The 922,746-nt window shown below is 32.4% G+C and carries 776 protein-coding genes, 8 tRNA genes, 3 rRNA genes, 1 other RNA gene, 2 pseudogenes and 1 riboswitch (2 of these 791 running past the window's edge); of the genes and pseudogenes, 385 read left to right on the forward strand and 405 right to left on the reverse strand.

The genetic code is table 11. From position 1 onward, the window contains the following. Positions 1-457: the 3' portion of a biotin--[acetyl-CoA-carboxylase] ligase gene (locus AB3G36_RS09600; protein ID WP_367752143.1), read on the forward strand. Its footprint begins 272 nt before the window's first position; only the last 457 of its 729 coding nucleotides appear in the window; the start codon falls outside the window, past its left edge; the stop codon is at positions 455-457. Between the two features lie 126 nt (positions 458-583). Here the strand turns inward: AB3G36_RS09600 and AB3G36_RS09605 are convergent, their stop codons facing one another. Beyond that, positions 584-976: an SRPBCC family protein gene (locus AB3G36_RS09605; protein WP_367752145.1), complete on the reverse strand. Its 393-nt coding sequence runs from the start codon at positions 974-976 to the stop codon at positions 584-586. Between the two features lie 11 nt (positions 977-987). Continuing rightward, positions 988-1,638 (reverse strand): orotate phosphoribosyltransferase, encoded by a 651-nt coding sequence (gene pyrE / locus AB3G36_RS09610; protein ID WP_367752147.1) that lies wholly within the window; start codon positions 1,636-1,638, stop codon positions 988-990. A 7-nt stretch (positions 1,639-1,645) separates the two neighbouring features. Here pyrE and AB3G36_RS09615 point away from each other — a divergent pair, with 7 nt between their 5' ends. Next, positions 1,646-2,260 carry an NUDIX hydrolase gene (locus tag AB3G36_RS09615; RefSeq protein WP_367752149.1) on the forward strand — a complete coding sequence of 205 codons (615 nt, stop codon included), beginning with the start codon at positions 1,646-1,648 and terminating at the stop codon, positions 2,258-2,260. Positions 2,261-2,449: 189 nt separating this feature from the next. Next, a complete protein-coding gene (locus AB3G36_RS09620) occupies positions 2,450-3,796 on the forward strand; it encodes a DEAD/DEAH box helicase (RefSeq protein WP_367752151.1) in 1,347 nt (448 codons plus the stop codon). Positions 3,797-3,879: 83 nt separating this feature from the next. On the opposite strand, the gene eutC is transcribed toward AB3G36_RS09620, so the two are convergent. The 6 genes from eutC to AB3G36_RS09650 all read right to left on the reverse strand — a co-directional run bounded on the left by eutC (position 3,880) and on the right by AB3G36_RS09650 (position 9,715). After that, positions 3,880-4,620: an ethanolamine ammonia-lyase subunit EutC gene (gene eutC / locus AB3G36_RS09625; RefSeq protein ID WP_367752153.1), complete on the reverse strand. Its 741-nt coding sequence runs from the start codon at positions 4,618-4,620 to the stop codon at positions 3,880-3,882. A gap of 15 nt (positions 4,621-4,635) precedes the next feature. Then, a complete protein-coding gene (locus AB3G36_RS09630; RefSeq protein ID WP_367752155.1) occupies positions 4,636-6,012 on the reverse strand; it encodes an ethanolamine ammonia-lyase subunit EutB in 1,377 nt (458 codons plus the stop codon). Positions 6,013-6,056: 44 nt separating this feature from the next. Continuing rightward, positions 6,057-7,361 (reverse strand): ethanolamine permease, encoded by a 1,305-nt coding sequence (eat, locus tag AB3G36_RS09635; RefSeq protein ID WP_367752157.1) that lies wholly within the window; start codon positions 7,359-7,361, stop codon positions 6,057-6,059. A gap of 219 nt (positions 7,362-7,580) precedes the next feature. Next, complete coding sequence (locus AB3G36_RS09640) at positions 7,581-8,159, reverse strand: PhnA domain-containing protein (RefSeq protein WP_367752159.1); 579 nt, start codon at positions 8,157-8,159, stop codon at positions 7,581-7,583. A 59-nt stretch (positions 8,160-8,218) separates the two neighbouring features. Beyond that, complete coding sequence (coaD, locus tag AB3G36_RS09645; protein WP_367752161.1) at positions 8,219-8,677, reverse strand: pantetheine-phosphate adenylyltransferase; 459 nt, start codon at positions 8,675-8,677, stop codon at positions 8,219-8,221. Positions 8,678-8,746: 69 nt separating this feature from the next. Then, positions 8,747-9,715, reverse strand: coding sequence for a D-alanine--D-alanine ligase (locus AB3G36_RS09650; RefSeq protein ID WP_367752163.1), 969 nt, complete (start codon positions 9,713-9,715; stop codon positions 8,747-8,749). 228 nt (positions 9,716-9,943) lie between these two features. Between AB3G36_RS09650 and AB3G36_RS09655 the strand changes: the two genes are divergently transcribed. Continuing rightward, positions 9,944-10,561, forward strand: a complete 618-nt coding sequence (locus AB3G36_RS09655; RefSeq protein WP_367752165.1) for a PASTA domain-containing protein — start codon at positions 9,944-9,946, stop codon at positions 10,559-10,561. Further along, a complete protein-coding gene (locus AB3G36_RS09660; protein ID WP_367752167.1) occupies positions 10,551-11,591 on the forward strand; it encodes an RluA family pseudouridine synthase in 1,041 nt (346 codons plus the stop codon). The genes AB3G36_RS09655 and AB3G36_RS09660 overlap by 11 nt, the downstream gene beginning before the upstream one ends. Positions 11,592-11,744: 153 nt before the next feature. Here AB3G36_RS09660 and AB3G36_RS09665 read toward each other — a convergent pair whose 3' ends face one another. The 6 genes from AB3G36_RS09665 to truA all read right to left on the reverse strand — a co-directional run bounded on the left by AB3G36_RS09665 (position 11,745) and on the right by truA (position 18,549). Then, entirely contained in the window at positions 11,745-12,005 is a 261-nt protein-coding gene (locus AB3G36_RS09665) for a hypothetical protein (RefSeq protein ID WP_367752169.1), read from the reverse strand. A gap of 149 nt (positions 12,006-12,154) precedes the next feature. Beyond that, positions 12,155-12,724, reverse strand: coding sequence for a hypothetical protein (locus AB3G36_RS09670; protein ID WP_367752171.1), 570 nt, complete (start codon positions 12,722-12,724; stop codon positions 12,155-12,157). 51 nt (positions 12,725-12,775) lie between these two features. Further along, positions 12,776-13,945 (reverse strand): dipeptidase, encoded by a 1,170-nt coding sequence (locus AB3G36_RS09675; RefSeq protein WP_367752173.1) that lies wholly within the window; start codon positions 13,943-13,945, stop codon positions 12,776-12,778. Positions 13,946-14,336: 391 nt separating this feature from the next. After that, positions 14,337-15,725, reverse strand: a complete 1,389-nt coding sequence (gene lpdA, locus AB3G36_RS09680; protein WP_367752175.1) for a dihydrolipoyl dehydrogenase — start codon at positions 15,723-15,725, stop codon at positions 14,337-14,339. Positions 15,726-15,944: 219 nt separating this feature from the next. Then, complete coding sequence (locus tag AB3G36_RS09685; RefSeq protein WP_367752177.1) at positions 15,945-17,699, reverse strand: ABC transporter ATP-binding protein; 1,755 nt, start codon at positions 17,697-17,699, stop codon at positions 15,945-15,947. A 109-nt stretch (positions 17,700-17,808) separates the two neighbouring features. Further along, positions 17,809-18,549: a tRNA pseudouridine(38-40) synthase TruA gene (gene truA, locus AB3G36_RS09690; protein ID WP_367752179.1), complete on the reverse strand. Its 741-nt coding sequence runs from the start codon at positions 18,547-18,549 to the stop codon at positions 17,809-17,811. 157 nt (positions 18,550-18,706) lie between these two features. Here truA and AB3G36_RS09695 point away from each other — a divergent pair, with 157 nt between their 5' ends. Further along, the gene (locus tag AB3G36_RS09695) at positions 18,707-19,204 is read left to right on the forward strand and encodes a metallophosphoesterase (RefSeq protein ID WP_367752181.1); all 498 of its coding nucleotides are present in this window, start codon (positions 18,707-18,709) and stop codon (positions 19,202-19,204) included. Here AB3G36_RS09695 and AB3G36_RS09700 read toward each other — a convergent pair whose 3' ends face one another. From AB3G36_RS09700 to AB3G36_RS09710, 3 genes are all read right to left on the reverse strand, one after another. Then, positions 19,205-20,905 carry an ATP-binding protein gene (locus AB3G36_RS09700; RefSeq protein ID WP_367752183.1) on the reverse strand — a complete coding sequence of 567 codons (1,701 nt, stop codon included), beginning with the start codon at positions 20,903-20,905 and terminating at the stop codon, positions 19,205-19,207. 68 nt (positions 20,906-20,973) lie between these two features. Beyond that, positions 20,974-21,636 carry a response regulator gene (locus AB3G36_RS09705; protein ID WP_367752185.1) on the reverse strand — a complete coding sequence of 221 codons (663 nt, stop codon included), beginning with the start codon at positions 21,634-21,636 and terminating at the stop codon, positions 20,974-20,976. 149 nt (positions 21,637-21,785) lie between these two features. After that, entirely contained in the window at positions 21,786-22,199 is a 414-nt protein-coding gene (locus tag AB3G36_RS09710; protein ID WP_367752187.1) for a DUF4293 domain-containing protein, read from the reverse strand. Positions 22,200-22,381: 182 nt separating this feature from the next. Here AB3G36_RS09710 and rho point away from each other — a divergent pair, with 182 nt between their 5' ends. Then, positions 22,382-24,136, forward strand: coding sequence for a transcription termination factor Rho (gene rho / locus AB3G36_RS09715; protein ID WP_367752189.1), 1,755 nt, complete (start codon positions 22,382-22,384; stop codon positions 24,134-24,136). A gap of 141 nt (positions 24,137-24,277) precedes the next feature. Here the strand turns inward: rho and AB3G36_RS09720 are convergent, their stop codons facing one another. From AB3G36_RS09720 to AB3G36_RS09730, 3 genes are all read right to left on the reverse strand, one after another. Further along, the gene (locus tag AB3G36_RS09720) at positions 24,278-25,549 is read right to left on the reverse strand and encodes an RsmB/NOP family class I SAM-dependent RNA methyltransferase (RefSeq protein ID WP_367752191.1); all 1,272 of its coding nucleotides are present in this window, start codon (positions 25,547-25,549) and stop codon (positions 24,278-24,280) included. Between the two features lie 140 nt (positions 25,550-25,689). After that, on the reverse strand, positions 25,690-27,651 hold the full coding sequence (locus tag AB3G36_RS09725) for a KUP/HAK/KT family potassium transporter (protein ID WP_367752193.1): 1,962 nt from the start codon (positions 27,649-27,651) through the stop codon (positions 25,690-25,692). A gap of 126 nt (positions 27,652-27,777) precedes the next feature. After that, positions 27,778-29,088 carry a hypothetical protein gene (locus tag AB3G36_RS09730; RefSeq protein ID WP_367752195.1) on the reverse strand — a complete coding sequence of 437 codons (1,311 nt, stop codon included), beginning with the start codon at positions 29,086-29,088 and terminating at the stop codon, positions 27,778-27,780. Between the two features lie 145 nt (positions 29,089-29,233). Here AB3G36_RS09730 and AB3G36_RS09735 point away from each other — a divergent pair, with 145 nt between their 5' ends. Continuing rightward, positions 29,234-30,286, forward strand: a complete 1,053-nt coding sequence (locus AB3G36_RS09735) for an oxidoreductase (protein WP_367752197.1) — start codon at positions 29,234-29,236, stop codon at positions 30,284-30,286. A 31-nt stretch (positions 30,287-30,317) separates the two neighbouring features. Here AB3G36_RS09735 and AB3G36_RS09740 read toward each other — a convergent pair whose 3' ends face one another. The 5 genes from AB3G36_RS09740 to AB3G36_RS09760 form a co-directional block, all read right to left on the reverse strand. After that, a complete protein-coding gene (locus AB3G36_RS09740; RefSeq protein WP_367752199.1) occupies positions 30,318-30,776 on the reverse strand; it encodes a sensor of ECF-type sigma factor in 459 nt (152 codons plus the stop codon). A gap of 49 nt (positions 30,777-30,825) precedes the next feature. Further along, positions 30,826-31,242 (reverse strand): hypothetical protein, encoded by a 417-nt coding sequence (locus tag AB3G36_RS09745; protein ID WP_367752201.1) that lies wholly within the window; start codon positions 31,240-31,242, stop codon positions 30,826-30,828. A gap of 33 nt (positions 31,243-31,275) precedes the next feature. Next, a complete protein-coding gene (locus AB3G36_RS09750; RefSeq protein ID WP_367752202.1) occupies positions 31,276-31,818 on the reverse strand; it encodes an RNA polymerase sigma factor in 543 nt (180 codons plus the stop codon). Between the two features lie 64 nt (positions 31,819-31,882). Next, positions 31,883-33,076: an SRPBCC family protein gene (locus tag AB3G36_RS09755; RefSeq protein WP_367752204.1), complete on the reverse strand. Its 1,194-nt coding sequence runs from the start codon at positions 33,074-33,076 to the stop codon at positions 31,883-31,885. A gap of 249 nt (positions 33,077-33,325) precedes the next feature. Next, entirely contained in the window at positions 33,326-33,514 is a 189-nt protein-coding gene (locus AB3G36_RS09760) for a hypothetical protein (protein WP_367752206.1), read from the reverse strand. An 81-nt stretch (positions 33,515-33,595) separates the two neighbouring features. Between AB3G36_RS09760 and AB3G36_RS09765 the strand changes: the two genes are divergently transcribed. Beyond that, positions 33,596-33,982: a hypothetical protein gene (locus AB3G36_RS09765; protein WP_367752208.1), complete on the forward strand. Its 387-nt coding sequence runs from the start codon at positions 33,596-33,598 to the stop codon at positions 33,980-33,982. A 111-nt stretch (positions 33,983-34,093) separates the two neighbouring features. Here AB3G36_RS09765 and AB3G36_RS09770 read toward each other — a convergent pair whose 3' ends face one another. After that, on the reverse strand, positions 34,094-35,161 hold the full coding sequence (locus AB3G36_RS09770) for a branched-chain amino acid aminotransferase (RefSeq protein WP_367752210.1): 1,068 nt from the start codon (positions 35,159-35,161) through the stop codon (positions 34,094-34,096). A 308-nt stretch (positions 35,162-35,469) separates the two neighbouring features. Between AB3G36_RS09770 and mnmD the strand changes: the two genes are divergently transcribed. From mnmD to AB3G36_RS09790, 4 genes are all read left to right on the forward strand, one after another. Continuing rightward, complete coding sequence (gene mnmD, locus AB3G36_RS09775) at positions 35,470-36,135, forward strand: tRNA (5-methylaminomethyl-2-thiouridine)(34)-methyltransferase MnmD (RefSeq protein ID WP_367752212.1); 666 nt, start codon at positions 35,470-35,472, stop codon at positions 36,133-36,135. A 140-nt stretch (positions 36,136-36,275) separates the two neighbouring features. After that, positions 36,276-36,473, forward strand: a complete 198-nt coding sequence (locus AB3G36_RS09780; protein ID WP_367752214.1) for a hypothetical protein — start codon at positions 36,276-36,278, stop codon at positions 36,471-36,473. 230 nt (positions 36,474-36,703) lie between these two features. Then, on the forward strand, positions 36,704-36,901 hold the full coding sequence (locus AB3G36_RS09785) for a hypothetical protein (protein WP_367752216.1): 198 nt from the start codon (positions 36,704-36,706) through the stop codon (positions 36,899-36,901). Positions 36,902-37,072: 171 nt separating this feature from the next. Continuing rightward, complete coding sequence (locus AB3G36_RS09790) at positions 37,073-37,270, forward strand: hypothetical protein (protein ID WP_367752218.1); 198 nt, start codon at positions 37,073-37,075, stop codon at positions 37,268-37,270. 17 nt (positions 37,271-37,287) lie between these two features. On the opposite strand, the gene AB3G36_RS09795 is transcribed toward AB3G36_RS09790, so the two are convergent. After that, positions 37,288-38,229 (reverse strand): LysR substrate-binding domain-containing protein, encoded by a 942-nt coding sequence (locus tag AB3G36_RS09795; protein WP_367752220.1) that lies wholly within the window; start codon positions 38,227-38,229, stop codon positions 37,288-37,290. 95 nt (positions 38,230-38,324) lie between these two features. Here AB3G36_RS09795 and AB3G36_RS09800 point away from each other — a divergent pair, with 95 nt between their 5' ends. The 4 genes from AB3G36_RS09800 to can all read left to right on the forward strand — a co-directional run bounded on the left by AB3G36_RS09800 (position 38,325) and on the right by can (position 41,675). Next, positions 38,325-38,798 carry a Dps family protein gene (locus AB3G36_RS09800; protein ID WP_367752222.1) on the forward strand — a complete coding sequence of 158 codons (474 nt, stop codon included), beginning with the start codon at positions 38,325-38,327 and terminating at the stop codon, positions 38,796-38,798. A 135-nt stretch (positions 38,799-38,933) separates the two neighbouring features. Next, complete coding sequence (locus AB3G36_RS09805) at positions 38,934-39,218, forward strand: hypothetical protein (RefSeq protein WP_367752224.1); 285 nt, start codon at positions 38,934-38,936, stop codon at positions 39,216-39,218. An 81-nt stretch (positions 39,219-39,299) separates the two neighbouring features. Beyond that, on the forward strand, positions 39,300-40,955 hold the full coding sequence (locus AB3G36_RS09810) for a SulP family inorganic anion transporter (protein WP_367752226.1): 1,656 nt from the start codon (positions 39,300-39,302) through the stop codon (positions 40,953-40,955). A gap of 84 nt (positions 40,956-41,039) precedes the next feature. After that, positions 41,040-41,675, forward strand: a complete 636-nt coding sequence (gene can, locus AB3G36_RS09815; RefSeq protein ID WP_367752228.1) for a carbonate dehydratase — start codon at positions 41,040-41,042, stop codon at positions 41,673-41,675. A 35-nt stretch (positions 41,676-41,710) separates the two neighbouring features. Here the strand turns inward: can and AB3G36_RS09820 are convergent, their stop codons facing one another. The 8 genes from AB3G36_RS09820 to AB3G36_RS09855 all read right to left on the reverse strand — a co-directional run bounded on the left by AB3G36_RS09820 (position 41,711) and on the right by AB3G36_RS09855 (position 50,848). Next, on the reverse strand, positions 41,711-42,910 hold the full coding sequence (locus tag AB3G36_RS09820; protein WP_367752230.1) for an LETM1-related biofilm-associated protein: 1,200 nt from the start codon (positions 42,908-42,910) through the stop codon (positions 41,711-41,713). Between the two features lie 81 nt (positions 42,911-42,991). Beyond that, on the reverse strand, positions 42,992-43,561 hold the full coding sequence (locus tag AB3G36_RS09825) for a YdeI family protein (protein ID WP_367752232.1): 570 nt from the start codon (positions 43,559-43,561) through the stop codon (positions 42,992-42,994). Between the two features lie 24 nt (positions 43,562-43,585). After that, on the reverse strand, positions 43,586-44,113 hold the full coding sequence (locus AB3G36_RS09830) for a superoxide dismutase family protein (protein ID WP_367752234.1): 528 nt from the start codon (positions 44,111-44,113) through the stop codon (positions 43,586-43,588). 131 nt (positions 44,114-44,244) lie between these two features. After that, positions 44,245-46,035 (reverse strand): acyl-CoA dehydrogenase family protein, encoded by a 1,791-nt coding sequence (locus AB3G36_RS09835; protein WP_367752236.1) that lies wholly within the window; start codon positions 46,033-46,035, stop codon positions 44,245-44,247. A 132-nt stretch (positions 46,036-46,167) separates the two neighbouring features. Next, positions 46,168-46,518 (reverse strand): four helix bundle protein, encoded by a 351-nt coding sequence (locus tag AB3G36_RS09840; protein ID WP_367752238.1) that lies wholly within the window; start codon positions 46,516-46,518, stop codon positions 46,168-46,170. Between the two features lie 111 nt (positions 46,519-46,629). After that, complete coding sequence (locus tag AB3G36_RS09845; protein ID WP_367752240.1) at positions 46,630-47,811, reverse strand: acetyl-CoA C-acyltransferase; 1,182 nt, start codon at positions 47,809-47,811, stop codon at positions 46,630-46,632. Between the two features lie 90 nt (positions 47,812-47,901). Continuing rightward, the gene (locus tag AB3G36_RS09850; protein ID WP_367752242.1) at positions 47,902-50,292 is read right to left on the reverse strand and encodes a 3-hydroxyacyl-CoA dehydrogenase NAD-binding domain-containing protein; all 2,391 of its coding nucleotides are present in this window, start codon (positions 50,290-50,292) and stop codon (positions 47,902-47,904) included. A 73-nt stretch (positions 50,293-50,365) separates the two neighbouring features. Beyond that, a complete protein-coding gene (locus AB3G36_RS09855; protein ID WP_367752244.1) occupies positions 50,366-50,848 on the reverse strand; it encodes a MarR family winged helix-turn-helix transcriptional regulator in 483 nt (160 codons plus the stop codon). 399 nt (positions 50,849-51,247) lie between these two features. On the opposite strand from AB3G36_RS09855, the gene AB3G36_RS09860 reads away from it, so the two are divergent. Beyond that, positions 51,248-54,736, forward strand: a complete 3,489-nt coding sequence (locus tag AB3G36_RS09860; protein ID WP_367752246.1) for an SMEK domain-containing protein — start codon at positions 51,248-51,250, stop codon at positions 54,734-54,736. Positions 54,737-55,102: 366 nt separating this feature from the next. Here AB3G36_RS09860 and AB3G36_RS09865 read toward each other — a convergent pair whose 3' ends face one another. The 7 genes from AB3G36_RS09865 to AB3G36_RS09895 form a co-directional block, all read right to left on the reverse strand. After that, positions 55,103-56,155: a proline iminopeptidase-family hydrolase gene (locus AB3G36_RS09865; RefSeq protein ID WP_367752248.1), complete on the reverse strand. Its 1,053-nt coding sequence runs from the start codon at positions 56,153-56,155 to the stop codon at positions 55,103-55,105. 22 nt (positions 56,156-56,177) lie between these two features. After that, the gene (locus AB3G36_RS09870) at positions 56,178-57,953 is read right to left on the reverse strand and encodes a long-chain fatty acid--CoA ligase (RefSeq protein ID WP_367752250.1); all 1,776 of its coding nucleotides are present in this window, start codon (positions 57,951-57,953) and stop codon (positions 56,178-56,180) included. Between the two features lie 184 nt (positions 57,954-58,137). Further along, complete coding sequence (locus AB3G36_RS09875) at positions 58,138-58,563, reverse strand: hypothetical protein (protein WP_367752252.1); 426 nt, start codon at positions 58,561-58,563, stop codon at positions 58,138-58,140. Positions 58,564-58,627: 64 nt separating this feature from the next. Further along, the gene (locus tag AB3G36_RS09880; protein ID WP_367752254.1) at positions 58,628-60,910 is read right to left on the reverse strand and encodes a GH92 family glycosyl hydrolase; all 2,283 of its coding nucleotides are present in this window, start codon (positions 60,908-60,910) and stop codon (positions 58,628-58,630) included. Between the two features lie 391 nt (positions 60,911-61,301). Further along, the gene (locus AB3G36_RS09885) at positions 61,302-62,021 is read right to left on the reverse strand and encodes an NAD(P)/FAD-dependent oxidoreductase (RefSeq protein ID WP_367752256.1); all 720 of its coding nucleotides are present in this window, start codon (positions 62,019-62,021) and stop codon (positions 61,302-61,304) included. A gap of 150 nt (positions 62,022-62,171) precedes the next feature. Further along, positions 62,172-62,684 (reverse strand): hypothetical protein, encoded by a 513-nt coding sequence (locus AB3G36_RS09890; protein WP_367752258.1) that lies wholly within the window; start codon positions 62,682-62,684, stop codon positions 62,172-62,174. A 282-nt stretch (positions 62,685-62,966) separates the two neighbouring features. Beyond that, entirely contained in the window at positions 62,967-63,287 is a 321-nt protein-coding gene (locus AB3G36_RS09895) for a GYD domain-containing protein (RefSeq protein WP_367752260.1), read from the reverse strand. A gap of 381 nt (positions 63,288-63,668) precedes the next feature. Between AB3G36_RS09895 and AB3G36_RS09900 the strand changes: the two genes are divergently transcribed. Then, complete coding sequence (locus AB3G36_RS09900; RefSeq protein WP_367752262.1) at positions 63,669-64,496, forward strand: alpha/beta hydrolase family protein; 828 nt, start codon at positions 63,669-63,671, stop codon at positions 64,494-64,496. Positions 64,497-64,745: 249 nt separating this feature from the next. Here AB3G36_RS09900 and AB3G36_RS09905 read toward each other — a convergent pair whose 3' ends face one another. The 3 genes from AB3G36_RS09905 to AB3G36_RS09915 form a co-directional block, all read right to left on the reverse strand. Then, positions 64,746-68,021 (reverse strand): T9SS type B sorting domain-containing protein, encoded by a 3,276-nt coding sequence (locus AB3G36_RS09905; protein WP_367752264.1) that lies wholly within the window; start codon positions 68,019-68,021, stop codon positions 64,746-64,748. Positions 68,022-68,242: 221 nt separating this feature from the next. After that, on the reverse strand, positions 68,243-71,896 hold the full coding sequence (gene purL / locus AB3G36_RS09910; protein WP_367752266.1) for a phosphoribosylformylglycinamidine synthase: 3,654 nt from the start codon (positions 71,894-71,896) through the stop codon (positions 68,243-68,245). 140 nt (positions 71,897-72,036) lie between these two features. Beyond that, a complete protein-coding gene (locus AB3G36_RS09915; protein WP_367752268.1) occupies positions 72,037-73,551 on the reverse strand; it encodes a hypothetical protein in 1,515 nt (504 codons plus the stop codon). 137 nt (positions 73,552-73,688) lie between these two features. Here AB3G36_RS09915 and AB3G36_RS09920 point away from each other — a divergent pair, with 137 nt between their 5' ends. From AB3G36_RS09920 to AB3G36_RS09935, 4 genes are all read left to right on the forward strand, one after another. Next, complete coding sequence (locus AB3G36_RS09920) at positions 73,689-74,126, forward strand: PaaI family thioesterase (protein ID WP_367752270.1); 438 nt, start codon at positions 73,689-73,691, stop codon at positions 74,124-74,126. Beyond that, positions 74,126-75,211: an isochorismate synthase gene (locus tag AB3G36_RS09925; RefSeq protein ID WP_367752272.1), complete on the forward strand. Its 1,086-nt coding sequence runs from the start codon at positions 74,126-74,128 to the stop codon at positions 75,209-75,211. The genes AB3G36_RS09920 and AB3G36_RS09925 overlap by 1 nt, the downstream gene beginning before the upstream one ends. Before the next feature lie 54 nt (positions 75,212-75,265). Continuing rightward, positions 75,266-75,982 carry a bacillithiol biosynthesis deacetylase BshB1 gene (bshB1, locus tag AB3G36_RS09930; protein ID WP_367752274.1) on the forward strand — a complete coding sequence of 239 codons (717 nt, stop codon included), beginning with the start codon at positions 75,266-75,268 and terminating at the stop codon, positions 75,980-75,982. Between the two features lie 74 nt (positions 75,983-76,056). Beyond that, positions 76,057-76,132 (forward strand) — tRNA-His (locus AB3G36_RS09935). A gap of 147 nt (positions 76,133-76,279) precedes the next feature. Here the strand turns inward: AB3G36_RS09935 and AB3G36_RS09940 are convergent. The 3 genes from AB3G36_RS09940 to AB3G36_RS09950 form a co-directional block, all read right to left on the reverse strand. Next, positions 76,280-77,296: a M28 family peptidase gene (locus AB3G36_RS09940; RefSeq protein ID WP_367752276.1), complete on the reverse strand. Its 1,017-nt coding sequence runs from the start codon at positions 77,294-77,296 to the stop codon at positions 76,280-76,282. 20 nt (positions 77,297-77,316) lie between these two features. Continuing rightward, on the reverse strand, positions 77,317-78,090 hold the full coding sequence (locus tag AB3G36_RS09945) for a dienelactone hydrolase family protein (protein WP_367752278.1): 774 nt from the start codon (positions 78,088-78,090) through the stop codon (positions 77,317-77,319). A 96-nt stretch (positions 78,091-78,186) separates the two neighbouring features. Then, complete coding sequence (locus AB3G36_RS09950) at positions 78,187-78,639, reverse strand: Lrp/AsnC family transcriptional regulator (RefSeq protein WP_367752280.1); 453 nt, start codon at positions 78,637-78,639, stop codon at positions 78,187-78,189. A 225-nt stretch (positions 78,640-78,864) separates the two neighbouring features. Here AB3G36_RS09950 and rocD point away from each other — a divergent pair, with 225 nt between their 5' ends. The 14 genes from rocD (at position 78,865) to AB3G36_RS10020 (ending at position 92,099) form a co-directional block, all read left to right on the forward strand. Then, positions 78,865-80,115: an ornithine--oxo-acid transaminase gene (rocD, locus tag AB3G36_RS09955; RefSeq protein WP_367752282.1), complete on the forward strand. Its 1,251-nt coding sequence runs from the start codon at positions 78,865-78,867 to the stop codon at positions 80,113-80,115. Positions 80,116-80,125: 10 nt separating this feature from the next. Further along, the gene (locus AB3G36_RS09960) at positions 80,126-81,088 is read left to right on the forward strand and encodes an arginase (RefSeq protein ID WP_367752284.1); all 963 of its coding nucleotides are present in this window, start codon (positions 80,126-80,128) and stop codon (positions 81,086-81,088) included. A 417-nt stretch (positions 81,089-81,505) separates the two neighbouring features. Next, positions 81,506-82,678, forward strand: a complete 1,173-nt coding sequence (gene glp, locus AB3G36_RS09965) for a gephyrin-like molybdotransferase Glp (RefSeq protein WP_367752286.1) — start codon at positions 81,506-81,508, stop codon at positions 82,676-82,678. An 8-nt stretch (positions 82,679-82,686) separates the two neighbouring features. Continuing rightward, positions 82,687-83,433, forward strand: coding sequence for a sulfite exporter TauE/SafE family protein (locus AB3G36_RS09970; protein ID WP_367752288.1), 747 nt, complete (start codon positions 82,687-82,689; stop codon positions 83,431-83,433). 212 nt (positions 83,434-83,645) lie between these two features. After that, positions 83,646-84,218: a molybdenum cofactor guanylyltransferase gene (locus AB3G36_RS09975; protein WP_367752290.1), complete on the forward strand. Its 573-nt coding sequence runs from the start codon at positions 83,646-83,648 to the stop codon at positions 84,216-84,218. Between the two features lie 6 nt (positions 84,219-84,224). Then, positions 84,225-85,022, forward strand: coding sequence for a uroporphyrinogen-III C-methyltransferase (gene cobA / locus AB3G36_RS09980; RefSeq protein WP_367752292.1), 798 nt, complete (start codon positions 84,225-84,227; stop codon positions 85,020-85,022). Next, the gene (locus AB3G36_RS09985) at positions 85,019-85,255 is read left to right on the forward strand and encodes a MoaD/ThiS family protein (RefSeq protein ID WP_367752294.1); all 237 of its coding nucleotides are present in this window, start codon (positions 85,019-85,021) and stop codon (positions 85,253-85,255) included. Before cobA ends, AB3G36_RS09985 begins: the two co-directional genes overlap by 4 nt. Before the next feature lie 14 nt (positions 85,256-85,269). After that, positions 85,270-86,349, forward strand: coding sequence for a molybdopterin-synthase adenylyltransferase MoeB (gene moeB, locus AB3G36_RS09990; RefSeq protein WP_367752296.1), 1,080 nt, complete (start codon positions 85,270-85,272; stop codon positions 86,347-86,349). An 11-nt stretch (positions 86,350-86,360) separates the two neighbouring features. Further along, positions 86,361-86,798, forward strand: a complete 438-nt coding sequence (locus tag AB3G36_RS09995; RefSeq protein ID WP_367752298.1) for a molybdenum cofactor biosynthesis protein MoaE — start codon at positions 86,361-86,363, stop codon at positions 86,796-86,798. A gap of 88 nt (positions 86,799-86,886) precedes the next feature. Continuing rightward, positions 86,887-87,804 carry a bifunctional molybdenum cofactor biosynthesis protein MoaC/MoaB gene (gene moaCB / locus AB3G36_RS10000; protein WP_367757923.1) on the forward strand — a complete coding sequence of 306 codons (918 nt, stop codon included), beginning with the start codon at positions 86,887-86,889 and terminating at the stop codon, positions 87,802-87,804. Further along, a complete protein-coding gene (moaA, locus tag AB3G36_RS10005) occupies positions 87,791-88,798 on the forward strand; it encodes a GTP 3',8-cyclase MoaA (protein ID WP_367752299.1) in 1,008 nt (335 codons plus the stop codon). The genes moaCB and moaA overlap by 14 nt, the downstream gene beginning before the upstream one ends. A 347-nt stretch (positions 88,799-89,145) precedes the next feature. Next, entirely contained in the window at positions 89,146-89,406 is a 261-nt protein-coding gene (locus tag AB3G36_RS10010; RefSeq protein WP_367752301.1) for a hypothetical protein, read from the forward strand. A 153-nt stretch (positions 89,407-89,559) separates the two neighbouring features. Then, on the forward strand, positions 89,560-90,321 hold the full coding sequence (locus tag AB3G36_RS10015; RefSeq protein WP_367752303.1) for a DUF4382 domain-containing protein: 762 nt from the start codon (positions 89,560-89,562) through the stop codon (positions 90,319-90,321). 473 nt (positions 90,322-90,794) lie between these two features. Beyond that, the gene (locus AB3G36_RS10020; RefSeq protein ID WP_367752305.1) at positions 90,795-92,099 is read left to right on the forward strand and encodes a M28 family peptidase; all 1,305 of its coding nucleotides are present in this window, start codon (positions 90,795-90,797) and stop codon (positions 92,097-92,099) included. Positions 92,100-92,340: 241 nt separating this feature from the next. Here AB3G36_RS10020 and AB3G36_RS10025 read toward each other — a convergent pair whose 3' ends face one another. From AB3G36_RS10025 to AB3G36_RS10115, 19 genes are all read right to left on the reverse strand, one after another. After that, on the reverse strand, positions 92,341-92,889 hold the full coding sequence (locus AB3G36_RS10025; RefSeq protein ID WP_367752306.1) for an acyl-CoA thioesterase: 549 nt from the start codon (positions 92,887-92,889) through the stop codon (positions 92,341-92,343). Positions 92,890-93,086: 197 nt separating this feature from the next. After that, a complete protein-coding gene (locus tag AB3G36_RS10030; RefSeq protein WP_367752308.1) occupies positions 93,087-94,529 on the reverse strand; it encodes a rubredoxin in 1,443 nt (480 codons plus the stop codon). Between the two features lie 59 nt (positions 94,530-94,588). Further along, complete coding sequence (locus AB3G36_RS10035) at positions 94,589-98,101, reverse strand: molybdopterin-dependent oxidoreductase (protein WP_367752310.1); 3,513 nt, start codon at positions 98,099-98,101, stop codon at positions 94,589-94,591. A 362-nt stretch (positions 98,102-98,463) separates the two neighbouring features. Then, positions 98,464-99,285 (reverse strand): ABC transporter ATP-binding protein, encoded by an 822-nt coding sequence (locus tag AB3G36_RS10040; protein ID WP_367752312.1) that lies wholly within the window; start codon positions 99,283-99,285, stop codon positions 98,464-98,466. Between the two features lie 38 nt (positions 99,286-99,323). Next, a complete protein-coding gene (locus tag AB3G36_RS10045) occupies positions 99,324-100,163 on the reverse strand; it encodes an ABC transporter ATP-binding protein (protein ID WP_367752314.1) in 840 nt (279 codons plus the stop codon). A 129-nt stretch (positions 100,164-100,292) separates the two neighbouring features. Then, entirely contained in the window at positions 100,293-101,381 is a 1,089-nt protein-coding gene (locus AB3G36_RS10050; RefSeq protein ID WP_367752316.1) for an ABC transporter permease, read from the reverse strand. 171 nt (positions 101,382-101,552) lie between these two features. Continuing rightward, positions 101,553-102,926 carry a CmpA/NrtA family ABC transporter substrate-binding protein gene (locus tag AB3G36_RS10055; protein WP_367752318.1) on the reverse strand — a complete coding sequence of 458 codons (1,374 nt, stop codon included), beginning with the start codon at positions 102,924-102,926 and terminating at the stop codon, positions 101,553-101,555. A gap of 27 nt (positions 102,927-102,953) precedes the next feature. Further along, on the reverse strand, positions 102,954-104,213 hold the full coding sequence (locus tag AB3G36_RS10060) for an alginate export family protein (RefSeq protein WP_367752320.1): 1,260 nt from the start codon (positions 104,211-104,213) through the stop codon (positions 102,954-102,956). A gap of 319 nt (positions 104,214-104,532) precedes the next feature. Next, a complete protein-coding gene (locus tag AB3G36_RS10065) occupies positions 104,533-105,231 on the reverse strand; it encodes a Crp/Fnr family transcriptional regulator (protein WP_367752321.1) in 699 nt (232 codons plus the stop codon). A 121-nt stretch (positions 105,232-105,352) separates the two neighbouring features. After that, positions 105,353-106,834 carry a nitrate/nitrite transporter gene (locus tag AB3G36_RS10070; protein ID WP_367752323.1) on the reverse strand — a complete coding sequence of 494 codons (1,482 nt, stop codon included), beginning with the start codon at positions 106,832-106,834 and terminating at the stop codon, positions 105,353-105,355. Positions 106,835-107,118: 284 nt separating this feature from the next. Then, positions 107,119-107,778, reverse strand: a complete 660-nt coding sequence (locus AB3G36_RS10075; RefSeq protein ID WP_367752325.1) for a response regulator — start codon at positions 107,776-107,778, stop codon at positions 107,119-107,121. Positions 107,779-107,873: 95 nt separating this feature from the next. Beyond that, the gene (locus AB3G36_RS10080) at positions 107,874-109,682 is read right to left on the reverse strand and encodes an ATP-binding protein (protein ID WP_367752327.1); all 1,809 of its coding nucleotides are present in this window, start codon (positions 109,680-109,682) and stop codon (positions 107,874-107,876) included. A gap of 12 nt (positions 109,683-109,694) precedes the next feature. Next, positions 109,695-110,282: a DUF4202 domain-containing protein gene (locus tag AB3G36_RS10085; RefSeq protein ID WP_367752329.1), complete on the reverse strand. Its 588-nt coding sequence runs from the start codon at positions 110,280-110,282 to the stop codon at positions 109,695-109,697. Positions 110,283-110,312: 30 nt separating this feature from the next. Continuing rightward, complete coding sequence (gene nirD, locus AB3G36_RS10090) at positions 110,313-110,690, reverse strand: nitrite reductase small subunit NirD (RefSeq protein ID WP_367752331.1); 378 nt, start codon at positions 110,688-110,690, stop codon at positions 110,313-110,315. Positions 110,691-110,763: 73 nt separating this feature from the next. Then, a complete protein-coding gene (nirB, locus tag AB3G36_RS10095) occupies positions 110,764-113,271 on the reverse strand; it encodes a nitrite reductase large subunit NirB (RefSeq protein WP_367752333.1) in 2,508 nt (835 codons plus the stop codon). A 325-nt stretch (positions 113,272-113,596) separates the two neighbouring features. Next, on the reverse strand, positions 113,597-114,667 hold the full coding sequence (gene arsB, locus AB3G36_RS10100; protein ID WP_367752335.1) for an ACR3 family arsenite efflux transporter: 1,071 nt from the start codon (positions 114,665-114,667) through the stop codon (positions 113,597-113,599). Between the two features lie 2 nt (positions 114,668-114,669). Next, on the reverse strand, positions 114,670-115,302 hold the full coding sequence (locus AB3G36_RS10105) for a low molecular weight phosphatase family protein (protein WP_367752337.1): 633 nt from the start codon (positions 115,300-115,302) through the stop codon (positions 114,670-114,672). Between the two features lie 20 nt (positions 115,303-115,322). Beyond that, positions 115,323-115,793, reverse strand: coding sequence for a DUF6428 family protein (locus AB3G36_RS10110; RefSeq protein WP_367752339.1), 471 nt, complete (start codon positions 115,791-115,793; stop codon positions 115,323-115,325). A 100-nt stretch (positions 115,794-115,893) separates the two neighbouring features. Beyond that, on the reverse strand, positions 115,894-116,226 hold the full coding sequence (locus AB3G36_RS10115) for an ArsR/SmtB family transcription factor (RefSeq protein WP_367752341.1): 333 nt from the start codon (positions 116,224-116,226) through the stop codon (positions 115,894-115,896). 94 nt (positions 116,227-116,320) lie between these two features. Between AB3G36_RS10115 and AB3G36_RS10120 the strand changes: the two genes are divergently transcribed. Both AB3G36_RS10120 and AB3G36_RS10125 read left to right on the forward strand, forming a co-directional pair. Then, positions 116,321-116,467 (forward strand): hypothetical protein, encoded by a 147-nt coding sequence (locus tag AB3G36_RS10120; RefSeq protein ID WP_367752343.1) that lies wholly within the window; start codon positions 116,321-116,323, stop codon positions 116,465-116,467. Between the two features lie 45 nt (positions 116,468-116,512). Next, positions 116,513-116,665, forward strand: a complete 153-nt coding sequence (locus AB3G36_RS10125) for a hypothetical protein (RefSeq protein ID WP_367752345.1) — start codon at positions 116,513-116,515, stop codon at positions 116,663-116,665. A gap of 30 nt (positions 116,666-116,695) precedes the next feature. On the opposite strand, the gene AB3G36_RS10130 is transcribed toward AB3G36_RS10125, so the two are convergent. After that, positions 116,696-116,956 (reverse strand): heavy metal-associated domain-containing protein, encoded by a 261-nt coding sequence (locus AB3G36_RS10130; protein ID WP_367752347.1) that lies wholly within the window; start codon positions 116,954-116,956, stop codon positions 116,696-116,698. A gap of 170 nt (positions 116,957-117,126) precedes the next feature. On the opposite strand from AB3G36_RS10130, the gene AB3G36_RS10135 reads away from it, so the two are divergent. Next, on the forward strand, positions 117,127-117,483 hold the full coding sequence (locus tag AB3G36_RS10135) for a hypothetical protein (RefSeq protein WP_367752349.1): 357 nt from the start codon (positions 117,127-117,129) through the stop codon (positions 117,481-117,483). A 48-nt stretch (positions 117,484-117,531) separates the two neighbouring features. On the opposite strand, the gene AB3G36_RS10140 is transcribed toward AB3G36_RS10135, so the two are convergent. The 7 genes from AB3G36_RS10140 to AB3G36_RS10170 form a co-directional block, all read right to left on the reverse strand. Next, a complete protein-coding gene (locus tag AB3G36_RS10140) occupies positions 117,532-118,362 on the reverse strand; it encodes a protein-glutamine glutaminase family protein (protein ID WP_367752351.1) in 831 nt (276 codons plus the stop codon). 101 nt (positions 118,363-118,463) lie between these two features. Further along, positions 118,464-119,333 (reverse strand): transglutaminase N-terminal domain-containing protein, encoded by an 870-nt coding sequence (locus tag AB3G36_RS10145; RefSeq protein WP_367752353.1) that lies wholly within the window; start codon positions 119,331-119,333, stop codon positions 118,464-118,466. Then, positions 119,323-121,914 carry a circularly permuted type 2 ATP-grasp protein gene (locus AB3G36_RS10150; RefSeq protein ID WP_367752355.1) on the reverse strand — a complete coding sequence of 864 codons (2,592 nt, stop codon included), beginning with the start codon at positions 121,912-121,914 and terminating at the stop codon, positions 119,323-119,325. The genes AB3G36_RS10145 and AB3G36_RS10150 overlap by 11 nt, the downstream gene beginning before the upstream one ends. 77 nt (positions 121,915-121,991) lie before the next feature. Next, complete coding sequence (locus tag AB3G36_RS10155) at positions 121,992-125,408, reverse strand: DUF2126 domain-containing protein (protein WP_367752357.1); 3,417 nt, start codon at positions 125,406-125,408, stop codon at positions 121,992-121,994. 263 nt (positions 125,409-125,671) lie between these two features. Beyond that, a complete protein-coding gene (locus AB3G36_RS10160) occupies positions 125,672-126,757 on the reverse strand; it encodes a DUF3667 domain-containing protein (protein WP_367752358.1) in 1,086 nt (361 codons plus the stop codon). A gap of 368 nt (positions 126,758-127,125) precedes the next feature. Then, entirely contained in the window at positions 127,126-128,331 is a 1,206-nt protein-coding gene (locus tag AB3G36_RS10165) for an ammonium transporter (protein ID WP_367752360.1), read from the reverse strand. A 36-nt stretch (positions 128,332-128,367) separates the two neighbouring features. Then, complete coding sequence (locus AB3G36_RS10170; protein ID WP_367752362.1) at positions 128,368-128,706, reverse strand: P-II family nitrogen regulator; 339 nt, start codon at positions 128,704-128,706, stop codon at positions 128,368-128,370. Between the two features lie 849 nt (positions 128,707-129,555). Here AB3G36_RS10170 and gnd point away from each other — a divergent pair. From gnd to AB3G36_RS10240, 14 genes are all read left to right on the forward strand, one after another. Further along, a complete protein-coding gene (gnd, locus tag AB3G36_RS10175; protein WP_367752364.1) occupies positions 129,556-130,455 on the forward strand; it encodes a phosphogluconate dehydrogenase (NAD(+)-dependent, decarboxylating) in 900 nt (299 codons plus the stop codon). A 60-nt stretch (positions 130,456-130,515) separates the two neighbouring features. Continuing rightward, entirely contained in the window at positions 130,516-131,835 is a 1,320-nt protein-coding gene (locus tag AB3G36_RS10180) for a gluconate:H+ symporter (protein ID WP_367752366.1), read from the forward strand. Between the two features lie 13 nt (positions 131,836-131,848). Further along, complete coding sequence (locus AB3G36_RS10185; protein ID WP_367752368.1) at positions 131,849-133,276, forward strand: gluconokinase; 1,428 nt, start codon at positions 131,849-131,851, stop codon at positions 133,274-133,276. Positions 133,277-133,400: 124 nt separating this feature from the next. After that, positions 133,401-134,339 (forward strand): nuclear transport factor 2 family protein, encoded by a 939-nt coding sequence (locus tag AB3G36_RS10190; protein ID WP_367752370.1) that lies wholly within the window; start codon positions 133,401-133,403, stop codon positions 134,337-134,339. A 338-nt stretch (positions 134,340-134,677) separates the two neighbouring features. After that, positions 134,678-135,358 carry a response regulator transcription factor gene (locus tag AB3G36_RS10195; protein ID WP_367752372.1) on the forward strand — a complete coding sequence of 227 codons (681 nt, stop codon included), beginning with the start codon at positions 134,678-134,680 and terminating at the stop codon, positions 135,356-135,358. Then, positions 135,355-136,629, forward strand: coding sequence for a sensor histidine kinase (locus AB3G36_RS10200; protein ID WP_367752374.1), 1,275 nt, complete (start codon positions 135,355-135,357; stop codon positions 136,627-136,629). The genes AB3G36_RS10195 and AB3G36_RS10200 overlap by 4 nt, the downstream gene beginning before the upstream one ends. A 48-nt stretch (positions 136,630-136,677) precedes the next feature. Beyond that, positions 136,678-137,790 carry a serine hydrolase domain-containing protein gene (locus AB3G36_RS10205; protein ID WP_367752376.1) on the forward strand — a complete coding sequence of 371 codons (1,113 nt, stop codon included), beginning with the start codon at positions 136,678-136,680 and terminating at the stop codon, positions 137,788-137,790. 105 nt (positions 137,791-137,895) lie between these two features. Continuing rightward, positions 137,896-138,315 carry a PepSY-like domain-containing protein gene (locus AB3G36_RS10210; RefSeq protein WP_367752378.1) on the forward strand — a complete coding sequence of 140 codons (420 nt, stop codon included), beginning with the start codon at positions 137,896-137,898 and terminating at the stop codon, positions 138,313-138,315. 129 nt (positions 138,316-138,444) lie between these two features. After that, a complete protein-coding gene (locus AB3G36_RS10215; RefSeq protein ID WP_367752380.1) occupies positions 138,445-139,158 on the forward strand; it encodes a phosphatase PAP2 family protein in 714 nt (237 codons plus the stop codon). Positions 139,159-139,196: 38 nt separating this feature from the next. Next, a complete protein-coding gene (locus AB3G36_RS10220) occupies positions 139,197-140,216 on the forward strand; it encodes a YncE family protein (RefSeq protein ID WP_367752382.1) in 1,020 nt (339 codons plus the stop codon). 32 nt (positions 140,217-140,248) lie between these two features. Next, positions 140,249-141,487 carry a TolC family protein gene (locus AB3G36_RS10225; protein WP_367752384.1) on the forward strand — a complete coding sequence of 413 codons (1,239 nt, stop codon included), beginning with the start codon at positions 140,249-140,251 and terminating at the stop codon, positions 141,485-141,487. Beyond that, a complete protein-coding gene (locus AB3G36_RS10230) occupies positions 141,456-142,406 on the forward strand; it encodes an efflux RND transporter periplasmic adaptor subunit (RefSeq protein ID WP_367752386.1) in 951 nt (316 codons plus the stop codon). The genes AB3G36_RS10225 and AB3G36_RS10230 overlap by 32 nt, the downstream gene beginning before the upstream one ends. An 86-nt stretch (positions 142,407-142,492) precedes the next feature. Beyond that, the gene (locus tag AB3G36_RS10235) at positions 142,493-145,546 is read left to right on the forward strand and encodes an efflux RND transporter permease subunit (RefSeq protein ID WP_367752387.1); all 3,054 of its coding nucleotides are present in this window, start codon (positions 142,493-142,495) and stop codon (positions 145,544-145,546) included. Between the two features lie 196 nt (positions 145,547-145,742). Beyond that, the gene (locus AB3G36_RS10240) at positions 145,743-146,915 is read left to right on the forward strand and encodes an acyl-CoA dehydrogenase family protein (RefSeq protein ID WP_367752388.1); all 1,173 of its coding nucleotides are present in this window, start codon (positions 145,743-145,745) and stop codon (positions 146,913-146,915) included. Here the strand turns inward: AB3G36_RS10240 and AB3G36_RS10245 are convergent. The 9 genes from AB3G36_RS10245 to AB3G36_RS10285 form a co-directional block, all read right to left on the reverse strand. Continuing rightward, positions 146,907-147,467: a 2'-5' RNA ligase family protein gene (locus AB3G36_RS10245; protein WP_367752389.1), complete on the reverse strand. Its 561-nt coding sequence runs from the start codon at positions 147,465-147,467 to the stop codon at positions 146,907-146,909. The genes AB3G36_RS10240 and AB3G36_RS10245 overlap by 9 nt on opposite strands. Before the next feature lie 54 nt (positions 147,468-147,521). Continuing rightward, positions 147,522-148,082 carry a DUF6642 family protein gene (locus tag AB3G36_RS10250; RefSeq protein ID WP_367752390.1) on the reverse strand — a complete coding sequence of 187 codons (561 nt, stop codon included), beginning with the start codon at positions 148,080-148,082 and terminating at the stop codon, positions 147,522-147,524. 205 nt (positions 148,083-148,287) lie between these two features. Beyond that, on the reverse strand, positions 148,288-149,346 hold the full coding sequence (locus tag AB3G36_RS10255; RefSeq protein ID WP_367752391.1) for an NAD(P)-dependent alcohol dehydrogenase: 1,059 nt from the start codon (positions 149,344-149,346) through the stop codon (positions 148,288-148,290). 9 nt (positions 149,347-149,355) lie between these two features. Continuing rightward, positions 149,356-150,549 carry a carboxymuconolactone decarboxylase family protein gene (locus AB3G36_RS10260; protein ID WP_367752393.1) on the reverse strand — a complete coding sequence of 398 codons (1,194 nt, stop codon included), beginning with the start codon at positions 150,547-150,549 and terminating at the stop codon, positions 149,356-149,358. 65 nt (positions 150,550-150,614) lie between these two features. Then, positions 150,615-151,454, reverse strand: a complete 840-nt coding sequence (locus AB3G36_RS10265) for an SDR family oxidoreductase (RefSeq protein ID WP_367752395.1) — start codon at positions 151,452-151,454, stop codon at positions 150,615-150,617. A gap of 12 nt (positions 151,455-151,466) precedes the next feature. Further along, positions 151,467-152,447, reverse strand: coding sequence for an aldo/keto reductase (locus AB3G36_RS10270; RefSeq protein WP_367752397.1), 981 nt, complete (start codon positions 152,445-152,447; stop codon positions 151,467-151,469). Positions 152,448-152,470: 23 nt separating this feature from the next. Then, positions 152,471-152,854 (reverse strand): nuclear transport factor 2 family protein, encoded by a 384-nt coding sequence (locus AB3G36_RS10275; protein ID WP_367752399.1) that lies wholly within the window; start codon positions 152,852-152,854, stop codon positions 152,471-152,473. A 106-nt stretch (positions 152,855-152,960) separates the two neighbouring features. Continuing rightward, positions 152,961-153,392, reverse strand: coding sequence for a nuclear transport factor 2 family protein (locus AB3G36_RS10280; protein ID WP_367752401.1), 432 nt, complete (start codon positions 153,390-153,392; stop codon positions 152,961-152,963). Between the two features lie 27 nt (positions 153,393-153,419). Continuing rightward, positions 153,420-154,406: an aldo/keto reductase gene (locus tag AB3G36_RS10285; protein WP_367752403.1), complete on the reverse strand. Its 987-nt coding sequence runs from the start codon at positions 154,404-154,406 to the stop codon at positions 153,420-153,422. 182 nt (positions 154,407-154,588) lie between these two features. Between AB3G36_RS10285 and AB3G36_RS10290 the strand changes: the two genes are divergently transcribed. Together AB3G36_RS10290 and AB3G36_RS10295 are read left to right on the forward strand one after the other, a co-directional pair. After that, on the forward strand, positions 154,589-155,485 hold the full coding sequence (locus AB3G36_RS10290) for a helix-turn-helix domain-containing protein (protein WP_367752405.1): 897 nt from the start codon (positions 154,589-154,591) through the stop codon (positions 155,483-155,485). A 129-nt stretch (positions 155,486-155,614) separates the two neighbouring features. Beyond that, positions 155,615-156,097 carry a hypothetical protein gene (locus AB3G36_RS10295; RefSeq protein ID WP_367752407.1) on the forward strand — a complete coding sequence of 161 codons (483 nt, stop codon included), beginning with the start codon at positions 155,615-155,617 and terminating at the stop codon, positions 156,095-156,097. 206 nt (positions 156,098-156,303) lie between these two features. Here AB3G36_RS10295 and AB3G36_RS10300 read toward each other — a convergent pair. Further along, positions 156,304-156,663: pseudogene (locus AB3G36_RS10300) on the reverse strand (glucosamine-6-phosphate deaminase); the annotation flags it as partial. 673 nt (positions 156,664-157,336) lie between these two features. Between AB3G36_RS10300 and AB3G36_RS10305 the strand changes: the two are divergent. Further along, complete coding sequence (locus AB3G36_RS10305) at positions 157,337-157,630, forward strand: hypothetical protein (protein ID WP_367752409.1); 294 nt, start codon at positions 157,337-157,339, stop codon at positions 157,628-157,630. Then, positions 157,624-158,205 (forward strand): hypothetical protein, encoded by a 582-nt coding sequence (locus tag AB3G36_RS10310; protein WP_367752411.1) that lies wholly within the window; start codon positions 157,624-157,626, stop codon positions 158,203-158,205. The genes AB3G36_RS10305 and AB3G36_RS10310 overlap by 7 nt, the downstream gene beginning before the upstream one ends. A gap of 731 nt (positions 158,206-158,936) precedes the next feature. Here AB3G36_RS10310 and AB3G36_RS10315 read toward each other — a convergent pair. Beyond that, complete coding sequence (locus AB3G36_RS10315; RefSeq protein ID WP_367752413.1) at positions 158,937-159,674, reverse strand: hypothetical protein; 738 nt, start codon at positions 159,672-159,674, stop codon at positions 158,937-158,939. A gap of 255 nt (positions 159,675-159,929) precedes the next feature. Further along, positions 159,930-160,610 (reverse strand): WG repeat-containing protein, encoded by a 681-nt coding sequence (locus AB3G36_RS10320; RefSeq protein ID WP_367752415.1) that lies wholly within the window; start codon positions 160,608-160,610, stop codon positions 159,930-159,932. Positions 160,611-160,654: 44 nt separating this feature from the next. Between AB3G36_RS10320 and AB3G36_RS10325 the strand changes: the two genes are divergently transcribed. Further along, positions 160,655-160,861 carry a hypothetical protein gene (locus AB3G36_RS10325; protein ID WP_367752417.1) on the forward strand — a complete coding sequence of 69 codons (207 nt, stop codon included), beginning with the start codon at positions 160,655-160,657 and terminating at the stop codon, positions 160,859-160,861. Positions 160,862-161,038: 177 nt separating this feature from the next. Here the strand turns inward: AB3G36_RS10325 and AB3G36_RS10330 are convergent, their stop codons facing one another. The 6 genes from AB3G36_RS10330 to AB3G36_RS10355 form a co-directional block, all read right to left on the reverse strand. After that, complete coding sequence (locus AB3G36_RS10330) at positions 161,039-161,962, reverse strand: hypothetical protein (RefSeq protein WP_367752419.1); 924 nt, start codon at positions 161,960-161,962, stop codon at positions 161,039-161,041. A gap of 95 nt (positions 161,963-162,057) precedes the next feature. Next, positions 162,058-163,599, reverse strand: coding sequence for an IS1182 family transposase (locus AB3G36_RS10335; RefSeq protein WP_367752421.1), 1,542 nt, complete (start codon positions 163,597-163,599; stop codon positions 162,058-162,060). A gap of 257 nt (positions 163,600-163,856) precedes the next feature. Then, a complete protein-coding gene (locus AB3G36_RS10340; protein ID WP_367752423.1) occupies positions 163,857-164,723 on the reverse strand; it encodes a DUF3800 domain-containing protein in 867 nt (288 codons plus the stop codon). A gap of 321 nt (positions 164,724-165,044) precedes the next feature. Next, entirely contained in the window at positions 165,045-165,395 is a 351-nt protein-coding gene (locus AB3G36_RS10345) for a hypothetical protein (protein WP_367752425.1), read from the reverse strand. Between the two features lie 158 nt (positions 165,396-165,553). Continuing rightward, positions 165,554-166,186, reverse strand: a complete 633-nt coding sequence (locus AB3G36_RS10350) for a recombinase family protein (RefSeq protein WP_367752427.1) — start codon at positions 166,184-166,186, stop codon at positions 165,554-165,556. Positions 166,187-166,322: 136 nt separating this feature from the next. Next, positions 166,323-166,613: a hypothetical protein gene (locus AB3G36_RS10355; RefSeq protein ID WP_367752429.1), complete on the reverse strand. Its 291-nt coding sequence runs from the start codon at positions 166,611-166,613 to the stop codon at positions 166,323-166,325. Between the two features lie 146 nt (positions 166,614-166,759). Here AB3G36_RS10355 and AB3G36_RS10360 point away from each other — a divergent pair, with 146 nt between their 5' ends. The 4 genes from AB3G36_RS10360 (at position 166,760) to AB3G36_RS10375 (ending at position 169,763) form a co-directional block, all read left to right on the forward strand. After that, positions 166,760-167,038 carry a helix-turn-helix transcriptional regulator gene (locus tag AB3G36_RS10360; protein ID WP_367752431.1) on the forward strand — a complete coding sequence of 93 codons (279 nt, stop codon included), beginning with the start codon at positions 166,760-166,762 and terminating at the stop codon, positions 167,036-167,038. 191 nt (positions 167,039-167,229) lie between these two features. After that, positions 167,230-167,886: an endonuclease/exonuclease/phosphatase family protein gene (locus AB3G36_RS10365; RefSeq protein ID WP_367752433.1), complete on the forward strand. Its 657-nt coding sequence runs from the start codon at positions 167,230-167,232 to the stop codon at positions 167,884-167,886. Positions 167,887-168,024: 138 nt separating this feature from the next. After that, a complete protein-coding gene (locus AB3G36_RS10370) occupies positions 168,025-168,762 on the forward strand; it encodes an HNH endonuclease (RefSeq protein WP_367752435.1) in 738 nt (245 codons plus the stop codon). 50 nt (positions 168,763-168,812) lie between these two features. Next, positions 168,813-169,763 carry an HNH endonuclease gene (locus AB3G36_RS10375; RefSeq protein ID WP_367752437.1) on the forward strand — a complete coding sequence of 317 codons (951 nt, stop codon included), beginning with the start codon at positions 168,813-168,815 and terminating at the stop codon, positions 169,761-169,763. A gap of 452 nt (positions 169,764-170,215) precedes the next feature. Here AB3G36_RS10375 and AB3G36_RS10380 read toward each other — a convergent pair whose 3' ends face one another. Further along, positions 170,216-170,602, reverse strand: coding sequence for a hypothetical protein (locus tag AB3G36_RS10380; RefSeq protein ID WP_367752439.1), 387 nt, complete (start codon positions 170,600-170,602; stop codon positions 170,216-170,218). 451 nt (positions 170,603-171,053) lie between these two features. On the opposite strand from AB3G36_RS10380, the gene AB3G36_RS10385 reads away from it, so the two are divergent. The 21 genes from AB3G36_RS10385 to AB3G36_RS10485 all read left to right on the forward strand — a co-directional run bounded on the left by AB3G36_RS10385 (position 171,054) and on the right by AB3G36_RS10485 (position 197,408). Then, positions 171,054-172,352: a hypothetical protein gene (locus AB3G36_RS10385; RefSeq protein WP_367752441.1), complete on the forward strand. Its 1,299-nt coding sequence runs from the start codon at positions 171,054-171,056 to the stop codon at positions 172,350-172,352. Positions 172,353-172,356: 4 nt separating this feature from the next. Continuing rightward, on the forward strand, positions 172,357-172,785 hold the full coding sequence (locus tag AB3G36_RS10390) for a hypothetical protein (protein ID WP_367752443.1): 429 nt from the start codon (positions 172,357-172,359) through the stop codon (positions 172,783-172,785). 4 nt (positions 172,786-172,789) lie between these two features. Then, positions 172,790-174,226, forward strand: coding sequence for a hypothetical protein (locus AB3G36_RS10395; protein ID WP_367752445.1), 1,437 nt, complete (start codon positions 172,790-172,792; stop codon positions 174,224-174,226). A 4-nt stretch (positions 174,227-174,230) separates the two neighbouring features. Next, complete coding sequence (locus AB3G36_RS10400; RefSeq protein ID WP_367752447.1) at positions 174,231-177,659, forward strand: hypothetical protein; 3,429 nt, start codon at positions 174,231-174,233, stop codon at positions 177,657-177,659. Positions 177,660-177,662: 3 nt separating this feature from the next. Beyond that, entirely contained in the window at positions 177,663-178,379 is a 717-nt protein-coding gene (locus AB3G36_RS10405; protein WP_367752449.1) for a hypothetical protein, read from the forward strand. Position 178,380: 1 nt separating this feature from the next. Beyond that, positions 178,381-179,007: a BatD family protein gene (locus tag AB3G36_RS10410; protein WP_367752451.1), complete on the forward strand. Its 627-nt coding sequence runs from the start codon at positions 178,381-178,383 to the stop codon at positions 179,005-179,007. 60 nt (positions 179,008-179,067) lie between these two features. After that, entirely contained in the window at positions 179,068-180,366 is a 1,299-nt protein-coding gene (locus AB3G36_RS10415; RefSeq protein ID WP_367752453.1) for a hypothetical protein, read from the forward strand. Positions 180,367-180,368: 2 nt separating this feature from the next. Then, positions 180,369-180,980 (forward strand): hypothetical protein, encoded by a 612-nt coding sequence (locus tag AB3G36_RS10420; RefSeq protein ID WP_367752455.1) that lies wholly within the window; start codon positions 180,369-180,371, stop codon positions 180,978-180,980. Further along, positions 180,981-181,508 (forward strand): TIGR02281 family clan AA aspartic protease, encoded by a 528-nt coding sequence (locus AB3G36_RS10425; protein ID WP_367752457.1) that lies wholly within the window; start codon positions 180,981-180,983, stop codon positions 181,506-181,508. Between the two features lie 792 nt (positions 181,509-182,300). Beyond that, positions 182,301-184,733: a type I restriction-modification system subunit M gene (locus AB3G36_RS10430; RefSeq protein ID WP_367752459.1), complete on the forward strand. Its 2,433-nt coding sequence runs from the start codon at positions 182,301-182,303 to the stop codon at positions 184,731-184,733. After that, positions 184,727-185,866, forward strand: a complete 1,140-nt coding sequence (locus AB3G36_RS10435) for a restriction endonuclease subunit S (RefSeq protein ID WP_367752461.1) — start codon at positions 184,727-184,729, stop codon at positions 185,864-185,866. The genes AB3G36_RS10430 and AB3G36_RS10435 overlap by 7 nt, the downstream gene beginning before the upstream one ends. Further along, positions 185,863-186,594 carry a hypothetical protein gene (locus AB3G36_RS10440; RefSeq protein ID WP_367752463.1) on the forward strand — a complete coding sequence of 244 codons (732 nt, stop codon included), beginning with the start codon at positions 185,863-185,865 and terminating at the stop codon, positions 186,592-186,594. Before AB3G36_RS10435 ends, AB3G36_RS10440 begins: the two co-directional genes overlap by 4 nt. 36 nt (positions 186,595-186,630) lie before the next feature. Continuing rightward, positions 186,631-186,924, forward strand: a complete 294-nt coding sequence (locus tag AB3G36_RS10445) for a hypothetical protein (protein WP_367752465.1) — start codon at positions 186,631-186,633, stop codon at positions 186,922-186,924. A gap of 22 nt (positions 186,925-186,946) precedes the next feature. Then, the gene (locus AB3G36_RS10450; protein ID WP_367752467.1) at positions 186,947-187,384 is read left to right on the forward strand and encodes a hypothetical protein; all 438 of its coding nucleotides are present in this window, start codon (positions 186,947-186,949) and stop codon (positions 187,382-187,384) included. A 1-nt stretch (position 187,385) separates the two neighbouring features. Next, on the forward strand, positions 187,386-188,030 hold the full coding sequence (locus AB3G36_RS10455) for a hypothetical protein (RefSeq protein WP_367752469.1): 645 nt from the start codon (positions 187,386-187,388) through the stop codon (positions 188,028-188,030). Positions 188,031-188,103: 73 nt separating this feature from the next. Further along, complete coding sequence (locus AB3G36_RS10460; RefSeq protein ID WP_367752471.1) at positions 188,104-188,850, forward strand: hypothetical protein; 747 nt, start codon at positions 188,104-188,106, stop codon at positions 188,848-188,850. 84 nt (positions 188,851-188,934) lie between these two features. After that, on the forward strand, positions 188,935-189,426 hold the full coding sequence (locus tag AB3G36_RS10465) for a hypothetical protein (protein ID WP_367752473.1): 492 nt from the start codon (positions 188,935-188,937) through the stop codon (positions 189,424-189,426). Between the two features lie 114 nt (positions 189,427-189,540). After that, positions 189,541-191,331, forward strand: a complete 1,791-nt coding sequence (locus AB3G36_RS10470) for a DUF262 domain-containing protein (protein ID WP_367752475.1) — start codon at positions 189,541-189,543, stop codon at positions 191,329-191,331. Further along, positions 191,321-193,648, forward strand: coding sequence for a DUF262 domain-containing protein (locus AB3G36_RS10475; protein WP_367752477.1), 2,328 nt, complete (start codon positions 191,321-191,323; stop codon positions 193,646-193,648). The genes AB3G36_RS10470 and AB3G36_RS10475 overlap by 11 nt, the downstream gene beginning before the upstream one ends. Next, positions 193,641-196,694 (forward strand): type I restriction endonuclease subunit R, encoded by a 3,054-nt coding sequence (locus tag AB3G36_RS10480; protein WP_367752479.1) that lies wholly within the window; start codon positions 193,641-193,643, stop codon positions 196,692-196,694. Before AB3G36_RS10475 ends, AB3G36_RS10480 begins: the two co-directional genes overlap by 8 nt. Beyond that, entirely contained in the window at positions 196,695-197,408 is a 714-nt protein-coding gene (locus AB3G36_RS10485) for a M48 family metallopeptidase (protein WP_367752481.1), read from the forward strand. Between the two features lie 142 nt (positions 197,409-197,550). On the opposite strand, the gene AB3G36_RS10490 is transcribed toward AB3G36_RS10485, so the two are convergent. Further along, positions 197,551-198,564, reverse strand: coding sequence for a hypothetical protein (locus AB3G36_RS10490; protein ID WP_367752483.1), 1,014 nt, complete (start codon positions 198,562-198,564; stop codon positions 197,551-197,553). Between the two features lie 271 nt (positions 198,565-198,835). On the opposite strand from AB3G36_RS10490, the gene AB3G36_RS10495 reads away from it, so the two are divergent. The 7 genes from AB3G36_RS10495 to AB3G36_RS10525 all read left to right on the forward strand — a co-directional run bounded on the left by AB3G36_RS10495 (position 198,836) and on the right by AB3G36_RS10525 (position 206,524). Beyond that, positions 198,836-199,921 carry an AAA family ATPase gene (locus tag AB3G36_RS10495; protein WP_367752485.1) on the forward strand — a complete coding sequence of 362 codons (1,086 nt, stop codon included), beginning with the start codon at positions 198,836-198,838 and terminating at the stop codon, positions 199,919-199,921. 86 nt (positions 199,922-200,007) lie between these two features. Continuing rightward, entirely contained in the window at positions 200,008-200,493 is a 486-nt protein-coding gene (locus AB3G36_RS10500) for a YqiA/YcfP family alpha/beta fold hydrolase (RefSeq protein WP_367752487.1), read from the forward strand. Between the two features lie 83 nt (positions 200,494-200,576). Then, complete coding sequence (locus AB3G36_RS10505; protein WP_367752489.1) at positions 200,577-201,485, forward strand: helix-turn-helix transcriptional regulator; 909 nt, start codon at positions 200,577-200,579, stop codon at positions 201,483-201,485. 42 nt (positions 201,486-201,527) lie between these two features. Next, a complete protein-coding gene (locus AB3G36_RS10510) occupies positions 201,528-202,112 on the forward strand; it encodes a hypothetical protein (protein ID WP_367752491.1) in 585 nt (194 codons plus the stop codon). 63 nt (positions 202,113-202,175) lie between these two features. After that, the gene (locus tag AB3G36_RS10515; RefSeq protein WP_367752493.1) at positions 202,176-204,140 is read left to right on the forward strand and encodes a DUF2779 domain-containing protein; all 1,965 of its coding nucleotides are present in this window, start codon (positions 202,176-202,178) and stop codon (positions 204,138-204,140) included. 1,124 nt (positions 204,141-205,264) lie between these two features. Then, on the forward strand, positions 205,265-206,050 hold the full coding sequence (locus AB3G36_RS10520) for a hypothetical protein (RefSeq protein WP_367752495.1): 786 nt from the start codon (positions 205,265-205,267) through the stop codon (positions 206,048-206,050). 132 nt (positions 206,051-206,182) lie between these two features. Next, entirely contained in the window at positions 206,183-206,524 is a 342-nt protein-coding gene (locus AB3G36_RS10525) for a hypothetical protein (protein WP_367752497.1), read from the forward strand. Here the strand turns inward: AB3G36_RS10525 and AB3G36_RS10530 are convergent. The 4 genes from AB3G36_RS10530 to AB3G36_RS10545 are packed head-to-tail and all read right to left on the reverse strand — an operon-like array spanning position 206,508 to position 209,193. Continuing rightward, positions 206,508-206,828 (reverse strand): hypothetical protein, encoded by a 321-nt coding sequence (locus AB3G36_RS10530; RefSeq protein WP_367752499.1) that lies wholly within the window; start codon positions 206,826-206,828, stop codon positions 206,508-206,510. The genes AB3G36_RS10525 and AB3G36_RS10530 overlap by 17 nt on opposite strands. 3 nt (positions 206,829-206,831) lie before the next feature. Continuing rightward, the gene (locus tag AB3G36_RS10535) at positions 206,832-207,461 is read right to left on the reverse strand and encodes an SOS response-associated peptidase (protein WP_367752501.1); all 630 of its coding nucleotides are present in this window, start codon (positions 207,459-207,461) and stop codon (positions 206,832-206,834) included. Next, a complete protein-coding gene (locus AB3G36_RS10540; RefSeq protein WP_367752503.1) occupies positions 207,461-208,723 on the reverse strand; it encodes a Y-family DNA polymerase in 1,263 nt (420 codons plus the stop codon). Before AB3G36_RS10540 ends, AB3G36_RS10535 begins: the two co-directional genes overlap by 1 nt. A gap of 2 nt (positions 208,724-208,725) precedes the next feature. Further along, complete coding sequence (locus tag AB3G36_RS10545) at positions 208,726-209,193, reverse strand: LexA family protein (RefSeq protein ID WP_367752505.1); 468 nt, start codon at positions 209,191-209,193, stop codon at positions 208,726-208,728. A gap of 834 nt (positions 209,194-210,027) precedes the next feature. On the opposite strand from AB3G36_RS10545, the gene AB3G36_RS10550 reads away from it, so the two are divergent. Continuing rightward, positions 210,028-210,273, forward strand: a complete 246-nt coding sequence (locus AB3G36_RS10550; RefSeq protein WP_367752507.1) for a hypothetical protein — start codon at positions 210,028-210,030, stop codon at positions 210,271-210,273. A 65-nt stretch (positions 210,274-210,338) separates the two neighbouring features. Here AB3G36_RS10550 and AB3G36_RS10555 read toward each other — a convergent pair whose 3' ends face one another. The 17 genes from AB3G36_RS10555 to AB3G36_RS10635 all read right to left on the reverse strand — a co-directional run bounded on the left by AB3G36_RS10555 (position 210,339) and on the right by AB3G36_RS10635 (position 228,439). Next, entirely contained in the window at positions 210,339-210,656 is a 318-nt protein-coding gene (locus tag AB3G36_RS10555) for a helix-turn-helix domain-containing protein (RefSeq protein WP_367752509.1), read from the reverse strand. Positions 210,657-210,743: 87 nt separating this feature from the next. Continuing rightward, entirely contained in the window at positions 210,744-211,742 is a 999-nt protein-coding gene (locus AB3G36_RS10560; RefSeq protein ID WP_367752511.1) for a hypothetical protein, read from the reverse strand. A gap of 62 nt (positions 211,743-211,804) precedes the next feature. Further along, positions 211,805-213,025: a site-specific integrase gene (locus tag AB3G36_RS10565; protein WP_367752513.1), complete on the reverse strand. Its 1,221-nt coding sequence runs from the start codon at positions 213,023-213,025 to the stop codon at positions 211,805-211,807. Between the two features lie 241 nt (positions 213,026-213,266). Beyond that, positions 213,267-213,351 (reverse strand) — tRNA-Ser (locus tag AB3G36_RS10570). 166 nt (positions 213,352-213,517) lie between these two features. Beyond that, positions 213,518-214,651 (reverse strand): 3,4-dihydroxy-2-butanone-4-phosphate synthase, encoded by a 1,134-nt coding sequence (ribB, locus tag AB3G36_RS10575; protein ID WP_367752515.1) that lies wholly within the window; start codon positions 214,649-214,651, stop codon positions 213,518-213,520. A 9-nt stretch (positions 214,652-214,660) separates the two neighbouring features. Further along, positions 214,661-216,100 (reverse strand): LptF/LptG family permease, encoded by a 1,440-nt coding sequence (locus AB3G36_RS10580; RefSeq protein ID WP_367752517.1) that lies wholly within the window; start codon positions 216,098-216,100, stop codon positions 214,661-214,663. An 8-nt stretch (positions 216,101-216,108) separates the two neighbouring features. Continuing rightward, on the reverse strand, positions 216,109-216,750 hold the full coding sequence (locus AB3G36_RS10585; protein ID WP_367752519.1) for an outer membrane lipoprotein carrier protein LolA: 642 nt from the start codon (positions 216,748-216,750) through the stop codon (positions 216,109-216,111). Positions 216,751-216,754: 4 nt separating this feature from the next. Next, on the reverse strand, positions 216,755-219,190 hold the full coding sequence (locus AB3G36_RS10590) for a DNA translocase FtsK (RefSeq protein WP_367752521.1): 2,436 nt from the start codon (positions 219,188-219,190) through the stop codon (positions 216,755-216,757). A gap of 17 nt (positions 219,191-219,207) precedes the next feature. After that, positions 219,208-219,582: a diacylglycerol kinase family protein gene (locus AB3G36_RS10595; RefSeq protein WP_367752523.1), complete on the reverse strand. Its 375-nt coding sequence runs from the start codon at positions 219,580-219,582 to the stop codon at positions 219,208-219,210. A gap of 11 nt (positions 219,583-219,593) precedes the next feature. Beyond that, positions 219,594-220,091, reverse strand: coding sequence for a thiol peroxidase (gene tpx, locus AB3G36_RS10600; RefSeq protein ID WP_367752525.1), 498 nt, complete (start codon positions 220,089-220,091; stop codon positions 219,594-219,596). Positions 220,092-220,277: 186 nt separating this feature from the next. Continuing rightward, positions 220,278-220,535, reverse strand: a complete 258-nt coding sequence (locus tag AB3G36_RS10605) for a hypothetical protein (protein WP_367752527.1) — start codon at positions 220,533-220,535, stop codon at positions 220,278-220,280. Between the two features lie 76 nt (positions 220,536-220,611). Next, positions 220,612-220,920: a thioredoxin family protein gene (locus AB3G36_RS10610; protein WP_367752529.1), complete on the reverse strand. Its 309-nt coding sequence runs from the start codon at positions 220,918-220,920 to the stop codon at positions 220,612-220,614. Positions 220,921-221,079: 159 nt separating this feature from the next. After that, positions 221,080-221,718, reverse strand: coding sequence for a peroxiredoxin (locus tag AB3G36_RS10615; RefSeq protein ID WP_367752531.1), 639 nt, complete (start codon positions 221,716-221,718; stop codon positions 221,080-221,082). A 193-nt stretch (positions 221,719-221,911) separates the two neighbouring features. Continuing rightward, positions 221,912-223,369 carry a Na+/H+ antiporter NhaC gene (nhaC, locus tag AB3G36_RS10620; protein WP_367752533.1) on the reverse strand — a complete coding sequence of 486 codons (1,458 nt, stop codon included), beginning with the start codon at positions 223,367-223,369 and terminating at the stop codon, positions 221,912-221,914. Positions 223,370-223,581: 212 nt separating this feature from the next. Next, positions 223,582-225,180: a glycoside hydrolase family 3 protein gene (locus AB3G36_RS10625; protein WP_367752535.1), complete on the reverse strand. Its 1,599-nt coding sequence runs from the start codon at positions 225,178-225,180 to the stop codon at positions 223,582-223,584. Positions 225,181-225,333: 153 nt separating this feature from the next. Further along, positions 225,334-226,878, reverse strand: a complete 1,545-nt coding sequence (locus AB3G36_RS10630; protein ID WP_367752537.1) for an MFS transporter — start codon at positions 226,876-226,878, stop codon at positions 225,334-225,336. Beyond that, positions 226,865-228,439: a glycoside hydrolase family 10 protein gene (locus tag AB3G36_RS10635; RefSeq protein WP_367752539.1), complete on the reverse strand. Its 1,575-nt coding sequence runs from the start codon at positions 228,437-228,439 to the stop codon at positions 226,865-226,867. The genes AB3G36_RS10630 and AB3G36_RS10635 overlap by 14 nt, the downstream gene beginning before the upstream one ends. Before the next feature lie 376 nt (positions 228,440-228,815). Here AB3G36_RS10635 and AB3G36_RS10640 point away from each other — a divergent pair, with 376 nt between their 5' ends. The 4 genes from AB3G36_RS10640 (at position 228,816) to AB3G36_RS10655 (ending at position 235,116) form a co-directional block, all read left to right on the forward strand. After that, on the forward strand, positions 228,816-231,731 hold the full coding sequence (locus tag AB3G36_RS10640; RefSeq protein WP_367752541.1) for an FAD-binding and (Fe-S)-binding domain-containing protein: 2,916 nt from the start codon (positions 228,816-228,818) through the stop codon (positions 231,729-231,731). 271 nt (positions 231,732-232,002) lie between these two features. Beyond that, positions 232,003-233,961 (forward strand): amino acid permease, encoded by a 1,959-nt coding sequence (locus tag AB3G36_RS10645; protein ID WP_367752543.1) that lies wholly within the window; start codon positions 232,003-232,005, stop codon positions 233,959-233,961. Between the two features lie 91 nt (positions 233,962-234,052). After that, entirely contained in the window at positions 234,053-234,550 is a 498-nt protein-coding gene (locus AB3G36_RS10650; RefSeq protein ID WP_367752545.1) for an N-acetyltransferase family protein, read from the forward strand. Positions 234,551-234,588: 38 nt separating this feature from the next. Next, positions 234,589-235,116 (forward strand): PaaI family thioesterase, encoded by a 528-nt coding sequence (locus AB3G36_RS10655; RefSeq protein WP_367752547.1) that lies wholly within the window; start codon positions 234,589-234,591, stop codon positions 235,114-235,116. Between the two features lie 75 nt (positions 235,117-235,191). On the opposite strand, the gene AB3G36_RS10660 is transcribed toward AB3G36_RS10655, so the two are convergent. Continuing rightward, a complete protein-coding gene (locus tag AB3G36_RS10660) occupies positions 235,192-236,391 on the reverse strand; it encodes an aminotransferase class I/II-fold pyridoxal phosphate-dependent enzyme (protein ID WP_367752549.1) in 1,200 nt (399 codons plus the stop codon). Between the two features lie 21 nt (positions 236,392-236,412). Continuing rightward, positions 236,413-237,045 (reverse strand): MarC family protein, encoded by a 633-nt coding sequence (locus AB3G36_RS10665; protein ID WP_367752551.1) that lies wholly within the window; start codon positions 237,043-237,045, stop codon positions 236,413-236,415. 159 nt (positions 237,046-237,204) lie between these two features. Between AB3G36_RS10665 and AB3G36_RS10670 the strand changes: the two genes are divergently transcribed. Beyond that, positions 237,205-237,663: an Lrp/AsnC family transcriptional regulator gene (locus AB3G36_RS10670; protein WP_367752553.1), complete on the forward strand. Its 459-nt coding sequence runs from the start codon at positions 237,205-237,207 to the stop codon at positions 237,661-237,663. Between the two features lie 152 nt (positions 237,664-237,815). Beyond that, positions 237,816-239,219: a dihydrolipoyl dehydrogenase gene (lpdA, locus tag AB3G36_RS10675; RefSeq protein WP_367752555.1), complete on the forward strand. Its 1,404-nt coding sequence runs from the start codon at positions 237,816-237,818 to the stop codon at positions 239,217-239,219. Positions 239,220-239,281: 62 nt separating this feature from the next. Here lpdA (AB3G36_RS10675) and AB3G36_RS10680 read toward each other — a convergent pair whose 3' ends face one another. After that, positions 239,282-239,659 (reverse strand): DoxX family membrane protein, encoded by a 378-nt coding sequence (locus AB3G36_RS10680; RefSeq protein ID WP_367752557.1) that lies wholly within the window; start codon positions 239,657-239,659, stop codon positions 239,282-239,284. Positions 239,660-239,696: 37 nt separating this feature from the next. Then, the gene (locus AB3G36_RS10685; protein WP_367752559.1) at positions 239,697-240,101 is read right to left on the reverse strand and encodes a VOC family protein; all 405 of its coding nucleotides are present in this window, start codon (positions 240,099-240,101) and stop codon (positions 239,697-239,699) included. Positions 240,102-240,233: 132 nt separating this feature from the next. Here AB3G36_RS10685 and AB3G36_RS10690 point away from each other — a divergent pair, with 132 nt between their 5' ends. Genes AB3G36_RS10690 through AB3G36_RS10700 form a run of 3 tightly spaced genes read left to right on the forward strand, consistent with a single transcriptional unit; the run spans position 240,234 to position 244,911 of the window. Continuing rightward, positions 240,234-241,520 (forward strand): anthranilate synthase component I family protein, encoded by a 1,287-nt coding sequence (locus tag AB3G36_RS10690; RefSeq protein ID WP_367752561.1) that lies wholly within the window; start codon positions 240,234-240,236, stop codon positions 241,518-241,520. A 47-nt stretch (positions 241,521-241,567) separates the two neighbouring features. Further along, positions 241,568-242,878, forward strand: a complete 1,311-nt coding sequence (gene tilS / locus AB3G36_RS10695; RefSeq protein WP_367752563.1) for a tRNA lysidine(34) synthetase TilS — start codon at positions 241,568-241,570, stop codon at positions 242,876-242,878. Continuing rightward, positions 242,878-244,911, forward strand: coding sequence for a protein-disulfide reductase DsbD family protein (locus AB3G36_RS10700; protein ID WP_367752565.1), 2,034 nt, complete (start codon positions 242,878-242,880; stop codon positions 244,909-244,911). Before tilS ends, AB3G36_RS10700 begins: the two co-directional genes overlap by 1 nt. Before the next feature lie 298 nt (positions 244,912-245,209). Here AB3G36_RS10700 and AB3G36_RS10705 read toward each other — a convergent pair whose 3' ends face one another. From AB3G36_RS10705 to tsaD, 5 genes are all read right to left on the reverse strand, one after another. Continuing rightward, positions 245,210-246,160, reverse strand: coding sequence for a zinc metalloprotease (locus AB3G36_RS10705; RefSeq protein WP_367752567.1), 951 nt, complete (start codon positions 246,158-246,160; stop codon positions 245,210-245,212). Positions 246,161-246,510: 350 nt separating this feature from the next. Continuing rightward, positions 246,511-247,461: a zinc metalloprotease gene (locus AB3G36_RS10710; protein WP_367752569.1), complete on the reverse strand. Its 951-nt coding sequence runs from the start codon at positions 247,459-247,461 to the stop codon at positions 246,511-246,513. A 533-nt stretch (positions 247,462-247,994) separates the two neighbouring features. Continuing rightward, the gene (locus AB3G36_RS10715) at positions 247,995-248,633 is read right to left on the reverse strand and encodes a DUF4159 domain-containing protein (protein ID WP_367752571.1); all 639 of its coding nucleotides are present in this window, start codon (positions 248,631-248,633) and stop codon (positions 247,995-247,997) included. A 14-nt stretch (positions 248,634-248,647) separates the two neighbouring features. Beyond that, positions 248,648-249,355: a 16S rRNA (uracil(1498)-N(3))-methyltransferase gene (locus AB3G36_RS10720; RefSeq protein WP_367752573.1), complete on the reverse strand. Its 708-nt coding sequence runs from the start codon at positions 249,353-249,355 to the stop codon at positions 248,648-248,650. 3 nt (positions 249,356-249,358) lie between these two features. After that, positions 249,359-250,381 (reverse strand): tRNA (adenosine(37)-N6)-threonylcarbamoyltransferase complex transferase subunit TsaD, encoded by a 1,023-nt coding sequence (gene tsaD, locus AB3G36_RS10725; protein ID WP_367752575.1) that lies wholly within the window; start codon positions 250,379-250,381, stop codon positions 249,359-249,361. 186 nt (positions 250,382-250,567) lie between these two features. On the opposite strand from tsaD, the gene AB3G36_RS10730 reads away from it, so the two are divergent. The 5 genes from AB3G36_RS10730 to AB3G36_RS10750 all read left to right on the forward strand — a co-directional run bounded on the left by AB3G36_RS10730 (position 250,568) and on the right by AB3G36_RS10750 (position 258,859). Continuing rightward, complete coding sequence (locus AB3G36_RS10730; RefSeq protein WP_367752577.1) at positions 250,568-255,019, forward strand: translocation/assembly module TamB domain-containing protein; 4,452 nt, start codon at positions 250,568-250,570, stop codon at positions 255,017-255,019. Between the two features lie 402 nt (positions 255,020-255,421). Continuing rightward, complete coding sequence (gene pfkA / locus AB3G36_RS10735) at positions 255,422-256,408, forward strand: 6-phosphofructokinase (protein WP_367752579.1); 987 nt, start codon at positions 255,422-255,424, stop codon at positions 256,406-256,408. Between the two features lie 73 nt (positions 256,409-256,481). Continuing rightward, a complete protein-coding gene (gene gap / locus AB3G36_RS10740; RefSeq protein ID WP_367752581.1) occupies positions 256,482-257,486 on the forward strand; it encodes a type I glyceraldehyde-3-phosphate dehydrogenase in 1,005 nt (334 codons plus the stop codon). 134 nt (positions 257,487-257,620) lie between these two features. Next, positions 257,621-258,472 carry an N-acetylglucosamine kinase gene (locus tag AB3G36_RS10745; RefSeq protein ID WP_367752583.1) on the forward strand — a complete coding sequence of 284 codons (852 nt, stop codon included), beginning with the start codon at positions 257,621-257,623 and terminating at the stop codon, positions 258,470-258,472. Between the two features lie 12 nt (positions 258,473-258,484). Beyond that, entirely contained in the window at positions 258,485-258,859 is a 375-nt protein-coding gene (locus AB3G36_RS10750) for a methylglyoxal synthase (protein ID WP_367752585.1), read from the forward strand. A 145-nt stretch (positions 258,860-259,004) separates the two neighbouring features. On the opposite strand, the gene AB3G36_RS10755 is transcribed toward AB3G36_RS10750, so the two are convergent. After that, a complete protein-coding gene (locus tag AB3G36_RS10755) occupies positions 259,005-259,385 on the reverse strand; it encodes a RidA family protein (RefSeq protein ID WP_367752587.1) in 381 nt (126 codons plus the stop codon). 25 nt (positions 259,386-259,410) lie between these two features. Next, the gene (locus AB3G36_RS10760; RefSeq protein WP_367752589.1) at positions 259,411-262,161 is read right to left on the reverse strand and encodes a putative LPS assembly protein LptD; all 2,751 of its coding nucleotides are present in this window, start codon (positions 262,159-262,161) and stop codon (positions 259,411-259,413) included. A gap of 82 nt (positions 262,162-262,243) precedes the next feature. On the opposite strand from AB3G36_RS10760, the gene AB3G36_RS10765 reads away from it, so the two are divergent. From AB3G36_RS10765 to AB3G36_RS10800, 8 genes are all read left to right on the forward strand, one after another. Beyond that, positions 262,244-263,407, forward strand: a complete 1,164-nt coding sequence (locus AB3G36_RS10765; RefSeq protein ID WP_367752591.1) for an N-acetylmuramoyl-L-alanine amidase — start codon at positions 262,244-262,246, stop codon at positions 263,405-263,407. A gap of 48 nt (positions 263,408-263,455) precedes the next feature. Beyond that, positions 263,456-264,415, forward strand: coding sequence for an MlaD family protein (locus tag AB3G36_RS10770; RefSeq protein WP_367752593.1), 960 nt, complete (start codon positions 263,456-263,458; stop codon positions 264,413-264,415). An 11-nt stretch (positions 264,416-264,426) separates the two neighbouring features. After that, positions 264,427-265,764: a 4Fe-4S dicluster domain-containing protein gene (locus AB3G36_RS10775; protein WP_367752595.1), complete on the forward strand. Its 1,338-nt coding sequence runs from the start codon at positions 264,427-264,429 to the stop codon at positions 265,762-265,764. 87 nt (positions 265,765-265,851) lie between these two features. Then, a complete protein-coding gene (locus tag AB3G36_RS10780; RefSeq protein WP_367752597.1) occupies positions 265,852-266,643 on the forward strand; it encodes a (Fe-S)-binding protein in 792 nt (263 codons plus the stop codon). A 173-nt stretch (positions 266,644-266,816) separates the two neighbouring features. Continuing rightward, the gene (locus AB3G36_RS10785; protein WP_367752599.1) at positions 266,817-267,299 is read left to right on the forward strand and encodes an ABC transporter ATPase; all 483 of its coding nucleotides are present in this window, start codon (positions 266,817-266,819) and stop codon (positions 267,297-267,299) included. Positions 267,300-267,314: 15 nt separating this feature from the next. After that, on the forward strand, positions 267,315-270,308 hold the full coding sequence (locus AB3G36_RS10790) for a glycoside hydrolase family 3 N-terminal domain-containing protein (protein ID WP_367752601.1): 2,994 nt from the start codon (positions 267,315-267,317) through the stop codon (positions 270,306-270,308). Positions 270,309-270,419: 111 nt separating this feature from the next. Continuing rightward, positions 270,420-271,589, forward strand: a complete 1,170-nt coding sequence (gene bshA / locus AB3G36_RS10795) for an N-acetyl-alpha-D-glucosaminyl L-malate synthase BshA (protein WP_367752603.1) — start codon at positions 270,420-270,422, stop codon at positions 271,587-271,589. 23 nt (positions 271,590-271,612) lie between these two features. Continuing rightward, a complete protein-coding gene (locus AB3G36_RS10800; protein WP_367752605.1) occupies positions 271,613-272,041 on the forward strand; it encodes a protease complex subunit PrcB family protein in 429 nt (142 codons plus the stop codon). 49 nt (positions 272,042-272,090) lie between these two features. On the opposite strand, the gene AB3G36_RS10805 is transcribed toward AB3G36_RS10800, so the two are convergent. Both AB3G36_RS10805 and AB3G36_RS10810 read right to left on the reverse strand, forming a co-directional pair. After that, complete coding sequence (locus AB3G36_RS10805) at positions 272,091-272,594, reverse strand: hypothetical protein (RefSeq protein WP_367752607.1); 504 nt, start codon at positions 272,592-272,594, stop codon at positions 272,091-272,093. A gap of 187 nt (positions 272,595-272,781) precedes the next feature. Beyond that, positions 272,782-273,606, reverse strand: a complete 825-nt coding sequence (locus AB3G36_RS10810; protein WP_367752609.1) for a UDP-2,3-diacylglucosamine diphosphatase — start codon at positions 273,604-273,606, stop codon at positions 272,782-272,784. A 183-nt stretch (positions 273,607-273,789) separates the two neighbouring features. Between AB3G36_RS10810 and aroC the strand changes: the two genes are divergently transcribed. The 3 genes from aroC (at position 273,790) to AB3G36_RS10825 (ending at position 278,658) form a co-directional block, all read left to right on the forward strand. Next, positions 273,790-274,848: a chorismate synthase gene (gene aroC / locus AB3G36_RS10815; RefSeq protein ID WP_367752611.1), complete on the forward strand. Its 1,059-nt coding sequence runs from the start codon at positions 273,790-273,792 to the stop codon at positions 274,846-274,848. Positions 274,849-274,952: 104 nt separating this feature from the next. Then, entirely contained in the window at positions 274,953-276,239 is a 1,287-nt protein-coding gene (locus AB3G36_RS10820) for a dicarboxylate/amino acid:cation symporter (protein ID WP_367752613.1), read from the forward strand. 205 nt (positions 276,240-276,444) lie between these two features. Continuing rightward, complete coding sequence (locus tag AB3G36_RS10825) at positions 276,445-278,658, forward strand: response regulator (RefSeq protein WP_367752615.1); 2,214 nt, start codon at positions 276,445-276,447, stop codon at positions 278,656-278,658. A 69-nt stretch (positions 278,659-278,727) separates the two neighbouring features. On the opposite strand, the gene AB3G36_RS10830 is transcribed toward AB3G36_RS10825, so the two are convergent. The 3 genes from AB3G36_RS10830 to AB3G36_RS10840 all read right to left on the reverse strand — a co-directional run bounded on the left by AB3G36_RS10830 (position 278,728) and on the right by AB3G36_RS10840 (position 281,783). Then, positions 278,728-279,204: an Hsp20/alpha crystallin family protein gene (locus AB3G36_RS10830; RefSeq protein WP_367752617.1), complete on the reverse strand. Its 477-nt coding sequence runs from the start codon at positions 279,202-279,204 to the stop codon at positions 278,728-278,730. A gap of 169 nt (positions 279,205-279,373) precedes the next feature. Further along, the gene (locus AB3G36_RS10835) at positions 279,374-280,633 is read right to left on the reverse strand and encodes a DEAD/DEAH box helicase (protein ID WP_367752619.1); all 1,260 of its coding nucleotides are present in this window, start codon (positions 280,631-280,633) and stop codon (positions 279,374-279,376) included. A gap of 121 nt (positions 280,634-280,754) precedes the next feature. After that, the gene (locus AB3G36_RS10840) at positions 280,755-281,783 is read right to left on the reverse strand and encodes a formimidoylglutamase (protein WP_367752621.1); all 1,029 of its coding nucleotides are present in this window, start codon (positions 281,781-281,783) and stop codon (positions 280,755-280,757) included. A 93-nt stretch (positions 281,784-281,876) separates the two neighbouring features. Here AB3G36_RS10840 and AB3G36_RS10845 point away from each other — a divergent pair, with 93 nt between their 5' ends. Continuing rightward, positions 281,877-282,761 (forward strand): hypothetical protein, encoded by an 885-nt coding sequence (locus AB3G36_RS10845; protein ID WP_367752623.1) that lies wholly within the window; start codon positions 281,877-281,879, stop codon positions 282,759-282,761. Positions 282,762-283,059: 298 nt separating this feature from the next. Here AB3G36_RS10845 and AB3G36_RS10850 read toward each other — a convergent pair whose 3' ends face one another. The 6 genes from AB3G36_RS10850 to AB3G36_RS10875 all read right to left on the reverse strand — a co-directional run bounded on the left by AB3G36_RS10850 (position 283,060) and on the right by AB3G36_RS10875 (position 289,931). Beyond that, complete coding sequence (locus AB3G36_RS10850; RefSeq protein WP_367752625.1) at positions 283,060-284,364, reverse strand: ammonium transporter; 1,305 nt, start codon at positions 284,362-284,364, stop codon at positions 283,060-283,062. A gap of 310 nt (positions 284,365-284,674) precedes the next feature. Continuing rightward, complete coding sequence (locus AB3G36_RS10855) at positions 284,675-285,748, reverse strand: alanine/ornithine racemase family PLP-dependent enzyme (protein WP_367752627.1); 1,074 nt, start codon at positions 285,746-285,748, stop codon at positions 284,675-284,677. Beyond that, a complete protein-coding gene (gene alr / locus AB3G36_RS10860; protein WP_367752629.1) occupies positions 285,748-286,899 on the reverse strand; it encodes an alanine racemase in 1,152 nt (383 codons plus the stop codon). Before alr ends, AB3G36_RS10855 begins: the two co-directional genes overlap by 1 nt. Further along, the gene (locus AB3G36_RS10865; RefSeq protein ID WP_367752631.1) at positions 286,889-288,040 is read right to left on the reverse strand and encodes an amidohydrolase; all 1,152 of its coding nucleotides are present in this window, start codon (positions 288,038-288,040) and stop codon (positions 286,889-286,891) included. The genes alr and AB3G36_RS10865 overlap by 11 nt, the downstream gene beginning before the upstream one ends. 6 nt (positions 288,041-288,046) lie before the next feature. Beyond that, complete coding sequence (locus AB3G36_RS10870; RefSeq protein WP_367752633.1) at positions 288,047-288,481, reverse strand: GNAT family N-acetyltransferase; 435 nt, start codon at positions 288,479-288,481, stop codon at positions 288,047-288,049. Further along, positions 288,462-289,931, reverse strand: a complete 1,470-nt coding sequence (locus AB3G36_RS10875; protein ID WP_367752635.1) for a sodium:solute symporter — start codon at positions 289,929-289,931, stop codon at positions 288,462-288,464. The genes AB3G36_RS10870 and AB3G36_RS10875 overlap by 20 nt, the downstream gene beginning before the upstream one ends. A 438-nt stretch (positions 289,932-290,369) precedes the next feature. Between AB3G36_RS10875 and AB3G36_RS10880 the strand changes: the two genes are divergently transcribed. Further along, positions 290,370-291,905 carry a YifB family Mg chelatase-like AAA ATPase gene (locus tag AB3G36_RS10880; protein ID WP_367752637.1) on the forward strand — a complete coding sequence of 512 codons (1,536 nt, stop codon included), beginning with the start codon at positions 290,370-290,372 and terminating at the stop codon, positions 291,903-291,905. 238 nt (positions 291,906-292,143) lie between these two features. Then, entirely contained in the window at positions 292,144-292,842 is a 699-nt protein-coding gene (locus AB3G36_RS10885) for a pseudouridine synthase (RefSeq protein WP_367752639.1), read from the forward strand. A gap of 488 nt (positions 292,843-293,330) precedes the next feature. Here the strand turns inward: AB3G36_RS10885 and AB3G36_RS10890 are convergent, their stop codons facing one another. The 12 genes from AB3G36_RS10890 to AB3G36_RS10945 all read right to left on the reverse strand — a co-directional run bounded on the left by AB3G36_RS10890 (position 293,331) and on the right by AB3G36_RS10945 (position 309,810). Beyond that, positions 293,331-294,620, reverse strand: coding sequence for a DEAD/DEAH box helicase (locus AB3G36_RS10890; protein ID WP_367752641.1), 1,290 nt, complete (start codon positions 294,618-294,620; stop codon positions 293,331-293,333). A gap of 214 nt (positions 294,621-294,834) precedes the next feature. Then, a complete protein-coding gene (locus AB3G36_RS10895; protein WP_367752643.1) occupies positions 294,835-295,200 on the reverse strand; it encodes a hypothetical protein in 366 nt (121 codons plus the stop codon). 204 nt (positions 295,201-295,404) lie between these two features. Next, the gene (locus tag AB3G36_RS10900; protein WP_367752645.1) at positions 295,405-296,265 is read right to left on the reverse strand and encodes a neutral zinc metallopeptidase; all 861 of its coding nucleotides are present in this window, start codon (positions 296,263-296,265) and stop codon (positions 295,405-295,407) included. A gap of 43 nt (positions 296,266-296,308) precedes the next feature. Then, positions 296,309-299,596 carry a PAS domain S-box protein gene (locus AB3G36_RS10905; RefSeq protein WP_367752647.1) on the reverse strand — a complete coding sequence of 1,096 codons (3,288 nt, stop codon included), beginning with the start codon at positions 299,594-299,596 and terminating at the stop codon, positions 296,309-296,311. Between the two features lie 884 nt (positions 299,597-300,480). Beyond that, a complete protein-coding gene (locus AB3G36_RS10910; RefSeq protein ID WP_367752649.1) occupies positions 300,481-301,263 on the reverse strand; it encodes a hypothetical protein in 783 nt (260 codons plus the stop codon). A 37-nt stretch (positions 301,264-301,300) separates the two neighbouring features. Next, positions 301,301-302,038, reverse strand: coding sequence for a nitroreductase family protein (locus AB3G36_RS10915; protein WP_367752651.1), 738 nt, complete (start codon positions 302,036-302,038; stop codon positions 301,301-301,303). Beyond that, positions 302,029-303,357: an aldehyde dehydrogenase gene (locus tag AB3G36_RS10920; RefSeq protein ID WP_367752653.1), complete on the reverse strand. Its 1,329-nt coding sequence runs from the start codon at positions 303,355-303,357 to the stop codon at positions 302,029-302,031. Before AB3G36_RS10920 ends, AB3G36_RS10915 begins: the two co-directional genes overlap by 10 nt. 72 nt (positions 303,358-303,429) lie before the next feature. Then, a complete protein-coding gene (locus AB3G36_RS10925) occupies positions 303,430-304,119 on the reverse strand; it encodes an RluA family pseudouridine synthase (RefSeq protein WP_367752654.1) in 690 nt (229 codons plus the stop codon). 17 nt (positions 304,120-304,136) lie between these two features. After that, positions 304,137-305,555 carry an ArnT family glycosyltransferase gene (locus AB3G36_RS10930; RefSeq protein ID WP_367752656.1) on the reverse strand — a complete coding sequence of 473 codons (1,419 nt, stop codon included), beginning with the start codon at positions 305,553-305,555 and terminating at the stop codon, positions 304,137-304,139. Between the two features lie 23 nt (positions 305,556-305,578). Continuing rightward, positions 305,579-306,331 (reverse strand): glycosyltransferase, encoded by a 753-nt coding sequence (locus AB3G36_RS10935; protein WP_367752658.1) that lies wholly within the window; start codon positions 306,329-306,331, stop codon positions 305,579-305,581. A gap of 60 nt (positions 306,332-306,391) precedes the next feature. Then, positions 306,392-307,210, reverse strand: a complete 819-nt coding sequence (gene panB, locus AB3G36_RS10940; RefSeq protein WP_367752660.1) for a 3-methyl-2-oxobutanoate hydroxymethyltransferase — start codon at positions 307,208-307,210, stop codon at positions 306,392-306,394. A 134-nt stretch (positions 307,211-307,344) separates the two neighbouring features. After that, a complete protein-coding gene (locus AB3G36_RS10945) occupies positions 307,345-309,810 on the reverse strand; it encodes a glycoside hydrolase family 3 N-terminal domain-containing protein (RefSeq protein WP_367752662.1) in 2,466 nt (821 codons plus the stop codon). Positions 309,811-309,969: 159 nt separating this feature from the next. On the opposite strand from AB3G36_RS10945, the gene AB3G36_RS10950 reads away from it, so the two are divergent. Then, positions 309,970-310,716, forward strand: a complete 747-nt coding sequence (locus AB3G36_RS10950; protein ID WP_367752664.1) for an NUDIX domain-containing protein — start codon at positions 309,970-309,972, stop codon at positions 310,714-310,716. Between the two features lie 104 nt (positions 310,717-310,820). Here AB3G36_RS10950 and AB3G36_RS10955 read toward each other — a convergent pair whose 3' ends face one another. The 4 genes from AB3G36_RS10955 to AB3G36_RS10970 all read right to left on the reverse strand — a co-directional run bounded on the left by AB3G36_RS10955 (position 310,821) and on the right by AB3G36_RS10970 (position 313,796). Further along, the gene (locus AB3G36_RS10955) at positions 310,821-311,519 is read right to left on the reverse strand and encodes a hypothetical protein (RefSeq protein ID WP_367752666.1); all 699 of its coding nucleotides are present in this window, start codon (positions 311,517-311,519) and stop codon (positions 310,821-310,823) included. Positions 311,520-311,673: 154 nt separating this feature from the next. Further along, positions 311,674-311,874 (reverse strand): Imm27 family immunity protein, encoded by a 201-nt coding sequence (locus AB3G36_RS10960; protein WP_367752668.1) that lies wholly within the window; start codon positions 311,872-311,874, stop codon positions 311,674-311,676. A 12-nt stretch (positions 311,875-311,886) separates the two neighbouring features. Next, on the reverse strand, positions 311,887-312,144 hold the full coding sequence (locus tag AB3G36_RS10965; protein WP_367752669.1) for a hypothetical protein: 258 nt from the start codon (positions 312,142-312,144) through the stop codon (positions 311,887-311,889). Between the two features lie 110 nt (positions 312,145-312,254). After that, on the reverse strand, positions 312,255-313,796 hold the full coding sequence (locus AB3G36_RS10970; protein ID WP_367752421.1) for an IS1182 family transposase: 1,542 nt from the start codon (positions 313,794-313,796) through the stop codon (positions 312,255-312,257). A 760-nt stretch (positions 313,797-314,556) separates the two neighbouring features. On the opposite strand from AB3G36_RS10970, the gene AB3G36_RS10975 reads away from it, so the two are divergent. Next, on the forward strand, positions 314,557-314,790 hold the full coding sequence (locus AB3G36_RS10975) for a hypothetical protein (RefSeq protein WP_367752671.1): 234 nt from the start codon (positions 314,557-314,559) through the stop codon (positions 314,788-314,790). Here the strand turns inward: AB3G36_RS10975 and AB3G36_RS10980 are convergent. Both AB3G36_RS10980 and AB3G36_RS10985 read right to left on the reverse strand, forming a co-directional pair. Then, entirely contained in the window at positions 314,787-315,125 is a 339-nt protein-coding gene (locus tag AB3G36_RS10980) for a hypothetical protein (protein WP_367752673.1), read from the reverse strand. The two genes, AB3G36_RS10975 and AB3G36_RS10980, sit on opposite strands and share 4 nt — an antisense overlap. Before the next feature lie 101 nt (positions 315,126-315,226). Beyond that, a complete protein-coding gene (locus AB3G36_RS10985; RefSeq protein ID WP_367752675.1) occupies positions 315,227-315,922 on the reverse strand; it encodes a tyrosine-type recombinase/integrase in 696 nt (231 codons plus the stop codon). 120 nt (positions 315,923-316,042) lie between these two features. Between AB3G36_RS10985 and AB3G36_RS10990 the strand changes: the two genes are divergently transcribed. Next, a protein-coding gene (locus tag AB3G36_RS10990) for an IS3 family transposase (RefSeq protein WP_367752676.1) occupies positions 316,043-317,205 on the forward strand; the annotation gives its coding sequence in 2 pieces (ribosomal slippage) (positions 316,043-316,283 and positions 316,283-317,205; 1,164 coding nt in all). Here the strand turns inward: AB3G36_RS10990 and AB3G36_RS10995 are convergent. The 21 genes from AB3G36_RS10995 to AB3G36_RS11095 all read right to left on the reverse strand — a co-directional run bounded on the left by AB3G36_RS10995 (position 317,189) and on the right by AB3G36_RS11095 (position 343,577). Further along, positions 317,189-317,950: a hypothetical protein gene (locus tag AB3G36_RS10995; RefSeq protein WP_367752678.1), complete on the reverse strand. Its 762-nt coding sequence runs from the start codon at positions 317,948-317,950 to the stop codon at positions 317,189-317,191. The genes AB3G36_RS10990 and AB3G36_RS10995 overlap by 17 nt on opposite strands. Positions 317,951-318,461: 511 nt before the next feature. Continuing rightward, positions 318,462-319,889, reverse strand: a complete 1,428-nt coding sequence (locus AB3G36_RS11000) for an L-serine ammonia-lyase (protein WP_367752680.1) — start codon at positions 319,887-319,889, stop codon at positions 318,462-318,464. 175 nt (positions 319,890-320,064) lie between these two features. Beyond that, positions 320,065-322,380, reverse strand: a complete 2,316-nt coding sequence (locus tag AB3G36_RS11005) for a BamA/TamA family outer membrane protein (protein ID WP_367752682.1) — start codon at positions 322,378-322,380, stop codon at positions 320,065-320,067. Then, complete coding sequence (locus tag AB3G36_RS11010; RefSeq protein ID WP_367752684.1) at positions 322,380-327,344, reverse strand: translocation/assembly module TamB domain-containing protein; 4,965 nt, start codon at positions 327,342-327,344, stop codon at positions 322,380-322,382. Before AB3G36_RS11010 ends, AB3G36_RS11005 begins: the two co-directional genes overlap by 1 nt. 166 nt (positions 327,345-327,510) lie before the next feature. Further along, positions 327,511-329,193 (reverse strand): Na/Pi cotransporter family protein, encoded by a 1,683-nt coding sequence (locus tag AB3G36_RS11015; RefSeq protein WP_367752686.1) that lies wholly within the window; start codon positions 329,191-329,193, stop codon positions 327,511-327,513. A gap of 102 nt (positions 329,194-329,295) precedes the next feature. Continuing rightward, positions 329,296-329,670, reverse strand: coding sequence for a group 1 truncated hemoglobin (locus AB3G36_RS11020; RefSeq protein WP_367752688.1), 375 nt, complete (start codon positions 329,668-329,670; stop codon positions 329,296-329,298). Positions 329,671-329,970: 300 nt separating this feature from the next. Further along, complete coding sequence (locus AB3G36_RS11025) at positions 329,971-330,270, reverse strand: HPF/RaiA family ribosome-associated protein (protein ID WP_367752690.1); 300 nt, start codon at positions 330,268-330,270, stop codon at positions 329,971-329,973. Positions 330,271-330,552: 282 nt separating this feature from the next. Beyond that, on the reverse strand, positions 330,553-331,347 hold the full coding sequence (locus AB3G36_RS11030; protein WP_367752692.1) for an NIPSNAP family protein: 795 nt from the start codon (positions 331,345-331,347) through the stop codon (positions 330,553-330,555). A gap of 64 nt (positions 331,348-331,411) precedes the next feature. Then, the gene (locus AB3G36_RS11035) at positions 331,412-332,101 is read right to left on the reverse strand and encodes an aspartate/glutamate racemase family protein (protein WP_367752694.1); all 690 of its coding nucleotides are present in this window, start codon (positions 332,099-332,101) and stop codon (positions 331,412-331,414) included. 121 nt (positions 332,102-332,222) lie between these two features. Continuing rightward, complete coding sequence (locus AB3G36_RS11040; RefSeq protein ID WP_367752696.1) at positions 332,223-332,780, reverse strand: hypothetical protein; 558 nt, start codon at positions 332,778-332,780, stop codon at positions 332,223-332,225. 81 nt (positions 332,781-332,861) lie between these two features. Continuing rightward, positions 332,862-333,782, reverse strand: a complete 921-nt coding sequence (locus AB3G36_RS11045) for a helix-turn-helix domain-containing protein (RefSeq protein WP_367752698.1) — start codon at positions 333,780-333,782, stop codon at positions 332,862-332,864. Positions 333,783-333,850: 68 nt separating this feature from the next. Then, positions 333,851-334,861 carry an aldo/keto reductase gene (locus tag AB3G36_RS11050; RefSeq protein WP_367752699.1) on the reverse strand — a complete coding sequence of 337 codons (1,011 nt, stop codon included), beginning with the start codon at positions 334,859-334,861 and terminating at the stop codon, positions 333,851-333,853. Positions 334,862-334,987: 126 nt separating this feature from the next. After that, positions 334,988-335,425, reverse strand: coding sequence for an acyl-CoA thioesterase (locus AB3G36_RS11055; RefSeq protein ID WP_367752701.1), 438 nt, complete (start codon positions 335,423-335,425; stop codon positions 334,988-334,990). A 90-nt stretch (positions 335,426-335,515) separates the two neighbouring features. Next, on the reverse strand, positions 335,516-335,887 hold the full coding sequence (locus AB3G36_RS11060) for a glyoxalase (protein ID WP_367757925.1): 372 nt from the start codon (positions 335,885-335,887) through the stop codon (positions 335,516-335,518). 28 nt (positions 335,888-335,915) lie between these two features. Beyond that, the gene (locus AB3G36_RS11065) at positions 335,916-337,385 is read right to left on the reverse strand and encodes a serine hydrolase (protein ID WP_367752703.1); all 1,470 of its coding nucleotides are present in this window, start codon (positions 337,383-337,385) and stop codon (positions 335,916-335,918) included. Positions 337,386-337,447: 62 nt separating this feature from the next. Next, a complete protein-coding gene (locus AB3G36_RS11070) occupies positions 337,448-337,837 on the reverse strand; it encodes a DUF1398 domain-containing protein (protein WP_367752705.1) in 390 nt (129 codons plus the stop codon). Between the two features lie 207 nt (positions 337,838-338,044). After that, positions 338,045-338,545: a hypothetical protein gene (locus tag AB3G36_RS11075; protein ID WP_367752708.1), complete on the reverse strand. Its 501-nt coding sequence runs from the start codon at positions 338,543-338,545 to the stop codon at positions 338,045-338,047. 232 nt (positions 338,546-338,777) lie between these two features. Then, the gene (locus tag AB3G36_RS11080; protein ID WP_367752709.1) at positions 338,778-340,376 is read right to left on the reverse strand and encodes a hypothetical protein; all 1,599 of its coding nucleotides are present in this window, start codon (positions 340,374-340,376) and stop codon (positions 338,778-338,780) included. 598 nt (positions 340,377-340,974) lie between these two features. After that, a complete protein-coding gene (locus AB3G36_RS11085) occupies positions 340,975-341,712 on the reverse strand; it encodes a hypothetical protein (protein WP_367752711.1) in 738 nt (245 codons plus the stop codon). A gap of 276 nt (positions 341,713-341,988) precedes the next feature. Further along, positions 341,989-342,891, reverse strand: a complete 903-nt coding sequence (locus tag AB3G36_RS11090; RefSeq protein ID WP_367752713.1) for a GyrI-like domain-containing protein — start codon at positions 342,889-342,891, stop codon at positions 341,989-341,991. After that, positions 342,888-343,577, reverse strand: a complete 690-nt coding sequence (locus tag AB3G36_RS11095) for a DUF2461 domain-containing protein (RefSeq protein ID WP_367752714.1) — start codon at positions 343,575-343,577, stop codon at positions 342,888-342,890. Before AB3G36_RS11095 ends, AB3G36_RS11090 begins: the two co-directional genes overlap by 4 nt. A 358-nt stretch (positions 343,578-343,935) precedes the next feature. Between AB3G36_RS11095 and AB3G36_RS11100 the strand changes: the two genes are divergently transcribed. From AB3G36_RS11100 to AB3G36_RS11180, 17 genes are all read left to right on the forward strand, one after another. Next, positions 343,936-344,403 (forward strand): transcriptional regulator, encoded by a 468-nt coding sequence (locus AB3G36_RS11100; protein ID WP_367752716.1) that lies wholly within the window; start codon positions 343,936-343,938, stop codon positions 344,401-344,403. Positions 344,404-344,406: 3 nt separating this feature from the next. Further along, positions 344,407-344,625 carry a nucleotidyl transferase AbiEii/AbiGii toxin family protein gene (locus AB3G36_RS11105; protein WP_367752718.1) on the forward strand — a complete coding sequence of 73 codons (219 nt, stop codon included), beginning with the start codon at positions 344,407-344,409 and terminating at the stop codon, positions 344,623-344,625. A gap of 111 nt (positions 344,626-344,736) precedes the next feature. Then, complete coding sequence (locus tag AB3G36_RS11110; RefSeq protein ID WP_367757927.1) at positions 344,737-345,039, forward strand: nucleotidyl transferase AbiEii/AbiGii toxin family protein; 303 nt, start codon at positions 344,737-344,739, stop codon at positions 345,037-345,039. 348 nt (positions 345,040-345,387) lie between these two features. Next, on the forward strand, positions 345,388-347,271 hold the full coding sequence (gene dnaK / locus AB3G36_RS11115; RefSeq protein WP_367752720.1) for a molecular chaperone DnaK: 1,884 nt from the start codon (positions 345,388-345,390) through the stop codon (positions 347,269-347,271). 272 nt (positions 347,272-347,543) lie between these two features. Further along, positions 347,544-348,614, forward strand: coding sequence for a magnesium/cobalt transporter CorA (gene corA / locus AB3G36_RS11120; RefSeq protein WP_367752722.1), 1,071 nt, complete (start codon positions 347,544-347,546; stop codon positions 348,612-348,614). Positions 348,615-348,623: 9 nt separating this feature from the next. After that, complete coding sequence (locus tag AB3G36_RS11125) at positions 348,624-348,758, forward strand: hypothetical protein (protein WP_367752724.1); 135 nt, start codon at positions 348,624-348,626, stop codon at positions 348,756-348,758. 18 nt (positions 348,759-348,776) lie between these two features. Then, positions 348,777-350,870: a phosphate acetyltransferase gene (gene pta, locus AB3G36_RS11130; protein ID WP_367752726.1), complete on the forward strand. Its 2,094-nt coding sequence runs from the start codon at positions 348,777-348,779 to the stop codon at positions 350,868-350,870. Between the two features lie 84 nt (positions 350,871-350,954). Beyond that, on the forward strand, positions 350,955-352,139 hold the full coding sequence (locus AB3G36_RS11135) for an acetate/propionate family kinase (protein ID WP_367752728.1): 1,185 nt from the start codon (positions 350,955-350,957) through the stop codon (positions 352,137-352,139). 101 nt (positions 352,140-352,240) lie between these two features. After that, complete coding sequence (locus AB3G36_RS11140; RefSeq protein ID WP_367752730.1) at positions 352,241-354,985, forward strand: LuxR C-terminal-related transcriptional regulator; 2,745 nt, start codon at positions 352,241-352,243, stop codon at positions 354,983-354,985. A gap of 241 nt (positions 354,986-355,226) precedes the next feature. Further along, the gene (locus AB3G36_RS11145) at positions 355,227-358,214 is read left to right on the forward strand and encodes a SusC/RagA family TonB-linked outer membrane protein (RefSeq protein WP_367752732.1); all 2,988 of its coding nucleotides are present in this window, start codon (positions 355,227-355,229) and stop codon (positions 358,212-358,214) included. 4 nt (positions 358,215-358,218) lie between these two features. Then, complete coding sequence (locus AB3G36_RS11150) at positions 358,219-359,673, forward strand: RagB/SusD family nutrient uptake outer membrane protein (RefSeq protein ID WP_367752734.1); 1,455 nt, start codon at positions 358,219-358,221, stop codon at positions 359,671-359,673. Between the two features lie 18 nt (positions 359,674-359,691). After that, entirely contained in the window at positions 359,692-360,669 is a 978-nt protein-coding gene (locus tag AB3G36_RS11155; RefSeq protein WP_367752736.1) for a LamG-like jellyroll fold domain-containing protein, read from the forward strand. A 66-nt stretch (positions 360,670-360,735) separates the two neighbouring features. Then, positions 360,736-362,124 (forward strand): glucoamylase family protein, encoded by a 1,389-nt coding sequence (locus AB3G36_RS11160; RefSeq protein ID WP_367752738.1) that lies wholly within the window; start codon positions 360,736-360,738, stop codon positions 362,122-362,124. Between the two features lie 3 nt (positions 362,125-362,127). Next, complete coding sequence (locus AB3G36_RS11165; protein WP_367752740.1) at positions 362,128-362,832, forward strand: prolyl oligopeptidase family serine peptidase; 705 nt, start codon at positions 362,128-362,130, stop codon at positions 362,830-362,832. A 3-nt stretch (positions 362,833-362,835) separates the two neighbouring features. Next, a complete protein-coding gene (gene bglX, locus AB3G36_RS11170; RefSeq protein WP_367752743.1) occupies positions 362,836-365,133 on the forward strand; it encodes a beta-glucosidase BglX in 2,298 nt (765 codons plus the stop codon). A 134-nt stretch (positions 365,134-365,267) separates the two neighbouring features. Then, positions 365,268-367,364 (forward strand): glycoside hydrolase family 97 protein, encoded by a 2,097-nt coding sequence (locus AB3G36_RS11175; protein ID WP_367752745.1) that lies wholly within the window; start codon positions 365,268-365,270, stop codon positions 367,362-367,364. 75 nt (positions 367,365-367,439) lie between these two features. Continuing rightward, positions 367,440-368,819: a M28 family peptidase gene (locus tag AB3G36_RS11180; RefSeq protein ID WP_367752747.1), complete on the forward strand. Its 1,380-nt coding sequence runs from the start codon at positions 367,440-367,442 to the stop codon at positions 368,817-368,819. Positions 368,820-368,883: 64 nt separating this feature from the next. Here the strand turns inward: AB3G36_RS11180 and AB3G36_RS11185 are convergent, their stop codons facing one another. The 5 genes from AB3G36_RS11185 to AB3G36_RS11205 form a co-directional block, all read right to left on the reverse strand. Further along, the gene (locus AB3G36_RS11185) at positions 368,884-369,972 is read right to left on the reverse strand and encodes an AI-2E family transporter (RefSeq protein WP_367752749.1); all 1,089 of its coding nucleotides are present in this window, start codon (positions 369,970-369,972) and stop codon (positions 368,884-368,886) included. A gap of 86 nt (positions 369,973-370,058) precedes the next feature. Continuing rightward, complete coding sequence (locus AB3G36_RS11190; RefSeq protein WP_367752751.1) at positions 370,059-371,159, reverse strand: PAS domain S-box protein; 1,101 nt, start codon at positions 371,157-371,159, stop codon at positions 370,059-370,061. 226 nt (positions 371,160-371,385) lie between these two features. Next, positions 371,386-372,231 carry a hypothetical protein gene (locus AB3G36_RS11195; RefSeq protein WP_367752753.1) on the reverse strand — a complete coding sequence of 282 codons (846 nt, stop codon included), beginning with the start codon at positions 372,229-372,231 and terminating at the stop codon, positions 371,386-371,388. A gap of 17 nt (positions 372,232-372,248) precedes the next feature. Next, positions 372,249-373,067, reverse strand: a complete 819-nt coding sequence (gene kdsA, locus AB3G36_RS11200; RefSeq protein WP_367752755.1) for a 3-deoxy-8-phosphooctulonate synthase — start codon at positions 373,065-373,067, stop codon at positions 372,249-372,251. A gap of 182 nt (positions 373,068-373,249) precedes the next feature. Next, positions 373,250-373,708: a 2-dehydro-3-deoxyphosphooctonate aldolase gene (locus AB3G36_RS11205; protein WP_367752757.1), complete on the reverse strand. Its 459-nt coding sequence runs from the start codon at positions 373,706-373,708 to the stop codon at positions 373,250-373,252. A gap of 152 nt (positions 373,709-373,860) precedes the next feature. Between AB3G36_RS11205 and AB3G36_RS11210 the strand changes: the two genes are divergently transcribed. Then, complete coding sequence (locus tag AB3G36_RS11210) at positions 373,861-374,418, forward strand: YeeE/YedE family protein (protein WP_367752759.1); 558 nt, start codon at positions 373,861-373,863, stop codon at positions 374,416-374,418. Between the two features lie 3 nt (positions 374,419-374,421). Continuing rightward, a complete protein-coding gene (locus tag AB3G36_RS11215; protein WP_367752761.1) occupies positions 374,422-374,835 on the forward strand; it encodes a DUF6691 family protein in 414 nt (137 codons plus the stop codon). 33 nt (positions 374,836-374,868) lie between these two features. On the opposite strand, the gene AB3G36_RS11220 is transcribed toward AB3G36_RS11215, so the two are convergent. The 9 genes from AB3G36_RS11220 to AB3G36_RS11260 form a co-directional block, all read right to left on the reverse strand. After that, positions 374,869-375,555, reverse strand: a complete 687-nt coding sequence (locus tag AB3G36_RS11220) for a lysoplasmalogenase (protein ID WP_367752763.1) — start codon at positions 375,553-375,555, stop codon at positions 374,869-374,871. 9 nt (positions 375,556-375,564) lie between these two features. Continuing rightward, a complete protein-coding gene (locus tag AB3G36_RS11225) occupies positions 375,565-376,836 on the reverse strand; it encodes a sterol desaturase family protein (RefSeq protein WP_367752765.1) in 1,272 nt (423 codons plus the stop codon). Positions 376,837-376,934: 98 nt separating this feature from the next. Further along, complete coding sequence (locus AB3G36_RS11230) at positions 376,935-377,210, reverse strand: ATP-dependent Clp protease adaptor ClpS (RefSeq protein ID WP_367752767.1); 276 nt, start codon at positions 377,208-377,210, stop codon at positions 376,935-376,937. A 40-nt stretch (positions 377,211-377,250) separates the two neighbouring features. Then, complete coding sequence (gene prmA, locus AB3G36_RS11235; RefSeq protein WP_367752769.1) at positions 377,251-378,084, reverse strand: 50S ribosomal protein L11 methyltransferase; 834 nt, start codon at positions 378,082-378,084, stop codon at positions 377,251-377,253. A gap of 106 nt (positions 378,085-378,190) precedes the next feature. Then, positions 378,191-378,943, reverse strand: a complete 753-nt coding sequence (gene tpiA, locus AB3G36_RS11240; protein WP_367752771.1) for a triose-phosphate isomerase — start codon at positions 378,941-378,943, stop codon at positions 378,191-378,193. A 53-nt stretch (positions 378,944-378,996) separates the two neighbouring features. Then, entirely contained in the window at positions 378,997-379,491 is a 495-nt protein-coding gene (locus AB3G36_RS11245; RefSeq protein ID WP_367752773.1) for a TlpA family protein disulfide reductase, read from the reverse strand. A gap of 197 nt (positions 379,492-379,688) precedes the next feature. After that, positions 379,689-380,144, reverse strand: coding sequence for a hypothetical protein (locus AB3G36_RS11250; protein ID WP_367752775.1), 456 nt, complete (start codon positions 380,142-380,144; stop codon positions 379,689-379,691). A gap of 52 nt (positions 380,145-380,196) precedes the next feature. Beyond that, positions 380,197-381,297, reverse strand: a complete 1,101-nt coding sequence (locus AB3G36_RS11255) for a BT_3928 family protein (protein ID WP_367752777.1) — start codon at positions 381,295-381,297, stop codon at positions 380,197-380,199. Then, the gene (locus tag AB3G36_RS11260; protein ID WP_367752779.1) at positions 381,297-381,842 is read right to left on the reverse strand and encodes a DUF1599 domain-containing protein; all 546 of its coding nucleotides are present in this window, start codon (positions 381,840-381,842) and stop codon (positions 381,297-381,299) included. The genes AB3G36_RS11255 and AB3G36_RS11260 overlap by 1 nt, the downstream gene beginning before the upstream one ends. A gap of 148 nt (positions 381,843-381,990) precedes the next feature. Between AB3G36_RS11260 and folP the strand changes: the two genes are divergently transcribed. Together folP and AB3G36_RS11270 are read left to right on the forward strand one after the other, a co-directional pair. Next, complete coding sequence (gene folP / locus AB3G36_RS11265) at positions 381,991-382,815, forward strand: dihydropteroate synthase (RefSeq protein WP_367752781.1); 825 nt, start codon at positions 381,991-381,993, stop codon at positions 382,813-382,815. 1 nt (position 382,816) lies between these two features. Further along, positions 382,817-383,446, forward strand: coding sequence for a hypothetical protein (locus tag AB3G36_RS11270; protein WP_367752783.1), 630 nt, complete (start codon positions 382,817-382,819; stop codon positions 383,444-383,446). Positions 383,447-383,484: 38 nt separating this feature from the next. Here the strand turns inward: AB3G36_RS11270 and rlmH are convergent, their stop codons facing one another. The 5 genes from rlmH to AB3G36_RS11295 all read right to left on the reverse strand — a co-directional run bounded on the left by rlmH (position 383,485) and on the right by AB3G36_RS11295 (position 389,151). Then, positions 383,485-383,958, reverse strand: coding sequence for a 23S rRNA (pseudouridine(1915)-N(3))-methyltransferase RlmH (gene rlmH, locus AB3G36_RS11275; RefSeq protein WP_367752785.1), 474 nt, complete (start codon positions 383,956-383,958; stop codon positions 383,485-383,487). Between the two features lie 48 nt (positions 383,959-384,006). Beyond that, positions 384,007-384,315 carry an antibiotic biosynthesis monooxygenase gene (locus tag AB3G36_RS11280; protein WP_367752787.1) on the reverse strand — a complete coding sequence of 103 codons (309 nt, stop codon included), beginning with the start codon at positions 384,313-384,315 and terminating at the stop codon, positions 384,007-384,009. Between the two features lie 7 nt (positions 384,316-384,322). Then, positions 384,323-385,744, reverse strand: coding sequence for an adenosine deaminase (locus tag AB3G36_RS11285; RefSeq protein WP_367752789.1), 1,422 nt, complete (start codon positions 385,742-385,744; stop codon positions 384,323-384,325). Positions 385,745-385,963: 219 nt separating this feature from the next. After that, the gene (locus tag AB3G36_RS11290) at positions 385,964-387,871 is read right to left on the reverse strand and encodes a mechanosensitive ion channel family protein (RefSeq protein ID WP_367752791.1); all 1,908 of its coding nucleotides are present in this window, start codon (positions 387,869-387,871) and stop codon (positions 385,964-385,966) included. A 29-nt stretch (positions 387,872-387,900) separates the two neighbouring features. Continuing rightward, positions 387,901-389,151 (reverse strand): DUF2254 domain-containing protein, encoded by a 1,251-nt coding sequence (locus tag AB3G36_RS11295; protein WP_367752793.1) that lies wholly within the window; start codon positions 389,149-389,151, stop codon positions 387,901-387,903. A gap of 480 nt (positions 389,152-389,631) precedes the next feature. Here AB3G36_RS11295 and nadC point away from each other — a divergent pair, with 480 nt between their 5' ends. The 4 genes from nadC (at position 389,632) to priA (ending at position 394,532) form a co-directional block, all read left to right on the forward strand. After that, positions 389,632-390,489, forward strand: coding sequence for a carboxylating nicotinate-nucleotide diphosphorylase (gene nadC / locus AB3G36_RS11300; RefSeq protein ID WP_367752795.1), 858 nt, complete (start codon positions 389,632-389,634; stop codon positions 390,487-390,489). Between the two features lie 50 nt (positions 390,490-390,539). Further along, positions 390,540-391,475, forward strand: coding sequence for a YihY/virulence factor BrkB family protein (locus AB3G36_RS11305; RefSeq protein ID WP_367752797.1), 936 nt, complete (start codon positions 390,540-390,542; stop codon positions 391,473-391,475). Between the two features lie 108 nt (positions 391,476-391,583). Further along, the gene (locus AB3G36_RS11310) at positions 391,584-392,012 is read left to right on the forward strand and encodes a DUF2147 domain-containing protein (RefSeq protein WP_367752799.1); all 429 of its coding nucleotides are present in this window, start codon (positions 391,584-391,586) and stop codon (positions 392,010-392,012) included. Between the two features lie 36 nt (positions 392,013-392,048). Continuing rightward, positions 392,049-394,532 (forward strand): primosomal protein N', encoded by a 2,484-nt coding sequence (gene priA / locus AB3G36_RS11315; protein ID WP_367752801.1) that lies wholly within the window; start codon positions 392,049-392,051, stop codon positions 394,530-394,532. A 9-nt stretch (positions 394,533-394,541) separates the two neighbouring features. On the opposite strand, the gene AB3G36_RS11320 is transcribed toward priA, so the two are convergent. Then, entirely contained in the window at positions 394,542-395,237 is a 696-nt protein-coding gene (locus tag AB3G36_RS11320; protein ID WP_367752803.1) for a LytR/AlgR family response regulator transcription factor, read from the reverse strand. Between the two features lie 165 nt (positions 395,238-395,402). Here AB3G36_RS11320 and rpsF point away from each other — a divergent pair, with 165 nt between their 5' ends. From rpsF to AB3G36_RS11345, 5 genes are all read left to right on the forward strand, one after another. Continuing rightward, positions 395,403-395,744: a 30S ribosomal protein S6 gene (rpsF, locus tag AB3G36_RS11325; RefSeq protein ID WP_072944700.1), complete on the forward strand. Its 342-nt coding sequence runs from the start codon at positions 395,403-395,405 to the stop codon at positions 395,742-395,744. A 5-nt stretch (positions 395,745-395,749) separates the two neighbouring features. Then, positions 395,750-396,046 carry a 30S ribosomal protein S18 gene (rpsR, locus tag AB3G36_RS11330; protein ID WP_066077030.1) on the forward strand — a complete coding sequence of 99 codons (297 nt, stop codon included), beginning with the start codon at positions 395,750-395,752 and terminating at the stop codon, positions 396,044-396,046. A gap of 66 nt (positions 396,047-396,112) precedes the next feature. Further along, the gene (gene rplI / locus AB3G36_RS11335; RefSeq protein WP_367752806.1) at positions 396,113-396,550 is read left to right on the forward strand and encodes a 50S ribosomal protein L9; all 438 of its coding nucleotides are present in this window, start codon (positions 396,113-396,115) and stop codon (positions 396,548-396,550) included. Between the two features lie 99 nt (positions 396,551-396,649). Continuing rightward, positions 396,650-399,808 (forward strand): carboxypeptidase regulatory-like domain-containing protein, encoded by a 3,159-nt coding sequence (locus AB3G36_RS11340; protein WP_367752808.1) that lies wholly within the window; start codon positions 396,650-396,652, stop codon positions 399,806-399,808. 201 nt (positions 399,809-400,009) lie between these two features. Then, positions 400,010-400,564, forward strand: a complete 555-nt coding sequence (locus AB3G36_RS11345) for a fasciclin domain-containing protein (protein WP_367752810.1) — start codon at positions 400,010-400,012, stop codon at positions 400,562-400,564. Between the two features lie 119 nt (positions 400,565-400,683). Here AB3G36_RS11345 and pheT read toward each other — a convergent pair whose 3' ends face one another. Beyond that, positions 400,684-403,104, reverse strand: coding sequence for a phenylalanine--tRNA ligase subunit beta (pheT, locus tag AB3G36_RS11350; RefSeq protein ID WP_367752812.1), 2,421 nt, complete (start codon positions 403,102-403,104; stop codon positions 400,684-400,686). A gap of 265 nt (positions 403,105-403,369) precedes the next feature. Between pheT and AB3G36_RS11355 the strand changes: the two genes are divergently transcribed. Together AB3G36_RS11355 and AB3G36_RS11360 are read left to right on the forward strand one after the other, a co-directional pair. Next, positions 403,370-404,875 (forward strand): aldehyde dehydrogenase family protein, encoded by a 1,506-nt coding sequence (locus AB3G36_RS11355; protein WP_367752814.1) that lies wholly within the window; start codon positions 403,370-403,372, stop codon positions 404,873-404,875. A gap of 74 nt (positions 404,876-404,949) precedes the next feature. Beyond that, complete coding sequence (locus AB3G36_RS11360; RefSeq protein ID WP_367752816.1) at positions 404,950-405,324, forward strand: DUF779 domain-containing protein; 375 nt, start codon at positions 404,950-404,952, stop codon at positions 405,322-405,324. A 1-nt stretch (position 405,325) separates the two neighbouring features. Here the strand turns inward: AB3G36_RS11360 and AB3G36_RS11365 are convergent, their stop codons facing one another. The 10 genes from AB3G36_RS11365 to recG all read right to left on the reverse strand — a co-directional run bounded on the left by AB3G36_RS11365 (position 405,326) and on the right by recG (position 421,410). Next, positions 405,326-406,243 carry an AraC family transcriptional regulator N-terminal domain-containing protein gene (locus AB3G36_RS11365; protein WP_367752818.1) on the reverse strand — a complete coding sequence of 306 codons (918 nt, stop codon included), beginning with the start codon at positions 406,241-406,243 and terminating at the stop codon, positions 405,326-405,328. Between the two features lie 484 nt (positions 406,244-406,727). Next, on the reverse strand, positions 406,728-408,569 hold the full coding sequence (locus tag AB3G36_RS11370) for a cystathionine beta-synthase (RefSeq protein WP_367752820.1): 1,842 nt from the start codon (positions 408,567-408,569) through the stop codon (positions 406,728-406,730). A 201-nt stretch (positions 408,570-408,770) separates the two neighbouring features. Further along, positions 408,771-409,418 carry an HAD family hydrolase gene (locus tag AB3G36_RS11375; protein ID WP_367752822.1) on the reverse strand — a complete coding sequence of 216 codons (648 nt, stop codon included), beginning with the start codon at positions 409,416-409,418 and terminating at the stop codon, positions 408,771-408,773. 148 nt (positions 409,419-409,566) lie between these two features. Next, a complete protein-coding gene (locus AB3G36_RS11380; protein ID WP_367752824.1) occupies positions 409,567-410,364 on the reverse strand; it encodes a DUF1853 family protein in 798 nt (265 codons plus the stop codon). A 65-nt stretch (positions 410,365-410,429) separates the two neighbouring features. Then, complete coding sequence (locus tag AB3G36_RS11385; protein WP_367752826.1) at positions 410,430-411,887, reverse strand: FAD-dependent oxidoreductase; 1,458 nt, start codon at positions 411,885-411,887, stop codon at positions 410,430-410,432. Between the two features lie 711 nt (positions 411,888-412,598). Beyond that, complete coding sequence (locus tag AB3G36_RS11390) at positions 412,599-413,456, reverse strand: bestrophin family protein (protein WP_367752828.1); 858 nt, start codon at positions 413,454-413,456, stop codon at positions 412,599-412,601. A gap of 29 nt (positions 413,457-413,485) precedes the next feature. Beyond that, the gene (locus tag AB3G36_RS11395; RefSeq protein ID WP_367752830.1) at positions 413,486-414,790 is read right to left on the reverse strand and encodes a TolC family protein; all 1,305 of its coding nucleotides are present in this window, start codon (positions 414,788-414,790) and stop codon (positions 413,486-413,488) included. Between the two features lie 10 nt (positions 414,791-414,800). Then, the gene (locus AB3G36_RS11400) at positions 414,801-417,896 is read right to left on the reverse strand and encodes an efflux RND transporter permease subunit (protein WP_367752832.1); all 3,096 of its coding nucleotides are present in this window, start codon (positions 417,894-417,896) and stop codon (positions 414,801-414,803) included. A 68-nt stretch (positions 417,897-417,964) separates the two neighbouring features. Next, on the reverse strand, positions 417,965-419,023 hold the full coding sequence (locus tag AB3G36_RS11405) for an efflux RND transporter periplasmic adaptor subunit (RefSeq protein ID WP_367752834.1): 1,059 nt from the start codon (positions 419,021-419,023) through the stop codon (positions 417,965-417,967). Between the two features lie 281 nt (positions 419,024-419,304). Continuing rightward, on the reverse strand, positions 419,305-421,410 hold the full coding sequence (gene recG / locus AB3G36_RS11410) for an ATP-dependent DNA helicase RecG (RefSeq protein ID WP_367752836.1): 2,106 nt from the start codon (positions 421,408-421,410) through the stop codon (positions 419,305-419,307). A gap of 181 nt (positions 421,411-421,591) precedes the next feature. Between recG and AB3G36_RS11415 the strand changes: the two genes are divergently transcribed. From AB3G36_RS11415 to AB3G36_RS11455, 9 genes are all read left to right on the forward strand, one after another. Then, complete coding sequence (locus tag AB3G36_RS11415) at positions 421,592-422,086, forward strand: TlpA family protein disulfide reductase (RefSeq protein WP_367752838.1); 495 nt, start codon at positions 421,592-421,594, stop codon at positions 422,084-422,086. Between the two features lie 65 nt (positions 422,087-422,151). After that, on the forward strand, positions 422,152-422,682 hold the full coding sequence (locus AB3G36_RS11420; RefSeq protein WP_367752840.1) for a hypothetical protein: 531 nt from the start codon (positions 422,152-422,154) through the stop codon (positions 422,680-422,682). A gap of 14 nt (positions 422,683-422,696) precedes the next feature. Next, entirely contained in the window at positions 422,697-423,326 is a 630-nt protein-coding gene (locus AB3G36_RS11425; RefSeq protein WP_367752842.1) for a hypothetical protein, read from the forward strand. A 93-nt stretch (positions 423,327-423,419) separates the two neighbouring features. Further along, positions 423,420-425,138 carry a serine hydrolase gene (locus AB3G36_RS11430; protein WP_367752844.1) on the forward strand — a complete coding sequence of 573 codons (1,719 nt, stop codon included), beginning with the start codon at positions 423,420-423,422 and terminating at the stop codon, positions 425,136-425,138. 56 nt (positions 425,139-425,194) lie between these two features. Beyond that, positions 425,195-425,932 carry a BlaB/IND/MUS family subclass B1 metallo-beta-lactamase gene (gene bla / locus AB3G36_RS11435; RefSeq protein WP_367752846.1) on the forward strand — a complete coding sequence of 246 codons (738 nt, stop codon included), beginning with the start codon at positions 425,195-425,197 and terminating at the stop codon, positions 425,930-425,932. A gap of 148 nt (positions 425,933-426,080) precedes the next feature. Beyond that, positions 426,081-426,527: a YhcH/YjgK/YiaL family protein gene (locus tag AB3G36_RS11440; protein ID WP_367752847.1), complete on the forward strand. Its 447-nt coding sequence runs from the start codon at positions 426,081-426,083 to the stop codon at positions 426,525-426,527. Positions 426,528-426,677: 150 nt separating this feature from the next. Further along, positions 426,678-427,223, forward strand: a complete 546-nt coding sequence (locus AB3G36_RS11445; protein WP_367752849.1) for a DUF1697 domain-containing protein — start codon at positions 426,678-426,680, stop codon at positions 427,221-427,223. 78 nt (positions 427,224-427,301) lie between these two features. Next, the gene (locus AB3G36_RS11450) at positions 427,302-427,730 is read left to right on the forward strand and encodes a hypothetical protein (RefSeq protein ID WP_367752851.1); all 429 of its coding nucleotides are present in this window, start codon (positions 427,302-427,304) and stop codon (positions 427,728-427,730) included. Positions 427,731-427,891: 161 nt separating this feature from the next. Continuing rightward, the gene (locus AB3G36_RS11455; RefSeq protein ID WP_367752853.1) at positions 427,892-429,376 is read left to right on the forward strand and encodes an aminopeptidase P N-terminal domain-containing protein; all 1,485 of its coding nucleotides are present in this window, start codon (positions 427,892-427,894) and stop codon (positions 429,374-429,376) included. A 59-nt stretch (positions 429,377-429,435) separates the two neighbouring features. On the opposite strand, the gene AB3G36_RS11460 is transcribed toward AB3G36_RS11455, so the two are convergent. Continuing rightward, positions 429,436-430,173: a diphthine--ammonia ligase gene (locus AB3G36_RS11460; RefSeq protein WP_367752855.1), complete on the reverse strand. Its 738-nt coding sequence runs from the start codon at positions 430,171-430,173 to the stop codon at positions 429,436-429,438. 101 nt (positions 430,174-430,274) lie between these two features. Between AB3G36_RS11460 and AB3G36_RS11465 the strand changes: the two genes are divergently transcribed. Both AB3G36_RS11465 and AB3G36_RS11470 read left to right on the forward strand, forming a co-directional pair. Next, positions 430,275-432,341, forward strand: a complete 2,067-nt coding sequence (locus tag AB3G36_RS11465; RefSeq protein ID WP_367752857.1) for a M1 family metallopeptidase — start codon at positions 430,275-430,277, stop codon at positions 432,339-432,341. 18 nt (positions 432,342-432,359) lie between these two features. Next, positions 432,360-433,259 carry a patatin family protein gene (locus tag AB3G36_RS11470; protein ID WP_367752859.1) on the forward strand — a complete coding sequence of 300 codons (900 nt, stop codon included), beginning with the start codon at positions 432,360-432,362 and terminating at the stop codon, positions 433,257-433,259. A gap of 1 nt (position 433,260) precedes the next feature. Here AB3G36_RS11470 and AB3G36_RS11475 read toward each other — a convergent pair whose 3' ends face one another. Further along, on the reverse strand, positions 433,261-433,782 hold the full coding sequence (locus AB3G36_RS11475) for a hypothetical protein (protein ID WP_367752861.1): 522 nt from the start codon (positions 433,780-433,782) through the stop codon (positions 433,261-433,263). 146 nt (positions 433,783-433,928) lie between these two features. Here AB3G36_RS11475 and AB3G36_RS11480 point away from each other — a divergent pair, with 146 nt between their 5' ends. The 5 genes from AB3G36_RS11480 (at position 433,929) to AB3G36_RS11500 (ending at position 438,994) form a co-directional block, all read left to right on the forward strand. Next, positions 433,929-434,699 (forward strand): sulfite exporter TauE/SafE family protein, encoded by a 771-nt coding sequence (locus AB3G36_RS11480; RefSeq protein ID WP_367752863.1) that lies wholly within the window; start codon positions 433,929-433,931, stop codon positions 434,697-434,699. A 118-nt stretch (positions 434,700-434,817) separates the two neighbouring features. Continuing rightward, on the forward strand, positions 434,818-437,154 hold the full coding sequence (locus AB3G36_RS11485; protein ID WP_367752865.1) for an ATP-dependent helicase: 2,337 nt from the start codon (positions 434,818-434,820) through the stop codon (positions 437,152-437,154). A 73-nt stretch (positions 437,155-437,227) separates the two neighbouring features. Continuing rightward, the gene (locus tag AB3G36_RS11490; RefSeq protein ID WP_367752867.1) at positions 437,228-437,848 is read left to right on the forward strand and encodes an L-threonylcarbamoyladenylate synthase; all 621 of its coding nucleotides are present in this window, start codon (positions 437,228-437,230) and stop codon (positions 437,846-437,848) included. 191 nt (positions 437,849-438,039) lie between these two features. Continuing rightward, a complete protein-coding gene (locus AB3G36_RS11495) occupies positions 438,040-438,114 on the forward strand; it encodes a hypothetical protein (RefSeq protein WP_367757929.1) in 75 nt (24 codons plus the stop codon). After that, positions 438,083-438,994, forward strand: coding sequence for a hypothetical protein (locus tag AB3G36_RS11500; protein ID WP_367752869.1), 912 nt, complete (start codon positions 438,083-438,085; stop codon positions 438,992-438,994). The genes AB3G36_RS11495 and AB3G36_RS11500 overlap by 32 nt, the downstream gene beginning before the upstream one ends. 381 nt (positions 438,995-439,375) lie before the next feature. On the opposite strand, the gene AB3G36_RS11505 is transcribed toward AB3G36_RS11500, so the two are convergent. The 3 genes from AB3G36_RS11505 to AB3G36_RS11515 all read right to left on the reverse strand — a co-directional run bounded on the left by AB3G36_RS11505 (position 439,376) and on the right by AB3G36_RS11515 (position 441,733). Then, entirely contained in the window at positions 439,376-440,209 is an 834-nt protein-coding gene (locus AB3G36_RS11505; protein WP_367752871.1) for a flagellar motor protein MotB, read from the reverse strand. 74 nt (positions 440,210-440,283) lie between these two features. Further along, complete coding sequence (locus AB3G36_RS11510) at positions 440,284-441,270, reverse strand: glycosyltransferase family 2 protein (RefSeq protein WP_367752873.1); 987 nt, start codon at positions 441,268-441,270, stop codon at positions 440,284-440,286. 13 nt (positions 441,271-441,283) lie between these two features. Then, positions 441,284-441,733, reverse strand: coding sequence for a type I restriction enzyme HsdR N-terminal domain-containing protein (locus tag AB3G36_RS11515; RefSeq protein ID WP_367752875.1), 450 nt, complete (start codon positions 441,731-441,733; stop codon positions 441,284-441,286). A 94-nt stretch (positions 441,734-441,827) separates the two neighbouring features. On the opposite strand from AB3G36_RS11515, the gene holA reads away from it, so the two are divergent. The 7 genes from holA (at position 441,828) to ettA (ending at position 451,562) form a co-directional block, all read left to right on the forward strand. Continuing rightward, a complete protein-coding gene (gene holA / locus AB3G36_RS11520) occupies positions 441,828-442,832 on the forward strand; it encodes a DNA polymerase III subunit delta (protein ID WP_367752877.1) in 1,005 nt (334 codons plus the stop codon). A 43-nt stretch (positions 442,833-442,875) separates the two neighbouring features. Next, positions 442,876-443,058, forward strand: coding sequence for a CAL67264 family membrane protein (locus tag AB3G36_RS11525; RefSeq protein WP_367752879.1), 183 nt, complete (start codon positions 442,876-442,878; stop codon positions 443,056-443,058). A gap of 93 nt (positions 443,059-443,151) precedes the next feature. Beyond that, positions 443,152-447,207 (forward strand): response regulator, encoded by a 4,056-nt coding sequence (locus tag AB3G36_RS11530; protein WP_367752881.1) that lies wholly within the window; start codon positions 443,152-443,154, stop codon positions 447,205-447,207. Then, positions 447,208-448,020 carry a protein-glutamate O-methyltransferase CheR gene (locus tag AB3G36_RS11535; RefSeq protein WP_367752883.1) on the forward strand — a complete coding sequence of 271 codons (813 nt, stop codon included), beginning with the start codon at positions 447,208-447,210 and terminating at the stop codon, positions 448,018-448,020. A 1-nt stretch (position 448,021) separates the two neighbouring features. Then, a complete protein-coding gene (locus AB3G36_RS11540; protein WP_367752885.1) occupies positions 448,022-448,579 on the forward strand; it encodes a chemotaxis protein CheB in 558 nt (185 codons plus the stop codon). A gap of 163 nt (positions 448,580-448,742) precedes the next feature. Beyond that, positions 448,743-449,672: an ATP-binding protein gene (locus tag AB3G36_RS11545; protein WP_367752887.1), complete on the forward strand. Its 930-nt coding sequence runs from the start codon at positions 448,743-448,745 to the stop codon at positions 449,670-449,672. Positions 449,673-449,867: 195 nt separating this feature from the next. Further along, entirely contained in the window at positions 449,868-451,562 is a 1,695-nt protein-coding gene (gene ettA / locus AB3G36_RS11550) for an energy-dependent translational throttle protein EttA (RefSeq protein ID WP_367752889.1), read from the forward strand. Between the two features lie 52 nt (positions 451,563-451,614). On the opposite strand, the gene AB3G36_RS11555 is transcribed toward ettA, so the two are convergent. The 4 genes from AB3G36_RS11555 to AB3G36_RS11570 form a co-directional block, all read right to left on the reverse strand. Next, a complete protein-coding gene (locus tag AB3G36_RS11555; protein ID WP_367752891.1) occupies positions 451,615-451,743 on the reverse strand; it encodes a hypothetical protein in 129 nt (42 codons plus the stop codon). A gap of 74 nt (positions 451,744-451,817) precedes the next feature. Further along, complete coding sequence (locus tag AB3G36_RS11560; RefSeq protein ID WP_367752893.1) at positions 451,818-452,231, reverse strand: thiol-disulfide oxidoreductase DCC family protein; 414 nt, start codon at positions 452,229-452,231, stop codon at positions 451,818-451,820. A gap of 177 nt (positions 452,232-452,408) precedes the next feature. Continuing rightward, entirely contained in the window at positions 452,409-452,714 is a 306-nt protein-coding gene (locus AB3G36_RS11565) for a GIY-YIG nuclease family protein (RefSeq protein WP_367752895.1), read from the reverse strand. 655 nt (positions 452,715-453,369) lie between these two features. Continuing rightward, positions 453,370-455,538 carry a DNA mismatch repair protein MutS gene (locus tag AB3G36_RS11570; protein ID WP_367752897.1) on the reverse strand — a complete coding sequence of 723 codons (2,169 nt, stop codon included), beginning with the start codon at positions 455,536-455,538 and terminating at the stop codon, positions 453,370-453,372. 70 nt (positions 455,539-455,608) lie between these two features. On the opposite strand from AB3G36_RS11570, the gene AB3G36_RS11575 reads away from it, so the two are divergent. Genes AB3G36_RS11575 through ung form a run of 3 tightly spaced genes read left to right on the forward strand, consistent with a single transcriptional unit; the run spans position 455,609 to position 456,930 of the window. Next, a complete protein-coding gene (locus AB3G36_RS11575) occupies positions 455,609-455,899 on the forward strand; it encodes a nucleotidyltransferase family protein (RefSeq protein ID WP_367752899.1) in 291 nt (96 codons plus the stop codon). Beyond that, entirely contained in the window at positions 455,892-456,257 is a 366-nt protein-coding gene (locus AB3G36_RS11580; protein WP_367752901.1) for a DUF86 domain-containing protein, read from the forward strand. The genes AB3G36_RS11575 and AB3G36_RS11580 overlap by 8 nt, the downstream gene beginning before the upstream one ends. 1 nt (position 456,258) lies before the next feature. Then, positions 456,259-456,930: a uracil-DNA glycosylase gene (ung, locus tag AB3G36_RS11585; protein WP_367752903.1), complete on the forward strand. Its 672-nt coding sequence runs from the start codon at positions 456,259-456,261 to the stop codon at positions 456,928-456,930. Between the two features lie 152 nt (positions 456,931-457,082). On the opposite strand, the gene AB3G36_RS11590 is transcribed toward ung, so the two are convergent. From AB3G36_RS11590 to AB3G36_RS11610, 5 genes are all read right to left on the reverse strand, one after another. Continuing rightward, the gene (locus AB3G36_RS11590) at positions 457,083-457,457 is read right to left on the reverse strand and encodes a DUF4258 domain-containing protein (RefSeq protein WP_367752905.1); all 375 of its coding nucleotides are present in this window, start codon (positions 457,455-457,457) and stop codon (positions 457,083-457,085) included. 36 nt (positions 457,458-457,493) lie between these two features. Beyond that, on the reverse strand, positions 457,494-458,693 hold the full coding sequence (locus tag AB3G36_RS11595; RefSeq protein WP_367752907.1) for an alanine dehydrogenase: 1,200 nt from the start codon (positions 458,691-458,693) through the stop codon (positions 457,494-457,496). Between the two features lie 96 nt (positions 458,694-458,789). Next, the gene (locus AB3G36_RS11600) at positions 458,790-459,263 is read right to left on the reverse strand and encodes a GNAT family N-acetyltransferase (protein WP_367752909.1); all 474 of its coding nucleotides are present in this window, start codon (positions 459,261-459,263) and stop codon (positions 458,790-458,792) included. Positions 459,264-459,273: 10 nt separating this feature from the next. Next, positions 459,274-459,681, reverse strand: a complete 408-nt coding sequence (tsaE, locus tag AB3G36_RS11605; RefSeq protein WP_367752911.1) for a tRNA (adenosine(37)-N6)-threonylcarbamoyltransferase complex ATPase subunit type 1 TsaE — start codon at positions 459,679-459,681, stop codon at positions 459,274-459,276. Between the two features lie 239 nt (positions 459,682-459,920). After that, complete coding sequence (locus AB3G36_RS11610) at positions 459,921-461,474, reverse strand: PglZ domain-containing protein (RefSeq protein ID WP_367752913.1); 1,554 nt, start codon at positions 461,472-461,474, stop codon at positions 459,921-459,923. Between the two features lie 505 nt (positions 461,475-461,979). Here AB3G36_RS11610 and AB3G36_RS11615 point away from each other — a divergent pair. From AB3G36_RS11615 to AB3G36_RS11705, 19 genes are all read left to right on the forward strand, one after another. Further along, complete coding sequence (locus AB3G36_RS11615; protein ID WP_367752915.1) at positions 461,980-463,353, forward strand: hypothetical protein; 1,374 nt, start codon at positions 461,980-461,982, stop codon at positions 463,351-463,353. A 13-nt stretch (positions 463,354-463,366) separates the two neighbouring features. Next, positions 463,367-463,765, forward strand: coding sequence for a hypothetical protein (locus AB3G36_RS11620; RefSeq protein WP_367752917.1), 399 nt, complete (start codon positions 463,367-463,369; stop codon positions 463,763-463,765). A gap of 6 nt (positions 463,766-463,771) precedes the next feature. Next, entirely contained in the window at positions 463,772-464,134 is a 363-nt protein-coding gene (locus AB3G36_RS11625; protein ID WP_367752919.1) for a hypothetical protein, read from the forward strand. Positions 464,135-464,347: 213 nt separating this feature from the next. Continuing rightward, positions 464,348-465,571 (forward strand): hypothetical protein, encoded by a 1,224-nt coding sequence (locus AB3G36_RS11630; RefSeq protein WP_367752921.1) that lies wholly within the window; start codon positions 464,348-464,350, stop codon positions 465,569-465,571. A gap of 3 nt (positions 465,572-465,574) precedes the next feature. After that, the gene (locus tag AB3G36_RS11635; protein WP_367752923.1) at positions 465,575-466,657 is read left to right on the forward strand and encodes a hypothetical protein; all 1,083 of its coding nucleotides are present in this window, start codon (positions 465,575-465,577) and stop codon (positions 466,655-466,657) included. 452 nt (positions 466,658-467,109) lie between these two features. After that, positions 467,110-468,111 carry an IS110 family transposase gene (locus tag AB3G36_RS11640; protein WP_367752925.1) on the forward strand — a complete coding sequence of 334 codons (1,002 nt, stop codon included), beginning with the start codon at positions 467,110-467,112 and terminating at the stop codon, positions 468,109-468,111. Between the two features lie 636 nt (positions 468,112-468,747). Further along, complete coding sequence (locus AB3G36_RS11645) at positions 468,748-469,296, forward strand: transposase (protein WP_367752927.1); 549 nt, start codon at positions 468,748-468,750, stop codon at positions 469,294-469,296. A gap of 114 nt (positions 469,297-469,410) precedes the next feature. Beyond that, positions 469,411-470,250 carry a prolyl oligopeptidase family serine peptidase gene (locus tag AB3G36_RS11650; protein ID WP_367752929.1) on the forward strand — a complete coding sequence of 280 codons (840 nt, stop codon included), beginning with the start codon at positions 469,411-469,413 and terminating at the stop codon, positions 470,248-470,250. 101 nt (positions 470,251-470,351) lie between these two features. Continuing rightward, on the forward strand, positions 470,352-471,911 hold the full coding sequence (locus AB3G36_RS11655; protein ID WP_367752931.1) for a serine hydrolase: 1,560 nt from the start codon (positions 470,352-470,354) through the stop codon (positions 471,909-471,911). 379 nt (positions 471,912-472,290) lie between these two features. Continuing rightward, positions 472,291-473,136 (forward strand): transglutaminase family protein, encoded by an 846-nt coding sequence (locus tag AB3G36_RS11660; protein ID WP_367752933.1) that lies wholly within the window; start codon positions 472,291-472,293, stop codon positions 473,134-473,136. Positions 473,137-473,321: 185 nt separating this feature from the next. Next, positions 473,322-474,131 carry a helix-turn-helix domain-containing protein gene (locus AB3G36_RS11665; RefSeq protein WP_367752935.1) on the forward strand — a complete coding sequence of 270 codons (810 nt, stop codon included), beginning with the start codon at positions 473,322-473,324 and terminating at the stop codon, positions 474,129-474,131. A gap of 75 nt (positions 474,132-474,206) precedes the next feature. Further along, positions 474,207-475,871: a serine hydrolase domain-containing protein gene (locus tag AB3G36_RS11670; protein WP_367752936.1), complete on the forward strand. Its 1,665-nt coding sequence runs from the start codon at positions 474,207-474,209 to the stop codon at positions 475,869-475,871. 276 nt (positions 475,872-476,147) lie between these two features. Further along, a complete protein-coding gene (locus AB3G36_RS11675; protein ID WP_367752938.1) occupies positions 476,148-476,567 on the forward strand; it encodes a MarR family winged helix-turn-helix transcriptional regulator in 420 nt (139 codons plus the stop codon). A gap of 2 nt (positions 476,568-476,569) precedes the next feature. After that, positions 476,570-476,992 (forward strand): organic hydroperoxide resistance protein, encoded by a 423-nt coding sequence (locus AB3G36_RS11680; protein ID WP_367752940.1) that lies wholly within the window; start codon positions 476,570-476,572, stop codon positions 476,990-476,992. Between the two features lie 58 nt (positions 476,993-477,050). Beyond that, positions 477,051-477,686 carry an NAD(P)H-dependent oxidoreductase gene (locus AB3G36_RS11685; RefSeq protein WP_367752942.1) on the forward strand — a complete coding sequence of 212 codons (636 nt, stop codon included), beginning with the start codon at positions 477,051-477,053 and terminating at the stop codon, positions 477,684-477,686. Between the two features lie 347 nt (positions 477,687-478,033). Further along, complete coding sequence (locus tag AB3G36_RS11690) at positions 478,034-478,306, forward strand: DUF4242 domain-containing protein (protein WP_367752944.1); 273 nt, start codon at positions 478,034-478,036, stop codon at positions 478,304-478,306. Positions 478,307-478,534: 228 nt separating this feature from the next. Continuing rightward, positions 478,535-479,635, forward strand: coding sequence for a Gfo/Idh/MocA family protein (locus AB3G36_RS11695; RefSeq protein ID WP_367752946.1), 1,101 nt, complete (start codon positions 478,535-478,537; stop codon positions 479,633-479,635). A 4-nt stretch (positions 479,636-479,639) separates the two neighbouring features. Then, positions 479,640-480,122 (forward strand): GNAT family N-acetyltransferase, encoded by a 483-nt coding sequence (locus AB3G36_RS11700; RefSeq protein ID WP_367752948.1) that lies wholly within the window; start codon positions 479,640-479,642, stop codon positions 480,120-480,122. A 154-nt stretch (positions 480,123-480,276) separates the two neighbouring features. After that, complete coding sequence (locus tag AB3G36_RS11705) at positions 480,277-481,071, forward strand: DUF1080 domain-containing protein (protein WP_367752950.1); 795 nt, start codon at positions 480,277-480,279, stop codon at positions 481,069-481,071. A gap of 94 nt (positions 481,072-481,165) precedes the next feature. Here AB3G36_RS11705 and AB3G36_RS11710 read toward each other — a convergent pair whose 3' ends face one another. From AB3G36_RS11710 to AB3G36_RS11725, 4 genes are read right to left on the reverse strand one after another with little or no spacing between them, the layout of a single operon-like run. Next, a complete protein-coding gene (locus tag AB3G36_RS11710) occupies positions 481,166-482,566 on the reverse strand; it encodes an efflux transporter outer membrane subunit (protein ID WP_367752952.1) in 1,401 nt (466 codons plus the stop codon). Continuing rightward, positions 482,556-485,726, reverse strand: coding sequence for an efflux RND transporter permease subunit (locus AB3G36_RS11715; protein ID WP_367752954.1), 3,171 nt, complete (start codon positions 485,724-485,726; stop codon positions 482,556-482,558). The genes AB3G36_RS11710 and AB3G36_RS11715 overlap by 11 nt, the downstream gene beginning before the upstream one ends. A 33-nt stretch (positions 485,727-485,759) precedes the next feature. Further along, positions 485,760-486,866 (reverse strand): efflux RND transporter periplasmic adaptor subunit, encoded by a 1,107-nt coding sequence (locus AB3G36_RS11720; protein WP_367752956.1) that lies wholly within the window; start codon positions 486,864-486,866, stop codon positions 485,760-485,762. 30 nt (positions 486,867-486,896) lie between these two features. Next, on the reverse strand, positions 486,897-487,391 hold the full coding sequence (locus AB3G36_RS11725; RefSeq protein WP_367752958.1) for a GbsR/MarR family transcriptional regulator: 495 nt from the start codon (positions 487,389-487,391) through the stop codon (positions 486,897-486,899). A 214-nt stretch (positions 487,392-487,605) separates the two neighbouring features. Here AB3G36_RS11725 and AB3G36_RS11730 point away from each other — a divergent pair, with 214 nt between their 5' ends. The 14 genes from AB3G36_RS11730 (at position 487,606) to AB3G36_RS11795 (ending at position 502,289) form a co-directional block, all read left to right on the forward strand. Continuing rightward, on the forward strand, positions 487,606-488,835 hold the full coding sequence (locus AB3G36_RS11730; protein WP_367752960.1) for an HD domain-containing protein: 1,230 nt from the start codon (positions 487,606-487,608) through the stop codon (positions 488,833-488,835). Positions 488,836-488,874: 39 nt separating this feature from the next. Beyond that, a complete protein-coding gene (gene lpxD, locus AB3G36_RS11735) occupies positions 488,875-489,918 on the forward strand; it encodes a UDP-3-O-(3-hydroxymyristoyl)glucosamine N-acyltransferase (RefSeq protein WP_367752962.1) in 1,044 nt (347 codons plus the stop codon). Continuing rightward, entirely contained in the window at positions 489,911-491,299 is a 1,389-nt protein-coding gene (locus AB3G36_RS11740; protein ID WP_367752964.1) for a bifunctional UDP-3-O-[3-hydroxymyristoyl] N-acetylglucosamine deacetylase/3-hydroxyacyl-ACP dehydratase, read from the forward strand. Before lpxD ends, AB3G36_RS11740 begins: the two co-directional genes overlap by 8 nt. A gap of 78 nt (positions 491,300-491,377) precedes the next feature. Then, a complete protein-coding gene (gene lpxA / locus AB3G36_RS11745; protein ID WP_367752966.1) occupies positions 491,378-492,163 on the forward strand; it encodes an acyl-ACP--UDP-N-acetylglucosamine O-acyltransferase in 786 nt (261 codons plus the stop codon). 121 nt (positions 492,164-492,284) lie between these two features. Beyond that, a complete protein-coding gene (efp, locus tag AB3G36_RS11750) occupies positions 492,285-492,851 on the forward strand; it encodes an elongation factor P (protein WP_367752968.1) in 567 nt (188 codons plus the stop codon). 78 nt (positions 492,852-492,929) lie between these two features. Next, positions 492,930-493,859, forward strand: coding sequence for a UDP-3-O-(3-hydroxymyristoyl)glucosamine N-acyltransferase (locus tag AB3G36_RS11755; protein WP_367752970.1), 930 nt, complete (start codon positions 492,930-492,932; stop codon positions 493,857-493,859). Between the two features lie 2 nt (positions 493,860-493,861). Continuing rightward, a complete protein-coding gene (locus AB3G36_RS11760; protein ID WP_367752972.1) occupies positions 493,862-494,224 on the forward strand; it encodes a nuclear transport factor 2 family protein in 363 nt (120 codons plus the stop codon). A gap of 84 nt (positions 494,225-494,308) precedes the next feature. Continuing rightward, positions 494,309-495,181, forward strand: a complete 873-nt coding sequence (gene sucD / locus AB3G36_RS11765; protein WP_367752974.1) for a succinate--CoA ligase subunit alpha — start codon at positions 494,309-494,311, stop codon at positions 495,179-495,181. Positions 495,182-495,269: 88 nt separating this feature from the next. Further along, the gene (locus AB3G36_RS11770) at positions 495,270-495,692 is read left to right on the forward strand and encodes a hypothetical protein (protein ID WP_367752975.1); all 423 of its coding nucleotides are present in this window, start codon (positions 495,270-495,272) and stop codon (positions 495,690-495,692) included. Between the two features lie 118 nt (positions 495,693-495,810). After that, a riboswitch (SAM-I-IV-variant riboswitch) is annotated at positions 495,811-495,907 on the forward strand. Positions 495,908-495,966: 59 nt separating this feature from the next. Further along, positions 495,967-497,289: a Na+/H+ antiporter NhaC family protein gene (locus AB3G36_RS11775; protein WP_367752976.1), complete on the forward strand. Its 1,323-nt coding sequence runs from the start codon at positions 495,967-495,969 to the stop codon at positions 497,287-497,289. A gap of 185 nt (positions 497,290-497,474) precedes the next feature. After that, positions 497,475-498,221 carry a 3-oxoacyl-[acyl-carrier-protein] reductase gene (fabG, locus tag AB3G36_RS11780; RefSeq protein ID WP_367752977.1) on the forward strand — a complete coding sequence of 249 codons (747 nt, stop codon included), beginning with the start codon at positions 497,475-497,477 and terminating at the stop codon, positions 498,219-498,221. Between the two features lie 70 nt (positions 498,222-498,291). Continuing rightward, on the forward strand, positions 498,292-500,319 hold the full coding sequence (locus tag AB3G36_RS11785) for a hypothetical protein (protein ID WP_367752978.1): 2,028 nt from the start codon (positions 498,292-498,294) through the stop codon (positions 500,317-500,319). A 20-nt stretch (positions 500,320-500,339) separates the two neighbouring features. Next, the gene (locus AB3G36_RS11790; RefSeq protein ID WP_367752979.1) at positions 500,340-501,239 is read left to right on the forward strand and encodes a LysR family transcriptional regulator; all 900 of its coding nucleotides are present in this window, start codon (positions 500,340-500,342) and stop codon (positions 501,237-501,239) included. A gap of 72 nt (positions 501,240-501,311) precedes the next feature. Further along, complete coding sequence (locus AB3G36_RS11795) at positions 501,312-502,289, forward strand: YeiH family protein (protein ID WP_367752981.1); 978 nt, start codon at positions 501,312-501,314, stop codon at positions 502,287-502,289. On the opposite strand, the gene AB3G36_RS11800 is transcribed toward AB3G36_RS11795, so the two are convergent. Beyond that, complete coding sequence (locus AB3G36_RS11800; protein WP_367752983.1) at positions 502,273-503,022, reverse strand: YoaK family protein; 750 nt, start codon at positions 503,020-503,022, stop codon at positions 502,273-502,275. The genes AB3G36_RS11795 and AB3G36_RS11800 overlap by 17 nt on opposite strands. A 97-nt stretch (positions 503,023-503,119) precedes the next feature. Here AB3G36_RS11800 and AB3G36_RS11805 point away from each other — a divergent pair, with 97 nt between their 5' ends. Further along, positions 503,120-504,124 carry a zinc dependent phospholipase C family protein gene (locus tag AB3G36_RS11805; protein WP_367752985.1) on the forward strand — a complete coding sequence of 335 codons (1,005 nt, stop codon included), beginning with the start codon at positions 503,120-503,122 and terminating at the stop codon, positions 504,122-504,124. A 54-nt stretch (positions 504,125-504,178) separates the two neighbouring features. Here the strand turns inward: AB3G36_RS11805 and AB3G36_RS11810 are convergent, their stop codons facing one another. Beyond that, positions 504,179-506,275, reverse strand: a complete 2,097-nt coding sequence (locus tag AB3G36_RS11810) for an LTA synthase family protein (protein ID WP_367752987.1) — start codon at positions 506,273-506,275, stop codon at positions 504,179-504,181. 204 nt (positions 506,276-506,479) lie between these two features. On the opposite strand from AB3G36_RS11810, the gene AB3G36_RS11815 reads away from it, so the two are divergent. The 25 genes from AB3G36_RS11815 (at position 506,480) to AB3G36_RS11935 (ending at position 533,980) form a co-directional block, all read left to right on the forward strand. Further along, entirely contained in the window at positions 506,480-506,914 is a 435-nt protein-coding gene (locus AB3G36_RS11815; RefSeq protein ID WP_367752989.1) for a thioredoxin family protein, read from the forward strand. Between the two features lie 5 nt (positions 506,915-506,919). Continuing rightward, positions 506,920-507,909, forward strand: a complete 990-nt coding sequence (locus AB3G36_RS11820; protein WP_367752991.1) for an FAD:protein FMN transferase — start codon at positions 506,920-506,922, stop codon at positions 507,907-507,909. Beyond that, a complete protein-coding gene (locus AB3G36_RS11825; protein ID WP_367752993.1) occupies positions 507,902-508,111 on the forward strand; it encodes a DUF4266 domain-containing protein in 210 nt (69 codons plus the stop codon). The genes AB3G36_RS11820 and AB3G36_RS11825 overlap by 8 nt, the downstream gene beginning before the upstream one ends. Before the next feature lie 10 nt (positions 508,112-508,121). Beyond that, the gene (locus tag AB3G36_RS11830) at positions 508,122-509,567 is read left to right on the forward strand and encodes a DUF3570 domain-containing protein (protein ID WP_367752995.1); all 1,446 of its coding nucleotides are present in this window, start codon (positions 508,122-508,124) and stop codon (positions 509,565-509,567) included. 13 nt (positions 509,568-509,580) lie between these two features. After that, positions 509,581-510,243, forward strand: coding sequence for a response regulator transcription factor (locus AB3G36_RS11835; protein ID WP_367752997.1), 663 nt, complete (start codon positions 509,581-509,583; stop codon positions 510,241-510,243). A gap of 5 nt (positions 510,244-510,248) precedes the next feature. Next, entirely contained in the window at positions 510,249-511,628 is a 1,380-nt protein-coding gene (locus AB3G36_RS11840; protein ID WP_367752999.1) for a sensor histidine kinase, read from the forward strand. An 84-nt stretch (positions 511,629-511,712) separates the two neighbouring features. Continuing rightward, complete coding sequence (locus AB3G36_RS11845) at positions 511,713-516,047, forward strand: CusA/CzcA family heavy metal efflux RND transporter (RefSeq protein ID WP_367753001.1); 4,335 nt, start codon at positions 511,713-511,715, stop codon at positions 516,045-516,047. A 10-nt stretch (positions 516,048-516,057) separates the two neighbouring features. Next, positions 516,058-517,176, forward strand: coding sequence for an efflux RND transporter periplasmic adaptor subunit (locus AB3G36_RS11850; RefSeq protein WP_367753003.1), 1,119 nt, complete (start codon positions 516,058-516,060; stop codon positions 517,174-517,176). Positions 517,177-517,185: 9 nt separating this feature from the next. Next, positions 517,186-518,304: a VIT1/CCC1 transporter family protein gene (locus tag AB3G36_RS11855; protein WP_367753005.1), complete on the forward strand. Its 1,119-nt coding sequence runs from the start codon at positions 517,186-517,188 to the stop codon at positions 518,302-518,304. 91 nt (positions 518,305-518,395) lie between these two features. Beyond that, positions 518,396-518,917, forward strand: a complete 522-nt coding sequence (locus AB3G36_RS11860; protein WP_367753007.1) for a DUF2231 domain-containing protein — start codon at positions 518,396-518,398, stop codon at positions 518,915-518,917. 280 nt (positions 518,918-519,197) lie between these two features. Next, positions 519,198-520,055: an ATP phosphoribosyltransferase gene (hisG, locus tag AB3G36_RS11865; RefSeq protein ID WP_367753009.1), complete on the forward strand. Its 858-nt coding sequence runs from the start codon at positions 519,198-519,200 to the stop codon at positions 520,053-520,055. 112 nt (positions 520,056-520,167) lie between these two features. Continuing rightward, a complete protein-coding gene (gene hisD / locus AB3G36_RS11870) occupies positions 520,168-521,451 on the forward strand; it encodes a histidinol dehydrogenase (protein ID WP_367753011.1) in 1,284 nt (427 codons plus the stop codon). A 103-nt stretch (positions 521,452-521,554) separates the two neighbouring features. After that, complete coding sequence (gene hisC / locus AB3G36_RS11875) at positions 521,555-522,604, forward strand: histidinol-phosphate transaminase (protein ID WP_367753013.1); 1,050 nt, start codon at positions 521,555-521,557, stop codon at positions 522,602-522,604. Between the two features lie 29 nt (positions 522,605-522,633). Further along, positions 522,634-523,059, forward strand: coding sequence for a DUF2846 domain-containing protein (locus AB3G36_RS11880; protein ID WP_367753015.1), 426 nt, complete (start codon positions 522,634-522,636; stop codon positions 523,057-523,059). A gap of 173 nt (positions 523,060-523,232) precedes the next feature. Then, the gene (hisB, locus tag AB3G36_RS11885) at positions 523,233-524,369 is read left to right on the forward strand and encodes a bifunctional histidinol-phosphatase/imidazoleglycerol-phosphate dehydratase HisB (protein ID WP_367753017.1); all 1,137 of its coding nucleotides are present in this window, start codon (positions 523,233-523,235) and stop codon (positions 524,367-524,369) included. A gap of 84 nt (positions 524,370-524,453) precedes the next feature. Further along, positions 524,454-525,041 (forward strand): imidazole glycerol phosphate synthase subunit HisH, encoded by a 588-nt coding sequence (gene hisH / locus AB3G36_RS11890; RefSeq protein WP_367753019.1) that lies wholly within the window; start codon positions 524,454-524,456, stop codon positions 525,039-525,041. Between the two features lie 96 nt (positions 525,042-525,137). Beyond that, on the forward strand, positions 525,138-525,863 hold the full coding sequence (gene hisA, locus AB3G36_RS11895) for a 1-(5-phosphoribosyl)-5-[(5-phosphoribosylamino)methylideneamino]imidazole-4-carboxamide isomerase (protein ID WP_367753021.1): 726 nt from the start codon (positions 525,138-525,140) through the stop codon (positions 525,861-525,863). Positions 525,864-525,876: 13 nt separating this feature from the next. Then, entirely contained in the window at positions 525,877-526,182 is a 306-nt protein-coding gene (locus tag AB3G36_RS11900; RefSeq protein ID WP_367753023.1) for an NIPSNAP family protein, read from the forward strand. A 21-nt stretch (positions 526,183-526,203) separates the two neighbouring features. Continuing rightward, positions 526,204-526,959, forward strand: a complete 756-nt coding sequence (gene hisF / locus AB3G36_RS11905; RefSeq protein WP_367753025.1) for an imidazole glycerol phosphate synthase subunit HisF — start codon at positions 526,204-526,206, stop codon at positions 526,957-526,959. Between the two features lie 55 nt (positions 526,960-527,014). Beyond that, the gene (gene hisIE / locus AB3G36_RS11910; RefSeq protein ID WP_367753026.1) at positions 527,015-527,614 is read left to right on the forward strand and encodes a bifunctional phosphoribosyl-AMP cyclohydrolase/phosphoribosyl-ATP diphosphatase HisIE; all 600 of its coding nucleotides are present in this window, start codon (positions 527,015-527,017) and stop codon (positions 527,612-527,614) included. 138 nt (positions 527,615-527,752) lie between these two features. Then, positions 527,753-528,889 carry an alpha/beta hydrolase gene (locus tag AB3G36_RS11915; protein ID WP_367753028.1) on the forward strand — a complete coding sequence of 379 codons (1,137 nt, stop codon included), beginning with the start codon at positions 527,753-527,755 and terminating at the stop codon, positions 528,887-528,889. Then, positions 528,890-530,320: a M17 family metallopeptidase gene (locus AB3G36_RS11920; RefSeq protein WP_367753030.1), complete on the forward strand. Its 1,431-nt coding sequence runs from the start codon at positions 528,890-528,892 to the stop codon at positions 530,318-530,320. It abuts the gene before it with no gap. A 5-nt stretch (positions 530,321-530,325) separates the two neighbouring features. Continuing rightward, the gene (locus tag AB3G36_RS11925) at positions 530,326-531,540 is read left to right on the forward strand and encodes an acetyl-CoA carboxylase biotin carboxylase subunit family protein (RefSeq protein ID WP_367753032.1); all 1,215 of its coding nucleotides are present in this window, start codon (positions 530,326-530,328) and stop codon (positions 531,538-531,540) included. A gap of 50 nt (positions 531,541-531,590) precedes the next feature. Beyond that, positions 531,591-533,246, forward strand: a complete 1,656-nt coding sequence (locus AB3G36_RS11930; protein ID WP_367753034.1) for a M1 family metallopeptidase — start codon at positions 531,591-531,593, stop codon at positions 533,244-533,246. Positions 533,247-533,305: 59 nt separating this feature from the next. Then, entirely contained in the window at positions 533,306-533,980 is a 675-nt protein-coding gene (locus AB3G36_RS11935) for a DUF4240 domain-containing protein (protein WP_367753035.1), read from the forward strand. A gap of 12 nt (positions 533,981-533,992) precedes the next feature. On the opposite strand, the gene AB3G36_RS11940 is transcribed toward AB3G36_RS11935, so the two are convergent. Then, the gene (locus AB3G36_RS11940) at positions 533,993-534,829 is read right to left on the reverse strand and encodes an AraC family transcriptional regulator (RefSeq protein WP_367753037.1); all 837 of its coding nucleotides are present in this window, start codon (positions 534,827-534,829) and stop codon (positions 533,993-533,995) included. Positions 534,830-534,986: 157 nt separating this feature from the next. Here AB3G36_RS11940 and AB3G36_RS11945 point away from each other — a divergent pair, with 157 nt between their 5' ends. Continuing rightward, complete coding sequence (locus AB3G36_RS11945) at positions 534,987-535,985, forward strand: phytanoyl-CoA dioxygenase family protein (protein WP_367753039.1); 999 nt, start codon at positions 534,987-534,989, stop codon at positions 535,983-535,985. Positions 535,986-536,021: 36 nt separating this feature from the next. Here AB3G36_RS11945 and AB3G36_RS11950 read toward each other — a convergent pair whose 3' ends face one another. The 15 genes from AB3G36_RS11950 to AB3G36_RS12020 all read right to left on the reverse strand — a co-directional run bounded on the left by AB3G36_RS11950 (position 536,022) and on the right by AB3G36_RS12020 (position 552,048). Further along, positions 536,022-536,897 carry a sugar phosphate isomerase/epimerase family protein gene (locus AB3G36_RS11950; protein WP_367753040.1) on the reverse strand — a complete coding sequence of 292 codons (876 nt, stop codon included), beginning with the start codon at positions 536,895-536,897 and terminating at the stop codon, positions 536,022-536,024. Positions 536,898-536,915: 18 nt separating this feature from the next. Next, entirely contained in the window at positions 536,916-537,812 is an 897-nt protein-coding gene (locus AB3G36_RS11955; protein WP_367753042.1) for a hydroxypyruvate isomerase family protein, read from the reverse strand. 13 nt (positions 537,813-537,825) lie between these two features. Further along, positions 537,826-539,061: an MFS transporter gene (locus AB3G36_RS11960; protein ID WP_367753044.1), complete on the reverse strand. Its 1,236-nt coding sequence runs from the start codon at positions 539,059-539,061 to the stop codon at positions 537,826-537,828. 61 nt (positions 539,062-539,122) lie between these two features. Further along, positions 539,123-539,806, reverse strand: coding sequence for a DUF1080 domain-containing protein (locus AB3G36_RS11965; protein ID WP_367753046.1), 684 nt, complete (start codon positions 539,804-539,806; stop codon positions 539,123-539,125). A gap of 10 nt (positions 539,807-539,816) precedes the next feature. Next, positions 539,817-541,286, reverse strand: a complete 1,470-nt coding sequence (locus AB3G36_RS11970) for a Gfo/Idh/MocA family protein (protein ID WP_367753048.1) — start codon at positions 541,284-541,286, stop codon at positions 539,817-539,819. A gap of 43 nt (positions 541,287-541,329) precedes the next feature. Then, complete coding sequence (locus AB3G36_RS11975; RefSeq protein WP_367753049.1) at positions 541,330-542,382, reverse strand: sugar phosphate isomerase/epimerase family protein; 1,053 nt, start codon at positions 542,380-542,382, stop codon at positions 541,330-541,332. Positions 542,383-542,409: 27 nt separating this feature from the next. Next, positions 542,410-543,576: a Gfo/Idh/MocA family protein gene (locus AB3G36_RS11980; protein ID WP_367753051.1), complete on the reverse strand. Its 1,167-nt coding sequence runs from the start codon at positions 543,574-543,576 to the stop codon at positions 542,410-542,412. An 8-nt stretch (positions 543,577-543,584) separates the two neighbouring features. Continuing rightward, positions 543,585-545,288, reverse strand: a complete 1,704-nt coding sequence (locus tag AB3G36_RS11985) for a GMC oxidoreductase (protein ID WP_367753053.1) — start codon at positions 545,286-545,288, stop codon at positions 543,585-543,587. A gap of 102 nt (positions 545,289-545,390) precedes the next feature. After that, positions 545,391-545,951: a gluconate 2-dehydrogenase subunit 3 family protein gene (locus AB3G36_RS11990; protein ID WP_367753055.1), complete on the reverse strand. Its 561-nt coding sequence runs from the start codon at positions 545,949-545,951 to the stop codon at positions 545,391-545,393. 489 nt (positions 545,952-546,440) lie between these two features. After that, entirely contained in the window at positions 546,441-547,634 is a 1,194-nt protein-coding gene (locus AB3G36_RS11995) for a hypothetical protein (protein ID WP_367753057.1), read from the reverse strand. 14 nt (positions 547,635-547,648) lie between these two features. Further along, on the reverse strand, positions 547,649-548,479 hold the full coding sequence (locus tag AB3G36_RS12000) for a type 1 glutamine amidotransferase (protein WP_367753059.1): 831 nt from the start codon (positions 548,477-548,479) through the stop codon (positions 547,649-547,651). Positions 548,480-548,521: 42 nt separating this feature from the next. Further along, positions 548,522-549,628: a carboxylate-amine ligase gene (locus AB3G36_RS12005; RefSeq protein WP_367753061.1), complete on the reverse strand. Its 1,107-nt coding sequence runs from the start codon at positions 549,626-549,628 to the stop codon at positions 548,522-548,524. Between the two features lie 109 nt (positions 549,629-549,737). After that, complete coding sequence (locus tag AB3G36_RS12010) at positions 549,738-550,685, reverse strand: RimK family alpha-L-glutamate ligase (protein ID WP_367753063.1); 948 nt, start codon at positions 550,683-550,685, stop codon at positions 549,738-549,740. 41 nt (positions 550,686-550,726) lie between these two features. Further along, positions 550,727-551,440: an esterase family protein gene (locus AB3G36_RS12015; RefSeq protein WP_367753064.1), complete on the reverse strand. Its 714-nt coding sequence runs from the start codon at positions 551,438-551,440 to the stop codon at positions 550,727-550,729. A gap of 212 nt (positions 551,441-551,652) precedes the next feature. Then, positions 551,653-552,048 carry a glyoxalase gene (locus AB3G36_RS12020; RefSeq protein ID WP_367753066.1) on the reverse strand — a complete coding sequence of 132 codons (396 nt, stop codon included), beginning with the start codon at positions 552,046-552,048 and terminating at the stop codon, positions 551,653-551,655. Between the two features lie 68 nt (positions 552,049-552,116). On the opposite strand from AB3G36_RS12020, the gene AB3G36_RS12025 reads away from it, so the two are divergent. Further along, positions 552,117-552,500, forward strand: coding sequence for an acyl-CoA thioesterase (locus AB3G36_RS12025; RefSeq protein WP_367753068.1), 384 nt, complete (start codon positions 552,117-552,119; stop codon positions 552,498-552,500). Positions 552,501-552,506: 6 nt separating this feature from the next. On the opposite strand, the gene AB3G36_RS12030 is transcribed toward AB3G36_RS12025, so the two are convergent. From AB3G36_RS12030 to AB3G36_RS12050, 5 genes are read right to left on the reverse strand one after another with little or no spacing between them, the layout of a single operon-like run. Then, entirely contained in the window at positions 552,507-552,899 is a 393-nt protein-coding gene (locus tag AB3G36_RS12030) for an ACT domain-containing protein (RefSeq protein ID WP_367753070.1), read from the reverse strand. A 1-nt stretch (position 552,900) separates the two neighbouring features. Further along, entirely contained in the window at positions 552,901-553,140 is a 240-nt protein-coding gene (locus tag AB3G36_RS12035) for a hypothetical protein (protein ID WP_367753071.1), read from the reverse strand. An 11-nt stretch (positions 553,141-553,151) separates the two neighbouring features. Next, the gene (locus AB3G36_RS12040) at positions 553,152-553,280 is read right to left on the reverse strand and encodes a hypothetical protein (RefSeq protein ID WP_367753072.1); all 129 of its coding nucleotides are present in this window, start codon (positions 553,278-553,280) and stop codon (positions 553,152-553,154) included. Positions 553,281-553,306: 26 nt separating this feature from the next. Continuing rightward, positions 553,307-554,563, reverse strand: coding sequence for a mechanosensitive ion channel family protein (locus tag AB3G36_RS12045; protein ID WP_367753074.1), 1,257 nt, complete (start codon positions 554,561-554,563; stop codon positions 553,307-553,309). After that, entirely contained in the window at positions 554,556-554,840 is a 285-nt protein-coding gene (locus tag AB3G36_RS12050; protein WP_367753075.1) for a DUF3817 domain-containing protein, read from the reverse strand. Before AB3G36_RS12050 ends, AB3G36_RS12045 begins: the two co-directional genes overlap by 8 nt. A 174-nt stretch (positions 554,841-555,014) precedes the next feature. Here AB3G36_RS12050 and AB3G36_RS12055 point away from each other — a divergent pair, with 174 nt between their 5' ends. From AB3G36_RS12055 to AB3G36_RS12070, 4 genes are all read left to right on the forward strand, one after another. Further along, positions 555,015-555,470 carry a DUF6155 family protein gene (locus tag AB3G36_RS12055; RefSeq protein ID WP_367753076.1) on the forward strand — a complete coding sequence of 152 codons (456 nt, stop codon included), beginning with the start codon at positions 555,015-555,017 and terminating at the stop codon, positions 555,468-555,470. Between the two features lie 95 nt (positions 555,471-555,565). Next, on the forward strand, positions 555,566-557,110 hold the full coding sequence (locus AB3G36_RS12060) for a DEAD/DEAH box helicase (protein ID WP_367753078.1): 1,545 nt from the start codon (positions 555,566-555,568) through the stop codon (positions 557,108-557,110). 131 nt (positions 557,111-557,241) lie between these two features. After that, positions 557,242-558,579, forward strand: coding sequence for a DEAD/DEAH box helicase (locus AB3G36_RS12065; protein ID WP_367753079.1), 1,338 nt, complete (start codon positions 557,242-557,244; stop codon positions 558,577-558,579). Between the two features lie 97 nt (positions 558,580-558,676). After that, entirely contained in the window at positions 558,677-559,957 is a 1,281-nt protein-coding gene (locus tag AB3G36_RS12070; protein ID WP_367753081.1) for an NAD(P)/FAD-dependent oxidoreductase, read from the forward strand. 8 nt (positions 559,958-559,965) lie between these two features. Here the strand turns inward: AB3G36_RS12070 and AB3G36_RS12075 are convergent, their stop codons facing one another. Both AB3G36_RS12075 and AB3G36_RS12080 read right to left on the reverse strand, forming a co-directional pair. Next, a complete protein-coding gene (locus AB3G36_RS12075; RefSeq protein WP_367753082.1) occupies positions 559,966-561,195 on the reverse strand; it encodes a multidrug effflux MFS transporter in 1,230 nt (409 codons plus the stop codon). Positions 561,196-561,284: 89 nt separating this feature from the next. After that, complete coding sequence (locus AB3G36_RS12080) at positions 561,285-562,022, reverse strand: NUDIX hydrolase (RefSeq protein WP_367753084.1); 738 nt, start codon at positions 562,020-562,022, stop codon at positions 561,285-561,287. 401 nt (positions 562,023-562,423) lie between these two features. Between AB3G36_RS12080 and AB3G36_RS12085 the strand changes: the two genes are divergently transcribed. The 7 genes from AB3G36_RS12085 to AB3G36_RS12115 all read left to right on the forward strand — a co-directional run bounded on the left by AB3G36_RS12085 (position 562,424) and on the right by AB3G36_RS12115 (position 571,549). Next, the gene (locus tag AB3G36_RS12085; RefSeq protein ID WP_367753086.1) at positions 562,424-563,806 is read left to right on the forward strand and encodes a carbohydrate porin; all 1,383 of its coding nucleotides are present in this window, start codon (positions 562,424-562,426) and stop codon (positions 563,804-563,806) included. Between the two features lie 32 nt (positions 563,807-563,838). Beyond that, complete coding sequence (locus AB3G36_RS12090) at positions 563,839-564,702, forward strand: sugar phosphate isomerase/epimerase family protein (RefSeq protein ID WP_367753088.1); 864 nt, start codon at positions 563,839-563,841, stop codon at positions 564,700-564,702. A gap of 16 nt (positions 564,703-564,718) precedes the next feature. Next, a complete protein-coding gene (locus AB3G36_RS12095) occupies positions 564,719-565,651 on the forward strand; it encodes a carbohydrate kinase family protein (RefSeq protein WP_367753090.1) in 933 nt (310 codons plus the stop codon). 16 nt (positions 565,652-565,667) lie between these two features. After that, complete coding sequence (fucP, locus tag AB3G36_RS12100) at positions 565,668-566,993, forward strand: L-fucose:H+ symporter permease (RefSeq protein ID WP_367753092.1); 1,326 nt, start codon at positions 565,668-565,670, stop codon at positions 566,991-566,993. 185 nt (positions 566,994-567,178) lie between these two features. Next, entirely contained in the window at positions 567,179-568,546 is a 1,368-nt protein-coding gene (locus AB3G36_RS12105; RefSeq protein WP_367753093.1) for an NAD-dependent succinate-semialdehyde dehydrogenase, read from the forward strand. Between the two features lie 487 nt (positions 568,547-569,033). After that, positions 569,034-570,950, forward strand: a complete 1,917-nt coding sequence (locus AB3G36_RS12110; protein ID WP_367753095.1) for a DUF294 nucleotidyltransferase-like domain-containing protein — start codon at positions 569,034-569,036, stop codon at positions 570,948-570,950. Between the two features lie 2 nt (positions 570,951-570,952). Further along, complete coding sequence (locus AB3G36_RS12115) at positions 570,953-571,549, forward strand: PolC-type DNA polymerase III (RefSeq protein WP_367753097.1); 597 nt, start codon at positions 570,953-570,955, stop codon at positions 571,547-571,549. 5 nt (positions 571,550-571,554) lie between these two features. On the opposite strand, the gene AB3G36_RS12120 is transcribed toward AB3G36_RS12115, so the two are convergent. The 14 genes from AB3G36_RS12120 to AB3G36_RS12185 form a co-directional block, all read right to left on the reverse strand. Beyond that, the gene (locus AB3G36_RS12120) at positions 571,555-572,034 is read right to left on the reverse strand and encodes a 4'-phosphopantetheinyl transferase superfamily protein (RefSeq protein WP_367753099.1); all 480 of its coding nucleotides are present in this window, start codon (positions 572,032-572,034) and stop codon (positions 571,555-571,557) included. Then, the gene (locus AB3G36_RS12125) at positions 572,031-572,285 is read right to left on the reverse strand and encodes an acyl carrier protein (RefSeq protein WP_367753101.1); all 255 of its coding nucleotides are present in this window, start codon (positions 572,283-572,285) and stop codon (positions 572,031-572,033) included. The genes AB3G36_RS12120 and AB3G36_RS12125 overlap by 4 nt, the downstream gene beginning before the upstream one ends. 10 nt (positions 572,286-572,295) lie before the next feature. Further along, on the reverse strand, positions 572,296-573,570 hold the full coding sequence (locus AB3G36_RS12130; RefSeq protein ID WP_367753103.1) for a beta-ketoacyl synthase: 1,275 nt from the start codon (positions 573,568-573,570) through the stop codon (positions 572,296-572,298). A gap of 69 nt (positions 573,571-573,639) precedes the next feature. Next, positions 573,640-574,068 (reverse strand): 3-hydroxyacyl-ACP dehydratase FabZ family protein, encoded by a 429-nt coding sequence (locus AB3G36_RS12135; RefSeq protein ID WP_367753104.1) that lies wholly within the window; start codon positions 574,066-574,068, stop codon positions 573,640-573,642. Positions 574,069-574,091: 23 nt separating this feature from the next. Then, positions 574,092-575,144 (reverse strand): type III polyketide synthase, encoded by a 1,053-nt coding sequence (locus AB3G36_RS12140; protein ID WP_367753106.1) that lies wholly within the window; start codon positions 575,142-575,144, stop codon positions 574,092-574,094. Then, positions 575,141-575,854: a methyltransferase domain-containing protein gene (locus tag AB3G36_RS12145; RefSeq protein WP_367753107.1), complete on the reverse strand. Its 714-nt coding sequence runs from the start codon at positions 575,852-575,854 to the stop codon at positions 575,141-575,143. The genes AB3G36_RS12140 and AB3G36_RS12145 overlap by 4 nt, the downstream gene beginning before the upstream one ends. Positions 575,855-575,862: 8 nt before the next feature. Then, complete coding sequence (locus AB3G36_RS12150; RefSeq protein WP_367753109.1) at positions 575,863-576,987, reverse strand: NAD(P)/FAD-dependent oxidoreductase; 1,125 nt, start codon at positions 576,985-576,987, stop codon at positions 575,863-575,865. A 109-nt stretch (positions 576,988-577,096) separates the two neighbouring features. After that, positions 577,097-579,004, reverse strand: a complete 1,908-nt coding sequence (gene acs / locus AB3G36_RS12155; RefSeq protein ID WP_367753111.1) for an acetate--CoA ligase — start codon at positions 579,002-579,004, stop codon at positions 577,097-577,099. A gap of 527 nt (positions 579,005-579,531) precedes the next feature. Beyond that, positions 579,532-581,001 (reverse strand): ketol-acid reductoisomerase, encoded by a 1,470-nt coding sequence (ilvC, locus tag AB3G36_RS12160; RefSeq protein WP_367753112.1) that lies wholly within the window; start codon positions 580,999-581,001, stop codon positions 579,532-579,534. Between the two features lie 10 nt (positions 581,002-581,011). Continuing rightward, positions 581,012-581,539 (reverse strand): acetolactate synthase small subunit, encoded by a 528-nt coding sequence (ilvN, locus tag AB3G36_RS12165; RefSeq protein WP_367753114.1) that lies wholly within the window; start codon positions 581,537-581,539, stop codon positions 581,012-581,014. Between the two features lie 4 nt (positions 581,540-581,543). Then, on the reverse strand, positions 581,544-583,238 hold the full coding sequence (gene ilvB / locus AB3G36_RS12170; protein ID WP_367753116.1) for a biosynthetic-type acetolactate synthase large subunit: 1,695 nt from the start codon (positions 583,236-583,238) through the stop codon (positions 581,544-581,546). Positions 583,239-583,309: 71 nt separating this feature from the next. Next, positions 583,310-584,983 carry a dihydroxy-acid dehydratase gene (ilvD, locus tag AB3G36_RS12175; protein WP_367753118.1) on the reverse strand — a complete coding sequence of 558 codons (1,674 nt, stop codon included), beginning with the start codon at positions 584,981-584,983 and terminating at the stop codon, positions 583,310-583,312. A gap of 46 nt (positions 584,984-585,029) precedes the next feature. Beyond that, entirely contained in the window at positions 585,030-586,145 is a 1,116-nt protein-coding gene (gene leuB, locus AB3G36_RS12180; protein WP_367757931.1) for a 3-isopropylmalate dehydrogenase, read from the reverse strand. A gap of 23 nt (positions 586,146-586,168) precedes the next feature. Beyond that, complete coding sequence (locus AB3G36_RS12185) at positions 586,169-587,344, reverse strand: 2-isopropylmalate synthase (protein WP_367753120.1); 1,176 nt, start codon at positions 587,342-587,344, stop codon at positions 586,169-586,171. A gap of 154 nt (positions 587,345-587,498) precedes the next feature. Between AB3G36_RS12185 and AB3G36_RS12190 the strand changes: the two genes are divergently transcribed. Beyond that, complete coding sequence (locus AB3G36_RS12190) at positions 587,499-589,043, forward strand: hypothetical protein (RefSeq protein WP_367753122.1); 1,545 nt, start codon at positions 587,499-587,501, stop codon at positions 589,041-589,043. Between the two features lie 72 nt (positions 589,044-589,115). Here the strand turns inward: AB3G36_RS12190 and AB3G36_RS12195 are convergent, their stop codons facing one another. Then, positions 589,116-589,406, reverse strand: a complete 291-nt coding sequence (locus AB3G36_RS12195; protein ID WP_367753124.1) for a putative quinol monooxygenase — start codon at positions 589,404-589,406, stop codon at positions 589,116-589,118. Positions 589,407-589,408: 2 nt separating this feature from the next. Then, on the reverse strand, positions 589,409-590,002 hold the full coding sequence (locus AB3G36_RS12200) for an NAD(P)H-dependent oxidoreductase (protein ID WP_367753126.1): 594 nt from the start codon (positions 590,000-590,002) through the stop codon (positions 589,409-589,411). A gap of 96 nt (positions 590,003-590,098) precedes the next feature. On the opposite strand from AB3G36_RS12200, the gene AB3G36_RS12205 reads away from it, so the two are divergent. Further along, on the forward strand, positions 590,099-590,992 hold the full coding sequence (locus AB3G36_RS12205) for a LysR family transcriptional regulator (protein WP_367753128.1): 894 nt from the start codon (positions 590,099-590,101) through the stop codon (positions 590,990-590,992). Between the two features lie 94 nt (positions 590,993-591,086). Then, complete coding sequence (locus AB3G36_RS12210) at positions 591,087-591,227, forward strand: hypothetical protein (protein ID WP_367757991.1); 141 nt, start codon at positions 591,087-591,089, stop codon at positions 591,225-591,227. A 33-nt stretch (positions 591,228-591,260) separates the two neighbouring features. Here the strand turns inward: AB3G36_RS12210 and AB3G36_RS12215 are convergent, their stop codons facing one another. After that, positions 591,261-593,009: a DUF885 domain-containing protein gene (locus AB3G36_RS12215; RefSeq protein ID WP_367753129.1), complete on the reverse strand. Its 1,749-nt coding sequence runs from the start codon at positions 593,007-593,009 to the stop codon at positions 591,261-591,263. A gap of 69 nt (positions 593,010-593,078) precedes the next feature. Beyond that, the gene (locus tag AB3G36_RS12220; protein WP_367753131.1) at positions 593,079-595,055 is read right to left on the reverse strand and encodes a thiamine pyrophosphate-dependent enzyme; all 1,977 of its coding nucleotides are present in this window, start codon (positions 595,053-595,055) and stop codon (positions 593,079-593,081) included. Between the two features lie 174 nt (positions 595,056-595,229). On the opposite strand from AB3G36_RS12220, the gene AB3G36_RS12225 reads away from it, so the two are divergent. From AB3G36_RS12225 to AB3G36_RS12250, 6 genes are all read left to right on the forward strand, one after another. Beyond that, on the forward strand, positions 595,230-596,180 hold the full coding sequence (locus AB3G36_RS12225) for an isopenicillin N synthase family dioxygenase (RefSeq protein ID WP_367753133.1): 951 nt from the start codon (positions 595,230-595,232) through the stop codon (positions 596,178-596,180). A gap of 187 nt (positions 596,181-596,367) precedes the next feature. Further along, on the forward strand, positions 596,368-596,697 hold the full coding sequence (locus AB3G36_RS12230) for a translation initiation factor (RefSeq protein WP_367753135.1): 330 nt from the start codon (positions 596,368-596,370) through the stop codon (positions 596,695-596,697). 68 nt (positions 596,698-596,765) lie between these two features. Beyond that, the gene (locus AB3G36_RS12235) at positions 596,766-597,635 is read left to right on the forward strand and encodes a nucleoside phosphorylase (RefSeq protein ID WP_367753136.1); all 870 of its coding nucleotides are present in this window, start codon (positions 596,766-596,768) and stop codon (positions 597,633-597,635) included. Positions 597,636-597,734: 99 nt separating this feature from the next. Next, positions 597,735-598,262 carry a GNAT family N-acetyltransferase gene (locus AB3G36_RS12240; RefSeq protein ID WP_367753138.1) on the forward strand — a complete coding sequence of 176 codons (528 nt, stop codon included), beginning with the start codon at positions 597,735-597,737 and terminating at the stop codon, positions 598,260-598,262. A 1-nt stretch (position 598,263) separates the two neighbouring features. Beyond that, a complete protein-coding gene (locus AB3G36_RS12245) occupies positions 598,264-599,115 on the forward strand; it encodes a substrate-binding domain-containing protein (protein ID WP_367753140.1) in 852 nt (283 codons plus the stop codon). A gap of 21 nt (positions 599,116-599,136) precedes the next feature. After that, positions 599,137-600,069: a transglutaminase gene (locus AB3G36_RS12250; RefSeq protein WP_367753141.1), complete on the forward strand. Its 933-nt coding sequence runs from the start codon at positions 599,137-599,139 to the stop codon at positions 600,067-600,069. Between the two features lie 9 nt (positions 600,070-600,078). On the opposite strand, the gene AB3G36_RS12255 is transcribed toward AB3G36_RS12250, so the two are convergent. From AB3G36_RS12255 to AB3G36_RS12280, 6 genes are all read right to left on the reverse strand, one after another. Beyond that, positions 600,079-601,383, reverse strand: coding sequence for a TolC family protein (locus tag AB3G36_RS12255; RefSeq protein WP_367753143.1), 1,305 nt, complete (start codon positions 601,381-601,383; stop codon positions 600,079-600,081). Continuing rightward, the gene (locus AB3G36_RS12260) at positions 601,376-603,793 is read right to left on the reverse strand and encodes an ABC transporter permease (RefSeq protein WP_367753145.1); all 2,418 of its coding nucleotides are present in this window, start codon (positions 603,791-603,793) and stop codon (positions 601,376-601,378) included. The genes AB3G36_RS12255 and AB3G36_RS12260 overlap by 8 nt, the downstream gene beginning before the upstream one ends. A 43-nt stretch (positions 603,794-603,836) precedes the next feature. Continuing rightward, on the reverse strand, positions 603,837-606,278 hold the full coding sequence (locus AB3G36_RS12265) for an ABC transporter permease (RefSeq protein ID WP_367753146.1): 2,442 nt from the start codon (positions 606,276-606,278) through the stop codon (positions 603,837-603,839). A gap of 2 nt (positions 606,279-606,280) precedes the next feature. Then, a complete protein-coding gene (locus tag AB3G36_RS12270; RefSeq protein WP_367753148.1) occupies positions 606,281-608,704 on the reverse strand; it encodes an ABC transporter permease in 2,424 nt (807 codons plus the stop codon). A gap of 117 nt (positions 608,705-608,821) precedes the next feature. After that, positions 608,822-609,523, reverse strand: a complete 702-nt coding sequence (locus AB3G36_RS12275) for an ABC transporter ATP-binding protein (RefSeq protein ID WP_367753150.1) — start codon at positions 609,521-609,523, stop codon at positions 608,822-608,824. Positions 609,524-609,588: 65 nt separating this feature from the next. Beyond that, positions 609,589-610,827 carry an efflux RND transporter periplasmic adaptor subunit gene (locus tag AB3G36_RS12280; protein WP_367753152.1) on the reverse strand — a complete coding sequence of 413 codons (1,239 nt, stop codon included), beginning with the start codon at positions 610,825-610,827 and terminating at the stop codon, positions 609,589-609,591. Positions 610,828-610,967: 140 nt separating this feature from the next. Here AB3G36_RS12280 and AB3G36_RS12285 point away from each other — a divergent pair, with 140 nt between their 5' ends. Together AB3G36_RS12285 and AB3G36_RS12290 are read left to right on the forward strand one after the other, a co-directional pair. Beyond that, the gene (locus tag AB3G36_RS12285; RefSeq protein WP_367753154.1) at positions 610,968-612,317 is read left to right on the forward strand and encodes a sigma-54-dependent transcriptional regulator; all 1,350 of its coding nucleotides are present in this window, start codon (positions 610,968-610,970) and stop codon (positions 612,315-612,317) included. 151 nt (positions 612,318-612,468) lie between these two features. After that, the gene (locus AB3G36_RS12290) at positions 612,469-613,653 is read left to right on the forward strand and encodes a PAS domain-containing sensor histidine kinase (protein WP_367753156.1); all 1,185 of its coding nucleotides are present in this window, start codon (positions 612,469-612,471) and stop codon (positions 613,651-613,653) included. Positions 613,654-613,714: 61 nt separating this feature from the next. Here AB3G36_RS12290 and AB3G36_RS12295 read toward each other — a convergent pair. Beyond that, positions 613,715-613,789: transfer RNA gene (locus AB3G36_RS12295), tRNA-Val, on the reverse strand. A gap of 216 nt (positions 613,790-614,005) precedes the next feature. Between AB3G36_RS12295 and AB3G36_RS12300 the strand changes: the two genes are divergently transcribed. Then, the gene (locus tag AB3G36_RS12300; RefSeq protein ID WP_367753158.1) at positions 614,006-615,790 is read left to right on the forward strand and encodes an ABC transporter ATP-binding protein; all 1,785 of its coding nucleotides are present in this window, start codon (positions 614,006-614,008) and stop codon (positions 615,788-615,790) included. A gap of 101 nt (positions 615,791-615,891) precedes the next feature. On the opposite strand, the gene AB3G36_RS12305 is transcribed toward AB3G36_RS12300, so the two are convergent. Beyond that, the gene (locus AB3G36_RS12305) at positions 615,892-617,061 is read right to left on the reverse strand and encodes a proline dehydrogenase family protein (protein ID WP_367753160.1); all 1,170 of its coding nucleotides are present in this window, start codon (positions 617,059-617,061) and stop codon (positions 615,892-615,894) included. 163 nt (positions 617,062-617,224) lie between these two features. Here AB3G36_RS12305 and AB3G36_RS12310 point away from each other — a divergent pair, with 163 nt between their 5' ends. The 7 genes from AB3G36_RS12310 (at position 617,225) to AB3G36_RS12340 (ending at position 626,599) form a co-directional block, all read left to right on the forward strand. After that, the gene (locus tag AB3G36_RS12310; RefSeq protein ID WP_367753162.1) at positions 617,225-619,621 is read left to right on the forward strand and encodes an O-antigen ligase family protein; all 2,397 of its coding nucleotides are present in this window, start codon (positions 617,225-617,227) and stop codon (positions 619,619-619,621) included. A 10-nt stretch (positions 619,622-619,631) separates the two neighbouring features. Next, positions 619,632-620,711 (forward strand): 3-dehydroquinate synthase, encoded by a 1,080-nt coding sequence (aroB, locus tag AB3G36_RS12315; protein WP_367753163.1) that lies wholly within the window; start codon positions 619,632-619,634, stop codon positions 620,709-620,711. Between the two features lie 288 nt (positions 620,712-620,999). Beyond that, entirely contained in the window at positions 621,000-622,400 is a 1,401-nt protein-coding gene (locus AB3G36_RS12320) for an arginine decarboxylase (RefSeq protein ID WP_367753165.1), read from the forward strand. 95 nt (positions 622,401-622,495) lie between these two features. After that, complete coding sequence (locus AB3G36_RS12325; protein ID WP_367753167.1) at positions 622,496-623,467, forward strand: deoxyhypusine synthase family protein; 972 nt, start codon at positions 622,496-622,498, stop codon at positions 623,465-623,467. A 9-nt stretch (positions 623,468-623,476) separates the two neighbouring features. Then, complete coding sequence (locus tag AB3G36_RS12330; RefSeq protein ID WP_367753169.1) at positions 623,477-623,878, forward strand: DNA primase; 402 nt, start codon at positions 623,477-623,479, stop codon at positions 623,876-623,878. A gap of 125 nt (positions 623,879-624,003) precedes the next feature. Beyond that, positions 624,004-626,118 carry a DNA helicase RecQ gene (gene recQ, locus AB3G36_RS12335; RefSeq protein WP_367753171.1) on the forward strand — a complete coding sequence of 705 codons (2,115 nt, stop codon included), beginning with the start codon at positions 624,004-624,006 and terminating at the stop codon, positions 626,116-626,118. 7 nt (positions 626,119-626,125) lie between these two features. Next, the gene (locus AB3G36_RS12340; protein ID WP_367753173.1) at positions 626,126-626,599 is read left to right on the forward strand and encodes a DNA-deoxyinosine glycosylase; all 474 of its coding nucleotides are present in this window, start codon (positions 626,126-626,128) and stop codon (positions 626,597-626,599) included. Between the two features lie 3 nt (positions 626,600-626,602). On the opposite strand, the gene AB3G36_RS12345 is transcribed toward AB3G36_RS12340, so the two are convergent. From AB3G36_RS12345 to AB3G36_RS12360, 4 genes are all read right to left on the reverse strand, one after another. Continuing rightward, positions 626,603-627,118, reverse strand: a complete 516-nt coding sequence (locus AB3G36_RS12345; protein WP_367753175.1) for a DinB family protein — start codon at positions 627,116-627,118, stop codon at positions 626,603-626,605. A 13-nt stretch (positions 627,119-627,131) separates the two neighbouring features. Further along, positions 627,132-629,717: a phosphoenolpyruvate carboxylase gene (locus tag AB3G36_RS12350; RefSeq protein ID WP_367753177.1), complete on the reverse strand. Its 2,586-nt coding sequence runs from the start codon at positions 629,715-629,717 to the stop codon at positions 627,132-627,134. A gap of 103 nt (positions 629,718-629,820) precedes the next feature. Next, positions 629,821-630,300 (reverse strand): Lrp/AsnC family transcriptional regulator, encoded by a 480-nt coding sequence (locus AB3G36_RS12355; protein ID WP_007139244.1) that lies wholly within the window; start codon positions 630,298-630,300, stop codon positions 629,821-629,823. A 77-nt stretch (positions 630,301-630,377) separates the two neighbouring features. Further along, positions 630,378-631,532 (reverse strand): M14 metallopeptidase family protein, encoded by a 1,155-nt coding sequence (locus tag AB3G36_RS12360; RefSeq protein ID WP_367753179.1) that lies wholly within the window; start codon positions 631,530-631,532, stop codon positions 630,378-630,380. 310 nt (positions 631,533-631,842) lie between these two features. Between AB3G36_RS12360 and AB3G36_RS12365 the strand changes: the two genes are divergently transcribed. Next, positions 631,843-632,292 carry a helix-turn-helix domain-containing protein gene (locus AB3G36_RS12365; RefSeq protein ID WP_367753181.1) on the forward strand — a complete coding sequence of 150 codons (450 nt, stop codon included), beginning with the start codon at positions 631,843-631,845 and terminating at the stop codon, positions 632,290-632,292. 34 nt (positions 632,293-632,326) lie between these two features. Here AB3G36_RS12365 and AB3G36_RS12370 read toward each other — a convergent pair whose 3' ends face one another. Further along, entirely contained in the window at positions 632,327-632,878 is a 552-nt protein-coding gene (locus AB3G36_RS12370; RefSeq protein WP_367753183.1) for a 1-acyl-sn-glycerol-3-phosphate acyltransferase, read from the reverse strand. Positions 632,879-632,939: 61 nt separating this feature from the next. Between AB3G36_RS12370 and AB3G36_RS12375 the strand changes: the two genes are divergently transcribed. The 3 genes from AB3G36_RS12375 (at position 632,940) to AB3G36_RS12385 (ending at position 636,472) form a co-directional block, all read left to right on the forward strand. Further along, complete coding sequence (locus AB3G36_RS12375) at positions 632,940-633,605, forward strand: spermidine synthase (protein ID WP_367753185.1); 666 nt, start codon at positions 632,940-632,942, stop codon at positions 633,603-633,605. Between the two features lie 128 nt (positions 633,606-633,733). Beyond that, positions 633,734-635,611 (forward strand): glycoside hydrolase family 3 protein, encoded by a 1,878-nt coding sequence (locus AB3G36_RS12380; RefSeq protein ID WP_367753187.1) that lies wholly within the window; start codon positions 633,734-633,736, stop codon positions 635,609-635,611. A 150-nt stretch (positions 635,612-635,761) separates the two neighbouring features. Further along, positions 635,762-636,472 (forward strand): potassium channel family protein, encoded by a 711-nt coding sequence (locus AB3G36_RS12385; protein ID WP_367753189.1) that lies wholly within the window; start codon positions 635,762-635,764, stop codon positions 636,470-636,472. On the opposite strand, the gene kdsB is transcribed toward AB3G36_RS12385, so the two are convergent. From kdsB to AB3G36_RS12400, 3 genes are all read right to left on the reverse strand, one after another. Then, on the reverse strand, positions 636,473-637,198 hold the full coding sequence (gene kdsB, locus AB3G36_RS12390; protein ID WP_367753191.1) for a 3-deoxy-manno-octulosonate cytidylyltransferase: 726 nt from the start codon (positions 637,196-637,198) through the stop codon (positions 636,473-636,475). A 70-nt stretch (positions 637,199-637,268) separates the two neighbouring features. Then, on the reverse strand, positions 637,269-638,099 hold the full coding sequence (ygiD, locus tag AB3G36_RS12395; protein WP_367753192.1) for a 4,5-DOPA dioxygenase extradiol: 831 nt from the start codon (positions 638,097-638,099) through the stop codon (positions 637,269-637,271). A 120-nt stretch (positions 638,100-638,219) separates the two neighbouring features. Further along, the gene (locus AB3G36_RS12400) at positions 638,220-639,098 is read right to left on the reverse strand and encodes an SDR family oxidoreductase (RefSeq protein ID WP_367753194.1); all 879 of its coding nucleotides are present in this window, start codon (positions 639,096-639,098) and stop codon (positions 638,220-638,222) included. Between the two features lie 118 nt (positions 639,099-639,216). Here AB3G36_RS12400 and AB3G36_RS12405 point away from each other — a divergent pair, with 118 nt between their 5' ends. Beyond that, a complete protein-coding gene (locus tag AB3G36_RS12405) occupies positions 639,217-639,579 on the forward strand; it encodes a winged helix-turn-helix transcriptional regulator (RefSeq protein WP_367753196.1) in 363 nt (120 codons plus the stop codon). A gap of 13 nt (positions 639,580-639,592) precedes the next feature. Here AB3G36_RS12405 and AB3G36_RS12410 read toward each other — a convergent pair whose 3' ends face one another. Further along, complete coding sequence (locus AB3G36_RS12410; RefSeq protein WP_367753198.1) at positions 639,593-641,014, reverse strand: ATP-dependent RecD-like DNA helicase; 1,422 nt, start codon at positions 641,012-641,014, stop codon at positions 639,593-639,595. 153 nt (positions 641,015-641,167) lie between these two features. Here AB3G36_RS12410 and AB3G36_RS12415 point away from each other — a divergent pair, with 153 nt between their 5' ends. Further along, complete coding sequence (locus AB3G36_RS12415; protein WP_367753200.1) at positions 641,168-641,989, forward strand: DUF3822 family protein; 822 nt, start codon at positions 641,168-641,170, stop codon at positions 641,987-641,989. Continuing rightward, positions 641,986-642,579 carry an RsmD family RNA methyltransferase gene (locus AB3G36_RS12420; protein WP_367753202.1) on the forward strand — a complete coding sequence of 198 codons (594 nt, stop codon included), beginning with the start codon at positions 641,986-641,988 and terminating at the stop codon, positions 642,577-642,579. Before AB3G36_RS12415 ends, AB3G36_RS12420 begins: the two co-directional genes overlap by 4 nt. A 77-nt stretch (positions 642,580-642,656) precedes the next feature. On the opposite strand, the gene AB3G36_RS12425 is transcribed toward AB3G36_RS12420, so the two are convergent. Beyond that, positions 642,657-643,595 carry a ketopantoate reductase family protein gene (locus tag AB3G36_RS12425; RefSeq protein WP_367753204.1) on the reverse strand — a complete coding sequence of 313 codons (939 nt, stop codon included), beginning with the start codon at positions 643,593-643,595 and terminating at the stop codon, positions 642,657-642,659. Between the two features lie 122 nt (positions 643,596-643,717). Beyond that, an RNA gene (gene rnpB / locus AB3G36_RS12430) (RNase P RNA component class A) lies at positions 643,718-644,037 on the reverse strand. 116 nt (positions 644,038-644,153) lie between these two features. Here rnpB and AB3G36_RS12435 point away from each other — a divergent pair. The 4 genes from AB3G36_RS12435 (at position 644,154) to dnaX (ending at position 647,204) form a co-directional block, all read left to right on the forward strand. After that, the gene (locus tag AB3G36_RS12435; protein ID WP_367753206.1) at positions 644,154-644,465 is read left to right on the forward strand and encodes a hypothetical protein; all 312 of its coding nucleotides are present in this window, start codon (positions 644,154-644,156) and stop codon (positions 644,463-644,465) included. 39 nt (positions 644,466-644,504) lie between these two features. After that, on the forward strand, positions 644,505-644,804 hold the full coding sequence (locus AB3G36_RS12440) for a hypothetical protein (RefSeq protein ID WP_367753208.1): 300 nt from the start codon (positions 644,505-644,507) through the stop codon (positions 644,802-644,804). 100 nt (positions 644,805-644,904) lie between these two features. Further along, positions 644,905-646,020: a class I SAM-dependent methyltransferase gene (locus AB3G36_RS12445; protein ID WP_367753210.1), complete on the forward strand. Its 1,116-nt coding sequence runs from the start codon at positions 644,905-644,907 to the stop codon at positions 646,018-646,020. 98 nt (positions 646,021-646,118) lie between these two features. Continuing rightward, positions 646,119-647,204, forward strand: coding sequence for a DNA polymerase III subunit gamma/tau (dnaX, locus tag AB3G36_RS12450; RefSeq protein WP_367753212.1), 1,086 nt, complete (start codon positions 646,119-646,121; stop codon positions 647,202-647,204). Between the two features lie 28 nt (positions 647,205-647,232). Here the strand turns inward: dnaX and AB3G36_RS12455 are convergent, their stop codons facing one another. Next, on the reverse strand, positions 647,233-647,496 hold the full coding sequence (locus AB3G36_RS12455; protein WP_367753214.1) for a hypothetical protein: 264 nt from the start codon (positions 647,494-647,496) through the stop codon (positions 647,233-647,235). Positions 647,497-647,563: 67 nt separating this feature from the next. Between AB3G36_RS12455 and AB3G36_RS12460 the strand changes: the two genes are divergently transcribed. Next, the gene (locus AB3G36_RS12460; protein WP_367753216.1) at positions 647,564-647,854 is read left to right on the forward strand and encodes a DNA polymerase III; all 291 of its coding nucleotides are present in this window, start codon (positions 647,564-647,566) and stop codon (positions 647,852-647,854) included. 1 nt (position 647,855) lies between these two features. On the opposite strand, the gene AB3G36_RS12465 is transcribed toward AB3G36_RS12460, so the two are convergent. The 4 genes from AB3G36_RS12465 to AB3G36_RS12480 are packed head-to-tail and all read right to left on the reverse strand — an operon-like array spanning position 647,856 to position 651,945. Continuing rightward, a complete protein-coding gene (locus tag AB3G36_RS12465) occupies positions 647,856-648,431 on the reverse strand; it encodes a TMEM175 family protein (protein ID WP_367753218.1) in 576 nt (191 codons plus the stop codon). Positions 648,432-648,438: 7 nt separating this feature from the next. Then, positions 648,439-649,329 (reverse strand): Ppx/GppA phosphatase family protein, encoded by an 891-nt coding sequence (locus tag AB3G36_RS12470; RefSeq protein WP_367753220.1) that lies wholly within the window; start codon positions 649,327-649,329, stop codon positions 648,439-648,441. Between the two features lie 50 nt (positions 649,330-649,379). Further along, entirely contained in the window at positions 649,380-651,449 is a 2,070-nt protein-coding gene (gene ppk1 / locus AB3G36_RS12475; RefSeq protein WP_367753222.1) for a polyphosphate kinase 1, read from the reverse strand. A gap of 10 nt (positions 651,450-651,459) precedes the next feature. Next, positions 651,460-651,945: a histidine phosphatase family protein gene (locus AB3G36_RS12480; protein WP_367753224.1), complete on the reverse strand. Its 486-nt coding sequence runs from the start codon at positions 651,943-651,945 to the stop codon at positions 651,460-651,462. Positions 651,946-652,316: 371 nt separating this feature from the next. Here AB3G36_RS12480 and AB3G36_RS12485 point away from each other — a divergent pair, with 371 nt between their 5' ends. The 8 genes from AB3G36_RS12485 (at position 652,317) to AB3G36_RS12520 (ending at position 679,783) form a co-directional block, all read left to right on the forward strand. Further along, positions 652,317-664,247 (forward strand): gliding motility-associated C-terminal domain-containing protein, encoded by an 11,931-nt coding sequence (locus AB3G36_RS12485; protein WP_367753226.1) that lies wholly within the window; start codon positions 652,317-652,319, stop codon positions 664,245-664,247. Positions 664,248-664,306: 59 nt separating this feature from the next. Further along, positions 664,307-665,215, forward strand: a complete 909-nt coding sequence (locus AB3G36_RS12490; protein ID WP_367753228.1) for a type IX secretion system membrane protein PorP/SprF — start codon at positions 664,307-664,309, stop codon at positions 665,213-665,215. Between the two features lie 12 nt (positions 665,216-665,227). After that, the gene (locus AB3G36_RS12495) at positions 665,228-667,165 is read left to right on the forward strand and encodes an OmpA family protein (protein ID WP_367753230.1); all 1,938 of its coding nucleotides are present in this window, start codon (positions 665,228-665,230) and stop codon (positions 667,163-667,165) included. A gap of 959 nt (positions 667,166-668,124) precedes the next feature. After that, positions 668,125-675,678: a gliding motility-associated C-terminal domain-containing protein gene (locus tag AB3G36_RS12500; protein WP_367753232.1), complete on the forward strand. Its 7,554-nt coding sequence runs from the start codon at positions 668,125-668,127 to the stop codon at positions 675,676-675,678. Positions 675,679-675,740: 62 nt separating this feature from the next. Then, positions 675,741-676,649, forward strand: coding sequence for a type IX secretion system membrane protein PorP/SprF (locus AB3G36_RS12505; RefSeq protein WP_367753234.1), 909 nt, complete (start codon positions 675,741-675,743; stop codon positions 676,647-676,649). Positions 676,650-676,661: 12 nt separating this feature from the next. Continuing rightward, positions 676,662-677,069 (forward strand): flagellar motor protein MotB, encoded by a 408-nt coding sequence (locus tag AB3G36_RS12510; protein ID WP_367753236.1) that lies wholly within the window; start codon positions 676,662-676,664, stop codon positions 677,067-677,069. Between the two features lie 19 nt (positions 677,070-677,088). Then, entirely contained in the window at positions 677,089-677,787 is a 699-nt protein-coding gene (locus AB3G36_RS12515; RefSeq protein ID WP_367753238.1) for a tol-pal system YbgF family protein, read from the forward strand. Positions 677,788-677,845: 58 nt separating this feature from the next. Further along, positions 677,846-679,783, forward strand: coding sequence for an OmpA family protein (locus AB3G36_RS12520; RefSeq protein ID WP_367753240.1), 1,938 nt, complete (start codon positions 677,846-677,848; stop codon positions 679,781-679,783). A 68-nt stretch (positions 679,784-679,851) separates the two neighbouring features. Here the strand turns inward: AB3G36_RS12520 and AB3G36_RS12525 are convergent, their stop codons facing one another. The 7 genes from AB3G36_RS12525 to pyrR all read right to left on the reverse strand — a co-directional run bounded on the left by AB3G36_RS12525 (position 679,852) and on the right by pyrR (position 685,079). Continuing rightward, on the reverse strand, positions 679,852-680,355 hold the full coding sequence (locus tag AB3G36_RS12525; protein WP_367753242.1) for a CAP domain-containing protein: 504 nt from the start codon (positions 680,353-680,355) through the stop codon (positions 679,852-679,854). A 470-nt stretch (positions 680,356-680,825) separates the two neighbouring features. Then, on the reverse strand, positions 680,826-681,329 hold the full coding sequence (locus AB3G36_RS12530; RefSeq protein WP_367753244.1) for a CAP domain-containing protein: 504 nt from the start codon (positions 681,327-681,329) through the stop codon (positions 680,826-680,828). 161 nt (positions 681,330-681,490) lie between these two features. Then, a complete protein-coding gene (gene pdxH / locus AB3G36_RS12535; RefSeq protein WP_367753246.1) occupies positions 681,491-682,135 on the reverse strand; it encodes a pyridoxamine 5'-phosphate oxidase in 645 nt (214 codons plus the stop codon). 73 nt (positions 682,136-682,208) lie between these two features. Further along, positions 682,209-683,114, reverse strand: coding sequence for a ribonuclease Z (locus AB3G36_RS12540; protein WP_367753248.1), 906 nt, complete (start codon positions 683,112-683,114; stop codon positions 682,209-682,211). A gap of 55 nt (positions 683,115-683,169) precedes the next feature. After that, complete coding sequence (locus AB3G36_RS12545; protein WP_367753250.1) at positions 683,170-683,502, reverse strand: ribonuclease Z; 333 nt, start codon at positions 683,500-683,502, stop codon at positions 683,170-683,172. 53 nt (positions 683,503-683,555) lie between these two features. Beyond that, positions 683,556-684,482: an aspartate carbamoyltransferase catalytic subunit gene (locus AB3G36_RS12550; protein WP_367753252.1), complete on the reverse strand. Its 927-nt coding sequence runs from the start codon at positions 684,480-684,482 to the stop codon at positions 683,556-683,558. A 57-nt stretch (positions 684,483-684,539) separates the two neighbouring features. Further along, positions 684,540-685,079: a bifunctional pyr operon transcriptional regulator/uracil phosphoribosyltransferase PyrR gene (gene pyrR, locus AB3G36_RS12555; RefSeq protein WP_367753254.1), complete on the reverse strand. Its 540-nt coding sequence runs from the start codon at positions 685,077-685,079 to the stop codon at positions 684,540-684,542. A 316-nt stretch (positions 685,080-685,395) separates the two neighbouring features. Here pyrR and AB3G36_RS12560 point away from each other — a divergent pair, with 316 nt between their 5' ends. Beyond that, complete coding sequence (locus tag AB3G36_RS12560; RefSeq protein ID WP_367753256.1) at positions 685,396-685,569, forward strand: hypothetical protein; 174 nt, start codon at positions 685,396-685,398, stop codon at positions 685,567-685,569. A 106-nt stretch (positions 685,570-685,675) separates the two neighbouring features. Next, the gene (locus tag AB3G36_RS12565; RefSeq protein ID WP_367753258.1) at positions 685,676-687,481 is read left to right on the forward strand and encodes a T9SS type B sorting domain-containing protein; all 1,806 of its coding nucleotides are present in this window, start codon (positions 685,676-685,678) and stop codon (positions 687,479-687,481) included. A gap of 52 nt (positions 687,482-687,533) precedes the next feature. Here the strand turns inward: AB3G36_RS12565 and AB3G36_RS12570 are convergent, their stop codons facing one another. The 5 genes from AB3G36_RS12570 to AB3G36_RS12590 form a co-directional block, all read right to left on the reverse strand. Next, positions 687,534-689,150 carry an ABC-F family ATP-binding cassette domain-containing protein gene (locus AB3G36_RS12570; RefSeq protein ID WP_367753260.1) on the reverse strand — a complete coding sequence of 539 codons (1,617 nt, stop codon included), beginning with the start codon at positions 689,148-689,150 and terminating at the stop codon, positions 687,534-687,536. A 198-nt stretch (positions 689,151-689,348) separates the two neighbouring features. Further along, positions 689,349-691,376, reverse strand: coding sequence for a beta-N-acetylhexosaminidase (locus tag AB3G36_RS12575; protein WP_367753262.1), 2,028 nt, complete (start codon positions 691,374-691,376; stop codon positions 689,349-689,351). A 29-nt stretch (positions 691,377-691,405) separates the two neighbouring features. Next, positions 691,406-693,343 (reverse strand): glucosamine-6-phosphate deaminase, encoded by a 1,938-nt coding sequence (nagB, locus tag AB3G36_RS12580; RefSeq protein WP_367753264.1) that lies wholly within the window; start codon positions 693,341-693,343, stop codon positions 691,406-691,408. 102 nt (positions 693,344-693,445) lie between these two features. Continuing rightward, positions 693,446-695,026, reverse strand: a complete 1,581-nt coding sequence (locus AB3G36_RS12585) for a RagB/SusD family nutrient uptake outer membrane protein (protein ID WP_367753266.1) — start codon at positions 695,024-695,026, stop codon at positions 693,446-693,448. Positions 695,027-695,036: 10 nt separating this feature from the next. Then, the gene (locus tag AB3G36_RS12590; protein ID WP_367753268.1) at positions 695,037-698,066 is read right to left on the reverse strand and encodes a SusC/RagA family TonB-linked outer membrane protein; all 3,030 of its coding nucleotides are present in this window, start codon (positions 698,064-698,066) and stop codon (positions 695,037-695,039) included. A gap of 492 nt (positions 698,067-698,558) precedes the next feature. On the opposite strand from AB3G36_RS12590, the gene AB3G36_RS12595 reads away from it, so the two are divergent. The 16 genes from AB3G36_RS12595 to AB3G36_RS12670 all read left to right on the forward strand — a co-directional run bounded on the left by AB3G36_RS12595 (position 698,559) and on the right by AB3G36_RS12670 (position 716,710). Next, positions 698,559-699,392, forward strand: a complete 834-nt coding sequence (locus AB3G36_RS12595) for a sensor histidine kinase (protein ID WP_367753270.1) — start codon at positions 698,559-698,561, stop codon at positions 699,390-699,392. Next, complete coding sequence (locus AB3G36_RS12600; RefSeq protein ID WP_367753272.1) at positions 699,382-700,089, forward strand: LytR/AlgR family response regulator transcription factor; 708 nt, start codon at positions 699,382-699,384, stop codon at positions 700,087-700,089. Before AB3G36_RS12595 ends, AB3G36_RS12600 begins: the two co-directional genes overlap by 11 nt. Before the next feature lie 194 nt (positions 700,090-700,283). Beyond that, positions 700,284-701,945, forward strand: a complete 1,662-nt coding sequence (locus AB3G36_RS12605) for an MFS transporter (protein ID WP_367753274.1) — start codon at positions 700,284-700,286, stop codon at positions 701,943-701,945. A 153-nt stretch (positions 701,946-702,098) separates the two neighbouring features. Next, a complete protein-coding gene (locus tag AB3G36_RS12610; protein ID WP_367753276.1) occupies positions 702,099-703,283 on the forward strand; it encodes a hypothetical protein in 1,185 nt (394 codons plus the stop codon). Positions 703,284-703,741: 458 nt separating this feature from the next. Continuing rightward, a complete protein-coding gene (locus AB3G36_RS12615) occupies positions 703,742-704,359 on the forward strand; it encodes a GNAT family N-acetyltransferase (RefSeq protein ID WP_367753278.1) in 618 nt (205 codons plus the stop codon). A gap of 69 nt (positions 704,360-704,428) precedes the next feature. After that, complete coding sequence (locus AB3G36_RS12620) at positions 704,429-705,622, forward strand: argininosuccinate synthase (RefSeq protein WP_367753280.1); 1,194 nt, start codon at positions 704,429-704,431, stop codon at positions 705,620-705,622. 130 nt (positions 705,623-705,752) lie between these two features. Next, on the forward strand, positions 705,753-706,730 hold the full coding sequence (argC, locus tag AB3G36_RS12625) for an N-acetyl-gamma-glutamyl-phosphate reductase (protein ID WP_367753282.1): 978 nt from the start codon (positions 705,753-705,755) through the stop codon (positions 706,728-706,730). A gap of 71 nt (positions 706,731-706,801) precedes the next feature. Further along, complete coding sequence (locus AB3G36_RS12630; protein ID WP_367753284.1) at positions 706,802-707,938, forward strand: aspartate aminotransferase family protein; 1,137 nt, start codon at positions 706,802-706,804, stop codon at positions 707,936-707,938. A gap of 84 nt (positions 707,939-708,022) precedes the next feature. Then, complete coding sequence (locus AB3G36_RS12635) at positions 708,023-709,219, forward strand: glutamate-5-semialdehyde dehydrogenase (protein WP_367753286.1); 1,197 nt, start codon at positions 708,023-708,025, stop codon at positions 709,217-709,219. An 82-nt stretch (positions 709,220-709,301) separates the two neighbouring features. Then, entirely contained in the window at positions 709,302-710,063 is a 762-nt protein-coding gene (proB, locus tag AB3G36_RS12640; protein ID WP_367753288.1) for a glutamate 5-kinase, read from the forward strand. 67 nt (positions 710,064-710,130) lie between these two features. Continuing rightward, the gene (locus AB3G36_RS12645; protein ID WP_367753290.1) at positions 710,131-711,078 is read left to right on the forward strand and encodes an N-acetylornithine carbamoyltransferase; all 948 of its coding nucleotides are present in this window, start codon (positions 710,131-710,133) and stop codon (positions 711,076-711,078) included. Further along, the gene (argB, locus tag AB3G36_RS12650) at positions 711,068-711,853 is read left to right on the forward strand and encodes an acetylglutamate kinase (RefSeq protein ID WP_367753292.1); all 786 of its coding nucleotides are present in this window, start codon (positions 711,068-711,070) and stop codon (positions 711,851-711,853) included. The genes AB3G36_RS12645 and argB overlap by 11 nt, the downstream gene beginning before the upstream one ends. A gap of 52 nt (positions 711,854-711,905) precedes the next feature. Beyond that, positions 711,906-712,976, forward strand: a complete 1,071-nt coding sequence (locus AB3G36_RS12655; RefSeq protein ID WP_367753293.1) for a M20 family metallo-hydrolase — start codon at positions 711,906-711,908, stop codon at positions 712,974-712,976. 167 nt (positions 712,977-713,143) lie between these two features. Next, the gene (gene argH, locus AB3G36_RS12660; RefSeq protein ID WP_367753295.1) at positions 713,144-714,424 is read left to right on the forward strand and encodes an argininosuccinate lyase; all 1,281 of its coding nucleotides are present in this window, start codon (positions 713,144-713,146) and stop codon (positions 714,422-714,424) included. 143 nt (positions 714,425-714,567) lie between these two features. After that, positions 714,568-715,566 carry a DUF2157 domain-containing protein gene (locus tag AB3G36_RS12665; protein WP_367753297.1) on the forward strand — a complete coding sequence of 333 codons (999 nt, stop codon included), beginning with the start codon at positions 714,568-714,570 and terminating at the stop codon, positions 715,564-715,566. After that, positions 715,547-716,710, forward strand: coding sequence for a hypothetical protein (locus AB3G36_RS12670; RefSeq protein ID WP_367753299.1), 1,164 nt, complete (start codon positions 715,547-715,549; stop codon positions 716,708-716,710). Before AB3G36_RS12665 ends, AB3G36_RS12670 begins: the two co-directional genes overlap by 20 nt. An 81-nt stretch (positions 716,711-716,791) precedes the next feature. Here AB3G36_RS12670 and ytxJ read toward each other — a convergent pair whose 3' ends face one another. Continuing rightward, complete coding sequence (ytxJ, locus tag AB3G36_RS12675) at positions 716,792-717,181, reverse strand: bacillithiol system redox-active protein YtxJ (protein WP_367753301.1); 390 nt, start codon at positions 717,179-717,181, stop codon at positions 716,792-716,794. Positions 717,182-717,339: 158 nt separating this feature from the next. On the opposite strand from ytxJ, the gene clpB reads away from it, so the two are divergent. The 4 genes from clpB to AB3G36_RS12695 all read left to right on the forward strand — a co-directional run bounded on the left by clpB (position 717,340) and on the right by AB3G36_RS12695 (position 723,540). After that, positions 717,340-719,946: an ATP-dependent chaperone ClpB gene (gene clpB, locus AB3G36_RS12680; RefSeq protein WP_367753303.1), complete on the forward strand. Its 2,607-nt coding sequence runs from the start codon at positions 717,340-717,342 to the stop codon at positions 719,944-719,946. 523 nt (positions 719,947-720,469) lie between these two features. Beyond that, a complete protein-coding gene (locus tag AB3G36_RS12685) occupies positions 720,470-721,558 on the forward strand; it encodes a PAS domain S-box protein (protein ID WP_367753305.1) in 1,089 nt (362 codons plus the stop codon). 202 nt (positions 721,559-721,760) lie between these two features. Then, positions 721,761-723,041, forward strand: coding sequence for a M24 family metallopeptidase (locus AB3G36_RS12690; RefSeq protein WP_367753307.1), 1,281 nt, complete (start codon positions 721,761-721,763; stop codon positions 723,039-723,041). A 109-nt stretch (positions 723,042-723,150) separates the two neighbouring features. Then, on the forward strand, positions 723,151-723,540 hold the full coding sequence (locus AB3G36_RS12695; RefSeq protein ID WP_367753309.1) for a DUF2809 domain-containing protein: 390 nt from the start codon (positions 723,151-723,153) through the stop codon (positions 723,538-723,540). 89 nt (positions 723,541-723,629) lie between these two features. Here the strand turns inward: AB3G36_RS12695 and AB3G36_RS12700 are convergent, their stop codons facing one another. Further along, a complete protein-coding gene (locus AB3G36_RS12700) occupies positions 723,630-723,911 on the reverse strand; it encodes a hypothetical protein (protein WP_367753311.1) in 282 nt (93 codons plus the stop codon). A 183-nt stretch (positions 723,912-724,094) separates the two neighbouring features. Here AB3G36_RS12700 and AB3G36_RS12705 point away from each other — a divergent pair, with 183 nt between their 5' ends. Both AB3G36_RS12705 and AB3G36_RS12710 read left to right on the forward strand, forming a co-directional pair. Then, positions 724,095-724,982, forward strand: a complete 888-nt coding sequence (locus AB3G36_RS12705) for a carbon-nitrogen hydrolase (protein WP_367753313.1) — start codon at positions 724,095-724,097, stop codon at positions 724,980-724,982. 2 nt (positions 724,983-724,984) lie between these two features. Next, on the forward strand, positions 724,985-726,028 hold the full coding sequence (locus AB3G36_RS12710; RefSeq protein ID WP_367753315.1) for an agmatine/peptidylarginine deiminase: 1,044 nt from the start codon (positions 724,985-724,987) through the stop codon (positions 726,026-726,028). Positions 726,029-726,106: 78 nt separating this feature from the next. On the opposite strand, the gene AB3G36_RS12715 is transcribed toward AB3G36_RS12710, so the two are convergent. Next, a complete protein-coding gene (locus tag AB3G36_RS12715) occupies positions 726,107-728,374 on the reverse strand; it encodes a M1 family metallopeptidase (RefSeq protein ID WP_367757933.1) in 2,268 nt (755 codons plus the stop codon). A gap of 179 nt (positions 728,375-728,553) precedes the next feature. On the opposite strand from AB3G36_RS12715, the gene AB3G36_RS12720 reads away from it, so the two are divergent. The 3 genes from AB3G36_RS12720 (at position 728,554) to AB3G36_RS12730 (ending at position 730,634) form a co-directional block, all read left to right on the forward strand. Beyond that, a complete protein-coding gene (locus AB3G36_RS12720) occupies positions 728,554-729,402 on the forward strand; it encodes an aldose 1-epimerase family protein (RefSeq protein WP_367753317.1) in 849 nt (282 codons plus the stop codon). Positions 729,403-729,420: 18 nt separating this feature from the next. After that, positions 729,421-729,972 carry a GNAT family N-acetyltransferase gene (locus AB3G36_RS12725; RefSeq protein ID WP_367753319.1) on the forward strand — a complete coding sequence of 184 codons (552 nt, stop codon included), beginning with the start codon at positions 729,421-729,423 and terminating at the stop codon, positions 729,970-729,972. Positions 729,973-730,082: 110 nt separating this feature from the next. Next, on the forward strand, positions 730,083-730,634 hold the full coding sequence (locus AB3G36_RS12730; protein WP_367753321.1) for a DUF3575 domain-containing protein: 552 nt from the start codon (positions 730,083-730,085) through the stop codon (positions 730,632-730,634). A 9-nt stretch (positions 730,635-730,643) separates the two neighbouring features. On the opposite strand, the gene AB3G36_RS12735 is transcribed toward AB3G36_RS12730, so the two are convergent. Beyond that, complete coding sequence (locus AB3G36_RS12735) at positions 730,644-730,862, reverse strand: VF530 family DNA-binding protein (RefSeq protein WP_367753323.1); 219 nt, start codon at positions 730,860-730,862, stop codon at positions 730,644-730,646. Between the two features lie 70 nt (positions 730,863-730,932). Between AB3G36_RS12735 and smpB the strand changes: the two genes are divergently transcribed. Together smpB and AB3G36_RS12745 are read left to right on the forward strand one after the other, a co-directional pair. Beyond that, positions 730,933-731,385: an SsrA-binding protein SmpB gene (gene smpB, locus AB3G36_RS12740; RefSeq protein ID WP_367753325.1), complete on the forward strand. Its 453-nt coding sequence runs from the start codon at positions 730,933-730,935 to the stop codon at positions 731,383-731,385. Positions 731,386-731,487: 102 nt separating this feature from the next. Then, entirely contained in the window at positions 731,488-732,540 is a 1,053-nt protein-coding gene (locus AB3G36_RS12745) for a Fic family protein (protein ID WP_367753327.1), read from the forward strand. 133 nt (positions 732,541-732,673) lie between these two features. Here the strand turns inward: AB3G36_RS12745 and AB3G36_RS12750 are convergent, their stop codons facing one another. Beyond that, complete coding sequence (locus tag AB3G36_RS12750; protein WP_367753329.1) at positions 732,674-733,315, reverse strand: protein-L-isoaspartate(D-aspartate) O-methyltransferase; 642 nt, start codon at positions 733,313-733,315, stop codon at positions 732,674-732,676. Positions 733,316-733,460: 145 nt separating this feature from the next. On the opposite strand from AB3G36_RS12750, the gene AB3G36_RS12755 reads away from it, so the two are divergent. The 7 genes from AB3G36_RS12755 to AB3G36_RS12785 all read left to right on the forward strand — a co-directional run bounded on the left by AB3G36_RS12755 (position 733,461) and on the right by AB3G36_RS12785 (position 740,427). Further along, positions 733,461-734,426, forward strand: a complete 966-nt coding sequence (locus AB3G36_RS12755) for a Gfo/Idh/MocA family protein (protein ID WP_367753331.1) — start codon at positions 733,461-733,463, stop codon at positions 734,424-734,426. Between the two features lie 58 nt (positions 734,427-734,484). Next, positions 734,485-735,372: a 3-hydroxyacyl-CoA dehydrogenase family protein gene (locus tag AB3G36_RS12760; RefSeq protein ID WP_367753333.1), complete on the forward strand. Its 888-nt coding sequence runs from the start codon at positions 734,485-734,487 to the stop codon at positions 735,370-735,372. Between the two features lie 250 nt (positions 735,373-735,622). Continuing rightward, entirely contained in the window at positions 735,623-736,282 is a 660-nt protein-coding gene (locus AB3G36_RS12765) for a YggS family pyridoxal phosphate-dependent enzyme (protein ID WP_367753335.1), read from the forward strand. A gap of 70 nt (positions 736,283-736,352) precedes the next feature. Then, a complete protein-coding gene (locus tag AB3G36_RS12770) occupies positions 736,353-737,714 on the forward strand; it encodes an exonuclease domain-containing protein (RefSeq protein ID WP_367753337.1) in 1,362 nt (453 codons plus the stop codon). 28 nt (positions 737,715-737,742) lie between these two features. Further along, on the forward strand, positions 737,743-738,570 hold the full coding sequence (locus AB3G36_RS12775; RefSeq protein ID WP_367753339.1) for an ion transporter: 828 nt from the start codon (positions 737,743-737,745) through the stop codon (positions 738,568-738,570). Between the two features lie 181 nt (positions 738,571-738,751). Further along, the gene (gene miaA, locus AB3G36_RS12780) at positions 738,752-739,678 is read left to right on the forward strand and encodes a tRNA (adenosine(37)-N6)-dimethylallyltransferase MiaA (protein WP_367753341.1); all 927 of its coding nucleotides are present in this window, start codon (positions 738,752-738,754) and stop codon (positions 739,676-739,678) included. 8 nt (positions 739,679-739,686) lie between these two features. Beyond that, on the forward strand, positions 739,687-740,427 hold the full coding sequence (locus tag AB3G36_RS12785; protein ID WP_367753343.1) for an acyl-[acyl-carrier-protein] thioesterase: 741 nt from the start codon (positions 739,687-739,689) through the stop codon (positions 740,425-740,427). Between the two features lie 194 nt (positions 740,428-740,621). On the opposite strand, the gene AB3G36_RS12790 is transcribed toward AB3G36_RS12785, so the two are convergent. From AB3G36_RS12790 to AB3G36_RS12850, 13 genes are all read right to left on the reverse strand, one after another. After that, on the reverse strand, positions 740,622-741,335 hold the full coding sequence (locus AB3G36_RS12790; RefSeq protein ID WP_367753345.1) for a response regulator transcription factor: 714 nt from the start codon (positions 741,333-741,335) through the stop codon (positions 740,622-740,624). A gap of 3 nt (positions 741,336-741,338) precedes the next feature. Continuing rightward, positions 741,339-742,928: a sensor histidine kinase gene (locus AB3G36_RS12795; RefSeq protein ID WP_367753347.1), complete on the reverse strand. Its 1,590-nt coding sequence runs from the start codon at positions 742,926-742,928 to the stop codon at positions 741,339-741,341. A 59-nt stretch (positions 742,929-742,987) separates the two neighbouring features. Next, positions 742,988-743,584: a dephospho-CoA kinase gene (coaE, locus tag AB3G36_RS12800; protein WP_367753349.1), complete on the reverse strand. Its 597-nt coding sequence runs from the start codon at positions 743,582-743,584 to the stop codon at positions 742,988-742,990. A 2-nt stretch (positions 743,585-743,586) separates the two neighbouring features. Beyond that, positions 743,587-744,585 (reverse strand): glycosyltransferase family 2 protein, encoded by a 999-nt coding sequence (locus tag AB3G36_RS12805; protein WP_367753351.1) that lies wholly within the window; start codon positions 744,583-744,585, stop codon positions 743,587-743,589. A 135-nt stretch (positions 744,586-744,720) separates the two neighbouring features. Beyond that, positions 744,721-745,527 (reverse strand): enoyl-ACP reductase, encoded by an 807-nt coding sequence (locus AB3G36_RS12810; protein WP_367753353.1) that lies wholly within the window; start codon positions 745,525-745,527, stop codon positions 744,721-744,723. A 99-nt stretch (positions 745,528-745,626) separates the two neighbouring features. Next, entirely contained in the window at positions 745,627-746,817 is a 1,191-nt protein-coding gene (gene fabV / locus AB3G36_RS12815; protein ID WP_367753354.1) for an enoyl-ACP reductase FabV, read from the reverse strand. A gap of 92 nt (positions 746,818-746,909) precedes the next feature. After that, positions 746,910-748,562 (reverse strand): DNA repair protein RecN, encoded by a 1,653-nt coding sequence (gene recN, locus AB3G36_RS12820; RefSeq protein ID WP_367753356.1) that lies wholly within the window; start codon positions 748,560-748,562, stop codon positions 746,910-746,912. Between the two features lie 53 nt (positions 748,563-748,615). Next, positions 748,616-749,500, reverse strand: a complete 885-nt coding sequence (locus AB3G36_RS12825; protein ID WP_367753358.1) for a DUF4835 family protein — start codon at positions 749,498-749,500, stop codon at positions 748,616-748,618. Continuing rightward, on the reverse strand, positions 749,493-750,704 hold the full coding sequence (coaBC, locus tag AB3G36_RS12830) for a bifunctional phosphopantothenoylcysteine decarboxylase/phosphopantothenate--cysteine ligase CoaBC (protein ID WP_367753360.1): 1,212 nt from the start codon (positions 750,702-750,704) through the stop codon (positions 749,493-749,495). Before coaBC ends, AB3G36_RS12825 begins: the two co-directional genes overlap by 8 nt. 6 nt (positions 750,705-750,710) lie before the next feature. Continuing rightward, positions 750,711-751,028, reverse strand: a complete 318-nt coding sequence (locus AB3G36_RS12835) for a DNA-directed RNA polymerase subunit omega (protein ID WP_007138306.1) — start codon at positions 751,026-751,028, stop codon at positions 750,711-750,713. Between the two features lie 8 nt (positions 751,029-751,036). Beyond that, positions 751,037-751,831 (reverse strand): outer membrane protein assembly factor BamD, encoded by a 795-nt coding sequence (locus AB3G36_RS12840; protein ID WP_367753363.1) that lies wholly within the window; start codon positions 751,829-751,831, stop codon positions 751,037-751,039. 137 nt (positions 751,832-751,968) lie between these two features. Beyond that, positions 751,969-752,850, reverse strand: a complete 882-nt coding sequence (gene dapA, locus AB3G36_RS12845; RefSeq protein WP_367753365.1) for a 4-hydroxy-tetrahydrodipicolinate synthase — start codon at positions 752,848-752,850, stop codon at positions 751,969-751,971. Between the two features lie 6 nt (positions 752,851-752,856). Beyond that, entirely contained in the window at positions 752,857-753,375 is a 519-nt protein-coding gene (locus AB3G36_RS12850; protein ID WP_367753367.1) for a hypothetical protein, read from the reverse strand. 47 nt (positions 753,376-753,422) lie between these two features. On the opposite strand from AB3G36_RS12850, the gene AB3G36_RS12855 reads away from it, so the two are divergent. Both AB3G36_RS12855 and AB3G36_RS12860 read left to right on the forward strand, forming a co-directional pair. After that, complete coding sequence (locus tag AB3G36_RS12855; protein ID WP_367753369.1) at positions 753,423-754,202, forward strand: 5'-nucleotidase C-terminal domain-containing protein; 780 nt, start codon at positions 753,423-753,425, stop codon at positions 754,200-754,202. A 120-nt stretch (positions 754,203-754,322) separates the two neighbouring features. Next, entirely contained in the window at positions 754,323-755,234 is a 912-nt protein-coding gene (locus AB3G36_RS12860) for a bifunctional UDP-sugar hydrolase/5'-nucleotidase (protein WP_367753371.1), read from the forward strand. Here AB3G36_RS12860 and AB3G36_RS12865 read toward each other — a convergent pair. The 15 genes from AB3G36_RS12865 to AB3G36_RS12935 all read right to left on the reverse strand — a co-directional run bounded on the left by AB3G36_RS12865 (position 755,220) and on the right by AB3G36_RS12935 (position 777,197). Next, on the reverse strand, positions 755,220-755,903 hold the full coding sequence (locus AB3G36_RS12865) for a hypothetical protein (RefSeq protein WP_367753373.1): 684 nt from the start codon (positions 755,901-755,903) through the stop codon (positions 755,220-755,222). The two genes, AB3G36_RS12860 and AB3G36_RS12865, sit on opposite strands and share 15 nt — an antisense overlap. Positions 755,904-755,907: 4 nt before the next feature. After that, positions 755,908-757,914: an NAD-dependent DNA ligase LigA gene (ligA, locus tag AB3G36_RS12870; RefSeq protein ID WP_367753375.1), complete on the reverse strand. Its 2,007-nt coding sequence runs from the start codon at positions 757,912-757,914 to the stop codon at positions 755,908-755,910. 156 nt (positions 757,915-758,070) lie between these two features. Continuing rightward, entirely contained in the window at positions 758,071-758,544 is a 474-nt protein-coding gene (locus AB3G36_RS12875) for a DUF6495 family protein (RefSeq protein WP_367753377.1), read from the reverse strand. A 215-nt stretch (positions 758,545-758,759) separates the two neighbouring features. Beyond that, the gene (gene rpsA / locus AB3G36_RS12880) at positions 758,760-760,541 is read right to left on the reverse strand and encodes a 30S ribosomal protein S1 (protein ID WP_367753379.1); all 1,782 of its coding nucleotides are present in this window, start codon (positions 760,539-760,541) and stop codon (positions 758,760-758,762) included. A 367-nt stretch (positions 760,542-760,908) separates the two neighbouring features. Next, positions 760,909-762,165: a nucleoside permease gene (locus AB3G36_RS12885; RefSeq protein ID WP_367753381.1), complete on the reverse strand. Its 1,257-nt coding sequence runs from the start codon at positions 762,163-762,165 to the stop codon at positions 760,909-760,911. A 71-nt stretch (positions 762,166-762,236) separates the two neighbouring features. Next, positions 762,237-762,929, reverse strand: coding sequence for a (d)CMP kinase (gene cmk, locus AB3G36_RS12890; RefSeq protein ID WP_367753383.1), 693 nt, complete (start codon positions 762,927-762,929; stop codon positions 762,237-762,239). Between the two features lie 79 nt (positions 762,930-763,008). Continuing rightward, on the reverse strand, positions 763,009-763,596 hold the full coding sequence (locus AB3G36_RS12895; RefSeq protein ID WP_367753385.1) for a murein L,D-transpeptidase catalytic domain-containing protein: 588 nt from the start codon (positions 763,594-763,596) through the stop codon (positions 763,009-763,011). 27 nt (positions 763,597-763,623) lie between these two features. After that, a complete protein-coding gene (gene porQ, locus AB3G36_RS12900) occupies positions 763,624-764,643 on the reverse strand; it encodes a type IX secretion system protein PorQ (protein ID WP_367753387.1) in 1,020 nt (339 codons plus the stop codon). A 172-nt stretch (positions 764,644-764,815) separates the two neighbouring features. Beyond that, positions 764,816-767,266, reverse strand: a complete 2,451-nt coding sequence (gene lon, locus AB3G36_RS12905; RefSeq protein ID WP_367753389.1) for an endopeptidase La — start codon at positions 767,264-767,266, stop codon at positions 764,816-764,818. 325 nt (positions 767,267-767,591) lie between these two features. Then, positions 767,592-768,899, reverse strand: coding sequence for an MFS transporter (locus AB3G36_RS12910; protein WP_367753391.1), 1,308 nt, complete (start codon positions 768,897-768,899; stop codon positions 767,592-767,594). A 144-nt stretch (positions 768,900-769,043) separates the two neighbouring features. Beyond that, positions 769,044-769,862 carry a M48 family metallopeptidase gene (locus AB3G36_RS12915; protein WP_367753393.1) on the reverse strand — a complete coding sequence of 273 codons (819 nt, stop codon included), beginning with the start codon at positions 769,860-769,862 and terminating at the stop codon, positions 769,044-769,046. A 92-nt stretch (positions 769,863-769,954) separates the two neighbouring features. Continuing rightward, entirely contained in the window at positions 769,955-772,354 is a 2,400-nt protein-coding gene (locus AB3G36_RS12920; RefSeq protein WP_367753395.1) for a glycoside hydrolase family 31 protein, read from the reverse strand. A gap of 172 nt (positions 772,355-772,526) precedes the next feature. Continuing rightward, the gene (gene glgB / locus AB3G36_RS12925) at positions 772,527-774,434 is read right to left on the reverse strand and encodes a 1,4-alpha-glucan branching protein GlgB (protein ID WP_367753397.1); all 1,908 of its coding nucleotides are present in this window, start codon (positions 774,432-774,434) and stop codon (positions 772,527-772,529) included. Between the two features lie 64 nt (positions 774,435-774,498). Next, positions 774,499-775,779 (reverse strand): glucose-1-phosphate adenylyltransferase, encoded by a 1,281-nt coding sequence (locus tag AB3G36_RS12930; RefSeq protein WP_367753399.1) that lies wholly within the window; start codon positions 775,777-775,779, stop codon positions 774,499-774,501. Continuing rightward, positions 775,776-777,197 (reverse strand): glycogen synthase, encoded by a 1,422-nt coding sequence (locus AB3G36_RS12935; protein WP_367753401.1) that lies wholly within the window; start codon positions 777,195-777,197, stop codon positions 775,776-775,778. The genes AB3G36_RS12930 and AB3G36_RS12935 overlap by 4 nt, the downstream gene beginning before the upstream one ends. Positions 777,198-777,383: 186 nt before the next feature. Between AB3G36_RS12935 and AB3G36_RS12940 the strand changes: the two genes are divergently transcribed. The 3 genes from AB3G36_RS12940 to nth are packed head-to-tail and all read left to right on the forward strand — an operon-like array spanning position 777,384 to position 779,325. Further along, positions 777,384-778,253: an alpha/beta fold hydrolase gene (locus AB3G36_RS12940; RefSeq protein WP_367753403.1), complete on the forward strand. Its 870-nt coding sequence runs from the start codon at positions 777,384-777,386 to the stop codon at positions 778,251-778,253. Between the two features lie 31 nt (positions 778,254-778,284). Continuing rightward, entirely contained in the window at positions 778,285-778,674 is a 390-nt protein-coding gene (gene msrB / locus AB3G36_RS12945) for a peptide-methionine (R)-S-oxide reductase MsrB (RefSeq protein WP_367753405.1), read from the forward strand. 3 nt (positions 778,675-778,677) lie between these two features. Continuing rightward, positions 778,678-779,325, forward strand: coding sequence for an endonuclease III (gene nth / locus AB3G36_RS12950; protein ID WP_367753407.1), 648 nt, complete (start codon positions 778,678-778,680; stop codon positions 779,323-779,325). Between the two features lie 82 nt (positions 779,326-779,407). Here nth and AB3G36_RS12955 read toward each other — a convergent pair whose 3' ends face one another. The 3 genes from AB3G36_RS12955 to AB3G36_RS12965 all read right to left on the reverse strand — a co-directional run bounded on the left by AB3G36_RS12955 (position 779,408) and on the right by AB3G36_RS12965 (position 781,810). After that, positions 779,408-780,358 carry an NAD(P)H-dependent flavin oxidoreductase gene (locus AB3G36_RS12955; protein WP_367753409.1) on the reverse strand — a complete coding sequence of 317 codons (951 nt, stop codon included), beginning with the start codon at positions 780,356-780,358 and terminating at the stop codon, positions 779,408-779,410. Positions 780,359-780,938: 580 nt separating this feature from the next. Then, complete coding sequence (locus AB3G36_RS12960) at positions 780,939-781,415, reverse strand: hypothetical protein (protein ID WP_367753411.1); 477 nt, start codon at positions 781,413-781,415, stop codon at positions 780,939-780,941. 14 nt (positions 781,416-781,429) lie between these two features. Further along, positions 781,430-781,810, reverse strand: coding sequence for a transposase (locus AB3G36_RS12965; RefSeq protein ID WP_367753413.1), 381 nt, complete (start codon positions 781,808-781,810; stop codon positions 781,430-781,432). A gap of 77 nt (positions 781,811-781,887) precedes the next feature. Here AB3G36_RS12965 and AB3G36_RS12970 point away from each other — a divergent pair, with 77 nt between their 5' ends. Both AB3G36_RS12970 and AB3G36_RS12975 read left to right on the forward strand, forming a co-directional pair. Next, positions 781,888-782,250, forward strand: coding sequence for a transposase (locus AB3G36_RS12970; RefSeq protein WP_367753414.1), 363 nt, complete (start codon positions 781,888-781,890; stop codon positions 782,248-782,250). 13 nt (positions 782,251-782,263) lie between these two features. Further along, a complete protein-coding gene (locus AB3G36_RS12975; protein ID WP_367757935.1) occupies positions 782,264-783,217 on the forward strand; it encodes a transposase in 954 nt (317 codons plus the stop codon). Here the strand turns inward: AB3G36_RS12975 and AB3G36_RS12980 are convergent. The 10 genes from AB3G36_RS12980 to AB3G36_RS13025 all read right to left on the reverse strand — a co-directional run bounded on the left by AB3G36_RS12980 (position 783,214) and on the right by AB3G36_RS13025 (position 790,797). Further along, positions 783,214-783,372, reverse strand: a complete 159-nt coding sequence (locus AB3G36_RS12980) for a hypothetical protein (protein WP_367753416.1) — start codon at positions 783,370-783,372, stop codon at positions 783,214-783,216. The genes AB3G36_RS12975 and AB3G36_RS12980 overlap by 4 nt on opposite strands. A 126-nt stretch (positions 783,373-783,498) precedes the next feature. After that, positions 783,499-783,584, reverse strand: a tRNA-Leu gene (locus AB3G36_RS12985). A gap of 6 nt (positions 783,585-783,590) precedes the next feature. Next, positions 783,591-783,663: transfer RNA gene (locus AB3G36_RS12990), tRNA-Phe, on the reverse strand. A 68-nt stretch (positions 783,664-783,731) separates the two neighbouring features. Continuing rightward, positions 783,732-783,841 (reverse strand): 5S ribosomal RNA (rrf, locus tag AB3G36_RS12995). Between the two features lie 144 nt (positions 783,842-783,985). Continuing rightward, positions 783,986-786,870, reverse strand: a 23S ribosomal RNA gene (locus AB3G36_RS13000). A gap of 185 nt (positions 786,871-787,055) precedes the next feature. Then, a tRNA-Ala gene (locus AB3G36_RS13005) sits at positions 787,056-787,129 on the reverse strand. Between the two features lie 93 nt (positions 787,130-787,222). Further along, positions 787,223-787,296, reverse strand: a tRNA-Ile gene (locus AB3G36_RS13010). A gap of 127 nt (positions 787,297-787,423) precedes the next feature. Next, positions 787,424-788,937, reverse strand: a 16S ribosomal RNA gene (locus AB3G36_RS13015). Together the 16S, 23S and 5S rRNA genes with 4 tRNA genes alongside form the textbook arrangement of a ribosomal RNA operon. A gap of 3 nt (positions 788,938-788,940) precedes the next feature. Beyond that, complete coding sequence (locus AB3G36_RS13020; protein WP_367753418.1) at positions 788,941-789,105, reverse strand: hypothetical protein; 165 nt, start codon at positions 789,103-789,105, stop codon at positions 788,941-788,943. Positions 789,106-790,116: 1,011 nt separating this feature from the next. Then, complete coding sequence (locus AB3G36_RS13025; RefSeq protein ID WP_367753420.1) at positions 790,117-790,797, reverse strand: DUF4294 domain-containing protein; 681 nt, start codon at positions 790,795-790,797, stop codon at positions 790,117-790,119. A gap of 80 nt (positions 790,798-790,877) precedes the next feature. On the opposite strand from AB3G36_RS13025, the gene AB3G36_RS13030 reads away from it, so the two are divergent. Together AB3G36_RS13030 and AB3G36_RS13035 are read left to right on the forward strand one after the other, a co-directional pair. Further along, entirely contained in the window at positions 790,878-791,966 is a 1,089-nt protein-coding gene (locus tag AB3G36_RS13030) for a M42 family metallopeptidase (protein WP_367753422.1), read from the forward strand. Between the two features lie 102 nt (positions 791,967-792,068). After that, positions 792,069-792,665, forward strand: coding sequence for a DUF2238 domain-containing protein (locus AB3G36_RS13035; protein WP_367753424.1), 597 nt, complete (start codon positions 792,069-792,071; stop codon positions 792,663-792,665). 130 nt (positions 792,666-792,795) lie between these two features. On the opposite strand, the gene AB3G36_RS13040 is transcribed toward AB3G36_RS13035, so the two are convergent. From AB3G36_RS13040 to AB3G36_RS13055, 4 genes are all read right to left on the reverse strand, one after another. Then, the gene (locus tag AB3G36_RS13040) at positions 792,796-794,229 is read right to left on the reverse strand and encodes a TolC family protein (RefSeq protein ID WP_367753426.1); all 1,434 of its coding nucleotides are present in this window, start codon (positions 794,227-794,229) and stop codon (positions 792,796-792,798) included. Continuing rightward, positions 794,222-797,389, reverse strand: coding sequence for an efflux RND transporter permease subunit (locus AB3G36_RS13045; RefSeq protein ID WP_367753428.1), 3,168 nt, complete (start codon positions 797,387-797,389; stop codon positions 794,222-794,224). The genes AB3G36_RS13040 and AB3G36_RS13045 overlap by 8 nt, the downstream gene beginning before the upstream one ends. Positions 797,390-797,411: 22 nt before the next feature. Further along, entirely contained in the window at positions 797,412-798,494 is a 1,083-nt protein-coding gene (locus AB3G36_RS13050) for an efflux RND transporter periplasmic adaptor subunit (protein ID WP_367753430.1), read from the reverse strand. A gap of 169 nt (positions 798,495-798,663) precedes the next feature. Further along, positions 798,664-799,065 (reverse strand): hypothetical protein, encoded by a 402-nt coding sequence (locus tag AB3G36_RS13055; protein WP_367753432.1) that lies wholly within the window; start codon positions 799,063-799,065, stop codon positions 798,664-798,666. Between the two features lie 260 nt (positions 799,066-799,325). Here AB3G36_RS13055 and AB3G36_RS13060 point away from each other — a divergent pair, with 260 nt between their 5' ends. Both AB3G36_RS13060 and AB3G36_RS13065 read left to right on the forward strand, forming a co-directional pair. Next, the gene (locus tag AB3G36_RS13060; RefSeq protein WP_367753434.1) at positions 799,326-799,781 is read left to right on the forward strand and encodes a DUF1801 domain-containing protein; all 456 of its coding nucleotides are present in this window, start codon (positions 799,326-799,328) and stop codon (positions 799,779-799,781) included. Between the two features lie 20 nt (positions 799,782-799,801). Continuing rightward, positions 799,802-800,341, forward strand: coding sequence for an SRPBCC family protein (locus tag AB3G36_RS13065; protein WP_367753436.1), 540 nt, complete (start codon positions 799,802-799,804; stop codon positions 800,339-800,341). A 51-nt stretch (positions 800,342-800,392) separates the two neighbouring features. On the opposite strand, the gene AB3G36_RS13070 is transcribed toward AB3G36_RS13065, so the two are convergent. The 5 genes from AB3G36_RS13070 to AB3G36_RS13090 all read right to left on the reverse strand — a co-directional run bounded on the left by AB3G36_RS13070 (position 800,393) and on the right by AB3G36_RS13090 (position 805,503). Further along, positions 800,393-801,514 carry a glycoside hydrolase family 26 protein gene (locus AB3G36_RS13070; RefSeq protein WP_367753438.1) on the reverse strand — a complete coding sequence of 374 codons (1,122 nt, stop codon included), beginning with the start codon at positions 801,512-801,514 and terminating at the stop codon, positions 800,393-800,395. A 35-nt stretch (positions 801,515-801,549) separates the two neighbouring features. Beyond that, positions 801,550-802,500, reverse strand: coding sequence for a phosphoribosylaminoimidazolesuccinocarboxamide synthase (locus AB3G36_RS13075; protein WP_367753440.1), 951 nt, complete (start codon positions 802,498-802,500; stop codon positions 801,550-801,552). 145 nt (positions 802,501-802,645) lie between these two features. Continuing rightward, positions 802,646-803,473, reverse strand: coding sequence for an HAD family hydrolase (locus AB3G36_RS13080; RefSeq protein ID WP_367753442.1), 828 nt, complete (start codon positions 803,471-803,473; stop codon positions 802,646-802,648). 135 nt (positions 803,474-803,608) lie between these two features. Next, positions 803,609-804,424 (reverse strand): SDR family NAD(P)-dependent oxidoreductase, encoded by an 816-nt coding sequence (locus AB3G36_RS13085; protein WP_367753444.1) that lies wholly within the window; start codon positions 804,422-804,424, stop codon positions 803,609-803,611. A 128-nt stretch (positions 804,425-804,552) separates the two neighbouring features. Next, the gene (locus AB3G36_RS13090) at positions 804,553-805,503 is read right to left on the reverse strand and encodes a PhoH family protein (RefSeq protein ID WP_367753446.1); all 951 of its coding nucleotides are present in this window, start codon (positions 805,501-805,503) and stop codon (positions 804,553-804,555) included. Between the two features lie 195 nt (positions 805,504-805,698). Between AB3G36_RS13090 and AB3G36_RS13095 the strand changes: the two genes are divergently transcribed. The 5 genes from AB3G36_RS13095 (at position 805,699) to dnaN (ending at position 810,581) form a co-directional block, all read left to right on the forward strand. After that, positions 805,699-806,529, forward strand: coding sequence for an S-adenosyl-l-methionine hydroxide adenosyltransferase family protein (locus AB3G36_RS13095; RefSeq protein WP_367753448.1), 831 nt, complete (start codon positions 805,699-805,701; stop codon positions 806,527-806,529). A gap of 54 nt (positions 806,530-806,583) precedes the next feature. Beyond that, positions 806,584-806,880 (forward strand): putative quinol monooxygenase, encoded by a 297-nt coding sequence (locus AB3G36_RS13100; RefSeq protein WP_367753450.1) that lies wholly within the window; start codon positions 806,584-806,586, stop codon positions 806,878-806,880. Positions 806,881-806,942: 62 nt separating this feature from the next. Continuing rightward, positions 806,943-807,668 carry a gliding motility-associated ABC transporter permease subunit GldF gene (gldF, locus tag AB3G36_RS13105; RefSeq protein ID WP_367753452.1) on the forward strand — a complete coding sequence of 242 codons (726 nt, stop codon included), beginning with the start codon at positions 806,943-806,945 and terminating at the stop codon, positions 807,666-807,668. Then, positions 807,668-809,353 carry a gliding motility-associated ABC transporter substrate-binding protein GldG gene (gene gldG, locus AB3G36_RS13110; RefSeq protein WP_367753454.1) on the forward strand — a complete coding sequence of 562 codons (1,686 nt, stop codon included), beginning with the start codon at positions 807,668-807,670 and terminating at the stop codon, positions 809,351-809,353. The genes gldF and gldG overlap by 1 nt, the downstream gene beginning before the upstream one ends. A 109-nt stretch (positions 809,354-809,462) precedes the next feature. Continuing rightward, positions 809,463-810,581, forward strand: coding sequence for a DNA polymerase III subunit beta (dnaN, locus tag AB3G36_RS13115; protein ID WP_367753456.1), 1,119 nt, complete (start codon positions 809,463-809,465; stop codon positions 810,579-810,581). A 176-nt stretch (positions 810,582-810,757) separates the two neighbouring features. On the opposite strand, the gene AB3G36_RS13120 is transcribed toward dnaN, so the two are convergent. From AB3G36_RS13120 to AB3G36_RS13130, 3 genes are all read right to left on the reverse strand, one after another. Further along, entirely contained in the window at positions 810,758-812,530 is a 1,773-nt protein-coding gene (locus AB3G36_RS13120) for a DNA mismatch repair protein (protein WP_367753458.1), read from the reverse strand. Between the two features lie 213 nt (positions 812,531-812,743). Further along, positions 812,744-813,580: a universal stress protein gene (locus AB3G36_RS13125; RefSeq protein WP_367753460.1), complete on the reverse strand. Its 837-nt coding sequence runs from the start codon at positions 813,578-813,580 to the stop codon at positions 812,744-812,746. Between the two features lie 129 nt (positions 813,581-813,709). Continuing rightward, complete coding sequence (locus AB3G36_RS13130; protein WP_367753462.1) at positions 813,710-814,543, reverse strand: universal stress protein; 834 nt, start codon at positions 814,541-814,543, stop codon at positions 813,710-813,712. A 169-nt stretch (positions 814,544-814,712) separates the two neighbouring features. Here AB3G36_RS13130 and mnmE point away from each other — a divergent pair, with 169 nt between their 5' ends. Further along, positions 814,713-816,113, forward strand: a complete 1,401-nt coding sequence (gene mnmE / locus AB3G36_RS13135; RefSeq protein WP_367753464.1) for a tRNA uridine-5-carboxymethylaminomethyl(34) synthesis GTPase MnmE — start codon at positions 814,713-814,715, stop codon at positions 816,111-816,113. A 313-nt stretch (positions 816,114-816,426) separates the two neighbouring features. On the opposite strand, the gene istA is transcribed toward mnmE, so the two are convergent. The 26 genes from istA to AB3G36_RS13265 all read right to left on the reverse strand — a co-directional run bounded on the left by istA (position 816,427) and on the right by AB3G36_RS13265 (position 860,363). Then, positions 816,427-817,377 (reverse strand): IS21 family transposase, encoded by a 951-nt coding sequence (gene istA, locus AB3G36_RS13140; RefSeq protein WP_367753466.1) that lies wholly within the window; start codon positions 817,375-817,377, stop codon positions 816,427-816,429. Between the two features lie 81 nt (positions 817,378-817,458). After that, a complete protein-coding gene (locus AB3G36_RS13145; protein ID WP_367753468.1) occupies positions 817,459-817,845 on the reverse strand; it encodes an exo-alpha-sialidase in 387 nt (128 codons plus the stop codon). A gap of 1 nt (position 817,846) precedes the next feature. Continuing rightward, positions 817,847-819,181, reverse strand: a complete 1,335-nt coding sequence (locus AB3G36_RS13150; protein WP_367753470.1) for a vanadium-dependent haloperoxidase — start codon at positions 819,179-819,181, stop codon at positions 817,847-817,849. 9 nt (positions 819,182-819,190) lie between these two features. Next, positions 819,191-822,484, reverse strand: a complete 3,294-nt coding sequence (locus AB3G36_RS13155) for a VCBS repeat-containing protein (RefSeq protein WP_367753472.1) — start codon at positions 822,482-822,484, stop codon at positions 819,191-819,193. Between the two features lie 100 nt (positions 822,485-822,584). Next, positions 822,585-823,916, reverse strand: a complete 1,332-nt coding sequence (locus AB3G36_RS13160) for a sugar MFS transporter (protein WP_367753474.1) — start codon at positions 823,914-823,916, stop codon at positions 822,585-822,587. 114 nt (positions 823,917-824,030) lie between these two features. After that, positions 824,031-824,753, reverse strand: coding sequence for a copper homeostasis protein CutC (locus AB3G36_RS13165; protein ID WP_367753476.1), 723 nt, complete (start codon positions 824,751-824,753; stop codon positions 824,031-824,033). A gap of 160 nt (positions 824,754-824,913) precedes the next feature. Continuing rightward, positions 824,914-826,509 carry a SusD/RagB family nutrient-binding outer membrane lipoprotein gene (locus AB3G36_RS13170; protein ID WP_367753478.1) on the reverse strand — a complete coding sequence of 532 codons (1,596 nt, stop codon included), beginning with the start codon at positions 826,507-826,509 and terminating at the stop codon, positions 824,914-824,916. Positions 826,510-826,511: 2 nt separating this feature from the next. Then, positions 826,512-829,586 carry a SusC/RagA family TonB-linked outer membrane protein gene (locus tag AB3G36_RS13175; RefSeq protein ID WP_367753480.1) on the reverse strand — a complete coding sequence of 1,025 codons (3,075 nt, stop codon included), beginning with the start codon at positions 829,584-829,586 and terminating at the stop codon, positions 826,512-826,514. 786 nt (positions 829,587-830,372) lie between these two features. Beyond that, the gene (locus AB3G36_RS13180) at positions 830,373-830,735 is read right to left on the reverse strand and encodes an endonuclease/exonuclease/phosphatase family protein (protein ID WP_367757937.1); all 363 of its coding nucleotides are present in this window, start codon (positions 830,733-830,735) and stop codon (positions 830,373-830,375) included. Between the two features lie 24 nt (positions 830,736-830,759). Continuing rightward, the gene (locus tag AB3G36_RS13185; protein WP_367753482.1) at positions 830,760-831,002 is read right to left on the reverse strand and encodes a hypothetical protein; all 243 of its coding nucleotides are present in this window, start codon (positions 831,000-831,002) and stop codon (positions 830,760-830,762) included. After that, positions 831,003-831,212: a hypothetical protein gene (locus AB3G36_RS13190; protein WP_367753484.1), complete on the reverse strand. Its 210-nt coding sequence runs from the start codon at positions 831,210-831,212 to the stop codon at positions 831,003-831,005. It abuts the gene before it with no gap. A gap of 192 nt (positions 831,213-831,404) precedes the next feature. Beyond that, positions 831,405-833,309, reverse strand: a complete 1,905-nt coding sequence (locus tag AB3G36_RS13195; RefSeq protein ID WP_367753485.1) for a six-hairpin glycosidase — start codon at positions 833,307-833,309, stop codon at positions 831,405-831,407. Between the two features lie 131 nt (positions 833,310-833,440). Beyond that, positions 833,441-835,468 (reverse strand): glycoside hydrolase family 97 protein, encoded by a 2,028-nt coding sequence (locus AB3G36_RS13200; protein ID WP_367753487.1) that lies wholly within the window; start codon positions 835,466-835,468, stop codon positions 833,441-833,443. A gap of 7 nt (positions 835,469-835,475) precedes the next feature. After that, positions 835,476-838,121, reverse strand: coding sequence for a glycoside hydrolase family 3 N-terminal domain-containing protein (locus tag AB3G36_RS13205; RefSeq protein ID WP_367753489.1), 2,646 nt, complete (start codon positions 838,119-838,121; stop codon positions 835,476-835,478). 30 nt (positions 838,122-838,151) lie between these two features. After that, positions 838,152-840,398 carry a GH92 family glycosyl hydrolase gene (locus tag AB3G36_RS13210; protein ID WP_367753491.1) on the reverse strand — a complete coding sequence of 749 codons (2,247 nt, stop codon included), beginning with the start codon at positions 840,396-840,398 and terminating at the stop codon, positions 838,152-838,154. A gap of 14 nt (positions 840,399-840,412) precedes the next feature. After that, on the reverse strand, positions 840,413-841,897 hold the full coding sequence (locus AB3G36_RS13215; RefSeq protein ID WP_367753493.1) for an alpha-L-fucosidase: 1,485 nt from the start codon (positions 841,895-841,897) through the stop codon (positions 840,413-840,415). A 44-nt stretch (positions 841,898-841,941) separates the two neighbouring features. Then, complete coding sequence (locus tag AB3G36_RS13220; RefSeq protein WP_367753495.1) at positions 841,942-844,251, reverse strand: GH92 family glycosyl hydrolase; 2,310 nt, start codon at positions 844,249-844,251, stop codon at positions 841,942-841,944. 3 nt (positions 844,252-844,254) lie between these two features. Further along, a complete protein-coding gene (locus AB3G36_RS13225) occupies positions 844,255-846,576 on the reverse strand; it encodes a family 20 glycosylhydrolase (protein ID WP_367753497.1) in 2,322 nt (773 codons plus the stop codon). A gap of 2 nt (positions 846,577-846,578) precedes the next feature. Beyond that, positions 846,579-849,725 carry a glycoside hydrolase family 2 TIM barrel-domain containing protein gene (locus AB3G36_RS13230; protein ID WP_367753498.1) on the reverse strand — a complete coding sequence of 1,049 codons (3,147 nt, stop codon included), beginning with the start codon at positions 849,723-849,725 and terminating at the stop codon, positions 846,579-846,581. 13 nt (positions 849,726-849,738) lie between these two features. Further along, the gene (locus tag AB3G36_RS13235) at positions 849,739-850,755 is read right to left on the reverse strand and encodes an isoaspartyl peptidase/L-asparaginase family protein (RefSeq protein ID WP_367753500.1); all 1,017 of its coding nucleotides are present in this window, start codon (positions 850,753-850,755) and stop codon (positions 849,739-849,741) included. 13 nt (positions 850,756-850,768) lie between these two features. Further along, on the reverse strand, positions 850,769-853,003 hold the full coding sequence (locus tag AB3G36_RS13240; protein ID WP_367753502.1) for a GH92 family glycosyl hydrolase: 2,235 nt from the start codon (positions 853,001-853,003) through the stop codon (positions 850,769-850,771). A gap of 7 nt (positions 853,004-853,010) precedes the next feature. Further along, positions 853,011-854,096, reverse strand: a complete 1,086-nt coding sequence (locus AB3G36_RS13245; protein WP_367753504.1) for a putative glycoside hydrolase — start codon at positions 854,094-854,096, stop codon at positions 853,011-853,013. A gap of 7 nt (positions 854,097-854,103) precedes the next feature. After that, positions 854,104-855,171 (reverse strand): carbohydrate-binding family 9-like protein, encoded by a 1,068-nt coding sequence (locus tag AB3G36_RS13250; protein ID WP_367753506.1) that lies wholly within the window; start codon positions 855,169-855,171, stop codon positions 854,104-854,106. 8 nt (positions 855,172-855,179) lie between these two features. Next, positions 855,180-856,145, reverse strand: a complete 966-nt coding sequence (locus AB3G36_RS13255) for a glycosidase (RefSeq protein ID WP_367753508.1) — start codon at positions 856,143-856,145, stop codon at positions 855,180-855,182. Between the two features lie 91 nt (positions 856,146-856,236). Continuing rightward, entirely contained in the window at positions 856,237-858,114 is a 1,878-nt protein-coding gene (locus tag AB3G36_RS13260) for a sodium:solute symporter family protein (protein ID WP_367753510.1), read from the reverse strand. Beyond that, complete coding sequence (locus tag AB3G36_RS13265) at positions 858,114-860,363, reverse strand: GH92 family glycosyl hydrolase (protein WP_367753512.1); 2,250 nt, start codon at positions 860,361-860,363, stop codon at positions 858,114-858,116. Before AB3G36_RS13265 ends, AB3G36_RS13260 begins: the two co-directional genes overlap by 1 nt. Before the next feature lie 128 nt (positions 860,364-860,491). Here AB3G36_RS13265 and AB3G36_RS13270 point away from each other — a divergent pair, with 128 nt between their 5' ends. Together AB3G36_RS13270 and AB3G36_RS13275 are read left to right on the forward strand one after the other, a co-directional pair. Beyond that, positions 860,492-861,550: a sensor histidine kinase gene (locus AB3G36_RS13270; RefSeq protein ID WP_367753514.1), complete on the forward strand. Its 1,059-nt coding sequence runs from the start codon at positions 860,492-860,494 to the stop codon at positions 861,548-861,550. Between the two features lie 68 nt (positions 861,551-861,618). Next, complete coding sequence (locus AB3G36_RS13275) at positions 861,619-862,332, forward strand: LytR/AlgR family response regulator transcription factor (protein WP_367753516.1); 714 nt, start codon at positions 861,619-861,621, stop codon at positions 862,330-862,332. 308 nt (positions 862,333-862,640) lie between these two features. On the opposite strand, the gene nagB (AB3G36_RS13280) is transcribed toward AB3G36_RS13275, so the two are convergent. Both nagB (AB3G36_RS13280) and AB3G36_RS13285 read right to left on the reverse strand, forming a co-directional pair. Continuing rightward, complete coding sequence (gene nagB, locus AB3G36_RS13280) at positions 862,641-864,572, reverse strand: glucosamine-6-phosphate deaminase (RefSeq protein ID WP_367753518.1); 1,932 nt, start codon at positions 864,570-864,572, stop codon at positions 862,641-862,643. A gap of 115 nt (positions 864,573-864,687) precedes the next feature. Next, positions 864,688-866,817, reverse strand: coding sequence for an alpha-L-fucosidase (locus tag AB3G36_RS13285; RefSeq protein WP_367753520.1), 2,130 nt, complete (start codon positions 866,815-866,817; stop codon positions 864,688-864,690). A 766-nt stretch (positions 866,818-867,583) separates the two neighbouring features. On the opposite strand from AB3G36_RS13285, the gene AB3G36_RS13290 reads away from it, so the two are divergent. Then, positions 867,584-868,720 carry a saccharopine dehydrogenase family protein gene (locus AB3G36_RS13290; RefSeq protein WP_367753522.1) on the forward strand — a complete coding sequence of 379 codons (1,137 nt, stop codon included), beginning with the start codon at positions 867,584-867,586 and terminating at the stop codon, positions 868,718-868,720. A gap of 195 nt (positions 868,721-868,915) precedes the next feature. Further along, positions 868,916-869,626, forward strand: coding sequence for a GYF domain-containing protein (locus tag AB3G36_RS13295; protein WP_367753523.1), 711 nt, complete (start codon positions 868,916-868,918; stop codon positions 869,624-869,626). A 70-nt stretch (positions 869,627-869,696) separates the two neighbouring features. Here AB3G36_RS13295 and AB3G36_RS13300 read toward each other — a convergent pair whose 3' ends face one another. The 3 genes from AB3G36_RS13300 to AB3G36_RS13310 all read right to left on the reverse strand — a co-directional run bounded on the left by AB3G36_RS13300 (position 869,697) and on the right by AB3G36_RS13310 (position 873,179). Then, positions 869,697-870,290, reverse strand: a complete 594-nt coding sequence (locus AB3G36_RS13300; RefSeq protein ID WP_367753525.1) for a 2OG-Fe(II) oxygenase — start codon at positions 870,288-870,290, stop codon at positions 869,697-869,699. Positions 870,291-870,457: 167 nt separating this feature from the next. Beyond that, the gene (locus AB3G36_RS13305) at positions 870,458-871,921 is read right to left on the reverse strand and encodes a magnesium chelatase (protein ID WP_367753527.1); all 1,464 of its coding nucleotides are present in this window, start codon (positions 871,919-871,921) and stop codon (positions 870,458-870,460) included. A 139-nt stretch (positions 871,922-872,060) separates the two neighbouring features. After that, a complete protein-coding gene (locus AB3G36_RS13310) occupies positions 872,061-873,179 on the reverse strand; it encodes a VWA domain-containing protein (RefSeq protein WP_367753529.1) in 1,119 nt (372 codons plus the stop codon). A gap of 145 nt (positions 873,180-873,324) precedes the next feature. Between AB3G36_RS13310 and AB3G36_RS13315 the strand changes: the two genes are divergently transcribed. After that, on the forward strand, positions 873,325-874,557 hold the full coding sequence (locus AB3G36_RS13315) for an ATP-binding cassette domain-containing protein (RefSeq protein WP_367753531.1): 1,233 nt from the start codon (positions 873,325-873,327) through the stop codon (positions 874,555-874,557). Between the two features lie 125 nt (positions 874,558-874,682). On the opposite strand, the gene AB3G36_RS13320 is transcribed toward AB3G36_RS13315, so the two are convergent. The 3 genes from AB3G36_RS13320 to AB3G36_RS13330 are packed head-to-tail and all read right to left on the reverse strand — an operon-like array spanning position 874,683 to position 875,471. After that, on the reverse strand, positions 874,683-875,060 hold the full coding sequence (locus AB3G36_RS13320) for a YchJ family protein (RefSeq protein ID WP_367753533.1): 378 nt from the start codon (positions 875,058-875,060) through the stop codon (positions 874,683-874,685). Positions 875,061-875,083: 23 nt separating this feature from the next. Next, positions 875,084-875,314, reverse strand: a complete 231-nt coding sequence (locus AB3G36_RS13325) for a hypothetical protein (RefSeq protein ID WP_367753535.1) — start codon at positions 875,312-875,314, stop codon at positions 875,084-875,086. After that, the gene (locus AB3G36_RS13330) at positions 875,301-875,471 is read right to left on the reverse strand and encodes a hypothetical protein (RefSeq protein ID WP_367753536.1); all 171 of its coding nucleotides are present in this window, start codon (positions 875,469-875,471) and stop codon (positions 875,301-875,303) included. Before AB3G36_RS13330 ends, AB3G36_RS13325 begins: the two co-directional genes overlap by 14 nt. Before the next feature lie 497 nt (positions 875,472-875,968). Between AB3G36_RS13330 and AB3G36_RS13335 the strand changes: the two genes are divergently transcribed. Both AB3G36_RS13335 and AB3G36_RS13340 read left to right on the forward strand, forming a co-directional pair. After that, positions 875,969-878,659, forward strand: coding sequence for a PAS domain S-box protein (locus AB3G36_RS13335; RefSeq protein ID WP_367753538.1), 2,691 nt, complete (start codon positions 875,969-875,971; stop codon positions 878,657-878,659). Continuing rightward, complete coding sequence (locus tag AB3G36_RS13340; protein ID WP_367753540.1) at positions 878,656-879,051, forward strand: response regulator; 396 nt, start codon at positions 878,656-878,658, stop codon at positions 879,049-879,051. Before AB3G36_RS13335 ends, AB3G36_RS13340 begins: the two co-directional genes overlap by 4 nt. A 6-nt stretch (positions 879,052-879,057) precedes the next feature. Here the strand turns inward: AB3G36_RS13340 and AB3G36_RS13345 are convergent, their stop codons facing one another. Next, on the reverse strand, positions 879,058-879,600 hold the full coding sequence (locus AB3G36_RS13345) for a hypothetical protein (protein WP_367753542.1): 543 nt from the start codon (positions 879,598-879,600) through the stop codon (positions 879,058-879,060). An 87-nt stretch (positions 879,601-879,687) separates the two neighbouring features. Between AB3G36_RS13345 and AB3G36_RS13350 the strand changes: the two genes are divergently transcribed. From AB3G36_RS13350 to AB3G36_RS13375, 6 genes are all read left to right on the forward strand, one after another. Further along, positions 879,688-879,936 (forward strand): hypothetical protein, encoded by a 249-nt coding sequence (locus tag AB3G36_RS13350; protein WP_367753543.1) that lies wholly within the window; start codon positions 879,688-879,690, stop codon positions 879,934-879,936. A gap of 163 nt (positions 879,937-880,099) precedes the next feature. Further along, entirely contained in the window at positions 880,100-880,540 is a 441-nt protein-coding gene (locus tag AB3G36_RS13355) for a KTSC domain-containing protein (protein ID WP_367753544.1), read from the forward strand. 168 nt (positions 880,541-880,708) lie between these two features. After that, a complete protein-coding gene (locus AB3G36_RS13360; RefSeq protein ID WP_367753545.1) occupies positions 880,709-880,942 on the forward strand; it encodes a hypothetical protein in 234 nt (77 codons plus the stop codon). A gap of 231 nt (positions 880,943-881,173) precedes the next feature. Next, positions 881,174-881,929, forward strand: a complete 756-nt coding sequence (locus AB3G36_RS13365; protein ID WP_367753546.1) for a DUF4369 domain-containing protein — start codon at positions 881,174-881,176, stop codon at positions 881,927-881,929. 39 nt (positions 881,930-881,968) lie between these two features. Continuing rightward, positions 881,969-882,334 carry a TlpA family protein disulfide reductase gene (locus AB3G36_RS13370; protein WP_367757939.1) on the forward strand — a complete coding sequence of 122 codons (366 nt, stop codon included), beginning with the start codon at positions 881,969-881,971 and terminating at the stop codon, positions 882,332-882,334. A 176-nt stretch (positions 882,335-882,510) separates the two neighbouring features. After that, positions 882,511-882,592 (forward strand) — tRNA-Tyr (locus AB3G36_RS13375). Positions 882,593-882,718: 126 nt separating this feature from the next. On the opposite strand, the gene AB3G36_RS13380 is transcribed toward AB3G36_RS13375, so the two are convergent. Together AB3G36_RS13380 and AB3G36_RS13385 are read right to left on the reverse strand one after the other, a co-directional pair. After that, the gene (locus AB3G36_RS13380) at positions 882,719-883,408 is read right to left on the reverse strand and encodes an SIMPL domain-containing protein (RefSeq protein WP_367753548.1); all 690 of its coding nucleotides are present in this window, start codon (positions 883,406-883,408) and stop codon (positions 882,719-882,721) included. A gap of 55 nt (positions 883,409-883,463) precedes the next feature. After that, positions 883,464-884,102, reverse strand: coding sequence for a rhomboid family intramembrane serine protease (locus AB3G36_RS13385; RefSeq protein ID WP_367753550.1), 639 nt, complete (start codon positions 884,100-884,102; stop codon positions 883,464-883,466). 114 nt (positions 884,103-884,216) lie between these two features. Between AB3G36_RS13385 and AB3G36_RS13390 the strand changes: the two genes are divergently transcribed. Next, the gene (locus AB3G36_RS13390; RefSeq protein WP_367753552.1) at positions 884,217-885,101 is read left to right on the forward strand and encodes a lysophospholipid acyltransferase family protein; all 885 of its coding nucleotides are present in this window, start codon (positions 884,217-884,219) and stop codon (positions 885,099-885,101) included. Between the two features lie 65 nt (positions 885,102-885,166). Then, positions 885,167-886,732, forward strand: coding sequence for a YdiU family protein (locus tag AB3G36_RS13395; RefSeq protein ID WP_367753554.1), 1,566 nt, complete (start codon positions 885,167-885,169; stop codon positions 886,730-886,732). Positions 886,733-886,767: 35 nt separating this feature from the next. On the opposite strand, the gene AB3G36_RS13400 is transcribed toward AB3G36_RS13395, so the two are convergent. From AB3G36_RS13400 to AB3G36_RS13415, 4 genes are all read right to left on the reverse strand, one after another. Then, complete coding sequence (locus AB3G36_RS13400; RefSeq protein ID WP_367753556.1) at positions 886,768-888,255, reverse strand: aminotransferase class V-fold PLP-dependent enzyme; 1,488 nt, start codon at positions 888,253-888,255, stop codon at positions 886,768-886,770. A 176-nt stretch (positions 888,256-888,431) separates the two neighbouring features. After that, positions 888,432-889,013 carry a porin family protein gene (locus AB3G36_RS13405; RefSeq protein ID WP_367753558.1) on the reverse strand — a complete coding sequence of 194 codons (582 nt, stop codon included), beginning with the start codon at positions 889,011-889,013 and terminating at the stop codon, positions 888,432-888,434. 50 nt (positions 889,014-889,063) lie between these two features. After that, complete coding sequence (locus AB3G36_RS13410) at positions 889,064-889,840, reverse strand: membrane metalloprotease (protein ID WP_367753560.1); 777 nt, start codon at positions 889,838-889,840, stop codon at positions 889,064-889,066. 87 nt (positions 889,841-889,927) lie between these two features. Beyond that, entirely contained in the window at positions 889,928-890,971 is a 1,044-nt protein-coding gene (locus AB3G36_RS13415; RefSeq protein WP_367753562.1) for a hypothetical protein, read from the reverse strand. Between the two features lie 399 nt (positions 890,972-891,370). Between AB3G36_RS13415 and AB3G36_RS13420 the strand changes: the two genes are divergently transcribed. The 7 genes from AB3G36_RS13420 to AB3G36_RS13450 all read left to right on the forward strand — a co-directional run bounded on the left by AB3G36_RS13420 (position 891,371) and on the right by AB3G36_RS13450 (position 897,980). Continuing rightward, a complete protein-coding gene (locus tag AB3G36_RS13420) occupies positions 891,371-891,886 on the forward strand; it encodes an RNA polymerase sigma factor (RefSeq protein ID WP_367753564.1) in 516 nt (171 codons plus the stop codon). A gap of 61 nt (positions 891,887-891,947) precedes the next feature. Further along, entirely contained in the window at positions 891,948-892,862 is a 915-nt protein-coding gene (locus AB3G36_RS13425) for a FecR family protein (RefSeq protein WP_367753566.1), read from the forward strand. Continuing rightward, positions 892,849-895,377, forward strand: a complete 2,529-nt coding sequence (locus AB3G36_RS13430) for a carboxypeptidase-like regulatory domain-containing protein (protein ID WP_367753568.1) — start codon at positions 892,849-892,851, stop codon at positions 895,375-895,377. Before AB3G36_RS13425 ends, AB3G36_RS13430 begins: the two co-directional genes overlap by 14 nt. 360 nt (positions 895,378-895,737) lie before the next feature. After that, positions 895,738-896,199, forward strand: a complete 462-nt coding sequence (locus AB3G36_RS13435) for a hypothetical protein (RefSeq protein ID WP_367753570.1) — start codon at positions 895,738-895,740, stop codon at positions 896,197-896,199. A gap of 457 nt (positions 896,200-896,656) precedes the next feature. Then, entirely contained in the window at positions 896,657-896,962 is a 306-nt protein-coding gene (locus AB3G36_RS13440) for a hypothetical protein (protein ID WP_367753572.1), read from the forward strand. Positions 896,963-897,225: 263 nt separating this feature from the next. Next, entirely contained in the window at positions 897,226-897,468 is a 243-nt protein-coding gene (locus AB3G36_RS13445) for a DUF1059 domain-containing protein (protein ID WP_367753574.1), read from the forward strand. Positions 897,469-897,581: 113 nt separating this feature from the next. Beyond that, positions 897,582-897,980 carry a DoxX family protein gene (locus AB3G36_RS13450; protein ID WP_367753576.1) on the forward strand — a complete coding sequence of 133 codons (399 nt, stop codon included), beginning with the start codon at positions 897,582-897,584 and terminating at the stop codon, positions 897,978-897,980. Between the two features lie 116 nt (positions 897,981-898,096). Here AB3G36_RS13450 and glmM read toward each other — a convergent pair whose 3' ends face one another. Further along, positions 898,097-899,494, reverse strand: coding sequence for a phosphoglucosamine mutase (gene glmM / locus AB3G36_RS13455; RefSeq protein WP_367753578.1), 1,398 nt, complete (start codon positions 899,492-899,494; stop codon positions 898,097-898,099). A 97-nt stretch (positions 899,495-899,591) separates the two neighbouring features. Here glmM and AB3G36_RS13460 point away from each other — a divergent pair, with 97 nt between their 5' ends. The 18 genes and pseudogenes from AB3G36_RS13460 to AB3G36_RS13545 form a co-directional block, all read left to right on the forward strand. Then, on the forward strand, positions 899,592-900,176 hold the full coding sequence (locus AB3G36_RS13460) for an ACP phosphodiesterase (RefSeq protein ID WP_367753580.1): 585 nt from the start codon (positions 899,592-899,594) through the stop codon (positions 900,174-900,176). Positions 900,177-900,202: 26 nt separating this feature from the next. Further along, on the forward strand, positions 900,203-901,888 hold the full coding sequence (ggt, locus tag AB3G36_RS13465; RefSeq protein WP_367753582.1) for a gamma-glutamyltransferase: 1,686 nt from the start codon (positions 900,203-900,205) through the stop codon (positions 901,886-901,888). Between the two features lie 51 nt (positions 901,889-901,939). Next, positions 901,940-903,625: a gamma-glutamyltransferase gene (gene ggt / locus AB3G36_RS13470; protein ID WP_367753584.1), complete on the forward strand. Its 1,686-nt coding sequence runs from the start codon at positions 901,940-901,942 to the stop codon at positions 903,623-903,625. Between the two features lie 3 nt (positions 903,626-903,628). Then, a complete protein-coding gene (locus AB3G36_RS13475) occupies positions 903,629-904,303 on the forward strand; it encodes a DNA alkylation repair protein (protein ID WP_367753586.1) in 675 nt (224 codons plus the stop codon). 35 nt (positions 904,304-904,338) lie between these two features. Further along, positions 904,339-906,123, forward strand: a complete 1,785-nt coding sequence (locus tag AB3G36_RS13480) for a chloride channel protein (protein WP_367753588.1) — start codon at positions 904,339-904,341, stop codon at positions 906,121-906,123. 78 nt (positions 906,124-906,201) lie between these two features. Beyond that, complete coding sequence (locus AB3G36_RS13485) at positions 906,202-907,155, forward strand: Fic family protein (RefSeq protein WP_367753590.1); 954 nt, start codon at positions 906,202-906,204, stop codon at positions 907,153-907,155. 306 nt (positions 907,156-907,461) lie between these two features. Then, on the forward strand, positions 907,462-910,293 hold the full coding sequence (gene uvrA, locus AB3G36_RS13490) for an excinuclease ABC subunit UvrA (protein ID WP_367753592.1): 2,832 nt from the start codon (positions 907,462-907,464) through the stop codon (positions 910,291-910,293). A 294-nt stretch (positions 910,294-910,587) separates the two neighbouring features. Next, positions 910,588-911,727, forward strand: coding sequence for a dipeptidase (locus AB3G36_RS13495; RefSeq protein WP_367753594.1), 1,140 nt, complete (start codon positions 910,588-910,590; stop codon positions 911,725-911,727). Positions 911,728-911,743: 16 nt separating this feature from the next. Continuing rightward, positions 911,744-912,253 (forward strand): annotated as a pseudogene (locus AB3G36_RS13500) (GNAT family N-acetyltransferase); the annotation flags it as partial. Between the two features lie 334 nt (positions 912,254-912,587). Beyond that, positions 912,588-913,316, forward strand: a complete 729-nt coding sequence (locus AB3G36_RS13505) for a TIGR00730 family Rossman fold protein (protein WP_367753596.1) — start codon at positions 912,588-912,590, stop codon at positions 913,314-913,316. 181 nt (positions 913,317-913,497) lie between these two features. Next, the gene (locus tag AB3G36_RS13510; RefSeq protein WP_367757941.1) at positions 913,498-916,245 is read left to right on the forward strand and encodes an aminopeptidase; all 2,748 of its coding nucleotides are present in this window, start codon (positions 913,498-913,500) and stop codon (positions 916,243-916,245) included. A 186-nt stretch (positions 916,246-916,431) separates the two neighbouring features. Then, a complete protein-coding gene (locus AB3G36_RS13515) occupies positions 916,432-918,840 on the forward strand; it encodes a thiamine pyrophosphate-dependent enzyme (RefSeq protein WP_367753598.1) in 2,409 nt (802 codons plus the stop codon). A gap of 105 nt (positions 918,841-918,945) precedes the next feature. Continuing rightward, entirely contained in the window at positions 918,946-919,203 is a 258-nt protein-coding gene (locus AB3G36_RS13520) for a hypothetical protein (RefSeq protein ID WP_367753600.1), read from the forward strand. A gap of 96 nt (positions 919,204-919,299) precedes the next feature. Next, positions 919,300-919,983 (forward strand): peptidoglycan DD-metalloendopeptidase family protein, encoded by a 684-nt coding sequence (locus tag AB3G36_RS13525; protein WP_367753602.1) that lies wholly within the window; start codon positions 919,300-919,302, stop codon positions 919,981-919,983. Beyond that, the gene (locus tag AB3G36_RS13530; RefSeq protein WP_367753604.1) at positions 919,984-920,457 is read left to right on the forward strand and encodes a hypothetical protein; all 474 of its coding nucleotides are present in this window, start codon (positions 919,984-919,986) and stop codon (positions 920,455-920,457) included. It abuts the gene before it with no gap. Positions 920,458-920,487: 30 nt separating this feature from the next. After that, a complete protein-coding gene (locus AB3G36_RS13535) occupies positions 920,488-921,009 on the forward strand; it encodes a hypothetical protein (RefSeq protein ID WP_367753606.1) in 522 nt (173 codons plus the stop codon). Between the two features lie 286 nt (positions 921,010-921,295). Next, on the forward strand, positions 921,296-921,871 hold the full coding sequence (locus tag AB3G36_RS13540; RefSeq protein WP_367757943.1) for a helix-turn-helix domain-containing protein: 576 nt from the start codon (positions 921,296-921,298) through the stop codon (positions 921,869-921,871). 15 nt (positions 921,872-921,886) lie between these two features. Next, positions 921,887-922,746 carry the beginning of a PAS domain S-box protein gene (locus tag AB3G36_RS13545; RefSeq protein WP_367753608.1) on the forward strand. 2,431 nt of this gene lie beyond the right edge of the window, so 860 of the gene's 3,291 nt are visible here — the first part of the coding sequence; the start codon lies at positions 921,887-921,889; the stop codon falls past the right edge of the window.

Here is a 922,746-nt window from a genome sequence, read left to right on the forward strand (position 1 = left end):
TCCTAATTTAAGCATTAAATGGCCAAACGACATTATGTCATATAATTTCAAAATTGGCGGTCTTTTGATTGAAAATAGCATTAAAAGTGACGGGACTTTGAGTTCTATTGTAGGTTTAGGACTCAATATCAATCAAACAAATTTTGATAACTTACCCAAAGCGTCTTCAATTGCTAAAATTTGTGATAGTTCATTTGATAAAGAAAAAGTTCTTTATTCTATAATTGACAAAATAAAGCAAAATATAGACAAGCTAAAAAATGATTCTGATTCTATGTGCGATGAATATGTCAATTTACTTTTCAAAAAAGGAATACCAATGCCTTTTAAAGACAGTTCTAATCAAAACTTTATGGGAATTATTCAAGGCGTTTCAAATGCGGGTAATCTACAAGTTCTGCTAGAAGACGATAGTATTTCAGAATTTAGTCTTAAAGAAATTCAAATGCTTTATTGAGTTATGGAAACGCTACGGTTTTAAAACTTATTATTTATTTTTTTGAAAAGCGATAGTGAGTATGTTAAAAAAAGACACCCTTTTAGTTTTCACTAAAAGGGTGTCTTTTTTATAAAAAATCTTAATTTATAACTTGCCCATATTGTTTGCAAGTGTTTCAATAAATTTACCAATAGGTCCTTTTATCATCATAGCCATCATGGGGTTAAAATCACCTTCAAAATCCAATTTTACTGCACTTGAACTGTCAGAAACAGTATCAATATTAGCTGTAAGTGTAAAAGGAAGTTTATCACTTGCAGCACCTAAAACTACTTTGTTTGGTGCTACTTTTTCTTTCATTTTAAGTTTGATTTCAGGCATCCCTTTTAATCCAAAAATAAAAGCATCTTCTCCAATAACTTCAAATTTAGCAATGTTTTCAGGCATTAACTTTTCGAAACTTTTCACATCAGTCAATAAATCAAATAATTCTTGTGCCGATTTCCCTACTGTAACTTTTGGACTTTCTAAGTTCATTTTTTTATTTTTTATTTTTTTTCCACATCCCAAGTAGATGGAATAGAACTCCATTCTCTCAATGTTTTTTCTTCTTTTTCAGTGATATAACTTTTTGTAACAGCTAAATTAAGTAAGTTTTGGTAATTACTCAACGTGTATAAATCTAGTTTGGCGTCTTTAAAGTTTTGTTCAGCAACATCAAACCCATAGGTGAAAATGGCTGCCATCCCTTTAATATTCGCACCAGCAGCACGCAAAGCTTCAACAGCATTCAAACTGCTGTTACCTGTACTGATCAAATCCTCGACCACAACTACATTTTGCCCTTTTTGTAAAAAACCTTCCACTTGGTTCTGGCGACCATGTTTCTTGGCTTCTGGACGCACATATACGAACGGAAGTCCCATACTTTCAGCAACCAGCATACCAATTCCTATTGCTCCAGTGGCTACACCGGCAATAACATCTGGCTTGCCAAATTGTTTTTCAATATGTTTAGAAAATTCATCTCTAACATAATTTCTTATGGTTGGAAATGAGAGTATTAGCCTGTTATCACAATAAATAGGTGATTTCCATCCAGAAGCCCATGTAAAAGGATTTCCTGGATTCAATTTAATTGCATTTATTTGTAAAAGCAATTCGGCTGTTTTTTCGGCAGTATCTTTATTAAAAATCATAATACAAATGTATAAAGTTTTTGTTAACGACAAACCACTTTTTTTGACAAATAAAATCTCAAAAGAGACAGATTTTCAATTATTTCTTCTTGAAAGCATTGATATAAAACAACTTATAGTCAAAATTTTTCAAAATAAAATTCAAAAAGCCTACCTATATCATCCTGATGAAAAGGAGATTATGAAGACTTTGAAAACAAAAATCCCTGTAAATAAAGCAGGTGGAGGATTAGTTTACAATAAAAAAGGGGAGGTGCTCTTCATTTTTAGGAACGGAAAATGGGATTTACCCAAAGGCGGAACTGAAAAAGGAGAGGATATGGAACAAACTGCCATGCGTGAAGTCGAAGAAGAGACCGGTGTGAATTTATTGAGGGTTACACACAAACTTCAAAAGACCTATCACGTCTTTAAACGCAATGGTGTTTATAAGCTAAAAATCACTCATTGGTTCGAAATGCAGTCCGATTTTGAAGGTATTCCGCAGGGCCAATTGGAGGAAGGAATCGAAAAAGTGGCTTGGTTTAGCCCAGAAGAGATACCTAACGCATTAAAAAATTCTTATGAGAACATTAAATTATTGTTTGAACAAGAAAAAAGTATTCACCCTAATTCATTGTGATTTGGACATATCACCATTAAAAAAAAGAGGCTAATCAACATTACGGTGATTGGCCTCTTTTTTTAATGCTGTCAGGCTATGCGCGCTACTTCGGTAGCCAGCTTCTATCCTTTATGCAAAAAAAACGTGTTTAGTCGCACCATTTTTAGTGTTCGGTCAATTTTAACTACCTTTGCGCAAATTATAAAAATGAACAAGAAACACCATTCTAACAATATACTATTGAATTTAGGCATCGAGAGCTTAAATGAAATGCAGGAAGTGGCTCAAGATGCTATTTTAAACGATAATAATGTGTTGTTATTATCACCAACAGGTTCTGGAAAAACATTAGCTTTTTTATTGCCTATTTTAGAAATGTTGCAACCAGAAATTCTATCAGTTCAATGTTTAATACTAGTTCCTTCGAGAGAATTAGGTTTGCAAATTGAGCAAGTTTGGAAAAAAATGGGAACTGATTATAAAGTGAATGTATGTTACGGAGGACATTCCATAGATACTGAAATCAAGAACTTAAGTAATCCACCTGCAGTTTTAATAGGAACGCCAGGACGTATTGCAGACCATATTGATAGAGGAACTTTTCGTGTAGATAAAATTCAAACACTAATTCTAGATGAATTTGACAAATCATTGCAGTTGGGATTCCATGAGCAAATGTCATTTATCATTGGGAAATTGACCAAACTTAACAAGCGCGTTCTAGTTTCTGCTACTTCTGATATTGAAATTCCAAAATACACTAGAGTAGTTAATCCTACTATTCTTGATTTTATTCCGGAACATGAGGTAGAGACCAATCTTTCGATGCGATTGGTTGTTTCTAAAGAGAAAGACAAAATAGGAAGTTTATTTAACCTGATTTGTTCTTTAAAATCGGAGTCGGCTATTGTGTTTTGTAATCATCGTGATGCAGCAGAGCGCATTAGTGATACTTTAAACGAAAAAGGGATTTACGCAACGTATTATCACGGAGGAATGGATCAGGACGAGCGGGAGCGTGCCTTAATTCAATTTCGTAATGGTAGTGTTAGTTATTTAATCACAACGGATTTAGCAGCACGTGGATTAGATATTCCTGAAATGAATCATGTTATTCATTATCACCTGCCATCTAAGGAAGATGAATTTACGCATAGAAACGGTCGTACAGCTCGTATGACAGCTTCAGGAACTGCATATGTTGTTGCGCATGAAAGTGAGAAAAAAATGGATTATATCGATTATGGAATGAACGTTTTTCCTATTGATAATGCCACTACTTTACCTAAACCGCCACAATTTCAAACTATTTATATCAGTGGAGGAAAGAAGAACAAACTAAACAAAATTGATATTGTTGGTTTCTTTTCTCAAAAAGGAAAACTGGAAAAAGGAGATTTAGGACTAATTGAAGTAAAAGATTTCATTTCTTTTGCAGCAGTGAAATTTAATAAAGTAAAAGATTTATTGCACAACATTAAGGAGGAAAAAATGAAAGGTAAAAAGTTTAAAATTGAAGTCGCTAGAAAAGTAATTAAGAAAGAAGAGGAATAGATTTTTTTTAAATCCAACTATATTTAAAACTACAACTTGAAGCGTTTAAAGGCGTTTAAAGTTGTAGTTTTCTTTTTTTGTAATTATTCCTCTAGGTAATAATCAGTAAAATCATCTTTCAAGGCGACTCCTGAAATTTGTCTGCGAATCATTTGTTCTAATAAATAGGCTAATTTTTGAGCCGCAAACTCATAAGATAGTCCATCAGGCTGAATGTTGGATACACAATTTCTTTTTTCATCAGTATTTCCTTTTTTGGGATTCCAAGTGATATAAGCACCCATACTTGTAGGCGAACTTAAACCAGGTCTTTCGCCAATTAATATCAAAGCAATTTTAGCATCTAATAATTCACCTATTTCATCCGAAATAGCCACTCGGCCATATTTTACAATAACTATGGGGGCAAGGTTTTTTATTTTTAATTTCAGAATCAACAATTCAATTAGCTTCATCGCATGAAGATTAACGGCTTCTGCCGAAAGGCCATCAGCGATAATGATGCATAAATCAGCTTTCTTTTCGGGATAATAGTCTAGTTGCCTACTGCTTTGATCATGGAGTAATCGTCCTTTATTTGGATTTCTAAGGTATTCGCTGGTATTTGCTATTTGACTTTGTGCAAAAATCGTTGTTAATCCTATGTTTTTTGCGTCAGCTTTTATATTTAGCACATCTATTTCGGTACTTATCGCATCTTTTGCAAGGGCATGTGCCATTCTTAATTGTAACACTTCATTGGTAGGTAGCGCATTTCCAGCTCTACCTAGTGCAATTCTTGCATTGGTGAATTCTTTTAATTGGTGCCAGTTGTCTAATTCCATATTTTTAAATTAGGATTACCTTTTGATTAATTCTAATAATTTATTTTGATTTTGAGCATGTAAGAGTTCATTTTTACTATTCATAATTCCCATATTGATAAGCCATTCTTCAAATTCGGGTGCAGGTTTTAAGCCCAGTAATTTTCGTATATACAAAGCATCATGAAACGACGTACTTTGATAATTGAGCATGATATCATCAGAGCCTGGGATTCCCATAATAAAATTGCAACCTGCGGTTCCCAATAGCGTTAGTAAAACATCCATATCGTCTTGATCAGCCTCGGCATGATTGGTATAACAAATATCGCAACCCATAGGTAATCCCATTATTTTAGCACAAAAATGATCTTCTAGACCTGCTCTAATAATTTGTTTACCATCATATAAATATTCGGGTCCAATAAAACCTACCACTGAATTTACTAAAAAAGGATCAAAGGCACGCGCCACAGCATAAGAGCGCGCTTCGAGTGTTTGTTGGTCAATACCATAATTGGAATTCGAAGAAAGGGAACTGCCTTGTCCTGTTTCAAAATACATTACATTTTTACCAATAGTTCCACGGGATAATGATTGTGCGGCTTCATATCCTTCTTTTAATAACCCTAAATTGATTCCGAAACTGGCATTTGTTTTTTCGGTTCCACCTATAGATTGAAAAACTAAATCTACGGGAGCACCTTGTTCTATTGCCATTATGGTATTGGTAATATGACTTAAAATACACATTTGCGTCGGAATTTGATATTGCATTCGCATATCGTCCAGCATTTTTAACAAATTAATTTGTGTGGTGATATTATCAAATGCAGGATTAATTCCTATGAGTGCATCGCCATTTCCATAAAATAAGCCATCAATAACTGAGGCTAAGATTCCTTTGACATCATCTGTTGGGTGATTGGGTTGAAGGCGAGTGGATAGATGTCCTTTGAGTCCTACAGTACTTCTAAATTTTGTAATTACCTCACATTTTGAACTCACCAATATCAAATCTTGGAGGCTCATAATCTTTGAAACGGCAGCAGCTATTTCAGGAGTTATGGCTTTTTGTAAAGCAGTTAATTCTTGTTTTTGTATTTTATTATCGAGTAAATAATTGCGAAAATCACCTACTGTAAGATGTGATATGTTTTTAAAAGCTTCTTGATCGTGAGTGTCAATAATCAAGCGGGTCACTTCATCAATTTCGTACGGAATTAATGGCTTGTTCAAGAACTCACTTATGGGTAACTCAGCCAATGCCATTTGGGCTGCCACTCGTTCTTGGTAGGATTGTGCTGCGATTCCAGCCAGTTGATCACCAGAGCGCAGGGGAGTTGCTTTGGCCATTAATTCAGCTAAAGAACCGAAAACAAAAACAGTATTGTTGACAGTATGTTTATACATTTTTTATTCGTGCTTGTACTTATTGATGTTGGAAATAGTGCAAATTATTTTTCTCCTTTATAGAAAATTTTGAACAATGCAAAGCCCAAAACGATCGCTCCAAAATACCATAATGCCAAAATGGGATTGTAATAACTCATGGCTATCAACGAAAACAATCCAATTAATAGTGCTGTAATAGGGAGAATAGGATATAAAGGTACAACAAAAGGACGTTCTAAATTGGGCTCTGATTTTCTTAATTGCAGTAGCGACATCATAGAAAGTATGTATAAGGTAAGCGCTCCAAAAACAGCTATAGTTATTATTTCGCCTGTTTTATTGGTAAATAAGGTGGCAATTCCTAAACCTGTATTTACAATAAGTGCATTGGCGGGAGTTAAAAATTTAGGATGTACTTTACCTAGGAATTTTGGTGCAAAATCTATTTTTCCAAATTCCATTGTAGCTCTTCCTCCCGCAAGAATGAGTCCGTGGAAAGAGGCAATTAAACCAAAAAGTCCCACACCTATTAATAAATGATACATCATACTATCAGTAGAAACTGCCATTCCCATTGCCATTGGCAAAGGAGAATCGGATAAACTACCGTCTGCTTTATACACCACTTTTTCCCAACCACCTACACCAATGGTTGCTACGAAAACCATGATACACAATATAACGAGTGTAAGTATGGCGCTTCCAAAACCTTTTGTAATGTCTTTTTGTGGATTTATGGTTTCTTCGGCAACATTAGCGACGCCTTCGATACCAAGGAAAAACCAAATTGCAAATGGGATGGCCGCAAAAATTCCTTCCCAACCATTTGTACTTGCATTAAGCGTTAGTTTTTCTGAAGAGAAATGCGGAATAGTTACCCCGAAAAACAATAGCAACTCGACAACAGCTAAGATCGTAATAAACAATTCGAATGTTGCGGCTATTTTTACCCCAAAAATATTGAGGGCCGTAAATAATAAATAAGCTCCAATTGCCGCTGGTAAAATAGGGATTTGAGGAAAAGAGAGATTCAAGTACGCGCCAATTGCAATCGCGATGGCTGGCGGAGCAAATACAAATTCTATAATTTGTGCCAGTCCTGTAATAAAACCAATGTCTTTGCCAAAGGCTCTGTTCGCATAATCAAAACCACCACCTGCTTTAGGAATCGCACAGGATAATTCACAATACGAAAAACTAAAACAAACATACATGATAATGATGATAAAAGTAGCAATCCCCATCCCTAGGGTGCCTCCTTTTTCTAATCCTAAATTCCACCCAAAATACATTCCTGAAATCACATAACCTACTCCAAGTCCCCAAAGCAATAGAGGAGAAAGTGTCTTTTTTAGATGTGCACTCATAAATTTAGAATTTGAATTATTTGTAGTTAAAAAGTTAAAACTATAAATATTATTTTAAATAAATGTACTTTATTGGATTATTGTTGTGTTATTTTTGTCTAATTGGTGAATATTTTATTTTTTAACTTTTGAATGGTGATATAATAATTGATTTGATATTAAAACAAAAAAACGTCTTGAAAAGTCAAGACGTTTTTAGTATAAATCCAATTTGGTAAACTATGTTTTCTTTACATATTGTGTAATAATCACGATAGTTTGACCATCTACTTTTCCTTCAATATATTCAGCGTTTTCGTGGTCTAAACGAATGTTTCGAACCGCAGTTCCTTGCTTAGCGACCATACTAGAACCTTTCACTTTAAGGTCTTTTATCAAAACAACCGAGTCTCCATGTTCTAGGATTACGCCGTTGCTATCGCGGTGTATTATTTTATTTTCATCATCTTCACCTTCCCCCGTTGCTTGAGCCCAAGCAAGGGTGTCCTCGTCAAAATACATTTGGTCGATTAATTCTTGTGGCCATCCTGCAGCACGCAAACGGCTCAACATTCTCCATGAAACTACCTGTACAGCGGTATGCTCGCTCCACATGCTATCATTTAAATATCTCCAATGGTTTAGGTCTTCATGGCCTGGGTTTTCAATTTGGTCGATACAGCTACTACACGCCATTATAGCTTCGTCTATTCCTCCTTTTTTAGTGGGTAAAACCTCGTATACCTTTAGGTTTTCTGTTGCGGCACATAATTCGCATTGTGATCCACTGCGTTTGCTTAATTCTCTTTCGATACTCATTGTTGGCTTTTATTTTGATTCGGCGAAAATACAGCTATTCTATACTTTCTGCAAGTTTATTATTTTTTAACGCGCACTGCTTTTGGAACTAATTTTTGGTATTCTCCGCCGTTTCGGATAACATCCCTAACGATACTAGAACTGATATAGGAGGTTCTAGCTGCAGTCAGCAAGAAAACCGTTTCTATTTTGGACAAATGTCTGTTAGTATGTGCAATTGCTTTTTCAAACTCAAAATCGGCAGGATTGCGCAATCCACGTAAGATAAAGTCGGCTTTTATTCTATGACACAAATCGATTGTTAAGCCTTCGTAAGTAATAACACTAACTTTTGGTTCATTTTTAAAAGTTTCTTCAATAAAGTGTTTTCTTTCTTCAAGAGAGAACATGTATTTTTTTTCGGCATTGACCCCTATGGCAATGACAATTTCATCAAATAAAGGAAGGGCTCTATTGATGATATCTTCATGTCCTAGTGTAATGGGATCAAAAGATCCTGGAAATATGGCTTTTCTCATTTGTTTCAGAGTTTCTAGTTTGAGGTTTCAAGTTTCAAGTTGAAATCTGCAATAGTTTTATATAAGACTTTATAAAGATAACTCGATTGCATTAGTAAATAACTCAGTTAGTGAAATTCCGGCAGCTTCGGCTTGTTGTGGAATCAAACTTTCAGTAGTTAAACCAGGAATGGTATTCATTTCTAGCATATAAGGCTCATTGTTTACGATAATAAACTCAGAACGAGAAAATCCTTTCATACGTAGTATTTCATAAGCACGTTTAGCGATGTCTTCCACTTTTTGGGTCATTTCGTCAGAGATTCTTGCAGGCGTTATTTCTTGTGATTTTCCTAAATATTTGGCTTCGTAGTCGAAGAAGTCATTTTCGGATACGATTTCAGTGATGGGTAAAACGGTTGTTTTTCCTTGGTAATTGATTACCCCTACAGAAACTTCGGTTCCGTTTAGGAAACTTTCGATGATGATTTCGTTGTCTTCTTTGTAAGCGACTTCGATGGCAATTGGCAATTCGGCTTCCGTTTTTACTTTAGAAATGCCAAAGCTAGAACCTGCTTTGTTTGGTTTTACAAAACAGGGTAAACCTACTTTACTTACAATTGCTGCCGTATCAATATGTTCTCCTTTGTTTAAGTAATAGGAAATAGCACTTTTTATTCCGTATGGTTTTAACACCGATAAAAGATCTCTTTTATTGAATGTTAAAGCGGCTTGGTAATAATCACATGAAGTATGTGGTATATCTAGCAATTCAAAATAAGCTTGCATGAGTCCGTCTTCACCTGGAGTACCATGAATGGCGTTGAAGACACAGTCAAATGTGATTTTATTTCCGTTAAGAGTTATAGAAAAATCATTTTTATCAATTGGGAATTCGGTGTCATTATCATCAACATAGACCCATTTTTCTTTAAAAATGTGAATTCGAAATCCATTGTATTTTGTTTTGTCCAAAAATTGGTATACTACGTTTCCGCTTATTAGTGAAATTTTGTATTCGCTGGAATAGCCGCCCATGATAATGGCAATATTTTTCATTTTATATTGTTTAATGTTGGAACACAAATTGTGTTTTGTAGTTCGAATCGTTTTATTTTCTAGCCCCGATAGCAGCGGTATCCTTTTCTTTTTTTCTTTAAAAAAGAAAAGATACAAGCGTATAGCGGGAAATAGCTCCAAATATACAAGGGTATTTTTTGCTTAAACAAAATTATCATTTTTTTTGAAACGAAATAGCTATATCTTTGCCCATATAAAAAATAATTTATGAGTTTACGTAAATACCTTACCAGCCGAGTGTTTTTTCTACAAGTATTTATCGCGGTTTTGATAATTGCCGTTTTGGGATATCTTTTTATGCATTGGTTGACTTTTACTACTAATCATGGAAATGAGATTGCTGTTCCTAATTTAAGTAAACTAACAGAAGAGCAAGTGGAGGAAAAACTAGATGATTTAGACTTAGATTACGTTTTGCTTGACAGTGTGGATTATAGAAGTGACTATCCTAAATACAGTGTGGTACAGCAAGATCCGTTGCCAGGAGCGAAAGTGAAAGAGGGTAGAAAGGTGTATATTAAAATTAATTCATCGGGATTTTCATCAGTGAAAGTGCCTGATTTAATTGAAAAAACATACCGTGAAGCAGTACCTACGCTAAAAGCGTTAGGTCTTGAAGAAGGGACAATTACTTATATACCAAATCTTGGAAAAGACATGGTATTAGAAATGCGTTATAAAGGTAGAAATATCAAAGCGGGAGATAAAGTATTGAAATCGTCTAAAATTGATCTAGTTTTAGGAGATGGAAAAGCGAGTTATGAAGAAGATATAAGAACGGATAGCATTGCTAATCCAACACAAGAAATGCCTAATGAACAATAATGTAGAGTCGATTGACTTAGAAGAAGAATTATACGAACATTTTAAATTTGAAGTTCCAAAAGGAATAACACCTATACGAATTGATAAATATTTAATGGGATTGATTCAAAATGCAACCCGAAATAAATTACAAATTGCAGCTACTGAAGGGAATATTTTTGTGAATGATGCGACTGTGAAGTCAAATTATAAAGTAAAAGCTTTTGATGTAGTTCGTGTGATGTTGACGCATCCACCCTACGAAAACCATATTATCGCAGAGAATATTCCGTTAAACATTGTTTATGAGGATGATGCTTTGTTGTTAATAAATAAAGAACCAGGAATGGTGGTTCACCCTGGACATGGAAACTATACAGGAACATTAGTGCATGCCTTGGCCTATCATTTTGATAATTTGCCAATGAATAGCAGTGAGCGACCAGGATTAGTACATCGTATTGATAAAGATACTTCAGGCTTACTTGTAATTGCCAAAACGGAAGCGGCAATGACCCATTTAGCCAAACAATTTGAGGCTAAAACTTCTGAAAGAGAGTATATAGCGTTAGTTTGGGGGAATGTAGCGGAGGAAAGCGGAACGATTGAAGGAAACTTAGCACGTCACTTGAAAGACCGCATGCAAATGGCTGTTTTTGCTGATCCAGAGATTGGGAAACCAGCGATTACTCATTATAAAGTTTTGGAACGTTTTGGTTATGTGACTTTGATTTCATGCCAATTAGAAACGGGGCGTACACACCAGATTCGTGCCCATTTAAAACATATAGGACATCCTTTATTTAATGACGAACGTTATGGTGGTCATTTGATTTTAAAAGGAACTACGTTTACAAAATATAAGCATTTTATAGACAATTGCTTTAAAGCATTGCCAAGGCAAGCATTGCATGCTAAAACACTTGGTTTTGTGCATCCAACCACTAAAGAATTGATGCGTTTTGATACTGAATTACCACAAGATTTTCAAGATTGTATTGAAAAATGGAGAGGATATTCGAAATCACATTTAACGGAGGAAGAGGAGTAGAGTTTCGAGGTTTGAAGTTTAAGGTTTAAAGTTGCTTCGCTTTGAGGATTTGAAAATCTAGATAAATAATAAAAATCCCTTTTGACTTTTTCAAAAGGGATTTTTGGTTAAAAATGGTTTTTGGATTGTTCCACTACTTTTTTATATCTAAAACTATTTTGTTTGTTTTAATGCTATTTTCTTGTTGTCTACAAATAAGTGGCAACGAACTTTAAAAAAGCCAGAAAGATTTGTTTTCACTGGAAATTTTTCTCCTTTTTTAGTAGTTAAAATTCCGGTCATTGTACTAGGAGTAATAAAATTTAATTGTTCATCCTGTAGTTCATTATTAATGAAAAGTTTTTCACCCGTAAACCAGTTATTAGTGATTTTTATTTCTTCATTTTCATAATTGGCAATCCATTCACTTTTCATTGTTGTCTGTTTTGTTATTTTCGTAAAGGGCAACTACTAAAAGCGTAGTTGAATTATAAACCTTATGAGTCAATTAAATTAGATGTAAAATTCTGCCTTTTGAACTACAATCACAATACCCACTTTTAGTGATATTTGAAAGAATTGGGTTACAGGTTATTATTATTATTATTATTATTATTATTATTATTATTAGTTATTTTCATGCCTTTTATTTGAGTTATTCCACTGCAAAACTCATCGATATAAACTTGATATTGTTTAATGGCTTCTTGTTGTGCTCCAAACTGGATTTGCATTGTTCCTGCTTTTCCATTATATAAAAAACCTTGAAAAATGTAGGTATAATTATTAAAATCTAAAGTACATGTAAAATATTTAACTTTCATATCATGAATCATCTTATCATATATTTTAAGGTTCTTAATTTTGCCAAATTCTGCATATTGTGATTTTAGTGTTTTTTTGATGTTTTTTTCAGGTACAAAATAATCATATTCAATAAAATAGGCGTTAAGTAAGTTATAAGTGTCGTGAAATTCTGCATCCCATTTTGAAGTCAAATCACTTTTTAGCCAATGATTATTATTGTATTTTATTTCAAAAATTCCTTTCCGACTTTTATAAATAGTAGTATCTGTTGAGGGAATTACTTGGCCTATGGTAATTAATGGGTAAAAAAGAAACAGTAAAATGTGTTTTTTGAGTATTGATTTCATTTTATATTTTGATCATTTTAATTAATATTTATGGTGTTTTCGTTCAAGTAATTATTTGGATTCGTTTGCTTTTAATACCCTTAATATATTACCACCAAGAATTTTAATTATATCTTTTTTACTATATCCTTTTTCAACCAGTGCTTTTGTAATTAATGGATAAGTTGTTACATCGTCCAGCTGTTGTGGTGTTAAATTAATTCCATCAAAGTCGGAGCCCAATCCTACATAATCAACACCCACTAAATTAATGATATACTCGATATGTTGAATTACATTAGATAGTGGTGGTCGCATTGCCTGAGCTTCCTCATGATATTTGTTATAAAGGTAATCTTGTGCATAAAAATCTATCATTCCTGTTTTCATGAGGGAGTCGTTTTCAACGGCATGTTTTTGAAGGAAAGCAAGTTCTTTAGCATCAAAAGTGGGATCAATAAATCCGGGATTAAAATTTATTTGGATGACACCACCATTTTTTGCGATGGCTTTTATTTGGTCGTCTTTTAAATTGCGACGGTGTGGGACAAGACTATATACGGAACTATGAGAAGCAATGATAGGTTTAGTTGTGGTTTTCATTACATCCCAAAAAGTTTGGTCGCCGGAGTGGCTTACATCTACAATCATTCCTATTTGGTTCATGTGTTGCACTACTTGTATTCCAAAATCAGTGAGTCCTTTGTGAGTCAAGTTAGGAGTGGTAACTTCCTCCATAGCGCTTGTAGCCCATGTGGGAGCTACGTTATGTGTTAAGGTAAGGTAGCGTGCCCCACGATTGTAAAGACTGTCTAATTTATTAAGGTCGTTTTCTATCATATGTCCCCCCTCGACACCAAATAGTGCCGCAATTTTATTTTGATGTACGGTTTTTAGGAGTTTTACATAATTACTCACTTTTACAATTTTGTTTGGATTACGGGCTATTACAGCATCTAGACTGTCCATTTCTCTATTGGCATAAGCAAAGGGATTTTTTAAATCGCCCTCACAAAACACAGAAAAAAATTGAACATCTAGCCCTCCTTTTTTCCATCGGTCTAGGTCGCTGTGTGTTTTTCCTTTTAGATCTTGGTCAAAAACAATTCCTATATCGGCAGCTTTCATGAGGATGTCATTATGAGTATCGACCACAATGGCTTCCTGATGTATTTTTTTGTAGGATTGAGCGAAGGTTTGACTCGTTATTAGAATACTAAGTAATACTAATTTTATTTTCATAGTACAGCTTTGGTTTGATGTTGGTTCACTTAATTGAAATTGAGAATACCGAAATAAAAACGATTCGTAAAATAGAGGTTGTTAGTGAACTAAAGTACTGTTTTATTTGGAATAATGGAGCGTAGTTTATTGGTTTTTAGTGCGTCAAAATAATATTGATGGCTTGTAGCGGGGTTGTCCTAGTTTTAATTTACCGCTCTTTTATAAACTAGGCTGCGTAAAGGATAGCAGCGGAAATCCTCCCTTTTTGGGAGATTGTAGCGAATAGCCTGACGCTACTGCAGCGGAGTGGAAGTAGGGGTACGCCATAAAAAAAAAAATCCGACTTGCTTACGCAAATCGGATTGTGTATTTATTATAATCGTATTTTAATACAGTCTCAACTTACAATTTACAAGTGAATTACTTCACCGTAAGCATCAGCAACTGCTTCCATAACTGCTTCACTCATTGTTGGGTGAGGATGGATCGATTTTAGGATTTCGTGCCCTGTAGTTTCTAGTTTACGCGCTACAACTGCTTCAGCAATCATATCCGTAACACCAGCGCCAATCATGTGACAACCTAACCATTCACCGTATTTGGCATCAAAGATTACTTTTACAAATCCATCAGAATTTCCTGAGGCTTGTGCTTTTCCAGAAGCTGAAAATGGAAATTTACCAATTTTCAATTCGTATCCTTTTTCTTTAGCTTGTTTTTCTGTCAAACCAACAGAAGCGATTTCTGGAGTAGCATACGTACAACCAGGTACGTTTCCGTAATCGATTGGCTCTACATGTAATCCAGCAATTTTTTCAACACAGTTGATTCCTTCTGCAGAAGCAACATGTGCCAAAGCTTGTCCTGGAGTTACATCCCCTATAGCGTAATATCCTGGGATATTTGTTTGGTTGTAAGCATCCACTATTATTTTGTCTCTATCAGTAGCAATTCCTACTTCTTCTAGACCAATGTTTTCAATATTTGTTTTGATTCCAACAGCCGAAAGTAAAATATCAGCTTCAAGAACTACTTCTCCTTTTGCTGTTTTTACAAATGCTTTCACTCCAGCTCCAGTAGTGTCAATGCGTTCTACTGATGAGTTAGTCATTACTGTAATTCCAGATTTTTTCAAAGATTTTTCCATTTGTTTAGAAATATCTTCGTCTTCAACTGGTACTACGTTTGGCATAAATTCTACAATAGTAACTTCAGTTCCCATTGAGTTGTAGAAGTGAGCAAATTCTACTCCAATTGCACCTGAACCAACGATAATCATTTTTTTAGGTTGGCTTGGTAAACTCATTGCTTGGCGGTAACCAATTACTTTTTCTCCATCTTGAGGTAAGTTAGGTAACTCACGTGAACGTGCACCCGTTGCAACAATAATATGGTCTGCACTATATTCAGTTGTTTTACCATCTTTATCGGTCACATCGACTTTTTTACCTGGTTTTATTTTTCCAAAACCATTAATAACGTCAATTTTATTTTTTTTCATTAAGAAAGTAACCCCTTTGCTCATTCCTTGTGCAACCCCACGGCTACGTTGAATAACAGCAGGAAAATCCTTATCGAATGAAGAAACAGTCAATCCATAATCGGAAGCATGTTTTAGATAATCAAAAACCTGAGCTGATTTTAGTAATGCTTTCGTTGGGATACATCCCCAATTCAAACATACACCACCTAAGCTTTCTTTTTCAATTACGGCAACTTTAAACCCTAATTGCGATGCTCTAATGGCAGTAACATATCCACCCGGACCACTTCCTAAAACTATGATATCGTATTTCATTTTTATAAGTTTTCTAAATTAATTGATTTGGCGAATTTAAGGATTTATTCTGTTTTGGAAAAATTTAAAGATTCAATTATTTAAAGATTTGTTAGGAATCATGAAAATAATAAGTGAATACTTAATTGGCATCAAAAGATCCTCTTAAATTATTTAAGTTGTTAGTAAATAAAATTTGTAGGTAAGTATTAAGATTGTCTAATTACAATTTAGTTTTTACTAGTTAGCTACAGAAAATTGGGAATCATATAAATTCTTATAATACCCACTTTCACGATTGATTAATTCTTGATGGGTTCCTTGTTCTACAATTAAGCCTTTGTCCATCACCACAATTTTATCGGCATTGACAATAGTAGCCAGTCTGTGCGCAATTACAATCGAAGTTCTACCTAAGGTAATTGTTTCTGTAGCACGTTGAATCAATTCTTCGGAATACGTATCAATAGAGGATGTGGCTTCGTCTAGAATAAGTATACTTGGATTACTTACATAAGCTCTCAAAAAAGCAATCAATTGGCGTTGACCAGAAGATAGCATTACCCCGCGTTCTTTTACATCAAAATCATAATTATCAGGTAAACTCATAATGAATTCATGAACGCCAATTTCTTGGGCTGCAGCCAAAACATCTTCTCTAGTGATGTCAGGGTTATTTAAGGTAATATTATTATAAATAGTATCAGCAAAAAGAAAAACATCTTGTAAAACGACTGCAATTTGTTTTCTTAAAGAACCAAGTGTATAATTCTCAATATTAGTATCATCAATAAAAATGGTTCCACTATTAATTTCATAAAAGCGATTCAATAAATTAATGATTGTCGATTTTCCCGCGCCGGTCGATCCTACAATCGCTATAGTTTCACCTGCTTTTACTTCTAAATCGATTCCTTTTATGACTTCTTCATCGGCGATGTAACTAAAGTGCACCGCTTTGAATTCAATGTTTCCTAAAAATACTGGAGCTTCAATTAGTCCAGTATCCTGAATTTGATCTTGGGTATCAATAATTTCAAAAACACGATTCGCAGCAATCATTCCCAATTGCATCTCGTTGAATTTATCTGCAATTTGACGCAAGGGATTAAATAACATTCCAATAAACATGGTATAGGAAAACAAATCTCCAAAAGTCGTGAAATGATCCCCATTCAATATTTTAATACCACCGTAAAGTACTATAAATCCTAATGTTAGAGATGAAATGATATCAGCAATAGGGAAGAATATGGAGTTGTATAAAATGGTTTTTATCCAAGCTTTTTTATGTTTATCATTGATTTCTTTGAATTTTTCTGCTTCAATTTCTTCTCGATTAAACAATTGAACAATTTTCATTCCTGTTACCCGTTCCTGAACAAATGAGTTCATATTGGCAATTTGAGCGCGCACTTCTTCGAAAGCGACCTGCATTTTACGTTGAAAGATTCGGGTTATAAAAACCAAAATTGGCATGGCAACAATTACAATCCATGTTAATTTCCAGTTCATATAGAACATGAAAATAAGGACCACAAACATTTTCATCAAGTCACTGATAATCATAAACAGTCCCTGACTAAAAATACGTGCAATAGATTCGATATCCGAAACGGAACGCGTAACTAGTTGTCCTACGGGCACCAAATCAAAATATTTCATTCTAAAACTCAAGATGTGTTTAAAGAGTTTAGTACGAATGTCTTTCACAATGTCTTGCCCTAGCCAGTTGGCCCAAAAAACAAAATAAAACTGTGAAAAAACCTCACATAAAAGAACGATTCCCATCAAAGTGATGTAAAACAAAAGCCCCTTAGCATCTTCAGTTTGAATGTAATCATCCACTGTTTGCTTCAATAAATAAGGACGCAAAGCCGCAAAAATAGATAAAGAAACCGCAAAGGCAATAACGCCATTAAAGCGCCATTGATACGGTTTAGTATATTGTAATATTCTTTTAAATAATCGAGTGTCGAATGCTTTTGCTTTCATTTTTTTTACCTGAATTTAGTTCAGTTATTTGGAGCTAATTCCTGCTTTTCGCTTCAATATTTTTATTTTTTAAAGAAAAAAATAAAAATGATTTCCACTTCAATCAGGGCTATTTAGTTATGTAATCGTAATCTATTTCGGTTAAATACAATCCGTGGGCCGGTACCGAAAACCCAGCTTTGTCTCTGTTCTTGCTTTCAATGATAGTATTAAAATCATCCAGCGTTATTTTATGTAACCCGATATTAACAAGCGTTCCTACAATAGAACGCACCATATTTCTTAAAAACCTATTGGCCGATATTGTAAAAATTAGTTTGTTGTTTTCCACTTTCCAATCTGCTTTGTAAATCGTACAATCAAACGTATTTACATCTGTATTGACCTTAGAGAAACATTGAAAATCAGTATGCTTGAATAGCAATTTTGCGGCTTCATTCATTAAATTAAGATCTAATTTTTGATGAAAGTACCAACTTTGTTCTTGCAAAAAGGCGTCTTTAAACGTGTTGATATGATATTCATAGGTTCTTTTTGTCGCATCAAATCGAACATGCGCTTCTTGGTGAACTGAAATAATATCATAAACAACAATGTCTTTGGGCAAGTAAGAGTTGAGTTTGTGAATCAATTTAGCGATATCAAACGAAGTCTCAAAATCAAAATGGGCATACATCACTTTAGCATGAACGCCTGTATCTGTTCGACCGGCGCCCATTAGATTGATGTCTGAATTAAGTAATACCGAAAATGCTTTGTTTAACGTTTCCTGAACAGAGGAGGCATTTGGTTGGTATTGCCAGCCATGATAAAGAGTTCCGTTATACGCTAATTTTATAAAATATCTCAATTTAATGTGGTCGCAAAGTTTCAAAGAAGCAAAGATACAAAGTTTTTATGTTGAGAAAAGGTTAAATATGCAAGTTCTGATTGTAAGTATTTATTTTATTTTTTTTGAAGAAACACAGTACCTTTGGAGCTACTAATTATTGAAAAGTTCATTCTGAATGAAAAAAATACTGCTCTTATCTGATACACACAGCTATATAGACGATACAATTTTAAAATATGTCGCTCAAGCCGATGAAGTTTGGCATGCAGGAGATATTGGTGATTTGATGGTAACAGATACTTTAAAAAAACTCAAACCATTGCGAGCTGTTTATGGTAATATTGATGATGACAAAGCCCGTTTAGAATTCCCACTTCATAATCGTTTTATGTGTGAAGGAGTTGACGTGTGGATTACACATATTGGTGGTTATCCAGGTAAATACAATCCCAATATTAAAGCGGAAATAGTAGCAAACCCTCCAAAATTATTTATTTGTGGGCATTCTCATATTCTAAAAGTAATGTTTGACAAGAAGAATAATCTTTTACATATGAATCCAGGAGCTTGTGGAAAAAGTGGTTTTCATCAAGTGCGAACTATGCTGCGATTTGTAATTGAAGGAGATAAAATAAAAGACTTAGAAATTATAGAAATAGAAAAAAGGGTGTAACTATACCTTGTAAGTAATAGGAACATTAATATGGATTGATGTACCCGATTTTATTTTCGATTGGATAGTTATTTCTCCATCAATATTATTTACTCGTGCTTTAATTTGGTTAAGCCCAAACCCTTCAATTTCTTTATACTCACCAGCAGTGTTAAAACCTTTTCCATTATCTCTTACATGAATGAACAATGAATTATCTCTTTCATCAATGCTTACAAAAGCATTTTTAGCTTTACTATGTTTTATAATATTATTCAATAACTCCATAATTATAAAATACATTTTCATTTCAAAATCTCCATTGTAACGTGTTGTAGTCTCCATTGTACTAGCGTATTCAAAACTAATACTTGAATTTGAATTCTTTTCACATAAATCATTAAGTGCATAAAACAATCCAAAACGAGCCAATAAAGAGGGCAGCAGTTGATGCGAAAGGTCACGTACTTTATCATGAGCCTCATTCAATATTTTTTTTGTTTTAATAATTTCTTCCGACTCAATTTTATTGATGCTACTAAAAACACTCAAATGTAATCCTGCAGAAGAAAGCAGGGCACTAATATTGTCATGTAAAAATGCAGCTATTTTTTTTCGCTCTATTTCTTGACCGCTAATGGAGGCATTGATAATGTTTTGCTGAATTTTACTTTGGATGTCTTTCAGCTTATTTTTTTCTTTTAATTTATTATTTTGGAAGAAAAAGTAAAAAAGAATAAGAATTAAAAGTAGTATTGAAATGATTATAATACTAATTCGTTTATTTTTAGATTGTTTCTCTAATAGGATTTGTTGCTTAGTTTTATATTTAGTTTCAATATTGTCAATTTCTCTTTTGTATTCATCTATTTGGAGATTTATTCCAGCTACATTTACTTTTTTTAACTTTTCTTGATTGTTGATTTCAGCCGTAATTGTATTATAAAGATCTAAATTTTCATAAGCTTTTTTATAATCCCCATTTTTCAATAAAAACCTGGAATATTCTTGATAAGCGAAAGATAAATCTGATTTTTCATTTTCTAATGTTTCAAATTGGATTGCTTTTTTAAAAAAATAATCTGCTTTTTGAGTATCATTTATAGAATTGTAATACATACCATTAAGCATGTTTAGAACTCCTGATAAAGATTTATCACCATATTTAGGATGGTATTTATTAATGAAATTTAAATAGGGTAGGCCTTCGGAAAAATTCCCAATATCAAAATAAGCCCATGTTATGTTTAGTTTTGTAAAAACAATTTCAGCTGAATCTTTTATTCTGGTACTATACTCAAGAGATTTCTTATAATAAGAAATTCCTTTTTGATACTCTTTTTTATCAAAACAATAAATGTTACCAAGATTATTATTCAACCAATTCTTGAGCTGATTGTTATTGGTTCTATTAGCATATAAAATTCCTTTTTGATAATAAAAAAAGGCTTTTTCAAATTCAGCTAGTTCATCAAAATTTGCTGCAATAGTATTGTAGCAAGTAGCAATTAGATTGTCATCTTTGATGGCAATTGCATATTTTAAAGCAATCCTTGATTTGATTAATGATTTTTCATATTTTTCATTTTTCATCAAAGAAGTTGCTTCTTTGGTCATTTTTGTAATTTCATTTTTGGAAGGAAATGTCTCTTGAGAAAATACAATTGTACTGAAAGAAGTTTGCAATAGTAAAAACAATAAAATAAATCTGTTTTGAAACATAAATAAGTTGTGTCGATTAATATAGCATAGTGTTTAAATAAAGATAGAGAAGCTGTTCTAATTAAATTTCACGATTTAATTAATTTGTTTTTAATGGCAAATTTAACTAGGCTAATGGTGTTTTTTGCTTTTAGTTTTTTCATGATGTTTTTACGATGTGTTTCAACCGTATTTGAACTGATAAATAATTGTTCGCTTATCTCTTTTCCACTATATTCTAATGCAATTAAGGTTGTAATTTCAATTTCTCGACCAGTTAACAGCAAGTCGATAGTAGGTTTGTATTTATTAAGTTTTGAGATATTTTTGGTAGCTGAATTGAATATTTTTTCTCTAACGGTAGTACAAAAATAATCTTCACCATTTGAAACGGCCTGAATGGCTTCGACTATATTTTCGCCAGCACATTGCTTTGTTAGATACCCATTAACACCAAGCTTCATCACTTCTTGTATAATTTTTAAATCATCATAACTAGATAGAATGATTACTTTACAAGGAAACCCTTTTTCAGCAAATTCCTTGACAACCTCTATACCGTCTTTTTTAGGCATACTGATGTCTAAGATTAGAATAGTTGTATTGTTGTTAGTGACGTCGTCATATAGCGTGCTTCCATCCAAAGAAAAACCTACAACCTCAAAATTTGAGATTGTATTTAATAAAGTTCTCATCCCATCAATGAGAACTTGATGATCGTCAGCAAGGTGTATCCTTATTTTTTTTGTCATATTATAGTTAAACAGTATTCAAATTTAGGAAAAAAAAACTACTTATCATTTATAAGATTTTATTTATTAAATGCTTCTTTTTGAAGCACAAAAAAACCCGAACTGTTACATTCGGGTTTCCTTCGCACTAATAAACTAAGTTTATAGGTTTACCTCAATCTGTCCACAGATTTTACAAGATCTTCATCCTTTTTGATGGCCTTATTAGCCAAGACTAATAATACGATAGCAATAATAGGTAGAAACATCCCAATACCTTTCTCAGAAACAAGAGCTGTTTCTCCAGATACATTTAATGAACGATATACAAATAATCCTAATAAAATTAAATTTAATATCATATTCAATCTGCCAACGACAAATTGATTCTGTCTTTTTTTATACGAAACAATACTTAAGATAGTAAGTGTTGTACTTAATCCCAATAAAATTACATAAATCTGGTTTTGCATAAAGAAATATTCCTTTCCGTCATTCATTGTCCATAAAGGAAATAAAAAAGGTAAAATTCCAGTAACTACAAAAGCTAGAATTAAATAAATAGTCTGAATTCTCTGTATCATTGTTTCAATTTGTTGTACAAAAATATATTTTCTTTTTTTAAAATACTATTGTATCATTAAATTTTATTCGTATTATTGCATAACAATACCGTAAGCACTTCATACTGCGGTCAATTCAAAATAAAATATTTACTACCTATCTTTTATAGTATTACCAAATTAATTAAACTCATAGAACATTCATGTTTGATATTTCTGCATTAAAAGAAATGAAGCTTTCTGAGCTTCAAGAAATCGCTAAGTCAGCTAAAACCATAAAGTTTAATGGTGTTAAAAAAGAGACCTTGATTGGGTCGATTTTAGAACATCAAAACAATACTGTTGATTCAACATTAGATAAAAATTCGGATGCTCCAGTTGAGGATAATAAACCTAAAAGAGCCCGTATTCTACCAGTTAAGAAGGTCGCTATTCAAAAAACTACAAATAAAACTATTTTTAAAGAAGTAGCTCCTGTTGAAGCTGATCTTCAAATTAAAATGGAAATGCCTGCGGAGGTAATTGCACAAGTTGATGCAGTTAATTCGCAAACCGAAGATGAAAAAGAGAATGTAATTCCAGAAAAGAAAGTAGGTAAGGTTATTAAGTTTAATAAATCAGCTTACGAAAAGAAAATAGCTTTAAAAAAGGATAAAGAAGAAACAAAAGAAGTAGTTGTTAAAGACGAAAATAAAGAAGTAGTAGAAGAAAATGTTTCAAAAACAGATGCTACTGAAGTTGCTCCTCCTGCTAAAAAAATAAATCCAAATCAATTAAATAAACAAAATCAAAACCCTAATTTTAAAAATAAAAAAAATAATTTTAGAGATTCAGATTTTGAATTTGACGGAATAATTGAAAGTGAGGGAGTATTAGAAATGATGCCTGATGGCTATGGTTTCTTGCGTTCTTCCGATTATAATTACCTAGCTTCACCGGATGATATTTATTTATCAACTTCACAAATTAGATTGTTTGGTCTAAAAACTGGAGATACCGTAAAAGGTGTAGTTCGTCCTCCAAAAGAAGGGGAAAAGTTTTTTCCTTTAGTTCGTGTGTTAAAAATTAATGGGCATGATCCACAAGTGGTTCGTGATCGAGTTTCATTCGAACATTTAACGCCTGTTTTTCCATCAGAAAAATTTAATTTAGCCGAAAGACAAAGCACTATTTCTACTCGTATCATTGATTTGTTTTCTCCTATAGGAAAAGGGCAACGTGGTATGATTGTCGCACAACCTAAAACGGGTAAAACCATGTTGTTGAAAGAAATTGCGAATGCAATTGCTGCTAATCATCCTGAAGTATATCTAATTGTTTTACTAATAGACGAACGTCCAGAAGAGGTTACGGATATGCAACGTAGTGTACGTGGTGAAGTAATTGCTTCTACATTTGATAGAGAGCCACAAGAACACGTTAAAATTGCTAATATTGTACTTGAAAAAGCAAAGCGTTTAGTAGAATGTGGGCATGATGTTGTAATTCTATTAGATTCCATTACCCGTTTGGCGAGAGCCTATAATACGGTACAACCTGCTTCAGGTAAAGTATTGAGTGGAGGAGTAGATGCTAATGCTTTACAGAAACCAAAACGTTTCTTTGGAGCCGCCCGTAATGTAGAAAATGGAGGTTCATTAAGTATCATTGCAACTGCTTTGACTGAAACTGGTTCAAAAATGGATGAAGTTATCTTTGAAGAATTTAAAGGTACTGGTAATATGGAATTGCAATTGGATAGAAAAATTGCTAATAAACGTATCTTCCCAGCTATTGATTTAACTTCTTCAAGTACAAGACGTGATGATATGTTGTTAGATGAGAAAACGTTGCAAAGAATGTGGATTATGAGAAAATATCTTTCTGATATGAATCCTGTTGAAGCAATGAGTTTTATAAACGATCGTTTTAGACAAACGAAAAACAATGAAGAGTTTTTAATTTCGATGAATGATTAAATTCAGATTAAAGAGAATAGAATAAAAAAGATATAAAAAAAGTCCTCGAAATTTTCGAGGACTTTTTTGTTTTTGCTTCTTTTTACAATAAAAAATGCCTTCATTATGAGGGCATTTTTTGTTATTTAGAAGGAAATAATATTAGGCTTTTGTTTCTTTTATTTCTTTTACTTTAACTTTAACTTCTTTTGGTGTTACATCTTCTTTTCTTTCTAAAAGAGCCATGTAAAAACCGTCAAATCCAGATTCATGAGCTAGAATTTTTTGGTCTTTTATAAAGTTAAATTCTTTTCCTATATCCGTTGTTAAAAATTTAGCTACTTGCTCTTGATTTTCTGAGGGTAAAACAGAGCATGTTGCATATACTAGTTTTCCACCTGGTTTTACAATTTTAGAATAACTTTCCAAAACTTCTGCTTGTACCTTGCGGATATTGTCAATAAATTCAGGTTGTAATTTCCATTTCGCATCAGGATTTCTTTTAAGAACTCCTAATCCACTACAAGGGGCATCGATCAATACTCGATCTGCTCTTTGGTGTAATTTCTTGATCACTTTAGTAGTATCAATGATACGGTATTCAATATTGAAAGCACCATCGCGTTTTGCTCTAATTTTTAATTGCTTTAATTTACTTTCATATAAATCCATAGCAATCAATTGTCCTTTGTTTTCCATCAAAGCAGCAATATGCAATGTTTTTCCTCCTGCACCCGCACAAGTATCTACAACACGCATTCCTGGCTTAACATCAAGAAAAGCAGCAACAAGTTGTGAATTGGCATCTTGAACTTCAAAAAAGCCTTGTTTAAATGCATCAGTCATGAAAACATTAGCTCTTTCTTTTAATACTAAAGCATCTGGTTGGTCTTTAAGGACATCGGTATCAATGTCTAAATCCATTAAGATCGCTCTTAATTCTGTTTTAGTAGTTTTTAGAGTGTTTACTCTTAGAATAACTTTAGCAGGTTGATTTTGAGCTGTGATTTCTTTTGACCACACTTTTTCACCTAATTCTTTTACTCCCATTTCATCCATCCAGTCAGGAATAGATTCTTTAAGGGCTCTTACTTTTGATAATTCATCAAAACGACCTTTTATTTTTCTCTCAGGAGTTCCTTCCAGTTGACGCCAATCAGGAATTGGGTATCCTCTTAATACTGCCCATACTGAAAACATTCTCCAGATATTATCTCTATCAAATGGCTCTTTTACTTCTGCAATTTCTGCATATAATCGTTTCCATCGAACTACTTCGTAGATCGTTTCAGCAACAAATTTTCTATCTGAGCTTCCCCAACGTTTGTCTTTTTTTAAGGCTCTGGCAACTACTTTATCCGCATATTCTCCTTCGTTAAATATTGCATTTAAGGAATCTATAGTAGTGTAAACTAAATTTCTGTGTAATCTCATTTTTATTAATTGAGGTGCAAAGGTAGTATTAATTGATCGAAAGTTAAATTTTAAATAATGAATGTTGATTTTATATTTTAAACAGCAAAAAAAAACACTGTTTAAACACAGTGTTTTTTAAAATTCAATATAAATTGATATTATTTAACTCGAGTTAACCCAATGTTTTCTGGAGCATGAAGCACCATTGGGAATTTTTCTATTTTAACGGAGCTACTGTCTAGTCCAAAAGCACTTTCTTCAGATAGACTTAGTTTTTTGATTAAGAAATAAGAATTCATAATCAATTTTTCATGCCATAATAAATCACTGTCATTTGAAAGGAATTTTTCAGATAATACAAATTTGAAATCCCCGATAATGTTATTCTTATTTAAAGATTCATATCTACTAGTGATATCTACTTCTCCTTTTTTAACCATATCCTTAATTACTTCCTTGAACATAAGGCTGATTTTAGTAGGTTCTCTAAATCCTAAATTAAAATCTACACGGTATAAATCATCTTTAATAATTTCGCTTACTTTGTATTCTGTTTTATAAGGCTCTGTCAAGATGTTTACATGGACAAACCAATAGATATCAGCTCTTTTTGGTCTTTTTTGTAAAATAGAATACATCACTTTTTCTTCAATCTCATCCACACGATTAGCATTAGTCATATACACTAAGTGTGTTGCATATTTTGGAATGGATAAATCAGCACTTAATTCCTTCAACACTTTTTTGTAATCATCTATTTTTACAATTTTAGTGTAGTTTTTATTAATTTTTTTAGCCAAGTACCAAATGGTCATGATTGAAATCAGTACCATAGCAATGATTAAAGTTACATAGCCACCTTCAGAAAACTTTGTTATGTTTGCTGCTAAAAAGCTTAATTCAATTAACAGATAGATGGTTATCAATGGTACTATAAAATATAATTTTACTCTTTTCATAATTAAATAGAAATTAAGTAAAATAGTAGTCATAATCATACATAAAATTATCGCTAATCCATAAGCATGCTCCATATTGCTGGACTCTTCAAAATGCAAAACTATTCCAACACAACCAAAAAACAACAACCAGTTGATAGATGGGATATACAGTTGACCTTTTAATTCAGTAGGATACTTTATTTTTACTTTTGGCCAAAAATTCAATCTCATCGCTTCATTTATTAAAGTAAATGAACCGCTAATAAGAGCTTGGGAAGCAATGACAGCTGCTAATGTTGCAATTACAATTCCAATAGGTTGAAACCAATCGGCCATGATTAGATAAAATGGATTTCCATTAGATCCTCCTAGACTTTGTAATGTTTGTCCTTCATGGTGAATGAGATAAGCTGCTTGTCCAAAATAGTTAAGTACTAAAGTTGTTTTCACAAAAATCCAACTGATTCGGATATTTTTTCGTCCACAGTGGCCCATATCTGAATAAAGTGCTTCAGCTCCTGTGGTACATAGGAATACAAACCCTAAAACAAAAAATCCGTCTGGATGAATGGATAGTAAATGATATGCATAGTAGGGATTAAAAGCTTTGAATACTTCAGGGTGCTTTGTAATTTGGATTAATCCAAGAATTCCAAGCATGCTGAACCAAATAAGCATCATAGGAGCAAAAAACTTTCCTACTAATTTGGTACCGAATTGCTGAATAGTGAAAAGGACAAATAAAATTCCGATTACAATTGGTATGGTGTTTATTTCTGGATAGTACGTTCTAATACCTTCTACAGCAGAAGAAACAGAAATGGGTGGGGTAATTATTCCATCAGCTAGTAGTGCGCTTCCACCGATAATAGCGGGGACTATGAGCCATTGTATTTTGGTTTTTTTGACTAAAGCATATAAAGCAAAAATTCCTCCCTCACCATGATTGTCTGCGCTTAATGTAATGATTACATATTTTATCGTCGTTTGTAATGTCAGGGTCCAAAAAACACATGATATGCCTCCTAAAACTACATCTGCATTAATAATATGATCTCCAAGAATGGCTTTCATTACATATAACGGGGAGGTCCCAATATCACCATATATAATACCTAATGTAATTAATAAACCTCCTAAAGTTAATTTTGAATGTAAATTTTTATGCGAAGTGCTCATGTATTATTTTTAAAAAACACGACAAATTTACTCTTTTTAAATAAATTAGGGCTTTTTTTTTCGAAAAAGACATAAAAAAACACGGTGTTAAAGCACCGTGTTTATAATTTTGAAGAAGTGTTCTTTTTAAGACCTTCTATTGTTTCCTCTTGAAGAATTGTCTCTTTGTGATTCTGTTCTTTGTGGAGCTGATTGTCTTGAAGAATTCCCTCTGTTTTGAGAAAAATCCCTTTGGGGTGCGGCTTCTCTTGAACTATTACCTCTCGAAGAATTGTCTCTTTGCGGTGCTGTTCTTTGCGGAGCAGATTCTCTTGAAGAATTGTTCCTTTGTGGTGCTGTTCTTTGCGGAGCAGATTCTCTTGAAGAGTTGTCTCTTTGGGGTGCGGTTCTTTGTGGAGTTGCTTCACTAGAACTATTTCCTCTTGATGAATTATCTCTTTGTGGCGCTGTTCTTTGTGGAGTAGCTTCCCTTGAAGTGTTTCCTCTGTTTTGTGAATAATCTCTTTGTGGAGTAGTTTCTCTAGTGCTATTTCCTCTTGATGAATTATCTCTTTGAGTTTCTGTTCTTCTTTGTGGACTAACATCTCTTGAAGTGTTTCCTCTGTTTTGAGAATAGTCTCTATCTGTATTTGTTCTTCTACCGGAGTTTTCTCTAGATGAAGTAGTACTATTTATAGAACTGGTATTTCTAGTTCCTCTTCTTTGATCTAGTTCATAACGATTCGTCACATTTGAATTTCTTCTATTAAAAGCATAGTCAGGATGTTGTCTTTCATATCCGTTTGAACGTCTTGAGCTATATAATACAGCAGCTTGATTACTTCTTCTATAGTTTACGTAGTTATAGTTATTATTGAAGTTTAATGAAATTTGAATGTTGTTTCTATATCTGTATACTGGATATGGATTCCATGCATAATAATTAGAAGGATAAAAATTCCAATACCAATTTGATACATAAGGACGGTAGTTGTAGGACCAAAAAGAAGCATATATTGTTGGCGTGCTATAATATACTGGTTCGTAAATGTAATTTGGACCATACATGTATTCATTTCCTACAACTTGTAAATGCACATTGTTGTATCTGTCTTTTTCTACTTCAATTGTAGCTACATCTTGATAAACATCACGATTAAGTACTGATTGAATGATTACAACGTGAGTTCTACCTTCTACGGTTTCAATGACACGCAAGTAATCAACTTCGTTATCATTATTTAAATCTAAATTTGAAATTTGAAGCTCAGGATCATTTAACTGTCTCTCAAAATCTTGAAGATCTCTTGAGTCACCAAAAATATCGGCAACAGCTCTCAAATCTAAATTATCACTAATTTCATTATTCATGGCATTAACTCGCGCTCTATTTTGAGCTTGCATTTGCATTGCAAATAGGGAAGTTAATAGAGTTACTATTAGTATTTTAGTTTTCATAACAAGTTTATTTAAGTATTATATTTTTTAATTATCCAATTACTGTGCCAATAAAATTTTAGTGCAATTGCTATTCCTATAATTAATTGTATTTTAGCTTTTAAATAATTCGATTATAATGAGAAATGTGTTTTTTATTTTTACAATGTTTTTATTGTTAAATTCTTGTAAAACAGTAGTTTATGATATAAAAAGTAAGGATAAGACTATTTATACTTCCATAAAGATTGATACTTTATTTCAAGACAATATCAGTATTCGATCCGTAATTATTGATGCAAATAAAATTTGGTATTCCGCTAATAATTCCAGATTTGGTTTCTATGATTTGAAGAAAAAAGCAAAGTTTGAAAAGAAGATTGCCAACGATTCTTTAATGTTAGAATTTAGGAGTGGAGCCCAAACTCAAAAAAACATATTTTTATTGACGGTTTCTAATCCCGCTTTGCTTTATAAAGTATCAAAAACGGAATTAAAAACAACATTAGTTTATCAGGAGAACCACGAAAAAGTATTTTACGATAGTATGCAGTTTTGGAATAACCAAGAAGGAATTGCTATAGGAGATCCTATTGATGACTGTCTTTCCATAATTATAACTAGAGATGGTGGTAATACTTGGAGTAAGTTAAACTGTAATCAACTCCCTAATGTGGCGGAAGGAGAGGCTGCTTTTGCTGCTAGTAATACTAATATTGTTATTAAGGGAAATGCTACTTGGATAGTGACTGGTGGCAAAAAGGCAAGAGTTTTATTCTCTAATGACAAAGGGTTAAGTTGGAAAATTTATGAAACACCTATTGTACAAGGGAAAGCAATGGCTGGAATTTTTACAGCAGATTTTTACGATAGTAAGAATGGTTTTATTTCAGGAGGGGATTATGAGTCTCTGAATCAAAATTATGGAAATAAATCAAGAACATCTGACGGAGGTAAAACATGGAATTTAGTAGCTGAAAACCAAGGTTTTGGTTATGCTTCTTGCATTCAGTATGTACCACATAGCAAAGGGAAATCATTGGTGAGCGTTGGTGCATTGGGAATTTATTACTCCTATGATAGTGGAAATTCATGGAAACAACTAGCATCTGATCCATCGTTATTTACTATTCGATTTATCGATAACCATACGGCAATTGCAGCTGGAAAAGATAAGATGATCCGAATTAAATTTATAAAAAAAAACCCTAAACAGTAATGTTTAGGGTTTTAAATAAAGTAGTAAATTATTAATTTCTATTACCTCTATCTCTATATTGGTGTAGCAGTTTTCTATTAAAATTCTCTTCTGATTTTCGAAGTTTTAGTATCTTAACTGCTGGAAGAATCTCTTTTAAATCTCTAACAAATTTTTTGCGTAATAGATATAATTCTTCATCAGTAGCTTCCATTTTATTTAATAAATTTAAGGCTTCTTTTTCGCTGATCTTATCTAAAGCTGCATCATTAATTTGATGCATATAGGATTTCATTTTTTGATGTCTTATTTCAAATTGGGCGTCATCATAGGTGTTGTAAACAGGCCAGAATTTTTGAGCTTCTTTGGTCGTTAAATCTAGTTCAGTAGTTAGAAAAGCTACTTTTAAGGCTTTTATTTGCTCTTTCTTTTCTTTCATATCTGCACTTTGAGCGTAAAAGTGAAATGAAGTAAAGAGTAGGAGTATTGGGAGGATTTTTTTAAAGTTCATTTTTTTTAATTTTATATTATAATTTGCATTTTTATTGTAGCATTTCAAGCTACTCAATTATAAAATGTTCTAAGTTAGCATTATCAACAAGGATGTCTTCGATGGTTTTTTCTTCTAATGCGACTGGAGCATCTATTTTATCAATATCTTTTGCATCCAATACATTTATTAGATCATATTGATTAACATTTGTTTGGTAGCTTAAGTAATTTTCTAACGTTGTTTCATCTAGCTCTGTCATCGTATTTACTTGTGTTGTATTTAGTATCGGAATCATTAAAGCAATTACAAATAAAGCCGCAACCAACATAAAAATAGTATTTCGTCTTTTGAAAAAAGGAATTACTTTTGGTTCATTATGTGGTAATTTCAGTAATAATTCAGCTGAAAATTTTTCAAAGTAATGGTCTGGAGTTTTAAAACCCGTTTCAATCTTAGTACTATTTTCTAATTTAAATTCTTTCATGATATACGTTAGACTTAATTTAATTCAAAAGGTTTAATTGCTTTTTACAAAGGATTCAATTTTCTTAACTGCATGATGATATGAAGCTTTTAATGCTCCCACTGAGGTGCCTATTATTTCTGATATTTCTTCGTATTTTAGTTCTTCAAAATATTTCATTTTAAATACTAATTGTTGCTTTTCGGGAAGGGTAGCTATCGCTTTTTGTAATTTTATCTGAATTTCATCGCCATCAAAATAGACATCTGCTTGTAAATTGTCAATGACTTTATTTTGTAACGCTTCGGATGTGATTCCGTTTTTTTTAGCCTTTTGATTTAGAAAAGTAAGAGCCTCATTAGTTGCAATTCGGTAGATCCATGAAAATAGTTTGCTATCTCCTTTAAAGTTTTTTAAATTTTTGAAAACTTTTATAAATGTATTTTGCAAAACATCATCCGTATCATCATGGTTTAAAACGATATTTCTGATATGGTTATAAAGTGGCTTTTGGTAGGTTAACAAGAGTTTTTGAAATGCTTCATTTTGCATTTTTGGGTTTAATAACTGTTGTATAAATTCCTGTTCTTCGGGCAAAATAACTATTTATAGTATTAGAATAGAATTTAGCCAAAAGGTTTAATCCATTTCTTTAAAAAAATTAAAATTCAGATTTTTCTTCTTTAGTTTTTAGAACAGGTACCTTTTTTGGTTCTGTATTTTTAACTGCAGGTTTATTGATTTTTACCGGTTCTACTGTATTATTAGATACAGTTGTTGTAGTTTCATCTGGAGTAGAATTTACTGGTGCTTGGTAATACGTTTTTTTAGGTTCTTCTTTAGGGATAAATGGAATGTAAATTTCTGTAATCCATTTTGAAGGATTTTTAATCTCCGTTTTATTGATAGTATAAATTTCGATATGCGAAATTGCTGGATTTGGGGTAAGTTGGTTTTTATTTAGAAATTCAATTGCTTTATCATATCCTTTTTTAACATGCGATATATCACCAGTTAATGTCGTTTTTACTGCATCAAAAGGGTCCAGTTTTCCGGATACAATATCGCTTCCTTGACTTATAAATATTTCTTTTTTAATAGGAACACAAATCGATATTTTTGTCAACTGGCTTACTAAATCATAAGTATGGTAAATTATAAAAGGCTTGCCATTCACGGGGATATCATTTTGCTCGCAAAAAGCAATTATTTTAGGGATTACAATTTTAAAATTTTTATTCACTTTAACGATTTCACTTGTGAAACTTTGACTCAAATAAAATAGTTCTGGTTTTTTTGTTAATCCATCGACTTTTATCGAAAAAGTATTTATTTCATAGTCAAGTGCTTTGTCTAAGTTTACTAGACTTTTTTCATACATGGTGCCTATAACTTTATCAATTCCTCCGTTTAAGGCGGTGTATATTTTGAAAAGGAAACTCATTTTCCCTTCACTTTTCCAAGTTACTTTAGTTCCACCTAAAGTATCTTTAAAATTCCAATAAATAGAAGATTTGGTTCCGTTAAAGTCCATTTTTTGAGAAATACTGTCATTTTCTTTTGCATAAAGCGTTTGCATGGACCCATTTCCATCTTTTCCTTCCCATGTATACGAAGCACCATTACCAATTGTATTTTGAGGATACTGTAGTTTCATTTCAGGATCTTCGGCAATCCATGAACCAAAATCAGCCCAGTTTCTATAATCATTTACATAAGTAAACACAGCCGCTTTTGGAGCATTAATAATTTTACTCCTTTCAACAGAAAAATCACCTTTTTGGGTGGCAATAAAAATCGACAATGCTACAAAACTAAGTAATAGTAAAAGAAATATATATTTTAAAATCCTCATAATAAATTGATTGTTTTCTGATGTAAAGTTAGATATTTTATTAATATGCTATACTAATTATGAATATATTATACTATGTCCTATTTTATTTATTTAAATAGGAGGCAAAATTACGAATAATTGTAATTTGTTACTTAAATCTTACAAGTATTTACATTGCTATAAAAATACTTAGAAATTTTGCTTTCAATTTGAAAACAAAAAATGCCTGCAAATTAGCAAGCATTTTTATATTTCTTAAAAAAGGGATTATCGTTTGAAAAATACTTTTATAGCAAATAAAATTCCAATAAAAATTAGAAAACCAATTAAGATTTTATAATTTCCTTTGTAATATACTTTATGCAACTTTAAATCTTTTCTATAAGCATAGATCATTGCAATAACAAAAGCAACAAAAAATAGGCCTGCAAATACTAATTGTCCTTGACTAAACATAGTTTAAATTATTTTGGACAAAAATAGTTAATTGTTTAAGAATTGTTACTAATTTGCCTTTTCATTTGTAAAATAAAAATCATGCAGAAACAAATTGATTCAGTTAAGGAATTTCATACAGCATTTAAAATTGGACATAGTGAATTACCAATTGCCGATTTGGGTGAAGTGAAAAAAACACTTCGCTATCATTTAATGAAAGAAGAGAATGAAGAATACTTAGAAGCAGTTCAAAATAATGATTTAGTAGAAATTGCTGATGCTTTGGGAGATATGATGTATATCCTTTGCGGAACTATTATTGAGCATGGATTGCAACACAAGATTGAAGCCGTTTTTGATGAAATTCAACGTTCTAATATGAGTAAATTAGGAGAAGATGGAAACCCTATTTATCGTGAGGACGGAAAAGTGATGAAGGGACCAAATTATTTTAAACCAGATTTTTCGAAAATTCTTGGTAAGTAATAGAAAAGGTATTTTGGTTGAGAGAATCAATTCTACTTATTAAAATTTAAAATAGAAAAAAAGCGCTTTCCAATTAATGAAAAGCGCTTTTTTAGTGCTATGGTTTTGGTTTTATACTTTAACGGTCCAACCAAATGTGTCTTCAGCTAATTTGTGCTGAATGTTAGTTAATTTATCCTTCAGTTGAGAAGCATATGAATTTTCTATTTTAGGCAATTCATAATATTCATTACGATATGAAAACCCGATGATTGGGTTTACAACTGCTGCAGTTCCAGCGCCAAATATTTCTTTTAAAGTACCATTTTTTGAAGCTTCAACAAGTTCCGAAACAAGAACGGGACGTACATCAACTGTAATACCTTCTTTTTGTGCTAAATCGATAAGACTTTTTCTAGTGATACCATCAAGAATTCTTTCACTTATAGGAGCAGTAAGTAAAGTGTCATTTATTCTAAAAAACACATTCATTGTTCCTGCTTCTTCCAGTTTAGTATGTGTTGCATCATCTGTCCAGATTATCTGTTGGAAACCCTCTTTATTAGCTAAACTTGTTGGGTAAAATTGGGCAGCATAATTACCAGCAGCTTTAGCAGCACCAATACCACCATTAGCAGCTCTACTGAAATGTTCAGCAATAAGTACTTTTACTTCTCCTGAATAATATGATTTAGCAGGAGATAAAATAATCATAAACTTATAATCATCAGATGGGTTTGCAATTACCCCTTCTCCTGTGGCAATCATAAATGGTCTGATGTATAATGTATTTCCTTTTCCAGATTTTATCCAAGCTTTATCTAATTTCAATAATTCGTTAAGACCATCCATGAAAACTTCTTCTGGAACTTCTGGCATTGCCATTCTTGAAGCAGAGTGATTGAAACGGTTGTAATTTTCATCAGGTCTAAAAAGCCAAATGGCATCATTATCATCTTTGTACGCTTTCATACCTTCAAAAATAGCCTGACCATAATGGAAGACTCTTGCAGAAGGATCTAGTAAAAAAGGAGCATAAGGCTTAATTACAGGTTTTTGCCATTCTCCATTTTTAAAATCACATTCTAGTAAATGATCCGTGAATACAGATCCAAAGCTTAAATTTTCAAAATCTACTTCGTTTATTTTTGAAGTTTGTGCTTTAATTATTTCAATTTTGTTAGTTTGAGTGGTACTCATAATTATGTTTTTATTTTATTATATTTTTGAATGCAAATTATTAATTGAGTTAAAAGAATCAATTAATCGTAGTTTCAACTTTATTTGATGCAAAATTAAATAAAAATCAATTAATTACTTGCTAAAATAACATTAATTGTCGCTTTTAATTGTGATTTATTTATTTATAAAAAAACCGAAATAAAAAGCTCTTATTTCTATTAATTATGTAACAAACAGTAGCGTTTATAAACTAACTTTCTTAGTTTTTGATTAATTTTGGCAAAAGTAAATCACATAAATTATTTAATAATATCAAAAACAATATTTTGAATAGAGAAATTATAAAAACTTTAGATGGTTCTACTACCATACACATAAAAGAATGGAATGAATGTTATCATTCAAAGCATGGAGCAATTCAAGAAGCGCAACATGTTTTTATAAAAAATGGTCTTTCGTTGTTTCAAAATAATAATGTATCTATTTTAGAAATTGGTTTTGGAACAGGTCTCAATGCTTTCATTACTTTTTTGGAAAGTAAAAAAATGAATCAAACAATTGACTATGTTGGAGTAGAAGGGTATCCTATATCTTCCGAGGAATTACTTTCTATGAATTATGTAGAGGAGCTTAATGCCAGTTTAGATAAGTCTGTTTTTGAAAAAATGCATCAGAGTAAATGGGAAGAAAAAACGGTTTTAGACACCCATTTTTCGTTAGTTAAAAGGCAACAATTTTTTACGGATATAGAGGATCAAGACAAATATGATTTAATTTATTTTGATGCCTTTGGATATAGGGTGCAGCCCGAATTATGGAGTACAGCTGTTTTTAAAAAAATGTATGATGCTCTTAGAAATAATGGTGTTTTAGTTACTTATGCGGCTCGAGGAGTTGTAAAAAGGAGTATGATTGAAGTAGGTTTCACTGTTGAAAAACTGGAAGGCCCCCCTGGAAAAAGAGAAATGTTTCGTGCTAGAAAGTCAGAATAAGAATATTTTAATAAATTAACATATATTTTAAACATGAAATAAAATTCAAAAATATACGTTAATATTAAAAGTTATATTTATAAAAAATGTACTTTTACAATAAGTTAAATAATAATCTAACCTAAAATTCTTAATTAATTATGTCGAAAATCATGTTTGATTACACAAAATCAATATTAGAAAGAGTAAGTTTTGATCCAATGCTTTTTTGCAAAGAATTAGAAAAAGCAATTAAAACATTGTTACCATACGAAATGGAGCAATTGCGAGAATGGTTATTTAATTTTATAATAGAAAAACCGGAACTAAAACAATGTTTACTAATCGTAAACCAATAAATAGTAAAAAGGAGCCTAATAGGTTCCTTTTTTTATGGTTTTAGTTTTTATTATTTTATTTAATTTGTTTGTTATTTTTTTTACATTGTAAGTTTTTTAATAAAAATAAATGACAATTATGTATTTAGACGATGTTTAATGTATTTTGTCGTTGTTTTTGGTTTAATTCAATTTCGTATTCTTTATATTTACAGTATGTTTATTTGATAACTTTATAAATCTTATTTGTTATGTCTAGAATGATTTACGATTACACAAAAGAGGTACTTGAAAGAGTAAGTTTCAATACAGAGCTATTCATCAAAGAGCTTAAAAAAGCGGTTAGAAACTTATTGCCTTATGAAATAGAGCATTTAAAGAAATGGCTAGATTTTTTCACTTTTGAAAAACCAGAATTACAAAAATGTTTGTTTATAGTAAATGAATAAAAAAAAGGAATCCATTTTAATGGATTCCTTTTTTTAGTTTTTTAAATAAGTAAATGTTTTGAAGTAGCTATGATTTTATCCAAACTTAGTGCACTTTGGCCTGTCTTTTGTATTAAAGGAAGTATAGATTTTTTTATCAAATGAAATCAGTCACACTTTAAACAATTTACCATGTCTAGATTAATCTACTTTTATACTAAAGATTCACTTGAAAAAGTCAGCCTAAACCCTGATTTGTTTACTAAAGAATTAAAAAAGGCGTTAAAAAATTTATTGCCTTATGAAATGGAACATTTAAGAAACTGGCTTAAGTTTTATACGAATATGAAGCCAGAATTGATAAAATGCGTTGCTATAGTTTGCGAATAAAAGGGGATTACTATTGTCTATTTCTTTTGAATTGGACTAATAATTTCAACATTTTGAAAAACAATTGCCCCTTTTATTACTCCTGCAATGGTGCTTCTTAATGCATCAATTATTTGAATTTTCAATTCACTTTTTGGATATATTAAACTCACTTCGCGTGCCGGCTTTGGTTCTTTAAATTGGCGGAGTTTTATTTTATCTGAATCTTTTAGATCTAATGTATGCAAATAGGGAAGTAGTGTTGTTCCTAAACCTTCATCCGCTAATTTTATCAAGGTCTCAAAACTCCCACTTTCAATTTGGAAATGATTGAATTCATTTTTAGCGGTATGTTTACATAAATTTAATATTCCTTCTCTAAAACAATGCCCGTCTTGCAATAACAATATTTCGTCTAAATTTAAATCTGAAACTTCAATTTCTTCTTTTTGAAAATGGTGATGACTTTCAGGAATGTAAGCGACAAATGGTTCAAAGTATAAAACAATTTCTTTGATTTTTTCTTCCATTAATGGAGTCGCTGCAATAGCCGCATCTAGATGGCCATTATTTAGTTTGGTAATTATTTCCTCCGTATTAAGCTCTTCTATAATAAGTTTTACTTTTGGATATTTTTTTATAAAATTGTTTAAAAACATAGGTAGTAACGTAGGCATTATCGTTGGGATGATTCCCAATCTAAATTCCCCACCAATAAACCCTTTTTGTTGTTCTACAATGTCCTGAATTCGATCGGCTTCATTAACTATGTTTTTAGCTTGATTGACAATTTTTTGCCCAATATCAGTAAGCTGAATCGGTTTTTTTGTTCTATCAAAGATCTGAATACTTAATTCTTCTTCTATTTTTTGGATTTGCATACTCAAAGTAGGTTGGGTAACAAAACATTTTTCAGCAGCCAAAGTAAAATTTTTATGTTCGGCTACTGCAAGGACGTATTTTAATTGTGTAATTGTCATCTATAGTATTTTATGATGCAAATATAAAAACAATCAATTTAAGTTATAGTATTTTTTTCTGTTTTATAAGGTAAATTTGGATAAAATTAAAAATTATGAAAATGAATATTTTAGGTTTACCCATTAAAGAGTCACAACTAATAGTAAATGAATTAAATGTATTACTTTCTAATTTTCAAGTTTATTATCAAAATTTAAGAGGGATTCATTGGAACATTAAAGGAAAGCGTTTTTTTGATTTGCATATTAAATTTGAAGAATTGTATAATGACTCCCAATTAAAAATAGATATGATTGCAGAGCGTGTCCTTACACTAGGGGGAACACCTCTACATACATTTGAAGAATATATAAATAATAATCAACTTATTGTGGGGAAAAATATTTCCAATGATGAAAAAGCGATTCACTTAATAGTGGATTCTTTATCTCATTTACTAAAAATTGAAAGAGAAATTCTCAACAAAACGGGTGAAATTAATGATGAAGGAACGAATGCTATGATGAGTGATTTCATTTCTGAACAAGAAAAAACAATTTGGATGATGCAAGCTTGGCTAGAAGAATAGATTAATATATTATTGAATGATAAACGCCCAATTTTAAACAAATTAATAACTGGGCGTTTTTTTATTGTGTTAAAATTTTATAAATTTTTTTGCACATAGTTTTTATTTTATAAGTTATGCCTTATTTTTGCAAACATGAAGTTAATAGCTCGTTTATTATTATTCTTATTTATTGCTTTTCTATCGACTCCTACTATAGTTAGGATGATAGAGAAATCTTGTGATACCTCAGTAATTTTTAGCATGACCGAAGAAGAACATGCTAAAAAAGAATTTAAAGTGTTTGATTACTATAGTGAATTACAAGATGTATCTTTATTAAGTAATTATAATAAAACTAGTTTGATACTTTCTGAAAACTTGTCAAAGCATGATAAAATTAGTGCTAGTATCTTTTCCCCTCCGCCTGATTTGGCATAATATTTCCGATTAAATTTTAAAAAATTAACTGCTTTACATTTTACATGTATAGTCTGTTTATGTATCATTTATTGTACTATTATGACAAAAAAAATCAATCTTTTTGCTAACCTTAAATCAGATTTTGCTTCTGGTTTAGTGGTTTTTTTGGTGGCGCTTCCCTTGTGTTTAGGAATTGCAATGGCTTCAGGAGCCCCTTTATTTTCAGGAATTATTTCAGGTGTTATTGGCGGAATTGTAGTGGGGTATTTAAGTAAATCGCATTTAAGTGTATCTGGACCAGCAGCTGGTTTAACAGCAATTATATTAACTGCAATCACTGATTTTGGTGCTTTTGATATCTTTTTGACAGCAGTCTTGATTGCTGGATTTATTCAACTTGCTTTAGGCTTTATAAAAGCGGGTAGTATTTCAAATTATTTCCCAACTAACGTTATTGAAGGAATGCTTGCCGGTATTGGAATTATTATTATTCTAAAACAATTGCCACATGCCTTTGGATATGATGCCGATTTTGAAGGAGATCAATCGTTTGTACAAAGAAACGGAGACAACTCGTTCTCCTCCCTATTTGAAGTATTTAATCACGTTCAATTAGGTGCAATTGTAATTACAGTTGTGTCATTAATTATCCTAATTTCTTGGGATAAAGTACCGTTCTTAAAGAAACTAAAATTAGTTCCGGGGGCCTTAATTGCGGTAGTTTCAGGAATTGTTTTAAATGAAATTTTTATAGCATCTGGAAGTTCATTAGCAATATCAAATCAGCATTTAGTTTCGTTACCCGTTCCTACTTCTTTTGAGGAGTTAAAAGGGATTATCGTTACCCCAAACTTTGCAGGTATTACAAATCCTAAAGTATGGGTAGTAGGTTTGACTATTGCTATAGTTGCTTCAATTGAGACATTGTTATGTATTGAAGCATCAGATAGAATGGACGAACAGAAAAGATATACAGATACTAATGTGGAGTTAAAAGCACAAGGTATTGGTAATATTGTAAGTGCATTACTTGGTGGTTTGCCTATGACTTCAGTTGTTGTGCGTACTTCAGCTAATAATGCAGCTGGTGCAAAATCTAAAATGTCAGCTATCATTCATGGTATTTTACTATTAATTAGTGTATTGGTTATTCCTGTTATACTTAATAAAATTCCGTTAGCGACACTTGCTACTATATTAATTTTAGTGGGATATAAATTAGCTAAACCAGCAACATTCAAACACTTTTGGGAAAAAGGGAAGTACCAATTTATACCTTTTGTTGCCACCTTAGTTGCTGTGGTAACAACTGATTTACTTAAAGGAGTTGCTTTAGGAATTGTTATTAGTATCATTTTTATCTTAAAAGGAAATCTTAAAAGAGCCTATAGCTTTAAAAAAGAAGAGTATTTAGATGGTGATATTATTCACATTGATCTAGCACAAGAGGTTTCGTTTTTAAATAAAGCGGCAATAAAAAGCACTTTAAATGATATCCCTGAAAATTCTAAAGTAATTATAAATGCCAATGATACAGTGTATATTGCTCATGATATTTTAGATTTGATACGTGAATTTAAAAATACTCGTGCTATAGATGAAAATATAAAAGTGAAGTTAAAAGGGTTTAAAAAAGCGTATGATTTAGAAAATAGCCCTGATTTAGCCAATCATGTTACATTTGAACATTATTATGATGTTGCGAAAAGACAAATGGTAAAAAAAGAAGTAACCGAAGCGTCTTTTAAAAATTAACTACATAAAATAAATTATTTGTACTTTAACCGTGAATTTTGATGATTGGTTAATTTGGAATATTAAATATTAAAACTGAAAAAAATGAGTGATTTTTATAAAAAAATATTAGATAATAATAAGGAGTGGGTTGAAACAGCTTTAGCAAAAGACCCAAATTTTTTTGCTGATTTAGCCAAAGGGCAAACTCCACCATTGTTATGGATAGGTTGTTCAGACAGTCGTGTTCCTGCGAACGAAATCATTGGTGCTAAACCAGGAGAAGTTTTTGTTCATAGAAATATCGCCAATATGGTGGTACATTCAGATATGAACATGTTAAGTGTGCTTGATTATGCAGTTAATGTATTAAAAGTAAAGCATGTAATCGTATGTGGTCACTATGGTTGTGGTGGTGTTAAAGCCGCAATGGGGAATCAGTCGATTGGAATTATTGACAACTGGATTCGTCATATTAAAGATGTATATCGTTTGCATAATACTTATTTAGATTCTATAGAAGACGAAACGGAACGTTTTAATGCTTTTGTTGAAATAAATATTAAAGAACAAGTTTTTGATTTATCTAAAACTTCTATCGTTCAAGCGGCTTGGAAAAACGGTCAAGATTTAAGTATTCACGGTTGGGTTTACGGATTAAATTCTGGTTTTGTAACCGACTTAAAAGTAAATATTAGTTCGAATAAAGATTTAGATGAAGTATTTCAACTTAAATTTTAATAAAAAAAAGTCGCTTTTTAAAGCGACTTTTTTTTTTATTCTACATCTAAGTTTTCATTAAAAGCTGATGGTAGTAGCTTTGGGATAAACTTGATTAATATAGGTAACAATAAACTTCCTCCCGGCAATAAAAAAATAGTTAATGAAGGAACAGATTTACAGATATCCAACAACTGTTTTTTTACCTTTTTCTTTTCTTTTTCATCCAAATCTCTTCTTGTAGAAGTTGCTAATAGAATCATTAATTCTTTACTTTCAACAATTTCTTTAACCAGTCTGTTTTTATTTCGACTGATTAACGTGATAACACTTTGTGTTGTTTGATCATAAAAATGTTTAACGGGATTCGAATAATTAAAATAGGGGATGTCCTTTTTATTTTTGTTTATGAAGTCATCGGTACTTTTAATACTATCCGTAACAAAGTCATCGGGAACTTTTAATAACTCCCCCAATTTATGTAAAAAATAGACTTCTTCATTTTCAATTTGGCCATCACTCCACAACGCCATTCCGGCCATGTCAATCAAGTAATATTTTTCTAACTCACTGCTAAAGTAATCCAAATTCAATTCTTCTAGATTTTGGACATTTACTTTCGAGAATTTACTGTAACGTACAGATGCTTCAAAAAGTTTAATTAATAAATCATCATAATTAGATTTGTTTAACTTGGTTTTTAAAGCAAGTGAGACAAGGCTATTTATGGTTTCTTCAATTTTCTTTAAATACTTTTCGGGTATTTGTTCGTGAAGTAAATATTGGCGAAAAGCCAAAACATCTACAAATAATAATGCATTGGTCACAATATGAGAAAAGTTCTTATTGATAATGTCAATATTGGTTTGCACTCTTTCGTCTATTATTTTTTCTAAATTTAAAGAGGGACCACTGTTTGGTAACACTTTTTTAAATAAACTGAAACCTTTCGGGTTCATTTCATTATAAAAAGACAGCGCTTTAGTAATAAAATTTTCCGGATTGTTATCTTGGGTTGTTAACGAATAAATAGCATGCAAAGTGTTTAATAGAGCCACTTTTGGTACTTCGTTTTGTACCCATCCTTTAGTGTTAATTGGCACTGCAGTTTCAAAGGAGACAATGTGTCCGTATATAAAACCAGTTTTTCTGATTTTTTGATAGAATAAATCAGAACTCGTTGAAACGTTTACTTCCTTGAGTTTTTGTTTACTAAAATATTTGTCTATCCAACCTGGAGCCGAAGGGTTAATCATGGTTTTATTTTAAAGCTGTAAAGCTAAAGTTTATTTATTAATTTATAAAAAAGCAATCTTCAATTAATAATTAAATTAGTATTAATTTCTAGATTTCATATTCTTCTCACAACAATTGATTATTTCGGTAATTCTGTTGTTTCTTGTTTCTTCCCGTTTTGCTTGATTGAGCCAATATAGGTAGCTTTTTCTATAGGAAGGACTAAAGTTGAGATAATTTTGATAGGCTTTACTATTTTTATTAAATGCGTTTTCTAAGTCAGTAGGCATTATCAAATCCTCCACTTTATCAAGACTAGTCCAAGATCCATTTTTTTTTGCAGTTTCAATTTTTGCTAAACCACTTTCGTGAATTAAATTAGCATGGAGCAATTTTTCAATATAGGATTTATTGAGTTTGCTCCATACACTTTTATCTTTTCTAGGGGAGAATGCTTGCCTTCTTCTTTCGGAATCTAATTTTTTGACAGTAGAATCAATCCATCCATAACAAATCGCAACTTGAACTGCTTCTTCCCACCGCATGCTTTCAACAGCACTGTCTACTTTATAAAAAATCAAATAAACACCATTGGAGTTGGTATGGTTTTCATGAAGCCAATTGCGCCATTCTACTGCATTCTTAAAATAATGATGTTCTTTTTCTTCCAAAATGGGGTATTTTCCTTAGCTGATTTATTTTATAATTGCTGAACAAGCGACTCTTGCACCTGCATTTCCTGAGGGCTGTGAGGTGAAATCATCAGTTCCTTGGTGTACAATTAAACCTTTACCTAGAATATCTTTTGTTTGATCTCCACATCCAATGCACCATTCGTCTGTAGTTAAAGTGATGGTTCCATTTCCATTTGCATCAGCTGTAAAGTTTCCAATATCCCCTTTGTGGTATTCTCCAACGCCCCATTTCCCATGTTTTTTAAATGTTGGATTCCAGTGTCCACCTGCTGAACTACCATCTGCTGCTGAGCAATCTGATTTTTCGTGGACATGGATGGCATGAACGCCAGGTTGTAAACCGGCTAACTTAGCTACAAAAGTTACTTTCCCGTTTTTTTCGGTAAAAGTGGCCGTACCTGAAACTTTGCTATTGCTTTTTGGTTCAAATGCAATGACTAATTTCTTAGCATCACTAGAACTACTGTTGGTTTTACATCCAATTATAACAGCAATAATAAGGGCAATTGATAATACTATTTTTTTCATTTTTTTAGATTTTAATTATTATATAAAGTTACTTAAATAAGTAGTATCTAAAAAAAAAAAAACCGCAATGTGTTTTTACTACAATTGCGGTTTTTTGACAAATAAATTCAACTAAAAACTATCTTCTTTGCTTAAAAGCAATATTCATTTTCTGCAACTAATTTGGTTGTAATTGTTTCTCTTAAACCTACAATATTTGGCATATTTGTATATTTAGTAAAACGTCTTAATCCCATAAGCATCATTCTTTGTTCGTCTCCTTCAACAAAAGAAATTACACTTTCTTTTCCCTTTTGAGTAACGATATCTACTGCTTGGTACAAATATAATTTAGCCATGGCAATTTGCTCTTGTACTTTATCTTCTCCTTCTTTTTTGGCTAATTTTTCCGTTCTAAGAATCGTACTTTCCGCCATGTAGATTTCAATCAACATATCTGATGCTGCCATCAATAATTGTTGGTGTGCGTCTAAATCTGGACCAAATTTTTGAACGGCACTTCCAGCAACCATTAGGAATGCTTTTTTCAATTTAACGACCATTTCTTTTTCTTCTGCAAATAATTCAGAATAATCAGGAGTTTCAAAAGAAGGAATACCAACTAATTCTTCCGCTACTTTCATAGCTGGTCCTAGTAAATCAACATGACCTTTCATTGCTTTTTTAATCAACATTCCTACTGATAGCATTCTGTTGATTTCATTCGTACCTTCATAGATACGAGCAATTCTAGCATCTCTCCAAGCACTTTCCATCGGAGTGTCTTCAGAGAATCCCATTCCACCAAAAATTTGAATTCCTTCATCAGCACAATTTTGAACGTCTTCAGAAACCGCCACTTTTAGAATCGAACACTCAATAGCATATTCTTCCACTCCTTTTAATTCGGCATCTTGATGCGTAGCACCTTCTGCTTCACGTGCAATAATTCTGTTTTCAATGTCTTTTGCTGCTCTGTATGAAGCACTTTCTCCCGCATAACAGCTTGTTGCCATTTCAGCCAATTTGGAACGAATAGCACCAAACTTCGAAATAGGAGTGTTGAACTGTATTCTTTCATTAGCATATTTTACTGAACCTGAGATTACTCTTCTTTGCGCGTCTAGACAAGCTGCTGCCAATTTGATACGCCCTACATTCAACGCATTCATGGCTATTTTAAAACCATTTCCTCTTTCCGAAAGCATGTTTTCTACGGGAACTTTAGTTTCACTAAAGAAAACTTGGCGAGTTGAAGAAGCACGAATTCCTAATTTATGTTCTTCTTCACCCATTGTGATTCCATTACTTGGATCATTTTCTACAATGAAACCAGTAATGTTTTTATCATCTCCAATACGAGCAAAAACAATAAATAAACTACAGAAACCGGCATTTGAAATCCACATTTTTCCTCCAGTGATTTTATAATGTGTTCCGTCTTCAGATAAAACTGCTTTTGTTTTTCCTGAATTCGCATCTGATCCAGCACCTGGCTCTGTCAAACAATACGCTCCAAACCACTCACCAGAAGCCAATTTAGGAACATATTTTTGTTTTTGTTCCTCTGTTCCATAAAGTGTAATTGGCATCGTTCCAATCCCTGTATGTGCTCCAAAAGCTGTAGAGAATGAACCTGTTGCTCCCGAAATATAATCACAAACAAGCATTGTAGACACAAATCCCATTCCTAATCCACCATACGCTTCAGGAACTGCAACACCCAGAAGACCTAAGTCTCCCGCTTTTTTCATACACTCTTGTGTATACGCGTAGTCTTTTTTCTCAAAACGATCTTTGTGTGCCCATAATTCTTTGTCAACAAACTCTTTTACAGAGTCACGCATCATTAATTGCTCTTCCGAAAAATCTTCTGGTGTAAAGATATCTTCGCATTTTGTTTCTTTTACTAGGAATTGACCTCCTCTGGTTACGTCGCTCATTTTTTTTTTGTTTTTTTAGATATAAGATGAAAGAATCAAGAAGAAAGATTGGTAAGAGTTTTTAGAATGAAGTTGAAAAGTCAAGACGTTTTACCGTAATAAAACTTTCATGTTGTTCATTGGCTCAGAGTTCTAATCTAACTTACTAATAAATCCTGTTGTCATCTTTTGAAATTCAATTATTTTATTTTCTATTTCTTCTGTTTTTTCCTTTGATAGATATTCATTTTGGCAAGCTATCAGTAACTGAGTTTGCAGCTCAAAAGAAGATCCTAAACTAATATTCAAATAATGTTGAAAGTGTTTATTGCTTCTGTTTGAGCCTTCTACAATATTTGATGGCATCGAAACTGCACAACGATTCATTTGACTGATTAATCCATAAACTTCAGTCTTTGGAAAAGTCAAACATAATTTGTGTATGTCCGAGGTTATTTCCATTGATAAAATCCAAATTTTTAGATTCTTAAAGTTATGTCTCATGGTTTTTTTTTAATCTCTGTTAGATATAATACCTTGTCTCTTGTCTCTTGTCTCTTGTCTCTTGCCTCTCGTTCGTTTCCTCTTGCTTCTTTCCTCTTTTCTCTTGCTTCTTTACAACAACTCATAAACCCCTGCAGTCCCTTGTCCAGTTCCCACACACATCGTTACGATTCCGTATTTGTCACCTCTGCGTTTCATTTCGTCAAATAATTGAACAGACAATTTTGCACCAGTACATCCCAGTGGGTGACCTAATGCAATCGCTCCACCATTTACGTTTACGATATCTGGATTCAATCCTAATTCACGAATTACAGCGATCGACTGAGAAGCAAATGCTTCGTTTAATTCAATCAAACCGATATCATTCAATGATAATCCCGCTTGTTTCAATGCTTTTGGAATTGCTTTTACTGGTCCGATGCCCATGATTCTTGGTTCCACACCTGCCGAAGCAAAGTTGACTAATCTTGCGATAGGCTCTAGATTTAATTCTTTCACCATTTCTTCGCTCATAACAAGTACAAAGGCAGCACCATCACTCATTTGTGAAGAGTTACCCGCTGTTACACTTCCTCCAGCTTCAAAAACAGGTCTTAAACCAGCCAACGCTTCCTTAGAAGTTCCTGCTCGTGGTCCTTCATCTTTATTTACAACGTATGACTTCGTTTCTTTTTTACCGTTTTCATTAAGGAACGTTTGTTCAATAGTGATAGGAACGATTTGTTTGTCAAACTTACCTTCAGCTTGTGCTTTCAAGGCTTTCATATGAGAGTTGAATGCAAATTCATCTTGATCTTCTCTAGACACTTTAAACTGTTGTGCTACTGCTTCGGCTGTTAAACCCATTCCCCAGTAGTAGTCCTCGTTTCCTGCTTTTGCAACAGCATAATCCGGAGTAGGTTTGTACCCTCCCATCGGAATAAAACTCATGCTCTCTGCACCACCTGCAATAATACAGTGCGCCATTCCTGATTGGATTTTAGCAGTCGCCATTCCAATGGTTTCAATTCCAGAGGCACAGTAACGGTTTACAGTTACTCCAGGAACGTCTTCGATTTTTAATCCCATTAAAGAGATTAAACGAGCTACATTCAAACCTTGTTCAGCTTCTGGCATGGCATTTCCTACCATCACATCATCAATACGAGTTTTATCAAAATCAGGCAGTTCATTCATCATAAATTCGATGGTTTCTGCTGCCAATTCATCAGGTCTTTTAAATCTAAAAACTCCTTTTGGTGCTTTACCAACTGCAGTTCTGTATGCTTTTACTATATAGGCTGTTTTCATTTTCTTTTTTTTAGAGATTTTTAGAAGAAAGAGACAAGAGAAAAGAACAAAAGATTAAAATCTTGCCTCTTTCATCTTGCTTCAATTTTCTTAATTACGTAGCGGTTTCCCTTTGGTTAGCATAAATTGAATTCTTTCTAGTGTTTTTCTTTCAGTACATAAGGACAAGAAAGCGTCACGTTCTAGATCTAATAAGTATTGTTCGCTTACCAATGTTGGTTCCGATAAATCACCACCAGCCATTACATATGCCAGTTTGTTTGCAATTTTCTTATCGTGTTCAGATATGTATTTCCCCGCTTCCATTTGGTCCGTTCCTACTAAGAACATTCCTAAAGCTTGTTTTCCTAATACTTTCACATCCGTTCTGCGTATTGGTTGCGTGTAACCAGCTTCAGCCATTAGTAATGCATGTTTCTTTGCTTCAGCAATTTGACGGTCTTTGTTTACTACGATAATATCTTTACCATGCTGTAACAATCCTGTGTCAAACGCTTCGTAACCAGAAGTAGATACTTTTGCCATAGCAATCGTCAAGAAATATTCTTGTAAGACATTTAGCTCTACGTCATTTTTATGGAATAAGTCGGATGCACGCAATGCTAGTTCTTTCGAACCTCCACCACCAGGAATAACTCCAACACCAAATTCTACTAATCCCATATAGGTTTCTGCTGCGGCAACCACTTTATCCGCGTGCAAACTCATTTCGCAACCCCCACCAAAAGTCATTCCGTGAGGTGCCACCACTACTGGAATTCCAGAGTAACGCACACGCATCATAGTGTCTTGGAACATTTTGATAGCCATATTCAGCTCATCGTATTCTTGCTCCACGGCCATCATAAAAATCATTCCGATATTAGCTCCTACAGAGAAATTCGCTGCTTGATTCCCAATTACTAATCCTTGGTATTCTTTTTCTGATAAGTCGATTGCTTTATTGATGGCTTGTAAAACATCACCACCTATCGTATTCATTTTAGATTGGAACTCTAAATTCAAGATTCCATCTCCTAAGTCTTGGATGATAGCACCGCTATTCGCCCATACTTTTTTGCTTTCGCGAATGTTGTTCAGGATGATAAACGCATCTTGTCCTGGAACTTTTACTTGCGCTTTTGTCGGGATATTGTAGAAAAACGTAGCCCCTTCTTTAATAGAGTAGAAGCTTTTGCTTCCTGAAGCTAGCATTTCATTAACCCAAGCAGCAGGTTCAAGTCCTTCGGCTTTCATGATTTCGATTCCTTTTTCAACACCAATGGCATCCCAAATTTCAAATGGTCCATTTTCCCAGCCAAAACCAGCTTTCATGGCATCGTCAATTTTATATAATTCGTCTGAGATTTCAGGAATTCTATTCGATACATAAGCAAACATACCTGCAAAACTCTTGCGGTAAAATTCACCTGCTTTGTCTTTTCCTTTTACTAGAACTTTAAAACGATTGATGGGTTTATCAATTGATTTAGTCAATTCTAAAGTAGCAAATGACGCTTTCTTAGCAGCGCGGTATTCCATTATATCCAAATCCAAAGTCAGAATGTCCTTTCCTTCTTTTTTATAGAAACCTTGTCCCGTTTTGCTACCTAGCCATTTGTTTTCCATCATTTTATTGACAAAATCCGGCAATTTAAACAACTCATGTTGTTCGTCAGTAGGGCAGTTGTCATAGATTCCGTTAGCCACATGTACTAAAGTATCTAGTCCTACCACGTCTACGGTTCTAAAAGTAGCCGACTTTGGACGACCAATAACCGGTCCAGTCAATTTATCTACTTCTTCGATAGTCAATCCCATTTCTTTTACCAAGTGGAACAAACTTTGGATTCCGTAAATACCAATACGGTTTCCTATAAACGCAGGAGTATCCTTAGCCACAACCGAAGTTTTACCTAAGAATTTTTCTCCGTATGTTGTAAGGAAGTCCAACACTTCTGTTGAAGTTTGTGGTCCAGGAATAATTTCAAATAATTTTAAGTAACGCGCAGGGTTAAAAAAGTGAGTTCCACAAAAGTGTTTTTGGAAATCTTCGCTTCGTCCTTCACTCATAAAGTGAATAGGAATTCCTGAGGTATTAGACGTAATCAAAGTTCCCGGCTTGCGGTATTTCTCCACTTGCTCAAAAACTAATTTTTTAATGTCCAGTCTTTCCACAACCACTTCAATAATCCAGTCTACATCAGCAATTTTAGCCATGTCATCCGTCGTATTTCCAGTGGTGATTCGGCTAGCAAATTTCTGACTGTAAATAGGAGAGGGCTTCGATTTCAAAGCATTCATTAAATGCTCATTCACCAATCGGTTTCTTACAATTTTGCTCTCTAAGGTTAGCCCTTTTTTAGTTTCCAGTTCGGTAAGTTCTCTAGGAACAATATCGAGTAGTAACACTTCGACACCAATGTTGGCAAAATGACAAGCAATCCCCGAACCCATGATTCCGGATCCAATTACTGCGACTTTTTTAATTGTGCGTTTCATACTTTTTTTATTTTTTTTATAGGAAAAGAAGATCGTTCAGCGGTATTATTTTACGATAGTACCTCCTAACGATTTAATTTTCTGTGTTTTCCGATTGTTGCGTCATTTCACTGACACTTGAGTTATTAAATATATTTTTATCTTGAATTAATTCATTGATGGTTTCAGCCACTTCAATGAAATGTTGGAGTTTTTCTTCTGAGATGTTCAGTTTCACCGCCTCGTTGAATTTCAAAACCGTACTTTTAGACAAAGCTCTTTTCTCTTTTCCGAATTCAGTCAGGTAAATCAAAACACCACGGCCGTCATCAGGATTCTTCTTCCGAATAATCAATCCTTTTTCTTCCATAGACTTTAAGGTTCGGGTCAAGCTAGTGGCTTCCATACCCATTTTTGGTCCCAAAGCCGTCGATGGAGTACCGCCTTCTTTATCGATACTCAACAAGGCAAAACCGGTTGCCATGCTCGCATCGTATTTAGATGCTTCTTCGTTATACATTCTTGCTACAGCTTGCCAGGTAGCGCGAAGGATGTAATCTATTGTTTTGTCTTTCATAAGGAACTATATCGATTTCAAATATAATAAAAAAATACTATGCATGCATAATAAATTCAATTATTTTTTGTTAAAAAGTACTAAATATAAAAAAACACCACTGAATAAGAGCTAATTGATTGATTTTTTAACGTATTTTTTGGGCATGTCCCTTCGTAAAAACTACGGGTCGGGCTGTCCGTTGTATCTTTTATGTAGTCCCGATCCCTCGGGACTACATAAAAGGATGCCACTTCCATCCCTCATGCTACTCGTGATTAAGGAAAATACGATTGTAAAATGGAAGAAAAAAATTACAATACTTATATAAGTGGAAGAAAAGTTGTATATATTTGATTATATATAACAAGTGGCAACCTTCTGACGACGAAACCTCTAAACAACAAATTAAAGCCGAAAATGAACGACATAGAACTTAATCTTTTCGCTTATACCGATAAAATAAAAAGAGGAAGTCTTTTGAATCTTCACGATGAAAAAGTAAAAGCTGAAGATTTCTTTTTGAGAATTTTCGAGAAAGTTTATGATTTTGAAGAGTTAATTAATTTAAACTACGAAAAATTAAACTCAAAAGGAATCGACTTATATGATTCAAAAGAAAAAATTGGAATTCAAATTACTGCAATCCAAAGTAATGAAAAAACCAAAATTAATGATACAAAAAAACTTACCTTAAACAATTGGAAAAATAAAGGATTAAAGAAACTGTGGGTGTTCTTTATAATTGAAACAAAATATCTGAAAGATATTGACACATCAATTGTAGAAGAAGTCGATGGAATAAAAATTTACATTAAAACAATTAAAAATCTAATTGGTGATATAAGTAAATTAGATAAAGAAAAAAGAATTGAAATCTCTGAATTGATTAAACAAGAAGTAAGCGAAGAGTTTTATGGTTTGTCCAAATTAGTACTTTTTAAAGAAATTGTAAAAAGCCAAAAATTTGATAGTACAAATTATTTCAATAAAGAAGAATTAATATATTTCAGTAAAAAAGAACAACATAAGATTGATAATTTAGCTTACAATTTTACTAATAACATCACAGACCAATATTGTATTTTAGGAAACCCTTGCAGTGGAAAAACTACAATTGCTTATGCAATTATTCAAAAAATAAAAAACAAAAAAATCTTTTATTTAAATCTTACAGAACCAATTTTTGATGAGTCAAAAATCCTTGAAGAATTAATTCAAATATCTCATTGTCATTCTTTGATAATAGTAGATAATATTCACGACAATATAAAGTTGTTTTTAAAAATTAAAGAAAGATTATCAAAACACAAATGGATAAAATCACTTTTTCTTTCAAGATATTACAAGACTTTTGATGAATTTGATGAAAACAGTATTTATGACAAAATTGAAGGAATCAAATATTACAGAATAGATTTAAATGAAGATTTAGAAGAAAAAATTTCTGGCATAATTTCAAAAAAAATTGATTTGTTAAAAAATCAATTTTCAGAAATAAACTGGTATAATGGAAATTTTATTGATATTTTAAAAAACACAAGCAGTAACCTATTAAAGTTAAATATTGCATTAAGAGTTTGGGAAAAGAAGAATAAAATATCGAACAATTTAACTTTTGATAAAATCAACCAAAATATTATTCTTCAAAATTTTTATGAGGAACACAAACTTAATGAAATTGAGAGTGATTCTCTTTATACTTATTGTCTTTTATATAAAAATGATATTCCATTTATCTTATTAAAAGGTCAAAAAAGTATTGATGAAAAACTAAAAGAAAAAGGAATAATTTTAAAATACTCATCAAGCGATTATCATTACTTTCCACATAAAGAATATGCAAAATTAATATTTGATTCTATTTCATACGTAAATGAGAATATTGATTTAGCAAAAAAATCAGAATTAATAATCAACTACATATCAAAATTTAATAGACAAGAATACTCATTAAATATTCACCTTTTATTAAATAAATTCTTTAATTCAGAAATTTCAGAAGAAACAGAAATTGTAAAAAGCATTTTAGAAAATGAAAAAATAGAACAAATAATAATAGAATCATTTTCAACAAACATTAAAGAATTTGAAGTAAATTCTTTAATTACAATTCTATTTAAACTCTGTACTCGCGTTGATAAAATAAAATTATCAAAATATTACAATTTAATTCTATCATATATAAATAGAAATAAACTTAACTTATTTCTATTTCAGGATTATATGAACTATTCTAACCTAATACAGATTTCAGAATTATTATCAATTGAATTACCATTTGAAAAAATTGTAAATGTATTACCCGAAAATGAAATTGTAAAAACAAATTCAATTGTAGAATTGACATTAAGAATAAGCAAACAAAGTAGAAAACCTGAAACAGTATATAAAATATTAAATTCTTTTCACTTTCCTGAATGGTTAGAAAAGATAAACAAACTTCCAGGCTTTTCAAACATAACAAATTCACTTTCAGAATTAAATACTTCAAGTGAAACAAAAAAACTTGTTTATGGTCTAATCCGAAAATTGGATTGGAATAAACTAATCGAGAAAGCTAAAAAGCAAAAAATAGATCAAATTGCAAAATCTTTAAGAGAACTTCAAAAAATTGATATTTCTGTAGGTACAAATTCTTGCACCTTCATTTTCAATCAGCTTATTGAAAACAATACAATAAATCAAAAATTATTAAATTCTTCTTTATCTGAATATTCAAAAGCATTATCTGATTTATCAAACATAAATTCTGAATCAGCCAAAATGTTTTTATCAAATGATTTAAAAAATGGAATTTTAAAAATCAAATTGTTAAATGAAAGTAGTTTATCAAATTTTAGAGCAAGGGTTTTAGAATTAAAACGTCTTTCAAATGAACCAAAATATTTTTTTTTAATTGTTAGTGAAGTAACAAATAAAAATGAATTCATAACAAAAATTGAAACCGAAAAAGATATTAATTCACTTCTTTCATTTTATGAATTTGCGAAAGAAAATTTAAATATTAAAAATTCTAAAACAATTCAGATTACAAAAAAAGTAATTGATGAAATTGATTCGAGTAGCTCAATTATCGAATTAATAAGAAATCCAAAAATATTAAAAATTAAAGGTTTTGATAAAAATATTATTTTATCAATTACTCCAGAAGAAATTGATGACTTTATAAAATCAAAGAAAATTACATATTTAGAAGATATATTTAGAGTAATTTCAGATTTTAATATTGATAAATCGATTAGTCTTTTTAGTCAACTTAAAAATGAATATTTAATAGCTTCGCTATTAAATATCGATTTAAATATGTCTCAATCACTTGAAGTTTTATATAGATTAAAAAATAAAGTCGATAAAAATGACAAACAGAACTGCAATGAAAAAGTTAGCTATCTACTTGATGAATATCTAAAAAAATACACAATTATTGAAAGGCGTTATAATAAATTGACAATCAGTGATTTTTTAAAATCATTTTATTTTAGTTATTCAATAAACCCCGAAATAACTGAAAAACATTGCAAAACTGATTTATTAAACAAATTACAAAAAAACAATCATAAAGGTTTTCAAATAGGTCCATTGTTTCAAGCTATAAGACGTATTTCTGAAACAACTAATGGGAAATATGACACTGAATTACTAACATTTTTAAACAATAATAACGACAATTTTATAATCACAATTCAAAATGAAGATGTTCTAAAATCACTTTCAGGCTTATTCGAATTATACAAAAGTAAATTCAAAATATACGCAGACGAATTATTATTCAATTGTAGAAAATCAATTATTCTAAAATCAAATCAAAGAAGAAGTGACAAAATATTTAAAGATAAAATTATTCCTGATCTAGAAAAAATCGGTTTTGATAAAGCAAAAGTGATTTTAAAAGAATTGAGAAAATAGAATATTGTAAAATAAAGGTAGCCACTAACAGCTCTTTTGATAAAGCTGGAGTTTGGTGGTATTATCGTTTCGCAACGTTTTCGTTAAGCCGAATATTGAAAGGTTAGGTATCTTGCTTTATGAAGTATTTATGAAAAAAAGGGGGAGCTGTGCAAAGTGTGCCAGCTTCGTATTCAGCTACTGCAAATCACTATATAGTTAAGTTTAATGAGATGCTTCCTTCGTCAGCACGACAAGATGGGCGATAACCAGCTCTACGAAATGGTGTAAATAACTAAAATATAGCATGGTGTCTGGATTCACTTTCGAACAAAACCATAAAAAAACCACGAACAGTAATTCGTGGTTTTTTGTAATATAACTTTTCTAACCCTTCTTAAACTCCCCGCTATCGACATCTTTCAAGAACTTAATCACGCCTGGAAAATAGGTTTTAGGATCATCGTATTGTGAAAGGTGGCTTCCGTTAGGGCAAAATAGAAAGCGTCCGTTTTGTACTTCGTTAGCAATCCATTTCATGTGTTCAGGATCCATGGTGTCGTATTTAGATCCTATGGATAGGGTAGGGACAGTCAATGTTTTTAATCGATCCTTGACATCCCAATTTTTTAAAGATGCATTTCCTGTGATGCCAAATTCACTGTGCCCTTGCATAAACACATACACCTCTGGATTGATGTGCTTGAAACAACGGTTGATGCTTTCTGGCCAGTCTTCCAGTGGCATTCTTAAAATGTGTTGGGTGTAATAATATTTAAAAAGCAGTTCACTGTATTTAGGATTGTCAAAATCGTTGTTGCTTTCCATATCCTGCAATTGCTTTAGGATTTTTGGGTCCATTTGTGGTGCCAATACGTTTTTTGCGTACGCATTATATTCAGGAGCGCTAGCCATCATGTTAGAGATAATCAAGCCTTTTAAGTTTTTTTGGTATTTCAAGGCGTATTCCATCGCTAGGATGCCACCCCAAGATTGTCCCATCAAGTAAAAATTAGTATTGTCTAATTTTAGTGCTTTACGTACTTGTTCTACTTCTTCTACAAAGCGCTCATTCGTCCATAAACTAGTGTCACTGGGTTGGTCACTGTAATACGAACCGAGCTGGTCGTAGTAAATGTATTCAATGCTTTCGTTAGGGAAATAACCGTCAAAGGATTCATACAGTTCATGGGTTAATCCAGGACCGCCGTGCAACAGCAAGACTTTTATTTTAGGATTGTTGCCCACCGTTTTTGTCCAAACCTTAAAAGTACCTTTTGGAGTTTGTATCGGAATCATTTTAATGCCTCCCGTCAACTGATCGTCTCGTTTGGAGAAATCCAAATAATTTGCTTTTATCGCATCTTCCTTTGGTTTTTCTTGGCAATTAGAAAAAAAGAACACACTTATTATCGCGCAAATTAGGACTTTTAGTTTCATAATGAGATCGTTTTACAAAAGGTTAGTTGTAGATTTTGTCAAATAATAGTTTGTACATTTGCATGACTATTTTTCTTTTCAATTTTAGCGTTGGAGTCAGTTGTCCGCCTTCCACTGACCAAACATCGGGTGTTAATTCAAAACGTTTTATTTTTTCCCAATTTCCAAACTTTTCATTCAAAGTGTCAATTTCCTCTTGTATGCGTGCAATGACATGCATGTTTGAAATAATTTCTTCGTTGGTTGTTCCAACATTTATTTTATGAATAGCAGCCCATTCTTTTACAAAATCAAAATTAGGTTGAATGAAAGCGCCTGGCATTTTTTGCCCATCTCCAATCACCATTATTTGATCAATGAAACGGGATTGCTTCATCGTGTTTTCAATAATTTGTGGTGCTATATATTTTCCTCCAGAGGTTTTAAACATTTCTTTTTTACGGTCAGTAATGCGTAAGAAACCGTCTTGGTCAAACTCACCAATATCACCAGTATGGAAATACCCATCAACGATAACCTCATTAGTCAGTTTTTCATCTTTGTAATAACCTATCATCACGTTTGGACCTTTGCAAAGGATTTCTCCATCTTCGGCAATTTTTACGTCTACATGGTCAATTACTTTACCTACAGTTCCTACTCTGAAACCATGATTTCTCATGTCATTTACGGAAATTACGGGAGAAGTTTCAGTCAATCCGTATCCTTCCATCACGGGGATTTCGGCAGCAGCAAAAATGCGGGCCAATCGGGTTTGTAAAGCAGCACTTCCTGAAACCATTAAATCTAGATTTCCACCCAAACCTTCTTTCCATTTGCTGAAAATTAATTTGCGGGCAATCTTCAGTTGGAACTCATACCAAGCGCCATTGGCACCATACGGTTCAAAACGCAATCCTAAATCAATTGCCCAGAAGAACAATTTCTTTTTGATTCCGGTAAGTTCTGATCCTTTGGCATATATTTTATCGTACACTTTTTCCAATAGTCTTGGAACTGCAGTGATTACTGTAGGTTGTACTTCTTTAAGGTTGTCACTAATTTTGTCAATCGCTTCACCAAAATAAACTGAAACACCATAATATTGATACAAATACAAAATCATGCGTTCAAAAATATGGCAAATAGGCAAGAAGCTTAACGCCCGACTTTTCCCAGCTTCAAACGGAATTCTTGAAGCGCTATCCAGCACATTTGAAACAATGTTTTGGTGCGAAAGCATCACCCCTTTAGGTCTTCCAGTTGTCCCAGAAGTATAAATTATAGTAGCTAAATCAGTAGTCTTTACATTGTTTTTGCAAATTTCAACTTCGTCTTGATTGCCTTGGTCTTCGCCAATTTTCAGTAATTCATTGCAGTTTTTACAACCTTCAATTTCGTTAAAAGAATACACTTCTTTTAGATGGGTTACTTTGTCCTTGATTAAATTTACTTTATGAAGCACTTCTGCATCAGATACAAAACAATATGTGGCTTCAGAATGATTTAAGATGTATTCATAATCATCTTCGGAAATCGTTGGGTAAATAGGAACAGTTTGTGCACCCGTTTGTAAAACTCCAATATCAAGTATATTCCATTCGGTCCTATTATTCGAAGAAATAATAGCAATTTTATCGTCTTTTTTAACTCCTAACTTTAGTAATGCTCTTGATATACTATTGGCTTTGGCAATGTATTCTTGTGTAGACGTTTTTACCCAAACTCCATTTTGCTTTGTTACTAAAGCATCTGGAATTGAAGTGTATTTATCTTGCTGATAATAAGGAAAATCAAAGAGTCTGGTTATAGAAGTCATTAATAAAATTATTGAATTGATTCGCAAATTAAATAAAAAAACAGTATAATTTTTGTTTTTAAATAATTAATTAGGAAAAATAAATTAGAATTATCAAATTTAGCGAAATCGTTTTCTTAAAATGCGATTTAAGCTGTTGATTTAGAGTTGCAAAGTCGTTTTTGGAGGTTTTGTCCAATAAAGATTAATCTACATAATCTTTACTACGATCTCCTAAAATGAACATTTTCTTCTTTTGAAAATGGATAGAAAAGTGCGCGTATGTCCAATTTCCATCTGTTTCTGCTTTGTTTTTATACCATAGCGAATACACGGCATAATTAAATCCCTTCTGGTATTTGGGCGTTCCATTTTCAAAACATTCCATTCCCCAATCCATATTAATTTTGGATAAATCACTCAATTGAAAAACCCCAGTTCCATCCGGATTTAATTGCACCAATGGCTCGGCATCTCCATTTAAAAGGTAGGTTCCTGTTATGGGATAATCAATATTTGTAGTGATGTAATGCGCACCGCCTTTCGCCATTATTTTTTCGACTTTTTGAGCAAATGTAGGAGTTGCAAATAAGAGTATTGATAGGAGTAGTAAGTTCGCTGATTTTGCCATTTTAGGAATTTGTTTAAAGTGGTATTATTGTTATTATTATTATTATTATTATTATTATTATTATTTATTTTTTAGGCTTTGAACCCATGTAAAAAGTAAGCGTCCCTCCATCGGTAATTGATTTGTGTTTTAGCACAAAATCTGTTACTGTTTTTCCGTCTAAAAGTACTTTTTGAACGTATACATTTTTTGGACTTTGATTGATCACATTCACCTTGAATTGGTTTCCGTTTTCCAAAGTTAGAACGGCATTGTTTACTAATGGAGAACCAATAGCATACTCATCAGAACCTGGAGCTACAGGATAAAACCCTAGTGAAGAGAAGATATACCAAGCACTCATTTGTCCGCAATCGTCATTACCGCCTAAACCATCTGGACTAGGTTTGTATTGCATATCGAGAATTTTTCGAACTTGAGCTTGCGTTTTCCATGGTTGGTTTGCCCAATTGTAAAAGTAAGCAACATGATGTGCGGGTTCATTTCCATGGACATAACCACCTATGATACCTTCTCTTGTAATATCTTCGGTATGTTCGAAAAAAGAATCGGGTAAATGCATGCTGAATAAAGTGTCTAATCGAGCAGCAAATGTTTTTTTACCCCCCATTTTAGCAATTAAAGTAGCGGGATCTTGCGGTGCAAAAAAGCTATAATTCCAGCTGTTTCCTTCTATAAATCCTTGTCCTTCGGTACTCAAAGGATCAAATTCTTTTTTAAAGGTTCCATTGGCCATTTTGGGTTGCATGAATCCAGTAGCGGCATTGTAATTGTTTTTCCAATTTTCAGAGCGTTTTATAAACTCATCGTAGACCGCTGTTTTATTCAGTTTTTTTGCAATTTGTGCAATACACCAATCGTCATAAGCATATTCTAAAGTGTTGGAAACCGATACCCCGCTTTTTTCGGCAGGAATATAACCCAAATCCATATAATAGCCAATACCTTCATAATTGCGGTGTTTTGCTGTTGTAATACAGGCTTCAAGAGCTTGGTTTTCATCTCCATTATAAACGCCTTTTATAATAGCGTCTGCAATTACGGATACACTGTGGTAGCCACTCATACACCAATTGTCATTGGAATAATGAGACCAAATAGGCAACATATGCAAAGCACTTTGGTCGTAATGTGCTACCATCGATTTAACCATATCGTTATTCCTTGATGGCTGAATAATATTGAAAAAAGGATGCAACGCTCTATAAGTATCCCATAACGAGAATGTACTATAATTAGTAAAACCATTCGCTTGATGCACATCTTGATCGAGGCCTTTGTATTGTCCGTTTACATCCGTATAAACTGTTGGGTTGATGAACGTATGATACATGGCAGTGTAAAAATTTACCTTAGTGTCCTCGGATGCAGTGATGGCAATTTTGTTTAATTCTTTGTTCCAACTGGTCTGCGCTTGTGCTTTTACTTTTTCAAAATTCCAATCTTTGATTTCAGCTTGCATGTTTTGCAATGCATTTTCTTGACTCACTGAAGATAAGGCAAACTTGATTTTAATTATTTCAGCTTCTTCCGTTTTGAAATCAAAATACATTCTTATTTTTTTTCCAGCTATTTCAGGGAAATTTTTTAATTGATCGAATTTTCTCCAAAAGCCTCTGTACGCTTGTTTGTCATCATAATTTTTTTGCCCGTATTCGGTAAACGGTTTAGAAAACGACATCGCAAAATAAACAGTACGCGTTCTTGCCCAACCATTGGTTTGGCGATATCCCGTAATCAAAGTATCATTTACCACACGTACGTACGTCCACACGTCTTTCTCGTCGTAATTGTAAATTCCTGCCATCAAATCCAGTATAATATGACTTTCATCCGATTTTGGAAACGTATATTGATGCATTCCCACTCGCGTAGTAGCGGTCATTTCGGCCAGAATGTTATCATCGTCTAATTTTACTTTATAATAACCTGCTTCTGCCACTTCATTAGCATGCGAATAGGAGGAACGATAGCCACTTTTAGGATTAGCAGCTGTTCCTGGATTCAATTGTAGTTTTCCTTGAGTTGGCATGATTAAAAAATCCCCTAAATCCGAATGTCCTGTTCCGCTCAAATGCGTATGGCTAAAACCAACAATAGTTTTGTCTTCGTATTTGTAACCCGCACAATATTTATACACATCACCATTGTATTTTCCGTTTATTTCGTAGGAGATAGTATCCGTTTCTGGACTTAATTGTACTGCTCCAAAAGGAACCGTAGCACCAGGGTAGGTGTGTCCCATTTTCTCGGTACCGATAATTGGTTTTACATATTGAATTAAATTTTGTTGGGCTTGGGAGACAAAAGAAAGGATTAATAAGGAGAAAAGAAATGTCTTTTTCATAGTCTATTTTCTTGGTTGAATGGAGGTCGTTTTTTGTAAATATGGGATTCTTTTCAAATCTAGGGAATCCTATTTTTTTGAGCAACTATTAGCGTATAAAAAAAAGACTTCAAAACAGAATAGCCTGTCCTTAATAGGATAATATCTTCAGCTAAAAAAAAACAGCTATTTAGATATGTCGTATTTTTGTAGTAGATAATTTCTGTTTAGTCGTGCAGTCACTAATTTGATAGCTTGGCCCAATGGCATCAAAAACATAGCAGTTTTCCAAGCTTCCGTCTATGACCAACGAAATGGTACACGAGTTTGATACCCATTAATTAGTATTAAGAATGGTATTACTAAACAGATTTTGTTTATAGAATAAAAAAGCGCTTTAAATGAATTGAAATTATGGCATAGCATTGAGGTGACGGGCAAGATGCACACCCATGCTAAAATAAGATTGAAGGAGATAGCCTCCAGTAGGAGCATCCAAGTCTAGCATTTCTCCAATGCAATAATGATTTTTCATCATTTTCAATTGAAAATTTTCATCTAAGGCATTCAATTTAATGCCACCCGTGGTAGAAATGGCTTCGTCCAATAGGGCAGAACCAGTGATTTCTATAGGAAGTTTTTTGATGTTTTGTGCCAAAAGTTCTGGATTCAGGTAGGTTTCTTTTGACAAATAGATTTTCAACAGCCCAATTTGTGCAGGGTTCAATTTGAGCTCTTTTTGTAATTTTTGGCTCGTCTTTTTTAAGGTTGATTTTTTGATCTTCTGAAGCACTTCATCATAAGTTAATGTTGGTTTTAAATCCAGAAATACAGTAGCCTTTTGCTGATTATTAAGCTCATTGCGAATTTGCGGACTGATTGCATAAATGGCATTGCCCTCTAAACCGAAACGGGTAATTACCATTTCACCTTTTTGACGTTTATCGCCGCAGCTAATAGCTATATTTTTAAGGGGATGCCCTTCAAAGGCAGTGATGAAATCGATATTCCAGTTGACTTGGTACGCACAATTGGAGGCTTTAAAAGGGACAACTTCAACGTCTTTTTTATGGAATAAATCCAGCCAGATGCCATCAGATTCTCCTCCAATAATTGAGACTGATTTCTTCACCCTGCAAAAATACTCTTTGTGAAAGGATTAAAGACGTTTTCCTTTTTTTATTAGTTACAGCCAAACCAAAACGGGAATTAAACTAGTGCGATTTCGTTTGTATGTAGTACAGTTAATTCAGAATTGTATGCTACACCTGTACTACTTTAGTTACTTTTTCTTTTCTTCATTGACAATCAATTTCAAAGAGTTAATATAATCAGTGTCAAATTCTATAACTCTTATTTTGTTTAGCTTAAAACTCATTTCACCGTCAAATTTCCCTTCAGTTCCCAAAAAATCGATGATCAGTTCTTTTTCGTCTATTTCAATAAGTTTACCAAGATAAACTGCTTTATTAGATTTTTTTGAAATTTGGAAAATCTCGTGCTTAATTGCTAGATAATTTATAATTGAAGGTAAGTCATTAAGTGGAATTATTTCCTCAGCACTTGTTTTTAAACCTTTAAGCTTAATTACCCTTTCTGTGAATTCATAATCTTCATCTTGAATAATAGACTTTACATTTTTATTTTTCAAAATCGTGTACCCATCAATTATAAAATCAAAAGGATTGTTCTTGAGCAGTATCCAATCTTCAGTCCAGTCAATTAAAAAACCAGTAAAGATTTCTTTTTGATCTTCAAAAACTATTGAAATTAATTGACGCAAATATTTTTCCATAATGTTTATTAAGTTTCTAGAGTATGTTACTATCAACGATACCGAACCACTATCCGCTTTTGGCCTTACAAAGAGGAATGTTTTTGGTTAAACGAAAATACGATAAAAAACGGTAATTCCACAAAATTTCCAAATGGCTTAAGAGAAGCCGGATTCAATACAATACTTTTTTAACAAACCGGTTTACGAGCGCTACACCCTCTTTTCAAAAGGAAGCTGGTCCTCATTGCAAATGAGAACCAGAGGGATACTTTTTAAAATTCGGAAAAATTAATGTGAATATCAGCTACCAGGAGAAATATAGCTCACAGATATTTTTGTTGCTTTATCCACTTCTTCTGGAGTAATCAGAATTGTAGTGGAAGTAGATACCAATCCAGAAGAGTTTATATTTAATGAAACTGCAGTAGCAACCGTGGTATCAGGCACGTCTGCAATTACATAAACATCCGTGTCGCCAAAGGCAAAATAAAAGGCTTCCATTTTTCCCCCTAAGTCAGTAATCATTTTTTCAATGACTTGCTTTCTATTGGTACCACCTACCTTGAGTAATCCTTTGACTCCTGCTGAAGTATAAGATGCTTTAATTAAAATCTTTTTCATTTTATTGTATTTTAGTCTTCCTACTCATTTGGCTTTTCGGTTCCGCCCCGTTTTTTTAGCGGTTTCTGGACTCCACTTTTTTTATTTTAATTAGCATAATAAAATGATTTGAGGTATATTTTTTTAAACTTGTTTATAGCGGTACTGTGCCTTTTTGTGTTTTAAGTAATTGATAATTAGTATTTTATGATATACTAAAATACAATAAAAAAACGGTAACTTCTACGAAATTATAAATAGTTTAAGATGTGATTGTGGTTCGGTTAGTATATTGGTTTTCTTGATACTGAATATAAAATCCTAGTAGTTGATTGTAGTATCTTTGTGGCTTTCTATCAAAAAATTTCGAACCATATGCTACTTTTATAAAAGGATTGACTTATGAAACAGGAAGGGATATATACAGGCGCCGAAGGTAAATTAGCGGGCTACGATATTCAATATACACCAAACCAAAAGCGACCTCTGATTGTGTTTTGCCATGGATTCAATGGATTTAAAGATTGGGGCGCATTCAACTTGATGGCGGATTACTTTTTGCAAAAGGGATTTCAATTTGTGAAATTGAATTTTTCTCACAACGGAACATCTCCTGCTCATCCTTTGGATTTTGTGGATTTAGAAGCTTTTGGGACTAATAACTTCGAAAAAGAACTCGAAGATATAGGGTCTTTGTTAGTTCATCTAAAAAAGGAAAGTTTTGCAGATAGCATCGATTTTGATAAACTGTTTTTGATTGGTCATTCTAAAGGTGGAGCAACGGCTTTGGCTTATACTTTATCCCATCCTGAAATTGTTTCTTGTGCCACCTTAGCAGCAGTGCTCGACCCAGTAGCGCGCTATGGAAAGAAGAATGATAAGCTGTGGAAAGAAAACGGTGTGAAATTTGTCGTTAACGGAAGAACAAAACAAAAAATGCCACTGTATTATCAATTGGTTGAAAACACACAGAAAATAAAAGAGAAACTGGATCTCCGAAATTTGCTGAAAGGGTATAAGCGAAAATTTTTATTTGTCCATGGTGTAAAAGACGAAGCGGTTCCTGTAACAGAAACTAATTTGGTAAAAAACCTGCCCAATTGTACCGTCTCCATTATTGAAGATACCAATCATGTTTTTGGTGCTTCGCATCCATATACAAGTACTGATTTACCTACTGATTTACAAAATGCCCTGAGCCAAATCGCAAAATTCTTTGAATCAGTATGATGGTTTTGAATAAGAGGTTTTACAAGTAAACTTGTCATTCAAAAGAAGGAGGTATCACATCAAGTAGCTCCAAACACCTTAGATTTATGTAGTCAAGTAGATGAATTATACACAGTATATGAAACTGTGCTGTTGGTGAATTATCCGCGTTGCAACGCTCTGTTTTGTTGTTTAATTGAAGTAATTATTCGATTCAATCGAACGATAGATTAATTGAGTAAGTTAATAAACTGGCTTTTTTAAAACAGATTATCTTTTTAGTGAAAAATGGCCTTTAAAATTCCTGCCATTTCCCAATTCAACTGTAAACCAATAATCTGAAGCAATCAAATTTTCTCCATTGAAAGTGCCGTCCCATCCAATATCACTATATTGTAGCCTCTTTAGTAATTTTCCGTATCGATCAAAAATACTTGTAATTGAATTAGGGAATTTTTCAATTCCTAATATATTCCAATAATCATTATATCCATCATTGTTTGGAGTGAAAAACTTTGGATAATCTACTAGTATAGCTTCTCGTTCATCAACACCACAACCTTGTTTATCTCTAACTTTTACTACATATACTCCTCCTGATATGTTATGAAAAGTGTTGCTGTCTTGAAAATTATTTCCATCAATTGCATATTCAAAGTCACCATTTGTAGAAGTTATTATTTCGATAAAATTCTTATCTGAAAGATCTTGAATTTTAATTTCGGTAATTTTTGGTAAAATGGAACGAATTAGATTAAACGAAAATGAATTTTCACAAGATATTCCATTACTTATTTTAGAAACTCGTAAAGTATATTTTCCAGCTTCTACTAGATTAGCCTCAAAGGAATTAGAAATTATAGAGTTATCTTGAAAACTCCATTCCCAAGAATCGAAATTTAAATCAGTTGTTATCTTTAATGACGGTTCTAAATCACATAAAAAATATTCTTTTTCTAAATTTATTTGTGGTAACTCATTTACAACAAATTTAAAATTTGTTTCTGAAAAGCATAATGAATTTAATTGATTCTCAATTCTAGCAGTAATAGTTTGAGACCATGGAACAGTATTTTTATAATCTATAGGTAATGGGCTTGGTAATTTATTTCCATTTTCATCTAAATAGGATATAAGTAAATTAGGTTGATTTCCTATGAGTTCACTTTCTATTGTTGAAGTGTCAAAATGTGAAAAACCGTTACCTTCATCGCAAGCGTATAAAGTATTAGGTTGAATAATAGTTGGTTTAGTTGAAGTGATTAAATTTAAAAATGTCTCTGAATAACAATTTGTTTGAGGATTTGTGACTCTTACCGTTATAGTTTCTTGATTTGGTTTACTGTTAGTAAATGGATTTGCTAATGGACTTGGAAGTTGATTTCCATTAGTGTCAAAATAAGTTACTTTCATTTCAGTTTGATTTCCTAAAACAGTTGATTCTATATTTGAAGTATCAAAATATTCTGAAATGCCGTCATTATTATCATCACATCCAGTTATTTCTTTTAATGAATTTGCTATTGGTAATGGGTTTACAATTAAATTAAAGGTAGATTCATTATAGCAATTCGTATCGGTATTAATTGCTTTTACTTTTATGGATTCCTCATTAGCAATTAAATTACTAATTGCATTTAAAGGAGATTGTATTTGCTGACCATTTTCATGATAAAATTCAACTTTTATATTGGTAGCAGTTCCTATAATAGAATTCTTTAATTGTTGTAAATTAAATGTAGCAAGACCATCAGTGTCATTATCACACACAATTAAGTTTAAAGCTTCTGATAAATCTGGTAATGGATTTACAATTAAATCGAAAGTGGTTTCAGAGTAGCAACAAAAGTTGTCTTTATGAGATACTCTTACTGTTATTGTTTCTCTATTTTTAGTGGTGTTTGTAAATGGATTTGGTAGTGTATTGTATTTAGTACCTTTGCCATCTATGAAAGTAACAACTTTATCAACTTGCCCTCCTAAAACTTGCTGCGTAACTAGCGAAGTATCAAAAGAAGATGAAAATCCAAGGTTATTGCTTTCCTCACAGGCATAGATATTATTAATTCCATATGCTTTAGGAGGTTCTTTAGCATCAATTATTTCCGTTAAAACTTCCACTGTTCCGTCTTTACCAGTAACTGTAGCGGTAATAGTATATTTTCCATCAACTGAAAAATCATGAAAAGGAGATAAGTCTATAGAGGTATTATTAATTCCTGAAGCAGGATCTCCAAAATCCCAACTAATTGACGCAATTTTAGACTGATCATCAACACTGAATTCCTTTAGAAAATCTGAGCAGATATTTGAAAAATTCATTTCAAAATTATTCGTAACATGATTTACATTTCCAGTGACGTTAATATAAAAATTAGCATTTGGAAACCCAAATTCGGCAGTTGAAACATATTTATCTCCAGCTCCAGTCAAAGTAGTACATCCTCTTTGCCAAGAAACATCGTTATCTTGTACAGTACCAGCAATAAAAGCTACACTATCTCCATATTCAATTCCTTTTTTAACTTCAATCAAAATCCGTTCTACATCTTTTGGAATTACAATTGGCGTATCAAAATCTACTTGTATAATTTGAGAATTATGATAAATATATGGATCTAGGGCCTGAGTTTGACTACTTCCTATCAAATCTGTTTCAGAAAAAGAACCAGGAAAAGAGTCATCTATTTTATAAATGTTAAAGGTAACATTTGCTAGCCAGCCCGTTTTATTAATTCCAACTTGCCCTGATTTAATTACGAATTCTTCATTATTCGATATACCAAAATCTTTTAAAGTAAAAGCCCGTGCCCAATATATATAAGTTGAGTTACAAGAATAGATATCAGTTTCAACTAGATCATCACATACGTTATGAGAAAGCCTCGTGATTGAACCTGAACTTTTAACATTAAAAACTTCTCCTGTCACATTGATGTAAAAATTCGCATTTGGAACGGGAATGGTTAAATCAGTAGTTGGTGCTAAACCATGATTTGGATCACATCCAAAATACCAGGATTCGCCAGTGTCTTTTTCAGTACCAGCTATATAGACAGCTCCTGTAGCTGGATTATAAATGTCTTTATACTTTTCTACTGAGACCATAATTCTTTTAACTCCGGCAGGAACAATAATGGGTTCATCAAAATTTACTTCAACAATTTCAGGAGCACCAGTAATTAATGGCGATTGTGCAATACCACGTCTTCCAAGTATCGTGGTAGGATAAATAGAATAGGAATAATTGGGAAAATCTTCATCCAGACTGTAAACAATACACTGTAAAGTAGATCCAATATCAGATTTACTTAGTCCAACTTGTAATGATTTAATCATAAATTGTTCATTTGCCGCTATTCCAAAATCAGATAGTGTAAATACTCGTGACCAACTCTCATCTCTATCACAAGAATACATATCTGTCTTAACAAGTGTTGTTCCAATATTATTAGTTAATTTTATTTGGGCTTCAATAGATTGAAAAGACAAAAAAAGTAGAAGTAAAGCTACAGTATTAAATGTTTTTATTTGAGTTATTGTCATTCCTATTTTTGTTGTTTTTTAGCTTGTCGCTAACTAGTATATATTAATTATTTTATAGAGTGTTTACAACCATAATTGAGTAGATCTTCTTTGATAATTTGCGTATTTAAAGTAAATATATAAATAATATTTTTATTACAAATTATCAAAATAACTTTTAAATTTGTGCATAAAAAAAGCGCTCCTTTTCAGGAACGCTTTCTATATAATTAATAAAAAAATTATTTTTTCTCAATCCACAATCTTGCATTGACAAATGCTTCGTGCCAAGGTGAAACTTCATCGTTTCTACCCGCTGGATAATTTGCCCAGTTCCATTGAAAATTAGAACGCTCAATATGTGGCATCATTACTAGGTGACGACCTGTAGTGTCACATAACATAGCAGTATTGTAATCAGATCCATTAGGATTGGCCGGATATCCTTCGTATCCGTATTTCCCAACAATTTGATATTGGTCTTCGGATAATGGTAAGTTGAATTTTCCTTCACCATGCGAAACCCAAACTCCTAATGTTGCTCCAGCAAGGGTAGACAACATCACTGATTTGTTTTCTTGAACCGTTACAGATGTAAAAATACTTTCGTGTTTATGACTGTCGTTATGAAGCATTTTTCCATGCACTTCATGCTCTGGATTAATTACTTCTAATTCCATAAACAACTGGCAACCATTACAAATTCCAACGGATAAAGTGTCTTCTCTTTTGAAGAAGTTTTTCAAGGCTGTATTTGCTTTTTCATTGTATAAAAATGCTCCTGCCCAACCTTTGGCTGAACCTAAAACATCCGAATTAGAGAAACCACCAACGGCGCCTATAAACTGAATGTCTTCTAGTGTTTCACGTCCCGAAATCAAATCGGTCATGTGAACATCTTTTACATCAAATCCAGCAAGGTACATCGCATTGGCCACCTCACGCTCTGAGTTACTTCCTTTTTCACGGATAATAGCCGCTTTTGGACGTGGTTTTGAATCATCGATTACTGGTTTCTTTCCTGTAAAATGAGTAGGGAAAGTAAATTGTAACGCTTGATTTTTATAATTGTCGAAACGGGCTTGAGCCGTTCCGTTCTTCGCTTGTTTTTGGTCTAATAAAAACGAAGTTTTAAACCAAATGTCTCTGTATTTTGGAATGCTTAATCCACATGGGCCAAAGTCCAACGTTTCATCTGCAGTTACTGTTCCTAATTTATAGAAAGCAACTCCATTCCCATTTAATTTATTTTCTAAAGTAGCATCGTCTTTGGCTTGGAATACAAGACCAATATTCTCCGCAAAAAGGTATTTGATAATGTCTTTTTCTTCGAAAACAGAGAAGTCAATATTAGCACCTAGATTCACATCGGCAAAACACATTTCTAATAAAGTAGTAATCAAACCACCACTTCCGATGTCATGTCCAGCCAAAATTTGATTGTCAAGAATTAATTCTTGCATCGTATTGAAAGCATTTTTGAAAAAAGCAGCATCTTTAATCGTTGGTGCATCTTTTCCAATAGTGTTCAATGTTTGTGCAAACGAGGAACCACCTAATTTAAATTCGTCTTGTGATAAATTGATATAATAAATAGAACCACCGTCTCTTTGTAAAACAGGCTCTACTACTTTTCTAATGTCAATGCAATTTCCACCAGCCGAAATAATTACCGTCCCCGGTGCAATCACTTCTTCGTTTGGATAACGTTGTTTCATCGAAAGTGAATCTTTTCCTGTTGGAATGTTGATTCCCAATTCGATTGCAAAATTTGAACAACTTTCTACCGCTGCGTACAAACGAGCATCTTCGCCTTCATTTTTACAAGCCCACATCCAGTTAGCTGAAAGTGAAATTCCGTCCAAACCATTTTTGATAGGAGCCCAAACAATATTCGACAAAGCCTCAGCAATCGCTGTTCTACTTCCTGCAACAGGATCGATTAATGCCGCAACTGGTGAATGTCCTATTGAAGTCGCAACTCCTTCTATTCCTTGATAATCTAAGGCCATTACACCACAGTTATTCAATGGCAATTGTAAGGGGCCAGCCGTTTGTTGTTTGGCTACTTTTCCACCTACACAACGGTCTACTTTATTAGTCAACCAGTCTTTACAAGCTACTGCTTCTAATTGCAATACTTGCTCTAAATAGGTTGATATATTTTTTATGTTGTATTCTAAATCAGTATAGTTTCTGTCGATGTTTTTGTCGGTCATTACTACTTTTGGAGAACTACCAAAGAAGTCTTCCAAAGCATAATCCATAGGTTTAGCACCCGTAGTTTTTGATTCAAAAGTAAAACGATGATCTCCAGTTACATCACCTACTTGGTACATTGGAGAACGCTCTCTGTCAGCAATGCGTTGTAAGATATCAATGTCTTTGTGACCAATAACCAATCCCATTCTTTCTTGAGACTCGTTACCAATGATTTCTTTTGCCGAAAGGGTAGGGTCACCTACAGGTAATTTATCTAAATCAATTAATCCTCCAGTTTCTTCTACTAATTCCGAAAGGCAGTTTAAGTGTCCACCTGCTCCGTGATCGTGAATAGAAACGATTGGGTTGTTATCGCTTTCTACTAATCCACGAATGGCATTGGCAGCACGTTTTTGCATTTCTGGGTTCGAACGTTGGATCGCATTCAATTCAATTCCTGAACTAAAAGCACCCGTGTCAGCAGAAGAAACTGCTGCTCCACCCATTCCAATTCTATAATTTTCACCTCCTAGGATAACAATTTTGTCTCCCGGTTGTGGCTTTTTCTTGGTGGCTTGATCTAATTTTCCGTATCCAATTCCACCGGCTTGCATGATCACTTTGTCGAAACCCAATTTACGAGCGTCTTCTTCGTGTTCGAAAGTAAGGATAGAACCAGTGATTAACGGTTGTCCGAATTTGTTTCCAAAATCAGAAGCTCCGTTTGAGGCTTTTATCAAAATATCCATAGGTGTTTGGTACAACCATTTTCTTTCGGTCATGGCGTTTTCCCAAGGTCTATTTTCTTCTAGGCGAGAATACGAAGTCATGTAAACTGCAGTTCCTGCTAATGGCAACGAACCTTGTCCACCTGCTAAACGGTCGCGAATTTCTCCACCAGCTCCTGTTGCTGCTCCATTGAAAGGCTCTACTGTTGTTGGGAAATTATGTGTTTCTGCTTTTAAGGAGATAACCGAATCAAAGTCTTTTATTTCGTAGAAATCAGGTTTGTCAGCGCTTTTTGGCGCGAACTGTTGTACACGTGGTCCTTTTACAAAAGCCACATTATCTTTGTATGCCGAAACGATATCGTTCGGGTTTTCTTGAGATGTTTTCTTGATTAATTTAAATAAAGAAGAAGGCATTTCTTCCCCATCAATTACAAATGTTCCGTTGAAAATTTTGTGGCGACAGTGCTCTGAATTGGCTTGTGAGAAAGCAAAAACTTCAGAATCGGTTAATTTTCTACCTATTTTAATAGCTAGATTGTCCAAATATTCTACTTCTTCTGGACTTAAAGCCAAACCTTCAGACTGGTTGTAAGCCGCAATATCGTCAATGTCTAAAATTGCTTCGGGCTCGATATTGATCGTGAAAATAGCTTGATTTAACTCGGCGTATTTTTGCGAAAGCATAGGATCAAAATCAGAAAAATCAGCCGTAGCATGATGAAATTCTTCGATTCTAATGATTCCAGAAATACCCATATTTTGAGTAATTTCCACAGCATTAGTGCTCCAAGGCGTAATCATAGTGGCGCGTGGACCAACAAAAAAATCCGTCAATACGGATTTTTCTATTTTATTTGAATTGGCAAAAAGCCAGTTTAATTTTGAAATGTCTTGAGCCGAAATTTCGTTTTGCGTTTGTACTGCAAAAACAGTTTTGCTTTGGTTTTCAAAGAAATGGATCATTGTTGTGTAGTTTGTTGTATTACGGTGCAAATTTAGTTTAAAAAAGTAGTAAGAGCAAATGTGAAATACAAAGTATTTCATAAAATACCACAATTCATAAAATGCCGAAAATCTACTGTTTTAAATTTCTAAATAACCTTTTATTTAGGAAAAGACATAGATTGAAAAGCACCTAAATCTGGCGGAGTAGTTCTTGTATTTCCAATGATATCCAGCGGAATCAAATAGGCCGAATTCCCTTTTGCGAAAGCGCTAGAAGATACGTCAATATTGAGTTTGTTAAGATTAACATTGAAAAACTTTGGACTTTGATTCAAAATAATTCCATTGTAATGCACAGGATCGGTTGCAAATTGGTAAAGTGAATTGGTATTAGAACTGTCAAATTTTACTAAGCAATTATTGAATTGATACTCAAATGTACCTGTACCACTTTTGTTAATCGCGATTTCATTGGTATAAGAACCATAGATGATACAGTTGTTAAAAGTGGCTTGGGTGAGGTCTTTCGTTTCTGGCGTTGCTCCCGAAATAGAATTGTCTATTGTGACTGCCAGCTGAGAGGAACTGTTCCAATTGTTGTTAAATGTGGAATGTGTAAATTTATAATCGCCACCATAGGAGCAGGCCAAACTAGCTAAACCAGCTGAGTTGATCACTATATTTTCACCTACTATTTTCCCTGTTTGAGCCAAAATACCATAGGTAGAAGAGTCGTAAATTTGGGTATTTTTGATAGAAGTAGTTGTTCCATCATTGTTTTGTATCAGTAATCCAATCGTAGCATTTTTAATTGTTAGATGGTTTATCAGATTGTTTGTGCTTCCACTACTGAGCCAAATAGTACCCCATTGACCAGGTACATCATCATATTGGGGTTCCAATCGGTCGCCTTCAAATACCACTTCTTTTTCTAAGTTGGCCGTAGTCGATTTTCCTCCGTTAATATTAATAGAAGCATTGTTGGCTACTATTAAACCAGAATTGGCATGAAAATAAACCCTGCTTCCTGGATTAAAAACGGCGGTTTTACCAGTTGGAACGGCTGCATAACCATAAATAACGTAGGGCTTTTTATTGTTGAAAATAAGTTCATTACCGTTTATGGGATCGTTTTCCTCGAGGTAAAACCCTTCTATTTGTTGATCTCCTATAGGCAGTGTCTCGGTAGTTCCATCAGCAAGACGTTTGGGATATAGAAAAACGGCATCTTGGATTAGCGTAACGAGTGCTACTTTTTGTTCATTTTGGCCACTATCAAATTGAATTTGGTCAGTGTATAAAAAATCAGTTGGATTCGCATCCGTAATTGCAGCTGTTGTTTCGATAAAAATATATAAACTGTCTTTGGCTAAAAGGGTAACATTAGAAAATAGTTTACCATCATTTCCTTGCATTCCGTCGACGGTCAAGCGGTATTTTGAGTTTAGGCCTTTGCCTAGTTGTATGCTTGGAATGTTAATATCGTTTTTGCTGTGGTTGTATACTTTAAGTCGGTAGGTACTAGAACCAATGTTTGTAAAAACGGTATCCAGATAAATGGTGTCCTTTGAAAATGCTAAATCTCCTGTACTTAGAACGGTCTCAAAATCGGATCGACAGGAACAGATGGAGATGAATATTCCAATAAAAAACAAGAATTTGATGGGACGCATTGTGATTAATTTTTGTAAAAATAGGGAAAATCTTATTTGCATGTTATGGGTTTGTCAAATTTGAATTTAGAATAACCACTGCATTTGTTATTTTATGACTCATCTTTTATTTAATTTTACATTTTAAAGCTAAAAATATGACCTTCGATAAAGATAAAATCCTAAATTATTGCAATCAAATTTCCGAAAACACTTTGATGAGCACTTTAAATATCACTTATACAGATGCTGGTGAAGATTATCTAGTTGCCACAATGCCAGTAAATCCATCAGTACACCAACCAATGGGATTGTTGCATGGTGGAGCATCAGTAGCATTGGCTGAAAGTGTGGGAAGTGCTGCTTCGATGTTATACGTAAATGCTGATGTAAGCGAAGTGCGCGGAATAGAAATTTCCGCCAATCATTTGAAAGCAAAACGAGACGGAATGGTGACGGCAACTGCAAAAATAGTTCATAAGGGACGTAGCATTCATCTTTGGGAAATACGCATTACAGATGAAAGTGATAACTTGATTTCGCTTTGTAAATTGACAAATATGATTTTGCCAAAAAGAAAAATGGAAGGTAAATAATGGAATTAATTTTAGATAAAGCCAAGCGTCAATTCACACAAAAACTACCTTTTGTACTCTATTGTAAACCCAATTCAGATACCGTAATTGGGCTTTTTCAGCAAAATGATGATTTGTATAAACTCAATGATTTTAACGAAAAGGGATTCGTTTTTGCTTCTTTTGATGGCAATCAAAACTATTTGATTCCAGAAAATCAGTCCAAAAGAGAAAGTGTTATTTGGGAGAAAAAAAGAGCGATTGTTGCCGAAGTCATAGGTAGTAATGTGGATGAAGAAGCTAAAATTAACTTTGAAAAGTTAGTATGCAAAGGAATCCAAGCTATAGAAAGGGATGAATTTAAAAAAGTGGTTTTGTCTCGAAAAGAGATTCTGGAGCTAGACGATTTCCAATTTGAAACTGTTTTCGAAAATTTAGTGCAGCAGTATCCTTCTACTTTTGTCTATTGTTTTTACCATCCAAAAGTAGGCATGTGGCTTGGTGCTACCCCCGAACAGTTATTGAAAGCCAATAAAAATAGTTTTGAGACGATCGCTTTGGCAGGTACTCAAAAAGACATGGGTTTGGCTGAGATTGTATGGGAGAATAAAGAAAAGGAGGAACAACAAATTGTGACCGACTATATCGTTAATAAACTCGAAAATGTGGCTACAGAAGTTATAGTTTCGAAACCTTATAGTATAAAAGCGGGAAGCATCTGGCATATAAAAACAGATATTTCGGGCGTATTGAATGCCGATTTTAGTTTGCAACAAGTGGTTTGTTTATTGCATCCTACACCCGCTGTTTGTGGTTTGCCCAAAGAAAAAGCAAAAGCCTTTATTTTGGAAAATGAAAACTATGATAGGGATTTTTATACAGGATATTTGGGAGAATTGAATTATAGTTTTGCTACTGATTCGGGAAGCACCGATTTATTTGTTAATTTGCGATGCATGCAAGTAGAAGTGGATTCAAAGAAAAAAGAGGCTAGGGCTTATTTGTATATGGGTTGCGGTATCACAAAAGATAGTGTGCCTGAGAAGGAGTGGAATGAAAGTAGCAATAAATCAACGACCATGAAGAAAGTGTTGATTAGAAATTAGAAGGGTGTAAGGGAAACTTTAAACCTGAAACAAAAGAAACTTTAAATAAAAAAAATGAAACTAGATATATTAGCTTTTGGAGCGCATCCTGATGATGTAGAATTGGGTTGTGCAGGAACGATATTAAAAGAAATTTCCTTAGGGAAAACAGTTGGGATAATTGATTTGACAAGAGGAGAATTAGGGACCAGAGGTTCTGCGGAAATTAGAGATAGTGAAGCGAATGCCGCCGGAAAAATTTTAGGAGTTTCAGTTCGTGAAAATCTTGAAATGCGTGATGGCTTTTTTGTCAATGATGAAAAGCATCAATTAGAAATTATTAAAATGATTCGCAAGTACAAACCAGAAATTGTATTGTGCAATGCCATTGATGATCGCCATATTGATCATGGAAAAGGGAGTAAGTTGGTATCGGATGCTTGTTTTTTATCGGGACTAATAAAGATAGAAACAGTTTTAGATAACGAAAAGCAAACAGCTTGGAGACCTAAGTTAGTGTATCATTATATTCAATGGAAAAATATCGAACCTGACTTTGTAGTGGACATAACCGGATTTACCGATAAAAAAATCGAATCCATTTTAGCGTACCGTTCCCAATTTTATGATCCAGATTCTAATGAACCCGAATCTCCAATTACGTCCAAAAACTTCTTAGAAAGCTTGAATTACCGCTCTAGAGATTTAGGAAGACTTGCAGGGGTAGATCATGCTGAAGGTTTTACTGTAGAAAGATATTTGGCAGTCAATAGCTTAGGAGATTTGAAGTAAATTTGCTGTAAATTTTTAAAAAAAACTTTTGCAGAAGTAAACTTTAGTTGTATATTTGCCACCGCTAAGCAAATGGTGGTTGTAGCTCAGTTGGTTAGAGCATCGGTTTGTGGTACCGAGGGTCGCGGGTTCGAGCCCCGTCTCCCACCCAGAAAGCAAAAGCCTTGAAGAAATTCAAGGCTTTTTTTGTGGAATAAAGGCAACGAAAATGAGCTTTGAATTTCTTCAAAGCTCTTTTCAATTTAGGACAAGTACTTAGCTCACTGGAACGCTAGTAAAAGCGAGGATAGGTACTACTTATTTTTTATCTACAACAGGTCGGTTTTCACGATTTGCAAGATCCCAAGCGATAGTAAATGCAAGTTGGGCTCTTTTGGCCAAAGCATCGTATTCAATCTTGTCAGGAGTATCTGTATTTTTATGGTAATCAGCATGAACACCATTGAAAATAAATACAGATGGAATGCCATGTTTAGCAAAGTTATAATGATCTGAGCGCTCGTAGAAATGATTTGGATCAGCAAGATCATTGTATTTGTAATCGATATCCATTTTAGTGTATTTAGCGTTTGCCAAAGTACAAATGGCATCCAAATCACTTGATAAACGATCTGCACCTATTAAATAGATATAGTTATTTGTGTTTGCATGTTCAACATCACGACGTCCAATCATATCAATATTAATATCGGTAATCGTGTTCTCAAAAGGGAATAAAGGATGTTCAGAATAATAACTGGAACCTAGTAATCCGTGCTCTTCACCAGTTGCATGAAAAAACAGGATAGATCGCTTAGGTCCGTGTCCTTCTTTTTTGGCTATTTCGAATGCTTGTGCGATTTCTAATAAGGCAACTGTTCCAGAGCCATCATCGTCGGCACCATTGTACACATCACCATTTTTAACCCCTACGTGGTCGTAATGGGCTGAGACTACAATCACCTCGTCTGGTTTCTCAGAACCTTCGATAAAAGCCCAGATATTTTCAGAACTGTTTAATTTGTCACCGTATCTTTTGTTTAAGGCTTCAGCAGGTACATTTTGAAAAAAGCTCGTTGCACCTTTGGGGAAAGAAATGTTATTTTTTTTGTATTGACTGATCAGGTATTGACCGGCTTTCTTTTGTCCTGTAGAACCTGTTTCACGTCCTTCCATTGAATCGGCAGCTACGATGTAAAGATGTGTTTTTAATTCAGATGCCGTAATAGTATTCATGTATTTTGTAGGGTTGCTGTTGTCTTGTTCAACAGCTGTTTTTGCACTGGAGCATGAGAATGCTACAGCTAATGCAAAAAAAGAAATTACTTTTTTCATTTATGAAATATTGGTTGTTATTATTTTTTTAGGACTTCGTTTAGGAAAAGTTTCAAATGTTCGAAAGAACGTTTGGCCGCTTTTTCATTGTAAGCTGCTCCTTTAGAATTATCATTTCCATATTCAGGATTGGTAAAACCGTGCACAGCATTAGCATAATAAATCATTTGCCAGTCGGCTTTCGTATCACGCATTTCTTGTTGGAATGCAGTAATTTCTGCTGCAGATTCATAAGGATCATCTGCACCATGACAAACTAAAACTTTGGCATTAATAGGCTCAGTAGGTCTAGCCGCATCTTTTGCTAATCCGCCGTGGAAAGACACGACACCTTTTACATTGATATGTCCGCGAGCCGCTTCCAGCGCTCCCGTACCACCAAAACAATATCCTATAACTACTATATTATCTGGGTTTGCACCCGCTTTAATAAGTTGGTTTAAGGCCAATGAAATTCTTTTTTGGTATTCGGTGTAGTTGGTTTTATAATAACCGGCACTTTTTCCTGCTTCAGCATTGTCATTAGGATAATTTCCTTCTCCATAGATATCAGCAATAAAGGCATAGTACCCTAAGCTTCCTAAGCTAGTGGCGATGTCTTTGGATGCTTTATCGATTCCTTTCCAAGCGGGGAGAATCAGAATTCCTGGTTTTTGAATGCTTTTTTTTGAAGGTGCGATTTCAAAACCATTTAAAATTTGTGCTCCATCTTTATAAGTCACTGCTTTTAACTGGGCAAAAGCACCATTAGAATAAATTAAGATTCCTAAAACTAAAAACTTTATATTTTTCATAGTTGTTATATTTTACACAAATATCTGAATTTATTTGTTATTTTTTTAAATTAGGAACTCATTTTCAACTTTTAGGGCAATCTATTTTTATTATGATTAAAGGCTTATGTTTCTTTTGAATGCACAACCCAGTTCTATCATGGAATCTGTTTTTGCAATTCCTTGAATGGTGTCGATTTTTTCATACAGTAATTTTCTCATGTGTTCATGATCAGTAGCAATCATTTTTATGTATAAAGTAAAAGAACCAGTAATGTAATAACATTCAGTTACTTCAGGTATTTTTTTTAACTCTTCAATAACTCTGCTGGAATCCTCGTCTTTATTTAGTGTGATTCCGGTGAATGCACCCCAATCGTAACCAATTTTTTTTTCGTTTATTATGGGTTTGATTCCGGTTATTATCCCTTGATCGAATAAACGGTTGATGCGCTGATGAACCATTGTATTTGAGATTTTTAAAGCTGTAGCAATTGCAGAATAGGCCATTCGCCCATCTTTTTCTAACTCTTTGATGATTTTTATGTCGAATTCATCTAATACATCCATGGAATTTATTTTTTTGATTATAAATGCGTATTTTTATGAGTCTAAATGTAGTTATTATTTTTTATAAATCAATAAATGTAAATTTGTTATAATGACTTTTTTAATATCATTATTAATTAAAATTAACTTTAATACCTGTATATTAAGTCAAATTTACGTTTTTATTATTGTTTAATAAAAAAATATTTGTAGATTTGTGCTTTAAGAACGCAAAAAAAAGACATCATGGAACAAACGAATCAAACACTTTCTTCAAAATCGGAAGCATTAATAGAAAAAGAAAATAAATACGGGGCTCATAATTATCACCCTTTACCAGTTGTTCTTGACAGAGGAGAAGGCGTTTTTGTTTGGGATGTAGATGGAAAAAAATATTTTGATTTTTTATCTGCTTATTCAGCAGTAAATCAAGGGCATTGTCATCCGAAAATTGTGGGAGCTATGGTGAAACAAGCGCAAACATTGACGTTGACTTCACGTGCTTTTCATAATGATCAATTGGGAGTTTATGAAGAATATATAACTAAATACTTTGGTTTTGACAAAGTGTTACCAATGAATACGGGTGCCGAAGCGGTAGAAACGGCTTTGAAATTATGTAGAAAATGGGCATATGAAGTAAAAGGAATTCCAGAAAATCAAGCACAAATTATTGTTTGTGAAAACAATTTCCACGGAAGAACTACTACCATTATTTCTTTCTCAAATGATGAAGGAGCACGTAAGAATTTTGGTCCTTTTACAGCAGGATTTATAAAAATACCATATGATGATACAGATGCATTAGAAAAAGCATTAAAATCAACTACAAATATTGCTGGATTCTTGGTTGAACCGATTCAAGGAGAAGCGGGTGTTTATGTACCAACAGATGGTTATTTGGCGAAAGCCAAAGCACTTTGTGAAGCGCATAATGTATTGTTTATTGCTGATGAGGTACAAACAGGAATTGCACGTACTGGAAGGTTACTAGCTGTGAATCATGAAGACGTACAACCAGATATTCTTATTTTAGGAAAAGCAATTTCTGGAGGTGTTTATCCAGTATCTGCTGTTTTGGCAAATAATGAAATAATGAATGTAATTAAACCAGGTCAACATGGATCTACTTTTGGTGGTAATCCTGTTGCAGCTGCTGTTGCTATTGCAGCTCTTGAAGTGGTACGTGAAGAAAACTTGGCACAAAATGCTGCCTTTTTAGGAATTCTTTTAAGAACTGGTTTGAATGAAATTGCTGCTAGAAACCCATTGATTACATTGGTTCGTGGTAAGGGATTGCTAAATGCTATTGTGATTGATTGTGATGAAGAATCAGATTTAGCTTGGCAAATTTGCTTGAAATTTAGAGATTATGGTTTATTGGCTAAGCCAACACATGGTAACAAAATTAGATTAGCACCACCATTAGTGATTACAGAATCTCAAATTCATGAGTGTCTTGCTATTATCGAACAAGCATTAAACGATTTCAGATAATCAAACTATAATGGAAAGAGCTATAAAATTAATTAAAAATCGTTCTGATATTGGAGCTGGAACTCGTGGCTCTGACTTAGGAGTGGATGCCATTGAAATTGCTGCTATCAATAAAAATAGTGATTATTTTAATCGGTTTCCTTTTGAAGATGTTAAGACTCACAATGAGAGTATTTACGATAAGAATAAAAATGATTTTGCCAAAAGAATCGAGCATGTTGTAGAACAATGCACGAGGGTGAGTTATGCTGTAAAACATAATTTAGAAGCCAATTATTTCCCCATCGTTTTGTCTGGAGATCACTCCTCGGCACTAGGTACAATAAGTGGTATTAAAGCGGTTTATCCTAAAAAAACGATAGGTGTTATTTGGATTGATGCGCATGCCGACTTGCATTCTCCCTATACTTCTCCTTCGGGAAATATTCATGGAATGCCTTTGTCTGCTGCACTTTCAGATGATAATTTAGATTGTCAAATCAATGAGATTTCTTCGGAAACCAAAAAACATTGGGAGGACATGAAAAATATTGGTTGCCCTGGTGCTAAAATTGATGCAGGGAACCTTATCTATTTTGGTGTTCGCGATACCGAAGAAGCAGAGGAAAAACAAATAGAGAAGTTGAAAATCAGGAACTATATGGTTGCTGAGGTACGTTACAGAGGTTTGCAAACTTGTGTAAAAGAAGCCTTGGCTAAATTAGCTAATTGTGACATGATTTACATTTCTTTTGATGTGGATTCCATGGACTGTGATATGATTTCTTATGGTACAGGAACTCCAGTATCTAAAGGTTTTGATCAATATGAAGTGATTGAAATCATCAATCAAATTGTGAAAAGTAAAAAAGTCGTTTGTTTAGAAGTTGTTGAGGTGAATCCTTTGTTAGATACCAAAGGGAATAAAATGGCCGAAACAGCATTTGAAGTATTAGAACAAGTTACAGAAACAATTGATTTGTGGATTGCATAAATTTTTAATTATAAATATATAAATCCCCAAAGTCTAGTTGTAGATTTTGGGGATTTTTTATGCTCTTTAGCCACGGATTCGTAAATTAATTTATTGGTATTATGAGTTTTACTGTAAATTATTTTTTGGTCATTAATTTACCGCCTCTTTATATAGTTAAATGAAAAACTGTAAAAATAGGTGGCTTTTAACTTTTATCCATGGATTCGCTGATTATTTGTTTCTAATAGTATTCATTTTTCTTTATTAAAGATTTGTCAGCATCAAAAGCACTATATTCCCTTTTTCGTAATTTAAACGATATAAATTGCTCTTAATTCATTTCGTTGTATTTAAAAGTTAATTCCTATTTTAGCTTAACAGATTTATATATATTTGTAGTAAGTATTTTTACGTAGTTTTTAAAATTTAGTTTTTATGATTCAAGTAGATCATGCCTTGTCGATTATAGCAGAGAACAGTAGTAAAATGCCTGTAAAGAAAATTAAAGTGGGTAAGTCACTAGGGTTTATTTTGGCGGAAGCCATTTATTCTCCTATAGATATGCCGCCCTTCCGACAATCGGCAATGGATGGATATGCGTTTGTACATAGTGAATTGTCGACATTTTCTGTGGTTAGTAGTTCGCAAGCAGGAGATTATTCTAATTTAAAACTAGGACTAAACGAAGCAATTAGAATATTTACGGGAGCTTATGTTCCGGATGATGCTAATACGGTGGTAATGCAAGAGCATACCACTGCAACTAAAGATTCAATCCATATTGACAAATTACCAGTTCCCTTCTCAAATGTTAGAAATAAGGGGGAACAAATAGAAAAGGGGAAATTAGTTTTAGATAAAAATACAATTATAACACCTGCTGCAATTGGTTTTTTTGCTTGCTTGGGCATTTCGGAAATCAAAGTGTATTCGAAACCAAAAATAGCGATTTTGGTCACAGGTAATGAACTGGTAAAAGTGGGTAAGAAATTACCTAAAGGAAAAATATACGAAAGTAATTCGGTGATGCTAGAAGCAGCATTAAAAGAAGTTGGAATAAAGAAAACAACCATTTTTAGAGTAAAAGACAATTTAAAGGCGACGTCAAAAATGGTCGAAAGTTGTTTGGCTCATTTTGATGTGATTCTTATTTCTGGTGGAATATCCGTTGGAGATTATGATTTTGTCAAAGAAGCTCTGTTGCAAAATGGAGTAGAGGAGTTGTTTTATAAAATAAATCAAAAACCGGGAAAACCTTTGTTTTTTGGTAAAAAAGAAGAAAAATTAGTTTTTGCCTTGCCGGGAAATCCTGCTTCTTCTTTAACTTGTTTTTATGTGTATGCGTTACCAGCGTTAAAAAAGCGTTTGGGATTCACGGATATTCATTTGCCAAAAATGAACCGAAAAATAACGACCAATTTTCAGAATAATACAGGCAAGACATTATTTTTAAAAGGATTTTACGATGATGATTGTGTGACTGTTTTAGAAAGTCAGAGTTCAGCGATGTTGAACACTTTTGCGGTTGCCAATTGTTTTATTTATGTGCCGCATACGGTGGTAGATATTCAAGAAAATCACGAAGTACAAATTATTCCCTTTAATTAATTTAAGAAATGGATTTAATAGCAACAGATCATTTACTTTTATTTTGTATCGCTCTTGCGGTTATCGCCTTTCTGTATTCTAGTGTGGGTCATGGTGGAGCATCGGGTTATTTGGCACTAATGGCTCTTTTTGCAGTACCTATTGTGGTGATGAAACCATCGGCTTTGCTGTTGAATTTATTTGTTTCTAGTATATCGTTTTTATTTTATTATAAAATGGATTTCTTTCGACCTAAACTCTTTTATCCTTTTGCGATAGCATCCGTTCCTGCCGCATTTTTGGGAGGTTATATAACATTAGACAGTGCCATTTATAAAGTGATATTGGGAGTTGTACTTGTTTTTGCTGCCTTTCGATTATTAGGGTTTTTCTCTTCGAAAGAAAAAGAACTGACTGCAATAAATATTCCATTGGCTTTGGCTTGTGGAGCCACAATCGGACTATTATCAGGAATGTTGGGGATAGGGGGCGGAATTATTTTAAGTCCGATTCTTTTATTACTAGGATGGGCAACGATAAAAGAAGCGGCAGCAATTTCTAGCTTATTCATTTTTGTAAATTCATTGGCGGGGATTTCGGGTTATGTTTTTGGAGGAAAATCGTTTCCTGTTGAAAGTTTTTATTTTGTTCCTGTAGCGATTCTTGGCGGAATCTTAGGGGCCTATTATGGAAGTGGATATTTTTCGAATAAAACGTTGAAATATGTTTTAGGTACGGTGATTTTGTTAGCAAGTGTGAAGTTGATTTTTCCGTGAGAAGAGAAGGAAGATGAAAGAGGCAAGATGAAAGAGGCAAGATGAAAGAGGCAAGATGAAAGAGGAAAGAGGCAAGATGAAAGAGACAAGAGAATAGAAGATTTGAATATCTATAAACTATGGAATAAAGAATAAGAATAGAAATAAAAAATAGTTAAAGAGAATAAAGAATAAGAATAGAAATAAAAAAAGTTAAAGTGAATATTTAAAAAATGAAAACAATAGCAGTATCAATTCTTTGTGGTGGCAAAAGTAGCCGAATGCAGTCCGAAAAAGGATTGGCACTTTATCAAGGGATTCCTTTTATTGAGCACATTATAAAAGCGGTTTTACCTTTTGCAACCGAGATACAATTGATTACCAATACTACTGATTATGATTATTTGGAGTATAAAAAAATAAAAGATATTGAATTGGACAAAGGTCCTATTGGCGGAATTTATTCGGCTTTGACACATTCTAGTTCCGAATTAAATTTGATAGTTAGCTGTGATGTTCCTTTAATTTCAACTGAGTTGTTACTAGAGTTGCTGGAAAAACACCAAGAGAATGCAACAGTTACAGTATTTGCCGACAGGGAGCGCATTCATCCTTTGATAGGGATTTATTGTAAAAAAGTACTACCAATTTTAAAAGACGCTATTGTCAATTCTAATTTAAGAATGATGGAAATGATACACAATGTAGACGCTCAAATTATTAAAGTGGGCGATGATAAAAGCAATCAATTTCGAAATATAAATACGATTGCCGAATTAAATGAACTGAATACCAATTTATCCTAGAGCAAAATGAAAAAAGTACATACACCAAAGTTAACCATCGTAGGGGCTGGGCCTGGAGATGTAGATTTGATTACAATTAAAGCTGTAAAAGCATTAGAAACTGCCGATGTAGTTTTGTATGATGCGCTGGTGAACGAAGAATTATTAAGTTATGCTCCGCAAGCTGAAGCTATTTTTGTAGGCAAGCGTTTTGGATGTCATGCGTACAGCCAAGATCAAATCAATGAACTGATTGTTGTCATGGCTAAAAAATACGGACATGTAGTGCGCTTGAAAGGGGGCGATCCATTCGTTTTTGGAAGAGGAAGTGAAGAAATAGAATACGCACAGCAATTTGGTTTAGAAACGGCTATTGTACCTGGAATTTCATCCGCATTAGGTGTGCCTGCTTCTAATGGAATTAGTTTAACGCAACGCAAAGTATCCGAAAGTTTTTGGGTAATTACAGGAACAACATCCGATCATAAGTTGTCTAAGGATGTGAGCTTGGCTTCTCAATCGTCTGCTACAGTTGTTATCTTGATGGGGATGCATAAACTAAATGAAATTGTAACTTTATACCAAAATAACCGAACAGATGATTTGCCTATTGCTATTATTCAAAACGGAACTACCGCTTCACAAAAAAAAGTTAGCGGAAAAATAAGCTCTATTTTGGAATTAGTTAAAGAACAGGAATTGGCTTCGCCAGCGATAATTATCATTGGAGAAGTGGTGGGACATACGTCAAAATTGACTTCCTTTGTTAAAGAAGAAGAGATGGAGGACGAGTTCATTTTGCAAAATTTAAATGAAATAGCATGATTACGATAAAATATTTTGGTGCCATTGCCGAGAAAGCAAAAACCGAAGGAGAAGCATTTCCTTTTTCGAATCAATCGTTGCAGGATGTAATTAACACATTAGATCAAAAACACGAATTGAGCACGCTTTCTTATAGCATTGCAGTGAACCAAAAAATAATTCAAGACACCAAGTCTTACCTTTTAGAAAGCAATGATATTGTTGCTTTATTGCCTCCTTTTGCGGGAGGTTGATTAAACTGAATTATATGGAAACAACACGATACAACCGACAACTCATTCTTCCTGAAGTAGGCGAAAGCGGACAGGAAAAATTACAGCAAGCCAAAGTTTTAATCATTGGACTTGGTGGTTTAGGCGCGGCAGTTTTACCGTATTTGGCCGCAGCAGGAATTGGCGAAATTGGTTTGATTGATGAAGATGTAATTGAAGTAAGCAACTTGCAACGCCAAGTGATTTATAAAACCGCTTCGGTAGGAAATAGCAAAGTGGAGGAAGCTAAAAATAGGGCTTTAGAGCTGAATCCAACCTTAAAAATAAATGCGATTGTAGAAAGAGTAAATGGTAAAAACGCACTTTCTTTATTTGAATACTACGATATTATTGTGGACGGAACGGATAATTTAAGTACCAAATATTTAATCAATGATGCTTGTTGCGTTACCAATAAACCATTTGTTTATGGTTCTGTTTATAAATTTGAAGGGCAGGTTTCCGTTTTTAATTATCAAGATGGACCCACGTATCGTTGTGTATTTCCAGAGGAAAATGCCGCGGTGAGGAACTGTAATGAAGCCGGAGTGATGGGAATATCCGTTGGAATCATAGGGATGTTTCAAGCCAACGAGGTTTTAAAAATGGTTTTAGGAATAGGAGAGGTGTTAACGGGTAAATTACTGGTTTACAACATGCTTAATAGCGATCAACAAAAATTTGAATTTTCAAAAAAACAAACTATAAAGATTGACAAAACGACTTTCGATCATAAATACAATGTAGCAACTACTCGAAATTTTGAAATCCCTGTTTCGGTAGCAATGAAGCAAATCAATCAGCCCGAAGTTGTTTTTCTAGATGTTCGTAATCTAGAAGAATCTCCAAAATTAGCACAATCCAATTGTATCCAAATTCCGTTAAGTGAACTGGAGGAGGAATTACATCAATTGAATCCCCAAAGTAAAATAATTGTTTTTTGTCAATCAGGAATTCGATCTAAAACGGCAGTAACGCTGCTAAGAAAAAATCAGTTCCTTTCGGCCTTTAGTGTAATAGGCGGAATGAATGCAATGACCAAATTTGAACCTAACGAAACGCTTTTTGTTTCTTAAAAAAATAGACCATGGGAAAGAAAACCGTATTTATAGAAGGCCCTATTTCGGCTGAATTTATAGGGCAATCCATAGCCAAGCATCAAAGCAAGCACACGATTGGTGCACACAATATTTTTCTGGGACAAGTACGTGCAGATGTGCATGGCGATACAGCGGTAAAAGCAATCGAGTACACCGCTTATGAAGAAATGGCCAATGAAAAGCTAGACGCCATCCGCGAAAAAGCATTCGAAAAATACGATTTAATTTGCATGCATATTTACCATAGTTTGGGCGTCGTGCAAGCAGGCGAAGTTTGTTTGTTTGTATTCGTTTCGGCCACACGCAGAAAACAGGTATACGAAGCCACCGAATCGATTGTCAATTGGATAAAAGAGGATGTACCCATCTTTGGCAAAGAAATATTTGAAAACGAAGCATTCACTTGGAAAACAAATACGAAGTAGTCGTTGACCGATGTTCGAAATTCGTTGACCGATGTTCGAAAAACGAAAAACGAATAAACCTGAAACTTTAAACTTTAAACAAAAAACAGTGGTAGACATTACGCATAAAATAAGCACATTACGTTCGGCAACTGCTACGGCAACGGTATTGGTGAGTCATCAAGACACCATTGATGCCATTGTAAATAACGCCGTTCCCAAAGGCAATGTGCTCGAAATGGCCAAAACGGCGGGATTGTTCGCGGTAAAAAACACCCATTTATCCATACCAGATTGCCATCCGCTTCCTATTGAATTTACTTCGGTAGAATATGAAATTAGCGGACTAACGATTGCCATTATTTTCAAAGTAAAAACCGTTTACAAAACTGGTGTTGAGGTTGAGGCCATGCACGGCGCGTCTATTGTGGCGTTGACCATGTATGATATGCTGAAACCTATTGATAAAAACATCGAGATTTCGACCATCAAACTAGTAGAGAAAAAAGGCGGAAAATCGTCTTTCAAAAATAAGTTACCAAATTCGGTCAAAGCGGCGGTTTTCGTTTGTTCCGATTCTATTTTTGCAGGCCAAAAAGAAGATCGTTCTGGTAAAATTATTGTCGAAAAGTTAGATTCGTATGGTATAGAAACGACTCATTACGAAATCATTCCGGATGAGGTCGATTACATCCAAGAGCGCACCACACGATTTGCGCAGGACAAACACCAATTGATTATTTTCACAGGCGGAACCGGACTTTCGCCACGCGATGTCACGCCCGAGGCATTGGAGCCCTTGCTAGAATCTCGCATTCCAGGTATCGAGGAAGCCATTCGATCCTATGGGCAACAGCGCATGCCGTATGCTATGCTTTCGCGCTCCATGGTGGGCACGATAGGCAATACTTTGGTGCTGGCTTTACCAGGATCTACTAATGGTGCTAGAGAATCCATGGATGCTGTTTTCCCGCATGCACTGCACGTTTTTCACGTATTAAAAGGCAACAATCATGACGCCAAATAAAAACCCCTTAACGGATGATTTTGGGCGCACCCACAACTATTTGCGTATTTCGTTGATCGAAAAATGCAACCTGCGTTGTACCTATTGCATGCCTGCGGATGGAATTGCCTTGTCTCCAAAAGCGGATATAATGACCGCACAAGAGATTTATGCCATCGCCAAAACATTCGTCCATCATGGGGTTAATAAAATACGATTAACAGGTGGTGAGCCACTATTACGAAAAGACTTTCCCGAAATAATCACCCAACTCGCCACATTAGGCACCGAGATTTCGATTACCACAAATGGTATTTTGGTCGATAGACACCTAGAAGTTTTAAAGGCTAATAAAGTCACCAAAATCAATTTGAGTCTCGATACACTTGTAGCGACCAAGTTCAATGCCATTACCCTGCGCAATCAGTTTCAAGGCGTGATCGACAATTTGCATCTTTTGCTCCACAACGGCTTTCAAGTCAAGGTCAATGTCGTCTTGATAAAAGGATTCAATGACAACGAAATCATCGATTTTATAAACCTCACTCAGCATTTATCGCTATCGATTCGCTTTATAGAATTCATGCCTTTTGCCGGTAATGAGTGGGATAGGAGCAAAATGGTGTCACAGCAAGAAATTCTGGATGTGGTGCATACCGCTTTTGCCAAAACCAATATTGAGAAATTACAAGACGATAAAAACTTCACTTCCCGAGATTTCAAAATCAAGAATTACGCGGGCAGTTTTGGGATCATCAGTTCCATCACCAATCCTTTTTGTGATGGTTGCAACCGCATTCGATTGACTGCCAACGGCAAAATAAAAAACTGCTTGTTCTCTAACCACGAGACCGATTTACTTACCGCTTACCGCTCAGGCCAAGCCCTCGAAACCGTCATTGCCACCGCCATTCAAACCAAAATGAAAGTAAGAGCCGGCATGACCTCCATAGACGAAATAAACGATCCCACCCTGCACCAAGACAACCGTTCCATGATTAGCATAGGAGGATAAAATTATTATTATTATTTAGAGCTGTTCCCGTCATTCGTTGCAACCCATTTGGTCTCAAACCGGTTTACTAGACGCTGGCAGGAGCTTCCTGCGGTCGCTCTGCCACCACCAGTAAAACTGGTTTTCCACCTGCATGGGGTTTTCACTGCTACCGGGGCTAGGGAATTTGTGGTTTATTTCAAGCGAATGTGGTTTCCCGTAAAGTTTTTATTTATCAAGTATTTATCTTTGAAAAAGAGTTGATTAGTAAATAGTTTATTCAGAATTTTAGTTGATTAAAATGGGAATATTTTCGTTAGATTAAAATAATGTAGGATGATTGGTAAATAATACTTAAACGACTTTTTATGATAAATACCTTAGAAAGAAAGAACAGGCTATATGCCGCGGACCTCGCTAGAAAATATTTTAGTGGGCAAATATCAATGCATCAGTTTTTAAACAACCTACTGGATTATCAAAATGACATTAAAATTAGATTTCTTATTGACAAGGTTGGAAAAAGACCAAAAAAAGGTTGGTTTTTTGATGTTTCTAGAGAAAGAAATACAGCTTACATTAAAGAGGTTTTTATAATTATTGAAGATTTGGAAAATAGCGATGTCTAATATTTAACGATAACAAGTCGTAAAAAGAATCACTATGAATTAATTAGATGGAAATTATACAACCTTTAGTTATTATTTTATAATAGTTTTTAAATCATTAGTAATCAACTTTGTAATGTTGTAAAAATTAAATTACAGCTTAACAATTTGATTATGAAAAAGATACTTTTAATTGCTACGTTTATTGTATTTGGAATTACAGTGAACTCTTGCAGCAGCGATTCTACTTCTGGCACTTATGCCTACAATGTTCGTATGACAGATGCTCCTGGACCTTATGAAAAGGTAAACATTGATTTAAAAGCGGTGGAAGTTACAGGAAACAATGGGCAAACGGTACTATTAAACACTACAGCTGGTATTTACAACCTTTTAGAGTTTTCTAATGGTTTGAGTACACTAATAGCTACTAGTGAATTGAGTGATGCTAACGTATCACAAATTAGGTTGATTCTTGGGTCTAACAACACAGTGGTTGTGGGAGGTGTTACTTATCCTTTAGACACGCCAAGTGCTGAACAATCAGGCTTGAAATTACAAGTGCACCAAACCTTGCTTGCGGATATTCAAAATGAGATCCTACTTGATTTTGATGCCAATGCTTCAATTGTAAAAACTGGAAATGGAACTTACAAACTAAAACCAGTGGTGAGAACTATAGTTACCGCTATTACTGGAAATATCAAAGGAAGTATTACTCCCATTGGTACTTTGGCCGTGGTAACAGCTACCTCTGTTGATGCTGTTGAATACTCGAGTAGTGTGAATGCGTTAGGTGAGTTTCAAATATCAGGGCTTTTACCTGGAATCTACACTTTTACTATAACGCCTTTATTGCCATTACTGCCTGTAACCCAAACAAATGTGGTGGTAACAGCAGGTGTAAACACTAATTTGGGTGTGATAGCGCTATAAGATATCCCTTTTTGCCTTAAATTTTTTATTAAAAAACCACGTGTTAGTTTGCGTGGTTTTTTTATGTGCTAAAGTGAACTACTAACTTAACCTGAAGTTACTGTAAGTCATATTTCCTAAGAGTTTGAACGTCTCGATCGTGAACACTATGGTAATATCTTTTTTTGTGAGGAAGTATTCTAGTATAATTGCTTCGTTCCTGGCAATGACAGAATTGAGATTTAGTTATTATGAAAATTACTCGTGTTTCCTAGCCCTAATGGTAGCGGCATCCTCGTAGCGTAGCGAAGAGATACAGCGAACAGCAGGAGGGAAGGTTCTTGAAACCTAGAAAAGCTTTGGCTCCAAAAAAGAAAGGAACTACTTATTGAATTCTTTATTCGTTACTAGCCTTATTTTTTCTATTTTTACTGTAACAGATTATAATAATCGCACTCTTATTGTGGAATCGATTATTATTTAAAAGTATAGATATGAAAAGAATTGTTTTAAGCGGACTGGTACTTTGTGCTGGTTTGATGGTGCAAGCGCAATCCATCGATAAAATCATTTGCACGGATAAAGTGACCGAGATTGAAAAAGTACTTTCGGCAGATGATATGCAAGGGCGTAGGGCTTTTACACCAGGAATCGATAAGGCATCGGCCTATATTGAGTCTCAATTCAAGAAAATAGGGCTACAAACCTTTAATAACTCCAAAGATTACCGTCAAGAATTTGCGACGACGGAGGCCAAAAGAACGAGTCTAGAAGTAACGATTGACGGCAAAGCGATTGATGCGGGGTCGATGATTTCATTTTCGTACCAACCTCAGGTTTCCTTGACAGAGGCGAGTCCTGTTACTGTGGTAAGCATTGGTTCTGGAGATAATTTTGGACCTAAGTTTTATGAGTATTACCGAAGCGATAAAAATTTATTGGTTTTAGTTGATGCGTCGTTTAAAGCCAAACTTCAAAATATGCAACATATTGGTCAAATGGCTGCTAAACCAGGGAAGAATACGGTTGTATTTGTTTTTGGACCTACAACTGCTACACGTTTCAAAATTGAAGCAACCAATACTATTACTACTAAAAAACTGAACAATGTAGTGGGGATGTTGAAAGGAAAAACGAAACCAAATGAATATGTAATATTTTCAGGTCATTACGATCATCTAGGTGTGGGCTCGCCAGAAGAAGGAGTGCCACATGATGCCACAGATTCTATCTACAATGGAGCCAATGATGATGCGGCAGGAACAACTGCGGTGATTGTGCTTGCTGAATATTTCAAGAAAATAAATAATAATGATCGTTCTATCATTTTTTCGACTTTTGTAGCAGAAGAATTGGGAGGTTATGGAGCTAAATATTTTTCGGAACAAATGAATCCAGAGCAAGTAATGGCCATGTTCAATATTGAAATGATTGGTACCGATTCTAAATGGGGGGAAAACTCGGCTTACATCACTGGATTTGATAAAACGAATATGGGTGAAATTTTGCAGAAAAACTTAGAAGGATCGCAATTTAAATTCCATCCAGATCCCTACCCAGAACAACAATTATTCTATAGATCTGACAATGCTACTCTAGCAAGACAAGGAGTTCCGGCGCATACAATTTCGACATCAAAAATGGATAACGAACCTAATTATCATAAAGCGAGTGATGAAATAGGAACATTAGACATGGACAACATGACCGAAATTATTAAAGCGATCGCAATTAGTTCGTCATCTATTATCAGCGGAAAAGACACGCCAACGAGAGTGGATACTACGAAGTTGAAATAAGTAATTTTTTAAGTGATAGAAAAAGTTTTACTACTGTAAAATACTTTTTTTTTAACCATTTAGAGATTAAGAAAATTAAGGATAGACACTTAATGAGCCTTAATCTCTAAATGGTTTTTTAGCTTTATTATTTAGAGGTTGGTTGTAAATAAATTTAACCATTAAGGTATTTAGGAGATTAAGGATAACAACTTAATAAACGGTAATTTCTAAAGGGTGTATAATATTTCACAAAAATGGACTAATTGAATTCGACTTGTACTTTATACTTATTAGAACTTACAATAGATTCTATAGATCCAAATGAGGCAATACTTTGATGTTCTTCTCTTTCTTTTCTCAAAGAAATTTGCTTTAACGCATTTTGAAACCGACTTACTTCTTTTAAAGTAGTCAGTATAAGTCCTGGAACAGCGGCATTTTTACCAGCACTGTCTTTAGAAACCATCGTGAAATAAGAGGAATTACAATGATTGACAGTTCCTGTTTGAATATTTTCCGATTCTACTCGGATGCCCACAATCATAGAACTGTTTCCCACATAGTTCACACTGGCTTTCATAGTAACTAATTCGCCCACTTCAATAGGTTTCAAGAAATTCACTGTATCCACAGAGGCCGTTACACAATAATTCCCGCAAAATTTAGACCCACATGCAAAGGCAATCTGGTCCATAAGTGACAAAATATAACCACCATGAATTTTTCCGCTAAAGTTGGTGTGGGAAGGCAACATTAACTCGGATATAGTGATGTGCGACGAGCTTACCGTTTTGAAAGTAGTATTCATATTGTAATGATTTATAATAAAAAGAGATTTTGAACGGCCAAAAATAGATAATTTTTTTGAAGGGAAAGCAGGCAATTAAATTTCAAGTTTTTTAAACCATTAAGAGATTAAGAATCTTTAGTATTGAGTCTTAATGAGTCTTACTTTCTTAATGGTTTTTATTGCAAAATTTAATCAAGAATGTTATTTAAATTGAATTAAATCGCATCCAGTTTTTCAAGATTTAACGTGATAAAATTGGATTTTGGTGCTTCACATAAAGAACAACAATAATTCACAGGTAAATCCTTAAATAAAGTTCCTTTTTCAATGCCTTGTTCTATATCTCCGTATTCTGAATTATAAACCGTTAAGCATTCTTTACATTGATGTACATCGAGTTCTTTTTTTTCTTTTTTGACTGCTGTTGCCGTATCAATTTCAGACACAGAGTTGCCTAACTCTTCAAAATATTTCCTACTTAATTCTATCAAAATCGTAGGCAATTCCAGTTTGTCTACATCTTGTGCATGAACAATATACGTGCGACTATTAGGATCAAAATTTTTGGCGTAAAGCACATTATACGTATCTCTAATTTTTATGGAAGCTAGATCTTTAGGCATCTCATTTTTTTCTACGACAATAGAAGTGAAGTAATGACCTTCTCTATTGTATTCAGAAATTCCAAAAGTAAGTCCGTAGGTACTAATATCAAATTGATCCAAAGTACGAACTAAGAACGTTTTTAGATTCAACGCCCATTCTCTGGCCACTGGTAAATGCCAGTTGAGTTCTAATAACGAATGACGGACATTGATTCCTTTCTTTCCTAAGAATTTTTCCCAGTCTAATTTGCGGTCTTTTGGGATTCCTTTTACCACAAATGATTTCCAAGGTGTAATACATATTTTTCCTATTTTACAGTCAAAACACAAATCACACATTTCTTTTAAGAACTCTAAATCATATAAGTTGTTTCTCCAATACAAACCCAACCAATATTGATCTATACCCAATCGATTCATTCCTTCATAGTAAGGAAACGGATAAAAAGGTATGTTTAAAGGTTTGTCAATGGTTCTATTATTGGTATCCAAAGCTTCACTCACCAAACTAAAAATCATGTCAATTCCGCAAGATTCTTCGCTTACAATGCGTTCTATTTCATAATAAAATTTAGAAATATCCCAACTGTAAATTAATACTGGATACACTTCCATGCGCTCCCAATTGGGCAAGCGAATGTATAGAAACCAGTAATCTTCATGCTCTGAAGCTATAAAGTTAATATGTCCTGTAAACAAAGGAACCAACTGCTGTTTAGGGTCGGTAATGTTCACTTTTAATACAGGATGTTCTTTGAATTGTTCTAATATATAAAGGAATTTGTTTCCTGTAAGCCAATTTGTATTTCTAAAAATATCGGTAGAGACATAAGAAGAAACAATGTTATTCCCGCTTTTTTGATCTGGAAAAATAACTTGATGTCCTTCTTTTGTATCCGTATATAAATTATTAAATCCTTTTGGAAAAATAATATCTTGTCTGGATCCAAAAGAAAAATCTTTGAGCCCTTGTTCCAAGCCCATATTTACAATGTTTCGTAATTCACCAGGTGAAATAACGCCTCCTTTTACTATTAATCTCGTTAGTTCCATAATTTTATAGTTTCAAGTTTACCGTTTCAAGTTTATGTCTATATAATTGAAACAAAAAACTATTTTATTTTTGATAATATTTCCTTTACTTCTGTTTTACAACTTCCGCAGCCTAAACCAGCTCCTGTACTTCTACATAATTCTGTAAAATTAGTAGTTCCACTTTTTATGGCTTCTTCAATATTGCCACTTCCTACTTGACTGCAAGAACAAACGAGTTTTCCTAAAACAGGCTTTGCATTTGAGCTTCCTCGCAATAAGGAGTTTCTCTTGTCGGATAATTCGATTTTGCTTTCAATCATGCTTTTGAACTCGGCAAATTCATTTTTATCGCCCATCAAAATAGCGCCTACTAATAAATCATTTTTAACGATGCATTTTTTATAGTAGCGTTGTTTCAAGTCGGCAAAAACAATTTCTTCATAGGAATCATCATTTTCGGGGATTTCGATTTCACCAATACTACAAAGATTGATGTCTTCTAGTTTTAAGATATTCATTAAAACAGAACCTTTATAAAAACTGCTAATATCTCCAGCTAAATAATTGGCTAAAATATCAGCTTGTTCTTCTGCCGCTGAGGTAATTCCGAACAAACGATTGTTGAATTCGGCTATTTCACCAATGGCATAGATATCAGGATTAGACGATTGTAAGTACTGATTTACTTTTACACCGCGTCCGCAATTAATCCCAGATTCTTTGGCTATTTCAATATTTGGGATAGTTCCAATAGTATATACGATAGCATTTGCGGTAAGAATTCGTCCACTTTTTAAAGCGATTTCAATTTCATTTTCATTATCAGTTTCAAATACGGTACTCACTTCATTATCAAAATAGATTTGTATGTCTCTAATTTGCACTTCTTCGGCTAATAATTTACTGGAAATACGATCCAGTTGGCGTTCCATTAAACGGGATGCTCTTTGGATAATAGTAATCTTGACTTTTTTATGTTTCAGTGCAGCGGCTAATTCTAAACCTAATAAACCACCTCCTACAATCACTACGTGTTGCTCTTCGGGAGCTAATTTAGTATTGTCTAGATAGTTTTTCAGTCGGTCTGCATCTTCTTTTTTTCTTATGGTAAAGCGGCCAGGTAAATGCAATTGTGCGTTTTCTGGAATAAAAGGGCGACTTCCTGTGGCTAGTATTAAATTGTCAAAAGTATGTGTGATGCCTTGGCTATCCACCACTGTTTTATCAGAAGTATTAATAGCATCTATCCCAACGCCAGACTTCATCGTGATATTCAATTTGCCTAAAGCGTCATCTTTTATTTTTAATAATTTATCCCAAGACAACTCAGCAGTGACATATTCAGGTAATAAAACACGGTTGTAAAACGGGTTAATTTCATTAGAGAATATTATTATTTCATCAGTAGTGTTGATTTCTCTATAATTCTGTATGAATCGAAAGGCAGCTGCTCCAGCGCCAATAATAGCAATTTTTTGGAACGGTTTAATGTATTTAGCTACGGATACCGTGGTATATTTAAAATCAGGCTCTTTAGAAATGGGATCAACAAGAGTATTCGTTAAATTATTGGTACGATTCAAATCGTTTTCTAATTGTTTTCCCCAATGCATTGGTAAAAACACCACGGTTTCTTTAATGCTGTCCGTCACTTTTGCTTTTACGCGTACAGCACCATTTTTACTGGTAACCATAACGATATCTCCATTTTTAATGGACGCTTTAAAAGCATCAATAGGATTTATTTCTAGAAAAGGACTCGGAATATGCGTCATTAAGCGCGACACTTTTCCTGTCTTGGTCATTGTATGCCATTGATCTCTTATACGTCCTGTTGTAAGTATAAAGGGGAACTGGTCATTGGGTTGCTCTGACGTATTTTCAATAGCTGTTGGGAGATTGAAAATTGCTTTTTGCGAAGGCGTAAAGAATTTTTTATCAGTAAATAGGCGAGGGGTTCCAGGATGTCCGTAATCAGGAACAGGCCATTGAAAAGTACCTTCGTTTTTTAATCGGTTGTAATTTAAATAAGAAATATCAATATTAGTGTTTTTTGTCATTTGACAATATTCCTTGTATACTTCTTCGGTATTATTGAAATTGAAGCCATTGAAATTCATTTTTTTAGCAAAACGAAGTAGGATGTCAATATCTGATAAAGCTTCACCAGGTGCATTTATTCCTTTTGGTAAGTAAGAAATTCGTCGCTCCGAGTTGGTCATAGTGCCTTCTTTTTCTAGCCAAGCTGCTGCTGGTAAAAGTAAGTCGGCATGTTTAGCCGTATCTGCATTGTGTGATATTTCTTGAACGACTACAAATTTGGCTTTCGCCAAAGCTTTCTCTACTCTTCGAGAATCAGGTAAACTCACCAAAGGATTGGTGCAAATTACCCAGATGGCTTTCATTTTTCCAGATTCAAGCGCTTCAAACATTTCGGTTGCCGTAAATCCTGGTTTTTCGGATATGGAGTCTACTCCCCAAAAATCAGCTACTTCTTGTCGGTGCACAGGATTTGCTAAATCTTTATGAACTGCTAATAAATTAGCCATTCCACCTACTTCACGACCTCCCATAGCATTGGGCTGGCCCGTTAATGAAAAGGGACCAGACCCAGGTTTTCCTACATGACCGGTTAACAGTGAAATATTCAATAAGGCAGTGTTTTTATCGACTCCAATCGCGCTTTGATTCAATCCCATGGCCCAAAGCGAAAGAAATCCTTCTGCTTTACCTATTAAATCAGCTGCTAGTTTAATATCACTAACAGAAACTCCACAAAGTTTAGATGCTTTTTCTAATGAGGTAGATAAAACAAGCGCTCTGTATGCTAGGTAATTTTCGGTATTATTTTTTATAAAATCAGCATCCGTATAGCCTCTTTCTATAATGCATTTGGCTAAGGCATGGTATAAAACAATATCAGATCCTGGAATAATTTGAAGATGTAGATCGGCAGTTGCTGCAGTATCTGTTCTTCTTGGGTCTATAACAATTATTTTTACCTTAGGATTTTTCTCTTTATGTTGTTCAAGTCTTCTAAAAAGGATAGGGTGACACCAAGCTGGATTAGCACCTGTGATTAAAAAAGTATCCGCCAGTTCAATATCGTCATAGGCGATAGGAACGGAGTCTTCTCCAAATGTTTTTTTGTATCCCACAACTGCTGAGCTCATGCACAAGCGGGAGTTGGTATCTATATTATTGGTTTTTAGAAATCCTTTTACCAGTTTATTTACTAAGTAATATTCTTCAGTAAGGCATTGCCCAGAGATGTAAAAACCAACACTATCTGGACCGTGTTTTTTTATTATGGAAGAAAAAACCGCTGCCGCACGATCCATCGCCGCATCCCAACTCACTCTTTCCATGGGATGGGATTTACTCCATCGCATTTCTGGGTACAGGATTCTATCCGAAGTATCATTGGCTACATAATGCAAGTTCATCCCCTTAGAACAAAGCATTCCTCTATTTACAGGATGATTTTCATCTCCACGAACGGTTACGCCATTTTTAGAATCATTGGTTACAATAATCCCACAGCCTACACCACAATACGAACAAGTTGTTTTAATTTCTGGATTTTGCATTTGTAATCTTCTGTATTAAATAGTAAAACTGTCGAAGAAATAGAATATACGATTCTGAGATCTTTATAACAAAAGTAAGTATTAATACGTAATAATACGTAATTTTAAATTTGTTTTTTCTAAGTTTTATCAATTTAGAGAATCAGATGCTTCTGAAACTTGAATTTATTGCAAAAAGCGGGGTTTAATTATAACATTAATAAATTTTGTTTTGAAACAAAAAAAGATTGAAGCATTTTAGACTTCAATCTTTTAAGGTTTAATTTTATGAATTCTATTTTTTTTAGCCACAGATTAAAATCATTTCATAGATTTTCTATTTGTGAAAATTTTGTCTGAGTTACTTATTGGAACTTGTTGTTTTAATGTTCTAAGAAATTAATTAGATGTTCACGGTTGCCATAATAGGTGGGATGTTCTAATATGGCTTTTCTATTTCGAGGTCTTTCATAGGTAATGTCTAGAATATCTCCTATTTGTGCTTTAGGTCCTGAGGTCATCATAATCACTCTGTCTGCCAAGAAAATGGACTCATCGACATCATGGGTAATCATTATTCCAGTTGTTTTTTCTTTGTTTAATACCTCTAACAATACATCTTGAAGTTCCCCTCTAGTTAAAGAATCAAGCATTCCAAAAGGTTCATCTAAAAGTAAAATTTGCGGTTTTAAAGCCAATGCTCTTGCAATTCCAACTCTTTGCTTCATTCCTTGCGATAGGTCTTTTGCTTTTTTGTCAAAGGAGCCATCGAGACCTACTTTACTTAGGTAATATTTACAAATGTCTAAGCGTTGCTTTTTGGTTGCATTTGCAAAAACTTTTTCTACACCTAGTAAAACATTTTCTAGGGCACTCATCCAGGGCAATAAACTAGGAGATTGAAAGATTACTCCTCTATCTGGTCCAGGACCTGTAATTGGGGAGCCATTTAATATAATTTGGCCTCCTGATATTAGATTTAAACCTGCAATCATAGAAAGCAATGTTGTTTTTCCGCAACCAGAGTGCCCAATTATAGAAACAAATTCACCTTCTTTAATTTTTAAATTTAGATTTTCCAATACTACAAAATCACCATTTGGAGTGGGATAAATTTTGGTTAAATTAGATAACTCCAACATGTATTTTTCAAATCCCAATGGATCACGATTTATTATATCTTTTTCTAATATGGACTCTTTCATGGTATCTATCTCTTTAAATTTTAATTATATAATGAATTCTAGTTGAATTTCATTGGTACTAAATCAGGCAATTCGTAGTGCGTAATTTCTAGTCCTGCCGTTCTTTCCTGTCCAATTTCCATCAGATATTCAATAATACCATTTCTTAATTTTTTAAAACTGTCTAAATGGTTCAAGGCAATTTTATTGCGAGGTCGCTCAATTTCAATTTCAAATTGGGGTCCTAGAGTGGCTTTTGGACCTGGACGTAAAGGTATCACGCGATCAGCCATGAAAACGCCTTCATCCACATCATTGGTTATTAGCAAAGCGGTTCGTTTGTCCTCACTCCAGATAGAAAGTATTTCTTCTTGCAGGTTCCCTCTTGTCAACGCATCCAATGCTCCCAAAGGTTCATCCATTAAAATTAATTCTGGTTTCATAGCTAATGTTCGGGCTACCGCTACACGTTGACGCATACCGCCTGAAAGTTCTTTTGGTTTTTTGTGTGAAGCATGAGAAAGATGTACTTTTTCAATAAAATTATTGACATGATCCTCTATTTCTTTTTTAGTCCAGTCTTTAAAAACGGATTTTACCGCCATTTCAATATTATCATACACAGTAAGCCAAGGCAGTAAAGAATAATTTTGAAAGATAATTCCACGTTCGTGACTGGTTCCTTGGATTGGTTTGCCTTTGAATAATATTTCACCTGAATCCGGTTCTATTAATCCTGCGATTAGATTGACTAAAGTGGTTTTTCCACTTCCTGTAAATCCTACAATAGCCACAAATTCTCCTTCTTCTATTTTTAAGTTGATGTTTGATAATACTTCGGTTTTGTTTTTTCCTTCACCGTACGATTTACAAACATTTTTTAGTTCTAAATATGCCATGATTTTTTTGTTTAAAAGAGTTTAAAGTTTTAAAAGTCGATTATAGAAAGTCAATTTGGTTTATTTTAAATGTCATTATTCTCAAAAGTAGGACTTTATGACTTTCGACTTTATGACCTTAAAACTTCCTCAATCCGTAAACGTTAGTAATTTTTGAAAAATCATCATTACACGATCCAGCATGAATCCTATTATTCCTATTACAAACATGGCTACAATAATTTTAGAATTAGAATCACTAGAACCATTTTGGAATTCTTCCCAAACAAAAGATCCTAAACCTGGACTTTGGGCTAACAATTCGATTGCAATTAATACCATCCAAGCCACAGAAAGAGTAATTCTTAATCCAGTGAATATCATAGGAAAAGACGAGGGAAGTATTATTTTGAAAACCTTGCTAAATGTTCCAAGTTGCAACACTTTAGCTACGTTAATATAATCTTTATCTACAGATGAAACTCCAACGCTGGTATTAACAAGAGTGGCCCACATAGAACACAGTCCTACACTTATAAAGGAAATCACAAATGATTTTTCGATATCAACATTGGTCAAAAGTGTTTTTATAATCATGGATACTAATAATAGCCAAACAACAGGAGATACTGGTTTGAATATTTGTACAATCCAGTTGAAAGAAGTTCTTAGTGTTGTACTTAGTCCTAATACAATACCTGTAGGAACGGCAATAATTATAGAGAGTAAGAAACCGGCAAAAACGGTTTTTAAACTCGTCATTATTTGATCTACAAATGAAGGACGGCCAGTGTACACAATTTCAATTTGGCCTTTGGCTTTACGATCGGTATTTATAGCTTCGTATTTGTCTATAAATTCTTGTTTTTTGGCGGTCATTATTTTATGATCATCCCATAATTTTCCTAAGGCAGTATAAACCATAGCAGGAGAAGGCAAGGAATTAGGTCTGCAGCTTATGTCTCCAGATGCGATACAAGCTTCTAGTTTTTTGGCGGCTTCTGGTCCTTGGTCTTTAAGTGCTTTTTCAATTTTTATTTCGGACTCAACATTATTTAAATAATTAGAAAAGGATTGCCATAAAAGGATAAATAATACTACTGATAAAATAGGGAAGAGGATTCTTTTGAATGCATCTTTTCCATTTTTTTTCAAATCTTCTCCAGTCAGTAATCTAATGAGAGGTTCTAAGTAACCCAGTCCAATAAATTGTACAGTTTTTATTATTTTAGTCTTCATGTTTCTTTTTTTATATATTTAAAATTGGTTGTAAGGATTATCATTAGTTTTGATTTTGAACTAATTATCTCCTAAGTAAGAAACCATTCTAAGGTAATGTTGTGTTTTTTAGTTTTTAAATAAGTAGTTGAGGATGAAACTACAACACCCCCAACTACATCATTTTATGAATTAGTTTTTATTACCAATTTTTAAGCTTTTAATGTATTCCAATGGCATTTTACCATCGTATTTTACACCGTCAATAAAGTCAGTTGTTGCTGGTTTGTAACCATCAGTTGTTGGAATATCTTCGGCAACTAAATTTCCTTCTTTCAATAAAAGTTGTGCTGCTTTGGTCCAAATTTCAGGCTTGTAAACCTCTTTGATTTTTGAGGCATACCACTCAGCTGGTTTTGATTCTGTAATTTGTCCCCAACGTCTCATTTGAGTCATGAACCAAATTCCATCAGAATAGTAAGGATAAGTTGCATTGTCTTTAAAGAATACATTGAAATCAGCTGCATCGCGTTTGTCTCCTTTTTCGTACTCAAATGTTCCAGTCATTGAGTTTTTTAATACATTCTCATCGGCACCTACATAAGCAGGGCTAGATAAAATTTTAACTGCTTCCAATCTATTTTTTGGATCGTCTAACCATTTTCCTGCTCTAATCAAAGCTTTAGTGATCGCAATAGCAGTATTTGGGTTTTTGTCGATAAAAGCTTGAGTCATAACAAAAACTTTTTCTGGGTGGTTTTTCCATATGTCACGGCTTGTGATAACTGGTACTCCAATTCCTTTGCTTACCGCTTGTTGATTCCAAGGTTCACCAACACAATATCCATTGATTGTTCCTGCTTCTAGTGTAGCTGGCATTTGTGGCGGAGGTGTTACTGATAATAATACATCAGCATTGATCATTCCTTGTGCATTGTCTTTTGTATATTGTCCAGGGTTGATACCTCCTGCAGCTAACCAATAACGCAGTTGGTAGTTGTGCGTTGATACTGGGAATACCATACCCATTTTGAATGGTTTATTAGCATTTTTGTATTCTTTTATAACAGGTAATAAGGCACTAGCACTAATAGGGTGAATCGGTTTTCCATCTTTCATAGGCAATCCTGGTTTCATTTTTGACCAAACATCGTTAGAAACAGTGATAGCATTACCATTTAAATCCATAGAGAAAGTAGTAACTAATTTCGCTTGTCTTCCAAAACCTACTGCAGCAGCTATAGGCTGTCCTGCTAGCATATGAGATCCGTCAATTTGTTCGTCAATTACACGGTCTAAAACATTTTTCCAGTTCGATTGCGCTTCTAAGGTTACAAATAAACCTTCGTCTTCAAAGAAGCCTTTTTCTTTGGCTATAGCCAAAGGAGCCATATCAGTTAGTTTTATAAATCCTAAAGTTACCTGTGGTTTCTCCAGCGTTAATTTTTCGGTTTTTGAAGTAGAGGCAACTTCAGTCGTAGCCTCTTTCTTTTCTTCTTTTTTACAGCTCAAAACGCTCAAAGAGGCAATGGCTAGTACGGATAATCTAAAAACTAATTTTTTCATGTTATACTTTTTTAAAATAGTTGATTATTATTTTTTTGTTGAAAATATTTGCGGGTTGATGTTGATCATTACCCAAGCCCAATTGTTTGTTTTGCTCGCGTCTCCAGTTTTTAAAGTCTCTAATGTTGAAGAACCGAACATTTGTGAATATCCTGCAACAGCCATGATGTCTTTGTGAATTTTATATCCTGCAGTTAGATCTACTTCAGTACCTAGGTAAGAGTCTTTTTCAACTCCTGCAGCGATTACTTTATTTGGAGCATAAAAAACGTGTGGTGTCAAGGAGAACTTTACTTTTTTGATTCCAAAATCCAGTTTTAAATAAGCATCTTGTAATCCAACACTGTTTTTGTGATTTCCTACGTAGAAATAATCCATAAATCCGTTGAAAGCATGGTTGGTACCAAATAGGGGAGTAAATGATTTTATTTTGGTATCAGTATCGTTTTGATCTTTTCCAGAAAGGAATTCATATCCTACTGTAGCTTTGAATTTTTCGCTTACAGTATACCCTAAATTTGCTCCTGCATCAAAAGCACTTAAATCAGTACCACTACTTTTACCAGATTGTCCGTAAAGGCTTAAGTCAGCGTCCCATTTCTTACCTTTATACGTCAAGTAAGTACCGTATGTTTGAATGTAATCCGTTTTTAAATCGGTAGGTGTTTTCAGGTATTGGTACCCCGCATTTAATAATAAGAAGCTCGCATTTATTTTTTTAATAGCAGTGTGGTACCAAGCATATTGCATTTCCTTGTAGTTCGTGCCATAGGCTGTTGTAGGTGCGATTAGGTTTTCGGCGGAGGCATTATGAGCAAAACCCAAATCCAATTGATTTTGGGCACTTTTATAAGTTAGTAATGCTGCATCATGACTTTGACCTTGTTGAATCCAATCGATTCCACCCATGATACGTTGATTGTCATAATTTAATACTTGACGACCTAGGCGTGCGCTCCATTTATCATCAAAGTTATATTCAGCATACGCTTCAAAAACGGCTACTCCATTTTTATCTGCAGTAGTTGTAGTAGCTGCATCTCCCCAAGTGCGGATATTTTGTAAAGACAGTTTTAATTTTAATTTATCTTGTTTAAAGTTTAGGTTTAAACGAGAACGTTGTGATATAAATGATGTTGGACTATCTCCTGCTTTCAATAAGCTTTTAAATCCATTTCTATATTCATAACGTGGTCTAAGTTGTATGTTGGCATCGAAGTCCTGTGCATACGAAGCGGTACTGATAACCCCTATAAATGACAAGCATATTGTTTTAAGTAATTTCATAGTTAATAGTTTTAGTTAATGTTTGGTTTTCGTTTTACTTATTTACTTAGCAAATATACGTACGTAGTTTTACTTATTTATTGAAGTTTTTACAATGAATTTTAGCTTTTTTAACCATGATTTAACGGCTATTCTGCTTATTAAAACAGGTGAAAACACAGGTTTTTAACATAATTCGTTTACTTATAGGGTATTATAAAAGTAAGTAGTGTATTATATTAGATTTAAAACACGTATTAGAATACGTAAATCTGATTTTTCTGCATAAAAAAAGCCCAAAACTATTGGGCTTTTATATTGTTCTACTTAGAATAAAAATCTATCGGTGTTCTGCGATTTCCTGCTTCATTTTTTCCACTTGCAACAAGCTTATTTTCTTGCCTACAATTTTTATGAGTCCTTCTTTTTTTAGACTAGAGAAGATACGGGTAACTTGTTCGTCTGTTGTTCCAGCAAAATCGGCAATTTCTTTCCGAGATAAATTGATATCTATTAAATGATTAGTTTGACCAAACTTTTTAAGTAAATATAAAAGAGTATCAATAACACGTTCTCTTACATTCATTTGGGCAATTTTCTTTACATTATTTTCACTTTTATTCAGTTCTTCGGCATAAAACAGCATCATATCATAAGTGAATTCAGGAATAGTTTTAAGGATGTCTTGCATTACTTTGTTGCTGAAATTACATAAGACAGTATCTTCAATTGCAGATGCACCTATCAAATACCTATTACTGGTTCCAAATCCTCGAAAGCCAACTGTATCTCCCTCTTGTGTTAATCGAACAATATGTTCCTTGCCGTAGATTCCTGTTTTTAACACTTTTACTTTTCCCTTATTAATAAAATACAAACCTTGCATTGGTGCACCTTCAAACATGAATTGCTGCCCTTTTTTGCAAGCAAAATTTGTTTTTTGCATTACAAAATCTTGCATTTTTTCTAGATCCAAATGTTTCTTTATAAAACAATTAGTATTGATACAAATAGAGCAATCGGCATTTATTTTTTTCATTTTGTATCTTTTTAAAGGTTAGTTTCAGATTCTATTTTGATCAATCAAAAAGAGCATTTAAGTTGTATGGAATAGGAAAAATTTTTGATGTATAATTTTTTAAAATTAATTTAGCCTTCTTTTAACTTTTTCGATCCATTTCTTTGGATATAATAGGATGTTTTTCATTCATCATACTTGTAATTGTGATATGCATCCAGATCAAGCAAATTGCTGAAAACAACAGTACAAAAATCCAAGAGCTAGACCATATACCGGTAAAACTTAATAAGTAACTAAAGATAATTGGGCAAAAGAATCCACCTAAACCTCCCAGTAAACCTACCATTCCTCCCACAACACCTATTTCGGTTGGGAAATATTCTGGGATATGTTTGTACACTGCTGCTTTTCCAATTCCCCACGAAATACCTATCATAATTACTAAAATGAGATAGACCCACATATTGGCGTCAAAAATAATTCGAGTCACGCCCTTGGCTAATAATTCTTTTTTATTTACAGCTTGATTTTGAGCAACAATTACTTTTTGCCATGAGGATTTAGTTGGGAAAATACTTCCTGTTCCTCTCGCTTCTGGTTTAGAAGCTATTGGGAAATCTTTACCATCAATACGTACATTTGAAGCGCTAACTTGGGTCACAATTCCTTTTTTTCCTGCCATTACACCAGGGCCAGCTGCAGTTATTTCCATTTTTGGAATCATTAATAATGCACTTAATATTACAGAAGAACTCAATACCCAGTACATTACTTTTCTAGCGCCAAATTTATCTGATAAATAACCACCAAAGGCTCGTATTACGCCAGACGGCAAACTAAACATAGTGGCAAACATACCACCCATTACTAAACTCGTTTGGTATACATTCATAAAATTAGGTAACAACCATTGTGAATACGCTACGAAACACCCAAAAACTAAGAAATAGTACGCCCCAAAACGCCAAACTCTTGGGCTTTTTAAGGTAGATAACATTTGCGGAATTGTTTTGGTAGACTTTTCCATTTTTTTGTTTTTGGCAAAAACTAAAAATAGAATTCCAATAATTAGCAATGCTGCACCGTATATAATGGGTAATATTTTCCATCCATTTTGAGGATCTTCTACTGAAAAATGATTCAACAACGAAGGTGCCATAAAAGTAGTGATAGCAGCCCCTGCATTTCCCATTCCAAATATTCCTAAAGCTCGTCCTTGCCATTCTTTTGGATAGAAAATAGAAGTGTACCCAATACCAACGGCAAAACTAGTACCTACCATACCGAATAGAAAACTAAGTACGGCAAACATGAAAAAACTATTGGCTAATGGAAGTAAAAATAAAGGGATGGAACATAGTAAAAGCAAGATAGAAAACACTGATTTTCCGCAATATTTGTCGGTAAGGATACCTATAGGTAATCGCATGATAGAACCGGTTAGTATAGGGATCCCTAATAACCATCCAATTTGTACTACGCTCCAGTTAAAAATGCCTTTGTCGACTAAATAGGTGACTAATACACCATTTAGTGTCCAGCAAGCAAAACAAACAGTAAAGGCCAGCGTGTTTAAAAATAACATGCTGTGAGATTGGGCTAATGAAGTTGATTTTTCCATTGTACTTATATTTTTTATACAAATATAAGTACAATAACGTATTATAAATATTAAAATTAAGTATAAATACGTATTTATTTAAAAATTTTGGACATTTATTTTTAAAACTCTTTTTATTACTAATTTGCTAAAAAAGAGAAACCTTTTTTCATTTTTTGAACGATTTTAAACTTTAAGTACCATGATATAAAAGCATAATTCATTTCATTTGAAGCACATAATTAGGCTTCAGATGGAATTTAAATTCAATTAATATTTTGGTTTTTTCTTTTTAGTGAAGAATATTATATTAAAGCATACTCATTTGCTTTATTGGACAGCTCCATAAGATTTTTTACTTTAAGTTTTTTCATCAGGTTAAAGCGGTGCACTTCAGCGGTGCGTTTACTAATTTCTAATGCCTCTGCAATTTCTTTGTTGCCTTTTCCTGATAATAAAAGTTTTAAGATTTCTTTTTCCCTTTTGGTGATAACCAAATCATCAGCTAATGGTTGCTTAGAATCTAATGTATTTACATTATTTTTGAGTTGATCAATAAGAATAGAGGAGATATCACCACTGAAATATTTTCCGCCATTAGAAACGGTATGTAATGCTTTTAAAAATTCTTCTTTACTAGATCCTTTCAATAAATACCCATCGGCACCAGCCTTAATAGACTTAAGTACATATTCTTCCGATTCGTGCATCGATAGCACAATTATTTTCACGGGATTATTTTGATTTCGCAATTTTTCAACAACTTCGATACCTGTAAAATGAGGCATACGTATATCCACAATCAATAAGTCCGGTTTGCTTGACTCTACTGTGTCCAATGCTTCTTGACCATCTGTAGCTTCCCCTACAACAATAATATTGTCTTCGGTTTCTAATAATGATTTTATTCCATCTCTTACAAAAACATGGTCATCAGCCAGTACAACTCGGATTGTATTATTCATATCTTACTTAATTTTGAATCATTTTTTTTTAAGTATATTCAACTAATTGGAGGGCTAATATACGTAATCTATCTAAATAATTTAGGATCTTAGTTTTAAATGGGGATATTGAAGGTAATTCTAGTCCCTTCACCAGGTATGGAGTTAATAAAAACACGTCCATTAATGTATTGTATTCTTTCTTTCATGAAAAGCAATCCCATTCCAGATTCACTATTTCTTTTTTTCTCCACTTCAGTAGCGTCAAATCCCTTTCCGTTATCATCAATTATAATACTTAAAATGGAGTCACTATGGGATAATTGTACCACAATGTCAGAAGATTCGGCATATTTTATGGCATTATTAATGGCTTCTTGAGTGAGTCGGTATATATTTATTTCAATTAAGGAATCCAGTCTTTTATCAAAAGCTGTTTTGTTATAAAAATGAACATTTTTCCCCGTGAGTTTTGAAAGTTCCTGCGTTAGTTTTGAAAGCGAGGAAACAATTCCATGATCGCTCAATTCAGGAGGCATTAAATTAAAAGTAGCGGTACGCACTCCTTTAATAATGTCAAGGGATAATTTTTTTAGGTATTCTATTTTTTGGGCTGATTTTACTTTGTCATCTAAGTTGATGCTTTCTAAACTAAATTTCAATCCAGTAAGCATTTGTCCAATTCCATCATGAATTTCTCTTGCAATTCTATTTTGTTCGTTTTCTTGATTTTCAACAATTTTGCTTGAAATTATTTTCTGCTGGTTTACTTTATCATTAATATTTTCAGTATTCAAGCGATCTACTTCTTGTTCTGCTTTTTTTCGTTCGGTAATGTCAAAGCAAATAATCAACAATTCAGATTCCTCTTTTTTTATAGTTACAGGCACCATTGATAGGTCTAGCCAAATGGATTCTTTATTTCTATTGGTAATATTTATTTCTCCCTGCCATCCACTTCTTTGTTTTTCAGTAATGATTCTATCAATTACTAGTTGTTCTTTTTCAATTGGTGTCAGTGCCTCTGAGAACGTTTTGTCATTTATAAACGGATTGTATTGCAGTAGTTTTGAAAATTTTTCTCCAATATGTATAATACTTCCGTCAGGTGCTATACGGCAATACAATAAAGTATTTTCCATAGCATAATTGAGAGATTTTAATTCTTTGACCGAGTTTTCTTTTATTTCGCTAATCACTTCGGTATCATGCGCTAGCTTTATCGCTTTTCTTTCAGAGACTAGAAGTTTTGAAATTAATAGCTCAATTCTTTTGTTAGTGGGCTTAAAAATAAAAAGAAATTCTAAAAATAAAACTAATAGTGTAAATCCTAAAATAGCATATTCAGTATTTCGTTGAAGGGTTACTTTTTTTAATGCTTCCACTTCATATTGACTCACTATTTTATTCATTTTAGAAAGGAATATCCCTTCGTTATCTAGAATAGTTTGTACTATTTTTTGATTTTTATTTGAGTTTATAAATCCAATATGATTTTTTAAAAGTAGGGTAGTTGCATGGTCTATACTGTCAAAATTAGGTTTTATTTCTGCAAATAATTGGGTCAATATCTTACTTTTTGCTTTTGGAAAGTGAAGACTATCATTTCCGTTTTCTAATGCATAATGAGTGAATTTCCAAAGGGATACGGTTTTATTAATTTTAGAAATTTCCTCTTGCCTTTTTAGGGTATCAGAGACTAAGTTTAAGATCAACACTTCTTTTACCAACTTCTGGCTCAACATCCGTTGTTTTCCTGAAATGTTTATTAATCGTGAATCATTCAATTGGCGATTCAGATTGTATTGAATGAGTAATTGACTAAGCAGTACCGTTATAGCAATAGTGATCAAAGCAAAAAGATACATTTGCTTTAATTTTATGAAATTAAGATTTTCGGTAGATTGTTTGGTCTTGTTTTTCATATCAAAATCAAATTACAATCCAATAGCTTCTTTAATTAATTGAAGATTTGTATCGCTATAGTTGATTTTTAAGGCTTCCTGATGTCCTTTTTCAGACATTTTATTCCACGTTTTCAGAATGATATTTTTCATTTTTTCCCTGTCATGCTTGTGAACAAAAGGGTCCAAATAAAATTCTAAAAACACCAAACAAATTACATCTTCAAGGAGTTGTGTTTCATCGTCTTTTTTAAGTAATTTCTTTTCAATTAAAAAAGAAACTCGAGCAATAAAATGAGAGTCATATCCCACCTTTTCTAAAATTTCTGCTGTCGTTTTAGCATGGAATTTTTTCAAGTCTTCTCTCCATTTTAAATAGCCTACACGATCCATTGGATAGGTTTCTCGTGCTATTTTCCATCTGCAAATGTGTTGCGCTTTAGATGCGATTTGAATTGCTTCTGAAGCATTAGGATGAAATTCCATTAGTTTTTTATACATTCTATTCGAATATAATAATTCTTTTGGATAACTTTTAGATTGATATATTTCGCTGTTTGGATCTTGTGCGTTTTCAGCATCAATTAACTCACTTGCGTTATAAAATGGTGTTTTTGTCATTTGAAAAGAGATATCATCAAAGATACATATTTATTCTAAAAAGCCAACAAATACCTCTTCGTCAACGATTTTTATTGGATAAGTGGCTATTTTTAAATCATCACCACTAAGGTTGCTACCGTCTTTTAATGAAAATGTCTTTTTGTGAATGGGACAAGCAATTTTTGGAATCTCATCTACTGACCCAATCATACCTCTTGAGAGGACCATTTCCATTTTATGAGGACACAAGTTTTGACAGGCATACCATTCGTTTCTTCGTTCAAAATTGATAATGGCAATTTGTTTGTTTTTGTATTTGATGCATCCACCACCATCAGCGGGGAAGTCTTTAGTTGAACCTGCTTTGAACCAAACTTTTACCTCCTTAGGAGTTACTGTTGCGTATTGATTTAATATCTCTTCCATGATTTGTATTTTTTTTAGCTAATTTTGAATCTATAAAACTTTGAAACTTTGCGTCTTTGTTACTCTTAAAAACTTACCAAGCTTTAGGCATTTTTTGATCTCTAAGTGGCGTAAAAACAATATTTTCATCCGTTTCATCAGAATTAGTAAAATGACTAAAACGTTTCATCATTTCAGGATCTTCAATAGCTTGTTTCCATTCGCATTCAAAGGTGTCTACAAGTCCTTGCATTTCGGTTTCTAATGCTTCAGCTATTCCTAGACTATCTTTAATTACCACTTCTTTTAAGTAATCTAAACCCCCATCTAGTTTTTCTAACCAAGTAGAAGTACGCACTAAAGGTCCAGCAGTACGGATGTAAAACATCAAGAATCGATCTAAGTATTTGATACAAGTGGCCCTGTCAATTTGTTCTGCTAATAGCACTGCATGTTTAGGATTAGCTCCACCATTTCCAGAAACGTATAAGTTCCAACCCCCTTCTACGGCAATTAATCCAAAATCTTTTCCTCTTGCTTCGGCACACTCTCTGATACAAGCGGATACGCCACCTTTTATTTTATGAGGAGATCGAAGTCCTTTATATCTGTTTTCTAATTCTATGGCAAAACCAGCACTTTCATCCATTCCGTAACGGCACCAAGCATTACCGACACAACTTTTTACTGTTCGTAATGATTTTCCATAAGCATGACCACTTTCAAAACCATTATCAATTAATTTTTTCCAAATAGCGGGTAAGTCATTCAGATGCGCACCAAATAAATCAATACGTTGTCCGCCTGTTATTTTAGTATATAAATCATATTCTTTGGCTACTTCACCAATAACGATAAGTTTGTCAGCGGTGATTTCTCCACCAGCAATTCGAGGCACTACAGAGTAGGTACCATTTCGTTGAATGTTAGCTAAGAAACGGTCATTAGAATCTTGTGCAGGGATATGTTTATTAGCAGTATCATTGTAGATACTAGAGAAAATGGAAGATAACACTGGTTTACAAACTTCGCATCCATCTCCTTTTCCTACAACACCTAATACTTCATTATGTGAAGTAAATTTGTTGATTTTTATAATATCATATAATTCTTGTCTGTTGTATGCAAAGTGCTCGCAAATAACATCTTTAACTTCTTTTCCTAATGATTTTTGAGTCGCTTTTACTAAATCAACGACCATTGGTTTACAACCACCACAACCTGTTGTTGCTTTTGTTAATTTAACAACATCAGAGAGCGTAGCACAAGTTTCATCAACAATAGAACAGCAAATACTTCCTTTAGTCACATTTTCACAAGAGCAAATTACAGCAGTATCAGGAAGATCCATAGCGCTTCCTAAAGTCGATGCTTCTCCACCTCTTGAACCTAGAATTAAATCTTCTGGGTTTTTTGGCAAAGCCATGGCGTTGCTATAAATTTGGAACAAACCATTATAATCACTAGAATCACCAACTAAGATTCCACCTAATAAAGTTTTTCCATCTTTGGTTACGTTAATCCTTTTGTAAATTCCGCTAAATTTATTTTCATAAACGATAGCGGTAACATTTTCATTTTCTATAAATGGATCTCCAAAACTCGCCATTTCAACGCCAATTAATTTTAATTGGGTCGACATGTCAATAGTTTCTCTCATTGTTTTTTCACCTTGCATAATTTGCTCGGCAGCCACATCGGCCATTTCGTATCCTGGAGCGACTAATCCATAAATCATATGGTTATAAAGTGCCACTTCACCGATTGCATAAATAAAAGGATCAGATGTTTGCATTTTATTATTTACGGTAATACCACCACGTACACCAACTTCAAGTCCTGAAACTCTTCCTAGCTCGTCACGTGGTTTGATACCTGCAGATATAACCAACATATCAACTTTTAACAATTCTTGTTCTGTAAACATCATCCCAGTGATGCAATGTTCACCTGCAATATATTCAGTGGATTTATTCAGATGTATTCCAATGTTTAATTCTTCTATTTTTGATTGCAACATATCACTCGCACCCTTATCCAATTGTCTTGGCATTAAGCGAGGTGCAAACTCAACTACGTGTGGGTTTAAACCTAAATCGCGAACTGCTTTGGCTGCTTCCAGACCTAATAATCCGCCACCAAGTACAGCGGCTTCAGTAGCTCCATTTTGTTTTATTTTTTTGGCGTAGGCCATAATCGCATCAAGATCTTCGATAGTTCTATAAACAAAAACCCCTTCTTTGTCTACTCCATCTATAGGAGGCACAAAAGCAGATGAACCAGTAGCTAATACAATGTAATCGTAAGAATAGGTTTTCTCTAGATGTGTATGTATCGTTTTATGATCCCTATTAATATCGGTAATTAACTCGGATGTATTAAGGATAATATTATTTTCAGCATACCAATCTAAAGTGGACATAGATAAATCATCAGCACTTTTACCCGCAAAATATTCACTTAAATGAACACGGTCGTAAGCGCGTCTTGGTTCTTCTCCAAATACAGTAATTTGATATTTCTCTTGTCCTGGTTTCGATATGAATTTTTCACAAAATTTGAAACCTACCATGCCGTTTCCGACTACTATTATATTAATCATACTAGCTTGAATTAAGTATTACGTAGCAAATATACGTATAAATACTTAATTTTTATACTTAATTTCTGTTTTTGGAAATTAATTGGAATATCTTGAAAATGGAAGGGGTAAAATATATTATTAGTAAAAAATGATGAAAAATATAGGAAAAACGAAATCGTATTATTCTATTTTGGAGGTAGAAAAGTAGTATTTGATTTTAATACGATTGTGCAATTAAATAAAAATACCGTAAATTCTCAAATTAAATATAGCATTGCTACTTTATAATTTGGGAATTTGCGGTCTTGATTTTTTAAACGACTATAAAGTTATTTAATACAACCTATGTTGCTGACGTGTAGTATTTTTTTCTAAACCAAAAGGCAACATTAACCAAAGCTATTAATGCTGGTACTTCGACTAATGGACCAATAACTCCAGCAAATGCTTGTCCGCTATTGATACCAAAAACACCAATGGCCACTGCAATAGCTAATTCGAAGTTGTTACCTGTTGCTGTAAAAGCAATAGCAGTACTTTTTGAATAATCGGCACCAAAATATTTCCCAATGAAAAAACTCACAACAAACATGATTGTAAAGTAAATCACTAGTGGAATTGCAATGCGAACCACATCCATCGGAATTTGAACTATCAATTCCCCTTTTAGACTAAACATAATTACAATAGTAAATAATAAAGAGATTAAAGTAATTGGTGAAATAAAAGGCACATATTTATTTTGGAACCAGTCTTCTCCTTTTATATCTATTAATGCGTAACGACTTATAATGCCCAATGCAAAAGGAAGACCTAGGTAAATACCAACACTCTCGGCAATTTGACCAATGCTAATGTTGACTTCAAAACCAGTATAACCAAAATAGGGAGGAAGAATCGTTATAAAAATATAGGCATAAACACTATATAACAATACTTGAAAAATACTGTTTAAAGCAATCAATCCTGCCGCATATTCTCTATCTCCATCAGCAAGATCATTCCAAACGACCACCATGGCGATACATCGTGCCAGACCAATAAGGATAACGCCTATCATGTATTCAGGATAACCGTTTAGGAATATTAAAGCTAGGAAAAACATTAAGATAGGACCTACAATCCAATTTAGGAAAAGGGAAGCACCTAGTACTTTTGTGTTTTTAAACACTTGACCCATTTGCTCATATTTTACTTTGGCCAATGGTGGATACATCATTAAAATTAAACCAATAGCCAACGGAATATTTGTAGTTCCACTTGAAAAAGAGTTGATAAAATTACTGCTCGAAGGAATAAAATAGCCAACAGCTACACCTATAGCCATAGCTAAGAATATCCAAAGGGTTAAATAACTATCAAGAAATCCTAATTTTTTTCGGTTTGCTACTGGAGCACAATTATTTGCCGACATATTTATTTTTTAATTTGTGAGAATACATAAAAAAGTTCAGTAGCAATTTGCATGCTTCTTTCATGGTATTTTTCTGCTTGTTGTGGTGTGTTATCAAAAGCTTTTGGATCTTCAAAAGTGATGGGAATTCTTTTTTCGGCACCAGCAATAAATGGGCAACCATTGTCAGCACTAGAGCAAGTTAAAATGGCAGCAAACTCCGCTTGCGGATTAAAATCATCATCATAGGTCTTAGAGAAACCAATAATAGGATGTTCGTTATCCGTGTATTTTATGCTGTAAACAGGGTTGTTTCCCTCAGAAAGTGTTTTTACTTTGAATCCAGATTTAGATAAAGTTGCTGCTGCCATAGGGAATAAAGCAGTAGCCTCAGTTCCTCCAGAATAACAAAACACATTGCTAAAATTAAAATAAGACGCTGCAGTTTGTGCCCAAACTTGGGATAAATGGCTCCTTCTGGAATTGTGTGTACATATAAAGTTGAGCCTGATTTCCTCTTGATTGCTCACTTTAATTTGAATAAAATCAATTAAAGGTTGTAAAATTGTTCTACGCTCTTGCGAAATATTTTCTGGATGAAAAGATAGTATTTGCTTTTCGATTGCAGGAAAAATTTGGGTTTTTGATGACATCATTTTCGATCTTGATTTTTAGATTAGCAGCAACCTCCACCAGGAGTACAGCTGTTGTTTTGAACTGGAATTTCAGAGATTTTAATTTTTTGTTTTTCTTGAGGAATTCCACATTGATCTTCTGCTAAACAAGCAGTAAGTTTATTTAACAAAGTGAAATCTTTTCCATTGAAACCTAAATCGTATTTACCAATAGTTTCCGATTGGTATTCAACTTCAATTTCATAATCTTCGATGCCTAATACTTTTTCAGATAGTTCAATAATATCTAATAATTTTTTTGGTTTCAAGCGGTGTTCAAAATCATTGGCATCCCATAATTGAAAGTTCACTACGGTTTCTTTTCTTACTTTTCCACCACAATCAATAAAGTTTTTAGTGATTAAACCCACTTCTGTTACATGGAAATGTTCAGGAACATAAGTTCCGTTTGGCAATACAAAAGTTACGTTTTCTAACGTACTTAGCTGTTTTTTAATTTCAGATAGTTTCATATGAATATAATATTTGTTTTTTAAAAGAATATGGTATCGCCATTACTAAAATTATATTGTTTTTGAGTCATGGCAATTTCATGATTGGTATTTTTAAAAATTAGCAACATTGATTTTTTTTATTTTCTAAATAGGTATTGATGTTTTCGAAAAAGCCTTTTATTTTTTCAAAACCTTCTTCGTTAAGACAATAACAGATTGCATTTCCTTCGAAATTTCCCTTTATTAGACCAGCATTTTTTAACTCTTTTAAGTGTTGCGAAATAGTGGGCTGTGCAAGTGGTAGTTCATTCACAATGTCGCCACAAACACAGCTATTCACTTTTATGAGGTGCTGTATTATTGCAATACGTGCTGGATGACCTATTGCTTTGGCTAAAATGGACAATTCGTTTTGTTCTTCTGTAAAATGTTCTGATTTAGTAATTCCCATCGCTATATATTTATATTGCAATATTACGATAATAAAAAATAAGAATAAAATATTTTTTATTTTTTTATGAATTGGGATTGAAAGTACATTTAAAATGAAAGACGGTACGTTATTATCGGCTTTGTTAATCGTTTTTTTGTTTTATTTAATTCCAATGAGTACAGAAGTGAATTGGAGTCTTTTAGGAATGGCATTAGCAGGAATTTTGATGTCTTCCTTATTTCCTTCATCAGTAAATTGAGCAACACAAGAAAACAAAAACCAAGCCATTATATTATCTGGATTAATGGTAGCAGCACTTCAATTTGGAACTGGCATCAGTACTAATTTCCTTAAATTTTTAAGTGCGATTTATCCATTAGCATTATTGTTTAAATGGATGGGACTCCTCGCTTTTGGAATGGTTGGATTAATGTGGTACATGCAAAAAAAAATCTAAAAGCAAAAGTTGATATCTACTTATTAATTTTTAAAGTATAAAGGTGTCTTTTGGTATGGCATGAAACCCTATTTGTTTTACTTTATTTTCAATATCAGTAATATTCACCATCTTATTGGTGTGAACAGTAAATTCTCTCGGGAATATTTCTAAATTGACGATAACATTTTTTATACCGTCGAGTTCCAATAATTTTTTTTTGATTTCTAGTAAATCAGTTTCTTCCATGGCATTTGTTCCAAAAACTTTACCATGATTATCTGGGATGACATTGTTTGTTAGGAGGCTCATATTTTTTATATAAAATGGTTAATACTTATCTAAGAAGTTACTATAAATTTAAGCATTTATGTTCTATTATTTTTTATTTAATTGATTATTATGTTTAATAATAGGAAAGCTATTCAATATTAAATGATTAACTTAGTAGTTAGTAGCCAACTAGTTAAAATAGATAAAAAATGAAAAGTTCAGATAAAAAAACAGATTCTTTAAAAAAAAGTAAAGAAGATAAAAACAAACTACCAGACTCTCTTAATTATCCTCCAAGTGAAGATATTTACAATCAATTTCATAAAGAGAGTGATATTAACCCAGATGATATTACCAAAAAGAAAATACCAGTAGAAATAAATAATCGTACTAAGTTGAATGAAAAAGACTTTGAAGAAGATATGTCTGGTGGTGATTTAGATATTCCTGGTTCCGAGTTGGATGATGCTCAGGAAAATGTTGGAAGTGAAGATGAAGAAAACAATCATTACAGTATAGGTGGTGACAACCACAATGACTTAGAGGAAAATAACGGCAATCAATAGACTCATTTTTATAAATATGCTATTGAAGATCGATTCTATTAATGTCTTTTATTCAATTTTTTTTGAATCTATTATGTTCTTTAAGTTAGCAACACTAAGTCCCCATTTTATAAGATTATTGTTGTAGATCTCACGGTATTTATTAATTATGGTGTAATATTGGTTTTGAAAATCGGTAGTCATATCATAATTCCACCTGTTGTCTCTAAATACGGTTTCAAAATTGAATACGTTTCCCACTAAATTTTTATAATCATTGATTAATTGTGCCTGATTATTTAATTTTAATAATGGTGCTATTTCTTCAGTATAGAATTCAACGGCCGTTGCATTGATCGCTAATCCTTTTTCTAGCCATTGATTTTGTAAAGAATCATCGGTGTATTTATAAAAATCATCTATTAACTTATCTGAAAATGTTTCGGGAAGAATAATGTTTTTTAATTTTGAATTTAGCATTCCATTTGCGTCATATTTCAATTGAGAATTAGGAATCATAGTGGAATTAAACAAATACCATTCAAAATCCAGCATTAATGAAATTAGCTTTTTCGTTTTAAGTTTATCTAACCATGTTTTATAATGAACTAGACCTTTTGGAAAAAGCTCTAAATCAATTACCATTTGGTGTGTTTCTATACCATCGTTTACATGTAATACTGTGGCAACATGATATCCCCAATCAATTGTTCCATTAGGAGAGAGCTCTTTTTTATCAATAAATGTGATTAATTGTGAATTTGAATTGGAATAAATACCAGGAGAAAAAGCCCAAATTTTAGATGTTATAATCCCTTTTGATTCTAATAGCAAGCTTATATAATGCGACAAATTATGACAATTTGCTTGCTGATACCCTACAGGCAATGATGCCTTCAATATATCCTTGAATACTTTTTTAGCAGTATCTTGATCTACAATTGAAGCTTTTGCAGGGGTTAATATTTGATGTTTTGATTTAATGATTTTTTTTTTTAGTATTAAACTACTGGAATTACATCTACTTCTACTTTGACTTTATGTTCTCCTGAACTAAATATTATTCCTCTAAGTGGAGAAACATCAGCGAAATCTCTACCGTATGCAGTAACAATATGCCTTTGTTGTGGAATCATATTGTTAGTAGGATCAAATTCACACCACCCCATTTCAGGAATATAAACAGATATCCAAGCATGTGATGCATCAGAACCTTCTAACTTTATTTTACCTTTTGGTGGTAAAGTTTCAATATAACCGCTTACATAGCGTGCTGGAATACCTGCACTTCTTAGGCAAGCGATAGCCAAATGAGAAAAATCTTGGCAAACCCCTTTTTTTTCTTTCAGTACTGTACTGATTGGTGTATTTACATTTGTTGATCCTGATCTAAAGTCAAAATCGGTAAATATTTTTTTTGTTAAATTCATAACACATTCAAAAAGCGGGGCTTCTGGAATAAGGCAACTTTGAGCAAAGGCAATTATATTGTCATCCCAATTGATAAATTGACTAGGCAATTGATAAATTAAAAGGTCCGCTTTAAGGACAGGATTGGCATTGATTTTTAATGTAGTTTCTTCACAGGAAATGGTGCTCCAGGGTTGAACTACATTTTTTAAAACTTCTATTTCACTAGACACAATAACATTCAATTTGGTGTGTGACTCGTGTAAAGAAAAATAATGTTGAATATTTCCAAAATAATCTTTTCTACTATAAATTTTAGAGGGTTTTGGTTCTATTTCTATTTTAAAATCGGTACAAATTTGTCTGGCTGAACTTTGCGGTTGTAAACACAATACGCTTTGGTAATTGTGAACAGCATTCACATAAGTGTAAAGGGTTTTGTGTTTTAATTTATATTTCATCAGAATTCAAATTGTCTAAGGTGTCTAAAATGGAGTGTTGGATAACAGAATGATTAAAGTATAAACTAGCCAAGTTAGTTGACACATTCGAAATTAGATTAAAAACATCTGAAAGTGTTTGGTCTAGTTCAGGTCGAAAAAGAGTATCGCTATCCGCTTGTATTAAACGATCCGCATCAATTAATTTTATAATTGTACTTGCTTCCAAAACTGATTTTTCAGCAAGACTTAATCGATTTGGTTCTATTGTTTTTGGCAATTTAGAAAGATAAGAAGAAAGCGTATCGAGTAAAAAAGTAAGGGTATACGGTAGGTTTTGCTCTAAAAAAACCATGTTAATAACAGCTTTCAAGCTTAAATGAGACTTGTAAATGTTTCTGTATTGGGCTAATAAATGATGGTTTTCTAAAATAGCTTCCATTAAAACACTTTCTTCTTCTTCAACTTTTTTATAATTGAAAGTATATTTGAAAACAGAAATCAATGATAAAATACGCTCTACATTTTTCCCTATTTCCAATAGGTAGAAGCCATTATCTCTAGGTAATGTTTCATAAACATTTCCATAAAAAGAGAAAAGACGAATATGTAATTTATCAAGACCGTGATTTACTTGGTTGATATTACTCGTGTTTGAACTTTTTAGCGCAACAAGACTGTCTTCTACTAAATTAATAATTCGACGGGTATCGTGATTCCATTTTTCACTTACTTGATTTAAGGTATTTAACAACGCCTGAATATTATAAGTAACAGATCCAGGTTTTTTTGAATCACTAATTAAAAGAAGTAATTCAGGGATTGGATTAGCAATGGTATCGTCAATGTTTACTTCTGGATCACTTTCCTTTTCTTTTCCTACAAATCCTGGATAGGTATGAGTAAGATGAGTAAGAGATTTGAGAAGAACTACTAAAAAAGCAGGTTGCTCGTTTTCTTTATTAGTAACATTTTCATTAAGGCGACTCAAGATTATTTTTAAGAAACTTCTCAAAGCCATTGTTCTTTCACACAAGCGCCCTACCCAAAATAAATTTTCGGCATTTCTACTTGTTAACGAATTGTTTAGATGATTTGTTAGGTTTCTACGTTCTACATAACTTTCATTATATTCATTTGGGGTATCAGTTATAATCCAAGTATCTTTAGATAAACCTCCTAAACGGTTAGACACCTCAAATTTTCCTTTTATTGCAGAGCTGCGGGTTAATCCACCTTGCATAACTGTATACTCGTTTCCATCAGAAATTAAAAAAGCTCTCATTGCAGCAAATCTGGGTACAATTTCTCCATCCATAAATGATGGGGTAGTAGATAAACTAACCTCTTGTTGAGCTACAAAATCCTTTGGGTTTTTACGAATCATGATTCTCAAGTCTTCTAATTGTTGTTTATCAAGAAGACGTCCATATATGGATCTAAAACCTTGTTTCCGATTTGTTTTTTTAATAATTAGTTTGGGTAAATTTTCAAGAACATAATTCAGTTCTTTTTTTTGACCACACCACCATGTGGCTATAGAACTTAATATTAAAGGTTCTTTTAATAAATATTTACAGGCATTTTGCATAAAAGCCATCAAACCATGATTCTCTAAAACACTGGTTCCAGGCGGATTTATAACAGCGACATTACCTAAACGGATTACTTGTAGTAAACCAGGAATTCCTATTAATGAATTTCTTTTTAATTCTAATGGATCACACCATTCATCATCGACTCTTTTTATAATAACATCTACACGTTCTAGTTGGTCAATAGACTTCAACCATACATAGCCATCTCTAACTACTAAATCACTTCCTTGTACAAGTGTATAACCTAAATGGGAGGATAGATATACGTGTTCAAAATAGGTTTCATTTCCAGGTCCAGGTGTTAAAAAAACTACATTTGGATTTTCGTTAGTGTTGTTTCCAAGTGCATCAACAGTTTGTTGCAGGTCATTAAAATAAGGGGAAAGTCTGCTTCGAAACATTTTTTTGTTCAGTTCAGGAAAAACTTTACTCATTACAATTCGGTTTTCAAGCGCATATCCTGAACCTGATGGTGACTGAGTTCTATTATCCAATAACCACATTTTTCCGTCCGGCCCTCTAGCTAAATCACAGGCATAATTAAGTAATTGTATGTCTAGTTTTTGTCTAATATCAAAACAAGGCAATAGAAAACCAGAATTATCAAAAATTAATTCAGCTGGAATAATTGAATTTTTTATTAATAATTGTGGTCCATAAATATCTTTTAGAATTAAATCGTAAAGATGTGCTCTTTGTCTTAACCCTTTTTCAATGGTTTCCCATTCTGATTTATGGATTAAAAACGGAATTGGATCTAGTTTCCACGCACGATTAGGTTCATTATTATTGTCATAAACATTATAAGTAACTCCGTTTTCTCTTAGTTTTTTTATAATTTCTTGATTACGTAATTCTAATTCTTCAAGACCTATAGATTCTAAAGTATCAAAAAGCTTTTGCCAATACGGTTTTACTTGACCGTTTTTGTCAAGTACTTCATCGTACGTATTTATTTTCTCTTTATAAGATTGGAGTAATCCCAATGAAATATCTTGAATCATTTGTTAATTGTAAATGAATTGCGTTTTTTATAATTGACAAAATAAAGGTTTTTAAAGCGAACAACAATGCAATTATTCTATTCTTTTGCTTTCCAATAATGTCTTAAATCTAATGTGTAAGGGTACTCAGGGTTAATAAGTTCAATGGGAGTATCAAGTTTAAGTTCGGATTTAGACTCTACTAAAAAGCGAGAAGTTGCACTATTATTTATTATAATTTCTTTCTCGTTTTCCATGTCATTATGTACTGAAGATGGTGTATGACCAAAATCCCAAAAGCGACTTATCTTTCTTGATTCTGCTTCAAAACTATTCACAGGCATAGTTTCAAAACTTCTTCCGCCTGGATGTGTTACAAAATAGGTGCAGCCACCGATTACTTTATTATTCCAAGTATCTACAATATCAAAAACCAATGGAACATCTACACCTATATTTGGGTGTAAAGCGGATGGTGGATTCCATGCTTTATATCGTATTCCTGCTACATATTCTCCTTTTGTACCTGTACTTCTTAAAGGAATTCGGCAGCCTTTACATAGTAAAATATGGCGTTCTGGTACAATTCCAGAAACTTTTACTTGTAAACGTTCTAGTGAGGAATCTACAAAACGAGAGGTTCCAGAGCCTGAGAGTTCTTCACCAAGTACGTGCCATGGTTCAATACCTAATCGAATTTCTAATTGGATATTATCAATAGTCACATTACCATGGTGAGGATATCTAAATTCGAAAAAAGGATCAAACCATGAAATGTCAAAATTATATCCAGCATCTTTTAAATCATTAACTACATCAATCATGTCCAAATAGGCAAAATGAGGCAACAAAAACTTATCATGTAGTTCAGTTCCCCAACGGACTAATTTTTTCTCATATGGGTTTTTCCAAAATTTTGCAACCAAGGCACGAACTAATAAATTTTGAACTAAATTCATGTGTTTGTGAGGTGGCATATCAAAAGCTCTTAACTCTAATATTCCCAAACGTCCTGTTGATGAATCAGGAGAATATAATTTATCGATACAAAACTCTGAACGGTGCGTATTTCCAGTGATATCAGTTAATAGGTTTCTGAAAATTCTGTCCACCATCCAAAAAGGAACTTCTTTGTCTTTTGGGATTTGATCAAAAGCAATTTCCATTTCGTAGAGACGCTCATCACGACCTTCATCAATACGCGGTGCTTGACTTGTTGGTCCAATAAAGGGTCCAGCAAAAAGGTAACTTAAAACGGGATGGTGTTGCCAATAGGTGATTAAGCTTCGTAATAAATCAGGTCTTCTCAATAGGGGACTATCCTCAGGTTTTTCAGCTCCTAATGTTACATGGTTCCCTCCTCCAGTTCCAGTATGACGACCGTCTACCATAAACTTATCGGTGCCTAAACGAGATAGAAATGCCTCTTCATATAGCGCCGTTGTGTTGTCTACAATTTCTTGCCAAGATTTGGCTGGATGTACATTTACTTCAATTACACCAGGATCCGGGGTTACCATCATTTTTTCGACTCTGTAGTCCGACTTTGGTTGATATCCTTCAATTCTTACTGGCATTTGTAATTTTTCTGCAGTAATTTCTATCGAAGTAATTAAATCTACATAGTCTTCTAAATAATCAGTTGGAGGAAGAAAAATGTACAACATTCCATCGCGCTCTTGTATACACATGGCGGTAATAAAAGTGTCTACTTCAAATAATAAAAATTCTTCTTCTTTTTTTTCTTCTTTTTTAGATAATACTTTTTTGACAGACTGAATGAGTTTTGAAATGGTCCCATAACGTTTGTTTATTTTTTCTGAATAATCACCTAAAGCGGGTAAGTCTTCAAATAAACTTCTATCTACAACTGTTTCTCTCTTGTTTTTAGAAATTTTTGGTAAGGAATCCAATGGTAAACGCAATCCAATTGGAGAATTTCCAGGAATTAAAAAGCAATTACCTCTTCTAAATTCCCAAGCACAACTTTCCCAATTATCATTATTGTGATTTTTTTGTATTGGCAAAACAAATCCTGATGGATTATTCAAGCCTTTTTCTAAAACCTTTGCCAAATTATGACGTTCCATAGAATCTTTTAAATTCACTTTCAATGGATCTAAATTCATTGGAAGTTTACCTTCTTCTAGAGCCCAATAGATTGGATCTTCGTAAGTTGGTAATATGTTTTTAGTGTCAATACCTAAAAATTTGGTCAATTCGATAGCAAATTTTTCAGCATCGTGAAAAGTAAATTGAGTTTCACCTTCTTTTGCTACTAGCGCATCATTTTTCCACAAAGGGAATCCGTCTTTTCTCCAGTATAGTCCATATTGCCAACGTGGGAATAACTCTCCAGGGTACCATTTTCCTTGTCCAAAATGCAGCAAACCTCCATGAGCAAATCGTTTTTTTAAACGAAGGGCTAAATCATAAGCTAGTTTACGTTTCAATGGTCCATCGGCTGCTGTATTCCATTCGGCTCCCTCAAAATCATCAATAGAAATAAAGGTGGGTTCTCCACCCATTGTTAAACGCACATCACCTTCAATTAAATCCTTCTCCACTACATTTCCTACCGCCATGATGTCTTCCCATTGACTGTCAGAATAGGGTTTAGTTACCCTTGGGTCTTCATGAATGCGAGTTACTTTATTTTCAAATTCAAAACTTACTTCACATTTTTCTGTTGCACCTGTAACTGGCGCCGCACTTTCATAATGGGGAGTACAACATAATGGTATATGACCTTCACTTGCAAAAAGTCCAGACGTAGGATCTAGTCCAATCCATCCTGCTCCAGGAAGATAAACTTCGGCCCAAGCGTGTAAATCAGTAAAATCGTTTTCTGGTCCGGAAGGCCCATCAAGTGACTTTATGTCGGGTGCTAATTGTACAATATAGCCAGAAACAAATCGTGCAGCTAAACCAAAGTGACGTAAAACATGAATTAATAGCCATGCAAAATCTCTGCAGGAGCCACTTTTTATTCGTAATGTTTCTTCTGGTGTTTGTACTCCTGCCTCCATTCGTAGATTATAAGAAAGCGTTTTGTAAACTTCTTGGTTCAGGTAAACTAAAAAATCATTTATTTCTATGGAATCATTTAGTTTTATTTTTTCAATAAATTTTAAAAATATGGGACTTTCTTCACTCAATTTTAAATAAGGAATTAATTCTTGTTCCAGTATAGTATCATATTTAAAGGGATACTTTTGAGCATATTCTTCTACAAAATAATCAAAAGGGTTGATGACTTGAAGTTTTGCAATAACTTCGACTTCGACTTTTAATTCTTTAATTTTTTCAGGAAAAATAACTCTAGCTTGATAATTCCCAAAAGGGTCTTGTTGCCAATTGATAAAATGATCCTCAGGACTTATTTTAAAAGAGTATCCTTCTATAGCCGTTCGAGAATGTACAGCCGGACGAAGTCTAAAAACATGAGGGAATAATTTAACGCTTCGGTCAAATTTGTATGTTGTTTTGTGTGAAATAGCGATTTTTATTGACATAATTTAGGCGTGTTATCTTTGAATAGTAGAAGTATAACAAATATTGCAAAAAAATCATAGTTTATGCTTTTTTTATGATAATAATCGACCTAATTTTTTGCTATGATTGCTTTTTTTACATTTTATAATTGCGAATTATGTAACAAGAATTAAATTATTCAAATTCTAAATCCTATCGTTTATATCAATTATGGGTAGATTTTTTTTTTAACCTATTTAAAAAAAAAAGAAAGGGGAACCTTTTGTAATTTGTTAAATAGTTCTTAGTGAATATTGATGTAGGTGTATAGTGCGAAAAGAACCATTAGAATAATTATAATGATAACATTTATCAGTAAAATAACACTACTTTTTAATAAAGAAATCATGATTTTTTCTCCATAAAATTTTCGGTGTGCAGGAAAAAAGTAGTACAGCATCCAAAAAATGCCAATCGATTTGAGACCAAAATGAACCCAAGTCAAAATAGGATTTTCACCAAACAACAGAAAGAGTTTGTCTATAAAGAACAGGGTTAAAATCAATAAGAGTAGAAACGAAAAATAATGCAAAGTAAAAATACCATTATCAAAGTAGTACCATTTTTTTTTGTCATGAAAAACCCATAGTATAAAAGCAAAAACAGGCATATACATAAACAGTACCTTTGGGAGGTTATGCGTAAATGATTCACTGAATTTCTCAATTATTTCCTCATTTGTATTTTCTTCTTTTACAGCAAGCCATTTTTTTAGGAACCAATATTCGGTTTTGCTTACTTTTGCTTTTTCTGCCCCATTTTTTTGTATTGAGTCTAGTTCATTAATAGATTTATAACCAAAATCAGCCACTTCTTTTTTGTTTATTTTAGTAGTGTCAATTTTAGTAGTTTGTAGTAAAATCTTTTTAATAGTATCATTGTTTTTTTGAGATAATATTCCAACTTTGGTTAGTCCGTCGACGCTTTTTTCTTCAATATGTAATGAATCAATTGAGGGGATATTTACTTGAGTTTTTTCTATAGTAATTGGAATTGTTACTTCTTTTGTGTCGCTAGTTGGGAATAAGGATAGTAATAAAAAGGTAACGAAACTAATAAAAATATAAAGACGTACAGGCGCTAGAAATGATAATCTTTTTCCAGAAAGATAAGCTTTCGTTAATGCTGCAGGTTTGAAAAACAAATAAAAAATGGTTCTCCAAAATGCATTGTCGTAATGGGTTAAATCTTCAAAAAAATGAATAAAGATATGATGAAAAGACTTAGTGCTTATCGTGTTTTCTTGACCGCAATTAGGACAGTAACGTTGGTCAACAACATAATTACAATTAAGGCATGTTTTATCTATTCGTAACTTTTCTTTTGACATAAGCAGTGTTGTAAATGAAATCTATTTTGGTAAATCTATTATTTTTTTATTTGATTTATAAATGCTGTCCTATAGTTTTAATGTTTAATTAACTAGTACGTTTTTATTTGCGACTTACTTTTATAGTGGTTGCATTTAATCTAATTTAAAAAGGTTAAGTTAATTTTTTTTTTAATGTAAATGTATATTCAATAAAAAAAGCCTACAACAAAATAATTTTGTTGTAGGCTTTATCTTTTAGGAATTTAAAATGATGTTTAAAAAATAATTTTTGATTGCCAACCGCAATTCTTTTAGAAAACACATGAGGGTGTGTTTATAAAAAGGAAACATCACTGTAAATACACTTTTATTATAATTTTAATTGTTTAGTCATTATAAACATTAGTTCCATGCTCATGAATATCTAAACCATCAATCTCTTCTTCTTTGGTAACTCTTAGTCCCATTGTTTTCTTTAATATAAATAATACGATAAAAGAAGCTCCCATTGCCCATGCTACAATTGCAGCAACACCTGTTATTTGTACAATTAATTTATCAAAACCACCACCATAGAATAGACCACCATCTGTAGCAAAAAATCCAACTAATATAGTTCCTAATGCACCACAAACTCCATGAACTGAAACCGCTCCAACTGGATCGTCAATTTTTAATTTTTTGTCGATAAATTCAATTGAAAATACAACTACAACCCCACAAATTAATCCAATAATTAGAGCTCCTAATGGGCTTACAGCTGCACAACCTGCTGTCACACCAACTAATCCAGCCAAAACTCCATTTAAAGTCATTGAAATATCTGGTTTTTTGTAAAATATCCAAGTTAAAAACATAGCTGCTAACGCACCTGCAGCACCTGCTAAATTTGTTGTAATAAATATAGCTGCTACTTTAAAAGCGTTATCACCAGATATTGCAAGTTGAGATCCTGGGTTGAACCCAAACCATCCTAACCAAAGTATAAATACCCCTAAAGCTCCTAGCATTAAACTATGACCTTGTATAGCATTTGATTTTCCATCTGTGTATTTTCCAATTCTAGGGCCTACCATTGCAGCAGCTACTAAAGAAGCAGCTCCACCAACAGCATGTACTACAGTTGATCCAGCGAAATCAGTAAATCCCATTTTAGCTAGCCATCCACCTGCATTCCATACCCAGCTACCAGAAATAGGGTAGATTATTAATGTCATTAATAAAGAGAAGATTAAATAAGTAGTAAATTTTGTTCTTTCAGCAATCGCTCCAGAAACGATAGTTGCTGCAGTTGCTGCAAATACAGTTTGAAAAAATAAACTATGCATGTCTGGAAGACTATCAAAAAAAGCATATTGCTTCATATCTCCAACCAATCCTCCAATAGAATCTCCGTACATTAACGAATATCCTACTGCCCAGAAAGCAAGACTTCCAATACAGAAATCCATTAAATTTTTCATTATAATATTTCCAGTATTTTTTGATCTAGTAAAACCAGTTTCTACAAGTGTAAAACCGGCTTGCATAAAAAACACTAAACTTCCGGCGATTAACACCCACATTAAGTCCATTGCAGCATTCGTATCCATAATATATATTTTTATTAGTTAGTTTTAAAAAGTGATTTAGTTAACAGCGTCTGTTCCTTTTTCTTTGGTTCTTATTCTATACGTTTCTTGTATATCAGAAACAAATACTTTACCATCGCCCACCATTCCGGTAGCGGCTGCATTCAAAATAGCGTCAACTGTTTTTTCTAGAAAAGGATCCGAAACTACAATGGAAATGTATCTTCTTTGTATATCTGTTGTACTGTAAGTAATACCTCTATACACGTGTCCTTCTTTCTCGTTACCAACTCCAGTAACGTCCCAATACGTAAAAAAATTAACTTCTATTTTGTGTAAAGCTTCTTTAACTTCATCAAATTTTGATTTTCGAATAATGGCTTCGATTTTTTTCATAATTAAGTGGATTTTATAATTGATTTATTTTGTTTAAGTATTTTTCCTTGATTTTTTTGTGATTTTCTAATCAGAAAATAAGCAAATAATTTTTGGGAATTAGAAATTTTGATAGTGTTTGTTTTTTTGTGATTAATTTAATATTTGAGTTATGTACAGTGAATTTGTATTTAATTAGTGTATTATTCAATAATAACAATGATTAATTGTTTATTATCTGTTAAAATCTATTTTTTTCAGTGACGAATTTATTAACTTTTATTTAAGAATTATAAATAAGAACTGAGTTTTTGGATAAAAAGAGGTAGAATTATTAATTACAAAATATCCTTTCAAAATAATAAAGAATATTCATTATAGATTTAAATAATTGCACTATTCACAATTAAATTTTTTAACTATACCCCCATTTTTTTGAGTTATTTTTAAATATTATAGGATAAATATTCTTAATGTTTCATCTTTTTATAGGTTAATTTGTAATTTTAAGTAAAATAAAGGGGGGGGTGTAGTCTTGATTTTATTTTTATAACAAAAGTTATTTATGATTATAGAACAGTTTTAATAGTAGTAAGAAATCTATAGTAATAACAAATGTTTAAAAATTGTTTTAGACACTATATAAAAGGCCTTTATCTAGATGAGCGATAATTATAAAATGGAGATCAATCTTTTTTTGATTTATTAACCTCATTCTTGGTGACATAATTAAAAAATAAATGGGTATATTTCATTATATAAAAAAAAGAGGACTATTTTTCTGATAAACTGTATATTAGAAAATTAAAACTGATATTTTTACAGTTGATAAAAAAAATAATTTCAAACGATACTTAAATACGAGATACAATGCAAATAGGACTGATAGGATTAGGAAAAATGGGCTTTAACCTAGCCTTAAACTTGCAAAGAAATGGGTATGATGTGGTAGCCAATGATGTTAATACCGATTTTGTAGCTAAAATAGAGAAAGAAGGAATAGATACGGCTAATTCAGTTGCTGTATTAACCGAAAAATTAACCGAGCGAAGAGTGATTTGGATTATGGTTCCCGCAGGAGAAATTGTAGACAAAGTGATTTTTTCTTTAATCCCTTTTTTAAATAAAAACGATATTGTCATCGATGGAGGAAATTCTAATTTCAAAGATTCAAAACGCAGGTATAAAATTTTAAAAGAAAATGGGTTTTGCTATTTGGACTGTGGTACTTCAGGAGGAACTTCTGGGGCATTAAATGGTGCTTGTACGATGGTGGGAGGAGATAAAGAAGTATTTGATTATGTAGCTGAAGTTTTTGAGAATATTTCAGTTCCTAATGGATCTTTGTATACAGGTGCTTCTGGGAGTGGCCATTATACCAAAATGGTTCATAATGGAATTGAATATGGAATGATGCAATCAATTGCAGAAGGATTCGAAGTGTTTGAACATTCTGAATTTGATATTGATTTCGAAAAAACGGCAAAACTGTTCAATCATGGTTCTGTAGTACGCAGTTGGTTAATGGAATTGACTCAAAATGCTTTCTCAAAAGATCCTAAACTGGAGGGAATAAAAGGAGTTATGCATTCCTCAGGAGAAGGAAAATGGACACTTGAAGAAGCATTGGATTTAGGCGTGCCAACACCTGTTATAGCGTTATCGATAATGATGCGTTATCGTTCTCAAATGCAAGATACATTCTCTGGTAAAGTAGTTGCGGCCCTCCGAAATGAATTTGGTGGTCATGCTGTAGAAAAAAACGAATAATTTTCCACAATTCGCTAGAAAACCAAAAGAGTGTAAAATTTAAATTCTAACTTCTAACTTATGTCCATACTGATTTTAATTGCAAGTATCCTTTTGTTGCTATTTTTAATAACCGTTCTAAAATTTAATGCATTTATCTCTTTACTATTGGCTTCTTTTTTTGTTGGTATAGTTAAGCTAATGCCTTTTGGAACAATTGTTAATTCCATCCAAAACGGAATAGGTAGTACTTTAGGATCTTTGGTCTTAATTTTAGCTTTTGGAGTCATGCTTGGAAGTTTACTATCCGAGAGTGGTGCTGCACAACGAATCAGTACTGTTTTGATCAATTCCTTTGGTGTGAATCAAGTAAAATGGGCCGTTTTAGTTACTGGTTTTGCTGTAGGAATTGCCATGTTTTATAATGCTGGTTTTGTTATTTTGATTCCAATGGTTTTTGCCATTGCGGCCAATACGAAACAACCCTTTATTTATCTAGGTATTACCATGGCATCGGCCTTATCAATTACACATGGTTTTTTACCTCCACATCCTGGACCTACTGCAATAGCAGTAATTTTCAAGGCAGATATTGGTAAAACATTATTATATGGAATTTTAGTTTCTATTCCTGCTTTGCTAGCTGCAGGAATTATTTTTCCTGAATTTATAAAAAAAATTGTAACGAATCCGCCTAAAGGATTATTCGAAAGTAAAACGTTTACTGAAGGAGAAATGCCTTCTTTCTTGACAAGTTTCATGATTGCACTCACTCCCGTTATTTTAATGGGGATAGGGACTTTGAGTGCTTTTATTTTACCAGAAGGATCGGATTTGCGGACTACATTAGAGTTTATAGGAAATCCAACTACTTCGATGTTGATTACAGTATTATTTGGTATTGTTTTTTTAGGGATAAAACGAGGGCAAAAGATGATGGACATTATGGATAAATTTAGCACTTCTATGAGTTCTGTCACTATGATAATTTTAATAATTGGTGCTGGTGGTGCTTTTAAACAACTATTGATTGATAGTGGCATCGGCTCTGATTTGGCTACTTTTTTTGATGGCTCTACACTTTCACCCTTATTTTTGGGTTGGCTTATTGCTACTATTATACGCATTGCATTAGGATCGGCCACGGTTGCAGGATTAACTGCTGCAGGTATTGTTCAACCCTTAGTGATAAGTTCTGGGGTCAGTCCTGAATTGATGGTTTTATCAATAGGAGCAGGAAGTTTAATGTGCTCTCACGTAAATGATACTGGTTTCTGGATGTTTAAAGAGTATTTTGGAATTAGTATTAAGGATACTTTTCGTTCATGGACAGCAATGGAAACTATAGTTGGTGTTACAGGGTTAGCAGGGGTGTTAGTTCTTAATTTATTTGTAGGTTAATAAGAACTAAATCATGGATGATAAAAAAATATATGTTGGTATCGATATAGGAACGACAGCAACAAAATCGGTATGTTTCAATAGATTAGGTAAAGTAATTTATGAGTATTCAAAAGAATATCCATTGTATCACCCAGAATTCGATCAAAGTATTCAAAAACCAAATGAAGTTCTTGTTGCAGTTTTAGCTTGCATTAATCAAATTACAAAGGAATATCAGCCTGAGTTTATCAGTTTTAGTTCGGCAATGCAAAGTGTTTTAATCATTGATGAATTAGGAAATCCATTGACAGATGCTATTATTTGGGCAGACAATCGCGCACATGAATTTGCAGAATCGCTTAAAGTAACAGATGTAGGAAAGAGGTTCTATCAAAAAACGGGAATCCCTATTCATACTTTTTCTCCCATGACCAAAATCGCTTGGTTGAAAGAACATAAAAATGAAGTCTTTTCTAAAGCATTTAAATTTATTAGTTTAAAAGAATATGTATGGCATCAGCTTACGGGAGAATATGCAATTGATTCCTCTATGGCATCAGGTACTGGAATAATGAATATTCATAATTTAGAATGGGATCCTGAGATTTTAAAATTTCTAGATATACAGTCGAATCAATTATCAAAAATTGTAAAACCCACTCATTTTTGCAAAGGATTAAATGATAATAATTTATATGTTATTGGAGGGGGAGATGGAGCTTTGGCCAATTTAGGTACTGGAGCAATGGAACCTGGAAAAGTGGCGTTAACAATAGGAACAAGTGGAGCAGTACGTTTACCAATCGAGAAACCTTTTATAGATTCCCAAATGCGAACGCAATGTTATCATTTGATAGATAATCAATATTTAACACTAGGAGCGGTTAGTAATGGTGCCATTGTTTTACAGTGGTTAAAAGAATCTATTTTGAAAACTGAAGACTCATTTGAAACTCTTTTTAAGCAAGCAGCTACCGTTTCCTCAGGATCAGATGGATTACTTTTTGTACCCTATTTATTAGGAGAAAGAGCTCCTATTTGGGATGCTTCCGCAAAAGGTACTCTTCTAGGAATCAAAATTATTCATACCCAAGCCCATTTTATTCGGGCCACAATGGAGGGGATTTTATTTGGACTTTTGAATGTTTTAGAAATTCTATTGCCTAATGAAGAGACTAGAGAACAACATACTATTATGGCAAGTGGAGGATTTGCAAAAAGTGAATTTTGGTTGCAAATGACTGCCGATGTTTTTCAAATGAAAGTTAGAATTGCTGAAACAGTCGAAGCTTCGGCTTGGGGAGCAGTATTGATTGGCTTTAAATCAAAAGAAATAGAGATGTTGCCCGAGACTTCAAATGGGAAAGTATTTTTACCCAATAAAAAGCATAAAATCATTTACGAGCAAAGTTTTGCTAAATTCAAACGTGTTTATCCTTTACTAAAAGAATTAGAATAAATATTTTTTTCAAAATCTGTAATAAAGTAGTTACAAAACAGTAAATATTTTTAACATAATATACTGATTATCAGTATTTATGATTAAATTTAATGGTGTTTTTAACTAAAAATCTTATTTAATTATGAAAAAAAGTATTCTAATTGTATTGTTGATGATTACTTGCATCACATACGCACAAAAAAAATCAAATGGAACTATTTATGTAGAACATCCTGCAATCAATACAGTAGAGGATATGGTTCAGGCATTTGTTAAAGGAGATACTGACAAAGTATCTAGTTATTTAGCAGAAGATTTTAAATCGTATAACGGTACGAGCATTGACAAAAGAGATAAAGGAGAAGACAAAGCTTCTTTTTTAAAAGGAATGAAATTCTGGAAAGACAATATTGATTATTTTAGTATTAAACGATCTGCAGGTGCTTATCCGGATGCATTAGAATACAAAGATGCTAACAACAAAGATGTGGTTTGGGTTCAGACTTGGGAAGACCTAAAAGGAGTACATAATAAATCTGGAGTAAAGATTGATATGCCCATTCATCGATTATTTATTGTTGACAAAAATAATAAGATAAAAACCATCATCAATTACATGAATAGTAGCATTCCTGATGAAATTGGTAATAGTTCTACTGATAGACAAAATGGTATGATTTACAATCATCATGAATATATAAACACTATTCGAAAAATGATTTATGCATTTGAAAATAATGATCTTGATAAAGCGTATAGTTTTTATGATGATAAAGCGCGATTTTTAGATGAAAATAATTCAGAAAGAAAAAGTATTTCATTAGCTGAATTAAAGGCCAATGATAAAAAATTTCTAGATAAATTTGAAGTTAACAGTATAGACGTATCCGGATATCCAGATTATTTGCATTATGAAATGGGAAATACTAAAGTGGTTCAATCCTGGTGGAATTATAATTTGACTAGAAAATCAGATAAAAAGAAAATTATTTTACCCGTATTTTTTATAGATGATTTTAATGATGATGGAAAAATAGTTTTTGAACATGCTTATTACAGTGAAAAAGTGTTAGAGCAATAAAATAACAAAATAGATACTAATTAAAGGCCGAAATAGATGTTTCGGCTTTTTTTGTGGAGAAATTGAGGTTCTTTATATCAATTGATAACCTTTATTCTTTTGGATGATAAAAGGGTTGTTTTATCGTAAACATAGAATTCAAATAGAATTAATTTCTAAAATTGTACTGTATCTATTTAGTAAAAGCAGAGAAATTTGGTGTAAAGCTACATTCGAAAAATAATAGTACCTGAAGTTTTTTATATTGTTACTGTAGTAACAAGATATTAATGATTAAATTGAAGTAAATTTATATTTTATTGATTAGCCAAAATCAACACGAATCAAAATAAATAAGCATGAAAATTTTATTAATCGAAGATGAACCTGAATTGCAAAAAAGTATCAAACAATATTTTGAAGTAGAAGGGAATGTGGTTGAAATAGCTTCGGATTTTAGTAAGGCGCAACAGAAAATTGCGATCTATGATTATGATTGTATTTTGGTTGATATTACGTTGCCAAATGGTTCTGGTTTGGACTTGATTACCGAAATTAAATTAAAAAAATCAAAAGCGGGAATCATTATTATTTCTGCAAAAAACTCACTGGATGATAAAATTTTTGGTTTGGATCTTGGTGCCGATGATTATTTACCAAAACCGTTTCATTTATCGGAACTTAATTCGAGAATAAAAGCGTTGATTAGACGAAAAAATTTTGATGGAAGTCTAGAAATTGTTGTCAATGAAATTAGAATCCTTCCAGCAGATCGAAGCGTTTATGTAAATAATGCAACTGTTACTTTAACCTCAAAAGAATATGATTTATTACTTTATTTCATCGCCAATAAAAACCGCGTAGTGAGTAAAAATGCCTTGGCCGAACATTTGTGGGGAGACGATGCAGATCGATTGGATAACTATGATTTTATATACAACCATGTAAAAAACTTGCGCAAAAAATTATTAGAAAAAAAATGCGAAGATTATTTACAAACTGTCTACGGTCTAGGTTATAATTTTAAATTACAAGAATGAAACTAATTACAAAGACCAGTTTATATTACCTATTGTTAAGTATCCCGATCTTGATTCTGTCGGGTTTTATTTGTTTTCATATATTAACACATAAAGTACGGCATGCTAATGATGAGGTTTTAGTGAATCGCATCAAATTGATTGAGCAATATTTAGTAGAAAATGATACCGTTTCGTTGCAGTTTTTAGTCAAAACTAAGGAAGCGGAAATCAACAAAACATTAAAAAATAATTTTAGTAACGGGAATAAAACAATTTTTTCGGACACATTAATTCTAGATGAGGCTGAAAATGAAATGGACCCAAATAGGATGGTTTCGTCGATTGTAAGGGTTAAAAATGCTAATTATCTAATAAAAATTTGGCGTAGTAGCATAGAAAATGAAGAGTTAATCAAAGGTATTTTGTTTTTACTTATCTGGATTTTAGTGGCATTATTTTTAATTTCAATGATTCTTAATTTTTGGATTTCAAAGAAAATGTGGAAACCGTTTTATACTTCGGTCTCCAACTTGGAGAAATTTAGAGCTAGTGATAACGAAATACCACCATTTGAGGATTCAACCATTAAAGAATTTACAGCTTTAAATAAATCGCTTGCTAGTATGATGAGTAAAATGATTGCGGATTATAATGCCCAAAAGAAATTTACAGAGAATGCATCTCATGAAATTCAAACTCCGTTGGCAGTCATAAAATCAAAGATTGATTTACTTATTCAATCTGAAAATTTAGATCCAAATGATGTTGAATTAATTGTTGCAATTGATGATGCATGTTCTAAACTGAATCGCTTAAATAAGTCATTATTATTGCTTACAAAAATTGAAAATAGACAGTTTAAAACCATTGAAAAAGGGTCTGTCGAAAAAGTATTGGATTCGTCTTTATTGCTTTTTGATGATTATATAAAAGAGAAGGAAATAACAATTGTAAAAAATATTGAAACTGAATTTTGGATTAATATGAACCCTGATTTAGGGCTAGTACTCATTAATAATTTAATTCAAAATGCAATTAGGCATAATGTTGATCAGGGGAGTATTCATATTACGATTAAGTTTAATAAAATTATCATTGAAAATACTGGAGTAATAGAACCGCTAAATTTGGACCATCTATTTAAACGTTTTCAAAAAAAATCAACGTCTCATTTATCAATTGGACTAGGTTTAGCAATAGCAAATGAAATTGCTGAAGTCAGTGGATTAGTTTTAAAATATAAATTTATAAACAACAAACATCGCTTTATTTTGAAAGAAAGGGATTAAAAAACAATTACTATGCTTGTTTTAAAAATTCAAAAAATAATAATTTTTATGATATTTTTTATCTGTTGTAGTTCTTGTAATGTATTTCGTTCCTTGAGGCACGGCGGGATTCCCAGCCAATCAGATTACAAGCATTTCGCACAACGCGTTATTGCTAATGAAGCGCCTGTTTATTATTTTCATAAACCTATCAAAGACTCTCACTTAGGAACTAAAATAGGACTTGTCAATCGGGATTTTAACGGTACAAATGTTAGTTTAGATAGCTTTACTACATTACATAAAACGATCTCTTTTTTAATTATTCGTAACGATACAATTGTTTACGAAAGATACAACAAAGGATATACTTCAAATTCATTTGTTTCTTCCTTCTCTATGGTGAAACCATTTGTTTCTACTTTAATTGGAATTGCAATTGATGAAGGAAAAATAAAAAGTGAAAATGACCTCATTATTGATTATTTACCTGAATTTAAAAATAAAATTGGTTGGGATAAAATTACCATAAAAAATTTATTACAACACACCTCAGGTATTCGATTTACTGATAACAAACTAAATCCAGTATCTGATAATGCTGAATTTTATTGGGGAGATAATTTAAGAGAAAAGATGCTCAATTTAAAACTAGAATACCCACCCAACACAAAATTTAAATACAGTAGTGAAAACACAATGCTTTTAGGATATATTATTGAAAAAGTAAGTGGCGGAACCATTTCTAACTATTTAGAAGATAAAATATGGAAACCATTAGGAATGGAGGCACCAGCAACATGGAGTTTGGATCGAGATGATGATAAAGCAATCGAAAAAACATTTTGTTGTTTACAAGCTAGAGCAATTGATTTTGCAAAGTTTGGCAGACTTTATCTTAATGGAGGGAATTGGAATGGAAAGCAAATTGTGTCAAAAAGATGGGTAGAGTTGTCTACACATTCGGATCCATCAGGAAATAACAAACATTTTTATAATAATAATTGGGGAATAGGGCCTCTGAAATACGGGAGTTATTTTGCTGTAGGTTTGTTTGGGCAATATCTCTATATCTATCCTGAAAAAAAAATAATTATAGTGCGTTTTGGAGATGCCGAAACGTCGTATCATCCTAATTATTGGCAGGAAGTTTTTTTGCAAATAATTGACCAAATGAAATAAATAATTTCTTTGTTTATAAAACGCAATAATAGAAATAGCAGCATAGATTTAAAATAGATTTGTAATCTAAGTTTGTGTTAGAATTAATTTTTAAATCTAAAAAAAATGAAAAAATTAGTAATGTTATTATCAGTTATTTTGATGTACAGTTTTGCATTTGCAGGTACACCACCTGAAGCAGTAAAAAAAGCTTTCGCTAAAAAATTCCCTACTGCTACCAAAGTGAGTTGGGGAAAAGAAGCGCCAAAGGAGTGGGAAGCAGATTTTACTTTTGAAGGAAATTCCATTTCGGCTAATTTTTTGCAAGATGGAACTTGGCTTGAGACTGAAAAAGAGATTAAAGCGATGAACTTACCAAAAGCCGTTTTAGCCACTGTAAAATCAAATTATTTGGATTGGAAAATAGCAGAGGCTGATCTAACCGAAACTGCTAAGAATGGAACCATATACGAAGTAGAGCTAAAAAAAGGGTTAAAGCGAAAAAGTTTAGCTTTCAAAGCAAATGGAACCTTAGTAAAAGAATAATTTTCGAACTAAATATTCAATTAATATATGATGTTAGAAAATTTTAAATTCCAGTTTAGATATTTTGCGACTAAAATTATTAAAAATGGTTCTTGTTTTTTGATCCTACTATTTTTAAATACTGGAATAATGGCACAAGGGCTTAGTAGCCAAGACAGTATTAAGGGTGGCAGAAATGGTAATGTAACCTTCAATTACAAGCAATTGATTATACCAACGGTACTTGTTGGATACGGTATAATTGGTATGGAAAATAAAAATTTAAAAGACTTGAACTTAGAAATCAATGAGGAAGTCACCGAAAATATTGATAGAAAAATTAGTGTAGACGATTTCTCCCAATACGTTCCAGCATTAGCGGTTTACGGTCTGAATTTAGGAGGTATTAAAGGAAAAAATAATTTACGAGATCGAAGTATAATTTTTGCAACTTCTTATCTTATTATGGGAAGTACGGTTTATGCTTTGAAAAAAACAACCCATGTTTTAAGACCAGACGGAAGTAGTAATAATTCTTTTCCATCGGGACATACTGCTACTGCATTTGCTGGTGCCGAATTTTTATGGCAAGAGTACAAGGATGTTTCTATTTGGTACGGGATTTCAGGTTATATAGTAGCTACAGGAACAGGTTTTTTTAGAATCTATAATAATCGACATTGGTTGACTGATGTAACTATGGGAGCAGGAATAGGAATTTTAAGCACAAAAGTGGCCTATTGGATATTTCCTTATATCAATAATAAAATTTTTAAATCGAATAAGAATAATTCTTCAGTAATGGTTGCTCCCTTTTATAACGGAAGACAAATGGGCCTCGGAATGATCTTAAATCTACATTAAGCACAATTTAGATTTTAATAAATTAAATATATAACACAATGAAAAAAATAGTTGCATTAGTAATTCTTGGTTTTTCAATTGCAAATTGTAATAGCCAAACTTTCAAAGTTTCTGAGAAAATAAAATTACCTGGGAATGATGGCTGGGATTATCTTGCCGTTGATGATGTGAATCAACATTTATTTATTTCACACGGAAGTGAGGTAAATGTAATAGATTTAAAATCGAATGCCTTAATTACTACAATTCCTGATACAAAAGGGGTTCATGGTATTGCTATTGCAAATGATTTAAACAAAGCATTCATTTCTAATGGGAAAGACAATTCAGTATCAATTGTCAATTTAACCACTTTTGAATTGATCGAAAAAGTAGCTATTTCAGGTAAAAATCCAGATGCCATTTTATATGATGCATTTTCCAAAAAAGTATTTACTTACAATGGGAAATCTAATAATGCTACAGTTTTAGACGCGATCACAAATAAAGAGATAAAATCGATAGCTTTGGGTGGAAAACCAGAATTTTCAGTAACGAATACCAAAGGGTTGATTTTTGTAAATATCGAAGATAAAAACGAAATTAAAACCATCGATGCCACTAAACTGGATGTAAAGGCTACTTGGAGCATTGCACCAGGAGACGAACCTTCAGGATTAGCAATTGATTTAGAATCGAATCGATTATTTGCAGTGTGTGGTAATAAGTTAATGGTGGTTGTAAATGCTATAAATGGTAAGGTTGTTAAAACTTTACTTATTGGTGATGGTTGCGATGGTGTTACTTTTAATCCTAAAAATAAACTTATTTTTAGTTCTAATGGAGAAGGAACAATTACAGTTGTTAAGGAAAAAAGCCCTGCAGTTTTTGCAGTACTACAAACAGTAAAAACCCAAAAAGGAGCACGAACAATTACTTTGAATAAAACTACAAATCAATTGTATTTATCTACTGCAAATTTTGGAGAAAAACCAAAACTTACCGCCGAAATTCCTAATCCAAGACCAAGTATTATTCCTAACTCTTTTACTATTTTAGTAGTTGATGATAAAAAATAAATAAACTACTTATTTTTGAATAAATTTATCCAATGAGATCATTCCTTATCATTCTTATTTTTTTAATTACGGCTTCGTCCTTTTCGCAGGAAAAAGATTTGGATTTTTATATAGAAAAAGCCCAAACGAATTCCCCTTTACTTAAAGACTTATCCAATCAAATTCAATCCAATACAATTGATAGTTTGCTTATTAGAACTACTTACAAGCCGCTGGTTGCAGCAAATATAAATGGGTATATTGCTCCTAATTATAACGGTTTTGGTTATGATACTGCTTTGAGCAACGGCCAATCCATAACAGGATTGGTAGGAATTAATAAAAAAATAATTGGTAAAAGTATAGTTAATTCGCAAGCAGAAACTTTCAAAATCATTAGAGAGGGTTTAGTTTTAAATAAAAAAATTGCGGTTAAAGATTTGCATAAAGCCATTATAGCGCAATACATCACGACTTACGGTAGTGCAGAGCAAATGGTTTACAACCAAAATATGGCTGCATTACTGAAAAATGAAGCCGTGATTTTGAAAAAACTCACCCAAAATTCCATTTATAGGCAAACGGATTATTTGATTTTTATTTCAACCTTAAAGCAGCAAGAATTACAGGTTTTGCAATTGAAACAACAATATCAAAATGATTTGGGTTTACTTAATTATTTAACTGGTGAAACGGATACTACTTTTGTCAATTTAAAAAAGCCCGTAATTTCTTTAAAAAGCATTCAAAAAGCAGAATCGTCAATTTTTGAAAAGCAATTTGAAACCGATAGCTTGAAAATTATTAATCAAAATAAATTAATAGATAACAGCTATAAACCTTCTCTTTCGTTACTTGGTGACGCGGGTTATATGTCAAGTTTTATCAGTCAAGGATATAAAAATTTCGGCTTTAGTGTTGGTTTAGGATTATCTATTCCTATTTACGATGGAAATCAGAAAACCTTGTTGCATCAAAAAAATGAAACTGCTTTAGCGACTAATTTAGCGTATAAAAGTAATTTCAATAAGCAATACCAGCAACAGTTATTGATGTTAAATCAGCAATTAAAACAAACAATTGAAACTCAAAATCAGTTGCAATCCCAACTTCAAATAAGTGATGCGCTTATCGATGCCAATAAAAAACTGTTACTTTCTGGAGATGCTCAAATTACTGATTTTATGATTGCTATAGGAAATGTTATCAATATCAATAATACGATTTCGCAAAACAAAATAAATACGCTTCAACTGATTAATGAAATCAATTATTGGAGTTCTAATGACTAATACTATGAATAAATTTATCTTTTTTTTGGTGCTAATTCCGGTCTGTTTTACCGCATGTAAGGACAATTCAGTAACCGAGAAACCTATTGATGCTAGTATTCCTGTAACGATTACTTCTATTGATACAACTGGTATTGAAAATTATATGGAATTGAATGCTACAGCAACTTATTTAGTTAAAAATAATATTAAAGCGAATGCTACTGGGTACTTGAGTTCCGTTAATGTAGCAATAAATGATTTTGTAAACAACGGTTCCACCTTGTTTTCGATTAAAACAAGAGAATCTAAAGTGCTGGGTAATACGATAAATAAAATTGACCCTAGTTTGAATTTTGGCGGAGCTATTCAAGTGCATTCTAACACGAGTGGAATAGTAACAATGGTAAATGTGCAACAAGGAGATTATGTGCAAGATGGTGATCCATTGGTAACAATAAATGACGCTAATAGTTTTGCACTGGTGTTAAGTTTGCCTTATGAATTAAATAAATTCGTTACAGCTGGACAACAATTGAATGTTAGTTTGCCTGATGGGAGTGATAGAATTGCAACAGTTCAAAAGTTTTCACCTACAGTGGATGCCACTTCGCAAACCCAAAATGTAATTTTGAAAATAAATGGGAAACAAGATATTCCTGAAAATTTAATTGTAAAAGTTAGAATTAATAAAAGTTCAAATTCTAAAACTATTTCGTTACCCAAAGGGGCCGTATTAAGTGATGAAACCGAAACTGATTTTTGGATTATGAAAATGATAAATTCCAACACAGCTATTAAAATTCCAATAGAAAAGGGAATTCAGACAGATGATAGAATCCAAATTTTAGCACCACAATTAACGGCTAAAGATAAAATTTTAGTTACGGGTAATTATGGAGTGAGCGATACGATTAAGGTTAAAGTAATCGGAAAATAAAAAGGGTTACCAAAGATTTAAAAGATTAAAAGATTTTTATGAATCTGTGAAAATCTGTGTAATCTGTGGTTAAAAAAAAATAAATAATGAACAACTTCTTCGTCAAACATAAAAATGGTTTAAGTGCCATCATCTTCCTAATTATTTTAGGAGGTTTTTTTGCCTATTCAGAGATGCAAACAGGCCTGTTTCCTGAAATTACTTTTCCCAAAATTAAAATCATTGCCGATGCAGGACAACAACCTGTTGATAAAATGATGATTACGGTTACCAAACCGTTAGAAAATGCCATTAAAAAAGTTCAAGATTTAAAAACCATTAGAAGTACAACCAGTCGCGGAAGTTGTGAAATATCCGCTTTTATGGATTGGAAAGCGGATATTGATTTGAGTAAAACGCGTATTGAAGAACAAATCAACCAAATCAAAAATAATCTACCTCCTGATACTCAAATCACGGTAGAAAAAATGAATCCGTCCATTCTTCCTGTAATTGGGTATGCTATCGAAGGCAAAGGAATGTCGGCAATTGAGTTAAAAAAAATAGCCAATTTTACTATAAAACCATTTCTTTCTCAAATAGATGGTGTATCAGAAATTAGAATTATTGGCGGTAAAGAAAAAGAATATTGGTTGTCCTTAGATTTTAATAAAATGACTGCACTAGGGATTACACCAGATGCCATTTCCCAGGTTTTAAGTCAGACCAATTTTATAAAATCTAATGGTTATTTGTCTGATTATCGCTATTTGTATTTAACCATTACGGATGCCCAAGTTGACAAAAAAGAAGAGTTGGAAAACTTGGTTATCAGTAATAATGGGAAAGGAATTGTTACACTAAAAGACATTGCTGCTGTTGAAATTAAAGAAGCTAAAGAATACATAAAAGTAAATGCTAATGGGAAAGAAAGTATTTTGGTTGCTGTCATTAAGCAGCCCAATTCTAATTTAATTTCACTTTCGGATGCCATGAGTCAAAAGCTGCAGGATTTAAAAATAATCCTTCCCAAAGGCATCACGATTAAACCATTTTATGAGCAAGCCCGTTTTGTAAATGATGCGGTAAAAAGTGTTACCGATAGTTTATTAATTGGTTTATTATTAGCTATAATTGTAGCTGTTTTGTTTTTAAAATCAGCCAAAGCCAGCGCTACTATTTTAATTATTATTCCTGTAACATTAGGATTAACATTGGTTGTTTTATACCTCACAGGGCAAACGTTTAATATTATGACTTTGGGGGCTATTGCAGCTGCTTTAGGGCTAATTATTGATGATGCCATCGTTGTGGTGGAACAAATTCATCGAACTCATGAAGAGCACCCAGACGAACCTACTGTTTCGCTCTTGCAAAAGGCAATTCAGTATTTATTTCCGGCCATGCTGGGATCATCCATCAGTACTATTGTTATTTTTATTCCTTTTGTTTTAATGAGCGGAGTTGCGGGTTCCTATTTCAAAGTACTTACGGACACGATGATTATCACTTTGGTTTGTTCCTTTTTTGTTACTTGGTTGTTGCTTCCTGTTGTCTATTTATTACTTTCCAAAAAAGACAGAGGGATAGCTGAAACAGAAAAAATCTCTGAAATTCATGAAGTAAAAACTCAAAATTGGGTGTCTTATTTTATTGGAAAACCCATTATTAGTATATCATTTTGTATCGTTTTGATACTTTCGATATTTATAATTTTACCCAATTTAGAAACTGGTTTTTTACCCGAAATGGATGAAGGAAGTATTATTTTAGATTATGAAAGTCCGCCAGGAACTTCACTTGAAGAAACGGATAGAATGCTGAACGAAGTAGAGAAAATTATTATAAAAGTTCCAGAAGTTGAAGCCTACAGTCGCAGGACAGGTACCCAAATGGGATTTTTTATAACGGAACCCAATCGAGGGGATTATTTAATCCAATTGAAAAAAGACAGAAATAAAACCAGTAATGATGTAATTGATGAAATTCGTGCCAAAGTAGAGGCTACGCAGCCTGCTTTGCGTATCGATTTTGGGCAAGTAATTGGAGATATGTTGGGGGATTTAATGAGTTCCGTTTCACCAATTGAAGTCAAAGTATATGGAAATGATCAGGCACAATTACAAAAAACGGCAAAACAAGTTGCGGCTATTGTTGAAAATGTAAAAGGAACCGCCGATGTTTTTGATGGTATTGTTTTGGCTGGACCAGTAATTAATATTCATCCTAATTACATTCAATTGGCACAATACGGAATCACTCCATCGGACTTACAGTTTCAAATGCAAACCGCTTTAGAAGGAAATGTAGTAGGAAGCTTGTTAGAAAATGAAAAACAAACTCCTATACGGTTGATTTATGCTAATGGTAAAAAAAGAAGTTTGGAAGATATTAAGCAACTTAAAATATTTCTACCAAACGGTCAATCAATTCCTATTACCAGTTTAGTGACTATTTCAATCGAAAAAGGAGTGGCAGAAATTGAACGGGAAAATCTACAAATGATGAGTGTAGTAACTGGACGATTAGATAATCGAGATTTAGGAAGTGTGATGAAGGAAATTCAAACTAAAGTCACCTCTCAAATTAAATTGCCAAGCGGTTATTATATTGAATATGCGGGAGCTTATAAAGACCAGCAACAATCGTTCAAAGAGTTATTGATGATTTTAATCGCTTCTTCTTTATTGGTTTTTGGTGTTATTCTATTCCTTTTTAGAGATTTTAGAGTAGCGTTTGTCATTTTATTAATCTCTGTTTTAGGAATTGCAGGAAGTTATCTTTTGCTTTTTATTACAGCCACTCCACTTAATGTAGGGAGTTACACTGGAATTATAATGATTGTGGGTATTATTGCCGAAAATGCCATTTTTACTTTTCTACAATTTAGAGAAACCTTTAAGTTAACAAGAAACGTCAATGAATCCATTGTGTATTCGATTTCTACTCGATTGCGACCCAAATTAATGACTGCGCTAGGAGCCATAATTGCACTGCTACCATTAGCAATTGGGATTGGAACTGGGTCTGAGTTGCATCAGCCCTTAGCTATTGCGGTAATTGGAGGATTCCTTATTGCGATGCCTTTACTATTAATTGTATTACCGAGTTTATTAGCACAGGTTTATAAAAATGAAAAAGAGTTTAAACATATTCTATAGTTTTTTTGCTAAATATTGAATTGTATAAATAGGAGCAAAAAGCCGAAACAAATCGTTTCGGCTATTTTGTTTGCCTATAATTATCAATTAAAAATGTCTTTTGAAATAGAATAAAATGGCTAACTTTAGAAAAGAATAAATTTTGCTTCCAAAGTATTATTATTGAAGAATTTCTTCCTAATTAAAAAACATTCCTATGCTACAAAATGTCCTAATTGAAAGAAAAATTTATGCCACAGAAGAACATAAAATGATGCAATCCATGATCCAAGAATTCATTGCAAATGAAATTATGGGACAGTTAAATCATTGGGAAAAACAAGGAATGGTTTCTCGTGAAATTTGGAAAAGAGCAGGAGAGTTAGGGCTACTATGTTTAGATATTCCAGAAATATATGGAGGTGGAGGATTGGACTTTACTTTTAATGCGCTACTTATTGAGGAGTTTGCCAAAAAAGGAATTACAGGTCCAGGATTTTCACTTCATTCAGATATTGTAGCGCCTTATTTGCTGCATTATGGAACCGAATTACAAAAACAAAAGTATTTACCTCTAATGGCAAAAGGGGAGCTTATTACCGCTATAGGTATGACCGAACCCAATTGTGGGAGTGATTTAAAAGCATTGGGAACTACTGCAGAAGACAAAGGCGATCATTATTTAGTAAATGGTCAAAAAACGTTTATAACCAATGGTTTTATGTGTGATATGGCTATAGTTGCTGTAAAAACAAATGCTAAAACTGACGATGAAGGTGTTACTTTACTCATTTTAGAGTCGGAAATGGAGGGTTTTAATAAAGGAAATCCACTCAGAAAAATAGGTATGAAATCGCAGGATACAGCCGAGTTGTTTTTTGACAATGTGAAAGTTCCAAAAGAAAACCGACTTGGGGACGAAAAAATGGGCTTTAAAATTATGATGAAAGAATTAGCACGCGAGCGACTAACTGTGGGAATTATGGCGGTTGCCACCGCTGAGGGTGCTATTGAAGACACGATTAAATATACTACTGAACGCACTGCTTTTGGATCTCCAATTGCTGGGTTTCAAAACACACAGTTTAAAATTGCCGAATGCGCTACTCAAATGCAAATACATCAGGCCTTTTTAGATCGTTGTATTGAGTTAATGAGTACACATAAATTATCGAGTGAGAGTGCTTCCATAATCAAATATTCGGCCACTGATATGTGTGGTAAAGTAGTGGACGAATGTTTACAATTGTTTGGAGGATACGGATATATGTGGGACTACCCAATTGCACGAATGTATGCCGATAATAGGGTGACTCGTATTTACGCAGGAACAAATGAAATCATGAAAATATTAATTGCCCGTGCCTTATTTAAAGATTTATTAAAATAAAGAGGTCTGTATCAAATCTTGTTTTGTATTCCCGTTAAACGGAAAATGGGCTATGATTTCAAATTGTTTTACTGCAGCATCAAAGCGTCTTAAAACGACATCTTCACAACGGTATTCTAATTCAATATTTTGAAACATACGGAAAGCCATTTCTAAATTTTCAGCAGATAGTTTTCGGGCTATAGATAAGTGAGGATCCGTGCTTTTATGTACAATTGGGAAACGGATTTCTTGATGAAAACGTTTCATAATTGGAATTAGTTCTTCTTTTGAATTTGGATTTGGTGCAATAAAAAAAGCGCCATTTGGATAACTACCAAAATGATCTAAAACTACTTTTAGGGGTTGGATGGAATCGCCTATTTTGGCGAGTTGTTTTTTGATATTTTCTAATTGTATGTCAGTTGCGGTAAATTCACCAATGGTAATATGCGCCAATGAATTTTTACTGTTAAACCAGCCTATTTTTTCTGACAGAGTTTCCTTCATCATTTTAATTTTAGAAATAATATCTTCTGATGGGTGTAAAACAATGGAGTAGGTATTGGGCATTTTTTAATTTTGATAAAAATTAGTACAGAATTTAAATGGATAAAATTCAGGTTTTTAATAGTACAATCTAAAGTCGAGTAACTTACAAAGTGCATAATGTTTTTGATGCAATTCTTCTACTATTTCAACTACGTCATCGATTTCTTGACACAAGCTAAAGAAGGCTTTATCGATAGCAATACTAGGTAGTTTATACGACACTTCTCCATAGCCAGACACCGCACTTGCTCCAGTAATATCTAGAAAATATTGCGCTTCTTCGGCGCTTAAGTCTAAAACTTTTGCATTAGAAAAATGAATGATTTTGCCTTTCATTTTCCCTTCAAATAGTTCGGCTATTTCTTCAAAACTATAATAGTAATCATTGAGACAGATATTATTTCGTTCTCCAGGCATCACTAAATAGATAATCTCATAATCCTTAAAATTATGATCGTGATAAAGTAAAGCACTTAAACTTTCTTCTAATCCTTCAATCGTATCGCAGGTTTTATATATGCTAGAAATCCCTTCTTCAAGGGCCAATTGTTCTAAGTTTTTAACTACTTCAGTAGCAGTTGTAATTTCTACATCTCGAACTCCTTCGAGGCAGAAAATAAATTTATCCTGATCCATTGTTGTTTTTTAAGGAGGTAGTTTATCTAAAAGCAAAGATATGTTTTTATGGAGAAAAAAGAGACTAGAAGTGTGGCTTTAGGAGCCTTAATTTTTACTTGTTTTATTAAATAAAAATATCTTTTTTGATACAATTTTAAAAATAATAATCCCAAACACAATAAAAAAATAGTGTTTGGGATTATTAATAAAAATAGGATCGATATTATGCTTTCAAAGAAGCCATATCAATCACAAAACGATATTTTACATCACTTTTTAACATTCTTTCATACGCTTTGTTGATATCTTGCATTTTGATAATTTCAATTTCAGATACAATGTTGTGTTCTCCACAAAAATCTAACATTTCTTGTGTTTCGGCAATTCCACCAATTAAAGAACCCGCGATTGATTTTCTTCCCATAATCATTGGAACCGTATTTAAAAACGGATCTAATGGTCCTAAATAACCAACTAAAACTATAGTTCCACTATAATTCAAAGTAGCAACATAAGGGTTAATATCATGAATGTTAGGGACAGTATCAATAATTAAATCAAATTCGCCGGTTACAGCATTCATTTGGTCTTCATCGGTTGAGATGACAACATTATGGGCTCCTAAATCTTTTGCATCTTGTATTTTATCTGGAGTTCTTGAAAACAAGGTTACTTCGGCTCCTAAACCTTTAGCTAATTTTACAGCCATGTGTCCAAGTCCACCTAAACCTACAACGGCAACTTTACTTCCTTTACCTACTTTCCAATGTTTTAATGGTGACCAAGTGGTAATTCCGGCACAAAGCAATGGCGCAACGGCAGCCAAGTCTAGGTTAGCTGGTACTTTTAATACAAAGTGTTCATCTACAACCACTTTTTCGGAATAACCACCAAAAGTATGACCTCCTAAAAGTTTGTCAGGACCGTTGTAAGTTCCAACCCAGCCATTAGAACAATATTGCTCTAAATCATTTTTACAACTATCACAAGTGCTGCAAGAACCTACAAGGCAACCAACACCTGCTAAATCGCCTACTTTTAATTTAGTCACTTCACTACCTACTTTGGTAATTCTTCCTACTATTTCGTGACCAGGTACTGCGGGATATAGTGTTCCTCCCCAGTCGTTTCGAGCGGTATGCAAATCGGAGTGGCAAACCCCACAATATAATATTTCTATTTCTATATCTTTTTCAGAAACTGCTCTTCGGTTAATGTTTAATTCTTTTAAGTCCGCATCTTTATCTGCAGCACCATAAGCTTTAACTTGAGTTGTGTTCATATCCGTGTTTTAATTTATGTTATTATTATTATTATTATTATTTATAGGTAAAATTTCATTCAAACAATTAATGGCATTTAATGTACGTGGATAGCCCACATAGGGCAATAATTGTGTCATTAGATTAATAAGGATATTCCTGTCATTCCCAACATTAACATTCCCAGTAATATGCCCCTTTATTTGGTTTTCACTGCCTCCTAATGCAATAAGAAAAGAAAGTGTTATCATTTCTCGAGTTTTAATATCCAAACCATTTCTAGTGATATAATCGCCAAAACAATTTGCAGATAAATAGTGTTGAATGTGTAATAAATCTTTGGGCGAGTTTTTATACATCTTATCTATTTGGTCGCCGAAAATTTCCTTTTGTTTGGCCAATCCTTTTTCCAGTCTATTTTCTGGAGTAGTGGTAGATTGACTCTCTAAAGGTAAAGAAATATTCCGTTCGATAAAAATTTCATTGGTAGCATTTATAAAATCAATCACCTTAGAAATACCTACATAGGGAACAGATTGGTATAGAACTTCTTTTATTTCAATGGGAGATATGCCAACATTCAAGGCTGCATTTACATGCAAACGGTACTCATTCAAGGCATGACTACCTATTGTAGAAGCCATAATCATCAGTACTCTTGTTTTGACATCGATCGTATCGTGGTTAATGACTTCGTCAAAAGCAAAATTGTCAAATATCTCAATCAAATCAGGATCCGTTTCTTTTACCTTCGAAATATGATTTGGCCATAATTCTTCATGATTCATTATAGCGGCTGGTGTTAATTTGTTTTCTACTTCATAAACAGGGGCTTTAAAAGTATTATACTCTTCATTACTTACGGCTTGTAACCAGTCTGTTGTATCTTTATCAAATTCTGGAACTAGTGCAATATGACGCATCGCACTGTCATGAGAAGCTCCGTGCCAATGTGTTACATTTTTTGGAATTTTGACAACATCTCCTTTTTGGATTAGTTGAATGGGTTTGCGGAGCTCTTGATAGTATCCAATACCTTCAATAACAAACAATATTTGGCCGCTGGTATGACTGTGCCAATTGGTTCTTGCTTTCTTTTCAAAAGTTATTGTTCCCATATTAATGTTATATCCTTCATCGGGTATTACATTCATATTGACCCAAACGGTTCCAGTGAAATAGTCCTTTGGAGCAGCTACTCCTTTATCTATAAATGTTGTCATTTTATTTATTTGTTTTCTGTTTTGGGATGATTACAACAATAGTTTAATCTAATGTAAAAAGAAAATTATTCTGATTTAGGAGCTAAATCACCATACCAATAGGCAGAAGTTACACCACCATCCATTAAGAAATCACTTCCAGTAATAAAAGCACCGTCCCTCCCCATTAATAAAGCGCCAACAACACCTACTTCATCTGGTGTTCCCGCTCTTCCGGCAGGCGAAATTTCTAGCATTCTGCGGTAACTTTCTCCGCGAGGCCCATTGAGTTCGTCGTTTGCAAGTGGCGTAATAATTATTCCTGGACTGATTGTATTGATTCGGGCTCCTCGTTTTCCCCAACGTACGGCTTCGGCCTTTACTCGTAATGAATTTCCTCTTTTGGATAATTGGTAAGCAAATAGGGAACTATCTACAGCATCTGATTGTAAAAATGGAAGCGATAGCAATTCTTCTGTTGGAGTGGTAGCCAATGCTTTATCTTGTTCAGGGGTTAAAGAGGGCAATCGATGTCCTGATTGGGAAGCAATTACTACTCCTGAACCTCCATTTTCAATTACATGACCAAATTCTTCCAATATTAATGCTGTTCCATATAAATCTACCTTGAAGATAGTGGCAGGTGAGGCTTGTGATGGAGAAACTCCTGCAGCATGTATCAGTCCTGAAACGCCACCAATTGCCGTTGCAGTATTAACTAACTCATGAACCGAATCTCTTGACGAGATATCCACTACAGTGGTGCTAACTTTAAAACCGGCATCACTTAGAACCTTTGCAGCAGCATCATTATTTTCTGGATGTAAGTCGGCTAATAAAATATGATTTCCAGCACCTACACGTCTCGCAATGGTTTGACCAATAGAGCCTGCTCCAATAACTACAATTACGTTAACTTTTTTCATTTTGCTATGTTTTTATTTTCCAACTCTTTTTTGTAAATGTGAAGGATAGCGATCTCCTTGCACATTTGTTTTTGCAAATGCTTCATCAATTGCTACAATATCACTTGGAGTTAAATTAACGGATGCACCACCAATATTTTCAGTCAATCGGTGTGATTTTGTAGTACCAGGAATGGGTACAATCCATGGTTTTTGTGCTAGTAACCACCCCAATGCAATTTGAGCAGGAGTTGCTTCTTTTTGTTTGGCAATGTCACTTAACAATTCAACCAATTTTTGATTTGCTTTTCGGTTTTCTTCAGAAAAACGAGGAACGATATTGCGAAAATCAGTACTGTCAAATTGGGTGTTTTCATTGATAGCACCAGTCAAAAATCCTTTACCTAGAGGACTGAAAGGCACAAAACCAATTCCTAGTTCTTCCAATGTTGGTAAGATTTCTAGTTCAGGTTCTCTCCACCATATAGAGTATTCACTTTGTAATGCACTTACAGGTTGTACTGCATTTGCTTTTCGAATGGAAGCCACACCAGCCTCAGATAATCCAAAGAATTTTACTTTTCCTTCAGCAATAAGGTCTTTTACGGTACCTGCAACATCCTCCATAGGAACATTGGGATCCACACGATGTTGATAGAATAAATCAATATAATCCGTTTGCAATCTTTGTAAAGAATTATCTACTACTTTTCTAATTCGTTCAGGACTACTATCCAATCCTAAACTCGAATTACCATCTTTAAAACCAAATTTAGTGGCAATTACGACTTCTTTCCTGAATGGTTTTAATGCTTCTCCTACCAATTCTTCATTTAATTGTCCGTAAGCTTCAGCAGTATCAAAGAAGGTTATCCCTTGTTCATAGGCTTCTCTAATCAGTTTTATGCCTTGTCCTTTTTCGGTTGCAGGACCATAACCAAAATTCAATCCCATACACCCCATACCAAGTGCTGAAACTTCTAATCCGTTTTTTCCTAATATTCTTTTTTGCATGACTTCTATTTTTATATTCGTTATTAAAAAGTAGTAGCTACTGATTTTAGAATAATCCATTCACCATTACGTTTTTCAAGTTGCATTGTTTGTTGCAAGCGCCAGTTGTTTCTTGATCCCCAAATTCTAGCATCCAAAAGATTTTGACCAACAAATAGGGCTTGATTGCCATCTATTTTTATTGTTGTTTTTACCTCTTTGTAGGAGTAGTATTTCATTCGTTCCCTTTCTATTTCTGAGAACCACTCTGCTTTAGATTGTACATATCCAGTGATATGCGTGAGTGTAAAATTTGGATCTAAAATGCGGTTCAGCCCTACAAGGTTTTTGTCTATCATCAACTCGGTAAGTTGGCGAGTTATCTTCAAGATTTGCGACTCATTTTGACTTGCATTGTTGGTCTCCATTTTGCTATTTAAATTTAAATATCCAGTTTATTTCCATTCAATCACTTTACTATTTCTGCTTTATTATGATAGTAGAGTAAAGTTTGATGGATGTAAAATTTTTTAATTATTGAATTATACTTGCTTTCATTGCGAGTACTTTCCAGGGTTTTTTAGCATTTTCTCTGGTGAATACTTCGATGTAAGAAAGGCGCAAGGCTACTTTATTCCCCGAAACAGTAACTGCAAATTTACCTTTACCAGTAACAATCGCTGTATTTCCAGTAACTGTAGCTGCATTCTCATCTACATCGATACTATCATGATTAAATGTACCACTTTTTAGTCGATCTAGATAACCAGTTTTAAATTGACTGCTACCGTCAGAACTTAGTACCACAAACTTTTCGTGGAAAACAGTGGATAAGGAATCAATTTTATTTTCTACTTCCCATTTGAATATTTGTCCTGACAATTTTAATATTTCTTTCTCAGATGTAGTTTGTGAGAAAGATAGAAAACCAGTTAAAAGGGTAATGATTAAAATATACTTTTTCATAGTATTTGTTTTTATATTAGTTAATAATTATTCGGACATAGAAAGTAAACCTTCATCTAATCTTGCACCTTGAATTTTTATAGCCTTTAACTGATCGTCTATATAGGTAAGGTCTGCATTCGATAATTCAAGATCAACGGATTTGATATTATCTTCAATGTATTCAATTTTATCCATTCCGGGAATCGGCACTATCCAAGGTTTTTGAGCTAATAGCCAGGCTAAAGCTATTTGTACAGGTGTTGCATTTTTTTCTTTTGCAATAGCACGTAGCATTTCTACCAATGGCATATTTGCTTTAATAGCATCTTGAGTAAATCTTGGGAAACTAGCTCTCAAGTCAGTTGCACTATCAAATTTAGTATTGGTATCGATTGTACCAGTTAAAAATCCTGTTCCTAGTGGTCCCCATGGCACAAAGCCAATTCCTAGTTCTTCACAAGTAGGTAACACTTCTAATTCTGGTTCTCTGGTCCAAATCGAATATTGATTTTGAACTGCAGCGACGGGATGAATGGCATGTGCTCTTCTAATAGTTGAGGCACCAGCTTCCGAAAGCCCGTAGTGAAGAATTTTACCTTCATTAATTAAGTCTTTCAATGTTCCTGCTACTTCTTCGATAGGTACATTTGGATCTACTCTATGTTGGTAGAACAAATCGATATAATCTGTTTTTAAGCTTTTTAATGAAGCTTCGGCAACTGCTCTAATATTTTCTGGACGGCTGTCGGTTCCTGTAATGGCACCATTTTCTAACTTAAAGCCAAATTTAGTAGCAATAACAACGTCTTTTCTAAAAGGGACTAATGCTTCTCCTAATAATTTTTCGTTCACATAAGGACCATATCCTTGTGCAGTGTCAAAAAAAGTAATGCCTTTTTCGACCGCAGCTCTTATCACTTTTATTCCTTCACTTTCTTCAACTGCGATTCCAGTTCCAAAACTCAAATTCATAACTCCCATACCAAGAGCTGAAACTTCTAATCCGCTGTTTCCTAATTTTCTAGTTTTCATTATTTATGATTTTCTATAATAAATTGTTTTGTGAATTTTTGATAATACAAAGTTCCTTCAACAATAAGGTCAAATTAGTATACATATTACGGCTGTTATAACCATTATTACTGATATTGCTTTTGGCTATAACTTATTTAAAATGTGTGTCCTATATTTGTATTGTAATTAAAGGAATAGCTATGGAGACCATTATTAAAATTGATAAAATTTCTCAGTACAATGCACTAAAGGATATTGAAACAAGACATCCGTTGATAAGTGTTTTTGATAACAGCAACACTAAGAACTTACCCAATCATTGTAAAATGTATTTTGGTTTATATGCTGTTTTTTTAAAGGCGGGAAATTGCGGGGAATTAAAATATGGTAGAAATACCTATGATTATGATGATGGAACTATGGTTTTTATTGGTCCAGGGCAAGTTCTTGAAATCAATAATGAAGATAATTACCAGCCTACAGGTTTAGCACTACTTTTTCACCCAGATTTAATAAAAGGAACCGCTCTTGGTAAAAAAATGAGTCAATATTCGTTTTTTTCGTATGATTCGAATGAGGCTTTACATTTATCTTTGAAAGAACAACAAATCATTAAAGATTTATTTAGTAAACTGGAGTATGAATTAGATCAATCCATTGATAAACATAGTAAAAGTATTATTACCAATAATATCGAGTTGCTATTAAACTATTGCATTCGATTTTATGATAGGCAATTCATCACCAGAGAAAATATAAACACTGATATTTTATCAAAATTCGAAAACCTATTAAACGATTATTTCCAGTCAGAAACTACCCAAGAATTAGGGTTGCCTTCTGTTGGGTATTTTGCAGATCGTTTGCATCTTTCTCCCAACTATTTTGGGGATTTAATTAAAAAAGAAACGGGAAAATCGGCGCAGGAACACATGCAACTAAAATTGATTGATGTGGCCAAGGAAAAGATTTTTGATACTGAAAAATCAATTAGTCAAATCGCATTTGAACTTGGTTTTAAATACCCTCAGCATTTTAATCGTATGTTTAAAAAAAGTACTGGCTTTACGCCAAATGAATATAGAATGATGAATTAATGGTGTGCTCCTTACGTACTAATTTTTGTTAGTTTCATTTTATTGTTTGCCAATAACTATTTTACTTAAAATTATTTATTTGTAAGTTAGCACTGGCAATTACCACATTATTAATTAAATCTTACTATTATGAAAAATTCGGGTCTGTTTTGTTTGTTGTTGACTTGTATTGCACTCGGAAGCTGTAAAAACAATCAAAGCGAAAATGGTGGAGAAGGCAGTCATGTAAAGGCTGAAAAACCAATAAGTGTAACCACTTATAGAGCAGTATATGAACAAGATACAATTGACTTGAAAGTGAATACTTTGAAAAGTGGAAAAATAACAGGCGATATGGAAATGAAAATTTTTAATATGCCAAAAAAAACAGGAAAAATAGCAGGCGAATTCCGTGGAGATACTTTATTTGCTAGCTATACTTTTTATCAAGGTGGATATGAAAAAAAAACATACAAGAATCCTATGGCTTTTCTTAAAAATAAAGAAGAACTTATTTTAGGTAACGGAAAAATTGAAACTACGATGGGAGCTTCTTATTTTATTAAAGGAGAACCAATAGATTTTGAACGCGTAAAATACAAATTTGCTAAGTTGGAAGATGTCAAAATTTAACCATTAAATAGAGGGGGAGTTCCCTATTTTTAATTTTGACTCTGTTACAAACTATTTAAATATTCAATATAGGATTGAGAAAATCAAAGAAAATCATTCAGGTTTTATTTGATGATCTTTTTCCAAATTAAAATAATGCCTGATCCGTTTGGAACAGGCATTTTTATTAATGTCTCACTTTGAGAAATAATTACAATTTACTTAAATTAATAATCAAAACGTTTAAATGCTTCAATGGCTTCATATTCAGCTAAACCTAAATCATCATAAAGTTTCGCAGTATTTTTGTTGCGATCTTCGGCTCGTACCCAAAATTCTCTTGAGTCGTTTCCTTGAAACATTACTCTGTCTTTTTGGGATTGATGGTATAAAATCGCATGTCTTTTTAATAAAACTTCATCAGGACTTAGTGGAACAGCCATATCTATTTCGTGGATATCCCATTCATGCCAAGCACCTCGGTACAACCATAACCAACAGTCATTCATAAATGGTTTTGTTTTTAGAACTGCCATAGCGGCAAATATTGCATTCAAACAAACTTCATGAGTACCATGCGGATCCGAATTTGCCTCATTCGATACACGATTTAATGAATAAAAGGGGGATTGGCTAAAAGCAAAAATCCCGTAAATCATAAGATTTACGGGATTTTGATACCATTTGTTTTTTAACTGGCGGAGAAAGAGGTTCTTCCACCTACCTTAAAACGTTAACGTTTACTATACTTCCCAGAGGTTACTTTTATAGGGTAATCCATAGAGTAACTCTCATTTTGTTTTACTATTAATTTATGTTAATATTTATTTTGTGTTACAAATATATAAATTAATCAATCACACATTAAATTAGTTTTATTATTGTTCCAATGTGCTGCAGGGAATCCTTGGGAATCCCTCGCTATTCCTTATAAAAACTCAGAATTTTGCATTGTTAATTTAAAAATGTAAAAAAAAAAATGAGGAAGACAAGTATCGAGTGGACACAAGACAAATTGGATAGAGCACTATTTGTATATAGTAATTCAATATCGTTCATTAATTAAACTAAAGCTTATGGTTATCAATTTCCGTTAGTTATTTTTCAAGAAATAAGCAAAATGCACCAACGAAAAACAGACAAAGTAGATGTTTGTTTCCAAACTGATTTTCTAAACGAATTAATTAAAGACTTCTTGGAAAATGAAAGACCAATTCTAGCAACTTTAAAAAAGCTTAATCAATATAAATAAATAAAAATATGAAAACAAAAATTAAAAAACATGATCCAATTGTTTGGACAAAAGAGAAAACTCCACTGAAAGATTTTTTTATGGTAGCCAGAGGGCTCGAATTGAACTATATAATATATGTAAAAGACTCCGAAGGAAATAATAACAGTGTCTGGGCAACAAGTAAACAAGACCTAATAAGATGCTTTACTTTTTTTTCAAAAAATAATTATTTTGGAAGAATCGAAATATTAGAAATTGCAATACAATCTGGATTCGCAGATTTAGTAGATAATAATTTAAACAAAAAGAACCTATGTTAATTAACGAAAAAAAAATCGCCTCAATTCATGAGGCTGGACACGCAATTATCTATCACATATACGGATATAATATTGATTCAATTACACTAACAGATGATGGAAGCGGAATGGTAAATGCACTTAGCTATAAGCCGACTACCGACATGATTAATTCTGACCTTAATATTTTATTCAATAAGATGGACATATACGGAATGATATGTTTAAGTGGCTATTGTGCAGAACTTAAATTTAAAAATAAAAGATTAAATGGACTGATGACAATTTCAAATCCGAATAAGGATCTTTATTTGGAAAATGATATTGACAGTTTAAGAAATGAGATGAAAAAAGGAAATGAAATTTTAGGTGATGAATATTTCGATAATTCATATTTTTATTTTATTCAAACTGATACAAGAAAATTTATTGGTAAAAAGAAAATTTGGGATGCTATTATTAATCTTTCAGAGGAATTAATGAGTTCGGAAACTTCTTATTTTGAAGGAAAAAGGGTTCATGAAATTTTAAACAAACATGTTAAACATGGTGCTAAAAAGAATGAATATTGTAATATAATAAACTTCATAAATTAATTTTATGGTGAAAATAAACAAATACATAGAAGCCAATTTCGGTGTAAACAAAATTGACAGTGCTGAATTAAAATAGGATTTCGAATTGACTGAGGAAAAAATTTTATTTCTTAATAACTTAGAATTTTTTCCTTTTCATGAAATAGTACCATGTAGAGCGGCAGGTTAAGTAATATCTAATGTATTTAATGTAATTGCTATTATGATCTACCGCACAACTTTTTTAGATCCAATGTGCGTAGCATTATTAGACTATTATTATGGCATTGAAATGTATATAAAAAAAAGGAATTGATACAGGACTTGATGAAAATATAAAACATATGAGAATGTCAAAATATATTTTTAAAAAATTGGATCCAATTAACAATGAACTATGTTTTATATAAACAATTTAAACTTTTGAAACTCTTCTTTTCTACAGGTGTGGCTAAGTGAATAAATATGGACCTAAAATTGGTTTATCGTGGATGATGATACAGGAGCAGATCTGGGTAATGTCCCGCATCTTTCAAGATGTTTGGGACTAAATTAAGCCATTATTCGAATTTGCCAAATCATCCTAAAAACAAAACCGACTTCCCATTAAGCTAATTAACCAAATCCGTTGTAGTAGTAGTTATAGGCGGGTTTTATATAGATTTTCCTTTTAAATGATGTCTAAATTCTCCAGTTAAATTTGCAAATGTCTAGAAATGTTTGTTGGCAGCTGGCATTAACTAAGTATTAAATTATTTCCATTCACTAAGCATTGTCAACAATTTTTCCATTAATTCAAACCAAATTTTTTTTCTTAATTCTTGTTCCGATTTTTTATCAAGGTTTTGATTCTCGTTAATATATTCTGTAATTAAAGCATCAACTATAGCTTCTGAAGATGTGGTATAAGGGTCTTCTTTATTTATGTAATTTTCAATAGATAAATATCCTGTTCTACCTGAATTCCATGTTATAGTTCGCCCTTCTATTTCTTGTAGATCATTATCTATTTTAGTTTGTAAGTCACTCCATTTATTGTTTTCTAAATCTTTTCCGTCAAGAGCATTTTTATGTAATTTAATTAAATCATGGAAATATTTTTTATCTCTTTCTTGCTTTGGAATCATATCGGTTAAAATCATAAGTTCCCATTTGTGAAACATTAAAGAGTAATCAATACCGACATTGCATGATATTAAAAAGGCAGGATAAAAGTACTCTTCATAGTTTTTTCCAAAACCAATAAAATCATTTGAATTATGATTGTTAATGGTAAGCAGTAAATTTCCTAACCAATTAGGTAAACCTAAATTATCAGGAAAATTTTCGTAATCTTCTAAAAAACAGTCAGGGGTGGTGTAAGTTCTATTTAGATTTAATATCTTTTCTGCTATTTCCTGGGCTGATTTTGGAGCTTTTTTCATATTCAACCAATCATATGTAGAAGCTAAATTTTTTTCTTTTATTTCGTGATTATTTTTAAATGACAATAGCATAGTTATGTATAATAAATTAATTCCTAATGTTTTAATTCTTCAATGTTGGCAAAATTGCGTTAGATTCCTTAGTTTGCTAAGCGCTTGCTGCTAACGTTCTGTTTCTACAGCGGGTTTGGGATTAAATTAAGCCCTATTTTCGGATTTGCAAAAACATCCCAAGTACAAAACCATCTTTCAATTAAGCCCAATGCCCAAATCCTTTGTAGTGGCTGTTGTAGGACGGCTTTTCTATAGGTAACTGTTTTTTTATGATAAATTACCTCTTAAATCAATTTTTTTAATCACTCCATCTATCCTAACATTTGCAATGCCATTAGAAAAATTCTCAGCGTGTTCAAAAATAAAATCAATTACTATTTCTCCGTTGTTGTTAACAAAACCATAGTCTAAATTATCATTTATTGCCAATGCTAAGCCTTCTGAATAACCATCTATAATTCTGTAGTTTTTGTTAGAAAAAATGATGTCTTTATTTGAGACTTTACCTTTGAGTATTGAAATTTTATTTTCAAATTCCTCTTTTGTTAAAATATTTGAATCTAATAGAGCTTTTAATTGACTGTATTCTTTTGATTTTAATATTGTTAGTTCAGTTTTTTGACTATTAATCTTTTCAACTTTTTCTTTGAACTCTTCTTCCGTAATTAATCCACTATTTTTTAATTCTTGAAGATTAATTTTTGAATTATCAATTTTCTTCTCTTCATTGTGATTTGTTACTTCTTTTTTATATTCTTTAGACTTTTTGAACTGGTGATAATTGTAGAAAAAGAGTATAATTGCACTGATCCATTGTAGAGGAGGAAATAAAATAAAAAGTAATAATACATACTTTTGAGATTTTGTAAAGCAATCTGAATTCCAAATGTAAGTGGTTATTCCAATTGCTAAGCCTACAACTAATCCAACTCCAATATTTTCATTCATAATTTTATTTATATTTGGTTTAAAACTTCTAAATTATATTTATTATGAAAACAATTAAAATAATAGACTGCTTTAATAATGAACACAATGTTAATGTGGAAATGATTTATAGCATAACTGAATTTCAAAATAAAACCGAAACAATAATTACCATAAATCTAAATCATAAAGACGATAATTATACTTTTTCAACTATTAAAACATATGAACTTAAAAAGGAAATTTTAAAAAGATTGGAAGGATACAAATAATATCTAATTTGTACACGTGGTTCTTTTTAAGCTGTCCTACAACGTTCTGGTACTACAGCGGGTTTGGGAATAAATTAAGACCTATTTTCGGATTTGCCAAATATCCCAAATACAAAATCAACTTTCCATTAAGCCAATTGCCCAAATTGCTTGTAGCGTGTGTTAGCACCAGTTTTTCTACATTCCATAGTAAGTTTTTACAGCTTCTGCAATTAAGCTTCCAGCCGCACCAATTCCTATATTCCAAGAACCGTCAAGTGCTTTTCCTAACATTTTCTGTGTCCAAGTATTTACTTTTTGTCCAAATGTTTTATTGTCAAAGTTTGGTTCTTCCGTATCTATTATGTCTATCAATTCGGTTGTGTCTGCATCACTTAAACCAATTTCTTGAAGATGTTTAGCTAATTCTTCTTTATTACCTTTATTAATGTTTATGGTTGCAGTGATATTTGCTTTTTCTCCTGTATTCAGAACGTTTCCGTCTCCTGAATTATTTATTATTGTTTGATTCATAATTGTTGCTATTTCTTCTTTTTTAGTTTTCAATTCTTCAATTTCTGTAATGTTTCCAAACTCAGAATCTATCTTCAACATAAAATCAAGTAAGTTATTTCTAACGAATGACAATATTTCAACTACTGCATTTACAGATATTGACTTTTTGCAATTAACCAATTGCAAATAAGGATTACCCATTTTTCTCCAATTTTGCTGAATAAGTCCAGTTAGTTCAGCAGGAAATGTATGTTCTAATTTTCCAGATTTATTTTCTCCTTTTAAAGTTTCAAGACTTGAGATGCTTTGATAAAAATCCATTGAATGTAACATTTCTTCCAACTCTTTTTTTAGTCCAATTGTCGGAACAGGTTGGTCATTGTATTGCATACTTCCGTTAATGTAAGTACCAGTGATATTTCCGTTATACTTTCTATAATCTGGCAAATCGCCTGCTGTATCGTAACCTTTTAATTCATTACTAACCCAATTTAATAGAACTTCATTTTGAAGTCTGCTTGCGAGAACTTTGGTTTTTAAAAGTGGTGAACTTATTGATTTTTCAGTGTCAATTAGTTCATTGATTATGTCGTTAATTAGTTTCATATCTCTGTCGTTCTAAAATTGGTGCTAACGTCAGTTCGTCTAATAACCTGCAAACAACGTTGTTTTGTATTAATTATAAAGTAAATATAGACGATTTAGATTACAATTAGCTTCTTTTTGTAAAAAAGGAATTGGATTGGTAATACTATAAAAGAACCGTAAAAAGCTTTAAAAAGTGGCTTTATTACAACAAAAAATAAAGCCACAGTTTTTAGGTACTGTTTTAATTCATTTTGGTCAATTAAGTTGAATATTCTCTTGAGGTTGTAGGCTGTGAAGATGAGTCCTACATCAGCGGAGGCATGTTTAATGGTTTTCTTGGTCATAATATAATAGAAGTCCCATTGGCGTTTGATTACTCCATAAGGATGTTCTACTATGGCTTGTCGTCTGCGATATACTTCATAATTATTCTCGATTCTCACTTTGTTTTCATAAATCAAATCGGCATACTGGGATCTCTCGATGAGTCTTCCTTTTTTGTTTTTGGTACATTTATTAAAAAAGGTACAACTCATACAAGCATTTGTTTTGTAATGCTTCATTTTAGTGATTGACTTACCGTTTGTTTTATTGTACCAGTTTGCGTTGGAGTTCAGTGTTTGATTTGCGGGGCAAATATAAGTATCGTTGTCTTTATTGTATTTAAAATGCTCTACATCAAAAGCTATATCTGGTGCGTGAGCTGATACGCCAGGAATGGCAACTAATACGTCAATTCCCAGTCGATTAGCATATTGAAATTCGCTACCTGTGTGATAGCCTTTGTCATAAATGGCGGTAAAATCATTGTGTCCTAAAATGGCTTTAGTGCGACGCAACATACCGCCCATAGCTTTAGAATCATTTTCGTTAGTGACTTTAAAATCAATCGGGATATTGTGCAGCGCATCTACTGTGGTTTGTACGGTATAAGCCACTTCCGAGATATTATTTCTGGTCATAATTTGGCGACTATCAGGGTCTGAAGTAGAGATTTGAGTTACCCCAGTGGTGTCAATAATCTTTTGATATTCGATATATTTTTGTTTTTGAAAGGAATGTTTTTTAACCTTCTTTAGAATTTTTTCTTTCTCAACTTCATCGGCATCCTCTTTGGCGAGAGCCGTATTGTATTCTTCCAATCGTGCATCGATGTATGCAATATGACGCTCAATTTTAGCTGGATTGAAATTGTTTTTCTTGGAGTTTTGAGCTCTTAGTTTAGTACTGTCTCCAGCGACAAGGCTTCCGCCAATGAGTTCAAAGTGTGCAGCCATTTTTACTGTAGCACGAAAAACACGAGCAATGGCTTTAGGATTGTCTTTTCTGAAATTGGCAATGGTATTATGATCTGGAGCTAACCCTTTGATGAGCCACATCAATTCAATATTACGAGCACATTCTTTTTCTAGAGCACGGGAGGAACGCATTCTATTGAGGTAGCCGTAAATAAAGAGTTTAAGTAAATCGGAAGGATGATAGGCAGGTCTGCCGTTTTCGACAAATTGGAAATCGAATCCAAAATCTGGTAATTTAAGACTATCTACAAAAAGATCAATGAGTCTAACTTGATTGTCTTGTGCAATGGCCTGATCGATGGATGAGGCAAAAAGAGGGAGTTGGTTTCTGTTGGTCCCAGAAATGAATTTACTCATAAGCTATCTTTTTTAGCAGTATAAAAACATACTTAAAGATAAAGAAAATCAGTTAGTTATCAAAATATTTTGAACGATTTTTAATACAAATGATAAAATAACGGGGAGGGAGGTTTTTAGACAGTTTGACGTTCTCGCGCCTTGCGCCGTTTGCGACTTACCAAGACGAGTATTTTCGGCTAAACGAAAATACAAATTAAAACGGTAATTCCACTAAATTCGCAAATGGCGCAAGACGTGTGTTGGCAGAAGTAATTTTATTTAGTTTTAGATGAATTATTTTCTCTCTTTCTTTGAACTTTTTCCCATAACTCTAAATTCCCATCTTTTTCTCTTTTCATTAATTGGTCATTGTCATAATCTTCTTTTGTGTAATCGTCAATATCAATTTCTTTTTTTGTTACACCAATACCTACCTGTTCACTTAATGCAAAACTTATATTTTCTACAACAAATTTGTCAAATTCAGTACGTTTATCTTTAACTAAAGTTGTCTGCATTCTGTTTATTGAATATGCAAAATAATCAGCAATTTGTAATAATGGATAATCTTTAGATGATTTATATTCAATTAGATTATCATCAGTTATATTTTTTAAAATTTCAAATTGTTCAGTATAGTTTGCCTTTTTTCGACCTTCATCCATTACAATTTCGATATTTGTATTTGGATAATTTTCTTTTAAATATTCTTTGATTTTTATTGTCAATAAAATTAAACAGTTGTCTTCATTTTTATTTAAATCTAACTTATCAATAATTACTTTACCTTTTACTTCAATTCCGTTTTCTTCAAGTGTATCGTTGTGAATTGTTTGGACAAAATACGGTAATTCTAATCGAGAAATTAAATCTGAGATTTGTTCTATAATTTCTATAACTTCTTCGTTTGTAAGATTAGAATATTCATTTTTCTTATTAACTAAATCTGTCATATGTATTTCATTTATCCCAAATGCACTGTTTAAAATTAGAATAATTCCTTTGATGCAATTTTCTAAATCTTCTCTTAAATCTGAATGAATAAAAACACCAACTAAAGTTTTTCTATTCTCCTTTAGAAATTTTGATTCATTAAAATTCCCTGGTGATGAAGTATCATCGATTACAATTAAATGTTTCATTTAAAATTATGATTTAATATTTTGAAATTAGTTGTTGTATGAGAATTTCCTCTTTTGCGTTATTATTTCTGCCAATAGGCGCGCGCTAGGCGCTGCTTCCAAGTTGCGCTTAGCGCGAAGTTGGGAGAAGTGCGCGCCTATTGGGAAAGATGCGTCGCGCATTTTTTCCAACTTGTATATAGGCGATACAAACTTTCGTATATACACCCAAATATGGGTAGATTGACGTAGGTTTGTTTCGCTTTATTGATTTTCAAATATATTTATAAATTCTTACAAATCGTCAAAAAGGCTTTTAATTAGCTGTATGTTTTTTATACTTTACCATTCTTTATTAAATTCCGCTATATACATCGAGTATTTAAAGCAATCAGAAATGTCAAAGAAATAATTGGTCTCTTCATAAATATTCGCAAAATCCCCATTTGCTGATATTCCAATTTTAATCAGATCAATATATTTTCCTTCGTGGATTACTAATTCTTGCTTTAATAGAATCCATTCCATTTGAATACTACGACAAGCATACTTTATGCAAATTCTTTCTAAACTTACATAGTTATATTTTTGTGAAATATCGATAATAATGGGACTTTCAATTCTAGCACCATCGCCACCTTTTATAGGTAAGTTAACATTAAACTCTTTTAAAATTTTCTCTCTGAATTCCATATGTTTTTATCAAATAACAGTGTTATGGATCTTGTTTTAATTTTATAATGTATTGATTAGTCTCGTTTTTCATGGTTTTCTAATAAAGTAATAACACTAAAAACTTCTTTAAACCATAAAAGTGAATTATGTGAATATAAATTACCGTCTCTCCTTAACTATTCAAATATTTGATTTTTAAGTAACTCTTTCACCTTTTTTACCGTATTAGCAGAAACTTTATAATCATTTTCTGAAGCTAATTTAGCAATCTGTCTTAACGATAGTTTTGGATTTGATTTGATTGCCTTCGCTGTTCTTTTATGTTTAAAAATGGTCTCTTGTGGGGTATCTTTGGTTCCAGAAACTCTGCCTTTATAAACTCCACCACGAAGCTTAGCTTGTAGAATCCCTTCTGCTTGTCTTTCAATTAAACTTAATTTTTCCAAAGAACTCAGCTCACTAAGAATTGTGGTGATTAAATTAAATACGGGATTTGATTTGCCGTTAATCATCGATTCAAGACCTAGATTTTCTATTTTGACAATTACACCTTTATCATAGAAAAATTGTAAAGTCTGCAAAACGTTAATAGTATTACGACCAGCTCTATCAATAGCATGAAAAGTCACATAATTAATTTCTCCACCTTCAACTGCTTCAATAAGTTTTTTGCCTAAGGGTCTTTCATTAAATGGAACAGAACCACTAATAATATCTATAAATAATTTTTCGTCTGGATGAGCTATAGCTAACTGACGAAAATTTTTTTGCCCTTGACTACTTTGACGAATGTACCTTGCTTTTTTCATAAGTGTTTTTATTATTGTTTTATGTGCAATATTAGGGTGGTGTATATTTCACAATTTATTTTATTGGAAATCCTATAAAATTAATAGGAGCTTTTGCTATCTGTATGATTATACCCTAATTCTGCACAATGGGTCGCTATTTTCCTTCAATGTAATCTAGTATAGAAATTAATTCATCACAATAAACATCTTCAACTTCTTTAATCACTTCCTCCGTTTTGTTTATGAATGTGATTGAATAAGTATCAATCCATTTTAATTGAATTCTGACAGTTCCTTTAAGTTGGAAACCGTTAACTTGAAATTGTAAACCGCCTTGATATTCTTTTGATTCTGGTAATGCAATAAAATTACTGGAGCCATATGCCACCAAAGCCCATTTATCAGCATATCTTATTTGTTCAATTATTGTTTTAGCGATTTCCATATTGTTGTGATTATAAAATGACACTTGATTAATACAATACAAAGTAAAGTAATGTTTAATTAAAAAGCAAGTTTTGTTTTATGTTTTATTATAATAATTAAGCTGAACTTGATTAATTTATTATATTTGTAAAAAAAAATGATCTAATGGCTATACTTCGATTAAAAGAAATAATAAATATTAAAGGAATCTCAAGAGATGAACTAGCTAATAAGGTAGGAGTTTCTGCAACGACTATATCAAATATTTCAAGTGAAAAAAATTTACCGACAATTCAACTTTTGTTGAAAATTGCAGAAGCGATGGATGTCGATGTGAGAGAATTGTTTGTACCAACTAAAGGTAGTTTAGTTACTCAAAATGAAGTAGATCAAGCTAAGGAATTAATTGAGAAAGGATTAACAATTTTAAATGGTCATAGATAGAATAAAAAACTAATCCAATTTATTAGGATGTTTTTAAAAAGAATTTGTGTTTAGTGAAATATCTTACATATATTAGCTATCAGGAATAAGTGGCAGATATGGAATAATCTATTTTTTTTATGTTGGAGTAGGTTTTGTTGAAATTTATTCAGGTCCAAATTACTTTTAATTTCAACTTTGATTGCGGTAAAATGAAAATATTAACTTGGAATCTACAAAGACCAAAATATAAAAATCAACTGATTCTTGATAAGTTACAAGAATTTGATGCAGACATTATAGTTTTGACTGAGACAAGTTCATTCATTAATCTTGGAGAAAATTATAATTCTCATTCAACAGAAAACTTATTTAAAGGCTATGATGGTATAACAGATTATAGAAATGAAGAAAATAGAACAACTATTTGGACAAAGTATAAAATTGTTAAACAGCATAAAACCTTTGATAATTTCACAAGTGTTTGTGCTGAAATTAAAACACCTTTTGGATTTTTAAATGTTTATGGAACTATTATAGGTGTTTTTGGGGGTAAAGATGAACGGTTTAAAAGTGATTTAAAATCTCAACTTTTAGACTTTGATAAACTTACTGGAAATATCTGTATTGCTGGAGATTTCAATGTTCAGTTGTCTGGTTATGCTTATCCCAGTCATACTGCTAGAAATTCACTTAATCAAATTTTTGATAAACTAAATCTTAAAAGTTTGACTTCTATAATTCCTCTAAATGTTGAACACATTATTGTTAGTAACGATTTTGTGAATAACAGAACAATATACATTGAAACTTGGAATGAAGAAAAAACTCTCAGTGATCATATTGGAATTTGTATAACTTTATTTTAATAAAAACTATAGTCGACTACATCTTCAAAAAATTCCAGCGTTTATTAATTGCCTAAAATTTATACTTTTAATTGGTAATTAAAAAAAAATATTTTAAAAGTATAAGAAGATCCTGAAAACTAAATAAACATTAAAAAAATGAAACTTATATCAAATCTTGAGCAGTTACTTGAAAATATTAATACAGTTGAAAATTACTTAACAGAAGGGACCGAAGAGGAACAAATTGAAGTTTCGGATTTAATCAGACGAGGTTCTTGTTTGATTTCTTACCAGGTTAATGAAGAAGTAAGATTTGCACCAAGTAGGTTTTTAGGATATCAAAAAAATTCACTTAAAGTTTATGTTCGTTCCCAAGTTGATGGAAGAGATACAAATGTTGTAATTAATAGGATTTTGAATGCCAAACCTTTTCCAGATGAAAGTTTAAGAATAAAATATATTTCATATTGTGAAAATTTAGGATTAAAAGCAGACAATAAGAAACATAAATTTTGGAAATTAAATTTAAAAAATGATTTTCAAAAAAATGAAGAATTATCGGGAGAATTTCCAGAAGGAAAAATTGTTGAAAGAATACATAAATCAAGGGAAAGAAATTCGCAAGTAATTCAGATGGCGAAACAGAACTTCAAAAATAAACATGGAAAACTATTTTGCCAAATATGTGATTTTGACTTTGAAGATAATTATGGTTCAATTGGTAAAGATTATATTGAAGGGCATCATACAATTGCGGTGAGCGATATGACGACTGATTATAAAACAAAACCAGATGAAATAGCAATGTTATGCTCAAATAGTCATAAAATGGTTCATAAAAAAAGACCTTGGTTGACTATGGATGAATTAAAAAAATTAACAAAAAAGGTGTAAGACAAGAGAAAATTAATAAAATCGTATCGGCTAAAACGAAACAACAAAGAATGGAGAAATCATACAAAGATGCTAAATTGTTTAGCAATATTTTATTAAAAACGAAACTTTCAGATTCTTTAAATATCGGTAGTTTTAAACTAGATTATACCAAAGGAGTTTTGGGTAAAACAATTCTTTCTAAAAATTACGGATTACATATTAATCTCTTGGAAAAAACGCACGATTACACATTTCCTATTATGAATGGTAATTTAGAAATCTCATTAGAATTGTGCTCTAGTCGAAATTATGATTATCGTCTATTTTGCAACAGTTCTTGCAATGGAGTAAAAGGGATGTTGTTTATGCTAAATTTAGACACTCAAAAAGATGCAGAGGGAATTATATTTTTAACTCAAAAGATAAAATTTGTGGAACAGTTAGATATAAACCCCAAAATTGCAGCAGAATATAGACGTAATAAACAGCTAGTATTTGTTAATTACTTACGTAAATTAGGATTTGAAGTCACAGATAATAACGATTTAATTTTTGGAATATTTGATACCAAAAGTGGAAAATTATTGAATACAACAGCTGAGAAATTTTTAAATGATTTTATTGCAATTTCTATTATCAAAGGCCATTTTATGTCAAATAAAGGTTATGAGTTAGAAATTATACCAAGTTACAAATATGATTATAATCTATATGAAACTAAAGATTATGAAATTGAAAAGAAATCTCAAAAGATAATTATTTCAAAAACCAATAGAGTAATACCGCTAGGGATTAGATATAAAGTATTAGAAAGAGATAATGGTAAATGTAAGTTATGTGGAAAAAGTCCTGAGCAAGATGACGTTATTTTACATTTAGATCATATACTACCATATTCTTTAGGAGGACTTACTGAGATGAAGAATTTACAAACCTTATGTTCTCATTGTAATATCGGTAAAAGTAATAAATCAAGTGTTGACTGGAGAAATGCTGCTAGCAGTACAAAAAAATTTTAAACCGATATTAAAAATTATAGGGAAGCACATCTTAAATAAAAACTACGATACAGAAGAGTTACAAGATTTTTTAAATTCGTCAATTTATGGAGGGTATTAATTTTGCATGTATAGGTGGTAATTAAATCCTGAAAAAAAATTTCAAAAATTTTTCCCCAGAATTTTTCACCGACAATCAGTATTACACCCCACCAATATACCAGGGAGGTATATGAGTTAGCGGTAAGAGGGGAGGTCCTCCCACCTTATATAGATTGCAACACAAAGATTTTCTATAATTAATTGTCTAAATATTACTATAATTATTTACTGACGACAGAGGTGCTAATGATACGCGTTATCTGTACGTTTTAGTAGGGTATTATATAGGTAATTACATGCATATTACATGTATACATGCGTTTATTGTAAGTTGTTCAACCATCCTAACACATCGATGGGGCAAAAAAGGTTTATTTAAGATTTTCTCTCTCTTCACACAATTTTGCATACTCGTCGCTCAATAACCAATCTAACATTTCAGGGCTATAATCAGTCTTTATTGTTACTTGAAGTTGTTCTTCGTAAATTTCTTCAACTGGTTCTTTGGTCTTAAAAATTAATCTAAATAGCCCAGACAAAATAATCCAGATTAATAACAAAACGCCTGCTGAAATGCAAGCTGCTAAATTTAACAGCGCAAAAAACACACCAAATATACTAACATCACCAGGGACGCTTTTAGCGGCACTAGCGCGAAAACCTTCGGCTAAATATCCCGTGAACAGATTGTACTGTGTTTGCGACCGAAAGGATCCGTCTAAAGGAAAAAGGAAATTGTGGTTTGAGATATTAGCCATTTACTTTTTAATTAGTTATAAAAATGCTCTTTTATTTGTTCCTTCAAATTCTGAAATTACTATAAATTCTGAGGTTATAAGTTACTAAATTTTTAGGAGAAATCCAAGTAAATTCGCTGATATCTTAGATGTTTTGATTTCTAAATATCACTAAAAGTGGGTATTGTAATTCTAAGTTAATACTTGGTTATTTACATCTTAACAATAAATTTACTATTTAGCTTAATTAACATTGGACTATATATAAAGAAAAATTATTTTTTTTCTTTAAAATGTGGAAAACCGTAAAGTGCTTATTGTTGTTAAGAGTAAGTTTGAAGAATATTGATAATCTACAATGAAGTAAAATATTTTAAATGAATACTAAAATAGTAATAATGATAGTAATAAAACAATAATTGATTTTTTTAAAAAAATAAAGACTATAATCTTAAAAATTCGTAAGCTTCCAATGAAAATACTTTTTAAAACAATCTTAATTCTTTCAATATTTCTTGCAGTAAGCTGCAAACGTGGTAGAAATGAAGAATTAGATAAATCAGAACAGACAAAAGAAACATTAATTAAGCCCATTGTCAATGTTTATATTGAAAATTCGGGTAGTATGTTTGGTTATATTAGTGGTAATACTGAATTTAAAACCGATATTAGAGAATTATTGACTTTACTGAAGTTTAATTATGGTGATAAAAATGTTAACCTATCTTTTATCAATTCTAAAATATATCCAATAACCACTATTAGTAAGATCGATTATATTACAAATCTAACACCATCTATTTTTAAAGTTGGAGATATTTTTCACAGCAATATAAACGAAGTCTTCAAGCAAGTTTTAAATAAAACTTCCAAAAATACTATTTCAATACTTATTTCTGATTGTATCTATTCGGTTAACGGAAATGCAGATGATCTATCTGTTCAAAAAACGGGAACAAAAGATGTTTTTCTAACTAAATCCAAAGGTGAATTTAATATTTCTACGTCTTTTATAAAGCTAAATTCAAGGTTTAATGGTACTTATTACGATATGAATAATGGAAAACATAAACTGAATGACGAAATGCGTCCTTATTATATGGTATTAATGGGAAGTGATGTTGCCTTAAATGATATTACCTCTAAGTTTGATTTTTCAAGTGATAAAATGAAAGGATATCAAAATAAAGTAGTTTTATCAAGCAATAATTATTCTAAACAAATCTATTATACTCTCGTAAATACAAAAAATGATATTGGTAGATATAGAATATCTAGAGAGGCCTCGACTAAAGATGCAGATAAGGGAATGGAAAATATTGAATTGAATAATAGATCAGATGGAAATTTTACTTTTTCTATTGCTGTTGATTTAAGTTTAGTGCCTGCTGAGGCAGATTATTCCTTAAATAAAAATAATTATAAAATAACAGAAGGGAATTATAAAATAAAATCCATCCAAAAATTTAATACCAAACTATTGTTGCCAACTTCGTTGTCGTTATTAGTGAAAAACAATAAAAAACCTACTCACTTAATCACATTTGAGGCTACAACTAAAAACTTTACTAATTTGAAATGTAAATTAGAAAATAAAATTCCAGATTGGATTAATCTAACCAGTACTGAGAATGATACCAATTTAGATAGCAGTAATAACAAAACATTTGGCTTAAAATATTTGATAGAAGGAATTAGTGAGGCTAATCAAATTATTAATCCAAAGTCCATAGATTTTTTCGAAATGAATTTAACAATAAATAACAATTAATAATATGGAGGATTTTTTTGCAGCAATTTATGAGGGATTTCACCCTTTAGATTTATTTTATATTAAAGATTTTTCTCAAGACATGTATCGAAGTGGCTCCTATATTTCAATAGGCCTTGTAATGTTAATTTCATCTTTTATTTTAATGTCTTTATATTATTTTGTATTGTCTAATTATGGAAAATTCTATAAGAAAATTTATTGGTTATTGTGGATATCGGTATTGTGTATAATTAATTTTTTCGTTGCCTATTTTAACAGTTTAAATGCAATGGAGAATTTATTTGCAGCCTCAGATAATGGTCATCCGTATGGTTTTACACAGTTCTTTACCTTTTCTATGGTAAACGTTTTCTGGACATTCTTCTTCTGTTCTCTTTTTTCAGTAGTATTAAAAATGAAAAGCATTACTGCTTCAAAAACTCCATTCTAAAATTATGGCTAAATTATATGTATTTGGAATCGGCGGGACTGGTTCTCGTGTTATAAAATCCTTAACAATGTTATTAGCATCTGGCATTGATGTAAACAATTTTGAAATTGTGCCTATCATTATTGATCCTGACCAAGCAAATGGTGATGTAACTAGAACAGTAGAAATATTAAAGAACTATCAGTATATTAGAAATAAACTAAGTTTTTCAGGAAATGAAGAAAATAAATTTTTTCAAACACCAATCACTAATAGTACTCAAAATTTTAAACTAGAGTTAAGTGATGTGAAAAATGATAGATTTAAAGATTATATTGAATACGCTTCACTTGATGAAAGTAACAAGGCATTATTAAGTATTTTGTTCTCAGATGAAAATTTAAATTCTGACATGGAGGTAGGATTCAAAGGGAATCCAAATATTGGAAGTGTGGTGTTAAACCAATTTAATAAATCCCAGGATTTTAGAGAATTTGCTTCATCCTTTGGGCAAGATGATAGAATTTTTATTGTAAGCTCTATCTTTGGAGGTACAGGTGCTGCTGGATTTCCTTTATTATTAAAAAATATTAGAAAAGGTTCTGACTTACCAAATGCGGCATTGATTCAAAATGCTCCTGTAGGTGCTATTACAATGTTACCTTATTTTGGCGTTGCACCAGATGAAAATAGTAAAATTGACAAATCCACATTTATTTCAAAAGCTAAGGCTGCATTAACTTATTATGAAAAAAATGTAAGTGGAAATAATTCTATTAATGCTCTATATTATATAGGAGATCACCCAAACAATGATTATACAAATAATGAAGGCTCATCAACACAAAAAAATGATGCTCATTTTCTGGAATTAGCTGCTGCATTAGCAATAGTTGATTTTGCAAAAACGGACTCATTCCTATTACAAAACAGCAATGGTGTAGCTCAAAATCCAAGTTATAAAGAATTTGGAATTAAGAATATTGTAAATGAAATTATCTTCTCTGATCTAGGAGAGGATACACAAACAGTTATAAAAAAGAATCTAACCCAATATCAATTGTTTAATTTATACTTAAAGGATAAATTAAATGATGCCACTGATCAGAATTGGGCTAAGAATATAAGCCTCGATTCTTTTTTAACAAATCCTTTTTTAAATAGTTATTTAAAAACTTTTAATAATTATTTTGCAGAATGGTTGCACGAAATGGGAAGTAATAAAATTAGCTTTAAACCTTTCGATTTAGATGCAAACCACACTAATTTATTTGAAATGGTAAAAGGTAAGAGACCTGATATCAGTCTACTAGAAAAAATGGGAAGTAAGAATTACAATAGATATAACCTCATACTTTCTAAGAATGAACCAAAAATCACTTCAAATTCTAAAGAAGAGAAATTTATGGCTTTATTTTATAAAACAACAGAAGATTTAGTTAAAGAAAAATATAATTTTTAATAGTATGGCTAAAGTATTTAGGTTTCATGATGATAATAATTCCATCGAACATTGGATGGATTCACAGCCTTATGGTAAAACAGCTATAGATGGAATTAAAGACCCAGATGGAGCAAAAGCATCAAAAGAAATAACTTCTATTCCTTCGCCTTTCGCAAGAATTGATTTAGTAAAAACCGCTTTTGAATATCTTGTTAACGGTAATAATTTAGACGGTAATACAATTTATCATAAAATGGTTTCTGATAGCTTAGATGTCGCAGAAATTTTCTTTAATATTGATAAATTTAAAGATAAAATTAGCATTATCGTTTGGGATAAAAACAAAGATTTAAATAATCTTTTAGAGTCTAAAAATCCCAAACATAAAATTTTAGGGGAAACTTTGCAATTATTTTTAACTCAGGATGCAAACGCATATAATTTTGACCATACACAAAGATTATATCTTTTGAATTATTTTGGTGGTCCAAACCCAGTTAATATTATTGGAGGAACATCACCAGCAACGTTGTTTTTTACATCAGCAAACAAATTAGATTATGTTAATATTGAATTTGGTAATGACAAAGTTTTTGATGGGTTATATCAACCATTCTATAAAAGGGACTTTGAATTTCAAAAATTTATTTACGGTTTAAGAAAATTTAATCCAGAATTCGTTAGCTATTTTAAAGCTTTTAATGATTACCTCGATCTAAATTTTCCTAAATTATCAAATGATCAGAAAAGTATTATCAATAATTTGAGCCAGTTGGATTTTGAAAACCAATTTACACAACTTTCTGCTGGAACGGATGGGAATCTTGTTGAGATTTTAGGTATCAACCTTCGAAAAAAGGGAGAGGCAAATCCTGGAAAAAAAAGTGGCTTTATAATTAATTCTTCAAAATTCCAGGGAATAAAACCGATGGTACTTCCTGTTGATGATTTTTCTGAAAAAATAGTATATACCTCGGATTATTGGAGTAGAGAAAAGAAAGCTCCTTTTGTTGATGACAAACCAATTAATCAACGAATATTACCTTTCGATGGTGCTATTTATCCATATTTAACTATTAGTGATTTCTTGGAGCCATATATCATTAAAACTATTTATCCGATTCATGCAGAAAAATTCTTCGACGGTAATTTAAATATTCAAGGTGATATTAATAAAGGCTACTTATTACCTATAAAAAAAGCATACTTTGATTATTTTGAGTTAAATGACTTAGAAGGGATAATGCCAGATGGTAAAAAAGTGATTGAAATAAATCAAATGCCTATCGGAGGGGTTAATGTAACGTTAAGAATACCAATACAAGACAATAAATATATCTCATATACCAGAACTTATCGACCGTCGGTAAATGAATACCAGATACTTGATCCTAAAATTGAAGAGAATAAAGGAGCCATAATTGAAAATCAATTTGGGCTAACTTTGTTTCCGTTCTTAAAGTTAGAAGAAGATGATAAAAATAATTATAGAATTGCATTAACAGATTATGATGTTAAATCACATACGAAACATAATCAGTATCAGTTAAATTTTTTTAAAAACAACGAAAATAAACAGGTTAAGGAAAAAGCTAAAAAAAGAAGAAGTAGTAAAGATATTCAAAACATAACATCCGACTACTATGTATTAGAAGAAGGGTTTGACTACATTGAGCTAAAAAACTCATGGGCCACAGGTTTAATTATTCCAAAGTTTAGAACTTTATCTCCAGGAACAGCTAAGTTTACATTTGCAGTGGATTTTGGCACAACAAATACCCATGTCGAATATAGAAAAGATGGCGGGGAACCTCAACCTCTTGAAATTAATGAAACGGATATTCAGATAGCAACTTTACATGATCCAAATAATGAACATACTATAAAAAATTTACAATCATTGTCTGCCTTCGCTATAACAGAAATAATGATTAAAGAATTTTTACCATTTACTATAAATCGAAATAGTGAGTATAGTTTTCCCCAAAGAACTGTAATAGTATCTAACAAAAATTTAGATTTAGATAAACCAACGTATAGCTTGGGTGATTTTAATATCCCTTTTTTCTATGAAAAAAACAATATAGCTGTAGGCTCAAAAGCAATAACAAATCTTAAATGGTCTGATTACACACAAAATCCAAACGATATTAAAATTATTGACGCGTACTTTGAGAACCTCTTGTTTTTAATAAAAAATAAAGTGTTGTTAAATGGTGGTGATTTAAATCAGACCAAATTAATTTGGATGTACCCCTCTAGCATGACAGATTATAGAATAAATATGTTGGATAGTAAATGGAATGAATTATTTAAAAAGAACATCAATTCAATTCATCTGCCTTTAAAAATGTCTGAAAGTATAGCTCCTTTTTATTATTTTAATACACAAGAAGGAATTCAAGCATTAGAAAACCCTGTCGTTTCAATAGATATTGGCGGAGGAACAACTGATATTGTAATTTATATTAATAATAAACCATGTGTACTATCCTCTTTTAAATTTGCTGCAAATGCTGTATTTGGGGACTTTATTGGGCGTTCTTCAAAGATTAATGGATTTATTTTAAAATATTTAAATCGAATCCAAAAATTACTGGAGGATAACAAACAATTTGACTTATTAAAAGTATTAGAAGAGATCAAAGAATCTGGAAAATCAGAAGATGTTATTGCTTTTTTCTTTTCAATTGAAAAAAACAGAACAATAAGAGAAAAGAACATTCCAATTTCATTTTCAAAAAAGCTTTCTTCAAATGCTGACTTTAAAATAATTTTTCTTTTGTTTTATGCGGCTTTAATCTATCATATTGCTAAGCTGATGAAAGCAGAAGGTTTAAAAAGACCTCGTTATATTACATTTAGCGGTACAGGATCTAAAACAATTAACTTGCTTGATGGCAATACTAAACTTTGTACTTTAAATGAGTTTACAAAATTAATTTTTAATAAAGTATTTGAACTGGACTCTGATTATCAATCAGAATTAAAACAAGTTGAAAATCCTAAAGAAATTAGTTGCAAAGGAGCCTTAATGTCTGATTTTGAAAGTCCATTAGATATAAACAAAATTAAATCAGTTCTCATAGGTGATACTGGAAACAATTTAATTCGAGAAAAGTCAATACTTTATAGCCAAATAGATTCTGATTTAGAAAAAGAAGTTATCAATGAATACAATCATTTTATAGAATTATTTTTTAACCTTAATAAGGAGTTTAAATTCAAAGATAAATTTGGAATAAACCCTTCAAATTTGAATGATTACTTATTTATGGTTAAGGAAAATAGTCTGGACAACCTTAAATTAAGTATAAATGAAAAGAAAAAAGAAATAAAAAATGATTTGAATATTGAATTAGAAGAAACTCTTTTCTTTTATCCTTTAATAGGTGCATTAAATAATTTAGCGCATAAAATACAAACAGAATTAACAAATCAAGAAAGCTAATTTATGAAAGCTATAGAATCGGAAACAAGTTTTTTTAGTTTTGAAGTAAACTTCTGGTTTATTCTTTTGATGATTATTTTCCTTTTTATCTTATATAAATTCTTTGATTTATTAAAAAGGGTAAATAAATCAAAAATCAGAATCGATAAATTAGAAGAAAAAATTGAGCATCATAAATGGGATATTTCAAGCTTAAAAAATGAAATTGAAATAGTAGCTAAAACTATAAATACTAAAACTCAATCACAACCTAATACTCGAAAAGAAGTTATCGTTCCTAAAGGACAACCTTTGTTGGACGTAAAAACGGAGCCTATTGATCTAACAATACAACCCCCTGTTAAAATAAATGAGCCGAAAGAGGAAACTATTGAACCAGCTATTATAATACAAGAAAAAATATTTTTTATGCCAGCTCCATCATCAGAAGGAGATTTTGATATAAGTAATAGTTCAGATATCTTTAAAGAAACTGTTACGTTATATAAATTTTTTATTCATAAAAATAATCCTGAAAAAGCTGATTTTGAATTTTATTCAGATGCAATAGGTATAAAGAATGCAGTTAATTATCCTGATAAATATTTAGAATCAGTTTGCAATATCTATAGTGGCTATAATCCAAATACTAAAAAAATAATTACTGAAACAAAAGGTACTGCTCAAAAAAATGGAGATAAGTGGGTAGTTAACAGTAAAGCTAAAATTAAATACGAATAAGATGCATGACTTAATTATAGGAGTTTTAATTATAGCAATTGTAGCTATACAATTATACATATTTTCAATAACATTGAAGAAAATAAAAATATTTAAAAATGTTCTTCCCAGCCAAGAGAATTTTAAAATAGTAAAAGTATTTATTAAAGAGAATGAGATTGAAACAATTTCATTAGTTGATATTTTCAAGAACCTGCCAGAAAATACTACCCTTGGCAATAAAATGTCAAAGAATAGTAACATAAAAGATTCTGTTCAAAATCTACAGCAAAATGAACAACTGAAAGTGAACTTTGAAGATGAAATTGATACATCTCAAATGTTATTCGAAATTGAAGCTGATAAGACATCTTTAATTATCAATCAAGTACTCAATCTAAAATTTAATATAAATGAAGATGGAGATAATTTTACTCCACAACCATTTGATGGATTTTCTCTCATCAAAGGCCCAATACAAGAAGTAAGTCAGGCATGGTTAGATGGTACTGGTACTTTTTTTAAATCTTATTCTTATATGTTAAAACCTATAAAAACAGGTGTTTTAGTAATAAATAAGGCAACTATCGAATTTGATGGGAAAATTCATCAATCAAACTCTCTTACAATAAATGTAAAAGAATACTAAAAAACAGATCGTAAAAATAATTCGAAAGTCTTCTGAGTTAGTATTTAAATAGATAATAAAATGAATGAAAAATATATAGAAGTAACACTAATTACTTCGGATAGGAATAATAGAGTTTTAGATAAAATTTTAGAATCGACTAATACGTATCTTATTCGAAATAAGGGTGCTGTAAGCGATTTTAACTTAATAAAAGATATCGTCGATCGTAATAGTGATGCAATCGATGAAGAGATAAACACTTTACTATCAATTCCGTTATATTTAGGTTTGATGGGAACTATGTTAGGGATTGTAATTGGCTTGTTTTTCATGCCAAGCATATCTGATAAAAGTTTCGAAACAGCTATCGATTTACTGATCGGAAGTGTGAAAATTGGGATGATAGCTAGTTTTGTTGGTCTTTTATTGACGGTTCTCTTGTCTGGTTATTTTTACAAAGGTGCGAAAGCGAAAGCCGAAAATACTAAAAACGATTTTTTTACATGGATCCAAACGCAATTACTGCCAATCTTATCGCAAAACACCACCTCAAGTATTTATTCACTTCAAGCTAATTTACTTAAATTCAATGATACTTTTTCTACGAATGTTGTTAGTTTTAATGGTGTTCTAGGAAAAATTCTTGAATCATTTGACAGTCAAGTTAATTTAATGAATGAATTAAAAGAAGTTGATGTTGCTCAATTAGCAAAAATTAATATTACCGTTTTAAAAGAATTGCGGACAAGTACAAAAGAATTTGAAAAATTTAATACTTATTTGCATCAAGTAAATTCTTTTGTTGACAATGCGCAGAAATTAAATTTTCAAATAGGAAACCAACTAGAAAGAACACAATCTATAGAACGAGTTGCGGAATCAATTGGTTCTAACGTTATAGCAAATAAAGAAATAATAAGCATATTGCAATCAGAATTACATGAAGTTTCCAATAGAAAGCAATTTGTTTCTGATGCAGTAATAGATATAGATAATTCAATTACAAAAAGTTTAGAAAATCTAAAAGGGCATATTGAAGCTCAGATGGAATCAATTAGAAATATTACGATAAAAGAAGAAAGCTTTTTAGAGAATTTATTAGGAAATGATAGAGGGAATTTAAATGAGCTTAAAAAATTAGGTAAATTAGAAAAAACAATGTCTAGTATTGAAAAAGCAACTGCACTTCAAAATGATAAGTTAGATAAATTAGGTAACGGTTTAATCGAGTTAACAGAAGTTTTAAAAAATCAAAAGCAAGTAGATTTCAAATTACCTGTTCCTTTAAAATATATGTCATTTGCATTTTTTGGTTCTGGGGCAACTATAGGGATTGGATATTGTTTATGGTCGATTTATAATTTATTTTTTAAATAATAATGCAAAAACAAGCCAAAATTTTCTGGACCAGTTATGCTGATTTAATGACTAGTTTGTTTTTCATCATGCTTGTCCTATTTGTCTTAGCGATAGCGATGATGAAAAAAGATGCGAAAGCTAATAAAGAACAAATTGACATGATAAATAATATTCAAAAATCTATCGAAAAATTGGATAAAACTTACTTCTCATATGACAATGATTATAAGCGCTTCTCTTTAAATAAGCAAATTCAATTTGAGCCAGCTGATAGTAAAATACAAGATCAATATAAACCTTATTTATTAGCTGTAGGAAAAGAAATTGAGAATTTAATTGTAGAGTTAAAAAGCGATATTAAAAATAAGGATATAAAATATATGATTATCATTGAGGGAATGGCCTCAAATGATTACTATAAAAGGAATGATGAATTAAGTTATTTAAGAGCATTATCGCTATTCAAATTATGGAGTCAAAATAACATTTATTTTGATCCTTCAATTTGTGAACTTCAAATAGCAGGTAGCGGTATTAAAGGTGTTGGGAGATTTCAAGGAAAGAACAACGAATTTAAAAATCAACGCTTTTTGATCCAAATTATTCCCAAAATAGGTAAATTAAAAAATTAGATGAATAAAATTATATATAGTGTGTTTGCGTTTTTTCTCTCTATGTTATTTATAGATTGTACTGGATGTTCTAAGTCTGGTAGAGATAATTCGAGAAGTTCTAGAGAAGGTGAGAGGGAAACCATCCATTTAAATAGATCAAGTAAAACTATTGTAAAGATGTCAGAGGAAAATGGTACCTTTAAAATACCTGTAGAAATTAATGGAAGTAACATGAATTTTATTTTTGATACTGGTGCTAGTGTAATTTCAATGTCTGAAACCGAGGCTTTGTTTTTATTTAAACAAGGAACTTTAAAAGAAGAAGATTTTTTGGGAAATGTTAATTTCCAAGATGCAACAGGAGCTATTTCGGAGGGAACAATTATTAAATTAAAAACGGTTAAAATCGGGAATAAAATATTAAAAGACGTTGAAGCTTCTATCGTACATAATAGTGAAGCGCCTTTATTATTTGGTCAATCCGCATTAGCAAAATTCGGTAAAGTTTCAATTGATTATGATAAAAATGAAATTACTTTTGAATAGTTATACTTTTGGATTTGATATTTTAAACTTCAACTTATGGGTATTTGCGGTGAAAATTTAGATAATCAATCTCTTAAAAATGAATTTATTCGGTCTTTATTTTGAAAACTAAATTTCACATATCTGTAATTTTATTTTTTGTATTTATAACTACACAGGCCCAATCTGTATATCGTACTCCATCTGGCACAAAATACCATTTGAGCACTTGTAGGATGATTAAAAATGTTTCTCATAAAATATCTTATAGACAAGCTGCGGAATTAGGATTATTACCATGCAAAATCTGCACACCAAAAGAAGTATCCGCTCAAGGTTTCGCTAGTAAAATTCGAGTAGGATCAAAAGAAGCAAAAGGAGAATCTGAAACCAAGCAATGTAGAGGTCAGACAAAAAAGAGTACGAGGTGTAAACATCGTACTAGAAATGTAAATGGATATTGTGCTCAACACGATCCACAGTAGTTAAAGATTAACATCAACCTGTTTTTTTTTATTAGATATTGCGGATTAAATGATTTTTCACAAAAAATCTTTCTAAATTTTACAGAAGTGCTCATTGTTCTTTTATCCAAATTACATAAAACTCTAATTTACCGATTAGCTAATGTAATTCCAACCTTTTATTCGTTGATTTACCAATAGCAGTCCGTCTGAAATCTTTTTAAATGGTAATATAAAATAATCGCTCTCTTTACGGTTTCCCACATTTGTACTAATGAAATAATGGTTACATTAGCCAAGATAAGAGTTCGCATACATAAATCCCCAACATAAAGAATAGCATACAATAATGGCAATCAAAAAATCTGAATTATACAGCTCACTTTGGGCTAGTTGTGATGAATTACGAGGCGGAATGGACGCCTCTCAATATAAAGATTACGTACTTACAATGTTGTTTGTAAAGTACATTTCCGATAAATATTCAGGTGATAAATACGCACCGCTTGTTATTCCAGACGGAGCAAGTTTCCAGGACATGGTCGCTTTAGTAGGAAAAGAAACTATTGGTGATGACATCAACAAGAAAATTCTTAATCCTCTTAAAGAAGTCAACCAACTACAAGATTTTCCTGATTTCAATGACCCGACCAAATTAGGAAGTGGGAAAGAAATGATAGATACTCTTTCTAAACTGATTTTGATTTTCAACAAACCAGAATTAGACTTTAGTAAAAATAAAGCGGAAGGCGATGATATTTTAGGTGATGCCTATGAATTCCTGATGCGTCACTTTGCTACTGAAAGCGGAAAATCAAAAGGACAGTTCTATACACCTTCTGAGGTGAGTAAAGTTTTGGCAAAAATTTTGGGTATCAATGATGCCAACAGTACAGCACAAACTACCGCTTATGACCCAACATGTGGCAGCGGATCGCTGCTTTTGAAAGTAGCGGATGAAGCCGAAAAAGAAATCTCATTATATGGACAGGAGAAAGAAACAGCAACTGCTGGTTTAGCCCGTATGAATATGATTTTACACAACAAACCTTCTGGAACAATTTGGGCCGACAATACTTTGGCTAAACCAAAATGGGAAGAAGATGGTAAATTAAAAACCTTTGATTATGTCGTAGCCAATCCCCCATTTTCGTTATCGAATTGGGGTAACGGTGTCGATGCTCAAAATGATATTTACAAACGTTTCCAGGATTATGGAACCCCTCCAGACAAGAATGGCGATTATGCCTTTTTGCTTCACATTATAAAATCGTTGAAAAGTACAGGCAAAGGTGCTATTATTTTGCCTCACGGGGTTTTGTTCCGTGGTAATGCAGAAAGTGAAATTCGGAAAAACATCATCAAAAAAGGATTGATTAAAGGGATTATTGGTTTGCCTGCCAACTTATTTTACGGTACTGGAATTCCCGCTTGTATTATCTTGATTGACAAGGAAAATGCCTATACTCGTAAAGGGATTTTTATGATTGATGCTGGTAAAGGTTATATGAAAGACGGAAATAAAAACCGACTTCGTGACCAGGACATTCATAAGATTGTAGATGTATTCAACAAGCAACTCGAAGTGCCTAAATACAGTCGGATGGTGGGAATTGATGAAATTGCTGATGCCAAAAACGATTATAACCTCAACATTCCAAGATACATAGACAGTCAGGAAACCGAAGATATCCAGGATATTTTAGCCCATCTAAAAGGTGGAATTCCTCAAAATGACATTAACGCGTTAGGCGACTATTGGAAAGTATATCCGAACTTGAAAAAAGTTTTATTCTCAGACACCAATGCAACGTATGCACAGTTGAATATGCCTTTGGCCGAAGTAAAAAACGTAATTTTCACGCATCCTGAATTTCTTTCCTTTACCAATGATTTGAAAACAGTTTTCGAACAATGGAAAGAAAAAACTACCGCTCAACTTAAAAATTTAGAAGCGGGCTGCAAACCCAAAGAAGTCATACAAAATATCTCAGAAGCCTTATTGCACGCCTATGATAATCGTGCCTTGATAGACCAATATGATGTCTACCAACACCTGATGAGTTATTGGAGCGAAACCATGCAGGACGATATTTATGTGATTGCTGCCGATGGCTGGAAAGCAGGAAATGAAGTCAACCGACTGGCCAAAGAAAGTAAAAACAGTAAAAAAGAAACCGTACGCAAAGATGTGGAAGGATTAGACGGATTGGAAGGTCGATTGATCCCACCAAGTCTTATCATTTCTCATTATTTTACTAAAGAGCAAAATAGTATTGATGCTATGAACGCCAAAAAAGAAGAAGGACAAGCCACCAAAACCGAACTCGAAGAAGAACATGGAGCCGAAAGCGGATTGTTTGGTGATTTAGACAAAATAAACAAAGCCGAAGTTGCCAAATTACTCAAAGATAAAAAGGCAGAAAAAGCACCCAAAGATGAAACTGCAATATGCGAAACCTATTTGAAACTCTTGGAACAAGACACCAAAATTAATGCAGAATTGAAAGTGGCTTTGAAAGCATTAGAAAAAAATGTAATTGCTAAATATCCAACACTTACTGAAACCGAAATAAAAACATTGGTGACTGACCACAAATGGATGTACACCATTGCGACTGCTATAGCTACCGAAATGGAACGGGTAAGCCAAGCCTTAACCCAACGCATTAAAGAATTAGCAGATTGCTATTACAATCCTCTGCCGCAACTAAAAAATGAAGTGGAAACACTAGAAGAAAAAGTAAATGCACATTTGGCTAAAATGGGATTGGTATGGTAATTAAAGAGGGATACAAACAAACCGAAGTTGGGGTGATTCCGAGCGGTTGGGAAGTGAAATCAATTAAAAATGTTGCTCCATTGCAAAGGGGTTTTGATTTAACTAATAGTGATTTAAAAAAAGGCATTTATCCAGTTGTTTATTCAAATGGGATTGTAAATTTTCATAATATTTTTCAAGTTAAAGCTCCAGGGATTGTTACAGGAAGGTCAGGTACAATTGGAAAAGTAACTTTTGTTGAAGAAGATTATTGGCCTCATAATACTGCTTTGTGGGTTACTGATTTCAAAAATAATAATCCCAAATTTATTTACTATTTATTCTTAAAAATCAAACTTGAAAGATTTGCTACAGGTTCAGGCGTTCCTACTTTAAATAGAAATGATGTTCATGATCATTTCATTCCGCTTCCTACCCTCGCAGAACAAACCGCCATTGCCACAGCCTTATCCGATGCAGATGCTTTGATAACGAGTTTAGAAAAACTCATTGCCAAAAAACGAAACATCAAACAAGGAACAATGCAACAACTTTTGCAGCCAAAAGAAGGTTGGGAAGTGAAGAAGTTGGGGGAAGTTGCAACAATAGTTAGAGGAGCATCACCAAGACCAATAGAAGATACAAAATGGTTTGATAAACAATCACCTATTGGATGGGTGAGGATTTCAGATGTTACAAAATCAAAAAAAGTTCTTCTTGAAACAACTCAAAAATTATCCGATTTAGGAGTAAAAAATAGTCGATTAGTTGAAAATGGAAATTTAATTATGAGCATTTGTGCAACAGTTGGAAGGCCAATACTCACAACTTTTGATGTTTGTATTCATGATGGATTCGTTGTTTTTAAAAATCCTCAAGTTGACAGACAATATTTATATTATTTCCTAACATTTATAGAAGATAATTGGGCTAAAAGTGGTCAAACTGGCTCGCAAATGAATTTGAATACAACCTTGATTAATAATACCGAAATTCCTTTTCCAAAATCACCTGAAGAACAAACCCGTATTGCTACAATTCTTTCGGATATGGATGCAGAACTTACAGTATTAGAGCAAAAACTGGAGAAATATAAAAAAATAAAGTTGGGGATGATGCAGGAGTTGTTAACTGGAAAAACGAGGTTGATATGAGCAAATATAAAGGAAGTAAAAGGTGTATGCTTGATTTAATAGATTCTTCTGATTTTATAACTGATATAAACATTCTTTTAGAAAATATTGGAGCTAGTATTTCTACTTCAGATACTTGGATACCCAAAAACTCACAAAATGATAAGGAAGCTGAATTAAAAACCTTTCTAAGCAGAAGTCACAATGTCCAATTAGGGGCGGAAATACAAAATTGGTGGTTAGAAATTTATACACCTCAAACTCGAACACCCAATTGGGATTTAGTTTCTACTTGTACAATAAATGGTAAGTCAGGTATATTGTTGGTTGAAGCGAAAGCACATACTCAAGAATTAAATGGTGAAAGTAAAGGGAAAAGTATCTCAAAAGAAGCATCAGGTAACTCTAAAGAGAATCATAAGAAAATAAGTATAGCTATTAATGAAGCAAATACAAACTTAGAAAATGTAATAAGTGGCATTTCCATATCAAGAGATAAATGTTATCAGTTTTCAAACCGCGTCGCACACGCATGGTGGTTGGCTAATCAAGGAATCCCTGTGGTTCTTTTATACTTAGGTTTTTTGAATTCAGAAGATATGAGGGATAAATATAAAGTTTTCAATAGTCATAAAGATTGGGAAGATTGCTTTATTAACCATACAAAAAAAGTTGGTGCAGCTTCAATTATAAATACAACTATAAATTGTGGTAAAAGTTCATTTATTACAATTTGCAGGAGTTATTAACTGGAAAATGAGGTTGGTATAATGTAATTATGGATTATGAGTGAAAATCCAAATGATGATATTTTTGTAACGCACACGATGGGTGGCACGATGGAGTTTCAGAAAACTGGAATTTACCCAAATAAGCTTAGAATTTCATCATTAAAATACGACCATGTTTGGCGGATCAAAGTTTATGATGAAATTCAATCAGGTGTATTGAGAATAAAAAGGGTCGTGGTTTTCAATTATGTCTTCGATGAAAAAGGGTTTAGAATTCAGGAAGTAAGAGACAATGCTCCTATTTCGGACTGGGATGAAATTGGGATGACGGTTATAATGAATGATTAATATAATAATCTAAAAGTAAAATATGTCAGATTCTATAATTGTTACAGCAATCCTTGGTGGTTTTGGTTTTCTAATAACGATATATTATAATATTCATAGCCGCAAACTGGAAAATGATAAAATGAATAAAGAATTATTTACTGAGTTTAATGGAAGATATGATAAACTCAATGATTACTTATATCAAATTCAGGAAAAATGTAAAAATCTAGGAGATTTAGAGAAACATCCAGACTTACGATATAAATTAAATGATTTTTTTAATTTATGTGCTGAGGAGTATTACTGGAATAAAAAGAAAAGAATAGATGAAATAATTTGGAAAGCTTGGTCAGATGGAATGAATGATTGGTATAACAGCGTACCAGTAATTCAGGAAGCATGGGACGATGAAATTCAAAAGAGAGGTTGTAAATCATATTATATCAAAATGAAAGATGAATTTTTTAAAATAAAATAATATGCCTTGTCCACATAAGTTTTTAGATGATTTAAACCTGGATCAATTGAATTTCGAACCAGAGACCTTGATTGTAGGAACCTTTAATCCTGCTTGGCCAGCCAATAATCAGGCAGAGTGGTTTTATGGGAGAACACATGATCAGCATGGAAATGTAAATAATAATTTTTGGGATGTTTTGCCTCGTCTTTATGGTGAAAATAGTTTAATAAATGCTACTCCTGTGGAATGGAAAGCCTTTTGTAAACGGCATAAAATTGCTATTACTGATTTAATAGAAAATATTGCAGATGCAGATGAAGCTATTGGGGAACACGTTATAGGGTTGGCTTCTTATAGTGATAGATCAATTGCTGAAGATTTTGATGAACAAGTTCCAAACAATATCGTTGCACTATTACAAAACCATCCAACTATAACAAATGTTTATTTGACAAGAGGAACTGGTGAAACATTTTGGAGAAGATTATGGCGACCAGTTGTTCAATATTCAAACCAAAATGGTTTGCATGAAAAGAAACTTTTAACACCATCAGGATATGCATTTTATCAGCATGGAGCTCATAATAATCAAAATCCAAACAATCAAATAGCCTTACTTAATGATTTCATTTTGATGAAATGGCATAATGAATGGCATTTTTAAAAGCTAGAGAAGTATAAAATAATTATTGATTATAAAGGAATAAGTGAATCATATTTAAAATAAATAATTAGTTATGGATAAAATTACTCAAATCAATTTAGTGCTAAAAGACTATTTTATGCTTAACAAAAACGTGAAAATTATTCCTGCAAAAGATATGATGTCTTATTTTATATTGGCTGGTATTTTCCCTAAAGACACTAAAAACGGATTTCCTATCCGAAACGTTTTGCGTCGCTTAGATGATAAAAACCAATTGTATCTAATCCCATTTGTTTATGCGGAGAGGAAAGAGGTAAACACCAATTGGTACTTTCAACGTAGTGGATCGGTTACTCCAATACCTCAAAATGCAATTGAAAAACCTAATGAAAGAAGTACAACTAAAGTCAATTCCAGAAAGGACAGCGACGAACATTATGTGTTAGATTTATGTGATGCCGTTTTAGTAAAAAGTGGGTTGCGTCAACACCGTTTTGATTTTCTTTTAGGAGATCCTAACCCAAAAGGAGTTTGTGCAAAACTACCTGTAGACATTTATTACCCAGATTTAAATTTAGTCATAGAATACAAAGAACAACAGCATAGCAAGCCCAACAAGCATTTTGACAAGCCCAATCTTTTTACCGTCAGCGGTGTCCATCGTGGCGAACAACGCAAGATTTATGATCAAAGACGTTTAGAGGTTTTGCCTAAAAATGGTATTAAAGTGATTGAGATTTCTTATTCGGATTTTGCATTTGATCGAAAGGATAAGATTTTGAGGGATGATGTAAGGGATTTGGAGAAAGTGAGAGAATTTTTGAAAGTGAAGATTTAGATTTTAGGACGACATGAAATGGCGTTGTGGGTTGATAGATTTGACGATAAATAAATATTTAAAAAATATACAAAATAAAAAAACATGGAAAATCAACTGCCTTTTGAAATCATAATCGATTCCTACTCTACAGAATGTGCCAGTTTATATGGTGTGATCAAATCATTATTTAATTATCCTGACATTAATAACGTTAATGATGAACTAGAAGGAAAGCTATATGCAACAGCTTTTGCTTATATATGTCATGATTATTTAAAATCAGAAAATAGCCAACGTCAATTTATAGAGTTTGATCTTTTTATCGAGAAAATGAAATTCTCTAAAGACGATTTTACCATCTTCAAAAAAGGACTCTCTTCTACTACCTTGAATTATGAGCCATTAGATTTTTCGGAATTGGTTTGGGCAATTATTCAGGATTACCAAATTAAAATTAAAAAAGACATCCGTTTACTATTTAAAGAGGACGATACAATCACGAAATTATTTGTTTCAATCTTTAGGATGGGTGATGCCGATTATTTTACTGAATTGACCATGGAAGGAGATGATTTTGCAAGAGAGAATTTCTGAGAGAGAAAATAAGAGTCGGGATTGATTTAAGGTTATTAACGGGTAAAATAAGATTAGTCTAGAAATTTTTATGATAACTAATAAAATTGAAAATATAAAGCGTACAAATCAATTATGATAACAACCAAAAAAATAAAAGAAATTAATTTCTCAGATCAAATTTATTTTATTCCATCCTATCAAAGAGGATATCGATGGGAAAACAAGCAGGTAATCGATTTATTGGAGGACATATACGAAGTATACACCACTAAACAAGAATCCTATTGTCTGCAACCTATTGTGGTTAGTTTAATAGAGCCCAATAAATATGAAATTATTGATGGACAACAACGATTGACCACTATTTATCTAATATTACTCAGACTTTCAAATTTTTCAAAACAATTATTTCAAATTGATTTTGAAAACGATAATCGTAAAAACTGTATTGACTTTTTTAATCAACTTACCAATGGAAAATTAGATTATTCAAACCCTGATTATGCACATATAAGTAATGCCTATAAATTAATTGATACATGGTTTAATGATAAAATAGCAACCCGCGAAAATTCAGATATAGAATTTGATTTTTATGGCACATTATCGGGTAAAGTAGAAGTAATATGGTATGATGTTGAAGAGAGTAATCGAACTGAATTGATTAAAACATTTACGAGATTAAATAGTGGTAAAATTCCATTAACTAATGCTGAATTAATAAAAGCTTTATTTTTGAGTAAAGCGAATCATGGTAATCCATCATTAGATTCTTATTCTAATCAATTAGATATCTCAAATAAATGGAATCAAATTGAATATGCCTTGCAAGATGATACTTTGTGGAACTTTATTATTCCTAATCAAATTAATTTACCTACTAGAATTGATTATATTTTTAAGTTAATAGTCCAAAATAAATTACACATAGTTCAAGAAGAATATGATGTGTTTCGTTACTATTATCCTTTGTATGTAAAATCAATACAGACCAAAAAATTTGATTTTATAACAACAAACTGGGAGGAAGTAGATATATATATCACTATTATTCAAGACTGGTTTCAGGATCATAAGTATTACCATTTAATTGGTTTACTTATTTGGGATGGTTTTGATATTTTAAAGTTAATAGAAGAATATTTAAAAAGCACTAAAAGTGAATTTTTTAAATATTTATTTAAAGAGATCGAAAGTAGATTTTGTAATCTTAATCTAGAAGAATTAAATTATAAAACGAGTTATGGAAATGTTGAAAAAATGTTGGTGTTTTTCAATGTGATGGAATCCTATCATTCCAATAATACTAAATTCCCATTTAAACAATTAAAGCTTAAGGAAATAAAATGGAGTTTAGAACATATTCATCCTCAAAATGCAACTGACATAAGACAGAATCAATACATTCAATGGTTAGAAGATCATCTTTCAATAATCAGAAATGTAAATACCAATAATTCATACGACGACCTAATTATTGAAATTGAAAACTTTATTCTTATCTTAATGGATACCAAAAGTAATAAAGATTTCAAATCAATTTTTGAGGAATTAGCTGCCAAAATATTAAATGTTTTATCTTACGATGAAAATAATACAGAAAATTTTGGCTTGAAATCAAAAATATCTTTCGAAAAATTAGGAGCTGACCACCATATTTCTAATATGGCATTATTAGATACTAGAAGTAACTCTTCCCTTGGTAATAGTGCTTTTGGTGTTAAAAGAAAAGCAATCATTGATTTTGAGTTGAAAGGTGTTTTTGTCCCCACAGCGACTAAGAATTCATTTTTAAAATATTACTCTGACTATCCAAAACATCTAAATTATTGGACTTTAGAAGATAAAGACGACTATATTTCAAAAATACAAAATCAAATAAAATTTGTAAAAAACTTTAAAATAGAAACTAATGAATGTTAATTACACACTTTTAGATATATTAAATAATAATATAAAGATATACAATAAGGAAACTGATTCATTAGAATTATTGGCCATTGAAAATGGAATAGAAATTCCAATGATTCAACGGGATTATGCACAAGGAAGAGTGGATGAAAAAACAACGTTTATTAGAGAAAAGTTTTTAACCGATATTCATTATGTTCTAAAGTCAAATCAAGAAGGTAATAATCTTTTTTTGAAATTAGATTTTGTTTACGGTTATGTTGAAAACAGTACATTTATTCCTCTAGATGGACAACAAAGGTTAACCACACTATATATCATACATTGGTTTCTTGCTTTTAAAGATAAAGTTGAATTTACCTCAATCGGATTACATAAATTTAATTATAAAACAAGACAATCTGCTAAAGAATTTTTCAAGTCAATCAATAATTTGGAGAATCAATTTAAAGTAAAAGAAGAATGCGAGGGCCGTTTTGATAAACTAATTTATGTAATTAAAAACCAACCTTGGTATAATTTGAAATGGGATTTTGACCCAACAGTGAAGGGAATTTTAAGAACATTAACTCATGTGGTTGATCTGTTTTCAGACATTTCGTTTTCAACGTTAATACAAGGAGAGCAAAAACCTTTATCATTTCATTTTTTAAAAATTGATGAATATGGACTGGGTGATAATCTTTATATAAAGATGAATGCTAGGGGAAAACCACTTTCTGATTTTGAAAACTTTAAAGCATCATTTGAAAATATTATTTCAAATAAAACGGCAATTTCTAAAGAATTTATTAATAAAATTGACGGTGTGTGGTTGGATTCTTTTTGGGTATATTCATTAAAAAGTTTACCAATTTTAAAAGTTAACGAAGACGTCGAATTACTTACAAAGAAATGTGATTTTTTAATGTTAGAGGTTATTAAAAAATTTACTGAATATTTGTTTTTTAAAAACGACATAGATGAATATTATGATTTTACAAGTAACGATCTAGAAAAAATATATTCTTCTGAAGAAAACTTAGTTCTTTTAAATCGTTTTTTAGATTTAGTTTGCCTACAAAATTATGATGAATGGACTACCTATTTTGATGAAATTTTTTCTGAAAAAATGACGAAAAATAAAGTAGCAACAAATCTTCCAACATTGAATTTTGTTCAAAAAATCTTTAGTGATGAAGCATTTAGTCATTTTGAAAATTTACTTTTCTACGGCTGGTTAAATTTTATTTTGAGAACTAACACAATTGAAATTTCAGGGGATTTAAAAGACTTTCTTAGAATCATTAGAAACTTCATTAATAATATAAATCAGAAAAACAAAACCTCTTTAGATACCGAATTAAGGACTGATTATTATACTGAAATTATTGAAATTATTGAAAAAATAGAAGTTGTAAACCCATATAGTAAATTAGATTTAAATGTTTTTTCGAACAGACAGCGATATATTCAATATGAAATAAATAAGTATGATATATTTAAAGATGATGATTTGATAAAAGAACTTTTGTTTAAGTTCGAAGATCATTCAAGTTTGAGGGGGCTTGTTTTTAATTTTGACTTTTCAAATTATAATATCAATGAAATTGAAAACATTGTGTTAAACTTCAATGATATGTTTAATCATTTAATCTATCAAGATATTATTCGTTTATTTTTATGTTTTGGTGACTATTCTGTAAAAGTGGGTAGTTCAAACCTTGGTCTATTTAGATTTTTTGGAGAAAAAGGAAAGTGGAATAGAGTTTTAGCATCTCCAGATGGAGAAATAAAACCAAATTTCATTGAATTATTTAAAATCTTCTCAAAAAGTAAAATTGAAAATTGGCATGAATTTATTGAAACTACTGTTTCAAATCATATTATGCAATATGAAAATAATTGGCTCTGGTATTGTATGAAAAATCAATATAAAACGATACTTGATCACCCTATTTTTACAAGAAATAATGAAAATAAAATTGAGATTTTCTATAATCAAAGTTTAAATTCTTATCATAATAATCCATTTGTTTTTTGGTTTAGATTTCACAGTCCGCTCGAAATTAGAAAAAATATTGATGAATTTAATTCTTGTGCACAATATTCTAATTACAGTCTTTTACATTTAAAAAATGGAATTCAATTAGAACAAATAGATAATTCGTGGTCCATTTACAATTTAGACAAAGATTTTAAAAATGAAATAATCAAATTTGACGATAAAAAAGATTGTTTTGTTTTAGAATGCCAAAATTTAATTGATGATTTGATTCCTTTTATTGAATTATTAAATAATATTAATAATAAACCATTACAAATAATAAACCATTACGCCAATGAGTAACATAGGACAAATAGAACGCCTTTCTCAAAACCGTATTGTAAAATTGTTCAAAGATGAGTTGGACTACAAATATTATGGTAATTGGGAAGACCGTGAAAAGAACAGTAATATAGAGGAAAGCTATTTGAGTAGTTACTTACTCAGACAAGGTTATACGGTTACGGTGTTCAGCAAAGCTATTTATGAACTAAAGCAGGTTGCGGATAGTTTTAGCGATGATTTGTACCTAAAAAACAAGAAAATCTATGCCATACTGCGTTATGGTGTAAAAGTAAAGGAAGATGTTGGAACTAATTATACTACCGTTCATTTAATTGACTGGAAGAACTGGGAAAAGAATGATTTTGCTATTGCTGAGGAAGTAACTATCAAAGGTAATCGAGATAAACGTCCAGATATTGTAATTTATGTGAATGGAATTGCACTAGGCATTCTAGAACTCAAACGGGGTCTGGTAGAAATTACAGAAGGTATCCGCCAGAACATCACCAACCAACAAGATAGTTTCATTCAATCTTTTTTTGCCACGGTGCAGTTTGTCATGGCAGGAAATGATACCCAAGGTTTGCGCTATGGAACGATACAAACTAAAGAAAAATATTTCCTTAATTGGAAAGAAGACGAGCAAGACAACAGTGAACTTAAGGTAGATAAATACTTAAAAAAACTTTGCAATAAAGAACGTTTTTTAGAACTGATATACAATTGTGTCTTGTTTGATGCTGGAGTAAAAAAACTACCTCGCCCACACCAATATTTTGCTTTGAAGGCGTCGCAAGAACGCATTAAAAAGAAAGAAGGCGGTATAATTTGGCACACTCAAGGTTCTGGCAAAAGTATCATGATGGTAATGCTGGCCAAATGGATTTTAGAAAACAATGCCAATGCCAGGGTAATCATCCTAACGGATCGAACCGAACTGGACAAACAAATAGAACGGGTATTTAACGATGCTGGTGAACCGATAAAAAGAACAGGAAGCGGAAGGGAATTATTACAACAACTCACACAGCCCTTACCAAGATTGTTGTGTTCTTTAGTACATAAATTTGGTAAAAAAAGTGAAGATAACTTCGAGGATTTTATCAGAGAACTGGAAGAAAACCCTGTGCAAACTATTGGTGAATTATATGTCTTTGTGGATGAATGCCACCGTACCCAAAGTGGAAAACTGCACCTGGTTATGAAAACCATGCTGCAAAACGCCATATTTATTGGATTTACGGGAACACCTTTGTTGAAACAAGATAAGAAAACAACTTTGGAAGTTTTTGGATCCTATATTCACACTTATAAATTCAATGAAGCGGTTGAAGATGAGGTGGTGAAAGATTTGGTTTATGAAGGTCGTGATATTGACCAAAAATTATCCTCTCCCGCCAAAGTGGATGCCTGGTTTGAAGCCAAAACGAGAGGACTGAATGACTTTCAGAAATCGGAACTGAAAAAGAAATGGGGAACGATGCAAAATGTTTTGAGTTCCCGTTCCAGAATGGAGAAAGTGGTGAGCGATATCCTTTTTGATTTTAGCACAAAACCTCGTTTATCTACTGAGAAAGGAAATGCTTTACTAGTAGCCTCAAGTATTTACGAAGCTTGTAAGTATTTTGAACTCTTTAACAGAACAGAATTAAAAGGAAAATGTGCAGTGATCACTTCATATAATCCCGCCACAAGAGATATTAATACGGAAGATACTGGAGCCAATACGGAAACGGATAAAGAATACATTTTTAAAATATATTCTGATTTACTCGAAAAGGTCGCAGCAAATCCCAATCAAACCAAAACAGAAACTTACGAAGATAACGCCAAAGCGAAGTTTAGGGAAGAACCCGCCAATATGAAATTACTGATTGTAGTTTCTAAATTGTTGACTGGATTTGATGCACCGCCTTGCACGTATTTATACATTGATAAGTTCATGCAGGATCACACCTTGTTCCAAGCGATTTGTAGAGTAAACCGTTTGGATACTGATGATAAAACCTTTGGGTATATTGTTGATTATAAAAATCTGTTTGATAGTGTTTCAGATGCAATCAATGTTTATACTTCTGAACTGGATACTGAAACATTTACCAAAGAAGATTGTGAAGTTCTATTGAAAGACCGTTTAAAAATGGGTAGGGAACGGCTGGACAATGCCCTGGAAGAGTTAGAAATGATTTGTGAGCCCGTAGCGCCACCAAAAGGACAATTACAGTATTTTCATTACTTCTGCGGTAATTCAGAGATAGAGACTGATTTAATAGAGCGTGAAGCACAAAGAACTGCATTGTATAAAGGAACGGTAGCTTTAATTAGAGCTTATGCCAATATTGCTGCCGATATGGAGGAAGCGGGTTACAATGAGAAAGAAATAACCCATATCCAAAACCGTTTAGATTTCTATTTGAAACTAAGGGAAGAAATAAGAATTCATAGTGGGGAAACCCTGGATTTAAAAAGTTATGAGGCGGACATGCGTCATTTAATTGACCATTATATCCAGGCAGAAGAATCGGTGGTAGTATCTCCATTTGGAGATATTCCGTTATTGGATTTGATAGTGAATTCTGGAATTGCAGAAGCTATAAATTCTTTGCCAACTGGTATTAAGTCCAATCAACAAGCTGTGGCTGAAACGATAGAAAATAATGTACGGCAGAAAATAATTCGGGACCATTTGATTGATCCAGCCTTTTTTGAAGAAATGTCTACTTTACTGACAGCGATTATTCACGAAAGGAAAAACCAAGCTTTATCTTATGGGGATTATTTGGCTAAAATAGCTAGTTTGACCAAGAAAGTGAATGAGGGCAAAAAAGAGAATATGCCAAAAACTTTAAGTAGTCCTGCGAAAGTGGCACTTTATAATAATTTAGATAATAATGTTGCATTGGCAATGGCATGCGATGAAGCGGTGCAATATAATAAGCAAGATGGTTTTAGAGGAGATTTAGTAAAAGAAAGAAACATCAAAAAAGCATTATACAGCGTTTTAAATGATGATAATGAAGTAGAACGTATTTTTCAGATCGTTGTAAACCAAAAGGAATATTAAATGCAGGAAATTCAACTTGGTGATATTACCGTTGAGGTTACTCAAAAGGATATAAAAAATGTTCATTTGAGTGTATATCCACCTTTTGGTCAGGTTAAAATTGCTGCACCAGAAAGAATGGATTTGGATACCATTCGCATTTATGCTATCTCGAAATTAACCTGGATAAGAAAACAACAAGCTAAAATTAAATCTCAAAAGAGGGAAGCACCCAGAGAATATTTAACTAAAGAAAGTCACTATTATTTTGGTAAACGGTATTTGCTAAAAGTTATAGAACATAATGCCTCTCCTGTAGTAAAACTGAAACACAATACCATTGAATTGTATATCAGACCAGCAACCAGTACTGAAAAAAGAAAAGAGATTTTAGAGGAATGGTATCGAGGACAGCTAAAAGTAAAGATTCCAGAACTTATCTCAAAATGGGAAATAGTAATGGGTGTTAATGTGAATGATTTTGGCATAAAGAAAATGAAAACCAAGTGGGGTACTTGCAACATTGGAGCTAAACGCATTTGGCTAAACTTAGAACTAGCTAAAAAACCTGTTTCCTGCCTGGAGTACATTATCATTCATGAAATGACACATCTTTTGGAACGTAATCATAACACACGCTTTGTGGCCCTGATGAATAGTTTTTTACCAAACTGGAGAGAAGTCAAAGAAGAACTAAACAAATTGCCCGTGAGTCACACAGAGTGGATGTATTAATTTGGGTGTCTTCTTTTACATATTCACAGTTTTAACACTGAATATCAATAAATTAATATCTTTTTTTTTAAACACAAAAGAAAAGCACACAATTAAATAATTATATTTTTAGTTTGATGATTTTCAGATTTGAAGTGTCTACTTACTCATATCTAAATAATGTTATATCCATAGCATTATTCAAACCATGTCTATCATATTTCATAAGATAACCATCAGCATCATAAAAATATTTTGGATTTGAACCATTTGAATTGGTTGTAATATGAAGGTATGATAATCCTTCTTGATTATCCATTAGAACTTTATAAACAGCTTCGTTGTTATAAACTCCAGCAATATTTTTATTATAAGAATAAGTGACACTTGAAGTTGTTTTTTCAACTCCATCAGCATCAACACTAATCCAATTTTTAATATACGTATTATTCGGAAAATAAGAATAGGTATAATGCATTTGTGGCTTTGGATTTCCATCGGGGCTAGTGTAGTATAGATATTTACTAATTATATTATTAGCTTCATCGTATTCAAACGTATATTTAAGCGCGCCATATAAATCCCTCGCTTTAATTATTTGACCAATTGAATTATATTCATATACTAAAACTGCACCAGCATCTTGATATCTTGTTATTTGCACTCTTGCTCCAGTCTCAAGATAAGAGAAAATAATTGGTGCATATGCAGGTGTGTTATTGTAACCAGGATTTGCAATATTATTAATGGTTATTTGTTCAAGGTTACCACTTGAGTTATAGGAATAAGTCCTTTCATCAAATTTTTTAGTTTCCACATTTAATGCTTCTTCAGTTGGGTCGTAAAGGTTATCAGTAGGTAAAGCTTTGTACTCCGCATCTGTAAATTTAGTTTTGTAGTTAGAGTCCGACCACGACTGAAATGTAAAGGTTATTGTTTTAACCAAACGTTTAGTTGCCGCGATTCTTCCAGTTGAACTTTGACCTTTGATGTTGACAACTGCTGGTTTCATCAAACTTGAAACTGGTATTACAGCTACTGGTGGTGCAATCACTACTGGTGGTACTGTTGGAGGTACGATTACTAATGGAGGAAGAATTGCGGGTTCATCATTTGAGCATGAAACTAAGCTAATGCAACATAATGCAGTTACCAAAAAATAGAAAATATTTTTCATAGTGGTTAAGTTAGGGGATGGTTTAATTATTTTAAAACTAGAAAAAAAGTAATTCATGCAAATCTAAAAATTTAAAAATCGGATTCCTTACGGATTCCCGTAAAGCAGATTTTTTTTACAATTAATTTTAAGGAATGCATTAAGTCTTCCTTTTTTATGAGAGTGTTTTTATTAAAAGATTGAATTTTGTAAATAGTTGGGACATTTTTATTTTCCGTCATATCTTGTCGTTATGGCTTGTTAGTTTTGTTGTAAATAAAAATAACAACCCATGGAAATTACTACAAAAACATCAGTTGCAGAAAATCTAATCCTCAAACACGATTCATTTGATATTTATACAGGAGGTGGCCATTACATTAATCAATTTCGACTTTTTCATGCCTATTTTGGTATCATTCCAAATTTAAAAACAATCGATTCAATAATTGATTCAAAGTTGCGAGATTATATTATTAAAGAAATGGAAAACGAAATTCAAAAAGAGCATTATAGCCAATCTTATGAATATGATACGAAAAAGAACGATTATTCAGACTATTTTGTTATTCTAAAAAATAATATTGTTATCAATTTATTTCATCAGAATGCTTATATACTTTTTAATCCAAAACAAGAAAAAGAAGCACAAGAACTTCAAAACTTATTTTTGCGATTTCAGATAAAACCAACAAAAACCAAAGAAATAAGTTTAATCGTAAACTCTAAAAATGGGCTCAAAACAAAGGATGTTGTCATTAAAAAACCAAAATTAAATATTGATTTAAATTACAACGATGATTTCAATAGGGTCCATTTATCAATTCTAAAAAATATTAAAAAAGCCCACACTCAAGGGCTATACTTGTTTCATGGATTGCCTGGAACAGGAAAAAGTACTTATATTAAACATCTTATTCACCTACAAAATAAAAAAGTAATATTCTTATCTCCAAATATGGCTGGAAATTTAGATAGCATGGAGCTTACTAATTTTTTGTTGGACAATCAAAATTGTATTTTAGTGATTGAAGATGCTGAGGAATTAATATTATCAAGAGACAACCATCATAACTCTAAACTTTCATTTTTACTCAATCTTACTGATGGCCTTTTGGGAGAAAGCTTGGGTATCCAGATTATAGCTACTTTCAATACCGATCTAAAAAATATAGATAAAGCATTATTGCGAAAAGGTAGATTGACAGCTATTTATGAATTTAAACCTCTTTCAACTTTAAAAACAAATATCCTATTGAAAAAATTAGGTAACGATATAGAAGTGAATCAACCAATGTCGGTGGCTGATATTTTTAATTTTGAGGTGGATACTAATTATTGCCCTAAATTAAGAAAAGCAGTAGGTTTTGGAAATTAATTTTAAAATTACATGTTTTGAGAGCGACCTATGCTTTTAATCACTTTAGATAAAAATCACTTATATTTAATCAAAAATAGTAAAACATGAATATTTTATTTCTCCACGGACTTGAAAGCCCGCTAACTACTGATAAAAAAAATATCTTACAAAAATACGGCAATGTCTTTGCACCCGCTTTAGATTATAAATCAAATCCAGATATGATTCAAACGCTATTTGATGAGTATCATAAGAAGAATATCGATGTAATCATAGGTAGTAGTATGGGTGGATTTACTGGATTCTACTTATCCAAATTATTGAAAGTACCTGCTTTGTTATTCAATCCAGCCTTACCATACCATGCCACGGAGCAAAACATTCCAAATATAGATGTAGTACACCATCATTTGATACAATTTGTTTTGGGTATACAAGATGACACTATAAAGGCTGAAGACAATCTCAAATATATTCTAAATTTTGTGCCTAGAGAAAATGATATACGGATCCATCTTTTAAAAGACTTGGCACATCGTATACCTGCAACCGTTTTTGAAGCGGAAGTGAATCTGTTTTTTAAATGCTAAGTAAATATTTTAAAAATTTATTTAATAACGACATATTATGTCGTGATGTAGCAGTAATTTTGGAATAGATTAACAATCATACTATGTCAAAGAAACAGTTCATCAAACGGCACCATTTAGTTATTAATAAATTAAGATCCAATCCTTGTTCTTTTAAAGAATTACAAAAACATTTGGAAAACCATTCTATTGATGCAGATGAAAATTATATGATCTCAAAACGAACGTTTGAGCGTGATGTAAATGAAATTAGAGATATTTATCAAATTGATATTGAATATAATCGTTCCATGAATTGTTATGAAATAGTTCATGATGCGGACGAAGTAAAAAACGACCGTTTAATGGAATCATTTCAAATATTTAATGCGTTAAGTGTTTCTGAAGGTCTCTCTAATCAAATCATTTTAGAGAACCGTCAACCTCTGGGAACCGAAAATATGCATGGACTGATCCATGCCATAAAAAATCATTTCGAGGTGCATTTTACTCATGAAAAATATTGGGATGAAGATCACGAGAAAACAATGCGAACTGTCCAGCCATTGGCTTTAAAAGAAGCTAGAAATCGATGGTACCTAATCGCAAAAGACACGAAAGACAATCGGATTAAACCGTTTGGTCTGGATCGAATTACTGATTTAGATATTTCTAGAAAAAAGTTTATTTATCCTACTGGTTATTATCCAGAAGAAGTTTATCGCTATAGTTTTGGAATTATCACTGAAGATAATAATCCGCCACAAAAAATAATTTTGTCTTATTCCTATGACCAGGGAAAATATATAAAATCATTGCCTTTGCATCATTCTCAGAGAGAATTGATTAATAATGAAAAGGAATACCGAATAGAACTGTTTTTACATCCAACTTACGATTTTTTGATGGAAGTGCTTTCGGTGGGAAAAGAAGTTAAAGTAATTGAGCCTTTGAGTCTTAAGAATGAAATAATTAAAATGCTGGAAGCGACTTTGAAGCAGTATAATGATTAATTAGGTTTTGGTAGTCGTTTAGCTAAAAATAAACTCTTCTTCATGTTAAAAAATAAGCTCAAGATAAATCTATTTGGTGAAGCATGGATCCTAAAACGGATTTCTATATCTAATGAACAAAAAAACCATTGGGAAAAAATAGCGCTAAAAATGAATCAGTCACTGTGCAAAGCTATTATTGATCCATATTTTTATTATTTACTAAATGAGGGTGCTATTGAGTCAATGAATGATTTAGTGTCAATTAAAATAGGTGGATTGATTAATAACCAGAAAAATCAAATTGAAATTTGGTACAAGAATAGGAAGGTCCAGAAACTTAAAATTAATGATTTATTAGAAGAGCTATTACTTTTTCCATTATATAACACTTCTGTTTCTAGAACAAATCCAGATTACGAAACAGGTATTTATATTGAACAAAAAGAGATTGGGTTAATTGGCAGCTATGAAATTCGTACAAATAATTTCAATATTAACAATTTAGAATTTCAGCTTTTAAAGGTGGATGGGATGATAATTTTAAAAAATTTAAAATATCAAAACCAAAATTTAAAAAGAATTAAAAATGATACATTAATTACTTTTCAAAATGGATTTGAGGTTAGTAATTCCATTCAAGATTAATATTCTATAGAAATATCAGTAACGTTTATCTGATTATTAATTCAACTATTCATTAATAATACTATGAAACCATTAACAAAATCGAGATTCAAAACAGCTCTAGAGTGCCCAAATAAACTCTTTTTTACTTCAAAAAAAGAATTCGCCAACAACAAAAGCGATGATCCTTTTATGAAGGCTTTGGCTAGCGGTGGTTTCCAAGTTGAAGAGTTAGCAAGACTCCATTATCCTCAAGGAATTTTTATCGATACAGAGAATTATGAATATGATAAAGCTTTCCAGCTTACACAAGAAGCTTTACTTCTGGAAAATGTAGTCATTTACGAAGCAGCTTTCCAGGTGGATGGACTTTTTATTCGTACAGATATTATTGTCAAAAACGGTAATAACATTAAACTAATTGAAGTCAAGGCTAAATCATTTAATCCAAATGACGGAAATATATTTGTTGGTTCACGAGGCGCATTGGTAAGTAGTTGGAAATCTTATTTATTTGATTTGGCTTTTCAAAAATATGTAGCGCAAAAAACGTATCCTAATTTGAAATTCGAAGCCTATTTATTGATGGCAGACAAAACTAAAAAAGCGACTATCGACGGTTTAAACCAATTGTTTCGGATCCCGAATAATGGTAATCCAAGAACTGATATTATTAAACGTGTTCATTCTTTGGAAGAGATCGGAAGTACGGTTTTAGCAGAAATAAATGTTGATGATATTATAAATGATATTATCGCCAACAAATATAAATATTATGAAAATCTGAACTTTGAAGAAGCTATTGCTATTTTCAAAAAGGCGTACCAGGAAGATGTTTATTTAAATTGGCCCATACAATTTAGTTCATGTAAAAATTGTGAATTTAAGACAACACTTCAACAAGAACAGGAAGGCTTGAAGTCTGGTTTCAAACACTGTTTCAGTAAACAATTGAAGTGGTCGACAAAAGAATTTGAGAAACCAAATGCGATGCAAATATGGAATTTTAGAGGCAAAAACCTAATGGAGGAAAACCGTTTGCTGATGGAACAATTAACAGAAAATGATTTCAAATTTAAACCCGAGGCAGGAAGAATCGCTCCATCGGAAAGACAATGGATTCAGGTTGAAAAAGCTGTTAATGTTGATACTTCGTTTCATGCTGAAAAAGACGAATTAAAACAAGAAATGGAGAAATGGGTTTTCCCATATCATTTCATCGATTTTGAAACCAGCACCGTGGCATTACCATTTACGGCTGGCCGCAAACCTTATGAGCAAGTTGCTTTTCAGTTTTCTCATCATAAGTATAATGAAGATGGGACTATAGAACACAAGAGCCAATATATTAATAATATAGCTGGAGAATTTCCGAATTTTATATTTGCTAGAGCTTTACAATCAGCTTTAGGAAATGATAACGGTTCTGTTTTTAAATATGCAACTCATGAAAATTCCATTGTCAATGCGATTATAATTCAGCTGGAGGAAAGTAATGAAATTGATAAAAAGGAACTGGTAAGCTTTCTAAAAACTATTAGTCAATCAATAGCCAAAAAAGCGGAAATCTGGGAAGGACATCGAAATATGATCGATTTATGTAAAGTGGTGAAGAACTATTATTATAATCCATACACCAAAGGGTCCAATTCAATCAAAGCTGTTTTACCAGCTAGTTTGAACTCAAGTGATTTTCTGAAAATGAAATATAGTCAGCCTATCGGAGATATCAATTTAACCAGCCATAATTTTCCACCCCATCACATATGGTTACAAATGGATGGTGATACGGTAATTAATCCGTACAAAATATTACCTCCATTATTCGACAATTGGACAGAAATTGAAATGGAGGCAAACTTATCTGATATGGAAAATATTGCTGATGGTGGGGCCGCTTTAACTGCATACGCCAAATTACAATACATGGATATGACAACTAAAGAGAGACTTGAAATTTCACAAGGTTTACTCAAATATTGTGAATTAGATACTTTAGCCATGGTCATGATTTACGAACACTTCGTACATGATGTAATTAATTTTTGATTTTTTAGAAACTTTAGTGAATGATATTATGATGGGGAGAGTTAAAGATAATTGTTATGACTAAATTTTATTTAAAAGGCTGGTTTAACTTAGCGTAGCTTAATTGAGTTACCATGGCTGGCTTATCATCGGAGATGGAAAAACAGAAAGATCGCTAACGCTGATTGAGATGTTATTTTTATACGATATGGCTAAAGCCAAATAAAGCGATTTAAGCTATTGTAATTTTATTTATCTTACATTTTTTTATCTAATTGAAGTAAAAGATCTATTAAAAGTCTTATTCATCTTTGAATAATAGATAAATAACGGTAAAAACTAAAAGTTAGCTGACGCTAATTGAGATATTAATTAAATTCAGAATGACTAAAGCCATATAAAGCGATTTAAGCTATTATAATTTTATTTATAACACAATACTCTAATTCAGGATAAAAATTCATTACAAGCTTTATTATTAGTAAAAAAAACATAAAGAATGATTAAAACTAAAAGCATGCTGACGCTAATTGATAATTTATATTTTATGATGTAGCTAAAGCTAAATTAAAATAATATGATTTCATGAAAAAATTATTATAACATTTAGTCATATTATTTAAAAGGAATAATTTATTAAATGAATTTGAAATTCATTTTAAAAAAAATTGAAGCTAAAATTTCAATAGATTTAAATTTTCTATTATATAAATATTACTTTAATAATTATATATCTCTATAGTTTTATATTATAGTTTTAAATATATTAATAATATAGTAGTAATATGGGGGTTATTCGACTGTTTCATTAACAGTTATATAACTGTTTGTTTAGCAGTCAAAGGACTGTGAATGTTACAGTCACATAACTATCAATAGTATAAAAGCTCAAAGTTGAACATCTTACATTTTATAATTAGACGAAAATATGAATTAATTTTAGAGTATGCATTGACTTTTATTTTTTTTTCGTTATTATACTGTATTACGTTTCAAAAAAGTGGAATCATTTAAAAGTTTCATTTTCTAGAATTTATAATTAAAGAGAATTAACTCATTAAAATTCTGTTGCTGGAGGGTTGCTCCTCCAGCGTGGGTTACAGACTTAACCACCAATAATAAAGAATACCCAATAAAAAAACATAATGAAACAATTTTCACAAATTAAAAAGTTTTACCATGATGTCCTATTTATGGCATCAGCTCGCCAAAATAAAGGTAAAGTATTTTACATCAACCCAACGCAGTTTAAAATTCTCCTTAAATTAGTCCACTATGAAAAAACGGATGACAATATTACCTTCCAAAACAAAGATATAGCTAAGCATATATATCTGGCAGAATCAACCGTCAAAGATGCTATTGAAGAAATAAGGAAAATGGGCTACATAACTTCCGAATCAAAAAAATATAATAATCGATTAGGGTTTAAATCAAATCGCACTATTAATTTAGATTGGGATTTTATCCAAAAATTATATGACGAATATATTTTACCAAATTCTAAGATCGACACATCATTATCAACTCCAATTGAAATTATTAGTGAAACTTCTATAATAGCTATTGACGAGATTGATTCAGTCATCATAGAAGAAATAATTAATCCATTAAAATTTGAAAAACTTCCCTCTACTTTTGAAGTTAAACCACCTATAGCTGTAGAAGAAATCACACCTCATACGGAAGTTGCGAAAGTAACAATCGATAAAACAATGACTGAAGAAACATTACTTAAGACCGAAATTAAAAGTGACAAAAAAATCAGAGAAGAATTAGAAGAAAGATTAGATAAAGTAAAACGCAAGATGGCCAAGAATAACCAATTTGAAGATTACAAGGATATTTTCGAAATGGAAAAAAGATCAGATGAATATTCCGCAGAAGATTTAATTTTTTTCCTTGATCTTTATGAAAATAAATTGATCTAATCAACACTAATTAAACATTTAGGACAAAAAGGAGAAAGTAGATATGACATCTAATAATAATTTTTAAGCCTACTCTCACATAGCAGACATTTTAATTACTTATTCACGTTCAGAAGAAAAATAAAAAAAAATATGATAAATCACACATTAATACTAACCATACCTAAGGTGGAGTTACCTACAGTCAATATTTTAGAATTTGCGAAAGATTTAATCGCTGCAAACTCACCTACCATAGATTATTTTGGAGTTGAACTGGACAATGATTATGATTACATAGATGAAGAAATGCAAAGTAAAATTGATAATTCAACCTATCTAACATTTCATTTTTCAGATATTGAAATAAATTATGTTATATATGATGAAGATCAGGTAATTAACCTATTATTCAATAAATTAAATAATGACGAAATTGGTCAAATCATTGTAACTGAAAAAGATATTGAAGTATTTATTAACCAAGTTCTATAATTTTTACTTTTACTTTTTTATAAAAAAAATCCATTTCTGGTTGAAATAATAAATTCAATTCTTTATTTTTATTCTCATACAATTCATTTATTTTTTCAACTGTTATTTTATCATTTTCGCTCAAAACATTTATTATATAATCACCTAAGATACTTTGGCACCTCATTATGTGTTCATCAATAACATTATTATCTTCCATCATTTCATTTGGATAAATATATTGTGTCAATTCGTCTAAACAATTCAAATCTTTTAAAAAATAAGCTTTGAAATCATCATTTGTTGTTCCGTTGAAATAGTCCATGGTTTACTGTGTTTGAAATGCTATTAAATTTGGTTGATAGTTAGGATAAGCAAAATCTTTAATTGAAATAGAATCATCCAACCATTTTCTTTCATCAATTCTGTTAATCATAACTGGCATTCTCTTTTTGTGGTTATGTACATACTGCATAGTTTTATCAGCTTCAGTTGTTAAGATCGTATAAGTATTTACAATGTCACCAGTACTAGGATTTAACCAATTTGAATACAAACCAGCTAAACAAAAAATCTCGTCTTCCTGTGAATTGATCAAATACTTTTCCTTTTCCTTTCCTTTTGAATCGTTCCAATGCCATTCGAAATAACCAGTGACAATAACTAAGCATCTATTATTTACACAATTTTTAAAAGATGGTTTTTCTTCAACCGTTTCTATCCTTGCATTAAGTGTATTTTTTCTAATTTCATCATCTTTGGCCCAAGATGGAATTAGTCCCCAAGTAAAATCTGTTGAAATAATATCTGGTTTTTCATCAATTATAACTGGAAGATTTGGATAACTAAAACCATTTACAAAATCAGATTTAATAAACTTTTCTCGATTATCTACCTTAGCTGAAAATCTTGTTTCAACTTTATTACATATTGCTACTTGTTGAGTGAAAAAACACATTATAATTTACAATTAATTGTTATAATGTCTTTTAGATTTGTTGAATAACAAGGTGATAAGCTTTCTTGTTTCATTTTCCATTTTCGTTTTAAATCTTGACCACCAAACTTAACTTTATCACCTAATTTTATATTCATTTTGTCCAATACATTCATCAATACTTTATGTTTTGGATTCTCATATTCAAACATTGATAATTGTTGTGTTTCATCATGACTAATTCCCATTAAAATTACACCAGCTTTTTTATAACTAAATCCTTCTTTATAAATCGAATTTAAAGCCATCTGAGCATATTTATTTAATTCAAATGTTGATGATGTTGGAAATGGTAGTTTAACGGTTTTATAGCTACTATACTGTGGTAAATCTTGTCTAAATCTATTGGTGTAAATGAAAACTTGAATCAATTCACAATTACTTTTTTGATTTCTAAGCTTAACAGCTGCCAATGATGCAAATGTTGAAACTCGTTCACGTAAATCATCTTTGTTTTTCATCATTACATCGAAGCTGCGGGTAGTTGCAATGTTTTGCTTTGGCTTAATATCTTCAAAATTTATAGTTGGCTCACCTTCCAGATCCTTTTTTAATCTTAATCCAACAACTGTAAAATATTTTCTAACGTAAGAATCACTTAATTGAGTAAATTGATAAGCATTGGCCACACCAATTGATTGAAGTCGTTTGGAAAATTGTCTACCAATACCCCAAACATCCTCTATTTTAGTCCATTTAAGCGCTTTAATTCTCTTTTCTTCATTATCAATTATGTAATAGTTTTGTGTGCGTTCTGGATACTTCTTTGCTATCTTATTGGCAACTTTAGCTAACGCTTTAGTTGGTGCAAATCCAACTGATATTGGAATACCAACACCTTTTTTTACGATGCGGTGCATTTCCAATCCAATCTGATTATAATCAAAATATTTAAAGCCATTAAACTTTAAAAATGCTTCATCAATTGAATATACTTCAACATCTGGTGAAAATTCTTTTATCAAAGTCATTACCCTGTTGGATAGATCACCATATAGTGTATAATTTGATGAACAAACAACAATGTTATGTTCCTTAACTAAATCTTTAATTTGAAAAATTGGAACACCCATTTTTACACCTAATGCTTTGCTTTCATTTGACCGTGCAACAACACACCCATCATTGTTTGATAAAACAACAATTGGTTTATTTCTTAAACTAGGCTTGAACACTCGTTCACAACTAGCATAAAAGTTATTACAATCGATTAAAGCGTACATAGCTATTTTCTTTTACGGTGATCTTTCAGGGTATGAGTAACAATCCCCCAAATTTGGAATGATTCATTATCAGTAATTTGAATTGGTTTGTAGTTATCGTTTTCAGGCATTAGCCAAACGCAATCCTTTTCAACTCTTAACCTTTTTAATGTAAATTCATCAAAGATTAAACAAACAGCAATATCACCATCTTCTGGCTCAAGTAATCGATCTACCGCAATAATATCATTATTTGAAATACCTGCACCTTCCATTGAAGAACCAGAAACACGGGCGCAAAAAATAGTTGATGGTGACGTTCCAAATACTTCTTTATCAAAGCTAATTTTAAGCTCTTGAAAGTCGTCAGCTGGTGATGGAAATCCAGCAGAAATACCCTCATCAAAAAAAGGAACTTCAATTAATGAAGTTAAATCTGATGTTAAAAATTCGAGGGTTACATTATTTAGATCTATTACTTTCATTTTCATTTCCATTTCCATTTGAGAATACAAAGTTACTCAAAATGAAAATTTGAAATAGATTTATAAAAGTTAATGTTGATAAGTTGAATAAAATTTAATCTTCCCAGCCACATAAACTATAGCCACCACTTTTAGCTTTAGCTAATGAAACCTTAGAAATTTTATGTGTACATCTAATCAAGCTCTTACAAATTTCTGAAAAATGATATTTTGAAGCTGACTTACTAACACAAATGAACACAGCATTAGCTTTGTTGGATTAAATGAACAATAACATCGTTAAAGAAATCATTAAAATTTTCATGAGTTATATTTTTATCACTGATTTAATATCTAATCAATCACCACTTGTCTGAAACAAAAAACAGAAAATTTATTTGCTTACGATTTTTTTTAGGTGTAATTATACTATACTTATTTTTCATCCAAACCCTAAAAAAGAGGTGGGCAGAATTTCCTGCCCACCTCAGCCCATTACAGTTCAGTTTTTTACCTTTAAAACAATATGGCAAGCAATAATAACCGATTCACATTAATTCTGGACTACCTTAAGCACCTCTTTCAATATATATATATGCCAACTGATCTAATATATTATTGGCGTTAATGATACTACCGTTATTGATTTGACTAATCCTTATATCTAGGCTTCCTGGAAGTCACTTTCTGAAACAGGATTAGGAATACTAGTTAAAGTGGATTATTTATCACTTATTAACTTTAAAGATACTTATCAGAAAGAAATTAAAAATTACATCAATACACAGATTGACTATCCAAATGAAGATGGTTACTACGTAAAATTACAACTATTAAAATAACGAGATAAAAAATTAAAAAATGAACCCAAAACTATTAAAACTTAAAACTATTGGGAGTACCGAAAAATTGATGCTAATGCTTATGCTAGATTTTCCTCCTATTGCTTTATTCAATCTAAGAGCTGGAGATATGGCTAAAGAACTTGGAACAACCAGAAAAATTAGACTTGAACCAATATCTAATCTGGTTGAAGTTGGATATATCATAACCAAGGTTGTTTCTTCATCTTATTCAAGAACAATTTCATTAACTCCAGAATTTTAGATGCTTATAAACAATGGGTAGTAAAGTTTTTAAAATATTTGGTACTAAATGTTTAATTATGACGTCTAACTAGGTTTGTTTTGGAATAAATCCCAGTTAGAATTCTTTTTAAGGATGATGTCAAATTGAGCTTTAGGATACAAGTATAACTCACCAATCATGGTATATGGTATTGTGCCAGATTCTCTATATTTGATTATAGTATTAGGTGAAAGACCAAATTTTGCTTTAAGGTCTGTATTTCTGTAATAAGCATCTTCCTGCTTTACTTTCTCTTTTTTGAGTTTTTCCTCAATACTATTCAGTTTATTGAAAAGGGGATATAGTATATTTTCAAGTTTCTCTACTGACAGTAAAATTAATTGCGAATTATTGTTTTCCATAATATGCTTTTTTATAATTATTGTAATGCAAAATTATGGGGTTCTGACAAGTATATCTAGGGATTCCTAAGGATTCCAACAATACAATTAGTAACCCTTCTTCTTTAAATCTACCTTCTTTTCTGTTAACGAATCAATTCTTTGGGATAGCTTCCCAACTAAGCTATTAAGAAAAGTGATTTCTTTTTCAAGAATTTTAGAATCTAAATCTCTAGCGACTGGCATGGCTTTTGTCATTTTTTGAGCTTTGGTATAGATTGATTTATCTAAATAAAAGATGTTGGCATTATTGATATAATTTTTAAGACTTGTTCTTTCATCTTTTGGATCTGTTTTATCTTTAGCAATTATTCCAATTTCATATAGATTGTAAAATAGATGTCCAAGGTCTGTTTTAGAAAGGTTAAATTCCAGTTTTAAATCTTCAGGTATTAAACTATTTAAGTTTTCTTCAATATTACATTTTCTTCGATTGTAGACATTGGTTATGCTTTTAAGAAAATTTCCAATATCATGAATCATTTCAAGATGTAAAGTCAGAATATATGTAAGATGTGCTTTAGCAAATACAAATTCTACTTTATCTTCTTCAATATTAAATTCTTTTATCAAAATATTTTCTAATGTTTCACCTTCATCATGTAAAGAGGTGCCAATGTTAAAAAAGTTTTTAATTACTTCGATTATAATTTCATTTCTAGCATCAAAAAAATTACTCGGATTGGGTTCAGGGAAATCCATTGGGGAAATTTGGGGAGGATAATCAGGAAATACAAGAGACGTTGACCAATCATCATAAGAGAAATTATTAGTCGAGTAACTTTTTAAAAGTTGGGTTAGAGACACTGAAAATTTTTGAATATCCTCTAATATGCTTTCTATGAATAATATATTTTTCTCATCTGCATAGTCTATATTTTCATCGATTAAATTTTCAATTTTCTCTTTGGTCTCTTTAAAATATATTGATGGAATTTCTGTAACCCAGTTTTTATTGTATAAAAAATTTTGAATAACATCGTTGTATTCAATATCAAAGTTAAGAAGCTTTTCTATCTCTAAATTGAGTTTGACTAATTTTAGCATATAATTATTTTTATTTAAAAAAGCCCTTCTAAGAGGGCTTCTAAAGTAAATAAAATATTTGATTAAGCGAATTTTGTTTTTAATTTATCCATATCCTTCATTACATTAGTGTCAAGTACTTTAGCGTAATGTTGGGTCATTGTGATTCTTGTATGTCCCATCATTTTAGAAACATTTTCAATTCTAACACCGTTACCAAGGGTTACTGTAGTAGCAAAAGTATGTCTCGCAACGTAATGAGTTAGCTTTTTATCTATACTGCATATATCAGCTATCTCCTTAAGGTACTCGTTAATTTTCTGGTTACTGATGCTTGGAAGTAGTTTATCATTATCCAAATTTGCATACTTATCAATAATCCTTTGAACTGGTGGTAATACTGGTACATTAGACTTTATTTTGGTTTTTGCCCTATTAGTAACAATCCAGTATTCCCCATTATTATCTTTTATAATATTTTTTTTAGTGAGGTTTTCAACGTCAATGGGGGCATAGCTTGTATAACATGAAAATAAAAAAATGTCCTTGACTTTGTTAAGTCGTTCCGAACTGAATTCTTTTGCTTCGATTCTTTCAAGTTCATCTTTTGTTAAGAATACGGCATCACTAATTATTAACTTTTCATCATAACATAAAAAAGGATTATTAGTAATAATATTTCTTTTGATTCCATACATACAAACAGTTTTAAAACATTGAAAATATTTAACTACAGAATTATGACTTATACCGAGTTTACTATTAAAAGAGGAATCGTATTTTAAAAAATATTCCAAATTGTATATAAATTCATTGTCTATATCATTAATGTCAAATGATGTTTTGCCGTGTTTTATTTTAATAAAATTGAATAACAAATCTTTTGCTCTGTTGTATTTTTGAAGTGAAGCTTTACTACGCTCACCAACTTCAGATTTCTTTTTAAAATATTCACTGTGGTTTTTGAATAATTTTAGGACATCATATTCACCAGATTTTGTTGATTTCCCGTTTAAGTTGTTCTTGATATCTGAAAGGGTAGAATTAGGGTTGTGGCGAGTCAGTTCAAAATAAATAGACTCGATCTTATTTTCAAGAAAATCGATTGCTATTTTGCAGTTGACTTCACTATTTAAACGAAGTTTATTTCTAAGTTTATTTGTGAATTCCCATCTTTCTCTGCTAATAAATTTACCAGTACTTAAGGTTGTGGATTTACCTTGTAGTTTAATTTTGGCATAAATAGGAGATTCTCCTTCACTATTTTGCTTGTCAGTTTTCAGATAAAAAAAAGTCTTAATCATAATGTTACATTTTTAATTTGTTGTAAAATTATCAGTAAAACAAAAGGTTGCCGAGGGATTCCCAAGGATTCCCCAGAAATTCGGTTACCCTAATTTTGAATAATTTCAAGGGTAACCTATAGGGTAACTTAGCTTTGATATATAATGTGTATTTTGACTATGTACCAAAAACAAAAAACCCTCTAAACGTTGATGTTTAAAGGGTTTTGACTTTTAAAGTGTCAATTGACATCTTTATCAGCGGAGAAAGAGGGATTCGAACCCCCGGACCTGTTACAGTCAACAGTTTTCAAGACTGCCGCATTCGACCGCTCTGCCATTTCTCCAGTCTGTGCTATCATTTGCTGATTGCGAGTGCAAATATAAGCACTCTTTTCGGTTTACAAAAACAATTTTGATAAAAATTTTAGTTGTTTTTGAAAGTATTTTTTAATTGTTTCATTTCCTTTGATTTAGAGAAAAATTATTTTTCAGAAATAAAATAAATATGTACTAATAGCTAACGTATTCTGTTATTTCAAGACCGTAACCAATCATTCCAACACGTTTTCCTTGTTCCGTATTAGAGACCAAACGAATCTTAGAAATGTCTATATCGTGAAGAATTTGTGCTCCAATACCAAAATCTTTGCTGTCAATCTTAATTTTTGGTGCTTTTATTTCTCCTGTTGCTTGTAATATTTTTAATTCAGCCAAACGATTTAATAAATTTACCGATTGCATATCCTGATTAATAAAGATTACAGCGCCTTTTCCTTGCTCGTTAATAACCTTAAACATATCGTCCAATTGTTGGTCTGCATTATTAGTCAAAGTGCCTAATAAATCATTATTTACTTGCGAAGAATTGATTCTTGTTAAAACAGCCTCGCCTAAATTCCAATTCCCTTTTGTCAAAGCAATATGAATTTGTTTGTTGGTAGTTTGTTCGTAAGCGCGTAGACGAAAAGTTCCAAAACGAGTTTGAATATCAAAATCATCTTTTTTCACAATCAAACTGTCATGTTGCATTCTGTATGCTACAAGTGCTTCGATAGAAACTAATTTCAAATCAAATTTTTTCGCCACTTTTACTAATTGTGGTAATCTCGCCATTGTACCGTCCTCATTCATGATCTCTACGATAACCCCAGCCGATTTAAATCCAGCTAGTCTAGCAAAATCAATTGCAGCTTCAGTATGACCAGTTCGTCTTAGTACACCACCTTGTTTTGCAATCAAAGGAAAAATATGACCTGGTCTTGCTAAATCATGTGGTTTTGTATTAGAATCGATAAGTGATAAAACGGTTTTGGCTCTATCTGCAGCAGATATTCCTGTAGTTACGCCGTTTCCTCTTAAATCTACTGAAACAGTAAAGGCCGTTTCCATTGGATCCGTATTATTGGTAACCATTACATGCAATCCTAATTCTTTACAACGACTTTCGGTTAATGGAGCGCATATTAATCCACGTCCATGTGTAGCCATAAAGTTGATCATTTCTGGAGTTACCTTTTCGGCAGCAGCCAAGAAATCACCTTCATTTTCTCTGTCTTCATCATCAACAACAATGATTATTTTTCCTTGACGGATATCTTCAATTGCTTCTTCAATTGTATTGAGGTGTATTTTATTTTTGACCATGATTGGTTTTTATTTTTTAGAGGGAAATAATTTTTTAAATATTTTTTGAATGGGGGATAATATCACATCCGTGTTTATTAATCCAATATCATTTGTGGCCCTATAGGTTAATAATATGGCTAATGGGGTAAGAATAAAGGACGACATCCAGGCTCCCATAAAAGGAGACATTCCGTTTTCTTGGGCTATTCTTTTTCCAAAAGTATTTATAAAGTGAAAGGATATGAATATTAATACAGCAAAGATGATTGGAAGTCCAAGTCCACCTTTTCTGATGATGGCACCTAGTGGAGCGCCTATAAAAAACATCATCAAACAGGCGTATGCAATTACAAACTTATCATAGAATGCCAGCACGTGATTGTTTATGTTTTTTTGTTTGTTTTCCAAATTTACTTTGGTTGCATCAATTGAATAATTGGTGCTAACGACATTGCTGCTTGCAATTTTTAAAATTTCTGATTTTTGTTCATTGGTATACAAGGACAAAATGTTATCAGGTATTTTTTTGCTTTTTGGCTCCGCTTTATCATTATAAATGTTATTACTTGATATTCCAGTTCTTAGATTTATATTTTCAGAATAAGAAATAATCTCCGTTTTGTAATTTTTTTTCAAAGAATCCAAAGTATAGTTTAACTCACTTAAAGTCAACATCGTATTTGTGTTGGCGATATTGTTTTCGTCAACGTTAACCTTGTTCAATTGTGATAAATCAATATTGATGGTGTATTTTTTAAAAGAGCTTTTCGCAAATGGTAATTTGTTTCGATCTTCATATTTTTTAGGAATCAGATCTTCATAATAATTTCCGTTGTTAAGTACCAGTTGTAGAATACTGGATTTTTCGCTACTAATCAGTTCACCATCTCTTGCCTTGATTACGGTTTTGCTACCATCACCAATATTTGATTTTTTATGTATTGTAATACCAGTCAAAGTGTTTCCGTCTTTTCCTGATTTTTTATTTACCTTAATGTTGTAAAAACCAACATCGCTAAACTGGCCTTCAGTAATTGCCATTGCAGGTTTTACTTGTGCAATGTTTTTTCTAAAGTTTATGAATTTATATTCGGCATACGGAATCACATTATTAGCAAAAAAGAAGGCAACCACACTGAGTAACAAAATAAAAATAGTCAAGCCTCTCATGGCTCTTTGTAGTGAAATTCCCGAAGATTTCATTGCAGCAAACTCGTAGTTTTCGGCAAGGTTTCCAAAACTCATTATGGAAGCCAATAAAATAGATAGGGGCAATACCAACGGTATGATTCGAGGCATCGAGAATAAAAGAAATTTTATAACTAATGCAAAATCTAAATCCTTACCAGCTAGTTCCGCTATGAATAGCCAAACTGTTTGCAGTATGAATATAAAAAACAAGATTACAAATACCGTAGCAAATGTAATCAAGAATGTTTTTAATAAGTATTTGTCAAGAATTTTCACCTAATAATTTAATCTAATTTATTGATGTAGTAATTTGGATATTTACTTTCGGCAAAGATAAATTGATTTTTTGACAAAGGTTGGTTGGTTTTAAAAGAATTAACGGTTAAAGTAGTTTTTGTTCCTTTTTTACCCATTTCAATCAAATTATAGATGTGTTTTGTTTGCACATCAATTCCCAATAGGATTTCTTTTCTTTGATCTCTTGAATTGGTAGGAATCAATTTGATATATTGAATTTTTCGTCCTCTTACATCTTGCAATGCATCCATTGAATACCTGTAGCCACTATTGAAAAAAGTAAGCATTTTTGAAGGTGTAATGGCACTATCGTCTTTTTCATTTACATTTGAAATAGTAATTTCTTCATCTTCTGGAACAATAGTATACGTTTTTCTTCCATCAAAAATCTTTGTAATTCCCATGAAATTCAACACATATTGGTTGTTTTTCATAGTTACATTTCCTTTACTGTCTTGATTGATGTTTTCTTTTGCGTTATTTAAAGAATATTTAAAATCAATTACAATATTATCATAACTTTTTACTTTTGCAGTCACTTGATCTAAAAGGTCTTTTGCCTTTTTGTCTTGTGCTTGTATCGAAAAGCTAAAAAGAAATATAAATGCAATTTGAATAAATGTTTTCATAATTTTAATTGTTTTGTTCATTGTTAAAAAATTGATCAAGAGAACTCATGTCTAGAATGTTAACACTACGTGCTTTACTTCCTTCAAAGGGTCCTACAATTCCAGCTGCCTCAAGTTGATCAATTAATCGGCCGGCTCTGTTGTAACCCAATTTTAGTTTTCTTTGTAACAATGATGCTGAGCCTTGTTGTGCATTCACAATGATTTCGGCCGCTTCTCTAAACAAAGTATCTCTATCGGATATATCCATATCAAGATTAATGCCACTTTCCTCTCCCACAAACTCAGGAAGTAAATAAGCGGTAGCATATGCCTTTTGTGAGCCTATAAAATCAGTTATTTTTTCTACTTCAGGTGTATCAATAAAAGCACACTGTACGCGGACTACATCATTTCCATTAGTGTAAAGCATGTCTCCACGTCCAATCAATTGATCTGCTCCTTGGGTGTCCAAAATTGTTCTTGAATCAATCTTCGATGTTACTCGAAAAGCTATTCTAGCAGGGAAGTTGGCTTTAATCAAACCTGTAATTACATTTACTGACGGTCTTTGAGTGGCAATTATTAAATGGATTCCAATAGCACGCGCCAATTGAGCCAAACGAGCAATAGGTACTTCGACCTCTTTTCCTGCTGTCATAATCAAATCGGCAAATTCATCCACCACCAAAACGATGTAAGGTAAAAAACGGTGTCCATTTTCAGGATTTAATTTTCTAGCTTTGAATTTATCATTGTATTCCTTAATGTTACGCACCATCGCATCTTTTAATAAAGAATACCGATTGTCCATTTCCACACAAAGAGAATTCAAAGTGTTTACTACTTTAGCATTATCTGTAATAATCGCATCATCAGTATCAGGAAGTTTGGCGAGATAATGTCTTTCAATTTTATTAAATAAAGTTAGCTCTACTTTTTTAGGGTCAACCAAAACAAATTTAACTTCTGCTGGATGTTTTTTGTATAATAATGAAGTAAGAACTGCATTTAAACCAACAGATTTTCCTTGTCCTGTAGCACCTGCCATCAATAAATGGGGCATTTTGGCTAGATCGACAACAAATGTTTCGTTTGAAATTGTTTTTCCTAAAGCAATTGGCAACTCCATTTCGGCTTCTTGAAATTTAGCGGATCCAATAACACTTTTCATAGAAACCATAGTAGGATTCTTATTAGGAACCTCAATACCTATTGTTCCTTTTCCAGGAATAGGAGCAATGATACGAATCCCTAATGCCGATAGTGATAAAGCAATATCGTCTTCTAGGTTTTTAATTTTCGAAATTCTAATTCCAGCCTCTGGAACTATTTCATATAAAGTTACCGATGGTCCAACAGTTGCCTTAATTTGTGCAATCTCAATTTTGTAATTGCGTAATGTATCAACAATTCGATTTTTATTTTCTTCTAATTCTTCCTGATTGATTGTAATTCCTCCAGTTGAATATTCTTTTAATAAATCGATTGTTGGGTATTTGTAATTGGATAAATCCAAAGTAGGATCAAATAGTCCAAAGTCAGAAACCAATCTTGAAGCTAGATTTTCTTCGATAAGATCTTCCTCTGGTGCTGTTTCAACAACAAAGGTATCTAAAGGTATTTCTTCAATAGGTTTGGATTGAACTGGATTTGGTTTCAAAACAGGGTCCAAATTGATTTCGGAAGAATGTGAAATGGTTGGTTTCAATGCTTCTTTATTAATTTCGAATTGGGACGCTTTTGGTTTTAATTCGATATTTTCTAATCCATTTTCTTCAGCAACGGCAAACTCTTCTAGGTTGTAAGCACTTTCACCTTTAGTTGTTGGAGCAGTGTTTAAATCCGTTTTTATTTCTTTTTTGGTATTTTCAAAAAAGGACATGATTTTTTCAGGCGATAATTTAATTTTAAAAATCACATAAATAATCAGCCCAAAAAGTAAAGTAAGTAGGGTTCCTGTTTTTCCAATATAATCTTGTAAAAATAAATTCAATTCGTACCCTACTGTTCCTCCCAGTTCAGGTAATGATGTGGCAAAAAAACCAAATAATATAGAAACAATGATAAGGGCAAATAAATCCCAAAACCAAATTCCTTTCAATTTTCTAGCTGAGATACCTACAATTAAATAAATCCCTGTTAAGAAAAACAAACGGACAAATAGGAAGGAAGCCAAACCAAAACCTCTATAAACAATAAAATCAGCTAAATAAGCACCAAATTTTCCTAACCAATTTTGGACAACTTCAGAGCGATCTGTCAGTTGAGAAACTGCACTTTGATCTTCTTGTCCATGGAGGTAAAAGGAAATAAAAGCAACCAGTAAAGCTATAGAAAATAATATAAGTAAACTCCCCAAAACAATTTTGTGTTGTTTCGTTAATTCCCATGATTTTCCAACTTTTGCTTTTGGATTACTCTTCTTGTCTACAGGTTCTTTTTTTGTTGTTTTTGCCATTCTGGGTTGTCTTATGCCTATAGAAATCGAGGCATGTATATGATTAAACCGATTATTATTGCTGTAATAGCTGCAAAAAATACAGCACCAGCAGCAATGTCTTTTATGAAACCAATTCTTTCATGATAATTAGGATGTATAAAATCGGCTACTTTTTCTACTGCAGTATTTAATCCTTCAATGCTCATCACTAAGCCAATGGCCATGGTTTGAAAAAGCCATTCTGTTGATGAAATACCAAAGTAAAAGCCAGCAATTGTTAACAAGATCCCTATGGAAAATTGAACCATAATACTGTGCTCTGTCGTAATTAATTTTACAGCTCCTTTGAAAGCATAAGTAACGCTTTTTAATCTTCCGGTAAAGAAAGTGTTGTCTTTTTGAAACTCCATTAATTTGTTAATTAAAGTACTGCAAGGGCAGCTTCATAATTAGGTTCATCTGCAATTTCGCCAACTTGTTCTGTATGGATAATTGTTCCATCAGCATCAGTTACAATAAGTGCTCTAGAGTGTAAACCAGCTAATGGTCCGTCAACAATTTCTAAACCATTTACTTTACCAAATTCTCCTGCTTGAAAGTCAGATAAGTTAACCACATTTTCAATTCCTTCAGCTCCACAAAAACGTTTTTGAGCAAATGGTAAATCTCTTGAAATACATAAAACAGCTGTGTTCTCTAATTTCGCAGCACTTTCGTTAAATTTTCTAACTGATGTTGCACAAGTTCCTGTATCGATACTAGGGAAAATATTAAACACTAATTTTTTTCCAGCAAAAGAGCCTAATGAAGCTACTGAAAGGTCGTTTTGTATTAATTTGAAATCAGCTAATTTAGTTCCTACTTTTGGTAATTCACCTGATGTATGTATTGGATTTCCTCCTAATGTAATTGAAGCCATTTTTTTTGTTTTTTGTTAAGGTTCAAAAGTATGAAAATTATTTAAGAATTAGGTTTTAAGCGCTAAGATTTTAGAACAATTACAAACTGTTGTACCCGAACGTCTTTTGGGTAGATAATCTTTTAAATCAAAAAAACGCACTTATTTCTAAGTGCGTTTTTATTATTATTTTGTAAAGAATTGATTTTATTTATCTATAGAACCTAGTACTCTTTTCATAAAAGTGTTTAGTGCTTCTTTTTTATCAGTCCCATTTTTAATCATTTTGTGTACTTCAATGGCGCCGTACATATTCGAAATTAGTTCTCCTATAACATCTAATTCTTCGTCTTTCAATGAAGGGATCTCTGTCATTGCTTCTAGAACATCAATCGTTTCTATGATATAATCTTGATCGTTATCTTCTATAAATTGGGTTAGATGCTTTATTACAGGTAATTTCATGTTTTAAAATGTTTAATTGGTTATCTGTCTAACCGTTTAACCGTTTAACCGATTAACCGATTAAACAATTCAACTATTATGCTATTTCATTCACTAATTCAATTAGTACTTCTTGTTTATTTGTTTGCGTTTCATTTATCAGTTTACCGTCAACAAAAGTTGCAAAAGTTGGTAAGTTATTCACGTTAGCTAGTTTTCTTGATTCTGGTGAATTTTCGGCATCTACTAGTACAAAAGTGATTGCTTCATTTTCAGTCGCTAATTTTTTAAATTTTGGTTTCATGATTCGGCAATTACCACACCATGATGCTGAAAATTGAACAACAACTTTATTGTTTTGGTTTACTAAATCAGCTAAAGTATCTTCGGTTAAATCGATTAACATATGTTTTTTTTTTGGTTCAAAGTTGCAGAGATGCAAAGTTGCAAAGGTTTTTTATTGAGTCTGAAAGTTGAATAGTTACAAAGTCTCAAAGTTTTAGAAACTTTGTAACTCAGCTACTCAAGAGCTTTGCAACTTTGAGACTTTGTAACTCCTAAGAAATTAGTTTAAGCTTAAGTATTCAGCAGTACTTTTTCTGTCAGCACTCATTGCTTCTTTACCAGCTTCCCAGTTTGCAGGGCAAACTTCACCTTTTTCTTGAATATGAGTATATGCATCAACCATACGTAAGTATTCGTTTACGTTACGACCTAATGGCATATCGTTAACACTTTCGTGGAAAATTTTCCCAGTTTCGTCAATTAAGTACGTCGCTCTAAAAGTAACATTAGATCCTTCGATCATAACTGAATCAGTTTCTTCACTATATTCAGTTGAATCAATATCAAGGATACCTAAGATGTTTGATAAGTTTCTGTTAGTATCTGCAAGAATTGGGTAAGTAACACCTTCAATTCCACCGTTGTTTTTTGGAGTATTTAACCAAGCAAAGTGTACTTCATTTGTATCACATGAAGCACCAATTACAATTGTATTTCTTTTTTCAAATTCAGGCAAAGCCGCTTGAAAAGCGTGTAATTCTGTTGGGCAAACAAAAGTAAAGTCTTTTGGGTACCAAAATAATAATACTTTTTTGTTGTTTTTTGTAGCTTCTTCAAAAATGTTGATTTTCATGTTGTCTCCCATTTCTGAGATAGCATCAACTGCAATACTTGGGAATTTTTTTCCTACTAATGACATAATTCTATTTTTATTATTAATTTTTTGATGGTGCAAAAGTAGGGAATAACAGAGGTTATGAGTAATCAATTTCAATTATAAATTTTTATATAGTAATAGTTTCTGATTATTAATATAAACCAAAAAACCATAACTAATAGTTAGTCATGGTTTTAGTGTTTTTTATATTAAAATAGTTAAAGTATTTTTTTTACTAATTTTTCTTATCAGTTGCTAATTGTCTAATTTTAATATTGAAAGCGACAAAAATTAAGGTCATAAAAGGGCTTAGAATATTAAAGAAAGCATACGGTAAATAATCAAACGTTGAAACACCTAATGTTCCAGATTGATAGGCACCGCAAGTATTCCACGGGATTAATACGGATGTAACAGTACCAGAATCTTCTAGTGTTCTACTTAAATTTTCGGGTGCTAAACCTTTATTTTTATACGCTTTCGCAAACATTTTTCCAGGAACTACAATAGCTAAATATTGATCGGAAGCAGTGATGTTCAGTGCCAAACAACTTCCTACAGTGGAGGCAAAAAGTCCAAACGTTGTATGTGCTAGTTTCAATAAGGTCTGACTAATTCTAGCCAAAGCGCCAATTGCATCCATGATTCCACCAAAAACCATAGCACAAAGAATCAACCAGATGGTTCCTAACATTTTTTGCATTCCGCCTGAGGTAAATAAATCAGCCAAAGTTTTATTCTCCGTAGGGATAATTATTTTGCCAGTAATGGCATCCATCACAGCTTTGTATGCTGATTTAAATGTCATAGCTTCCACACCCGCAATTTGATTTAAAATGTGTGGTTGAAATATAATTGCAAAGACTGCGGCCAATAAAGTTCCTGCCAAAAGCGCAATTAACGGCTCTGTTTTTTTAATGATTAGTCCAATAACAATAGCAGGAACTAAAAATAACCATGCCGATACGGTAAAAGTACCTTCAATATCATTTAATAGGCTAGCAATATTTACATCTCCTTTAATATCAACAGTTAGTCCTAAAATAATGAATAGAATTAAGGTGATAATGTAAGTTGGAATAGTAGTTAATGTCATGTATCGAATGTGAGTAAACAAATCGGTTCCAGCCATTGCAGGGGCAAGGTTAGTTGTATCTGACATGGGGGAAAGCTTGTCTCCAAAATAAGCTCCAGAGATGACTGCTCCTGCGACCATTCCTAGATCAAAACCTAAAGCACCACCCACACCTATTAAAGCAATACCTACAGTGGCACTGGTGGTCCAAGAACTTCCTGTGGCAATAGATATAATGGAACAAATAATTAAAGTAGCGGGTAAAAAGATAGCAGGACTTAATATTTGTAAACCATAATAAATCATAGAGGGGATAATACCACTCACGAGCCATGTTCCTGCCAATGCACCAACCATAAGTAATATGAGGATAGCACCTACCGTAGATTTAATATTCTCGGCAACTTCCTCCATCATTTTTTGGTAGGTCACTTTATTGAAAAAACCAACAATAGCAGCAACGGCAGCACCTAATAATAAAACAAATTGATTGCTTCCGCTTAAGGCTTCGTCACCATAAACCGATACATTATAACCCAAAAGTAAGATAAGAGCAAGAACTGGAATTAAGGCTTCTGTAATTGATAATTCTTTGTTTCTAATGATTTTTGTATCCATTCTATAAGTGTTTGAGTTTGCAATATAGATAAAAAAAGAGGCATTAACCTAACTTCACTTTTTGTGGATAACATGGTTTTGAGGATATCAATGTTGTTTTTTAATAATCAAAAAATAATATTGATTTTGTTTTAATATGGATGATTTTAATTGAATTTTATTCGAATAATTCGTTGTAAAAAAGCAGATTTTATTCGATTCTAAAAATCAAACTAAATTCCTTCAATATGCACTGGCAGAGTTCCTTTACAGTCTAGATTCTCTATTAATTGTATTGCTGCGCTTTCTTGAAATTCCTTAAAATCTTGGTAGACTTGCACAAGTCCAATCGCTGAAGATATATTTGGAATTACTTGCAGTGAATACGGGTTTCCAAAGACATATAATATGCATTTTTTGGACATGAATATTTTTTCTAAAAATCCCAAAACGGCCTTATCAATATCAAAATTATTCATCGGTTTTGCCTTTGGAACAAATAGTGTAATAAGTAAAGTTTCGTAATCGCTTAGTTTTTTTTCTAATGCTAATAGTGCTTCTTCTGTGCCTATTTCTATCGCAAATTCTGATGAAGGAATAGAAGTACTTAAAGTCTTAAAAAAGACATTGTCGATAGGTCTATAAAGACTGATTTTAGCTAATTTTCCTTTTTTGGATGCATCCAAAACAATTTCGGTATTGTTGCTTTCTTTGATTTTTGTGATGCTATATTGTGCTATTTTTCGATTTAAAACTGCCGTAGTTTCAAAATCTAAAGTGGTATTAATTTCAGAATTTGAATTTAATATTCCCACTTTTTCTTTGCATTGCCTCAGTCGGTTATAACTGGCTTCAATGCGTTCTGGACTAGCATTTTTTAGGATTTCTTGAATTCCTTCGGGAACATTTTCGGCAAAACACAATACATCATTTCCAGCATTAAAAGCTTCCCATTCCAGTTGACCTTTAATATCATACAGTTTTGATACACTGTGCATGTTCAATGCATCCGAAATTACCAAACCGTCATATCCTAAACGCTTTCGCAAAAGGGCTTCGATTATGTTTTTCGATAAAGTGGCCGAAGTATCTTTTCCATCATTCAAAGCAGGTACCGCCAAATGACCAATCATGATTGAGTCTACTTGGTTTTCAATTCCTTTAATGAAAGGATATAGTTCATTTTCCAATAATTCATCTAAACTTTCCTTTAAAACGGGTAATCCCAAGTGCGAATCTACATTAGTATTTCCATGACCGGGGAAATGTTTAAGGCAACCTAGTACACCTACATCATTCATTCCACGCAGGTATTCAAGAGCAAAATGAGCTACTTTTTTTTTGTTTTCACCAAAAGAACGGTAACCAATTACGGGATTATTTGGGTTGTTATTGATGTCCGCTAAAGGTGCTAGATTATAATGAATTCCTACTGATTTTAAATCCAATCCAATTTGTTTGCCTACCTCATAAACCAAGTGTGATTCACTTAGAGGTATAGCACCCAAAGTAATGGCATAAGGATATTGTGGAGTTTTCTCTACACGCATGGCTAGTCCCCATTCGGCATCAATACTCATCAAAAGTGGCGTAGGAGCGCATTTTTGGTAACGAACAATTAAGTCTTTTAAACGTTGGTAGCTATCGTCATTAAAAACAATTTTTTTCTTCGTTTCATAGTTGGTTGCTGCACTGGCTCTACTATGAAAAAAAGTCAATCCACCAATGTTGTACTTTGTAATGAGTTGTTCCATTGCCTGAATGTTTTCTTCGATGTCATTGATGAAAACGGCAGGAAAAAAAAATTGCCCTATTTTTTGTTCTAAAGTCATTTATGAAAATATTTGCTGTTATTTCTTGCCACAGATTCACAGATTTTTTAAAACTAATTAATATTAAAATCAGTGAATTAGTGGCTATTTTTTAAAATCGGCATTTTACCGCGTCTTTACGAAGTAAATCCGTTTCATCTGCGTTCCATAAACTTATGCTGATTTCTTTCCGTATTCTTTTGGGAATATCAAGAAACGAGATAAAATTAATCCTGGAATTGTAGCTAAGAAAACCCAAATAAAGAAGTTTCCGTAGCCTAAATATTCTTGGATGTATCCACTAATCATTCCAGGTAACATCATTCCTAACGCCATGAACCCAGTTGCAATAGAGTAGTGGGAGGTTTTTGATTCGCCATCGGCAACATAGATTAAGTACATCATAAAAGCAGCAAATCCAAAACCGTAACCAAATTGTTCTACAATAACCGCTATATAGATATAGTAAACATCGGTAGGTAGAAAATGTGATAATAATATGAAGCCAATAATAGGTAAGTGCATGGCTAGAAACATGGGTAACATCCATTTGCCAAGACCGTCTCTCGAGATTACAATTCCACCTAGAATTCCACCAATTACAAGAGCAAGAACACCAAAAGTACCATAAATAATACCCACACTCTCGGTAGTTAATCCTATACCACCTTTCTTGATTGCATTGAAATTACCTTTGTTCGTTACTAATTTATCTATAAGCTTTATCCTTGAGGGTTTTATATCTTTATTAAATTTGTCTATATCGATTATGTTGGAAGGTTTTGTTTCTAATAGCTTTTTTTCATTCTCCATTAATGCTACTATTGGTAAAGAAGAATACATTAATTCTAATTCTGCTTCAGATGTTTTAATCTCTGTTTTAACTTTAGAGTTAAAAATATGCAAAGCATTTAATTGTTGTGTATTTGATGTAGATTCAGCTAATTCATATCCTTTAGGATCAATTAAGAAAGGCGTTAGCATTTTTAATAATTGAGATTCGCCTAATCTAAATAATAAGATAAAAGCTAATACAATACCGATTTGTTTCTTTTGAAAAAAGCTAGAAAAAACGCTAGAAAAACTTGCTTTTTTAGCTTCTACTGAATTTTTTACAATCGCTTTTTCAGTTCTTGGTGTAGCAAAATAATTGTAGATAGTAATTAAAGTCATTAGTAATCCAACGATAATCATCGTATAGGACCACGCTTTTTGTTTGTCTCCATATTCTTGTTCTAGATAGCCACCAATAATTACAATTAAGCCATTTCCAGTAAGCATAGAAAGGCGATAAAAAGTACTGCGTATTCCTAGAAAAAAAGATTGCTGGTCTTTCTCCAGAGCCAATAAATAAAAACCATCACTAGCCACATCATTGGATGCTGATGCAAAAGCAGCGACCCAAAAAACAGCCAAACTAATCAAGAAAAAATGATTCATGGGAATGGATAATCCTACGATTAAAAAGGAAATTGAGATGAGTAATTGCATAGCCAAAAACCATTTTCTTTTGGTAGAGTACAAATCGATAAAGGGGCTCCATAATGGTTTTATAACCCAAGGAAGATATAAAAGACTGGTGTAAATCCCAATGTCTTCATTACTGATTCCCAAATTTTTGTACATGATTACCGAAACCGAAATAATAATAGCGTATGGTAGTCCCGAGGCAAAGTTTAAAATAGGTATCCAATACCAAGGTCTATTATTTACTTCCATTATTCATTGCGCTTTGGTTTGATTTTTTATCCGTTTTGGTGCTTACTTGTGTAGCCTTACTTTCATTACCAAAAAAGTCAATAAAGGATACTGCATAAGTAGTATTTTTATCCTCAGTAGTCTTTGGAATAACTATAGAAATAGTATCTTTTTTTTCTTTGAAAGCAATTTTATCAATAATTTGACTAGGGTCATTAAGATCTAATTTGGCACCATTTTTAGCTTCATAAACCATAACGTAACGAATCTTGCTATTCAATGGATAATTGAGTGTATAGGTAGAACAACTACTATTGCTTGTTGCATTGCATACAGTAGGGATGTCAATTACTATTTTTTTAGAATTAGGGACTACATACGGAAGCGCTGGATATTTGTATTGATTTTCCAATAATAAATCGGTAACAGCTTTGTTTCTGTTCACAAATGATTTGGCACTAAAAAAAGCATTTCCATTAATGTTTTTATACGATCTAGTTACATCAATCTGGTTTGGAATTTCTGTTGGATTAAACCATCTTCGGTCTGAATCGGTATTGATTTTATAACTACCATTTCCGATGTAGACTGCGGTATTTTTTGAGTTCTCAGACCACCATTTTAAAAGTTTGGTATACGAAGCGGTTTTATGATCCATACTCCAATACAATTGAGGTAAGATATAATCAACCCAGCTGTTTTCCATCCAAGCCATTGGATCAGCAAATAAATCATCATAGTTGGTTTGTCCCGATTGTGTGTCAGATCCTTTTGGATCTACTGATTTATTACGCCAAACTCCAAATGGGCTGATACCAAATTGTACCCATGGTTTTCTCGTTTTTATGGCATAAGACGTATACTTTACAAAATTGTTGACATTCAATCGTCGCCAATCTTCTAAGCTTAATCCGTTTCCGTATTTTTTATAAGAGGCAGTGTCATTGAAATTTTCTCCTGGTATTTTGTAGGGATAAAAATAATCATCAAAATGTATTGCATCAATATCGTAGTTTTTTACTACTTCATCGACAACTGCCACTAAATGAGTTTGTACTTCGGGTAGCGCCGGATTGTAATAGTATTTCCCACCGTATTTAATCATCCATTCTGGATGTTTATAATAATCATGGGTTGGACTTAAAATAGCCGTGTTCAAGTCCATTGTTGCACGGTATGGGTTTAGCCATGCATGAAATTCGAAACCTCTATTGTGTGCTTCGGTAATCATCCATTCCAAAGGATCAAAATTATTAGCAGGTGCTTTTCCTTCTTTTCCAGTTAAGTATTTTGACCATGGAGCTAAATTTGTAGGATAGAAAGCATCACCAACACTTCGTATTTGGACAATTACTGCATTATAGTTTAGTTTTTTATAGGTGTCTAAGATTTCAAGAAAATCAGCTTTTTGCTTTTCAATTGGATCTGTGCTCGTTTTAGGCCAGTCAATATTTGCTACGGTAGCAATCCAAACTGCTCTAAACTCATTTTTTGGGTTTACAGTCGTTTCCTGTGCATTTCCAACTGAAAACGCTAGGAGAAAGCTAGATAGGAGAAGTAAGAAAGATTTTTTAAGGTTCATTGGGAGGACTTTTTTATAAGTATCAAAAATAGTTTTTTTGGCGAATTATAGCTGCTAAATTACTATAAAATTATATGTAAAATAGTGCTGCAATTTCTTTGCCAAAGAATTAAGATATCATTTTATTTGTGTAAGATGCCCTAGCCCCAACAGAAGTGAAACCCCTTTGCAGGTCGAAAACCCCTTTTTTCTGGGGTGGGCAGAGCGACCAAAGGAAGCTCCTGAACACGCCTAGAAAAAGGATTTGAGACCCAAAAGGGTGTAGCGGATGGTGGGAATTGCTCCTGAAAATAAAAAACGAAAGGAGTGTTAGAATTTGTGATTAGGTAAAGGACTATTATTTATATTTGTACATTATCTAAAATACTGCCATTTCATGTCAATTTTCCAACAGTTCGAATCATTATCCCAATCGCTGGACGGTACACTTTTATACGACACACTTCATAAAATTTTATACGCAACAGATGCATCGGCCTACCGAATCATGCCTGAAGCTGTGGCTTTGCCCAAAACAACTGAGGATATTGTGAAATTGATGCATTTTGCTAGGGAACACAAAATTTCGTTGACACCTAGAACAGCTGGAACTTCACTGGCGGGACAAACGGTTGGTAGCGGAATAGTAGTGGATGTTTCAAAACATTTTACGGACATTGTTTCCTTTGATGTAGCCAAAAAAACAATAACGGTTCAGCCTGGTGTCATTCGGGATGAGTTGAATTTATATTTAAAACCGCACGGATTATTTTTTGGCCCTAATACGTCCACTTCCAGTAGATGTATGATTGGTGGAATGGTGGGGAATAACTCATCAGGAACCACATCGATTCGATACGGAGTGACACGCGATAAAATTGTCGAGATTAAAGCTGTTTTGAGTGATGGATCTCAAGTGGTTTTTGGCGAATTGAGTTCGGAGGCTTTTATCGAAAAAACCAAAGGGGATTCTTTGGAAAATGCTATTTACCGAAAGTTATACGAAGAATTATCAGTAGTTGCGACCCAAGAAGAGATTAAAAAGGAATATCCAAAACCAGAAATTCATAGAAGAAATACGGGTTATGCGGTAGATATATTGTTAAAATCCGATTTGTTTTCAGGAAACGAACCGACAATCAATGTGGGTAAATTACTTTGTGGTAGCGAAGGAACACTGGCTTTTACAACTGAGGTTACGTTGAAAGTCGATGATTTACCACCAACGAATAATGTGATGGTGGTAGCTCATTTTCATACCATTCAGGAAAGTTTAGAAGCTGTTGTGACCGCGATGAAACATCATTTATATACTTGTGAAATGATGGATGATACGATATTAAATTGTACCAAAACCAACAGAGAACAAGCTAAGAACCGATTTTTTATACAAGGAAATCCGAAGGCGGTGATTATGATGGAAGTGGGGTCTTATGTAAGTATGGAAGATGCCGAGGCGCAAGCCAATGCGCTAATAGCTGATATGGAGTTGCATAACTTTGGGTATACTTTGCCTAAAATTTATGGTGCTGATATTGATAAAATAAATGAATTGCGTAAGGCTGGTTTGGGGCTTTTAGGTAGTATTGTAGGCGACAATAAAGCAGCTGATTCTATTGAAGATACTGCAGTAGAATTGAGTGATTTGCCTAATTACATTGCCGATTTTTCTGCTATGATGGCACGCCACGGTCAAGAAGCGATTTATTATGCTCATGCTGGAGCAGGAGAAATTCACTTGCGTCCAGTTTTGAATTTAAAAACAAAGGAAGGCGTTTATCAATTTAGAAACATTGCTACCGAAGTAGCCGTTTTAGTCAAAAAATATAGAGGTTCCTTGAGCGGAGAACATGGTGATGGAATAGTGCGAGGAGAATTTCTTCCATTTATGATTGGGGAGAAAAACTATGATTTACTAAAGCGCATTAAGTTAGCATTCGACCCGTATTGGGTTTTAAATATGGGAAAAATTGTTAATGCCTTGAAAATGGATGAAAACCTCCGTTTTGAACCAGGAAGAGAAGAGCCAGAAATTCAAACCATTCAGGATTTCTCCGATAGTATGGGGATTTTAAGACTGGCAGAAAAATGCAACGGTTCAGGAGATTGTAGAAAACCAGCATCTGCAGGAGGAACGTTATGTCCGAGTTATCGCGCTACCAAAAATGAAAAAGACACCACGCGTGCTAGAGCCAATGCTTTACGGGAATATTTAACGCAATCAGAAAAAGATAATAAATTCAATCATAAAGAACTGTACGAAGTATTTGAATTGTGTGTAAGCTGTAAAGCCTGTGCCAGCGAATGCCCGTCTAATGTAGATGTAGCTTCATTAAAAGCAGAGTTTTTATACCAATATCAAAAAGCAAATGGTTTTACGCTTCGAAATAAAATTTTTGCCAATAATGCTAAACTAAATAAGCTAGGAAGTGTATTTCCAGCGTTGACTAATTTTATGGTCAATCAGCCTTTAGTGAAAAAAGGGATGGGAGTAGCTCCAAAAAGAGAAGTGCCTTTACTAGCACCAAAATCATTTAGAAAATGGTTAGAAAGTAATAAGTCAAACAAAAAAACGGATTCGTTTGTAAACGGGCAAGTGTATTTGTTTTGTGATGAGTTTACCAATTATTATGATGTTCAAGTAGGAATTGATGCTTTTGAATTATTGACAGAATTGGGTTACGAAGTACTAGTTGTTGATCATGAAGAAAGTGCTAGAGCGTATATATCTAAAGGTTTTCTAGAAGAGGCAAAATCCATTGCCAATAAAAATGTTTCAATTTTTGCACCGATTGTAACAACTGAAATCCCATTAATAGGAATAGAACCCTCAGCAATATTAACTTTTAGAGATGAGTACTTACGACTAGCTGATGATAAAGTTGCAGCCGAAAAGTTGTCTAAAAACTGCTTGACTATTGAAGAATTTTTCAAAAGAGAAATCGATGCTACTAAAATTCATTCAGACCAGTTTTCGAAAGAAGGAAAACAAATTAAAATTCACGGACATTGCCACCAAAAATCATTGAGTACTATTGAAGCTACATTTGCAATGTTGAACGTGCCTAAAAACAATAAAGTAACCATTTATAATTCAGGTTGTTGTGGTATGGCGGGTTCTTTTGGTTATGAAAAAGAGCATTATGATATTAGTATGCAAATGGGGGAGGATACTTTATTTCCTAAAATCAGAGCTACAGAACCTAGTATCGCTATTGCAGCGGCAGGAACAAGTTGTCGTCATCAAATTTATGATGGAACAAACAGAAAAGCACAGCATCCTGTTACTATATTGAGAAGTTGTTTGAAATAATTTGGATAGAAGCAGGCCTTTTAAAAAGATAAAAAATAAGATGTTTCTTTTATTAAATTTTTATTATCTTTTAAATAATAGTTATTGACTTTTTAATTCTGTTAAAAATGAATTTTTGACTTATTTTAACTATATAATAAAAAATATACTCTAAAATAACCGATAATTAAAATTGTTTTATACATTTGGATTTTGAATAAAACTTGCATTATTGTTAGAATAATGGCAAACAATTTACAAGATATTAATTTTTAATAAGAAATTACGACCTATGGCACTATCCAGTTTATTTAGAAAAAAAACAGTGCAAGATATCTTGGCACAGGTAGAAAAAAATAATGCTGACGGGCACAATGCATTAGGAAAACATCTTAAAGCACGAGATTTGGCTGCTTTTGGTATCGCTGCTATAATTGGTGCGGGGATTTTTAGTACCATTGGTAAAGCTAGTTTTGATGGTGGTCCAGCAGTAATATTCTTGTTTTTGTTTACTGCTATTGCCTGTAGTTTTGCTGCTTTTGCTTATGCCGAATTTGCATCCATGGTCCCAGTTTCGGGTAGTGCATATACCTATTCCTACGTGGCTTTTGGAGAATTAATAGCTTGGATTATTGGTTGGGCATTAATCATGGAATATGCTATTGGAAATATAACGGTCGCCATATCGTGGAGTGATTACTTTACGAGTTTGATGGAGAACATTATAAACAATCTCAATCATCATTACCATCTTAAATTACAGGTTCTAGCCGATTGGGCTCAAATGGATTATTTAACGGCTTCTAACGGTTTTAAAGATGCGACTGCTTTAATGCAAGGCGGAAAGTCTTTTGAGAATTTAAATACGGGACTACAATCTGCTTATATGGCTTGGACCACTGCGCCAACAATAGGTTCTTTCCATTTTGTTGCTGATTTACCGGCTCTATTTATTATTGTTTTGATTACAGCCTTAGTATATCGTGGGATGAAAGAATCACGTAATGCCAGTAATATGATGGTATTAGTAAAACTGTGTATTATTCTATTGGTAATTGCAGTAGGTGTTTTCTACATCGATATTGATAATTGGACTCCTTTTGCTCCAAATGGAGTGAGTGGTGTATTGAAAGGAGTTTCGGCTGTTTTCTTTGCCTATATTGGTTTTGATGCGATATCAACTACTGCAGAAGAATGTGAAAATCCACAGCGTGATTTACCCAAAGGAATGATGTGGGCTATTATTATTTGTACTGTTTTGTACATTATAATTGCTTTAGTTTTAACAGGAATGGTGAGCTATGCGGATTTGAATGTGGGGGATCCTTTACTGTTTGTTTTCAAAAAATTAGATTTAAAAATCATGTCGGCTATTATTGGAGTTAGTGCCGTAATTGCCATGGCGAGTGTATTGTTAGTTTTCCAAATGGGACAACCGCGTATCTGGATGAGTATGAGTCGTGATGGGCTGTTGCCAAAACGATTTTCAAGGGTACACCCAAAATACAAAACCCCTTCTTACGCAACTGTAGTAACTGGGTTTGTAGTGGCTATTCCTGCTTTGTTTTTGAATTTAACTATGGTAACTGACTTATGTAGTATAGGTACTTTATTTGCCTTCGTATTGGTTTGTGCTGGAGTTTTAGTTTTGCAAAATAAGAAAGATATTCCTCGAGGGAAATTTAAAACACCGTATGTGAATTCTAAATATGTAGTTCCTTTTATGCTGGCTGCAGGAATATTCTATGCGTTACAATTTAACCATAAAGGAACAATGGATTTTCTAACTAATGAAACCCAAATTAATAAAGCGGAAGATATTATTACTTCATTGAATAAAGAAGAATCTCAAAAAGTGTATGCCTATCTCGTAAGTATAGACACAGACAAGAATAGTGTAGGTAAACCAGATTTAGAAAATTTATTGAGTAAATACCAAGACGATGATGCAAAATACGCTACCGTTGTTGCCGGTTTACCAATTGATACTAACTTAAAATACGAAAGTGGTTTTAGCTTGTTCAAACATAAAATTCCAATGTGGATTTTCCTATTCGCCTTAATTGGATTGACAATTTGGTCTTTCAAAGATAATTTATCATTAATTCCGTTATTAGGATTAGTAAGTTGTTTGTATATGATGGCCGAATTAAGCGTTTGGAACTGGATCTACTTTACTATTTGGTTGCTAATCGGTTTGGTGATTTACTTTGGCTTCAGCCGAAAAAATAGTAAACTCAGTCATTTGTAGTTTTCTAAAACTAAGATCTTTTATAGAAACCGTTTTGATTGATTTCAGAACGGTTTTTTATTAATGTAGCCAAATTAATACAAAATTAAACATGATTAATTCAACCCAAATAAGAAAAGCCACAAAAAATGATTTTGATTCAGTATGGGAAATTTTCAAAGAAGTGATAAAAACAGCCGATACTTATGTTTTTGATCCCACTACTCCCAAAGAGGATTTAAATAAAAATTGGTTTGCTCCTTATATGGATACTTTTGTGGCTATTGATGAAAATCAAGCAGTTTTAGGAACTTATATTATCAAACCCAACCAAATTGATTTGGGTAATCATATTGCCAATTGTAGCTATATGGTCAACCCTAAATGCCATGGTAAGGGAACAGGAAAACTATTGTGTGAGCATTCCATAAAATTTGCAAAAGAAAAAGGTTATTTGGCAATTCAGTTTAATATTGTTGTCAGTACTAATCTAGCAGCAGTTGCATTGTGGCAAAAGTTTGGTTTCGAAATCATAGGTACAACTCCTAAGGGTTTTAGACATAAAACGTTGGGACTTGTAGATACTTATATCATGTATAAAGAAGTGTAAAAAAAATAATATAGAATTATATAATAAGCAATAAAAGAATGTCAGTATATAAAAAATTAGCCAACTTAGGAGGCAGGTTCATAGGGAAAAGCAAACTCTTTAAATATGGTTTCAATTATTCACCTATGTATCGTAGGAGCACGGCGAGGATTGTAAATATATCAGAGGATTTGTTGAATGTAACCATTAAACTTCCTATTAGTTATAAAAACAAGAATTATGTAAACTCCATATTTGGCGGGAGCATGTTTTCAGCAGTAGATCCTATTCCTATGATTCAATTGATGCATCTTTTGGGTGATGATTTTGTGGTTTGGGACAAGTCGGCCGAAATATATTTTAAGAAACCAGCTAAAGAAAATTTGTATGCTGATTTTAATTACACCGTTAAAGAAGTAGAGGAGATATTAAGTAGAGTGGCAACCGAGAATGAAATTGAAGTTACTAAGGTGACTCAACTTACTAATCTTGATCGTACTACTGTTTATTGCGAAGTTAAAAAAACGATTTACATTGCCGAAAAATCTTTCTTTAGAGAAAAAAAGAGATTGAGAAACCGAGAATAACACTTGAATTAAAATTTGAAATCCGCTCAAGATTGCTCTCAAACGGATTTAACCAAAGTAAACAACTAAAAAAAATTATAAGATAGAAAGTTCCTGCATGCAGGTTTTCATCATTTGATACGTTCTTTCAATGTCATTGTCTAGACCAATTGAGAACCGAATTAAACCATCTGTCAATCCCATTTCGGCTTGCTCATCAAGAGGAATTTCACTTGATGTGGAAGTTCCAGGAGCGCTAAACAACGTTTTGTAAAATCCTAAGCTTACCGCTAAGTATCCTAAATTGCGCGCTTGCATTAACTCCATTAATTCATTGGCTTTCGCCAAAGTGCCTACGTCTAGTGTCATCATTCCTCCAAAACCATATTCGGGATTTATCATCGATGCATATAGTGTATGACTTGGATGGCTAGCTAAACCAGGGTAAACCGTCTTTAAACCGTCTTTTTCAAAACGGGCTGCTAAGTAAGCCGCATTGTGGCTGTGTTGTTTTATTCTCAAATGCAACGTGCGCATATTTTTCATGACACTCGCGGAGCGCATGCTGTCCATTGTAGGGCCAAGAAGCATACTTGCACCACTATTTACATCTTTTAAACTATTTATAAATTCTTGCGAAGCGCAAGTCACACCACCCACTGTATCGCTACTTCCGTTGATGTATTTGGTTAATGAATGAATTACAATATCAGCACCAAGTTTTATTGGAGTTACAGATAAAGGTGAAAAGGTATTGTCCACCACTAACTTTAAATTGTGTTTTTTTGCAATTTTAGACAATCCAGCAATATCAGCCACTTCTAGTAAAGGATTACTTACTGTTTCACAATAAAGTACTTTAGTATCTGGTGTGATAGCTGCTTCAACCACATCTAGTTTTGTAATGTCTACAAAAGTAGTTTTGATCCCTAGTCGCGGAGCAAAATTTTTCAAGAAAGCGTACGTTCCGCCATAAATTGTTCTACTTGAAACGATATGATCACCAGCTCCACATAGTTGTAACAAGGTAGGCGTGATGGCTCCCATTCCTGATGCAGATACATTAGCGGTTTCTGTCCCCTCCATCGCTGCTAGCGCTTTGTCCAAATATAAATTACTAGGCGAGGAGTGACGCGAGTACAAGTAGCAGCCTTCCATGTTTCCTTCAAAAGTATCAAACATGGTTTTTGCTGATAAAAAGGTATAAGTCGAAGAGTCAGAAATCGATGGGTTTACACCACCAAATTCGCCAAAATACTGTAAGTCTTGAATGTTGTCTGCAGGGTTGAATTTCATGTTGGTTTATTTTTTTGATTATTATTTTATAATGTCGAGTATAATTGGCTTTAAGCCACTAAAAAAGAATTCTACAGCAATCACCATTACTATAAGTCCCATTAATCGCATCATGACATTGATTCCCGTTTGCCCGATGAGTTGAATGATTTTTGTTGAACTTAATAAAATGAGATAGGTTGTGAAAACAACTATTGCGATTGTAGTTAAAAGGATTATTATTTTGGCATAAGTATTGGCATCCTCCATTAAAACAATAGCATTGGTAATGGCGCCTGGTCCACAAATCATAGGAATAGCCAATGGGGTAATTGAAATATCATTGACATATGTTTTTACTTCGTTTTTTTTAATTTTTACAGCACTTAATCTCGCCTGTAACATATCCATTCCCATCATAAAGAAAATAACGCCACCCACCACTTTAAAACTATTAACAGAGATTCCGAAAAATTTAAAGAGGAGTTGCCCTGATAATGCAAAAGCTATAATGATAATAAAAGAAACTAAAGATGCTTTTTTGGAAGTGTGATTTCTTTCCTGATCCGATAAGTCGTTGGTCATGGTTAAAAAAATCGGCATGGTACCCAATGGATTAATCAAGGTAAAGAAAGAGGTCAAACATAAAAGTCCAAAAGTGATTAATTCATCCATTATTTATGGGTTTATTTATTAATGTAAAGTACGTTTATATAGTTTTTATTATCAATATTTACTGTTTAACTTAGTTTTTTAAATTACTATATCCGTTTTTAATAGATTTTTTTTCTATTTTTGATGTGATTTAATGGCTTTCGCCAAAAAAACTACAAAATGACATTAGACCCAACCGATAAAAAACTGCTCTTTTTACTACAAACCGATAGTAAAAGAACCAATAAAGAATTGTCATTAAAGCTCAATCTTTCCGTTACTGCGGTTTATGAACGTATAAAAAAATTAGAGCGCGAAGGGATTATTGATAAGTATGTAGTTGTTCTTAATAAATCAAAAGTAGAGAAGGGCTTTGTTGTTTTTTGCCATTTAAAACTCATTCAACATTCGCATGAATTTCTAACGCATTTTGAAAGTGAAGTGGTAAAGCTCCATGAAGTGTTAGAATGCCACCATGTAAGTGGTGATTATGATTATATATTAAAAATTGTTGTAAAAGACATGGAAGCTTACCGAGAATTTTTGGTGACCAAATTGACTACACTGCAACACATAGGTAGTACACAAAGTACTTTTATGATAAGTGAGGTAAAAAACACAACTGTGGTAACGATTTGATATTTTTTTTTCATAATAACACCAATTTTAAAGATAAATAATCAGTGTTAGCCCAAAATCTTAACAAAAAAGCTCGAACTTTAAACTTTAAACAAAACTTAATTCCTTAATTTTGTAGCTCGAAAAATTAATATACATATAAAAAATATACTATGAGTTCATTTGACGTAGTCATTATAGGTTCTGGTCCAGGAGGATATGTGTCAGCAATTCGTTGTGCACAACTAGGTTTCAATACAGCAATTATCGAGAAATATTCCACATTAGGCGGAACTTGTCTTAATGTAGGATGTATTCCTTCTAAAGCTTTATTGTCATCTTCACATCATTATGCTGAAATAGCACATTTTGCTGATCATGGAATCGAACTTTCAGGGGAAGTAAAAGTAAATTTGGAGAAAATGATTGCTCGTAAACAAGCAGTTGTGGACCAAACTTCAGGAGGTGTAAAATACCTAATGGATAAAAACAAAATTACAGTATTGGAAGGAATGGGATCTTTTGTAGATGCGACTCATGTTGCCGTTGCAAAAGCGGATGGAACAACTGAAACAATTGAAGCTAAAAACATCATTATTGCTACTGGTTCTAAACCATCTTCTTTACCTTTTATCAAAATTGATAAAGAAAGAATCATCACTTCTACGGAAGCATTAAAATTACCAGAAGTTCCTAAACATTTAGTGATTATTGGTGGTGGAGTTATTGGTATTGAATTAGGTCAAGTATATTTACGCTTAGGAGCGCAAGTTTCAGTAGTGGAATACATGGATCGTATTATTCCAGGAATGGATAGTTCATTATCTAAAGAATTGACTAAAGTATTAAAGAAACAAGGAATGAAATTCTACGTTTCTCATAAAGTAAAATCGGTTGAAAGAAATGGTGATGCTGTAACTGTTCAAGCTGAAAATGCTAAAGGAGAAACCATTACTCTTGAAGGTGATTACGCATTAGTTTCTGTAGGGCGTCGACCTTATACAGACGGATTAAATGCAGATAAAGCAGGAGTAAAAATTTCTGATAGAGGACAAGTAGAAGTAAATGATCATTTACAAACTAATGTTTCTAATATCTATGCTATTGGTGATGTAGTTCGTGGAGCAATGTTAGCACACAAAGCAGAGGAAGAAGGAGCAATGGTTGCTGAAATCTTAGCAGGGCAAAAACCACATATTGATTACAACTTGATTCCAGGTGTGGTGTATACTTGGCCAGAAGTGGCTGCAGTAGGTCAAACAGAAGAGCAATTAAAAGCTTCTGGAGTTGAATATAAAGTAGGAAGTTTTCCTTTCAAAGCATTAGGTCGTGCTAGAGCAAGTGGAGATTTAGATGGATTTGTAAAAATTCTTGCCGATGCAAAAACAGATGAAGTTCTAGGAGTTCATATGATTGGAGCTAGAACAGCTGATTTAATCGCTGAAGCAGTGGTTGCAATGGAATTCAAAGCATCAGCCGAAGATATTTCAAGAATGTCACATGCACATCCTACTTTTGCGGAAGCAATAAAAGAAGCGGCATTAGCAGCTACTGATAACAGAGCATTACACGTATAAATTTACGTTTTGGATATATAAAAAAAACCGCTTAAAGCGGTTTTTTTTGTGCCAAAATTAAATTATTCAGCTCTAAATAAACCTTTATAGTTTTCCCAATGAGAGAAGATTAAAAATACATTACCTAGAAATACAAAGATGGCCAGAGGTAAGTTCTCTGGTGTTAGGAAGTAATTAATTAATAGAATATTGATTGTTACAGGTAGTATTACAAGGTTGGCTAAGGTCATGTATTTCCCTGTGACAAAGGATAATCCACTTAATAATTCTACTATTTTTGCTAATGGTAATAAATAAGTTGAAGCGACTAGGCCAAGTTGGAATGCCTTGAACTCTCCTGTTGAAGCTACTTCGGGAGTTAGGTGAAAAAAATAACTAATTGAAGTGTAAAGAAACAAAAGTCCAAGCATAATCCGAATAATAATGGTAGCAATTTTCATAATATTTAGGTTTAATTGGTTAAATAACTAAAATGCATTATTGTGGAATCTCACTTTCATTCATATAAAACAGGTCCCATTGATGCCCGTCTAAATCTGCAAAACTATGTCCGTACATCCATCCATAATCTTGCGGTTCCATATATTGCTTTCCACCAGCTTCAATTGCTTTTTTTACCAGTTCATCTACTTTTTCTCTGCTTTCAAGATCTATGGAAAGTAAGACTTCGGTATATTTTTGTGCATTACAAAGTTCTTTTTTGGTAAAGTCTTTAAAACGTTCTTCTTGTACAAGCATTGTAAATATATTTTCTCCAACAATCATACAAGCTGATTTATCGTCAGTAAACTGAGGATTAAAAGTAAAACCTAGCTTAGAAAAAAATATCTTTGATGCCTCTAGGTTTTTAACAGCTATATTTATGAATATTTTACTAGCCATAATTCAATCCTTTTAAAGTGATTAAATTCAGTATCTTACTGTAAATTTACAAAAAAAATGGACTGATTTTTCTTATAATGATATATTAAAGCTTTTTTTTTATCGTAATTTTGAGTTTTAAAGAAAATATTTTTGAGAACATCAGTTTATAAGTCCATTTCAAAACCAAAATTGTTCAAAAAACAACTTTTAATTTGGTCCCAACAATTCCGTGAAATTACTTTTATGGATAGTAATGATTACCCACAGGAATATTCAAATTACGACTGTATTTTGGCCGTTGATGCGCTTACTTCGATAAAAACGGATACTCATAATGCCTTTGAAGATTTAAAACAATACCAACAAATCACTAAAGATTGGATTTTTGGTTACTTGTCCTATGATTTGAAAAATGATGTAGAAGAATTGTATTCTAATAAATATGACGGATTAGATTTTCCTGATTTATTTTTCTACCAACCCAAAAAAATATTTTTGTTAAAAGGAGATCAGCTTGAAATGCAGTATCTCAATATGTGTGATGATGAATTGGAAGAAGACTTCGCTGAAATATTTGAAAGTGTAATAGTAGAAGAGCAAAAAGAAAATACGCTATATATTCAACAACGCGTTTCTAAAGAAGCTTATCTAGAAAAAGTCTCCAAAATGCTAGATTATATTCATCACGGAGATTTGTATGAGGCCAATTTTTGTATGGAGTTTTATGCTGAAAATACTAGTATAAATCCGTTAGAAAAATTTTTAAAACTCAATAAAATTTCGCAACCACCTTTTGCCGTTTTTTTTAAAAATAACACTCAATTTTTATTGTCTGCTTCACCTGAACGGTATTTGAAAAAAGAAAATGAAAACCTAATTTCTCAACCGATTAAGGGAACAGCTAAGCGTTTTTTAGATCCTGTTGAAGATGAACTTTCTAAAAATAATCTCGCTTTAGACCCAAAAGAAAGGGCCGAAAACATTATGATCACGGACCTCGTTAGAAACGATTTATCGCATACAGCTCAAAAAGGTTCCGTTGTAGTAAAAGAGTTATGTGGGATGTATTCTTTTATGCAAGTACACCAAATGATCTCTACTGTTACTTCCAAATTGGATTTTCAATATTCTGCAATTGATGCCATTAAATCGACTTTCCCAATGGGAAGTATGACCGGTGCTCCCAAAATTGCTGCGATGAAAATTATTGAAGAACTCGAGGAAACAAAACGTGGGATGTATAGTGGAGCAGTTGGGTATTTCACTCCAAATGGCGACTTTGATTTTAATGTAGTTATTCGTAGTATTTTATACAATCAAGAAAAAAAATACGTTTCTTTTTCTGTGGGAAGTGCTATTACATCGTTATCAATTCCAGAATCAGAGTACGAAGAATGTTTACTCAAAGCAAAAGCCATGCGCGAAGTTTTGGAATAAGTGAAATTCATAAATCGATTTCAGATTTTAATCTTTATTTTTGAAGCATGTTAGATAAACTTAAAAATCATATTGCGCATCACTTTCCCTTTTTGGAAAATAAAAAACTTTTTCTGGCTACAAGTGGTGGTTTGGATAGTATGGTGATGGCTCATTTATTTCAGCAATTGGACTATAAAATAGCTTTGGCACACTGTAATTTTCAGTTGAGGGGAGTAGAGAGTTTTGGAGATCAAAAATTTGTTCAAGATTTCGCTGAAGCAAATGAGATTCGCGTTTTTATAACGCAATTTGATACTCAGGCTTTCGCCAAAGATTACAAACTGTCTACTCAGGTTGCAGCAAGAGATTTGCGATACAATTGGTTCTATGAACTTTTAGAAACCGAAAACTATGATTATATCCTCACAGCACATCATGCGGATGATAATATTGAAACCTTCCTGATTAATTTGAGTAGAGGAACAGGACTAGAAGGTTTAACTGGTATTCCAGCTGAAAACGGAAATATTATTCGGCCGCTTTTGTTATTTTCTAGAGAAGAAATTGCTCATTATGCTGAAGAAAATAAGATTGAATGGCGTGAAGACAGCAGCAATGCCTCAGATAAGTATTTACGAAATAAGATTCGTCATGATTTAGTTCCTTTATTAAAAGAACTGAATCCACATTTTATTGAATCATTTCAAAAAACACAATCGTATTTGCAAGAATCAGCAGCGATGGTAGAAGACGCTTCTATCATGGTATATCAACAAGTAGTGCGACAAGAGGAAGATGAAATGCATTTTAATTTGAACCAGTTAAAGCGATTGCCTAATTATAAATCGTATTTGTACCAATGGTTGCATGAATTTGGTTTTTCGGCTTGGGATGATGTTTATGATTTGGTGGATAGCCAATCTGGAAAACAAATTTTTTCATCAGAATTTAGATTATTGAAAGATAGAGATTCTTTAATTCTAAGTCCAATCAATTTTGAAACTGAAAACGAAGAATATTTTGTCGAAAAAGGAATCAAAGACGTTAAGATTCCCTTAAATCTTTCGTTTTGTAAAGTAGATGACATTTCCATTAGCTCAAATACGGCTATATTTGTTGATGAAGATAAATTACATTATCCTTTAAGTTTACGTAGGTGGAAAGAAGGGGATAATTTTCAACCTTTTGGCATGGAAGGCAAGACTAAAAAACTAAGTAAGTTTTTTAAAGATGAAAAGTTTTCCTTATTAGAAAAAGAAAATTGCTGGATTTTATGGTCTGGTGATTCCATTGTTTGGGTTATCGGTTACAGACAAGATGAACGTTTTAGAATAAATAGTACGACACAAAATATATTAAAAATAGATTTAGAATAATGAAGAAAATTATTTTTTTACTACTTACTTTTTTGGCTTTTGCCAATGTAAATGCACAAATTTTGGATCCCGTTAAATGGACTACTAAAATTGAAAAAAAATCAGAGAATACCTATCTACTAACTTTTAATGGTGTTATAGAAAAAGAGTGGCATATGTATTCGCAATTTACACCTGATGGGGGACCACTGCCATTGGAAGTGATTTTTAAAAATGCAAATGAAAATTTTAGTCTTGTAGGCAAAGCCAAAGAAAGTAAAACTCGTACGGCTTACAATGATATTTTTGAAGTCAATGAAACCTTCTTTGAAAGAAAAGCGCAAATTCAACAAGAAATTAAGATCACAAATTCAAAAGTTTCTAAAGTTGAAGCCGAATTGAATTATCAAGTTTGTAAAGAGGTTTGTATCAATTTAGAGAAAAAATTTACTTTTGTAATTCCAGCAAATGCAGTCACAGCAGTAGCAGAAACTCTAAAAACAGAAACAGATGCAGCTCCTGCTTCATTAGATACTATAAAAGAAGACACTTTGGCTCCAAGTCTTGGTGCCAGCAATATTATGGAAGCTACTCCTGAAAAAACGGTGGAAGCAACTCCAAAACCAGATTCTAAAAGAGGACTTTGGTCGATCTTTTTTATTGCTTTCCTTTCAGGGTTCGCCGCTTTGTTGACGCCTTGTGTATTCCCAATGATTCCTATGACGGTAAGTTTCTTTACTAAACAAAGTAAAACAAAGGCTAAGGGAATCAGAAATGCTATTATTTACGGAATTGCTATTATTGTTATTTACGTGATGTTAGGATTTGTAGTAACCTGGGTTTTTGGTGCTGATGCGCTGAATGCTTTGTCAACAAATGTGTGGTTTAATATTATATTCTTTGTTTTATTGGTTGTTTTTGCAGCATCATTTTTAGGGGCTTTCGAAATTATGTTGCCTAATTCTTGGGCCAATAAAGTAGATAATCAAGCTGATAGAGGCGGAATGATTGGTATATTATTTATGGCATTAGCGCTAGCTATTGTTTCTTTTTCTTGTACGGGACCTATTGTAGGGACTTTATTGGTTGAAGCAGCTTCAAAAGGAGGTATTGCACCAATTGTTGGGATGTTTGGGTTTTCTTTGGCTTTAGCCTTACCTTTTATGCTTTTTGCAATGTTCCCAGGCTGGTTGCATTCTTTACCAAAATCAGGGGGATGGTTGAATACTGTAAAAGTAGTTTTAGGATTTTTGGAACTGGCTTTGGCTTTCAAATTTTTGTCGAATGCTGATTTAGTTTTACAATTACATTTATTAGAAAGAGAAGTATTCTTGGCGATTTGGATTGCTATTTTTGGAACGTTAGCATTCTATTTATTCGGTAAAATTACCTTACCACATGATAGTCCATTAACACACCTTTCGGTAGGAAGACTATTAATGGGATTGGTTGTTTTAAGTTTTACTATTTATTTAATTCCTGGACTTTGGGGAGCTCCATTAAAAATTATTAATGCTTTCCCACCTTCTATTGAATACAGTGAAAGTCCTTTTGGTATTGGAAGTTCTGGAAGTAATTCAACAGTAGTTTTACCAGAAGGTGCTAAAAGTGGACCTCATGGAATCGTAGTTTTTGATGATTATGAAAAAGGATTGGCTTATGCTAAGTCAGTTAATAAACCTATTATGCTAGATTTTACAGGTTATGCTTGTGTGAATTGCCGTAAAATGGAAAATAATGTTTGGTCTGATTCGACTATTTTACCTATTCTAAATAATGATATTGTATTGATTTCTTTATATGTAGATGACAAAAGGGATTTGCCAAAAGACCAACAATTTGTATCGAAAACAACGGGTTCAACAATTGAAACAGTAGGTGATAAGTGGACTGATTTCATGATCTCTAAATACAAAACCAATACACAGCCATTGTATGTTTTAACTGATTTAGAAGGAAATAGTTTAAATCAAACGACACCAACTATAAGTTATGTATCTATTTCAGAATATGAATCATGGTTAAAATTAGGGATTGCCAATTTTAAAAAATAAGTAATTGATTTATAAATGAATAGTTTGTTTTAATTAGTAAAAACAAAAAAACGTCTCTAAATGAGGCGTTTTTTATATCAACTTATAAAATTAATTACAAATCAAGCTAAGGCCTATTGTATTTTATCATGAATAGCAATCATAAAATTTTCGTCCCGTTTATTTTAAATAAAATTTAGATGTAAAATAAATTGAAATAACAGCAACCAATACAAGCAGTTTGGAAAGTCACAGTAAATAAAAAGAGGTCTCAAAATATATTTTGAGACCTCTTTTTATTTATTAAGTTTAAAAATTATTAGATACGAAAACCTGATCTAACACCACCAGAAACAAATATGGCATCCATTCTTGATTTTTGTCCATTGGTAAACATATACATTCCGGGATCATCAGTATAATCCATGTAATTCATCGTCATTTCAACTGGAGTTCCGGGACAAGTACTATAATGAGGGTAAACTGGTACACCATAATTTGCAGTGTTATGCGTAGGAGTATCAGATACTAAATCATCTCCACAAGTTGCATCACCCCAAATATGACGTAGGTTCATCCAGTGACCTACTTCGTGAGTTGCAGTTCTTCCTAAGTTGTAAGGTGCATTTGCTGTACCTGACAAACCAAAGTAGTTTGGATCAATTACTACTCCATCAGTAGCGCTTTTACCTCCAGGGAATTGTGCGTAACCTAAAATTCCACCACCAATTGTACAAACCCACATATTAAGCTTGTTTGAAGGTGACGTAGGGTCTAATCCTCCTTTTTTCGTACTTTTCATAGCATCTCTAGTACCCCAAGAAGTTTTTTTAGTCGATTTTCTATTGATTGTTTCTAAGACAAATGAAATCCCTACATTCGCTTTGTCTCCAGAAAATAAAGCAGGAACATCATTATAGTCTGAATTTCCAGCATTAAAATCTGCATTCAAAACATCTATTTGGGATTGAATTTGTGCATCAGAAATATTTTCTTCTGCAGTTTTATACAATACATTAACTACTACTGGTATTTCAATTTTTCCGTTTACTAAACGACCTGTCAGCATAGTTTTTTGTATGGACTGTTCTATTTGATTCATCCTTAAAGCTAATGTTGGGTCAGCTGCTAATTGTGCTTCAAGTACATCTTGTGATGCACATTTACGCTGCGTAATTGCGTTTGTAGAAAGAGAACTTGCATCTGAGGATTCATTTTGGCAAGAAAATAGCATCATGCATGCCACGGCTGATAAAATAATTTTTTTCATAATGGTTTGTTATAAATTAATGATTTTGGTTAATAGAATAACAATTTTATAACATTTTTGTCTAAAATAAAAATTATAGTTAATAAAAAAGTATTTTATTATTCATGCCGATTGTATTATTAAAAGTTTTTTTTAATTTTTAGATCTTTATTTCATTAGTATAATGCAAATGTATATCGGTATTATAAAGATACAGCTTTTTTTAAACTTTAATGAACTTCTGATTTTCTCTAAAGTTTTTTTCTTATACATTTTTAATTTAGTAATAGTATTCTTAAATCTTTTATTTTAAATTTTCACAAAAAAAACTCGCTAACAAGTAGCGAGTTTAATTTGGGAATGGTTAAAATCTAGATTCCAAAACCAGCTCTTGCTCCTCCAGAAACAAATAAAGCTGTCATTCTTGATTTTTGACCGTTTGTAAACATGTACATACCTCTATCATCAGTGTAGTCCATGTAATTCATTGTCATTTCATTGTGAGCAGGTAAACAAGTGCTTACGTATGGGTATGTTGGTACGCCAAAGTTTGAAGTTTTGTGAACAGGTGTATCAGCAACTAAGTCATTACCACAAGATGCATCACCCCAAATATGTCTTAAGTTCATCCAGTGACCAACTTCATGACTAGCTGTTCTTCCTAAGTTATAAGGATAACTAGCAGCGCTTGATAATCCAAAATAATTAGAATCAATAACAACTCCATCAGTAGCACTTGATCCACCTGGGAATTGAGCATATCCTAGAATACCTCCACCAATAGTACAAGCCCACATATTAAGTGTATTTGCTGGTGATGTAGGGTCTAATCCTCCTTTTTTTGTGCTTTTCATTGCATCTCTTGTACCCCAAGAGGTTTTCGTAGTTGATTTTCTTTTGATTTGAACTAATTCAAATGTAATACCAACATTTGCCGCAACTCCTGCAAACTCAGCTGGAGTACTACTGAAGTCAGCATTAGTTGCTGTATAATCTTCATTTAAGACATCAATTTGTGATTGTATTTGTGCATCTGAAATATTCTCAGCAGCTGTTCTGTATAATACATTTACAACAACAGGAATTACAATTTTACCATTTACTAGACGATTGGTTAACATCGCTTTTTGGGTAAAAGCCTCAATTTGATTCATTCTTAAAGCTAATGTAGGGTCAGCTTTTAATTGTTCAGCAAGTACATCTTGTGAAGCACATGCTCTTTTTGCCATTGCGTTTGTAGCTGCAACAGTCGATTCTGTTTGGTCATTTTGGCAAGAAAATAGCATTAAGAATGCCATTGCGGATAAAATTACTTTTTTCATAATAATAATTGGTTTTGTTATAAAAAATTGATTTTGGTTAATAATACCGCAATTCTATAACAAAATAATTAAATAAAAAAATTTTTTAAAATAAATAAATTAACAAGAATTTATGAGTGCTTATTTGACGGGCTTTTTTGAATAAAACATTCAAAATATAAAATAAAAAAATAGGATTAATCTTACTAAATATAAAATACAAACGTCTTTAATCGGCTTTATCGAACACTTTGACTGTTATGAATTGTTGTTATAAAGTATTTATTCAAACATATTATAGAACAATTCAACATATTTTCATGAAAATCATCCATTTATTTTAATTTTGTACTGGATTTTTTTAAGGAGTTCATTTAATTTTTATGCTAAAAAAAATAAATTTTAACTAGGAGTACTTATTTTTAAGTAGCAGAAGAATTATCTCTTTATATTTTAAACATAATTTTTAGAAAACAGAATTTGTTTTATGTTGTAAATAGGTTGTAGTTTTAAATGTAATTCTCTTTTTTGGAGATTTATGCAGTATATAGTTATCAATTATTAAAAATATAATTGATAATATTGGCACCCATTTTTAATGCTTTTTCACGTACAGGGATTGGATCATTGTGCACTTCTGGATCCTCCCATCCATCTCCTAAATCGCATTCATAGCTATAAAGTAAAACAAGTTTATTTTCTATAAAAATGCCAAATGCTTGTGGGCGTTTTCCATCATGTTCATGAATTTTAGGTAATCCATTGGGAAACGAAAATGGTTTTTGAAAAATGGCATGAGTAGATGGAATTTCTATTAATTCGTTATTTGGAAATATTTTTTTTATTTCTTTTCTGATATATTGATCCATTCCATAATTATCATCAATATGGATAAAACCTCCTGCACTTAAATATTTTTTAAGATTACTAACTTCAGCGTCATTAAAAATGACATTTCCATGGCCAGTCATATGAAGGAAAGGATAGGAGAAAATAGTAGGACTTCCAGGCTCAACTGTAGCTGGTTTTGGATTTATTTTTGTGTCGATTGTAGCATTACAGTATTTAATTAAATTGGGTAAAGAAGTGGGGTTTGCATACCAATCCCCACCGCCATTGTATTTAATTAATGCGATTTCTTGAGAAAATGAAGAAATAGAGATTAACAGTAAAACTGAATATATTTTTTTCATAATTCTTCAAAAATTTAATCTTCATTAAAGAATGCAACACTATGACAAGCTACAATAGCAGCCGTTTCGGTTCTTAATCGAGTAGTTCCTAAGGTAACGGGAATAAACTCACTGGCTATTGCTAATGCAATTTCTTTTTCGGAAAAATCACCTTCTGGTCCTATTAGTATAGTAAGGTTTTCATTAGGCTTTAATACCGATTTCAATGATTTTTTATCTGTTTCTTCACAGTGCGCTATCAATTGTAACCCTTCGTTTTTTTGTTTAACAAATTCTTTAAAAGTGATGGCATTATTTAATTTTGGGAGATACAGTTCATTTGATTGTTTCATCGCGGCCAAAATAATTTTCTCAAATCGTTCTTGATTAACTACTTTTCGCTCCGAGTGATCACAAATGATTGGAGTTATTTCTTGAACACCAATTTCAGTTGCTTTTTCCAGAAACCATTCATATCGATCATTCATTTTTGTAGGAGCTACAACTAAATGTAAATGTACTTTTGAAGGTGCTTTTTTTGTAGCAGATATTATTTTAACAGTACATTTGTTATCAGAAGCTAATGTGATTTGTGTTTCAAATAAATCCCCTAAACCATTTGTAACATATAATATATCAGTGTCTTTTTTTCGTAAAACTTTTATGATATGTTTGCTTTCTTCTTTGTCAAAAGCGAAGTTTTCAGTAGTTGCGTCAATATTTGGATTGTAAAATAATTGCATAGTTTAAAATTGTATTCGTGCTTTTGAAACTACAGATGAAGTTTCGAATTTTTGTGATAAAAACTTTTGATAACCTACAATTCCAATCATTGCAGCATTATCGGTTGTGTATTCAAATTTAGGAACAAAGGTTTTCCAACCGTATTTTTGTTCGGCTTCTTTCAAAGTATTTCTAATTCCAGAATTGGCCGAAACGCCACCACCAATTGCAATTTGTTTTATTCCGGTTTCTTTTACGGCTAATTTTAGTTTATCCATCAAAATTTCAATGATGGTATATTGTATGGAGGCACAAATATCATTCAGATTTTCGGATATAAAATCAGGGTTTTCTAATTTTTTCTTTTGAATAAAATATAAAATTGCTGTTTTCAATCCAGAAAAGCTAAAATCGAGTCCAGGAACTTTTGGTTTTGTAAAAGCAAATGCTTTAGGATTTCCTAATTGTGCATGTTTGTCAACTAAAGGACCGCCTGGATAAGGAAGGCCCAGTATTTTTGCACTTTTGTCAAAAGCTTCTCCAACTGCATCGTCCGTTGTTTCTCCAATAATTTGCATATCAAAGAAATCATTGACTTTTACGATTTGTGTATGTCCACCACTAATTGTTAAAGCTAAAAATGGGAAACTTGGTTTATCGTAATTTTCTTCTGCTATAAAATGGGCTAAAATATGGGCATGCATATGGTTTACAGCAACTAAAGGAATTTGTAATGCCAATGCCATAGATTTAGCAAATGAACTGCCAACAAGTAATGACCCCATTAATCCGGGACCTTGGGTGAACGCAATTGCTGAAAGTTGTTCTTTTTTAATATTTGCTTTTTGTAGTGCGGCATCAATTACGGGTACTATATTTTGTTGATGAGCACGTGAAGCTAATTCAGGAACTACACCTCCATATTGGGTATGAATCAATTGATTTGCTACAACATTTGACAGTACTTTGTCGTTATGTAATACGGCAGCAGCTGTGTCGTCACAGGAGCTTTCGATAGCAAGAATAAAAACCTCGGAATTTTGCATAAAAAGGCACAAATTTTGGATTATATTTGACAAACCGATTTTTTTTTTTTTTATTTTTACGGCGCAGCCAAAATTAAAGAATTTTTATTAAAGGTGCCGCTCTTTCCTAGGGCAAAATAATTATTTAGAAAAAATATAATAACAAAGGGTATCAAAAAATTCATTAAAATAATTTTCCGCATAATTTTGGGGCTAATTCTATTGCTGTTAGTGCTTGGTATTGCTCTTTCTTTGCCTTTTGTCCAAACTAAAATTGCACAATATTTTACCAATTCGATCAATAAAGATTATGGAACTAATATTGCTATAGATGAAGTTAGAGTTTCTGTTTTTGGTGGGGTGAAATTCAAAAAAGTCATCATTCTGGATCACCATAAAGATACTTTGATTTATTCAAAAATAGTTAATACCAATATCCTTGAAGGAAAAAAAATATTAGATGGAGATTTAATTTTTAAAGATATTCATTTAGAGGGATTGTTATTTAAGCTGAAAACGTATAAAAATGAAAAAGAAAGTAATATTGATAAATTCATCAATGCCTTTAATACAGGAAAACCTTCTGGTAAACATTTTTTGCTAAAAGCAAATAATGCCTATATTACTGATGGGCATTTTATCTTAACAGATGAAAATAAAAGCACACCTAAACAACTTGATTTTACTAAACTAAATACAACTTTAAGTGATTTTTTATTATATGGTCCAGCTGTTAAAACTATAATTAATAAAATGTCATTTTTAGATCATCGTGGTCTATATGTTGCCAACTTAAGTTCTAAGTTTAGTTATACAAAAAAGAATATAAAATTAGAAGAGCTAAAAATTGAAACAAAAGAGTCAAAAATTGATGCGGATGTTTATCTAAATTATAAAATTGAAGATTTTGCAAGTTTTACAGATAAAGTTCAGTTTGATGTAAAAATCAATTCATCTAAGTTAGGATCCAATGATCTTAGAATTTTTTATGATGAACTCGGTAAAAATCAATATTTTAATATAAAAGCCAATATTAAAGGAGCTTTAAATAATTTAAAGATTACTCGTTTGAATCTGATTGATTCTAACAAAACAAAAATGATTGGAGCGATTAATTTCAAAAATATTTTTGGAGCAGAAGATCAGAAGTTTTTAATGGATGTAAATTTTACTTCTTTTTCAAGTAGTTATGATAACTTAGTCACTATACTTCCTAATTTTTTAGGAAAGAAACTACCAATTGAAATTAAGAAATTAGGTAAATTTTCTCTTGTTGGTACTACTCAATTAACTAGTACAGCAATTGATGCGGATTTTTCATTAGATTCAGATTTGGGAAAATTGGAATCTATCTTGAGTATGACTCGAATTGATTTTATTGATAAAGCTTCCTATTCTGGTAAAGTGATCTTAGATGATTTTGATGTTGGGGAGTTGCTCGAACGTAAAGATCTTGGTAAAATAAGCATGAATATTGATGTTGATGGAGTAGGTTTTACTGAAAAATATTTAAATACTTCCCTCAAAGGTGATATAACAAAAATTGATTTTAATAATTATACCTATACTAATGTTGTAGTAAACGGTAAATTTAAAGCTCCAAATTACAAAGGCCAAATTTCTGTAAATGACCCAAATTTAAGTATGAATTTTGATGGCTTATTGAACTTAAGTAAAAAAGACAATAAGTATGATTTTCATATAAATGTTGAAAATGCAGACTTAAATAAATTAAAACTAGTAAAGGATTCTGTTTCTATTTTTAAAGGGGATGTCATTGTTCAAGTAACAGGAAATACAATTGAAAACCTTCAAGGGAATGTATATATTAAAAAAACATCATATCAGAATGTCAAAGACACTTATGTTTTTAATGATTTTAATATTTATTCTAGTTTTGATAATGAAAGAATACGCACAATAACTGTAAATTCACCAGATATTGTTGAAGGTGAGATTATTGGAAAATTTCAATTTAGTCAATTAGGAAATTTAGTAAAGAATTCTTTAGGAAGTTTGTATACTAATTTCAAACCCAACAAGGTAAACAAAGGACAATTTCTAAAGTTTAATTTTACCATATATAATAAAATTATAGAAATTTTTTATCCCGAAATTGCAATCGCCGCTAATACAATTGTAAAAGGGAATATTAAGTCGGATATTCAAGAGTTCAAGCTTAACTTTAACTCACCGCAAATTGTAGCATCTAATAATATTTTTGATAACATCAGAGTTGCAATAGATAATAAAAACCCGCTATATAATGCCTATATAGAATTAGATAGTATTAAAACAAAATATTATAAAATTCGAGATTTTAGTTTAATTAATGTTACTATGAAAGACACGTTGTTCTTTCGTTCTGAATTCAAAGGAGGTGTTAAAGGGGAAGATTATTTCAATCTGAATTTATACCATACCATTAATAAGAATAATGATAATGTTGTTGGGATTAGTAAATCAGAGATGAAATTTAAAGATTATCTATGGTATTTAAATGAAAAAGATGCTCCTAACAATCAGATCGTTTTTGACAAGTCCTTTAAGAATTTCAATATCGATGATATTATATTGTCTCATGAAAACCAAGCTATTTCACTAAAAGGAAAAATTAAGGACGATACAAATAAGGATTTGAAACTTAGTTTTAAGGATGTTGATTTGTTTAAAATAACACCCGAAAATGATAAATTTGTTTTTAACGGAAATATAAATGGAGAGGTTGATTTTAAGCAGAATAATGCTATTTATAAACCCACGGCTTCATTAGTAATTGATCATTTAAACATAAACAAAACGGATTTAGGGGTTTTGAATTTTGATATTGAAGGGGATCAAAATTTAGAAAAATTTTCTATTAATTCCTTTTTAGAAAATGAGAATCTAGAGTCTTTTAATGCGTATGGAAATTTTGAAATAATAAACAAGGAAACAGTTCTAGATTTAAAATTAAAATTTGACAAATTCAATTTAGGCGTCTTAAGTTCGATAGGCGGGGAGGTAATGACAAATATTAGAGGGTTAATATCAGGAAATGCTTCTATTGGAGGAAACTTGACTAAACCTAAAATAAACGGTCGTCTTTATGCTGATAATACAGGAATGACAATTCCTTATTTGAATGTAGATTATGTATTAAATGATAGGTCAATAATTGATTTAGTAGATGAGAAATTCTTGTTTAGAAACAATACAATCACAGATTCTAAATTTGATACAAAAGGTACTTTGAATGGTAGTATTGAACACAATAATTTTGCCGATTGGAAACTGGATTTAGCGGTAAATACGAAAAGGTTACTTGTTCTAGATACGCAAGATAGAGAAGATGCAGCGTATTATGGTACTGCATTTATAGATGGTGATGCTACAATAAAAGGGCCTACCAATGGATTGTTTATAAAAGTTAATGCAAGATCGGAAAAGGGTACTGCGGTTAAAATACCTATTAATGATGCAGAAAGCGTCAGCGATAATAATTTTGTTCATTTTTTAACTGCCAAAGAGAAATATAATATTGAAAGAGGTATTGTCGATTATGGTAGAAAATACAAAGGGTTAGAGTTAGAGTTTGATTTGGATATTACACCCGATGCAGAAGTTGAAGTGATATTAGATAGGAATTCTGGTCATGGTATGAAAGGGAAAGGGTATGGGTCATTATTATTTAAGATAAATACGTTAGGTAAATTTAATATGTGGGGGGATTTTCAGCCGTATGAAGGAAGTTATAATTTCAAATATGGGGGACTTATCGATAAAAAATTTGATGTTAAAAAAGGAGGTTCTATTTCGTGGGAAGGAAATCCAATGAAAGCACAATTAAATTTAGAAGCTGTCTATAAAACAATTGCAAATCCTGCTGTGTTATTAGAAAATTCCTCTTTTAACAGGAAAGTACCTGTAGAAGTTATCATTGGTATTAGAGGAGATTTAGCTAGTCCTGAACCTGATTTTAATATCGAATTCCCTACGGTTAGTAATGTATTAAAATCCGAGATACAATATAAATTGAATGATAAAGATGTGAGGCAAACGCAGGCATTATACCTATTGTCTTCTGGTGGATTTTTAAGTCCTGAAGGAGTTAATCAATCTGATTTTTCAGGAAGTTTATTTGAAACAGCATCCAGTTTGTTAGGTGGAATTATAAAATCTGAGAATGAAAAATTTAAGGTTGGACTTAATTACATTTCTGCTGACAAAAGAATTGGTAGAGAGACTGACGGTCGTTTTGTAGCGACAATTTCCTCAAAAATTAATGAAAGAATTACTATAAACGGAAAAGTGGGGGTACCATTTGGAGGAATTAACGAATCTGCTATTGTTGGGGATTTAGAAGTTCAATATAGAGTAAATGAAGATGGAACGCTTAATTTACGCCTCTTTAATAGAGAGAATGATATTAATTACATAGGACAGGGGATTGGCTATACTCAAGGTTTAGGGGTTTCTTATGAAGTAGATTTTGATACTTTTAAAGAGTTAGTGAACAAGATATTTAAGAATCATAAATTAGGAACTACAAATTCTTCAAATGATGTTTATCAAGACTCAAACTTGGCGCCAGAATATATTAATTTTTCTAAGCCGAAGGAATCTAAAAAAGAAGAGCTAAATAAAAATCAAGACGCAATCATTCCAGAGGAAGATTAATTTTTTTAGTTTGTAAACAGTAGTTGATCTTTATAGAAGCCTCTTTGTGATGTCTTTTTCCTTTTTATTAATTTTGAAAATTAATAACACTTCCTTTTAAATATTTTTAAGATTGAATAGCCATAATTGAATTTTATAAAAATTTGGTAAAATTCTAACTAATTTTAATAATTCAGATGTTTGATTTTATATTCTTTAAAATAGTGAGAAGTGCTTTTTTATGGTTAATTATCAAATAATAATTGAAAAATTTAACTTTTGTTGAAAAAAAACGGTTTTTTTTTGTTTTTTTGAAAACTTATTAACGAAAACGTTTGAATTTAGAGCACTTAACTAATTTAATATAAACATAACGCTTTAAGTGCTTTATGTTTGCTAATTTTACACTTTAATACTTAAATAATGCCAAAAACAATAAAAAAAATAGGGGTTTTAACTTCGGGTGGTGATTCACCTGGAATGAATGCTGCTATTCGATCAGTAGTTCGAACTTGCGCTTATCATAACATTGAATGTATAGGAATTTATAGAGGATATCAAGGAATGATTGAAGGAGACTTCAAAGAAATGGGTCCTCGCTCTGTAAATAATATTGTAAATAAAGGAGGGACAGTATTAAAATCTGCTCGTTCTCTTGAATTTAGAACACCAGAAGGAAGAAAAAAAGCACACGACCATCTTGTAAAAGCAGGGATTGATGCTTTAGTAGTAATTGGGGGAGATGGAACTTTTACAGGTGGCTTACTATTCAACACTGAATTTGATTTTCCAGTAATGGGAATTCCAGGAACCATTGATAATGACATATTTGGAACAAGTCATACCTTAGGTTACGATACTGCTTTAAACACTGTTGTAGATGTAATTGATAAAATTAGAGATACAGCTAGCTCACATAACAGATTATTTTTCGTAGAAGTTATGGGTAGAGATGCAGGTCATATTGCATTGAATGCTGGAATTGGTGCTGGTGCCGAAGAAATTCTTATTCCTGAAGAAGATTTAGGTTTAGATCGATTATTAGATTCTCTACAAAAAAGTAAAGCTTCTGGAAAATCATCGAGTATCGTTGTGATTGCCGAAGGGGATAAAATTGGTAAAAACGTTTTTGAATTAAAGGACTACGTTGAAGCAAATTTACCTGAGTATGATGTTAGAGTTTCTGTTTTAGGACATATGCAACGTGGTGGTTCACCATCTTGTTTTGACAGAGTTTTAGCAAGTAGATTAGGAGTGAAAGCTGTAGAATCATTGTTAGAAGGAAAATCGAATTATATGGTAGGTTTACAAAATGACAAAGTAAATCTTACTCCATTAGAGCAAGCTATAAAAGGAAAATCAGAAATTGATAGAGAGTTATTAAGAGTTTCTGATATCATGTCAACTTAGAGTTATAAAATGGAACTGTGTAACTACAGCTTCTGTTTTTTTAAATGAATAATAAACAATAAATAATAAAGAAATGTCAAAAGTAAAATTAGGAATAAACGGTTTTGGTAGAATTGGAAGAATTGTTTTTAGAGAATCTTTCAATAGAGACAATGTAGAAGTAGTAGCAATAAATGATTTATTAGATGTAGATCACTTAGCTTACTTATTAAAATACGATTCAGTTCACGGACGTTTTAATGGAACAGTTGAAGTAAAAGAAGGAAAACTTTTTGTAAACGGAAAAAACATTCGTATTACTGCAGAAAGAAATCCTGCTGACTTGAAATGGAATGAAGTTGATGTTGATGTAGTTGCTGAATGTACTGGTTTCTTTACTACTGTTGAAACTGCAAATGAGCACATTAAAGGTGGAGCAAAAAAAGTAATTATTTCAGCTCCTTCAGCTGATGCACCTATGTTTGTAATGGGAGTTAATCATACTGAAGCTAAAGCTTCTGATTTGATTGTTTCTAATGCATCTTGTACTACTAACTGTTTAGCTCCTTTAGCTAAAGTTATTAATGATAATTTTGGAATTGTTGAAGCTTTAATGACTACAGTTCATGCTACAACTTCAACTCAAATGACAACTGATGGTCCTTCTAGAAAAGACTGGAGAGGTGGACGTGCTGCATCATGTAACATCATTCCTTCTTCTACAGGAGCTGCTAAAGCAGTAGGTAAAGTTATTCCTGAATTGAATGGAAAATTAACTGGTATGGCTTTCCGTGTTCCTACTACAGATGTTTCTGCAGTAGATTTAACAGTAAAAGTTGCTAAAGAGACTTCTTACGAAGAAATCATGGCTGTGTTGAAAAATGCTTCTGAAACTAATATGAAAGGTGTTTTAGGATTTACTGAAGACTTAGTTGTTTCACAAGATTTCGTTGGTGATTCTAGAACTTCTATCATTGATGCTAATGCTGGAATTGGATTAAACTCTACTTTCTTCAAAATCATTTCTTGGTATGATAACGAATATGGTTATTCAAGTAAATTGATTGATTTATCTGTACATATTTCTGGATTAAAATAATCTTTTACATATTTATAAATCCCGTTATTGTATTTTAACGGGATTTTTATTTTTTATTCTTATATTGTATCGGTTTATAGTAAATCATTTTTATATTAAACCAGGAGCAAAACCAAAACCCAAAAACTAAAAAAATGAGATTAATTGTTGATAGTGGATCTACGAAAGCCGATTGGATTGCGATAGATGATGATGGAAAAATATTATTTACTACACAAACTTTAGGATTAAATCCTGAAATACTTGAAAATGATGAAATTATTGAGCGATTAAACGATCGTTTTGATATTTTGCAAAACAAAAAAAACGCAACTCATTTATTCTTTTATGGAGCTGGTTGTGGAACTGATAGAATGAAATTGACTTTGTCTCAAGCTTTTCAAAGTTATTTTCCAAATGCTATCATTACGGTTGAAGAAGATACCTATGCCGCAGTATATGCGACTACGCCAAAAAACCAAAAAGCAATTGTTTCTATTTTAGGAACAGGATCAAACTGTAGTTATTTTGATGGTAAAGAATTGCATCAAAAGGTGCAGTCATTAGGTTATATTGTAATGGATGATTGTAGTGGAAATGTTTTTGGAAAAGAATTAATTAGAAAGTATTACTTTAATAAAATGCCAAAGGAACTAGCTGAAGCATTTGAAAAGGAATATAATTTAGATCCCGACTTTATTAAAAGTAAATTATATAAAGAAGCAAATCCAAATGCCTATTTAGCCACTTTTGCTAAGTTTTTAATTCAGCATAAAGAGAGTGAATTATGTAAAAAGATAATCATGAAAGGGATGAAGTCTTTTGTGAAAAATTACATCAAACAATATGAAAATTGTAAAGAAGTACCTGTTCATTTTGTAGGGTCAATTGCTTTTTATTTAAAAGAAGAATTACAACAAACTTTTGATAAATATGAATTGCAACTAGGGAATGTACTTAGAAGACCTATTGATGGATTGATTGCTTATCATATTGCAAATAAATAAAGAGGGCTATCGATGGAAATTGCAATTATTGCCCATGATGGAAAAAAAGTAGATATGGTTCAGTTTTTGAATAAAAATATCGACATTTTAAAAAACGAAAAAATTAAGCTTATTGCAACTGGAACAACTGGTGGTAAAGCGGAGAATGCAGGATTTAAAGTAAAAAAGATGCTTTCAGGACCTATGGGAGGTGATGCTCAAATTGCAGCAAGAGTTGCTGAAGGTAAAACTAAATTAGTTTTATTTTTTAAAGATCCCTTAGCAAGTCATGCTCATGAAGTAGACATTAATATGTTACTTCGAGTTTGTGACGTACACAATGTGCCTATCGCAACAAATGAAGCTTCAGCACAATTGTTGTTAAATGCAATTATAATGAAATTATAGAACTTATATGTATACTATATTTATTAAACCGTTTTCTTTTGAGACGGTTTTTTTATTGATTTTGCTCCTGTTTCTATTAGAAATAAAAATGTCCCAACTTATAGCGGGACATTTTTAATTTTATAAAGGGTTTAGATTTTATAAACTATAGTATTGCAATCATTGAAATCTCTACATTTACATTCTTAGGTAAACAAGCTACTTGAACCGTTTCACGAGCTGGGGCTGTTTTTTCATTAAAATAAGTGGCATAGACTGAATTTATTTTGGCGAAATCATTCATGTCCATAATAAATATAGTTGTTTTCACTACATTTTCAAATGTCATTCCTGCTTCGTCAAGAACCGCTTTCATATTTTCCATGACTTGCTGCGTTTCTATTTGTATATTCTCAGTATTTAACTCATCCGTTTTTGGATCGATAGCTATTTGTCCAGACGTATATAGTGTGTTTCCTTTGAGTACGGCTTGATTGTATGGACCTATTGGCGCGGGAGCTTTATCGGTAAAAATTATTTTTTTCATAATATTTCATTTTCGTTATTTATTCTTAACGGTTGATAGTGCTTCGTTTATTCCATTTAATATCACTTAAAACACCAGATTTTATACCTATAAAAAATCCCCAGTTCGCATTAGTCCCAAAAGGAGTCCAGTTGAAATCCATTCTCCAGCTTAGTAAATCTCGTTCAAATCTTAGTTGTGTAAAGGTAACTCCATTTTGAACAAAATCATATCCAGTTGATATTCCAGCTTTCCATTTTGGTGTCAAGTCGGCATTTGCTGAAATCATGATAGAGTTTCCTATGATTTGCTTTTCTCTATTGTTATTTCCATAGGTTAAGGAGTAGGCAAAAGTCATGTCCCAAGGTAATTTGGATCTAAAAAATTCAGATATTTTATCATCGCCTTCTTCTTCACTGCCGTCAAATTGACTTTTAGTATTGTCATTTACAATGGTGTTTTTTCCAAAAAGATCATCTTCACGACCACCATTTCTTTCACTTTGGGTATTTTTATCTTTATTGGTTTTGTCTTTTTCTTTACTTGAAATAGAATAATTCAAAGTCATGTTTGCACTTGTCATTCTGAATAAACTTCCTCCATTATTAATATTAAAGGTGTTTATTCGAGTACCAGAATTGTTAATGGCATAGGGGTCTAATGTTGTCCCAAAATTAACATTCATTTTATTATTTAATAGTTGTGTTCCTCCACTTAATCTAAACGGAGCTAATGCTAGTGTATTGACTCCGTCAGCATCAAGATTGTAACTTGTTGAGATGTTTAAATTGTTAAGCAGCATTATTTTTTTTGCCTCTACCTTAGTACTGTCCCTGTCGGTCACTTTTGCTTCAAAAGTATTACTTAAATCAAAACCTAGTATATTTGAATTACTTAAACCGGGAGCTCCAAAGATGCCTCCTTCAAATCGAGTGTACTGTTTTGTAATGGTTCCAGTAGCATCAGAAGCATAGGTATCATAATATTTTTCAAAACTAGGGGTGTAGCTATAAGAAACAGATGGTCTCATAACATGTCTTATGGCTTGTATCTTTTTATCTTTACCAAAGTTAAAAGTTCCATAAATAGTTGTTCCTACACTGGATGAAAAAGAATAGGTTCTATACGCATCAAAACCATTCACAATTTTATCAACTACTTTACTTTGGTCTGAATCATAGCTGCGACTAATTGTTTTTGCATACCATACTTCTTCGTAGTTTAATGAAGTGGAAGCGCTAAAATATTTAAACAGTTTAAAATTGGTGCTTAAAGGAATACTGTGTTGTACTCCCATTTTTGCATCTTTAAACATTTGAGGTTTAAAAAATAGCGAATCCGTTGTTGTAATACTATTTCGACCATTCAAATTATATTGCAAATTGATGTTCTTAAAAAAACCTTTTTTTACTCCATCTTTCCCCACAAAAGGATAAATACGATCTACGCTTAGTTGAAGTGTAGGTAGTGTCATGTTTATAACTTCAGTCTGTGTATTTTGAGAATGAGTTGCTGATAGTGACATTCTTACCTGTGGGACCGAATTAAATGTTTTAGAATACGAAACAGATGAACTTAAGGTATTGTTAAGATTAGATCCAATATTAGCTTGATTTATAGATTGTTGGAAATACTTGCTACTTCCAAGATTGACAGAAGCTGAAAAACTGGAGTTAGGATTTGCTTTGGAATCTCGTGAATGTGACCATTGTATATTGTATATTTTTTGTTTACTATAATCAGGGTAGCCTCTTTCACTAGAAATTAAGTTTTCGTACCTAAAATTTAAATTTCCTCGGTAGCTGTATCGTTTAGCATAGGAGGACTCAAATCGCAAACCGTAACTTCCATTGGTGTAATAATCACCCAATACTGTTAAATCATAATTATCACTTAGTGCAAAATAATAGCCTCCATTTTGTAATGAAAAACCTCTAGTATTGGAGTCATTGTAACTGGGTAATATCAATCCAGAAATATTTGTTTCTTTGCTCATTGGAAAATAAGCAAATGGTAATGCAATGGGAGTAGGTACATTAGCGATTACCATATTAGTTAAACCAGTTATTACTTTTTTTCCAGGGATAAATTTTACTTTATTTGTTTGAAAATAATATTCAGGATTATCTACATCTTTTGAAGTGGTAAACCGAGCGCCTTTTAAAAAATAGACAGAATCATTTTCTTTTTTAGTTATCGAGGCTTTTATTTTAAACTCACCTTGGTCGGATCTGGAGTTCCATATTAAGGCTTTTTTAGTTTTGAAATTAAAACGAATAGAATCAGGTTCTACCTCATTAGCCCCTTGTTTAAAATGAGGGTATTGCGTGTACTTTCCCGTTGAATCTTTAATTCTTCCGGCATAGACTTCATTTTTTTCATAATCCATAATAATTATACCCGATGTTAATTCGACATCTTGATAGTATAATTCGGCTTTATCATATAAAGTTATTAGTTTTTTCTTTTGGTCAATTTTGGCATATTTTTCAGCCTTATATTTTACTTTTCCGTCAAGAAATGCTTTTTTAGATTTTAAAGTGTCAATTCTAATTAATGTATCAGTCTCTTTTTTTTGTTCTAAAAGAGTTTGATTCGATTTTGTACTAACTGAAGAGGACGTATCTACTTGCTTCTTAGCAGGTATAGCGCTCGTTTTTTTTGAAATATCTTGCGAATACAGATGATTGCATCCGATTGTAAGGAAAAATGATAATAAAACGATATTAAATAAGTTTGTCTGCAAAGGTTTTAATGCTATTTTTGTAAAATTATGGCCTGTTTTTTGAAGTGTCAAACTTACAGATTATTTTTTGTCAAAAATAATCAAATAAAAAAAATTATAACCGTAGTCTTTCATATAAATTAACTTTAGATTTATGCATATATTTTATAAGATGAAAATCATTATTCCTTTTTTACTATTTATAGTCACTTTTACAGGCTATGGACAATCAAACATTTTTAAAGTAACCCTAGATGCCGGACATGGAGATCATGATTTTGGTGCTGTTTATAATGGGCATGTTGAAAAAAATATTGCTTTAGCGGTAGTACTGAAAGTTGGAAAGTTATTAGAAGCTAATTCAAAGGTGGATGTAACGTACACTAGAAAGACTGATGTTTTTATAGATTTGGTTGAAAGAGCCAATATCGCCAATAGAGCTGATGCTAATATTTTTGTTTCTATTCATTGTAATGCCAATAGAAATACTGCAGCAGATGGTACAGAGACCTATGTAATGGGTATGAATAAAATCGCATCTAATTTAGAGGCGGCTAAGAAGGAAAACTCGGTTATTACTTTAGAGAAGGATTATAAACGAAAATATGAAGGATTTGATCCAAATTCTCCCGAAACAATGATTGGAATGACCTTAATGCAAGAAGAGTATTTAGATAATAGTATTACTCTTGCAAGTAAAATTGAAGAAGCATTTGGTGGTTTAGGAAAAAGAATTAGAGGTGGTGGTGTAAAGCAAGCTCCTTTTATGGTACTTCATAAAGCGTATATGCCAAGAGTGTTAATAGAGATGGGATTTATCTCTAATTTTACTGAAGGAAATTTATTAGATTCAGAGGATGGTCAAAATGAAATTGCCAAAGCTATTGCAAGTGCAATTATGAGTTATAAAAACGAGTATTATGGTAATGGTTCAACTGAAACCTATGAAGCAAGACCATCACAAAGGAGTATCGATAAGCCAGCTAAGGACACGGCTACTCCCGTTAAAACTAAAATTGTTTTAGAATCTGTGGAGTTAAAAAAAACTGCCTCTAGCCGAAATAATGAAGTTCTTTTTAAAGTTCAAATTTCAGCAAGTAGTAGAAAATTAGATTTGGAACCAAAAAATTTTAGAGGATTAAAAAATATATCTTTAGAGTATGAAAATAGAGTTTATAAATACATGTACGGTGAAACTTCTGATTATAATGAATCTAAAAGTTTATTAGAAGAAGCTAAAGCAAAGGGTTATGAATCGGCTTTTTTAATAGCATTTAAAAATGGTGAAAAAATCAGCATTCAAGAAGCTATTAAATAACTATAAGTTCGAATTTTTTATATTAAATTTGTACAAAATACTTACATTTTGAAATTAACAAGAGAAATCAAGACAGCAATTTTAGTAATTGCTTCAATATTATTATTTATTTGGGGTTATAGTTTCTTAAAAGGGAGAGATCTTTTTACGAGTTATAAAACATTATATGTCGAATACCAATCAGTAGAAGGGTTAGCTAAATCAGCTCCAGTTACTTTAAACGGTCTAGTAATCGGTAAAGTAAACAGCATTACGATAAATGAAAATACAGGAAACTTATTAGTAGAATTACAAATCAAATCGGATTTTCCTATTTCTAAATCCAGTGTTGCCTCTATCTATGAACCAGGGTTAATTGCTGGCAAACAAATAGCAATTGAACCTAATTTTAAGGATAAAAGTATTGCTCTTACTGGAGAAAAACTAACAGGCAATATTAAACTTGGACTTACTGATAAAGTTGGTGATCAATTGGTTCCTCTTCAGGATAAATTAGAAAAAATAATGGATAATGCTGATAAACTAATTAGTGGTGTCAATAACGTTTTAGATAAAAAAGCCCAAGATGATTTAAAGATTAGTTTAGCTGAATTAAGCAAAACAATGGAGCAATTTCATAAAGCATCTATCAGCATGAATACCATCTTGGAAGATAATAAAACTCAAATAAAAGGAGTCGTTACCAATTTCAATAAAATTTCTGGAGATTTTTCTAAAATATCAGATTCATTGAATAAAGCTGATTTAGGAAAAACGGTTAAAAACCTTAATACGACATTAGCAAAAGTGGATGGTATTATGGACGGAATAAAATCTGGAAAAGGGACAATGGGTAAATTAGTAACCGATGACGCTTTATATACGAATTTAGCAAAAACATCTAAAGAGTTGGAGTTATTGCTACAAGATGTTAGACTTTATCCTACTAGGTATGTAAATGTTTCTCTTTTTGGAAAGAAAAATAAGCCCTATAAGGCTCCAGTTGCAGATACAATTTCAAAAAAATAAAACAATTTTTCATGAGCTATTTAGACAATATATTATTTGCCATAGTTTTAGTTATTGGGTTTGGTTATTTTTTTAATAATATAAAAAAAATAATTAGAAACATCAATCTAGGTATAGATGTTGACAGGAAAGACAATTCTGGTTCTCGTTGGAAAAACATGGCTATGATAGCTTTGGGGCAATCAAAAATGGTCAAAAGACCCATTGCTGGTGCGCTTCATATTGTTGTTTATTTGGGATTCATAATAATCAATATTGAGCTTGTAGAAATAATTATTGACGGTTTATTTGGTACTCATAGAATATTTGCCTTTTTAGGAACTGCTTATAATGTTTTAATTGGTTCTTTTGAAATATTGGCATTTTTGGTTTTGGTTGCAGTTACTGTTTTTTGGATTAGAAGAAACATTGTGAGATTAAAACGATTCATGAATCCTGAAATGAAAGGATTTCCAAAAAGTGATGCTAATTACATCCTCTATTTCGAAATGGTATTGATGACCTTATTCCTTTTGATGAATGCTTCTGATCTGCATTTGCAAAATGTACCAGGAGGTTTCTCTCATTTTATTCAAGCGGGTTCGTTTCCAATAAGTCAATTCATTGAGCCTTTGTTTAATGGCATGTCAAATGAATTTGTGATGTTGTTAACTCAAATATTCTGGTGGCTACATATAGTAGGTATTTTAGTATTTATGAACTATTTGTATTTTTCAAAACACTTACACATACTATTAGCTTTCCCAAACACCTATTTTGCAAATTTAAACCCATTGGGACAATTTGATAATTTAGAAGCAGTTACTACAGAAGTAAAAATGATGATGGATCCTAATGCTGATCCATTTGCAGCAGCGCCAGCTCCAGTAGAAGGAGAGTTGCCAGCTAAATTTGGAGCAAGTGATATTCAGGATTTAAACTGGGTACAATTGCTAAACGCCTATACCTGTACAGAATGTGGCCGTTGTACATCATCTTGTCCAGCAAATCAAACAGGGAAGAAATTATCTCCTCGTAAGATCATGATGGATACTAGAGATAGAATGGAAGAAGTAGGTAAAAATATTGATGCAAACAAAGGTGTTTTTATTCCGGATAATAAAACATTATTAAACGATTATATTACACCTGAGGAATTGTGGGCTTGTACATCTTGTAATGCATGTGTTGAAGAATGTCCAGTTAATATAAGTCCTCTTTCGATTATTATGGATATGCGTCGTTATTTAGTTATGGAGCAAAGTGCAGCGCCAATGCCACTAAATGCAATGATGACAAATATTGAAAATAATGGGGCACCATGGCAGTTTAATCAACAAGATAGATTGAATTGGAAAAATGAACATTAATATTTTAAGGTACTTTGTTAATAGCTTTTACTACTTTAAAATTATAAGATAACCAGTTAGTTTGAAAACTGAATAAAATAACACAAAATGTCAGAAAATTTAATAGTGCCAACTATGGCAGAGATGCTTGCTCAAGGAAAACAGCCAGAAGTGTTGTTTTGGGTGGGTTGCGCAGGAAGTTTTGACGATAGAGCAAAAAAAATTACTAAAGCATTTGTTCGAATTTTAAATCGTGCTAATGTACCTTTTGCTGTGCTTGGTACAGAAGAAAGTTGTACAGGAGATCCTGCAAAAAGAGCAGGAAATGAATTTTTGTTTCAAATGCAGGCCATGATGAACATTGAAGTTTTGAATGGATATGAGGCAAAGAAAATAGTGACCGCCTGTCCGCATTGTTTTAATACTTTGAAAAATGAATACCCTGAATTAGGAGGTAAATATGAAGTAATTCACCATACTGAGTTTTTAAAATCATTATTAGATACTGGTAGACTGACTATTGAAGGAGGACAGTTTAAAGGAAAGAAAATTACTTTTCATGACCCGTGTTATTTAGGAAGAGCAAATAATGTGTATGAAGCTCCAAGAGATTTAATTTCAAAATTGGATGCTGAATTAGTTGAAATGAAACGTTCAAAAGTAAATGGACTTTGTTGTGGTGCTGGTGGTGCTCAAATGTTTAAGGATGCTGAACCTGGTAATAAGGAAGTAAATGTTTTAAGAACTGAAGATGCATTGGAAGTGCAACCAAACATTATTGCTACTGGATGTCCTTTTTGTAATACAATGATGACTGATGGTATTAAAAACAAAGAAAAAGAAGCTGATGTTAAAGTAATGGACATAGCGGAATTAATTGCAAATGCGCAAGATCTATAAGAGAGCATCATCATTATTAGTTTGTAGTTTTATTTTATTCTAGTTTAATACTATGAATTCCAAACTAGATTAGCTGTTTGCAAAAATGCTTTTTAATAATATTAATTATACTATAAAACGAGATTAGTTTTCATTCAGAAATCTAAAATCGTTTTTCTAAAATCATAAATCATATGTACGTACCATTTGAAAATTTACCCGAAGAATCCAGAATTTGGATTTACCAATCGAATAGAAAATTTTCGGATGCCGAGTTTTCCGAAATCGAAGTTGCTTTAAATACTTTTCTTGAAGCTTGGGCAGCACATGGAACTAGTTTAGAATCTTCGTACCAATTAAAATACAATAGATTTATTATTATTGCTGTGAATCAGGATGTTCAGGCGGCAACAGGATGTTCAATCGATTCATCAGTTGAATTTATTCAAAGTTTGGAGCAAAAATATGCAGTAGATTTATTGGATAAAATGAATGTTACTTTTAAACTAGGAGAACATATTGCTCATAAGCCATTAATAGATTTCAAAAAAATGGTTAAAGATAAAGCTGTTACTGAAAACACTATTGTTTTTAATAATTTAGTGAACAATATCGAGGAATATAATGAATCATGGGAAGTTCCAGCTTTAGACAGTTGGCACAGTCGATTTTTCTAAAATAAAAATACTTTAATGAAAAATATAGGCATCAGAAATTCTTTTCTTTATGTCTTATTTTTTTTTGTAGCCAGTTGTATTGGTACAAAAAATAATAAGCCAAAAGTCGTTTTTTCTCATATTCCAACAGAGGTTAGTGATTTTAAAATTGATAAATCCAAAGAAGAGACCTCCCTTTTTAAGTTGTCTCGTGATGGGAATAAATGGGTTGACAGTATATATAGCGGACTCTCATTTGATGAAAAATTAGGGCAGTTATTTATGGTAGCGGCATATTCAAATAAAGATGCTGCTCATGAAAATGCGATTGATAAACTAATTACAGAAAACAAAATTGGAGGATTAATATTCTTTCAAGGCGGTCCTGTTCGTCAAGCAAAATTGACCAATCGGTATCAGTCTAAATCCAAAACACCTTTATTTATAGGAAATGATGCGGAGTGGGGTTTAAGTATGCGACTGGATTCTACCTATAGTTATCCTTATAATATGACTTTGGGTGCTGTTCAGGATATTAAGTTGATTGAAAAAATGGGTGAACAAATTGGGGATCAAAGTAAAAGATTGGGACTTCAGTTCAACTTTGCTCCAGTACTTGACATCAATACCAATCCCAATAATCCTATTATTGGATTTCGTTCTTTTGGAGAAGATAAATACAATGTCACCGAAAGAGCTATTGCACTCATGAAAGGGTTTCAAAGTAAAGGAATATTTGCAACAGGAAAACATTTTCCAGGTCATGGTGATACGGAAACAGATTCTCATAAAGGGTTACCTACTGTGAATTTTTCAAAAGAAAGACTCGAAATCATGGAGTTTTGGCCTTATAAAAAAGCTTTTGAAGAAGGATTGTCTTCTGTTATGGTGGCACATCTAAATGTTCCAAGTTTAGAATCAAGACCCAATTATCCATCTTCGATTTCCTATAATGTTGTAACTAATGTTCTTCAAAAAGAATTAGGATTTAAAGGTCTAATTTTTACTGATGCACTGAATATGAAAGCAGTGAGCAATTATAAAAAGCCAGGTGAAGTGGATTTAGATGCTTTTTTGGCTGGAAATGATATTTTATTATTTCCTGAAGATGTTCCAGTGGCTTTAGAAACATTAAAAAAAGCGTATCAGGATTCTTTGTTTACCGCAGAAAGATTGGATTTCTCGGTTAAGAAAATTTTAAAATTTAAATATTTGGCAGGCTTGAATTCATATAAGCCTATTGAGATTTCAAATTTGTACCAAGATCTTAATTCGTCAAAAAATGATGCATTGCAATATGAATTGTATGAAAATGCAATTACAGTTTTAAAAAATGAAACATCTATTTTGCCTATTAAGAATTTAGAAAATCAAAAGATTGCGTATGTAAAAATGGGTGATGCTACAAACAGTACTTTTGTTTCAACATTAAAAAAATATACAGAGGTTACTGAGATTACGGATACCAACATAGATAGTTTGCAATCTAAATTAAAACAGTTTAATACCGTAATTATAGGATATCATAAATCGGATGCTGCTTTTAAGAACCATGATTTTAAACCATCGGAATTAGTAAAATTGGCTTCATTGGCCAAAAATAATAATGTAATTCTGGATGTTTTTGCATCTCCATATTCATTAATTCCTGTGACCGATTTTAATGATTTTAAAGGGATTATTGTTTCCTATCAAAACAGTGCAATTGCACAAGAAGTTTCGGCTGAATTGATTTTTGGTGCCATAAGCGCTAAAGGAAAATTGCCAGTTTCAATTACTAATAGTTTTAATGCCAATTTTGGTTTAACTACTGAAAAATTAAATGTATTAGGTTTCACTGCTCCTGAAAACGTGGGAATGAACCCTTTAGTTTTAGCAAAAATTGACAACCTAGCACGCAAAGCAATAAATGGTAAAATGACGCCTGGATTACAGATTTTGGTGGCTAGAAAAGGGAAAGTAATTTATCAAAAATCATTTGGAAGTCCAACCTATGATTCTGCTGTAAAAGTTACTAATTCAGATGTTTACGATGTGGCTTCATTGACCAAAATACTATCTACATTGCCCAATGTGATGGTACAATACGATCAGCAGAAGATAAATATGGAAACTAGATTGGATTCTATGTTGCCTATTTTTAAAAACTCAAATAAAGCTGATATTCATTTTAAAGAGTTATTATCCCATTATGCCAGATTGCAACCTTGGATTCCTTTTTATAAAGCTACAATTGATAAAAATGGAAATCCATTGGATAAATATTATAAGAAAGTTCAGGAGCCTAATTTTGCTGTAAAAATTGCTGACAGCCTGTTTTTAAGATCGGATTATAATGATACGATTATGAAATTGATTGTTGACAGTAAATTATTACCCCAAAAAAAATACAAATACAGTGATTTTACGTTTATGATTTTGAAGGAATATTTGGAAAAAGCAACAGGAAAAAAATTAGATGTTCTAAGTACTGAGAATTTCTATAAACCACTGGGTACTAATAATACGATGTACAATCCATTAGGAAAAATCAATAAAAATAGAATAATACCAACAGAAATCGATACGTATTTCCGTCATCAAATAATCCAAGGTTATGTTCATGATATGGGAGCAGCTATGGAAGGTGGCGTTGGAGGGCATGCAGGAATCTTTTCAAATAGTATGGATGTTGCCAAAATAATGCAGTTGTACCTTCAAAAAGGGAATTATGGCAATCATCAATATTTTTCTGAAAAGACATTTAATGACTTTAACACTTGCTATTTTTGTTCTGAAGGAAATAGGAGGGGAGTAGGGTTTGATAAACCACAACTAGGAAGTAGTGGACCAACTTGTGGTTGTGCTTCGATGACCAGTTTTGGGCATACAGGATTTACGGGAACAATGGCTTGGGCTGATCCCGAAACTGATATCGTTTATATCTTTTTATCGAATAGGACATTTCCAGCTGAATCAGCCAATAAATTATCAAAAGAGAATATACGCGAAGACATTCAAGAATTAATATATCAGGCTATTGAAAATTGATTATTATAATTAAATTATTTTTTATTAATTAGGAATCATTAGTAGCATTTTTTTATTAAAAATAGAATGGCATCGCAATTTTCCTTAAATTCGTTTTATTAAAATATACCCATGAAAATTGCAATAGTTTGTTATCCTACATTTGGAGGAAGTGGCGTTGTCGCTACAGAGTTAGGGCTTGAATTAGCTAGACTAGGACATGAAATCCATTTTATTACTTATAGTCAACCAGTACGTTTGGCATTATTGAATCCCAATGTTCATTATCACGAAGTGAATGTGCCGGAATATCCTTTATTTCATTATCAACCTTATGAATTAGCTTTGTCGAGTAAGTTAGTTGATATGGTTAAACTACATAAAATTGAGATTTTGCACGTGCATTATGCCATTCCACATGCTTATGCAGGATATATGGCTAAACAAATGCTTAAGGACGAAGGAATTGAAATTCCAATGGTTACGACGCTACATGGAACAGATATTACATTAGTAGGGAATCATCCATTTTATAAACCAGCAGTAAGTTTTAGCATCAACAAATCGGATGTGGTAACTTCTGTCTCCCAAAGTTTAAAGGATGATACTTATAAATTATTCAATATTAAAAGAGACATACATGTAATACCCAATTTTATTGAATTAGATAAAAATAATACTGATCCTAGTATTGCTTGTCACCGTTCCGTAATGGCAAAACCAACGGAACGTATAATTACTCATATCAGTAATTTTAGAAAAGTAAAAAGGATTCCAGATGTAATTAAAATATTTTATAAAATTCAAAAAGAAATTCCTGCTAAATTAATGATGGTGGGAGATGGTCCTGAAAAGGAAAAGGCAGAATATTTATGCCAAGAATTAGGGATTTTGGATAAAGTAATCTTTTTTGGTAATAGCAATGAGATTGATAAGATATTAAGTTATACGGATTTATTTTTATTGCCTTCTGAAACGGAAAGTTTTGGACTTGCAGCTCTTGAAGCTATGGCTTGGAGTGTTCCAGTAATTTCAAGTAACTCGGGTGGTTTGTCTGAAGTTAATTTTGATGGAATTTCAGGATATTTAAGTGATGTAGGGAAGACTGATGAAATGGCCGAGAATGCATTGAAAATTTTGAGTGATGAAGAAACTCTTTTAAAATTTAAAGAAAATGCTTTATCAGTTGCAAAAAAATTCGATATTAAAAACATTTTACCGCTCTATGTTGAATTGTACCAAAAAGCAATAAAGAAATATTCGAAAAAAAATAAATTTCTAAGAGAAGCCAAAAAAGAATAATTCTTTAGAATTAAGATAAAAAAATGAAAAAAACAGCAATAGCATTATTTACTTTGACTTTGTTTTCCTGTGGGACTACTGTAACAAAGAGTACAGGAAAAAAAGCTTTATATGAGGTCTTAACTCAGCAGTCAGATGGTGGTGGAAACATTCATTTCTTTGAAATTCTTACGGAACCAAATGAAATTAGGATGTTGCAGAATGATAAAATGCTGAAAAATAAAATTAGCCCAACTGATGTTCAAAAATCAAATTTTGTCATTTTAAATATGGGAGAGAAAACTACAGGTGGATTTAAAATAACGGTTGAAAATGTAGTTGAAACGGATAAAAATGTAATTGTTACAGTAAAAGAAACTGAACCTGAAGCAGGGACAATAGTCACTCAAGGTTTTACTTATCCTTTTTGTGTAGTAAAAATAAATTCTAAAAAAGAAATTATAATTAAATAAAAAAATGCCACTATTTCTAGTGGCATTTTTTATATAATAAAACTAAGTTTTAGAATTGGTATCTAACACTTAATGCGATGTCTGAACCATAATTGTTTTTGTAATATCCGTTTCCACCAAATTCTGGTCTGAAATCCAAAGATACTAACAAAGGAATGTCAAAGTTGTATTCTAATCCTACATCCCCTGCAGCAAAAGCAAAAGTATCATTGTAGTGATTTCCACCGTTGTCATAACTATAACTACCTAATCCACCACCTACACCAGCATACCAGTTGAAACCACCATCAATGTTCCAAACCCATTGGTACAAACCAGCTAATTTTATAGCATTGTCATCATAACCATTGTGATTAAAATCACTTCTGTTTCTCCAACCTAAATCTAATTCTAATCTATTGTTGCTTGATAAAGCTCTTTGGTAAGAAAGTTCTCCTCCAAATCCACCATTGTCACCAAAACGAAGTCCTAATGCATTTTTAGAGATATCTTGTGCCTGTGCGCTAAATGCTAAACCGATTAGCATAAAAGCAGATAAAATAATTTTTTTCATTTGTTAATTTTTTGTTTTTACAAATTTACTAAACAATACAAAGAATCGATTTATACTATAATTCTTATTTGTTATATAATTTACATGTTTGTGAAAAAATTAGCACAGCTGAACTTCATTATATAAAACATAATCGCTATAAATTATGTGTTTTAAAACATCTATTAATTTAGGAGAGTAAATGGATTTATTTGGACAAAAGAATAGAATTAACAAGTTCATTACTCAAAAGATCTTCCATTTCAAATAAATTTTCTTCTTCAGAATAATTAGTTTCTTTATAATGATATAGTTTCCATCGTTTTTTATTGTATTCCAAAGCAGTTAAATTCTCCACCCAATCTCCAGAATTCAAATACAATGTTTTCCCATTTTTATTTTCTTTTTTTATGATTTTTGGCTCATGTATATGTCCGCAAATTACATAATCGTATTTTTTTTCTATTGCAATATCAGTAGCCGTTTCTTCAAAATCCGATATGTGCTTTACTGCTTTCTTGACACTTGCTTTGATTTTTTTAGAAAAAGAATAGGGTTCTTTTCCAAATCGTTTTAAACACCAATTAACAAAACGGTTTATTAGAATCAGATAGTCATAACCTAATCCACCTAGTTTTGCAATCCATTTAGCATGATGTACAGAAGCATCAAATACATCGCCATGAAATATCCACGCTTTTTTGTCGTCTAGTTCCAATACTAATTTATCAACCAAGGCAAAATTACCCATATTCATGTCACTGAATTTCCGTAGCATTTCATCGTGATTTCCAGTGATATAATACACTTTTGTTCCTTTTGAAGCAAAGCTTATTATTTTTTGAATGACTTTTAGATGTGTTTTTGGAAAATACGATTTTCTAAATTGCCAGATATCAATAATATCTCCATTTAAAACTAGAATTTTAGGCTTTATGGAAGATAAATATTTGTTGAGTTCAATGGCATGGCTTCCAAAAGTTCCAAGATGAACATCAGATATAACAACCAATTCCACTTTTCTTTTTTTCAATTGTATTTAATTTGAAGTTTAACAAATGAATTCAATTAATCGCAATTGTATTTAACGATAAGGTTAATAATTTAGCTTTAATATTAATTAAAAGTCAATAAATGCTATTTGATTCTTAAAAGTTTAAACTTTTAATTTTTAAACTTTAAACTAAAATGCTACTTTTGTTCAAAACATATAATAATGGCAGGAAATAGCTACGGAACACTATTTAGAATAACCACTTTTGGTGAATCACATGGAGAAGCATTAGGTGGAATTATAGATGGTTGCCCATCAGGAATACAATTAGATTTAGAGGCAATTCAACTTGAAATGTCTAGAAGAAAACCAGGCCAATCGGCAATTGTTACGCAACGAAAAGAACCAGATGATGTTCAATTTTTATCAGGAATCTTTGAAGGTAAAACAACTGGAACACCAATAGGTTTTATTATTCCAAATACAAACCAAAAATCGGATGATTACTCCCATATAAAAGACAATTATAGACCTAGTCATGCTGATTATGTTTATGATCAAAAATATGGTTTTAGAGACTATAGAGGTGGAGGAAGAAGTTCTGCTCGTGAAACAGCAAGTAGAGTTGTTGCAGGTGCAATTGCAAAACAAATGTTGCCCGAAATAAAAATCAATGCTTATGTTTCTTCAGTAGGCCCCATATTTTTAGAAAAACCGTATCAAGATTTAGATTTTTCAAAAATAGAAAGTAATCCAGTACGTTGCCCAGATGAAGAGATGGCAGTTGTAATGGAAGATTATATTCGTGAAATTCGTAAAGAAGGGAATACTGTAGGTGGTACTGTAACTTGTGTGATACAAAATGTCCCCGTAGGATTAGGGGAACCTGTTTTTGATAAACTTCATGCTGAACTAGGTAAAGCAATGCTTTCCATAAATGCGGTAAAAGGATTTGAATATGGAAGTGGTTTCTGTGGTGCAAAGATGAAAGGAAGTGAACACAACGATTTATACAATACGGACGGAACTACCAAAACAAATCTTTCTGGAGGAATTCAAGGTGGAATTAGTAATGGAATGGATATTTATTTCAGAGTAGCATTTAAACCAGTTGCTACTATTATGCAAAAACAAGAATCATTAGATAATAAAGGTAATATTACCGAAATGACTGGTAAAGGTCGCCATGATCCTTGTGTTGTTCCACGTGCTGTTCCTATTGTTGAAGCAATGGCTGCCATTGTATTAGCTGATTTTTACTTGATCAATAAGACGTATTAATACGCACTATTTTTTTTTCGTTAAAAAAGAATTTAAAATATTTCTTATAATAGATTAAACCTGGGTTCAAATCCCAAACTAACCATTAAATAAAAAACCATTAGATGAATTCTACAGAAACAAAAAAGCCGTCAATCTTATCAAATTTGACTACGCAAATACTTATTGCAATGATTTTAGGAATTGCTTTAGGTATCGTAATTCATAATACAATTTCAGAAGAAGGCGCTTTGGAGTTTAGTGATAAAATAAAAATTCTTGCTACCGTTTTTATTAGATTGGTACAAATGATTATTTCTCCACTAGTATTTACAACACTGGTAGTTGGTATTGCAAAATTAGGTAATGTGAGTGCAGTTGGGAGAATTGGAGGAAAAGCTTTGGCTTGGTTTTTTACGGCTTCATTTATTTCATTACTATTGGGAATGTTTTTTGTAAACACACTTAAACCTGGAGAGGGGCTTAACTTATCAAATATTGATTTAGGTTCAGCATCAGAAGTGGCAGAAAATTCTAAAAGTATTTCTTTTGATAATTTTATTGCACATATAGTTCCCAAGAGTATTTTTGAAGCAATGGCAACAAATGAGATCCTTCAAATTGTGGTTTTTTCTATTTTCTTTGGTTTGGCAGCTGCCGCAATAGGAGATTATGTAAAACCGGTTGTTAATGGTTTAGACAAAATGTCACATATTATTCTAAAAATGGTTAATTATGTTATGAACTTTGCACCAATTGGAGTTTTTGGAGCTATTGCAGGAGTTTTTGCTGTTAGAGATTTTCAAGAACTAGCTATCACTTATTTTAAATTTTTTGGATCTTTTTTAATAGGAATTTCATCCCTTTGGGTTGTATTAATAGCGGTTGGTTATATTTTTCTAAAAAGCAGAATGACCGTTTTGCTTAAAAGAATTGTTAGCCCATTGATTATAGCTTTTGGAACAACAAGTAGTGAAGCCGTTTTTCCTAAATTGACTGAAGAGCTAGAACGTTTTGGAGTAAAAGACAAAATTGTTTCCTTCATGTTGCCTTTAGGATATTCATTTAATCTTGATGGGAGTATGATGTATATGACTTTTGCTAGTATTTTTATTGCTCAAGCTTATGGAGTTCATTTAGATTTAGGAACTCAAATGACGATGCTTCTAGTTTTAATGCTTACAAGCAAAGGAATTGCAGGTGTGCCTAGAGCAAGTTTAGTAGTTGTTGCTGCTACTTGTGGTATGTTTGATATTCCAATTGAAGGTATTGCATTAATATTACCAATTGATCATTTTTGTGATATGTTTAGAAGTGCTACTAATGTATTAGGAAATGCATTGGCAACATCAGTAGTAGGAAGCTGGGAAAACGATGATGATTTAGAAGCGGTTCCAGTTGATGTCAATTAATTAGTTATCATTTTATTTAAAATAAAAAAGCAGTTACAAGGCATTCTTGTAACTGCTTTTTTTATAGTTTTATTTTTTAAGAATATTCTTTCAGTAAAATTTATTTTTTTTTCAAATATTTTTACTTATCAAGTCTATTCTCTTTTTAAATTATTGATACTTAATGTTTAAATAAAAATGTATATTTGATAAAATTAAAATTTCTATGCTCCAATCAAGAATTATTTTTTTTATTTTCTTTTCATTAAATCTTTTTAGCAGCAATTCTGTTACAGATAAAATAAAACCATCAAGAAAGGAAATTGTTAATCTTACTAATAAGGCCTCACAATACTTGCAAGAGTTTAATTTTGAAAAATCATTTGCTACTGCAAGAAAAGCATTAAAACACTCTATAGATGCTAAGGATGATATCTTAATTGCAAAATCCTATAATACAATTGCAGGTAATTATGATGAATTATCAGAGTATGATAAAGCTATATTTTTCTATAAAAAAGGGCTGTTTTATGCCAATAAAACAAGTAATGATACTGTTAAGAATAGTATAAATAATAATCTAGGGAACATTTATTGTTTTGAAGTTAATCAACTTGCAAAAGGGTTAAATTATTATAAAAAATCACTAGACTATAGTTTAAAAATAGCCGACTCAAGTCAAATTTACATAACTAAAATGAATATTGCTTGGGCCTATTTTTATATTGGTAATTTTAAAAATGGAAAGCCGTATTTAGATTTTATTACTAAATACAAAAATAGGTTGGGTGATAATACTACAATTGTTGCTTTAAACATGTTAAATGGAATGTATTATACGAGTACATCAGACTATGATAAAGCAAATTCCTTTTTTATTGATGCTATTAAGCTTGGTAATAGTGGAATTGAAAAATCGGATTTGTCTTATTCACATGAAGAATATGCCAAATTATTATTAAAAACAGGTAAATATAAAGAAGCATACGAAAACTTGGCCTTGTTTAATAAAATAAGAAAAGAACTTGAACAATCAGATAAATTGAAGAGGGCAGAAGTTATAGGAGTGAACTTAGAGCTAGATGAATATAAGAGAAAAGTTGATAAAATTGAAAATGAAAAAGATTTACAATATCAAAGTTTGAAAAAATCTAGAATTATAGTTTTTCTATTCATAATTGCTTTGAGTGTTGTATTGCTACTACTTTATACCGTTTATAAAAATTATAATTTTAAGAAAAAAAAGAATGCCGAACTTGTTATAGCCAATGAAGAATTAAGTATTGCAAAAGAAAAAGCGGAAGTCGCTTCTCAACTTAAATCACAATTTGTTTCAACAATAAGTCATGAATTACGAACTCCATTATACGGTGTAGTTGGAATTACAAATATGTTATTGGATGAACACAAAGAACTAGCGGATAGTCCTCATTTAAGTTCTCTTAAATTTTCTGCTCGTTATCTATTATCACTCGTTAATGATGTATTGCAAATTAATAAAATTGAAGAAAATCGAATTGTTCTTGAAAGTTTAACTTTTAATATTACTGATGAGATAAATATGATTAAAAATTCTTTGTCTTTTATTGCGAAGAATCATAATAATGAAATTAATGTTACTATTGACCCTGCGATTCCGGAGTACTTAATTGGAGATAAACTTCGTTTTTCTCAAATAATAATAAATTTAGTCAGTAATGCATTGAAATTTACTGATAATGGAATGGTTGACATTTCGGCTAACTTGATTAAAGTAGAAAATAAATTTAATTATATTGAATTTAAAATTCAAGATAATGGTGTTGGAATAGCGATCGAAGATCAGGAAAAAATATTTGAAAAATTTGTACAAGTTGGAAGGAAAGAGATTGATTATCAAGGTACAGGTTTAGGGCTATCTATTGTAAAACGATTGTTAGAACTGTTTAATAGTGCTATATCACTTCAAAGTGAAATAGGAAAAGGAACTACTTTTATCTTTGAAATTGCATTTGAATGTGATCCGGCGAAGACTGTTGAAATTATTAATAAAATTCATGTTGACTTGACATCAAGTGAAATTTTTTCAGTTCTTGTAGTAGATGATAACACAATTAATCAACTGATTACAAAAAAAATAATTGAAAAAAACAACTATAAATGCAGCGTTGTAAGCTCTGGTTTTTTGGCTTTAGAGATTCTCGAAAAAGAAACTTTTGATGTCATTTTAATGGATATTAATATGCCTTTAATGAATGGGTTTGAAACCACAAGGCGCGTTCGTAATATGGGAATAAAAACACCTATTGTTGCATTGACAGCATTTGATAAAGATGAAATTATTGAAGAGTCATTATCAGCTGGATTTAATGATATAATTGTGAAACCCTTCGAGTCATTTATATTATTTAAAACAATAAATAATCTTATTTACAAAGAAAAAGAATCTTGTTTAATATGATTTAACTAAAAAAAACACCTAAAGTATAGTTTTAGATGTTTTTTGAAAGAGATGAAATTTCCTTTTATCTTATTTTATAGCTATGTTTTTAGCCATTTTTTTCGAACTTCCTTCTTTTTTTGCAATTTCTACATGCAGTATGCCATCTTTATAGTTAGCATTAATGTTGTTTTCATCGGCATAATCAGGAAGGCTAAAGGTTCTGCAGAAAGATTGATAATTAAACTCTTTTCTGTAATAATTTCCTTTTTTTCTAGTTTCCTCTTTTTCTTCTTCTTTTTCTGAAGAAATGGAAAGGATGTTATTGTCGACTTCAACTTTAAAGTCTTCTTTTTTTAAACCTGGAGCAGCTAGTTCAACTTCAATTTTTTTATCTGTTTCTTTTAAATTGACAGATGGTAAGCTACTACCCATAGTCGAAAAATTCTTATCGGTCCAATCCATAATATCTCTTGATAGAACATCATCAAAAAAAGGATTTAAAGTTGGTAAAAAACTAGAACTTACTAACGGTGAATAACTGTTTCTTTTTACAAGTGCTTCCATAATTTATGAGTTTTAAATGATTATTAATTAATACTAAAATTAAAAAAAAATTATAACTCAAACAAAACAATAACAGTTAATTAACTGATTACAAAGTATTTACCTATAAAATAAAAAGCCTTTTACAAATTTTGTAAAAGGCTTTTATACTTAAATTATGGTAATTATATTAATACCATCGTTTTTTATTTTGTTTTGAAGCATCTGATTTTCTTGATTTATGAGCTCCGCCACTTCGATTTGAATTTTTTGGTTTGTTAGATGTTCCGGGAGCAGTTTCAGGGCTACCTGAGTGCCAAGGATATGGGTGGTCACTTACCGTTTTTACATCAACTTTTATTAATTTTTGAATATCCTTCCAATACCCATGTTCATCTTTACTGCAAAAAGAAATTGATATCCCACCATTTCCTGCGCGTCCTGTTCTACCAATACGGTGAACATAAGTTTCTGGTATATTGGGCAAGTCAAAATTAATAACATAGGGCAATTGATCAATATCAATACCGCGAGCAGCAATGTCAGTAGCTACAAGCACTCCAACTTCTTTGTTTTTGAATGCTTCTAAAACGCGTTGTCTCGCATTTTGAGATTTATCACCATGTATGGCTTCCGCTGCAATATTATTTTTTCGTAATGCTTTTACAACATTATCTGCACCGTGTTTTGTTCTTGAAAAAACTAAAACATCTGACAAATCTTGATTTTTAATCAAGTGATATAGTAAGTTTCTTTTTTCAGTTTTTTCAACAAAGTAAACATGTTGTTCTACATTCTCAGCTGTTGATGATACTGGAGACACAGTTATTGTTTCAGGATTTGTTAGAAACATTTCTGCCAATTCTCTGATAGCCATTGGCATAGTGGCAGAGAAAAATAAGGTTTGTCTATTTTTAGGTGTTAGTTTGACGATTTTTTTCACATCATTTACAAATCCCATGTCAAGCATTTGGTCTGCTTCATCAAGAACTAATGTATGTAAATGGTCTAAGTCAATAAAACCTTGTTTATGTAAATCAAGTAACCTTCCAGGTGTAGCAATTAAAATGTCAATACCATTTTTTAATGTATCGACTTGTGGGTTTTGCGAAACTCCTCCAAAAATGGTAAGCTGAGTTAAATTGGTATATTTAGCATAAGTATCAAAACTTTGCCCTATTTGAACTGCTAGCTCTCTTGTAGGTGTGACCACTAGCGCACGAATTTGTTTAGCTTTTTTAGAAGAGCCAACAATACGATGTAATTGATGTATAATGGGGATTGCAAATGCTGCTGTTTTTCCAGTTCCTGTTTGTGCACAGCCGATCATATCTTTTCCAGCCAAAACTAGCGGAATAGATTGCTCTTGAATAGGAGTGGGATTGATATAGCCTTGTTCAAATACGGCTTTTTGTATACTTTTTGAAAGTGATAAATCTTCGAATAACATATTTTTGAAATTAAATATCTTGTATTATGTACATAGATAGATTTGCAAAGATAGTGTTATTTATCGATTCGCTTAATTTGTTGTCTATTTTACAGATTGAAAACTCTTATAAAAGAGTTATTTATTGACTTGACTTGATAAAATCAGTAATTAAATAACCTATTAATTTACCAATTAAATGATTGTTTTTCTCTTCGCCTAAATCGGGAGCACCTTCACAAATATGTAAATAGGCAGCATTCTTGTGTTTTCCAAAAAAAGAAATGAATTGTCTTAATTCTTCAACGGAGAAACCACTTAAAGTCATTGCACTACTTGCTATATTTGGTATGGCATCTAAATCTATTTCAATTCCAAAAGTATCAGTCTTAATAAATTCTAATGCTATATTCATTTCTTCATTAAAATTTTTTTCTTGTCTAATTTTTAGGCTGTCATAAGTATTATACCGTACACGATCCTCCGTTTTTTTTATAATGTCCAAAACGCTTTTGGAGGTGTAATTTTCATGTAAGCCAAAAACAAAATATTTTTTCAAAAAACCTTCTTCGTATGCATATGAAAAACCATTTCCACTATGACGACCTTCAAGAATTCTAAAATCGGAATGTGCATCAAAATTGATGGCATTTATAGGTTTCCCTTTTGCTAAAGCAGTCCCTTTAATATTGCCGTATGAATTATTATGACCTCCACCAATAATTATAGGTGTTTTTCCAGCTTTTATAATATTAAAGATAATATGAGAAACGTCTTTGTCTATTTTTTCAACTAATTGACTCAATTTGGAACGATCATCAATATCATTAAAATCTAAATGTTCGACCTCCTTCATTTCTTCACAAACATTCATTTGACCAAGGATAATTATTTGATTTCCTTTGCAAAAGCGATTGTGTTGAATGTTAGCAATATTTTTTATAGCAATCTCCCATGCCGATGCAGCGCCTGGTCTTCCAAAATTGGCTCTAATACCAATATCTTCTGGAATTCCCAATAAAACATATTTAGCTTCTGATATTTTTAAAAATGAAAGTGGGTCAGTTCCTTTTGGTACAGTAATCATCTTTTCTCCAAATTTTATTTCACCACTTCTATGGTTAGTAATTTTTGCAAGATCATTCGTAGTAAAAGGTAGAATTTTTTCCATAAAAAAATATTTTTTTCCAAAAATACTATAATTGTGTTAACTTACGTTATAACTTAAATATATATTATTAAATTTGGAAAAAAATATTTAAACATGGAAAATCAAAAAAGCAGTTCAAGTCTTAAGGCAGTTATTGCTGTATTAGCAGTTTTATTAGTAGGTAGTTTAGTGTATATTTTTAAAATGAGTTCTGATGTTGAAACAGTTCAAACAGAATTGAAAACTACTATGACTGAAAAAGAATCGGTTATGAAAGATTTGCAAGAATTAAAAGCTACTTATGACGCAGCTATTTCTGAAAATACCTCTATGTCGGATGAGTTAATTCAAGAAAGAGATAAAGTAGTTAATTTAATGGCTGATTTAAATAAGTCAAAAGGGGATGTAGCTTCATTAGCAAAATATAGAACTCAATTTATTGCTTTGCAAAACAATATGAAAGTTTTAATGACAGAAAATGAAGGATTGAAAAAAGCAAATACTACATTAACTACACAACGTGATAGTACAGTAGTAGTATTAGGTGAATCTAAAAAATATAATGAAGTTTTAGTTGGACAAAATGAAGAATTGTCTAAAGCTGTTGAGAAAGGTTCAAAATTAACAGTTTTGAACATGAAAACATCTGCTTACAAACTAAGAAGTTCAGGAAAACAAGTTGAAACGGATAAAGCAAGTAGAGCTGATGTTCTTAAAATTAGTTTTACAATTGCTGAAAACCAAATTGCTAAATCTGGAGATAAAACATATTATGTACAAGTAATTGATAGTAAAAACAATGTTTTAGGTGATAAAAAGACTGAAAATTTTGGAGATGCTTCGTTAGTATATAGTTTTATAACTAATGTAAAATATGAAAACAAAACTGTTCAAGTAACAGAAGATTTACCTGGTAAAGACTTTGCAAAAGGGACGTACTTCGTAAATGTTTTTGATAAAAATGAATTGGTTTCAAAAACGAGTTTTACTTTAAAATAAAATAATATATTTCATAAAGAATAGCCGTCTCAAATTATTTTGAGACGGCTTTTTTTTGTATATGGTTTGGTGATTTTAAGTTGATTTTGTTCCTATACAAGTTTGTATTATTTGTGTGAAACTTAGCTTATCAATGGACAAAAGATGCGTTGATGTATAAAAAGAATACCAGAAATAGTTTTGATCTTTCTATAAATAGATTGCGAATAAAATGAAATTCAGTGTGTTTTATAGCCATAAAAAAAACTCCCTGAAAACTTAATTTCAGGGAGTTTTATTTTATTTATTAAAGTGTTTACTACAAAAACTCTCCGTGTTGAGAGATATCTAAACCTAACTCTTCTTTGTCTTCAGTTACTCTTAAAGGAGTGATTTTATTTACAATAAAGAAAAGGAAATAAGAAACAGAAAAAGCAAATACAGATACAATCACTAAAGCCGTTAATTGGTGTATAAATAAAGTTGTTTCACCAAAAATTAGTCCTTGGTCTGTAACTGCTGGATTTATTGCTTTTGATGCAAAAACACCAGTTAATAACATTCCAGTCATACCACCAACTCCATGACAAGCAAATACATCTAATGCATCATCAATTTTACCTTTAGGAAATTTACTTACTACAATGTTACTTACAATACTACTAAATACACCTATGAAAATTGCATTAGGAATGCTTACGAATCCTGCAGCAGGAGTAATAGCTACTAGACCAACAACTGCACCAATACAAGCACCCATTGCAGATACTTTATGTCCAAGAATTTTATCAAAGAAAACCCAAGCCATACCTGCAGCAGCTGCAGCAACTGTTGTAGTTCCTAAAGCTTGCACTGCTAATCCGTTTGCAGCAAGAGCAGAACCAGCATTAAATCCGAACCAACCAAACCATAACAATCCTGTTCCTAATAATACATAAGTAATACGAGCAGGATTTGATTTTTGACCTTTTCTTTTTCCTAAAAACATAGCTCCAGCTAAAGCAGCCCAGCCAGCACTCATGTGTACTACAGTTCCTCCAGCGAAATCCAATACTCCCATTTTATAGAAAAAACCATCTGCATGCCAAGTCATATGACATAATGGAGCATATACAAAAATGATAAATAAAACCATGAACAACATATAAGCCCAAAAACGAATTCTCTCAGCAAATGCACCAGTTATTAAGGCAGGAGTGATAATTGCAAATTTAGCTTGAAATAAAGCAAAAAGCATAAATGGAATGGTTCCCCAAGCTGTTGTAATCCCAACATTTTTAAACATGAAATAATCTGTAGGGTTACCTATGAAGCCTCCTATTGAAGTTCCAAAAGATAAACTGAATGCAACGATTACCCAAAGTACAGTAACAATTATCATTGCCATGAAGCTTTGTAACATGGTGCTAATGACATTCTTTTTTCCTACCATTCCTCCGTAGAAGAAACCTAGTCCAGGAGTCATTATTAATACAAGTGCAGTTGCAACAATCATCCAAGCTGTATCTCCAGTGTCAAATTTTACTGCATCTAATGGAATTGGATTTTCGGACAACATGAAATTGGTACAGAGTGATAAGACCAATAGAGCGATAAGAATTACGCTTAAAATAATTTTTCTCATTGTTTTTAGGTTTAGTTTTTTACGGTAAAAATATAAAATGAATCAATATCCCTATTAAAATCGGGTGGTATTATGTTATTTTTATTGAATTTCAAATTTAACCCCTATTATTTTAAAGGTTATCTGAGTTAAACCCTCTATAATTTACAATTTGTTAATATGAGTATTTAAATTGGATAATAATTATTGCCTGATATGTAATAGTAGTTTACAAAAAAAAATCAGATAATAGTTTATCTGATTTTTTTTAGGAAAGTGGAATTCATTATTTTAAATGAATTTTATTTGTATTTAGTTTTTTAAGGCTAATTTATCCGATTCTCTTTTCAATATAATCTGAATTTAAAAGATAGAGTGCTCCCATATATTGTATTTTAAAGGAAACTAAATCTCCAATTTTATATTTCTTTTTTGAATTTGAAATATCTATTACAAGCATATCTGAACTTGCATCGATAATTTTAATATCACTATCCTCGGCTTCAATATATTGTGGTTGCATGTCAAGTAAACCAATGTCTAAAATGGCTCTTAAAGAAGTTTCTCCTAAATCATCAGTATCACTTGGTACATAACTAGTTCCAACACCACTTTCGCCTAGTTCTCCAATAGGGGCATCAGGTTTCTCTGTAATTTCAATTATTTCTGAGTACAGCTTAAACACATCATTGTGCATCCCTGCGATGGTAGCACCAGTAAAAAGATCTTTACCAAAAAATAATGCTTCTCCAACTCTAAAATGATTTACCGCCATAGGACGTGCATTTTTTAACATTAACGGAATGGCTACTGATGTTCCACCAGAAACCCATGGAATAGTGATGTTAAATTTGGCTTCAATGAGTTGTTTGTATAGACTTAACTGAATTAATTTATCTTGTGTTGGCATGATTCCACTTAAACAATTAAGATTGGTACCTATACCACGAATTTCAATATTAGGTAATTTTAAAATAGTACCATAAAATTCAACCAGTTCTTCACCCATTACACCTTCACGTAAATCTCCCATTTCAATCATGATTATGATTTTATGAGTTTTGTTTTGTTTCTGTGCTTCTTTAGAAAGTAGTTGTATGGTATATATTTCAGTATTGAAACTTACATCAGCATAACGAACAATATTTTCTATACTTTGTTTCGCAGGAGGTTTTATATAAACCGTTTGAATAGTAGGGTCTAATGATTTTATTTTTCTTAAATTACTTACGCGGGAATCATGAATTTCTCGTACTCCAAGTGCAATTAATTCTTTAAGGTAAATTTTGTTGCCACATAAAAGTTTAGACACAACACCCCATTGTATGTTTCTAGATTTGAAGATAGTATCAAGAAAGGTATAGTTTTCTTCTAATTTCTTTCTATATAATTTTATAAAAGCCATTATTCTATTATTTTACGTGGAATCGTTTTTGAAATTCGGGTTAGTAATTCATAATTTAGTTGATTACTGAAATCACTAAAAGAAGCTACAGATACGGTAAGATCTTCTTGTGTGCCAATTAAAACGACCTCATCTTCTTTTTTTACAGTTTCGATGTCAGTTACATCAACTGTCATCATATTCATATTGACTGATCCTACAACGATACAGCGTTGTCCATTAATTAAAACTCTTCCTTGATTACTCAAAGACCGGCTGTATCCATGAGAATAACCTATAGGAACAACAGCAATTTTCATTTTTCTTTCTGCCAGAAAACTAGTGCCATAACCTATAAAATCACCAATATTCACTTTTTTCACACTCATTATGCTACTTTTCCAAGTAATGACACGATGCAATGGATCAATTTTACTTTTTTTAGTATTTAAATAATTCACAAAAACTTCAGGACTAGGCCACAAGCCATATTGCATGATACCAATTCTAACCATATCCATTCTTGTTTCTGGAAACATTATTGACGCTGCAGAACAAGCAGAATGTTTAATTTCTGGTTTTAGGTCATTATCCCAAAGGTATTGATAAATTTCGTCAAATCGTTTGATTTGTTTCTCCACTCTATAATAGTTTGCAATGCTTTCTGCTCCGGCATAATGAGTGCATAGCCCTTTAAATATAAGGTATTCCTTTTCTTTTTTTAGAAAATCGATAACGTTATTGAGTTCTTTTTTTTCAAAACCAGTTCGGTTCATTCCTGTTTCTACCTCAATATGTAATATTGCCTTTTTATGCAGTTTTTTTGCAACTCTGGTGGCTTTTGTAAGTCGGCTTTTATCGAATACAAAAAACTCAACATGATTAGCAACAACCCATTCCATATCTTCGTCTTGAACGAGTCCCATCACCATAATGGTGGCTTTATCAGCAAGTGTGGCTTTTACTATTTTGGCTTCTTCGACATCAAAAACTGAAAAATGTGTAACACCACATTCATACGCCATGAGTACAAATTCCTTTATACCATGACCGTATGCATTTCCTTTAACAACCGAAGAAAGTAGTACTTTTTTTCCAAAAGTATTTTTTAGAAAGCTAATGTTTTTTTGGTACGCTATTTTGTTTAGTTCTATAATCGAATTAGTATGCATCCGTAATTTGTTTGCTTATTTGTAAAAAAGTGGCTACTCCAGTGGCTATTATTTCATCTGGAAAATCATAATCAGGATTGTGTAGGGCGGGAGTATTCATTCCTGATCCTAATCCAAACATTGCTCCTGGAAATTGCTGGGTAAGTAGACCAAAATCTTCTCCCCATGTAAATGGCATTTCTTTTTCTAACAGATCAAAATCATTGATTTTCACTGCATTTTTTATGTGATTTACTGCTTCTTCATTGTTTTCATTGGCTTGAAAACTCTGCGTCCAAGTCATCTTGCATTTCAATTGGAATTCTTCGGCTATTGATTTTGCTAGTTCTTCTAATTTACTTTCAATGGCTTGCATTTCCGAATTACTATCGCTTCTTACTGTAAAATGAATTTCTGCCGCACCCGCTGAAACACCATACGCCTTCTTACCCATTTTCGAATAAATAGGTGTAATCAAACAATATTTTGCTGCAGCAATATTGGCTTGTATGAGCTGGTTAAATTGGGTAGTTATTTTAGCTAATGCCAATGCTGGATTGATTCCTTTATGAGGTTCTCCTGCATGAGATGTGATTCCTTTTAGTTTTATAATTAAGCTGTTTACGGCACAACTAAAAGTATCGTTTTTAACAACAATTTGATTTTTTTTATATCCTGGAATATTGTGCAGTGCGAATACAAAGTCAGGTTTATAAATAAATTTGGGGTCATTAAAAACTTTTTCAGCACCAGTACCATCTTCTTCCGCAGGCTGGAAGAGTAAAATAACAGTTCCTGTTTCAGGTCTTTTATAGTGCAATTCAATGGCTAGACCACACATAATTGCCATGTGTCCATCGTGTCCGCATTTATGGGAAACTCCGTTGGTTAAGGAACGATGTTCAAAAGTATTAATTTCGTCAATGGGTAATGCATCTAGTTCACAACGAAATAAAACCGTTTTTCCAACGGTTTTCCCTTTATAAATAACTAAAATTCCAGTTGTCCCAACCTCGGTAACAATTTCATCAGGAGGATAATTTTCAAGAAATGAAAGAATCATTTTTGCAGTATGTACCTCTTTTCCTGAAACCTCTGGATTTTTATGTAATTCCTTTCGCAATAGCGTAAGTGTTGCTATACGTTGGTTTAAGTTTTGCATTTTGGATTATTTGATGAGACGCATTTCTAGGTATTTGTTTGTAAATCCTAGTTTTTCGTATAATTTTTTGGCAGGATTATCGGGTTCCACATGAAGTGCAATATTTCCTTCGGCAATTGAGATGGCTTTTTGCATCAATTGTTTTCCATATCCCTTACCACGTTGACTATTGTCTACTGCAATATAAACTAAAATATTTTCAGGGATAAAGTCTTTCATACCTGTGTTGTTTAAAATAACAACACCTACAATTTTATTTTCATCTAAACCTACAACTATATTTCCTCCTTTATCTGGATTCATTACGTAAGCGATGCATTTTAGAATATCGTCTACTTTATCGCCATATTCCTCTAAATGAGTGAAAAGAAATTGAGCAATGATTTGATTAGTATATGTGGTGTCTTCTCCTGAAGTTGAATTAATTATTTTGAATTCCATTTTGTTTTTCTTTTTTATAATGATAAATTGATATTGTATAAAATAAAATAAGCGAAATACTGATACCATAAATGTTGGCATCGAGATGTTCTGGTAGTTTTATTCCTAAAGGTAATTTATTTTTAGTGACTATGAGTAAAATTGTTGCTCCTCCTCCAAAAAGCATACTCCAAAAAGCGGCAATGGGATGGCTTTTCTTCCAAAATAAAGCACCTAGTACTGGTATAAATAGTCCTGAAACCATAAAGGCATAGGAGTAGAGCATGAGTTCTAATACATTTTGCATTTGGGAAGCCAATAGAATGGCAAAAACACCAATTGCTAAGGTTACTATTTGTGAAAGTTGCAATTCTTGTTTGTGGGTTAATTCTTTTTTAGAAAATTTAGCGAGAATATCGGTTACTATATTACCAGAGGCCGCCATCAAGCAACTATCTGCAGTGGAAAGGATAGCCGAAAAATAGGAGGAAAGCATCAATCCCATTAATCCTACAGGAAGAATGGTTGCTAATAAAATAGGTAATCCCATTTCACTATCCATCGATGCAGCATCAGTAATTCCTTTAAACATCCCATTAGTAGCAGCAACTTTAGCAAGCATTCCCAGAATTACTCCCATAAATGCCATGATAGGCCATTCAAAAACTCCAGCAATTAGCCATGCTTTTTTTGCTTCTTTTTCTCCTTTACTGGCATAAATTCTTTGGTACAATGTCATTCCTACAAACCAAATAGGAATAATAGTAATGGACCAGTTTAAAATTTGGTACCACTTCACATTAGTTAAGGACAGATATTCAGGGGCCAATGTTGCTTTAATGACATCGTATCCTCCAACAGCAGTATAGGCAATAGGAATTCCAATAAAAACCAATCCACCAATTAAGATTAGCCATTGAATCGTATCGGTATAAATTACTGCCTTTAGACCTCCAATTGCGGTATAAATAACAGCAATTGCACCCATAACAATAAGTGCGGTTTGAATGTTTAATCCTTCTATGGTTGCCGAAGCTAATTTGGCTCCAGCCAAAACTTGAGAACTTGTAAACCCAATGTATCCAATAGCTGAAATAATACCGGCTAATAAAGCTACTTTACTGTTATAAAAATGCTCAAATATTTGTGGGAAAGTAAAAAACTTATGTTTATGGCCCAAATGACTCACTTTTGGAATGAGATAAACAGCACTAAGCCACGCACCGAGTAAACCTGTAAATAACATCCAAGAACCTGATATTCCCATCGTAAAACCAAGCCCTCCTAAACCAATGGAGAATCCTCCACCCACATCAGTAGCCACTACAGATAAACCGATGTGCCAACTACTCATGTTTCGACCACTTACGTAAAAGTCTTCAGCTGTTTTGTTTTTATTAAAGAAATACACGCCAACACCAAGCATAGCGAGCATATAAACGACAAAGATTAGATAATCTATCCAGTGCATTTTTTTTAATTTATGATTATTTAATAGCCTGTAAATGGAATTTTTCCAAAAGGCAAAAGATGTAGCGAACTACAAAAAAAGAATGATTTTTAGATTGATTTCATGAAATAGAAATCATAGAATGGTTGTTGTTAAAAATGTATAAAAAAACGTTTTTCAACCCTAAAAATCAAATAAATCTCGGCAAATATAGGAAATTATATCCAAAAACGGAACAAATTGGGCGTAAGGTCTAATGCTTAAGTTTTGAAACTTCATTTTTTTGTAAGGAAATAATAAGTGACATAATAAATCAAATTTAGATTTCATGATTCTATAATCCATCTCTTTTTTTAAAATTAGAGTAGTAAAATAATATGGCTAATGTGTTATTATTTAGTAAGATAAATCTATAGTTTGGTATGTTAAAATTCATTATTTTTAAAAAAAATATACGCCATGCTAGTTAAAGTTTTTGGAAGTGCCGTTTTTGGTGTTGAAGCCACAACAATTACCGTAGAAGTAAATATTGACAAGGGAATTGGATATCATTTGGTGGGGTTGCCTGATAACGCAATCAAAGAAAGTAGTTATAGAATTGCAGCTGCTCTTAAAAATACGGGTTACCATATGCCGGGTAAAAAGATCACAATCAATATGGCACCTGCTGATTTGCGAAAAGAAGGTTCAGCCTATGATTTAACTTTAACCATAGGAATCTTGGTTGCTTCTCAGCAAATTGAAGCCAAAGAACTGGAGAAATATATTATTATGGGCGAACTTTCTCTCGATGGGAGTTTACAGCCCATTCGCGGAGCGTTGCCAATTGCTATAAAGGCGAAAGAAGAAGGATTTAAAGGGTTTTTTCTGCCAAAACAAAATGTAAAAGAGGCAGCAATAGTAGCTGGATTGGATGTTTATGGAGTTGAAAATGTACAGGAAGTCATTGATTTTCTAGAAGGGAAAGGCAATCTAGAACCCACAACAATTGATACGAGAGCCGAATTTTATAAAGATTTAGATTTTCCTGAATTTGATTTTAGTGATGTAAAAGGGCAGGAGTCTATAAAAAGATGTATGGAAATAGCGGCGGCTGGAGGACATAATATTATTTTGATTGGGCCTCCTGGAGCAGGAAAAACAATGCTTGCCAAACGTTTACCAAGTATTTTACCACCAATGACGTTACGAGAAGCCTTAGAAACAACTAAAATCCATAGCGTAGCAGGAAAGTTGAAAGAAGTAGGTTTGATGAATCAGCGGCCTTTCAGGAGCCCACACCATACTATATCTAACGTAGCACTCGTTGGTGGGGGGAGTTATCCCCAACCAGGAGAGATTTCGATGGCACACAATGGGGTTTTATTTCTGGATGAGTTACCCGAATTTAAACGTGATGTTCTCGAAGTGATGCGTCAACCACTAGAAGATAGGGAAGTAACCATTTCCAGAGCTAAGTTTACCGTTACTTATCCCTCTTCATTTATGCTGGTAGCAAGCATGAATCCAAGTCCAAGTGGTTTTTTTAACGATCCCGATTCACCACAAACGTCTTCACCACACGAAATGCAACGGTATTTAAGTAAAATATCAGGGCCTTTATTGGATCGAATTGACATCCATATCGAAGTAACTCCCGTTCCTTTTGAAAAATTATCTGATGATCGAAAAGCAGAAAGTAGTGTTGATATTCGAAAAAGAGTGACTGCAGCCCGAGAATTACAATCGGCACGTTTTGAACAAATGGAAAATATTCATTACAATGCGCAAATGAATACCAAACACATTAGAGAATGTTGTGCTCTTGATGATACATCCAAATTACTTTTGAAGACGGCTATGGAACGATTGAATCTTTCGGCGCGGGCGTACGATCGCATTTTAAAGGTAGCACGCACGATTGCTGACCTTGATGCTGCGCCTACTGTTGTTTCTAGTCATATTGCCGAAGCCATTCAGTATAGAAGTTTGGATCGAGATGGTTGGTTGGGATAAATTAGATTTCAGATTTTTGATTAACGATTTTTGATTGCAGATATTTAAACTATGCTAGGCAAAGTCTTCAACTTTGAGGAAGTGACTTTATAAAAGAGCATTGGGATACAATTTAAATAACAGTTTTAGCAATTGTAATCTTCTATTTTGTTTTTCGAGCTAAAATGAAAAAAGAAAAGTATAGAAATAAATAAGTCATAAAAGAGAGTTCTATCAAAATCTCTTTTATTTTTGCCAAATGTTAGAAATTCTTTACCAAGACGAATATATTATAGCAATTAATAAACCAAGTGGATTGTTAGTCCACAAATCATTTTACGCGCGCGATGCAAAAGTTTTTGCTATTCAAGAATTGAGAAATCAAATAGGAGGTCAACACGTTTATCCTATTCATCGGTTAGATCGTAAAACATCTGGTGTCTTGTTATTTGCGTTGGATAAAGATGCTTTAAAAATTATGAATGATCGTTTTGCCACACGCGAAGTAGAAAAAAAATATTTAGCAATTTTACGTGGCTGGTCACCCGAAGAACTAACGATTGATTATGATTTAACCAATGATGATGGCATTGTACAAAATGCAATAACCTACTTTCATCGATTGCAAAGTACCGAAATTGAGTTAGAATTTAATAATAAACCTACGTCACGATATTGTTTGGTAGAAGCAATTCCTGAAACGGGACGGATGCATCAATTACGAAAACATTTCAAACATATTTTTCATCCCATTTTAGGAAGTCGCCCTCATGGTTGTAACAAACAAAATAAATTATGGTTGGAGAATTTTGAACTGAAAGGAATGATGCTTCATGCACATCAGTTAATTTTTAATCATCCAATAACAAATGAACCACTTATCTTGAATGCAAAGATTAATGAAGAGTTTAGCAGAGTAGGTTCTATTCTTAATCTAGATTTGAAGACCTATGAATAGCATGCTAATTTGTAAATTTACGCTTTAAATTAGTGTAGTATTTGGAAACAACAGTTTTCAGTATAAAAAGGAACAGATTTTAGGACAAAACATTAAGGATAAATACACACTTTTTGTCATTCCGAAGAATGAGGAATCCCATTATTTACTAACGTTATGGAATTTATTATTGGAGTGGGCAAGGATTGCAAATCCGCGCTATCGTCGTCGGCAAGAAATTATGGTAATGATGACCAGACCGTTTTATAGATAGATATAAATTGATTTAGATTGTGTTCACGAGCGGGACGCTCGCGCCAGCCTTTAGATTTGTCCGATGAATTTACAAAATGGTATTATTGAAAATAAAAATGCCCTAAATAGCCCCGATAGAAACAAAAATCCCTGTGAGGGCTAGCGTTTAGCCCTCACAAGGATTGTAGTGTATAGCGGGAGATAACGTTGATAAAAACGAAATCGTTCTGCTCCTAAAAAACAATAAAAATTAATTATCTATTAGAACGTCTGTCATTATTTTGACTCGGGCGTCTTGGACCAAAACTGTTATTACTACTACGGTTTGTAGTATCAGTTTTTGGTTTCCTTGGAGTTGAATTGCGTTGTTGTCGCCCTTGCCCTTGTTTAATAGGTTCGGTTGAAGCGTTTGGATCTGGCTCAAACCCTTTAATATTTTCTTTAGGTAATTTCATACCAATCAATTTCTCTATATCACGTAAAAAAATGGTTTCATCTGGGCTAAATAAAGAAATCGCTTCTCCATTGGCACCAGCTCTCCCTGTTCTTCCGATGCGGTGAACGTAATCTTCGGGAATATTAGGTAATTCAAAATTGACAACATGAGGTAATAATGGGATGTCTAATCCTCTAGCCGCAATATCAGTAGCTACTAATGCCGTTAAGCTTCCGTTTTTAAAGCCTGCCAAAGCTTTGGTTCTGGCTCCTTGTCCTTTATTACCGTGAATGGCTGCTGCTTGAATTCCAGCACTAATCATACTTTCGGTTAATTTATTGGCACCTTGTTTGGTACGGGTAAATACCAAAATCTGTTTCCAATTTCCTTCGGTAATCAGTTTGATCACTAATTCGGTTTTTTTCTCTTTTGCAACTGGATATACTTTTTGAGTAATAGCATCGACAGTCGTATTTTCAGGTGTTGCCTCCACTTGAACGGGATGGTTTAAGATACCCATTGCTAATTTTTTAATGTCTTTTGAGAATGTAGCTGAAAACATTAGGTTTTGCCTTTTTGTTGGCAATACTTTCATGATGCGCTCAATATCTCTTAAAAACCCCATGTCTAACATGCGATCTGCTTCATCCAAAACTAAAATTTCTACTTTGTTTAGTGTGATTAATCCTTGATTTTGTAGGTCAATCAATCTACCTGGAGTTGCAACTAAAATATCTATACCTTGACGCAATTGTGCTACTTGTGGTTTTTGATTAACACCTCCAAAAATCACCGTACTGCGTAAATCTAAAAATTCACCGTATTCTTTTATATTGGCTAATATTTGCGCCGCTAATTCACGTGTTGGTGTTAAGATCAAAGCACGAATGGGTCTGTGACTTAAATGTTTTCCTTGTGATAAGATTTGTAATATAGGTAGTGTAAAACCAGCTGTTTTTCCTGTTCCTGTTTGTGCAGATGCCAATACATCTTTGCCTTCTAAGATTGGTGGAATTGATTTTTGTTGTATTGGAGAAGGAGTTGTATATCCTTTTTTGCTGATGGCTTTTAATAAAGCATCAGATAAGCCTAATGAGTTGAATGACATAAATTGTGTTTATGAAGTAAACACTATTATTTTGAGTACTTCTTTAATTTGGCGCGAAGGTACTGCTAAATTGTCCGATCTGCTTTTTAATGATTGATTTTGTTTGAATTTATCATTTCGTTGTACTTCAACTTATTATAGTACAATGATTTAGTACTTTTGGTTATGCGAAGTCAAAAAGGGGATTTAATGGGTAGGACTATAAAATTTAGTACTACGGAACGAAATATTCATTGATAAAAGCATGTTGTTGATTAACATTCATTGTATCTGTTTCTTTTATTTCTATTTTCATTTTTACAAAGCGTTCATCTTCGCTTAGGATGTCAAAAAAGTCAACCTTTGTATTTGAGGGCCCAAAAAGGATTATTTTATCATAATTAATTATTGCTTCGGCAATTCTATTGTAATACCCATAAACGTTTTTAATAGATGTTTTCTTTTCAAGTTTAGATGTCGCTTTATCTTCCAAGTGAAATTCATGTATAATCGTTTGAATTTCAAAAGGTTTTGTAGTAAATTCCATTAAATAGGCAAGAGAATGATCCATCCATATACCTAGTTGCTTCGTTTTTTTCATTTTGTTTACCCATTTATTTCGAGTAAAATTATCGATATAAAGGAGTGTAATTATTTATTTTAGTTAAGAGGTATTTGATATAAGATGAGTTGCAATAAAGTGTCGATGAATTGAATTTAGAATAAAAAAATAATGGCTTAATAAATGTTAGGGACAAAAAAAATCGGGCAATTAGCCCGATTTTAAATACTGTTTTTAATTTTTTTATTTTAATTCAGCAAAAGTATTTCCTTGCTTGATATCTCCCGTTTTATATCCTTTCATGAACCAGTATTTCCTTTGTTCGGATGTACCGTGAGTAAATGATTCAGGAACAATATGTCCTTGCATTTTTGATTGTATAGCATCATCACCAACTGCATGTGCAGCACTTAATGCTTCATCAAGATCTCCTTCTTCAAGAATGTTATTCATTTTTTGGTTGTAATGTGTCCAAACACCAGCATAAAAATCAGCTTGTAACTCTAGGGCTACTGATAATTTATTAGCTTCTGCTTTACTTTTACCTTGTTGCATTTCGCGCATTTTTGCTGATGTGCCTAATAAGGTTTGAACATGATGCCCAATTTCGTGGGCAATAACATAAGCAGTGGCAAAATCACCTCCTTGCGCACCAAAACGAGTTTTTAGTTCTTCAAAGAACGTTAAGTCCATATAGACTTTTTGATCTCCAGGGCAATAAAATGGGCCGGAATCAGAAGTTGCATTTCCACACGCAGTTTCTACAGCTCCGCTAAACAAAACAATATTTGGCTTTTTATAATTGAGATTATTTTCATTGAATATTTTTGTCCAAACATCTTCATTATCTGCTAATAGTGTTTTTACAAAATCTTGTTCTTCAAGCTCTTTTGCTGTTAGATCTCTTTGTTCGGTTGGAGTACTTTGACCTTGATTCATTTGTTCTAGTATTGGCGTAAGCATTTGAGCATTTTCACCACCAAAAACATTTAAAAGTAAAATAATAATTCCTATTATTCCGCCACCTACAATGGTTTTGCCACCGGAGGACATGCCTCTTCTGTCTTCAACATTATCACTTTTTCGTCTACCTTGCCATTTCATATATTATTATTATTAGTTATTTCAAATACAAATTTAATTACTATTACAAGATCCACTTAATAATTGTTTCTTCTATAATTCGTTTAATTATTGGTTTCGATATATAATCATTCATTCCTGCTGAAAGACACTTTTCTTTTATTTCAATTTCTGTGCCAGCAGTAATTGCAATTATAGGAATTGTTTTTCCTAATTCAAACTTTCTAATTTCTTTTGTAGCTTGATATCCGTTCATTATAGGCATTTGGATATCCATGAATACAATATCTGGATTAATATTTTCAAATTGTTTTATTGCTTCGGATCCATTAACAATTTCAAAAAATTCTGGTTCAAAAAGAACATTTTTAATAATTGTTTTAAGTAGTAGCATATTGATTTTATTATCTTCAACAAGCATGACTTTAAGGTTTCTTAATTTATCATTTGTTTTAAAAATATGCTCCATATTTGTAAAATCCTCTTCAACTGTTTTTGAAAATAGGTCTTCAATATAATCATTACTAGTTTTTAAATCCAGATCAAAATAAAAAACACTACCAAGCCCGATCTCGCTTTCAAGATTTAAACGACTTTTCATTAGTCCAAGTAGTTTATTTGAAATAGTAAGACCTAAACCTGTTCCTCCAAATTTTTTGGTTGTAGAACCATCCTCTTGAGAAAAAGCTTTGAATATTTTTTTCTTATTTTTTTCCAAAATTCCAATTCCAGAATCGACAACTGAAAAGCGTATTTTGGTTTTTGAGTCACTAATTTTTTTAATTATCGAAATATCTAGTTTTATAGTTCCTTTTTCAGTGAATTTTACAGCATTAGCCAAAAGGTTAATCAAAATTTGTTTTAATCGAACAATATCAATCCAGAAATAATTAGGAATATCTGGTGCTATGTTAAGTTCTAGATTTAATTTTTTTTGATTTGATTCATATAGAATTAAATCAATAATTTGACTCATAATTTCCTTAATATCATGTTTTTCTATGTGCAAGTCTAATTTTCCAGCTTCAATTTTTGAAAAGTCAAGAATATCATTTACGATACCCAATAAGGAATGTGCAGATTGATTTACCGTAATCATATGTTTTTTTTGCACTTCGCCTAGCTCGGTTTTCATTAATAGATCCGTAAAACCAATGATACCATTTAAAGGGGTTCTAATTTCATGACTCATATTAGCTAAAAATTCCGATTTGGCTCTGTTTGCTGCTTCTGCGTATTCACGACCTTTTATCGCTTCCTCAGCCTCTTTTCTTTTTGTAATATCAAGCATGATGCCTTCGATATAAGTTATTTTTCCATTTTTTATAACGGCATCACCAAATTCTTCTACCCAAACAATTTCATTATTTTTTTTAATAATTCGATAGGTAAAATGAAACGGTTCAGATTTAGATAATTTATACGAAGATTCATCTAACACTTTTTTTACATCTTCAGGATGTATCAAATCAGTATAAAAAATTTTCTTATCTAAGAAATCAGATTTTTTAAAGCCAGTAAGTTTTTCTATTTCATCATTAAGATAAATTTTGGTAAACTTATTATCATTCTCTGATAAGTACACTGTTCCAGGTATATTGTTAGCTAAAAGTCTAAATTTTTCTTCGCTTTCATAAATTGCCGTTTCGGTTTCGATTCGGTCAATTGATGATGCTATATTTCTAGCCAAAGTTTGAAGGATATTTACTTCATCTTCGGACCAACTTCTTTCTTCGTTTGTATCATCAAAACCTAAAAAACCATGAAATCTATTCTTTATAAAAATGGGGAATAGTATTAATGAAATTACATCAACATTTAATAATTTATTTTTTAAAGATTCATTTTTAATTTGTGAAACAACAGCTTCATAAATTTTGTTATTTAATAATGGATCTATTAATTCTTCAAAATAGTCATAGGGAATATTTTGAAGTTTTGGATTGTTTTGTGTTAATGTATTGTTGCCCTTTATCCATCTGTATTTTTGGCTAATTAAATTAGTGTCATTATTTTTTTCATAATAATAGGCGCGATGTGATTTTGTCGCTTTCCCCATTATAATAAGTACATCAGCAAAAATATCATTTATGTTTTTACTGTTTAAAAACTTCTCAGTACACAACGTCATTGCTGCTAAAAGTTCACTTTTATATGTTAGTTTTTTTTCAATTTCGAATCTCATTTTTGATTCATAGGCTATAGCTATAATATCCGAAACCGATCTTGCAAAGTTAATATCTTCATTATCCCAATGTTTTATTTCTTCACTCGCTTCAAAACTAATGATTCCTTTTAAATCACCATCGATAAAAACGGGAGTATCGAGTATGGAGTAAATATTATTAGTATTGGTATAATCATTTTCTAATTCATATGTAGTATTGTTTTTAGAAACATCGGAAATAACTACTTGTAATTCATTTTCAATTATTGTAAAATAGTTTGGATATTGTTTTTTTGTTATTTCTTTTCCTGATGTAAATTCATTTTTATTTAACTGATATAATACAAGGCAATCTATTTTATCTGGATAATAATTCCAGTAACTAGCTCTGTTAACCCCAATTTTTTCTGCTGTTATTTTTAAAATCGTTTTTAATTTTGATTCTAAACTTTCATTGCTGGAGTAACTTTTTTCTGTAAATGCTTTTAAAGCGTTGCTGTATTTTTGAATTTTTAATTGTCTTTCTGTTTTTTCTTTTTCGATGTTTTTATAATATGTTACATCTCTTGCAATTACAGAATATCCTTTAATATTATTGTATTGGTCTCTAATAATTGATACTTTTTGTGAAACCCAGATTTCTTCGCCATTTTTCCTGACAATAGGAAATTCTAATATGGGAAAATTAGTCATTTCGGGTGTCGCAGCCGAATAGAAATCTAATACTTTTTGGATATAATCTTCTCTGATTAAAGAATTAAATTTTGAGTTAAACAGTTCTTTCAAACTAAAACCAGTAATCTTTTCTGTACTTTTATTTATAAAAAGGTAATCTCCTTTCCTGTTTAATTCATAAATAATATCATAAGCAGACTCTACAAGATTTTCATATCTTTTTTGAGTTTTAATTTCATTAGTTACATCTTGACCTATTCCAATAATTAAATCATCCGAAAATCGTTTGTCATTCCATTGAATGTATTTATAGTTTCCATTTTTACATTTTAATTTCCTTGTAAACGTTCTTTCAATGATTTCGTTATTATGAAATTCTTCCCCAATAAACTCGGGGTCTTCCGTTACTTTCCAAAATCCTAAGCCCATAACTTCCTCTGAAGTATAACCTAAAATTGACTTTATCGTTTCACTACAAAATTGCACTTCCCCTTTCTTATTAGTAGCCATAATAAGCGAGTTTCCGTTGTTTACAATCTCATTTGAAAACCGAAACTTATCTTTGATATTTAATGATGTTATAAAACTTATATAATTTATTATAAACACTAAAATGGAAAAATTTAATAATATTATAGCAGTTTTATCTGGGATAAGATTAAAAGCACTTGTAGCTGCAATATAAAAAAAGGCAAAAGACATAAAATACCAAAAAATCTTGATAGGCTTGAGTATTGTAAATGAAAAGAAAAAACTAATAATAAAAGTGATTATAGGAACTAATTCTAAGGGGAATAGAATAATACTTCTACAAATTAAAATAAAATAGGCAATATAAATTGTAATAAAAATGTGTTTTATATATTGAAAAACTATTGCCTTTTTAGTGCTGATAAAGTAGATTAATAATAGGAAAACACCAATCATTAAGTTTTGATATAACAAGCTTTTTGGTCTTTCTGAAAAGAAATAAAGGTTGATTTCGGTTATAGGGCTTATGATCCCAAAAAATAACAAATAGGTTTGATATTCCTTATTTCTTATATATTCTTCATTATTTACTTTTATGAATGTATTAGTTAATCTAGATTTAATTTTAAAAAAATTAAAAAACAACATGCAATAACAAATAATTAAAATAGGTAGTAAAACCCATTTTAAATTTGGCGTGTTGTTTATATAATGATAGGGGGGGATTATTTCCATTGCAAATAGATTAATCTCAATTGAGCTAATTATATTTACGATAGTTGAAAATAAAAAGTTTAGGAACAAGATCATTTTATTTTTTTAATTCTTTACGTGTTAAATATTCAACAATTTAATGAATATTTTGCAATATAAAGGATATCATTTTAAAAAATCTAAAAGTTGTTTTTATTATTATATTGAATTTAAAATGGATTGGATTCTGTTTTTTCTTCTGTTTCAAAACCTATGATTTCACTATATATGGCATAGTACATAGAATATAAGAAAGGAAGAGTAAAAAAGATTCCAATGTAAAATACTAAAAAGCCAATTACTGATACTATATAGCCAACTAAAATTAATCCTAAAAGGAGAAAAGGTTTTTTGAAAAAAATAATGACACTTGTTTTTATTGCATCTATGGCTTTTAAATCGCTAAAAAGAATAAGTGGAATTGTAAGAAATGTCAAAAATAGTATGGCATAAGAAACTAAATTCATGACTATCTCAAGTTCAGGTTGATCTAACAACACGGGTAATCCAGTATTGACAATCGAAATTAACAAAGTTGCAATAACGAGTTCTTTAAAATAAGAACTATTGTAGTATTCAAAAATAGTTGAAACATGGAATTCTTCATCTCTTTCTGCACAATAAGCCATTTTAATAAAACCTGCCATAAAAGGACTTAATAAAACAGAAAAAACGATACTTCCTACTAAGAATAGTATTCTTGAATTTCCAGTTAGATGATCTGGGTTTAAATTTTCAGGTTTTAAAATTTCAGTAAGTTGATTAGCACCGAATTTATAAATTAGTATTGCAGAAACAAATACAGCCATTATAACAGCAAACACAAAGAACATAAGACCGGCATATAAGACAATTTTCTTATAGTTTTTGAAAGCCAAATTAAATACGCTTTCAAAACTTAATGTATACCCGTTTTTTTTTATTTCTTCAATTCTATTTTTTTTTGAAAACATGCTGATTTTTGTTTTTGGTAATTTTTAAAATTTGGATTTATAGTTTAAAATAAACCTCTTCAAATGGTATTCTGAATCGATCTCCATATACACCGGTTTCTTCGCGAATTCCGCAACCAATAATCATATTAATTTCAGCTGATGGTGAAAGGTTTATTATTTTTTTTACGCGCAAGGAATCAAAGCCTTCCATAGGACAAGTATCATAATTGATGGCAGCCATACTAATCATGAAGTTTTGTGCTGCTAATGCAGCACTTTTTTGAGCTACAATTCGCATATCACTTATTCGCGTTTGTCTATAGGTAGGTTTGAATAAGCCTATGAGTTGGAAGATCAAAAATTTGAATGCACCTGCTATTCCAATAAAATCAAAATAAAGTGTGGGCACTATTTTTTGATAATAGTTTAGGGCGAATTTTTCTCTTTTAGTATAATCAGCTTCTGGTTTCTCTCCGTATTGAGATTTTAAGTAATCTACATTAGATTGTACTCTCTTTTTCCACAAATCTTTTCGAGCAACTACAACAACCATCTGCTGAGCAGTTTTTGCAGCATTCTGTCCTAAACAGGCTTCAGTAAGTTGTTCTAAAATTTTAGGAGAAGTGATATGGTAGAATTCCCACAGTTGCATGTTACTACTTGTAGGAGCTAGTGATGCAAGACGGATGCATTCTTTTACTTTATTATCTTCAATGATTTCATTTTTAAATACTCTAACTGAGCGTCTGTACTGTATTGCTTCGCTAACTGTTTTTTCCGTATTTAGACCCATTTTAATAATTTCTTGATTGTAGTTAACTTATCTTTATAAGGGGCGTAACGCATTGGTAAATCTAACCAATAGGCTTTTTTGACAATTGCTTTTTTATGAGAAAAAGTATCAAAACTTAGTTTCCCATGATACGCTCCAATACCGCTATGACCTACGCCTCCAAAAGGGAGTCTTTTATTAGAAAAATGGATGACCGTATCGTTTATACATCCGCCACCAAAGGAATAATCCTGTATTATTTTTTCAGCAAATGCGTTGTTTTTGGTAAATACATATAGCGATAATGGCTTTTCATATCTAGAAATGATGGTATGCAAGTCGGCATCACTTTTATAAGAAAGAATAGGTAATAACGGACCAAAAATCTCCTCTTTCATGATAGGAGTATCCAGCTCTGTTTCCTCGATTAAGGTAGGAGCGATGTACTGTGTAGGTTCATTCGTTTGCCCTCCGAAAATCACTTTCTCTGGTTCAATCATCTGTACTAATCGATTCCAATTTTTTGAATTAATAATTCGAGCAAAATCAGGAGAGGCTTCTGGTTTTGCACTATATGCTAAAGTAATTTCTTTTTTTAAAAATTCGACAAACTCCGTTTTTATATCATTATGGACTAATAAATAATCGGGTGCAATACAAGTTTGTCCAGCATTTATAAATTTTCCCCAAACGATTCTTTTAGCTGCCAGTTTTAAATTGGCAGTTTCATGAATGATACAAGGATTTTTCCCACCAAGTTCAAGTGTTACAGGAGTTAGGTTTGCGGCGGCTGCTTTGGCTACTATTTTTCCAACTGGAACACTACCCGTAAAAAATATATAATCCCAGCGCTGTGTTAGTAAACTTTGTGAAACTTCAGCACCACCTTCGATGACTTCCACATGATTCACTTCAAAAGTTTTAGTTATAATTTTGGTTATCACTGCCGATGTGTGAGGCGTTAACTCAGAGGGTTTAAGAACTACTTGATTTCCAGCGGCTATTGCAGAGACCAAAGGACATAGTGCCAATTGAAAGGGATAATTCCAAGGAGCAATTATCAATACTTTACCATATGGTTCTTTATAAATATAGTCAATGGATGGAAAATTAACTATCGAAGGAAGCACCATTTTGGGTTTTCCCCATTTTTTTATATTCTTTATGGTGTCTTTTAATTCTGTGATTACATAATTTGTTTCTGTCAGAACCGCTTCAAAAGCAGGTTTTTTAAAATCATCATATAAAGCTTGAATTATTTCATTTTCATGAATTATAATAATATTGAGCAGTTTTTTTAAAACTTCTTTTCGGTATTTTATATTTGTTTTATAATTCATCTTAAAATTAAATATTTTAATGGCTATGCAAGATAATTTAAATTTTTAATTCTAATTTTTATCAAATTAAAATTATAGCGCATTCCAAATAACTTCATTTGGAACTGGTGCTATTATCTTGATTTCTTCTTTAGAGACTGGGTGAATAAAAACTAATTTTCGAGCATGTAAATGAATACCACCATCCGGATTAGAACGATCAAATCCATATTTCAAATCTCCTTTTATTGGTGAACCAATGGATGCCAATTGTGCTCGAATTTGATGATGTCTTCCAGTATGTAAATTAATTTCCAAAGCAAAATAATTGGTTAATTCTTTGAAAACAGTGTAATCTAAACTGGCTATTTTACTATCAGGAACCTCTTTTATATGTGCTTTCGAAGTATTGTTTTTTTCATTTCTTTTGATAAAATGAATTAATTTATCTTCTTTTTTTAGAGGTTTATTTTTTACAATCGCCCAATATGTTTTTTGAGTTTCTCTATTTTTAAATAATTCATTCAATCGTGTCAGTGCCTTGCTTGTTCGTGCAAATACAACTATTCCGGTTGTGGGCCTGTCAAGACGATGTACAACACCCAGAAATACTTCACCAGGTTTATTGTATTTGTTTTTAATGTATTCTTTTACCACTTCGTTAAGTGGCTTGTCTCCCGTTTTATCACCTTGCACGAGATCTCCTACACGTTTGTTTACCACTATGATATGGTTGTCTTCATGAAGTACTTGAAGGTTATTTTTATTGGATAGCTCTTTCATTACTAAATTTTAGTCTCTTATTTTGTTACAAAAATAGCTGTTTTATAATTGCTTTCGGTTAAAACCATTTGTTTCCTATATTTTTCTGGAATTTCATTTTCAGTTTTCTTAAGAGTTACTAAAAATATTTTTTTATGTAATTTAAAAACAGAATCAAATTGGGTAGCATTTTTTATTAATTGTGCTTTTCCATTGGTATAAAATTGACCAGAATAATTTTTCTCTTTCCAATAATATAGTGGTATATCTTTGTTCTCGTTTTTCTCCATAAGATGTTCCAAGATGTACTTATCAGTATTCATTTTGTCATCAAAAATTCCAGTTGCAAGAACGGTATACGCTATAACTGCAATTATTGGAAAAATTAAAGCAACTCGGATGAGTTTCTTTTTACTTTCAAAGTCATCCCACCAATACACCATCAAAAACATGATAGGAAGTGTTACAGGAAGCATGTACGTATGGAGTATATTCTTAGATAAAGTAAAGAAAATAGGGGTCCAGAATAACCATAAAACCAAGAAGGAAATCCAGTCGTTTTTCCATATTGATTTTCTGTTTTTCCATATTTTATAAAAAACAATTTGCACCCATGGAAATCCAAAACCAAGCATAAAAAGCCAAATCATTCCTTTTGGTTGTGAGTGACCACTGCCATATAAATCTCCTTGCCAACCAGGTTCAATAAAGCGCTTGAAGTGTTCTCCAATTATAAAGTAATCCAGAAAACCAGGTGATTGTTGTTCAGCAAAGTAATACCAAGGTAGTCCAATTAGGGCTGTAATTAGAATCCCAATAATAACTGAAAACTTAGAAAACAATTTGCGAAATCTTCTTGTATCCAAGCAACACCATATAAATAATGGGGGAAAAGTAAGCACCATAATAAGTGGTCCTTTGGCCAATAGTCCCAATCCTAAAGCAACAAAAAACAGATAATTCCAATAGGTTTTTTTATCACTTTTCATGGTTTTCCAAAAAGAAATCATCATGATAGCTACACAAAATTCTAAAGCAGTATCAGTTGAAACTACGCCTGTGTGTATTAAAAACTCAGGCATCGTTAATAAAATAAAACCGGGTAAATAGAACGAAGCTCCGCTTTTTTTAACCATTTTACCTGCTATAATCACTAATAATATGCTAAGTAAAAAAGATGGAAATCTTGAAGCAAACTCATTTACGCCAAAAATAACATAACTAAAAGCAGACAACCAAGTTGATAATGGGGGTTTTGCCCAAAAAGGAATACCGTAATCAATTTGAGGGACAACCCATTGATTGGTTTCTTGCATAATTCTTGCAATTTCGGCATATCTGGCTTCCGTTTTGTCTAGTAAAGGAATTGTTGCAGTCAACAGTAATCTAAATAGAGCGATTAAAATAACGGAGATATACAGAACATAAGAGTTAGTTTTAAATTTCTCTGCAATCATATTTTAAGAATTTTATATTTAGATTAATAGGTTGTATTATTTTTATATTTTTTTCTGATTTGGTATAAATCAATCCAAAGTTTAAAGAAATAGCTTGGTTTGACTTTAGAATTTCCTTTTTCAATCCAAGATTTTAGCGGAACTTCATACATTTTTTGAATTGCTCTTTCTTTACCAAAAAGGATAATCATTCTAAAGAAGAGTTCAACATCAAACAGCCATTTTGAAATAAATTCTTTTTTAAACAATCGAATTGAAATTTCTCTTGTAAAAACTTTGCAACCACATTGTGTATCGTAAACTTTAATGCCCAATACATGTGAAATAAAAGTCGCAATAACACGACCAATCAAAAAGCGACTATTTTGACGCTCGATTGTGGACCCTATTTTTCTAATTCGGGAACCAAAACAAAATACAATTTCATCCTTTATGTATTTTTGGATTTCCATGAATTCCTCTAGTGTTGTAGCAAGATCAGCATCTAAATACCCAATAAACTGGTGGTCAAAATTTTGATTACAATAGATGATTCCTTCTCTAACTGCTGCTGCTTTACCCGCATTTTTTAATAAAGAAACAATATACACTTGATTCGTATATTGTTTCTTTAAAATATTTAGTAAAGCAAGGGTACTATCAGTTGATCCATCATTTACAAAACAAATCTTTGCGTGATGATAATTATCTAGAAACCTTGAATATTCTTTAATTGTAATTCCTTTTTCCTCATTATAACAAGGAATTACAATAAATGTATTAGGTGGTTCAAGCATAGTAATATTTATTTAGGGTAAATATACAACCATGAATGTTAAAACACCTTTAATAAAAGATTAATACTGTTCTTTTTCATTTGGGAAGTCGCTAGATTTTACATCAGCAACATATTGACTAATGGCTTTTGTCATTCCGTCGTATAAATCCATATAACGACGTAAAAAGCGAGGACTAAATTCATTATTCATTCCTAACATGTCGTGAATAACTAATACTTGACCGTCAACACCACCTCCAGCACCAATTCCGATAACAGGAATAGAAATACTTTTAGCCACTTTTTCAGCTAGATGAGCAGGTATTTTTTCTAAAACTAAAGCGAAACATCCAAGCCTTTCTAATAATTTAGCATCTTCAACTAATTTATCAGCTTCATCTTCTTCTTTTGCCCTTACGGTATAAGTTCCAAATTTATATATAGATTGTGGGGTCAAGCCCAAATGTCCCATAACTGGAATTCCAGCATTCAGTATTTTTTTAATTGATTCTTTAATTTCTTTTCCTCCTTCTAGTTTTACCGCATGTCCACCGCTTTCTTTCATGATTCTGATAGAAGAACGCAAGGCTTCTTTGGGATCCGATTGGTAACTTCCAAAAGGTAAATCAACAACAACTAATGCTCTTTCGATAGCTCGTACCACAGAGGAGGCGTGATAAATCATTTGGTCTAATGTAATAGGCAACGTAGTTTCATGTCCCGCCATTACGTTTGAAGCCGAATCTCCAACTAGAATAACATCAATACCGGCTGTATCAACAATCTTTGCCATAGAATAATCATAGGCAGTAAGCATGGAGATTTTTTCTCCATTGGCTTTCATTTCAATTAATGATTTTGTAGTTATTCTTTTATAATCTTTTTTTGCTACAGACATGGAATTGTTACTTTTTGTCCCGTTTTAAGGTGACAGGTTATAGGTTGTAAAAGTAGTAAAACAAATTCTTTAGTAACAAAAAAATGGGCTCGAAAAATCGAACCCATTTTAAAGAATTATTATAAATTAGTATACTAATGTTTTAAATCAGTAAATTTTAAGTCAGTAGCAAAGGAAGAATTTGTTTTTTCAACAATTGTTTCTTTTGCTAATGTGAATGTAGCCGTATGTTTTGTGTCCAATGATGAAGTTGCAATTGCTACTTTATAAGTACCTGCTTCAGCAATCCATGCATTTTTGCTTGTAATAAATGAAGCTAAATCTTTAGGATTTAATGTTAGCGTTATTGTTTCACTTTCTCCAGGTTGTAATAAATTGGTTTTACCAAAAGCTTTTAACTCTGAAATTGGTTTGTCAATGCTTTTTGATGGAGCAGAAAGGTATAATTGTACTACTTCTTTACCTGCTACTTTACCTGTGTTTTTTACAGTTACTGTAAAATCCATTTTGTTTGTAAATGCTTTTGAGCTCATTTTTAAATTTGAAATATCAAATGTAGTATATGATAATCCGTAACCAAACTCGTAAGATGGTTTTACATGAAAAGTATTGAAATAACGGTATCCAACATAAACTCCCTCTTCATAAGTTACATCAGTTGGGTTTTCTGGAGGTGTTCCAATCCAGTTTTTAGCCGATGGTGTATCTTCATATTTTACAGGGAAAGTCATTGTTAATTTTCCAGAAGGAGTTACTTTTCCAGAAAAAACATCCGCTACAGAATTTCCTCCTTCTTGACCTGGTTGCCAAGGTAAAAGAATAGCATCCACTTTGTCTTTCCAGCTAGCCGTTTCGATTACACCACCGATGTTTAAAACAACCACTACCTTTTTGCCTTGAGCATGAAAAGCTGCCGAAACGGTATTGATTAAATTGATTTCATCTTGTGCTAAGTTAAAATCTTCTTCAACTTTACGATCATCCCCTTCACCTGCATTTCGACCAATTGTGATTAATGCCAGTTCAGAAGTTTTAGCTTTATTTTGAACGATTTCTGCATTTAATTCTAATTCTGGAAGTCTTTTTGGTGTTGCCAATAAACCTTCTTTTTCACGTCTTTTAGCTTCAATTTCTTTTTGAGCAACCATAAATGGTTTGTATAGTCCTTCTAATTCGGTATCTATAGAAAAACCAGTATTTGTTAAACCTTCAATTAAGGAAATAGAATAGGCTTCATTTACATCACCACTTCCAGTTCCACCAGAAATAAAATCATAAGAAGTAACACCAAAAACAGCTAGTGGAGCTGATTTTGAAGTAAATGGCAATACATTACCTTCGTTTTTCAATAAAACTACCCCTTCTGCAGCAGCATCTCTAGTTACTTGTGCATTTTCTTTTAAGTTTGGTTTATTTGAATAATGGTAATTGTTCATTGCAGGCGATCTCATTACTAGTTCTAAGACTCTTCTTAAATTAATGTTGATGTCTTCTTGAGATAATTTACCATTTTTTATATTTTCAATAATTGCATTTTTTTGAGCAGGTAGACCTGGCATCAATAAATCATTTCCAGCAGTTAGTTGTTTGGTAACATCACTAACAACATCTTTATTCATTATAGCCCCAAATCCATTGTATCCACCAAACCAGTCAGTCATTACTAACCCTTTAAAACCCCATTCATTACGAAGTACAGTGGTTAATAAATCTTTACGTGCCGATGTATAGGTACCATTCAAAAAGTTATATGAAGACATTACAGTCCACGGTTGTGCCTCTTTTACTGCAATTTCAAAACCTCTTAGGTATATTTCACGTAAAGCTCTTTCGCTAACATGTGCATTAACACCCATTCGGTTTCTTTCCTGGTTATTTGCAGCAAAGTGTTTTATCGAAGTTCCTACACCATTAGATTGTATACCATTTACCATTGCTGCTGCAATTTTTCCAGCGATTAATGGATCCTCTGAATAATATTCAAAGTTTCTTCCACACAATGGATTTCTGTGAATATTCATTCCAGGACCTAATAGTACATCTATACCATATTCTTTTACTTCATTTCCCATTGCTTTACCAACTGAATTGATAAGTGCTTCATTCCAAGTAGAGGCTAATGCTGTTCCTACTGGAAAAGCTGTAGCATAATAAGTGTTCGCATCGTCTTCTCTAATTGGTTTAATACGCACACCTGCAGGACCATCAGATACAATTACCGATGGAATTCCTAATCTGGAAATTTCAGTTGTACCACCTGCTGAACCAGGAACTTTTGCTGTTTCTTTCCCTGTTGTGAATTGCATTTTTTCCCAATCAAAACCAGGCATTCCGATTCCAATAAGCATACTCGCTTTTTCTTCGTCGGTCATTTGATTGATTAGATCTTGAATTCGGTCTTGGGTAGAAAGACGGTAGTCTTCGTATTTATCTAACTTTCCGTTTTTATTTAAATCTGAAAAAGTAAAACCATTTATAGTAATGATTGGACTATTTTTCGGGTCATTTATTTCTGGTTTTTTTGTCCAAGAAATCCCAGAAACAACTAACGCTGATAGCAGCGAAGTTTTTACGATTTGTGAAATTGTGGTGTTTTTCATGTGGTTTATTTAATAAATAGTTTTTATTGCTTCAATATGAAGCAATATTAATTATTTTTTTTTAAATATTTGTAAAAAAAAAGGAGTTTATTTTTTGATTATCAGTTTTTAAAGTAAAAATTATAATCTATTTCGTATTTTCGCAACCAACTTGAAAAAATGGAATTTAATAAAATAATAGAAGAGAAGTCAAATGAAGCTTGGGATATTTATATTCCAAATTTATCTGTTGATTGTGTCGTTTTTGGATTTCATGATGGCATCTTAAAAGTATTGCTTACAAGATTGAAAGAAAAAGATCTTTGGGCGCTTCCTGGGGGATATGTTTTAAAAACAGAAAATTTGAAACAAGCAGCTAATAGAATCCTGTTTAGTAGAACAGGTGCTGAAAACATTTACTTACAGGAATTTAAAGTTTTTAGTGATCTAAATCGGTCAGCTGGTATTTTTGACGAATTTCCAGATACACTATGGAATAAACAGCGATTTCTTTCGGTAGGATTTTATGCTTTAGTAGATTTTCACCAAGTCAATTTGGTTATGGACGATATTTCCGATGCTTGTGAATGGAAAGCAATTGAGGAATTACCCCTTTTTATGATGGATCACAGGAGTATTTTTGATAAAGCATTGGAAACGCTTCGCCGACAATTAAATCATAAACCTATTGGGCATAGTTTACTGCCTGAAAAATTTACCATGCCTGAACTTCAAAAGTTGTATGAGATTATTTTGGGTAAAAAATTAAATCGCGGTAATTTTTATCGAAAAATGCTGCGTTATGATATCCTTGAAAAACTAGACGAAAGTAGAAAAGGAGGGGCCCACAAAGCACCCGATTTGTATAAATTTGATTTAGATAAATACCAGTTGGCACTAAAAAATGGATTTAATGAAGGCTGGTAACTTAAACCGTATCTATCTTAACTTGTATTCAATTTCAGTGTGATTTAAATAGGTAATTCCACTAAATTCCAGCTAGCTCAAAACAGCTGTTGGCATGCGTATTTTTATGAAATCCAAGTCGGTTCAATTTTATCAATCTTCCATTTATTGTTTTGTTTTTTTATATAAATTCGGAATCCTTGACCAAATTTACTTCCGCATCCAAAACCAGCGTCTAAAATACCGTATATTTTATTTTCATCAAATTGTATTCTCGTAAAATCTAAAACACCCGAAAAAATAAAATTATATTTAGTCGTCCAAATTTCACCTCTTTCTTTTGGAAAATCGTTTAAATTCTTCAGTACAAATTTATTGTTTAATTTTATGTTTTGGAATTCAAAATTATATTCTGTAACAACTTCATTTTTTGGTTCGTAGAGTTTAGAATTTTGAAAATGTTTTTCAAAATCACCTTTTACACTTTCTCTTATTTTTCTTAATGTAGGAGCAAAGGCGACAATTACTTTAGATGTATCTTTTTCAATTGCAATTCGGTTGTTTTTCCATTTGTCAAACTCTATTTTTTCTTCTTTAGTTGCTTTAGTAGTGTCAGTCCTAACATATCTTCCTTCTTTATTAAAAATTGACTCTCCAATTTTTGGCGGTGGAATCATAATTCTGCAATCAACACAAATAGAATCAACCAAAACAGGAAAAATTTCGGTCATTACATTTTTCTCAAAATCTAATTCGCTAAGTTTCTTTTCACAACTTGCGAAAAATATTATTAGTAGGATAAATGTTGTTTTCAGTTTTTTCATAATATGCTTGCCAACGTTATGCCACTTTGAGATGGCTGGAAGTTCGTAACCTTTCAGTTTTCGGCTTAACGAAAACGTGATGCGAAATCGTAATTCCACTAAACTCCAGCTAGCTCAAAATGGCTGTTAGCGGATGTGTCTTTACATTAAATCTTTATTCCCAGGGTAAGTGATCGAGTAATCTCAATTGTGGCAAACCTCCGCCATGATTTTCTGAATTTGGATATTCTTCAACCCATTTTCTTGAATCTTCATCCACATAATAAGTAGACCAACCACTTTCGTCGGTCCCAACTTTTGTTAAGCTCTTTTTCTTTTCGATAAGTTTTTCAGCAATTAAAATTAGTTCTTCCATTGTCTTTTTAAGTCACAGAATTGATTTAGTAATAATGTCAAAGGTTTGATTGTCACATAAAATTTTCATTCTTCCAATTACACTTTCTATATATTTTTCTGATGTTAAGTTTTGCGAAATTAAATGCATGTCTTGCTTGAAATTATTTATTTCAAACCAATCTGAATTTTGTTTAAATAGTTCTAATTCTTTTTGGCTCCCCAATCTTGCAAGATAATCTTCGTCTCCTGCATACTTGTCATAAATTTTCAGTTTTTCTAGGGTAATCATATGCATAATATTTTTAGCGTCAAGTTATTGACATTGCCGCTAACGGCAGTTCGTCTAATAACCTGCAAACAACGTTGTTTTGTATTAATTATAAAGTAAATATAGACGATTTAGATTACAATTAGCTTCTTTTTGTAAAAAAGGAATTGGATTGGTAATACTATAAAAGAACCGTAAAAAGCTTTAAAAAGTGGCTTTATTACAACAAAAAATAAAGCCACAGTTTTTAGGTACTGTTTTAATTCATTTTGGTCAATTAAGTTGAATATTCTCTTGAGGTTGTAGGCTGTGAAGATGAGTCCTACATCAGCGGAGGCATGTTTAATGGTTTTCTTGGTCATAATATAATAGAAGTCCCATTGGCGTTTGATTACTCCATAAGGATGTTCTACTATGGCTTGTCGTCTGCGATATACTTCATAATTATTCTCGATTCTCACTTTGTTTTCATAAATCAAATCGGCATACTGGGATCTCTCGATGAGTCTTCCTTTTTTGTTTTTGGTACATTTATTAAAAAAGGTACAACTCATACAAGCATTTGTTTTGTAATGCTTCATTTTAGTGATTGACTTACCGTTTGTTTTATTGTACCAGTTTGCGTTGGAGTTCAGTGTTTGATTTGCGGGGCAAATATAAGTATCGTTGTCTTTATTGTATTTAAAATGCTCTACATCAAAAGCTATATCTGGTGCGTGAGCTGATACGCCAGGAATGGCAACTAATACGTCAATTCCCAGTCGATTAGCATATTGAAATTCGCTACCTGTGTGATAGCCTTTGTCATAAATGGCGGTAAAATCATTGTGTCCTAAAATGGCTTTAGTGCGACGCAACATACCGCCCATAGCTTTAGAATCATTTTCGTTAGTGACTTTAAAATCAATCGGGATATTGTGCAGCGCATCTACTGTGGTTTGTACGGTATAAGCCACTTCCGAGATATTATTTCTGGTCATAATTTGGCGACTATCAGGGTCTGAAGTAGAGATTTGAGTTACCCCAGTGGTGTCAATAATCTTTTGATATTCGATATATTTTTGTTTTTGAAAGGAATGTTTTTTAACCTTCTTTAGAATTTTTTCTTTCTCAACTTCATCGGCATCCTCTTTGGCGAGAGCCGTATTGTATTCTTCCAATCGTGCATCGATGTATGCAATATGACGCTCAATTTTAGCTGGATTGAAATTGTTTTTCTTGGAGTTTTGAGCTCTTAGTTTAGTACTGTCTCCAGCGACAAGGCTTCCGCCAATGAGTTCAAAGTGTGCAGCCATTTTTACTGTAGCACGAAAAACACGAGCAATGGCTTTAGGATTGTCTTTTCTGAAATTGGCAATGGTATTATGATCTGGAGCTAACCCTTTGATGAGCCACATCAATTCAATATTACGAGCACATTCTTTTTCTAGAGCACGGGAGGAACGCATTCTATTGAGGTAGCCGTAAATAAAGAGTTTAAGTAAATCGGAAGGATGATAGGCAGGTCTGCCGTTTTCGACAAATTGGAAATCGAATCCAAAATCTGGTAATTTAAGACTATCTACAAAAAGATCAATGAGTCTAACTTGATTGTCTTGTGCAATGGCCTGATCGATGGATGAGGCAAAAAGAGGGAGTTGGTTTCTGTTGGTCCCAGAAATGAATTTACTCATAAGCTATCTTTTTTAGCAGTATAAAAACATACTTAAAGATAAAGAAAATCAGTTAGTTATCAAAATATTTTGAACGATTTTTAATACAAATGATAAAATAACGGGGAGGGAGGTTTTTAGACAGTTTGACGTTTTGCCACTTTGAGATGGCTGGAAGTTCGTAACCGCTCAATTTTCGGCTTTATGAAAACTTGATGCGAAAAAGTAATTCCACTAAACTGCAGCTAGCTCAAAATGGTTGTTACTGTGTGTGATTTTGTTGTTAAAATTCTATTCCACTTCTGTTTTTCGGCGTAATACATTTCGACGCAAACTGCATCACTTTCATTGATCCTAATTATTTTCTGCGCCACAATTTATTCCGCTACAATCCATTTGGACGCAAACTGCATCATTTCCATTGAAACGAATAACTTTCTGCTTAGCGATTCGATTCTACTACATATATTTGGATGCAAACTGCATCACTTAAATGATACCTAAATATTTTCTGCTTAATGATTTTATTCTGATTTTTCAGCGCAAAATTCGGCAGATCATACACAGTAACGTTCCCACGCTTGTACTTGCTGTGGACTTCGTAACCTTTCAATTTTCTGCTTTGCAGAATTATGATGCGAAACGGCAATTCCAATAAACTCACAGTAAGTACAAACGTGTGTTGTGCGTTCGGCTTTTCGCCTCAATTTTTTCTCGGTTACAATTTTCGGTTTAGTTTTAGCACCGATTTTAAGCTTTAACAATTTTAAAAATATAAATTATGTTAGTTAAACAAAAAAGACAAGAATCATTATTAGAATTAGGTTTTGAAGATTTAAAAGGTAAAATTACACTAAACAAATCTTTTAAAAATGGAGTTCCAATCACAAGCCTTTCAATTAATCTAAAAAATGTTTTTTTAGAAGATGTTGATTTTATAATTTCTGAATTATCAAAACATAAAGAAATTTTAGGTTTAGAATTTAATAAATCTATTGAATATTTAAGAAGTTAAACTCTATATTCATTTAAAAAATCTAAAAAAAGTTGTGTGTTTTTAACCAAACTATTTTTTAATGGTTCATTGCTAAAAAAAGATTTCGATTTATAATTATCTAATCTTTCGCTAAATAATGTTCCATTATCAAATTCAGATAACATTAATTTAATTTGAAATTTAATTTCATATAATTCACTTTGTTGGTTTTCATATTCTGAATTACTTACAGCATCACTTTCTCCATATATGTCTTTAGTTGTGTCGCCTAATTGGTATTCAACTAATTTTATAGAGTTTAGTTTTTCTATAAACGATTCTGATTTTTCAATAAAAAAATTAATTGGCTTCATATTTCTTTTTAATTAATGTTTAAGTTTTCGGTTCGGTTTCTCAAGCTGACGCACAACTTGTATATAACATCAAATATATACATCTTTTTGGATGTTTTTGATCAATCTTTCAGTTTTTTCTTGTTATTTTCATCCACCAAGCGATCTAATGGACTGAGTATCTTATCAGCAGCCATTTTTGAAACATGCGTGTATATTGTAGTCGTTTTAATACTAGCATGACCTAAGAATTTTTGAATGTATCTAATATCAGTTCCATTTTCTAGTAAATGGGTAGCAAAACTATGGCGTAAGGTATGTACAGTAGCACTTTTGGATAAGCCTGATTTTTTTAGTGCTTGTCGCATTACTGATTGCGCACTACCAATGCTGTAGGGTTCCCCTGCATATTGCCCTTCAAAAACATATTTATTGGGTTCGTATAATGTCTTATAAAGCTCTAATGAACTTACAATAGAGTAGGGCAACATTACCAGGCGGTCTTTCTTGCCCTTGGCATTTTTAATATGAATTTTATGCTCGGCAAATAATATATCGCGCCACTCTAGAGTTACAATCTCACTAACGCGTAATCCTGCACCATAGCCTATTAACAATAATAATTTGTGTTTTGGGTTATCTACAGCTCTAAAAATTTGTAGACATTCTTCCATGGTTAATACTGCCGGTAATTTTTTTTCACTTTTTGGTCGAGGAATTTTTAGTTCAAAGCCTTTTTGATGTTCAATTTGCTGATAATAAAATAATAAAGCATTCACCATATTGTGTCCGGAGGAGGCTGATAAACCGCGCTCCATAATGGAAGCCAAGTATTTTATGATTTCTTTTTGTGTAATGGTGTGAGGATCTCTAAACTGGTGGAGTGTCTATCTTTGTTGTGACTAAATAATTAAGCCCATAAATAGTATATTTGAATTATGGGAAAAGTTTATGCAAACGACTTTAAAATTATGATTGTAGAATTATTAAAGTCTGGTAAATCGCTAAAAGAGATTAGTGAAGAATATGGTTTAAATGACAGTATGCTACGAAGGTGGCGAAGAGAGTTTGATTCGAAATCAGGAGATTTTTCTAAGAAAATTGAACTATCTGCTGTAGAAGTCGAATTAAAGAAACTAAAGAAAGAGCTTCAAGATGTTAAATTAGAACGAGATATTCTAAAAAAGGCGGTGAGCATCTTTTCCAAGAACGACAGATAAGGTATAAATTCATTTCTGAAAATAAGAATCAATATCCTGTTGAGAAGATGTGTTACTGTATGAAAGTCAGTAAAAATGCTTATTATCATTGGTTAAAAAGCTCTTTATTAGATTATAAAAAATCTGACACATTAGTTTTAATGGAAAAAATTGAGCAGGTATTTTATGAAAACAAAGAGATTTATGGTAGTTATAGAATACAAAAGAAGTTAGAACAAAGTCATTTATATTATTCTCGTTCTTACATTGCGTTTTTGATGAAAAAACTAGGATTGAGAAGTGTTTTAAAAAGAAAATTTATTATTACAACAGATTCTAATCATACTTATCCAATTGCAAAAAATATACTGAATAGAGATTTTACAAGTAATCAATTAGGACAAAAATGGGTGTCAGATATTACTTATGTTAGAGTTAATGACCAGTGGAATTACCTAACAACAATAATGGATCTAGCAGATAGAAAAATTATTGGATGGACATTAAGCGAAGATATGACAGTTGAAAACACCATCTATAAAGCTTGGTTATTAGCTAAGAATACTAGAAAAACAACTCCAGATCATATCTTTCATTCTGATAGAGGTGTACAATATGCTTCTAAAAAAATGAATCAAATATTAGATAAAAATACTAAAACTACTCAAAGCATGAGTAGAAAAGGAAATTGTTGGGATAATGCTGTAGCTGAAAGTTTTTTTAAAACAATAAAATATGAATGTTTATATAGGTATAAATTTAATACATATCAGCAATTATATGATTGTACATCTGATTATATACAGTGGTACAATACACAAAGATTACATTCTAGTTTAGGTTATAAAACACCCTTGCAAAAAGAAATAGAGTTGAGAGATTTATTTAAAATAGCGGCTTGAGTAAATTAGTCACAAATTTTGTAGTTATTCCATAACAGTCTTTGATGGTGCTAAAACGTGCCATCGAGAACCGTTTTATTTTTTCTCGCAATACAAGAAATGGTGGTACATACACTTCCATCCATTTCGGGTCTTCTGGATGTGGTTTTACTATAATCGATTCAGATGTAAAGACCGTTTCGCTTTTGTAAGAATCATTTTCAGGAAAAAAAGAGGATGCGCCAAGTATTTTTTCAACTTGCAATTTTACATTAGTGTTCCTTAGGACCATGTAAACCTTATAATTGGCATTCCAATAGACTCCTTTTGTGGCCAATAATTGCCTGCTTATTGCCTGATAATACTGCATCTTGAAAACCCAATACTTACCTAAATTGGGCAGTAATTCTAAACGCATGTTGGGTGCTAACGAATTTGTTTTCGCTATATGTTCAGGATTATTCAGCATGGGTGCCGAATCTAACTGAAGGTTGCCTGTGGCTATGGCTGGAAGGTCACGGCCTATGGTAAGGCCGGCCAGCGGTTGCGTTTTAGTCTTTTTTGGGTTGTCAATAACCAAATCATCAAAGGTTTGACTTATGAGCTTGTAATTTACAGCATTGTAATCAAAATACCAACAACGGAGCGACTGGCTATAGATTCCTCCCAATTTTTTTAATTGAGAAATAGTCCCACTATCATAGGTAAAAAAAAGTCCGATTCGATCTGCATCGCGATGCCATATCTTTTTTACAATTATTTGCATAAGGCGTATATGAAGTAACTAAAATACTACTTTATTTTAAATAATATCATATAATTTATTGATTTTGAATGGTCTATGATGAATTTTATTTCGAATAGTTAAAAATGCCTGTTTTCGCTGTCGCAAAAGGGGATCTTGCGTGAAGGATCAAAGTGGAAATCCTCCCGATTTTTTTCGGGAGATTGTAGCGTAGAGCCTGACGCTGCTGCAACGGAGTGGAAGCTGGGGCACGCCCAAAAATAGGAGATTGTGAAAATCATTTACCGTTTACCGTCCATCGCAGGACAAATTATAATTATTAATTAGCTAAAATGAATATAGGTCAACGGGCATCGAACAACGAAAATCGTCCATCGTTTACCGTCCATCGCAAGAAGATTGCAAACAACGAATAACGAATAACGAAAATCGGTCAACGAAAACTGTCCGCCGTTTACCGTCCATCGCAAGATAGATCAACTACTAACGAACAACGAGCAACGTGCATCGAACAACGGTCAACGAACAACGATTAACAATCGGCCATATTCACTGCGATTGCTAATCCGCCCTCCGAAGTTTCTTTGTACTTATTGTTCATGTCCTTAGCGGTTTGCCACATGGTATCGACTACTTTGTCCAATGGTACTTTGGCGTTTTTTGGGTCGGTTTCAAGGGCGAGTTCGGCGGCATTGATGGCTTTTATAGCACCCATCGTATTGCGTTCGATACATGGAATTTGGACTAAACCACCTATAGGGTCACAGGTCAATCCTAGGTGGTGCTCCATGGCAATTTCGGCGGCCATCAATACTTGTTCGGGTGTTCCACCCATGAGTTCACAAAGTGCCGCTGCGGCCATAGCCGATGATACGCCTATTTCGGCTTGGCAACCACCCATAGCGGCTGATATAGTGGAGCCTTTTTTGAAAATACTGCCTATTTCTCCAGCCACCAGTAAAAATTGTTTGATTTCTTTTGGGCCCGCATTGTGGTTTTCAATTACCAAATAATACATTAAAACGGACGGAATTACTCCAGCACTACCATTTGTAGGTGCGGTTACAATGCGGCCTAGTGCAGCATTGACTTCGTTTACGGCCAAGGCAAAACAGCTTACCCATTTTAGGATTTGGCGAAACTTCACTTCGGTCAAGCGTATTTGTTCTAACCAAGTTTGTGGATCACTATAATTAGACAATCCGATTAAATTTTGATGCATGTCAAACGCCCTGCGACGCACATTTAGACCACCTGGAAGGATTCCTGAAGTATGACATCCTATGTACATACATTCGAGCATGGTGTTCCAGATGCGCATCAATTCATGATCGATTACTTCCTCCGTGCGCATGGATTTTTCGTTTTCATAAACAATCTCCGAAATGCTTTTATTTTCGCTTTTGCAAAAGACTAATAGCTCAGCCGCATTATTGATCATGTAAGGGAAAGCACATTTAATTTTGATTTTTTCCTTGGCATTAATGCGTTCTTCTTTTACTACAAATCCACCACCGATGGAGTAGTAGGTAGCCTCATATGCAATCTCGTTTCCAATAAAAGCAGTAAATGTCATCCCATTAGAATGAAAAGGAAGAAACTCTTTATTGAACCTAATATCATCAGCGAACTGATAGGGTATTGGATATTGATTTCCTAAATTGATTAGGTGGGTATCTTTAATGATTTTTATAATTCCATCGATGTTTTCCACCGGAATATATTCTGGGTCTTGACCGCTAAGTCCTAGCATCACTGCCAAGTCAGTCGCATGCCCTTTGCCTGTTAACGACAAGGAGCCATATAAGTTAGTTTTAATTCGCGTAACAGTAGGTAAAAGGTTTTCCTCTTTCAATTCTTGCAAGAAGCGTTCAGCGGCACGCCATGGGCCTAAAGTATGGGAACTTGATGGTCCAATACCAATTTTAAGCATGTCAAAAACTGAAATACACTCTTCCATATGTTGCGAATTTTTTTAAACAAATATAATTGAAATTAGCAATGAATTGCCTTTAACAGCAACAAAGATGTAATAATTATTGTGTTTTAAGGTTTTATTATGATTATTCTTTAATAGATCAAATAAAAAAAAGGCATTGTAGATTTTGAAGCTATTGGTAATTAAAGTAATAGGTCTAAAATGGATATCCAATAGCCAGATTAAATACTAAATTGTCATTTCGCCAAGAGCCACTTCCAAAATTTACTTTGTCCAATACCCAGCGTTGACCATCGGGCAAGTACGGTTTACGTATAGGAAAAGCAAGATCCGTTCTCAGGACCAGAAACGAGAAATCAAATCGCAATCCAGCACCTACACCCACAGCGAGTTCGTTTAAAAAGTCTTTAGAGAATTTGGCGCCCGGTTTGTCTATGTTGTCTTTTAAAAGCCATATATTTCCGGCATCCATGAACAAAGCTCCTTTAACCAATCCGTAAATTTTTGCTCTATACTCTGTATTGAATTCAAGTTTTAAATCTCCTGATTGATCCGGTAAAAAGGTATTGGCATTCGTTGATCCATCAAAGGTTCCAGGGCCAATAGAGCGTGCTCTAAAGGCTCTAATACTATTCGTACCACCATTAAAAAATTGTTTGATGAATGGCATTTCATTTGAGTTGCCATAAGCAAAACCTGCTCCCACGATAATTCTAGTAGCGAGTTGTGATTCGGCACCTAATTTTAGGTAATGCCTGAATTCATTTTCTACTTTTATAAATTGACTAAATGGTACCTTAAATACTTTAACGGTATCTCCTGATTTTATATTAGCACCGGATAGTAATCCTGTTATATTCCCAGCGAGGTCAATACTTCCCTTGTAATAAAAGGTATTCTTTTTTCTTTTCTCCATGGTATTAGTATACGTATAGGAGTAAGTAGGACCAAAAATCAATTGTTTTTCGATTACTTTTCCAAGTGATGCATTGGCAGCAATTTGTTCGCGATACAAAGGCGTCACGTTTTGTGGACTGGCAAAGGTGATCTCAGTGACATTCAACAAGTGTTCTTTGCGTTCATTCTCTTTCCATAAATATCCAAAAGAACCTTTGAGGGTTTGCAAGGAATATAATTTGGTTCTGTTTTGAAACTCATATCCTAGTGTTGCTTTTGTTTTTGGAACAAAACCACTGGAAGATTGAAATTTAAAAGGGGCAATAAGGCGCGGCCAAATTAAATTAGCCTCTGTTCCAAAACGGTATACATTAAACCCATTATTTTGTCCAGATACCTGTACTTCAACGCCACCAAAAGCCGAAATTGTAAGCTGTTCCGCTCCTTTCCATAAATTGCGATTGCTCCAGTTTACATTGAGTTCAGTCCCGGTATAATTAGCTGAATTGGTTTTGGCCAACACTTCTACACGAATGGATTTCTTAGGCAAAGGAGTCAAATAATAATAGGCATCGAGATAATTACTTATCGTATCGGCTACTTTAAACTGGTTTTTTACAAACTTGAAAGTGCCTAAATTGACTAATCGATTTAAAGATAAATTGTGGTTGGTGCGGTTGTAATAATCCCCTTTTTTAAAATAAAGCGTTCGGTCAAAAATGCTGGGATTAAATAAATGTTCGTTATCTATAATCGTAAAATCCTTGTAATGAACAATTGAATCACTGTTGCTGGAGGCATTATCTGTATTAATGGAATAATTAGGATACACGACCACTTTATTGATCTTGTATTGCTCTTTGGACAGTTGGGGCGCATCTGTTTTTATCTTCACAATCAAATCTACTTGATGATCGGCTACTGTACTGTCTACCTGTACGAGCAAATAATCAGGATTGAAATAATAGAATCCTTTTTCTTTGAGTCGGGTATCAATTCGCTCTCTTTCGGTTTTAATAACTTCTAAACTGTATCCTTCTCCTTTTTTTAATAAAGAGCGTCTTTGCGTTTTACGCACTGCTGCAGCCACAGCCGATGAATCTTCGGGAAATTTTACTTCTCTAATAAAGTAACGTTTGTTTGGTGTAACAGTATACGTCGCTTTTGCTTTTTTTCCCGCTCTCGTGGAATCAGCACTGGATTTTACATTGAAATACCCTTTGTTTTCACTATAGTTTTGTAAAACACTTTTGTTGTATTCTAGATCTACTTTACTGTATAAAACTGGTGCTTCCCCTAGTTTGGTTTTGATCCAGTAGCGAATTCCTTTTTCTTTTTTTGGCTGTCCCGCCAAATTATAAAAGAACAGTTTGGGCCTCATCCCTAGAAAGGAAGAGTTGGGTTTTGGCCTTACCAAAAGCTCTAATTCTGATTTTAGTGCTTTGCGTTCCTTTTTAGCAGGTTCATTTCCTTCTATTTTAATTTTTGCACCTGTATAAAGCAGTTCTCCTTCGGGTAAATATTTAGTACCACTGCATCCAGATAGGAACAGGATGACAAAAAGAAAATAGAGTAGTGGCGCTTTGTTTTTCATAATACTATAGGTAGGATTCATTATTTCTTTTTGTTTTTCTCTTTTTGAGTTTTACTTTTTTGAAATAATTCTTTAAAATGATTGTAATCTAAAGTGATAATAAAAGCAATTCCTGTTTCTATTACTTGTCCTTGCAGTGCCACTTGGTATTTGTTTAAACGGTAGGCTTTTAACTTGTATCGTCCATCTTTAGACAATTGATATTCAACAGATACGTCACCCGCAATGTTATTGTTAGTTTCATTGGTTTGTTGTGGCCCTTCCAGCCCAAAACTGCTCCCAACGGTTACTTTCAATCGATCGTTCAGTAATTTTTTAGAAATCCCTACATTCAAATCGGTTTTATTTTCAAGTTGTCCGGTGGTATAATCTTCGGTTGAATTTAAATCAAAATTCAATTCGACACCGCTAATTAAGTTTCCGGCCAAATTGTTCAGTTGTTGCGATAGGATTTTACTGGCACTTTGTCGCGCTATGGATGTCAAAGAACTACCACCAGCTTCACTAGCAAAAGGATTTTCACCTATAAAACGATTCAATAGCAGTAACGCAAATACTTGCTTGTTGAGTTCGTCTGGTTGCTGACGCAATTGCGTTAATTTAGCTTGAGTTGTATTGATAATTTCGGTGGATACACTATTGTTTCCATCGGGCAAAATAATATCAAAACTGATGACGGGTTTCATTAGCTCCCCAGTCATTTTTAATTCGGTTTCAAAAGGGATTTTTTGTTTGTAGGTATTTCTTACTTCTGCTGAAACATTAGTCAATTGGTCATCAATAAGATCAATAGGAGCAGCCTGATTTTTGTAAACAGCAGTTATATTAATATCTGCCGATGTTGGTTCGCCTGTCCATAGAATATAACTACCGCTCTTAATATCGAATTTTCGTTTGATAAAATTAAAATTCATTTCATAAGCTCCTTCTTTTAGCTCATATCTTCCTGTTAATGTCGTTTTTCCTGAAGGATCAATTCCACCATTTAACTGCGCTTCTCCTTTTAATTTTAAAAAGTCACCATTGGATTTGTCAATTACAATAGATAATTCGGCCTCTTTATCGACTTCTATATTGACCGATGCATTGATTCCTTTTATTTCTGTTTTACTTAAATTTTCATCTACAGCAATGGTTTCAATCATCGAAGGATTGTCTTGGTCAATAAATTCCACAATTCCTTCTCGATCCGCGATGGATGGATCCGATTGTGGCATTACAATAGTCAGTTTGGTGTCTTTATTTACTTTTATATCTCCATCTACAATAGGATTATTGAAATCTCCTTTTATTCTTAAATGGTTGTCTAAATATACTTCTCCATAATACAAAGGATTGTCTTTCTCTTTGGAATTTAAGGCTTTGAAATTTGTGGCATCTAATGTTAGATCAAAACCGAAATTATTGAAATTTGCACTATTGATTTTTCCATTGATAACTAAATCATTGTCTTTCTCATCTTTAATGGTAAAATGATCAAATAGAATGGCATCATTGGTAAACGAAACAGCATCATTCATGGACTTAAATGTGGCGTTGAGTGGCGTTACTTTGAATCCGATATCATTCAATTTTAAGTCACCAATCATTTTAGGTTGATCTGTAGTTCCTGTTATTTTAAATTTACCATTAAAAAAACCAGTGCTTTCTTTTAGGTTATCCAATGTAAATCCTTGAATGCTTTTCAGATTTAGTTTTACAATATCCAGGTTGAAGTCCATTGCACCATTTCCTGTTTTGTAAGTTCCATCTAAATTCACTTGATTGTCCTGACCTGTTATAGCTACTTTTGCATTATAACTGTTGGCAACGATATTATCCACTTGAATATTGATTGTCCCAACGGTGTCTTTTTTAAATGCAAAATCAGAAATGGTAAGATTAGAAGTAAAAACAGGCGTTTGATTTAAATTTTTTAGTAGAACCGCACCATTTGTAGTTCCACTAATGGTTAAGTCACTTTTTTCGGCAATGCTAGTCAGCGTCTCTAGTTTAAAATCTTTGAAATTAATAGCCAGTGGCGCATTTGTTTTTTGAGATTCGGATTGCAGTTCAATGCTACTCCCGTCTTTGCTTAGTTTAAGCTGGTTAGCATACAATCCTTTAGGACCAAAACGGATTACATTATCAGGATCTATATTCCAGGATTCGTAATTAAGCAATAGGTTTTTTGAATCAAAATGAAGGTCATTATTTCCATTTTTAGCCTCAACTGTACCAGCAATCAAATACCTTTCTTTGTCTTTTAAGTCTTTTAATTGTAAAACATAATTGGCAGTATTGTTTTGTATTTTACCAGTTAGGGAAGTGTACGGCAGTTGAAATTGAGTGTTTTGTAAATCATCAACCATTAAGTTGTATACCAAAGAATTGTCTTTAGTATCTATTTTAAAAACGGCATTTGTCACTGTGTTTCCTCCATAAATAACTTTTGGGATGGCGGCATTCAAAACAATAGAATCATTTACGGTATTGTATCTTCCAGAAATAGCTATAGGTTCTAGGCTCTTTAAATCAGGAATTAATTTCACTAAAAGCGGACTGTCAGCAATTCCAATTTTGAATTCCAATTGCTGTTTTTCAACTGCTTTAGTTTTCGAATATGAATCCGTTGAATAATATTTTGAAATAGACTGAGACAAGGCTGCATCAATTTTAGATAGTTTGTATTTTCCGTTTACGCTAGCAGTCATAAATGGAGATTTTAAATCCAAAGTATTTTTATCAGCAGTAGAAGTGGCAATTAAAGTAATGGAATCGGTGACATATTGCGTTGCCTCATCAGCAACGGTTAAGTTTAAAACAGTAAATTTACCATTGAGGTAATCCAGATCAGCTGATTGAATATCAGCTTGTACAGTTCCTCTTATTTTTAGTGGACCAGCGTGCAGGTTTAACTTTTCAAGGTCAGCAATATCAATATTAAGGTTAATGGTACCAGCGGGATATTTATCTTTAAAACTACCGCTGCTCACTAAGTCAAAAGTAAGATTGGGATCAGGGCTGCTTGCATTTATTTTAAATAAACCATTATGAATGGCGCCTTTTAAATCCAAGTTTTGATAGGTATATTTATTGTAATATAGTTTTTGAATGGTCCCGCTTATGGATGTATTTGCTGTTTTGGGATCAAAACCTGTTCCTTTAATAGTAGCATTTAAACTGATTTTACCAATATCACTATTTTTTATCAATTTGCCTAAATCAAAATTAGTCAGTTCTGTATCTAGATTGTACTTTTCTTTGTTTTTAATTTGTTGGTTGTACTGCCCCTTAATAGTAGCATTTCCATAACTACTCCCTAAAACGAGATCGGTATAGAAATCATTTAGCGTTCCTTTAAATTTTCCTACGGCATTAAATACGGCCGGAAGTGCAATGGTATTAGGAATCGTTCCTTTTGGAATAAATTCGTTTATATCTTTAGAAGTGGTTTTGAATTCATTGATGACCAAATCAAAATGCGCTTTATTGACATCAGGTAAACCCGTTATTGTACCACTGGCATTTACTTTAGTCGTTCCCAAGCCACTTACTTCTAGTTTTGGTATTTTTATGTTATTGAGCTTCCCACTGACTTTACTGTCAATAAGAAGGATGGCGTTAGGATTACTATCAAACGGCTTTGTAGTGGATAATGTAGGAACAAAAATTAAAATGTCTTTAAAACCAATACTGCTTTTTTTCAAATTGGCAATCAGACTTAGATCACCTAAATTTTTCGAAATATTTGCTATGGATTCATACCCAATTTGGATTTCGTTTTGTAATTGGGTTTGGGGAGTTTTGAGATATAAATTTTTAAAGAAAGCATTCTTTCTTCCATAGAACACATCCGATTTTAAAGCGAGTATATTTAACCCACTTTTTTCCTTCCCTTTGAATGAGTCAATATTTGCAGAAATACTGATGGGGCTATAACGGAAGTTTCTAGCTTCGGTACTTAAGGATGAAAATTTCAGATGGTTGTAATCAATCCCTTTTTCTAGGACAGTAGCATTATAATTGTCATAAATAAAACCCACTCTTTTTAAACTAAGTTCCCTTATTTTTACTTCCCAATTATTAGAATCAGTAGCTGGTGTACTAGTAGCAACTATTTCTTTTAGCTTTCCAAATGCTAAATTTCCTTCGGCATCGGCTAGCGAAACTTTATCAATTAATAAAAATTGGTTGTTGATATCTGTTTTATCAAATTTTACCAATAGTTTTTTTAAGGAAAGGGTAGTGGTTAATTTACTTTTTTCATCTTGGTAGTCAATGGCAATTTTAGACAAATCTACTTCTCCTAGTCCAATGTTGAAATTCGATTTAGATGCTGTACTATTTGCTACACTGGTAATTTCTTTTGGAATTCCTTGTTTTAGCTTTAACTTCAATCCTTTGATTTTGATTTTAGGAACCTCAAAATTCATTTCTTCCAAATCAAAAGTTTTGATTCTCGTTTCTAAATGCCTTAGTTTTAGTGTTAAATCATTTTTAGAAAATGCATCAGTATATTTTAGGTTTATGGTGTCTAGATTGACTTCATCCAATGAAAAAATCATTGGTGTACTGTCTTTGGGTTGTTTATCTGGGGACGCAAAAGCTTTGATTATATAATCGAAATTAAAATCTCCTGTTGTATTTCGGTTTATATTTACCGTGATTCCATTTAAATCAATAGAATTAATAGCAACCGTATTATTTATTAGTTGCCACATACTAATATCAACTGCTATTTTTTTACCAGCCAAAAGCGTATCTTTTTTTTGACCTTCAAAATAAATGCCTTCCAGGATTATTTTTTTAGGAAACTCAATTTTTAAATGGTTTATGGAAACTTTAGTTTGAATTTTTTCTTGGATATAGGCTACCACTTTTTGTTTCGCAACGTTTTGTACCGAAGGAATTTGTATGAGGATTAGTAGTATTAAAAACAAGCTAAAAATTGTTCCTACTATCCAAATAAATAACCTTAAACTCTTTTGTAAGTATTTTTTCAACTGTTGTTGTTTTAGATTTAAAATTGTCAGAATAAACTGAAAACCTCTTTTTAAATTTAAAATTGAATTTTACACAAAGATGAAAATTAATATTCATATTGGCTTATAAAATTTAGAGTAAATCTTATAAAATTTTTTGAATTTAATTTTCTATATACAAGTAGTTTTAAGTTTTATACACGGGAATTTCATTAAAGTCTTCAGCTAGTTTTTCTTTCAGTAGAAAATCTTTTATAGCCATAAACATAGCTTTATTTGAAGTGAAAAGTTCTCTGTTGAAATTGATAACTGTGGTAATATCTATATCTTCAATTGGCGCATTTTGTACCTCTGAATAAAAAGTGTTTAGTGCCGATGTATAATTGATTTGTATGGAATTAAATAAGCTTTGTAATTTTTCAAATGTAACTTGATTTTTTTCCGTTAAATAGGAGTTCAACTCCATATAAAGGATTTTAGTTTCTTCTTTATGATGGATAAAAAATTGGTACTTGATATCTTTAGAAGAATGACTTAGATTCGAAATATTAGTTCCAATATCCTTAACGCTTTTTACAGCATGCATTGCAGATCGCACTGCTGATATTAATTGGTTGATTTCGGAATATTCTTCTGTCTGTAATTTGGGTCTTAATTTCAAATAAAAAATTTGTAGTTCCCCTTGCAATTGTTTTAAGAAATCATATTGATCTTCTTTAGTTTTAGAGAAAAATTTATGTTTATCATTGATGCTTTTAAATACAGCATTTTCTCGAAAATCTTGAGTGTCAATTTTGAACAATTCCATATTGAATAGCATGGAATTATGTATAAAATAGTTGGTTTCTCTTCTAAATAAATCCAATGCTGTTATGGGTTCCGCAATCGAGGCATGAGTAATAAAAGCAGCTGTATTTCCATTAAGATCTTTGAAAAACCGTTCTAGAAATTGCGAAAAATTATCAAGGAAAGGAAGGAAAAAAAGGATAGAAAATAAGTTAATTAGACTTGAAAAAGTGACTAAACCAATGAGTGGATTTTTAATGTTGAAAACATCCGTAATAAGACTCAAAATAGGTTTTAACAAGATAAAAGCAAACACAGTAACAAAAACATTGAATAGAAAATTACCCAAAACAACTCGCTTTTTAGAAGCATTACCGCCAATAGCTCCTAACACAATTTTTATGGTTGTCCCTGTTTCTGATCCCAATACAATAGCAGCAGCAATTGGAAAACTGACCGCTCCAACATGAAGTGCACTAAGAGTCAATGCCATAGTGACAGAGCTAGATTGTACAAGCATGGTTATAATAAATCCAATAACTAAGAAAATGATTAATGGCATTTCGGCATATTTTGAGAAATCAAAAATCTTAACTTGCGCTTCCATTGCCGTTTTCATAAAAGAAAGTCCAATGAACAATAATCCAAATCCGAAAAGAAAAAAAGCAATATATTTAATGGTTTTCCGGTTACCCAATAGGATTAAAAGTAAACCTCCCACACAAACGGCGGGATAAGCTACAACTTCAATATCAGTTTTAAAACCTAATGTAGCTACTAACCAGCTATCGAGAGTCGTTCCAAGATTAGCACCCAAAATTATAGCCATAGCATTTTTCATCGTAAATACACCTGCACCTACGAAGGCCAAAACCATAAAGGAAACCATAGAACTACTTTGAAGAATAGCTGTTACTATTGCTCCACCAGTTACAGCTCCAATCTTATTTTTTGTAATACGTTGTAGAAATAGTTTAAAACTACGACCCGACAAATTTTTGAGAGATTCTTCTAGCAAGTACATGGCAAAAAGGAATAGTCCTACACCAGCAGCAAGTTTAAAGAAATGGTTGAGCGTATCCATAAGACATAAATAGACTTAAAGATAAGAATAAAATTATTAAAAACTGTTCTTAAGGTTGGATTTAAGCGGACTTGAAATACTTTATTATGCAAGTGGGAATTGCTATTTAGTAATAATCATTCCCTTTAATGACCAAAGAATTGCTAACACCTCTTTTTTTGAATCTTCATCAATATTATGTTTATCTAAAACACGAAAGATATCCTCCATGACATGCATGTACTCTCCTCGATTTACATTCATGCCAGTGTGGGCTGTACTCATATCTTTGCCACTATAAGTTGCGGGACCTCCGCTACCTGCGCTAAAAAATTCAATGGTGTGCTTTTTAATGTTTGCCAATTCTTCTGGTTGGTCCCTAAAGGGTATAAATCGAGCATTTATTGCAGGATTATTCATGTGTTCTTCAACCACATCATTGACAATTTGTGTAATTCCAGAATTTCCTCCTAAGCGATCGTAAAGTAAAGTCGTCATAATAGTATTTTTTATGATTAAACAATAGAACAATAGTAGTTTTGATATTTGAAATAAGATAGTAGTATTCTTGGGGAGAAGTTAAAGCGCTATTTTAGCTTTACTAAGTTACTCATTTTTTAAGTAATAGAGTGTTTTAAATAAAAAGATAATTATATAATGCTGATAATTAATAATTTAACTGTTGTAGTGCTATTTTTATTTCTGTTGTAGGCCTATGGCATACTTTATCTTTACAAATATAAATAGTGGTCTGTTTTGGGGTTAATTTCCCCTCTAATAATGCTAATTGAAATAGAACTAATGCAATTGTCTTTCACTTTTGCGTTTGTTTAATTGTACAGTTAAATCTTTTATGGTTTCTGCTACTGCAGCTTCTAAAGTTTCCTCGTTAGAAGAGGCAAAAATTGGAGGTCCAGGACAGCTAATAGTAACATCGCACAATTTCCCTTTTCCTTTCGTGTCTTTTTCCTCTTTGAAAAATACTTTTGCTCGAATAATCCAGTCAAAGTGTTTGTATAATTGATCCAGTTTTTCCAATACAAGATTTTCAGCAATTTTGTTTTTTTCTGTATTCACAAATTGTATTGTAGTTTCCATATTATTTATTTTTAGGATTAAAAAATAAAACCAATTGGTATTGAAGCAAAACGAGTGGAATAATTACAGATGAATTATTTTTTGTATTCGTAAAAAAAAGTATTGCTAAAAAAGTAGTATTCAAATTTACGAATTAAATTGGCAACTGTAAGTAATTATATATAGTAATGCTTAAGTAGCCAGAGTATTTTCATATTTTACTGTTTTTGCTAATAAATATAAAAAAAAGAACCACAACGTTTATAGTTGTGGTGCCTTAAAATTTGATTTTTCAATTTTTTACTAATAATCTGAGTACTCTGTTGGATATAAAAAGGTAATATCAATATGTGAGATGTTATTCTTGTATTTTTCCATTGCAATTAATCCTTTCCATTCAGGCGAATCAGAAAAGGCTTTCCAATGGGCATCACGACTTTCCTGATCTTTAAAAGTAGTCATATACATCAAGTTAGGCATTTTAGGTCCTGAAATTACTTGGCCATAAAAAACAGCATTAAATTGAAGGCGGTTAAAAAGTTTAACTTCACCACCAGCATTAAACATGTCCACTTTATTGGCATGAATAGCTTCAGTAGGAGATTCGTAACTTCTTAATTCATACACTCGTTTGTCTCTAGGACTGTCAAGTGCTGGAGTAATTAAAAAAGGGTGATCTGTAAAAGCTTTCAATAAAACGGATTCAATGCGTAGGTAAGGGGCCTGCTTATAATTCGCATTTAAATAGGCTGCTCCCGCCGATAAATAGATTTTGTCTTTGGATAATTTCTCATCAAGATTTAGAAATTGATCCATTGATTTAAAAGGAATTACGACAATTATTTTTTTTAGGGTATCTGTATCAGTAGCATTTGCTTTCGGTTTAAAAACGCCAATATTCTTAATTCCTAGTCTTTTTAATCCAGGCAAATAGGCTTCTTTCAAGAATTTATCGGTAGCTTGAACTTGCTCATCTGAATGTAAGGTATACGTTTTAAGCTGGTAGAATTCTCGTGATTGGTTTGTTTTGTTAATTGATTTAAAACTTGTTATTGCAAAAGCAAGAACCACAAGAAATAGTATTTTGGTTGTTTTCATAATAAATTTGATTAATTTTTAAACGGTATTATTTTTTAGTAATAGAATAGTATGAGGATTCTTTTCAGCTTAAAGCAAATTTTACAGCAGCAGCCGAATGTATTATTGCGGTGTCAAAAATAGGAACAGTGACATCTTCTTGTTGAATTAACAATGGAATTTCAGTACACCCTAGAATAATTCCTTCAGCACCATTTTCTATTAATTTATTGATAATAGCAATGTAGCGCTTTTTAGAATTTGGATTAATAATTCCTTTTCCCAATTCATTGTAAATGATATCCTGAATAAAATCTCGATCTTCCGCATCTGGGATAATAGCTTCAATATTTTGGTCGTTGAGTTTTGAACTAAAAAAATTAAGTTCCATGGTGAACTTAGTACCTAGAAGTCCCACTTTGGATAAATGGTGTTTTTTTATTTCTTTTGCCGTTTCAGTAGCAATATGGATAACGGGAATGTTTATTTTTTGCTCAATTCGGTCCGCAAGGAGATGCATTGTATTTGCACATAAAAGAATCGCTTCCGCACCGCTTTGTTGTAAGTTTTCACATGCTTCGGATAGCATGATAAAAGTTGATTCCCAATCGTTATTATTGTTGTTTCTTACAATATCGGCATAGTTAAAGGAATGGATGATGCATTTGGCAAAATTGATACTACCCAGTTCTTTGTTAATGCCTTCATTTATAAGTTTATAATAATCAGCAGTTGAAACCCAGCTAATTCCACCGATAAGACCTAATGTTTTCATCTCTTTTAGTTATATCTTATTATCCCTTTTCATAAATCAGGACTTGAGTTGTTTTTTTTATAAAAGTATAAAAAAAACTATAACTTTTTGGGTTATAGTTTTTGGGTAATTTTTTATGGTTTTATTCTAAAATTTTTCTAACAGTAATATGGTTGCTGTTTTCCGTTTTCCAAATTTCTCCAAACAAATTAGCCGTTTCTCCAATTTTAAATAAGCGATATTTTTCGGGACTTCCTAGATTTGGAATACTGATTGTAGCAAAATAAAGCAGTCCATTTGTTGTTTTTATTTTGGCTGTATAGCCATCTTTTCCTCTTTCGATACTTTGAATTATACCAGTGATTTTTGCTTCGGCGCTATCTTTCTTTTTTAGTTCAAGTATTTCTTCAACTTTAATGTGTTTTTCTGTTCCCATTTTCCAAACTTCCCCTTTTACAACTATAGTATCCCCAACGGATGCTTGTTTGAATAAATGGGGATTACTCAAATTGGGAATGCTAATTGTTCCCAGATACATTTTGTTTCTTTCATTTTTAATTGTCGCTATGTATCCGTCTTTTCCAGATTGAATAGCTGTGATTTTACCACTAACAGTCGCTGTTTTTACTGTGGAGCATGACCCCAAACTTACTAGGATAATAAGGCTTAAAATTTGTTTTTTTATTGAGAATATTTTCATGTTTCTATTTTTAATAACTATGTAATAAACGATAAAGATATGATTTGTTATTAGAAATAGGATCTACTATTAGAAATGTATTTAATTGAATGAACTTCGATACTCCAAAGGGGAAACATTGGTTCTGTTTTTGAATAATTTACTAAAAGACTGTGGATATTCATAACCCAATAGATATGCTATTTCACTAACGGATAAAGAGGTTGTAGTCAAGATTTCTTTGGCTTTTTCAATTAACTTATCTTGGATGTGTTGTTGTGTACTTTGTCCTGTAAGAGAACGAAGCATATCACTTAAATAATTGGGAGAAACATGCAATTGCTCTGAGATGTATTGAACAGTTGGAAGGCCTAATTCGGCTACTTTATTAGTGTTAAAATAATCGGTAAGTAGTTTTTCCAGTGCAGTCAATAGGTCATTACTAGCATTTTTACGGGTGATAAACTGACGGTTATAAAATCTATTGGAATAATTAAGCAATAATTCAATTTGTGAGATTATCACATCCTGACTGAAACCATCAATTACAGAACAATATTCAATATAAATACTTTGCATAATATCAGTAATCATTATTTCTTCTTCATCCGAAAGGTGTAACGCTTCATGTGTGGCATAAGAGAAAAAACCAAAGTCTTTAATGTTTTTTGCCAAAGAATAATTTTGAATAAAATCGGGATGTATAACTAACCATCTGCCGGATAAAACAATATCTTCTTTAACAGCGGTAGATATTACCTGACCTGGTGAAAAAAAAGTCATTATACCTTCGTCAAAATCGTAATAATTTTGTCCATATTTCAATTTACCTTTAAAATCATTTTTGGTACAAACCGAATAAAAATTGTAAATAAAATTATTTATTTTATCATCAAAATCACATTTAATTTCATTCAAATTAATAACGGATACTAAAGGGTGCTTTGGTTTAGGTAATTCTAATAAACGATGCAACTCAGAAATGGAATTGATTACATGTGGAGCATTAGTTTCTTTTTTCATGGTACGAATTATAAATACAATAGGAAAAACCAATGGTCAAGATAGTTTTTCCTACTGTATAATTTGTTTTATTGATCGATGGCTTGCATGTTTGCAGCGTCATAACGAGCGCCGGTTATGGTTCCTAAAGGGATGATAGTTTCTAAACGGTTTATTTCTTCAGTGCTTAATTTAATTTCTGCTGCTGCATTATTTTCTTCGACATATTTCACTCGTTTTGTTCCTGGTATGGGTATTATCCCTTTTGAAACAATCCAAGCAATAGCTAATTGTGAAGGTGTAATTTCTTTTTCATTGGCTAATGTTTTTATTTCATTTACCAACGTAATGTTTTTGTAAAATTGTTCGCCTTGAAAACGAGGTAAACTTTTTCTAAAATCATTTTCAGGAAAATCATCAATGCTTTTAATATCCCCAGATAAAAAACCCCTACCTAACGGAGAGTAAGCTACAAACCCAATTCCAAGGTCTCGAATTGTTTTTAGAATCCCAGCTTCTTCAATGCCACGCTCAAACAAAGAATATTCAGTTTGTACTGCGGTTAAAGGATGAACATTGTGTGCTTTTTTGATGGTTTCTGATGAAACTTCTGAAAGACCAATATGAACAATTTTCCCTTCTTTTACTAACTCAGCCATTGCCTGAACCGTTTCTTCAATTGGCGTATTCGGATCTAAACGGTGCAAGTAATACAAATCAATATAATCAGTTCCTAAGTTTTTAAGGGAACGTTCTACTGCTTTTTTTACATAATCCTTTTTACCATTGAATTGCCAAGTCAGTTGCTCATTGTCGTCGATTTCATAGCCAAATTTAGTAGCAATGGTATATTGGTTTCTATTTCCTTTGATCGCTTTGGCGACAAGCCTTTCGTTTAATAAGGGACCATATAAATCAGCAGTATCTAAAAAGTTATATCCTAGTTCTAGTGAGCGGTGAATGGTAGCTATAGATTCAGCTTCATCCGCTTTTCCATAAATATCCATTCCTGCAATTTGGGTCATTCCCATACAACCTAATCCTACTTTTGGCACATAAAGTCCTTGACTTCCCAGTTCGATTTTTTTATTGGTATTCATACTTTTTATTTAATTGTTTAATTAACAGTACAAATGTCAGTCGAATACTAAAATTATAATTATCCCAATCTCTAATAATTGTATCCAAAATGAGAATCAAGGATAATTATTTGTTTCAAATCTCTTTTAAAGGCTTACAAAATCATCACTTTTAGGAAAACTACTTAACGCTTTCACAGCCATTTCTGGAGTTGGGTTGGCAATTTTTCTAAGTTTAGTATCCATCCATGCTCCATCAACTGTAATTGTAGCACATATTTGGCTTTCTTCATTCATGAATTCATGAACAATGGACCAGCGAGAAGCATCTGCTTTCATTTTGGATACTTTAGTTTGCATAAAGATGATATCAGAAAGTTTGATTTCTTTTCTAAAAACACATTCTTCTCTAAAGAGAATTGGTCCAAAATGATTGGTTTGTAATGCTTTCATGGTCAAGCCAAGGTTTTCCAAAATCTCAATACGATGTTGTGCTCCAAAATCATAATATGCACTATGACGAACATGAAAATTAGGATCTAAATCAGACCAACGAAAGGATAATTGTTTTCTAAAAGATGTCATAAATTATTTTACTATTATTATTATTATTATTATTATTATTATTATTTAAAAAGGATACTCCAACACAATTAAATTATTTTTTTTCCAAAATTATTTTTCAGCTTTAAATGCGCCAAAATGCCAGAGTACACCCGATGGATCATGTAGGTAACATTCACTTCCCCATAGTTGCTCACGTATTGGGATTAATTTTACACCAATGTATTTAGCAGGAAGATTAAGTGCTAATAGGTTATTGTAAAATTTCGGAACATCTTCTACCTCCATAAAAATCATGGTGTTGTCAACCCAATCTTTGACATAAGCATCCTGTAAATAGAACCCTAAATTATCCGATTTGAAATAGGACATATTAGTAGCTAAAATAATCTCTTGGAATCCGAGGTCTTGATAGAATTGACGCGATATGGCATAGTTTTTTGCTCCTATGAATGGACGAATAGATTTGCCTTTGTGTTCCATATTGATGGTATTATTACTTTGCACTTTCTTATTTTGTGATTTCTTCCAGCACTTTTTTTCCATTTTGATTATTAGGATCCAATTCTACTGATTTTTTATAATTTAAAATGGCACCTTTTTTATCACCGTCTTTTAAATAGGCTTCTCCTAAACTATCATATGTATTTCCTGATTTTGGAAATGATTCAACATTGAGTTTAAAAATAGCGATGGCTTCTTTTACTTTTCCCGTTTGTAAAAATTGGTATCCTTCATTATTCATTTCACTTTCATTTAGGGCATAGGTATCTGATTTTTTATTTTCGTTAAAAAAAGTAAGTCCAGATGCAATTCCCCTTTCTAAAATAATAGCTACGAGCTCGCTCGCCAATGATTTTTTAGGTAAACTATATGGCGTATTGTACAGTATGTTTCTAATGGCTGTACTCATTTCGTTTAACTTTGCACCGCCCGTATTGTTTAGTAAAACAACTAAATTTTTATCAGATGGAATTCGAGAAACTATAGTGTTAAAGCCATTTATTCCACCGCCATGCTCCACCACCGTTAAGCTGTCTTTACTTTCGCCATTAGGCACCTTATTGATAAACCAACCATAACCATAATATCCTGGTCCTGCGGGGATATAAGAATTAAATAATAGCTCTCGGTTTTTTGTTGAAAGAAACTCTTCTGTATATAATGCTTGATCCCATAAATAGAGATCCTCTACTGTTGAATATAAGGAACCCGCAGCGTAAGGGATAGACATGTCTAGATAATTGGCATTACTATAGTCTTTCCCTTTTTTCTCATAACCAGATGCTCTGTTTTTTAGAATAGTTTCTAGGTGATCATATCCTGTATTATTCATTTTAAGTGGTGTGAGAATATTATCTTGTAAATACTGTTCATAGCTTTTTCCAGAAACTTTTTCAATGATATAACCTAATAAAAAATAACCCGAATTACTGTATGCAAATTTTTCACCTGGAGTAAATTCCAATGGCAAATTAGCGAATGTTTTTACAAATGCTTCTGGACTGTACAGGTTGATGCTTACTTCTTTTACGAAATTTGGGAACGACGTATAATTTGGAATTCCAGAGGTGTGGGTGAGTAATTGATGAATAGTGATTTGATCTCCTGATTTTTTAGGATAATCAGGTAGGTAAGTAGTAATAGGAGAGTCCAACTTTATCTTTCCTTGTTCCACTAATTGCAGAATTAGCATGGAAGTAAATTGTTTAGTAACTGAACCTAATCTATGCTTTGTGTCCGTTTGATTGGGAATATTCCATTCCATATTTGCCATCCCAAATCCTTTTTTATAAATCACTTTGCCTCCATCGGCCACTAGCACGGAACCATTAAACTGCCCGTAACCCGAATATAAACTCATTAATTGATCGATTTTTTCGGCTTTAGTTTGTCCATTGGAAACTGTTACGGTTGCCAGTTGAACGAAGAGAACAATAAGGAGTGTCTTGCATACAAAGTACTTGGAATGTTGATTCATGAATGGATAGTTTAAATGATTAATTCTTTGATTGATAATATAATTTGATGATTTAGATTGTATTAAGTAGGAATTTTTTCGATGATAAGTGCATCCCCTGCAGTTGTTAAATAGGTACATGTCATTTCAATAATATCAATACGCCACTTAGCAATTCCGCATTGAGCAGCCTGTTGGCAAAAGGTAAAATAATCTGTTTGACCACTTTCATGCATCACAAGACATTCTATAAAACGCTCTTTATTACCAGTGGGTGCGATGTATAATGGTTCGTATTTTTTATCGGTACTTACTTCGTAATCGGTATCGCTGTAATAAACAACTCTACTATCGCTTACGATAGTATCATATCCTTTAATCCCTAAATGAATTAATTCTTGAATGTAAATTGCAAAATCAGATTCTGTTTGGACTTTATCGTACGCTTGTTTGATTTGTTCTAGAGTAAACATATATTTATTATTATTATTATTATTATTATTTAAGTTTTTCTTATTGATGAGATCCTTTTTTATTTTTTTTCTCCTCGCTTTACAATTGATTTATTTCCATGGATAAAGTTAGTCAACTATTTTTAGTACGCAAACAGAAAATGTAAGGCAAAAAAAAAGAGAGTTTCATATTGAAACTCTCTTTTGCATTTAAATAAATGTAATGAATTAACGTCTGTTATTGTTTTCGTATTTATCGCGCCCGTTTTGGTTGCGATCATTTGAAGCATATCTATTGTCTTTCCAATCTTTAGACTTGTTTTTATTATACTCTTTACGATTGTCTTTACGATTCTCTAAAAATCTATGATTCTCTCCTCTGTATCCCTCATAATATCTAGTTCTGTCATTATTGAAGTTGTTGTACGGTTGGTTTCCATGATAGTCATTCAATGCTACTTTATAACCATTTCGGGTATCATAGTTTCTATATTGATTAGGTAAGTATCTTGAACGTTCCCAGTTCCCTCTTTCCAAATAAATATATTGATTAGCGCGAACATCATAATAGGATTGAATGTCTGGCAAATAATAATATCCTACAGCTACATTCGCTGAATTTTGATATATAGGGGCTGTTCCTATGTTTAGACTAATTGAAATTTGTGCATTTGATGTGCTTGATACAAGTAGAATTATTCCAACGGCAATTAATTTTAAGGTTTTCATATTTTCTATATTTTAGAATTATATTTAATTTTTTTTATTCGTTTCGTATATACATTTTCTGTAAATCCAACAACTGTGCCACAGTATTTTTTTAACATTATATTGGGCTGAAGCAGCTGAGTTGTATTACGAATTTTAGTATAATAAAATGCTGAATATAAATAAGTTGCGACTTATTTATATTCAGCATTTTAATTTATAGAAAATATTTTTTTTAATGCCTAACGGGTCATTAAACTTGAGTAAGCAATTTATTTTTATGATTTTTTTTCCGAATGTAGCTAATCTTAGGAGACGCTACACCTCTAATTTGTAATTGATGTTGTTCCGTTTGGTATTTATTAAAGTTGTCCCATTTTGGAGGGAAATCTGTTTTTTGTCCGCACATTGCGTCGACACATACATTGTTGTCTTTGTACTTCGTGTGTAGCACTGCTACAATTTTAAAGAAAAATTCATCAAGCAGTACGATGGTATCAAATTCTGCCTTAAGCGAATCACAATTTGCATCTGAAGGATTGATTAGTTGTAATAAATCCAATACTTCTTCCTTTTCTTCGGGGTTAATTTCTGTTAAATAACCATATTTTAAGGTTTTAAAAACCAAATTATTCCAAGCTTCACTATCGTGTCCCCATTTAACATCGGGAAGGTTTAAAGCATGTTCACAGATTAAGATAATAGAATAAAGAACGTCATTTAAGTAGGTTGCTGGGAATTCGTCAAGGCTTCTAAATTCAAAACCACTTTGGTACATTTTTTCCTGATTAAAATCAAGACCTACTTCAGGAAGTAATTCATATTCCATTTCCTTTTCGATTTGATCTCTCCACCAAATGTTGTCTTCTTTTTTAAATCGTAAAAGGGCTCTAAAATCATCAACTTTGTAGGTTAGGATTTTTCCTTTTGGCATTGATTTATTATAAGTACCAACTCCAATATAACGAGACATGGCATTTCGCATAGAACCTAAAGTGAAGTTTTTGTCTAAATTATGCGTATTACTGATCACTCCCATAATATCGGGGCTTCCTAGTGTGGCAATAAAAAAAGGCTCAAACCATTGCAGTAAGTAAATTGCGTTAGCATGTGTTTTATCAAAAGCAGGGTAATCAACAATTCTACTGTTTTCTGTTAGAGTAGGTAAGGTGATATGGAAATGGTAGGTTCCATTATTAAACAAAACAAGATTTTCTTGATTGGTCATAAACATATTAAGACCAGTATTATAATCTGGAAAACTCAACTTTTCTTTTAGTACCGATGATTCGTTGATTTTGTCAAGGAATAACTTTTTGGTTGCTTTCAATTCATTGCAAGAATCAACGATAGTTCTATTTTCAAAATATTTAGTTACAAATTCGATAGAATCACCATCAAAATGTACAGATCCCATCGTTTTTTCTCTTTGAGTAATCATACTTTGAATATTGTACGGTTGCTTCTCTAGAAAACGTTCCATAATAGACTGCCCAATATATTCGGGATTGTCTATGGATTGCGGTTTTCCATCAGCAGCTTGATCACTATTCGTTACTGCATTTATTGCTGGTATTGTTTTGTGTTGGAAGTTGATGTCTAGCTTTTCTAAGGAATGACTATTCATCATTCGGCTCACTTTATAATTTTTGTCTGAGCTAAAAGCAGTTACTAATAAAGGCGCTATGCTTTCTGGTTTATAACATTTTCTATAATCAATACTGTATTTCTCAAAACCAATTTTTTCTTGTATAAAATCACCAGATACTATTAAGGGGTCTTCAAATTGCATGTAGGTTTCGTTTTCTAATCCAATTCCCCAATAATATTTTGTTGTCTGATTTTCTTTCATTTATACGAGTTCTTTTTTTATGGTTAATGATTATATAATTTTTTTATAGGTGTACAAAATCGTATTAGTTGTCAATCATTTTAATGCCGTTTTGCTGCATTAGAAATAAGTATTTACAACCATTTAATCGCTTTTTACTTTTAAATTACAGAAATTTAATTTCAGTCTCAGAAAGTTTGTGTTTGTATCGACTGAATGATTGATAAGAATCCAAATTTTATAATGTTATTGTAAAATTTGAACTGCTTTTAATTTATTTTATATCAATGATTTATGTAGATAAATAGCTAAATTTTAATTTTGCCATTTTTGTGATTTTCCAAGTTGCAAAAGTACTTTATTATTATGTCATTTCCAACTAGATATTGGAATGAAAATTATGAAAAAAGAAGGAAGTTTAATTTTAAAAAAGGAAGAGTAATTTATTTAAAAAATAAAGGCTTTAATGTGTTGATTGTGATTGTTTTAATATTAAATGAAATAAAATTTTAATTATGCCAATTAGTATAGTTGAAAACTCTTTTTTTTAATTGAAAGTATTGGTCTATTTTAAGATGCCTATAAGTGTTCCTTTAATGGTATTATGTATAACTTAAATTTAGTCATGATAGTAAAATACAAAGGAAGAATATAACGGATCATTCCACCAATCTTTTTTAACTTCAGAGAAGTAATTGTAGTTCAGTTTTCCAGCTTGTGATTGCAATGGATATAGAACTACGCCATTTTCTCGGTATGCTTTATTTGTGTCTGTTTCGGGTACAACGGGAACGATGTGTCCTGAGAGTCCTTTTTGTTTTCTTTTGGCACAAATAATGGCAACGCCTCCATTGGTATTTACTTTAATTTGCATTTCTTCGACGCTAAATATTCTTTTCCAGCCAAAACTGCTTCCCCATTTCAAAAACCAATCATGGATCGCACTAGAATAAATTGTTTTTACAGTTTCATTATAAATAGCTTCTACTTCTTGTCCATCCAATATTTTTTGGATTGCTTCATCTGTCCACCAAACAGTAGGGATATAAACATTAGAAAAATAACAATAATCATAAGAATAAACATTGCAATAGGTGTCTTCTACTGTCCTTTTATAGCGAATGTTTTTAGTAACATCTAGTTTTTCGATCAGGCGAGCAATGCTCTCTCGTTTTGTTGTGGGGTTTGTTAAGTCTCTAAACGGGATGCTGGAGTCACAAATGGGCTTGTACTTCATCACTGTGGAATCTAAACGGGATTGAGGATCGGGTAAAAAACCAGCAATTTTTATTCTGGGATCTGGAATTGCATCTTCAACTATTGATTTATTTGGATTGGTAGTAGTATCATTCTTCATTTTGACTAATTTGATGTACTCTAAACTTGATTTTTAGGAGTTACAGTTAAACCTAGTTTTCTATTAAAGTAACTTTTCTAAGTTTAGAATTCTTATAGTTTTCAAAAACTCTTTAGTATAAATTTCTCTAAAATTTAAATGTAATAAAAAAAACTAAAAAAGGAAATGAAATTAAGTTATAAATATAAAATGGAGTTGAAAAAGAATAGGGAGTATTTGATTTTACTATCATTAGAAAAAAAACAAACAATATAAGCTGCCGTTTAGGATGTTTTTTTATTCTATTGGAATACACAAATCAACAATGCTTAATTTTTCAGGGTGTTCATTAAAATTATTATAATAGATTTCATAAGGATTTCGGTCAGCTTTTTTATATCCGTTTTCGTTCATCCAAATAAATAAACTAATCCATGATTTTTCAAATTCATTTAATGCAATTTCAAAATGGCCAACAATGCATTTTCCTTTTTCAATTGTTGTTAGTCCAATTTCGCCACTAACTTCAACTTTTTGGTTCAATGAAATGCAAGCACTCATTCTTACTTTCTCAGGCTCTGTTATTTTAAAGCTATCGTGATAAATCCTAACTATTTTTAATTTTTCATTTTGTAATAGTCCTTTTGGTGTTGCCCATTTAATTAATTTGGCATACGTATTTTCCATTCCAATATGACCAATTTGTGTAATAAAGGCTAGATGCAGTTGAGACATTTCTTTAATTTCAATTTTTGCTTTCATCTTAATCCAATTTTGATGATTTTTAATGTTGCAAATATATTGTTCAAATGTTTCCTCTTCTTGTCCATTCTTGCTTTCAATTGTACTAATCTTGCTATATTTATTAGGATTTGACTTTCTGAATGCGGTAGGACTTAATCCGTAAAATTTTTTAAAAGTTCTGGTAAATGAAGAATTGCTATTGAACCCATACTGTAAAGAAAGCGTAGTAACTGTAGTTTCTGGTTTATGTAAAAGAATTGAGGCCGTTTTTTCAATTCTTTTACGAGTAATATATTCGTTTAAAGTTTCATTGGTTATTGCTTTGAAAATTCGGTGCAGATGAAATGGAGAATAAAACCCAACTTTAGCTATAGTTTCCAAATTTAATTCTTGGTCTAAATTTTCGTCAATAAACAAGAAAATAGTATTGATTCTTTTAATATAATCGTCTTTCATATTTTAATTTCTCCATTTAAATCAGTCGTAAGAACAAAACTCAGATGATCAAAAAACGGGCGTACGGTTTTGAAGATGTCGTTTACTTTGTTAGCAAATGCGGAGTCAAGTATTTCTTCATCTGTAAAATTATGTCGCAGTATAAATTGTTTGTGTCTGATTAAATCTATGGCTTCATGGTCTTTAGGGAATCCTTTTGGGAAAGTAGGAACTTTATTTCCGGCCAATGCAACAAAATTATCTTTGATTGGTTTTGCATTTAAAATTTTATACCAAACTGCTGGGTTCAACTCAATATCTTTTCGGATTCTTTTTAAGTCCTCTGGGTTAGGAGAGAAAAAACCACAGGCTAAGTAATTATTACCGGGTTGAATATTCATATAATAACCGCCTCTTTTTAGTTTAGTAGCTCGTTGTAAGCTAAAAGCAAATCGAGGTTTATAAGGTGCTTTGTCTTTACTAAAACGGACATCGTTATAAATGCGATATAAACTTTTTTTAGCTGAAGTATTTTCAATGGCGTCGTGGCTATTCATAAGCACGATGAGCTGATCTACAAAAGCGATCATATTACTTTGCGCTTCACTATAGGTTTCCTTGTTATCGTTAAACCAATCTCTATTGTTGTTTGTTGCTAAGTTATTCAAAAAAGAAATGCTGCTTGGGTGTATTATTGTATTGTTCATTTTTGATTTGTGTCAAATTGATTTTTTATTTGGATATTAAAGTTCAATTGTTCTTCAATACTTATTGTTTTTTGACTATTTAAGTCAAAATTATTTCTTTCAGTTGTCCAAAGATAAGGATAGAAATGAAAGACTTTATTATAGCTTAAATTAGATACTTCAGCTTCCTAGTTTTCCATCTTTTATTTTAGTAAAATTGGCTTAAATCTGTAGGTAAAATAAAAATAGTCTGTAAATTAAATCTAGAGTTCCTTAAGAAGTTTTCAAGTGTAAAAAACGCAAGTTGTAAATATAATCAAACTTTATTTCATTGAAGCATTTATTAAATAGTATAAACAATTTTGTTTGTATTTGTAATATGAAAACGATAGACATCATAAAAGGGATTCATCTAGGTAAAATGGTTGAGAGAGAGCTGAAGAAAAGGAATATTAATAAAAGACAATTTGCTCTTTCTATTGGTGAATACCCTCAAAATTTGGGCGCTATCATTAAGGGCACTAGACGATTGAATATTGATTTGTCACTTAAAATAGAAGCTGAATTAGAATGGGCAGAAGGCTTCTTGATGACGCTTCAAGTTTTTTATGATATCAAAGAAGCAAAGAAAGACAGTAGTTATAAACCAGATTTTTCCAAATTTAGGAAAGGACTATTTTGGGATACAAATTTTGAAAAAATTGATTGGAAACTAATGAAGGTTTCTATAGTAAAGCGCGTTTTTGCTTATGGGAATAAAATAGAACAAGACGAAATTACTCGTTTTTATGGGAAGAAAGTTGTTGATAGAATTAATGAATTACATCCTGAACATCTAACTAGGTAGATTATGTATTGGAATACAATATCACCTTTGCTTAAGCAAGTTTTAAATGATTTGATGCAAGAAGAGTTATTTTCTCCTTTCAGGTTAGTTGGAGGAACTTCATTGAGTTTACAAATGGGCCACCAGATGTCTGTAGATATAGATTTGTTTTCTGCGGCTGATTATGGGTCGATTAATTTTAAAAAGATTAAATTATTTTTCGAGAATAATTATCCATATTGAAGCTCTAGAAATCTTAATAATGTTTCGTTTGGAACTTATTTTGAAATTGGAAATTCTAAAGAAGATTTTGTAAAATTTGATTTATATTATACGGATAATTTTATTTTTGATATCGTTTATAAAGATGGTGTTCGAATGGCTTCTGAAAATGAAATTATTGCCATGAAATTAGATATTCTTTTAAGAGGTGGTACAAAAAAGGATTTTTGGGATTTACATTATTACCTCAATAAAGTGACTATTGACGAAATGATTTTATTTTATAAACAACGTTATCCTTATACAGACTGCTCGACTTTGAAAAGCCAATTTGTAAATTTTGAATTGGCTGATGCAGATTTTGATTCAATATGTTTATTAGATAAATCTTGGGAACTTATAAAATTAGATTTCTTTGAAAGTCTTGATAAATAAAACCTTGATTTCGCTAAACGGTTGTAAATAGTCCTAAAATATTCTAGCCCAGATAGTAGCGGTATCCTTTAGTGACTTTTTTTATGGACCTAAAGATAGAGCGAAGAGCTGGACACGAGCGAAGCGAACTGGCGAAGCAAATAGCTCCTTGTCATTATTAAAACTGTCATCCTGATTATAGTATTTTCTCAATGACAGTCCGCCTAAAATGTCATCTTGTCAGATTTATTTCCGCCAATTTTAACAAAAACTGACAATTTCCTATGACCATAAGCATTGGCACAAAGATTGACTTATGCACCTTGAGTTAATAAAATTAGTATACATTATAATTAAATATAAATAAAAATGGGTAAAATAATCGGAATTGATTTAGGTACGACAAACTCTTGTGTTTCTGTAATGGAAGGTAACGAGGCAGTTGTTATTCCTAACGCAGAAGGAAAAAGAACAACGCCATCTATCATCGCTTTTGTAGAAGGTGGAGAAATTAAAGTGGGAGATCCTGCAAAAAGACAAGCAGTAACTAATCCAACTAAGACTATTGCTTCTATTAAACGTTTTATGGGACATTCTTTTGCTGAAATTACAAACGAAGCAAAAAGAGTTTCTTACAAAGTAGTAAAAGGGGACAACAATACACCACGTGTTGATATTGATGGTCGTTTATACTCTGCTCAAGAATTGTCAGCAATGACACTTCAAAAAATGAAAAAAACTGCTGAAGACTATTTAGGTCAAACAGTTACTGAAGCAGTTATTACTGTTCCTGCTTACTTTAATGATGCACAACGTCAAGCGACTAAAGAAGCTGGTGAAATTGCAGGTCTTAAAGTAATGCGTATCATCAATGAGCCAACTGCTGCGGCACTTGCTTACGGATTAGATAAAAAAGGAACTGATCAAAAAATTGCAGTTTACGATTTAGGTGGAGGTACTTTTGATATCTCTGTTCTTGAATTAGGAGACGGAGTTTTTGAAGTATTGTCTACAAATGGTGATACTCACTTAGGTGGAGATGATTTTGACCACGAAATTATTGACTGGTTAGCTGACGAATTTAAAACTGAAGAAGGTATTGACTTACGTCTTGACCCAATGTCATTGCAACGTTTAAAAGAAGCTGCTGAAAAAGCAAAAATTGAATTGTCATCTTCTACTGAAACTGAAATCAACTTACCTTATGTAACTGCTACAGCTTCAGGACCAAAACACTTAGTTAAAAAATTAACTAGAGCTAAATTTGAGCAATTAACTGATTCATTAGTTAAACGTTCTATGGCACCAGTTGCTAAAGCACTTAAAGATGCAGGTTTATCTGTTTCTGATATTGACGAAGTTATTCTTGTAGGAGGTTCTACTCGTATGCCAAGAATTGCTGACGAAGTGGAGAAATTCTTTGGTAAAAAAGCGTCTAAAGGAGTTAACCCTGATGAGGTTGTTGCAATTGGAGCAGCTATTCAAGGTGGAGTTCTTTCTGGAGATGTAAAAGATGTATTGTTACTTGACGTTACACCTTTATCTTTAGGTATCGAAACTATGGGTGGAGTTATGACTACATTAATTGAGTCTAACACAACTATCCCAACTAAAAAATCTCAAGTTTTCTCTACAGCTGCAGATTCTCAACCAACAGTTGAAATCCACGTTTTACAAGGAGCTAGAGCAATGGCTGCTGATAACAAAACGATTGGTCGTTTCCATTTAGATGGTATTCCACCAGCACCAAGAGGTGTTCCACAAATTGAAGTAACTTTTGATATTGATGCTAATGGTATCATCAAAGTTTCTGCAACTGATAAAGGAACTGGAAAATCTCATGATATTCGTATCGAAGCTTCTTCTGGATTAACAGCTGAAGAAATCGAAAGAATGAAAAAAGATGCTGAAGCGAATGCTGATGCTGACAAAATTGCAAGAGAAAGAGCTGAAAAATTGAATGAAGCAGATGGAATGATCTTCCAAACTGAAACTCAATTGAAAGACCTTGGAGCAAAATTATCTGATGAAAACAAAGTTGCTGTAGAATATGCATTGACTGAATTGAGAATGGCGCACCAATCTCAAGACATTCCAGCTATTCAAACTGCACTTGATAACATCAATGCTGCTTGGAAAACTGCTACTGAAGCAATGTATGCTCAAGGAGAACAAGGTCAAGCAGATGCACAGCCACAAGCTGAAGCTGAAGGAGACAATGTTCAAGATGTAGATTACGAAGAAGTAAAATAATTATTTCCGTAGAGACGGGCGTCAGTCCGTCTTTAACGTGAAAAAAGACGGACTACAGTCCATCTCTACAATTCATATAAAAACCGTTCACTACTAGTGAACGGTTTTTTTTGTTTTAAAACGAAACATGATTTTTCTCATAGAAAAAGATTAGGGTTGTCATTACTTTTGTTTGGTATTAAAATAAATACATAAAATAGTATTTCAAATATGTTAAGGGATAATAGATTCCTAAAAGTTTTTTGTAATATTACTGTATATACCATTTTTGCATGAGAAAAATAAAATTTAAAAAAATCCGTAAATCACAAACTAACGCTCTGGTGTATACTGGTAAGCATAAAAAGTTTGAGTCTGAAATGCAATTGTTTGTATATGATGATTTAGAAGTTACGGAGTATGATGATTTTGAAATTGAAGATTTAAAAAAATGCATTTTTAAAGATAAAATCAATTGGCTCAATTTGCATGGTTTAAATGAATTTGAAATCATTGAAGCTATTGGGGAGTTTTTTAAAATTGACAACTTTATACTATCGGATATTTTAAATACAACTAGAAGAACAAAAGTAGAGGAGTCTTCTAACAATTTGTTTTTTAATATAAAATCTTTATTACCTACTGAAAACTCAGATAATATAAGTGCTGAACAGATTAGTTTTTTAATTCAAGACGGGGTGTTAATTTCTTTTCAGGAAAAGCGTTCTGATTTTTTTACTCATATAAGAGAGCGAATAAGAGACCATGCAGGTTTGGTACGATTAAAAAAAGCCGATTTTTTACTATATATGCTTCTGGATGCAATTATGGAAAATTTCTATGTAACCATAGAGAATGAGGAAGATAAAGTAGAAGAGTTAATCAATATATCAAAAAGCAGTGCAGATCCAGAAATATTAGTCCGAATCGAAAAACACCGTGATAATTTTAATTTTTTGAAGCGATCTATTATTCCACTTAGGGATTCATTATTTGCAATAAAAAGTTTAAAAGAGGATGAGGATTTTAAGATAATAGAGCAGGAAACCTTTCGTTATTTTTCTAGATTACATCAAAAAACGTTGGAGTTATTGGAACAAATAGATTCTGATATGGGAATGTTGGAAAGTGCTTCTAATTTCTTTTTTTCTTCACAATCGCATAAGATGAATGAGATTATGAAAACGCTTACGATTGTATCGGCAATTTTTATTCCTTTGACCTTTATTGTTGGTGTTTATGGAATGAATTTTGAACACATGCCAGAATTAAAATACGAAAACGGATATTATGCTGTAATAGGAGTGATGGTCTTGATTGGGCTTATAATGATTTTCTATTTTAAAAGAAGGCGTTGGTTTTGAGTTTACTGAATGGGAGAAGATGAGAAAGAAGAAAGAAGAAAGAAGAAAGAAGAAAGAAGAAAGAAGAAAGAGGATAGACTAAAAGGGAAGAGAATTAGTAGTTTAGGAATGAGTTGGGATTTTTATAATTGGAATTCAAAATAATAATTTAAAATAAGGAGAATGAACAAGGCTGTATATATTGCAACTAGTGAACACAATAGCGGGAAGTCTATCGTAACCCTTGGTTTAATGAGTATGTTGATAGGTAAAACGGCCAAAGTGGGTTATTTTAGGCCTATAATTGAAGATTTCGAAGATGGAAAATTAGATAATCACATCGAGACTGTGATTTCGCATTTTGGATTGGATATTGATTTTGAGGATGCATTTGCCATTACGAAAAGCAAATTAATCAAAAAAAAGAACAAAGGCAAGATAGGCGAGGTACTGGATTTGATTATTGAAAAATATAAAAAACTGGAAGAACAGTTTGATTTTGTTCTCGTAGAAGGAACTAGTTTTAGTGGTGAAGGAACCGTTATTGAACTCGATATGAACGTTCTTATTGCTAAAAACCTTGGAATACCTACAATTATTGTGGGTTCGGGTGTTGGTAAAACCTTAGAAGAATTAATTGATAGTTTGTATTTGGCTTACGATTCTTTCAAAGTAAAAGAGGTAGAAGTTTTGGCTGTTATCGCCAATAAAGTGCAACCAGAGAATGTCAAACTAGTTACTGATGGTTTGAAATCAAATTTACCAAAAGAAGTATTAGTAAATGCAATTCCGATTATTTCCAGTTTAAATAACCCAACTATTAAAGAGATTGTAGATGAATTAGATGCCAAAGTCCTTTTTGGAAAAGAATTTTTAAATAATGAAATTGGGAACTTTAGCGTAGGAGCTATGCAATTGCATAATTATTTATTGCACTTGAAAGAAAATGCATTGGTTATTACTCCGGGAGATAGAGCAGATATTATTTTGGGTGCTTTGCAAGCTAATGAATCGGCTAATTATCCAGCTATTTCAGGAATAGTATTAACAGGAAACATTATCCCAGAAGATAGTATTTTAAAATTGATTGAAGGATTGACTAGTATAGTCCCTATAATATCTGTAGTAGGAGGAACGTATAGTATTACGAACAGAATAGGTAATATAAAATCTCAAATCTATGCTGATAATACACATAAGATAGAAACATCGATAAATACCTTTGAGAAATTTGTTGATGTGGATGATTTATCTGCTAAATTAAGTGCTTTTCACGCAGATGGAATGACTCCAAAAATGTTTCAATACAATCTAGTAAAGAGAGCTCAAAAACATAGAAAACACATTGTTTTACCAGAAGGGAATGATGAACGTATCATTATTGCGGCCTCTCGTTTATTGGCAATGGATGTAGTCGATATTTCCATTATTGGTAATAAAAAGCAAATTGAGCACAAAGTAGCAGAGTTGGGTATTGCTTTTGATTTTTCAAAAGTGGATATTATCAATCCAATTGAGTCTGAGAAATATGAGGATTATGTAAACACCTACTATGAGTTGCGTAAGAACAAAAACGTAACTATAACTATGGCCAAAGATTTAATGGAAGATGTATCCTATTTTGGTACCATGATGGTGTATAAAGGAGATGCTGACGGAATGGTTTCTGGTGCAGCACATACTACACAACATACTATTTTACCCGCCTTACAATTCATCAAGACAAAACCAAATACTTGTATTGTTTCATCTGTATTTTTCATGTGTTTAGAGGATCGAGTTTCTGTTTTTGGAGATTGTGCCATTAACCCAAATCCTACTGCAGAACAATTGGCTGAAATTGCGATTTCTTCAGCCGATTCAAGTGCGGCATTTGGTATCGAACCTAAAATCGCCATGTTATCTTATTCTTCAGGAGCTTCTGGAAAAGGAGATGAAGTAGATAAAGTAAGAAAAGCAACAGAAATTGTAAGAGAAAAACGTCCCGACTTAAAAATCGAAGGGCCTATACAATATGATGCTGCCGTAGATATGGAAATTGGTCAAAGTAAAATGCCAAATTCAGAAGTAGCAGGACAAGCCAGTGTGCTTATTTTTCCTGATTTGAACACAGGAAATAATACTTATAAAGCGGTTCAAAGAGAAACAGGAGCTTTGGCTATAGGACCAATGTTACAAGGTTTAAACAAGCCTGTAAATGATTTAAGCCGTGGTTGTACGGTAGATGATATTATAAACACAGTTGTGATTACAGCGATTCAAGCACAAGGTTTGTAAAATATTATTTAAAGATTGAAAATTTAATGATTTAAATAATAGTTGTTTTATCTTTCAATCTTTCAATTTTTAAATTTAAGTTTAATGAAAATAGTCATAATAAATTCAGGCAGTTCATCTATAAAATACCAACTAATAAACATGCCATCAAAGGAAGTAATTTGTAATGGTATGATTGATCGAATAGGATTGGAAACTTCTAATTTTACTTATAAAACGGATAAAGACAGTTTAGAAGAAATTTTGCCAATTGCCAATCATAAAATAGGATTAGAGAAAATTGCTCAGTTGTTGATGGATGATAAAGTAGGAGTGATAAGGAGTACAAAAGAAATTGATGCTGTTGGACATCGGGTAGTGCATGGAGGAGCTAGTTTTTCGGATACTGTAATTATCGATACTGATGTAAAAGAAAAAATAAAACAACTTTTTGATTTAGCACCGTTACACAATCCAGCGAATTTAGAAGGGATTATAGTTGCTGAGGAGATTTTTGGAACGGCAAAACAAGTAGCTGTTTTTGATACTGCTTTTCATCAAACGATTCCTGTTTTGGCACACAAATATGCGTTACCAAATTATCTTTTGACAGAAAATAAGATTAGGGTCTATGGATTTCATGGAACCAGTCATAAATATGTTTCGGAAAAAGCGATTGATTATTTAGAGAAAAGCTCAAAAATAATTACAATTCATTTAGGTAATGGTTGCAGTATGACTGCCATTAAAGACGGGAAAAGTATCGATCATACGCTTGGTTTTGGACCTATGAACGGGCTAATTATGGGAACACGTTCTGGTGATGTTGATCAATCAGTAATTTTTTATCTGGTTAATTCATTAGGCTATTCATTGGATTCAGTGAATACAATGTTGCAAAAACAAAGTGGGATGTTAGGTCTTACTGGATATAGTGATTTACGGGATATTGAAGATAATGCTGAAAAAGGGAATTTAGATTGCCAGTTAGCATTAGCAATGAATGCCTATCGAATTAAAAAATACATTGGTTCTTATGCTGCTGTTTTGAACGGTCTGGATGCGATAATATTTACGGCAGGAATTGGAGAAAATTCTTCTTATATTAGAAAATTAGTGTGTACGGATATGGATTATTACGGTATTGAATTGGATCATGCTAAAAATGAAACCCGTTCCAAAGAAATTCGGGAAATCAACACTTTAGATTCAAAAACTAAAATTATGGTGATTCCAACTAACGAAGAAATAGAAATTGCAAATCAAGTTTATCATTTACTTTTGAGTTAAAATTAATCCTGTTTTGTAACAAGCTTCTCGGTTGAGGAGCTTTTTTTATGCCTAAAAATCGAATAAATCTGATTATATTTGAAAATAAAAACTTCCCGAAATTGAAAGCCAAGACAATACCATTATTCTTTTTCTTTTTTCTATCTATTCAACTATACGCTCAGGATTTGCTCCCATTTGTAGAAAATTATAGCAAATCTAATTACCAAGGCGACAACCAAATTTGGAATGTAGCCCAAGGAACTGACGATGCCATGTATTTTGCTAATAATTACAACTTGTTGCGTTATGATGGGGTAAAATGGGAAAAATATTCTTTGCCAAACAAAACAATTATTCGATCTATAATGGTAGATGGAGACCGAATATATTCAGGTTCTTATAAAGAATTTGGATATTGGTTTCGTAAAGGCGGGAAGATGCAATATGTTTCACTATCGAAAGGGAACAAAGTATTTGATGACAAGAATAATGAAGAAATTTGGAAGATAATTAAATTTAAAGGACAAATTTATTTTCAGTCATTTAATAGTCTTTTCCTTTTTGACGGAAAAGCAATCAAGCAAATAAAATTTCCTTTTTTAGCTTCTTATTGCTTTGTTGTAGACAATCAACTATTGATAGCATCAGTAGAGAAAGGGATTTATAAAATGAATCAAGGGATTATTCAAAAAGTGAATGAATGGTCCATTTTAGAAAATAATGTAATCCATGCCATTCAAAAACAGGACGGTAAGACCTATTTTTTTACTAAAAAAAATGGAGTTTATGTATTAGAAAATAATACTCTTATTCCATGGAAAAATGCATTAAACACGATGCTGAAATCAGCAAATATAAATGTGGCTGAATTCATTAAAAACAATAAATTAGTAATTGGTACCGCAAGTAAAGGAGTTTTTATTTTTGATTTAAATGATGGTTCTTATACAAACATAAATAGAAATAATGTATTGATGAATAATTCTATTTTGAGTATTGGCCACGATAAAGAAGATGATCTTTGGTTAGGCTTGGATAATGGAATTGCACATATCGAAGTCAACTCACCTGTATCTATTTTTTATGACAGCTCCGGTATTCTAGGATCGGTTTATTCTGTTGCCAGTATTCCAAAAGGGTATTTAATGGCTTCCAATCACGGGGTATACAAATATGTAGACAAACAGTTATCGCTAATTCCCAATTCAGAAGGTCAAGCATGGAATATTAGTAAAATCAATAATAAATTCCTTATTGGTCATAATGAGGGAACTTTTATTTATGAAAATGATTCCTTTTATAAATTGAGTTCTATAAATGGAGGTTGGAATATGACCAAGAGTAGCATCAATAATTCTTTTATTCAAGCTACTTATAGCGGTGTGGTAATTTACAATGATGTTAACGATTTAAGTAAACATATTGTAGTGAAGGGAGTATTGAAACCAATTAAATATGTTGCGCAGAATAGAAAAAATGAAATATGGGCCGCTGATAATAACAGAGGTCTTTATCGAATAGTCTATAATGATGCATATGAAACACTAAGTGTAGATAATGTAACACAACTGAGTAAGATAACGAATGATTTTGGGGTTAAAATAGTGGAATTCCGTAATGAAATTCTTTTTTTAATACATCATACTTGGTATACGTACAATTCAATTACTAATCAATTAGAAGAAAACGAATTATTTAATGTGAATTTTAAAAACGTTTCTGATATAGTGACTATTGATGAAAATCATTTTATAGTGTTGAAGGATGGACTTTTGTTTCACATTTTTGCTAATAAAAATAAGTTTATTTGGAATATAGTTCAAGAAAAATATTACAAAGGTAAAATCATTAATGACAATTTGAATGTGTTCAAGAGTAATGATAATTATCTATTAAATTTAGATGATGGTTTTATAAAATTACAACTAAAATACAATAATAAACCGATCCCAAAAATCAAGGTAGAAGCATTTAATGTAGATCAATTAGTAGTCAATAAATCAAAGATTGATTATAACTCAGAATTAAAACTGCATGTAATTTCAGGTATATATGGAGCAAATAAGCCTAGTCTATTTTATAAAATTAATGATTCAAAAGAATTTTTAGGTGTAAAAGAAGGAACGATCGTTCTTAATAATTTGGATAGTGGTGATTATGCAGTTTCTGTTTATAATCATGACGGTTTAAATTATAATAAAGTGGCTGAGTTTAATTATGAAGTAGCTAAGCCATGGTATTATTCTTTTTGGATGATTCTATTCTACCTTATTGTAATTAGTGTCATTTTATATGTGTATTACAGATGGAATAAAATTAGATACATTCAAAAATTGGCTTTAAGAGAAGAAGAGTTAAAGCATCAAAAGAAAATTCTTGAAATGGAATTGAAAGCGGAGAATGAGCTAAACAGTCAAGAGTATGAAAAACACATTCTAGAATTAGAATTGCAATCTAAATCATCAGAAGTTGCTGGAAAATCACTTTCGATAGCTAAGCAAAGTGAGATGATTGAAAAAATTCAAGGGATTTTAAATACGGAAACCGATATTAATAAATTAACGAGTGAGATTAAAAAGGCGATAAAAATTAACGCAGTTAATAAACATGAATGGGAAACTTTTGAAACTAATCTTAATCAGATTCATAATGAGTTTATAATAAATCTTTCTAAAAAGTTTCCAATTCTGACACCTAAAGATATCAAGCTTTGCATTTACTTAAAAATGAACCTTTCTTCAAAAGAGATTGCTCCCATGATGAATATTTCATATAGAGGGGTTGAATTACACCGTTACCGTCTTAGAAAGAAATTGAACCTTGTTCAGGATGAAAATCTATCCAAATTTTTATTAATGATATAAAAACAACTCTATTTTTAAAGATAGTTTATTATTTACATTATTTTTTTACGGAATTACAACTCATCATTACTACATCATAACGATGTAGTCGATTACTCATTTTCCTTTACAGCCTCTTTATAGCGTTGATTTTTCAGCTATTTTCATTCTTCTGATGTGGCTATGTAGTAATTCCTTTATAGTTACTATAACGTTGTAATTATCTAATTTGGCTCCACTAACTTTAACAAATTATTAATACATGAGAAATTTTATTTTGAGCTTTATAGCACTCATCCTACTTCCAGCTTATATGTCTGGTCAAGTAATTAAGGGAAAAGTATTAGATAAAAATGGAATTGGAATACCAGGAGCAATTGTGGTATCTTCTATTTCAAATGCTGATACTGATTTTGACGGAAATTTTAATATCAATGCCAAAGTAGGCGAGACATTAAAAGTAACCATGTTGGGTTTTGAAGCTGTTTCTATAACCGCAACAGCTGCCCCAATGACTATAACACTGTTGGATTCCAAAGACACTGCACTGAAAGAGGTAGTAGTAATTGGGTACGGAACTAGAAAAAGATCCGATAATACTTCGGCTACTACTTCAATAAAGGCAGAAGAAATTTCGAAAACTAAAGTATTGAATGCATCACAAGCTATTCAAGGTAAAGCAGCAGGGGTGCAAGTTATTGCTTCTGATTTGCCTGGTTCAACTCCAACGGTTGTGATTAGAGGTTTAGGAACTGCTTTAGGAGGAAGATCTCCTTTGTATGTTGTTGATGGAATGCCGGTAGAAAACATAAATAATATCAATACAAATGATATTACTTCTTACGATATTTTGAAAGATGCATCTGCATTAGCAATTTATGGTAATAGAGCAGCAAATGGGGTAATTCTAATTACAACAAAAAAAGGGAGTGGAGAGAAAGCAACTGTTGAATTTGAATCTTATGCCGGTTTTAGAAATGCATTAAAGAATGTAAAAATGGCGGGTAGCAACAAGTATTCTTATTATTCTAATGTAGCTTTGGGAAATACTACTTTCTCACAAGACCAACCAACTAATACGGATTGGTACAAAGCAATTACTAGAACAGGATCATACACACAAAATAATGTTTCAGTTTCAGGTTCATCTGAAAATGTAAAATACTTTTTTAGCTTGGGTCACTATGATGAAAAAGGAATTTTGGATGGATTGGATTATAATAGGTTGACTTTAAGAAGTAACAATGATTTCAAAATTTCTAAAAGAATCAATTTATCTCAAAATTTCAGTGTAGGATTTACGCATTCAACTCCAAAACCGTTATCAGCATTTACAAATGCGTATAAGCAATCACCAATCGTTCCCGTGTATTTTCCTTCTGGACAATATGGTGTACCATTTGTTGGTTCAAACGGCTTTGCTTCTACAAGCGGATCTGCGTTTAATAATGTAGGTAATCCAGTTGCTCAATTAAACTTTTTTGATGAACAACAAAAAAGTATCACTATGCAAGGTGGTTTAAAACTGGATGTAGAGTTACTTAAAGGATTGAAATTTACTTCTCAGTTTAATGCGGAATATTATACTTGGAAAAATTACAATTATGAAGACACTCAAAAAATTTGGTTGGCTGCTGATCCAACACGAGTATCAAGTACGTATTCTTCTACGGCAAATATTAATTTATTGACTAAAGAAAATGAAGATTATTTCAATTGGAATTTATCAAATTATTTAGTGTATAATAAAGTAATTGGAGAACATGATATCGAATTAATGGCTGGTGTGGAGCAATCATCAAAAGGCGCAAGAGAACACATAAAAATCTCAAGAAAAAATGTGAATGCAAATGAAAACTATTGGTCTTTATCCGGAGTTGATTATGCAGCTAACGTAACTAGTTTGACTGATGTTGTGAATAATGAAAGAAGTTTGTCTTCTTATTTTGGTCGTTTCCAATATAAATTGATGGATAAATATTTAATAACAGGTACAATAAGAAGAGATGGTTCTTCACAATTTGCCAAAGATTATCGTTGGGGAACTTTCCCATCTGTAGGATTAGGTTGGATTATATCTAAAGAAAGTTTTTTAGCTGATGTTAAAGGAATTGACATGTTAAAATTACGTGGAGGTTGGGGTAAATTAGGAAACCAAAATGTTCCATTGAATAATCAATCTTTTGCTTCTGGTTTAGACAGTTATTTAGGAGGTTCTATTTTATATCCAGGTGTAAGTGTTGATTCTCAAGTTGACCCTAGTTTATCTTGGGAAATTACGGAGGAAAAAACAATAGGTTTAGATTTTGAGTTTATGGACCGCAGATTAAAAGGAGCCATTGATTTATATGATAAAAAAACTAACAATGTAATTTTAGATACTAAACCTTATTTAACAGCAGGTGTAGGTTCTACCTCTCCAGCACATGTAGGTGCGGTTTCAAACAAAGGGTATGAATTATCATTACGTTGGGATGACAAAATAAATGATAATGTATCGTATTGGATTGGTGGTAACTTCTCAAATAATAAAAATGAGTTGACTAGTTTAAGTAATCCTAATTTACCTGATAAAATTGGTGGAGGTTTAGGAAATGGACAATGGACAAAATTATTGAATAATTCTTCAATAGGACAACCATTAGGTAGTTTCTTCTTGTATGAATATGCTGGTTATGATGCTAATGGACAAATGCAATATTTAAAAGCCGATGGTTCAATTGTTAGCCAAGGATTATTAAGTATTGAAGACAGAAAATACGTTGGTTCAATATTACCAAAATCGACCTACGGAATTTCATTGGGTGTAAATTATAAAAACTTTGATTTCTCAGTTGATGGATACGGAACTAATGGAAGTAAAGTATACAATGGTAAAAAAGCACAACGTTTTTCTGGTGAAAACATTGAAAATGTTTTGGCAACAGATTTCTTTACTGTTAATAATACTGCAGCTGTAAATCCAGCTCCTTTCAATCAAGTACCAGTAGCTTCTACTTACTATATGGAATCAGGTGATTTCTTCAGAGTAAATAATATTACTTTAGGATACAAACTACCTATAAAAAGTGAGTTTATTAATTCAGCCAGAATTTACTGCAATGCAATTAATCCTTTTATCACTCAAAAATTCTCAGGATTTTCACCTGAATTGAATGGTGATGGAGATCCTTACGGTTCGCAAGGCGTTGAACTAGATGCTTATCCTGTTTTGAGATCTTTTGTAATAGGTGCTAATTTAAAATTTTAATAAAATGAAAAAGATATATATATCAGCATTTGTCCTTTCGGCATTAATTTTCTCTGGATGTACTAATGATTTTTTAGATACAAAGCAAACAGAAACCATATCAACTACAGATTTAGCCTTGTTTAATAATGATGCTGGAGCTCAAGGTTTTGTCACGGCTATTTACAGTAAATTCACAGATTGGAACATGAGTTCTTTCTCATGGATAGGGCTATCAAGTATCACATCTGATGATGCGGACAAAGGTTCTTCTCCAGGAGATACAGGATCAGATAAAGATTTAATGGATGCATTAACTTACAACTCATCAAGTGGTTCAGTTGAAGAAGTGTTTACAGCTAATTATCAAGGTATTAATAAATGCAACCAAGCTTTATCCTTTCTTCCTCAATTAGACCAAGCCAATGCTAATTTGAGAGCTCGATTAATGGGTGAAGCCAAGTTTTTAAGAGCATTTATGTACTTTACTTTAGTAAAAACATACGGAGGTGTTCCAATTGTGGATCATTTACCAAATCCTTCTTCAGAGGAAGATAGAGTAATGCAGTTAACTCGTCGTAGTACAACAGAAGTTTATGCTTTTATTGTGAGTGATTTAACGGATGCTATTGCTGTTTTGCCTGCAAAAGGGACCTATAGTGCTTCTGAAAAAGGAAGAGCTTCTATAGGGGCTGCTTATGCTTTGTTATCTAAAGTGTATTTGTATCAAAAAGAATGGCAAAAAGCTTTGGAAAATGCAAATTTAGTTGTGGGATATAGCTTGGCAACAGATTATGCTTCACAATATAAAATCACAGGAGAAAATGATTCGGAATCTATTTTTGAAATTCAAGGAACTGGTTCGACTCCAGCCAAAGGAATTCAAGGATATTCTGCTACCCAAGGCGCTCGTGGTGCTGGTGGATGGGGTTGGGGATTCAACACGCCTTCAATGAGTTTAGTGAATGCTTATGAAGTAGGTGATGTTAGAAAAAATGCAACAATCATTTTTGCAGGAACCACTTTGTATGATGGTAGAGTAGTGCCACTAACCGTTGAAAATCCAAGATACAATTACAAAGCGTATTCTTCGGCTTATACTGATGCTTGGGATTCTGATGTAAATATTAAATACTTAAGATATGCCGAAGTTTTATTAATAAAGGCAGAGGCTATGAATGAATTGGGGCAAACGGCGACTGCAATTCCAATTTTAAACCAAATTAGAAATAGAGCAGGTTTAGCTAATACTACTGCCGTTTCTCAAGCAGATGTTAGAACTGCTATTTGGAAAGAAAGAAGAGTTGAGTTGGCTTTTGAACATGATAGATTCTATGATCTTGTAAGAACTGGTCAAGCACCAGCTGCATTTGCTATTGATGGGAAAACATTTACTGTAGGTAAAAATGAACTTTTCCCAATGCCTCAAAAATTTATTAGTGAAGCAAATGGTTTATCGACTCAAAATCCTGGGTACTAATTTTTTAAAATTGTAATTATGAAAAAAAATAAATTTATATATTTTCTTGCCTCAATTGTTGCAGCTCCATTTTTTGTAAGCTGTGCTGGAGATAGCTTAGATACAGTTAATAGCCCAATTGCCTATGAAGCAATTGGTGGCTATGATAACTCAGATGATATTGCTGCAAGTAACTTACTTGTCAAATTAAGTTTTGATGATAATTTAACTGATAGTAAAAACAATATTACTGGATTAGTTGGTAAAAACGTTGGGTACACTCAAGGAATAAAAGGGAATGCCTATAATGGTTCAAGCTCTGAAGAGCGTTATGCAATTGGAAATGCTACAACTGCAATTACATCTTTAAACAATTATACAATTTCATTTTGGATGAATACGGCTAATACTGTTGATCCTGGAACTCCAGGTCAAGGTAAAGGGGCACAAGGTATTTTTTCTATTGTAAGACCACTTGAATTTTGGGGTGGAATTAATGTTTTTATGGAAAATCCTGATGGCGCTTTCCCAAACAGAATCAGATTAAAATTAGGTGTTGAGAATGGAAGAGCTGGAGTTGCTTGGAGAGGGCAAGGCGCTATCATGAATTTAGACAATAGTTTGAACCAATGGGTCCATGTTGTATTTAGTTATAATGCTACAAATAGTACAATTTCGGCCTATGTAAACGGTGAATTAGCTACTAATTTATCTGGTTTTGCTTATGCGCCTTCGGCTGGTGTTGCAGGTGTTGCTACATGGTATGCTGATAATCCAGGAAGTTTGGATAACATGAATAATGCTCCTAAATACGGAAATTTTGAAATGGCAGGTACCGATGGTAAAGTTGTTTTTGGAACACACCAATTTGAAACTACGCCTGCACTTAATAATGGTTCACAACAAGATTGGGCTACTAGTTATGCAGGATTAATGGATGAATTCAGAATTTATAATGTTTCCCTTTCTAATAATGATGTGAAAGCATTGTACTTGTTAGAAAAAGACAATAGATAAAAAATCAGATGAACCTCTAGTTTAAAAAACTAGAGGTTTAATTATTAATCCTATTATTTTATTACGATGAAGATTTCATTATGTTTAGTAGCCCTGATTAGTCTTTTTAATTCTTGCTCGTCTTCTAGCCCAGATACAAAAGGTGGTACTGGAACTCCATTACCTACTACTCCTACAGCACCAATAACTGCTTTAACAGATACGGAAGTTTTAGACCAAGTTCAAAAAGATGCCATAAAGTATTTTTGGGATTATGCTGAACCCAACTCAAAATTAGGAAGAGAACGATATCATACAGACAATCCTAGTTTCGAAGCAAACAAAGTCACAACTGGAGGTTCTGGTTTTGGGTTAATGTCATTGATTGTTGGAGTTGATAGAGGTTTTATTCCAAGAGTTGAAGCCGTAACTAGAATGACTACCGCAATGGATTTTCTTGATAAAGCGGATCGTTTTCATGGAGCTTGGGCACATTGGATGGATGGAACAACAGGGCATGCCATCTCATTTGGTACTAAAGATGATGGTGGTGATATCGTTGAAACAGCTTTCCTGTGTCAAGGATTGATTGCTGTAAGAGAATATTTTAAAAACGGAAATACCCAAGAAATGGCATTATCGGCCAAAGCTGATAATTTATGGAAAGGGGTAGAATGGAGTTGGTATACTAATGGAGAAAACGCCATGTATTGGCATTGGTCTCCTACCTATCAATGGGAAATGAAATTCAAATTAGAAGGGTATAACGAATGTTTGATTGCTTATATTCTCGGAGCAGCTTCACCTACTCATCCAATTCCTGCCGCGGCATATCATGATGGATGGGCAAGAAGCGGAACTATTGTAACTGGAAAAACACAATATGGAATTCCTTTAATCTTTAAATACAATACGGTTTCTGGAAATGCAGGTCCTTTGTTTTGGGCACAATATTCTTACTTAGGATTAGATCCTTCTCAATTATCGGATCAATATGCAAACTATTGGGATTTGACTCAAAATCAAGCTAAAATTATTTATACTCATTGTGTTACTAATCCAAAAGGATGGAAAGGGTATTCAGACAAATGCTGGGGGCTTACCGCTAGTTATTCTCGAAATGCTGACGGAACAACCGGCTATTCAGCTCATGACACCGATAATGATTTAGGAGTGATAACACCAACAGCAGCGCTTTCATCATTTCCTTATACTCCAACAGAATCCATGAAGTTTCTACATTATTTATATGATGAGAAAAAATCAGATTACGTAGGAATTGCAGGACCTTATGATGCATTTTCACCGAATTACAACTGGGTTACACCACGTTATTTAGCGATTGATCAAGGGACGATTGCTCCCATGATTGAAAATTATCGTTCGGGTTTAATTTGGAAATTATTTATGAATGCTCCAGAAGTAAAACCCGGCTTAGAAAAATTAGGATTTCATTCGACTAAATATAATTTTTAAAGAATGATGAAGCATAAAATTGTATTAATTGCCCTTTTATTTTCTTTTCTAACGTATGCCCAAAAAGATATAAATGGAATACTAAAAACCGAAATCGTGCAAAAACACGAAATGGGTTACGCCTTACATATTCCAGTGAATACAAAAGAGAAAAAACCATTAATCATTTTTCTTCATGGTTCAGGTGAAAAAGGGAATGACATTGAAAAAGTAAAAATTCATGGGCCTTTTAAATATTTAAAAACAGATGATTTAGACGCCTATGTTTTAGCTCCGCAATGTCCTGAAAATGAAGAATGGGACAATGAGGTATTGTATCGATTGATTTTAAAAATTGAAAAAGAAAACAATATTGATCCAAACCGAATATACCTTACGGGATTAAGTTTAGGTGGTTGGGGAACTTATAATCTCGCGTTTGCACATCCTAATCTATTTGCTGCTCTAGTTCCAATTTCGGGTTTTGTCGATTTAATTCAATTAGAACAGGCTTGCACGATTGCAACTATTCCCACTCATATTTTTCACGGTTTAATGGATGATGTTGTAAATCTAGATTATGCAATTGCAATTTATAAAGAACTAAAAAAATGCAATGGAAATGTAGAGCTAACCATTTTTGATGATTCAGGACATGATAGTTGGTCTCGAGTATATGACAACAAAGAAATTTATGATTGGATGTTCCAACAAATAAAAAAACAATAAGAAATGAATAACAAATTTATCATAGTGTTTTTGTGTTTTTCAGTCTTTGGTTTCAGCCAAAAAAAGGGAAATAAAAAAGCAGAAATTATTAAACCAAAAGCAGAGTTTGTTGCCGAATTAATGGCAAAGATGACTTTGGATGAAAAAATAGGGCAATTAAATTTACCCACTTCAGGTGATATTACTACTGGTGCGGCCAATAGTTCCAATGTTGCTAAAAATATTGAAGATGGTAAAGTAGGCGGTTTATTTAATATAAAATCGGTTCAAAAAATTAAAGAAGTTCAAAAGATTGCTGTTGAAAAAAGCCGACTAAAAATTCCATTACTTTTTGGAATGGACGTTATTCATGGATATGAAACTACTTTTCCTATTCCACTTGGATTGTCTTGTACTTGGGACATGAAGTTGATTGAAAGAAGTGCTCAAATTGCAGCACAAGAAGCCAGCGCCGATGGGATTAACTGGACTTTTTCACCAATGGTTGATATTTCACGTGATCCACGTTGGGGAAGAGTTTCTGAAGGTTCTGGTGAAGACCCATTTTTAGGAAGTGCTATTGCAAAAGCAATGGTGCAGGGATACCAAGGAAATAATTTAGCAAACAACAATACAATTTTGTCATGTGTAAAACATTTTGCTTTATACGGAGCTCCAGAAGCGGGTCGTGATTACAATACGGTCGATATGAGCCGAATCAAAATGTACAATGATTATTTTCCTCCTTACAAAGCGGCGATTGATGCTGGTGTAGGTTCTGTAATGGCTTCTTTCAACGAGATTGATGGAATTCCAGCTACAGGGAATAAATGGTTGATGACAGATGTGTTGAGAAAACAATGGGGCTTTAAAGGTTTTGTAGTTACTGATTTTACAGGAATTCCAGAAATGATTCAGCATGGTATGGGTGATTTACAAACCGTATCAGCACTAGCACTAAATGCTGGAATTGAAATGGACATGGTAGGAGAAGGTTTCCTAACTACTTTGAAAAAATCATTAGACGAAAAGAAAGTGAGTCTAGCACAAATTGACAATGCCGTTAAATTGATTCTTGATGCAAAATATGATTTAGGTTTGTTCCAAGATCCATATAAATATTGTGATGTAAATAGAGCAAAAACAGAAATTTTTACCAAAGATCACAGAGCCGAAGCTAGAAATACAGCGGCACAATCCTTGGTTTTACTTAAAAATCAAAATCAATTACTTCCCTTAAAAAAGACTGGGACTATTGCTGTGATTGGCCCTTTGGCTGATGCCAAAGAAAATATGGCAGGAACTTGGAGTGTAGCTACCAATATGGATAAATCTATTTCTCTTTTGGCAGGAATTAAGGAAGTAATAGGAAATGCGAATGTGCTGTATGCCAAAGGAAGTGATCTAGATTATGATGCTGTTTTTGAAGAAAACGCAACCATGTTTGGTAAAACCTTACACCGTGACAATAGAACAAGTGCGGAGTTATTAGCGGAAGCTTTAAAAATTGCTAGTCAATCAGATGTGATTGTTGCGGCTCTAGGAGAATCTGCTGAAATGAGTGGAGAAAGCAGTAGCCGTACTAAACTGGAAATTCCGCAAGCTCAAAAAGATCTTTTGCAAGAATTACTTAAAACTGGAAAACCAGTTGTTCTAGTATTGTTTACAGGACGTCCATTGGTTTTAGTTCAAGAAAACGAAACTGTTCCAGCTATTTTAAATACTTGGTTTGCAGGTAGCGAAGCAGGAACTGCTATAGCCGATGTTTTATTTGGTGCTGTAAATCCTTCAGGTAAATTATCAGCAACATTTCCTAGAAGTGTAGGACAAGTGCCTATTTATTACAATCAAAAAAATACAGGAAGACCATTGGGTAATAAAGAAGGAAAGTTTGAAAAATTCAGATCAAATTATATTGATGAAAGAAACGAACCTTTATTTCCGTTTGGTTTTGGGTTGAGTTATACCACATTTAAATATTCAAATTTAAAAATCTCATCGGAGAAAATGAACGTCAATGATACGGTAAAAGTTAGTGTTGATGTAACCAATTCAGGAAATTATGATGGAAAAGAAGTCGTTCAATTGTACATTAGAGATTTAGTGGGTTCAGTTACCAGACCCATAAAAGAGTTAAAAGGATTTCAAAAAATATTCCTTAAAAAAGGAGAAACACAAACAGTGACTTTTGAAATATCAGAAGAAACATTAAAATTTTATAATTCTGATTTACTATTTGCTGCTGAGCCAGGTGCTTTTGAAGTTTTTGTAGGAACAAATTCAGACACCGAATATAAAGTTGGTTTAGAGTTGAATAAATAGTTTGGTTTTTATTTTAACTTGGTTTGCCCTTCAGTTTAAGTACTGGAGGGTTTTTTTATATAAAATTGTATGCTAATAACTGTTACTTATAAGGTAAGAATTTGCTATTTTAGCATTTCTAAAAACGTTACTAAATGAAATACCATTTCTCTTTTTTCCTTCTGTTTGCGATGAGCTTGCTTCATGCACAAAGTATTCAATCTCCTTCCAATAAAATAACTTTAAATTTTAAACTTGCTGGAAATGGACAACCTGCTTACTCCGTTAATTATAAAGATAAGACAGTTATTCTTGAAAGTGTTCTTGGAATAAAATTAAAAGAAAAACCAGCTTTAGACGCTAATTTTGAAATTACAACATCTACAAAAGCAACATTCAATGAGACTTGGCAGCCCGTTTTAGGAGAACAAGCCAATATCGTTAATCATTACAATGAACTTACGGTAGCACTTACTCAAAAAGAAACCAATGTGAGAATGAATATCATTTTTAGGGTTTTTGATGAAGGAGTCGCTTTTAGATATGATTTTCCAAGACAAAAAGAATTGAATTATTTCATTATTTCTGATGAAGAAACACAGTTTAATTTAACTGACGACAATAAAGTTTTTTGGATTCCTGGCGATTTTGACAGTAATGAATACGAATATAATGAAACCAAATTATCTGAAATTGATAATACCAAAATCAATATGAACAATGGTATTGGTGTAAAATCAATTCCAGGGAAATATATGGTTCAAACGCCATTGATGATGAAATCTCCGGCAGGATTATATCTCAATATTTTTGAAGCAGCAGTAGTGAATTATCCTGTGATGCATTTAAATGTGGATGTAAGCAATTATAAATTAACATCTCAATTAGTTCCTAATGCGATTGGAGATAAAGCCTATTTACAAACGCCATGCGTATCGCCTTGGAGAACGATTATGGTGAGTGACGATGCAAGAGATATTGTGAGTTCCAAAATGATTTTAAACTTAAACGAGCCTTCAAAAATTGAAGATACTTCATGGATCAAACCAATGAAATATGTTGGAATTTGGTGGGAAATGCATGTAGGAAAATCAACTTGGGATTATGCAGGTTCTCAAAATGCAACCAATTTTGCAGATGCACCTAAAGCATCTGGAAAACACGGAGCAACTACTGAAAATACAAAAAGATATATCGATTTTGCTGCCAAAAATGGTTTTGATGGTGTTCTAGTAGAAGGTTGGAATGTAGGTTGGGAAGATTGGAATGGAAACTGGAAAGAGGAAGTTTTTGATTTCACAACGCCTTATCCTGATTTTGATATAGCTGCTATTTCGGCTTACGCCAAATCAAAAAACGTGAAAATGATCATGCACAATGAAACTTCAGGTTCAGTTGCTAATTTTGAACGTCATTTAGATCGTAATTTTGAGAACATGGTGAAATACGGTTATCCAGCGACCAAAACGGGTTATGTGGGTAAAATTATTCCTCGCGGAGAATTTCACGACGGACAAACCATGGTGAATCATTTTAATTATGTTGCACGACGTGCTGCCGATTTTAAATTAATGGTCAATTCACATGAATCATCACATCCTACAGGTTATGGTAGAACCTATCCTAATTATGTGGCAGCCGAAGCCGCTCGTGGAACGGAGTTCAATGCGTGGAGTATTGGAAATCCTCCAATGCATGAAACAATTTTACCATTTACAAGACTTCTAGGAGGACCAATGGATTATACTCCAGGAATTTTTGAAATAAAAATGAGTTATTATGACAAAAATAAAACGGAACAAGTGCATACAACATTAGCAAAACAATTGGCTTTGTATGTGACTATGTATTCTCCAATTCAAATGGCAGCCGATTTGCCAGAGAATTATGAAAAATATCCCGATGCATTTCAGTTCATCAAAGATGTCGCTGTAGATTGGGACGAAAGTAAATACATTGAAGCAGAACCGGGTGATTATTTAACGGTAGTAAGAAAAGCAAAAGGGAAAGAATCATGGTTTGTAGGTGCAATTACTGATGAAAACGCTAGAAAATCAACAATTAAACTTGATTTCTTGACTCCAAAACAAAAATACAAAGCAACAATCTACGAAGACGCAAAAGATGCCGATTGGAAAAAAAATCCAATTGCTTACAAAATAAAAACAATGGTAGTTACGAGTAAATCTACTATCAATTTGAACTTGGCTCCAGGTGGAGGAACTGCTATTAGTTTTGAACCAATAAAATAATAAAAAAACCTGCAACATTATATAATAATCAGGATTTTAAAATTCGGAACCTATTTGAAATTAACTTAACTATTTATGAAAAAAACAACTTTATTAGCGCTATTATTAATTGGAAGTTCGGCTCTATATGCTCAAAAAACGGATGAACAAGTTCTAAAAGAAATTTACAAATCAGCATTAACAAATTCTAAATGTTATTCTTGGTTGGATCATTTGTCTAACTCAATTGGTTCCCGTTTATCAGGATCTGCAAATGCAGAGAAAGCAGTTTTGTATACTAAAAGGGAAATGGAAAAAATGGGTTTTGACAAAGTCTATTTGCAAGAAGTAATGGTTCCTAAATGGGTAAGAGGCGAAAAAGAAACCGCTTATATTTTAGATAATAAAACAAAAACTACGGTGCCTATTTGTGCTTTGGGTGGTTCTATAGCTACTGCTTCAAATGGACTAACTGCAGAAGTGATTGAAGTACATTCTTTGGAAGAATTAAAAACATTGGGAACAGAAAAAATAAAGGGCAAAATTGTATTTTTCAACAGACCGATGGATAACGAACAAATCGAATCGTTTCATGCGTATTCTGGTGCTGTAGATCAAAGGTACGCGGGAGCTAAAGAGGCTTCAAATTTTGGTGCTGTTGGGACCATCGTACGCTCCATGAATTTGAGATTAGATGATTTTCCACATACAGGAGCTCAGAGTTATGGTGACATTCCAAAAGCGCAATACATTCCAACCGCTGCAATAAGTACAAATGGAGCTGAATTATTAAGCAAAACACTGAAGAATAACCCAAAACTACAATTTCACTTTAAACAATCTTGTAAGCAGTATGATGATGTTTTGTCGTATAATGTAGTAGGAGAAATTACAGGTACGGAGCATCCAGAAAACATTATGGTTGTTGGAGGTCATTTAGATTCTTGGGATTTAGCTGACGGTTCACATGATGATGGAGCAGGAGTAGTGCAAAGTATGGAAGTGATGAATATTTTTAAAAATCTAGGATATAAACCAAAAAATACAATGCGTGTTGTTCTTTTCATGAATGAAGAAAATGGTTTACGAGGAGGAAATAAATATGAAGAATTAGCTCAAAAAAACAAAGAAAACCACATATTTGCTTTAGAAAGTGATTCAGGTGGGTTTAGTCCAAGAGGTTTTTCATTAGAATGTGATGCCGTAAATTTTAAAAAAATCGCCAGTTTCACTACTTTATTCGAACCATACTTAATTCATAGTTTTGTAGAAGGACATAGTGGATCTGACATTGGTCCATTAACTTCTAAAAAAATAGTAAAAGCAGGTTTAAAACCAGACTCACAACGTTATTTTGATTACCATCATGCAGCAAATGATAAATTTGATGCAGTTGATAAAAGAGAATTAGAACTGGGAGCAGCAACAATGGCTTCTTTGATTTATTTAGTAGATCAAAATGGAATTGTAGAATAGTTTTAAGTTATAATACTAAATGCCACAAGTTGATTCTTGTGGTTTTTTTATGTTTTAAAATAAATTAAGTTTTTTCTTTTTTGTGAATGCCATCACCTAATAAAAGAGAGAGAGTTTTTAGGCTCTCAGTACGTTCAGCAATTAGTTTTATGATACTGATGAACGGAATAAACAAAATCATTCCAGCAGCGCCCCATAAAATACCACCAGCTGTAATCATTATAATGATAACAAGTGTATTTATTTTTAAACGGCTGCCTACGGCAAAAGGGAATATTACATAGGCTTCCAAAATTTGAACTATCGAAAAAACAAGAATAACACCTAATGGATACCAAATAGAGTTAAAGGTAATCCATGATATCGCTATTGGTAATAGTGACGAAATCATTATGCCGATATAGGGAATAAAAGTAAGGATGGAGGCTATGAAACCAAACACGAAAGGGTGAGGGATTCCAATAATTGCAAGCCCAATACTGTTTAAAAACCCAACGATGAGATAAACTAATGCCATTCCTTTTATAAAATTATAGTAAGTACTGATGGTTTCAACTAGGACTTCATGAACAGTTTCTTTTTTGTCAGATGGAAAAATTTGATATAATACTTCAGCTAACATGCTACGATGATATAGAATAAGGGCTGAAAAAACGGGTATTATTAAAAGAAAAAAAGCATATCCTGATAAGGAATAAAAAATAGTTTTGAATGCTGAAAAAGTTTCTGATCCAGAATTATTTATTGCGTTTTTAAAAAAAGAAGTCTGTTCTTTTGCAGTGATGCCAAAATGTTCAGTGGTGTAAACACTAACTTGACTTAAAGCTTCTAGTAACTTTATTTTAAACGGCTCCCATTCGGTTAAAAATTCACTTATTTGTAAAAAAAGCAGGTATAAAATGCCACTGCTTATAAAGAGTACCATAAAAATCGCGATCAGGATAGCAATCGTTTGACTCATTCCCTTTTGTTCCATCCATTTACAAACGGGATAAAGAATGAAACTAATCAATAATGAAAAACTAAGAGGAATGAAAAGTGTTTTACCAAAATAAAGAATAACACAAACGAGTACAACGGATTGTAATATCTTGGTTGTAGAAAATTTCCAACGGATAGATTCTGTATTTAGTATTTTAGAAATTGGTATCATAAAAACACTTGAATTTTAAAGTTAGAGTTTCTTTTTTTACACAATTCCGTTTTTATAATTACTAAGAATAGTACAATATACTGCTATTAATCAGGAAAAGTTATAATAAATTTGGCTCCTTCATCTATTTTACTTTCTAAAGCGATATGACCACCTAGACTTGTTATATGGTTGTAAACTAAATATAATCCAATACCATTACTGTCAAGATTTGTGTGAAATTTTTGGTGCAAGCCAAAAATCTTATCTTTTACTTTATCCATGTCAAAACCTATTCCATTATCTGTAATAATCAATTGTTTTACTCCATTATCTAAATTAGAAGAGATAGTAATAACTGGTGATTTATCTCTTTTACCATATTTTATAGAGTTGGTAATTAAGTTTAAAAAAATGCTTTTTAAATAGGCCTTATTAAAATTAACTGCTTCAAAATTTGAAAAATCAATATTTATTATTGTCAATGAATTTTGAATTAATGAATTAATGGAAAGCAGTACTTCTTGTAAAGAGTCGTTTAAATTTATTTTTTCAATTTTGGCAATGAGATCATTTTTTTTGTCCAAAATTTTAACATAATCATTTAAGGTATTTTTTAACCCTTCGGATGTTGTTTTTAGTATTGAAATTAATTCAAGTGTTTCGGAATCTGTTATTTGTGAAGTATCCAAAAGTTCAAAAACGGAAAGTAAATTATTTACAGGTGATCTTAAATCATGCGCAGAGGTATAAGTAAGCTGTTTGTAATCTTCATTGATTTTTGTTAGTTCTGCAATATGGATGTTTCGTTCATGTTCAATTTCTTTTTTGTAAGTTATGTTTTTTGCTATTGCATAAACTAATTGATCATGGTCTATAGGTAAAGACGTCCATAACAACCAAACGATTGTCCCATTTTTAGTTAAATACCTGTTTTCGAAATTGAATAATGGAATTTTCTTTTTTAGCTCATTTCGAGCTGATTCAGTACTGTTTTTGTCATCAGTGTATACAAAATCATTAATAGGCCTTGACATTAATTCTTCTTCAGTATATCCTAGTAATTTAGAAACGGCAGGGTTTATCCTCTTAAAAAAACCATCATAACCAGCAACACATAATAAATCAGGAGACGTATCGAAAAAAATCTCAAAATTTTTGAATGTTTCTGGGTCATGATTTACCGCTTTTCCTTCAGCTCGTATCATTTTGTTTAATTTTTTATTTTACAGAATTTTATAAATTAAAACTAAAACCATCTTTTAATATTACTAAAGTAACAATTATAAATTAAATAGCACCCAATTTATGAGCCAAAACTATTATAAAATAAGGGTTTTTGCTTATTTTAGAGTATAAATACCTATAGATTTAAAATAAAAAAGGAGATTGTTAGAATTAACAATCTCCTTTTTTTAAGCTAAACAACTTTAATTATATTTTAAAAATCCCTCCAAAAGCAATTAGTCTTTGAAAAAAGAAAAAGTCTTGTGAAGCACGATCTTCGGCACTTTGTGTTGTACGAATATCTTGCATATTTATATAACCACCTTTTAATTCTCCCTGAACATAAAAATGTTTGAAAAAAGTGACATTTAAACCTGCTTTCAATGAAGTTCCATACCCTGAAACATGAAAATCATCGTGGCGTTCTTTACCTAATAGTGTTGTATTCGTTTTGGGATATAATAAACCTACACCAACACCTTCAGTTAAATTTACTTGGATTTTATCAGTATTCCCTATTTTAAATAATGATGAAATATCATCATGTCTTGAAAATTCAGTGTTCACATAATTCAAACCATCTGTATGTTCATACATCAAGAATTTTTCAGTCATTACTGTTGGAGTATTGTTGTACGTCCCATCAAACTCTGATCCAGTTGCGATTGTTCCAGTCACATTTACGGTTTGATCTTGTGTCATAACATACTTCATGTGGTCCACACCAAGAGCAATGCTATAATGGTCATTAATGAAATACCCCATTCTGAAATTTGTTTGAGGAATAGTCATTCTTGCAGGATTAATATAATCCACATGCCATCCTTTTGGTTTGTCATGTGCAGTCATGTTATCCAAAGTAAAATTGTAATCTTTACCACGAAAATTCACATCCGATGTGGTGTAGCTCTCTCTATTTCCTCCCCATGACACAAAGAATTTTCCTTTGTTGTGAGCAGTATATTTATCTTGTATTTTAATTTCTTCTTGAGCGTTTGCTATATTACAAATGCATAAAGCTAAGAATGCTGTATATAAAAATATCTTTTTCAATGCGTGTATTATAAAAATTAAAATTTATTAACCGTTTGTCTAATAGCGACTAACTTGGTCATTAAAGCTTCAAAATAATCTAAATGTAACATGTTAGCACCATCACTTTTTGCATTTGCTGGATCAAAATGAGTTTCAATAAAAATACCATCTACACCTACAGCAATTCCTGCTTTGGCAATTGTTTCAATCATGTCTGGTCTTCCACCAGTTACACCAGCAGTTTGATTGGGTTGTTGTAAAGAATGTGTTACATCTAGTACTGTTGAAGCATAATGTTGCATAGTAGGAATTCCTCTAAAATCAACAATCATGTCTTGGTAGCCAAACATAGTTCCACGATCTGTAACCATTACGTTCTCATTGTTGCAATCCAATACTTTTTGTACTGCATGTTTCATGCTTTCTGGACTCATGAATTGTCCTTTTTTCAAGTTGACTACTTTACCAGTATTGGCAGCAGCCACAACTAAATCCGTCTGACGTACTAAAAAAGCTGGGATTTGTAAAATATCTACATACTGAGCTGCCATTGCCGCATCCTCATTTGTATGAATATCAGTCACAGTTGGAACTCCAAAAGTTTCCGAAACTTTTCTTAATATTTTCAATGCTTTTTCATCACCAATTCCTGAAAAACTATCAATTCTAGAGCGATTTGCTTTCTTAAAAGATCCTTTAAAAACATAAGGAATTTGTAATTTATCAGTGATACCAATCAGTTTTTCAGCAATTCTCATCGCCATTTCTTCGCCTTCAATGGCACAAGGACCAGCTAATAAAAAGAAATTTCCGCTGTCAGTATGTTTAATTTGTGGGATATGTTGTATGTTCATTTGAGTATGATTTTTTAAAGTGCAAAGGTAGTTATGATTTACGATTTAGTCTTTACTTATTAACATTTTTTATAGAGAATAATAGTATGTTTTGGAGCTATTTCCTGCTATACGCTTGTATCTTCTTGTTTTTAAAGGAAAAACAAGAAGGATACCGCTTCTATCAGGGCTAGGGGAGTTGTTTATTGATTATTTTTCTTCAATCCAAAGCCAACTGGAACTTTCAAAATTCCTTTTTCATAAATGTTCATATACAATAGAATAGGTTTTTTTAAACCATCCCATTTTACTTCATATACATCAAGAAATCCTGCACCCATTTCGCTTCTTTTTGTTGGAAACGGACAACAACTTTCTAATTTACTAAAGCTTATTTTTTCCCCTTTTGGTCCAGTCAAGGCATTTAAAAATCGCTCTTGATTAATTGTTTCATTTCGTGTGCTGTAATAAAATACATTGATCGGATAATCTTTATCATATCCGTATTTTTTGTCTTTACTATACTCGGTAATTACAAAAGTATTATCAGAGGTTAATTTTGGAATTGGGGCAGTATCATCAACGTTTTTCAAAGTTGACTTAGTACTTACACATGAAATGGCAAATGATACTAATGCAAAATAAAGCAGGACTTTTTTCATGATTGTGATGAAATTAGATTCTTTTAAATTTATTGTAGTACAAATATACTGAGAACTATATAGGGGATTACTACTACAATAAATATTTGTGATGAAATTCTTAGAATTGTAAATATTAGAATCCTTACTTTTGCATCAAAATAGAATTAATTATGGGTATCTTTTTTCAAACTTGGCCTTGGTATATATCTGGTTTTTTAATTGGATTGATCATGCTATGTTTAACTTATTTTGGTAAATCGTTCGGAATGTCATCTAATCTTCGGTCAATGTGTACGATATTAGGGGCAGGGAAGCGTACTGCTTTTTTTGACTTTGACTGGAAATCACAGCGATGGAATTTAGTTGTAGTTTTAGGTGCTATGTTAGGTGGTTTTGTAGCAGTAAATTTCATGAGTGATCCATCAAATGTTTCAATTAACCCAAAGACTATTGAGCAATTAGCTCAACTAGGAATTGATGCTCCAAATGGGAAGTTAGTTCCTGATTCACTCTTTGGCCCTCAAGTTTTTCAATCACCCAAAAGTATCCTGATTCTTCTTATTGGTGGTCTACTTATTGGTTTTGGTACTAGATATGCCGGTGGATGTACCTCTGGGCATGCTATTTCGGGATTGAGTAATTTGCAAATTCCTTCTTTAAAAGCAGTTATTGGTTTTTTTGTTGGTGGTTTGATTATGGCTTATTTTTTATTCCCATTAATTTTTTAGAAAATGAAAGTATTAAAATATTTATTAGTTGGTTTTGTATTCGGAATTGTATTAACAAAGTCGGAAGCCGTTTCTTGGTACCGAATTTATGAAATGTTTCAGTTTCAATCTTTCCATATGTACGGAATCATTATGGTCGCAATTGGTACGGGTGTTATTGGGATCCAAATTATAAAAAGGAAAAGCATTAAAGACATAAAAGGGAGGCCAATTGAAATTGTAGATAAAGAACCGGGATCAATCCGCTACTGGGTTGGTGGTATTTTATTTGGATTGGGTTGGGCATTAGTTGGTGCTTGTCCAGGACCTATTTATATATTATTAGGAGCTGGTTTTTGGAGTATTCTTATTGTGCTTTTTGGCGCTTTATTTGGAACCTATTTGTATGGAGTTTTTAAAGATAAATTACCTCATTAACATTTATTATAATTGCATTATTGATAGCATTTTCTATAAAAAGGGAATGCTATTTTTTTTATTTAATTTTAAAATTCCCACTACAATCAAATATTGAGCAATTAGATAGGTTATCATAATGAAAAATGAACTCATTACAACAGGGGTATAAAACTTATTGAACGCCAAAATACTATCTGAAGTTACAAAAGCGATTGCACCAATCAAAATGTACCAGTTGCCTGGTTCTTCCCAGTTCAAAAAACCTTTAAAGGCAAATAAAAGCATGGTAGAAATAACTAGAGCATACATAAATACAGGTATTGTTAAATCACCTAGATTGGGTAGTAGAATAGAAATCATAATGATTAAGTACATTATAATTGTAGTAACTCCAATCCAGAATACCGCTTTGTTTTTTCTGTTTTTATATATTAATTGTTTATTAAATAGTAATATATAGATAATATGTGAGATTAAAAAAGCAATTAATCCTACTATGAAAAATAGTTCGTCACGATCTGCAAAAAGGAGAATGATGTCTCCAAACCATGAAAAAGTTAATGCTGCTAAAAGGTATTTTTTAGAAGAAAACGCTCCACTAAAATAAACTCCTAAAATAAGAAACGGAAGCAAAAGGGGTTTCATAAACCAAGCAATTGATTCTTGATCAACAAGGAAAAGGAGTAAATAAACAATACTTAAACCCAAATATCCAATTAATAATTTATTATTTTTCATGTTATGAGTTTATAAGTTAACAGATACAGCACTTTTTATTTTGAAATCAAATAGCGTAAAATAAATTGCTATTCCCAATGAAAATAGGAGGTAAGTAATTATAATATAATTACCCATAGGTAAAATAGAATTTAGTCCAAACCAATCTCCAAAGTAAATTAAAATCCCAAGACCAAATAACAATCGGAAGGTTTCCCAATAGATTGAAAATCTATTTTTATCCATTAATTCCGTATAACTGAAAATAGTTATAAAAATAAAAAATCCATAAATGAAGATATTAGGCAATCCAATTTTTGCTATATTATTGAACAAATAACTGACCAGAAGTAACGTAATAAGTGCTTGAATAATAGACCACGTTATTAATTTGGTTGAATTTTCAGTTCCATATTTTTCAAAATTATAAACATCCGTTATTTTTTTTACTGGATATTTTTCTTCAAAATGCTCTGGTCGCCAGCCAGTGGGTTTAAACCAAATTGTCAATTTGTCTTTCCAGCTTTCGGTACGCCAAGCATCCATAATTAATAGTCCTAAATGTTGATAATTTATTCGAATAGGGTTCCAAGTTCCGGCTGGTCTAGTTATTCCAAAAACGGGTGGTACTTCGTCTAATTCTTCTTGAAAAGTACCAAACCATTTGTCCCAAATAATAAAAATTTGTGAATGATTTTTATCAAGATATTCTGGATTTATAGCGTGATGAACTCGATGATGTGATGGAGTTACAAGGACATGCTCTAAAAACCCCATTTTTTTAATATGTTTTGTGTGGTACCAAAATTGTAAAAATAGTTGAATAGGTAGTGTTATTGCAATTACTTTAGCAGGAACGCCCAGAAGTGCTGCTGGAATAAGTATAAAAGTAAATAGATTAATAAAACTGGAAACCGTTTGACGTAAAGCACAAGCTAGGTTAAACTCCTCACTACTATGATGTATAGTATGTTTATTCCAGAAAAAATTTACTTGATGTGACAATCGATGTGTCCAGTATCCATAAAAATCGATGACAATAAAAGCTACTAAATAGGTTGCAATAGTATTTTCAATATGATAAATAGCTATTTTTGAAACGATCCATTCATAAGAAATAAAAGTAATACTAAGTCCTAATACATCTTTAACTGCGTTTGTAATTCCGGAACTAATACTGGAAACACTGTCCATTAATGGAACATGATTCTCCCCTTTGTATAAATCATACATTTTTTCAATAATAATTAGTACCAAAAAAAGAGGCATCGCAATTATTAATATTTTACCATATTCTTCCATAAAAAAAACGTTCTATTTTATTCAAATATAGAATAAAATAGAACGTTTAATGAATTATCGTTAAATAAAAAGCTATTTAATTGCCTTATTGTTTGAAATCAAACAATTTCAGCACTTAATCCTGCTTCTAGTAATTGTGTACATTGTGGTTTCAATTTATCAATAGGTCCTGTTTTCACAGTACATTTCCCATTATAATGTACAATTAAAGAGCATTGTTCCGCTTGTTCAGGTGTATGTTCACAAACACGCATTAGAGTGTCGATTACATGGTCAAAAGTATTTACATCATCATTATACACGATAATTTCGTTGTTTAATGTAGGTGCTTCTTTTCGACTTACTTTTTCTCTTATTTTTTCTTTAGTACTCATTTTGTAGGTTTTTGTACTTTCGTTATTAATAAAACAGATACTAATTTACGTATTTTAATGAAACCCAGTTATTTCTTTCAAATTTTTTAACATAAGTTAACCCTTTTTCTATACATGAAGCATCTATAAAAGGGATGTCTTCCATGTAAAAACCGCTTAAAAGAAGGGTTCCTTTTGGATTTAGACAATCTACGTATGCTTGCATATCGTTCAACAAAATATTTCGATTGATATTGGCAATTATTAAATCATATTTTTTACCTTCCAATAAAGAAGCTTCACCTTCATAAACTGTAATGTGTTTGCAGTGGTTACGCTCTGCATTTTCAATAGAATTCAAGTAACACCAGTTATCGATATCTATTGCATCAATTGGTTGAGCTCCTTTCATTTCAGCAAGAATAGCTAAAATAGCAGTTCCACATCCCATATCTAGGGTTTTCATACCAGTAACGTCAATTTCTAATAAATGTTGAATCATCATATGTGTAGTTTCATGATGACCTGTACCAAAACTCATTTTTGGTTCAATTAAGATATCAAATTCAGCATCCGTTTTTGGGTGAAAAGGTGCACGTACATGACAGTTTCCTTCTACATCGATAGGTTCAAAATTCTTTTCCCATTCCTCGTTCCAGTTCACTTGATCTATTTCTTCAAAAGTGTAATCAATTTCAAATTCTTCCGATTTTAAAATATTGATGTTCTCCAGAATCATTTCATCCCATAAATCTTTTTGTACAAAAGCGGATATACCAGATTCAGTTTCAGTAAAACTTTCAAAAGCAGTTTCACCTAACTCTGCAATTAATATTTCTGAACCCAATTCTTTTGGTTCAATTGTAAAATGGTATCCTATATAAATATTTGACATGTTTAATTTTTTTGCAAAGGTAGTATTTCTCTTTTTATGGAATTATATAAAAATAAAAAAAGCGGTAAAATACATTTTACCGCTTTTTTAATATGTTAATTTTATTTTAGATTGCATTTACAATTGCAACAAAATCATCAGCTTTTAATGCAGCACCACCAATAAGACCACCGTCTACATCTGGTTTAGAGAAAATTTCTTTTGCATTTTCTGGTTTAACGCTACCTCCATAAAGGATTGAAACATCTTCAGCAATATCACTTCCGAAAGCTTTGCGAACCGTTTCTCTGATGAATTCATGCATTTCTTGTGCTTGTTCTGGTGAAGCAGTTTCTCCAGTTCCTATTGCCCATACTGGCTCATAAGCTAAAACAACATGTTCCCAATCTTTTGCTTCGATTTGGAACAATCCATCTCTTAGTTGGTTTTCAACAATGTTGAAATGGTTTTGAGATTGACGATCTTTCAATTCTTCTCCAAAACAGAAAATAACCATCATGTCATGCTCCAAAGCAGTATTTACTTTACTTGCAATTAAAGCATCCGTTTCATTGAAAATAGCTCTACGCTCAGAGTGTCCAAGTATAACGATATCTACACCAACACTTTTTAACATATCTGCTGAAATTTCACCTGTAAAAGCGCCACTTTCTGCTTGATGTACATTTTGTGCAGCAACGTCGATATTAGTAAACTGTAAATGATCAACTGCTGAAGCTAGGTTTACGAATGTAGGAGCTACAATAACTTTAGCATCTGTATCAGTAGGTATTTTAGCAATTAATTCATTCAATAAATCTTCTGTTTGCTCTGCATTTTTATGCATTTTCCAGTTTCCTGCAACTATCTTTTTTCTCATTTTAGTTTGTATTATATTTCAATATTTGTTTTTAGTTCTTTATTGTGTAACGTTTATTTTAATTTAGCTAATGTGGCATTGATTTTATCAAAATCAGTTTCAATTGCTCTGTATAAAACTATTTTTCCTGTTTTGTCAAGGATAATATATCTTGGAATCCAATCTAAATCAATAGCTTTTCCAAAAACACCTTTCATTTGATCATTTGCCATATAATGATCCCCTTTAAGTTCATGTTTTTCAATTCCTGCGATCCATTTATCAGCTGTTTTGTCCATTGAAATGAATACGTAGGCTACATCAGGATTTTTGGCTTGTAATTCTTTTATTTTTGGCATTGCTTTTACACAGTCACCACACCAGGAAGCCCAAATTTCAATAACTACCGTTTTTCCTTCCGCTTTTTTGATTATATCTTGAAAAGCTACTTGGGTTCCTTCTGGAGTTAATAATGTTTCAGATAATGCTTCTTTTGTAAATTCCGTTTTTTGTGCATTTGAACATGAAAATGTAGCGAATGCAACGAATAGAGCCAGTATTTTTTTCATTAAATAAAAATTTTAGTAAAGTTAAACAAACAATTGGAAAGTAATATATAGAATATCATTTTTTGAAAATAGAATTTGATATTACAAAAACAATATCGATATAGTTAGTAAAAATAACAAAATAGATACAAAACGATTGAAAAAAGCCACGATGATTTGAGTTCATACGTGGCTTATTCGTTTTTTTTCAGAATTAGTTACGGAACAAAAATTTTATAAATTCCTGTATTTTGATTGAATTCAAAATCAGAATTCTTTATGGCAACTTCATTAAATTCGGTGTAACTACAACCATCACTTATTCTGGATGCATCTACATATAAACTAAAAAGTGCTTTTTCTTGTATAGTAATAGAATAATTTATTTTTTCTGTTTTCCAACCAATAGTATGGATACTGATGATGTTTTGTCCGTTTTCCGCAATAAAAGTAAAAGGCACTTTGCTATTGTTTGATAAGTCAATTATTGTAATTTGATTGGATTGATACGTTCCATTTGTGAATAGATTTTCTCCTGAAGTTTTATTTACAATTTCAAAATTAAAAGCACTTGGAGGAGTGAAACATAATTTTCGATTTGATTCTAATTGATTGGTACATCCTACAAATACAACCATTAAGACTAGCAATAAAATTTTAAATAAATTTTTCATAAATTATTTTTTTAAAGAATCAAATTAATAGCAATTTGTAAAACCTATATTATTACAACTTTAAATCTTTAATATCATTATAATGCACTTTTTGTTTGATAGTTCCTTTTTCAAGAATTACAATACTAGGATTTGCTCTTTCAATTGTTTTTAAGGCTATAGCGTCACATGTATAAAAGTCAAATTGAAGTCCGTATTTTTTCTTTGCTTTAGCAATTTCTTCTAAAGAGGAGTTCGTCATCCCTATTACTTTATATCCTTTAGCAGTAGCTTCTTGATTTAACTTTTCTAGTTTTACCATACCACCTTCTTCAGCTGTAGTTAAATCATAAGTAACAATCATCAATAATTTAGGTTCTTGTAACAATTCTTCTTTATAGTCTGAATCGTCTTTCATCATCGTAAAATCATGAATAGGAGGAACGTAACCTTCAGTGATGACTTTGTCTTTTCTATCAACAAATTCAGCTCCTTCAGGCAGATTCATCAAATCATTTTCTGAGAATTCTTTGTCAACACCATTCACTTTGTATATAAAAGTCATTTGCACAACGGATTTTGGAGCACCTTCCGGAATTTCCATTCCTTTTTCAATATTGTTTCCTACTTTGTAAGGTCGGAAATCAATAATAGGCAAGTGATTTAGTACCCAAACCGCCATCAGCATGCATAAAAGAATACTTGCATAAGCAATAATGTTTTGTATGCTATTTTGAAATAAAGGTTTGACTAGTCGTTTGTTGACGAATAAAATTATGATAAAAAACAATAAAACAATATCCTTAGTAAATGATTGCCATGGAGTTAAGTGTAGGGCGTCACCAAAACAACCACAATCCTTCACCACATCATAATAAGCAGAATAAAAAGTTAAAAAGGTAAAGAAAACAATCATAAGAAGTAAGCTCCAAATTGTAAATTTAGATTTATATCCAATGAGTAACATGACACCCAAAACCACTTCTACAATTACTAGAAACAAGGCCAAACCTAATGCAAATGGCACTAAAAAAGGCATGTTAAATACAGGTTCACTAAAATATTCGGCTAATTTATAAGAGAAACCTACAGGGTCATTTAGTTTTATTAATCCTGAAATAATAAATAGTAATCCTACGAAAATTCTAGAGAATTGAGTAATTAAGTTTTTCATTATTTTCCTTTAAAATTCATTAATATAAGTGCAAAAATCGAATAGTTAATCATATCTTGATAATTGGCATCAATTCCTTCAGATACGATGGTTTTCCCTTTATTATCTTCTATTTGTTTTACTCGAAGTAATTTTTGTAAAATTAAATCGGTCAAAGAACTTACTCTCATTTCACGCCAAGCTTCACCGTAGTCATGATTTTTGGCTTCCATTAATTCTTTGGTTAATTTAATTTGGGCATCATATAATTCGGTAGCTTTTTCAACATTCAAATCAGGTTGGTCGACTACGCCCAATTCTAATTGAATTAATGCCATTATCGAATAGTTGATAATTCCTATGAATTCACCGGTTTCATCTTCGTCGACTTTACGGATTTCATTTTCTTGTAAACTTCTAATTCTTTGTGCTTTGATGAAAATTTGATCGGTTAATGATGGCAGTCTTAATATGCGCCAAGCACTTCCATAATCTTTCATTTTATTGATAAATAGTGATCGACAAATTGCGACTATGTTATCATATTCTTGAGAAGTATTCTTCATTATTGATGTATATTTGTCTAAAATTTTCTCAAAAATAGGGATAAAATTTAAAAAAAATTAGCGTTTAAAGTTTAAAGTTGCAGGAATGCATCCGTTTTATTGGTCAAGATCATTAAACTTTAAACTAGAAACTTTAAATAAAGAAGTAATGACAATAAATTGTAAAGGGCAACTGATTGATTTAGCGCATCCAAAAGTGATGGGAATTTTAAATGTAACGCCTAACTCTTTTTTTGACGGAGGAAAGTACAATGATGAAAATGAAATACTTTCTCAGGTTAAGAAAATGCTAAATGAGGGGGCTACTTTTATAGATATTGGCGCCTATTCTAGTAAGCCTAATGCGGAGTTTGTTACTGAAGAAGAGGAAATTGCCCGAATTGTTCCTGTCATTCAATTAATTTTAAAACAGTATCCGGAAACGTTACTTTCTATTGATACTTTTAGAGCTGGAGTTGCAAAGGCTTCTCTAGAAAATGGTGCGGCACTTATTAATGATATTGCCGCAGGCAACCTAGATGAAAAAATGTTTGAAGTTGTAGCAGAGTATAATGTTCCTTACATCATGATGCAAATGAGAGGTACACCTAAAACGATGCAAACCATGACAAGTTATGATGATATTGTCAAAGAAATGCTTTTTTATTTTTCTGAAAAAATTGCCAAAGCTAGAAGTTTTGGAATTAATGATTTAATTATTGATCCAGGTTTTGGTTTTGCTAAAACATTGGAGCAAAATTATGAGGTGATGAAAAAAATGGAATTATTTCAAATGTTAGATTTGCCATTATTGGTAGGGATTTCTAGAAAATCTATGATTTATAAAGTATTAGGAACAACTGCTAATGAAGCTTTAAATGGAACCACTTTTCTAAATACAATTGGACTGACAAAAGGGGCAAATATATTGAGAGTTCATGACGTAAAAGAGGCGGTTGAGTGTGTGAAATTATATGAAAAATTGAATTTTTAATATGAAATATTTAAGCCTGATTGTTGTGTTTTTATTTCTTTCGTGTGGAAACAAAGAGGATATCTTATTGCCGAAATCGAATGTTACGATCGTAAAGGATGTGCAAGATCATTCACCTATTTATATCTTTTTTAGAACTAAAGATAAAGACACTCTAGCCGAGGTCAATAGAAAAAACAGTATTATCACAACCAATTGGATTCTGAATATAGACAAGCGTTTGCCTTTGCGAATCGTGATTCCAGAGGTTATTAAACTACAAGACAAAAAGCGCAAAGAAAAAGCACATAAAAATGAAAAAGCCGAAAATTATTATTCCTACGCCGATAGCATTGGTAAGAATATGGCTTTTATTCCTTTTACTAATGTGTATTATAAAATAACTAAGCCTTTGAATGGAGGTTTAATATTGAATTTTAAAAAGCAATCAGATTCTATCTTAATTGATAATCTTATAATGAAAACAAATGAAGTTGTAGATTATATACATAGTATTAATTACGCAGTAAATCCAAAAATTATTTTAGTTTTCGATAAAAACATGAGTTTTGAAGAATATTTACAAATTAAGATTTTGATAAAAGAATTAGACACTTTTAATAAAGAAGTGCCCCAAGAATTCATCTACTAAACTTCAAACTTTAAACAAAGAAAACTTGAAACTAAAAACTACTGATGATGATACGGTTCATTTCTTAAAATCGTAAACCCACGGTATAATTGTTCGATAAAAAACAGGCGCACCATTTGATGTGAAAAAGTCATTAACGAAAGCGAGATTTTACCTTTTGCAGAAGCATAAACGGTATCCGAAAAACCGTAAGGACCTCCAATAACAAAAACTAATGTTTTTACACCTGAATTCATTTTCTTTTGCAATTCCTCTGAAAAACCCACACTAGAGAAGTTTTTTCCATTTTCATCCAATAAAATAAGTTGGTCTGTTGGTGCAATTTTGGACAAAATTAATTCCCCTTCTTTTTCTTTCTGTTGGCTTTCCGATAAATTTTTTACATTCTTGATATCCGGAATAATATCTAAATCAAACTTGATGTAAAAAGACAAACGTTTCGTGTAATCGTCAATTAAAGATTGTAGTGCTTTGTTATCGGTTTTGCCAATGGCGATGAGTTTGATGTTCATTTTTGATTTTTTACAGGATTACAAAAGTAATCAATCAATATTTTTGAGTTATACTAATTTAATTTTTTCTAAAATGACTTCATAATGTTCCACTATAGGGAAAGGATCATAATAATGATGTAGTAGCTTTTTCCATTCTAAATATTGTTCAGATTGTCTAAAAGCAATAGTATGGTCTTCTAGTTTCTCCCAATCTACCAGTAGTAAATATTTATTTTCTTGTTCGATACATTTTCTTAAGCTGTGTCCAAGATAGCCATCTATTGAACTAATGTATTGACCTGCAACTTTGAAATCATGTTCAAACTGTTTTTCTTTTCCTTTTTTTACATAAAGAATTGCCGTTTCTAAAATCATATTTTATTTAATTAGAATGAAAATTAGCTTCAAAGGTTTTAAATCGTAAATCTAAGTCTGATATTAATTGTTTTTTTAATTGCTCGTCTTTTATAAAACTATAATAGATACTGTTATATACATATTGTTTGATATTGACATACGAAACTTGCTTGTAACGTTTGGCAAGTAACACATATTGTTCCGTCATATTTGTTCTTAAGATTCCAGCATCGTCAGTACTGATTACAATAGGAACGCCAAATTCTTTGTATAAAGTTATTGGATGGCGACCATCTTTTACTTTTAAAATAAATTCATTGCTCACTAGATTAATTTCGATGGCAATATTGTTTTTTGCCATGAATTTCAATAGGTCATACGATTTTTCTTCATAGGCCATATCTACACCATGACCTATGCGGTAGGCTCCCGCTGTATATACAGCATCTCGAATATGCCAAGTTAAATCTTCAGGTTGAACTAATCCTAAGGTAAGTTCACCTGCATGCATGGAGTATTTTACTGTTGGGAATTGAGAATGACAATACTTAAACATCACCATGTGCAACCAATAATCTTTCATTGCTGTTTCGCCATCTTCAGGTGAAACGATATTTACACCTGCCATTAGCGAACTCGTATCAGCTGAAATGAAAGCAACTACTAAATTTTTAAAAAGGTCAACGGGTTCCATAAAGCGCAATACAAAGTTTTGGTAACGCATGGTGAAACGATCATCGTCAATTTTAAGATCATTATGCAATTTAGCGACAAAATTGGTGTTGAAATCTTCGGCATAAACGGTAGCATCTCTTTGCAATAGCGTGCCATAAATGGAATCGAGAAGTTGTGTAACTCCTGCTTCATCTCTATTTATAGCCAGTGCTCTTAATTTAGCATTAAAATCAGTTAGATCATCCGTGTTTATATTGGAAGGAATAGTTGAAAGTTGGGTTTCAATATAACTTACATTTTCAGTAATAGCTCTATTTTTTAGTTCTAATAATCCTTGTCCAAAATTACCTACTATTGCGGGACTAAATTTACCGAAAGATTCAAAAAATAATTTATCAGAAGGGTAGTCAACATGATTGTAGTCCTTCACGGACCATTTTTCCATTATTTTTTGTTTGTAGCTATTCAATTCTCCGCGACTTTTTAGTGTAGAAAAAAGTTCCCAGTTTCCAGTTGTAGGCTTTTCTTTTAGAACTTCCATAGTTGCTGTATTTAAGTAAAAATCAGCTGATATGGCATCTTCTAATAAGGGTTCGGCATAAATTGAGCCACTATAATGGTGATGTAAATCCCCACCTTTTGGCATCTGAGAAAAGAAAGCGGTCAATGCGGCTTCATTGTTTCTAATTTTTTCGAAGTATTGATTTACTGAAGATTGTGAATATCCAATATTAAGTATAACTGAAAAAATTAATGTATATAATAACTTCATAGCGTTTTTTTAAGATATAACCTTGATTTATGTGTTAACAAACTAGAAACTCATTGTTTTTAGTTTACTTTTTTTGTTCAAAATTGAGACAAATATAAGTTATAAATAGAATAAAAAAAACCGCTGATAAATACATGTTAGCAGTACATTTTGTTTTATTAAAAGAATAAAACAAAATGTTTCTAGCTGTTTTAAAGTTTAAAAATTTAAAATGAAACGTTAAATAGTGTTGTCTTTTTTAAAATTCACATTAAAAGTAGGTGTTTTATAATTTTTATCCAAATAGTTTTCTGGAATTGTGGTTTTATTCCCGTCTCTTGCTGCACGATAATGTGGAGACATAATTTCAATGTTTCTTTCATTGCAAACATCTTGAATGTTTTGGTGCAAATTAGAATAGATAACTGCTTGTTTATTAGGTTCTTTTATGTATGCATTGATTTCATACGAGACATAAAAATCATCTAAACTAGTTTGTAATACAAAAGGTTTTGGTTCTTGTAATACGAACTCTGTTTTAGAGGCAGCATCTATTAAAGCTTGATGCATCTCTTTCCAGGGTACATCATAACCGATGGTAACAGTCGAGTGGATAATCAACCCTTTTTCGGGAGCATCACTACTGTAATTTATAGTATGACTACTCATTACAGTTGAGTTTGGAATAGAAATAATTTCATTTTTTATGGTTCTAATTCGGGTTACCAACAATGATTTTTCGATAATATCCCCCACGACTTCGCCAATTTTAACTCGGTCTCCAATTTTAAATAATCGCATATAAGTAAGGATTAAACCAGCAATGATATTCGAAAGCGATCCTGCTGAACCAAAAGTAAATAAGAAACCTAGAAAAACGGAAACCCCTTGAAAAACGGGAGAATCACTACCAGGCAAGTACGGGAAAATTACCACTACCATAAAAGCAAAAACGATTACTCGTACAATTTGATACGTAGGGTTTGCCCAATCGGCATAAAAACCAGGTAGTTCTAAATTTCCTTTTTCGATTTCATTTTTTAGAAAATGAATTCCTTTTAAAACATATCTAAATACAAAAATGATAACTAGTATAGTAATTAAATTAGGAAGATAATTCCAAAAACCTAAAGCTATTTTTTTAAGAGGATTTAGTATATAACCAAAAAGCGTAGCTGCGAAATCTTTTGTCCAAGGAAAAATTCCAAAAAGTATAGGTAAAGCAATATAAACTAATAATAAGATGAGAACCCATTTTAAAGTGGTGTTAACGTTCAGTAAAGCATTTACTTGCTGTTTAGCATCAAATAGAGTGAAGTTTCGGATCTTAATTCCTTGAATGCGTTTGTTTTCTTCGTGTTCTATTTTTTGTGCAGTCCAGCGAAAAAACCTTCTTAAATTTGATATTAAAAAAAACATTATTGCTAAAACTAAAAGTGCCAATCCAATTTCTTTTGCTAAAGTCGACACACTAGTTTCACTTTTATACAGAGCTAAAGCTTTCTTGATAATGTCTTGATATTTTTTTGCCAATTCTAATTTGGTACTGTTATTCCAAATCGCATCATTTTCAGAAACGCTAATAATAATACCTTCTTTATATACTAGATCTATAGTGGTTTCGGCATCAACAATTTTTATGGAGTCACCCTTAAATCGAAATTGATCAGAGAGATTTTTAATTCGGACACTTATGGCATCTGCTCTGTCTTTTGCCGAAAAACTTCCCAATTTACTATAAATAGTGAATAAGGTATCGTTGAAAAATCCAGTTACTGGGTATCCTTTTGCGGTTAAGCGCAAAGAATCAATTTGAGCTTTTTTTTCGGCAAGCCTTTTATATTCTTTCGTATTTAATACTTCTAATTCTTTTTGTAGCGCTTCTTTTTTTAAATTATCGGTTGTTTTTAATGATAAAAGCTGTGTCTCTAATTCTGATTTTTTAATGGAATCACTAACACGCTGTCCTTCAATTATTGCCAGTTTTTCATTGAAATTTTTAATTATGGAAGTGTTTAACGAATCATTCTTTTTATTGATACTATCTTGTTGTGCTACTGTTTTTTGAGCAAAAAGAACCACAAAAAAACTTAGAATAAGAGTTTTTACGGTGATGGATAGTGCTATTTTTTTTTTAGATCGAAACATAAAATAATTTGATTGGAAAGTTATGACTTTTATACAAATAAACAGTTTTCTTTTAAAAGTAGTATATCAGCTTCAAGTTTCATTTCCATTTTTGCTCTTTCAAATGCTTGTTTAGAATTATAAAAACTAGATTTTTGAATCGCTGTATTGCTATTTTTAGAAAGAATTTGAAAACATTTTTGGAGTCTGATCATTACTTCAATGTTTGATGCACCATCGCGGGCTATAGGTCTAAACGCATCTTCAAATAAATCGGATAGTTCTAATTGAGGAACAGCAATACGATCAAAAAGGTCTTCTTTAACTGGAATTGTTTCTTTAACGGAATTCCATAAGGAGAACAGTCTAATGTGGCTACTTATGATTTGAATTGCCGTTCCTGGATCATTGACAGCAGGTGAAAGAGCTCGACTAGCAATCTCAGTTAAGGTGATTAAACCAAAACGGGGGTCTTGGTCAAAATAACGCATATTACCAACCGTAAATGCATTTTTTATAGCATTATAGTCTATTTTTTCCTCTTTGTTTTTTAAAGCAATAAATAACAGGGGCTGATCTATGGAAACGAGTTTTCCAGGGATCGCATTTATAGTAAAAACGGCGTCCATCTTTTTGGCTATTTTTTGCAATTCAGACATGTTAATTTGTTGAATGTAGCCTGTTAGATTGCTATACAAGGCTTCCCCTTTATTTTTTGAAGGATGGACTGCAATTCCATTTAGAGTAGGTGATACTAAGCGATTTTGAATGGCATTTGTAGTTGCGTCTTCAACTAATTGAATTGTATGTCCCATTCTGCCCAATTTAGATATTCGCTCTACCCATCGTAAGAAAGTTAGAATTACTAAACTAAAAAATAAGAGTGTAAAAATAAATAGTGTGAAATAACCTGCTCTGCCGTAATAACCATTTTTAAGCGCTACTAGAGCAACAATGCTAAATATAAAAGAGCCAATAAAAACAGATAATGCATTCTGAGAAACATCATCTGCGATAATTAATTTAAAAGAGCGGGGTGTAGCAGTATTGCTTGCTGCAGCAAATGCGGATATCATTGATCCTACAGTAAAAATGGCAATCACAAGCATGCTTGCTGAAATTATATTGAGTAACTCAGATAGTGATTCGGTTTTAATATCCGGAACAATTTCATGTAGTCTTGTACTATCGGCAATTTGAGCAATTAAAGCAGCTAAAATCGAAACTAAACAAAAAATTAAGGGTCTGAACCATAATTTTTCTTTTGTACGTTGCATGACAAAGAGGACGTTTTCTTTCATAAATATAGCTTTGGGACTAAATTAACACCTTTTTATTTAAATAGCTAAAAATTGTAACGCGTTGTATTTACTTAAAACGCCTAATCCTTTTGTAGTTTTGAGTATTAGTTTGACTTTCAAGCTTTACTGACACCAATTTTTTAATTAACAAGTTTACTGTAATCGTACCTAGCGTTTATGAGATCTATTTCATCTTTGATAGAAATTAGAAGAGTACTAACTTATTAAAAAGAAATGGAGCGCGTAGGTTATTCTAGTTTCATTTTAAAGAAAAATAGTCTAATGTAAATTCAAACATTATTTTAGGTTTAATGAATTTAAATCCTACTGCCACCACGTTGCTCTATTAAAGTACTTATTTTTAATGATTTGTTAAAATGATAGTACAGAAGTTGTAATTTATTAGAAAAGGGTTTTATAACAAGTTTTTCAATCCACAAAAAAACTACTACATTAGCAGTAAATATAATTTTTTAAAAAATGATTAGTGAAGCACAATTTCAAGACGAGTTACAAATACTAATATCTAATGCTATCCGCGAAGATGTAGGGGATGGTGACCATAGTTCATTGGCTTGTATTCCAGTAGAAGCACAAGGTAATGCAAAACTTTTAGTTAAAGACAATGGGATCATAGCTGGAGTTGCATTTGCGAAAATGATTTTTAATTATGTTGATCCAAACATGAAAGTTGATACTTTTATTGAAGATGGTGCTCCTGTCAAATATGGAGACATAGTTTTTCATGTTTCAGGAAGTTCACAATCTATTTTAAAGGCAGAACGAATGGTATTAAATTCGATGCAAAGAATGTCTGCGATAGCTACTAAGACAAATAGTTACGTAAAATTGTTAGATGGAACCAATACAAAAATACTAGACACTCGTAAAACAACACCTGGTTTTCGCGTAGCCGAAAAATGGGCTGTAAAAATAGGAGGTGGAGAGAATCATCGTTTTGCTCTGTATGATATGATTATGCTTAAGGACAATCATATTGATTTTGCAGGTGGAATTACTTTAGCAATAGCCAAAACAAAAGAGTATCTTAAGAAAGAGAACCGTGATTTGAAAATTATAGTGGAGGCCAGAAATATAGAGGAAGTAAAAGAAATATTGGACTGTAAAGGGGTGTATAGAATTCTACTAGATAACTTTGATTATGAAACAACTAGAAAAGCGGTAACTTTGATAGGAGATTCCTGTCTAACAGAATCCTCGGGAAATATTAATGAAGATACGATTCGTAGTTATGCACAATGTGGTGTTGATTATATTTCATCAGGAGCATTAACTCATTCTATTTATAACATGGATTTAAGTTTAAAAGCGATTTAAATAGAATTGCAACTAATAAAAGAACTTAATTTTAAAGTGATTTATATTTAATGTCAGCAGAAATAGAAGAAAGTATTCAAAGAATACCAGTACTTAGGGATTTAGCCAGCTATCTAAAAAAGGTAAAATTACCTTGGCTAGAAGGATTGACGCTTTATGACTTATTAGAGCTGTATGGAATTGGTATTGCCGAAGGAGCTTTGTCTAATCGTGCAGGTTCTATTGCGTTTAGTTTTTTTATGGCCTTATTTCCTTTTACATTATTTATTTTAAATCTTATTCCTTATATTCCTATTGAAGGATTTCAAGAAGATTTTTTGAAATTTGTTTCTGAAGGAGTTCCTCCAAATACCTATTATGCAATTGCTAATATTATTGATGATATTCTTCACAACAGTCATTCAGGATTGCTGTCATGGGGTTTTTTATTGTCTATTTTATTGATGGCAAATGGATTGAATGCTATTTTAGGAGGTTTTGAAAATTCTCGTCATGTATTAGTGAAAAGAGGTTTTTTTCAACAGTATTTTGTAGCAGTGGGTATGTCAGTATTACTGTCTATTTTATTGATTCTTACCGTTGCAATAATTGTTGTTTTTGAGTTTTTTATTCAAAAACTGAACGCACATCAAGTCTTAAATGATCAGATTCCATTGATAGTTATGGGTAGATATGGCTTTTTAATTCTAATGATTTTAATTACAACTTCTATCTTGTTTAAGTTTGGAACAAAACACGATAAAACAAGGGCGTTTATATCAATAGGCTCCGTTTTTACCACTATATTAACGATAATTATTTCTTATTTTTTCGGAATTTGGGTAATACGGTTTTCACAATACAACCAGCTTTATGGATCAATAGGAACCTTGTTAATTGTAATGTTTTATATTTGGATTAACTGTATGATATTATTACTAGGTTTCGAATTGAATGCAGCAATAAGTAAATTAAAAAAGAAAAATGAAATTAATAAAACAGCATAAATAATTTAGCTAATTTTATAGTACGGGTAATTAAAGATATGTTTGTATATTGCTTTATATCTGTTGTTTATAGGTTAATTACCATTTATTTTATTAAAAAATAAAATCATGAAAAATACAATTACAATTATAGTACTGTTTATCACTACAGTTTTTTATGCTCAAAATCATAGTGTTACGGGTAAATGGAAAACAATAGATGATGAAACGGGTGAAGCCAAATCAATTATAGAAATTTACGAAAAATCAGGAAAGGTTTATGGTAAAGTAATCGATATTCTAGATAAAGAACATAGAAAAGATCTTTGTCATGACTGTGGTGGAGAGGATGCTAATAAACCGATTATTGGCATGACTATCTTAAAAGGACTGTTGAAAGATGGTAATGAATATAATTCGGGGAAAATTATGGACCCAAAAAATGGAAAAGTTTATAAATGTTACATTGTTTTAGAGAGTAATGATAAACTTAAAATTCGGGGTTACATTGGATTTGCATTATTAGGAAGAACACAATACTGGTATAGAGTTAAGTAGTTTTTCTTTTTTTTAATCATACAACATCTTTATTGAATGCTTTTTTTTGTCGAAGTTATTTTACCGCTTTCTCTTGCTAAAACCTTTACGTATTGCGTTTCGGAATCAGAGTATCATTATATCAAAAAAGGAATGCGTGTCGCTGTTCCTTTTGGTAAAAACAAAATATATACAGCTCTGATTATTGATAAACATCAAGAGAAGCCAACTCTTTATGAGGCGAAAGAAATACATCAAATCCTTGATGAAAACCCTATAGTTACTGAAATACAAATTGCGCATTGGCAATGGATTGCTGCTTATTATATGTGCGCTATTGGTGATGTATATCGTGGTGCTATGCCTAGCGCTCTATTATTAGAAAGCGAAACTGTAATTTCCCAAAGAACAACTGATTTTATTGATGAAAGTTTGCTTTCTGATGAAGAGTACTTAATTTTCCAAGCATTACAATTGCAATCGTCGCTTAAAATAAATGATATTGTAGCCATTTTAAATAAGAAGAATATCTTTCCTGTTATCCAAAAATTAATTGACAATGGAGTTATCGTACTTCAAGAAGAAATGCTGGAAAACTATAAGCCAAAATTAGTTCGATATATTCGGTTGAAATCCAAATATGAATCTAATAATGGGCTAGGGGAACTGTTAGAAAAGCTTAAAAATGCAAATAAACAAAAACAAATTGTCCTCACTTATTTTCAATTACTTGCAACTGAAAAGACACCAAGCAATGCTGAAGAGAGCGTAGCTAAACCAATTACGGTGAAGAAATTAGTAGATGCTTCCAATTCTACTTCTGCAATTATAAAAGCATTGATTGACAAAGAAATATTTGAAGATTATTATTTGCAAGAAGACAGAGTGAGTTTTTTAGGGAATGGTAAGGAGGATCAGTTGCAATTGAGCGAAATTCAACAAAAAGGTTTTGATGAAATTACAGCATCTTTTAATAAAAAAGAGGTGTGTCTTTTGCATGGTGTAACTTCAAGTGGTAAAACAGAAATTTATATAAAATTGATTGAAGAGTATCTTCTTTCAGAAAAACAAGTTTTGTATTTGTTACCAGAGATCGCGCTTACCACACAATTAGTAAGTAGACTGAGTGCTCATTTTGGAAATAAAGTGGCTGTTTTTCATTCGAAATATAATAATAACGAACGTATTGAGGTTTGGAATCAAGTATTGCAAAATTCAGAAAAAGCACAGATAGTGATAGGAGCGAGATCGGCATTATTCTTGCCTTTTCTTAATTTAGGGTTCATCATTGTAGATGAAGAACATGAGCAAACTTTTAAGCAAATGGATCCTGCTCCTAGGTATCATGCGCGTGATGCTGCAATTGTTTTAGCCAATTTTCATAAAGCTAAAGTTTTGTTGGGTTCAGCAACACCAAGTATCGAAACCTATTTTAATGCGAAGTCAGAAAAGTATGGATTAGTTGGAATCACAAAACGATATGGGAATGTCATGATGCCTGATATTGAACTGGTTGATTTAAAAGATAAATATTTTAGAAAACGAATGAATGGACATTTTAGCGATGTCTTAATTGAAAGTATAACTAATGCCGTATCGATTGGGGAGCAGGTAATATTGTTTCAAAATAGAAGAGGATATTCCCCTTTATTAGAATGTTTGACTTGCGGCCATGTGCCACAATGCCAGCAATGTGATGTGAGTTTAACGTATCACAAGCATAAAAATCAATTGCGTTGTCACTATTGTGGGTATTCTATCGCAAAACCTACACATTGTCATAGTTGTTCTAGTGTTCATTTGACCACTAAAGGTTTTGGAACAGAGCAAATTCAGCAAGAATTGACGATTTTATTTCCCGATTATAAAATCGGGAGAATGGATCAGGATACTACGAGAGGAAAATTTGGTTTCGAAAAAATTATTGATAGTTTTAAAAATAGGGAAGTAGATATTTTGGTAGGGACACAAATGTTGGCCAAAGGATTGGACTTTGACAATGTAAGTTTAGTTGGAATCATGAACGCAGATAATATGTTGTATCATCCAGATTTTAGAGCCTTTGAAAGAAGTTTTCAAATGATGATGCAGGTTTCAGGGAGATCAGGACGATCTGGTAAGCAAGGAAAAGTAATTATTCAAACTTATAATCCGGATCATAATACCATACAGCAAGTTACTAAGAATGATTATATAGGGATGTATAATGAGCAATTGTATGACAGGCAAATTTATAAATATCCACCTTATTTTAGAATTATAAAAGTCACCTTAAAACATCGTGATTTTGATAAATTAAAAGAAGGTGCAATGTGGTTGTATCAAGTTATAAGTCAAAATTTGAATGTACCTGTACTTGGACCAGAAGAGCCAGCGATAAACAGAATTAGGAATGAGTATATCAGAACTATAATTATTAAAATTCCACAAAACTCGTCTATAGTAAACACAAAAAAAACTATTCAAAAGATGTTGAATAGTTTTGATGCAGTTGCTCAATACAGAGCTATAAAAGTTATGATAAATGTAGATTTTTATTAAAAGTAGTTTTTATGCAAATGATAAGGCTTTTACTAGATCTTCTTTTTTGTTTCTACTCAAAGGTATTTTAGTAACGCCAATTTCAGCAAACTTACTATTGAAACGTTCTACCTTATCAATATTAATAATATATGACTTATGTACTCTTACAAATTTCTTTTTAGAAAGATCATTCTCGAAAGATTTCATTGTAGAAAGAACTAAATTACTATCATCTTCAGTAACGACTCTTACATAATCACCAAAAGCTTCAATCCATTTTATTTTAGCAGTGAAAACTTTTAGTTTTTTTAAATTACTTTTAATGAATATGTGTTCACCTTCTTCTTCTTTAATATCCTTTTTATATAGATGTACATCTACAGCTCTCTTAACAGAAGCGTTGAAACGATCTATTGCAATAGGTTTTTGAAGATAGTCGGTAGCATCATAATCAAAAGCTTTCATAGCGTATTCCGCTTTGGAAGTAATGAAAATGATTTGTGGTTTAATTTTTAATCCATCCAAAAAATCAAAACCACTTATAACAGGCATTTCAATATCAAGAAATATTAGGTCTACATTATGTATAGACATACAACTTCTTGCCTCAATAGCATTAGAAAAGTCTCCTATTAAGTGTAAGTTTGGATGATTATTGACTAACTTTGCGATGATCATTCTTTGTATAGAACTATCATCGACAACGACACAGTTTAGTTTCATAATTTCATAATTTAAGATTTGGAATAGTAAATATAATTTAAAATTTTAAAATATTTATACTTTATCTTGTTTTTTTTACCTTTTAACGATTAAATAGAAAAAACATTAGGTTATTCAGAAATAAAGACTACTTTTGCACCCAAAATAACAAATAAATATATATTTATGAATCATTATGAAACTGTTTTCATTTTAAATCCCGTTTTATCTGATGTTCAGGTAAAGGAAACAGTAAGCAAATTTGAAGATTTTCTTACTAGTAGAGGAGCAGAAATGGTATCTAAAGAAGACTGGGGTCTTAAAAAGATGGCTTACGAAATCCAAAACAAGAAAAGTGGTTTTTACCATTTGTTCGAATTTAAAGTATCAGGTGAAGTTCTTATTGCTTTTGAAACTGAATTTAGACGTGACGAAAGAGTTATGCGTTTCTTAACTGTAAGTCTTGACAAACATGCTATCTCTTGGGCTGAAAGAAGAAGAGCAAAACTTAAATCTCAAAAAGCTTAATTATCATGGCAACATTACAACAATCTGCTTCAGGAAAAAAAGACGGGGATATCAGATATCTTACACCTTTAAACATAGAAACTAACAAACAAAAGAAATACTGTCGTTTCAAAAAATCAGGTATTAAATATATCGATTATAAAGATGCTGATTTCTTATTGAAATTCGTAAACGAACAAGGAAAAATTCTTCCTCGTCGTTTAACAGGAACTTCATTAAAATACCAAAGAAAAGTGTCAGTTGCTGTTAAAAGAGCACGTCACTTAGCTTTAATGCCATACGTGGCTGATTTACTTAAATAATATTAAAAATAAAGTTTGTTGTCCCGATAACTATCGGGACTAACTTCTATAATAAAGGACAACAACATGGAATTGATTTTAAAACAAGACGTTCAAAATTTAGGTTTTAAAGATGATGTGGTAACGGTAAAAAATGGTTACGGTCGTAACTTTTTAATTCCTCAAGGTCACGCACAATTAGCAACTGCTTCTGCAAAGAAAGTATTGGCTGAAAACCTAAAACAAAGAGCACATAAAGAAGCTAAAGTAGTAGCAGATGCAAATGCATTAGCTGAAACTATTAAAGCTATCGAAATTAAAATTACTGCTAAAGCAGGTGGAGAAAAATTATTTGGTTCAATCACGAATATTGACATCGCTGAAGCTTTATCAAGAGGTGGTCAAGTAATTGACAGAAAATTCATCACTAGCGGTATCGTTAAACGTACTGGTAAATACACTGCAAGTGTTCGTTTACATAGAGATGTAATTGTTGAATTACCTTATGAAATTATCGCAGAATAATAACAGTTTGTTAACTGTTTGTTAATAAAATGTAAAAATCACTCTTCGGAGTGATTTTTTTTTGTCTAATTTTGCGATAAATAACGCAAAATATAACAAATGAAAAAAATTATTACTTTTTTGGTTCTGGTTTTTGGTCTGCATTCCATGATAGCCCAAACTACTACGTCGAGTATAAAGGGAACTGTAAAAAGTTCTGAAACAGAGTCGCTTCCAGGAGCAACTGTGCTTGCAATTCATATTCCAACAGGATCTAAGTATTCTTCATTGTCAAATGAAGATGGAAGATATAATATGTTGAATATGAGAGTGGGAGGCCCTTACAAAGTTATTGTTACTTTTATTGGTTTTCAAACTCAGGAATTTAATGATATTTTCTTGGAATTGGGAAAACCATTTAATTTAAATGTTCTTCTGAAAGATGAAAGTCAGCAACTAAATGAAGTTAAAATTACAGGATCTAAGAACAAAGTTTTTCAAAGTGGAAAAACTGGTGCTGAAACTACCATTGGTAGAAGAGAATTGTCGGCCTTGCCTACGATTTCTAGATCAGCTGATGATTTTACTCGTTTAGAGCCTTCTGCAAGTGGTGGTTCTTTTGGTGGGAGAAATAACAAATACAACAATTACTCTTTGAATGGTGCCGTGTTTAATAATCCTTTTGGTTTAGACGCTGCTACTCCAGGAGGGCAAACAGGTTCTCAACCAATATCTCTTGATGCAATTGATCAAATTCAAGTGGCTACGGCACCATATGATGTAACATTATCTGGATTTACAGGTGCTTCTGTAAATGCCGTTACCAAGTCAGGAACGAATGAATTTCATGGAACAGCTTATGCTTTCTATAGAAATCAAGATTTAACGGGTAATAAAATAAAAGGAGAAAAAATATTTGTTCCTTCATTGGAGCAAACTCAAGCTGGTTTTAGCATTGGTGGACCAATTGTTAAAAACAAATTATTTTTCTTTGCAAATTATGAAATAGATCAAAGAAGTGATTTAGGTTCTAATTTTGTTGCTAACGATGGAAATGGAACTACAGATGTAAATGAGTCTAGAGTGCTAGCAACTGATTTAATGCATGTTTCTACAGAGTTGGGTAAATTAGGTTATGATACTGGTGCTTATCAAGGTTTTACTCATAATTCTAATTCAAATAAAGGAATTATCAAGTTTGATTGGAATATTAATGACAATCATAAATTAGCATTTATCTATAATTTTTTAGATGCATCTAAAGACAAGCCTGCACACCCTACTGCAATTTTACGTAGAGGACCTGATGCTAATACATTGCAATTTCAAAATTCAGGGTATCAAATAAATAATCAAATTAGTTCTTTTTTGGTTGAATTGAATTCAAAATTCAGTGAAACAGTTTCTAATAAACTACAAGCGGGTTATACGCATTTCAATGACTTTAGAGATCCGTTTTCTGCTCCAGCTCCTGTAATTAATATAACAAAAGATGGTTCTCCATATATTATTGCTGGACATGAACCATTTTCTATTAACAATAAATTGGATCAAAAAGTAATTCAAATTACAAACAATTTAAATATTGTAAAGGGTAATCATATTTTTACAGCTGGTTTCTCTTTTGAAAAATTCAGTTTTAAAAACTCTTTTAACCTTAAAGGATATGGTTTTGATGTGTTTGGCAGTACTGATATGGCTGGTTTTGATGCTAACATTGCAAGTGGGTATTACGCGTCTGCAATTGCTGAGGCGCAAGCAACCTACGATACAAAAAATAAACTTCCTGATGGTTCAAATGGTGGTTGGAATTTAGCAGAACTGAATGTAGGTCAATTGGCTTTTTATGCTCAAGATGAATGGAATATTAATGACAACTTCAAATTGATTTACGGTTTAAGAGCTGATAAGCCTTTATACTTTAATACTTCAAAATTAATTCAAAAATTTATTGACACAGATAATTCAGAAGGATATGTTCCAAATATTGAATATTACAATCCAAATGACGGTAGTGTTAAGAAATTTGATTCAACAAAATTACCTGGAAATGCTTTATTGTGGTCTCCTAGATTAGGTTTTAATTGGGATGTGAATGGAGATAAAACGACACAGTTAAGAGGAGGTACTGGTATTTTTACTGGTAAACTACCATTTGTGTGGATAGGTAATCAAGTAGGTGGTACTGATCCATTTTTCTATGAAGTGGTTGATGAAAACTTTAAATTCCCTCAAGTTTGGAGAACAAGCATAGGAGTTGATCATAAATTTGAGAATAACTTTATTGTTACAGTTGATATGTCATACAATAAAGATATAAATGGAGTACACATTCAAAACTGGGGATTGAAAAAACCAACTAGTACTTTAGCAGGTGCTGATAACAGAGCTATATACGGCGATTCTGATTATGGTGTTTGGACTGATTATGGTTTTCCAGCAAGAACTAATGGATATGTATTAACAAATACAAATAAAGGAAGTGCTTTTAATACGTCAGTAAAAGTTCAAAAAACATTTGACAATGGTTTATTTGCTAGTTTGGCATATAACTATTTAAAATCAAAAGATGTGAACTCGATTGAAGCAGAAATTACAGGTGATGCTTTTTCATTTAATCCAGCTTTAGGAAATGTGAATGATGCTGTTTTAGCAAATTCTAAATATGGAGATACACACCGTTTTATTGGAGTGGCTTCTAAAGTATGGAAATACGGTAATGACAAGTGGGCAACTACAGTTTCTACATTTTTTGAATATGCTCAAGGTGGACGTTTTAACTATACTTACGGAGGAGATATCAATAATGATGGAGCATCTGGAAATGATTTAATTTATATTCCAACTACTGCTCAAATTAGTACAATGATTTTCTCTGGGGCTGGACAAGGTGTGGCTTTTGATAAATTCATCAGTCAAGATAGTTATTTAAGCGGAAGAAGAGGTCAGTATGCAGAACGCTATGGTGCTTTGTCTCCATGGAGAGGAAAATGGGATCTTAAATTAATGCAAGATTATAACTTTAAACCTTCTTCTAGTTCTAACAAAACGAATACAATTCAACTTAGTTTAGACGTGTTGAACTTAGGAAATTTAATTAATTCTGACTGGGGATTAGTTCAAGTTCCAACAAGTGTGCAGCCAATAGGTGTTTCTGTTGATCCAACAACAAAAATTCCAACATATACATTTAGTGGTACTCAAACTAAAACATTCAATTATGACGCTAGTTTGTTGTCTAGATGGCAAGCTCAATTTGGAATTAGATATATTTTCTAAATTTAAATAAATAATAAATTTGAAAAGCGTTCCTGCAAAGGAGCGCTTTTTTATTTTATACGATTAAATGAGATTTTATTCTTAGATAAATTTGTTTTTATAGTATTGATTAGATGGTGTTTTAAAAAAAAAATATTTTTTTTTAAAACCATATCCGTTTTCTTAGCGTAAATGCTTTTATATAACTTAATAAATAGATTTATGAAAACTAGAAAATTTTTATCAGTAGCATTATTTGCATTAGTATTTGGAGCAACATCTTTCGCTCAAAAAACAGTTATGGTTGGTGGAGCAGTTATGTATCCTTCGAAAAATATTATCGAAAATGCAGTTAATTCTAAAGACCATACTACATTAGTTGCCGCAGTAAAAGCAGCAGATCTTGTTGAAACGCTACAAGGAAAAGGACCGTTTACTGTTTTTGCACCAACAAACGAAGCATTTGCTAAATTGCCAATGGGTACTGTAGAAACGCTATTGAAACCAGAGAATAAAAAAATGTTGCAAACGATACTTACGTATCATGTAGTTGCAGGAAAAATGAATTCTTCAGATATTGCTATGGAGATTAAGAAAGGTCACGGTAAAGCCATGTTGAAAACCGTAAGTGGTGGTACATTGACTGCTTGGATGAAAGGTAAAAAATTATACATCACTGATGAAAAAGGAGGTATGTCTCAAGTTACAATTGCTGATGTTAATCAATCAAATGGTGTAATTCACGTTGTAGATGCGGTTTTATTGCCTAAGAACTAATTGATCTTAAAAGGTTGGTTTTTTAATTGAAAAGTCTTGATTTAGTCAAGACTTTTTCAATTAAAAAAAATCCCAATTCTATTTTTAGAATTGGGATTTTTATTTTGTAAAAGTTTAACTTATCTTAAGATTGCTCCAAGTTCAGATTCAAAATTATGTTGCAGTTTGCCCATGATTTTATCAATTTGTGCATCAGTCAATGTTTTTGTACTATCTTGAATGATAAAGCTTAAAGCATAGGATTTTTTACCTTCTGGAAGATTTTGCCCTTCGTAAACATCAAATAAATTAATGTCTTTCAAAAGTGTTTTTTCTGTTTTTCGAGCAATAGCATAAATGTTATCATAAGTAACACTTTGATCAATTAGTAAAGCTAAGTCTCTTCGAACTTCAGGATATTTTGGAATTTCAACAAATTTGATTTTACTTGAAATCATTTTTATAATTACATCCCAATTAAAATCAGCATAAAACACTTCCTGTTTAATGCCAAAATGTTTCAGTATTGATTTTTTAACTACTCCAAATTCAACCAAAGCATTGTGTCCAGTTCCTATTGCTATTCCTTCTGAGAATACATCTGATGTTACTGGGCTATTTTGTGTCTTTTGTATTCCAAATCGGGCAAGAATTGCATCTACGTATCCTTTGAATAGAAAGAAATCAGATGGTTTTTGAGCACTTGTCCAGCTTTCTTGATTTCTGTTTCCTGTAAGAAATAAAGTTAAATGCTTGTGTTCTTCAAATCCAGAAAGGAATTTATGGTATGTTTTTCCAAATTCAAAAAGTTTTAAATCACTGTTTTTACGATTGATATTGTATGATAAAGCTTCTAATCCAGAAAACAATAATGATTGTCTTAAAGTAGCTAAATCATTACTCAATGGATTCAACATAGTCACATTGTATTCTTCTTTCAGCATTTCTGAAAGTTGAACATAAGAGGCTGTAGTCAATGAATTGGCCATCATTTCATTAAATCCTTGTGAATTTAATTGTGTGGCAATTATATTTTGTAATTTATAATCTTCATTTCGTGGTGAATTAGAAACAGTGGCATTGAATTTTTTTGAAAAGCTAATGTTATTGTATCCATACACTCTAAGAATTTCTTCAATAACGTCAATTTCTCTTTGTACATCTACACGGTAAGAAGGAATTGTTAATCCTAATCCTGCCTCTGAAACGCTATTTACTTTTATTTCTAGAGAAACTAAAATTTGTTTAATTGTATCTTTTGGAATTTCTTGACCAATAATTTTTGCCACATTAGCAAAATTTAGAAATACTGAAAAATCTTCAATTTTCTTTTGATATACGTCGCTCACATCCGATGTGATTTCTCCACCTGCCATTTCTTGAATTAAAATAGCAGCGCGTTTTAAGGCATATGCCGTAATGGTTGGGTCGATTCCTCTTTCAAATCTAAAAGAAGCATCGGTATTCAATTGATGTCTTTTGGCTGTTTTTCGAATACTAACAGGATTGAAATAAGCACTTTCTAAGAAAATAGAAGTAGTATGTTCAGATACTCCTGAATTTTTCCCTCCAAAAACTCCTGCAATACACAAAGGTCCTTTTTCGTCACAAATCATTAAATCTTCCTCATGTAACGTTCTTTCTACATCATCAAGAGTTGTAAATTTGGTTCCTGCAGGTACTGTTTTTACAATAATTTTCCCGTTTATTTTTGATGCATCAAAAGCGTGAAGCGGTTGTCCTAATTCATGTAAAACATAATTAGTAACATCGACAATATTATTTTTTGGATTGATTCCAATCGCTTTTAAACGATCTTGCAACCAACTAGGTGATGGTTTTACTGTAATTCCAGAAATAGTCACACCACAATACCTAGGAGCTAATGTTGTCTCTTCAATAATAGTATCTATTTTTAAGGTTCTCATGTCCACTCTAAAATTACTAACAGAAGGTGTAATCAATTCAACATTTACACCACTTTGTAATAATCCAGCTCTTAAATCTCTGGCCGTACCTAAATGACTCATCGCATCCGCACGATTGGGTGTTAATCCAATTTCGAATACTTCATCATTTTCTATTTTAAAAACTTCAGATGCTTTTGTTCCAGGAACTAAAGACGCATCAAGAATCATGATTCCATCATGGCTTGTTCCAAGACCTAATTCATCTTCGGCACATATCATTCCATGACTTTCTTGTCCGCGTATCTTCCCTTTTTTAATAGTAAAAGCAGCTCCTTCTTTGTCATATAAAACGGCTCCTATAGTTGCAACGGGTACTTTTTGCCCAGCATCTACATTAGTAGCTCCACATACTATTTGTATAGGTGTGCCAGTTCCAAGATCAACTGTTGTTAATTTTAGTCTGTCAGCATCAGGATGGGGAACACAAGTAAGTACATGCCCTACTACAATACCTTCTAAACCTCCTTTTACGGATTGGTATTTTTCAACTACTTCTACTTCTAAACCTAGATCAGTAAGTAAAGCTGCTGTTTCTTCGGAATTCCAATCTGTTTTAAGGAACTGTTTTAACCAGTTGTAAGATATTTTCATCTGTCATTTTTAATAAGGTTACAAATATAAGGATTGCAGTTTGTAGTAAGAAACAATTTTTTTGGTTTTTTGGCACATTATTTTAATGTCTATAATGACTTTAAAATAGAAATAGTGTAATTTTAATCTGAATTATTTACGAATAAATTATTAATATTATGTTAAATAAACGAATATGTAAATTTTATGCTATTAACTGAATGAATAATGCTACATAAATAGAAATGGTAAAGGTAAATTTGATAAAATTAAAAATCGAGATAGTATGAGCAACATAGCAAAAAGACCTGAATTTAAGGCAACGTATGATAATTATATAGGTGGAAAATTTGTAGCACCAATCGGAGGTCAATATTTTGACGTGGTTTCTCCTATTGATGGAAAAGTATTTACAAGAGCAGCACATTCTACCAAAGCAGATTTGGATGTAGCAGTGGATGCAGCACATGAAGCGTTTCAAACTTGGGGTAAAACCTCTGTGACGGAACGTAGTAATTTATTAAATAAAATTGCACAAGTAATCGAAGATAACTTAGAATATATTGCTACAGTAGAAACGGTTGACAACGGTAAAGCGATTCGCGAAACATTAGCTGCCGATATTCCTTTGGCAATTGACCATTTCAGGTATTTTGCAGGAGTAATTAGAGCTGAGGAAAGTTCGATTGCCGAACTGGATTCACAAACAGTTTCAATTGCATTAAGTGAGCCATTAGGAGTTATAGCACAAATTATACCATGGAACTTTCCAATACTAATGGCCGTTTGGAAATTAGCACCAGCATTGGCTGCTGGAAATACAGTAGTTTTAAAACCTGCAGAAAGTACACCAATTTCAATACTTGTATTAATGGAATTGATAGGGGATATATTACCTCCAGGAGTGATTAATATAGTAAATGGTTTTGGTGCTGAGCTAGGTAGAGCCTTGGTAACTAATAAAAAAGTATCTAAAGCTGCTTTTACAGGATCTACAACGACAGGACGTTTAGTAATGCAATACGCTACTGAAAATATAATTCCAGTAACGCTGGAACTAGGAGGGAAGTCTCCTAATATTTTTATGAAATCAGTAGGTGATGCCGATGATGATTTCTTTGACAAAGCGGTTGAAGGTGCAGTAATGTTTGCTTTAAATCAAGGAGAAATTTGTACTTGTCCTTCTCGATTATTAGTGCATGAAGATATTTATGAAAAATTCATAGCTAGAGTAATTGAAAGAACGGCAGCAATCAAAGTTGGTAATCCACTAGATAGAACGACTATGATGGGAGCACAAGCTTCATTAGTTCAAAAAGAAAAAATCATGTCTTATATAAAACTAGGTAAAGAAGAAGGTGCCGAGTTATTAATAGGTGGGGATGCCAATCATTTTGGAGGTGACCTAGAGGGTGGATATTACATTCAGCCAACACTTTTTAAAGGAAATAATAAAATGAGGATTTTTCAAGAAGAAATTTTCGGACCAGTATTAGCCGTTACTACTTTCAAAACAACTGAGGAAGCTATCGCTATTGCAAATGATACTATGTATGGATTAGGTGCAGGAGTTTGGACACGTGATGCACATGAAATTTATCAAGTACCAAGAGCTATTCAAGCGGGTCGTGTTTGGATCAATCAATATCATTCTTATCCAGCAGGAGCTCCTTTTGGAGGATACAAACAATCAGGTATTGGACGTGAAAACCATAAAATGATGTTAGGTCATTACCGTCAAACAAAAAATATGCTGATTTCTTACGATAAAAAGAAATTAGGTTTCTTTTAGTAGATTGAGATTATTGTTAATGATAAACCTGACAGATTGTATGATTTGTCAGGTTTTATTTTAAATATAGAAAAATGATAAAAAGAATTGATGCCACAGAAAACGCGATAGAATTAATCAAAATACTCAAAGAAAAACATGGTGATTTAATGTTTTATCAAGCAGGTGGCTGTTGTGAAGGAACGCAACCACAGTGTTTTGAAAAAGGAGGTTTTTATCAAAGAATGGGCGATGTATGTATTGGAACCATTGAAGAAACCGAATTCTGGGTAGATAAAGATTTATTTGAATACTGGAAACATGCGCATTTTACTTTAAAAGTAATTGATGCATTCGGAGTAGGTGGATTTTCACTAGAAACACCTTTGAAGAAAACCTTTCAAATTGAATATCGGATTTTTACTCCTGAGGAAGAACTCACTTTAGAACCTGTAAAATTTATTGAATAAATTAATTCACGTACAATAACTGATATTGTTTTGGTGTAATTCCTTCGTGTTTTTTAAACAATCTAATGAAGTAATTGCTGTCTTCAAAACCCGATAAATGGCAAACTTCATTAATTTGTATGCTTGGGTTTTTTAGTAATTTCTTAGCACAGCGTATTTTTTCATTGATAACAAATTCAATCGGACTCATTCCTAACTCTTTTTTAAAGAAACGATAGAATGAAGTGGTACTCATACATGCTTTTTCGCTTAAATTTTTAAGACTGATGTTCTCTCTTAAATTCAATCGGATGTAGTCGATTACAGCTGTTATCGGAGAGTTTGGATCAGCATATAAACCATCATCAATGGATTTTGCCGTTTGCGTTTGAATAATTCGAATCAACAATTCTTGTAAAGTCAAGTCGGCCAAAACATCTTTCGTTACCGATGTACTCATGCATTCCTTGATTAATTTATTGATGGTTGTCGCCAGTTCTACGTTATTATAGAAATAGTAATTTTGATAATTCAAATGCCAAAACTGCTTGTTTCCCTCCTTAGGATAGCGCTCATTCAAAAAATCCAAAGTATCTGTAATTTTTTGCTGATCAATTGCTAGTGCTAAACATTGTGTAGGATTATGTATTGAAGCCTCAGGAAAATCAATTTTCATTTCTACATTCGAAGGAATCATTACCGTTTCTCCAGGTAAATATTCAAAACCTGGATCGTCAAAAAGATGCATTACTTTTTTACCTCTCAACATACTCGTTACCACTAAATCATTAAATTTCAAAGGAACCAATTCGGATGCTTTATACGTCTCAAAAAGATTCAATTCACAATGATTTAAATTGTAAACCGTTCTGTTCTCTACTAAGGTTTTCAGTGATTTTTCATTCGATAAATGCGGAGGAGTAATGTAGGTACGATTCATTGTTAGCGTTTGTAATCAGGATTTATAAACTTACTGAAAATAAATGTATTAACGAAATGCTTTTTTGTTAAAAAGAATATAATTATGATTTAATGAATACAATAATAATAACCTTTAATCCTAGTGTTTTTTGGAGCAGAACGAATCAACATTTAAGAACGGCAATTCCTGCTGTACGCTATATTCCCGATTACAAAAACTACGGCTAAAAAGCCTTGTTTTTCTATATCGGGAGATGCCGCTACCATCAGGGCTATAGGAGAACGCATCTTTTTCAATAGAACTATAAAAAAGACGCCACTAATTATTTTAAGTAATTGTGTTTTCTACAATCTCGTCTTCCCACAGAGAGCGAAATGGTATAAAATAATTAATTTAATAACTATATATACTTTATTTACAAGTTTTTAAGTGACTTTACTTAACTAATTTGTAAATGTATTAATTGATAAAAAAAGGGAGGCTATAAAGCCTCCCAAAATATCTAAATTGTTTTAACAAAATCCAAAAATACTTTTTTGTGCAATTCCAAATCCATATTTGGAGAAAGGGAGGCACGAACAATATAATCTTTGTCTCCTTCTTTAGTCGTTCCTTGAGTAGAAGTTGCAGGTATCGTCCAGTAACAGCCTTTTAACTGTCCATAACTCACGCAAAACTTACTTTCATTAGGAATTTCAGTAATCATTAAGTTAATAAGTTTAAGATTCAAGGCTCTTTTATTCGCTTCCCTTTCTTCATCCGTATTCCCTTTAGTAGGAAGGTCTAATGAAAAAACAGAAGGTGTAAATCCTTGTTGTGCTAATTCTTCTGAAACAAAATTGATTTTCGCAGCTGGTAATACTTCATGGATAAAGTTTACAAATTCACGGGTATTGGTGTAAGCATCGGTAATCCTTTGATTCATCGAAGGTAATTGTTTTGCTAATATTTCATATTGTAATGCTGTAGCTTCGTTATCGCAAAGTAATAAGTGCTTTTCTATTTTCTCCATCAAAGCTTCTGTTTTTTTATTGCCTACACAGTAGCCAGCAGTACATTGCCCGCCACTTGGAAATTTTGATCCACTTGCAAATGAAATAGTTCTAACCGCTGATAGTACTTTGCCTTCACCCAAAAAGTGAACGTTAGGGCAAAAAGTTTGATCTAAAATAAAAACAGGATCGATCGCCATTGCACCATTAGCAGTGGTACGTGCTTTACTTAAAATAGTTTTTAACTGCATTAAATCTGGTACTTCTACTCTTGGGTTTGTTGGAATTTCAGCAATGATATAAGGTACAGCATCCTCGCTAGCCATTTTAGCTAAAACAGTATCAATGCTTTGAACCATATCGTTACCACCATCAACAGCTAAATCCACAATTTCTACATTAGCAACACTTGCAGCAACGCGTCTAGCTTGGTCATTGGTTCCACCATAACAATTGGGAGGAACGATAATTCTAATCGCTTTTCCTTTGTGTTTTTCTAGCGCATCGTCAATAAGCCCCATCAAAATCGCATATTGAATTGATAGTCCACTAGAAGCAACTAATGGTTTAGTAGATGTACCAGTAATTTCTCTAATTAAATGTAAGACTAATGGTTTATTTGTCTCGACATTACTTTTTGTAGTATCTAAAGCGGATTTATCTACTAGCAATTGTAAAGCAGTAAGACAATTGGCAGGTGTCATGGCGATGGTCTCTCTGCGTCTTACATGCTGAATGTCTGAAATATAAGGTTCATTTCCCTTGTTCACAACTAATATACTTCCAAGGTCAACATAAAGATTGATATAAAAATCAATATTTGGATTGAGATCAATAGCATTCATTTCATCGTGTTCTGAAACGAAAATAGTACTTCCTTCAAAGACTGGAATCGTCTCGGAGTTTTCAACATGTTTTAAATCAAATTGATATCCATAAACGTGTTTTAGAACTTCCGCATCAAAAAAAGCGGGTAATTTCCCAGTATAAAGAATTTGAGTGTTTTTATGGTCTAATGCATTTTTTCTTAGAATGGCCAAAACAGGAACTGTCTTTGATGAAAAACTAATTATATTTTCTGATTTTAGCTGTTGCAACTTACCCATTGCCCATTCTAGAACACAAGATAAGGGGTGACCTAACCGAATATAGTCGTAAGCAGTAGGTAATTCATTTAGTGCTGCTGATGTTGCATTATTGTTATTAAATAAGGTTTCAAATTGGTCTAAAAATTGAGTTTTAGCCAATTTTTCATCATAAATATCTAGTCGATGGGTTGTGATATTCAACCAGCCAGCAGGTTTGTTTTTTAAAACTTCTTTTATATAATTAAGCATTTTATTGACTTCCATAATTTCATTTTTGAATAGAGTAGCAAGGTACATGAATTCCATTTATTCTAAAAATGTAACAAGATGTTTTTATAGCGGTTTGTCTAAAGTCTCCTCAACTTTAGATGTATTTAAAATGCGTTTATTTGTTCAAATCAATTAAAGTGGAGCTGTGGACTATTTTTTGTGTAAAGGAAGTATAATATTGAAAAGCTATACATCTTATAAAATCGAAATTAAATCTAAGGGATGATCTAAAACTTTTTTGGCACCATTGGATAGCAATTCTTCTTTTGGTCTATAGCCCCAAGATACACCTACGGCATACATATTAGCATTAGTAGCTGTTTGCATATCTATTCCTGAATCGCCTACAAAAATAATTTCTTCGGGTTTCAGTTCTAAATTTTGGCTTATTGCTGTAGCTTTAAATGCATTGGGTTTTTTAAGAGGCTCCGTTGTTAAACCTATAACTGGATTAAAATAATTAGGAAATAGGGCGGTAGTGATTTCTTGAGTCAAATCCTCAGCTTTATTTGAAAAAATGCTCAGTTTCATTCCACGCTCAATCAGTTGATCCAGTAATTCAAAAACACCATCATACTGTTTTGTTTTACGCGTACAAATAGTACGATATTCCTTTACCATCAATTGGTAACAACAATCAATTTGGTTCTCATCCTTATGGTTCTCGGGCAAGGCTTTACTAACCAAATTGCGGAGACCACTACCTATAAAATATTGATAATCGTCATAACTATGAGTAGCGAAGTCTAGGCTTTGTAGCACATTATTCATCGCATCAGCAATGTCTTCAAGTGAATTAACTAATGTTCCATCTAAATCAAAAATTACTCCTTTAAATCTCATTTGTTATTGTTTTATTTAATCGAAAGGACATGCATTTCAATTATATTTGGAAATGTCCCAAAGATAGGAATATTGTTATTTTTAGTCCTGCCTTTTTTAATATTATTGTTGCTTTTAAGTAGCATGGCATTGGAATAATTTATACAAACTACCACCAAACAATAAAAAAAGACAAATGGTCTTCCTTATATTTTTGCCAGCACAATACCGATTGTTTTTCCTTTAGGCTTGTATTCATTTGATTTTCGATGCTTTTATAATCATTCCAAATTTCATTTTCAGAAGGACTTATTCCCCATTCCCTTTTTGATGGTAAATAATATTGTTTTTCTGGATTGTCAATGCTATTGAAAGTCTCTAAATTGAAGTAATATCCTTTAACTGCTTTCTGATAGACGGGGGGTAGTTTTGTGTTAAATTCATAAGGAATAAACAAACTCACTAGCAAGCATAAAGCTTGTGAAATAGTGTTTATGTCAATGGTGCTAAATTTTGATTTTGCACAGCTATGGTATAATAGAGGGAATTGTTTACTTTTTAATTTATCTAATTTTTGGTGTAAAGAATCGTTTCTATTGGGACCAATCCAGTTGTTTATGAATTCCGAAGAAATACTTGGATCAAGCAAATAAAATTTATAAGCTAATTCCATGTGAATTAACTTCTTATCTATGCTGTTCTCTACTATAAAATCAATTTCGCCTATGGTTTTTTGATCTTCAATTATTTGAGAATTTTCATATAATACCTTATAGTTTGTAGACAATTTTATTAATTCAGAAACAATTTTTTCGGCTAAATGGCCCAATCTCACATTGGTTGGTAATTGGAAATCTTGGTCGTTTTGAAGGATTAATTCTGATAAATAAAAAGTAGGCATACCAGTAACCGTACTGTCTAAACAATCTGCTTTTAGAATTGAAGCTATCCTAGATTTAGTTTTCATTAAAATGCATTCAAGTTTTTTATACTACAATGAGTCTTCCGCTAAAATATTGAGCAGCTTAATTGTTAACTATCTTTTTTCTTTAAAATTCTACCTCTAGGCTCATCACCTTCATGGAGGACTATTTCAGAATGCAGGAACTCTGCAGCCGAGGCTGAATCTTTGACTTTGATGGAAGAACGTTCCAGCATTTCGAACTCGAATTCTTTTAATACACTTTCTCTCAATCCTACTTTTCTCCATTGAGAAAAAGGTTGACATCCACTATAGATTCTCTTAGCTAAAGAAAGCGCATCCAGTAGTGCTTGATTTGCTCCTTGTCCTTTGAATGGACTCATTGGGTGTGCTGCATCGCCTATCAAAGTTACATTTCCTGCTTTTTCTAATAATACTGTTTCTAGTAATTTTCGGTCGTACACGGGATAGCCAGAAACATGACTTTCTGGAGTCGCCGCTAAAATCTGTGGAATAGGATCGTGCCATTGCGTCCTGCGACAGGCTTCTTCCTTCAGTGCTCGTGGTCCTTGAGAACTTAATTCCTTCGCCTCTTTTTCTGACATGGGGAAACTCAATTGCCACATTACCGAGTCTGTTTTATAAGGCATCATGTAAATTCGTTCATGGCCATTGGCAGTTTGAAATACGGTGGCCGAGTCCAGCAAAGAACTATTTAGTCCTTCAAGATCCGCCAAAGGACAAATACCCAAAATCACAATACAATCTAGATAACGCAAGGGAGTACTGTTTTCACCAATCAGCAACTTCCTAACGGAACTACGAATACCATCGGCACCAACCACAAGATCTGCCGTTGCCTTTTTCTTCTCTCCATTTACCTCAAAGGTGAGATGAACACCACTCTCTTTTGATTCTTTAATATGGACCAACTGATGTCCCCATTGTACCGAATCATTTCCGCCAAGTTGCTCCAAGAGCGCTAAGCGCAAAGACTGTCTTGCGATGTGTACGTTGGTCCGTTTTGAAGATGTTTTCTCATCATTCTGCATCCGCTTTCTAATTCCCCACTCTCCAATCACTTTTCCTTCTGGAGTATGAACGAGATGTCGTGTTGAAAGTACCCCTTCTTTTAATGAGAAAATCCCCAATCCTTCGATCGCTTTGCTAGCTTGCTGCAATGTAAGTCCATATCCCTGAGATCGAGCATCAAAGTTAGTATCGCGTTCATAAAGGGTAAAAGGGATTCCGCGGTGCAAGCATGCCACCGCTAGAGCAACTCCACCTATACCACCACCAATAATAGCAACGTGTGGAAAGTTTTCTTTATCAACAATAGGAGGGCTGTCAGAAGCAATCAAGCCAGACCCATTGCAGTTCATGCAGGTATATAAGTGCCCTTTTGGAGGAATAGGTGCTACTCCTTCACCATTTGTTTTTTCAAATAGATCAATTGCCATCTGGTAGCGGTCTCGCAATTTCTTAGATAGTCCCCGACTTTTTTTGCCGCGACCTCTACAATCGGGACACATAGTCCAGCTTGTTGCTGTATTTTCTACCTTTTTCAATTTCTCTTTATTTCACTTGATTTTAACCCAAATGGGTATTTATTTTCAACTACTTTCTCCAGCCTCTAGCCAATTTAGAACTTATGAAAACGAGTGTTTTCAGTGGTACGAAAATACGATTAAAAACGATATTTCCAATAAGTATGTTACTGGATAGGGACTGCTGTTACCTTTTTATAAATCTATATGACGATTATCTAGTTGCAAGGTTTTAGTACTTAGGCAGGAGAATTTTATACACTTTGTCACTGCGAGGAACGAAGCAATCTCATCTAGTATTTCCGTTGCAATAGTTTTTTAGTTTTTTGTCGATGTTTTAGTGAGATAGCTTCGTTCCTCGCTATGACTTTAAGTCTGGTATAATATTGGTTTCTCACTATATTTCTACAATATTTTCATTCCGAAGAATTAGGAATCTCATCCAGTATTTCCATTGCGATATTTTTTTAGTTTTATTGTCGATGTTTTAGTGAGATAGCTTCGTTCCTCGCTATGACTTTGATTAAGGGAAACCGTAAACGTCATTATTTAGTATAGGTTTAATAGCCCCGGTAGTAGTGAAAGGCTTTGCAGGGAGAAAACCACTTTTTTCTGGTTGGGGCAGAGCGACCAAAGGAAGCTCCTGCAACAGCCTAGAAAAAGGGTTTTATTACAAAAAGACTGCAACGAATGACGGGATAAGCTCCTAAAAAAAACTAAAATGTATTTAATTTACAGCAATTCCTCTACGTGGCGCTTGATGTTTTCGGCAATTTTTTTGGTAGGTAAATCATTGTCGTCATGGCCAAAAGGATCTTCGATTTCTTCGGCAATTAACTCTAAGCTTGCCAAAACGTAGAATATGAAAACTACTACAGGAATCACATAATACCCCAAATTAAATACGTACCCAAATGGTAAGGTCATCACGTAAAAGAAAATGAATTTCTTGATAAAAGCACTGTAAGAATAAGGGATAGGCGTATTCTTGATTCTTTCGCAAGCGCCACAAATATCAGTCAAAGACTGGATCTCGTGGTTCAAAATAATGAGTTGGTCACCCGTTATTTTCTTAGAATTATAAAGGTCATTGATCTTGTGAAATAAAATTTTGGCGACTTGATTGGGTCTGTGTTTGTGGTGCTCGATGATGATATCTTCAAAAAGTTGCTTGCTGGTTTCTTCGTCTTTTAAATGTTTGTTGAGGATAGAAGCATAGCTAGGAATTAGCTTTCTGAAAAAAGCACGATCTGATTCTTCCTGTAAAATAACGGACAGTTTTATAGCTAGATTTCGAGAGTTATTCACCAAACTTCCCCATATTTTACGTCCTTCCCACCAGCGATCGTAAGCGGTATTAGTCCTGAAAACGAGCAATAATGAAATCACAAATCCCAGCATGCCATGCATGATAGAAATGTTCTTGACATGACTGTTTTCTGGCAATTCCCAATATTCGATTTCAAGATAGGCAATCCCAGCTGAATAGGTACCTATGAAAATCATCATGGGAATCAGCTGCCGAAAAGTGTCGGCTTTGTGAAAACGAAAAATAAACGTAATCCAGTCTTTTGGGTTGTATGAAATCATATGGAGTGCAATATTTCCACAAATCTAATTTAAAATTGGATAGCTCCCGCTAATTCTTTCAACGCAATTTCGGATAATTTTGCCTGAAACTGGGCATCGCTATAACGCACTTTAGCATTGACATAATTCAATTGCGCCGTTCTAAATTCGAGTGTGGTAATAGTACCAATATGGAATTTATCTAAGGTTATATCTAAATTTTGTTTGGCAATCGTTTCATTTGTCTCTTCCAAATCAATCAATTCTAAATTGGTTAAATAGGTTTGGTAGGAAGTAGCCAATTGCGTGTTTAAGGCTTGATTTTGTTGCTCTATTTGCAGGGTTGAATTTTCAATTTCAATGTTGGCAATGGTCTCATTTCTTTTTTGTGCAAAGCCATCAAACAAGTTCAAAGAAGCACTAAAACCATAATTTAATCCACGTGCCGATGATTGCGTAGTAAAACCAAGACTGGAATGACTTTCGGCAAAATTATAACCTGTATTTACTTTTACAGTAGGGTAGCGCCCTGATTTTACTTGTTTTAATTCAAGTTCAGCTACTTTTTTACTGATGACCAAAGCTTCTATTTGTGGGTTTTGCTTTTCGGCTAATGCCTTTAATTCGGCAAATTCCAGTTTGCGTTCCATCGTAAAATCAGAAACGACTTTAAAATCAATTTGGGTATCTCTAGCCAAAAGCTGATTGAGTGCGATCTTAGAATTTTTATATAATTCTTGTTGTCTTAGCAAAGTCACTTTATCCGTATTAATGTCTACCTGCGCATTTAAAACCTCCAGTTTAGATGCTTTACCAATAGTAAACCGATTTTTGGCCAGATTCACTCTTTGATTCGAAATAACAATAGTAGTGTCTAAAGCTGCCAATTGTTGCTGTTGCTGTACCAAATTGTAATAAGCGGTTTGCACATCGCTTATTTTTGTAATAATGGTGAGTTTCAACTGGGTTTCACCTAGTTTTTGTAATTCTTGCAATTGATCTTTTCTAGCAAACATTTTAAAGCCATCAAAAATAGTCCAATCCAGACCCACGCCATAATTTAAACTGTTACTTTTGGCATTATTCAAACTGGTTGAAGTACCATCAGTACGGGTTTGTGACAAATTTTGCAGGTTGTTGTTTTGCGTTATAGAGGCAGTGGCTTTGGGTAACATTCCCGCATTTCCTACTGTCACATTCGTTTGATCTATTTTTAAATCGTTTTTGGCAATCTTAATTTCGTAATTGTTTTCTAAGGCTATTTTTACAGCATCCTCTAATGATAATACTTCCTGTGCATTTCCTTTAATGAAACAGAAGAACAGCAATAGTACACTTTTGAATATTATTTTCATGTTCGTCTTTTTATTTACTTTCGTTTTCATATTCCTCAATGTGTTCAAATTCTGGGTAATGCTTGCGGGCTTTAGACCACATAAAATAAAGTGCTGGAATTACAAATAAGGTTAATACCAATGAGAAAATAGTTCCTCCTACAATTACAACTCCCATTCCAATTCTACTTGTCGAAGCGGCACCAAGCGACATAGCGATTGGTAAAGCTCCCAAGGAAATCGCTAAACTTGTCATTAAAATAGGTCTCAATCGTGCCTCCGAAGCTTCTAGAATGGCTTGTAGTTTTGGTTTGCCTTGTTCCCGAAGCTGATTCGCAAATTCGACAATTAAGATTCCGTTTTTGGTAACTAAACCAATCAGCATTACAGTTCCAATTTGACTAAAAATATTCCAAGTTTGGTCAAATAACCATAAGGAAAATAAGGCTCCTGCAACGGCCATAGGAACGGTAAGAATAATTATAAACGGATCAATGAAACTTTCAAATTGTGCCGCCAAGATTAAAAATATTAATAGCAAAGCCAATCCAAAAGCAAAAGAAGTATTCGAACTACTCTCTACAAAATCCCTAGATTCTCCACCTAAATCGGTAGTAAAAGTATCGTCAAGTACTTTGGCTCTAATTTGTTCCATCGCTTCAATTCCATCATTGATACTTTTGCCTGGAGCGAGAGCTGCAGAAACAGTAGCCGACATGAATCGATTGTTATGATACAACTGTGGCGGTTTACTTTGTTCCTCAATACTCACTATATTATCCATTTGAATTAAATCCCCTTTGTTGTTTTTAACATACATTGAAGTTAAATCCAATGGTTTCGAACGGTCTTTTTGGTCAAATTGTCCAATAACTTGGTATTGTTTTCCTTTTTTCATAAAATAACCAAAACGTTGTCCGCTTAAGGATAATTGCAAAGTTTGTGCAATATCAATTACTGAAATACCTAAACTCTCCGCTTTTTCACGGTCAATAGTTACGTTGATTTCGGGTTTGTTGAATTTCAAATTCACATCGGTCATGGCAAAAGTAGGATTGTTGGCCGCTTCCTCCATAAATAATGGAATTTTCTCTTCTAACTTAGCAAAACTTTGGGTTTGAATGATGTATTGAATAGGCAAACCACCACGTCTATTTACGGCGATGGTAGGCTGTTGTGTCACTGATGTTTTGGCATCTGGATATTGTTTGGTCCATTTGGTTAATTTTTCGGCAATTTCATCTTGGGATAGTTCTCTTTCACTTGGTTCTTTTAAGGAAAGACGCATAAAACCACTATTCACTGAGGAAGATCCAAAACCAGGGGAAGTCACGACCAAACTTACTTTTTTCTCTGGAATAGAGTCATCTACCAATTGGGCGATTTCTTGCATGAATCGGTCCGTATATTCATAACTCGCACCTTCAGGAGCAGTCATTCTTAGAATTAAAGAACTACGGTCATCATAAGGTGCAGTTTCTTTTTGGATCAAATTATAAAAAACAAAAATCAAAGCAAAGCAAGCAAATAAGATGGGGAAACTCCACCATTTTTTAGCCATAAAACGACTTAGCGCATCGGCATAATTAGTATTTAATTTTTGGAAATACGGTTCGGTTAAAACGTAGAATTTCGATTTTTTTTGTTCGCCACCTTTCATTAAATAGGCATTCAACATAGGTGTTAATGTCAAGGAAACAAAGGCCGAAATTAATACCGCAGCACCAATGACGACGCCAAACTCTCGAAAGAGTCGGCCCACAAATCCTTCCAAAAAGATTACTGGTAAGAATACCGCAGCCAAGGTGATAGAAATAGAGATTACTGCAAAAAAGATTTCGTTAGACCCTTTAATAGCTGCCTCGATAGGCGTCATACCTTCTTCTACTTTTTTGAAAATATTTTCGGTGACAACAATTCCGTCATCAACTACCAATCCTGTTGCTAAAACAATGGCCAATAAAGTCAAAACATTGATTGAAAAACCAAACAACCACATGATGAAAAAGGTTGCAATCAACGAAACTGGGATGTCAATTAAGGGTCTAAAAGCAATAGCCCAATCTCTAAAAAATAAGTAGATAATTAAAATCACCAAAAGAATAGAAATCCCTAAGGTTTCGGCCACTTCTAGTACTGATTTCTTTACGAAAATGGTATTGTCAAGTGCAATGTTTAATTTGATATCCTTTGGTAAATCTTTCTTTAAAGCTTCATATTGTTCATAAAAAGATTTCGAAATATCTAGATAATTTGCGCCTGGACGAGGAACAATCGCAAGACCAATCAATGGTAAACCTGACTGACTTAATTTGGTTTCGATATTTTCAGGACCTAATTCAGCTCTTCCCACATCACTTAAACGGACAATTTTATCACCATTCGTTCGGATGATGATGTTATTGAATTCTTCGGCTGTTGCTAAGTTTCCAACCGTTTTTACGGTCAACTCCGTATTATCACCCGTTAATTTTCCTGAAGGCAATTCGACATTTTGTGCATTCAATGCGGTGCGCACTTCGGCTACTGTCAATCCGTAGGAAGCTAGTTTTACAGGATCAATCCAAAGTCGCATGGCGTACCGCTTTTGACCCCAAATTTGAACACCACTTACCCCAGGAATGGTTTCTAAACGTTGTGAAATTACATTTTCCGCATAATCACTTAATTCTAGTGGACTACGAGTGTCACTTTGTACGGTCATCGAAATAATTGCATCACTATTGGCATCAGCCTTAGAAACTACAGGTGGCGCATCAATATCTTGTGGTAAGCTTCGAATGGCTTGAGATACTTTGTCACGAACATCATTGGCGGCTTCTTCTAAGTCTTTATCCAAATTAAATTCTACCGTGATATTGCTACTTCCTTGTGCACTGGAAGAAGTGATATTTCTAATTCCGTCAATCGAGTTGATTGCTTTTTCAAGTGGTTCCGTAATTTGTGACTCTATAATATCACTATTAGCACCAGTATAATTGGTACGAATAGAAACTTGAGCGGGATCTATAGAAGGAAATTCTCGAACGCCAAGGTAGGTATATCCTATAATCCCAAATAATACTATTGTTAAATTCATAACAATAGTCATCACGGGTCTTTTAATACTTAGTGTAGATAAACTCATTTAGATTTTTTATTTTTTATTGCTGTTTTGAAGGCTAAGATTTCGACTTTGAATCGGATACCCTAAATCTATTTCACGGTTACTTCAACAGGAGCATCATTTTTTAATGCCATTACACCAGTTGTAATTACAGTATCACCCGCTTTTAATCCCGATAAAATTAATAGAGAAGCATCTGTTCTAGTGGCAGTTTCCACCATTATTTCTTTGGCTTTTCCCATATCAGAAATGAACACTTTTTTACCGTTTTGCACTGGAATCACCGCTTGGCTAGGAACAACAATGGCATCTTTAATGACATCTAATGGCAATTCGACATTAGCAAAAGTTCCAGGTAACAATTTCCCATCTTTATTATCTGTAATCGCACGAACTTGTAATGTTCTGGTAGCAATTTCTACAGCTGGCTCTATAGCATATACTTTGGCTGAATGCGTATCAGAAGATCCTGCCACTGTAAAATTCAGATTGGTGTTATTTTTTATTTGATTGGCATATTTTTCAGGAATCGAAAAGGTGATTTTTAATTGACCAATGTTCACGAGTTTGGCTACTAAAACTGTAGGAGTAATATAGGTTCCTTTGGAAATGGAACGCAAACCAATTCTACCTGAAAACGGAGCTCTGACTGCTGTTTTAGCAATTTGGGCTTTAATCAATTGGCTTTGCGCACGAGTGGATGCATATTCAGCTCTTGCTACATCATACTCTTCCTGGCTGATGGCTTCTTTTTGTAATAAAAGTTTAGCTCTTCGCTCGTTTTCTGAAGCTAAACTTTCTTTGGTATTGGCTTGACTCAGTTGGGCTCTTAATTCGGTATCATTAACTTTAAAAAGCAATTGTCCTTTACTGACATTACTTCCTTCTTGAAAATTTATACTTTCTACAATTCCAGATACTTCAGATCGAATCTCTACTTGCTCATTGGCTTCAATCGAACCCGAAAGGGATAAATTGTTATCAAAAGTTTGCGGTTGAACCACAATTCCAGACAAACGCATGGCTTTTGGTTTTCCTGATTTATCATTTCCTGCTTCCGATTTTTCTTTATTTTCCATAATTCGATACGTGATAAAAGCACCGAAACCAACAATTAACAAAGTGTATATAAAGTATTTTATTTTCATAGTTATTGAGTAAAGTAAGGATTAGGGTTTTATAATATTATGTTAAAAAATCAAATTTAGGGTTTCATTTCCGAATCAGCAATTTGTTAATTTTTATTTAACGTTTGTGTATACAAATATTTTTAATAAATGGAAAAAAATGAATAAATCCTCAGAAATAGTAATGGAGAGGCTCATTTTTAAAATTCAGAAAAACAATTGATATCATTCTTAAATGCTAGTAGGACGTTAAAATGGTTAAAAGGTTTAAAGGAAAAGGGAAAAATATTTTAAAAAAAATACTAACTGATATAGTTCCAAATATTTTTCTTTTTGGTCAATTCAATATAAACTGCTCTTAGGGAAGCATGTTCTGGTTTTTGCAACGGAGCATCTTCTTTTAATATTTTCATAGCATGGTTTCTGGCTAACGCCAAAATGTCTCTGTCTTTTACAATATCAGCAATTTGAAGATTAAGTACACCACTTTGCTGCGTTCCCATTAAGTTTCCAGGACCACGAAGTTTAAGGTCGACTTCGGCAATTTCAAAACCATCGTTAGTACTTACCATCGTTTCCATTCGGGTTTTACTATCCGAACTCAATTTATGACTCGTCATCAAGATGCAATAACTTTGGTCGGCACCACGCCCTACGCGACCTCGTAACTGGTGTAGTTGTGAAAGGCCAAAACGTTCCGCACTTTCTATAATCATTACTGAAGCATTGGGTACATTAACACCCACCTCTATTACAGTAGTTGCGACCATTATATTGGTTTTACCTTCGGAGAAGCGTTTCATTTCAGCATCTTTATCGGCAGGTTTCATTTTTCCGTGTAAAATTGAAATGGCATATTGGGGTAGCGGAAAATCACGAGAAATACTCTCATAGCCGTCCATTAAATCTTTGAAATCCATTTTCTCCGATTCTTGAATCAGCGGATAAACAATGTAAATTTGGCGTCCTATCGCAATTTCATCGCGTATGAATTTCCAAACTTTTAAGCGGTTGCTATCAAAACGATGTACCGTTTGAATGGGTTTTCTTCCTGGAGGTAATTCATCAATCACAGATATATCCAGATCGCCATACAAACTCATGGCTAATGTTCTAGGAATAGGCGTTGCTGTCATCACTAAAACATGTGGCGGAATCACGTTTTTCTTCCACAATTTAGAGCGCTGCTCCACACCAAAACGGTGTTGCTCATCAATTACTGCTAATCCTAAATTTTTGAATTTCACCTTGTCTTCTAGCAATGCATGTGTACCAATCAGAATTTGCAAAGTCCCATTTTCTAGTTCTTCGTGAATGATTCTTCGTGCTGCAGTCTTACTTGAACCAGTGAGTAGTTTAATGTTAATATTCAGTCCCTTAGCTAATTCTGATAATCCTATAAAATGCTGGTTTGCCAAGATTTCGGTAGGCGCCATCAAGCAGGCTTGAAAACCATTATCAAGTGCCAATAACATCGTCATAAATGCCACAATCGTTTTTCCAGAACCTACGTCACCTTGTAATAATCGGTTCATTTGGGCATTGCTACCCATGTCCATTCTTATTTCTTTAATCACTCTTTTTTGTGCTCCTGTGAGTTTAAAAGGCAGGTGATTTTGATAAAATTCATTGAAAAATTCACCTACAACAGTAAAAGGATGCCCTTTGATTTTATGTTTCTGAATCAGGTTTTTAGTAATTAACTGCAACTGAATAAAAAACAATTCTTCAAATTTTAATCGGAATTGGGTTTTCGCCAAAGCTTCGGTGCTTTTAGGAAAATGGATATTGATTAAAGCGTCTTTTTTAGAAATCAGCTTTAGTTCAGCAATGAGATAATCCGGAAGCGTTTCGGTAAATAAAGTATGCGTTTCTAGAAACAACTGTTGCATCAATTTGTTAATCGTACGGTTTGAAATACCACGATTTGTGAGTGTTTCTGTCGAAGGATAAACGGGTTGCATGGCGGAGCGTAAACTTTTTTCATGTTCGCTCAATAATTCAATTTCAGGATGTGACATATTGTACATACCATTGAACGACGTGCATTTTCCAAAAATAACGCAAACCTCATTGATTTTGAGTGATTCACGAACCCATTTATGTCCTTGAAACCATACTAGTTCCATTTGTCCAGTATCGTCGACAAACGTTGCTACTAATCGTTTCCTGCCTTTACCAAACTCCACCGTTTTGACATTGATAATTTTACCAATGATTTGTACCTCGGCTACATTGTTTTGCAATTCATTGATTTTGTAATAACGGGTGCGATCAATGTAACGGTTGGGGTAAAAATTGATTAAATCGGCATACTTATGAATCCCCAATTCCTTGCGTAGCAATTCGCCCCGACTGGGACCAACGCCTTTCAAATATTCAATGGGAGTAAGTAGGAGGTTATTCATTTGACTGTATTGGACGCGGGTAACACGGATTTGCAAATGCAAAACACAGATTAATGCGGATTTTTATTTTGATGAAGCGAAGATAGTTTTTTGTTTGGAAATTTGGAAATGGGACGGATGGAATGTGATGTAGGAAAAAAGAGTATATTTGAAATATGATTTTAGAAATAAAAAAAATAAAATGAAAAAAATAATATTACTCTTCACATTTTTGTTTGTTTTGAATGTTTTCTCACAGCAAAAAAAAATGTGGGCTAAATCAATTATTAATCAAAAGGCACCAAAAATCACTGTTGAAAAATGGCTTTCTGAGAAGCCTAATACAAAAGGAAAATTTATCTTAATAGATTTTTGGGCAACTTGGTGTGGTCCGTGTAAAAGAGCTATTCCAGAATTGAATAAGTTTAAAACAGAATTTGAAAATGATCTTGTAGTAATAGGTATTAGCGATGAAACAAAAGAGGAAGTAAATAAACTTATTGACCCTAAAATTGAGTATTATAGTGCAATTGATACCAATAGAAAAATGTATAATTTTCTAGAGATAGCTGCTATTCCACATTGTATTTTAATAGATCCTGATGGGATTATACGTTGGGAAGGTTACCCGATATTAAGAGGATATGAATTAACATCTGAAGTTATAAAAAAGATCATTGGGGAATATAAAAAATAAAATATTTTCACTAAAACACTTTTAAAGGATTTAAAGATTTTTTAATTTTTGGTATAATAATTACGATGCAAAGAATAATTTTAGAAAGGAATCTTGATTTTAAACAATTTCAAAATTTATTTATTTTGACATTTAGTTGCTTAATTACATTATTTGCAATGTTGTATTCATTGCGATCTAATGAATTTGTTTACATTAAATTAGGATTGTTTGCTTTTAGCCTCATTTTCATATTAGTGATGTTTACCAAGAAAGGGTTGGTGGTTAAAAAGAATGAATTGTATAATGGAGTTTTTTTATTTGAAAAATTGACTTATAAAAAAGCAATTAAATCTGATTTTAAAATAGTAACCGTTTTTAAAGGAAGGTTATCTACTAACTATAATTACTCCTATGACATTAAAGAATTTCACAATTGGGAGCCTGATTTAAACGCTACTGTAGTAAGTTTTACTTTAAATTTGCTTAATCAAAATCATACAAAAAAAATCAAAGTGATTACATTAACAAAAGTGGATAAAACAAAAATAGCTGTTGATTTTATACTAGCCAATACTTCTTTAAAATTTGAAATTTTTAATCCAGTCTTTAACTAATTCAAAATATTAGTATGATAAAAATTGTTACTTCTTTTATTTTGTTGATCTCAATTTCCGTTTACAGTCAGGATTTTGAAGGTAAAATTGAATATAAATTATCGTATTATCAAACGGATAGTAAAGCGATTATTGATTCTCCTGAAATTATAAAATTTCTGGGAGGTACATCTACATTTATAACCAAGAAAGGATTTTATAAACAAATTACGAACTCTCAATACATGGCTTTTCAACTTTATGATCCAAAGGAAAATAGGTTATACATGAAGAGTAAAATAGATTCGGATACGTTATTTTATATCGTTGCTTCAAAAATTAAAAACACCAAGTTCGAGTATGAAATTATTAAAAATGCCGATACTATCTTGGGACATGTTTGTGATAAATTAAGTGTTCGGGACAGTGTAGGAAAACAAGACTATTATTTTGCAAATGATTTGAAAGTAAGTCCAGAATATTTTCAAAATTTCACCGCTTTTAATAAAAATAAAATTACTGATATTATGAAATCAGTATTTCTTAGAGTTGATTATTATTTTATCGATTTTATTGCAAGAATGGAAGCTACAGCTATTATCAAAACTAAAGAAAATAATGAAGAGTTTCTTTTACCTCCATATAAAATTTTACTTGAAAAATAAATACTTTTTATTTAAAGAAACTTATAAATTTACTACTTGAAAAAACTTTTCAACCTTCAAATTATTAAAATACAAATTCAGACAAGTCCCAAAATGAAGAAAACAACAACCCCCTTTTTATTCAAATTAATATTTCTAACTTTCACTATTTTATTAACTAGTTTACCACATGCTGTAGCGCAAAATAAAACGGCAGAACTAGATAAATTAATGAATCAAGCTCATGCAAGTGGTGTATTTAATGGAACTGTTTTAGTTGCTGAAAATGGAAAAGTGATTTATCGCAAAGCTTTTGGCTATGCCAATAAAGAAACAAAACAGTTATTAAAACCAGAATTTTGTTTTGATTTGGCATCAGTTTCTAAGCAATTTACCGCTATGGGAATTATGATACTAAAAGAAAGAAATATGCTTTCGTACGATGATAAAATCACCAAGTATTTCCCTGAATTCCCTGTTTATGGGAAGGATATTACAATACGAAATTTACTAAATCAAACATCGGGCATGCCTTTATATCAGCCATTCGCTAAGAAATATAACCTGACGAATGCTGAAATTTTAAAAATAATAGAAGAAAGAGAAGCGTTGGACGCTGGCATTGGAGCGCGCTATGCGTATAATAATGCTGGTTACGTTATGTTGGGTTTAATTGTAGAAAAAGTTTCGAATAAGTCCTTAGCAGCATTTTTGAAAGAAAATGTTTTTAAGCCATTAAAAATGAAAAATACTTTGGTAGGGGATACACCAAAAATTGATTTAAAAAATAGAGCTATTGGTTATACTGTTATTGGTGAACTTGACGATTATGTAGTTTCACACACGGGTTCTACAAGTATGTTTTCAAATGTTGATGATTTGTTTTTATGGGATCAAGCTTTATATACTGAAAAGTTAGTTTCTAAAAAAACTATGCAAGAAGCGTTTACTCCTGTTGTTTTAAATGATGGTTCAGTATCTAATTACGGATTTGGATGGTTTCTTACTCCAGAAAAAAAATCAGTTAACCACTCAGGAAGTGATTTTGGTTACCGTGCGTTTATCATGAGGAATTTAGAGAAAAAAAGCACTTATATCTGGCTTACGAATGCTGGAAATGCTATTAATAAAGATGAGATGAATGTGGCGATAGAAAACATATTAGCGTCTAAACCTTATGAAATACCTAAGATTACCGTTTTTTCAGAATTACAAAAAGCATTAGAAGTAAACTCAGTAGATGATGCTATTGTTAAAGCGACTAAATCTATACAATCGAGTCCAAATGAGTATGCAATGGACGATGCTGCTATTAATGAATTGGGTTACAAATTCCTTAACGAAAAGAAATTATCGGAAGCCTTTTCGATATTTAAATTTAATGTTCTAATAAATCCAAACTCTTCAAATGTTTATGATAGTTTAGGAGAGGCTTATCTATTGCAAAAAGACACCGTCAATGCTCTCGAAAATTATAAAAAATCTGTGGCTTTAAATCCAGATAATGCAAATGCAAAAAACGTTTTAAAAAAATTAGGGATAGCGACAACTGATTTAATTACTGATGTTACAGTTGCTCCAGAAGTTCTTAAAAGCTATTTGGGTAGATATCAGTTAAATGAAAATTATTCTTTTACAGTAACCGAGGATAAAGGGCAATTATTTATTCAAGGAACTAACGAAAAAATTACAACTGTATATCCAATGGCGCAAAATAGATTTTATAGTAAAATAATTACAGCTCAGTTTACTTTTAATAGCGATAAAAATGGACATGTTGATAGCTTGACATTAAATATGGGAAAAGATATGAATGCTAAAAAAGTGGAATAAGTCCCTATTAAAATATTTGTCTTAGAACTTTTAATAAATCATCGATAGCAATACTAATGAAAAAACACATTCTTCTAACAACCTTATTTCTAATAGTCAGTTCTACTTTTTCTTTTGGGCAAACCGTAAAAAACGAATTAAAAATTAGCCCAATTACGACTAATTTTTATGTCTACACTACCTATAAAATGTTTGGCGCTAAAAAACAAGATGCCAATGCGATGTATGTAGTTACTCCAGCTGGTGTTATTCTTTTTGATTCCCCTTGGGATGATTTTCCATATCAATTGTTATTGGATAGTATTGAAGCAAAACATCATAAAAAAGTAGTTTTGGCACTATCCACACATTCTCATGAAGATAGAACTTCAGGAATTGATTTCTACAAACAACATGGAATAAAAACCTATACCACTAAGAAAACAGATAAAATTTCGAAAGAAAATAAAAGACCAAGGGCTGAATTCCTAATGACTAAAGATTCTGTTTTCAATATTGGTGGATTTAAGTTTGAAACCTTTTATGGCGGTGAAGGGCATACAAAAGATAATATTGTGGTTTGGTTTGATCAACAGAAAGTGCTTTATGGGGGATGCTTAGTAAAGAGCATAGATGCTACAGACTTAGAATATGTTGGAGAAGCTAATATAAAGCAATGGCCAAATACAATTAAACGGGTGCAAGCTAGATTCAAAAACCCAAAATACATTATTACAGGACATCATGATTGGACAAGTACAAATGCTTTAAGTCATACTTTAGATTTATTGGAAGAAAATAAAAAAACAAAGTGATCCATGACTGATCTTAATTATTTCGACAATTTCTAACCATATTTTAGAAAAGCAATAAAATAAAAAAAAGTTGATTTTTGAATTAGAATATTATATTTCCTCAAATTTGCAAAAGCATTACAACAAAATTAAACATAAAATATAAAAAATGATAATTGATAAAATTGAAAATTATGGCCTTTACGCTAACCTAACCGAAAGATTAGCCAAAGGATTTAAATTTATTAAAAACACTGATTTGGATCAAATAGAGCCTGGGACTTATGAAATCGAAAGTAAAGATGTTTTTGCCATTGTTCAAGAATACGATACAAAAGAAATCAAAGATTGTGTACTCGAAGGTCATACAAAATATATCGATATTCAATATGTTATTGAAGGAGCAGAATTGATAGGAGTTACCACCAAAAAAGATCAAAAAGTAGTGACTAGTGATTTAGATAAAGATTATACTTTTTATGAAGGGGAAACAACATATTTAAAACTGGAGGCAGGAATGTTTACGGTGTTTTTTCCAGATGATTTGCACAGACCAAGTGTAAAAGATGGAGAAAGCACCAGAGTTAAAAAATTGGTCGTTAAGGTTTTGATTTAAAAGGTAAAAATTAAAAGTTACTTATCCGAAAGTGCTATCACTTTCGGATTTTTTTTGTGCTTAAAATTAAACAGTATTTTCTAATTTAATAAAATTGTGAATTCTACTTTAAACACAATATCTTTGGAACAATAACAAAAACTGTAAAAAATGACAACGCATCTCGCACTCCTTCGTGGTATCAATGTTTCTGGACATAATATGATGAAAATGGATTTATTAAAAACGACTTTGGAGAAAATAGGCTTTACCAATGTGGCTACCTATATTCAATCAGGTAATGTTTTTGTAGATTCTGAAGAAGAAAGTGCTGCTAAAGTTGGTTTTATCATCAAACAAGAAATTTTTAAAGCATTTGGACATGATGTACCAACGATTGTAATAGGGATAGAAGATTTAAAAAAATGTTTTACCAATAATCCTTTTTTGAAAGAGAAAGAATTGGACATCAAAAAAATATATGTAGCTTTTGTTTCTAAAGAATTGCGATCTGAAAATATCAATGATTTAAAAATTAGTCAGTTTAAACCAGATGAAGCCCAAATTGACGGCAACAGAATCTTTATTAAATATGCCGTAGGTGCAGGAAAAACAAGATTAGACCAAAAATACATTGAGAAAAAATTAAGTCTTACTGCAACGATTAGAAATTGGAATACAGTAACGCAGTTGTTAAAAATGTATGAAGAACGATAAAAGAATTTAAAAATGATTAAATTGAAGCAACCTTTACTATCAAATAGCATCTTGTAAGAAATTTAAACGTTGATAAAAATGAAAAAATCAATTATTTTTTGTGCTTTGCTAGCCCTTTTTTGTTCTTGTTCCAATGACAATATAAAAGCGATCACAACCTCGTATCATGGAAAATGGGAATTATACAAAATGTCTGGAAACTTGCCAAATTCTGAAACTACTGGTACAGGAATGGAGTGGCAAGAGAGTTACACTTTCAAAACTGATGGTAGCTTTACTAAATCCAGAACTAGAAATGGAGAAAAAACGGAACTGTCTGGAACCTATGTTTTTTTAAAAGTGCAAGAGGAGTCTTTTCTGGAATTAACCTATAAAATCGATAGTGATATAATAGGAAGTTGTTATGGAAATAATAAGGAAGAGCTTTATATCCTGCCCAATTCAATTTTGTCAAGTACTTGGAGAAATTGTGATGGTCCAGGATTAGAATATAAAAAAGTAAACTAGGAAGTTGTTTTAATACGAAGCTACTATTGTTTAAAGATAAAAAGAACTTCTCGTTTAATCTTTAAACAATATTTTTTTTTGCAAAAATAAATCGATTATATTTACTACTTAATACTAATTTTCATACCGTTACTTTAAGCTCATTTTATATTATAAAAATTATGTCTTTAAAACTATCCGTTATTATCTGTTTGTTTTTTGCCTCATTTGCATTTGCACAAACAGGAACACCCAATGATTATCTATCATCAAAATTTCACAAAGAACGAAGAGCAGCGCTTCGTGCTAAAATGCCCAATAATAGTGTGGCCGTTTTTTTTGGTAATCCAGTTCGCAACCGCGCTAATGATGTTGATTATGTGTACCATCAGGATCCTGATTTTTATTACTTAACGGGATATAAAGAACCCAATTCAGTTTTAGTAATTTTTTCGAATGATCAGACTAATAAAGAGGGTAAAACCTACAACGAAATGTTATATGTGCAGGAAAAAAATCCAAAAGCAGAGCAGTGGACAGGTATTCGTTTGGGCACCGATGGAGCCAAAAAAGAACTGGGGTTTGATGTAGCCTTAAATGGAAAAGATTTTTTGAATTCAGGTATTGATTATGCTAGTTTTTCTACGGTGCAATTCAAGGAGTTTAATGATGACTATCGAAATTCAAAAAAGGAGGATGCCGACTTATATAAGTTGGTTGCGGCATTTAAAAGTCAGGTTGGATATGATGTGAAGACTGTAACACAAACAGATTCTAAATTACAAACAGAATTGGGCTTAAAGAAAAATATAACAACAAAGAAAGCCATTTTAGATACTGAGTCTATTAAAACGTACATGGCTAGTTTGCGTGAGAAAAAAACCAAAGAGGAAATGGTTTTACTTACGAAGGCAGTGCGTATTTCAGCTATGGGACAGCGTGAAGTTATGAAAGCCATGCATCCTGGAATGTCAGAAACTGAGATTCAGGGACTTCATGAGTTTGTCTATAAAAAATACGGAAGTGAGTTTGAAGGATATCCTTCTATCGTGGGTGCTGGAAACAATGGATGTGTGTTGCATTATATTGAAAACAGCAAAACAAAAGTGGAAAACGAGTTAATTTTAATGGATTTAGGAGCTGAGTATCACGGCTACAGTGCCGATGTAACCCGTACCATTCCTGCAAATGGAATATTTTCTCCAGAACAAAGAGTGATATATGACTTAGTTTATGACGCACAAGACGCTGGTATTGCTACAGCTGTGATTGGAAATAGTATTAGTGCTCCAGATGGTGCAGCTCGTAAAATTATAAGTCAAGGTTTAGTAAAATTAGGAATTATAAAAACAGAAGGAGATTCCAGAAAATATTTTCCACATGGTACTTCGCATCATATTGGTTTAGATGTTCATGATCCAGGATTGTATAATAATTTTGAGGAAGATATGGTTCTTACAGTTGAGCCAGGAATTTATATCCCTGTTGGAAGTGACTGTGATAAAAAATGGTGGGGAATTGCGGTGCGTATTGAAGATGATATTTTAATTACTAAAAACGGACCTGTAAATTTATCGGCTGAAGCGCCTAGAAAATCTTCAGAAATTGAAGCATTAATGAAAGAGAAAAGTGTTTTTGATACCCTATCACTGCCTAATCTAGATTGATATTTTATTTTTAGAATATAAAAAGCTCCGAAATGATAATTTCGGAGCTTTTTGTTTTATTATTTGCTGAGTAAATCACAGTACCAAAAACCAAAATCAAATGCATCTGGTGCACTTGTATCGCAGGCTGTGTCAGAGGAATCTTCTTTTTCGGGTCTTTCATATTTACGGTACACAATTTCACCAATTTCAAAATCAATAGGTTTACTAAATAAGGGACCATCAAAAGTAAAAGTATGAAATTCTCCATTTTCACCACATACATCCACATTTTCAGGCAAATCATTGATGAAATCTTGGTCAATTACCCGACCTACAAAGCTTTTATCTAAATAGCGTTCGTTCACGCAAACTACAATCGTTTTAAATCCTAAATGGATGAATTCTTGAATCAAATCTTGTGTTGGGACTTTCCATAGCGGAAAAACACCTTTAAAGCCTATTTCGGCTAATTTATCTTCCCGGTATTTACGCAAATCTTCTAGAAATATATCTCCAAAAACAGAATGGGTTACTCCTTGACTTTTCAATTTCTCCAATGTTTCCTGCATTACCTTTTCGTACACTTCCATAGTTGGCATTTCGGGAATTTGCATGATTTCTAATGGTAATCCTATGCTTTCTGCTTGTTGATGCAATAGTTCTACTCTTACACCATGCATCGAGATACGTTGGAATTGTTGATTAACACTAGTTAGTAAACAGCTAATTTCAAAATTAGGATCTTGAAGTGTTTTGTATAAGGCCAAAGCAGAATCTTTACCGCTGCTCCAGTTAAATAGGGCTTTCTTTTTCAATGAGATTGTATTGTTTTTTCAGGTAGTAAACTTACAAAATTAGTTCTATTAGTTCGAGAAACCTTCGTAACTTTGAAAGATAGATGCATTAATTTTTTAAAATGAAATACCTTTTATTATTTATATCCACATTTGCTTTTGCACAACAAACTAAATCCGTTGACTTTAAAATAGTTCAAGGTCAAATTACGGTTAATCCTATTGAAAAATCAGTTTCAGGTACAGTCAGTTACTGGTTTGAGGTTTTAAAACCTATTGATACCATTAAAATTGATGCACAAAATATGGAATTTTCTGAAGTAGAATTAAATCAAAAAGAAATCCAATTTATTAATACCAAAAAACAAATTGTATTGATTTCCAATTTCAAAAAAGGAAAAAATAACATTAGTTTTAATTATACAGCTAAGCCAAAGCAGGCGTTGTATTTTATAGGTTCAGAAGAAAAAGATAATGTGCAAATTTGGACACAAGGGCAAGGGAGATACACCAGTAATTGGTTCCCAAGTTTTGATGATGTAAGCGAGAAAGTTATTTTTAATCTGGAAGTGGTTGTGGATTCTAAATATCAAGTAGTCGCTAACGGAGTTTTGAGCAGTAAAATCAATAACGATTCAATGACCTATTGGAGATTCAACATGCAAAAACCAATGAGTTCCTATTTGCTAATGATGGCTATAGGTAAATTTGAAAAGCAAACCCTATATTCCAATTCAGGAATCCCTTTAGATTTGTATTTTGAGTCCAAAGACAAACCTAAGTGGGAACCAACTTATCGTTATTCGAAGGAACTATTTGATTTTTTAGAAAATGAAATAGGAGTAAAGTACCCTTGGAGAATATACAGGCAAATTCCTGTTCGAGATTTCTTGTATGCAGGTATGGAGAATACATCGGCTACTTTGTTTTCCAGTCGGTATGTAGTAGATTCTATCGGTTTTTCAGATCGTACCTATACCAATGTCAATGCACATGAACTAGCACATCAATGGTTCGGAGATTTGATAACTGCCGAAAGTGGAAAGCATCATTGGTTACAGGAAGGATTTGCGACTTATTATGCGTTATTAGCGGAACGAAAAATATATGGCGACGATTATTTCTATTCCAAATTATATGAATCGGCCCAACAAATAAAATATGCTTCCAGAACAGATACGATTCCGGTTTTGAATGCCAAAGCAAGTTCTTTGAGTTTTTATCAAAAAGGAGCTTGGGCACTTTTTGTTTTGCATCAATCCATAGGTGATAAAGCATTTAAAAAAGCAGTTTGCAGTTATATAAATACCTATGGATATAAGACGGTAACAACCGAAAATTTCTTTGATGAAATTCATAAATTTTCACATTTCGACACAACAAAATTTAGTAAAGTATGGCTAGAATCAACTGTTTTTAACACTCAAGAAGCTAATGAGTTACTGTTAAAAAATGAAACAGTTCAGTTGTTGTTTGAAGTCGAAAAAGTAAAGAAAAATGAATTGGCAGATAAAATAGAATTCTTTGCTAAAACACTTCAATCAGATGCCTATTATACGGTAAAAGCAGCAATTGTCAACCAATTGAAAAATGAAATTTTTGAAAATAAAAAAGGATTATTGGAATTGGCTTTAGCTACAAATAATTTTCAAGTTCGACAAGAAGTTGCTGTTTCATTGCCTAAAATTCCTGAAGAATTTAGAGAAGAATATGAAACACTATTAAATGATAAATCCTATCAGACTCAAGAAATTGCATTGTATTATTTATGGAATTCCTTCCCTGAATATCGTATTAAATATTTAGATTTATCAAAGGATTGGATTGGTTTTAATGACTATAATTTAAGAACATTATGGTTGTCATTGGCTTTGTCAACTCCAGATTATTCAGTCGATAAAAAGGTATTAGTAGAAGAATTAATCAATTATTCTTCTACCAATTATGAAGCCATTACAAGGCAAAATGCATTAGAAAAACTGATTGCTTTTCAATTATTAAATGATGATGATGTATTAAAAAATTTAATCAATTCAACAACACATCATATGTGGCAATTTTCTAAATTTGGAAGAGATAATATTCGATTACTACTTAAAAACCCAAAAATGAGAGCTTCATTTGAAAAGGTTTTACCAAGTTTAAATGAAAGCGAGTATTTTCAGTTGAACAGGTTGTTAATAGAGTAATATATAAAACAGTTTCCTATGAGAGCATTAGTAATTTCAGGAGGAGGAAGTAAAGGCGCATTCGCAGGTGGTGTTGCTGAGTATTTATTGGATAAAGAAAAAAATAAATATGACATTTTTATTGGAACATCTACCGGAAGTTTGCTGGTTACTCATTTGGCTTTAGATAAAATTGATGCAATAAAAAAGGTATATACATCAGTTACGGAGGAGAATATATTTAACAGATGCCCATTCAAAATAAAAAATAAAAATGGTGTTGATATTATAAAAATAAATCATTTTAATGTTTTAATTAATTTTCTAAGAGGTTCAAATACATTTGGAGAAAGTTTTAACTTAAAAAAGTTGATAAAAAAAACGATTACAAAAGAGGATTTTTATCAATTAAAAAGCGGAAATAAAATTATTGTTGTTACCGTTACGAATTTAAGTAGTAATAAAGTGGAGTATAAAGCGCTTTCTGATTTTGAATACGATGATTTTTGTGATTGGATTTGGATTTCGTGCAATTATATTCCTTTTATGAGCCTTGTCATTAAAAACAATAGCGAATATGGTGATGGTGGTTTTACTAGTTTGGTGCCTATTAGAGAAGCGATTAATCGTGGAGCAACTGAGATTGATGCTATAATACTTGAAACAGAAGTGCATATTTCACCAAAATTTACTGGAAAAAACCCCTTTTCATTATTAGTAAATCTTTTTGGAACATTACTCGAACAAGTTCAAAAAAACGATATTACTATAGGGAAATTAACTGCAATTAATGAAAATGTAAAACTCAATTTATATTACACTCCCACTCAATTAACAAGTAATGCTTTGGTTTTTAATAAGATTCAAATGGAAAAATGGTGGAAACAAGGATATGATACCGCTGAGAAAAGGAATCAAAGTAATAAAGAAAACCAGTAAATTACCATAACTGATTCACTTCATTTCTAAGATAAGCTAATGCCGCACTACTTGGAGAAGCTTTTTGTAATAAATCAGAGATTACTAATTCACGTAAACTATCTGCATTTGTTACTTTTTCATGTTGTGCTGCCAAGCGAATCATTTGGATAGTCGCATTTTTGGCGGTTACTATGACAGACCAGCATTCATTAGAAATATAAATTTGTTGTGCTAAATTGTGTTCAAACTCTTGTTCAATTTGGGCAATTACAAAATTTCTGTATTCATTTTTATCTTCAGAAATTGGATTAATACGAACCATTAACTGTGATGGATTGATGCGTTCCATTAACAAAGTCATACGTTCATAAGCTTGCAAACGAATGGGTAATGTTGCCGATTGATTGTCCTTTTGTAACAACCAACGTCTGGTGTTTTGTTGGTCTTTGAAGTGCGCATCAAACAAATAGTAAGCTACCGCTCCAGTAATAAGTGAAGGAAGTGTAAAAGCAATTATTTCAGTGATTGTAGTCGAATCCATTATTAGTATTTTATGATACGCAAAAATATACTTTTTGATTATAATTCCACTTTAATTATAGTGGAATAAATCCAAGGTAGTAGTATTTTTACAAAAAATAGTAAAATAGAAAGACATCCTATTTTACTTATAAATGCTATCAATAAATGGAAACATACATTATTATTTTACTTTGCATCGCAGCTTTTTTAGCAGGATTTATTGACGCTATAGTAGGAGGAGGAGGATTAATTCAAACACCAGCAGGATTGATTTTATTACCTAATTTACCTGTTTCAACTGTTATTGGAACCTTAAAAATACCTGCTTTTAGTGGAACCTCTTTTGCGGCTTATCAATATTTAAAAAAGGTAACTATGAACTGGAAGTTATTGCTAATCATGATGGGATTGGCTTTGCCTTCGGCTTTTTTGGGTTCTACTTTGTTGACGTATATGAGTAATGATTTTATGAAACCGTTATTGCTTTTTATATTGTCATTATTAGCAATTTATACGTATGCTAAGAAAAATTTCGGGCAATTAGTCGAAAAAAATATTTCTGAAAGAACTCAAATTCTTAATGCAGTGCTGATTAGTTTTATCGTTGGTTTCTATGATGGTTTTATAGGTCCTGGAACGGGTAGTTTTCTTGTAGTCGCTTTTATTGCATTAATGGGTTTTGATTTTCTTCATGCTTCCGCAAATGCTAAAATGGTGAATTTAGCAACTAATTTTGGTTCGATTTGTCTGTTTGCTTTAAAAGGAAAAATCATTTGGGCAATCGCTTTGCCAATGGCTACCTGCAATGCCTTTGGAGGCTGGTTAGGAGCCAAACTAGCAATCAATAAAGGAAATGGATTCATTCGTATTTTCTTTTTAGTGGTTGTGGTTGGTACTTTAATTCGTTTTGCCTATGATGTTTTTTGGAAAAAATAAATGGAGTTCTTTTCTCAAATGCCATTTTTCAAGTACTTTACTTTAGTACTTTAAAATTGTAGTACTTGCGACAGTATTAAATCTTAAATTCTTATTTTTGCATAAATAGAAAATTTTCATGCAAAAATACATTTCCCAACTTAACGAAGCACAACGCGAACCTGTTTTACAAAAAGAAGGTCCAATGATTATTATTGCTGGTGCCGGTTCTGGCAAAACACGTGTTTTGACGATAAGGATTGCCTATTTAATGAGTCAAGGTGTTGATTCATTTAATATTTTATCGCTGACATTTACCAATAAAGCGGCACGTGAAATGAAAAAACGGATCTCGGATATTGTAGGTTCTGGTGAAGCTAAAAATCTTTGGATGGGAACATTTCACTCGGTTTTTGCTCGAATTCTACGCTCTGAAGCTGATAAATTAGGTTATCCTTCAAATTTTACTATTTATGATTCTCAAGATTCATTGCGTTGTATATCAGGTATTATAAAAGAAATGCAGTTGGATAGAGATATCTATAAACCAAAACAGGTTTTAGGCCGAATTTCCAATTTTAAAAATAGTTTGATCACTGTCAAAGCCTACTTCAACGATCCTGATTTGCAAGAAGCAGATGCTATGGCTAAGAAACCTAGGATGGGGGAGTTGTATCAAAAATATGTAGAAAAATGTTTCAAATCAGGAGCAATGGATTTTGATGATTTATTGTTGAAAACCAATGAATTATTAACCCGTTTTCCTGAAGTATTGGCTAAATACCAGAACCGTTTTCGTTATATCATGGTGGATGAGTACCAAGATACGAATCATTCTCAGTATTTGATTGTAAGAGCATTATCGGATAAATTCCAGAATATTTGCGTAGTTGGTGATGATGCACAAAGTATTTATGCTTTTCGTGGGGCAAATATCAATAACATCTTGAATTTTCAGAAAGATTATGAAGGAGTAAAAACATTCAAATTAGAACAAAATTATCGTTCGACAAAAAATATTGTTGAAGCGGCGAACACCATTATAGACAATAATAAAACCAAACTGGATAAAATAGTTTGGACAGCCAATGATTTTGGTCCAAAGATCAAAGTACATCGTTCTATGACAGATGCCGAAGAAGGGCGTTTTGTAGCGAGTACTATTTTTGAACAAAAGATGCAAAACCAAATGAATAATGGTCAATTTGCTATTTTATATCGTACCAATGCACAATCACGTGCTATGGAAGATGCGTTGAGAAAAAGAGATATTCCGTACCGAATTTATGGTGGCTTGTCTTTTTATCAAAGGAAAGAAATAAAAGATGTTTTGTGTTACTTGCGTTTGGTGATTAATCCAAAAGACGAAGAAGCATTGATGCGAGTAATCAATTATCCAGCAAGAGGGATTGGTGATACTACTGTCGAAAAACTGACTGTTGCGGCCAATCATTATAAGCGTTCGATATTTGAAGTGATGCAAAATATTGATAAAATTGATTTGAAATTAAATTCAGGTACAAAACAACGACTGAGTGATTTTGTCACTATGATTCAAAGTTTCCAAGTGATCAATGAAAATCAAGATGCTTTTTTTATTACGGATCATGTCTCTAAGAAAACCGGATTGGTACAAGAATTAAAAAAAGACGCTACGCCAGAAGGAATGGCTAAAATCCAGAATATAGAAGAATTATTAAACGGGATTAAAGATTTCACCGAAGGTCAAAAAGAGATTGATGGCGCACGTGGCGCTTTATCAGAGTTTATGGAAGATGTGGCCTTGGCTACGGATTTAGATAAAGATACGAGTGATGAAGACCGTGTGGCACTGATGACAATTCACCTAGCCAAAGGTTTGGAGTTCCCGCATGTATTTGTGGTAGGAATGGAAGAGGATTTATTTCCAAGTGCGATGAGTATGAGTACTAGAAGTGAGCTGGAGGAAGAACGACGTTTATTTTACGTAGCCTTAACAAGGGCAGAACATCAAGCGTATCTTACGTATGCGCAATCCCGTTACCGCTGGGGAAAATTAACAGATAGTGAACCCTCTCGTTTTATTGAAGAAATAAATTCACAATATTTAGAGTACCTTACACCTGCAGAAAGTAATTATCGTTACAAATCTATGATTGATAAGGATATTTTTGGAGATGTGGATAAATCAAAAATGCGTTTGGCTAAGCCGTCGAATGGAACTCCACCAGTTAATTATACTAATAGTAGTATAAATAAACCAGAGATAAATGTTCGTAAATTAAAACCTGTTTCTGGAAATGTTCCCTCAGGAGGTGCTAATTTATTTGATAATAAATTAGTTCAAGGAAATTTGGTCATGCACGAGCGTTTTGGTAGAGGGCAAGTAGTGAACATTGAAGGAGTAGGAGCTGATAAAAAAGCGGAAATTAAATTTGAAGTAGGCGGAATTAAGAAATTATTATTGCGTTTTGCAAAGTTGGATATTATTGGATAAAAAAGTTTAAAGTTTCAGGTTTAAAGTTGTTTGAAAACCTGAAGCTTTACAACTAACCTTAAACTAAAAAAAAATGGCTCAATTTATAAAAATATACCCTGATAACCCTAACGAAGCGGCTATTGCCAAAGTAGTGAAGGTTTTAAAAGACGGCGGATTAGTAATTTATCCCACAGATACTGTGTATGGGTTGGGATGTGATATTACCAATACAAAAGCACTTGAACGCATTGCAAAGATTAAAGGAATTAAATTAGACAAAGCTAATTTTTCATTTATTTGTCATGACTTAAGCAATATTTCTGATTATGTAAGGCAAATTGAGACTTCAACTTTTAAGCTTTTAAAAAGAGCTTTACCTGGTCCCTATACTTTTATTTTGCCTGGTAATAATAACTTACCTAAAGAATTCAAGAAGAAAACAACAGTGGGTATTCGTGTTCCTGATAATTCGATTGCACTTGAGATTGTTCGTCAATTAGGAAATCCTATTGTTTCTACATCAATTCATGATGATGATGATGTAATTGAATATACAACTGATCCAGAGCTTATTTTTGAAAAATGGCAAAACCTAGTAGATATGGTAATTGATGGCGGTTATGGAGATAATGTAGGCTCAACAATTATTGATTTGTCTGGTGATGAGCCTGTTATAATTAGAGAAGGAAAAGGTAGTTTGGATATAATATAAATAAAATAGTACAAAACCATCAAATTATTCAGAATTAAGACATAAATTAGTTTATTAATAATCAGTTCTTAATTCAATTCATAATATGAAAATGTAATGGTTTTGTTTTTTTGGCATAGGCTTTAAATTGTTTTTCTCAAAATAGTATTAGAGGAAAAGTACTCAATAAAGCAAAAGTACCATTGTCGGGTGTGAATATTTATATCGATGGCACTACAATAGCTACTATATCAGATGAGAACGGAAATTTTGATTTGCCATTATGAACCTAAAACAAATAGTATTTTAGTAATAAGCTTTATGGGGTATCAAACGGAATATCTTTCAGGACTTGATGTTACAAAAGAGCTAACTATTACTTTGACTCCTTCGTTAAATTCTCTAAAAGAAGTAGTTGTAAAAAGGAAAGATCAATTTACTAGAAAGCAAAAATTACAGATATTTAGAGAATATTTTTTAGGACAAACACATAATAGTAAACTAGCAAAAATACAAAATGAGGATGATATTTATTTCAAATATGACAAAGTAAATTTTGTTTTAAAAGCATTCTCAGATAAGCCCTTACTAATTTCAAACCCTTCCTTAGGATATAAAATAGATTACGGATTAACCAATTTTGAAACCACTTTTAGTAAATTAAGTGTAACCAAAGAGGATTTAGTTAAAAGCTATTATAGTGGATTAAGCCGGTTTGAAGAAATTGATAATTCGAATGAAATTCTAGCACTTCGAAAAAAAGCGTACGAAGGTTCTCAAGTTCATTTTTTTTTAAATTTGGCTAATAATATTTGGGATAAAGAACAATTTTTAATTATTCATAATAGGAATGTCCTTAATCCTAACAACTGCTTTAAAATTGAAAGGGAAAAAGATTTTGTAAAAGTAGAAGTGCTGACAAAAAAATATAAAAAGGAGAACATAAATGAGGTCGCATCTTATGATCTAATATTTAATAAAAATGAGCATTCAGGAATTATTTTTGAAACGGATATTTTTTATGTTTATCCAGATGGTAATAATTCTAAAATAGAAAACATTGTTTTTTCGGGGAAACTTTCAGAAGAAAAAGTGGGAGATATGCTACCTTTAAATTATGTTTATGTTCCCGAAAATGAAATATACAATACAGGTATTTTAAAATAAATTTTTGACTGTGTTTAAATGGAGAAATCTGATTTATCTGGTGATGAGCCTTTTAAAAACTTAAAAAAAATAGTCTGTAAAATATTTTGTAAAAAAATTAAATAAATTCCCAAAAAAGTCAATTGTGTTAAATTAATATTTACATTTGTGTAGGAATGATGAAGATTTAACAAGTATAAGCATGTTATTCTTAATTATATTTAATTGGTTATTAAAAAAGGTTAAGGATACATTGAAGCAGGTCTAACGACCTGCTTTTTCTTTTTCTATCGACGATTCATTTTTTTTAATTTTATTCAATCATTAAATAAATCACACAAAAAAAGCGTCTTGAAATTTCAAGACGCTTTTGGATATATTTTAAAAGATTTTTAAAAAAAACTATTGTTTTTGTTTTTTCATTTCTTTTTCGATCATTTCATAGAATTGATCAATTTTAGGTAAAACTACAATACGAGTTCTTCTGTTACGAGCTCTGTTTTCAGCTGTATCATTAGCAACTAACGGTACGTAAGAACTTCTACCAGCGGCAATTAATTGTTCTGGTTTAACACCCAATTGATTTGTTAATACACGAATAATTGAAGTAGAACGTTTCACACTTAAATCCCAGTTGTCAAGTAAAACACCGTTTCCAATATAAGGAACACTATCAGTATGTCCTTCAACCATACATTCAAAATCTGGTTTGTCATTTACAACTTTTGCTACTTTAGCTAAAACTGCTTTTGCTTTATCAGTTACATCATAACTACCAGTTTTAAATAATAATTTATCAGCAATTGAAATGAATACAACTCCTTTTTCAACATTTATCTCGATATCTGGATCAGAAATCCCAACAGCACTTTTTAAACTAGTAACAACAGCTAGAGTAACACTGTCTTTCTTAGTTAATGCATCTTGCATTCTGCTAATTTTCAAATCTTTTTCTTTAATTGACTCTAAAGCTTTTTCAATATTTTCAGCACCTTTAGTTGTCAATATAGTCATGTCTTTAGACGTATTGATAAGTGTTTGATTGTGATCTTTTAAACCAGCAACCGTAGCTGTTAACCCTGCTTTTTCTTCTAGACAAGAGTTTAATTTAACGGTACAAGAATTTAGTAAATCTTGAGTCTCTTTGTTACGAGCTTCTAAATCGGCGTATTTCTTTTTAGAAACACAAGAAGTTAAAAGAGCTAGAACGGATAATGCAATTACGATTTTTTTCATAAATTTTTTAATTAGGGTTCAATTACAAAGTTAGTTTTTAATGATTAGATAATAGGTATAAAATATTGTTAAAATTAACCTTCAAATACCTTGCCATTATTAACGAAATAGGTATAAACGATACTTTGTGTTGTATAGTATTTTTTTGGCTGAAAATCATCTCTTTTTCTGTAAGTATTTGAAAATAAACTATAAAAAGAAAGATGAGCTTTTAAAACAGCAGTGAAATGTGAAAATTTTCCTTTAAAAATAAATTGAATAGCAGCTATTCCATCTAATAGCATGCGATAAAATAGTATAGAATATAACTTTTCTTTGGGTAAGTTTTTTGTTAACATTAACAATGAATTTCTGAAATTCAAAAAAGTTTTCCTTGGATTTCCTTGTTGTAAGGTGGCGCCACCAACGTGATAAACAACTGATTTGTAATTGTAAACTGTTTTATACCCTTTATTAAACGCACGCCAACATAAGTCAATTTCTTCTTGATGAGCAAAAAAATCAGCATCAAATCCATTTAATTCATGGTAAACGGAACTTCTAATAAAAAAACAAGCACCTGAAGCCCAGAATATTTCACATTCGTCATCATATTGACCATGGTCTTTTTCAATCGTTTCAAAAATGCGTCCTCTACAATATGGATAACCATATTTATCAATAAAACCGCCAGCGGCTCCTGCATATTCAAAACTCTCTTTATTCTTGTAGTCTAAAATTTTAGGTTGAATTATTGCTGTTTTAGGTTCTTTTTCGAAAGTTTCAATGATGGGTTTTAACCAATTTTCAGTTACCTCAATATCCGAATTTACTAAGGCATAAACTGCAGCATCTATATTTTTTAAGGCTTCATTATACCCTCCAGCAAAACCCAAATTAGTATCGTTTTTTATAATTTTAACGGAAGGAAAATTGGCTAATACAAATGAAATAGAATCATCCGTCGAGGCATTATCTGCTAAATAAACAGTTGCTTCAGGTGAATATTTTACTACAGAAGGTAAAAATTGTTCTAATAATTGTACTCCATTCCAATTGAGTATGACAACAGCTATTTTCATCTAAATGGTTTGATTATTGGATTTCATAAATAGGTAATTCGGCTAAAAACTGATATTTTTCATTTTCAAAATCCATTTGACAAAAGTAATGATTCAATCCATTAGTTACCATTAAATATTGGGCTTTCATAGTCATGTTATAACGAGCTATTTGGTCAAAAGTAGCTTGTGCTATTTTTATTTCAGGTGCTTTGCATTCGATTAAAATTAAAATAGATCCATCTGTATTAAAAACAACCACATCATATCTTTTGCGTAAGCCATTGACTTTTAATACTTTTTCAACATTTATTAATGATTTGGGGTATTTTTTTTCTTCTAATAAAAATTGCACTACATGTTGGCGAACCCATTCTTCGGGAGTAAGAATGATAAATTTTTTCCTGATTTCATCAAAAATAGAGACTTTATTTTCGCTATTTTTGAACCGAAAGTTATAAAGTTGAAAATTTAGTTTTTGCATGAAGCAAAAATAGTTATTTAGTTTAAAGTTTAAGGTTTAAAGTTGTACACGATACGACAAACTTTAAACCTTAAACTTTAAACCCAAAAAAAGCATGGACGAGGTTGTAAAAATTGTAAATGATATAAAAGCAGGAAACATCAAGCCAATTTATTTTTTGATGGGGGAAGAACCGTATTATATAGATAAACTCTCCGATTATATAGAAAAGAATATACTCACGGAAGAAGAAAAAGGTTTCAATCAAACGGTTTTATATGGAAGAGATGTATCTATAGAAGATATTGTATCTACCGCTAAGCGTTACCCTATGATGGCCGAACGTCAAGTTGTAATCGTCAAAGAAGCGCAAGAGTTAAGTCGTACTATTGATAAATTAGAAAGTTATGCCGAAAACCCCATGCCTTCCACAGTATTGGTTATCTGTTATAAATATAAAACACTGGATAAACGAAAGAAAGCCACCAAATTATTAGCGAAAGCAGGAATTGTTTATGAGAGTAAGAAATTATATGAAAATCAGGTTGGTGACTGGATTAAGCGCGTTTTAGCAGGAAAAAAATATAATATTGAGCCTAAAGCTTCGGCTATGCTAGTCGAGTTTTTAGGAACAGATTTAAGTAAAATCAATAACGAACTTGAAAAGCTGCAGATTATTTTACCAAAAGGCAGTACAATTTCACCAAAAGACATTGAGGAAAACATTGGTTTTAGTAAAGATTTCAATGTTTTTGAATTGAGAAAAGCAATAGGGGAGCGCAACCAACTTAAAGCGTATACAATTGCTGAAAATTTTGCAAATAATCCAAAGGAAAATCCAATGGTTGTAACTACAAGTTTAGTTTTTGGTTTTTTTATTCAATTATTAAAATACCATGGTTTAAAGGATCGAAATCCTAAAAATGTTGCAGCAGTTTTGGGTGTTAATCCCTTTTTCTTAAAAGAGTATGATTTAGCCATAAAGAACTATCCGATGCGAAAAGTAAGTCAAATAGTAGCCTCGTTGCGAGATATTGACGTAAAAAGTAAAGGAGTTGGTGCAAATGCGATGTCAAATTCTGATTTATTAAAAGAAATGCTTTATAATATATTTAATTAGCCGCTAAAATTCACGATATTTGTTTTTTAAATATACCACAATTATGGGAATGAATAAGAATACCATCCTAGGATGGGCAACTTTGATTATGATAGTAATGGGATTACTTTTAATAGGTCTTGGCGCCTTTAGATACCGCGATGTTTCGGGCTGGGGTTTTGCCGCTGTTGGAGTTGGGTTTTTAGCAAACGCTTGGGTTTTTAGTTCATTAAAAGGGAGGTTGTAATTAGGGATACTATATAAAGACAAAAAAAACACTATGTAAATAGTGTTTTTTTATTTATAATAATATATTTATAAAATAAAATTAGAAGTAGCTATGTGGAATAAATTATCAATTAAATCTCAGTTAATATTAATTCTATTAATTCCTTTTTCAGGGTTAATTTATACTACTGTTTCAAATATAAACTTCTCTTTAGAACACTATAAAAACATAGATGAAAGTTTAGATAACATCAAAAACATCGCTACACTTTCGGAAGGAATTGAGCTGATTGGTACTGAAAGAGGATTGCATAATTATTCCCTTTTTGATGCATCTATTAAAAAAAAATATTTAGAAAGTAAGCAAAAAACAAATGAGTGGTTTTTTAAAAATAATTTTAAAGACACTTTAATATCGAATGATTTTAAAAAATTATATACAACAATAATAAATCTTCATGAGAGTATTGAAAACAAAAATGAAACTGCTATAACATCCTTTGTGAAATATACTATTATCAATGAAAATCTAATAAATTTAATTGATAGAGAAGTGGTGTATTGTAAATATCCTAAGATTACTACTTTGGCCAATAATTATACTAATTATGTGCTATTAAAAAGGGCAGCTTTATTAAAAAGAGGGGTCGTTATACAGAGTTTAATTGATAAAAAAAATGATGACACCTTATTAGATTTGTATTTTCAATCAAAAGTATATGTACGAAGTGTTGAGTTTAAATTATCAAACTATAGATTGGATTCAATTAATAAAGATCTTTTAAAATTTCAAAAATCCAATTCCTATATTACTTTCAGTGGTAATGCACAAAATGTAGTAGATAATAAATTAAAAATTTCACCTAGGGAATGGTGGATTAATTCTACTTTAATAGTAAAAAACATAGCGAAATTAGAAAAACAAAATTTAAATTATATTGTAAAATTTGCTAGTAAAGAAAAAGCGGACGCATTAAAAAGTGTACTAATTTTAGTTTCAATTCTTTTACTGTTTTTGACAATCACTTTTATTTTATTATATAAATTAGTTAATCAATTATCTGGTTCACTAAATGTTATGTCTAATACGATTAAGAAAATATCGCAAGGTAAAATTATACGTAACCCTGCTTTTTTTGGAAATTCAGAATTTGTAGATATTAGTAATTCTTTCAATCAGTTATTGGAAGGGATGAAAGAACAGTTTCATTTGGCCTCTAAAATAAGTTCTGGAGAATATGGGACAAAAATTAACTTAAGAAGCCCAAATGACACTCTTAATAAGTCAATGAATGCAATGTCTCTTGAATTGAAGCGGATGGAGGATGAAACATCGGAGATTAATAAAATGAAAGAAAGTATTAGTGCAATAAATTATTCTATTTTAGATTCAAAAGATTTAAATGAGTTTGGAAGGAATATTTGCCTTACACTTGTGGAACAGACCAAAGGATGTCAAGCTAATTTTTATATTATTAATTCAGCTGAGGATAACAAACAATTGAATAAAATAGGAGGATATGCAGACAACAAGAATACTCCTGAAATTATTATGTTTGGAGAAGGTTTAGTTGGCGAAGTGGCTCAAATAAACAAACAGAGATGCTTGAATAACTTGCCTAATAATTATTCTTATTTGGCCTCTTCTTTAGGGGAATCGCCATTTTTTAATGTTTTAATCACACCTATTTCTTATAGAAACGAAGTGATTGGAGTAATAGAAATAGGATCTCTTACAAATTTTAGTGAAGATCATGAAACTTTTCTGAACACTGTTTCAGAATCTATGGGAAGTGCCATTGAAGTTTATATTCGTAACGAAGAATTGAAAGTTTCTGTTAATGAAATTAAACTTAAAAATAATATTTTACAAGTTCAAGAAGAAGAACTTCGACAAAGTAATGAGGAGTTGAACAAACAGTCTATGTTGTTACAGCAATCTGAGGAAGAACTTAGAAATCAAGCTTCTGAATTAGAACAAACGAATGCGTATCTTGAAGAGAAAGGGCGTGAACTTGAAAATAAAAACCATGAAGTTCTAATTAAAAATGAAGAATTGGTTATTGCTCAAGAAGAATTAAGTATTAAAGCGGATGAAATTGAACAGGCAAGTAAATACAAGTCGGAGTTTTTGGCTAATATGTCGCATGAATTACGAACTCCATTGAACAGTATTTTAATACTTTCGGATCTTTTAAAAGAAAATAATTTAGGCAATTTAACAGATCCACAAATTGATAACCTTTCAGTAATCAACTCTTCAGGTAAAGATTTATTGAACCTGATCACTGATATTTTAGATATTTCTAAAATTGAAGCTGGTAAAGTCGAGATTTATTCTGAGGACTCTATCGTTGAACGAGTTTATTCGGATATGGATGGCTTGTTTAGAGCTCAAATGGAAAAGAAAAAAATAGAATTTATAACAACCATTACTGAAGATTGCCCCAGAAAATTGCATACAGATATTGGAAAGCTAGAACAAATTCTTAAAAACTTTTTGTCCAATGCATTAAAGTTTACACCTGATAGCGGAACCGTTTCTTTGCGCTTTTCATCGGGTTCAGATAAAACTGAATTTACATCAGAAATATTGGCTAAATTAAAACCAGAGGAAATTTTGTCGATCCATATAGAAGACAGTGGAATCGGAATTTCGGAAGAAAATAAAAAGAAATTATTTCAAACTTTTCAGCAAGCGGATAGTTCTACAAGCAGAAAATATGGAGGTACAGGTTTAGGATTGTTTATTTCAAAAGAGTTAGCGCTACTATTAGGAGGAGAAGTAGAATTTGAAAGTGAGCTAAATAATGGAAGTGTTTTTAGTGTTCATATTCCGGTTACTTTCCAAGATAATAAAGTGGAACGTATAGGACCAGTACCTATTACTGATCCTAAAACAGAATCGAAAAGAGTAGAAACTTCTCGATCTTTGGAAGCAGTTTTAGATTTATCAGAAAACCTTAATGATGATCGAAATTTTGTTTCGGTAGATGACAAGACTATATTGATTATTGAGGACGACGCTTCATTTGCTGATGTATTGTTACAAGTAGCTCATGATAATGGTTTCAAGGCTATTGTTGCCTATCAAGGAGAAACAGGATATCAATATGCGAAAAAATACAAACCAAAAGCGATAATTCTAGATATGAAATTGCCTGGAATTGACGGTTGGACCGTTTTAAAATGGTTGAAAGAAGATAAAGAACTGCAACACATTCCAGTGCATGTGATGTCAGGTATGAATAGAGAGAAACTGGCCAAAGAAATGGGGGCTTTTGATTTCTTAATTAAACCTATAACGACAGATAAATTAAAAAGCGCTTTTGAGTCAATCGATGATCAAATAAACAAGGTCTTTAAAAAAGTATTGATTGTAGAAGATGATGTCAGTCTTAATTATTCAATAAAAGAATTAATCCATAATTGCGACAGAAACGTAATTTGTATTCAGGCGCATACTTTTAAAGAAGCAGAGCACATTTTAATGAATGATGATATTGATTGTGCGATTATGGATATTGGTTTACCCGATTCTAAAAATATTGCAAATATTGCAGCGCTTAGAAAAATATCAAAAAACGATCAGATTAATATAATCGTAAATACAGGGCAGTCCTTGACTGATGAAGACCAATTAGAATTGCAGAATAGTGCGGATGGAATTGTTATAAAAACAAGTAATGTAACGGAAAGACTAAAAGATGAATTACTATTGTTTTTAGATACTGTAGAAACGTCAAATAAAAAAGTAAGTAAAACAGCCCAGAATTTATTAGGAGGTGAAGTGCTTAAGGATAAAACAATTTTAATTGTTGATGATGATATTCGAAATATTTATGCCCTTTCAAGTGCATTAACTACTAAAGGAGCATCTATTTTAACTGCTTTTAATGGTATTGAAGCGCTTGAGGTTTTAAAGAACAACGCAACTATAGATATTGTCCTAATGGATATTATGATGCCTGAGATGGATGGTTTTGAAGCAACTAAAAAAATACGAGAAAATCCTAAATGGAAAACCCTTCCTATTATTGCACTAACAGCAAAAGCAATGAAAGGAGATCGTGAAGAGATATTAAATGCAGGAGCATCTGATTATCAATCGAAACCAATTGATATACAACAGCTTATTTCTTTAATTAGTATATGGGTATATAAATAGATGATAGAATTTAGCGACATAGATGAAATAGTTTTTTTAATAAAAAAACAATATGGTTACGACTTTGAAGGGTATTCTAGAGCTTCCCTTTTGAGACGTATCAATCGATTTATGGAACTATCTGGCTTGGTTACAATCGTTCATTTAAAGAATGAATTAGTGAACAATCCTGAAAATTTTAATACTTTCATAAATGAAATTGTTGTGAATGTAAGTGAGTTTTTTAGAGATCCAGACTTTTTCAAATCCTTAATAAATAATGTTTTTCCCTATTTAGAGAGTTATCCAAAAATTAATATATGGAGTGCAGGTTGTTCTTTTGGAGAAGAAACCTATTCATTGGCTATTTTATTGAAAGAAATGAATTTACTGGAAAAATCAAGATTATACGCCACTGATATCAGTACAAATGCTTTAGACAAATCAAAAAAAGGAATTTATTCTAATAAGGATTTCAAAGAATACTCAAAGAATTATTTTTCATGTGGAGGTAAAGAATCTTTGAATCAATATTTTGTTTCTGATGGTCAAAAATCAATTATTAATTCAGAGCTAAAAAAAGATATTTTATTTTCTCGACACAATCTAGTGACTGATAGTGTTTTCAAGGAATGCCAGCTTATTTTATGTCGTAATGTTTTAATTTATTTTAATGAAGAATTACAAAATAAAGTTTTAAAACTATTTTATGATAGTTTACCTATTCATGGGTTTTTGGCACTTGGAAATAAAGAGACACTGCGATTCAGCTCGATTAGTGATAAATTTAAAATTATTGATAGCAAAGAAAAAATTTACCAAAAAATAAAATAATATGCGATTGATTATTATTGGTGGCTCGGCAGGTTCTTTTAATCTAATATTGTCAATTCTGAAAGGATTAGATAAAGAGATGAACACACCTGTTGTAATTGTTTTGCATAGACTGAAAAACACAACTACTATTTTGGAGGATTATTTACAATTGCAATCGCATTACATAGTAAAAGAGGCAGAAGATAAAGAGCATATTAAACCAGGATATATCTATACAGCCCCCTCAGATTATCATTTGTTACTAGAAGAGGATTTAAGTTTTTCATTGGATGCATCAGAAGAAGTCAATTATAGCAGGCCTTCTATAGATGTTTGCTTTGAATCTTTTTCTTATGTTCTAAAAGAAAACTGTTGTGGAATACTCTTGTCTGGTGCGAATGAAGACGGAGCAATGGGGCTTAAAATAATTGCCAAAAATGGAGGAGAAACAATCGTCCAGGATAGTAACGAAGCCGAATATGCTTCGATGCCTAGAGCTGCAATTGAATTATATAAAAAACATAAAGTGTTTACACTAAACGATATTATTAAACAAATGAATTGTTATGCAAAATAAAAAACATACTCTTTTATTAATTGATGATAAGCCCGAAAATTTGATGGCTTTAAAGAGTATTCTAGATCTTCCGGAAAGAGAAATTATATGTTGTTTGTCTGGAAATTAAGCTTTACAAATATTACTTAAGAAAAAGGTTTCTTTAATTCTTGTTGATGTTCAAATGCCTGATATGGATGGGTATGAGTTTGTCGAAATTATAAAAAGTCACCCCGATACCGTATCTATCCCTACTATTTTTGTGACAGCAATAAGCAATGAGCAAAAATATTTAAGTAAAGCGTATGATTTGGGTGCTATTGATTTTTTATCTAAGCCTTTAAATACAGAGATTACAAGAAAAAAAGTAGAGTCTTTTTTAAAAATTTGGGATTATGATCAAGAACTGAAAAAATTAAATGAAACATTGGCTCAAAAAAATGAAGAGTTAGAACAATTTGCACATATCATTGCTCATGATTTAAAAACTCCACTTGGTAATATACAAGCATTAATAAACCTAATAGAAGAGGATCATATTCTTGACCTTCATGGGGATGTAGCCGATTTATTTGACATGGTAAAAACTTCTTCAAAGAGTATGTCAAAACTAATTGAAGATTTATTGTATTACAGTAAAAATGTTCAAAATAATGAGGGAAAAGAGGAAGTAAATATTGCATTGGCACTCGATCAGGTTTTAAAATTGATAAATCCACCAGAAAATGTTCAAATTGAAAAAGTAAACTTAAATCACACGATACTATTTCAACCGTTAGCTTTTTATCAAATTATATCTAATATTTTATCGAATGCTATTAAATATAATGATAAAGAATTTTCAAAAATCAGAATTAATTATGATGAAGAAAACGCTTCCCTTTCAATTAAAGATAATGGTCCAGGTATCGATGATAAATACCACACCAAAATTTTCGAAATGTTTCAAACATTAGGAGATAGCTTTAATGGAGAAAGCAGCACAGGTATTGGTTTAAATTTAGTAAAAAAACTAGTGGATAGAAATAATGTAACTATCGATGTTAAAAATAATACGGATGTAGGATGTGAGTTTGTAATTTCAAATATTGAAATTATAAGTAATAATGTATAATGCATATTAATTTTCGAGTAATTAATATTTTAAAAATGCAGTTATTCATTCTAGTTTAAAGGGATTTTGTTGACAAAAATATAATACCTTTGCACTTTAAAATTTTACTAATTTTGTGAGTTATAGTAACGATTAAAATGTGTTTTTTATACATTTTAATACTGGATATAACTGTAAACAATTAAATAATAATTTATGTCAGACGATAAAAAAGTAATTTTCTCAATGTCAAAATTGAGTAAAACTTATACAGGAGCAGATAAACCCGTTCTTAAAAATATCTATTTAAGTTTTTTCTATGGTGCCAAAATTGGTATTTTAGGTCTTAACGGATCAGGAAAATCTTCTTTGTTGAAAATTATTGCAGGAGTTGATAAAAACTATCAAGGTGATGTAGTTTTTGCTCCTGGATATACAGTAGGTTATTTAGAACAAGAGCCTATTTTGGACGACAGTAAAACTGTAATCGAAATTGTTCGTGAAGGAGTTGCTGAAACGATGCAAGTGCTTGAAGAATACAATAAAATCAACGACTTATTTGGTCTTCCTGAAAATTATGAAGATGCAGACAAGATGGACAAATTGATGGATCGTCAAGCAGCACTTCAAGATAAAATTGATGCACTTGGTGCTTGGGAAATTGATACTAAATTAGAGATTGCCATGGATGCTTTGCGTACTCCAGATGGTGATACTCCAATTAAAAATCTTTCCGGTGGAGAGCGTCGTCGTGTCGCTTTATGTCGTTTGTTATTACAACAACCTGATGTATTGCTTTTAGATGAGCCTACGAATCACTTGGATGCCGAAAGTGTCCTTTGGTTAGAACAACATTTAGCACAATATGCAGGAACAGTAATCGCTGTAACGCACGATAGATACTTCTTAGACAATGTGGCGGGTTGGATTCTTGAGTTGGATAGAGGAGAAGGTATTCCATGGAAAGGGAATTATTCTTCTTGGTTAGACCAAAAGTCAAGCCGAATGGCCTTAGAAGAAAAAGTAGCTTCTAAACGTAGAAAAAACTTGGAACGTGAGTTGGACTGGGTTCGTCAAGGAGCTAAAGGACGTCAAACAAAACAAAAAGCACGTTTACAGAACTACGATAAGTTATTGAACGAAGACCAAAAAGCATTAGATGAAAAGTTGGAAATCTATATCCCAAACGGACCACGTTTAGGTACTAATGTAATCGAAGCCAAAGGAGTTGCCAAAGCATATGGAGATAAGTTATTGTATGATAATTTGAATTTTACTTTGCCACAAGCAGGAATTGTTGGAATCATCGGGCCCAATGGTGCTGGTAAATCTACTATTTTCAGAATGATAATGGGTGAGGAGAAACCAGATGCTGGAGAGTTTGTTATTGGAGACACAGTTAAGATTGCTTATGTCGATCAAGCACACTCTAATATTGATCCTAATAAATCAATTTGGGAAAACTTCTGCGATGGGCAAGAATTAATTATGATGGGTGGACGCCAAGTGAATTCACGTGCGTATTTAAGCCGTTTCAATTTTGGTGGAAGCGATCAAAACAAAAAAGTGTCTACACTTTCAGGAGGAGAACGTAACCGTTTGCACCTTGCTATGACTTTGAAAGAAGAAGGAAATGTATTGTTACTGGATGAGCCTACGAATGATTTGGATATTAATACACTACGTGCATTAGAGGAAGGATTGGATAGTTTTGCAGGTTGTGCAGTAGTAATTTCTCACGACAGATGGTTCTTAGATAGAATTTGTACGCACATTCTAGCTTTTGAAGGAGATTCTGATGTGTATTATTTTGAAGGTGGTTTCTCTGAATACGAAGAGAACAAGAAAAAACGTTTAGGTGGTGATTTAACTCCAAAACGTTTGAAATACAGAAAATTAATTAGAGGATAATTAGTCTAATAATCTATATTAAAAAGGATATCTAAATTTAGATATCCTTTTTTTATTTCTTTTTCTTATCGTTTTTCATTAGTAAAAGTACTGTGGCCACCAAAGCAATGCAAACAAACCCAAAGACAAAAACGATAATAATGGAACCACTATCCCAAGTAATAAGTGCTATATTTTTCATGTTTCTTTATTTTAAATCAAAAATAGAAATAGTAGCATTAATTTAATATGATAAAAGTCATAAACCAACAATAGTTATAAAAATTTTGATTTCAATTCGGGGGTAGGGATCATGCAGCTGTCTTTTTTGCCAAACCATTGGTATCTATTTTTAGCAATGTAATCGTATATATTGTTCGTTAGAGAAGTAGGAAGAGCCTTAAAAATGGATAGTATTGCCATTCCACCACTAAGGTTTTTTGCTATTTCTAAAGCCGCTTCCCCTTTGATGTAATAGGCGATTCCAGGTTCGTAAAGAACAATACTATCTGTTTTTTGGATGTCAACACCAATATGTTTCATAATTTCTTGTCCAATTTCCGATTGCAAAGCCACAAAACAGAAAAGGTCTTTTTTGTCATGCTTTATAATAAACTGCACCGCTGTATTACACAGATTACATACCCCATCAAAAAGGATGATTTTTTTATTTTGTGGGAGTTCAATCATAAGCTATTTTTACAATTTGTCTTGTTGAGTAATTTTATTAATAGTTTTTATCTTAATGCGACTCGATTATTTGAGTCATTGCAAGGAACGAAGCAATCTCATCCAGGATTTCCGTTCCAATAAACTTTTATTTTGTTTGTATATTTTGTTTGTCATCTATTTTTATAGATTCGTTTATTAAATTGTCATAATATCTTTGATTTCTTCAAACAAATCGTCCCAATTTGGATTTATTGATTGAATTAGATTGTTTTTATTTTCTCTAGAACCTGCTTTTATTTGTTTTTCTCTTGCAATTGCATCACCAATCCATTGAAATTGTTCATAATAAACCAAAATGCTTAAATTATAACGAGCAGAGAATGATTTCGGATTTATTTTTTCTTTATGGTCTAAAATGCGTTGAGGAAGATTGGAAGTAACACCAGTATATACTACAGTTTGGTATTTATTTGTAATGATATAAATAAATCCTGGTTTCATTCACTTTTTTTATACTACTAATGTAATAATTTTTAAGTTGTAATGTGTATTTACAAAGTCATTTCAAGTTTTCGTGTCTGGATAGTCCCTATTCAAAATTCATAGTCTAAGTCATTGCGAGGAACGAAGCAATCTCATCCAGGATTTCCGTTCCAATAAACTTTTATTTTGTTTGTCGATTTATTTTAATGTGATTGCTTCGTTCCTAGCAATGACTCGGTTTGTGTATTTTGTTTGTCGACGTACTTTAGTGTGATTGCTTCGTTCCTTCAATTCATTCCATGATCTAAGTCATTGCGAGGAACGAAGCAATCTCATCCAGGATTTCCGTTCCAATAAGTTTTAATTTGTATGTCGACGTACTTTTGTGTGATTGCTTCGTTCCTCGCAATGACTCGGTTTGTGTATTTTGTATGTTGACATATTTTAGTGTGATTGCTTCGTTCCTTGCAATGACTTTGTTCGAGTATTTTGTTTGTCGACGTATTTTAGTGTGATTGCTTCGTTCCTCGCAATGACTCGGTTTGTGTATTTTGTTTGTCGACGTACTTTAGTGTGATTACTTCGTTCCTCACAAAGACTCTGTTTGTATTTTCTGTTTATCGAATTATTTTAGTGTGATTGCTTCGTTCCTCGCAATGACCCTATTTATCGATTACTTCTTCTTCATTGCTTCAACTAGTTCCAGTTCGTCCATACTTACTTTGGAAGTAAACATACCGTAATTCACCGTTGCTTTATTTTTCTCTATACTGTCAATTGTTCCTACGGCTTTACCATCCATCATTCGCACACGATCTCCCAATCGTATAATTGCTTTTGGTTTTTCGATTATGGGTTTTAGTTTTTTTTCCTTTTTTTCTTTGCGGATTTCTTCTACATGAACCGTAATTTCCTCAATGACTTCTTTTTTCTTGGCCACAATAGCTTTGGCTTCTTTTGGAGTTGCTTTCTTGCGCTTCGAATTTTCTATTTCTATAATTTTTAAAAATTCCCCTATCAGGTCTTTTTTGTTTTTGTTATTGAAATACTTCTCGGCAATATCTTCTATTTTCTGACCAATGTAAATGGTCTTTTGATTGCTGTCATATAATTCTTGATAGCTCTCTAGTTTTTGTTTAATTTTGACATTGATTGTCTCCATTTTCTTACCTTCTTCGCGCGCTTTAGACTCTTCTTCTTTTAGCGTTTGAGACGTTTTTTCCATCTTGGATCGTTCTTTTTGCAGCGTAGCAATCGTTTTGTCAAAACGTACTTTGCCTACTTCAATTTTCTTTTTGGCGCGATTGATTAAACTAAACGGGATTCCGTTTTTCAAAGCGACTTCAAAGGTGAACGAACTTCCTGCTTGACCTAGTGCCAATTTATACATGGGTTCCAATGACTTTTCGTCAAACATCATGTTGGCATTAGTAGCATAAGGCAACTCGTTGGCAAGGATTTTCAAGTTGGAATAATGCGTTGTGATAATTCCAAAGGCTTCTCGATGGTAAAACTCTTCCAAGAAAATTTCAGCTAAGGCACCTCCTAATTCAGGATCAGAACCGGTACCAAATTCGTCAATCAAGAACATCGTTTTGCGATTGCACTTCTTGAGAAAGTAGTTCATGTTCTTCAGTCGGTAACTGTATGTACTAAGATGATTTTCAATAGATTGGTTATCACCAATATCAGTAAGTATTCTATCGAATAAAAAGGTTTCTGAACGCTCGTGAACCGGAATCAACATCCCTGATTGTAACATCAATTGGAGTAAACCAACTGTTTTTAAAGAGATGGTTTTACCACCTGCATTAGGTCCAGATATGACAATAATTCTGTTTTCCTGTTGCAGCTCGATAGTTTGCGGATGCGTTATTTCCCTTTTCTGTTTGTTATTCAAATACAAAATGGGATGATACGCATCTCTAAAAAAGAGTCGGCGATTGTCCGTGATTTGAGGCATGATTCCGTTGATTCTATCGGCGTATTTTGCTTTGGCAGCAATCACATCGATATCACTAAGGAAATCTTGGTATTGTTTCAATAAGGGCAAATACGGACGAATATCATTTGATAATTGTTTTAGAATTCGAGTGATTTCTTCCTTTTCTTCATATTCTAGATTACTTAATTCTCGTGAATATTGTAAGGTAGCCTCAGGTTCGATATACGCAATGCTTCCTGTTTTAGAACTTCCAAGTATTGATCCTTTTACTTTACGGCGGTACATGGCTAAAACAGCCAAAACGCGGCGGTTTTGTACAAAACTCTCTTTGATGTCGTCTAGGTAACCTAAACTATTGTATTGCGTTAATGCCGATCCAAAACTTTGATTCACTTTCCCGCGAACTACATTCATATTTCTACGAACATCTAGTAATACGGGGGAAGCATTGTCTTTTATCTCTCCATATTTATCAACGATTTGATCAATTTGAGTGATAATATCTTTAGTCAATTCTACTTGATTGGCTCTGGTGTTTAAATGCGGGTAATAATCATCAAACTTTTTAAAAAAATTCAATAAAAAATTCACGGTTGAAGAAAGTGTTGCAATTTTTCTAAAACTACCTACTTCTAGAAAGCTGTCCTCAATGGCTAGAAATTTAATCTCGTGCGTGATGGCATCAAAACCATGATTAGGAATCGCATTATTGTTTTCAAAAGACGAAACATACTCTGACGTTTGCATTAAAGCCTGCATCAAAGTTTCTTTATCTTTAAAGGGAGTTATTTCTAAAGCTTTTTGTTTTCCAATGTCAGTATTGCAGATCGTTGAAATCGTTTCTAGAACAGTTGGAAATTGTAAATCTTGTAATGTTTTTTCGGTAATGGATATCATTTTTTGAGATAAGTTGCAAAGTCACAAAGTTACAAAGTAATTTGAATGTATTATTTTTTATCTTTGTTTAATGAAAAAAGATGAAATTATTAACGTCCTTCAAAAAGACAAGCAGTACCTAAAAGAAAATTATGGTGTTGTGACGATTGCTTTGTTTGGTTCTTATGCTAAAGGATTAGAAAATCCGGAGAGTGACGTTGATTTTTTTGTTGAATTTAATAAACCCTCTTACAGTATTTTAATGGGGTTGTATTCTTACTTAGAGGATAAATTAAATTCTAAAATTGAAATTGTTAGAAAGGGGCCACATATTTCGGACCGTTTTTTTAATAGTATTGAAAAAGATTTAATTTATGTATGATGACGTTTATAAATATTCGTTAGAAACTATTTTAGAACACATCACTATTTGTAATAAAAGATTTACTGAAATCAATGTGGCATCCGATTTTGTAGCTACTGAATACGGTAAAATTTTATTAGACGCAATTGTAACCCGACTTCAAGCAATAGGAGAGAACGTTAAAAACAGTTCGAGAAAACATAATTTATTACAGGATAATTATCCAGAAATAGAATGGAATAAAATTATTCGATTTCGTGATTTTATCTCCCATCATTATGAAATGCTGGATTTTGAGGTGATTTATGAAATAGGTGAAAATTATTTACCACAATTAGAAGTAGCAATTAAAACCGAATTAGGGAAATTCAAATAATATGCAAATTAATCTTAATCCGGAGTGGGAGAGCATTGTATCGGAAGAAACGCAGCAACCGTATTTTAAAGAATTACTTTTGAATGTGGAGCAAGAATATCAAAATAGCGTTTGTTATCCACCACAAGAGTTAATTTTTGCCGCTTTTGACTATTGTAGTTTTGATGATTTAAAAGTGGTTATCATTGGTCAAGATCCGTATCATGGGGAAGGAGAAGCAAATGGATTGTGTTTTTCGGTAAATGATGCCGTTCGAATTCCACCATCGTTGCGCAATATCTATCGGGAAATTAATGATGATTTGGATTCGATTTTCATGCCTAATTCAGGGAATTTAGAGTCTTGGGCTAGGCAAGGCGTATTGCTTTTAAATGCTTCGCTTACCGTGAGAAAAGATACGCCCAATAGTCACAAACACTTAAAATGGAATCTATTTACCGATGCGGTAATCCAAAAGATTTCGGAGGAGAAAGAAGGAGTTATTTTTTTACTTTGGGGAGCTTTTGCGCATAAAAAAGGGTTGAAAATTGATCGCACGAAACACTTAATTTTAGAATCAGGGCATCCATCACCCATGAGTGCCAATCAGGGGAAATGGTTTGGGAACAAACATTTTAGTACTACAAATGCATATTTAGAAAAAGCGGGAAAAACAGCTATTTCTTGGTTTTAGAATAGATGCTAGTCGATTGCAGTTTGCGTGAGGGATAAAAGCTAGCTACCGAAGTAGCGCGAATAGCCCGACAGCACTAAAAAAAGAGGCTCATTACCGTATTGATAATAAGCCTCTTTTTTTAGTGCTGGCACGCCCAAATTAGGAACGTACTATTGTTTTATAATTTCCTCTAAGGTAGCTTTGTCCTCGCGGTTGCTAATTTTTAAAATAATAGGGATGTTTTTCATCGTTTTTCCTTCGATTACATACAACTTCGCTTTATGGAATTCGGTGTTGCTTTTATCAAAGTCAACATCTCCGTATTGTAAAGTGTTTTTAATATCTACGGTGTCAATCCAGTCTTCGGCCAAAACTTTGGACGCTTTTTCGGAATAATCGAAAGGTTTGTTTCTTAAGTCGTTTAAAACTCTAGAATTTGGAAAATAATTACAACGGGTGTCTTTACCGCTAAAAACTAAGGCTACAAAAAACAGACCCATAACTAATCCCACTAAATAGTAGGCAAAACGTTGTGCAAACTTCATGAATTATTTTTTTGGCAAAGGTAAAGGAAAGATTCCTTAAAACACAATTAAATTAATATCGTTATTAGGTAAATCGAACCAGTCGCCAATGGCTTTATTGGTCAGAATTCCATGGTACAAATAAACCCCATGTTTCAAGCCTAGATCACAACGAATGGCGCTTTCAATTCCGCCATCTTCGGCGATTTTCATTAAAAAAGGAGTAATAATATTACTGATGGCTAGGGAAGCGGTTTTAGAATAGCGCGAAGGAATATTGGGAACACAATAGTGTAATACGTTGCTTTTTATAAAGGTAGGCCTTTCATGCGAAGTTACTTCTGATGTTTCAAAACAACCGCCTGTATCAATGCTCACATCCACAATAACAGCTCCTTTTTTCATGTGCTCGACCATGGTTTCAGTAACAATAACGGGACAGCGATCGATACCGCGCATGGCGCCAATAGCGACATCACAACGTCTAAGGGCTTTTAACAACCCTTTGGATTGTATGGTGGAAGTAAATATTCGTTGGTTTAAACTGTTTTGCAAACGGCGCAATTTTGTAATAGAATTATCAAATACTTTTACGGTTGCCCCAAGGCCAATAGCTGTTTTTGCAGCAAATTCACCTACTGTTCCCGCACCTATAATCACTACTTCAGTGGGTGGAACTCCGGTAATATTTCCAAATAATAGCCCTTTTCCAAATTCATTAGTAATCATCAATTCGGCAGCGATTAATATGGAAGCAGTTCCTGCAATTTCGCTCGAGGAACGTACTGCAGGGTAAGAACCGTCTTGGTCTTTTATGTATTCAAAAGCGAGTGCCGTTATTTTTTTCTTGGTTAACGCTTCAAAATAGGCCTTGTTTTTTGTTTTTAATTGGATAGACGAAATCAAGATGGTTTGTGGATTCATCATTTCAATTTCGGCTAGTGTAGGCGTTCCTACTTTTAGAATCATAGGACAACCAAATACTTTTCGGGTATCATTGGTTATTTCTGCTCCAGCGTCACTGTATTCCTTGTCCGAGTAACTGGAATTTTCTCCAGCTCCTGCTTCAATCATTACACGATGTCCCTGAAAAGTCAAGGAATTTACAGCATCGGGCGTAAGGCAAATGCGACGCTCTTGGTAACTGGTTTCGTTAGGAATACCAATAAAAAGATCGCTCTTGCGTCTTGCTACCTCCAGTTTTTCTTCCTGTGGTAAAAGTTCTGCTTTCGTGAATGGATAAAAAGATATTGACATTGTTGTTGTGATGATTAAAGAGTAAAATTACATAAAAAAGTTTAAAAAAAAACTGATTTTTATCAATTAGCAATCAATAAAAAAGGTTAGTAGTAATTAATCCATAATTCGTTCCATTTTTATATCAGCTCTTTCGTACACGCCATCTTCTAGGGCGACTTCAACAAATCCATACTTTTCATATAAGTGGATTGCTGGAGTCAGTTTTCTGTTAGAATATAAAATAAGTTTTTTCATTTGTTGCTTGCTAGCCACATGGATACAATGATCTAATAACTTTTTTCCTATTCCTAAACCTTGAACACCATCCGTAACGGCCATTTTGCTTAATTCAAAATCGGTTTCATTGATTTTTATAAGCGAGACTGTACCCACAATTTTATTGTTGTACTGCGCATAAAAAATCATTCCACCTGGTTCGATGATGTATTTTTGTGGATTGGAGAGTACTTGCTCGTCTTTGGGTTCTATTTTAAAATAACGCTTCAGCCATTCCTCATTCAAGGTTTTTATAGGTTCCTTTAATTCATCCGAAAAAGGAATAATAACAACAGTATTTTCTGAACTCATTGTAGTGGTATTAACTTAAATGCAATAGACGTTTGCCGTCAGGCAGGACTTCAATTTTAATAACGGAATGTTCCTCCGGAATCAAATTCGGAATCTGTTCTGCCCATTCGATAAAACACCAATTTCCAGAATAGAAGTAATCATCGGCTCCCATGTCTAGCGCTTCCGTTTCATTCTTCAATCTGTAAAAATCAAAATGGTAAACAATTTGATTGTCAATAGTTTGATATTCATTAACTAAAGAAAAGGTGGGACTACTTGTTGCTTCTGTAACACCCAGTGTTTTACACAGTTGTTTGATAAAAGTCGTTTTTCCAGCTCCCATTTCTCCATGAAAAAGAATTACTTTTTTGGGTTTTTCGGCCACTACTATTTCCGCTACGGAGGCGATATCTTCTAATGAAAAAATAAATTCCATTTTTTATTATTGTTTTAAATTCTGAATTATAAATTTTGAATTATGTTGTGAATTCAATTCTCTCTTCTATTACAATAGTACAAGCCTGAAACCTTTTTTATATTAACAATCAAGGCAACCATAAACTTGAAACAAAAGAAACCTTAAACTATATTTTCAAACTACGTCAAACCTGAAACTTTTTTTATTACTACAATCAAGGCAACCTTAAACAAAAAAAACTTTAAACAAAGTTTTTTCTACTTCGGATTAAAAATCAAACACGGTATAATCATTTCTTCCAGCGAAATCCCTCCATGTTGGTACGTATTCTTATAGTAACTCACATAATGATTGTAATTGTTGACATACGCCAAGAACAAATCATTTTTTGCAAAAATATAAGAACTACTCATATTTATGGCAGGCAAACCTATTTTTTTTGGCTCTTTTACAGCATATACATCTTTGTACTCGTAGGTTAAGCTGCGACCCGTTTTGTAACGCAGGTTCAAACTCGTATTTTTATCCCCCACCACTTTCGATGGATTTTTAACATTTATCGTTCCGTGATCCGTAGTTAGAATCAGTTTAAAACCTAGTTTTTGTGCCTGCTGAATAATTTCTAACAAAGGAGAATTCTTGAACCAACTCAGCGTTAGCGAACGATACGCCTTATCATCGGAGGCTAATTCTTTTACCACATCCATTTCGGTTTTCGCGTGAGAAAGCATATCTACAAAGTTGTAGACAACTGTAACTAGGTCATTATCTTTTAATCCTTTGAAATTCTCTACCAGTTTTTTACCCGAGGCGAGATTCGTAATTTTAAAATAATCCTCTTTGATTTTCAATCCCAAACGCTTCAATTGTTCCGACAAGAATTCAGCCTCATACAAGTTTTTTCCGCCTTCCTCAGGATCATTTTTCCAGTATTGCGGAAACTGTTTTTCCATTTCCAGAGGCAATAAACCAGAGAAAATTGCATTTCGAGCATACTGCGTCGCCGTAGGCAAAATAGAGTAGTAGGGCACCTCTTTTTCTAGTTTATAATGTTCAGCGACTACGCTTTCAAAGGTTTTCCATTGGTCGTAACGCAAATTATCAATTACGACAAACAGCACCGGTTTGTCTTTTTTAACCAACTCCGGAACCACTAATTCTCTAAATAACGTATGCGATTGCACCGGTTTATCGGCTTTTGGCAAAAACCAATCTTCATAATTGCGTTCTATAAATTTCCCAAACTGCGAGTTGGCTTCTGCTTTTTGTGATTCCAGTATTTCCACCATGCTTTGGTCATTGATGGTTTCCAACTGCAATTCCCAAAAAATCAATTTTTTGTATAACTCAATCCAGTCTTCATAGGAGTTCACCATTGCCATTTCCATGGTGATTTTTCTAAACTCTTTCTGGTAATCCAGCGTCGTTTTTTGCGAAATCAACCGCGAGTGATCCAAGTTCTTTTTCAAACTCAGCAAAATCTGGTTTGGGTTCACGGGTTTAATCAAGTAATCGGCAATTTTAGACCCTATGGCTTCCTCCATAATATACTCTTCCTCACTTTTGGTAATCATAATCATGGGAACCATACTCTTTTTCTCCTTCATTTCCGACAGCGTTTCTAGCCCGCTCATACCCGGCATATTCTCATCCAGAAAAACGATATCAAAATTCTCGTTTTCAAAAATATCAATCGCATCACGACCGTTATTACAAGTCGTCACACTATAATTTTTTTGTTCCAAGAAAAGGATGTGTGGTTTCAAGTAATCAATCTCATCATCCACCCAAAGTATTTTTATCTTATCCATATCGTAATTTATCAAGAATTAAATGCGCTAGCAAGATGCCAAATTACATTTTTTTAAAAGGTCTAGATATTAATATTATTATAAAATTTACTGTTAAAACGCTATTGGGTGCGGATTAGTACTTTTTTCTGGGCGTGCCCTCCGCCAAAGCTCCGGTCGGGCAGTCCACTGCAAGTCCTCGCCCCGCCAAAAAAAAGCGGGGCTGTGGGCTTTCCGTTTCCGTCCCTCACGCGAGATTGTGTTAGTTAGGAACATTTTTTTCATAATTACGGGTAAAATGAGGAAAACCGTAAAGAGATTGATTTTCTACAACTTACATTTGGGTATTGGTATTTTAATAAAAAAAATCATACATTTGAAAACCACGTAAAAACAAAATTAATCCACAATAAGAAGAAAGTATACTTTCCTTTTGTTGTGGATTTTTGTTTCGAGTTAAGAGAGAATTTAATTAAAAGAGGTATAAACTTTATGTTATATACAAGTTACCCGACATTATAAAAAAATGAGCATAATAAGACCTAGACTTAACGATTTTTTCAGTATTCCAATCACACAAGAAGAGGTTGATTTTGCTATACCGTTTATAGACGAAGATATACCTTTATACGTAGACCCATTTTTATTATGGAAATCGCCTTCAATGCAAGACAATTCATTACATCTTTCAATAACAAATAGTTTTAATAATTTAGGACATTTAATTTCAAAAGGGAATGAAAAAGAAGCCCTCGAAATATTAATCAGAGCGTCAGAATGCAATGAAGTAGGTTTAGGTAATTCTAAAACAAAAGAAGGAAAACGAATCGGAGAAAAATTAGCTAATAAAATATTAAATCAATTTTCTTCAATATCCCAATTAAATAAAAGTGGTTTTATTCATTTTGAAGAAATTCAATTATTAGTTGAAAATTTCTCAAAAGACAGAGTTAGCGATATTGCTTGTAACTTTATACAATCATTCTTAGTTGACTACACAATCGAACAATGTGAAAAATTTGGTATCCCTATTCAGAAAGTTCAATTAAAAAACATTTATAATTCAAAAACTAATACTTTTGGAGAAGAGGTGACTCATCTTCCAATAAATCCAATTAGTAACACACCAATTATCTTTACACCAAAAAGATGGTTAAAACATATTCCTTGGATAAATACTGATGATTATTTCAATTCATATTATGTAAAAAACATACATAAAGAAGGAGAAGAATTCCCAGATAAAATAAAATTATTAAATTTTAATAGACAGAATTATGATATAGTTCAGGCATATACTTCTATTAAAGAAAAACAATTTGAGAATTGCAAAAATGACCCTTTATTTAATCAAATTCCTGTAACTTCAGCTAAAAGAAAAATTTCGACAATTACAAAATTACCTACAGGTAAAACCGAAAATGCAGATAGAAAATTTGAGGATAATGCTTGCCAATTAATTACATCTTTAGTCTATCCTCATTTGGATTTTGCTCAAGAACAAAGTAGAACAGAATCAGGTGTACAAATCAGAGATTTAATATTCTACAATAATAAGTCCTCAGATTTCCTTAAAGAGATATATGAAAAATATAACTGTACCCAAATTGTAATGGAACTTAAAAACGTTAAAGAAGTTCAACAAGAACATATTTTACAGTTGAACCGATACCTAAAAGAACAATTTGGTAGTTTTGGAATAATCGTTACACGAAATCCACCGCCGTCAAAAGTTTTGAAAAACATTATCGATTTATGGTCTGCTCACAGAAAATGTATTCTTATTTTAGATGATAATGATTTAAAAATGATGACTCAGGTTTTTGAAAGTAAACAACGAAATCCTATTGAAGTCATCAAGAAAAAATATATTGAGTTTACAAGAGCTTGTCCTTCCTAAAAAAAAATAAAAAATGAACAATAACGAAATAAACAATTTTGAAAAAACACAAACTCAACTTGAAGGATTGCTAACAGAAATAACAATTTTGGCTAGAAAATCTCCAAACGATGGTGTTAACAAATTTAAATTAAAGTTTATAAATGAAATCATATTAAGTGGTAACAAGATTTTAGGAGCAACATATAAACCACTTGATTCATTTGAAAAGTTTGATGAGGATGATTTACCTTCTAATAGCGATGTAACTTTTATTCTTTCACAATATTTAAATTGTTTTGAAAAATTGCGAGCTGACAACATTTATATTGAACAAAAATATGACGGAAATAAATATATTTTTGAGTGGTATTGGGTAATTAACAAATCTAAGTCTAAAATAAAAACAGCTCCACCGAAAAAAATAAAATAAAATAAAATGGCAAAAAAAACAATACTTCCAACAGAAGCAGAAATTATAAATTTTCAAATGCTAAATGAATTAGCTGAATCTATTTATATTGAAATGAAAGAGTTTTCAAAGAAAAAACCAGATGATGCCTTAAACGCTTTCAAAGTTAAAAATGTTAATCGAGTTTTGACTAAACTAAAAGATTTTTTAAAAGATGAACCAACTGTTACTTTTTTAGATTTACTAGATACTGAAACTTTACCTTCAAATAGTGATGCAATTTTAATTATCGGTCAATTTAAAGCTTCGATGGATAATTATAGAAAAAAGTATACTAGCAATTATAATCGATGGAAAACAATTGAAAATCCAGAAGGGAAGCAAAGATAAATAACGTCGGGTAACAGCCATTTTGAGCTAGCTGGAATTTAGTGGAATTATCGTTTCGCATCAAGTTTTCGTTAAGCCGAAAACTGAGCGGTTACGAACTTCCAGCCATCTCAAAGTGGCATAACGTTGGTGGCAAGTTTACAGCAACTAACTAAAAAACAATAACATACAACAAGTAATTACAAATAAAAAACAATCAAACAATAGAATAATATGGCAGAAGAATTACTAAATGGTCAAACCAGAACAAACAGTGAAAAGGGAAAAATCACCTATTCTCAATATGGTTTTAGATCAGCACAAAAATCCCAATCACAGCCAGTAGCTATTGACGGTTATCTTGACAATGTTTATGACCAATTTTTGGAAGAGCAAAAATTAGATGAGCAAGGACTCAAAGACAGAATTTCAAAATTGAAAGCCGAACTACAATCTGAAAAGACTAAAAAAAATGATGCTAACGCAGAAATATCTTCATATAAAAGTTTTAAAGAAGACAAAGAAAAACAGATTGAAGAATTAGAACTTGAAAAAATTGACATTAGAAACGGAGATGGCGAAATTGGAGATACTTCATCATTTGTTATAGGCGCATTTATAACATTGCTTCTAACAATGTATTTATTCGTTTTTTATTCTTCTTCAGGATATTCAGCTTTTTATGGAATAAAACCCGGTAGTTTGGGTTTTATAAATCCAAATGTTTTTACAGATGCAATGAATAAAGGAGGTGGTGTTATCGCACTAATTATTTTATTTCCAGTAATCTTCCTTGCAATGGGTTTTTACATTCACGTTTCAATTGAAAGTAACAAAAAATTAAATGCAGAAAATAAAAAATCAAAATATGGAATTATTAGTTCATTACTTTTAATAACACTTATTGCTGACGTATTTATTGGATATAAAATTTCACAAGGTGTTCATACAAATGAATTTAATGCAGGTTTAACGAACGAAACTTGGAAATTCAATATGATATTTTCTGATATAAATTTCTATTTAGTTTTAGTTTTAGGATTTGTTGTTTATGTCGTATGGGGATTTTTACTGAATTTTGTATTAAGTCATTCGTATTTAAAAACTGAAAATGAGCAAGTAAAGTTAATGATAGAAAACATAAATTATAAAATCGGAGAAAAGCGAAAAGAATTAGCTGAAATTATCTCAAAAATAAACAAATTTGAAAGCGATATAACAACTTGTGAAAGTAAAATTGAAGAGAAACAAAAAGATATAATTGGTTATGAAAACGGAGTAATCCCTATTAATATTTCTTCATTAAAAGGTTCTGTAGGCGAATTTATGGGTGGATGGCAAAATTATACTAATAACAATTTTTACACAGATGTAGCACTTCCATTAATTGACAATGCAATTAAGGCTCAAACCATTTGGCTCAACAACAAAATTCAAAACCTAAACTCCGATAACTAAAAGATGGAAAATATTCAAAAAAAGCAAAAGAAAAAGAAAGACAAAAAACCATTATACATTTTAGTTGCCTTTCTACTATTTTTTGGTTTATTTATTTATGCAATTACAAGACCTTCAACGCAGAGTAAAGCAATGAAAGAACTTGAAACAAGTTTCAATAAAAAAGATGTTGAAATGGTTTGGTATAAATATAAAGCAGATTTATATCAGGACGAAGAGTTTTTATATGAAACACGAAAAAAGTTAACAGAATTAAACTTAAACGAAGAAGAAATAAATGAATGTAGAGGGTGGCTTCCGCCACCGCCTACAAGTATTAATTTGATCATTGTTCCTGATTTATCGAGACGAATAATCGATACATTAAATAATCCAAATCAAATCAAGAATGACATCTTTGTATTAGAAACTATTTGGAAATCATTTGTTGAATTTTCAAAATTAAAACAAGATACCAAAGACAAACTAATTGTTGACGTCACTGATATTGACCAAGCAAAAGGACAATTTGGAGAAGTTGCAAATAACTTACAATTTGATCTTTCAACACATAAAGGAAAAAGTAACCGTTTATTTTTCACAAGTGAAAAAAACGAACAATTTGAAAGTAGTATTAAAGAAATGTACAAATTAGCAAAAGATAAACCACTTGGAGCTGATTATAGATTTTATTTGAGAAGGTATCTTGTGAATTATATAAAGAAACCAACACTATTTGAGAATATAATCAATAAAGTTGTAATTATAACAGATGGATATTTAGAAGCTGAAAACAAACCCGCTGATACCAAGATTTACGGTTTTGAAAAACAATTACATAATTCTGTTTCAATTGGCAACACTTTACAAGTAATTACAAATTATGAACTAAACATTCCAAAAGTTGATATTGATTTATCCAATACTGAAGTCTTAATTTGTGAAGTGAATGAAAGAAAAGCAGGTAAAGGATTTGACTTTGAGATTTTAAAAACTTATTGGGAAGATTGGTTTAAAAGAATGGATGTTAAAAAAGTTAGTTTTATTCAACGGGAACAAGCAAATGAAATAACCGCAAAAAGAGTAACTGAATTTATTACTAAATAAAAAAACCTGCCACCAACAGCCGTTTGGCCCCCAGCTAGCGCGAGCGTCTCGCTCGTGCCCACAAACTAAATATAACCAAAGTTGTATGAAAAAATATAAATGTAGTTTTCTATTATAGTAGTTTATTTTTTTAACTTATTTATAAAAATAGTTCATTAATAAAATATCAAAATAATGGTTTACTTTATTTTAAATTGCTTTTGATAATGGGCACGAGCGAGACGCTCGCGCTAGCCTTTAGATTTGTTCTTTGAAAAATCAGTAAATTTAAATTAACAACCAAACTGACAAAGTGAACCATTCGCGCCGCAAAGTTTTAGACTTATCCCCCGATTAGGACTTTGTCAGTTTGTATTGAACAAGCATCAAATAGTAATTCAGGTTTTTAGGCCTATTATCAAGGTTATGAGTGTGTTCAATAGACTGGTTGCTAATCTTTAAAACATTTTCTTATGAACAAATTTAAGCATTTTTTAGGCATTGACATATCCAAAGAATATTTTGATGCTGTTGTGATTTTGAATGGAGATAAACAAAACACCATCCATAATCAATTTGTAAATGATTACAAAGGAATCCAAGCACTTCACAAATGGTTGAAAGAGCAAAATGCTACTTTTGAAAACACATTGATTTGTTTAGAACACACTGGCATGTATGGAAAGTTACTTATCAAGTATTTGATGGTATTTAAGTTTGATCTTTGGGTAGAAATGTCTTTGAAAATTATTCGAAGTATTGGTGTTCAGAGAGGTAAAAACGACAAAATCGATGCTGAAAGAATAGCTTATTATGCCATGAAGAATGTTGACGAAGCAGTTCTGTACAAAGCTCCTAGAAAAGAAGTTGATAAAATCAGAAACTTATTGTCTTTAAGAGAAAAGCTAGTGGTTACAAAAGCCTCGTTGTTACGTAATGTAAAAGAACTCAAGTCATTTGATTTAGAAGTGGCTAAACTCTCAGAAAAACTCCAAAAAAGTACCGTTAAAGGAATTGAAACAGATTTGCAAAAAATAGAAAAACAATTAGATAAAATAATCAACGAAGATGAAAATCTTTCCAGAATATTTAAAATATCGACATCGGTTACAGGCGTTGGAAAAGTAACAACTTTATTCTTAATCTGTTTTACAAATGAATTTACAATGTATATCACTCCTCGTCAATTGGCTTGTTATGCAGGCGTGGTGCCTTTTGAACACACTTCAGGAAAAAGCGTACGTTCAAAACCAAAAGTCCATTATATGGCAAATAAAAAATTAAAAAAACAGTTGCATATGTGTGCGTTATCTGCAATCACAAGCGATCCAGAGTTGAAAATTTATTATAACCGAAAAGTAGAAGAAGGAAAAAGCAAAATGCTCGTAATTAACAATATAAGAAACAAAATCGTACATCGTCTTTGCGCATGTATTAAGGAAAACAGAATTTTTGAAAAAAGACAAATAGCTTAAAATCAAATAAATAAATTTTTCTTTTGAAAGGGAAGAAGCAATAAAAACTTTTTCCCCTTCGCAAGACCTATTGTTTGTTTTCAACACAAAGTTATTGAATTATTCACAAAAAATAAATGAAAATTTTATGAATTATTATTTGCTTAAATCATAGTAATCGGTGGACCATTAGTATTTAATCGTATAATATTAAAAAAATAAAATATGTCAAGAGTTGGAATGGTAATAGGTTTAGTAATCGCCTTTATAGGTTGGGTTTTATACCATCTTATAATTAAAAAAGACTTAAAGAAAAATTTAAATAATTTATACCTAGGACTATTTTTTATTGGAATATGGGTTTTGTTTTATTTTTTTATTATTGATTTTTTTTAAAAGTCCCCAGCTATCGCGAGCGTCTCGCTCGTGCCCACAAACTAAATATAACCAAAGTTGTATGAAAAAATATACATGTAGTTTTCTATTATAGCAGTTTATTTTGATAATTTATTTATAAAATAGTTCATTAATAAAAATATCAAAAATAATGGTTTACTTTATTTTAAATTTATTTTGATAATGGGCACGAGCGAGACGCTCGCGCTAGCGGTCTTTAGCTACGATGAGCTTAACCATAAAGCAAATACTGTAATATATATGAGTACAAAATATAAATTTGGTGAAAGTACAGGTGCTTATTTTGTAAGTTTTGCAACCATTAATTGGATTGATGTATTTACACGAGATACTTATTTTGGGAATATCATTGAATCCTTAGATTTTTGTAGAAAAAATAAAGGAATGGAAATTTATGGTTATTGCATTATGCCAAGTCATGTTCATTTAATTTTTCGTTCAAGTAATGGAGATCCTTCTGGTTTGATGAGAGATTTTAAAGGTTTTACATCTAAAAAAATGCTCAAAACAATTGAAGAAAATGTTCAAGAAAGTAGAAGAGAATGGATGCTTTGGATGATGGAACGTGCAGGCAAAAAGAATAGCAATGTAAAACACAGACAGTTTTGGCAACAAGACAATCATCCAATTGAAATTTGGTCTTTAAAAGTTTTTGAACAAAAACTTAAATATATTCATCAAAACCCTGTAGAATCTGGTTTTGTAACTGATTCAATTGATTGGAAATACAGTTCAGCTAGAAACTATGGAAATAATGATCATACAATTTTAGAAATAGATATGAATTGATTTTTATTGTGGGCACGAGTGAGATGCTTGTGCTAGCAGTGGGCACGTGAAAAACAAAACCAATTACCTACATTTATAATCCCAGAATCTTTGTCGTAATTTTAGAAAAAAAGTATGCATAAAAGAAATTTAAAAGAAAATCTAACAATAATTTTTTTGATTTTAATTGCAAATTCCACTTTTGCACAGAAAAAAGAATTCCGAGAAGCGGTTGTTGATAGTTTGGCTTTCGTAAATAACAGAAAAATAGTAAACAGCCTAAATACGGATGTCTATCTAAAAAAAACATTTACTAAAGAAAACATACAAATTCCGTATCGGCTTCTAAAGCCAAAAAATAATAGTAATAAACAAAAATATCCTTTAGTAATTACCTTTCACAACTCTACCCGAATTGGAAATGATAATGAAAATCAACTTGAACCATTTGCGAAAATTTGGTTAAGACCTGAAATTTATAATAAATATCAATGTTATGTAATTGCACCACAATTCAGCAAGCGTTCTTCAAATTATGAAAAGAATATTGATGGTATTCAAATTTCAAAATCTTCAAAAGATGTTTTTGCAGTATTGGAATTAATTAAAAATGTTGAAAAAAAATATCCAAACATTGATAAAAATAGGATTTACTTAATTGGTTATTCTATGGGTGCTTCAACTGCACAAAACGTACTGAATATTGCGCCAAACATATTTGCGGCTACCGTTTCTGTTGCAGCCGTTCCTGATTTTTCAAATCTTAAAAAATTAAGCAAGAAAAATTTATGGCTTATACATGGGGAAAAAGATGACGAGAATCCCTATATCGGAAGTCTTGAATTGTTTAATAAATTACCTTCAAACAAAAATTTGATTTTTACGACTTTTAATAACCTCAATCATAATACTATTGTCATTCCTTTTTTAATTACCGAGGAAATTCCTAAATGGTTATTTGATAAGCATAAATAAAAAACATCTCTTACCTACATTTATAATCCATAGTCACCATAAAATTGGAAAACTAAAAAACTAAAAAACTATAATTATCGAAATCTAAATCACAAATCAATATGAAAAAAAGATCAAAATCATTTTTAGCAGTACTATTTATTTGTTTAACATCAACCGCAAGTTTTGCTCAATTGTCATCTACCAAAATTGACTCTTTGATGCAAGAGGCATTACAAAAGTTTAAGGTGGCAGGTGCTGCCATCGCTATTGTTAAAGATGGTAAAATAATTCATCAAAAAGGATATGGCGTCAATTCTATTGTAACTAAGCAAGCGGTCAATGAAAATACTAATTTCCAAATTGCCTCGAATACTAAAGCATTTACATCGGCTGCTTTGGCGATTTTAGAAGACGAAGGCAAATTAAAATGGACCGATAAAGTGATTGACCATATTCCCGAATTTAAAATGTATAACGATTATGTTACTGCCAATTTTACCATCCTAGATTTGTTGACACACCGCAGTGGCCTTGGTTTGGGCGTGGGGGATTTAATGTTTTTTCCTGATGGTTCTAACTTTACGGTTAATGATGTAGTGACTAGCTTTCAACATTTTAAAGCGGTTTCGCCCTTTAGAACTCAATTTGATTATGATAATTTACTGTATATCGTTGCAGGAGAGGTTATCGCTAGAGAGAGTGGCATGAGTTATGAGCAATTTGTGCAACAACGCATCATCACTCCATTAGAAATGAATCGTACTTATGTGGGGAGCTTACTAAAAGACAAAAGTAATTTAGCGGTTTCGCACTCATCAGAATCAGGGACTATAAAAACCATTGAATCATATGCTATTAGTACTGCAAGTGCAGCAGGAGGTATTTACTCGAATGTATCCGACTTATCTAAATGGATGATTACACAGTTGAATAAAGGAAAATATGGTGTTGATATGCAATCTACTTTGTTTTCTGAAAAAAATCATAACGAAATGTGGCGCATACATACCGTAGAGCAGGCCAATCCAGACCCAAGATATAATTCTCATTTTGCGGGTTACGGTTTAGGATTTGAATTAGGGGATAGCAAAGGGAATTTTAAAGTTTCTCATACAGGCGGTCTGCCAGGCATGTTATCTATAATTACGATGTATCCTGACATGAACTTAGGAATTGTTATTTTGACCAATACGGAGAATGGTGGTGCTGGTTTATTTAGTGCAGTTACCCAAACGATAAGCGACAGTTATTTAGGTTTAGACGATTTTGGATGGACCGATAAAATGGTGGGATGGATGAATGAAGGAAGAAATCAAGGTGATGATGTAACCAAGGAAGTTTGGAACAAAGTAGAAGCGGTAAAAAACACCAAAATCAAAAACCAAGATTTTATAGGTGTTTATGAGGACAACTGGTTTGGAAAAGTGGAAGTATTTTTAAAAGACAAGAAATTGTGGATGAAATGTTTGCGTTCGCCAAAATTAAATGGTCCTTTGGCTTTTTATGATGCCAATACATTTGCCATAAAATGGGAATATCAAGCGATGAATTGTGATGCGATGGCCACTTTTACCGCAGACGAAACCGGAAAAGCACAATCAATAAAGATGAAAGGTATTTCGCCAAATATTGATTTTAGTTTTGACTTTCAAGATTTAGACCTAAAAAGAGTAAACTAGTAAACCAATAAGAATAAATCCAACTTAATTAGTGCAAGTCTGTTGATCATTTCCAAAAAGAATTCTCGACAGACTAGTTGCGCTAACAATTCTCTAAAAATAGTAGTTTTTTTTACCAATAATTCTATCGAAAATCCTTCCCATACCAATAGAACATAAGTCTAAAGAGATTTGGAATGCTATTTTTCTATACAACAAGTTAAAGAAATTAAGAATACACATTTTAACTAACTAACAATTATATAATATTTGTCTTTATTTATATAAGTCTTACCATTTCTTTCTACCTACTTTTATCACTAGATAAACGGAAAAGTAGTTGTGGCGATTCCCGACACATGAATAACTACCAAAACGAATAAATTAAAAAATAATTGATATGAATTTCAATGTAAACTGTTCGCTTTCGTATGTTGTAAATGGTCCTACCACTTTCATCTTTAATATTCAAGCCTTAAATACCTATAGTCAAAAAGTCTTGCAAGAAAATATTCAGGTAGATCCACCAATGTATTTGGAACAATATACGGCCCACGACGGTAGTTCTAGGTTTGTTCGTCTTAAGGTTCAGCAACCCACTACTTTCACCTTAACATATTCAGCAGTTGTAGATATGAACTATAAAATCATAGATGAAAGTACCTCTGCCAATGTCGTCGATGTAGTGGAATTAGACAGTTATATTGCTTCATTTCTGTATCCAAGTAGGTATTGTCAATCCGATCTAGTTATGGAATTCGCATACAATCAATTCGGGCAATACAATTCGGTTTACGAAACCGTTGTGGCTATAACTGAATGGATTTATAACAATATTAGTTATACCAGCGGAAGCACAAATTCACAAACTTCGGCTATCGATACTTTAAATGATAGAGTAGGAGTATGCCGTGATTTTGCACACTTGGGAATAACGCTTTGTAGAGCTTTAACAATTCCTGCGAGATACTTCACAGGATATGCGTATCAATTAAATCCACCCGATTTTCATGCTTGCATGGAAGTATATATAGATGGAAACTGGATTGTATTTGATTCAACCAAATTAGCACCACTCAACGGATTGGTAAAAATTGCTAACGGAAGGGATGCTGCAGATGCTGCTGTTGCCAGTATTTTTGGTGACGCTTATGGTACAAACGTAATTGTTGACTGCCAAGTAGTCGATCCATCATTTCAACCTTATAAATATGACGGAAATTATAAAGGTTTGTCCTTTCAATAAAAAGGAATATCTATTTGTCATTTTGAATAAGTAAATAACAATCTTTGCCCTTTCTATGTGATTTCTCTCTAGAGTGGAAATGATAAATAATTGAATTCTAGCAAGCAACTGTAATCTAAAACCAAAAATAAGTTGTTTATTTATATGTTATTTTCAAAAAGCGAAATGCTAATTAGAATCAAATAATGAAACAATCACAAAGAGGAGAATTTTATGGGCAAACGAATAAAACGATTCATTTAGATGGAATTACGTTGACCGATACCGTTTATACGCATGAGAAGGTAGACTGGCATTATCATGAAAACGCCTATTTTACTTTTATTTTGGAAGGAAATGTGATTGAAGGAAATAAAAAGGAGATATACAACTGCTCCGCAGGGAGTTTGCTATTTCACAATTGGCAAGAGCCACACTACAATATCAAACCCAAAGGATTTACAAGAGGTTTTCATATTGAAATAGAAAAAAATTGGTTTGATGATTTAGAATTTGATGCAAATAATCTAGAAGGGAGTATCAATATTGCCAACTCTGATTTGAAATTTTTAATGTATAAAATTTTTAGAGAAACCAAAATGGACGATACCACAAGTCCGCTTTCTATTGAAACTTTATTATTAGAATCCTTAGCCAAAATGTTAATTGATAAGCAAACTAAGGCAAATATTAAGCCTACTTGGGTTTCGGAAATCAATATGATATTGAATGATCAATTTACAGATGCACTTACCTTAGACTATTTGTCAAAAACGGTAAATATTCATCCTGTGCATTTATCAAGAGACTTTTCTAAATACTTTCATTCTAGTTTTGGAGAATACATTCGAAAATTAAAAGTCGAAAAATCATTGCGACTCATCTCTCAGAAAAAATTAAGTTTGACCACCATAGCCTTAGATTGTGGCTTTGCAGATCAAAGTCATTTTACCCGTTGTTTTAAAGAAATCAATGGAATTAATCCTTCTGAATATAGAAAAATTCTTTTCAGTTAATTTTACCAATGTTAATTCTGTTCTATTTTTTAACTCATTTGGGTTATAGTTTTGTACCTAAATAAGTAACCAATTATGAAAAAATTTTTCGCCACCATTTTAGTTAACTTGGTTTTTCTAACCAGTTTTGGACAAATAAAAGATGTAGTAGCGACCGAAGGCATTGCAACTGATTTGCACAAAGCGAATGTTGGAAAAATTACTTTCATGAATGGGAATATTCCTTTAGATCAATATAAAGAATCGGATTTCTTAACTTCCTTCAATTTAACTCGAAAATCAGACTTGAATATCCGAGTTTTTATGAATAATTCGGTTACCAATTATCTGCATCAATTGGCTCCCGATTTACCACTTGAAGAATTACTCCATGTGGGAAATCTTCAATTTTCATTTTACATTGATGGACAATTGATTTACAAAGAAAACATTCATCATGGATGCAGTTTTGGATCTGGCGGTACTAAAAATGCGTCTACCTCTTTTAGAGTGCCATTGACGAGTTCTAAAGGCGAAGATTGGTGGGCGATGTATCTTTGGGATCGATTTAAAACTAAGGGCGGAGAAAAAGCATTGACGGAAGGCAAACACCAACTCAAAATCGAGATTAGACCCTATGTGAAAAGGGAAGAGAGTAGCGACGCAATAGTTGGCGATTTAATTGCCGAGGGTAAAGTACAACTTGTAATTAAAACGCCTAAAATTACGGCCGAACAAATGGCGATTCAACCCATTCAACCCAATAGCGGTTGGGAGATTTCCAAATTGCCTTTTGACAAAGCCAAAATTCAAATGCTCAATTCGGAAATTGCCAAGTACAATTTAAAAGAAATCACCAGTATTGTAGTCATTAGAGAGGGAAAACTAATGCTGGAAGAATACTTTAATGATGCCGAAAGAAATACATTGCAGGACACGAGATCCGCAGGAAAGTCATTTACATCCACTTTAATGGGTATGGCGATTCGTGATGGCTACATTAAAAATGAAAATGAAACATTGAATTCTTTCTATGATTTAAAGCAATTTGATAATTATGAACCAAAAAAAGACAGTATCAAGATAAAGGATTTATTGACCATGAGTTCCGCACTTAATGGCTCAGATGCAGACGGTAATTCCCCAGGAAATGAGGAGAATATGTATCCTACAGCTAATTGGGTAAAATTCACCTTAGACTTGCCTATGGATCATTCGAAAATAAATGGAGGGAAATGGGATTATTTTACAGCCGGAGTTGTCGTATTAGGTGACATTTTAGACAAAAAAATTACTGGAGGATTAGAAAAATATGCCAGTGAAAAACTGTTTGAACCTTTGAATATTACAAATTACCAATGGCAATATACGCCACAAAAAGTAGTGAATACGGCAGGAAGTTTGCAAATGAGGTCTTTGGATTATGCTAAATATGCTCAATTGTACAAAAACAAAGGCGTATGGAATGGAAAACAAATACTACCAAAAGAATGGGTAGAAAAAACGTTCACACACCAAATTCAAATTCCCGAAAGAGACAATCAGTTTTACAGTTATTTATTCTGGAACAAATCGGTTTTCTATAAAGGTAAAAATTATGAAACCTATTATTGTGCAGGAAATGGAGGCAATGAATTTATTATGTTTAAAGACCTTCCCATTACTATTATTATCACTTCCAAAGCATATAATAAACCCTATGCACATGCGCAAGCAGATACAATTGTAAAAGATTATATTTTGCCTGCGATAATTAAATAAAAGAAATAATGAAATTGTAAAAAAGAATATACCTAGAATGAAAACCATTTTGTTCTAGGTTTTTTGTTTATCATAAAGTCGTTTAAGTTTGAACTATATGGAGTAGGAGTACTTCAATATGCTGTATTTAGTACTGTTGTCTAATAAAAGGCAACAATAAATGAAATGGATAATAGATTTTCATATTGTAACAGTTGTTAAAATAATAATAATCTTTCACAATTAAATTGCGTACAATTTAATTGTGAACTATATTTGTACCATTAAAAAGTAAAGATGAAAGACCAATTACATATTAGCGAGCAAGTTTGTTTTCCTGTGTACGTATTTGCAAAGGAAATTATAAATCAATATCGTCCTTTGTTAGAAGAGTTACAGCTTACTTATCCGCAATATTTGGTGATGCTTGTACTTTGGGAATATAAAGAACAGACTGTAAATCAACTTGGAGAAAAATTAAAACTAGATAGTGGTACGTTAACCCCTTTGCTAAAAAGAATGGAGCAAAAAGAATTTGTTTCAAGAATTAGAAGTACGGTTGATGAACGATTGGTTAATATTTCACTAACCGAAAAAGGACTAGCATTAAAAGAAAAAGCGGCCTGTATTCCGGGTCAATTAATGGAATCTATGAATGTTTCAGCAGAAGATTTGTTAAGCTTAAAAAATATAATAACTAAGATATTAAAGAAATAAAAATGAAAGCAATTTATACAATTAATGCTACCGCAACTGGTGGTAGAAATGGACAAGTTAAAAGTGAAAATGGAATTATCGATTTAGAAGTGAGGTATCCCAAATCTTTAGGTGGAGCAAATGATGAATATGCAAATCCGGAAATGCTTTTTGCAGCGGGTTATTCAGCTTGTTTTGATAGTGCACTCAACTTGATCATAAAAAAAGAAAAAATACAAACAGGTGAAACTTCGGTAACTGCTCAAGTAAGTATTGGACAAATTGAAAATGGTGGTTTTGGATTAGAAGCGGAACTACATGCTAATATTCCTGGAGTATCCATGGATGAAGCACAATTGTTAATTGAAAAAGCACATCAAGTTTGTCCCTATTCTAATGCAACTAGGGGGAATATGCAAGTGAAGTTGACTGTTTCAAACAATTAAATTGACAATAAGTTTCGTACTAATTCATTACATATTACCTATAAATACAATAAAAAAAATGACACTATTAGAAAATTTAAACTGGAGACATGCCGTAAAAGCATATGATCCAACCAAAAAAGTAAGTGCAGCAGACATTGATAAAATTGTAGAAGCGGCACGTTTAGCACCAACTTCGTCAGGATTACAGGCATTCCAAGTGATTGTTGTTGAAAATCAAGAATTAAAAGAAAAATTAGTAAAAGGAGCTTTGAATCCAGAATGTATGAGAGATTGTTCTCATGTGGTCGTTTTTGCTGGATGGGATCGTTATACTGCTGAACGAATTGATAAAGTTTATAATCATACAACTGATGTTCGTGGATTACCAAGAGGGCGTTTTGATAGCTATACTGATATGTTGAAGAAAATCTACCTAGCACAATCTGCCGAAGAGAATTTTGCTCATATCGCCAGACAAACGTATATTGCACTTGGTCTTTCTTTGGCGCAAGCCGCTGAACTAAAAGTAGATAGTACACCAGTCGAAGGTTTTAACAACACTGTAGTTGATGAAATCTTAGAATTAGACAAAAGAGGATTAAAAAGTGTTTCCTTAATGTATGTAGGTTATGCTGACACTCCAAACGACTGGATTGCTCCCATGAAAAAAGTAAGAACCCCTAAAGAAGAATTTGTAATTGAGCTAAAATAAATAGTTCAATTAGAATATTCCAGCTTATATTCTAGATTTATAAAAGTAAATTATTCAATTAAAACCTAGTCCAAAACCCAGTTTTGGTCTAGGTTTTTTGCGTTTTTAGTAAGAGCTTTAAAATCAATTTGTATTCCTTTTTCAATTGTAATCTATAAAAAAAAACACAAACAATGGTTTATTATTTCGCGACAAAAAAAGTGTTTAAATAAATGATAATTAACTACTTGTGATAATTTCATAAATATTTTTATTAACTTTAAGATACAAATGAATAATGGAAGCAGATACCATTTTAAAAAACGGCTTGGTACTGAATTTAATTTAGTGTCACAAAAATAAAGACGATGCCAAAATATGTAATTGAAAGAGAAATTCCTGGAGCTGGTAAACTTACCCCACAACAACTAAAAGATATCTCGCAAACCTCTTGTAATGTGTTGGATAAAATGGGTTCCGAAATAAAATGGCACAATAGCTTTGTAGCCAAAGATAAAATTTATTGTGTATACACTGCGCCTAATGAAGCTATGGTGCGTGAACATGCTAAACTAGGTGGTTTTCCAGCTAATGCAGTTAGTGAAGTATTTGCCGAAATAAATCCAAATACCGCACAATAAAATATCCTATTTATTTTAAAAAAATGGAAGCTACACTTTTAGGTAAGGCGTAGTTTTTTTGTGCTTGGAGTAGGCAAATAACTCCTTCAAATCCTTTGTTTCAAAAAATGGATTGTCATTTATAAAAAAGAAAAAGGAAATTCAATGAAAGGCATTTAACGTTATCTAGTTTATTTTTTTAAATTCGTAAGTGAAAATTAGTACAGATAATAAAAATAAAACCCATATATGAAATTCAAAATTATTCTCATAGCATTAATAACTACACTATCTATAAACTGCATTGCCCAACAAAAAGTACTTAAAGTTGGAATTATTGGTCTTACACACACTCATGTTCATGGAATTTTAGGGATTAAAGACCGGGGAGATATTGATATTGTGGGTATTGTGGAAACGAATCGAGAGTTAGCGCAACGGTATGCTGATCAATATCATTTCTCCATGGATTTAGTTTATAATACGATGGATGAAATGATTGCCAAAAAACATCCAGAGGCTGTAACTGCTTTTGGAAGTATTTATGAGCATTTAGGCGTTGTAGCCACTTGTGCACCAAAAGGCATTCATGTAATGGTAGAAAAACCATTGGCAGTAAGTTTGGAGGATGCCAAAAAAATGGAGGTTCTTGCAAAGAAATACAAGATTAAATTATTGACGAATTATGAGACCACTTGGTATCCATCTAACAAAGAATCGTATGATTTAGTGAAGGAAGGAAAAATTGGTGACTTACGTAAAGTGGTGGTGCATGATGGACACAGAGGACCTAAAAAAATTGGAGTGAATTCGGAGTTTTTAGATTGGTTAACGGATCCTGTACTGAATGGAGGAGGTGCTATAACTGATTTTGGTTGTTATGGAGTTAATTTAATGACTTGGTTAATGGAAGGTAAGAAACCCAAAACGGTTACAGCCATTACGCAACAATTACAAAAAGAAAACAATCCAAAAGTAGATGATGAATCTACTATATTATTGACTTATGATGCTGCAAATGCTACGATTCAAGGTTCGTGGAATTGGCCAATAGGAAGAAAGGATATGGAGATTTACGGCTTAACTGGAGCTATTTATGCCGATAATAAAAATGACATACGAGTAAGAATGGCAGAAGGGTATGACGGTTTTACTGAAGATAGGCATAAAGCTACCGCACTTCAAGCTCCTTATAATGATCCATTTGCTTTTTTTGCAGCGGTGATACGAGATGAAATTACTTTAAAGCCTTACGACCTTTCTTCTTTGGAAAATAATATGATTGTTATGGAAATCCTTGATGCTGCTATAAAAAGCAGCAAAACAAACCGTACGATTGAAATAAAATAAAATAATGAAAGAATTACAAATTGCTAGTTACGAACCCAAATACCATAAAGAATATAAAAGACTTTCTATAGAATGGTTAGAGAAATATGATTTATTAGAACCCGCAGATATGCCGATGCTCGACTTTCCAAAAGAAGAAATTCTAGATAAAGGTGGTTCAATTTTTTTGGCTCATTATGACAATACTATTGTGGGAACTATTTCGATAGTAAAAGAAGGGAGAAATAATTTTGAGATACTAAAATTAGGCGTTAATTCAGACTATCAAGGATTAGGGATTGGACGAAAACTGATGGTACATTGTCTTGATATTTGCAAAAAGAGTAATGCTGCAGCTATTATTTTGGAAACCAATACTAAATTGTTGAGCGCCATTGCACTTTATAAAAGCTTAGGTTTTAAAGAAATCCCTTTAACTGATTTAATGTATCAAACCGCCGATTATAAAATGGAGTTGATTCTTGCAGATTGGATTTTGACAAATTAAAAAGAATCAAATAACAGGATTAAATAGATTGCTAGAATTCGGTTATTTTTAACAACATAATAATTAAAGCTTATTTTTTTTTAGTTATGATGCAAAAAGATAGCTATTTTATTATAAATTTATACTTTGTCCAATAAAATTAATTTAGTCAGTTATGAAATTTAAAAAAGTTAGCAGTTATTTATTATTAGTTGTTTTATTTTCAACTACAATTGCAATGGCACAACATACGGTGATTAATACGCCACCAGATGTATCACCTATGCCAATGAAACCAGAAATGACCGAAATTTGGGAGCCCCAAGTTAGTGTAGTTACACCTGCAAAAAAGTTAGGGGATGCGCCTTCTGACGCGATTATATTATTTGACGGTAAAAATATGGATCAATGGGTAAGTCAAAAAGACGTTACCAAACCTGCGGCCTGGAAAATTGTGAATAACGATTATATGGAAGTAGTTCCTGATGCTGGAGGAATTCAAACTAAAATGCAGTTTGGCGATTGTCAATTGCATATTGAATGGAGTGCCCCTGATGTTGTGATCGATGGAGGACAATGGAGAGGAAATAGCGGTGTGTTTTTCCAAAATAGATATGAACTACAAGTATTAGATTCGTATAACAACAGAACCTATAGTAATGGACAAGCGGGAAGTATTTATAAAGATCACCCACCATTAGTAAATGCAATGAAAACACCTTTGGAATGGAATACCTATGATGTAGTTTATACAGCACCTCGTTTTAAAGCGAATGGTCTCATTGATGCACCAGCAAGAATTACTGTTTTTCACAATGGCGTTTTGGTACAAAACAATACAACCATAAATGGTTTAACATTGTATTCTGGTTTGCATAATTATCCTTCTTCTCATGGAGATGATGTGATTTCGTTACAAGAACACGGTTGTAAAACACAGTTTAGAAATATCTGGCTTAGAAAATTGTAAAAACTCAATTTTATAAAAGCATATAAAAAAGCCACTAAGTACAGTACTTAGTGGCTTTTTCGGAATTAGTAAACATTGTATTTTAGAAATTCTATTATTGCCATCCGCCTCCAAGGGCTTTGTACAATTGAATTACAGCTTTATATTGTTGGAACTTATTATCTACTAAACTTAATTTAGCATTTAAAGCATCATTTTTAGAGGTTAATACTTCTAAATAATTGGCTAAACCATAGGTCAATAATTCATCAGAGAAAGTGGCCGCTTTTGTTAATGCATCCGCTTGTTTCTCACGAACCGTAATTTTATAAGTTTCATTGTTGTACTGTGCCAGTGCATCCGAAACTTCTTTACCAGCCGTAAGTAGGGATTGTTCAAATTGCAAATAGGCTTTTTCCTGATTGGCTTTAGCTATTTCAAACTTAGTTCTAACTTGTCTTTGATTGAAAATAGGTTGGGTTAGCCCCGTTACAATATTGGCAAAGATAGAATTAGCACTGAACCATTCTTTTAAATCAATACTTTGAAGTCCGCCTATAGCAGTAATTTTTAAGGTAGGATAAAAACCGCTTTTGGCCACATTGGTCAACTCAAAATTACTAATCAAGTTGTACTCAGCAGCAATAACATCAGGTCTATTTCTCAATAAATTAGCAGGAACACCAGTAGTAATGCTAGGTTGCATTTTTTGAGATTCAAAAGTAGATCGTTCAATTTTACCCGAAGCTTCTCCTAAAAGTGCGCTCATTGTATTTTCTAAAATAATGATGCTATTTTTTAAATCAGCAATAATAATTTCGGTCGCATATTTTTGAGCTTCTGTTTGTTTTACCCCCACTTCTGTTACATTCCCCGATTTTTTCAATGCTAAAATGGTTTCGATACTTTTGTTTCTATTGATTAAAGTTTCTTCAGCCACTTTTATCTGTGCATCAACTGAAAGCAGTTGGTAATAAGTAGAAGCTATATCAGCAATTAATTGCGTTTTTATGGCTTGATTGGCTGCCGTTGTTTGTAAGTAGACAGCATTAGTTGCTCTTTTATTACTTCTTATTTTTCCCCAAATATCAGCTTCCCAGGATAGATTTCCAGTCAATTGGTATTGATCGGTATTTAAATCTGTTAAGAAAGATCCATTCTGACTGTTTTTAGAAATTTTGTTGTGTGTCCAATCTGTCCCAGCAGATAGAGTAGGGAAGTAACCTGCTTGTCCTTGCTTCATTGTAGCTTGTGCGGCAGCAAGATTTTGCAAGGCAATCCGAATGTTTAAATTGTTTTCTAACCCTTTTTTAATATAACCCTGCAAAAGAGGATCAGTAAAAATTTTATCCCAAGAAACATTCGCTAGTGAAGCAGTATCCGTAGACACCACTTCATTTCTATACAAGTTTTCTGTTTTCAATTCTGGACGTTTGTAATCTTTAGCAACAAAACACGATTGCATTAGTGCTGCCGTCACTCCTAAGAGTGCGATTCTATATATATTATTTTTCATTTTTTTCATCTAAAAGTGCAACATCTGTTCCCTGATTCTCTATAGGAAGCGGTTTTGTAGAAATTTTTTCTTGTAATGTTTGGAAAACGATAAACAATACTGGTATCACAAATACTCCAAAAATAGTTCCTATTAACATTCCTCCAATTGCTCCAGTTCCAATAGCATTATTTCCTACGGCTCCAGCTCCTTTAGCTAACATAAGTGGCATTAGTCCAAAGATAAATGCAAATGATGTCATTAAAATCGGTCGTAAACGAGCAACAGCGCCATGAATTGCTGCTTGAGCAATAGTCATTCCTTTTCTTCTTGAATCAACCGAAAACTCTACTATCAAAATGGCGTTCTTAGCGAGCAATCCAATAAGCATAATAAGCGTAATTTGCAAGTAGATGTTATTACTTACATTGAATAGATAAGCAAATAAGTAAGCACCTGCTAAACCAATCGGTAACGATATTAATACTGCAAATGGCAACATATAACTCTCATATTGAGCGGCAAGTAAGAAGTAAACAAAGATTAGACACAGCATAAAAATATACAAGGTTTGTCCACCTGCACTAATTTCTTCACGCGTCATTCCTGAAAATTCATAACCATATCCAACTGGTAGGTTTTGACTAGCTACTTCTTCAACTGCTTTAATAGCATCACCAGTACTGAAACCATCATTTGGCGCTCCAGTTACTTTAACAGAAGTAAATAAATTGAAACGGTCTATAGCTTGAGGTCCAAACACTTTTACTAAAGTCACAAATTGTGAAATAGGAGCCATACGTCCACTACTATTTCTAACTAAAACTTTGTTTAGCGATTCAGGATTGTTTCTGAATTCGGGATCTGATTGGTATACTACTCGGTATTGTTTTCCAAACTTGTTGAAATTAGAAGCATATACACCACCATAATACCCTTGCATTGTTCCTAAAACATCAGTGACTGTAAGTCCCGATTTTTTTATAAGCGGAACATTTAAATCAATTCGGTATTGCGGGTAATTTGGAGAAAATGAGGTAGCTGCATATTTAATTTCTGGTCGACTGTTTAATGCTGCCAAAAATTTATTGTTTACTTCGCTTAACTCTTGTATAGATCCTCCTTTTTGATCTTGTAGTTGAAATTCAAATCCATTGGTAAAACCAAAACCAACAAGTGTCGGACGAGCAAAATAGAGTACTTTCGCATCTTTTACGGCAGCTGTTCGCTTAAATAATTCCGCAACAACTGCAGTTATTTCTTGATTAGCATCTTTACGTTCCGCCCATGGTTTCAATTTTACAATTACCATTCCGTAGTTGCTACCCGTACCACTGATTAAACTTCGACCAGAGATTCTAAGTACCTCTTTTATTTCAGGAATATCTTTTACTTTATTTTCAATTTGTAATAACACTTCTTCTGTTCTTTGTAAAGAAGTACCCGGTGGAAGAGAAACATCAGAAAGAATAGCTCCTGTATCCTCACCAGGGACAAAAGCCTTTGGTGTGATATTTAATAATAAGATTAAAATTCCAGCAAAAACAGCAATTCCTAAAAAAGCCAACCATTTGCGTTTTATAAAAAACTCTACAGATCTTTTGTATTTAGCCGTCGTCGTTTCAAATCCGGTATTAAATGCGGTATAAAAACGTTCCATGAAACCTTTTTTCTTTGCACTTTTATCGTGTTCTTTTAAGAAAATAGCACATAATGCAGGAGACAGTGTTAGTGCGTTAATAGCTGACAATACAATTGAAACAGCTAGCGTTAATCCAAACTGTTTGTAGAAAACTCCAGCAGAACCACTAATAAAAGAAACAGGAATAAATACAGCCGACATTACCAGAGTAATGGATATAATTGCACTACTAATATCTTGCATGGCGCTGTGAGCTGCTTTTTTAGGATTGTGCTCACCCGCTTCCATTTTGGCATGCACGGCTTCCACCACTACAATAGCATCATCCACTACAATTCCGACCGCAAGTACTAAGGCAAATAACGTTAATAAGTTAATGGTAAAGCCAAATAAATTAAGGAAAAAGAACGTTCCTAAAATAGCTACTGGTACGGAAATCGCAGGAATAAGAGTTGATCTCCAATCTTGTAAAAAGATAAAAACGACAATAAATACTAGTAAAAATGCCTCAATTAGTGTATGAATCACTTTTGTGATTGACTCATCTAGGAAATCATTGGCATTAATTAATGTAGCATATTTTACTCCTTTTGGAAAATTCAGTTCGGCTTGATTCAGTACTTTTAATGACCCTTCAATTACTTCTTGAGCATTAGACCCTGCGGTTTGTGCAATGGCAATAGCTATTGATTTATTGCCGTTTGTATAGGCATCACTCGCATAATTAACAGCACCCAATTCAATTCTTGCTACATCACCTAATTTAAGGATTTCTCCATTTTCAGTTGAACGAACAATAATTTCTTCAAATTCTTTTATATTTTGTAAACGTCCTTTGTATTTTAAGGTATATTGAAAAGATTGGTCGCTATTTTCACCCAATTGTCCTGGAGCGGCTTCAATATTTTGTTCCGCTAATAGCGCCGTAATATCCGATGGTACTAGACCGTAAGCCCCCATAACGTCAGGTTTTAACCAAATACGCATAGAGTAGTCTTTTTGACCAAAAATCATAGCTTCTCCAACTCCCGCTACACGTTTAATTTTAGGTAAAATATTAATGTTGGCGTAATTTTGAAGAAATGTATCATCATAATCAGGATTTTCACTATAAAGTGAGAAAATCAAAATATTATCACTTTGTCTTTTTGATGTTGTAACACCCGCTCGAGTAACTTCTTGGGGTAGTAGTGACGTTGCACGTGAAACGCGATTTTGCACATTCACCGCTGCCAAATCAGGATTAGTACCTAATTTAAAATAGATACTAATAGATGCTGAACCATCATTATTTGATGTTGAAGTCATGTAAGTCATGTCTTCAACACCATTAATTTGTTCTTCTAAAGGAATTACTACCGAGTTCATTACAACTTCGGCATTTGCTCCTTGATAATTTGCCGCTACAGTTACAGTAGGTGGTGCTATTTCTGGATATTGTGAAACTGGAAGCGAGATTAACCCCAAAACCCCCAAAATTACGATGATAATAGATATCACTGTTGACAATACCGGTCTGTCAATGAATTTTGAAAACATATTTTGTTATTTATTCAATAGTTAGTTTGTCAATTATTTTTTTGTTGGATTGATTATAGTATTAAAATCTACTACCTCAGGTTTGATAAGCGTTCCTTCAGTAACTATTCCAACTCCCTCAACAAGGACTTTATCATTTACATTTAATCCACTGTCTACTACAAAAAATTTACCTCCAGGAATGGCACGAACTTCAATAGGCACTGCTTTCACTTTGTTATCTTTATCTACAATAAGAGCAATGCGTTTGTCTTGTAATTCTAATGAAGCATTTTGTGGGATTATAATAACATCCTTTAAATTTGTTGGGATTTGGACAATTCCACTGCCACCTGACCGCAATAATTTGTTTCCATTTGGAAAACTTGCTCTTACATTAAAGGAACCTGTTTGCATATTGGCTTGTCCACTAAAAGTTTCAATTTTACCCTTTTGCTCATATGGCATACCATTACTCAAAATCAAATTTACCTTTTCCATTTTGTTGATTTTTTCTTGAAATGTTTTACCTTCAGCATTCATCATGATGTCTAATTGTTGTTTTTCATTTACTGAAAAATAAGCATAAATAGTACTAATATCTGAAATGCGAGTTAATGGCTCTGCTGTTTGGCTACTTACATAACTTCCTAAACGTAAAGGTAAAGTGCCTACAATTCCGTTAACGGGGCTTTTTATAGTTGCATAATTAATTCTGGCAATTATACTTTGGTAGGTACTTTTTTCACTTGCCAAATTTGCTTTGGCAGTTTCTAGTTGTACATCACTAATTATATTACGATCAACTAATGGTTTTAAACGGCTTACTTCAACTTGTGCAGCAGCAACTTTAGCCTTTGCAGCCCCAGCTTCTTGGGTAGCAGTTTGTGTTTCTAGTTTAAAAAGTAATTGCCCTTTTTTAACTTCTTGTCCTTCTTGTACATATATTTTTTCAATATATCCATCTACTTTTGCACGAATATCTATATCTGTAATCCCTTCTAGACTTGCAGGGTATTCTGCTAATAAAGAAGTGTCAGATTTACCAATTTCAACTACCTTATAAGGCATAACAGGTGGAGCTGTTTGAGTGGTTTCTTTTTTACAGGAGAGCAAACTTATGGATAACAAAACGGCACTTATAAAATATTTTTTTTTCATCTGTGAATATTTACTGATTTGGATTAATTATTATTGATTGATTATATTTTTGGTTTCTTTTGTTTTAAATTCTTCAATTGTTTTTTTAATCGATCTTTCAACCTCATTTAAATGGGTTTTATAGGCTTTTGTATTTTCCAGATTGCATCTCTCAGCTGGACAAGATGCGGTATGTTCTCTATAAATAATCATTCGGTTTACAATGGTCATTTCAGAATCAATTAATCTCAGATAGTTTTCTAAGCGCTTACTTAAATTAGCGGCCTTAAAGTACTTTTTACGATCTCCCGTTATGGTGAAATAGGTAATCTTTTCCATTTTTAAGAGTAAATTTAAATTAGTTGAAATCGAACTTTTACTAGCGCCCATTGTTTCAACAAGAGTCTCAAATGTTAGTCCAGATTTACAGCCATCAATTATGAGTGTACCAAGAATGCGTGATGCTAAAGGTGGAATGTTATAAAGTTTTTCAAAATGAACACCAAACATTTCTTTTAGTTCATTTTTTTCTTTCTGAATATCCATGTTAATTTTTTTACAAATGTAATATTGGTTCATAAAACACCGAACTAATCGAACTTAAAATTATGTTAATTTTAATACACTATTTTTATGTTGTTAATTTAGATGGAAATAAATACGAAATTGATAATTTATAGGGTTATAAAGTATGTATCTATAGGCTGTAAATTATAAAATCTAATTTACTTATATTTGTTCCTTAAAAAATTAACTTCTAGTGAGTCAAATCAATAAACTAAAGATATTCAATGATCCCATTTATGGTTTCATTAGCATACCCAACGCATTAATTTACGATTTAATACAGCACCCTTATTTTCAAAGACTTCGACGCATCTCTCAAATGGGATTATCCTATTTAGTCTATCCAGGAGCCAATCATACCCGTTTTCATCATGCTTTAGGTTGTATGCATTTGATGCAAAAAGCGGTTGATGTATTGCGTTTTAAAGGAGTTTCTATATCTCAAGAAGAAGAAAATGCATTATATATTGCTATTTTATTACATGATATTGGGCATGGTCCTTTTTCACATGCTATGGAAAGAAGCATTGTTGAAGATGTGCATCATGAAGAAATTTCATTGTTATTTATGCATCAATTAAATAGTGAGTTTAAAGGTCAGTTGAGTTTAGCTATTCAAGTTTTTGAAGGGGATTATCATAGAAAATTCATGTTGCAGCTTATTTCAAGTCAGTTAGACATGGATCGAATGGATTATTTAAAACGAGACAGTTTTTATTCTGGAGTTGCCGAAGGGAATGTAAATTCGGAGCGATTGATCCAAATGATGAATGTAGTGGATGATGTTTTGGTAATCGAAGAAAAAGGAATTTACTCAGTGGAGAAATTCTTAATGTCCCGACGTTTAATGTATTGGCAAGCTTATTTGCATAAAACCAGTTTAGTAGCTGAGTTAATTTTAACCAAAATTTTAAAGCGAGCTAAAGAATTAACTTTAAAAGGAACTATATTGCCTTGTAGTAAACCCTTGCAGTTTTTTCTTCAAAATAAAATTACATTAGATGCATTTGATACTGAAATTTTGAATTTATTTTCACAGCTCGATGATTTTGATATAATAAGTGCACTAAAGGCATGGCAACATGAGGATGATTTTATTTTGTCTTCTTTGAGTAAAATGATTATCAATAGGGATTTATTGAAAATAAAATTAACAAGTGAAAAAGTGCCTACTGAAGATTTACACCCTTTAAAAGAGCGCTTTGCATTGGAAAATAACATTAGTTTGTTAGAAACTAATTATTTTATTTTTAAAGGTAAAATAAAAAATCAAGCATATAGCAAAGAAGCAGAACCCATACGAATTTTGAAAAAAGATCGAACAGTTGAAGATGTAATTGAATCATCTGACCAGTTGAATTTAAAATCATTATCGAAATCAGTTACTAAATATTACATCTGTTTCCCAAAACAACTGATGTAAATGAACATTTAAAATCTATTTTTTTATATTTTTGTCGCAATGAAATTTACAGCAGAACAAATAGCGGGAATTTTGGAAGGTGAAGTTATTGGCAATCTCAATGCTCAAGTATCTGAGTTATCTAAGATAGAAGAAGGTAAAGAAGGTTCTTTAACTTTTTTGGCAAATCCAAAATATAATAATTATATTTATACCACAGAGGCAACCATTACCATAGTAAACAAATCCTTTATTCCAGAATCAGAATTAAAAACTACCTTAATAAAAGTAGACGATGCCTACTTATCTTTTTCAAAATTATTAGAATTTTATGCTGAAGCAAAAGGCAATAAAATAGGAGTGGAGCAACCTTCAGTATTGCCAGAAAACACTAAATATGGTGAAAACTTATATTTGGGAAGTTTTAGTTATATAGGAGCTAATGTTACTCTAGGGACTAATGTGAAAATTTATCCCAATTGTTTTATCGGAGATAATGTTGTCATTAAAGATAATGTCACTATTTTTGCTGGTGCAAAAATATATTCGGAAACTGAAATTGGTAATAATTGCACCATCCATTCAGGAGTAATTATTGGCGCAGATGGATTTGGATTTGCTCCAAATACAGATGGAACTTTTAAGAAGATACCTCAAATAGGCAACGTAATTATTGAGGATGATGTTGATATAGGTTCTTGTACAACAATTGATAGAGCGACAATGGGTTCTACAATTATAAGAAAAGGAGTTAAACTAGACAATCAAATTCAAGTTGCCCATAATGTAGAAATAGGAGAGAATACCGTAATTGCCGCTCAAACGGGAATTGCAGGTTCTACCAAAATCGGAAAAAACGGAATGATTGGTGGGCAAGTAGGGATTGTAGGGCATTTAACCATTGGTGATAATGTTCGCATTCAAGCTCAAGCAGGTGTAGGAAGAAATATAAAAGACAATGAGGTTTTGCAGGGAAGTCCAGCATTTGGATACAATGATTTTAGTAAATCATATGTACATTTCAGAAATTTACCGAAAATTGTTGCAGAAATAGAAGAGTTAAAAAAACAAATATTAAACCAAAAAAATGGAAACAATGGTTAAACAAAAAACCATCAAAACAGAAATCTCGCTAACTGGAGTTGGATTACACACAGGGAAAGAAGTCAAAATGACCTTTAAACCTGCTCCAGTTAATAATGGTTTTACTTTTGTTAGAGTAGATCTAGAAGGACAGCCAGTTGTTGAAGCAGATGCTAATTATGTAGTTAATACACAAAGAGGTACTAATTTAGAGAAACTTGGAGTTAAAGTTCAAACTCCTGAGCATGTATTGGCGGCATTAGTTGGTTGTGATTTGGATAATGTAATAATTGAACTAAATGCCTCAGAACTTCCAATTATGGATGGGTCGTCTAAGTATTTTGTTGAAGCTCTCGAAAAAGCGGGAATTGAAGAACAAAATTCTAAGCGAAACATTTATGTGGTAAAAGAAGTTATTTCTTTCACTGACGAAGAATCGGGTAGTGAGATTTTGATTATGCCAAGTGATCACTATAGTGTTACAACAATGGTAGATTTTGGGACTAAAATTTTAGGAACCCAAAACGCCAACATGAAAAATATTTCTGATTTTAAAACAGAAATATCGGAATCAAGAACTTTTAGTTTTTTACATGAACTAGAGGCTTTGTTGGATAACGGACTTATTAAAGGTGGTGATTTGAATAATGCTATTGTGTACGTTGATAAAGAAATATCTGCGGCTACGATGGAAAATTTAAAAATAGCATTTGGAAAAGACGTTATAAATGTTAAACCAAATGGTATACTAGATAATCTTACCTTGCATTATCCAAATGAAGCAGCAAGACATAAACTACTTGACGTTGTTGGTGATTTAGCTTTAATTGGAACCAAAATTCAAGGTAAAGTAATTGCAAATAAGCCTGGACATTTTGTAAACACTCAGTTTGCTAAAAAAATGGCTAAAATTATAAAAATAGAACAAAGAAATTATGTTCCTGTATATGATTTAAATTTGGATCCTTTGATGGATATTCATAAAATCATGGCAGTACTTCCTCATAGACCTCCCTTTTTATTGATAGACAGGATTATTGAAATGTCTGAAAGTCATGTTGTAGGTATGAAAAATGTTACAATGAACGAGAATTTTTTCGTTGGACATTTTCCAGAAGCGCCTGTAATGCCAGGGGTTTTAATAGTGGAAGCTATGGCACAAACAGGAGGAATATTAGTTTTAAGTACAGTTCCAGATCCTGAAAATTATTTGACTTACTTTATGAAAATAGATAATGTTAAATTCAAACATAAGGTATTACCAGGTGATACTTTGATTTTCAAATGTGATTTAATCACACCGATTAGAAGAGGGATTTGTCATATGCAAGCCAATGCTTATGCAAACGGTAAATTAGTTGCAGAAGCAGAATTAATGGCTCAGATTGCCAAAAAGCAATAAAAATTAAATTAGAATAAATACTCTAAATCAATTATCTGGAGTTTATTATTCTGAAAATACTAATATAAAAAAAAGCAGATGAATCAACCCTTAGCATATGTTCATCCTGGCGCTAAAATCGCCAAAAATGTTGTAATAGAGCCTTTTACAACCATTCACAATAATGTTGTTATTGGTGATGGAACTTGGATAGGTTCTAATGTTACCATTATGGAAGGCGCAAGAATAGGAAAAAATTGCAATATATTTCCTGGTGCAGTAATATCTGCAGTACCGCAGGATTTAAAATTTGGTGGAGAAGAATCTTTAGCAATAATAGGTGATAATTGTACTATAAGAGAATGTGTCACCATTAATAGAGGAACAATTGCTTCAGGTCAAACAACCCTTGGGAACAATTGTTTAGTTATGGCTACAGCACATATTGCGCATGATTGTCACATTGGCGATAATGCAATTATCGTTAACGGTGTTGCATTAGCTGGACATGTTACGGTTGGGAAATTTGCCGTTATAGGTGGTTTAGCTGCTATTCATCAGTTTATTCATATTGGAGATCATGCGATGATTTCGGGTGGTTCATTAGTGAGGAAAGATGTTCCTCCTTTTACAAAAGCTGCTAAAGAACCTTTATCTTATGTTGGAATTAACTCAGTAGGATTAAGAAGAAGAGGTTTTACAACGGAGAAAATAAAAGAAATTCAAGATATTTATAGAATTTTATACCAAAAAAACTATAATACAACCCAAGCAATTGGAATTATTGAAGCGGAAATGGAAGCAACTCCGGAGCGTGATGAAATATTAGATTTTATCAGAAATTCGTCTCGTGGTGTAATGAAAGGATATACCGGGAATTATTAAGACCTAGTCCTCCTGCTAGTTTGTGGAGGTATAGATAAAAATATAAACAATAAGTAACACACTTCCATCCAGTTTCCCTTCACTTAAGAAAGGGCTGAAATGGAGAAAAAACAAAAATAAAATGGCATCTACATCAGACATCAAAAACGGATTATGTATTAAGTACAATAATGATATTTACAAAATCATTGAATTTCTTCATGTTAAACCAGGTAAAGGACCTGCATTTGTAAGAACCAAATTGAGAAGTTTGAGTAATGGAAAAGTATTGGATAATACATTTTCTGCAGGACATAAAATTGAAGAAGTACGTGTTGAAAATCATAAATTTCAATATTTATATCCAGAAGGAGATGACTTTCACTTTATGAATACAGAGACATTCGAACAAATATCTTTGAATAAAAACATCTTGGATTCACCAGACTTATTGAAAGAAGGTGAAAGCGTAATGGTTAGTATTAATACTGAAACTGACTTGCCTCTTTCAGTAGATATGCCTGCATCTGTAGTACTTGAAGTAACATATGCTGAACCAGGAATTAAAGGAAATACAGCTACAAATGCTACAAAATCGGCTACGGTAGAAACTGGAGCGACAGTAAATGTACCTTTATTCATTAACGAAGGAGATAAAATTAAAATAGATACAGCTTCAGGTTCATACATGGAGCGTGTTAAGGAATAATTTTTATACGTTTTTAGTTTTCAATCACTAATTGCTGCGTTTAATTAGTGATTGAAAGCAAAGACTAAAAATAAATAAATGAAATTTACACAGGCACAATCTTTACTTGAAATTGCAAATTTGCTTCAATGCGAATATGTTGGCAATGACAATTTTGAAGTTTTAGGAATGAATGAAATTCATGTTGTTGAACGCGGTGATATTGTTTTTGTTGATCATCCTAAGTATTATGATAAAGCATTAAATTCAGCAGCAACTATCATTTTAATAAATAAAAAAGTAGATTGTCCTCCTGGAAAAGCATTGTTAATTTCTGATGACCCGTTTAGAGATTTTAATACTTTAACAAAACATTTCAAACCTTTTCAATTTTCAAACGCTTCGATTTCTACTTCAGCTACAATTGGGCAAGGTACTGTCGTACAGCCAAATAGTTTTGTAGGTAATCATGTTAAAATTGGAAAAAACTGCTTGATTCATTCTAATGTTTCGATTTACGATCATACAGTTATTGGCGACAATGTAATTATTCACGCAGGTACAATTTTGGGAGCTGACGCTTTTTACTATAAGAAACGTGAAGATGGTTTTGATCAATTACTTTCGGGTGGTAGAGTTGTAATTAAAGACAATGTTGGTATAGGTGCACTTTGTACAATTGACAAGGGGGTTACAGGTGATACAATCATTGGAGAAGGAACAAAAATTGACAATCAAGTACATGTAGGTCATGATACCGTGATTGGAAAAAAATGTCTTATCGCTTCACAAACTGGAATTGCAGGATGTGTAATTATTAAAGATGAAGTTACGATTTGGGGACAAGTAGGAACCACTAGTGGCATCACAATTGGAGAAAAAGCAGTAATTTTAGGGCAAACTGGAGTGACTAAATCGGTAGAAGGGGGCAAAACTTATTTCGGTACACCAATTGAAGAATCTAGAGAGAAGTTGAAACAACTGGCCAATATTAAAAGAATACCTGAGATACTCAATAAATTGAAATAATTATGTCGGCAAAAGAAATTATTCAAAAGTTTTACAAATCAGATGCACTAATTGATAGTGACATTTTAAAAGATTATTTGCATTCTGATATCATTGTAGATTGGAATAGTAGTAAAGGATTTATCCAGTTGGATTATGATTCTTTATTGAGTCTCTCTAATGATTTGAGTAAAGCGTATGTTCGTTCGAAAGTAAGAATAAGTCATATCGTTTCAGAAAATGATATGGTTACGGTTCGTTATTCTCATTTTGTAAAAACAATAGAGAACCCTAGAGAAGAAATGTTATTGGCCCATTTTATTGCAATTTGGCAAATAAAAGACAATAAATTATATAGAGGTTATCAAATGAGTCAATTATCCTAATTTATTTGATAATAAAGGGCTAAAAATAATTTTCAAAACCTTACTTTTGCATCACAATTTTAAAAATCACATAAAATATATATCATGAGTGTTTTAGTTAATAAAGATTCCAAAATAATTGTTCAAGGATTTACAGGAAGCGAAGGAACTTTCCATGCTTCTCAAATGATTGAGTACGGTACAAACGTAGTTGGTGGTGTTACTCCAGGTAAAGGAGGATCAACTCATCTAGACAGACCTGTTTTCAATACTGTAAAAGATGCAGTTGAACAAGCTGGTGCTGACACAACAATCATTTTTGTACCACCTGCTTTTGCTGCGGACGCAATTATGGAAGCTGCTGATGCTGGAATAAAAGTAATTATCGCTATTACAGAGGGAATTCCTGTAGCTGATATGATCAAAGCAAATGCTTACGTAAAAGAAAGAAATGCTAGGTTAATAGGTCCTAACTGTCCTGGTATCATTACTCCTGGTGAAGCTAAAGTTGGTATTATGCCAGGTTTTGTATTTAAAAAAGGAACTGTAGGTATTGTTTCTAAATCAGGAACATTAACATATGAAGCGGCTGACCAAGTTGTAAAACAAGGATTAGGAATTACGACTGCAATTGGTATTGGTGGAGACCCAATCATTGGAACTACTACTAAAGAAGCAGTTGAATTATTGATGAATGACCCAGAAACAGAATGTATCGTTATGATAGGTGAGATAGGTGGTCAATTAGAAGCCGATGCTGCTCATTGGATTAAGGCTGATGGTAACCGTAAACCAGTTGTAGGATTTATTGCGGGAGTTACTGCTCCAGCGGGTCGTACAATGGGTCATGCAGGTGCTATTGTTGGTGGATCAGATGATACTGCTGAAGCTAAAAAACAAATCATGAGAGAATGTGGAATTCACGTTGTAGATTCTCCAGCTGAAATTGGAAAAAAAGTAAAAGAAGTTATCGGATAATTGAAAAATTAGTGGTGATTTCAAGTCATTATAAAAATGCCTCACTTTTTTTGTGAGGCATTTTATTTAATATTAATACAAAAGAAAGATGTACAAAGAATTAAAAAAGTTTAAGGTAAGCGATAGCTTCACTTTTACAGCAGACGATAGCTTAGAGCAAGTATGTAACGCTTCTGAAGGAAGTGGTGTATTTTTGGTTTATGCAGTTGCAGATGAAAAAGAGTTAATCATGGTGGGTTCTACAGGAACTGTTCAAAACGATGGGTCTTTGAAAATCAAAAATGGTGGTTTGAAAGAAAAGATTGTTGAAGGACACCAGTTTGCAAAAACAGGAAGAAAATATTCTTGGCCAACACAAATGGTAAAAGAGGATATTAGCACTTTGGAAGTGGTTTGGTACGAAACTTTCAACGAGAAATCTAAAGGGATTCCAACATCTGTAGAAGGACAAGTTTTACAAAACTTCTTAGATGAAAATGGAAGATTACCAAAATGGAATGTGGCTTTCTAGTCAGTTACAAAATTATAATTTAATTATAAAAAGCTTTACTTCGGTAAGGCTTTTTTGGTTTTAAATTATAAAATCTACTTTACTATTGCTTTTTATATAAAATAATATTTACTTTTGCAGCCGTTATCACGAATCTCATAATGAGATAGCAACCTGCAACAACGAGCAAGGTGCTAAAACGATAAGCCAAATCCTTTGGAAAAAATGTTGTTTTACATTCCCATTTTTTTTGCTTTAGTTTTCGTCATAATACTATCATTTTTAAAACTGATTTATGACTCATTTATTGAAAAAAAGGGGAAGTGCTTACGCTTTAATTCCTTTATTGATTTTTATTTTTACTTTTTTAGGAGCTGGAATTTGGCTTGATGACTTTTATGCTTTACCTGCTCCAATAGCGGTTTTAATTGGAATTATTGCTGCTTTTTTACTGTTTAAAGGTTCAGCTGATGAAAAAGTAACCACCTTGATTGCAGGTTGCGGAGAGAGTAAAATTATGACTATGTGTTTGATTTATCTATTAGCAGGTGCTTTTGCAGTGGTTAGTAAAGCAATGGGAGGTGTTGATGCCGTGGTAAGTCTTGGAATTAATACTGTAGATGTGGCTTACTTTCCGTTGGGGATCTTTTTGATAGCCGCTTTTTTATCAACAGCTACAGGAACTTCTGTAGGTGCAATTGTGGCAATTGGGCCAATTGCAGTTGATTTGGCTAATTCTAGTGGCGCTTCATTGCCTTTGATTGCTGGTGCTTTATTAGGAGGTTCCATGTTAGGTGATAATTTATCTATGATTTCCGATACGACAATTGCTGCGACACAATCCTTAGGTTGTGAATTGAAAGATAAATTTAAAATCAATTTATTCATTGCTTTTCCTGCTGCTATTATAACAATCGCAGTATTCTTTTATTTGGGATTGAATTCTGATATTACTGCAGTAGCTATTCCTAAAACAAGTTTTGAATGGATTGCAATTGTACCTTATATTTTAGTAATTGTACTTGCATTGGTTGGTGTTGATGTATTTTCTACCTTGATTATTGGAACTATATTGGCTGGATTAATTGGGTATTTTGGAAATCATTTTACGTTAATGGAATTTGCGCGAAAAATTTATGAAGGATTCACCAGTATGACCGAAATCTTTTTGCTATCGATGCTGACTGGAGGTTTAGCCGCTATGGTGGATAAGGCTGGAGGTATTGATTTTTTATTGTACCAAATAAAAAAACGCATTAAGAGTAAAAAATCAGCCCAAGCGGGGATTGGGGCTTTAGTGGGTTTTACCAATGTAGCTATTGCTAATAATACGGTTTCAATTGTGATTACTGGAGGAATTGCCAAGGAAATTAACGACGAATACAATTTAAGTTCTAAAAAAACAGCCGCTATTCTTGATATTTTTTCCTGTGTTATTCAAGGAATTTTGCCTTATGGTGCGCAAGTACTTTTGATTTTAAGTTTTGCTAATGGGAAACTTGATTTTATGGATTTGCTTGGGAATGCGTGGTATCATCTATTTTTATTTATTTTTACTTTGGTAGCGATTTATAGTTCATTTTGGGATAAATTAGTAAAACGATTTTTAGATATTTAAAATCGGTTCGATTTATAATGTTATTGAATTTGAAATTTTTTTTAAAAAAGGAATTATTCTATATTTGACGACTCTAAGATAGCCCTGATAGTAGTGGAAATCCTTTTATGTTTTTCTTTAAAACATAAAAGATTGAAGCGAATAGCGGGAATAGCTTCAAATAAAAATTAAACTAATTTTCGAATATGAAATTACTAGAAGGAAAAGTGGCCATTATAACAGGCGCAAGTCGTGGAATTGGAAAAGGAATTGCAGAGGTTTTTGCAAAACACGGTGCAAATGTTGCGTTTACTTACAGTTCATCTGTAGAATCGGCTTTAGCATTAGAAAATGAATTGAATGCTTTGGGAATAAAAGCGAAAGGATACCAATCAAATGCCGCTGATTTTAATGAAGCGCAAACTATGGTTGAAGCTGTAATTGCTGAATTTGGTACTGTTGATATTTTAATCAATAACGCTGGAATTACAAAGGATAATTTGCTAATGCGTATGTCTGAAGAGGATTTTGACAAAGTAATTGATGTGAATTTGAAGTCGGTTTTCAATATGACTAAGGCAGTTCAAAAAACATTCTTGAAAAAACGTGCAGGTTCTATCATCAATATGAGTAGTGTAGTAGGGGTAAAAGGAAATGCGGGACAAACGAATTATGCGGCTTCTAAGGCTGGAGTTATTGGTTTTACTAAATCAGTAGCATTAGAATTGGGTTCTCGTAACATTCGTTGTAATGCGATTGCACCTGGATTTATTGAAACTGAAATGACTGCCAAATTGAATGACGATGTGGTTCAAGGATGGAGAGATGGAATTCCGTTAAAACGTGGTGGTACTACTGAAGATGTTGCTAATGCATGTCTATTCTTAGCTTCAGATATGAGTTCTTATATCTCTGGGCAAGTATTGAATGTATGTGGAGGAATGCTTACTTAAGATTTAAAAATTTAAAGATTCTCAAATTTTTCAATCTTTAATTTCTTCAATTTTAATCAAATAAAAAAGAATGACAACAAACACGATTCTCTTGATAGTACTTTCTATAGTAATTGCAGGAGGTTTGTCATTTTTTCAATATTATTTTAAAGCCAAAAACAAATCAAAATTGAATTTGTTTTTGGCTTTATTGCGTTTTGCTTCCATTTTCGGGATATTATTGTTGCTGATAAATCCAGTTATAACAACAAGTACCTTAGAGATAGTAAAAACACCTTTACCTATTGTAGTTGATAATTCGAGTTCAATTGTAGCGCTTAAAGCGAATAATAAAGCGCAAGAATTATATACAGCTTTAGTTTCGAATACCGATTTACAAGATAAATTTGATGTTCAGTCCTATCGATTTGATGCTGATTTTGAACCTTCGGAAAAATTTGATTTTAAAGGACATCAAACGAATTTAGATGCAATAGCTAAAGATTTAAGAAGCATCAATAAAAATGCAGTTTTTCCAACCGTTATTATCACAGACGGAAACCAAACCAATGGTAATAAATATGTGTACAGTTTTGATGCAAATAATAAAGTTTTCCCATTAGTTGTAGGAGATACTGCAAAAGTGATGGATTTAAAAATCACGCAGCTGAATGTCAATAAATATGCATTTTATAAAAATAAATTTCCTGTAGAAGTATTTTTTCAATATTCAGGGGATAAAAATACTATAGCTGATTTTAGCATTTCGCAAGGAAACACGATTTTAAGTAAACAAAATATTTCCTTTTCGGCTACTAAAAAAACAGCAGTTGCTACTGTATTATTGCCTGCCAATAGAATAGGTTCTCAAGTGTTTAAAGCGACACTTTCGTCAAAAGAAAAAGAGGTGAATACCTATAACAATACGAAGAAATTTGCAGTAGAAGTAATTGATCAAAAGACCAATATCGCTATAATTACAGCAATCAATCATCCTGATATTGCAGCATTTAAAAGAGCAATTGAATCTAATTCACAACGTAAAGTAACGGTGATTAATCCTAAAGAAATCAATTCGTTACGTGATTTTACTATTTTAATGTTATACCAGCCAACAGCTGCATTTAAAAAAGTATTTGATGAAAATAAATTAGCTGGAATCAATACTTTTATTATCACAGGAACGCATACTGATTTTGCTTTTTTAAATCAACAGCAAAGCAATTTTGATTTTAAAATGAGTAGCCAAAAAGAAGATTATTTGGCTAGCTTTAATTCCCAATTCAATCTCTTTGCGACAGATAATATTGGATTTGAAAATTTCCCTCCCTTGGAAAATACCTATGGAAAAGTTACTGTGAACGGACTGGTTTCGGTATTACTTTCTTCAAAAATAAGAAACATTGAAACAAACGCTCCTTTATTGACGTTCTCTGAAAATCAAGGAAAACGCTCGGCCTACTTATTGGGTGAAAATAGTTGGAAATGGAGATTACAAAGTCACGTAGATAGCGACTCATTTGACAAATACGATCTTTTTATTGATAAGGTAATTCAGTTTTTGGCATCTAATAATTCTAAGAAATCATTGGTTGTTAATCATGAAACTTTTTATAATTCAGGAGAATCCATTGAAATTACTGCTCAGTACTTTAATAAGAATTATGAATTTGACGATAAAGCGCGTTTAACAATTGCATTGGAGAACACAAAAACGAAGCAAACTAAAAACTATGATTTATTGAAAAGCAATAATGCCTATAAAGTAAATCTAGACGGACTGGCAGCAGGCAACTATAATTTTAGAGTGACTGAACTGAATTCTAAAACAAGTTATTCCAGTCATTTTGAAATATTAGATTTTGATATTGAAAAACAATTTGTCAATCCTGATGTAGATAAGTTGCAGCAATTAGCTGCGAACACAAAGGGACAAGCTTATTTTTCGGATCAAGTGAATCAATTAATAAAGTCACTTCTTGCAGATGAAAGTTATAAATCCATTCAAAAAAATAATGCGACTCGTTCTCCATTAATCGACTGGTATTGGATGTTAGTTTTGATTGTAATTTTCCTTTCTACGGAATGGTTTGTTAGGAAATACAATGGTTTATTGTAAATTAATAATAAAAAACGAGTATGGATTTTAGACTTAAAGTATTTTATACTGTTGCTAACCGTTTGAGTTTTACTAAAGCGGCGATGGAGTTATTTATTACGCAACCAGCGGTTTCAAAGCATATTCAAGAATTAGAAGAACAATATCAAATTAAACTTTTTGATAGAAATGGAAATAAAGTTTCCCTGACACTAGCAGGTCAAACGTTGTTGAGCCATACTAATAAAATTCTTGAAATTTATAGAGATGTTGATTTTGATATGAGTTCGTTAATCAATCAACAACGAGGATTGTTGAGAATAGGAGCGAGCACCACTATTTCTCAATATATCATTCCGCCTTTGTTAGCGCGTTTTCATCAAAAATTGAAGGATGTTAAAGTGAATTTGAGAAATGGAAACACAGAGCAAATTGAAAATGCATTACTAAATAAAGAAATTGAGATTGGTATTGTAGAGGGACAATCGAAGAACAAATTAATTAAATATACTCCTTATTTAAAAGATGAACTGGTTTTGGTTTGTAATTTAAATAATCTTTTAGTTTCTAAAACTGAAATAACAAAAGAGGATCTTTTGAATATGCGTTTTTTAATGCGGGAACAAGGTTCTGGAACACTAGAAGTAATTGAATATGCTTTAAAACCATTAGATATTAATTTATCTCAATTGCTAATTGAGATGGAATTGGGCAGTACTGAAAGTATTAAATCTTATTTAATGAATTCAGATTGTGTTGCTTTTATTTCGATACATGCGATAGAAAAAGAGCTGAAAAATCAAGAATTAGTAATTCTAGATATAAAAAATTTAACAATAGAAAGGTTTTTCTATATTATCAGTTTACAAGGAAAAACCGACGCACTTTCGGAATTATTTATAAAAAATATCGCAGGTTATTATAACTTGAAGTTATGGTAGATTATTAAATACGATTGGCAATTACTGTTTAATCGTTAGATCTTTGTAAAGTAATAATACAATTACTTTACGATGGAAAATCAATCTTATCTAGTTTCAAATAAATCTACTTTTCTTTTTGAAATTAAGAAGTGGCAACAGCAAATGGTTTTTATTTTTCTGATACTAATTTGCCTGTCGGGTTTTATTTCTCCTCCAATTGCCCTTTTATTAGGTTTAGTTGTAGCTAATTTGGCAGGGCATCCGTTTTTACATTTAAATCATAAAGCAACTACTATTTTACTGCAAGTCTCAGTTGTGGGATTGGGGTTTGGCATGAATGTAAACAGTGCTTTATCTGCTGGAAAAGAAGGTTTTTTATTTACTATAGCCTCAATTTTTAGTACATTAACTTTAGGCTATTTCATTGGTAAATGGTTTAGTATTGAAAAGAAAACGTCCCATTTAATTTCATGTGGAACTGCCATTTGTGGCGGAAGTGCCATTGCAGCAATTGCTCCTGTCATTAAATCTGATGAGAAACAAACTTCGGTGGCTTTAGGAGTCATTTTTATTTTGAATTCAGTTGCTTTGTTTCTTTTTCCTGCCGTTGGACATTGGTTGCATTTAACACAACACGAATTTGGTTTGTGGTGTGCCATTGCGATTCATGATACCAGCTCAGTAGTTGGAGCAACTAATAAATATGGTGCAGAGGCTTTACAAATCGCTACAACAGTAAAATTGGCGAGAGCATTATGGATTATTCCAGTGGCATTAATTACATCTTATTTATTTAAAAATCAAAAAAGTAAAATCAAAATCCCTTATTTTATTGGGTTATTTATCTTAGCGATGCTCTGTAACACATTTGTTCCACAAATAGCTCTTGTAGCGCCTTATTTAGTTTCAATTGCCAAAATGGGTCTTACAGTTACTTTATTTCTAATAGGGGCGGGTTTAAATTGGAAAATTTTAAAAACAGTAGGTGTTAAACCATTATTGCAAGGGGTTTTACTTTGGGGTTTTATTGCTATTGCAGCTTTAGTATCTATTATCTATTTAAGTTAGTGCTTTGAGTAAGCTTTTTTCTTTTGACAGCTAAAAAACGCAAGCGAATAGAATCATACATAAGCGCAATTAAAAGAAAAAAGGCACCAACAAATAGTGTTTTTATTTTGAGAAAAGTATAGATGTAACCTCCAGAAATACAACCGATAAAGAAAAAAGTTATGATAGATAATCGCAAAGAGATGCTAGCATTTAATCTCTTTTTTTCATTTTGTTTTTTATAAAAAAATAATTGAGACAGTTCAATACCTAAATCAGTGAAAAGACCCGTAAGATGAGTAGTTCTTACCGTCGATTTAGATATTTTTGTTACCAAAGAATTTTGTATTCCCATAGCAAAAAGCAATGCAAAAGCAATCATTTTTCCTTCTAAAGTATATAAATCGGCTTGAATACCGAAAAACCCCACTAAAGTTAAAATAGCTATCTCCATTGAAATAGGAATGATATGTAATAAATGGGGATGTTTTATTGAAACCCATTCTGCCATAAAATTTGAAGTAAAAGCCCCCATTAGGAAGAAAATAGTAAATACAAAAAAAGTAATTGCAGCAGTATAATTGTGTTTTATCACTTCTTCGGCAAAAAAAGCAAAATGACCAGTCACATTAGTAGTCAGTGTCTTTACTGCCAGAACTCCAGTTATATTTACTATTCCTGCAACAAATGAAAGTAAAGTAGCCAAACGCAAATTGTGAATAAATGTTCTATTTTTTCCTTGATGCCGAAACATAATTAATACTGTTTTGTTAATTGTTGTAATCTTAAACTCATAATTTTTTTAATTGTATAAAAATAAAATACATTTGTAACTCATATAAATAAATGTAATGAAAAATATCAAGTTTAAGCCTACGGTAGTGACGTTAACTGCAGTAGTTATTTGTTTCTTAACTGTTTCTTGGGGAATTGTAGGACATGAAAGAATTAATAAAGCAGCAGTGATGGCTTTACCAAAGTCACTTCAGGTGTTCTTTTATAACCACATCGATTTTATTACACAAGAATCGACTGTTCCTGATTTAAGGAAATATATTTTACAAGATAAGGCCGAAGGACCTAGACATTATTTTGACATGGAGAATTTTGGTTCGGTAGATAGTTTTCCAAAAACTATGGCAGAAGCCAAAAAGAAATACGATGATAAATTTTTGTCTAAAAATGGAACTTTGCCTTGGCACATTCAAGAAATGATGGGAAAGTTAACTCAAGCTTTTAAAGACAAAAGAAAATCAGAAATCTTATTTATTGCAGCTGATTTAGGTCATTATATAGCAGATGCTCACATGCCGTTGCATACTTCAGATAACCACGACGGTCAACTTACGGATCAAAAAGGAATTCATGCTTTGTGGGAAAGTAGATTGCCAGAATTATTTGTAAAAAACTATAAATTTACGGTTGCTCCTGCCCATTTTTATGAAGATGTAAACAAAGCGACTTGGGACTTGATTAAGGACACCCATAGCTTAGTACCAGCATTATTAGCTGCAGATAAAGGATTGAGAACTTCATTACCTACAAATCAAATTTTTGTTACAGATGCAGAGGGAAATATTGTAAAAAATAAATACAACGGAGTAAAATATACCGATGAATATGCGGAGAAATTCAATACTGCTTTAAACGGTATGGTGGAAAGCCAAATGAAGAAAGCAGTTACCGCTACAGCTAGTTTTTGGTATACGGCTTGGGTAAATGCAGGAAAACCAGATTTAAGTAATTTAGATGCTTCCTCACTGACAAAACGTAATGCTAAGTGTTTGAAAAAAGACAATCAACTTTTCAAAAAAGGAGATTTATTTGGAATAGAAAGTGATAAAGACGCTGAATAAATAATTTTAATAATAACAAAAAAGCCTGTGATTTTCACAGGCTTTTTTGTTAAATTAATTCTTCTGATATTTCTTTTTCTTTAGCATATCTGATGCGGTTTGATAGAAAGAAATGGTTTCATTTACTAAATCCATTCGGTCTTTATTGAGCGGTTTTTCATCATAATAAATTTGAAAATCGGCACCAACACCAGACTTTGGTAGTAAAGTTAATTTGTATTGTTTATAAGCTTGTTTAGGAGAAATAATAGTTAAAACATTATCTTTTATGAATCCTAAATCTTGATAAGTTGCAATCAATGCTCTTGGCTTATAATCTGGTTTTAAAACATCCTGACCATAAAACTTAGATTGATAATTGAAGTTTAATATCCCAAAAACAGTAGGCATAATATCTATTTGTGACATTAGTTTATTGTACTGTTGTGGCTGGATAAATCCTGGGCTATAGATCATAGCTGGAATTCTATATTTGTCCAAAGGCAATTCGGTTTTTCCAGCACTTGAAGCACAATGATCGGCAAGAATTACAAAAACGGTATTGGCGAACCAAGGCTGTTTTTTTGCTTTTTCAAAGAAATTTTTCATAGCAAAATCAGTGTATTTTACACCTCCATCACGTGATTTAGCATCTCCAGGAATGTCAATTTTGTTGTTTGGATAAGTAAAGGGTCTGTGATTACTTACCGTCATAATATGATTAAAGAAAGGTTTGTTTTCATTTGCTTCAGCGTTCATGACCTTTATGGCTTTGTTGTACATGTCTTCATCACAAACTCCCCACACATTCGAAAAAGTGATTTCTTCAGGTTTAAACGTCTTTTTGTCTACGATATCATATCCATTTCCTGAAAAGAAATCTTCCATATTGTCAAAAAAAGAATCTCCTCCATACAAGTATTTTACATTATATCCTTTTTGCTTAAATACACTTCCTGTTGTAAATTTGTCTTTATTGTCTTTTCTTTTCACTACACTTTCACCTGCAGTAGGAGGTAAGCATAGTGTTACGGCTTCCAATCCACGAACAGTTCTGTTTCCCGAAGCATAAAAATTGGTAAACAGCAAACTTTGTTTTGCTAAACTATCTAGAAAAGGAGTGATTTTTTTATCGCTTCCATAAGCTTCCATAAAGTCAGCACTGTAGCTTTCAATTGTAATTAACACTACATTTTTATGCATTTCAGCAGCAGCACTTTTGATTTCCCTTAAAGTAGATTCATTTGAAATACCTGGAATTTGTTGAGAAAGTAAGGTATATGCTTCTTTTTCTGGTAGCGTTTTATAGAATTTAAAATAATCCAATTCACTATTCATGAAAGCCAAATAAAACTTATAAATCCCGTTTGCTTGCAATTCATTAGCAAATATATTTTGAGAATTTTCTTGATTTGCCAATGAAGGAATAACAAATAAGGAGCTTACAAATAAAACTAAATATAATCCTGATATTTTAATTTTCTCTACAAATGTTGGAATGTTGTCAATATAGTTTTTTGATTTACCAACAATAAAATAGGTAACGATTCCAGCAATAAGGAATAATCCTGAAAATAATGGAATGACAGGATAGGATTCCATGATATTTCCAATTACTTCATTAGTATAAACTAAATAATTTACAGCAATAAAATTATATTTCACTCCAAATTCATTCCAGAAAAAATATTCACTTATGGCATTTTGTAAAATCAAAACAACAAATAGAAACATAACAAAACTAAAAAGCCAAAATCGAATCTTATCTCTGTGTTTTGGCAAAAAAAGCAATAAACCAAACAAGCCTGTTTTGATTCCTACAAATGCCAAACCTATTTCGGGTAAAGCACCACCATACTCATTAAGTATTGATTTTCCTGAAAGAATATATAAAAACAAAGCAATTAATAGCCCAAAAAGAATATAGCCATATGGTTTTAAATATTTTGCATTGGATATAAAAATAAGATACAGCCATAAAAAACCACTTGCCAATATAAAAACAAAAATATCCGAGATAAAACCTAATGTAAATATTTTGATTGCGTCTATTCCTTTGAAAGAGGCTTGTGTAATAGGATGAAAAAGTAAAACGATTCTTAATATAAAACTTACTAAAACGTAAAACAGGGTAAGGTTATAAAAAGGGGATAATTTTTTAAAAAAAGACATAGCTAGTTAGTTTTATGCAAAAATATGCAATTTGGTACATAATAGTACTAAATTTTTTATGGTATTGTATTCTTAATTTTGGCTTAAGAACTCTTTAGTATAACAATAATCACTTTGTTTTTGAGTTAAGTTTGTAAAATATTATATTCCATAAGTTTATAAGAATATTTTCAATCAATAATGCTCACAAAATAAAAATATAAAATGAAAAAAAACATGCTATTACTATTGTTTTTTATGGGAACAATAGGATATTCACAAGATTGGAAAACGGATATTAATCTTGCAAAACAAGAAGCAGTTGCACAAAACAAACCCATTTTACTTGTTTTCTCTGGTTCTGATTGGTGTGCACCTTGCATAAAGTTAGATAAAACGATTTGGCAATCTGCAGAATTCAAGAAATATGCAACTGAACATTTGGTTTTAGAACGTGCCGATTTTCCAAAGAAAAAACAAAATCAACTAGAAACACAAATCAAGAAACAAAATCAAGACCTTGCTGAAATATATAATAAGGATGGAATTTTTCCTTTGGTAGTTGTATTAGATACTACTGGAAAAGTATTGGGCACTACAAGTTATAAAAATATTTCTCCAACGGAATATATTGGATTGCTTAATTCATTTTTAAAATAATGACAATGCGACAATTATCTTCCTGTATTTTCTTTTTTATAGCATTTGCAACTTCGGCACAGGTTACCCAAAAAAGAACTTTATCGATGTTAGGAAGCCCGTTTGAAATGATTGTGGTGGCTAAAGATATTCCAGAAGCCGATGGATATATTGATATGGCTGTAGCGGAAGTCTCTCGAATTGAACATTTAATTTCCGACTGGATTCCAACAACTCCCATATCCGAAGTCAATAGAAATGCAGGGATAAAACCAGTAAAAGTACCTCAAGAAGTATTTGACTTAGTAGGAAGAGCGATAAAAATATCAGAATTGACTTCGGGCGCATTTGATATTAGCTATGCTTCAATGGATAAAATTTGGAAATTTGACGGAAGCATGACACAAATGCCAACACCAGAAGAAATAAAAAATTCGGTTAGTAAAGTAGGATATAAAAATATCATATTAGATCCAAAAAATACAACTATTTTTCTTAAAAATGAAGGAATGAAATTGGGTTTGGGAGGTATTGGTCAGGGATTTATTGCTGATAAAATTAAAACGATGCTCATCGGTAAAGGGGTAGTAGCTGGAATAGTAAATATATCGGGAGATATCAATACTTGGGGTAAACAACTCGACGGTGAGAAATGGAAAGTGGGGATTAAAAACCCAATGAATAAAGATAAAATTTTCGCCACTTTTCCACTTGAAGATAGTTCTGTAGAAACATCAGGAAGTTATGAAAAATATGTCACATTCAATGGTAAACGCTATTCCCATATCATTGACACCAGAACGGGTTATCCAGCATCAGGAGTGATTAGTGTCTCTGTTTTTGCAAAATCAACTGAATTAGCTGATGCATTGGCCACAGGTATTTTTGTACTTGGAGTTGATGTAGGTTTAGATTTAGTGAATCAACTGCCTGGAATTGGCTGTATTTATGTTGACGATAAAGGAAAAATATCCACCTCAAAAAATATTGATTTAAAAAATTATAAAAATGAATAAATGGCCCTTTTTTTTAGTTTTAGCGCTAGCAATGCAATCCTGTGTTGCTGTGAAAGAATATGATAAATTATATATCAATGATCCCGACATGAAGTTAGCTGCAAAGCCAGCTGAAAAATACGAGACTACTTTTCAAGTATACCGTGAAGCTGCTGCAGGTGCAAATGGAGGAAAAACAGGTGGTGGTTGTGGATGCAATTAATTTATTAAAGATGAAAAAAATATTAATTGCAATTGTTGTATTGATTAATTTCACTGCTTTTGCGCAAGAAAAAGAAACGGCTACTACTTTTAAAAAGAGGGTTTTAGAAAATACAGAAGTGGATTTTTTATTGAGTTATTACAATCAAGATGGGACACATTCACCAGTTAGTGGTGGTATTGGTTCAGAAAAACTAACTGATATTGCTTCTAATATAGTGGTTGCAGTGCCTATTAATGATGATGACGTTCTTACATTTGATGTTGGAATCTCTACTTATACATCAGCGTCTTCCAGTAATATTAATCCTTTTAATTCCAATAAAAGTTCTACATCAACATCTTCTGGCGCTTCGGGGAAAACGACTTCTACAACAGTAAGTTCTGCACCTTACGGAACACCTTGGCAAGCTTCTTCCGGAGCTTCAAAGAGTGATCAGTTGGCCTCAGTTTCGGCAAATTACAGTCACAGTTCGGATAATAGAAATAATTTGTGGAATGCAGATATTGCTGTATCTAATGAGTTTGATTATACTTCGTTTGGTTTTGGAGGTGGGTACACTAAATTATTCAATGAAAAAAACACGGAGATTAGTTTGAAAGCGAATGCTTATCTGGATCAATGGAGACCCATTTATCCAACGGAATTGCATGAATATGCCACTTATGGTGCTAATTTTCAGAACCAAGGATATTTAACTGGTGTTACAATTATGGATCGATATGGTAATAAATCAACGAATTATTTGCCGTCTGCTTTTGCACCCTATACTAATTCAAATAGAAATTCGTATTCTGCTTCGATTTCCTTTTCACAAATCATGACTAAAAAGATTCAATTATCGATATTTATGGATCTTTTGAAGCAAGAAGGATTATTAGCTACACCGTATCAAAGGGTTTATTTTGCTGATAAAGCCAACTATTATATTGGACAAGCACAATATATTCCAGTGTATGGGTCTTATGAAAATAAAGGAGTATATCAATTAGCAGATGATAAAGAAAGATTACCTAGTACTCGATTTAAAATTCCTATTGGCGCTCGTCTAAATTTTTACATCAATGAATATGTGGTTGCACGTGCATATTATAGATATTATCAGGATAATTGGGGAATTCAAGCACATACGGCATCAATAGAGTTGCCTATAAAAATAAATTCAAAATTTACGGCGTATCCAATGTATCGCTACTATACGCAAACAGCATCTGATTATTTTGCACCTTATGAGCAGCACCTTTCAACCGAAAAATATTATACCTCCGATTATGATTTATCTAAATTTGTAAGCAATCAATATGGGCTTGGTTTTACGTATACGGATATATTTGCTAGAGCAAGAATCTTTGTATTAGGATTAAAATCAATAGATTTGCGATTGAATCATTATCAAAGAAGTGATGGTCTATCAGCAAATATTGCTTCTTTTGGGTTTAAATTTGAAGTACAATAAAATAATTTAATAAATGCATATTTTAATAGTTGAAGATGAATTAGGTATTATTCAATTTTTGCAACAAGGTCTGGAAGAAGAAGGATATAACATCACTTGCGCAACCGATGGTTTAAAAGGATTTGAATTAATTCAAAAGAACAACTTTGATTTAATTTTATTAGATTGGATGTTACCTAAAATGAGTGGTTTGGATTTGTGTAAAGCCATCAGAATCAAAGATACCAAAGTGCCTATTCTTTTTTTAACTGCCAAAGATACTATTCAAGAAACGATAGAAGGGTTGAAAGCGGGAGCCAATGATTATATAAAAAAACCTTTTAGTTTTGAAGAATTGGTAGAGCGAATCAAGATTCACTTTCGAAACCTAAATAAAGAAGAAATTCTGAATTTAGGGACTATTGAAATCAATAGAACAAAGCACATCGTATCAGTTAAACAAGAAGAAGTTTCATTGACACAGCGTGAATTTGAGTTGTTGTATTATCTCATTAAAAACAAAGGTAAAGTATGTACAAGAAATCAAATAATTGAAGATGTTTGGGACATCCATTTTGAATATGATACCGGTGTAATTGATGTTTTTATCAATGCCATTCGTAAAAAATTAAACCTAAAAATCGAAGAAGATTATATTAAAACAGTTCGTGGTGTAGGTTACATCGCTAATGACTAATGAATATGCAACAACTTTCTTTTAAAAATAGAATTGCTTCTAATTATATAATCACAACTGCACTTTTAATTTTTGTGGTGTTTTTTGCTATACATTCTATCGTAAAATTTAGTGTTTATAATCACGTAAATACTGATATTTCAAAAGAGGTCAACAACCATTTGAATGAAATAGAAATTAAAAACAACTCTTTTTTCCTAATCCATATGGAAGAATGGAAAGAAAGAGAGCACAATACGGTTGATGTAAATCCTGTATTTATTGAATTTTTGGATGCAAATGGGGATGTTCTTGAAAAATCACCTAATTTAAAGAATCAAATTTTATATTTTAATAAATCTGTTCCAGACAATGAATTGTTTGACTCAAAAATTTTAAAAAATAAAATTCGTCAAATTCAAGTTCCTATCTATCAAAATGAAAAAGTAATTGGTTATTTAATAATTGCCATGTCGCTTGAAGATGCTTCCATGGTACTTCAAAATTTATCAGAAATATTAATTATCGCTTATCCTTTAATTCTACTTATCCTTTTTCTTATCGCAAGATTTATTGCAGGTAGAAGTATAAAACCAATCAGTTCTATTATAGAAACCTCAAATATTATTACAAAGGATAATTTAAAGTCCAGAATTCCATTGCCACAAAAAAAAGATGAACTTTATGTTTTATCAAAAACGATAAATAATCTTTTAGATCGAATTGAAACAGCAGTTGAAAGAGAAAGACAATTTACCTCAGATGCTTCTCATGAATTACGAACACCTTTAACAGTCATTAAAGGAACATTAGAAGTTTTAATACGAAAACCGCGCAATCAAGAAGAGTATCATGATAAAGTTAATTATTGTATTACCGAAGTAAATCGCTTAAATAATATTGTTGACCAACTACTTTTACTGGCAAGATATGAGAATCAAAATCAATCTATTAAAATAGAAAATGTTTGTTTGAATGCCATATTATTAGATACTATTTCTAGATTTTCTACTTTAATTCAGTCTAATAATATTCAGGTTAATACACAATTTACAAATGAAATATATGTAAAAAGTGACCGCTACTTAGTGTCCATTATTATTAATAATATTGTCTCGAACGCAATTAAATATTCAAATTATGATGGTCAGTTGGCAATTGTATTAACTGAATTAGAAGGAAAAGTAGTCTGTACTATTGCTGATTCAGGGATTGGAATTCCAAAAGAAGATTTACAAAAAATATTTAACCCTTTTTTTCGTTCTCAATCTACAGATCATCCAGATATTAAAGGGACTGGTTTAGGACTTTCGATTGTTAGTAGATTATGTAAATTACTGAACATTAAAGTTACTATTTCTAGTCAAGAAAATGAGGGAACACAAGTGGAACTTCACTTTCATTAAGTATTCTTTAAGTATCCCTTAAGACTATCTTAAGTTAATCCCTATCTTTATATTTTACTTTTGAAGGATCAAAATAAAATATTTATGTTAGAAAAAATTATAGCTTTTAGTCTAAAAAACAAACTCATTGTTTTATTATTCACTCTTTGTATTTTAGGATTTGGCGTTTTTTCTATATTCCAAATTTCTATTGGTGCTGTTCCAGACGTAACCAATAATCAAGTTCAAGTAATCACTACTTCACGTAATCTTTCAACCCAAGACATTGAGCAATATATTACATATCCTGTTGAAATTGAAATGGCCAATTTGCCAGGAGTAAAGGAAATTCGTTCCATTTCAAAATTTGGATTATCAGTTGTCACCATTGTTTTTGAGGATGATTTAGGTACTTATTTACCAAGACAATTAATTGCTGAAAAAATTAAATCGGCTTCTGAGAAAATACCAGCCGGTTTTGGTACTCCTGAAATGGGGCCAATAACCACTGGACTTGGTGAAATTTACCAATATACACTTGAAGTACAACCTGAATTTAAAAACAACTATTCCGTTACTGATTTAAGAACGATCCAAGATTGGGTAGTAAAAAGGCAATTGTCAGGAATTAAAGGTGTTGTTGAAATTAATACTTGGGGAGGGTTTTTAAAACAATATGAAATTGCTATTAATCCATCCCAGTTGAAAGCAATGAATATTGCTACAACGGATGTTTTTACAGCTCTTGAAAAAAATAACAGTATTGCAGGTGGTGCTTATATTGAGAAGATAAATCAAAGTTATTTTATTCGTGCCGAAGGAAAAGTTAAAAACTTGGAAGACATTGAAAACATTGTTGTTAAAAATAGTAATGGTTTCCCTGTTTATATAAAGAATGTGGCTGATGTTCGTTTTGGTCATGCCAATCGTTTTGGTGCCATTACTGGTAATGGAGAAGGAGAGAAGGTACTTGGCCAGGTGATGATGCTAAAAGGAGCCAATTCAAAACAAGTCATTAATGATGTGAAAGATAGAATTGCTATCATTCAAAAATCACTGCCCGAAGGCGTTTATATCAATGGTTTTTTGGAACGAAGTGAGTTAGTTGGTAAAACTACTTTTACAGTGGCTGAGAATCTTATTTTGGGTTGTTTAATTGTCATTTTTGTGGTGGTTTTATTATTAGGAAATTGGCGTTCAGGATTAGTTGTAGCTTCAGTCATACCATTGTGTTTGTTATTTGCAATTTCACTCATGAATATTTTTGGAATAGACGCTAATTTAATGAGTTTAGGCGCCATCGATTTTGGAATAATAATTGACGGTGCGGTTATTATTGTTGAATTCATTGCATTCCAAATAGCCAGTAAATCAGCACAGTTAGGGCCACTTTCCAAAGAAGACCGACAATTAGAAATTGATCAAATTACGTATAAGAGCGCTTCTAAAATGATGAATTCGGCTATTTTTGGCCAACTTATTATTTTGATTGTTTTTATTCCAATTCTTTCTCTTTCAGGAATCGAAGGTAAAATGTTTAAACCCATGGCGATGACTTTTAGTTTTGCTTTGGTGGGGGCTATGATCTTCTGCTTTACCTATGTTCCAGTGGTTTCTTCGTTGTTTTTAAAACCAACCGTAGAAAATCCAAAATCGTTATCTAGTAAATTAATTCGAAAGCTAAATTCTTGGTATTTACCTCTTATAACTTGGGCTTTGGTTAATACTAAAAAAGTATTGTATGGTGCTTTTGGATTATTAGTTATGGCGATCGTTTTATTTACCACTATGGGAGGGGAGTTCATTCCAACACTTGACGAAGGGGATTTTGTCATTCAACCTGTTCTTAAAACGGGAACAACATTAACAAAAACGATAGCTACTACTACCAAAATCGAAAAAATAATACTCAAGAATTTCCCCGAAGTGGAGCAAGTGGTTAGTAGAATTGGTGCTGCCGAAGTTCCTACAGACCCAATGAGTATGGAAGAAAGTGATGTAATTGTAAAATTGAAACCAAAATCAGAATGGGTATCGGCATCCAGTAAAGATGAATTGGCAGATAAAATTAAAATTGCCATAGAAAAGGAAATTTCAAATATGGAAATTGAATTCACACAGCCGATAGAAATGCGTTTTAATGAATTGATTTCAGGCACACGTTCAGATGTGGCGGTGAAGATTTTTGGTGAAGATTTAAATGTTTTGGCTCGAAAAGCCCATGAAATTAAAAAAGCTATTGCAAAAGTAGAAGGAGCTTCGGATATAATAATTGAAAAAACCGAAGGATTACCGCAAATGACAGTAAAATATGATCGTTCAAAAATTGCTCGATATGGTTTGAATATTTCTGATTTAAATGAAATGATAGCGCTTGGTTTTGCAGGAAAAACGGTTGGAAATGTGTTTGAAGGGGAGAAACGATTTGACATGGTTATCCGTTTAGATCAGTCCAATAGAACGGGTATAAATGACTTAAAAAACCTTTATATAACCACTTCGTCTGGAGAGCAAATTCCGTTGCAGGAGTTAGCAAGCATAGATTATACCGAAGGTCCTGCTAAAATTTCAAGAGACAATACGAATAGAAGAATTGTCGTAGGAATCAATGTGCGAAATAGAGATTTACAAAGTGTAGTAACTGATATTCAGAAAATTGTAGACACTCAAATAAAGTTACCTACAGGGTATTATGTGCAATACGGGGGGCAATTTGAAAACCTCCAAAGTGCCAAAGCCAGACTGATGATTGCAGTCCCAATTGCGCTATTTTTAATATTTATATTATTGTATTTTGCTTTTGGTTCAGTAAAAGAGGCCTTGATGGTATATTCGGCCATACCACTTTCGGCAGTTGGAGGGGTATTGTTTTTATGGATTCGAGGATTGCCTTTTAGTATTTCTGCAGGAGTTGGATTTATTGCGCTGTTTGGAATTGCTGTGCTAAACGGAATCGTATTAATTGAGCATTTTAAAGAATTAAAACACCAGGGAATGAAAAATATTGATGAACTTATTTTAAAAGGAACTACTGATCGATTGCGTCCCGTGCTATTAACTGCTGCCGCTGCCGCTCTAGGTTTCTTACCAATGGCCATTTCATCATCAGCAGGAGCAGAGGTGCAACGCCCTTTAGCAACGGTAGTTATTGGAGGTTTGTTTACAGCAACCATCTTAACGATGATTGTATTGCCTATTTTATATAAACTTTTTGAAGGGAAAGAATTTAGAAAACCAAGATTTAAAAAACATCATAGTGCTACTTATATCATATTTTTAATATTAAGCAGTTCTTTTAGTTTTGCACAAAATACTACTACTGAATTAGATAGTTTGATTTCAAAAGGGATAAGTAACAACAAGGGATTAAAAGCGCATCAATTGCAAGTAGATAAATTCCAGGCAAATATAAATAGCGCTTTTGCATTCGATAAAACGAATATCTACTACAATTATGACCAAAATAATGTTGCCTATAACAATGAACCTTTAAAAATATTAGGGATTCAACAACGCTTTTCTTTTCCTACCGTTTATGGTGCTCAGAAAAAAGTAAATACAACAGAATTTGAAAAAGAAAAGGCTAGTTTTGAGATTCAAAAAAACAAAACTTCCTTAATGATTTCTAAGGTTTATTATCAAATCGTGTACTTACAACATGAAGAAAAACTGTATCAATATTTAGATAGTTTGTATCAAAATTTTTCTAAAGCAAGTGATAGACGATTTGAATTAGGGGAGACGAATTATCTCGAAAAAATCACTGCAGAAGCCAAATTCAGACAGATAAAAACGAAACTTTCTCAAATAAAAAATGAAAAGCAAGCGGAGTATGAAACATTACAAGCATTAGTACAATCAGAGGATAAAATAGTAATTAAAAGCATAAAAATAATACCGTTAAATGACTTAACTAATGAATTAAGTAAATTAACCTATAATTATTATTTAGAAAGTGTTAGTAAAAATTATGAAAGTCAAATATACCTTCAAAAACAAAATTGGTTTCCAGATTTGCACTTAGACTATTTTAGAGGTTCTAACAAAGGAATTTCGCAATCTTTGAATGGTTTTCAAATTGGAATTGCAGTTCCTATTTTATATACTGCGAATATTTCAAAATCAAAAGTGGCAAAACTTGAACTGCAAAGCTGGGAGCAACAAAAGCAAAATGAAACCCAAAAAATGGATAGTTATTTAAATCAAAAAAAGAATGAATTAGCAAAATACCAAGATGCTTTAAATTATTACAATCAATACGGTAAAAAACTTTCGAACGAAATTATTAAAGTAGGAAATTTGAGTTTCAAACATGGAGAGATAGATTTTTTTCAATACATCCAAAGTTTAGAAAATGCTACCATTATTCAAGTAGATTATTTAGATAATGTACTTCAATTCAATAAAACACAACTTGATATTCAATACCTTAATTACTAAAATATTTAAAATGAAAAAAACACTATATATATTTACTCTTTCCATTCTATTTGTTTCTTGTAAAGAGACAAAATCAGAAGAAGTCATTGATAAAAATGACAATCTAATATCAGTTACAACAGCTCAATTTAAGTCGGGTGCAATGGAAATTGCAGCTCCTGTTGAGGAAGATTTTGACGTAACGGTAAAAACATCGGGAAAAATTGATGTACCGCCACAAAATAGAGCTCAGATCACTTCGTTTATAGGTGGATATGTGAAATCTACAACACTTCTAGTAGGTGATAAAGTGAGTAAAGGACAAGCTTTATTGACATTAGAAAACACAGAATTTTTAGATATTCAAAAAGAATATTTAGATGTTGCAGAGCAAATTAAGTATCTAAAGTCGGAGTATGAACGTCAGAAAACATTATTCGATGAAAAAATCACTTCTCAAAAAAATTATTTAAAAGCAGAGAGTGACTATCGCAGAGCAAAAGGGATGTACCAAAGCTTAAAAGCAAAATTATTGATGCTTAATATTAGCCCTGCAAATGTTGAAAAAGGATATTTAACTTCTGTAATAACCATTTATGCCCCGATATCTGGTGATATTGTTGTAATGAATGCCAATGTAGGTATGCACGTTTCTCCATCGGATGTAATATTAGATATTATTCAAACTTCTCATTTACATTTGGAATTAAATGTTTTTGAAAAAGATATATTGAATGTAAAAGAAGGACAAAAAATTAAGTTTACTGTTCCAGAGGCTTCAAAAGATATTTTTAATGCCGAAGTTCATTTAGTAGGAAAATCGATAGAAGGAAGCGATAGAACAATCAATGTTCATGGCCATTTAGACGAAAACATGAAACAAAAATTGATAACAGGAATGTTTGTAGAAGCTGCTATTATTGTGGATTCAAAGAAAGGTTTAGCAATTCCTACCGAAGCATTAATAACAGAAAATAATAAATACTTTGTACTTTTATTTAAAGAAGATAAAAACAACAGTTATTTCTTTAAAAAAGTGGCAGTTAAAGTTGGCGAACGTTCTGAAAAATTTATTGAAATTCTTCCGGATACTCAAATTAATTCATCTTCAAAAATTTTGATTAAAGGGGTTTTTGATGTTACTAATTAATCGATAATTATGGATTTAAAAAAATTAAAAGAGCAATTACAAGTAGAAGTAGATACTGCATTTTTGTACGAAAGTATTGCTGCTATTCAAACGGATGATAATTTAGTTCGTGTTTTACAAAGTTTAGGTGAAATTGAAAAGGGGCATGCTAAACATATGTTTGACAAAGTCATTTCATTTGAGTCTAATTATAAAATGCCACTGCCTTCTTCTAGAGCAAAATTTCAATTAAAACTTGGTAAGTTTTTTGGCTACGGATCGATAATCAGTAGTTTATCCAATATTGAAAAGCAATTTGCGGTTAACGCTATTAAAAATAAATTACAAAGTGGTGAAAAACCAACAGGTTTTGAGCACAATCATCTTAAAATAATTGAAGCAGTAAATGATAATGCTGCGTTGAATGTTTCGGGAGGTTTTCTATCTAAATTTGAAAGCCGACATAAATCAGTGGGAGGTAATGCCTTGCGCGCTGCTGTATTAGGTTCGAATGATGGCTTGGTTTCCAATATGAGTTTAGTAATGGGAGTTGCAGGTGCCGCCGTTTCTAATAATACTATTTTACTAACTGGAATTGCAGGGTTAATGGCAGGAGCAATTTCAATGGCTTTGGGAGAATGGTTGTCCGTACAAAGTTCGAGAGAATTGAACCAACGCCAAATTGATTTAGAAACAGAAGAACTAGAAGCTTCGCCAGAAGAAGAGAAAAAAGAGCTTGTTTTATTATATCAAGCTAAAGGAATGAATATGGAAGAGGCTAAAAAATTAGCCGATAAAGCATTTGAAACTCCTGAAACTGCAATTGATGCAATAATTAAAGAAGAACTAGGAATAGATAAAGAAGAATTAGGTGGTTCCGCTTGGGAAGCTGCAATTGCCTCTTTTGTCCTTTTTTCAATAGGAGCCATAATACCATTATATCCTTTTATGATTTTGGACGGGATGAATGCCATTTATTTAAGTATTGGCAGCAGTGTAATAGGGCTTTTTGGAATTGGTGCTGCAATAACGTTACTAACAGGGAAAAGTATATTATTTTCAGGTTTTAGACAAGTATTTTTTGGCTTAGCGGCAGCGGCCGTCACCTATGGAATTGGATCATTGATAGGCGTATCCTTAGCAGCTTAGATTTCAAAAGGAATTTTCTTATTAAATCAAAAAATAAAGTAAATTAAAATGTTATTTTTAATTTTTAAAATGAAACCATAAAATTTAAAATATGAATGATGCTCATTTACACTTAGTAGTTAACCATTTTCCAATTATTGGATCTATATTGGGCCTTGGGGTTTTAATTGCTGGACTATTTTTAAAAAATAATTCGGTTAAGAATACAGGTTTTTTTCTACTTATTATTGCAGCTGTTTTCGCGTTGGCAAGCATGGCAACAGGTGATGGCGCTGAAGAAATGGTAAAAGATATGCCTACAATTGGAGAAAAAATTATTCATGAACATGAGCAAATAGCCGAGAAATTTGCTTTGGTGTTATATGCAACTGGTATTTTCAGTATTGTATCACTTTATGCAACTCATAAAAGAAATAAATTTGCAAAAATAGTAACATACATCACTTTGATTCTGGCGTTAATTGCTGCTGGACTATCAACGTTCGTAGGAACATCTGGTGGAGAAATTCGTCATACTGAAATTAGAGATAACAATGACACTTTGGATTCTAAAAATATAAATAGTGTCCGTCCCGGTTTTAATGATACGCTAAAAAGGAAAGTCGACGAATAAGATATTTAACAATAAAATAGCAATTAGTTAAATTTAAAATAGCGTTTTAATTAAAATATGATTTATATTTGCATCAGAAATTAAAGTTCTAAAACAATAACACAATTATGTTTACAAAACAATTACATCATCATCATTTTCATTATTGCTCTCAAGCGATGTGTTAATGAAATGGGTGTAAGTCATCATATTTTAAAACCCGTTTGAGTACATCAAACGGGTTTTTTATTGCCTAACTTTTGTACTCTGACACAATACTAACAAAATTAAATTCAAAAAAATGAGTACATTAAAAATTGCAATTCAAAAATCAGGACGTTTAAACGAAGACAGTATCCAAATTCTAAAAGATTGCGGAATATCTATTAACAATGGAATTGATCAATTAAAAGCAGAAGCTTCAAATTTCCCTTTAGAAGTTTTATACTTAAGAAACTCTGATATTCCTCAATACTTAATTGATGGTGTGGTAGATATTGCCATTGTAGGAGACAATTTATTGGTTGAAAAAGGGAAAGGGATTCAAGTGATTCAAAAGCTTGGTTTTTCTAAATGTAAAGTTTCAGTTGCTGTACCCAAAACATTCGAATACAATTCTATTCAAGATTTAGATGGATTGCGTATTGCGACTTCTTACCCAAATACGGTCATCGAATATTTCAATTCTTTTGGAGTAAATGTAGATATTCACCAAATTTCTGGTTCGGTTGAGATTGCTCCAAATATTGGTCTAGCCGATGCCATTGTTGATATTGTTTCAAGCGGAAGTACGTTGTTTAAAAACAATTTAAAGGAAGTTGAAATTATTTATAAAAGTGAAGCGGTATTGGCAGTTTCTCCAAAAGTAACTCCAGATGTTCAAAAATTAATTGACACCTTAAAATTTAGAATTGAATCCGTTTTAAGAGCGCGAAAATCAAAATATATTTTGATGAATGTGCCTAATGATAAAATTGAAGAAGTAGGTAAAATTCTTCCAGTATTGCGTAGTTTAACCGTTTTGCCATTGGCGCAAGAAGGATGGAGCAGTGTACACTCTGTAATTGATAAAGATACTTTCTGGCAAGTAATCGATCAATTGAAAGACGCTGGTGCCGAAGGAATTTTGATTTGCCCAATTGAAAAAATGGTGCTGTAAATAATTATAAATTATTAAGTATGAATTATAAAGTTGAGTAAAACTTAAATAGTTGATACTTTGCGAACTTTGCGAAAAACCTTTGCGAACTTTGCGGTTAAAACACAATACGATGAATAAAATATACGACCCAAAACCCAATACCTGGTCAGCAATTCTAGAACGACCTACTAAGACTATCGACGATATCGAACTTACTGTAAAAGAAATTTTTAAGGAAGTTCAGAAAAAAGGAGATACCGCTGTGGCCAAATATACTTCGATTTTTGACGGAGTAAATTTTGAAAATCTAGAAGTATCTATACAAGAAATCGAAACTGCTGTTGCTACCGTTCCTAACGAATTGAAAGATGCGATTCAATTGGCTAAAAGCAATATTGAAAAATTCCATACAGCTCAAAAAACGGCAAAAGTAGAAGTAGAAACAGTAGAAGGAGTACAATGTTGGCAAGAGAAAAGACCGATTCAAAAGATTGGTTTGTATATACCAGGAGGAACTGCTCCCTTATTTTCAACTGTTTTGATGCTTGCCGTTCCTGCTCGAATTGCAGGTTGTAATGAAATTGTTTTATGTTCTCCTCCTGATAAAAAAGGAGTTATAAATCCAGCCATTTTATACGCAGCACAATTATGTGGTGTTACTAAAATTTTAAAAGTAGGTGGTATTCAGGCAATTGCAGGAATGACTTTTGGTACCCAAACGATCCCTAAAGTGTATAAAATTTTTGGACCTGGAAACCAATTCGTTACTGTTGCCAAGCAATTAGCAACTCAATTTGGTGTAGCAATTGACATGCCTGCTGGACCTTCTGAATTACTTGTTGTTGCCGATGATACTGCTATTCCTGCTTTTGTAGCTTCTGATTTATTGTCTCAAGCAGAGCACGGTATAGACAGTCAGGTTATTTTGGTGTCAACTTCAAAAAAACTGATTGACGCCGTTGAAGCCGAAATTCAAATTCAACTAGAGCAATTACCTAGAAAAGCGATTGCCGAAAAAGCGATTGCCAACTCAAAGTTGATTTATGTAGAAAATAATAAAACTGCTTTAGAATTAATCAACGAATACGGACCAGAACATTTCATAGTTTGTACTGCAAACGATGATTTTTTTATCGACGGAATCGAAAATGCAGGTTCGGTTTTTATTGGGAATTATACCCCTGAAAGTGCAGGAGATTATGCATCAGGTACCAATCATACCTTGCCAACAAACGGTTATGCTAAGAATTATAGCGGTGTAAACTTAGATAGCTTTACAAAATCAATGACTTTTCAAAAAATCTCTGAAAAGGGAATTCAAAATATTGGTAACGCCATTGAAATTATGGCAGAAGCCGAAGGGCTGCAAGCGCATAAGAATGCGGTGACACTAAGATTGAAGAGTTTAGAATAAGAGACAAGAAGCAAGAAACAAGATATTAGAGAAGGAGGCACAGTATAAAAGTCCTTTCTCTTGACTCTTGATTCTAATTTCTTTCCTCTAAAAACAAAAGAAAATGGAAAATTTCGATTTAAATAATTTAGTTCGTGAGAACGTCAAAACCATGAAGCCGTATTCATCGGCTCGTGATGAGTTTAAAGATTTTGATGTGGCTCAAATGATATTTTTGGATGCCAATGAAAATCCGTATCAAAATGGTGTAAACAGGTATCCCGATCCACAACAAAGCAGCGTGAAAGCAGTTTTAGCCAAACAAAGAAACCTAAAAATCGATCAAGTTTTATTAGGAAACGGTAGTGATGAAGTATTGGATTTGCTATTTAGAGCTTTTTGTGAGCCTAAAGAAGATAATGTAATTACTTTACCACCTACATATGGAATGTATGGGGTTTTAGCCAATATTAATGCGGTAACCAATAAAGAAGTATTACTTTCTACTGATTTCCAACCAGAGATAGATTCCATTCTAGATACTGTAGATGCTAATACTAAAATAATCTTTTTATGTTCGCCAAACAACCCAACAGGAAACTCTTTTTCTGATGAAAGTATAGTGACATTACTTCAAAATTTTAATGGATTAGTAGTTATCGATGAAGCGTATATCGACTTTTCAAAAAAACAAAGTTGGTTAAATGAATTAGATGAATATCCAAATTTAATCATTACACAAACACTTTCAAAAGCCTATGGTTTGGCAGGAATTCGTTTAGGTATTTGTTATGCTTCAGCTGGAATAATTTCGGTTTTAAACAAAATAAAACCTCCGTATAATGTGAATGAATTAACGCAACAAAGAGCATTAGAAAGATTAGCTGATAACGAAAAAATTCAACTTGAAATAGACTCTATTATAATACAAAGAGATGATTTACTTAAAGTATTAAATGAAGTGAAATTTGTTTCTAAAATATACCCAACCGAAGCTAATTTTGTGTTGATTAAAGTGGATGATGCGACTAAACGCTATAATGAATTAATCGCAAAAGGGATTGTTATTCGAAACAGAACTACCCAACCACTGTGTGAAAACACGTTGCGTTTAACCATTGGAACAGCAGAAGAAAATAAAAAATTAATGGAAGCACTATTAGCCATAAGCTAATTTTAAATAATCAAACTAAAAATAACAACATGTATAAAAAACTAATCATTGTACTTTTAATGTCATTAAGTTTTAATATTGCGATGCAAGCTCAAGAAAGTAAGACCACTGAAACGGGTAAAATTTATTTTCTACGCTCTACTGGTTTTCAAGGGTCAGCAGTTGCTTTTAAAACTTTTATTGATGGAGAATTTGTTTGTAAACTAAATAATAAAAAATATTCTATACACGAAGTTCCTGTTGGTAAACATGAATGCTCCGTACAATTTGGAGGAAAAAAATCTAAAGAGAAAGCGGAGAAGTTTGAAGTCCAAGTTGAAGCAGGCAAAATTACCTATGTACAATTGGTATTTGAAACGGGATTATTTATTAATAACATTTATTGTGAAGAAGTAACCGAAAATACGGCAACGCAAAAAATGAAAATAATGGAAGAAGATACTAAGTGTCTTTAATTCCAAGGTTTTAAAAATAAAATAAATTGGATTGAAAGTGCGTGAGGGATAGTAGTGAAGCTCTTTTTTATCTTGTTTTTTCAAGATAAAAAAAGCGGGAACGAATAGCCCGACCCGCAGGGACACGCCAAAAACAATAAAACAAACACAACTAGCTAAAAGCTTATATAAAAATGAAAAAAGTACTTTTTATCGATCGTGATGGAACGATTGTTTTAGAACCAGAAGGATACCAATTAGATAGTTTAGATAAATTAGAATTTTATCCAAAATCATTTCAATATTTGGCTAAAATTGCGAAAGAATTGGATTATGAGTTAGTGATGGTAACTAACCAAGATGGGTTAGGGACGGACAGTTTTCCGGAAGATACTTTTTGGCCTACACAAAATTTCATTTTGAGAGCTTTTGAAAACGAAGGTGTTTTATTTGACGATATTTTTGTAGATCGTTCTTTTCCAGAAGACAATGCATCAACACGCAAGCCAAGGACAGGAATGCTAACAAAGTATATTGATAATCCAGCCTATGATTTAGCAAATTCCTTCGTATTAGGAGATCGATTAACTGATGTAGAACTGGCTAAAAATCTAGGTGCAAAAGCGATTTTTATGAACACCAGCGAAGGGGCAGGAAGTGGTGAGATTGCTTCGAAACGTGATGAGTTGGATGACATTATTACATTACAATCCACTGATTGGAAAGTAATTTATGAGTTTTTGAAACTCGAAGCACGCTCCGCTACAATATCAAGAAAAACAAATGAAACGGATATTTACATTAATTTGAATCTGGATGGTACGGGGAAAAGCAAAATCGAAACTGGAATTGCCTTTTTTGACCATATGTTAGACCAAATTGCGCGTCACGGCCAAATGGACTTGGAAATTCTTGTAAAAGGAGATTTGGAAGTAGATGAGCACCATACCATAGAAGACACGGCAATTGCGCTAGGCGAAGTTTTTGCGAAAGCATTAGGAAACAAGTTGGGTATTGAGCGTTACGGTTTTTGTTTACCAATGGACGACTGCTTAGCGCAAGTTGCTATTGACTTTGGAGGAAGAAACTGGTTGGTTTGGGAAACGGAATTTAAACGTGAAATGGTAGGGAAGATGCCAACAGAGATGTTCTTGCATTTCTTTAAATCTTTTTCAGATGGAGCTAAAGCAAATATCAACATCAAAGCAGAAGGAGATAACGAGCACCATAAAATTGAGGCTATTTTTAAGGCTTTCGCCAAAGCGATAAAAGTTGCCGTAAAACGCGACACCGAAAAAATGATTTTACCATCGACAAAGGGGATGTTGTAAAAATTTGTTTAAAGTTTAAAGTTTCAGGTTCTATGTAGAACTTTAAACTTTAAACCTTAAACTTTAAACCTGAAACAAAAAAAAATGAAAATAGTAATCATAAATTACGGAGCAGGAAACATTCAAAGCATTATGTTTGCCATCGAAAGATTGGGATTTAAAGCGGTTTTGAGTAATAATCCTGAGGAAATTAAAGCTGCCGATAAAGTAATTTTTCCAGGTGTTGGTGAAGCAAGTTCAGCGATGAAAATGTTGTTAGCAAGTGGCTTAGAAACCTTAATTCCTACTTTGACTCAACCCGTATTGGGAATTTGTTTGGGAATGCAATTGATGTGCAACCAGTCAGAGGAGGGAAATACAAAGGGATTAGGAATTTTTGATGTGGATGTATTAAAATTTTCTCCAAAAGTTAAAGTGCCACAAATGGGATGGAATACTATTTACAACCTGAAGTCCCCTTTATTTAAAGGAATTGCAGAAAATGAATATATGTATTTAGTACATAGTTTTTATGCCCCTGACTGCGTTGAATCCATTGCAACAACTAATTATGAAGTTGAATATGCCTCGGCATTACAAAAAAACAATTTTTACGGTACTCAATTTCATCCTGAAAAAAGCGGTGATGTAGGAGAGCAAATTCTAGAGAATTTTCTAAAATTAAATGATTGAAAGATGTAATGATTAAGCAATTCTGGATGGAGTAGTTCTACGTTCAAAATTGCTAATCTTTAAATTATTCAATTTTAAATCTTTAAATTATAAAAAATGCGAATTATACCAGCTATAGATATCATCGAAGGAAAATGTGTTCGTTTATCAAAAGGCGATTACAATACTAAAATCATATACAATGAAAACCCGCTAGAGGTTGCAAAATCATTCGAAGCACATGGAATAGAATATTTACATTTGGTTGATTTAGATGGAGCCAAATCGAGTAAAATTGTCAACTATAAAATATTAGAACAAATTGCAACTCAAACTAGTTTGAAAATTGATTTTGGTGGTGGATTGAAATCGGATGCCGATTTAAAAATTGCTTTCGAAAGTGGTGCTAACCAGATTACAGGAGGAAGTATCGCTGTAAAAAATAGAGCTATTTTCGAAAAATGGATTGCAGAGTATGGTGCGGATAAAATCATTCTTGGAGCAGATGCCAATAACGAAAAAGTAGCAGTTTCTGGTTGGTTAGAAGATTCTAATGAAGATTTGGTTCCATTCATTCAGGACTATCAAAATAAAGGAATTCAGTACGTTATATGTACGGATATTGCAAAAGATGGCATGCTAGAAGGTCCGAGTTTTGATCTGTATGCAAAAATTTTAGCAGAAGCCAAAGGAATAAAATTGATTGCGTCTGGTGGAATTTCTACCTTTGATGAATTACCTAAATTAGCCGAATTGGGTTGCGAAGGAACTATTATTGGGAAAGCGATTTATGAAGGTCGAATTAGTTTGAAACAATTGGAGCAATATATAATTGGCAAATAATAAAACTCAAAATATGATAACTTGTTATTTGAAATACACTATAGATCCTTTTCAACTAGATGTTTTTGAAGATTATGGCAAAAGGTGGATCAAATTAGTTAATCGTTTTGGAGGACAACATCATGGTTATTTTTTACCATCTGAAGGAGCGAATAATATAGCATTTGCAATGTTTTCCTTTTCTAATTTAACCGCGTATGAAAATTACAGAATGCTAATTTTGGAAGATCAAGAATGTATCGAGGCATTTAAATTTGCAGAAGATACAAGATGCATACTGAGCTATGAAAGAACTTTTTTGCGCCCAGTATTTGAATAAAGACTTTTAATTATAAATAAAATGTTAACAAAAAGAATAATACCTTGTCTCGATATTAAAAATGGAAGAACCGTAAAAGGCGTAAATTTCATTGACTTACGCGATGCCGGTGATCCAGTGGAATTAGCTAAAATTTATTCAGATGAAGGTGCTGATGAATTGGTTTTTCTTGATATTTCTGCAACTGAAGAACGAAGAAAAACATTGGTTGATTTAGTTCGCAAAGTAGCTTCGACTATTAATATTCCGTTTACTGTTGGTGGGGGAATTTCATCTGTTGAAGATGTTGAAATATTATTGCAAAATGGTGCTGATAAGGTTTCTATTAATTCATCTGCAGTAAAAAATCCGCAACTAATCAATGATTTAGCACAAAAATTTGGAAGTCAGTGTGTTGTTGTTGCCATTGATGCAAAACAAATTGACGGGCAATGGATTGTACATTTAGTAGGTGGAAAAGTGCCTACTGAATTGAATTTATTTGATTGGGCTACCGAAGTTGCCGAGAGAGGTGCAGGAGAAATACTGTTTACCTCAATGGATAATGATGGAACTAAAAATGGATTTGCTAATATAGCTTTGTCTAAATTATCTACCTTGGTTAACATTCCTATTATTGCATCAGGAGGCGCAGGAAACATACAGCATTTTGTGGACAGTTTTATAGCAGGAAAAGCAGATGCAGCATTGGCAGCAAGCGTTTTTCATTTTAAAGAAATTGAAATCCGAACTTTGAAGCAAGAACTTCAAAAACACAACATCGAAGTAAGATTATAAAAGAAAGAGAAAAGACGTCAGATTTGATAATTTTTCAATCATTAAATAAAATAACATGAACATAGATTTTTCAAAAAGTGCACACGGATTAATTCCAGCCATTATACAAGACAGTGAAACTAAAGCCGTTTTAATGTTGGGTTACATGAATGAGGAAGCGTATCAAAAAACAATTGAAACTCAAAAAGTAACTTTTTTTAGTCGTTCAAAGCAGAGACTTTGGACAAAAGGAGAAGAAAGTGGTAACTTTTTGAATTTGGTTGATATAAAAAATGACTGTGATGGTGATACTTTACTAGTTCAAGCAAAACCATTTGGACCTACTTGTCATACTGGTGCAGATACCTGCTGGCAAACCGAAAACAAAGCGGATTATGGATTTATTTCGCATTTAGAAGAAACGATTAAAACACGTCGTGAAAATGCTGATTCAGAGAAAAGCTATGTAGCTTCACTGTTCAAATTAGGAATGAACAAAATTGCTCAAAAAGTAGGTGAGGAAGCAATAGAAGTTGTTATAGAGGCAAAAGATGATAATGATGATTTGTTCTTGAGTGAAAGTGCTGATTTACTTTTTCACTATTTAATACTACTGCAAGCCAAAGGATTTCAACTCAATGATGTTGTTGAAGTATTGAAAAGTCGTCAAAAATAGAGCAGTTTTTCTTATTAATTTAAATATAATAAAACCCAATAATGAAGCGATTCATTATTGGGTTTTCTTTTTTCTTTTTTTTGATTATGCAATCCACTATATTTACTTTTATTTAAAAGAAATACCACATTACATATTATGAATTTTGACAATACAATAGAAACTGAAGACTTAAATCATACTATTATAAAAACTGGTTTACATATCATATTAACTACTGACGAAGATGATTCGCGACCAGTATATATTTCAGGTAATTTTAATAATTGGCTTACCCAAGACAAAGAGTTTTTGATGGAGAAAATAGGTAATGGATTATATCATTATAAGTTTACTCATGATTATAATTATCCTGAAAAACTTCTATATAAATTTACAAAAGGAGATTGGAGTGAAGTAGAAATTGACCTAAGCGGAAATCGTACAGAAAATAGAGAGACTAATAAACATACTGGAATTCAGAACGAACATGTAATTAGATGGAGGAAAAACTGGCTTCCATTTAAACAAAATTATTTACCGCAAGTTGTTTTAATATCGGATGAATTTGAAATTCCTCAGTTAAATAAAACGAGAAAAATATGGGCATTATTGCCACATGATTACGATAATTCAAGTGAAAGTTACCCCGTAATGTATTTGCAGGATGCTCAAAATTTATTTAATGAAGAGGCAGAATATGGCAATTGGGAAATAGATAAAAAGTTGGCTGTAATGTCCGAATATAAAATTGGGAAAATCATTATTATTGCTATTGAACACGCTGAAGAAGATCGTATTAAAGAATACAATGTAGGTAAGACCGTTTTAGGAAAGGGACAAGGAAAAAAATATATTAAATTTCTAATCGAAACTTTAAAACCATTTGTTGACACTAATTTTAGAACAAAAAAAGACCGTCAAAACACAGGAATAGGAGGAAGCTCTATGGGCGGACTAATTAGTATTTTTAGTGGATTAAGATATCCAGATGTATTTGGTCGCTTAATGATTTTCTCTCCTTCCTTATGGGTTAAACCAGACTTAAAAATTAAAGTTGATGATGAAAATAATTCAGATACAAAAATATACTTGTATGCTGGTGGAGATGAAAGTGAAACAATGGTTTCTCATGTAAAAAATTTCAAGGAGCGCATCATCGCAAGTGAATTTGTTAAGGATAAAATGAAAATTAATTTAAGTATTAATAAACAAGGGAAACATAACGAAATTTATTGGAGTGATGAATTTCCTAAAGCTATTGAATGGCTTTTTTTTAACACAAAAGAAAATTAAATGAAAACAAAGAAAATTGCTAGTTTAGAAAATTTTGCAGGATCGGTGTTAATACCTGTCTTTGAAACCAATCCGAAAAATCTAATTCCAATCCAATTTGGTGATTTATCCATTTCATCTAAAGTTTTTTATGGTAAAAAAGATACGCATTATTTGGCAGAGAAAAACGATACTACTTTTATTTTTATTGGGCTAGGAAAATCAATTGATTATAAATCTTTAAAGACCACTTTTCGTAGAATTGCAGTTAAAGAAAAAGAATCTTTTTCTAAACAAGTTGCTTTAAATATTCTAGAAGAATTCAGCGACGAACAAGTAGAAGCAGTAGTATCTGGATTACTTTTAGGTACATATAACTTAGGACACTATAAAAAACAAGTAGATCATCCGTTTTTGGATACTAATTTTGAATTGGAAATTGTATCGACCAAGGATTTTTCAGATGTGATAAATAAAGCAATAAAAATCGCTAAAGCACAATTAGAAACATTAGCTCTAGTAGATCTACCTCCAAATAAAGTAACTCCAAAATATTTAGCTAGTTGGGCGCAAGATAAAGGGACTAAATATGGATTTGATATTAAAGTGCTGGGTCTAGAAGCTTCAAAAATTGAAGGTTTAGGTGCTTTTTTGGCTGTTGGAAAAGGAAGTCAAAATGAACCACAGTTTGTCATTATGAGCTACACTCCAAAGAAAAATGAAGAAAAGTTAAAACACGTTGGATTAGTAGGAAAGGGAATCACTTTTGATACAGGTGGATTAAATATTAAAACGGCAGGAATGGTCCATATGAAATGTGATATGGCAGGTGGAGCTGCTGTATTTGGCGCCATGCAGTTAATTGCCGATTTACAATTGCCAGTTAAAATTACTGCCATTGTTCCTTGCGCTGAAAATTCAGTAGATAAGACTTCTTTTTTACCTAGTGATGTGATTCAAAGTTATAGTGGGAATTCAATTGAAATTATTGATACAGATGCTGAAGGCCGACTTATATTAGCAGATGGTTTATCCTATTTAATCAAAAATTACCAACCCGAGTATATTGTAGATATTGCGACTCTTACCGGCAGTAGTGTGGGTACTTTAGGGTATGAATGTGGTGCTTTATTTACCAATAACGAAGTTGTTTCTAAAAAAATACAAGAAGCAGGAGATGCTGTAGGAGAGCGTTTATGGCCATTGCCACTTTGGGATGTATATAAACAAGATATTGAAAGCGATATCGCTGACGTTAAAAATTATAGTGGAAAACCAGTAGCAGGTGCGATCAGTGCTGCCAAATTTTTGGAATTTTTTACTCAAGAACACCCAGCGTGGGCGCATCTCGATGTTGCTGGAGTTGCATTTGGGGATGATGAATTTGCAAAAAGTAAACATGCTACTGCCTATGGTGTTCATTTATTAACTAAATTCATTGAAAATTTATAAAGCTTATGGAAAATGCTAAAACCTTCATTTGTATTTCGAACTATTTCAAAGGAGCCGATTTTTTGACTCATTTAAAAAGTCTTGGAAATAAAGTATACCTAATTACCAGTGAAAAATTAAGAGATAAACCTTGGCCACATGAAGCTATAGAAGAAACTTTTTATATGCAGGGCCAAGATACCGATTGGAATTTAGAGCATTTATTATTAGGTGTTGGTAATTTAATGAAATCCAATAAAATAGATGCCATAGTTGCTTTGGATGATTATGATGTTGAGAAAGCAACATATCTTAGGGAAAACTTGCGTATTGATGGGATGGGTCAAACCACTGGTCGTTATTTTAGAGATAAATTAGCCATGCGCATGAGAGCAAAAAGTTGTGGAATTCCAAATCCCGCATTTTGTTCTTTATTCAATGATCATGATATCAATACATTTGCGGATACTGTTCCAGCTCCGTGGGTCTTAAAGCCACGTTCAGAAGCTTCAGCTTCAGGGATAATTAAAGTATATGACAAAGAAACTTTATGGATACATATCAACGAAATGGGTAATAATCGTTTCAAATATTTATTAGAACAATTTAAACCTGGAGATGTATACCATTGTGACAGTTTAATTTTAGATAAAAAAGTAATATTTAGCATAACATCAAAATATTTAGCTACACCCATGGAAATTTCACAAGGTGGAGGTGTATTTAGAAGTTCAAATATCCCGTATGGTTCTAATGATGATGTAGCAATTAAAGAAGTAAATGAACAAGTCATGAAAGGTTTTGGTTTGAAACATGGTGCTGCACATACTGAATTTATAAAATGCAATGAAGATGGTGAAATCTACTTTTTAGAAACGTCATCTAGAGTAGGAGGTGCCCATTTAGCCGAAATGGTTGCTGCAGCTTCTAATATTAATTTATGGAAAGAGTGGGCGGCAATTGAGGACGCTTTGGTTAAAGGAAAAAAATATAAATTACCAAAAGTAAAAAAAGAATATGCTGGTATCGTTTTGACTTTATCAAAATATCAGCACCCTGATTTATCTTCTTTTTCAGACCCCGAAGTTTGTTTTAAAGTTCCCTTAGAGTATCATGCCGGTTTAATTGTACAATCTGATAAAAATGAAAGAATATTGGAGTTACTAAATGACTATGTTGATCGCTTATTAGCTGATTTTTCAGTAGTCCTAAAACAAGAAAAAATAGTCAAACTTCATTAATTCTCAGTTTTAAAAAACCACAAAAAAAATATTTATATCCTCACAATTTCATGAAAAAGTATTTCGCATCCATTTTTTTATTTTTACTGTTTTTACAAAATAGTACGGCTCAAGGTCTTTTATCAAAGTCTGAATTACAATTTACTAGACAGGATACTTTACGAGGAAGTATTACAAAAGAGAGAGCGTGGTGGGATGTAAAAAAATATCATTTAGATATTAAAGTTAATCCTTCAGATAGCACAATTACAGGCTCTAACACTATTACATATAAAGTATTAGAAGAGTATAATAAGATGCAGGTAGATCTACAAAATCCAATGGAAATCTATAAAGTAATTCAAGATGGCAAAACGCTAAAATATACCCGAGAAGGAAATGCCTTTTTTATTGATTTAGTTTCACCACAAATTATTGGTGCCACAAAAGAACTTATTGTTTTTTACGGAGGAAAACCAAAAGTTGCAGTAAATCCACCTTGGGATGGAGGAATCACTTGGAAAAAAGATTCTAACAATAATTTATTTATAGCATCTTCTTGTCAAGGATTGGGAGCCAGTGTTTGGTGGCCCAATAAAGATCATATGTATGACGAAGGGGAAAATATGATGATTAGCGTAAATGTGCCAGGAAATTTGATGGATGTTTCCAATGGTCGTTTGCTAAGCGTAAAAAAATTAAAAGATGGAACAAAAACGTACAATTGGTATGTTTCAAACCCTATTAATAATTATGGAGTCAACATAAACATTGGGGATTATGTTACTTTTTCTGAAAAATACAAAGGAGAAAAAGGAGATCTAGATTGCAGTTATTATGTACTGAGAGATAATTTGGCTAAAGCCAAAGAGCAATTCACAGACGTTCCGCGCATGCTTAAAGCTTTTGAACATTGGTTTGGCCCTTATCCTTTTTATGAAGATAGTTATAAACTTGTTGAAGCGCCTTATTTAGGAATGGAACATCAAAGTTCCGTTACATATGGTAATGGTTTTAAAAATGGATATCGAGGTCGAGATTTAAGTGGAACTGGCTGGGGTCTAAAATTTGATTTTATAATTATTCATGAATCGGGACACGAATGGTTTGCTAATAATATAACATATCGAGATATTGCTGATATGTGGATCCATGAAAGCTTTACCAATTATGCAGAAAGTCTTTTTGTAGAATATTATTATGGAAAAGAAGCGGGAGCCGAGTATGTGAGAGGTACAAGAAAAGGAATTAAGAATGATAAGCCAATCATTGGAAATTACGATGTAAACAATGAAGGTTCTGGCGATATGTATCCTAAGGGAGGAAATATGTTACATACAATTCGCCAAATTGTAAATAATGATGAAAAATGGCGTTCTATCCTTAGAGGATTAAACAGTACTTTTTACCATCAAACAGTAACTACAAAACAAATTGAAGATTATTTGACAACAGCAGTTGGAATTGACTTATCAACCGTTTTTAATCAATACTTAAGAGATACTCATATTCCAACTTTAGAATATTATTTCAAAGAAAACAAATTAGGTTTTCGTTGGACAAATTGTGTAACAGGATTTAATATGCCAGTAAAAGTTTTAATTGACGGAAAAGAAAAATGGTTAAAACCTAATACTGAATGGAGTACTGAAACTGCTGAATTCAAAATAAAAAAATTACAAATAGACAAGGATTTTTATGTAGCAGGATTTGATATTTCAGAATAAATTTTGCTAATTTTACCTCAGTTTTTTAAAATAAGCAACTGTAAAATACTTTTCAAATCATGAAAAATTCAGCCATAAAATTGTTTTCTTTATTATTTGTTAGTCATTTTACAATGGGTCAAACTAATGTTGAGAATCAAGATCTAGCAATTGCGAACACCAGTACTTTTGGTGATACAATAGCAATCGCTAAGTCAAGTGAAATGCTTAATGAGGATTTATATTGGACAATAGTTGAAAACTCTATAAAACAAACTACAAACCAAGAGGACCAAGAGCTTTTTTTAATTTCAGAAATTGAAAAATTAAGCCCAAAAGAAATGATTGGTTTTCGTTTAAGAACTGACAAACTTCTTTTTGACACTTATAATGAAAATTTATGGTGTGCAGCATATATTATCAATGGTGGTTGTTCTGATGGTGGTTTTGAATATTTTAGATGTTGGTTAATTGCTAAGGGAAAAGATGCATTCTATAAAGTAAAAGATAATCCTGATGCCCTAATTAATTTAGTAACAAAAGGGCAGGAGAACTATGAGTTTGAAGGTTTTTGGTATGTGGCGATGAATGCTTTTAAAAACAAAACCGATAAAGAATTATTCTCTTATATAGATTACGATAGATTTGTTACAAATGATGAAAATTACCCTGTTTTGAAATTTTCATGGAATGTTGATGAACCTAAAACCATGGGAGTAATTTGTCCAATTTTATTTAAAAATCTTTGGAAATAAAATACCAAATACTTACTTTTTCTTAAACTGAATAGGGTTTATGCCTACTACTTTTTTGAATATTCTATTAAAATAAGACAAGCTTTCAAACCCGCATTCATAACAGGTTTCAGTTACATTTTTATCACTTTTTAAAAGTCTTTTTGCTTGTTCAATACGATACTGATTGAGGAATTCTATAAAAGTTAATTGCGTCATTTTTTTGAAATAACGGCAAAAAGCAGCTTTAGATAAATTCGTTTTTTCAGCTATTTCTTCTAATGAAATAGATCTTTGAAAGTTTTCTTCAATAAATTCGTACACAATTTTTAAACGCAATTGCTCCTTATTATTATAAATATTTTCAAAGGGAACATCATGTAAAAGTGTCATTTCTTTTGTGTTTGCAAGCAATTGAAATATGGATAACACTTCTATGAATTGATCAAAATGGGCTAATAAATGTAGCTTCTGTAGTCTTTTACCAACAGTTTTTTTGATTTTTCCATCAAAACAAATTACTCTTTTTGAATTTTCAAAAAACTGATAAATTGAAGCTAACTCAGGAGTTGAAGCTAAATCATTTTTGAAAAAATCTTCTTTGATCTGTAAAACTACTTTCTCATATTCCGTTTTTATTCCATAATCAAAGTTCAAATGTGGAATATTAGAACCTATAAAAACTAAATCACTTCCTTCAAAATTTCCGACATGATTTCCTACACGTCTTGTTCCACTTGGGGCAACGATAAAAGTTAGTTCAAATTCAGGGTGAAAATGCCAATAATAGAAATCGTTCAATTTTGGATTTACTAATATTCGGAATGAGCTTCCTGCTAATCTTTTTATGTCTTCAAAAACTATTTTCATTTTTATTTAAAACTAATAATTGTTCAAAAATATACATAATAACGATTAAAAGTAGTAAATAAATCAATATTGTACAAATAGAAGAGAATTTTGTAGAAATTAATGGCATTCATTTTTTATAATTTTGAATTATTAATAATAACTAAAACTTTAAATAATGGAAAATAAGGAAAAAACAATGACACCAAATATGGTGCCTACTATGACAACTAATAATGCTCATAAAGACATTCCTGGAAATCCTTCAACGGCAAAATCGAGTACTTTAAAATTGAATGATCGTTCTGATGGGAAGCCCTTACGTTTATTAACAGAAGAAGATTGGAAATTTTGGAAAAAGAACGGATATATTGTGATAAAAAATGCTGTTCCAAAGGAGAATGCTAAAAAGATGGCTGACTTTTTATGGGAATTTGAAGAAAAAAATCAAAATGACCCCGAAACTTGGTACGCTCCACCAAGAGCCGAAATGCAAATGAAAGAACTTACTAATAGTGGTATGGTCGAAGTGTACAATCACCAATACCAATGGGATAATCGTCAAATGCAGAAAGTATATGACGCATTTGTTGATATTTGGGGAACCGAGAAATTATGGGTCACTATTGATAGAGCCAACTTAAATTTGCCAATCAGACCTGGTTTTGATTTTAAAGGATTTATTCATTGGGATTATGATCCTGAAACCAAGCCACAAAACGTTCAAGGTGTTCTTGCCTTAGCTGATCAAACGGATGAAAATATGGGAGGTTTTCAATGTATTCCTGATTTATATCGCAATTATGATACCTGGAAATTAACACAACCCGAAGATCGTAACCGTTTTAAACCAGATGTAACAGGATTAGAAGATAAATTTGTAAAAGTAAAAATGGAAGCTGGGGATTTATTAATTTTCAATAGTACACAACCTCATGGGATACGACCTAATATAACAAAGGATAAAGTGAGAATGGCACAATATATTTCTATGATGCCAGCAGAAGAAGATAATGAAGAGCTTAAACAATGGCGTATTAATTCTTGGAAAAATAGGGTAGCACCTGAAGGATATGCTTTTCCGGGAGATCCACGCAAATGGGAGCAAACTAAATATGAAACTGCAGAGTTGACCGATTTAGGTAAAAAATTATTAGGACTTGATAAATGGGAATAAAAAAAGGGATACGAAAAGTATCCCTTTTTTGTGGCTTTATATTAAGTTGTTCTTTATATAATTATAACTAGCAGCTGCAGATTCTATTGGATTAGGAATGTAGTTGCTTTCATGTTCCAAAAAGAAACGTTTCATTCCAGAAAGTTCCGATTGAGCAAAAATAGATTTAAAGTCAATAGTTCCAGTTCCTATCACAGCATTAAATTCATGATTGGCTTTATCCATATCTTTTACATGCCACATTTTAAAACGGCCTGGATGTTCTTTAAATAATTGCAATGGATCATGGCCTGCACGTACTACCCAATATAAATCCATTTCAAAATCAACTAATTTTTTATCAGTTTCATTTAGTAAAATTTCATAACCATTAGTTGCTCCGAATTTAGTAAATTCAAAATCATGATTATGATATGCTAATTTTAAACCAGCGGCCTTGCAAATTTCGGCTGCTTTATTAACTTTTAAGGCTAATTTTTTATAATCATCACTAGTTTTACCTCTTAAGTTCTCTACAACATAAGGAACGGTAATGTATTCACTACCTAATATATTAGCTGCTTCAGTGTAGGACTTAATTACATCTGTATTCCCATTTTCTATATAACCATTAAAATCAAAATGATTACTCGTTGCTTTTAAATCATTGTCACAAAGCATTTTTTTGAAATCCTTAACTGATGTCCCAAAAAAACCTTTTGTGGGAGAAAAACCAAAAGTTTCCACTTCGTTAAATCCTATTTTTCCAACTTGAGCCAATACTCCTTTAACATCTTTTGGAAAAGTATCTCTCAATGTCCATAATTGAATTCCAATCGCTTTCTTTTTTGCAGCAAATGCAAAGGAAGGGGCAATGGCTAATGCACTTAGCGCCAAGCCACTATTTATTAAAAAATCTCTTCTTTTTATCATGAGTTTGTTTTTAGTTTATTAGATATCACAAATTAGAATCGCTTTTCTCAAAGATTCTAATTTGTTAGCATTTTTAGGTATAAATTCTTGACCAATGAATCCCTTGTAACCAGTTGCTGCGATTGCTTTCATAATTGCAACATAATTTAATTCCTGAGTCTCATCAATTTCATGTCGTCCGGGAACGCCAGCAGTATGAAAATGAGCAATATATTGGTGATTATCAGTAATATTCCTTATTACATCACCTTCATCAATTTGCATATGATAGATATCATAAAGTAATTTGAAGTTTTCGGAATTTAAGCGTTTTGCTAATTCTACTCCCCATGCGGTTCTATCACATTGGTAATCATGATGGTCAATTTTACTGTTTAAAAGTTCCATCACTAAGGTTACATTGTGTTTTTCAGCTAAAGGAATTAACTTTTGTAACCCAATTACACAATTTTGCCAACCTTCTTCATCTGTTTTACCTCTTCGGCTTCCACTGAAACAAATCAAATTTTTATAACCTGCTTCTGCCACCAAAGGAATCATTTCGGAATAATTCTTTATCAGAGCTTCATGAAATTGTAAATCATTAAAACCATCTACTAAATTGAGCTCTGCACCATTACACATGGTAGAAACTAGACCATGTTTTTTTAAAACAGGCCAATCTTTGGGACCAACTAAATCAATTCCAGTGATTCCCATTTTTTTAACTTCAATACAAAGTGTTTCAATTTCAAAATCACTAAAACACCAACGTGCAACAGAATGATTTAATTTTCCTTTTAAAGAATCAGATGGCATAGTTGCGTCTTCTTTTTTTGTATTGGCCATTGTAGAAAAACCCGATGGAAATCCTAATACTGCAGTTCCAGCAAGGATTCCTTTTATTACAGATCTTCTATTTATTTGATTACTCATAAAAAATATATATTTAGGCTGCTTCAACTTTATTTTTACTTTTTTCATTGAATAAAGTAGCAAAAAATAAAAATACACCAAAAGCAATTGCAGCAGGAATAATCCAAACCATTTGCCAGTTAATTGCACCATCAATCATTTTGTAATTATCTGTAATCCATCCTGCAACTGCAAAACCAATTAACATACCAACTCCATAAGTAGCAAGAGTTATTAAGCCTTGTGCAGCACTTTTATATTTTTCTCCCGCTTTTGAGTTGGTATAAATTTGTCCAGCCACAAAGAAGAAATCATAACAAATACCATGCAATGCAATCCCAATAATAAGCATAAAGCTCAAGTTATCCCCATTACCATAAGCAAACAAAGCATAACGAATTGCCCAAGCAAGCATTCCTAACAAAATTGTTTTCTTGAATCCGAATCTTGTAAAAAACACTGGAAGCAAAAGCAATAATAAAGTCTCAGACACTTGACCTATAGCCATTTTCCCTGTTGGATTATCAATTCCTGCTGCAGTCAAAAAAGGATGTGCATTTTGATAATAAAACGCCAATGGAATACAGATAAGAATTGAAGAAATAAAGAATACAGCAAAGTTTTTATCTTTTAATAATTTTAAGGCGTCAAACCCTAATAAATCACCAATTTTAATTTTCTCAGTAGAAGCAACTTTTGGAGGTGTTTTTGGTAGCACAAAACTGAAAATACCTAATACTAATGATACTATTCCAGCAAGTAAAAATGTATTTTTTAGCATTCCATTAGAAACCCCCTCTACAGAATCCCAATGAAACAAATAACTAATTGATAAACCTGCTAAGATCCAACCAATTGTTCCCCAAACTCTAATGTTTGAAAATTCTTTTTCAGGATCAGTCATTTGATTAAACGATACTGAATTTACTAGGGCCAATGTTGGCATAAATAGTATCATATATCCTAAAACAAAATAATAAAATACACTAACATCATCCGACATATACATTTGATACATTAAAAATGCACCCACAAGGTGAAGAATTCCTAATATTTTCTCAGCATTAAAATAGCGGTCAGCTATCAATCCGATAATAAACGGTGCTATGATTGCACCCCACGACTGTGTTGAAAAAACTGCAGCTGAATCAGCTCCAGAGGCTTTTAAATTACTTGCTAAAAAGGTTCCTAATGTTACGAACCACGCACCCCAGATAAAAAATTCTAGGAACATCATTATTGATAGTTTTATTCGTATTGTAGTATTCATTTATTATTGGTTAGTTTATATATTTTGTTTTTAGTTTCTTACTCTTTAAATCCATTCCGGATTATAATTCTTTTATTTCAATATTTTTGAACCAGACGTTTTCACCATGATCTTGCAAAGCAATTTTTCCAGTTTTAAATGTTCCAAAATCACTCCAAGCTTTAAATTTACTTCCAGCAACTAATTTTTTCCAGTTGTCATCCCATAACATAGTTTTTACAACAGTCACTCCATTTAATATTAGAGTAAGTTTCCCTTTGTTGCAAATTACTTCAGCTGTATTCCATTCTCCAACAGCTTTTACAGGTTCAATATCATTTTTAATCAAATCATATAAGTTTCCAGCTCTATGCTTGTCAATTTTTCCATCAGGATGACCCTCGTTATCCAAAACCTGCATTTCTAAACCTGTTTCGTATGTATTCTTGTATTTTGCAGGATCTTCATGGATGAAAAATATAATTCCGCTATTTGATTTAGGAGCTACTTTCCAATCTAACTTTAAATGAAAATTAGAATATTCCTTATTCGTAACAAGATCTCCTCCTTGACCATTTTCAGCAGCTGAAGGATCAAAATGTAGAACCCCTTTATCCACTTTCCATGCAGCACCTGCGCTTGTTTTTCCATAAGAATGCCATCCATTTGTTGTTTTACCATCAAACAGGCGAGTGAATTTTTTTTGGGCTTGAGTATTTTGCATAATGAAGATTAAGCCTAGTGATAATACTATTTTCTTTATCATAATGGGATATTTACAAAGTTAGATTGTTCCAACCTTGACGGTATTCTCTTTTTACAAATTGATTCACATCATCAAAATTGGTGATTCTCATGGCATCATTATCCCAAAGTAATTTTACAGAACGTCCTGGATATTTAGTTTTCCCACCTACTTCTTTTTGTACATCATAGCCTCTTATGGCTAAATTTGCCATCAATAAGGCTTCTGTCAATGGACCTGCAATTTCAAAAGGAGAACTTAACTCTTTTTTTCCGTGACCCGCAATTGCTGCTTCAATCCATTGTTTATAATGCCCTTCTGAACCGTCAACAACTCTAGAGTATTTTTGAGCGATATTTAAATTTTCATTTTTGGTTAATGGAAGTAATCTCGGATTTCTACCATATGTATCGCACATCATTTTTCCTTTAGTCCCAACAAATAAAGTACCATTTCCACCATCTCCAAAAATTTCATTTGGTTCTAATTCTAATGGTCTTTCAGGTTGAATACCTCCATCCATCCAATGCAAAGTAACGTCTCCATTGGTTTTATTGGTTTTAGGAAATGTTAATGTAACATGACTTGATGGAGGACAACTTTCTGGAAAATAACCTCTTTTAAACTCATCTACATATACTGATCCAACACTACATTGAACGTCTTTGGCGTATTTTAAATTTAAAACACTAAATGGAGCTTCAATTAAATGACAGCCCATATCACCCAAAGCTCCAGTTCCATAATCCCACCATCCTCTCCAGTTGAAAGGAACTAGTTTATCTACATAATTTTTTTGAGGAGCAGTACCCAACCATAAATCCCAATCTAATTCTTTTGGAATCTCAGTTTTACTAGTAGGCCAGGGGATACCTTGAGGCCAAACAGGACGGTCAGTCCAAGCATAAACAGTATGGACGTCTCCAATCAAATCTGCGTCATACCACTCTTTCATTATACGAGTACCATCATTTGAAGCACCTTGATTTCCCATTTGAGTAACTACATTGTATTTCGCTGCAGCTTGAGTTAGAATTCTAGCTTCATAGATATCATGAGTTAACGGTTTTTGAACATAGACATGCTTTCCTAACTGCATTGCTGCAAGGGTTTGAATAGCATGGTTATGATCTGGTGTTGCTACTGAAACAGCATCAAAATTTTTGTGTTCTTTATCAAACATTTCTCTCCAGTCTTTATAATATTTGGCTTTTGGAAATGCATTAACTGTTTTTGCTGCCCTTCTGTCATCAACATCACAAAGAAAAGAAATTGAAGCTTTACCACTTTTATCAAACATCGCGATATCTGACTGTCCTTTACCGCCTACACCAATGCTTGCAATTAATAAGCGATCACTAGGAGCAATAAATCCTCTTCCTAAAACATGTCTAGGAACAATCATAAATGCCGCTGTGGCTAAAGCACTGGTTTTTATAAAATCACGTCGATTATTTATGATTTTACTTTCTTCAATTTTTTTAACTTTTTCTTTTTTCATGCTTATCGAAAGATTTTAATTATTGATTGAATAAATGAGAAATTTAAAGCCCTAATATTTTTCTGTTAAATTCTTGACTACTATTTACTGAAGCAAAATCATCAAAGGCCTTATCAGTAACCTTAATTATATTATTTTTTATAAACTCAGCACCTTCACGAGCACCATCTTCTTGATTTTTTATACAGCATTCCCATTCCATTACAGCCCAACCTTTAAAATCATATTGAGAAAGTTTGCTGAAAATAGTTTTAAAATCAACTTGACCATCTCCCGGAGAACGATAACGCCCTGCACGGTTGGCCCAACTTTGATATCCACCAAATGTTCCTTGCTTCCCAGTTGGATTAAATTCGGCATCTTTTACATGAAATGCTTTTATTCTTTCATGATAAAAATCAATGTACTGGATATAGTCTAATTGTTGGAGTACAAAATGAGAAGGATCATATAAAATACATGCTCTTGAATGGTTGTTGACCGCCTTCAAGAACATTTCGTAGGTTTCTCCATCAAATAAATCTTCACCAGGATGTATCTCATAACAAAGATCCACACCATTTTGATCAAATTCATTTAAAATAGGCAACCAACGTTTTGCTAATTCAGCAAATCCTTCTTCAACTAAACCTGCTGGTCTTTGTGGCCAAGGGTGAAAATATTGCCAAAGCAAAGAACCACTAAAAGTGGCATGTGCATTTAAACCTAAATTTTGAGATGCTTTTGCAGCATATTTTAATTGCTGCACTGCCCATTCTTGTCTTGCTTTTGGTTTTCCATGCACATTTGCTGGAGCAAATGCATCAAATAAATCATCATAAGCAGGGTGAACAGCAACAAGTTGCCCTTGTAAATGTGTAGATAATTCGGTTATTTCTAAACCGTAGGAAGCAATTTTCCCTGTTAGTTCATCTGTATATATTTTGCTTTCGGCAGCTTTTTGTAGATCAATAAACCGAGTATCTAACGTAGGCATTTGGATACCTTTAAAACCTAAATCTGCAGCCCATTTACAAATTCCGTCTAAAGAATTAAAAGGGGCTTCATCACTAATAAACTGTGCTAAAAATACTGCTGGACCTTGTATTGTTGTCATTTTTTATTCTTTTTGTCTACTTAGATTTTATAATATATAAGGCGACCATTTTTTATCTGAATTAGCAGATGCTACTACACTATCAATAAATGCCATTCCTCGCAATCCATCTTCAATAGAAGGAAAATCTAACATTTCTGGGGTAGGTTCTATACCGTCTAATTTGCAGCCTAATGTTAAGGCAAAATTGCGATAGATATTGGCAAATGCTTCCAAATATCCTTCTGGATGTCCTCCTGGTGTTCGGCAATTATGAGTCGCAAATGATGATAGATGACCATAATTAGAACCCGCTCTTAAAATTTGAGTAGGTTCATCAAGCCATTTTACAATCAAAGTATTCGGATCATGTTGCAACCATTCGATTCCGCCTTTTTCACCATAGACTCTAATTTTTAAAGCATTTTCTTCACCAGCAGCTACTTGAGAAGCCATTAAAACTCCTTTAGCTCCATTATCAAATTTCAACATTACAGCTCCGTCATCATCCATTACACGTCCTTCGACAAGTGTATTTAATTCAGCGCAGATGTCTGTAATCTTAGCTCCAGTGATGTATTCTGCTAAATGTGCAGCATGTGTGCCAATATCTCCCATTACAGAACTTTTTCCTGCTTTTTTTGGATCTGTTCGCCAAGCAGCTTGTGCATTTCCTTCTCTTTCGGATAATTTACTTAACCACCCTTGAGGATATTCTACCCAAACTTTTCTAATTTTTCCTAGTTTGCCTTCTTTAAGCATTGCCTTAGCTTGCTTTACCATTGGATACCCTGAGTAGGTATGTGTCAAGCATAGAATTAATCCGGTTTCTTCCAATTTTTGTTCCAATAGCTTTGCTTCTTCCAAAGAAAAAGTAATTGGTTTTTCGATTACAACATTAAAACCATAATCTAAGGCCATCATTGCAGGAGCAAAATGAGCAAAATTAGGAGTAACAATAGTAACAAAATCCATGCGCTCACCAACTGGTAAGTTGGCTTCCGCTTTGATCATTTCTTCATAAGAAGTATAGGTTCTGGATTCAGGAAGGAATAGCGCTTTACCAGAAGCAATTGCTGTTTCGGGTGTTATGCTTAATGCTCCACAACTTAATTCAATAAGACCGTCCATATTGGCTGCTAAGCGGTGTATTGCACCTATAAAAGCATCTTGACCACCGCCAATCATACCCATTTTTAATTTTCTATTCATCATTTATAATCCTAAATATTTCCTTTATTTAATTCTTTAACTGCATAATCGCAAGCACGTGCTGTTAATGCCATAAATGTTAATGATGGATTTTGACATGCAATAGAAGGCATACAAGAACCATCTGTTACAAATACATTACTTACTTCATGCATTTGATTCCATTTGTTTAAAACGGATGTTTTAGGGTCATTACCCATTCTAGCAGTTCCCATTTCATGTATTGCCATTCCTGGGTAACAATCATTATCATAAGTTTGAACATTTTTAATTCCTGAAGCTTCAAGCATTTCTGCAGCATCATTCATCATGTCAATTCTCATTTTTTTCTCGTTCTCTTTGTATTCACAATCAATAGCTAAAACAGGTTGGCCCCATTTGTCTTTTTTATCATGATTGATATATACTTTGTTTTCGTAGTAAGGTAACATTTCTCCAAAACCACCTAATCCCATATTCCATGTATTCGCAGGAAGACTTAATTTGTCTTTAAAATCACCACCAAATGATAATTCAGCAACCTCTTCATGCCAAGGGTTTCTACTAGCACCACCTTGATAACCAAAACCTCTTAAATAATCTCTTTTATCATTACCTACATTTTGATATCTAGGTACATAAACACCATTGGCTCTACGTCCATAAGTGTATTTATCCTCAAAACCTTCGGCAGTTCCTGAAGCTCCACAACGAAAATGGTGATCCATTAAGTTGTGACCTAATTGTCCACTAGCATTTCCTAAACCTTCTGGATGTGCTTCTGAAGTAGAATTTAATAAGATAAAAGTAGAACCTAATGTAGAACCGTTTACAAAAACAATTTTAGCATAAAACTCCATTGTCTCATTAGTTTCTGCATCAATAACCATTACTCCTTTTGCTTTTTTAGTGTCTTTATCATAAATAATATGATTTACAATAGAGTAAGGTCTAACCGTTAATCTGTTAGTAGCCATCGCTGCAGGTAGAGTAGAGGACTGTGTGCTAAAGTAAGCACCAAAAGGACATCCACGACTACATAAATTTCTATATTGACAGCTTCCACGTCCATTATGAGGAACAGTTAAATTAGCAGTACGTCCAATAGTTAAGATTCTAGTTCTATTGTAATGTTTTTCCATTCTCTCTTTAACGGACTTCTCCACACAATTTAAATCCATTGGAGGTAAAAAATGCCCATCAGGTAGTAAAGGCCAATTTTCATTTTGACCACTTATCCCTGCAAATTTCTCTGCATAATCGTACCATGGAGAAATATCTTTATAACGAATAGGCCAGTCATTACCATGACCATCTTTTGCATTATCTTCAAAATTGTGATCACTAAAACGGTAGCTTTGACGTCCCCACATTAAAGATTTTCCACCAACGTGAAACCCTCTATACCAATCAAATCTTTTGTCTTCAGTATATGGGCATTCTAAATCATTAACCCACCATTTTTCATTCGCTTCCTGGTATGGATAATCTCTAATTTGTACTGGATGTGTTCTTTTTTCTTCTTCTGTATGTTTTCCCGCATGCTTAAACTCCCATGGGTTTTTCATTGCAGAATCGTAATCTTTGATGTGTTCGATGTTCATTCCGCGTTCTAACATCAAAACTCTTAATCCTTTTTCGGTTAGTTCTTTTGCAGCCCAACCACCGCTTATACCTGAACCTACAACAATTGCGTCATAAGTATTCTCTTCTTTTAAATTTGTATTTATATTCATTCCAGCGCTATTAAATTTGATTAATGTGAAGATTATTTTTTTAAAAAGTACTATTTTGTATCCTCCATATAATGGATACGAAATTTATTTTTGAAAGGTTTACTATGTTGCCCAAGCTTTTTGCCCAGGTTTGTATTCAGCACTTCCATCATATCTTCCAGGAACAGCCAAATATTCACGTGCTTGAGTACACCCAATTTCTGATGAAAAATATCCTAAAATGGTTAAATCTCTAGCGATAATAAAAAAGCTTGGTTTATTAATATCAACTAATGACTCTTTACTTGTTTCTTCAACAATTTTAGTACGGTCTTCTATTGATAGCGATTTAAAGTCTTTATTAAATTGACTCATGCATTTATCTTGCATTTCTTTCATACCTGTTGCAAAAGTTTGTTGCAAATCGGCTGGATAACAATCATTAATCATCATAGGAATAAACGCACCCAAACCTGCTGCTTTCGCTCCAGGCGAAGCTTTAGTTGTTGGTATCAATAAGTCAGCGAATTCAGATAGAAAATCTTCATCTGTTGCTGAAAAAGAGAATTTTTTGTTGTCATTTTCAGGAATAACAAAATCCTTAATTAAAATCCCCACTGTTGTAGCAGAGATGACACCTCCAAGTACAAGTGCCAAGTTTTTTATTGCTTTACGTCTATCCATTTGCTGATTTTTTAATAGTAATTAGTATTGTTGATTATCATGAGTTTATCAAAGCTATACAATAATAAAGAAAAAAAAAGAAGCATCATTTTTTTTATGTTAAAATATTAAAGAATTAAAGTATTTTCAAAATAATTGTTTAAACACTGAAAAATAGCTATTAAATAGCAAATGAAATTGATTTATGTAGCAGTAAATGCATTATTATTAAACAAATGACATCTTCGAAAACGATATAATATCCAATTTATAGCTATTTATGACTGTTTTTCAAATCGAAAAAGGTCTGTTTTTGGATTTTCATGGATTTCATTGCGTTAAAATGACATTTAAACTAAATTATTAATAAGTAAAATCTTCCTGTTTTTTTACTAATAGGAATATACGGAAAAATAGGGTTAATTTAGTTAGATAAAAAAGATTTTTTTTGAAAAAAACAACAACAAAATAATAGATAATTAAACAGATTGTAGTAGCTAAAGGTTAACATTATTCCTTTTCAAATAGTCCAATAGTACCACCAACCCAATTCTTATCTTTATTGAATTTTACGCCAATCATTTCTCCACGACTTAATCGAACCAAATTGCAAAGTAGAGTAGGTGCAACATCATTTTTTTTCCAGGTGCAAAGAACACGGACTTCTGCCTTTACTTTTCCCTCTGGTGATTGAACTATGGGCATGTAATTTACTTTTTTCTGAAGTATATAAAGTTCTTTTTCGACCACAGCTTCAATATCTTCTTTTTTCACATGAAAAATCACTCCAGATCCAGAAAAAGAGAATAATGGTTTTAAAACATAATTTTCTAAATCCTCTGGTATTTCAGTTAATTCACTTAAGAGTGTAGTCTCTATAAAGTATTTCCCTTTTAACAAAGGCAAGATAAACTTACTTATTCTAAAAAACCAATTGGGATGTCCAGCCCATTCCACATCAAGATCATCTGAAAAATGAAAATTTAATTTTAAATCCGTGCGCAAATCCAATTCATCAAAAATCACTCGATTGTAAATTCTTCTTACAAGAATCTCATTACCTTCTTTATTTTTATAAAAAAGTTGCTTTCCTTTTTTAATCAGTTCCGTAACGCAAACTATAGGTATACCTAAATCTCTTTTGCAATAATAAAAGTCGATTTTAGTGTTTTGCTTTTCAGGTTCAATTTCAAGCAGAATAACATTTTCTTTAGGGTAATTATTACAAATTACTTCTTCGAGATTTTGCATGTATTCTTCTTCAGTAATTCCAGTAATAAATGGAGTTAGTTCATTTATAAATGGATAGTGTTTCTTAAATTTATTAAATAAATTAACTTGATAATTAAATAAAGATGGGAATCCTTGTACTTCTATCAATTTAGGAATAATCATGCCATCTTCTTCACAAATTCCGAAATCAATCGCTAAAAAAGTCGTGTGATTATCTTCATTTGGAACTTTATGATTTAGTTCTAATGATTTATTAGTTAGCTTTTTAAAGCGTTTACTCTGAATTAAAGCTATAACTTCATTCGAGCCTTCGATTAATTGTTTTTTTAAATTTTTAGATATAAAAAAAGGAGTTTCTCCTAATCGAAAAGTAGGTTCGTAATCAAAATCAGAGGCAATATCATCTTTAAATTCCTGATATTTTTTATCTGTAAATTGTTCATTAAATAATTTTCGATACTTTGGAATCATAAGATTTGGGGTGATTAATTAGACATGATTTTTTTTGTTTTTATCAAGTCGTTTATTGCAGTTCGAAGAAAATTTGGAATCAAGGTTTCGTTTGTTCTGTATATTTTATCGTCATCCATTAGGTCTTCAAGCATATTTCTAAACTTTCTTTTCCCTTTCATATTTCTAATTTTATCCTTCGCTTCTTTATTTCTTAAGTGGGAAACAAAACTAATAGGATCGGCCTCTGGATGGAATTGTGTTCCTACAAAATAATCTGTAAAACGTACTGCCATTATAGCACGTTCATATTGAACATGATCTCTAATTTTTTCTAATGAAATTATCTTTGCTCCATTTTTCTTAAATACACTTAGCTTTGGCTGAACTACTTGATAATCTCTAGAATCAATTGCATAAAAAGGATCGCTTAACCCTTGAAAAAGTGGATCTAAAAGCCCCTCTTTTGTTTTATGAATCGTCATTACGCCAAATGAAGTATCATTCCTTTTTGTTATTTCGGCCAAACCAAAATGTTTACAAGCCATTTGGAAAGAATGACAAATAAATAAAACATGCTTTTTTACTTCATTTTCGGTATTCCACTTGGTTAAAGCATCAATGAATTCATAGTATTTCGTATCCCAAGTTCCATCACCAATTAACGGATTTCCCGGACCGCCAGTAGAAATATAAATATCAAAAAGGTTGATTTCAGGTATTTCACATTTTCCCCTTACATCAAATATTTTAAAGTCTACAATAGGATTAAATCTACTAATAACATCAATAATACAACGCATGCCTTGATTGGGCTCACCATTATACATGTCTAAAAGTGCTATTGTTATCTTTTTCTTGCTCATTTTTAAATCTTTATAAATAATCCGCAAAGTTAATCTATTATTTTATAATCCTTTTGTGAATTCTCCAGTTATAAAATCAACCACTTTTGTCAAGTCATTTGTTTTTTCGAAAACGGCCAACTGTTTTGCGGCGCCAGTTCCATTTTTTAAAATTTCATGAACATAATTAATGTGATCACGACTTCCTAATTCATCAACTACATCGTCAACAAATTCAAGTAATTCTAAAATTAGCATTCTTGTTTCAACTTCTTTTTGAAGTCCAAAATCAATCATATGTCCTTCAATTCCATAGCGAGCAGCACGAAATTTATTTTCTTTTATTAGCGCTAATCTATAAATATTAAAGCTCATGTTATGTAAGTTTAATTTATACAATTTAGCAACAACAGCTTGAATTACAGATACTATACACATCGTCTCCTCAACTGTTAAACTCATATCACAAATACGAAATTCAATGGTATCATAGAAAGGATGCAAGCGTAAATCCCACCAAATTTTCTTTGGATTATCAATACAATTTGTTTTTACTAAAGTCTCCAAAAAGTTATCATAAGAGGCAACCGAATCAAAATATTCTGGTAAACCGGTTCGTGGAAATTTATCAAAAACTTTTGTTCGAAACGATTTGTACCCTGTTTGTCGACCTTCCCAAAAAGGGGAATTGGTTGATAGCGCAAAAATATGCGGAAGAAAATAGCAAGCTTGATTCATTAATTGCAATCCAATCTCTCTATTTTCGATACCTACATGACAATGCATTCCAAAGATTAAATTGGATCGAGCAGCATCTTGTAATTCATTTACAATCGTGTGATAACGGGGATCATCTGTAATGGGTTGGTCTTGCCATTTAGAAAAAGGATGGGTTCCAGCACCACCAACAATCAAATTTTGCTTATCAGCTAATTCAACAATTTTAGTTCTTAAAAACTTAATCTCTTTCTCCGCTTCATCAACATTTTTGCAAATATTAGTCCCTACTTCCACAACAGATTGATGCATTTCTGCTTTTACCTGTTCATTTAGTATAATTTTAGCTCCATCAACAATTTTTGATAGATGGGAGCGTAAGTCTCTTGTTTCGGGATCTATAATTTGATATTCTTCTTCAACACCAAGTGTAAAAACAGGTAATTTTTTCATTTCTATTTTTTTAGGAGCATTTTCCAGCTATTCGATACAATCCATCTCGTGAAAAACGAGATGGGATTTTCTCTTCTATCTGGGCTAGGGAATTGGATTTAATGACATACTATTTTATTGCAACAGCTTCTTTCATAAAAGTTCCCCAAGTCAAATTCATTTTTCCTGGCTTTTGTTTTTTTGCGGCAGCAATAGCCATTTTTGCTGATTCTTCTACCACCCATTCAAAATTTTCAGCACCAACTGATGTTAGTTCTGCATCAGGAGCTGGGTTACCAAAATCAATTGCATAAGGAATTCCATCACGTACAGCAAATTCAACCGTATTAAAATCATAACCTAATCCTTTACAAAGTCTTAATGTATAATCTTTTATGGTTGCTAGAAGTTTTTTATCTACTGGTGGACCATCAATTACATAACGCAAATGATGCGGATTTCTAGGTTCATATTGCATAATGCGTACTGCTTTGCAGCCTAAGCAATAGACTCTAAAATATTCAGTAAAAACAATTTCTTCTTGAAGCATCATTACGAGTTGTCCTGTTTCCTGATGTTTCTCCCAAAATTCTTCTTTATTTTCTAATCGATACACATTTTTCCAGCCACCTCCAGCATACGGTTTCATATAAGCAGGGAATTTTATGTAATCAAAAATAGCTTCCCAGTTCATAGGGTATTTCAAATTTCTAAATGATTTACCTGTTGTATCTGTAGGATGTTCTGCCGAAGGAAGGAGTACTGTATTAGGTAAAGGTACACCAAGAGTATCGGCTAATGAATTATTGAAAAATTTATCATCTGCGCTCCACCAGAATGGATTATTAATCACATTTGTTCCAGTTAAAGCAGCGTTTTTTAGATACGCTCTATAAAAAGGAACATCTTGTGAAATTCGGTCTATTATTACTGCGTATTCACCGTCTTTATTTTGAACGACCATATCTATACCAACCGCTTCAGCTATAATATCTTTTTCGTTTTTTGAATTAACTCTGTCAATAAATGCTTGAGGAAAGGTATCTTCCATTCCAAATAAAATTCCGATTTTTTTCATTTTGATATATTTTTTCTTGATTAGTTAATTTAGTAGTAGGACTAATAAAATTTTATTCTTGATAAATAATGTGGAAACATTTCTTTCCAAACTGGCCAATCATGCTGTCTATCTGGGCGAACATCCAGCCAATGATGCACATTTCTATCACTAAGTACTTTACTTAATTTTAGATTAGCATCATAACAGATATCCCAATTTGAAGTCCCTAAAACAATATCCATGTTCCATAATTCATAATCTTCTAGACCGTACAAGTAATCTAAAGGACTATTGTAAAATACATCGTCATTATGAAATCCGTCCATAAAACTTTTAATGTCAAAAGCGCCACTCATAGAAAATAAATGACTTACATATCCTGGATGTCTAAAAGCAAAATTTGCTGCATGATAACCACCAAAACTGCAACCAGCTACTACCACTTTACCTGATAGAGTGTTGTTTTTTACTTTTTCCACAATTTCATGACAAATCATTTTGTCATACCAAACATGATTTTCTATGCGATGCACTGGGTGAATTTGTTTATTGTAAAAACTGTCTTTATCAATACTATCCGGACAATAAATTTGAATTAATCCCTGTTCAATAAACCATTTTGCCGATTCGATGAGTCCCATATCTTTGTTCTCATGAAAACTTCCCATAGATGTTGGAAATAAAATCACGGGATAGCCCGAATGACCAAAAACTAACATTTCAATCTCTCTATTTAGGTTTGGAGAATACCATTTGAAATATTCCTCTTTCATAACTTTGTTTTAACAATTATAATGAAAAAAATCGTACAATCCACTCAAATAAAGTGTCAAATTTTAATTTTATTATAAAAAACAGAACGAATAATGAAAACAAAGAATCCAATAGCAACAGACTCCTAAAAGCTGTTTTTTTTAAATAATATGTAATTAATAAATCTATAGTGAATTTATTAACTAGAACTATATTGGGTTAGTTTTGCCTTTTAAGGTTGTTCAAATAATTGTATTTGACTCTTTAATCTTTCCACAAGCATTCCCATCATTCTTTTATTGAGACTTGACGAATTCTTTATGTAGATTAAATATTCCTCTATTGTAAACAACCCAATAACCATCCCTTTTAAGGCATTACGATATTTGATATCTTTTTGAATAGCATTTTCTATTTGTGCTAATTTCTTCTCTGTTGACTGGGAATAGAAATCATTTTTATATTTAGTGATATAATTCTTAAAAGAAGCGATGAATAAATCATTTTGTAATTTCAAAATAGGGCGTAGTACCTGATTTTGAAACACTTCGTCAGAAGAGGAGCTTAAACCCACTGTTCCTATTGTTTCTCCTCGTAATTCCTTTAAAAAAATTGCTCTTTCGTTCATCTTTTTTTCTTTAAAATTAAATAAAAATAAGCATGGAAATGTTACTTTAGCATTATTAAATAAAAAACATGCGATTTCATACCAGAAAATGGGTAAAACCCGAAGACTTAAATCCAAATGGAACATTATTTGGAGGTCAATTATTAGCTTGGATTGATGAAGAATTAGCTTTATACACCATCATACAACTAGAAAACTCAAGAGTAGTTACAAAACATATGTCTGAAATCAATTTTAGAAGTTCAGCAAAACAAGGAGATATTATTGAAATTGGGATTGACGTGGTGAAATTTGGACATACATCACTTACCTTAAAATGTGAAGCTAGAAATATGATGACTCGGGAGACAATCATTTCAATAGATAATACTACAATGGTCAATTTAGGCAGTGATGGAAAACCAGCTGCTCACGGTAAAAAAGAGATTGAATTTGTAAAAGATCGTCTTTAATCTTCTTTAACTGGAAAAACGATTTAAAATTTCCATGGCTTTATGTATGTCCTTTTGGTCGACAAATATATGGTCATGATAAAATGCGGCAACAACATTGCAACTAATGCCATCTTGTGCGAGTGCGTTTGAAAAAGCAGCTGTTAATCCTACCGCTTCTAAGGACGAGTGGATTGTCAAGGTAATCCAAGAAGCAATAAATGAATAGTTTAATTTTAATCGATCAGCGAGCTCTTTTTTTATAATTACGGTGGTTCCTTCTTGCTCTTTGAATATTAAAATTATTTCTTCTAGGTTAATTTTTTTTAGATCATCAGTGATACAAAATACATAGTCCCCAATATTATGTTGGGGTTTCATGCTTTTTAGTAATGTTTCTAAATTTTTTTCTCCTGCCATTTTATTTTTTTCTAAAGTAGTGTAATAAACCATAAGCTGATACTAATGTCCAAGACCCTTCTAAAATAATAAAAGGTAAATAATGCAACAATAACGAAGCAAAACAAGCAATCCCTGCACCTATGAAATTCAAAGAAAGATAAATTATGCTTTCTTTTTTTATAGTGTCATTTAGATTTAAAAAGAAAGCGATTAATAGAATTGTTACTCCAATAAATCCAACCCAATCTGTGGTAGTCATAGTATTTTTTTTTAGCTAAGCGATTTCCTTTTATCTGTTTCTAAGAGGGAGTATTCAAAATTATCGGACCATCCTGTTTTTAATGGTAAAACTTGTCGTCCACGTCCTTCTCGTATCATTCCTGCTTTTTTCCTGCTCATGTGCTGAAATTAGAGGAAAGTCGCAACTATTTATTAATCTTATTATCCAAATTAAATTCAGACAATTCTAAATCAAAAAATTTAACTGAAGAGAATATATGATCAAAAATATCCGACATTGCATATTCATAGCTTTCCCATCTTTTATCACTTGAAAAAACATAAATTTCTATGGGCACTCCTTGTGCTGTGGATTGCAATTGACGACACATTAAAAGCATCTCTTGATTCAACGCAGGATGGTTGCGTAAATACTGTGTTATGTATTTTCTAAATAGTCCTAAATTGGTCAAGTTTCTACCATTTATTATAGTTGATTTATCAATAGAATTAGTAGCATTGAAGCTATCAATATCTCTTTTTTGGGTGTCAATATAATCACTGATAAGTGCAATACTTTTTAAATCATTTAGTTCGTCATCACCTAGAAAACGAATGCTACTTGCTTTTATAAGAATATGCCTCTTAATACGCCTTCCATCTGAATTTAGCATCCCACGCCAGTTCTGGAAAGAGTCGGAACTTAAACTATATGTAGGGATAGTTGTGGTAGTATTATCAAAATTTCGAACTTTTACAGTAGTTAAATTAATTTCGATTACATCTCCATCGGCTCCAAATTTATCCATCGTAATCCAATCTCCTATCCGAATCATATCGTTTATAGATACTTGAACACTAGCAACAAATCCCAAAATAATATCCCGAAAAATCAAAATAATTAAAGCGGAAACAGCTCCCAAAGTGGTAAATAATTCCGAGATTTTAAAATCAAATAATTTTGATATGATTACGGTAATACCAACCATCCAAAGTACAATCATAATAACCTGAATGAAACTATCAATAGGTTTATCGCTGTATCTAGGCTTCAGTTTTAAATAATCTCTTAAAGCATTAAAAATGGTTCGTATAATCCATAAAATCAGAAATACGATATAAATTCCAACTAGTTTTCCAAAAACACTTTCCCAATATTCATATTTATCAAGAATAATTGGAACTGATTTATAGATAAACAATAACGGAATTAAATGCGCTATGTATTTAGCTGTTTTATTAGATACTAATAAATCGTCAAATTGGGTTTTCGTTTTTTGAGCAATAAAAATCATAATGGTTACTAAAACCAACCTGAAAACCACATAAATACTATATGCCAAAAAGCATAATAACGCTATATTAAAAATTAAACTTATGTACGATGCAAATGTATAGTTCATGCCCCATTTTCGAAAAATAGGGTAGAGTAATTGAAATATTTTTTCTATAAATTTATACATTTTCCAAGTATTTCTTTTCTACATAAAAAGTACCAAAAGGAATTAAAGAAGCAATTAATATAATGATAAAAGTTTTTAAATCCCATTTTTGAGACTTTTTTAATAAAATTGCCAATAAAACATATCCAATAAATAGGATTCCATGACTCATTCCTATTGGATATAAAAGCGTATGATACAGTTCAAAATGGTTCGGCTTGATAAAAAGCATATTAGAAAATAAAGTCAAATAGGATATCCCTTCTAGAATGGCTGTAATCTTAAAAATCTTGAACATTTAAATAATTTTAATTTATATCAGGCAAAATTAAGTAATAACATCGATTTACACCCTAATCAATCACAAAGTAATTTACTTTTGTATTCTTAAACTTTGATAATGAGTAAACGTGATTTAAAAAAATACCTAAACTAATTAAATAAAGAACAACTCGAAGAGCAAATTATCGAGTTGTACGAAAAGTTCTCTCCTGTAAAAGTCTATTATAATTTTGTTTTTAACCCCAAAGAAGATACCCTCTTGCAGGAATGTAAACTCAAAATTTCCAATGAATACTTCACTGTAAAAACTTCTGGAAGGGGTAAGAAGCCAAAAATGAGGCGTTCAGTAGCTCAAAAATACATCAAACACTTTATTATTCTAGGTGTTGATCCCTACGTGATTGCCGATGTAATGCTTTATAATATTGAAATTGCGCAAGCATTTTCAGCAGAACATCTCATAAAACAAGAATTATTCTTCAAAAGTATGCTTAATTCGTATGAACAAGCAGTGGTATTTTTGATTGCTAATGGTATACTAGCCGATTTTATGGGAAGAATTAAAGCTATTCATAATGAAACCGTAGCCCAACGATGGAAAAACCAAGCCGAATTTAACGCAATAGTAGAGCGTTTTGAATACTAATACACCTTATAATTAAACATCCTATTATATTTTAAAGAATATTTGACGAAAAAACTGTTTTTTAGGTGTATTTTTGCAAAAACCCAACAAAAACAATGTTTGAAAATACTATAGAAATAGAAAAAGAAGACAAAAAAGAACTTTATGCATATCAACAAGGCGATATTGACGCTATTTTTGAACGCATAGATAATGCCCCAAAACAACATCACTTGTTATATCAATTGCCTACTGGTGGTGGTAAAACAGTGGTTTTCTCTGAAATTGTACGTCGTTATTTGACAAAACATGAGAAAAAAGTAGTTGTTTTAACGCATCGAATTGAGTTGTGTAAACAAACTTCAAAAATGTTAAAAGGTTTTGGAGTTAAAAACAAAATAATCAATAGTAAAGTAAAAGAACTTCCTGATCAAAATGAGTATTCTTGTTTTGTTGCCATGGTTGAAACTTTAAAAAACCGTATTAATGATGAAAAACTACATCTTGACAATGTAGGTTTAGTAATTATTGATGAGGCCCATTACAACTCTTTCCGTAAATTATTGAGTTCATTCACAAATGCATTTATATTAGGAGTTACCGCAACTCCATTGAGTTCTAATATAAAATTACCCATGCATGAAAGCTACGATGAATTAATCGTAGGAGATACAATCAGTTCGCTAATTGAGAATGGATTTTTGGCGAAAGCCATAACCTACAGCTATGATGTTGGTTTAACCTCTTTAAAAGTAGGAATCAATGGAGATTACACCGTAAAATCATCCGATGATTTATATACGAATATGGCCATGCAAGAAAAATTACTGCATGCTTATACGGAGAAATCTTTAGGTAAGAAAACACTAATTTTCAATAATGGAATCAATACCTCTTTATATGTTTATGAAACATTTAGAGAAGCAGGATACCCTATACGCCATCTGGATAACACTAGCAATACCGAAGAACGTAAAGATATTTTACATTGGTTCAAGCATACACCTGACGCTATTTTAACCTCTGTGGGAATTTTGACTACAGGTTTTGATGAGCCTACAGTTGAAACCATAATCTTAAACAGAGCGACTAAATCACTGACGTTATATTATCAAATGATTGGTCGTGGTTCTAGAAAACTGCCTAACAAAGATATGTTTACCGTTATTGATTTAGGGAATAATGCGGCCCGTTTTGGATTGTGGAGTGAACCTGTAAACTGGCAACATATTTTTAAATCACCTGAATTCTATCTTGAAAATCTTCGTGATGATACGGAAATCGAATTGTATTTCAAATATGCAATGCCACCAGAATTACGTGCTAAATTCAGTAAAACTGCCGAAGTAACTTTTGATGTTGATGAAGAACACAAACTAATTATTTCTCAAAATTTACGTTCTAAAGTCGTTTTGGATAAATCACTCGAACAACATGCTGCTATGTGTGTCGACAATACAGAGACTTTACAAGAAGCCAAATCATTATCAAGAGAGTTAGATGAAGATATCGATTGCCGTATCAAACGCTATTCTAAATGTTTAAGTCAGTGTAGTAAAAACTACCGCGAATGGCTTGTTGATGATTATAAGCTAAAAATGACTTTATTAATTGGGAAAAAGTATCGTGAGAAAATCATGAACGAACCTGATGAAGATTAATATAAGGAGCTAATCCTGCTGTACACTTTATCTGTAGTGGCGAACCCCGCCACTACAGGATATCGTTCCCATCAGGGCTAGAAACTAGATTACAAAACAACTATTTTTTATAAAATAACAAATCCAAAAAAATGTCAAAACAATTCTCTGATTTAGGAATTTCGGCACCTATTTTAAAAGCGCTTACCGAATTGAAAATTGTTGAACCAACAGAAATTCAGCTAAAATCAATTCCGTTACTATTATCAAACACTACTGATTTAGTTGGACTAGCAAAAACGGGAACTGGAAAAACGGCCGCTTTTGGATTGCCTATTTTACAATTAATAGATACTGCTTCTCCAGTAGTACAGGCCGTAATACTTGCACCAACACGAGAGCTAGGTCACCAAATTTTTAAAAACTTAGAGGCTTTTGCTCAATTCCTACCTGATGTTTCTATTGCAGCAACCTGTGGAGGAATTCCAATCAAGCCACAAATAGAACGACTTTCTCAGCCTACACATATTGTTGTGGCTACACCAGGTCGTTTAATTGATTTGATTCAGCGCAAAGCGGTTAACTTACAGGAAACAAAATTTCTTGTTCTTGATGAAGCCGATGAAATGGTAACCATCTTAAAAGAAAGCCTAGACGAAATTATTGCCGAATTACCTAAAAGTCATAAGACACTTTTATTCTCTGCAACCATGCCAGGTACTATCAAGCAATTGATTCAGAACTATTTAAATAAAAACGTAGTTCAAGTAAGTGCCAATATGGAAACTATTGGTAATCAAGGTATCGATCATGAATACATTGTGGTAGATCCAATTGAAAAACTAGATGTTTTAATGCATTTCTTGAATTCAAAAGAAGGAGAACGCGGAATCATATTTTGCAAGACCAAAGCGGCCGTGAATAAATTAGCTAAAAATTTAGCGATCAATCGCTTTTCATCAGGAGCATTGCACGGAAGTCTATCTCAAGGAATCAGAGACCGAATCATGGAGCAATTTCGTGAAGGACACATTAATATATTAGTAGCAACTGACTTGGCTGCAAGGGGTATCGATGTAAAAGAAGTTTCCTATGTAGTAAATTACCACTTACCAGATGTTTACGAAGCGTATGTTCATCGTTCTGGTAGAACCGCAAGAGCAGGAGCAAAAGGACTTTCTTTAACCGTATTACAACCCGAAGAAGAAAAAGAAATAGTTGATTTTGAAAAAGAACTCGGAATAAAATTTACCAAATTTAAAAAACCGAGTACGCTTAGTATCGAAGAAAACAATACGTTGTTATGGGCGAAACAAATTTTTAAAACCAAACCCAATCATGAGGTTGATGCGGAATTAAAGACCAAAATCAAAACGGTGTTTCATCATTTAACTAAGGATGAATTGATTGAGAAATTATTAGCTAATTATTTGTTACAAAACAAAAATCAAATTCAAGAGAAACCTGTTAAAAAACTAAAAAGGACATAAAAATCACATTGTTTTTTTCAGATTTATACCTTCATAAACACCCATAAATTGATTAATTTTATGGGTGTTTTTTATTATAAATAATATACAAGTATAAATGGAAATTGTAATAATTGGAGGAGGTTTTGCAGGATTGAATCTTGCTAAAGAACTATTGAATCATAAAGATATTAATGTCACATTAGTAGATAAAAATAATTATAATTTTTTTCCGCCGCTAATATATCAGGTCGCTACCGCTTTTTTGGAACCATCAAGTATCAGTTACCCTTTTAGAAAGTTTTTTGCAGGAAAAAAAAATCTAAAGTTTCGCTTAGGAAATTTACTTAAAGTAGTTCCAGCTGAGAAAAAAATTATTCTCAATAATGGAGAACTAAACTATGATTACCTAGTTTTTGCAACTGGAGCAGAAACGAGTTATTTTGGAATGGAAAATGTCAAAAAAAATGCCATTCCAATGAAAACTTTGAATGATGCCATTGTAATGCGCAATACCTTATTGAAAAATCTAGAGAAAGCGGCCATTTGCAAAGACATGCGTGAGCGTAGAAAATTATTAACTATAGTAGTTGCAGGAGGTGGTCCCACTGGTGTTGAAGTTTCGGGTATGTTTGCTGAGATGCGAAAAAATATTTTATTAAAAGAATATCCTGAATTAAGTACTACAGCCAGTAATATTTATTTAGTTGATGGATCTAATGCTGTATTATCGCCCATGAGTAAAGCCTCACAGGAAGACACATTAGATGCACTCACAAAATTAGGTGTGGTTGTAAAACTTAATACAACTGTTGTAGATTATGTTGACGACACCGTATATTTTGGCAATGGAGAAACAATTCAAACTAAAAATTTAATTTGGGCGGCAGGAGTTTCTGCCAAATTTTTTGAAGGAATGCCAGCTGAAAGTTATGGTCGTGGAAGAAGAATGGCAACTGATGCTTTTAATAAAGTAAATGCTACAGATGCTATTTATGCCATTGGAGACACCTGCATTCAATTAACCGATATTAATTTTCCCGCTGGTCATCCTCAAGTAGCGCAAGTTGCTATTCAACAGGGATTAAACTTAGCTGCCAATTTCAAATTAATGTTAAACAAAAAGATGCTAATTCCTTTCAAATACAATGATAAGGGCTCGATGGCTATCATTGGAAAGAACAAAGCAGTGGTTGATTTACCCAAGCCAAAAATGCATTTCAAGGGATTCTTTGCTTGGATAATCTGGTTGTTTATCCATCTTATTTCTTTGATAACTTACCGCAATAGAGTAAAGACATTCTTCAACTGGATGATTGCTTATTTTGCAAAAGACCATTCGCTACGTATGATCATTAGACCCGATAAAAAAATTAAAGTAGATAAAAAGGAAATCTAGAATCCCAATTAATGAATTATTGCAATTTCTTCATCAGGAGAAGTTGCAATGGTTTTTTTAATATTTCTTTTTCCTACCATCAAAATTAAAAAGGCAGCAATAGTTGTTGAAGCCATTATTACGACCATAGGCGTAATTGAATCTTTTACAAAAACACCCACTGCAAAAGAAGCCAAAGCCCCTAACCCCAGTTGGATGGCACCCATTAATGCCGATGCACTTCCAGCATTTCTTGAAAAAGGAGCAAGTGTAAGACCTGCTGTATTTGGGTTAGATATCCCCAAACAGGCTAAGAATAAAAATAACATTGCAATTGTTGTATATAATCCTAAAAGACCATTTATTGTCAAAAGAAGGAATACAATGCTAATTATTGATTGTGTAATCAATGCGCCAAAAATCATTTGCTCACTTGAAAATTTCCTTAATAGCAATGAGTTCAGTTGACTTGCACCTATAAAACTCAATGACATAAATGCAAATATCCAACCGTATGTTTTGGCATCCACATTAAAAATATCCATGAATAAAATAGGAGAAGCAGCTACATAAGTAAACAATCCAGAAAAAGCAATTGCACCAGTAAAAGCATAGGTATAAAACTGAGGCTCTTTTACAATACTAATGAAATTAGTAATAATAGGCTTTGGTTTTAATGAGATAGAGGTATCTGGTTCATATGTATTTGGCAAGCCTATCTGTGAGGCCAAAAGAATTAATATTCCCATACACATTAATATAAAAAAGACAGTATGCCAACTATAATACGCTGTAACATAACCTCCAATTGTAGGTGCTAGCATTGGCGATAGCCCAACTACTAACATCAATAAAGAAAAGACTTTAGGTATATCTTTCACAGGAAATAAATCCCGAACCATCGAAACAGAAGCAACTGTAGCAGCACAACTTCCTATCGCTTGAATGAATCGTAAACCAATAAAAGTGTCAATATTGGTGACATAAACACAACCTAATGATGCTAATATGTAAACCAATAATCCAATAAACAATGGTTTTTTTCTCCCAAAACGATCTAATAAAGGACCATAAAGCAATTGCCCTACTGAAATTCCTATAAAATAACTGGACAAGGTCATGGAAACATTGGCTACTGTAGTATTCAAATCTTTTGCGATACCAGAAAATCCTGGTAAATACATGTCTATAGAAAAGGGTCCCAATGCAGTAAGAGAACCTAAAATTAGAATTAATTTGAAATAACGAGCTTTAGACATAAAAAGAGCTTTAATTTTTTGCAAAGGTAAATAATTATTGCCCTAAAATTGATACGTTTTAAAGTATTAAAAAATAACTACCAATTTATTTAAATGTTTATTAAATAACTCTCAGTATAAGCTTTTTGATAAATTGCCTCACTAAACATAAATAGATTCGATGGCTTTTTAGATGTACCAACTTGTTTTTCGTCTAATTTAACAATGAATTTTTTTGTAATTAGTTTTCGTCTAAAATTACGATTGTCAATCTCAGTACCTAATATAGATTCGTATGTATCTTGTAACTCTTTAATAGTAAATTTATCTGGAAGCAACTCAAAAATAATGGGTTTGTACATTGATTTCTCTTTCAAATCAGCATAAGCCTCATTAATAATCGTTTTATGATCAAATCCAAGTGCGGGTAAATTATTTATGGGAAACCATTGTACTTTACCCTTGGTAGTCTCTAAATTAACTTCATGTGTTTGTAATAAAAAATAATAAGCAATAGTTATAGTTCGTTGATTAAAATTTTGATTTTTTGCCCAAATAATATCTCTTTCATTCATTAAACGGTTTGGGTCACCAAAAACTTTAAACTGTTTTTTATAAAGATTGTCAAGCCCCGTTAGCTCCTTTAATACTCTTGATGCAGTTTCATCTATAGTTTCATTTTCAAGTGTATGATATCCAGTTAGAACATAATCATTAACAAGTGGTTCTTTACTGACTTCCGATTTTAAAAAACGTTCAATCAATAATACGTTTAAGGATTTAGTATTAAAGTCAAAGCCAAAAATGACACAGTCAACTGATATATTGGGAATTATTTGGGGTTGCATAAGTAGAAAAATAAAAATGGTTTGTACGTTTTTTAATAAAATTAAAATACTTCAAAAAACAAATTTAAGGATTTTATTATGAATATAGATAGGAATGGATAAGACTATCTATATTTAAATAAACGTCATTAATACGTTATATGTACAATTTGAAATTAAGAGATGTTGATATGTGATATATACATATAAAACCTAATTAATTTAAATAATAGTAAAATATAAGTATTTTTTTTTAGCATATATAATAATTTAAATATACTTTTGGAAAATAATAGTCATTTTGACGTTTAATACAAATGTTAAAACTATTTCGATTTAGTATTGCTAATAAATAAAAACTAATTGTAGCCGAAAAACTGAAGCGAACACAAAAAAATAAACAAATATTCAAGCCCTAAGTCATGAAAAAAATCGTTGCTACATTTTTATTATCCTTTTCTGCTATGTTATCGTATTCACAAGTTGTAATAACAAATTCCAACTTTTCTATGGGAACTACAGGTCGAATTGGTGTTGGGCTTTCGCCAAATGGGGAAGGGAACCAATGGAGACCTTTAAATCTTTCGGGCCAAGGCTCTTTGGGCGGTCGAATGGAGCAAACTGACTATATCGATATTTTACCTGCATTTCACTTTACACCTAAACTAGTAGGGAAAGAAAGTACCAATGTTACTTTTCAAATGCGTTTAGGAATGTACTCTAATAATGGACAATTTATTGGAAATACAAGCACACAAACTAAAAACGGACTAACTTTCATTCTTCCTGAGGCTTATGTAGAAGCAACTAATATTATGGGAAGTAAATGGTCTGCTTGGGCAGGATCCCGTTTTCGTCGTTATGATGATATACACATCAGTGATTATTTTTATTTTGATGATCATTCTTCACAAGGTTTTGGTGTAAGTCATAAAACCACAGAACTGACTATGTTAATGCCTGCTTCTTCGAATACAGGTTCTATTTATCCTTATAACTATGAAGTTACTGTCGCGGGTGCTACAAATGCAGCTATTCGTCAAAGAATGGTTTGGATTGGGGAACACAGTTTTAAATTTAAAAACGAAAATACCATAAAACTTTTGGGTGAATTTCACTATGCATCAGCTAGTTCTAATGAAGCGAGTATTAAATATGCGTCGGATAACGGTTTTGTAGCTGGAATTAAATACAACAGTCCGTTTAAAACCGCTATACCTGGTTCTTTCAATCAAATATCGGCACGTTATGGTACCGGGATTGCGAATGGTGGTGATAACGGAAACACTTTTACTTGGGCCACTTATGGAGCTCCAGATGCGGCAGGGAAATACAATGGTGCATATTCATTTACGATAGTGGAACACTTTTTATTAAATATTTCTAAAAAATTTAGCATCAATGGGTATGGTGTTTTCACAAGAAGTAAAGGTGGGTCTAGTAGTACTGATAAAGACACCTATTTCGATGGGACACAATTGTACAATCAAAAAACCGACTTGGTAGTTGGAATGCGTAATTTTTATTATGTGACCGATTGGTTTCACATTCTTCAAGAATTACATTATGCTGTTAGAAAAGACGGAGATAATCCAGAAGCAAGCATGTGGAAATTTTCTCTCGCACCTACAATTGTGCCTTTAGGACAGCGGGATCCATGGAGTCGTCCGCACATTCGTTTGGTTTATACAGTGGCCAGATACAATGATTTTGCAAGAGACCATAATTACTCCTCTTTTTTACTGGTAAATCAAAAACGATGGGGTTCTTATTTAGGGGTAAAAACAGAGTGGTGGTTGTTTTAATTCAATAGAAAAATAATTTAAAATAGATACATATGCCAATTTTTGGAACTAGTATTTTATCATTCATTCCCGGATGGACTGCTGAAGGAGGAACATTTGCCATACAAAAAGCAGCAGAATATGGCTTTGACATGCTTGAAATTTCTTTGCCATCATCATTAGATTTTGATGCCATAGCAACTAAGATGCAACTGGATGAACATGGAATTCAAGGACGTTTGTCTCTGAATCTGCCCAAAGCTTCCCATATTCCATTATACCCAGAAAATGCTTTGGCTTTGATTACAAAAGCATTGGATAAAGTAGGGGAGATGGAAGGTGATTTTTTAGGTGGTGTCTTACATTCGGCCATTGGGACCTTTACAGGAAAACAATGTACAGTTGATGAAAGAGTCATTATTCGTCAAGTTTTTACTGAATTGGCAGTTTACGCCAAGAAGCAAAATATAACGTTAGCGATTGAACCGATTAACCGATATGAAAGCTATGTCTTTACAGCGGCTCACGAAGTGTTGCAAATGATTGAAGAAATCGATACCATAAATATTGGTTTGCATTTGGACACTTTTCATATGAACATAGAAGAATTGAATTTTTACGATCCTGTTATTGCTGCGGGTAACCGCTTGAAACACGTTCATATTACCGAAAGCGATCGTGGAATGACAGGAGAAGGAAATGTACATTGGGATGATTTTTTTAAGGCACTAGCCAAAATCAATTACCAAGGACCATTAGTTCTAGAAAATTTCTCATCAGAAATCACTGCTTTAGTAGGATCTACTTCTTTATGGAGGCCTTCAAAATACAATTCAGAAGATCTTGCCAAAGGCAGTCTGCTATTTATGAAACAAAAAGTAGCCCTCTGGTACAATGAAAATCAATTAATTCAATAAATAAAAAATAAATAAAATGGAAAAAAGGCTAAAAGGAGTTTGTTTTGGTGAAGTACTTTTTGATGTTTTTTTGGAACACAAAAAAATTGGGGGAGCCCCATTAAATGTTGCTTCAAGATTAAACTCACTTGGTGGAGAAATCGCTATGATGAGTGCCGTTGGGAATGATGCCAATGGAAAAATAGTAGTGGATTATTTGAATGGAGTAGGAGTAAATACTGAAAGCGTTCAAGTAAAAGAAAATTACGCTACGGGAGTGGTAAATGTAATTTTGAACGAAAAAGGAAATGCATCTTATGATATTAATTATCCTGCTGCTTGGGATAAAATCGAAGTTTCAACTACAAGTACACAACTGGTTGAAGATGCTGATTTTTTTGTCTATGGAAGTTTATCTTCAAGAGATTCTGTATCTAATAATACTTTAAAAGAATTATTAAAAGTAGCCAAATATAGCATTTTTGATGTCAATTTAAGGGTGCCACATTATACTAAATCGAATGTTTTAGAATTATTGCAAGTAGCTGATTTTATAAAGTTTAACGATGATGAGTTAAATGAAATTTGTCAAGAATTACAATCAGATAAAAAATCATTAGAGCAAAACATCTTATTCATTGCGAAGAAAACCAATACGAAAACCATTTGTGTGACTTTAGGATCACACGGAGCCGTTTTGTATTGCAACAATAAATTTTATCACAACTGTGGTTTCAAGGTGAATGTAGTAGATACGGTAGGTTCAGGAGATTCATTCTTAGCCGCTTTAATTATTAAATTATTGAATGGTGAAGATCCACAACACGCTATTAATTTTGCTAGTGCCATTGGAGCCATCGTTGCTCAAAATGAAGGAGCAAACCCTGTAATTTCTCCAACAGAAATTGATGTTTTCTTGTCTGGATTTGAGCAAGTAAACCGTTTTGCTAAAACATCAACTACCTATTAACTATATAAACCGACCAATGAATTTAACAAAAAAAATACCCGTAGTAAGTAAAGAATTAATTTTTCAATTTGTAATTATAACCATATTATTTGCGCTGTGGGGAATTGCTAATGATTTGACAACTCCCATGGTTTCTACTTTCAAAAAAGTAATGCCTGAACTTTCTAATACGCAGGCGTCATTAGTGCAATTTGCATTTTATTTTGGGTATTTCTTTATGGCATTGCCAGCTGCATTATTCATTAGAAAATACAGCTATAAATCAGGTATCATATTAGGACTAATCCTTTATGCAACAGGTGCTTTTTTATTTTATCCTGCAGCACATTACCAGAACTATACGTTCTTCTTAATTTCATTATGGGTAATTACCTGTGGTTTAGCTTTTCTTGAAACCACTTCAAACCCATTAATCTTATTCCTGGGTAATAAAGAAACAGCAACCCAACGTTTAAATTTAGCGCAAGCCTTCAATCCTATTGGTGCTATAACGGGATTAATTATGGCCCAGTTTTTAGTAATCAAAGAAATAAAATCTGATGATTACACCCAGGAAGCGTATCATGCTTTATCTTCAACTGAGTTAGCTAGTATTCGTGAAAATGATTTGAGTGTAATCAGTATTCCTTATATTGGTTTAGGACTTTTTGTTTTGATCATCTTAATCATTATCATTTTTACTAAAATGCCTACCACAGCTCACGAAGATAAAATGTCAGTAGCGGAATCATTCAAAAAATTATTTGCCAATAAAAATTACAAACACGGCGTTTTAGCACAAGCATTTTACGTTGGAGCACAAATCATGTGTTGGACATTTATTTTTCAATATGTTGATAATATCAATCATACCTTTGGATTACATTTAACAGCAACCTATTACAATATTGCTGCAATGCTTTTATTTTTATCGGGACGATGGATTGGAACGGCTTTAATGAAAACTTTAAACCCATCCAAAATATTGATGGTATTTGGTATCGGTGGAGTAATTTGTGCAGCTGGTGCTATTGTACTACAAGGAATGCCTGGATTAATTTCGTTAATTTGTATTTCCATATTCATGTCAATTATGTTTCCAACGATATACGGAATTGCATTGAAAGATATGGGAGATGAGGCCAAAATTGGTTCTGCAGGTTTAGTAATGGCCATTGTTGGTGGTGCTTTGATGCCTGTTTTACAAGGATCTATGCTAGATTTGGGAGGTCCTGGATTTGCAGATATCAAACTGTTTGGATTCATTCCTGAAGTGAATTTTTCTTTCATTCTACCCCTAATTTGTTTAGCTGTAGTGGCTCATTACGGATACAGTACGTATCAATTATCAAAAAAGGTATAGTAATTCATCCGTTTATTTACTAATTAAAAACCCGAAACAGACTATAAGGCTATTTCGGGTTTTTTGTTTTGTATTATCAAATATTGGGAATTAATTATCATAACAGTCTCTTTTTTTGGAGCGCTTTTCTTTATTTTTATGTTTTATATTAGAACAAAAAATAAGGAATCTCAAAAATAAAAATAATGGCAACTACTATAACTATAAATCCAGCTACTGGAGAAAAAATAGCGGAGTATAATCGCATCACAATAAATGAAGCTAAAGAAAAAATTACCCAATCAAAAAAAACATTCGATAGTTGGAAGCAAAAAAAATTTGAAGAACGCGCCCAATTGATGCATAAATTGGCTGCAATTCTAGAGGGAAATAAGGAAGAATATGCGCAATTAGCTACTAGAGAAATGGGTAAAACAATTGGTCAATCTCGCAAAGAAATAGAAAAATGTGCATTGGTTTGCCGTTACTATGCGGATCATTCTAAAGAGTTGTTGGCAGATGAAATCGTAAAGACAGAAGCTACTAAGAGTTATGTTACTTTTAAGCCCATCGGTGTAATTTTAGCTGTTATGCCTTGGAATTTCCCATTTTATCAAGTCATACGATTTGCAGTTCCAGCTTTGATGGCAGGAAATACAGGTGTTTTAAAACATGCCTCAAATGTTCAAGGTTGTGCATTTGCGCTGGAAGATGCATTTGTAAAAGCAGGATTTCCTACAGGCACATTTACCAACTTAAACATCGATTCAAAATTGGTAAAAGATATTATTGAAAACAAAAATATAATGGCTGTGACGCTTACTGGAAGCGAACCAGCAGGTCGTTCTGTTGCTTCGATTGCTGGACAAAATTTAAAGAAAACGGTGATGGAATTAGGAGGTAGTGATGCCTATATTATTCTTGATGATGTTGACATGGAAGAAGCGACTGATATGGCTACTTTAGGAAGATTACAAAATAACGGACAAACCTGTATTGCAGCTAAAAGATTTGTTGTCCTTGATGAAATCTATGATGAATTTCTAGCCTTATTCACAAAGAAAATGAAAGCTGCAAAAATGGGCGAACCTACGGATGAAACTACGTATTACGGCCCGATGGCTAGAACAGACTTGCGTGATCAACTTCACGAACAAGTTCTAAAAACTGTAGCTCAAGGAGGCCGATTGGTATTAGGTGGTGAAATTCCAGATAGAAATGGAGCGTATTATCCAGCCACTATTTTGGCAGATTTAGAGCCAGGAATGGAAGGTTTTGATAATGAGTTATTTGGTCCTGTAGCATCTGTAATACGAGCAAAAGATGATGCTCATTCGGTTGAATTAGCTAACAATTCTGTTTTTGGTCTCGGATCGGGTGTGTTTACTGGCAATAAAGAAAGAGGGGAAAGGCTTGCATTGCAATTGGAGGCTGGAAGTAGTTTTGTAAATAAATTAGTTGTTTCTGATCCAAGATTACCCTTTGGTGGTATAAAAAACAGTGGCTATGGGAGAGAACTTGCTGCGTATGGAATTCGTGAATTTGTGAATACCAAAACGATTTGGATAAATTAAAGTGATACCTTTTTAAACAGTATGGTGTAATCAATTTTTTGATAGAAATTAAATCCTTATAAATATATAGAATTAAAATTTCCGGTTTTACATTTTATTCTAATAATATACAATCGCTGAGAATCGCGTATTTGAAAATTTATTTAAGTTGCTGCAGTGCATTGTTCTATAAAACAATTAGAATCATTCAAATTGGTGGTAGCCTATATACTATTTATGGATAATAGAAAACGAACTATAATTTATATTATGTAAAATAGAAAATATACAAACTTCCCATTCTGCAAGATTCCTCAGTAAAACTACTTGTGCCAATTGATATAATTAAAAAGTACACTTTTGACTTAGTCTTCTCCTTTTATTACATAATTCATTAATTAAATTAAGCCAAAGTACAAATTCACAAAATTTAATATATAACCTAGATTTACGCTGTTATTTGCATCATTAATTTATTAATTTTGCTAAATATAATTATTCAAAAAATATGAATTCAATTGCAGAACACATTGCTGATTTTTTAAAAGAATACGCTCCATTTGATGCACTCACGTTTCAAGAGTTGTCAGAGATTTCTGCAAATATTCGAGTAGTCAATTTAGAAATTAATAAAACCTTATTTCAAATTGATGAAGCTTTACATGATAGTTTTTATGTGGTGGCTTCCGGTTTAATTAATTTATCTGTAATTGCCGATGCCGAAGAAACTATTTTGAATAAATGTCATGAAGGTGCTATTTTTGGTTTGCGTCCTTTTTTTGCAAAAAACAACTACATGATGACGGCAAAAGCACGTGAAGAAAGTATTGTTTACGCTATACCGATAGCTGTTTTTAGACCTTTTGTAGCTAATAATTCAGATGTTTTAAATTTTTTACTAGAGAATTTTGCAGTCAATTCAAGAAGCACAAATACTAAGGAAAATGCACATAGAAACCTAATTTCTGATACTAGTTTCTCTTCAGTACAACAGTCTGAAATGCAATATTTCCAGACTTTATCTTACAACAGCTCTCCATTAATTACTGCTCCATACAATATTGTCAAAGATGTTGCTCAGTTAATGGCTGAAATGAGAATCAATAATGCTGTAATTTGTGAAAATAATATTCCTATTGGTATTGTTACTGATATGGATATGTCATCTAAAATTGCTACAGGAAGATATCCTATAACTATTTCTGTTGATAAAGTAATGTCATCCCCTGTAATTACGGTTCTTGAAAATGTATCCTTGGCAGAAGCACAATTATTAATGTTAAAAAATAACGTCACTCATTTATGCGTAACACTGGATGGTTCAAACAAATCAATTGTAAAAGGAGTGATTTCGGAACATGATTTAGTGGTAGCCCAAGCCAATAATCCTGGGGTTTTAATAAAAGAAATAAAACGTTCTCAAACAGCTAAAGAACTAAAACAAATCAGATTAAGACTGGACGACATTGTTCAGACTTCTATTCAAAAAAACATTCCCCTTACACATATTTCTAATATTGCCAGCGAAATTAATTTTGCTATTTTAAAACGCGCTGTGGAGCAATCAATTTTAGACTTGGGCTCCCCTCCTGCTCGTTTTGCCTGGTTAAGCATTGGTAGTCAAGGAAGAAAAGAGCAATTATTACCCACAGATCAGGACGGTATTTTAATTTTTGAAGATGTGGCTCCAGAAAAATACAGAGCCGTAAAAGACTATTTTCTTAATTTAGCCAAAAAAACAACTTTAATTTTAGAAAAAGTGGGATATCAATTGTGTCCAAATGGGCATATGGCCAGTAATATGCTTTGGTGTAAGTCCCTTTCAGATTGGACAAAACAATACAACAGTTGGATGAATACTACAGCCGAAAACAGTAGTGATTTAAGCAGTATATTTTTTGATTATGAAATTGTTTTTGGCGAACAAAAAATTGAAGATGCAATTAATAATGTAGTATATAAAAATGCTGAAAATAATGTTTTATTTTATGACTTTTTAGGGAATGATGCTTTAAGAAACAATTCTCCATTGACCTTTTTTAAGAAATTTAATGTAGAAGAAGAAGGTCCTAATAAAGATAAATTTGATATTAAGACACGTGCATTAATGCCTCTTATTGATGGGGCACGTTTATTTACATTAAGTCATAATATCAAAGGAATTAATAATACATACATTCGTTTTAAACAATTAGCTATTACCAATCCTAAACATGCTGAAATTTATCTGGAATGTGCCGAAGCTTTCTTAGTTTTGTCGAAATTTAGGGCGTTAGAAGGTTTAAAAAATGATACCTCTGGACAGTATATCAACTTAGAAGAATTGTCAAAAACAGATAGAGAAAAACTTAAAAATGCATTAGCTCCAATGAGAGAATTGGAGGACTTAATTAAAGATACATTTCAACTGACTCAATTTTCGTAACTATGCTGGACTGGATTAAAAATATCAATAAAGAATTTCCTGAATTTTGGAAAACATACCTTTCAAAGTTTAGTAAAAAATCAAATCGATATGTGATTTTTTCTACCGAAACTTCTGGATTAAATTTACATGATGATGTGATTTTAACAATTGGTGCTTTCGCTGTAATTGATGATAGTGTTCATATTGGGGACAGCTTTGAAAATGTATTATTACAATACAAATATTTTCATGACAACAAACTTTCAAATGAGTTTATTGTGGAAAGTAAAATGCACAAGTTAGGGGAAAGCGATGCTATAAAATCCTTTATTGAATATATTGGGAATGCTGTATTAGTAGGACATCACATTGATTTTGATGTTGAAATGATCAATGTTGCGTTAGAAAGACTAGGTTGTGGCCGATTAAAAAATGAAGCCTTAGACATTGATATTATGCATCGAAAACTGCATGATATTACTGATAAAAAATCTTCCTTGGATGAATTATCCCATTTTTATAAAATCCCTAAAAGTGATCGAATTTCGTCTTCAGAAGATGCCTATAAAATTGCATTATTATTTTTGAAATTAAAATCAAGACTAAAAATTAAGTAACCGTTTTATAGCGTAATGGTTGCTTCATATCGTCCATGATGGCTTACTGAAACTGGTTTTATGATATCATTATCAGTAAAAAAGGGAATACCATTTATTTTATCCAATTGATTGTTCGGTTCTAAATATACAATCTGCTTGAAAAGCGACTTTTGGGCAACGGCAATAGTATGAATTTTATCCCCTGTAATTTTTGTTTTTGTATAATAAATATTCCCTTTACAAATTACTCTTCCCAAAGTGGCATTCTCATAAATACATTCTAATTGAATAGGAATATAAGCTCTAATACCGGTTTCGCGATTATAAACTTTATAAGCCGCCTCTTTTCTACTCCATAAATTCCAAACCATTTTCTCCGAATTTCGGGCATTATGTATCAAAAGTTGTTCCTTTAACGTAAATATTTTTTGCAAAAAGCCAGGCCGTTTCCAGTTACTTTCTTTTTGGGCTAAAGCCAAATCTACGATGTCATTACCAATCATTTTTCGGATAATTTTGTTCTAATTATTTCTAATGTTGATTTTACATCAAGCATTTTTTCCATGGATTCATTATCAATTTGAATGTCAAATGCATCTTCTACATCTAAAATAATATCAACTAAATTAGCTGAATTGATATTCAAATCCTTTATAAAATCAGTGTCTTCCGAAAAAGAATCAAATGCTTCCTCATTGTTTACAAAAGGCATAATGATTTTTTTTAATTGTTCCAAAATTGCTGCTTCGTTCATATATAATTTTTTAAGTACTGTATTTTTTTAAAATGATACAACCATTAACATCCCCAAATCCAAAACTTGCTTTTGCAATGACATTCAGTTCAGTAGTTATTAATTGTTGTGGAATTCTGGAGGAATCAATTAGGTCTATTATCTCCGGATGTAAATCTTCACAGTTTATATTTGGAAAAACAAAACCTTGATGCAATTGTAAAACAGTAGCTACACTTTCTATACTTCCTGCTCCAGATAGACAATGACCAACCATTGATTTTAAAGAGTTTATATAAGGAAAATCTACTCCATTTCTTCCTAAGGCTTCGCTCCAATTTTGAATTTCTAAACTGTCTTTAGAAGTTGCCGTCAAATGTCCATTTATAGCATCAATTTCATTTGCTTCAATTCCTGCATTTTTGATCGCTTTTGTAATGCATTTTTTAACCGCTACTGGATTTGGAGCCGTCATTGTTCCTAAACCACGTTGCCCACCTGAATTAATATTCCCGCCTACTATTTCCGCATAAATTTTTGCACCTCGTGTTAAAGCAGTTTCTAAGTCTTCTATAACTAATGCTCCTGCTCCACTGCCAGGAACAAAACCTGAAGCACTAGCACTCATTGGACGCGATCCTTTTTCTGGGCTGTCATTGTGTTTAAAAGTGCAAACACGCATCGCGTCAAAACCTCCCCAAATATAGGGTCCGGAATCACTTGTACTTCCTGCAACTATTCGTTTTGCTTGACCCGATTTTATTCGGTCATAGGCCATCATGATGCTCTCAGTCCCAGTAATACATGCCGACGAATTAGTTGTTACTTGGTTTCCAAGGCCTAATTTTCCTCCTAGATAAGCACTGATTCCACTGTTCATCGTTTGTGCAACAGCAGTACTGCCTAATCTACGAGTCTGAAAATCATCAATTTTATAGATGCTTTCTCTAAACTTTTCAATTCCCGAAGTTCCAGTTCCAAAAATAGTACCGCTATCCCAATCGGGATCTTCATTCGTTTGTATTTCTAAACCAGCATCTTTCCATGCATCTATCCCCGCTATAACACCATATAAAATTCCTGAAGAATTAAAATTTCGCAATTCTAATTCTGTAAAATAATTCAATGCCAAATCGGTTGTAATCTCCGGTTTTCCAGAAATCTGACAAGAAAATTGTAGGCGTTCTAATTCTGCATCTTTTTTGATTCCAGAAATTCCATTTTTGATGGCATGAGTAAACGCTTCAAGTCCTACTCCATTTGGAGCAACAACGCCAAGACCCGTAATGACAACTCTCCTACTCATTTTATATCTATTTATGGCGTTTTACTTAATTTTATAAAAACTGCATTATATAATTATTTACTTAGGCAATTAGGTGATCATTCCGGCAATCTCTCCCATGCAAACAAGGTCTCCATTCTCATTCTTCATTTTTACTTTGCATTTTAATTTTCCAAATCTAAAGTATATTTTTTCTGAAATAACGGTGACTTTTTCTTTAGGAAAAACAGGTTTTAAAAATTCTATATTACTTGAAGTTAAAGCAATTGAAGTTTTTTTATTAAAGCTTAAGTCTAATAAAAAAACACCTAAACAAACCAATCCTATTTGCGCCATAACCTCCGTTAAAATCACACCGGGAGTAACAGGAAAATTGTTGAAATGCCCTTTGTAAAAATCAAGATTTTCATCAAATGTATAACAACCCTCTACTCCATTTTCATTAACAGACGATAATTCGTCTACAAATAAAAAGGGATTTGAATAGGGCAATTTTGATATAATTTCCTGATTTGTCATTACTAATTCTTTTAATGAATTTTCTAAAATTGCAGTAAAACACGTTGTGCCGAAAACCCTGGGCCAAAACTCAACATTAATCCTTTTTCTCCTTTTGCTGGCTTATTATCCATAAATCGTTCTAAGACATACAATACAGTGGCGCTAGACATGTTTCCATACAATCGCAGTACCTCTTTAGTGTCATCAATATTTTTACCTAAGCTAGAGAATAAATCTTCCACCGTTTGCACAATTTTTTTTCCACCAGGATGAAATATTAAATGATTGATATCATCAATTTTCAAGTTGTTTTTTTCTAAAAACGGATGAATGATTGCAGGAAAATGAGAAGCAATTGTATTAGGAACTTCAATATCCAATACCATTTGCAAACCTGAATTGGTTAACTTAAACCCCATCATATGTTCATTATTATAAAAATGATACATTTCTTCCGCCACAATTTCTGGTCCCTCATCCTCTTCAAATGATGAAAGCAGCACACAAGCAGCACCATCACCAAAAATGGCAGCACTTACGATATTTGCCATAGAGAAATCATCCAATTGAAAAGTAGCCGTGGGGCTTTCCACAGCAATAACCGCAGCCCTTTTTCCAGGATTTGCCTGAAGAAAATTTTTAGCATAAATAATCCCCGAAATTCCCGCAGCACATCCCATTTCTGTAACAGGAAGCCTAACAATATCTTGACGTAGTTTCAATTTATTAATTAAATAGGCATCGAGAGACGGTATCATAATTCCAGTGCAACTCACCGTAATGATATAATCTAAATCTTCTGGTTTCCACTTGGATTTCAACAATGCTTTTTCGAGTACTTTTTCACCTAGATCAATGACTTCGCGAGTATAGATATCATTTCTTTCCTCAAATGATGTTTTAGTAAAAACCTCTATCGGATCCATTATTGAATAGCGGGTATCAACTGCTGCTCCTTCAAATATTTTTTTTACTTTTCGAATAAAACGTTCGTCTTGTCCGATCAACCAATTGTCTAGAAATGGTATAATTTCTTCCGTTGTTCTTGAATATTTTGGAAGTTGCTTTGTAACCGTATGTATTTTAACACTCATATTTTTGAAATTATCCATTGGTAACGAAAAGCCCATTTCCACTGAATGGTATAGTTTCTGAAATTTAATTTTTTTGAAAAAGCAATTAGATCTTCTTTTTTAAAGCCCCGTAATATAGAGATTAACCCATCCTCTCTTGACATTTCATTCAGTTGGAAGACCCTGCACAATAGCTGAAACAATCGATAGGAAACACTGTTCCTGTGCAAGTCATTTATAACGATTCCCAAATTAGCATTGGCATAAAATATAGGTAGTATCTTTTCAATTTCTTCTTTTTTAAAATGATGTAATGTCAAAGTGCACAAAACAATATCATATTTTAATTCATTAAAAACTTCACCAAAAATATCTTCACAAATAAAACTTATATTAGGATAATTAACTGATAAATTGATTGCATGATTGATGGTGAAATTATTAGCATCAACCCCAACTAATTTAAAATTCAGATTGTTTTTTTTACCATATTGAGCCAATGTTCGTAACATGTCTCCATTGCCACACCCCACATCTACAATTGTAATTTCTTTGTCAGTAACAAGGCTAGAGAGTAATTTTTCAACTCCAAGTAAAGTTAGCGTGTTTCCGCCCAATAGCTGGTTTATTTTTGCGATTTTATCTAATGCTTCACGCAAAATTTCCCCTTCCATGGTGAAATCATCCATTATCTCTTCCTTATCAGTTCGGTGCTTAGTGTTTAAAAACATTTATTCATTTATAAAATAGGTTTGCCATGAGTTTTCTTAATAATAATGGGTAAAAGAAACGGAAATTCAACTAATATACGCAGTAGCATATCAGATAGTTTTTGTTGTTGCAAAATTGCAGATAAAAATCGCCCTGCTTTCAATCTTGCTTTAAAATTGATAGTCCATTGCTTCAGATATTTTTGCTCTAATTCATCTCTAGATTTAATTTCTTTAGTTAAATATTTAATAACCAATTCAGATGCGATTTTTGCACTATGAATAGCCATTGCCATTCCATTTCCACACAAAGGATGGATTAACCCAGCAGTATCTCCAATCATTAAAATATGATTTTCAACTGCCTTTTTTTTATCAAATGAAACTTGGCTTATCGTTAGCGGTTTCTCAAAAAGAAGGGTACTCGTACCAAAAATATTTTTTAAAAAAGGGTTCTTTGCGATTACATTATTTTGATAGTCTTCGGTGTTTTTGTATTTTTTAAATGTTTCATAATTACATAAATAACAAATATTAATCTGATTATTTTCTACTTTTGAAACTCCACAATACCCACCCTTAAAATTATGTAAACTGACTAAACTATCTTGAAAATCACCCAAATAATGACCTTTTACAGCCAGCCAAGAGGATTTATTTTGAAAAAAATTTCTGTTTAGTTTTTGATCTATTATTGATCGTTTCCCAAAGGCTCCAATAACAATGTCCGCATTTAAAACACTATGATTAGCAGTATCAACTATAAATTTATTTTGGTCAAAAGTAATATCTTGTACACTATCCTCTATAACAACACATCCATTTGATACTGCTTTTTTATATAAAAATTCATCTAAAGCAAACCTGCTAATTCCAAAACCACCAAGTGGTAAATCACAAGAAATCATAGTACCGTTTGAGGTTGAAAACTGTAATTTATTGATCGCGGTTGGATTCAATTCTGAAATCGCTATATCTAGCCATTTTAGGTAGGGCAAAACTTCATTTGAAATGTATTCGCCACATACTTTATGTTTGGGGTATTCATTTTTCTCAACTAAAATTACTTCCACTCCAATTTTAGACAAATGTATAGCAGCAGTAAGTCCAGCTAATCCACCACCAACAATAATTACAGCAGAATTTGTTTTCATATTCATGCTAATTTAGGTTATTTCTTGCAAATATTTATTTTATTAAATAAAAAAAACTGTTTCAGGTTATGAAACAGTTTTAATAAATTTAAAAAATAAAATCTAGATTTTATTTTATTTCGTTTATGATTTCTTCTACAATTTCAGGATTTAGTAATGTAGATGTATCTCCAAAATTAGTAAAATCACCAGAAGCTATTTTTCTAAGAATTCGACGCATAATTTTACCAGAACGAGTTTTTGGCAAACCAGAAACAAATTGTATTTTATCCAATTTGGCAATTGGTCCTACGTGATCTGAAATGTGTTGATTGATTTCTTTGAAAAGGTTTTCTTTATTTCTAATTTCTCCTGTTTCTTTCAAAATAACATAACCACATAAAGCATTCCCTTTTACATCATGCGGAAATCCTACTATAGCACTTTCTGCTACTGCAGGATGCTCATTAATGGCATCTTCAATAGGAGCTGTCCCTAGATTGTGTCCAGAAACAATAACTACATCATCAACACGCCCTGTAATTCTATAATACCCTACTTCATCACGTAAAGCACCGTCACCAGTGAAAAAGTTACCTGGGTATTCCGAGAAATAAGTGTCTATATATCGTTGATGATTACCCCATATTGTTCGTGCAATTCCTGGCCATGGAAACTTGATACATAAACTTCCAACTACTTGGTTTCCTTCAATTTCATTTCGCTTGTCATCCATTAATACCGGTTGAATTCCTGGTAATGGAAGTGTAGCATAGGTTGGTTTTGTAGGAGTAACAAATGCCAAAGGAGAAATCATGATTCCGCCTGTTTCAGTTTGCCACCAAGTGTCTACGATAGGACAACGTTTCCCGCCTACATGATCATTAAACCAATGCCAAGCTTCTTCGTTTATGGGTTCACCGACAGAACCAATCACTTTTAATGTAACTAAATCATATTTTTGAACGTATTCTAGACTCTCTTTTGCCAAAGAGCGAATGGCAGTTGGAGCGGTATAAAATTGTGTTACTTTGTGTTTTTTTATTGTTTCCCAATAGCGACTAAAATCAGGATAAGATGGAATTCCTTCAAAAATAACTGTTGTAGCACCATTTAAAAGTGGTCCATAAAGGATGTAAGAATGTCCCGTAATCCATCCGATATCAGCTGTACACCAAAAAACATCGTTTTCTTCGTAATTAAAAACATTTTTAAAAGTATATGCCGTATGAACCATGTAACCTGCAGTAGTATGAACCATTCCTTTTGGTTTCCCTGTAGAACCTGATGTATAGAGGATAAATAAAGGGTCTTCGGAATCCATTATTTCAGCAACACAATTATCAGAAGCAATATCCAACAATGGTTGTAATATAATGTCTCTACCTTCTTTCAACTTAATTTCTGTATTTGTTCTTTGAACGACTAATACTGTACTTACAGAAGGGCAATTTTCTAAAGCTTCATCAATAATTCCTTTTAATTCAATAGTTTTATTTCCTCGATAACCTCCATCAGAAGTAATAACCATTTTACTTTCACTGTCGATTATTCTATTTGCTACTGCAGAAGATGAAAATCCTGCAAAAATAACAGAATGGATAGCACCAATTCTAGCACAAGCTAAAATGGAAACTGCTAATTCAGGAATCATTGGTAAATAGATACAAACCCGATCCCCTTTTTTTATTCCTTGTTCACGCAAAACATTTGCCATTTTACAAACACGTTGATGCAATTCATTATAGGTTATGTGCAATGCCTCTTCATCGGGGTTATTGGGTTCAAAAATTATAGCAGTTTTTTCTCCTCTTTTATTTAGGTGTCTATCGATACAATTTTTGGTCATATTTAGCTTTGCTTCAGTAAACCATTTTATATCTGCTTCGGCCATATTAAATTCCACAACTTTATCCCATTGTTGATACCATGTAAAATTCTCTTCTGCTATCTTACCCCAAAATTTTCGGGGTTCTCGAACAGATTTGTTATAATGTTTGAAGTATTGCTCTAAATTTTCGATCTTATAATAACTCATGGGATATATTTTTTTTATAAAAGTATTAAATCTCACTCTATTCCAAAAATTTTTTATTTGATTAATTATCAGGGTAAATTACATATAAATAATAAAAACAGGTGTTTTTTTAAAGATACCTTAAAAACTGTACAATTCCAATAAAACAGTAAACGCAAAAAAGACGAAGTAAATAGTTTACTTCGCCTTTTTTTAATTAACAATAATTGTAACAATTAAATTAATAATACAAAAATATGTTGCATTTATAACATTCCACTATTCAAAATAATTAAATATAATACACCACTTTCGCTACTATAATCTTTGAATCAATTAATTTTAAATTGATTTAAATCTTTATTTTTTTTAATTAAAAAGGAATTACTCCACTTAACTAATTATCAAACTAGTTAAGTGAATGTAATAAGCAACCATATTGATCATTAAGTTTTAATAAGTTGTTTACTAATTCAAAATACATGAAAAATAAATGATACAGTGCCAATCCCAACACACCCTCATGTGCGGCAATTCCTAATTTTAATTTATCCTATTTTTTTCATAGCTGTCATAGATTCTCTCAGCCATTCACCAACTTCTTCTATTGGATGTTGTCTTATACTTTTATTTACAGCAATTAATACTGTATTATCTACACCATTTGTAGATGAAAATGGTTTACCGATAATGTTAGTTTCAACTGTTTTCATGAAATCAGTTAATAAAGGCTTACAAGCATGATCAAATAAATAACAACCATATTCAGCTGTATCCGAAATGATTCTATTCATTTCGTATAATTTTTTTCTAGCTACTGTATTTGCAATCAAAGGTAATTCATGTAATGATTCATAATAAGCCGATTCAGCGATAATCCCTGATTCTGTCATTGTTTCAAAAGCCAATTCAACACCCGCTTTTACCATTGCAATCATCAAAACCCCATTGTCAAAATAATCTTGTTCTGAAATTACTGCTTCTGTTGCAGCCGTTTTTTCAAAATTAGTTTCAGCTGTAGCTGCTCTCCAAGTCAATAAATTGACATCATCATTAGCCCAGTCAATCATCATATTTCTAGAGAATTCACCAGAAATAATATCATCCATATGTTTTTGAAACAAAGGACGCATAATGTCTTTAAGTTCATCTGCTAAACGATACGCTTCAATTTTTGAAGGATTAGAAAGACGGTCCATCATATTTGTAATTCCACCATGTTTCAAAGCTTCAGTTACAGTTTCCCAACCGTATTGAATTAATTTTGAAGCATAAGCAGGTTCAATTCCTTTTTCAACCATTTTGTCAAAACATAGAATAGATCCTGTTTGCAACATTCCACAAAGAATAGTTTGCTCTCCCATTAAATCCGATTTTACTTCAGCAACAAAAGAAGAGTTCAAAACTCCAGCTTTATGACCTCCAGTAGCAACAGCATATGCTTTTGCTTGCTCGAATCCTTCATTGTTTGGGTCATTTTCTGGGTGAACAGCAATTAATGTTGGCACACCAAAACCTCTCTTATATTCTTCACGTACTTCTGATCCCGGACATTTTGGAGCACACATAATAACAGTAATGTCTTTACGTATTTGCATCCCTTCTTCTACTATATTAAAACCATGAGAATAGGCTAAAGTGGAACCTTGTTTCATCAATGGCATGATAGCAGTTACAACTGCAGTATGTTGTTTATCTGGAGTAAGATTACAAACTAAATCAGCAGTTGGGATTAATTCTTCATATGTCCCTACGTTAAAACCGTTATCAGCAGCATTCATGAAAGAAGCTCTTTTTTGAGCAATTGCTTCTGCACGTAAAGCATAAGAAATATCTAAACCTGAATCTCTCATGTTCAAACCTTGATTTAAACCTTGAGCTCCACAACCAACAATAACTACTTTTTTACCTTTTAAAGCTTCGATTCCATTAGCAAATTCTGATTGATCCATGAATTCGCAAACTCCTAATTGTTCTAATTGTAATCTAAGTGGTAATGAATTGAAATAATTTGCCATTTTTTAATTTTTATTTTTGTTTTAATTCTTCTAATAATGCTGAAATTTCCATTTTTTCCTTGGAAATAGATATTCTTCCTGAACGTACAAACTGCATGATTCCGAAAGGTTTTAAATTTTGATATAACTCTTCAATTTCAGAACGTTTTCCTGATTTTGAAATCACAAAAAAGTCTCTTGAAACTGTAACTATTTCAGAATTACTATCTTTTATAATATTTTGAATTTGTCTTTCGTCAAATAATAAACTAGATTCTATTTTAAACAAAGCATTTTCTAAGAAAATAGTTTCTTCATCAATGTGATAAAATGCTTTAATTACCTCAATTTGTTTCTCTATTTGACCGACAATATTTTGTACCCATTTTTCAGTAGTATTTACTACAATAATAAATCGAGATACAGATTCAATTTCTGATTCTGAAACATTTAAACTCAATATATTAATATGGCGCTTTAAGAATATCCCTGATATTCTATTTAATAGCCCAACGTTATTTTCTGAATAAACAGAAATGGTGAATGTTTGATTTTCCATAATATTAACTTAATCTGATATCAGAAACAGAAGCTCCTGTTGGAATCATTGGGAATACATTATTTTCTTTTTCTACCATAACTTCAAGGAAGTACGATTCTTTTGAAGCCATCATTTCGGCTACAGCTGCATCTAAATCTTCTCTTTTAGTTACTTTTTTTGCTTTGATATAATACCCTTCTGCAATAGCTATAAAATTAGGATTTATCATTTCTGTAGAAGCATATCTTTTATCAAAGAACAATTGTTGCCATTGACGAACCATTCCTAAAAATTCATTGTTTAAGACTACAATTTTCACAGGAACTTTCGTTTGAAAAATAGTTCCTAGTTCTTGAATTGTCATTTGAAAACCACCATCTCCTATAATTGCTACTACTTCACGTTCTGGCATTCCCATTTTAGCACCAATTGCCGCAGGTAGTGCAAATCCCATTGTTCCTAATCCACCTGAATTAATAATACTTTTAGAATTATTAAATTTAGCGTAACGACAAGCAAACATTTGATGCTGACCTACGTCTGGAACTATAATTGCATCTCCTTTAGAATGTTTATTTATCATTTCAATAGTTTCTCCCATAGAAATTCCTTCTTTCTTTGGTTTTAACTCATCATTGATTACGGTATCTAATTCTATTTGATATAATTTTTTGAATTCATTATGCCAAGACTCATGTTTCTTCTCTTCAATTAAAGGTAGAATTGCAGCCAAAGATTCTTTGATATCAGCTAAAACAGCTACTTCAGTTTTTACATTTTTGTCAATTTCAGCAGGATCAATATCAAAGTGAATTACTTTTGCTTGTTTAGCATACGTTTCTAAATTTCCAGTTACACGATCGTCAAATCGCATCCCTAGAGCAATTAAAACATCGCATTCGTTAGTCAATACATTTGGACCATAATTTCCATGCATTCCTAACATACCCACATTCAATGCATGATCGGTAGGTAAAGCTGAAAGACCTAGAATAGTCCAAGCAGCAGGAATCCCTGATTTTTCAATAAATGCTTTTAACAACTCTTCGGCTTGACCAAGAATAATTCCTTGTCCAAAAACGATAAATGGTTTTTTAGCACTATTAATTAAAGCAGCAGCAGCTTCCACTTTTTTTAATTTTAATTTTGGAACTGCAACATAACTTCTAATTCCGGTACATTTTTTATAACTGAATTCAAATTCATCGAATTGAGCATTTTTTGTAATGTCTATTAAAACAGGTCCTGGACGCCCTGATCTAGCAATATAAAATGCTTTTGCCATGATTTCTGGAATCTCAGATGCTTCAGTGATTTGGTAATTCCATTTAGTTACCGGAGTCGAAATCCCAATAATATCTGTTTCTTGAAAAGCATCTGAACCCAATAAATGTTTTCCTACTTGACCTGTAATACACACCATAGGTGTTGAATCAATTTGAGCATCGGCAATTCCTGTTACCAAGTTTGTCGCTCCTGGTCCTGAAGTTGCAATAGCAACACCCACTTTTCCAGTAGCTCTTGCAAAACCTTGAGCAGCATGAGTAGCACCTTGTTCATGACGAACTAAAACGTGATGTAATTGATCTTTAAATTTATATAATTCGTCATAAACTGGCATTATAGCACCACCTGGGTAACCATAAACCAAATCTACTCCTTCTTCTAATAAGCATCTAATAACGGCTTCGGCGCCTGATATTTTATTTGTTCCCATTGGTTATATATATTGTTTTCGAAGTGAAATGAGAGATGGTAAATTCAAACTATTCCACTTTTTTTTGTAAATTATTTATCAGTAACACATCCTTCAGATGCACTTGAAACTGATCGTATATATTTCAGTAAAACTCCCTTATTTACTTTTAAAGCAGGCTGAACCCAACTTGCTTTTCGAGCTGCAAACTCATCCTCTGTTATTTTTAGATTAATAGTATTTTTTACAGCATCGATAGTAATAGTATCACCGTCCTTGACGAGTGCTATACCTCCACCCTCAAAAGCTTCGGGAGTAACATGTCCTACAACAAAACCATGTGAACCACCAGAGAATCTACCATCAGTAATTAAAGCAACTGAACTTCCTAAACCAGCTCCCATAATCGCTGATGTTGGTTTTAGCATTTCTGACATTCCAGGGCCTCCTTTTGGACCACAATACCTAATGACGACTACATTACCCGGTTTAACTTCTCCGGCTTGTACCCCTGTAATTACATCGAATTCATTTTCATAAACTATCGCTGTTCCTTCAAAATATTCTCCTTCTTTACCACTAATTTTGGCTACACAACCCTCTTCTGCAAGATTTCCGTATAAAATTTGAATATTTCCTGTTGGTTTTAATGCTTTATGAATTTCATGTATTACATCTTGACCATCATTTAAATTAGGGACTGATGCTAAATTCTCCGCTATAGTTTTCCCAGTTACTGTCAAACAGTCACCATGTAAGAAACCTTCTTTCAATAAATATTTCATTACTGCTGGAACACCACCTACATTATGTAAGTCTTCCATTAAATATTTACCACTTGGTTTTAAATCAGCTAGCAATGGAGTTTTATCACTAATATCTTGGAAATCTTTTAAAGTAATTTCAATATCAACTGAATGCGCCATTGCAATTAAATGCATTACCGCATTTGTAGAACCTCCTAAAACAGCAACTATTGTAATAGCATTTTCAAATGCTTTACGAGTCATGATGTCTCTAGGCTTAATATCTTTTTCTAATAATATTCTGATGGCGCGACCAGCATCAGCACATTCTTGTTTCTTTTCTGGACTCAAAGCAGGATTAGAAGAACTATATGGCAAACTCATTCCTAAAGCTTCTATTGCTGATGACATCGTGTTTGCAGTATACATACCACCACATGCACCTGCACCTGGACAAGCATTTTGAATTACTCCTTTAAAATCTTCTGGTGTAATGGTGTTGCTGAATTTTTTTCCTAATGCTTCAAAAGCCGAAACAATATTCAAATCTTCTCCTTTCCACTTTCCGGGATGAATAGATCCTCCGTAAACCATAATAGAAGGGCGATTTACTCTACCCATAGCCATTAAAGCGCCTGGCATATTTTTATCGCAACCAGGAACTGCAATCATACCATCGTACCATTGTGCCCCCATAACTGTTTCAATAGAATCAGCAATTACATCTCTAGAAACCAATGAAAAACGCATTCCTTCATTACCATTAGAGATACCATCACTTACACCAATAGTATTAAAAATCAAACCAACTAAATCAGCTGCCCAAACCCCTGTTTTTATATCTTTAGCCAAATCGTTTAGGTGCATATTACAGGTATTTCCTTCATACCCCATACTTACAATTCCAACTTGTGCTTTCTTTAAATCTTCTTCTGTTAAACCTATTCCATACAACATAGCTTGAGAGGCTGGTTGCGTTTCATCTTGAGTTATGGTTTTACTATATTTATTTAATTCCATTATATATGTCTATTTGTATATGTATTTTTTAATTTAATTTTTAAAGCTATACAATTGTTGATTGCCCTAAATTCACATTATCCATTTTAAAATATAAATCACCTTTATTAAGTATGTAATTTGCGATATAATCACCCACTTCATTAGTACCAAATTTAGAATCCACTTTTAAATCAATTGTAACAATTTGATTAACTATTGCTTTTTCTACTGCTTCAAAAACAGCTACTGATTCTTTTACAAGTCCAAAATGTTCTAATAACATTCCAGCTGATAATATTGAAGCAATTGGATTGGCACAATTTTTATTTTTTACTTCATTATAACTTCCATGAATCGGTTCAAAAAGCGAGTATTTTTCACCTACTGATGCTGATGACATAAGCCCCTTAGAACCTGCAATAACACTAGCTTCATCTGATAATATATCACCAAACAAATTATCAGTTAGTAAAACATCAAATTGTCTCGGGTTTAAGATTAATTGCATTGCAGCATTATCTACATACAAAAACTCTAGAGTTACATCTGGATATTCTTTTGCAATTCTTTGAACTACTTTTCTCCATAAACGGGATGTTTCTAATACGTTAGCCTTATCAACTAATGTTACTTTTTTGCGTCTTTCTTGAGCCGATTTGAAGGCTAGATGTGTTATTTTAGAAATTTCATCTTCATTATATTCACACAAATCTGAAGCATATGTTCCTGCTTCATTTAAATGTTTTTCACCAAAATACATTCCGCCATTTAATTCTCTATAAATTACAAAATCCGTTCCCTGAAGAATTTCTTTTTTAATAGGAGATGCATCCATTAATTTTGGATATGCTTTTATAGGCCTAATATTCGCATATAAACCCAATTCCTTACGCAGTTTTAATAAACCTTGCTCAGGACGTATTTTAGATTCTGGATTATTATCATACATAGGATCGCCAATGGCACCAAACAAAATTGAATCTGTATTTTTACACAAATTTAAAGTTTGATCTGGTAATGGTTTTCCAGTTCTCTCAATAGCAACGGCCCCAATTAAAGCATCTTCAAAAGTGAATTCATGACCAAATACTAAAGCAATAGCACCTAATGCCTTTTTGGCTTGTAAAATTACCTCTGGTCCTATACCATCACCAGCTAATACGGCTATTTTTAATTTTATCATATGATTAGGTATAAAGATTATTAATTTCTGATTAAATCACTTTGTATTTTACACGCTTCAATAATTTGATGAATATCATCATCTAAAACTTCTTTTTTAATATCAGCAAATTTTAAAAATTCGATATATATAATATCCAATTGCACTTTAGTAAGTTCATAACCTACTTTTTTTGCTCTATAAGCTAATGCTGCTCTTCCACTTCTGGCAGTCAATACAATTGAAGATTCATTTACACCAACTTCAAGTGGATCCATGATTTCATATGTTGCTCTGTTCTTAATCACACCATCTTGATGAATTCCAGAACTGTGAGCAAAAGCATTGGCTCCTACAATCGCCTTATTAGGCTGAACAATCATCCCCATACTTTCAGAAACTAAACGACTCATTTCGTTTAATTGTTTTGTGTCAATATCAGTATATAAATTTAAGTAAGGATGTTGTTTAAAAATCATTACGACTTCTTCAAGTGCCGTGTTTCCAGCTCTTTCCCCAATTCCATTTATTGTACATTCAATTTGTCTAGCTCCATTTATTGCTCCTGAAATAGAATTTGCTGTTGCCATTCCCAAGTCATTATGACAATGACAGGACAGAATTACATTTTCAATTCCTTTAACATTCTCTCTTAAATATTTTATTTTAGCACCATATTCTTCTGGTAAGCAATATCCTGTTGTATCCGGAATATTCAATACAGTAGCACCGGATTTAATCACTTCCTCACAGACTCGAGCTAAGAAATCATTGTCCGTTCTACCTGCATCCTCAGCGTAAAACTCAACATCTTCTACATATGATTTAGCATGAGAAACTGCAAATTTTGCTCTTATAATAATATCTTCTCTTGTTGTATTGAGTTTATGGATTATATGTGAATTCGATGTACCAATACCTGTATGGATACGCGGTTTTTTTGCATGTTTTAAAGCCGCTGCTGCAACATCAATATCATTTTTAACAGCTCTAGTTAATCCACAAACAGTAGCGTTTTTAACAACTTTACTGATTTCAGAAACAGATAAAAAATCACCTGGGCTTGAAACAGGAAACCCAGCTTCTATAATATCAACACCCATTTCATCTAATCTATTTGCTATAATTAGTTTTTGATTGGTGTCTAATTTACATCCAGGGACCTGTTCTCCATCTCTTAAAGTGGTATCAAAAATTTGAACTTTCTCTCTATTCATTTTCATTTATTTAATGTAATTTCACATCTCGATAACAAAAATAGATTTCATTACTTTAAAATAAAACTCAATTTAATGAAATATACTGCTTATAAAGCATATAAATACTTTATAAGTAACTGAAAAACAACTAATTAAGCTTCTATATTTTACAATGGCTAACCATCAAAAAGATTTCTTATTTGTACTAATAAAATCCCTTTCAAAGTCTGAAAAAAGACAATTTAAGATATTTGCTAGCAGACTTGAGACGAGTTCAAATACAAAGTTCATAGAATTATTTAACATTTTAGACAAATCTGAAGTCTATGATGAGAAACTTATTTTGAAAAGTGGGATTATTAAAAAAGTACAATTATCAAATCTCAAATCCTATTTATATAAGCAAATTTTAGTAAGCATTAGACTGAACATTCCTAGCCAAAACATTCGTTATCAATTAAGGGAGCAAATTGATTTCGCTGCAATTCTTTACAACAAAGGACTTTACAAACAAAGTCTAAAAATATTAGATAAAACAAAACAACAAGCCATTGAAAATGATGAAAAATACATGGCTTTTGAAATTGTTGAATTTGAAAAACTAATCGAATCCCAATATATAACCCGAAGTATTCAAGGACGTGCAGACGAATTGGTAATTCAAGCCAAAGAACTGAATTATCGCAACACTATATCCAGTAAATTATCTAATTTATCATTGCAGTTGTATGGCATCATGCTTAAAACTGGATACGTAAAAAGTGATGAAGAATATAAGTATATAGACGATTATTTTAATAAACACATTTCTAAATTTGATGAAAACAAATTTGGCTTTCGTGAAAAATATTGGTTTTACAATGCGAATCTATGGCGTAGTTTTTTAGTTCAAGATTTTTTAGCCAGTTATAAATATGCTTATAAATGGGTAACTCTTTTCTACGACAATCCCAATATGATTTTTTTAAATCCTGTCTTTTTCCTAAAAGGAAACCATTATTTATTAGAATCATTTTTCATGTTGAAATACAAATCAAAGTTTAAAAAATACCTTGATTTATTAGAAGAAACAATTCATGATTCTCGTTTTCCAGTAAATGACAATATTGCTTCTCTTTCTTTTTTGTATTTATATAATAATAAATTAAACTATCATATTCTAGAAGGTACATTTGATGAAAGTGAATACTTAATTCCAGAGATTTTGGAAAAAATTCAAATTCACAATGAACACCTTGATGAACATCACGAAATGATGTTTTATTATAAAATTGCTTGTATTTATTTTGGTACAGAAAAGTATGCAGAATCAATTTACTATTTGGAAAAAATAATAAACAATAAGAATCTTATCATGCGTGAAGATTTGATGTGCTTTGCGCGTTTGCTTTATTTGATAGTTCATTATGAAATGGGTAAAGACTTTAATTTAGAAACTCAATTAAAATCAACTTATAAATTCTTATTAAAAATGAATGATTTGCATGAAGTGCAAAAAGAAATTATTCGATTTTTGAAGAATTTAAATTCATTATATCCAGGTGATATTAAAAAAGAATTTATAAAAATGAGAGAACGTTTTATTGAATTGGAAAAAAACACTTATGAAAAAAGAGCCTTTCTCTACTTAGATATTATTTCTTGGCTAGAAAGCAAAATTGAAAATAGAAAAATAGCTGATATTATGAAAGAAAAAGCCAAATTAATCAATCGTTAATTAAAATTTTCTCCATGAAAAAAGCACTTCTGAATACGTTTCAAAAGTGCTTTTTTATTTTTTTTTAATTACCTACTCTACCCTTGAAGTACTATGAACAATAGGCTTATCTTGTAAAAGTGTTTTTGATATTGCAAAAAAATCTCTAATGTAACTTTGGTTATTATGAAAGTCTAATCCGTCCTGATCTTCCCAAATTTCATGAAAAATAAATACCGAAGGATCTTTTTTACTTTGATGTAAATCATATTGCAAACAAGCCACTTCCTTATTTGATTGAATAACCAATTCTTTCAATTTACTTTTTAATTCTTCAATGTTTTCTGCTTTACTTTTAAGTAGTACTGTTAAATGTATTTTCATAATTAATTTAAAAATAGTTTAGTTAAATGTTCTTGATACAAATTTAGATCTTTTTCAATATCGGCATTTTTTTCAACATCATGAAAATGAATACTTTGTAAGGGTTTCATTCCTGTAAAAGCGTTCATTCTATGAAAACCAAATAAAACTCCATCGTCAACACTTTGTTGATTAAAAAATTCTCCAGGCAAAGTAAAGGCTTCTTTAGGTGCATTCCAAGATGAAGTTATCATGTATTTTTTACCATGAAGCATTCCACCAGTTCCGTAGTTTATTGTTGGGTTTTCTGATGATCTCCCATCACTTCTATAAATTCCTTTGGCATGTCCAGCGGTAAAAACAACATCTATATACTTTTTAAAACCATGTGGCAATTGAAACCACCATATTGGGGTATGATATATAATAGCATCCGCCCACACAAAGTTTTCAACTTCAATTACAGGATTATATTCCTCATTAATATTAGTAGTTCTTATTTCAAAATCCGAATGATTTTGAAAAAACGAAGCCGTTTCATTTGCAATTGTTTCATTAAATCGACCTCCTGAATGACCAAATTTTTGACCTCCATTGATTATAAATATTTTTCTCATAATTTTCTTGAATAATTTATAGTGCAAATTTAAAGTAGTTATTGCTATTATAAAAATAACTTAATTCATACATTTGTATTATAATTATAATAGAATATGATCAATTTAGAATGGTACCGCACCTTTAAAGCCATATATAAAACGGGGACATTAACCAATGCCGCCGAAATTTTATTCATTTCTCAACCTGGTGTTAGTTTACATTTAAGTTCTCTTGAAAATTATGTAGGTTACAAATTGTTTGACAGGACTGGAAGAAAAATGATTCCTACCGAAAAAGGAAAAGTCCTTTATAATTTTATAATAGATGCGCTAACAAAACTCGAAGAAGCAGAAAAAAATTTCCAAAGAAGCACAGAGAAAAACACACCAACTATCAGTGTAGGAATGTGTTTTGAAACATTTCAAATTACACTAGAGCAGTACATCTCAGCGCTACCTTTTAATGTTATTATTCAATTCGGTGAATATCCTGAAATGGTAGAAAATCTTGAAAAAGGAATTTTGGATTTAATAATTACCCCCCAAATGGTTATTAAAAATGCGATTGAATACCAAGCATTTTCATCTGAAACGATTGTTCTTGTAGGCGGAAATGAAATTGATAACGAGGAATTCAAAGAAATTGAACAAAATCAAAGTATTGAAAACTTGGAACTTTGGCTAAAACAACAAAAATGGTATGGAACTACTGGAGACATGGAGCATTTACGCCGTTTTTGGCAGTTAAGTTTCAATAAATACCCTGATTTTAGACCAAATTATATTGTTCCAAACATAAACTCGATAGTCCGTTGTTTAAGCAGTGGTAAAGGATTGGCTGTGGTTCCCGATTTTCTGTGTCGTAAAGAAATAGAAAATGGTTCCGTAAAGCTTATCTGGGAAGGAAAAACACCTTTAAAAAACATTCTATACTTTGCTACCCGAAAAAAAACGATCTATGAAGAAGAGATTAATTTGATAAAGAAAATTTTTATGGAATTAGAATAAACCAATATAACTCCCTGTTTCTTTTATCTAAATTTAGCTATTTGTTTCAATATTTACTGTTCTTCTTTTTTGTATTCAATAAATTATTAATTTTATGAAAACATTAAAACTAAAAGATATGAATGGCTTTTTTAAAACAATTTTAGCTGGCTATGGTGCCAAGAAATTAGGTGGTGGTTGCTTTGGAACTATTCTTTTATTTATAATTCTATATTGGATTTTAGGTAAGTTTTAGAATTCTAAAACTTACCTAAATATCATAAATGAGTTATTTTTTAAGGTCTTTTAGCATCAGTTCTTTTATGAATTTTACAGGAGCACTGCCATAGCTCAGAAATTTTTCATGGAAATTTTTTAGATTAAAGTGAGCTCCTTGTTCTTTTTTTAGCATCTCCCTAAATTCATATATTTCAGTATACCCTGTAAAATAAGAACATAATTGAACTTGCGATAAACTTACACGATTCCACTTCCCTTCTGCTTCTGCTTGTTGTTGAAAAGCGTCTACAACTAACAAATGCATTGCTTCTTCCTTACTCATGTTTTTAGTATGTACACTATAGTCCAAAATTAAATTACAAGTTGTTCTTAAATTCCATTTGTAATACATCAACCACATTTCATCTGAGTTTTTATAGCCATTTTCTAACATCATCAGTTCTGCATATACAGCCCAACCTTCAATCATAGCTCCATTACCCAGAATAGATTTAATCAAACTTGGAGATTGATTGCTATAGACCAGTTGCGTATAATGCCCTGGAATGGCTTCATGAATGTTTAGAATTTGCAATACATAATCATTGTATTCCCTTAAGTAGCTTTCAGATTTATCAGCGCTCCAACCAGACATACTTCCCACATTGTAATAGGTATTTGCATTTTTATCATATGGTCCTGGTGCCGAAATGGAAGCGCCAGCAACTCCAGCCATATAAGCCGGTTCTTTGCGCACTAGTAAAGGTTTTGACGGATCTATATAAAGTAAATCTTTTTCTTTTACAAAAGCGACTAGTTCTGGAATTTGCTTCTCTATAGCCGACTGAAACTTAGCAGGTGTAGTATGTTGTAACGAAATCTTATCTATTACCTTTTTTATAAGAAATAAACTATCAGTTGGCTTCGGAGTTTCTTTCATGTATTTTACCCATAATTTGTCGGCCAAAGCATACATTTTTTGATGCAACTCCTTTTTATGATCCACTGCTTTTTTAAAAATAGTATCCGCTTTATAACTCGATTGAATGTCTAATTCAAATTTCTCTTTGTACAAATCAGCTCCCAATCTAAAAGAACGAGGTGTTTTATTATCTAAATCTTTCAACCAATCCGTATAGGTAACAATTGCGTTAACCGCTACTTTAGCCTTGTCTTTTATTTCTTTCTTCTCTGAATCTCCTAATTTGCTTTTGCTTAAAGCGGTATTTAAATCCTTTTCAAAAATAGAAATTCCTCCTAGATTTTGAGTAATGGCAAGTGCTGTATGTTCTAAAGTTGGATTTTTAATATTTATTTTGGCCGCTTCATAATAGGCCGTAATTCCATTCATTTTTAAATTAAAATTATGTAATCGAGACTCCAATGAATCGTATTTCCCATTTAATATCGATGCAAAGGCACTACATACATTGTATTCAGAGGGATCCCATTCATAGGATTTAAGTTTGTCTATTTTAAAAATAGTGCTTTGTAGCTGATTTTTGATAATATAATAATCAATTATATTAGGATCTGAAAGATTCTCTAGTGGATAATTTTGAATGGAATCTAGTTGTGAATGAGCAAAGTCTAACTGCTTTTTTAAGTAAACCGAATCTGAAGCGACCAATACGCTATCTAATTTATGATACCCTTGACTAGATGCCCAATCTGGATAAACATCCCATAAAGTGGTTACATATCCTTTTTTATAATGCTCGAATTTCTCATTTAAGTTGATTCCTTCTGTTGTTTTTGGCTTTTTATTACAGGAAAACACGAGAAGAAGTGATAGAATTGGGAAAAGTATTTTTTTCATATTAAGTCATTTCAAAAAAATAAAGATATAAAAAATGCCGTTCAATGAACGGCATTTTTTATTCTAATATTAATAAGCTAAAAGCGCTACTAACTCTTTTTCGAATCGGCCTTTCGGCAAATAATGATCTTCCAGTATTTTTGTAAACGGAATTGGCGTGTCTAAACTTGCTACTCGCCTGACAGGAGCATCTAAGTATTTAAAACATTCCTCCATTATCATTGCCGAAATATCACTAGCAATACCTCCAAACATAGAATCCTCTTGATAAATAATGACTCTTCCCGTCTTCTTCACTGATTTGAAAATAGCTTCAGTATCCAGTGGTTGTAGCGTTCTTAGATCCAATAAATCAGCTGAAATAGATGGATTTTTTTCTAATGTATCCAAAGCCCAGTGGACTGCAGCTCCAAAAGATATAACAGTCACTTCATTTCCTTCTTTTAATAAAGCAGCTTTCCCTAATGGCAGAGTGTAATAGTCTGTAGGTACTTCTTGGTAAACGGAACGATACAGTTGTTTGTGTTCAAAAAACATAACTGGATTTGGATCGTTGATTGAAGAATTTAATAATCCCTTAACATCATAAGGAAAAGCAGGATATACCACTTTCAATCCTGGTGTTTTAGTAAACCAAGCTTCATTCGTTTGGGAGTGAAACGGTCCAGCTTGGGTTCCACCACCACATGGCATACGCACCACAACATCAGCTTTTTCTAACCAGCGGTAATGCGATTTAGCTAACAAATTTACAATTGGATTAAATCCAGTCGAAACAAAATCGGCAAATTGCATCTCTACAATTGCTTTGTGTCCATTGATTGATAATCCCATTCCAGCCGAAACTATAGCGCTTTCACAAATAGGCGTATTGATCACGCGTTCTTTTCCAAACTGTGCTACAAATCCATCTGTTATTTTAAAAGCCCCACCATATTCAGCAATGTCTTGCCCCATAATAACCAAGTTATCATGACGCTCCATAGATTGCTTTAAACTGCTTGAAATCGCATCTATAAATCGTATTTTTTCTTTTTGTTTAGAAGATTTAATTTGCTCATATAAAAATGGTTTGTATATATCATTTAATTCTTCACTTTCTGAATATTCTATTTCTGGTTCGGCATTGGCCAAAGCCAAACTTTCATCAATATCTTTCTTGATTTCGGAACGTAAAGTTTCGTCAAAATCATCATTTAGGATTCCATTTTCTTTTAAATATTTTCGGTAATTTTCAACAGGATCTTTAATTGCCCAATGATCCATTAATTCTTGTGGTACATATTTAGTTCCACTTGCCTCTTCATGCCCTCGCATTCTAAAGGTTTTGAATTCTAGCAAAATGGGACGTGGATTTATTTTCATGGAAGCTTTCAATTCAGACAATAAATTATAAACTTCAATTATATTATTTCCATCCACAATATGGCTTTCCATGCCGTATCCAATCCCTTTATCCGCTAAGTTTTCACAACGGTATTGCTCATTAGTAGGAGTCGAAAGTCCGTATCCATTGTTTTCAATGACAAATAGAACGGGTAATTCCCAAACTGAAGCAATATTCAAAGCTTCATGAAAATCTCCTTCTGAGGTTGCTCCTTCTCCTGTAAAAACGGCAGTAACTTTTCCGTTTTTCTTTAGTTTATTTGCTAAGGCGATTCCATCAGCAATTCCTAGCTGTGGCCCTAAATGGGAAATCATTCCAATAATCTTGTATTGTTGTGTACCAAAGTGAAAACTTCGATCCCTACCTTTAGTAAATCCATTTGCTTTTCCTTGCCATTGCGAGAATAAACGATATAAAGGGATGTTTCTACCGGTAAATACACCTAGATTTCGATGCATTGGTAAAATGTATTCATCAGGGTCCAAAACGGCAGTAACTCCTACCGATATAGCTTCTTGTCCAATTCCTGAAAACCATTTAGATACTTTTCCTTGACGAATTAGAATAAGCATTTTCTCCTCAATAAGTCGTGGTTTAAGTATTCTTTTGTATAAATCTAATAAGGTTTCGTCAGTAAGGTTTTGTCTATCAAAGTTCATTTTTATAGTTTTATTAGGCAATTCAAAGATAGAAAAATATAACAGTTTTGATTAAATTTGTTATATTATTTTATTTTGTTTATAACTTTTGAAATTCTTTTCTAAAATTATTCAATACATTTGTGGTAGTTAGGCTTTTGAAGCCTTCTAAGTTATTAAAAAATATTTTAAAGTATGCAAAACATTCCTAGTGTTGACTTGCGTGATTTCCTGTCGGATGACCCGGCACGTAAACAAAAATTTGTAAATGAAATCGGAAGTGCATTTGAAGATATTGGCTTCGTAGCACTAAAAGGTCATTTTTTAAATGATCAATTGGTAGAAGAATTGTATGGTGAAATTAGAAATTTTTTCTCTTTACCCTTAGAAACGAAACGCAGTTATGAGATTCCAGGTATTGGAGGTCAGCGTGGTTACGTTTCTTTTGGTACAGAACATGCAAAAGGAAGAAAAGAAGGAGATTTGAAAGAATTTTGGCATTTCGGTCAATATGTGAGCGAAAATTCAAAATATGCTTCAGAATATCCTGAAAATGTCGAAGTAAAAGAATTACCTCGATTTAATGTTGTAGGTAAAGAAGCGTATCAAATGCTGGAAAAAACGGGAGTTTACGTTTTGAGAGCATTAGCATTGCGATTGGGTTTAGACGAATTCTATTTTGACAATTATGCCAAAGATGGAAATTCAATCTTAAGACCTATTCATTACCCGCCTATTACTACAGAACCTGCAAATGCTATTCGTGCTGCTGCTCATGGTGATATCAACTTAATCACCTTATTAATGGGAGCGCAAGGAAAAGGACTTCAAGTTCAAAACCACAACGGAGATTGGATTGATGCCATTGCTGAACCAGATGAATTAGTAATAAATGTAGGTGATATGTTGTCTCGTCACACGAATAACAAATTAAAATCTACTATTCACCAAGTGGTGAATCCACCTAGAGAATTATGGGGAACTTCAAGATATTCGGTGCCATTTTTTATGCACCCTGTGAGTGATATGCCATTGAATTGTTTAGAAAACTGTATTGATGCAGAACATCCAAAGCAATTTGAAGATATTACTGCTGGTGATTACCTATACGAACGTTTAGTAGATTTAGGATTAATCAAAAAATAATTCCTAATTTTACTTCTAGTAATAAAAGACATTGAGTTTACTTAATGTCTTTTTCTTTTTATAAATTTTAAATTAAAAGAAATAGAACGCGGATAACGCAGCTTTAAACGGATTTACGCGGATTAATTATATTCCTTAAAGATTTTTCTAAATCTTCAATTATCCAATTTCAATTAAAAAATAAAATATGGACTTACAAGACCAATTAAAAAACCTTTTCCCCAATCACGAACCTGGCCCAGAAGAAAAAATAGAAGAAGTGCCACATGAATTATATGTTCAAAAAGAACCTATGATTTGTAAATTCGAAAAAAGAAAAGGCAAAGCCACCACAATAATCGAAGGTTATGAAGGAACCGATGAGGATTTTAAAATCTTAGCTAAAGAAATTAAAACAAAACTGAGCGTTGGTGGTACTTTTAAAGACGATTCTATCATTATTCAAGGAGATTACCGTGATAAAATAATGGAAATGTTGAAATTAAAAGGCTTCAAAGTAAAACGTGTTGGGGGCTAAAAAAAGAGTTCAGTAATTTAGTGTTCAGTTGAGCAACTTGAAACCGTAAACTTTAAACAAAAATCTTAATGATACAATCATCAGAATTAATATTAAATCCAGATGGAAGTGTCTATCACTTGAATCTGAAACCAGAACATATCGCACATGATATAATCTTTGTAGGGGATCAAAACCGGGTAGAGAAAATTACTCAATTTTTTGACAGCATTGAATTTTCTACCCAAAAAAGAGAATTTAAAACCCAAACCGGAATCTTCAAAGGCAAAAGAATTACTGTAATGTCAACCGGAATCGGTCCAGATAATATAGATATCGTAATTAACGAATTGGATGCCCTAGTCAATATCGATTTAGAAACGCGCAAACCAAAAGACCATTTAACTACACTAAATATTATCCGTATTGGGACTTCGGGTTCTTTACAGGCAGATATTCCAGTAGATAGTTTTGTGATGTCTAAGTTTGGTTTAGGTCTGGACAACATGCTCCGCTCCTACTTGATTGACGAAGTTTCTAATAAAACCATGGAAAATGCTTTTGTAAGTCATACGAATTGGGATTTACGCAAGGGAAAACCGTATGTAATTGCCTGTTCTGAGGTATTAGAAAAAATAATTGAAAGCGACAAAATACACAAAGGAATCACAGCAACAGCTGGTGGTTTCTATGGACCGCAAGGACGTGTATTGCGTTTAAACATTCAAGATGAAGAGCTAAATTCTAAAATGGATAATTTTAAATTTGAAGAAAATAGGATTACCAACTTAGAGATGGAAACCGCAGCAATATATGGTCTTTCGGCGCTTTTAGGGCACAATGCCCTATCGCTAAACGCTATAATTGCTAATCGCGCTTCTGGAACTTTTAGCGAAGATCCTTACAAAGCGGTCGATGAATTAATTGCTTATACATTAGATAAAATCGCTACCATATAATTTTTTAGGAGCTAGTACCTGCTTTCCGCTATATCTCTTGTGTCCGCTATCGCTACCACAAGAGGATATCGCTCCTATCAGGGCTAAAAAAGAGTACACATGAACATTCGTATTGAAACCGAGAGATTAATATTAAGAGAATTACTCCCATCAGATGCTGAAGGAATGTTCGCTTTAGACAGGAATCCTAAGGTACATGAGTTTCTAGGTAATAATCCTGTGGTTTCAATTGAAGAAAGTAGAAAATACATTGAGAATATTCGAAATCAATACCTTGAAAACGGAATTGGTCGTTATGCAGTAATTCTGAAAGAGACAAATCAATTTATTGGTTGGTCGGGAATTAAGTACATCACAGAACCCGAAAATGGTCATGTTAATTTTTACGAAATTGGGTATCGATTTATAGAACAGTATTGGGGTAAAGGATATGCATATGAATCGGCCAAAGCTTGGTTAGACTATGGATTTAACACCATTAATATCAAAACCATATATGCATCGGCTCATATTGACAATGCCGCTTCTCGTAGCATTCTTGAAAAAATAGGAATGCATCTAAAAAATGAATTCGATTGGAATGGAATTCCGTGTGTTTGGTACAAATTAGATAAAAAAAACAATTAAAATGACAACAATAAAAATAGCTGGAGTACCAGAACATTTCAATTTACCTTGGCATTTAGCCATCGATAACAACGAATTTGAAGCTCAAAACATTGACTTAAAATGGACAGATGTTCCTGAAGGGACTGGTAAAATGTGTCAAATGCTTAGATCAGGAGAAACCGATATTGCTGTTATTTTAACTGAAGGAATCGTCAAAGATATTATTGCAGGAAATCCATCCAAAATTGTTCAAGTTTATGTAGCATCACCATTAATTTGGGGAATACATGTAGCTGCGAATTCTATATATAAAACTGTTTCTGATTTAGAGAATACTAAAGTAGCAATTTCAAGATTAGGTTCTGGCTCACAACTAATGGCATATGTAAATGCCAATAACCAAGGTTGGAAAACCAATGATTTACAATTTGAAATCATCAATACCATCGACGGAGCTGTTGAAGCTTTAACAGCTGGTGCTGCTGATTATTTTATGTGGGAACGGTTTATGACCAAACCATTGGTAGATTCAGGGGTTTTTAGACGTGTTGGAGACTGCCCTACTCCTTGGCCTTGTTTCGTTATTGCTGTACGTGATGAAATTCTAGAAAAACAACCTGAAATTATTAAATCGATTCTCGAAGTCATTAATAAAAAAACTGAAGGGTTTAAAAACATCTCTAATATTGATAAAACTTTGGCAACAAAATACCATCAAAAAACGGCTGATATTCAAGAATGGTTATCCTTAACTGAATGGTCTCAAGACGCATTACCAAAAAATTTGTTAAACAATATTCAAAATCAATTATTTCAACTTAAAATCATTGATAAAAAAGGTACTTTTGATGAAATTGTAAAAGCAATCTAGTTTTTACACTTTGTGGTTGCTATGATAAACATTAAAAATATTTCTTTACAAAATATAAAACAAAAACTTAAGGTTAAGAAGCCTTGGGATGATGTAATTATTTTTGTCTTAAATATTTTGATTGCTGTTCCTCTATTTATAATTGCTCATCAGAATTTAATTGAACTCAGTTGGGCCTATAATATTGATCGAATTTTACTTTTCTTAGTCATTATCATTCTTATACAACTTATATTGAGATTGTTAAGAACCATAATTATTGTATGCATTTTTCTCTATATTTTAGTTTTATTTTATGGAACTGCTTCAGGGAACTATGGATTTAATAGTGTTTATGAGGATTATGACTCGATGATTTATACTATGTCAGACAATCCAAATCCACAAGACATCATTATTTCTAAACTCCTCCCATTTCCCAATAAATCAAAGATTATCAATGCAATAGAATACAAAAATCCTAAAGTTCGTAATTTTGCCATCATGGCGACATCAAAATACTTTAAAAATGTAAATGGATATTCTGATTATAGAACGATTATACAATGCTTTGCTGTTTTTAAGGAAATAAATGGCCGCTGGAACTATGTAAGTGACCCAAAAGATGGCGATTACATTGCTACAGCCAGTGAATCATTAGATTACTTTTCAGGTGATTGTGACGACCACTCCATTCTTATGGCTGCGGCTGTAAGAGCTATTGGTGGCACACCAAGATTGATTCATACCAAAGGGCATATTTATCCCGAAATATTAATTGGGACTATGAATGATTTAGAAACCGTAAATTATTTGATAAAAAATATTTTGTTTAAAAAAGAAAGCTATAAAAAGCAGCTTCATTACCATATTGATGAACGGGGCCAAGTATGGCTCAACCTTGACTACACTGCTAAATATCCAGGAGGACCTTTCCTATCCGAAGAAATATTGGGTGCGTTGACATTGAATTAGTTGATTAGTTTAAATAACATTATTCTTCAAGAGATTAATTTTTAAGTGGATATATTGAATTTGAAGATTGTTTTTCAGCACATCATATTCAGCTCTTAAAAATTGATTTTTTACAGATGAATAAACAATAGCTTCAACTCTACCATTTGTAAATTTTGCTTGCATCGTTGTAAACGAAGCTTTTGCATATTTTTGTCTCTCTTTCAACTTTTCTTCTAGTTTCAAATAGTTGCTTTTGTTTTTTTCTTCTAGTGTAACTTGTTTATCCAACTCTTGCTTTTCTTGTTCGATAACCAACTTCGATTTTTGACTTTCAATTTTAGAAGCTATTATTCTTTTGTTATTTCTGAATCCGTTAAAAATTGGAATTGCTAATTGCATGCCCACTTGCTGGCTTTTATTATCAGCCAATTGATTCGAAAAAGAATCTGTTAAACCATTTGCATCCTTGATGTTTTTGTAATAAAAAGTTGAATAGCCGTAATAAGCCGAAAGAACTGGTAAATTATTCGCTCTTTGTAAACTAATCGATTTTAAGTTGTTTTCGTGCTGAAACTCGGCTCTTTTAATTTTTGGATTATAATTCGTGTTTGCAACAGCATCAGAATTGTTTTCATCAAAATAAACTTCCAGAACAACTGTTTCTGTTTCCACATTCAAAACATTCATTAGCTGAAACAGCTGCAGTTTTTGTATTCCGTACAATTGTTGAGATGTGATATAACTATTTTCTTCTTCCGAAAAACTCAATTGCATATCGTACAAATCACTTTGAGGTTTACTTCCTATTGCGACTTCTTTAGTAATTCGGTCTAAATTGAAAGAAGCTTGATGCAATTGTTCTTTCTGAATTTTCAATAATTCTTGCGTATAAAGTGCTTGGTAATAACTTTCTAAAAGCTGCAATTTATATTCGTTTTCAACAACTTCTTTTTCTGCTTTTGCGATTTCAATACTAATTTTATCTTTTTTAGCATTTGCAAAAGCACTGAAATCAATCAGATTTGTTTTAGCATTCAAATAAAAATTATCATTCTGAATGTTCGAACTTACTCTTCCATTTGTAGAAGGATCAATGGTAGAACCAAAATTGTAACTCTGTTCACCGTACAAATTAACCGACGGCAACATGCGGTTTAAAACCGAGTTTTGTGTCTTTTGAGTCCTTTTTACTTCGAGTAATCTAATTTTTATTTCGATATTATTCTGCAAAGCCGTTTCTATGCATTTGGTAAGCGGCCAAGAATTTTCCTGACCACTTACTAAAGCAAAAACTAAAAAAAGGGCTAACGTTAAAAATGGTTTCTTATTCATATTTTAAATATTTTAAAACATCTGTTTTAGTTGCTTGATAGGCTCTTGAAAGCACTATCAAAAGTGTAAGGAGTAGCAATATGACAAATCCAAACACAAATGGGAATAGGCTAATATCAATTCTAAAAGCAAAGTTCTCCAACCATTTGTTTAGTAAATAATAAACGGGAAATACTGCGATTGCGAAACCAATGATGCAATACAAAATGTACTGTTTAGAGAGTTCTTTCAATAATAAATTGGTTTCGGCTCCAAGGGTTTTTCTAATGGCAATTTCTTTCATTCGTCTTTGTATCGAATACGAAGCCAAAGCGAACAATCCGAAAAGTGCAATTAGAATTACAACTACATTCAGCAAGGAAAATAGATTCTTTTGCTTCACGTAGGATTCATAGGTTCGGGCGTATTGCTTGTCTACAAAATCATATTTAAAAGGAAATTCGGTATCGACTTTACTCCATAATTTTTCAATATCAGCGATCGTGCTTTCAATATTATCCGATTTTAGTTTTATATAAACTTTATTAATATTTTTAGCTATATCAACCGTTTTAAGATGATAAAAAAACATCCCTGACACCTCAACTTCAGGACTTAATAAATTAAAATCTTTAACAACTCCTATGATTTTTAATTTTCTTTCTTTGATAATTACTTCTTTTCCGATAGGATCTTTAAGATTCATCAACTTTTGTGCTGTTTCATTAATCACCACAGAACTAATAGTATCCGAAGCGCGTTTCGGATCAAGAGATCTTCCTTCTACTAGTTTTATTTTCATCATTTCGAACATATCAAAATCAACTGCAATTATTCGTGCTTTAAAAAGTTCATCATTGTACAATATACCTCCTAATGAATCATCTGAACCGTCAAATGAAATCAATCCTGTAGAAACTTGTTCGACACCTTTTATTTTAACTAGTTCTTGTTTTATTGTACTGTATTTATTGTAGATATTTTGCCCTACCTTTTCCACTTCATAATCCGTTTTAGGAAAATTCAAATTAACTTCAATCACTTGATCTCCTTTAAAACCTAAATCTTTATGGGTTAAATAATCGATTTGCTGATACACAATATAAGAACCTACAATAAAGAAGGTAGCCACGGTAAACTGGAAAACCAACATTCCGTTACGTAACCAGATTCCGTTTTTACTTCTTCCAAAATTACCTTTCAGAACTTTCAACGTTTCGAAATTAGCAACATAAACGGCTGGAAGCACTCCTGCCAACAAAACTATACAACCGAAAATCAGAATTAATTGCAGATAAAACTGACTGCCAATTATTCGTAAACTCTTATTTAAAAAATCATTGTAATACGGCAAAGTCAACTCAACAATAACTAATGCTAGCAAAATCGAAAACAAACTTATCAGAGCAGTTTCAAAAATAAATTGAATAACAATAGTCCTTTTTGAAGCACCCACAATTTTACGAACACCAACTTCTTTAGCACGTTTAACCGCATTAGCTGTAGCCAAGTTGATATAATTTACAATCGAAAGAATGAGAATTAAAACAGATAACCCAACCATAATCAACAAAAACTGATAATTACCTCTGCCTTCTGGATATCCATCTGCAATAGAATGTAATCTCGCTTTTGAAAGTGGCTCAATAACTACATCAAAATGTCCAATTTTCTTAGTCATTTCTTCGAAACTAAAACCTGCTTCCTTGGCAATTCTTCGAACAAAATCTTGGCTATACATTTTCTCTAAATTTTTGCGTGTATTCTCAATTTTTGACGGGTCTTTAATTTTAAGAAGTAACTTGAATATAAAAGGTCCTGTTAAATTTTCACTTTTATACTGCTTCATTGTATTCATTATAACATCTGGAGCAATTGAAGAATTCCCTGGAATATGATACACAGCGCGCACTATAAACATTTGATCCAAACATGTTATTTGTTTACCAATGGGGTTTTCGTTACCAAAAACTCGTTTAGCCATTACATCTGAAATAGCAACACTTGAATCATCTTTTAATGCTGAAGTAGCATCTCCTTTAATAATTTCAAATGGGAAAAGGGAAAAGAAATCAGCTTCAACATTAATAATTTTATCAACTGTTTCTTTCTTGCCTTTATAGATAATTTTATCCTTTTGATACCATCTGTCAGCATAAACTACCTTTTCGACATTAGCATCTTTATTTAAAACAGGTTTTAGAAAAAAAGCACAATCTGAAAATACTGGCATTCCCGTTAACTGCACTAAAACCTGATGCACACTGTTTTTTTCAGGATTCCAAGCATCATAACTTTGCTCATCATTCCAATACAGTAATGCGAAAATCAATCCTGAAATTCCGATGGCCAATCCAAAAATATTTAGGAATGAAAACAGTTTGTTTTGCCTTAAATGATAGATGAATATTTTTATATAGTTTAATAACATTATTTAGGTTTTGGTTAGTTATAAAAATGGGAACTCTTTTTAATTATTCGTATTTTAAGTATTTCAAAATATCCAGTTTGGTTACTTGGTAGGCTTTCGCTAAAACAACTATTAAAGTCAAAAATAATAAAGACACAAAAGCAATTGCAAAAGGTAAAAACTGAATATCGATGCGATATGCAAAATTATCTAGCCATTTTTGCAAAAGAAAATAGGCTGGAATGACTCCGATTATAAAACCTATTACACAAAAAACCACATACTGTTTTGATAATTCTTTGAGTAAAATAGTCGTTTCAGCACCCAAGGTTTTTCGAATAGCGATTTCTCGTAATCGTCTTTCCATTGAGAAAGAAGCTAAAGCAAACAATCCGAAAACGGCAATAAGAACAACAACAAGATTCAGTAACGAGAAGAGATTTTTTTGTTTGACATACTCCTTATAAGAACGGGCGTATTTCTTATCTACAAACTCATACGAAAACGGATATTCAGTATCCACTTTTGTGGTCCAAAATTGCTCAATATCGCTCATCGTGTTTTCAATATTATCTGTATTTACTTTTACAAAAATAGAATTCACATTTTGTGCCATCAATGGCATTGTCTTTAAATGCATGAACACCATTGGTGAGTTTTTTTCTTGTGGCCCTCTTAAATTAAAATCTTTTACAACGCTTATTATTTTGAATTTATCTCCATCACCAGAAACAATTTCTTTTCCTATTGGTTGTTTAATCCCTAATAATTTTACTGCCGTTTCATTAACCATTACATTATTAATGGTATCCGAAGCGTATTTAGTACTAAAATATCTTCCTTCTGTTAGTTTAATGTTCATCATTTCCATCATCCCAAAATCAACGGCCATATTCAAGCCTTGAATGTTTGCATTTTGATACAAATAATCTCGTGAAGAACGAGCACCATTTCCAAAAGAAAAATTTGCTGTAGCTACTTGATTAACACCTTTCATTCTGGTCAATTGCTCTTTTGCCTTCAAATAATCCTGAAAAAACTCTTTTTGATAACTTTCATCAGATTGTGTATCAAACTTTTTCAAATAATCAATTTCAACTACTTGATCGCCTTTAAAACCTAGATTTTTATTGGTTAAATGATTTACTTGTTGATAAACAATTGTCGATCCAACAATAAAAAAAACAGCTATTGCAAATTGAAAAACCAACATACTGTTGCGCAACCAAATTCCAGTTTTACTCCTATTAAAATTTCCTTTTAAAACTTTTTGAGTTTCAAAACTTGAGATATAAAGCGCAGGAAAAAACCCGCCAAGAAAGACCACAATTCCGAAAATAAAGATCAATTGTAGATAAAATTCACCTCCATAAATTTTCAAATCTTTCTCTAAAAATTCATTGTAATAGGGTAAAGAAATCTCAACGATTACTAATGCTAATAGAATGGATACTATAACAATTACAATTGTTTCAGAAATAAATTGGACGATAATATTTCTTTTACTTGCGCCCAATACTTTTCGCATACCGACTTCCTTGGCTCTTTTAATGGCTCCTGCAGTAGCTAAATTGACATAGTTAATAATGGAAAGAATCATTATCAGAATGGACAATGCTACCATTATCATTAAGTATTGATAATTCCCTATTCCTTCTGGATATCCCCAATTTGCATTTAATACCGAATTAAGACGGGCATTTTTTAAGGGTTCTAAATGTATGGCAACTATACCATGTTCTTTTATTTGCTGCTCTAAAGTGATATTGGCCTCTTTTGCTTTTTGTGTAATTACGTTGTCAATAAAAAGCTTTTCAATCTTACGTTCAACAACTTCCTTTTTAGCATTATCTTTAAGCTTAAGGAGTAAGCAAAAATTAAAAAGCTCCCATTTGTCCAAATTTGGGGTAATAACTTTTTTAAAATTATCCGTAAGTACCACATCAGGTGCAAATGAACTTTTCATTTCATTTTGGTACACACCACTTATGGTGTAGAAGTTTTTCCCAAACTTAATTTGCTTTCCTATTGGATTTTCATTGTTAAAAAAAGCTTTGCTAATTTTCTCCGAAATAGCAATCGACGATTCATCTTTAAGTGCATTTTTAGCATTTCCATAAAGGAATGGAAAAGGAAAATAGTCAAAAAACTTATTTTGAGTATTAAACGCTTTTTCAATTTTTCGCTTTTTTCCGTTATAGCTAAACAAGTCAGAATCGTACCAATTATAGCTGTAATTATAACTTTCAATATTGGGATCGTTGTTTAGATATTGCCCGATAGCGGCAACCGTATAGGGCCATTTTTCATTGTTCAGGGTATTTATAACCATATGAACATTCTCCTTTTCAGGATTCCACTCATTATAACTGTGTTCATTATTCCAATACAGTGTTGCAAAAATTAATCCTGCAATGCCAATTGCCAAACCTAAAATATTCAAAGCTGTAAAAAGCTTGTTGTTTTTAGTTTGATTTAAAAATATATTTATCCAACTCTTTAGCATGGTTATTCGTATTTTAAGTATTTCAAAACATCAACTCTAGTTGCTTGATAAGCTCTAGAAAGAACAACCAATAGCGTCAATACAAATAAACCAACAAATCCTATTAAGAAAGGATAGATCGAAATTTCAATTCGATAAGCAAAATTTTCTAACCATTTATTCAATAAATAATAAACCGGAAATAAGGCTATCAAAAAGCCTATGACACAAAAAACAATGTATTGTTTAGATAATTCTTTAAGCAACACATTAGTTTCAGCTCCAAGCGTTTTTCGGATAGCGATTGCTTTCATCCGTCTTTCAATTGAAAATGAAGCTAGACAGAACAATCCAAAAAGTGCTATGAGGATAACCACAACATTTAATAATGAGAACATATTTTTTTGTTTTACAAAACTGCTGTAAGACCTTTTATATTCTTTATCTACAAAATCATACGAAAATGGATAATCAGGATCGACTTTCTTTAACCAAAACTTCTCAATATCGGCAAGCGTTTTATCCATAGTTTTTGAATCTGCATCAACATAAATATTATTTAAGGCAAACGTTGTCCACGAATTTGTTTTAAAGTGAAACAATGACATTGGAGGAATAGCTTCGCTTGGATTACCTATGTTGAAATCTTTTACAACTCCAACGATAGTTATCTCTTTACCATTCCAATTCACTTTTTTACCAATAGGATTTTTCTCTTTTAATAGTTTCGCTGCAGTCTCATTTATTAGCATCGTATTAATAGTGTCCTGTGCAAATTTTGAACTTAAGTATCTTCCCTTTGCAATTTTTATTTGCATCATTTCTAACATTTCAAAATCAATCGGAATATTGTCTCCATCCACACTTAAATCTTTATATTGATACGATATTGTTGATTTTGCAGATCCTCCAAAAGCAAAACCTCCTGCTGCCACTTGTTTTACACCTGGAATGCGCAATAATTCATTTTTGATTGTTAAGTAACGGTCAAATCTAAAATCATCTGTTATCTCCTCTCCATATACACTACGATACGAAATACTTAAAATTTGATTGGCCTTGAAACCTAAATCTTTTCTATTCATATAATCAATTTGCTGGTAAACAATATAGGATCCGATGATGAAAAAGGTTGCAATTGAAAATTGAAAAATCAACATTCCGTTTCGTAACCATACGCCACTTTTACTTCTTCCAAAATTGCCTTTCAACACCTTTAAAGTTTCAAAATTTGAAACATATATTGCTGGAAATACTCCTGCCAAACAAACTGTAATACTAAATATTATAATAAGTTGTACATAAAATTGACTGCCTTGTACAATGATAGTTTTATTTAAAAAATCATTATAATAAGGTAACGACAGCTCAACAATTACAAGAGCAAATAAAATTGAAAACAACGATAGTATTGCTGTTTCAAAAACAAATTGCTGGATTATATTACTTTTTGAAGAGCCCATAACTTTTCTTACACCAACTTCTTTAGCACGTTTTATTGCATTTGCTGTTGCAGAATTGATATAATTTACAATTGAAAGTAGCAGAATTAAAACTGATAATCCAACCATAATCATCAAAAACTGAAAATTGCCATTTTCCTCAATTAATCCACCCGTTTTAGTATGTAACCTAACAGTAGATAAAGGCTCTAAATAGGGTTTGGTAGTTCCATATTTTTCAATGTATTGCGCTGGAGTAATTCCATTTTCTTTTGCATAACGAACCGTCATATTATCATAATAAAGTTTCTTTAAATCATTTTCTATAAATGAAACTTTATCCGGATTTTTAACTTTAAGAAATAATACAAACTGAAAATTCCCCCATTGATCAATTGTTTTTCTAATTCTTAAATCAATGAAATTGACTACACAGGAAGGATTATAAGAAGATTTTTTATCCATTTTATAAACGCTTCTTACTATCAATTTCTTATTCTGAAAGAGAACTTCTTTTCCCAGAGCAGTTTCTTTCCCAAAAATCTGCAAAGCTAAATCTTCTGATAGACTGATGCTATTTTCATCTGGCAACGCTGATTCTTGGCTTCCTTGTACAAATTCAAAAGGGAAAAATTCAAAAAAATTCTTTTGTGCTGATACTATTTTACTCGATTGCACTTTTTTATTTTTAAATCGAATTATATCGCTTTCATAATTTCCACTTAAATAACAATACGATGCTACTTCTGAACTTTTCTCTTTTATTGCAGCTCCTATTGGCGCTGAACTCGATGCCCAAAATGAATTTTCGCTCATTTGATTAGCTACCAAAAAAACGTTGTCTTTGTTAGGATTCCATGCATCATAACTTTGCTCGTCATTCCAGTATAAAGTAGCGAAAATCACTCCTGCAATACCAATACTCAATCCCAAAACGTTGAGAAATGAAAACAGTTTGTTTTGCTTTAAGTGATAAATAAATATTTTTATCCAGTTGATTATCATGTGATTTTGATTATATTGATTTTGATTTGATGATATGTTTTTAAGCTACTTACAATAGTATTTTGCAAAGCAACTCACAAACAAAAGTGATGATTGAAATTAGGAAAGTGATTATTTTTATACTTTAAAAACATCTACATTCCTTTGATTGTGCTTTTCAGAAAAGACAACTCCATCTTTCATCAAAATCGTTCTTTGTGAAAACGACGCGTCATAATCAGAGTGGGTAACCATCAATATTGTTGCACCGTTTGCGTGCAAATCGGTCAACAATTCCATTACTTCATTTCCGTTTTTACTGTCTAAGTTTCCTGTAGGCTCATCGGCAAGAATAATTTTCGGATCGTTAATTAAAGCTCTTGCGACAGCCACACGTTGTTGTTGACCTCCTGAAAGTTGTTGTGGAAAATGTTTCAAACGGTGCGAAATTCCTAATTTATTAGCAATCGCTTCTACTTTTTGTTTTCTGTCAGACGATGGAACTTTGTTATAAATCAGAGGCAATTCGATATTGTCATACACTGATAATTCGTCAATCAAGTTGAAATTCTGGAAAATAAAACCAATATTCTCTTTTCTGGCTTTCGATTTTTCTTTCTCTTTCAGACCAATTATCTCTTGGTTCAACAATTGATAACTCCCTCCTGAACCACTATCAAGCAATCCTACAATATTCAACAATGTTGATTTTCCACTTCCTGACGGCCCCATAATAGACACAAAATCACCTTGATTAATGGTTAATGAAACTTCGCTCAATGCCATAGTTTCTACTTCTTCTGTTCTAAATACTTTTGAAAGGTTTTTAATTTGAATCATACTGTTCGTTTTTTAATTGATGTTTATTTTTATAATTATTCTTGTCTCTTTGTTCTCTACTCTAGCTATTCTAAATTCAAAACTTCTACTTGTTTATAATCTTTATATGATGATGTAATTACTTTTTCACCTGCTTTTAGTCCGTCCAAAACTTCATAATACAACGGATTTTCTTGACCTAATTTGATGGCTCTCTTTTCCGCTTTATTTCCTTTGACCACAAAAATCCATTTTCCACTGGTATCTTCGTTAAAGCTACCTTTAGAAAGTACTAAACTTTTCGTTTTTTCAGATAAATTTAATTTCACTCCAAAACTTAACCCTTGTTTTAAATCTAATTTTTCCGAAGATACAAAGTCTAATTCTAATTGAAATCGCCCTCCTTTTACCTCAGGAATCACTTTCGTTATTTTAACCTCAACCTCTTTATTATCAAAACTTACTGTTCCTTTTTGTCCTTCTGAAATACGATCTAAATAAAACTCATCGACATCAGCAACCAGTTTATATCCTTTTTGATCATCAATAAAACCAATACTTGTATTTTGTGCATAGGTTTTTCCTAAAATTGGTTCAAAAGAAGAAAGTCTTCCGGAAATAGGTGCTGTAACAAGGAAATTCTTTTTATTGGTTCTTAAAATATCCAAACTCTTATTCATGAAATCTATGGATTGATTGAGTTGTCCTATTTGAACCTGATTGGCTTGTCTTTCCTTACTAACACTTTGTTTTATAATGTTCATTCGTTCTTTTTGAAAACGAAAATTTTCCTTCGTTTTCTCCCATTCACTCTTAGCAAGAATTTCTTGATCAAAAAGATTCTTATTTACATCATACAAATTTTTAGCATCTTGAAAATCGTGTTCAATTGATAACAAATCCTTTCCTAAATTTAGTTCTTGATTACGTAAATCGAGTTTTGCTTTATTCAAATTATTAATTTGCTCTATAATTGCTGTTTCTTGCTGCATATAAGCCAACTCTGAGTTGGGATTGTACAAACGTGCTAATGATTGCCCTTTAGTCACAAAATCACCGTTTTCAACAAATATTTCCTGAACGGCTCCACCTTCTATAATATTAATCAGCATCGAATTGATAGGAACGGCCTTAGCTTGAAAAGCCATGAAATCTTCAAAAAAATCATTTTCAACTGTTTTTATGCTAATTTCGCTTTTCTTCACATTCAAACTTCTTTTCTTAGTTACGGAAGTAAAGACCACATATCCTAAAACTAAGATAATAGGTAATGCGATTAATAGCTGTTTTTTTTTGTTACTTTTACTTTTAATAATGGTGTCCATTGTTGCTAATTTGCTGAACGTAAAGAGATTTTCGTGCCAAAAAGTTAAACTTTGTAACTCCCTTATTTTGAAGTTTTTATTTTAAATTGATTTTTTGAAGTGTTCATTTCCGAACACTTTTTGTCCGAAACCGAACACTAATGAAGAAAACCGACGCCGCAATTCTAGTTATAGATGATCAAGAAGACATCCTTTTTGCTTCAAAAATGCTACTTAAAAAGCATTTTGAAGACATTTATACCCTCAGTAATCCCAAAAACGTTGTCGAGTTATTAGCCAAAAATACGATTGACGTTGTTTTATTGGACATGAATTACCGAATTGGTTTTGAAGATGGTAAAGAAGGATTGTATTTATTGAAAGAAATAAAAACGCTTTCGCCAAAAACAGTTGTGATTTTAATGACTGCTTTTGGTAAGGTAGAAACAGCTGTTGAAGGCTTAAAAGCGGGGGCGTTTGATTATATTTTGAAACCTTGGGAAAACCAAAAACTACTTGAAGTAGTAAAACAAGCCGTTGATAAATCCCGAAAAGAGAAAAAGAAACCTACTCCAATTGAAATGGATACCGATTATTTCATTGGAAGTTCTGAAGCTATCAAAAAAGCGTATGCTGTAGCTGATAAAGTCGCTAAAACAGATGCTAACGTTCTGATTTTAGGAGAAAATGGAACAGGGAAATTTGTGTTATCACATCATATCTTTAGTCAATCAGAACGAAAAAACAATCCATTTATTCATGTTGATTTAGGTTCTTTAAATTCAAATATTTTCGAAAGTGAACTTTTTGGCTATATAAAAGGCGCTTTTACAGATGCAAAAGTGGATACTGCTGGACGTTTTGAAATGGCTCAAAACGGAACTATCTTTTTAGATGAAATCGGAAATGTTCCTTTGCATTTACAGTCGAAACTTTTACAAGTTATTCAAACCAAAACGGTAACGCGTTTGGGCGAATCAAAAGCGAGACCTTTGAATGTCCGCATTATTACAGCTACCAATTTAAATCTAAAACAAGAGGTTGCTGATAAAAACTTTAGAGAAGATTTATACTATCGCATCAATACGATGGAAATCATACTTCCTCCTTTGCGAGAACGTGATGAAGATAAAATTCCGCTAGTCAATTATCTTTTACAGAAAATGATTGAAAAATACCAACGTGACGAAATTGTTTTTGATTCTAAAGTAATAGAACAAATTCAGAAACACGCCTGGAACGGTAACATTCGTGAAATGGAAAACCGAATTGAGCGTGCCGTTATTCTTTGTGAAAACAATACAATTACTGTTTCTGATCTTGATTTAGATGAAATTACTCACTACGAAAATAGTCCTGAAGACGTCCAACTTTCTTCAATAGAAAAAGCAACTGTTGAAAAAGTGCTGCTAAAAAATGATAATAATATTTCTAAAGCCGCTGAGGAATTAGGTTTGTCAAGAGCTGCTTTATACCGTCGTTTAGAAAAATATAACATCACCACTCATTAATATGTTCCAATCTTCAAAAACATATCAACTGTTATTTCTGCGTGTGCTTGTCATCCTGTCGTGTTCAGTCTTTTTGATTTGGCTACTGCATAATGATTTAATATTTACCTCTTTATTTACGGTTGTCTTAATACTGTTGCTCCTTACTGAAATGTATTTTTACATTAAAAATGCTTTTTCAATTTATGACAGAACCATTACTTCTATTCTTCAGAATGATTTTACAGCCGATTTTTCAAAGCATAAATCACATAACAATTATATCAAATTATTTGAGTTGTATGAAAAGCTAAAATCAGATAAAAAAGAACAAATATCGAAAGATATGGTTTACCGCTCCATTTTAAATACGGTTGAAACAGGAATTATAATACTGCAAAAGCAAGAAAATGAATGGGATATTTTTTTGATGAATGACTATTTTTCTAAACATTTTAGTGTTCCCAAAGTTTCTAAATGGAAATACCTCAAGAATCAATTAGCTTCTTTATGCGAAATTATTGAAGAGCAAGATTTTCAAGAAATCAAGACTTCACTAGAAATTCGGGTAAACCAGCAAGACACACAAACTTTTGTTCTGCAAACCTCTAGAAGTGAAATTTACCGCCAAGATTATTTCATCATTTTACTGGATTCTATCCAGAATGTAGTGGAGAAAAAAGAAAAAGAAGCTTGGGGAAACTTAATGAAAGTCATTTCACATGAACTATTAAACTCCATTACGCCTATTCGCTCGCTTTCGCAAAATTTACACGAGTTAGTACAACAAGAAAGCATTTCTTCGGATGATCTTGAAGACATGAAAACCAGTGTAGCAACGATGTTACGCCGTAGTGACCATTTGCAACAATTTGTAGAAAGTTACCGTAAACTTGCCATGTTGCCATCACCTAAAAAGGAACAGATAAGACTGCAACAACTCATTGCAAATAGTTTTGAAATTATGACTCCTTTATTCATAAAAGAAGGAATTGAAGTTGTAAATACTATTACTATTAATCATTGGTTAGAAGCAGATTCAAAACAAATGGAACAAGTATTTATCAATCTATTGACCAATTGTATTTATGCCTTAAAAGAAATAGCACAAAAAAGAATATTTATTTCGGCTGAACCCAAAGAAAACAGGACATTCATAACAATTTCTGACAATGAAAAAGGCATTGAACCCGAAATAGAAAACAAAATTTTCCTTCCTTTTTTCACTACAAGAAAAGAAGGCGCTGGAATTGGATTAACCTTATCCAAAAATATTATCGAATCTCATGGTGGCTATCTAGCTTATAAAAATGAGGAAGAAAAAACTACTTTTGTTATTTGTCTTATTACAGATTGATTATAATTTTTCGACAAATGTTAAAGCAAAAAAAAACTTCTCAATTTCTTGAGAAGTTTTGTGGGCGATGAGGGGTTCGAACCCCCGACCCCCTCGGTGTAAACGAGGTGCTCTGAACCAGCTGAGCTAATCGCCCTATTTTTACAATTAGAATGATTTCTTATTCGTTATTGCGTGTGCAAATATACATCTAGAATTTGTATTTGCAAGCAAAATTTAAAAATAAATGAATAAAAAATAAGCAATAAATCCTTTAGTACTCTATTACAACATATTAATACTATTTTCTAAGGCTACAATTTTTTTGTAATGAAACGCTATAGTATTACATTTGTGTCATAAACAATATATAATGGCAAGGTTCAAAGAAAATGATTTACCCAAATCAAAAATTACAGCAAGTTCTCTCAATAAAGCAACCCTTATATTTCGATATGCTGGTAACCATCGTTGGAAATTTTATGTAGGTTTAGTCTTTTTACTTCTTACTGGAGCAACTGCCTTGGCTTTCCCTAAATTAATGGGATTGTTAATTGATTGTGTAAAAAACAAAGACAATGCTCAAGCCAATACCATCGCGCTATTTTTAATAGGTATTCTTTTTATGCAATCTATATTTTCATTTTTTAGATTGTCATTGTTTATTAATTTTACTGAACATACATTGGCTAACCTTCGTTTGTCCTTATACAGTAATTTGGTAAAACTACCGATGTCATTCTTTTCTCAAAAACGCGTTGGGGAATTGAATAGTAGAATAAGCTCTGATATAACGCAAATTCAAGATACGCTAACTTCAACAATTGCCGAGTTTTTAAGACAATTTATTTTAATTATTGGTGGTGTTGCTCTATTGGCGACAGAAAGTTTTAAACTAACCTTATTGATGTTATCAGTAGTACCATTAGTTGCTGTTGCTGCAGTAATTTTTGGTCGGTTTATTCGAAAATTTTCTAAAAACGTACAAGATCAAGTAGCCGAAAGTCAGGTGATTGTTGAAGAAACCATGCAAGGTATTAGTATTGTTAAGGCTTTTGCCAATGAATGGTATGAAATTGCCCGTTATGACGGAAAAATAAAAGAAGTAGTAAAATTAGCCATTAAAGGCGGAAAATATAGAGGGTATTTTGCTTCATTTATAATTTTCTGTTTGTTTGGTGCTATTGTAGCCGTAGTATGGTTTGGTGTTCGGTTGAGTATTAGTGGCGAGATGAGTGTGGGACAGTTAATTTCATTTGTCCTCTATTCTACTTTTGTAGGAGCTTCTTTTGGAGGTATTGCTGAATTGTATGCACAAATCCAAAAAGCAATTGGTGCCACGGAGCGTGTGTTTGAATTATTGGAGGAAACTCCTGAAAAAATTAATTCCGTACAAAATGCAGTAAAAAACAAAATTAAAGGAAATGTCACCTTCAAAAATGTGGCTTTCAGTTATCCGTCAAGAAAAGAAATAAATGTTTTAAAAAATGTTAATTTCACTGCTGAATTTGGACAAAAGATCGCTATTGTTGGCCCTAGTGGAACAGGTAAATCAACTATTGCTTCCTTATTATTACGTTTTTACGATATTGATAGTGGCGAAATTATAATTGACGGTAAAAATATATACGATTACGATTTAGAAAATCTTCGTGGAAATATGAGTATTGTTCCTCAAGATGTCATATTATTTGGAGGAACCATTAGAGAAAATATAGCCTACGGAAAACCTGATGCAAGTGAAGATGAAATTCTATTAGCTGCTAAACAAGCGAATGCTTTTAATTTTATCGAAGGTTTCCCAGAGAAATTTGAAACATTAGTAGGAGAAAGAGGAATCAAACTTTCCGGTGGTCAAAGACAGCGTATTGCTATTGCTAGAGCTTTACTTAAAAATCCAAGTATATTGATTCTTGATGAAGCCACTTCTTCATTAGACAGCGAAAGTGAAAAGCTTGTTCAAGAAGCTTTAGAAATATTAATGGAAGGTAGAACAAGCATCATTATTGCGCACCGACTTTCTACTATTCGTAGTGCCAATCAAATTCTGGTACTTGATAACGGAATCATCTCAGAACAAGGAACGCACCTAGAACTAATTTCTCTAGAAAACGGTAAATATAAAAACTTAAGTAACTTACAGTTTAGTAATTCTTAGTTAAGATTGATGATAAAAAAAACCATTTGCTAAAACAAATGGTTTTTTTTATAAAATTGGGTGTGTGTTTTTAAAATGAAAAAGCTACAGTGAAATATAATTTATTTTCCTTTTCTTCTTTTACGTTCCGCTTTTATCATCTCTAATTCGCGGCTCGTTTGTCCAGCCACAGAAGTATTCTCTTCAGCACGACGAATTAAATACGGCATAACATCTTTCACAGGACCAAAAGGTAAATATTTAGCCACATTATATCCATGATCCGCTAAGTTATAGCTTATGTTATCACTCATGCCATACAGTTGTCCAAACCAAACTCTATTGTCATTTGTCTTAATTCCTTTCTCGTTCATTAGTTCCATCAACGTATACGTACTCGATTCATTATGAGTTCCAGCAAAAATTGACATGGTATCTAAATGATTAATCATATAGTGTACTGCAGCATCATAATTGACATCCGAAGCTTCTTTTGTGGCGCATATTGGTGATGGATATTCTTTTTCTTCAGCACGAACATTTTCTTTTTCCATGTAAGCACCACGAACTAATTTCATTCCAATAAAAAAACCTTCTTTATCCGCCTGCTCTTTTAATTTCATCAAATAATCCAATCGATCCCAACGGTACATTTGCAATGTATTGAAAACAATAGCCTTTTCTTTATTGTATTTACGCATCATTTCAGTCACTAATGCATCAGCAGCATCTTGCATCCAACTTTCCTCTGCATCAATTAATAAGGCAACATCTTTTTTATGTCCTTCACTACAAACCAAATCAAAACGAGCTACTACTCTATCCCACTCCGCTTGTTCATCAGGAGTCAGTGGTTGCTTCTCCCCTATTTTTTCATACAATTCAAAACGACCAAGACCCGTAGGTTTAAAAACTGCAAATGGAATAGCTTGACGTTCTTTAGCAAAATCAATTGTTTTTAAGGTCATTTTTAAAGCGGCATCAAACTGATCTTCTTCCTCTTTTCCTTCAACAGAATAATCCAATACTGAAGAAACCCCTTTTGTATACATTTTATCAACAACCGAAAGACAGTCTTCTTCATTTACACCACCACAAAAATGGTCAAAAACAGTAGCTCTAATTAGTCCTTCAACAGGAAGATTTGCTTTTAAAGCAAAATTGGTAACTGCCGTTCCGATACGCACTAAAGGCTGATTTGCAATCATTTTAAAAAGAAAATAAGCTCTATCCAGTTCGGTATCACTTTTTAAAGAAAAGGCAACTTGTGTATTATTGAATATTTTTTCCATATGCTGATATTTTTTCACAAATATAGATATAGTTTGATTTTTCTTTGTCAATTTCTCATTAAATTAATCATAATTGTTTTTTATGATAATTTTCCTAAAAAATTATATCTAGGAAAAATATTCAATAAATTTGAAAAATATAAATTTGATTAAAAAACAGTAAATGAATAAGCATAAAAAAAATAGTCTTGAAAATCAGAGTAACAATGAATTAGATAAAAATAATACTGTTTTTTACGAAACAATAGTACTCCTTTTCATTTTTAGTTTTTTGATTATTGACTTTTTCCCACAATTTGGTAGTGTTGAAATTATTGCTCCGCAATTCTTATATCTCTCCTTTATCAATATAATTACAGCTGTTTTTTTATATAAAAATCAAGATCTTATTTCAAATGGTTTAGTAGCTGTATTCAAAAAGAGTAGTGTTCTTAAAGCGTATGTCAGTTTTTTACTATTTTGTGGTTTTGCTCTCTTTTCGGCTAACAATTTTTCGTTAGCGATTGTCAACTTTATGCAAATTATCACTGTTTTTTGTCTGTTTATAAATCTCTCTGTTTTATTACACAACAGATTAGATTTAATTTATAAAATTGTGTTTTTAGTAGGAATTAGTGTTTTTATACAAGCCTATTTAGAGCTCAATCATTTTATAGGAACAGCCAAAACATCTACTATTTTAAATGGTTTATCTGTATTAAAAGGTAACACAGGCAATGTTAATATTTTTGCTGCGAATCTATCAGGTAAAATACCGTTTTTACTCTTAGGAATTACTCATTTCACTAAATGGAAAAAAGGGTTATTAATCTTGAGTTTATTCTTAGCCTCTTTGTTGATTTTCTTAACTGCTTCTCGGGCGTCTTATATTAGTCTGTTTGTCGAAATTGTTCTTTTTATTATAGTTTTTCTAAAAATCAACAATCAAAAAAAGCCTAATTATATAAACTACATAAGTATAGTTCTCCCTTTACTTATTGCCTTTTTTACTGCAAATATCATTTTCGAAAAAAGCAATAACAATGACAGATATAAGTCGGTTACAAATCGTATTTTGCAAATTAGCGCTTCAAAAGAAAAGGATGCTTCAAAAAATGCAAGGTTAACTTATTGGGGAAATGCTATTGAAATTATCAAAAAAAATCCTGTTTTAGGAATTGGACTCGGAAATTGGAAAATTGAGTCAATGCCTTACGAAAAAACGCAGACAAATGATTTGCAAATTTCCGCTCATCCCCACAATGATTTTCTAGAAATTGCTGCCGAAACTGGAGTTTTGAACTCAATTATTTACTTATTTATTTTCATTTTTGGACTGGTACTAAACCTAAAAAATATTTTTAATAAAAACGAAAAAGAAGTACAAATTATAGCTTCCCTTGCTTTGTTATTAATGGTCAGTTATGGAATCGACGCCTTATTTAATTTTCCTTTGTACAGGCCTACTATGCAAATTAATTTTTGCTTTTTTCTAGCATTAACAATCTTAAATATAAAACCTACTGCTGCACTCAAAGAATTTGATTATAGGAAAGCGATTACTCTAATTCTAATTTTATTAAGCGTCGTCACATTTTATTTTTCATACAGTGCTTTCGAGGCTTTTAGATTAGAAAATGATACCCGAAATGATTTGGCCCAAAACGAATCTGATTACAACTATTCAGCGAAGGAAATTATCAGTAGAATTCCAAAATTTCCAAACGTTGCCATAAGTTCTCAACCTTTTATTGAATTAGCAGGAATCTATTCTTTAAAAGAAAAACAGTATCCGGAAGCCTTAAAATATTTTAACCTTTCTCAAAAAATCAACCCTTATACGGGAAGATCTGAGTGGTATAAATACAGAATCTATAAAGAATTAGGTAATACAGATAGCGCTTATTTCTATGCAAAAAAGGCTTTTGAAATTAGACCTCGAAGTGAAGACTATTATTTATCAGCTATTGTTGTAACAGTCAATAAAAAAGATACAACAGCAATTTTACAAATACACAATCAATTTACAAAGTACATTCAAAAACCAAATATTTGGATTAATACCTCTAGTGCATTGGCACAATCACAATATTCAAACAAAGCATTAATCCAATTTATTGATTCAGGATTATTGGTATTTCCTAACGACACAACGTTATTGAACCGAAAAAAATCATTTCAAAATGATGGATTAAGGACTAATACTATATCATCAAAACCAGTTAAAAATGAAGCCGTTAAACCTAATAACATCACTATTGCCAATCAATATGGGACCGAATCTAAATATGACAAAGCTATAGTATATTATAAAAAAGCATTATTAGATGATCCGAAAAATATAATAATTACACAGAATATAGGAATTTGTTATTTTAAGTTAAATCAGTTTAAAACTGCCATAATTTATTTAGAAAAAACCTTAAATTCGCCAACTCTAACTGATGGGAAAACTGAGTTTTTACTTGGAGCGTCTTATTTGAACACAAAAAATAGAGAAAAAGGCTGTCAAAATTTAAAATTGGCAGAGAACAAAAATTATCCTGGAGCTGCAGCATTAGTAGTCCAGTATTGTAACTAAATTAATTAATATGCCGAATTCGTTAAAAACCATAGAAGCAAGCAATCACCCCATTCATTTCAATGAAAAAGGGTACGAAGCTTTAAACTTACATTTAAAACAAAGTAAATATTCAACCATATTCATTATAGTTGACAGTAATACTAATGAATTTTGTTTGCCTAAATTCTTACCTTATTTAGAAACCAATTTAACGATTGAAATAATTGAATTTGAAAATGGAGAGATCAATAAAAATATCGACACTTGTGTTCAAATTTGGAATGTATTGACTGAACTAGGAGGAGATAGAAAAAGTCTTGTTATTAACGTTGGTGGTGGTGTTGTTACCGACTTAGGTGGGTTTGTCGCTTCTACTTTTAAAAGAGGTGTTGATTTCATTAATGTTCCTACAACGCTACTTTCAATGGTAGATGCCTCTGTAGGAGGTAAAAACGGTATTGATCTTGGAAATATTAAAAACCAAATAGGGGTTTTCAATTTACCTATAATGGTACTTATTGACACAGCCTATCTAGAAACGGTTCCACAAAACGAAATGCGTTCTGGTCTCGCAGAAATGTTAAAACACGGTTTGATTTATGACAAAAAATATTGGGAACAATTCCTAGATTTAAAAGCTATTAATTATGCTGATTTAGACGAATTAATTTACCGTTCTGTTGAAATTAAAAATGAAATTGTAACATTAGACCCAACGGAGAAAAACCTTAGAAAATCACTAAACTTTGGACATACTTTAGGGCATGCCATCGAAAGTTATTTTTTGGAAAATGAACAAAAAACTACTTTATTACATGGAGAAGCAATTGCTGTAGGGATGATTTTAGAAAGTTATATCTCATTTGTAAAAAAATTAGTTACCTTAGAAGAATACAACCAAATAAAAACAGCCATTAAAGCGATCTTTGATGACATTGAATTTCATGAAAATGACATTGAACCTATACTAGAATTGCTCATTCATGACAAAAAAAATGAGTATGGAACTATTCAGTTTGCTTTAATAGAAGGAATTGGAAAAATCAAAATCAATCAATCTGTTGAAAATGAATTAATTCTTAGTGCATTTAATGATTATAAATCATAATTATTTTTTACCAAAAAGGATTGCATTACGTATAAATTATTTTTTACATTTGCCCCAATGAAAACAAATCAAAACAGAATAAATTTTAGTAAAAATTGGAGTGGAAACAATATTTCTTTTTTAAGAATGTTGAAGCGTTTCAATTCTATTAAAGGAAACTTTAGTTTTGATCTATTTCAGTATTTAAAAGTTGATCACGAAAAATTACAAATCATTTATGCCAATATAAGAGTTTGAATTATAGATTAATTTCGTTTCAATTTAATCTCATAATTTACTCAAAAACAAATGAATACAAAGTATACAGACTTAATTAATCAAACCTATTATTTCCCGCAAGAAGAATTTACTTTAAACAAAGATAATCTTCAGTTTCATAATATTGATTTAATGAAATTAGTGGAACAATATGGAACACCATTAAAATTCACCTACTTACCTCAAATTTCAAATAACATCAACAAAGCCAAAAGCTGGTTTCGTAAATCGATGGAAAAGAATAAATATGAGGCTAAATATTATTATTGCTATTGTACTAAAAGCTCTCACTTTGAGTTCATCATGAATGAAGCTTTTAAAAACAATATTCATATTGAAACTTCATCTGCCTTTGATATTAATATTGTAGAAAATTTAATGGCAAATGGTAAAATAAATAAAAGCACCTATGTTATTTGTAATGGTTTTAAGAGAGATCAATATATAGAAAACATTGCCCGTTTAATCAATAACGGACATAAAAATACGATTCCTATTATTGACAATTTTGAAGAATTAGATTTGCTTCAAGCGGAAATTAAAGGGAAATTTAAGATTGGAATTCGTATTGCTGCAGAGGAAGAACCAAAATTTGAGTTTTATACTTCCAGACTAGGAATTGGTTATAAAAATATTGTGAACTTTTATAAAAAACAAATTCAAGAAAACGATAAGTTAGAACTGAAAATGTTGCACTTTTTTATCAATACAGGGATTAATGATAATGCCTATTATTGGAATGAATTAGTAAAATGTATAAAAGTTTATATTGCCCTAAAGAAAGAATGTCCAACATTGGACGGATTAAATATTGGTGGTGGTTTTCCAATAAAAAACTCATTGGCATTTGAATACGATTATCAATATATGATTGATGAAATTATCAATCAAATTAAAATTGCTTGTGATGAAGCCGAGGTTGATGTTCCAAATATTTTTACTGAATTTGGTTCGTTTACAGTAGGTGAAAGTGGTGGTGCCATTTATCAAATTTTGTATCAAAAACAACAAAATGATAGAGAAAAATGGAATATGATCGATTCTTCATTCATAACTACGCTTCCAGATACTTGGGCAATTAACAAACGTTTCATTATGTTAGCGGTTAACCGTTGGAATGAAACTTATGAAAGAGTTTTACTAGGTGGATTGACATGTGATAGTGATGATTATTACAATTCAGAACAAAACATGAATGCCATTTATTTACCAAAATACAATAAAGAAAAACCATTATATATTGGTTTCTTTAATACTGGTGCCTATCAAGAAACCATTGGTGGGTACGGAGGTTTACATCACTGTCTCATCCCTCAACCCAAACATATTTTAATTGATAGGGATGAAAATGGAATTTTGGCAACAGAAGTTTTTTCAGAACAACAAACTTCAGATGATGTTTTAAAAATTTTAGGTTACGATAAAAAATAAATATTAAATACAATTAGTCAATTTAAAAATTTCTTATATTTGGATAACTACATTTTTTTCAAGTATCTGATTTTTAAATATTTAAAACCAACACAATGAGTAAAGGACCTATAAGTCAGTTTATAGAAAAACATTATTTGCATTTCAATTCTGCATCTTTAGTAGATGCTGCTAAGGCATACGAACAACAATTAGCAAATGGTGCCAAAATGATGGTGAGTATGGCGGGTGCAATGAGTACAGCCGAAATTGGAAAAATCTTCGCTGAAATTATTCGACAAGATAAAGTACAAATCATTTCTTGTACAGGAGCAAACCTAGAGGAAGATGTTATGAATTTAGTAGCTCATTCACATTATGAAAGAGTACCTAATTACCGTGATTTGACACCACAAGACGAATGGGACTTATTAGAAAGAGGATTAAATAGAGTTACTGACACTTGTATCCCTGAACATGAAGCTTTCCGTCGTTTACAAAAACATATTTATAAAATATGGAAAGATGCTGATGACAAAGGAGAAAGATATTTCCCACACGAATTTATGTACAAAATGTTGCTTTCAGGAGTATTAGAAGAATACTATGAAATTGACTTAAAAGACAGCTGGATGTATGCTGCCGCTGAGAAAAATTTACCTATTATTGTGCCAGGTTGGGAAGACAGTACTATGGGGAACATTTTTGCATCTTACGTAATAAAAGGAGACTTAAAAGCTTCTACAATGAAATCAGGAATTGAGTATATGGTCTATCTATCAGACTGGTACCCAAAAAACAGTGCCAAAGGAATTGGCTTTTTCCAAATTGGTGGTGGAATTGCTGGAGATTTTCCAATTTGCGTAGTACCAATGTTGTATCAAGATATGGAAATGCATGATATTCCTTTTTGGAGTTATTTCTGCCAAATTTCAGATTCAACAACAAGTTACGGTTCTTATTCAGGAGCTGTACCAAACGAAAAAATAACTTGGGGTAAACTAGATATTAATACTCCAAAGTTCATTATTGAGTCGGATGCTACTATTGTAGCGCCTTTAATTTTCGCTTATTTATTAGACTTATAGAATATTATTATGAAAAGAGTAATTGTTGATTACGCAAAATTGACCAATGAAATCTTAAATCTTTTAGTAGAACGATTTCCCGATGGTTATGATGACTCCGATATAATCCGTTTTAGAAATGCTAAAAACGAATTAATTGAAGCTGTAGAAGTGCGTACTGAGGACACTATTTATTTAGTTAAAGTAAGTATGAAACTTGCTGATAGAATTGAAAATTATGACGAAGATGACGAAATCGATGACGAAATCGAACCAATCATCCCAATAAAAGGGCTTGATTTAGACGATGATGATGATGACGATGATGACGACGCTGTCGATAAACCTGAAACTGAGGACGATGAGGACGACGAAGATTCAGATAAAAAAGATTATTCTGATGAAGACGACGATGATGATGATGAAGATTAATTCATTATAAAATACTAAAGGAACTCTTATTTGAGTTCCTTTTTTTTTATTAATCGAATACTATTTAATTCAAATGTAAGATTCCATTATTACTAAATTCATCACATTCTTGTTTACTCATTATTATGATTACATCACAGATACTACACGATACGCTTAAAGAAAATTTTGGTTTTGAAAAATTTAGACCCAATCAGGAAAAAATTATTAATTCAATCATTTCCGGTCAAGATACATTGGCAATTATGCCTACTGGAGGCGGAAAATCTATTTGCTTTCAATTACCCGCACTTTTGTTTACAGGAATTACAATAGTTATTTCTCCGCTAATTGCCTTGATGAAAGATCAAGTTGATAGTTTAAAAACTAACGGAATTCAAGCTTGCTACATCAATAGTAGCCAAACAGATGGAGAACAGCAATTACATATCCAGAATCTTAAAGACAACAAAGTAAAAATTGTTTATGTAGCTCCTGAGAGTTTATCGTATTTAGAAAATGCATTTAGTCAAATAACCATTAGCTTAATTGCGATTGATGAAGCGCACTGTATTTCTTCTTGGGGACATGATTTCCGTCCAGCATATACCAATTTAGGATACTTAAAAAATCGCTTCCCTTCTACTCCAATCTTAGCTTTAACTGCGACTGCAGATAAAGCTACACGTAAAGACATTAGCACACAATTAAACCTAAATAACGCTAAGTTATTCATATCCTCATTCGATAGAAAAAACTTGAGTTTAGAAGTTCGACCAGCATTAGACAGAGTAAAACAAATTATAGATTTCATTAGCGAAAAGCCATCTGAATCAGGAATTATTTATTGCTTAAGCCGAAAAACAACCGAGGAATTAGCCGAAAAACTTCAAAAAGTTGGTATAAATGCTAAAGCCTATCATGCTGGTTTAGAAAACACAATTCGATCAAAAACGCAAGATGAATTCATAAATGATGATTGCCAAGTAGTTTGCGCAACTATTGCTTTTGGTATGGGAATCGATAAGTCAAATGTCCGCTGGGTCATTCATTATAATCTACCTAAAAATATTGAAGGATACTACCAAGAAATTGGACGTGCAGGACGAGATGGACTACCTTCGGAAACCATTTTATTCGAAAGTTACGGCGATGTAATCCAATTACAAAAATTTGCATCTCAAGGGTTAAACGCCGAAGTGCAACTCGCAAAACTGGAAAGAATGAAGCAATACGCAGATGCTTTGAGTTGTCGAAGAAAAATATTGCTTTCCTATTTTGGGGAACTCGTAACTGAAAATTGTGGAAATTGTGATATTTGTAAAAACCCACCCGAATTTTTTGACGGAACAATTATTGCTCAAAAAGCATTATCAGCCATTATGAGATTAAAAGAGTCAGAGCCACTTCCTGTTATAGTTGACTTTTTGAGAGGTTCAAAAAATGCTTATATTTTCGAAAAAGAGTATCAAAATTTAAAAACGTATGCCGTCGGTAGTGATATTTCCTGGTATGACTGGAATCAATACATTATTCAGTTAATCAATCAAGGCTATTGTGAAATAGCTTTTCATCAACAAAACAAAATTAGATTAACCTCTTTGGCACGTGAGGTTTTATTTGAAGGTGATAAAGTACAATTAACTACAGTTGTAAAGGCAAATACAGAAAAAATTGCAGTCAATGAACCAAAAACAAAGTTCAGTACGAATTCTCTTTTTGAAAAATTAAAAAAATTGCGATACGAAATTTCAAAAGACGAAAGTGTTCCTGCTTATGTGATTTTTAGTGATGCGGCTTTACGCCAAATGGAAACTTTAAGACCCATGAGCGATGAAGAACTTATTGCAATTGATGGTGTAGGTAAAGTAAAATTAGAAAAATATGGTGATGTATTTATAAAAGCTATCATTGAATTCCATAAAAACAAAGAGGTAAAAACAAAGAAAGAATCTAACACCTACAAAGAAACGCTTGCCTTGTTTCAAAGCGGGTTACCGCCTGATGAAATAGCTTTAAAAAGAAATTTAGGATTAGGAACTATTATGTCGCACTTTGCTAAATTATATTTAGATGGTGCAAATATTGATTTATTTCAATTTGTATCTAAAGAAGAAGTAATTCTTGTAAAACAAGCCAAGACAAAACTAGAAAGCCCAGCTACCTTAAAACCATATTTTGACTTTTTTGAAGAAAAAATTGCTTACGATAAAATAAGACTCGCTTTAACAATCATCGAAAAAGAGAATCGAAATAAGTAAAACCTGTATGATAACTTCATTCTCCCCTTTTATCAATTCTGAAACTGAGATTTTAGTTCTAGGAACAATGCCTGGAATCGCATCTCTTGAAAAACAAGAATATTATGCTCATCCAAGAAATCACTTTTGGAAAATAATGTATACAATTTTGGATAGTTTGCCAATTTCTGTTGTTTTCGAAGAAAAAATAAAATTATTACAGAATAACAAAATTGGATTGTGGGATGTTCTAGAAAATTGTGAAAGAAATGGAAGTTTAGATATTAACATAAAAAATCAAAAAGAAAATGATTTTGAGACACTATTTAAAAATTACCCAACAATTACTAAAATAATCTTTAACGGTAAAGAAAGTCACAAATACTTTCTTAAAAAATTTGGACAAATAAAAGGCATCACTTACTATGTGATGCCTTCCACTAGTCCTGCTAATACAATGTCTTTTGAAAAAAAACTTGAAATCTGGTCTACTTGTTTTTAAAAGCTATAAATATCTTTCTTGATAAACTTTTTGGTGGTGTTTTTGATGACCAATAATAATAAAAGCTATCGCACGAACTGAAATAGATGTATTAGAAGCTGTACCAGTACTCAGCAATTGTTCCTCTGAAAAACTTTTAAACAAAGACAACGTAGCCTGTCTTACTACAGCCATTTCTGTCAACAACCCTTGAAGGTTTCTTTCATTAGCATTTGTATTATCAACGTAATGATTTTCTTCAAAACCTGGCAACGGTGTTTTATCATTTCTAGAAATTCGTAAAGCACGATAGGCAAAAATTCGTTCTGTATCAATAATATGTTGAATAATATCTTTGATAGTCCACTTTCCTTCTGCATATCTGTAATCAAATTTATCCATTGGGATATTTTGTACAAAACGAATAAAATCATGAAGGCAAATTTCCAATTCTTCAATCATATCTACATTTCCTGCCGCCTTAATATAAGTTGCATTAAATTCCGAATATTCATTTACAGGTAATTGATCTGTTTTCATTTTTTTTTTTTAATTAAGCGGAGTTTCTACTTGCGTTAGTATTTCCAAAAAGCGAACGTGTTACAATTTTTTCGTACACTTTAATTAGTTTTTCATCAACAACACTTTCTTTATTTAATTCATTTATTCTAAGTAAAGCATATTGTTGTATTGTTAACAATGGCAATACAATACGTTCTCTTATTTGAATAGAAGCTTTACCATCAGGATAGTTTTCCATTAACTCAGTATGACCTGCAATTTTTAGTAATAATCGTTTAGTTTCTAAAAACTCATCATAGATTATTTGCCAAAATTCACCAAACTGAGGGTCCTTTTTCATATATGCCGTTAACGGAAAGAAAGACTTAGCCAAGGACATCATACTATTTTCCAATAATGTTTTGAAAAATAATGAATTGTCATATAAATCTTGAACCTTTTCCCATTGATCTGTATCTTCATAATGTTTTAAAGCAGTACCTACTCCGTAAAATCCAGGGACATTTTGTTTCAGCTGACTCCAAGAACCAACAAAAGGAATTGCTCTTAAATCAGCAAAATCTAGTTGAGCAGACTTACTTCTTTTTGAAGGTCGGCTTCCAATATTTGTTTTAGCATAATATTTCAACGTACTCATTTGCTCTAAATACGGAATGAATTTTGGGTGATTTTTAAAACTTAGGTATTTTTGATATCCTAAGTTAGCCAAATGATCCATTACCTCTTTTTCTGAACTAGATAAAATATTTTTGTTTTTACTAAATACTTGATTCGTAACACCAGCGCTTAATAAGTTTTCTAAATTATGACGACATGAATCTAAAGTCCCAAAATTTGAACTGATTGTTTGTCCTTGCACTGTAATTTGAATTTCTTTGTTTTCAATATTTGGACCCAATGAAGCGTAAAACTTATGTGTTTTTCCACCACCACGCGCTGGAGGCCCGCCACGTCCATCAAAAAATATAACATCTACACCGTACTGTCTTGAGATTGCCGTAAGTGCTTCTTTAGCTTGATAAATACTCCAATTCGCCATTAAATACCCTCCATCTTTGGTTCCATCAGAAAAACCAAGCATAATAGTTTGCTTCATTCCTCTATTTACAAGGTGTTTTGCATACATTGGATTTGTATATAATTTTTCCATTACATTATGCGCGTCAAGTAAATCATCTACTGATTCAAATAAAGGAACTACATCAACTGTTGGGTTTTCCCAATTACTTAATCGAATCAATGCAAATGTTTCCATTACATTAAGCGCACTTTCATTGTTACTAATAATGTAACGATTAGCACCAAATTCTCCATTATTTTCTTGAATAACTTTGATTGCTTGAATGGATTCAATAGTTGATCTTGTAATTTCGTTTTCAAAATCGTTTGGATTAAGATCTCCTTCTACTTTAGACAATACTGCAAACTTTTCAATTTCAGTTAAATCGTAATAATTTTCAGGAAAGACTGAGGCATCCGATTTTAAATAATAATCAAACACATCTTTAAACACAGCATCATGAATTCTACTATTTTGACGAATATCTAAGGTTGCAAAATGAAAACCAAATAAATTCACTTTAATAAGAAGCGCATCTAATTCATCTAAATACAAAGACTGATGTTGCTCAATAATAATTGCTTTAATCTTATTCAATTGCGCTTTAAATTCATCCAAAGTGATATAAATTTCCCCTTTAGAATAAAAAACAGAACGATAAAGTTTTTGTTCCAATTCAGTAACTAAAACATCTACATTAAAGAATGTTAGCTTTCTTTTTAAGCTTCTCATTTCGATATAATAACATTTTAAAATAGAAGTTCTTAAACGTTCTGCTACTTTTAAAGTTATATCCGTTGTTACATATGGATTTCCATCACGGTCTCCTCCTGGCCAAAAACCAAGTTTAATTAATGGATTTTGAATTGAAGTACCTTGAAACACATTTTTTTGAAGGTAATGAACCATATCTCCTGATGTATTATAAAACACATTTTCAAGATACCAAATCAAACTTACCGCTTCATCAAAAGGATTTGGTTTCTCATTTTTTATAAATGGAGTTTTCCCTAATTGAGCCAATAAATGTTTTATATTAAGTAACTTATTCTCACGGATAGCTTCCGTTAAATCATTAATAATACCCAAAACTGAACCTGGATAAAATTGAGTTGGATGAGCAGTTAAAACCGTTCGCACATTGAAATTTTCAAGAAAATCGATTAATTCTTCTTTCTTTCCTTTTGCTTCAGCTTTTTCTTTTATATCTCTTAAAGAACCTCTTCCTTCCATATTATTAACAATTGGAAAAGCAGCATCTTCTACCGCATCAAACAATACAATTTGACGCTCGATATACTGGATAAAACGAAACATTAAGTCAATTTTATCGGCTTCAACTGAGCTATGTAAATATTTTTGAGAAAAAAATTCAATAATCTCTTTAGGAGTTTCTTGTTTTTTAAAACCAGTCTCGCAAACTTCAGTAAATAAAGGAAGTAAAACTCCCGTATTATCTATAGAATCAAAAGGTAAAGTGATAAAAACACTGTTGTAAATATTATATTTAGAAAGAACATTTTGATTGAAACGTTCAATTTTTGGTAGTGTGTACATAATTTTGTTATAGATGGTTTGGTTTAATAGAAAATAGTTATAAAAAAATAACCCCAAGAACTAACTTGAGGTTATATTTAAATAATATAGCATTCAAGTTTAATTACATATTTTTGAAAATAGTATGCATTAAGCGCTTCTTATCATTGATACTTTCTTCAAGTGAGATCATAGTTTCTGTTCTATAAACACCATCAATATCATCAATCATAAAAATAACATCTTTTGCATGCTTAGTATCTTTTGCTCTGATTTTACAAAAAATATTAAATTTTCCAGTAGTCACAGAAGCTACTGTAACAAATGGGATTTCATTGATACGCTGTAAAACAAACTTAGTTTGTGATGTATTATTAAGAAAAACTCCCACATAAGCAATGAAAGAATAACCTAATTTATCATAATCAAGTACTAATGAAGACCCCATTATTATTCCAGCGTCCTCCATTTTTTTTACCCTAACATGAACAGTTCCAGCAGAAATTAACAATTTTTTTGCAATATCTGTAAAAGGAACTCTGGTGTTATCAATCAACATATCCAAAATTTGATGATCTACTTCATCTAAACGGAACTTACTCATATTTCTTTAATTAATATTATTACTCGCTATTAAAAAGTATAAAAATATATATAAAAACAACAAAATGATTACTTTTTTTAATTTTTTATCAATCCGTTAACAAATTTCACGCTTTTTTCTAAATAAAAATCGGCTTTTTGATTTAATTTCGGAAAATTATCGAAATCATCCTTATAAGTTGCTTCCATAGCATCATATTCAAAATGACCATAATACCCTTCCAACTCTCCAATTTCTACAATATAAGCGTTAAAATGAATTTTATTTTCAATTAATTCTTCTTTGTATTGTGCAGCAAAATTCGTTATTTTTTCAATACCATCATAATTTATTTTGACATTTTTATACATAAAATCATAAAAAACGGGTTTATTTTGAGGAATGTTCAAATATTTATTAATTCCATTGATAACTATATCGTTTTCGCAAAGTATCGTAAAACTCGAAAGTAACGCTATGAAAATGTATTTTCTAGTTTCTTCTCTATTATAATCATTGCTAAAATGCCCAGCTTCAAACAACAAAGTTGGAACACCTAAATACTGAAAGGTATCTCCTATACAGTTAATATTAAAAGAATCGTCAAATCTCCCTACTTGATTAGGTATATATTGTTGTAAAACCGAATTAATTCCTGCAATAAGCTCAATAGCCTTAAGTCGAGAGTCGTTTATATCTCGTTCTTCATTGTAGGAAGGTGCCAAAAACGATACAGTAGCCACCTTTCCCGTGTCACTTACGCCAAAAATAGTACGCTGATCATGAAGATTAAAACAATAGTCTGGTTTAAAAGACTCAAACGCTTCTCTAAGCACTCTACTTTCTGGTTGCGAAAGATTTTGAGAATCTCTATTTAAATCAATTGAATTAGCATTTGCACGAGTATACAACTTAGCACCATCAGGATTCAAGATTGGAATTGTATAAAAAGTGAATGTAGAAAGTAATTTTTCAGCAAGATCAGTTCCGCTATTTAATAAGTTAAGAAAATCAAATAAAGCCTTTGTAGTAGTACTTTCATTTCCATGCATCTGAGACCATAGAAATATTTTAGTCTCTCCGTCTCCAATTTGGTATTTATAAATTGGTTTTTCAAGAACCGATTTTCCTATAATTGAAAGCTGGTTATTTGAATTTAATTTTTTTAATAAAGGTTCAATTGATTCTAAAGTCAGATACCTACCTTCAATAGATACTTCTTTATTTTCAACGAATAATTGTTCTAAATTCATAGTATAATATTTAATTTACAAAAGTAAACAACTTTATTTTTACAAAAGTAAACTTAATATTTAGAGTTAAAATTATAATTGTAAACAACTATTTTAGAATTTGTTTCCTACTATAATAGCTCATTATTAACATTTGTCACTTGTGTTAAATTAAAAATTTATTGACTTATAACCATGTGTTTAAGTTATTTTACATGATGTATTAGTTTATGCTTAAAACACTATTTTCCACTGTTTACATCTGTAATATTGTCTTTTAGGTATTTTTTATTTACATTTGTAATTACACTAATTAGAATGGTAATTTACAATGGTAAACACAGAGGATTTTATTAAACGCTTAGAAATTATACTTGATTATTACAGTATTAATGCATCCACTTTTGCAGATAAAATTGGCGTACAGCGATCTAGTTTGTCTCATCTTCTATCAGGAAGAAACAAACCAAGTCTTGATTTTATTTTGAAAATTTTAGAAGAATATCCTGATGTAGATTTGTATTGGATTTTAAATGGTAAAGGAAATTTTCCGAAAAATGGAGATAAAGATCTAGTAGTTGAAAATAGTGTAACTCCTAAATTAAAATCAAATCACACTATTCCAACAGCAGCATCTTCAATTCCTGAAAACTTATTTTCTCAAAATGAAAATGATAAAGAAAGTTTCCCAAATGTTGAAAGTGAAATCATTTCTGGAGATGTGGATAAAATCGTGTTTTTTTATAAAGATGGAACTTTTAAAATTTTCAAACCCCAATAAATAATTTGTATTTTGAAAATTACAAAAGCATCAATTACATTTTAAATCCATATTCTGGATTTTTCCCTTCTACTCCAATAAAGTGTGTTTTTAGAATTTCAATATCTTTCTCTAAATTTCCTGTCGGCATCAATGGTAAGCCTAAATTGACTTCTTTTTTTCCAAAATCAAATGTGACTGGAATTATTGGAACATTTGCTTTTAAAGCTATATAATAAAAACCTGTTCTAAGTTCGCTTACTTTTTTACGTGTCCCTTCAGGAGCAACTGCTAATCTAAACGTTTTTCTTCTTTCAAAAATAGCAGCAATTGAGTCAACTTTATTTAATCCTCCAGATCTGTCTAAAGGTTCCCCTCCCATATATCTAAAATAATAACCAAAAGGAAAACGAAATAATTCTTTCTTACCTACCCAATTCATATCTAAACCAGTTATTCCTCTTGTGAATATCCCTAAGTAAAAATCATGTGCACTTGTATGTGGCATTACCATCATCACACACTTTTTTATATTTGCATCTATACTGCCAACAATTCTCCAGCCCATAAGCTTGAAAAATATCCATTTATATATTTGTTTCTTCATTCCTACGTAATTTTGTGCAAAGTATATAATTTTAAACTAATTTAGATAAAAACTGCAATTGATGCTGAAAAAAATATTGAGTTATATTATTCCTATAAAAATTCATACAAAAAAATCTCCCTTAAGCAAATCACTAGAAGTTACATGGGCTAATGGAGAATTAGTTTTAGATTCGAAAAATACAAACTATTCGTATGGAAGTTTACAGCGCATTTTAAGATTGGGCCTGAAAACAATTGGCTTTCACAACGTAATTCTCATGGATCATGTGTTAGTTCTAGGCGTAGCTGGAGGTAGCGTTATAAAAACATTAGTTGATGAAATCGAATACAAAGGTAAAATTACAGGCGTCGAAATCGATTCGGATATAATTAATATAGCCAACCAATATTTTAACCTAGATAAAATCGACCAACTTGAAATCATTATTGATGATGCATTTGAATTTGTATTAAAAACAAAAAATAAATATGATTTAATTATTATTGACATCTTCCAAGATACTAAGATGCCTAATTTTTTATTTGAATCTTTTTTTATCAATAGAATCTGTTTTCTACTTAAAAGCAAAGGATTTGTTCTCTTCAACACTATGCTTTTGGATAAAAAAGACGATGTAAGAAATGAGAAATACATTGCTGAATTTGATACTATTAATTTTAAAATTAAATCCATTCCCAGGGTTGAAAACCATAATGAATTAATCGTTATCGAGAAATTAATATAAGTATTGCTTTCTTTTTATTGATACATAAAAAAATTAATATTTTTTTTGTTATTATTATAATTAAATGTACTTTGCGTCATAGTAACACATTTGAATTAATACAACTGCAAAAGTTAATTATTTGTACCATGAAAAAAAAGAATATTAAAAAAACTGTTTTGACATTAACCGTTTTATCCAGTATTACTCTAATGTCATTTATTGATCCCCCAAAATACCGTGATTTAAACAAAAACGGAAAAATGGATCCTTATGAAAATATAAAACTTCCTATTGAAAAAAGAATCAGTAATTTGATTTCTTTAATGAATATAGAAGAAAAAGCGGGGATGATGTTTATTAATGGTACATTAATTAATACTGATGGTACGATTGATAAAAAAGAAGGTGCAACTGGCATGGCAGCTCGGCTTCCTTCTCCTCGTGAATTGATTGAAAATAAAAAAATGAATCACTTTAATTATTGGCAAGCACCCAATGTTAAAGAAATGGCAATGGGCTACAATGCTATTCAAAAAGTAGCCGAAGGTACTCGTCTTGGAATTCCAGTTACAATTGCATCTGATCCCCGTCATTATTTTAGTAATAATGTTTTCACTATGGAAGCAAATGGATTTTCACAATGGCCAGAACAACTTGGCTTTGCAGCAATTAATGACACTCAATTAATGCAAAGGTTTGGTGATATTGCGCGTCAAGAATACCTAGCTGTTGGAATTCGTGAAGCGTTGCATCCTATGGCTGATTTAGCAACTGAACCACGTTGGCCTCGTGTTAGTGGTACATTTGGCGAAGATGCCAATCTTTCGGCTCGAATGATTAAAGCGTATATCTTAGGCTTTCAAGGAAGCAAGCTAGGTGTAAATAGTGTTGCTACTATGACCAAACACTTCTCTGGTGGCGGTCCTCAAAAGGAAGGACTTGACCCCCATTTTCAATACCAAAAAGGACAGGTATATCCAGGTAATAACTTCAATTATCATTTAATTCCATTTGAAGCGGCTTTCGATGCACATACTGCTGCAATTATGCCTTATTATGGTGTGCCAATGGAACAAACTTCTGAGAATGTAGGTTTCTCTTATAACAAAGACATTATCACACGACTTTTACGTGATAAATACAAATACGATGGTGTAGTTTGCACTGATTGGGGTTTAGTGACTGATACTCAAATGGGTCCTGTTGTATGGCCAGCACGTGCTTGGGGGGTTGAAAACCTTAGTGAAAAAGAACGGGTAAAAAAAATAATTGAAGCAGGTTGTGATCAATTTGGTGGAGAAAATTGCCCGCAATATATTGTTGAATTAGTTAAAGAAGGACAAATAAAAGAGTCTCGTATTGACCAATCTATCAGACGTTTGTTGAGACAAAAATTTACTTTGGGTTTATTTGATAATCCATACGTTGATGTAGAAAAAGCAACTCAAATTGTAGGTCGTGCTGATTTTAGAAAATTAGGTGACGAAACACAACGTCGTTCTATGACTTTATTAAAAAATGACATTAAACTTCCATTAACTGCTGCGGCAAAATTGAAGATTTATGTAAAAAATATTGATCCAAAAATAGCTTCTAAATATGGACTTATAGTAGCACTTCCTGAACAAGCAGATGTTGCTATTATACGCTTGAATACGCCATGGGTACCATTAGAAACTGATAATCCTTTTGCCAAAGGGTTTCATCACGGAGATTTAGATTTTAAAGGAAAAGACCTAGAAGACGTACTTACACTTTGCAAAACTGTTCCTACTATTGTTGATATTTACTTAGATCGTCCTGCTGTTTTTCCTGAGATTGATGCTGCAGCCAAAGGTGTTTTTGGAAATTATGGCGCTAGCGATGCAGCCTTATTGGATGTGATTTTTGGAAATGCTAAACCCGAAGGGAAATTACCTTTTGAGCTTCCGTCTTCGATGGAAGCGGTAAGAAATCAAAAAGAAGATGTGCCTTATGACTCTAAAGATCCTTTATACCATTTTGGTTTTGGATTGAGTTATTAGATTTTTAATTGTTGTTAGTTAATTATGTTTCTAAAAAATGCTTCTCTATAAAGATGAAGCATTTTTTTTTGATTTTAATTCAACACGTTAAAGATGGAATCTAAACTAATTATTTTGTACTTTCGGTAGGAACAGTAAAACTAAATTTGGATGAAAAAAACGGTACGGAAACTACTTTTAGGAAATGTAGCCAAAATGGGAAAACCAAAATTTAATCCTATTCAAAAACGAATTCAAAATATAAATGCAATCTGGAACAACGACCATCAGGATGACAATGGAATTGAAAAAATTGTGCGCTTGTTTCTTTCCTCCTCTCAATTGTTTTTTCCTGGTATTTATATCAAGTATTTAGTTTCTAAAAAAGGAGCTGAATATGAAGATTTGGCTGTTGATTTTTATGTTTTGCTAAAAGTAGCACTTCCTCTTACTATTTTAATGAATGAATGGCAAACGAACCCGTTACTTCTTGGCATTATGGTTTATGTAATGCTAGAAACCGTTTTGTATATCCCAACCTTGATTTTTGCTTCCGATTTATTTTCAAAACCGCGTTCGTACAAAAGATCAATGCTGTTACTTTTCTTTAATTATCTAGAAATGGTATTTGCTTTTGCCGTTTTATATACTTGCGATAATTATTTAAATAGACCTTTTCATCATTGGTTTGACGCTATTTATTTTAGTACTGTAACATCATCAACCATAGGATTTGGCGACTACTATCCTGTTAAAACCTTTGGTAAGTTTTTGGTGAGTATGCAATCTCTTTTGGTACTATTATATGTAGTACTATTTTTGAATTTTTTCTCTACTAAAATAAAGTCTAAAGGGTATTTTGACCAAGATAACGATGCCTAATTACAACATTTTCCTAGCTTTTTCTAAGTCTTCCAAGGTGTCAATACCAATTCCAACATGGGTAGTTTCTACCATTTTTATGCGTTTACCAAATTCCAAATAGCGAAGTTGTTCCAGTTTTTCAGATGCTTCTAATGCCATCATAGGTAAACTATAAAAATCCAACAACGCTTGTTTTCTAAAAGCGTAAATTCCTATATGTTGCATATAGCGCACACCTACATTTTTCTCTCTTGGATACGGGATTACCGAACGCGAGAAATATAAGGCAAATCCGTTTTGATCAGTTACTACTTTTACATTATTGGGATTGTTAATTTCATCTTGATTAGTAATCTCGCGCATTAAGGATGCCAAATCTACTTTATTATCCAAATCATTTTTAAATACTTCAATCACTTTCGCCAAAGGCTCCACATCAATAAACGGTTCATCACCTTGCACATTTATTACGATATCTACATCTAGATTTTCAACAGCTTCAGCAATTCGATCACTTCCCGACTCGTGTTCCTTGACACTACGAATCGCTTTACCGCCATGAGCAACAATTTCATCAAAAATTAAATCTGAATCCGTTACTACAAATACATCATCAAATAAATTGGTATTAATGGCTGCTTCATACGTTCTTAAAATTACCGTTTTGCCTCCCAAGTCCTGCATTAATTTAGCTGGAAATCGAGTTGACGCGTAACGGGCGGGAATGACTGCTATTATTTTCATTTTATTATTATTTTGCCATGAAGGCGCTAAAATACAAAGTTAATTTAGTGCGCCAAATATAAGTTTTATTTTATAAAATCTTAACCGAAGTCATACTCAACGAACCCGCTAAAAGTTTATCATTAAACAAACTTAATTCTTCGGTTTTTCCTTTTAGTGCTAAAGTATAAATCAAAGGCAAATAATGGTCTGGTGTAGGTATCGCTAATTGAAAGGCTTTGCTTTGTTTTTCAAAATCAATAAGCGGCTGAAAGTCTCCATCTAGCAAATAATCATTTATTGTAGCTCTTGCTTCAATCGCCCAATCGTAACCATAATCATCTCTATGGAAATTCTGAAAATCAACCAATCTTAAATTATGAACTATATTTCCACTTCCAATTATCAAAACGCCTTTAGTACGCAAAACGCTGAGTTTTTGAGCCAATTCAAAATGATATTTCCCTGGTTTAGTATAATCAATACTCAACTGAATTACAGGAACATGAGCATCTGTATATAAATGTTTAATTACACTCCAAGCACCATGATCTAATCCCCAGTGTTCGTCAAGTTCCACTTCGGTGGGAAGCAATAATTTGGTAGTTTCTACTGCTAGTTCAGGACTTCCTTTTGCAGGATACTGCACATCAAATAATGCTTGAGGGAAACCTCCAAAATCATGAATTGTTCTTGGCATTTCCATTGCAGTAACCTTTGTCCCATTGGTAAACCAATGTGCCGAAATACACAAAATAGCATTGGGTTCTGGTAATGTTTTGGCTAAATTTCTAAAACCCGCTACAAACTCATTTTCTTCAATTGCGTTCATTGGGCTTCCGTGTCCTAGAAATAAGACAGGCATTTTTTCGGTATTCGAAAAAGAACTAGAAATTTTATGTAAGTCGTTTAAAGTATTCATATCAAGTAATTGTCCTAATAATCATTAAATGTAAAAATCTTTTCTTTTATAAAGATTCATTTTATAAAAAAATGGACAAATAAAATTGCCCATTTTTTATAAATCTAAAAATCTATATTTTTATTTTGAATAAACTTGTTTCAAAAAAACTTCTAATGTGATCGGTTTTCTTCCTAACAATTTTTCTAAGTCCGAAGATTCTGCTTGAAACTCACCTTGCTTTATCGCTTCGGCAAAACCTACAAACATTCCAATATATTCCCCTGGAACTCCTGCCTGAGTCAAAACAGCTTCGTAATCTTTAGGGTCAGGACTTAGATAATGTACACTAGTATTTGTAATTTTACTTAGAGTATCTGCAATTTCTTGCATCGAATAATTTTCGACATTATTCATCCCGTATTCTTTATTTTCATGACCCTCAGTTATTAAAACAGTAGCAACAGCTTCAGCTAAATCATTTCTAGATACATATGCAGCGGCAGTTTCACCTGCTGGAAAATAAATTCCAGTCACTAAAACTTTCTCACCTAAAAACATAGGTAACACATCTAGGTATAAATTATTTCTAAAAATAGTATACTTCATTCCGCTTGCTTTAATAGCAGTATCCGTATCAATATGTGATTTTGCCAAAAAGGCAATTGGAGAGCTATCTGATTCATTTTTACGTTCAAAACTAGTATATAAGATATGCTTCACTCCTGCTTCTTTGGCCGCTTTTACAGCAGCTAACTGTTGTTTACTACGATTAGCTAAATCAGTTCCTGAAACCAATAATAATTTATCAATTCCTTGAAATGCCGCTAACAACGATTCATAATTATCGTAATCCCCTATTTTTAATGTAATTCCTTTTGCATTCAAATCAGCTGCTTTTGCTTCGTCTCTAACTAGGGCTGAAATATTGGAGGCTGCAATTCCTTTTTTCAACAAAAAATCGATTGTTGTCTTTCCGAAATTTCCTGTTGCCCCTGTGACTAAAATTTTTGTATTCATTATTTTTTTTATTTATATTATTTCTAATACAAAGATAACTACCTTTGCTTCTTAAAGTATAGTGGTATACTAAAGTATATCGATATACTTTAGTATACTATCAGTAAAATAAGGAGCTATGGAAAATAAAATAAGCTTTAAAGATGTAAAAGCTTGCCCAATTCAGTTTGTATTGGCTGTAAATGATACTTTGAATGTCATTAGTGGAAAATGGAAACTGCCTATTATTGGGTCATTACTATTTGAAAAAAGACGATTTACTGATATACTGCGCAATATTCCTAAAATAACACCACGAATGTTATCTAAGGAATTAAAAGATCTAGAAATGAACGGAATGGTGAAACGTACTGTTTATGATACTATACCAATTGCAGTCGAATATGAATTAACAGAATCAGCTAAATCCTTAGGTGATGTTTTAGATAAAATGCTAGAATGGGGTTTACAACATAGGGAAACAGTACTTGCGGAAAAGTAGACCTCAATATTATCTATTCGACAAAATTCTCATCTTTAAACCCAATTAAATACAACTTACTCTTTGCTCTTGTAATTGCCGTATACAACCATCGAATGTAATCACTATCAATTCCATTAGGTAAATAAGGTTGTTCAATGAAAACCGTATCCCACTGCCCTCCTTGTGACTTATGGCAGGTTATGGCATAAGAGAACTTTACTTGTAATCCATTGAAATATTCATTGGCTTTTACTTTTTGGAACTGCTTGTATTTAGTTTCTCCTTCGTAATCTTTCAATACTTCTTGATACAATCTATTGGATTCCTCATACGTTAAAGATGGAGATTCACTTTTTATGGTGTCTAATAATAAAACGGTTTCAAACGGAATTTGATTTGGGTAATCTACCATTCGTATTTTTACTTTGGCAAACTTAAAACCGTATAATTCTTGAATTTTAAAAATTTCCAGCACTTCAATAATATCACCATTGGCAATAAAACCAGCTTCATCTGAATCTTTTAGCCAAAAATAATTATTCTTCACTACCATTAAAAAGTCACCTGTAGACAACTCACTTTCCTTATCGAGAATTTTGGTTCGTATTTGTTCGTTGTATTGATTGGCCCTTTTATTCGATCGAACAATGAAAGCTGTATCTTCAATACTATAATTACTATATGCTGAATTTATGGCATCTTGAATATCATACCCATCTGTTAACCGAACAATATCTTTGAATTTTTTGACATCAAATTTAAAATCGGTTATAAAAGAATCTTCTAATAAGGTACGCAGTTCCGTAGCATTATATAAAATACCGGAACCTTCTTCCTGACGCATTACTTCATTGAGTTCAATATGCTTGACTTCTTTATTGTAATTGATGCTTAAAGTGTGAATATCTAACGCTGGACTAATATCTAAATTTACTGGTGGTAATTGTGCGGTATCTCCCAAGAGTATCATTTTACAGTTGGTTCCTGAATAGACATAAGAAATCAAATCGTCTAGTAACGATCCGTTTTCATACATTTTAGAATCGGAATTTGTATCCGAAATCATAGAAGCTTCATCGACTATGAATATGGTGTTTTTATGTTTATTGGGTTGCAAAGTAAACGAGACTCCACCTCCCGAAGATTTCTTTGGAAAATATATTTTTTTATGAATGGTAAAAGCAGGCTTGTTCGAATAATTAGCAATTACTTTGGCAGCACGACCTGTAGGCGCCAGTAAAACGTACTTTTTGTTAATTTCTAATAGGTTATTTACAATAGTTGAAATCACAGTCGTTTTTCCAGTTCCAGCATATCCTTTAAGTACAAAAATAGTGTCATTGTGCATATCCGTTAAAAAAATGGCGATTTTTTGAAAAAAAATATCCTGATTGTATGTAGGAGCAAAAGGAAACTGTTTTCGTAAAAGGCTATAGAACAAGGAAGAATTCATCTGGGCTTTGTTATTGTAAAATGAACTTCAAATATAAGGATGAAATTCCGGTGAATCACATTAAATCCCATTAGAATCAAAAAAAATTGTAAGTTTGCAATTGCATTTAATCGATTCAAAATTCCATATTTAGATTGGGTTTCAAAAAAGTTTATGTCTACACAAAATACGAATATTACCGAAAAGAAATATAAAAAACTGTCTATTCAAGTTTCCTTGACTGGACTTTCTTTTTGTTGTTTTGATACATTAAACAATACCATAACTTCTTTTAATGAAGTTCATTTTGACAGTTTCCATAAAGGAATACAAATTGAAGATTTATTTTCGAATGCTTTTCAGGAATATGTTGAATTGAATGACAGCTATGATGATGTGCTCATTATACACAACAACAATCTTTCCACATTTGTTCCTGAACCCTTATTCGATGAGAATTTTATAGGTAGTTATTTACAGTATAATACAAAAGTTTTTAAAACTGATTTTTTCGCTTTCGATGAAATTAGTAATTATCAAATCAACTGTGTCTACATTCCTTATGTGAATATGAATAATTTTTTTATTGACAAATTTGGTGCTTTTGATTATAAGCATGCGAATAGTATTTTGATCACTACACTTTTGGATGCATCCAAAAATATTGACGATAAAAAAATGACCGTCCATTTTAATAAAGGCCATTTTGAAATTATTGTTATTCAAAATCAAAAGATGTTATTATTCAACTCCTTTGATTATCAAACACCCGAAGATTTTATTTATTACGTTTTATTTACTGCAGAACAATTGACTATGAATCCAGAAAAATTCTTATTGGAATTAATAGGAGATATTGATAAAGAAAGTGAATTTTTCAAAATAGCCTACAAATACATCCGCAACGTTGCTTTAGTAGACGTTGAGGCTTTACGATGGAACAATTATTTTTCTGAGGCCGAAAACAGAAATCATTATATACTTTTCAACTCATGAGAATCATTTCAGGAAAATACAAAGGAAGACGCATAAATCCACCAAAAGGATTACCCGTTCGCCCTACAACCGATATGTCTAAGGAAGCTTTATTCAATGTTTTAAATAACCATTTTAGTTTTGAAGGATTGAAAGTATTGGACTTATTCGCTGGAACAGGAAATATAAGCTACGAATTTGCTTCTAGAGGAAGTTCCCCAATTACCTCAGTTGACGGGGATTTTGGTTGCGTGAAATTCATTAAACAAACAGCTGCTGAATACGATTTTAATATTGCGGCTACGAAAAGTGATGTCTTTAAATTTTTAGAAAGAAACAACGCCACTTTTGATATTATTTTTGCCGATCCACCTTATGCTTTAGACCAAGCTACATTCGATAGAATTGTGCTGCTTGTTTTTAAAAAAAACAGTTTGAATCAAGACGGAATGATGGTTATTGAGCATTCAAAATATACTAAATTAGATCATCTAATTCATTTTTCATTTAAGAAAAGTTATGGCGGATCTATTTTCAGTTTCTTCGAATTGCCTTCATCAGACGAGGAGTTAGACGAGGATCTATTTGAAAACGACGGGGAAGAAGAATAATAATCAGATACGATTTACAAACAGAAAATGCCTTGCAATTGCAAGGCATTTTCTGTTTTAGTATAGGAAAAAAAATCTTAAATATTAGAATCTAAAACTACCGATAATTTATCCATAACCATTTTATAATTTGGTGTTTCCACTTCATATTTCAATCCTTGTTCCACTACAAATTGAGTTAAGGATGCCAATTCAAATTTACGTCCAGCCAATACATCACGATGCATCGAAGACGTAGCGCTATGTGGTGTTTTTTCTAATTTTAAAATAGTTTGCATAATAATGTCATTAGGTAATTCCAATCCTTTAACAGCGGCAATCAGCGTGATTTCATTTAGAAGACCAACATATAATTTTCGGCTAGAATCGGTACTTAGAATTTCACCTACATTTTGGTTCAAATAAGAAGTAGCTGATGCTAATGCGGATATGAAAATAAATTTTTCCCAAACCGTTTCTTCAATGTTGTCTACTAAATAACTCTCTATCGTTGCCTTTTTAAAAATGGATTGTAACGCTTTTAGTTTAGCAATAGAGGCTGTTCTAGATCCAAAAAATAATTTTTCGTACGCCCCTATTTTTGTAATTTCACCAGGAGCATTAATCATCGAAACGATATAAACACAACCTTCTAAAACAACATTATCAGGATAAAGGATACTAATTCTTTCTGGCGCATCAACACCATTGTACAAAGGTAGAAAAACGGTGTTTTTTGTAATGCACTTTTGAAGCGCAAGAAGACTCTCTTCAATATCATACGTTTTTGTAGCACAAATGAGGTAATCTAATTTTCCTATTATTGCAGGATCATTAGATACTATGCTTGGAAAAACAATCATTTCATTGTCATCCGAAACAATTTTTAAGCCAGATTGCGCTATAGCTTTTTGAGTTTCCCCACGTGCAATAAACACAATCTCAATTTGATCTGATTCAGCATAAGCTTTTGCCAAAAGCCCACCAAAATAGCCACCTACTCCACCCAAACCTAATATACCTATTCTTGTTTTCATACCTACTATTTAAAAACAAAACCATCAAGAAATTAGAAAATTAAGCTTTTGACTTAATATAACTGAATTTCTTAATGGTTCTCTTTTAGATTTCACAATCTTTGATTTATTAAATTTTTAATAAAAAAAACAGACCTATAAGCCGGATTCTGTATCCCGATAAATCGGGACCCTTATCATTTATCTAGATCTTGCATTACTGCAAGACTCAAGCTATCTACCCTTCAACAACGGACGAGAAGCCCTTAAATGCTGATATACTTGATATTTCACCGCATAGAGTTTACCTGGTTTCACTACAGCATTACCTGTACATACTTTCTGTTGCACTTGTCCTAATCCGATTACTCGAACCGACGGGTATTACCCGCTATGCTTCTCTAAGGTGTCCGGACTTTCCTCCCTTCCGAAAAATCGGAACGACGATAAGGCGGTCTGCTGGGCAAATTTACATTTTTTTATTCATGCTTTGCTATTTTAGAATCGTTACTTTAACAACACTTTTGCAATTTCTTAATTATAAAACAGTTACCTTTAAGTTGAAAAAATTCTAATATCATGAAACCAACCTATCATTATTCGACCGTTTCTGAAGCTCTTGATAATTTGAATGAAATGGGGTTTACTTATGACTTTAATATTCATGAAGAAGATATTGTAAAGAAACCTCATAATTACGAAATCAAACACATCTATCGTTATGAGGGAGATTCGGATCCTGGAGACGAAGCTGTAGTTTATGGCATTAAATCTACTTCAGGAAAAAAAGGGGTATTTGTTGCTGGATTTTCGGCTAATTCTGATAGCAAAGTAACGCAAATATTATCAAAACTATGTGTTGATGAAAATGATCAACAATGCAGAATTTAAAGTATAAAAAATAGTAAAAAAACAAATTAATATAAAAATATGAAAAACATATACCATTATGCTTCTGTTTCAAAAGCTTTAAATGAATTAAATGAAAAAGGATTTACCTATGATTTTAACATCCATGAACAGGAAATTGTAAAAAATCCAAATCAATATGAAATTATTCATATTTACCGTTATGAAGGAGATTCAAATCCAGATGACGAAGCAATAGTGTATGGTATTAAATCTGAATCAGGTACAAAAGGTGTTTTTGTTTCTGGTTTTTCAGCTAATTCAGTTAGTGAGGCTGCACAAATATTAATAAACCTTTCAATAGAAGAGAAAAACAGATAAATTTCTCAACTCATTTCCTAATTATATTTTTTAAACTATTCGTCCCCAAATAATTATTTTTTTCAAAGCTATATTTCGAACTAGATTTAATCGTAATTTGATGTTACTTACCGAAATAATAATTAAACGAATTAAAAATGAGGGTCCATTATCTTTTCGGGATTTTATGGAGATGGCTTTGTATTTTCCTGAATTAGGCTATTACAATTCTATGAAAAATAAAATTGGAGAAGATGGCGATTTTTATACCAGTGCCAGTCTTTCTGAATCTTTTGGTGCAATGATAGGCCGGCAAATAGAAGAAATGTGGGAAATACTGGATAGAAAGCCCTTTAAAATTATTGAATACGGAGCAGGAACGGGGCTTTTATGTCGGGATATTTTACATTATTTAAAAAATAACACCACATTATACAAAGACTTAAGCTATTGCATAATAGAAAAAAGTGAGAGTATGCGTGCTGTTGAAAAGAAATATTTAATTGAAAAAGTAACTTGGCACAATTCTATAAAAACAATTCCAGATATAAATGGCTGTATCTTATCCAATGAAGTTATTGATAATTTTTCAGTTCATCAAGTAGTAATGGACGAAGAACTTAAAGAAGTATTTGTAGATTATGACAATGGATTTATCGAAGTGCTACAGCCAGCTAAAAAGGAGCTTAAAGAGTACCTAAAAACTTTAAAAGTAGTACTTCCAAAAGGATATCGAACAGAAATTAATCTGGAAGCAATAGCATGGATAAAGGAAGTTTCACAATTTCTAAATAAAGGATATATTATTACAATTGATTATGGCTCTTTCTCTTCTGATCTATATCGAAATGCTAGAAGCAGTGGCACATTATTATGCTATAACAATCATCAAAAAAATGAAAATCCATACCAACTTATAGGTTATCAAGATATTACGTCACATACTAATTTTTCGGCACTTGGCCGTTGGGGTTTAGAATATGGAATTAATTATTGTGGAATGATTGATCAAACCAATTTTTTAAGAGCACTTGGCATTAAAGAATACCAAAACAGAGCCTTAAACAATCCCTTATGTAAAAGTCAAGTAAAAATTCATGAATCCTATATTAATTACGGATTATTGATGGCGATGGGAATGAAATTTAAAGTATTAATTCAACAAAAAGGAATAAACCAAAACTCTTTATCAGGATTAAAATTTGCAAAAACTTCAGTAATTAAAACTATTGAATAAGTCCCTTTTTCATAATCTATATTTAATTTTGAATTAAGTAAATTATCCTTTTCATAATATAATCGCATTACCTATATTTGCTATCGAATAAAATTTATATGGAACAATTTGTAGTATCGGCTCGTAAATATCGTCCACAAACATTTAATGATGTTGTTGGACAAAAAGCCATTACCAATACTTTATTGAATGCCATAGAAAGCAATCACCTTGCTTCTGCCCTCTTGTTTACTGGACCTCGCGGTGTTGGTAAAACTACTTGTGCTCGAATTTTAGCTCGGAAAATTAATCAACCTGGTTATGATGACCCAAATGAAGATTTTGCTTTTAATGTCTTCGAATTGGATGCTGCTTCAAATAACTCTGTTGATGATATTAGAAATTTAATTGACCAAGTTCGCATTCCCCCACAAACTGGGAAATATAAAGTTTATATAATTGATGAGGTACACATGTTATCATCAGCTGCATTTAATGCTTTTTTAAAAACATTAGAAGAGCCACCAAAGCACGCTATTTTTATTTTGGCAACTACTGAAAAACATAAAATTATTCCAACGATTTTATCACGTTGTCAAATATTTGATTTTAAAAGAATAACAGTAAAAGATGCTAAAGAACATCTTGCAGAAGTAGCTACGAATCAAGGTGTCGTTTACGAAGACGATGCATTACATATCATCGCTCAAAAAGCAGATGGCGCCATGCGTGATGCTTTGTCTATTTTTGACAGAGTAGTTTCTTATTGTGGTGCAAACTTAACACGTCAAGCAGTTACTGAAAATTTAAATGTTCTTGACTACGAGACTTATATTACAGTTACTGATTTAATACTTGAAAATAAAATTCCTGATTTACTAATGGCGTTCAATGAAATTCTTTCAAAAGGATTTGATAGCCATCATTTTGTATCTGGATTAGCTTCTCATTTTAGAGATCTATTAGTAAGCAAAAACCCGTCAACTCTATCGTTATTAGAAGTAGGTGAACAAGCTCAAAAAATGTACGGTTTACAGGCTCAAAAATGCAGTCAAGACTTTTTATTAAAAGGAATTGCTATTGCAAATGACTGTGATTTAAAATACAAGCTAAGTCAAAATCAACGCTTACTTGTAGAACTTTGTTTGATGCAACTAGCCTCTATCACTTTTGATGGAGAAAAAAAAAAGTTGAGTCCTTTATAATTCCCCCAACTTATTTTAGAAAGAATGATTATTCAATAGCTGATAATACTAAAGCTACTGAACCAGTTAAAACAGCTGAAATTCCTGTTACCAATACAATTGAAGTTGCAGTAAGCACAGAACCAGAAAATATTATTTCTCCAAGTTCTTCTACAAGAATTATTGAATCAAATTCAGATGAACCAAAAATTTCAGCCTTTTCACTATCTAGTATTCGAGCCAAAAAAGCTTTAGAAGAAAGCAGTAAGTCCTTTGTAAAAGAGTCAGTGCATTTACCTACAGAAACCTTCACTGAAACAGAAATGTTAATTCAATGGACAAAATACGCCAAACGACTGGGTGACAAAGGATTTAAAATAATGGAATCAATATTACTTATCAATGACCCCGTTTTGAATGGATCCACTACAATACATTTTGAATTACCAAATGAAGGTTCGAAATTAGATTTTGAAAGTGAAAAAAATGGACTCTTAGGGTATTTAAGAAGTCATTTACACAATCATGACCTATCTATAGAAGTGATAGTTAATGAAAGTATTACTAGTAATAAAAGCTTTAACGATCAAGATCGTTACAATAGGTTACATGAAATAAATCCTAATATAGAACTACTAAGAACTACTTTTGGTTTGGATTTAAATGCCTAATTTATTTTATTAAACTCTTTTCAATACGAGTATCAGGTACTAACCAAATTAATGCCACAATTAAATAAATCACTCCCGAAATCCATTGGTTAAAAAAGGAAATAATAATTCCCAAAATATATAAAACGATTGACAACTTTCCTTTTAGGTCATTTTTAGTAGCTTTCCCTACTAAAGAATCTACTCCTTCCGTCTTTACAATACACGTTTGCAATAGATTAAAAGCTATTGCTGAAAACATTAGAATAACTCCGTATAAGGTCATTGTTGACTTTGAAAAATAATTTTCTCCCATCCAAGCTGTTGAAAATGGAATTAAGGACAACCAAAAAAGTAAATGCAAATTTGCCCATAACATTTTACCGTTAACTTTTGTAAGCCCTTGAAGTAAATGATGGTGATTGTTCCAATAAATACCTATATATAAAAAACTTAAAACATAACTTAAAAATTTTGGAAAAACAGAGATTAAATCCTGAAATTCTTTTCCTTCAGGTGCTTTGATTTCTAAAATCATGATAGTAATGATAATTGCTAAAACACCGTCACTAAAAGCTTCTAATCTATTTTTATTCATCTTTTAGTTATATTTTTTCATAATACATTGCTTTTACAATTCCATCTGAAAGTCCAATTTTAGGCACATAAATCTGTCTTGCCCCACTCCACTTCATTGCATTAAGATAAATTCTAACTGCAGGAATAATTACATCAGCACGATCAGGGTTTAAACCTAATTCAGAAATTCTTTGCTCATAAGTTAATGAATTCAAAAAAGCATATTGAGAATTTATATAAATGTATGATAAAGGTTTCTCTTGCGTTTTACCCGACATTTTAAATAATTTATTGATATTCCCACCAGATCCAATAAGAGTTACTTCCTCATAATCAGCCGTATTTGTTCTAATCCATTTTTCAATTTCTTCCCAAACAACATCACAAACCATATTATTTAATAACCGAACAGTACCAGCCTTAAATGATCTGGAATTTACCATCTTACCATTAGAAAATAACGTAAATTCAGTACTTCCACCACCAACATCAACAAAAAGATACGTTTGATCCGTTTTTAATAAGTGATGTAAATCTGTCGATGCTATAATTGCGGCTTCTTTTTTACCATCAATAATTTCAATATTAATATCTGCTTTTTCTTTAATAACTTCTACCACTTCTTTTCCATTATAAGCTTCTCTCATTGCTGATGTGGCAAACGCTTTATAAGACTGCACCTTATGCACTTTCATTAAAAGATTAAATGCCTTCATTGCATCACACATCCTTTCGATATTCTCTTCGGAAATTTCACCAACTGTAAAAGCATCTTGTCCTAAACGAATTGGCACACGAACTAATGAGCTCTTATTAAATTGAGCTTCTTTACCCTCTTGTTCAACAATATTAACAATCAATAATCGCATGGCATTTGATCCAATATCGATTGCAGCATATTTTTTTATCTTAATCATTCTCTCTTATGAATTTTTATTTTTCAAAACGGTACTAAAAAAGTAATTTATTAAAATGTTTCTTCTAATAAATCTACTTTTCTTTGGTAGTATTTATACGTTTCAATTTGTGCTCTAAATATTGGGGCACCATTTCTTTCTCTATATTTATTATCTAATTTATCAGAATGGTAGCGCGCTTTTACATTTCCTTTCCAACCTAAATCAAAATTATCAATCAATTCATTTTTAATTTCTTGATCATAAATTGGGCAAGTTACTTCGACCCTACCGTCTAAATTTCGTGTCATAAAATCAGCTGAAGATATATAAACCTCCGTTTGCCCTCCATTACCAAAAATATAAATTCTAGAATGTTCTAAATAATTATCAACAATACTAATCGCTTCAATATTAGCACTCATTCCTTTAACACCAGGTATTAAAGAACAAATTCCTCTGACTTCTAGTTGAATTTTCACTCCTGCATTACTTGCTTCATATAGTTTATCAATCATTCCAAAATCAGACAAACTATTCATTTTTAGCTTTATATATGTTTTTCTCCCAGCGAGAGCATGGGAAATTTCTCTATCTATTAATTTATAAAATCGAGTACGTGTGTAATGCGGTGAAACAATAAGATGCTTATAACGATGAATTCTATAATTGATGTCAAAAAATTCAAATACTTTCGAAATATCTTTCAAAATTTGTTGATGACTCGTGAATAAAGTTACATCAGTATAAACTTTAGCAGTTGACTCGTTAAAATTTCCAGTTGAAATAAACCCATATCGTTTTGTTTTTCCTTTTTCATTTCTTTCGATCACGCAGATTTTGCTGTGTACTTTCAGTCCTTTAATTCCAAAAATAAGATTGATTCCTTCCTGTTGCATTTGCTCTGCGTAGGAAATATTAGAAGCCTCGTCAAAGCGAGCTTGCAACTCAATTTGTACTGTTACTTTCTTTCCATTTTTTGCAGCATTAATAAGAGAGCTAATAATTTGAGAATTTTTAGCCAGTCGGTAAAGTGTAATTTTAATAGAGGTAACTTTAGGATCTAGCGCCGCTTCTCTCAAAAATTTTGTGAGATATGAAAAAGATTGATAAGGTGCATTTAGCAAATAATCTTTTTTACTTATTTTTTCTAATATACTTCCTTCTATGCTTAATCCCGGAATAGGTAAAGGAACATTTGTTTTGTATAATAAATCAAATCTTCCAAGGTTTGGAAAATTCATATAATCCCTTCTATTATGGTATCTTCCTCCTGGTATAATACTATCAGTGGAAACAATTTTCATTTTATCTAAAAAAAACTGTAAGGTATCTTTTTCTATTAATTGATCATAAATAAAACGAACTGGCTCACCAATTCTTCTGTCTTTTACACTAGTTGAAATTTTCTCTAACATGCTTTTACTCAAGTCACTATCAATATCCAATTGTGCATCTCGACTGATTTTTATCATATGAGCTGATACACTCTCATAATCAAAAATGTTAAAAATACTTTTTAAATTATGTCGAATGACATCATCAATTAAAATAACATATTGTTTTTCATCGTTTGAAGGTAAAACAACGAAGCGATTCATTGTTTTTGGAATTTCGATAATTGCATAACGAACTTCCGCATCTGTATTCATTACTAATTTTATAGCCAAATAACCTAAATTATCTTTCAACAATGGAAATTCAGCTAAATCATTTAAAATAATAGTTACTAACTCAGGACTCAACTTTTGAATAAAAAAATCTTTTAGAAATATCTCCTGTTCAACTGAAATTTCATTTTCATTTATAATAAAAATGTTTTCATTTTCAAGTTCATTTTCGATTCCTTTAAGTATAAGTAGACTTTCTGTTTGATGTTCAATTACTATTTCAGTAATATCTTTTACTAATTGTTGAGCTGAGATACCTCCAAGAATTTTTTCTCCTGATTTACCAGAAAGACTCAATCTTCGTATTGCTGCAAATCGAACTCTAAAAAATTCGTCTAAATTGTTGGAGAAAATTCCTAAAAATCGCAATCTATCTAAAAGTGGTACTGAATCGTCTGCTGCTTCTTGTAGTACTCTGGCATTAAAAGCTAACCAACTTTTTTCTCTATCTATATATTTTTGATCTAACACTATATTAATTTTATTTTAAATCTTTTGGAGCTATTATTTTTTTCGTTTTACCTTTTTTTATTTTTTCCCAATAATCTGTATCAAATTGCAAAGATACAAAACCTGCTGTAGGAACATTATCTATAAAAACATCCCCAAATTTATTAACAAAATTTGTAATTGCGACATTATGTCCAAAAAGAATCAAACTATCATAAGAATTACTGCAAGATTTAACTATTTTTTCTAATTGTCTTTCATCAAAAGTGTATAGTGTATCTTTATATACAATACTTTCCATTGGATATAATAAGTTTTGAGCAAAAATTACAGCGGTATCTGATGCCCGTTTTGCAATACTACTCCAAATGATAAATGTTTTGGGCAAGTCGTTAATTATATTTAAAGATACCAAATGGGCATCTTTGTAACCCCTTTGATCTAATGGTCTATCGATATCTTTTAGAGGTGCATCCCAATTTGATTTAGCATGTCTTATTAATATTAGATTTTTCATATTCTCAATCTTTCTGATTAATTTCTTAAATATTTTAACCGAAATAGAAAGATACAATATATATAGTTATTAAACATTATTCCTTTTAAAATATTCTTAAAATCACTTTTGTATTAAAAAAAACAAGTAATCACAATTAACTCACATAAAAATTAACATAAAATTTAGATTAATTACAGATAAACCTTTGAAAATAGTTGTTTTTTAACTTTTTATTTGCTAAAAAAGCGTCATTTAACGAGTTTTTAAGCTATTCGAAGAGAAAATTAAAAAAAATAATTTAATGTAATTAGTTTAGCTCTATCTAATTACGAATGCGAATATTATTTTGTCCTAATTGAAGCTTTATAAACCTATATAAAATTGATCCTATGAAAACAATTTTACCCAATTCAAAATTAAAACAGTTTATCCTTTTTGTTCTATTCCTTCTAACAATATCTATTTCAAATTGTTATGCTCAAGATACTTTTGATGGAAATTATTGTCCAGGTCCTGGAGCTGTTGGTGATGAATATGCAACTGGGATAGTTTTTAGCCAACTATTATCTGCTAATCCGTCTTCAACCTGTCAGGTTGGAACAATTAGAGCTAAAGTTAATACACAAACTCAAGTGTTACGATTAGGAATGAATATCGGTAATAGTGGAGCAGCTCTTTTTAGATTGTATTTAGACACAGATAATAACAGCGCAACTGGATTAACTTCTGATACTTTTGGTGGAAGCATATCCGTAGCTGGTGCTGAATATATTATAGAAATTAATTCGAATGCCAAAAGTTTTGATTTATACTCTGGAAGCGGTAGTACTTTAACTCTACTTACTATTAATAATGGACTTGCTGCTAAAAGCGGTAGTATTTGTACAACTAGTGAGACCTTTTTAGAATTTAATATTCCTTTTGGTAGTGTTGGTATTAATATCTGTAATGTCAATACTCCTGGGTTAATCAATATTACAAAATTAGCATCTGTTAGCGGTAACTCCAGTAGCTCAAGTGGTTGTGTAAATACCCCTCTTACATTTGGTATTCCATTAAAAGGTTCTGTTGGCCCTAGCTCAACAGTGTGTTATGGGGACAATAGTTCAACTCTAACAATAAGTGGTGTACCAACTGGTTCAAGTATTATTAAATGGCAATCGTCTATTAGTCCTTTTACATCATGGACAGATATTGTTAATGCATCAACTACATATACTCCTACAAACTTATTTGAAACTACTAAATACAGAGCCTTATTTTCAAATTCTGGTTTATGTTCAGGCACTAATATTGCAACTGTTGAAGCTACTATATCGGTAACTCCAAAACCAGCTAAAATAACAACGTTAAAAACTATTTGTTCAGGAGAAACATATACTTGGCCTGTAAACTCAACGGGGTATACTGTTGGCGGAACGTATTTAGTAACAAACAACGGATGTACTGCCAACCAAGAATTGGTATTGACGGTAACTCCTAAACCAACTACAATATCTACTGCTGTTACTATTTGTTCTGGTGAAACATACACTTGGGCTGTAAACACAACGGATTATACAGAAAGTGGAACGTATTTAGTAACAAACAACGGATGTACTGCCAACCAAGAATTGGTATTGACGGTAACTCCTAAACCAACTACAATATCGACTGCTGTTACTATCTGTTCTGGTGAAACATACACTTGGGCTGTAAACACAACGGATTATACAGAAAGTGGAACGTATTTAGTAACAAACAACGGATGTACTGCCAACCAAGAATTGGTATTGACGGTAACTCCTAAACCAACTACAATATCGACTGCTGTTACTATCTGTTCTGGTGAAACATACACTTGGGCTGTAAACACAACGGATTATACAGAAAGTGGAACGTATTTAGTAACAAACAACGGATGTACTGCCAACCAAGAATTGGTATTGACGGTAACTCCTAAACCAACTACAATATCTACTGCTGTTACTATCTGTTCTGGTGAAACATACAATTGGGCTGTAAACACAACGGATTATACAGAAAGTGGAACGTATTTAGTAACAAACAACGGATGTACTGCCAACCAAGAATTGGTATTGACGGTAACTCCTAAACCAACTACAATATCTACTGCTGTTACTATCTGTTCTGGTGAAACATACACTTGGGCTGTAAACACAACGGATTATACAGAAAGTGGAACGTATTTAGTAACAAACAACGGATGTACTGCCAACCAAGAATTGGTATTGACGGTAACTCCTAAACCAACTACAATATCTACTGCTGTTACTATCTGTTCTGGTGAAACATACAATTGGGCTGTAAACACAACGGATTATACAGAAAGTGGAACGTATTTAGTAACAAACAACGGATGTACTGCCAACCAAGAATTGGTATTGACGGTAACTCCTAAACCAACTACAATATCTACTGCTGTTACTATCTGTTCTGGTGAAACATACACTTGGGCTGTAAACACAACGGATTATACAGAAAGTGGAACGTATTTAGTAACAAACAACGGATGTACTGCCAACCAAGAATTGGTATTGACGGTAACTCCTAAACCAACTACAATATCTACTGCTGTTACTATTTGTTCTGGTGAAACATACACTTGGGCTGTAAACACAACGGATTATACAGAAAGTGGAACGTATTTAGTAACAAACAACGGATGTACTGCCAACCAAGAATTGGTATTGACGGTAACTCCTAAACCAACTACAATATCGACTGCTGTTACTATCTGTTCTGGTGAAACATACACTTGGGCTGTAAACACAACGGATTATACAGAAAGTGGAACGTATTTAGTAACAAACAACGGATGTACTGCCAACCAAGAATTGGTATTGACGGTAACTCCTAAACCAACTACAATATCTACTGCTGTTACTATCTGTTCTGGTGAAACATACAATTGGGCTGTAAACACAACGGATTATACAGAAAGTGGAACGTATTTAGTAACAAACAACGGATGTACTGCCAACCAAGAATTGGTATTGACGGTAACTCCTAAACCAACTACAATATCTACTGCTGTTACTATCTGTTCTGGTGAAACATACAATTGGGCTGTAAACACAACGGATTATACAGAAAGTGGAACGTATTTAGTAACAAACAACGGATGTACTGCCAACCAAGAATTGGTATTGACGGTAACTCCTAAACCAACTACAATATCTACTGCTGTTACTATCTGTTCTGGTGAAACATACAATTGGGCTGTAAACACAACGGATTATACAGAAAGTGGAACGTATTTAGTAACAAACAACGGATGTACTGCCAACCAAGAATTGGTATTGACGGTAACTCCTAAACCAACTACAATATCTACTGCTGTTACTATCTGTTCTGGTGAAACATACAATTGGGCTGTAAACACAACGGATTATACAGAAAGTGGAACGTATTTAGTAACAAACAACGGATGTACTGCCAACCAAGAATTGGTATTGACGGTAACTCCTAAACCAACTACAATATCTACTGCTGTTACTATCTGTTCTGGTGAAACATATACTTGGGCTATAAACACAACGGATTATACAGAAAGTGGAACGTATTTAGTAACAAACAACGGATGTACTGCCAACCAAGAATTGGTATTGACGGTAACTCCTAAACCAACTACAATATCTACTGCTGTTACTATCTGTTCTGGTGAAACATACAATTGGGCTGTAAACACAACGGATTATACAGAAAGTGGAACGTATTTAGTAACAAACAACGGATGTACTGCCAACCAAGAATTGGTATTGACGGTAACTCCTAAACCAACTACAATATCTACTGCTGTTACTATCTGTTCTGGTGAAACATACACTTGGGCTGTAAACACAACGGATTATACAGAAAGTGGAACGTATTTAGTAACAAACAACGGATGTACTGCCAACCAAGAATTGGTATTGACGGTAACTCCTAAACCAACTACAATATCTACTGCTGTTACTATCTGTTCTGGTGAAACATATACTTGGGCTGTAAACACAACGGATTATACAGAAAGTGGAACGTATTTAGTAACAAACAACGGATGTACTGCCAACCAAGAATTGGTATTGACGGTAACTCCTAAACCAACTACAATATCGACTGCTGTTACTATCTGTTCTGGTGAAACATATACTTGGGCTATAAACACAACGGATTATACAGAAAGTGGAACGTATTTAGTAACAAACAACGGATGTACTGCCAACCAAGAATTGGTATTGACGGTAACTCCTAAACCAACTACAATATCTACTGCTGTTACTATCTGTTCTGGTGAAACATACAATTGGGCTGTAAACACAACGGATTATACAGAAAGTGGAACGTATTTAGTAACAAACAACGGATGTACTGCCAACCAAGAATTGGTATTGACGGTAACTCCTAAACCAACTACAATATCTACTGCTGTTACTATCTGTTCTGGTGAAACATACACTTGGGCTGTAAACACAACGGATTATACAGAAAGTGGAACGTATTTAGTAACAAACAACGGATGTACTGCCAACCAAGAATTGGTATTGACGGTAACTCCTAAACCAACTACAATATCTACTGCTGTTACTATCTGTTCTGGTGAAACATATACTTGGGCTATAAACACAACGGATTATACAGAAAGTGGAACGTATTTAGTAACAAACAACGGATGTACTGCCAACCAAGAATTGGTATTGACGGTAACTCCTAAACCAACTACAATATCTACTGCTGTTACTATCTGTTCTGGTGAAACATACAATTGGGCTGTAAACACAACGGATTATACAGAAAGTGGAACGTATTTAGTAACAAACAACGGATGTACTGCCAACCAAGAATTGGTATTGACGGTAACTCCTAAACCAACTACAATATCTACTGCTGTTACTATCTGTTCTGGTGAAACATACACTTGGGCTGTAAACACAACGGATTATACAGAAAGTGGAACGTATTTAGTAACAAACAACGGATGTACTGCCAACCAAGAATTGGTATTGACGGTAACTCCTAAACCAACTACAATATCTACTGCTGTTACTATCTGTTCTGGTGAAACATATACTTGGGCTGTAAACACAACGGATTATACAGAAAGTGGAACGTATTTAGTAACAAACAACGGATGTACTGCCAACCAAGAATTGGTATTGACGGTAACTCCTAAACCAACTACAATATCGACTGCTGTTACTATCTGTTCTGGTGAAACATACAATTGGGCTGTAAACACAACGGATTATACAGAAAGTGGAACGTATTTAGTAACAAACAACGGATGTACTGCCAACCAAGAATTGGTATTGACGGTAACTCCTAAACCAACTACAATATCTACTGCTGTTACTATCTGTTCTGGTGAAACATATACTTGGGCTGTAAACACAACGGATTATACAGAAAGTGGAACGTATTTAGTAACAAACAACGGATGTACTGCCAACCAAGAATTGGTATTGACGGTAACTCCTAAACCAACTACAATATCTACTGCTGTTACTATCTGTTCTGGTGAAACATACACTTGGGCTGTAAACACAACGGATTATACAGAAAGTGGAACGTATTTAGTAACAAACAACGGATGTACTGCCAACCAAGAATTGGTATTGACGGTAACTCCTAAACCAACTACAATATCGACTGCTGTTACTATCTGTTCTGGTGAAACATATACTTGGGCTGTAAACACAACGGATTATACAGAAAGTGGAACGTATTTAGTAACAAACAACGGATGTACTGCCAACCAAGAATTGGTATTGACGGTAACTCCTAAACCAACTACAATATCTACTGCTGTTACTATCTGTTCTGGTGAAACATACACTTGGGCTGTAAACACAACGGATTATACAGAAAGTGGAACGTATTTAGTAACAAACAACGGATGTACTGCCAACCAAGAATTGGTATTGACGGTAACTCCTAAACCAACTACAATATCTACTGCTGTTACTATCTGTTCTGGTGAAACATACAATTGGGCTGTAAACACAACGGATTATACAGAAAGTGGAACGTATTTAGTAACAAACAACGGATGTACTGCCAACCAAGAATTGGTATTGACGGTAACTCCTAAACCAACTACAATATCTACTGCTGTTACTATCTGTTCTGGCGAAACATACAATTGGGCTGTAAACACAACGGATTATACAGAAAGTGGAACGTATTTAGTAACAAACAACGGATGTACTGCCAACCAAGAATTGGTATTGACGGTAACTCCTAAACCAACTACAATATCTACTGCTGTTACTATCTGTTCTGGTGAAACATACAATTGGGCTGTAAACACAACGGATTATACAGAAAGTGGAACGTATTTAGTAACAAACAACGGATGTACTGCCAACCAAGAATTGGTATTGACGGTAACTCCTAAACCAACTACAATATCTACTGCTGTTACTATCTGTTCTGGTGAAACATACAATTGGGCTGTAAACACAACGGATTATACAGAAAGTGGAACGTATTTAGTAACAAACAACGGATGTACTGCCAACCAAGAATTGGTATTGACGGTAACTCCTAAACCAACTACAATATCTACTGCTGTTACTATCTGTTCTGGTGAAACATACAATTGGGCTGTAAACACAACGGATTATACAGAAAGTGGAACGTATTTAGTAACAAACAACGGATGTACTGCCAACCAAGAATTGGTATTGACGGTAACTCCTAAACCAACTACAATATCTACTGCTGTTACTATCTGTTCTGGTGAAACATACAATTGGGCTGTAAACACAACGGATTATACAGAAAGTGGAACGTATTTAGTAACAAACAACGGATGTACTGCCAACCAAGAATTGGTATTGACGGTAACTCCTAAACCAACTACAATATCTACTGCTGTTACTATCTGTTCTGGTGAAACATACAATTGGGCTGTAAACACAACGGATTATACAGAAAGTGGAACGTATTTAGTAACAAACAACGGATGTACTGCCAACCAAGAATTGGTATTGACGGTAACTCCTAAACCAACTACAATATCTACTGCTGTTACTATCTGTTCTGGTGAAACATATACTTGGGCTGTAAACACAACGGATTATACAGAAAGTGGAACGTATTTAGTAACAAACAACGGATGTACTGCCAACCAAGAATTGGTATTGACGGTAACTCCTAAACCAACTACAATATCTACTGCTGTTACTATCTGTTCTGGTGAAACATATACTTGGGCTGTAAACACAACGGATTATACAGAAAGTGGAACGTATTTAGTAACAAACAACGGATGTACTGCCAACCAAGAATTGGTATTGACGGTAACTCCTAAACCAACTACAATATCTACTGCTGTTACTATCTGTTCTGGTGAAACATACACTTGGGCTGTAAACACAACGGATTATACAGAAAGTGGAACGTATTTAGTAACAAACAACGGATGTACTGCCAACCAAGAATTGGTATTGACGGTAACTCCTAAACCAACTACAATATCGACTGCTGTTACTATCTGTTCTGGTGAAACATATACTTGGGCTGTAAACACAACGGATTATACAGAAAGTGGAACGTATTTAGTAACAAACAACGGATGTACTGCCAACCAAGAATTGGTATTGACGGTAACTCCTAAACCAACTACAATATCTACTGCTGTTACTATCTGTTCTGGTGAAACATACACTTGGGCTGTAAACACAACGGATTATACAGAAAGTGGAACGTATTTAGTAACAAACAACGGATGTACTGCCAACCAAGAATTGGTATTGACGGTAACTCCTAAACCAACTACAATATCGACTGCTGTTACTATCTGTTCTGGTGAAACATACAATTGGGCTGTAAACACAACGGATTATACAGAAAGTGGAACGTATTTAGTAACAAACAACGGATGTACTGCCAACCAAGAATTGGTATTGACGGTAACTCCTAAACCAACTACAATATCTACTGCTGTTACTATCTGTTCTGGTGAAACATACACTTGGGCTGTAAACACAACGGATTATACAGAAAGTGGAACGTATTTAGTAACAAACAACGGATGTACTGCCAACCAAGAATTGGTATTGACGGTAACTCCTAAACCAACTACAATATCTACTGCTGTTACTATCTGTTCTGGTGAAACATACAATTGGGCTGTAAACACAACGGATTATACAGAAAGTGGAACGTATTTAGTAACAAACAACGGATGTACTGCCAACCAAGAATTGGTATTGACGGTAACTCCTAAACCAACTACAATATCGACTGCTGTTACTATCTGTTCTGGTGAAACATATACTTGGGCTGTAAACACAACGGATTATACAGAAAGTGGAACGTATTTAGTAACAAACAACGGATGTACTGCCAACCAAGAATTGGTATTGACGGTAAGTCCTAAACCAACTACAATATCTACTGCTGTTACTATCTGTTCTGGTGAAACATACACTTGGGCTGTAAACACAACGGATTATACAGAAAGTGGAACGTATTTAGTAACAAACAACGGATGTACTGCCAACCAAGAATTGGTATTGACGGTAACTCCTAAACCAACTACAATATCTACTGCTGTTACTATCTGTTCTGGTGAAACATACAATTGGGCTGTAAACACAACGGATTATACAGAAAGTGGAACGTATTTAGTAACAAACAACGGATGTACTGCCAACCAAGAATTGGTATTGACGGTAACTCCTAAACCAACTACAATATCTACTGCTGTTACTATCTGTTCTGGCGAAACATACAATTGGGCTGTAAACACAACGGATTATACAGAAAGTGGAACGTATTTAGTAACAAACAACGGATGTACTGCCAACCAAGAATTGGTATTGACGGTAACTCCTAAACCAACTACAATATCTACTGCTGTTACTATCTGTTCTGGTGAAACATACAATTGGGCTGTAAACACAACGGATTATACAGAAAGTGGAACGTATTTAGTAACAAACAACGGATGTACTGCCAACCAAGAATTGGTATTGACGGTAACTCCTAAACCAACTACAATATCTACTGCTGTTACTATCTGTTCTGGTGAAACATACAATTGGGCTGTAAACACAACGGATTATACAGAAAGTGGAACGTATTTAGTAACAAACAACGGATGTACTGCCAACCAAGAATTGGTATTGACGGTAACTCCTAAACCAACTACAATATCTACTGCTGTTACTATCTGTTCTGGTGAAACATACAATTGGGCTGTAAACACAACGGATTATACAGAAAGTGGAACGTATTTAGTAACAAACAACGGATGTACTGCCAACCAAGAATTGGTATTGACGGTAACTCCTAAACCAACTACAATATCTACTGCTGTTACTATCTGTTCTGGTGAAACATACAATTGGGCTGTAAACACAACGGATTATACAGAAAGTGGAACGTATTTAGTAACAAACAACGGATGTACTGCCAACCAAGAATTGGTATTGACGGTAACTCCTAAACCAACTACAATATCTACTGCTGTTACTATCTGTTCTGGTGAAACATACAATTGGGCTGTAAACACAACGGATTATACAGAAAGTGGAACGTATTTAGTAACAAACAACGGATGTACTGCCAACCAAGAATTGGTATTGACGGTAACTCCTAAACCAACTACAATATCTACTGCTGTTACTATCTGTTCTGGTGAAACATATACTTGGGCTGTAAACACAACGGATTATACAGAAAGTGGAACGTATTTAGTAACAAACAACGGATGTACTGCCAACCAAGAATTGGTATTGACGGTAACTCCTAAACCAACTACAATATCTACTGCTGTTACTATCTGTTCTGGTGAAACATATACTTGGGCTGTAAACACAACGGATTATACAGAAAGTGGAACGTATTTAGTAACAAACAACGGATGTACTGCCAACCAAGAATTGGTATTGACGGTAACTCCTAAACCAACTACAATATCTACTGCTGTTACTATCTGTTCTGGTGAAACATACACTTGGGCTGTAAACACAACGGATTATACAGAAAGTGGAACGTATTTAGTAACAAACAACGGATGTACTGCCAACCAAGAATTGGTATTGACGGTAACTCCTAAACCAACTACAATATCGACTGCTGTTACTATCTGTTCTGGTGAAACATATACTTGGGCTGTAAACACAACGGATTATACAGAAAGTGGAACGTATTTAGTAACAAACAACGGATGTACTGCCAACCAAGAATTGGTATTGACGGTAACTCCTAAACCAACTACAATATCTACTGCTGTTACTATCTGTTCTGGTGAAACATACACTTGGGCTGTAAACACAACGGATTATACAGAAAGTGGAACGTATTTAGTAACAAACAACGGATGTACTGCCAACCAAGAATTGGTATTGACGGTAACTCCTAAACCAACTACAATATCTACTGCTGTTACTATCTGTTCTGGTGAAACATACAATTGGGCTGTAAACACAACGGATTATACAGAAAGTGGAACGTATTTAGTAACAAACAACGGATGTACTGCCAACCAAGAATTGGTATTGACGGTAACTCCTAAACCAACTACAATATCTACTGCTGTTACTATCTGTTCTGGTGAAACATACACTTGGGCTGTAAACACAACGGATTATACAGAAAGTGGAACGTATTTAGTAACAAACAACGGATGTACTGCCAACCAAGAATTGGTATTGACGGTAACTCCTAAACCAACTACAATATCTACTGCTGTTACTATCTGTTCTGGTGAAACATACAATTGGGCTGTAAACACAACGGATTATACAGAAAGTGGAACGTATTTAGTAACAAACAACGGATGTACTGCCAACCAAGAATTGGTATTGACGGTAACTCCTAAACCAACTACAATATCGACTGCTGTTACTATCTGTTCTGGTGAAACATATACTTGGGCTGTAAACACAACGGATTATACAGAAAGTGGAACGTATTTAGTAACAAACAACGGATGTACTGCCAACCAAGAATTGGTATTGACGGTAAGTCCTAAACCAACTACAATATCTACTGCTGTTACTATCTGTTCTGGTGAAACATACACTTGGGCTGTAAACACAACGGATTATACAGAAAGTGGAACGTATTTAGTAACAAACAACGGATGTACTGCCAACCAAGAATTGGTATTGACGGTAACTCCTAAACCAACTACAATATCTACTGCTGTTACTATCTGTTCTGGTGAAACATACAATTGGGCTGTAAACACAACGGATTATACAGAAAGTGGAACGTATTTAGTAACAAACAATGGATGTACTGCCAACCAAGAATTGGTATTGACGGTAACTCCTAAACCAACTACAATATCGACTGCTGTTACTATCTGTTCTGGTGAAACATACACTTGGGCTGTAAACACAACGGATTATACAGAAAGTGGAACGTATTTAGTAACAAACAACGGATGTACTGCCAACCAAGAATTGGTATTGACGGTAACTCCTAAACCAACTACAATATCGACTGCTGTTACTATCTGTACTGGTGAAACATACAATTGGGCTGTAAACACAATGGATTATACAGAAAGTGGAACGTATTTAGTAACAAACAACGGATGTACTGCCAACCAAGAATTGGTATTGACGGTAACTCCTAAACCAACTACAATATCTACTGCTGTTACTATCTGTTCTGGTGAAACATATACTTGGGCTGTAAACACAACGGATTATACAGAAAGTGGAACGTACCTAGTAACGAACAATGGATGTACTGCCAACCAAGAATTGGTATTGACGGTAACGGCTCCAATCACAATAATAAGTCCAGCATGTAATACTGATAGTTCATTAACTATTGATTTAACTACTCTATTGCCCCAAGGGACTCCTTTAAATGGAACTTGGATTGACGATAACACTGGAACTTTGGTTGGTAGTATATTCTCTCCTTTTGGAGTTCCTTCTGGAAATTATGATATCAAGTATATAATTAATACAGATGGATGTCAAAGTTTCATCATAAAAATGAATGTTTCTGATGAGGATTGTGGTATTGTTTTAGGATGTGGTGTCGTTGAAGTACACAATGCTTTTTCTCCTAATGGTGATGGAATTAATGAGCAATTTATAATTGATAATATAGAAGACACAATATGTTATCCCGAAAATACTGTTGAAATCTATAACCGTTGGGGAATATTAGTTTATGAAACTCAAGGATATAATAATACTAGTAAAGTTTTTACGGGTATATCACAAGGTAGAACGACAATTAGCCAGTCTTCTGGATTACCTTCTGGAACGTATTTTTATATATTAAATTATACATCAGTTGATGGGAATGGAAATATTCAAACCAATAAAAAGAATGGTTATTTATACCTTACAAGATAAAACAAACTCAAATCTGATTCTAAGAATTAAAAACTCTTAGATTAAAAAAATAGAACAAAATGAAGAGAAAAATCATATTATCCGTTTTACTATTTGCGGGAATTGTAAGTTATGCGCAACAAGATTCCCAGTTCACACAGTATATGTATAACACAGTCAATGTCAATCCTGCTTATGCTGGGTCAAGAGGAGTTATGAGTATATTTGCTTTACATCGTACACAATGGGTAGGATTAGATGGCGCACCTACTACAAATGCTGTCTCAATAAACACTCCTTTAAATTCCAGCAAATTAGGTTTAGGGGTGTCTGTAATAAATGATAAAATTGGTCCAATTCATGAAAACACTATTTCTGCAGATTTATCATATACAGTTCCAACATCTGAAACTTTTAAGTTGTCCTTTGGAGTTAAAGCAACTGCTAATTTATTTGATTTAGATGTGTCAAAATTAAATCCTGTTGATGATGACCCAAGTTTACATGATTATAATAATAAATTTTCACCAAATATAGGTGTAGGTCTATACCTTCATTCCAGTAAAGCTTATGTAGGTTTTTCGGTTCCAAATTTTATAGAATCTAATCGTTACGATAGTAATGAAGTTGCCATTTTTAAAGAAAAAATAAACTATTATTTAATTGCTGGTTATGTATTTGATCTTAATAGCAACATTAAATTTAAACCTGCCTTGCTTACTAAAATGGTAAAGGGTGCCCCTCTTCAAGTTGATGTTTCTGGAAACTTTATGTTTAATGATAAGTTTATGGTTGGATTAGCATATAGATGGAGTGCTGCTATAAGTGCAATGGTTGGAATGCAAATATCTGATGGATTATATATTGGCTATGGTTATGACCTTGACAACACAAAATTGGATAATTATAATTCCGGCTCTCATGAAATATTCTTGCGATATGAATTATTTAAAAATAATGACAAAATTACGACTCCAAGATTCTTTTAATATATCTATATTATGAAAAACTATATAATCCTTTACCTATCATTAATAAGTATTTTTTCTTTCAACGGTTATTCACAAAAAGTGGAATTAAAAGCCGCAGATAAAAAATATGAAAACTTTGCCTACATAGATGCTATAAAAACATATGAAAGAGTAGCTGAAAAAGGATACAAATCTATTGATATGTTTCAAAAGTTAGGAAATGCTTATTACTTTAATGGAGAACTAAGTAATGCTGCTAAATGGTATACCGAACTATTTGCGATGACATCTGATTTAGAACCAAAATATTATTACCGCTATTCTCAATCATTAAGATCAATTGGTGAGAATGATAAAGCAAATGAAATTTTAGAAAAATTTAATCAGATTTCAGGGAATGATTCAAGAGGTAAGTTATTTGTAAAAAACGAAAATTATCTTGACGCTATTAAGGCAAATTCAGGAAGATATAAAGTGGAAGATGCTGGAATAAATTCTCAATATTCAGATTACGGTACAACAAAATATCTAGACAAAATTATTTTCACTTCGGCAAGAGATACTGGAAGTATAAGTAAACGTAAACATACTTGGACTAATCAATATTTTACAAATCTGTATGCTACAGATGTTGATAAAGACATGAACCCTGGAATTCCAAGTAAATTTGATAAAAATGTAAATTCAAAATTTAATGAATCCACTCCTGCATTTACTAAAGATGGAAAAACGATGTATTTCACTAGAAATAATTTTCTAGATGGAAAAAAAGGAAAAGATGGTAAACAAATTACACTCATAAAAATATATAAAGCGGTATTAGATAATAACAAATGGTCCAATATAACCGAATTACCATTTAATAGTGATAGTTACAGTACTGCACACCCTGCATTAAGCCCAGATGAAAAAACGTTATATTTTGCTTCTGATATGCCAGGAACGATTGGTCAGTCTGATTTATTTAAAGTAGAAATTAATGAAGATGGAACTTATTCTACTCCAGAAAACTTAGGAAAAACAATAAACACTGAGGGCCGTGAAACCTTTCCTTTTATAAATGATGAAAATGAAATTTATTTTGCATCAGATGGACATCCCGGATTAGGTGGATTGGATATATTTATGTCCAAAATAAATTCAGATGGATCATTTTCTGAGGTGCAAAATGTAGGTTCTGATGTGAATTCGCCAAAAGATGATTTTGCATATTGGATTGACACTAAATCTAGAAAAGGTTATTTTTCTTCAAATAGAGATGGAGGTTTAGGATATGACGACATTTATAAATTCTTAGAATTAAGAAAATTAGCATGTACCCAAGAATTATATGGAAAAATTACTGATTTAGTAACTTCTGAAGCCCTTCCTAATTCAAAAGTCAGTTTATTTGACAATCAATTTAATCTAATTAGCGAAGTTATTTCTGATGAAAAAGGGGACTATTTATTTTCTGTTGATTGTGATAAAACCTATAATGTAAGAGCACAAAAAGAAGAATATGCAACTAATGAGTTGAAAATTAAAATTTCTAATGAAAACGGTAGAACAAACTTACCAATCCCTTTAGAAAAAGCAGAATGTAAAGTAACTATAGGTGATGATTTAGGAAAATGTTTTGGCATAAAAATGATTTATTTTGACTTAGATAAATCCAATATTAGAGTTGAGGCAGCTTTAGATTTAGAAAAAATTCTAGATGTACTTAGACAAAACCCTACAATGAAATTAGACATTCGTTCCCATACTGATAGTAGACAAACTTTTAAATATAACGAAGCCTTATCAGATAGGAGAGCAAAATCTACTATAAATTGGTTAATAAAAAATGGAATTGATTCTAGTAGACTTACTGGTAAAGGATATGGAGAAACTCAATTGGTAAACAAATGTTCCGATGGAGTAAAATGTACCGAAGAAGAACACCAAATGAATAGACGTAGTGAATTCATTATTACTGCATTATAATACACGAAAAAAAATAAAACCGAACCTCGAAAGTTATAGCTTCGAGGTTTTTTCGTTTTATACCAAGCAATAATTTAATTCTTACCATTATTTAAATTTTAACCCAAAATGCATTGAATTGAAAGAATTATAATGTAAAAAAAAATGTTAATTACTTGAAATATAAATACTTATATTACTAAAACTAACCTAAAAAATTAAATATTATCAATTAATTTTTTGATAGATTTACATCAAAAAACACATTTCAACGACTAATTAGGTTTTTTACGGAAAAAATTAAACAATACCACAAATTATTTATAACTTTAATTATAAATAAAAAGGTTTTCATTTTTAATAAGTAAAAATGAGAAAGGTAAACTGTCATGAAGGATTTTTTAACCCCAAAAAAGAAATTCCTTTAGATTTAAATTAATGCAAAATGCATTTGAACTTGAAGTTTTGAATTATTGTTGATTCAAAAAGTGAACTTTAAAATATTAAACATTATTCTATTAAAACTTTTAATTAAATAATAATCCTTTTAAAAAATTCTTAATCCCCAATAAGAAATTTTTATTTTAAAAATTTGAATTTATCTCAATTTTTAAAAATTTATTTTACTTAGGTTTTAAAATTTAAAAAAAATTGAAATATCTTAAAAATACCACCTTATACAATTTACTCTTTTTTAAAAATAGTAAATTAATTTAATGATTAAAATACTTGAAAAAGTAGAAATCAATTAATTAGTAATACTTAAAACTGAGCATCAATTGATAATTTATCATAAGTAAAACTCAATTTTTATAATTCCTATCGTTTTTATACAAAAAGCATAATACCCACTTTCGTTAATTTATTCAAAATAGTCATTTTTAATAAATATAAACTTTGAATACGCAATAATTCATAAAAAAATATGAGTTTCAATATTTAAAATACTCACACTTTCTAACGATTTAAAACAAATCAATATGAAAACTAACTTTACACTTTCGACAAAATTATTTATCATTATTTTATTAAGTTTATTTGCATCAATTACAAATATTTATGCTCAAGACACATTTGATGGTGACTATTGCCCAGCTCCTAACACTCCTGGAGATGAGTATGCAACTGGAATCTTTTTTAGCCAACAATTATCGGTTAATGCATCCTCAACTTGTCAAATTGGAACTATTCACGCAAAAGTTAATACTATAACTCAAGTATTAAGATTAGGAATGAATATTGGTAATGGTGGAGCTGCACTTTTTCGAATGTATTTAGATACAGATAACAATCCTATTACAGGGTTAACATCAGACACTTTTGGTGGAGCATTATCTGTAGCTGGTGCCGAGTATATTATTGAAATAAATTCCAATGCTTCTACATTTAATATATATTCTGGCAATGGAAGTACATTAACTCCCCTTTTAGTTAATAATGGTCTTGCTGCTAAAAATGGGAGTGCAGTGGGTTGTAGTGCTGGTGGTGGTGAATTTTTAGAATTTAATATTCCATTTGGAAGTATTGGTATTAATATCTGTGATCCATTAAATCCCGGTTTTATTAAAATTACTAAATTAGCTTCTGTTAGCGGGAACTCTCCTTCTTCAAGTAGATGTATTAACACTGCTCTTACATTTGGTATACCATTGAAAGGTTCCGTTGAACCAAGTTCAACTGTTTGTTCAGGAATAAATAGTAGTCTTTTAAATGTTACAGGGATTACTGGTAGTTCTACTATTTCTAAATGGCAATCATCAGTTAGTCCTTTTACTACTTGGACTGACATAGCAAATACATCATTAACCTATACTGCAACTAATTTAACTGCAACTACAAAATTTAGAGCACTTTTTTCTAATACAGGCTTATGTGCTGGAAATGATATCACTACAAGTGAAGCTACAATAACGGTTAATCCATCTCCTAACGCACCAACCGCAAGCAATCAAACTGTTTGTTCCAATGGATCACCGACTCAAACTTTAACCGCAACAGCAACTGGAGGGACCATCACTTGGTATGATGCGGCAACTGCTGGAAATGTCGTAGCAACGCCTACTCAGGTAGGTGTAGGAACTAAAACCTATTATGCACAAGCTTCTAACGGAACTTGTCCTAGTTTAACCCGCACTCCAGTTGTATTAACTATTAATACTATACCAAGTGCACCATCTGCAAGTAATCAAACGGTATGTACAAATGGATCACCAACTCAAACATTAACCGCTACTGCAACGGGTGGAACCATCACCTGGTATGATGCAGCTACTGGTGGTAATGTAGTCGCCTCTCCTACTCAAGTGGGTGTGGGATCTAAAACCTATTATGCAGAAGCTTCTAATGGAACATGTTCTAGTTTGACTCGTACTATTGTTATTTTAACTATTAATCCTGTACCAAATGCACCATCCGCAAGTAATCAAACGGTATGTACCAATGGATCTCCAACTCAAACGCTAACTGCTACAGCAACTGGGGGAACTATTACTTGGTACGATGCAGCTACTGGTGGTAATGTAGTCGCCTCTCCTACTCAAGTGGGTGTGGGAACTAAAACCTATTATGCAGAAGCTTCAGACGGAACTTGTTCTAGTTTGACTCGCACTGCTGTTGTTTTAACTATTAATGTAGCACCTAACTCGCCAGCTGCAAGCAATCAAACGGTATGTACCAATGGATCTCCATCTCAAACTTTAACTGCTACAGCAACTGGTGGAACTATTACCTGGTATGATGCAGCTACTGCCGGAAATGTAGTTGCCTCTCCTACTCAAGTAGGTGTGGGAACTACAACCTATTACGCAGAATCTTCTAATGGGACTTGTTCCAGTTTGACTCGTACTGCTGTTATTTTAACTATTAATCCTGCACCAAATGCACCAATTGCAAGCAATCAAACCGTTTGTACCAATGGATCTCCTACACAAACTTTAACTGCTACAGCAACTGGTGGAACTATTACTTGGTACAATGCAGCTACCGCTGGTAATATTATAACTACTCCAACACAAGTGGGTGTAGGAACTAAAACCTATTACGCCGAAGCTTCAAACGGAACTTGTTCTAGTCTAACTCGAACTCTGGTCATATTAACTATTAATCCCGCACCAAGTGCACCAGTTGCAAGCAACCAAACCGTTTGTACCAATGGATTACCAACACAAACTTTAACTGCTACAGCTACAGGTGGAACTATCACTTGGTATGATGCAGCTACTGCTGGAAATATAGTGCCCTCTCCTACTCAAATAGGTGTAGGCACTACAACCTATTACGCCGAAGCTTCAAATGGGACTTGTTCCAGTTTGACTCGTACTGCTGTTATTTTGACTATTAATCCTGCACCTAGTACTCCAATTGCAAGCAATCAAACCGTTTGTACCAATGGATCTCCAACTCAAACATTAACTGCCACAGCTACAGGTGGAACTATAACTTGGTATGATGCAGCAACTGCTGGAAATAGTATAACTACTCCAACTCAAGTAGGTGTAGGAACGAAAACTTATTATGCCGAAGCTTCTAACGGAACTTGTTCTAGCCTAACTCGTACTCAGGTCATATTAACTATTAATCCTGCACCAAATGCACCAGTTGCAAGCAACCAAACTGTTTGTACAAATGGATCTCCAACTCAAACTTTGACTGCTACAGCTAATGGAGGAACTATCAATTGGTATGATGCAGCTACAGCTGGAAATATAGTATCTTCACCCACTCAAATAGGTGTAGGAACAAAAACTTATTACGCCGAAGCTTCAAATGGTACCTGCTCCAGTTTGACTCGTACTGCGGTTATATTAACTATTAATCCTGCACCAAATGCACCAGAAGCGAGCAATCAAACCGTTTGTACCAATGGATCTCCCACTCAAACTTTAACTGCTACAGCAACTGGAGGAACTATTACTTGGTATGATGCAGCGACTGCTGGAAATATAATGGCCTCTCCTACTCAGGTTGGTGTAGGTACAAGTACATATTATGCACAGGCTTCAAACGGTACTTGTTCTAGTTTGACTCGTACTACCGTTATTTTAACTATTAATCCTGCACCAAATGCACCTATTTCCAGCAACCAAACCGTTTGTACCAATGGATCACCAACTCAAACATTAACCGCTACAGCAACTGGGGGAATTATCACTTGGTATGATGCAGCAACAGCTGGAAATATAGTAGCCTCTCCTACTCAAATAGGTATAGGAACTAAAACCTATTACGCGCAAGCGTCAAATGGTACTTGTTCTAGTTTGACTCGTACTGCTGTTATTTTAACTATTAATCCTGCACCAAATGCACCAGTTGCAAGTAACCAAACTGTTTGTACCAATGGATCTCTAACACAAACTTTAACTGCTACAGCAACTGGTGGAACTGTAACTTGGTATGATGCAGCTACTGCTGGAAATGTAGTACCTTCTCCTACTCAAGTGGGTATAGGAACTACAACCTATTACGCCGAAGCTTCAAATGGAACTTGTTCTAGCCTAACTCGTACTCCCGTTGTATTAACAATCAACCCTGCGCCAAATGCCCCAGTTGCAAGTAACCAAACTGTTTGTACCAATGGATCTCTAACACAAACTTTAACTGCTACAGCAACTGGTGGAACTATTACTTGGTATGATGCAGTTACTGCTGGAAATGTAGTACCTTCTCCTACTCAAGTGGGTATAGGTACAAGTACATATTATGCCGAAGCTTCAAATGGTACTTGTTCTAGTTTGACTCGTACTGCTGTTATTTTAACAATTAATGATGGGTCAATTCCACCATCCGCAACTAATCAAACTATTTGTACTAATGGCTCTCCAACTCAGACATTAACAGCTACAGCATCTGGAGGAATTATAACTTGGTATGACGCAGCTACTGCTGGTAATGTTGTTATCTCTCCTACTCAGGTCGGTGTAGGTACAAGTACATATTATGCACAGGCTTCAAACGGTACGTGTTCTAGTTTAACTCGCACTGCAGTTGTATTAACTATTAATCCTGCACCAAATGCACCAGTTGCAAGCAATCAAACCGTTTGTACCAATGGCTCACAAACTCAAACTTTGACAGCTACAGCCACTGGAGGAACTATAACTTGGTATGATGCAGCTACTGCTGGAAATGTTGTAACCTCTCCTATCCAAATGGGTGTAGGAACTAAAACCTATTATGCCGAAGCATCAAATGGTACCTGTTCAAGTTTAACTCGTACCCCTGTTATATTAACTATTAATCCTGCACCAACCGCTCCGGTTGCAAGTAATCAAACCGTTTGTACTGATGGATCTCCATCTCAAACTTTAACCGCTACGGCAACTGGTGGAACTATTACTTGGTATGATGCAGCAACCGCTGGAAATGAGGTAACAACTCCTATCCAAGTAGGTATAGGAACAATAACTTATTATGCAGAAGCTTCTAACGGAACTTGCTCAAGTTTGACTCGTACTCCCGTTGTATTAAAAATTAATGGTGCGCCTAGTGCTCCTATTGCAAGTAATCAAACGATTTGTACCAATGGTTCAACAACTCAAACTTTGACAGCTACGGCAACTGGTGGAACCATTACTTGGTATGATGCTGCAACTGCAGGAAATGAAATAACAACTCCTACTCAAGTAGGTGTAGGAACTTCTACCTATTATGCCGAAGCTTCAAATGGGACTTGCTCTAGCTTGACTCGTACTCCCGTTGTATTAACAATTAATGCTGCACCTAATGCACCAGCTGCAAACAATCAAACAGTTTGTAGCGATGGTTCACAAACTCAAACTTTAACTGCTACAGCTAATGGAGGTACCATTACTTGGTACGATGCAGCCATTGCAGGAAATGTGGTGACAACTCCTACTCAAATAGGTTTAGGAACAGTAACTTATTATGCAGAAGCTTCTAACGGAACTTGTACTAGCTTGACTCGTACTCCCGTTGTATTGACTATAAACTCTTGTTCAATCGCTTTAGTGAAAACAAATGATATTACAGTTGGTCCTAATGGATGCGCTGATTTAAAAGTTGGTGATGTTGTAACTTATACATTTACCGTCACTAATCTTGGTAATTCAAGTTTACATGATGTAGTTGTTATTGACACTCATATAGGATTATCAACTATTACACTACAAAGTGGTGATAGTAATAATAATAGTATATTAGAAGTTAGTGAGAATTGGATTTATGAAGCAACATATACCGTAACGCAGATTGATATTGATAATGGTAGTATTACTAATCAAGCTACAGTTAATGCAACTGCATCAGATTCTACATTGGTATCTGATTCATCCGGGAATTCAACAACTAATGATGAGCCAAATGTCATTCCTATTTGTACATCAGCTAAAATTGCCTTAGTAAAAACAAATGATATTGAAGTTGGCCCTAATGGATGTGCTGATTTAAAAGTTGGTGATGTGGTAACTTATACTTTTAGCGTAGCTAATCTTGGTAATGTAAGTTTACATGACATAGTAGTTCTTGACAATCATGCCGGTTTATCAACAATTGCGCTTCAAAGTGGTGATATTAATAATAACAGTATTTTAGAAGTTACAGAAAATTGGATTTATAAAGCAACCTATACCGTTACTCAAACCGATATCGATACTGGTAGTATTACTAATCAAGCTTTTGTTAATGGTACTACACCTAAAGAAACAGAAGTAACTGACCAATCTGGGAATTCAACAACTAATGATGAACCAAATGTCATTCCTATTTGCACAACTGCTAAAATTGTCATTGTAAAATCCAACAATATTGAAGTTGGACCTAATGGATGTGCCGATTTAAAAGTTGGTGATGTTGTAACTTATACTTTTACCGTGACTAATCTTGGTAATGTAAGTTTACATGATGTGGCTGTTCTTGACCCTCATATTGATCTATCAACAATTGTATTGCAAAGTGGTGATAGCAATAGTAACAGTATTTTAGAAGTTAATGAAAATTGGATTTATACAGCTACCTATACTGTTGATCAAAGCGATATCGATACTGGTAGTATAACTAATCAAGCTTCCGTTAATGGTACTGCACCTAATGCCACAGTAGTAATGGACCAATCTGGTGATTCTACTACTAATGATGAACCAAATGTAATTCCTATTTGTACTACAGCTAAAATTGCAATAGTAAAAAGTAATGATGTTGAAGTGGGACCAAATGGATGTGCTACTCTAAAAGTTGGTGATGTGGTTACTTATACCTTTAGCGTGACAAATTTTGGTAATGTAAGTTTACATGATATAGGCGTTATTGATTTGCATTCAGGCATATCAGCTATTGTTTTGCAAAGTGGTGATAGTAATAATAACAATATATTAGAAGTTACTGAGAATTGGATTTATAAAGCAACTTATACTGTAACCCAAACTGATATTGATACAGGTAGTATCACTAATCAGGCTTCTGTAAACGGTACTGCACCTAATGCAACAATAATAACTGACCAATCTGGTGATTTAGCAACTAATGATGAACCAAATGTAATTCCAATTTGTTCAACAAATAGTATTGCTTTAGTCAAAACTGCAGTTATAGGAGGCGCTGGTGCTGTTGGTGATGTTATTACTTATACATTCGCAGTTACAAATACTGGTAATGCAACGATAACAAATATTATTATTACGGATATTACAGAACCATTAATTGGATTAACATTTACAAATAGTATAATAAGTGCACTTGCACCTGGAGTTACTAATAGTACAATAACTGGAACGTATATTATTACACAAGCTGATATTAATTTAGGACATGTAACTAATTCCGCTTTAGCTGTGGGTCAAGATCCTAAAGGAAATGATGTGAGGGATATCTCTGGGACAACTATAGAGAATGATACTCCAACCATTACAACTTTAATTCAAAATCCTAGTTTAACAGTTATAAAAACGTCAAATACTGAATTTTATAGTTCGGTTGGTGATATAATCAATTATACAATTCAAGTAAAAAACACTGGAAATGTAACACTTCATCAAATAACTGTCACAGATCCACTAACTAGTTTGGATACTATTATTGAATTATTAGGTCCTGGTGAAACTCAAGAATTTAATCAAAATTATACAGTAACACAAAATGACAGAGAAACTGGATCAGTTACCAATGTAGCTAATGCAACTGGTTTCACTCCAAATGAGTCTTCAATAAGTGCGTCAGATACCGTAGTTGTGGAGGCTGCAATAGTCTTAGGTTGTGGAAGTATCACTGTTCATAATGCGTTTTCTCCTAATGGTGATGGTATAAATGAACTCTTTATCATCGACAATATTGATGATACTCTTTGTTATCCTGATAATACGGTAGAAATCTATAATCGTTGGGGAATCTTAGTTTTTGAAACAAGAAATTATGACAATGTGAATAGAGTCTTTAAAGGTTTTTCAGAAGGTCGTACAACAATTAGCCAGTCATCAGGATTACCTACAGGAACTTATTATTACATCCTGAGCTACTCTTCTATTGATGGTAATGGTGGTGTTCAAGTCAATAAAAAAGATGGGTATCTATACCTTACCAGATAAATATAACTCAAATATATAACTCCTGAGGGCTAGCATCCCTCAGGTATAAAACACTAAATCAAATGAAGACATTAGTACTATTATTCGCTTTGCTGTTTACTGGAGTTGTAAGTTTTGCACAACAAGATGCACAATTTACTCAATATATGTATAACACAATCAACATTAATCCTGCTTATGCTGGATCAAGGGGTGCTCTGAGTATTTTTGGTTTACATCGGGCACAATGGGTAGGGCTTGATGGTGCACCAGTAACAAATGCAATATCTATAAATACACCTATAAATAATAGTAAGTTAGGTTTAGGTATATCTATAATTAATGATAAAATTGGACCTACACATGAAAACACAATTTCTGCTGATTTATCGTATACCATTCCAACAACTGAATCAGTAAAACTCTCTTTTGGTATAAAAGCTACCGCAAATTTATTTGATCTAGATGTATCTCGTTTAAACCCTGTAGATGATGACCCTAGCTTGCACGATTATAATAATAAATTTTCTCCAAATATTGGTGCCGGTATTTATCTCCATTCTGATAGAGCCTATTTGGGGTTATCGGTTCCTAATTTCATAGAAACCAATCGTTATGATGATAATGAAGTTGCTATATTCAAAGAGCAAATTAATTATTACTTGATAGGTGGATATGTATTCGATCTAACTAGTGATCTAAAATTTAAACCTGCATTTATGACTAAAATGGTAAAAGGAGCTCCGTTACAAGTAGATTTATCAGGGAATTTTATGATAAATGAAAAGTTTGTTCTAGGTATAGCCTATAGATGGAGTGCAGCTTTAAGTGCTATGGCAGGATTTCAAGTATCCGAAGGTTTATATATAGGTTATGGATACGATTGGGAAACAACAAATTTAGACAATTATAATTCGGGCTCACATGAAGTATTCTTGAGATATGAGTTATTTAAAAACAATAAAAAAATGACAACTCCAAGATTTTTCTAAAAATCCAAAAAAATGAAAAAACAAATTAAATTCTATATCTTAATTATAAGTATTTTTTCATTCAATACTTATTCACAAAAGAAAATAATTGCAAATACGAAAATAATAAAAGTGGAATATGTATATGTAAATGTTATAAAAACATATGAAAGAGTTGCTCAAAAAGGTTATAAATCGATAGATCTATTTCAAAAACTAGGAAACTCTTATTATTCTAATAATGAGCTCGAAAAAGCAGCTAAATACTATGGCGAATTATTTATTATGACATCAGACTTAGAACCTGAATATTATTACCATTATGCTCAATCTTTAAATTTTATAGGACAAAATGATAAAGCGAATGAAATCTTAGATAAATTATGTCAAAAACCCGAAATGATGCTTGAATATAACAAACAAATGAAAGTTAATCAATGACCCTCTAAAGCCAATTATTATGAAAATTTATACCACTCTTTATATAGTAATTGGAAGTGTGTTTTTATTTAACTGTTTAGCCCAAGCAAATAAAGCTAATGTAACAGATAAAATTATGGATACTACAAATACAAAAATGCAAAATAAGATAACTAAAAATGTAAAATTATATCATGTTGAGGAAAATATTAATATGAAATTTGGAGGTTATACAACGACTTATAATGTATCCGACTCGAGTTTAGTAAACAGCTATGATTTAGGACCGAACAATACAAGAGTTGTAACACCAAAATATGAAAAAAAGACAATTGAAATAACCCAACCTGAAAAAAAAATAACTGAAATTACTTATCCAAAAAATAAAGTAATTGAAACGACTAAGCCTGTTATTACTACTGATCCTATTATAAAACCAAAATCAACTGATAAACACAATGACTTTGCATACGTATATATGATAAAAACATATCAAAGGGTAGCGGATAAAGGGTACAAATCTATAGAAATATGTAGTAAACTAGGAAATGCTTATTACTATAATTCAGAAATGGAAAAGGCAGCACAGTGTTATAGTGATTTATTGACTTTAACATCTGATTTAGAACCTGAGTACTATTACCGTTACTCCCAGTCACTGAGGTCCATCGGCAAAAATGATAAAGCCAATGAGATGCTTGAAAAATTCAATGAATTATCTGAAAAAAACACCAGATAATAGTATTTAAAATCGATCAAAAAAAGTTAACACTAAGATTACTCTAAAAACAATCATTATGAAAAATAGTATACTCCTTTTTATAACAATAGTAAGTGTTTTTTCATCTAACTGTTTTGCTCAGAAGGCAAGGGTTTCCTCAGCTGAAAAAAAATATGATAGCTATGCCTATATTGATGCTATAAAAACCTATAAAAGGGTTGCGGAAAAGGGATACAAGTCGGCTGATATGTTTCAGAAATTAGGAAACTCCTACTACTATAATGCCCAGTACGATGAGGCTGCAAAATGGTATGGAGAATTATTTGCCATGACTTCTGATGTTGAACCTGAATATTATTTTCGCTATTCACAGTCACTAAGATCCATCGGTGCAAACGACAAGGCCAATGAAATGTTTGAAAAATTCAATCAACTTTCTGCTAATGATACTCGAGGGCAGATTTTTAAAAACAACGAGAATTTTTTAGATAAAATAAAAGAAAATTCAGGAAGATATAAAGTAGAAGATGCAGGTATCAATTCTCAATATTCTGATTATGGAACTGCTATTTATCTAAATAAAATTGTATTTGCTTCAGCTAGAGATACAGGAAGTTTAGGACATAGAAAACATTCATGGACCGATCAATTTTTTACCAACTTATATGCGTCAAACCTAGGAGATGATCTGGCACCTGGTGGAGTTGAGAAATTCAATAAAAGCTTAAAATCCAGATTTCATGAATCCACCCCTACATTTACAAAAGATGGAAAAACCATGTATTTTACAAGAAATAATTTTCTTGATGGAAAAAAAGGAAAAGATGGCAATAACATTACTTTAATTAAAATATACAAAGCAAATTTCGAGAATGATCAATGGACTAACATAACTGAACTGCCTTTCGATAGCAATAACTACAGTACAGCACATCCTGCATTAAGTCCTGATGAGAAAACATTATATTTTGCATCTGATATGCCTGGAACCTTAGGACAATCTGATTTATTTAAAGTAGCTATTAAAGAGGACGGAACCTTTGGAAATCCGGTAAATTTAGGTAGCACAATTAATACCGAAGGTAAAGAGACATTTCCTTTCTTTACTGATGAAAATGAGCTCTATTTCGCTTCAAATGGGCATCCAGGACTAGGAGGTTTGGATGTGTTTGTATCTAAAATGAATGACAATGGTACTTTCAACGAAGTACAAAATGTTGGTGCTGATGTCAATTCCTCAAAAGATGATTTTGCATATTTAATTGATACTAAATCAAGAAGAGGCTTTTTTTCCTCTAATAGAGACGGAGGACAAGGATATGATGACATTTATAAATTTTTAGAAACAAGAAGATTAACTTGTGAACAATTATTATACGGCGAAATAACTGATATTTCTACTGGGGAAGTGCTCGAAAACACAACAATAACCATATTAGATGACAAGTTAAATACTATTGGTACAACTACATCTGACGAAAAAGGGAACTATTCGATACCAGTAGAATGTGGTAAAAGATATAGTGTAAGAGCTGCAAAAGAAGACTATACTACAAAAGAACAAATAATCACAATTCTTAAAGAAAATGGAAAAACACATCTCCCATTTGCATTAGAAAAAGCAACTTGCAAAGTGGCTGTTGGTGATGATTTAGGAAAATGTTTTGGTATAAAAATGATTTATTTCGATTTTGACAAATCCGACATTCGAATAGAAGCAGCGCTAGATTTAGAAAAAATATTAGATGTAATGGACCAATATCCAAAAATGAAATTAGATATCCGTTCACATACTGATAGTCGTGGATCATCCAAATACAACGAAGCTTTATCGGATCGAAGAGCAAAATCTACAATAAACTGGCTAATTAAAAATGGTGTCAATAAAAATCGATTAATTGGAAAAGGATATGGTGAAAACCAACTTGTTAATCAATGTTCAGATGGTGTAGATTGTACGGAAGAAGAACATCAACTTAATAGACGTAGTGAATTTATTGTCACTGAATTATAAAAATCTATAAACTTAAAAAAGAGTGTCTTTAATAGACACTCTTTTTTAATAAAAAAAACTAACTCGATTTAAATTTTTGCAAATATATTAGTGTAATATTTTTTTCCAGTTGTAGGGTTTTCTCTAATTGATATTCCAAAATGAGTAAAATTACCTTCAATATTATCTTTATGTGCTGGACTATTTAACCATGCAGTAACAGCGGCTTGTGGGCTATTATAATTATATGCAATATTTTCACCTACAGTTTTAGCACCTAATACCTTTATGATATTTTCTGAACGTGCTACAAAATCATCATGATTTACTACATTATTTGTTATCATGTATTTATCATGCTCTTCAGATTTATAAGAAATATGGTTGATTTTTTCTAAAGAATTTAAACCAACACTTACACGGTATTCGTTTATTAAATCCATTGCTTCAATTTCTGATGCGGTGTAAGTATAATTAACTACTACTTCTGATTTAGCTTCAACTGGATTAGCTTCAGAACTATTAGAAGAACAAGAGTTCAAAGTAAATATTACTGTTATTAACATTAATACATGAAGTAAATTTCTTTTCATAATTTAGTAGTTTAAGTTTAAAGTAGATTGTGGGGCAAACTTCTTTAAGACAATTTTGTATGTGTTCTAATTCTTTTTCAAATATAGATACATTTACGTTAAAATACCAATTTTTATCGACGAACTACATCTTTTGTTTTTAATATTAATCTTTTTCTTACAATTAAATTATTTTAGTTAATAAAAACTAAAATAAACAGCAACATAATACACCAAAATTTATTGAAAAATTACGCTCTAAAAACTAAATATAGACATTAATAAAAATAAATAGAATTAATATTGAAGAAATTAATGACTTTATAAACTCTTATAGAATATCATTATATAAGATTAAAATGAACTATAAACGTATTTTATGTCCTAGAATAATATAATCTATTTAAAAAGGAAAAGGAAACATTTAAAACACAAAGAAAGGTGCCTTTAACAAGACACCTTTCTTTAATGTAAAACAAAACTAACTTAAATTATATTTTTGCAAAAATATTAGTGTAATATTTTTTTCCAGTTGCAGGATTTTCTCTAATTGATATTCCAAAATGAGTAAAGTTTCCTTCTATATTTTCTTTATGCGAAGGACTATTTAACCAAGCAGTAACGGCGGCTTGTGGGCTATTATAATTATATGCAATATTTTCACCTACAGTTTTAGCACCTAATACTTTTATGATATTTTCTGAACGAGCTACAAAATCATCATGATTTACAACATTATTTGTTATCATGTATTTATCATGTTCCTCAGATTTATAAGAAATATGATTAATTTTTTCTAAAGGATTTAAACCAACACTTAGACGGTATTCGTTTATTAAATCCATTGCTTCAATTTCTGATGCGGTGTAAGTATAATTAACTACTACTTCAGATTTAGCTTCAACAGGAGTAGCTTCAGATGCATTAGAGGAACAAGAGTTCATTGTGAAAATTACAGCTAATAACAATAATAGACTAAGTAGATTTCTTTTCATAATATAGTAGTTTAAGTTTAAAGTAGATTGTGGGGCAAACTTCTTTAAGATAATTTCGTATGTGTTCTAATTCTTTTCAAACTTACATACTTTTTAAGTTAAACTACCAATAATATCGATGAACTACATGTTTTTATTTTTATTTTAATCTTTTTCTTACATTATGGAGATAACCTTTCAATTTTCCAAGTATAATCATCTTGGTATTTGTACCTGATCCTATCATGCAATCTATTAGCCCTACCCTGCCAAAATTCAACTTCTAAAGGAACAACTAAAAAACCACCCCAATGTTCTGGTCTTGGGATAACCATACTTTCATATTCTTTTTCCAAATCTTTCAAGTTGTCTTCTAAGAAAACTCGAGAAGGAACAACTTCACTTTGATTCGAAACTATAGCTCCTAGTTTACTTCCGTCAGGTCTTGAATCAAAATAATTATCGGACACAATTGCTGATGTCTTTTGAGCAATTCCTTTAATAATTACTTGGCGTTCTAAACCATGCCAAAAAAAAGAAAGACAAATATTAGGGTTATTGGCAATTGCTTTCCCTTTTTCAGAATTGTAATTGGTATAAAACACAAAACCCTCTTCTGAAAATTTCTTCAACAATACTACTCTTGATTTTGGAAATCCATCTAAACCAATTGTAGCAACTGTCATTGCGTTAACCTCTTCTCCACTATCAAAATCTTCTACTTCATGAAACCATCTGTTAAATAAATTTATTGGATCTTCAGGGATATTTGATTCCAATAACTCGCTCTTTTCATATGATTTTCTATAATTACTTAAATCATTCATTGTTATAAATTTTTAGTTCTTATTTTTATAGAACAGTGATTTCGGTATCAATATTAATAAAAATACTTGATTTTTAAAATTCAAAAACAACGCCATCATCTGCTAATGCTACTTCCGGGAAAATAGTTTCTGCTTCTTCTTTAAACAGCTTTATATTTTCGTATCGAGTTGAATAATGTCCTAAAACTAGCTGTTTTACATTTGCTTTCAAGGCAATTATTGCTGCTTCTTTTGCGGTAGAGTGCATTGTTTTCCTTGCTAGAAGACCCTCAGATTCTAAAAAAGTAGATTCATGGTATAAAACATCAATATTATTGATCAATGAAACAATCGTTTCATCATAAACTGTATCAGAACAAAAGGCATAATTTTTGGCTGGTACTGGATCAAATGTTAATTTGCTATTTTCAATTATTCGTCCATCATCTAAAACAATATCTTTTCCATTTTTAATGTTTTGATAATAACATTCTTCAATTTCAAAACTTTTAACGGCATCAATATTCAACTTCCTTTTGTCTGGTTTCTCTTGAAATAAAAATCCATTAGTATAAATACGGTGTTTTAAAGGTATTGTTTTAACAATCACTTTTTCATCTTCAAAAACTACTTCGCTATCATTTGATTCTAATTCGTGAAAATACAAACTATAGTTTGTCCATGAATTAGCTAGTCGCAATTGCAACAATATAATTTCTTTAATCCCTACTGGTCCATAAATATGCAAATCAGTTGTACGACCTAATAAAGTAAATGTTGAAACTATACCAATTAAGCCAAAAAAATGATCTCCGTGTAGATGGGAAATAAAAATGTGGTTTATTTTTGAAAATTTAATTTTGTTTTTACGAAGTTGTACCTGAGTTCCTTCACCACAGTCTATAAGAAATAGTCTGTTTTTAATTTCTAAAATTTGAGAAGTTGGATTGGTAAATGTTCGTGGAGTTGCTGCATAGCAACCAAGAATTGTTAGTTTCAATTTTATAATTTTCGGTTAAATGCAAAAGGTTAAATAAGTCAATAAAGTTTAAGGTTTAAAACCCTAAATCTCTTTCAATCTCTTCCATTTCAATAATATCATGTGCTTCTAATAATGAAGGAACAACAAGAAGTTCTTCAGGTATTGCATTATAATCAAAATCGGCAACAACAATAACGAAAGATTTTTTTGCTTTTTTATGCTGTTTAGACAAAGGCATAAACTGTTTGATCTCATTAATAGACAGATCGTCATGAAACAAAAGATCTATAACAATATTATCTTTTTCAAATGTTTTATATTGGTGCGTCACTTTCATCAAAAAAGAAGTAAAATCACCTTGAGTATCTTTTATTATTACGGAGTGTTTTTTTTGATCTACTTTCATTGCTTTTGATTTTCAAAATTAGGAAGTAGCTAAGTTACTACCGTTTTTTTAAATTACTGAATTTTTGATGCTAAAAGATAGATTACAGCCATTCTGATTGCTACACCGTTTTCAACTTGGTTTAAAATAACCGACTGTTGCGAATCAGCAACTTCTGATGTTATCTCTACTCCTCTATTTATAGGACCTGGATGCATAATTACAATTTCCTTATTTAAAGAATCCAATAAGGTTTTGTCTAATCCGTATTGTTGTGCATATTCTCGCGTAGACGGGAAAAAATTAACATCCATACGTTCATTTTGTACTCGTAACATATTTGCTACATCACACCATTCTAGCGCTTTTCGAAGATTAGGTTCTACAGTTACCCCAAGAGACTCAATATGTCTAGGAATTAATGTTTTTGGCCCACAAACTTTAACTTCAGCACCTTGCATTTGCAAGGCATATATATTAGAAAGTGCCACTCTAGAGTGTAAAATATCTCCCACTATAACCACTTTTTTTCCAGCTACTTCTCCTAATTTTTCTCTAATAGAATAACTATCTAATAAAGCTTGTGTAGGATGTTCATGTGCTCCATCACCTGCGTTTACAATACTTGCTTTTACATTTTTTGATAAAAAGTAAGCAGCTCCAGGATTAGCATGCCTCATTACTACCATATCTACTTTCATAGAAAGTATATTATTTACAGTGTCAATTAAGGTTTCTCCTTTTTTAACAGATGATTGAGCTGCCGAAAAACTAATAACATCAGCTGATAATCTTTTTTGTGCTAATTCAAATGAAAGTTTAGTACGGGTACTGTTTTCGAAAAAAATATTAGCGATAGTAATGTCTCGTAAAGAAGGTACTTTTTTTATTGGACGATTAATTACTTCTTTAAAATGATCGGCAGTTTCAAAAATAAGGTCAATATCATTCTTGTTAATGTATTTTATACCTAGTAAATGATTTACGCTTAATTCTTTCATTCTTTTACGATTATTATTATTTTATCAGCTTAGTTTTTGAACGATTTGTTTTACTGATTAGTTGGTAATTAAATAAACAACATCTTCACCGTCATTTTCTTTCCAATTAACCTTTACTTTTTCCCCATTAATTGCATCAACTTGTCTCCCTCTATAATCCGGTTGTATAGGTAAATTTCGGCTAAAACGTCTATCAATAAGTACCAGTAATTCAATTTCTGATGGTCTTCCAAAAGATTGAATAGCAGTTAATGCAGATCGAATACTTCTTCCAGTAAACAAAACATCATCAATGAAAATAACTTTTTTATTTTCGACAATAAAATTGATTTTTGTTTTATTGGCTTCCAATGGTTTATCAGTTCTACGGAAATCATCTCTAAAAAAAGTAATATCTAAATATCCTAACTGAATTTCAGGAGTATTATATTTATCTTCTAACATGGTTTTTAAACGCTCAGCAAGAAATGTACCTCTAGGCTGAATACCTACTAGAATAGTATCTTTAAAATCGAGATGTTTTTCAATTAGCTGACAAGCCAAACGATGGAGAATGATATTGACTTCTTTGGAATTGAGCAAAACTTTTTGAGTCATAGTAAAGTATTGTGTTTGGTTTTGCAAATATACAAATTCAAATTTATGATTTAATAATTATATCTCTAGAATATGTTTTTGATATTTTTTTTAATAAAGAAAACCAATTTACAATAAGCCAAAGATATTGTAATAATACTTATTTATGTGTTCTTTAACTTATTTATAAAATGATTAAAGAGAATTAAGTCTAGAAAAAATAATTAGCTTAAATATAATTCTATAGAAAGATATTTTATAACAATCCATTAGAATTATATAACAAATTTCTTTTGGCAATTGGTAATTTTATAATTCAATTTTAAATCCATTTATTATGATTACCAAAATAACAAAAACACTTTTACTTTTCACAATCCTAATTTCATTTACAAGCTGTTCCGTAATTGGCGGTATCTTCAAAGCAGGTATGGGCGTAGGTATTATTATTGTAGTTGCTATTGTAGCAATTATTTTATTTGTAATTAGTAAAATATCAGGTAAAAAATAGAACTAATTGTTAAATTTCTAAATAAAAAATATTTTTACACTTCATTTTTATAGTTTTTCAATAATTTTAATAGTAATTTTAATATAAAATTTACAATTATTCGATTATGAAATTAACTATATTTTATATCACTCTTTTTTTATTTTCATCAATTTCATATTGTCAAGAAAATTGTAATAATGGAATTGATGATGATGGTGATGGAAAGATTGACTTAAATGATTTAGATTGTATCTGTAATCAAACAGCGGTGCGTTCAATTATTCCAAACCATTCTTTTGAAGAGTATTCTTTTTGCAAAGAAGCCAAAATTTGGGTCCCCGCTAATAATTCTAGAACTGAATATATTAATTGTGGATTAGATTTGGATGGTCAAGAAATATTGAAAAATGGGCTTTCTAATTATCCAGACGGATTTGGTATTTATGGAGCCATGTATACAGGAAATAAAAAAGGGTATATCGGTACTTGTTTAATATCGCCAATGTTAGCTGGCGAAGAATACCAGTTGACACTCGATATTGCAACATTAATCGTTGGCGGTGATGCAGCTTTAGGAACTTCAAACAAAGTTTCTAAAGAAAATTTTAAACAATTGAGAGTTTCTGAATTAGAGCCCATAAATATTACTTTATACGGAACTAGTAATTGCGAAAATCTCCCACTTACCTCAGATGTTTATGTCAACATTTACCAAAGCCCTCCTACTTATGGTCCAAAATGGATTGAAATAGGAAGCGTAACATATACTCCAGTTTCAAAATGGGAAAAAATAACAATCACTTTTACACCAACAGTCGACATTGAAGCAATAATACTTGGTAGTCCTCAAAAACTGCCAGAAAGTTACCCTTATGCCCCTTTTAGAGGTCCTTATGAAGCCCCTTTTTTTTTATATGATGATTTAATTTTAAATAAATCATCCCTATTTGGAGTGAATATTTTAAGGAATGGTGCCTTTTGCGAGAATAATTTAGTTTTGACTGCTAACCCAACTATACTAATAACACCAAGTATTAAGTATCAATGGTATAAAGAAGGAATTGCAATAGCAGGAGCTACAAATAAAGATTTCAGCATACCATATGAGACTAAAAATTATGGGAATTATATTGTAAAAATCACTGATAATACTGGTTGTATTCTAAGTTCACCTTATAACCTTAACAATACTATTCCAGAGCCAACAGTTTTAATTACGCAACCCACTTGCTCCGTAAATACAGGAACAATCACGATAACATCTCCTGCAAAAGAGTATAGTTTTGACAGAGGAAAAACATGGACAACAAATAATGTAGCTACAAATTTAGTGTCAAAAACATATTTTATAAAAACTAGAAATGTTTTAAATTGTGAAGCTTCAAAAATTGTTGTGATAAATAATTTGCTCAATTTCCCAGAAATTTATGCTACAACCCCAATATCTTATGTGCAATTTGCAGTGGCTAAAGAATTAACTGCTGGCGGAACAAATCACTTATGGTATACTACTGAAACGGGAGGTACAGGCTCAACTGAAACTCCAATTCCACAAACATCTATATTAGGTTCTACTGATTATTATGTAAGTCAGACTATAAATGGATGCGAAGATAATCAACGAAAAAAAATCACTGTAACTATTTATCCAGTTCCATATGCATTTGAATATCCCCATTTTTTCACACCAAATGGAGATGGAGAAAATGATTTTTGGAATATTCCTGAATTTGTAAAAGAAAACGAGGCCTTAATTTATATTTATGATCGATATGGCAAATCATTAGCGATAATTAAACCAAATGATATTGGATGGGATGGAAACTATCAAGGAGTTCCATTACCTTCAAATGATTATTGGTTTAAAGCAATCTATAAAGAAAATGGGGAACTCACTGAATTCAAATCTCATTTTACTTTAAAAAGATAGCCATCATAAAAAATGATTTTATGATGGCTAAAAATAATAGTATTATTTAGTATTAAGAATACATCTTAACTCTCAATTCTTGTATTTTTTCATCGTCAAGATACTCATCAAAAGTCATATAACTGTCAATAGCTCCTTTTGGCGTTAACTCCACTACTCTATTTCCCACCGTTTGCGCAAACTCATGATCATGTGTGGTAAAAATAACGGAACCTTTAAAGTTTTTCAATGAATTATTGAATGCCGTAATCGACTCTAAATCCAGGTGATTGGTAGGTTCATCAATCATTAATACATTTCCTCTTTCCATCATCATTCGAGACAACATACAACGTACTTTTTCTCCTCCTGATAATACTCTACATGTTTTTAAGGCTTCTTCTCCAGAGAAAATCATTTTACCAAGAAAACTACGAATATTAACCTCATCGCGTTCTTCTTCAGTCTTTACCCATTGACGCAACCAGTCCACTAATGATAAATCACTTTCAAAAAAAGAATGATTCTCTACTGGCAAATAAGCTTGGTTTGTAGTAACTCCCCAGTCAAAATTACCTGAATCAGCTGTTTTATTTCCATTCAAAATTTCGTAAAAAGCAGTTGTAGCACGAGAATCTTTTGAAAAAAGAACAATTTTATCTCCTTTGGCCATATTCAAATCAACTCCTTTAAACAATACTTCGCCATCAATTGAAGCACTCAAACCTTGAACATTTAATATTTGGTCTCCTGCTTCACGCTCTTGATCAAATATAATTGCAGGATAACGACGACTCGAAGGTTTAATTTCAGAAATATTCAATTTAGAAATCATCTTTTTACGAGAAGTAGCTTGTTTTGATTTGGCTACATTCGCAGAGAAACGACGTATAAATTCTTCTAATTCTTGTTTCTTTTCTTCGGCTTTTTTGTTTTGTTGTGCACGTTGTTTTGCCGCTAATTGGCTAGACTCATACCAAAACGTATAATTTCCTGAATAATGATTTATTTTACTAAAATCAATATCAGATATATGAGTACAAACTGAGTCTAAGAAGTGTCTATCGTGAGAAACTACAATTACTGTATTTTCATAATTGGCCAAGAAATTTTCTAACCAAGCAATAGTTTCAAAATCCAAGTCATTGGTAGGCTCATCCATAATAAGCAAGTCAGGATTACCAAAAAGTGCCTGCGCCAAAAGGACACGAACTTTTATTTTCCCCTCTAAATCTCCCATTAAAGTATAATGGTGCTCCTCAGTAATTCCAAGATTGGACAACATAGATGCAGCATCTGAATCAGCGTTCCAACCGTTCATTTCTTCAAATTGGACTTGTAACTCCCCTATACGGTCTGCATTTTTATCATTATAATCAAGATAAAGTTCGTCCATTTCTTTCTTAATGGCATACAATACCTTGTTTCCCATTATTACGGTTTCCAATACGGTATGTTCATCAAACATATTGTGGTTTTGATTTAAAACCGACATACGCTTTCCTGGTTCTAAATGGATATGTCCAGATGTAGGATCCATTTCGCCAGAAATTATTTTAAGAAAGGTTGATTTTCCAGCACCATTAGCTCCGATAACTCCATAAATATTACCATGTGTAAAGGTGGTATTTACTTCGTCGAATAAAATTCGTTTGCCAAATTGAACTGATAAATTATTAACTGTTAACATAAATGTTTTTTATAAAAATTTTTGCAAAAGTACAAAAAATTAATGATTTTTTTATTTATACAAAGACAATTTGCTGAATTGAATTAAACAAAAACGAATCGTATTTATCAAAAAAAAATCCTGACAAAAAATTGCCAGGATTACAATATAATCTCTTTAAACTAAACCATAACCAAATTAAAAGAAACTAATATTTACTTATAATAATTTTTTTAAACTACTATAAACTGCTAATTCAACATCAGCTTGTTTTTTAGAATTGCATTGTTCCAATAAATCATTTAAAATAGTTGGATTAAGGGTTTGTTGATCATCAAAACGTAATAAAAACTGTTTCGATATATCACTTAAACTTTTAGACAATGGCAATAAGGGTTGAATAAGCGGTGCATTTGTACTTAAATGAACTAAATCAGTATTCATAGTAATCCATTTTTCAAAAAAATGAGTAACTCCTTTTTGATTTTCAATGTTTTTATCTTTCAAATATTTATTTACTGCGGTATCAAAATCAATAGCATCTGATGCGTCCGAAGCACAAGCATCTGCAAATAAACTTAGAGGAGAAAACATAAAGTATTTTTTTCCACCACCATTTCGTGTATAGTTTTTAAGTGGCTCGCATACATTAGTAAAGTCATTTAATGATATAGTATTTTGGTTATTGCTAATATTTCTTAATATCACTTCTTTGTTTCTAATGTGAGTAATCCCCAATTCCTCTAGTCTAAAAGAAACGGTTTTTAATCTTTTGCGTAAGCTAACCATATCAGTCACACTTTCATCCGACCATAAACGTTCAGCAATTGCAGCAGTTCTTGGCCAAATTCTGGAATCAATATTTAAGGGAGTTACAAGTTCACTCCACATTGCAGCTTCTCCACCTAATATCCTAGCTTTTTCTTCTGGAGTTAATAAAACTGTTTTAGAAATTGGGTCGTTTTTATAATGACTTTCAAGGCTGAGCATTAAATCAATATAATATCCGTTTGACAAAACTGTTTTGTAGCCATTTTTTGCCGCTGCAATTAGGGAACCCCCAGAAGCTAAACCTTCGTTAGTTCCTCTCCATGCATGAATAATGGCATCTTTCGTCATGTCTTTGGTCATTATTTCTTCCCAACCCATCACATTTTTCCCATGTTTTTTCAACATTGGAACCAACTGCATATTAAAATATGTTTGCAAATCATGATTATTAGCCAGATTGTGTTTTTTCTTAAACTCTTGTATTTTAGGATTAGCATTCCATTCTTTTCCATTGTTCTCATCGCCACCTATATGGAAATAGTTAGAGGGAAATAAAGGGCAAACGGCATCAAAAATGGCACTTAATACTTCATAAGTCTTAGGATTCGTAGGGTCTAATGCAGCATTAAAAATACCTGATCTCCTTTCTACAGCATATGATCCAACTCCGTTATCAATTTTACTTCCTATTTCTGGAAAAACAGATAAAATGGCCGATGCGTGTCCTGGAACATCAATTTCAGGAATAATCAATATTCCTCTATCATCAGCATATTTTACAATCCCTTTAATTTCTTCTTGTGTATAATAATTTCCATCAGAAGCTAATTCATGCAACTTGGGGAAGTTTTTCATTTCAATTCTCCATCCTTGATCATCTACTAAATGCCAATGAAAAACATTCATTTTCATAGCAGCCATGGCATCTAAATTTCTTTTAATAACATCAACTGGTTGAAAATGCCTTGCTGCATCAATCATTAAACCTCGCCATGTAAAACGCGGCGAATCTGTAATATTTACTGATGGAAAATAAAATGCTGTTCCATCATTTTGAAGCAATTGCAATAGGGTTTCTAAACCATGTAAAGCCCCTAGATCAGTTTCGGCATTGATTACTATTTTATTTGAATCTATCGAAAGTTGGTAACTTTCATTCTCATTTATTTCTATTTTTCCAGATCGAGTACAATTGATTTGTAATTGTGCTTCGGGAACCTCATTGATTTTAGTCAAAAAATCTTGTTCAAAGAATAAACCAGTTCTTCCGTCTAATCGTCGCAAAAATCGGGTCGCTCCAATAAAAATTCTTGCATCAGGATTCCCTGTAATATTCACTTTAAAGTTTTTGCTTAAAGCAAAAGTTCCAGCGGTTAAATCAACTTTTTGTGGCCAAGGCATTAAATCTAATTGCTCTTTTTTAATTTGAGAATTGGAAATAAAAACAGATAACAATAAAAACAAAATGTATTTCATAAATTTAAATAATAAAATGGAACAATTATTTAATAATCAAAACGCTTAAACGCTTCAATCGCTTCATATTCAGCTAGACCTAAATCATCATATAATTTAGCTGTACTTTTATTACGGTCTTCGGCCCTAACCCAAAACTCTCTGGAATCATTTCCTTGAAACATGACGCGGTCTTTTTGAGATTGATGAAATAAAATAGCATGTCTTTTTAACATTACCTCATCAGGGCTTAAAGGTACAGCCATATCGATTTCATGAATATCCCATTCATGCCAAGCACCACGATACAACCACAGCCAACAATCCTTCATGTAGGGCTCCGGTTTCAATTCCCCCATAGCTGCAAAAATGGCATTCAAACAAACTTCATGTGTTCCATGTGGATCTGCAAGATCACCAGCTGCAAAAACTTGATGCGGTTTGATTGTTGCAATAATATTTTTTACAATAGCAACATCTTCAGCTCCCAATGGCTTTTTCTTTATATGACCCGTTTCATAAAATGGCATATCTAGAAAATGAGTGTTTTCATCTTTTAATCCAATATATCTTGTGGCTGCATAAGATTCTCTTCTTCTAATTAAGCCTTTTAATTTTCGTACTTCTAAAGAATCGGCTTGATTTTCTTTTTTATTATTTATAAAATTAATAATTGATTTAAAATTAATTTTTGATTCCTCTACTCCAACAAAATCATTACATACCTCAGCAAATTTCAATGCTTCATCATCCGTAACTGCAATGTTTCCAGAAGTTTGATATACAACATGAACATCATGTCCTTGTTTTATCAATTTAGAAAATGTTCCTCCCATAGAAATTACGTCATCATCTGGATGTGGGCTAAAAAGGATTACCCTTTTTTGTGCTGGATTAGCACGTTCTGGTCTATTAGTATCATCCGTATTTGGTTTTCCACCTGGCCATCCTGTTATAGTGTGCTGCAAAATATTGAACATATTTATATTCAAATCATAAGCAGAACCTTCCAATGCCAAAAGATCTGACATCCCATTGTTATTATAATCTCTATCTGTTAATTTAAGTATCGACTGTTTTGTTTTTTGACACAACCATACAATAGCTTTGCTTTGCAATTCTTGAGTCCAAATACACTCTCCAACCAACCATGGTGTTTTGAAACGAGTTAATTCTGATGCTGCCGATTGATCTAATACAAAAGTGGCATTAGTATGATGTTGCAAAAAAGTAGCTGGAATTTCAGAACTTATATCGCCTTGAATAGTACGTTTTATAATATCAGCTTTATTTTGACCCCATGCCATTAATACAATTCGTTTTGACCTAAGAATTGTAGAAACTCCCATGGTAATAGCTCTTTTAGGAACATTATCAATACCATTAAAATCAGATGATGCATCAACCTTAGTAATATGGTCCAATGTAATTATCCTAGTACCTGAATTAATATGTGAACCAGGTTCATTAAACCCTACATGTCCAGTACGTCCAATTCCCAATAATTGAAAATCTAAACCTCCAGCATTTTTGATGTTCATTTCATAATCAATACAATATTGATTTAATTCATTTATAGCAACTGTTCCATCAGGAATATTAATATTCTCTGGTTTGATATCTATATGATCAAAAAGATGTTGATGCATAAAATAATGATAACTCTGATTGTTTTCTTTTTTCATTGGATAATATTCATCCAAATTGAAAGTAACAACATTAAAAAAGCTAAGGTCTTCTTCTTTATGCATTCGTACCAACTCGTCATATACTTTTATTGGAGAAGATCCTGTTGCTAAACCAAGAACACAAATTTCATTTTTTTCTTGTTTGAATCTAATTAATTGCGCAATTTCTTGTGCAACAACTACAGAAGCTTCTGCAGAGTTTTTAAAAATTTCATTATGAATTTTTTCAAATCTGGTTTCTTCAAACTTACCTACACTTTTGTAACTAATATCAGGTTTCATTTCTAAAGCACTTTTCATTTTTATACTATTTTATCTAACTTAAATTTATAAAGATATGAATTTTATAAAAAGGTATAAGCAAATCAAATACTTATACCTTTTAAATTTAATCTTTTTTTTCTAGAAGTTTCCTCCTACTTTATCCCACCAAAGTCTTGTGCCACCATTGTCAAGTCCTCCAAGTTTGGCAACTCCTGTAGCAACTCCACCTGCATTACCGTCTTTTTCAGCTTGAACAAAATTTAACCTTCGTACTCCAAGATTAGTATCAATTTTACCACCACTTGTATTTTTAAGTACGGGCAATAATTTTGGATATCCAGTTCTTCTATAGTCTGACCAAGCTTCTTGCCCTTCAGGAAAACCTGCAATCCATTTTTGTGTAATAATTTTTTGCAATTTAACTTCATTGGTTCCAGCAGCATTCCAAGCAACTGTAACATTGTTTAAAGCAGCTCCATTATTTACGGGAAAATTGGGATCCACATAAGCCTTAGCTGTTTTTACATTATCAGCAATATAGGCTGATGCTCCAGATGCACCTAATTGACTAAATGAATTAGAAATACCTGACTCATAAAAACCTTGAGCATCACCGCCCATGCTCCATCCTCTTAACGCTCCCTCGGCTCTTAAAAAACAAACCTCAGCCGTAGTCATCAAAATCATTTCTTTTGAATTAACAATTGGTCCAATACCTGAAAAGTCAACATGATCCGCTTTGGCTGCAATTTCAATTCCTGTGCGAACTCCTTTGTATTGTCCTGGGAATTGTGCTGCTGTTTTAAAGAAAACGGCTAACCTAGGATCAGCATAACCGCCCATAATAGATTCCATATCAGCTGACATACGAATATCACCCCAAGCATTACTTATTGTTGCAATAGGATTATTGTAAATTGGCGACACAATTTTGAATACATCATCGTTTGTTGTCATTACACCAAATTTTTGTGAAATAGCTTTTTCAGCCTCTGTCTTTGCTAACGTTGGATTTACTTTTACAATTCGCATCGCCAATCTTAATCGCAATGAATTAGCAAATACAACCCATTTTTTATAATCTCCTTTGTAACCCGACAAATCTGTAGTGACAAATGTAGAAACTTCATTTGCATCTACTCTTGTTGTTAAATCAGATACTGCAAAATCCAATTCTTTAAACATTAAATTATAAACCTCTTCTTGAGAATCATATTCAATAACTGGGTCAGTAGTTCCAAATTTTAAATATACAATTGGTCCATAAGTATCTGTTACTCTATGCATCCCTTCCACTTTCAAAATCAAAGACAATGCATAAAATTGATCGTATTTGCCTTTTGCTTTCTGTTCTACTGAATAGGCATTGTACATAACATCACTGTATGCAGCCCCCCAGGAGAAACCATTCCAACCGTCTACTAAATCATATGTAGTATTATTTGACCCTCCTGCAAAACCGGTAGGTGTTGCCATATATCCTGACCAAATATCTCCCTGCAAACCTTGTTGCACTTGGTATTTCCACTCTGGAGTAAGAACTAAGATATTATTAAACATAGGGCTAAAAGAACCTTTAATATGATTAAAATCTTGCTCTAGTAATTGTTGGGTAATACCGTTTGGATTTGTATTTATTTCTTCAAAATTATCTGTACAACTTACTGCTGCGAGTAAAGTAGCGCAAATAGCTGCTTTTTTTATAGTATTTAATTTCATGATTTTTTAATTAGAAAGTTACATTTAAATTAAGACCAATACTTCTTGTAGATGGCATTCCATAAACATCAATACCTTGTAAACCCTCACCGGTACTTAATGAAATATTTGGGTCAAAAGGAGCGTCTTTATAGATAAATCCCAAATTTCTTGCTATTAGCGATAAACTTGCAGCTTGTAAAAAAGGTAGCTTATTGGTATTAAATGTATATCCTATTGAAACTTCTCTTAAACTTACATTGGTAGCACTATACACATATTCACCAGTAGCACCTGCTCTACCTCCAGTTTGTTTATAATAACTCTCTGTTGGGTATTTTCCCGCATACGCTGTTCCATCAGGATAAACTGCATTGATTGTAACTCCGCCAGCATTTCTCGCGTCACCTGTTATTTTAGAAACACCAAACTCATCATTTATAGCCTCTGTTAAACTCATTACATCACCACCAAATCTTGCGTCGATTAAAACGTTTGCAAAGAAAGAACCTAATTTAAAAGAGTTTGAAAAACCTAACATAAAGTCAGGATTGGAATTTCCTACTTCTTCAAAACCCGTTTTTTGAATTGTTCCATCTGAATTCAATAACACTCTTCCTTGTTCATCTCTTTTAATGTTTACTCCTTCAATAACCCCAAACGGTTTTCCTTGTTCCAATACATATCTGTAATTGTTAACACCTGCTTCGGTCAAGATTACTTTCCCTCCTAGTTCAGTTGGGATCTCCTTAACTGTGTTTTTATTAATGGAATAGTTCAAAGCAGTATCCCAAGAGAATTTATCTGATTTAATTATTTTTCCAGTTACAACGGCTTCAAAACCTTGATTTTTGATACTTCCAGCGTTAATACCATAGTATTTTACTCCCAAAGGATTTGTAGGTGGTGCAAGTATTTGTAAGTATTGATGTTTAGTCTCTGAGTCATAATAAGAAAACTCGAAACCCAATCTATTATCAAACATTCTCCATTCTGTACCTATCTCTATTTCTGATTTTAATTCTGGTTGCAATGAACCTCCTGGTCTTGGCGCAACTACTGGCGGTTTATTACCCTCAGCAGTATATCCATAGGTTGGCGAAGTAACAAATGAAAATATATCATTTCCTACTTGTGCATAGGTAGCTCTAACTTTTCCGTAGTTAATAAATTCTGGCAAAGTTGTCATTTCACTAATAATTCCAGTAACACCCACTGAAGGATAAAAGAATCCTGAATTATTGGTATTTACTAATGTAGAAGACCAATCGTTTCTTGCAGCTAAATCTAAAAATAACATGTCTTTGTAACCAAAAGTAGTTGCCGCAAAAACTGATTGCACTTCTTTGGCAGCATCTAATGTTTGTAGATTACCCGCATTATTAACAAAATTCCCTAATGTAAACCAGTTTGCAATTTGTAATCCTCCACCAATACCAGAATCTAAAGTAGTTCTTTGATTCCCTATCGTATTAGTTATACTTGTACCAACATTAGCGTTAAAACTAATATCTGTATTCAAATCTGTATTGATTGTAGCAATAAAGTCAGCATATCGTTGTGTACTTAATGTATTTACGTTGATATACCTCCCATTTGCATGTGACAATGTACCCTGTGTTGTAGCATATATCTTTTTATCAAAACCACTTTCGGAACGGTTATAACTGTATCTTGAAGCAAGTGATAACCAGTTATTCACTTTATAATCCAAAGCAATAGAACCATTAAAAAACTGATTCGTATCCTCAGACTTATTTCTATTAATTCCCCAGTACGGATTTTGAAGTATATCTCTATCCGTCATCCAGTTTTGTGCCATTAGATTTCTTGTGGGATCAAAAACTTCAAAATTGTTTTTATATTCATTGAAATCATTTCCTCTAGGCATTAAATAAACACCTGTCAAAGGATTAAAGTAAAGTCCGTTAACTGGCTTATTAATGATTGTTTGAGTTGTATAATTAGCATTTGCGGCAACATTTAATTTATAATTGAAAAATTTAGCTGTCTGACGGATTCCAAAATTATTTTTTTTCAAATTGTTTCCTGGAATTATTCCTGCAGCACTTGTGTTAGCATACGATAAACTTGTTGATGATGCTTCAGTCGCAGAAGAAAAAGCCATTGAAGTAATTTGAGTACTTCCTGTATCAAAAAAACCTTTCACATGGTCATTTGAAGCTCCTTTTGCTCCCCAGGTTTCTTCACCGCCTTCAACTGCTACATAATCATTTTGAAATTTCGGTAAATAAGCAGCACTTTCAAAAGTGGTAACAGAGGAAACTTTAAAATTTGATTTTCCTTCTTTAACTTTTTTTGTAGAAAGTAAAATAACTCCATTTGCACCTTGACTTCCATACAATACAGAAGCAGCTGCCCCTTTAAGTACTGTCATCCCTTCGTAATCGTCTGGATTAATAAGAGAAACAACATCTCCTCCGTCACGGTTTCCACCTGCAGTATCACCAAAAGCATTATTTGGTTGACCTGAAGTTCCATTAAACAATGGAATACCATCGATAACATATAACGGTTGATTGTTACTCACTGATGAATTTCCACGAATTACAACTTTAGTAGATCCACCAGTTCCTCCAGCACTTTTAGTTACCGCAACTCCTGATATTTTACCAGCAATCGTGTTAATAATGTTAGCATCTTTTACTCTAGTTAATTCTTCTCCTTTTAACTCTTGAGCAGAATAGGTTAATGACTTTCTCGTTTTCTTAATACCCAATGAAGTTACAACCACTTCATTAAGTGCGTTAGAAGAAGCATCTTTCAATTGAACAGTAATAGTACTAGAGTCACCAATAGCAATATTTTGTGTTTCAAATCCTAAATAGGAAACTACTAAAGTTTTCCCTTTTTGAGCTTCAATAGAAAAATTACCATCTAAATCGGTAACACTTCCTTTGGACTCGCCTTTTACAACAATGGAAGCCCCTGGTAACGGCATCCCAGATGCATCAGCAACTGAACCTTTGATGATTTTAGACTGTGCAAGCGTAACTTGTGCAGTAAAAACCATCATAAAGATTAAAATAATTTGTTTCATAATTAAAAGTTTATGTTAGTTATTTCGTAAATGTATCAGTAAGAACATTCTCAAAAAAAAAAATTAAACCAACAGTACATTATTTTAAACCAACGACATTATTTTGTCTATAACAGGTTTTTTAGTAAAACACCATAAATGATTTTTCAATAAGGATTTCATTAAAAAACATATTTTTATGTAACAAAAACTGATTTATATTAAAAAAAATGACTAAAGTTGTACTTTTATTATTAATCTGGACTTTCTGTATTTAAATTAAAAATGAACTAAGTGAGTGAATTAAAAGAACTAAAATTCGATATAAAACTGAAAAACCACTTATGGTTTTGGGGTATATATTTTATATTAAATTTTTTGCGTTGGGGTGCTTATTTTAATGATTATGAGTACTCTTTTAAATCAAATATTATTGAATTTGCACTTCATATTCCATTAGTATATTTTAATTTATTTGTACTAATACCAAAATATGTAGTCAAATCGAAGTACATGAAATATACCATAGCTTTACTATTCAGTCTTGCCATGGTCTATTTATTAAAAACGGGACTTACCTATTATATTATTTCCGAAAATATTTGGCCAGAAGCAAATAGAGAATATAAACCATTTGAAATAAACCATATAATAGCAGTATGTATTGGTGAATTATATGTTCTAGCAATGGCGTCTTCAGTTTACCTCACTTTAACTTGGTTGAAAGAAAGAGATAGAAACAAAACTTTGATAGAAGAGCAATTTAAAATAAAATTGAAATATTTAAAGAACCAGATTCAACCCCATTTTTTTTTTAATACTTTAAATAATCTCTATGCTTTATCTCTTGAGTCATCAGATAAAGTGCCAGATGTAATTATTAAGCTTTCCCAGTTGATGGAATATGTTTTATATGATATTGAAGAAAACACAGTTGTTCCATTAATTAAAGAAATTAATTATATTCAAAATTATATTGAAATTGAAAAACTTCGATTTGAAAAAATTGAAGTATCTATTAATATTGAATCTAATATTGATGATGTTATGGTGCCCCCATTATTATTAATTACACTTCTAGAAAATGCTTTTAAGCATGGAGGCATTAACAATCAAAACCTTAAAATAAAAGTCAATTGTAAAATTATTAATGGATCAATATTGCGTTTTGAAATCCTAAATAATTTTGTACTTTCACAAAACTTTAATCCCAAAATAGGCATTGGCTTAAAAAATACTAAAAAGCGATTGGAATTAATTTTCAAGAATAAATATACTTTAGACCATAAAATAAAGTTTAATTATTATATAATAAGTTTACAAATACCTATCAATAATGAAGATTAAATGTGTTATAGTTGATGACGAACCATTTGCGATAAAGGTATTGCAGAATTATTTTAAAAACTTTCCCGATTTTGAAATAGTTGCAACCTTCACAAATACGTTAGAAGCATTAAATTTTATAAATACGACTGCTCTTGATGTTGTTTTTTTAGACATCCAAATGCCTATTATGACAGGTTTTGAATTAATAAGGTTAATAAAAAAGGAACCCAAACCTAAAATAATCATTACAACTGCATATCGAGAATTTGCCGCCGAAAGTTACGACTTAGATGTATTAGATTATTTGATAAAACCATTACCTATAACTCGATTTATTAAGTGTATTAATAAAATTTCGACTGAAATTAACTTAAAAAACAATATCAAAATTGAGCCCTTTCGTGTAGAGCCACATTTATTTATTAAAGTGGATAAAAAAATGGTGAAACTAATTATTGATGAAATTTTATTTATAGAAGGAATGAAAGAATACATCAAGATCGTTTCCCTAGACAAGACTTATATTACTCATAAATCATTAACGTCATTAACAGAAGAATTACCTATTGACCAGTTTGTAAGAATCCATAAATCGTACACGATTGCTCTCAACAAAATAAAATTTATTGAAGGAAATAGAATACAAATTCATTCTTTCACTTTACCAATAGGAAGAAATTACAATAAAGAAGTTAAGAGTAGAATTTTGGAATAAATATAATAGGTAGGTTATTAAAAAAACTTGCTTTTCCTTGAAAAATAATCATCTTTTTTTTATAAAAAGTGATTATAACACAATTTAAATAATATTTATACAAAATTGTTTTTTTTTAATTTGCTTAACAAATATATTTACGCTCTTGAAAACTAAAAATTTATTAACCATAAAAAACTAATTCTTGAACAATTATGAATACAGAACAAACAAAGTCTAATAATTCCGCGCTTTATACACTTATTACAGTGTTTTTCTTTTGGGGATTTATTGGCGCATCTAATGGTGTTTTCATCCCTTTTTGTAAAGCCAAATTTGGCTTAGATCAATTTCAAAGTCAACTTATTGATTTTGCTTTTTATGGTGCTTATTACATAGGTGCAATTTTACTTTTTATATTTAGTAGCATATCAAAAAAAGATATCTTAAACGCTTGGGGGTTCAAAAAAGGAATTATTTATGGTTTACTTGTAAGTACTTTTGGAGCTGCATTGATGATATTAGCAGTAACGGAAGGAAGTTATTTATTTATTCTTGGAGCTTTATTTATAGTTGCTTTGGGTTTCTCATTACAACAAACATCAGCACAACCATTTGCAGCATCACTTGGAGAAGCACATACTGCATCAAGTAGATTGAATCTTGCTGGAGGAGTCAATTCCTTTGGAACTACAATAGGACCGATAGTTGTTTCTATCGCTTTGTTTGGTGTGATATCTGGAGTAGATATTGAAGAATTTGCACAAAAAGCTAATTCTTTGGATTCTATGAGAATTTTATACGTATTTGTTGGTGGTCTATTTTTATTGGCTGCAGCTTTATTCTTTTTCTCAAAAAAATTACCTGATGGAAAAAGTGATTCTACTTTTGAACCAGCTAGTAAAGCAATGAAAACTTTAATTGGTATTACACTAATTTTGATTGTTGTATTCGCTTATATCTTTTCACGTTATGAAGATCCTGAATTTATTTCACGTTTTATCGAGAACAAAGAAAAAGATTATTTAGGTTTAGGTTTAACTGTTTCTACATTAGTAATTGTTGTATTTGGACTATTATTTGCAAACGTTACGGCACAAAAAAAATCAGAAGGATGGGGAGCAATGAAATACCCTCAATTAGTTTTAGGGATGCTAGCTCTTTTCACTTATGTAGGTGTAGAAGTAACGATCGGTAGTAATCTTGGTGAATTATTAAAAACTGCTGATTTTGGTTCGATTACAGGTCCTTCATTAGCACCATATATGTCAATGTACTGGGGAAGTTTAATGATTGGACGTTGGGCTGGAGCAATTTCAGTTTTCAACCCTTCAAATCAACTTAAAAAAATATTGTTAATCGTTATTCCTTATGTTGCTTTTGGAGTAGTTTTAGCAGCAAATGCAATTTCTGGACAAGATGTTACGCCATTGTATGCTTATGCTTTTGTAATTGCATTTCAAATTGTAGGTTTCTTTTTAGGAAAAGATCAACCTTCAAGAACATTAATGATTTTTGGTTTAATGGGTATGATAGCAATGTTAATTGGATTATCAACTACTGGTACAGTTGCTATTTTTGCTTTTATGAGTGGTGGTTTGTTTTTAAGTATCATGTGGCCTTCTATATTCTCTCTTGCTATTGCTGGATTAGGAAAATACACTTCTCAAGGTTCTTCATTCTTAGTAATGATGATTTTAGGTGGTGGTATCATCCCTCCATTACAAGGAAAGTTAGCTGATATTATTGGTATCCATGCCTCTTATTTCATTCCCGTTTTATGTTTTGCTTTCATTGCATTCTACGGTTGGAAAGTAATTGCTATATTAGAAAAACAAGGTATTGGACATGACATTGAAGTTGGTGGAGCGCACTAATTCCTTTTTCAAGAAAAAACTATTTTAATATAATAGCGTTTCAATTTTTAATTCAAAATAATAGAACCATCAAAATTTAATTTTGGTGGTTTTTTTTGGCTTTAAAATTGATTTTGGATAATCAAATAAATACATTTGTTTAAACTATTCCTTATGAGAAAATCTTTACTCCTCCTTGCATTTATAATTATTTTTTCGGCTTGTGGCGTTAAGCAAACTCGCAATTTATTAACTTCAGGAAACTATGATGATGCTATTGATAATTCAATTTCTAATCTAAGGTCCAATAAAGACAAAAAAGGAAAGCAAGACTATATTTACATTCTTGAAGAGGCATTTGCAAAAGCAAAAGAACGCGATTTAAACACTCTTAATTTGTTGAACCAAGATGCAAACTCATCGAATTTAGAAAAAATTTATACTACCTACATAGGACTAAATATTCGTCAAGAAAAAATAAAACCATTACTCCCCTTAAAATTTATACCACAAGGAAAAAATGCTCGATTTCCATTTGATAATTACAACACACAAATTGTAGAAAGTAAAAATGCTTTATCACAATATTTATATGGTAATAGTAAAAAATTATTAGCGTCTAATTCAAAAATAAATTTCCGACAAGCTTACGACGATTTGGTTTACCTCAATCAAATAAACCCCAATTTCAAGGATGTTTTAAAATTAATAGAAGATGCCCAATTCAAAGGAACTGATTTTGTACATGTATTTTTGAGAAATGAAACCAATATGGTTATTCCAATTATTTTACAAAATGAGCTATTAGACTTTAGCACTTATGGCATGAATGACAAATGGACCGTTTATCACAACAATAAACAGAACGGAATTAACTATGATTATGGCTTAATCATGAATTTTAGAGAAATTAACATCTCCCCTGAGCAAATTAAAGAGAAAGAATTTTTCAACGAAAAACAGATAAAAGACGGGTTTAAAACAGTTGTAGATAGAAACGGAAAAATAGTAAAAGACAGTCTTGGAAATCCAATAAAAGTTGATAATTTTAAAGCAATCAAAATTAGAATTTACGAATTCAATCAATTTAAAGCGTGTCAAATAACCGCTAAAGTTGATTATGTAAATCTAAAAACCAATCAATTATTAGAATCATTTCCAATTGCATCTGAGTTTATATTTGAAAATAGATATGCAACTTACAAAGGGGACAAAAGAGCTGCTGATATTGATTACTATAACTATTTTGACCGAAGACCATTACCATTTCCTTCCAATGAACAAATGGTATATCATACTGGTGAAGACTTGAAAGAAAAACTAAAAGCTATAATTACACAAAATAAATTCAGAAAATAAATAATCTTCAATTTGAATAGTACTTTTTGACAAGGAAATATTGAAATATCAAGTTTTACTAACATTTTGCTAAAAAATTGTTAGAAAACAGAAAATAAAGATTACATGTCAAAAATAAGTGTACTTTTGCACCAATGAATTATACAAGATTACATATAACATCTATCTCACGGATAAAAACAGCTAGTACTTCGCCCGAAGTACGGATACTATCTTTATAGTAGCCAAAACAAGTTTAGTTATATAGTATTCATTTTTCATTTTACCGTTTTGAAATCCCAACTGTTAAACATTGGATTATCATATCCTAAAAACATTCAAAAACAACATTCAATAACATTTATATCTAATTGTTATTCAATACTTTATTACTTTGTTTTTACATATAAATTCTTTAACTTTTGCTTCTCAAATTTAATTTATAGCTTATTTTTTAACCAAAAAATTCATCTTCTGAAATGAATATCTCTATTATTATAGCCCAGGAAGAACATTTTAAGTACGCACAAATTATATGCGATACCATAGAATCATCTGCCTTATTGAGAGGAACTGGAATTGCAAAACGTACTCCTGAATACATCCAAAAAAAGATGGAAAATAAGGATGCCGTAATCGCTTTAGACAATTGTGTATTTGCAGGCTTTTGTTATATCGAAAGTTGGCAAGACAGCAACTATGTTGCACATTCTGGATTAATTGTACACCCTGATTATAGAAATTTAGGCTTAGCAAAAAAAATTAAATCTAAAGTTTTTGAATACTCTTTAAAGAAATATCCAAATGCTAAAGTATTCGGAATCACAACAGGTTTGGCCGTTATGAAAATAAATTCAGAATTAGGATACAAACCCGTCCCTTTTTCTGAACTAACTACCGATCCAAGTTTTTGGAAAGGTTGTCAAACTTGTACGAATTATGAGATTCTAAAAAGCAAAGACAATAAAATGTGTTTGTGTACAGGAATGCTTTATGACCCGAAAGAAAAACAAAAGATCCCACCAAAGCATCCTTTTAATGTCCGGATTTGGAACCGTTTAAAAAAAATTAAGCAGGCCCTTTTTTTGGAAGACTAAAAAGGAAATTAAAATAAAAATAAAATTAGCTAAATGAAACTAACACATTTAGCCCATAAAAGCTCAAAAATGAAAAAAGTAGTATTAGCATATAGCGGAGGTTTAGATACTTCATATTGTCTTAAATATTTAAAAAACGAAAAAGGATATGAAGTTCACACTGTATTAATTAATACAGGAGGATTTGATGATGAAGAATTAACAGCAATTGAAGAAAGAGCATATGAATTAGGAAGTGCACAACATGCAAATCTTACTATCGTTGATAAATACTACGATAAAGCTATCAAGTATTTAATTTATGGTAATGTGCTAAAGAACAATACCTACCCTTTATCTGTAAGTGCCGAAAGAGTTTTTCAAGCAATTGAAGCCATAAAATATGCGAAATCTGTAGGTGCAGAAGCTATCGCGCATGGAAGTACTGGTGCAGGAAATGATCAAATTCGTTTTGACTTGATTTTTCAAACCATCGCTCCTGAAATCGAAATCATCACTCCTATTCGTGATTTAAAATTATCAAGACAAGAAGAAGTAGACTATTTATCAAAAAATGGTGTTCACTATTCTTGGGAGAAAGCACAATACTCTATCAACAAAGGACTTTGGGGAACTAGTGTTGGTGGTAAAGAAACACTTACTTCACACCAAGCTTTACCAAGTGAAGCCTACCCTTCTCAATTAACAAAAGAAGGCGAAGAAAAAGTAACTCTAGAATTCAAAAAAGGGGAATTGGTTGCCGTAAATGGAAAAGCAGATAAGCCATCCAATAATATTGTTGTTTTAGAGAAATTAGCAAACGCTTTCGCAATTGGTAGAGACACTCACGTAGGTGACACTATTATTGGAATAAAAGGAAGAGTTGGTTTTGAAGCAGCTGCTCCGCTGATCATAATTAAAGCACACCATTTATTAGAGAAACACACTCTAGGAAAATGGCAGCAATACTGGAAAGAGCAACTAGGAAACTGGTACGGAATGTTATTTCACGAAGGTCAATTTCTTGATCCTGTAATGCGTAACATCGAGGCTTTCCTTGAAGATACTCAAAAAACAGTTAACGGAACAGTTACAGTTTCTTTAAAACCATACCATTTCTCATTGGACGGAATAGAATCTGCTAATGATTTAATGAATACTGGTTTTGGTCAATATGGGGAAATGAACAATGCTTGGACATCTGACGATGCGAAAGGATTTATTAAAATTCTAGGTAATGCTCAAAACATATTTTCATCGGTAAACAATGAAACTTACGAGTAAAAATTTAACAGTCGAAAGTCAAAAGTCATAAAGTCGAAATTACTTGGTATTATAAAACAATCCCATGTGATGAAGCAATTGACTTTATAAACTTTAAGACATTTGACTTTCGACTAAAAAAACATAGATTATGATTACTATTGGAATAATAGGTGGTTCAGGATATACAGCAGGAGAATTAATTAGAATTCTAATGTTTCACCCTAATGCAAAATTAGATTTTGTTTACAGTACAACTAACGCAGGAAAACCACTTTCTATAGCGCATCAAGATTTAATGGGCGATATCGAAATGAATTTTACGGACACTATCAATCCTAATGTTGATGTGCTTTTCTTGTGCTTAGGACACGGAAAATCAATTTCGTTTTTAGAAAACAACACATTCTCTGATAAAACCAAAATCATCGATCTAGGAAATGATTTCCGTTTAACGAAAGACAAAGATTTTGAAGGAAAATCTTTTGTTTACGGTTTGCCTGAATTGAATAAAATAGACATTCAAAAAGCTAATTATATCGCAAATCCTGGTTGTTTTGCAACAGCTATCCAACTGGCTTTATTGCCATTGGCCGCTGACGGATTATTAACCGAAGATGTTCACATCAACGCTACTACGGGTAGTACTGGTGCTGGTGTTGGTTTATCCCCTACATCGCATTTTAGTTGGAGAAACAATAATTTCTCACACTACAAAGCTTTTGAGCACCAACATTTGGGCGAAATCAATCAAAGCATCAATCAATTGCAAGCTTCCTACAGTGACGAATTAATTTTTGTTCCAAACAGAGGTGATTTTCCAAGAGGTATTTTTGCAACTTTATACACAAAATCTGAGGAAAGTTTAGAAGATTTAGTTGCTAAATATGAAGCATTTTATGTTGACCAACCGTTTGTAACCGTTACTACAACTAACATTAACATGAAGCAAGTAGTACAAACAAACAAATGTATTATTAGTTTATTGAAAAAAGGGAACCGGATATTAATAACCTCTGTTATTGATAATTTACTCAAAGGCGCCTCAGGTCAAGCTGTTCAAAACATGAATTTAATGTTTGGATTGGAAGAAACTACAGGATTGCATTTGAAACCCTTAGGATTCTAAAAAAGTTTAATCGGTGAATCGTTTAATCGATTAACCGAATAAGCGATTAAACAATTAAACAAAAAATCAAAATGAACTTATTTGACGTTTACCCATTATACCCTATTACACCTGTAAAAGCATTAGATTGCACCATTACAGACGATAAAGGAATTGAATATTTAGACTTATACTCTGGTCACGGAGTAATTTCAATAGGTCATACACAACCGGATTATGTGGCTAAAGTAAAAGCACAATTGGATAATTTGAGTTTTTACTCGAATGCTATCCAAAACCCATTGCAAGTAGAATTAGCCGAAAAATTAGGAAAAGCTTCTGGCTTGACTGACTTCAGCTTATTTTTATGTAGTTCTGGAGCTGAAGCCAATGAAAATGCTTTGAAAGTAGCTTCTTTTCATACGAATAAATCAAGAGTAATTGCTTTTGACAACTCGTTTCACGGAAGAACATCTGCTGCTGTTGCAGTAACCGATAACAAAAAAATTGTAGCGCCATTAAATGCGCAACAAGCAGTTACATTCTTGCCATTGAACCAAATCGAACTGGTTGAAACAGAATTGAAAAAAGGAGATGTTTGTGCCGTAATCATTGAGCCTATTCAAGGGGTTGGTGGTTTAGACCAAGGAACAACGGATTTCTTTCAAGGGTTGGAAAAAGTTTGTGCTGCTAATGAAGTCGTATTAATTTTAGACGAAGTACAATCGGGTTACGGAAGAAGCGGAAAGTTCTTTGCACACCAACATCACGGAATCAATCCTGATATTGTAACCACTGCCAAAGGAATGGGGAATGGTTTCCCAATTGGAGGTGTTTTAATTTCTCCAAAATTCCAAGCAAGTTACGGATTATTAGGAACTACGTTTGGTGGAAGTCATTTGGCTTGCGCTGCTGGTATCGCAGTTCTAGAGGTAATGGAAAGCAAAAACTTACTTGAAAACACGAATAAAGTATCCGAATACTTTTTTGAAGCGATTAAAGTAATTCCAGAAATCATCAAAGTAAAAGGAAGAGGATTAATGCTTGGAGTTGAATTTGACTTTGACGTGAGTGCTTTGAGAAAGAAAATGATTATTGAAAAACATATATTTACAGGTGGAGCCAACAATAAAAACTTATTGAGAATCCTTCCTCCATTGACTATTACAACCGAAGCAATTGACACATTTATCGTTGCTTTACAAGAATCATTGGCCGAATTGAAATAATATTTTAAACATATAAGTCAAATAAGCCCTCAAACTTATATGACTTATATGTTTAATTTCTTCTATACTATTAAACTAAAAACGATGAATACCTTATTATCCATAGAAAAACGAAATGCTGTTTTAATTAGAATGGCTGTACTTCTTGACCAAGAGAGAGCCCCTCTTAAAGCAATCAATCAACAGGATTTAAACAATTATTCTGGTGATGATTTGGCTATGGAAAAACGTTTATTAGTTGATGATACTAAGATTGATGGAATGATTTTGTCGTTGCAACAATTGGCTAGTCAGGAAGATCCAGTAGGTAAAGTTCGTTTTAACTTCACTCATGATAACGGATTAAAAATCAGTAATAAAACAGCTGCATTTGGAACAATTCTAATCATCTACGAATCGCGTCCAGACGTTACTGTCGAAGCAGGTGGAATCGCTTTTAAATCGGGAAATAAAATTTTATTGAAAGGCGGTAAAGAATCGTTACTTTCAAATCAAAAAATCGTGAGTCTATGGCATCAAGCATTGGCTGATAATGATGTTGCCACTTCTTGGGTAGAATACCTAAATTATGATAGAACTGAAACCCAAGCTTTCTTAGAAAAACCAACACAAAAGGTAGATCTAATTGTACCTCGTGGTGGAGAAAAATTAATTGCCTTTACAAAAAAACATGCTACTTGTCCTGTAATTGTAAGTGGTAGAGGAAACAATTTTGTTTACGTAAATGCAGAGGCCAATTTAGACCAAGCACTTTCTATCATTGTAAACGGAAAAACCTCAAACATATCTGTTTGTAATGCTTTAGATAAAGTATTAATTGATATTAATTTACCAAATTGGAAAGTATTTGCAAATAGAGTTGTGGCAAAATTAAAAGAGTTCAATGTAATTGTTTTAGGAGATTCAACTGTAGCTGCGGCTACAAACGTTCCTGCAATCGAATCCGATTTAATTTGGTACGAAGAGTTTCTAGATTATAAAATTATAATTGGTACAACCAATTCTGATCAAGAAGCGATTGATAAAATAAATAAATATTGTGGCGGGCATTCCGCTTCGATAATTACAACAAATAATGAAACAGCGCAAGTATTCATGGATAATGTAGATACTGCAGCAGTTTATCAAAACGCCTCTACTCGATTTACAGACGGTGGTCAGTTTGGTCTAGGAGGAGAATTAGCAATAAGCACTGATAAATTACATCAAAGAGGTCCTATTGGTTTACAACACCTTGTTACCAATAAATGGTATATTTACGGTGAAGGACAGATTAGATAAGAATTGAAAGATTAAAAGATTGAATTATTAAAAGATGAGATCTACAAAATTTTTAAATCTTTCAATTTTTAAATTATAAAATATGGCAAAAAAAAGAATATTACTAAAAATAGGAAGCAATACCTTAACCAAGGAAACCAATCATATTTCGAGAGGAAAAATTGAAGATATTGGAATGCAAATAGCAGCTTTAAACAATCAATACGAATTTGTTATTGTAAGTTCTGGTGCTATTGCAGCTGCAAAACAATTTGTAAAGTTAGAAAGTAAAGGAAAAGAAATTTTCGTTAAACAAGCATTAGCATCTATTGGACAACCTCATTTAATGCGGATTTTCCATGAAAACTTTAGTGATTTAGGATTATTGACTTCACAATGTTTATTGTCATATTCTGATTTTGAAAAAGAACAATCCAAAGTGAATATCGTTAACACCATCAATGTATTGATTGAGAATAATTATATCCCAATTATTAATGAAAATGATACAGTTGCTACAGACGAAATCCAATTTGGTGACAATGATAAATTAGCAGCTTTAACAGCGGTACTTTTAAAAGTGGATATTTTAATAATCGCAACCAATACAAACGGAATCTATACCAAAGCTTCAATTCATAACGATATTCCAGAAACCATTACATTAGTAACTGATTTAGCTTTAATGCAACAAGAAGTTGGCGATTCTAAATCATCGCATGGTACTGGTGGAATGCAATCTAAAATTGAAGCGGCAGCAATTGCAAAAGCCGCCAATATTGAAACTTGGGTTGTCAATGGATTAAAAGATGATTTTATTTTGAATGCGATAAACAATAGTATTCCATTTACAAAAATTATATAAAATGTTTATGCGTTTAATCGGTTAAACGATTAATGACATAAACAAAAACCGATTAAACAATACAACAATGAACTATATATCAGTAAAAAATATAGATTCACTCGACAAATGGGTGAAACAAGCTTTAAAAATTAAAAAGAAGCCACTTAAAAACAAAAAGCTAGGTAAAAACAAAACCTTAGGAATGTTGTTTTTCAACCCGAGTTTAAGAACGCGTTTGAGTACTCAAAAAGCAGCTTTAAACCTAGGAATGAATGTGATGGTAATGAATTTTACCAATGAAGGTTGGACACTAGAGTTTGAAGACGGCGCAGTAATGAATCAAGGCGCTTCAGAACACATTAGAGAAGCTGCCGAAGTAGTTTCTCAATACTGCGATATTATTGCTGTAAGAGCTTTTGCTGGCTTAGTTGACAAAGAAAAAGACAATGCCGAAACAGTTTTGGCTGGATTTTTAAAATTTGCAACTGTACCTGTTGTCAATATGGAAGGTTGTACAGGACACCCATTACAAGCATTGGCTGACGCCATAACCATGAAAGAACACAAAACGGCACACCCTCCAAAAGTAGTTTTGTCTTGGGCGCCACACCCTAGAGCTTTACCTCAAGCTGTAGCCAATTCTTTTGTGGAAATGATGCAGTTACAAGATGCCGACTTTGTAATTACTCATCCTGAAGGCTACGAATTGAATCCGGAAATTACAAAAAACTCAACGATAGAATACGATCAAAATAAAGCCTTTGAAAATGCTGATTTTATATATACGAAAAACTGGAGTAATTATATTGATTACGGAAAAATCACAAATTCAGACCCAAACTGGACTGTGACTGCTGAGAAAATGGCACTGACAAACAATGCTAAATTCATGCACTGTTTACCTGTGAGACGTAATGTAATTGTTACAGATGAAGTGATAGACAGCGAAAATTCAATCGTGATTGAACAAGCCAACAACAGGACTTATGCAGCGCAATTAGTATTACAAAAAATATTAGAAAATGCACAATAAAAAACCCATTACAGTAGTTAAAATTGGTGGAAATATTATTGATGATGCCGCAGAACTTAAACAATTCCTAGCTGACTTTTCAAAAATAGAGGGGCATAAAGTATTGGTTCACGGTGGAGGAAAATCGGCTACCAAAATGGCAAAAAGCATTGGCCTAGTTCCTCAAATGATTGATGGACGTCGCATTACTGATGCTGCTATGCTTGAAGTTGTGGTCATGATTTATGCAGGACAAATCAACAAAGATATTGTGGCTCAATTGCAAGCCAATAACACTAATGCGATCGGATTTTCAGGAGCTGACGGGAATTTAATCCAATCCGAAAAAAGAAACCATCCTACCATTGATTACGGTTTTGTAGGTGATGTTAAAAAAGTCAACACTTCCCTACTGGCTACTTTAGTAAATAGCGCCATTGTTCCTGTATTTTGTGCCATTACACACGATAAAAAAGGACAGTTGCTAAATACTAATGCAGATACAATTGCTAGCGAATTAGCGATTGCTTTATCGGATGTTTTTGAGGTAACATTGAGTTACTGCTTTGAAAAACCTGGTGTTTTGTACGATGCCGAAGATGACTCATCAGTAATTGAAAAAATGAATTACGAATTGTACGCCAAATTAAAAACCGAGAAAGCCATACATTCTGGAATGATTCCTAAATTAGATAACTGCTTCAATAGCTTGTCCAAAGGAGTGCATAGCATAAAAATTGGTCATCATAAAATGCTGAAAGACGCTAATGCAGTTTGCACACAAATTGAATTATAATAAAAGTTAGTCACACCCTTAAAAAAAGAATTGTGGCAAAACATAATAAAATATGAAAAACAAAGAAACACTTACTCAAGAAGCCATTGCATTACTAAAAAACCTGATTGAAACCCAATCTTTTTCAAGCGAAGAAGAGCATACAGCGGCTTTAATCGAAAAATGGTTTATAGTAAACGAAATTCCATTTGAGAGAGAAAATAACAATATTTGGGCATACAACAAGACTTTCGACAAGAGTAAACCAACACTTTTATTGAATTCGCATCACGATACCGTAAGACCAAATCAAGCTTATACCAAAGATCCTTTGAAAGCCATTGTTGAAGATGGTAAATTATATGGACTGGGAAGTAATGATGCTGGTGGATGCTTGGTTTCACTTTTGGCAACATTTGTACATTTTTATCCTGCTGAAAACCTTCCTTACAACATTGTAATGGTAGCATCGGCAGAAGAAGAAAGCAGTGGAAAAAAAGGGCTAAATAGCGTGCTTAAAAGTTTACCTGAACTAGAGTGTGCCATCGTTGGAGAACCTACTTTAATGCAATTGGCCATAGCCGAAAAAGGTTTATTAGTTCTTGATGTTAAGGTAAAAGGAACGCCTAGTCACGCGGCACATCAAAATGATGACAACGCACTCTACAAATCAATTCCTGTAATGGAATGGTTTAAAAATTATACATTCGAAAAAATATCAGCCCAATTAGGTCCAGTAAAAATGACTGTTACCCAAATAAATGCTGGAAAACAACACAATGTTGTACCATCTGAGTGTGATTTAGTTGTGGACATTCGTGTCAACGATTGCTACACCAATCACGAGATTTTAGCCATCGTAAAAGAAAACGTCCTTGCCGAGGTAAGACCACGTTCTATGAATTTGAGTTCGTCATCAATCCCAGAATCGCATGGGTTAGTACAGGCAGGAATTGCTTTAGGAAGAACCACCTACGGCTCACCTACCCTTTCAGACCAGTCCGTTTTGAGCTGTAAATCCTTAAAATTAGGACCTGGTGACACCCTGCGTTCACACTCTGCTGATGAATTTATCTATTTAAACGAAATAGAAGAAGGAATCGAATTGTATATTAAAATACTTAGTGATTTTTTAAAGCAATAAAATAATTAGGAGCTATTTCCTGCTATCCGCTATATCTTTCCCTGCTTAAAAAAAGCAGGAAAAGAATGTCGCTACTATCAGGGCTAGAAGATCTTAATAAACAACAAAAATACTATTTAAGTTTTAACCATAAACTTGACACATTAAACCTGAAACAAAAAAACAATATGAAACTTTGGGAAAAAGGAATACCAACTGATAAACAAATAGAACAATTCACTGTTGGAAACGACAGAGAACTGGATTTAGTTTTGGCAAAATACGATGCTTTAGGATCTATTGCTCATGCTAAAATGTTAGGAAACATTGGTTTATTAACCACCACTGAAACTGATTCTTTAGTAGATGCTTTAAACGAAATCATTGCAGATGTTGCTCAAGGAAATTTCGTTATCGAAGATTCATTTGAAGATGTACACTCCAAAATTGAATATTTACTGACAGCAAAACTAGGTGATGCTGGTAAAAAAATCCATACCGCTCGTTCTCGTAATGACCAAGTTTTGGTTGATGTTAACTTGTATTTAAAAGATGTTGTCATCGAACTAAAACAGCAAGTAAAATCGCTTTTTGATTTGCTAATGGAATCGGCTGAGAAATACCAACAAGTATTGTTACCAGGCTATACGCATTTACAAATTGCTATGCCATCGTCATTTGGGATGTGGTTTTCCGCTTATGCAGAAACCTTGATTGACGATATCACAATGTTGAATGCCGCTCTAAAAGTGGTAGACCAAAATCCGTTAGGTTCCGCTGCAGGTTACGGAAGCTCCTTTCCTATCAATAGAACATTCACAACCAAAGAACTAGGATTCGAAACCCTAAAATACAATTCGGTTGCCGCTCAAATGAGTCGTGGAAAATCAGAAAAAACATTGGCTTTTGCCATGAGCAGCGTGGCAGCAACTCTGGCTAAATTCTCCATGGATGTATGTTTGTACATGAGTCAAAACTTTGATTTCATTGGTTTACCAGCGCATTTAACTACAGGTTCGAGCATTATGCCACACAAGAAAAACCCTGATGTATTTGAGTTGATTCGTGGAAAATGCAATAAAATCCAAGCCTTACCTTATGAAATTACTTTAATTACAAATAATCTACCTAGTGGTTACCACCGTGATTTACAATTATTAAAAGAGGGATTGTTCCCTGCCATTCAAAATTTACAGGCCTGTTTGGATATTGCGATTTTTTCTATCAAAGACATCAAAGTAAAAGACAACATTCTAGCAGATCCAAAATACAACTACTTATTTACTGTTGATACCTTAAACGAAATGGTGGTTGCTGGAATGCCATTTAGAGATGCATACAAAGCGGTTGCTGAGCAACTGGAAAATGGAACTTACACTTCTCCAAAAGAAACCAAACACACGCACGAAGGAAGTATAAACAACTTATGTTTGGCTGAAATAAAAGAAAAAATGAATCAGGCTTTCTAAAAACTGGAAAACTATTTAAAAAACACAACGCACTGTAAATCACAGTGCGTTTTTTTATTCCCTATTTTAAACCTCAAAATATCATAATGCTAAATGTTAAAAAAATAACTATATATTTATAAAAGTAATTTTAAACGATTCGTATGGGAAAATTTGAAGAAAACGCCACAAATAGACTTTTTGAAAAAAATTTAATACCAGAGGAGCAATTCAAAGAAATTACTGTTCACCGAGATTTAAATATATTTTCATTGCATTCAGAATTAAAATTCTCCTTATACTTATCTGTTTTACTATTTACCTCGGGAATTGGTATTTTAATTTATGAAAACATTGATACCAGTGGCCATATCGCAATTCTCTCCTTATTATTGATAGTAACAGCAATTTGTTTTTATTTCAGTTTTAAAAACACGATAGGATTTAAAAAACAAGAAACTAATTTTGAAAATCCACTATTTGACTACTTAATTCTTACTGCTGTACTATTGAGTTGTATTTTCATAGGATATCTACAATTTCAGTACACTGCTTTTGGTACTCATTATGGATTAGCAACATTAATTCCCACAGCAATCGGACTCTTTTGCGCTTATTATTTTGATAATAAAAGCATCTTATCTATTGCTATTACAGGATTAGCTGCATATATCGGTTTATCTGTAAGTCCACAATCATTACTAAACAATAGTTTTTACGAAACAACTACATTAAGTTATTCGGCAATAGGTTTAGGAGTTATATTAGTTCTATGGTCCATTTACAGTAATAAGATTGCATTAAAAACCCATTTTACTTTAATCTATTTAACATTTGCCTTACACCTAATCAGTATTTCTTGCATCAATAATTTATTCAATCCGTATTGGGGAATATTTGGATTTCTATTACTAGCCTCATCTTATTATTTTTATAAATCAAGCTATGAAGTTAAATCTGTTTCTTTATTCGTCTTCACCATTATATATGCTTACGTAGGTATCAATATTTTTATTTTTAAACTTATTGATATAGCAAATATCTCTGATTTTCTAATTCCACTATTATATCTAGCTCCCTTTTATTTCATTGGTTCTATAATTTTATTTATCCGACTTATTAAAAAATTCAATAAAAACAGCAATGATGATACAATACGATAAAACCGAATTAGAGAATGTATCTTTAGTTGAAGAAGCACATTCTTTGAAAAATGCTGGCTTTATAAGCAAAGAACAATACAACTTGATAGTAAAAGAATTAATTATATTAAAAAGTAATACTAACATCCTTGTACGCATTGGTTTTTTTATACTTGGCAGTTTTTTATATTCTTCTATTTGTGGATTTATTTCTTTAATTCTCCTTCAAGCACTTACTGAAAATTATAAAGTTCTTCTTTTTATCTATACTATTATAGGTTTTGTAGGAACGGAAATTTTAACCAAGCAAAAATATTATGGACATGGTCTTGACGATGCCTTTTTGATTGGCTCCCAATTAACTTTGGCAATAGCCATAGGAATTTCAACAAATGGAAACGGATTAGTAATTGCCTCGATTCTTACTATTACTTCATTATTGAGTTACCTTCGTTATCTTCATTTATCAATGGTATTTCTGTTTTGTATAGCGGGAACTTCGACATTGGTTTATACCCTATTTGAGTTTGGCGTCATGGGTAAAACGATTTTACCATTTGTAATGATGCTTTTTTCTGCAGGCATTTATCTTTATAGCAAAAAGGTTTTGGAAAATTTAAAAACCTTTTACTACTACAAAGGAATTCAATTAGCCTATAGCTTTAGTCTTATTTTATTTTACCTATCGGGAAATTATCTAGTAGTTAGGGAACTTTCAGTAGCATTACTTGGTGTGGGTATTGCTCCAAATAGTGATATTCCTTTTGCTGTTTTGTTTTATGCGTTTACGTTTATTGTTCCTATTGGCTATGTGGTGTACTCTTTTTTAATAAAGGACCAAATCATGCTTTGGATTGGATTACTAGCACTATGCTTTTCTTTTTACACTATACGCTTCTATTACGCTATTTTGCCTATTGAAACAGTCTTAACCATTGGCGGATTAGTATTGTTTGCCTTTACTTATTTTTCGATAAAAAAATTAAAAAATAATACTACAGGAATCACATTCCAACCAGATCGTTTTAGTACAAAAAATGCATTTATGAATGCTGAAGCTTTAATTACTTCTCAACTGGGATTAAAACCCGAAATTAATCAAGAATCCAATATAGAATTTGGTGGTGGTGGTTTTAGTGGTGGCGGATCGTCAGGCAACTTTTAAAAACAAAAAATAAAGCCACGAATTCACGAATTATAAAGATTTTAATTCGTGAATTCGTGGCCTTATTTTAAACTTTCAGGATTATACTTTAGTCTTCAAAACTGTAGCGTCAATATCACTGTGAGAAGCATTATAAATCGCTTTTCCATCTTTTATAAGTAGCAACTGAGGAGATTGATGTTGTACTCCAAAACGATTCGCAATTTCATTAGAAACTTCACGATACGCTATTAAATCTAAAAAATATGGCGTAACTTTATCTGAGCTATCAAACTCATTTTCAAACTGTTTCAATGCCATTCTGCTTACACTACAACGTGTACTGTGTTTAAAAATAGCCACTGGCTTTTCATTTGAAAGTGTCATTATTTCGTTCAACTGCCCCAAATCAGTTAAGTTATTCCAGTCCATTTTGCTACTAGAATCATTTTGGTTCTCTGAACCACTAAAAATATTTTTAAAAAAACTCATAATTTGTCGTTAATGCAGTCATTTTGACTGGTTTTTATGATAAAAATCATATTTTATACGCCATTTTGTCTATAATATTGTAATGGAATATAAATTGAAGATCTGTCTGCAAAGTTATCAATTAACTATAATTATATAACTACAAAAACAATAAAATCATGAACATAAATAAATTTACCATAAAATCGCAAGAAGCCATACAGCAATCGCAACAATTGGCTCAAAGCTTTGGACAGCAACAAATAGAGAACGAACACATTTTCAAAGCCATCTTTGAAGTCGATGAAAATGTAGCACCTTTTATTTTGAAAAAACTAAATGTAAATGTTCCATTATTCATACAAATATTAGATAGTACAATCCAGAGCTTCCCTAAAGTTTCGGGCGGTGAAGTGATGCTTTCGAGAGATGCAAATACGGCACTAAATGAAGCGGAGATTATTGCTAAGAAAATGAACGATGAATTCGTTTCTATTGAGCATTTAATTTTGGCTATTTTTGGTTCTAGAAGCAAAGTTTCCCAAATCTTAAAAGATCAAGGTGTAACCGAAAAAGGATTGAAAGCAGCCATTGACGAACTACGTAAAGGAGAAAGAGTTACTTCAGCATCAGCGGAAGAAACGTATAACTCATTGAATAAATACGCTAAAAACCTAAATGAATTAGCCAAAGCAGGTAAACTAGATCCAGTTATTGGTCGGGACGAAGAAATTAGACGTGTATTACAAATTCTTACGCGTCGAACTAAAAATAACCCCATGTTGGTTGGTGAACCTGGAGTTGGTAAAACTGCAATTGCCGAAGGTTTAGCGCACCGTATTGTGGATGGCGATGTTCCTGATAATCTGAAAGACAAGATAGTTTTCTCACTAGATATGGGAGCGCTGATAGCGGGAGCCAAATTCAAAGGAGAATTTGAGGAACGCCTTAAAGCGGTTGTGAAAGAAGTCACTGCTGCCGAAGGTGACATTGTGCTTTTTATTGATGAGATACATACCCTTGTAGGTGCAGGTGGTGGCGAAGGTGCTATGGATGCTGCTAATATTTTGAAACCAGCTTTGGCTCGTGGAGAATTAAGAGCCATTGGTGCAACGACATTAGACGAATACCAAAAATATTTTGAAAAAGACAAAGCCTTAGAACGTCGTTTCCAGAAAATTATCATCGAAGAACCCGATACCGAAAGTGCTATTTCTATCCTTCGTGGTATCAAGGAAAAATACGAAACACATCATAAAGTACAGATAAAAGACGAGGCTATTATTGCTGCGGTCGAATTATCACAACGTTATATTACCAATCGTTTTCTTCCAGACAAAGCGATTGATTTAATGGATGAGGCCGCTTCTAAAATCCGAATGGAAATCAATTCAAAACCAGAAGAACTGGATGTTTTAGATCGAAAAGTGATGCAACTTGAAATCGAAATCGAAGCCATCAAAAGAGAAAAAGACGAGACCAAGCTCAAAACCTTAGGAATGGATTTAGCCAACCTAAAAGAAGAGCGCAATAAAATCTATGCCAAATGGAAATCAGAGAAAGATGTAGTTGATAATGTGCAGGCAATCAAAACGGAAATTGAAGATTACAAATATGAAGCAGAACGTGCTGAGCGTGATGGTGATTACGGTAAAGTAGCCGAAATTCGTTACGGAAAAATCAAAGAAGCCCAAGAGCGTCTCGATGTCTTACATAAAGAATTAGTCGAAAACCAAGCTGGTGGAAGTTCTCTAATCAAAGAAGAAGTAACTCGCGAAGATATTGCCGAAGTAGTGGCTAAATGGACTGGAATTCCAGTGATGAAAATGCTACAAGGAGAACGCGAAAAACTATTGCATCTAGAAGAAGAGCTACACCGTCGTGTGGTAGGACAAGAAGAAGCGATTGAAGCCGTGAGTGATGCCGTACGTCGTTCTCGTGCCGGATTGCAAGACATGAAAAAACCAGTAGGAACTTTTCTATTCTTGGGAACAACAGGTGTAGGAAAAACCGAATTGGCGAAAGCCTTAGCTGAATACTTGTTTGATGATGAAAACGCCATGACGCGCATTGATATGAGTGAATACCAAGAACGCCACAGTGTGAGCCGTTTAGTAGGTGCGCCTCCAGGATATGTAGGTTATGATGAAGGCGGTCAATTGACCGAAGCCGTGCGTAGAAAACCGTATTCTGTGATTCTATTGGATGAGATTGAAAAAGCACATCCTGACACGTTCAACATCTTGCTACAAGTATTAGATGAAGGACGTTTAACAGATAACAAAGGACGTTTGGCCGATTTCAAAAACACCATTATTATCATGACTTCTAATATGGGTAGTCAGATCATACAAGAAAAATTCGAAAATCTAAAAGGAAGTATGGAAGCCGCTACTGAGGCTGCCAAAGTAGAAGTTTTAGGTTTATTGAAACAAACCGTACGCCCAGAATTCATCAACCGTATCGATGAAATCGTAATGTTTACCCCTTTAACAAGTGCCAATATCACTAAAATTGTGAGTTTACAACTGAAATCAGTGACCAAAATGTTGGCCCTACAAGGCATCACTATGGACGCCACACCCGAAGCTATTGCTTATTTAGCTGAGAAAGGTTTCGATCCCCAATTTGGAGCCCGCCCAGTAAAACGTGTGATTCAACGAGATGTGTTGAACACCCTGTCCAAAGAAATTTTGGCTGGTAAAATAGCTACTGATAGTATCATACTATTGGATGCTTTTGATGGTCAATTGGTTTTTAGAAATCAATCCGAATTAGTAGAATAATTATTTATAGTTTTTTTGTAGTAAGAAAACACCAGTCACAAGGCTGGTGTTTTTTTATTCATTATTTTTATAGGAGCAGAACTAGTGTTTTCCATAAAAACCCTCCCTCCTGCTGTCGGCTGTATCTCTCCGTTGCACTTCGAGGATGCTGCCTCCATCAGGGCTAGAAAGAACGAGCTATTTTCATAATTTGAAGTAAATTATATATATTAATGTGCTTACCGGAGCGTTCCGCCCGTGACCACAAAAAAAATAACCCCACTGGTTCACGTTTGTCTCAATTATCTGGAACTTGTTTCCTACGAGTACTTGCCTAAATTAGAAAATGAGTAGTAGCATTTTGAACGTGGCTAACTAAAGTGATAAATATAAAAGCAACCTCATTTTGTTAATTTAAATTATAGTTTCACTTATATTGTAAATAATTATTTGCTAAATTTGAAAAAGTACCATTTGCTTAATAAAAACAATTCATTTAATAATTATTGGCCTAAAATCCCAATTAGTCTAATTTTCAAACGCAATGAAAATAAATAAAAATCCTACTTCAGATACGGAATATCATTTTGATAATTTTTTTAATATTTCAGCTGATCTAATTTGTATTGCCGGATTTGATGGTTATTTTAAAAGAATAAATCCCGCTGTCTCAGAATTATTAGGGTACACCGATGAGGAATTGTATGCTAGACCCATACATACATTTGTTTATGCACCAGATCTTAAAATGACAATCGAAACGAGAGAACAAGTGTATAAAAATAAAGCGCTGTTAAATTTCGAAAATAGATACTTAACCAAAACTGGGGAGCTGGTATGGTTATCTTGGACTTCGATGCCAGTTGAAGATGAAAAATTAGTATATGCCATTGCCAAAAACATTACTCATAAAAAAAGAATTGAAGAAGAGCGAAATATACTCCTTGCAAATTTGACAAAAATTAATAAAGACCTCAAACATTTATCCTATACTACCTCGCATGACTTAAAATCTCCCGTAAATAATTTACTATCGGTATTTGATCTTATTGATATTTCTAAAATTAATGATGAAGAGACCCTTGAATTTATAACGATCCTAAAAACAACAACAGAACGTTTAAGCCAAACTTTAAAAAAATCCGTAGATGAATTAATTCAAAAAGATGAGTTAAATGCTTCAATTGAAGAATTAAGTTTAAAAGAAAATTTAAAGCAAGTATTACTTTCTATAGACTCTTTAATAAAAGAGTCTAAAATTAAAATAGCTATTGATTTTGAAGCAGTTCCTACTATTAATTTCAATAAAGAATACCTCAAAAGCATATTCTTAAACTTAATCACAAATTCAATAAAATATTCAAAACCAGATACTTTCCCTTCTATTTCTATTACTTCTACAAAAGAAAATGGAAAAAGTCAGTTAATTTATTCCGATAATGGATTGGGTTTTGACATGGATATAGTCCGTGATAAAATATTTGGATTGCATCAAAAATTCCACAATCATATTGATAGTAATGGTATCGGCTTATATTTGATTTATAATCACATCACTAATCTAGGTGGTCGGATTGAAGTAGAAAGTAAAATAAACGAAGGCGCAAAATTCACAATAACATTTAAAGACTAAAAAACAATTAAACTCTTTTCCTAATTTAGAGATAAAACCAAAACCTCATATATGAATTCAAAGCTTACTCAATGATTTACAAATTCTGTAAGATTAAGTTTGTATTCTCGTTTAATCTAAAAAATATTTGTTTTTAAAACTTATATAACAACTAAAGTTACGAAAGCTTTCGAAAAACAAATTTATCTGAAAATCTATAATTATGACTATTAAAAGAAGAGATTTCATCAACCTTTCAGGTATAGCTTTAACAGCTGGAATTATAACTGGCTTTAATTCCTTAGATGAAAATCAAAAAAAAGAGACTGTTACATCAGACACTATCTTAAAACCAATGACTGACGATGTAGTTCCTATTACTGTTGCAGAAAGAGAAGAAAGGATAAAAAAAGCACAACGCCTACTTACCGAAAACAACATGCAAGCATTGGTACTTGATGCGGGCACTGGACTAAAATACTTTACTGGTATCAACTGGTGGCCTAGTGAAAGAACAATGCTGGCAATTATTCCTGCAAAAGGAGACATTAAATATATTTGTCCTGCTTTTGAAGAAGATCGCTTACGAGAACAGATAATTATTGGAAAAAAAGTATATGCTTGGCAAGAAGACGAAAGTCCTTACCAACTTATTGTTTCCGCATTTAAGGATTCAGGCATCACGACCGGAAATATTGCTATTGAAGAGCAAACCCGTTTCTTCATTGCTGATGGCATACGAAAAGAGGCTTCTCACCTCAATTATGTAAGTGGTGACCCAGTTACTGTAGCTTGCCGCAAAATAAAATCTCCAGCTGAAATAAAGCTGATGCAAAAGGCAAATGATATTACCCTTGCAGCAATAAAGCACAGTGTAAGCCTTTTAAAAGAAGGAATGACGCAAAATGACCTTTCGGCCATGATTATGTCTGCGCAAAAACAATTGGGTGGCAATCCAGAATTTGCTTTATGCTTATTTGGGAAGTCTTCTGCTTTTCCGCATGGATCCAAGCATCCAGAAGTTTTAAAAAAAGGAGATATTGTATTAATGGATTGTGGCTGTCTGGTAGAAGGATATAATTCAGATATTACCCGTACTATTGTTTTTGGAGCTGAACCAAGCAAACGCCAGCAAGAAATATGGTCTCTTGAAAAGCAAGCTCTAATTGCAGGATTTGCTGCCGCAAAAATTGGAGAGCCTTGCGGTGCTGTTGATGCAGCTGCTCGTAAAGTACTCACTGATGCAGGTTTGGGTCCTGAGTATAAATTACCGGGATTACCGCATCGTACAGGTCATGGTATAGGTCTAGATGGTCATGAATGGGGGAATATGCTAAAAGGCAATAAAGAACTATTGGAACCTGGAATGTGTTTCAGTATAGAACCTACAATTTCTATTGTAGGTGAATTTGGTGTAAGACTTGAAGATTGTGTTTATATGACCGAAGACGGCCCAAAATGGTTTTCTCAACCGAGTAAATCTATTAATGAACCATTTGGATAATAACGCCCTAAATAGCAAAGACCATATCAAATAAAAAAGTAAAGAAAACTACTTTAATTAAAAAGATAAATAGTAGGACACAGCCCGTAAAAAATATTATAAATGAATCATGCTACAATTTAACAAAAACTACTTTGGAGTTACTATTCTACTTTTTGTAATTGAAGTTATAATTGCTGTTTTTGTACATGACAATTTTGTAAGACCTTATCTTGGGGATGTTTTGGTAGTAATTTTAATCTATTGTTTTATTAAATCATTTTTAAAATTAGGCGTTTTACCAGCCGTGCTATTTGTATTGATTTTCTCTTTTTCAATAGAGTTTCTTCAATATCTAAATATTGTCAAGACCTTACATTTAGAAAATTCTAAAATAGCACGAACAGTAATAGGAACTTCCTTCTCTTGGATTGATTTATTAACCTATTTGATAGGTTTAATTATCGTTATTGTGGTAGAGAAATATGTACTAAAAAAGGATATCGAAACAATTAGATAATAGTCCTCAGGCAAACCAAAAATGCGATTCCACAGTTAAGATTAATCAAAGTGTTGATTCATAATAATCGCACTTTATTTTATCTATGATTATAATATCCTAAAAATTCTATTAATGGGAATTTCAACACCTTGCTTTAAAACGACACTTTCATCAGTTAGTGCCCAAACTGTTGTTTCTACCATTTTTTTAGAGTTGCTGTCTTCGAAGTAAATTTGGATTTTTGAATGTTCTAAATTCCCTAAAGAAAGCGCACGTTCCAAATCATTTTTTCTTTGCTTGATTGCAACATCGTCTTCTAATACTTCAATATGAGGGAATTTTAAAGAATGGATGCTTTCTTTTTCGATGGTTTCAAAATCACTAGTCATAATTATTGGGGTTTTTATTAATCAGTAGTTTTAATTTATTGGCAATGCTATTTTAATAGGGTTTTAATTAGTAATACAAATATAAAATACATTTCCTTTCTCCATACATTGTTATTACTATTTTAACAAACGTCTTTTTAATAGTCACATAAATTCCTATTTTTGTACTCTAAAATTTATCTGATGCCAAATAAAAAATACAAAATAGCCGTAATTCAATTAAACCTTAACGATGTTGCCGAAAACAACTTGAAAAAATGTTTAAGCTGGGTTCGTGATGCAGCCAATCAAGGTGCGGAAGTAATTTCGTTACCAGAATTATACAGCAGTCATTATTTCTGTCAAAGTGAAGATGTTGATAATTTTGCTTTAGCAGAACCATTGTATAGTACTTCATTTATTGCTTTTAGTGCTTTGGCAAAAGAGTTAGGTGTTGTAATCATTGTTCCTTTCTTCGAAAAAAGAATGGCTGGCATATACCACAATAGCGCTTACATCATTGACACAGACGGATCAGAAGCAGGATTGTATCGCAAAATGCATATTCCAGATGATCCTCATTTTTATGAAAAATTCTACTTTACGCCAGGTGATTTAGGTTTCAAAACAATTCCGACTAAAAAAGGAAAAATTGGAACACTAATTTGTTGGGATCAATGGTATCCAGAAGCCGCTCGTTTAACGGCGCTTCAAGGTGCTGAGGTTTTATTTTATCCTACCGCTATTGGATGGCATCCAGCCGAAAAAGACGAATATGGTGTCAACCAACACGGTGCTTGGATGAGCGTGATGAAAGGACATGCTGTTGCAAATGGCGTTTATGTAGCTGCTGCAAATAGAATCGGACTAGAACAATACTTGCCAGATACGGCAGGAATTCAATTTTGGGGATCTTCATTTATTGCCGGACCACAAGGAGAAATTTTGGCGCAAGCCTCACACGACAAAGAAGAAATCTTAATTGCCGATGTTGATCTTGACTTACAAGAAAATGTACGTCAGAACTGGCCATTTTTTAGAGACAGACGCATTGACGCTTTTGGAGATATTACTAAAAGAGCAATCGACTAAATATGAGTACTACAAATAACAGACGTTTTCCTGCAGAATGGGAAAATCAACAAGGCATATTACTTTGTTTTCCACATAACGGAAGAGATTGGCCAGGAAAATATGAAGCCGTTCAATGGGCTTTTGTTGAATTCATTAAAAAAGTGGCTACTTATGAAACGGTTTTCTTAGTAGTCATAGATGAAAAGCTAAAAGACAAAGTGACCGAAATGCTAGAAATGGCAAGAGTAGACTTAAATAATATCTCTTTCATTATCCAAAAAACAAATAGAAGTTGGATGCGTGACTCTGGTCCTATAGTTGTTAAAAACGGAGATAAAAGAGAAGCATTGAATTTCAATTTTAACGGTTGGGCAAAATATAAAAATTTTCAATTAGACAAACACGTTCCTGAAAGGGTTGCTAATTTTCTAGATATGCCACTTACGCAAGTGATGTACAAAGGAAGGCCTGTAATAGTTGAAGGAGGTGCAATTGATAGTAATGGAAAAGGGACTTTATTAACTTCAGAAGAATGCTTGATGCATCCTGACATTCAAGTTCGTAACCCTGGTTTTACTAAAGTCGATTACGAAGCTGTTTTCAAGGAATACTTAGGCATTACCAATGTGATTTGGTTAGGGAATGGTATTGAAGGAGATGATACCCACGGGCATATCGATGATTTGTGCCGTTTTATCAACGAAGATACTATTGTAACTATTGTAGAAACAGACCCTGAGGATCCTAATTATGAGCCGTTGCAAGACAATTTGAAACGTTTACAAAATGCCAAACTAGAAAACGGTAAATCACCTGTTATTGTTGCTTTACCAATGCCTAAACGTATTGATTTTGAAGATTTAAGATTGCCTGCGAGTTACGCTAATTTCTTAATTTTAAACAAATGTGTTTTGGTTCCTACATTTAACGATGTTAACGATCGCAAAGCATTGAATATTTTAGCTGAATGTTTCCCGGATAGAGAAATTATTGGGATTAGTGCTATAGACTTTATATGGGGTTTTGGAACATTGCATTGCTTAAGTCAGCAAATTCCAGCTTAAAATAGCATCTGATTATTCTTCTAATAAAAAACACCAGCAAATTTGCTGGTGTTTTTGTATGCTATACATTGTAAGCTATTATTTATCCTTTGTAAAAGGGATTTTTTGAGTTTCACTGATAATCATATCAAATCCTGTTTTATCTTCATTAAACTGGAATTTAAGACCTGCTCTTTTAGATTCAAATAAATCTTTTCCAATAGGCTCTACAGAGAACTGAGGATAATTAGTAATTAACGCACTAAGAACCGAATTCTTTTCTGTAAAAGTAATTTTAATTGGTGCTTTTGTATTAGAATATGTTCCTAAATAACCATCTAAAATAACATCTTTTTCAACAACTCCTGAACCTGATTTCCACACATTATTTCCTTCATTATTATCAGGAAAAACATGATCTGGATCTAAAGTAATGCTTTCGATTTCTTCAGTCGAATTATGTTTAAATGACCAAGTGGTATTTTTCTGCCAAACTTCTACAGGCAATTTTACTCTATCCACTTTACCACTTTTAGTTTTTATATCCAAAACGATTGGCATTGGCATTTTTTCAAAATTCTCCACTGTAATAACAACCCCTTGTTTTGGGTCATTTTTTACATATTTAATAGAATTAATTCCTTGATCAAATTTCCAGTTATTCACAAACCAACCTCTCCAAAACCAACTTAAATCCTCACCAGCAACATTCTCCATTGTTCTAAAGAAATCATCTGGAGTAGGGTGTTTAAAAGCCCAACGTTCTACATAAGTACGGAAAGCCAAATCAAAACGTTCCTGCCCTAAAACTTGCTCTCTTAAAATAACTAAACCAGAGCTCGGCTTTGAATAACACAAAAGACCAATATTAGCTTCTTTCATATTATCAGGTGAACTCATAATTACTTCTAAATTAGAATCCGTATATCTATTGGCTAATTTATGCATATCAGAATCTTCCGTTTTATACTCTCCATTATTGAAATCAACAGAGCTCAATGAATTGATAAAAGTGTTAAACCCTTCATCCATCCATCCAAATAAACGTTCGTTTGAACCTACAATCATAGGAAACCAGTTGTGACCAAATTCATGATCAGTAACGCCCCATAAATCTTCTCCTTTAGATTCCCATCCACAAAAAACAATTCCTGGATATTCCATTCCTCCTTCATTTCCAGCAACGTTAGTTGCTACAGGATATGAATACTCGAACCATCTTTTAGAATAGTTTTCTATAGATCCTTTTACAAATTCTGTCGAACGACCATAAGCATCATTTCCTGCACTTTCAACTGGATAAGCAGATAATGCTAAAGATTTTTTACCGCTTGGTAAATTAATTTTGGCTCCATCTAAAATAAATGCTGCCGATGATGCCCAAGACATATCTCTAGCATTTTTTAATTTATAATGCCATGTTTTCGTTGCAGTCGCGGGAGCACTTGATGTTGTAGCAACTTCATCAGCAGTACGAATAAAAACCGTTTTATCGCTTTGTTTTGCTTGTGCTAATCTTGATTGCTCTGTCGCTGAATAAACTGCCGTTGGATTTACTAATTCCCCAGAACATACCACAATATGATTTGCTGGAGCTGTAATATTTACATCAAAATCTCCATATTCCAAGTAAAACTCAGATGCCCCTAAATATGGATTCGTATTCCATCCTCTTACATCATCATACACGCACATACGCGGATACCATTGTGCAATTGTAAAAATCTTACCATTTTTAGTTTCCAAAACGCCTGTTCTATCCGATCCTTCTTTAGGAGAGATATAAGAGAAATCTATTTTAATTTTTACTGACCCACCTTTTGCTTTTAATTCCTGCGGAAGAAAAACTTGCATTCTTGTATCTGTAATTAAAAACTTAGCTTCTACTTCTGTAACTTTTCCTTTTACAGTATTTACAATCGTTACCGATTTAATTTTATGACCTCCATCAAAAACCTCACCTTGAGCTCCGTTACGACTTCCAGTAAGTGGTACAACAGAATTACCACGTGAATCAGCTTTAAATAAATTTTGATCCACATTCATCCAAACAAAAGACATTTTGTCTGGACTATTATTCGTATAAGTAATAATATCTGTACCTACAATCTCGTTTTTGTTTTCATTCAATTTAGCAGTCAAAACATAATCTGCTCTGTTTTGCCAATACTCAGCACCAGGTTGACCACTAGCAGAACGGGTCGTTGTTCCATTTTTCGAATAAAAAAATGGTGCAAAAGCATCATGATAATTGTAATTTGAAATTGGAGCAGTTGATGTAGTTGCTGGAACTTGTTGTGCCGATAGGGACGAAATCCCCAATAATAAAGCCAATTGGAAGATGGCCTTGAACCGAATGTTTTTCATGTTTTTGACTATTAGTAAAGCAAATAAATGAAAAAAAAGCTTATCCATGAATTAAATTCAATGGTTTAATCAAAAATTATGAAAATTTTATTAAAATTACAATTAGCTCAAATCCTAGTTTAAAATAAAATTATAAAATATATTTACAGTAATTATTAAATCACGTAAAAAATAAAATTTTGACTGTAACACTTCTTAATTCAAATTTAACTGCTAAAATTAATACTATTGGAGCTGAATTATTTTCACTAGTATCGAATAGGAAAGAATATATCTGGGAAGGAAATCCAGCATTCTGGGGTAAGCACTCCCCTGTTCTATTTCCAATTGTTGGAACATTAAAAAATAATACGTACACTTATAATACTATTTCATACCAACTATCACGTCATGGTTTTGCAAGAGATACTGAATTTAAATTAATAGATAAAAAAGAAAGTAGCGCTATTTTTTCTATACAATCTAATGAAGAAACATTAAAAGTATATCCTTTTGATTTTGAACTTCAAATAATTTATACTTTAGAAGATAATAATTTACATATCCAATACAAAGTAATCAATAAAGGAAATGTACTAATGCCATTTTCAATAGGCGCGCACCCTGCTTTAGCCTTGCCAGGAGCATTTGAAAACTATAGTATGGAATTTGAAATTGAAGAACCATTAGTGTATAACTTATTGGAAAATGATTTGATTTCGAATAATACAAAAACACTTTCGACAATTGAAAATAAAGTGGCATTAAACTATCCACTATTCGAAAATGATGCCTTAATTTTCAAAACTTTAAAATCAAATTATTTGACCATTTTTGAACATCAAAAACCTTTGATACGAATGCACTATGAAGATTTTCCACATTTAGGAATTTGGACAAAAAACAATGCCCCTTTTCTTTGCATTGAGCCTTGGTTTGGATATTCGGATTCTATCGAAAGTACAGGTAATATATTGGAAAAAGAGGGAATCCAAATTCTAGAGCCTAAAGCAATATTTAATTCCCAATTCAGCATCGAAATTCTTTAAATAAATACTATAAACAATATGTTAACTATAAATTTCAATCCATTTCCAAATCTTGAAACAGAACGTTTAATTTTAAGACGAGTAGTAAAAAGTGATGTCAAAGAAATTTTTTACTTACGTTCTGATAAAGAAATAATGAAATACATCCCGAGACCTCTAGCAAAAACAAATGAAGATGCTTTAGAACATATAGCTACTATAGATGCAACCATTGATAAAAATGAAGGAATTAATTGGGCTATTACTTTAAAAAACAGCTCCAAACTTATTGGAATTATTGGTCATTATAGAATCCAACCTCAAAATTATCGAGCTGAAGTGGGTTATATTTTACATCCTGATCATCATGGAAAAGGTTTTATTCCAGAAGCATTAAAAAAAATTTTAGAATATGGTTTTAACGAAATGAAACTACACACTATTGAAGCTGTAATTGATCCAAATAATGCTGCCTCTGAAAAGGTCCTCCTAAAAAGTGGTTTTAAGAAAGAAGCTCATTTTATAGAAAATCAATTTTATGAAGGTCGTTTTTTAGATACTGTCATCTATTCACTTTTAAATAAATCATAAGTAAATCAATTTTTAATTGTAATAAATATAGTAAATTGGTTACAATATTTTATTTTTGTACTTAAACTCAATGCCATTAATTAATAATAACACACAATACATTTCATCTTATGAAAAGAATATTTTTTTTTATAATTCTAATTTTTTCAATTCAATCTCAAAGTCAGACATATATTAAAGCTAATGCTTTTACTACTTTATTAACTGCACCGAACGTAGGTATAGAAACAAGTATTGGAAAAAAAACTACGATTGAAGTAGACGTTTTAGCTTTACCATGGAAATCTATCAATAATATACCGAGGCAATTTTACACATTTACAACTGAATTTAGATATCATTTTAAGGAGCAAAATAATGGTTTTTATATTGGGGCTCATATTGGGGCTAGTAAATATAATTTTCAAAAGTGGAATTATATAAATACCGATAAATACGAAATAGGTAAAGGTTACTTTCTTGGTTCAACAATTGGTTACAAAGCTAAGATAAATGATAAGTTTTACTTAGATTGTTTCCTAGGAGGTGGTTGGCATCAAGGTTTTTATAAAGGATACTTAATTAGTACTGGCGAACGATATGAAACAGCACAACATTATAATAAAAGCGGGGAGTGGCTTCCTTATAGAGGTGGCGTGATGATTTCTTATAAATTAAATTAATTTTTAAATTTAGTTATATTTTTTTACAAATAAATCTTCTACTTGTTTTCGAGCCCAATCAGTTTTTCTTAAAAAAGTAAGACTCGATTTTATACTTGGATTTTCGTTGAAACATTTAATTTTAATTAACTCACCCAAAGTATCAAAACCATAATAATCAACGAGTTTTTCTAAAATAGTTTTTAGGGTGATTCCGTGAAGTGGATCTTTTGATTGTTGCTTTTCCATATTGCAAATTTATGCCAATTTTATAAAAAAAATTGCTGATTCATACATTTGTTGCTACATTTGTCATCCTATGCTAAAAACTATCAACATACTTAATAAAAGAGCTCGATTTGATTACGAAATAATCGAAAAATTTACTGCTGGAATTGTCTTGGCTGGTACTGAAATTAAATCAATACGTCTTGGAAAAGCAAATATTACCGAAAGTTTTTGTGAATTTAGTGGCACAGAGCTTTTTGCAATTAATACTTATATTGAAGAATATACTTTTGGAAACCAATTCAATCATAAAGCGAGAAGTGAACGCAAGCTTTTACTTAATAAGAGAGAGTTGAAAAGTTTGGCTAGATCTGTTCAAGCCAAAGGACTTACGATAGTTCCTTTAAAATTATTTACCAACGAAAAAGGAATAGCCAAACTTGAAATTGGTCTTTGTCGTGGTAAGAAAACATATGACAAAAGGGAATCTTTAAAAGAACAAGATACTAAACGTGATTTAGATCGTATTAAAAAGGCATTCTAAAGATCTTTCTACATTTTAATACAATAAACAAATTTAAAAACTTTTTTTTTACTTTAAAAAAATGACTAAATTTGTCAAGACAATTAAATACATTTTTAGTTTATGAAGACCTTATTAAAAAACGGAAGAGAAAAAAAAGCACTAAAAACAAGAGAATTAGCGCAATTAATGGGTATTGACCAAGCTTTAGTAAGTAAGTTTGAAAGTGGCGTACGCAAACCAACTAAAGAACAAATTATCAAATTGGCTTCTATTCTTGAAATTGATTATGAAACTTTAATGATTGCCTGGTTAAAAGAAAAAATTCTCTATGAAATTGGCGAAGAAACTTTTGCCCTTAAAGCATTAAAAGAAGCCGAAGACGAATTAAAATATATTAGAACAACGGTACCTAATCAAAAAATCTCAAAAACGTTAGAAAAAATTTTAAATGAAATTGATGCTTTAAAAATTAAACTAGATAAATTTCGTCAATTTGATAGTTTTAGAATTGCACAAGCTTTAGAATTGGAATATACTTTTGAAAGTAATCGCATAGAAGGGAATACTCTCACGCTTCGCGAGACTGATTTAGTCATCAACGAAGGATTAACCATTTCTGGAAAAAGTATGCGCGAGCACCTTGAAGCCATTAATCATCAAGAGGCTATTGCTTACATTAAACAGTTAATGGAGAAAAACAACACTCTTAACGAGCGTGAGGTTTTATCAATTCATAATTTGATTCTGAGAGGAATTCAATCCGAAGACGCTGGTCGTTATAGAAAAGTTCAGGTAATGATTAAAGGAAGTAGTTATATGCCTTTCCAACCCGATATGGTAGCCAAAAACATGGAAGATTTCTATATTTGGTATGAGACTCACAAAAACAGCCTACATCCCATCGTCTTAGCTGCCGAAATGCACGAACGCTTAGTTACCATCCATCCTTTTATTGATGGAAATGGCAGAACTTCACGCTTGGTCATGAACTTAATTTTATTGCAACATGGTTATGTTATTGCCAATATTAAAGGAGATTATGAAAACCGTATGCATTATTATCAATCCCTAGAAACGGCACAAACCCAAAACAACAAAGAAGATTTCTTATTGTTTATTGCGCAAATAGAAAAGGAAAGTTTGGAGCGTTATATTGGTATCATAGCGCAATAAACTTTTTTGATAGCAATGCCGATATTTAGTATCGTTTCGCAAAGATTCACAAAGAGAAAACAGAGAACTGTAAAAGAATAAAAAATCTGCTTGCAACCTCGCAGTATAATTTCAAAAAGAAAACGGGAGTGTTTTAATTTTTATCTTCTAATAAAGGAACAAATCGGAACTCTCCCAATTCATGTTTCTCAAACTGAGTTTCATTTTTACGAATAAGCAAAGTCATAATTTGCACATCATCTCCCAAAGGAATAACCAATCTCCCTCCTATTTTTAATTGCGCCATTAATGGTTTTGGAATAAATGGTGCACCAGCTGTAACAATAATACTGTCAAATGGAGCATAACTTGGTAATCCTTTATACCCATCGCCAAAAGAAAGATGCTTGGGACGAATACCTAACTTAGGCAACAAGGTTGATGTTTGCTTAAATAATTCATTTTGGCGCTCTACACTATATACTTTAGCGCCCATCAAATATAAAACAGCAGTTTGATACCCTGAACCAGTACCAATTTCTAAAACTTTATGATCTTTTTGAATTTCTAACAATTGCGATTGAAATGCAACGGTATAAGGTTGCGAAATAGTTTGCCCCGCACCTATAGGAAATGCCTTGTCTTGGTACGCATAATCTTCAAAGCTAGAATTCAAAAAAAGATGTCTCGGGATCTTTTTAATAGCATCCAAAACATTTTTATCTGTTATTCCTTTTTCTTGTAAAACACTTACTAATTGGTTTCGAAGTCCTTGATGTTTACCTGTATCTTTCAAACTTTATTAATTTTATTTTGGTAAAAATAGAAAAGAAATTCTAATTTCAATTGCCAATTTTTAATTTTTAAATAGGCAAATAATTGTGCCTCATCTCTAATGGATTAATCATTTTATTCCTATTTTTGTAGAAATTACAATCATTATGCTGAAAATTGGAGTATTGGGTGCTGGCCATCTAGGAAAAATACATTTGCGATTATTACAACAATCTGAAAAATATGAATTAGTTGGTTTTTATGATCCTAATCAAGAGAATGCTGAGAAAATTTCAAAAGAATTTGGGTACAAACATTTTAGTACAATTGCTACTCTTATTCATGCTGTAGATGTTATCGATATAGTTACGCCAACGCTTTCCCATTACAAATGTGCTAAAGTAGCCATCAAATCTGGTAAACACGTTTTTATAGAAAAACCAATTTCAAACACACTCGAAGAAGCAGAAGAAATCATAGCTCTTGCAAATGAATTCAATGTAAAAGGGCAAGTGGGACACGTAGAGCGTTTTAATCCTGCATTCATTGCTACCAAGAACATGATTGAAAATCCTATGTTTATTGAAACACACCGTTTAGCTGAGTTTAATCCTCGCGGTACAGATGTACCTGTAGTTTTAGATTTAATGATTCATGATATTGATGTGATTTTAAGCGTAGTGAAATCCAAAGTAAAAAACGTGAGTGCCAGTGGAGTTTCTGTAATTAGTGACACGCCTGATATTGCTAATGCCCGAATCGAATTTGAAAATGGTTGCGTAGCTAATTTAACTGCTAGCAGAATTTCAATGAAAAACATGCGTAAAACACGTTTCTTTCAAAAAGACGCTTACATTTCTGTTGACTTTCTAGAGAAAAAATGTGAGGTGGTAAAAATGAAAGATGCGCCAGAAATCCCTGGAGATTTTGACATGATTTTGCAAAATGCCGAAGGCGTTAAAAAACAAATTTATTTCTCTAATCCTGAGGTAGAGCAAAACAATGCTATTCTGGAAGAATTAGAAACTTTTGCCGATGCAATTAATAACAATACTACTCCTATTGTAACTTTAGAACAAGCAACAGAAGCATTAAGAGTCGCTTATCAAATAATTGATTGTTTTAAAAAATAAAACAGACTTTCTGATTTAAAAGTTAAACGAGAAAACTTTAAAATTTAAACAAAAATAAATGAAAATAATAGCAGTAATTGGAGCAGGAACAATGGGTAATGGAATAGCCCACACTTTTGCTCAAAGTGGTTTTACAGTAAAATTAATTGATGTTTCTGAAAAATCATTAGATAAAGGAATGGCAACTATAGCTGGAAATCTGGACAGAATGATTGCAAAAGGAACCATCACTCAAGAAGATAAAGCAAAAACAATCACCAATATTATTACTTATACAGACATTAAAGATGGTGTTGTAGGAGTTGACTTAGTTATTGAAGCTGCTACTGAAAATGTAGCATTGAAATTAGATATTTTCAAGCAATTAAACGAAGCTTGTTCACACAATACTATTTTAGCAACAAATACTTCGTCGATTTCAATAACTCAAATTGGTGCTGTAGTTACGCATCCTGAAAGAGTTATTGGTATGCATTTTATGAATCCAGTGCCTATTATGAAATTGGTTGAAATCATTCGTGGCTATAACACAAGTGATGAGGTGACTAAAATTATTATGGCATTTTCTGAGAAATTAGGAAAAACGCCAGTTGAAGTTAATGATTACCCCGGTTTTGTTGCTAATAGAATTTTGATGCCTATGATTAATGAGGCCATCGAAACTTTATATAATAAAGTAGCGGGTGTTTATGAAATTGACACTGTAATGAAATTAGGTATGGGACACCCAATGGGACCATTACAATTGGCCGATTTTATTGGTCTAGACGTATGTCTTGCCATATTAAATGTGATGTATGACGGTTATAAAAACCCAAAATATGCTCCTTGTCCTTTATTAGTAAACATGGTTCGTGCAGGGAAATTAGGAGTGAAATCTGGAGAAGGTTTTTACGACTATAGTGAAAGTAAAAAAGCAGAAAAAGTTTCTAAACAATTTATATAATATTTTTGTTTTCATTCGCAGGTTTTTCATTGAATTCTGCGAATGAAAACCTATAATCCCACTAAAGCTCTTTATTCAAATTTCCAGAAGCTATTGATTCTAAAAAAGTAAAACATACTTTTATAATGAATTTCATGGTTTAGTATTAAGATACTAAATCAGTAGCACTAAAAATTCGTAATACAGATCAGACACTACAAGGAATGATTTAATTCGCCTTAGAAAAAGTTTGAAAAACAAAAAAATAAAAATGGATATAGCAGCCAATTTACAATCTATACAATCTACTTTACCTCAAAACGTAACTCTTGTTGCTGTTTCAAAAACAAAACCCATTCCAGATTTAATGGAAGCTTATAATGCAGGTCAACGCATTTTTGGCGAAAATAAAATCCAAGAAATGGCTGAAAAATGGGAACAAATGCCCAAAGACATTCAATGGCACATGATTGGTCACGTGCAAACGAATAAAGTCAAATATATGGCATCATTTGTGAGCTTAATTCACGGAGTAGATAGTTTGAAATTATTACAAGAAATAAACAAACAGGCCTTAAAAAACAATCGCGTTATTGATTGCTTATTGCAAATGCATATTGCAGAAGAAGAAACTAAATTTGGCCTAGACGAAGAAGAGTTAGCTACGCTCCTATCCTCAAATGATTTTCTAGAAATGAAAAATATTCGAATAGTTGGATTAATGGGAATGGCTACTTTTACGGATAATCAAAACCAAATTAAAAAAGAATTCATACATTTAAATTCTATTTTCAAGGGATTACAATCTCAAAAAGATACATTACCACACATTTCAATATTATCCATGGGAATGTCGGGAGATTATAAGTTGGCTATTGAATGCGGTAGCACGATGGTTCGTATTGGAAGTAGTATATTTGGAGGTAGATAATAATTACGAACTAGTTCTATTTATTCTAGCTGTTTTTCAATTTTAAACCTCAAACTTTAAACAAATAAATTTGTACGCAATATTAGACATAGAAACTACTGGAGGACAATTCAATGAAGAAGGGATTACAGAAATTGCTATCTACAAATATGATGGTCATGAAATTGTGGATCAATTTATTAGTTTAGTCAATCCTGAAATTCCAATTCAACCCTTTGTTGTGAAATTGACAGGAATTAATAATGCGATGTTGACAGGTGCTCCTAAATTTTTTGAAGTAGCCAAACGTATAATTGAAATGACCAATGACTGTGTTCTTGTAGCACACAATGCTGACTTTGATTATCGTATTTTACGCACTGAATTTCGACGTTTAGGATATGACTTCAATCAACGTACACTTTGCACCGTTGAGTTATCAAAAAAACTACTACCGGAGCAACCTTCACACAGTTTAGGAAAGTTAGTCCGTGCCTTGGGAATTCCAATGGCTGATAGACACCGTGCTAGTGGAGACGCTATGGCAACTGTCAAATTATTCAAAATGCTCTTGGATAAAGACATTGAAAAAGAAATTGTCAGAGATCTAATCAAGACTGAAATCCAAAAAGGGATCGCGCCAAAACTACAAGATATTATAGAAAGTTTACCTTCAAGAGTAGGTACTTACTATATTCATAATGAAGCTGGTAAAATAATTTTTATTGGTAAAAGCAAAAACATTAAAAAAAGGGTCAATCAGCATTTTACGGGAATTACTACTAGTGCAAAAAAAATACAAAAAGAAGTTTTCACGGTAACCTTCGAAGAAACTGGATCAGAATTAATCTCTTTTTTGAAGGAAATCGAAGAAATTAAAATAAACAAACCAGTTTACAATAGAATGGCAAGAAAAAGCAATTTTTCGTGGGCTATCTATTCGGAGAAAGATGCAAATGGATATTTAAATTTAAAACTTCAAAAAGCAGATGGGAGAAAAAAAGAAATCATAGCTTACCCCAATGCGCTTGAAGGAAAAAATGCTTTATATAGAATTTCGACCGAATTCAATTTATGTCAAAAATTTACTGGGTTGCATCAAACTAAAAATCATTGTTTTCAACATACAATTAACGAATGTGATGGCGCTTGTATTGGAAAAATTACACCCTCAGAATACAATCTCCGGGTTCAAGCTTTCATAGACAAAAATGGATTTGAAAACACCAACATGATTATTATTGATAAAGGAAGAAAAATTAGTGAGCGCTCAGCTGTTTTAGTTGAAAATGGCGTTTTAAAAGGCTATGCTTTTTATGACTTAAACTATCAAATTACAAATGTAGAGATCTTAAAAAACATCATTACTCCTATGGAAAGCAATCGAGATACCCGCAATATCATTCAAGGGTATATTCGAAAAAATAAAGGTTTTAAGATTATCAAATTCTAGCAAAAAAACCAAATTTCATTTCCTGTAAATGCGTAAAGTCAAATCTAAATATGATCTTTTTAAACAAAAAACGCATATCATTATTTATGGTACAAGCACAAAAGCAGGGCGTTTATTTGATTTAATGCTGTTAGGACTTATATTATTAAGCGTTCTTTTAGTAATGATGGAAACGGTTGCTGCATTTGATTTGCAATACCATACAGAACTTGTTTTTCTAGAATGGCTAATCACGGTATTTTTCACGATGGAGTATCTTTTGCGCATCTTAACAATAGATAAATCTTGGAAATATATTTTTAGTTTTTATGGCATCATCGATTTGCTCGCTATTTTGCCCATGTATTTATCGATTTTCTTCATTGGGACTAGCATTTTTAGTGTCGTTCGTTCGTTGCGATTACTTCGATTATTCAAAATACTAAATCATCCACAATTTACCAGTCAATCTACACAATTGAGGCAAGCCATCAATGCCAGTCGCGGTAAAATTGTTGTTTTTATTTATTTTGTACTCATAATTACTATCATCATAGGCTCCATTATGTACGTAGTCGAAGGCAAACAAAGTGGTTTTACTAGTATTCCAGCAGGAATTTACTGGACTATTGTAACACTAACTACCGTAGGTTATGGCGACATTTCCCCTGTAACCCCATTAGGACAATTTATTGCCTCCTTTGTAATGATTTTGGGATATGGCATAATAGCAGTACCTACAGGAATTGTTACTGCAGAAATTGCCAAAAATGTCCAAAAACCAGCAGTTAATACCAAAATTCCCTGTAAAACTTGTGATAATAATGATTATCCAGATAAAGCTAATTTTTGTCACCGCTGTGGACAACCACTTTAAATAATAATAATAATAATAATAATAATAATAGGAAGCTTCTTCCAGCTATTCATTGCAACTCCTCCGTTTGCAATTGTATTTCTAAGCCGTAAAAGGAGCTTCAAAAGGCGCTCTTTTACGTCAAGAAATACTAACTTGCAATCGTCCGGGGTTTTCATTTCTATCTGGGCTAAAAATAAATATGAAATACCTACTTACCATCATCGGACCTACGGCTATTGGCAAAACAGCGTTGAGTATTCACCTAGCTAATCATTTTAACTGTGAAATTATTTCCTGTGACAGCCGACAGTTTTTTAAAGAAATGACTATTGGAACTGCTGTTCCGAGCAAAACTGAATTGGCTGCCGCAAAACATCATTTTATTCAAAATAAATCAATATTTGAATCTTATACCGTTGGTGATTTCGAGAAAGAAGCTATTGCTAAAATTGATGAATTATTCTTAACTAATGATTATGTAGTTCTTGTGGGAGGTTCTGGTTTGTATGTCAATGCAGTTCTAAAAGGATTTGATGAATTTCCTGAAATAGATTCCTCCATTCGAGAATCAGTAAATGCAACTTATGAAAAATTAGGGATTGGGTATTTGCAAGAACAACTCCAAAAATTAGATCCTACTTATTTTGAAACCCTAACAACCAAAAATCCACAAACCCTACAAAACCCACAACGCATGATGCGTTTTGTAGAAGTATGTATTGGTTCCGGAAAACCGTATTCTTCTTTTTTAAATCAGAAACAAAATAGTCGCAACTTCAATCCTATTCTTATAGGACTTGAAGCTGATAGAAGTATCATGTACAATCGCATCAATCAACGAGTGGACATCATGATGAAAGAAGGGCTATTAAAAGAAGCTAAAACAGTATATCCTAACAAAGAGCTCAATGCCCTGCAAACTGTAGGATATAGAGAACTATTCAGTTATTTTGACGGGGAGTTTACACTAGAATTTGCCATCGAAGAAATCAAGAAAAACACTAGACGATTCTCTAAACGCCAACTCACTTGGTTTAAAAGAGACGAGAATACAAAATGGTTTAATTACGAAACTCCATACCAAACTATATTTAATTATATAGAATCGAAAATTCATAATTCATAATTATTTATATGCCAATAAGTCCAAATTTCACTTCAATACTAAGCAAGGATTGGGAAATCAATTTTACACAATGCATGCCTAACGGCTACTTAAAATACACTGATTTGTGTAATCTTTTACAACTAACTGCTGCTGCACATTCGGATATGGGTGGGATTAGTTTTTCAGATATGCAGGAATTTAATCAAGCTTGGGTTTTGAGTAGAATGCGCGTTGAAATCACTGCATTGCCAAAATGGGGAGATCTTGTGACTGTAAAAACTTGGATCAACACATTAGAGAATTCTCGCTCAGTTCGTGCATTAGAAATGCATCTCAATAGTAAAAAAATCATTGGTACTGAAACTTTTTGGGCCGTTTTTAATACCGAAAAACGTCGTCCAGAAGGACTAGCTTTACCTTACGAACACTTTGAATTGTATCCAGAAAAGAAAGCAACTGTAGCACCTTTTTCTAAAATAAGTATTAGCCCCGAAAAAGAAGAATTATTTGAAAAAACAGTCTTTTTATCTGATTTGGATATTGTAAATCACGTGAATAATGTAAAATACCTAGAATGGTGCCTTGATTTAGTAGATGAAAAAACAATTTTAAATCAAGAAATCAAAAGTTTTGAAATGAATTTCATGAAAGAACTCTCTTTAAAGGACCAAGTGGTTATTCATGAAAATGTATCCGAAGAATCAGTTGTATTTAGCATTACTAAAGAGGAAAAAAACTGTTTTGCATTGCAACTTAACTTGAAATAAATACCATTCCCTAACCCTGACTGAAACGAAAAGCATTTTGAAATAAAAAAACTGAATTTCCTACCTAAAAAAAGCGACCAGCGGAAGCTCTTTTTTAGGTATTGGAAATTGTTTCTTTTATGATAAATGGTGTAGTGTAAGGCAGGAATAGTTTCAAAAAAAAAAGCTCCGATTTCTCGAAGCCCTATTTTAATTTATGCTGTTTTGTTCTTAACAACCAATCTAAACCCTTCTCCGTGAATATTTAGGATTTCAACATCCTCATCTAGTTTAAGATACTTTCTTAATTTAGCGATGTAAACGTCCATACTTCTTGAAGTAAAATAGTTGTCATCTCTCCATATTTTAGTTAAGGCCAATTCTCTTGGCATTAAATCATTTTCATGAAGGATTAACATTTTTAATAATTCATTCTCTTTTGGAGACAACTTAATTGGTTCTTCTCCATTAAAAGTTAAGAATCTCAATTTTGAATTTAGGTGAAATTTTCCAACATTAAATTCAAACTGAACTTGTTCTGCTTTCACATCTGAAGACTTTCTTTGAATAATTGCTTTGATTTTCATAAGTAAAACTTCTGAATCAAAAGGCTTGTTCAAATAATCATCAGCACCAGCTTTGTATCCTTTTAAGACATCCTCTTTCATTGATTTTGCTGTCAAAAAGATAATAGGCACTTCGCTATTTTTCTCTCTAATTTCCTTAGCCAAAGTATACCCATCTTTATAAGGCATCATGACATCAAGAATGCATAAATCGTAAGTATCTTTTTTGAATTTTTCAAATCCTTCCATCCCGTTTTTAGCTAAAACGACATCAAAATCATTTAACATTAAATAATCTTTAAGTACAGCACCAAAATTTAGGTCGTCTTCTACTAAAAGAATTCTTTTATTTATATTTTCCATATTTTAATTTATTAGTGGTATTTTTATTATGAAGGTACTCCCTTTTCCCTTTTCACTTTCAACGTATACTTGACCATTATGGTCTTCAACTATTCTTTTTACATACGCTAAACCTAATCCGTGTCCTTTAACATTATGAAGGTCTCCTGTATGCTCTCTATAAAATTTTTCAAAAACTCTTTTCTGAGCAACTTTACTCATTCCTAATCCTTTATCTTTTACCTTTATAAGAATCATGTCTTTTACATTTTCAGTATAAACATCAATTTCAGGTATATCTGGTGAGTACTTAATGGCATTTTCTAATACATTTACAATTACATTAGTAAAATGAACCTCGTTTATTAAAACGGTAGTTCTTGCAGCATCAAAATGACAATTAATTGTACCTTCTCTGTCTTCTAATATTAAATTAACATGCTCAATAGCATCATTTATAACTTCCTCAACATCGCTTGATTCTTTTTCGATATCAAGTTCTTTTTTCTCTAATTTTGATATCCTCAATACATTTTCTACCTGAGCATGCATTCGCTTATTCTCGTCACGAATCATTTGCAAATATTTCAAAACCTTCTCTTTATCATCAATTATCTTTGGATTTTTAATGGCATCCAAAGCCAAATTGATTGTCGCGATAGGAGTCTTAAATTCATGCGTCATGTTATTTATGAAATCTGTTTTGATTTCTGAAATTTGACGTTGGCGGATCAATTGGTTCAATGCACTTGAATAGGCCACCAAAATAATCAATGTGAAAACGATTGACAATACTGTAATTCGTATCAGTTCAGACAACAAGAATTTTTTCTTGTGTGGAAACGTAACTAATAACTTATATTTTTCATTTCCTTCATTATCCGCGAAAACAGGAATAGAATACGTTGCCTCTTTATCATATTTAAAATCATCAGATTTTATTTTAGTAGCTAAACCATTACTATATATTCCAAATTCAAATTTTGTTTTAACCCCATATTCTTCCAATTCTTTTTTGATTAATTTCTGAAGAGTTTCTTTAGAAATCCTTTCTTGAAGAGGCATTGCAGAGGCAATATCTTTAAAGAAAATTTCAAATTGAGCATTATCTAAAACATCTAAATTTCCTGATTTTTCAATTTTCACATCTGGAGTAAGACTTTGAGATAAATTTGATTTATCAATGGTATTGTTGTTATAAACCTCAGTAACACGTTTAGAATTAAAATTCTTAAAACGTTCTGCACCTGAACCAAATTTCTTTTCAAAGAACGAAGGAGATATGTTATAATCTTCCGAAATAATACTATTAGAATAAACAATAGTTTTATTTGTTAAAGGATTCTTTTGAACATAATAAAACTCTAGTAAATCATTCTTTTGAGGAATTTTTCCAGTACTATCTTTATAATGATTGTATTTATCATAAAAACTATATGCTTCTTGTTTTTGAAGTTTATCAGCAACATTAGCAATAACTTGTGTTACGTGAAATTTAAACTGTTCATCGTTATTTTTAAACGAAGAATTAAACCAATACACTTGAACGAGAATTATTCCTATTAAGGATAAGCTCATTAACAAAACAAGTAATCTAAAAAATAATTTATTCATCGGAACAAAATTAACATTTTAACAGTATGAATGATAATATATTAACCAAACATTAACATCTAGGACTCCTTTTGTTTTATCCTTAAAATTTTAAGAATATTGTCAATTTCGTTTTTTGAAATATCTAAATTAATATTTTCAATTATATAATCACTTTTCGAAATACGTTGTGCATCAGTCCATTGCGAATTTATTCTTTTTAAAACAAGATCTCGGGTTGTATTATCTCGTTGTAAAACTCTTTCAATCCTTAATTCTATAGGTGCTGTAACCGTAATTATTATATCAAAATCTTTATAATTACCGCTTTCAAATAAAATAGCCGATTCATACATTACAAAAGGAAATGCATCGTTTTTCAAAAGCCATGCTTTAAAATCCTCTTTTACAGCTGGATGAACAATACTATTGAGCACTTTCAATTTATCAGAATCATTAAACACAATTTCAGCTAGCTTTTCTCTATTTAAAGTAGTCCCTTCAAAGATGGTGTCGCCAAATTCTTTTTTAATAGCATGAACGATTTTTGAAGATTGCATTACTTTTTTTGCCTCATCATCTGCAATATAAACGGGAATTCCTCTTTTTATGAAAAGTTTTGCAATAGTAGTTTTACCGCTCCCAATACCACCCGTTAAGCCAATAATTTTTGCCATAATTAAACTTTAAAAAATAATTCTGGAAAGGCAATTTGAGGTTTTTGCTTTAAAACGATAACTTTAATATAGGATTCTATAAATCCCAAACCATAACCGTAAAATTGTTTCCAAACAGCAACTATTGATAAATAACCAATTTTGACACTTTTATTTTGATAAGCTGAAACAATAAATAGAATTAGAAAATAAACAAAATACAATTTCAACAAATAATCATACGTAAATATCAATAAGAAAACGGCCAATCCAAATCCAATTATAAATACAGAAGGAAAGAAAAATGTCAGCTTATTGTATTTTGGATACCAACTATTCAATATAGGTCTAGCTTTACCAAATTTATTTACTTGAATGGAAAACTTCTCCCAATCAATCCTTCTCTTATGATATACATACGCATTAAGGAACAATTTGGTTTCAAAACCTAGATTCCATAATCGAATAGACAAATCGGGATCTTCGCCAGGATGAATATTGCCAAAGCCATTTGAAGCTTCAAATGCTTTTCGAGACAAACCCATATTAAAACTTCTAGGTTGGAATTTATCGATTTTTTCAGAACCACCACGTATTCCTCCTGTTGTTAAAAAGGAAGTCATGGCAAAATTAATTGCTTTTTGTATATCCGAAAAACTATCTAAAGCTTTATCAGGACCTCCAAAACAGTCCACATAATTTTCTTTTAAAGCTTTATCAACTTCATTCAAATACTGCTTTGGAATAATACAATCTGAATCGAATATGATAAAATAATCTCCTTTGGCTTTGAGCATTCCAAAGTTCCTTGAATCTCCAGGACCTGAATTTTCTTTATAATAATAGGAAATAGATAATTTAGCTGAATATTTTTGAAGAACATCATCACATTTTAAAGACGATCCATCTTCAACAAGCACAATTTCAAAATCTTCTTTATAATCTGTTTGTGACAAACTTTCTAAAAGTTCATCAACTTCATCCGGTCGATTATAAACGGGAATAATTAAAGAAAACAACATATATAGCTATGTGGTATTAGTTAAAATAAATTGGATAAATAAGGGAGCAAAGATATACTTTTAAAGTATATCAATAAAAAACCCATCACGAATTAAGTAATGGTTTTAACAAACATTTTATTATGAATTGACTTATTATTCAAACATTTCCATGACTTCCTGACTCACTCCCATAGTAGAGAATCCACCATCATGAAGCAAATTTTGAAGCGTAACCATTTTGGTTAAATCGGAGAACATGGATACGGTGTAATTAGCGCAATCCAAAGCTGTTGCATTACCAAGAGGAGACATTTTATCCGCAAATGAAATAAATCCACCAAAACCTTTTACTCCTTGTCCCGCTTTTGTAGCCGTTGGCGATTGAGAAATTGTATTTACTCTTACCTTTTTATCTCTACCAAAGAAGTAGCCAAAACTACGGGCAATTGATTCTAAATATGCTTTATTGTCTGCCATGTCATTATAATCTGGAAAAACACGTTGTGCCGCCATATAAGACAATGCAACAATACTTCCCCACTCATTCATAGCATCTTTTTTGTACAAAACTTGCATTACTTTATGAAATGAAACTGCTGATACATTCCAACCTTTTTCGGTGTAATCATAATTCTGGTTTGTGTAATGATTTCCTTTTCGGACGTTGACAGACATCCCTATAGAATGCAAAACAAAATCAATTTTCCCTCCAAGAATTTCGATAGCTTGATTTACTAAATTTTCTAAATCAGGTACTGAAGTAGCATCTGCAGCTATAACTTTAGAACCCGTTTTTAAAGCTAATTCATCAATTGACCCCATACGCATTGCCGCTGGAGCATTTGACAAAATAAAAATACCGCCTTCTTCATGAACTCGTTCAGCTGTTTTCCATGCTATTGAATTTTCATCTAAGGCTCCAAATATAATTCCTCTTTTCCCTTTTAGTAAATTGTACATTTATTATACTTTTTTAGTTAAAAAAAAACCTTAATTTCTAAAGGAATGATCCAATATGAAATTAAGGTGTTTTTAAAAATTTATTACTGTAAATGAATATTATCCAATACTTTCGACACCAACCATTTCATTTGTATCTGCTTTGTAATCTACTCCTTCAAATCCAAATCCGAATAGGTTATGAAAGTCACTTCTGTATCCTTCTAAATCTCCTAATTCTGCTAAATTTTCAGTTGTAGCTTCTTGCCATAATTTGGCTATTTTAGCTTGTACATCAGCACGCATCTCTAAATCATCGATACGAATTCTTCCTTTTTCATCAGTAGGAACGGCTGCACCTGTATACAATCTATCTTGGTACAAACGTTGTATTTGCTCAATGCATCCTTCATGAATTCCTTCTTCTTTCATTATTTTATACAATAATGAAATGTACAATGGAATAACTGGAATAGCTGAACTTGCTTGCGTAACCAAAGCCTTGTTTACTGATACATACGCTTTACCATTAATATCCGCAAGACTATCTGTAATTGTAAAAGCAGTAGCTTCTAGATGATCTTTAGCACGACCAATTGTTCCTTTTCTATAAACCGCTTCAGTCAATGATGGTCCAATATAAGAATAAGCAACTGTTGTAGCTCCAGGAGCTAATAAATTCTCTACTTTTAAAGCATCAATCCACATAGCCCAATCTTCACCACCCATTACTTTAACGGTATTCTCAATATCATCACCGCTACAAGGCTCGATAGATATTTCAGAAACTTTACCGGAGTGAAAATCAACTGTTTTATTTGTAAAAGTACTTCCTATAGGTTTTAAAACAGAACGGTGCAAGATTCCTGTTTTAGGATCCAAACGAACTGGAGAAGCCAAACTATAAATTACTAAATCAATTTGTCCTAAGTCCGCTTTAATTAAGTCTAATGTTTGTTTTTTTACTTCATCTGAAAAAGCATCTCCATTGATACTTTTTGCATATAATCCCTCTTTATGCGCTTCTTTTTCAAAAGCTGCAGAATTATACCAACCCGGAGAAGCTGTTTTACCTTCGCTAGGTGGTTTTTCAAAAAACACACCAATAGTTGAAGCATTCGATCCAAAAGCACTTGTTATTCTAGATGCCAAACCAAAACCAGTTGAAGCTCCAATAACCAAAACTTTTTTAGCACCATCAATAATGCCTTTTGATTTCACATATTCGATTTGATTTTTAACATTTTGCTCGCATCCTTCTGGGTGAGATGTCAAACAAATAAATCCTCTCATTCTTGGTTCTATGATCATTTTTATACTTTTTATTCGTTGATTTATAATTTTAATTACTTCGGTTTTCTTTACGTAGGCTTTTCAAAGCAGAACAAATATAATCCAAAAATCTAGTTCAGCAAGGCTTTTGCATGATTTAGAGCCGAATCAGAAACAACAGTTCCTGATAACATTTGGGCTATTTCAACAATACGTTCTTCATCTGATAAGAGTTTCAACTCTGATTGTGTGTCCTCCCCGATAGTTGATTTAAACACTTTAAAATGTGCATTACCTTTGGCAGCTATTTGTGGTAGATGTGTGATAGCAAAGATTTGCATTCCGCTACTCATTTCTTTCATTATCTCTCCCATTTTAATAGCAATCTCACCGGAAACCCCTGTATCAATTTCATCAAAAATTAAAGTAGGCAATTTTGAATATTGTGCTAATATCGCTTTAACAGCAAGCATTATTCTAGACATTTCACCACCAGAAGCCACTTTCTTTAATATTCCAAAGTCGGTTCCTTTATTAGCAGAAAACAAAAATTGAAGTTCCTCTTTTCCATTAGCTAGGTAAGAGTCAGATTCAACTAACTGAATATCAAAACGAACATTAGGCATCCCTAGAGTTTCTAAAATAATAATCATTTTTTGGGACAAAACTGGAATAGCTTGATGTCTTTTATCATGAATACTTTTTGCAATTAAATCTAAGGTGATTATTTTCTCTTCAATTGCAATCGTAATACCTTTAATTTCTTCGTCTAAATTACCTAATTCTAAAACAGACTGCTCTAAATTAGCTTGAATTTCTACTAATTCATCGACTGAGGTAACTTGATGCTTTTTTTGCAAATTGTAAATAAGTTGCAATTTTTGTCCAATCGCATCCATTTTTTCTGGATCATTGATTAATTTTTCTGAGCAACGATTTAACTCATTCGAAATATCATCAAACTCAATTGTCAAACTTACTATTCGTTCAGATAATGCGCTATAATCTGTTGAAAATGAAGCTATTTTTTGTAATGAACTTTTAATTTCTTTTAGATTATTCAAAACACCAATTTGTTCATCGTTTCCAATAGCTAAAGAGCGATCAATAGATTCTTTTATTATTTCGACATTATTTAATTTTTCAAAATCAGACTCTAAAACCTCTTGTTCACCTGATACTAATTTAGCTTCAAGGAGTTCGTTCAGTAAAAAGGTATTGTATTCTTGCTCTTTTATTAACTCCCCTTGTTTTTTAATTAGGGAATTAAGTTTAGATTTATCTTGTTTATACGATTTTAAAAGAGACTGATATTTTAAAATATTATCCTGATTGTTTGCAATTGCATCAATTATTTCAAATTGAACATTTTCATCAGAGAGTTCTCTTGTTTGTTGTTGTGAATGAATATCAATCAAAAACAAACCCAAGTCTTGTAATTCTTGAAGATTTACAGGACTGTCATTAATAAATGCTCTTGATTTACCTGAAGGAAGAATTTCACGCCTAATTATAGTATCGTCTTCGTAATCTAAATCGTTTTCTTTAAAAAAAGGAGCTAAATTATATTTAGAGATTTCAAAATGAGCTTCGATAATACACTTTTCCTCTTTGTTTTTTAAAGAAGAGAGATCTGCTCTTTTCCCTAATACCAATCCTAATGCGCCTAATATTATCGATTTACCAGCACCTGTTTCTCCTGTAATTATTGAAAATCCTTTAGAAAAATCGATCGTTAATTTTTCTATTAGGGCATAGTTTTTTATCGATAGTGCAGTAATCATTTAGCTGTTTTTAGGGTAATTATGAGTGTAATATTATTAAAATTGAGCAAATGTCAATATTTTAACATGGCCCATTTACTTGAATTTAAAGGAGAAACTTTATTTAAGTTTTCAATTAAATCCGAAACTGTTATAGAGGGACCTCCAGAAAAAATAGAAACAATTTCATCAGACTTAGCATCAAAAAAAATGCGAGTTAGGAATGCATTAGGTTTGGAAGCATTCAGTTTTCCAATATTCAATAATGATAATTTAATTTTTTCTTTAGCCGATTTCAAATCCTTTGACATTACATCTAATCCCGTATGATATTCAAAACTCGTTTTGCGTAATTGAGAATAAGCAGGAGACAACATATCGTTGATTAAAAAATACCTGTTTTGATTTCCATCAATTTGGCTCCAACCTTTATATCCACTTTGTTGCGCAATACTTGCAATATTTTGCGCTGTTTCAAAATTAGAATTTCCCGATTCAGACTCAAAGGTATCATTATCCATTCCTAGTATAATATAACTATAGAATGAAATAACTGAAACTAAATTAGATTCAAAAACGGTTGGGTTAAAAATTAAACTCTCGTATTCTGTATATCTAAAACTAAAATCTTTATCATTATAATTCAAAACTGGGGAAGAATAAGAAGAACCATAGATGGGTCTTGAAGATTGAACTTGTATCGTTGCAACAAATTGATCTGAGCTGTTTGACTGTATTGTAATAAACATGGAGCAATTAATTTTCTCCTGCTGTTTATAGTTTTGCCCATTCCAATCGGTTTTATTTACAAATTCATTTAAAGAAGTTTCTAAAGTTTTAAAAACTTGTTGATTTGAATTACTCAATTTTTGTGAATTTACCGATACTGTACAATTTAGCTGTTGCGCTTGCACAAGCCCAAATGACAATAACACAAAAAAGGTAATTATTTTATTCATGAAAATAGTTTACTACTTTGTTTAAAATATCGTCAGAAACTGCTTCTTTCGATTTCAAATCCATTGGTTCAATATTAAAATCTTTATCGATAAAAGTAACTTTATTAGTTGTTTTACCAAAACCAGCTCCTTCATCTTGCAAAGAATTTAGAACAATCAAATCTAAGTTTTTTTTCTGGATTTTCCCCTTTGCATTTTCAATTTCGTTTTCAGTCTCCAAAGCAAATCCAATTAAGAACTGTTTTTTCTTGATTGCCCCAAGTGAAGCTAAGATATCTTTTGTTTTTTCTAATTCAATTGTAAAGTTGTCCGGTGCTTTTTTTATTTTTTGTGTAGCTACCGTTTTTGGTCTATAATCCGCAACGGCGGCTGCAGCAATAGCTACATCTACATCATTAAAATACAGATGACAAGCATCATACATTTCTTGCGCAGAAACCACATTAAGCACTTTAATTAACGAATGGTTAGCTTTAAATTTTGTTGGCCCCGAAACTAAAATAACAGATGCTCCTAAATTTGCCGCGCTATTTGCAATATCAAATCCCATTTTTCCCGAAGAATGATTTCCTATAAAACGCACAGGGTCTATTGCTTCGTACGTAGGACCAGCTGTTATTAGTATTTTTTTTCCTTTTAAAGGCAATTTACTTTCTAAATCAGCTTCAAGAAAAGCGATGATGTTTTCTGGTTCAGCCATTCTACCTTCACCAGAAAGTCCACTTGCTAATTCTCCGCTTTCTGCAGGAATGATCGTATTCCCAAAATCTCTTAAAGACTTGAAACTAGCTAATGTTGAAGGATGTTTGTACATATCTAAATCCATTGCTGGAGCAAAGTAAACTGGGCATTTAGCCGAAAGATAAGTAGCGATAAGAAGATTGTCACAACTGCCATTTGCCATCTTAGAAAGCGTATTTGCAGTTGCTGGAGCTATGACCATTAAATCAGCCCATAATCCCAATTCGACATGATTATTCCATTTCTCGTTTTCTTCCTCTTGATTAAAAAAAGTAGAATGCACGGGATTTTTGGATAATGTAGATAAAGTAAGAGGAGTTACAAAATCCTTAGAAGCAGGTGTCATTATCACTTGGACATGTGCACCTGCTTTTATGAAAAGTCGTACTAAAGACGCTGTTTTATAGGCGGCAATTCCACCAGATATTCCTAGTAAAATTTTCTTACCGCTTAAAACTGACATATAGTATTATTTAGTTGAATCTCTATGGTAAATTTTACCATCTAACCATTCTTGAACTGCTAAAGCATGTGGTTTAGGCAATTTTTCATAGAATTTTGAAACTTCAATTTGTTCTTTGTTTTCAAAAACTTCTTCAAGACTGTCATTATATGTAGCAAATTCTTCCAATTTCTCTGTCAATTCTTTCTTGATCTCAGAGTTAATTTGGTTCGCTCTTTTAGCCATAATGGTTATTGCTTCATACACATTACCAGTAGGTTCTTCAATAACAGTTTTATTATATGTTATTGTATTTACTGGAGCATTCGTCTTTTTTAAATCCATGACTTTATTTATTTAGTAAATTTTTGTAAATCTTGTTCAACACGAGCTAACATTACGTTCGCTTTTTCTTTATATTGGGTATCTGCTTTAAATTTTATTAAGTTAGAATACGCCGTTTTTGCAACATTTAATCGATCCTCCATTTTAGAATCAATACTATTAATCCCTAATTGATAAGCAGAATCAAATTTATAATACAAAGCATCTTCTTTGTATTTTGTACCAGGATAATCAGCAATAAAATTATCTAAAGCTACTAACGCTGATTTATAATCAGAAATTGTATTGTATCCTTTAGCATTTTCAAAAACTTTTTTCTCAATTTTTTCTGCTAATACCTTTACCGTTTCATTAGCTTCCGCCAAGTATTCTGAGTTAGGATAACTATCTATAAAAGCTTGTAACTTATCAATTGCTTTAGTAGTATCTGTTTGATCTAAACTATAGACTGGAGATAATTTTGAATAACTTTTTGCTCCTAAAAATGCAGCTTCTTGTAATTTTTCACTTTTTGGATAACCCGATACAAAACTTTCGAACTGATATCCAGCTAAGTAAAATTGACCTGTTTTATAATAAGACTGTGCAAACATATAAAACAATTTTTCTGCTTGAGGTTTTCCTCTATATGCTGGTGCAATTTGCTCAAAAAGTCGAATTGCTTTAGTATATTTTCCAGCATCATATAACTTAGTTCCCATTTCAAACTTTACAGCTACATCGTCCTTTTTTAAAGCCTTTTGATATTCATTACAAGAAGTAAAAAAAGCAATCAGAAGTATTAGAGATACAATTTTTTTCATTTTTTTATTTTTTTAAAATCTCATGAACTGTTAACAATCCACAAAAAATCATACCGAAGTTTCGGTTGCAAATTTAGTTATTAATTTAGCTACTACAAAATATTTCTTTGCTTAAAAAAAAGCAGTGTTTTAAAGGCTTATTTATCGATATTTTTAACAAATTCCGATATTCTATTACTTAAAGATTCATCTACTTTTACTAATGGTAATCGTACAAAATTCTCTGTAATCCCTAGTGATTGAAACACTTGTTTGATTCCCGCAGGGTTTCCTTGTTCAAAAATCATATCGATACAGTCCATTAAAAGATAATGCAGTTTATAAGCATCATCTACCTTACGGTTCAAACCCAATCGTATCATTTCAGAAAATTGTTTAGGAAATCCTTGCCCAATTACCGATATAACACCTGAACCTCCTGCTAAAACCATTGGTAAGGCAATCATATCATCACCGGATATTACAAGGAAATCTTTTGGTTTATTTTTCAATAATTGAAGTGCTTGAGCCATATCACCCGCAGCTTCTTTAATAGCTACAATGTTTTTAAAATCATTAGCTAAACGAAAAACGGTTGAAGGCAACATATTACTTGCTGTTCTTCCAGGCACATTATAAATAATTACTGGTACAGGAGAAGCTTCAGACACTGCCTTAAAATGCTGATAAATACCTTCCTGTGTTGGCTTATTATAAAATGGTGAAACTGATAATATTGCTACAAAAGGAGAAAAATCTCTTGTCTTCAATTCTTCTACAATCTTTCTAGTATCATTCCCTCCTACTCCTAGTACTAAAGGTAATCTTCCATTATTAGCTTCAATAACCGTTTTTATAACTAGTTCCTTCTCTTCTTGAGATAGTGTCGCATTTTCTGCAGTTGTACCTAAGATAACAAGGTATTCAATTCCTCCATCTACAGAAAAATTTACTATGCTTTTTAAAGCTTCTGTATCAACTGAAAAATCTTCTTTAAATGGAGTTACTAGAGCAACACCAGTTCCTATTAATGATTGCATGTTAGATTATATTTTGTTTAAAATTTTTAAATACCTAAATAATTCGTGAGTAAAGACCTTATAGTTTTCTGCATTTGTATTGATCATTAAATCATTTAATCTTTTATCAATAGAAGAAAAACCAACTTTAAAATGCGCTTTTGATTCGTTTGTAACAACTAACAAAATTGCTTTTTCTATATCATAATAGCTTATTAGTAAATCAAACTCTTTATTTACAAAATCATTTACAGCTGGATTGCTTATTGTTGCATTCCAGTTTAAATCTTTTGAACTAAAAGTAGCTTGCGAAATACTTTTATTTTTTTTTAAGCGATTTCTATAAACTAATACTTCTATATTCTCTTCCAAGATTCCGTTTAACCGTAACTCATTAACTAAAAGATTTATTTCAGAAAAATAACTCTCGTCAATAAGTAAACCTACTGTTTTAATAGTTCCTGAATCCAGATTGCTCTTTACATTAAGTAAACTATTTTTTACTGTTTTTTTTACAGAAAACTCTTTTATATAATTTAAAAACATACTATTTTTACTCGCTTACAAAATTAATTAATTAAGTCATATTATAAATGGTAAATCTAAAAAAGTATAACGAAGTTTTAAAACTTTTTGTTATATTCTTAACATTTTTTTTCTTTTTTTCTTGCGGTAGTTCGAAACTGCAAGTTGCAAGAATAGAAGGAAAACAAATACCAATCACCGATAAAGAAAATCAAGTTACTGAAATAGAAAACTTTATCAAACCCTACAGAGAACACATTAATAAAGATTTGGATAGTGTTTTAGCATACTGCCCCATAACATTAGATAAAAAAGCCATAAATGGGCAAACCACTATTGGGAATCTAATGGCAGATGTTACTTTAAAAAGAGGAAACACTGTTTTTAAAATGCGTGAAAATAAAACAATTGACATCTGCTTGCTTAACCATGGCGGTATTCGCGCTATACTTCCAAAGGGTAATGTTACTACAAGAACCGCATTTGAAATAATGCCTTTTGAAAATACGATGGTTGTGATTGCCCTAAAAGGAGAACAAGTTTTTGAAATTGTTGATTATTTCATACTTGAAAAACAACCACATCCACTTGCTGGATTGACATTTACTATTGACAAAAACAATCATCCCAAAAATGTATTAGTACAAGGCAAACCTATTGAAAACGACAAAGTTTATTATGTGGGCACCAATGATTACTTATCTAATGGTGGTGACAATATGAATTTCTTCAAAAAAGGAATAGCTACCTATGATCTAGATTACAAATTAAGAAACATATTAATTGATTATTTCAAAGAAACGGATACGATTAAATCAACTCAAGACAATCGAATTATTGTTGAATAATTATAACCTATTTATTAGCACTGTATTTTAGCCCCGATTGAAGTAAAAATCCTTTTTATTTTTTCTTTAAAAATAAAAAGATTGCAACGGAAAGCGGGAAACAGCTCCAAAAACAAACAAATGAAGAGAAGAGATTTTATAGAGAAAACGGCTGCAAGCACCGCAATGTTGAGTTTAGGTTTATCATTGAGTAGTTTTACAACTCCTGATATAAAGAAAATAACAATTCTTCACACCAATGATGTACACAGCCACATTGATCCTTTTCCTGCTGATGATCCTAGAAATCCAAATATGGGTGGTGTCGCGAGAAGAGCCTCATTGATAGAAAAAATACGAAAAGAAGAGCAAAATGTATTGCTACTTGATGCTGGTGATATTTTTCAAGGGACTCCTTATTTTAATTACTATGGAGGAGAATTGGAATTTAAATTAATGAGTATGATGCAATATGATGCTTCTACTATAGGGAATCACGACTTTGATAATGGTCTCGAAGGGTTGTATGCTCAAATGCCTCATGCAAAATTTGAGTTTCTATCGGCCAACTATGATTTTAAAAACACAATGATGGATGGCTTGGTAAAACCGTATAAAGTTTTTAATAAAAATGGGATTAAGGTTGGCGTTTTTGGAATTGGAATTGAACTTGACGGTCTAGTTGATAAAAAAATGTACCAAGAAACAGTGTATAACAATCCTGTTGAAACGGCGCAAGAAATGATTCGGATATTAAAAAAGGAACAAAAATGTGATTTAATTATTTGTCTTTCACATCTGGGTTATAATTATAAAAATGAACCAAATAAAATTTCTGATTTAAAATTTGCGGCACTTACGGATGATATAGACTTAATAATTGGGGGACATACCCATACTTTTCTCGACAAACCTACTGTGGCTAAAAACCGTTCTGGAAATGATGTTTTGGTCAACCAAGTTGGTTGTTATGGAATAAATCTGGGCCGAATCGATTTTTATTTAGATTCTAATAAAAGAAAAGCTTCGGAAGGGAAATCAATCATCGTTTAATCGTTCCGTGGTAATAACAAACTTATAAAAAGAAAAACAAACTATGGTGTTTAAAAATAGAGCCATAGGTCTTAAACTGGTAATCTTAAAATCAGAAAGATAAAACTTCTCAATAAATATTACAAAAGTCTGCATTAGAGACATGATTCCATAAACAAACAACCAAATGTCTTTTCTATTAAAAGTTAGCAGATATTGGGATAATATAATTCCGCTAAGTACTGAAATCAAGACAATTTGAACTATCAAAATTAAATAACTTCTTATCAAAACACTATCAGGAATAGATACTAAATACAAAAAATAGATCAAAAAGGGTATTGAAGCCAATAATGGAGGTATATAATCCTTGATTTTGGTCAGCTTTATTACATAATATATCTCAATAATACGATGAAAAAAAACAGCTATTAAGGCATAAAAAAGCATGTGTTTTTCTTTAGGAACAAACAACATTCTGCCAATTAACAAGAATATCATATTAATAAAAAAGAGGGGGTTTTTTCGTATGGAAGTATAGCTATACAATGCAAATAACAACATTATTTGTAAAGGCTTAATTGTATATTGAATATAACTATCGTCAGAAACGACCTCAATAAATCCCATTAAAAAAAATAATGCAATTAATGATTTTTCAAGAGTAGTTTCTTTATTTAAAACCTTCATTTTTTTAAAAATTATCAGTAACCATTTTCAAAAAATCATCTTCAGATAGAATAGGAATATTTAACTTATTGGCTTTTTCTAATTTAGCTGGCCCCATATTGTCACCTGCAACCACATAATCTGTTTTGGTAGAAATTGAACTTCCTACTTTACCGCCATTATCTTCAATTGCTTTTTTCAAATCATCTCTTGAAAATTTAGAAAAGACACCTGAAACCACAAATGTTTTTCCAATCAATTTATCCGTAGCATTAGGGTTCACCTTTTCAACGATTTCAAATTGTAGTCCGTACTCTTTTAACCTTTCGATAATAATTCTATTTTCATTGTTTTCGAAAAAATCAATCACACTTTGCGCAATTCGTTCCCCAATTTCATCCACCAATACTAAATCCATCAAGTTTGCTTCACTTAAAGCATTAATGTTTTTATAGTGTTTAGCCAGTTTTTTAGCCACCGTTTCACCTACAAAGCGAATTCCAAGAGCAAATAAAACACGTTCAAAAGGAATATTCTTAGATTCAGCCACACCCTTAACTAAATTTTCAGCTGATTTTTGTGCCATTCTTTCCAAAGGGAGAATTTGTTCCACAGTCAAATCATATAAATCAGCATAATTATGTACAAGCCCATTATTAAAAAGTAATGCCACTGTTTCTCCTCCTAGTCCTTCAATATCCATCGCTTTTCTAGAAATAAAATGCTGAATTCTTCCAATGATTTGTGGAGGGCAACCATAAAAATTAGGACAGTAATGATTCGCTTCGCCTTCAGAACGCACCAGCTCAGTATTGCATTCAGGACAGTGTGTAATATATACAGTTGGTTCTGTGTTTTCTGGACGTTTCGTTAAATCAACAGCGATAATCTTAGGGATTATCTCCCCACCTTTTTCAACAAAAACAGTGTCTCCAACACGAATATCTAGTTTTTCAATTTGATCTGCATTATGCAAAGAAGCTCGTTTTACAATTGTTCCTGCTAGTTGTACAGGCTCTAAATTAGCGACAGGAGTAATAGCTCCCGTTCTCCCAACTTGATAAGAAATTGAATTTAATTTTGTCGAAACTTGCTCTGATTTGAATTTGTACGCCATAGCCCAACGTGGTGACTTTGCAGTATACCCCAATTCATCCTGATATTGAAATGAATTTACTTTTACGACTACTCCATCCGTTTCATAAGGCAAATCATGTCGGTGAACATCCCAATAATCAATAAACTGAAAAACTTCATCTAGATTATGTGCCAATTTAGCTTCTTTTGGTACTTTAAATCCCCAATTTCTAGCTGTTTCCAAGCCATCGTATTGTGTAGTAAATGGCAATTGATTACCAATTAAGAAATAAAGCAAGCAGTCTAAGGGTCTCTTAGCCACTTCGGCGCTTTCTTTTAGTTTTAAACTACCAGAAGCTGTATTTCTAGGATTAGAATACGGCGTTTCTCCTATTTCAATGAGTTCTTGATTCATTTTTTCGAAACCAGCAAATGGTAAAATAATCTCTCCTCTAACATCAAATTTATCGGGGTAATTTCCCTTTAATTGTAATGGAATGGATCGAATTGTTTTAATATTATTGGTAACATCATCACCTTGAAATCCGTCTCCACGAGTTACAGCACGCTTCAATTTACCGTTTTCGTAAGTTATGCTTATTGAAGCACCATCATATTTCAATTCACAAGTGTATTGTAAAGGTACTTCGCCTAAAACTTTTTGAATTCGCTTTTCCCATTCCATTAAATCTTCCTTAGAATAGGAATTATCTAGAGAATACATTCGGTGTTCATGAGGAACAGTTTGAAAATTCTTTGTAATTGTACCTCCTACTCTTTGTGTAGGTGAATTTTCATCAAAAAATTCTGGATATTGATTTTCTAAATCTTGTAGCTCTTTAAGCTTAGTATCAAACTCATAATCAGAAATTACCGGTTTATCCAGCACATAGTAATTGTAATTGTGTTGATTTAACTCCTCCCTTAAAGTTTTAATCGAATTTTGAATATCCATAGAAAATAAAATTGGCTATTTTAGTCTTTAAAATAAAGGACTAAAATAACCAATTAAAAAGAAACCCGCATCAAAAAAATATTTTTCTTCTAAGAAATAAAAGTGAGTTTCTGACCTTTCAAAATTAATTAATTTGAAGAATAAATAACTACTGAATTATGATTCAATAATAGAATTTATTTGCTTGTATAGCTGACCATCACTCAAGAAAGCTCCTTGCTGTATCAAAGCAAAAAGGGAAGTGTTGCGTTCCTCAGTAAACTCTTTTTTACCAGTCTTCATTTCGATAGTATCTGTAAACATATTATCACTAAGCCATTGCAATCCCTCTTTAGTTAAAAAATCAACTTCAGGAACTAATGATTTAAGTACTATGGATTGAACATAAGTATCAAAACTATGGAATAGGAAAATATGATTTTTTGAAAAATGCTCTAAATATTCTGCTCTTGTAAGAACGCCTTCCCAAACTAGATCTGAAAAAACGTCTAATTCTTGCTCAGCAACTTCCGGCTTGTCTTTTTTAATTGTATCCCATTCCGCTTTATCAATTGTCTGAGTTGCTAAGAAAGTACTAAATTCTTGTGTTAACTCTTCAAATTGTTCTTTAGTTAATCTTGTATATTTCATGTTTATTTTAATTTTTAGAATTCCGATTCAAAACGCTCATTAATTGATTTATTCTCGCAAATTCTTCTATCGTTACTATATTCTTAATCCCAACTACATTGAAAGTTGTGCTGCAAATTTAATACTAAATTCTTTTTAAAAATTAATCAAAAATCACAACATAAAAAAAGCCTCACATCCCTGTGAGGCTTTTCTATTATAAGAAAGATTGAGAATTATTTTTTCTCAGACTTTTCCATTTTAGCTTTCAAAGCAGCTAATACATCATTGCTATCTCCTAAAGTAGAAGCAGGTGCATTAGTTGAAGTAGAAGCTGAAGAAGTATTTTCTGTAGCTGCTTTCACATTTTTCTCTTCTTCTTCACGGAAGATAGCAGTGTGAGATGCAACAACTCTTTTAAATTCTTTGTTGAATTCGATTACTTTGAAATCAGCAGATTCTCCTTTTTTCAATTTCTTACCATCTTCTTTTTCAAGGTGACGAGTAGGAATGAAAGCAACGATATCATCTCCAAATTCTACAGTAGCTCCTTTGTCAACAATTTCAGAGATCTCTCCGTTGTGGATAGTTCCCACTGCGAATGAATCTTCGTATTGATCCCAAGGATTAGCAGTAGTTTGTTTGTGACCTAAAGATAATTTACGTCCTTCAACATCTAATTCTAATACTACAACATCAAGTTTCTCACCAACGTTTACGAATTCAGATGGGTGTTTGATTTTCTTAGTCCAAGATAAGTCAGAGATGTAAATTAATCCATCAATTCCTTCTTCAAGTTCTACGAAGATACCAAAGTTTGTAAAGTTTCTAACGATACCTGAATGTTTAGAACCTACAGGATATTTAGAAGTGATATCAGTCCAAGGGTCTTGAGACAATTGTTTGATACCTAATGACATTTTACGGTCATCTCTATCTAATGTTAAGATAACAGCTTCAACAACATCACCTACTTTTACGAAATCTTGAGCAGAACGTAAATGAGTAGACCAAGACATTTCAGAAACGTGGATTAAACCTTCAACACCTTCAGCAACTTCGATGAAAGCACCGTAATCAGCGATTACAACTACTTTACCTTTTACTTTATCTCCAATTGCTAATTTAGCATCTAGAGCATCCCAAGGGTGAGCGTTTAATTGTTTCAATCCTAATTGAATTCTTGTTTTCTCATCATCGAAATCAAGGATTACAACATTTAATTTTTGATCTAATTCAAGAACTTCAGATGGGTGGTTAATTCTTGACCAAGAAAGGTCAGTAATATGAATTAATCCATCAACTCCACCTAAGTCAATAAAGACACCATAAGAAGTAATGTTTTTAACAACACCTTCTAATACTTGTCCTTTTTGTAATTGACCGATGATTTCTTTTTTCTGTACTTCAATATCCGCTTCAATAAGCGCTTTGTGAGATACAACAACGTTTTTAAATTCGTGGTTGATTTTTACCACTTTGAATTCCATTGTTTTATTTACGTAAACATCGTAATCTCTAATTGGTTTAACATCAATTTGAGATCCTGGTAAAAACGCTTCAATTCCGAAAACGTCAACGATCATACCACCTTTAGTTCTGCATTTTACAAAACCATTAACGATTTCTCCTGTTTCGTTAGCCGAAATAACTCTATCCCATGATTTGATAGTACGTGCTTTTCTGTGAGATAAAACTAGTTGTCCAGTTTTGTCTTCACGGATGTCAATTAATACTTCAACAGTATCACCTACTTTTAATGCTGGGTTGTAACGGAATTCGTTTAAAGAAATAACACCTTCCGATTTTGCGTTGATATCAACGATAACGTCTCTATCTGTGATTCTAACAACAGTACCATCTACTACTTCTTCTTGGTCAGTAGCGATAAAAGTTTTTGATACTAATTCTTCGAATTCTAATAAGTTTTTTTCATCTACTGGATCAATACCTTCTTCGAAGTTATGCCAGTTAAAATTTGCTAAAAACTCTTCTTGTGATTGGATTTGTTCAGACATGCTGATAAAAATTTGTATTCTGCATTCTCTCGAGTTTCATAAGTGAAAGAAAACAACAGAAGTTGTTTGTATAATTAATTAATACCTAAAGGAAACTCTTATTCACCAAAAGGTCTGCAAAAGTAACACATTTATCTTAAACCACAAAATAATATAAAAAAGATAATCGATTGAGAATCAGCAGCGAATTAATACGTCTTTTTGCAGGCATCGTTCCCGCTCTCGCCTTTATCTCTTCGTCCAAAAAAAAGGACTACGAGGATACCGGCTCCATCGGGGCTAAATGGATTTTATGCTTTTTTTTCCAGCAACAAAAAACCCGATAACTACTTAAAAGTTATCGGGTTATGAGTTATTTTTATGATTTTTAATGACTGAATTTCTCTACAATTTTTGGATCATGTTTATATTTGAAAACAAACGGAAATATCATAGCTAGAACCAAAGCGTAACTCGCAAACGTAATCCAAATATGAAACCAGTCTTTACTACCATCCACTAGAGTAAAGTATTCTTGTATGATATAACCACTGGCAAAACTACCAATCAAAGCTCCAAAACCATTTACCATCATCATGAACATCCCTTGAGCACTTCCTCTAATTTTCGAATCGGTTTGTGTTTCTACAAATAATGAACCTGAAATATTAAAGAAATCAAATGCCATTCCATAAACAATACAAGACATAATAATCATCCAAAGTCCATCTGAAGGATTTCCAAAAGCAAATAATCCAAAACGCAATACCCAAGCCAACATACTAAACAACATCACATACTTAATTCCAAATTTTCTCAAAAAGAAAGGAATAGCTAATATGAACAAGGTTTCAGAAACTTGAGAGATTGACATAATTATAGCTGGATACCGCACCGCGATAGTGTTTTTATAGGCATCGACAGTGGCAAAATCATGAATATAAGTATCTCCATACGCATTAGTCAACTGCAATGCAGCTCCTAACAACATCGAAAAGATAAAGAAAATAGCAAATTTTCTTTGTTTGAATAATTCAAAAGCATTTAAACCCAAAGCTCGTGAAAAAGAGCTGTTTTTCTCGCCTTTACACAACGGAGGACATTTAGGCAATGTAAACGCATATATTCCTAAAATTAATGACACTACTCCAGCAATATAAAATTGATTAGCTGATGTTTCATTATGCGTTAAACTAACAACCCATAAAGCAACAATAAAACCTATTGTCCCCCATATTCTGATAGGTGGATAATCCTTTACAACATCCATGTCTTTAGCAATTAATGCATTATAAGCTACAGTTATTGATAATGAAATAGTAGGCATGTAGAAAAACATGTTCACCAACATAACCCAGAAAAAAGTGGTAGGATTATCTACTTGCGGTAAGAAAAACAAAGCAGCAGCACCAAAAAAATGAAGCAAACCATATAATTTTTCAGCATTTAAAAAACGATCTGATATAATTCCTGTAAGAGCAGGCATAAAAACAGAAGAAATACCCATTGTTGAAAAGATGATACCAAACTCAGTACCTGACCAATGTTTATTATTAAACCAATAGGCTCCAATTGTAAGCAACCACGAACCCCAAATGAAAAACTGAAGGAAATTCATTAAAATCAGTCTGTATTTAATACCCATAAGATGAATTATATTATTTTAAAAAAATGTAAGGCGTAAATCTAATATTTAAAATGTGATAAACAAAAGAATTAATTCGTTTTAGTAATTTCACTTACTAGACTCAACACCACTTCAAATTGTTCTTCACGTGTTAGGTGTGAATTATCAATTTCTATAGCATCTTCTGCCATTACTAAGGGAGAATCTTCTCTATGGGTATCAATATAATCACGCTCTTCAACATTCTTCAACACTTCTTCATAGGTAACATTGTCGCCTTTTTGCTTCAATTCAGCAAATCGTCTTTCGGCTCTTGTAGTTGCACTGGCGGTCATAAATATCTTAAGTTCAGCATCTGGAAAAACAACGGTACCAATATCTCTTCCGTCCATCACAATTCCTTTATTCTCTCCCATTTGTTTTTGTTGCTCCACTAGTTTAGAACGAACTTCTGAAATTTCAGCTACTTTACTTACAAAATTAGAAACTTCAATAGTTCGTATTTGAGTTTCTACATTAGTATCATTCAAATACATTTCGCCAAAGCCTAAATCTGGATTGAATTTAAATTCTAATCGAATAAATGGCAAACTATTAATTAAAGTTTCTTTGTCAAAAAACGAAGCACTTATATAGCCATTTTGCATAGCAAAAAAAGCAACTGCACGGTACATTGCGCCAGTATCCACGTAAATATATCCCAAATGATTGGCTAATTGTTTTGCTAAAGTACTTTTTCCTGTGGATGAAAACCCGTCAATTGCGATGGTAATTTTTTTCAATTTTATATTTTAATTTGATGTTATTAAACCTACTCCTTGCTACTCTAAATTTTATAAGAAAACATCTTATTTTTATATATCAATAATAGACACTTAAAATAATTTTTGTTTTAGAATGATCAATCAACTCCCCTATTCTATTAAAAAACAATTCATTAACCATTGGACAACCCAAACTCTTACAAATAAATTGCCCTTGCTCTTCATATGGAACACTTTCAAATTGATGCAAAACTATATTTCTACTAAATGCATTACTATTTGTAGCGTCCAATCCATATAATATATACGCCTTCCCATATGTACCAATATACTTGTTACCTATAGAGTATTTTCCTAAAGAAGTACAAAAAGAATGATTCTCATTACTAAATTTCAGCTCTCCTTCTATGCCTGTTTCAGAACCTAAACCATGGCTAACTAAGCCTTCATCTATAATTTCATTTGTTTTCAAATTACAAACAAAAAACCGATATTTTCCTGATTCTATTTTCATATCAATAAAAAAACCAATTTCTTTATTGTACTTTGAGTATCTATTAACTAGGTCTTTTACTTCCTTAATTTGTGAATTCAATTTTTCTTGCACAACTGTTTTTTCGTCTTTATTACTAAAGCTAGAGAAAACAAATACCAGAAAAAATAAAAAAATAAATAGCTTCTTCATCTCTTTACCTATTTTTAATTAACCCTTCTATTGAAAATTTATCGTTAAACCAAATAAACTTGTATTTCCCGCTAGAGTATAACGTGAATACGAGTAATTAAATTTTAATTTATTTAATTTTAATCCAAAACCTAACGAAATGCCTGAAAAATTGCGTTGTTCTACAATACGTAGTTCTTCCGCTCTTCGAAAATTATATCCAAGACGCAAATTAAATGCTTTTTTTGGGAATAATTCGACTCCAAAAATTACATGACGCAAGGCGTTGTTCACAAATGATATTTTTTCTTCAGTTGAACTACCGTCAATTGAAGATTGAGTCCTTTCTGGATTTGAAAAAGAAATATTCCATTGTTGTAAATTCTCTAATGTCAAATGCCATCGAATAGGTACATTTTCTAATTCTTGTGAAACTCCCGCAAGTAGCTCTAAAGGTAACCTTTCATGAACTTCAGAATAGGTTGTGAATTGGGTACCAATATTGCGTATAACCAACCCCCAATTGACATCATTCCTTTCGTCAATAAAAATAGCACCAATATCAATTGCTCCTCCTAATGAATTATAACTCTCTAAGGTGGATGAAATTAATTTAGCATTTGCCCCTAAATATAATGTTGTGTTTGGTACATTATAAGCATATCCAAAAGACAATGCTGTTTCACTTCCAGTAAATGAGGAGGTTGTTTGACCATTTTCATCATATCCTTCAAAGCTACCATAGTTAACGTAATTAACCCCAACTTGAAAAGTTTGTAAATGTCGATCATAAGTGTATGCATAAGAAGCAGTCCCATAAGTAATCTCCCCATAATAACTCCCGTAATTAATAGCTAAATGGTTGTCCATTTCTACATTAATTGTTGCTGGATTAAAATTTACTTGATTTACATCATCATCATAAATAGTGATTGTTTTCCCTCCAAGTGATGCCTGTCTAGGCGAAGTAACTAAGTTTAAAAACTGATACGTATACTTCCCTCCTATTTGACCGTAAGAAACAGTACATATAAGAAGTAAAAAATATAAAAAAAGTTTTTTAAACATGCTTTAGGTTTCTATTTTTTTTAAAATAAAACGCAATAACGAAGATAAAATTATAATACCAATAATTGGTGATTTTGCATCTCCAAATTCCAAACAAATAAAATTCCAAAATCATCTCTCAATTATTTTAAGATTTGATTTTGGAATTATTATTTAAATTAAAAAATAGTCTTTACAAGGTTTTTGCATTTTTTACTTTCTGATCTGTAATTGCAATTTTTAAAACTTCGCTCATTTCTTTTACAAAATGGAAGTGCATCCCTTCAATATATTCTGGTTTTATTTCGTCAATATCGCTTTTATTTTCATGGCACAAAATAATTTCCTTAATACCAGCACGTTTAGCAGCTAATATTTTTTCTTTTATACCTCCAACAGGTAACACCTTTCCTCTTAATGTAATTTCACCCGTCATAGCCAAATGTTTTTTGACTCTCTTTTGTGTAAACAAGGAAACCAAAGACGTTAACATCGCTATTCCCGCACTTGGACCATCTTTTGGTGTTGCTCCTTCTGGAACATGTAAGTGAATATTGTGATTTTTTAAAATATCTGGATTAAGACCTAAAAGTTCAGTATTTGCTTTAATATATTCTAATGCAATAGTTGCCGATTCCTTCATTACTGTACCTAAATTTCCAGTAATTGTCATCGTCCCTTTACCAGGAGAAATAAGTGACTCAATAAACAAAATATCACCACCAACACTTGTCCATGCAAGTCCAGTTACAACCCCAGCAACATCATTACTTTCGTATTTATCTCTTTCTAATCTAGGAACGCCTAGAACTTTTACAATATCAGCATCAGTTACTTTTTTGTTATATTCTTCTTCCATTGCAACTGATTTTGCTGCATTACGAATAACCTGAGCAATTTTAGCTTCCAATCCACGAACTCCTGACTCTCGAGTATATCCTTCAACAATTTTTTCTAATTGCTTTTTTCCAATAGTTAAATCCTTGGATGTTAATCCATGTTCTTTTAACTGTCTTGGAAATAAGTGCTGACGTGCAATCTCCACTTTTTCTTCAATTGTATAACCCGACATTTTAATTACCTCCATACGGTCTCTTAACGCAGGTTGAATTGCTCCTAAATTATTAGAGGTAGCAATAAACATCACCTTTGATAAGTCATACCCCATTTCAAGGAAATTGTCATAAAATGAATTGTTTTGTTCCGGATCTAAAACTTCTAATAATGCTGAAGAAGGATCTCCTTGATTCCCGCTAGCTAATTTATCAATCTCATCTAGAACAAATACTGGATTTGATGTACCTGCCTTTTTTAAACTCTGAATAATTCTCCCTGGCATTGCACCAATATAGGTTTTTCTATGACCTCTAATTTCCGCTTCATCACGTAAACCACCAAGTGAAATACGTACATATTCCCTACCCAAAGCTTCAGCAACTGATCTACCAATGGATGTTTTACCAACTCCTGGAGGCCCTGTTAAACAGATGATAGGTGATTTCATATCATTTCGCAGTTTTAAAACTGCTAAATGCTCAATCATTCTTTTCTTTACATCCTCTAAACCAAAATGATCTCGGTCTAGAATTTTTTGAGCTCTTTTCAAGTCAAAATTATCTTTAGAATACACATTCCAAGGCAATTCAAGAAACAGTTCTAAATAATTTCTTTGAATTCCAAAATCTGGCGCTTGTGGATTCATTCGACGCATTTTTGACAATTCTTTTTCGAAATGTTTTTGTGTTTTGTCGTCCCACTTCTTGGTCTTAGATTTTTGAAGCATTTCGTCCATTTCTTCTTCTTGAGAAACACCTCCCAGTTCTTCCTGGATGGTTTTCATTTGTTGATGAAGAAAATATTCTTTTTGCTGTTGGTCTAAATCAAAACGAACTTTAGATTGAATATCGTTTTTAAGTTCTAATTTTTGCAACTCAATATTCATGTAACGCAAAGTCTCCAAAGCTCTATCTTTCAAATCATTAACCTCTAGTAAATCTTGTTTTTCTTTGACGGATAAATTCATATTAGAAGTCACAAAATTGATCAAGAAAGATTGACTTTCAATATTTTTGATTGCAAATGTAGCTTCGCTTGGAATATTTGGACTCTCTTTAATTATTTGAATTGCCAGCTCTTTTACTGAATCAAGAATAGCTAAAAACTCAGTATCTTTCTTTTCTGGTCTATTCTCTTCAAATTCTTTAATAGTTGCTGTAATATAAGGGTCTTCAGAAACCACAGTATCTATTTCAAACCTCTTTTTCCCTTGAAGAATAACTGTTGTAGTACCATCAGGCATTTTTAAAACTCGTAAAATTCTTGCTACGGTTCCTATCGTATGAATATCGTTTTTTGTAGGATCTTCAACTTCTTCATTCTTTTGAGCAACAACACCAATAATTTTACCTGCAGCATTAGCATCATCAATTAATTTAATTGACTTATCACGCCCTGCGGTAATAGGAATTACAACACCAGGGAATAAAACCATGTTTCTTAAGGGTAAAATAGATAGCGAATCTGGTAATTCTTCATTTATCATTTCCTCCTCATCTTCTGGAGTCAATAATGGAATTAATTCTGCTTCTGAGTCGAATTCTTGTAGTGACAGATTGTCAATTGTAAGTATTTTATGGTTTGACATAGTATATTTAAGTCTTTTTGTCATTAAAAATTTTAATCTTATGAATAAACAAAGAGTTTAAACACTTTAAACACCAATATAACTGGTATTATCCTTTGTTATTCATTAGTTGTATAAAAAATGCAATCATTATGCCATTGTAGAAATAAGCAGTAATCAAAATTGTAAATATTGGTGATAAATCAACTATTAAATAGTTGATTTATGATGTTTTTTTCCTAATACTTTAGTAAAAAGAAAAAGGTCATATTGATAGAATTTTAAATACGAAGTTTATTTTATATTATTATAAATGACTTTTTGTAAAGAGATTAAAAATAATTATTTATACTGTTTCATCACTCTTTTTCATAAAACTCAAAACTATAAAACCTAATACGAAGAATATGGCTAATATAAAAAACGAATTTCGCATTGAGTTTGTAATCGAAGCTACAAAACCAAAAATAAAGGTTCCAACTACAATCGAGATTTTCTCTGTAACATCAAAAAAACTAAAGTAAGTGGCATGATCTTCCGTTTCAGGTAATAGTTTAGAATATGTTGATCTTGAAAGGGATTGAATTGCTCCTAAAACCATCCCAATCGTACCTCCAAGCACATAAAATTGAAGATCAATATATTGACTTTTAGCATCTAATAAATAAGCCGCAAAACAAATAAAACCCCAAATCACAATTGTAATTTTTAAGGTTTTTATGTTCCCTATTTTCTCGGATATTCTAGAAAATAAAAAAGCGCCAAATATAGCTACAACATTGATTAATAAAATGATTATGATTAATTTACTTGTAGTAATCCCTAATTCTTTTTTACCAAAAATACCTGCTAATAATATTACAGTTTGAACACCAATACTATAAAGAAAAAAAGCAGTTAAAAACTGTTTTAACCTAGTAAGTTCTTTCAAGCTTTTAAAAACAACTTTAAGTTCTCTCAATCCTTTAAATATAAAATCTTTCTCTGGTTTTTTATGAAATACATTATTAGGTAAATAATGAAAAGTAATTTGAGCAAAACCCATCCACCAAATACCTACTGATAGAAATGAAATTCGCGCTGGTATCGACGAATCAGTTATTCCATACCATTCAGGCATCATAACCATGGTTAAATTAAATGCTAACAAAATTAAAGATCCAAAATAACCAAACATAAAACCTTTAGCACTCACACGGTCATGCTGCTCTGGAAAAGCAATTTCTGGCAAATAAGAATTATAAAAAACAATACTTCCCCAAAATCCAATGCTTGCCAAAATAGTTCCTAAAACACCTATCCATAGTGTATCCTGTCCTTTAAAAAAGAACAATCCCATAACTGAAAACGAACCCAAATAACAAAAAAACTGCATAAAACGTTTCTTATTACCCGTATAATCAGCTATGCCGGATAGTATAGGCGAAAGAAATGCAACTATTAAAAAAGAAATTGATAATGAATAAGATAGCAAAGATGAGTTATTAATTTCCATACCCAAAAAATGGACAATACCATTATTATCACTGGTTACAGATTCAAAATAAATAGGAAATACTGCAGTTGCAATAACCAGACTGTACACTGAGTTTGCCCAATCATAAAATGCCCAAGCGTTTATTAACTTCTTATCTCCTTTTTGTAAAGCTATCATATAAATATTTTTAAAACGAATTTATTTATTTTTTGAGTATTTAAACTATAAATCAGGATAAACTTTGTAATAATAATGATTTGTTAAAAACAGAAAGCCAATTCAGTTGAATTGGCTTTCCATTATCTATTAAAATATATTTTTTTATCTGAAAATAACTCCAAATTTTGCCGCCGTTGCTTTAGCTTCCGGAACCATTGCTTTCAAATTGGCAATTCTTGTTGCATCTGAAGGGTGTGAACTTAAAAACTCAGGTGGTGCTTGACCATTAGAACTTGCAGCCATTCTTGTCCAAAATGAAATTGCATCATCTGGATTATAACCTGCAATAGCCATAAGAGTAAGTCCTATTTTGTCAGCTTCGGTTTCATGACTTCTACTATAAGGCAACATTACTCCTACTTGTGAACCTATACCGTAATATTGTTGCCACATTTGTTGTTTTTCAGCGCTTTGACTCCCTGTTGCAACAGCAACACCTACAGCGCCAAGACTCTGAAGTTGTGATGCACTCATACGTTGTGCTCCATGATTTGCTAGTGCATGAGAAACTTCATGCCCCATAACAGTTGCTAAACCAGCATCGTCTTTTGTAATGGGTAAAATCCCCGAATAAACAACGATTTTTCCACCGGGCATACACCAAGCGTTAACTTCTTTACTATCAACTAATTTATATTCCCAACGGTAATCATTTAAATATTGAGTTTGACCTAGATAAGCCAAATATTTTTCAGCAGCCACTTTAATTTTCATACCTACTGTTTCCACTCTTCTAGCATCTGCAGTTCCAGTAATTACTTTGTTTTCTTTCAAAAAAGTTCCATACTCCTGAAAAGAAGAAGGGAATAATTCACTATTAGAAACAAAATTTAATGTTTTTTTCCCTGTAAGTGGGTTGGTCGCACAAGAGATGAATAGACCTAGCGTACAAATTCCTGCTATTATTGACTGTTTTTTCATGATATTAGATTTTAATAAAAACAAAAATACAATTTTAACTAAGTTTATGAGTTACAAAATTAAAAGCAATTGTATCAATTTTATTGTTTTCTTTATTCTCCAGTAATGTGCAAAACATTAAATTCCTTATCTACAATTAGATACTTGTTAATTTCAAAAGCAAAACTATCGAATGAAACTTCTTCATTATCGATTTCTATACTTTTTACTTTAAATGGCAATCCAATAAGGTTGATTTTATACTTTGAATAACTAGTTTCGTATTTTCCGTCTTTATGTAGCTGAATATTAATTTCTTTCTCTTTACCTGTTACTCTAAAAGTTAAAAAACTATATCTCCCCTTCTTATAATCATACCCATCTTGAGCATCTTCATAAACAACTGATTTTTCTTTCCCTGCTTTATAATACAAATCCAATATTAATTCTTCAAAATCTAATTCCCCAACATATTGCTGAACTGGGTATTTAGGAATAACCGAACCTGCTTTTATAAAAACTGGAATTTCATCAAACTGAGTGTCGACCCACATTTCTTTTCCTCCTTTTACCATATTATTAGTCCAATAGTTGTACCACTGACCGCGAGGAATATACATTCTTCTACCTATACCATTAGGTTCTAATATAGGGCAAACCAATATCTGATTTCCAAAAACAAATTCATCATTTCGATAATGAGTTTGAATATCATCTTGATCAAAGTACACTAATGGTTTTAACATTGGTATTCCTTCTTCAATATATTGGTAAAACATGGTGTATAAATACGGTAATAACTGGTAACGGAGACTTACGAATTTTCTAGTAATATCAATGACTTCATCGTCAAAGGCCCACGGTTCTTGGTCTCCATGATCACCTGACGAGTGAGTTCTACAAAAAGGATGAAAAACACCTAACTGAATCCAACGAGCGTATAACTCTCCTGAAGGTTGCTCAGCAAATCCTCCGATATCTGAACCAGTGAAACCCATTCCAGATATAGACATTCTTTGCACTTGTATATTAGCAACCCATAAATGTTCCCAAGTGGCAACATTATCACCTGTCCACGAAGAAGTATAACGTTGTGCACCTGCATATGCAGACCTAGTTATTACAAAAGGTCTTTTGGGGTAAGCAAATCTTTTTACTCCATGGTAGGTAGCTCTTGCCATTTGAGTACCATAAATATTATGTGCTTTTCTATGACTGCAAGGATTTCCGTCATAATCGTGACGTACATCCATAGGAAATGTTTTATTTGGAACCTCCATTACGGCTGGTTCATTCATGTCATTCCATACTCCTTTTACACCTATTTCCGAAACTAATTCTTTAAATAATCCTGCCCACCATTCTCTAACTTCAGGATTAGTATAGTCTGGAAAATTACATTCTCCGGGCCAAACTTTTCCCTTCATATAAGGACCATCAGCTCTTTTACAAAAATAATCTTTTTCTAAAGCTTCTTTATATACAGCATATTCTTTATCAATCTTTATCCCTGGGTCTATAATGACAACCGTTTTAAATCCATCTTCGGCCAATTCTGCAATCATTCTTTTTGGATCAGGAAAATACTCTTTATTCCATGTAAAACAACGGAATCCTTCCATATAATCTATATCTAAATAAATAGCATCACATGGTATTTGTAATTCTCTAAATTTAGCAGCAACTTCTTTTACATTACGCTCTGGATAGTAACTCCATTTGCATTGGTGATAACCTAATGCCCATAAAGGTGGTAATTCTGGTTTACCAGTTAAATCAGTATAAGTAGTTACAACATCTTGCATTTTGGGTCCATAAAAGAAATAATAATTCATCTCTCCTCCTTCTGCCCAAAAACTGGTTACATTTCTTCTCTCATGACAAAAGTCAAAAAAAGTTCTAAAAGTATTATCAAAGAAAATTCCGTAGGCCTGTTTATTTTGCAATCCTATATAAAAAGGAACTACTTTGTATAGTGGTTCCTGATCTTTTTGAAAAGCATATTGATCTGTAGCAAAATTCTCTAATCGTTTACCTTTTAAATTCATTTGGGTTGCTTTATCACCAAGACCATAAAAACATTCCCCATCTTTGGAAGCTTTACTCATCTTTACAATGTTACCACCATATTCGTAACTTTCTTCCCAATGAAAACCAAGCTCGTCTTCTAATAAAATATTTCCTTTTAAATCATAAATAGACTTCCTCATGTCTAATTTTTGAATAACACATTTTATTTTACTAGTAACTATTTGGTAATAATCTGGTTCTTCTGATATCTCTAGAAAATTATATCCATGCAATTGAGTTTTATCAATGGCATAAGAAAAATCATTACTAAAATATCCTTTTGTAGTAAATCGAAAACGTAGTAAACTATCTCTTAAAATGGTAACTTTTAAAACAACACTATTATCGGTGTTAAAATAAATTGAATCCCCTTCTAGTTTAAAAGAGACTATTTTTGATGGGTATAGATCCCCTTTATATTCTAATTCTGTATTAGTAATCATGGAATTGTGGTATTATTAATAAGATTTTTTGTTTCTTTCCAAACCTACAAAAAATCTCAATTAGCCTTTTAAAATAAGGACTTTATTCACCAAAAAGTTGTAATAGAAATTAAATATTGCTGTAAAGTTCCTTTTATTAAGCTGAACTTTACAACAATATTAAAAATCAATTCTATGATATCTTGAAAACATTAACACTTAATGGAGGAAGCAATAATTCAATAGAATAGTCTCTTCCGTCATAAGGAGAAGATTCAATTGTTAATTTATCTGGATTAATTACTCCACTTCCACCATATATCTTTGCGTCACTATTAAAAATTTCTTTTATTTTTCCTTTTTTTGGAAGACCTATTCTATAGTTAGGCCGTACAATTTGAGTAAAATTACAAACTACAATCAAATCATCTTTTGGTTGGTTTCCTTTTCGAATAAAGGAAAAAACTGCATTTTGATGATCTGAATAATTAATCCATTCAAAACCTTCAGGACTAAACTGCTTTTCATGTAAAGCAGGTTCTGTTTTGTATAAATTATTCAAATCTGTTATTGTTTTTTTTATTCCTTCATGAAAAGGATATTGCAATAAATGCCAATCTAGGCTTCCTTCAAAATTCCACTCTGCACTTTGACCAAATTCACAGCCCATAAACAATAATTTAGTCCCTGGATGTGTAAACATATATCCATAAAGCAATCTTAAATTTGCAAATTTTTGCCATTCATCTCCTGGCATTCTACCTGCAATTGACTTTTTACCATACACCACTTCATCATGAGACAAAGGCAACATGAAATTTTCAGAAAAAGTATATGTCATTGAAAAAGTCAATTCATTTTGATGGTACTTACGATATACTGTTTCTTTTTGAAAATACTCTAGAGTATCGTGCATCCAACCCATCATCCATTTCATTCCAAATCCTAATCCACCAACAGATGTTGGTCTTGAAACCATTGGAAACGAAGTACTTTCTTCTGCTATCGTTTGCACTCCTTCATAATTAGAGTAAACAGCTTCATTAAATTCTTTCAAAAAACTAATGGTATCTAGATTTTCTCTACCTCCATAAATATTTGGTTCCCATTCACCATCATTTCTTGAATAATCTAAATACAACATCGAAGCAACGGCATCTACTCGTAAACCATCAGCATGATAATACTGCAACCAGAATAAAGCATTACTAATTAAAAAGGAACGAACTTCATTTCGTCCATAATTAAACACTAAACTTTTCCAATCAGGATGATATCCTTTTCTTCGATCTGGGTGTTCAAAAAGATTAGAACCATCAAAGAACCCTAAACCATGTGCGTCGTCAGGAAAATGTGATGGAACCCAGTCTAAAATAACACCTATTCCAGCTTGATGCAGCTTATCAACTAAAACCATAAAATCTTGTGGTTTACCAAAACGAGAGGTAGGTGCAAAATAACCAACTAATTGATAACCCCATGAAGGATCATAAGGATATTCCATTATAGGCATAAATTCCACATGAGTAAAACCAGTTTCTTTTACATAGTTTACTAAATCCTCAGCAAATTCTAGATAAGTCAAAAAACGATTTTCTTCAGCATGACGTTTCCAAGATCCCAAATGAACTTCATAGACAGAATAAGGTTTGTCTAATCCATTATGGTCTTGGCGTGATTTCATCCATTTAGTATCATCCCATTTGTAGTCTAAATCCCAAATTACTGAGGCCGTATGTGGTGGTTGCTCACAATAAAAAGCAAACGGATCTGCTTTTTCAGTAATAATCCCATCATTATTAGATTGAATTTTATATTTATAGGTAGTTCCTTTTTCAATATTTGGTATAAAACCTTCCCATATTCCTGAAGAATCCCATCTTACTTGCAACAAATGTTCTCCTTGTTTCCAAAAATTAAAGTCTCCAACTACAGAAACGGAATGAGCTGTAGGTGCCCAAACGGCAAAATACACCCCTTTTACACCATCTAACTCAATCAAATGCGCCCCAAGCTTTTCATAGAGTCTATAATGTTTCCCAGCTTTGAATAAGTTAATATCAAAGTCAGTAAAAAGAGAATGCGTGATAACTTTACTCATATGGCAATTTTATAGTTCTAATGTTTAAGTCATTAGAATATTAGTTTAAAAACAGTTTAATAACTTAATTAATTTTGTAATTATCCGGTATTACTGAACCTTTTTTAATTACAACAATTCCTTCTCTGATAGAATACAAATCATTTGAAAAATCTTCTAAATGCTTTCCTCCATTGATATAAACATCATTCCCAATTCTACAATTTTTATCAACTAGAGCATTGTTAATAAAACATCTTTCCCCTATTCCCATTAAAATTTTATTATTCGCTTTTTCTTCATCCATTATATCAATGCTTTGATAAAAATCATTACCCATAACATAGGAGTTTTGAATAATTGTTTCATCGCCAATTCTAGAACGAATTCCTATAACTGATTTTTTAATTTCTTTGGCACTTATGATACAACCTTCTGAAATAAGTGATTGCTCAATAAGTGTATTACGGAATTTTGATGGAGGCAATAATCTAGGTCTAGTGTAAATTTTATTTTCATTATCAAATAAATTAAATTTTGGAACATCATCAGTAAGACCTATGTTAGCTTCAAAAAAAGAATCAATATTACCAATATCAGTCCAATACCCTTCATATTGATAGCTTAATATTTTTTTATTTCCAACAGCTTGCGGTATAATTTCTTTACCAAAATCTTTGGTATCAGGATTTGCCATTAAATCAATTAATAATTTTCTATTGAAAATATAAATCCCCATTGAAGCAAGATAATGCTTTCCTTCACTTTTCATTTGCTCACTTACATTTGATTCCCAATCAGGCAACAATGAAGCAGCTGGTTTTTCAATAAATGATTCAATACAGCTTTCGCTATTAGTTTTTAGAATACCAAACTCGGGAGCATCTTTAGCGTTTACAGGTAAAGTTGCTATAGTTATATCAGCCCCATGTTTTATATGTTCATCAAGCATTTCGTTAAAATCCATTTGATACAGTTGATCTCCAGAAAGTATCAAAGCATAATCAAAATCATGATTTAAAAAATGAGGCATACATTGTCTAACAGCATCAGCAGTTCCTTGAAACCAAGTAGGGTTATCAGGAGTTTGCTCGGCAGCTAGAATATCTACAAAAGCTTGACTAAAAGCATTAAAAGTATAGGTGTTTTTTATATGTGCATTTAAAGAAGCCGAATTAAATTGTGTTAATACAAACATTCTTTTAATATCCGAATTCATACAATTTGAAATAGGAATATCAACCAATCTATATTTTCCTGCAATTGGCACCGCAGGTTTTGATCTAGTTGCGGTTAAGGGATATAATCTAGAACCTTGGCCTCCCCCAAGAATGATTGAAACAACATTATTCTTTTTAGCTTTCATATTTTGTTGATTATTAAATTATACATATCTATATATTCTTGACAAACTCTTTCCCAGGAATGGTCGGTTTTCATTCCACGTTTTATAATTTTATTTAAATGCTCTTTATCCTTATATAAATTTACAGCTCTATTAATGGAGTAACAAATATCTCCAACAGATGATTGATCATGACAAATTCCATTACCATCATCTCCAAAATCAATTACAGTATCTTTTAAACCACCAGTTCTTCTTACTATTGGAATTGTTCCATATCGCAAAGAATACATTTGATTCAAACCACATGGCTCTACTCTAGATGGCATCATTAAGAAATCGGCTCCCGCATAAATTAAATGAGCTAATTCTTCATTGTATCCAATAAACGTATTATAATTTCCTTTATAATCAATCAATAAGCTATTTAATCTATTTTCAATATCTGCATTTCCAGATCCTAATATCAAAATATTAATTTCTTTGAAATTTTCTGATAACGCTAAAGCGGAGGCATGAGGCAATAAATCACCTCCTTTTTCTTCCAGTAATCGACCAATAAAACTAAATAAAGGTTTTGTAGGATCTAAATTAAAAAGAGTACACAGTATTTCTTTATTTTGCTGTTTTCCTTTTTCGAAATTTTTGATAGAATATTTTTTCTCTAACATTACATCTTTAGCTGGATCCCATACTTCTGTGTCGATTCCATTTAAAATTCCTTTTGATTTATATCTAACAAGATTAAACAATGATTCTAATCCATTAGCTGAATAATTAATTTCATTAAGGTAGTTGGGAGAAACCGTAGTTACAGCCCAAGCACATTTTACAGCTACAGCAAGAGAATTAATACAATTATCCCATTCTAAAACTTTTACATGAGAAAGATCAAATTCTGGAAAGTAATTTAATTTATCAAAACCAAATTGACCTTGATACAAACCATTATGAATCGTAATCATTGATGGTGTATTTTGTAATTTTAAATATTTATCACAATATAACATCATAAATGGAATCAACCCTGTATGATGATCATGGCAATTAATAACGTCAGGAATTTCACTTCTACCTATGATCCAATCTAAAGTTGCTATTTGAAAAGATAAAAATCGTTCAATATCATCTTCATATCCATACACCTCTTTTCTGTCAAAAAGTTCTGGAATTTCAATAAGGTATAATTCAAAACCAAGTTTATCAGTAGTTTCTTTGAGAACACTAAAAGGAAAATTAAACTTTCCTAATTTTATTGATCCCCAGTGTACACATTCAAAATCATTCTCTTTTCTAAACTTTGTATCATAACATGGTATTACAACTCTAACTTGATGTCCAGCATTATTTTGGTATTTGGGTAAAGCTCCAACAACATCAGCTAGTCCACCAACTTTTACTACAGGATAACATTCTGCACTAATATGAAATATTTCCATTTTATAAAATTTGTTTTTTTAATTATTTACAAAAGAATGGCTTTAATATTTGAATTAGAGCTAATTCTTAGTTTAGGGTAATTACCTATAAAAGACAAAAACCTTTTACAAATTATATTACTTTTATGTTTTTCTAAATTTAGTAAAAAATAAATAAAATGAAAGCCCTAATAAAAATTTATTGAAATGTCAAAAAATACTTCTATTAACCAACAAAAATTAAAAATTCCTAAGCTTATTATAGTAACGAGTAAATTTATCTCGCTAATCTCTCCAAAATTAGCTGTATTATATGCAGCAAAACTGTTTACAACACCAATAAAACATACTCTTCCTAAAAGAGAATGGGACATGAATCGAAAAAGTGAGCAAAAAGTATTGTTAATTCCGCAAATAAATAAGAATGTTGTTATTTATCAATATGGTAAAAGTGATAAAAAAATACTATTAGTTCACGGATGGTCAGGACGTGGTACACAACTAGTAAAAATAGCTGATGAATTACTAAAAGAAGGGTACTCGACAATAAGTTTTGATGCTCCTGCACATGGAAAATCACCTGGTAATAGCTCAATTATGATTGATTTTATTGCTTCAATAATAGAAATAGACAAACAATACGGGTCATTTGAAGCTGCTATTGGTCATTCTTTAGGAGGAATGTCAGTATTAAATGCTATAAAAAATGGATTAAAAGTGAAATCTGCTACAATTATTGGAAGTGGGGATATTGTTCAGGATATTATTGATGACTTTGTCTCAAACCTAAAATTAAAGCCCAATATTGCAAAAAGAATGCAATTGCATTTTGAAAAAAAATATAACGAACCAATGAACAATTACTCCGCTTATATTGCTGCTAAAAATACATCTATACCAGTTCTAGTTATACATGACCAAGATGATTTTGAAGTCCCTGTAAAAGCGGGAATTCATATTCATAAACATTTACAAAATGGAGAATTAGTTATTACTAACGGTTTAGGGCATCGAAAAATTTTGGGAGACCATAATGTCGTGCAAAAAGTAATTACTTTTATAACTAAAAATCAATAATAATAATAATAATAATAATAATAATAATAATATGAAATATCCTTTAGAAAAAACGGAGGCACAATGGAAAGAAGAATTAGGCGAAGAGAGATACCATATTCTACGTCAAAAAGGAACAGAACGTGCTCATACAGGTACTTATAATTTACATTACGAAAAAGGCACATACTGTTGTGGTGCCTGTTCAGAACCGCTATTTGAAAGTAATTCCAAGTTTGACGCACACTGTGGCTGGCCTTCTTTTGATGATTCTATTCCAGGAAAAGTAAAATACATTCTTGACAAAACTCACGGAATGATTCGTACAGAAATTGTATGTGCTAATTGTGGCAGTCACCTTGGACATGTGTTTAATGATGGTCCAACAAAAACAGGACAACGGTTCTGTGTAAATTCATTGTCTGTTGATTTTAAAGAGTAACTAATGGATTTATTTGGTGAAACAGAGAATTGGGTTTTTAATTTAAACCCAATTCTTATAAAATACCACGACAGGAAACATCCTCTCGCCTATCAAAATCTATATCAATTAGTAATTATGGTTATTTTATCGGCACAAGATTCTGATGCTAATATTAATACCCTTGCACCCATTTTATTTCTAAAATACCCGAGTTTACAAAGTCTACAAAAAACAAAACCTGTTGAACTCTACCCATATTTAATTAGCGTAAAATATTTTGAAAAAAAAGCCAATTGGGTCATCGAAATTGCTCATATACTTAAAAATGATATAAATATACCTTTAAACATAAAAGATTTAACTGCTTTAAAAGGTATCGGTCGAAAATCAGCTCATGTTGTACTCAGGGAATTCAATAAACCAGCACAAGGAATTATAGTCGACTTACATGTACTTCGTGTAGCACCTAGAATTGGCATAATTCAAACCACTAAAGATGCCTTGAAAGCCGAAAAACAATTGATGCAATTATTACCACAACCACTTTGGGGTAATATAGGAATGGCACTATCATTTCTAGGAAGAGAAATTTGTCGTCCTAAACCAAATTGTAATAATTGCCCAATAACTTCTTCTTGTTCATATTTTATTAATAATATTCTACATTAATTTTGAGTTAGGTAAAGACTTACTATTAATAAAAAAAAACAAAGAATCTGTATTTATGATATTCAATTTAAACAATGAAAAATTACAAACACAACCTATCAACAATTTTAGATACCGCAGTTATTTCAGTTGTGTTTTCAATTGTAGGTCCTGCAACCCAAACAGTTTTATAAGTTACTTCGGTAGCTGCTTTAGTAACAGCATTTGATCCTATCATATACCGAATCATTTTTACCCACTTTTTTAAGGTTTTATTTTTATTTAAAGTCTTTTCTATCGAAGTTTGTTTAGTTCCTACTTTCTGAACATAAGGAGTATTAATAACAGTACAAGGTGTTCCCGATATTTTCTCAGTTAAAACAATATCATTAGCTCCGTAATCAACACAAGCTTGTTTGTATTCCTCCGAAACTCCAGACTCAAATGAAGCAATAAATGGACTACCAACAGAGACACCAACCGCACCATAACTTAACATTTTATCAAAATCATTTTTTGTACTCACGCCACCTGCAGAAATAACTGGTAAAGAAGTGTTTAAATTCAATTCTTTAATTAATTGTTCAGCAGATAAATCCCCTCGATGTCCGCCAGCTTCATTATTTACAGCTATTAAAGCATCACCACCTAGGCTTTCCACTTTTTTTGCAAAAGACAAATCAGTGACATCACAAAAAACTTTAATACCTACTTTATGAGCTTGATTAATAGTCTCCTCGGGAGAGCCTAAAGATGTTATTATGAAGTCAACCTTTTCCTCACATAATACAGCCAACTGATCCTTGTATTTTATATTAGATTTATTCACTATTAGATTGTAACCAAAACTACCTCCTTCAACTTTAGCTGCTTTAAGTTCAATTATAGAAGCTCGTAATTCACCTAGAGTACGGTAATTTAAAGCTGGAATACAACCCGCCACACCCGATTTCATTCCTTCAATAACCATTTTAGTATTGGAAACAAGAAACATAGGAGCCATTATTAATGGATGTTTAATCTTTAAAAGGGAAGTTAACGTTGGTTTTATCATCTTTATTTTAAATTTACATCAAAGATATCAAAATATACTATGCGTGCCTAGTATATAAAAGTAAATACTTAAAATCATATTAAAGCTGTTAGTAAAATTTGGGCGTGACCTTCCTAAAAAAGTCAGGTCGGGCTATTCATTACAAGTCCTCGTTCCATTGAGTCCGAGACTCAATGGAACTGTGGGCTTTTCACTGCTATCCCTCACGCTAAAAACATACCTTATAAACATGCGACATTTGCAAACATTTTCTACATAATTACACCAAAGTAATGGCTTTAACATTTAAAATGAATAAATATATTTTAAATACTAATTAGTAGAACTAAAATATTTGCAAAAAACAATCCTATTGCATTTGACACTACTATTTCCCATATACCTTTAAAAAATACATAAAAACAGAGTATATATAAAATGTCCCGTCCTAAAAAAGCGATACAGATTATTAGATAAAATTAAATATTAAACAGTAGCAAAAACGTTTTTGCTACTGTTTTTTGTTTTATAAGTTCTCATCTTCGTTTTGTTTTGAGAATGCATTTGGTTTGGAGTCAGCATAAAATTCGAATAATGAGGTCTAAGTCCATTGTAAATAGTAACTAATTCCTTGACAATTTGATTTGTTATTTTTGCTCCTTGATTGTATTATCTTCTTTGAATAAGCATCGGTAACCAAACTTAGGTAGCAAGGATTATCTCTTTTTCCAATGTACGTGATGTCTGATAACCAGACTTGTTCAGGCCTGTTTATCTCTAAATCTAAAATTAAATTCTCGTGTTTTCTAAAACGATGATGGGAGTTAGTTGTTATATGATAAGAACGTTTTGGCTGTATTAATAAATGATTGGCTCTTAGTATATCAAAGAATTTGTCTCTGCCTATTTTTATCAATAGGAGTTTGTCTGACAAAAGATAATATAGTTTTCTAGTGCCTATTCTAGGCATTATTTTTCTGATAGCATCAACCATCAAAATAACCTGTTCTGCTTTATCTTGTTTAACTATTTTTCTTCGAATTCTTCGATAATAAACCTGTCTGTCTATCCCGAACAAATAACAGGTAAATACTATTGTTTGTTGTTCTTTTGTCTTGAAATAATCGATTGTTCGGGTACAGAGTTTTTTCGGATATCGATTTGATATTCTTTTTCTGCTAAATCAATCATCATATCAAACAGGATAGCCTTCTTGTCTGCAACAAAAGCCTGTCGCTCCAGGAATGCCTTCTGTTTCTCTAGAAGCTTGACTTGAACTTCAAGCTCCATAATCTTTTGTTCGGGTGTTTTTTCCATCTTTGAAGGGATTTGGTTCTCCCAATCAAAGTTACCAAATTTAATTAGCCATTGTACAACTGTCTTTCTACATTGAATACCGTACTTCTTTGTTGCTTGGCTAACTGTAAGTTGTCCTCGTTCTATTTCTTGAACGATTTCTAATTTTAAAGACATAGTGTAGTCTTGGATCAAGTCTAAATGTTGTGGGGAAATATTAAATTAAGATATTTGTATTTATAAATTTAATACAAATGCAAGATTCTTTTGTTGAACTTCTCAAGTTATTGTTACCAGAAATTATAGTTGATTATTTTGAACTTACTTCATATAAAAAAGGGGAAGAAATTCTTCATCTTTATTTAAAAGAGATTAATTCGATTCCAAAAGAATATCGTCAAAACAAATTAAGTTCAAAAGGATTCTTTGATGAGATAACTGTTCAAGATTTTCCAATCCGTGGACATCAAGTTTATCTACATATCACCCGCAGAAGATGGCTTAACGAAGATAGTGGACAAGTTGTATTTAGGGATTGGAATTTAGTAGCAGACGGAACTCGGGTAACACAGGAGTTCGCGTCTTTTTTAAAAGAAATCAATAGATTCCAAGCCTAATGATTGCAATGCTATTGCTTCTTTCTACGGTGTAAGCGGTAAGAATCTGCAACATCATTACAAAGATTTCTTAAGTGATTTTAAAATCTGGAATCAAAAACCACACGCAAAAGAATGGCTTATTTTTCCTGAAAACATTGGAAAAAGACTGTCATTGGACGAAACCTCACTATCCAACGGTGAGCTCTATACAATTCTAACTAATAAAGCAGCAAAAGGTAGAAAAGGAACCATCGTTGCAATGGTTGCTGGAACTAAAGCTGAAACAGTAATCGCTATCATTGAAAAGATACCTCTTAAACAACGAAATCTAGTCACAGAGATAACCCTAGATATGGCAGGAAATATGGGGTTAATTGCCAAGAAATGTTTTCCTAATGCAACTCGTGTCATCGATAGATTCCACGTTCAAAAATTGGCCACAGAGGCCTTACAAGAAATCAGAATCAAATACCGTTGGCAAGCAATAGATCAGGAAAATGAAGCTATAGAAAAAGCCAAGGAAAACAAGAAAAAGTTCGAATCTGTAGTGTTGACTAACGGGGATACACTTAAACAATTACTAGCCAGAAGTCGCTATTTCTTATACAAGAATAAATCAAAATGGTCTGAAAATCAATTACAACGTGCCCATTTATTATTTGAATTATATCCTGATATCAAAGAGGCTTACAATCTATCTCAAGGATTACGCAACATTTTTGAAAGTACAGCCGATAAAATAATCGGTTTTGCTAGACTTGCAAAATGGCATGAAAAGGTAAGTCAATCTGGGTTTAAGTCTTTCAATACAATATCTCGAACCATAATCAATCATTATCAAAACATATTGAACTATTTTGATTATCGAAGCACAAATGCATCAGCTGAATCTTTCAACGCCAAAATAAAAGTGTTTAGATCTCAATTTAGAGGTGTTAGGAACATTGAGTTTTTCCTTTTTAGACTAACAAATATTTATGCTTAATTTTTGTTGCTCCACAGGTTTTGGGATTGATCCAATTTTTGTTGCTCCACAGGTTTTGGGATTGATCCTAATTTTTGTTGCTCCACAGGTTTTGGGATTGATCCGTAGTCTTTTTGCGTACGCTTTAAATAGCGCGTTTGTTGTAATGATTCCATAGGATACTTTTTTGTGTATCGCTATTTCAGGACTAGACAAAACTTAAAAAAAAATCCCTCACAAATAAATGAAAGAGATTTTAAAATAAAAAAACTTCAGTAGCGCTAGCCAACTGAAGTTTCTTGTACTCAGAGCGGGACTTGAACCCGCACGAACATTGCTGTTCACTGGATTTTAAGTCCAGCGTGTCTACCAATTTCACCATCCGAGCATTTTGTGGTACCTCCAGGGATCGAACCAGGGACACATGGATTTTCAGTCCATTGCTCTACCATCTGAGCTAAGGTACCATTATAATTTACTATAAAATGCACATTTTAATAAAAAAACCCGTTTCTTGCAAAACGGGTTCTCAAAAGAAAGGCGACGACATACTCTCCCACATAACTGCAGTACCATCTGCGCAGGCGGGCTTAACTACTCTGTTCGGGATGGGAAGAGGTGAGCCCCGCCGCAATAACCACCTTAAGAAGTTATAATTGCTTTGGGCAATTTTTCAATGATCATTTATCTTATGATAAAAATCAATTGAACAATATCTTAACATACTGAGATAAAGAAAAAAGTATTTTTTTAGAAAGTTTCCCCAGCCTCTTGCGAGGCTGGAAAGGTGTACATAAGCTTACGGATTATTAGTACTACTCGACTATGACATTACTGCCTTTACATCTATAGCCTATCAACGTGGTCATCTCCCACGATCCTTAAAAGAAATCTCATCTTGTGGTGGGTTTCGCGCTTATATGCTTTCAGCGCTTATCCCTTCCAAACGTAGCTACTCTGCCATGCCACTGGCGTGACAACAGATACACTAGAGGTTTGTCCAATTCGGTCCTCTCGTACTAGAATCAGATCCACTCAAATTTCTTGCGCCCACAGTAGATAGAGACCGAACTGTCTCACGACGTTCTGAACCCAGCTCGCGTGCCACTTTAATGGGCGAACAGCCCAACCCTTGGGACCTTCTCCAGCCCCAGGATGTGACGAGCCGACATCGAGGTGCCAAACCCCCCCGTCGATATGAGCTCTTGGGGGAGATCAGCCTGTTATCCCCGGCGTACCTTTTATCCTTTGAGCGATGGCCCTTCCATGCGGAACCACCGGATCACTATGCTCTACTTTCGTACCTGATCGACCTGTATGTCTCTCAGTCAAGCTCCCTTATGCCATTGCACTCTACGCACGGTTACCAAGCGTACTGAGGGAACCTTTAGAAGCCTCCGTTACTCTTTTGGAGGCGACCACCCCAGTCAAACTACCCACCAAGCAATGTCCCCCGCAAACGCGGGGTTAGGCCTCAGATAAACAAAGGGTTGTATTTCAACAATGACTCCACAACGCCTAGCGACGCCACTTCACAGTCTCCAACCTATCCTACACATCATTTATCCAAGGTCAATACTAAGCTATAGTAAAGGTGCACAGGGTCTTTTCGTCCCACTGCGGGTAAACGGCATCTTCACCGTTACTACAATTTCACCGAGCTCATGGCTGAGACAGTGTCCAGATCGTTACACCATTCGTGCAGGTCGGAACTTACCCGACAAGGAATTTCGCTACCTTAGGACCGTTATAGTTACGGCCGCCGTTTACTGGGGCTTCATTTCAATGCTTCTCCGAAGATAACATCTCCACTTAACCTTCCAGCACCGGGCAGGTGTCAGGCCCTATACTTCATCTTACGATTTTGCAGAGCCCTGTGTTTTTGATAAACAGTCGCCTGGACCTCTTCACTGCGGCCAGCATTGCTGCTGGCGACCCTTCTCCCGAAGTTACGGGTCTATTTTGCCTAATTCCTTAGCCATGAATCTCTCGAGCACCTTAGAATTCTCATCTCGACTACCTGTGTCGGTTTGCGGTACGGGTACTATTAACCTGAAGTTTAGAGGTTTTTCTTGGAAGCCCTTAGGTGCACTATCTCTTTGTCCGAAGACGCCGAGTACTATCGTATTTCCCCAAAACCCGTGGATTTGCCTGCGGGTCTTATAGGTAGGTACTTCAACGAACTATTCCGTCAGTTCGCGGCACTTTCATCACTCCGTCACCCCATCACAGTTAACAGTAGTACGGGAATATTAACCCGTTGTCCATCGACTGTCCCTTTCGGGTTCGCCTTAGGTCCCGACTAACCCACAGCTGATTAGCATAGCTGTGGAAACCTTAGTCTTTCGGTGTGCGGGTTTCTCGCCCGCATTATCGTTACTTATGCCTACATTTTCTTTTCTCACCGGTCCAGCATACCTTACGATACACCTTCTACCCTGTGAGAATGCTCCCCTACCACTTACAATAAATTGTAAATCCATAGCTTCGGTAATATACTTATGCCCGATTATTATCCATGCTCGTCCGCTCGACTAGTGAGCTGTTACGCACTCTTTAAATGAATGGCTGCTTCCAAGCCAACATCCTAGCTGTCTATGCAGACAAACCTCGTTCTTTCAACTTAGTATATATTTGGGGACCTTAGCTGATGGTCTGGGTTCTTTCCCTCTCGGACTTGGACCTTAGCACCCAAGCCCTCACTGTTAGTGAACATTATATAGCATTCGGAGTTTGTCAGGAATTGGTAGGCGGTGAAGCCCCCGCATCCAATCAGTAGCTCTACCTCTATATAACTTTATAACTAACGCTGCACCTAAATGCATTTCGGGGAGTACGAGCTATTTCCGAGTTTGATTGGCCTTTCACCCCTACCCACAGATCATCCCAAGACTTTTCAACGTCAACGGGTTCGGTCCTCCACTATGTGTTACCACAGCTTCAACCTGTCCATGGGTAGATCACACGGTTTCGCGTCTAACACTACTGACTAAAGCGCCCTATTCAGACTCGCTTTCGCTACGGATCCGTGGCTTAACCACTTATCCTTGCCAGCAACGTTAACTCGTAGGCTCATTATGCAAAAGGCACGCCGTCACCCCACGAAGGGGCTCCGACCGCTTGTAAGCGTATGGTTTCAGGATCTATTTCACTCCGTTATTCACGGTTCTTTTCACCTTTCCCTCACGGTACTGGTTCACTATCGGTCTCTCAGGAGTATTTAGCCTTAGCGGATGGTCCCGCCAAATTCAGACAGGATTTCTCGTGTCCCGCCCTACTCAGGATACCACTATCAATTATATCACTTACCTATACAGGACTATCACCCTCTTTGGTTCTACTTTCCAGTAGATTCTAGTTCGTTTTACATTGAATATCGTGGTCCTACAACCCCAACATTGCCGTAACAACATTGGTTTGGGCTAATCCGCGTTCGCTCGCCACTACTTACGGAATCACTTTTGTTTTCTTCTCCTCCGCCTACTTAGATGTTTCAGTTCAGCGGGTTTGCCCACCTATCGGTGTACTAGATCTTCAATCTAGTGGGTTGCCCCATTCAGGTATCTACGGATCAATCGGTGTGTGCCCGTCCCCGTAGCTTTTCGCAGCTTATCACGCCTTTCATCGCCTCTGAGAGCCAAGGCATCCCCCATACGCCCTTATTTTGCTTATTGTACCAATCTTAAAATTAATTAAGACCGTTTTTGTTTGTTTTTTACTATAAATAGTAAAAAACGCTTTCTACTTTTATATTTTTCTTATCTCAATATGTCAATGAACTTTTTTCAATCGCTTAATCGTTTTTTTTCGTTTAATCGTTTAACCGATTTAACAAATCAACACATAAACTTTTGATTTGTGGAGAATAACGGAGTCGAACCGTTGACCTCCTGCGTGCAAGGCAGGCGCTCTAGCCAGCTGAGCTAATCCCCCAATCTTTTTTAATTATGAATTGTGAATTATGAATTATGAAATATTTCATAACCCCTCAACTCTAGAATTTCTTCTTTGTATTTAAGTAAATAGTTGTCTCGGACAGACTCGAACTGTCGACCCCTACATTATCAGTGTAGTACTCTAACCAGCTGAGCTACGAGACACTCTTATTCTTAAATTGTATTATTTGAACTAACAGCAAGAGTAATAAATTCTTAATCTTTGTTTCCACTTTCTCTTTTCGTCTCTTTCCCTACCGTGCTTATAAATAAGCTAACACTAAGGCTCTAGAAAGGAGGTGTTCCAGCCGCACCTTCCGGTACGGCTACCTTGTTACGACTTAGCCCTAGTTACCAGTTTTACCCTAGGCAGCTCCTTGCGGTCACCGACTTCAGGCACCCCCAGCTTCCATGGCTTGACGGGCGGTGTGTACAAGGCCCGGGAACGTATTCACCGGATCATGGCTGATATCCGATTACTAGCGATTCCAGCTTCACGGAGTCGAGTTGCAGACTCCGATCCGAACTGTGACCGGTTTTATAGATTCGCTCCTGGTCACCCAGTGGCTGCTCTCTGTACCGGCCATTGTAGCACGTGTGTAGCCCAAGGCGTAAGGGCCGTGATGATTTGACGTCATCCCCACCTTCCTCACAGTTTGCACTGGCAGTCTCGTTAGAGTTCCCGACATGACTCGCTGGCAACTAACAACAGGGGTTGCGCTCGTTATAGGACTTAACCTGACACCTCACGGCACGAGCTGACGACAACCATGCAGCACCTTGTAATTTGTCTTGCGAAAAGTCTGTTTCCAAACCGGTCAAACTACATTTAAGCCTTGGTAAGGTTCCTCGCGTATCATCGAATTAAACCACATGCTCCACCGCTTGTGCGGGCCCCCGTCAATTCCTTTGAGTTTCAAACTTGCGTTCGTACTCCCCAGGTGGGATACTTATCACTTTCGCTTAGCCACTGAGATTGCTCCCAACAGCTAGTATCCATCGTTTACGGCGTGGACTACCAGGGTATCTAATCCTGTTCGCTACCCACGCTTTCGTCCATCAGCGTCAATATATTAGTAGTAACCTGCCTTCGCAATTGGTATTCCATGTAATCTCTAAGCATTTCACCGCTACACTACATATTCTAGTTACTTCCTAATAATTCAAGTCTAGCAGTATCAATGGCCGTTCCACCGTTGAGCGATGGGCTTTCACCACTGACTTACTAAACCGCCTACGGACCCTTTAAACCCAATGATTCCGGATAACGCTTGGATCCTCCGTATTACCGCGGCTGCTGGCACGGAGTTAGCCGATCCTTATTCTTACGATACCGTCAAGCTCCTTCACGAAGGAGTGTTTCTTCTCGTATAAAAGCAGTTTACAATCCATAGGACCGTCATCCTGCACGCGGCATGGCTGGATCAGGCTTGCGCCCATTGTCCAATATTCCTCACTGCTGCCTCCCGTAGGAGTCTGGTCCGTGTCTCAGTACCAGTGTGGGGGATCTCCCTCTCAGGACCCCTACCCATCGTAGCCTTGGTATGCCGTTACCATACCAACTAGCTAATGGGACGCATGCTCATCTTTCACCGATAAATCTTTAATAATTAAATGATGCCATTCAATTATACTATGAGGTATTAATCCAAATTTCTCTGGGCTATCCCTCTGTGAAAGGTAGATTGCATACGCGTTACGCACCCGTGCGCCGGTCTCTAATTCCGAAGAACTATACCCCTCGACTTGCATGTGTTAAGCCTGCCGCTAGCGTTCATCCTGAGCCAGGATCAAACTCTTCATCGTATATTATGCGAGAACCATAAATGATTCTCTATTTATTTTTGACTGAAGGTCTAGTGGTTTTTTCAAATCTCTCAATTCTATTACTCTTATTCTTTTGTCTTTGAAATCTCTCTCAAAAACGGCTGTCAATTCAATATGTCTAGGAACGTGTCTTATCTTGTTTGCCAATCGTAGCAACACTTAACGTGTCGCTCGAAGCGGGTGCAAAAGTACAACTTCTCTTTTTATCTGGCAAGAAAAATTTGAAGTTTTTTTTAGAAAAATAAATCTTTCTTTTCTTCTCTTCTCTCATCAGCTTATCAAGGAACGTTGCGCGTTTAGCGGGGTGCAAAAGTAACTATCACTTTTAAATCTCACAAGCTTTTTTGAAACTTTTTTTGAAAATAAATTTCCTAATTAATCTCGTTTGCTTGCCAGTATTTGAAAGAACGTCTGCGTTGTTGCGGGTGCAAAAGTAGACTCTTTAAACCGTTATTCAATACTTTTTAATCTCTTTTCTTTGCTTTATTTGCGATTTATTTTTAACACATTGGAAATGTTTAAGTTGAAAGAAATATATTTTTGCTCTATCAACTACCGTTTGATGTAAATGGTAAAATAAATGAAATAGTTTGAGATTTACTATTCAATACAACGGTATTTTTAAACATATAGGTAATAGAAGTTGGATCATATATTTCTCGCAGGTCTTGTTTTCAGTTTCTTTTAACCATATAAGACATAGAAGTTAGATTAGACATATTACTTTGCTACTTCTTGGAGATCTTATGTGATAATATTTAAAACAACTATACAATCTATGGGCTCTCGCTACGCTTTTCTTTTAAAACTATAAGACATAAAAAGAACATATTAGTTATATTGAAGATCTTATGACAAAATTTTTAAGCCTTTATGAAACTCGTTTGAAGAATTACTACATAAGCTACAGAAAGACATATAAGCTAAACAGAGAAAGCAACTCCTTATATATAGGAGTCAAAATTATTCTCTATTATACATTGTAATTAAAACCAATGCACCTCTAGCCCTGATAGTAGAGGAAATCCTACTGAGCCGGGTTTCGGCGAGGTAGATTGAAGCGGATAGCAGGAAATAGCTCCTGATAAGTATAGTTAATAAGATACAAAATCATGTTTTAAATTGGCTATACTATATTAGGTAGAAAAATTGGGGAAGTTATTTCTTCTTTACCTGCTCAGCTTTGGATTCCCAAAATTCATTTAGTTTATCTATATCAACAGGATTTGCGGGGGTTTGATTTACTAATCTTCCTGATTCAAAGGCTCTTTGTAATATTGTTTCTATCAAAAAATCTTCATTTACTGTATATGGAGCATATTCCGATTTTAAATTAATATCAAACATACTCGCAGCAGTATTGGACCAAAACGCTTTCCATCCGCTTTTTAGCGTTTTAACCAATTCATAAGTGGTGGTTCCGGTTTGACGATGAATCAATTTTACTAAAATTCTACCTTGACTTCGGGAAAGCTTCTTTAGTTTGGCTTCAAACTCATTATTAAGGTAATCTTCGACAATTTTAAAATACTTTTTCTTTTCTTTATTTGTAGATAATCGATCCATACCTCTATTGAGATTGGTCAATCTTTCGGATGCGAGTTTTGCATAAGGGTACGTTTTATAAACCCTGTTTTGAAGAATTAAAAATTGTTTTTTGGCATCGGGATCTAGTTTCTCTTTTGAAACCACAATTTCCTCCAACTGTATCGTGTCATTTACTACATCATCTGATTCTTTTAATTCGTACCCCATTGGCATAGGAGCTGGAGGAATCTCCTGGGCTTTGGCAAAAAACGATAGTAATAAAAAGAATATGGTATAGGTTGTAAACTTCATGAGGCATAATTTAATTGTAAAATTATACATTATATGTACAACTGTTATACCAAATTTATAAATTAGCAAAAAATAATTTTATGAGCACAAAATCAATATTAAACAAATCCTCTATCAACTTTTTAGAGCAATACTTAAACAACGCCTCTCCTACTGGGTTTGAAGCCGAAGGGCAAAAAATTTGGATGGATTATTTAAAACCATACGTTGATACTTTTATAACCGATACTTACGGAACGGCCGTAGGAATCATCAACCCTGACGCTCCTTATAAAGTAGTGATTGAAGGTCATGCCGATGAAATTTCTTGGTATGTAAACTACATTACTGATGATGGATTGATATACGTGATTAGAAATGGAGGTTCGGATCACCAAATTGCCCCTTCTAAACGTGTGAACATTCACACCAAAAAAGGAATTGTAAAAGGAGTTTTTGGTTGGCCTGCCATTCATACCAGAAATAGAGACAAAGAAGAAAATCCAAAAATCAGCAATATTTTCATCGATCTTGGTTGTGAAACCAAAGAAGAAGTAGAAAAAATGGGTGTTCATGTAGGTTGCGTGATTACTTATCCTGATGAATTCATTATTTTAAACGAGAACAAATTTGTTTGTCGCGCAATTGATAACCGTATGGGAGGTTTTATGATTGCCGAAGTAGCGCGTTTACTGCATGAAAACAAAGTAAAACTTCCATTTGGATTGTACATTACTAACTCCGTTCAAGAAGAAGTAGGTTTGCGTGGTGCTGAAATGATCACTAAAACTATCAAACCAAATGTAGCCATAGTTACTGATGTATGTCATGACTCTACAACTCCTATGATTGATAAAAAAATCGAAGGAGAAACTAAAATAGGAAAAGGTCCAGTTATTACTTATGCTCCAGCGGTTCAAAATAATCTAAGAGAACTGATCCTAGACACTGCCGAGGAAAAGAAAATTCCTTTTCAACGTCTTGCTTCTTCTCGCGTTACTGGAACTGATACAGATGCATTTGCCTACAGTAATGGTGGTGTAGCATCGGCTTTGATTTCACTTCCGTTGCGTTACATGCATACTACAGTTGAAATGGTGCACCGTGATGATGTTGAAAACGTGATTAAATTAATCTATGAAACATTATTAAAATTAGAGAATAACGAAACTTTCTCTTACTTCAAATAGGATTAGGAGCTATTCCTGCTATCTGCTTTATCTTTTTCTGGTTTCTAAAAACGAAACCAGAAAAAGGATATCGCTTCTATCAGGGCTAAAAATCACCAAAATATGAAGTATATCTACTTAATGTTAATTGTCTTTTTTGGAACTTTTCTATGGTCTGTTATCAATCCAAAAGAAGTTTTCACTTGTTTTCTTGAAATTATCCCTGCTATCATTGGTGTTTTGGTTTTAGCTTTTACTTTTAATAAATTTAGATTTACCAATTTCACCTACTTCCTTATTCTTATTCATTGCATTATATTATTCATAGGTGGTCATTATACGTATGCCGAAGTTCCCTTTTTCGATTATATTAAAGACGCATTTCATCAAAGTAGAAACAATTATGATAAAGTGGGTCACTTTGCACAAGGTTTAGTACCAGCAATGATTATAAGAGAATTGTTTATTCGTAAAAACGTAATCAGCAATAAAAGCTTTTTTAATTTTATTATTGTTTTCATCTGTTTAGCCATTAGTGCTGCTTACGAATGGATTGAATGGTTTGTTTCTATCACTTCGGGAGATGAAGGTGATGCTTTTTTAGGAACTCAAGGTGATATTTGGGACACCCAATCTGACATGTTATTTGCTACAATTGGTGCAATAACTGGTTTAATACTGTTTTCAAAGATTCAGGATAAACAGCTTCAAAAAATTTAGTCTATATATAAACCTTTCTAGGTTTAATAAACTTAAATTTCACAAATGCTTTTTTAGCTTTACATACTATTATAACAACAAAATCCGGATATCTCTATCTGGATTTTATTATTTATAACCTTATTCTATTTTATTTCCAACCTCCACCAAGTGCTTTATACACTTGCACAAAAGCATTCAGTTGGTCTTTTTTGGTTTCTACCAATTCCAGTTTAGCATCAAGTGCATCCCGTTGGGTCATCAAAACTTCAAAATAATCAGCTCTAGCCGATTTAAATAAATCATTGGCTACACTAATAGAAGTATTCAAAGCAGTTACTTGCTGTTGTTTAAGCGCATAACTTTTTTCTAAATTACCAATATTTGCTAATTGATTCGAAACTTCTAAATAGGCATTCAAAATCGTACGATCATAATTATACAAAGCTTGCAATTGGCGTGCATTAGCATTAGCAAACTCGGCTTTAATAGCATTTCTATTAATTAAAGGTGCAGCTATGTCACCCACTAAATTGTACAATAATGATTCTGGAAATTTAACCAAATAGGAAGTTTTAAAAGCTTGCAGCCCAAAAGTCGCTGAAATATCAAGTGAGGGATAAAACTCAGCCCGCGCTACTTTTACATCTAGTTTAGCAGCAGTCAAATCCAATTCGGCTTGTTTTACATCCGGTCTATTAATTAATAATTGAGATGGTATACCGGACTGAATTGTTGCTGGTATTAGATTTAAAAAACTAGCACTGTCTCTGGTGATTTTTTCAGGATAACGTCCCAGCAAAAAGTTGATCGTGTTTTCAGTTTCTACAATTTTTTGGTTTATTTGAAACTCCATACTTTTAGAAGCCAAAACTTCAGCTTGAAATTTTTGAACGGCTAATTCTGTTGCTCTTGCTGCTTCTTTTTGCACTTTTACAATTTCAAGCGCATTCTGTTGCAATTGGATGTTTTGTTTTACAATTTCCAATTGGCTATCCAAAGCCAATAATTCATAATAGGAGTCAGCAACTTCAGAAATAAGATTTGTAATTACAAAATTCTTTCCTTCAATAGTAGATAAATATCTAGTCACAGCAGCTTTCTTAGAATTTCGCAATTTTTTCCAAATATCAACTTCCCAATTGGCATAGGCTCCAACATTAAAATCAGTTAATGGATCTGGAAACTCTTTACCTGGCGCAATTTCAGTACTAGCATCACCAGCGCCTTGGCTGGTATATCTTCCTACTTTTTCTACTCCAGTTCCTGCTCTTAGTCCAACAGACGGCAATAATGCCCCTTTTCGAACACGGATATCATTCTTTGCCATTTCAATTTCTTGCAAAGTAATCATCAACTCCTGATTGTTTTTTAGTGCAATATCAATTAAATTGACAAGATTAGAATCTTTAAAATAGTTATTCCAACTCAGATTTGAACTATTAACTGTGTCCTTGCTAATTCCAAAACTTTCTGGAATCATTTTGTTTTCAGACATTGTTACAGCAGACGGAGCTTTACAGCTTACAACAGCAAGACAAATGCTTAAAACTATACTAAATTGTTGTAATTTGATTTTATACATGGTTGTCAATTTCTTCAGTTAATGGATTATTATTTTGTATTTTAATCATTTTAATTTTAGCAGCAATGCTACCAAAAATAAAATACAATCCTGGAATAATCAAAACACCACAAACGGTTCCTAAAAGCATCCCTCCAGCAGCTGCAGTACCGATAGTACGGTTACCAATTTTCCCTGGACCTTCGGCAAACACAAGTGGAATTAATCCTGCTATAAATGCAAATGATGTCATTAAAATTGGTCGGAACCTCACTTTTGCACCTTCCATCGCCGCTTCAAATACTGTGGCGCCAGCTTCATGCTTCTGGACTGCAAACTCAACAATTAAAACTGCATTTTTACCTAGCAAACCTATAAGCATTACAAAGGCTACCTGAGCGTATATATTATTATCTAGCCCCATAATTGAAAGTAGTAAATAGGAACCAAAAATACCCGCTGGAAGTGATAGAATTACAGCAAATGGTAAAACAAAACTTTCATATTGTGCAGCCAAAACAAAGTAAACAAATAACAAAGAAATTAGAAAAATAATAATGGCTTCGTTACCACGACCTACTTCATCCTTAGAAATACCTGCCCAGTCAATACCATAACCTCTAGGTAAGTCTTTTGCAGCGACTTCTTGAATTGCTTTAATTGCTTCACCACTACTATACCCAGGCGCGGCTTGTCCACTAATCTCTGAAGAGTTAAACATATTATGACGTGTAATCTCCGATAGTCCATAAACCTTTTCCATGTGCATGAATGCCGAAAATGGCACCATTTCATCACGATCATTTTTTACATACAACTTTAAAACATCTTCTGGAAGCGCTCTATATTCAGGCGACGATTGAACAATTACCTTATATTGTCTATCATACTTGATGAAACTAATTTCATAATTACTTCCAATCAATGTGGAAAGTGTGTTCATAGCATTATCTATAGTAACCCCTTTTTGTTGTGCCAGATCATTATCAATTCGCAACATATATTGAGGGAAACTTGCACTATAGAAACTAAAAGTCGAAGTTAATTCAGGACGCTTATTCAATTCTTTTACAAAATCGTTATTGACAGTTTCCATCTTTTTATAATCCCCAGAACCAGCTATATCAAGTAATCTTAATTCAAATCCTCCAGCTGCTCCATAACCTGGAACTGCAGGTGGCTGAAAAAACTCAAGCGAAGCTCCAGTAATTGTTTTTGATTTCACTTCTAGTTCTTTCATTATCTCAACTGCAGAATGTTTCCTATCTGACCAATTTTTTAAATTTACTAGACAGGTACCTGAATTTGCTCCAGTACCTTCGGTAAGTATTTCAAAACCAGCCAAAGCAGATACAGATTGCACCCCGTCAATTTTTTCAGCAATTTTTTGAAGTTGTAAAGCGATATCATTCGTTCTCTCTAATGTAGAACCAGGAGGCGTTTGAATAATTGCATAAATTGTTCCTTGATCTTCGGTTGGGATAAATCCAGATGGAAGACTATTGTTCATAAAAAAGATCCCAATACAAAAAGCAATCAAAATTCCGAAAGTCACTAGTCTTCGACTAACAATTTTCCCTAGTAAGGCGCTGTATTTTCCATTAAGACGGTTGAATTTAGAATTAAAACCATCTAAAAAATTATTAATTGGGGTCTTCTTTCTAGCTACACCATGGTTGTTTTTTAACATCATTGCACATAGAGCCGGTGTTAATGTCAATGCTACTACACCGGAAAGAATAATTCCTGATGCCATTGTTATTGAAAATTGTCTGTAGAATACTCCTACTGGACCAGTCATAAAAGCAACGGGTATAAATACTGCAGCCATCAAAAATGTAATAGCTATAATAGCACCACTAATTTCATGCATCGCTTTTTTAGTAGCTTCGATCGGTGGTAAATGCTCCTCTTCCATCTTGGCATGTACCGCCTCGATTACAACAATTGCATCATCAACAACAACTCCAATGGCTAAAACCAAAGCGAATAAAGTTACTAAGTTTATAGAAATTCCGAAAAATTGCATAAAAACAAAAGTTCCAATAAGCGAAACAGGTACTGCAATTGCTGGAATTATAGTCGAACGCCAGTCACCAAGAAACAAAAACACTACCAATCCAACTAAAACGAAAGCCTCAAGTAAAGTATGAATTACTTTTTCAATAGAAGCATCTAGGAATTTAGAAGCATCATAACTAATTTCATAATCAACTCCTTTTGGAAATGAAGTTTTCTTTATTTCTTCCAGTTTTGCTTTAACATCTTTAATAACTTGAGAAGCATTACTACCATAAGATTGTTTAATTGTTATTGCAGAGGAAGGTCTTCCATTTAAATTTGAATAAATATCATACATCGAACTTCCAAATTCTATTTTTGCAATATCTTTCAAACGAAGTATGGCGCCATCAGAATTAGATTTGATGATTATATTCCCATATTCTTCAGCAGTAGTAAATCGACCAGGATATTTTAAAACATATTCAAATGTCTGAGAGCGTTTTCCTGAACTTTCTCCTGTTTTACCAGGTGCCGCTTCTAAACTTTGTTGCGATAAAGCATTCATAACTTCATCCGTAGAAACCTTAAATGCTAGCATTCTATCGGGTTTCAACCAGATACGCATAGCATAATCACGGTTTCCAATAATATCAGCATCACCTACTCCATCTACTTTTTTAATTTCAGATAATAAATTAATATCCGTATAATTAAATAAGAATTTTTGATCCATTGTAGGATCAGTACTAAACACGTTTATGTACATTAAATTATTTGATTCTTCTCTCGTAATTTTCACACCTTCCCTAATTACTAAGGGTGGTAACTTATTTACAATAGTAGAAACTCTATTTTGAATATTTATTGCCGCTTGATTAGGATCTGTTCCTAACTTAAATACTACTTGAATTGATGCTTCACCATCATTACCTGCATCTGAAGTAATATATTTTATACCAGGAGCACCATTTAAAGCTCTCTCAATTGGAATTATGACAGATTTAACCAATAATTCATTATTTGCTCCTGGATAATCTGCAGTAACATTTACTTTTGGTGGAGATATTGATGGCAATTGTGTAACTGGCAAAGTCGTCATAGCCAAAACACCTATCAAAACAATCATCAGCGATATAACTATCGACAATACTGGTCTTTCAATAAATTTATTAAACATTTTTTATTTTTTTAAGTTAAGACTAGTTAGCTTTATACCTCAGGTGATTCAATACATCCTCTGGCTTTTGATAATCAACTTTTATTTTGTCATTATCTTTTACTTTCTGAACACCTTCTAACAAAATTCTATCATTAGCATTAATACCACTTTTAACTATATAGATATCTGGCATTTCACCAATAATTGTAATTTCTCTTACTTTCACAACATTGTTTTTATCCACTACAAAAACATATTTTTTATCTTGAATTTCATAAGTTGTTTTTTGAGGAATTACCATGGCATTTTTTATAGGATTTGTCATAATAACACTCCCTGTTTCTCCATTTCTTAATAATTTATCTGGATTTGGAAAACGAGCTCTAAAAGCAATATTGCCTGTTTCACTATCAAATTCACCTTCTACAAGTTCTAAAACTCCTTTATCTTTAAACATTTCATTATTAGCCAAAAGCAAGTCTACTTTTTTATCTCCACGATCCTTAACATCCATTTGATAATTCAGATATTCAGGTTCTGATAAATTAAAATAGGCGTAAACCGCACTATTGTCTGAAAGCGAGGTCAACAAATCTCCTTCTTCAATCAGACTTCCTAACTTTTTTGGAATTCTATCAATCGTTCCTGAAAACGGAGCTTTAATTATAGTGTACGATAAATGCAAATTTGCAGAAGCTACTTCAGCTTTGGCTCCTTGAAGCTTAGTTAAAGCCATAGCTAATTCGTTCTTAGATACAATATTTTTATCTGCTAAAACTTTAGTGTTTTGTAAATCAATTTCGGCGGCCTTAACTTCAGCTTGCGACTTTAACAAATCAGCTTCTTGAAATTTAGACATAATACGAAACATAATTTGGCCTGCTTTCACATACTGCCCTTCATCAACATAAATATTTTGAAGATATCCTTTTTCTTGAGATCTAATTTCGATATTTTTAACCGACTTAATTTGAGAGACATATTGTTTTGTAAATGAAGTATCCAATACCATAGGATTTGTTACCGCATATTTTACAACCTCTTCTTTTTCTTCCTTTTTTGAGTTACAACTTACAAGGAACAACGTGGCCATTAAGCCCGTAATCATGACAATTTTTTTCATGGTGTGAAAATGGAAATTTAGCAATTGATGTTTTGGAATACATAGATTCCTTTTGAAAGTAAAAAGCCATCAGTTGCCTGAAAGTGACAAAATTGCCTTTCAGGAAGAATGAGCTGTATTATTAAATTTACAAGTACCGCTTAGTCTAACAACTAATGTGTACTGATTATCAAATTCTTAATACGCTTTGAGTAATATAAATAGGTGTAGATTGGCCGCTAATGGGCTTAGTAAAATAAAATCGATTGTAAGGAAAAGAAGTGATAAAAGAATTATCATTTGAAAAATACCACTTAGCAAAAAGAGTTTGTTTAAATTTAACTATTTTAGTATCCCCTGCATTTTTATAATCATCATTACTAGAATATTCCTCATTTAAATCAAAATCTTTATTTACAATTGTTTGGGATGAATGTCCTCTTTTAGAATGTAAAAATTTATTGTGTAATTTATAAGTACTATTAAAATTTGAAATGGGAGTGCTAGCAGTTGTATGCGTAGTAGCATGCATTTTATTCCCTCCTATAAGAAGCGAGGTGAAGAGATATGTTATAAATAGTAATGCTCTCATTTAGGAGCAAATTTATAAAAAAAACCGAATGTTAAAATAACTAGTATGTTAAAAAAAAGCCAATCTATCAAATCATTAAATATTGAGTAAATCACATTTTTTTAAGATAACTACTACGATATAGTTTTCGAAAAATGAAAAAAACTAATTATTTTTCAACATAAACAGACGAGGCAATTTACGATTTACCCGACAAAAAAATGTATTTCAACACTATAAGAATGATTTATTTCATTAATTTTATAATAAAAAATGCTAAAATGCAATCAAAAGCTAAAACAGTAGATGAATATATAACTGAACTTTCTGACGAAAGGAAAGAAGTAATAAACATGCTTAGAGAGACGATCGTAAAAAATATCCCAAGTGGTTTTGTAGAAGAAATGAATTATGGTATGATTGGGTATGTAGTTCCACATTCCTTATATCCAGATGGATATCATTGTAATCCTAAACTTCCGTTACCTTTTATCAATATAGCCTCACAAAAAAATTTCATCGCAATATATCATATGGGAATTTATACTAATCCATCTCTTTTAAAGTGGTTTGTTGATGAATTCCCAAACTATAGTTCTTTAAAACTTGATATGGGGAAAAGTTGTATTCGATTCAAAAAAATAAAAAATATACCTTATGATTTAATTGCTCAGCTCGTTCAGAAAATGACAGTTAAAGAATGGATAAAGTGTTTTGAATCTCAAATAAAAAAGTAGTAACCTTTAAAATTTTAATTATGAAAATCATCAAACGAATTCTATTTGCAATTTTAGGAATTATTGTTTTGGCATTAATAGCAGCTTTGATTATGCCTAAAGAGTATGCAGTTGAAAGAGAAATTATAATCAATCAACAAAAAGACAGTGTATTTAATTATATCAAACATTTGAAAAACCAAGATAATTTTAGTGTTTGGTCTAAAACAGACCCAAATATGAAAAAGACTTTTTCTGGAGTAGATGGAACAGTAGGCGCTATTGCTGCATGGGAAAGTAATGATAAGAACGTAGGTTTTGGTGAGCAAGAGATTAAAAAAATAACAACAGGAGAACGTATTGATTTTGAACTGCGCTTTAAGAAACCTTTTGAGTCAACAGATAACGCTTATTTTACTACAGAATCTATTTCGGCATCAGAAACTAAGGTAAAATGGGGATTTAATGGGAAAATGCCCTACCCAATGAATCTCATGCTACCTGTAATGAACATGGATGAAATGCTTGGAAAAGATTTAGAAAAAGGACTAAACGATCTTAAAATAATTTTAGAAAAATAATTGAATTGAAAACTCCCCTTAAATTAGGGGGAGTTTTCAATTCAATTACTCTTATTTATAGATATTCTTTATGTCTTTCTCAAAAAGAGTAAAGGGATCATTATAAAATTTAATAAAATCAGGAACACTTATTTGTCCTGGAAAAGGGGCGTAATAATGTGTTGGACTCTGAATGTCATTTCTCCAAACTAGAACATAACACAATTCCATCTTTTCTGATTTTAAAATAGGAAGTAAAGTCTCAGTCCACCAAGTTGGATTTGGTATTGATTCCAAACCCGTTTCTGTCAATGCAGCCAATTTATTGTTTTTTATACCATAATCAGAAACAATTTTAAGTTTCTTTATTGCAGTTTCAATATCATAATGACCATCTCTTCCATAATCTCCATAATTATCCATTCCTACCATATCTACATAATCATTCCCTGGAAAACGCTCTAAAAACGCTGCTTCCATATTGAATTTATTATCTGGTGAAAAAGCATAAATAAAATTATGCACTCCAAGAGAATCTCTCAAATAAGAAACAGTGAACTGCCAAACGGCAATAAAATCTTCACGGGATGTATAAGGTTTTCCCCACCAAAACCAATCTCCGTCAAATTCATGATAAGGTCTAAAAATAATAGGAGCCAAACTCCCATCTTTCCCTTTTACGGAATGAGCAAAATCAGCTATTGTATTTAAAATTTGTTTGTATTCTTCGTGTTTTGATCCTCCTGGTTTAATTAAAGACATGGATGCAACAGAAACCCCATCTTTCCAATAGAAACCTCCTTCAGAAGCTGGGTTAGAAAAATGCCAAGCTGCAGTAGTCACTCCTCCTCGATTGTAAGTGTCTACAACATTTTTTATTAGAGCTTGTTTTGTGAGTTCAATATCTACTGCTGATTTTCCAGATAAACCATTAAAGTCAACTCCAACCATTGCAGGAAAAGAACCTGTAACTGATTTTACATCGGAACGATTGACATCACCAGACCAACCATGTCCATATTCCGTATCGTGCTGATGTGCAAAAAGGATACTTCTTTTAGAAATATCCTTTAGGTTTTTGTATAATGCTTTAGTTTCTATTGTTGCATTTTTGTCAATTTGTCCAAAAACAAAATTTCCTGTCAATGCCAATAATACAGTACATATGATTTTATAAAATGCTATTTTATTCATAATTAAAAAATTTATTTCAATTATGAAAATTAAGCTTATACAGCTAAATAAGCTGATACGTTTTTGTCAATTCGTTCATCAATATTGTCAATATCCGCTTTTACGAATTTTTCTCCAAGAATATTTTCATATAATTCAATATATCTTTCCGATACTGATTCAATATACGCTTCAGTCATTTCTGGAATTTGTTGCCCTTCTAGTCCCTGAAATCCATTTTCAATTAACCAACGACGTACAAACTCTTTAGATAATTGTTTTTGCTCTTCCCCTTTATCTTGTCTTTCTTGATACCCTTCGGAATAAAAATAGCGAGAAGAATCTGGTGTGTGAATTTCATCTATCAAAACAATTACTCCTTCTTTAGTTTTCCCAAATTCATATTTAGTATCTACTAATATTAATCCACGACTTGCAGCAATTTCAGTCCCTCTTTGAAATAAAGCTCTAGTATATTTTTCTAAAACTAAATAATCTTCTACACTAACAATCCCTTTTGACAAAATTTCTTCACGAGAAATATCGGCATCATGTTCGCCATTGTCCGCTTTTGTAGTTGGGGTAATAATTGGCTCTGGGAATTTATCATTCTCTTTTAAACCTTCTGGCATTTTTACACCACAAATTTCTCTTTTTCCTAAAGCATATTCACGAGCAGCATGACCGGATAAATAACCACGAATCACCATTTCAACTTTAAAAGGTTCACATAAATAACCTACAGCTACATTGGGATCGGGAGTTGCAATCAACCAATTAGGAACTATATCTTGAGTCAATTCCATGAATTTAGTAGCAATTTGATTCAAAATTTGTCCTTTATAAGGAATCCCTTTTGGTAAAACTACATCAAAAGCCGAAAGCCTATCAGTAGCCACCATAACCAAAAGCTCGTCATTGATATTGTAAACTTCTCTTACTTTACCGCGATAAACTGATTTTTGGTTTGGGAAATTAAAATTTGTGGTTGTAATTGTATTGCTCATTATTCTTGTGTGTGTTGTGTTTTTTAATAAATGCAAATTTAGGATTATTTTAGACAGAAATGCAAAGAATACTTTGTTGTATAATTACAAAAAAATAGATTTCACAAAAAAAAATTAAAACAATGACTATTTATCGAAGTTTTATTTAATCAGTACTGATTTTACTTAATAATTTGCTTGCTATATAGTTTGCTACCCCATCTTCATGGTTTGTATTAATTACTTCTAAATGAGATAATTTATTTTTCAAACTATCAGGCGCATTACCCATTAGTAGCCCTTTAGCAGTAGACTCCAACATTTTTTCATCATTGTATCCGTCACCAAAAGATATAGTTTCATGAAATTCTAACTTTTCAATTTCCAAAATTTTTGCAATAGCCACACTTTTATCAACAGATTTGTCCATAAATTCAAGACAAAGTGGCAAACTAAAAGCGTGACTAAAAAGAGCTGCATGGTCAACTAAAATCTGGTCTCTCAATTCCAGTAATTTAGAATGGCTGTCGTGAGTGAAAAATATTTTAATAGCACTAAAATCTTCAATAGTATTAAAATCTACCAATTCTGGTAAATAATTTAATTTAGTTTGAAAACTATTCAGCTTTTCATTATGTTTATTGGTTTGCCATACATTTTCTTTAAATAAAACAGTCGTAATTTCTGAATCTATTTTTAAAGATAATATGGATTTTATAGACTCACTATCGATGTCGATAGAAAATAGAAGTTCCTTTTTAGGAGAATGGATTCTTGCTCCATTGGAAGTAACTAAGTAAACTGGAAATCCCAACGTTTCAACTATAGGTAGCGCATCTAGATGATGACGCCCTGTTGCTACAATTATTAAATAATTTTGATTGTATAATTCTCTAAAAACTGTTTTAGTATATTCTGATATTTTATGATCTTGATTCAGTAATGTTCCATCTAAGTCACTGATTACTACTTTTATATTATTATCTATTTTCATTATCCTGATTAATCTATTTATGGCACAAATTTATTCTAATTCAAACAAAATACAAAACAAAACAATAGGGCACCTGATGAAAATAACATCAAATTAACCTATTTAACATAAAGTAAGAAGTTTAAATAATAATCATTATTTAAAAACTGACTGCCTAATAATTCTACCAAATAATCGATATCCAATATTTGATCGAAGTATACTCAGGAAATTAGCATCGAAACCAATGGTATGTCTTTTAAAGTTATTTGATGGGTTTTCGGCAATTTTTAATATTTCTTTTATAATCTGAGGTTTTAAATCTTTGTTTTTCTTAGTCTTATTTTCTAAAATTTTTCCAATTTTATTCATTAAATAATTATAAGAAGGTAAGGAAGAGCAATCTGATTTGGTCACATTTTTTTGAAAATTAGAAGGAGTATTTCCAAATTGTACTGTAGCAACACTTACATTAAAATCAATTAATTCATAAGCCATACATTCTGAAAAACTTTCTACCGCATGTTTGGTAGAATGATAAAAACTACCCAAAGGTAAATTTACTAAACCTGCTATTGAAGTAATATTTATAAAATGCCCTTTTTTCTGGACTCTAAATAAAGGAATAAAAGACCTGCACACCTTTACAACTCCTAAATAGTTTACATCTACAATATGGTTTATTTTTGCATCCTCAGATAACTCCACAAAACTCCTGTACCCTACTCCTGCATTATTAATCACTACATCAATTGTCTTATACTCTTCAATTATTTTTCCATAAGCATTCTCAATACTGGAGCTACAAGTAACATCCAGTAAAAAGCAATTTATATTATTTATTTTTTGAAGCTCTTTTCCTTGTTCTAAGCAAATCATTGTTGCAATAACATTCCAACCATTTTCAGCAAAATGTAACGCAATTTCTTTACCAATACCACCCGAAGCACCAGTTATGACAACATTTTTCAACTCTGTTTTCTTTAATTATTATACATTCTTTTTAAATATTAAGATCAAAAAATTGATACTTTATTTAATAAATACGACCCCTATTTGGGGTCGTAAAAGTTTGTTATATTCTTTTTTAATGCAAATTTTTAATCTACATTTTCAGTATACTTATAAGCATCAATTACCTTTTTCACTAACCTATGTCTCACAATATCTTTATCATCAAGATATATAATTCCAATACCTTCAATATCTTTTAATACTAATAATGCCTCTTTGAGCCCTGAAATAGTTCTTCTAGGCAAATCAACTTGTCCTGGATCACCAGTCACCATGAATTTTGCACTTTTCCCCATACGGGTTAAGAACATTTTCATTTGTGAATGCGTTGTGTTTTGAGCTTCATCCAAAATTACAAAAGCATTATCCAGTGTTCTACCACGCATAAAAGCCAATGGTGCAATTTGAATAATTCCCTTCAAGATATAGTCTTCCAGTTTTTCATTGGGTAACATATCTCTTAAAGCATCATAAAGCGGTTGCATGTACGGATCTAGTTTTTCCTTCATGTCTCCTGGTAAAAAACCAAGGTTCTCCCCTGCTTCAACAGCGGGACGGGTTAGAATTATGCGTTTAACTTGTTTTTCTTTCAACGCTTTTACAGCCATTGCAACTCCCGTATAGGTTTTTCCTGTACCGGCAGGACCCACAGCAAATACCATATCATTTGTATTAATAGTATCTACTAAAAGTTGTTGATTGGGAGTCATCGCTTTAATGATTTTACCTCCTACTCCATGAACTAGGATTTTATCATTAATAGCCATTTTTCGGTCATCTTGTGCATCACCCAAAATAACACGCTCAATCACATTATTATCAATATTATTATAGCGGGTAAAATGCAACATTAAGCGTTGAAACCGTTTTTCGAACTCGTCTAAAATTTCTTTTTCTCCAAAAGCTTTCAAGGTGGTTCCTCGAGCTACGATTTTAAGTTTTGGATAATATTTTTTAATCATTTCAAGATGAGAGTCTTGAGCGCCCCAAAACTCTTTTGGTGCGATGTCTATGAGCTCGATTATTCTTTCGTTCAAAAGTTGTAGTTTTATATTAAAATTAATCAATCAATAAATCTAATCCGTTTTGGTTTTAAACCTTTGTAATATTTGCTTTAATAATTAGAATTTGTTTTTCTTTTTTGCTTTTTTGAATTTACTATTATTAGCTTTGCATTTCTCAAATTTAATGAAAATTAGTTTTAGATTACACCAATAGTTATAAACAAAATTATGTCAATAATTACCCTTACTACCGATTACGGCTTGAAAGACCACTTTGTAGGTGCGTTAAAAGGGAAGATTTTATCTGAATACTCTGATGCTACAATTATTGATATTTCACATCATATTGACGCATTCAACACTGTTGAAGCAAGTTACATAATTGGCGCAGCCTTTTCCAGTTTCCCAAAAGGGACTGTTCACCTGATAGGAGTGGATATGGAATTAAATAAAGAGAACCTCCATATTGTAATGCAATGGAATGATTCTTTTTTTATTGCTGCCGATAATGGAATTTTAAGCATGCTTTCGCAAAAAATTGTTCCTCAAAAAATTGTTGCAATCAATATTCATGACCGTTTACCAAGTGATGCTTCTGGTCTAGATGTTTTTGTAAAAGTGGCTTGTCATATTGCCAAAGGAGGGTTACTAAACGTAATTGGCAAAGAAATTAGTACCATAAAACAAATAACTGAATTAAAAGCAGTTGCTTCAGATGACAACAATTTATTGAAAGGACATGTGATTTATATTGACCATTTTGGAAATGTAATAACTAATATTTCCAAAAAGCAATTTCTAGAAGTGGCCAAAGGACGTCCTTATGAAATTATCATGAAAACGAAAAATATCAAAACCATTTTGCCAAATTATTCGGCAATTGCTAGTTCAGATAAATATCCAATTAAGAATTATGAAGGAGAAAAATTAGCCATATTCAACGAAGCTGGTTTTCTTGAAATTGCAATATTTAGAAGCAATCCTGATAAAGTGGGTTCGGCTAATAGTTTATTGGGACTCAATTATAGAGATGTAGTTTCTATTCAATTTAAAAATTAAGATTTTAATAAAATAGAAAAATCAACAATCGTTAATCTAAAATCAAAAAACTAAATGTTTGTACGAATAGTAAAATTGAGTTTTCACGAAGAAAAAATCCCTGCTTTTTTAGAAAATTTTGAATCCATAAAAGATAGAATTCGATCAGCACCAGGAAATAAACTATTGGAACTATATCAAGATAAAAATAATAAAAGCATCTTTTTTACGTACAGCTACTGGGAAACAGAAGCCGATTTAGAAAATTACAGAAACTCTGCGTTTTTTGATGAAGTTTGGACTTTTACCAAAAAACTATTCAATGATAAACCCGAAGCTTGGAGTGTCGATAAATTAGCTTCTTTGGTTTAAAGTTTAATGTTCGAAGTTGAGCAGCATTAAACCTTAAATCTTAAACTTTTTAAACAAAAAAAATGAAAGCAATATTATTACGAGAAATTAAATCCTTTTTTGGTTCGCCAATCGGTTATTTAGTAATCGCATTATTTCTAATTCTCAACGGACTATTTCTTTGGGTTTTTCAAGGTGATTATAATATCCTCAATACTGGATTTGCTGATATGAGTCCGTTTTTCACTCTATCTCCATGGATTTTAATATTCTTAATTCCTGCCGTTACCATGCGCAGTTTTTCTGATGAAAAAAAGCAAGGAACACTTGAATTATTACTTACTAAACCTTTGAGTATATGGGAAATTGTTAACGGAAAATTCTTTGGTGCCATGTTGCTTATTGTAATGGCAATTGTTCCAACAATTATCTATGTTTTTGTAATTTCTAGTTTAGGAATACCCGAAGGAAATATTGATATGGGAAGTACTATTGGATCTTATTTTGGTTTATTGTTTTTAATTGCAGCTTATTCCGCAATTGGAATATTTACTTCTACCCTATCCGATAATCAGATCGTCGCTTTTATTGTAGCCGTATTTTTATGCTTCTTTTTCTATTTTGGATTTGAAGGATTGGCATCAATTGTGCCTTCAGTTTCTACTTTAATTTCGGCAATAGGAATGCAAGATCATTTTAAAAGTATGGGCCGTGGTGTAATCGACACTAGAGACATTCTCTATTTTGTAAGCATCACTATTTTATTCCTTTCGTTTACTGTTTATAAACTAAAATCTTTTAAATTGTAATGGTACCAATTCAAAAAAGCAACTTAAAAACATTACTGATAACTATTGCCTTTTTATTGATTGCAAACGGAATCAGCATGCGATTTTTTCATCGTTTTGATTTAACTAAGGACAAAAGATATACCCTTTCTGAAACCTCTTTGAATATCATCAAGCAAGTACAAGAACCGCTTTCGATAAAGATATACATGCAAGGGGAATTGCCTGCTGAGTTCAAGCGATTGCAGCAAGAAACACAACAATTATTAGAAGAATTTCAAGCTTATAATAAAAATATTGTTTTCGAATTTGTCAATCCATTAGAGAATGAAGATTCGAGCATGGACAACATTAAAGAATTGTATCGAAAAGGATTGACACCAGTAAACATAACTGTTGACGACAAAGGGAAACAATCCCAAGCTATGGTATTTCCTTGGGCTATTGCTGTGTATAACAATAAGGAAGTCAACATCCCATTATTGAAAAATAAAATGGGCGCTACTACAACTGAAAAAGTTATTGGATCTGTACAACACCTAGAGTATTCTATTGCTGATGCCATTAATAAAATCACTACCGTTAAACAGAAAAAAATTGCGGTAATTAAAGGAAATGGAGAGTTGCAAGATATTTTAATGGCTAAATTTCTTTTGCAAATAAGAGAAAGTTACCACATTGGCCCATTTACATTGGATTCGGTTGCCAAAAGTCCGATACAAAGTTTAGAAGCTTTAGAAAAATATGATTTGGCTGTTATTGCAAAACCTACAGAAGCCTTCTCAGACGCCGAAAAACAAGTTTTAGACCAGTATATTATTAACGGAGGTAAAACATTATGGCTTGTGGACCAAGTAGCGGTTGAAATGGACAGTTTGTACAATTCTGCTGGTGCTACTTTAGCTTATCCTAGAGAACTAAATCTAAATGATATGTTCTTTAAATACGGCTTTAGAATTAACCCAGATATTATAAAAGACGAACAAGGAAGTCCTATAAAATTGGCCACTGGTGAACAAGGAAGTGCTACACAGTATCAAGATTTCAACTGGAAATTTGCCCCATTAGTTTACCCAGAAAGTACCCATCCCATTGTAAAGAATTTAGGCGGAATAAAATTTGATTTTGCCAATCCTATTGATACTTTAAAAAATGGAATTAAGAAAACGGTGCTTCTAAAATCATCTCAATATTCCAAAAAAGTCGGTACTCCTGTCGAAGTTAATTTAGAAATTGTTGCTGAAGAAACGAGCCCGAATCATTATATCAAAACAGGGAATATTCCAATGGGAGTTTTACTTGAAGGTCAATTTCACTCGGTATTTGAAAACCGTGTTTTACCTTTTGAGCAAAGCAATTTCAAAAAAGAAGGAAAAGCCAGCAAAATGATTGTGATTTCTGATGGAGATTTGATAAAAAACCAATTGGACAAAAATTTTCAACCCGTTGAATTGGGCTTTGATCAAAGATCTGGTAATTTGTATGACAACAAAGATTTCTTGTTAAATTGTGTCAATTATTTACTAGATGACACTGGACTTATTAACATTCGATCAAAGGATCTTGACCTTCCTTTATTAGACAAAGAAAAAGTATACGAAAACTATACTCAGACACAAATCATAACTATCGGGCTTCCAATCCTAATATTAACCCTTTTTGGACTTTTATTTACCTTTATTAGAAAAAGAAAATACAGTAAATAGATGTTAATAAAAAAGTTTCAATACTAGAATAGTTTACGATATATTTGTAAAATGTATTCTATTTTAGAATTTAAACTAAAAGAGAAACTCAAAAAATAAAATAAAACAGATGAAATTTATAGTATCGAGTTCGTACTTATTAAAACAGTTACAAGTTTTAGGTAGTGTTATCAATAGCAGTAATACTTTGCCAATTTTGGACAACTTCCTATTTGAATTAAACAATAATGAATTGACGGTTTCAGCCTCCGATTTAGAGACGACTATGTCTGCAAGTTTGGCGATTGATTCTACAAGTCAAGGAAGTGTTGCTGTACCTGCAAAGTTACTTTTGGAAATTCTTAAAACGTTTCCTGAGCAACCTTTAACTTTTACCGTTCAAGAGAATAGTACTATAGAAATAAGTTCAAATTCAGGAAAATATGCATTAGCCTATGCTCCAGGTGAAGAATTCCCTAAAGCAGTAAATCTAGAAGAACCCTCAGTTACTTTAGTTCCTGCTGATGTATTGGCAACAGCCATAAGCAAAACAATTTTTGCCGCTGGAAATGACGATTTACGCCCAGTTATGTCTGGAGTGTTTTTTCAATTTTCTCCAGAAGGATTAACTTTTGTGGCCACAGATGCTCATAAATTAGTAAAATATGCTCGTACGGATGTAAAAGCATCACAAGTGGCTGATTTTATTATGCCAAAAAAACCTTTGACTATTTTAAAGAGCATTCTTTCCACATCTGATGCGGAAGTAAAAATTGAATATAATGATTCAAATGCTACTTTCTCATTCGATAACTATATTTTGATGTGTCGTTTAATAGATGGAAAATATCCAAACTATGAAGCGGTTATCCCAAAAGAGAATCCTAATAAATTAATGATTGACCGTTCTCAATTCTTGAGTTCTGTACGTCGTGTGGCTATTTTCTCTAACAAAACAACACACCAAATTCGTTTAAAAATTGCTGGTGCTGAGTTGAATGTTTCTGCTGAAGATATTGATTACTCAAATAAAGCAGAAGAAAGATTGACATGTGATTACCAAGGTGACGATATGCAAATAGGATACAATTCTCGTTTCTTGACTGAAATGTTGACTAACCTACAATCTGACATGATTATGCTTGAAATGTCATTGCCTAATAGAGCTGGAATTCTTACTCCTGTTGATGGATTAGAAGAAGGGGAAACAGTAACTATGCTAGTAATGCCTGTAATGTTAAATAGTTAACATTAAACCTTGAAATTGTTGTATATTCATTTTTGAAATTGAAATATAATACTTAACATTGTCATTCGATATAAGCTATTAACCAAACCATTTTTATATTTAAAAAAACCGCTATTTCCTTTTGGGATATGCGGTTTTTTTTTGTGGTCAATATTTTAAGAGAAATATTTATTTTATTAAATAACTCCCATTTTTTTCATTAGAAAAGTAGCGCTTTTATTTTTACAAATTCCATCACGCAGTTTGTAATCAAAATGCAATTCATCATTCTGAATTTCAACTTCAAAACATTTATTGATAAGTAGGTCCGGATATTCATTTGTCGTTAAGCAAACTTCAATATCATGGGTTGCAATGGCACCAATAGCTTTCTTAGCTATTACTTTCTTTACTACTTCTATAGTTCCATTTCGTTTATCATCTGAGTTGGTTCCTCTCAAAATCTCATCCAATAATACGAACGCAGGTTGGTTTTCTAATGCGTCCATGATTTGTTTTAAACGCTTAATTTCTGCAAAGAAATATGATTCACTATCCGATAATGAGTCCGACAATCGCATGGAAACTAATATAGGTAATGGATGTACCGTAGCTTCGCTTGCGCAAACTACTGATCCCATTCCTGATAAAATCATATTGACGCCTAGACTTCGTAGAAAGGTACTTTTACCAGACATGTTAGAGCCTGTCAATATCATAAAGGATTGAGGCTGAAAATGAACTGCATTCCCTACTCTCGTTTTTTCATTTAGCAAAGGGTGGCTTAAATTTGAAAACGCTATTTTGAACTCAGAATTCAAATTTGGAAAAACAAAATCCGGATTATTATAGGAGAAATTACACAAGCTACACAACATTTCAAATTCTCCAATCACTTCCAACCATTCTTCTAGAATAGCTACATGCTCTTTTTTCCAACTCAATAATTTTTTTAATACATGAAGATTAAATAGAAAAGTTCCGTTGAACAATGATGCTGCCAACAAATTCCCAACAGTATCCATATTAGAAAACAATTCAGACAAAACTTTAAGATGATGACTTGCATTTTCAGCCTTAAACTTTAGTCTTTTTTGTAATTGCGTTAATTTTTTTGACTGAAATGATTCTTCTTCTATTTTTTTAAGCAATAAACTATATTGGCTAATGACTTTATCAATATCCTCAGCATTGGCAATTTCTATTTGGATTCGTTTGAAAAAATTACCTAAAATCCCTAAATTAACAAGAAAGATATAGGTCAAGAAGCTTAGTAAAATAACTTTAGAAGTTACTAAATAAGCAATTAAAGTTCCTAAAAATAATACTGGAGTAACATATGATACTATACTAGCCCATTTAGGTAAAGGGGTTATTGGGAATTTGCTCCATTGCAGTAGTGCTTCATAACTTGATTTAGTATCCTGACTCATTTTGGCCAAAGCCAAAAAATCCTGACGCCAATCTAACTTTTCAGATAACTCATTAGTTGCTTCTTGATTGTCTAGAATCGTTTCATTAGTTGACAAAGTAAGTAACTGCTGTGCCAATGTTTTCTTTCCGATAAAAGTAACTGTTCTATTTAAATTTTGAAATAGAGAATGTTCTCCAAAAATATCTAAATCATACGCATAAGGATGATGAAAATCATTAAATTCTTGTCCGTTTTCAAAAGGAAGCGCTTTGCTTTCCAAATAAGAAATCTCGTCTTGATTGATTTTTAAAAGCGCCTCGCTCTTTTTTCGTTCAAAAAGTAATTTCGAATGGAAACGCATTAATATAATAAAAGCGATAAAAAATACTGCCGCCAATCCTATAAAGAGAATAGTACTATTTTGCATATAAAAATAAAGAGAACCCAAAAACAGCACAATACTGACTAATCTAAAAAAACTGATACTATTGTATTTTTTATTGATTGTCTTTAATTCTTCCGTAACACTTTTAACCTTTGATTTATATATTTTCATCTGACGTATTAATGAAAGACAAATATAAGATTCCCGATAGGAATACCTATCGCAACGGTTAGTTAAATTAAGAAAATAAGAGGCATTCCATCTAAAAAAAGAAAAGCAACCAAAACCAATACGGTTTCAGCTGCTGTTTCTTACTCAAAAAATATTTTGCTCCATTTCATTAGTAAATAGGTTCTAACGACAATGAATTATGTGCATTTTAAATTACTCCTCAATAGGAATGGCAAGGATTGGAACATCAAAATTATTAGCAAATTTCTTAGTCAAACTAGGATGAAATAATCCTTCAAAAAAGCTTCTTTTATAAGTTAACATTGTTAAAAGATCAATTTCTTTATATAAAATAAAGTCCAATATCGTTTCTTTCACTTCATCACTGGTAATAACAAAAAACTCGATAGGTTCATCTTCAAAGTCTTTTTCCCATTTTTTTACCGTTTCCCTAGTAACATCAGAATTTCCTGTTTTCACATAAAGACATTTTACGTCAGCATCAGCCATTTTAGCAATCGAAAGTATTTTTTTTAATGCTTTTTTATCTTTAGGTCTAAATCGAGTAGTAAAACCAATCGTTTTTATTGGTTTGAATTTGGCATCAATCGGAATACTTAGTAAAGGAACATCAATATCAGTTAGTACATTTCCAGTATTTGTACCTGAAAAAAAAGCCGACCAACCTGAGGCACCTTCAGTTCCCATCACTACATAGTCAATTTTATCGTCCTTAATTGCTTTTTTTATATTATAGACTAAATCACCATCCATCAATCGATGTGTCATTTTTATCTTATCTAAATGATGTTCTTCGGCTATCGCTCTTAATTTGGGTATTTCGTCTTTAAACATATCGAACTGTGATAATTGCAATGATTCATAAATTATCATATAATTCTCTGGAAAAAACTGATTGTCAAATACAGGCAATTCAAATGTATGCAACAAAATGAGCTCACCTTGAACAATTTTTGCAAATTCTAAAGCATGAATAAAGGCATTGGTAGCCGTTTCAGAAAAATCGGTTGGAAAGAGGATACGTTTCATGTTATATAGCGTTAATTATAATTCGTTATTCAAAGTTATACTTAAAGTTACGGTATTAATATGATAATTATCAGTAGTTTATTTTATTATCCCTTATTTTAAAAAAATACAAAATACAACTCTATAATTCTAATCACTGTGAATTGCTAAAATAGGAATGTCTAATTCCTGTTCTTCTTTTTTACCATAACTCGGAACAAACAACCCTTCAAAAAAACCTCTTTTATAAGTTAACATAGTCAGCACATCAATATTTTTTGTCGAAACAAAATCAATGACTGTTTCTTTTATGGCATCACTAAGCACAATATAAAAAGAGATCGGTTCTTTACGGTATTCTTTTTTCCATAAATCAATCGTTTCAAAAGAAACATCTGAAGTATTGGTTTTTACATATAGGCATTTTACTTTAGCATTTAGTTTCTTAGCAATTTCTAATACAGCTTGCAATGGCTTTTTATCTTTAGGCCTAAATCGTGTGGTAAAACCAATGTTTTTAATGGGACGGTATTTTGCTGACAAAGGCACACACAACATAGGAACTTCAACTCCAATAATTACAGAACCCGAATTTGAACCGACAAAAAAAGCATCCCAGCCTGTCCATCCAGAAGTTCCCATTACCACAAAGTCAATTTTATCTTCTTTGACTGCTTTTTTAATATTAGTGACCAAATTACCTTCCATCAATCGATGTGTCATTTTTATTTGATCCAAAGCAAGGGCTTGCGCCAATTTATGCATTTTAGGTACTTCCTCTTTAAATCGATCTAGTTCTGAAAATTCAATCGAATCATAAATCATTGAATAATTTTCATGAAAAAACTGTTCGTCAAAAGTCAATAATTCATAGGAATGCAATACAATAAGATCCGCTCCCACGGCATTGGCAAATTCCAATGCATGCACAAAAGCGTGAGTAGCGATTTCAGAAAAATCCGTTGGAAACAAGATACGTTTCATTATTACGACTATTTAAGGTAGGCTATTATAGTAAATTACATACTAAAGTTACAAATTAAATAGTTAAATATCAGTAAATTAAGTTGATTTTAACTTCTAAAAATCACTGTCCTTTAAAAAAACGAATACTTCTACAGATTTACTACCTTTGCACCTTATAATAAAAAATATGTTGTACAACGATTCAATAGTAGCACTGGCTACACCTTCAGGAGCGGGAGCCATAGCGGTAATCCGAATTTCCGGAAATGAAGCAATTACTATAGGTAACAGCGTTTTTAAGTCTATTAAAAACAAAGATTTACTCAAACAGAAAACACATACATTACATTTAGGACATATAGTAGATGATAATAAAACCTTAGACGAGGTTTTGGTATCTATCTTCAAAGGGCCCAATTCTTATACAGGAGAGAATACCATAGAAATCTCCTGTCACGGTTCGACTTACATACAACAACAAATCATACAGTTATTGCTCCGCAAAGGATGTCGTATGGCCAATGCTGGTGAATTCACCCTTAGAGCCTTTCTAAACGGTAAACTTGATTTATCACAAGCCGAAGCCGTTGCTGATTTAATTTCGTCAGATAACGAAGCTTCTCATCAAATTGCAATGCAGCAAATGCGTGGTGGTTTCTCTAATGAAATTGCCAAATTAAGAGAGGAATTATTGAATTTTGCTTCTTTAATCGAATTAGAATTAGACTTTGCCGAAGAGGATGTAGAATTTGCAGATCGTACGCAGTTTCATGAATTATTGAACCGAATCGAATTTGTCCTGAAACGTCTTATTGATTCCTTCGCAGTGGGTAACGTTATCAAAAACGGAATTCCTGTGGCTATTGTTGGTGAACCTAATGTAGGAAAATCGACTTTGTTAAACGCATTATTGAATGAAGAACGCGCTATTGTATCTGAAATTGCTGGAACAACACGTGATACTATCGAAGACGAATTAGTTATTGGTGGCATTGGCTTCCGTTTTATTGATACAGCTGGAATTCGTGAAACTCAGGATGTAGTAGAAAGCATTGGAATCAAGAAAACATTTGAAAAAATAGAACAAGCCCAAGTGGTTTTATACTTGTTTGATAGTTTAAAATTTAAGGTTCAAAGTTCAGAATACATCATCGAAATTGAAAAAATAAAAAATCAGTTTCCTTTAAAACCATTGGTCGTTGTTATCAATAAACTGGATTTACTAACTGATCAAGAAATTACAACCATTCGCCTAGAACTTGAAACCTTAAATATTAAACTCATTTTCTTGAGTGCTAAAAACAATATAGGTGTTGATGAACTTAAAAATCAGTTACTCTCTTTTATCAATACAGGAGCTTTAAGAAATAACGAAACAATCGTTACTAATACAAGACATTACGATTCTTTACTTAAAGCATTAAATGAAATAAAAAATGTAAAATACGGACTAGAAACAAATTTATCTAGCGATTTAATGGCACTTGATATTCGGGAAGCTTTGTACCATTTTGGGACAATTACTGGCCAAGTGACCAATGATGAATTGTTAGGTAATATATTTGCTAATTTCTGTATCGGAAAATAAATCCACTTTTTTTAACAAAATATCACAAAACAAAACACACTAAAACCCTTGTATATCAAGGTTTTTTTCGTTTTTCTATTTTCTTAAATTATTGATATTTTTTCTTTTTTTTGTATTTTTTGTATCGGGAAATAGGTTTCACAAAACATCACAAAATAAAACAAAGAATCCCAGTTAAAATGTCATAAAACGGCATTTTAACTGGGATTCTTCTTTCTGTTTATTTAGCTTTATTTGCAGATAGTTTGTTCCTTTTTGTACCATTATTGTACCACGAAAATAATTTTCCTTATTGGATTTTTTTTTGGCGAAATTATGACACACAGAGAGACACATAGACACAATGGGACACAAAATTAGTCACAAATTTTGTAGTTATTCCATCTAATAAATCCCATATTTGCTGGTTTAATTCTTCCAGAGAAAAGAATTTAGTTTCTTTTAGATTTACATAAATCCTTCGATACAATATCTTAACAGCTCCTTCAACCAATGACTTATCTCTTGGTTTGTAAGCCCTGGCAGGCAAGATTGTAGTTTGGTAATGTTCGGCTAAATCAGCCAGGGTTTCATTAATTGTGGGTTCAAAACGACTACTTTTTATTACTGCTGATTTTAAATTATCGGGAACAATTGCCGCAGGTGTACCTTCAAAAAAATGCATGGCATTTTCTACCGATGTAACAAAATCTTCCTTTTGTTGGCTCATAGAAGCTTCGGCATAGGTGTATTGACTGGCTCCCAATATGGCTACAAAAAATTGTACTTCTTTGATTTCTCCCGTGTCTTTATCAATAATGGAGAGTGTTTTTCCAGCATAATCCACATACATTTTATCACCAGCTTTGTGATTCATGTGCATCACTGGATTGACTCGTTTGCTCCATGTTTTATAATGATATCCAAATTGTAAGCTTCTGTAACCATTAAGATTTAGTGCAATATATTGCTCCCACATATGTTGTATGGTAACGCCAACTTTTTTTAGTTCGCGTTCCATTTTAGGAAAAAAATCATATAGAATCTGCAGTTTGGGACTAATTGATTCCACAGTAGTGTGTGAGAACAAAAGTTCTAACTCGGCATCTGTTTTTTCGTTAATTATTTCAAAACTTAATCCTAGCACTTCAAATAAAGAAATATACTTCTTTACCGTATTCCTGGAAAGGGATAAGTACTTACTTATGAACAACTTACTTTTTCCGTTACAGTAGAATTTAATTGCTTTTCTAATTTTACTCATGTCTGTTATTTTGTTTGCCATAATCCGTATTTTTTTAACGAATGTATGGTGCTAACAACATGAAAAAGTTAGTAGTTTTTAATGGTCAATTGTACCCCAAAATCAGGTGGTCAATTTGCACTGGAAAGTGGTGGTCAATTTGCACTGGAATAGGGTGGTCAATTTGACTGGTTTTTCCATTTGGATCAAACATTTTGGACTAGACCACTTTTCATCTTTATAATTTGATACATAAATCCCTACATCTTTAGCTCCTTCATATTTTCCTCCAAACCAAGCAGCTAGTAACTCATTTGGTTTTAACTCCACAAGAGTAGAAGCATGACTATTTGTTGTTACCGGTTCTATAGCAATATATTGCTGCTTTATATGGGTCGCTGTTGGATTTTTTGGTACAGAGGTAACGACATATACCCAAGTACTAATAAAAGCAATGAGTATTTTAATTTTAAATGCATTATTTATTATTTGGATTAAAAAATTATACAAATTATTTTATAAAATCGACATTCATCTTATCCGATTTCAATATTTTATCCCCAATGTATTTTCCAATTTGACTTCCTTGTAAAACCCCTTTTTCAATTGCATCCCTATAATGAATTCCTCCATATAATCTAGAAATAGCTGCTTCTTGTGAAGCCTGTAAAAATGATTTGAATTTTCTTTGGGACAAACCAAACTCTAATTCAGTAGTATCAGTAAATGAGAAATTAGTTCCCAAAATTTGTGTCAACACCGTTGCGGCAGCTGTCGAAATCACACTGTGGCCTGAGGTATATTCTGGAAATGGAGGTGTTTGTAAAACTGATTTCCAACGTTTATCAATCCATTTGTTGATAGCCGTTTCTGGCCTTATTCTATTGCTTCTGTATTTTTCGTCCCAACAACTTATAAAAGCATCAGACAAAGTAATTGCCACGCTGCAATGAATGAAGGCTGTTTGTGTCAAGCTAGTTCCTTTTTTCAAACAGGCAATTCCAGTAATGCCCATCCAATGTCCGCCTGGAGAAATTTTCTTTAGACCAAATTCAACATGCCCAATTTGATTTAAAATAAAAGGATTACAATCCCAAAAACTAGCAATAGCGCGTTGTTTTTTGGATAATTTATTTACAACTTTATAAACTTCATTCAATTGTATGTAAAAAGAAGAAGTCTTTGTTAAATCAAACGGCGAAGGTGGTGCTGGCTTAAATTGATCACATGACACTAGGTAAAAAGGTCTAATTTGAAACCAATTTGGCTCAATAGCCATCATATATCCAGGACCTGTAGGTTGCCAATATCCATCTCCTTCTGTAGGAGTATATTTCTTATAACTACTTAGTTTGCTAAATCCATCCGCTTTTACATATTCCATCATTTGATTTACAACCAATTCTACCAGCTTAGCAGTGTATTCTACTTGTTCTTTAGAAATACCTCTTTTTATAGCTAATTCCTTTAAAGAATTGGCTTCTGTTGCAAACAAATAGCCTGATGGTAAAAGTTTTTCAGCCATTTTGAATACCGCAAATACGGTCGCAAAAGAAGCATTACTTTTTGCGATAAGTTCATTTGGTACTTCAATTTTCTTAAATTGATTTATTGATGGTGCAAATGAATTTTTAGAATTATAAAATAATGAAGTAGCTTCATTTGAACCAAGAGTAACATACGAATAATATCTTGCTGCCGCGACAGGCGAGGTTACGTCATTTACCATTACATCTGTTACTTTTTTTAAAGCAGATACATAGTCATTTGAAGAGAACTCCTTATTTTGTGAAAAAGTTGTAGCTCCTACCAAAATGATGCTTAAAATGATATAGATTTTTTTCATAGTTTTTTATTAATAATTGTATACCTCTGGTATTTGATTGTTTACACCAAAAATGATTCTTTTTCTACCATTTGCGTCAAGAGAAATAATATCCTTAACACATCCATTTACTTTTAAACCAGAACTTAACTGGGGAACGTAAGTAAAATTACCTTTGCCATCTCCTGTTAATAAAACACCATAGTTGGCATCAATTTTTCCGATTTTTAGTCTTGTTTTTTCAATATTACCCCCCAATAAAATATCAATTTTCCCATCATTATTGTAGTCATTTAATCCAATAGCATAAACAGGTGCATAATTTGCCTGAACAGGTAAACTGTGCTTTATAAAAACGCCATTCTTGTTCTCAAACCAAAGGGTCTCAAAAGTACTGGCCTTTAATTCCTTTGCGGACTTCAATTGCTCGGGAGACAAAATTTCGGAAATAGTAGCATCAGAATAGGATTCATAATTTGGAAACCGCTGACGAAAACTAACAATTTGATCCGTAAATTCATCTCTGCTAGCCATAGGGTAAGATTTTCCTTGTACATAGCAGGAAATAAATGGATCAATCGAGCCATTTTTATCAAAATCACCATAACAAAGTGTTGCAGGTTCTTTTTCATTTACATGAATTTGGCTATTGTCACCCCAATTTCCAGCAACCAAATCAAGATCTCCATCTCCATCTAAATCAGCCAAAGCCAATCTATTCCACCAGCCATCTAAAGATTGAGGAAAGTATTTTTGTGTGGCGTCTACTAGTTTTCCATTTTTGTTTTCAAAACAACTAATTTTCATCCATTCCCCACAAACAATCAATTCTGGTTTGCCGTCTTTATTGATATCATCCCACAAAGCATCAGTAATCATTCCAACATGTTCTAATGCTGGAGCAAAAGCTGCAATTTGATTCGTAAAAACGCCCTTGCCGTCATTTATTAACAACATATTTGCTGGAGCTTCAGGATATCTACCTGGCACTACTCTGCTCCCAACAAATAAGTCTAAATCCCCATCTCCATCAACGTCCGCAGCCTTTACACAAGAACCGCTATTTGATTCAGGAGGTAATGCATTTTCTTTTCTTTCAAAAACGCCATTTGTATTAATGTACAATCGATCTTGTAATGCAGGGTCTTTTTCACTAAAAGCATATCCTCCACTTACCACATATAGATCTAAATCACCATCGTTATCAGCATCAAAAAATAAAGCATCTACATCTTCAGAAGCACGATCAGTATCAAAATCTTTTTGATTGTAAGCCATAAATTCCCCGTTGGGTTGTTGCAATACTAATTGACCTGCCTGCCCTTTTGCCCCTCCAATAAAAATATCTTCTAAATCATCCTTATTAATATCCCCTTTTGTTATACGAGGGCCACTATAGGACAGCATATTTGGCATTAAAGGTTGTACTTTAAAATCATTGGTTTCTTGCTCTAAATGATTAAAAGGAATAGTATTGCTTACTGAAGTAAAAACTGTTTTTTTAATTTCCTGAGCCGTATTTATAGCCGTATTGGTATCTTCATATTTTACGACAAAGGATTTATTTGCTGTAATATCCTTATTTATCGTCTGTATTTTTCCATCAGGCCAATAAATTGAAATAGAATCAATTGTAGCAGATGGAATCCCTAAATGCATCGGTTGTTGCATTGAACTTTGAAATCCATGCACTGGATAATTTTCTTGAGTTATAGTTCCTTTGGGGGTGAATACTTTGACCTTAGCACCCAAAGCATTTCTATTTTGTCCAAGCATTTGTAAACCAATATTCACATAATGCCCTGCATTTCCCATCTCAACTGCATTATTTCTATAAACCGCTGCAACATCATTCATTCGATTAACAACTAAATCAAGATCACCATCGTTATCAAGGTCAGTATAAACCGCACCATGAGAAAAGTTTTCATCTTCGAGTCCCCATTCCATTGACACATCTTTAAATTGAAGATTTCCTTTATTTTCAAAAACATAATTATGAAGCGGTGTTGAGGGAACTCCTTTCAACATTTGAAACATATTGTCTTCGGTTTCACCTTTAAGGTGTTTCAATCGTTCATTAGCATAAAACTTAACAAAATCTCTATTAATCATGTCTTTTGCATAACCATTGGAGACAAATAAATCTTTGTTCCCATCATTGTTAAAATCAGCAAATAGAGCAGACCAGCTCCAATCTGTATTCGAGATCCCACTTAACTGTCCCGTCTCGCTAAAGGTGTTATTTCCATTATTTACTTGTAACATATTACGCATTAACTGATGGTAAAATCCATTTTGTAATGTGTTTTTATAGAGTTCATAATTGTCTGGAGCATATAATAATTTTTGTCTTTTATTATCGGCAGGAAGCATATCTAAAGTGTAAATATCTGGCCAACCATCATTATTAATATCGGCTATATCAGCTCCCATTGAAAAGTTAGATATGTGTCCTATTTCATCTTTTAAATGATCTGTAAAAGTGCCATCTCCATTATTGATGTATAAATAATCTTCTTCTACATAATCATTAGAAACATACAAATCAGCCCAGCCGTCATTATTGATATCGCTCACAATTACTGACAAACCATATCCAATGGGATTTGAAAGAATATTGGCCTGAGCAGTAACATCTGTAAAATGATTGTTATCATTGCGATACAAACGGTCACCCGCATCAGGATCAATCATTTTTTTTACAAAAGAAGCGTCAAAATTACGAAGTTGTTTAATATTATGATTCAAAACATAAAGATCTAAATCACCATCATTATCATAATCAAAAAAAGCAGCCTGTGTAGAATGTCCCTCATCAGCAACACCCATCTCTACTGCTTTGTCTTTGAATGTAATTTCACCATTAGCTGAAGGTCCGTTATTGATAAACAATTGATTTCTTCTCATTTCGGGTTCCACATCACCTGAATAACTAACATAAATATCCAACCAGCCATCTCCATTTACATCGGCTACACTAACTCCTGTTTTCCAACCTCTTCGTCCTGTAACGCCTGCTTTTTTTGTAACATCGTTAAACTTTAAATTCCCTTGGTTGATGTATAATTTATTAGGTTGAAGATTAGAAGTAAAATACAAATCAATCAATCCATCGTTATTGAAATCACCCGATGCAACTCCGCCTCCATTATAAAAATATTCATAGGTAATAATATTAAGTTGCGGAGATTCTGGAAGTAGATTATTAAAAGTAATCCCTGTATCATTTGAAGCTAACAAAGAAAATAACTTTGTCTGCTGTGAAAAAACAGGTGATAAAACCAATAAACTTGTGCCTATAAAAAACCAAACTTTTTTCATATTTCTTATATTAAAATAAATGATGTACTAACCAAAATCATAAAATTACAAAAACTAAACTTAAAATAAATTCAATTAAATTAAAGCACTGTTTTTATTTTTACTTATTCTTTAAACCTACCTTATGACCTGCTATGGCATAATATAAAATTATAATATAACAAGGCAATAAAATCCAATATCCCTTAGTAGATGCCGTAGCCGTAGCTAAAGCCTCATTCATTCCTTGAGCAATAAATTGGGCTTTATTAGAATCTACCAACTTACCATATAAAGGTGGAATTATAGCTCCTCCAGAAATTGCCATAATTAACAATGCCGAAGCTGTTTTTGTAAATTTTCCTAAACCATTTAATGTTAAAGGCCATATTGCTGGCCATATTAAAGCATTTGCAATTCCTAGTGCAGCAACAAATAAAATGGATGCAAATCCAGAAGAAAACACAATGCAAAAGGAAAGAACAATGCCTAAAATGGCACTTATTCTTAATGCTAAAGCTTGAGTAATGTATTTTGGAATTAAAAAAACACCCAATGTATAAGTTGCTACCATAGCCATTAAGGTAAAAGTGGTGAAAAATTTAGCATCAGCGACAGGAAATCCTAAAGAAATACCATACGCAATAATTGTATCACCAGCAATAACTTCAACACCAACATACATGAAAAGTGTTAATACCCCTAACCATAAGTGAGGAAACTGAAAAATACTTGTTTGTGTGGTTTCTCCATCATTTACTTTTTTTATTGGTTCCGCTTCCACATCAGGTAAGGGAGCCTTTCTTATCAAAACACCTAACACAAATAAAACAATTGCCATTACTAAATAAGGAATAACCACACTATCGGCCATTGTATCTAGTAATTGTGTCTTTTCGCTAGCATCTACTACATTTAATTTCTCTTTAACCTCATCAATACCAGATAATAAAATGGCTCCAAAAACAAGAGAACCTAAAGCTCCTGCTACTTTATTAGCAATTCCCATTATTGAAATGCGTTTAGCGGCACTTTCAATAGGCCCTAAAATAGTTATGTATGGATTTGATGCCGTTTGTAATAAAGTCATCCCTGCCCCTTGAATAAAAATACCTGATAAAAACATCCAATATGTTCTTGCTTCGGCTGCTGGTATAAAAACTAAAGCGCCAAATCCCATTATAAACAAACCTAATGACATTCCTTTTTTATAACCAACCTTTGATAAAATATAAGAAGCAGGTAAAGCCATAATGACAAAAGAAATATAAGATGCTGAGGCGACCAAAAGAGATTGCGCCGAAGTTAATTCGTTTATGGTTTTCATAAATGGAATTAATGCGCCATTAATCCATGTAACAAATCCAAAAATAAAAAATAATCCCCCAATTATCATAATTGGAATTAATGTGGTGTTTTTTTCCTGAGTTGATGATAAAGTACTAGCTGACATATATATTATTTTAAAAATTTAATTTTATATTATAATGTTCAAACCATTTATAAAACGATTTGAATCTAAATCTTATCTCTGAAATTCTTATTCTTTCGTTTTAACTTTAATTATCTAATTTATACTTTCTAAAATAGATTTAATTTTATTATAATCAGACTGAATAATTATGTGTTCATCAAAAAAAATACTATTATTCATTGGGATTTTTACAACCTCAATTCTATTAATAATTGATGAAGCTGAACAATGAATTTCTTTAAAACCAGCTGTTTTAAATAAGCGCGCATTTTCGATATTAATTCCACCTGCAGGCAGTATTATAAGTTTATCCTTTGCTATTTCATTTAAACTTTTAAGATATTCTATACCTTTTTCAGCTGTATTATTACCTCCTGACGTTAAAACCCTTGTAACTCCTATATCAATTAGTGCTTGTAATGCTTTGTGAGAATTTTCAACCTGATCAAAAGCCCTATGAAAGGTAAATTCTAAAGGCTTTGACAATTCAATTAATTCTTGAGTTCTTTTATTATCAATTGTATTATTAGCGTGTAAAACACCTGAAACAATACCTTTACAACCTAATTTTCTACATATAATAATATCCGCTTTCATGCAATTAAATTCCTCATCAGAATAGTTGAAATTGCCACTTCTTGGTCGGATTAATACATGAACAGGTATATCAACTTCCTCTAAAACGTTTTTAAGTAAACCATATGAAGGTGTTATGCCTCCCACAGCTAATTCAGAACATAATTCAATGCGATGTGCTCCGCCATTTTGTGCATTTATAGCTGATTGATGTGACGATGTACAGATTTCTAACAACATATTTTTTAAAATAAAAATTAATTCACAAAAAATTATTACCCCTAAATTTCTAAAAAATTAAATAGAAAAGAAGTTTTTTTTATACGCAAGTAAACTAGTTAAAAAGTTAAAAGGAGAGTTTCCTCTCCTTTTAACAGAATTACTTTTCTGAAACAAAATATTATTTATCCCACCACATTTTTGTAATCCAAGTGTCTCCACCCATGTTAGAAACAGCTTGAGTATAACTGGCAGTATTATTACTTCCTTCTGTTGAAGGATAAATTTGCCTTCTAGGAATTTGTCCTGAACTAAAGTTTCCAGGGTAATTTACTGGAGTAAGAACAGGAAAATCAGATCTTTTCCAGTTATTCCAAGCTTCAACCCAGTTTCCAGTTAAACCAGCTGTAGCCCAGATTTGCTCATTAATCATTTTTAAAGAAGCAGCAGTTGAAGTTATGTTCAAAGGGTGTGCCGCAGCATAAAATACAGCATCTGCATTTGTAATTTGAGTTCCACCAAATTTATTCAAAGTTACCATTGCTCCAACTAATCCATTATTGAAGTATTGAGAAGCAGTTCCAGAAACAGAATAACCTCTTACAGCAGCCTCAGCCATTAATAGTTGTACTTGTGCGTAAGTAAGAATAAAAACTGGAGTAGTTCTATTCCTATACATAGGAGTAGGTCTAGAATAATTACCAATTGCAGCAGCATCAGAACCTGAACCTGAAGCACCAGGATAATTCGGCTCTAAACTTACATCTCTAGATCCTCCTTTAGTATCATATCCATTAGGAAAACCTATTTGAGCAGTTGTACTTGTGTTTCCTCCTGTATATAAATAATTTGCAGTAAGTCCCGCAGCTGGAACTTCGGCTACAACAGGAAGACGCAAGTCATTGTTTGATTTCAAATAATCAATCAATGTTTTTGACCAGCGAACTTCATAAAGATCCGCAGATACAGTGAATGAAGCACCATTACCATTATCAAAACCATCAGCATCATCAGTAGGAGAAATAGCTTCATCAGCGACAGAAGCAAAAACACCCCCTGCAGCCGCTTTTTCAGCATATGTTTTAGCGGTTGCAGCATCGGCAGCAGTTAATCGCATTGCCATTTTCAACATCAATGAATACCCAAAAGAACGCCATTTCGCTACATCACCACTATAATAAATATCACTTGTTGGTTTGTCTTTAGAAACATCCAAAGTCATAATTGCAGCATCTAAATCAGCTAACATTTGAGGATATAAATCTTGTTGCTTGTCGTATTTTGGTTGAGAAACACCTTGATCTAACATTAAAGCTTCTGAATAAGGAACGTCACCGTATACATCTGAGATATAAGAAATAGCCATTATCTTTACTATTTTTCCAATAGCAGCTAAATTTGGCATGTTTTTTTGAGTTGCTAATATGGACATTTGATTTGCTGTTGAAGCCGCGGTGTAAACGCCATTCCAAATTCTTTGATCATAATCAGAAGTACCACTAGTGGTCACATATTTATCACCACCATCATAATAATTAGCTCCTCCTGTTGAAGGCGATGCCAAAAGTTGAGCCCACATACTTTGAAATAAGATTGGACCTTCGTAACCAACAGTTCTTTGTCCATAATCATAAAGAGCTCTTGGTAAAAGTAGATTTGGATCAAATATTTCTGAACCCGCTTTAGTTGGATCTGTATTAATTTGTTCGAAATCACTATCGCATGAAATTAGCAAACCACTAACGACCACGAATAATATTTTAATATATTTAGTCATAATTATTTTATTTTAAAGTTAACATTTAGACCAAAAGACCTTGTTGAAGGTAAACTAGTCCCTTCAATTCCATAATATTTAACGTTAGAACCAAAACTACTTTCTGGATCAATATTATCCGCTTTACGCATTAGGATGGCAAGGTTTCTAGCTACAAATGAAATATCAATTCCTTCTAAGAATGAGATTTTACCCATTACCCTTTTTGGGAAAGCATATCCAAATGATAATTGTCTCAATTTGATGAAATCTCCACTCACAACACTTGTACTTGTAATGTTACGAGCTTCTGCTTGATAGAAATCTTCCGCTGAAGCAGTAATTCCACTATTTGTAACTCCTGTTTCTCTCCCAACTAATGTAGCTTGGTTCAATCCTCTTATACGAGAATAGTATTCAGTTGCAGAAATTACTTTATTACCATAGTTGAAATCAATTAAGAATGCCAGATTAAAGTTTTTGTATTTGAATTCATTATTCCATCCACCATAAAATGTTGGTAAAACGGAACCGAAATTTTTAAACTCACCTCTTATTGGTAATCCAGCAGCATCAACTTGAATACTTCCGTCTGCATTGTATGCATAATCATATGCTCTGATTTGTGGCCCAGCAGCGCCTACAACATAAGCTGTAACAGCATTTCCTAGGGTTCCACGGTTACTTCCTAAAACGATTGGAGTGGCATCCGCATTAGTAGCTAATACTTTATTTTTAAAATTTGTTGTATTTAAACTAGTTGTCCAAGTAAAATTATCTGTTTTTACTGGTACACCAGTTACAGCAATTTCTAGCCCTTTATTTTCTATAGAAGCACTTGCAACTACACCTGTAGCAAATCCAGTAGATCTACTATACTCTGCATTCAAAATCTCATCATGAGATGTTTTCTTGTAGTAAGAAGCATCAAATGTTAACCTACTTTTGAAAAATCTAAGTTCCAAACCTACTTCTACCTCGTCTACTGTAAATGGTTTTAAAAGAGTAGGAAGCGTAGATGGAATAGAACCCGTTGCATAACTTACTCCATTATTCACTAATGAATTCCCTGAATTGAAATACAAAGAATTAGCGTAAGGAGTTGCTTCACCACTTGTTACTGCATATGATAATCTTAATTTACCGAAATTTAATGCATCAATATGTAATAAATCGTTAAAAACAAATGCTCCTGAAACCGAAGGAGTAAATACTCCATTTTCTGTTGAAGCAGCGGAAGACAATGAAGAATAAACATCGTAACGTCCTGTTGTAGATAATGTTAAATATTTTTTATATCCTAAATCAAAAGAATAAAACGCAGAGTGACTTTCACTACCAGTATAGTTATATTCTCTATTAATATTAACTACATTGTTTGGCGTATATAAATAAGGTAAAACAAATGGACCTCCTCCTATTTTAATTCTTTCATATTTATTTTGTCTAATATTAGCACCTGCTAACGCATCTACTGAAAAATCTTCCGTTATTTTAAATTTAGCACCAAAAAGTCCATCCAAATTTAACTCTGAACGAGTAGATTGCCCTTTACTATCTAAACTTCCTTTTTTATTAGTAGTATAATCTAATCCCCATGGATTAACACTAAATTCTGTATCATTAGAAACATCATTTCCTAATCTTACCATTGCATAGATATTATCTGTAAAGCTATATTTAGTTGATAATACAGAAATGGTTCTTTTTCTTGTAGGATCTTCAACACCTTGATTCACTATAAAATAAGGATTTGTCACATAATTATCATCGCTAAAAACAACTTCCGCACCAGTTACAGGGTCATAACCTGGAGCAAAAATATTATGATCTACGTTAGGAGCTAAGAATAAAAAGTTATTTGGATTTTTAGGACCATCACTTAAAAAAGGTCTGTTTTTTGAACTTTCATCTGTATAATTAACAGAAGCAGCTACATTTAACTTACTTGTAATATTTTGATCCGCACTTAAATTGATTGTAGTACGTTTAAGACCACTATTTGGCACAATAGATTTCGAATCTAAATTAGATACTGACAAACGAAAAGCACCATCCCCCATTCCTTTAGAAACAGAAAGGCTATTTGTAAGGTTTGTTCCAGTTCTATAAAAATCAATATAACTTTCTTTTGCTTTACTATATGTATATTGTTTACCATCAAAACCAATTACTGAACTACCATCTAATCTACCTCCCCAAGAATTTCTGTTTGAAGCTAATGCCGCTCCAGCGGTCAAAGGTTTTGATCCCCCTGTACCTTGACCGTATTGATCTTGAAAATCAGTATAATCAACTGGTGCATCGGCCATAAAATTTGAATTATAAGTAATAGAGTAATCGCCACCCTTTTTACCTTTTTTAGTAGTTATGATAATAACTCCATTTACAGCTCTAGATCCATAAAGTGCAGAAGCTGATTGCCCTTTAAGAACAGTCATTTTATCAATATCATCAGGATTGATATTACCAATACCATCTCCTTGATCCGCTCCACCCCATTCTCCAGCAGAACCTCTTTGAGTATTATCAATTGGAATACCATCAATTACAAATAAAGGAGAACCTCCACTAGTAATTCCTGATATCCCTCTCAAAAGCACTTTTGAAGTTCCACCAGCACCACTATTGGTCCCTCTAACTACAAGACCTGAAACACGACCTGCTAAACCATTGGCTACGTTCGTTTCTCTAGCTTTGTCTAGGTTATCACCACCTACAGTCGTTACAGCATACCCTAATTTTCTTTGATCTTTAGAAATACCCAAAGCCGTTACAACGACTTCACCTAACTGATTTGCATTTTCTACTAAGGCTACATTTACAGTTGTTGAACCAGAAACGGTAACTTCTTTTACAACATAACCTAAATAAGTAAACACTAATATTGCTGACTTATTAGGTACTTTAATACTGTATTTCCCATTCAGATCTGAGGACACACCATTTGCTGTTCCTTTAACATTAACATTTGCCCCAGGTAGCGGAAATCTACTTATGGCATCTGTTATTGTTCCCGATACTGTTGTTTGAGCTTGAACGCCGTGAAAACTGAACAAGCATAATACAAACAGTACTTTTAGCACTTTTTGAATCATAAATTTAATTTTTAAGTTAATAGATTGTTTTTTAAGTTAATCATAAGTTAATCATAAGTTAAAAGTAAGGATACCTCACATAAACTATATCATAATTTCGACCAATAACATTTTTTAAAAGGTGTTGGGTTATTTTTAATAAAATTATAAGACTTATAACTCATGATTAAGCCTTTTTTGTTAATTTTTCAGATATATTTTAATGCAATTTTAAGATATAATAAAAAAGTAAAATTCACCTCAAAAGCACAGAAACGTTAACAAAATTTAATCGAAATTAATAAAAACACGTTTATGAAGAAATTATAAATGTTAAAATTTTAAACATCAAACAACTTTTACATTTTTTAATAAAACGTTATAGTTTCACGATAAAAAAAAATGATTTTGATTTTATTTCTCTTAAAAAATTAAAGAAATAATTACATCAAAAAATATTAATATGATTATATTATTGACTTCTAAAAAAATATTTTTAAACGTATGAATTTTAAAAAAAATTAAATTAATAAACAAGAACTTGTTTTTTTTGAGAAACCTTTAGGAATGGTAGTGTATTAAGAAAAATTAACTTTTGCAATAAATTAAACCAAAAATAGTATGTACCCATTGAGGATTGCACTAACCAATTCAAAAATATAACTTGAAAAAGTATCAAAAGACATTATTCCCTATTATAAAAACAAAAGTTACACAATAAAACTAAAGTTTATTGTGTAACTTGAATACTTGAGATAATAAGATATTTTTTTTTTAGTAAAAGTTAATAAAATTACATCATTCAATTTAAGGAATTTCTATCTCAATAAAAACAGGTAAATGATCTGATGGATATTTAGAATCCTTCGAATCACTTAATACAGCAAATTTTTGAACTTTTATATTTTTTTTACTGGCAAAAATATAATCTATTCTCTTACTTACTGGTTCGTTAAACACAAATCCGTTAAAAGTCCCTGAAGGACCAAAAGGTTTTGCAATACTTATTGTTTTGGAATCGTTTAAAACGGTTGAAAGATATTCTATAGGTTTAGATGTCGGTTCTAAATTAAAATCACCAGTTAAAATAACAGGTAAATTCATCGTATTGAATTCATTTATCTTATTAACAATAAGTTTAGCGCTTTGAATCCTGGCTTGATCACCAATGTGATCAAAATGAGTATTGAAAACCTAAAATTGTTGTTTTGTTTTTAAATTCTTCAATAAAACATAAGTACAAATGCGATCCATTGAAGCATCCCAACCAACAGAAATTTTATTTGGTGTTTCAGACAACCAGAAAGTTCCTTCTTTTACTGCTTTTAATTTATTTGTATTGTAAAAAACAGCACTGAATTCTCCTTTTTTCATTCCATCATCTCTACCTACACCTGCATATTTATAATCGACAAAAGTGCTGTCTATATAAGCCACTTAATGGTACAATCCTTCTTGAATCCCAAAAACATCAGGACTGTAAAAAGCAATTTGGTCACATAAATAATCTTTTCTTTTTGACCACTGATTTTCTCCGTCTCTAGCATTGTCATATCGAATATTATAAGTCATTAATTTATAATTTTGTCCAACAACCATATTTGGCAAAACTATTAGAGCTAAAACGAAATAAATTATTTTTTTCATTATCTAAAATATTTAATGGGTTTAATTTGAAATGTTTGATAAGTTCGTAAACCTAATAATTACAGTTTATTTTTAAATTTTCTTACTTTTAAGAAATTGAAAATTTTGTGTATTTAATTTCTGAAAATAAAATACCTATTAACAATAATGCCAAATATTACTTTTTTCTTATCCCTATATATCTACTTAGTGCTAATAATTTCTTGCTGAAATAAAAACATCATCAATAAAATAAGATGATAATTTTTGTTTTTCATCAGCTCCTTTTAATGGAGGATAATCTACTTCATTTGGGGTCTTCCTGTTAGGAACATCTGTATAAGCTCCAGTTCTGAATGAAATTCGCTCTACCGATTTCACAGCCATTACTGCAGTAAGATTCTCATTTATTAATTTCCCATCGATGGATATTGAATAATTACCGATGCCATTGGTGTTATATTCAATTTTAAAAGAATACCATTTATCTAAATCGAACTTCAGTAAAGGTTTCATTGCTGCCCCAGCTGCTGCTTTGATATATCCATCAGTATCAAAAGAAATTTGTACTGGTCTATTACCATATTTATCAGCAATATCAATATCAAATTGAGTCGTATCAGTAGCAACAACTTTTACCTTGAAACTTGCTGTAACTGTTTTCCCTTCCTGAAATACACGTATTGCACGGCAATAATCATAAGGATCCTCATCATTCATTTGCAAGATGTGATTGCCATAGTTTTCTTTTATCAAACTTGCTTTTGCCCACATTGGAGAATGAATATTCCAATCGATTATGGAGCCATTAACATCCATTTTTTCAAAATCATCGGTAACATCTACATTTACTTTGTATTTGATAGGTGCTGGAATTCGTGATATCCACATGTCTTCCTTATTCATGCTGTAGGTCATCCACATATCTGTACCTGGAGGGTTCCCATTTCCAGGAGTAATTCCACGCATGTAGCACGGACCAAAATCCTTCCATATACCGTAAAATCGTCTTACTGGAACTTCGGGTTGAACAAGAAGTAGATTGTCATAAATAATTCCGTCATCACTAGTAACAATTGATAATGGAAAACGATATTGTGTTTGGTCAATTGGATTATACGAAATTGCATATCTCCCATCATCCGTTTGTTGTCCCCACATTTTACCGCCAGACATTACCAAAGTATTTGCTTTTACAGGATCCGAAAAGGTTTTACCACCATCATCAGAAAGTGCTGAAAAAGATTTTTTCCAAAGTCCAACAATCTTACCGTCTTTTCGCTTATACCAGTTAAAAGCCTGTTCGCCCTTGTTAAAAGAATAAAAACCATCCACTCCCTTATCTTCTTCAAACCATTGTAAGGTCATTAATTTATTATCCAAAAGAGCATCACAAGCGGCAAGAAATCCTTTGTCATTTGATTTTTTATAGAATGGATAGGAAGTATTGGATCCATTCCAATTGGTTTGGCTGTCGTATCGAATAAAATAGATAGGGCCCATGGTTCCATCTTTATAGATTTCGCGTACAACGCGCCCGATACCATTTTCTTTAAATGGATTTTCGGTATGTCCATAAAAAGCTAAAGTAAGCAAGCGACCATTGGGTGCCACATAAAACCCCATACGTTGGTGCATCATATATCCAGTTGAACCTTCAGGAATTTTTACGCCTTGTGGTGCTTTGTAAGGAGGGAAAATTTCTTTAGGAAAACTCCATTTTTTCCCATCCTTTGAAGTAATCAACATGGTATGAACTGGTGCTCGGTGTTCGTCCTTTTCTCCACTTATATACTGTTGATAAAACTGGCCATTCCAATAAGCCAGATTAGATGCATGATTATAAGTCCAGCCGTATCCATCACTTAATTCAGGATGGGTACGGTTTGCACGCAATGTTTGAATATTTTCTACTCCAATAGCATATTGTAAACCAGCTTCATGGGTAAATGGATCAATGTGTATACCTCCAATATAGCGTACAGGTTCACTGATACTTCCCGTTTGAGCATTTGAATCATAAAAATTTAGAACTAAAAGAATCATAACATATTTTACTACCGTGATTTTTAGTAGTGAAACTAATTTTATTTTTTTAAGGGTTTCTATCATTTTCATGTTTTGTATTAAATTTTTGTTTATTTCTACTTTTATTTATAAAACTATTTGGGGACCTTTCTTGATTGTCAACAATCATCTTTAGGGTCCCCAAACAGTTCTTTATTTCAAAATATACTTGATTATTAAAACTATTTAATTAGTGTAAATCTTATAGCCTGACCACCACCAGCAGCCAATTTAATGTCTAACACACTATTTGCATCTACTTCTTTTTGAGTAATTGAGATTTCTTGTGGATTTGTTTTCCAATCTGCATTAGGTCCATCTCCATAAATTTCAGCACGATATTTTTTTCCTTTTTCTAAAAATGATAAAGAAACTTTTAAATCTCTTGCATTCTCATCAGATATACTACCTAAAAACCAATTGTCACTAAACTTATCTTTTCTAACAATTGTGATATAATCTCCAATTTTGCCGTTAAGAATTTTTGATGTTTCGCAATCGGTACCAAAATCTTCAAAAAATTTAAATGCTGGTTGGTCTTCATAATTTTCAATCAAATCTGAAGCCATTTGTAATGGACTGTATAAAACTACAAATAGAGCTAGTTGTTGTGCTATAGTGGTATTTACTCTAGAAGTTCCATTGTCAAGATCATTCCATTTTACTCTATTTTTGGCATTTTTATATAAAATATCAAATATTCCTGGAGTATAATCAAAAGGACCGCCCAAGCCTCTAGTAAATGGTATGATAGTATGATGCTCCGGAGGATTACCAGAACTCCAACCGTTCCACTCCATTCCTCTTGCCCCTTCTCTAGTCATAAAATTTGGATATGTTCTTCGGAGACCTGTCGCTTTTATAGGTTCATGAGCATCAATCATAATATGGTATTTGGCTGCAACTTTTACTACGGCATCATAATGATTAACCATAAATTGTCCGTGATGAAATTGACCGGGTGTTTGTATTCCACCTGCATAACCTGTTTTCAAGGTTTTAACTCCTATGTTATGAAACATAGAAAATATCTTGTCAAAATTATCTTGAAATGCCTGTGCATCGCCTCCAGTTTCTACATGACCTATGTAACTAACATTGTTTTCTTTTGCATAAGCTGCAATTCCATTCAAATCAAAATCGGCGTAGGGTGTTACAAAATCAAAAGCTCCTTTTTTACCCCAATTTTCCCATCCGGTATTCCAACCTTCCGTTAATACACCTTGAATGTTATGTTTTTTTGCAAAATCAATATATCTTTTGGTATCTATTGTGTTCGCACCATGACGTGGTCCCATAGACCAAGTTTGAGTCCCAATATGCATTCCCCACCAAATACCTATGTATTTCATAGGTTCAATCCAAGAGGTATCTTCTATTTTATTAGGTTCATTTAAATTCAAAATGGTATTTGATGCTACTAAATCGGCTGCTGTATCAGTAATTAAAATCGTTCTCCAAGGTGTTTCCATCGGTGCAGTCGTTTTCACCTTTACTCCATCTGGCCATGGCACTAAATTACATTCGAATGAAAGTGGATCCGTCTTAGATTTCAACAAAGTCATATCGGCATAATTGGTCAAATTTGCTTCGTGAATACTGGCAAAAAAACCATCCGTTGTTTCGAATGTTATAGGCGTATTAGCAGAAGGAACGTCAGACACCAAAGCTTTTTTATATAACATTTCATAGGAATCAAAATTGGCTGGATTGTACCAAGCAGTATGATTTTTTATAAAATTAAACTGAGTTAACTCTTTGGTTATATTGATGCTATCAACTCCTTTTTGTTCTGGAATTTCATACCTAAATCCTACTCCATCATTATAGACTTTGAAAATAATATTCATCTTTCTTTTCAAGCCTTCTTTCTCTTGCAAATGAACTATAAGTTTATTGTAATCATCAACAATTTTTTGGTTTTCTCCCCAAACCTGCATCCAAGTAGTATTAGAATGACTGTTTTCAAAACCAATAATTTCTAAATTTTTATCTAATGATTGCGCTTCTTTAAATTCAAAACCCAATTTTGAAGCTTTGATAAATGGTTTGTTTTTAAACTTTACAGAATATTGAACAGCGTCAACATTCGCTTCAATACTAACTTCTATATGTTTGTTTGGAGATTTAACTTTTAAAGCATTGCTTTTAGTAAAACTGGCTAGAAATACTATAAAAAACAAGGGGTAATATTTTCTTAAATTTTTCATTTGAATATTATTTTACCACCGTAAATTTTGTTTTTAATAAATCTGTTGAATTCCCTCCAACCATCACTTCAAAATCACCTGGTTCTACTACTCTTTTCATCTCACGATTCCATAATGCTATTTCATCAGCAGTCAATGTAAATTCTAGGTGTTGGGTTTCACCTTTTTTAATGAAAATACGTTTGAAACCTTTTAATGTTTTTCTTGGTGTAGTTACAGTACTATAAATATCATTAATGTACAATTGCACTACTTCGTCTCCGTCATAATTACCCGTATTTTTAACATCGATACTTACTTTTATTTCTCCATCGATTTTAATTTCATTGGTATTTAAAGCTAAATTCGAATATTCAAAAGTCGTGTAACTTAATCCATATCCAAAAGTATATAACGGACTTTCACTCTCACTTACATATCGATGTATTGCTGATGGTTTTTGATTGTAATAAATTGGCAATTGCCCAACCGATTTTGGAAAAGTAATCGGTAATCTTCCTCCTGGATTGTAATCGCCAAATAAAACATCGGCAACAGCTTTTCCTCCAGCTTCACCTGGAAACCATCCTTCAACAATAGCAGGAATATTATCATTAATCCAATTTACAGAAAGCGGACGACCATTTAACAACACACAAACTACTGGAGTTCCTGTTTGCTGAATTGCCTCTATCAATTCTTGCTGCATTCCGTGCAAGTCTAAAGTAGCAACATCTCTATTCTCTTCTACTAATTCATTCGATTCTCCTAACACTACAATAGCAACATCGGCTTTTTTAGCAATATCAATGGCGGGTTGCAAGTTGATCTTATCTAAGTTCCAACGCAAATGGGCTCTGGCTCCCCAGCCTCCTTCCCACATTTCGATGCGGACTTTGTATTTTTTACCTGCTTCAATATTTTTGGGAGTCGTAACGATACTCGTTGCTCCTTTGGTCCAGTTGTCAATAACCAATTGATCGTCCACCCACATTCTGATTCCATCATCAGAACTTAAACCCAACCATCCATCAAATGATTTTTCGGATTGGATATAACCTGTCCAACGAATCGAGAAATCATCATCATTCACTCCTGCCCCTGGATTCCAAGGCCAGTCAAATTCCAACTGACTATCAATTCGAGTCAATGCTGGCGTTCCTTCTATATTTCTATTATTGAAATATTCTCCTTTTAATCCGTGTTGCGAACCATCAGGTGTAAATAAATATTTGGATGGAATTATTTGTCCTTTTACAATTAGTGGAACTCCTTCTTCATAAAGTACATTAGCCTTATCGCCAACCACTTGTTGAATTCCTTCTAAAACAGTAGTTCCCACTTTATTTTTTACAGCATAACCACCCAATCTTGACTCATTGGCATTTGGTCCAATAACTGCAATGGTTTTGATATCCTTACTAAGAGGCAATAGGTTGTTTTGATTTTTCAACAATACAATCGATTTATGTCCTGCTTCTAAAGCTACTGCTTGGTTTTCTTTCGAATGAAAACGTAACTGAATTAAATTTTTATCGGTGTATGGGTTTTCAAAAAGTCCTAATAAAAACTTCAAACGCAACACACCTCCCGCAGCACGGTCAATATTTGCCATGGTTAATTTTTTCTCGTTTACCAATTCAATTAGTGTTTGTTGCCAGAACTCATTGGTAAAATCATAAAACTGCATATCTACACCAGCTGCAACCGCTTGATGAATACTTTCTTTTGGAGAATCGGTAACATAATGCGTCGTTTGAAGGTATTTTATCGCACCCAAATCAGAAACAACAATTCCTTTAAAACCCCATTCGTCTCGCAAAACATCCGTTAATAACCAATGATTTTCAGCACAAGGAATTCCGTCTAATTCGGAATAAGCACACATTGTTCCCAAAGCACCACCTTTTGTAAATGCTTTTTCAAAAGAGGGAAGATGATCTTCACGCGCCGAACGCTCTCCAACTAAAATAGGAGACGAATTTCCTCCAGCTTGCGGAATTCCGTGAACAGCAAAGTGTTTTGGCTCAGCAATTATAGAACGGTCAGAAGTTAAATCATCTCCTTGCATTCCTTTAATCATTCCCAATCCAATTTCGCTATTCAAATACGCATCCTCACCAAAAGTCTCCGCTACTCTTCCCCAACGCGGCTCACGGCCTAAATCTAAATTGGGGCCTAAACCAAAATGAACGCCGTGAGCTCTGGCTTCCGTACCAATAACTTGCCCCACTTTACCCATTAAATTGGTATCCCAAGTAGCTCCTAAACCAATATTCATTGGAAAAGCCGTACTTCCTTCATCTAAATAACCGTGAAGCATCTCACACATAATCAGCGCTGGAATTCCCCAACGGTTATTTTTAATTACTTCTTTTTGAAGATCATTAATCATTTTTGCCGAACGCGGATAAATATCGTGAATAGCACCTATTCCCAGTTTTCCAATTTTAGCATCCGATTTTGTTTTCGAAAAATCTTCATTTTCTTTAAAGTATTCGCCTTTGTACATATCCATTTGACGCACTTTCTCTTCCAAACTCATTCGGCTCAACAAATCTTGCAGTCTATTTTCGACAGGAAGTTTAGCATCTTGATAAGGATATTTTTTTTGTGCAAAGCCTTGGTTTAAAAAACCGAGTAGCATTACTAAAATAAAGGGTATTCTTTTCATTATTTGGTGGTATTTTGGGTAGTGTATTAATTAATTCTGAATCACTTTTAGCGTATTTCCATTCACAAATTCATCATGTGAAATAAAGAAACTATCGTGTTTTTTTCCGTCTAATAGAATGGCTTTTATTTTACCATCAGTATTAATTTCTCTTTCAATGACTATACTTTTCTTTTTATAGTATTTTGGATCCAATTGTATCGTGATTTTATCAAAAAGTGGGGTAGTAATCGCATACAATGGCTCGCCTGGAGCAATGGGATAAATCCCCATCATAGAATACACTAACCAAGCTGACATCGTTCCTGTATCATCATTACCAGGTAATCCATTGGGTTTGTTTTGAAAGTATGTAGCAACTAGTTTTTTAACCAATTCTTGGCTTTTCCATTCTTCTCCTTTTAGATAATTAAACAAATAAGGATAAGCGATATCGGGTTCATTTGCCATATCAAATTGCTTGCTATCAAATACTTTTTGCAACTGATTACTGAACGATTTATTTCCTCCCATTAATTTTATCAAGCCTTTAATATCGTGGGGCATCATAAAAGCATATTGCCAAGCATTGCCTTCAATAAAACCTATATTTTCTTCAAAATTAGCTCCTAACAATGGATCGAAAGGTTCGTACCATTTCCCATCTGGAGTTCTAGGATGCAATAATTTTAAATTTTTATCGAATAATTTACGGTAGGATAAGGAACGTTTTCCAAAACGATCTGCATCTTCTTTTTTCCCTAGGGCTTTCGCCAAAAGTGAAATAGCAAAATCAGATGCATTGTACTCTTGTGTTGTAGAAATAGGTCCTCTATCTTTAGTCGTTAAATATCCTTTTTCAATATAATCTTTCAGTCCTGGACGTAATGGATTATTTTCAATTTGATCTGCGCCTTTCAACATCGCTTCGTAGGCTTTTTGCACATCAAAATCCTGAATGCCTTTTAAGTACGTGTCAGCAATTACGATGCTAGCAGGGTCACCCACCATGGTAAAAGTTTCGGTAGAATTCAATTCCCATTTAGGCAACCATGCATTTTCATCATACATTTCTAACATGCTTTTAATCATATTGGATTGTTGCTGTGGATAAGCCAATGACATTAATTGATGTAAATTCCGATATGTATCCCAAAGTGAAAAAACGGTATAACGAGTCCCATCTGTCTTCCCTATTTTCTCTCTTTTTATTTCAGGATATTCTCCGTTGACATCATTTAAAATATTGGGATGAATTAAAGTATGGTACAATGCGGTATAGAAAATAGTCTTATTCTCTGTGGATCCACCTTCTACTAAAATTTTAGAAAGTGCCTCGTTCCATTCGTCATAGGTTTCTTTATAAACCGTTTCAAAGGATTTGTTTGCAGTTTCTTTTTCTAAATTTTCACGCGCATTTGCAATACTTACATACGAAACTCCAATTTTAACTTCGACTGTTTCGGCTTTTTCAAATTGATAAGTAAAATAAGTTCCTATACTGTCCCCTACAACCATTTTGGTGGTATTATCCATCATTCTAGTTTTGTCATTGTAGGTCATCCATTGTGCTTCAACACCTTCATATTTGGATGGTTTTTTCCAAACTCCTAAAGTAGCTGCTGGCTTAGAAAATTTTGCAACAAAATAAACGGGATAAGCAGCTTCTGGACTATTGTAACAAAACGAACCAACGGAACGCATTCCTTCAATTTCAGTATTTGACACCACTTTTACCATCGCACCTTCTTCATTGGTTAAACCTAAACCTAGATTTAATAAAATATTGGATTGTCCTTTGGGAAAAGTAAATTTGCTTACTCCTACTCTTTTGGAAGCTGTAAACTCCGCTTTGATATCGTATTTGTCAATATTAAGTCCATAATACCCCGTTTTTGCCACTTCCTGAGAATAAGTTGAACCGTATTTTAAATGATTGATTTCTACAGCTCCAGTTGTAGGCATAATCAGTATTACCCCTAAATCGGGACAGCCTACACCGCTTAAATTTACTTGACTAAATCCTGTTAAAAATGTATTTTCATGAACATAGGAATTTGATAACCATCGACTGTCTTTTTCTAAAGGCAAATTTTGTGACCCAGCTACGTTGAACGGACTGATACTTGCCATTCCTCTAGGTGCAATAGGACCCGGAAAAGTAGCTCCATAATTAGAAGTCCCAATAAGTGGGTTTACAAAATCTGCTGGTTGTTGCCCGTACACACTACTACCACCAAAAGTCAGCAGTAAAATAAGCAGTGTATTTGGTATAGTAATTCTATTTTTAAAAAACATACATTTTAATTTTTCTATCGGTTAATCTTTTCAATTTTTAAAGTCCAAGCTTCTTTACAAGGTAAATTATTTCTTAAACTTTCTGGAATGATTACTCTAAATCCTTCGCCTAGTTTTGTCCATTTTAATTTTAATGAAGAACCTAACATTGTAATTTTTGTTCCTTTTTTTGGACTAATTGATTTTAGCACAAGTTCTGAAGGAATTTTATTTTCTCCTGTTTTTGCCATATAAAACAAGAAAACATTTCCTACTTTGTTTTGAGTCATACAAATATTATTTTCCTTGTAAGGAGCAATAGGTTTTGTATTATAAATAGCAGTACTATTTACCTTCATCCAAGCTCCATATTGTGCTAATAAATCATAAGCTCCTTGCTGCCATTCTCCATCAGGACCTGGAGCTACATTTAATAACAAGTTTCCTCCTTTAGCAACTACATCTATCAACATTTGAATTCCTTGTCTTCCTGTCATGTATTTTGCGTCCGGAGTATAGGACCAACCACCACCAGAAGTGATACACGATTCCCAAGGATAAGGCAACGTTTTTTCGGGAACACGATTTTCAGGTGTCAAATAATTTTGATTTTTACCGTGAACCGCTCTATCTACTACAATCAATCCTGGCTGTTTTTGACGTGCTTCCACGACTAATTCATCCATTTTGATGTCTTGATTAACTACTCTGTGTTTTATAAATCCGTTTCCTGATTCATTCTCTGCAAACTTTTCAACATACCCTTTTTTCACTTCATTTTCTGGTGTTTTAGCAACCCAACCACCATCAAGCCATAAAATATCTACTTTACCATAATCAGAAAGCAGTTCTAAAATTTGGTTATGAGTAAAATCAGTATATTTTTTCCATTTATCTGGGTAAGTAGCTGGATCATAATTTACATTTCTGTCAAAAGGCGGGAAATAAGGATTCCAATAGTTTTTGTTATGCCAGTCCGGTTTAGAAAAATAAGCTCCAATCCACATTTTTTCTTTTCGAAAAGCATTAAAAACTTCTTTTGTAATGTTTGCTCTAGGGTTTGTACTAAAAGCACATTCGGAATCGGTTACTTTATAATCAGAATATTTAGTATCAAACATATTAAATCCGTCATGGTGTTTTGTAGTAAATACCATGTATTTCATACCAGCAGCCTTAGCTGCTTTTGCCCATTTTTCAGGATTAAATTTCACTGGATTAAAAGTCTTTTTTAATCCTTCGTAATCTTTTACGTAAGTATTATAATTTGCTGGATCGCTTCCCTTTGTACGTTCACACCATCCATAATCTTCCGGGCAAATTGACCAAGATTCTACAATTCCCCATTCACTATAAGTTCCCCAATGCATCAACAAACCAAACTTTTTTCCTTGCCATTCATCTAGATTTTTTAATACTAATGGATCTGTTTCTGGTACATATCGTTCATCTTCATATATGGCCTGCGAAAATAGTTGTGCCGAGAACAACATCGCGAGTATTACTATTCCTTTTTTCATCTTTAGTCTATTTATAATTTTTAATCAACTTTAATTTTAAAATCTTATTTAGTTTCGTTACTTAAAGAATAAGGCACATTTTCAGGTTTACCTGCCCAATCTTTATTAGGAGTATCTCCTAAATTAAAATCTAATTTCCCTCCTTTTTGAACGTCTTCAAATTTTAAATAACTATTAGAATACGTCTTCCCGTTTAATGAAGCAGACTGAATATAAAAATTGCTTTGAGAGTTGTCTTTTGCATCAATCTCAAATGTTTTTCCATTTTCTAAATGAAGTATTGCTTTTTTAAACAATGGGCTTCCTATTACATATTGATTCACTGCTGGAGTCACTGGATAAAAACCAAGTGAACTAAACACATACCAAGCCGATGTTTGTCCGTTATCTTCATCACCACAATATCCATCAGGAGTAGCAGCATATAATTTAGTTAACACTTCTCTTACTTTTTGCTGTGCTTTGTAGGATTGATTAGCATAATTATACAAATAAATCATGTGTTGTATTGGCTGATTTCCATGAGCATAATTCCCCATATTAGCCACTTGCATTTCTCTAATTTCGTGAATAGTTTGTCCGTAGTATGAATCATCAAAACTTGGTGGCATTGAAAAGACTTCATCTAGTTTTGAAGCAAATTTATCTTTACCGCCCATCAAATTAATTAAACCTTGTACATCATGAAAAACAGACCAAGTATAGTGTAAACTATTTCCTTCTGTAAATGCATCTCCCCATTTTAATGGATTAAAAGGACTTTGAAAATCACCTTCTTTATTTTTACCTCTCATTAAATTTACTGATGGATCAAATACATTTTTATAGTTTAACGATTTCTTTAAATACGTATTGGCAATATCAGTTTTGCCTAATTTTTGAGCCATTTTACCAATAGTAAAATCAGCAAAAGCATATTCTAAAGTACGTGCTACATTTTCATTTATTCTTACATTATAAGGAACATATCCTAAACTATTATAATAATTAAGCCCTTCACGACCAACTGAACTTACGGGTCTTCCTTTCTCAACAGTTGCATTTTTTAACATGGCTTCCAACAGCAACTCTCCATTGATATTTTTACCACCTTTTAGAAATGCATCTGCAATTATCGTAGCCGAATTTGACCCAACCATACAATCTCTATGTCCTGGACTTGCCCACTCTGGTAACCATCCTGACTCTTTATAAGTGTTTGCTAGACCATCCATGATATGACTATTCAATTCAGGGTACATCATATTAAAGAATGGAAATACTGCCCTAAAAGTGTCCCAAAATCCATTATCAGTAAACATATAACCTGGATTTACTTTTCCGTTATAAGGGCTATAGTGTACTACATTGTTATTCTTATCAAACTCGTAGAACTTTCTTGGAAATAACAATACACGGTATAAACTAGAATAAAATGTTCTAATGTGATCTATATTATCATCTTCTACTTGAATTCTACTTAATTCTTTTTCCCAAGCTTGTTTTGCTTTTTCTTTGGTTTGTTCAAAAGTATCAGTACCAATTTCTTTATCTAAATTTAATTGCGCTTGCTCTGGGCTTATAAATGAAGAGGCTACTTTTACATGCACCACTTCGCCTTTTTTAGTTTTAAAACCAATAATTGCACCTACATGTTTCCCCTCACTTTCAGTAGAGTTTTCCATTAATTTCCAACCATCAGTCCATGTATCGTTGATTTCAAAATCTTTATCAAACTCGGCCACAAAATAATTATGGAAGTTATCCGGAACACCACCACTATTATTACGACAGTATCCAATTATTTTGCGTTCAGCTGGAATAATTTTCACCATCGATCCTTTAAAAAAGGCATCTAACATGATGTATGAAGTTTTAGCTTCTGGAAAAGTAAATTTAAAATGAGCTGCTCTTTCCGTTGGGCTCACCTCTGCAGTCACATCATAATCTGCTAAATAAACAGAATAGTAATATGGTTTTGCAATTTCGGCTTTGTGAGAAAACCAAGATTCACGCTCGTCTTCTTTATATTTTAAATCTCCTGTTACTGCCATCAATGAAAAGGCAGCGTAATCATTAATCCAAGGACTTGGCTGATGTGTTTGTTTAATCCCTCTAATTTTATTATCATCATACTTATAACACCAACCATCACCCATTTTTGATGTCGTAGGGGTCCAAAAGTTCATTGCCCAAGGGGTCGCAATTACAGGATAGGTATTTCCATTAGATAAACTATAATCAGAATCAGTTCCCATCAACGGATTAACATAATCTACAACATTGACTGCTTTTTCTGTTGTTTTTAAAAATTCAATTGTCTTATTCGAACAAGAAAAACACAATAAATAAACTAAAAATTTTAAATATTTCATATCTTAATTAATTACAATTTCATCAAAAAACATAAATACACTTTCTCCTTTTGGAGATTTCTTCAAATTGGTTGCTATTACCTTTACAAATTTGGCATTTATAGCATTAAAATTAATTATAAAATCTTTTAATTCCGATTTTGAATTGGTAACAAATGGATGTAAAAGTTGCCCCATTTCTTTATAAGTAACTCCATCATTTGAAACTAATACTTTTATTGCTATTGGAAAAAATATACCAGCACCTTGATTTTCAATCGAACCTAATCTTACCTCATTGATACTTTGAGCAGCTCCCAGCTCAATAACAGCTTCCATATCATTAGCTAACCAAGCTTGCCATTGACCATCATGAAAATCCTTAGTACCTCTAATAATATTTACTAAGCTTAATGGACTGTTTCCTTTATAATTGTCATTGTACGACGTTTTAAAACTTATTTTACTGCCAAACCCTTTATGAAATTGAATGGTATCTGTAAGGACTTTTCCTCTTGGTTTATCATTTTCGAATAGAGAAGCTTTTAAGATTGTTGTTTTTTTAAGAACAATCGAATCTGTATATTTGATTGGATTATGAGTTAAACTTTTATCGCCAAAAACATAACGAATATCTTTTTTTTGCAATTCATTTTTCAACGCCACTTTCACTGTTTTATTTTTTAAATCAGCAGTTGAAGAAGAAATTACTAGATAAGCACTTTTAGCATAATTTATTCCTAAATAATCAAAACGATTCAATAAACTAGGTAATCTATTAATAAAAGTTTTCCAACTTCTCACTTCTTTTGGGCTCCATACGGCTTCCGCCAAAGCAGCTAATCTTGGAAAAATCATATATTCTGATGCTGATGGAGTAGTAATATATTCCGACCATAAATTGGCTTGACCACCTAAAACATGTTTAGCTTCAGCAGGAGTCATTGATTCTACAATAGGATCAAATTCATACACTTTACTCAATGGAAGAAAGGCATCAAAAGCTAATGGTTCTTCGTTTTGCGGACCTTGATAAAAGTTAATATAACAATGAGAATCTGGTGTCATAACTACATCATGTCCTTGCTCTGTAGCTTCAATTCCACCTTTGGTTCCTCTCCAACTCATAACAGTTGCATCGGGAGCTAGACCTCCTTCTAAAATCTCATCCCAACCTATCACTCTTTTACCTTTAGAATTGATGTATTTTTCCATTCTTTTTACAAAATAACTTTGTAATTCATGTGTACTTTTCAATCCTTCATCTTTCATTCTTTTTTGGCAAAACGGACAAGTTTCCCAATTAGTTTTGGTTGCCTCATCTCCTCCAATATGAATATATTTAGATGGAAAAATAGCAAAAACTTCATCTAATACATTTTGCAAAAATTCAAAAGTAGAATCTTTACCTGCGCAATAAATATCAGTAATTGGCCAAACTCCTCCAGAAGGAACACCAATCTGTTGGTTAAAACAAGCTAACTCAGGATAAGAAGCAATAGCACTACTTACGTGTGCGGGCATCTCTATTTCTGGAATAATTTCAACATTTTTTGATTGTGCATATTTTACAATTTCTTTTAGTTCCTCTTGTGTCAAAAATCCACCATAAGTCCCTTTTTCATCTGCATTGACCTTACGTCTTGAATTCCAAAAAAGATTTTCTTGATTTACTCTCCAGCCTCCTACTTCGGTTAATTTAGGGTATTTTTTGATTTCAATTCTCCATCCTTGATCATCTACTAAATGCAAATGCAATACATTCATTTTTAGCATCGCCAAGCGATCAATTGTTTCTAGAACATATGCTTTGTCGAAAAAATGACGGGATAAATCCAGCATCAATCCTCTCCATTGAAAACGGGGCTCATCAGTGATAGTCACATTAGGTACTTCCCATTTTACATTAGGAACAATGGACTTACTTTCGATCGCAGTTGGCGATAATTGTCTAATAGTTTCAAGAGCATAAATAAAACCTGCATTTTCCTTAGCTGTAACAATTATAGCTTTAGCATTAACTTCCAATTTATATGCTTCTCTATTAAGGTTTTTATCTACTTTAAACAAGATATAATTGCTTTTTGGCACCTTTGTCGCAAATTGCGGTTTCCAGCCAGCTGCAGCTTCAAACTTGTTGATTAAAGCAGTTGCAATCTCTTTTTGAGAATTTCCATTTACGATAAACCTAGTGGAATTAGAAAATTGAAATTTTCCCTTATTCACAATCATCTTAGCAGGTACAGGGATAATATGAATATCTTTCTCTGTGAGTGCATTTTGACACACACAAGATCCAGAAATACCTAGCAGTATTGCTAAAATTAGTGTTTTTAATCTACTCATTTTTATTGGTTTAAGGTTGGTGTAATTTTAAATTGGTATTGGTAGATTTTATCTAAAAGTCTATATTTCTCCATTGGCCAGGACTGCCAACTGTCAATTCCTCCAATTCCCATTTGTTTGAAATCAATCTTTAAACTCGTCAAATCTCTTTCCATAATATCAGCGGCATTTCTCTGATCTTTTTCTAATCCATCATCACAGTCATCCGTTAGATAATGCAAAGCGGTAATCCCTAATAAATCTTCTGATTCTACTTTTAATTGTATTTTATCATTCGATAAATTCAGCCAGCGAACATCTGTTTTATTTCCCGTTTCTTGTGGACGTATATAGGGATAATATTGTTCCGATACGGTTTGCTTGTACAAACCTACATGCGAACTGTAATTTCTATCTATATAATTTTCATGTGGTCCTCTACCATAATATTCCATGGTGTTGAATGTTTTTGGTACTACCAATTCCATCCCAAAACGAGGCAACATAGGTTCTTCCTTGGTTTTATCAATATTCAAAACTTGCTGAACACTCAATTCTCCGTTACTATTGATTTCATAATTCAACGCTAATTCAGCAGCAACCTCTGGCAAACTATAAGTTGCTTTTACAATTATTTTATTGTCTTTTGTAATTGTAAAATTCCAAGATAACAACTTTGGATTTTCCATTGCCTCTTTCCATGGCAATAGTCTTTGTTGCAATCCTGCTCCAAAATCATTGTCATTTGGCGCACGCCAAAAATCTGGTCGCAATTGATAGCCTTCTTTTAAAATAGTCTGATTATCAAAAGTATAACCCGAAATGAATCCTGTTTTTTCATCGAAAATGATCTCCGTTTTATCACTTTTAAAAACTGTGGAATTTGGATTTTTTAAAACTATAATTTTTGCAGCTCCTACAACTTTTGCGTCATTTTTCCACCGCCCTACTAAAAGAAGTTGTTCAGTAGCTATTTCGAAATCTTTCGGTAAAAATGGTTCCTCTTCTTGTAACGTATAACTTACATTTACGAAAGCTTCTTGAAACTTTTTCCCTTGTAGATTTATAAGCAAAACATACTCTTTAGATTGTTGTGGATTAATATCCAAAGAAGCAATTGTACCATTACTATCTTCTACTCCATCCAACATTAATTTCCAATGCAGATTCACATTTGATAAATCTTTGAAGAAAAATTCATTAAAAACTTTTATAGTTGTTGCCTCTTTATTACTCCAAGAAGTTCCAATGTTTTGATATACATTTCGCATTTCAAAAGCATGAGGATTTGGTTGGCGCTCTGGGTTAAAAACACCATTGTTCAAAAAATTATTGGCACTAGGAACATCTTTTGGACCAAAATCTCCACCATAAGCAAAAACCTTCTTTCCATCTTCCCTTGTTTTATATACAGATTGGTCTATCATATCCCAAACAAAACCACCTTGAAAATTTTTATGTGTGCGAAATACATCCCAATAATCCTTGAAATTCCCCATTGAATTCCCCATGGCATGTGCGTATTCACTTAAAATATAAGGGCGCTCCGGATTTGGATTCGCAGCAATATATTCTTCCATTGCTGTTGGTGCGCTGTACTGCGGATCAATAATATCTGAATCCCAATCGAATTTCATGTTTTTACCATCCCATCCTGCATAGGAGGCTCTTTCGTACTGAATAGGTCTTGAAGCATCTCTATTTTTCAACCATAAATAGGCACGATAAAAATTATAACCATTTCCACCTTCATTACCCATACTCCAAATAATTATCGAAGGGTGATTTTTATCTCTTTCGACCATTCGGCTTATTCTTTGAAAATGTGCTAACTCCCAAGCGGTTTTGTTTCCTAGGGTTTTATCAACATCATAGCCCATTCCATGTGATTCTAAATTGGCTTCATCAACCAAATAAATTCCATATTTATCACACAATTCATAAAAATATTCATCATTAGGATAATGAGACATTCTAAGCGCATTGATATTGTATTGCTTTAATATTTGAATATCTTGCTCCATGCGGGCTCTAGAAATCGTTTGTCCCGTTGTAGGGTCTGTTTCCATACGATTGACACCTTTTATGTAAACCGCTTTACCATTTACTAAAAGTTGTCCTCCTTTGATTTCTACTTTTCTAAAACCTACATTTTGCGGAATCACTTCGACTACATTCCCTTTTTTATCCTTTAAAATAAAATTGAGTTGGTATAAATTTGGAACTTCAGCACTCCATTTTTTTGGATTATCTACAGCAAGATTAAAAACTAATTTATTGGTTGTATTTAGTTTTTGCGTATTCGAAAGAATAGTTTTCGCACCTTCTTTCAATTCTACTTCTAAGAAATAAGAATCTTTTTTATTATAGCCAGAAAATTCAGTTGCAATTTTTAATGTCCCGTTTACATACGAAGCATCTAAATCCGGCGTAACTTCAAAATCTTTAAGATGCACTTTATTCCTTGCATACAAATAGCTTTCTCTAGTGATGCCACTCATTCGCCAAAAATCTTGACATTCTAAATACGAGCCATCACTCCATTTTATCACTTTTAGCGTAATGGTATTTTTTCCTGTTTTTAGAAAAGAGGTAATATCGAATTCTTGAGGTAATTTACCATCTTCGCCATAACCAACATACTGTCCATTTATCCACACAGTAAGATTGGATTTGGCTGTTCCTATGTGTAGAAAAATTTGTTTCCCATCCCAATTTTTATCGATGGTAATTGCTCTTCTATAAACGCCTGTAGGATTGTATTTTGTTGGGACAAAAGGGGGATTTATAGCAATATATTTAGCAAAATCGTAGGTTGTATTGGTATAAATCGGATAACCATAACCGTTTACATCCCAATTGGCTGGAATTTTAAAATCATCCCAAGTTGTATCATTAAAATCACTTTTTTCAAATCCACTAGGCAAATCATTCGGACTTGCTACATATTTAAATTTCCACAATCCATTGATGTCCAAATAATTTTCGGAAAGTTTCCAATCATTTTTGGCTAACAAAGCTTCATTTTCATACACAAAATAAGAAGCGTGCATAGGTTCTCTATTATCGGCATTGATTTTTTCATTTAACCAAAAAGGTGTTTCCCCCTGTGCAAAAGACGGAGCTACCGACGCAAGTATAAAAGTGAATATAAAGAGTGTATTTCTCATTAAAAGTTACAAATTATTTATCCCAAGTCATTTTGAATTTAGCATCTTCCATTCGGTTTCCTTTTTCATCATCGCAAACTGCATAGTTGAAACCAGAACGTAAACTATATCCAGAATACTCCCCATTTTTATTAAGTGCGATAAAACCAACTTGCAAGTACTCCATATCTTTATGTTTTTTATGCTTGTTGTAAATGCGCTCGGTGATTTCTTTACAAGCATCAAAGGGTGATTTTCCTTGACGCATTAATTCTACTACCATGGCACTTCCTGCAGTTCTTATTACCGCTTCACCTAATCCAGTAGCTGCTGCTGCACCAACTTCGTTATCTAGAAAAAGACCCGCACCAATGATTGGGGAATCACCAACGCGTCCGTGCATTTTCCAAGCTGCGCCACTTGTAGTACAACCTCCTGCCAAATTACCCTCTTCATCAATCATGAGCATACTAATAGTATCATGATTTTCTATATTGATAACTGGTTTATATTTCGATTCATTTAGCCATTTTTTCCAATCCTTTTCGGATTCTGGAGTTAACAAGTTCTCCTCTACAAATCCTTCCGATAAAGCAAATTGTAATGCTCCTTGACCTGATAACATAACATGTGGAGTGTTTTGTAAAACTCTTTTGGCTACCGAAATAGGATGCATTATCCCTTCCAAAAAAGAAACTGAACCACAATTACTATTGTGATCCATAATACAAGCATCTAGCGTTACTTTTCCTTCACGATCTGGATATCCCCCATAACCCACGCTTCTAATATTGGGATCAGCTTCAGGAATTTTTAAGCCCGATTCAATCGCATCTAATGCAGGTTTTCCTTGTTTTAATTGTACCCAAGTTTCAGCATTGGCAGGCAAACCATGATTCCAAGTAGAAATGATTACTGGTTTTTTAGTTTTTTTTAAATCCGTTACTTTTTCTTCCTCTACTTCATTAGCAACACTTTTAAAGCTAAAAAAGGAGCCTACAGCAAGTGTTCCTAAAGTTGTTCTTTTTATAAAATCTCTTCTGTTTGACATGATTTTGATTTTTTTAATTATAAATTTTAGAGGATAATGCCATGCTGTTATTGTTGCTTTTAGGCACGTTACCCATTGTGAAAATTAAAGTCCCTCCTTGCATAATTTCATTATGCGTAATATAATTTCTATTCATTTTTTCACCATTCAATTCAATAGATTGGATATAAATATTATCTTTAGAATTATTCTTTGTCTTAATAACAAATGTTTTATTATTCTCTAAATTTAAAGTAGCGTTGTCAAACATTGGTGCACCAAAACTATAAATACTTTGTGCTGGATTTACTGGATAAAAACCTAATGAGCTCAATATATACCAGGAAGACATTTGTCCACAATCTTCATTACCACAATGTCCATTTGGCTCGTTTTTATATTGCGTTTCTAAGATCTCTCTCACTAACTTTTGGGTTTTCCAAGGTTTATTAATATAATTATATAAATAAGCCACATGATGACTTGGTTCGTTCCCGTGCGCATATTGCCCAATCATCCCTGTGCTAAAAATGGGTAATTTGTCTTCTGGCAATGGTTTTAAAGTGAACATAGAATCTAACTTTTTTTCAAATGCATCCTTTCCACCAACCACTTTAATTAAACCTTCAATATTTTGAGGAACAGACCAGAAATATTGCCATGCGTTACTTTCGCAGAAATAAGGAGTATAATCTTTTGGTACAAATTCTTTTAAAAACTGCCCGTTCTTAAATTTTGGACGCATAAAATTACTTTTTGAATCATATACATTTCTCCAATTCTCTGAACGTTTTATGAAATATTTATAATCGGTTCCTTTATTTAATGCTTTTGCAAATTGAGCCAAACACCAATCATCATATGCGTATTCCATCGTTTTTGAAACCGACCAGTTATCGCCGCTTTCATCAGCTGGAACATATCCTAAAGTTTTATAACTATCATATTGTCTTGAATCAACCATGGAGCTTTCTTTGCACGCTTTATAAGCCAACTCTACATCAAAATTTTTAATTCCTTTAAAATAAGCATCAACAATTACTGGAATAGCGTGATTTGCAATCATCATATTGGTTTCATTTCCTTGCAAAGACCACACGGGCAATAATCCTGTTTCTTTATAATGAGCTAATAAAGAATTGATCATACTTGACACCCTTTTTGGGTGCAAAATAGTGTACAATGGATGTGCAGCTCGGTACGTATCCCATAATGAAAAGGTATCGTACCGATCAAAAACCTGAGCATTATGAATTTTACCATCAGCACCTTTGTAATCCCCATAACAATCACTTAAAAGTGTGGGTGCTAACATGGATTGGTACATCATGCTATAAAAAACCTTCTTCTTATTTTCATCAGCGGTGGTTACCTCTATTTTTTGTAATTCTTTCTCCCACAAATTATTTGCTCGTTCTTTGTATTTTTCAAAATTAAAATCGGGTGCTTCCACTTGTAAAGACTTATAAGCTCCCTTAATAGTAGCCGTTGAAAGCCCTGTTTTTAAAATGATTTCCTCATTATCAGTTGTCTTATAATTTAAAACAATTTTTGTTTTTACGGCTTCAGCAGGACTCGTTGTCAATGAATCATTTTTGTAAATTTGATAGGATTCAAAAGGTTTAGAAAGTTTTATTACAAAATATGCCCTTTGGTCTTTTGCCCAACCAGTAGATTTTCTATACCCTTCAATAGTGGTATTATCGACTACTTTTATATATGTTTTTGTGGGAGCATCCCAATTTAAAGCATACCCCAAATCGATATGAATTTGTGAAGCATTATCTTTAGGAAATGTATATTTATGAATACCTGTTCTGGCAGTTGCAGTTAGCTCCGCTTTTATACCAAAATCCAATAAATCAACAGCGTAATAGCCTGGAAAAGCTTTTTCTTTTTCATGTGAAAAACTAGAAAAAGGCATGAAGTTATTATCTTTTATTCTATTTACAAATCTACTGTTGGTGGGCATTACTAGAATATCATACAAATCGCCAGCACCAGTACCCGTTAAATGCAGGTGTGAAAAACCGGAAATAATAGAATCTTTATAATAATAACCAGCAATTCTATCCCAACCTGGAATCCCAATATCCGGACTTAACTGTACCATTCCATAGGGCACAGTAGCTCCAGGATAGGTATTCCCCGGACCATCTGTGCCTATAAAAGGATTTACATAATTGGTTAATTGAACATGGCCTGATTCATACCGACCGCAATTATATATTAGGGCTAGAAAAACTATATATAGTAGACCATGTTTCATTATACTATTATTTTAAACTTTCTTTAGTTTCTTTAATCGTTCTTAATTGTTCAGGAGTTATAGCGGGTCCATCAAAGAAACAAACTCCTTTAGCTCCATTTTCTTTTGCTAATAAAATAGCTTCTTTCAATTCTTCTGGAGATTTAAAAGCGGGTAAATAAACACCTGTATTTATTTTAGTTTTTTTTCCTAGTAAGTCCGAAACACCTTGTTTAGTTGCATAACCAACCCAATCTACTTCTTCATTGTAAAAACCATGATAAATCATAGGATAAACCTCATCAATATCCCATTTATCCCAGCGTTGACGTACCATGTGATCAGCCATTTCTGGGTAAGGAAATACGGCAGCCGTTAAATTTTTATGGTATTTGTGAACAATTTTGTAAGCATCATCAACAACTGCCTTTATAGCATTTAGTCTGAAATTTTTCCATTCCATATCAATTGATGTGTTATGGCTTTCTTTTGGATTTTTATGATGTATTTTTTCAAAAGCTTTTATACATTCATCACAATAACAGAAATCATATTGGGGTAGCTCCTCGTCTTGCACCAAATTGTATTTGGGCAACAAACCAATTGGTAAGAAAATATCGGGGAACCGAATGTAGTCTAAATGTACACTTTCGATTCCGTCTACTTTAGCTAATTCTTCTACTAAACCTAATACGTGATTTCTAGATTCTTTTCTAGTTGGACACAACCATTGGTAATAATCTACGTATGGACGATTATCAAAACAAGACTTTCCTTCTTTACTAACAGCATACCAGTCGGGGTGCTGAAGTGCTATAGAATCACCTGGTCTGTTCATGGCCATAATCCAAGCATGAACTCTTAACCCATTTTCTTTTGCGATTGGAACTAATCGTTTCAACAATTTTGGATCGGTTCCTGTATTGATTAATACTTCATCAATTCCAGCATTTTTATACTTCGCAAATTCTTGAGCATAATCTGCATTTGTTCTCTCCTTATGTGCCGTTATCCATACCCCAAATTCAAATGGAGTTTTTTCATCTTCTTTTTTACTAGCACATGAAATGATACTCAATGCTAGGATAAAAAGTAATAATTTAGGTAGTCTCATCGTTTTTTTAGTTTGATATAATTTTCCCATCTTGTTTAATAATTAACGTTTTATTTGAAAAAGGACTTCTTATTGTAATATTAAATCCTGTTGAATGATTTTCTAAAACAGGTTTTACCATTTTACCATCAACAACAATACTAGATTTAGTTAGACTATCTAAAGATTTAGCCCATGCCTTATGAGTTTGGTAATATTTTTTTTGAGCTCGGTAAAGGCTGTATAATTCCCACTTTAATTTTTCCTCTTGTGGAATAATAAAACTATCGGTTCCCGCTTTTGAAGAAAAATAAACATAACCCCATTTTTCAGGTTCATGCATATTGATTACACCTTGTGGAGACCATACCCAATTATACTCTTGTAAAAATTTCCCGTCTGAACCTTTCTTTCTTTTGTATGTTCCATTTGTTAAAGAATGTTGCCAATTTACCCTAGAGAAATTTACTCTCCAAAATTGATCTACTGGAATATTATTTTCACCAAAGGACTTTCTATAAGCTGCCCAAGGAATTGCCATTTCCAGCACCCAACCTTCATCGGTATCATTGGGATTATTGATTGTTCCGTTTATTTTAACGGCCGATTTTAATCCCGATATATTCCAGTCATTCAATACTACATTATCATTCTCACGATAGGGTTTTGTCAAGAATAAATCCCAAGCTGTATTTAAAGCGTTTATTTCTAATTCGTAATAATTGAATGTATCACCATCCGGATCAATAAAAACCTCAAAATCATTGTTGTAAAAAATAATAGTGTCGCGCTGTTTTAGATTAGCCCAAACATGTGGTTCTTCCATCTTAGCGAGAATGTAAAAATTAGTCTCATCCCATAGCATTTTCACCTTAGTGTTGTACTTTGGTTTTTCCACTCCTTCTATGTCGGTAAAAGGATCTGACCAATCCACTTTTGACCATGAAGCATCCGATTCATCGCCATCGATAACGATTGTATCAAATACTTTATGAACAACATACGATTTAGGGATAATTCCTTTTTTTGATTGTGAAAAACCAATAACAGAAATTAGACTTAATACAACTGATAACCATTTCAATTTCACAGCCATGCTTTTTTTTATAAACTATTGTCTTTTGTAAACTGAAGTACTTCGCTTAATTTACCAAATGCCATCGCTACAACAGTATCAGCAGCACCATAATAAACGGCCAATTTATCTTCTTCCATATCATGTAAAGCAGCACAAGGGAAAACTACATTTCCTACGTCACCCACTTGCTCATACAACTCAGCAGGAGCTAATAAATAAGGTTGTGTTCTATACTTTACAATATCAGGCTGATTTGTATCTAAAATAGCAGCTCCCATACTATAACGGAATCCATTACACGTATTGATTACACCATGATACAACATTAACCAACCTTCATCAGTAAGAATAGGAATAGGTCCTGCTCCAATTTTTGTACATTGCCAAGCACTGTCTTCAAAAGGAGTTGGCTTCATTACGCATCTATGCTCTCCCCAATATTTCATATCTGGACTGTAACTAATCCAAATATCTCCAAAAGGAGTATGTCCATTATCACTTGGACGGCTTAACATGGCAAATTTACCGTTGATTTTTTGTGGAAACAATACCCCATTTCTGTTGAAAGGCAAATAGGCATTTTCACATTGAAAAAATTCCTTAAAATCAAATGTATATCCAATACCAATTGTTGGTCCATTGTATCCGTTACACCAAGTAATCCAATAACGATCTTCAATAAAAACGACACGGGGGTCATATTTATAATCTGATTCTATCATTTCAGTATTACCCGCTTGCATTACAATAGGCTCATGATTGATATCCCAGTCCATTCCATTCTTGCTAAATCCAGCAAAAATATTCATTTGGACTGCTTTGTTGTCACATCTAAATACACCTGCAAATCCATCTCCAAAAGGAACGACTGCACTATTAAAAATACTATTTGATGATGGTATTGCATACCTGTCAATAATTGGATTTTCTGAATATCTCCAAATTACTTCATTGCTGTTTTCTGGTCTATCTTGCCATGGAATTGTATTCACTATATTTAATTTATTTGTTAAACTTAACACTATCTTAGGTCTAATTCATTTTTAATAATCACACCCGATTTAAACTTATACTATTCTTCTTTTAATTTTTTATTTTTCTCACTTTATCCAACCACGTATATTTTAAAATAATCGAAGTAATCAAGAAAATTACTAGTGATACTACCGTTTTGGGATAATCTCTAATTATAAAAAATATTGGAAGGATAATCATGCTTGATTGCCATATAATTCCAATAAGACAGTTCAGCATATCTTTTGTAAAATCATTGTTTTTTTCAAAAGTTAGATCTTTACTTTTTAGTTCATTATAAACTGGTTTCCACCATCCCCAAGGTCTTACATTAGTATAAAATGATTTTAACACTTCTATATCTGTAGGTTTACTAAAGAAAGTCCCTAGCAAGCAACCCAAAGTAGAGAAGGTCAATATAACTGGAAACAAATAGATAGCTTGCACTTCAGACAAATCGTATAGAAATGTTCCAGAAGTGAAGTTCCCTTTATTTTGGTCTAAAACAAATTCTAAAGACGCAACCACTAATCCAGAAAACATACCCCAAAAATACCCCCAACCATTGAAACGCCACCATATCCATTTTAAAAAGTTGGCTGCTACATAACCCCCAAACAATGCACTTGTTATCCATAAGGTCAAGGAATTAATAGAATCAGCAAAGAAGCCCATAAAAACACCCAAACCAACTACTAAGAAAGAAGCAACTTGACTTATTTTAATATAATGAGAGCTAGACTCATTTGGCTTGAAATATTTTTTATATAAATCATTAACAATATAGGCTGGTCCCGCATTTACAAATGCAGAAAAAGTAGACATAAATGCCGCTAACAATCCAGCTAATAACAGTCCTTTTATTCCAACGGGAATATGAAGATTAATTACTTTTGGCATTAATACTTCTAAATCGGCACCACTTAAATTTGGATTAATAGCCATTTCAGGAGCTAAGGTTACCAATGCTATTACAACGATTCCAGCAATTAATAAATATCTAGGAATAAACAAAATAAGGTTTGTAAAACCACTCATGTATGCGGCCTCTTTTACAGATTTAGTGGAAAGAATTCGTTGCAAATCATAACTTGGTGTTGGTCCAGCTATACTAGCAAAAAAACCTTTAAACAAAGACATTCCCACTAATGAACCAAACATTTTATAGCCTTCAGTATTAATTAAATTATCAAAAGCTTTGAATTTTGCACCCCAGTGTGATCCTAATTCCGCAGAAAAGAATACATTTTTCCATTCAGGAGTAATTACAGAATTAATTTGAACATCAGTGTAATTAATCAATGTATAGCCAGCAACAAGTACTCCTGCTATCACCATAATCCCGTATTGCAATACTTCGGTTGCCACCACCGAAAACATACCTCCTTTTATCGTGTAAATTGTTGTTAAGAAGATAACCAATAAAGCATACGATTGCTCCGAATTTAATACCATCATATCTCCTATTTGAAGGGCTAAATTCCAAGGTAAAATAATGGTCATAAACTTACCAATTCCTTCAAAAAAGTAGGCGATAAAACCTATCGTAGAAACAATGGCAAAAACAGCTACAATTATATGAGAAGCTTTACCTGCATTGTCGTTACCAAAACGGGTTAAAATCCATTCAGATCCTGTCATGGTATTTGATTTACGGATCCAAACTGCCAAAAACATCATGACAAAGATTTGATTCCAAATAGGCCAAAGCCACATAAACATAAAACTTTTGACACCATATAAAAACAATACCCCAACCATCCAAGCCGTTCCAGATACGTCAAACATACCTGATCCGTTACTTAAACCTAGATAATACCACTTTATAGAATTTCCCCCTAAAAAATAATCATCTAATCCTTGTGAAGCTTTTCTAGAAATCCAAACTCCAATACCTATGGTTAATATTATATAAAATACAATTATTGATACATCAATGCTATCCATTACTTTACTGATTTAATAGTTAAACCCCATTTTTTATTAGGTTCAGATCCCATAACGAAATATAAAATACCACCTTGTAAAAGTTGTTGATGTGAAATTGTTGTTTGGTTGAATACAACTCCATTTAGAGTAGCCGATTGAATGTAGAAATTCTTGTTGGAAACATTTTCTGCCTGTATAACAAATGTTTTTCCATCTTGAAGATGAATTGTTGATTTTTCAAAAATTGGACTTCCTATTTCGTACTCACCAGAAGCTGGATTCATAGGATACAATCCCATTGAACTAAATACATACCAAGCTGACATTTGACCGCAATCTTCGTTACCACTCAATCCATTAGGTGTAGTATTGTATTGTGTATCTAAAATATAATGCACCCAATACTGTGTTCTCCATGGTTCATTAGCATGATTAAACATATAGGAAATGTGATGACTTGGCTCATTACCATGTGCATATTGTCCAATTAATCCCGAAATATCTGCAGAAACATTATCTCCAGTAATCTCTGAACTTTCAGTAAATAATTGTTCTAAACGTTTTACGAAAATGTCGTTGCTTCCATGTAATGCAATAAAGTCATCTACATTTTGTGGTACAAACCAACTGTGTTGCCAAGCATTACCTTCCGTATAATCAGTATGTTCTCTATGATTAGAGTGTTTTGGATCAAAAGGTGTATTCCACGTTTTTCCGTCTTTTGATTTTCCACGCATAAAGCCAGTTATTGGATCAAATAAATAGCGATACGCTTGAGAACGTTTCAAGAAATAATCATAATCCTCATTTTTTCCTAATTCTTTAGCCATTTGAGCTACACACCAATCATCATAAGCATACTCTAAAGTTATTGTTACTGATTCATCCAGTAAGTCATAAGGAATATAACCGTATTGTTTGTATAAATTCAATCCGCGTTCGTCTTGCATCATGGTTGCTTTCATAGCGGAATAAGCTTTTTCAGCATCAAACCCTTTTATTCCGTTTTTATACGCATTAAGAATCACAGGAATCGAATGGTAACCTGTCATCGTATTGGTTTCATTCCCGTATAAGGTCCAAACAGGCAATATTTTTTTAGTTTCGTAATAAGCTAACATAGAATTTACAATATCCGAAGACTTGTCAGGAGCTAATAAAGTCAACAAAGGATTTTCGGCTCTAAAAGTATCCCAAAGCGATAATGTAGAATAAGCCGTGTAATTAGTAGCAGTTATAATTTGGTCATCTTCTCTTCTAAACTGCCCGTTCTTATCACTATAAGTAACTGGCGCTAATTGGGCATGGTAAACAGCAGTGTAAAACATCGTTTTTAGCGAATCAATTGGAGTTTCCACTTCAATTTTGGATAATGTATTACCCCAAATTGTTTTGGTTTCTGATTTTGTACTTTCAAAATTTCCAGTATCTAAATTCTCTTTGGCATTAGCCAAACTAACCGAAGACAAAGCTACTTTTACAAACAACTCATTGTTTTTATTATTAACAAAAAACAATTGCGAAGTTACTTTCTCCCCCGAAGTTGTAGTTCCTTTTATAACTTTTCCGTCAGCAATTAATTCCTGTCCTGTAATAGACTTAGAAAATTGAGCCACAAAAAATACTTTTTGATTTTTAGCCCAACCTGTGCTGTAACGATAACCACTTATGGTATTATCATTTTCAATCGTAATCCCTGTTTTTGTTGATTTGTCCCAATTGATTGCAAAACCAAGATCCACTACTACAGACTGCATGTCATTTTTAGCAAATGTATATTTATGATAAGCAGTACGTTTTGAAGCCGTTAACTCCACATTAATTTTAGGGGTTTCAAGAAAAACTTGGTAATATCCAGGTATTGATGTCTCATTAGAATGGCTATATGTCGACTTATAGGCAAGTAAATCTCTAGAAGTAGGTTGTGCTTTTAAATCTACCTTTTTATTTATTGGCATAAATAATATATCGGCCAAATCACCAATACCTGTTCCGCTTAAATGCAAATGGCTAAAACCTGCCACTATGGAATCAGAATAATGGTAGCCCGAACACCAATCCCAGCTAGAAACACCATTATCAGGACTTACTTGAAGCATTCCAAAAGGAACGGTTGCTCCTGGATAAGTATGCCCATGCCCACCAGTACCAATAAACGGATTAACATGTTCGATAAAAAGTAACTTAGAGCTATCATTTTTATCTATCTTTATCTTACAACCTGTAAGTAAACCTGCAGCTAAAATAAATAAGGAAATTTTCTTCATAGGAATCTATCTGTATATAAAAATAAAATTATTTAAATTTAGCCTTTTTTAAAACTTATTTAGACAGACGACATATAAACTGAGCTAAACATCAAAAAAAACAGTTTCAAACACTCATTCTTTAGAAAATGAATTTCAATTCCAGCAAATTTTACAAAATACCATTACATTATCATATAATATTTTGGTTGATTTATTTTTTATTCAACACCTTTCGATGGGGAAGTTATTTCAATGATTATCTCTACTCTTTTAAAACAAATTTATTGGGTTTCCCAATTCACATTACCCTGTGTTATTTGAATATTTTAATTCTGATGCCTAATTTGGTGTATCGAAAAAAATATACACTATATATCCTTTCGGTTATTGCCGCATTATTTATTATGGTTTTGGTAAAGTTTAATCTTACTTATCTTTTAATTAGCCATAATGTTTGGCCAGAAGGCCCCGAACAAATAGAAAAATTATCGTTTAACTATTTTATAGACATGATGATTGGCGAACTTTATGTAATTACATTTGTTACAGCCATAAAAATTACATTTGACTTTTTAAATGAACAAAAAAGAGTAACCGATCTTGAAAAATCACAATTAGAAACGGAGTTGCTTTTTTTAAAATCTCAAATATCTCCGCACTTTTTCTTCAATACACTTAATAACATATACTCGCTATCAGTAGAAAAATCAAATAAAACGCCAAAAGTGGTAATTAAACTTTCCGAGTTAATGCGTTATATGTTGTATGAAACAAAAAATAAGAGACAAACCTTAGAAAATGAAATTCTATGCATTCAAAACTATTTGGATTTAGAAAGAATCAGAAATGACGACCGATTAGAGATTAATATGTCCATTTCTGGAGATATTCATGATAAAGAAATAGGCCCCATTTTATTACTGACATTTGTTGAGAATGCTTTTAAACATGGCGTAAATAAAAATATTGGAAAAGTAAAAATTGACATTAGCTTCGAAGTTAAAGAAGATTTTCTTTATTTTACCATTAAAAATCCAATGCCTGCAATTACAAAACACAAAGACAATTTAAACATATCAAGTGGTATTGGTATTGAAAATGTCAAAAAAAGACTGGAATTAGGATACAATAAAAATGATTATAAGTTAAGTTTTAAAAATAAAAAGAATAGTTTTGTCGTTAAGCTTATCATTAAAGTGTCTTAGCAAATGATATCTTTTTTTTTAGAATATACCCCTATAAATTATTTCGCTTAAAAAAATAATAGATTGAGATGAAAGTAAATTGTTTGATTATAGATGATGAGCCATTGGCTATCAATGTTATTAAGAATCACTTAGAACATATTGAAAATTTTGAATTAATAAACAGCTTCAGTAATCCTATTGAAGGTTTTAATTTTTTAAAAAACAACAGTGTTGATGTCATTTTTCTAGACATAAACATGCCTGTCCTTGATGGAATTAACTTTATAAAAAGTTTAGAAAACCCACCTTTACTAGTTATTACCAGTGCCTACGACCAGTTTGCTATTGAAACCTACGAATTAGATGTTTTAGATTACTTAGTAAAACCTATTGAATTCCCTAGGTTGATGAAAGCGATAAACAAGATCAACAAAAGATTGGAAGGTACTTCTAAAGCTCCTCAAGAAAACAGTAAAGAAAATCCCTTCATTTTCGTTAAAATTGATAAAAAGAAAATGAAGAAAATCTTTTTAAATGAAATTTTAGTCATAGAAAGTCTAAAAGATTATTTAAAAATAAACACATTAACAGGGAAATACATCATTCACAGTACGCTTGCTGATTTTACAAACTTATTACCTGAAAGAGATTTTATAAGAATACATCGATCTTACACTATTGCTATCGATAAAATTGATGCTGTTGAAGGAAATAGTATAGAAATAGAAGGACTTAGATACGTTATTGGAAGGTCATACATCGACGAAGTAAAGCAAAGAATTCTAAACTCATCGATCTAAAATTCAAAAAAGAGGTATATACTTAAAGTACTCGAAGAGCTACTTTAAGTCAAATTACAACTATTTTTAATTTAAAATTTGGTGAAAAAATTAAATTTTCAGTACTTATTTTTGGCATTTACAGACTGCTAAAGACATGAAAAAACCATCTAGTGCTCCTTCGCTTTCATGTTGCATTCTTTTTATTCATTTTTCACAAAATTTATTACAAAAAAAATGCAACCAAAAAGATGATTGCATTTTAAAACCAAGGTAACTAACCTAAACAAATTATAAACCAAATAATTTACTGTATTATAACACCAAAACTAGAAATGATAACGTTTAAAAGCTTCTATGGCTGAATAATCCGCTAATCCCAAATCATGATATTTTTTTGCTGTTAATCTATTTCTATCTTCTGCGCGTACCCAAAACTCTCTGCTATCGTCCCCTTGGAACATCACTCCATCTTTTTGAGATTGGTGATAAAAAATAGCATGACGTTTTTTAAGTACTTGATCCGGACTCATTGGTACTGCCATCTCAATTTGATACGATTCCCATTCATGCCAAGCTCCACGGTACAACCATACCCAACAATCATCCATATAACTATTATGTTTCAGTCGCTCTAAAGCTTCAAACAAACTATCCAAACACACCTTATGTGTTCCATGCGGATCAGCTAAATCGCCTGCAGCATAAATTTGATGTGGTTTTATGTCTTCAATGAGATTACACATAATATCTATATCAGCATCTGTAAGATTCCCTTTCTTTACTGTTCCAGTTTCATAAAAAGGAAGATCAAGAAAATGAACATTTGAATCCGCAACTCCTAAATATCTTGTAGCACCTAAAGATTCACTTCTTCTAATTGAGCCCTTTAATTTTCGAACTTCAATCGTATCAATATCATTTTTAGACTTATTTTTTAAAAATTTGATGATACTATCAGATTCACTAGACACTGAATTTAAAACAGTAGAAACTTCGGCAAATTTTAGTGCTTCATCATTTGAAACAGCTATATTACCTGAAGTTTGATAGGCAACATGTACATCATGTCCTTGCTCAACTAATCGATCAAAAGTTCCTCCCATTGAAATAACATCATCATCGGGATGTGGGCTGAAAATGATGATTCGTTTTTGCTCTGGTCTCGCACGTTCTGGTCTATAAGTATCATCCTCATTGGGTTTTCCACCAGGCCATCCGGTAATGGTATGCTGCATTTTATTAAACATTTTTATATTTAAATCATATGCAGTCCCTTCTTCTGTTAAAAGACTAGACATTCCGTTATCGTTATAATCTTTATCCGTTAATTTAAGAAACGGCTTCTTCGTTAATTCACTCAACCAAGCAACAGCCTTCAATTTTAACTCTTCGGTCCATAAACATGATTTTACCAACCATGGTGTTTTTACACGTGTTAACTCCGACGAAGCCTCAGTATCTAAAACAAACGTTGTGTTATTATGTTCTTGCAAATAGGTCGCAGGAACTTGAGAAGACACATCTCCTTCAATTGTTTCCTTTATGATTCCTGCTTTACTAATTCCCCAACCAAGAAGTACAATTCTTTTGGCATTTTTTACAGTACCAATCCCCATTGTTATTGCTTTTCTAGGAACATTATCAATTCCTAAAAACGCAGGTGCAGCGTCCATACGTGTTAAATGATCTAGCGTAATACTTCTAGTACCAGAATTGATATGCGAGCCTGGTTCATTAAAACCTATATGCCCAGTCCTTCCAATACCTAAAAGTTGAAAATCTAACCCACCATAGGATTTAATCTTCATTTCATAATCTATACAGTATTGTTGTAGTTCTTCATTACTAACTTTTCCATCTGGGATATTTATATTTTCAGGGTTAATATCTACATGATCAAAAAGATACTCATGCATAAAGTGATAATAACTCTGAATATTATTTTTATCCATCGAATAATACTCATCTAAATTAAAGGTTACCACATTCGTAAAGCTCAACCCTTCTTCCTTATGCAATCTAACCAGTTCTTCATACACTTTAATAGGTGAAGATCCAGTTGCCAAACCTAAAATACAAGGCTCATTCAATTCTTCTTTTCTCTGAATTAAATTTGCTATTTCTTGCGCTACTAATACTGAAGCTTCTTTCGATGAATCAAAAATTACATTATGAATTTTTTCAAAACGTGTTTCTTCAAACTTTCCTGCTTCCTTGAAGCCTATACCCTTTTTAAAACTTATACCTTCTTTAATCATTTGTCAGTAATTCATTTAATTAATACTATAAAATTAAGTATTTGCTAGTTGTTCAAAATAAAAATTCGACTAATAACCAGTAGTCTTCGGTAAAGAACATAATTATCAACTTTAATCAATTGTTTTTATAATCTCCTTTATTAGTCTGCTGTTTTTCAATTACATTTATTTCTGCAATTGATACTGTTTGTATTTTACCAACTCCCGCTTTAGCTACAAATCGAAGGTATTTAGCTTTTACACTTTCAAATGTCTTTACTTGCTCTATCGGATTATTTTTAATATTTGAAAATTCTCCTTCTGATTGCTTATTCCATTGATTACCATCAAGACTGGTATAAAATTCATAATAGGAAATTAAGTTTAGATTATTTCCTACTTGTTGCGGCACATAAGTAAACCCGTTTATAGTAAGAATGCTTCCCATATCTAACACCACTTCTTGCGGCAATTTATTCGTTCCATCTCCAAAACTATAATCTGTAGTTGGGTTCCCATCAATTATTCTGTTTGCTCTATTTAAATCACCACTTGAAATAGAAACTATTCTCCATTTTTCTTTAGACTGTCCATACTTTACCTTTTTAATGGCACTACTTATATTCTCCTTAGTGTTTCTGGTAAATGCTTTTATTTCGACTGCCGCATCATATTTAAAAGCTCCTTTATACAGGGTACTATTCATTGTTGGAACAGAACCGTCGACTGTATAAAAAATACTATTCCCTACATCAGATTTCATGGTTACTAACCCCTTATTATCCCGTTGAATATTTGGCATACGAACAAATGTAGGTGCGTTAAATGCTTCAATATTAGCAATTACTATACTTGCTTTTGAATCTGTAACATTGACTCTAAGCGCCGAAACTACAACCCTATCAAATCTTAAAATTCTTTTGTATCCTATAGTAGTTTGTTTCGCAATTGTTTTCCATTGTCCACCTACTTTAGCTTCTACATTAAAAGCTTTCACTCGTTGTCCTAATTTTATGTATTCCTGAAGTAAAATTCGATTAACAGCTGTGGGTTTATTAAATTCAAATAGTAATGAAGCTTTTTTAACATTATCATCGGTAGCCCAATAGGTGTTTTTATCTCCATCAATCACGTTTTTAGCAGCATATTCGCTTTCGCTTCCTCTATAACTATCAGTACTAACTGTACTAGCTGCTAATAATTCTATTTTAAAATCGGCTTTAATAACTGCCGAAAACTCTTGTAATCTTGCGACATCATTTTCGTTGATTAATCCTCTTTTATCTGGAGGCAGGTTCAATAAAAAAGTCGAATTACGACCTACTGATTGATAATAAAAATCAACCATTTCATCTAAGGAATGTACTTTATCATCTTCTATAGTGTGGTAAAACCATCCTGGTCTTATCGACACATTTGTTTCTCCAGGTACCCATTTTTCTCCATCTTCATGCCCCGACATAAAATCTGTATATGGCACTTTTCCCGCTAACTCGTCCTTTTGACGCAATAAAGACCAGTTAGTTTCATTAGCATAACCCTCTTCATTTCCTATCCATCTTGCTTCTGATGGACCTACACCCCAAACCAATGTTTTTGGAGCAATTTTATAAATTAATTGATAGGTTTCGTCCCAGTTATAATATTCCAGTGTATTAATCTTTCTGGTTTCATTAGCACCTCCATAGTATCCATCACCACCATTTGCTCCATCAAACCACATTTCGAAAACATCACCATAATTAGTCAACAACTCTTTCAACTGATTTCTGAAATAAGTTATATATTCTGGTTTGCCATAATCAGGATTGTTTCTATCCCAAGGAGAAAGATACAGTCCTAATTTCAAATTGTATTCTCTGCATGCCTCTGCTAATTCTTTAACAACATCTCCTTTTCCATTTTTCCATGGTGAATTTTTCACAGAGCGCTCCGTATATTTTGAAGGCCACAAGCAAAAACCATCATGATGTTTGGCCACCAATATGATTCCTTTCATTCCGGCCTCTTTTACAACACGAGCCCATTGATGTGTATCCAATGCAGTAGGATCAAACAATTGAGGTGATTCGTCTCCATAACCCCATTCTTTATTGGTGAATGTATTTAACGAGAAATGTATAAAAGCATAAGATTCCATTTCTTGCCAATTGATTTGTTTTTGGGTCGGTAATGGACCATAAGGTTTTGGTGCCTTCACTGATTCTTTACAACTAGTACACAGTACGATGAACAAAAAACTTATAAATAGCGAAACATCTTTCATCTGAAGAATATTTAATTTTTTAATTAAACTATTGTCGCACAATAGTAACCTAAATTTCTGTTTCAATAAATACTATTTCGACCAACAACAATTATAGAACAGTATTGGTGATTTAAATGATTTAATTCATTTGCTTTATTGGATTAGTGTCTTCAAGGAATTATTATAGTATCCACTGTAGCACACCAGCTTGCACTACTCCTATTTCTTGCAGATGCTACTGTAATTAAACTATTTTTATCTAAAATATTAATCAATAAGAATTCTGCTTGAGTTAGTATCCATTCAGTCAATAGTTTTCTTTATTAAACAATATACTATTTATCTAGATTTTTCTACAAAGGTGTTGCCGTCTACAAATGCATCAACAAAGACATACTCGATGGCTTTTGGTCCGAAAAACACGGGAATCCTTTGTATTTAGAAACAGAAGAGTGTTCTAGAATAACATCTAAAGAATTTTTAAACTAACAAAAGATAAACTTAACATTCAAAACTTCTTCTAAAAATAAGTTGGCTGTCCAAGCAGGCTATTCACTTCAAGTCCGCGGTATTCAGCCCATAAAAATATAAGCCCAAAAACGAGCTTCCTTTGGTCGCAGTTTTGGGCTTTGTTTTATAAAAGGCTTCATTCCTTGCGGGCTTTTCGTTACTATCCTTGACAGAAAGACTACTTTACAAAATAATATTTTTAGATCAGACTACTTACTATTAAATTAAATAACTAACATTCAGCAATTTAAATAAAATTCACTAACTTTAATAAATGAAAAAGCATTTCCATATTATTATTGCTGGTGCGGGAGGCATTGCTGAGGCTACTGCTTTATTATTGATGGAATGGAGCGAAGTTACTCCCAGCATTTTTATAGGAAATAGATCGATACCCAAAGCTATAAAAGTAGCCCATTGGGTAGAAAACGGATGTACAAAACCATGCACTATTAAACCGTTTCTATTGCCTGAAGATGGAATTACACCTGAAATGATAACCATTTTAAAGCAAGCCGATATTATTTTGGATTGTCTACCAGGAAGTCAGGCGCCCAGAATGGCACAACTCGCTAAAGAATACAACCTTCATTACGCCAATCTTACGGAATATGTTGACGAAACTAATAAAATAATTGCCTTAGCCAAAAATTCACAAACAGGATTTATTCTTCAGACTGGTTTGGCCCCAGGTTATATAGATTTATTAGCCAATGGATTATTTCAGCAATTTTGTATTGATTACAAAGTCAACTCTGTTCATACCTTAGAATTCAAAGTAGGTGCGTTAACTAAAAATGCTGTTGCTCCGCATTATTATGGTTTTACTTGGAGTCCCGTAGGTGTAGCTACTGAATATTTGAAAGACACCATTGTGCTGCGTGATTACAATAAAACGACACTCCCTTCTCTATCTGAAAGAGCAACTATTATAATTGATGGTATTACCTACGAGGAAGATTTAACCTCTGGCGGTGCTGCCGATTTGCCCGATGCCTTAAGTGGAAAAGTAGGTACACTGGATTATAAAACGCTACGCTTTCCTGGTCACTATGCATGGATAGAAAAACAAATTAATACCAAAGACAATACTACGACAGCAATTCAAAAACTCCAACACAAAATGGAAGTAGCTATTCCACATGTTGAAGACGATCAAATTGTATTATATGCTGCTGTAGAAGGCAAGGATATAGAGGGTGTATTGCGCCGTCGAGAAATAGCTAAAACCATATTACCTCTTCTAGTAGGGAAACATTATTTAAGAGCCATACAAACTACTACTGCAGCTCCTCTAGTACAAGCAGCACAACTATTACTGGAGACTAATCCACAAGGTGTTATCTTGCAAAGTCAAATTGATTCCAATGCCTTTCTAAAAGGAAATTATGTTTCAAGAGTATACGGTTGATTTTTTGTGAAAACAAAGAAATAAAAAACTAACTTTAAACAAGTCCATAAACTAATTAACGAGAGTATTTTGTTAATTATCTCTTGATGTGATAGCAGTAAATTTCAAAACAATTCAACTCACGAAATTTAATAGGAATACTATTTTTTTTGTAATATTACGCTGTACTTTTACATAGAAAATTGTAGCATATCAATGAGAACGTATTACATTAATAACGGCAATGAAAATGGCGGACCATTTACGCTAGAGGAACTAAAAACCCAACAAATAAAGGAAACCACATTAGTCTGGTATCAAGGTATGGACGAATGGAAACATGCAATTGAGATAGCCGATTTGAAGCCTTTTTTTAATATTGTTCCTCCACCTATAAAACGCGCTAGTCCTACTCAAAAAGTAGAATCTACCGAAACATCTAAAACTATTTTAGGCCTTAAGAAAAGTTATTTCTTTTTGGCTATAGCTTTTTTAGCGATTATGATAATTGTCTTAGTATTGAATATCATTCAGAATAATAAAAGAAATGAATTAGACATAAAAAACAAACAAACAGAGTTTGGTAACGAACAAATTAATCTACAACAAAAAGAATCGAACGAACAACGCATTCAGGAAGAAATACAAAAAAGAATAGAATCTGAAAATAATAACAAAAGAAGAAAAGATTCCATTACTACTCGTCTTGCCGAAATCAAAAGCTTACTTATAGAAGATAAAAATCAATTAGCCGAATCAAAAAATGATTTATCTGATGCCGAAGATTTTAGATTATTACGATCAGAAAGTACTAAAGACGAACAGATTCGTTCCATACAAAATGATATAGAAAACTGGAGAAAAGAAATTGACCAACTAGAAAACGAAGCCAATAGATTGTATCTTGAACTAGAAACGATACACTAAAGCTATTTAGAGATTGAACATTCGACACTCTCCTAATAATAATAATAATAATAATAATAATAGATTAATACTAATCACACTTCAACCAGCCAGTAATACTCATTCGGGTATTTTGAGTTACTAAGACTTCATGAAGTAACTCATCACTTTTGAAGAAAACTGTTTTGCCTTGTGTGGGCGCAATTTTCTGATTATTATTATCCTGGTGGATTAATAATTCTCCTCCATCAGCAGGCTGCCAATTACTATTTAAATAACTAATCATAGAATATTTTCGACTCGGGTTATTTTGAAACTGATCATAATGTTGCAAATAAAAATCTCCTTTTTCATACAAGGAGTAATGAAATTCATAACCCGTAATTCCGGTATAACAACTTTCATTTAAATAACTGATAAATGCTTCAATTTGTTCAAAAAATTGATTTTCAAATGCATTATTATTCTTTTTATCTAACCAATAAATAGAATCACTGCGCACAGCACTATCATAAGCAATAACTTCTGAGTTTCCTGTTCCAGCAGTAATCAATAAATCTTGTTGGTTTAACGCGAGTAAATTTTGCTTTAAATTATTAGCTAATTCATCACTTAAAAAATTTTCAGATATACCTACTTTATTATCAATATAAGTGGTAATCAAAGCTTCAAAGCTATTTTCCATTAGGTTTTCATTAACCGCAAGGACGGCTAACTGTTGTAAGGTAGTACATATTGCATCACTTATAACATACTATTCTCATTTTGCCTTAATTATGAAATAAAAAAAAGCGCTTAGAAAACTACTTCTAAACGCTTTTTAAATAATAATAATAATAATAATAATAGCTATTAAAGCTTACTAATATAACTTCCGTAAATATCTTTGAACTGATATCCTTCTGATATACGATCTTTGCTCAGTTTATTGTACTCTACCAAAGCCCAAAGAATAAACTCCTTCATAAATAACTTATCCTCCTTAGCCAATTCTGGTTGGTATTTTTTAATTAAAATTTCAAGTGGGACAATGGCTCCCAATATTCTTTGGTATTCTTCATCGCTTGCATCATCTAATAATTCGAAACCACTTTCGGCAAAAAACCATTCTATTAAATCCGTATAAGCTGTTTTCTCATTTGGTTTTTCTAGCTTTTCAATTTTTGGAAAATAAGCGGGGAAAAAAGTATGAATAGCCGAGCCCAACAAGTTTTGCGCCACAGCTGCTGCTCCCTCCTGCTCTCCTTCGTAAACCAACTCTACTTTTCCAGTTATAGCGGGGATTATTCCCATAAAGTCAGATAAACGTAAACTTGTTTTATCAACACCTGCTCTTAAAGCGCGACGTTCCGCAGTACTCAATAAGTTTTCATAAGCCGTAATACTCATCCTAGCACTCACTCCACTTTTATTATCAATATATTCACTTTCACGTGCTTCAAATCCTATCTGCTCCAGCAAATCTTTGGCTAATGATGGAACGTAAACCATATCACTTTGCACTGTATCAAGCTTAGCTTCTTGCTCCGTAATGGTACGAGCAATCTTTATCGTTTCTGGGTAATGCGTTAATATTTGAGAACCTATTCTGTCTTTCAAAGGGGTAACAATGCTTCCACGATTGGTATAATCCTCTGGGTTTGCCGTAAATACAAACTGCATATCTAGCGGCATACGCAATTTAAATCCTCTAATTTGAATGTCTCCTTCTTGCAAAATATTAAACAAAGCCACTTGAATACGCGCTTGTAAATCAGGTAACTCATTGATAACAAAAATACAACGATTAGCACGCGGAATCATTCCAAAATGAATCACACGATCATCAGCATAGGAAAGCTTTAAATTAGCTGCTTTTATTGGGTCAACATCACCTATCAAATCGGCTACCGTAACATCTGGTGTTGCTAACTTTTCTGAAAAACGCTCACTTCTATGCAACCATGAAATTGGAGTTTCATCGCCTTTGATGTCAATGATATCTTTGGCAAAACGAGAAATTGGATTTAAAGGATCATCATTAATCTCTGAACCCGTCACAAACGGTATGTATTCGTCTAATAAATCAACCATTTTGCGCGCCAACCTAGTTTTGGCTTGACCACGAAGCCCTAACAAATTTATATTATGGCGAGATAATATAGCACGTTCCAGTTCTGGAATTACAGTGTTTTCAAAACCATGAACCCCTTCAAATGCGGATTTTCCTGATTTAATCTTTTCTCTTAAATTAGTACGCAATTCCTCTTTAATCGAGATACTTTTATATCCTGCTGCTTTTAATTCTCCTAATGTATGTATATTTTCTATTTTCATTTTTAGCATTTAAAAATTGAATAATTAAATCATTTAAAAATTCAACTTATTTATTATTTATCTTACTATTTTACCCCTTAAAATCCTCTATCTGTCCTACCGTAAACTCAAAATCTTTGAGACTTTGCAACTCAAAAACTTATTTAACTCTCTTCTTTCTATTCGACTCATAATCTTCAAAAATCATTTCGCCCAACCCTTTTAGTCCCGTGTAAAATGCTTTTCCTTGATTGGCTTCGGTGAACTTATTGACAAATTTTTGCAAATAAGGATCATTAGCAATCATAAAAGTGGTTATGGGAATATGCAGTTTTCGGGCTTGCTGTGCTTGACTGTAACATTTATCTACAATGTACTCATCAAGTCCATTACTGTTCATATAATACGATCCATCTCGCTCTCGCACACAACTCGGTTTTCCATCCGTAATCATGAAAATTTGCTTATTCGTATTTCGTTTTCTACGCAGTAAATCCATTGCTAGTTGCAATCCAGCAACAGTATTGGTATGAAAAGGACCTACTTTTAAATACGGTAAATCCTTAATGGCAATAGTCCATGCATCATTTCCAAAAACTAAAATATCCAAAGTATCTTTCGGATAGCGTGTAGTAATTAATTCAGCTAATGCCATCGCCACCTTTTTGGCTGGTGTGATTCGATCTTCTCCATACAAAATCATACTGTGACTGATATCAATCATCAGCACCGTACTCATTTGGGATTTGTATTGGGTTTCTTCGACAACCAAATCATTTTCTGTGAGCATGAAATCAGCCACGCCGTTATTAATTTGAGCATTACGTAAACTCTCTGTCAAGGAAATACGTTCTAATCCATCACCAAAATGAAATTCTCTAAATTCTCCTGTGTGTTCATCTCCGTTTCCAGAATGTTTCGTTTTGTGATTCCCGTTTCCAGAGCGTTTTAAATTCCCGAAAATTTGGTCTAAGGCTTGTTGTCTAATTGCACGTTCTGTCTTAGCAGTAATTCCCAATCCTGAAGTTCCATCCTCTTTAACTTCATCTTTGATATACCCTTTTTTCTTTAAATCTTCGATAAAATCATCAATGGTATAGTGTTCATCGGTGAGTTTATATTCCTTGTCTAATTCCCGCAACCAATCGATCGCTTCATCAAAATCTCCCGAAGTATGTGTAATTAATTCCTTGAAAATCCCAAAGAGTTTGTCAAACGGAGATTGATTTGGCGCTTCATATTGCTTGAAATAAAAACCTTTTTTATTATCGTTTTCCATAGACTTTAAAATTACATCATTTTAAAATAAAGCCTTGACAAACGATTACTAATTTTTAGTTAAAATGGATTTTTTTACAACAATTCATTTTAATTGTATCCTATTATAGGAAATAAGTTTAATTTTATATTTTTAAAAATTAAAAATGCAACAACACGAACATTGGGATATACTTTTGTCCAATCAAGTAGATAAAAAAGCGTTTATAGAAACCATTCTTAAAGGCAAATCCGTTGGGAAACTAAGTCATTTCAATACCAAAAGTGGAATGCTTTTTTCAGATATTGCCATTGCTAATTTCATCAAAAAAGAATACCAATACGATTCCATTGAAGCTGCAACTGACACTACACGAAAATTAAGTAGCTTTTCATCGGGGGAACGAAAAAAAGTATTTTTAAATTATTGTATCAAGCAAGAACCTGATTATATAATTCTCGATAATCCATTGGATCATTTGGATATAAATTCAAGAAAATCAATTACAATTGCATTAGAAGAACTGGCCAAAAAAGTACTATTGATCCAAATTATAAATCGCAATACCGACCTACATTCCTTCATCCTCAACAAAGCACATATTCAAAACAATTCGTTTGTGTTAGAAGATTTAAAACTAGCTGAAGAAACGACAACCACATATTTCAAATCAATTCCAGATGCATTTGACCCCATTGTATATCAAGATACAATATTAATTCAAATGAACGGAGTCAATGTGAGTTACTTGGAAAAACCAATTTTAAAAACCATAAACTGGACCATTAAAAAAGGAGAATTTTGGCATTTATTAGGTCCAAATGGTTCGGGAAAAAGTACTCTATTATCGTTAATTACTGGAGAAAATGCTAAAGGTTACGGTCAAAACGTTTACCTTTTTGGAAAAAAGAAAGGCAGCGGAGAAAGTATCTGGGATATAAAAAAGAATATTGGTTATTTTTCGACTGCCATGACTGATCTGTTTCAAAAAAGAGACACTCTTGAACAAATGATTTTGTCTGGTTTTTTTGACTCCATCGGTTTGTACACGCAACCTACTAGTTTACAAAAAAAGCTAGTGAGTCAGTGGTTGGAACTAATTAATATGACTCATTTAAAAAACAACATCTTCAATCAACTTTCAATAGGACAACAAAGGCTTGCTTTGATTGTAAGAGCAGTACTCAAACATCCTCCTTTATTAATTCTAGATGAACCTGTGGAAGGTTTGGATGATGAAAATGCAGCTTTAGTTACTCAATTAATTACGGTTTTATCTCAAAAAACTGATATGGCTATTTTATATGTTTCTCATAGAAGTGAACCCAATTTAAAGCCAAATGCTATCTATGAATTAACACCACAAACTACTGGATCAACTGGCAAAATTAAAAATTAATTCTAAAAAATTTGGGCGTGACCACAAGGGTCGTGCTGTACGTTCTCAATCCACGCAAAAAAGCGTGGGATTTCCACTGCCATCACTCACGCAGCTCGCACTTATAATTCAATCTTGCTTATAAATTAATGAAATGTACCATCTACATAAAACCATATTCCGTTTTCCTCTTTAAACGCGGAAAACTCATGATGAATTTGCATTTGGTGATCGCTGTCCAAAAAATACGCTTTAAATTCAACTGTAGTAGTTGTTGCATTTAAAACCTCCAACTTTATCCATTGATTGCTTTGAGACCAATCAAGAATAGCCCTTTTAGAATGAAGTTTTCGAGTGGAACTATGTGTCGTAACTACTAGATAATCTACATGCTGTGTAGCATAAGCAGAGTAACGTGAACGCATTAGAACAACTGCTGTTTCTGCTGTTTTAATCTCTTTTAAATAAGGTTCACAACATTCCTCATACGAAAGTGAAGAACAACAATAACAATTTAATTTCATCTTTAATATATCAAACTTACCACTTAAACTAGACCATCGAGAGCTAAGATTTTTTCATGAAGTTTATTCAATAAAACTTGATACCTACTGATTTCTCGTAGATCTTCATCCTCATCAGAATGGTCCAATAATTCATCCAATTGTTCACTAACATCCACCAACTTATTATTGGCTTCAATTGCATTACTACTTGCAATCAAATCAATAATTTCCTGAACATTACTTTTTAACAACTCAAATTTATCGTTTCCCATAAGTTCTATTTTTATCACTAGCATTAGCTTCGTTAAACATTTTAACGATTTGTTTTAACTTCTCTTTACGAGTTATTTCAGCTTGTTTCACTTTATCCTGCGCTTTATGCAACTTGTCGTTATGCTTTTTAATATTTCTTTCGTTATTCCTGCTCATTTTTTTTATATTTAAGTCTAACTTTAAATAGACTCCATTTTTTTTAGCACTAAATTTTTCATAAACATCCTTAATGAAATATAAAAAGGAAAATTCGTGAATTTAACTCGTGCAAAGTTCGTGAATTTAATTTAGAATTGCATTAATGCATTCTTATGATCTTCCTTTATTAAAATAAATTTAGTTGAGAACCTTAAATTTAAGCAAATCATAGATTTAAATGATTTTAGTTTTAAGCTTGAATTTTATGTTAGTTACAAATATTTACTTGTTAATTAAAAACATAATAATTACATTTAGCTTCTAAATATAATGGGTTTATCTAAGACCAAGAAAAAGAATAAATGAAATCTGAAATAAATTGGCCGAAATTGATTAACTGGTTTTTAAATAAACCCAAATCAACAGGCTTCATAGTATTTCTAAGCCTAAGTGTTGTGTTTTCCTATATCTCTATACAGCAATATCATATAGAAAAACAAAATAAAAAGGATGAGATGGATAATACTCTTAAAGTATTACGACAAAACATAGAACAATCTCTAAAAAACTGTTATACAACTACACTCACACTAGCACTTACTATTAATGATGATGGAATTCCTGAAGATTTTAATTCCATTGGTCAACGTTTAATAGAATCCAATAATAGTATCGAAGCTGTACAATTAGTACCAAATGGAATTATTAGGTATATCTACCCAATGAAAGACAATGAAGCTGCTATGGGGTTGAATATTTTGAAGTCAACATATCTTAAGAAAGAAGCCTTAAAATCCATCTTAAATCAAAAAATGTACTTTGCAGGACCTCTTGAATTAAGGCAGGGGGGACTAGGAATTGTGGGCAGGCTTCCTGTGTACATAAAAAATAAATTTTGGGGATTTTCGGCAGTCATTATTAAATTAGACAAACTTTTAAAAACTTCTGGTATAAATGCTATTGATAAAACTAAATATTATTTTCAAATCTCTAAGAGAAATCCAATTACTCAAAAAGATGTTTATTTTTTACCTCAAAAAATAAAATTATCAGAAAATAGTTTCGTAACCAATACAATTCCTGATGGGGACTGGAAATTATATCTAATTGATACAAAATCAACGAATGCGCTAACCTCTTTTATTGTATCAATTATTTTAAGTTTCATCTTGGCATTAACCTTTGGTTTTTTAACTCTTCTATTGTTGAAAAAACCGGCTGAGTTACAAGTCTTAGTGGATAAACAAGCATCTAATTTAATTGATAACGAAATTAAATTCAAGACTATTTTTGATCAAGCCGCAATTGGTATCTCTAATGTTGATCCCATCACAGGTACATTTTTGGAAATAAACAATCAATTTTGTAAACTTTTGGGATATACTCAAAAAGAGATGAAAGAAAAGAACTATCAATCTATTACACATCCAGATGATTTAAAAGATGACATTGCTACCGTAAAGAAAATTAATAACGGAACGATCAATGACTATACCGTAGAAAAAAGGTATCTAACCAAAAAAGGAGATGTTATTTGGGTCAATTTATCTGTAACTCCACTTTGGAAAAAAAATGAAAAACCCACTAGCAACATTGTAATTATTGAAGATATTACACAAAAAAAAGAAGCGGAACAACTTATTAAACAAAGCCAAATTAGATTTAAAAGTCTTTTTGATGATTCTCCTCTTCCATTGTGGGAACAAGATTATTCACATGTAAAAAAATATCTGCAAGAATTAAATCTAATCAATGAATCCAAGGAAAATATTAGTTCATATTTAAAACAACATCCTGAAGTAATTAAAAAATGTTTTTCTTTAGTTCATATTATTGATGTAAATAATGAATGTTTAATACAATATGATCCCAAAACTAAATCGGAACTATTAAATAATTTTGACATTATTTTTAGCGATGTAGCAATCCCCTCATTCACAAATCATATCATCGCAATTTGCAGAAATGAAAATAGTTTAATAATGGATGCTAAAATAAAAAATCCAAAAGGGGAAATAAGAGATGTCAATTTTATTTATAGTGTAATGAACGGTTATGAAGATACTTTAGAGCGAGTCATCATTTCAACTGAGGACATTACCGAACGAAAAAAACAGGAAAAAATAATCCTCAATTCGCAAATAAGAATCGAATCTTTAATCAATACTATTGATGGAATCGTTTGGGAATGTGATGCACAAACATTCCAATTTACATTTATTAGTAAAAAGGTAGAGAATATTTTGGGATATACTACTGAAGAATGGTTATCAAGTCCTACTTTTTGGGCAGATCATATTTATACTGAAGACAAAGAAGAAGTAGTAAAATATTGTTCAAACCAAACTAATTTAATGCTAGACCATGATTTTGAATATCGAATGATTGCCAAAAATGGCAATATCGTTTGGTTGAGAGATATTGTTAACATAATAACAAAAAAAAATAAAGCAGTCAGTTTAAGAGGAATTATGATTGATGTTACTAAAACTAAGGAAATCGAAAAAGATCTAAACAGTTCCTTTTTTTTAGTTTCGGAACAAAATAAAAGATTGCTGAATTTTTCCTATATAGTGTCACATAATTTAAGATCGCATACCAGTAATATTACATCACTGACAGGGCTTATTGAAACTGCAGAATCTGATGAAGAGAGAGAACAAATGGTTCAATTATTAAAAACTGTATCTAATTCCCTTAATGAGACTTTATTTAACTTAAATGAAGTTGTAAATATCCAAACTAATATTGGGTTAGTTTCTGAAAAAATAAATTTAAAAAAGTACATAGACAATACTTTCAATATCCTTGCAGAACAAATCAAAATAAAAGGGGCGCATATCACTTCTAATGTTAGTGACGATATTGAAATTAATTATAACCCAGCTTATCTAGAAAGTATTCTTTTTAATATAATATCAAATGCCATCAGGTACAGTCACAAGGATCGAGAACCAAAAATTTTAATAAATTTTCTAAAAGAGAATAACCTTAAAGTAATTGAAATTTCAGACAATGGAATTGGAATTGATTTGGAGAAAAATGCAAACAAAGTTTTTGGTATGTATAAAACATTTAGTGATAATCCTAATGCTAAAGGTATTGGGTTATTTATTACTAAAAATCAAATTGAAGCCATGGGAGGAAGTATTACAATAGAAAGCAAACCTGGTGTAGGAACTACCTTTAAAATTTATATAACATGAAAACAAGAAAAATCTGGGTAATTGATGATGATATAATTTATAAAACCATCATGAAAAAAATTATCCTTAAATCCGAAATTTTCTCTTCAACTGTTACTTTTTCAAATGGAAAAGAAGCTATAGATGCTTTAAAAAAAGCAATAGAAAGTAATGATGACCTACCCGAAATTATTCTTCTTGACATTGAAATGCCAGTTATGGACGGATGGGGTTTTATGAGTGAAATGGCCATTCTAAAATCAAAACTTCAATCTAAAATAATGATTTATATTTCAAGCTCATCCATTGCTGTTGATGATAAATTAAAAGCTAAAAACAATAGTGATATCCAAGGCTATATGTCAAAACCAATCAGCCTAAATGATTTAAAATTAATAGCTTCATCAGATTAGAAGAAATTAAACTAAATTTTTAATTTCTTCTAAAGTTTTATTGGTATATATCAATTGATCAATGATGCTTTTTCTCAAAACATTTAAATCATCATATTCATAATATTTTGACCAAGAAGTCAAATTAAATAAATTTCGAATTTGTTTGATTTTTTTGGTAGTTTCAAAACTGGTTCTTAGTACAGCTTTATTATCGTAATTGGGATTGTTTCTATGTTGATAGTTTACCGTATTTGTTGTATAATCTGCCTCTAGATAATAGAGTTTATCAGTATCATTATCTGGGTAAAAACTTTCCCAACTAGCAAACCCTAATTTAAATTTTGATGCCGTTTCAGGCTCTAATGGAATTAAACGCCATTTACTATTAGCTAATCTTCCCCAATGATTAGAAACTCTATACATACCTAAATTTGTATAATAATAACTACTTCCCGCCTTACTTTGATATTGTATTTTAAGGTCTTTAATTTTTTCTAATGATTCTTCATTAAAAATACAAAACGTATTTTTAAAAGAATTTGGGCTTGGGCGAAAAATTTTTTCCATGCGCAAATATAATCAGAAAGTAAAGAAGAGAAAAACCATTAAATAAATCATTAACTTTGCAACTTAGAATATTTTAAAAATTACATTATGACTAAAGGTTCCGAAGAAAAAATGTTGCAAAAAGGGGTATACACTGGGATAATTGAAAAAGATGAAGACAACAATTTTTTTTGTGGTATTTATCTTTTAGATTATAAAATGGTTCAAGCAAAACATGTTGTAGGTGATTGGATTACAATAAAATCTATCATTGAAAACCCAAGTGATATTAGTTATAATAAATATCCTAAAAAGTCAAAAAACTTTGACAAAGCAAATAACAAACCCGAACAATAATTCTTGTATTTCTTTTTTAAAATTAAATTAAAAAAAGACAAATAGTGATTTTTTTTTTGTGACAAAGTAAAAACTTAAAAAAAAGTGTACCTTTGCAAAAAATTGTTGTTTTTGAAATTAAAAAATATAATTTCATATTAAAAAACAAGTAGTTACCTTATTTATGAAAAAAATAGTTGAATACCGCAAGTTGCTAAATGTAGACAAAACTGCAGAATTAAAAGATTTAAAAACCATTTATCGCAACGCGATGAAAGAAGCACACCCTGATAAATTTCAAGGAGATGAAGCTGGTTTAAAAGCTGCAGAAGAAAATAGTAAGAAAATTATTGAAGCATATCACTTTTTGGTAAGCATCAATCCTGAAACTACTAAAATTAACTTACCAGAATACACAGAAACAATATCAACATCAACAATTACTGATTATAAATTTGTTGAAGGACGATTAATTATTAATTTTTCAAACGGAAGTGTTTATGAGTACATTAGTGTTCCTAAAGCTACTTATGTGAAAATGGTAAATGCTGATTCTCCTGGAAGATTTGCAAAAAGACACATACTTAATTCTTTTACTTGGAGAAAAACTATCAACCAAGATTAAGTTTTAAAACACGCATATAAATTAGCACTCTTAACAAAGAGTGCTTTTTTTTTACCCTAAACTATATAAAAAGTAAAAAAAATCACACAACAACAATTTAAATTGTGTAATATACTTATTTTTAGTATTTTAGCCACCCAAAAAAAATACAAACCAAACCAAAAAACCATGACCAAATCTTGTAATTTATATAAATCTCAATACAATAAAGCAACCGAAACACTTAATACATTATTAAAACAAAGAGAAGAAATTGATTCAAAACTTAAAATAAATCCAATAAGTTCTGATTTACATAAAGACTTAAGAACAATTAATCTAGAGATAAAAATTACTAATAATGAGATTGAACAAGCTGAATCTGATATTTTAGATTGCGAGTCAACTGAAAACGTATCGTGAAAGCTAATTGAATCTCTAAAACAAGTACAATTCAATAAAAATCACTCTCATCAAATACTGCTGCTCATTATTTTAAAATTGCATTGTCTTTTTTAACAACTAAATAGAGATACATGCACTAACTTATACTAAAAATAAATTAAATTATAACAAAAATTTAGGTTATAAAATTATTTATACTTTAATAAAATTAAATACTTTTGCAGACTTAACTTAATTAACTAATTAATAATGAAAAAAATAATTTTATTACTTTCTGCTGCTGTTGTTTTAATTTCTTGCAGCAAAGTTGGAAAAGACGAATACATCATTTCTGGTACTGCAAAAGGTATTGAAAATGGAAAAACAATTATCCTTGAGACACAAAACGATATGGGAATGGTTGCTATTGATACTGTAAAGGTTGAAAATGGTAAATTTGAAATTAAAGGAAAAATTACTGAACCAGCATTTCATACATTACAATTAGAATCTGCTACAAGTAAAATTCCTTTTATACTAGAATCTGGAGAAATCTCTATTGTTATCGATAAAGACAGTATTCAAAAATCAAAAGTATCAGGTACTTATAACAATGATGAGTATGTAAAATTTAATGAGGAAATAAAAGTAGTTCAAAAGAAACTTATGGATTTCCAAACTAAAAACATGCAAGCAATGAATACAGCACAACAAACTAAGGATACTGCTGTAATCAATTCATTAATGAAACAGTTTTCAGAAATACAACAAGAAGTTGGAGAAGCGTCTAAAGCTAAGTATGTAACTTATGCAGAATCTCATCCAAAATCGTTCATAAGTGCCTTAATTATTCAAGGTATGGCTAACGATCCAAGTGTTGATTCTAAAAAAACAGAAGCAATTTATAATAGCTTCGATGCATCATTAAAAAACACTAAACCAGGTAAAGCAATAAAAACTAGACTTGATCAAATGAAAGCGCCTGCTGCTGGAGCCACTGCCCCAACTGCTGGTGACGCTAGATGAAGTACCGATTTTTCGGCACCCAATCCTGAAGGAAAAGTAATTTCTCTTAAAGAAAGTTTAGGAAAAGTAACAATCGTTGATTTTTGGGCCTCATGGTGTGGTCCGTGTCGAAAAGAAAATCCAAATGTTGTAGCTATATACAAAGAGTTACATTCAAAAGGACTTAACATCGTAGGTGTCTCTTTAGATAAAGACGCAGCAAAATGGAAAGAAGCTATTGCTAAAGATAAATTAACTTGGACACAAGTATCCAATTTAAAATTTTGGGATGAACCAATAGCTTCTCAATATAAAGTAGAAGCTATTCCAGCCACTTTCATACTTGATGCATCAGGTAATATAGTTGCAAAAGACTTAAGAGGCGATGAACTTAGAGCAAAAATTATTGAACTTTTGGCTAAATAATCCAATTCTTAGAATAAAATAAAAAAATCTCCCTAGTGGAGATTTTTTTATTTTATTCAATACCAATACGTTAAAAATAATAGTGAAATTAAGTGCAAAATTAGTTTGCATAAACCAAAACAGTTTCTATATTTGCAACCGCTTACAACAACATAAGTGTTGTACTCAAAGGCCTCGGGGAGATACTCAAGCGGCCAACGAGGGCAGACTGTAAATCTGCTGACTACGTCTTCGTAGGTTCGAATCCTACTCTCCCCACAAAACGCTGCAAGTAATTGCAGCGTTTTTTTTGTTCCATATACTTTGTAACAATTTTATAATATCAAAAAAAAGTCCCGTCTAATTATTAAATTAGACGGGACTTTTATAAAACCAATATTCTATTTATTCCAAAATAAAACTTACACTTACGTTAGCCGTTATTTTAATTTCACCTACTGCTAGTGTTTCTCTAGGCGCACCCATATCACTCATCTCCGTTTTCATCATTCTCGCATAGACTGGCTGAGGATTGTAATTTTGTGAATTGTCGGATATTGTCATTGCACGGCCTACTTTTTGTCCTAAAACAGACACATAATCCTCTGCTTTCATCTTCGCATTCTTAATTGCTAATTTTCTAGCTTCAGATTGATATTTGGCTAAATTAGAAGACTGGAAAACAACATTGTCAATTCTATTTATCCCTTGGTTAACTAAACCCTCCATCAATTCATCATATTTAGAAAGATCACGCACTATGATTTCAATTGTTTGAGTAGCATTGTAAGTCGTTTTCTTTTTTTCGTAATCATATTGTGGATTTAAAGCAACACGTTGCGTCTTGTAATCAGCAGGAGCTAAATTCATCTTTTTTATCAATTTCAAAACAGATTCAATCTGTTCGTCATTTTGTTTTTTTACGTCTTTAGCATTATTCCCTTTAGTTTCAACCGTAGCCGAAATAGTTGCTTGATCTGGTACTACTTTAATCTCCCCCTCTCCAGTTACACTTATTTGAGGAATTTGTTTTACTTCTTGAGCGTATGACATTGTCATAAACAACATCGAAAGAATTAATAATGATTTTTTCATTTTTAAAATATTTAAATTATTTATTTGCAATAGTATTCTTTCAAAAGTTATGCCATTAAATTTTTCCCATTTTGGCCATGGCAAAAAGAATTACTATAGGAATCAATAATAACACTACCATTAAGGTGTTTTCTATAAGTAAATGAGGGTTTGTTATTAGTGTAATCAAAAAACCCCCAATAGCGCCTCCAAAATGCGCCGTATGACCTATATTATCATTCTTAGCTCTCATACCATAAATAGAATAGAGCAAATATAAAATCCCAAAAATATAGGCTGGAATAGGAATGATAAAAAAGATGCCTAACATCATATTGGGTTCTAATAAAATTGCCGAATATAAAATACCGGTAACTGCTCCTGACGCCCCAACCGCTCTATAATTATAATCATTTTTATGAAAAAGAATAGTCAATAAACTACCAAAAATTAAACTACCAAAATAGATGATTACAAATGAAAAGGTTCCTAAATAACCAATTACAACTGGTGCAAAAAAGTAAAGCGTAATCATATTAAAAGCCAAATGCCCTATATCAGCATGAAGGAAAGCAGACGAAAGTAATCTTATTTGTTCTCCTGATCTAATACTTCCTATGTGGAATTCGTATTTTCTGAAAAATGTATGATCATTAAACCCTTTATAACTAAACAATGCATTTGCAACGATTATTGCAATCAAAATGGTATTCATAAAATCTATTTATAGTGAATTGTAAATGTAGTGATTCTCTAAGATTCGTCCAGTATGTCTTTTAATTTTATCTGTTTATTCATTTTTGACTTATATTTGCAAAAAAAATAGTGCATGCAATTTCTCATTTTTATTATAGCTTATCCCCTACTTTGGTTACTGTCTATTCTTCCTTTTCGCATTTTTTATTTATTATCAGATGCTATCTACTTTTTAATCTATTATATAATAGGCTATCGTAAAAAAACAGTACGAGAGAATCTAGCTATGGCCCTACCCAATCTTAGCGATGAGGAACGTCTTGTGATCGAAAAAAAATCATACCGCCATATGTGTGATATGTTCATGGAAATGATCAAGACCATGACCATTTCATCCAAAGAAATGAATAAACGATTTGTTATCACAAATTTGGAAGTTATTAAAGAATATGAGGCAAAAGAAAAAAGCATCATGTTATTAGTATCACATTACGCCAGTTGGGAATGGCTTATCACTCTTAATCAAAAAATAAGCTATAAAGGTGTAGGAGTTTATAAAAAAATAAATAATAAATATTTTGACAAACTCATTAGAGACATTCGATCAAAATACAATACCGAATTAGTTGTCTCAAATAAAACAATACCATTGATTGCGGACAATAATCGAAAAAACATTCTTTCCATATATGGCATACCAAGTGACCAATCGCCCGCAGCAAACAGAATATTTCATTGGGATAAATTCATGGGCATAGAAGTTCCTGTGCATACTGGAGCCGAAATGTTAGCCAAAAAATATGATTTAAATGTCATTTATGTAAAAGTAAAAAAAGTAAAAAGAGGGTATTATGAAGCCACATTAATTCCTCTAAGTGACAATGCAAAGTCAATTCCAGATTTTGGAATTACACACGACTATTTACAGGAAGTTGAAAAACAAATTCACGAAGCTCCTGAGTTTTATTTCTGGACACATCGAAGATGGAAACACAGACGCAAAGAAATAAATACCTAATTAAGTTTTAATTAACGGTTGTTTCCCTAATATTTCATTAATTTTGATACTAATACACTACCCAAATGAATTTAAAAATCAACAATAGGTTTAGTACAGAATTACCAGCAGATACTGATGAAACAAATGTAACACGTCAAGTGAATAATGCTTGCTTTTCCTATGTTACTCCAAAAACTCCATCTAAACCTCAACTCATTCATTTTACGGAAGAAGTTTTGGATTTGATTGGAATTTCTAAAGAGGAAGCAAAGTCTACTGTCTTTACCAATGTGTTTTCTGGAAAAGAAATACTTCCCAATACTCGCCCTTATTCCATGAGTTATGCCGGTCATCAGTTTGGGAATTGGGCTGGACAATTGGGCGATGGGAGAGCTATTATTCTAACTGAAATTGAACATAACCAACAAAACTATACCTTACAGCTAAAAGGAGCAGGAATGACGCCTTATTCCCGTAGAGCTGATGGGCTGGCAGTGTTGCGTTCTTCTATCAGAGAGCATTTATGCAGTGAAGCGATGTTTCACCTAGGTGTTCCTACTACTCGATCGCTATCTTTAATTCTTACAGGAGACCAAGTTTTACGTGATGTCATGTATGATGGTCATCCTGAGTATGAAAAAGGAGCCATAGTTTGTCGCGTTGCCCCTTCGTTTATTCGTTTTGGGAATTTCGAACTTTTCTCTTCCCAAAATGACTTGAAAACCTTAAAATTATTGGCTGATTTTACTATCAAATATTATTTTCCTGAAATAAAAGGAACTCCCAAAGAAAGCTACATCCAATTTTTTAATGAAGTGGCTAATAAAACCCGCGAAATGGTGTTACAGTGGCAACGTGTGGGCTTTGTACATGGAGTAATGAATACCGATAACATGTCCATTTTAGGACTTACTATAGATTATGGACCTTACGGTTGGCTTGAAGATTACAATCCAAATTGGACTCCTAATACGACCGATCGTGAAAACCGCAGATACCGTTTTGGGAATCAACCTCACATTGCCCTTTGGAATTTATACCAACTCGCCAATGCATTATTTCCTTTGATTGAAGAAGCTGCTCCATTAGAAACCATTTTACATGATTATCAGTCCCTATATGAAGCGGATTATGCCGATATGATGCGAAACAAATTAGGATTGGTTACCCAAAAAGAAAATGACAATCAACTCCTACATATCTTAACCGAAAATCTTCAACTGACAGAAACGGACATGACTATTTTCTTTCGAAAATTAAGTCAGATAAAGAAAGAGGAATCTGTTGAAAATGCATTTTCAGTGATTACTGACTCATTCTACACTACAGACGCAATTACTTCCCAAATAAAAGACTCTTGGTTGTATTGGTTTACCCAATATTTAAATCGTTTGCAACAGGAAGACACAACTGATGCCGACCGTAAACTAAGTATGGATAAGGTAAACCCCAAATATGTGTTGCGCAATTATATGGCTCAAGTAGCTATTGAAGCGGCAGAAAAAGAGGATTATTCGATACTAGAAGAATTGCATGTTCTATTGAAAAACCCCTATCAAGAACAAGAACAATTTGAAAAATGGTTTGCCAAAAGACCCGATTGGGCCAGAGAAAAAATTGGAAGTTCTATGTTGTCTTGCAGTTCATAGCAGACAACATAGCTCCTTCTATTTATGTAATTGATTTACAAAGAAAACCACTCTTTTACTAATTCATCTTCTAAAGGTTGTGCTTTCTTATGCACAAACTCATTCGTATCCCTATTGTAATCGTAATCTAAAGCCCAAGATGCATGATTTTTGGCTAAATCCTTAATTGCATTACATACAAATTCAATTTCAGCAGTAGTAGTTGTAGGATGAATGGACATTCTAATCCAACCCGGCTTTCTTATCAAATCCCCTAAACTAATTTCATCAATCAATTTATGCGACGTTTCTTGATCTACATGCAGTAAAAAATGTCCATAAGTACCGGCGCAACTACAGCCACCGCGAGTTTGAATTCCGAATTTATCATTCAGTAACTTCACTCCCAAGTTAAAATGTAGATCATCAATATAAAAAGAAATGACACCTAATCGATCTTGATGTTGACCAGCCAATATTTTAATATTAGATACATTTCCCAGTTCTGAGAATACAAAATCAACAATTTCATGTTCCCTTTTTAGTATATTCTCAATTCCCATTTTCTCTTTTAACTGAATCGCAAGTGCTGTTTTAATCACTTGTAGAAAACCTGGAGTTCCACCATCTTCTCTATCTTCAATATTATCAATAAATTTATGTTCCCCCCAAGGATTCGTCCAAGAAACGGTACCTCCACCTGGATTATCAGGAACTAAATTTTGATATAATTTTTTATTAAAAACCAATACTCCAGAAGTCCCAGGACCACCAAGAAATTTATGTGGAGAAAAGAAAACGGCATCTAAATAGCTTTCTGGATCTTTAGGGTGCATGTCTATTTCTACATATGGACCAGAGCAGGCAAAATCAACAAAACAAAGTCCGCTATGTTGATGCATTACTTTAGCAGCTTCATGGTAAGGAGTTCGTATTCCGGTTACATTAGAACAAGAAGTGATTGAAGCAATTTTAAAGCTTCTGTCTTTATATTTATCTAATAGTATTGCTAAATTTTCAATGCTAAATAACCCATCTTCTGTAGAAGGAATTACCTCAACATCAGCAATCGTTTCCAACCAAGAAGTTTGATTCGAATGGTGCTCCATGTGCGAAATGAATACAATAGGACGTTTTTCGGCTGGAATATTTATGAAATCTTTCAAATTTTCAGGAACTTTCAGTCCTAATATTCTTTGGAACTTATTCACTACTCCAGTCATTCCAGTTCCATCTGTTATCAAGATATCATTGGCATTCGCATTAACATGATGTTTAATAATATGACGTGCTTTATGATACGCTTTGGTCATAGCCGTACCAGAAACAGTTGTTTCTGTATGCGTATTGGCTACAAAAGGTCCAAAATCATTCATCAACTTTTCTTCAATAGGACGATAGAGACGTCCACTTGCAGTCCAATCTGTATAGATGATTTGTTGTGGTCCGTATGGGGATAAAAAATCTTGATCGATTCCTATAATATTCTTACGAAATTGTTGGAAATATTGTTCTAATTGAGTTGGTGTATCTGTAACGGTCATGATATGCATTTATTAAAGCGTAAATATATTGATTATTGTGGATTCTGCAATTTATAAAATTATCAAAATCATCACTGTCCATTGATAAATAAATCGAATTTAAGTCACTTTCGACTAAAAAACCCTCTCAAAGTAGTACTCTGAGAGGGTTTAAATATAGTAGTTAACTAGTACGATTATAAATCAAATCCTACTGAAAATTGCCAAACACGATTGTGTGCTTTATCATTATCATACAAATCTCCTAAACCTAAATGATAACGTACTCCTAAGCTTATTCCAGAATCTGTTTTAAATCCAGCTCCAAAATTCATTCCCCAATCAAAACTGTTTGGGTCGTACTGCTGTGAACTATTGAACAAACCTTCATATACTTCTTTGTGAGAAACAGCTAATCCTATTTGTGGACCTGCTTCCAAAAAGAAATTTTTAGATGGATATGCTTTAAGCATTACGGGTAAATTGATATAATCTAATTTTTGAGTAAAAGTACCATTAGCATCTTTTATCTCATATCCTTGTTGAGAATACATTAGTTCGGGTTGAATAGAAAAGCTTTCGCTAATGAAAGATTCTCCATAAACTCCAACGTGAAAACCATGACGTTGTCCTGTTTCACCATTACCATCATAATTGACAGCGGCTAAATTGTATCCTCCTTTTATCCCTGCATTTGATTTAGGAACTGAATGGTCTTGTGCACTTATTGTTGATAGTACACCAAAAAATAAAGCAAGTGTTAAATAGGTATTTTTCATTTTGTTTGTTTTTTATTATTTATTTTAATTAGTATTCAAATTTTACGTTCTTATTTTCCCCCGTTTGCTTTCAAGTCGGCTAAACATTGTGCATCTAGTTTTGGTGCTGTTCCTCCCGAAACCATATTAGTAATTCCGCTTCCTGATTCGGCTGACCAATACATCAAGCAACTTTCCACATTACAATGTTTTGCATGATCTAAATCTTCATGGTTGCTTTGCAGTTTTGCACCTAAATTAGTTAGTCCTAAAATATGACCAAACTCATGCTCCATAACTGTAGTTTCTAATAAACTTCTACTGGGTTTAAAAGGACTATCGCTTAAACCTTGAATCGTTTTTTCGTAAATAACGAACGATGTGTTTCTATATGCTGTTCCCAAAACCAGTCCTGAACTGGTATTACTTGCTGATGCTCCATCTACAAAAAATGCCCACACAGCAATTTGATTGGAAGTATTGTATTTCGTTCTGTTTGCATCTTCAATGGCAATAATTTCTTCATTGGTAAATGTTGCTTTTCCAGAAGATGCAATTGCTCTTTTTACAATAGTTATTCCCTGTGATTTATTAACTCTTTCATTTAAAAAAGTAACAAAATTATTAATTGCAGCAGTTGATGGCTCATATCCTTGAACGTATACCACTTCAACAACCATACTTTTAAAAGTATCCTCAGCCAATAAATCATAGGAAGAACTTCCTGTTGCTTTTTTATTATTAGAAACTAAATTCCCTCCAACTGTAATATCATTTGAAGCATCTTGTTTCGAACAAGACAGCGTTAAAGCAAAAATCATGGCCAGGACTGCAATTCTTTTTTTCATTTTTTTTCTTTTTAATTTTTTATTTCAAACAACAGTTTCTTAATCAAAGTGAACTGTTGTTCAAAAATGTACTAATTCAATTAGTGATTATATTTGGTTTAAAACCAATGTTACACCCGCATTTGTAGTGCTTTGCAAAGTGATTGATGACGCACTGAAGCTTGATACTTTCCAAGTGTTATTCAATAAATTGAAAGAAGCGTTCCCTGTGAAATTTAATTTCAAGAAAACATCTACTTGCGAACTCATCGCATAAGTTCCTGTTGCAGTTGTACTCAAGGTGTTTACCACTTTTATTGACATATCGTTTGCGAAATCAATGGTATTGTCTTTGTAGGTATTAGCTGAATCTACTCCTGCACTTACAAAAGACTGTACTTTAAAAACACCATTCACTAATATAGTTTCCAGTTTTTTTGAATTTTGAGCGGCTTCCTGCATTGTAGCTTCCGTTTTAAGTGAAGCGTTTATAGCAGCTTGAAATTCAGCATCACTAGAAACTGTTGTTTTTGTTCCGTCAATTAAAGTAACTGTCATTGGATATTTTACCGAGAATAACTCTGAACTACTCATTGTAGACATATACGCATATAATTGTTGTTCGGATGTAATAACGATACTTCCTGTTTGTTCTAAACTTATGTTATAAGTTAAAATAGTAATAGGAAAAGTAATATTTACAGATGAAATGGCATCTTGACCAGAAGATTGTGCCGTTGTACAGGCATTAACAATTGCATTGTATTCCGTTTGATTATTTACAGTCGCTTCTGTATAGTTACTCATTTTTACTTTTAAAGGAAATTGTAACACTACAGAGTCTTGATCATTATTAAACTGACCTAAAATTGAAATCACTTGAGTATAATCCAATTGACTTAAAAGAGTAACCTTCGTACCATTTACGGTAGCAGTTGCAGGTAAAACAATGGAAGAACATGAAGCACCATCAATAAAATCATCAAATGAACCATCATACATTGAAGTACGTTTTAGGTTATTAGCTGTTGTTGAGTTAGCAGCATTTGTGTTTGGGTTTTGACCTTGAACATCATTTACTTCACTTTGACATGATGTAAAACCTAATATTGACATTAATGCGATTCCTGTAATAATTCTTAACTTTTTCATAATTTTATTTTTAATGTTTTGTATCACTATTGACGTTTTTTACGCCTTTCTATTAGTAAGACAACTAACATTATTTTTACCCTACCCAAATTTTAAAAAAAATATAAAAATTATAATATCCCTTTATACTTCCTATTGGTTTGGAAGCAAAATTATCCAAAATATATTTTAGAACTATTATAAAATTATCTTTAGAACTTACACAATTATTGGAGAAACCAAAAACTATATCAAATAGCGTAATGAAATATATCCTATATTTTACGGTTCTTAATACAGTTCTTTTTTTCTATTGTTTCTTCCCGATTATCCATAAAACAAATTGGGAATTTAAAATCAAAACAATAGATTCAAAAAATATTTTACTTTTACAATCTATTAAAAACGAATTTGCATGCAATGACCGACGAAAAAACGAATCTTTGTGACGAAAAGCACTTCAATCAATTTTATCTTAAAAATGTACAATCGGCTACGAATTTTGCTTATTACAAATGTGGTGATAGCGATGCGGCTTTAGATTTGGTTCAAGATGCCTTTACCAAAATATGGGAGAATTGTTCCAAAATTGATTTTACAAAAGTGAAAACCTATTTACTTACAACTGTAAATAATTTATTTTTAAATACTATTAAGCATAAAAAAGTGGTTCTAGCTTACGCCAAAGAATCTCCCAATCTCGACATTACAAATCAAAGTCCTGAATACCTATTAGAAGAAGAAGAATTCAAAGAGAAACTTCAAAATGCTATTGCCTCATTAACAGAAGCACAACGTGAAGTGTTTTTAATGAATCGAATTGACGGTAAAAAATACCGCGAAATTGCCGAGTTACTTGATATTTCACAAAAAGCAGTCGAAAAAAGAATGTCCAGTGCACTCAAAATATTAAAAGAGCAGATCGAAAACATATAAATAATTGATTTGTAGTAGGGTAATTCCATAATGAGTTGTCTTACTATTATAGAGGTTCAAAATGAAAAACGAAAAAGAAATACTAAAATGGCTCAATGGGGAACTCTCCAATCAAGAAATTGAAGATTTAAAACAATCGGAAGAATCGGACACGTTGGAAAAAATCGCTCATTATTCATCACTGTTGGAAACTCCAAAAGTAGATGCACAAAAAGCATTAGACCAATTCAAAGCCAGAGACAAATCTAAAAACGAAACCAAAGTTCGAACACTACACTTTAAAACCATTTATAGTGTAGCTGCTGCTATCGTTGTGTTATTAACCAGCGCCTACTTCCTGTTTTATAATACTACAACCGCATTTGAAACACAAATAGCTCAAATCAAAACGTTCCACCTTCCGGATGATTCTGAAGTATTGCTGAATGCGGCTTCAAAAATAACTTTCAAGGAAAAAGAATGGGAAAACAAACGTGACTTAACCTTAGACGGAGAAGCGTATTTTCAGGTAAAAAAAGGACAAACCTTTAGCGTCAACACTGCTGATGGTGTTGTTCAAGTGCTAGGAACACATTTTAACGTAAAGCAACGCAAAAATTATTTTGAAGTGAGCTGTTATGAAGGCTTAGTTAGTGTAACCCATAATAACGAAACCGTTAAGCTACCACCAGGAAAAACCTTTAGATTGATCAATAATAAAATTGAAGATGTACCTGATTTTAATGCCCAAAATCCTTCGTGGATGCAAAAAGAATCTAGCTTTGACCGCATTCCTCTAGATCAAGTAATAGCCGAATTAGAGCGTCAATATGATATTAAAATAAAAACCGAAGGCGTGGATACTTCTAAATTATTTACTGGAAGTTTTACCCACACAGATCAAAAAATAGCTTTAGAAGCCATTACCATTCCTCTTAAACTCAGTTATAAAATAGAAGGCAAAACCATTATATTTTACAACTATGGAGTACAATAAATGGATACTTTACATTTTTTTATCCTTTGGAAGTATCTGTCATGCCCAAAAAGCAACTGATAAAATTCCGCTAACAGGAGTTATTGCCTCTATTGAACAACAGTTTAATGTAAAGTTTTCCTATGCAGTCGAAGATGTAACCGGAATTACAATCGAAAAACCAGCAATTACACTTTCGTTACCACAAACAATTGATTACTTGAATGCTAAAGTACTATTGAACTTTAAAGCATTAGACAACCGTTATGTTACCGTTTCTGTTTTGAATAAAAGAATCGCTATTGCAGGTTTGGTCCTTTCAGAAGATTCTAAAACACCTTTAAATGGGGCAACAATAATCGCTGATAATCAGGTTGCAATTACAACCAAAAACGGGTCTTTTAATTTAACAAATATTCCAATAACTGCTGCAGTTACTATTTCATATATCGGTTTTGAGTCTCGAGAATACAGAGCAAACGAATTATTTTCGAATCAAACAAAACCCAAAGAAATACTTTTAAAATCCAGCAATGAAGAACTGAATCCCGTTTTAATCAATGTGTATTTGACTCCGGGATTACAAAAATACTTAGACGGAAGCACCGTTTTAAACACTAAGAAATTCGGAATCTTACCGGGTTTAATTGAACCTGACGTATTGCAATCGATTCAAGCATTGCCAGGCGTAGAAAGTACGAATGAAAGTATTGCCAACATCAATGTGCGTGGTGGCACAAATGACCAAAATCTAATGGTTTGGGACAATATAAAAATGTACCATTCAGGTCATTTCTTTGGACTTATATCCGCCTATAATCCTAATTTGACTAATAAAGTTATTGTTACTAAAAATGGAACCAGTGCAGAATATAGTGATGGGGTTTCAAGCACCATTAATATGTTTACCAATGATGAAGTGAGCAATTCCTTTTCGGGCGGTGCGGGAATAAACTTAATCAATGCTGATGCATTTTTGGCTATTCCCATAGCTAAAAACTTGGAAATTGACATCTCTGGAAGGCGTTCTGTAACGGATCTTTTTAACACGCCAACGTTTACCAACTATTACAAACGAAGTTTTCAAGATAGTGAAATCAATGCCGACAGCCATCAGAACAATACCAATTCGGATTTTTACTTTTACGATTATACCGCTAAAATTTTATTTGATCTCAACGAAAAACACCAATTTAGAGCAAATCTTATTGGAATCAACAACGCCTTGAATTATTCAGAATATAGGGCTAATGATACCAATTCCGAAACCAAAGCCAGCACGCTTTCGCAAAAGAATATTGGGTTCGGGGGAAACTGGAAAGCACAGTGGAATTCTAAATTTAGTTCCAACCTGATTACCTACTTATCCAAATACAATATTGATGCTACGGATTACAGAGTAGAAACAGATCAACGGCAAACTGAAGCCAATGAAGTATTGGAAACGGGAATTAAATTAAATACCCATTATAAAGCCAACGAATACTTTACCCTCTTGGCAGGTTATGAATTTAATGAAACGGGCATGCTCAACCAGACCACCGTAAGCGCTCCATCCTACTCTAGTACTAAGAAAGACGTTTTAGACAATCACGGACTATTTACCGAAGGAGAATTCCATAAAAACAATACCTATTTCAGAATTGGCGTTCGCTTGAATTATTTTCAAAAGTTTGATAAATTACTCGTAGAACCTAGGATAAACATCAGGCAGCAACTATCCAATCAATTTGCACTAAAACTGGAAGGGGAATTTAAAAACCAAACCGCTACTCAAATTATTGATTTTGAAGATGATTTTCTAGGTGTTGAAAAAAGACGTTGGGTATTAGTCAATAATCAAAGTATTCCTATTGCCACAAGCAAACAAGGTTCTTTTAGTGTAGAATTTAATGCCAATAAACTCAATATAGACCTGACTGGATTTTACAAAGTGGTTGATGGCATAACTGCGTCCAATCAAGGTTTTTATAATAATTTTCAATATAAAAATGCTCATGGAAGCTATACCGCAAAAGGAATTGAGTTTTTGGCTAATAAAACGACAGGAAAATACAGCACTTGGTTAAGCTATACTTTTAGTATTAATAATTATGAATTTGATAGTTTCACACCCAATACATTTCCAAACAATGTAGACATCAGACATTCTGTTTCTCTAGGTTTCAATTATGATATTGTGAAAAATTTCAAACTATCAGTAGGTGGAATTTGGCGAAATGGACAACCTTACACGGTACCATTAGAAGGTAATGAAACTGTGAAAAATGGTAATACAACCATGGTGAATTACGATTCTCCTAATAGTAAAAATTTGGATAATTTCATGCGTCTCGATGCCTCTTGCAGTTACCAGTTTAATCTTGCAACCGGAATCAAGGGAATCCTTCGTGCTGGAGTGATTAATACAACCAACGAAGACAATGTAATCAACCGATATTACAAAGTAGATCCAAGTGATTCTAATAAAACGATAAAAGTGGATAACAAATCCCTTGGTATGACTCCAAATGTGAGTTTTAGAGTGAATTTTTAATAGTATATCTTTTAATTCATACATTCCATTTTAGCTATTTTTATACGAATAGTCTTAAAGATAAATCCCTGTTCTTGTAAAAAGAATGCTATATTTGATTAAAATGCACTACTTAGTAGCGAGTATATACAAGTTGACCGTTAGTTTAGAAAACCGAATTAAAAGTAAAATGAAATCTATTATAAAACATAAGATTTTCAAGGGATTAATTTTAACAACAATTCTTTGTTGTTCAATTGTAATTATTTGCTTTTTCTTTTTCTCATCTAGAGTTCAAATATAAGTTTGATATAAAAGCATTCATTGGAAAAGATTATTATAGTCTAAATTGGACAGAACATAAATAAAAAACTTTAATTAATGGAAGCACTTTGGATTTTTCCTCTGTATTTCGTTTGTCCAATAGTTGGCATAATTTTACTAATCTTTGGCATATTTCAATATTATAAAAGAAAAGATAAATCTAGAATCATTACCGGAATCTTTTTTATTTCATTGCCAATCATTCATTTATTTTTAATGGAAGTAATTCAAAATAATTTTGAAAAAAATGTAGTTGGACATTATAATATCCTCGAAAAAAACGAAATAGTTTTAAAGATCAAAAATGATGGAACTTTTGAACTTAACAATTTACCTGGATTAAAACAGCAGGGAAAGGGTAAATGGGACATATTTAGGGGTGATATTACAACGCTTGATTTACACTTTAAAAATAATCAAGAAGCAGATGTTTCTTTTGAAATAAATGATGAAAAAAAACATCTAAAATTAACATCTAGTCCTTTCGAAAATTACCCTTTCGAGCTAATAAAAAAATAAAATACATTAATAACTAACCGCTTATATTTAGTTGCACTTGTAGCACAAACCTTAAAACCGTATTAAACGGAACCGCTCTACATCCATCCCTTTTGAGTTTAAAATAAATAAGTCATAGCAATTTCAAGAGGCCATTGTGCCTCTTTATTTTGTGAATCTTTTAATTAACAATCCTTTAGTCCTATTTTTTTTATTTATAAAACTCCGGATGTTAAAAAACATCTATTTAACTGTTATTTAATACTTTCGATTTTTTAATATTTGTATTTTTAATAAAAATAAAATTGGAGTACCCTACTAAACTCTTATTTATTTAGTTATTAAATACTTTTCCAGAATAATTACCAACTACTCCTATAAATGAAATATAATTTTATAAAAAGTGGAGACCAGAAACCATTTTAAAAACGGGGCGTTATCGAAAAGCCAAACGAGTAGAAAATAAAATTACTACAAAATGGAAAATAAGAAAAAAGTTATGGTTCAATTTGACTTTCCTGGAATGTCAGTAAAGGAATACGATCAAATATGGAATGACCTTCGTGCCGCAGGACATCAAAACCCAAAAGGGTTGATTCACCATGCTGGTGCTCCAACCGATAAGGGCGTCAAAGTAGTTGATGTATGGGAAAACGCAGATAAGTTCAATGAGTTTGGACAAGCGCTAATGCCAATTCTAAACAAACACGGTGTCAAAGAACCTAAACCCGTTATTTTACCGCTACACTATGAATATAATAATGCCAAATCAGCGGTATTATAACCCAAACCAATCGCATTTAAAAAATAAAACTCTTTCAAAACAAGCATTTGAAAGGGTTTTACTATTTATAAAAACAGACCTTTTTAAACTTAATCTCAATTGTTATCTTCTAAATACTTTTATCAAAACCAATCAATTTGTATTTTAATTCCTTTATATTTACAGTATAACACCGTATTATGACTAAAATACCTGCTTAATTTTATCTTAAATAGAATTTCAAATCTGCGTGTTTAGTCCATTATTAATTAAAAACCAACCTTATGAAAACAATGACATGTAAACAACTAGGAGGAGCGTGTGATACTGCATTTCAAGCTAAAACTTTTGAAGAAATAGCTGAATTGAGCAAAAACCACGCTATGGAAATGATTCAAAAAGGGGATGAACCACATAGTAAAGCTTTGAGAGAAATGCAAGAACTCATGCATTTTCCGGAAGGAATGAATGCATGGTTTGAAAACAAAAGAAAAACTTTCGACTCTTTGTCATCTGATAAAATATAATGATCATAACAAAACATATAAATAGTACAACTAAATAAAAGAAGTTAATTAGTTTTAAAGTACTATTCTGTCTTTTCATCTCTTCAAAAAAACACTAATCAATTATTAATATTATGAATAAAAATACCAATCTAGCCTTATTAATACTTCGAATTTCAGTAGGTGCATTAATGTTATTTCATGGAATCGCTAAACTAGGAGGCGTATCATTCATTGAAGGTATGTTAGACGAAAAAGGGCTACCCTCTTTTCTAGCCTATGGGGTTTATATCACTGAAATTATTGCACCGCTCCTAATTCTAATTGGGTATAGAACAAGATTAGCCTCTGTAGCCTATATCTTTGGTTTATTATTTGCTACCCTATTAGTACACACTGGAGATTTATTTTCTTTAAACGAAAATGGTGGTTGGCAATTGGAATTAATAGGTTTATACCTTTTAGGTGCCCTTGCTTTATTCTTTTCAGGTAGTGGGAAATATGCAATTTCAACAACAAATAAATGGGATTAAATAAATTAGTGCTATTACTTTTTTTTAAATTATGTTCGTTCCATTTCAAGCTTAAAAACAAAACCCCTTTCAAATTTAATTTAAAAAGGGGTTTATCTATTTAATAAATACGCCTTTTAAATTCCAGCTACTGCTTTTATTTCATCTATAATGCGTAATGCTAACGTATCCGCTTGAGCTTGTTTAGGTGCTTCTGTATAAATACGAATAATCGGTTCCGTATTTGATTTTCTTAAATGCACCCACTCATTAGCAAAGTCAATTTTCACTCCGTCAATTGTAGTGCTATCTTCGTTTTTATATTTCTCAGTCATAGCAACCAGAATAGCATCAACATCAATTTGTGGTGTCAACTCGATTTTATTTTTACTCATGTAATATTCTGGATACGAAGCACGCAATGCTGAAACGGTCATTTTTTTGTTGGCCAAATGGGTTAAAAACAACGCTACACCTACTAAACTATCACGACCATAATGCGATTCTGGATATATGATTCCACCATTCCCTTCACCACCTATAATGGCATTGTTCTTTTTCATTAAGTCGACTACATTCACTTCACCTACAGCCGATGCTTCATAATTCCCGTTATGCTTGTTTGTCACATCACGCAAAGCACGAGAAGACGACATATTAGAAACTGTATTTCCTGGCGTTTTACTCAATACATAATCGGCGCAAGCCACAAGGGTATATTCTTCTCCAAACATTTCACCGTCTTCACAAATGAAAGCCAAACGATCTACATCTGGATCAACAACAACACCTAAATCTGCTTTTTCTTTAACAACTAATTCCGAAATATCAGTCAAATGTTCTTTTAGAGGTTCTGGGTTATGAGGAAAATGACCATTAGGTTCACAGTATAATTTTACTACTTCCACTCCCATCAATTCTAGTAATTTAGGAATAATAATCCCTCCAGATGAATTCACACCATCAACTACCACTTTAAATTTAGCTGCTTTTACAGCTTCAACATCTACCAAAGGAAGATTCAATACTTCATCAATATGAATATCCATATAAGCATTGTTCTCTGTTATTTCTCCTAAACTATCTACATCCGAAAAATCAAAAGCTTCAGCCTCAGCAATAACAAGGATTTTTTCTCCTTCAATTCCATTCAAGAATTCCCCTTTTCCATTCAATAACTTTAAGGCATTCCATTGTTTTGGATTATGAGAAGCGGTAAGAATAATTCCACCATCTGCATTTTCCAAAGGAACAGCAATCTCTACTGTAGGAGTTGTCGACAATCCTAAATCAATTACATCAATTCCTAAACCTATTAAGGTATTTACCACTAAATTATGAATCATTGGTCCAGAAATACGAGCATCACGACCAACCACTACTTTTAGTTTAGCATTCGTTCTTTCTAGAGTATTGTTTTTCAACCAAGTACCATATGCTGAAGCAAATTTTACTGCATCCACTGGCGTTAAGTTATCTCCCACTTTACCTCCTATAGTTCCACGAATTCCTGAAATTGATTTTATTAAAGTCATTTATATCTATTTAAATTTTGAGTGATTTATTTATAATTTCCACAAATATAATAATTGACAGTTTAAAAAAGTCAATTAGAATTCATAATTTAGGCGAATGAATTTTCTAGCACACATCTATCTTTCAGGCGACAATGATTTAATCAAAATTGGCAATTTTATGGCTGATGGTATTCGAGGGAAACATTTTGAAACTTTTCCTTTGGATGTGCAAAAAGGGATTGTCTTACATAGAGCCATTGATACTTTTACAGATGCCCATCCCGTTTTTAGACAAAGTACTAAAAAATTGCACAAAAGATACCATCATTATGCTGGTGTAATTGTCGATGTCTTTTACGATCATTTCTTAGCAAAAAATTGGAATAACTATTCTAATGAAAGCTTAGAAAATTTTGTACAACGATTTTATCAGTCCTTGGATGACAACCGATCAATCCTTACTGAAAGAACCATTGGTTTAATGCCTTACATGGTCAAACAAAATTGGTTGTCTAGTTATCAAACGGTTGAAGGAATAAATCAAATCTTGACCCAAATGGATAGTCGGACTAAAAACAAATCAAAAATGCGTTTTGCAACTGATGAACTACAAGAATTTTATGTAGATTTTGAACAGGAATTCACTGATTTCTTTGAAGATTTAAGAGCACATGTAATACAAAAATTAACAACCTTATAAAACATATAATAAACCACAACCAAAACATGAAAAAAATAATTCTATTCCTTTCCTTAAGTATTCTAAGCTGTAAGTCAAATGAAAAAGTAATATCCCCAACTGGTCTTGTAACAAATAAAGCAATGGTTGTTTCGGCAAGAGAAGAAGCTTCAGCCATAGGAGTTGCCATAATGAAAAAAGGCGGAAATGCATTTGATGCTATGGTTGCGACTGAGCTGGCTTTGGCTGTTTCTTATCCGCAAGCCGGAAACATAGGTGGTGGTGGTTTTATGGTATATAGAAAAGCAAACGGAGAAACGGGGGCCTTAGATTATAGAGAAAAAGCACCTTTAGCTGCATCGAAAGATATGTTTCTAGATAAAGATGGAAATGTAATCGAAGGTAAAAGTAGAGAAACTGCATTTGCTTCAGGAGTTCCTGGAACACTCGCTGGTTTATTTGCCGTGCATAAAAAATACGGTTCTTTACCGATTCCGGAAATTCTGGCTCCCGTAATCGCTTTAGCTAAAAAAGGTGTCGTTGTCACCGATCATCAAGCAAAAAGCTTATCTGATTATAGAGCTACTTTTATTAAAACCAATGGCCCAAATAGTTTGTTTTCTCAAGAATATAAGGCGGGAGACACTATAAAATATCCAGCATTAGCTGCCACTTTACAAAGAATATCTGATAATGGTCGTGATGAGTTTTACAAAGGGGAAACGGCTCAAAAGCTAATTACTTTTTTGAATAACAAAGGAGGTAATATGACCGTTAAAGACTTGAATACCTATGAAGCAAAATGGAGAACACCAATTACTTTTAAATACAAAGATTTAAAAATTACATCTATGTCTCCGCCTAGTAGCGGTGGAATTTGTTTGAACCAAATAATGAAAATGATTGAGCCTTTTGATCTGGCACAAATGGGACACAACAGCGTGAAAGCAATTCAAGTAATTACAGAAGCAGAACGTAGAGCGTATGCAGATAGAAATTCATTCTTAGGCGATCCTGATTTTGTACAACTTCCTGTAAAAGAACTATTAGATTCTACTTATATCAAAAATAGAATGAGTGATTTCTCATTCGAAAGAGCATCAAAATCTTCTGAAATTGGAAAAGGTAAAATTGCTGGATACGAAAGCAAGCAAACTACACATTACTCTATAGTAGATGCCGAAGGTAACGCCGTTTCAGCTACAACCACTTTAAATGATAATTATGGCTCTAAAATATACTGCGATGAATTAGGCTTTTTTCTAAACAATCAAATGGATGATTTTAGTGCTAAGCCTGGTGTTCCTAACCTCTATGGCCTTACAGGCACTGAAGCGAATAGTATCGCTCCAGGAAAAAGAATGTTAAGTTCTATGACACCAACTATTGTAGAAAAAGACAAAAAACTATTCATGGTAGTTGGAACTCCAGGAGGATCTACTATTATCACCTCCGTTTTACAAACGATTTTGAATGTATATGAGTATAATATGAGTATGCAAGAAGCGGTTAATGCTCCTCGTTTTCATCATCAGTGGTTGCCTGACGAAATCACATTTGAGCCCAACTCATTTGACAAAGAACTATTGAAAAAAGTAAAAGAAAAAGGATATAAAGTCAATGAGACTAATAAAGAAATAGTGGGTCAGGTTGATGCAATTTTAATCTTGGCCAATGGAAAATTAGAAGGTGGTGCAGATAAAAGAGAAGACAATAAAGCCGTTGGTTTTTAAAATTAATTTATAATTTATTCTATTCCAAACAATTATTAAAATACCCCAGAAATGAAAAAAATTATTATTCTACTTAGTGTCATTTGTTTCGGTTGTAAAGCTCAAAACACTTCAGTAAAACCAACAGGACTGGTTGCCAATAAAGCTATGGTAGTTTCAGCACGAGAAGAAGCTTCAAAAATTGGAGCTGATATCATGAAAAAAGGCGGAAATGCATTTGATGCTATGGTGGCTACCGAATTATCTCTTGCTGTTGCTTATCCTTATGCAGGAAACATAGGAGGTGGCGGCTTTATGGTGTATAGAAAAGCCAATGGAGAAGCGGGGACTTTAGATTACCGTGAAAAAGCACCATTAGCAGCGACAAAAGATATGTTTCTTGATAAAGAGGGAAATGTAATCAAAGGAAAAAGTACTAAAACGCCTTTGGCCATAGGAATTCCAGGAACTATAGCTGGTGTTTTTGCTGTGCATAAAAAATTGGGTTCTTTGCCAATGGCTGAAATTTTGAAACCAGTTATCGAATTAGCTGAACGCGGTGTGATTGTGACTCACAAACAAGAAGAACGCTTAAATGAATACCGAGAAGAACTGACAAAAATAAACGGAGCTAACTCTGTTCTTTCTAAAGTGTATAAAGAGAATGACACTATTAAATATCTCGCTTTAGCAAAAACGTTAAAAAGAATCTCAAAAAATGGAAGAGATGAGTTTTACAAAGGAGAAACTGCAAGAACATTAGTAGCTTATTTAAAAGAAAAAGGAGCTATTATTACCATGGAAGATTTGGCGAAGTACGAGGCCAAATGGAGAAATCCTATTACGTTTAAATATAAAGATTTAAATATTATTTCTATGGCGCCTCCTAGCAGTGGAGGTATTTGTTTGGCACAAATCATGAAAATGATTGCTCCTTATGATTTGGCAAAAATGGGTCACAATTCGGCTCAAGGAATTCAAGTTATTGTAGAAGCTGAGAGAAGAGCTTATGCTGATAGAAGTTACTTTTTGGGTGATCCAGATTTTGTAAAAATTCCTTTGAAAGCGTTAATGGATAATACCTATTTAAAAGGTAGAATGGGTAGTTTTAACGTTGATAAAGCCACATTATCCTCTGATATAAAAGAAGGAAAAGTGACTTACAATGAAAGCATGGAGACCACCCACTACTCTATTGTGGATCAGTTTGGTAATTCAGTTTCGGCAACAACAACACTGAATGCAGGATATGGTTCTAAATATTATTGTGACGAACTGGGCTTTATGTTGAATAATGAAATGGATGATTTTAGTTCAAAACCAGGAACACCAAATATGTTTGGATTAGTTGGGAATGAAGCCAATAGTATCGCTCCCGAAAAAAGAATGTTGAGTTCTATGACACCTACCATTGTAGAGAAAAATGGGAAATTATTTATGACCGTGGGTTCACCAGGAGGTTCAACGATTATTACTTCGGTATTACAAACGATTTTAAATGTGTACGAATACCAATTGAGTATGCAAGATGCGGTAAATGCACCTCGTTTTCATCACCAATGGTTACCTGATTTAATTACTTTTGAACCTAATACTTTTGACATTAAAACATTAGAAACCTTAAAAGAAAAAGGGTATTTGATTAACGAAAAAACAACTCCCGTTATCGGTAAAGTTGATGCTATTCTTGCACTTCCAAACGGAAAATTAGAAGGTGGTGCTGATTTTAGAGGGGATGACAAAGCAATAGGATTTTAGATTATGCCTTTTATTAGTGAGCTAGAAAATACTTTTCAAGAAAATAGCCATGCCGAAAATGGTTTTGCTATGGCAAAATACATGAAAAATAAATTTACTTTTTTTGGGATAAAAACGCCCGAAAGAAGAAGTCTTTTTACAGTAATTTGGAAGAAAAACAAAACAGAAGTCACCGCTAACGCAAGAGCAATAGCGGTACTTTTATTTGAAAAGAAAGAAAGAGAATTTCATTACTGTGCCATAGAAATTTTAATCAAAGAACTCAAAGGGAAATACCAATATGGAGATATTGAACTTATTAAGAAATTAATTACAACCCATTCTTGGTGGGACAGTGTGGATACTATTTCTAAATATATTTTAGGGCAATATTTAGTTGAGTTTCCCAAATCTATTCACTTAATCGTAACTGAATTTTCAAATTCCGAAAATATGTGGTTGAATAGAAGTGCTATTTTATTTCAACTAGGGTATAAAACAAAAACTAATTTTGATCTATTAAAAAAGGTTTGTCTGCAACATCAAGATTCCTCCGAATTTTTTATTCAAAAAGCAATTGGATGGTCATTACGAGAATATGCCAAAACAAATCCTTTTGATGTAGAAAAATTTGTTAATAGTGAAACCTTAAAGCCATTGAGCAAAAAAGAAGCTTTAAAAAATTTAAGAAATGCTTAAAATAATAGTAATTTAGCATTTTCAAATAAAGATAAATGTTCAAAAAATTTAGATCTAAATTAGAAAGCATAATTGCTTGGTCCCAATCCATACTGACAGAAAAGCAATTTATCTTCTTATCTAGCGTACTAGTTGGTATCACTTCAGCATTTGCTGTAATTGTTTTAAAAACATTTGCCCACTGGGTTTTTTCATTTGCTACTTATATCAACGGAATTTTAAAATTGAGTTTCATCAATAGTGTTTTACCCATTGCCGGACTTTTACTTACCGTTTTTGTAGTTAAAAGGGTACTTGGTGGCTCAATTGAAAAAGGAACTTCACAAATATTATATGGTGTTGCAAAGAAAGCCAGCATCATTCCAAAAAAACAAATGTATGCACAAATACTTACTAGTTCCCTTACCGTAGGTTTAGGAGGATCTGCAGGACTGGAAAGCCCAATTGTAGTTACTGGTGCCGCTTTTGGATCTAATTATGCTCAAAAATATAAACTGAGTTATAAAGACCGAACTTTACTCATAGGTTGTGGTGTAGCTGCAGGAATTGCAGCTGCTTTTAATGCTCCTATTGCGGGAGTTTTGTTTGCAATTGAATTTCTTTTGGTAGATGTGAGCATCTCTGCTTTTACACCTATTATGATTGCTGCTGCGACAGGAGCCCTAGTATCCGAAATTGTATTGGATGAAACGATCTTATTAAATTTTAGACAACAGCAAGTTTTTGATTACCACAAAATACCTTTTTATATTCTTTTAGGAATATTTACTGGATTTATTTCTATTTATTATACCCGAAATTTTCAGAAAACGGAGCACTTTTTTCACCGACTCAAATTAAACCCTTATAAAAAAGCTTTACTAGGTGCCTCCATTTTAGCCGTTCTAATATTCATTTTCCCTACTTTATTTGGAGAAGGTTATGAAAGTATTAAAGTATTATCTGATAATGATCCTGGAAAATTATTAGAAAACACCCTTTTTAGTGATTTTAGAAATAATAGTTGGGTTCTACTAGCATTCGTTGGTTGTACAATGATGTTAAAGGTTTTCGCCACGGGAATTACATTAGGTTCTGGAGGAAATGGAGGGAACTTTGCCCCTGCTTTATTCTTGGGTTCTTATCTTGGTTATTTCTTTTCAAAATTTATAAATTTAACTGGACTTACAAAATTACCCGTTAGTAATTTTACCATGGTAGGAATGGCTGGAATTTTGAGTGGCTTGTTTCATGCACCGTTAACAGCTATATTCCTTATTGCTGAAATCACAGGTGGCTATAGTTTAATGCTCCCACTAATGATTGTGGCGTCTATTAGTTTTGCTATTTCAAAACGTTTTGAAAAACATTCGATGGACGTAAAAGATTTAGTTCAAAAAGGACATGCTTTTACAAGTAATAAAGATACCAATGTACTTTCAACCCTAGACACTAATTCAATCATACAAACGGATTATTTAACCATTTCTCCAGATGAAAATCTAGAAAAATTAGTTGATTTAATATCACATTCCAATCAAGTGATTTTTGCTGTTGTTGACAATGAAAAACATTTATTAGGTATAGTTCATTTCAATCATATCCGAGAAATTATATTTAATTCTTATCGTGTTAAATACACTTTGGTCAAAAATATTATGTCAACGCCTGCAGAAGTTATCTATCCTTTTAATAGTATGGAGACGGTTATGAATAAGTTTGAAAGATCCAAAATGGCTTTTCTCCCTGTTATTAAAGATGAAAAATACCATGGATTCATCTCAAAATCTATTGCGTTAGAAGCTTACAGAACCAAGTTAAAATCAATGACCATCGAATAAATTCAATAAAATAGTTTATTTTAATATCGGATAGGTTAATTTTGTGATATTCCCGATAATAAGAGTATCTTTGTAGTTATGTGGAAGATAGATCTAAGCTATAGAGAAGAATTTCAAACAACCTTTGATCGTTTGTATGAAAAAAAGCAAGTTTTGCAAACCAGCAGACCCTTGCCCAATATCGCTTTGAATAAAATCAAAGAAAGTCTTTCCATAGAATGGACTTACAATTCTAATAGTATTGAAGGAAACACACTAAGTTTAAGAGAAACTCAAATGGTCCTACAAGAAGGAATAACCATCAAAGGAAAATCATTACGAGAACATTTTGAAACACACAATCACGATAAAGCAATCGATTATTTATTTTCAATTGTAAACGATGATTATGTATTGCGCAGTATTGATATTTTATCATTGCATGGACTAGTTTTACGTTCCATTGAAGATGATTTTGCAGGTCGCTTGCGCAATGGAGGTGTACGAATTTCTGGAGCTAATTTTGTCCCACCAAATGCCAATAAAGTCTCTGATTTGCTAGATGAGTTAATAGATTTTATCAATACAAATCCGCTAGGTCTTAATGATATTGAGCTCGCGGCAATTTTTCATCATAAACTCGTTTGGATTCATCCTTTTTTTGATGGAAATGGTCGTACGGTTCGCTTAGCTATGAATTTATTATTGATGCGTTGTGGTTTTCCACCTGCGATTATCTTAAAAAATGACCGCAAGAAATACTATGAAGCACTCAACCAAGCCAATGGTGGTAATTATCAAAAAATGACCTTATTGATGTGCCAAGCTTTGGAGCGTACACTTAATATCTACTTGAATGCACTTCCTGGTAATGATAATGAATACATTGAAATTTCGAATCTTGTTCAAGAACCAGGGATGGCTTATGGTCAAGAATATATTAGCTTATTAGCAAGACAAGGTAAAATAGATGCTTACAAAGAAGGTCGTAACTGGCTAACTACAAGGGAAGCTGTCGAAAATTATATGGCTACAAGAAAAAGAAAACGCTAACACAATTGTTAGCGTTTTTGTATTTAACTCTCAAATAAAAATTTAGTACTCAATACAAATTCCTCATTTCAACAACAAAAGCCTCTCTCTAGCCCCGATTGAAGTGGAAATCCTTGTGGGGCAAGTGTTTTGCCACACAAGATTGAGACGAAAAGCGGGAAGACAACCTAATTGAAAACTAAATCGTACTGCTCCTAAAAAACAACAGCTTTTTTCTAAAAAATGCACTCCATTTTAACATAAACTTCTAAAGTGTTCTATGGAAAGAATAAATCAAAAGGTTAACTTTGCTTTTTTGCAAAAATTATGTTAGACAAAGACAATACCATAGAAGTTCAAGGGGCACGCGTTCACAACCTTAAAAACATAGATGTTTCGATTCCAAGAGAGAAACTAGTTGTTATAACTGGGCTTTCGGGTTCTGGGAAATCCTCATTGGCTTTTGATACTATTTATGCCGAAGGACAGCGTCGTTATGTAGAAACGTTTTCGGCTTATGCACGACAATTCTTGGGCGGTTTAGAGCGTCCGGATGTCGATAAAATTGATGGACTTTCGCCTGTTATTGCCATTGAACAAAAAACGACTAGTAAGAGTCCGCGTTCGACCGTGGGAACTATTACAGAAATATATGATTTCTTGCGTTTGCTTTATGCTCGTGGCGCCGATGCTTACAGTTACAACACGGGTGAGAAAATGGTGAGCTACAGTGATGAGCAAATTAAAGACTTAATTACCCATGATTTTACCAATAAACGCATCAATATTCTGGCTCCAGTAATTAGAGCTAGAAAAGGGCATTATGGCGAATTGTTTCAACAAATTGCCAAGCAAGGTTTTCTAAAAGTTCGTGTAAACGGAGAAGTTCGCGAAATTACAACTGGAATGAAACTGGATCGCTATAAAACACACGATATCGAAATTGTTGTGGATAGAATGCTAGTAGAAGAAACGCCCGACAATCAAAAACGATTATCAGAAAGCATTAATACGGCCATGCATCATGGAGAAAATGTATTAATGGTGCTGGACCAAGATTCTAACGAAGTTCGTTATTTCAGTAGAAATTTAATGTGTCCTACAACGGGAATATCCTATCAAAATCCAGAGCCTAATTTATTTTCGTTTAACTCTCCAAAAGGAGCCTGTGATCATTGTAATGGTCTGGGAACGGTAAATGAAATCAACGTTAAAAAGATTATCCCCAATCCTAAATTGTCGATTAAAGCAGGGGGTTTTGCGCCTTTGGGCGAATACAAATCCTCTTGGATTTTTAAGCAACTGGAAATCATAGGAGAGAAATACGATTTTAAAATTACAGATCCCATAGAAAAAATTCCAGAGGAAGCGATGGAAATGATTTTGAATGGTGGGAAAGAAAAATTCACGATAAACTCGGCTCTTTTGGGAGTTGCAAGAGATTATAAAATTGATTTTGAAGGTATTTCTCATTTCATAAAAAACCAACATGATGAGAGTGGTTCAACTACTATTAAGCGTTGGGCCAAGGAATTCATGGACGAAATAAAATGTCCCGTTTGTGAAGGATCTAGATTAAAAAAAGAAGCGTTATTCTTTAAAATAAACGAGAAAAACATAGCGGAATTATGTGATATGGATATTTCTGATTTGACTGCATGGTTCCATGATTTAAACACCCATTTATCAGATAAACAAAAAAGAATCGCTACCGAAGTTATTAAAGAAATCAAGGATCGATTGCACTTTTTGATGAATGTAGGTTTGGATTATTTGGCTTTAAGCCGAAGCTCAAAATCGCTTTCTGGAGGAGAGGCACAACGCATTAGATTAGCCACTCAAATAGGTTCTCAACTAGTGGGAGTTCTTTATATTCTAGATGAACCAAGTATAGGTTTACACCAGAGAGACAATGAAAAACTAATTCATTCCTTGGAGCAATTACGCGATCTTGGAAACTCAGTTATTGTAGTAGAACATGATAAAGACATGATTGAGCAAGCTGATTATGTGATTGATATAGGTCCGAAAGCGGGGAAATTTGGTGGAGAAATTATCAGCATTGGTACACCTGCCGAAACACTTCAATCCAATACTATTACTGCTCAGTATTTGAACGGGAAAATGAAATTAGAAATTCCCAAGAAAAGAAGAGAAGGCAACGGAAAATTCATGAAATTGACTGGCGCTACCGGAAATAATTTAAAAAATGTTACTATTGACTTGCCTTTGGGTAAAATGATTTGCGTCACTGGAGTTTCGGGCAGTGGAAAATCAACGTTAATCAACGAGACTCTCTACCCTATTTTGAATGCCTTTTATTTTAATGGTGTCAAAAAACCAAAACCATATAAGAAAATTGAAGGACTGGAACATATTGATAAAGTTATTGATATTGACCAAAGTCCTATTGGGAGAACACCGCGTTCTAACCCTGCCACCTATACCGAAGTATTTACCGAAATCAGGGCTTTGTTTACCAAAACTCCCGAAAGTATGATACGCGGTTATAAAGCAGGCCGTTTTAGTTTTAATGTAAAAGGGGGACGTTGTGAAACCTGCGAAGGTTCAGGGGTTCGTACCATCGAAATGAACTTTTTGCCCGATGTGTATGTGGAGTGCGAAACCTGTCAAGGAAAGCGTTTCAATAGAGAAACATTAGAGATTCGGTTTAAAGGAAAATCCATTTCGGATGTATTAAATATGACGGTTGATGAAGCGGTTCCTTTTTTTGAAATGATTCCTAAAATATATAGAAAAGTAAAAACCATACAAGATGTAGGTTTGGGATATATCACGCTAGGTCAACAAAGCACTACCCTATCTGGTGGTGAAGCGCAACGTATAAAACTGGCGGGAGAACTGTCTAAAAAAGATACTGGAAATACGTTTTATATTCTAGACGAACCTACCACAGGCCTGCATTTTGAAGACATTCGCGTATTGATGACTGTAATTAATAAACTGGTAGACAAAGGGAATACCATCTTAATTATTGAGCACAATATGGATGTTATAAAACTAGCCGATTACATCATCGACATCGGCCCAGAAGGTGGAAAAGGTGGTGGAACACTAGTTGCCAAGGGAACTCCTGAAGAAATCATTAAAAACAAAAAAAGTTATACGGCGCAGTTTTTAAAGAAAGAATTAGAATAATTATAATCCGCTGCAAGGCGGATTTCCTTTTTATATCCATTAACATCCCATACATGAAAAAACAAATATGCTTTTTCAACACTTCAAGCGCCTATTAATTTACTAGATAGAAAGTGGTAAAATACTATTTCAAAAAAAACAAACCTTAAATTAAACCTTTTTAAAAATCTTAAGTCCAAAAGATAATTAATTTACAAAAAGGAATGCTGCTAATTCACCTAGCTAAATTGTGTTGATTTTCAGTATTTCAAAAAAAGACCATGCTTATTAATGACAACTCAAAGCTAATAATACATGAAAGATAACATGGACAACAGTAACCTAGGATGGTCAAGACGAAAATTTATTATTAGTGCAACTGGAGCTGGAACAGCAATTGTGTTGAGTCCTTTTTCAAGTTGGGCTTCGAGCAGCAAAGAATTTGACCCAAGAATAGCCAAAATAGTAGCTAAAACTTTTGGAATTGACACTCACAGCCATATGGATGTGCCTTATAGGAAAGAAGAATTCATTGGGCAGAAATATAATTTAGCCGAGCAAATGAAAATATCAGGTTTGACAGCAGTATGTATGACTTTTCAAGTTGACCGCCCTGATTTAACAAAAGAAGGTGAAGCTTACGAAAGATTCAACACTTGCTTAGATGAAATGGATGAAATTTTAAAAAGAAACGATATCAATCGTGCTCTTAATTTAAATGATTTAAAAAAAGCTAAAAAAGAAAATAAACCTATTGTCATCCAGTCTGTAGAAGGAGGTCATTTTATAGAAGGGGAAATAGAACGTATCGCAATTGCTTATAATAGAGGAGTCAGACATTTAGGATTGCTACATGACAATCAATCTCTTATACCGTTAGGCGATATTTATACTGATACCCCTAGATTTGGAGGACTTACAGAAATGGGTAAAAAAGTAATAAGAGAATGTAATAGTCTTGGTATTCTAATTGACCTTACCCATTGCAGTAATGATACCATAAATGATGCACTACAATTATCTACAAAACCCATAATTATTTCTCATACTGGACTTGATACTCAATTAGGAAACGACCCAAAAATGTCCAAAATGATGAGGCCAAGGCTCATTAGTGAAAAACAAGCCAAAATTGTTGCAAAATCTGGAGGAGTAATTGGAGTTTGGACACATCTTGCTGAATCACCGATGGAGTATGCACAAAATATAAAAGCAATGGTAAATACTATTGGTATTGACCACGTTTGTTTAGGAACTGATACTAAAATGGTTGTCCCAGAGGGTTACATTAAAAGACAAGGAGGCACAACTAATACTGCATGGAAAGAACAAAAAGAAGGTTTTTATTATGTTGTTGTAGATGCCTTATTGAAAACAGGTTTTAATCAAAATGATATTGAAAAAATTGGTGGCGGTAATTACTTGCGTGTTTTTGATGCCGCAACAAAAAAGTAATAAGATCATTTAAAATAGGGTTCAAGAGCAAAAAAAGTTACGTGAAAGTAAAAATATCAAGATTATTGAGTATGGTGCTGAATTCCAATCAGCTTTTAAGTCACTTAATGAACAATGAATTTCAAACTACTTTGAAATGGAAGATGCCGATTACAAAGCACTAGACAATCCAAACGAATATATAATAAATAAAGGGGTAAAATAGTTGTTGCTCTTTATAACGATGAACCTCTTGGCGTTTGTGCTCTCATTAAAATGAATGATGATACTTATGATTTTGAACTGGCAAAAATGGCATTTTCTCCCAAAGCACAAGGTAAAAATATAGGTTTTTTTACTGGGTAAGGCAGTTATTAATATGGCCAAAGAACTAGGTGCTTCAAAAATATATTTGGAAAGCAACACTATTTTGAAACCAGCTATCCAATTGTATCAAAAATTGGGTTTTCAAAAAATAGTTGGACGCACAACGCCTTACAAACGATGTAACATTCAAATGGAATTGATCTTGAACGATACCATTTAAAAGAATAAAACAACCCAATCGAAACTAATTTTTTCAGGAAATTATATCTTTAAGCTCAGAACCAACTAATTTATTGTAGGACAGCAGTTTTAACCCCCTCCTATCTTTTTTACAAAAAAACCTATAAAAATAAGAAAAACAATATTGTATCATTTTTAAAAAAAGAGTTACTTTAGTATCCAAGAGTACTAGCCCAGATTGCAACGGCATCCTTTTACTTGCTATTTTCAGCAAGGAAAAGATACAGTGAAAAGCTGGAAAAAGCTCCTGATAACTTTAACACTAAATATCAATAACCCTAAGTTACTGATATTCAATTATCAATTTTACAAATATGAGACTAGAAGATTTTGACAATGATGAGGATAAGGTAATCCAAGACCATTTGAAACAAAAAACTTGGAATGAAATACGAACTAATGACAGTTGGGCGATTTTTAAAATCATGGCCGAATTTGTAAACGGTTATGAAACTATGGGGCGCATTGGACCCTGCGTTTCTATTTTTGGATCGGCGAGAACTAAGCCCGAAGACAAGTATTACTTACTTGCCGAAAGTATTGCCTTTAAAATTAGTAAAGCGGGTTATGGTGTCATTACTGGTGGTGGACCTGGAATTATGGAAGCTGGAAATAAAGGAGCGCACTTGGGCGGAGGAACATCAGTAGGGTTAAATATTGTGTTGCCATTTGAGCAACATTTTAATCCATATATTGATGGTGATAAGAATTTAAATTTTGATTATTTCTTTGTTCGAAAAGTAATGTTTGTAAAATATTCTCAAGGTTTCGTGGTAATGCCAGGAGGTTTTGGTACTATGGACGAATTATTTGAAGCAATTACGTTAATACAAACTAAGAAAATTGCTAAATTCCCTATTATACTTGTGGGAACGAGTTTCTGGTCTGGACTTATTGAATGGGTAAAAACGGTACTCATCGAAAAAGAACAAACGGTAAGTCCTGATGATTTGAATTTAATTAAAATTGTGGATACCGAAGACGAAGTGGTTGAAGTACTAGACAATTTCTATAAAAAATACAATTTAAAACCTAATTTCTAATCCTAAAGCTGTTTTTTTTAAAACAGCTTTTTTTTGTTCTTTATTACGTTTTTATCTAAATATACGTATCTTGGAATCCAATTTAATCTGGAATACATAATTGAAATCATTCGCTAAAATCGCTTTTTTTTCTTTGGCTTTATTGACATCAATAAAACAATTTGCGCAACATCATTCTCAAATGGTGGTTGAAGTTAATTCTGATGAAAAGACGCTTAATATTCAACAGGATATTACTTATTTTAATGAATCTGATGACAATTTAAAAGCAATCGTTTTAAATGATTGGAACAATGCTTATTCTAATGTTAATTCTCCATTGGCAAAACGTTTTTCGGATGAGTTTTACCGTGGATTTCATTTGGCCAAGGAAGCCGAAAGAGGTAGTATCAATAACATTACGATAATCGATGATCAAAAACTTTTTTTATCTTGGCTAAGAACAGAAGAAAATCCTGATGTACTTACTGTCAAATTAAGAACACCATTAGCATCACATCAAAAAACAACAATTCATCTTACTTATGTAGTTAAGGTTCCAAGTGATGTCTTTACAAAATATGGGTATAATGCACTCGGAGGCATGAACTTAAAAACATGGTACCTTACTCCTGCTCGCTATGAAAACCATGAATTTATAGTTTACAATAATGAAAACCTCGACGATATTGCCAATGCAGTATCTGATTTTGATATTGAGCTAAAAGTTACTAAAGGACTGCAAGTTACTACCGATTTAAAAAGTACAGCATCGATTGAAAATCAAGATTTTTCAATTTACACGCTTACTGGAAAAAACAGACTCAATTTTGGTCTTTTTATAGAACCAAAAATTAGTTTTCATAGTTTTAAAAATAATTCTCTTGAGGTGATTACTAATTTAAAAGAGGATAAAATAAGTATCATTGAGCAATCCTTGGTCATCAACAATGTAGTTAATTATGTAAATACACTCGTTGGGGACTATCCATTTGATAAAATAATGATTACTCAGGCGGATTACGATCGAAATCCATTTTATGGTTTGAATCAGCTGCCCTCTTTTATCAGACCCTTTTCTGATGAGTTTACGTATGAAATTAAGTTTCTAAAAACCTATTTGAATGTTTACCTAAAAAATAGTTTGCGCGCAGATATCAGAAAAGACGGTTGGATTTACGATGCGATTCAGGTGTATACCATGATGAAATATATCGATGAAAATCATCCAAACAGTAAAATGCTAGGAAGCGCATCCAGCTTTAAATTGTTAAAAAGCTTCAACCTGACCAATTTGGATTTCAATGAACAATACAGCTATTTTTATATGTTAATGGCTCGAAAAAACTTAGATCAAGCACTTGGAGATCCTAAAAATACACTTGTAAAATTCAATGAACAAATTGCAAGTAAATATAGAGCTGGACTAAGTTTACGTTTTCTAGACAGTTATTTAGATCAAAACTCAGTAGACAAAAGCATCCAACAATTCTATGCTCTAAATAAGGAAAAACAAAGTACGGAAAAAGATTTTGAAACCATCTTGAAAAGCAACACAGCCAAAAATATCAATTGGTTTTTTAACACGATCATAAAGTCTAGAGCTATTATTGATTATAAATTTTCAGCTGTCGCAAAAACCAATGATTCCATTTATTTTTCACTAAAAAACAAGACTGGAGTTATTGTCCCTGTTCCTATTTACGGCATCAAAAACGGAGAAATTGTATTCAAAAAATGGTTAGAGCCCAATGATACAGATAGCATTTATAGGATAGATAGAAAAAATGCCGATAAAATTATTTTAAATTATAAAAATGAAGTACCTGAATATAATTTAAGAAATAACTGGAAATCATTAAAACCCTTTTTTCCAAATAACCGTCCTATTAAGTTTGTTTTCATGAAAGATCTTGAAGATCCTTACTATAATCAAGTTTTATATGTTCCTACTTTAACTTACAATCTCTATGATGGATTTTCACCTGGTTTAAGGCTACATAATAAAACCATTTTAGAAAAGCCTTTTATTTTTGACATCAATCCTGCTTACTCAACAAAAGCACAAACTTTTTCAGGTTCTGGAGCCTTTGCAGTAAATCAAAATTACAGAGAAGGCTCACTTTACAATGTAAAATACTCACTTTCAGGCGCCTATTTTCACTATGCACCCGATGCTGCCTATTTAAAAATAAATCCAATGGTGACCATGCGATTTAGGGAAAATGATTTTAGAGACAATAGAAAACAGTTAATTCTATTACGCCAAGTACTGGTAAACAGAGAAAAAAGTGAAATTATTGTTGACAATTCAAATGTAAATTATTCGGTTTTTAATGCTAAGTATTACGATACTAAAACCGAAATCACCAAACATTTAAGCTTCATGGGTGATTTGCAATTATCAAAGAAATTTGGAAAACTATCGACAGAATTCGAATACAGAAAACTATTTGAAAACAACCGTCAAATCAATTTACGCCTTTTTGCTGGTAGTTTTTTATACAATAATAGCAATTCAGACTTTTTTAGTTTTGCTTTGGATAGACCAACTGATTATTTATTTGATTATAACTATTATGGACGATCTGAAAATAGCGGTTTTTTTAGTCAACAATTAATTGTAGCCGAGGGTGGTTTTAAGTCAAAACTAGCAACCCCATTTGCCAATCAATGGATTACAACTTTGAATGGAAGTTACACCATTTGGAATTTTATAGAGGCTTACGGTGATGTTGGATTTCTAAAAAATAAACATCAAAATGAAACGTTTTCATATGACAGTGGCATTCGTCTAAATTTAGTTCCTGATTATTTTGAAATGTATCTTCCTGTTTATTCTTCTAACGGTTGGGAAATAAGTCAGAAAAATTACAATGAAAAAATACGCTTCGTTATTACTTTATCACCAAAAATATTAATCAATTTATTTAATAGAAAATGGTTCTAATTAAATGATTTTAAGTGTTTATATTGAATTATATTCTGTAATATGGATTTTTTATTACATATAATTAATATTTTTTTCGGTATAAACGTTTTTATTTGTTAATAATTAAATTATATTTATTTCAATGAATTATGATAATCGCCAGTTTTTAAGTAAATTTGTCCCGCTAAGTAACCCTTTTCAATTATGATAAAAGAAAAAACTAATTCTACATTAACATTCGAAGATTTCAAAACTGAAGTATTAAACGATTACAAGATCGCTATAATAAGTAGGGAATGTAGCTTGTTAGGTCGTAGAGAAGTGTTGACTGGAAAGGCTAAATTTGGGATTTTTGGTGATGGAAAAGAAGTTCCACAACTAGCCATGGCGAAATTTTTTAAAAATGGTGACTTTCGTTCTGGATATTATCGCGATCAAACTTTTATGATGGCGATAGGTCAATTGACTGTAGAACAATTTTTTGCCGGATTATATGGCAATACTAATATTGAACAAGAACCTATGTCTGCTGGGAGACAAATGGGAGGCCATTTTGTCACTCATAGTTTGAATGAAGATGGTTCTTGGAAAAATTTAACAAAACAAAAAAATTCTAGTGCGGACATATCACCTACAGCAGGGCAAATGCCTCGTCTATTAGGTCTTGCCCAAGCTTCTAAAATTTATAGACAAGTACCTGGAATTCCAAATAAAGAAAATTTTTCGATTGACGGAAATGAAGTTGCATGGGGAACAATCGGAAATGCTAGTACATCTGAAGGCCTATTTTTTGAAACTATAAATGCGGCTGGAGTTTTACAAGTACCAATGATTGTAAGTGTTTGGGATGATGAATATGGAATTTCAGTTCATGCCAGACATCAAACAACTAAAGAAAATATCTCGGAAATTTTAAAAGGATATCAAAGAGATAAAGACGATAAAGGTTATGAAATTTTAAGAGTAAAAGGATGGGATTATTCTGATCTTATTGCGACTTATGAAAAAGCTTCAGCTATTGCTCGTGAAAAACACATTCCGATTTTAATTCATGTTAATGAATTAACGCAACCACAAGGTCATTCTAGTTCCGGTTCTCATGAACGATATAAAGATGCGGATCGCCTAGCCTGGGAAAAGGATTATGACTGTATTCGTCAAATGAGATTATGGATGATTGCAATCAATATTGCATCGCCAGAAGAACTTGATGCTATTGACGCCAATGCCAAAAAAGAAGTTCTTGAAGGTAAAAAAGCGGCATGGACAACATTTATACAGCCTATTGTAGCGGAACAAAAAGAATTAGTTGCCTTACTAAATAAAATAGCAGAAACAAGCATACATAAAGTTGCTATCTTAAAACATTCAACAAATTTAAATACAATTAAGGATCCTTTGAAAAAGGAAATCCTAATTGCTGCTCGCAAAACATTGCGTTTAATCTTTAATGAAAAAGGAAAAGCCGAATTATCCAATTGGATCACGAGCTACACCAAGAAAAATCAATATAAATTTAGCAGTCACTTATATTCAGAATCTGATTCAAATGTTTTTTCTGCCAAAGAAGTTTTGCCTAAATATTCTGAAAGTATAAAAGAAGAAACGGATGGTAGAATGATTTTACGTGATAACTTTGATGCAATTTTTACAAAATATCCTGAAGTTTTAATATTTGGTGAAGACTCAGGGGCTATTGGTGATGTAAACCAAGGTTTAGAGGGAATGCAAGAGAAATATGGTGAATTACGCGTTGCCGATGTTGGTATTCGTGAAGCTACAATAATAGGACAAGGAATTGGTATGGCATTAAGAGGTTTAAGACCTATTGCCGAAATACAATATTTAGATTACTTATTGTATGCGATCCAAATCATGAGTGACGATCTAGCTACATTACAATACAGAACGGTAGGAAAACAAAAAGCACCTTTAATAATTCGTACTCGTGGACATCGATTAGAAGGCATATGGCATTCTGGTTCTCCTATGGGAATGATCATTAATGCTGTTAGAGGAATTCATGTATTAGTTCCTAGAAATATGACAAAAGCAGCTGGTTTTTATAATTCATTACTAGAATGTGATGAACCTGCATTAGTAATAGAATGCTTAAATGGATACCGCTTAAAAGAAAAAATGCCATTGAATTATGGAGAATTTAAAACTCCTATCGGAGTGGTTGAAACCATAAAAAACGGTAGTGATATCACATTAGTTTCTTATGGATCCACTTTACGATTAGTAGAACAAGCGGCCAATGAACTTTTGGAATTAGGAATTGACTGTGAAGTGATTGACATACAGTCATTATTACCTTTTGATATCAATCACGATCTTGTAAAAAGTATTGGCAAAACCAATCGCCTTTTAGTAATTGATGAAGATGTCCCTGGTGGTGCATCAGCATATATTTTACAACAAATTATTGAACAACAAGATGGTTATAATTATTTAGACAGTAAGCCACAAACATTAACTGCAAAAGCACACAGACCTTCCTATGGAACAGATGGAGATTATTTCTCAAAACCTTCTGCAGAAGATATTTTTGAAAAAGTATATGCTATGATGAACGAAGTAAATCCTTCGAAATTTCCAAGTTTATATTAAACAAAATCTAAAATCCCAATTTAGTACCGATTGGGATTTTTTTTATAAAAATAAAAATAGTATATTGTGAATCAATAAATTAGTCACAAATCTAAAAAAATGAAAATGAAAAAAATAACACTGCTCGTAGGAATGCTTTCAATTATGGTATTTATATCTTGTAAAAAGAAAGAAGAAACACCACAACCTTCCGAAACAACTGTGGAAGTAACTACTCCAGCAGCAGAACCAGAAGAAACAAATCCTGATGGAACTTCAATAAGTGTAGGAACTGATGGTGTAGACGTAAGTACAAAAGACGGGGCAAGCGAAACCAATGTTACAGTTGGTGGTGGTGATGCTAAAGTTGAAATCAAGAAATAAGATACTTAGTCTTAAATAAAAGTTATAAAGCCAACGTAAATTTTTTATGTTGGCTTTTTTTAATTTATTTTAAACCTCATAATAAAAAGCTCTTAAATGACCCTTTTAGAAAAATTACTATATCAAACGCAAGACGTAAAAGTAATTCCTGATTCTATTACTAGTAATCAATATATCCCTTTAGATTTATCTGTTTCTAATATTCAATTAGCTGAAGAATCAATTGGAAATACTGTTGCTTTCGAAAAATACATTGAGCACTACTTATCTACAAATAACTCAAAAGTAGCTTATGGTGGATACAATGAAGAAAGAAACCTTTATAAGCGAAGTATCATATTTAAAGATGACACAACAGCAGAGCGCAATATGCATATTGGCCTAGATTTATGGATAAAAGCAGGAACACCTATATTGGCAGCATTAGATGGAAAAGTACATAGTTTTAAAAACAATGCTGACTTGGGAGATTATGGTCCAACAATTATTTTAGAACATGAAATCGAAAATCAAGTTTTTTATACTTTATACGGTCATTTATCGTTAGAAAGTTTAGAAGATCTAAAAATTGGTGCGTTTTTCAAAAAAGGACAAGCCATAGGCACATTAGGAGATGCTAGTGTAAATGGAGACTATTCCCCGCATTTACATTTTCAAGTTATAAAAAATATTGCCAATAATCTTGGTGATTATCCTGGTGTTTGCAGTAAAAAGGATTTACCCTTTTATTTAGAAAACTGCCCAGACCCTAACCTATTACTAAAAATTAAAAGACAATAAATGAAAAAAATAATTCTAATCTTAAGTATTATTGTATTAGCCGGATGTAAATCAAAAAAAATAGACACACCTATTGTAGAAGAAGTCACTACGGTAAAATTAGCAATTAATGAAGTCTCTACTTTTCAAAAAGACAGAGCCTATAATTTGGGAAAACGCATATTAATGACTTGCAACACATCAAAATTTAAACCTTTTACTGAAAGTGAAGCAACTAGATCAGTAATAAATAATATTACATTAGAAAAGCTGTCTAAAACATGTACAAAATACAGACAATGGTATGGTGATTTTAAAGATTTACAGTTAATGGAAATATACAAAGACATAAATAAAAGCACTACCATTTTTCGTTACAAAGCATTATATACTAAAAAAGTGGCGAATAAAGAACTTCGAGTTTATATGAATGAGGAAAACAAAATTTCAGCAATAAAATCAATGGATTGGGTAGACTTATTTGAAAGAAAATAATACTTAATTAATCCCTATTTACAATAAGCAATGAATAACAAACTTCTCGTTCTATTATTATTAGTTTCATTTACAGTTTCAAGTCAAGAATTAATGTCTTTTAACGGTCATAAAGGCTACAAAGCAACTAGTCAATGGAATTTTATCTGTGAAAACTACGCCTTGACAGGGTTTGTAAATGTACAAATTGCAAAAACGGATACCAATGGAATCCTCAAATTAGCAGTTGAGACTACAAATCCCAAATTTATTATTGCAGGAACTATTTATGTTTATTTAACTGATAATACCATTATTACTTGTTTAGACAAAGGGAATTCAGAGGTTAATGGTAATACAATAATTGGGTATTATTCATTTTCAAATTCAGAAATGGAAAAACTAAAAAATACTGATATCGCATCCATACGGTTTAATATAAAAGGAGATTACAATGTATTTAGTAGTCAATTAGGGAATTTTACCGCCTATAATAAAACATCCCTTATTGAATCATCAAATAATAAAATTAACAGAAAATATGTCACAGCTAAAGAGTTAACTTCTTTATAAAATAATACCGTATTATCGGAAAATAAGGGTCAAGTATGTTTCAGGTATAGCAATTGCTACTGAAACATACTTGACCCTTATCTTATTTAATTTCTATTAAAATTACTATTTACAAATACAATTTACACACCTTTGTTCGTACCTTACAATCATTGAAATTATTTAGCATTAAAAATCAGTGAATTATACAACTTATTTTTACTATTATATAAGTTTTTTTAATAAAATAGCGTAAAATTTACTCATTAGTTTAAAATTAAAAAATTTGAAATTATATATCAAATACATGGTCAGCAATCGCTGTAAAATGGCAGTAAAAGAAGAGTTGAAAAAACTTGGATTGCACTTTATTCTTGTTGATTTAGGAGAAGTTGACGTGATGGAAAATATCACAATGGAACAACGCGAACTATTAAAAGCTGGTCTACTTAATTCGGGTTTTGAATTAATGGATGATAAAAAATCGATGCTAATAGAAAAAATAAAAAATGTAATTATTCAAATGGTTCACCATTCTGATGAAATTATTAAGGTAAACTTTTCTAATTATTTAAGTGATAAATTAAATCACGACTATACCTATTTGTCTAATTTATTTTCAGAAGTTCAAGGAACAACTATTGAACATTTTATCATTTCTCATAAAACAGAACGCGTTAAGGAACTAATTATTTATGGAGAACATAATATCACTGAAATAGCATGGAAAATGGGATACAGTAGTGTTGCGCATCTATCCAGTCAGTTTAAAAAAGTCACTGGGCTTACCCCTTCTCACTTTAAAAACATGAAAGATAAAAGACGTTGCCCAATTGAAGAAGTAGGAATTAAAAATAACACTATTACAAATAGCATCAATTAAAGTTGCCAAACCATCATGAAATTAATTTCAGAAAAAAGATTTCAACTCTACTCCATTCTTATAGCTATTATACTAGCAATGGTTTTGGCAGTTTTTTATTATAACAATCTAAAAGTAAAATCTACAAGTGACTCCACTGACTTAGCACAGGAAATATTACGGAAAAACGATAATGTACTTCTAGATATTCTTGATATCGAAACTGGCGTAAGAGGATATATAATTTCTGAAAATAGCCTTTTCTTAGAAACTTTCAACAATGCTGTAAAAGCCATGAATAGGAATTTATCAGCTTTGTCAATACTTACTCAAAACAATCCAAAACAACAATCACAAGTTAATTCCTTAAAGTCAAAAACATCTGAAAAGTTAATTTTATTGAAAAAATTAATTGATGACAGAAATATAAACTTATTAAATGACGATGAGAAAATTACGATTCTTAAAAATGGTAAAATAATTACTGATGAAATAAAGGATATTATATCAGACATTAATTATGATGAATATAATTCTTTAAAACTAAGAAAAATAGAAAATGAAAATAGCCGTCAGAATTCTGAAATGCTATTTTTCTTACTATTATTATTAATCTTAGTCATATTTACCCTCGTTTTTATAATAGTCAAGAATTTAAAAATTAGAAATCAAGAATTAGAAACATTTACAACATCACAAAAGTTACTATCTAATTATTCACTTAGCCTCATTGAAGCGAGTAAAGATCCATTGGTAACAATAAATATCAATGGAAAGATTACTGATATGAATGAAGCAACCGTTAAAATAACTGGAGTTAGTCGTGAAATATTAATTGGCTCCGATTTTTTAGATTATTTCACAGAACCAAAAATGGCTCAAGAAGTATATCAAGA

Source organism: Flavobacterium sp. WC2430 (assembly GCF_040822075.1).
Taxonomy (GTDB): Bacteria; Bacteroidota; Bacteroidia; order Flavobacteriales; family Flavobacteriaceae; genus Flavobacterium.

Excerpts from the sequence above, each read along its gene's own strand:
- AB3G36_RS12050 (WP_367753075.1), bottom strand. The coding sequence starts at position 554,840 with ATGTTCAAGATTTTTAAGATTACAGCCATTCTAGAAGGGATATCCTAT.
- AB3G36_RS12320 (WP_367753165.1), top strand. The coding sequence starts at position 621,000 with ATGAATACAAAGTATACAGACTTAATTAATCAAACCTATTATTTCCCG.
- AB3G36_RS11940 (WP_367753037.1), bottom strand. The coding sequence starts at position 534,829 with ATGAAAATAGTTTTTGAAGACATAAAAAGATTAGCAGGAAGCTCATTC.
- AB3G36_RS11670 (WP_367752936.1), top strand. The coding sequence starts at position 474,207 with ATGAAAAAATTTTTCGCCACCATTTTAGTTAACTTGGTTTTTCTAACC.
- eat (WP_367752157.1), bottom strand. The coding sequence starts at position 7,361 with ATGAGTGCACATCTAAAAAAGACACTTTCTCCTCTATTGCTTTGGGGA.
- AB3G36_RS10255 (WP_367752391.1), bottom strand. The coding sequence starts at position 149,346 with ATGAACACAACTCAAGTTAAAGCTTATGGTGCTGCAGATAAAGATGCG.
- AB3G36_RS09960 (WP_367752284.1), top strand. The coding sequence starts at position 80,126 with ATGGAAAGAGCTATAAAATTAATTAAAAATCGTTCTGATATTGGAGCT.
- coaBC (WP_367753360.1), bottom strand. The coding sequence starts at position 750,704 with ATGTCAGTTTTAAGCGGTAAGAAAATTTTACTAGGAATATCTGGTGGA.
- AB3G36_RS09975 (WP_367752290.1), top strand. The coding sequence starts at position 83,646 with ATGAAAACAATAGCAGTATCAATTCTTTGTGGTGGCAAAAGTAGCCGA.
- AB3G36_RS11295 (WP_367752793.1), bottom strand. The coding sequence starts at position 389,151 with ATGAAAGAAAACGTCCTCTTTGTCATGCAACGTACAAAAGAAAAATTA.
- AB3G36_RS11950 (WP_367753040.1), bottom strand. The coding sequence starts at position 536,897 with ATGATAAAAAGAAGAGATTTTTTAATAAATAGTGGCTTGGCGCTAAGT.
- AB3G36_RS10345 (WP_367752425.1), bottom strand. The coding sequence starts at position 165,395 with ATGGAATTCAGAGAGAAAATTTTAAAAGAGTTTAATGTTAACTTACCT.
- AB3G36_RS13390 (WP_367753552.1), top strand. The coding sequence starts at position 884,217 with ATGCAATTTCTCATTTTTATTATAGCTTATCCCCTACTTTGGTTACTG.
- AB3G36_RS13415 (WP_367753562.1), bottom strand. The coding sequence starts at position 890,971 with ATGAAAAAGTTAAGAATTATTACAGGAATCGCATTAATGTCAATATTA.
- AB3G36_RS09865 (WP_367752248.1), bottom strand. The coding sequence starts at position 56,155 with ATGAAACTAAAAGTCCTAATTTGCGCGATAATAAGTGTGTTCTTTTTT.
- AB3G36_RS10280 (WP_367752401.1), bottom strand. The coding sequence starts at position 153,392 with ATGAAAAAGTATATTTTAATCATTACCCTTTTAACTGGTTTTCTATCT.
- AB3G36_RS12230 (WP_367753135.1), top strand. The coding sequence starts at position 596,368 with ATGGACTTACAAGACCAATTAAAAAACCTTTTCCCCAATCACGAACCT.
- AB3G36_RS10475 (WP_367752477.1), top strand. The coding sequence starts at position 191,321 with ATGAATGTTAATTACACACTTTTAGATATATTAAATAATAATATAAAG.
- AB3G36_RS12325 (WP_367753167.1), top strand. The coding sequence starts at position 622,496 with ATGAGTAAAGGACCTATAAGTCAGTTTATAGAAAAACATTATTTGCAT.
- AB3G36_RS11660 (WP_367752933.1), top strand. The coding sequence starts at position 472,291 with ATGAATTTCAATGTAAACTGTTCGCTTTCGTATGTTGTAAATGGTCCT.
- AB3G36_RS12375 (WP_367753185.1), top strand. The coding sequence starts at position 632,940 with ATGCTGAAAAAAATATTGAGTTATATTATTCCTATAAAAATTCATACA.
- ung (WP_367752903.1), top strand. The coding sequence starts at position 456,259 with ATGCAAATTAATCTTAATCCGGAGTGGGAGAGCATTGTATCGGAAGAA.
- AB3G36_RS11880 (WP_367753015.1), top strand. The coding sequence starts at position 522,634 with ATGTATAAAAAACTAATCATTGTACTTTTAATGTCATTAAGTTTTAAT.
- tsaD (WP_367752575.1), bottom strand. The coding sequence starts at position 250,381 with ATGCAAAATTCCGAGGTTTTTATTCTTGCTATCGAAAGCTCCTGTGAC.
- AB3G36_RS12280 (WP_367753152.1), bottom strand. The coding sequence starts at position 610,827 with ATGGACACCATTATTAAAAGTAAAAGTAACAAAAAAAAACAGCTATTA.
- AB3G36_RS12000 (WP_367753059.1), bottom strand. The coding sequence starts at position 548,479 with ATGAGCAAGAAAAAGATAACAATAGCACTTTTAGACATGTATAATGGT.
- AB3G36_RS13495 (WP_367753594.1), top strand. The coding sequence starts at position 910,588 with ATGAAAGATAACATGGACAACAGTAACCTAGGATGGTCAAGACGAAAA.
- AB3G36_RS12980 (WP_367753416.1), bottom strand. The coding sequence starts at position 783,372 with ATGGAATCATTACAACAAACGCGCTATTTAAAGCGTACGCAAAAAGAC.
- AB3G36_RS10155 (WP_367752357.1), bottom strand. The coding sequence starts at position 125,408 with ATGTCAATAAAAATCGCTATTTCACACAAAACAACATACAAATTTGAC.
- AB3G36_RS13205 (WP_367753489.1), bottom strand. The coding sequence starts at position 838,121 with ATGAAAAGAATACCCTTTATTTTAGTAATGCTACTCGGTTTTTTAAAC.
- AB3G36_RS10880 (WP_367752637.1), top strand. The coding sequence starts at position 290,370 with ATGCTAGTTAAAGTTTTTGGAAGTGCCGTTTTTGGTGTTGAAGCCACA.
- AB3G36_RS11845 (WP_367753001.1), top strand. The coding sequence starts at position 511,713 with ATGTTAGAAAAAATTATAGCTTTTAGTCTAAAAAACAAACTCATTGTT.
- AB3G36_RS12225 (WP_367753133.1), top strand. The coding sequence starts at position 595,230 with ATGCAAAACATTCCTAGTGTTGACTTGCGTGATTTCCTGTCGGATGAC.
- AB3G36_RS13210 (WP_367753491.1), bottom strand. The coding sequence starts at position 840,398 with ATGTTTTTTAAAAATAGAATTACTATACCAAATACACTGCTTATTTTA.
- AB3G36_RS09900 (WP_367752262.1), top strand. The coding sequence starts at position 63,669 with ATGAAACAGGAAGGGATATATACAGGCGCCGAAGGTAAATTAGCGGGC.
- AB3G36_RS11800 (WP_367752983.1), bottom strand. The coding sequence starts at position 503,022 with ATGTTTCGGCATCAAGGAAAAAATAGAACATTTATTCACAATTTGCGT.
- AB3G36_RS13520 (WP_367753600.1), top strand. The coding sequence starts at position 918,946 with ATGAAAAAAATAACACTGCTCGTAGGAATGCTTTCAATTATGGTATTT.
- AB3G36_RS09605 (WP_367752145.1), bottom strand. The coding sequence starts at position 976 with ATGAACTTAGAAAGTCCAAAAGTTACAGTAGGGAAATCGGCACAAGAA.
- AB3G36_RS09880 (WP_367752254.1), bottom strand. The coding sequence starts at position 60,910 with ATGAAAAAGACATTTCTTTTCTCCTTATTAATCCTTTCTTTTGTCTCC.
- AB3G36_RS10015 (WP_367752303.1), top strand. The coding sequence starts at position 89,560 with ATGAAAAAGATACTTTTAATTGCTACGTTTATTGTATTTGGAATTACA.
- AB3G36_RS10630 (WP_367752537.1), bottom strand. The coding sequence starts at position 226,878 with ATGGAAGTAAATAATAGACCTTGGTATTGGATACCTATTTTAAACTTT.
- AB3G36_RS10970 (WP_367752421.1), bottom strand. The coding sequence starts at position 313,796 with ATGAGTAAATTCATTTCTGGGACCAACAGAAACCAACTCCCTCTTTTT.
- AB3G36_RS10170 (WP_367752362.1), bottom strand. The coding sequence starts at position 128,706 with ATGAAAAAAATCGAAGCCATTATTCGAAAATCAAAATTTGATGAAGTT.
- AB3G36_RS10820 (WP_367752613.1), top strand. The coding sequence starts at position 274,953 with ATGAATTCTACAGAAACAAAAAAGCCGTCAATCTTATCAAATTTGACT.
- AB3G36_RS13445 (WP_367753574.1), top strand. The coding sequence starts at position 897,226 with ATGAAAACAATGACATGTAAACAACTAGGAGGAGCGTGTGATACTGCA.
- AB3G36_RS11020 (WP_367752688.1), bottom strand. The coding sequence starts at position 329,670 with ATGACGACTTTACTTTACGATCGCTTAGGAGGAAATTCTGGAATTACA.
- pyrR (WP_367753254.1), bottom strand. The coding sequence starts at position 685,079 with ATGACTCAAAAAGTTTTGCTCAATTCCAAAGAAGTCAATATCATTCTC.
- AB3G36_RS13430 (WP_367753568.1), top strand. The coding sequence starts at position 892,849 with ATGGAGTACAATAAATGGATACTTTACATTTTTTTATCCTTTGGAAGT.
- AB3G36_RS10830 (WP_367752617.1), bottom strand. The coding sequence starts at position 279,204 with ATGGAAGCACTTGTAAAAAGAAACAGTTATTCACCGTTAGTAAGTTCT.
- AB3G36_RS10525 (WP_367752497.1), top strand. The coding sequence starts at position 206,183 with ATGATAAATCACACATTAATACTAACCATACCTAAGGTGGAGTTACCT.
- AB3G36_RS12885 (WP_367753381.1), bottom strand. The coding sequence starts at position 762,165 with ATGGGTATTAAATACAGACTGATTTTAATGAATTTCCTTCAGTTTTTC.
- AB3G36_RS10120 (WP_367752343.1), top strand. The coding sequence starts at position 116,321 with ATGAAAGACGGTACGTTATTATCGGCTTTGTTAATCGTTTTTTTGTTT.
- rpsF (WP_072944700.1), top strand. The coding sequence starts at position 395,403 with ATGAATCATTATGAAACTGTTTTCATTTTAAATCCCGTTTTATCTGAT.
- AB3G36_RS10180 (WP_367752366.1), top strand. The coding sequence starts at position 130,516 with ATGTCCATACTGATTTTAATTGCAAGTATCCTTTTGTTGCTATTTTTA.
- AB3G36_RS13410 (WP_367753560.1), bottom strand. The coding sequence starts at position 889,840 with ATGAAAAAAAGAATTGCAGTCCTGGCCATGATTTTTGCTTTAACGCTG.
- AB3G36_RS10470 (WP_367752475.1), top strand. The coding sequence starts at position 189,541 with ATGATAACAACCAAAAAAATAAAAGAAATTAATTTCTCAGATCAAATT.
- AB3G36_RS12825 (WP_367753358.1), bottom strand. The coding sequence starts at position 749,500 with ATGAATAAAATAATTACCTTTTTTGTGTTATTGTCATTTGGGCTTGTG.
- AB3G36_RS09655 (WP_367752165.1), top strand. The coding sequence starts at position 9,944 with ATGAGTTTACGTAAATACCTTACCAGCCGAGTGTTTTTTCTACAAGTA.
- AB3G36_RS10065 (WP_367752321.1), bottom strand. The coding sequence starts at position 105,231 with ATGAAAAAAATAAATGCCGATTGCTCTATTTGTATCAATACTAATTGT.
- recQ (WP_367753171.1), top strand. The coding sequence starts at position 624,004 with ATGATTACATCACAGATACTACACGATACGCTTAAAGAAAATTTTGGT.
- AB3G36_RS10750 (WP_367752585.1), top strand. The coding sequence starts at position 258,485 with ATGGAAATTGCAATTATTGCCCATGATGGAAAAAAAGTAGATATGGTT.
- AB3G36_RS11695 (WP_367752946.1), top strand. The coding sequence starts at position 478,535 with ATGAAATTCAAAATTATTCTCATAGCATTAATAACTACACTATCTATA.
- AB3G36_RS12110 (WP_367753095.1), top strand. The coding sequence starts at position 569,034 with ATGAATTCAATTGCAGAACACATTGCTGATTTTTTAAAAGAATACGCT.
- AB3G36_RS11860 (WP_367753007.1), top strand. The coding sequence starts at position 518,396 with ATGAATGATGCTCATTTACACTTAGTAGTTAACCATTTTCCAATTATT.
- hisF (WP_367753025.1), top strand. The coding sequence starts at position 526,204 with ATGTTAACAAAAAGAATAATACCTTGTCTCGATATTAAAAATGGAAGA.
- AB3G36_RS11030 (WP_367752692.1), bottom strand. The coding sequence starts at position 331,347 with ATGAAAACAACCAAAATACTATTTCTTGTGGTTCTTGCTTTTGCAATA.
- AB3G36_RS12645 (WP_367753290.1), top strand. The coding sequence starts at position 710,131 with ATGAACTATATATCAGTAAAAAATATAGATTCACTCGACAAATGGGTG.
- AB3G36_RS11425 (WP_367752842.1), top strand. The coding sequence starts at position 422,697 with ATGATAAAAATTGTTACTTCTTTTATTTTGTTGATCTCAATTTCCGTT.
- AB3G36_RS11205 (WP_367752757.1), bottom strand. The coding sequence starts at position 373,708 with ATGAAAAAAGTCCTGCTTTATTTTGCATTAGTATCATTTGCCATTTCA.
- AB3G36_RS13480 (WP_367753588.1), top strand. The coding sequence starts at position 904,339 with ATGTTCAAAAAATTTAGATCTAAATTAGAAAGCATAATTGCTTGGTCC.
- AB3G36_RS10025 (WP_367752306.1), bottom strand. The coding sequence starts at position 92,889 with ATGAATACTACTTTCAAAACGGTAAGCTCGTCGCACATCACTATATCC.
- AB3G36_RS13305 (WP_367753527.1), bottom strand. The coding sequence starts at position 871,921 with ATGAAAATAGAAAATATACATACATTAGGAGAATTAAAAGCAGCAGGA.
- AB3G36_RS11355 (WP_367752814.1), top strand. The coding sequence starts at position 403,370 with ATGAGCAACATAGCAAAAAGACCTGAATTTAAGGCAACGTATGATAAT.
- AB3G36_RS13165 (WP_367753476.1), bottom strand. The coding sequence starts at position 824,753 with ATGTTGTTAGAAATCTGTACATCGTCACATCAATCAGCTATAAATGCA.
- nth (WP_367753407.1), top strand. The coding sequence starts at position 778,678 with ATGGATTTATTTGGTGAAACAGAGAATTGGGTTTTTAATTTAAACCCA.
- AB3G36_RS11760 (WP_367752972.1), top strand. The coding sequence starts at position 493,862 with ATGTCGGCAAAAGAAATTATTCAAAAGTTTTACAAATCAGATGCACTA.
- AB3G36_RS12835 (WP_007138306.1), bottom strand. The coding sequence starts at position 751,028 with ATGGATTTAAAAAAGACGAATGCTCCAGTAAATACAATAACATATAAT.
- AB3G36_RS12700 (WP_367753311.1), bottom strand. The coding sequence starts at position 723,911 with ATGACTAGTGATTTTGAAACCATCGAAAAAGAAAGCATCCATTCTTTA.
- AB3G36_RS11390 (WP_367752828.1), bottom strand. The coding sequence starts at position 413,456 with ATGATTTCATACAACCCAAAAGACTGGATTACGTTTATTTTTCGTTTT.
- tilS (WP_367752563.1), top strand. The coding sequence starts at position 241,568 with ATGTTAGATAAACTTAAAAATCATATTGCGCATCACTTTCCCTTTTTG.
- AB3G36_RS13325 (WP_367753535.1), bottom strand. The coding sequence starts at position 875,314 with ATGGGAAACGATAAATTTGAGTTGTTAAAAAGTAATGTTCAGGAAATT.
- AB3G36_RS12240 (WP_367753138.1), top strand. The coding sequence starts at position 597,735 with ATGAACATTCGTATTGAAACCGAGAGATTAATATTAAGAGAATTACTC.
- AB3G36_RS11930 (WP_367753034.1), top strand. The coding sequence starts at position 531,591 with ATGAAAAAGTATTTCGCATCCATTTTTTTATTTTTACTGTTTTTACAA.
- AB3G36_RS09840 (WP_367752238.1), bottom strand. The coding sequence starts at position 46,518 with ATGAGACATAACTTTAAGAATCTAAAAATTTGGATTTTATCAATGGAA.
- AB3G36_RS10835 (WP_367752619.1), bottom strand. The coding sequence starts at position 280,633 with ATGTTATTCGAAGATTTATCACTTTCAAAAAGTATACAAAAAGCCGTA.
- AB3G36_RS11015 (WP_367752686.1), bottom strand. The coding sequence starts at position 329,193 with ATGGATACGCTCAACCATTTCTTTAAACTTGCTGCTGGTGTAGGACTA.
- AB3G36_RS13030 (WP_367753422.1), top strand. The coding sequence starts at position 790,878 with ATGAGCACAAAATCAATATTAAACAAATCCTCTATCAACTTTTTAGAG.
- nirB (WP_367752333.1), bottom strand. The coding sequence starts at position 113,271 with ATGATTAATATAATAGTAGTCGGAAACGGCATGGTAGGTTTCAAATTT.
- AB3G36_RS12095 (WP_367753090.1), top strand. The coding sequence starts at position 564,719 with ATGGAAAAAAGGCTAAAAGGAGTTTGTTTTGGTGAAGTACTTTTTGAT.
- AB3G36_RS10925 (WP_367752654.1), bottom strand. The coding sequence starts at position 304,119 with ATGAAAGAGCTATCCAATAAAAATAACCTTCAAGTACTTCATGAAGAC.
- AB3G36_RS12520 (WP_367753240.1), top strand. The coding sequence starts at position 677,846 with ATGAAAAATAGTATACTCCTTTTTATAACAATAGTAAGTGTTTTTTCA.
- AB3G36_RS13175 (WP_367753480.1), bottom strand. The coding sequence starts at position 829,586 with ATGATTCAAAAAGTGCTAAAAGTACTGTTTGTATTATGCTTGTTCAGT.
- AB3G36_RS13160 (WP_367753474.1), bottom strand. The coding sequence starts at position 823,916 with ATGTCAGCTAGTACTTTATCATCAACTCAGGAAAAAAACACCACATTA.
- AB3G36_RS11830 (WP_367752995.1), top strand. The coding sequence starts at position 508,122 with ATGAAAAAAATATTAATTGCAATTGTTGTATTGATTAATTTCACTGCT.
- AB3G36_RS12385 (WP_367753189.1), top strand. The coding sequence starts at position 635,762 with ATGAAAAAAACGGTACGGAAACTACTTTTAGGAAATGTAGCCAAAATG.
- AB3G36_RS10020 (WP_367752305.1), top strand. The coding sequence starts at position 90,795 with ATGAAAAGAATTGTTTTAAGCGGACTGGTACTTTGTGCTGGTTTGATG.
- AB3G36_RS12120 (WP_367753099.1), bottom strand. The coding sequence starts at position 572,034 with ATGATTGGTAATGACATCGTAGATTTGGCTTTAGCCCAAAAAGAAAGT.
- AB3G36_RS13265 (WP_367753512.1), bottom strand. The coding sequence starts at position 860,363 with ATGAAGAAAATTTCCTTATTTATTTTAGCTGCAGGTTTACTTACAGGT.
- AB3G36_RS11755 (WP_367752970.1), top strand. The coding sequence starts at position 492,930 with ATGAAATTTACACAGGCACAATCTTTACTTGAAATTGCAAATTTGCTT.
- AB3G36_RS12065 (WP_367753079.1), top strand. The coding sequence starts at position 557,242 with ATGTCAAAACAATTCTCTGATTTAGGAATTTCGGCACCTATTTTAAAA.
- AB3G36_RS12930 (WP_367753399.1), bottom strand. The coding sequence starts at position 775,779 with ATGAAAGCTAAAAAGAATAATGTTGTTTCAATCATTCTTGGGGGAGGC.
- AB3G36_RS10455 (WP_367752469.1), top strand. The coding sequence starts at position 187,386 with ATGCCTTGTCCACATAAGTTTTTAGATGATTTAAACCTGGATCAATTG.
- AB3G36_RS13320 (WP_367753533.1), bottom strand. The coding sequence starts at position 875,060 with ATGAAATTAAATTGTTATTGTTGTTCTTCACTTTCGTATGAGGAATGT.
- AB3G36_RS11220 (WP_367752763.1), bottom strand. The coding sequence starts at position 375,555 with ATGAAAAATAATAAATTATTAATTGGATATTTGGGTTTAAGTATTGTT.
- AB3G36_RS11360 (WP_367752816.1), top strand. The coding sequence starts at position 404,950 with ATGATAAAAAGAATTGATGCCACAGAAAACGCGATAGAATTAATCAAA.
- AB3G36_RS10380 (WP_367752439.1), bottom strand. The coding sequence starts at position 170,602 with ATGGCTAATATCTCAAACCACAATTTCCTTTTTCCTTTAGACGGATCC.
- AB3G36_RS10075 (WP_367752325.1), bottom strand. The coding sequence starts at position 107,778 with ATGAATAATACAATCCGAGTTGTACTGGCTGATGACCATGTTTTTGTA.
- AB3G36_RS11455 (WP_367752853.1), top strand. The coding sequence starts at position 427,892 with ATGTCTTTAAAACTATCCGTTATTATCTGTTTGTTTTTTGCCTCATTT.
- AB3G36_RS10275 (WP_367752399.1), bottom strand. The coding sequence starts at position 152,854 with ATGGAGACCAACAATGCAAGTCAAAATGAGTCGCAAATCTTGAAGATA.
- AB3G36_RS09685 (WP_367752177.1), bottom strand. The coding sequence starts at position 17,699 with ATGAAAGCAAAAGCATTCGACACTCGATTATTTAAAAGAATATTACAA.
- AB3G36_RS10845 (WP_367752623.1), top strand. The coding sequence starts at position 281,877 with ATGGAAAATCAAAAAAGCAGTTCAAGTCTTAAGGCAGTTATTGCTGTA.
- AB3G36_RS12755 (WP_367753331.1), top strand. The coding sequence starts at position 733,461 with ATGCTGAAAATTGGAGTATTGGGTGCTGGCCATCTAGGAAAAATACAT.
- AB3G36_RS10220 (WP_367752382.1), top strand. The coding sequence starts at position 139,197 with ATGAAAAAAATAGTTGCATTAGTAATTCTTGGTTTTTCAATTGCAAAT.
- AB3G36_RS11215 (WP_367752761.1), top strand. The coding sequence starts at position 374,422 with ATGAAAGTATTAAAATATTTATTAGTTGGTTTTGTATTCGGAATTGTA.
- AB3G36_RS09945 (WP_367752278.1), bottom strand. The coding sequence starts at position 78,090 with ATGAAAAATATAAAGTTTTTAGTTTTAGGAATCTTAATTTATTCTAAT.
- AB3G36_RS12470 (WP_367753220.1), bottom strand. The coding sequence starts at position 649,329 with ATGATTAAGATAAAAAAATATGCTGCAATCGATATTGGATCAAATGCC.
- AB3G36_RS11515 (WP_367752875.1), bottom strand. The coding sequence starts at position 441,733 with ATGCAAAAACTAAATTTTCAACTTTATAACTTTCGGTTCAAAAATAGC.
- AB3G36_RS10145 (WP_367752353.1), bottom strand. The coding sequence starts at position 119,333 with ATGAAATATAAATTAAAACACAAAACCCTTTACACTTATGTGAATGCT.
- rocD (WP_367752282.1), top strand. The coding sequence starts at position 78,865 with ATGGAACAAACGAATCAAACACTTTCTTCAAAATCGGAAGCATTAATA.
- AB3G36_RS10010 (WP_367752301.1), top strand. The coding sequence starts at position 89,146 with ATGATAAATACCTTAGAAAGAAAGAACAGGCTATATGCCGCGGACCTC.
- AB3G36_RS11655 (WP_367752931.1), top strand. The coding sequence starts at position 470,352 with ATGAAAAAAAGATCAAAATCATTTTTAGCAGTACTATTTATTTGTTTA.
- gldF (WP_367753452.1), top strand. The coding sequence starts at position 806,943 with ATGAAAGCAATATTATTACGAGAAATTAAATCCTTTTTTGGTTCGCCA.
- AB3G36_RS11070 (WP_367752705.1), bottom strand. The coding sequence starts at position 337,837 with ATGTTTACTCTAGAACAAATCAAACAAGCGTACGATAAAGTCCAAACA.
- AB3G36_RS10905 (WP_367752647.1), bottom strand. The coding sequence starts at position 299,596 with ATGGCTACTAATAAGAAAGGGGAAGTGCAATTTTGTAGTGAAACGATA.
- AB3G36_RS10310 (WP_367752411.1), top strand. The coding sequence starts at position 157,624 with ATGTTAATTAACGAAAAAAAAATCGCCTCAATTCATGAGGCTGGACAC.
- AB3G36_RS10505 (WP_367752489.1), top strand. The coding sequence starts at position 200,577 with ATGTCAAAGAAACAGTTCATCAAACGGCACCATTTAGTTATTAATAAA.
- glp (WP_367752286.1), top strand. The coding sequence starts at position 81,506 with ATGATTCAAGTAGATCATGCCTTGTCGATTATAGCAGAGAACAGTAGT.
- AB3G36_RS10460 (WP_367752471.1), top strand. The coding sequence starts at position 188,104 with ATGGATAAAATTACTCAAATCAATTTAGTGCTAAAAGACTATTTTATG.
- AB3G36_RS09830 (WP_367752234.1), bottom strand. The coding sequence starts at position 44,113 with ATGAAAAAAATAGTATTATCAATTGCCCTTATTATTGCTGTTATAATT.
- AB3G36_RS10320 (WP_367752415.1), bottom strand. The coding sequence starts at position 160,610 with ATGAATGAAAATATTGGAGTTGGATTAGTTGTAGGCTTAGCAATTGGA.
- AB3G36_RS10110 (WP_367752339.1), bottom strand. The coding sequence starts at position 115,793 with ATGAAACTATCTGAAATTAAAAAACAGCTAAGTACGTTAGAAAACGTA.
- AB3G36_RS12875 (WP_367753377.1), bottom strand. The coding sequence starts at position 758,544 with ATGAAATATACAAGATTAACTAAAGAACAATTTGAAGAGTTAACACAA.
- AB3G36_RS13195 (WP_367753485.1), bottom strand. The coding sequence starts at position 833,309 with ATGAAAATGATAGAAACCCTTAAAAAAATAAAATTAGTTTCACTACTA.
- AB3G36_RS10070 (WP_367752323.1), bottom strand. The coding sequence starts at position 106,834 with ATGGAAAAATCAACTTCATTAGCCCAATCTCACAGCATGTTATTTTTA.
- AB3G36_RS11420 (WP_367752840.1), top strand. The coding sequence starts at position 422,152 with ATGCAAAGAATAATTTTAGAAAGGAATCTTGATTTTAAACAATTTCAA.
- AB3G36_RS12595 (WP_367753270.1), top strand. The coding sequence starts at position 698,559 with ATGAAATATACCATAGCTTTACTATTCAGTCTTGCCATGGTCTATTTA.
- AB3G36_RS11175 (WP_367752745.1), top strand. The coding sequence starts at position 365,268 with ATGAAATACCATTTCTCTTTTTTCCTTCTGTTTGCGATGAGCTTGCTT.
- arsB (WP_367752335.1), bottom strand. The coding sequence starts at position 114,667 with ATGTCGGCAAATAATTGTGCTCCAGTAGCAAACCGAAAAAAATTAGGA.
- AB3G36_RS10430 (WP_367752459.1), top strand. The coding sequence starts at position 182,301 with ATGGCAATCAAAAAATCTGAATTATACAGCTCACTTTGGGCTAGTTGT.
- prmA (WP_367752769.1), bottom strand. The coding sequence starts at position 378,084 with ATGTCAAATATTTATATAGGATACCATTTTACAATTGAACCAAAAGAA.
- ilvN (WP_367753114.1), bottom strand. The coding sequence starts at position 581,539 with ATGGAAAATCAAACATTCACCATTTCTGTTTATTCAGAAAATAACGTT.
- AB3G36_RS12040 (WP_367753072.1), bottom strand. The coding sequence starts at position 553,280 with ATGAGCAGGAAAAAAGCAGGAATGATACGAGAAGGACGTGGACGACAA.
- AB3G36_RS12105 (WP_367753093.1), top strand. The coding sequence starts at position 567,179 with ATGGCAACTACTATAACTATAAATCCAGCTACTGGAGAAAAAATAGCG.
- ggt (WP_367753582.1), top strand. The coding sequence starts at position 900,203 with ATGAAAAAAATAATTCTATTCCTTTCCTTAAGTATTCTAAGCTGTAAG.
- argC (WP_367753282.1), top strand. The coding sequence starts at position 705,753 with ATGATTACTATTGGAATAATAGGTGGTTCAGGATATACAGCAGGAGAA.
- AB3G36_RS13155 (WP_367753472.1), bottom strand. The coding sequence starts at position 822,484 with ATGAAAAAAGTTTGGTTTTTTATAGGCACAAGTTTATTGGTTTTATCA.
- AB3G36_RS12735 (WP_367753323.1), bottom strand. The coding sequence starts at position 730,862 with ATGGAAAAGCAACAATCAAAAGATCCACTTCACGGAATCACCCTAAAA.
- AB3G36_RS12495 (WP_367753230.1), top strand. The coding sequence starts at position 665,228 with ATGAAAAACTATATAATCCTTTACCTATCATTAATAAGTATTTTTTCT.
- AB3G36_RS13245 (WP_367753504.1), bottom strand. The coding sequence starts at position 854,096 with ATGAGACTACCTAAATTATTACTTTTTATCCTAGCATTGAGTATCATT.
- nagB (WP_367753264.1), bottom strand. The coding sequence starts at position 693,343 with ATGAAAAGTGCTTTAGAAATGAAACCTGATATTAGTTACAAAAGTGTA.
- AB3G36_RS10565 (WP_367752513.1), bottom strand. The coding sequence starts at position 213,025 with ATGATTAAGACTTTTTTTTATCTGAAAACTGACAAGCAAAATAGTGAA.
- AB3G36_RS12915 (WP_367753393.1), bottom strand. The coding sequence starts at position 769,862 with ATGAAAAAACAGTCAATAATAGCAGGAATTTGTACGCTAGGTCTATTC.
- AB3G36_RS10360 (WP_367752431.1), top strand. The coding sequence starts at position 166,760 with ATGGCTATACTTCGATTAAAAGAAATAATAAATATTAAAGGAATCTCA.
- AB3G36_RS13420 (WP_367753564.1), top strand. The coding sequence starts at position 891,371 with ATGACCGACGAAAAAACGAATCTTTGTGACGAAAAGCACTTCAATCAA.
- ilvC (WP_367753112.1), bottom strand. The coding sequence starts at position 581,001 with ATGGCAAATTATTTCAATTCATTACCACTTAGATTACAATTAGAACAA.
- AB3G36_RS10850 (WP_367752625.1), bottom strand. The coding sequence starts at position 284,364 with ATGAGAAAAATTATTTTAAGCGTAATTCTTATCGCTCTATTGGTCTTA.
- AB3G36_RS10245 (WP_367752389.1), bottom strand. The coding sequence starts at position 147,467 with ATGCCCAATACCTACTCCATTGTTTTACACCCATCAGAAGATATTATT.
- AB3G36_RS12920 (WP_367753395.1), bottom strand. The coding sequence starts at position 772,354 with ATGATTACTAATACAGAATTAGAATATAAAGGGGATCTATACCCATCA.
- AB3G36_RS10450 (WP_367752467.1), top strand. The coding sequence starts at position 186,947 with ATGTCAGATTCTATAATTGTTACAGCAATCCTTGGTGGTTTTGGTTTT.
- AB3G36_RS10640 (WP_367752541.1), top strand. The coding sequence starts at position 228,816 with ATGTCAATTTTCCAACAGTTCGAATCATTATCCCAATCGCTGGACGGT.
- AB3G36_RS11285 (WP_367752789.1), bottom strand. The coding sequence starts at position 385,744 with ATGAAGTTATTATATACATTAATTTTTTCAGTTATACTTAATATTGGA.
- AB3G36_RS10290 (WP_367752405.1), top strand. The coding sequence starts at position 154,589 with ATGGAGACCATTATTAAAATTGATAAAATTTCTCAGTACAATGCACTA.
- AB3G36_RS11080 (WP_367752709.1), bottom strand. The coding sequence starts at position 340,376 with ATGAAAGAAAATCAGACAACAAAATATTATTGGGGAATTGGATTAGAA.
- AB3G36_RS10490 (WP_367752483.1), bottom strand. The coding sequence starts at position 198,564 with ATGAAAAATATTTTCTATTTTTTGGTAACTGCATTATGTTGCATTAGC.
- AB3G36_RS10635 (WP_367752539.1), bottom strand. The coding sequence starts at position 228,439 with ATGAACCTTAAAAAATCTTTCTTACTTCTCCTATCTAGCTTTCTCCTA.
- AB3G36_RS11770 (WP_367752975.1), top strand. The coding sequence starts at position 495,270 with ATGTACAAAGAATTAAAAAAGTTTAAGGTAAGCGATAGCTTCACTTTT.
- AB3G36_RS10910 (WP_367752649.1), bottom strand. The coding sequence starts at position 301,263 with ATGTTTTCAAAAAAAAATAGAATTGAAGAAATAAAAAAAAACGGGTAT.
- AB3G36_RS10965 (WP_367752669.1), bottom strand. The coding sequence starts at position 312,144 with ATGATTACCCTAGAAAAACTGAAAATTTATGACAAGTATGCAGGAGAC.
- AB3G36_RS11250 (WP_367752775.1), bottom strand. The coding sequence starts at position 380,144 with ATGAAAAATTTATTTAAAATTTTATTGCTAGTCTTAATGGTTGTATTT.
- AB3G36_RS13275 (WP_367753516.1), top strand. The coding sequence starts at position 861,619 with ATGAAAGTAAATTGTTTGATTATAGATGATGAGCCATTGGCTATCAAT.
- pheT (WP_367752812.1), bottom strand. The coding sequence starts at position 403,104 with ATGAAAATATCTTACAACTGGTTAAAACAGTTCCTTAAAACAGATTGG.
- AB3G36_RS10390 (WP_367752443.1), top strand. The coding sequence starts at position 172,357 with ATGGAGGATTTTTTTGCAGCAATTTATGAGGGATTTCACCCTTTAGAT.
- ytxJ (WP_367753301.1), bottom strand. The coding sequence starts at position 717,181 with ATGAGTTTTTTTAAAAATATTTTTAGTGGTTCAGAGAACCAAAATGAT.
- AB3G36_RS13340 (WP_367753540.1), top strand. The coding sequence starts at position 878,656 with ATGAAAACAAGAAAAATCTGGGTAATTGATGATGATATAATTTATAAA.
- dnaX (WP_367753212.1), top strand. The coding sequence starts at position 646,119 with ATGGAACAATTTGTAGTATCGGCTCGTAAATATCGTCCACAAACATTT.
- AB3G36_RS12695 (WP_367753309.1), top strand. The coding sequence starts at position 723,151 with ATGCTACAATTTAACAAAAACTACTTTGGAGTTACTATTCTACTTTTT.
- AB3G36_RS11935 (WP_367753035.1), top strand. The coding sequence starts at position 533,306 with ATGAAAAATTCAGCCATAAAATTGTTTTCTTTATTATTTGTTAGTCAT.
- AB3G36_RS10955 (WP_367752666.1), bottom strand. The coding sequence starts at position 311,519 with ATGAAAAAACTGAAAACAACATTTATCCTACTAATAATATTTTTCGCA.
- ilvB (WP_367753116.1), bottom strand. The coding sequence starts at position 583,238 with ATGGGAACAAATAAAATATCAGGCGCCGAAGCCGTTATTAGATGCTTA.
- AB3G36_RS10655 (WP_367752547.1), top strand. The coding sequence starts at position 234,589 with ATGTCAGTATATAAAAAATTAGCCAACTTAGGAGGCAGGTTCATAGGG.
- AB3G36_RS10150 (WP_367752355.1), bottom strand. The coding sequence starts at position 121,914 with ATGATTCAAGATATTTCATTGGGATTACTCCAATCTTATAAAGAGAAA.
- AB3G36_RS09665 (WP_367752169.1), bottom strand. The coding sequence starts at position 12,005 with ATGAAAAGTGAATGGATTGCCAATTATGAAAATGAAGAAATAAAAATC.
- AB3G36_RS10785 (WP_367752599.1), top strand. The coding sequence starts at position 266,817 with ATGTACGTACCATTTGAAAATTTACCCGAAGAATCCAGAATTTGGATT.
- AB3G36_RS11720 (WP_367752956.1), bottom strand. The coding sequence starts at position 486,866 with ATGAAAAAAAAATATTTTATAAGTGCCGTTTTGTTATCCATAAGTTTG.
- AB3G36_RS11970 (WP_367753048.1), bottom strand. The coding sequence starts at position 541,286 with ATGAAAAAAGAAAAAGTTAAAAAAATTGAAGAAAGTAAAATCATAAAT.
- AB3G36_RS09845 (WP_367752240.1), bottom strand. The coding sequence starts at position 47,811 with ATGAAAACAGCCTATATAGTAAAAGCATACAGAACTGCAGTTGGTAAA.
- AB3G36_RS09630 (WP_367752155.1), bottom strand. The coding sequence starts at position 6,012 with ATGTATAAACATACTGTCAACAATACTGTTTTTGTTTTCGGTTCTTTA.
- holA (WP_367752877.1), top strand. The coding sequence starts at position 441,828 with ATGGACGAGGTTGTAAAAATTGTAAATGATATAAAAGCAGGAAACATC.
- AB3G36_RS11465 (WP_367752857.1), top strand. The coding sequence starts at position 430,275 with ATGAAATACCTTTTATTATTTATATCCACATTTGCTTTTGCACAACAA.
- AB3G36_RS11270 (WP_367752783.1), top strand. The coding sequence starts at position 382,817 with ATGAAATATTTAAGCCTGATTGTTGTGTTTTTATTTCTTTCGTGTGGA.
- uvrA (WP_367753592.1), top strand. The coding sequence starts at position 907,462 with ATGTTAGACAAAGACAATACCATAGAAGTTCAAGGGGCACGCGTTCAC.
- AB3G36_RS12435 (WP_367753206.1), top strand. The coding sequence starts at position 644,154 with ATGAAACCAACCTATCATTATTCGACCGTTTCTGAAGCTCTTGATAAT.
- AB3G36_RS10715 (WP_367752571.1), bottom strand. The coding sequence starts at position 248,633 with ATGAAAAAAATATATTCAGTTTTACTGTTAATCTCTATTTCTTCATTT.
- AB3G36_RS12010 (WP_367753063.1), bottom strand. The coding sequence starts at position 550,685 with ATGAAAAAAATCGGAATTTTATTTGGAATGGAAGATACCTTTCCTCAA.
- AB3G36_RS13260 (WP_367753510.1), bottom strand. The coding sequence starts at position 858,114 with ATGGATAGCATTGATGTATCAATAATTGTATTTTATATAATATTAACC.
- AB3G36_RS10680 (WP_367752557.1), bottom strand. The coding sequence starts at position 239,659 with ATGAAAATTGCTACCATTATTATTCGGATTATGCTTGGACTTTTGTTT.
- AB3G36_RS13535 (WP_367753606.1), top strand. The coding sequence starts at position 920,488 with ATGAATAACAAACTTCTCGTTCTATTATTATTAGTTTCATTTACAGTT.
- AB3G36_RS13220 (WP_367753495.1), bottom strand. The coding sequence starts at position 844,251 with ATGAAATATTTAAAATTTTTAGTTTATTTATTGTGTTTTTCTTGTTCG.
- AB3G36_RS10780 (WP_367752597.1), top strand. The coding sequence starts at position 265,852 with ATGTCAGAAAATTTAATAGTGCCAACTATGGCAGAGATGCTTGCTCAA.
- AB3G36_RS10295 (WP_367752407.1), top strand. The coding sequence starts at position 155,615 with ATGAAAAATTCGGGTCTGTTTTGTTTGTTGTTGACTTGTATTGCACTC.
- hisIE (WP_367753026.1), top strand. The coding sequence starts at position 527,015 with ATGAACATAGATTTTTCAAAAAGTGCACACGGATTAATTCCAGCCATT.
- rho (WP_367752189.1), top strand. The coding sequence starts at position 22,382 with ATGTTTGATATTTCTGCATTAAAAGAAATGAAGCTTTCTGAGCTTCAA.
- AB3G36_RS13125 (WP_367753460.1), bottom strand. The coding sequence starts at position 813,580 with ATGAAACGTATCCTCTTTCCAACCGATTTTTCTGAAACGGCTACCAAT.
- AB3G36_RS13510 (WP_367757941.1), top strand. The coding sequence starts at position 913,498 with ATGGTGGTTGAAGTTAATTCTGATGAAAAGACGCTTAATATTCAACAG.
- AB3G36_RS12420 (WP_367753202.1), top strand. The coding sequence starts at position 641,986 with ATGAGAATCATTTCAGGAAAATACAAAGGAAGACGCATAAATCCACCA.
- AB3G36_RS13025 (WP_367753420.1), bottom strand. The coding sequence starts at position 790,797 with ATGAAGTTTACAACCTATACCATATTCTTTTTATTACTATCGTTTTTT.
- AB3G36_RS10945 (WP_367752662.1), bottom strand. The coding sequence starts at position 309,810 with ATGAAAAACACCACAATTTCACAAATCGTAAAAACTTCGCTGCTATCA.
- gldG (WP_367753454.1), top strand. The coding sequence starts at position 807,668 with ATGGTACCAATTCAAAAAAGCAACTTAAAAACATTACTGATAACTATT.
- AB3G36_RS12505 (WP_367753234.1), top strand. The coding sequence starts at position 675,741 with ATGAAGACATTAGTACTATTATTCGCTTTGCTGTTTACTGGAGTTGTA.
- AB3G36_RS12030 (WP_367753070.1), bottom strand. The coding sequence starts at position 552,899 with ATGGCAGGAGAAAAAAATTTAGAAACATTACTAAAAAGCATGAAACCC.
- AB3G36_RS12765 (WP_367753335.1), top strand. The coding sequence starts at position 735,623 with ATGGATATAGCAGCCAATTTACAATCTATACAATCTACTTTACCTCAA.
- corA (WP_367752722.1), top strand. The coding sequence starts at position 347,544 with ATGAGAAAAATAAAATTTAAAAAAATCCGTAAATCACAAACTAACGCT.
- AB3G36_RS10165 (WP_367752360.1), bottom strand. The coding sequence starts at position 128,331 with ATGGATACGAATGCTGCAATGGACTTAATGTGGGTGTTAATCGCCGGA.
- AB3G36_RS12515 (WP_367753238.1), top strand. The coding sequence starts at position 677,089 with ATGAAAATTTATACCACTCTTTATATAGTAATTGGAAGTGTGTTTTTA.
- AB3G36_RS13400 (WP_367753556.1), bottom strand. The coding sequence starts at position 888,255 with ATGACCGTTACAGATACACCAACTCAATTAGAACAATATTTCCAACAA.
- AB3G36_RS11005 (WP_367752682.1), bottom strand. The coding sequence starts at position 322,380 with ATGAATCCTACCTATAGTATTATGAAAAACAAAGCGCCACTACTCTAT.
- AB3G36_RS10270 (WP_367752397.1), bottom strand. The coding sequence starts at position 152,447 with ATGCAAAAAAGAATATTAGGAAAAAACGGATTAGAAGTTTCAGCACTT.
- AB3G36_RS13055 (WP_367753432.1), bottom strand. The coding sequence starts at position 799,065 with ATGAGAGCATTACTATTTATAACATATCTCTTCACCTCGCTTCTTATA.
- AB3G36_RS13285 (WP_367753520.1), bottom strand. The coding sequence starts at position 866,817 with ATGAAAGATGTTTCGCTATTTATAAGTTTTTTGTTCATCGTACTGTGT.
- AB3G36_RS13295 (WP_367753523.1), top strand. The coding sequence starts at position 868,916 with ATGAGAACGTATTACATTAATAACGGCAATGAAAATGGCGGACCATTT.
- AB3G36_RS10500 (WP_367752487.1), top strand. The coding sequence starts at position 200,008 with ATGAATATTTTATTTCTCCACGGACTTGAAAGCCCGCTAACTACTGAT.
- AB3G36_RS12370 (WP_367753183.1), bottom strand. The coding sequence starts at position 632,878 with ATGAAGAAACAAATATATAAATGGATATTTTTCAAGCTTATGGGCTGG.
- AB3G36_RS11445 (WP_367752849.1), top strand. The coding sequence starts at position 426,678 with ATGACAACGCATCTCGCACTCCTTCGTGGTATCAATGTTTCTGGACAT.
- AB3G36_RS12245 (WP_367753140.1), top strand. The coding sequence starts at position 598,264 with ATGACAACAATAAAAATAGCTGGAGTACCAGAACATTTCAATTTACCT.
- AB3G36_RS12080 (WP_367753084.1), bottom strand. The coding sequence starts at position 562,022 with ATGCAACCCCAAATAATTCCCAATATATCAGTTGACTGTGTCATTTTT.
- AB3G36_RS10890 (WP_367752641.1), bottom strand. The coding sequence starts at position 294,620 with ATGTCATTCAACTCATTAGGCTTATCTGATGCTTTATTAAAAGCCATC.
- dnaN (WP_367753456.1), top strand. The coding sequence starts at position 809,463 with ATGAAATTTATAGTATCGAGTTCGTACTTATTAAAACAGTTACAAGTT.
- AB3G36_RS12310 (WP_367753162.1), top strand. The coding sequence starts at position 617,225 with ATGAATAAGCATAAAAAAAATAGTCTTGAAAATCAGAGTAACAATGAA.
- AB3G36_RS11345 (WP_367752810.1), top strand. The coding sequence starts at position 400,010 with ATGAAAACTAGAAAATTTTTATCAGTAGCATTATTTGCATTAGTATTT.
- AB3G36_RS11645 (WP_367752927.1), top strand. The coding sequence starts at position 468,748 with ATGAGTACAAAATATAAATTTGGTGAAAGTACAGGTGCTTATTTTGTA.
- AB3G36_RS12090 (WP_367753088.1), top strand. The coding sequence starts at position 563,839 with ATGCCAATTTTTGGAACTAGTATTTTATCATTCATTCCCGGATGGACT.
- purL (WP_367752266.1), bottom strand. The coding sequence starts at position 71,896 with ATGATCCATTTCTTTGAAAACCAAAGCAAAACTGTTTTTGCAGTACAA.
- AB3G36_RS13355 (WP_367753544.1), top strand. The coding sequence starts at position 880,100 with ATGAAAAAAATAGTTGAATACCGCAAGTTGCTAAATGTAGACAAAACT.
- AB3G36_RS11590 (WP_367752905.1), bottom strand. The coding sequence starts at position 457,457 with ATGAAGTTTGCACAACGTTTTGCCTACTATTTAGTGGGATTAGTTATG.
- AB3G36_RS13270 (WP_367753514.1), top strand. The coding sequence starts at position 860,492 with ATGAATTTCAATTCCAGCAAATTTTACAAAATACCATTACATTATCAT.
- istA (WP_367753466.1), bottom strand. The coding sequence starts at position 817,377 with ATGGCAAACAAAATAACAGACATGAGTAAAATTAGAAAAGCAATTAAA.
- AB3G36_RS11535 (WP_367752883.1), top strand. The coding sequence starts at position 447,208 with ATGATAGAATTTAGCGACATAGATGAAATAGTTTTTTTAATAAAAAAA.
- AB3G36_RS11190 (WP_367752751.1), bottom strand. The coding sequence starts at position 371,159 with ATGATACGAGCTGAAGGAAAAGCGGTAAATCATGACCCAGAAACATTC.
- AB3G36_RS12345 (WP_367753175.1), bottom strand. The coding sequence starts at position 627,118 with ATGAAAACAGATCAATTACCTGTAAATGAATATTCGGAATTTAATGCA.
- AB3G36_RS09765 (WP_367752208.1), top strand. The coding sequence starts at position 33,596 with ATGCAGAAACAAATTGATTCAGTTAAGGAATTTCATACAGCATTTAAA.
- AB3G36_RS10400 (WP_367752447.1), top strand. The coding sequence starts at position 174,231 with ATGGCTAAAGTATTTAGGTTTCATGATGATAATAATTCCATCGAACAT.
- AB3G36_RS12935 (WP_367753401.1), bottom strand. The coding sequence starts at position 777,197 with ATGGAAATATTTCATATTAGTGCAGAATGTTATCCTGTAGTAAAAGTT.
- AB3G36_RS13450 (WP_367753576.1), top strand. The coding sequence starts at position 897,582 with ATGAATAAAAATACCAATCTAGCCTTATTAATACTTCGAATTTCAGTA.
- AB3G36_RS10050 (WP_367752316.1), bottom strand. The coding sequence starts at position 101,381 with ATGAAGACTAAAATAATAAAAACTGTACAATTTATTGGACTGGGTTAC.
- AB3G36_RS12685 (WP_367753305.1), top strand. The coding sequence starts at position 720,470 with ATGAAAATAAATAAAAATCCTACTTCAGATACGGAATATCATTTTGAT.
- acs (WP_367753111.1), bottom strand. The coding sequence starts at position 579,004 with ATGAGTTATTATAAGATCGAAAATTTAGAGCAATACTTCAAACATTAT.
- AB3G36_RS11810 (WP_367752987.1), bottom strand. The coding sequence starts at position 506,275 with ATGTCTTTTTTTAAAAAATTATCCCCTTTTTATAACCTTACCCTGTTT.
- AB3G36_RS11475 (WP_367752861.1), bottom strand. The coding sequence starts at position 433,782 with ATGGATTCGACTACAATCACTGAAATAATTGCTTTTACACTTCCTTCA.
- AB3G36_RS11570 (WP_367752897.1), bottom strand. The coding sequence starts at position 455,538 with ATGATATCCATTACCGAAAAAACATTACAAGATTTACAATTTCCAACT.
- AB3G36_RS12025 (WP_367753068.1), top strand. The coding sequence starts at position 552,117 with ATGCGATTTCATACCAGAAAATGGGTAAAACCCGAAGACTTAAATCCA.
- AB3G36_RS12005 (WP_367753061.1), bottom strand. The coding sequence starts at position 549,628 with ATGAAAAAATTACCTGTTTTTACACTTGGTGTTGAAGAAGAATATCAA.
- AB3G36_RS11155 (WP_367752736.1), top strand. The coding sequence starts at position 359,692 with ATGAAAAAAAATAAATTTATATATTTTCTTGCCTCAATTGTTGCAGCT.
- AB3G36_RS12300 (WP_367753158.1), top strand. The coding sequence starts at position 614,006 with ATGGCAAGGTTCAAAGAAAATGATTTACCCAAATCAAAAATTACAGCA.
- AB3G36_RS11000 (WP_367752680.1), bottom strand. The coding sequence starts at position 319,889 with ATGGAAGAGTGTATTTCAGTTTTTGACATGCTTAAAATTGGTATTGGA.
- AB3G36_RS10035 (WP_367752310.1), bottom strand. The coding sequence starts at position 98,101 with ATGCAAAATCCAGAAATTAAAACAACTTGTTCGTATTGTGGTGTAGGC.
- AB3G36_RS12485 (WP_367753226.1), top strand. The coding sequence starts at position 652,317 with ATGAAAACAATTTTACCCAATTCAAAATTAAAACAGTTTATCCTTTTT.
- AB3G36_RS11575 (WP_367752899.1), top strand. The coding sequence starts at position 455,609 with ATGAAAAAAGATGAAATTATTAACGTCCTTCAAAAAGACAAGCAGTAC.
- miaA (WP_367753341.1), top strand. The coding sequence starts at position 738,752 with ATGAAATACCTACTTACCATCATCGGACCTACGGCTATTGGCAAAACA.
- AB3G36_RS09640 (WP_367752159.1), bottom strand. The coding sequence starts at position 8,159 with ATGAGTATCGAAAGAGAATTAAGCAAACGCAGTGGATCACAATGCGAA.
- AB3G36_RS12185 (WP_367753120.1), bottom strand. The coding sequence starts at position 587,344 with ATGAATAGAGAGAAAGTTCAAATTTTTGATACCACTTTAAGAGATGGA.
- AB3G36_RS09890 (WP_367752258.1), bottom strand. The coding sequence starts at position 62,684 with ATGGAAAAATATTTGCGTCAATTAATTTCAATAGTTTTTGAAGATCAA.
- AB3G36_RS09760 (WP_367752206.1), bottom strand. The coding sequence starts at position 33,514 with ATGTTTAGTCAAGGACAATTAGTATTTGCAGGCCTATTTTTTGTTGCT.
- AB3G36_RS13515 (WP_367753598.1), top strand. The coding sequence starts at position 916,432 with ATGATAAAAGAAAAAACTAATTCTACATTAACATTCGAAGATTTCAAA.
- AB3G36_RS12035 (WP_367753071.1), bottom strand. The coding sequence starts at position 553,140 with ATGACTACCACAGATTGGGTTGGATTTATTGGAGTAACAATTCTATTA.
- AB3G36_RS13170 (WP_367753478.1), bottom strand. The coding sequence starts at position 826,509 with ATGACTAAATATATTAAAATATTATTCGTGGTCGTTAGTGGTTTGCTA.
- AB3G36_RS13315 (WP_367753531.1), top strand. The coding sequence starts at position 873,325 with ATGCAACAACACGAACATTGGGATATACTTTTGTCCAATCAAGTAGAT.
- AB3G36_RS11650 (WP_367752929.1), top strand. The coding sequence starts at position 469,411 with ATGCATAAAAGAAATTTAAAAGAAAATCTAACAATAATTTTTTTGATT.
- AB3G36_RS12575 (WP_367753262.1), bottom strand. The coding sequence starts at position 691,376 with ATGAAATACATTTTGTTTTTATTGTTATCTGTTTTTATTTCCAATTCT.
- AB3G36_RS12865 (WP_367753373.1), bottom strand. The coding sequence starts at position 755,903 with ATGAAGGTTTTAAATAAAGAAACTACTCTTGAAAAATCATTAATTGCA.
- dapA (WP_367753365.1), bottom strand. The coding sequence starts at position 752,850 with ATGCAATCATTAATAGGAACTGGTGTTGCTCTAGTAACTCCATTTAAA.
- AB3G36_RS13035 (WP_367753424.1), top strand. The coding sequence starts at position 792,069 with ATGAAGTATATCTACTTAATGTTAATTGTCTTTTTTGGAACTTTTCTA.
- glgB (WP_367753397.1), bottom strand. The coding sequence starts at position 774,434 with ATGAGTAAAGTTATCACGCATTCTCTTTTTACTGACTTTGATATTAAC.
- AB3G36_RS12360 (WP_367753179.1), bottom strand. The coding sequence starts at position 631,532 with ATGAATTTAGAACAATTATTCGTTGAAAATAAAGAAGTATCTATTGAA.
- AB3G36_RS09895 (WP_367752260.1), bottom strand. The coding sequence starts at position 63,287 with ATGAAAAAGATTTTAATTAAAGCATCTTATACTTCAGCAGGAGTCAAA.
- AB3G36_RS11925 (WP_367753032.1), top strand. The coding sequence starts at position 530,326 with ATGGAAAATGCTAAAACCTTCATTTGTATTTCGAACTATTTCAAAGGA.
- AB3G36_RS11610 (WP_367752913.1), bottom strand. The coding sequence starts at position 461,474 with ATGGATAAGATAAAAATACTTTGGGTGGATGATGAGATTGATTACTTG.
- AB3G36_RS11785 (WP_367752978.1), top strand. The coding sequence starts at position 498,292 with ATGACAACAAACACGATTCTCTTGATAGTACTTTCTATAGTAATTGCA.
- AB3G36_RS11500 (WP_367752869.1), top strand. The coding sequence starts at position 438,083 with ATGAGAACGGAAATTTTGATTTGCCATTATGAACCTAAAACAAATAGT.
- AB3G36_RS12810 (WP_367753353.1), bottom strand. The coding sequence starts at position 745,527 with ATGTACAATTTACTAAAAGGGAAAAGAGGAATTATATTTGGAGCCTTA.
- AB3G36_RS12705 (WP_367753313.1), top strand. The coding sequence starts at position 724,095 with ATGCCAAATAAAAAATACAAAATAGCCGTAATTCAATTAAACCTTAAC.
- AB3G36_RS12425 (WP_367753204.1), bottom strand. The coding sequence starts at position 643,595 with ATGAAAACAAGAATAGGTATATTAGGTTTGGGTGGAGTAGGTGGCTAT.
- AB3G36_RS12220 (WP_367753131.1), bottom strand. The coding sequence starts at position 595,055 with ATGAACTTTGATAGACAAAACCTTACTGACGAAACCTTATTAGATTTA.
- AB3G36_RS09735 (WP_367752197.1), top strand. The coding sequence starts at position 29,234 with ATGTTTTTATTGTTAAATTCTTGTAAAACAGTAGTTTATGATATAAAA.
- AB3G36_RS12795 (WP_367753347.1), bottom strand. The coding sequence starts at position 742,928 with ATGAATAAATTATTTTTTAGATTACTTGTTTTGTTAATGAGCTTATCC.
- AB3G36_RS11100 (WP_367752716.1), top strand. The coding sequence starts at position 343,936 with ATGAAAACGATAGACATCATAAAAGGGATTCATCTAGGTAAAATGGTT.
- AB3G36_RS12600 (WP_367753272.1), top strand. The coding sequence starts at position 699,382 with ATGAAGATTAAATGTGTTATAGTTGATGACGAACCATTTGCGATAAAG.
- AB3G36_RS12500 (WP_367753232.1), top strand. The coding sequence starts at position 668,125 with ATGAAAACTAACTTTACACTTTCGACAAAATTATTTATCATTATTTTA.
- AB3G36_RS10370 (WP_367752435.1), top strand. The coding sequence starts at position 168,025 with ATGAAACTTATATCAAATCTTGAGCAGTTACTTGAAAATATTAATACA.
- AB3G36_RS10415 (WP_367752453.1), top strand. The coding sequence starts at position 179,068 with ATGAATGAAAAATATATAGAAGTAACACTAATTACTTCGGATAGGAAT.
- AB3G36_RS13040 (WP_367753426.1), bottom strand. The coding sequence starts at position 794,229 with ATGTATAAAATCAAATTACAACAATTTAGTATAGTTTTAAGCATTTGT.
- rplI (WP_367752806.1), top strand. The coding sequence starts at position 396,113 with ATGGAATTGATTTTAAAACAAGACGTTCAAAATTTAGGTTTTAAAGAT.
- AB3G36_RS10265 (WP_367752395.1), bottom strand. The coding sequence starts at position 151,454 with ATGAAAAAAGTTAACGTAATTGTAGTTATTGGAGCAGGCTCTATTGGT.
- AB3G36_RS10210 (WP_367752378.1), top strand. The coding sequence starts at position 137,896 with ATGAAAAAATTAGTAATGTTATTATCAGTTATTTTGATGTACAGTTTT.
- AB3G36_RS13530 (WP_367753604.1), top strand. The coding sequence starts at position 919,984 with ATGAAAAAAATAATTCTAATCTTAAGTATTATTGTATTAGCCGGATGT.
- AB3G36_RS11415 (WP_367752838.1), top strand. The coding sequence starts at position 421,592 with ATGAAAAAAATAATATTACTCTTCACATTTTTGTTTGTTTTGAATGTT.
- AB3G36_RS13240 (WP_367753502.1), bottom strand. The coding sequence starts at position 853,003 with ATGAAACATGGTCTACTATATATAGTTTTTCTAGCCCTAATATATAAT.
- AB3G36_RS09780 (WP_367752214.1), top strand. The coding sequence starts at position 36,276 with ATGTCGAAAATCATGTTTGATTACACAAAATCAATATTAGAAAGAGTA.
- rpsA (WP_367753379.1), bottom strand. The coding sequence starts at position 760,541 with ATGTCTGAACAAATCCAATCACAAGAAGAGTTTTTAGCAAATTTTAAC.
- AB3G36_RS11160 (WP_367752738.1), top strand. The coding sequence starts at position 360,736 with ATGAAGATTTCATTATGTTTAGTAGCCCTGATTAGTCTTTTTAATTCT.
- gap (WP_367752581.1), top strand. The coding sequence starts at position 256,482 with ATGTCAAAAGTAAAATTAGGAATAAACGGTTTTGGTAGAATTGGAAGA.
- AB3G36_RS11945 (WP_367753039.1), top strand. The coding sequence starts at position 534,987 with ATGGAAAATAAGGAAAAAACAATGACACCAAATATGGTGCCTACTATG.
- AB3G36_RS09810 (WP_367752226.1), top strand. The coding sequence starts at position 39,300 with ATGACAAAAAAAATCAATCTTTTTGCTAACCTTAAATCAGATTTTGCT.
- AB3G36_RS12205 (WP_367753128.1), top strand. The coding sequence starts at position 590,099 with ATGATCAATTTAGAATGGTACCGCACCTTTAAAGCCATATATAAAACG.
- AB3G36_RS11600 (WP_367752909.1), bottom strand. The coding sequence starts at position 459,263 with ATGAGTTCAGAAAATACTGTTGTTATTATTCCTTTTTCGGATGAATTA.
- AB3G36_RS09940 (WP_367752276.1), bottom strand. The coding sequence starts at position 77,296 with ATGAAAAAAGTAATTTCTTTTTTTGCATTAGCTGTAGCATTCTCATGC.
- AB3G36_RS11560 (WP_367752893.1), bottom strand. The coding sequence starts at position 452,231 with ATGATTGAACTCCCACAAAATAAAAAAATCATCCTTTTTGATGGGGTA.
- AB3G36_RS11815 (WP_367752989.1), top strand. The coding sequence starts at position 506,480 with ATGAAAAAAAACATGCTATTACTATTGTTTTTTATGGGAACAATAGGA.
- AB3G36_RS12955 (WP_367753409.1), bottom strand. The coding sequence starts at position 780,358 with ATGATAAAACCAACGTTAACTTCCCTTTTAAAGATTAAACATCCATTA.
- AB3G36_RS13045 (WP_367753428.1), bottom strand. The coding sequence starts at position 797,389 with ATGTTTAATAAATTTATTGAAAGACCAGTATTGTCGATAGTTATATCG.
- folP (WP_367752781.1), top strand. The coding sequence starts at position 381,991 with ATGACAATAAATTGTAAAGGGCAACTGATTGATTTAGCGCATCCAAAA.
- AB3G36_RS10875 (WP_367752635.1), bottom strand. The coding sequence starts at position 289,931 with ATGCACTGGATAGATTATCTAATCTTTGTCGTTTATATGCTCGCTATG.
- AB3G36_RS11395 (WP_367752830.1), bottom strand. The coding sequence starts at position 414,790 with ATGAAAATAATATTCAAAAGTGTACTATTGCTGTTCTTCTGTTTCATT.
- AB3G36_RS13440 (WP_367753572.1), top strand. The coding sequence starts at position 896,657 with ATGGAAAATAAGAAAAAAGTTATGGTTCAATTTGACTTTCCTGGAATG.
- AB3G36_RS09855 (WP_367752244.1), bottom strand. The coding sequence starts at position 50,848 with ATGAAAGACAAAACAATAGATTACATCCTTCGCGCTACCTGGCAAGCT.
- AB3G36_RS12270 (WP_367753148.1), bottom strand. The coding sequence starts at position 608,704 with ATGATAATCAACTGGATAAAAATATTTATTTATCACTTAAAGCAAAAC.
- AB3G36_RS09650 (WP_367752163.1), bottom strand. The coding sequence starts at position 9,715 with ATGAAAAATATTGCCATTATCATGGGCGGCTATTCCAGCGAATACAAA.
- AB3G36_RS11525 (WP_367752879.1), top strand. The coding sequence starts at position 442,876 with ATGGGAATGAATAAGAATACCATCCTAGGATGGGCAACTTTGATTATG.
- AB3G36_RS11680 (WP_367752940.1), top strand. The coding sequence starts at position 476,570 with ATGAAAGCAATTTATACAATTAATGCTACCGCAACTGGTGGTAGAAAT.
- hisB (WP_367753017.1), top strand. The coding sequence starts at position 523,233 with ATGAAAAAAGTACTTTTTATCGATCGTGATGGAACGATTGTTTTAGAA.
- eutC (WP_367752153.1), bottom strand. The coding sequence starts at position 4,620 with ATGGAATTAGACAACTGGCACCAATTAAAAGAATTCACCAATGCAAGA.
- rpsR (WP_066077030.1), top strand. The coding sequence starts at position 395,750 with ATGGCAACATTACAACAATCTGCTTCAGGAAAAAAAGACGGGGATATC.
- AB3G36_RS11025 (WP_367752690.1), bottom strand. The coding sequence starts at position 330,270 with ATGGAAACTACAATACAATTTGTGAATACAGAAAAAAACAAAATTGCT.
- AB3G36_RS11795 (WP_367752981.1), top strand. The coding sequence starts at position 501,312 with ATGGAAAATCAATCTTATCTAGTTTCAAATAAATCTACTTTTCTTTTT.
- AB3G36_RS11505 (WP_367752871.1), bottom strand. The coding sequence starts at position 440,209 with ATGAAAAAAATCGTAATTGCATTATCCGTTCTAGCTCTTTTAACTTCT.
- AB3G36_RS11995 (WP_367753057.1), bottom strand. The coding sequence starts at position 547,634 with ATGATTCCAAAGTATCGAAAATTATTTAATGAACAATTTACAGATAAA.
- AB3G36_RS11625 (WP_367752919.1), top strand. The coding sequence starts at position 463,772 with ATGGCAAAAAAAACAATACTTCCAACAGAAGCAGAAATTATAAATTTT.
- AB3G36_RS10465 (WP_367752473.1), top strand. The coding sequence starts at position 188,935 with ATGGAAAATCAACTGCCTTTTGAAATCATAATCGATTCCTACTCTACA.
- lpxA (WP_367752966.1), top strand. The coding sequence starts at position 491,378 with ATGAATCAACCCTTAGCATATGTTCATCCTGGCGCTAAAATCGCCAAA.
- AB3G36_RS10855 (WP_367752627.1), bottom strand. The coding sequence starts at position 285,748 with ATGGCTTTTATAAAATTATATAGAAAGAAATTAGAAGAAAACTATACC.
- efp (WP_367752968.1), top strand. The coding sequence starts at position 492,285 with ATGGCATCTACATCAGACATCAAAAACGGATTATGTATTAAGTACAAT.
- AB3G36_RS09710 (WP_367752187.1), bottom strand. The coding sequence starts at position 22,199 with ATGATACAGAGAATTCAGACTATTTATTTAATTCTAGCTTTTGTAGTT.
- AB3G36_RS10495 (WP_367752485.1), top strand. The coding sequence starts at position 198,836 with ATGGAAATTACTACAAAAACATCAGTTGCAGAAAATCTAATCCTCAAA.
- AB3G36_RS11630 (WP_367752921.1), top strand. The coding sequence starts at position 464,348 with ATGGCAGAAGAATTACTAAATGGTCAAACCAGAACAAACAGTGAAAAG.
- AB3G36_RS11850 (WP_367753003.1), top strand. The coding sequence starts at position 516,058 with ATGAAAAAAACACTATATATATTTACTCTTTCCATTCTATTTGTTTCT.
- nadC (WP_367752795.1), top strand. The coding sequence starts at position 389,632 with ATGATTAGTGAAGCACAATTTCAAGACGAGTTACAAATACTAATATCT.
- AB3G36_RS12895 (WP_367753385.1), bottom strand. The coding sequence starts at position 763,596 with ATGAAGAAGCTATTTATTTTTTTATTTTTTCTGGTATTTGTTTTCTCT.
- AB3G36_RS13540 (WP_367757943.1), top strand. The coding sequence starts at position 921,296 with ATGGTCAGCAATCGCTGTAAAATGGCAGTAAAAGAAGAGTTGAAAAAA.
- AB3G36_RS12635 (WP_367753286.1), top strand. The coding sequence starts at position 708,023 with ATGAATACCTTATTATCCATAGAAAAACGAAATGCTGTTTTAATTAGA.
- AB3G36_RS09820 (WP_367752230.1), bottom strand. The coding sequence starts at position 42,910 with ATGATTAACCCTTCGGCTCCAGGTTGGATAGACAAATATTTTAGTAAA.
- AB3G36_RS10755 (WP_367752587.1), bottom strand. The coding sequence starts at position 259,385 with ATGAAAAAAATAATTTTTACCGATAAAGCTCCCGCGCCAATAGGTCCA.
- AB3G36_RS10665 (WP_367752551.1), bottom strand. The coding sequence starts at position 237,045 with ATGGATGAATTAATCACTTTTGGACTTTTATGTTTGACCTCTTTCTTT.
- ligA (WP_367753375.1), bottom strand. The coding sequence starts at position 757,914 with ATGGATATTCAAAATTCGATTAAAACTTTAAGGGAGGAGTTAAATCAA.
- AB3G36_RS10920 (WP_367752653.1), bottom strand. The coding sequence starts at position 303,357 with ATGAATTATAAAACAAATATAAAATACCGAAAAGAAGTTTTAAAAAAA.
- ribB (WP_367752515.1), bottom strand. The coding sequence starts at position 214,651 with ATGGTCAAAAATAAAATACACCTCAATACAATTGAAGAAGCAATTGAA.
- AB3G36_RS11740 (WP_367752964.1), top strand. The coding sequence starts at position 489,911 with ATGGTTAAACAAAAAACCATCAAAACAGAAATCTCGCTAACTGGAGTT.
- AB3G36_RS12380 (WP_367753187.1), top strand. The coding sequence starts at position 633,734 with ATGAAAAAAAAGAATATTAAAAAAACTGTTTTGACATTAACCGTTTTA.
- nagB (WP_367753518.1), bottom strand. The coding sequence starts at position 864,572 with ATGATTAAAGAAGGTATAAGTTTTAAAAAGGGTATAGGCTTCAAGGAA.
- AB3G36_RS12760 (WP_367753333.1), top strand. The coding sequence starts at position 734,485 with ATGAAAATAATAGCAGTAATTGGAGCAGGAACAATGGGTAATGGAATA.
- hisC (WP_367753013.1), top strand. The coding sequence starts at position 521,555 with ATGGAAAATTTCGATTTAAATAATTTAGTTCGTGAGAACGTCAAAACC.
- AB3G36_RS11985 (WP_367753053.1), bottom strand. The coding sequence starts at position 545,288 with ATGAATATAAATACAAATTTAAAAGAAGAGAATACTTATGACGCAATT.
- AB3G36_RS11035 (WP_367752694.1), bottom strand. The coding sequence starts at position 332,101 with ATGAAAACATTAGGTCTTATCGGTGGAATTAGCTGGGTTTCAACTGCT.
- bshA (WP_367752603.1), top strand. The coding sequence starts at position 270,420 with ATGAAAATTGCAATAGTTTGTTATCCTACATTTGGAGGAAGTGGCGTT.
- moaA (WP_367752299.1), top strand. The coding sequence starts at position 87,791 with ATGACGCCAAATAAAAACCCCTTAACGGATGATTTTGGGCGCACCCAC.
- fabG (WP_367752977.1), top strand. The coding sequence starts at position 497,475 with ATGAAATTACTAGAAGGAAAAGTGGCCATTATAACAGGCGCAAGTCGT.
- AB3G36_RS10825 (WP_367752615.1), top strand. The coding sequence starts at position 276,445 with ATGCTCCAATCAAGAATTATTTTTTTTATTTTCTTTTCATTAAATCTT.
- AB3G36_RS12015 (WP_367753064.1), bottom strand. The coding sequence starts at position 551,440 with ATGAAAGAGGAATATTTCAAATGGTATTCTCCAAACCTAAATAGAGAG.
- AB3G36_RS09795 (WP_367752220.1), bottom strand. The coding sequence starts at position 38,229 with ATGACAATTACACAATTAAAATACGTCCTTGCAGTAGCCGAACATAAA.
- AB3G36_RS12590 (WP_367753268.1), bottom strand. The coding sequence starts at position 698,066 with ATGAAACAAATTATTTTAATCTTTATGATGGTTTTTACTGCACAAGTT.
- AB3G36_RS11370 (WP_367752820.1), bottom strand. The coding sequence starts at position 408,569 with ATGGAAGTCAATAAAATGCTTAATTATATAAAAGAAGTTTTAAAAAAC.
- AB3G36_RS13100 (WP_367753450.1), top strand. The coding sequence starts at position 806,584 with ATGTTTGTACGAATAGTAAAATTGAGTTTTCACGAAGAAAAAATCCCT.
- AB3G36_RS11075 (WP_367752708.1), bottom strand. The coding sequence starts at position 338,545 with ATGAAAACCTTAAAATTAATTGCCGTTGGAATAATTCTACTTGTATCA.
- AB3G36_RS10540 (WP_367752503.1), bottom strand. The coding sequence starts at position 208,723 with ATGTACGCTTTAATCGATTGTAATAACTTTTATGCTAGTTGTGAACGA.
- AB3G36_RS13475 (WP_367753586.1), top strand. The coding sequence starts at position 903,629 with ATGCCTTTTATTAGTGAGCTAGAAAATACTTTTCAAGAAAATAGCCAT.
- AB3G36_RS09905 (WP_367752264.1), bottom strand. The coding sequence starts at position 68,021 with ATGACAATAACTCAAATAAAAACATTTAATACTGTAGCTTTACTTCTA.
- AB3G36_RS10305 (WP_367752409.1), top strand. The coding sequence starts at position 157,337 with ATGAAAACAAAAATTAAAAAACATGATCCAATTGTTTGGACAAAAGAG.
- AB3G36_RS13075 (WP_367753440.1), bottom strand. The coding sequence starts at position 802,500 with ATGAGCAATACAATTACAACCACAAATTTTAATTTCCCAAACCAAAAA.
- AB3G36_RS10420 (WP_367752455.1), top strand. The coding sequence starts at position 180,369 with ATGCAAAAACAAGCCAAAATTTTCTGGACCAGTTATGCTGATTTAATG.
- pta (WP_367752726.1), top strand. The coding sequence starts at position 348,777 with ATGAACAAGGCTGTATATATTGCAACTAGTGAACACAATAGCGGGAAG.
- AB3G36_RS10115 (WP_367752341.1), bottom strand. The coding sequence starts at position 116,226 with ATGGGAATTACTAAATCAGAACATTTTACAGAAGAACAAAACGAATTG.
- AB3G36_RS09805 (WP_367752224.1), top strand. The coding sequence starts at position 38,934 with ATGAAGTTAATAGCTCGTTTATTATTATTCTTATTTATTGCTTTTCTA.
- AB3G36_RS11090 (WP_367752713.1), bottom strand. The coding sequence starts at position 342,891 with ATGAAAGACGATTATATTAAAAGAATCAATACTATTTTCTTGTTTATT.
- AB3G36_RS11700 (WP_367752948.1), top strand. The coding sequence starts at position 479,640 with ATGAAAGAATTACAAATTGCTAGTTACGAACCCAAATACCATAAAGAA.
- AB3G36_RS09720 (WP_367752191.1), bottom strand. The coding sequence starts at position 25,549 with ATGAGATTACACAGAAATTTAGTTTACACTACTATAGATTCCTTAAAT.
- AB3G36_RS10125 (WP_367752345.1), top strand. The coding sequence starts at position 116,513 with ATGGTAGCAGCACTTCAATTTGGAACTGGCATCAGTACTAATTTCCTT.
- lpxD (WP_367752962.1), top strand. The coding sequence starts at position 488,875 with ATGAAATTTACAGCAGAACAAATAGCGGGAATTTTGGAAGGTGAAGTT.
- AB3G36_RS09800 (WP_367752222.1), top strand. The coding sequence starts at position 38,325 with ATGAAAATGAATATTTTAGGTTTACCCATTAAAGAGTCACAACTAATA.
- AB3G36_RS11145 (WP_367752732.1), top strand. The coding sequence starts at position 355,227 with ATGAGAAATTTTATTTTGAGCTTTATAGCACTCATCCTACTTCCAGCT.
- AB3G36_RS10425 (WP_367752457.1), top strand. The coding sequence starts at position 180,981 with ATGAATAAAATTATATATAGTGTGTTTGCGTTTTTTCTCTCTATGTTA.
- AB3G36_RS09950 (WP_367752280.1), bottom strand. The coding sequence starts at position 78,639 with ATGGATGTATTAGATGAATTCGACATAAAAATCATCAAAGAGTTAGAA.
- AB3G36_RS10060 (WP_367752320.1), bottom strand. The coding sequence starts at position 104,213 with ATGAAATTACTTAAAACAATATGCTTGTCATTTATAGGGGTTATCAGT.
- AB3G36_RS09850 (WP_367752242.1), bottom strand. The coding sequence starts at position 50,292 with ATGAAACGCACAATTAAAAAAGTCGCAGTAATTGGATCCGGAATCATG.
- AB3G36_RS10545 (WP_367752505.1), bottom strand. The coding sequence starts at position 209,193 with ATGAAAATGAAAGTAATAGATCTAAATAATGTAACCCTCGAATTTTTA.
- nirD (WP_367752331.1), bottom strand. The coding sequence starts at position 110,690 with ATGGAAGAGATATTAAATCAATACGCAACAGTAACTCCTAAGGAGGTA.
- AB3G36_RS12115 (WP_367753097.1), top strand. The coding sequence starts at position 570,953 with ATGCTGGACTGGATTAAAAATATCAATAAAGAATTTCCTGAATTTTGG.
- AB3G36_RS11245 (WP_367752773.1), bottom strand. The coding sequence starts at position 379,491 with ATGAAAAAAATACTGGCTCTATTCGTTGCATTCGCTACATTTTCATGT.
- AB3G36_RS10160 (WP_367752358.1), bottom strand. The coding sequence starts at position 126,757 with ATGTCAAAAGAAAAGTTACGAATAGATAAAACATGCCTTAATTGTAAT.
- AB3G36_RS10410 (WP_367752451.1), top strand. The coding sequence starts at position 178,381 with ATGCATGACTTAATTATAGGAGTTTTAATTATAGCAATTGTAGCTATA.
- AB3G36_RS13215 (WP_367753493.1), bottom strand. The coding sequence starts at position 841,897 with ATGAAAAAAGGAATAGTAATACTCGCGATGTTGTTCTCGGCACAACTA.
- AB3G36_RS12130 (WP_367753103.1), bottom strand. The coding sequence starts at position 573,570 with ATGAGTAGGAGAGTTGTCATTACGGGTCTTGGCGTTGTTGCTCCAAAT.
- AB3G36_RS09970 (WP_367752288.1), top strand. The coding sequence starts at position 82,687 with ATGGATTTAATAGCAACAGATCATTTACTTTTATTTTGTATCGCTCTT.
- AB3G36_RS10865 (WP_367752631.1), bottom strand. The coding sequence starts at position 288,040 with ATGCAAAACTTAAACCAACGTATAGCAACACTTACGCTATTGCGAAAG.
- AB3G36_RS11835 (WP_367752997.1), top strand. The coding sequence starts at position 509,581 with ATGCATATTTTAATAGTTGAAGATGAATTAGGTATTATTCAATTTTTG.
- AB3G36_RS09785 (WP_367752216.1), top strand. The coding sequence starts at position 36,704 with ATGTCTAGAATGATTTACGATTACACAAAAGAGGTACTTGAAAGAGTA.
- AB3G36_RS10985 (WP_367752675.1), bottom strand. The coding sequence starts at position 315,922 with ATGGAGCGCGGTTTATCAGCCTCCTCCGGACACAATATGGTGAATGCT.
- AB3G36_RS12405 (WP_367753196.1), top strand. The coding sequence starts at position 639,217 with ATGGAAAATAAAATAAGCTTTAAAGATGTAAAAGCTTGCCCAATTCAG.
- AB3G36_RS09835 (WP_367752236.1), bottom strand. The coding sequence starts at position 46,035 with ATGAGCGACGTAACCAGAGGAGGTCAATTCCTAGTAAAAGAAACAAAA.
- AB3G36_RS10230 (WP_367752386.1), top strand. The coding sequence starts at position 141,456 with ATGAAATCAATTATTGGAGTTCTAATGACTAATACTATGAATAAATTT.
- AB3G36_RS12545 (WP_367753250.1), bottom strand. The coding sequence starts at position 683,502 with ATGAAAGTAGATCAAAAAAAACACTCCGTAATAATAAAAGATACTCAA.
- AB3G36_RS12365 (WP_367753181.1), top strand. The coding sequence starts at position 631,843 with ATGGTAAACACAGAGGATTTTATTAAACGCTTAGAAATTATACTTGAT.
- AB3G36_RS12465 (WP_367753218.1), bottom strand. The coding sequence starts at position 648,431 with ATGAATAAAAATAGATTAGAAGCTTTTAGTGACGGTGTTTTAGCAATT.
- AB3G36_RS10585 (WP_367752519.1), bottom strand. The coding sequence starts at position 216,750 with ATGAAAACATTTATTCAAATTGCATTTATATTTCTTTTTAGCTTTTCG.
- recG (WP_367752836.1), bottom strand. The coding sequence starts at position 421,410 with ATGAATAACCTCCTACTTACTCCCATTGAATATTTGAAAGGCGTTGGT.
- AB3G36_RS12670 (WP_367753299.1), top strand. The coding sequence starts at position 715,547 with ATGATGATACAATACGATAAAACCGAATTAGAGAATGTATCTTTAGTT.
- AB3G36_RS11480 (WP_367752863.1), top strand. The coding sequence starts at position 433,929 with ATGGAAACATACATTATTATTTTACTTTGCATCGCAGCTTTTTTAGCA.
- AB3G36_RS12620 (WP_367753280.1), top strand. The coding sequence starts at position 704,429 with ATGAAAAAAGTAGTATTAGCATATAGCGGAGGTTTAGATACTTCATAT.
- AB3G36_RS10530 (WP_367752499.1), bottom strand. The coding sequence starts at position 206,828 with ATGGACTATTTCAACGGAACAACAAATGATGATTTCAAAGCTTATTTT.
- AB3G36_RS12085 (WP_367753086.1), top strand. The coding sequence starts at position 562,424 with ATGAAAAAAATCGTTGCTACATTTTTATTATCCTTTTCTGCTATGTTA.
- AB3G36_RS12250 (WP_367753141.1), top strand. The coding sequence starts at position 599,137 with ATGATAAACATTAAAAATATTTCTTTACAAAATATAAAACAAAAACTT.
- AB3G36_RS10710 (WP_367752569.1), bottom strand. The coding sequence starts at position 247,461 with ATGAAAAAAGTAATTTTATCCGCAATGGCATTCTTAATGCTATTTTCT.
- AB3G36_RS13525 (WP_367753602.1), top strand. The coding sequence starts at position 919,300 with ATGACCCTTTTAGAAAAATTACTATATCAAACGCAAGACGTAAAAGTA.
- AB3G36_RS10790 (WP_367752601.1), top strand. The coding sequence starts at position 267,315 with ATGAAAAATATAGGCATCAGAAATTCTTTTCTTTATGTCTTATTTTTT.
- AB3G36_RS11255 (WP_367752777.1), bottom strand. The coding sequence starts at position 381,297 with ATGAAAAACTTAATTACTCAATTCTCTAGAATTTTCGTAGGATTACTA.
- AB3G36_RS13505 (WP_367753596.1), top strand. The coding sequence starts at position 912,588 with ATGAGACTAGAAGATTTTGACAATGATGAGGATAAGGTAATCCAAGAC.
- AB3G36_RS11915 (WP_367753028.1), top strand. The coding sequence starts at position 527,753 with ATGAATTTTGACAATACAATAGAAACTGAAGACTTAAATCATACTATT.
- AB3G36_RS12215 (WP_367753129.1), bottom strand. The coding sequence starts at position 593,009 with ATGAAAAAAATACTTTTCCCAATTCTATCACTTCTTCTCGTGTTTTCC.
- AB3G36_RS10260 (WP_367752393.1), bottom strand. The coding sequence starts at position 150,549 with ATGACAACATTTATAGATAAAGGAGTAGCTGCTCCAAAGGACTATTTC.
- AB3G36_RS12715 (WP_367757933.1), bottom strand. The coding sequence starts at position 728,374 with ATGAAAAACATTCGGTTCAAGGCCATCTTCCAATTGGCTTTATTATTG.
- AB3G36_RS11615 (WP_367752915.1), top strand. The coding sequence starts at position 461,980 with ATGAGCATAATAAGACCTAGACTTAACGATTTTTTCAGTATTCCAATC.
- AB3G36_RS10535 (WP_367752501.1), bottom strand. The coding sequence starts at position 207,461 with ATGTGTTTTTTCACTCAACAAGTAGCAATATGTAATAAAGTTGAAACA.
- AB3G36_RS10195 (WP_367752372.1), top strand. The coding sequence starts at position 134,678 with ATGAAAATTTTATTAATCGAAGATGAACCTGAATTGCAAAAAAGTATC.
- AB3G36_RS10225 (WP_367752384.1), top strand. The coding sequence starts at position 140,249 with ATGAGATCATTCCTTATCATTCTTATTTTTTTAATTACGGCTTCGTCC.
- AB3G36_RS12290 (WP_367753156.1), top strand. The coding sequence starts at position 612,469 with ATGTATTTTTACATTAAAAATGCTTTTTCAATTTATGACAGAACCATT.
- AB3G36_RS11260 (WP_367752779.1), bottom strand. The coding sequence starts at position 381,842 with ATGAAGAATACTTCTCAAGAATATGATAACATAGTCGCAATTTGTCGA.
- bglX (WP_367752743.1), top strand. The coding sequence starts at position 362,836 with ATGAATAACAAATTTATCATAGTGTTTTTGTGTTTTTCAGTCTTTGGT.
- AB3G36_RS09995 (WP_367752298.1), top strand. The coding sequence starts at position 86,361 with ATGGGAAAGAAAACCGTATTTATAGAAGGCCCTATTTCGGCTGAATTT.
- AB3G36_RS10700 (WP_367752565.1), top strand. The coding sequence starts at position 242,878 with ATGAAGAAAATTATTTTTTTACTACTTACTTTTTTGGCTTTTGCCAAT.
- AB3G36_RS10215 (WP_367752380.1), top strand. The coding sequence starts at position 138,445 with ATGGCACAAGGGCTTAGTAGCCAAGACAGTATTAAGGGTGGCAGAAAT.
- AB3G36_RS12285 (WP_367753154.1), top strand. The coding sequence starts at position 610,968 with ATGAAGAAAACCGACGCCGCAATTCTAGTTATAGATGATCAAGAAGAC.
- pfkA (WP_367752579.1), top strand. The coding sequence starts at position 255,422 with ATGCCAAAAACAATAAAAAAAATAGGGGTTTTAACTTCGGGTGGTGAT.
- AB3G36_RS09615 (WP_367752149.1), top strand. The coding sequence starts at position 1,646 with ATGTATAAAGTTTTTGTTAACGACAAACCACTTTTTTTGACAAATAAA.
- AB3G36_RS11675 (WP_367752938.1), top strand. The coding sequence starts at position 476,148 with ATGAAAGACCAATTACATATTAGCGAGCAAGTTTGTTTTCCTGTGTAC.
- AB3G36_RS10285 (WP_367752403.1), bottom strand. The coding sequence starts at position 154,406 with ATGAAAACTAGAAAATTAGGAAACAGCGGATTAGAAGTTTCAGCTCTT.
- AB3G36_RS12785 (WP_367753343.1), top strand. The coding sequence starts at position 739,687 with ATGCCAATAAGTCCAAATTTCACTTCAATACTAAGCAAGGATTGGGAA.
- AB3G36_RS10870 (WP_367752633.1), bottom strand. The coding sequence starts at position 288,481 with ATGGAATTCAAAATAATTAATTCAACTTCAGGAGAAGACACCACATAT.
- AB3G36_RS10590 (WP_367752521.1), bottom strand. The coding sequence starts at position 219,190 with ATGGCAAAAACAACAAAAAAAGAACCTGTAGACAAGAAGAGTAATCCA.
- AB3G36_RS12745 (WP_367753327.1), top strand. The coding sequence starts at position 731,488 with ATGAAGACCTTATTAAAAAACGGAAGAGAAAAAAAAGCACTAAAAACA.
- AB3G36_RS13225 (WP_367753497.1), bottom strand. The coding sequence starts at position 846,576 with ATGAGTAGATTAAAAACACTAATTTTAGCAATACTGCTAGGTATTTCT.
- AB3G36_RS10975 (WP_367752671.1), top strand. The coding sequence starts at position 314,557 with ATGTTAGTTAAACAAAAAAGACAAGAATCATTATTAGAATTAGGTTTT.
- AB3G36_RS09670 (WP_367752171.1), bottom strand. The coding sequence starts at position 12,724 with ATGAAATCAATACTCAAAAAACACATTTTACTGTTTCTTTTTTACCCA.
- AB3G36_RS10130 (WP_367752347.1), bottom strand. The coding sequence starts at position 116,956 with ATGAGCCTCCTAACAAACAATGTCATCCCAGATAATCATGGTAAAGTT.
- AB3G36_RS11900 (WP_367753023.1), top strand. The coding sequence starts at position 525,877 with ATGATAACTTGTTATTTGAAATACACTATAGATCCTTTTCAACTAGAT.
- AB3G36_RS09790 (WP_367752218.1), top strand. The coding sequence starts at position 37,073 with ATGTCTAGATTAATCTACTTTTATACTAAAGATTCACTTGAAAAAGTC.
- ggt (WP_367753584.1), top strand. The coding sequence starts at position 901,940 with ATGAAAAAAATTATTATTCTACTTAGTGTCATTTGTTTCGGTTGTAAA.
- AB3G36_RS12970 (WP_367753414.1), top strand. The coding sequence starts at position 781,888 with ATGCAAGATTCTTTTGTTGAACTTCTCAAGTTATTGTTACCAGAAATT.
- AB3G36_RS11040 (WP_367752696.1), bottom strand. The coding sequence starts at position 332,780 with ATGAAAATATTCTCAATAAAAAAACAAATTTTAAGCCTTATTATCCTA.
- AB3G36_RS12355 (WP_007139244.1), bottom strand. The coding sequence starts at position 630,300 with ATGAGTAAGTTCCGTTTAGATGAAGTAGATCATCAAATTTTGGATATG.
- AB3G36_RS10595 (WP_367752523.1), bottom strand. The coding sequence starts at position 219,582 with ATGGAGTTTCAAAAAGACAACACTTTCTTTACCGGAAGATTAAAAAGC.
- AB3G36_RS11320 (WP_367752803.1), bottom strand. The coding sequence starts at position 395,237 with ATGAAACTAAACTGTGTCGTTGTCGATGATAGTTCTATACAAAGAATG.
- lpdA (WP_367752175.1), bottom strand. The coding sequence starts at position 15,725 with ATGAAATACGATATCATAGTTTTAGGAAGTGGTCCGGGTGGATATGTT.
- tpx (WP_367752525.1), bottom strand. The coding sequence starts at position 220,091 with ATGGCTTCAATTACATTAGGAGGAAATCCAATACATACATCAGGTGAA.
- AB3G36_RS10610 (WP_367752529.1), bottom strand. The coding sequence starts at position 220,920 with ATGTTAATCGATTTAACCGAAGATACTTTAGCTGATTTAGTAAACCAA.
- AB3G36_RS10445 (WP_367752465.1), top strand. The coding sequence starts at position 186,631 with ATGAGTGAAAATCCAAATGATGATATTTTTGTAACGCACACGATGGGT.
- AB3G36_RS11290 (WP_367752791.1), bottom strand. The coding sequence starts at position 387,871 with ATGTTTCGATCTAAAAAAAAAATAGCACTATCCATCACCGTAAAAACT.
- mnmE (WP_367753464.1), top strand. The coding sequence starts at position 814,713 with ATGTTGTACAACGATTCAATAGTAGCACTGGCTACACCTTCAGGAGCG.
- AB3G36_RS10895 (WP_367752643.1), bottom strand. The coding sequence starts at position 295,200 with ATGAAAAAAACGAAGCAACTAGGTATATGGATGGATCATTCTCTTGCC.
- AB3G36_RS12210 (WP_367757991.1), top strand. The coding sequence starts at position 591,087 with ATGAAAACATTAAAACTAAAAGATATGAATGGCTTTTTTAAAACAATT.
- AB3G36_RS12440 (WP_367753208.1), top strand. The coding sequence starts at position 644,505 with ATGAAAAACATATACCATTATGCTTCTGTTTCAAAAGCTTTAAATGAA.
- AB3G36_RS11365 (WP_367752818.1), bottom strand. The coding sequence starts at position 406,243 with ATGAATCGTACCTACATTACTCCTCCGCATTTATCGAATGAAAAATCA.
- AB3G36_RS11185 (WP_367752749.1), bottom strand. The coding sequence starts at position 369,972 with ATGATACCAATTTCTAAAATACTAAATACAGAATCTATCCGTTGGAAA.
- AB3G36_RS10030 (WP_367752308.1), bottom strand. The coding sequence starts at position 94,529 with ATGGAACTAACGAGATTAATAGTAAAAGGAGGCGTTATTTCACCTGGT.
- AB3G36_RS12530 (WP_367753244.1), bottom strand. The coding sequence starts at position 681,329 with ATGAAAAGAAATCTACTTAGTCTATTATTGTTATTAGCTGTAATTTTC.
- AB3G36_RS13150 (WP_367753470.1), bottom strand. The coding sequence starts at position 819,181 with ATGAAAAAAATCTATATCATTTTAAGCATCATTTTGGTAGGAGCTACA.
- AB3G36_RS11620 (WP_367752917.1), top strand. The coding sequence starts at position 463,367 with ATGAACAATAACGAAATAAACAATTTTGAAAAAACACAAACTCAACTT.
- AB3G36_RS11805 (WP_367752985.1), top strand. The coding sequence starts at position 503,120 with ATGAAAAATATCAAGTTTAAGCCTACGGTAGTGACGTTAACTGCAGTA.
- AB3G36_RS12710 (WP_367753315.1), top strand. The coding sequence starts at position 724,985 with ATGAGTACTACAAATAACAGACGTTTTCCTGCAGAATGGGAAAATCAA.
- AB3G36_RS11045 (WP_367752698.1), bottom strand. The coding sequence starts at position 333,782 with ATGAAAAAAGAAACTAATGCTCCACATGTAATCAATTCCATTTCTGAG.
- AB3G36_RS11400 (WP_367752832.1), bottom strand. The coding sequence starts at position 417,896 with ATGAGTTTATCTACACTAAGTATTAAAAGACCCGTGATGACTATTGTT.
- coaD (WP_367752161.1), bottom strand. The coding sequence starts at position 8,677 with ATGAGAAAAGCCATATTTCCAGGATCTTTTGATCCCATTACACTAGGA.
- AB3G36_RS11135 (WP_367752728.1), top strand. The coding sequence starts at position 350,955 with ATGAAAATAGTCATAATAAATTCAGGCAGTTCATCTATAAAATACCAA.
- AB3G36_RS11105 (WP_367752718.1), top strand. The coding sequence starts at position 344,407 with ATGTATTGGAATACAATATCACCTTTGCTTAAGCAAGTTTTAAATGAT.
- AB3G36_RS11510 (WP_367752873.1), bottom strand. The coding sequence starts at position 441,270 with ATGAAAATAGCTGTTGTCATACTCAATTGGAATGGAGTACAATTATTA.
- aroC (WP_367752611.1), top strand. The coding sequence starts at position 273,790 with ATGGCAGGAAATAGCTACGGAACACTATTTAGAATAACCACTTTTGGT.
- AB3G36_RS12725 (WP_367753319.1), top strand. The coding sequence starts at position 729,421 with ATGTTAACTATAAATTTCAATCCATTTCCAAATCTTGAAACAGAACGT.
- AB3G36_RS10705 (WP_367752567.1), bottom strand. The coding sequence starts at position 246,160 with ATGAAAAAAATTATTTTATCAGCCGTGGCATGCATGATGCTATTTTCT.
- AB3G36_RS12195 (WP_367753124.1), bottom strand. The coding sequence starts at position 589,406 with ATGAAAATACATTTAACAGTACTACTTAAAAGTAAAGCAGAAAACATT.
- AB3G36_RS12605 (WP_367753274.1), top strand. The coding sequence starts at position 700,284 with ATGAATACAGAACAAACAAAGTCTAATAATTCCGCGCTTTATACACTT.
- AB3G36_RS12775 (WP_367753339.1), top strand. The coding sequence starts at position 737,743 with ATGCGTAAAGTCAAATCTAAATATGATCTTTTTAAACAAAAAACGCAT.
- AB3G36_RS10205 (WP_367752376.1), top strand. The coding sequence starts at position 136,678 with ATGATATTTTTTATCTGTTGTAGTTCTTGTAATGTATTTCGTTCCTTG.
- AB3G36_RS11955 (WP_367753042.1), bottom strand. The coding sequence starts at position 537,812 with ATGAGTAATCAAATAAATAGAAGATCTGTAATAAAAGGAATCCTTGCT.
- AB3G36_RS12630 (WP_367753284.1), top strand. The coding sequence starts at position 706,802 with ATGAACTTATTTGACGTTTACCCATTATACCCTATTACACCTGTAAAA.
- AB3G36_RS10775 (WP_367752595.1), top strand. The coding sequence starts at position 264,427 with ATGAGCTATTTAGACAATATATTATTTGCCATAGTTTTAGTTATTGGG.
- AB3G36_RS12265 (WP_367753146.1), bottom strand. The coding sequence starts at position 606,278 with ATGCTAAAGAGTTGGATAAATATATTTTTAAATCAAACTAAAAACAAC.
- dnaK (WP_367752720.1), top strand. The coding sequence starts at position 345,388 with ATGGGTAAAATAATCGGAATTGATTTAGGTACGACAAACTCTTGTGTT.
- AB3G36_RS09770 (WP_367752210.1), bottom strand. The coding sequence starts at position 35,161 with ATGAGTACCACTCAAACTAACAAAATTGAAATAATTAAAGCACAAACT.
- AB3G36_RS10405 (WP_367752449.1), top strand. The coding sequence starts at position 177,663 with ATGAAAGCTATAGAATCGGAAACAAGTTTTTTTAGTTTTGAAGTAAAC.
- AB3G36_RS12560 (WP_367753256.1), top strand. The coding sequence starts at position 685,396 with ATGATTACCAAAATAACAAAAACACTTTTACTTTTCACAATCCTAATT.
- msrB (WP_367753405.1), top strand. The coding sequence starts at position 778,285 with ATGAAATATCCTTTAGAAAAAACGGAGGCACAATGGAAAGAAGAATTA.
- alr (WP_367752629.1), bottom strand. The coding sequence starts at position 286,899 with ATGCATACTAATTCGATTATAGAACTAAACAAAATAGCGTACCAAAAA.
- AB3G36_RS13330 (WP_367753536.1), bottom strand. The coding sequence starts at position 875,471 with ATGAGCAGGAATAACGAAAGAAATATTAAAAAGCATAACGACAAGTTG.
- AB3G36_RS11150 (WP_367752734.1), top strand. The coding sequence starts at position 358,219 with ATGAAAAAGATATATATATCAGCATTTGTCCTTTCGGCATTAATTTTC.
- AB3G36_RS11490 (WP_367752867.1), top strand. The coding sequence starts at position 437,228 with ATGGCTCAATTTATAAAAATATACCCTGATAACCCTAACGAAGCGGCT.
- AB3G36_RS09725 (WP_367752193.1), bottom strand. The coding sequence starts at position 27,651 with ATGAGCACTTCGCATAAAAATTTACATTCAAAATTAACTTTAGGAGGT.
- AB3G36_RS12490 (WP_367753228.1), top strand. The coding sequence starts at position 664,307 with ATGAAGAGAAAAATCATATTATCCGTTTTACTATTTGCGGGAATTGTA.
- AB3G36_RS12790 (WP_367753345.1), bottom strand. The coding sequence starts at position 741,335 with ATGGAAAATATAAATAAAAGAATTCTTTTAGTAGAAGACGACCTAAAT.
- AB3G36_RS10950 (WP_367752664.1), top strand. The coding sequence starts at position 309,970 with ATGGAATTTAATAAAATAATAGAAGAGAAGTCAAATGAAGCTTGGGAT.
- AB3G36_RS12305 (WP_367753160.1), bottom strand. The coding sequence starts at position 617,061 with ATGGAAAAAATATTCAATAATACACAAGTTGCCTTTTCTTTAAAAAGT.
- AB3G36_RS13070 (WP_367753438.1), bottom strand. The coding sequence starts at position 801,514 with ATGAATAAAATAGCATTTTATAAAATCATATGTACTGTATTATTGGCA.
- AB3G36_RS10330 (WP_367752419.1), bottom strand. The coding sequence starts at position 161,962 with ATGAAACTAATTAACGACATAATCAATGAACTAATTGACACTGAAAAA.
- AB3G36_RS11725 (WP_367752958.1), bottom strand. The coding sequence starts at position 487,391 with ATGGATATTCAGAAAGAAAAAAATGAACTAAAAGAAATGTTTGGTGTT.
- moeB (WP_367752296.1), top strand. The coding sequence starts at position 85,270 with ATGGAAACAACACGATACAACCGACAACTCATTCTTCCTGAAGTAGGC.
- recN (WP_367753356.1), bottom strand. The coding sequence starts at position 748,562 with ATGATTACTGCACTATCGATAAAAAACTATGCCCTAATAGAAAAATTA.
- hisA (WP_367753021.1), top strand. The coding sequence starts at position 525,138 with ATGCGAATTATACCAGCTATAGATATCATCGAAGGAAAATGTGTTCGT.
- AB3G36_RS10805 (WP_367752607.1), bottom strand. The coding sequence starts at position 272,594 with ATGAAAAAAATTATTTTATCTGCTTTTATGCTAATCGGTTTAGCATTT.
- AB3G36_RS11125 (WP_367752724.1), top strand. The coding sequence starts at position 348,624 with ATGGGAGAAGATGAGAAAGAAGAAAGAAGAAAGAAGAAAGAAGAAAGA.
- argH (WP_367753295.1), top strand. The coding sequence starts at position 713,144 with ATGAAACTTTGGGAAAAAGGAATACCAACTGATAAACAAATAGAACAA.
- AB3G36_RS11545 (WP_367752887.1), top strand. The coding sequence starts at position 448,743 with ATGCCTGATATGGATGGGTATGAGTTTGTCGAAATTATAAAAAGTCAC.
- AB3G36_RS12260 (WP_367753145.1), bottom strand. The coding sequence starts at position 603,793 with ATGTTATTAAACTATATAAAAATATTCATCTATCATTTAAGGCAAAAC.
- smpB (WP_367753325.1), top strand. The coding sequence starts at position 730,933 with ATGCTAAAAACTATCAACATACTTAATAAAAGAGCTCGATTTGATTAC.
- AB3G36_RS11450 (WP_367752851.1), top strand. The coding sequence starts at position 427,302 with ATGAAAAAATCAATTATTTTTTGTGCTTTGCTAGCCCTTTTTTGTTCT.
- AB3G36_RS11085 (WP_367752711.1), bottom strand. The coding sequence starts at position 341,712 with ATGAAGAATGATACTACTACCAATCCAAATAAATCAATAGTTGAAGAT.
- AB3G36_RS11055 (WP_367752701.1), bottom strand. The coding sequence starts at position 335,425 with ATGACATCTTTTAGAAAACAATTATCCTTTCGTTGGTCTGATTTAGAT.
- nhaC (WP_367752533.1), bottom strand. The coding sequence starts at position 223,369 with ATGGATACAAAAATCATTAGAAACAAAGAATTATCAATTACAGAAGCC.
- AB3G36_RS10915 (WP_367752651.1), bottom strand. The coding sequence starts at position 302,038 with ATGGGTCTAAATACGGAAAAAACAGTTAGCGAAGCAATACAGTACAGA.
- AB3G36_RS11820 (WP_367752991.1), top strand. The coding sequence starts at position 506,920 with ATGCGACAATTATCTTCCTGTATTTTCTTTTTTATAGCATTTGCAACT.
- lon (WP_367753389.1), bottom strand. The coding sequence starts at position 767,266 with ATGTCAAACCATAAAATACTTACAATTGACAATCTGTCACTACAAGAA.
- can (WP_367752228.1), top strand. The coding sequence starts at position 41,040 with ATGAGTGATTTTTATAAAAAAATATTAGATAATAATAAGGAGTGGGTT.
- AB3G36_RS12200 (WP_367753126.1), bottom strand. The coding sequence starts at position 590,002 with ATGAGAAAAATATTTATAATCAATGGAGGTCAAAAATTTGGTCATTCA.
- AB3G36_RS11485 (WP_367752865.1), top strand. The coding sequence starts at position 434,818 with ATGCAAAAATACATTTCCCAACTTAACGAAGCACAACGCGAACCTGTT.
- AB3G36_RS11540 (WP_367752885.1), top strand. The coding sequence starts at position 448,022 with ATGCGATTGATTATTATTGGTGGCTCGGCAGGTTCTTTTAATCTAATA.
- argB (WP_367753292.1), top strand. The coding sequence starts at position 711,068 with ATGCACAATAAAAAACCCATTACAGTAGTTAAAATTGGTGGAAATATT.
- AB3G36_RS12615 (WP_367753278.1), top strand. The coding sequence starts at position 703,742 with ATGAATATCTCTATTATTATAGCCCAGGAAGAACATTTTAAGTACGCA.
- AB3G36_RS12145 (WP_367753107.1), bottom strand. The coding sequence starts at position 575,854 with ATGTTTTTAAACACTAAGCACCGAACTGATAAGGAAGAGATAATGGAT.
- AB3G36_RS12125 (WP_367753101.1), bottom strand. The coding sequence starts at position 572,285 with ATGAACGAAGCAGCAATTTTGGAACAATTAAAAAAAATCATTATGCCT.
- AB3G36_RS11565 (WP_367752895.1), bottom strand. The coding sequence starts at position 452,714 with ATGAAACCAGGATTTATTTATATCATTACAAATAAATACCAAACTGTA.
- cobA (WP_367752292.1), top strand. The coding sequence starts at position 84,225 with ATGAAAAAAGTACATACACCAAAGTTAACCATCGTAGGGGCTGGGCCT.
- AB3G36_RS13365 (WP_367753546.1), top strand. The coding sequence starts at position 881,174 with ATGAAAAAAATAATTTTATTACTTTCTGCTGCTGTTGTTTTAATTTCT.
- AB3G36_RS10335 (WP_367752421.1), bottom strand. The coding sequence starts at position 163,599 with ATGAGTAAATTCATTTCTGGGACCAACAGAAACCAACTCCCTCTTTTT.
- AB3G36_RS12665 (WP_367753297.1), top strand. The coding sequence starts at position 714,568 with ATGGGAAAATTTGAAGAAAACGCCACAAATAGACTTTTTGAAAAAAAT.
- AB3G36_RS10365 (WP_367752433.1), top strand. The coding sequence starts at position 167,230 with ATGAAAATATTAACTTGGAATCTACAAAGACCAAAATATAAAAATCAA.
- AB3G36_RS10615 (WP_367752531.1), bottom strand. The coding sequence starts at position 221,718 with ATGTCATTAGTAGGAAAAAAATTCCCAAGTATTGCAGTTGATGCTATC.
- AB3G36_RS13060 (WP_367753434.1), top strand. The coding sequence starts at position 799,326 with ATGCAATCAAAAGCTAAAACAGTAGATGAATATATAACTGAACTTTCT.
- AB3G36_RS10045 (WP_367752314.1), bottom strand. The coding sequence starts at position 100,163 with ATGGCATATTTAGAACTAAAAAATGTTTGTAAATCGTACGGTGAAGGA.
- AB3G36_RS13335 (WP_367753538.1), top strand. The coding sequence starts at position 875,969 with ATGGATAATACTCTTAAAGTATTACGACAAAACATAGAACAATCTCTA.
- AB3G36_RS12565 (WP_367753258.1), top strand. The coding sequence starts at position 685,676 with ATGAAATTAACTATATTTTATATCACTCTTTTTTTATTTTCATCAATT.
- AB3G36_RS12585 (WP_367753266.1), bottom strand. The coding sequence starts at position 695,026 with ATGAAATTAAATACTATAAAAAAAGCAGCTATTTGCGCTACTTTACTC.
- priA (WP_367752801.1), top strand. The coding sequence starts at position 392,049 with ATGCTTTTTTTTGTCGAAGTTATTTTACCGCTTTCTCTTGCTAAAACC.
- AB3G36_RS12415 (WP_367753200.1), top strand. The coding sequence starts at position 641,168 with ATGTCTACACAAAATACGAATATTACCGAAAAGAAATATAAAAAACTG.
- AB3G36_RS11530 (WP_367752881.1), top strand. The coding sequence starts at position 443,152 with ATGTGGAATAAATTATCAATTAAATCTCAGTTAATATTAATTCTATTA.
- AB3G36_RS11710 (WP_367752952.1), bottom strand. The coding sequence starts at position 482,566 with ATGAAAAATAATATATATAGAATCGCACTCTTAGGAGTGACGGCAGCA.
- AB3G36_RS13350 (WP_367753543.1), top strand. The coding sequence starts at position 879,688 with ATGACTAAAGGTTCCGAAGAAAAAATGTTGCAAAAAGGGGTATACACT.
- AB3G36_RS10960 (WP_367752668.1), bottom strand. The coding sequence starts at position 311,874 with ATGGAAGAACTAATTTTAATTGCTGAAAAACTTATCGAAAAGAAAAAG.
- AB3G36_RS09675 (WP_367752173.1), bottom strand. The coding sequence starts at position 13,945 with ATGAAAATAAAATTAGTATTACTTAGTATTCTAATAACGAGTCAAACC.
- AB3G36_RS10720 (WP_367752573.1), bottom strand. The coding sequence starts at position 249,355 with ATGCAATTATTTTACAATCCAAATATTGACGCAACTACTGAAAACTTC.
- AB3G36_RS12075 (WP_367753082.1), bottom strand. The coding sequence starts at position 561,195 with ATGTCTAAAGCTCGTTATTTCAAATTAATTCTAATTTTAGGTTCTCTT.
- AB3G36_RS09985 (WP_367752294.1), top strand. The coding sequence starts at position 85,019 with ATGATTACGATAAAATATTTTGGTGCCATTGCCGAGAAAGCAAAAACC.
- AB3G36_RS10800 (WP_367752605.1), top strand. The coding sequence starts at position 271,613 with ATGAAAAAAACAGCAATAGCATTATTTACTTTGACTTTGTTTTCCTGT.
- AB3G36_RS10085 (WP_367752329.1), bottom strand. The coding sequence starts at position 110,282 with ATGACAAAAACACCATTTTATAACGCAAGTGAGTTAATTGATGCTGAA.
- AB3G36_RS10840 (WP_367752621.1), bottom strand. The coding sequence starts at position 281,783 with ATGGAAAAAATTCTACCTTTTACTACGAATGATCTTGCAAAAATTACT.
- AB3G36_RS13095 (WP_367753448.1), top strand. The coding sequence starts at position 805,699 with ATGTCAATAATTACCCTTACTACCGATTACGGCTTGAAAGACCACTTT.
- AB3G36_RS13380 (WP_367753548.1), bottom strand. The coding sequence starts at position 883,408 with ATGAAAAAATCATTATTAATTCTTTCGATGTTGTTTATGACAATGTCA.
- AB3G36_RS10510 (WP_367752491.1), top strand. The coding sequence starts at position 201,528 with ATGTTAAAAAATAAGCTCAAGATAAATCTATTTGGTGAAGCATGGATC.
- AB3G36_RS13050 (WP_367753430.1), bottom strand. The coding sequence starts at position 798,494 with ATGAAAAAAATTGTCATGATTACGGGCTTAATGGCCACGTTGTTCCTT.
- AB3G36_RS11635 (WP_367752923.1), top strand. The coding sequence starts at position 465,575 with ATGGAAAATATTCAAAAAAAGCAAAAGAAAAAGAAAGACAAAAAACCA.
- AB3G36_RS12480 (WP_367753224.1), bottom strand. The coding sequence starts at position 651,945 with ATGAAAAATCTAATATTAATAAGACATGCTAAATCAAATTGGGATGCA.
- AB3G36_RS12045 (WP_367753074.1), bottom strand. The coding sequence starts at position 554,563 with ATGTATAAATTTATAGAAAAAATATTTCAATTACTCTACCCTATTTTT.
- pdxH (WP_367753246.1), bottom strand. The coding sequence starts at position 682,135 with ATGAATGATTTAAGTAATTATAGAAAATCATATGAAAAGAGCGAGTTA.
- tpiA (WP_367752771.1), bottom strand. The coding sequence starts at position 378,943 with ATGAGAAAAAAGATAGTTGCAGGAAACTGGAAAATGCATAAAAATGCA.
- AB3G36_RS12140 (WP_367753106.1), bottom strand. The coding sequence starts at position 575,144 with ATGAGTGTTAAAATACATACGGTTACAAAGCAACTTCCAAAATATTCA.
- AB3G36_RS10885 (WP_367752639.1), top strand. The coding sequence starts at position 292,144 with ATGTTAGAAATTCTTTACCAAGACGAATATATTATAGCAATTAATAAA.
- AB3G36_RS11690 (WP_367752944.1), top strand. The coding sequence starts at position 478,034 with ATGCCAAAATATGTAATTGAAAGAGAAATTCCTGGAGCTGGTAAACTT.
- AB3G36_RS11960 (WP_367753044.1), bottom strand. The coding sequence starts at position 539,061 with ATGAATACTACAATACGAATAAAACTATCAATAATGATGTTCCTAGAA.
- AB3G36_RS09755 (WP_367752204.1), bottom strand. The coding sequence starts at position 33,076 with ATGAGGATTTTAAAATATATATTTCTTTTACTATTACTTAGTTTTGTA.
- AB3G36_RS13485 (WP_367753590.1), top strand. The coding sequence starts at position 906,202 with ATGTGGAAGATAGATCTAAGCTATAGAGAAGAATTTCAAACAACCTTT.
- AB3G36_RS11980 (WP_367753051.1), bottom strand. The coding sequence starts at position 543,576 with ATGATGAATAGAAAATTAAAAATGGGTATGATTGGCGGTGGTCAAGAT.
- AB3G36_RS11775 (WP_367752976.1), top strand. The coding sequence starts at position 495,967 with ATGACTCATTTATTGAAAAAAAGGGGAAGTGCTTACGCTTTAATTCCT.
- AB3G36_RS11165 (WP_367752740.1), top strand. The coding sequence starts at position 362,128 with ATGATGAAGCATAAAATTGTATTAATTGCCCTTTTATTTTCTTTTCTA.
- AB3G36_RS11580 (WP_367752901.1), top strand. The coding sequence starts at position 455,892 with ATGTATGATGACGTTTATAAATATTCGTTAGAAACTATTTTAGAACAC.
- AB3G36_RS11305 (WP_367752797.1), top strand. The coding sequence starts at position 390,540 with ATGTCAGCAGAAATAGAAGAAAGTATTCAAAGAATACCAGTACTTAGG.
- AB3G36_RS11920 (WP_367753030.1), top strand. The coding sequence starts at position 528,890 with ATGAAAACAAAGAAAATTGCTAGTTTAGAAAATTTTGCAGGATCGGTG.
- AB3G36_RS11855 (WP_367753005.1), top strand. The coding sequence starts at position 517,186 with ATGGATTTAAAAAAATTAAAAGAGCAATTACAAGTAGAAGTAGATACT.
- AB3G36_RS09700 (WP_367752183.1), bottom strand. The coding sequence starts at position 20,905 with ATGTTTCAAAACAGATTTATTTTATTGTTTTTACTATTGCAAACTTCT.
- AB3G36_RS13290 (WP_367753522.1), top strand. The coding sequence starts at position 867,584 with ATGAAAAAGCATTTCCATATTATTATTGCTGGTGCGGGAGGCATTGCT.
- pyrE (WP_367752147.1), bottom strand. The coding sequence starts at position 1,638 with ATGATTTTTAATAAAGATACTGCCGAAAAAACAGCCGAATTGCTTTTA.
- AB3G36_RS12965 (WP_367753413.1), bottom strand. The coding sequence starts at position 781,810 with ATGTCTTTAAAATTAGAAATCGTTCAAGAAATAGAACGAGGACAACTT.
- AB3G36_RS12060 (WP_367753078.1), top strand. The coding sequence starts at position 555,566 with ATGTTTGAAAATACTATAGAAATAGAAAAAGAAGACAAAAAAGAACTT.
- AB3G36_RS13190 (WP_367753484.1), bottom strand. The coding sequence starts at position 831,212 with ATGAAAAAAATAATTTATTTCGTTTTAGCTCTAATAGTTTTGCCAAAT.
- AB3G36_RS10375 (WP_367752437.1), top strand. The coding sequence starts at position 168,813 with ATGGAGAAATCATACAAAGATGCTAAATTGTTTAGCAATATTTTATTA.
- AB3G36_RS12855 (WP_367753369.1), top strand. The coding sequence starts at position 753,423 with ATGGTAAATCTAAAAAAGTATAACGAAGTTTTAAAACTTTTTGTTATA.
- AB3G36_RS11965 (WP_367753046.1), bottom strand. The coding sequence starts at position 539,806 with ATGATAAAGAAAATAGTATTATCACTAGGCTTAATCTTCATTATGCAA.
- tsaE (WP_367752911.1), bottom strand. The coding sequence starts at position 459,681 with ATGGAATTTATTTTTTCATTAGAAGATATCGCCTCCGTAGCGGAAATA.
- glmM (WP_367753578.1), bottom strand. The coding sequence starts at position 899,494 with ATGACTTTAATAAAATCAATTTCAGGAATTCGTGGAACTATAGGAGGT.
- AB3G36_RS09730 (WP_367752195.1), bottom strand. The coding sequence starts at position 29,088 with ATGAAAACTAAAATACTAATAGTAACTCTATTAACTTCCCTATTTGCA.
- AB3G36_RS10550 (WP_367752507.1), top strand. The coding sequence starts at position 210,028 with ATGAACCCAAAACTATTAAAACTTAAAACTATTGGGAGTACCGAAAAA.
- AB3G36_RS11705 (WP_367752950.1), top strand. The coding sequence starts at position 480,277 with ATGAAATTTAAAAAAGTTAGCAGTTATTTATTATTAGTTGTTTTATTT.
- AB3G36_RS11640 (WP_367752925.1), top strand. The coding sequence starts at position 467,110 with ATGAACAAATTTAAGCATTTTTTAGGCATTGACATATCCAAAGAATAT.
- AB3G36_RS09660 (WP_367752167.1), top strand. The coding sequence starts at position 10,551 with ATGAACAATAATGTAGAGTCGATTGACTTAGAAGAAGAATTATACGAA.
- AB3G36_RS12940 (WP_367753403.1), top strand. The coding sequence starts at position 777,384 with ATGTCAAAAAATACTTCTATTAACCAACAAAAATTAAAAATTCCTAAG.
- AB3G36_RS09740 (WP_367752199.1), bottom strand. The coding sequence starts at position 30,776 with ATGAACTTTAAAAAAATCCTCCCAATACTCCTACTCTTTACTTCATTT.
- AB3G36_RS13310 (WP_367753529.1), bottom strand. The coding sequence starts at position 873,179 with ATGGAAAACGATAATAAAAAAGGTTTTTATTTCAAGCAATATGAAGCG.
- AB3G36_RS11225 (WP_367752765.1), bottom strand. The coding sequence starts at position 376,836 with ATGGAAGAATATGGTAAAATATTAATAATTGCGATGCCTCTTTTTTTG.
- AB3G36_RS11665 (WP_367752935.1), top strand. The coding sequence starts at position 473,322 with ATGAAACAATCACAAAGAGGAGAATTTTATGGGCAAACGAATAAAACG.
- AB3G36_RS10350 (WP_367752427.1), bottom strand. The coding sequence starts at position 166,186 with ATGAAAAAAGCAAGGTACATTCGTCAAAGTAGTCAAGGGCAAAAAAAT.
- AB3G36_RS10900 (WP_367752645.1), bottom strand. The coding sequence starts at position 296,265 with ATGAAATGGCAAGGTAGACGAAAAAGTGATAATGTTGAAGACAGAAGA.
- AB3G36_RS10765 (WP_367752591.1), top strand. The coding sequence starts at position 262,244 with ATGCATATATTTTATAAGATGAAAATCATTATTCCTTTTTTACTATTT.
- AB3G36_RS13395 (WP_367753554.1), top strand. The coding sequence starts at position 885,167 with ATGAATTTAAAAATCAACAATAGGTTTAGTACAGAATTACCAGCAGAT.
- AB3G36_RS12850 (WP_367753367.1), bottom strand. The coding sequence starts at position 753,375 with ATGTTTTTAAATTATATAAAAGAGTTTTCTGTAAAAAAAACAGTAAAA.
- AB3G36_RS12510 (WP_367753236.1), top strand. The coding sequence starts at position 676,662 with ATGAAAAAACAAATTAAATTCTATATCTTAATTATAAGTATTTTTTCA.
- AB3G36_RS12730 (WP_367753321.1), top strand. The coding sequence starts at position 730,083 with ATGAAAAGAATATTTTTTTTTATAATTCTAATTTTTTCAATTCAATCT.
- AB3G36_RS11715 (WP_367752954.1), bottom strand. The coding sequence starts at position 485,726 with ATGTTTTCAAAATTCATTGACAGACCGGTATTGTCAACAGTGATATCT.
- AB3G36_RS09875 (WP_367752252.1), bottom strand. The coding sequence starts at position 58,563 with ATGGCAAAATCAGCGAACTTACTACTCCTATCAATACTCTTATTTGCA.
- AB3G36_RS10235 (WP_367752387.1), top strand. The coding sequence starts at position 142,493 with ATGAACAACTTCTTCGTCAAACATAAAAATGGTTTAAGTGCCATCATC.
- AB3G36_RS11975 (WP_367753049.1), bottom strand. The coding sequence starts at position 542,382 with ATGACAACAATACAAGGTCCAGCAGTATTTTTAGCACAGTTTATTAGT.
- AB3G36_RS13385 (WP_367753550.1), bottom strand. The coding sequence starts at position 884,102 with ATGAATACCATTTTGATTGCAATAATCGTTGCAAATGCATTGTTTAGT.
- AB3G36_RS12410 (WP_367753198.1), bottom strand. The coding sequence starts at position 641,014 with ATGAATTCTTCCTTGTTCTATAGCCTTTTACGAAAACAGTTTCCTTTT.
- AB3G36_RS13130 (WP_367753462.1), bottom strand. The coding sequence starts at position 814,543 with ATGAAACGTATCTTGTTTCCAACGGATTTTTCTGAAATCGCTACTCAC.
- kdsB (WP_367753191.1), bottom strand. The coding sequence starts at position 637,198 with ATGAAAATAATAGCAGTCATTCCCGCCCGTTACGCGTCAACTCGATTT.
- AB3G36_RS12190 (WP_367753122.1), top strand. The coding sequence starts at position 587,499 with ATGGCTAACCATCAAAAAGATTTCTTATTTGTACTAATAAAATCCCTT.
- AB3G36_RS10520 (WP_367752495.1), top strand. The coding sequence starts at position 205,265 with ATGAAACAATTTTCACAAATTAAAAAGTTTTACCATGATGTCCTATTT.
- AB3G36_RS10995 (WP_367752678.1), bottom strand. The coding sequence starts at position 317,950 with ATGCAAATAATTGTAAAAAAGATATGGCATCGCGATGCAGATCGAATC.
- AB3G36_RS12330 (WP_367753169.1), top strand. The coding sequence starts at position 623,477 with ATGAAAAGAGTAATTGTTGATTACGCAAAATTGACCAATGAAATCTTA.
- AB3G36_RS10135 (WP_367752349.1), top strand. The coding sequence starts at position 117,127 with ATGAAAAGTTCAGATAAAAAAACAGATTCTTTAAAAAAAAGTAAAGAA.
- AB3G36_RS09745 (WP_367752201.1), bottom strand. The coding sequence starts at position 31,242 with ATGAAAGAATTTAAATTAGAAAATAGTACTAAGATTGAAACGGGTTTT.
- ygiD (WP_367753192.1), bottom strand. The coding sequence starts at position 638,099 with ATGAATACTTTAAACGACTTACATAAAATTTCTAGTTCTTTTTCGAAT.
- gnd (WP_367752364.1), top strand. The coding sequence starts at position 129,556 with ATGCAAATAGGACTGATAGGATTAGGAAAAATGGGCTTTAACCTAGCC.
- AB3G36_RS10435 (WP_367752461.1), top strand. The coding sequence starts at position 184,727 with ATGGTAATTAAAGAGGGATACAAACAAACCGAAGTTGGGGTGATTCCG.
- AB3G36_RS13405 (WP_367753558.1), bottom strand. The coding sequence starts at position 889,013 with ATGAAAAATACCTATTTAACACTTGCTTTATTTTTTGGTGTACTATCA.
- AB3G36_RS13080 (WP_367753442.1), bottom strand. The coding sequence starts at position 803,473 with ATGAAAATAGATAATAATATAAAAGTAGTAATCAGTGACTTAGATGGA.
- AB3G36_RS10325 (WP_367752417.1), top strand. The coding sequence starts at position 160,655 with ATGAAAACAATTAAAATAATAGACTGCTTTAATAATGAACACAATGTT.
- AB3G36_RS13120 (WP_367753458.1), bottom strand. The coding sequence starts at position 812,530 with ATGAAAATATATAAATCAAAGGTTAAAAGTGTTACGGAAGAATTAAAG.
- AB3G36_RS11840 (WP_367752999.1), top strand. The coding sequence starts at position 510,249 with ATGCAACAACTTTCTTTTAAAAATAGAATTGCTTCTAATTATATAATC.
- ilvD (WP_367753118.1), bottom strand. The coding sequence starts at position 584,983 with ATGGAATTAAATAAATATAGTAAAACCATAACTCAAGATGAAACGCAA.
- AB3G36_RS10080 (WP_367752327.1), bottom strand. The coding sequence starts at position 109,682 with ATGAAAAACAAGACCAAACAATCTACCGAAAATCTTAATTTCATAAAA.
- proB (WP_367753288.1), top strand. The coding sequence starts at position 709,302 with ATGGCAAAAAAAAGAATATTACTAAAAATAGGAAGCAATACCTTAACC.
- AB3G36_RS11375 (WP_367752822.1), bottom strand. The coding sequence starts at position 409,418 with ATGAGATTTAAAGGAGTAATTTTTGATTTAGATGGAACATTAGTTAAT.
- AB3G36_RS12445 (WP_367753210.1), top strand. The coding sequence starts at position 644,905 with ATGTTACTTACCGAAATAATAATTAAACGAATTAAAAATGAGGGTCCA.
- AB3G36_RS12400 (WP_367753194.1), bottom strand. The coding sequence starts at position 639,098 with ATGAATACAAAAATTTTAGTCACAGGGGCAACAGGAAATTTCGGAAAG.
- AB3G36_RS13300 (WP_367753525.1), bottom strand. The coding sequence starts at position 870,290 with ATGGAAAATAGCTTTGAAGCTTTGATTACCACTTATATTGATAATAAA.
- AB3G36_RS13230 (WP_367753498.1), bottom strand. The coding sequence starts at position 849,725 with ATGAGAAATACACTCTTTATATTCACTTTTATACTTGCGTCGGTAGCT.
- aroB (WP_367753163.1), top strand. The coding sequence starts at position 619,632 with ATGCCGAATTCGTTAAAAACCATAGAAGCAAGCAATCACCCCATTCAT.
- AB3G36_RS12655 (WP_367753293.1), top strand. The coding sequence starts at position 711,906 with ATGAAAAACAAAGAAACACTTACTCAAGAAGCCATTGCATTACTAAAA.
- AB3G36_RS10670 (WP_367752553.1), top strand. The coding sequence starts at position 237,205 with ATGACATTAGACCCAACCGATAAAAAACTGCTCTTTTTACTACAAACC.
- AB3G36_RS10395 (WP_367752445.1), top strand. The coding sequence starts at position 172,790 with ATGGCTAAATTATATGTATTTGGAATCGGCGGGACTGGTTCTCGTGTT.
- AB3G36_RS12150 (WP_367753109.1), bottom strand. The coding sequence starts at position 576,987 with ATGAAAACAAATTCTGCTGTAATTATTGTTGGTGGTGGATTAGCTGGA.
- AB3G36_RS11555 (WP_367752891.1), bottom strand. The coding sequence starts at position 451,743 with ATGAAAAATATAGCACTTATTACTTGGGATAGTGGTTCCATTATTATC.
- AB3G36_RS13360 (WP_367753545.1), top strand. The coding sequence starts at position 880,709 with ATGACCAAATCTTGTAATTTATATAAATCTCAATACAATAAAGCAACC.
- AB3G36_RS11340 (WP_367752808.1), top strand. The coding sequence starts at position 396,650 with ATGAAAAAAATTATTACTTTTTTGGTTCTGGTTTTTGGTCTGCATTCC.
- AB3G36_RS10200 (WP_367752374.1), top strand. The coding sequence starts at position 135,355 with ATGAAACTAATTACAAAGACCAGTTTATATTACCTATTGTTAAGTATC.
- AB3G36_RS12840 (WP_367753363.1), bottom strand. The coding sequence starts at position 751,831 with ATGAAAAAAATTGTATCTCTAATACTTCTGATTGCTTTTTTTACTTCT.
- AB3G36_RS10105 (WP_367752337.1), bottom strand. The coding sequence starts at position 115,302 with ATGATGTCATCAAAAACCCAAATTTTTCCTGCAATCGAAAAGCAAATA.
- AB3G36_RS13345 (WP_367753542.1), bottom strand. The coding sequence starts at position 879,600 with ATGGAAAAAATTTTTCGCCCAAGCCCAAATTCTTTTAAAAATACGTTT.
- hisH (WP_367753019.1), top strand. The coding sequence starts at position 524,454 with ATGAAAATAGTAATCATAAATTACGGAGCAGGAAACATTCAAAGCATT.
- AB3G36_RS12690 (WP_367753307.1), top strand. The coding sequence starts at position 721,761 with ATGACTATTAAAAGAAGAGATTTCATCAACCTTTCAGGTATAGCTTTA.
- AB3G36_RS09920 (WP_367752270.1), top strand. The coding sequence starts at position 73,689 with ATGACCTTCGATAAAGATAAAATCCTAAATTATTGCAATCAAATTTCC.
- AB3G36_RS09925 (WP_367752272.1), top strand. The coding sequence starts at position 74,126 with ATGGAATTAATTTTAGATAAAGCCAAGCGTCAATTCACACAAAAACTA.
- AB3G36_RS10660 (WP_367752549.1), bottom strand. The coding sequence starts at position 236,391 with ATGAAATTCAACCCTGCAGACAACATTCAAGACTTACAGTATTTTGGC.
- AB3G36_RS09620 (WP_367752151.1), top strand. The coding sequence starts at position 2,450 with ATGAACAAGAAACACCATTCTAACAATATACTATTGAATTTAGGCATC.
- AB3G36_RS13235 (WP_367753500.1), bottom strand. The coding sequence starts at position 850,755 with ATGTCAAACAGAAGAGATTTTATAAAAAGAACAACTTTAGGAACACTT.
- fucP (WP_367753092.1), top strand. The coding sequence starts at position 565,668 with ATGAATTTAACAAAAAAAATACCCGTAGTAAGTAAAGAATTAATTTTT.
- AB3G36_RS12570 (WP_367753260.1), bottom strand. The coding sequence starts at position 689,150 with ATGTTAACAGTTAATAATTTATCAGTTCAATTTGGCAAACGAATTTTA.
- AB3G36_RS12860 (WP_367753371.1), top strand. The coding sequence starts at position 754,323 with ATGAAGAGAAGAGATTTTATAGAGAAAACGGCTGCAAGCACCGCAATG.
- AB3G36_RS13460 (WP_367753580.1), top strand. The coding sequence starts at position 899,592 with ATGAATTTTCTAGCACACATCTATCTTTCAGGCGACAATGATTTAATC.
- AB3G36_RS13435 (WP_367753570.1), top strand. The coding sequence starts at position 895,738 with ATGGAAGCACTTTGGATTTTTCCTCTGTATTTCGTTTGTCCAATAGTT.
- hisD (WP_367753011.1), top strand. The coding sequence starts at position 520,168 with ATGAATAAAATATACGACCCAAAACCCAATACCTGGTCAGCAATTCTA.
- porQ (WP_367753387.1), bottom strand. The coding sequence starts at position 764,643 with ATGTTTAAAAAACTTTTTTTATATTTTTTACTTCTTATATGTACTGTT.
- AB3G36_RS12910 (WP_367753391.1), bottom strand. The coding sequence starts at position 768,899 with ATGATAGCTTTACAAAAAGGAGATAAGAAGTTAATAAACGCTTGGGCA.
- kdsA (WP_367752755.1), bottom strand. The coding sequence starts at position 373,067 with ATGAACATACAACATATCCCACAAATTAAACATACTGACAGCGGAAAT.
- sucD (WP_367752974.1), top strand. The coding sequence starts at position 494,309 with ATGAGTGTTTTAGTTAATAAAGATTCCAAAATAATTGTTCAAGGATTT.
- AB3G36_RS10560 (WP_367752511.1), bottom strand. The coding sequence starts at position 211,742 with ATGCTAAAATTAGTCAAACTCAATTTAGAGATAGAAAAGCTTCTTAAC.
- AB3G36_RS10980 (WP_367752673.1), bottom strand. The coding sequence starts at position 315,125 with ATGAAGCCAATTAATTTTTTTATTGAAAAATCAGAATCGTTTATAGAA.
- AB3G36_RS10485 (WP_367752481.1), top strand. The coding sequence starts at position 196,695 with ATGCAGGAAATTCAACTTGGTGATATTACCGTTGAGGTTACTCAAAAG.
- AB3G36_RS10040 (WP_367752312.1), bottom strand. The coding sequence starts at position 99,285 with ATGAAAGAGTCCATATTAGAAAAAGATATAATAAATCGTGATCCATTG.
- bla (WP_367752846.1), top strand. The coding sequence starts at position 425,195 with ATGAAAAAACACATTCTTCTAACAACCTTATTTCTAATAGTCAGTTCT.
- AB3G36_RS11685 (WP_367752942.1), top strand. The coding sequence starts at position 477,051 with ATGACACTATTAGAAAATTTAAACTGGAGACATGCCGTAAAAGCATAT.
- AB3G36_RS10515 (WP_367752493.1), top strand. The coding sequence starts at position 202,176 with ATGAAACCATTAACAAAATCGAGATTCAAAACAGCTCTAGAGTGCCCA.
- bshB1 (WP_367752274.1), top strand. The coding sequence starts at position 75,266 with ATGAAACTAGATATATTAGCTTTTGGAGCGCATCCTGATGATGTAGAA.
- AB3G36_RS09870 (WP_367752250.1), bottom strand. The coding sequence starts at position 57,953 with ATGACTTCTATAACCAGACTCTTTGATTTTCCTTATTATCAGCAAGAT.
- AB3G36_RS11405 (WP_367752834.1), bottom strand. The coding sequence starts at position 419,023 with ATGAAAATAAAATACTTTATATACACTTTGTTAATTGTTGGTTTCGGT.
- AB3G36_RS13425 (WP_367753566.1), top strand. The coding sequence starts at position 891,948 with ATGAAAAACGAAAAAGAAATACTAAAATGGCTCAATGGGGAACTCTCC.
- hisG (WP_367753009.1), top strand. The coding sequence starts at position 519,198 with ATGAGTACATTAAAAATTGCAATTCAAAAATCAGGACGTTTAAACGAA.
- AB3G36_RS13065 (WP_367753436.1), top strand. The coding sequence starts at position 799,802 with ATGAAAATCATCAAACGAATTCTATTTGCAATTTTAGGAATTATTGTT.
- AB3G36_RS11990 (WP_367753055.1), bottom strand. The coding sequence starts at position 545,951 with ATGGATAGACGTAAAGCAATAAAAAACTTGGCACTTGTACTTGGAGGT.
- AB3G36_RS11595 (WP_367752907.1), bottom strand. The coding sequence starts at position 458,693 with ATGTCAATATCTTTTTATCCATTCACGAAAGCAGAACTTTTACCACAG.
- AB3G36_RS11065 (WP_367752703.1), bottom strand. The coding sequence starts at position 337,385 with ATGAATCAACATTCCAAGTACTTTGTATGCAAGACACTCCTTATTGTT.
- AB3G36_RS11095 (WP_367752714.1), bottom strand. The coding sequence starts at position 343,577 with ATGAACAATACAATAATACACCCAAGCAGCATTTCTTTTTTGAATAAC.
- AB3G36_RS10480 (WP_367752479.1), top strand. The coding sequence starts at position 193,641 with ATGAGTAACATAGGACAAATAGAACGCCTTTCTCAAAACCGTATTGTA.
- AB3G36_RS09705 (WP_367752185.1), bottom strand. The coding sequence starts at position 21,636 with ATGACAAAAAAAATAAGGATACACCTTGCTGACGATCATCAAGTTCTC.
- AB3G36_RS09695 (WP_367752181.1), top strand. The coding sequence starts at position 18,707 with ATGAAAAAAATACTGCTCTTATCTGATACACACAGCTATATAGACGAT.
- AB3G36_RS12340 (WP_367753173.1), top strand. The coding sequence starts at position 626,126 with ATGATAACTTCATTCTCCCCTTTTATCAATTCTGAAACTGAGATTTTA.
- AB3G36_RS10250 (WP_367752390.1), bottom strand. The coding sequence starts at position 148,082 with ATGGATCAGGATAAATTTATTTTCTGCCTCGAAGGAGTTCGAGATGTA.
- AB3G36_RS11280 (WP_367752787.1), bottom strand. The coding sequence starts at position 384,315 with ATGATTTTAGAAACGGCAATTCTTTATGTAAAAAAAGGAAAAGAAAAA.
- ettA (WP_367752889.1), top strand. The coding sequence starts at position 449,868 with ATGTCAGACGATAAAAAAGTAATTTTCTCAATGTCAAAATTGAGTAAA.
- AB3G36_RS12070 (WP_367753081.1), top strand. The coding sequence starts at position 558,677 with ATGGAAATTGTAATAATTGGAGGAGGTTTTGCAGGATTGAATCTTGCT.
- AB3G36_RS12525 (WP_367753242.1), bottom strand. The coding sequence starts at position 680,355 with ATGAAAAGAAATTTACTTCATGTATTAATGTTAATAACAGTAATATTT.
- panB (WP_367752660.1), bottom strand. The coding sequence starts at position 307,210 with ATGTCTGTAGCAAAAAAAGATTATAAAAGAATAACTACAAAATCATTA.
- AB3G36_RS10385 (WP_367752441.1), top strand. The coding sequence starts at position 171,054 with ATGAAAATACTTTTTAAAACAATCTTAATTCTTTCAATATTTCTTGCA.
- AB3G36_RS12610 (WP_367753276.1), top strand. The coding sequence starts at position 702,099 with ATGAGAAAATCTTTACTCCTCCTTGCATTTATAATTATTTTTTCGGCT.
- AB3G36_RS12235 (WP_367753136.1), top strand. The coding sequence starts at position 596,766 with ATGATACAATCATCAGAATTAATATTAAATCCAGATGGAAGTGTCTAT.
- AB3G36_RS09860 (WP_367752246.1), top strand. The coding sequence starts at position 51,248 with ATGAACGACATAGAACTTAATCTTTTCGCTTATACCGATAAAATAAAA.
- rlmH (WP_367752785.1), bottom strand. The coding sequence starts at position 383,958 with ATGAACATCAAACTCATCGCCATTGGCAAAACCGATAACAAAGCACTA.
- AB3G36_RS12255 (WP_367753143.1), bottom strand. The coding sequence starts at position 601,383 with ATGAATAAGAAACCATTTTTAACGTTAGCCCTTTTTTTAGTTTTTGCT.
- AB3G36_RS10185 (WP_367752368.1), top strand. The coding sequence starts at position 131,849 with ATGGATGATAAAAAAATATATGTTGGTATCGATATAGGAACGACAGCA.
- AB3G36_RS11050 (WP_367752699.1), bottom strand. The coding sequence starts at position 334,861 with ATGAATACCAATAAAAAAATCGAACTGGGAAGTCAAGGACTTTATGTG.
- AB3G36_RS11380 (WP_367752824.1), bottom strand. The coding sequence starts at position 410,364 with ATGAAAACTAAATCTAGGATAGCTTCAATTCTAAAAGCAGATTGTTTA.
- clpB (WP_367753303.1), top strand. The coding sequence starts at position 717,340 with ATGAACATAAATAAATTTACCATAAAATCGCAAGAAGCCATACAGCAA.
- AB3G36_RS12020 (WP_367753066.1), bottom strand. The coding sequence starts at position 552,048 with ATGAACGAAAGAGCAATTTTTTTAAAGGAATTACGAGGAGAAACAATA.
- AB3G36_RS12135 (WP_367753104.1), bottom strand. The coding sequence starts at position 574,068 with ATGACAAATCAGGAAATTATATCAAAATTGCCCTATTCAAATCCCTTT.
- AB3G36_RS12550 (WP_367753252.1), bottom strand. The coding sequence starts at position 684,482 with ATGAAAGAATTAAGCGTAAATCATTTACTAGGTATAAAATACATTAAC.
- AB3G36_RS10055 (WP_367752318.1), bottom strand. The coding sequence starts at position 102,926 with ATGAAAAAATTAGTTTTTAGATTATCCGTACTAGCCATTGCCTCTTTG.
- AB3G36_RS13200 (WP_367753487.1), bottom strand. The coding sequence starts at position 835,468 with ATGAAAAATTTAAGAAAATATTACCCCTTGTTTTTTATAGTATTTCTA.
- AB3G36_RS10650 (WP_367752545.1), top strand. The coding sequence starts at position 234,053 with ATGATTAATTCAACCCAAATAAGAAAAGCCACAAAAAATGATTTTGAT.
- coaE (WP_367753349.1), bottom strand. The coding sequence starts at position 743,584 with ATGGCAAAAATTATTGGCTTAACGGGTGGTATTGGGAGCGGTAAAACT.
- AB3G36_RS10605 (WP_367752527.1), bottom strand. The coding sequence starts at position 220,535 with ATGAAATTACCTGTAATAAAGCATCTAACCCAATTTATAGAAGATAAC.
- AB3G36_RS11060 (WP_367757925.1), bottom strand. The coding sequence starts at position 335,887 with ATGGAACACAAAGGCAAATCTATTCGTCCATTCATAGGAGCAAAAAAC.
- AB3G36_RS11430 (WP_367752844.1), top strand. The coding sequence starts at position 423,420 with ATGAAGAAAACAACAACCCCCTTTTTATTCAAATTAATATTTCTAACT.
- AB3G36_RS10240 (WP_367752388.1), top strand. The coding sequence starts at position 145,743 with ATGCTACAAAATGTCCTAATTGAAAGAAAAATTTATGCCACAGAAGAA.
- AB3G36_RS11180 (WP_367752747.1), top strand. The coding sequence starts at position 367,440 with ATGAAAAAAACAACTTTATTAGCGCTATTATTAATTGGAAGTTCGGCT.
- AB3G36_RS12805 (WP_367753351.1), bottom strand. The coding sequence starts at position 744,585 with ATGTTGTTTTCTTTAATTATTCCCGTTTATAATCGACCGGATGAAGTT.
- AB3G36_RS10745 (WP_367752583.1), top strand. The coding sequence starts at position 257,621 with ATGAGATTAATTGTTGATAGTGGATCTACGAAAGCCGATTGGATTGCG.
- AB3G36_RS10355 (WP_367752429.1), bottom strand. The coding sequence starts at position 166,613 with ATGGAAATCGCTAAAACAATAATTGAACAAATAAGATATGCTGATAAA.
- AB3G36_RS10935 (WP_367752658.1), bottom strand. The coding sequence starts at position 306,331 with ATGCTTGAACCACCTAATACATTTATTGTAATTCCTTGTTATAATGAG.
- AB3G36_RS12460 (WP_367753216.1), top strand. The coding sequence starts at position 647,564 with ATGGAATCAATATTACTTATCAATGACCCCGTTTTGAATGGATCCACT.
- AB3G36_RS11230 (WP_367752767.1), bottom strand. The coding sequence starts at position 377,210 with ATGAGTACTAAAGAAAAAATAAGAGAAAAAGTAAGTCGAAAAGAAGCA.
- AB3G36_RS10625 (WP_367752535.1), bottom strand. The coding sequence starts at position 225,180 with ATGACTTTAGAACAAAAAATAGGGCAATTTTTTTTTCCTGCCGTTTTC.
- AB3G36_RS10190 (WP_367752370.1), top strand. The coding sequence starts at position 133,401 with ATGAAAAAAAGTATTCTAATTGTATTGTTGATGATTACTTGCATCACA.
- AB3G36_RS11470 (WP_367752859.1), top strand. The coding sequence starts at position 432,360 with ATGAGAGCATTAGTAATTTCAGGAGGAGGAAGTAAAGGCGCATTCGCA.
- fabV (WP_367753354.1), bottom strand. The coding sequence starts at position 746,817 with ATGATCATAGAACCAAGAATGAGAGGATTTATTTGTTTGACATCTCAC.
- AB3G36_RS10555 (WP_367752509.1), bottom strand. The coding sequence starts at position 210,656 with ATGGAAAACAATAATTCGCAATTAATTTTACTGTCAGTAGAGAAACTT.
- AB3G36_RS11310 (WP_367752799.1), top strand. The coding sequence starts at position 391,584 with ATGAAAAATACAATTACAATTATAGTACTGTTTATCACTACAGTTTTT.
- AB3G36_RS11825 (WP_367752993.1), top strand. The coding sequence starts at position 507,902 with ATGAATAAATGGCCCTTTTTTTTAGTTTTAGCGCTAGCAATGCAATCC.
- AB3G36_RS10645 (WP_367752543.1), top strand. The coding sequence starts at position 232,003 with ATGGCACTATCCAGTTTATTTAGAAAAAAAACAGTGCAAGATATCTTG.
- AB3G36_RS11790 (WP_367752979.1), top strand. The coding sequence starts at position 500,340 with ATGGATTTTAGACTTAAAGTATTTTATACTGTTGCTAACCGTTTGAGT.
- lpdA (WP_367752555.1), top strand. The coding sequence starts at position 237,816 with ATGAGTTCATTTGACGTAGTCATTATAGGTTCTGGTCCAGGAGGATAT.
- AB3G36_RS10930 (WP_367752656.1), bottom strand. The coding sequence starts at position 305,555 with ATGATTGCAGAGAAATTTAAAACTAACTCTTATGTTCTGTATATCTCC.
- AB3G36_RS11440 (WP_367752847.1), top strand. The coding sequence starts at position 426,081 with ATGATAATTGATAAAATTGAAAATTATGGCCTTTACGCTAACCTAACC.
- AB3G36_RS12275 (WP_367753150.1), bottom strand. The coding sequence starts at position 609,523 with ATGATTCAAATTAAAAACCTTTCAAAAGTATTTAGAACAGAAGAAGTA.
- AB3G36_RS13250 (WP_367753506.1), bottom strand. The coding sequence starts at position 855,171 with ATGGCTGTGAAATTGAAATGGTTATCAGTTGTATTAAGTCTAATTTCT.
- AB3G36_RS10340 (WP_367752423.1), bottom strand. The coding sequence starts at position 164,723 with ATGAAACATTTAATTGTAATCGATGATACTTCATCACCAGGGAATTTT.
- AB3G36_RS09915 (WP_367752268.1), bottom strand. The coding sequence starts at position 73,551 with ATGCGTCCCATCAAATTCTTGTTTTTTATTGGAATATTCATCTCCATC.
- AB3G36_RS12350 (WP_367753177.1), bottom strand. The coding sequence starts at position 629,717 with ATGTACACACTACCAAAAATTGAACGTTTCAATCAAAATGTTCTTTCT.
- AB3G36_RS10685 (WP_367752559.1), bottom strand. The coding sequence starts at position 240,101 with ATGGCTAGTAAAATATTCATAAATATAGCTGTTAAAAACCTAGAGGCA.
- AB3G36_RS11210 (WP_367752759.1), top strand. The coding sequence starts at position 373,861 with ATGGGTATCTTTTTTCAAACTTGGCCTTGGTATATATCTGGTTTTTTA.
- AB3G36_RS10440 (WP_367752463.1), top strand. The coding sequence starts at position 185,863 with ATGAGCAAATATAAAGGAAGTAAAAGGTGTATGCTTGATTTAATAGAT.